The following is a 918,655-nucleotide window of genomic DNA, read 5'->3' as shown; positions in this document are numbered from 1 at the left end:
CTCCAGGCGCTCCCCCTTCGGCTCGGCACGGCCCGCCTCCCAGGCCTGGATGCTCGGCACGCGGACCCCCAGTGCCTGGGCAACAGCAGCCTCGGTCAGCCCCGCAGCCTCGCGCAACCGAACCCGTTCGGCGGGCGCGGGCAGCACGGTGCCGTCATCGACGGCAGCGAGCAGCGAGTCGACGGCGGCGAGCAGTTCAGCGGGCTGATCCGTCATCTGTATGTCCCCTTCTCCTACCTGACGCCCTGACGGATCTCTTCGAGCCGGGTCATCAGCCGCTGATAGCGCTGTGAGGCGGCCTGCGAGGAGTTCAGGCCCTGGTGCCCGGCGATCTCCCGCCACTCCATGCCCCGGCGCCTGGCCTCGATGACCACCTGGGTCTCCAGCCGGTCCAGCGACAGACGCATGTCCTCGAACAGACCGAGCGCCGCAGCAATGTCCCCTGGCGCCACATCCGGTCGCTGTCCGTCGCTTTGCTGATGGTCGGCGGCAGCCGCCAGTAGCCGCCCCAGCCAGGCGGCGTCCTGCTCCAACTGGCGCGCCGGGGCCCCATGAGCGGTGGAGTCCTCCGCGAGTGCGGACAGCCGCCGACGGGCCTTGTCGTGAGCGTCACGTGCCATGCGGTCACACTACCGCAACCATGCAATGAAACAACAGATTGTTGTTTCATTGCCAACGTGTGGCAGGGAGCCCCTCAAAGACGCCCAGCACATCTAGCGAAGGCCAAAGCGGCCCTGCCGCTCCCCCAGGTCAGGATTTCGGGGACGCTGCTGCCGGCGGGTGCAGCCACGCCACCCCGGAAAAGGTGTCGACGATGCGGTGATCGCAGTGGCGCAGCAGATGCGCAAGGTCGTCCGGCAGTTCGGCGTGGTGCACGAGGACCAGATCCGCGCGGGTGGTGCGGTGCAAGTGGACCAGGGCCGCCCACAGGCCGAGCCCGATCCGGTGAGCGCGCAGGACGTTCACCTGGCAGCACGGCGCGCTCTGCAGAGCGGCGCGGACTGCGCGCCGCTGCTCTTGCCTGGATGCGCACAGCCGGCCGCTGCGTGTCTGGGCCCGCAGCCGAGCGCCTGGAGCATGTCGTGCCACAGAAGGCGGCCGGAGGAGGTGACGGTGGGGTGGACCACAACGCGCCCGGCCCCCGGGTCGTGCGACGCCAGGGCGGCCCGGGTGAACCGCACGTCGTCGCCGCGGTCCAGGACCACGGTGCACGGCCCTCGCCCCCTGGTACGCAACGCACCGGATCCGGCGGCCGGGAACAGACGGGACCGCACACCAGAACCTCGATGCATGTCTCACCCAGAGCGTTGATGGAGTCCATGGCGTCCTTCCGACGCGGAGGCCGGTCTGCGAACGATGCCGCCGGATGCTTCCTCTCCTGCGGGGGTCCAGCCGCTGGCCGTGCGCGCCGTGTCCGCCCGCGCGGTGGCCGCCCGAAGCCGCCCGGCCACCGCGCCTGATGTCCGGCGCGGGCGGCAGCCGTGCCTTCCTCTCGCCAGGCCCGCACTGGGCCGGGCGCCCCCCGAGTCATCGCCGGAGCTGTCGTCGCAGGCGTGTGGGGGTGGTGCGGGGCAGCCGTAGGTCATCTCAGTGACCGCCCAGGGGTAGTAGTAGTGGGCGTTGCTGATGGGCCACACGGTCTGGGGCGGTGGCATGCGGCGGTTGCTCCTGCGGCGCCCCTGGCGGGGCGGCTGGGGCGGGCGGAGCTTGCAGGTCTCGGCGAAATCGGTCAGACAGGGCAAGCCGGAGCGGTGGAGGGGGTCGGTGAACAGCGGCCCGTCGGTGCCGGCGGTGAGCTGCCGCAGGTGCGCGGCGGCCGTGAGGAGGGGCCGGGCCCAGGGCGGGACGGGGTGGGTCAGACAGCCCTGGCGAAGTCGGCGGGGGTCGTGAAGTGTGATGGCCTGGGCGTCTGCCGCCAGGTCGGTGATGTGGGCGGTGGCGAGGCGTGAGCGAGCATGGCCCGGGTGACCCAGCGGGACCAGGAGGTGTAGCGGCGGACTTGGTGCTCGTCGAGTCGGGCCAGGCCCTTTCCGGACTGGAAGGTCTCCTCCACCCGCCGCCTTGATCCAGCGACGCGGACCAGGGTGTTCAGGGGCGCCGGGTCGGGTGAGAAGCAGCGGTGGTAGGCGAGTTCACCGGTGGTGCGGTTGCGGCGGATCAGCAGCTGGCGGCTGCCGGGGCTGGAGGTCGCGCTGGTACCAAGTGCCTGACTTGCCGCCGAGATCGGCCGGGGTGGCAGGGCCAACCGGGACGAACCCGGCCTTGGCCAAGACTTTCTGGGACGCGGCGTTGTCGTGGGAGGTGGCCGCCCGCAGTGTGCGCAGGCCGTGCATCGCTGTCGCCATCCGGCACAGCTCCCGGACGGTCGCGGTCGCCACGCCGCGGCCGGCGGCCCGCTCCGCGACCCGGTAGCCGAGTCTGGCAGTGCCGTCCTCCAAGTCGTACAGGTTGAACCTGCCGAGTACCGAGCCGTCCTCGGCGAGGAGCACGTAGAAGGCGCAGATGCCGGCCTCCTGCTCGGCCAGCGAGGCGTTGTACCGGTCGGTGAACTGGTCGAAGAAGTCGTCGCCGCGGTCGGAGATCGAGGCAGCGAAGTAGGTGCGGTTCGCCAGCTCGAAGGCCAGGACCGCCGGGGCGTGGCCGGCATGCAGCCGCTTCAGCTCGGGCATTGCGCGACTTTACCCAGATCGTGCGCTGAGGCCACCTGAGTTTCCGCCAGTGGCAGACAGCCCAAGGACCAGGGCACATAACGATCTACGGCTGGAGTATAAAGATCGATAAGTGCTATCAGAACTGGCGAACAACTGCTGTCTCACCGACACAGCCACTTTGCCGGTGTCGTTGGCGACGGAGGCTTGTTCTTGAGCGGAGACAGCGGTGACCGGCCGGGGGCCTCTCGCGTGTCAGAAAGCCGTCGATGGTGAGGTTGCGAGTTTCCTGACGCTTGTGGAAACCACGTGCCAGGTCGATCTTGACAGCCGAGGTTTTGCGGGTCGTACGGGACGCTGAGGGGGTCGGGGGACGGCGGGCAGCACCATGGTGGTCGACCCTGGCTCATTGGGCCGTTTGGGTCGCCCCGTCGTCGGGAAGTTTCTTGCCCGCAGCGGCCGACGCCCCGTGCCCCGAAGGGCAGTCAGTATGCCCATCAAGTCTCGATCACGGCGTCGCAGTCCGGACAGACCACAGACGCGTATGGCGCGGGATACCAGGTCGTCCCTCCATCCTCGGCGGTCGAGGGGCCCGTTTCCATGGCGAAGGTGTCCTTCCCGCACAGGGTGCGCGGCCCCGCGGCGGCGGGCTCCCCGGGGGCGGTCGGCGCTGCGTGCACCTTGCGGGCATGCCGTTCCTCGCAGCCCCTTATCCCCGGGGAGGGATGTGCCGGCGCCAGCTTGTCGACCTCGTACACGACGACGATGGCTCTCATGTACCCACCATAGGAGCCGAACGGGACGGATACCCTGCAGCCTTTGAGGTCGGGTGGCTGTACGGCTGCCGCCGCCCTCAGGTGTGGCCCGTGCGCGGCGGCGACCCGGGTCCGTCTGCCGGCTCGAGCCTGGCTACCTCGACTCCACCCGAACGGCGTCGGCCAGTTGCAGCGCGCCCAGGAACGCGGCGTAGGGCTTGATGCCCCAGGTGGGCTGCGTCATGTTGCCCAGCCGCGCTGCGGCGTCTTTTCCCGAGGTGAACTTGCCGCTCGGCTAGAGGCGGCCAACATCCCCCGCCTCGTCGAGGTCGAGCAGCACCGTCTGGGTGTTGCCGTGGGCCAGGCGCGGCCAGGGAGACCCTTGTTTTCGACAGGTTCTGGGGGACCAGTGGGGCAAGTTTGGGGACCTCACGACTTTGCGCTGCCCAGTTGTACCGAGCCTGCGGTACGTGTGGATGTGGCGCGTGCGGGCACCCGGTTGGGCATGGTCGGTGACACCGGCGACGGGTTGCGGGCGCGGGGCCAGGGAGCGAGCGGGCATCGCGGCGTGCCGCACACTGCCGACATGCGCATCGAGGCGTGGGGCGCGACCCGGGAGGATTGCTTGGCGGAGGCAGTGCTGGGGATGGTGGAGTGCTTCGCCGACGTGTCCGAGGTTCGGGCGACCACCGTGGAGCGGCTCCGACTGTGCGAGTGCCCCGACGAGTACCTGCTGGCGGCGCTCCTCGAAGAGGTCATCTTCCGGCTGGAGGTGCAGGGCCGTGTGCCCGTGGACGTGGAGACCGACGCCTCCCACGCCTGCCTGGAGGTACGGCTGGCACTCGCCGAATTGGCGGATGTGGAGATCTCCGGGGCCGTGCCGAAGGGCGTCACGTGGCACCAGTTGCGTATCGGGCCGGATCCGTACGGCTGGTCCTGTGCGGCGACGATCGACGTGTGAGGCCGATAGATGTGGACGGGATGGGACGGGGCGGTGATCTCAGCCCTTGACCACACCGAGCGGGACCAGGCGGGCCACCGTGCGGCACAGCCCTGCGGCCTCGCTCGCCGCGACAACCGCGCTCACGTCCTTGTACGCCTCCGGGGTCTCTTCGGACAGCCCGCGCCACGACCGCGGGCGCACCATGATGCCATCCCGTTCCAGGCGTGCTCCCAGTTGCCTGCCAGTGATCGTGCGGGCGGCTTGGTGCCGGCTCATCGTGCGGCCCGCGCCGTGGCAGGTGGAGCTGAAAGCGTCGCCGCCGGGTACCCCGGCCAGCACGTACGACGCCGTGCCCATGGTGCCGGGGATCAGCACCGGCTGCCCGGCCTCCCGCAGGTCCTTCGGCAGATCCGGGTGTCCGGGCGGGAAGGAACGGGTGGCGCCCTTGCGGTGCACGCACAGTCGACGCCGTGTCCCGTCCACGGTGTGGGTCTCGATTTTGGCGAGGTTGTGGGACACGTCGTAGACCAGGGACAGCCGGATGCCGGCGGCGCGTTGGAAGACCCGGCGGGCCGCGTCGGTGAGCAACTGGCGGTTGGCGCGGCCGTAGTTGGCTGCTGCGGCCATCGCGCCCAGGTAGTCCCGCCCCTCGGGCGAGTCCACGGGCGTGCAGGCCAACTGGCGGTCGGGCACCGTGATGCCGTAGCGGGCCATGGCCTGGTCCATCGCTTTGACGTGATCGGTGCAGATCTGATGTCCGAGCCCGCGCGAACCGCAGTGGATCATCACGCACACCTGGCCGACGGCGAATCCGAAGACTGCTGCGGCCTGTTCGTCGTACACCTCGGCGACCTGTTGCACCTCCATGAAGTGGTTGGCGGAGCCCAGGCTGCCGACCTGCCCCAGGCCCCGCTGCCGAGCCCGCACGCCCACGTGGGCGACGTCGGCGTCGGCGACCGCACCGCGGTCCTCACAGCGCACCAGGTCGCGTTCCTCGCCGTATCCCTGTTCGACTGCGTAGCGGGAGCCGCCTTCAAGGATGCGCTCCAGCTCCACGGGGCCGCTCGGCCGCCACACCCCGCCGGGTCCTGCGCCGCGCGGGATGGCCCGGTCCAGGCCGTCCATCACTGCAGTCAGCGCGGGCTCAAGTTCATGCTGGTCGCAGTCCGCCGCCAGCAGCCGCACACCGCAGGAGATGTCGAAGCCGACTCCCCCCGGCGAGACGACCCCGCCGTCGTCGACATCGGTTGCCGCGACGCCGCCGATGGGGAAGCCGTAGCCCCAGTGGATGTCCGGCATGGCGTACGAGGCGGTGACGATGCCGGGCAGGGCGGCCACGTTGACGACCTGCAGCAGGGACTGCTCGGCGTCGGCGAGCAGGTCCGGGGTGGCGAAAATTACGCCGGGTACCCGCATCGAGTCGTGCCGTTCGATGCGGTAGCGATAGGGGCGGTCCTGTACCAGTTCCATCGCGGCCTCCCCGCGTGTCGTCTGGTGCCGTGCTGGTCGGCGTCCTTGTGTGGCGTGTCGACTGCCTTGCCCGGGCGCCCGCGCCGACACGGAAGGGCCCATGCACGACCTTTGTGTGGAGACGGAGTTACAGGTGCGGGTGCGCCGGCGCGTGCGTCTTCTCCTCGATCTCGTGGGCGGCCTTGCGAAGCAACTGGTGGGCAAGATCGTTGAGGGCCCGGGCCGTGGCGAGTTCCTCGCCCACGAGCGTCTGCACGGGGTCGTCCGGGTGGCGCTTGGAATGCCCGCGGGCCGACATTTCGGTGGCGTCGGGGAGCCTCAACTGAGCGACCGCTCCGGTCTCGGAGCCGCTGTCGTCGATGCTCAGATCAAGGTGCCAGGAGAGGTGTGTCTGCATGGCGAACACCTTCTTCCTCAGGTCTCCATTGTCGCGCGCTGGCCGGAACCCTGGACTTCCACCGAGAGCAGGGGTGGGGCTGCGGCACGTTTCGCGGTAGGGCACGAGGTCTTCGTGTCGGAGGAGTGGTGTGAGGCAAGCGCCGACTCTGCTCTGGCCAAGGCCGCATCCTGATCAGGCATGCCGCAGTCGGCACGGCGGGCATGGCTGACAAAACAGACCACGAATCAGCGGCTCGCTGATGCCACCGGGACTGGCACGGCAGGCCGGTTGCCGCCCTGCCGAATGGGACCCCGGATACCGAAGGCGACGCTGTCGTCGCAGGGGTTGTCTGAGCACGGACAGCCGGATAGGACTGTCCGCGTGACTGATCAACGCAGCTTCGCCCGTAACGCCATCGCGTTCTCCCTGGCCGTGATCGCCTGTTGTGCGCTCACTGTCACCATCATGCTGCTGGCCGGGAGTCCCGCCGTGCAGCCGCAACGCGTCCTGGATCAGGACGCGTTGGCGCGGGCCGTACTCAACAACGTCGAATCCGACGACTCCTTCGCGAAACCCCCGACCATCGACGATGTGGCCTGCCCCGCTTCCATCCCCGTCGAGGCGGGCCGGGAGTTCGAGTGCAATGTCGTCGGCGTCGGCGACGGCAACAGCAGCGGCCACGCCTGGGTCAAGGTGAAGATCAAGGACGATCAGGGCACCCTGTCACTGGACTGAGCACAACGGAGCGGACGAACGGGACCGCAGCCGCGGCATCGGGACCGTCCCGGCCCCTGCCTTCTGCGTCACTAGCGGACCACGGCCCTCTGGCTCGGCAGACGGGGGCGCGCATTACTGGCCGTCGTGGTACAGCGCTGGTGACCTCGCGCCCCGTGCTGCGGGCCGTCCCTTCCCGGCAGGCCCGGGAGGACGCCGACGACCGGTCGGCGGCGCCGGCCTTACGGACTGGTCCTGGTCCGCGAAGGGAGCCTCCCCAGCCGCCGCTTCCCGGCGCGCCGGGAGGCAGACGCCCCGCCGGTCGGCATGGGAGCCAGCGCGACGCCACGGTTACCGCCTCGCCAAGAACTACGTCGACGCCGACGGCACGCTCCCCCGCACGCCCAGCGTCCTGGTCCCGTTCACGCCACCCGCCACCCGCCACCCGCCACCCGCCAGGCCAGCGAGCAGGACCACCTCACTCCGCCACCAAGCTCAACACCCTGCCCGCTCAAAGCGGTGGTCCCGCACGCGTGCGACGGAGCACGCGTGCGGGACCACCCAAAGAACGCCGTTCCTGTCAGGAGCGCCCAACCCGACCGTACGACGAACACCCAACCAGCGCCCATCGACGGCTAGCTGAGGCACGCGGCCCTTTCCGTCTACGTGCAGGTGGCGGTGAGGACTTGGCTGCTGAAGCGACACCTCAGGCGGCGAGGGTCCACCTGTCCGTGTGCTCTCCGTTGGTCTGCAGGAGCGAGTCCATCTGGTACGTCACGGCCGCGATCTTCGCATCCTGCGGCACATTGAAAATCACCCAGCCGGTGGCCTTGTCGCCCGGCTGGAGGATCAGGGTGAGGTCCAAGGACTCGCCGGCGGTGGGGCTACCGGGCTTACCGGTGTACACCTTCCCGGTCGAGTCGATGACCTTCCCTCCAAAGTTGCCGGGATCGTCGTACGTGGCGTCGCCGGTGCTGAGAATCGTGAACTTGGCCGCGACCAGGCGCTGCCCGTCGGGGGCTGCGAAGGCCTCCAGCGACGGTTTGGCGTTGTCCTCGTACTTGGTCAGCGTGACGTCGGCCTGGACGTGGCCCGTGGCGCCCATACCGGGCACGCCCTCCAGCGAGAGAGTGTCACCGACCTTCGCGCCACTCGGCGTTGTGCTGCTGGGCGTGACGTCCGGCGTCTGCTGACCGCCGGACGCCGCGCCGCTGGAACTGGCACTCTTCGTTGACCCGGCCTTGCTACCGTCCCCGTCCGACCCCCCGCCGCCCACAAGGGCGGCGGCTAGCACGACCGCTGTGGCCGCGGACGCGATGGATCGGTGCATGGAATTCCCCCGTAGTGCCACTGGGTCTGGTGGGTATGGCGACACACGATTCTGATGGCTATGCGTGGGCGTGAGGCGTCTTTTCCGTCACCAAACGGCACCAGAGGGCTGCGGCAAGCGGCGGCACGGCGCGAGCCCGGGCAGCCCTCAGCGCTTGATGCGGCCTCAGACGGCAAGGACCGGTGTGTTGGGCGCGGAGCTTCTCGGCGCCCTCGTGCAAGTCCTGAGCGAGCTGTGTGCGGCCGGCGACGAGGTCGATACGGCGCGCCTCGGTGGTGGCGATGACCTCGGGCCCGCGGTCGAATGTGAGGCCGGCCTCGATGGCGAGCTTGGACACCCTCGACGGCGAGCGACCCATCTTGCGGGCGGTGTCGTTGCGGGTCAAGCCCTTGGCGTGCAGTCGGCGCACCGCGGTGCGGTCTTTGTCAGTGATGGGGCGCGCCATGGGGTGTCACCCCCTGCACGGGCATGGCAGAACGGCCCGGCAACCACTGGGGAGGCCGCCGGGCCGTTCGTTCTTGGGGATGTCAGAACTTGGGGCAGAGGTACGTGTGCACGGCTTCGACGATCTGCGCAGCCTTGGCCTTGCCGAACCCGCCGGGATGGTTCGGCGAGATGAATCGGAGCTCGGCGCTGTGGACCTGCTTCGCCTTGCCCTTGGGGAAGTTGTGAATCATCGAGCACTGGATTCGTCCGCGGCTTACGGCCTTGTCCGGCTTGCCGTTAACGATCTCCGCGTCGATGCGGGTGAGGGCCTGGATGTACTTGGCCTGTGTGGTGGCGTCCGGCTTGGGCGAAATGCCGGCCGCGGCCTCGGCGTCCGCGATGGCCTTGGACTCATTGGCGGTCGGCGCCTTCGCGGGGGCGGCGTCTGCGCTGCCGCTACTGGCGGTGCTGGTGCACGCGGTGAGGGCCCTGCAAGCCATCGACCCGTGGCGGAACCCGTCCTGGCCCCACATCTGGCAACGCACCTACCAGCAAGCCAAGCTCGCCCACCACACCGGCCAGGACCACTCCCCCCGCCCTCCAGCGATGGGCCGACAGGCAACGCACCCGTTGGAACAGCCTCCACCCCTCTCGGCAAGAGCTCCTCACCACCATCGACATCCAACCGAATGCGTGACCTCCTACGCCGACGGGCGGCGTGGTGGCGATACGGTCCGGCACGATATGTCGATGAGCGACGCGCGCTTCTTCAACGACGAGCCTTTCCTCAACGACGAAGGGCCTGACCTGCTGGGACGTGAACAGTACGCACAGCACGCCGTGGAGCTGCTGGGGCGTGTCCGGGCCCAGACGGAGGCAGGCGTCCTGGCTTTGATCGGCCCCTGGGGTTCCGGTAAGTCGTCCGTCCTGGGCAAAGTGATACGCCTCCTGCAGCGACAGGACGACCGCGAAAACTGGCTGATCGCGGAACTCAACCCATGGCTGTACTCCGACCTGGAGACGCTGACCGCGGCACTCTTCAGCGAGGTCCGAGCCGCCCTCCCCAAAGGAAGGCGCTGGTCAGAAGTCCGTAAAACGCTCGGCGGCTTCGGGCAAGCCATCAGCCCCTTGGGCAAGCTCACCGCGCTGGCGGGCCTCGACTCAGAGGGCCTGATCAAGGCTTTCAGCGACCGCATCAGCGGAGACACCAGCGCCTCGGCGGCCAAGCGGAAGGCCGAAGAGGCCCTGCGGCGGGCAGGCCAGCCCGTCCTCGTCGTCATGGACGACCTGGACCGCCTCACCCCCGACGAACTGCTCCTGGTCTTCAAGCTGGTGCGTCTGGTGGGCCATCTACCGAACGTCTACTACCTGATCAGCTTTGATGAGCAGACGTTGCTGGACGTCCTGCAACGCAGCGACCTCGTGGGAAACAGCGAGGCCAGGGCCCGCGAGTTCCTGGAAAAGATCATCCAGGTACGGCTCGACCTTCCCGCGTTCCGCGAACGCGACGCCGCCGCCATGAGCATCCGCGCACTCAACGCCCTTCTGGACTCCCACGGCCTGTCCATGACGCCAGGCGAGGAACGACGCTTCTCCGAGGCCTACTTCCGGCACCTGCAAGCCAGGCTCCAGACGCCACGGGCCGTCAAACGCTACTTCGGGCAGGCCGACGCCACCCTCGGCTCCCTCGTCGGAAACGTGGACCTGGTCGACTTCCTCATCGTCACCTTCCTGCGCACCAACGAGCCCGGCGTCTACCGGCTCCTGGGACGGCACCGCGCCGAGCTGACCGGCACCAGCATCGACCCAGCACAGCGACACAGCGCACAGCAGCCCGGCGAACGAGCCGACCGCTGGCGCCGCCGCCTGCGCGAAGCCAGCGTGGCCGAAGAGCACATCGAAGGCGTACTCAAGCTGCTGGCCCTGCTGTTCCCAACGGTCCAGAAGGACCTCGGCAACGGTAGCGACACGAAGGCCGCCGCTCAACGCCGCGGGATCGGCAGCACCGACTACTTCGACCGGTACATGGTCTTCGGTATCCCCGACGACGACCTCCCCGAAGCCGCCTTCGACCAAGCCCTGGCCCAGGTGACCGCCGACGCCCCGGGAGAGGAAGCAGCCGAACTGCTACTCCGCCTGCGCAACGACACCCACCGCATCACCCGCCGAATCGAGCAGCGCCGCACCGCAGGCATCCGCCTCCCCGCCGCTGCGCTACTCAAGGCCATAGCAGACAGCTACGGGCAACTGACCGCCGAACCGGAAATGATGGGCCTGGTCAACAGTGGCATGAGCCTGCAGTTCCTGGCCCGGGACCTCCTCACCGACCTCCCACCGGAACAAAGAGCCCCAGCACTGGCCGCCATGGCTGCCACCCCCGACGGAACCGTCCTGGCCACTCGGACATTGCACCGCGCTACCAACCCAGACAGCAACGACTCCGAGGAAGTACAGACCACCGAAGACTGGTCACTTCAAGCCCGCAACGCCGTAACCGAGCGGATCGCCCAGCACCTCACGCCCACCACGGGCAGACCCACCGAGGAACTCACCGAGTCCGACACCGACCTGATCTGGATGTGGCGCCACACCCACCCCGACAGCCTGCGCCCCTGGCTACGCCAACGCCTCGACAACGGATGGGAACCCCTCCCCCTCCTGGGCAAACTCCTCCACCCCACATCACGCCCGCACCGCCTCATCGACGAGAGTGTGCTGGCCGGCCTCGACGCAATGTTCGGTCTCGACGACCTCTACACACGCCTGGCCCCCCTCCTCCAGACCCAGACCAGCAACAACTCCCCCGACGAACACCACGCCAACATCCTCCAAGCACTCCGCGAGCACCGCCCCAGCCAACCCTCACCCCACAACGGCACCACCACCTGACCGCCCCCGAAAAAGGGGCCCGCGCCCCTTCCTCGAGTAGCGGCCCAATCCATTTGTCGCGGGTGGCGACGACGCGATGTGGCCGTCTTTGCCCTTCGCCGAACACTTGGCGCAACGCCAACGCTCGACCGACGCCCCGGCGAGACTGATTGCCCGCCACGATGCCGGCCACCGACCACGTCTTCCGGGTGAGAGCCCGGCATCGGCCTCCCCACACTTCCAGTACGGCGGCACGCCCGAAGCTGACGCACTCCTGGGCGCTGCTGCGTGGCCGCACATCCTCGACATGCTCGGCAGCGGATGCTGACAGACGAAGGGCGGGCGGGTGCTGAATGGCGAGGACCCGCGCCGCCAGTCGAATCACCGGGCGTGGAGCAGCTCGCGGATGTCCTGCCAGTCACGATCGATCGCTTCCACCCGCTTGTCCCGCCAGGTGGAGGGGGGAACGGCTCGGTGGTTGCGGAGTTCTCGCACGAGCAGCACGGCCCGGTTCAGGGTAAAGGCGGCACGGGCGGATGAGGATCCGGCTGCTACCAACTCCTCGATCTGTGCGCGGGCTTCCGCGGTGGTGGCCAGGACGGTCCAGAGCACTGCCAAGTCGTGTCCTGGCAGGTAGCGTCCTGCGTGCTCCCAGTCGATCACCGTGGTCCGTCCGTCGGGCCCGAACACGAAGTTGGTCGGCAGCGGGTCGCCGTGGCCCGGCACCAGGTCGGTGCCGACCTGGTGGAGCAGGTCGGTCAAGGCCTGGTGGTCCTGCCGGGTCGTCAAGCCCTGGCGGTGATCGCGGTCAAGGCGTCCGAGGTAGTCGGGGGTCCGGGTGAGCACGTCGGTGGGAGGCCGCCACTGGGCAAGGTCGGTCATCGCCTCGATCATCGCGGTGACGTGTGCCGGGTCCAGGGCCTGCAACGGGAACCGGTCTCGGCCGGGGACGGGGGGACGGCCCGGGGCGTGCTCGATCAGCAGTACGCGGTGCTGCTCGTCTGCGGCGATGAGGGCGGGGACGCGCACCGGCGGCGGTGTGTCGGTGAAGCATCGGTAGGCCTCGATCTCCGCGCCGAACTTCTCCGCCCAGAGCGGTTCCCGGCTGGTCAGAAGCTTTGCGATGGCCGGTCCGTCCTCGCATGCTCCCGCGATGAGCAGGGACTTCTCGGTGCGGGAGAGGAGTGTGATGGGGCGGAAGTCCGGTCGTAGCCGGATGGCCGCCGCGGCGGTGCTGGTGAGTTCGTCGGGCACCGGGCGGGCTCCTCGGGGTGTCGGGGCGCGGGCGGCCGGCTGTTCGCGGCCGGTTCTGCGCAGCAGCGGGGCGTAGAGCTGTCGATTGCAGAACGAGAACGCCGAGTACGCCGGAGCGGCAGTACCGGCCTGATTGGTCCGGCCCTGTCCTTCGGCAGACTGACGTCTTGTCAGTCCCGCGTGCGCCCCTGCATCGCACAATGCGTGTTCAGGTGATCCGAGCACCATAGTTGCGGAGGCTCGCCAACCTGGCCAATTAAAGGAGCTCGTCGGCCCGCATGGTAGCGCTCGTCACGTTCCAACGCCCCGGTCGCAGCCACTCGTTGATGGCCGCGACGAGGACCGTCGCCTCATAGCGTGGTTGTAATCCCCCGGTCTGCCCGGCCCGGTGCGTCCGAGGCATCGAGCAGTTCCAGGACCAGGTCGATGACCAGCGCCGGCTGGCCCACAAACGGAGAGTGCCCCGTCTCCGACTCGCGAACGGAGTCGCAGCGCGCGGCCATGACCTGTTGGAGAGCCGGCGCGATAGCTCGGTCCCTCGTGCACACGACGTACACGGAAGGGGCATGTTTCCAGCTTTGGCGTTCCGGTACTCCTCGTCCGCAGCCGGCCGCCTGGGCTCGTAGCAGTCCCGCTGCCCAAGCGGCCAGGCGCCCAGGGCGGTCTGCATACAGAGCATCCACGGCCCGGCTTGCGTCAAGGCGCGTAGAACCGTCGGTCTGCGGCTCGATGGCGGCCTTCAACTCGGCAGAGGCGCCGCCCAAGCCCGCCGCACTCTCACCCGTATCCGGCACGAAGGCCGCCAGATACACCAGACGCCCGACTCCGCTCAGACCAGTGATCACCGATCCTCCGTAGGAGTGGCCCCGCGCTCGCGGCCGTGCAAGCCGGCACTCCGTTCGCCGACCCCCTGCACGTCGAGGTACTGCGCGACCTGGTCGTGCTCCACTATGTGCGCTCGCACCGCTATCGCGGCGTGTACACCAACGCGTTCAAGACTGTGAGCGTGAATCTCCGCAGCAAGCTCATCAAGCAGTATCCGGAGCAGCTCCGCCGCGAGGCGCTGCGCCAGACCGGGCTCCATCTGACCGGCTCGCCGGGCGACCCCGCGACTGCGTCTCGGGGACTCCGGGCCAACACGCGCGGCCGTCGTTTTGGCGCGACCGCCGGGACACCGCACTTCGGTCGGGCCGCCGAAGAGCTGAAGACCAGTCAGGTCTGAGAGGCGGCGCAGGCGCTCGGCGCGGTGTGGTGGGAGCCGGGCGCGGCGCGGCGGTTCGTCAGTTCGGACTCAACTCCGCGCGGTGCGACCGTGTGAAGGCCGTCCGGCGAGGCACCCGCAGACGACGCACGCCGAGCCTGCGGCACCTGTGACTGCGCCCGCGACTGAGCCGACGGGGAGGCGAAAGCTGGCCACCTGTCGGCCCCCGGAAACGGCCGCCACCGCCGTTCCTCGGCCTTGCCGTCTGCCAGGTCAGCCGCCGCCACATCCGACGGCTTTCCTTTGGGAGTTCGAGGCCGTCCACGGCCGCCGCCCCTTCCGCTCTGCGGGCTAACCAGGGCGCCGCCCTCTCGCGTCGACACCGATCCCGGCCTGTGCTTTTATCGAAGAAGGCGGTGCATGCCGCACCTCTTGCAAGGTAACCCGCCACAGTGCACGCGGTCGTCCGGGCGGAGGGGAACGGGCCGGGCGGAGCGATGCGTTCACCCAGGCCGGACAAGGACGGCCCTTTCCTTGCTGCACGACCGGGCGGTCCGCACGGACGGCACTCCGGTCGGCGCGAGCCGCGAGGCCAATGATCACTGTCAGTTCCGTAGTGAGGAGCCGTCGTGCCGCACACGGATGTGACCCCATGAACGAGACCGTTGCCGATCTGGCCGCGCAGCTGCGGACCGGGCTGGCCGCAGTCCTGCCCCAGCTGGGTGCACTGGACGTCACGCAGAGGCGAGCCAAGCTGGCTCAGGCGCTCGGACTGCCGGGGGCGCAAGTGACGCCCTCGGCGCTGCTGTCCCGCATCGGCGTGCCGCAGAGCGATCAGGCGGGCGACCTGTGGCCCAAGCTGCTGGCGCTGCTCGCCGACTCGGCGGACGGCGCGGCCGCGGGCTGGAACCTCACCGTTCCGGATGTCCTCGTGGTCACCGCGGACGACGTCCAGGTCCTCGGCGTCACCCTGCCACCGGAGATCTCCTTCACCGTGCGCCTGGGCACCCTCCGGCTGGCCGACGTGCTGGAGGTACGGCAGGACATCACGCTCACCCTCAGCGTGCCGTCCGACCCCGCGGGTGCCGCGCTGCAACTCTCCGTGCGCGGCATGCGGCTCACCCTGCCCACGGACGCGCTGCTCACCCTGCTCGCCCCGGGCGGGTCGGCCCTGGAAGGTGACGTCCAGGCCGGGCTGGACATGAAGGGGGTCCACTTCCAGGGCGGCGGGAAGAACGGCCTCGCGGTGCCGCTGAGGGCCGCACCACCGGGTCTGCGCGCGCCCGCCCTGTATCTGGCGCCCGCCGGTGGCGCGCTGCGGTTCACCGCCTCCTTCGGCGCCTCGCTGCTGGGCCTCGCCGACGCCACGCTCGACGGCATCGGCAGCGAGCTCGCCCCCGGAGCCCCGGCCACCCCGGTACCCCCGAGCGGCATGGGCCTGAGCATGGCGGTGGGCCCCGCGCGGGGCAGCGGCTTCCTGGAGCGGCGCGGTGACGAGTACCGCGGCGCCCTGGGGCTCGCCCTGGGAGTGGTGGACGTACGGGCGTTCGGCATTCTGCGGCCCAGCGAGCCGTCGCTCCTGCTCGCCCTCAGCGCCCACTTCACGCCGGCCGTGGAACTCGGCCTCGCCTTCACCCTGAACGCGGTCGGCGGGATCGTCGGCATCGGGCGCGCCATCGACCGCGCCGGCCTCGCGGCGGCCGTGCAGTCGGGCCACCTGGACGATGTGCTGTTCCCGGACGATCCGGCCCGGGCCGCGCCGCGAATCCTGGACACGCTGGCCTCGGTGTTCCCTGCCCGGCGCGGCAGTCAGGTCGTCGGGCCGACCTTCCGGCTGGGCTGGGGCCGCCCGGTGTCCTTCGTGACCGCCGACCTCGGACTCGTCCTGGAACTGCCCAGTGGTGTCGTCGCCCTGTTCGGCCGGCTCAGGATCGCGCTGCCCGCCCCCGAGGCGCCGATCCTCGACCTGCGGGCCTCCGTGGCGGGAGTCATGGACCCGGGAGCCGGACTCGTGGAGATGGTCGCCGACCTCGCCGGGTCCCGGCTGCTCAGCGCTGGTATCGAGGGCGGGATCGCGCTGCGGATCAAGACCGGCTCCGATGCCGCGTTCATCCTCAGCGCCGGCGGGTTCCACCCGCGCTTCCCCAAGCCCGACGCGTTCCCGGTGCCCCGCCGGCTGTCCATCGCCATCGCCGGCGCCCCCGCCCTCAGCATCGTCTTCACCGGATACTTCGCCGTCACCCCCGGCACCGCCCAGGCGGGAGCCACGCTGACCGCCGTCATCGGCACGTCCGACACCGGAGTGAGCGGACAGCTCGGCTTCGACGCACTGCTGCGCTGGGAGCCCAGCTTCGGCGTCGTGCTCGACCTGTACGGCTCCTTCCACCTCCGCTTCGACGGCCACAGCCTGTGCTCGGTCGACCTGCGGGTCCGTGTCGAGGGGCCAACCCCCTGCTGGCACGTCGCCGGACGGGCCTCCGTCTCCCTGTTCTTCATCGACGTCAGCTTCCCGTTCGACGAGCACTGGGCCTGCACCGGTGCCGTCGGGGCCCCGCCCGCTCCCGACATCGCACCCCTGCTGGAACGCGAACTCGACAACCCCCGCACCTGGGAGCCCGTGCTGCCCGACGGCGCGGCCGGCCTGGCCGCCCTGCGGAGCGACGGCGCGGACACCGGCCGGCTGCTGCACCCGCTCGGCCGGCTCCGCTTCAGCCAGCGCGTGGTGCCCCTCGACATCGCCGTGACCCGGTTCGGCCCCGGCCGTCTGCAGAACCCGACGACCATGGCCGTCGCCGTACGCTTCGGCGACGGCAGCGGGGCGGTCCAGCCGGTCCGTGAGCAGTTCGCGCGCGCGGACTTCTTCGACCTCACCGACGACGAGAAGCTCACCCAACCCGCGTTCGAACAGCTCCGCTCCGGCAGCGAGCTGACCCCTCCGGCGGCCGGGGGCGGCGTGCCCCGCCGCACCGTGGAGGTGCGCTACGAGACCAAGTGGCTCGGCGAGCGCGGCTCCCCGCCCCTGCCGCGCGCCCCCTGGCCGCTGGCCGAGACCCACCTGCTCGCCGCGCTGCGGCACGGGGCGGTGGCGACCAGCGCGGTCCACGCCGACCGGACCCGGTACGTCTCCCCGCCCGCGCCGACGGCCCTGAAGGCACCGTCGTACGCCGTGGCTGACGTCGACACCCTCACCGAGGTCACCGAGCTGGGACGCAAACCCACCTTCACCGAGGCCGCGCTGTCGTTCGACGCCCCCTCCGGTCGCACGCAGCTGCTGCACGTCGTCCCCCCGTACGAGCTGAAGGCCACGCCATGACCGGATACGCGTTCGCCTCGTGGGACCGGACAGGAGCGGCGGCGTCACTGACGGACGTCGACGACCTGCAGCGCACCACGCCCGTCCGCGGCACCCTCGCGGCCTTCGCGTCCGTCAACGGACGCCCCGAACGGCCCGTGCCCGTGCACCTGTACGGCCCCGGGGACGTACGCGCCCTCGATCCCCGGCAGATCGTGCGGGTGTACCCGCTGCCCGGGACCCCCGACGCCGAGACGACCAAGTTCCCCATGGTCGAATTCGACCGCACCGACCTGCCCTGGCTGTTCACGCCCCTCGCCGCCACGTCCGGCGGGGAACTGCGCCCCTGGCTCGCGCTGGTCTGCGTTCCCGCCCGGCCCGCCCGGCTACGGCGGGAGCCCGGCCGGCCGCTCCCCGTCCTGCGCGTGCCCGGCACCGAACTCCCCGACCCCGCCCACCTGCACCTGTGGGCGCACGTCCAGACCGTCGTCGGCCACGAGCAGGACCCGCGCGCCTGCGTCTCCCGGCTGCTCGCCCCGCGCCGTCTGCTGCCGCACACCGACTATGTGGCCTGCCTGGTGCCCACGTTCGAGGCCGGACGGCGGGCCGGGCACAACGAGAGCGGGGGAGACCTGGCCCCCGCGTGGAGTGCCGGCGCGGACAGCGACCTGCCGGTGTACCACTCGTGGACCTTCTCCACCGGGGAGGCCGGGGACTTCGAGACCCTCGCCGACCGCCTCCGGTGCCGCCCCATCGGGGGAGCGGGCCGCAGGCCGATGGACATCAGCCGGCCGAGGCCGCAGGACCCCGGTCCCGGGCCGGTCGTCCAGCAGGTCGAGAGCGCCCTGTGCAGCCCCGACCTCGGCCCTCGCGACCCCTGGCCGGTCGACGCGCACAGCACACAGTGGCAGAGCGCCCTCGCCGCCTCGCTCGAAGGCGTCCACAGCGACGACAGCGACGACGACCCGGAGGTTGCCCCTCCGCTGTACGGCCGGTTCCACGCCCTCCTCGCCAAGGCGGTACCAGGATCGGCGGGCTGGCTGGACACCCTCAACCTCGACCCGCGCTGGCGCGTCGCCGCGGGCCTCGGCACCAGTACCGTCCAGCGCGAGCAGGAGCAGCTCATGGCCTCGGCCTGGACCCAGCTGGCCGACGTGCGGGCCGCCAACCGCTTCCTGGACCTGGCCCGGCTGGCCCGGCTGGTCGGCGCCCGGCTCCACGAGCGGCACGTACGGCCGCTCACCACGGACGAGTTCCTCCACCTCGCGTCACCGCTGCGTACACGCACGCTGCTCGGCGCGGTAACACTGGCGAGCACGGTGCACGCCAGCGCCCTGCCCACCGCGATGGCCACGACCACCTTCCGGCGTGCCGTCCGTCCGCTGGGCCTGCTCAGCAGACGGGTCACCCTCGTCGCCCAGCAGCAGAACGGGGCCGCGGTTCAGCAGCCGTTCGCCACCACGCTGACCAAACTGGCGGCGACCGGCACCGGACTGGCCGTCACACCCCGCAGTCCCGACGGCACCGTCGCCTTCGCCGTCGCACCGGAACGCGTGGTCCTCGCCGACCGGCTGCCCGCCGTCCGGGCCGCCCTCGGCGTGTCCACCATCACCACGCCCGCCTGGCAGGTTCTGGCCGGCGAGGTGATCCGCCGCGCGCAGACCCGCGAGCTCACCACCGCGCAACTCGCCGCCGTGCCGGCCCTGCAGCCCACCCCGCTCGACGCCGTCTTCCGGCTCGGCACCGTACGGGAACTCGGCGTACCCGCCCAATTCCTCGCCGACACCCGGCTCACCCCGCAGGGCAGCCTGATCTTCCCGTCCGGGCGGACCGCCCCCACCGGCCTGCTGACCACCTCGGACAGCACCACCACGACGACCTTCAAGGGCATGTGGTCCGGTCCGTGGAGGCCGTCGACCGAGGGCTCCAGCTGGAAGGGCGAGGCCCGTGGCACCTTCGGCCCCGGCGGCACCGGCCCCGGCAGCTGGCGAGGCGTCTTCTCGGGCGTGTGGGACAACCCGACCCTGGGCAGGCAGGGCGGCTGGCGGCTGGTCTTCACCGGCAACTGGGAGACCCCCGACGACCACGGGACCTGGCAGGGCCTGGCCGCTGGCGGGTGGGACGACCCGTCGGACACCTCCGACGGCACCTTCAACGGCATCTGGCGGTCGCAGACCGCCCACGGCACCTTCCACGGCACCTGCCCCGGCACGTGGGACTGGGACGAGAGCGGCGTCGCGGGAATCTGGCGCGCCGACTGCTCCGGCGGCTGGGAACGGCTCACGGACGGCGCCCCGCCCGACGGAGAGGTGTGGACACCCGAGAAGCTGGGCGAGATCCTCGCCGGCTGGCAACAGGGCGGCGGCATCCCCCTGGGCAGCTTCCTCGGGCAGGGAAGCCTGCCCGGCCTCGCCGACCGGCTGCCCGCGCCCTCCGTCCTCGCCCTCACCCCTGGCGACACCCACGGGATGGTGGTCGGCGCACACGACCAGGTCTTCCGTCCCGCCGACGTGGCGCCCCTCCCACCCCGGGACCCCTTCCCCGCACCCGCGGCCCACGCAGCCGTCACCGACCAGATCCACCCCCACACCACCGTGGACACCGTCGTCGGCTCCCGCATCGAGCACCCGGCCCCCGGTGACAGCACCGCCCCCATCCAGTGGGCGCCCACCTACCCCGACGCCATGTGGCGCCCGCTGGCCGGTCAGTCCACCGAGTGGATGCTGGCCGGGCTGAACAAGGTGCCCCCCGACAGCGCCGCGCTCGCCGTGACCAACCCCGCCTTCGTGGCGTCGTACATGGTCGGCCTCAACCACGAGTTCGCCCGCGAACTGCGGTGGCGCGAATACCCCACCGACCAGCGCGGTACCTACTTCGCCTCCTTCTGGGGCACCGGCGCCGAGATGCCGCCCCTGCACCAGTGGCAGACCGGTTCCCCTCTCGGCACCCATCTGACCGTCCCGGCCGACCGCGTGGTCCTCCTGCTGCGCACCGCCCTGCTCCGTCGCTACCCCGGCGCCCTCGTCTACGCGGCTCCTCTGCTGCCGCCGGCACCGGACGGCGCACGGGAACCCGACGACGCCCACGCCCAGCACCCGATCTTCCGCGGCGGCCTGGACCCCGACACGGCGTTCCTCGGCTTCGACCTGCGGCTCGGCGAGATCCTCGGCCACGACTGGTGCTTCGTCATCGCCGAACAGCCCACCGAACCCCGCTTCGGCCTGGACGATCCCACGGACCAGGTCCTCGCCAGCCCGCCGCCGCCCGGCCTGTGGGGCCGCACCTACGTGCCGCCGGCCGAGACAGTACCGCCCACCGACGCCGACGACTGGAACAACCTGGACTGGAGCCACTTCTTCGACTCGCGCCTGAAGTTCGAGGACGCGAGGCACGCTCCGGGAGACCGGCGCCCCAACGTCGCCCTCGGTGATCTGGTGTGGGGCGACAGCGCCGCCGGTATCGCCCGGCAGTGCTTCCAGCAGCCCGTACGGGTGGTCATGCCCGCCGAACGACTCCTGAGCCCGCAACCGCCGCTGTCCGCGCTGGACTTCGTCCATTGGACATCGGCCGGGCCGGACAGGGCGGTGGGGACACTGCACGGTCACCAGGTGACGCTCTCCGGACCGATGGGAACCGCCTTCGACTTCCATGACGCCTCTCCCGCATTCGCCAGGCCCGAGTTCACCCCGCGACTGGCCGCCACCGGCTTGCTGGAGATCCGTGGCGGCGCGGACCACGCGTTCACCCTCGACTTCGGCACCGTGCTGCACGACCCGGTCTTCCACCTGGGATCCTTGCGGTCGGTCCTGACGGTCACCTCCCCGCCGGGTACGGCTGTCGCCCGGCTCAGTGGCGACGCGCACTTCCGTGTCACCGCGAACACCGTCTCGGGGCCGGACGACACACCCGGGCCCGACGACTCGAACGGGAGCGTCCGTCTCGCCGGAGCCTTCACCACCGTCACGTTCACCCTGGTCCCGACCTTCGTCGGCGGCAGCATCGTCGACGGTGTCCTCTTCCAGGTCGGCGGGGCGCAAGCCGACGGCGGCGGGCCGGGTCCGTAGCGAGTCCAGGTCGCCACTCCGCTTCCAGGAGCCGCACGGATCGTCATGCCGGCGAACGGCTGCTCCACACCGTCCCAGCCTTAGGGAGGCAGACCGGATGACCGACCTCGCACCGCTGCGCGCGGCCGTCGCTCAGGCCGAGCAGCGCCGCGCCGGTCTCGGCCCCGAGGCCACGCCCGACCAGCGACGGGCCGCCTACCAGGCCCTCCAGACGGCCCGTCAGGCCCTCCACCAGGCGCTGCGCGAGTTCGTCGGCACGGCAGACGCCGACGCACTGCTCGCCCGGCTGGATCCCGAAGTGCCCCTCATGCTCACCCCGGTGCACCTGGAGACCCGGCTGCGGCCGGACGGCGGCCGGCCCGACACCCTCCAGGTGCGGATCTTTCCCGACGACATCCACGTCGACAGCCATGAACCGCTCCTCACCGACGGTGAGATCCAGCAGGGCAAGCGGTACTGGCGCATCGTCTTCCGGGCCGGGCGCACCGAGAACCCGGCGGGAGACCGGGCCCGTATCCGGCTCGGCGCCTGGGAGCAACTGTGCGGCACGCTGGGCCCGGCCCGCGCCCGCTGGATCGTCACCGTGCTGACCCCGAAAGCCGACGACCGCCCCGAACTGCCCCTGGCCGACGACGTGGCGGGTCCCGAGCCGTCCTGGCCCGCCGCATCCGACATTCCCACCCGCTCCCGCGGCTGGAACAGGCCGGCCACCGCCTCCACTCTCCCCGACCAGTTCATCGTCCAGGCCTTCCAGCAGACCCCGGACGGCGAGATCCTCGTCGGCGAGCGCCGCGGCGAGGCCGTACCGGACACCGTGCAGGTGAGACCTGACCCCGACGCGCCGGCCGCCCCCGCGGGCGCGACCACCACGCCCCTGACCGACCCCGGCCTGCGCTGGCTCACCGACTTCTCCGCCGCCCACGACAACGGTCTCGCCCTCACCGTGCCCCTCGACCGGCCCGGCTACGATCCGGACCTCCGCCCCCTGCTCTCGCGCGTCGTCACGTTCGGCGTGTCGGCCTCCATGGACCCGCAGATCTCCGCGGACCGGCTGGCCCGACTGCTCACCGGGCGGGCCCGCGACGGCGAGGCCGCCTACGTCCTGCAGGACACGCCCACCAACAACATCCCCGACCCTCACCACCCGCGGAACGACCCTCCCGACGTCGACGCCCTGCTGCACGCGGCCGCCCCGGCACCCTCCGCTCCCGATCCGTGGGCCAACGCCACCTGCCTGGCTTCGGCACTCGGCATCCCGCAGGAAGCCGGCGCCGCCCTGCCCGGCGGCACCGAACCCGAGCAGGCTGACGCGCGCGCCCTGCAACTGGCCCTGTGGAGCGCGACCGGCGACTTCTTCCTCGACCAGCTCCTCGAGAGCGACAGCCACACCGACGAGACCGGCATCGACCTGGAGTGGCTGCGTCTGCACCACGCGGACGCCGTGCGGGCCCGTGGCCCGCTGCCGACCCTGCGCCTGGGCAAGCAGCCGTACGGCCTGCTGCCCGTCACCGTCATGCGCCGCTGGAGCCCCGACCCACAGGGCGAGCACCGCCACCTCGCCGGACTGCACCGGGTGCTGACCACCCTGCGTCCGTTCTGGGAGGTCGGCGTCGACAGCATGCCGCGAGTCGGCGGACCCGACCAGCCCGGCGACACCCTCGCCCTGCCCAAGCCCGAACGGGACGTCCTGCGCGCCCTGGGCCTCGCAGCCGTATCGAAGTCCTGGGACGTGCGGGCCGTGCGCGGTGCCCTCAACGCCTGCTACACCAACCGCGTCCTGGGCCTGGTACAGGACTGCGGCTTCGGCCCCGAGTCCCGTCTGTCCACCGCCCTGAACCGGGCCCTGGGCATCGACTACGAGCCGGTCATCTCCCACCACGAGAACGAGCCGCGCAGCAACCGCCTGTGGATGCCCGCCACGCGACTGACGGAACTGCCCCCGGGCACCGACCCGATCAACGAACTCGCGGGATTCCTCGATGAGGTCGTCGACCGGTTCGAAACCCTGCACATCCTGGTGCGCCCGGCCCGGGCCCGCACCCTGCTGGAGGCGCTGCTGCGGCACACCGCCAACCTGGAGTACGGCCATGCCGCCGCCGGAGCCGCGCATGCGAACCACCTGGTGACGGACGCACGGCTGCGGTTCGCCGAGGTCCTGCTGGCACCCTCGACGGCCGGCACCCTCGCCTCCCAGGCCGGCCTCGCCCTCAGGCCGTTCACCCTCAAGGCCACCCTCGGCCTCACCCTGCCCGGCGTTGCCGAGGCCGCCGCACCCACCGTGCACGACGCCATCAACGACGCACGCGTCCTGCTCGCCCCCGCCGTCGAGGTCGCCGCCCTCCACCACCGGGGTGTCCTCGACGCCCTCAGCGCCGAACGCCCCTGGAGCGTGCGCCTGGCACAGGTCGACGCCGCCCTGCGCTACCTGTCCACCCGGGTCCACGACTTGCACGACGCCGGCCGGGATCCCTTCACCGTCCTGGAACGCCTCCTGGGCGAGTGCCTGGACCTCGCCTCCCACCGGCTCGACGCCTGGATCACCTCGCTGGCGACCGTACGCCTGAAGGCCATGCGATCCGCCACCCGCCGGCCCACCGGGGTGCAACTCGGCGCCTACGGATGGGTGGAGAACCTCTCACCGAGGGAAGGCCGCCGCAGCGAGGGATTCGTCCTGGCGCCCTCGCTCGCCCAGGCCACCACCTCCGCCGTCCTGCACAGCGGCGTCCTCTCCCACCCGTCGGACCCCGGTGCGTTCGCCGTGAACCTGTCCTCCAGCCGGATGCGGGCCGCCATGGCCGTGCTGGACGGCGTGCGCCAGGGGCAGCCGCTGGGCGCGCTGCTCGGCTACCGCCTGGAACGGCGGCTGCACGAGGCCCGGGAGAGCGCCACCGAGCCCTTGGAACTCGACCGGGTCATCGCTCCGCTGCGCACACAGTGGCCGTTGCGGGCCGTGCACCACCAGGCCCCGGGCGCCACGGATTTCGTCGCTCCGCACGATGTCACCGACGGGGCCGCCGTGGGCGCCCTCACCGTGGACGCCGCGCTGAGCCAACTGACGCCCACCGTCCATCCGCCCCTGGACGCCACACGGGAGGTACCCGCGGTCCGCGCCGCACTGGACGCCCTGCACGACGACATCGACGCCGTCGGCGACCTGCTGCTCGCCGAGAGCGTGCACCAGCTCGCGAACGGCAACCCGGACCGGGCCGGCGCCACCCTGGACAGCCTCGCCGCCGGCGGTCAGGCACCGCCCCGCCCCGAGATCCTCGACACCCCTGACCAGGGCACCGCCATCACCCACCGGATCCTGATCGTCGTCCCCAAGGACGTGCCCCTGTCGCACGGCTGGGACGGCCCGGCCCAGCGCGCCCGGCCCCGCGCGCTCGCCGAACCGCTGCTCGACGCGTGGGCCGGCCATCAGCTGGGGCGGACCGACCGGATCCGGCTCCAGGTCGCCTGGCGGCGGCCCGGCCACCCCACGCCGGCGGCGACCCGCCAGCACCCCTGGCCGCTCACCGACCCGTGCGCGCTGGACATCGTGGCCCTCACCGCCGCCGGAAGCCTGCGCGCGGCGCTGAGCCAGGCCCTGACCGCACACCGCCCGTCCGACCTGCCGGGCGATGCCGTGGCCGACCTGCTCGACGGGCGGGACGCCCACTGGCCGCGTTCGACGGTGTCCCTGCAGGAGTTCGAGGCGCTGGCCGGTGCGGTCGCCGCGGTCCTCGCCGCCGGCCGGCCCGGCACGCCCGCCGACCTGGCACCCGCCGCCAACCCGCCCACACAGGCCCCCGACGAGACCGAGCTGCGCGGCCGCGCACAGAGCGCCATGGCGGGTCTGAAGCTCGCCAAGGACGCCGCTGACCTGCAACGTCTGTCCGCCTACGGAATCGTCGTACCCCCATCCGACACCGACGACGCGGCCGCGCGCGCGAGGGCCGCCCAGCAGGAGGCCGACACCCGACTCGGCCTCGCCGCGCAAGCACTGGCCGGTAAGGGCCCGCAGGCCGCGGTGGCCGCCCTGCAGGCGGTCTTCGGGCCCGGGTTCCGCGCCGTCGGCCTGACCACCGCACCGGCCCCCGCCCCGCTCGCGGCGTCCTTCGGGCCCGGCCTGGACCGCGGCGGCACGGACGACACCATCCCGCGCGACTGGCTCGAACGGACGGCGGCCGTACGGCCCGGTGCCTCGGCCCTCGCCGACCTGCTGCTGCACACCGACGCGGTCGGCACCGGCGGAGACTTCGCGCTGCGGATCGGGCAGACCCCGTTCACCGCCCACGACCACTGGGTCGGCGCCGCCCGCACGGCGGGCCTGCCCTCGGCGACCGGCCTGGCCGTGCACGGCCTGGCCGCCCCCGACCTCACCCACCCCGTGGCCGTCCTTGTCGTCGACGAATGGCCGGAACTGATCCCGGCCGGGCGACAGACGGCAGGAGTCGCCTTCCACTACGACGCCCCCGGCGCCCGCGCCCCCCAGGCCGTGCTGCTCGCCGTACCGCCACAGGTGGGCCACCCCTGGACGGCCGAGCTGCTGAGCGAGACCGTTCGCGAGGCACTCGACCTCACCGGACTGCGCCTGGTCGACCTGCAGGCGCTCGGCTGGCTGGGCCGCTACCTGCCCGCCGTCTACCTGCCCCAGGACGCCCTCGGGTCCTTCCCCGGCATCGACCTCAAGGACATGCTGAAGACCCACATCGCCGCAGGCGTCATCGCCAAGCTGAGAGACCTGGAGGCCTGAGCATGGCCGACGACAAGGCGGTCTTCGCACAGTTCCACCGCATCGAGCCGAACGTCCGGCCGAGCGGCACCGGCGGACAGCTCGACGAGGCCCTCCAGGCCCGGATCGCCGACCCGCTCTTCCTGCTGGCCAGGCAGCGGCAACTCGCCGAGTTTCACGGCGAGGACGGCGGCTCACCGGTCGGCTGTTCGCTCACCACGGCGGCGGCCACCGTGGACCGGTTCCGGCCCGGCGACACCGCACCCTCGGTGCCGTATCCGCCGGGCGTGCCCGTCGAGTATCTCGCCGAGGCCGGCCGCGGCCCGGACCCGGCGGACCGGGAGCTGCCGCTGCGCACCGCCGCGCGGGCCGGACTGCGGTTCCTCCACCAGCTCGGCGCGCTGCCCACCGGCGTCCAGAACTCCGTCACGGACCAGGCACTGGCCAAGTTCCCCCTCCTCGACAGCGCCTCCCCGGGGGAGCCCGCAGGCGAGCCGGAGGCCGACCCCGCGGGCCGTACGCTGGGGCAGGTCCTGCTGGTTCGCGCCCCGCACGGCGGAAAGCTCGCGCGCGGACTGGCCGCCGGCTGGCATCCGACCGGCCTCAGCCCGGCCCAGCTGACCGCCTTCAACCAGGCCGCGACCGCATGGAAGTCCTGGTTCGCCGCCGAGCACACCCCGCCGGCCGACTCCAGTTGGGTGCGCGACCGCCTGGAGCACCACTTCGCCGTCGAGGCCTCCCGGGGCAATCAGCGCATCACCCTGACCGCTCCCGAATACCCGGGCGGCGGCGCCGAGGGCTACCAGTTCGAAATCGACGCCGCCGCCACCGCCTTCACCACCCCGGGCTCGTCCACCCGCACCGTCCTGCCCACCCGCGCCACCTACCCCGGCATGCCCGCCGAGCGCTGGTGGGAGTTCGAGGACACCACCGTCAACCTGCCCTCCATCGAGGCCGGCGTGGCCGACCTCGCCCGGCTGCTGCTGGTGGAGTTCGCCAACGTGTACGGCAACGACCACTGGGTCGTCCCGCTGGAGCTGGAGGTCGGGCAGGTCCACGGCGTCACGGACCTCACCGTCGTGGACACCTTCGGCGACCCGCTGGCCCTTCAGGCCGCGGGCGACGAGCACTGGTCCCTGTTCCGGCTCGGCGTCGCCGGATCCCGCCGCCCGGGACCGGCCCTGCTGCCGCTCCTGCCCAGGGCCGCGGGCCGCATCGAAGGACCGCCCGTGGAGGAAGTGCTGTTCGTCCGCGACGAGATGGCCAACCTCGCCTGGGCGATCGAACGCACCGTGCAGAGCGCGACCGGCAAGCCCCGCCCACGCGCCGACGAGACACCCGACCTGACCCCGCCCGGCCCGTCGGACGTTCCCGGCGCCCTGGCCTACCAGCTCGAATCGTCCGTGCCCTACCACTGGATCCCGCTCGTCCCCGTCCCACTCGTACCCGGCTCGGCCGCGATCCGGTTCCGGCGCGGGCGGATGACCCTCCCCACCGCACAGGGCACCGTGCGCACCCAGGCACGCGGACGGCTGCTGGAGCCGGAAGTGCACCGGGTGTACTTCCGCGACGAGGAGATCCCGCGCTCCGGGGTGACGGCCGGCCGGGTCCCGGTGACCGTGCGCGGCCACGACGGCCACCACTACCGCTGGGTCGGACGCCGTTCCCGCGCCGGGCAGGGCGAGGCCGCCTCCCAACTGGCCTTCGACGCAGTGCTCCCCGCCAAGGAGACCACGCCATGAACCACGGCGACGGCGCGGTGAGCGCTCTCACCCTCACCGGGAACGGATCGGAACTCGTCAGCGCCGACGCCGCCGGCCGCGTCCTGCGCTGGCGCCGGGAGACCGGCGAAGCACTCTGCTCCCTGCTGGTCGCCCACAAGCGCAGCGTCTGGTCGATGCTCCTCACACCCGACGACAACGAGATCGTCACCGCCGGCAGCGACGGCAGCCTGCGCCGCTGGAACCGCACCACCTCCGCCGCCGTGGCCGACCCCTTCCCCGCCCACGACGACTGGATCCTCGCCCTGCGTAAGACCACCGACGGCGCCGAACTGCTCACCGCCGCCTACGACGGCACGGTACGGCGCTGGAACCGGACCGACGGCACCTCCCTCGCCCCGCCGCTGAACGCCCACGACGGGGCCATCCGCGCGATGACCCTCACCCCGGACGACGAGGAGATCGTCACCGCCGGCAACGACGGCGCCGTGCGCCGCTGGCACCGCACCGACGCCACCCTCCTGGCCGGCTTCGACGGTCACATCGGCCCCGTACCCGCCGTGGCCGTCACCGCCGACGGCGGCGAGATCGTCAGCGGCGGCCGGGACGGCACGGTGCGGCGCTGGGACCGGGGGAGCGGCGGCCCGCTGAGTGACCCCCTCGTGGCCGGTGCCCCGGTCCGCGTCCTCACCCTGACCACCGACGGCGAGATCGTCGCGGGCTGCGACGACGGCACCGTCCGCCGCTGGCAGCGCACCACCGGCAAGCCCGTGGGGACGCCCATGGCCACCGGTCACCCCAGTGTCTGGGCGATCACCGCCACCCCCGACAGCAGGGAGATCATCACCGGCGGCTGGGACGGGTTCATCCACCGCTGGACCCGCGATCCGGCCGACCCCGCCGTCCTGCGCCGGGCCACCCAGCAGACCCGGGTCGACACCGCGCCGCGCCTGGAGATCCGCGGCACCACACCGTTCTGACGCTTGCCCGACACCGGGAAGCGTGCCCGATGCAGGGAGCAGCCGATGCCCGACATCGAGATCGACACCTCGCGTCTCACCGCGCCGTCGTTCACGGTGCCCGAGGCCGGCACCGGGCCGATCGACGGCTCGGTCACCCCGCCGCCCCCGGTGACGCTACCGGCCCCCGGCACGTACCACCTGAAACAGGGCTCCGCCCCCGCCTCCGACGTGGTCTTCTCGGTGACCGCGGACGGCACGCTCGACTTCGACGCGGCACTCGACGGCGTCGCCGAAGGCCGCGGCACCCGCCGCCTGACCCTGCGCGGGCTGCCCGTGCACCTGGACGCCACCGCCCTGGACCACGCGCTGAAACTGGAGATCGGCGGCCTGCCCCTGCCCGCGGACCGACCCCACGATCTTGTCCTGCTGCCCTGCCAGCAATACCGCCTCAGCGGAGGAAACGGAAACCTGGCCTTCGCGCTTCCTGTCACCGGCTCGATCCAACTCGATCCGGACGCCGCTGGTTTCGCCTCGGCGTCCGGCAATACGCTGACCATTCAGGGCCGCACGATCCGCATCGACGGAACAGCACTGTCCCACGACGTGGAGCCGACCGGCCTTTCCGGGCTGAGCTTCCATCCGCGTGCGTCTGTGAACGAGCTGACGGTGCTACCGGCGGACGGCTACGGCTTCTACGCGGGGTCGAGTTTCGTCGCGGACCTGAAGTTCGCTGTCGGCCGGGACGGACAGGTGAGCGTCGCGCCGGAGTTCGCCGGCTTCGCCACGGCCGCGGGAGACACGCTCATTCTGCGGGGTCGCACGATTCACGTCGACGGAACGGCGCTGAGCGGCGACGTGGAACCGACTGGCGCCGGAATGAGCTTTCTGCCGCGTACGTCCGTGCATCAGCTGACGGTGCTGCCGGCCACGGGATATGGCTTCTACACGGGGTCGGGAGTCGTCGCGGACCTGAAGTTCGCTGTCGGCCGGGACGGACAGGTGAGCGTCGCGCCGGAGTTCGCCAGCTTCGCCACGGCCGTGGGAGACACGCTCGTGCTGACCGGCTGCACCATTCGTGTCGACGGAACCGCGCTGTCCCACGACCTGCTGCCGTTGGGAATCGCCCGGGCGGACGAGTTCCTGCCGCGGGCGTCGGTGAACGAGCTGACGCTCCTGCCGGCGGACGGCTACGGCTTCCAGCCCGGATCCGGACTCGTCGCGGACCTGAAGTTCGGAGTCGACCCTGACGGGCACGTCTACGTCGACTTCGAGTTCGCCGGCTTCGCGTCGGCGGTCGCGGACACGCTCGTCCTGCACGGTTACCCGGTCCTGATCGACGCGACGGCCGCGGACAGCGACCTCGTCGGGCTGAGCAACATCTCGGCGTCCACCCCCGGCCCACCACCGAACCGCCGCGGCCCCCGGGAGATCCTCTACGCCCTGCTGCCCGCCCGCGGCTACCTCCCGCAGACGGTGAACGGCGTCCTGCGGACGGGGTTCGACTTCGAGCGGGACGGCACCGTCACCTTCCCCTACTCGGCGGCCGGCCGCTACAGCGTCGCGTCCCCCACCGCACCCACCCCGTCCGAGCAGGGGCAGGAAGTCACCCTCAACGCCCTGGTGCGCCCGACGGACGCCGATGCGGGCCCGCCCCGCGGCACGGTGATCTTCTCGCTCCAGCAGGGACCGCCCCTCGGTACCGCCGAGGTGGACGACCAGGGGCGGGCGAGCATCACCACGAGCGATCTGCCGCTCGGCGACAGCGTCATCGCCATCGACTACGCGGGAGGCGATGCCTTCGTGCCGGCCAGTACCACCGTCCCTCATCACGTCAACCCAAGGCAGGGCGAGCCCGTCGGGGACGCACCGCTGGCGGAGGTCCTGGACTGGGCGCTGCTGCCCACCCTCGCCCTGATGGCCGACCCGCACGCGGTCGACGGCCATGTGAAGCTGGCCCAGAGCCTGCTGAACGCCGCTGGAGCCGCAGCGCCCACCCTCGTCGTCGACGGCAACTTCGGCGTCCTGACCCAAGCCGCCGTACACACCTTCCGCGCCGGACCGATCCTCACCCCCGGGGACGACATCGACACACCCGTCTGGTTCGCGCTCGCCGTGGCTGCGCCCTTCCCCCTCCTGGAGCCCGGCCCCCGTATCCCGCCCATGACGGGGCCGCCGGTGGCCGTCGTCCAGCGCCTGCTGAACCAGCAGGGCCCCGAGCCGCCCCTCGACGACGACGGGAAGTACGGACCCGAGACGGAGACCGCGGTACAGACCTTCCAGATGGCCCACGGCCTCACCGTCACCGGAACCGTGACCCCCGAGACCTGGGTCGCGCTCGCCGGGCCGCCGCCCACCCCGACCCCCTCCGGCCCGTCCGGCTCCAGGAGCATGCGCCTGACGTTCTCCTACGACAGCGCGGACTGGGCGCAGGGCGGCCCGGTCGTCCGGTTCGTCTCGCGGGAGGACCTGGAGATGACCGCGCCGCTCGCCGCCGATCCCGACGACTCCCCCCACGGCCGCGCCGGGTTCTGGTACGAGCTCCGCGATGCGGCCGGCCGGGTGCTGTACCGGCGTGGCCGACACCGGCCGATCGCCGTCCTCCGGGAGGTCCCGGGCCCCGAGGACGACGGCGGTCTCGTCGCCCTCCCCGTCGACGCTCCCCGGGGCACCTTCGAGCTGATTGCACCCTTGCTGCCCGAAGGCGCCTCGGTCGTCCTGTTCAGCAGCCCGCCCGATCCGGACCGGCTGGACGAACCGGCGTCCGAGATCTTCTCTCTGCCCGTCGACTAGCCGCCTTGAAGGAGGACCAGTGAAGGTCGTCGACTTCGCCCTCGGGGACGCGAGCCGGGTCGCCCACGGCTGGACCATCGCCGTGCTGCCCGAGGGTTACACACAGGTCGAACTCGACGCCGGGCTGTTCGACGCGGACGTGGCGAAGTTCGTCAAACGGCTGCTGGTGACCTCGCCGTTCAACGATGCCGGCCTGCGGCCACTGCTGAACGTGGTCAAGGTCCGCAAGGCGTCGGCGCACACCGGAAACACCATCCACCTCATCACTCCGACCCCTACCACGTCCCCCTTCGGCACCATGTTCGGCGCCATGTTCGGCCGGGACACCTTCCAAGGGCATCAGATCGAACGTATCATCTTCGGCGATGACGCTGCCGTGAAGAAGGCCGTGCACGACGAGCCCGGCCTCGGGCCGGTGAACCACTTCCTCGTCTTGATAAACAACACCCAGACCGACGGCGGATGCATGAGTAACGAGGTCGGCTGGTTCACCAAATTCAGGGCTTCCTGGCCCGACGTGGCCATCCACGAACTCGGGCACCAGGCGTTCAGGCTCGCCGACGAGTATCCCTATCGGAACGACTTCTCGGACCCGGTGTCCACGCACCCCGGTGGCGACCCGACTGTCCCCAACGTCACCACGGTCACCGATGTCGCCACCATGAAGTGGGCCGAGGTCCTCACTCTGCCGCAGTCCCAGGTCCCCACCACGGTGCGGGCCACTCCCTGCGTGCGGAACCACCCGGTCATCGCGGCGAACCCGCCGATTCCCGCGGACGCCGTGGGTGCCTACGAGGGCGCGCAATACCACGACTGCGGCGTCTTCCGACCGTCACTTCAGTGCCGCATGCGGGAGAGCACTCGACCGTTCTGCCGGGTATGCGAGATGACTGCACATATCGACATCGGCCACTACTTGGTCGACGTGCGCGCCGGAAGTGAGTACGGCGCCGGGGCCTGGACGCATGTGCAGAGCCTCGCGGCCGGCGCGAACCCGGAGCGCATGCTGTCGTACAACGCGGCCACAGGCGCCTACGCGATCTCCGCCGCCGCCACCTACCGGTTCCCGATCCGCCGCCCCGACGGCACTCCGCCGATCGACTCCCACGACCCGGCGGTCGGGACCGGATCCCTCGGCGCCGGCTGGACCTGGCTGGCCCCCTTCGACTTCGGTGGAACTCTCCACTACTTCGGCCATCAGTTCGGCTCCGGTATGCAGGGCATCTTCGCGATGGACGCGACGTTCACCTCGGTCAGCCTCACCCACGCCACCCCACCTGGTCACGCCTCGCACACCCACGTCGTGACCCTCAACCTGGGCGGGGCGCCGCACTATGTCGGCTACAACAGTCTCACCGGCGACGCCGGGCTGTTCCGCCTCGACAGTGACACCGCCGATCCGGTGCCCGTTTCCACGATGCAGTGGGGTGCCGGCCACACGGCCGTCGTGGCCATCATGATCGGCAGCGAGCCCTACGTCATGACCTACCGGATGAGCACCGGCGAGTTGATGATCCGTCATCTCACCTCGTCGAGTTTCACCATGACCTTCGCATCGCCATCCGGATTCTGGAAACGCAACATCACTCATGTGGCACTGCTGGATCTGGCCGACCGCCCGTACCTCGTCCGCTACTCCAGCTTTGACGGCAGCGCTGCCGTCCATCACGTGCGTGACGGCGGGACAGGTGTAGACCTGGTGTGCCGCGTTCCGCCCCTCGGCCCCGGGGCTCTGTCGATTCCGGACCTGGGGTCCGCGGCTCTGTCGATTCTCGGTGCGGGTGCACCAGTGATGGGTCGCGTGCAACTCCCCGAGCCGAACAGCGGCCGGAGCCCGTGGCTGTACATCTACAACGCCCTGAAGCAGACGCTGAACCTCACTCCCGTGGAGGCGCGTTGATCAAGGGGCGGACGTGTGGATCTATGGTTCTGGGCTGATGCCGCCGTTCTCGTCCATCTCGAAACGGAGGCTGTCCACCTTGCCCGAGTTCTTGATCGCGTACGGCCCCGTGGCGAACGCGGCAGCCGACCAGCCGATGAAGGACACCTTTGACACACTGCGTGTGGTGCGGATGTATTCGACGACGGTGCCGGGTTCCTCCTGATGATCGCTCTGTGAGCTGGTCAGTACGAACGGGTACCTGGGCAACAAGGGCTGCTCCACCTCCCGGAAGGGATCGACTGGATCAACCTCCGTGCTGAAAACGCTCAGTCTGTCGAGGCGAGGGGTACGCTGCGCCCGACCCCGAATCGAGGAACAGCACGATGACGAAGCGCGGTCTCCCCCATCCCGAGCACCTGCGCCTGGGCCAGGTCCTCTCCGGCGTGCGGAGCCAGTTGGTGCACGAGCAGACCGGGTTGATGAACGCGTACCCGCGGACAGGACCGAGGGCCTTCCCGGCTGAGCAACTGCAGGTGGCGATCGAAGCGTTGGATCAGGCGCGCATGGCGCTGGAGGAGGCCGTGGTCGATGAGCACCCCGAAGTGCCGAGACGCAGGACTACTACCCGTACGAAGAACATCGGGCGGAGCTAGTGGTGCCGGAGAAGCCAGTCAGCCGCCCAGGCCGAGTCCGCTTCGGGCGACAGGAGCCCTGAAGTAGCCGGAGAAGCGGTGAGGTCGCCAAACGGCGGCGACGCCCCGCGCGCTGAGGGCGTCCCGGCGAGAGCTGAGAGGTCGCCGCCGCCAAGGATCGTTCGTCGCGATGCAGCACGAGGCCTAGGTCGGACGCCCGTCCATGTCGGCGGCGCGCTCTCGCTCAGAATCTTGATCACCAGTCGAGCCACGTTGAGACGAACGCGGCGGTGGTGGCGCAGCCCGTCTTACGTCCGGGTGGTAGTTCGGCAAGGACCCGTTGTGAGAGAGCCGGTGGCGGATACTGACGGCCATGGCGATGAGCGTGGGCTTGGGGCCGAAGGAGCTGAAGGCAGCCCTGGAGGGTGTGATGCCCTGGCTGACGCCGACTGGTCACGCGTCGGAGGCGTTGGAGAAGCTGGACCGACCGCTGCTGGCCTGGATGAAGGACCCCGACCTCCACATGTTCGACTCGGCTGCGCACTACGCCGAGTACGCAGACCAACCGGGCGGCCTGTCCCAGCTGGAACGCAAGATCGCGAAGTCGCCATCCCGTCCGGAATGGGAGATGGAACGGGTGCGGTCGCCGGACGAGGAGACCGACGAGGCGTATGACGCCGCCTATGAGAAGGCGTGTGTGACGATCGGCGGCCGTCGGCTGCATCCGCGTGATCTCGACGCCTACACCACCATCGCCTACGAGCTCGCCGACCTCGCAGACCAGGACGCTACAGATCTCCTCCAGGTCCACGAACCGGGTCTCATCCGGCCAGAGTCGAAGGACGCGTCGACCGCCGGGGAAGCGACGGCCGTCCTGCCACACCTGGACAACCTCGTAGAACCCGGCGAGGGAGAACGTCCGGCGGGATTCCTCCCGTACCGCCGCTGCGCCGGCGCCGCGGCGGACGATGCCGCGGCCCGCCGTTCGGGCGAGGGCGCGCAGACGGCGGACTCCACCTCGCCGGTGCCTGTGGCGGCCCTGACGACGGCGCAAGGCTGACGTATGGCCCCTGGGCCCCCACGGTTCGCGGTCGAGGGCTCGGCTGTTCTACGGAGCCGGGCTGATGTCGCCGTTGGTGTTCATGTCGAAGATGCCCTGGGTCTTGCCGTCGACCTTCAGGTGCTTGAGCCAGTGCTTCGAGAGGTTGTGCACGTTCTTGTGCTGCATCTCCCACACCACCGAATGCCCGGCGCAGTCCAGCTTGACCATCAGCTTGTGGTCGCCGGCGATGGCGTTGTAGAGCGCGGGGACCGAGAAGTTGAATTCCGGATCTTCGCTCGACGTGTTCACCTGCCTGTCGTGCTCCCCGTACGCGATGAGGACCGGCACGCTGCCGCCGAGGACGCCGCCCTGCGCCGCGGTGGTCTTGTTCCAGCCCCACCGGACGAAGTTTCTGATGCGATTGCGCCCTTCCCCGTCCGGACCCCACGTGCTGCCCACCGGATCGCTTTTCATGATCGCGTCCCACGCCTTGTCGCGCATCTCTTCTTCGCGCTGTCCCTCGCAGTGCACCTCGTTGCCCCACCCGTTCCAGGTTCCGTCTTTCGTGCTCAGGAACGTCGGGAAGCCGGGCTGCGGCAGCGGGTCGGGGGCGTTCGACGTGCCCTCGGGCGGGAAGATCGGCGCCAGCAGGAACAGGCTCGACACCTTGCCCGGGTTCTTGACCGCGTACGGCCCCATCGTGAACGCGGCCGCGGACCAGCCGATGAAGGCGACCTTCTTCACCCCGCGCTCGCGGATGATCCACTCCACGACGGTGTTCAGTTCGTCCCGGTCGCTGTTCGAGTTGGTCAGCTGGAACGGATAGTTCGGCGGGCCCGGCGTGAAACCTGGAGGCCTCGGCTTCAGAAGGTTCTGCTGGGCGGGGTTGACGTTGCGAGGGTCCTCCATCTTCGGCCGCGGCGACAGCCCCGAGCCCTGGAGGTCCATCATGAAGACGTCGTAACCGGCCTTCGCCAGCGCATCGGCCCAGCTGTACGACTTGAAATCGAGATCAAAGCCCGCGAGCACCGGAACGCTCCGGCCGTGGAGCATCAGGACGGCCGTGCGCTCGTCGGGGTGGCCGGGGGGCGTGCCGTCGCGCTCCCGCACGAAGAGTTCGACGTCCTCGCCCCTGTTCGCGGGGACGGTGGACTTGTGGGGTACCCGGTGGTCTTGCACGGTGACGGGCATGAGGATCCGTTCTATGAGCTCGGCCGGGGCGTCGTTGCCCCGCCCAGACCACGCTCGATGCGCGGGACCGTCCGCGCCACAGCAGGGGACCAGTCGTGTGACGTGCACTTTCTCCGTGCCGACGGCGGCCTGCTCCTGCTCGTCGTCCTCCAACGGCGACAGCGACAGCGCCACCCCGTCGGCGGTCAACTCGCCCGCCAGCCCCGTCAGCCCGGCGTGCCGCTCAGCGACCTCCCGCACGATCCGCCTCGGCGTGTTCTCCGCGTCCATCCGCCGCCCGTTGCGGGAGCTGAGCAGCGGCCTGGAGGCAAGCGCCGATGCGACTACTCTACGAACGCCAGACCGGCAGGCGAAAAGACCAGACCGGTAGAACGCGCCTCATTGTGTTAGCCGCTGTAAGAGGACGTTCCGGCTGAAGACATGACAGTTCAGGGATTGTGCCAAGTTATGGGTGTTTCACCCGTTGCTCGTTTCGCGAGGTTGGAGATCATCGCGAGCCGGATCATGCTCTCGGAGTGGGCGGGTTTGGTCTCATAGTCCCGGGCGAGGCGTCGGTGCATCATGATCCAGCCGAAACTTCGCTCCACGACCCACCTTCGCGGAATCACAGAGAACCCTTTGACCTGCGCGTTTCTCGGGACGACGTTGACGTCGATGCCGACGGTGGCGCCGTGCTCGATGGCCTGGGTCTTGTAGCCGGTGTCGACCCACGCCTTGGTGATCGTGGGGTGGTCGGCGGCGATCTGAGTGAGGAGCTGTTTGCCGGCCTCGTTGTCGGAGACGCTGGCGGCGGTCACCATGACCAGCAGTAATAAGCCGAGGGTGTCGACGACGATGCTGCGTTTACGGCCCACGATCTTCTTGCCGGCGTCGGTGCCCTGGGTGTCAGTGGGCACGCTGGGAGCGGTCTTGATGCTCTGCGCGTCGATGACGCAGGCGGTGGGCTCGGCGGCGCGTCCTTCCTGCTCACGGACCAGTCGGTGCAGGCGGACGCCGAGTTTCTCGATGGTGCCGTCGGCTGTCCAGTCGCTGAAGTAGCTGAACACGGTGGTGTGCGGAGGGAAGTCGTGCGGCAGGTAGCGCCAGGGGACGCCGGTCCGGTTGAGGAAGAGGATCGCGTCCATCACTTCGCGCAGGTCAGTGACCTTGCCGCCGAGGTTGAGCGAGGTCTTCTGCCGCTCGGCCCGCCATGCCGTCAAGGTCGGTTCCATCAGTGCCCAGCGGGCGTCGGACAGGTCACTCGGGTACGGCTGGCGCTGCTGCGAAGAGGTCATGGGGATACTCATGCACGGGGCTCCTGGTCGGGCATATCGCTCGATCAGGCGAGGCAAAAGCCAACTTCAGGCGCGTATTCGAACCGGACATGAGCTATCGGTAGAAAACAGAGTAAAGGGCAAGGCCAGGTGCGTCTCGACCGAAGAGACATACCGCTTGTTCTGCCTGTACAGGCTGATTCCCGGCAAGCGCCAACTGCCGTAAACCGCCGTATAGATGACACGAACGCCCTCTAAGACCGTGTTTGAGATCTGTGGTGTCCAGCGGCCCGGGTGGTCGTTGAGTCTCATGTGAATGCTGCTGGGGGTGGGTATCCGTCCGACCTGACGGATGAACAGTGGGCGCTTGTGGAGCCGTTGCTGCCGCTCGCCAGGGTGGGCCCGAAAGGCGGCCGACGGGAGAAGCATCCACGGCGGCGGATCTTGGACGCGATCTTCTACGTCGTGCGGACCGGGTGCGCTTGGCGGCAGCTACCGAAGGACTTCGCGCCATGGCCCACGGTGTACTGGTACTTCACGTGGTGGCACGACGACGGGACGGTCGAGCGGATCCACGACGCCCTTCGCGGCCAGGTCCGCGAGGCCGAGGGCCGCGGCGCCGAACCGAGCGCGGGACTGATCGACTCGCAGTCCGTGCGTACCGCCGACACCGTCCCTGCGGCCACCAGGGGCTTCGATGCGGGTAAGAAGGTCAAGGGCCGCAAGCGGTTCCTCGTGACCGACACGCTCGGTCTTCTCCTGGCTGTCCACGTGGTCGCCGCGAACGTGCAGGACCGCGACGGCGGAAAGCGCCCGCTGCTGTGGACCCGCCTCGACCATCCGAGCGTGCGGAAGATCTGGGCCGACCAGGGCTTCGCTGGCCGCCTGGTGGACTGGGCCACCCAGATCCTCGGCCGCGAGCTGGAGATTGTCCGCAAGGACCCTGGCCAGCGAGGCTTCCAAGTGCAACCGAAGCGGTGGGCAATCGAACGCACTGTCGTGGATCATCGCCAACCGACGCCTGGCCCGTGACTACGAGACAAGCCCGGCGCATTCGGAGACCTGAAGTTCCCCCGTGATGTCGGACACTCGATACTTACGCCGCGAGGGCGTGTCCTTGTTCGTGTCGTTGCCGGATCTCCAGCGGGGTGAGGTAGCCCCAGACCGGGTGCTTGCGCAGCCTTTCGTGAAGGCCGCCAGTTAGCCACCAAAACTGGAACCTGAGAGGTGGGGCAGGTCAACCTGTCACCCAACCCTGCATCAGACCCGGCACTCCAAAGCACCAGCTCGACTTGCAGGAGTGACATCGGCCGACGCGGTGAGCAAGCGGCGTCATGGGAGATGTACGGTGCGTGTCACGCCCGGATTCCCAGCGCCGGGAGTACCGTTTCGGCGACTCGGTAGGCCTCCTCCAGGAGCGGGTTGCCGGACAGGATGAAGGTGTCGACGCCCAGCTCCTCGTACTCCTTCAGGCGCTCGACTACCTGGGACGTGGAGCCGACGACGGCGGTGCCCGGTCCTGGCCGGAACAGGCTCATGCCAGGCCAGAGGTTCAGATGGACCTCGAGTTCACGGGCGCGCGCCGGGACCTTGCCGCCGTGCTGGCGGAACTGGCGCTGCCAGCCGACGCCGTCCTCGCCCACCCTGTCGCCGAGCTGGCGCGCATAGGTGGCCTCGCTGGTGACGTCGAGCAGCCGGTCGGCGGCGGCCCACGCCTCGCCCTCGGTGTCGCGGACGATCAGGTGCAGCCGCAGCCCGATGCGCAGGGTCCGCCCGTACGCGGCAGCGCGCTCACGCACCCGGTCGAGCTTCTCCTTGAGCAGGTGCGGCGGTTCGCCCCAGGTCAGATAGGCGTCGACGTGCTGGGCGGCCATCTCGATGCCAGGCTCCGAGGAACCTCCGAACCAGAGCGGGACGTGCGGGGCCTGCACCGGTTTCAGGTCGCGGAAGGATGCACCCGCGTCCCGGAGCTCGTAGAAGCGGCCCTTGTGGTCGAAGACCTCACCGGCGGTCAGCCGTTTCACGATCGACCAGTACTCGGCGCTGAGCGCGTAGCGCTCGTCGTGCTCGACCTGGAGGCCGTACTCGCGCAGGGCCTTCGTCGAGCCGTTGACGACGTTGAAGCGCAGCCGGCCGCCGAAGAGGGTGTCGAAGCTGAGCGCCATCTTGGCGAGGAGCGTCGGGGAGATCAGGCCGGGGTGGACGGCGATCAGCGGTTTGAAGCGGGTGCTGGTGGTGGCGGACAGGGCGCTGCCGAGCGGCCACACGTCGTACAGGTCGGTGGCGAGCAGCGCGCCGGTGAAGCCGAGGCGTTCGACGGCGCCGGCGAGCTGCTGGAGGTAGCCCAGGTCGACGGGCCGGCGCCCCGCCGGCTCCCAAGGGTAGGCACCTTCGCGCGGAATGATGTACCAGAGGACTTCGGGGGCCATGTCACGTACTCCTCAGGCCTTGTGGGCGACGGCGCGGGCGACCCTCACCGGGCGCTCGATGAAGCCGGTGCGGAGGAAGATGTCTGCGGCCTCCTGCTGTTCGGCGAGGAACGCGTCGCTCACGTCCTCAATCTGCCAGGGCAGCGCGCGCAGGGCCGTCTCCCAGTCGTCGGCGGCGCCGCCCTGGTACTCGGCCGCGATCTCGGCAGCCTCGCGCGGGTGTGTCTCGGCCCAGTCGTCGGCGCGCCGCAGTGCCCGGGTCAGCGCCTCGACGACCTCGGGCTGCCCCTCGGCGAGTTCCCTGCGGGTGAAGAACACCGAGCGGTCGGTGATGACGTCGCCCGTGGGCACAAGAACGCGGAGGCCTCCGGCGCGGCGCGCGGCGGCGAGCTGCGGGCCCTGCGCGACCCAGGCGGCGATCTCACCGGAGCGCAGCAGCTTCTCGCTGTGCTCGTCGCTGCGTACGGCGGTGATGTCGGTGGCGTACGAGAGTCCGGCGTCGTCGAGCGCCTTGGCGACCAGATGGGTCTGCCAGGAGCCGATCGCCAGGTGGACGGTGCCGCCCTTGAGGTCGGCGACGGTGCGTACGGGGCTGTCCTCGGTGACGAGGAGTGCGCCGTGGTCGGGGCGCGGCGCCGAGATTGCCGTGTACACGATGTCGTGCCCGGTGGCCTGGGCGGTGACGGGCGGGGTCGATCCGGTGCCGCCGAAGTCGATCACTCCCTGGGTGAGGAGCTCGCCAGTGCGCACGCCGTTCGTGTAGGTGTGGAAGTCGACCGTCTCCCCGACGGCGGCGAGTTCTTCGGCCGCGTAATCGAGGCGCGAGAGGTAGTAGAGGGTCGGGTTGCTGTTGTGCACACCAATGGTGATGGTCACTCAGATCACTCCGGTTTCAGCAAGATTGGCAGTCTCGGCGAGCTGCACGCCGAGGTCGTTCAGGAGCCGTCGCCGCAGCGTGGCGAAGGCGGAGTCGCCCGGGTCGCGCGGGCGGTCCACGGTGACGGGCTCGTCGGTGACGAGCCGGCCGTCGCGCAGGACGCAGACGCGGTCCGCGAGGCGCACGGCCTCCTCGACGTCGTGCGTGACGAGAAGCACGGCTGGGCGGTGCACCCGGCACAGCTCGCCCACCAGGTCCTGCATCTTCAGCCGGGTGAGCGCGTCGAGGGCGGCGAACGGCTCGTCGAGCAGGAGGAGTTCGGGCTCCCGGACGAGGGCACGAGCGAGCGCGACGCGCTGCGCCTCGCCGCCCGATAGGGTGGCGGGCCAGGCCCGGGCGTGCCGTTCCAGGCCGACCTCGGCGAGCGCACGCCGGCCGCGCTCCGCCTCGCCGCGCGGCAGCGCGACGGTCACATTGGTCAGCACGCGCTTCGAGGGCACGAGCCGGGGCTCCTGGAAGACGATCGTGCGCGCCCGCGGAACCAGGACCTGTCCCCCGTCGCTGCTGTCCAAGGCCCCGAGGATCCGCAGCAGTGTCGTCTTGCCGCTGCCGCTCGCGCCGAGCAGCGCCACGAACTCGCCCCTGCCGATGGTGAGGTCGAGACCGTCGAGAACAGCTCGCTCACCGAACACCCGCCGCAGACCGCGGACTTGTACGGCGGTGCTCATCGGCCCGCCCCCTGCCCTGCTGACCGCCAGGGCATCAGCACCCGTTCCAGAAGCCGCACGATCCCGTCGGCGATGAGGCCGAACAGCCCGTACACGAGAATGCAGACCGCCAGGATGTCGGTACGGGCATAGCTCTGCGCCTGCGCCATCAGGTAGCCGATTCCGGCCGTCGCGTTGATCTCCTCGGCCGCGATCAATGCGATCACGCTGAGCGTCATGGAGAGCCGGAGACCGGCGAGCAGCGACGGCAGGGCGCCGGGCAGGACGACATCGCGCACGATGCCGATCCGGCTCATCCCGAAGCTGCGCATCGCCTCGATCAGTTTGCGGTCGGTGTTGCGCACTCCGCTGGAGGTGGAGACGTACATCGGGAAGGTGGTGGCGACGGCGATCAGCAGGATCTTCGCGATCTCGTTGATCCCGAACCACACCATGAACAGCGGGACCAGCGACAGGAACGGGATGGTGCGCAAGGTCTGCAGCGAGGAGTCGAGAAGTTCGTCGCCCAGGCGCGTGAAGCCGGTGGTGATGCCGAGGGTCAGGCCCGCGGTGAGCCCGATGAGCAGGCCTATGCCGGAGCGGGTGAGGGAGGTGGCGAGCGCGTCGGGCAGCTGGCCGTTGCCCCACAGCTCACCCACGGCCCGGCCGACGCCGGCGGGCGACTCGAGGATGTCAGGGGTGAGCGCGCCGGTGGCGGAGGCCGTCCACCACAGGGCCAGCAGCACCAGTGGACCCAGGGCTCGTACCGTCAGCGAGTACGTCCGGGAGCGGGGCCGCCGAACAGGCGCGCGCGGGAGGACCAGTCCCTCGTGGGCCGGCTCTTTTTGGGTCAGCTCTTCGTGGGACGGACCTTCATGGGTCACCTCCTCGTGGGTCGCCGTCACGACAGCTTCCCGACGTCTATGAGGTGGGCGGCGATGTCGACCTCGGTGCGGGTCACCTTCTGCTCGGCGTAGAAGTGCGCGACGTCCTTGAAGCGCTTGGTGTCGGCGTCGGTGATGGGTTCGACGGTTCCGCCCTTGCGGGTGAACTCGATCTGGATGCGCTTGGCCTCGCCGGTGAGCGCCTGGGGTCCGGCGTCCGTGGTGACGTTGAGGTACGCGGCCGGGTTCTTCTTCTCCTTCACGCTCCCGTCGTGCAGGTACTGGTAGATCGCCTTGACGACCTCGGGATGCTGGTCCGCGAAGGCGGTGCGGACGGCGGTGAGACTGTAGTTGTCGGAGCCGATGGCCTGCCCGTCGGCGATGAAGTGCGCCTTGCCGGTGCCGAGTTCGGCCACGGAGTACGTCGCCCAGACCGCCCAGGCTTCGACCTTGCCCGCGTTGAAGACGGCGGCGGTCTGGTCGGGGCGCAGGTAGACCCGCTCCACCTTGCTCGCCGGGATCCCTTCCTTGGCGAGGGCCTTGAGCAGCAGATACTCACCGGTGCCGCCCTGGTTGACAGCGACCTTCTTGCCGACCAGGTCCTTCACCGAGTCGATGCCCGAGCCGTCCTTAGCGAGGATGCCCTCGCCCACGGGGTCCGGCGCGGTGGCGCTGAAGAACTTGAATCCGGGGGTCTGCGTGAGGGACGTGATGCCGGAGGTGATGGAGCCGGTGGCGATGTCCAGCTGGTTCGCGTTCAGGGCCTGGGCCGCGGGCGCGAACGGACCAGCACTGCCGGTCCAGGCGACCTTGGCGTGCACCTTCGACAGGGCCTTGGCCAGGGAGCCGTCCTTCTTGCCGAGGGCGAGCACTCCGGCGTTGCCGGGGTCCGGGATACGCACGGTGACCTCGGCCTTCTTGGCTCCGGTGTCGGCCTCCGAGGTCCCGCAGCCGGTGAGGACGGCGAGAGCGGCGACGGAGGCGAGGGCAGCCGAGGTGATTCGGGGGATGCGCATGGCAGGTCCTTACGTGTCCGTTCTGGACGAGGCGGCGGAAGGATGGAGACGGGCGCGGCGCAGCGGCTCGGGGTCGGCCCAGGCGCGTACGTCGACGGGTTCGGGCAGGACGCCGTGCGCGCGCAGGGCGGACTCCTGCTGGGCGAGCAGGGTGAGGCGTTCCTCCGACAGGTCGGGGTGGAGGGTGCGGTGGGTGCCGGGGCGGTAGGCGCCCTGGACGCCCTCGGCGCCGGCTCCGGTCTCGGCGCCGAGGATGCGGGCGACGTCCTCTGGCCGGTCTGCGGCCCAGTCGGCGGCGCGCAGCAGCACCGCGAGGAAGCGGTCGACGAGGTCGGGGTGGTCGTCGAGCAGGCTCTGGTGGACGGTGATCGGGCGCGGTGTGCCGTTGTTCACTCGATGCCTGCGGTCGGGCAGTTCGTCGAGTTCGACAGCTACCTCGGCGCCGGCGCGCCGGGCCGCTTCGACGGCCAGGGCGCCCTTGACGTACACGGCGTCCACGTCGCCGCGCCGCAGCGCCTCGAGTTCTGCGGCCCACTGCCCCGTATGACCGTCCGCCGGTACGTCGACGAGCGCGGCGTCCTCCAGCGTGAGTCCGGCGGAGGCGAGCGCGCCCTCGAAGCCGCGCAGGGCCATGGCACGCCAGAAGTCGACGGCGATCGTGTGCTTGGGCATGGCGAGGCGCTGACCGCGCAGTGCGGGCGCGCCGCGGAGGCCGGAGCCCGGTGCGACGAGGATCGTCTGCCGTTCCTCGATCCAGGTGAGACCGATCAGGCGGGTGGGCTCGCCGCGTGAACGGGCCCACAGCGCAGGCACGTTCCCGCCCTCTCGGAACAGGCCTGGGAGGGCGTGCGTGTAGTGGGTCTGCCTGGTCGTGGCGTCGATGTCGGGTGCCGCGTCCTGCAGGGACCGTACGGCGATGCCGTCGGGCGCGAACTCCGCTGTCAGCCAGCGCCGGTCGGCGGCGATGCCGGTCGCCGTGGGCACGGGACAGCGGGTGAACCACAGCGTGTCGGGCACAGGGGTATGCGTCATGGACTCTTCCAGGAAGGGCGTTGCCTCGGAACAGGCGAGGCAGTGAGGTGTGCGGCAGGCCGGCGCGGCGGCCGGCCTGCCGGTGACGCTGCCGGACCGGATGTGGGTCAGCGACAGGACATGCTGGAGACGCGCCCGAGATCGATGTGGCGGCGCGTGGTGAAGGCAGGCGGAACGGCGGCGTCGGTCATCGCACTGTTCCCTTCCCTGCGGCTTCCCGCCGGGCGGCCCGGCGGGGTGAGCGCAGCCTGACACGAGCCTGAACACCCGGGCAAGCAGCTTCCCATAATGTGGGAACGGGTGTGAACGGGGCATTTCAGAGGGTGGTTTGAGCCTCTCGACTGTGCCGTAATGTGGGAATCTCCGGGCCTGAGCCGAACCGGAACCGGGACCCGAGTCAGAACCGGAACCAGAAGCCGGAGCCATGGGAGGAGCCACGCATGACCCAGGCCCCGCCGTCAGGCGCGCAGGCGGTACGGCGCGCCCTCGACGTCCTGCACTGTTTCCACGACAACGCCCCGGACCTCAGCGCCTCGGAGCTCGCGCGCCGTCTCGAGCTCTCCACCTCGACCGCGCACCGGCTGGCCCGCACCCTGCTCGGCGCCGGGTTCCTGGAACAGGACGCGCGAACCGCCCGCTACCGACTGGGGCCCGCCGTCACCGAACTGGGCCGCCTCTCCTACCACCAGCGCGGACTCCACCTCGTCGCGCCCGAACTGGCAGATCTGGCCCACCGCACCGGCGCAACGGCCGACCTGGCGCTGCGCAGCGGTCCGCATGCCGTGATCGTGGCGGGCGGATCCGTCACGCCGAAGGTGGGCCTGCGCAGGCCGCTGCACTCCACGGCACTCGGCAAGGTGCTGCTCGCCTGGCCCCGTGCGGGCGAGGGCGGTGCGGAATCGCTGCCGCCGCTGCGCGCCTTCACGGACCGCACCATCGTCGACCCCTCGCGCCTTGCCGAGGAGTTGGAACGGGTGCGCGCCGACGGGCACGCCCTCAACGACGGCGAGTCGGCGTACGGAATCCGCACCCTGGCCGTGCCCGTGCTCGATCACGCGGACTCCGCGCGCTTTGCGCTGGCCGTCCGCGCCACACCGGAAGTCATCACGGCGGACCGCATGGACTGGTTCCTCACCCAGGCCCGCACCTGCGCCCGTGCCCTGGAGATCCTCCTGCTTCCGCCGTCCGAGCGCAGATCCGCGGTCATGACATGAGGGCACCGAACCGTTCCGGGTCCGATGGGGACTCCGAAGTGCCCCGGCGCTTCCGGTTCGTCTCCACCCCAGAGCCGGCCGAGACTCCGTCGGGGGCTGTGGTCGTAGACGTCATGCGGGCCTTCACCCTGGCGGCCTGGGCGTTCGCGCGGGGAGCCGAGAAGATCGTCCTGGCCGAGTCCTGGATGCGGCCCTTGAGTTGAAGAGCGACAAGGGCTACGACTACGACCACCTGCGATGCTGGCTCCGGTCCCCGAAGATCACCCAGCGCATCGCCCGGTCATCGAGTCCTTCGAGTCCTTCGAGCGGCGGGGACGCCGCCGATGGACAGCAGATCGTGCCCCATTCGGCGTGCCACGGTCCACGGTGCACAGGCACCTCGACAAGTCCAAGACTTGTCCCCGCCAGCCGAAGAAAGCCGCGCCACGAAGTCCTGACTGCAACTTGCTGACTGACCCTCGACGGGGCGCGCCACGGGGGCAGACGGATTCAACACCCCGTACCGGAGACTTCGTCGTCATCCGCGCAGGCACCGTGATCCTCGCGACCGCCGTCAGATCACGGTCACCGCATGCCGCACCACCGCGTCGAACAGATAGCCCTGTGTGTTGGGCACAGCGATGTCCGGCTGGCTGTGGCCGGCCGTGTCGGTGGCGCGGGCCAGGAAGTGGGTGGCGCCGCGTATCTCGGGCTTCCAGGTGACGGACCAGCGGGTCCAGGTGTCGGCACGGGGATGGTCGTGCAGCCGGGCCGGCCGCCAGTTCGTCCCGCCGTCGGTGCTGACGTCGACCCGCGCGACGGCTCCCGCGCCCGACCAGGACCGGCCGTGCAGCACCTGGTCCTCGCTCACGCGGAACGTGGCACCACTCGCCAGCTCGAAGGCGCTCTTGATCGTCTGCCGGGTCAACGGCGCGCTGCCCTCCTCCGGGTGGGCGGGGCCGAACATCCGGTAGAAGGTGGTGTTCCAGGGTGAGAACAGCGGCTGCGCGGACACCTCGATGTCGCCGACCCACTTGATCGACGCGATCCCCACCCACGAAGGCACCAGCACCCGCACCGGATACCCATGGTCGAACGGCAGCGGCTCGCCGTTCATCTCGTACGCGAGCAGGACGTCGTCCAGCACCTTGGCCAGCGGCAGCGGGCGGCGCACCCGGCCGAGGCTCTCACTGCCGCTGACGTACTCGGCGTCCAAGCCACGCGGCTGGACGTCCACGGCGTAGGAGGACAGCCCGGCCCTGCGCAGTACGTCGGCCAGGCGCACCCCGCGCCAGCGGGCGACGCCGACCGCGCCGAGCGTCCACGAGGTGCCGGTGACGGTGTCTCCCTGCTGGGTGGTGTAGTAGCCGCGGCCGTTTCCGGCGCACTCGACGAACGCGGTCCGGGTGACGGCCGGCAGGGCGCGCAGATCGTCGTATCCGAACGCCACCGGCTTGTCCTCGCCGGGCGCGCCCCGCAGCCCGCTGCCCCACAGCCGCAGCTGCCAGTCGTCCGCCTCCAGGACGGGGGTGGCGGTGTGGTTGCGCACGAAGAACCGTTCGTTGGGGGTGTGGTGGCCGGTTCCGCGCAGGGCCTCCCAGCGGATCTCGGCGTTGGTGCCGCGCTGGATGAACCACTCGGGCGGCAGCGGTTTGACGATCGGGGTGTCGGCGGCGCGGGCCGGGCGCGGCGTGGGGAGTGAGGTCGCGGCGGCCGTGGCGGCGAGCAGGGTGAGCAGACGGCGGCGGCTGACCCCGTCCGCCCTGGCATCCCCGGCGAGCCACTGGCGGAGCCTGCGACGGTCGTAGGCGGTTTCGTCGAGACGGGTTGCGGGACGGGGTGGAGGCACAGCGGATGCGGGCATGACGGTCCTCGTCATCAGTGTGGAAGCCGGACGTGGGGAGAGGAGACAGCGCGAGCCGGCGCGCGACATCCAGGCCGGACTGCCGAATCCAACAGGACCGGTGGGTCCGACTGTTGGAGGTGGGAGCGCGGAAGGGAGTGATCAGCCGGGGAACCGACACAGTGCGGCAGCCACGCGGACGAGGTCCACGGTGCGGCGGCGCGTCAGAGGCTCCAGTGGTGGCATGGCGCGATGCAAGCACGCGACGTGTGAAGGTGTCAACGGACAGGCTGCGCGGGGTGGTTCGGGCCGCTCGGCGTACGTTGAGGTGCCGGGCGAACCGGCCCGGCAATTCATGAGGGCGCTACTCCGCGGTGTCGATCACCAGGCGCTCGCGCCCCCACGGCTCGTACGCGCGGGCGAGGACCTGCCGTTTTCTGAGGCGGGTACGGCCGTGGTGTGACGTGGGACGGGAGACTTCGTTGGTCTTCTGAGGCTCGTTCTCGGGGGCTGTGGCTCTGTGGCGGGTTGTTGCATGAACCGTCACTTCAGAGGAGTTGCACGTGCGGGCGTTTCCCGTTGATCTGCCGTCAGGAGCGCGGTATTGGACCGTGGTCGATGACGAGTTCTGTGTCGTGTCTGTGGCCGATCAGTGGCTTCGGTTCTTGCGATTCGGGCGGAGTCGGACGGAGCTGACGACACGGTCGTGCGCCAGCGGAGCGGCCTTCTATCTCCGCTGGTGCCGGACGACGGGCCGGCGGTGGGAAGAGGCCGCCGCCGACATGGGGTTGTTCATGGTGTGGCTGCGCTACTCGCCCAGTCGGCTGGGCGCCGAGAATCCGACGTTGGTGTGGGGTCCGGGGACGAAGCCGGGGCGGGGAGAGCGGCGGGTGAACGGAGTGCTGGCCGCAGTGCGCGGCTTGCTGTCGTACGCGGTGTCTGTTGGCGCGGCACCGCGGTCGGCGCTGGGTCAGTTGTACGAGCTGGCGGACAGCCGGGATCTGCCGGAAGGAAGCGAAGGGGGAGGAGACAGGCCTGTACTACCCGGTTGCGGGCCCGGCACCGGTTGCAGGAGCCGCAGACGGAGGTGGACCAGGCGTCGGACGAGGAGCTGGTGGCGATGTTCCTTGCATGTCGCAGTGCCCGGGATCACCGAACTGTTGATGGACACCGGCCGACACCCCGAAGAGATCCGCGACCTGCCCGTTGACTGCCTGGGGCAGGACCCCGACGGCTCCCTGGTCCTGGTCTACGACAACCACAAGTCCTACCGAAAGGGGCGGCGGCTGCCGATCGGTAAAGCCACCGCGGGCGTCATCACCACCCAGCAGCAGCGGGTGCGCGAGATGTTCCCGAACACTCCCGTCGGCGAGTTGAAACTGCTGCCCAGCATGCGGGCCAACCCACACGGCACCAAGGCGATCCACTCGATCGGCGAAGGCCACCGCACCTGGGTCGACTCGCTGCCCGACTTCCTGGTCCCTACCACCGTGGAGGAGAACGGGCAGGCGGTCACCCGGATGCTGCCCTTCGACAAGAGCCGGATCTTCCCCTACGCCTACCGTCACAGCTACGCCCGGCGGCACGCGGATGCCGGTGTGGCCCCGGACGTCCTCAAGGAGCTGATGGACCACTCCGACCTCAAGACCACCCAGAACTACTACCGGGTCAGCCAGGAGCGGCGGCGAGACGCCGTGGACCGGGTGATTGCCCTGCAGTCCGACCGCAACGGCACCCGCGTCTGGCGCAAGACCCAGTCGCTGCTGGACTCCGAGCACGTACGGCGGGCGATCGGGGAAGTCAGTGTCCCCTACGGCGTCTGCCAGGAGCCCTCGAACGTCGCGGCTGGCGGGCAGAGTTGACCCATCCGGTTCCGGTGCGTGGGCTGCGACCACTTCCGTACCGACGTCTCCTACCTGCCGGACCTGCAGGCGTACCTGGCCGATCTGCTGCGCGGTCGGGAGCGGCTGATGTCGGCGTTCGCAGCCGACGACTGGGCGCGCAGCGAAGCCACGCCCTCTGAGGAGGAGATCCGCAGAGTGCGTCGGCTGATCGAGCGGGTCAAGGCCGATCTCGGTGACCTCACCGACGAGGAACAGGCCCAAATCGGCGAGACCGTCGCCGTCGTACGCCGCAGCGTGATGCTCGGCATGCCCCGCATCGGCCAGCCCCTGCCCGACGTCCACACCACGAGGACCGCATGACCACCGCCATGACCGCCGGCCGTCGCGCCGACGGCGAACGCCGCCGCCAGCGCGTGACGACCGCTATCCAGCAGGCCATCCGCACGGGTACGGCGATCAGCGTGAGCGGCATCGCCCGGCAGGCCGGCGTCGACCGCACCTTCCTCTACCGCCACCGCGACCTACTCGCCCTCATCCATGCCGCAGAACTACAGCCCTCCGCATCGGATGCCGCGGCCGGGCCGCCGGTCAGCCTGGCCTCCCTCCAGGCCGACCTCGCAAACGCGCACGCCCGCAACACCCGGCTCGTCACCCAGACTCGGAGCCTGGAACAGCGGCTCTCCGAGCTGATGGGCGAGCAGGCGTGGCGGGAATCAGGGCTGGGCGCCTCAGCGGACCAGGAAGAACTGCAGCGCCAAGTCACCCGCCTGGAGCAGGCAAACACCGACCTGTCGGCGCAACTGGAGGAGAAAGACGCGGGGCTGGAGGCTGCCCGCGCGGCTAACCGCGAACTGACCCGGGCTCTGAACCAGAAAGGAGCCGCGGACCAATAGGTGAGGCTGCTGGGGCGGCAGGCGGGGGATGCGTGCGGCTGTGGCGCGGTCCGCAGCGCGCGGCAGGCCCAGCTGTGACCGGCTCCCGGGCGGGACGGCCGCCGGGGTGTCCCGGATGCCCAGCCGCAGGTGTTCGACGTGGTGAAGGGCCTGATCGAGTCGGCGACGTGGTTGTCGTAGAGGGCGTAGACGATTGAGCGTCCGCGGCGTTCCCCAGTGACCAGTCCGAGGTTGCGCAGCAGGCGCCGTCGCCTCGCTGATTCCCACCGTGATGGCCGAGGCAGGTACGTCTGGCCCCCGCAGGCGTCGTTGACGCGACCTGGGCGGCCAACGATGAGGCCACCGCGATGCCAGGTGCCTATCGCGCTCCGGCCGAGCAGACCGGCAGCGGATGGCCATCGACTAATTCTTCTAGTGCTGAAGGTGACATTTGAAGCGATCTCCCCCGTAAACGAGGGAGATTCCGCCCTACCTTGCGGTAGGTGGCTTGACGCGGCGAGCGCGCCTGACGACTGCCCTTCCGGCAGCCGGGACGAGCACGAGGCCCGTCCGGTACAGATGCAAGATGTTCCGGGCCGCGTTCCAGTCGGCGTTGCCTGACCATCCGCAGCCGGTGTTCTTGCACACGAACGTGGCCTGGTCTTCTCTGCTGCCCGGCGTGGTGAAGCCGCATGCCGAGCAACGCTGGGAGGTGCCGGGGGCTGGAACCTTGTGCAGGGTGCCCCCATACCGGGCGGTCTTGTACGTCAGCATCGTGACCGTGCGGCCCCACGCCTCTTGGGCGATGGAGCGGTTCAGGCCCGACTTCTGCTTGACGTTCTTCCCCGGCTCCTCGACGGTTCCCCGAGCGGACTTGACCATGTTCGTGATGGTGAGTGCTTCGACCACGACCGTGCCGTACTGCTGGGCGAGGGTGGTGGTGGTCTTGTGCTGCCAGTCCTGGTGGCGTCGCGTGGCTTTTGCGCGCAACCCTCGGATCTGGTCATAGGTGTGGTGAAGGCGGCGGCTGGTGCGCTCGCCAGGCTTACGGTGCGCCTTGCGCTGCGCGGCTCGGCGTTCCAGGCGCAGCAGTTTGGCCTTCTCGTCTGCGTTCAGCCACTTGTCGCGGTCGGCCCTGCCGTCCGGGAGGCGAGGAGCGCGGCCGTGGTCGAAGTGGTTGCTGTCGGAGAGGGCGAGAGGCAGGTTCACCCCGGCGTCGATGCCGACCTCGGGCCCCTGGTGGGGTGCGGGCGTGGTCTCCATCGTCGTCACGCGGAAGGCGATGTGCCAGCCAAGGTGATCCTTGACCAGCCGCGCTCCGGTGATTCGGTTGTCTGTGTCGGCATGCTTGCCGACGGGCAGATCTTTGGTCCAGCGGAACCGAACACGACCCAACTTGGGGATATTGCCCATGCCCCAACGGCCGTGCACACGCTTGATCTGGAGGTCGCGGCCCTGCGGGATGTCCACCGACATCACCGACCGGAACCGGCCCTTGAAGTTCGGGGCGTCTGCCCGGCCGTCCCAACAGTTCACCCACGCCCGGAAGTACGTCTTGAGCACGGCTTGCGCGGCCTGCGCGGGGAGCACGGCAAGAAAGCCGATGTCCTTGCGGGCCTGGCGTATCGCGGCGTCCGCGTTCGCCAGGGTCCGCTTGTCCTTCGGCATCATCTGCCACCAGGCGTGAAGGCAGTTCCACATGGTGCGGGCGGCGTGTGCCTGCTCATCAGCCTTGAGGATCAGGGCAGGGGGCAGCGCCAGACGGGCGCGATGCCCGAACTGCCGCTTCTCCAACCCGAGTTCGCTCATGAAAATCACCCTACTACAGTTGGCTTATGTCACCGCGCTGGAAGCCAAACCCCGATGTCAGGACCGGCCGCCACGTTGTCTACAACCTGCATGTCCATTTGGTGTTCGTTACCAAGTACCGGCGCAAGGCGTTCACGGACGCCATGCTGACGCGCACCGAGGAGATCATGCGGGAGGTCTGTGCCGACTTCGAGGCCGAACTGAAGCAGTTCAACGGCGAGCAGGACCACGTGCACCTCCTGGTCCACTACCCGCCCAAGGTCCAGCTCTCCAAGCTCGTCAACAGCCTCAAGGGTGTGTCCTCCCGCAGGCTCCGCCAGGAGTACGACAGCCACGTCCGCCGACACCTGTGGGGCGGACACTTCTGGTCCGGCTCCTACTTTGCCGGATCATGCGGCGGAGCACCGCTGACCGTCGTCAAGCAGTACATCGAGAACCAGCAGCGCCCCGTATAAGTGGCTGACGAAAATAGCTCTGACCCGTACTTCGGTGCGGGTCAGAGCTATTTTGAGATGGCCTTCACCCCCGCCCTGAAGGGCGGAGCACTGCCAAGATCAGAGGTAGAACATCAGTCCCCCCACGCATCACGACGGCGCTGGTCGCCGCGCGTCACGTCACGCGCATGCCCTCGCGGTCTTCGAGGGCGCTGATGGCGGTGGCGGTGAGGCTGTGGGTGATGTGGCCTCGCATCAACTGGGCGGCTTCGGCGGCGCGGCCGTCCACGATGAGGGAGACAAGCTGGTGGTGTTCCTGTAGGTCCCGGGTGCGGGGTTCGTCGCCGGGCGGGAGTTCGAGGCCGAGGCGACGGTAGCGGTCGGACTTGTCCCACAGGTCGTCCAGGAGACGGATGAGGACGTCGTTGTGCGAGGCCCGGTACAGCGCCTGGTGGAAGGTGCGGTGGGCCGTGAGTGCCTCTTCCCCCCATTGGCGGGTGACGGGGAGAAGTTTGTCGACGGCGGCCTGCATCGTGGCGATGTCGTCGTCGGTGCGTCGCTGGGCGGCGAGTTCGGCGGCGGTCGGGTCCAGGGACAGGCGGACCTCGAACAGCTGGCGGGCCTCGTTCGAGTTCATGACGGAGACCCGGACGTCGCGGTGGGTGTCGACGGTGACGAGTCCCTCGCTGCTGAGGCGGCGGATGGCCTCGCGCAGGGGCGTGATGCTCATGTTGAGGGACTCGGCGAGGTCGTACTGGGCGAGCCGTGACCCGGCAGGAAGAGTGCCGAAGAGGATCCGATCGCGGAGTTCTGCGTAGGCGAGGTCGCTCTTGCTGAAGAACAGGTTCTGTCCTGCCATAGCCCCCTGACCGTTCCTTTCCGGAGGTTCCCCACCCCTTGACATCCCGCATTGGACCCGCTCACTCTAACAGGCGTCACATCTTATAAGATATGAGAGAGGCTCTGAGTGAAGATCACCAACGTCTACGAGGGCGTCGTTCCGATCAGCTCCTCGATCCGCAACGCCTGGATCGACTTCAGCTCCATGGACTGTTCGATCGTGGCGATCGAGAGCGACGTCATCCGGGACGGCAAGCCCGTGGTGGGCTACGGCTTCAACTCCAACGGCCGCTACAGCGCCGGAGAGATCCTGCGCCGCCGGGTCCTGCCCCGCCTCCTCGAGGCCGAGCCCGGCAGCCTGCTCGACGAGCGGGGCGGCCTGGACCACGCCACGGCGTGGGACGTGATGATGAACAACGAGAAGCCCGGCGGGCACGGCGAGCGCTCGGTCGCGGTCGGTGTGGTGGACATGGCCCTGTTCGACCTGGCCTCCAAGATCGAGGGCAAGCCGCTGTACCGGTACCTGTCCGAGCGCTACGGCGACGGGCAGCCCGACGACTCCGTCTTCGTCTACGCCGCCGGCGGCTACTACGCCCCGGGCAAGACCCTCACCGACCTTCAGGACGAGATGCGCGGCTTCCTCGACCTGGGCTACGACGTCGTCAAGATGAAGATCGGCGGCGCCGACCTGGCGGAGGACCTGCGCCGCATCGAGGCCGTCATCGACGTCCTGGACGGCGACGGCTCCCGGCTGGCCGTCGACGTCAACGGCCGCTTCGACCTCAACACGGCCCTGGAGTACGGGCGGGCCATCGAGCCCTACGGGCTGTTCTGGTACGAGGAGATCGGCGACCCGCTCGACTACCACCTCAACGCCACCGTCGCCGAGCACTACACCGGCTCCATCGCCACGGGCGAGAACCTCTTCTCCCTCCAGGACGCCCGCAACCTGATCCGCTACGGCGGCCTGCGCCCCGACCGCGACACCATCCAGGTCGACCCCGCGCTCTCCTACGGTCTGGTGGAGTACCTGCGCATCCAGGACATGCTCCGTCAGCACGGCTGGTCATCGAGGCGCTGTATCCCGCACGGCGGGCACCAGTTCTCCCTGCACATCGCAGCCGCCCTCAAGCTCGGCGGCAACGAGTCCTACCCGGGCGAGTTCCAGCCCACGGGCGGCTTCGCCGACGACGCCGTCGTCGAGAAGAGCCGCGTCGGCCTGACCGACACCCCCGGCATCGGCTTCGAGAGCAAGGCCGCCTTCTACAAGGTGCTGCGCGCCCTGCACAGCTGACCGCCACCCCGCCATCGCGGACGCGTCCGCCACCGGGCGGGCGCCGTCGGCCGGCGCCGCCGGACACGGGCGCCACACACGAGATCGGGGGCGCGAGCCGCGCCGCGTCCCCCGCACCCCCCACGGGACAGGGCTACACACAATCGTCGTGCAAGGGAGCACCAACGATGACAAGCACCGCCGCCGCCGGCCGCCCGCAGCGGTCACGGCTGAGCCGTCTCATACGTGAGCTGTGGTTCCAGGTCGTACTGGCCGCCGTCCTCGGCATTGCCGTAGGCATCCTCGCGCCCGGGCTGGGTGAGGACCTGAAGCCGCTCAACGACTGGTTTATCGCGCTGGTCAAGATGATCGTGATCCCGGTCGTCTTCTGCGTGGTCACCACCGGCATCGCCTCCATGGACAACCTGCGCAAGGCGGGCCGGATCGGTGTGAAGGCGATCGGCTACTTCCTGGTGCTGTCCCTGGTGTCCATGCTGATCGGGCTGGTCGTCGCCAACATCTTCCAGCCCGGCTCCGGCCTGCACGTCGACCCCTCGTCACTGAACGCCGACGACGTGCCCAAGACCGCCATCGAGCACGCCACCTTCACCGGCTTCGTCTCCTCCCTCATCCCCGCCTCCCTGCTGGGCGCGATCACCGGGGATGCGATCCTGGCCGCGCTGATGGTCTCGATCGTCTTCGGTGTGGCCCTGAACATGGCCGGAGAAGAAGGGGCACCGCTGACCCGCGGGATCAAGGCGCTGTCGGACGTCGTGTTCCGCATCGTGGGCTGGGTGATGCGGCTCGCGCCCTTGGGCACCTTCGGCGCGCTGGCCACCGTGGTCGCCACCTACGGCGCAGAGAGCCTCAAACAGCTCGGCTACCTCATCATCCTGTTCACCGCGACCTGCATCGTCTACGTCCTGGTCGTCCTCGGCGCCATCATGCGGGCATGCCGCCTGAGCCTGTTCGGCCTCATGCGCTTCCTCAAGGCCGAACTGCTCGTCGCCCTCAGCACCTGTTCCAGCGAGGCCGTACTGCCGCAACTGGTACGCAAGCTGGAGACCCTCGGCGTCGGCCGCCCGGTGGTCGGGATCGTCATCCCGTCCGGGTTCTCCTTCAACCTGGACGGATCGGCCGTCTACCTCACGATGGCCTCCCTCTTCCTGGCCCAGGCCATGGGCATCGACCTGTCCTGGCAGCAGCAACTCGTCATGGTCGGCGTCATGATGCTCACCAGCAAGGGCACCGCCGGGATTGCGGGCGGCGCGTTCATCGTCCTCGCCAGCACCGTCACCGCGGTCGGCCACATCCCGCTGGCCGCACTCTCCCTGATCGTCGGCGTCGACCGCATCCTCAACGAGGGCCGCGTGTTCATCAACGTCCTCGGCAACGCCGTCGCCACCATCGTGATCGGCAAGTGGGAGAACGACTTCGACACCGAACAGGCCCGCAAGGTCCTGCACTCCCGCACCACCACGCCGCCGCAGGCCGACTTGGACACCACCAAGGTCGGCGCCGACAAGTAGCCGTGCCCGTCGAGTGCAGTCCCCCCTCAACGGCATATACATCACCCGCCGGCGGCATCCTCCAGGCCGCCGTGCACCAGGACAGATGAGGACCCTTCCGTGAGCACGCCCAGCGTCTCCTACTCGGTGACCATCCGGATCGAAGTCCCGCGGCAGGCAACGCGGTATCCCAGCTGACAGCCACCATGGAGGGGCTGGGCGGCTCGGTCACCACCCTCGACGTCTTCTCATCCGACGCCGACCGCCTCGGCATCGACGTCACCATCGCCGCCCACGACACCGGATCCGCTGCGCGGGGCCGCTTCACGAGTCAGAGACCGCCGATCCATGGATAAACCTTCCTCTCCCGCCCCTGCGCGGGCGCCCCTACGGTCGAGGCACCGGGCGCTCACCGGCCCGCCGTACCGAAGGAGCAAGACCCCCATGAAGATGACCGGCAACACGATCCTGATCACCGGCGGAACCTCGGGCATCGGCCTCGGTCTGGCCCTGCGTCTGCACGAGGCCGGCAACAAGGTGATCGTCGCCGGCCGGCGCAAGGAACTCCTCGACGACATCACGGCCGAGCACCCGGGCATCGATGCGCTCGTCCTCGATGTGGCGGACCCCGACTCGATCGCCCGGGCCCGTGAGACAGTGGCGGCGAGCCACCCGGGGCTGAACGTCCTGGTCAACAACGCCGGCATCATGCTGCTGGAGAACCTCCTCGACCCGGCCGAACTCCCGATCGCCGAGGATCACGTCACGGTCAACCTGCTCGGCACGATCCGGATGACGTACGCCTTCCTGCCGCTGCTGGTGGGCAAGGACGACGCGGTCGTCATGAACGTCACCTCCGCGCTGGCATTCGTCCCGTACCAGAGCACCCCGACCTACAGCGCGACCAAGGCCGCGCTGCACTCCTTCTCCGAGAGCCTGCGCATCCAGCTCGCCGGCGCTGACGCCGGTGTCCAGGTGATAGAGGTGGTCCCGCCGGGCGTGCGCACGACCCTGCTGGGCCAGCAGGACAGCGACCAATCCATGCCGTTGGACGACTTCCTCACCGAGACCCTCGACCTGCTGCGCGAGCAGCCCGACGCGAAAGAGCTTGTCGTCGAGCGCGCTAGGTTCATCCGCGACGCAGAGGCCAACGGCTCCTACGACAACGTCCTCGCCATGATCAGCGGCAGCTGACGACCTATAGGCACCGACGCGGAACAAGAGCACGCGGGCGGGCACTGTGGAGTCGCATCATGGGCGAACGCGAGGACCGCCTCGGGGTGGTCCTCACCGAGGACGCGGAACGGTAAGGAAGCGTCTGCGGCTGCACCTCGGTCGTCGGACCGGAGCGAGAGACACGCGAGCGCCCGTCACACGACGAACACCGTCGTGTCGGGTGGGCCGGGGTGACGAGGCCCGGGGCAGGTCCCAAGCGTCGGGCGTCGTCGACGAACCGTCGTCGCAGGCCGTCTTCCCTGCCGACGGCCTGCGGCGCACCGGCGACAGTCGGCGAATTGCCCAGCGGTTCATGCAGGTCAAGTGAACACCGGATCGTCGCGCCGGGAGCGCTCTCGGCGTCGGCCGTACGGGCGGCTTCGCGGAGGTGGGAGAGGAGGACTCAGCCATGGATCGGCGGTCTCTGGATAGCCGGGCGGGACGCGGCGAGGATGGGGGCATGGACAAAAAGGAACTGGCGGAATTCCTGCGCCACCGGCGTGAGGCGCTGCGGCCCCGCGACGTCAGGCTGGTCGAGGGGCCACGCCGGCGTACGCAAGGGCTGCGCCGCGAGGAGGTCGCGCAGCTCGCCGGCATGTCCACCGACTACTACGCCCGGCTGGAACAGCAGCGTGCTCCGCAGCCCTCCGTCCAGATCACCGAAGCTCTCGCCAGGGCGCTGCGGCTGACCCTGGACGAACGCGACCATCTCTTCGTGCTCATCGGCCACAACGCCCCGGCCCGCTTCCACCGCTCCGAGCACGTCAGCCCGACGCTGATGCGGGTCCTGGACCGCCTGGACGACTCGCGGCCCTGGTGCAGACCGATCTGGTCGACACCCTCGCGATGAACCCCTTGGCCGTCGCGCTGCTCGGCGACCAGACCCGCCACACCGGCCTGGCCCGCAGCGCCTACTACCGCTGGTTCATGGATCCGGCCGAACGTCGGATGGTTCCGGAGGAGAGCCGCGAGCGCCACGGCCGCGCCCAGGCAGCACGCCTGCGGGCCGCGCTCACAGCCGGCAGCGACACCCCACGAGCCGCCCGGATCCTCGCCGAACTCCAGGAGCACAGCCCTGAGTTCGTCCGCATGTGGGAACTTCAGGAGGTAGCCCGACGCTACGACGACTGCAAGACCATCCTCCATCCCGAACTCGGCCGCATCGACGTCGACGCCCAGGTCCTGTTCACCGAGAACCGCGCCCAGACTCTGGTGGTCCTGACCACTCGCCCCGGCACGGAGAGCCACAGCAAGCTGGAACTGCTCTCCGTCATCGGGCACCAGCAGGTCACCCCCTGATGTCCTGGCCCGGGGGGCGGGCCAGGCTCGGCGCGGGAGGGGCCGGACAAGGGCAGCCTGGAATGGTGCAGCCCGCACGGCTTGTGCCCTGCGCTCTGCGGCCAGACATGTCGGCCCCCTGCTCTGTCCGGGCACCGTGGTCGGGCCGCCCGTTTGACCGGATGCCCCCTCCGTTTTACTCTCGAATGCGTACGGAGGCAGCATCCGTTTTGATGCGGCCGCACGATCATGGCAGGCAGGAGGGTGCATGAGCGCCGGTGAACTGCGGGGACGCAAGCCCCGCGCGGACGTCCAGCGCAACCGCGTGGCCCTGCTGGAGACCGCGCAGCGTCACTTCCTGCAGCACGGGGTCGGCACCTCCCTCGAGGCGGTGGCCAAGGAGGCGGGAGTCGGGCCCGCCACCCTGTACCGGCACTTCCCCACTCGTGAAGCACTGCTGGCGGCTGTGCTGCAGACGCGCTCCGAAGAACTGGTGGCCCGCCAGGCGGACATCGATCAGCTCGGCGACCCGGCCGAGGCGCTGGAACAGTGGCTGCGGGCGATGGAGGAGTACTTCAGCGCCTTCAGCGGGCTGCCGGACCCGCTCATGGCCGCGGCCCGGGCGCAGGAGCCGGACAACCCGCTCACGATTCCCTGCGACATCCTCATCGCCGCCACCGATCAGTACGTGCGAGCCGCGCAGCTCGCGGGGCGCGTGCGCGCGTCGGTGCGGGGGCACGACCTGTTCCTCGCGGCCTGTTCCGTTGCCTGGATCAAGGGCACCGGTACCGAGGAGGAGTCGCTCGACCGGCTCCGCACGCTCATCGCCAGCGGCTACCGCGAGCGGGACACCCAGGCGTAAACCGCCAGTTACCCAGCCCCGCCCCCGCAACGCCAGGCGGCACCACCACACGGCCATCACATCGCGCTGCCCTCAGGGGCGGCACAACCATTCAAGGGACAAATCATGAAAATTACTGTCATAGGCGCCGGTGCCATCGGCGGGAACCTCGCTGCCAAGCTCAGCGCGGCGGGCCACGACGTCCAGGTGGCCGACGCCCGCGGCCCCGAGGCCGTCCGGGCCGAGGTGCTGGAGTCCGGGGCCCGCGCGGCGGACCTTGCCGACGCCGTCCAGGGCCGGGACGTCATCGTCCTGGCCATCCCCTTCGGGGTGGCGGGGAAGCTGGCCGGCCTGTTCGCCTCGGTCCCCGCCGAGACGGTGATCATCGACACCTCGAACTACTATCCGCACCTCAGCGGGCACATCGAGGCCGTGGACAACGGCCAGGTCGAGAGCGTGTGGAACGCCGAGCAGCTGGGGCGCCCCGTGGTCAAGGCGTGGAACGCCGCCCTGGCCGAGACCCAGCGCACCCGGGGCCTGCCGGCCGGAAAGCCCGGCCGCATTGCCATCCCCGTCGCCGCCGACTCCGAGCAGGCGCGGAAGGTGGCCATGAGCCTGGTGGACGACACCGGCTTCGACCCCTACGACGCCGGCATACTGGCCGACTCCTGGCGCCAGCAGCCCAACGGCCCCGCCTACTGCACCGAACTGACCCTCGACGAGCTGCCGACAGCCCTGGCCGCAGCCGACCGCGCCAAGGACGCGGCCATCCGCGACAGCCTCCCGGAACGCTTCGCCGCCCTCCCGGCCAACCCCACCGTCGACGACGTCGTCGAGATGAACCGCGCCGCCCACCGCTGAGACACCCGACGCGGCTCTCGTGCACCGCATGCCGCGCATCGCATGCCGCTTCGGCGAGCTCGCTCGGCAGCGGCAGCGGCAACGCCTCGCGGCAGGTCAGGGCTGGCGTGCGGACCTTCACCCGCACGTCCGCCCCTCCTCCGATGTCGATGCATGCGCATTAACTTCGGGTGTATGGCAGTGAACGCGGCCGACAGCCGGCTCGAGGAACAGTGCGGGACATCCTGTCCGTGCACGCGCGCACGATGTGCGAGATCGACCATGTGCTGCACCCGCACGGACTGGGCGCGAGCGACTTCGAGGTGCTCGACATGTCGGCCGCCGCGTCGCCCGAGGAGGGCGACCAGTGCCGGGTGCTGGACCTCGTCGGACGGGTGCATCTCAGCCAGAGCGCGCCGTCCCGGGTGATCGGCAGGCTGGAGAAGGAGGGCCTGGTGGAGCGCTCCGTCGGCGCGGAGGACCGCCGGGGCGTGTCGGTCCGCCTGACCCGTAAGGGGCGTGACCTGGTCACGGAGGTACGGCCGCTGCAAACGGGACGTGCTGGCCCGGATGCTGGGCTAACCGTGGGCTGACCGACCGCCTGCCCGGCCGGCCTCAGCGCAGCAGTTCGCGTACTGCGGTGAACGCGGCCTCGACCGTCGCCGGGTCCGCGCCGGGGCGGGCGAGTGCGCTCATCGCTATGGGGGTGACCGCGGGCAGGCCCGTGTACGGGGTCAGGCCGTCCGGGGCCGGGCCCACGGCGGCGAGCAGGGCCACGCCCTGGCCCGTGCGGGCGATGTCGAGCACGCCCGCGAGATACCCGGCGTCGCCGACGACCGTGGCGGGCACGCCGTGCGCGGCCAGGGTCGCGATGGCCCGGCGGCGGATCGCGCAGGGGTCCTCGATGGCCACCAGCGGGACCGGGGCCGGTGCGGGCGGCTGTTCCCAGCCGGGGACCGTGTGCCAGGTGAGCGGGAGGCCCCCGACGGGTGTGCCCTCGGTGGCGGCGGCCTCCGTGACGTACACCGCGACATCGACGCTGCCGCGTTCCACGGCCTCGACGAGCCGGGCGGAGCGGTCGATGCGGAAGCGGACCCGACAGCCGGGCCGCACGGCCTGGACGGCGGCGGTGAGCCGGGGCAGGAACTGGTCCGCGGCGTGCTCGGTGGAGCCGACGGTGACCGTGTCGCCGTCCGCGTCGAACAGGCTGCGTACGGCCTCGTCGTGCACGGCGAGGATCCGACGGGCCTGCTCCAGAAGCAGCCGCCCCTCCGGCGTGAACCGGGTGCCGCGTCCCTCTCGCTCGACGACGGGCCGTCCGAGCGCCTTCTCCAGTTTGCGGACGTGTTGGCTGACCGCGGACTGGCTCAGGGCCAGCGTCTGCGCGGCGCGGTGGAAGCCGCCGCAGTCCGCGATCGCGGTCAGGCTGCGCAGGGCCACGATGTCGAGGACGGGTCGGGACATGCCGCGACAGTAACCGTTCGGATCGACCGATCGCGATTCCTGATCGATTTTGATGCGGAATCGTCGTTGGACGCGAACCGTCACGGCCGGTCATGATGGGCGCATGTTGCACGCGACCGCTTCCGCTGCCCTTCTGACGCAGCGCCGAGTCATCGACTTCGGCGTGGCGTGCAGCGCGCTCTGTCGCTGACCCTCCGCCGGACTCCGGCCCCTTTCCGCGCTCCGGCTCCCCGCTCCGAGCCGATCGCGTCTCCTTCTCACTGACACGTGGCAGTCGCTCTCCGCTGCCCTTGCGTCAGTCCGCACGTCCCTTCATGCACCCGTATATCCGCTTTCCTTAACGTATCCGTATTCCACATGGATGTCCCTGCCCCGAAACGGGAGTTGCCCCCTCATGTCCTCATCCTTCTCGTGGGACGAACCCGAAGGCCTCGCCGCCCGCGGCACGCTGATCGTGCTGGCCGGGCGGGGCGAACACGGTGGTGTGTACGAGCGGTTCGGCCGCCGGCTCGCCTTCGACGCCTACCGCGTCCGTGCCCTCGGTGACGCGACCACCGATCCGACCGTGCCGGACCAGGCGGCCAAGCTCCTCGCCGACGAGTCGCTGCCCGGCCCAAAGGTGCTGGTCGGCTCGGACACCGGCGCCCTGTACGCCGCCCGTCTCGCCGCCGAGCAGCCCGCGGCCGTCGCCGCCCTGGTCCTGGCCGGTCTGCCCACCGCTCCCTGGGCCTCCGGGAGTTGGGAGGCCGAGGTCGAGGCCCGCACCGCCTGCCCCACCCACCAGAGCCGACTGACGAACGACCCGGATTTCCGGCGCGGCACCCTCGGCGACACCTCCGGCCTGCCCGACCTCCGCCTCGACCGGGTGCGCGTTCCCGTCCTGGCCCTGCACGGCAAGGACGACGCGATCAGCCCGGTCGCTCAGGCGCTGAGCGCGTACGCGGGCCACCCCGCCGTACGGACGGTGACCTTCAACAGCGGTCGGCACGACATCCTCAACGACGCCCTGCACCGCACAGCCGCCGCGACCGTCGTGCTGTTCCTGGAGCGGCTGCGCCTGTCCTCCGAACTGCCCGCGATCGCGGAGGGCCTCGCATGACCGTGACGACGACCGTCTCCGAACTGCGCGACCTCCTCGCGTCCGGCGCACCGCCGGTCGTGCTCGACGCGCGGTGGGCGCTCGGCGATCCGCACGGCCGCGACCACTACGCCGAGGGCCACATCCCGGGCGCGGTCTACGTCGACCTGGACACGGAACTCGCCGCACCCCCGAGTCCGGAGGGCGGCCGGCATCCGCTGCCCGGCCTCGCGGAGTTGCAGGACATGGCACGCCGGTGGGGTATCCGGCGGGGACAACAGGTGGTCGTTCACGACGACTTGGGCAACACCGCCGCCGCCCGCGCCTGGTGGCTGCTGCGCCACGCGGGCCTGACCCGGGTGACGCTCCTCGACGGGGCGCTGGACGCCTGGCGGTCGGCCGGGCTGCCGCTGGAGTCCGGGATCCCGGCCACTCCCCCGCCCGGCGACGTCGTACTGGGCTCGGGCGGACTGCCGGTGACCGACGCCGACGGCGCCGCCGAACTCGCCGGGTCCGGGCTGCTGTTGGACGCGCGGGCCGCCGAGCGCTACCGGGGTGAGGTGGAGCCGGTCGATCCACGGGCGGGACACATCCCGGGCGCGGTGAGCGCCCCCACCGGGGAGAACCTCGCGCCGGACGGGACGTTCCTGCCGGCCGAGGAGCTGCGCAAGCGGTTCGAGGAGAAGGGAGCCGCCCAGGCCGCGCGCATCGGCGTGTACTGCGGCTCCGGCGTCACCGCCGCCCACCAGATCGCCGCGCTGGAGATCGCCGGCTTCGAGGCCGCGCTCTTCCCCGGCTCCTGGTCCGCCTGGTCCGCCGATCCCACCCGCCCGGCCGTGAAGGGAATCCACCCATGACGACGAAACCCCTGGACCCGGCGGTGCTGCCGCAGCAGGCGGCACCCCAGTCTTCTACAGACAAAGCCCCGCCGCCCGCCCGCGTCACCATCCGCGGCACCGCGAGGACCGCACGCCGCCTCACCCTCCCCCGTTCCGTACGCCGTACCGCGGGACCCGTGGGCCTGGTCCTGCTGTGGTTCCTCACCTCGGCCACCGGTGTCCTCCCGGAATCCGTGCTGGCCTCCCCCGTGGACGTCGTCCGCCAGGCCGTGGAGCTCACGAAGAGCGGCGAGCTGCCCGACGCCATCGCCGCGTCGGGCGGCCGGGCCGCCGTCGGCTTCCTGATCGGAGCCTCCGTCGCGCTGAGCCTGTCCCTGCTGGCGGGGCTGTTCCGGCTCGGTGAGGACGTCATCGACTCCTCGATGGGCATGTTCCGGGCGATCCCCTGGGTGGGTCTGATCCCGCTGTTCATCGTCTGGTTCGGCATCGAGGAGACCCCGAAGATCGCGCTGGTCGCCCTCGGTGTCACCTATCCGCTGTACTTCAACATCTACGGCGGCATCCGCTCCACCGACTCCCAACTCGTCGAGGCCTCCCGGATGATGGGCCTCGGAAGGCTCGGACTGATCAGGTACGTGATCCTGCCGAGCGCGCTGCCCGGAGCCCTCGTGGGTCTGCGCTACGCGCTGTCCACCGCCTGGCTGGCGCTGGTCTTCGCCGAGCAGATCAACGCGGACGCGGGCCTCGGCTATCTGATGAGTAACGCCCAGCAGTACTTCCGTACGGACGTCATCGTGCTGTGCCTCGTCGTGTACGCGCTGCTCGGGCTGGCCTGCGACTTCGCCGTACGGATCCTTTCGCGCCGGCTGCTGACCTGGCGCGCCAACTTCGAGGGCGAGGCGTAAGAGATGCCCAACAGTCCCAATAGCCCCAACAGCGTGGAGATCAGGGGTCTTTCGCGGGCCTTCGATGGCAACACCGTCCTGTACGAGCTCGATCTCGACATCCGGGAGGGCGAGTTCGTCGCCCTGCTGGGGCACAGCGGCTGCGGCAAGTCGACGCTGCTGCGGATCCTCGCCGGGCTGGACGAGGAGATCGGCGGCGAGGTCACCGTGCCCGCCCGACGCAGTGCCGCGTTCCAGTCGCCGCGGCTGCTGCCCTGGCTGAAGGTGTGGCGCAACGTCGTCCTCGGACTGCCCGGCCGACCCGACCGGACGCTCGCGGCGAAGGCGCTGGACGAGGTCGGCATTGCGGAACGGGCCACCGTCTGGCCCAAGACGCTCTCCGGCGGCCAGGCCCAGCGGGTCTCGCTGGCCCGTGCCCTGGTGCGCGAACCCGAACTGCTGCTGCTGGACGAGCCGTTCGGCGCGCTGGACGCGCTCACCCGGGGCCGGGTGCAGCAGCTGGTGGCCGAGCTGTGGCAGCGCCATGGCTGCGCCATCCTCCTGGTCACCCATGACGTGGAGGAGGCACTGCTGCTCGCCGACCGGGTGCTGGTGATGGACGAGGGCCGCGTCGCCCACGAACTCACCGTCGACCTACCCCGCCCCCGCGACCTGACCGCCCCCGAGTTCGTCACCCTGCGCGCCCGCCTCCTGAACTGGCTCGGCGTGACCCGTACGTTGGAAGGAACCCCGTCGTGATCCGCAGAATCGCAGCCGCCGCACTGAGCTTCTCCGCCCTGCTGGCGCTGACCGCCTGCGGCGCGGACTCCTCGGCGGACGCCTCGTCGAAGGACGGCACCCTCGTCATCGGCGACCAGGCCAAGACCCTCCAGACCATCGTCGCCGCCTCCGATGCCCTCAAGGGCGCCAAGTACAAGGTGAAGTGGGCCGAGTTCGAGGGCGCCGCCCCGCTCTACCAGGCCGTGCAGGCGGGCGCCGCCGACACGACGTACTCCGCGGATCTCCCCGCCCTCCAGGCGCTCAGCGGTGGGGTGAAGTTCAAGAACGTGGCCGCGCTGAAGAACGACGGCCGGCATGTCGGCATCGTCGTCGGCAAGGACTCCGGCATCGACAGCGTCAAGGACCTCAAGGGCCAGAAGGTCGTGGTGTCCTCGGCGAAGGGCAGCATCGCCGAGTATCTGCTGGCCAATGTGCTCAAGCAGAACGGGCTCAGCTACTCGGACGTGAAGGTGCAGTACCTGCTGCCGACCGACGCGCAGGCCGCCTTCGCCTCCGGGAAGATCAAGGCCTGGGCGACCTTCGGCGTCTACCAGGCCGTCGGCCTGGAGCAGGGCGGCAAGCTGCTCGTGGACGGTGCCGACGGCCGGGTCAGCGGTTACGGCTTCGTCGGCGCCTCCGACCAGGCCCTCGCCGACCCGTCGAAGAAGGCCGCGCTCACCGACTTCCTCAAGCGGCTCGGTACGGCCCTGGAATGGACCAGCACCCATCGGGACGCCTACGCCCAGGCCATCGAGAAGCGCAACGGCGCCGACGCCTCCGTGGCGAAAACGCTTGCCTCCGCCGCGTACAGCAAGGTCCTGCCCGTCACCTCGGACGTGAACGCGACCGTGCAGGGAGTGGCCGACCTCATGAACGGGATCGGTGTGCTGGAGCCGAACGTCGACGTGGCCGGGTCGGCCGACACGTCCCTTCTCAAGTAGCCGTCATCAGTAGGGAGTTGCTCATGCCTGTCGAGTTCATCAGTGCCGTCCACACCGACGCCGGGGCCTCGGGTCCGGCCGCCGCGAGCCGTACCGGGCTCGACGTCGGCCATCTGCGCAAGTACGCCCGCGCGCTGGACGACGGCGGTTTCGACCACACCCTGGTCGCCTACCACTCGGCGTCCCCGGACGCCTTCCAGATCGCACAGTTCGTCGCCACCCACACCGAGCGGATCCGCCCGATCCTGGCGCACCGGCCGGGCGTGATCTTCCCGACGCACGCGGCCCGGGCGCTCGCCACGCTGGACCAGATCAGCGGCGGCCGCCTCACGGTGCACATCATCTCCGGCGGCAGCGACGAGGAGCAGCGCCGGGAAGGCGACTACCTCGACAAGGCCGAACGGTACGAGCGTTCGGACGAATACATCCAGATCCTGCGGAAGGTGTGGCAGGCCGACGGGGCCGTCTCGCACGAAGGCAGGCACTTCAGGTTCGAGGGCTACCACTCGGACGTGAAGCCGGTGAACGGGCTGGTCCCGATCTCGGTGGGCGGGTCCTCCCCGGACGCCTACCGGGTCGGCGGGCAGCAGGGCGACGTCTTCGGGCTGTGGGGGGAGCCGCTGAAGGAGACGGCGGAGCAGATCGCCGCGGTGAACGCGGTCGCGGACGCCGCCGGGCGCCCCCGTCCCCGTATCTGGGTGTCGTTCCGCCCGATCATCGCACCCACCGACGAGCTGGCCTGGGAGAAGGCGCACCGCACGCTGGGGGTGCTCAAGGACCAGGCCCGCAACACCGAGCTGCTGCGCCACTACCGCACCGACGGCCGCCCGGCCAACGTCGGTTCGCAGCGGCTGCTCGACATCGCCGAGCGCGGCGAGGTCCACGACCGCTGCCTGTGGACCGCCCCGGCGGTCGCCACCAACGCGGCCGGCGCCTCCACCGCGCTGGTCGGCTCGGCGGAGACGGTCGCCAAGGCGCTGCTCGACTACGTCGACATCGGCTGCGATCTGCTGTCGATCCGTGGCTACGACCCGCTCAACGACGCCATCGACTACGCCCGTCACGTCCTGCCGCTGGTGCGTCAGGAACTCGCCCACCGCGCCACCACCCAAGCTGCCTGATGGAGAGCCCGTGTTGTTCCGCCGCACCCTGCGCACGTCCGCCGCCGCCCTCGTCCTGCTGCTGCCCTTCGCGGCGGCCTGCGGGAGCGAGGCCCAGGCCGAGTCCCCGTCCTCCGTCACCCTCCGGGTCGGCGCCACCGGCTGGAAGGTCGAGGAGGCCGTGCTGAAGTACGCCGGTCTCGACGACACCCCGTACCGGGTGAAGTGGAGCCAGTTCCAGGGCGGTGACCAGCAGCTCCAGGCCGTCCGGGCCGGGGCGCTGGACCTCGCCTCCTCCAGCGAGATCCCGCCGGTCTTCGCCGCCGCCGACGGCGAGCCCAACTTCAAGGTGGTCGCCGTGCAGCGCGGGGCAACCCGCAACCAGGAGGTCGTCATCCCCAAGGGCTCGAAGGTGACCGGCATCGCCGGCCTGAAGGGCAGGAAGGTCGGCTACGTCCAGAACACCACCGCCCACTACTTCCTGTACGAGCTGCTGAAGCAGGCGGGCCTGAAGTGGTCCGACATCGACGCCAAGCCGCTGCTGCCCAACGACGGCCTGGCCGCTCTCAACGGCGGCAGCATCGACGCCCTCGCCTCCTACGGCACCTCGATCATCACCGCCCACCAGCAGGGCGCCACCACGGTCGGCTCGGGCCGGGACATCCTGTCCGGCAACTTCCTCTGGTCGGCGCGGGACAGCGTCCTGGAGAGCCCGGCGCGGAAGGCGGCCGCGGCCGATCTGATCGCACGGATCACCAAGGCGTACGCGTACGTCCGCGACGGGCACGAGGACGGCTTTGCCAAGATCACCGCGGACGCCACCCACCAACCCCTGGCCCAGGCACGGAAGGACCTCGCCGACGCCCAGACACAGCGCCCGACGCAGGCCCGGACGGTCGACGACGACGCCGTCGCCTCGCAGCAGAAGGTCGCCGACGCCTTCACCCAACTCGGGGCACTCAAAGGCCACTTGGACGTGAAGTCGTTCTGGTCCACCGCACTGAACGCCGACCTGAGGAAGGCCCTGTGACCGAGCGCATCGCCGAACTGGCCGCCGAGTACGACCGGTCGGCCGCCTTCCCCGCCGAGTCCCTCCGGATCGCCCACCAGGCGGGCCTGCTCACCGCGACGATCGGCGAGCGGTACAGCGGCCGGGGCGAGGGCATCGAGGAGACCGCCCGCATCCTCCACTCCCTGGGCCGGCTCGACCCGTCCGTCGCCCTGATCACTGCGATGACGCTGGCCACGCACGCCCGGCAGGCCGACCGGCCGCACTGGCCCGACGAGTTGTACGGGCGGGTGGTCAAGGAGTCGTTCACGCGTCCCGTGCTGATCAACCACGCGCGGGTGGAGCCCGAGCTGGGTTCTCCGGCGCGTGGCGGGCTGCCCGCCACGCGCGCGCGGCGGACGGCGGACGGCTGGGCCGTCAGCGGCACCAAGCGGTTCGTGACGGGCGCCGAGGGGCTGGACTGGTTCCTGGTGTGGGCGAGCACCGACGAACCGGAGCCGCGCGTGGGCACGTTCCTGGTGCCCGGCGACCTGCCCGGCATCGAGATCACCGGCCGCTGGGACCAGTTGGGGCTGCGCGCCAGCGGCAGTCATGACGTGACCTTCCGCGAGGTGGAGGTCCCGTACGAGCACGTGATCGGGATCGGCCCGCACGGACCGGCCGCCGAACAGGACAACCGGGCGGGTGCCGCCCTGCATCTCCCGCTCGCCGCCCTCTATCTGGGTGTCGCCCGCGCCGCCCAGGAGTTCTTCCACCACTTCGCCCGCACGCGCGTGCCCGCCAACCTGGGTCACCCGGTGGCCCGTACCGAGCGCTTCCGGCGCACGGCCGGCGAGATCGAGGTACTGCTCGCCGCCGCCGAGCAGCTGGTGTTCGACGGTGCCGCGAAACTCGACGCCGGCGACACCTCGTACTCCCCCGAACAGGCTCTGGGGGCACGGGTGCTGGCCGACCGGCACGGGGTGCGGGCCGTGGAGTCGGCCGTACGGCTGCTCGGCAACCCGGCGCTGGCCCGCGGCAACCCCTTGGAGCGGCACTTCCGGGACATCCAGTGCGCACCCGTGCACGCGCCCCAGGAGGACATCTCCCTGCTCGCCATCGGAACGAAGGCACTGAACCCGTGACCGCAGCACCCGAAACGACCACCTCCGCCCGGCTCCTCGGCCTGCTCGCCCGGGATCTGCCGCCCGACCGCCTGACCACCGACCCCGCGGTGCTCGCCGCGCACGCCACCGACCGTTCCGGCACCAGGCCCGCCGGGGAACCGCTGGCGCTGGTGCGCGCCCGGCGGACCGAGGACGTGACCGTTACCCTGCGGCACGCCCACGCGCTGCGGGTGCCGGTGGTGCCGCGCGGGGCGGGCACCGGGCTGTCGGGCGGGGCGACCGCGCACGACGGCTGCCTGGTCCTGGACCTGTCCGGGATGGACCGCATTCTCGAACTCTCCGCCGACGACCAGCTCGCCGTCGTCGAACCCGGCGTGATCACCGCCGACCTGGACCGGGCGGCGGGCGCACACGGGCTGCGGTACGCGCCGGACCCCGCGAGCGCGGCCCTGTCCACCATCGGCGGGAACATCGCGACCAACGCGGGCGGCCTGCGGTGCGCCAAGTACGGGGTGACCCGGGACAGTGTGATGGGACTGGAGGCGGTGCTCGCCGACGGGACGGTGGTGCGCACGGGCCGCCGTACGGTCAAGGGCGTCACCGGCTACGACCTGACCGCGCTGCTCACCGGCTCGGAGGGCACCCTCGCGGTGATCACCTCGGCGACGCTGCGGCTGCGGCCGATTCCGGTGGCGACAGCCACGCTCGCCGCGTACTTCGCCTCCTTCGAGGCGGCCGCCGAGGCCTCGTACGCGATCAGCCGAGCCGGAGTCGAGCCCGCGCTGGCCGAACTCGTGGACGGTCCCGTGCTGCACGCCATCGATCCGGCGCTGCGGGAGCGGGGCGCGGCGCTGCTGGTGGTGCAGTGCGACGGCGCGGGCGCGGCGGCCGAGACGACGGCGGTCGCCCGGCTGCTCGCGCCTCTGGCCACCACGGTTGAGACGACTCAGGATCCCGCCGAGGCCGAGGCGCTGCTGGCCGCCCGCCGGCTGGCTCTGCCCGCGCTGGAGCGGCTGGGCCGCCCGCTCATCGAGGACATCGCCGTCCCGCGCTCCCGGCTGGCTCAGGCGGTACGCGAGATACGGGCCATTTCCGCCCGCCACGACGTGCCCGTGTACACCCTTGCGCACGCGGCGGACGGCAACCTGCACCCGATCATCGTGGCGGACCCGTCCCTGGACCGGCTGCCGGACACCGCATGGGAGGCGGCCGGCGAGATCTTCGCGCTGGCGCTGCGGCTCGGGGGCACCCTGACCGGGGAGCACGGGGTGGGTGTGCTCAAGCGGCAGTGGGTCGCGGAGGAGCTCGGACCTGCCGCCCACGCGCTGCAGCGCAGGCTCAAGGAGGTGTTCGACCCGAGGGGGATCCTCAACCCCGGCAAGAGCCTGTGACAAGCGCGGGGCGCGGATCAGGCCTCGGCGCGCGTGTAACCCGGTGCGGAAGCGGCAGCCCCGCACCCTTCCCCGGGCCCGGCCGCTCCCCTTGCCGGTGCGCGGTGCCGGATCGCTTGGCGTCCAAGTCGACCCAGGGCGGCGTGCGCAGCCACCTGAGCAGCGGGATTCATGGTTCGCCTGCATAGATCCCTCCCAGGACCTTATGGGTGATGTTCAACGGTGCGTCGATCTTGACGAAGAACGCCTTGATGGCCTCGACACCGTGAATGTGTGCGGTGCCGAAGTGCATGTCGGTGTCCTCGGTCAGTGGCGCGAAGCCCTCATCGAAGTTCAGGGTGTCGATGGCTTCCATGAACTTCAGGACCCAGTCGGGTACGGCAGTCGCGTGTGCGCTGTCTGTCATGGTGGTGGTCTCCTGATCAGGCCGCGATGGGCAGGGCGGCGAGGAACGCGTCGATTTCGGCGTTGACGGCCTCGGGGTTCTCACGCGCGGCGAGGTGGGCGGTGTGCTGGAGCACGCGGAAGGTGCTGCCCTCGATGGCATCGGCCATCTTCCGCACCACGTGCACGCCACGAGAACCGGGGTCTCGGGTTCGTGCGACGCCACGTAAGCCTCACCGTCCGACAGCCACGAATGACGCCCCGTCAGATCTGTGGTTGTCCCCACCGCAGTCAGCCAAAGCCGGCGACGGTGCTGGTCATGCTGGCGGACGCATCGTTCTGGGACACTCTCGTGGTCGACGTGGTGGCGAAAGGCCGGGCGGTGCGGCATGTCCTGACCGCTGTCGCTGCTCGGTCCGGGTGCACGACTCCTACCAGCGCAGACTGAGGGATCTCCCGCCCTGAGGGCAGAGCGTCATGATCCACCTGACGGTCTGGCGTCTCGTCTCCGGTACGGCCGACTGCCCGCGCCGCACGTTGGCCAAGCCCTACGCGCAGTTCACCAACCGGCTCAACCACGTCCTGGAGCATCTCGGGCTCGCGCTCGCCGGACGGGCCGGCGCCCGGCTGACTGACCAACTGGTCTTCCACACAGGGCGGATGACCCTGCTGCGCAGAGTCATGGGGCCTACACGGCGCCATGGCCTCGGGAGCGTCCGACCCGCAGATCGCCTACGCTCAGTCGAAGACGGCTACTTTCCCTGAGCGCCAGTTGAGCACCGGCTGAACGCGAGTTGTGGCACTCGCCCCCGGAGCGAAAGACCCCGGGGGCGCGTCGCGCCGTACGTGAGTCAGGCCTTGCGGGTTACGGGGCGGTGCCCCACACGAGCTGGCCGCCGGAGTAGACGCCGATCTTCGGTGCGTCCGTGTACGAGCTCGCGGTCCCGTGGCTGTAGTCGTCGGCCTCGTTGAAGTTCGACCAGTCGGCCCGGTGCAACCGCAACTGGATGTCACCCGTCGAGGCACCCGCGGCGAGCGTGCCGCCGGTGACATTGACCTTCAGGTAGCGACTGGCCCCGGTCGTCGTGCCGTTCGTCGACACCGAGTGGGTGAGGTTCGAGCAGCCGATCTGCGCCCAGTCACACCACGTCGTGTACGAGGAAGCCGAGTCGTCGAACCAGTAGCGGATCTCGACATCCTTCAAACTCTGCGCACTGCTCCCAGTATTGACCAACTGCAGGTTCATCCCGATGGCGTTGTCCGTCAGACTCGTATCGCTCGTCTTGTACTGCACCTTCAGGTTGCCGGTACCAGTCCCACCGCCCGAAGTCGTCGTGCCGGCGACCTGGGCGGACTGGGCCGAGGCGTTCCCGGCGGCGTCCCGCGCCCGCACCTTGTACTGGTAGGTGGTGGAGGCGGTCAGACCGCTGTCGGTGTACGTCGTGCCGCCGGTGGAGCCGACGATGGTCCCGTTGCGGTACACGTCGTACGACGCGACGCCCACGTTGTCCGTCGAGGCGGTCCAGGACAGCGACACCGACGACGAGGTGGCGCCCGTCGTCTTCAGCCCCGCCGGGACGCTCGGCGCCTCGGTGTCGGTGCCCGGGTCGCCGCCGCCGTTCAGCGGCGGGTAGGCGTTGGTCAGCAGCATCTGGAACTGTGCGGAGAACCAGCGGCCGGCCAGCGGGGCGTTGGCCATGGCGCCCGTCGGGTTGTTGCCGTTGCGTGCGTTGCCCCCGTACGTCGGGTCGCACATCCGGTCGAAGCCCTTGCCCTCGTCGTTGTCGATGGGCTCGCTGTTGCCGTCCGACTCGCCCGGGGGCTTGGCCCACACGTACGCGTCGATGCCCGGCTCGGGCGCGGTCTGCGGGCGTTCGCCGACTCCGGCGCCCTGCTGGTTGCACCAGTTGCCGGTGTGGATGCGACGGTCGATGCGGCCGCCGTCGACGTAGGCGTCGACGGAGGTCTGCGGGCCGGGTCCGATGGGCCGTGCGGTACCGCCCCAGCCGTTGCGGGCGGTGTCGATGAGCATGCCGAGGCCGGAGTTGAAGCCGCCGCGGCTGACCAGGCGCTCACGCAGCGCCTGGGCGAAGCCCAGCTCGTCGACGTAGTAGTTCCAGTCGACCCACTTGGACTGGCGCACGGTGGTGCCGTTCACCGAGTCGGTGACCTTGAAGTTCGGCTCGTGCAGCGCACCGTAGTTGGCGGTGTTGACGATGAAGCCGGCGACGTCGTCGACCGTCGCGCCCTCGGTGGTGGCGGCGATCTTGAACTCGTCGACGGCCGGGTCGAAGTTCGTGTCCCAGCCGAGCCAGCCGTGGTGGCCCGCGTCGATGTAGTTGTAGACGTTGGGGATGTCGCCGAGCTTGTTCAGCGCGTAGCCCACGCCGTGCTCGTACGACCCCAGCTCCTTCACGTGCCGGCAGGCGTCCGTGGCGCCGGCCGCGCTGCCCGCGTTGGTGACCATGTTGGGCAGCGAGTCCGGCTCGATCAGCGCGGAGATCCGCATGGCGGCGTACTTCGGGTCGGCGAGGATCGCCGCGATCGGGTCGATGTACTCCGACTTGTAGCGGCTGAGTTCCTCCGCCTTCAGCTCGCCGTTGGAAGCGAGCGCCGAGCAGTCGCGGCCCGGCAGGTCGTAGATGACGACCTGGAAGAGCGTGGCGCCCTGGGTCAGCGCGGTGTCGAGGTGGGCGCGCAGGCCGCGGCCGTTGGAGGTGCCGGTGATCGCGGCGATCCGGTCCATCCACACGAAGCTGGGCTCGTCGGCGATGACGGAGCCGCCGGGCTCGGCCTTCGCCTTGGCGGACCAGTCGGGGTTGACGTACGGCTTGGCGCCCACGTAGGGGTTGTCGACGCGGGCCGCCGCGGCCGCCGAGGCGGGCGCGGCCGGCAGTGCGACGCTGAGCGCGGCGCCCATGGCGAGCGCCGGCAGCAGCGCCGCGAGCCTCCTGAAGCGGCTCCTGCGTCTGAGGTGCGTGGTGGTGTTCATCGCGGCTCTGGTGCTCCTCTCGAATAGGGGTGTGCGGAGGTACGGCCCGGTGGCGGGAGGCAGCGGGAAGGATTCCCGCCACCGGGTGTCTGGGGGGTGGATCAGGGCGCGGTGCCCCACAGGAGTTGGCCGCCGGAGTAGACGCCGATCTTCGGTGCGTCCGTGTACGAGCTCGCGGTCCCGTGGCTGTAGTCGTCGGCCTCGTTGAAGTTCGACCAGTCGGCCCGGTGCAACCGCAACTGGATGTCACCTGTCGAAGCGCCCGCGGCCAGCGAGCCACCGGTGACATTGACCTTCAGGTAGCGATTGGCCCCGGTCGTCGTGCCGTTCGTCGACACCGAATGGGTCAGATTCGAGCAACCGATCTGCGCCCAGTCACACCACGTCGTGTACGAGGAAGCAGAGTCGTCGAACCAGTAGCGGATCTCGACATCCTTCAGACTCTGCGCACTGGACCCGGTGTTCACCAACTGCAGGTTCATCCAGATGGCGTTGTCCGTCAGACTCGTATCGCTCGTCTTGTACTGCACCTTCAGGTTGCCGGTGCCCGTCCCCCCGCCCGGCGCGGTGGTGACGCTCACCGGACCGGCGGGCGACGAGGCGTTCCCGGCCGCGTCCAGGGCGCGCACGGTGTAGCTGTACGCGGTGGACGGCGTCAGCCCCGTGTCGGTGTACGTCGTGCCGCCGGTGGAGCCGACGCGCGTGCTGCCGCGGTAGATGTCGTACGCCGTGACGCCGACGTCGTCCGTGGCGGGATCCCAGGCCAGCGAGGCGGACGACGAACTCGATCCGGTGGACCGCAGGTTGCGGGGCGCGGTCGGCGGCGTGGTGTCCCCGCCGCCTCCCTGGTCCTTACTGGCGTCGAACGAGAAGGAGTTCACCCCCAGCCCCTGGCCGCCCTGCCAGATCTCGAAGCCGGCCTCGGCGTCGATCAAGTAGTGCGCGGGGTTGATCTGGCCGCGTGCGGTGGCATCGTCGACGAGGCGCTTCACGTCGAGGTCGGTCACCGCGGTGGCGCCGCCCTGCAGCACGTACGAGACGACCTTCCACCCGGAGGCGCCGGGTCCGGTCCACACGTCCCAGGTCCGGCCGTCCAGGGTGACCGTGGCCGTGCGGGAGCCGATGGGCTGGACGCCGCCGCGGTGGTTGATCCAGATCATCAACTCGGTGCCGTCCGGCTGGTCGTCGGTGGTGGGCGTGGAGTTGAACCAAAGGTCGTATGCGGCGTCCCAGACGCCGGAGGCGACCTGCGCGGTGTCGAACGTCGACCGGGCGCTGCCCAGCTCGCTCACCCGGATCGGCAGGCCGCTGTTCGTGGTGCACGCGCCCCAGTGGCAGCCCTTGTAGCTGGACGGGTAGGTGGCGGGCGGTCCCGCCGTGGTCAGGGAGAAGATCGCCTCGGTCACCTTCCAGGCGCCGGTCGCGGTGTCCACGCTGACGCACTGGCGGGCCGAGGAGTTCCACTCGTTCTGCTGGTACGTGTACGCGCCGCCCTGCATCTCGGTGGTGCCCCACTGGGTGCAGTCGGTGACCGACGCGGCCGCCGCCGGGCCCGCGCCGGTGAACAGCGCGAGCCCGGCGAGCAGGATGCCCGCGGCGGTGGCGGCGACGGCGCCGCGCAGGTGTCGTCCTGTCACGGCGCCGTCCCCCAGACGAGCTCGCCGCCGACATACGCGGTGATCTTGGAGGCGTCCGCGAAGGACGTATTCGTACCGCGGCTGTAGTCGTCGGCCTCGTTGAAGTTCGACCAGTCGCTCTTGTGCACGCGCAGCTGTATCTCGCCGGAGTCGCCGCCCGCGGCGACGCTGCCCGCGCCGGCGCTGAAGCCGACCTCCAGGTAGTGGTCCGCGCCGGTCTTCGGGCTGCTCAAGGCGACCACCCGGTGGGTGATGTTGGCGGCCCCGAGCATCGCCCAGTCGCACCAGGTGCTGTACGTGGACGGGCCGCCGTCTCCGGTGAAGTAGTAGCGCACGGTCACCGTGGACAGGCTGAGCGCGCCGCCGCCGGTGTTGCCGACCTTCAGGGACATACGGATGGCGTTGTCGGTGGCGTTGGAGTCGGTGCTCTTGTACTGGACCTTGGCCCCGCCCGTGCCGCCGCCCGCCTTGGTGGTGCCGGTGACCTCGGCGGACAGTGCGGAGGCGTTGCCCGCCGCGTCGCGGGCGGCGACCCGGTAGTGGTAGGCGGTGGCGGCGGAGAGCCCGGTGTCGGTGTAGGTCGTCGCGGTCGGGGTGCCGACCGGGGTGCCGTCGCGGTAGACGTCGTATGCCGCCACGCCCGTGTCGTCGGTGGACGCCGTCCAGCTCAGCGACACGCTGGTAGCGGTCGTCGCCGTCACCGTCAGGCCGGTCGGGACGGTCGGCGCGGTGGTGTCGCTGCCGCCGCCGGGTCCGCCCTCGTCACCGAGGAGCTCGGCGTACGAGGCGAAGGAGAGCGCCAGCGCGGCCTGCGCCCAGAAGCGGTGGTAGGTGAAGACCGGCGGGGCGCCGCCGTCGAGGTACGTCTGCACCTTCGACCAGCCCGGCTCCTGCTTGAGCCACGGCCGCATCCCGATGAAGGTCGTTCCGGTACCCAGCTTCACGCCCTGCGGGGAGGTGCCGGACCAGCCCGCCGGGAAGTACACCGGGTCGTCGAAGCGGTCGTAGTCGCGGCGGGTCTCGGGGACGGCGATGCCCTTGGTGTCCGCGTGCCCGGCCATGGCGTCGAGCAGGGACTTGGCGAGTCCGGCGGCGTCGGCGTCCCCGGACTTCGCGGAGTAGTAGATCAGCGTCATGGCCAGCGCCGCGCCCACGCCGACGTCGTCGCTGTAGTCGACGACCGACACGTGCAGGCCGGTGTTGGCGCCCGGGCTCGCGGAGTTCCAGGTGTCGGGTGCGCCGGTCCAGCCCAGGGTGGAGGGGAAGCGGTAACTGCCGTCGGAACCGACGGTGGTCTGCTCGGAGGCCCAGGCCACCCACTTGTCGAGGACGGCCTTGGCGGTCGCGTTGTTGGTGACGTAGTAGTACTGGGCGACGCGCTCCATGCACCACACCTGGAAGCCGAACCAGTTGTTGCTCGGCGGGTCGTGGTAGACGGGCTGCCAGTCGTACGCCATGCCGTAGAAGGTCGGTGTGCCGGCCGGCGGGGTGCCGTACTGGCCGTCCCAGCTGTTGGAGCAGCCTCCGGCGAGCGCGCCCTCGGCGGACTGCAGCCAGCGCAGGAACTCCAGCTGCCGGGTGAGCGACTTCTGCCAATCGCCCTTCGCTGTCGGCGACTTGGGGGTGAGGGCGGGGATGGTGGACAGCGCCCAGGCGGCGAGGGGGTTCTGATAGCCCTGGTGCGCGATGCCGTCGCCGATGCGCCAGGCCCAGCCGCCCCCGGTGCCGGCGGAACCGCCCCAGGCGTAGTACCAGGACAGCAGGTAGTGCTGCGCGTCGCGGCCGGAGGCGGGCTGGCAGCCGGTGGGGCTGGTGCAGTTGCCGATTTTCTTGAAGTACTTGTCGAACATCGCGTAGCGCAGGTAGTCGCCCATCTTCGCGGCCTTGGCCACGGAGGCGGAGACCTGGCTCGCCTTGCCCTGCGCCGTCGCCCACGTCAGCGCCCAGTACGCGGCCTGCACGGCGCGCGCGTCGGCGTCGGGGGCGTTGGTGTACTTCCACTGCTTCGCGTACGAGGCGTCCTTGACGAAGAGGTCGAGGTAGCCGTTGGGGCCGCCGTACTTGAAGAGGTCGGTGCTGGGCTGCGGAATGGTCTCCCAGACGGACTCCTGCGCGCCGCGCTGGTAGCTGTTGACGAAGGACGCCATCTTGCCGGGGCCGAGCTCGTCGCCGGTGCCGGGCTTGTTGCCGAAGCCGTAGACGTTGTCGAGGTCCATCAGCCAGTGCATGCCGTAGACGTCCATCGTCCCGTACGCGGAGGCGAGTTCGGTGGCGATGGGGTCGGCGCCGACGGAGACGGACGAGTCCATCTGGGACGGGTAGCTGGTGACCTGCGGGTGCTCGGGCGCGTAAGTGGCGGGCTTGGAGGAGGTGTACGAGTCGTTCGTGGGCTGGTCGTTGTGCGGCGGGATGATCGAGGCCTCGGCGACCTCCCACGACTTGTTGAACGGGGCCCAGTCACCGGTGACCCGGCCGTACGCCGCCTCCAGCCAGATCCAGAAGCTGAACGCCTCCGAGGTCGTCTGGTGGCCGTGGTCGGGGGCCTCGACGATCAGGGTCTCGGCGCAGTGGTAGGGGATGCCGTCCGGGCTGAAGTAGCCGCTGGCCGGGTTCTTGATCTTGTTGTACTGGGTGAGGAAGGCTTCCGTGTAGGGGCCGTTGGCGGCGGCGGCCGCCTGTGCGGCGGAGCCGACCGGGGCCTCGGCGGCCCGGGCGAGCGCCTGCCCGGCACCGAGGGCGACGAGGGCGCCGCCGGCCACGCCGACGAAGGACCGCCGGGAGAGTAATGCTGATCTTTCGGGCAGTTCGGGGTGTGCGGACACAGGTCCTCCAAGAGGGGGTGCGGGTGGGAGGGGTGGAGGTGCACGGTCCGGGCGGGCGGGGCCTGCCGCCCGGACCGTCCTTCAGGGGGCCGTGCCGTAAGCCGTCTGACCGTCGAGCTGGACGGTGATCTTCGGTGCGTCCGCGAAGGACGTGTTCGTGCCGCGGCTGTAGTCGTCGGCCTCGCTGAAGTTCGACCAGTCGCTCTTGTTGAACCGCAGTTGCGCCTCGCCGCTCGAGGCCCCGGGGGCGAGGCTGCCCGCCGTGGCGGCGAAGCCCACCTCCAGGTAGTGGTCGGCGCCGGCCGCCGGGCCGCTCATCGCGACTACCCGGTGCGTGAGCGCCCCGCAGCCGAGCACCGCCCAGTCGCACCACGTGCTGTACGTCGAGGCGCCGGACTCGCCGCTGAAGTAGTAGCGGACGGTCACCTTGGAGAGATCGACGGCCGAGTCGCCGGTGTTGACCAACTGCAGCCCGGGCTTGATGGAGTTGTCACCGGCGGACTGGTCGTTGTTCTTGTACTGCACTTTCAGGGCGCCACCGCCCGTCCTCGCCGGCTGCGTCGTGGCATTCACAGGAGCGGACTGCGCCGAGACGTTCCCGGCGGCGTCGCGGGCCCGCACCGTGTAGGCGTACGCGGTGGAAGCGGCGAGCCCGCTGTCGGTGAAGGACGTGCCGGAGGCCGTCCCCACCTTCGTGCCGTCGCGGAAGACGTCGTACCCGGTGACGCCGGTGTCGTCGGTGGCGGCGTTCCACGCCAGGGAGACGGAGGCCGAGGTCGTGCCGGTCACCCGCAGCCCTGAGGGCACGCTCGGGGCCTGGGTGTCGACCGCGCCGGTCTCGCCGAGGGCCTTGCGGATCGCGTCCATGACGACGGGCTTGGGCTGCAGGTTCCCGTCCCACGGGAGGGCCGAGCCCTCGCCGTTGAAGACGCCGGGGATCCAGGAGTACTTGTCGGTGTAGTCCCAGACGGTGATCCCGACGCACCGGTTGACGGCCAGGCAGGCCTCGGTGACCCGGCGGTAGTAGTCGGCCTGGGTGGCCTCCTTCGCCGTGTCCTTCGGCAGCTGCATCCGCACGTCGAGTTCGGTGACGGCCACGTCGAGGCCGAGGTCGGCGAAGCGCTGCATGTTCTGCTGCATCTGGTTCGGGAAGCCGTACTGGATCGCCAGATGCGCCTGCAGCCCGACGCCGTCGAGCGGCACGCCGGCGGCCTTCAGATCGCGGGCCAGTGCGTAGAGGGCGTCGCTCTTCGCGCCGAGCCCCTCGACGTTGTAGTCGTTGATATACAGCTTGGCGTCGGGGTCGGCGGCCCGGGCGGCGCGCAGGGCGTAGGCGATGAAGTCCTTGCCCATGGCGTTGTAGAACGGCGAGGTGCGGAAGCTGCCGTCCTCGTTGAAGGGCTCGTTGACGACGTCCCAGGCGAACACCTTGCCGCGGTAGTGACCGGCCACGTTGGCGATGTGGTTCTCCATGGCGGGGCGCACCTGCGCGACGGGCAACTGCCCCACCCAGTCGGGCAGTTGGTTGTGCCACACCAGCGTGTGGCCGCGGACGCTCTGGCCGTGCGCCTGGGCGAAGTTCACGACCTGGTCGCCGCCCGCGAAGCTGAACTGCCCCTGGGTGCGCTCGGTGCTGTCCCACTTCATGGAGTTGCCGGGGGTGATCGGCCCGAACTGGGAACCCAGGATCTGGGTGTACGGGGCGTCGGACAGCTCCCCGTTGTCGGTCGCCGAGCCGAAGTACTTGCCCTTGGCGTCAGCGAGTTGATGCAGCGTCAGCGGCTCGGCCGCGGACGCCGGCGACGGCGTGACCCCCATCGCCGCCATCGCGAGGGCGAGGGTGGCGATCAGGGCGGCGATGCTCCGAGACGCCCGTCTTCGGGCGGGGGGTATGGGCGCCAGCGTCATGCTGGTTCCTCTCTCCGAATGCGGGAGGGGGACGCTCGGGCGTCACCGAAGCCCTGTGACCGGGGTCCCGCCGGTCACGGCGCGCCGTTCCCTCCCCCGCGGCTCTAGTGGGGAGATGGTGCAAGCCTTGAAGTCGTGGGAGCGCTCCCAAATTGCTGTAGCGCGGTGCACCTGTCAAGAGGTGAGCCGAAACTTGCGTGTTATCTGGCGGCATTGTCGACGGCCCGGGCGTTGCGGACGTCAGCCCTCCGCCAACACGTGAAGCCCCGGACTATGCCTTGCCGTCATGTACTGAAACCGGCATGAGGCGAACTCGCGGACTACGACTCGCCGCTGTCGACGTGTTCCTTCAGCCAGCGCTCGGTCGTGCTGATGTGCAGCAGGGCGGCGGCTTGGCTGAGGGATGCGTCGCGCGTGGCCAACGCGGCGTAGATGGCCTCGTGTTCGGCGAGGGTGCGCTCCGAGGCCTGCGCGTCGACGAGGCCCCGCCAGACGCGTGCGCGCAGGGTGCGACCCGAGACGCCCTCCAGGAGCGTGAGCAGTGCGTCGTTCCCGGCAGCCGAGATCACGGCGCGGTGGAAGGCCGCGTCGTGGGAATTGAGCTCCTCCGCGTCCTCGCGCGCCTCGCGCATGGCATCCAAGTGGCCCCGCACATCGGCCAGTTAGGCGTCGGAGATCCGGGTGGCGGCGAGTGCGGTGGCCGCCGGTTCCAGGAGACGGCGGACCTCCATCAGGTCGAGGAGCGCCGCCGGATCGCTCTGCAGGAGTCCCACCGCTCCCCCCAGACCCTCGAACAGCAGGGTCGGCTGCAGACTGGTGACGTACGTCCCGTCGCCGCGCCGCACTTCGAGGACCCGGGCGACAGCCAGCGTCTTGACCGCCTCGCGCGCGAGGTTGCGGGACAGGCCCAGCTGGGCGGCGAGTTCGGGCTCGGGCGGCAGTTTCGTCCCCGGTGGCAGCGCACCGGTGCGGATCAGCTCGCGGATCTGCTGATGGCCTTGTCGGTCAGCGACACCCTGCGCTCCTCCAGCCCCCGGAGGCCGTCGGGGACACTTGGGCGTGCCCGGGGTGACGCTGATGATACTGGGGTGGCTGCGGCGAGAGGAGATCGCTGCGGCCCGGCCCGGAGCAGGATTGCGCGCCGCGGGCCAGGCCGACCGTGGATTGATCAGGTGCAGGCCTTCCCGTTGAGAGTGAAGGCCGTGGGCGCGGGATTGGTCCCGCTGGACGTCCCCTGGACTCCGAAGCTCACTGTCGCGCCGGGTGCGATCGTCCGGTTCCAGTCGGTGCCGCGGGCGACGACTGCCGTGCCGTTCTGGGTGACGGTCGCGTTCCAGGCGCTCGTGACGCGCTGCCCGGCCCCGTAGGCCCAGCCCAGCTGCCACCCGTCCACGGCGGTCGTGCCCGTGTTCTTGGCGGTGACCGTCGCGGTGAAGCCCGTGTTCCACACGCTGTCGGTCTTGTACGTCACCGTGCAGGCACCGGTGGGCTGTTCGCCGGTGGAGGTCCGCTCGGCGGCGTAGGCGGCGAGCCAGGCAAGCGGGGCGTTCCAGTTGACCGCCACCTCGTTGGTGGAGTACGAGCCGATGTCGTCGATGTAGCAGGCGGCGGGCGCGCAGCCGGCCAACTTCTCCTCCGCCACCGGGTCCTGGAGGCCGCTGTTGGGCCCGCCCGCCAGCGATCCCGCCGGAGGATGGGGCAACGAGGCGTCCAACTGGTGGGCCCAGAAGCGGTGATGCTGGTTCTGCGAGGACGTCTCGCCATAGCCGGACACGTAGGACTGGCCGAGGGCGTTGCGGCCGAGGAGGTAGTCCATCGTCTCCAGCGCGCCGGTGCGGTAGCGCTCGTTTCCGGTCAACTCTCCGGCGACGGCCAGGACGATCGCGTCGCCCGCGACCTCGCCGTTGGAGCCCCAGAAGTAGCCGTCCGCCGGTACGGGCACCGCGTAGCCCTGGGCGGCCATGCGGGACAGGTAGCCGTCGGCGGCCGCCGTCACCGAGGCCCGGACCCGGTCCCGGTCGGCTGCGGGCAGGCCGTTGGGGACGGTGGCCAGGGTGAGCCGGCCGAGTGCGGCCGTGTCCGCCCAGCCGAATCCGTAGGCGGAGAAGGCAGTTGAGGAGGTGTGCCAGGTGGAGTCGGTGACCGCGTCCCGGTAGCCGCTCTCGCCGGTCGTGGCGTACAGCTCGGCCGCCGCCCAGTAGAACTCGTCGGTGACCGTGGTGTCGCCGTAGGCGCCGCCGCCGGTGCTGTCCGAATCCGGCGCGTACAGTGCCGGGTTGGCGCGGGCCGCCGTCCAGGCTCGCCGCGCGGCCGACAGACAGCGGTCGGCGAACGCGGCGTCGTAGGAGCGGTAGACCCGGGCGCACTGCGCCGCGGCCGCCGCGAGGTTGAGGGTCGCCGCCGTCGAGGGACGGTGCAGCTCGCGGGGCTGGGGGTCCTGGTCGGGGCGCAGCGGCATGCCGGTCCAGGCCGCGTCGTGGATCTTGTGGAACGCCATGCCCGCGTACGGCTTGCCCTCGGGCACCTGCATCCGCATCAGGAAGTCGAGCTCCCAGCGCGCCTCGTCCAGCACGTCGGGTACGCCGTTGCCGCGCTCGGGGACCTTCAGGGAGGAGTCGCCGAGCGCCGCGTCCTTGCCCGCGCGCTTGGCCCGCTCGAAGGAGTTGACCATCAGCCAGGTCGAAATGCCGCCGTTCACCACGTACTTGCCGTGGTCGCCCGCGTCGTACCAGCCGCCCCTGACGTCCTGGGTGTAGTCGCACACGCCGGCCTGGCACGGGACGGAGGTGTCGCCCTTGTTGGGCGCGACGCCGAGGTGTCCGGCGGGGCGCGCGTAGGCGGAGCCCACCAGGGAGGCGTCGATGGGTATGCCGCTGCGCTGGTGGTAGAAGAACGCCATGGCGTCGGAGCGCAGGCCGTCGTACAGGTTCGCGCGGAGGTCGAAGGGCACGCTGCTGCTGCCGTCCACCGTCAGGACGTATCCCGATCCTGACCCCTGGAACGAGGAGAAGTCGGCCACTTGGACGGACTGCCCGGAGGGGGCGTCCGCCCCGCGCGGGACGGTCGCACCGGAGGCGACCGCCGTCCCTGACGCGTCGCGCAACTGCCAGGTGAGCGGCTGCGTCGCCGTGGTGACCACGGTGGCGCGCTTGGGGCCGTCCGGCAGATAGCCGACCTGGTTGACGCGCACGGCCGTGGTCGCCGCCGCATCGGAGACGGCGGCGGCCGCGGTGGGCGTGGCGAGGAGGCCGCCGACGAGGAGGGAACTCGTCAGCAGGGTGGCTGCGAGGCGTCTGGGGCGGGGTAACGAAGCAACGGTGGGCATGAGCGGCTCCTATGTCGATGCTGGTCAGCAGAGGGAGTTGGGCTGGGTGAAGCGGGCCCGTTGGGCAGGGGGAACTGGAACGCCGGGTGGTCAGAGGTCGGCGCCGATGTCGGGCGTGCTCAGGCGAGGGCGGTCGTGGCCGGGCTCGGCGCTCGGTTTGGGAGCGCTCCCAATCGCCGGTATCCCGAACGTTGATCGATGGATCGAAGAACCGAGGGGGACAGTAACGACGCGCACAACAGTCGTCAACTGATGTGCACGCCACGGGAGTTGCCGGTGTCGACGCGGCAGTAATCCGCGTTCGAAAGAGTTTCAGACAATCCTTCCCACCGAACGCGTCGCCATGCTGTCTCAAAGTGACCGCTCCCCCGCATCGCTCTCGACACGTACACCAAGTAGGCCTGCATGCAGGGCATTTGATGCACTGCAGAGAGAGGTCGTGGATCAAAAGTTTCGCCCTTCACGCCGAAACAGTTGACAGCCCACGAGCCCGGCACCAACCTGTCGACGTCGACAAGCCCCGTCCCTGTCCCCACCTCAGGCCGCAGGAGCACCCGCATGAGAACTCGACCAGGAACCACGCGACCCCACCGGTCGTCACCCTCCCTCATAGCGAAACTGGCCGTCGTCGCGACACTGGGCGCATGCACCCTCGCCGTCGACACCGGCGCCTCGGCACAGGCCGCCGCCTGCACCGGCTACGTCGGGCTGACCTTCGACGACGGCCCGTCCGGCAGCACCCCGGCGCTGCTCGACACGCTCCGGCAGAACGGGCTGCGCGCCACGATGTTCAACGAGGGGCAGTACGCCGCCGCGAATCCGTCCCTGGTACGCGCACAGGTCGCCGCCGGCATGTGGGTCGGCAACCACAGCTACACCCACCCCCACCTCACCCAACTCGGCCAGGCACAGATCGACTCCGAGCTCTCCCGGACCCAGCAGGCCATCGCCAACGCGGGCGGTGGCACGCCCCGGCTGTTCCGCCCTCCGTACGGCGAGACCAACGCGACGGTGAGGAACGTCGAGGCCAAGTACGGCCTGACCGAGATCATTTGGGATGTCGACTCGCAGGACTGGAACGGCGCCAGTACCGATGCCATCGTGCAAGCGGCGGCACGGCTCACGAGTGGCCAGATCATCCTCATGCACGACTGGGCCGCCAACACGCGCGCCGCGATCCCGCGCATCGCGCAGGGCCTGGCGGCCAAGGGGCTGTGCGCCGGCATGATCTCCCCGCAGACCGGACGTGCGGTGGCGCCGACCGGTTGACACCACGGCTCTCCCACTCGGTGCGTTGAGCACCGGGCGGGAGGGCCGTGGCGTGGCGCCTGGCTCCGCAGCTCCTGTCAGCTCTTGTCAGCTCTTGTCAGCTACGCAGACTCCACTGCTGGTTCGCTCCGCCCGAGCAGCTCCACAGTTGGATCTTCGTTCCGTTGGCGGTGTTCGCGCCGACGGCATCAAGGCACAGCCCCGACTGCACTCCTGTGATCGTGCCGTTGGCGTTGATGTTCCACTGCTGGTTGGTCTGCCCGTTGCAGTCCCAGATCACCGCCGCGGTACCGTTGGCGGCCCCCCTCCCGGAGGCGTCCAGGCACTTGTTGCCGTAGACCATGAGTTGCTTGCTGTCGGTGTAGGCCCACCGCTGGTTGGTGCCACCGTTGCAGTCCCACAATTGTGCCTGGGTGCCGTTGGTCGTGGTGGAGTTGTCGATGTCGACGCAGCGGCCGGACTGCCGGCCCACGATCTGTCGGCCGGTGGGCGGGGGCTGGGTCGACGAGTCGAACTGGGTGAAGAACTTCCACACCTCTCCCGACGTCCAGGTGCGCCAGCCGCCGCCCCCGTCGAGGGGCCGGGGTCGTGCCCGCCGTCGAACGCGGCCCATACGACGGGGTGCCCGGACGTGCACCCCGAGTAGGCGGTGACGATGTGTGTCCGGCTGCCGGACGACGGCTCGGGTGGGTTATGCGCGGTGCAGCCGTTGTTCCGTACGAACGTGTCGCGCAGCGCCCGTCCCGAAGAGATGGGCAGGACGTTGTCACTGATGCCGTGGAGCCCCATGTACGCGATGGGTTGAGTGCCGCCGCTGCAGCCGCTGAGGTTCGCGCCGGAGTAGACCGCGACCGCGCGGAAGACCGTCGCACGGGAGCAGGCCAGGGCGTACGTCATCGCCCCGCCGTAGCTGAAGCCCCCGGCGTACAGCTGCGCCGTGTCGACGCACAGGCCCGTCTCGATCTGCCGGACCAGGTCGTCGACGAAGGTCACGTCCTGACCGCCGGAATTGGCCCAGCCGTTGTTGATGCCCTGGGGCGCCACGAAGATCGTGCCGTTGTTCGCGCTGTCCGCCAGCCGCCTCAGGCCGTAGTAGGACCAGTTGTACCCGTCGGTTCCGCCCGAGTCGACGTCGTTGGCGGTGCCGCCCACCCAGTGGAATCCGAAGACCAGCCGGTAGGGGCGGTTGTTGTCGTAGTTCGCCCGGACCCAGAGGATGTAGCTGCGGTTCTGGCCGCTGCTCGAGATCATATGCGTACCCGCTGGTCAGCGTCGGGGCCGCATCCGGGAGTCGCCGCGGCGGCACCGGCACTTGTGGACGGCGACGGCGTGCTTGCGTCGGCGTGCCGCCCCTCCCCCGAGGCCGCCTGCGAGCCGACCCACCAACTGGCACCTGAAGTTCGACTACGTCTTCCTGCGCGGCATCGCCCCGCTCACACAGCGGGTGCATCCAAGCCCATACTCGGACCATCACCTGACGCAAGCCGATCTAAGTGGGCGTTAAGCCCCATCTTCGTCGGTTAGTGATCGCTCGATCGTGGTACTGGCCGCCATGCGGGCCATCCTTTGGTCATGTCCATGTTGAGATGCGGGGCATGGAGAGGGAGCCGTACCTCAGCGACTTATCGGATGCCCAGTGGGCGTTGATCGAGCCGATGATCACTGCCTGGAAGCAGCACCGGGTGGCGCGGTCGGCGACCGGGGACCCTGGAGCCTGTGACCTGCGGGAGGTCGTAAACGCGATCTTCTATCAGAACCGGACGGGCTGTCAGTGGCGCTATCTTCCCCATGACTTCCCGGCCTGGTCGGCGGTGTTCTACTACTTCGGCTGTGGCGCGAGGACGGGCTTGACCAGCGGATCCAGGAACTCCTGCGCTGCCAGGTGCGGGAGACAGCCCGGCGATTAGAGGACCCGTCCCTCGTGGTCATCGACACCCAGTCGGTCCGCGCGGCAGCCGGTGTCCCGAAGACCACGACGGGACTGGACGCCAACAAGAAGGTGTCGGGGCGCAAGCGGGGGCTGGCCGTGGATGTGATGGGGCTGATTATCGGCGTCGTCGTGCTGGCCGCGTCCGCCCACGACAACGCCGCCGGCACCGCTCTGCTCGACCAGGCCGCCGAACGATGCGGACACCGCCTGGAGAAGGACCTGGTGGACCAGGGCTTCAAGGACGAAGTCGTCATCCACGGCGCGATGCTCGACATCACCGTCGACATCGTCCGCCGCAACCCCGCCGACCAGGGCAAAGGCTTCGTCCCGCAGCCGAAGCGGTGGGTGGTGGAGCAGACGAACGGCACTCTGCTCCTGCACCGGCGCCTCGCCCGTGAGTACGACCACCGACCAGACACCTCCGCCTCGCGCGTCTACTGGGCCTCCATCGCGAACATGACACGCCGCCTCACCACCCCGAGTCCGGCCTGGCGCGACACCCTCGGACTGGCCGCATGAACGTCAACGAACTCCTGGCAGACCTCCAGGCCCAGCACGACGAGGCCACTGCCCGGGCCGGTGAACTACACGACCAGATAGAGCACTTGACCTCCGCCCTGGCCAAAACTGAAGGACGGCTTGCCGATCTGGCCACTACCCGAAAGGTCATCGCAGAAGTCGCACTGGCAGGAACCGAATCCGAACCGCCTGAGTTGACCACCGCCTACCAGGTCATCGTGAACGCCTTCAACACCCACCCCGACCAGGCGTTCCGGGTCCGTGAGCTGCACGAGCTCCTCGGCATGCCCACCGACGACCCGGCCATGAACGTCACCCGCAGCCGCCTCGGACGCCTCACCCGTCAAGGCTTCCTCACTCAACCCGGACGCGGTCTCTACCAGAAGCGGGCTTAGCGCCGCTTTGCGTGGGCTGAAATCGGCACGGCCGACGGCCGCCACTCTCGCCTGATCAATCCGAACACCCACGAGTCGGATACTTCGCCGTTCACGACGCAGTCTTCCCGCAACGTCCCTTCACGCATGAATCCGATCTTCTCCAGGACCCGGGCAGATGCCACGTTGCGCGTGTCGGTCTCGGCCTGGATTCGATTCAGGTCCAGTGTGTCGAATGCCCACTGCAGCAGGGCGTGTGCCGCCTCCGTCGCGTAGCCATGGCCCCACATCGCCTCGGTGAGGCAGTAGCCCAACGACGCGCTGCGGTAGTCCGGGTTCCATTCGGCCAGAACGCACCAGCCGATGAAGGCCCCGTCAGAAGCACGGTCGATGGCCACCCGCGCCCCGGTGCCTTCGTCCGCCATCGTCCGGCACATCGCGATGAAACGCTCGGCGCGGGCCCGGTCGGTCCACGGCGGGGAGTCCCAGTAGCGCATCACGTAGGTGCTGCTGTGCAGCGCGAACAGGGGGTCCGCGTCGGCGTCGGTGAAGGGTCGCAGTCGCAGGCGAGCGGTGTGCAGTATGGGGGTGGCCAAAGTCATGCGCACCATCTTGTGTCCTCATGGGGCGGGCAGAACACCGAATATCCGATCACGGTCCGGCCCTCACGACCAAGGCACCGCCTACCAGCAGATCGTGCATGCCTTCAACGAGCACCCCCGACCAGACATTCAGGGTCTGCGAACGGCACGACTACTCGGCCTGCCCACCGACGGCCCAGACATGAACGTCACCCGCAGCCGCCTCGGACGCCAAGGCTTCCTCACCCAACCGCACAAGGCCACTACTAGAAACGAACTTAACGACCTCTAAGAACCAACCCCGTTACCAGGGCCTCCCTATAGAGCAAAGACAACACTCAGGAGCCACCCCCCGGCTGACCGGCTCCCGCTGTTACAGCTGTAGAGGGCGGCGTTCGCCATCGGGTCTTGCCACTGCTACCGTCCGCTCGTCCCGGACGGCGACCGCATCGACTGGATCCTCGCCACGGCCGGCGTGACCGTGCACTCCGCCACCATCAACACGTACGAGCCGCGCGGCCAGTACCCCAGCGATCACCTGCCGGTGCAAGCGAGCCTGACACTCGGGTGAAACGCGTGGCGGCCGGCGTTGACCGCGGTGAGCAGGCCGATCCCGAGGGTCGCCACCACCATGGCGGCGACCCGGGACCATCAGCGATGTCTTCGTGGAGGGGCGGGAGCCGCACCGTAGGTCTTCATCAGGTACGGGTCCAGCGCTGGTTGCTGCCGTTCGAGCAGGTGTAGAGCTGGATCAGGGTGCCGTTGGCAGTACCGGCCGAGACGGCGTCGAGGCAGAGGCCGGACTGGACGCCGACGATGGATCCGTCGGAGTTGAGGCGCCATTTCTGGTTGTCGGCGCCCCAGCAGCTGTAGATCTGGACTTTGGTGCCGTTGCCGGTGCCGCCGGCGTCCAGGCACTTGTTGCCGTAGACCCTGAGCTCACCGGCGGCGGAGTACGTCCACTGCTGGTTGGTGCCGTTGTTGCAGTCCCACAGTTGGAGCTGGGTGCCGTCGGTGGTGCTGCTGCTGGGCACATCCAGGCAGCGGCCCGACCCGACGCCCTTGATCTGTCCGGAATCCGAAGGGGGCGTGGTGGAGCCGCCGTTGAGTGCGTTGAGGACGGCGGTGTACGCGGGCTTCTTGCTGCCGTCGCCGTTGAACAGCAGCGGCGTGTCCTGCGAGCGCCAGGAGTCGGTGTCGCGTACACCCCAGACGGTGATGCCGAGGCAGCGCGAGACGGCCAGGCAGTCGTTGGTCACGTTGGCGTAGGTCGTGGACGAGGCGCCCTGGATGTCGAGTTCGGTGATGGCCACGTCGACGCCAAGGGCGGCGAAGTTCTGCAGGGTGGTGCGGAAGTTGCTGTTGTAGGGGCTGCCGCTGTTGAAGTGCGACTGGAAGCCGACGCAGTCGATCGGCACGCCACGCTGCTTGAAGTCCTTGACCATGGCGTACATGGCCTGGGTCTTGGCCCAGGTCCAGTTCTCGACGTTGTAGTCGTTGTAGCAGAGCTTGGCGGCCGGGTCGGCGGCGCGCGCGGTGCGGAAGGCGACCTCGATCCAGTCGTTGCCGGTGCGCTGCAGGTTGGAGTCGCGCCGGGCGCCCGAACTGCCGTCGGCGAAGGCCTCGTTCACGACGTCCCACTGGGCGATCTTGCCCTTGTAGTGGCCCATCACGCCGTTGATGTGGTCGATCATCGCCTGGCGCAGGGTGCTGCCGCTGAGGCTCTGCATCCAGCCGGGCTGCTGGGAGTGCCAGGCCAGGGTGTGACCGCGGACCTGCTTGCCGTTCTGCACCGCCCAGTTGTAGACGCGGTCACCGGCGGTGAAGTTGAACTGGCCCCGCTGCGGTTCGGTGGCGTCGATCTTCATCTCGTTCTCGGGCGTCACCATGTTGAACTCACGGCCCGCTATCGACGTGTACGCCGAGTCGCCCAGCCTGCCCGAGGCGATGGCGGTGCCGAAGTAGCGGCCGCTCTGCGCCGCCGCCGCACCGAGCGCGCTCTCGGCGGCGTGTGCTCTCGGCGGGGCGACCAGGGCGCCGACCGCAACCAAGACGCCGACGACCAGCGCCAACAGGAGCCCGCGGGTCTTCCGGCGGATATCGGGTTTGGAAAGGGCGTACGAGCCCATGACTGTGCCTCCAAGGTAGAAATCACGGAAGGACTGAAGTGCAGGGGTCGACCGGCACGAAAGGACTCCATCGCGGCTCAGCCGGGGAACCACCACGCGGCGTCGCGTACCTCTCCAACTGCGCGAAGAGCCAGGATGCGTGGGTGCGAACCTCACCGGAACGAAACGGGGTGGCGCAGGTGCTGTGGTGCGCGGATCTGCTGCGCGGCTGTGCGTGGACGTGGATCTGCCGTGCAGAACAGAGCGTCCAGGGTCAACATGGTTCGAAATCCCGGACTATGGCCGGTGTCTCAGACAGGGATGATTGAGGTATTGACGATGGCTCGTCAATACTCCCCGCAGAAGAAGTTTCCGTTCCTCGCCCGAAACTTTCCGAAATCCCAGCGAGTCAGCGGCGAACTCCTGACGCCACGACCGGTGGACGCCGTAAGGCCGGTTCGCGGTGTTGTGCACGGTATTTCCAGTCGGCACGACAGCCTGTCGAGCCCAACGGGGAGGCGCCGTTTGTAGACAGATCGGCGACAGGCCTTGACCGGACGGCCTCTCATTCCTAGCTTGTGGCGTCAATGAATCCGGGAACTTTCCGAAAGTTTTCGGGATCGCCCCTGTCCCCCTACCCCCGGCGTGGCCGCTCCGCGGTTCATCGGGGCCATCTCGCCCTCGCCCCTCAAGGAGTCCCTCTGATGTGGTTCCGCCATCCATCCCCGGTCCGCCTGAGACGTTTACTCGCCGTCCTGGCGCCCTTCCTGCTCGTGGCCACCTTCCTCGGTGCCCATCCCGCCAGCGCGGCGACCGTAGACACCAACGCCTCGTATGTGCTGGTCAACCGCAACAGCGGCAAGGCTCTGGATGTCTACAACTTGGCGACCGACGACGGCGCCCGCATCACCCAGTGGACCAGGAACGATCAGAACCAGCAGCAGTGGCAGTTCGTCGATTCCGGGGACGGCTACTACCGCATCAAGTCCCGCCACTCGGGCAAGGTGCTGGACGTCCACAACTGGTCCACCGCGAACAGCGGCGCGATCGTCCAGTGGACCGACCTGAACGCCACGAATCAGCAGTGGCGGCTGGCCGACAGCTCGGACGGCTACGTGAGGCTCATCTCGCGCCACAGCAACAAGGCCCTCGAGGTACAAGGCGCCTCCACCGCCGACAGCGCGAACATCGTCCAATACGACGACTGGGGCGGCACCAACCAGCAGTGGAAGCTCGTCAAGGTCGGCGGGGACACTCCCGGCGCCTGCGATCTTCCGTCGACGTACCGCTGGACCTCCACGGGCGCACTGGCGCAGCCCAAGCCAGGTTGGGCCTCGCTCAAGGACTTCACCGTCGTCCCGTACAACGGCAAGCAGCTCGTCTACGCGACGACGCACGACACGGGGACGAGTTGGGGTTCGATGAACTTCGGCCTGTTCACCAACTGGTCGGACATGGCCTCGGCCAGCCAGAACACGATGTCTTCCGCCACCGTCGCGCCCACGCTCTTCTACTTCGCGCCGAAGAACATCTGGGTGCTCACCTACCAGTGGGGCGGGACCGCCTTCTCCTACCGGACGTCGAGCGACCCCACCAACCCGAACGGCTGGTCATCACCGCAGGTGCTCTTCTCCGGAAGCATCACCGGCTCCGGAACAGGACCCATCGACCAGACGCTCATCGGTGACGGGACGAACATGTACCTGTTCTTCGCCGGTGACAACGGCAAGATCTACCGGGCCAGCATGCCGATCGGGAACTTCCCGAGCAGCTTCGGCGCGAACTCGACAGTGGTCATGAGCGATACGACGAACAACCTGTTCGAAGCCCCGCAGGTCTACAAGCTCCAGGGCCAGAACCGCTACCTCATGATGGTCGAGGCGATCGGCTCCCAGGGCCGCTACTTCCGCTCGTTCACCGCCACCAGCCTCAACGGCTCGTGGACACCCCAGGCCGCGACCGAGAGCAACCCCTTCGCCGGCAAGGCCAACAGCGGCGCCACCTGGACCAACGACATCAGCCACGGCGAACTGCTCCGCACCAGCGCCGATCAGACCATGACCGTCGATCCCTGCAATCTGCAATTGCTCTACCAGGGACGCAGCCCCAACTCCGGCGGCGACTACGGCCTCCTGCCCTACCGTCCGGGTCTGCTGACACTGCAGCGCTGACGGCGTGACACGGGTCCGGCCCCGGTTGGGAGCCGGCGGGGCGGGCTCGGCGAAAGGCCGAGCCCGCCCCGGTCGCGCGACAACGCCGGGCACATGTGCACTGCTACTGCGCCCGCGACGCGGCGGAGTGCCTGCTACGCGTCCGGGTCGCGCGCGATCCAGCCCGGTGAATCGAGCCGGATCGCACCGTCCCCCACCAGGGCGTGCCCGCCTCGACGGTCCGGCTGACCGTGCACAGCCGGTCGTGCGAGGTCTTCACCGCCCGCGGCAGGATGGCGCGGGCCCGATCGCCCGAAGGACCGTCCGGGAACGTGACGGAGAAGGTGACCCCGAGGTCCGACATCCGATTGCCGCTCCGCCGTCGTACGCGGTCCTCAAGCCCGGCGCCTCCGACGACGAGATCGTGGCTCTGGAAGAAACCTTCGGCGTGAGCGTTCCGGAGGAGTTGAAGGCGCTGTGGCGGCTGTCCGCCGGTGAGAGCGGCGTAGACGGTTCGGATCTCATGCTGGGCGGCTGGGCCCTGATGCCGCTCGACGCCGTGATCGAGGTCTACCAGATGCAGATGCGGTTCCAGGAGGAGAACCGCGCGGACGACACCGAGGACACGCTGGTGCTGTGGAAACCATCTTGGATACCGTTCTGCTCCTTCACCCCGACGACACCGTCCACGGCCTCTACCTGAACGGTGAGACCGGGGAAGTGTGCCAGTGGACGGATCTGCGCCTGGTTCGACGAATGGGAACAGCCCTCCCCCACCGGTCCCTGGTGGCCGCAGTGGATCACGCTGGGCGAGCTGGCCGAACGCCGCCCTCTGCAGGCCGGACCGTCCCGGCCGTCCTGGTACTACGGCACCCCCGGCATCGCCCACGCACGCGAAGCCGGGCGGGCGACCAGGTCGACCCGCCCGGCTTCGCTTCCCCTGCCGCGGCGCGCCTACCTCACGACACCTCGCGTGCGTAGGGCGCAACCGCGATCCGGTCGATCAGCGGGGCGTAGCGGGAGCGGAGCAGGGTGTCAGGGAAGGTATCCGAGGCATAGGTGGTGCCGTCGAAGTCGGGGAGTTCCTCGGAGCGGAAGGTGAGGGTGTTCTCGCCCTTCTTGAGGTGGACGGGGACGGTCAGTTCCCAGAAGTTGTTCTGGTGGAAGGTGTGGGGGAAGCCGACGCGCCGGGCCGCGCCGCCGTTGACGGAGAGGTCGGCGTGGCGGGCGAGAGGGTCCGGGTTGTAGTGGGTGGCCTCGGACTGTTCGGGGTTGGAGTAGCGGATGCGCAGCGCGTACAGGCCCGCGCGGTCGACGGGGACGGTGAAGGTCGCGGTGTTGCCATTGCCGGGGTCGCCGCCGATGCCGGTGATCGCCGTGCCGTCGGTGGCGAGCGAGAGCGGCGTCAGTGTGGCCGAGCCGGCGAGCGCCGCGTCCTGAGCCTCGTACGTACGGGGCGTGAGCGTGCCCTGGGTGGGTGTGACGGTGAGGCGATCGAGGAGGGTCGGGGCCGAAGTCCCCGTCAGCGTCACCTTGTTGAGGCCGCCGGAGAGGGACACAGCCACGCTCTGGTGCCTCTTGGACAGGCTCAGGACGTCGTGCCCGTTGACGGCGAGTCGGGCGCCGGTGCCGACGAGTGTGTCGACCTTGAGGGTTGCCTCGCGGTCGGCCGGTGAGGAGACCCAGAACGTGGCCGTCTGGTTCTTGGCGATGCGGGCCGCTCCCGATCCGGTGTCGTAGACGGGGCGAGCCCCGCCGCCCAGCCAGGCCAGTTCGCCCTCGTGGACCTGAGTGGTGGCCGACGGCGTGGGCAGCGCGAGGGTGAGGCGGTCGACGATCGCGTCGCCCTTGGTGGCGCGCTTGCCGTCGAGGCTCTTCGCGGCGAGCGTCAGGGTGTGCTTGCCCTTGGTGAGCTTCACCTTGGTGTCGGCGTGGTCCCAGACCACCCATTTGTAGCCGAGCGGCAGGTTCAGTTCCTGCTCGCTCGCCGCTTCGCCGTCCACGCTCAGGAACACGTTCGTGGGGCCCTGTTCCTTCACCTTGTCGTAGGTGTTGAGGGAGTTGGCGAAGACGCTCAGGTCGTAACGGCCGTCCTCGGGGACGTCCACCGTGAAGTCGAGGGTGACGTCGGAGCCGGTGCGCAGGCCGCCGACGTCGTAGCCGCCGGAGGTGTAGAACTTCGAGACGTCGGAGGTCGATCCCTCGGGGCCGTTCTTCGTGTACCCGGACCCGGTGTGGGCGGCGTCCTCCGCTTCGAACGACGCCTGCCAACTCACCGGCGGGGACTGAGGGTTGGTGACCCTTCCGGTGGACGGGCCGAGGATGATCTCGTACGCCGACGACTCCTTCAGCCTCGGCAGCGCACCGTCGCCGAAGTCCACGGTCGCCTTGCCGTCGTCGGAGACCTTCAGGTCCGTTTCCGTGAGCAGCTTCGGGCCTGTGTTGTCGCCGATCTGTCCGCTCCAGTCGATCTCACGGACCCAGGCGTGCACCTGCTCTCCGAAGAGCTTCTTCGGGATGTTGTCAAACGTGATGTGGCCCTGGCCCGTGGAGCCGCCGAAGAGGAGACGGGCCTGTCGCTTGTCGCGGTCGAGGGTGGCGACGCCCTGCATCGTGTAGTTCTGGCCGGGGAAGGGTGGCGTCACCTGCACCGTGTGCCCGGTCATGGAGGCGTACGCATTCAGCAGCCACCACTGGCCGTTGCCGCGGTTGGACTGCACGGCGGAGTCGGAGAGGTTGCCGTCGATGTTCCAGTACGCGATGTCGGCGTCGACCTTGGACTCCTCGATCGCGGAGACCCACTGGATCATCTGGCCGGGCACCGAGGTGTGGTAGTTGAAAGCGTATTCGTTGATGTTGACGGGGAGTTGGGTGCCTTCCCTGTCCGTCCCCTTGAACAGGTCCTTCTCCCACGTGCGGTATGTGGCGACGCTCTGTCGCACCGCTTCCGGGTGGCTGAGCTCGTGCCAGGTGATCACGTCGGGGAGCGTGCCGGCGGCCAGGGCGTGGGTGAGGAAGCCCTTCACCTGGGAGTACAGGACGCTGGTGTTGGGGCCCGCGATCCGGGCGTCCGGCATCCTGCCCTTGATGAGCTTGTACGCGTCGTCCCAGGCGGCGAAGTACGCGTCCGGGTCGCTGAGCCAGCTGACCTTGTCGTAGCTCCACTCGCCGGTGCCGAACATGTTGCCCTCGGGCTCGTTGAACGGCACGAAGACGATGTTGTCCTGGTACTGCTTCGGCAGTTGGAGGACCTGGTCGACCTGCTTGGCGATCTTCTCCTTGTAGAGCTTCAGCTTCTCCTCGGGGGTGTCGCCCGGCCACTGGTACGGGAAGCCGCGGTGGATGTCGGTCATGTAGATGTACACGTCGCCGTCGGTCGAGTCGGCCAGCGGCTTGACCACGTCGAGGGCGTCGGCGCCCGGGTGTTGCGGGCCGTCCTGCGCCTTGGTGGAGACGGTGCGCAGGCCCATGCCCTCGATGAGGTTGTTCGAGGGGACGTCGGGTCCGTAGACGCCGTAGAGGGTGCCGGAGGCACCGCCGTGGAACGCGCCCGTGTTGGAGCCGAGGTCGACGGTGAGTGCGCCCTCGCGGACCACGGTGACCGTTGCCTTCACCGCGCGTCCGGCCGCGGTGCCGGCGACCGTGAAGGTGCCTGGTCGCGCGTACTTGTCGGAGGGCACGGCGTCCCAGGTGACGGGTGCGTCGCGGTCGTAGCCGTCGGAGTAGGTCGAGCGGACGGCCGCCGGCAGCGACGGGGCCGTACCCGTCGTCGTACGCACGTCGAAGGTCGTCTTCGACAACTCCGTGAGGGTCGGCAGCTGTCCGCCGACGGTGTCCGCCACCTGCTCGGGACTGAGCGCCGCATGCCACACGGTGAAGTCGTCGATCGCGCCCTTGAAGAGGGGGTCCGCGTAGAAGGACTTGCCGAGGTAACCGGCCGTCGTGGCCGAACTCCCCAGCAGATCCTTTGCGTTGACGGTGGACTTGGCGGAGGAGACCGGCACGCCGTCGAGGTACGTGGTGACCCGCTGGGCCGCGGTGTCGAGGGTGACGGTGATCGTCCGCCACGCGTCGGCGGGGAGCGGGGCGTACCCGGACACCTGCGCCTCCGCGCCGCCTCCGCCGGTGGTCACCGAGGTGCGGAGCAGCCCGTCGCCGTTGTACGGGGTCGTGAACAGGTACTTCGACGTGTCGGTGCCCAGGTCGAAGACGCGCTGCCAGGGAGCCTTGTCGCCGCTCCACTTCACGCGCGCCGAGACCGTCAAGTCAGCGCTGTCGGCGAGGACTTCGCGGGGCAGACGGACGTATGCGCCGTCGGACGTGGACGCGCCGCCGGGCAGGGCGAGGGCCTTGCCGCCGTCGGCGCCGGTGACGGACTGGGCGGTGGAGCCGTTGACCAGGGTCGCCGTGCGGCCGTTGCCGGACGCGTCGGTGATCTTTCCGGAGGCGAGGTCGTCCTGGTCGAAGGTGTAGTGGACGGCCGGCCCGGGCGGGTCGGCGGCCTGCGCGGGGGCGGCCGGGGCGGCCAGCAGGCCCGCGCCGAGGGCCAAGGTGACGGCGGCCGGGGCCCGGCGCCGGGATGGTCTGTCAGCGGATGACATGGATGAGTCCTCGTCTTCGACCGGTGCGGGTGACGTGGGGGAACTGCCCTGGTGCGGGGACTTGTCGCGGCGCACAAGCCAGTACACGGGCCTGTACGGGCGCCGGAAGGATCAATTCATCGAACCGGTTCGGCAAGCTAGCACCGGGCGAAGACGCATTCAATCCCTCGCGCAGAACGAACTTTCCGCCATTTCAGGCGAGTTGGTAAGTCATGCAGGAGGTCTTGACAGGCGTACGGTCCCTTCCTACGTTCACTCCACGCGAACCGGTTCGACGAGTGGCCGGTGTCCGCTCGTCCCGTGAGGAGTTGCCGTGAACATCGGTGAGATAGCCCGGCTGGCCGGTGTCTCGCGCAGCACCGTGTCGTACGCGCTGAGCGGCAAGCGCCCGGTGTCGGAGGAGACGCGCCGCAAGATCCAGCGTGTCGTCGACGAGCTCGGCTACCGGCCGAGCGCCAGTGCGCGGGCTCTCGCCAACGGGCGTACCAGCACGATCGGTCTCGTCTTCCCGCCCGCCGGGAACCACTACACCGGCATGCAGCTGGACTTCATCGGCAGCGTGGTGGAGGCCGCCGCGGCCTGCGACTACGACGTGCTGCTGTCCCCGAGCGGCGCGGACAGCGACCGTTCCTTCCAGCGGCTGCTCGGGGAGCGGCGGGTCGACGGCGCGATCCTGATGGAGATCCGGCTCGAGGACGACCGGGTGGACCACCTGGCCTCGGTGGGTTTCCCGGCGGTCGCCATCGGCCGGACCGCGCACAACGACGACGGCTGGTGGGTGGGCCTGGATCACACGGCGCTCGCGGAGGCGTGCGTGCACCACCTCGCGGACCTCGGCCACCGCCGCATCGCCTTCGTCAACAGGCCCGAGCAGCTGCTGCGTTCGGGATACGAGTCGGCGTACCACGGCCTGGAGGGCTTCACCAAGGCCGCCGCGGAGCGCGGGCTCACGGTCCGCGCGTACTGCTGCGGGGACGACGCCGCGTCGGGGCAGAGCTGCGTCGAGCGCATCCTGCACGACGACCCGGCGACCACGGCCCTGGTCACACTGAACGAGGCGGCGCTGGGCGGCCTGTACCGCGGGCTCGCCCGGGCGGGCCGCCACGTGCCCCGCGACTTCTCCGTCACCGGCGTCGTCGCCAGCCGCTGGGCGGAGACCGTGACACCGCAGCTCACCGCCGCCGACGTACCGGCCCCCGAGATGGGCCGGCTCGCCGTCGATCTGTTGATGGAGCGGCTCGACCAGCCCGACGCACCGGCCCGGCACCATCTGCTCACGCCGCCGATCTCGCTGCGGGCCAGCACCGGGCCCGCCACCTCCGACTGACCTACCCGTCCCCTCCGCCCGGCCCCGTTTCGCCGTGCTCACGGCACCCGCATGCCCAAAACCAAAGGACCCCTGCCATGAACAGCTCCTCCGGACAACGCCGCCTGGTCGTCGCGGCCCTGACCGCCCTGGCCGTTACGGCCGGCGCGACCGCCTGTTCCTCCGGTTCGGGCAGCGCCGGTTCCAAGGACGCCGACAGCGGCACGTACACCGTCTGGGATCCCTATCCGCAGTTCGCCAAGAGCTCGGCCTGGGTGAAGCTCCTCGACCAGTGCGGCGCCAAGGCCGGTGTGAAGGTCAAGCGGACCGGGTTCGACACCAGCGACCTGGCCAACAAGACGCTGCTGGCCGCGCAGCAGGGCAACGCGCCGGACGTCCTCGTCGTCGACAACCCGGTGGTCTCCACCCTCGCCGACGGGGGCGTCCTCACCTCGACCGCCGACACCAAGCTGGACACCTCGATGGTCGACGCCAACCTGCTTGCCGCCGGGCAGTCGGGCGGCAAGACGTACGGCACACCGATCGGCGCCAACACCCTTGCCCTCTACTACAACAAGAAGGTCCTTCAGCAGGCCGGAGTGGACATCGCCTCGGTCAAGGACTGGCCGTCACTGACGGCCGCCCTCGCGAAGGTAAAGAAGGCGGGCAAGAAGGGCATCACATTCTCGGCGATCGGCACGGAGGAGGGCAGCTTCCAGTTCCTGCCGTGGTTCTGGGGCGCGGGCGCGAAGCTGACCCAACTCGACTCCTCCCAGGCCGAGTCGGCGCTCTCCTTGTGGAAGGACTGGCTGAAGGACGGCTACGCCCCGAACTCCGTACTGAACAACACGCAGACCACCAGCTGGCAGGAGTTCGCGAGCGGCGACTACGCCTTCAGCGAGAACGGCACCTGGCAGCTCGCGAACGCCAAGAAGGCCGGTCTCGACTACGGCGTGCTGCCCATCCCCGGCGCCACGGGCGGCGCCGCCGCGGCCCCGACCGGCGGCGAGTTCGTGACGATCCCCGTCCAGCAGGACACCGGCCGCTACGCCACCTCGAAGAAGCTGGCGGCCTGCCTGACCAGCACCACCAACATCTACGCCACCGACACCACCCTGTCCTACGTGGCGCCGACGAGCGAGGTCCAGGACAAACAGGTCGCTGACAACCCCGAGTTGAAGCCGTGGGTCGCCGCGGTCAAGGCGGCCAAGGGCCGCACCAGTGACGACCTGGGCACCAAGTACCCCAAGATCTCCGAGCAGTTGTGGAAGGCCGTGCAGTCCGCTCTCAGCGGGTCCAAGTCGCCGAAGGACGCGCTGAGTTCGGCGCAGGGCGCGGTCAAGTGACATGACGCCGATGAAGCAGACCACACATCCGCCGGACCTCCCCCGGCCCACGCCCGTTCCCGCCGAGCCGGCCCCCACTCCCCCGCCCCGAGCCGAGAAGCGACGACGGCCCGCCTCCACCCAGTGGGCCGCCTGGGCGTTCCTCGCCCCGGTGACCGTCTACCTCGTCCTCTTCTACGCGTATCCGCTCTACCGCAACCTCGACCTGAGCCTGCGCAACTACACCGTCCGCTCCTTCGTCCAGGGCGACGCACCGTTCACGGGCCTGAAGAACTACCGCACCGTCCTCGACGACCCGGCCTTCGCCCCGGCCCTGCTCCACACCGCCGTCTTCACCTTCGTGTGCCTGGCCTTCCAGTACGCGATCGGGCTGGCCCTCGCGGTCTTCTTCAACCAGCACTTCCGGCTCGCCGCGACCCTGCGGGCCCTGTTCCTCGTACCGTGGCTGCTGCCGCTGATCGTGTCGGCGTCGACGTGGTCGTGGATGCTCAACAGCGACTCGGGGATCGTGAACGCCGCCCTGCACGCCGTCGGTGTCGACCCGGTCAACTGGCTCACGTCGCCGTCCTGGTCGCTGACTTCGGTGATCATCGCGAACATCTGGATCGGTGTCCCGTTCAACCTGGTCGTGCTCTACAGCGGCCTGCAGTCCATCCCTTCCGGCCTGTACGAGGCCGCCGCGCTCGACGGGGCGAACGCCTGGCAGCGGTTCTGGCGCATCACCTTCCCGCTTCTTCGCCCGGTGTCCGCGATCACGCTACTGCTGGGCCTGATCTACACGCTCAAGGTCCTCGACATCATCTGGATCATGACCAAGGGCGGCCCGGCGGACGCGTCCACCACCTTCGCCACCTGGTCCTACCAACTCGGCTTCGGCAACATGCTGCCCGCCTTCGGGCCGGGAGCCGCCGTCGGCAACCTGCTCGTGGTCGCGGCCCTGGTCTTCGGCCTGGTCTACATCCGGGTCCAGCGGCGACAGGAGGCGTTGTCGTGAGCCGAACTCATGTGCGTACAAAGGCCACTTGGTTCAAGACCACGATCGGCGTCGTCCTGACCGCCGTCATGCTCTTCCCCGTCTACTGGATGCTGAACGTGTCCCTCACCCGGGACACGGACATGCGCAAGAGCCCGCCCGACCTGCTCCCGCTGCACGGCACCCTGACCGGCTACCGCACCGTCCTGGACGAGCAACTGCCGTACCTGGGAACGAGTTTGGTCATCGGCCTGGGGACCGTCGCCCTGACCGTGGCGCTGGCCGCGCCCGCCGGGTACGCGCTGGCCAAGCTGCGCCCGCGCGGCGGCCGCGTCCTGAGCTTCGTGCTGCTGGCCGCCCAGATGATCCCCGGCATCATCATGGCGATGGGCTTCTACGCCATCTACCTCCAGCTCGGGCTGCTCAGGACCGTGCCGGGGCTGATCGTCGCCGACTCCACCCTGGCCATCCCGTTCGCGGTGCTCATCTTCACCGCGTTCATGTCCGGCATCCCCGGCGAACTCCTCCAGGCCGCGCGGACCGACGGCGCGGGGCCGCTGCGCACGTTCTGGTCGATCGTCATGCCGATGAGCCGCAACGCCGTGGTCACCGTGTCGCTCTTCGCGTTCCTGTGGTCCTGGTCCGACTTCGTGTTCGCCAGCACCCTTGCGAACGGCGGCGCCCACGAGCCGATCACACTCGGCATCTACCACTACATCGGCAACAACAACCAGCAGTGGAACGGCATCATGGCCACCGCCGTCCTGGCCTCGCTGCCCGCGGCCGTCATCCTCGTCCTCGCCCAGCGCTACGTCGCCGCCGGTGTCACCGCCGGCGCGGTCAAGGACTGATCTCCCCTTCGCCATGGCCCCTCGTCGCCGTGGTCACCCCTGCCCGAGAAACGAGTGACACCACATGACCGCCGCCCGTCCCGGCCCGGCCTTCTCCGTCCACGACATCCCGTTCAGCACGTACGGGTCCTGGTTCGACCTCTCCCCCGTGGTGGCGGAGAAGACCCACGCCGACGACCTCCACCTCGTCTCGCACCAGAACGGCATGCACGCCGTCCTGCGCCTGATGCCTCTCGACCCCGCGACGGGCGACCGGGCGGAGACCCGCGTGGAGGCGACCCCGGGCCTGCTGAGCTGGCTCGGCGCCGCAGGACGCGTCGACCTCGCCTACCAGTCGCCGGACACCGTGCGGCTGCGCGGCGAGGGGCTGGGCCTGCAACTCGACGCGGCAGCAGAGACGTTGACCCCGTTCAGTGGCACCTACTTCTTCCACGACGCCGCCGTCGACGCGCACGTCTTCACGTCGTACGAGACCGGGCGCCGCTACCGCGTCACCGTGCTGTCCGGCACGGCCTCCGCCTTCGGCAGCCAGAGCCTGGGCGCCGCCGAGCGCGGACTGACCATCGACCCCGAGGGGGACGCGCCCTGGGAGATCGCGGTCGAGGAGATCGACACGGCCCGCCCTCGGTACGTGGCGTCGGCCGCCTTCGCCAAGATCGTCGAGGCGGCGCAGAACGCCTTCACCGACTTCGCCGACACGGTGGCTCCCTGGCGCTCGGCCGCCACGCCCGCGGCCGAACTCGCCGCCTACGTCCTGTGGTCCGCGACCGTACGCCCCGCCTCTCTGGTCACCCGGCCCGCCGTGCTGATGTCCAAGCACTGGATGGACAAGGTCTGGAGCTGGGACCACTGCTTCAACGCCCTTGCCCTGGCGCCCGGTTGCCCCGAACTGGCCTGGGACCAGTACCACCTGCCCTTCGACCACCAGGACGAGACGGGGGCGCTGCCCGACTCGGTCACGCACTCCGAAGTCCTGCGCAACTTCGTCAAGCCGCCCATTCACGGGTGGACGCTCGGGCACCTTCGACGCCGCCTGACCATGCCGCTCGGGCAGGACGAACTGGCCGCTACGTACGATCGGTTGGAGCGCTGGACGAACTTCTGGCTCACTGCCCGCCGCGCACCCGGCGCCGCACTCCCCCACTACCAGCACGGCAACGACAGCGGCTGGGACAACGCCACCGCCTTCGACCCGGAACGCGTCGTCGTCACCGCCGACCTGGCCGCTTTCCTCGCCCTGCAGATGCGTGAACTGGCCTCCCTCGCCCAGGACTTGGGCCGTCCGGACGGCGCCGAGCGCTGGGCGAGCGCCGCCGAGGAGATCCAGACGGCGATGCTCGACCAGCTGTGGCGCGAAGACCGCTTCGTCACCCAGGGCGTCGACAGCGGCGAGACCTGGTCCAGCGCCGGCCTCCTCGACCTGATGCCCATCGTGGTCGGCGAACACCTCCCGGCCCGGATCAGCAACGTACTGGCCGCCCGCATCGAGGCCCATCTCACCCCGCACGGCCTGGCCACCGAACGCCCCTCCTCGCCGCACTACCTGTCCGACGGCTACTGGCGCGGGCCCATCTGGGCCCCCGCCACGGTCCTCGTCGAGGACGGGCTGCGCCGCGCCGGGCACCTCCGGCTCGCGGACGACATCAGCGCCCGCTTCCGCACCCTGTGCGAGACCCACGGCTTCGCGGAGAACTTTGACGCCCTCACCGGGACCGGGCTGCGCGACCGCGCGTACACCTGGACCGCCGCCGCCTATCTCCTGCTCGCCGCAGCACACGTACACAGGGAATCCCACTGATCAGTCGGGCCGGGACGGAGCCCGCAGTGCGACCTTGTATCCGCCCTCCGGTGTGGGCGCGGCGGTGAAGGTGCCGTGGAGCAGCTCGGCGCGCTCGCGCAGGCCGATCAGGCCCTGGCGGGAGCTGGGCGGGGCTACGGCCGGGCGGGTGGGCGCCGTGTTGGTGACGGTGACGGTGAAGTGGTGGGCGTCGTGCCACAGGTGTACCTGGGCGCGGGCTCCGGGGGCGTGCTTGCGTACGTTGGTGAGGGCTTCCTGGATCGTGCGGTAGACGATGCGTTGGGCGGTCGTGCCGATGTCGGTCGGGAGCTCTTCGGTCAGGGTCTCCTTCGATGCCGCTGTTGGCGATCAGCTGCTGGAGATCGGCGAGGGTGGGCTGGGGGGTGAGCTCGGTTTCCTTGCCGCCGGAGGCGCGCAGCAGCGTGACCATGTGGCGGAGTTCGTCGAGGGTGTTCACGCTCAGGGAGCGGATCGTGCGGGCCGCGTCGCGGGCATCGGGTTCCTTGGCGGCGACCTGGAGTGCTCCGGCCTGCACGGCGATGAGGCTGACCTGGTGGGAGACGACGTCGTGCATCTCCCAGGCCAATTGGGCGCGTTCGTCGCCAAGTACGGCCTGAAGGCGCCCGCCACGTGGGACGACTTCATAGCCGCCGGCGAGAAGCTGAAGAAGCACGGCGTCTACGTCACCAACTACGCCGACGAGGACCCGAGCACGCTCGAGGTGCTCGCCATGCAGGCGGGCGCCCCACTGGTACGCCATCGACGGCGACTCCTGGAAGGTCGATTGGAGATGCGGCGAAGACGCCGGCCGGGACGAACCAGAGCGGCGGCGTCACGCTGGTGACGAAGGAGTGCGCGCACCAGGAGCAGGCGGCCGAGGTGGCCCTGTGGATGTCCACGGACACCGGCGCGGTCGAGACGATGGCGAGCCCGGAAACGGGCAACGGAGTGATGCCCGCCCTCGCCGACAGCAACGCGTACGTAGGCAAGTCGATCTCCGAGAAGCTGCTCGGCAAGAACTACGAGCCCGCCAAGAAGGTCGTGACGGACAGCCTCGGCACCGTGACCACGGACTGGGTCTTCGGTCCGAACTGGACAGCGATGTACACCGAGCTGGCAGCGGCCTCGAAGAGTTCGCGGGGCACCGCCTGGAGCGCGGAGTAGAGGATCACCATCGCGCGGCGCGTCCTGGAGACCGGCCAACGAGATCAGGACAAGCACCGGGCGCTTCGGGACCACCCTCGCTCCACCGTGGCGTGGACGGCACCGCTGCCGTGCGTCAGGCGCGGCGAGCCCAAAACGATGTCGCCAAGGTCAACCGTGAGCGGTGCCGCACGGCGGCGCCCCTCAAGAAGCAGGTGCCGCCGTGCTCTTGCGGACGACGAGGCTCGTCGCCAGTTCGAGACGCGTGGTCACCGGTTCCTGGTCACGCAACCGCATGATCATCTGCACCGCTTCCTCGGCCATCTCCCGCAATGGCTGGTGCACCGTCGTCAGGGCCGGGCTCGACCAGCGAGCCACCGGCACGTCGTCGTAGCCGACCACCGACAGGTCCTGCGGCACCCGGAGACCGCGGACTCGGGCCGCCTCCAGGACGCCGAGTGCCTGCAGGTCGCTGCCCGCGAAGATCGCGGTGGGCGGCTCGGGCAGATCGAGGAGTTCGAGGGCGCGCTCGAAGCCGCCCTCGACATGGAAGTCGCCGTAGCGGACGAGGGCGGGGTCGGCTTCGATGCCCGCCATGCCGAGCGCGGAGCGGTAGCCGTCGAGGCGGGCGTGGGAGCAGAGCATGTCGTCTGGCCCCGTGATGATCCCGATGCGGCGATGGCCGAGTTCCACCAGGTGCCGGGTGGCGACCCGCCCCCCGGTCCAGTTCGCCGAGCCGACCGAGGGTACGTCCGGGTCGGGGTCGCCGGCCGGGTCGACGATGACGAACGGGATGGAGCGCGACTGCAGCCGCTGCTTGACCTCGGCGGGCAGCGCAGAGAAGACGAGCACCACGCCGCGCGGCCTGCGCTGCATGACGCCTTCGATCCAGTCGGGGGCGGGTGCGTGGCGGGTGCCGCTCTCGGTCAGCACGACGCTTGCCCGGTGCGCCTTGGCGACGTTCTCCACGCCACGGATCAGCTCCATCGCCCAGATGCTGTCCAGCTCGTGGAAGACCAACTCGATGAGGGGCGCCTCGCGGGCGGCCCGCGTCGTGCGCCGGTAGGAGTGCGTCTCCAGAAGGCGCTCCACCTTGACCCGGGTCGGGGCGGCCACATCCTGCCGCCCGTTGAGCACCTTCGAAACTGTCGAAATGGAGACGCCTGCCTTTTGGGCCACCTCGGCGAGGGTGATGCGGCCCAAGTCCTCGTCATCACGCATGCCTTGGAGCATAAGGCACGGTCAGACCCCTCGGCGTCGTAACGCTTTGATAACTCGACGAATCGGGCTTGACCGCCCACCGGGCGCGACCTAGCTAGACTCGTGAACTTTCGACAATAATACCGAAACAGTTTCGAGAGCGATGACTCTACGCGCACGGTTGCCGAGATCGGTCGCAGCGGGCGGTGCTGCCCTGGCCCTGTGCTGTCCCTGTCCGGGTGCGGTTTGGCGGCTCGTCCGCGGCAGGCTGCAACGACGGGAAGATCCACGTCCTGGTCTACGGGGACGCGGCGAACAAGGTCGAGAAGCAGCTGATCGCCACCTTCAACAAGCAGTCGAAGTTGAAGGCGGTCCTGGACACCATCCCCGGCGCGGACTACCAGGCGAAGCTGCAGACGATGACCAAAACAGCAAGCAGGCGCCCGACGCGTTCTTCAACTGGGGCGGTGGCAGCATCAAGCCGTTCGTCGACGCGGACCTGCTGATACCGCTGGACCACTTCATCGCCGACGATCCCGCCCTGAATATCTCGCGCCTCGCCTCGGCCAGGCCACCGAGGTCTCGAACCTGGACCCGGCCCCGGCATTCGGCCCCGGCATTCGGCTTCGGCTTCGGCTTCGGCTTCGGCTTCGGCTTCGGCTTCGGCCACGGTCTGACCTACACCACGTTCGACTGGAGCGACCTGCGGAACGGAAACGAACTCAGCGCCACCGACGGCGAGTTCGAGCTCGAGTGCACCGTCCGCAACACCGGCACACTGCCCGGGGCCGAGGTCGTACAGCTGTATCTGCACGACCCGGTCGCGTCCGTGGTGCAGCCGGTGCAGCGGCTCATCGGCTACGTACGCCTGCCGGAACTGGCGCCGGACGAAGCCGTACGGGTCCGGGTGCGCGTGCCCGCCGACCTCGCTTCGTTCACCGGGCGCGAGGGGCTGCGCCTCGTCGAACCCGGCGAACTGGAGTTGCGGCTCAGCGCGTCGAGCACCGAGCCGCGCCTGACGGCACGGTTCGCTCTCACCGGGCCCGTCCGGGAGGTCGATCACCGGCGCCGCCTGCACGCGCACTTCGCGTTCACTGTCGAACCATAGATCCGACAGATCGAAACTTTTCAGCCGCCCCGGTTCACCTGGAAGCCCCAACTCCCTTACAGCTAACAACTGATGGCGCGAGAACCTGGGTCAGGCAGATACTTCCAAAGGTCGCGGCGCTTTTCCACTCACCCAAGACAGCAAAATCTTTCGCGTCAAGTTCCGAAACTATTGACTCGACCGAACCTCAACGCCAGCATGTGCCGCACCGATCCCGGCAACAGATGGCCCTGTGCTCTCTTGTGCTCGGCCATCACCTTCACGAGGAGGATGCGTGCACGAGGACGACACCCGCACCCGGATCAGCCGCAGAGGCGTCATCGGCGGCGTCGGCGCACTGACGCTCGGCGCCGCGTCCGGCCTGCTGCTCCCCGCTTCGGCACATGCGGACACGACCATCACGACGAACCAGACCGGAACCAACAACGGGTTCTACTACTCGTTCTGGACCGACGGCGGCGGCTCCGTCTCCATGACCCTGGCCTCAGGCGGCAACTACCGCACGTCCTGGACGAATTGCGGCAACTTCGTCTGTGGAAAGGGCTGGAGCAACGGCAGCCGCAGGACCGTCCAGTACTCGGGGAGCTTCAGCCCGTCCGGCAACGGCTACCTGGCCCTCTACGGCTGGACGTCGAACCCGCTCGTCGAGTACTACATCGTCGACAACTGGGGCACCTACCGGCCCACCGGCACCTACAAGGGAGCGGTGACCAGCGACGGCGGCACCTACGACATCTACCAGACGACGCGGTACAACGCGCCGTCCGTCGAGGGCACCAAGACCTTCAACCAGTACTGGAGCGTGCGGCAGTCGAAGCGCACCGGCGGTGCCATCACCACCGGAAACCACTTTGACGCGTGGGCACGCGCCGGCATGCCTCTGGGCAGCTTCAGTTACTACATGATGCTGGCGACCGAGGGGTACCAGAGCAGCGGCAGTTCCAACATCACCGTGAACAGCTGATCCGGCCGCCTCGCGTCGGTTGCGCACCGCTCCGGTGCGCAACCGACGCGAGCAGTCGGCCCTGAGAGGCCTAGAACTGCGTGAAGAACTTCCAGACCTCCTGCGGCACCCAGGTCCTGGGTCCGCTGTCGCCCGGGTTCGATCTCTGAGACGTACGTGCGACGGCGCAAGTCGTCGGCGTGCGGCTGCAACGGAGAAGGTGATGGCCAGGGTGAGTCCGGACAATGACAGTCAACTCGACGGCATCGCACGGGGGTTCGTCACCCTGTCCGGCGGCAAACGCGAACGGTGCGACATCATGCTCAGGTACTCCACCGACGAGCCGCTCGTCGTCGGCCTGATCGTGTCCCGGCCCGGCCACAGCAGCGCCTGCTGGGTCGTCTCGCGGGACCTGCTGTCCGCCGGCCTCACCGGTACAGCGGGCATAGGAGACATCACCGCGGAGCCCGTGGCCGAGCACAGCAAGCCGCTCGCGGTCCTGCTACGAGTCCGCAGTGAGGAGGGCGAGGCCCGCATCCACATCGACCACCAGGCGCTGCTGCTCTACCTGGAGCGCAGCCACGCCATGATGCCGTTCGGCAGCGAGGCACAGCCAGACAGGCCGACGCGGAACTCGACCAACTGCTCAACGGGGACCAGGACCCGCCCGCCGTGCGGTAAACGGACAGGAACGCCACGGATGCCCCGTGCTGCGACGCCGTTGTATGCCCGTTGCCGTGCGAGGAAGACGTTCCTCCCTCACGAGACCGGCCCGCACTGGAAACATCAACGGGAAACCGCAGGTAGGAACAGTCCACCCGCCACGACCAGCTCCCGCAGTCGGGGTGAGAACGGGGAGCAGCCTTTCCGGCCCGGAACTGGTCGAGGCGTGCGTCGGCCTGATCAGTGCTGCGAAGTTTTTGCGGCACCTGCAAGGACACTCTGCCCCGGCTGATCCGCAGCCGCCCAAGGCCGCAGAGCGGGGTCTGTCAGCCTGCATGCCGACCGATAGCCATGCGTTCGAGAGACGTGTTCCGAGGGAGTGTTGGGTCAGGACGATGCCGATCGAGCGGACGGGCTCGGGCGGGAAGGGCAGCGGCTTGCGGCGTACGAGGTCGAGGCGGCGCGTTCGTTGGCGAGCAGGTCGAACATCACCTCGGCGCCGAAGCGCGAAGCGCCGACGCCGAGCCCGGTGTCAGCAGGTGTGGCCGTGGCCGAGTTGGGTGAGGGCCTGGTCGAGCATGTCGGCGAAGAAGTCGGCAGCGGTGGTGTCGATGCACAGCGGCGGCTTGATCTTGAGGATGTTGAGGTGGTCTCCGGTGGGCTGGACGATGACGCCGAGGTCGAGCATGCGGTCGCAGAGCTCGGCGGTCTCTTCGGTGGCCGGTTCCAGGGTGGTGCGGTCCCTGACGAGTTCGAGGCCGAGGTAGAGGCCCGAGCCGTGGACGGCGCCGATGATGCCGTAGCGGTCGGCCAGTGCCTCCATCCGGCGCTTCAGATGGCCGCCGACGCGGACCGCGTTGCCCTGGAGGTCCTCGTCGCGCAGGGTGTCCAGGACGGTGAGGCCGACGATGCTGGAGACCGGACTGCCGCCGGTGGAGGAGAAGAAGTAGCCCTGCTCGCGGTAGCGATCGGCGACCGTCTTGGAGGTGATGACGGCACCGAGGGGGTGCCCGTTGCCCATTGCCTTGGCCACACACACGATGTCGGGGATGACCTCCTGCTGTTCGAAGCCCCAGAACCAGTTCCCCAGGCGGCCGTAACCGACTTGGACCTCGTCGGCGACGGCGAGGCCGCCGTGACGGCGCACCGCGGCGTACACCTGCGCGAGGTAGCCGTCGGGAAGGGCGACTCCTCCGGCGTTGCCGTAGAAGGTCTCGCCGATGAACGCTCCTGCCGGGCGGCCCGCGGCGGCCAGCTCGTCGATGACCGCGGCGGCTTCGGGCCCGTAGCGCAAGGCGTCGGCGCCGCGGTGCCGACCGCGGTAGGAGTTGGGCGAGTCCACGGTGTGGACCCAGCTGGGGCGGGTGGCCAGGGCGTTCGGGTTGTCCTGGAGCGAGGTGGAGACCGCGTCGGAGGCGTACGTCCAGCCGTGGTATGCCTCGCGGAGTGCGACGACATCGTGCTGTCCGGAGGCGCCGATGGCCAGCCGGAGGCCCAGATCCACCGCCTCGGAACCGGAGTTGACCAGGAACACCGTGTCCAGAGGTTCGGGAAGGAGGCCGGCGAAGCGTTCGGTGAACTTCACCACCGAGGCGTAGTGGAACCGAGAGTTGGTGTTGAGCCGTCGCAGCTGCCGGGAGACCGCCCGCTCGACGCGGGGATGGGCGTGGCCCAAGGGGGTGACGTTGTTGACGATGTCGAGGTACGCGCGGCCGTCGGTGGACAAGAGATGATGGCGCCAACCACGCTCGATACGGGGAGGGTTGGCGTAGTAGTGCTCCTGCACGGTCGCGAACACGGCGTCGCGCCGGTCGAGCAGGTCCGTCCCCTCAGCGAGGCCGGTGGCCGCGAGGCCGAGGAGCGGTGCGGGGTCGGTGGTGAGCGGCAGCCAGCCTGAGGCGTACTCGGGACGTACCAGCGGAGGGACCGCGGGACCGGCAGCGGCACGCAGCGCGATGTGGATCGAGGCTCCAGAGGGGAGGTGCGCGATGTCCTCACCCGCCTGGACCGATGCGCCGACAGAGAGGAGAGGTCGAACCGTAGGCGGGAAGGACAGGGTCAGCACCCGTGAGCCGTGGGCGATCTCGACCTGGCCCCGGTCCGCCACGAGGACCTCCCCCGCAGCGGGAGCCTGTGCCACGGTGGCCTGACCGAGCCACAGGTCGATACCGGTGGGCACTGTGGCTGCGGAAATGGCTGACAGTGCCGGGGCCTGGGTGAGTCGCGCCTGGGCATACCGTGTGGCAACTGCGGCCGCGCCGTCCGCGAGCGCGGTGGTCACCAGCCGGGCTTCGGTGCCGGAGTCGATCCAGGCTCCGTCGTCCATGGCATCGGCGTCGGTGGACAGGTCGACGAGGACGATGTCGGCGGCGGCGAGGTCCCGGAGAAGCGGCTGCGGCGGTGAATCGGCCAGAGCGGGTACCCCGGCCAGGCCGGTCGCGTCCTTGACGAGGTGGATCATCACCGGAAGGGGCAGGCAGGTGGCCTGCTCGAATATGCGCCACTCGCGGTCGAGCGCCGCCTTGGCATAAGCGTTGTCCCCGTCGACGGCGGCCTGGTGGCGCCCGCTGGCGACCAGGCCGGCGGCGCGCAGGACCACGAGTGGCCACAACGCCTCCGCCTCCTCCGGGGAGAGCGGCCGGACGGTGTGGAAGGCGCGGATGGCCGGCAGTACGTGGTGGGGTTCGACCCCGTCGTGGTGGAGCATCGAGGAGAGCGACACGGCGAGTTCGCCGACCGCCCAGCTGGTGGTCACGTCACCGAAGTCGATGACGCCGTCCGGCATGGGGGGCCGACTGTCGGGCGTACGGATCAGATTGTCGTCGGTGAGGTCCAGGTGCACGGCCTGGGACGGCAGTACGTCGGCAACCTGCTGGACGCGTGCCCACGCTTGGGCGGTCGCGGCGCGGACGGCGGCGCGCCGCTCGGGCTCGCCGATGTGCCCGGCGAGCTTGGCGACGACGCGGTCGGCGTACCGCAGGTCCCATTGGAGTACACGATCGAGGCCCGGGTGCCGGAAGTCCCGCAGCGCGGTGCTGACTTTTCCGACGATCGTGCCCATGGCCGCCACGGTGCTGGCGGAGAGGTGCCGGGGTCCCGAGAACGTCCCGCCGGGCAGATGCCGCAGCAGTCTTGCGACGGCCGGCCCGCTCTCGGTGTCCACCGCCGTACGACGCGGGGAGCCGTCAGGACGCCGCAGGACGGTGGCGACGCGCAGTTCCGGGTGCGCCGAGGAGACCAGGTCGGCGGCAGCGTCCTGGGCTTCGATCTCCACAGCGCCGAAGGCGGGGTTGGCGATCTTCAGAACGGCCAGGTCCGCCCCGTTCCCGTCGCGCAGCAGGAAGTTGGCGTCCTGCTGGCTTCCCAGCGCTTGTGCGTGTGCGTCGAACCCAAGGTGCTGAGCAGCGATGCGCTCGGCGTCGGCCGGCGTCACCCGCGGTGCGGGAAGGGCGTCCTCGGTGAAGAAGTCGATGGTGCGGTGCTCGTCGTGCGACATGCGGAATTCCTCGGCTCGTACGGGCGGGCTGGGCTGGGACGCTCCGGTGCCCTCAGTCGACGTGCCACAGGAAACGGTGGGTATGGATCGCGAAGTAGGGGAAGTTCTCCACGGATGCGACACCCTCGACGGGCCGCACGACATCGTTGATGAAGTCCAGAAGATCCCGAGTCTGAGCGCACACGACCTCCGCGAACAGATCGAAGCCGCCGGACGTCAGGACCGTGTACACGACCTCCTCATGCCGGGACAGTTCATCGGCCACTGCCCGGGGATCGCCGTCGACACGCAGCCCCAGAAGCGCCATCGCCTGCTGGCCCATCGTCATCGGATCGGTCACCCCGACGACCTGGACGGCCTTGGCGTCGATCATTCGCTGCAGCCGGAGCCTCGCAGCCGAGGGCGACAATCCCACCTTCGGTCCCAGATCTGCATAGGGAATCCGGCCGTCGACCTGTAGCTCCCGCAGGATGGCCCGATCGATGTCGTCCATGAAGTACCTCTCACTCTTGCCTAAACAGCAGGCACTGCGCTTGTTTCAAGCACAATGTCCGATCGTAACGCTCGAATCAAGTCCGTAGGCGATCGAATTGCGCGTGTCGAGGACGCTGGACGCGCGAGAGCGCTCCAGGCCCGGGGAAGTCCCCGGCCGTGGCTGCATCCCGAGCCGGCAGCGGCGGGGCGTCGCGGGGTGACCCATTTCCTGGGCGCCCATGGAGATCACCAGGGCTTCCCGTGGGGCCCTGCCGTCTCAGCCGGTTTCACGCGCGACCGGAAACCCGAGGCCGCCAAGGCGAACTCCGGCGTCGGCGTCGCAAGCTGGCGGCTTCAAGCTGTCGGTGGGCGGCAGCTGAGGAATCGGCGCGAGACGAGCGGGGGCCGTGGCCAGGAGCAGCGAGGCGTCCTCCGGGGCGGCGGTAAGCGGACCGGCCGACAGCCGACCTCATGCCCTCCTGCCTGTCAAATATTCATCCGCACCCGGGGCGGGTCCGTACCTCAGGCATGAGTGAGCTTGTTCCGCTGTGACGGACACCATCGGTGTGGTGGTCAGGCCGCCAAAGCTGCCAGGTGAGGAAACCGAAGAGGCGCTCCAGCGGCTGCAACCGGACTCTGAAACGGCCCTGGGGGCACGGCGCCCGCTGGCGCCGCGCCCCCACCTGACCTAGTTCAGCCGTTTCAGCAGTTGCTGTTCGTCTGCGTCAACAGCCCCAGGCGATACGGCAGTTGGGAGTAGTCACCCGATGCCGACGGGTCGAGCCCCTGGTACAGGAAGCGCAGCCGGCACGGGTCGATCTCCATCGTCTGGTCGATGCCGTCGCGGACCATCTCGCCGTGGCTGATGTCCTTGGTCCAGGCGCCGCCGGGGAACGACACGTCGGTCGAGCGGGCGAAGGGGTTCGCCTCGGTGTCGGCCTGCGGTGTCCACTGTCCGTCCAGGCCGTGCGACGTCCACGAGCGGAAGTAGCGCCGCCCGTCGCTGCCGATGGCCTCGACCAGGAGCAGGTACTGGTCGGCCGTGCCCTTGATCTTGTAGACGTTGCTCGCCTCGAAGAGGTCGAACCGGTCGTCCTGGAGGACGATCTTCGTGTTGCCGAAGCCGTTCGGGAACTCCTTGACGGTGGTCTCGGACCGGTAGAGGTGACCGTTGTCGTCCGACGAGAAGAGGTAGCACTTCTCCTCGTCGCACACGGTCCAGAAGTCGACCCAATAGCCGTTGCCGATGTTGTCCTTGATGATCTGCGGCATGGAGTCCTGGAAGTTCTTCGGCGCGCTCCAGGACGTGGGGTCGTCGATGTCGGTCGTCGTCGAGTAGGAGGGCAGCCCCGTCTGGTAGACGAGGTACCACTTCTTCTGCGGCGCGAAGTAGAACGCCTGCGGTGCCGCCCGGTACCCCTTGCCGATCGCCGTGGTGTCGAGTGGGGTCTGGCGAGCCGCGCCCGCCTGCGACCAGTCGGTGAAGGTCGTCTGCACCAGGCTCCAGCCGCCGGAGGTGTCGGCTGTGGTGGCGAAGACGTGCCACTTCCCCTTGTAACGGACGACCGACGGGTCCTTGACCGAGACCACGGGGTGCGTGGCGTCGGGCTGCGGCGCGATCAGCGGGCCGCTGGACGACCAGGCGAAGGACTGCGTCAGGTCGTCGCCCTGAGCCGTGGCGGTGGGCGCCGCGCCGAGCGCGACGAGCAGCGCGCCCACGGCGGCGAGCACGGAGACGAGCGCTCCTCGCCCGCGCACGCCCGTCACTTCTTCCCCTTCGCGGCCACGAGCGCGTTCACGATCGCGTCGTACGCGGGCTTGTGCTGCAGGTTCTCGTCCCAGGGCAGCGCGGCGCCCTCGCCCTCGAAGACCGACGGGATCCATGAGTGCCGGTCGGAGTAGCCCCACACGGTGATGCCCACGCACCGCCGCACGGCAAGGCAGGCGCTGGTGGCCCGCCCGTAGAAGTCGGCCTGCTGGGCCAGCTTGGCCGCGTCCGCCGGGAGAACCATGCGGATGTCGAGCTCGGTGAGGGCGACGTCGAGGCCCAGGTCGGCGAAGCGCTGGATGTTCTGCTGCATCTGGTTCGGGAAGCCGTACTGCAGCGCGAGGTGCGCCTGCATCCCGAAGCCGTCGACCGGCACGCCGTCCGCCTTGAGCTGCTTGATCAGGGTGTAGTACGCGTCCGACTTCGCCCCGATCCCCTCGACGTTGTAGTCGTTCAGGTACAGCTTGACCTTGGGATCGGCGTCGTGGGCCCAGCGCAGGGCGTCGGCGATGTAGCCGGGGCCGAGCGTCTTGTAGAAGATGTTCTCCCGGTACGTGCCGTCCTCGTTCATGATCTCGTTGGCGACGTCCCAGGCGAAGACCTTGCCCTTGTAGTGCTGGACGACGTTCGTGATGTGGTTCTTGAGGATGGAGTTCAGTTCGTCGGCGGTCCAGGTGCCGTTCGTGAGCCAGCTCGGCAGCTGGTTGTGCCACAGGAGGGTGTGGCCTCGGACCTTGAGCCCCTTCGCGACGGCGTAGTCGACGATCTCGTCGCCGGCCGTGAAGTCGAAGACGCCGCGCTGGGGTTCGGTGGCGTACCACTTCATGCCGTTGCCGGGGGTGGTGGTGCCGAACTCGGTGCCGAGCAGATCGGCGTACTCGGTGTCGGCGAGTTCGGGGTTGTCGACGGCGGAGCCGAAGTAGCGGCCGGTCTGCTGGGCGAGGGAGTCGAGCGTGGCGGCCTTGTGCCGGTCGGCGTCGGCGTGGGCGGCCGGGGCGGCGAGGCCACCGAGGACCAGGGCCGCGCCGACGGCGAAAGCGGCGGTTCTCGTACGGGCGCGGCGTGCGGGTGTGCGCATGGTGATCTCCTCAACTGGGTTGCAGGGATGAACGGTTGTCTTTGCGCGGCACGTCGTACATGTGGTGCCGGCGCGTCACTTGACGCGCATCTCGCACCGCATCCGCCGCTCGTGCCCGACCTCCCGCTCCGCCCCCGTCAGGGTGAGCGGCACGGTGTGATGGACGCGTTCGCTGGACGCGGCGACGCGCAGTTCGAGGGCGCCCGGTTCGACGACGCGGCGGCCCTCGGCGCCGGTGTACGCGGCGAGGTCCGCCGGGAACGTGGCGTGGACCTCGGCCGACGCACCTGCGTCGAGCGTGACGCGGGCGTAGCCGACGAGCCGGACCTCGGGGCGGGCGACGGTGCCGACGGGGTCGTGGAGGTAGAGCTGGACGACCTCGGTGCCGGACCGCTCGCCGGTGTTGCGGACGGTGAGGCGGATGGACGTCTCGCCGTCGGTGGGCAGTTCGGGAGCCTCGCACTCGGGGGTGCCCCAGGTGAACTCCGTGTAGGACAGGCCGTGCCCGAACGGGAACAGGGGGGTGGGGTCCACGGTGCTGGGGAAGCCGTGGCGGCCGAGCGGCGGAGCGAGGTACGGGGCGGGCTGGCCGCCGGGGCTGCGGGGCACGGCGACGGGGAGCCGCCCGGACGGCTCGACCCGTCCGGACAGGACGCCCGCGACGGCGCCGCCGCCCTCCTGTCCGGGGAAGAACGCCTGGACGACCGCCGCGGCCCGGTCGGCCCAGCGGCCGAGCGCGTAGGGCCTGCCACTGAGTACGACGATGACGACCGGCGCACCGCAGGCCATCGCCTCGTCGAGCAACTCGGCCTGCCCATACGGCAGCTCCAGGTCCTCGGCGTCACATCCCTCGCCCGACGAGCCGCGCCCGAACAGGCCCGAGCGGTCCCCGACCACGGCCAGGCAGACATCGGCACCGGCCGGATCGTCGACGAACACGGCGCCCGGCAGCTCGGTGCGCAGCGCCTCGGCGAGCGTCGGCACCTCGACACCGGTCGGCAGGTCGGGATGGTGGACTCCGACGTGCCGGGGGAACGTGTAGCAGCCGAGCATGGCGGCCTGTTCGTGGGCGAGCGGACCGACGAGCGCGATGCGCAGCCCGTCGCTCAGCGGCAGCACCCGGGAGTCGTTGGCGAGCAGGACGACCGACTCCTGGGCGACCTTCTGTGCAAGCTCCCGCATGTGCGGGGGGTCGAGATCGACGGGCGCGTCGCCCGTGACGGGCTCCCAGTCGGGGTCGAGCAGCCCGAGTTCACACTTCTGCGTGAGGACGCGCAGCGCGGCCCGGTCGAGCAGTTCCTCGGGGAGCGGGTCCGCGGGGCTGAAGCAGCGGGCCGCGGGCAGCTCCACGTCGACGCCGGCGGCGAGGGCGAGCCGCGCCGCACTGCCCTCCCCGTGGGCGACCCGGTGCGCCTCCTCGAGGAGCGAGACGCCGTAGTAGTCCGAAACCACGGTTCCGGTGAACTCCCATTGTTCGCGCAGGAGTTGGGTGAGCAGTCCGGCATGGGCATGGGCGGGCAGGCCGTCGATGTCGTTGTAGGCGGGCATCACGGAGCGGGCGCCACCGTCGCGCAGCGCCATCTCGAACGGCGGCAGGATCACGTCGGCGAGCTCGCGCGGGCCGATCGAGGCGGGCGCGTGGTTGCGGGCGGCGCGCGAGGCGGAGTACCCGGCGAAGTGCTTGAGGGTGGCGACGATCCCGGCGGCCTCCAGGCCGCGCACGTACGCGGTGCCGATGGTGCCGACCAGGTACGGGTCCTCGCCGATGGCCTCCTCGGTGCGGCCCCAGCGTGGGTCCCGTACGACGTCCAGGACCGGGGCGAGCCCCTGGTGGATGCCGACCGCGCGCATCGACGTACCGATGGCCTGCGCCATCTCCGTCACCAGCGCGGGGTCGAAGGTGGCGCCCCAGGCCAGCGGGGTCGGGAAGACGGTGGCCTGCCAGGCGGTGAAGCCGGTCAGGCACTCCTCGTGGGCGAGCGCGGGCAGAGCGAACCGGTTGCCGGCGCGGACAGTGCGTTGCAGTTCGGCGAGGCGGGCCGTGCCGTCGGCGGGTTCGACGGGAACGGTGCCGAAGGGGCGGGTGAGCTGGCCGAGCCCGTACGGAAGGAGCGCGTCGAGGGCCGCACTGCGGGCCGCGTAGGTGTGCTGGCCGGGGGCGACATCGGTGCCGTCGGTGTCCGCGCCGACCCATACGCTGGAGAGCTGGGCGGTCTTCTCCTCGGTGGTCATGCGGGCGAGCAGGTCCGCCGCCCGGACGTGGGCGGGCAGGGTGGTGTCCTGCCAGGGCTTGGCCATGGAACTCCTCAAGTGCGTTGCGTGCAGGTGGTGTCGGCGATGCCGGGCGGGGCGGTGTCAGCCTTTGGTCGCGCCCATAGTGATGCCGCCGATCAGCTGCCGTTCGGCGACCGCGTAGAAGCCGAGCGCAGGGATCATGGACAGCACGAGATAGGCGAAGACGCGGGCCACGTCGGTCGAGTACTGGCCCTGGAACTGCTGGACACCGACCGGGATCGTCCACCAGGTGGGTTCACTGAAGACGAGCAGCGGCAACAGGAAGTTGTTCCAACTCCCCACCACGGCAAGGACGGAGACGGTTCCGAGGGCGGGCCGCGCCATGGGCAGCAGGATGCGCCAGAAGAAGCCGAACGGGGAGCACCCGTCGAGCGTGGCCGCCTCCTCCAGCTCGCCGGGGATCTCCCGGAAGAAGCCGCGCAGGACGACGATGGTCATGGGCAGCCCGAACGCGGCCTGCGGCAGGATCACGCCCCACGGATTGTCGAGCAGCCCGAAGGTGCGCAGCAGCACGAACAGCGGCAGGATCGCCACGGCGAACGGGAACATCAGGCCGATGGTGAAGAGAGTGAACAGCAACTCCCTTCCCTTGAAGGCGAATCGGGCGAGGGCGAACGCGGCGAGGGCGGCCGCGCCCACGGTGAGGACCGTGGTGCCGACGGCGATGAGGGTGGAGGAGCCGATGGCCCGCCAGAAGACGCTGTCGCCGAGGATGCCGGTGTAGTTGGACACCACCCAGGGGGACGGCAGTCCGAAGCTGTTCCTTGAGAGCTGGTCGGTGGATTTGAAGCCGGAGATCAGCGCGTACAGCAGCGGCGTCACCATGACGACGCCGACCACCCACGCGGTCACGTACAGGGGGAAGGAGCGCAGTCGGCGCCGACGGGCCGCGCCGCGTGCGGTCAGGGTTCGGGCCGGCGCGCTCAACGGGTCGCTCGCATGTTGGTGAGGGCTCCTTCGGTGTCACGGCGCAGTACGAACCGCTGGTAGACGAGGGCGAAGAAGAGGCTGATGAGGAACATCGCGATGCTGATCGCGCTGGCGTAGCCGACCTGGTAGCGCTTGAACCCGAACTGGAACATGGTGACGGCCATCGTCTCGGAGTGGTGGTCGGGGCCGCCCTGGGTCACCACCCACACCAGGTCGAAGAGCTGGATGGCGCCGATCACGGACAGGAAGACGGTCATCCGGATCGTGGGCCCGAGCAGCGGCAGCGTGATGTGGCGGAACCGTTGCCATGCGCCTGCGCCGTCGAGGCGGGCGGCCTCGTGGAGTTCGGCGGGGATGCCCTGGAGCCCGGCCAGGTAGAGCATCATGTGGAAGCCGAAGTACTTCCAGGTCATGACCAGGAAGAGCGTCGGCAGGACGCTGCTCTGTCCGGCGAACCAGAGGCCGCCGGTACCGTCGAGGCCGATCGCTCCGAGCGCCTTGTCCGCGAGCCCCTGGTCCGGCTGGAAGATCATGGAGAACAGGACGCCGGTGATGACCTCGGACAGGACGTACGGAGCGAAGAAGAGCATCCGGTAGAAGGCCCGCCCGCGCAGCTTCTGGTTCAGGAGCACGGCCATGGCGAGAGCGAAAGGCAGTTGCAGGACGAGCGACAGGCCGACGAGCACGGCGCCGCGCGACAGGTCGCCGAGGAAGACCGGGTCGTCGAGGAGGCGGGTGAAGTTGTCGAGGCCCACGAAGTCCGAGGGCGACCCGATCCCTCCCCAGTTGAAGAAGCTGACGTAGAGCGCGTACAGGATCGGTGTGAGGACGAGCAGGCAGAACAGGACGAGGGCCGGCACGGTGAAGCCGAAGGGTGTCAGCCAGTCCCGTAGCCGCCTCATCGGCGGGCGCCGGTCGGTACTGACGCCGCTCGGCTCCTTGGCGACGTCCTGGCGGACGTCGCGCGTCTGGATGGAAGTCATCGAAGAGGTCCTGGGCTACTGGCTCTTGGCGACCTGGGTGATGGAACGCGTCACTTGTTCCGGGGACTTCGAGCCTGCGATCAGCGCGGCCACCGAGTCGTTGATCTCCTGGCCGACGGCCGGCGGGTAGGCCTGGTCGAGATAGAGCTGGAAGCCGGTGGAGGCGTTCAGCATGTCGGAGACCGCCTTGAGATGGGGGTCGGTGAGGGCGTCCATGGAGCCCTTGTTGATCGGGATCAGGACTCCCGCCTTGACGAGCTTGCTGTCCGACTCGGCGCTCATGAAGAACTTCAGGAAGTCGATGCTCTCCTTGGGCGCGCCCTTGCGCAGGGCGTAGCCGCCACCGCCGCCGAAGACGTCGGTGCCCTTGCCCTTGCCGCCCTCGACCGACGGGAACGGGAAGAAGTCGAGGCCGTCGCCGAGCCCCTTGCCCTCGGCCGCCTGAACGGTGGGCGCCCACTGCCCCATCAGCTCCATCGCCGCTTTTCCGTTGCCCATCTGGGCGGCCTCGCCCGTGGGGCCCGAGAAGGCGGCGCCGAGGAAGCCCTTCTGGAACGGCTGGAGAGCGACGAGTTCCTTGACGTGCTCGCCCGCCTTGACGAAGTCGTCGCCGGTGAAGTCCTTGGCCTCGCCGGCCTTCTGCATCCCGTCGACGCCCGCGATGCGCATCGCGAGGTAGGCCCAGTAGTACATGCCGGGCCACTTCTCCTTGCCGGCGAGGGCGATCGGGGTGATGCCGGCCGACTTCAGCTTCTTGACCGTGTCGAGGAAGGCGGACCAGGTCGTGGGCGGGGCGGCGATACCGGCCTTCTTGAACAGCGCCTTGTTGTACCAGAAGCCCACGCCGCCGATGTCGATCGGCACCGCGTACAGCTTCCCGTCGAACTGGTAGGCCTCCTTGGAGACGGGCACCAGGTCGTCGATCCACGGCTTGACGGAATCCGTGAGGTCCTCGACGAGGCCGGCGTCCACCTGTTGCTTGAGCACACCCCCGCCCCAGGTGTGGAACAGGTCCGGCAGCTTGCTGGAGCTGGTCAGGGCGGTCAGCTTCGACTTGAACGCCTCGTTCTCCAGCGTCACCAGCTTGATCCGCACGTCGGGGTGGGCCTTCTCGTACGCCTTGGCCTGCTCCGCCCACAGTCGCTTGGACGGCTGGGTCGTCTGGATGTTCCACCACTCGACGACGGTGCGGCCCTGGCTGTCGGTGGACCCGGAGTCGGAGTCCCCGCAGGACGAGAGCACCACGGTCCCCAGACCGGCGACAGTGACGGTGCCGAGGAAACGTCGGCGGGAGAAATCTGAGGCTGACATGGCACGCCTTCCGGAAGAGATCCGAAAACTATCGGGAGATGGCCACGGAAGTTACGGACGTGCGACGGGGGTGTCAACGGCCTTGACAAAAAAAGCCGTTGACACCCCCGGAGCGGTGTCTTCCGTTATGCCTCGCGCGGCGCTCCCGTACTGGCCCTGACCACGAGCTCCGTCGCCAGCTCGATGCGTGGCGACGGGGGCGCGACGTCGCGCGCGAGATCCAGGACGGCGCGGGCCGCCAACTTGCCCATATCCGAAAGGGGTTGGCGCACCGTGGTAAGCGGCGGCGCGCTCCAGCGCACCTCCGGCAGGTCGTCGAAGCCGACGACGCTCATGTCCTCGGGCACCCGCAGACCGCTCCGGCGCAGCGCCTCGATCGCGCCCAACGCCATCTGGTCACTGGCGGCGAAGACGGCGGTGGGCGGGTCCGCGAGATCCAGCAGCCGGTTGCAGCCAGTGAATCCGGACTCGTGGTAGAAGTCCCCGGGCACGATCAGCTCGTCCTCGACCGGCACCCCCGCCACGTCCAGGGCCGCCCGGTAGCCGTCGAGCCTGGCCCGGGAGCACAGCAGCCGGGGTGGGCCCTCGATGAAACCGATCCGCCGGTGACCGAGGCCCAGTAGATGCTCGGTCGCGGCCATCCCGCCGGCCCAGTTGGTGGCACCCACCGTCGGCGCCTCGGTGGCGGGCGAGCCGGCCGGGTCGATCACCACCAACGGCACGCCCAGGCGGCGCAGTTCGTCGTGGAGGCCGGGTTCGAGGACGGACGTCACAAGGATCACGCCGTCGGAGGCGCGGGCCCGCAGATTGGTCATCCACTGCCGCGCGGCCCCCGCCCGGTCATGGTTCGCAGAGACCACCGTGCCCACACCTGCCTCGTGCGCCACCTCCTCGACACCGCGGATGATCTCCACGGCCCAGGGGCTGTCGAGGTCGTTGAAGACCAGGTCGAGCAGGGCCGCCCGCTCCGCCGTCGCGGCCGGCCGGCGCTGGTAGCCGTGCCGGTGCAGCAGATCCTCGACCCGGGCCCGGGTGGCGGGCGAGACGTCGGAGCGCCCGTTGACGACCCGCGAGACGGTGGGCACGGACACCCCTGCCTCCCGCGCGATCTCGGTGATCGTCACCTTGGCCGGCCCGTCCGGGCTCCGCGTGGCGGCCTTGCGCTGAGCGCCTTCCCCGGCCACGTTCCCCACCTCCGTCAACCTGTACATCCGGAAGATCTCCGTGTGCTTTCCGGAAAACCGTAGGACATGCCCCCGGCCTGCCGCCCGTCAAGCCCCACCCTCCACGATCCCGCGCAGCCAGGCGAGTTGGCGCCGCACATGGGCAGCTTCGCCCCCTTCATGCCCGTTGTACGGATATGCGTGGATCTCCCGCACAGGGTCGCTCCCGGTCAGCTCGCCGTACCGGTGGTACGCCGCGTACGCACCGCTCGGCGGGCACACCGTGTCGCGCAGGCCGACTCCGAAGTGGGCCGGGGCGTGGGCGCGGCGCGCGAACGAGGCGCCCTCCAGATAGGACAGCGTCCGGTACGCGGCCGTCTCCGCGCCCCGGTGCACGGCGAGGTACGCGGCGATCTCCCCGTAGGGCCCGTCGTCCGTCAGATCGATGGCCCGCCGGATGCCGCACAGCAGCGGCGCCGTGACCAGGGCCGCCACGAGATCCGGGACGAGTCCGGCGACGGCAAGGGCCACTCCCCCGCCCTGGCTGTTGCCGACGGCAGCGATGCGCGAGGGGTCGACGCCGGGCAGGGCGCGCAGCACGGTGACCGCGCGGACGGCGTCGGTGATCAGGCGCCGGTAGTGGTGGTCGTGCGGGTCGAGCAGCCCGCGCACGGCCGGTCCCGGGCCGCCGGGGGCGTGCGCGTGCGGGTCGGGGGTGGCGCCGCCGTTGCCGTACTGGTCGCCCTGGCCGCGGTTGTCCATGAGCAGATGCGCGTATCCGGCGTTCGCCCAGGTGAGGCGCTCGTGCGGGAGGCCGCGGCCGCGCCCGTACCCGGCGAACTCCACGACGCCGGGCAGGAGTCGGGGGACCCCGGCGGGCCGCGTGTACCAGGCGCGGACGCGGTCACCGGAGAAGCCGCGGAAGGTCACGTCCCAGCTCTCGACAAGGCTGAGGCCGTTGTCGACGGGCCGGGCCAGGACGATCGGTTCAAGTGGCTCATCGGACTTGAGCGTGGCCTGCCAGAAGGCGTCGAAGTCGGCAGGTTCTTCGAGGTCCGGCCGATAGCGCTCCAGCTGGTCAAGGGGCAGGTCGAAGGCGGGCACAGACACCTCACAGCGGGTCGTGGGGCCAACTCCCGTTACGGCAACACCCATTGACAGGGCTCGGGAGCGGATCTAGGTTGCGGCGACGTTACCGGAAGATTCCCGAAAGTTCTCGGTCGCGCCTTCCCCTTCCCGTGAGCCGCTCCGTGCGCCCGCCGACGTATCCGCGCATGCCCGACCTCGCGCAGCCGTGTGACGAAAGGCCCTGCATGACAACCTCCGCCATGACGGGCAGCCCGCCCCGTACCGATCCGACCCAGGACCCGCCGCCGCCCCGCAAAGCACCGTCGGGCAAGCGCCCCTGGCGCCAAGCGCTGCGCCGGGACTGGCAGTTGTACTCCCTGGCCGTCCTGCCGATCCTGTTCTTCCTGGTGTTCCGATATCTGCCGATGATCGGCAACGTGATCGCCTTCCGCCGCTTCGAGCCGGGCGGATCGATCCTCGGCGAGGACTGGGTGGGCCTGCGCTACGTGGACATGTTCCTCAGGGACCCCGCCTTCTGGCAGGTCTTCCGGAACACGCTCTGGATGGGCCTGCTGACGCTCGTGTTCTGCTTCCCGGTGCCGATCGTCCTGGCGCTGCTGCTCAACGAGGTCCGGCGCACCGCACTGCAACGCTTCGTGCAGTCGGTGTCGTATCTCCCGCACTTCCTGTCGGTCGTGATCACCGCGGGCATCACGATGCAGATGCTGGCCACGGACGGCCCGGTCAACCACGCCCTCTCGACGTTCGGCCACGACCCGATCCGGTTCATCCAGGAACCCGAGTGGTTCCGGACGATCTACGTCGGCTCCGAGGTCTGGCAGACGGCCGGCTGGGGCACGATCCTCTATCTCGCCGCGCTCAGCACCATCGACGACGACCTGTACGAGGCGGCCCGTATCGACGGCGCGAACCGCTGGCAGCAGACCTGGCACGTCACCCTGCCCGGCATCCGCCCGACCATGATGACGCTGCTCATCCTGAACATCGGCACGTTCATGGCGGTCGGCTTCGAGAAGATCATGCTGCTCTACAACCCGCTGACGTACCCGACGGCCGACGTCATCTCGACGTACCTCTACCGCACGGGCATCGAGTCGAACTCCTTCAGCTACGCCGCCGCGATCGGCCTGTTCGAGGCGGTCATCGGCCTCGTACTGATCACGTCCGCGAACCAGATGTCACGCAAGACCGTGGGGACGAGCCTGTGGTGAACACACGCATCTCGGTGAACCGGCCGACCCGCGGCCACCGCGTCTTCCAGGGCGTCAACGGCGCCGTCCTGACCCTGGTCGTGGTGGTGACGCTCTACCCGTTCGTCAACATCATCGCCCGCTCGTTCAGCGGGGAGCGGCAGATCAGGGCGGGCGAGGTGACGCTGTGGCCCCAGGGCTTCAACCTCACCACGTACAAGATTGTCTTCGGCGACGGCACGTTCTGGCGCTCGTACGGGAACACCGTCCTGTACACGGTGGTCGCCACCGTCGTCGCGATGACCCTCACCACGATCTACGCCTACGTCCTGTCGAAGAAGGATCTGCGCGGGCGCGGGATGCTCATCGGGATCGCCGTGTTCACGATGTTCTTCTCCGGCGGCCTGATCCCCAACTACGTCCTGATCACCAGCCTGGGCCTGAAGAACTCGCTCTGGGCGATCGCCCTGCCGAACGCGATCAGTGTCTTCAACCTCCTCGTGATGAAGGCGTTCTTCGAGAACATGCCGAGCGAGCTGGAGGAGGCCGCGCAGATCGACGGCCTGAGCACATACGGGATTCTGTGGAAGGTCGTGCTGCCGCTGTCGAAGGCTGTCATCGCGACGATGGCGCTCTTCTACACCGTGTCGTTCTGGAACTCCTGGTTCTCGGCGTTCCTGTACATGGACCGCACCGAACTGATGCCGGCCACGGTCTATCTGCGCAACCTGATCGCGGGCGCCACGACGGGCGGCAACGCCGGCGCCGGGACGGACCAGCTCTCGCAGGCCGCCGCGAACATCCAGTCGGTGACCATCGTGCTCACGGCGCTGCCGATCCTCGCCGTCTACCCGTTCGTGCAGCGGTACTTCGTCTCGGGCGTGATGCTCGGCGCGGTCAATGGCTGAGACCCCGGCGCACCCCCTCCTCCACCTCACCTGACGTACGTATCAAGGGAGTTCACGTGACAAACCACGGTCAGCTGTCGAGAAGGTCCCTGCTCGCCGCGGCGGGCTTCGCGGGCCTGGCCGCACTCACCGGCTGCGGCAGCGGCGACGACGGCGGCGACTCCAAGGACCTGTCGAAGAAGCAGGACGGCGCGATGAAGGACTACCGCGCCGGCGAGCGGTTCAAGGCCACCAAGGCGCTGTCGTTCTCCGTGCTGCACAACAACAACCCGGTGTACCCGACGAAGAAGGACTGGCTGTTCTGGAAGGAGGTCAGCAAGCGCACCGGCGTCACTCTCAAGCCGGTCGACGTGCCGCTGAGCGACTACGAGAAGAAGCGCAGCCTGCTGATCGGCTCGGGCGACGCGCCGTTCCTGATCCCGAAGACGTACCACCCTGCCGAGGTCGCGTTCGTGTCGTCGGGCGCGATCCTGCCGGTGAGCGAGTACGTGCGCCTGATGCCCAACTTCCGCGACAAGGTCAAGAAGTGGAAGCTGGAGCCGGAGCTGGATTCCTTCCGCCAGTCCGACGGCAAGTACTACCTGCTGCCCGGTCTGCACGAGAAGGTGAAGTCCGGCTACTCGCTGGCCTTCCGCACAGACGTCCTCGACAAGATCGGTGTGGAGCTCCCGGCGACGTGGGACGAGGTGTACGACGTCCTCAAGGCGGTCAAGGCCGAGTACCCGGACCGCTATCCGCTCTCCGACCGCTGGAGCACCAACACCGTCTATCCGGCGGGAGCGCTGGTCGGCTATCTGGGGCAGTCGTACGGGGTGAAGGCCGGCTGGACGTACGACAACGTCACCTTCGACACGAAGGCGAAGAGGTTCGTGTACACCGGCGCCACGGACGGCTTCCGCCAAGTGGTCGAGTATCTGCGGAAGTTGGTCGACGAGAAGCTCATCGACCCGGAGAGCTTCACGCAGACCGACGACGACGCGGTGAAGAAGCTCCTCAGCGAGAAGTCCTTCGCGATCAGCGCGAACCCGCAGGAGCTGGTCCAGAACTACCGCTTCAACCTGGAGAAGCAGGTCAAGGGCGCGAAGATCGAGATGGTCCCGGTGCCGCTCGGCCCGGCCGGCGAAGTCGTCCTGGGCGGCGCCCGCCTGGAGAACGGCGTGATGGTCTCCAGCGAGGCCCTCAAGAGCGACAACTTCGTCGCGATGATGCAGTTCCTGGACTGGCTCTGGTACTCGGACGAGGGCCAGGCCTTCTGCAAGTGGGGCGTCGAGGGCGTCACGTACACCAAGTCCGGGAGCACGTACGAGCTCAAGCCCGGCATCTCGCTCATGGGCTCCGACCCGAAGGCGCCGAAGGATCTGCAGAAGGACTACGGCTTCTTCAACGGCGTGTTCACGTACGGCGGCAGCTGGGATCTGGTGTCGTCTTCTTTCAGCCCGGACGAGAAGAAGTTCCAGGACGCGATGGCCACGCGTAAGCAACTGCCGATCGACCCGCCGCACCCGCTGCAGTCGGCGGAGCAGGAGCAGGCGACGCTGTGGGAGACGCCGCTCAAGGACCATATGAACCAGAACATGCTGAAGTTCGTACTCGGCAAGCGCCCGCTGTCCGAATGGGACTCCTACGTGGCGGAGGCGAAGGCGAAGAACAGCGACCGCCTCGCGGATCTGCACACCAAGGCCTACGAGCGGTACCAGAAGGAGAACGGGTGATCCACGTCCCTTCGGAGCCGGTCGGCCGGCTCGGCACCGCCTGGCGTGAGTGCGTCGGCACGGGCCGCATGGAACTCGCCCTGCGCCGCGACTACCAGGACTCCCTCACCCTGCTCCAGCGCGAGATCGACTTCCGGTACATCCGCGGGCACGGCCTGCTGAGCGACGGCATGGGCGTGTACCGGCCGTACGAGTGGCAGAGCGCGCGGCGGGTGCACCACGCGTTCACGTACGTCGACCAGGTCGTGGACGCGTACCTGGAACTCGGTATCCGTCCCTTCGTCGAACTCGGCTTCATGCCACGGGAGTTGGCGTCGGGCGAGCAGACGGTGTTCTGGTGGGGCGGTAACGTCACGCCGCCGTCCTCGCACCGGGAGTGGGCGGATCTGGTGCGCGCGACCGTGACCCACCTGGTGGACCGCTACGGCCTGGACGAGGTGCGCACCTGGCCGATCGAGGTGTGGAACGAGCCGGATCTCCCGGACTTCTGGGAGGGAGCGGACCAGGCGGCCTATCACCGTCTGTACGAGGTGTCGGCCCTGGCGGTGAAGGACGTCGACGCGTCGCTGCAGGTGGGCGGGCCCGCGCTGTCGCCGGGCGCCGACGAGGGATGGCTGGCACGGTTCGCCGAGTTCGTCGGGGGGCGTGGGCTGCCGGTCGACTTCGTGTCGCGGCACGCGTACACGTCGGGTCCGGCGCAGCAGGTGCCGTTCGGCAGGCATCAGACGCTGGCGCCCGCGGGGCGGCTCCTGGAGCAGTTCGCGGCGCCGAGGCAGGAGCTGAAGGGGACGCCCCTGTCCGAACTCCCGGTCCATATCACGGAGTTCAACTCGTCGTACCGCCCGGACAACCTCATCCACGACACGGCCTTTCATGCCGCGTACCTGGCGCCGGTGCTGGCCGGCGGCGGAGACCTCGTGGACTCCTTCTCGTACTGGACGTTCAGCGACATGTTCGAGGAGGTGGGGGTGCCGACGGCGCTGTTCCACGGCGGCTTCGGACTCCTGACGCACCGCCAGGTGAAGAAGCCCACGTACCACCTCTACGCCTTCATGGCCCGCATGGGCGACGAGGTGCTCGCGCGCGGCGAAGACCATCTGGTGACGCGGCACACGGACGGCCGGGTCACGGCGTTGGCGTGGGCGGCGCCCGGCGCGGACGGTCACACGGTGCACCTGTCCGTGCCGGTCGGCGGGGACGAGGTGTTCCTGCGCCGCTCCAGCGTGGACGAGGAGCGCGGCAACGCGTACACGGCGTGGCGACGGATGGGCAGCCCGCGCTCGCCGCGCGCGCACCAGCTGGACGTCCTGCACGAGGCGGCGGAGCCGGTTCGCTCCCATCTCCGGCTGCCTGTACGGGATTTCGCGGCGGTCGTCGAGATCGCCTTGGAGAAGAACGAGGTGACGCTGGTGGAGCTGGAGCCGGTGGCGGAGGAGGCTCCGCCGTGGTGGGACGAGGGGCGGCTGCTCGGGGGCGGCAATACGCGATGAGCACCGCCGCGACCCACTTCGGCGCAAGCCCGCTCTCTCGGGCCTGCGCGCTGGTCCACACACTCCTGACGGTCGAGGTGCTGCTCCTTGCCACGGTGGCGCCCGGCGGTGTGGGCCTGCTGTTCCTCAGCGGCGAACCGGGCAGCCTGCCGCTGGCTGCGCTGTGCCTGGTTCCGCTGGGGCCCGCCCTGACCGCCGCTCTGTACGCGCTTCACCACCGCAGCAGCGACCTGACAGAGCTGCGTCCGGCCCGCGCGTATCTGCACGCGCTGCGCATCAACTCCGCCGCCACACTGCGCATGTGGCTGCCGCTCCTGGCATGGCTGACGGTCATCGCATACAGCCTCACGCACTTCGCCGCGACCGGACTGCCCAGCTGGTGGGCGGCCCTGCTCGGGCTGATCGGAGTGGGCGTGGCGCTCTGGGGCGCCAACTCCCTTGTCCTGCTGGCTCTGTTCAGCTTCCGTACGGCGGACACAGCACGTCTCGCCGCGTACTTCATGCTGCGCCGGGGCGGAGCGACGGCCGGGGCGCTCAGCGCGCTGGTCGTCGCGGGCGCGGCCACGCTGTGGTTCACCGAGGCCCTGCCCCTGCTCCTCACCCCGCTGCTGCTGCTCTCGCTGCTGCGCACCAGCCGCCCGATGATCACCGAGACCCAGGAGGAGTTCACCGCATGAGCGGCGCCCCCGGCACCCCGAAGATCCCCTACGGCGGGGACTATAACCCCGAGCAGTGGCCCGAGGAGGTGTGGAGCGCGGACCACCGGCTGTTCACGCAGGCCGGGATCGACACACTCACGGTCGGCGTCTTCGCGTGGTCCCTGCTCCAACCCGCGCCGGACACCTACGACTTCACGTTCCTGGACCGGATTCTCGACCGGGCCGCGGCCGAGGCCCGCCGGGTCGTGCTCGGCACCGGGACGGCCGCGCTGCCGCCGTGGCTCGCGAAGGCCCACCCGGAAGTCAACCGCACCGACTTCGAAGGCCGCCGGCACGGCTACGGGCAACGCCACAACTTCTGCCCGAGCTCACCCGCGTACCGCCGCCTGTCCACGGCGCTCGCGGGCCGCCTCGCGCAGCGCTACGCCGACCACCCGGCGCTGCTCGCCTGGCATGTCAACAACGAGTACGGCGGCGCCTGTTACTGCGAGCTGTGCGCCGAGGCGTTCCGCGAGTGGCTGCGCGCACGGCACGGGACGCTGGACGCGCTCAACGACGCCTGGTGGACGACGTTCTGGTCGCACCGCTACACGGACTGGGCGGAGATCGAACCGCCGAGCGCGCTGACGGAGCACTGGCGCGGCCCCGACCACACGGCGTTCCAGGGCATCACGCTCGACTACCAGCGGTTCATGACGGACGCGCTGCTCGGCTGCTTCGTGGCGGAGAAGGAGGCGATCCGCGCCCACAGCAGGGACACGCCGGTGACGACCAACTTCATGGGTCTGTACCGCCCGTTGGACTACCACCGCTGGGCGCCGCACCTCGACTTCGCGTCCTGGGACAGCTATCCGCCGCTCGACGCGCCACCGTCCTGGCCGGCGCTCGCCCACGACCTGATGCGCGGCCTGAAGGACGGCGCCCCGTTCTGGCTGATGGAGCAGACGCCGTCGACGACGGCGTGCCGTGACGTCAACCCGCTGCGCAGGCCCGGGGAGTCGCGGCTCGCGAGCTGGCAGGCCGTGGCGCACGGCGCGGACGCGGTCCTCTACTTCCAGATGCGTGCGTCGCGCGGCGCGTGCGAGAAGTACCACGGTGCGGTGATCGGCCACGCTGGACGCCACGACACGCGCGTCTTCCATGAAGTAGCCCTGCTCGGCAGCGAGTTGGAGCGGCTGGGCAATGTGACGCTCGGAGCCCGCACCCCGGCCCGCACCGCGCTGCTCTTCGACTGGGACAGCTGGTGGGCGCTGGAGATCTCGGACGGCCCCTCGCGGCTGATGAAGTACATCGACGTGGTGCACGGCTACTACCGGGCGGCACGGGTGGCAGGCGCGGACGTGGACGTCGTCCCGGTGACCGCGGATCTGTCGGCGTACGACGTGGTCCTGGCCCCCGTCCTGCACCTGGTGAAGGGCGATGTGGCGGAGCGACTGGAGGCGGTGGCCGCGCGCGGCGGCACGGTCCTGACGACGTTCCTGTCCGGGCGCGGCGACGAGCACGACCGGGCGTTCCTGACGGACGTGCCGGGCCCGCTCGGCCGGCTGACCGGCGTGCGCGTGGACGAGTGGGACTCACGTCCGCCGGAGGTGACGAACCCGGTCGACCTGGACGGCCAGGAGGTGGCGTCCCGCCTGGTCTTCGAGATCGTCGTCCCCCAGGGTGCCGAGCTGGTCGGCGCGTACACCTCCGACTTCTACGCGGGCACGCCCGCGATCACCCGCAACCGTTTCGGCGACCGCGGCGGCGAGGGCTGGTACGTGGCGACGCATCTGGACGACGCCGGGACGGACCGGGTGGTGCGCCGGGTCCTGGACCGGCACGGTCTGGTCGGCCCGTACGCCGAACACACGGACGTGGAGACGTCGACCCGTGTCACGCCCGACGGAACGCACCTCTTGTTCCTCCTCAATCATGCGGCCACAGATGCCCAGTTGACGGCGCACACGGCCGCGACGGACCTCCTCTCGGGCCAGCACCACGAGAAGGGAGAGCCGCTCACTCTTGACCCGCTGGGCGTCGCCGTGCTGCGGATCGGGTGAGCCGGAGCCGGGGCGGGCAGCGCGCCCGGCTGCACGTAGGCATGTACCCGCCGTCGGCCCTCCAAGCCGCACTTCGCGCTCAGTGAATGTGCCGCCCCTTCTGGTCCGGCACCCCGGACTTGCGCAGGAAGTAGCTGTTCACCTGGTCCCGCCACTCGCGGGCGCAGCGCACCTGCTCCTCGTACCGCTCGGTCACCCGCGCATGCCGGGCGGGTGAAACCAGGTCCGCGAGGGAGGTCCACACCTGTCTCGCGGCCTCGGCCTCCTCAACGCCCTCGAAGTGTGTGTCGTAGATGTGCTGGATGACGGTCTTCCCGCTGCGCGGCACATGCTCGTACGGCACGTGGTGGAAGAAGAGGAGGAGTTCGTCGGGGCAGGTGTCGGGGGTCTCGTAGGTCTCGGACCACGGCTTCGCGTACTGGGCCGCGTACCCGGTTCCGGTGGCCCGGCTGCGGTCCACGCCGACGCCGTCGCGGTCGGCGAAGTGGTACGTGCCCCAGGGGCTGTACTCGTAGCCGTCGACGCTCGGACCGTAGTGGTGCCCGGGCTGCACCATGAATCCGACGCCGAGGGGTGCGGTGTACTTCTCGTACGTCGCCCAGGACCCGGCCAGCACGTCCCGCAGGCCGGCTCGGAGCCGTTCGGGGTCCGTGGTGCGGTCGGGGGTGAAGGTCAACTCCGTCCATTCGCCGAGAATTGGGGCTGGGGCGGCGTCCGGCTGCCAGGCGAGGCGGCCGAAGGCGTACAGGTTGAACTGGGCGAGAGGGTGTCCCGTCCAGTACGGGTCGTCGCCGACGTTCGACACCGCCACGAGGTCGTCCGCGAGCGCGCCCACCTCGGGGCCCTGGTCGCCCGCCGGCCGAAATCGCAGTACCTCGGACCACATCGGCGCGAGCGCGCACACATGCCGCTGCTGGCCGGTGTACTCCTGGGTGACCTGGAGTTCGACGGCGACGCGGGTGCGGGGCATGGCGCCGATGACCGGTGAGACGGGTTCGCGGACCTGGAAGTCCATCGGTCCGTGCTTGACCTGGAGGACCGCGTTGTCCCTGAACTGCCCGTCGAGCGGGGCGAAGTGGTCGTACGCGGCGCGTGCCCGGTCGGTGCTCCGGTCGCGCCAGTCCTGGCGGTGGTCGTAGACGAAGGCCCGCCAGTGGACGGTGCCACCGTGCGGGGCGAGTGCGTCGGCGAGCAGGTTGGCGCCGTCGGCGTGGCTGCGGCCGTAGGCGAAGGGGCCCGGCTGCCCTTCGGAGTCGGCTTTGACGACGAAGCCGCCGAAGTCGGGGATGGTCTCGTACACCTGGTCCACGGCCGCGCGCCACCACGCACGTACGCCCTCGTCCAGCGGGTCGGCGGTGTCAAGCCCGCCCAGGACGAGGGGCGCGGCGAAGCTGACGGAGAGGTGGGTGCGGATGCCGTACGCCCTCAACTCGCATGTAATGGCTGCCACTTCACCGATGCGGTCGGTGAGGAGGTGCGCCTCGGCCTCGTGGACGTTGACGTTGTTGACGCTGAGGGCGTTGATCCCGCAGGCCGCCAGCAGCCTCGCGTACGCCCGCACCCGCGCCAGGTCGCCGCGCGCCCGCCCGTCCTCCCAGAAGATCGATCCGCCCGCGTAGCCACGCTCGACCTGTCCCATGACGGGGTGGACCGCGACGTTGTCCCAGTGGTTGAGCATGCGCAGGGCGAGGGCGGGGCGGTGGGTCCGCGAGGGCGCGTCCGTGAACGCGGCCTCTCCCAGGCGTACGACCTCGAAGTAGCCGTAGAGCAGACCTGCCGGGTCGGCGGCCGTGACCGTGGTGCGGCCGCCCGCCCGCTCCAGGGTGAAGCCGTCCGGGCCTTCGTCGCCGGCCTTGTCCAGGCTCAGCAGCAGATCGCACACGCCGTCGTCGTTAACCTGCGCACCGCCGAACTGCGCGCAGGCGTACGTGACTTCGTCCCGGACCGTGTCGACGAGGGCGCCGTCACCCCGGACCCGGACCCGCCGCGAACCGAGCGCGCGCAGCGCCTCGTCGGGCAGCCATGCGGGGTCGACCCCGTTGCCGGCGACAAGCATGGACGGCCTTCCTGAGCGAACCTCCGACGTGCCGGACGCGACATGTCGGATGCGATTGTTCCGGCCCACGCCTCGGATTTGTCAATAGCCTTACCGAATAACTGATGCGCATGTCGCCTCCTGGGCGCCGCCTCCGTAGGCTTCGATGAGCTCCTTGCAGTCCGCGGGGCGCGCAGTCTGCAGGGTGCTTTCGGCGGCGTTCCAGTCCAGAGCCTGGCCGCCGTCCTGAGGCCGCGGCAGCAGCTCAGTGAGCCGGGTCAGCTCGGGAGTCATCTGTTGGGTCCTTTCGTCACCGCTTGCGGTTCCAGATGGTGAAGATGTTGGTTCCACCGCCGACGCTGCCGTGCGGACACATCTGGAAGCCGTTGTTGACGTGGCAGCGTCTGGCCACCCGCTGTCCGGCCCCGTCATTCCTGCGGTGGTGCATGAAGACCGGCCGGATGCCCCGCCTCACGCTGCCGCCCGCGGTCATCACTCAGGACTCGGAACCGCTGCACCAGCACCGCCGGCTCGCGATGCTCCGTCGGGTCCTCAGTGACAACTCCTTGGGCCCGCGGGCCCGGGTCGCCGCCGCGCTCGTTCTCCTCTATGCGCAACCCGTCACCCGCATCGTCCGCCTCACCATCGACGATGTCACCGACAACGAGGGCACCGTCACCGTCCAGTTGGGCGACCCGCCGTCCCCACTGCCGAAGCCGGTCGCCGACGTGATGCGGGCCTACATGCAGTCCCGCCAATACCTGCCCTGCGCCAGCAGCAGGAGCTCACGGTGGCTCTTCCCCGGCCGTCAGCCCGGGCAGCCGATGACCCCGGTCAGCCTCCAAGTTTACTTGCGGAAGATCGGCGTCCCGCCGCAGCGTGGCAGGACCTCCGCGATCCGCCAACTTGTCCTCCAAGCGCCGGTCCCCGTCATCGCGAAGGCGCTCGGTCACCACGACAAGACAGCCACACGGCTGGTCACCGAAGCAGGCGGAACCTGAAGCCGATACGCCCCCGGCGACCACGCTCGGTGACGCCGAGGCCGACCTCGCCCAGAAATACGCGACACCTCAGCAGGTGAGCCCACCAGTGCCGGGCCCGGGATGGACGTCCCCCCGGGCCGTGGCCCCCTCCCTGTTCTCATCAGGAGCTGCCATGAGCATGTCCCGCCGTACCCTCCTGCTCGCCGGAGGAACCGCCGCCACCCTGCTGCCTCTCGGAGGCATCCTCCCCGCAGCACAGGCCGCCGCCCTGAGCACCACCGGAGCGCCCCCGCCGCCACTCCGATTCCCGACCCGATCCCCGTCACCTGGACCCGCACCTCCGACGGCGGCCAGACGGCGACCGCCGGCCGTCGCGGGCCCGCCCTCGCCCTGTCCGAGAAGCAACTCGCGGCCAAGGGCACGTACGCGGCCTGCGTCACGCCCCAATCCTCTTCCGCCGTAGGCGCGTTGGTACCCGGGCCGCCCCCGACGGCTCGACCGGATACGCGGTCGCCCTCGACCCCGGCCGCTCCCGCATACGGCTCTACGACCTGGCCGGCGGCGACACACTCGCCACCGCTCCACTTCCGGGCGCGCAGGCCGGAAAGCCCTACGACCTCGAAGTGGCGGTCGACGGACCCGAGGTGACGGTGCAAGTCGACGGCAAGCGGCTTCTCCACACCGAGGACCACCGCCACGACACCGGATCGGTGGGCCTGCTCGCCCAGGGCGGCAAGGTCACCTTCGGCCCGCCCTCCCTCTCCTCGGTCACCACCAACCTCACTGGCTGGACGACGAGGCCACTGGGCTGGCGCGCGGCCCCAACCCGGGGAGCCACCGCCCGCGCCCTCACCACGACCAAGACGTACGACACCGCGTTCCAGGCCGACCTGCTCCTGCACGACGCTTCCGGACGGTGCCCAGGCCGCGGCGGACAGCACCCGCTCCAGCACCTGCCTCGGGACGGGCCGGTCGGTGAACCCGCGCACCGCCCGTCGGCTCGTGACCGCCTCATAGACATCCAAGATCATCTACCTCCCTCATCTGCTCCATGTGTCTACTCATTGACAATCCCGGACCGTGAAATGCGACAAGGCACCTGAAACCTCATCAGCGACAGCCGTACCGGGATGCATCCCGCAAGGTGACCACGCGGTGAGCAACGCGCCCGGAAAGACCCCTCGGCCCACCGGCACCGGCGCAACGAAAAGACTGCCGGGCTGGGACGGGACACGGGGGAGGCGGTGATGTCAGGAGAGCCAGTCGGCGTAGCCGGTGGCGGCGAGGTGGGCGTCCTTGTCCGTGAGGACGTCACCCTTGACGACGGCGAACATGCCGGCAGTGGGGTCGGTGACGACGGTGCGTTGGTCGCCCTTGTGGGACAGGGTGATCCGGCCCAGCTCGTCCAGGGTGAAGATCTCGGGGCCGGCGATGTTGCGGATGCCGTTCAGCGGGGCGCCCGCGGCGACCTCCGCCACCGCGGCTGCCACGTCCTTGGAGGCGATCGGCTGGATCGGCGTGGCGGGCAGCCGGACGGTGTCGGCGTCGGCGGTCCAGGACAGGACGGCGCCCATGAACTCCATGAACTGCGTCGCCCGGACGATCGAGTAGGGGATCGCCCCGGCCGCGAGGAGGTTCTCCTGGAGCGCCTTGGCCCGGTAGTAGTCCAGCTCCGGCACCTGGTCCGTGCCGACGATCGAGAGGATGACGAAGTGGCCGACGCCGCCTTTGCGGGCCGCGGCCAGAAGGTTGTCCATCGAGGTCTGAAAGAAGGCCGGGGAGGCTTCGTCGAAGGTGGGGGAGTTCGTCAGGTTGACGACGACGTCGGCTCCTGCCACTGCCTCGTCCAGTCCCTGGCCGGTGATGACGTCGATGCCGGTGGACTTCGAGTGCGGTACCGCCTCGTGCCCGGCGGCGGTCAGGTTCTTGACGACCTGCGACCCGATGAGTCCGGTACCACCGATGACTGCGATCTTCATGGCATGCCTTTCATGGAGGTTATGTGCGGAATATGGCATATGAACAGCTACGTGGATGGGGCAAGAGACGGCGCTTCGATCAGTCGCGGAGGGGCGCCGTCACAAGCCGTCGGCGAACGTGACGGTCTCATCGAGCGGCGCCCGGCCTATACGGGCGTCACGTGCGGTGACGTCCTCGAACCCGATCGACATGCCACAGAAGAGGACGAGCTCTTCCGGTGGTGACAGGACCTCCGCGACGGTCCTGTGGAACTTCGCCCATGCCATCTGCGGACAGCTGTGCAGCCCTTCGGCGCGCAGCAGAAGCATGACGGTCTGCAGATACATGCCGACGTCGGACCATTGGGCCGGGCCCATGGTGCGGTCGATGTAGCAGAACAGGCCGGCGGGCGCGCCGAAACAGTCCCAGTTCGCGGCAGCGGCCCTCTGACGCGCCTCCAGGTCCTCGCGCGGAATGCCGAGTGCGCCGTAGCGCTGCTCACCGAAGGCGGACCGCCGCTCGCGGTAGGGCGACTTCAGCGCGGGCGGGTACATCTCGTACTCCGGCTCGTCCCAGGGGTCGCCTGAGGCCAGGCGCTCTCCGGCGCGCTTCTTGATCTCGGCCAGTGGCATACCGGTCACCACGTACACACGCCATGGCTGGATGTTCGATCCGGACGGCGCCCAGGCCGCCGCGGACAGAACGCGCTCCAGCGTCTCCCTCGGGACAGGGCGGTCGGTGAACTCGCGCACCGCCCGTCGGCTCGCGACCGCCTCGTAGATGTCCATGATCGCCCGCCTCCCTCTTACTCAACGGATCTACCTTCGTTACGCTAAAGACAGTATCACTCAATACCGTATTGTGTGAAACTATCTCCATACCGACCCTCAGCCCTTGGTTCCCCGCCTCGGGCGCTGCACCTTGGAGAAAGTCCATGGCCACGCTGCTGCACATCGACTCGTCCGTTTTCCCTGGCGAGGCGTCCTCGTCCCGTTCGGTCACGGCTGCCTTCCGCAAGGCCTGGGAGGAGCAGCACCCGCAGGGCACGGTGGTCTACCGCGACCTCGCCGCCGACCCGGTCCCGCACATCACCGCCGACGCCTGGTCCGCCGGTTACGCCGCCCCGTCCGAGCGCACCCCGGAGCAGTCCGCCGCGTTCGCCGCGCGCGTGCAGCTCATCGAGGAGCTGGAGCAGGCGGACGCCGTCCTGATCGGTGCCCCCATGTACAACTTCTCGATCCCCTCGACCCTCAAGGCGTGGCTGGACAGCGTGCTCCTGCTCGGCCGCACCGCCGGCGAGACCCCCTCCGCCCAGGGCACCCCCGTCATCGTCGTCGCCAGCCGCGGCGGCTCCTACGCGCCGGGCACCCCGCGCGAGGGCTACGACTTCGTACAGAACTACCTGGAGGCCGTCCTCAAGGGAACCCTCGGCCTGGACCTCGACTTCATCGTCCCGGAACTCACCATGGCCCCCCGCAACCCGGCCATGTCCGAACTGATACCCCTCTACGAGGCGTCCCGCCGGAGCGCCTTCGAGGAGGCGACCACCAAGGCCAAGGAACTCGCGGAACGTCTCGCCGCGTAACCCTCCCGGCCCGAAGACGCCGTGTGACGCCTCACTCCGGGACGTCACACGGCGCCGGGACCTCACACGGCGCCCTCGTCACTGGCACCCCCCCCCGACGGTGCCAGTGACGCCCTGCACCCGGGAGGCAGGCAGCCCGGCACTGCGGGCGGCCGGAGGTTCGGCCCGTCAGCGGGGCTCACATCGAGACGACGGTGATGCCGGGCGACGGGTGAAGAGCACACCGGCCAGGTACGCGGCGGTCAGCCACGCTCACAATCCCCGTCGGCAACGGAGCCCTGACCGGTCGCCGGGCCGACGCGCAGCGACCAGCCCTCAAGGCCGGATTCGCGGTGGAGCCGCCCGAAACCCAGAGCGCCGACGCGGCCGGCAACGGGTGCGCCGGCGCGCCTACGCCCCGTCGTCCGCGGGATGGGCAAGCCGGGTCAGCAGATCCGTCAGCTGTTCGGGCTCACCGCGCCCCAGTTCGGCAACCAGACGCTCAGCCAGCGGCTCCGCGGCCACGTGGGCGGCATCGAAGAGCTCCAGCCCCTGAGGCGTGAGCTCCACCGCCCGGACCCGCCGGTCCCCCGCAACGGCCTTGCGTACAGCAAGACCTTTGCGCTCCAGGTCGTCCACAATGCGCATGATCCCGGCCTTGTCCGACCCCGTCGCCGCCGCCAGATCCCGCTGCACCGTGGGCCCGTGATTGACCAGCTCGATCAGCACCGCGAAATGCCGCAACTCGATGCCGAGCGGCCGAAGCGCCTCCCCCATCACCGCGGCCGCACGCCAGTGCGCCCGGCGCAGCAGCAGGCCGAGAGCGAAGGGCGAGGGATCCCCAGGACGGTCAGTCGCACGCGAGGCGGTGGTGTGGTCAGGAACGTCGGCGGCCATGAAACCCAGACTACTTCATTCAATACAGTATTGTTTGAAACTAAATGCGCCCACGGGACGGCTACGGGATACCGCCTGCGTCAGCACGAGAAGAACGGCATCTCGTGAGACCAGGCATCCGCCGTCCTGCGTTCCCCGCCGCGCCCCCTCCGACCTCGCTGCCCCATCCACGACCTGGAAACATGCAGCTATTTCCAGCCGTCCAGCGAAACTTCGGGGCGGCCGGCAAGGTGGAGCGCACCGGCGGAAGGCCCAGGCCGAGAGCAAGAAGAAGGCCCAGCGAAAGAAGCCCGAGAAGTAGGACCGAGCCCCCTCCGCTCACGCATCGCTCACGCAAGCACTTCCACGGCAGGGACTGTCCAATCAACGGCTCTGTCTCACTTTCGGTGGTGACGGAGGGTGTCACTATCCGAGGAGAATGCGGTGGCGGAGGAGGGTGAAGTCTGCTCTGCCGTACATCTGCCGTGCGCGTTCGGGGTGACGTCGTCGACCAGGCGGCCGGCACCGGACGTCGAGGCTCCGCCAACCTCACCCCGTCTCCGCCGTTGATGTCTCGCGATGCCTCCCACACGCCTTGCCGCCAACCAGCAACAGCACAACCGCGGGGCAGGCCAGCCACCAGTGCCAATGCCGAACCGCTGTCAGCAACCAGACTCCGGCCGCCAACACGATGGCGATGTCCGGCACGATCGCGTCCCAGCGGCGCCGCAGCACCGACGTGACCAGGAAGAGCACCGCACAGACCTCGAACACAATGGGAAGCCAGAGATAGAGGGTCACCCAGCGATCGTCGAGGATGACGTAGAGGGGCGGCAAGACATCAACTGAGTCCGTGCCCCTCTCGTGCTCTCAGCCCTCTACAGGAAGAGCCAAACCGTCCCGGCAGCGAGCATCGCAGACCAGAGCTCGGCGGACGCCGCTCACGCGCTGACCGAACGGCCGCTGACGCTGCTGAACGACGGCCGACCGACGCCTTGCCCACCAGCCGCCGCACCTTGGCCGGGGCCGGCGGCTCGACGAAGTCGTTGCGGCAGCGGGCCACCACCGCCTCCGCCAGCCGCTCCTGGTCCTCCTCCGTGCCCGCCCGGAACCCGAACGCTTTACGGATCTCCTTGCGGTGGCGCTTGATCCGGTCGCCCTGCCGTCGTACGCCGCCCACTGCTCCGCCGGCACCTTCACCTGCATGGGCCACGTAACCCACCGCGGCAGCCGGGACTTCCCTGCCGGCCTCCGGGAATCGGGCCTCCACCTCGAAGAACTTCAGCAGCATCGCGAAGCCCAGCCGGTTCGCCCCGGACTTGTTCCGCAATCGCTTCATGTCGTCTTCGAGCAGTGTCCGGACCTCGATGAGGTCCTCCGGCTCCCAGTCCTGCCGCACCCGTGCGCTCCTCGCTCCAAATCAGATGATCACCACATCGTGGCCACCTGCCGGTGAAAGCGAAGCCAAGGCTTGCCTGGGTGTATTGCCCTGAGGCGTTGTTTGCGCGGCTGATGGGGGATCACGTGATGTTGCCCCACACGGAGTCCGGCGAACTCACGGACACTGAGCACGAGCTGCTGTGCCGGGAGAACACGGCCCGGTGAGGGGCTCGTACGCATCTGCCGTACGGGGGAACACACACCGGGCGCCAGCCTCGAGCGCACGGCCCCGGGCCAGCCGGTCGTGACAATCGCGATCATGACATCGATGACGGAGACCATCCGCCAGGCCCTGCAGACTGCTCTGGCCAGCCGACAGACGGTGAGCATCCGCGGCTCCCTGCTCGAGATGCTGGAAAGGGCTCCCTCCAAGGCAGAGATCTCGGCAGCCACCACGGCGGCCCGAAGGATCGCCGAGGACGGGGACGCGGTTCTCATCTCCCTGCTTCCCGACCAGGCCGGCGCCGACGCCTACGTGCCTGCAGGCCGTGGGGCCAGGGCGCGCGCGTCGAACTACCTGACCATGGACGAGAAGATCATCAAGGACTTGCCCTGCCGCGTCAGGTTCGCCACGGAGAAGTGGGACGCGGTCATCGACGAAGGCATGCAGCTCACCCAACAGAAGATCGAAAGCGACCCGCGCCTGTCGGCGTTCCTGCCCGGCTGGAAGGCCGAACCGCGTGCCGAGACGCGGGCCCGCCTCATCGCGGAGGCAGCAGGAGCCAAGTGAACTGCACGGCCCCTCCGCGAGGGCGCCTTGGAGTGCGACCGGGCACGTCAGTGACAGGTCCGGGGCCACCCTGCGCGAGCGGTGCTGCTCTGGGCGAAGTGGCGCCGGGGATGCGGGCGTCAGGTGGCGGTGGGCCAGGTCCGTAGCAACGCGGCGATCTTCCCGGCGGTGCAGGCAGGGTCGAGAAGCAGGTCCTTGAGGCCGACGGCATCCTCGCGCGCGGGCTTGACGGGAATCCCGGCGGCTTCGAGGTACATGACGCCGGTGGCTGCGGCGACGGCCAGGTTGGAGCGCTCCAGCCAGCGGCACCGGCCCAGGCTGTGCACCAGGGCGGCGGCTTTGGCGTAGGGGCCGTCGTAGACGGGCTGCTCGAACAGCTCGGCCCGGTGACGGGCGACCGCCGATACAGGAACGCCATAGTCGTCGGGGGCCGGATCGTTCACTCCGGCGGCCTCGGCGACCTGCAGGATCCACGGAACGTCGATGTGCAGATCCATCAGGCCGCGCGCGCTCCGCGAACTGTCTCCTGGGCCTCTTCGGCGTCGTCAAAGACCGCTTGATGCTCGTTCAGGAAGCGGGCGGCCGCATCCACCGCACGGGCGCGCAGGCCGCTGACATCGTCCTGAACCAGCCTGGCGAGGTAGTCCCCAATACTCAGTCCCAGGTCGGAGGCACGCCTCTTCGCAAGTTCCGCAACGTCCTCATCCACGCGCGCGCCCAGCTGTGTCTTCGCCATACCCGCATGGTAACAGCTGTTACCACGATGTGAGGCCTCAGCCGCTGAGGCGGTCGGCAAACGCTCTGCCCCGGCCTTGCACCCGGCACTGGCAACCGGGGCCCTCCGCCGCCCGGCACCACCGGATCCGGCCGATGAGCGTCGGCTCCCGGCGCAGACAGCCGGGACGCGGACGGCCTGTTCGACGGTGAGGCGCGCCATCTGCAGGACTGGGCGAACCGGTACGCGCACTCGGGGAAGGCCATGCGCGAGGGCGGTCCTGTCGACATGGAACGCTTCCTGCGCGGCCTGGCCCGCCTGGAGGCCGGGCTGACCGACTGCGAGACCGCGTGGTCTTTCTGCCGCCATCAAGCAGTCCCCCTCACACAGCTTCACACCGTGCAGATGTGAGTGGTGCGGGACGACGCCGATGCCAAACACTCCGGCTCCGAAGGCGAGTTGCCGTCCGGTGGACTGGTCGATGGCCTCCGGCATGGACAAGCACAGAGACGCGCACGCTGTTCAGGCCCCGGTCCGGCGCAGCCACTCCTCTTCCTCGCCTGGTTCGGGCAGCACGTGCCCACCCTCGACAGCGGACCGTGCAGGGCCGTCCTGCAGTACCACCATGGTCTGGCTCTCGTCGACGCCGGAGATCCGGGCGATCGCTGAGGACAGCTCCAGGGCCAGTCGGGTCGCCTCCTTCTGCGGGTGGCCTCGCCGCACCCATCCAGTGAGGATCAGCGGCTTCGCCGACTGCCCGCCTGCGAAGACGCTGTCCGTAGGCAGCTCGGAGAACACCACGTTGACGTAGGCCGGTGGCACGTGGCTGATGTCCACGTGAATCCGGGTGATCTCGGCTGCCAGCAGGGCCTTCACCTCGCTGGTCAGCGACCCCTGGGTGGTAGTGCACGTGTAGATGGGCATGATGTCTCCTCAACTGCCTTGTGTTCACGGCTGGCTGGCGGCCGGGCCCTGAGCAGACAGTGATCGTTGACGCGCTTCGAGCCGGGTTTTCGCGTCGTAACGGGCAGGAGATTCGTTTCGATCGGGTCAGCGAGCCGTTGTCGGTCCTGTTCGGACCGGAAGGATTCCTCTGATCTGCACCGTTGCTTGGGCTTCTGGCCCCCTGGGTGTTGAGCTGGTCGTGTAGTTCGCTGGGGGCTCCGTCAAAAGCCTTTGCGCACACCCCCGTCGATCGACAGCATCACGCCCGTCAGGTACGACGCGGCCGGCGAGAGCAGGAAGGCGGCGCTGCGGCCGAACTCGTCCGGCGCGCCGTAACGGCGCAGGGGGACGTCGGCGGTGGCGCGCTCGCGGGCGGCGTCAGCGTCGCCGGTCCGTGCGTTGAGTTCGTGTACGCGGTCGGTTTCGATGTGGGCGGGCACGAGGCCGACGACGCGGATGCCCCTCGGGCCCAGCTCGTTCGCGAGGTTCTTGGCATATCCGGCCAGGCCCGGCCGCAGGGCGTTGGAGATCGCGAGGTCGGGGATCGGCTCGTACACGGAGCTGGAGAGGACGAAGCCGATGGCGCCTCCCTCGCCCAGCTCCGCCGCCACCGCGCGGGACAGCCGCACCGCGCCGAGGAAGACCGACTCGAAGGCGGTGCGCCACTGATCGTCATCGATGGTGTCCGACGTGCCTGCCGAGGGCCCGCCGACGCTGATGAGCACCCCGTCGAGCCGCTTGAAGGCATCATGTGCCGAGGCGATCAGCCGGTCTGGAGTGTCGGTCTCGGCGTTGTCGGCCACGACGCCGACCGCCTGCCCGGGGCCGCCGAGCTCCGCCTGTGCAGCGGCGACTGACTTCTCACTGCGGCCGCTGACGACCACCCGCGCACCGTCCGCCACCAACTCGCGCGCCGCGGCCATGCCCAGCCCCCGGGTGCCACCGGTGACTATGTACACCCGGTCCTTCAGTCCGAAGTCCATGATTGCTGTCCTCTCTCCGCTCTTCTCTCTTCGACCGTGCGAGCCTCGCGGCCTACAACATCGCCTTCTGGGGCTGCGTGGCGACCACGATGACGGTGGTGGTGCCGGCGGTCAGGGCCGACTTGAACTCCCGCTCCAGGTCCTCGGCGGTCTCCACGTCGACGGCGCGGCATCCGAAGCCGCGGGCGACGGAGGCGATGTCGAGCCCCGGCAGGTCCAGCCCCGGTACGCCCGGGGTCTCCTCCAGCACCGCGAAGGACTTGAGGATGGAGTACTCCTGGTTGCGCATGACCACATACACGATCGGGAGGTTGTGCTGGGCCGCCGTGTAGACGGCCTGCACGGAGTACTGGAAGGAACCGTCGCCGATCAGGCCGACCACCGGCCGTTCGACGCCCCTGTCCCGATCGCCCAGCGCGACCCCCACCGCGGCCGGGGTGCCCCATCCGATGCCCCCACTTGCCGTGGCGAAGAACGATCCGGACCTGACCGTCGGGAGCCACTCGATCTGCTGGGCCATAGTGGAGGTCGATTCGTTGACGATGACCGCGTCGGGCGGCCGGACTTTACTCAGGGTGGCGTAGACCTCCGGCGGGGTCATAGGGCTGTTCGGCTCCTGCGGCAGCTCCCGGCGCCGCGGCATCGGCTCCGGAGCAGTCCGCGCCGATCCGTCCCCGACCATGTCCAGGAGCAGCTCGATCGCCGTCCCGGGATCGCCCAGGAGGCTGTCACCCGTACGCGCCGCGGCGGCGACGTCCGGATTACCGGTGATGTGCAGAAGCCCGGTGCCTTCGGGGAGGTAGTCGCCGGGTACGTAGGGGTAGTACCGGAACACCTCCGCGCCGATCACAACCACCAGGTCGTGCCCGGTCAGCCGGTCGCTGACGGTCTTCACCGACATCCCCAGCGGGCCGCCGAAGAGGGGATGGTCCTCGGGGAAGGACGCACGGTCCAGCAGCGGGGCGCCGTAGACGGCCGCGCGCAGCTTCTCCGCGAGGGCGACGGCCGCGTCCCACCCGCCGCTGCGGTCGACCTCCGGCCCAAAGACCAACGCGGGACGCCGGCTTGCGGAGATGCGCTCGGCGAAGCCGCGGAGCCGCTCCCTGTCCGGGGCGAAGCGGTCGCTCACCGTCCGCACCCGCGTGAAGCCGGCCAGGGGCCGCTTCCAGTCGTCCATGGGAATCGACAGGTAGACCGGTCCCGTCGGCGGCTGCAGCGCCTGCGCATAGGCCCGCATGAACGCCTCGGGGACGTCCTCGGCGCGGGCCGGTTCGTAGGACCACTTCACCCATGGTTTGGGCAGCGTGGTTGCCTCGCGGTTGCCGAGGTACGGGTCCCCGATGACCAGTTCCCGGTGCTGCTGGCCGGAGGTGATGATCAGGGGCGTGCTCCCGTGGTAGGCCGCCACCAGGTTGCCCATCGCGTTTCCCATCCCGGCCGAGGAGTGCAGGTTGACCAGCGCGGGGCGGCCGGTGACCTGGGCGAAGGTGTCGGCCATCGCGATGACGGACGCCTCCTGCAGCGCCAGGACGTAGGTGAAGTCCTCGGGGAATTCCTGCAGGAACGGCTGCTCGGTGGAGCCGGGGTTCCCGAAGACCGTAGTGAGGTTCAGGGTCCGCAGCAGGTCATAGGTCACGCTGCGGACTGTGGACTTCTCAGACATGGTTACTACCGACTTTCTAGCTGGGGAGGCCGGACGCCGTCTTCGGCGTCGTGATGCCTTCTTCGACGTTGTGGGGAGACCAGACCAGGTGCGGACAATCTGATCCTGTCGGGCAGGGGTCTGCTCGTCGCGACGCGTGGTCCATTCGGTGATGGGCCTGACTGGACGCGTCTGCCATGCGGATCTGACCCCGGCTGGCTGGCGACTGTCAGGCGAGGTGGCGGAGGGCGTCCGGGGTGAGGTAGGCGAGGGGCGGGTAGCCGTCGACGGCCATGAGCAGGTCTGCTTCGGCGAGCAGAGCCCGCACGACGTGAACGACGCCGGCCTCGCCGCCGTGGGCGAGGCCGTACGCGTAAGGGCGACCGACGCCGACAGCGGTGGCACCCAGGGCGATGGCCTTGATGATGTCGGCTCCCGTACGGACACCGGAGTCGAACAGGACGGGCGTGCCGTCGGCGGCCTGGACCCCGCCGGGCACGGCGTCGAGGGCACGCAGGCCGCCGTTGGCCTGGCGTCCGCCGTGGTTGGAGCAGTAGATGCCGTCCACGCCGCCGTCCTTGGCGCGGCGGACCTCGACGGGGTGGCAGATGCCCTTCAAGATCAGCGGCAGATCGGTGATCGAACGCAGCGCCCGCTGACGACCGGGCAAGCCCTCCGGGCCCGGTCCTCCCGTGGGAGGGCCGGGCCCGGCGTCGTGAGCAGCCATCAGGGCGTGTCGCCGGAGTAGTGGAAGCGGCACATCACACCCGGTCCGGGTGCGCGCAGTTCTCCCCGGCGCGGGTCGTACAGCGCGCGGCCGCCGGGCCACCGCCCGAGCTCCGTGGACAGGGCGACCCCGCCGTCGATCTCCTCCGGCCGCCAATCGGTGACGTCTAGGAGCAGCCCGTCCAACGGCCCTCCGATGAGCGTGGCGTAGGTCCGGTGCGGGAGCGGGCCCGGGTTGGGATCGTCACCGACGATGACCTGGCCGACCTGCCCATGAGAGCAAGGGCCTTACTGATCTCGTCCTCAGTGAGCTCTACCGACGCACTGGCCACCGACGACATCCCCAAGGACGTCGCTACGGACCGGTACACGGAGGCGATCTCCGACCTGATCACCGCCAAGCAGAAGGGCAAGCCTGCGCCGCACGCGGCCGAGGAAGAGGCGCCGGCCGGGGCGGTCGTCGGCCTGATGGCCGCCCTCCAGGAGTCCGTACAGAAGGCGAAGCCATCCCGCGGCGAAAGCCGCGAGCACGCCACCGTGCACGAGCTGCCGAAGAAGACCGCGGCGAAGAAGACCACCGGCAAGAAGGCACCCACGAAGAGAACGCCCAAGCGCAGCGCCTAATCGGACCCGATCCTCCCCCCATCGGCTGACGGCCCAGGCTCCGCCTCGCGGTGCGGTCCCTCGTTACCCGCCGCGCGGGGCGTGACACCATGCCAAGCATGGCCGACCGACAGCGCTACCGGCTCACCCTCACGACTAGGGGCGCCGTCGCCATGCAGGGATCGTGGCCCGACTTCGCCGCTACGGACCGGAAGTTCCGGTCATGGATCGGCAGCTACGGCACCATAGCCGAGGCGAAAATCGTCCTCGCAGAACGAGGCCACGACGGCACCTACGAGGCCCTGAAGCAATGGCCCACCGATCAGGCATAGCCGCCCGTCATGGCAGTGCCCCGCCCATAGCCTGATAGTCAACCGCGCTGCCGGGCGCCCCGGGAACCGGCCTTGCCGCCGCCGTGGTGTGGTGGGCTTCCTGACCTTGTTCGCTAGTGCACAACGCCGTCTGGCGCTCTCCCGGTGCGGAGCCTGTTCTCCAGTTCCCACCACTCCCGGCACCATAGCGACGGCCTATGACATGCCGTGCCGTGCCGTCACACAGTGCTCGAGTCCGCCAGGCGCGTCACACACGAAGGCCCAGGAACTGCCGAGCCCCTCGCAATGTGGTGCGCAGTTGCCTCTGGGTTTCCTGGCTGTTGAGGCGTACGTCGAGGGCTCCTGGAATGGCGCTGCCTGCCCCGAACATCGCCCGCCCCTCCATGGTGGCGGTGTCGATGCCCTGCTCGATGACGTGCAGCCCGATGCCGCGCTCGCGCAGCTCGGCGCCGAGGGTCACCAGGTGCAACACGGAGCGGGAGAGCCGGTCGAGCCGGGTCACCTTCAAGGTGTCGCCCTCGCGCAGCAGCTGCCTGACGAGGTCGAGCTTCGGGCGTGACGCCTTCGCGCCGCTGGCGACGTCGACGTGGATGTTGTCGCGGTCGACGCCGTGGCGGAGGAGTGCGTCGATCTGTCACCCACCCCTGCAGCAGACCTCAGCCCTTGCGCTGGTACCGAGGCCTGGCAGGCAACTCAGCCTCCGCGGTACTTGCGCTGAAGCGGATCCTACTCAAGCAACGCACGTATCTACCCAGGACCGTCCCGGCAACCCAGGGCCCCGGGGAGAATCCTGTTCGCTCCGGTTTGATCATGGGATGCCGTGGAGTGTGAGAGTGGCTTCGGACTGGGTATGAGCGCGTCGTGCGCTGGCGATGTTGGCCCAGCCGGCCCGGTGCAGGGCGGCTCGGGCGAGGTCGCGCAGGGCACTCATGACGGCTGGTGTGTGGTGGCGTCGGATCTGGCCGGCGTCCTCGCCGAAGGTGACGTCCTTGACCCAGTGGTTCTTGTTCTCGATGATCGAGTGCCCGCGGCTCCAGGCGGCGAGTTCGGCCGGTGACGCCTGGTGGGCTTCGAGGTCGGTGACGGCGTAGACGGTCTCCGTCGACCATGTGCGGGTGCCGATACGACGTCGTCTGCGGCGGATACGGACCACTTGGCGGGCATGCGGGAAGAGCAGTCCGTCGACGGTGACGACCTGCAGTTCGCGGACCTCCTCCCGGCCGTGTGCCCGGTGGCGGGAGCGGTCCATCACCGGAGCCTGCTTCCAGGGCAGTCGGCTCAACTGGAGGGAAAGTTTCGGCTGGTTGGACTTGACGGCAGTGACGATCCGGCCCGGATCGTGGCCGGTCCCGCGCGGCCTCAACCGCCGCAGAGCGGTCGAGCAGGCACTGTTCAGTCCGGTTGCATCGGCGAGATCAGTCAGCAACCGTGCCCCGGCATGCCCGACCACCCCCGTCCCGTCAGCGGACACCATGAGCCTGGGACGGGAACCGAAATCCTGCACGCAGTGCCTTCCGCCGGCGACGATCAAACCCCTAGACAAGGTTCATCGTCCCAGCTCAGGAAGGCACTTTCGCGTGTCGGCCAGCATCCGCGCCAGCCCCGACCGAAACGACGTGGCTAGCGAGGGGCGTTCTGTACGGCGAGGATGCGCACCCCGGAGAGGTCCTGACCCTCCGTCAGAACTCGCCAGCGGTGCGGGGTTCCGCCTGGGTAGAGCAGGCTGTCACCGGCGTGGAGGCGGTGCAGTTCGCGGCCGCCGGGGCCCAGTAGGTCGACCTCGATCGCGCCGTGCACCACGTAGAGGAACTCATCGCCCGGGTGGTCGTAGTACTCCTCGAACCCGGTGGGTCCTCCCGTGTATTCGACCGGGTGGACGGCGAATTGGGGTGCCCCGAGCATCCGGGCCGAGCCGCCGCTGTTGGCGACGGGGGCGCCGGTCCCTTCTCGTACGACATGGATGTCGGCGGGGGCGGTTGCCGAGTGCGCCAGCAGGGCCTGTTGGGTGGTGCCGAGCGCCTGGGCTATCCGGTGCAGCGAGGGCATGCTCGGGCGGGTCAGCCCGCGCTCCAGCTGGCTAAGGAAGGGATGCGAAAGGCCTGCGCTGCTCGCGAGCTGGACCAGGGTGAGGCCGCGCTTCTTGCGTAGCCGACGGATCGCGTTGCCGAGCTGCTGGTCCGGATCGGCGGGGGTTTCGGTGGGGCGGTCTGCCATGACGGAAATCCTAAGCGGTCACTTCGGAGTGGGATTTACTCCCGCGAAACACATGTCTCCTACGCTCAATGTTGATGTGACGAACATTCTATGCGAGGAGCCCGAATGACCGCGACCACCGCCGACCGACCCGCCACGGCCGGATTCCTCGATGCCATGGCCGCCCTCGCGGGCGGCGTCTGCGTGGTGACCGCCGCCGCAGCCGATGGCACACCTGCCGGATTCACCAGCACCGCCGTGATGAGCCTCAGCCGCACGCCGCAGCTGATAGCGATCGGCGTCCAGCGCGGCAGTCGCACTCTGCCGCTGCTCCAGGACGGCGGCAGGCTCGCCCTCAACATCCTTGCCGCGGACGGCGAATCCGTCTCGCGGCTCTTCGCCGATCCGGCCGCCGACCGGTTCGCCGGGCTGGAGTGGACAACGGGAGAGGGGGGTGTACCGCTGCTGCTCGCGCAGAGCACGTACGCCGTTCTGTGCCGCGTACGGGAAGAGGTGGCGGCCGGGGACCACCTGCTGCTGATAGCCGCCATCGAGGAGATCATCCCCGGGCAGGGCGGGGTCAGCGCTCTCGTTCACCACGCCCGCCGCTACCACGGCGTCGGCGCATGAGCGGGCGGGACTGGTTCTCCGTGCGGGAGACCGGACCCGGGACCTTCCTCATCGCCGAGCCCGGGCACGTCAACAGCTATCTCGTCGTCGGCGACGACCTCGCCCTGCTGTACGACACCGGCATGGGCATCGGGGACATCGGGCGCGAGGTGCGCGTACTGACCTCGCTGCCGCTGCTCGTCATCAACTCCCACCACCACTACGACCACCGGGGCGGCAACGCCTCGCTTGTGGGCGAGGCCAAGGACTTCGCCGTCCACGAGGCGGGCGCAGACCTGCACGGCGAGCCCGCACCGCGCGAGTGGCTCGAGACGTACGAGCACATCGCCCAGGACATGCGGCAGCGCTACATCGAACTGAGCGCACTCTCCGCCGAGGGCTTCTTCCTCACAGACTCGCGGATCGAGGTGCGGCCCGTCCCCGAACTGACCCAGTGGCGTATCGACGCGGTGCGACCGACCCGGCTGCTCAGGGAAGGGGAGCAGCTCGACCTGGGCGGGCGGAGGCTGCACGTCCTGCACACCCCCGGGCACTCGCCCGACGGCATCTGCCTCTGGGAGCCGGAGAGCGGCCAGCTCCTCGCCGGCGACACCCTGATCAGCGGCACCTTCTTCGCTCATGTGCCGGGCGCCGATGTACCCGCATTCGCTGAATCGACGCGGCGACTTGCCGAACTCCCGGTCAGAGCCGCCCTGTTGGGGCACAACCTCCGCCACCGTGAGGGCCATTACTTCGTGGGCCGGGTCGCTGAAGCTTTCGACCAGGTGGTACGCGGACGGACCCGCCCGGTCCGCAGCCAGGACATGTTCGGCGCGCCCGCGATGTGGCACGCCTTCGATGGCTTCGCGGTACTCACCGCACCGGAGAATGGGGACGTGCGATGACGGCGACGGCACTGCTGCTGCGCGGGGCGCGGCTGCCCGAAGGGCAGGTCCGGGACGTACTGATCGAGGACGGGCGAGTTTCGGCCGTTGCACAGGCCGGTCAACTCCCCTCCGCCGGTGAGGAGATGGACCTCTCCGGCTTCATGCTGTTGCCCGCCCCCGCCGAACCCCACGCCCACCTCGACAAGGCCCTCACCTGGGACCTGGCCGGTGCACCGCCCTGCGACCTGCCGGGGGCGGTCGCCGCCTGGCGCGGCTATGCCGAGCAGGTGACGGAGGAGGACGTGCTGGTCAGAGCCCGCCGTGCCCTGGACGAGCTGGTCGCCAATGGTGCGACCGCCGTCCGCACCCACGTCGATGTCCTGCCTGGCCCCGATCCGCTCCGGGGGCTGCGGGCGCTATTGCGACTGCGCGCGGAGCTGAGCGAGCGGGTTGCACTGCAGATCGCCGTACTGCACATCGAGGCGCCCGACGAAGTCCTTGACGAGGCTCTGGAGTTGGGGGCCGACCTGCTCGGTGGGTGCCCGCATCTCTCCGACGACCCGCAGGCCGCTGTCGCCCGCGCCCTGGCCATCGCCGAGCGGCACGGCGTAGGCGTCGATCTGCACGCGGACGAGCATCTCCGTCCGGACCCGAAGGATCTGCTGCTGCTCGCCCAGGCGGTACGGGAGCGGGGCTTCGCCCACGGTGCGACCGCCAGCCACTGCGTGGGACTGGGCGGCCTGGACCCGGCCGAGGCCGCCCGGATCGCCAAGGAGACGGCGGCATCCCGGATCGGGGTCGTCGCACTGCCGCTCACCAATCTCTACCTCCAGGGCCGCGATATCCCTGCCCGTACCCCGCGCGGTCTGACCGCCGTACGCGCCCTCCTGGACGCGGGCGTGCCCCTGGCCGGGGGCGGCGACAACATCCGCGACCCCTTCAATCCAGTGGGCAGGGCCGACCCCCTGGAGACCGCCGGACTCCTCGTCACGGCAGGTCACTTGACACTGGCCGAGGCTGTCCACGCGGTGACCACGGGCGCCCGCACGGTCCTCGGGCTACCCGCCGCAGGGCCGTACGAGGGTGCGATCGCCGACCTCCTCGCCGTACGGACCGACTCGCTCTCCGGGGCTGTCGGGGCCTCGTACCCGGACCGGATCGTCTTCAAGGGCGGGCGAGCGGTGAGCCGTACCACGGTGATCCGCGAAGCGCTCTGACTAGTCCCGGGCGTAAACGCCCGGGACATCCCCCCGAAACAAAGAATGTTGATGCTATGAACATTGGCAATGCATCACAGGCCCACAGGAAGGAGCCGACGTGGCGACAGCAGTGCAGACGGCACTGAGCTTCGTAGCCGTCGACAAGCGTTTTGACGGCGGGACCACCGCGCTCTCGGGAGTGGAACTCCACGTTGGTGCAGGGGAGTTCGTCGCAGTCGTCGGCCCCTCCGGATGCGGGAAGTCCACCCTGCTGCGGCTCGCCTCCGGTCTCGATGCCCCCAGCGCGGGCGATATCAGCACCCCCGGCGGGGACATCGGTTACGTCTTCCAGGACGCCACCCTGCTGCCCTGGCGCAGCGTCCTCGCCAATGTGACGCTGCCAGCCGAACTGGCCGGCCGTCCCAAGGCCGAACGGCACGAGCGCGCCAGGGACGCCATTCGTCTCGTTGGCCTCGACGGCTTCGAGAAGCAGCTGCCGGGACAGCTCTCGGGCGGGATGCGGATGCGAGTGTCGCTGGCCCGCGCGCTGATGATGCGCCCCGCGCTCTTCCTCTTCGACGAACCTTTCGGTGCGCTGGACGAGATGACCCGGCTTCGTATGCAGGAGGAGCTTCAGCGGATCTTCGCCGAGACGGGGTTCGCGGGTCTCTTCATCACGCACTCGGTGACCGAGGCGGTCTTCCTGGCCAACCGGGTCGTGGTGATGTCGGCCCGACCTGGACGCATCACCGCCGCATTCGAGGTCCCGTTCGCCCACCCCAGGCCCGCATCGCTCCGTTACGAACCGGAGTTCGCCGCGATCGCGGGCGCGGTCTCCGGAGCCCTGCGAGGAGACGCCCAGTGACCACGAACACCCCGGCCGCCGACGCGCCGACTGCCCATGCGACCACGGCCGCCTCGGCCACCGTCGGCCCGAGCGGCGAACCGTCTGCCGCTTCCGAACCGGCCGTCACCGGTTCGAGCGCTGCCGCTCCGGCCCACGAGGGGAAGACCCCCGGGCACCAGTCCGATGCTGCCGCCGGCGCCACGGTCGAGACGTTCCCGGCCGCCGAGGCGTCCGTTCGCACACGCCGCAGCACCGTCGCGCTGCTCGCCCCCATCGGCTCGCTCGCCGTCGCCATCGGCCTCTGGTACGCGGTGAGTTACCTGCTCCTCGCCCCTGCCCGCCGCTTCCTCGTGCCGCCCCCGCACCAGGTCCTCCAGGTCGCCGTCCTCGACTGGACCCACCTGCAGCCCATGCTCCAGGCCCTTGCCCTCACCGCGCAGGTCGCTCTCGCCGGGCTCGCCATCGCCGCCGTCCTCGGCGTCACCGGGGCCGTCGTGATGAGCCGCGCCCGCTGGCTGGAGCGCTCCCTCTATCCATACGCCGTCATCCTGCAGACCGTCCCGATCCTGGCCATCGTCCCCCTCATCGGCCTCTGGTTCGGCTTCGGCTTCACCAGCCGGGTCGTCGTCTGCGTCCTCATCGCCCTCTTCCCGATGATCGCGAACACCCTCTTCGGACTGCAGTCCGTGGACCGCGCCCACCACGACCTCTTCACCCTCCAGAAGGCGAGCCGCTGGGACCGCCTGCGCAAGCTCGAACTGCCCGCGGCGCTCCCCGCCATCTTCACCGGGCTGCGTACCTCCTCCGGGCTCTCCGTCATCGGCGCGATCGTCGGCGACATGTTCTTCAAGCAGGGCGCGCCCGGTATCGGCACCGTCCTGGACGTCTACCGCTCACGGCTCCAGTCCGAGGACCTCTTCGCCGCGATCATCCTCGCCTCCCTCTTCGGGGTCGCCGTCTTCGCGCTCTTCACGTTCCTGTCCCGCCTCGCCGTCGGTTCCTGGCACGCGTCCGGCCGCAGCTGAGCCGGCCCCACCTCCTCTCCGCTTCCTCGTCAGAGCCCCTCCCGGGAGACAGCCATGCCAATTTCCGCCAGAAGAAGCCTTGTTGCGGGACTGAGCGCCTCGTTCCTCCTCGCCGCCACCGGCTGCGGCGCCGGCGCCACCACAGCCGGGTCCTCTGCCGACCTCGAGCCCGCCCCCGCCGCCCAGCGCCTCGACAAAGTCTGCCCCGCCACCGTCGTCGTCCAGGCCGACTGGGAGCCCGAGGCCGAACATGGTCCGATCTACAACCTCGTCGGCCCCGGCTACACCGTCGACACCGACAAGAAGCGGGTCACCGGCCCCCTCGTCATCGGCGGCAAGGACACCGGCGTCAAGATCCAGGTACGGGCGGGAGGTTCAGCCGTCGGGTACCAGACCCCCGCCTCGGAGATGTACATCGACCAGTCCATCACCCTCGGCATGGTCACCACCGACAGCGCCATCCAGGCGGCCGGCAAGCAGCCCGTCACCGCGGTCGCCGCGCTGATGAAGAAGAGTCCGCAGGTCCTGATGTGGGACCCCAAGACCCACCCGGGCTGGAAGACCGTCGCCGACATCGGCAAGAGCGGCGCCAAGGTCGTGTACCGCGACGGCGAGGTCTTCGCCCCGATGCTGGTGGCGAAGGGGCTCATCAAGAAGAGCCAGTTGGACGGGAGTTACGACAGCGCACCGTCCCGTTTCGTCGCCGACCCCTCCATCGCGCAGCAGGGCTTCGCGACCGCGGAACCGTACATCTATGAGCACGAGGTCGCCGCCTGGAAGAAGCCGGTCAAGTTCCAGCTGCTGTCCGATGTCGGCTACACCGTCTACCCGGAGGCACTCTCCGTCCGCACCGGTGCGCTGAAGAAGCTCAGCCCCTGCCTGAAGAAGCTGGTCCCCGTCATCCAGCAGTCGGCCGCCGACTTCGCCGCCGCACCGGACACCGCGGTCACGCTCATCGACGACATCGTCAAGCAGTACGGCACGAGCTGGGTCTACTCCAAGGGCACCGGCCAGTACGCCGCCAAGGAGATGGTCAAGCTCGGCATCCTCGGCAACGAGGCCGACGGATCGATCGCGAGTTTCGACAAGAAGCGGGTGACCGACTCCCTGAAGACCTTCGGGCCGATCCTCACCGAGAGCGGTGTCAAGATCCCGGCCGGGCTGAGCGCCGACGACCTGGCAACCAACGCATTCATCGACACCAAGATCGGAATGAAGTGATGGCCTTCGACTCCAGGGGTACTACCCTCTCCGCCGCCGAACTGCGCCGGATGACCGAACTGGTCGCGGATGATGCGATTTTGGGCGCCGGCCCAGGTGCCACGCACTGCACCCCCGGCATCGACGCATTCTGTACGGAGGCCGCCGCACTCCTGGGTGAGGATGCCGTCGTACGCGAGGACTCCGCCCTCGACAAGGCGTCCCGCGACTGGGCGCACATGTCGCCGATCCTCGCCGCCAAGCTCCCCGCCGGTCGCGCCGAGGTGGTGCTGCGCCCGTCGTCGTACGAGCAGATCCAGCCACTCGTCGCCCTCGCCCACCGCCTGCGCATCCCGCTCACCCCGCGCGGCAAAGGCACCGGCAACTACGGCCAGGCGATCCCGCTGCACGGCGGCGCCGTCCTCGACCTCACCGGATGCGGACGCATCCTGGGCGCGGGCGACGGGTGGATCAGGGCCGAGGCGGGCGCGAAGATGTCCGACCTGGAGGCGCATGCGCGCACGCTGGGCCAGGAGCTGTGGATGTTCCCCTCCACCTTCGGGACATCGCTCGGCGGCTTCCTCTCCGGTGGGAACGGCGGCACGGGATCGCTCGCCAACGGCACCAACGGGGACGGTTTTGTGCGGGAGTTGACCGTCGTCCCGTGCACAGCGGAGGCCGAGCCCTTCACCGTACGCGGCGAGGAAGCACTCCCGTACATCCACGCCTACGGCACCACCGGCATCACCACGACCGCGACCGTCGCACTTCAGCCGGCCCGCGTCTGGACCGGCCTTTTCGCCTCCTTCGACACGTGGACCTCCGCCACCGCCGCGCTCGGCGACCTCGTACGCCTGGAGCCCGCCCCGCGCCTGGTCTCCCTCGACGAGCCCGGCCTCGTCGAGACCTTCGAGGCCGACCCGGCCCTCGACCCGGCCGCGCTGAGCGTCCGCGCGATCATCGAGGAGCGGGCCGAGGACGACGCCCGCGCGATCATCGAGAAGCACGGCGGCCGGGTGACCGAGGTACGTCCCGCACCGCGCGGCCCCGCCCTCATCTCCTCGCTCTCCTTCAACCACCCCACGTACCACCTGATGAAGGCCCAGGACGGCTACTTCCACCTGGAGATCGGCGGCGACGTACTGCTCGGCGACCCGGAGGCCGTCAAGGCCGTCTTCCCCGGGACGGTGCTGCACCTGGAGGGGATGCGCTCGGGGACCGTCGGCATGCTCATGGCGCACTACCAGGACGAAGCCACCGTGTACGAGGGGATCGCCGCCCTGGAGGCACTGGGCGTCGGCGTCCACGACGTCCACAACTGGTACGTCGACCGGCGCCTCGACCTCGTCCGTGCCACCGCCCGCACCGCCGACCCGCTGGGGCTGCTCAACCCCGGCCACCTCCTGGGAGCGCGCTGACCATGGCCTTCACCCGCTTCACCGACCTCAGCGGACCGTCGGTCACCGACCTGTCCGCCGACACCGTGGCCGTCCTTCCCGTCGGCGCGATCGAACAGCACGGGCCCCATCTTCCCGTCGCCACCGACTACTTCATGGCGGAGGCTATAGCGGAGGGCGCCGCCCTGGCCGCATCCGACAGCTGCGACATCACGCTGCTGCCGGGCCTCGCGTACGCCAAGTCCGACGAACACGCCTGGTCGCCCGGGACGCTATGGCTAAGCGCCTCGACACTCTTCGCGGTACTGGACGACCTCGGACGAGCCCTCGCCAAGGGGCCCGTCCGGCGGCTCGCGTTCCTCAACGCGCACGGCGGCAACAGTGCGCTCCTGGGAGTCGCTCTGCGCGAACTCCGCACCAAATACGGTCTGTTCACCTTCCTGCTGCACGCCGCGCTCCCCGCGGACCAGGGCGGCGCGTCCCCGTCCGGCGAGCTGGGTCTGGGGGTACACGGCGGGCTGAACGAGACCGCGGCGATGCTCCACCTCCACCCGGAGACGGTGGACATGTCGCTGGCCACGCGCAGTGTCCCCGAACACCTCACCGCCTACGAGCACATCGGCTTCGGCAAGTCCGTCTCGTTCGGCTGGACGAGCGACGACTTCGGTACGGGCAACGGCATCATCGGCGACCCCACCGGAGCCACCCCCGAACTCGGCCGCAAGCTCGTCGACACCGCCATCGCCAACAACGCGGCCGCGCTACGCGAATGCGCCCGCTTCCTGCCGTACGCCTGACCGCCATCTCTCCACCACTGTCCGTCGGACCGTCACCCGTCCGACCGCCACCTGCCTGACCGCCTGACGTCGAGGACACCCGCCATGGCCATCCCCCCGCTCCACAAGCCGCTCAGCGAGATCACCGCCCACCACATCACCGCAGGCGACACGGTCAAGCTCGCCGTCCTCACCGGACCGGCCGACGGCTCACCGACCACCGTCGTCTTCGAGGTGTGGGAACCGGGCGGCGCCCAGCCGCTCAACTGGCACCCCGAGTCCGTGGAGACCTTCGTGGTGATCGCGGGCGAGGGCCGCGCGGTCAGCGACGAGCACGAACGCGACCTCGCACCCGGCGACGTACTGGTCCTGCCCGTCGGCTCCAAGCACCGGATCACCAACACCTCGGCCACCGACCGGCTCTACACCCTCACGATCATGTCCCCCGACGAGGGCTTCGCCGACCTGATCCAGCGCGGCCCCCGCGCGGTGCTCGACGACGCGGACCTGGCCGTCCTCGGAGCCGCCCGATGAGCACTGTGTCTTCCCGGGGGGCAACCCCTGGACCCCCGGCCGGGCAAGCGGGCCGGCCCGCCACGCCCCACCGCCCTGACGGGGCGAACCGCAGCGAACTGCTCGACGCCTTCTGGTCGTACGAACAGGCCCTCGGCGCCAATGACCTGGCGGGCCTCGACCACTGGTTCCTGGACGCCCCGGACACGGTGCGGGCCGAGGGTTCGATGGTGCTGAGCGGGCACGCGGCCATCTCGGACTTCCGGCGCGGCCGCGGCGGGGGAGCCCCGGCCCGTACGGTCGAGCGCGTCCACGAGGTGCGGATCGCCGAGGACGTCGCCGTACTGACCGCCGAAACGCTGCGGGCCGGTGGGTCGCGCGGGATACAGACTCAGGTGTGGCGGCTGACGGGAGAGGGCTGGCGGATCGCGGCCGCGCACGTCAGCGCCGTGCCGGATCCGGTGGCGGACGAGGCTCCGGACCCCGCGGTGTGGCGGGTCGTGGGTGAGCCGCTGGTCGCCGGGGCGGAGGAGGGGCCGCTCGCCGGTGTACGTACTGCCGTCAAGGACCTCTTCGCCGTTGCCGGACAGCGGATCGGTGGGGGCAACCCGCAGTGGCTGTCCGATGCGCCGATGGAGTCCCAACACGCCGACGCGGTAAGGGAATTGCTCAGCTCCGGCGCCCAGCTCGCCGGGATCGCCCAAACCGACGAACTCGCCTACGGTCTCGCCGGGACCAACGTCCACTACGGCACCCCCGTCAACCCCGCCGCCCCCGGCCGGATCACCGGCGGCTCCAGCAGCGGCCCGGCGGCGGCGGTCGCCCGTGGTTGGGCAGATCTGGGGCTGGCCACGGACACCGCGGGCTCGATCCGGGTCCCCGCCTCCTACTGCGGCCTCTACGGCTGGCGCCCCACCCACGGAGCCGTCCCCACCGGCGGCCTGCTCCCGCTGGCCCCGTCCTTCGACACGGCGGGACTGCTTGCCCGGTACCCGGACCTGCTGCGTACAGCGGCGAAGGTGCTGCTGCCCCGGGACGACGAAGCCCCGATAACCAGGCTTTTGGTCGACGACGCCCTCGCCGCGCTCGCCGAACCCGAGGTCCAGGCATCCTTCGAGGCGGCATGCCGGGCGCTCTCCCTCCGCATCGGCCTGGAGCTCGTACGGACCGACACCGGCATGGCCCGCCACTTGGAGGAGTGGCTGCCCGCCTTCCGTACCGTCCAGGCGGCCGAGGCGTGGGCCGCGCATGGGGAGTGGATCGAGAAGCACCCAGGCGCGCTGGGGTCCGACATCGAGGCCCGGTTCGCAGGGGGGAGCCAGGTCGCGGAGGGTGAAGTGCGTGACGCCACTTCCGGGCTCGTGTCCGCCCGTTCGATCATCGTCGAAGCCCTCCCGCCCGGCACTGCGCTCCTTCTCCCCGCCACGAGCAGCCCGGCCCCCCGCGCCGATGCGACACCGGCCGAGGTCGAGACCGTACGAGCCGCAACCCTCCGCCTCACCTGCCTTGCCTCGCTCGCCGGGCTGCCCGCCGTCACCATGCCCCGGCTGCGGGTCCGCGACCTCCCGGTCGGCCTCTGCGCGATCGGCGCACCGGGCACGGACCACGCCCTCCTGGAGCTGACCCATGCATGAAATCGGCCCCAACTCCCGCAACTCCTGGAGCGCGGACGCCACACACGTCGACCTCCGCCGCCCGCAACGCCCGGCCCGCCCCCTGACCGTGGAGGCTCAGCCCCAAATCCTGACGCTCGACCTGGCCTCAACGGCCATCGTCGTCATCGACATGCAGAACGACTTCTGCTCGCCCGACGGCTGGCTGGCCTCGATCGGCGTGGACGTGTCCCTGGCCCGCGCCCCCATCCCCGTACTCCAGCGGCTCCTCCCCGCCCTCCGGGAGGCCGACGTCCCCGTCGTCTGGCTCAACTGGGGCAACCGCCCCGACCGCGCCAACCTCCCGCCCGGCGTCCTCCACGTCTACGACCAGGAAGGAACCGGAAGCGGCCTCGGATCCCAACTGCCCACCGGGGCAAGAGTCCTGGAACGCGACAGCCCGTCCGCCGACATCACCGCACCCCTCTTCGCGGCACCCGGCGACCTGCACATCGCCAAGTACCGCATGAGCGGCTTCCAGGACACCGAACTCGACAGCGTCCTGCGCAATCTCCGCACCGACACGCTCCTGTTCGCCGGAGTCAACGCCGACCAGTGCGTCCTCGCCACCCTCATGGACGCAGCGAGCCTCGGCTACGACGTGCTGATGCTCGAGGACGCGGTGGCCACCACCTCACCCGCGTACTGCATGGACGCCACCGTCTACAACGTCCGCCAGTGCTTCGGCTTCACCCTCACCGCCGCAGACCTCCAGGAAGCCCTGTGACCCTCCTCCAACCCCACCGGGGCCCCGTCGACGGCGACCACTACCTGCCCGCAGACCCAGCCGCAGTCCACTAGGGTCTGCTCCCCAACGCCCACTCCAAGCCGGCCCTTTCGCTCCCCTCCGGCGCGATCGTCAGCCTCGACACCATCAGCCACGAGGGCATCCTCGCCGACCAGGGCCGAGACCCGGCCGCCTTCTTCGCCGCGGCCGGCATCCACGGCATCCTCCACGACACGGCCGAACTCGCCGCTTCCACCCGCCTTCACGACCCCGCCGCCCACGGCCCGCACGTGGTCACAGGACCCGTCCACATCCAAGGGGCCGAGCCCGGCGACGTACTCGAAGTGGAAGTCCTCCGCCTGCGCCGCCGCGCCCCCTACGGCGTGATCAGCAACCGCCACGGCAAGGGCGCACTCCCCGGCGAATACCCCCAGGGCCCCGGCCCCGACCCGGTCAGCCTGGTCGCCACCGTCGACGACGACGGCCGCGGCCGCCTCCCGGTGGGCGACGGTCGCGACATCCGCTTCCCGCTCCGTCCCTTCCTCGGCATCATGGGCACCGCCCCCGCTACCGAAGCCCCGGTCCACTCGGTGCCTCCCGGCCTGCACGGAGGCAATCTCGACGTACGCCACCTCGGCGTCGGCGCCCGCCTCTTCCTCCCCGTTGCCGTCGAGGGCGCCCTCTTCTACGCCGGCGACCCGCACTTCTCCCAGGGCGACGGCGAAGTGGCCCTCACCGCCTTCGAAGCCCCTCTGCGCGCGACCCTCCACCTCACCGTCCACCGCGACCCCGCCCTGCGCCGACTCGCATCCCGCCTGCGCGCCCCCTTCGCCGAGACCGACACCGAGCACATCGTCATGGGCCTGGACACCGACCTCGACGAGGCGATGCGCCATGCCGTACGCGACGCCCTCACCCTCCTCGACGAGCGCTTCTCCGTCCCCGGCCCGGTTGCCCTCGCCTACCTCAGCGCGGCCGCCGACTTCCAGGTCTCCCAGGTGGTCGACTCTTAGCCGAGGGCCGAGGCCCTGGGTGTCTCGTCAGCCACACCGACAGACATCCCTGCCGCCGCCGGTTGGCGAGACAAGCACGCACGGCCCAGGAGAACGGCACTGGCTCTGAACGACTTCTCTGGCCCCAGCGGAACGAGTCCCGTGGCCCCAGGACCGGTCTTGCGGTGGGAGCATCGAGGTGCCCCCGACGAGCGGCGCACCTTTGGCATGCAGCTTCATCAGGAAGCTCCTCACCAGGCGCAGGATGACATCGGCAGGGGGCCATCCCGCTAACCCGAACCCCTCAGCCTGCGCTCTCGCCGTGCTTCGTGAAGATGCTGCGGACTGTGTTGCGGGAGTGGCCCGAGAGTCGAGCGATTTCGACCTCGCTCAACCCCGATCTCTTCGCCGCGATAACCAGGCCATCCCGAGTGGCACACATACGCCGGTACTTCTCAAGTTTCTCCCTCGCAGCGTCTGCGCTGTCTGTCGACGGTGCATACGAGACGCCTGTCCTCTCGATCTTGTATGTGCGGTGCGATCGGGAGTCGATGCTGCTCTCCATACGCTGCACAGTAGGCGGTGACGGCGCTAACACGGCTGTGCACCATTGCACACCTCCTGTTCAAAATTGCACAGCCCGACTACTCCCTACGTGTGTCTGTTTCGCCGCGCCTCCGCTCCCCTGCCGGAGAAATACCTGCTGGTCTGCGACATCTTGAGTGTCAACTCACCACAGAAATGGGCTAGTTGTGCAGAACTGCACAAGCCTCACGTTCCGGCACCATGTTCCGGACCTTGAGGTTCACCCTTTCGTCTGTACGAACGGAATCGCGTGTCTTCTCCTCGCCTCGTAGCAGCCATCGACATCGGCACCCACGGCATCGGCGCAGCCTGGTGCGTCATCTCGGAATCCAACGCCGAACCTTCCAGCCGGAAGATCCATTTCTGTGACCAGTGGGAGTCACAGCCCGCACCCACCGCGAAGAACCTGTCGGCGCTCCTGCTCGACGCCAACGGAAAGCTGATCGCCTGGGGGTACGACGCCCGACGGCTCTGGCTCACCCAGGGCGCCGCGCTCCGCGGCCAAGGGGCGCGCTACCACCATGGTTTCAAGATGGACCTCGGGGTGCGCCCGGCCCCACAGACCACCGACGACAGCAGCCTCGACTCGGCCCCTCTGTCAGCAGAACCCGCTGACAAGGAGCGGGAAGTGCTGAAACGGAGCACCCCCACCGACCGGTTGACCCCTGACTTGCTGACGATGCTGCTGCGCGAGGTCGTCGCCGTAACACTCCGGCAGATCGCTGCCAGCGGATACGACGAGGACGACATCCGCTGGTGTCTCACTTCGCCCGCCTGCTGGAGCGACTACCAGAAGTCCGTGCTGCGCGGCATCGCGAGGGACGCCGGACTGCCCAGTGAGGACGGGAGGGTGCTGCTGTCCCTCGAACCGGAGGCGGCGGCCCACTACGCGCGCGTGTCCGGGGTGCGGGTCGTAGGAGACCACGATGGACCCAGCAGCGATCTCCTGGCTCCTGGCGCCCGGTTCATGGTGGTGGACTGCGGGGGCGGCACCGTGGACATCACGGCCTACGAGAACGACACCGACGGAAAGATGATCGAGATCGGCCGATCCATCGGCGACCGCTTCGGGTCGGACTTCCTCAACCGCGCCTTCGAGAAGGAGCATCTCAGGGACTGCCTCGGCGATCAGGACATCCTGGACGAGATCCAGGAGAATTGTCCGGACGCCCTGCTCAACCTCGTTGACCAGTGGGAGCGCGGCAAACTGCACGTCGCCCTCGACCAGGACGAGAACCTCAACCTGCTGATCCCCACGGCCATCGACCGCCGACTGGGCGCCACTGTCCGCAAGCGCCTCGCCCGGCGCCAGAACAAGATCAACGATGCCATCGTCCTCACCCCCGCCCAGATCCACGCGTTGTTCGACACAGTCATCCCCGGCACGCTCGACCTCATCGAGGCCCAGCTCAAGGAGATGGATGCCTCCCGCGGAGAGAAGAGCAACCCCGACGTCATCCTCCTGGTCGGCGGCTTCAGCAACTCCCCCTACCTCCAGCAGGCGGTCAAGGAGCGTTTCGGTGACCGCGCCCAGGTGATGGTGCCCCCCAACCCCGACATCGCTGTCCTGTTCGGTGCCGCGCACTTCTGCTATGACCCCCAGACCCGTGCGCGGCGCAGCCGCTTCACCTACGGCACCGAGGTAAACGACGACTTCGAGGAAGGGGTCGACCCCGAGGCCAAGCGCTACGTGACGTCCCGGGGCAAGGTCACCTGCGCTGAGCGCTTCTCCGTCTTCACCCGTGCCGGCGCGTCCGTGCCCACCGACGCCGAGGTGATGCGCGAGTACCTGCCGCTCGAAGAGGCCCATACCGAGGTCGACTTCACGATCTACGCCACGAGCCAGCCCGACCCCCGCTACGTCACCGATCCGGGGTGCGACGCACTGGCCACGATCACCGTGGACCTGAAGCCCGTCATGCGCTTCAGCCTCGAGGAGCGCGCGCTGCGCCTCTTCATGCGTTTCGGCGAGACCGAGATCAAGGCACGTGCCGAACTCGTCCAGGGCGGTGGCGCAATTGCAACCAGCGTCCGCTTCCACTCCAACTACTGACAGGGACAGCGATGATTTTCCTGAGCCCTCGTCGTGAAGTACCCGAGGACAGCCCTGCAGCAGGTATCGAGTGGGGAGACGAAGAGGATCCCTTGCAGGAGCTGCTTGACCAGGCGTTGGTGCGGATCGATCAGCTGGAGAAGTCCGCCAAGGCCGGCGAACACGAACACGGTCAGCTGCGGCGCCGACTGGACCGCCTGGAACGTCAGCTCGGCGCGTTGATGGCCGCGCGAACGGCAGAGCGCGATGATCTGCCTGGAGCGGAGCACGGCGAGCACCAGGCCCTCGCCCGCCGGTACCGCACCCTGGTCGAGCAGCGTCTGCTGAACTTCGCCCGCCGCTATTCCGAGCGCTGCGACCGCGTCATGGACCACCCTGAACGTGAGCGCAGCTACCGCCTGATGGGGCTGCTCAGCCAGCAACTGTTCACCGACGACCTCAAGTCCAGCCGAGAGATCGTGCGTCGCCTCCACCTCCCGGAAGGCGATGGCCACATCGAGAACGCCCTCACCACACTCCGCGGTCACTGCTCCGAGCTAGCAACGGAGATCCAGCGTGCTGGCCTCCACCACAGCTGGGGCATGGAATGCACGCCGGGCGTTGCGCTCGATCCGGCACGCCAGGAGCAATGGCCCTCCTGTGACGAGGGAGCGCCGGTGCTGTTCGTCATGGCGCCGGCATACATCGTCAACGGGCGCTCGTATTGTCTTCAGTACGTGTATACCTCCCTCTGACACCCGCGACCCGCCTCGCAGCACGTGTTGTCGGTCATCTGCAAGGCCGCGCTGTCCAGTACTCCCGGCGCACCGGCGGCGTCTCGCCCTACGAAGTCGGAGAGCCCAAGAATCTGTTCGCCATCCGTGACCATGGCCGCCTGCTGCGGTCCCGCTTCCACACGATCATCGCCCAGCCCGGCCTTCAGGCCCGCAAGGCCACAGACGAGCAGCTCCGGCTGCTCGCTGGCGCGGAGAAGTTCGTCCGGGATACCAGCACCGGCGACTACACCGTCTACTGCAGCCGGTAGATCCACGGGCGGGATGCGCAGCCGAGCAGCTGCAGGCGCTGCCCAGCTGCCGTCATGATGCCAACCGGGACGGCGACACGTAGGCGCTGGTCCACCACGCGCAGACCGGGGCGCCCCGGAAGGCGGGTGCAAGGGCTCGCACATCGTCTTTGTGAGACGTCTGCTGGTTTGCCAGGGTCTGCTGCCGCCATGCTCTTCAAGTGCACCGTCTGCGGCGACCACCTCGCCTACACCGACGCCTCCTGACCTGTCTTACTCGGCCAAAGCAGTGACGTCGCACGGGCTATATGTCACCGCCAGAACGACGGGCATGCCAGAGGTACCTGAGGGCTTCGAGCTCGGTGCGAGGGAAATGCTCACCCCCACTTGCCTCGGTAGCCGCATCAGGCCGGTCAGGCAGGTGGCGATCGTGGGATGTGCGCTGCACGGTCACCTTTGCGGATCTACTGCTGCCCGCCGCACCGGACCCGCACCTTGGAATCGACCGCGTCACCCATCGTCGACCAGCGCCCCGTGCCCGGGCTGAGTCACAGCCCGTGCCGGTCGAGAATGGTCATCAGCTTACGCCTGCGCTTCAGTTCCGCCCGCAGTGCACAGACGTACGCGGTGAACTCACCCACGGTGTCCAGCGCCCGGTGGCAGTCACGGGCGCCCCGCAGCAGCAGGGCCATACGCTCATAGACACGGTCCCCGGTCGGCTCCTTCAACTGTTCGACCATCCGCAGGTACACCGCAAGCGCGTCGGCCGGCCGCGTCGTGCGCGAGAGGTCGGCGAGCTGCTGCCACTGCCGGTCGTCGGCGCCACCGGACGCCTCCCGCCAGGCGGCGTCCAGATCTCCGTCATCCAGCAGCGCGTCCATCAGCACAGACCCGCCGAACCGGCCGCCGCGCCCCTGGCGGGCGTCCTCCCGCAGGACCCCAAGCGCAGCCTCACGCTCACTCTCCCAGCCGCCCACGGCCCCAGCAGCGGTGCGCAGCTGCTGGTAGGCAGTCAGGGAGCGCTCCGCCCGCAACCGGTCCCGTCGGACCGAGACCGCCTCGGCCGTCCGGTCCGCCCGTGTGTATCGGGCGCACACGTAATCGACCAGCCGGCCGTCGACATGCGCCTTGGAGGAGGTGTCTCGCAGCCCGCGCTCCGCCCAGGCAAGCGCCTCGCTTTCGCGGCCCGCCGCGTCGAGTTCTTCGGCGATGCGCAGATGCGTGGCACCGGAGGGGAGCAAGTCCTTTGCATACAGGGCGATGAGCGCATCCACGTCGCCCTCCGCCTTGATCAGGCGCTCCATCAGGTACTGCTCCGCCCAGCCGCGCGGGCTGCGCTGGAGCGCCTCGGCCGCCAGCTGCCGCATGCGGGCCAGTCCGGCCGGCCCCAGCACATCGGCATAGTCGAGCGGATCCAGGTCCATCACGTCGTTCCCGTCCCCGAGCACGTGAGCGACCAGCCACTCGGCCAGCCGCTCCGGGTCGGCGGCCGCTCCCCGGCACGCCTGCATGTGGGCGTCAACCACCGCATGGGCGGCCTGCCCGACCACGCCGTCGGAGTCGTCGATCTCCCCATACACCTCGCCGAGCATACGGATCGTCTCCTCAGCCAATGCGACCGCCTGCGCCGCCTGCCCCCCGACGGTCAGGGCGCGCAGCGCGTCCGCCGCCTCCTCGACCTGCCGTGCATACCCACGGGCGTCCGAATACTCCACGTACCCGAACCGCTCGAACGGCCGCGGGTCGACCAGCGCCGGAACCCGCTCCCGGAGCGTATCCACATCAGAGTGCGCGGCCGCAGCCCGCAGCTCCAGCCGTCGGCGCAACTCTCGGTCCCCGGCGACCTGTTCCCGCACCAACGCCACAAGCTCGTCGCGAGACAGTTCCGTGAGCCACGCCTCCAGGCCCAAGGCCCGTGCCCGGGCGGCGGCCCGCTGACGTGGAATCGCCGCCTGCCGCAGCACGGTCAATCCCACCGCTACGCAGTGCTTGCAGAAGTTGCCCTCCTGCCCGTACGGGCAGTCACACCACCCCAAGACCCCGGTCCCGGTGCCCTCACCGAAGGTGAGCTCCACCTCATAGACGTCGGTACCGTGCACCCTGGCGATGACCGCACCGTCACCCACCTCCAGGCAGCTGACCGCATCCAGATACCCCACACCCCGCTCGAAGGACCGAGCCCCGGCCAACGTCCGCAACTCGTCCTCGCCGAATCCCACCACGTTCCGTGCCACACAGGTATTCAACCGCTCTCGCAAGATCACGTCGAGGTCGGTCCCGGATACGTTCTGGGCGGCCCGGCGGGCCTCGACGGAGACGACGTCCGCGGTGTTTTCCCCGGCCCGCAGAGCGGCGGCCATGCCCAGCTGAATGGCGGCAGCGTCCATCCGGCGATGCAGCAGCAATACCTCAATCAGGACCCGGGTGACTGCGGCATCTCCGTGGGCCGCCCGCCCCGCGGCCCAGAACGCCTCGTGGACCCCGGTGAACGCCCCGCACTTGCGGGCCGCGTCCAGGGCGGTGGAGCCGTCCAGGGCGCCAGGCTTGGCCACCCGCTGTCCATCACCAAGGGGGAACTTCACCGCGAAACTCACGCTCGCCGCGTGATCAATAACCGCGTGCCCACCTTCACGGGGGAACACCCGCAGCGCCGTCTGCTGGCGCCTGCCAACAACCACCAACCTGCCGGGTCCACCCGCATCGGCCCCAGCCCCCAAAGGGCCGCCCTGCACAAAGGTTCAACCCTGAATGCAGGGTGGAACCATCACTCGATGAGAACATGAGCCATCACCCATGCGTACTATCGCTACGCCGCCACACCACCGTTCACCGCGGGAGTACATGAACAGGCGGGCACACCTACCTCGGTAGCACTCACGGTGGTGCGCCATTGCTGCCGCATTGAAAAGAGGACCACACCATGACTGACAACCCCGTCACCATCACCAGCGTGACATCTCAGTACGCCACTCAGGTCGCACAGGACCTCGAGCTCAATACCAAAGAGCAGGAACGTATCGGCGCGGAGCTCTCCGCCCTGCAGGCGCAGTTGCGCATCCTGCAGGACGACCAGAACGTGCTGCACAGCATCCAAAAGACGCTCGGCAGCCGACCGGCAACTGCGCCGAGCACCCCGGAGCCTTCGACGTCCCTCCCGCAGCAGGCATCCGGCAAGAACACCACTACCCGGCGTGCCCCGTCCAAGACTGCAGCCAAGGCCCCCAGCGCAAAAAAGACCACTGCGCAGGCCAAGAAGGAGAAAGCCCAGAGCGCGGAGCCGAAGGCGGCTACGGCATCGGCGCAGCCCACGCTGATCGCGCTCATCCGCACCCACCTCGACCAGCAGAAAGAACCCCGTTCCGCGGCGGAGGTCACCTCGGCGCTGGCCCAGGCCCACCCCCAGCGCACAATCAAGTCGACCGTCGTGCGCACCACGCTCGAGAATCTTGTCGCCAAGAGCCAGGCTCACCGGTCGAAGCAGGGCGGCTCGGTCCTCTACACGTCAGCTGCCGTGCAGGCCGCGACTGAGAAGGCCCCGGCTCCCGTGCTGCCCCAAACCGAGCAGGACAGCAGCAAGCGCGAGAAGGCCGGCGCGGTCAGTTCGTAGCGGTCGAGGACATCCGAAGAAAGCTCTCGGCGAGCCGCCAAAAAAGTATCCGGCCATGCGGCCGCAGCCTCGGCCTGTGTCGGTGCGCCAGCCCGGTGTGGGGGCGTTCAGCCAGGCGGCCACCGCGTCGCGCGTAGGTAGGGGTAGCGGTCGGCGTCGCGGTGCCAGGGGGCGCTGGCGCGCGTAACCTGCCGCACGCCATACCAGCAACCGTGGCACGGACAACTCCCGATCTGTTGCAGGCCCGCGACCGCCCCCTCGTTGGCTGGACAGGTGGGTCTGCTGCACGATCGGGTGACATCTTGACCTGCCCCACGTCCTGGGTTCCAGCTCTGGTGGCTAACTGACAGCCCTTCAGGAAAGGCTGTCAGTCATGCCTCGTCCCTATCCGCCGGAGTTCCGGGCGCGTGCCGTCGCGCTGGTCCGCGCCGGCAAGCAGGCCAAGCAGACCGCGGTCGAGCTCGGCATGCATCCCGTCACGTTGTCGAAGTGGTTGCGGCAAGACGACATAGACAACGGGCGGCCCGGGAACGCCGTCGAGCGAGTCTGCTGAGTTGCGGGCTGCTCGTCGGCGGATCCGTGAGCTTGAAACCGAACTGGACTCGCTGCAGCGGGCATGCGCCCATCCCGAAAGAGCGGCGGACCGTGCAACGCATCGCGAGTTGGCCGAGGCCGCGCTCGCAGCTCTGAACGTTCCCGAAGCGGACGCTCGACGGCTGATCCGGGACGCCGAGCAGGGCGCTCCCGGCTGGGAGGACCGCATGGAGCACATCGAGAACATCGCTGATGCACGCGAGGAGCTGATCACGGCGGCGCGAGCACTACTGATCGCGGACGGCGCGCTCTAAAATCACATCCACTGGGCGACCCGTGGAGACAGTTGGAGGACCCCCAGTCCGATCTGGCGCCGCCGTGGGCTTCGACGGCGCCCGGGCCCGGGCGCCGTCGAAGCCGATCAGGCAGGGATCACATCGTGGCGCCCGCCATCGCGCGGCACATCTCCGCGCTGCGGCGACACGCCTCGGCACAGCGCATCATCTGCTGATCGTCCGGCATGGACATACACGCCTCGGCGCACATGTCGCACGCCTTGGCGCACATCGCGCACATCTCGGGCGACATCGGCGAGCGGCGCATCATCATGTCCGCGCACATGCGGGTCATCTCGGAGCAGTCAATGAGCGCGCGCATGATCTGCATCTGGGGCTGGCCGCCCATCTGCATGCAGGAGCTCATGGTCTCCTCGCAGGCGCTGTGGCACGACATGCACGCTGCGACGCAGTCCTGCATCTCCTTGCTCATCGCGGTCATGGATCCGGCCTGGGTCATGGCTCCTCCTGGGGGTGAGGGGGCCCGGGGCGGACCCCTTACCCCTGTCTTACGCCTGACCGTGCCCTCCCGCCATGGAGCGGATGGAAGGATTCCCCAACCTTTGCACCTAAAGCATATGATCCCCGGCATTTTCACCAGGGGGCACGTCACGGGTCCATCGGAGTTGTCGTCCCACGGCTTCCGGCCACGCCCCCGAAGTGGGCGCCGTCGACGATCTCCTCGTCCGCAGCCTCGGGGGCGCCAGCGCGAGCACGAGACGTTGCCAGGTTCGAGGAGTTCCACCCGCCCGAAGAGGCGGACGAGGTCTACGCGGCTGCACGGACGCATCGCCGACGCCTGGCCGGACCGGGACGACGTGTACGTGTACTTCAACAACGACCTGGGCGGTGCGGCCGTCGTCGACGCCACGAGGTTCGCCCGGGCCGCGGCCACGCTGGGCCGCACGGTGAGCCGGACGCCGTCGTCCCTTACGGGCTTACGCCGGCCGGGCGCCGTTTGGGACGGCCGACCCGTCGACGCCGAGGGTGAGGATGCCCCACCCACCAACGGGGCGCGGCTGCGTCGGCGGCCCGCGACGCGTGGAGCCTCCTCGGTGCATGAGGGGGCTCCACGCGTGCTGCGGCGGGCTGCTGCTCGCAGCAGCAGCTAGGACAGGAGATCGGCGAGGGTGCCCAAGGGCAGCGGTGCTTCAGGTCGGCTCAGAGTGACAGCCGGGCGAAGTCGCTACCGCGCGAGGGAACCGCTGACGTGCCGGCCGTCATCAGAGCTTGCGGGTGTCGCGGGGCTCGGCGTACGGCTCGTCGCCCGGTGGGAGGCCGCCTTCGATGGCACGTCCGCGTTCGAGTTCGGCGTTGAACTCCAGCCCGAGCAGGATCGCGATGTTCGTGAGCCACAGCCAGATCAGCGCGACGATGGGGGTGGCGAACGTGCCGTAGGTCTTGTTGTAGCTGCTGAGGTTGGCGACGTAGAGAGCGAACAGCGCGCAGGCGATGAGCCAGATGACTACCGCCAGGGCTGCGCCGGGCATCACTCGCCGGACTCGGCGTTTGACGTTGGGTGCGGCCCAGTACAGCAGCATGACGATCAGCACGACCAGGATGAGCATGACGGGCCATTTGGCGATGTTCCACACGGTCACCGCCGTGTCGCCGAGCCCCAGGACCGGCCCCATCTTCTTGGCCAGGGTGCCGGTGAAGACGACGCCGACCGCGGTAAGGGCCAGGAGGATCACCACCGCCGCGGTGATGGCGAGGCGGACCGGCAGGGTCTTCCATACCGGCCGGCCCTCACCGATGTCATAGACGATGTTGGAGGCGCGCATGAAGGCGGCGACGTAACCGGAGGCCGACCACAGCGCCAGGACGACACCGATGATCAGCGCGATCAGGGCTTTGCCCTGGCCGCCCTTGAGCTGCTCCAGCATGGTGGTGAGGATGTTGCGCACGGACCCGGGCGCAATGCTGGAGAGGTTCTTGATCAGCGAGTCGATGGTAGAAGGACTCAGCAGGCCCAGAATGGACACAAGAGCCAGCAGGGCAGGGAAGATCGCCAAGACTCCGTAGTAGGTCAGGGCAGCTGCCCAGTCCGTGAGATTGTCCTCTTTGAACTCGCGCATCGTGCGCTTCACGGCGCCTCTGGACGAACTACCTTCCGCGGCACCTTTCCGGGATGCACGGCCGGCATCGCCGCCGTGGCCCTCCTCGCCGCCGTGCGCAGGGCTATCTGCGCCACCACCGTTACCGCCCTTGTGTGCCTGGGGGCCATCCGAGGAGGGCGTTGCCACATTCACTCCTTCGTCGAGCGCCGACACCCACGACAGTCGGCGCGCTCTGCCTCGCCTGCACTCCAGCGGCAGTGCCGGCCGTCGAGGCGGTCGACGGACCGCACCCCCATCACACCCGCGGAGCTGGGTATCTGCGACTGGACGGCACCCACATGGGCCAGCCGACCAGCGCCGGGGCCGCCTCCAAGGCTTGCCTAGGGCCAGTGGTAGCGGCCATGTTGGTGCCTGCGGCGCTCACCGCGGCCTCGGCAAGGGCTGGACCATTGCATTCCTCCCCCGCCGCCTCCTACCTCAGGCCATCGACGGCGGCGCAACCCACAGCATCTGATACTTCGGGACCTCGCGTGTCCTCCGGCGCCTGGTCGGTGACGCGCAGCGAGATGCACTCCTCTACCAGGGTGTGGTGTGGCGGGAGGTGGAAAACCCGTGTCCGGAGACGCGATTCGCGCGGTGTGCGGTTACCCGGAGCCGGACCTCCGTCGGCAGCCGCTCCGTGCCCACCGCGTCCCGGGCATGTGGCAGTGCTTCCTGCGCGAGGCGTGCGATGGCCTGGAAGGGGTCGGCGTGCGGAGCCAGCCGCAGGGACAGTCATGTCCGGGGGTGGTGCGGTGTCCGGTGAGGCGCGTGGAGGCGTGGTCCACGCGCCTCACCGGACACCGCACCACCCGTCCCCTGCGAACTACGGGACGATTGTCAGCCTCACCCAGACCACGCACAGCGCCGGGCCTCCCTGTCAGGGACACGATCCGAGAAGGCCCGGGGCCATCAAACTTGCCCCGCGGCTCACTTCCCCCAGCGCGAACGGGCAGTTCACTCCATCGGGTTGGCTCTCAATCCCACTGTCGATCACGAACGTTCTGGCTCCGAAAAGTGAGCCAGAACCGAAACTCGTGGAGAAAGCCAGATGGCGGCGCGCGACGCGCGCGGCCGCCTGTAGTGGAGTCTGGGAGGGTGCGGACCAACTACACCTCGCCCGTGGCGAACAGCTCAAGGTGCCCGCACTTGGGGCAGCGGAACGCCTCTATCTGCCGCCGTCGTCGGCCCATCCGCTTGGCGCCCCCGAGAATTCCCCGCTCCAACGCGCCCTCGATCCAGCGTGCGTACCCGCGTGAGTGCTCGCCGGCGTCCTCGACGAAACCCTCCACCAGACCGACGGTGCTGCACTGGGTGCATGTGTGACTGTTCATCCCCTGAGTGTAGGAGGCGGTGTGACCAGGCCAGACCCGCCGTCAGCCCCTGCCGGGCTGACGGTAGGTGGCACCGGTCTTGGAGGCGTGAGTCCGGATTCGGGTCTTGCGGGCGTTAGCCGTTCTTCGTCATGTGCTTCTCCAGAGGGCTACCCACGCTTCTCCTGGGTCAGCAGAACGAGTCAGCGACTGGGGAATCTGCACGGGCCCGTGCCGGCAGAAGCTGGGGGATCCTGGCCGAACTGGGTCGCAAGCGCCGTGGGCGTTGCGACGGCGGTGGGCAGCGTTCGTGTCATGCCTGCCTGCACCATACGTCGCCGACTCCCCTGCGTCGTTGGCTCACCCGCTCGTGGGCGCGGCTCACGCGGTCGGCTTCCGCCTTGAAGTAACTTGGCCTCGGATACTGCGCGCAGGGTGGCCAGCGTTGCACCGGCCCCGCTCCCGCCGATGGCGGGAGCGGGGCCGGTGCAACGCTGGGCTCAGGTCGTAGGCCGCTTCCGCTTCTCGGTCGCGACGAGGATGTCGACCAACTTGAAGAACTCCTCGTCCGATTGCATCTTCCTGATCAGGAGGTTCGCGCTCAGAACTCCTCTGTCGTAGGGGAACGGCTTGCCGTCGACGTTGCGGCTTTCCGTGCCATGTTCCCTCTGCCCGTGAGCCCTTGGCTCCGGGACTTCGGGAAGCCGGCTTCGTCGCGGATGGCGCCGTCTGGGCAGTGTCCTCGCTGGGGGCCCCAGCCTCAGCGGCCTCGGTCTTTACCGCGGCCGCCGAGCGGTGGGGCCTGACCATCGCCGCGGCGGGCACCACGCGACCGGAACTGTCCTAGCCGAACAGCCACGTACGTCAGCGCCACCACCGTGACTCGGTCTGGGTCAGCCGCGTGGCGTGGTCATTCCACCGTCGTCCTACGCCGGTACCTCGGCGTGCAGGATGTTCGCGAACTTCTCCAGGCCGACGGATTTGGACGCCTTGACCAGGACCACGTCTCCGCTCTTGAGCAGGCGGTTCAGGAGCGGTAGCAGTACGTCGGGGTCATCGGCCGATTCGATGCGCAGCGGCGAGGCGGGGCGGGCAGCGTCGGCGAGCGCGGTCATCTCGTCGGTGGTGCCCACGGTGACCAGGACGTCAATGCCGAGCTCGCCCACGAGCCGGCCGACGTCCGCGTGAGCCGCTTTGGCGGTGTCTCCGAGTTCCTTCATCTCTCCCAGTACCGCGACCGTGCGCCGGTCCCCGGCGACGGAGGTGAGGGTTTCGAGGCCGGCGCGCATGGACTCGGAGTTGGCGTTGAACGCGTCGTTGATGATCGTCACCCCGTCCGCACGCTCCAGGATCTGGAGCCGCCCGGCCGACACCGGTTCGGCGGCAGACAGCGCTTGGGCGATTCCGTCGGTGTCCATGCCCAGAGCGTGGACGGCCGCGGCGACGGCGAGCGCGTTGTGGACCTGGTGGGCACCGAGGAGCCGCAAGGCAACGGGAGCGGTGCCGTGCGGGGTGTGCAGGGTGAAGGAGGCGCGGCCCGCAGTCACCTGGATGCCGGTGGCGCGGATATCGGCGCTCTCACCGGTTCCGTACGTCACGACCGCGGCCGTGGTCCGGGTGGCCATCGCGGCCACGAGTTCGTCGTCGGCGTTGAGGACCGCGACCCCGCCCTGGTCCGCCGGCGGAAGGGATTCGACGAGCTCACCCTTGGCCGTCGCGATCGCCTCCCGGCTGCCGAATTCTCCGACGTGGGCGGAGCCGACGTTGAGGACGACGCCGATCTGCGGCGGGGTCAGCGATGCCAGGTAGGCGATGTCGCCCAGGTGGCGGGCGCCCATCTCCAACACCAGGTGGCGGGTGGACTCCGCGGCGCGCATCACGGTCAGCGGCAGACCGATCTCGGTGTTGAACGATCCCGGTGTGGCGACGGTGTCCCCGTGATGGGCGAGGACCTGCGCCAGAAGATCTTTGGTGCTGGTCTTCCCGGCCGAGCCGGTCAGCGCGATGACCTGCGCCCCGGTGCGGGTCAGGACATGCTGCGCGAGGCGGCCCAGCGCCGCGGTGACGTCGGGGACGACGACGGCGGGTACGCCGACCGGGCGGGTGGCCAGCACGCAGGTGGCGCCGGTGGTCACCGCCTGGTCGACGAAGTCGTGTCCGTCGACGCGGGCGCCTGCCACCGCGACGAACATGCCGCCGGGGCCGACCTCGCGGGAATCGCTGGCGCTGCGGCCCGTGACCCGCATCTGTGGGTCGGGAGCGTCGTGGAGGGTGCCGCCGGTGGCGTCGGCGATCTCTTTGAGCGTCAGCGTGATCACTGGGCGGGCCTTCCTTGGGTGAGCGGGGCGAAGGTGATGGCGCGTCCGGTGTAGGAGGCGGTAAGGCGGCTGAGCGGCACCCGGGCCGGATCCCGGACGGCGGCGGCCACCGGGTCCTGGGCCGCCAGGCCGGCCGGACTACCCGCAAGAGCATGGGTTTCGACTACGTGCACTCCGCCGTCGACGACCACACCCGCCTTGCCTACAGCGAGATCCACGCCGACGAAAAGGACGCCACCTGCGCCGACTTCCTACGCCGGGCAGCGGCCTTCTTCACCACCCTCGGCATCACCAGGATCGAACGCGTGCTACCGACAATGCCTGGTCCTACCGCAAGAGCTTCGCCTGGCGTCAGGCCCTGGACGAACTCGGCGCCACGGGCAAGCTCACCCGCCCCTACCGACCACAGACCAACGGCAAGGTCGAACGCTTCAACCGCACCCTGCTCGATGAATGGGCCTACCTACGCCCCTACACCAGCAACAGCGAACGAAGCGCAGCCCTGACAGACTTCCTCCACACCTACAACCACCACCGATGCCACACCGCACTCGCAGGCAAGCCCCCCATCAGCCGCGCAAACAACGCTTCAGGGCAATACACCTAGGTTAGCCCTAGGTTGGCTTCGCAACCCCGAGCTACCAAGAGGCCCTGCCTTTATGCCCGCGGCCAGCGGCGATCACCCGATCGAGGCTCCCGTTCGACGCACACCCCTCAAGATCGGAACGACAACGGCTTCTAACTAAGCCTTGATTGATGCGGCCGACCTGGCGGCCTGCTCGATCTTCGCGCGGTAGGCGGCACGGGCTTCCTCGTCGATCTGCTGCTCGTGTTCGGCGCGTACCCCGGTCCGGCCGTCGAGGCCCTCGCGCAGGATGTCGGCGTGCCCGGTATGCCGGATGGTCTCGCTGAGGACATGGGTCATGACGGCGAACAGGTTCGTGTTGGGATAGGGCTCCGGCCACCACGGCACGTGGCCGGAGGCGTCGAGGGGAAGCTCGTCGATCGTCGCGTCCGAGTGTTCCCACGTGCGCCGGTAGAACCCGATGATCTCATCGCGGGTCTCGTCCTCGGTCGCCCACCGATCGCTGCCGTCGGAGTCCTGCCACCGGGGCAGCGGTTCCGGGGAAGGGCGGCCGAAGACCTCGCCGAAGTACCTGGCCTCGACAGTGGCCACGTGTTTGACCAGGCCGAGGAGATTGGTCCCGGTCACGGTCAAAGGCCGGCGGGCGTCGTATTCGGACAAGCCGTCGAGTTTCCAGAGCAGCGCCTCGCGGTCCCGCCGCAGTCTCCCGTGCAGGTTGTCCTTCGCGAATTTATCGATCATGCGGCATGAACCTTCCATGTTCGTGGTCCCAAGATCCCGTGCGTGGTCCGCAACGGCTGGCAGATCCGAGGCTTAGGACTCCTCACACAATGAGCTACCGGGATTGACTGTCTGTCAGAGAGACGTGGGGGTGGGGGTGGGGTGCGTGACGGCTCGCGGCCGACCCGACCTGCGACGGTTACTGCGCAAGAAAACTACACGCATGCTGTTCGGTGCCGTTCTCTGATCCCGTTGAGCAGTTCGGGACGGGGACCGGGGAGGTGGGCGGGTGCCAGGTGAGAATCCAGCCGGCGGTAAGCGCCACCGCGCCGCCTGCCACGGCGATTGCGCCGCCTGTTCCGATGCCTGCGGCCACCGAGCCGAAGCAGGCCGGCCCAACGCCCTGCAGCGTCATGCTGCCGGAGCCGAGCAGACCGAAGGCCTGGCCTTGGCCATCCTGCGGCAGGGCGTCCAGGAACGGCCGTTGCAGGCCGAGACCGTAGGCGAATCCGAAGCCGCAGAGCAGCAGCAGACAGGACGAGACGCCCACTCCGGGCTCGGCAGCGAAGCCGACCAGCGGCAGTCCCATCAGCGCAATCAACGGGACTACCAGTCGCTCCCGGGTGGGTGGCCGTAGGAGTCGACCCACCAGCAGGTCACCGACAAGCATGCCGACCGGCAGACAGCCCATCAGCACCGCGTACCAGCCGGGCGCGAAGTGGCGTCCTCCCGCGTAGGCGACGATCAGGCCTTCCGCGCCCGCTACGAACGCGGACGGTAGCCACTGGGCCAGCATCAGTCGTCGCACCGTGTGTCCGCGCAGCAGCAGGCCGGCACCGTGCAGGCTTGCCCGGACGGCCCCGCCATCGCCCCGAGCGCTGCCGGGTGTGCCGCCGAACTCTCCCAGCTGCAGCCGAGGTAGCCGGATGCGGATAGCGAGCGCGCAGCCGAGGTAGAGGGCGGCGCTCACCGCGAGCGCCCGGTGCGGGCCGAGTACCGCGACGGCCGCACCTCCCAGCGCCAGACCGAACAATTGCGCGCCGGAGCCAGCGATGTTGTTCAGTGAACGGCCCAGTACATAGGCGTCGCCCTCCAGCCACTGCGCGACCAGCCGACTCGACGCGCCGCTGAACACCGGTGTGGCGAGGGCGACCAGCGCCACGACACCGAGGCTAGCCGCGATCGGCATCCGCACCAGGGCGAGCAGCAGGGCGGCGGCGCACTCCAAGGCGTAGCCGCCGGCGATGAGCGCGCGGGGCGGCAGTTGGTCAGCCAGTGAGCCCAGCAGCAGCGAGCCGAACAACTGCGGGAGAAAGCCGATGCCGAAGGCCAGTGCGCTCAACAGCGCGGAGCCGGTGGCCGCAAAGACCAGCACCGAGAACGTGGTGATCCGCAGCGAGCCCGCAGTGATCGCGACGGTGCGGGTCGAGAAGAGCAGCCGGAATCGCGGCTCGGCCAGCACCTCCCGGTAGGTGGCACGGTGGTTGCCCTGCGCGGGTCCGGCGGTTGGGGTCATGACGCCCACCCTCGCTGTGCGCCCACGCCACTCACCAATGATTCGTCGCTGGACGAATCGGAACAGACGTCCCGCGGTAGCATGGCAGGGTGCTCCGCTTCGAAGTCTCCGTCGAGGACCTGCTGCGCAGCCGCTTCGCACTGTCGCCCGCGATGGACCTCTGCTTACTGCTACGCTCGCTCGCCGGCCAAGACCGGCCGCTGCCGCGAGCCTGGGCCACCCGGCTCCTGCCGGCCTTTGAACGGCTTCGCCGCGAGACCGAACTGAACGCCGCCCTCGCCCTGCACACCCCGCAATCCGGACCGAACTTCGTCGCCCCGCCCCCGCGCGGCCTCAACCAGACCTGGGCAGACGACCTGGCCATGATCCGGGCCACACCGCTGGAAGCGGCCCGCCACGAATTCGCCACCACTGCGACCGGCCCGTCCGCCCGTGATCCCCGCGTACGCGCAGTGCTGGACTCGACGGACGCCGTCTCCAGGATCGCCGAGGCGATGGACCAGGCGTGGCACGAGCTGCTCGCCACGGACTGGCCGCAACTGCGCACGATTTGTGAGCGCGATGTCGTGCACCGGGTGGGTGTGATCGGCGAACACGGATGGGCCACGACCATCGAGAGCCTGCACCCGGGCATCGCCTGGCGCGCCGGCGGTATCGAGCTCGGCTTCTTCCGAGGCGGAACAGTCCGCCTCGCCGGCGACGGGCTACTGCTGATCCCTTCGGTCTTCGTCGGGAATATCGCCGCCCACCTGGAAGACCCCTGGCCCAGGACCTTGGTCTATCCTGCCCGCGGCACCGCCGCCCTTTGGGGCGAACAGGAGACCGTCCCCCAACCGGACGCGCTGACCGCTCTGGTCGGCCGGGCCCGAGCCCGGCTGCTGGTGGCGCTGGACGCCCCGGCCAGTACCAGCCACCTCGCCCGAAGCCTCGCCATGGCACCCGGCGCGGTAGGAGACCACCTCGCCATCCTGCGAGGCGCGGGGCTGCTCGTCCGCGCCCGGTCCGGACGGTCGGTGCTCTACCGGCGCACCCCGCTCGGCGAGGCACTGGTCGGCGGTTCGGGCTGAGGGCTCAGATCAGCACCGTTTTTTTGAGGCGTCGCCAGCAGATGATTGCGCAGCCGAGGGTGAGGAAGGCCTGGTGGATGTCGGCGCGGATTTCCCAGCGGATACGCAGTCGGCGGAACCAGCGCAGAAGTGCGAAGGCCGCTTCGACGACCCAGCGGTTCTTGCCCAGGCCGCTTCCGTGCTCGGTGCCGCGCCGGGCGATGAGCGGGCGGATGCCCAGCTCACGGACCTGGCGGCGGTAGACGTTGTGGTCGTAACCGCGGTCGGCGTAGAGGACGTCGGGGCGCTGACGGGGTCGTCCGCGCTTGCCGCGGATGGTGATCGAACTGCAGCGGGGAGAGCCCGGGCGAGCACTGCCGAACCAAGCGCCCACTCCCCCGCCCTCAGTGCCCTCGCCTACAGCCTCTACACCTCGCTGGGGCTCGAGCGGGTCCGAGTGCGCCACCTCGCCATGCGAGCCGACCGGCTCGGGCCAGATGAGACTGCGCACCATCAACTGCTGCTCGACGACGGCGTCGACGACAAAGCCCGCCGCATCGAAGCCGTCGCAGACGCCGCTCGCACTCGGTTCGGACCATGCGTCATCACAGCCGCCACCCTCGCGCGCCCCAAGCGAGGCGGGCACCCAGGGAGCAGTCATGAACCGGCGTGAGAGCAGGCCACTACTACCCGGTCCTCGGGCATCCGAGGAGTCACCTCGCGTCCTGCGGCTCACGTTCGAGTTCCACGTGCCCGTCAGCCTGCGCACGAACATTCACGGCGACCGCATGCGCGCAGCCGCTACGGCGTTCACCATCGCCGTGCGAACCCTGGCCGACCAGGCGTTTCGGTGGGCCGACAAGATGAACGTCCGTCACGAGTGGTCGTACGCCTGGTACGACTCGGACCTTGACCCGGAGAAGCGGGAGCCGATCGAGCTTCCCAAGACGGACAAGAACACGGCCAAGCCGAAGTAGCCGGCGCGGGCCTGCTGTACGTACCACGGACATCTGGCCTCCGGCCACCGATGGAGAGCAAACGTCAGGGCCAGCCCGGTCGCCGGGATACGAGTTTGGCGAGGACGACGACGTCCGTGCCGGGCAAGCAGGAGTGCAGCGCCATCGGGTGCCCGGTCTCCATCCGGACCGGGTGATCTCGATTGCTTCGTCGACGCGGCCCGAGTCCTCAAGCAACTCAGCCTCAACTATGACGGCCCCCAGGTTTGCCCCTTGCCGCTGAAGCGGATCACCGCGAGGGTGAGGATGTGATCTTCCCCTTTATCCATGACGGGTGCAGCGGGATCCGTGACGGTGGCCGTCGAGCTCGTTGATGAGCCCGAAATGGTTGGTATGCCGCCGGGTGCGCGCGGGTTCCCGTGCTGCAGCGCCAGTATCGAGCACCCTGCCCAGGGCTATCGTGCAATGTTCGGCTGGGTCCAACTGGTCCAGTCAACGGACAGCCCCTCGAACGGAACGGCCTTCGAGGTGGACCCGTTCTTCCTGTTCGAGGACGCGCCTTCCCCCTATGCCTTCTTCGGTGTCAGGCCCACGCTGTTCGACGCACCGTCACGAGATGAGCGTAAGCCGCTCGCGTGGCTCGCCCACAGCTTCCTGGCCTGGACTCCATTAGAGGAGACCGAACGGCACGTCGCGCCGTTGACCGGCTTCTCCTGGGGGTTCGACATCGACGACACCGGCCGGATCACCCCTCGGCCTGTGCGTGCATTGGCACCCGGTGAATGGGACACGCACCGCCCCTACCTGAGTGCCTGTCATCCCGACTGTCCTTCGATCAGTGGTAGCCAGGGGGCAGCAGGGTCACCCGGGTGTGGTCAGGAGACTGCGGTGGCCTGCTGGGGAATCAGCCCATGCCCTACGCCCCACGATGATGGCGCCTTTGAATCTCCCCAGGGGTCACGTCGAACGGCTCGAGGACGGCACGGAGGTCGGAGTGTGGCTGAACCAGCACCAAGAGCAGGCGCGCCAAACTCACCGTCGGCAAGGTCCAGCAGCTCGCGGACCTCGAGCTGACCTGGGCGGCTGGTGAAAGGGACGCGTAGTGACCGGTGACAGCGCTGAAGAGCAGTGGGTACAGGCGGCCGTATGGCGGCACGGCCTGAGGTAGATAACCCTCCCGTTCCTGCCATGCCTGCCTGTCCTTCCGTCGTGCCCCGGCACGCCGTGATGACCGTCTCGCCCATGCCACCCCGGCACGCCTGTCGGGCCGGTAGGGCCAGCCGGGCCGGAGGGACCGGAGGGGCCGGGCGGGCCGGGCAGACCCTGCCGGATGCTGTTCCCCTGGAGGGCGATCCGCCGTGCTTGGAGTTCGTCGAGCTGCTGCTGGTGGGCGACGAGCACAACTGCCTGCGCGACGAGCACTACGGTCAGCGCTGCGCCGAGTGCACGGCGGCGTTGCGGGCTACGCCACGACTCTTTCATACTTCCCACATCATTCCTCACGTTATGTGACGACAAGGGGCAAAGGGCAAGGGCGCGGCAGAGGCGGACCTCCACGTCGGGCGCCCTTCCCGGGGCGAGCGGACACCCCACTTGCGCCGATCACTGCGGGAAGGGGCCAAAGCACGTCACGGGCCCAGCGCAGGCGGGTGTGCGGAGCCATGTTCACCTGCTTCGGGCGCCCCTTTCGGTGCGCGGAGAAGCCCAAGGGGTGTCGCGGGCTTCGGTGTCTGCTTTCAGGCCACAACCGCTATGCATGCGACGGACCGGGAACGGCCCCTGACGGCCGGTTGACGATCCCGCGCCGTGCCGTCGGCGTGTCCCACGCTCTCGGCGGCGCTGCACCCCGTCCGGGCACTGTCCACCACTGCGAGGGCACTATCCGGCCCCGCGCAAGGGCGCAATACCCTCCCGTGCACGCCAAAGGAGCCGGCCGGTGCGGCCGCGTGTCTAACTTGAAGCCGGCGCCGGCGGAACGACAGCATCCTTCCCGTCCTTCCCGCTCGTGCCGTCCTTCCCGTTCGTGCCGTCCTTGCCGTCCTTCCCGTCCGTGCCGGCCTTGCCTGCCGGGCCGATAGGGCCACCGGGACCAGAGGGACCGGCGGGGCCGGACGGCCCTGAAGGGCCGGGCTCAACGTTCGCCTGGACGTCGACGGGCTGCATCCGCAGGTCGTCGATCTGCACTTGCTGGGCGACGATCAGAGCTGACTGTGCGGCGAGCGCGACGGTCAGCACCGTGCCGAGCACGAGGGGGCGCCGCGGACTACGCAGCACTTCAATCACTCTTCTCACATCGTTCCTCACGCTATGTGACGGCGAAAGTGTAAAGGACAAGGCCGAGGACATGGCGGGAGTGGACCTGCGCGTCGAGTGTTTTCCCAAGGCCGCCCGAACGCCACACTTCTGCCGTTCACGGCACGAAGACGCTGAAGCACCACACCGGCGAAGCACGAGGGAGACCTGGCGTCGTTCAAGGCCAGGAGCGCGAGGCGGCGCCGGATCGACCTCCGACCGCGCCGCGAAGGGTGGCAGCGCAGGCCCGCGCACCTTGGGCCACAGACCACCGCCGAGGTGGCAACCGATCATCCTCGCAGTGAGCCGCTCCCGGGACTCGGGCCGCTATCGGGGTCTGCTCGGTGACCGGCGCGGCGTCCCGGCCGTGCGTTCGCCGAAGAGTCGATCGACGCCGAAGGCGCCGGTTGGCCATCGGCCGTCGTGTCGAAGTGGCCGCGGATCTCGAACAGGTCCTGGTGACCTGCGACGGCGTCGAAGTCGCCCCGGCGTGCCCGTAGTTGGGCTCGTCATCAGACGATCACCGATCCGGACCATGCGGCCGCTGCCGCGGCCGGCCGCAGGACTGCCGCGGTGAAGCACGCGCCCACGGATCTCACCGAGGTCGAAGAGCGGTCGCTCGACTCCTATGCCCGCATCTTCGGTGTCATCGACGGCGGACTGACCACCGGTGAAGAGGCAGCGTGATGAGCTCGCACAACACTAAACAGACAGGCAGCAATCGCGACGTCACCTCCGAACTCGTCTATCTCACCAAGGCGTTGAAGGCTCCGGCTCTGCGAGATGCAGCCGCCCGGCTTGCCGATCGGGCCCGCTCGGAAGAGTGGAGCGCCACGAGGAGTATCTGGCCGCCTGCCTGCAGCGGGAAGTTGCCGGCCGCGACTCCCACGGCGCCGAGGGACGCGTCCGCGCGGCTCGATCCCCTTCCCGCTTCGAACCCGAGGCCGCGAACCTGTTCTTCCAGTTCATCTCGGGCAGATACGAACGCGCGTCCGTGATCGTCACGAGCAACAAGCTTCGGCGACGGGATGCAAGTCCGGCTCGTGTTCGCCGTGTACTTGCTTGCCGGCCTCTTGCTGCTGCGAGGCCTGACGCGTGCACGGCGTCGGCGCTGGGCACGGATCAGGGCTTGGCGTCATCCAGCCCTTCGGCAGCTCTGCCACGATGGCCCACTCAAGACAGTGGCGATTGGCCCAGCCGTCCGGGTCACTTCACACCTAGGCTCGGGATGCGACGAATCGGACACCGTTCGCGGGTTGCCGAGCCGCCACCGAAAGTCCCCGTCCCACGAGGAACTCTTCATGCAAGCCATCACTGTCAGCGACCGTGACGCAGGCGTCCACGGTCTGACCATTACCGACCTGCCCTATCCCCACGCCGCCGAGAACGACGTGATCGTGCGGGTCCACGCCGCCGGGTTCACCCCGGGCGAGCTGGCCTGGCCCGGAACCTGGACCGACCGGGCCGGGCATGACCGTACCCCGAGCGTGCCCGGCCACGAGCTGTCCGGCGTGGTCGCCGAGCTGGGCTACGGCACCACCGGACTCACTGTCGGGCAGCGGGTCTTTGGTCTGACGGACTGGACCCGCAACGGTTCACTGGCCGAATACGCCGCCGTCGAGGCCCGCAACCTCGCCCCGCTCCCGGCGGATGTCGACCACACCACGGCCGCCGCCCTGCCGATTTCCGGGCTCACCGCCTGGCAGGCCCTCTTCGATCACGCCCGCCTCACCACCGGGCAGACCGTGCTCATCCACGGCGTCGCAGGCGGCGTCGGTTCCATCGCCGTGCAGCTCGCCCGTGAGGTCGGCGCCCAGGTCATCGGCACCGGCCGGGCCGATGACCGTGAGACCGCCCTCGGGCTGGGGGTGGATGCCTTCGTTGACCTCCAAGCCGAGCATCTCGAGGACATCGGCGACGTCGACGTGGTCTTCGACGTGATCGGCGGCGAGATCCTTGATCGCTCCGCCGCGCTGGTCCGTCCCGGTGGCACGCTGGTCACCATCGCCCAGCCGGTGACCGTCCAACCCGCAAACGGGCGGGCGATCTTCTTCGTCGTCGAACCCGACCGCGTGCGCCTCGCCGACCTCGCCAGGCGGCTGCGGGACGGGCGGCTCAAGCCGATCGTCGGCGCGGTTCGGGCGCTCGCCGAGGCGGCCGCCGCATTCGCCCCCGACAAGCGCACCCCCGGCAAGACGATCATCCGCGTCACCGAAGACTGACTGAGATAGCCACCGTTGCTCCGTCTCCGGCACCGGCGCTCCGCTGGAGGTCGACGACCCGGTCCAGTAGCGCGGCCTCGCGCATACGCCAGGCCCTGATCCGTGCCAGCGCCGACGCCGTGCATCACCGTCCCGGCCTCGACCTGGAACGCGTCAGCTTCACCCTGCTGCAGACCGCCCGTGATCAAGTGGTCCTCGGCGCGGGCATCCTTCCCGCCACCGGTCCCGTCGATCTCGTCGGCGTCATCGGCACAGCTGTGCCGGACGCGCTCCATCCCGCCCGGCGCCGCCTGCGCGTCAAGGCACGCAGCCGCAAGCGGCCGGCAAGCAAATACACGGCGAACACGGGCCAACACCCCACAACAAGCCAGAACTACACCCTCACCACGAACATCACATTCTTCGAGACCGGACTTGCATCCCGGCGCCGAACGTAAACGCAACGGTGTTGACTCCAGCTGCAGAACGTGATCTTCATGACGCGGGCACTACGAGGGGCGAAGAACAGAGCCTGTATCTCGTTGCAGGGGAGCGGGAGCAGCTCGTCCGGTCCCTGAGTGGCGGGCGCGGCGTCCTCCATTTGGCCCGCAGTGATTGCCGTAGCGCGGAGTTGGGGGTGGGCTGTCAGTGCGCCCGGTGACATTCGCGGGCGCCAAGAAGGCGGGGCGCCCTGCCCAAGAGCAGGGCCGGCCCCCGCCGACCCACACGAGACTTGGAGATCCCCATGCCCTACCGCAAGGGACAGCACGTGGAATACCGCGACCAGCAGGACGAGCTTCAGCGCGGCGAGATCCGAAGCACCGAGGGCAGCGGGGCGCAGGCCCGCTACGCCGTCCAGAACGAGGCGACCCTGCGCGAAGACAAGGTCAGCGAGAACCAGATCGAGCGGGAGCTGTAATACGCCCCTGCCGACACAGCCGCCGTTGCACCGAACCACAGTGCAACGGCGGACTGCTGGATACCCTGCGACAGTGGATGCAACGGCGGTAGCCAGTACGCCGGGTCAGGCATAACGGGTCCACGGTCCGGACATGGCCGGCATTCCACTACGTCGGTGGCGTCGTCGCGACGATGGCGCCATCCGGCCTGTCCGCGGTCGGCTGCGCCGGACGCCGGGCATGAGCGACGCCCCAGGCCTCACACCGGGCCGCCTCAAGGGCTGCCGGCAGATCGAGTCGGTCCTCGGTCCACAACCTCCCGGTCGTCCACAACCTCCCGGTCAAGGGTTCCCTACGTTGTCTGCGGGACCGGGCGAGCCCTTCGTATGGTTGGCCCACCCAGGGGCGTCGGGTGTGGCTTTCAAGGTTCTGCCGCTTGTGGCTTCCAGCGATTGGCCGCCCGACGCCCCGCGACGACTCGGCTGCCAATTAGGAATTGCGAATGATCGCTCTGTAGGGAATCGACAGCGAGGTCGTCCGTCGGGAGGCACCAGCACACCCCACCGCACGGAGGCACCACATGGCCGCGATCTGGGCCGGCATCGACGCAGGCAAGACCCATCACCACTGCGTCGCGATCGACGAGGGCGGCCGTCGGCTGCTGTCCCGACGCGTCGCCAACGATGAGCCCGAACTTCTTGAACTCCTCGCTGACGTCCTGGCCCTGGGCGAAGAGGTGTTCTGGGGCATCGATCTGGCCGACGGCGGCGCCGCCCTGGCCATCACGATCCTCCTCAACCACGACCAGCAGGTCCACTACATCTCCGGCCGGGTCATCCACCGCGCCTCCGAGAGCTACCGCGGCGAAGGCAAGACCGACGCCAAGGACGCCGCCGTCATCGCCGACCAGGTCCGCATTCGCCGTGACCTGCACCCCTTACGCCCCGGCGACGAGACCGTGACCGATCTCAAGATCCTCACCGGCCGTCGCATGGACCTGGTCGCCGACCGCACCCGCACCGTCAACCGGCTCCGGGCCCAACTGACCGGCATCTTCCCCAGCCTGGAGCGGGCCCTGGACCTCACCAACACCGGCCCGCTCACCCTGCTGACTGGCTACCAGACCCCGGCCGCACTGCGCCGCCTCGGCACCAAGCGCCTGGAGACCTGGCTCCGCAACCGCAGCGTCCGCAACTCCGACCGGCTCGCCAAGACCGCGGTCGAGGCCGCCGAACGTCAGCACACCAGCCTACCCGGGGAAAAGCTGACCGCGCAGATGGTGCACACCCTGGCAAAGGAGGTGATGGCCCTCCTCCGAAACTCACCACGTGAGACAACCTCTCAGGTCGACGGCCCACAACACGTCATCGGATATCGCCAACACGTCGCCGATCAGTGTCAGTAGTTCGGTCTCGTCATTGCGGATCCGGCGGGACAGCAGCCGCTTGCCCTCCGCGTTGATCGCCACGGCGTGGTGATGTGTCTTGCCGATGTCCACACCGGCCCAGATGTCGGGCACGTTCCCCTCCGCCAGCTCGTCGCACATGGAGCCCGCAGACGACCTCGCCGGCGTTGTCCTACAGCAGCGATCAAGTCGCGTATCCCAATTGGCGGTCGGGTCGTCGTGGGGCCTCGGGCGGCCAAGTCCCGTAAGCCATCCAGCGGCTCAGCCTTTACAGCCATACCCGAAGCCCCCGGGCCCTCCGATCCTACGAACGACCAGAGCAGGCCCACGTCAAGAAGGTAGGACAGCCTTTATAGCAACCCCACTCAAGGGTCCGGCAGCTCGATGCCGGACCCTTTTGTGGTGTGGCCGGGGGTAGGGGACATGGCACCGCCCCGGCACAGGATGCGCCCGGCGGTCAACTACTGCCCTGATGGAGGGTCCGCAAGGTCACCGGGAGGTCGGCACCGAAGGGGGTCCGTGCAGACCTGCCCTGGAGATCAGCGGCGAGCTGGCGGATCGCGGGGAGTCGGGCGAACAACGCCTCCCCGGGGCAGTCGGTGGCAAAGCCGTCGCGGTGGCCGGAGATCGCGTTGAATGTGGCCGAAGTTCCCTTGGTGTAACGGCTCTTGTCATTCGTGGATGTCAGCCGCACCTTGCTGGTGGGGTCGACGCCGCGCAAGCCGAGTTTCCAGGCGGCGAGGGCCGCGATCCCGCGTTCCATGGCCGCCGGCACCGGCGTCCCCAGTCCGAAGGTGCCGATCGCCGCGATCCCCGTGGTGCTCTGATTGAACCCGATGGTGTGGGAGCCGATGACGGGGCGGTCGGTACCGCCGGCGCGGCCTTCGTAGATGTTGCCGCATTTGTCGACGAGGAAGTTGTAGCCGAGGTCTCCCCACTTCTGGTCACGGGTCTGGCCCGTGTACAGATTGCGCAAGGTACGCGGGACGTCCGCGCACGTGTAGTCGTTGGGGGTGTCGGTGTGGTGGATGAAGATCGCCGCAACCCCTTGCGCGTAGTGGGCATGGGGGTCGCGCTTGGTCTCGTCGGCCCGCCACTGCGAACGCGACACGATGACGGGTCGATGCGCTGTGTGAGGGAACAGCACGGGCGCCGCTCCGAGGGACGGGAAGGTCTGAGCGAAAGCGACAGCCGGCTCCGTAGCCGCTTCGGCCCGCCACGCCGACGGAAGGGATTCCGACTTTGTCCCACTGATGACGGCGGCCTTCGTCGTTCCGCCCGGTGCCACCACGAGAGGAACTGCCATAGGGACCGCGACCCACAGTGCTACTCGATGCAGACGCACAGGAATACCTTCTTTGTCTCCCCGACATGACGGATGGAGCACGTACGCCCAACAGCTTCGCGGGCGGAGATGCCCTGCGCGCGCCGGTTACGGCAGTCAGGCGAGCGTTTCGACGCCCAGCACCGCATCTGACGCCACGCGCTGATCCACCAGGGATTACGGGACACCCCTTAGCCCTCACACCGATCGTCCATGTTGCCCGACGGCCGGAGTCACCCGATCGACCATGCGGCGCCGCCTCTTGGCCGTTGTCGGAGTCAGCTCCGCCAGGGCTGAGCATCCGGGGCTCGCGATCCGCTCGTGTTTTCGCGGCGCCGACAGCGTGCACGCCAAGCCGCGGCAACGCGGCGAACCTCGAATTCGCAGGTCACAGCATGAACGGTCGACACTGCGGTTCAGAGAAGCCGTTCGCTTAACCGACTCCGTGAAGCTCCGAGCAGCGGAGCGGCGATTCTCCGTCGTGAGTGGCCCGTTTGTTTCGCAGCAAGGACAGCGTCCTGGGGTAGTACGCCGTCAGGTCCGCCACACGGTTACCACCGCGGCCACCATCGTGGTGAGTGCCGCGAGCGACACCATCACAGTCCGCATGCGCTCGGCGAGGCGGACTGTCCGGCATGGCCGGCATGGCTGGCATGGCTGGCATGGCTGGCATGGCTGGCATGGCTGGCATGGCTGGCATGGCTGGCAAGAAGGATCGCTCCTTCCCGGTGGCCGGATCTTCCCGCCCCGTTGGGGTCGCTCAGCACCTGGCAGAAAGAGCTGTCGGCACCATGGGCAGTCGCTCTCGGAACTGCCCAGCGAGCGTCTGTCGTCGTCGCCTCTCATGTCACTCCATCGCGGCTTCAACCGAGTCATAGATCTGCAAGGACCGGTGCAAGCTCGTGATGCGGAAGATCTGGAGAACACCCGGATGCGTGATCACCAGTCTCAGGTCACCGGCGTGCGCACGGAACCGCTTGCTGATGGCGACGAAGAGCCCAAGGCCCGTCGAGTCCATGAACGAAACCCCCACCAGGTCCACGATGAGGTGACGCCGCCCCCCTTCGATACAGGCGACCACGTACTCCCTGATCCGGGGCACGGTGTAAGCGTCGACCTCGCCGTGGACCTCGACGACGGTCCAGCCCTTCTCGTCACGGTGGCTGATGACAAATTCGGGGTGCATGGTTCGCCTAACGGCGATGCCCTGGAGAGAGGTTTCGGGCTGTGCCTGCCGCACGCCCGTTCCGCATATGCACGAACGATTCGCCGTGACCTCACCCACGAGCACGCGCGTGTCCAAGGCTCCGCCTCCGCGAAGGCGCGGCATGCAAACCCGGTGGTGCGCTGCCGGGCACGGTGCTCGGCACGGTGCGGAGCTCGACGCAGATCAAGGCGCCCCGGCCGTGGCGAACTGTGCGCTTACGGCCGGCCCGGTCGTGGGCGCCGCCTCACGGCAGACCGTCAGGAACTGGGCTTGCTGCGGGTGGCCCCGCCACGCCCGCGCAGGGTGACGCCCGCCTCGGTGAGGATGAGGTGGACGAAGCCGTACGAACGTCCGGTGCTGTCGGCGATGCTCCGGATCGAGGCGCCGCTTTCGTATGCGGCCTTCAGCTCGGCGGCGAGCTTGTCGCGTGCCGCACCGGTGATCCGCTTGCCCTTGTCCATGACCTCTCCTTCACTGTCCGAACGGCGATCATCGCGCACCCTGCGACCGCCCGTCAGGCAATCAGCCTGCTTCGACCGCGGCCCGTTCACATCGGATGTGAACCCCGTGCCGGCGAGATGCAGTTGCGGTCCAGGGGGTAGCGCTGCGATTGGTCTTGCTGCCTGGGGGCGTCAGGACGCGTGGGGCACTGCGCGGGTGAGGGGTTCGAGGTCGCCGTAGCGGGCGGCGTGGAGGGCTGCGGCCAGTTCGCGGGCCCGGGGATCGTTGTCCACGTCGTGCAGGACGAAGTAGACGGGGCCGGCGGAGGAGTCGGGGCGGATCTCCTGGGAGCGGATGAGGCGGATGACGGCCTCGCGCACGGCGTCGTACACCGCAGTGTCGATGGTGTGCTGGGGCGCGGTGAGCGCGTCGGTCTTGACCGTCCACCGGGACGTTGGGGCTCGACTGCGATGAACACGACGCGCTGATCTTTGGCCGCCTGGCGCGCGGCGTGGAAGGCGTCCAGGCCGGTCGCGTCCGGGATCCGGTCGGCGGGGCAGGGGGTCGGCAGCGGCTGCATGAGAGGCATCTCCCCAGGAGGGAGACGGAGGAGCTTTGTGTTGACGCGGCGCGTGTCCTTGCGGGCAGCGGACAGCGGGGACGTTGAGACGGTGCGCGACAGCGGCCTCCGGTTCCCCTTCCCGGACCGCATGACCGACAGCCCTGGCCTCTGCCCTTCGGGGGCATGGTCAGGGCTTCGCGCTGCGGGCGGTGTTCCCTGCGGAGGCCGAGGTGGTGCACTGGTGGGGCTGCCGGAGCGGCGGAGCCCCACCACGGTGGCACCGGCCCGGCAGCCCTGGAGCGCGGCGCCGATGCGCCTGCGGGCTCCTTGGGGATGCGGTGCGTCGTGTACGCACTGGCCTAACACCGCTCCGCACCTGGCAGCGGCCCGCGCCGACGGCGGGGCCCCGCTGCCAGGTGCGGCGGGCGAAACGCCGTCGACGGGGGCAGCGCCCCGCCGATCCAACTTCGCTGACAATCCGTCCAAGTTCGATGTCACCGGACAGATGAGTTCGGATGTCGGCCGAGGACCTGTGAGCCTCTGAATGTCGGCGGGATTCGATGTCACTCGGGTGCGTAAGGAGAGCATCTTCACCGGGTCGTCGGAGGATCTGTCTCAGGTTCAGCGGAAAGCGATCATTGGGCGCGATCGGTTCCCGGTGTGACGGATGCCCGGCAAGGTGGGGGTATGACAGTGGGATTCAGTGGCGCTGTGGCCGAGTACTACGCAAAGTTCCGACGTGGATACCCTTCCCAGGTTTTCGATGCGTTGCAGGAAGCCTTCGAGCTGTCGGAAGCCGATGTCGTGCTCGATGTGGGGTGTGGCACTGGCCAGCTTGCTCTTCCCTTCGCTTCCCGGGTTCGTTCCGTGGTGGGCGTGGACCCTGAGCCGGACATGCTGCGGCTGGCCCGGGACGCAGCCGATAGCCAGGGGATTCGGAACGCGACCTGGATGCTCGGTGCCGACACCGATGTTCCAGCGCTGAGGTCGTTGATGGGAGAGCGGTCGCTGGCGCTGACGGTCGTCGGACAGGCGCTTCATTGGATGCAGCACGATGAACTCTTCCGCGCCGTGTCGCCGCTGCTCCGTAGGGGTGGAGGCATCGCGGTGATTTCGAACGGAACGCCGCTGTGGCTGCAGGACAGCGCATGGTCTCGTGCCCTGCGCGGGTGTCTGGAAGGGTGGTTGGGCACCACGCTGGAAGCGTCCTGCGGCACCAGCAGCCGCGACCGGCTGAGGTATGCGCAGGCGCTGGAGTCCGCGGGTTTCGTCGATGTGCGGGAAATGGTGGTCGAATACAGGGGTGAGCTGAGCTTCGATCAGCTGTTTGGCGGAGTCTGCTCGGCAATCCCCGCGGATCAGTTGCCCGGACCGGATGACCACGCCGACTTCGCCGAACGTATCCGGCAAGCGCTCCCCGCGGACGAGCGGTTCACCGAGCATGTGAGGGTATCCACGCTCGTGGGACAGGTCGGGAACGTGGACGCTTAGCCCGCGGCTCGGGCAGCCAGTCGAAGACCCGCTTGGCGGTGTGCCGCTGCTTCGGCGGAGCATCGTGATCCCTGCGGAGCGTCTCGTCGATCAACGGCTTGTACGGATCCAGCCTGGTCGGACGCGGGGCAGCTCCGTGCGCGGCTCGGGCCAGACCAGGTCGAGTGCCTTTCGGACCGTCTGCCAGGTCACCCGTACTTGCGCTGCACAGCGCGCATCGACAGACTGCGGCTCCATCCCCGGCCAGGCCAGCCACGAAGGCCAGGAGGGCGCCCTGGAGGCCACTCCCGACCTCACCGCACCCCCGGAGCTGCTGCCCCTGGCCGAGGTCGCCCGGCGAAGAGTTCGATGCCTCCAGCGCCGACACCATGCGCCGGCACAAGGCCCGCCGCGACGACTTCCCCAAGGGCACCGAAGTGAACGGCCGAGAGGTCTACACCGTGGACCAGATCGGCGCGTACCACTCGCCCCAGAGGAAGAAGGCGTAGCCTAAGAGAGTAGCGGCAGTCGCGTGTACGGTGCTCTGACCAGGGAACACCGCACGAACGGCCCCCTCTCCGGAGGGGGCTTTTCCATGCCTGAGGCCACTCTAGAGGGGTCTTCCAGGGCGTACAGAACGGCTGCCGGTCAGAGGTCGAGGACAGCGCGTAGGGCCTGGTTGACGCGGGCCATGGTGGCGGGGTCGACGGTGCCGCGGTGGGTCGCCTCGGCGAAGCGGACGGCACGTAGTTGCTGGAGGTTCACGGCGACTGCGGTGCAGGGGATCGGGGTGTCGATGACGACGGACATCGCGGTTTGTCATCGAAGACCGAGCGTGTGATCAGCGGTGGGCCGTTACGGTCAGGCGTCCTAGCGCGGCATGGCCGGGCGGGCCCCACGTGGGCTTGCCGCCGGGGCGGCCGTGGACGCCGGCATCTCCGACGAGGATGCAGGTAAGGGCTTTCAGCACCGCCCAGCCACGGGCGCGGCGCAGGGTCGCCGCGTCTGGGGCCGGCTCGTATGCGGCATAGAAACGGTCGGCGGCGCCGTCCGGCAGCAGGATCCACGCGGCAGCGAGGTCGCAGGCAGGATCGCCCGCGCAGAGATCGCCGAAGTCGATCACACCGCAGAAGGTGCCGTCCGCGGTGAGGACATTGGCCGGATGCAGGTCCCCGTGGAGCCACAGCGGCGGGCCCGCCCAGCCGGGCGCAGCTGCGGCGTCCTCCCAAACGGCGCGGACGGCATCCGGGTCGGGGACCAGCCCCATCTCGGTGACCGAGGCGAGCTGCCCGGCGAACCCCTCAGCACCATCGGCCAGCAGCCCTCCGTGGTAACGGCCGACGGGAGCCCCGCTGGGAGCTGGCCAGTGCAGAGCGGTGAGGAAGGCGGCCAGGGCATCGGCCGCCTCTGCGGCGCGCGTGGCGGGAGATCGGTCCGCAGGCGCTCCCGGCACCCAGGTGGTGACGATCCAGGGCCGCGGAAAACGCTCGGAGGGCTCGCCGAGGCGCTGCGGTATGGGGACCGGCAGCGGGAGGTGCGGGGCAAGTGCGGGCAGCCACGTGTGCTCCTTGCGCAGCAGCTCGTCCGCGGACAGCGTCGCCCAGGGCAGCCGCACGGCGAGGTCGTCGCCGAGCCGCCACAGCTGGTTGTCCCAGCCGCGCGCGCCAAGCCTCAACGGGCGGTCGGCCAGATCAGGGTGCTGGTCGCGCAGCAGATCCCGGACCAGGTCTGCGGTGATCTCGATCTCGGTATGGGGCATCCAGAGCCACGCTAGTCGAACGGTGATCCGGCGTTTGTGACGCCCAGCCCCCTGTGCCGCTCAACTTTCGATGGCACGAACCCACCGTTCACTGATCTTCGCCCGGCAAAAGCCAAGGTTCGGTGGCACAGGACAGTCAGCAACGTGCCGGGCCTCGGTCTGCGGCCGGGCAGAAGATCGAACGCACGCTCTATTCAAAAGTATGAGCACCATCGCCTCGCACGCCCTGACCGACCGGCAGCGCCGCATCGTCGTGTGCGCGCGTGAGTGGATCGCTGAGCATGGCGAGGCGCCATCCGTGCGCGAGCTGGGAGCGGCCATGGAGCTGACCAGCACGTCCAGCGTCGCGTATCACCTGCGGCGGCTCCGGGAACGGGGCCTGGTGGTGGAGACCCGGGGCCGCCACGGCGACCGGTGCCCGCGCTGCGGGCAGTGATCGGCCATTCCGGAATTTTGGAATGGCGAGTGATGCGGGCCGGCGTCGCCTCTACCTGTGAGGAGGGGAGTTGGAAGGAGACGACCCAGTGCTGGGCGGTGATGAAGGCGCGTATCCAGGCGTCGAGGTGGACGTTCCGGTTGTCCCGGACGAGGAGGAGCGGTGTTCCGAGGTGCCGGTGGGCGGCGGTCCATACGGTCACGGACACGGATCCGGCGACCCGCCGCGCCGGGTAACTGCGCGATGCCCGGCGCATTGTGGCGACGTTGCTGGAGCCGGACGTCGCGGGTGCCGGCGGCACGACGGACGGGATCGCCTGAGTACGCGTACTCACCTCCCCTGAGGTGCTCGCCCCTGCTGACGCCGGCCGGCCCTCGACACACTGACCTTCCGCACTCCCCTACGAAGAGGTCCTGATGAGCCGTCCCCTGAGCCTGCGTCCCGCCACCGCGGACGACCTTCCCTGGATCCACGAACTGCGGCACCGGGTCTACGCGGAGGAGCTGGGCCAGCACGCGCCCAATGCCGAGGGGCGGCTGGTCGACGGGCTCGACGGCGACAACGTCTATCTGGTCGCGGCTCGTGGCCCGGTCCGTGTCGGGTTCGTCAGCGTGACGCCGCCCTGGGTGGGCCGGTACGGGCTCGACAAGTACCTGACCCGCGCGGAACTGCCGCTCCTCGACGAGGCCGACGTCTTCGAGGTGCGCCTGCTCACCGTCGAGCCCGACGCGCGGGCCGGTGCGGCGGGTGCCCTTCTGATGTACGCGGCGCTGCGCTGGACCGCGTCCCGGGGCGGGCGGCGGTTGGTGGCGATGGGCCGCGCCGACCTGGTCGGCATGTACCGGGCGGCGGGCCTGCGACCCGTCGGCCGTACCGTCCGCAGCGGCGCGGTCGAATTCGAGGTGCTCACCGGGGAGGTGGCGGAGCTGACGCGGGGCACGACGGGCCGGCACGCCGCGACCCTGACCCGGCTGGCGGCCGGCGTGGACTGGCGCCTGGACTCGTCGTTCGCGCCCCGCCCGGACGGCTGCGAGCACGGCGGGGCCTCGTTCACCGCGATCGGCACGGACTTCCGCAGCCTGGATCGGCGTCTCGAGGTGGTCGCGGCCGACGTGCTCGACGCCTGGTTCGCGCCGGCCCCCGGTGCGCGCGCGGCGCTCGCGGAGGACGCCGGGTGGGTCGCCCGTACCTCCCCACCGACCAGCGCGGAGGGCCTGCTCGCGGAGATCGCCGCCGCCCGCGGCCTGCCCGCGGAGACGCTCGCCGTCGGCGCCGGCTCCTCCGACCTGATCTTCCGGGCCTTCGGCCGGTGGCTGACACCGGCGAGCCGGGTCTTGCTGATGGACCCGGGGTACGGCGAGTACGCCCATGTCACCGAGCGGGTGATCGGCTGCCGCGTGGACCGGTTCCGGCTGCGGCGCGAGGAGGGCTGGCGGATCGATCCGGAGCGGCTGTCGGCGGTCGTCGCGGCCGGGGAGTACGACCTCGTGGTCGTGGTCAACCCGAACAACCCCACCGGCCGCCACGCGCCGGCCGCCGAGCTGCGCGCGGTGATCGCCGCCGCGCCGGCCCCGACCCGCTGGTGGATCGACGAGGCGTACCTCGGATACGTCGATCCCGCCGAGTCGCTCGCCCCGTTCGCCGCGACCGACCCGCGGGCAGTGGTCTGCACCTCGATGTCGAAGACGTACGCCCTGTCCGGCGTCCGGGCCGCCTACCTGGTTGCCGAGCCGGAGACAGCGGCGGAGGTACGCCGGTGGACGCCGCCGTGGGCAGTCGGGCTGCCGGCCCAGCTCGCCGCCGTGGCGGCCCTGCGCGACCCGGCCTACTACGCCGACCGGCTGCGGCACACCCACGGGCTGCGCCAACAGCTCGCCTCGGATCTGGCCGGGGTGGACACGTCCGTCCTGGTCGAGGAGTCGGTGGCGAACTTCCTTTCGCTGACCCTGCCGCCGGGCGGACCGAGCGCCGCCGCACTGGTCGCCGAGTGCCGGCGCCACGACGTGTATCTACGCGACCTGTCGCCGCTCTCCGCCGCCTACGAGGGCCGCACCGTGCGCGTCGCGGTCCGCGAGACCGCGGAGAACGCGCGCATCGTCGCCGCGTACCGGGCCGCCCTCACCGCCCTGCGCACCGCCTCCGCCGCCCCGGCCGGGTCTGCCCCCGCCGCCGGAGTCGCCAGGTGACCGGTGTGGACTCGCTGGCACCGTGGCTGGGCGGTGCGCTGCTGGTGAGCGGCGTGGCGGTGGGGGTGTCCCGGCGGCGCGAATTCATAGTCCGGTGGTGTGCATGGGCGGTCGGCGTGCCCGTGGTGACCGCCGCGTTCTGGTGGGGGCAGCCTGGTGTCGCCCTGCTCGCCGGGGTCGTCGCGGTGATCGCGGTGCTGGAGTTCGGTGCGCTGACCCGGCTGCCCCGCGCCGACCGGGCAGTGCTCGCCACGGCCGTGCCGGGCCTGATCGTCGCAGCCGCCTGGGTGCCGGATCAGGCCTGGCGGGTGGGCGCCGTAGGTGCGCTCGCGCTGGCCGCCGTACCGCTGGTGACCGGCGACGCCGAACAGGGCCTGCGCCGGCTCGGCACCAGCCTGCTCGGGCTGGTCTGGCTCGGCACGCTGGCCGCACTGGCGCCGCTCGGGACCGTGGCGCTGGCGCTGTTCGCGGCGGTGTCGGTGGCCGACGTGGTGGCGTTCTTCTCCGGGCAACGGCTGGGCGGGCCCCGGCTGTCGCCGCTGTCCCCGGCGAAGCGGTGGAGTGGGACGCTGTGCGGCGCGGCGGCGGGGCTGGGCGTGCTCGCGCTGCTCTCGGAGTGGAGCTGGCCAGCAGCAGTCGCGGTGGCTGTGGGCGGGCCGACGGGCGACCTGGTGGAGTCCCTGGTCAAACGGGGCGCCGGTGCCAAGGACTCGGGGCAGTGGCTGGCCGGGTCCGGGGGGTTGCTGGACCGAATCGATTCGCTAGTGGGGGCGTTGGTGATGGTGGTCGTGCTGGGGTGAGGCTGCGGGGGGCGGGCGTGCCGGGATGCTCGGACCGCCTGCGCCGGAGCGGCTCCGTTGCGTACGGTGCCCCCTGGACGAGGTGAGAACCCACACTGGAACCCGGCCTGGCCGGCGGACTGGCAGCGGCACTTCGCAGCGGTGCGCGAGATGCTCGTGGAAGAGAGCGTCCTCGCATACGTGGAACCCGGTGTCACCGTCCACGGCATGGACATCGGCCGTTGGCTCCAGAAACAACGTCAGCACACCGTCTGGACTGGGCTGATGGACGGACAGCGCCAGCGCCTGGAGCAGCCCGGCATCACGCCGCTGGCCCCGGCTCCGGAGGCGGAGGTGCCCGCGGCGCCGTCCACGGCGCCCGTGAGCGCCTTCGAGACGGGCGTAGCAGCCCTGGCGCGCAGTACCAAAGCCCGCACCGGCTCCCTGGTGGTCCCCAGAGCCCATGTGGAGCGGCTGGAAGACGGCACCGAAGTACGACTCGGAGTATTCCTCTCCAACACCAAGACCCGCCGCGCCAAACTCACCGCGGACAAGTTGGCCGCACTCGCCAAGCTCGGGCTGGAGTGGACCGCGGCAACAGCGTGAGGCGAGGCGGTGCCTCCGTGCTCGGACTGCCCTCTTCACACCGGGGATCGGTGCCCTTTCCCTGGCTGGCTGCACGTTGAGCGATTCCGTTGACATGCTCCCCCTCCTGAGGAGGGGGATTCCTACGGCTTGCGCCGTGGGGTTTTCTGCTTCGTCGCCGACTGCCCGCCCGGAGAACTCCGTTGAGGTCTTACACCAGCTCCGCAGACTGTCACCGCCAGCCCGGCGGCCAGAAGGTTGCGTGCTGCGTTCACGTCCCGGTCGTGGGTCGTGCCGCAGTCACACGTCCAGGTGCGGACGTTGAGCGGCATCTTGCCCTGCAAGGTGCCGCAGTGGGAGCACAGCTTGGACGAGGGGAAAAAGCGGTCGACCGCGATCACTTCCCGCCCGTACCAGGCGGCCTTGTACTCCAGCAGGCCCCGGAAGTCCGACCACGCCGCATCCGAGATGGCGCGGGCCAGTTTCCGATTCTTGACCATGTTGCGCACGGTCAGGTCCTCGATCACGAGCGTTTGGGTTTCACGAACGAGACGAGTGGTCAGTTTGTGCAGGTGGTCGCGGCGACGGTCGGCGATCCTCGCGCAGATCTTGGCGACCTTGCGCCGGGCCTTGGCCCGGTTCGCACTGCCCCGCTCCTTCTTCGACATGCGGCGCTGAGCCTGGGCGAGGGCGGCACGGTCCTTGCGTTCGTGCCGGGGATTGGCGATCTTCTCCCCGGTGGACAGGGTCACCAGGTGGTCCAGACCGACGTCGATTCCCACGGCCGAATCGGTAGCGGCAAGTGGCTCGACGGCCGGGTCCTCGCACAGCAGGGAGACGAACCAGCGCCCCGCGGCGTCCTGCGACACGGTCACCGTGGACGGGGACACGCCCTCGGGCAGCGGGCGCGACCACACGATATCCAGCGGCTGGGCCATCTTCGCCAGAGCCAGCTCCCCAGCACGGAACCGGAAACCGCTGCTGGTGTACTCGGCAGATTTCCGCGACTTCTTCTTCAACTTGAAGCGAGGGTACTTGGCCCGCTTGGCGAAGAAGTTACTGAACGCCGTCTGCAAGTGCCGCAGACACTGCTGGAGCGGCACGGCGGAAACCTCGTTGAGGAACGCCAGTTCCCCGGTCTTCTTCCATGCGGTCAGCATGGCCGACGTGGCGTTGTAGTTGACCCGCTCCTGCCGCGCCCACGCCCCGGTGCGGGCGGCAAGCGCAAGGTTGTAGACCTTGCGCACGCACCCGAACGTGCGCGACAGCTCGGCCGCCTGCGCATCGGTCGGATAGAAGCGGTACTTGAACGCCCGCTTCACACACGTCGTGGACACGCCCACAAACTAGTGTGACCGCCGCACAAGACAAAACCTGCGGGTCAGAGCACGGGCTTTCGCCCTGGGGCGAAAGCCCGCACCTTGCCCTGCTCCGCAGGAGTCCGCTTCCTCCCTGCCTGAAGGCAGGGGTATCCACGGAGGAACCCGATGAATGATCAAGAAGCTGCGCTGGCCCAGGCTGGTCGCCTGGTAGGAGAACTGTTCCCACACGCGCTCGGGGCCGTTCTCGGCGGGTCAGCTGCCCAGGGCCGTTCCACTCCGACCAGCGACCTCGACATCGGTGTCCTCCTCCCTGACTCCGCAGGAAGCGGCCGGGAAGTGATCCGCCACGAAGGACGCCTTGTGGAACTGTTCCTCAACTCCGTAGGGGATTTGCCCAAGTTCTTCGAGTGGGACCGTGCTCGCCGCCGGGGGACGGTGGTCTTCGTCTATGCCCAAGGGGTAACGCTGACTGACCCCGATGGCCAAGTGGCCCGCACATGTCAGCTGGCACAAGAGATTGTTGCCCTGGGGCCACCGCCCTTGACGGCAGAGCAGTGGCGCCACGGCCGCTATGTGCTGACCTGCTACTTCGACGACCTCGTTGACACCCCGCCCTCAAGCCGCCACGAGCAGCTTGTCATCGCTGACCACGTGCTTCGGGAAGCTGCCGAACTACTCACTGCCCACCATGGTGCGTGGACAGGAATCGGCAAGTGGCTGCCCCGCCGGCTCGTGGCGGCGAACCCAGATCTGGGAACGGCCCTGCTGGACGGATACCAGGCTGTGGCAGAACGGGCTGACCCAACCCGATTGGCAGCCACGGTTAAGGAGCTCCTGGATCTGATCGGCGGGCCATTGCGAGAGGGGTACTCGCACCGGTGGCAGACATACGAAGCATGCGGAACCTGACGCCGTTCAGTACTTCTTCGCCCAGTCTGAGCGCGCCCCCTGCGGGTGAGCCTTCGGGTCATGAGCGTGCTGAGTGCCCAGGTCAAATGGGCTTCTGAGAGTTGCGGCAGACGCTCGTAGTCGCGGATCTGTGCCAGAGGTGCCACGTCGGCGTGCCTGCCGGGGCCGTGGGCGGCTGAGCGGAGACAGCAGTGACCGGCCGGCGGCCTCTCGCGTGCCAGAAAGCCACGGAGGCCGGCCACCGGCCGGTGTCTGTGCTCGGAACTGCCGGGACTACAGCGTCGGGTCGATGTCCGGCTTGCCCGTACCGCCTACATGCTCGCTCTGCTCCTTGAGCTGGCGGGCCTTGTCCTTCAGACGCTGACGCTCCTGCGGGTCAGTGGCGCGTTCCGCGGCCTGTTCCAGGTCCTGAGCCTTAGCACGCATCTGCTGGGCACGACCGGTCTCGCCTGCAGCGCTCATGATCACTCCTTAGGTGATGAGGAAGAGCGGGCCACACCAGAGAAACAGGCCTCGTCACCCCCTGCATGTCGAGCGGTCACCCACTGCTATCTACGCAGCTGGAAGAGCCCTCGCGGAACGACGGCACAGCCCGGGGAGTGCCGACCAGCCACCTGATGGGGGTGGACGCGGCCATGGCGTCCGTCATCAACGAGTCAGGCCGGCCCCGGGGATGTCATGGCTGACTCCCCAAGGCGTGTGGTGTGTGCCTGGCTCGAAGTCAGTTCTCTTCGGCCGCCGTGGCGGCGATCCAGTCGGCGGCTTCAGCGTCGGTCATGAGTAGCACCTGAGTCTGGTGGGCGGTGCTGTGCTGGACGACGTGGACGCGGCCGGGTGCGCGCTGGCCTTCGAGGCCGGGCCGGCTGTCGGGGCGAGCCACTGCCAGATGTCGGCGGTGACCCGTGAGACGGGTGTTCTCCAGAGCGGGCGGGATCGTGTCGGCAGAACCGGGCAGTGCCGGTTCGTGGATGCCGGGGCCGGGATGGTCGGTCCAGGTCGGAGGGGAACTCAGAGTGGGACAAGCTCGGGGTGGCGCAGCAGTGGCTGCTGGAGAGCGTGTTCGGGATCGAAGAGGCCGGGGAGGACGAGCGGCCGGTACGCCGCACCCAGGATGACAAGTGGATGCTGGGCACCAACTCGCTGTGCTGCCTGGGTACGTTCAGGTGCCCTTCACGGGCGTGGAAGCGGCGTGCGGCGCTCAGGTTGCCGTGGAAGAGGCTGGGCGAGGCGCGATCGGTGCAGTGTCCGAGGGCGTGCCAGTGGCGCTGGGCATGTTCCTCGCCAACCAGCGCAAGCGGTTCTGCAAGGAGACCGTGCCGATCGTGGACGGCCCCGTGGTCCCCACCGCGAGCACACGGTCGCCGAGCAGTCGAAGAACTATCGGTACTCCACCAACCACCAGGTCGTCATCGACACCGACACCCGACTCGTCGTCGCCGTTGGCCGGCCCCTGCCCGGCAACCGGAACGACTGCAAGGCATGGGAACTGTCCGGAGCCAAGGCCGCTGTCGGGAAGGCCGTTGTCATCGCCGACGATGGATACCGGGGCACAGGCCCGGTCATCCCGCACCGCCGCGAGCGCGGCCAGGACGAACTTCCCACTTGGAAGGAGGAGCACAACGCCTCCCACCGCAAAGTCCGAGCCCGTGTCGAGCACGTCTTCGCCCGCATGAAGACCTGGAAGATCCGCCGCGACCGCCGCCTCAAAGGCGACGTTGTCCACCACGCAGCAGGCGAGACGTGCTTGGTCAGCCTGGCTTTGTCATCCCGCCCAAGGGAGTACGGCGCGGCGACACCTTGCGATGGCTGATCCGCCAGCCGTCAGCGGTGCGCGCCACGATGTCGTCGTAGGAGACGGAACCGCAAGAGCCGTCCGCCCTGATGCCCAGACCTTTGGATCGGACCTGCACCCGGCCGTCTGCCGACGCCATTACGACGACGTTGGTGACGTGATGCGCGACGGGGTTGGCGGCTCCCAGCGCCCAGGCCGCTTCTCGGATGGCCGCCACCCCGGACAACGGCGCCTGGCCGAAGTCGGTGAGGTCGTAGACCACATCGGAGGTGAACAACTCCTCCAACCGGTCAAGGCTTCCGTCGTCAACGAGGTGACCGTGCAACGAGACCAGTTCGGTGATGGCCAAGCGATCTTCAAGAGCGAGCGCCACACGCGTCCTCTCCGGTCCGGCGTCGAAAGGCCAGGCCGAGCATCGATCCGTCGACAGCACGGCACCACACCGCTCAACGCGTTCGGGAGCGTCCGGTAAGAACAGGGCCGTGCACGTCGGGATCGTCTCTTACCGACGGTCAGCCTGCCACCGACTTGTCCACCTGCGCCCTGTCACCGTCAGCCGAAGCATGGTTTCGGGACAGCCCTTATAGCTTGATCTTTAACCTGTGCGGCGTGGTCGTGGGGTGGTTGACTTCGTCGTTCTCTTTTTCGCTGCCGCTGTTTTGCGGGGTGTATGCACGTCGTGGCGGGGTGTGGGTCGTGTGTTCTTTTGGCCCGGCGGCCGTCCGGGGCCAGGGCGCGAAGGTTTCGGTGCTTGGGCTGGACAGGCCGATTGCGGGCGGATGTGCCGGAAGTCGCGGCGGACTCGGGCGGGGGTGAGTCTGTCCGGCGGGGTGGGTTTCTCCCAGGGACGGCGCCGGTCGGCTGCGAGTGGGCGGGCGAGCCGCAGTTGGGTGTAGGCAGCGAGGATCAGCCAGGTCCATCGGTCGGCTGCCTCGGGGGTGCGGAGCTTTGGGGAGGTCCAGCCGAGGGTCTGTTTGAACAGGCGGAAGGTGTGCTCGATGTCGAAGCGCCGGAGATATGCCTGCCAGAGGCGGTCGGCGTCGTCCGGGGTGGCATCGGTGTCTGACCACCACAGCCAGACCGGCTTGGGTGTTGCTCCGCTGGGCAGATGGCCGATGTCCAGGCGGATCACCGTTCCTTCCACGATCGGGAGGGTGCCGTCTGCGGCTGCCCAGGAAGAACGGTGGGTCAGCTTGGGGTGCAGCCGGTTCCAGGACCGGGCCCTGGCAGTGCCGTAGAGGCGGGTGTCGGTGATGGTTTCGGTGTCCGGGAGGCTCCAGGTGTTGGGCTGTCCGAAGACGAACTCGCCGCCGTGCCGGGGCGGTCGGCCCTGAGTGTGTGGCAGCCGTAGTGGGACCGCTCTGCGCAGGACGCGGTCGGATCGCATCCTGGCCAGCACCTGGACCGGCAGGTCACCCAGGAGGAAGCCGAGGCGGGGCGCGTCGTATCCGGCGTCCGCGACGATGAGGATGTCGGGGTCGCCCGCCTGCCACTGCCCTGCTGCGATGAGTCGCTGCAGCAGATCGCGCAGTTGCCGGGCGGTGACGGTTGCGGTGTCGTCGCCAGGCTTCAGACGCAGCGCGTCCAGCGGCGCCGTCCATGAGCTACGGCCCGGCTCGAGCGCGCAGACGATCGAGTAGGGCCAGCCGGGGACCGGGATGTGCTGGTCCTTGCCCCGGCCATAGGTGTGACACAAAATCCGCTCGGGTGAGGTGTGGGCGTCGGGCCGCAGCCAGCAGGTGACATCGATCGCCAGGACCAGCCGGCCGTCGGCAGACCGCGGCAGTGGCACCTCTGCCAGTGCCCGCCGCAGCTGGCCGTCATCGATGCGTCCACGGGCCATGGCTGCGTAGAGCCCTCCATGGCCGCGGCGGTGTTCACCCACCAACGACAGTTCGGCCAGCGACCTCACCGGCCCGTCGCCGCACAGAACAGCATCAGCCAGCTCGAACAACACGTCCGAACGGGAGGTCAGGCAGGCATAGAACTCGCCCCGGAAGCATGACAGTTGTGCGAGCGACTCTCGCCGGGCGTCGTGATGCAGCAGACTCATCCTCACGGCCTTCGTGCTGAATGTGTGTGTTCCTTGGTCGGAGCGCATGTTCAGACGAAGGCCGCCTTCATGTCCGGCAGATACCAAACCGAGTGATCAAGTTCGACGGACCATTCGACGCCGCACGTTAAAGATCAAGTTATAGGGCCTGTTGCGAAAGTGCTGGTTACAGCCACTCGTTGATCGCAGCGATCAGCACGGCCTCGTAGCCGGCGGCGAACTTGCGGGTCCGTGGGCTGTCCGAGCAGGAAGGTGTCGGCTCCGTCCGTGCCGAGCGTCGGCCACGCCTGCCCTCCGGTTCCCGCGATCCGTCAGGCCGACAAGGGCCTTGTGAGGCACTCGAACACTCGGCATGCTGACCCGATGTTGGCTTCTATCGTTCCGTTCGTCGGTGCGGCTTTTCTGATTGCGATGGTCCCCGGGCCGAGTACGGCTGTGATCCTGCGCCGAGCGGTGATGAATGGCCGTAGAACCGGTATGGCCACGGTCCTGGGCAATGAGTGCGGGGTGCTGCTGTGGGGTCTCGCGGCGGCGTTCGGGCTCTCCGCCCTGCTGCTGGCCTCGCAGATCGCCTATGAAGCGATGCGGATCTTCGGCGCCACGGTACTGGTGTGGATGGGGGCCCGCGCGCTATGGCAGGCGCGGCGGGTCGGCGGGCCGGGTGAGGAACCGGTGGAGACGGCAGCGGTGGGGCATCGGCGGGCGTACTGGCAGGGATTGGTCACCAACTTCGCCAATCCCAAAGCGGGCGTGTTCGCCGTGTCTTTCCTGCCGCAGTTCGTGCCGCAGGGAGCCTCGGTGCTGCCGACGCTGGTCGCCTTCTCGGTGATCTGGGCGGTGGTGGACCTGATGTGGTACCTGCCACTGGTCTGGCTGGCCGGGCGGGTGCGCAGTGCGTTCCAGCGGCAGTCGGTTCGACGCCGGATGGAGCAGATCTCCGGTGCCGTCCTCGTCGGCCTGGGGCTGCGACTGGCGGTCGAGCCGTAGTCAGTCAAAGCCACCCGTCCGCGTCCGCTCGCTCCAAGGAAGAGACAACCGCTGTGCACGCTGTCATCGTCCGGTGGGACCTGTCCGCTTCCGGTCGGACCATCGAGTCCAGGCGCACCTACCTGCGTGAGGAGTCCGTTTCCGCGTTCTCCGAAGTGCCCGGGCTCCGCTTGAAGATGTGGGTCTCCGATGCCGACGCAAACAGGTGGGGCGCCGTCCTGCTGTGGGAATCCAGGGAGGCAGCGCAGCAGCCGCTGCCCAGCCGGGCGCTTGAGCTGATCGGTTACCCAGCGACAGTGGCTCATTCATTTGACGTGGAGGCCACCACCGAGGGTCGTTTCGAGACGCAGCAGCTCGCACTGCGCGGCCTGGCCTTCGACGGGACCGCCGATGTAGTGCAGTAGAGATGGTTGGGACACGAGCGCGGAAGCGGCTCTGCGCGGCGGCCGTTGGAAGCACGGCGTCGAGTCGGCCGTCGACGTCACTTGGGTCGGCCGCTACTACGAGCGGCTCGCCGACTATGCCGTGTCGGTAGCCCAGCGCGTCCTTGCGAGGCAGGGACGCGCTGGGGTCTGTGAACATCGATCTTGGTGGCAGATGATCACGCCCGTGGAGCGTGGTGATCTGACAAACCGCCAGTGGGCCGAGCTCGAGCCGTTGCTGCCACAAGGCAAGAAGCCTGGGCGGCCTCCGGCTTGGCCCCGGCGGCAGCTGATAGACGGCATACGGTCACGGACGCGGACGGGCACCCCGTGGCGGGATGTGCCCGAACGGTACGGCCCGTGGGACCGGGTGTACGACTTGTTCCGGCGCTGGCAGCGGAATGGCACCTGGGCCCGGATCGTCGCCCAACTCCAAGCGCAGGCCGACACCAGGGGCCTGATCACCTGGAACGTGAACGTCGACTCCACGGTCTGTCGGGCCCACCAACACACCTCCCCGATGTCGTGGCCGACTGCCTCGACCACGAGGCGTCGTCGGCGCCGGACGAGGCCGGTGAGATCTGGCGCGCCGTGTTCGTCCCGAACCGGATCCCCTCCGACGCCCCGTGCTTCCGTCTGACGGACAACCAGACGTTCGTCTACTGGAACGGCCGGGCGGCACGCCTGATCCAGACCCTCGCCGGAGCGGAGAGCGTCGAACTCCGCCTCGTATGGTCGACCGACCCCACCGCTGAGCCCCACCCCCGCCCGATGGGGTTCTGACCGGGGGCCGAGCCGAGGCCCGACACACCGCCACGCTCGCCCTGTTCGTCCGGTCGGGGGCAGTCAGGGCGAGCGTCGCGATCAGTCCGTACGCCGTTACGCAGGACGTCTTTTGAAGGCTGTTCGCAGTCGGATTCGCGATCAACCGGCGAACGGTGCGGTCGTGCCCCCTACTCTGAAGGAGTAGTTGGGCAGGGACTCGGGGAAGGGCTGTTGTGGCGCAGGTGGTGCTGGTGCACGGAGTGGCTCAGCAGTTCGAGGGGCCGGAGCTGTTGTCGTTGCGTCTGGGCGCCGCGCTCCGTGACGGGGTGAAGCTGGCCACGGGGAAGGCACTGCAGCCGGAGGCCGTGGCGTGCGCGTTCTACGGGAACTGCTTCGTCGAGCCAGGGACGCGGTCGGACGGCCTCCCGGCGTGGAACGAGCGCGATGTGGAGGACGGCCTGGAGGCCGAACTCCTCGACGCGTGGTGCCGCCGGGCGGAGGAGATCGACGACGCGGTGCCGCCTGCCGACGAGGAGGGGACGCGAGGGCCGGCCGGGTACGCCGCGTCCCGGCTGCTGCTCTCCCGGTGGGTGCGTGAGCGGCTGAACGCTCTGACGGAGGCCCGGTTCTTCCGGCCGGTGTCGGAGCGGATACTGATCGGTGAGCTGAAGCAGGTGCGCCGGTATCTGGACGAGCCGCCGGTGTGGCAGGCCGCCCGCGCGGCGGTCGCGGCCGAGATCGGTGCGGACACACGGGTGGTGGTGGCACATTCGCTGGGTTCGGTCGTAGCGTACGAGGCGCTGTGCGAGAACCCCGACTGGCCGGTGACCGATCTGGTGACGGTGGGCTCTCCGCTGGGTCTGCCGGTGATCCACCGGAGGCTGAGCCCGCTGCCGGTGGAGGGCCGTGGGGCGTGGCCCGGCGGGGTGGCGCGGTGGACGAACGTCGCCGATCCGGGTGACATCGTCGCGCTGGTGGGCGAGCTGGCCCCGCGGTTCGCGTCCGGACCCGGCGACGGCGTGGCCGACCGGACGATCACCAACGGGGTGCGGATGCACGACTTCGAGCGCTATCTGACCGCCCCCAAGACCGGGACCGCCGTCGCCGCCGGCCTCCGGGCGCCGCACGCATGACACCCCCCGCAGCCGCAGAAGACGCCGAACTCGCCGTGGCGGGGCGCCGGTTCCTGATCGCGGCCGGTGTCGGCACGTTCCGGGAGTCGGGCATCGACGGCCTGCCCGGCGTCCCGGCGGACGTGCGCCGCGTACGGGAACTGCTCGAGCCGATGGGATACACACCCGTCCTCACCGATCTGGCCGCCGATCCGACCCGGGACGCGCTCGCCGAGGGCATCGAGGACTGGACCCTGGAAACGGCCCTGGGTTCGGACGACGTGGTGGTGGTGTACTTCGCCGGACACGGCGTCCACGAGGAGGACCGCCACTACCTGCTGTGCAGCGACACCAGGCCCGGCCGCTGGACCCGGGCACTGGCCGCGGAGGACCTGGCCCGGCCGCTGGTGAAGAGCCCGGTCGGGCATCTGCTGGTCATGCTCGACACCTGCTATGCCGGGGCCGGCACAGCGGACATCAGCCGGCTCGCCGCCGACCTGGCGGACCTCCACCGCGGGCGGGCCAACCGCTGGCACCTGGCGGCCGCCCGCGCCAGGGACCGGGCGCGGGAGAACGTGTTCGTCGACGCCCTCGCCGACGTCTTCGCCCACCCCCGCCACGGCGCCACCCAGCAGTACGTGAGCGTGCGCGAGGTCACCGAACGCGTCAACAACCACTTCAGGGCCCACCGCCCCAGCCAGCAGGCCCGGTTGACCACCACCGAGACCGACGGCCAGGACCCCTTCTTCCCCAGCCCCCTCTACCTGCCCGGACTGCCCGCCGACGGCATCGACCTGGTCGGCCTCGCCCTGCTGCGCCGCCGCCACGCCGGGCACTTCGATCCCCGTAGCCGCGGGCTCGAACACGCCGGGGAACGCGGCGACTACTTCACCGGCCGCGCCCGCGCCCTGGCCGACCTCACCGCGTTCCTCACCGCCCCGGACGCGGACCACGACCGCAAGGCCCGCGTCGTCACCGGCGACCCCGGCTCGGGCAAGTCGGCACTACTGGGACGCCTCCTGACCCTGACCGACCCCGACACTCCGAGGACGCGGGCGGTCCCGGGTGCCTCCGGCGGCGAACAGCTGCCACTGCCGGCATATCCCTCCGTGATCGCCCTGCACGCCCGCCGGGCCTCCCTGGCCGACCTGGTGACCGACCTCGCCGCAGCCCTGCACCTGCCCTCCCCCGCCGACCGCGACACCGTGCTGACCGCACTGTCCGCCCGCACCACACCCGTCGCCGTCGTGGTGGACTCCCTCGACGAGGCCGGAACCGCGGGCGACACCCGAGAGAGCCGACGCATCGCCGGCGAACTCCTCCAGCCCCTCTCCACCCTCCCCTCGGTACGGCTCGTCGTCGGCACCCGTCGCCCCCAGATCCCCGCCCTCGGCCACGCCGTACACGTCCTCGACCTCGACGCGCCGGAACACATCACCCGCGCCGACATCACCGCGTACGCCCGCGGCGTCCTCGAAGACGCCCAGGACCCCGACAGCCGCTCCCCCTACCGCCACGACCCCGCCCTCGCCGCCACGATCGCCGACGGCATCGCCGAACGAGCCCGCTTCTCCTACCTCGTCGCCCGCATGACGGCACGCGCCCTCGTCCACGGCCAGATCACCGTCGACACCGGCCGCCCCGACTGGCACCAGCACCTCCCCAGCGACGCGAAGGAAGCCTTCGCCACCTACCTCGACCGCTTCGGCCCCGACCGCCCCAAGGCCGAACGCCTCCTGCGCCCCCTCGCCTACGCCCAGGGCGCCGGCCTGCCCTGGTCCACCCTCTGGGCCCCCCTCGCCGAGGCCCTGTCCGGCCTGCCCTGCTCCCAGGCCGACCTCGACTGGCTCCACCGGCACGCAGGCGCCTACATCATCGAGACCCCCACCCCCGAGGGATCCGCCTACCGCCTCTTCCACGAGACCCTGGCCGAACACCTGCGCCGCACCGGCCACGAACACGACGACCACGCCACCATCGCCCACACCCTCACCGCCCTGGTCCACAAAGACCCTGCCACCGGCGTGAACGACTGGCACCTGGCCCACCCGTACATCCGCCACCACGCGGCTACGCATGCGGCGGCGGGTGGCGTCCTGGTCGGGTTGCTGTTCGACCCCGAGTACCTCGTCCACGCCGCCCCTGCCCCGTTGCTGCGCGCCCTGGACACAGTGACTGCCCCGGCGCACCGCATCGTCGCCGACATCTACCGCGCCTCGGCCGCCGCTCACGCCCCGCTCCCCGCGGACGCCCGCCGCGACATCCTGGCGATCGATGCGGCCCGCTACGAGTACCCTCAGCTCGCCGCCAAGCTCGCTCGGACCCGCCCATGGGCACCACGCTGGGCTACGGGCAGCCTTGTTCACCCTGCGCACCGGGCCACTCTCACCGGCCACACAGGCAGGGTCGGCGCTGTAGCAGTGGTGGAGATCGACACCCGCCCCCACGCCGTCACCGCCGGCGAGGACGGGACGGTGCGCGTGTGGGATGTGGCCTCCGGCACCGAACGTGCCGTCCTCGCCGGTCACACCGGCAGCGTGATCGCGGTGGCGGAGTCCGAGATCGACAACCGTCCGCATTTCCTCACCACCCACGGCGACGGGACGGTGCGGGTGTGGGATCTGGTCTCCGGTTCCGAACACGCCGCGTTCACCGGCCACACCGAGTGGGTCGATGCGCTGGCGGTGTCGAAGGTCGGGGGCCGTTCCCACGTCCTCACGGCCAGCAGGGACGGGACGGTGCGGGTGCGTGACCTGGCCTCCGACACCGAACGTGCTTTCCTCTCCGGTCACACCGGCAGGGTGACAGCAGTGGCGATGGTCGAGCTCGACGACCGTCCTCACGCTCTCGTCGGTCAGGATGACGGGACGGTGCGGGTGTGGGATCTGGTCTCCGGCTTTGAACGCATTGCCCTCACCGGCCACATCCACGGCGTGAACGCGGTAGTGGTGACGGAGATCGACAACCGTCCGCACGCTCTCACCGCCGGTGGCGACGGGACGGTACGCGTGTGGGATCTGGTCTCTGGCTCCGAACGCGCCGTCCTCATCGGCCACTTCGCCGGCGTGAACGCGGTGGCGGTGGTGGAGATCGACAACCGCCCCCACGCTGTCACCGCAAGCGAGGACAGGACGGTCCGGGTATGGGATCTGGCCTCCGGCTCTGAACGTACTGTCCTCACCGGCCACACAGACCGTGTGACGGCGGTGGCGGTGACCGTGCTCGACAACCGCCCCCACGCCGTCACCTCCAGCGATGACGAGACGGTGCGGGTGTGGGATCTGGCCTCAGGCACCGAACATGACGCACTCAGCAACCACACCCGTTGGGTGAGCGCGCTGGCGACGGCGGAGATCTACGACACCCCCTACGTCCTCAGCGGCGACGGCGGGACGGTGCGGGTGCGCGAACTGGCCACCGGCACGGAACGGGCCGCCCTCACCGACCACGGCGGCTGGGTGAGCGCATTGGTGGTGACGGAGACCGACAACCGTCCCAACGTGCTCATCGGCGGCGACGAGATGGTGCAGGTGTGGGACCTGGCCACCGGCACGGAACGGGCCGCCCTCACCGACCGCGGCGACTTGGCGACCGCGCTGGTGGTGACGGAGATCGACAACCGTCCCCACGCCGTCACCGCCGTCCATGACGGGACGGTGCGGGTGTGGGATCTGGCTTCAGGCACCGAACGCGCCACCCTCAGCAGTCAATCGGGTTGGGTGGGTTCGGTCGCGGTGGCGGAGATCGGCCACCGTCCCTACGCCCTCTTCGCCGACGGCGAGACGGTGCGGGTGTGGGATGTGTCTTCCCACACCGAACGCCCTGCCCTTACCGGCCACCTCGGTCGCGTGAACGCGGTGGCGGTGACACAGCTCCACGGCCTTCCCCTCGCCGTCACCACGGGCAAGGACCGGACGGTGCGGTTGTGGGATCTGGTCTCCGGCACGGAACGTGCCGTCCTCACCGGCCACACCGACGAGGTGAAGGCGGTGGCGGTGACGGAGATCGACCAACGCCCTCATGCCATCACCACCAGCGAGGACGGTTCGGTGCGGGTATGGGACCTGCTCACGACCCGCGTGGTGGCGGCGCTCGCGCTCCCCCTGCCGGCGCAAACCGTCTCGGCGCACGGCGATGTCATCGTCCTGGCCATGGCCCACGAAGTCGTCACGCTCCAGCGCACCCGCACTCCATAACGGTGTCTCAACAGGCCCGGTCGAAACAGGCGCTGGCCGGAGCCGCCCAACCAGCCGCCATGTGTTCGACGTGCCACCTGTATGCCGCCGCCACTCGATGCCCTGCACAGCCCGCGGACGGTCGCAACGCGGCCGTGATCTTCACGTACGACACGGGCAGGACGTTCTGGCAAGGTCTTCACTCCTTGGACGACTTTGTTCCAACAGGAGTTCGTGGCGGGGCTTGGATGCGGGCGGGCCGACTACGTCTACGTCTGGGTCGACCGCATCCGCCTGCGCGAGACGAAGTCGTGCGTACTGGTCCTGATGGGCGTGCGCGCCGACGGCACCAAGGAGCTGATCGCCATGAGCGACGGCTACCGCGAATCCGCCGATTCATGGGCGGATCTCCTGCGCGACTCCGCTCGCCGCAGCCTGCGCGCTCTCGTCCTTGCGGTCGGCGACGGCACACTGCTTCTGGAAGGCCCTGGCCGAGGTGTTCCCCGAAACCCGCCATCAAAGGTGCTGGGTTCATAAAATCGCCAACGTTACGAACGCCCTGCCGAAATCCGCCCAGCCCGGCGCGAAGAAGGCCCTGCAGGAGATAACAACGCCGAGGACCGCGACCATGCACAAAGGGCTGTGGCCGCGTTCGCCAAGGCCTACGGCGGGAAGTTCCCCAAGGCCGTCAAGCAGACCACCGACGACGTGGACGAGCTGCCGGCCTTCTACGACTTCCCCGCCGAGCACTGGATCCACTTGCGCACCACGAACCCGATTGAGTCGACTTTCGCCACTGCCCGGCTGCGGACCAAGGTCAACCCGGGCGCTGGCAGCGCGGCCGCCACCCTGGCCATGGTCTTCAAGCTCGTCGAGTCCGCCCGGCAGCGGTGGCGGGCCGCGAACGCACCCCACCTCGTCACCGTGGTCCGTGCCGGAGCCCGCTTCGAGCGCGGCCACCTCGTCGAACGCTCCGAGAGCCACGCGGCCTCAACGACCGCAATTGATCCACGGGCCATGACTCCTGCCCCCCCAGAGGCCCGGCAGCAAGCCGGCACGTCGGGCCGATGAGTTTGCCGGTTGCCTGAAGTCTTCCTTGTGCCACTCCCGCCCCGTCGGCGGATCAGGAAACGCCGGATCTCGGTCATGGAGGAGAGATGGAGGCCAGGATGAACAATCCGATTCGGCTGTACATGTCGATGTCGCTCGACGGCTATATCGCCGGCCCGGACGATCGGCCAGGGCAGGAGCTCGGACGCGACGGTGGGCGGCTCTTCAACTGGCTCGACGACCGGGAGCCCGACGGTCCGAGCGGCCAGGTCTACCGCGAAGCGCTGGCGACCGGCGCGGTGATCTCCGGCCGTCGGACCTTCGAACTCGCCGGGCGCTGGCAGGGCGACCACCACGACGGCGTACCGATCTTCGTCCTCACCCACCAGGTGGATGACGGGGACGTGCCACCCGGCCACGCGCGTTTCGTCACCGATGTCGAGGACTGCGCCCGCCAGGCTCGCGCAGCCGCAGGGGACCGGCCGGTCATGGTCCATGGGGCGGGGACGGCCCAAGCACTTCTCCGAGCCGGGCAGGTGGACGAGATGGAGATCCACCTGGTTCCGGTCCTCCTCGGGGAGGGCCGGCGGCTGTTCGACCACCTGGGTAGCGATCACATCGAACTCGACCTCGTCCGGCGGCTCGAAGATCGAGACGTTACGCACCTCCGCTACCGGGTGCATCGACCCGAGGCGGCCGCGTGAAGACGCTCTTCGTCTCCTACCGCGTCACCGACCTGGACCGCTCGCTCGGTTTCTACACCACCTTGGGCTACGCCGAACTGGGCAGGGTCGAGGGCGGCGACGGGGCTCGCCTCGTGATCCTCAAGTTCCCCGACGAAGCGGCGGCCTCGCTCGAACTGGTCCACCGCCCCGGCGAGAAACCGGTCGACGTAGGCAGCGGTTTCGACCACCTCGCGATCCAGGTGGAAACGCTCGCCACGACCCTGGAGACGCTGACCGAAGCCGGCCTGAGGCCCGAACCCCTCCAGTACCCGGGCGGCCCTCACGGCCCGAAGACATCGTGGCTCACGGACCCGGACGGTTACCGGATCGAGTTGGTGGAGTGGCCGTCCGGACATCCCGACGGCATCACCGCAGCAGACTTCGCCTGAGGCAGCTCGAGCAGCTGCGAGGCATGACACTCCACGAGCCGGGCCAAACGCGCATCCACAATGGGCGGGGCCTAGTCGCGTCAGTCAGGCCAGCCGGGTTTCTGCAACGCTCTTCTGTCACCGGCGAGTCACGAACACCATCGACGCACCCACGCCAACCGCCCATTCCGGCCTTCCGGATGCAGGGCCCTGCGCCCTTACACCTGACTCCCGCGGATCATCGGCGAACCCTCACACCCCTTCGCCGAGGGTCCGCTCTTCCCTGGGAGCGGGGCCCGCCGACGCCGGATCAGGCGCGCAGGGTGACGCCGAAACGGGTTCTCATCCGCCGCAGTTCCCACAGCGAGACGGCGGTCACCGACAGTGGCCCGCCCAGCGTGGAGCCGATCTGGACGATGGGCGGGCCTCCCGGCATGCCTTCGGTCATGTTCAAGACCGCGAACACCCACACCAGCGTCAGGGTGAGGACGGGCGGCAGCATCGGGTGGACCTGGCCGCTGTTGAAGGTACTGCGGGCCGAGTACAGCGACGCCATGAAGAAGAAGGGAAAACCCCACACGATCACGATCAGCGAGGCGACGGCCAGTACGTACTCCCACCAGCTTTTCCCGTCGTCGGCGTTGACGGTCAGGCCCGTCGGGACGAGGATTCCGCCCATCACGACCAACGTCAGCACGTACCAGCCGACCGCCTTGAGCGGAGCGCGCAGCCGGGAGCGCAGATGTGGCCGCAGGTGCGGGGGCGCGTAGTAGATGAATCCGATGATGACCAGGGGCGCGGCGATGATCAGCACGAACGGGGCGAGGATGAGTTGGGCGGCACCCCCGTACGCCGCGTCCTCCCAGCGGTTCGGATCCACGTTGTAGGCGAGGATCAGGGCGATGGTGGCGGCGGCACCGAGCACCGTGCGGGCCAGCTGGACGCGGTCCACGGTGCGGTCCACGATCCGGCCGTCGCGCTCCTGCGCGAAGAGCCTGGTGGCCACGCGGTGCGCGGAGCGCAGGATCGCGCCGATGAGCCCGAAGGGAGCGCCGAACGACAGGCAGCCGCGGCGGCGCCGGGCGGCGGGCCTCGTGGGCTGGGGACCGTAGGGGTACGGGTACGGGTTCGGGTGCGGAGGCTGGTTCGGGATCGGGTACGGGCCCGGATTCGGTGGTGGCGGACCGTACGGGCCGCCCTGCGGTGGTCCGTAGGGAGCGCCCCAGCCGCCCTGGCCTCCCGGTCCGTTGCCGCCAGGCTGACCCGGGCCGTTTCCCGGCCCCCATCCCCCCGTAGCCATGCCTCTCCCCGTTCGCTCTCGGCCAGTTGCTGTGTGTGTCCTGTGGTGCCACGGCGCAGTGTAGTAGCACATCGAGTGACAGAGGCCGCGCTCGTTGCCGGTCGCGCCGCCTTGCCCGTCGCGCCACATACGTGCATACCCGTCAGCGCTCCGGCGAAGCGCCGAGGCCGGTCAGGGCGCCGACCGGATCGAGGTCGGGGGTGCCGCGGAGCGACCAGTCGTCGTGGCCCGGTTCCGACTCGTACGCATACCACAACCCGCCCCGGCCCAGGCGGAGTTGGACATGGCCGCGGGGGTGGGTGAGGTGGTTGCGCCAAGGGCGGAAGGTCGACAGGTCGGCGGCGAGGAGGAGCGGGCGGGCGCGGTCGAAGCGTCCGGCCGGGGGGCCCAGGGCTCCTCGAGAACGGCGAGCCCTTCGATGCCGCCCTGCCGCCAGGCCGCGACTGCGCGGGCCAGTTCGGCGGGGGTGCGTTCGGCGGCGGAGGCGAGCGAGGCGTAGAGCGAGCGGGAGCCGACGGTGAGGCCGGAACCGGGGCGGGCGGCGGCGAGTTGTCCGCGTCCTGCCACAGCGTCAGCTCCGCCACCGGATCGCGGCCGGTGCTGAGCAGTGCGTGGGCGCGGGCGGCTGCGTCGGTCGCCAGCTGGTCCAGCGCGAACAGGTCGGGGGCCGCCGGGCGCCGCCGGGTGAACCGGGGCCGCTCGGGGTAGGTGAGCCCCCGTCTTTGACAGCAGGCGGGAACTCACCTCATTCCAGCGCGGATTCGCACGCGTTGCCCTCCGTCTCACGTGGAGGTCATTCACCAGGGGTGCCAACTGCGCGTCCTGCCCTCAGTTCCCTTATCAGCGCTCGGACTCCCGCCGTACGGGCCAGCTCCGGCGTCGTGGCGTAGCCGATACGCCGGGTCGGGCGGCCGGGGCCGAGGTCGGCGATCTCGACTGTCGGCGGTGCGTCGCGCAGCGAGAGCTCGGGCATGACGGCCATCCCCCGTCCCTGAGAGACCAGCGCCAGCACCGTTCCGTCGTCCTCGGCGGTGATCGTGGCGCGCGGCAGCCAGTCCTGGCTGGACCACCAGTCGGCGGTGTAGGAGGAGCAGTTCTCCTCCCAGTCAATGAACGGCAGGCCGCGCGGGTCCGGGTGACCGGCCGGATGGACGAAGGCGTACGACTCCGCCACGAGGTCTCCCGTGATCAGTCCATGCGGCAGCGGTGTCGACCCGCCGAGTGTCGCGATCGCCAGGTCCGCGCGCCCGTCGGCCACCTCGCCACTGGTCCCGCGTCCCACATCCCGAACTACCCGGACTTCTGGGCTGAGACCGGGATGGCGCCGGGCCAGCCGTTCCAAGGCTTGCGGCAGTAGGTGCAGCGCCGCGCTGCGGAAGACGGCGACACGCAGCGGGCCGGTGAGAGTGTCCTCGGCGCCGCCGCCGCGGACCTCGGCGGCCATCACCTCGTACAGCCGCAGGATCCGGCGGGCATGGCCGACGGCGCGCTCGCCGGCCGGGGTGGGCGTGGCGCCCCTACGGCCCCGTTCGAAGAGGACCACGCCGAGCTTGCGTTCCATCCCCCGAACGGCGTGAGAGACAGCGGACTGCGTCATCCCCAGCGCCGTCGCGGCGGCGGTGAAACCGCCCTCGTCGCCCACGGCCAGGAGTACGCGCAGCTCGGGAGGGGTGAGTTCAGCCATGAGCGCCTTTCATGTTCAGCAAGGGAACCATCGACGAAGCGGTCTGCCCGGGCCTGGGATTCCTCCGTAGCGTCGTGGTCATGACGATCACAGCACAGGTCGTGCACCAGATTGCACGCCCCTCCGGTTTCCCGTCCGCGTCCGACTTCACCTTCACGCAGGAGGTACTGACAGCACCGGCGCCCGGTCAGATACTCCTGGAGAACGTCCTGTTCTCCGTCGACCCGTACATGCGCGAGCTGATGGACGTGGCAGGCCTTCCCGATGGCTCGGCCTTGTGGAACCTGAACTCACCCCTCGAAGGCCGCACCATCGGCCGCGTCCTCTCCTCCGCCGACCCGTCCCTCGCCCCAGGGGACCTCGTCCTGCACCGCAAGGGCTGGCGGACCCACGCGCTGCTGCCGGCCTCGGAGGTTCGGATACTCCCGCGTTACGACGGGGTGCCTCTCACCGCGCACCTCTCCGTCCTCGGCGGCACCGGCCTGACGGCATACGTGGCGCTGACCCGCATCCTGCGACTCCAGCCGGGCGAGGACCTCTTCGTCTCCGCCGCGGCCGGTGGCGTGGGCACGGCGACGGGCCAGTTCGCACGGCTCCTGGGAGCGGGGCGGATCGTCGGCAGCGCGGGATCGGCGACGAAGGTCAAGCGGCTGGTGGAGGAACTCGGCTTCGACGCGGCCTTCGACTACCACGACGGCCCGGTCTCCGACCTGCTCGCCGGCGCGGCCCCCGACGGCGTCGACGCAGCGGTGGAGAACGTCGGCGGTGACCACCTGGAGGCTGCCATCGGCTCGCTGCGCGACTTCGGCCGCATCGCCTGGGTCGGCGCGGTCGCCCAGTACAACTCCCTCACCTCTCCCCCGCCCGCCCCGCGCAACCTCTTCGACGTGGTCGGCAAGTCCCTCCGGCTGGAAGGTGTCCTCGTCCGCGACCACCGCGACGCGCAGCCACTTCTGGAGGATTTCGCGGTCCCACACATCCGCTCCGGCGCGCTGGTGCCCCAGGAGACGGTGGTGGAGGGATTCGAGAACATCGTGACAGCGTTCCTGGGAACACTGCGGGGGGAGAACACGGGGAAAATGCTTGTCCGCGCAGGCGAGTAGGGGCGGGGCGACGACAGAGGGCTGAGTTCGTAGAGAGTGACCAGCACCATGAGGATCACTGAAGCCCTCGCCGATGCGGGGCTCACATGCTGGGCGGACAGTGATGACGGGCGCGCGGGCGGCGGCATAGGCGTCGCCGAAGGCCGCCGTGCAGGTATTGACAATTACTCAACCGAACCGGCCTACGCATAGGGCCGGATGGCCACCGTGACATCCATGTCGAAGGCGTTCGCCCCCGCCGCGGACGGCAGGCCCAGGGCCCGGTCGAGCGCGTGGCTCAGGGGGCCGCAGCCACTAGTGCCCGGGGCGGCGAACTCCGTGTCCTGGGCACCGAAGGCGACGACCAGGGGGTCCTTGGATATCACCCGGGTGGGATCGGTGTCCTTGAGCACCAGGTGGACCGCGTTCTCATCGCTGCCCACCGAGCAGCCCGACGACGGCAGGGCCAGCAGCCCGTGCGCCGAGCCTATGGCGAACTTGATGTCGAACTCGCCGCGCCGGGTGTCGTCGGACAGGAAGTCCGAGTAGCCGCCGTACTGCGGAGTCAGGGCCAACGGGGTGCCTCCCACCTGGATTGGCGCAGCGGTCATCTCCCCGAAGACCTGGCGGAATTCACCGTCCACACGGCCTTCCGCAAAGGTGATCTTCATAGGTTCGGTGAGCGGCTCGTCGAAGGCGCCCATGCGCAGATACCCCGTGGCGTGCATGACCTCGCAGCGCCAGGTCCCGGGGTCTGCACCCGCGGGCAGCTCGTCGACGGTCGGGCAGGCGGAGAAGTCGAACTCGGGCAGGTCCGCGGCCCGTTCAGCTCCATGCGCGGGTGCGGCGCCCAGGGCGAGTCCGGCAAGTAGTGCCCCCGCAGCAGCACTTGTGAAGCGGCGGACTGTGCGATTCAAGGTCACTCGGTTCGGCGTCATACGCCCCAGCATTGCAGAACTTCCTCTGCAGAGGAAGTTCTGCAGAGAAATCGCTGCGCTCTGGATAGACTGCCGCCATGACGAAAGAGCAGAGAGCGGAAGGCGCAGGGCGGCGCACGGTCGACAGCCCAGAGGTGCTCAAGGCCCTCTCGCATCCCCTGCGCCTGCGCATCCTGCGCCACCTCGGCGCGGCGGGCCCGGCCACCTCGACCACGCTGGCCGCCGCCCTCGGCGAGAACACCGGGACGCTCAGCTACCACCTGCGCATGCTGGAGCGCAGCGGCCTCATCGAGGACATCCCCGAGCGCTCCACCGGGCGTGAGCGCTGGTGGCGCGGGGTGCGCGGCCTCGACATCCGCCGACCGCCGCAGGGTGAGCTGACGGAGGCCGAGCGCGCCATGTCGGCCGAGCTGGACCGGATGAGGATGGAGGAGGACGTCGAGCTCGCCCGGCAGTTCACCGCCGGACAGGCGGAGTCCGAAGGCTGGATGCGGGGTTCACGCAGCCTCATCCACCTCACGAAGAGTGAGCTGGACGCGTTCCATGACGACTATCTGGCCTTGCTCGCGCGCTATGCCCGCGGCCCCGAGGATGCCCCCGACGACGCACGACCCGTACTCCTCCGCTGGTTCGGTCTGCCCGCTGACTGACCGGCAGCCGACCGACGAACTGTCCCATCGATCTGACCGGACACATCGACCGGCCCCCTGGCCGTGGTGCTCAACGCGCTCGACCCGGCGCACCCGCCTTCGTCCCCTGCGGGAGTGTCCGACTTGTTGAATCGACCGCAGGCGCTCGCTCTGCAGCCGTAGCGTCCAGGCGACCGCGTCACCGACAACCAGTAGCACCCACCACACGACACAGCAGAAGCGTCAGCACCACGGCTTACATGAACATACAAGACACTCCCGGCCGCGCCCGCCGCCTCGGCGGGCGCGGCAACGGGAGCGGTGGAATCGGTGGGAAAAGGGTGCCGGACAGGTCAGGGAGCGGTGCCCCAGGCGAGGGTGCCGTCCACGTAGACCCCGAGCATCGCCGCGTCGGCATAAGCCGTGTTGGTGCCGCGGCTGTAGTCGTCGGCCTCGTTGAAGTTCGACCAGTCGGTCTTGTTCAGGCGCAGCTGGATCTCACCGGTGGAGGCTCCTGCCGCGAGGCTGCCGCTGCCGAAGCCGACCTCCAGGTAGTGGCTGGCGCCGGCGGCCGAACTGCCGGAGGCCGTCACGCCGTGGGTCACATTGCCGCAACCCAGCACTGCGTAGTCGCAAGCGGTGCCGAAGGTGCTCGCGCCGGCTTCGGGGGTGAACCAGTAGCGCACCTTCACGGTGGACAGGTTCACCGTGGTGGTCCCGGTGTTGACCAGTTGCACGCCCATCCGGATCTGGTTGTCGGTGGCCGACGAGTCATTGTTCTTGTACTGGACCTTGAGAGTGCCGGTGCCGGTTCCGCCACCCGCGGACGTGGTTGCCGAGATCGCCGCGGACGCCGCCGAGACGTTCCCCGCCGCGTCCCGGGCCTTGACCGTGTAGCTGTACGCGGTCGAGGCGGTGAGCCCCGTGTCCGTGAAGGTGGTCGTCGCCGAGGAGCCCACCTGCACACCTGCGCGGTACACGTCGTAGGCGGTCACGCCGGTGTTGTCGGTCGAGGCCGACCAGGACAGCGAGACACTGCCACTCGTCTTCCCGGTGACTGTCAGGCCGGTCGGCACGGAGGGTGCCTGGGTGTCGCCGCCGCTGCTGCCACCGAGAGGCGGGTACGCGTTGCGCACCAGCTCCTGGAACTGGGCGGAGAACCGGCCGGCGACCAGCAGCTGGCCGCTGACGGCCGGCGACTAACGGCGGCTGAACTGCCTTACCGGGCCCGCGAATGCGTCCCGCTCGTCCGGTGTCAGCGGCACGGCCTCCAGGGCGGGCGGTCCGCCCTGACCCGGCAGCGAGGCGCGGGCCGCTCGGTGCCCCAGCCCACATGGCGGACCAGCCGGACGAGACCGACCACCCACCCACCCCACGGTGGCGACCGCGAGGAACGCCACACCCATCTGCTCAAAGATCGACACGTGCTCAGGTAGGGCGCCAGTCAACACCACGGTCCGGGACTTTGGTCCCGGACCGTGGTGTATCTCGCATGAGCGGACAGTTCCGAACTGTCAGGTGGTTACCGGTATCTGCTGTCAGGCGGCCACCGGTATCTTCGGCTCCTCTCCCTTTTGCGCCGTCGCGTCGCCCGCCCCGTCCGCCCCGCCCTCGGGCGCGGACTTCCGCATACCCTTCAGGATCACGACCAAGGCCGTCGACACACAGACACCGGCGGCGATCGCGATGAGGTAGAGGAACGGGTTGCCGATCAGCGGGACCACGAAGATGCCGCCGTGCGGGGCGCGCAGGGTGCAGCCGAAGGCCATCGACAGGGCGCCGGTGACCGCGCCACCCGCCATCGAGGCGGGGATGACGCGCAGCGGGTCCGCCGCGGCGAACGGGATCGCACCCTCCGTGATGAACGAGGCGCCGAGCACCCAGGCCGCCTTGCCGTTCTCGCGCTCGGTCCTGGTGAAGAGCCGGCCGCGCACGGTCGTCGCGAGGGCCATGGCCAGCGGCGGGACCATGCCGGCGGCCATCACCGCGGCCATGACCTTGAGCGAGCCCTCGGTGGGGTTCGCGAGGCCGCCGACCGCGAAGGCGTACGCGACCTTGTTCAGCGGGCCACCCAGGTCGAAGCACATCATCAGGCCGAGGATGACGCCGAGGATGATCGCGTTGGCGCCGGACAGGGAGTTCAGCCAGTCCGTCAGGGCGCGCTGGAGGGAGGCGATGGGCTTGCCGATGACGAGGAACATCAGGAAGCCGACCACCGCGGAGGAGATCAGCGGGATGACGACCACCGGCATGATCCCGCGCAGCACGGGAGGCACGTTCACCTTCTGGATCGCCATCACGACGCCGCCCGCGATGAGACCGGCGGCGAGGCCGCCGAGGAAGCCGGCGTTGATGGTGAGCGCGATCGAACCGCCGACGAACCCGGGCACGAGCCCCGGCCGGTCGGCCATCCCGTACGCGATGAAGCCCGCGAGGACCGGGACGAGGAACGCGAAGGCGACGGAGCCGACCTGGAAGAGCAGCGCGGCCCAGCTGTCGGTCTGGGTCCACACGAAGTGCTCGGCAACGGACGGCGCCTTGTTGATGGTGTAGCCGCCGATCGCGAAGCCGAGGGCGATGAGGAGACCGCCTGCCGCGACGAAGGGGACCATGTAACTGACGCCGCTCATCAGCCACTTGCGCAGCTTGGTGCCGTAGCCGTCGCCGGCGTCACCGGCCCGGTCCACGGGGGTCGCGGACGGGGCGCCCGAGGTCGTCTCGCCGCGCGCGGCCTTCTCGCGTACCTCGCCGATGAGTGCGGCGGGCCGGTTGATGCCGGCCTTCACGCCGACGTCGACGGTGGGCTTCCCGGCGAAGCGGTCCTTCTCCCGTACGGGCACGTCATGCGCGAAGATCACGCCATCCGCGGCGGCGATCACGTCGGGGGCGAGACGGGTGAACCCGGCCGAGCCCTGCGTCTCGACCACCACCTCCACGCCCCCCGCGTCCCGGCCCGCCTTCTCCAGGGACTCGGCCGCCATGTAGGTGTGGGCGATGCCCGTGGGGCAGGAGGTGACTGCCACGATCTTGAACTTCGCGGCGGGGGCCGCGGGAGCGGTCTCGGGCTCGGGAGTGGACTCCGGCTCGGTAGTGAGCTCGGGAGTGGACTCCGGCTCGGTAGTGGGCTCGGGAGTGGACTCCGGCTCGGGAGCGGGCTCGGGTTCGTCCCCGCGGATCAGCGCCGCCGTGGCCCCCGCGTCGGTCGCCGTGCGCAGCGCCGCCTTGAAGTCCTCGTCCATCAACTGCCGTGCCAGCGACGACAGGATGGTGAGGTGGGCGTCGTCCGCCCCAGCGGGCGCGGCGATGAGGAAGATCAGGTCGGCCGGGCCGTCCGGCGCCCCGAAGTCGATCCCGTCGGCGCTGCGGCCGAAGGCGAGGGTCGGCTCGGTGACGTGCTCGCTACGGCAGTGCGGGATGCCGATGCCGCCGTCGAGGCCGGTCGGCATCTGCGCCTCGCGGGCCGCGACGTCGGACAGGAAGCCGTCCAGGTCGGTCACCCGGCCCCGGGCGACCATCCGTTCGGCGAGGGCGCGGGCCGCCGCCTCTTTGGTGTCGGCGGACAGGTCGAGATCGACCAGGTCCGCGGTGATCATCTCGCTCATCGCGGGCTCCTTCGTACGCGTATCGCCTTGGCGGCGGGGGTGGGAACGGGGGTTTCGCCGCGGGAACGGCGGCTCCGGAAGGGAGCGTGGGGAGTGATCAGGCCGGAAGCGACCGGATGGGGCGTATTCAGGGGCGGGGCGCAGGCCGTCATGGCGCGGGCTCCTTCAGTGCGCGGTCCAGCGGGACGTCCGACGTGAGGGTCACCGCGTCCGGGTCCAGGTCGGCCGGGGTCGGCATCGCGCTGCCCGGGAGCTGGACCGCCGCGGCGCCGTGGGCGACGGCCGAGGCCAGCGCCCGCGGGCCGGTGCCGCCCGCGATGAGGAAGCCGGCCAGGGAGGAGTCGCCCGCGCCGACGTTGCTGCGGACGGTGTCGACCGGGGCGGTGGCGAACCAGGCGCCCGAGCCGTCCACGAGCAGCTGCCCGTCCGAGCCGAGGGAGGCGAGTACGGCGCGCGCTCCGAGGTCCCGCAGCTCCTCGGCCGCCTTGAGGGCGTCGCCGACGGTGGCGAGCGGACGGCCGACCGCCTCGGCGAGCTCCTCCGCGTTCGGCTTGACGACGTCGGGCCGTTCGCGCAGGGCCGCGAGGAGGGCCGGGCCCGAGGTGTCGAGGGCGATACGGGCGCCGGCCGCGTGGGCGCGGGCGACCAGCTCGGCGTACCAGGGCGGGGTGAGGCCGCGCGGGAGGCTGCCGCAGCAGGCGATCCAGTCGGCGCCCGCGGAGCGCTCGCCGACGACGGTGAGCAGTGACTCGGCTTCTTGCGGGGTGAGTTCGGGGCCCGGCGCGTTGATCTTCGTCAGGGTTCCGTCCGGCTCGGCGAGCGCGATGTTGGACCGGGTCTGTCCGGCTACGGGTACGGGGGCGACGCTGATCCCCTGGGCGTCGAGGAGTTCGGCGACCAGGGCACCAGGCGCGCCGCCCAGCGGGAGCACGGCGAGTGTGGGGGCGCCGGCGGCGGCGACGGCCCGCGAGACGTTGACGCCCTTGCCGCCCGGGTCCATGCGCTCGCCGGTGGCGCGCAGGACCTCGCCCCGGTCGAGTGCGGGGACCTCGTAGGTGCGGTCCAGGGACGGGTTGGGGGTGACGGTGAGGATCATGCCGCGTGTGTCTTCCGTGATGGCTTGCGTGGGGGCTTGCGTGGGGGTGCCGGAGCCGATGCCGGTGTCGGGGCCGATGTCGGTGTCGGTGTCGGTGTCGGGGCCGAGCCCCCGGTGTCTGGAGCCGGTTTCGGAGTCGGCGGGCTCATGCGCGGACCACCTCCGTGCCGCCCTTCTCGATGGCGGCGGCGTCCGCGTCACTGAGGCCGCTGTCGGTGATCAGCACGTCCACGTCGCCCAGGTCGCCGAAGCGGGCGAAGTGCTCCTGCCCGTACTTGGCGGAGTCGGCGAGCAGCACGACCCGGCGGGCGGCGGAGACGGCCGCGCGCTTCACGGCGGCCTCGGCGAGGTCGGGGGTGGTCAGGCCGTGTTCGGCGGAGAACCCGTTGGCCGCGAGGAAGAGGACATCGGCGCGGATCTCCCCGTACGCCCGCAGGGCCCAGGCGTCGACGGCGGCGCGGGTGCGGTGGCGGACGCGGCCTCCGACGAGGTGCAGCTGGATGCCGGGGTGGTCGGCGAGGCGGGCCGCGACGGGCAGGCCGTGGGTGACGACGGTGAGCGTCGACTCCAGGGGCAGAGCCGCGGCGAGGCGGGCGACGGTGGTGCCCGCGTCGAGGATCACGGTGCCGTCCTCGGGAAGTTCGGCGAGCGCGAGGCGGGCGATGCGGTCCTTCTCGTCGGCCGCGGTGCCCTCGCGCTCGGCGACGTCGGGCTCGAAGTCGAGCCGCCCGGCCGGTATGGCACCGCCGTGCACACGCCGTACGAGACCGGCCCGGTCCAGGGTCTTCAGGTCACGGCGGATGGTCTCCGCGGTGACCTGGAACTCCTCGGCGAGTGACAGCACGTCCACGCGTCCGCCGTCACGCGCAAGGCGGAGGATCTCCTGCTGCCGCTCCGGTGCGTACATGTCCGTCTGCCTCCGACGTCTCGCCCGGCTGTGCCCGAGTCTGTGGTTTCGATCTGAGGCTACGGCTAGATTTCCAGAAAGTAAACAGGTTCGGGCATGTCGCAGACACAATCGGACTTTGATCACGGGTGCGACAGGTGGGTCTCCGCGAAGAGGTACGACTAGCTACTGAGCTTTTCGATGGGTTGTCGTGGGTGGTGACGGGGGTTGATCCCCGCGGTATGCCGTAGATATGCGATACGCGCAAGGTGGTGGGCTCGGTCCCAGGGACCAGGCTGCGCGAGAGCGGATCCGGATGCTCGCGGCCCAGGGGTTCGACAGGGGTGAGAAGAACAGGGTGATCGCGAAAGAGCTCCGGGTCGGCGTCCGTTCGGTGGAACGCTGGAAGCGGGCCTGGCGCGAACAGGGCACTGTGGCCCTGTGTTCCTCCGGTCCGGCCAAGCGGCCGAAGGTCTCTGCGGAACAATTCTCCCTTCTGGAAGCCGAGTTGCTGAAGGGGACGGTGGCCCACGGATGGCCGGACGAGAGATGGACCCTGGCCAGGGTGGCGATGCTGATCGAGCAGGAACTCGGCCTGTGGCTGTCGGTGCGAGCGGTGTGGGAACTGCTGCGGCGGCACGGCTGGTCCTGCCAGCAGCCGGCCCGGCGGGCGGCCGAGCAGGACCGGGCGGCGGTGGCCGGATGGGTGAAGGAGACCTGGCCCGCGGCAAAGCCACCGCGGCGGCGCTCGGGGCATGGATCGTCTTCGAGGACGAGGCCGCTGTCTCGATGACGCCGCACCGGGCCCGCACCTGGGCTCCTCGCGCATCCACGCCGACCGTGCGGGTCCGTGGTGCCTCCCGCGGCCGGCTCTCTCTGGCGGCACTGGCCTGCTACAAGCCCGGCCACACCAGCAGACTGATCTACCGGCCCCGCATCCAGAGCCGCCTCAAGGGTGCCCGCCGGGCCTTCACCTGGAAGGACTACCGCGACCTGCTGGTACGGGCACACATCCAGCTCGGCGGCCCGATCGTCTTGATCTGGGACAATCTCAACGTCCACCGATCTGCCCCGATCCGTCAGTACGCCGCCGCCCACGACTGGCTCACCATCATTCAACTGCCCAGCTATTCACCCCAGTTGAATCCGGTCGAGGGAATCTGGTCGCTGCTGCGGCGCAGTGCCACCGCCAACGTGTTCTTCGGGGACCGCGACCAACTGGAGCAGGCCATCAGGCGTGGCCTACGCAGAATCCAGCACCACCCCCACCTCATCGACGGATGCCTCCAAGGCACCACACTCAGCCTCACACCAACCTGACCAACCCACCCGACAACCCATCGAAAAGCTCAGTAGTGCGCCGTAATGGACCCGACGGAATCGGTCCGCACCGCGGCACGCCAGGCGGTGGGGCTGCTTCCGAACCGTGTGTGGAACCAGCGGGAGAAGGTGCCGAGGGCCGAGAATCCGAGGAGTTCGGCGACCTCGGTGAGGGGGCGGTCCAGCCTTGTGACATAGCGCTGTGCGAGGTCGGCTCGTACCGCCTCGAGGAGCGGGGAATATGTGTCGCCGGTTCGGGCGAGATGACGTTGAACGGTGCGGACATCGACGTCGAGGGTGCGTGCGACCTGCTGGATCGTGCAGCGTCCGGTGGGCAGGAGCACTTCGATGATCCCGCGGACATGCTGCGGTAGCGGGCTTTCCCGGTGCGCGGGGAGGCTCTGGAGGAACTGGCGTGCATAGGTCCGAAGCAGGGGGTCGGCCAGGGTGTTGCTCGCGTTGAGATCGGCGGCGTACAGGACGATGCCCGCGTAGTCCTGGTCGTAGGCGATGGTGGTGCCAAGGACGCGGTGATGGGTTGTCGGGTCCGCGGGGGCGCTGTGGGTGAGGCTGACCGAGACCGGACTCCAGTCCGAGGCGATCAGGCTTCGATCATGTTGACGTGCCGGGACTTCAGCGACTTGCTGTAGCCGGCGTCTCCGGCGTCGACGTGCGCGGCCGATTTCGCGGTGGGTATGGCCTCCTGCTGGAGGGACTGCTCGCTCACGCCTCGAGTCCGCCTTCCGTGGGGGTGTCCGTGCGCTCGCGGAGCGCACGATGTCGGTGAGGGTGGTCTCCACGCGGTCGAGGTGATGGGACATCGCCTCGACCGCGTCGTGTTCGCTGCCGTCGATCAGCGCCTCGACGATCGCCCGGTGCTCGCGGTTGGACTGCTCGCGCCTACCGCCGAGTTCGTTCAGGAAGGCCGACTGGCGGGCAAGTGCGTCCCGGATCTCCTCGATGACCCGGCGGAAGACCGGGTTCTGGGACGCCTCGGCGACCGCGATGTGGAAGATCGTGTCCATGGCGACCCACGTGGTGGTGTCGGTCTCCCGCTCCATCCGGTCCAGGAGGTGGGCGAGGTGGTTGAGGTTCTCCGGGGTACGGCGTGTCGCCGCGTACCCGGCGACGGGGATCTCGATGTGGCGGCGCACTTCGAGCAGGTCGCTGGCCGCGTAGTCGCCGAACGTGGGGTCCTCGACGGTGTTGGCGACGACGAAGGTGCCCTTACCGGTCTTGGAGACAGTCAGGCCCATGGTCTGCAGGGCTCGGAGGGCCTCCCGCAGCACAGGCCGGCTGATCTCCAGGGTGCGGCACAGCTCCGCCTCGGAAGGGAGCTTGTCGCCGATGGCGTATTCGCCGCGCTCGATGGCGCCGCGGAGGTGGGTCAGCACCGCTTCCATGGCGCTGACGCGCCGCAGTGTCGGTCCACCTGTCTGGCTGTCTGACAGGTTCGGGGAGTGATCCTGCGGGTAGCGAGAGGGCGCTGTCAAGAAGTGCGAAAGGAAAACATCGGGCCTGAAAACCGGCTCACATCCCGCGCGAGCAGCTGTTGAGCAGGCCCTCGGCGAGCAGACCCAATAGCAGGGCGTCCTTCAGCTCGTACAGGTCGGCGCGGGTCAGGGCGGGAATCCCGGGGATGAAGGAGAGCCGCGTGGCGGCCAGCGGTTCAGGTCGTGTGTCGGCGACCGGGCGCGGCAGCCCGCCGCCCCGGGCCGCCAGGCGTCGCTCCCCGCGTCCCTGCTCGCGGAGGCGGCCGGGCACGCTGGACGCCCGCCACCGCAGCCCTGCCCCGGCGTGAGCTGACGTATCCAGGCTCGTGTTTTCGTGGGTGCGGCCTTCGGGGTCAGGCGAACACGCGGGGTGGGTGCCGAGTGGGCCGTCCCCTGGGCACCTCCTTGGGGACGGCGGTGGCACCGTAGGAATCACGGGAGCAGCAGGAACCAGTCCATCCTCTGGCTTTGTTCGCGAGAACCGGTTCTGGCTCAATTTCCGTGGAGGGCTAACTGACCGTAATGCCATGTGCTCGCGAGGCTGGCCGGTATGACCAGCGTGCGGCCAACACGCAGCCGGCGACTCCTCCGCCCAGGACGACGACGTCGTAACCGGATGTTCGCGTGGCGGCGCTCATCCGTGCCGTCCCGCTTCTTCGGCGCGGTGCTCGGCGGGCGCCGCATCACATGGCAACTCCGCGAGGCGGGAGTGGAGTTCGTCGCGTGTGATGCTGTCGGTACGCATCGACGGCACGGTGCAGGCATGGGCTCCGGCCACCGCGCCGTACAGGCCGCAGCGCTCAGCAGGCTCGCCGTTCAGCCAGCCGTAGAGGAAGGCGGACGCGAATGCGTCGCCTGCGCCGTTGGAGTCCACGACCGGTGCCGGGGGTGTGACGGCGGGGATGTGTGACAGCTCGCCATCGACCAGGAGATACGCCCCGTCCGCCCCGTCCGTGGCGATGACCGCCCGGGCACGGCCTCGCTCGACGATCCGGCGCATGGTCCGCTCGGGGTCGGCCAGGGCGGTGGTGGACAGGAAGACGAGGTCGGCCTCGTAGGCGAATACCTCGTGATAGGGGTTCATACCGTCCCAGTTGTGCAGGTCGGTGGAGATGGTCACGCCGGCTTCGCGCAGCGTGGGCAGTGTGAACGCGCACGGGTGGGTGATGACGACGTGCGCGTGACGACTCGCGGCGGCCAGTTCCCGGACCGTCGCTTCGGGGAGCCGGTCTGTCTCCTGCGAGCGGGTGTCGTCGTACAGGGACAGCCTTCGCCCGTCGGGGCCGACGAGGTTGACCGCTCGTTTAGTGCCCTCGGGCTGGAGGCTCGTGGTGAACGCGATGCCCTGGTCCCGGTGGAAAGCGCGGACGAGTTCGCCCTCGTGGTCGTCGCCGATCAGGTCGAGGTGGTGCGTACGCAGTCCCAGGCTGCTCACCCCCAGGGCGACGAAGTCGCCGCTCTGTCCCGCGCGTGTCCGGATACCTGGCTGGATCATGTAGCTGTCGGCGAACGATAGGGGCAGTTCGGGGACGTGCACGATCGTGTCCACGCCGGCGCCCCCCAGGACGAGGACGTCGATCTCGATGCTCATGGTGTTCCTCTCGGGCTGAAAGGGGTTGCCAGGCCGGTCACGGAACGGGGGCGCGCAGTGGTCCGCCCCGCAGTTCGCGGTGCGGATGGTGGTGCCTGATCCAGGGCGGCTTCTGCCTGATCGCTGAGAGCTGCCCAGCGCCCGGGCCGTTGTTGCCTGTCGCCAGGCGAGTCAAACAGTCGCTTCCCACTCCGGCAATCACTTGCAGAAACTTTCAGCAATTCTTTCTGGCTGGTGGGTGTCACGCGCTCCCTGGCGCACGTCGACAACAGCACGGCGGATTCGGGATGGTCGGGCCTGGCAGCATCCGGACCTTGGCGTGCCCAAGGCGAACCGGGGTGACCCCGTGTCCGGCCCGGCCGGCCGAGGAGTCCGTCCAGGGCGGGCGGCCGTCCTGTTCTGCTCGGCCGTCCATGGGCAGCGTCCGGCCTGGCCTGCTCCGCCTGCCGAACCATGCCGAGCAGGCCGGGCGGGACCGAAGCGCGGCCTTGCGGTCCGGGTGCGAGCGTCGGCTATGACGCCGCCCGGAAGGCGGCAGCCAAAGAACGCGCGCCGTCTTGGACGCCTTGGATCCGGATGCCGCGCATGCACGGCATGAACGGCAGGAGGTCGCTGGAGAGGCAGGCGTTCTCCGGCCGGGAGGCATAGCGGGTCCCGTCCTTGGGCACGGGGATCACCAGTTGGGGTGGGGCACTGAGTGCGTCCGCGATGGTGCGGGCCCATTCGGCCCGTGTCACCCGGTCCGGTCCCAGGTCCTCAAGGACGCCACGGGGACGGCGTACTGCCTGCACCCGGTACAGGCCGACGGCGGTGAAGTCGGCCTCCTCCTACAAGGCCGGTTCGGGGACCTTCACGGTTCCCGCCCGCAGCGTCGCCGTCTTCAAACGGTGACTGGGCATCGACACGACCGCCTGGGCGGCATCCAGCACGAGTACCAACATACGGCGTGACCAGCCCGTACGTGGTTCTTGGCACCTATGACGTCGACGCCGGAAACGAGTCGATCAAGCGGGTTGCCGAGGAAATGGGACGAGGAAGACCGGCGCCGCGAGGAAGGTGCCTCGGCAGCGCAGACGGGTGGCTCCCCCGAGGCCCGGAGATGGTTTCGCCCCGGGCCTCCATGCCGACCGGGACGCCGGCGACCGTGCTGGAGCTGGCCGTCGGGACTCAGGCTCCTGCCTGGGGCTGATCCGGGCTGAGGTAGTACACCCGGGTTTGCTCGGCGTGCGGAAGGAGCAGGCCCTGCAGCTCGTGCGCGGCGGTCTTGAGGAGGTGGCCGTCGCGGTCGGCCCGGAGGGTTTCGAGGACGAAGGCGACGTGGGTGGAGTCCTCGGTGACGCGGGTGCGGTGAGCGTCGCGGTGGTTCCAGTGGCGGGTCAGGACGCCGGTGGTGTCGGTGTAGATGATCTCGCCGGGCTTGGGGTTCTCGATGGTGTCGGGTTCGCCGAGCGGGGTGAACTCCTCGCTGCCGTCTGCATGGCGAATGTCGACGTCGCCGGTGACATGGTCCAGGTCGAAGGCGCCGGCGGGCAGGCCGTGGCGGACGGAGACGGCGTTGTAGGAGTCGACGGCCGGATTGATGCGCGGCAGGGTGCCCTTCTTGACGAAGCGGCGGCCGAGCGCGTCGACGCTGGGGCGGATGCGGCGGGGATTGGTGCCGAAGGAGCGGTAGGCGGCGTGCCACGCCTCGATGCGCGGGTCAGTCTCGTCGGTGGGCTGCCAGGAGCCGTCGGCGAGCTGCTGCTCCAGGTTCTCCAGAGCGGCGGCCGTGTGGGGCCAGGGTTCGTGGCCGTGCACGCCGGTGGCGGTGACCAGGGCGATGAGGGTGTCGGGGAAGGCGTCTGCGACGGCGGGGCTGATGCCGAAGGCGGTCATGGGCGGGGTTCCGTTTCCTATGGCGTGGGGTGGTGGTCAGGGCTTCCAGGGGCCGATGCGGTCCAGGCGTCGGAGCTGCTGGCGCGCGGTGGGCGCATCCAGGCCCTGGCCACGTCCGGTAAGGCGGTCGGCGACGGCGGTGCGGTGCTCGACGGGCTTGTGGTCGTCGTACTTGAACTTGGCCCGCACGTCGGTGACTTCCATGCGCAGGCCGCGGATGCCGGGCAGCATCCGGCCGTAAGGCGGCTGGTCGACGGCGACGGGGCCGTGGTCGCCGTCGGGCTGGAAGTGGGCGAGCTGGCGGCGCAGCAGCTCGGCCTTGGCCTCGAGGTCGTCGACGATGTGGGCGTGGCAGGTGAACTGGACGGCGGCGTAGTAGCTGGTGGGCACGCCGTCGGTGGGCGGGGTGTCGGGCTTGGCGCGCCAGGGGCCGGGAATGAAGGCGTAGTCGCCGATGACAGTGAAGGTGACGTTCGGATCGTGCTCGATCGCCTTCCAGACCGGGTTGGGCCGGGCAAGGTGGATAAGGAGCTGGTTGCCGTCGGAAGTGAAGTGGGTGGGGACGACGGTGGGCGGCTGGCCGGGCAGGCCGTTGACGCTGAGCTGTCCGAATTCGTGGCCATCGGCGATCCAGGTCTGCCATTCGGCGTCGTCCAGGCCGGCGTCCCAGGGCTGGATGAACATGTGTCTCTCCTTGACTGTGGGATCGCTCAGGTGAGGGCGAGGAGGCTGACGGCGACGGCGGCGGTGCCCAGGCCGACGAGCTGACCGCGGTGGATGCGTTCGGCGAGCACCTTGCGGGCGAGCAGGACGGTGCCGGCCGGGTAGAGGGCGGTGATCACGGCGACGACGGTGAGGTCTCCGCTGCGGGCGGCGAGGAGGAACAGCAGGTTCGCCAGCGAGTCCAGCACGCCCGCGCCGGCCGACATGGCGTAGGCGGGCTTCTCGGGGCCGAGCCTGCGGTGCATGATCCCGGCCGCGGCCAGGGTGACCGCGGAGGAGACCGCCCTGCCGATGACCAGCGGGGCCACCCCGCTGTCCGACGGCGCCTGGTGCAGGAAGATCAGCTGGAGGGCGATCGCGGCGCCCGCACCCAAGGCCAGCAGCAGCGCCGTTCGGGAAGGTCGCGCGGAGCCCGCGCCACGCCCGGCGCTGACCAGCACCACCGCCACCAGCGCGAGCGGCAGGCCCAGAAGTCCGGCCATACCCAGGCGCTCGCCCTGCATCAGGCCCACGCCGACGGGCAGTGCGGCGGACACCAGCGCGGTGACCGGGGACAGCACGTTCATGGGGCCGATGGCCAGGGTCTTGTAGAGCAGGGCGAACGCGGCGGCCGAGGCGACACCGGAGGCGGCACCCCAGCCGAGCGCGGCCGGGCTGAACGACGCGCCGAGGACCGGCCACAGCAGCAGCTCGACCGCGAGGCTGGCCGGGGCGGCGACCATCACGGTGCGCAGAACGTGCGCCTTTCGGGCACCGAGGCCGCCGAGGAAGTCGGCGCATCCGTAGGCGAGTGAGCTGCCCAGAGCCAGCAGCAGAGCGATCACGGGTACATCCCTTACTATTCAGTGGAACGACTAAACCGTACGATGAAACGACCGATCCGGTCAACCAAACGACCGTGCGGTGCATTCCAGTGGACCACTGTGAGGATGGTGAGGGGATGGCCGAGACAGAGGCAGCCCTGCGGACACTCGCCCACAACGTCAGGGCGGCCCGCACCCGTGCGGGCCTGTCCCTGGACGAACTCGGCCGGCGCGCCAAGGTCAGCAAGGGGGCCCTGGTCGGACTGGAGAAGGCACAGGGCAACCCGAACTTCGCCACCCTGGTCCGGCTGGCCGACACACTCGGCGTCTCGGTATCCGCCCTGATGGAAGGACCGGCCGAAGGACGCGTCCGCGTCGTGGACGCCGACGCCGTGATGCCGCTGTGGGCCGGAGAACGGGGCAGCGAGGCCCGGCTCATGCTGACGACCTCAGGACCGGCCCCGGTCGAGGTCTGGCGCTGGCGACTGGAACCCGGCGAGGAATACCCCAGCCACCCCCACCAGGCCGGGGTCGTCGAAACCGTCAGCGTCACCTCAGGGCAGATGATTCTGACCGTCGACGGCACCGAGCACCCCGTGGAAGCCGGACAGACCGCCACCTTCGACGGCGACGCCACCCACACCTACCGCGGTGCGGGCACCAAAACCTGCCACCTGATCATGACGGTCCACCTGCCGCCCGGCCCTGCGACAACCGCCTGACCTCGTAAGAGCCACGTGGAGTGCCCGTTCGCACCGACTGCGGGCGGGCCCAACTGCCGTAGCCCGAGGCAGCGTTGAAGCGGCAGACACGCGTCGTCGCCCGATACAGGCGGCACTGCGCGCTCCCCGAGGCATCGTCCCGTGCGTACGCGACGCCCTGGGACGCGCGGCCTCTTTGCCCTGCGCGGGCACCCACATCTCCGTCTCCGTGTTGCAGGGAACCGTCACCCCCATCCCGATCCTCCCGTACATACGCCTGCGCCACTCCGAAGTCACCTGGCACAGGTGAACACCGCGCCCGACATCCCGGCGCCACTACCCTCCCGACCGCACCAGCCTGGTCACGTCGAAGGTGTCGTAGAGGACGGTGCGGTCGTACGTGCTCTGGTCGGTGAGGACCCGCGAGACGTTGGCACCGTCCCTGTTCACGCTGCCCAGCGGCCGACGCATCGCGTGGGCCCGCCAAAACGACGACACCGAGTGGGTGCTCGTCATGCGGATCAACCTGACCGTTCCCTTCCAACTAACCCGGGCCGCGCTTCCGCACATGCTCGAGGCCGAGCAGCAGGCGGCCCCCATCGTCTTCCTCGCCTCGGACGAGGCCGCGTCAACGGCGCGGTGCTCCCCGTGGACGACGGGTGGGCTGCGATGTGACGCCGAGACGCGTCCTCCACGTGAACCGAAATCGCGTCGGGATCTTGACGCTCCCGGCAGGAATCCGATGATGGCCACGTGAAGTCACAGAACGGCGAGTCGGTACTGGCCCGGGCCGTGCGGATCTTCGAGGCGTTCACGCCCGAGGAGCCGGCCCTGACCGTCTCGGAGATCTCCCGGCGTACGGGCCTGCACATGGCGACCGCATCGCGGCTGGTCGCCGAATTGGTCTCGCACGGTTTTCTCGCACGCGACGCGGACCGGCGGGTACGCATCGGCATGCGCATGTGGGAGCTGGTGACGCGCGCCTCGCCCGCACTGTCTCTGCGCGACACCGCCATGCCCTTCATGGAGGGCGTCCACGACGTGGTGGGCCACCACGTGCAGTTGGGCGTCCTCGACGGCGACGATGTGCTGTTCGTGGAGCGGCTGAGCGCGCCTGGCGCGGTCATCAACTACACCCGCATCGCGGGCCGTCTGCCGTTGCACGCCTCGTCCAGCGGTCTGGTCCTGCTCGCCCACGGATCTGCAGACTTGCGCGATCGGGTCCTCGCCGAACCCCTCCACCGCTATACCGAGGCCACGCCCGCCACCGCGCCGCAACTGCGCGCCGTGCTCGCGGACGTCCGGCAGCAGGGATACGCGTGCTGTCCCGGATACGTACACCCGGACGCCCTGGGCATCGCGGCTCCGGTGCGGAACAGCCGGGGGAAGGTGCTGGCCACACTGTCGGTGATCGTCCCGAACGAGACCGGAGCCACATCCGTCGTCCCCGTGGTCCGCACCGCCGCACGCGGTATCTCCCGTGCCCTGGGGGCACCGACATCGGGGTGAGCGCCGCTTGAGCGAGCGGAGAATTCTTCTCTCACTCATTGAGAATGGCGTCGCGCCCTCCACCGCGGCCCACGCATCCTTCCTGAAACCCAACGACGGAAGGCGACAACGTGGTCGGAACCAGCGTGGTTGTGAATGCCGTTCCCGGCCCCGACAAGAGTCGGCCGGGAACAAGGAACGCGGTGTCGTTGACCGTCGCCGCGAAGGAGCGGGTGGCCGAGGGCGTCGTGTCCCTCACCCTCACGCATCCGGACGGCGGACGGCTGCCGGACTGGACGCCGGGCTCCCATATCGATCTAGTACTGCCGGAGGGGACGACCCGGCAGTACTCGTTGTGCGGTGACCGGTGGGACGCGTACACGTACCGGGTCGCCGTCCTTAGGGAACCTGACGGGCGCGGGGGATCCGCGTACGTGCACGACCGGCTGCGGCCGGGTGACCGGGTCGGCGTCGGCGGGCCGCGCAATCACTTCCCCCTGGTGCCGTCGGAGAGGTACCTCTTCGTCGCGGGCGGCATCGGGATCACTCCCCTGCTGCCGATGGTGCGCCAGGCCGAACTCCTCGGCCTGGATTGGCAGTTGTTGTACGGCGGGCGAACCCGCGCCTCGATGGCCTTCCGTGATGAGCTCGCGGCGGCTTACGGCTCGCGGGTGCACATTGTTCCGCAGGACGAGCTCGGACTTCTGGACCTCGAAGCCTGGCTCGGCACTGAGCTCCCGGGCACAAAGGGGTACTGCTGCGGTCCTGCCCCGCTGCTTGCCGCGGTGGAAAGTGCCTGCGCGTCATGGGCTCCGTACGCCCTGCACACCGAACGCTTCACCGCCGCCGATCAAGCAGCGCCGGTGCGGGACGCGGCCTTCGAGGTCGAACTGCGGCGTAGCGGGCGCACCGTCACCGTTCCCCGCGACGTCTCCGTGCTGCAGGCGATCCGGGAGGCCTGCGTGGACGTCCTGTCGTCCTGCGAGCAGGGCACTTGCGGAACCTGTCTGACACCGGTCGCCGCAGGGCAGCCGGACCACCGGGACTCGATCCTCACGGATCACCAACGGGCCGCGAACGACTGCATGTTCGTGTGCGTGTCGCGGTCGTGCGGGGATCGTCTCGTCCTCGATCTGTGAGGGCCGCGAGGCCCGTCCGAGCCGCACCCCCCTTCCCACTCATCCTCTTGGAGCCGCGATGACCGAGGCACCCGCACGTGCCGTGGCGACGCCCGTCAGCGACGCCGACCCGTTCGCCCACGAGCACCTGCTGAACCCCGATCCCCTGCATCAGGCGCTGCGCGAGGCCGGCCCCGTCGTGCGTCTCTCCCGCTATGACGTCCACGCGCTCGCCCGCTACGAGCAGGTGCACGCCGCGCTGGTGGACTGGCAGCACTTCGAGTCGGGGTCGGGCGTGGGCCTGGCGAACTTCCGCCACGAGGAACCCTGGCGCGTACCGAGCCTGCTCCTCGAAGCCGACCCTCCCCTGCACGACGCGCCACGCCGGGTCCTGCGCGAGATCCTCGCCCCGCCCGCACTGCGCCGCCTGCGCGACACCTGGGCCGCGACGGCGGATGAACTGGTGGACCAAGTCCTCGAGGGCGGGCCGGAGTTCGACGCCTTCACGGCACTGGCGGAGGCGTTCCCGCTGCGGGCCTTCCCAGATGCCGTGGGCCTGGGGCCCGACGGCCGGGAGAACCTCCTGCCGTACGGCAACATGGCCTTCAACGCGTTCGGCCCGCGCAACGACCTCGTTGCCGCCGACGCGCACCGCGCTGCCGCGCTGGGAGCATGGGTCAATGCCCAGTGCGCACGCGAGGCCCTGACGGCGGACGGATTCGGCGCCGAGATCTGGGCAGCCGCCGACCGTGGTGAACTCACCTACGTGCAGGCTCCGTTGGTCGTGCGGTCACTGCTCAGCGCGGGAGTGGACACGACCGTGCACGGCCTGGCCGCCTGCCTCTACGCGTTCGCCACACACCCACAGGAATGGCAACGGCTTCGCGAGCGTCCGGAGTTGGCGCGGGTCGCCTTCGACGAGGCAGTGCGGTGGCAGTCTCCGGTGCAGACGTTCTTCCGTACCGCCACCACCGATGTCACGATCGCCGGCACCACCATCCCGGAGGGCACGAAGATCCTCATGTTCCTCGGCGCCGCCAACCGCGACCCGGACCGCTGGAGCGAGCCCGACCGCTTCGACCTCACACGTGACCCGTCCGGTCAGGTCGGCTTCGGCATGGGCATCCACCAGTGCATCGGACAGCACGTAGCCCGCCTGGAGGCGGAGGCGTTGCTGACCGCCCTGGCCCGCCGAGTCGAGTCGTTCGAGCTGACGGGCGCACCGCGCCGGCACGCCAACAACACTTTGCGCGCGTGGGAGTCCCTGCCGGTACGCGTCCGTCCGGCCGCCTGACCATCCCTGTCTGTACCCACAGAACTACTCACCTGCACCACTCGAGAGGACTGCGCAATGCCTCAGCACGTACGTGGAGTTGTCGCACGGGCGAAGGGCGAGCCCGTCGCCATCGAGACCATCCTGATCCCCGATCCGGGCCCGGGCGAGGCGGTGGTACGGATCCAGTCCTGCGGGGTGTGCCACACCGACCTGCACTACCGCGAGGGCGGGATCAACGACGAGTTCCCATTCCTCCTGGGACACGAGGCGGCGGGCGTGGTGGAGTCGGTGGGCGCCGACGTCACCGACGTGGCTCCGGGTGACTTTGTCATCCTCAACTGGCGTGCGGTGTGCGGGCGTTGCCGGGCCTGCCGGCGTGGGCGCCCCCAGTACTGCTTCGACACGCACAACGCGCGACAGAAGATGACGCTGGCCGACGGCACCGAGCTCACCCCCGCCCTGGGTATCGGTGCGTTCGCGGAGAAGACCCTCGTCGCCGCCGGACAGTGCACCAAGGTCGACCCGGCCGCGTCACCCGCGGCCGCGGGCCTGTTGGGTTGCGGCGTCATGGCGGGGCTCGGCGCCGCGATCAACACCGGAGGGGTCACCCGAGGCGACTCTGTGGCCGTCATCGGCTGCGGCGGGGTCGGTGACGCGGCCGTGGCAGGCGCCCGCCTCGCGGGCGCTGCGAAGATCATCGCCGTGGATCTCGACGACCGTAAGCTTGCGACGGCCACCACCCTGGGCGCCACGCACACGGTCAACTCGCGGGAGACCGACGCGATCGAGGCGATCCGCGAACTGACCGGCGGCTTCGGCGCGGACGTGGTCATCGACGCCGTCGGCCGACCGGAGACGTATCAACAGGCCTTGTACGCCCGCGACTTGGCCGGAACGGTCGTGCTCGTCGGAGTACCGACCCCCGAGATGACACTGGAGCTGTCCCTCCTTGACGTCTTCGGCCGCGGCGGGTCACTGAAGTCGAGCTGGTACGGCGACTGCCTGCCGTCGCGCGACTTCCCTCTGCTCATCGACCTCTACCTTCAAGGCCGCCTGGATCTCGACGCGTTCGTATCGGAGACCATCGCCCTGGAGGACGTCGAGGACGCCTTCGCCCGGATGCACAAGGGCGACGTGCTGCGCTCGGTGGTGACCCTGTGACGGGCGGCGGCCCGCGCGTCGAGCACCTCGTCACGTCCGGCACCTTCAGTCTGGACGGCGGCACATGGGAGGTGGACAACAATGTCTGGATCGTGGGCGATGACGAAGAAGTGATCGTCATAGACGCGGCACACGATGCCGGAGCCATCGCCGAGGCCATCGGGGACCGGCGGCTCAAGGCCATCGTCTGCACGCACGGACACGACGACCACATCGACGCCGCCCCCGCCCTGGCGGACGCGACCGGTGCCCCGGTCCTGATCCATCTCGAGGACCGACTGCTTTGGAAGCAGACCCACCCCGACCGCTCCCCTGACGCTCCTTCTGGTACGTCAGTCGCGGACGGTCAGGTGCGGCAGGTCCGCGACAGCGGCAGCGATACGGCGGCGGTGGGCGTCGTCGACCGGCAGCAGCGGCTCGCGCGGTGGGCCGACCGGCAGGCCGATCTCCTCCATTGCGGCGCGCACGCCCTGGATGAAAGGGCCGCCAGTCATCAGGGTGTCCATCAGCGGGTAGATGCGCGCCCAGCGCTCGCGCGCGAGGGCCAAGTCGCTGTCGGTGAGCGCCTGGTGGACGCCGACGAGGTCGGCGGCCATCACGTTGGCCGTGCCCGCCATGACACCGGCGGCGCCTTCGGCGACCGAGGCGAGCAGCAGGCTGTCCCAGCCGAGGAACGTGTCGATGACGTCGCCGTGGCGGTGGATGAGCTGCCCGGCCTGCGCCATGTCGGCGCTGGTGTCCTTGATGTAGCGGATGTTCTCCTGCTCGCGGGCGAGCTTGCCGACGGTGTCGGGGTCGAGGTTGACGCTGGTGGCGTCCGGGATGTTGTAGAGCATCACCGGGATGGCCACGGAGTCGGCGACGGTACGCAGGTAGCGCAGCGTCTCGTAGTACGGGGCGACGACCATCACCACATCGGCGCCCTGCGCCTGACGGAAATATCGTCCGTGCAGGTCACAACCCCGTTCCCCGGCCACGCTCCCTGGACACGGCGTGATCACCAATTGTGCTGATCCGCTTCGCCTATCTCGCCGTCACCCACGCCTTCGCCGCGCTGCGCTTACTGCCGATGAACGCCCGCGACAAAGACATCGAGATCCTCGCGCTCCGCCACCAGATAACCGTCCTGCAGCGACAACTCAGCCCCGCCAAGACCGCGTTCCGATCCGAGGACCGAGCCTTCCTCGCCGCGCTGCTGACACCACCGCCCCGCGCGGTCCCGCGCCGGCCGCGGCTCCTCGTCCACCCGGACACCGTGCTCCGCTGGCACCGCGACCTCGTCAAGCGACACCACGCCAAGACCTCCCGCCCCAAACGGCCCGGACGGCCACGCACCGTCCGCTCGATCCGCCTGCTGATCCTGCGTCTGGTCCGCGAGAACCCACACTGGGCATACCGCAGAGTTCACGGCGAACTCCCCACCCTCGGCATCAAGATCGCCGCCCCCACCGTCTGAGAAATCCTCAAACAACAAGGCATCGACCCCGCCCCCGACCGGACCGCCACCACCTGGGCAGCGTTCCTGCGCTCTCAGGCCGACGCCCTGCTGGCCTGCGACTTCATCGAAAGCGTCACCCTGACCGGCCAACGCCACTACATCCTGGCCGTCATCGAACACGCCACCCGTCGCGTCCGCGTCCTCGGCACCACCACGCACCCGAACGCGGCCTGGGTCGCCCAAGCCGCGAAGAAGCTGGTCATGGACCTCGAGGATGCCGGCGCCCAGGCGCGGTACCTGATCCGAGACCGCGACGCGAAGTTCCCCGCCTTGTTCGACCGGATCCTCGCCGACTCCGGCATCGAGGTCGCCTTCAGCGGCATCCGCACCCCGCGCATGAACGCGATCCTGGAGCGGTGGGTGCAGACCTGCCGCCACGAACTCTTGGATCGCACCCTCATCTGGAACGAGCGTCACCTCCGCCACGTCCTGCGCGAATTCGAAACCCATCACAACACCCACCGTCCCCACCAGGCCATGGGACAGGCAGCTCCACTCCGCCCAGTGCCCCAACCCATCACCGACCCCAACGAAATCACCCGTCTCGACATACGCCGACACGACCGGCTCGGCGGCACCCTCCACGAGTACCGACATGCTGCTTGACCAGCACGGACGAGATTTTCGGCAGGCGCACGGCTCGTCCGTGCTGGTGTCCACATAGACGGCCTCAAGCACTCCGATCTTGTGCCCTCCGACGTCCATCACGTCCTGTGTACGCCACTCACGGATATCCGCCATCTCGATCATCCTGAGCCCCTTCGGCCGGGTCCTGCCTGGCGCCCCCTCTGGCCGAGGGCCAGTCACGCGCTCGACGACTCTCATCGTGCGTATGGCCTGTTCATGCGATGGCCATGGACCACGCGTGCGGCCGCGGGTGCGACTTCAAGTACCGCCACGACAGCGGCGATCCCGAGGAGCTCCTCGACTCCGCCGATATTGTGCGGTGATCCTGACATCCGACGCCCCGCATGCATCTGATGTTCCGCCAGCGGTGGCTGCGCCGTCGCACCGCTCCAGAAACATCATTGCGGCAAGGTGGCTGAGCACCATGCAGACACCTCGGTGGCAACCGCCGCCGAGGTGCCGTCGGGGTCGGCCGCCCAGGCGTGGAGCTCGTCTCGGCGGCGAAGGCACCGCAGGCGACGCGTCCGGCCTGTCGCCGCTACGGACGTGGACGACGACCGGTTCTGGCGGCGGTCACAAGGCGGGCGTGAGTCCCTCCCAACAGACCGTCCAACCCTGGTCCGGGAATCCCGGGGCCAGGCCCCGCGGGCCGGGACGCCCCCGCTCGCCCGCGGGGCCGCCAGGAGAGTCGCGCCAGCCGGCGCACATCATCGCGACGGCGTAGAGCAGGCCTCCGGCGGCCGGGAAGTACGGGGACGGCACCCCGCTCTTCCCGCTGGCGGGCAGGCCGGTGCCGGTGAACCCGAACCGCTCATGGAGCAGGTACTCCACGGCCGAGTCCGGGTCGCCGAGGCGGGCGGCGTTCAGCGCCAGGAGCGGGAAGTCCCAGCTGTACAGGTCGGTGACCGGCCAGGTCTCGCGGACCTTTTGGGTCGTCGCCCGCATGGTCTCCACGTCGACTCCGTCACCGGGCAGCATCCCGAACGGCGCGACGGGATCGGGGTGGTTGGTGTTGTACTCGGTCCACATGTCGGGCACGCCCTCGTACAGCACATACACGCCGTCCTCGACGGGCAGCGGCGCCAGGCCGTCGAGGACCTCGTCCCAGTACGGCTCACGCGCCATGCCGAGGCGCTCGCGCCACTCCTGGGCGATGCGCAGACCGAAGCGCCAGTAGGACAGTTCGAAGGCCGGGTTCAGGGTCTGGGCGGGTGGGTTGCGTTCGTTGCAGCACATGATCGGCGGGCCGATGACATAGCGGCCGCTCTCCTCGCGGTGGGCGAACGAGGCGATGAACTCCGCACTCTCGTGGACGACTTCGCGCCACTTGAGCAGGGTGCTGCGTCCCGGGTGGGCCTGATGGTCGAGTTCCGCGAGGAAGAGAGGGTGGGGCTGCTGCCAGATCAGCAGACAGGTCGGGGTGCCGGGCGACTCGCGGCCGATCGCGTCGCCGTATGTCGTCGTCATCTTCGGCCAGCGGGCGCCGCGGAAGCCCTGGGACGTGGCGAGGCGTCGCGCCGTAGGCAGGAACCGCTCGTAGATGTCGGTGCCGCGGTCCAGGAGCGGCCAACGGTTCCAGAGCGCGTACTGGAAGGCGTGCCACCAGTACATCTCCATGTGGAACTTGCCGTACCAGCCGTTGTTGACGAGTCCTGACTCCTGGGCGGGGTCGTTGCCGGCGTCGTTCACGGCCAGGTGGTACTGGCTCAGGACGATGCGGCGCTCCAGCTCGCGCCAGCGCGGGTCCTCGCTCGCCGAGAGGTCGACCGCCCCGCCGGTCCGCCAGAACCGCGGCCACCAGGTCCCGCTCTGGCGCACCACCTCGCCGGCCCTCGGCACGGCGCCTCGCACCTCGGGCGCGAAGAGGGCGGCTACGTCCAACTGGTCACCTTCGCCTACGACTTCGTAGCGGTGCCGACCCGGATCACTGCGGCTGACGCGGGCGCCCGGAGACAGCGCCAGGCCGACCTCGTAGCGGGTGGCGTCCATGGTGTGGGTGACGACCGGTGTGCGGCCTCGGCGGTGCAGCACGGTGGTGTGCAGCTCGGGGCGGTCCCAGAGGCCGACGTACGGCGCCTCGAACTTGTTGCGTCCGGCCGCGGTGGCGTACGGGAAGTCCAGGAAGACCGAGAGGCGCCCGAGCCGGACGAGTGCGGACTCGATGCGTACGCCCATGGCGTCCTGGCCGGGGTGACAGGCGGTCTCGACGGTGACCCGGTGTCCTTCGAGGCGGAACGCGCTGCGCAGGACGCCCGTCCACGGGTCGAGTTCCTGCACGGTGTCCGTGAGGTCGGACTCGGCCGCCTCGGTCCCATCCGCCTTGAGCAGCCGCATGCCGATGCGGCCGAGGTTCGCCCGGTGGGGGTTCTCGCGCAGCCAGTTGTGGAGTTCGGGCTCGTTGTCGTCGTCCGTCCAGTAGGAGATGTCGCGGCCGTACGTGCCCCAGACGGTGCCCCGGTAGTCCGCGATCTCCTTGCCCGCCGGCAGGGCGTCTGCGTGCCAGCCCCAGTCGGAGAGGGTGTTGAACGGTACGAAGGTCTGCAGTCCGGTCACGTCGGCGCCGAAGGCGAACCGGCCGTTGCCGACCTGGACGGGCAGATCGAGGTCGCTGCTGTGCCGGACGACGCGGTGCCGGGACACCAGCGCGTGCCGGTCGATGCGGGTGCCGGTGCCGTCCGTACCGGGTTCGGCGGCCACCGCCGACTCCGCTTGCAGGACGCGGGACATCAGCGTCGCGGAGGTCAGGGCGACGACTCCCCCGACGAAGGCTCTGCGGGAGACTTGCGGCTGGTCGGTCATGAACCGTTCCTTCCTCGCTGGGTGGACACGGCCACCTGGTAGACGCTCGTGTTGATGTCGATGCCGTTGTCCGCCCAGAAGTTCACGGACACGTAGTGCCGGTCGCGGTACCAGCTCTGGTCGTCGTCCAGGGCGACGGGGTCGCTGAGAAAGGTGCCGTCGGCCCGGACGTGTACCGGGACGGGTGTGTCGTCGCGGTCGACGAGGATGCGCAGTGTGCCGGTGCGCGGGAAGTCGGGTGCCGTGGAGAGGTCCATCGCGCCGGCGATCCGGAACGTGCGCCCGGGAACCGGTGTGACGGTGTCGGGGCGGCCGGCATCGGCCGCGGTCAGGCCGGTCGCGTCACCGGTGTCCGGGACCGCCCGCGTCGCGTCGAGGAGGCGCAGCGGTGTGGTGTCGTAGCGGGTGGTGGCGCCGGTCTGCGGGTTGATGTAGGTGACGTTGTCGACGACGAGGTCCTTGATGTTCTTGTTGTCCGCGAAGCCCGCCGCGAGGGTGCTGGTCGAGTGGTAGACGGAGTCGCGGTAGCGGACGTTCTCCACCGGGGAGCGGGACGCGGCGCTGCGGAAGGAGAAGCTGGTCGTGGCGGGCGGCATGTCGGGGCCTGTGTCGACACGGTCCACATAGATGTTGCGGACCTGGGGGTCGAAGGCGTCCGCGTTCGGGAACGGCACGGTCTCGTTGTAGTTGCTGTCGAGTTCGACCAGGGACCGGACGGCGTACTGCAGCAGGCTGTCGCGCAGATAGATGCTCTCCACAGCGCCGCCGCGGGTGGAATTCGTCTTGATCTTCAGGGCCATGGCCATGCCGTGGCCGTCGAAGACGTTGTCGTGGATGAAGACGTCGCGGATTCCGCCCGACATCTCGCTTCCCATGGAGATGGCGGCGGAGTTCCCGGCCTCGTTGCGATAGTCGGAGTCGCGGATGATGATGCGTTCGCTCGGCGCCCGGTGCTCGCGCCCGTTGACGTTGCGGCCGGCCTTGACGGCGGCACCGTCGTCGCTGACGGTGACGTGGTTGTGCTCCATGACCACGTCGCGGCTCGACTCGGGGTCGATGCCGTCGTCGTTGTTCCAGCCCTTGACCTCGAAGTCCTTCGTCTTGTCGCTGTAGATGTCGAGGCCGCGGATCAGGACGTCGGCCGAGCTGAGGGGATGGACGATCCAGAACGGCGTGTTGCGAATCTTCACGTCCTCGATCAGTACGTTCGTCGATTCGTTGGGCTGGATGAAGGAGGGGCGGAACGTCGACTTCATGGCCTTGGCCCCGGCGGGCGGTGCGACGTGGCGGACCTGGCCGTCCTCGACGACGGGAATCGTCTTCGGCAGGTGGCCGTCGTCGCTGAAGAGGCGCTGTTCGACCGGGGTGTCCTCGAAGTTCATGCGGTTGAGAACACCGTTCTGCCCGTAGGAGCCGTCCGGGTCCTTGTCCTCCACCGAGAGCTCGCCCCAGTAACCCTTCTTCCAGGGGCGCCAGTTCCACATGTCCTCCTGGCCGTCGAGCGTCCCTCCGCCGCTCACCGCGATGTCGTGCTGGTGCAGGGCGTAGATGAGCGGCGAGTAGCTGTAGAGGTCGGTTCCTTCGTAGCTGGTGCGCACGACCGGGTAGAACTCGTTGGTCCTGTCCCGCATGAACTTCACGACGGCGCCGGTCTCGACGCGCAGGTTGACGCCGCTGAGCAGGTTGATGGCGCCTGAGTAGTAGGCCCCGTTCTCGTTCAGGGAGCCTCGCGGCGGGACGACGACGGTGCCGCCGCCCGCGTCGTGGCAGTCCTTGATCGCAGCGTTGACGGCGTCGCCGTAGAACCACACCCGCTGGGAGTCGTACACCAGGGGCGAGGTCTTGGCCGCGGGGTCACCGGCCTCGTTCCCGACGGCGTACCGCTCCGTGACCTGGCGGACCTGGGACCGGTAGGCGGGGTCGGTGATGTCGCAGCGGCGGTCGGGGAAGACCGGGACGTGGGCGTTGACGGTGGAGTCGATCCGCTCGTAGAGCGGCTGGTTCCAGTAGGCGCCGTCGCGCCCCGCGGCGCCCGGGTCGTGCACGGCCAGCGCGTAACTCCCCTCGGAGCGGCCGTCCTCGGCGCGGACCGTGAGCCGGTCACCCGCCACGACCGGACCGTCGCGCCGGACGGCACCGGACGCGTCGACGATCGCGCGGCTCTGGCGGGAGCGGTCGGATGCGGTCAGGCGGCCGAGTGTCTGGCGTACGGTCGCGCCGGGGCGCACGGTGACGGTGGACGTGCCGACGTTGTGGATCACGCGCGTGGAGTCGGGCTTCGCCACCACGACCGTGCCTGTGGACGCGACGGCGTGGGCGTGACGCCCTGAACTCACGGTCGCGGCAGCGGAGTTGCCGGCCGGCGCCAGGCCCGTAAGGGCCACGGCGGTGCACAGGCCGAGGACGGCCCGGGCCAGTGCTCGCGCGCCGCGCCGATGCTCTCTGTGCTGCCTTCTGTGCTGCTTCATGGCGAGGCCTCCGCGTTCAGTCGGTGGACCGGGCGTGGAACGACACGTGTCCGGACCCGACGCGGTAGACGGCCCGGCCGTCCTCGATGCCGACGTAGCGAACGACCTGGCCCGTGACGCGGTAGGCGCCGCCGGGAACCACCGGCAGGGCGACGGTCGCCGTCACGTTGACCGGGACGGTGACGTCGGTGTCCACGCCGTAGCGGTTCCTGCGCCAGTCCACGCCGACGGTGCCGCGCTCGGTCCACTGCGTGCCGGAGGCGTGGTCGAGGCCCTTGTCCGCCGGGGCGATACGGACCGTGGCGGCGCCCGGCGAGGTGACGGTCAGGCCGAGGACGCTCTCGATGACACCGTTGATCCCTGCTCCGCCCCACCCGTGGGAGAGGCTTTCGCTGCTGCTCTGGGACACCTGGGCACCGGTGCAGTCGGAGGTCTCGCAGCCGGGGGTCCACTGCTCCCACAGGAAGGTGCCGCCCTCGGCAAGCACCTGGGCCGGGCCGTCGTGGCGCGGGTCGGTGAGGAGATCCACCACGGTGTCCGGGCGGTCGGTGACGCGCAGGGCTTCGAGCAGCGTGCGCAGGGTCATCGGCCCCTGCTGCATGCCGAGTGCGGAGATGCGCTCGCCGAGTTCCGGGTATTCGGCGGCAGTTGCGGCCCCGTAGGCGACAGGGAAGGTCTGCGCGTGCTGGCCGGCGTGGTCGATGCGGCTGCCGGTGGCGGTCAGGCCGTCGGACCAGGCGCCGCTCCCGGGGTCGCGCAGCTGGGCGCGCATCGCGGCGGTCAGACGCTCCGCCCGGCCGTCGTACAGGGTGTGGGCGTCCGCGTCACCGAGGGCGTCGGCGGCCTCGGCCGTCGAGCGCAGCGCGCCCACACCGAGGGCGTTGACGACGGTGCGGTTGACGTTGCCGTCCGTGACGTAGCCGTAGCGCATGGGGGCGGGCCAGTCGATGATTCCGTACTTGTACGCGCCACTGCCGCCGGGCAGGTCGGCCACCAGACCGCGGCTGTCGACGGCGGACGATATGTAGTCGGAAATGTTCTTCATCACGGGCAGGGCCTGCGCCAGCAACTCCCGGTCGCCGGTGGTCCGGTAGTAGCGCAGCACCCACTCGGGGAACATCTCGGTGTAGTCGGGGATGTCCCGTTTGCCGTCGCCGTTGGGGTAGACGGCGTTCATGGCGCCGTTCTTCCAGTACCGCGCCTGGGAGTTCATGAAGGAGACGATCGCCTGCCGGGTCAGGCTCCGCTCCCCGGAGGCCGCCATGGTCGCGTACGACTCGTCGATGGCGTCGCCGAGGAACTGGCCCTTCTCCCGGGTCGGGGTGTCGAGGAAGACGTTCTGCGCCGACTGCAGCGCCGAGTGCTGCATGAGCGCGAAGACGTCATCGAGGGTGTCGTCGCTGCTGGAGAAGGTGGCCGGGTGGGCGGCGTCGGTGTACTGCACGACGGCCGTGATGTCGTCGGTGGTCAGCTTCTCGCCGGGGTCGCTGATCTGCAGATAGCGCCAGCCCCAGTACGTGAACGGCTGCGCGACCTGGGCGCCGTCCCGCTGGGTGTGGAAGAAGCGCATGTTGCTGCCCTGGGTGTCGAGGGCCGACGTGCCGGCGCGGGAGTTCTCCACCCAGCTCCCGGCGGCGTGGTCCTTGCCAAGCGCCCGGTCGAGGGTGGCGGTCTTCCCGTCCACCGCCGTCACAGTGCGGGTTTCCGGGTCGCCCGCGCCGTATCCGGTCGCGGGGGCGTCGACGGTGACACGGTCGCCGACGTGCAGGTTGCCCGTACTGGCGAGGGTCACCGTGGTGTCCCCGGCGCGTACGGCCGCTGTCAGCGTGGAGTTGCTGCGCCGGTAGCTGGTGGTGAAAGTCAACTGCCACCCTGCCACGCCGTGTTGGAAGCGCACCGAGGGAACGGCGGAGTTGACCTTGCCGAAGTCGGCGAAGACGGTGCCGTCCGGGAGGCGGAGCAGGGACTTCGGGTGGACCACCGTGCGGGTCAGGTGGGCGTTCGTCGCGGACAGGTGGGTGAAGGCACAGGGTGATGAACCGGACGCGTACGAGGAGCAGTCGGCCGGGTTCGGTCGCGGGTGCGGGCCGACCACCGTGGCGCCGGACCAACTGCCGTCGTCGTAACCGGCCTTGTCCCAGCCCGTCAACTCCGCCCGGGCGTCGTAGTACTCGACCCGGTCGCCCGCGTCCTTGTTCCGGAACGCCACGGTGTCGACGGTCTGCGGGTCGTAGCGGCGCACCTTCCAGGAGCCGTCGGACACCATCACGTCCCGGGTGCCGTCCTCGTGGTCGACCACGACCTTCACGAGCAGACCGTCGGGACCCTCCGGGCCGGCAGGACCATTGGCGCGCCCCTGGCACTTGCAGTTCCAGTAGTGCGTGACGACGCCGACCGGCAGCTCCTCTCCCGCCTCGACACCCTTGAGTTCCGCGACGTCGTAGAAGCCCTCGCCCGCGTACTCGTACGACGAGCCGCGCTGCACCGTGCGCCCGTTCGCCTGGACCTGCCAGTCCCCCACGGCGGCGGTGTAGACGCGGGCACCGGTCACCGGACTGCCCCCGGACACCCGCATCACCTTGCGGGCGGCGATCCACTGGTTGTCCGCGTCGTTGCCGGTGGCGGGCCTGCGGATCCACTGCGCGCCCGACCAGTCCGCGTCACCGAGGCCGGTGACGAACGTCGTGGGGCGCGCGTACGGCGACACCGCGCCCTCGCGGTCCCAGGTCCGCACCGTCCAGCGGTACTCCGTGCCCGGCGCGAGGCCGGGACCGGCGTAGGAAACCCAGGACTGCCGCGCGCCGGGCACCTTGCCGCTGTCCCAGACCGTGCGCCCCGCGCTGTCGCGCACGACCAGCTCGTACGCCGACTGCACCTCGTCGCTGTCGACGTCGCGCGGCAGCCAGCCGAACGGGGGTGCCCCGTCGACGGCCGACGGGTCGACCCGGTCACCGACCGTGAGACCGGCCGGCGCCTGGGGGCTGTGATCGGGCCCTGCGCGGTCCGCAACCGCGGGCGGGGCAAGGGCAAGCGTCAGCCCGAAGGCCGTCGCGACAACACCGGACCGAAGACTGGACCGGAACGGGAACGGGAACGGCCACTGAAGGCTCATGCACATGCTCCCAGGAAGGGATTTGAATGATTCAACCGGACACGACTGCTGCCACTTCCGCGAAAGACAGGAAGCGCAGTTGGAGCGATGTGAAGTGCAACAAGAGCGTCAACTCGGGAGTCACAGGCCTGGCTTGCCGAATTGAAACGTATCAATACCCTCTACCTCGGACCCTATGAAGGGGCCGAGGACAGTGTCAATGGGTGTGCACAGGAGTGGCAGAAGTACCGCCCGCACCGACTGCCTGGACTCCGGCAACGACACGAAGCTCAAATCTCTCTATTCCAGGGCGTAACACACGTGAGAGCCTTGGGAGTAGTTGCGGACGATGCGGGGTTGGCGCTGGCGGCGGTGGAGGAACCGGCTGGTTTCGGCAGCGAGTTCGGCCCGTTCTCAGACTCGGCTGTGCATCGGAAGGCTGCGCTCGAGGTATCAGCGCTGACCAGCCCGTCGGGGTCCAACTCGGGGCGTAGGACGGCAGGAGGTGCAGCTCGATCCGTGCGGCATGCCAGGCCGGCCAACCAGCACAGACGCCACCGATGCCGAAGGCAACTGCCGCCCGACGCGACACAGCAGGCGTCACCCGCCGTCAGCATCCAGAAACGCCGACTGCTGCGCACCCGCGTACTGTAGGCGGGGCCGAGCTGACGCCGCGCTCGGTAGCGTCAGCTGCCCAGCCTCTCGACCCGGGCGCAAGGGCCGAGTTCATCGTCTGCATGATGCACGAGCGTGCCGGGCTCAACCTCGCGGGAGGCGAGGGCGTACTCGAGCGTGGTGAGGACCAGGTCGGCGTCCGCGCGGGCGGAGGTCTCTCAGGACACCACCCGGCGGTGCCGGGATCAGTCCCCGGCCGGGGTGTAGACGGAGGCGAAGGACCAGTCACCGGAGCCGACCTCGTACACCGCCGTGCCGCCCTCGGTGCGCAGCATGCGGGCGCCCCGGTCGGCCCGGACGGCCCCTGAGGTGACCGGCACGTGGACCTCCGCCGTGGCCCCCGCCGGCACGGTCACCCGCAGGCGGTAGGCCGAGCCGTCGCGGTGCCAGGAGGTGGAGACCTTGCCGTACGGCGTGGTGTAGGAGCCGGATGCGGAGGCCAGGTCCCCCACGACGGCCGGCGCGACGAGCAGCTTCTGGTAGCCGGCCGCGCCGGGCGCCTGCTGGATCCCGGCGAGGCGGCTGGTGAACCACGAGTCGATCGCGCCGAGCATGAAGTGGTCCTGCGACTGGCCGGGGCCGCCGTCCCAGGACTCGCCGAGCGCCGTGTTGCCGTGCACCACCTGGTAGCCGTAGCTGGGGCTGGTGGTCTGCGTGGCGATCTTGTACACGATGTCGTCGTGGCCCGCCCCGGACAGCACCCGGAACGCCGCCGGCAGTGAGATCTCACCGAGGTTCAGGTGGTAGCCCGCGTCCCGGATGCTGCCGACGAGGTGGTCGAGGAGCCGCTGCCGCTGGTCGTCGGGGACCGCGCCCATGTCGAGGGCGAGGACCTCGGCGCCCTGGCCGCCACCGCCGAAGGTCCCCGTCGCCGTGTCGTAGTACTTCCGGGTGAGCGCCTTGGCGCTCGCGTCGGCCTCGCTGCGGTAGGACGCCGCGTCGGCGTCGTTACCGAGCACGCCGGCGATCCGGCTGAGTGCGTCCACCACCCGCCAGTAGCCGTAGGTGCCCGCGACCGCACGCGGGAAGGACTTGTCGGGGGTGAACCAGTCGCCGAGCCCGTAGTCGAGGACGCCGTCGGAGACCTGGGTCTTCAGGAACGCCACGTACCTCTTCATGGCCGGGTAGTAGGTGCGCAGCGTGTCGGCGTCGCCGTACGTGGTGTAGAGCTGCCAGGGCACGAGGACGAAGGCGCCGCCCCAGTTGGAGTCGTTGCGGTAAGCGCCCGGCAGGCTGGTGTACTCCGGCACGGTGCTCGGGACCAGGCCCTCGGTGGTCTGTGCGTCGGCCATGTCCCGCACGATCTTGCGCAGGTAGGCCTCCATGTCGTAGTTGGCGGCCAGGGCCGGGAAGACGAGCTGGTCCTGCTCCAGCCAGCCGAGCTTCTCCCGGCTCGGGCAGTCGGTGAGCACGCTCATCATGTTGTTCTTGATGGCGCTGCGGATGATCGAGTGGATGCCGTTGACCAGGTCGTCGGAGCTCTTGAAGTCACCCGCGGAAGCGTTGTCGGTGTGCAGTGCCTTTCCGCGCACGGAGATGGTGGCTCCGGCCGGGAGGCCCTTGATCTCCAGGTAGCGGAAGCCGTGGTAGGAGAACTGCGGGTGCCAGGTCTCGCTCTTTGCGCCGCGTGCGGTGTAGTTGTCCCACAGGGGGGCGCCCACGTTGCTGATGGACTGAAAGGCGTGGCCGTCCTTGAGGCTTTCCGCGGGGTAGACGCGTACGGTCGTCCCGGCCGGTGCGGCCAGTGTGATCTCAGGCCAGCCGGCGATGTTGCGGCCGAGGTCGAAGATGCGGCTGCCCGGGGCGGCGCCGGAGACCTCGGTGCCCTCAAGGTTCTCCTCGACGCGGATCGGCTCGGTCTCGCGGGCACTGAGCTGTGCCGGGTGGCCGGGCGTGCCGGGCCCGTCCACGGTGACCGCGGGCGACCAGGCCGAGCGGTCCTGATGCGGCTGGTTCCAGTCCGATATCTCGTGGCGGGCGTCGTAGTCCTCGCCGCCGTACCAGTTCGAGGACGTGGTCGGCCCCAGTACCGTACGCCAGTCCGCGCCACTGGCGATGTGCTTGACGGTGCCGTCGGCGAGGGTCACCTCCAGCTGGGCGATCAGCTTGGGGTCGCTGAGGTTCCCGTAGAGCTTGCGGTACCGGTCGGCGGTGCTGACCACGTTGGACATGCCGTTGCCGAGGGCGACGCCGATGGTGTTGTCGCCGTGCCGCAGCAGGTCGGTGACGTCGTACGTGGCGTACTGCACACGGTCCGCGAACGTGGTGTTCGCGGGCTCCAGCACGGCGTCGCCGACCGGCCGGCCGTTGACGTCGGCCGTGTAGATGCCCAGGCCGGCCACGTGGAGGCGGGCGCTGCGCACCTTCTTGCCAAGCGCGAAGTCCTTGGTGAACAGCGGGAGGCCGGAGGGCAGGTACGGCTTCGGAGGCTGCTGGCCCGTGACCTTCGCGGCCGGGGCGAACGGTCCGGTGGCCGCGTCCCCGGTGGAGAGGGTGTAGTCGACGGGGAAGTTCGGCACGCGGCCGTCGTCGGTGAGGACGTCGGAGCGCGGATAGAGCACGACCTGGTCGAAGGTCCGGGCGGACTTGAGGTCGAGGGTGAGGGTGATCGGCGAGGACGACACGTCGGCGCCGGAGTGGGCCTGGCTGGAGTACCCGGCCGCGGTCTGCAGGGCGCTGTTGGTCATCCCGTCGACGGCGAGACCGGGTTCCCAGGTCTTGCGCAGGGTGTTGGACTCCGAGGCGATGACGGCCGCGCCCTGGGCGAGGTCCGTGTCCGGCACGGCGGAGTCGCGCACCTCGATCTCCCCCAGCTGCAGCCGCCAGGACCGGTTCGGGAAGTCGTCGGCCAGCGGCAGGCCGAGCTTGGTGACGTCGAGCCGGACGTAGCGGGCGGTGGTCTTCGGCAGCCGGACGACGACCGGCTCCACCTTTCGGGTGCTCAGCTTCCAGTCGGGGTTGGTGATCCACTGCGCGGACCAGTCCTGCGGGTTCGTCAGTCCGGTCTCGAAGACGGCGGTGTCGCTCCAGCGGGACGGGGTGGTGTTCGACCACACCGTCACGCGCCAGTAGACACGGGCGCGCGATCCGAGCTTCTTGCCGGCGTAGGTCGTGCGCGGCGCGTCGGAGTCGACCCGGCCCGAGTCCCACAGGTCGGGACGGCCGCTGGTGAGCAGAGCGCGGCTGGTGGCCGCCTGGACGCGGTACGCCTGCTGGATGACGTCCGTGCCGCCGCCGCTGAGCTGCCAGCTCAGGTCAGGAGTGGTGTCGTCGATGCCGAGTGCCTGGCTCAGGTGCTGGGTGCGCAGCGTGACGGCGGTGACGCCGGCGGGTGCCGCCTGGGCGGTCACAGCCGGGGGCAGGATCGTGACCAGTGCGGTCAGGACGGAGGCGGTGACGAGGGCCGGGCGGCGCCGGACACGTCGGGGGAAGGCTGCGGACACGGGGTCTCCTGGATCGGGTGCGATGGACGGGGTGGGGTGTGGAGGCGCGGGATCAGGCGTCCGCGCGGAACAGCGCGGCGACGTCCGTGGCGGACAGCGCCCGGTTGTGGACACGGAAGCCGTCGATGGCGCCCTGCAGATACGGGTGCTTGGAGTTCTGCGAGCGGCCGAGGTAGTTGTGCGTGGTAGTGCCCAGCAGCAGCGGACTGCTCACCATCGCGTCGTTGCGCCCGGACTCCACGCCATCGACGTACAGCACGCCGGTGCCGCCGCCGACGGTCAGGGCGACATGCGTCCAACGGCCCTGCGGCAGGGCGTCGGAGGCGTCGATGAAGTCCTCGGCCTCCATACCCGCGATCTTCAGGGCAGCGCGGGCCTTCCCGGTGCCGGTGCGCACGGCGAGGAAGAGGTAGGTGTCCTTGTGGTAGCCGAGGTCGAACACCCGGGCGGAGTTGCTGAGCGAGTCGACACGCACCCAGGCGCTGACGGTCAGCTCCTCCAGACCGGTGAGCAGACCGGGCGGCAGGACCACGTGGCCGCCGGCGGCGCTGTCCAGGGCGACGGCGGCGCCGGTGCGGCCCGCCGTCCAGTCGGCGCCCGCGGCCAACTCTCCGTCTGGGAAGGAACGCAGGGAGTCCGCGGTGGTGCTTCCGTGGCCCTCGTCGAAGGCGTAGTGGGCGATCTCGCGCTCGCGGCCGGCCTCGGGCGAGACGGCCCAGTACACGTTGTAGTGCTGGTGCTGGATCCGGTGGAAGGGCAGCAGCGACACCGCGGCGCCATCAACGGTGGCGGTGAAGGCCGTCGAAGACCGCGGCAGCCGAACCACTGAGACGGGATCGACGTGAGGGATGGTCGGGGACACGGTGCTGCCGTACGCGCCTGCCAGGACCACCGGGCCGTGGGACAGGGAGCGCACCTGCGGGTTGTCCGGCGCCGGACGCCAGACCGGCTCCATCGGCAGCGTCACCTCGACCACGTCTCCGGAGCGCCAGTTCCTGGTCAGCGCAAGGTACGTACCCGGTTCGGAGTGGGCGCCGGCCGGGCGCCCGTTGACCCGGACCCGGGCGTGAGAGCGATGGTCGGCCAGCCAGCCGGGGATTCGTACCTTCAGGGTGAACCGGCCGCCTCCGGAGGTGACCGTGAGCCTGGTGGTGTCCGCGTCGGGGTAGCGGGTCTCCTGGCGCAGCGTCACCCCTCGCTCGGCCCATGTCACCTGGGACGGGATGAACAGGTTGACCCACAGTGCGTCCGCGGAGCGGAAGTAGATGCTGTCGGCGAACTTGGTGTGGGTCTCCATGCCCGTGCCGTGATCGCAGGAGAAGTTGTCGTAGTCGCTGCTGTAACTGCCGGGCGCGGTCCCGAGCCCGCCCTTGACCTGGCGCTGCGAGCCCGCCCACAGACCCGTGTAGTACGTCACGAAGCCGTGCTCGGAGTCGGGGTCCTGCTCGCCGAGCATCTGGTTGTACAGGGTCCACTCGTAGTGGTCCATGTACGCGGCATTGCCCGGGTCGTGAAGGAAGAGCTGCCGGCCCAGCTTGAGCATGTTGTAGGAGTTGCAGTTCTCGCAGCTCACCTCGGAGAGCCGGCTGACGATCTCGCCGGGTGGACCGAAGAACTCCTGATTGGAGTTGCCGCCGATGGCGTACGAGTGGTGATGTACGACCGTGTCCCAGAAGTAGGCGGCGATGTCGCGGTAGCGCTGCTCACCGGTGGCCTCGTACTCGCGCGCGGCGCCGACGATCTTGGCGATCTCGGTGTTGGCGTGGCGGCCGTCCAGTTCGTCGCGGCCCGCGGCCAGCGGCCCGTACAGGTCCTCGTGGTCGAACCGACGGGCGGTGCGCAGATGCGCCGGGTCGCCGGTGACCAGGTACAGGTTCGACAGGACCTCGTTCATGCCGCCGAACTCCACCCGGAGGACCAGCGTCTGCATCTGGTCCACCGTCAGACGCGAGGTGCGGATCTCCACCCAGGCGGCCATCGAACGCACCACGTCCAGGGCCTGGTCGTTGCCGCTCAGCAGATACTGATCGAGCAGACCGGCCATGATCTTGTGGATCGTGTAGTACGGAGCCCAGGGTCGGCCGCCGGCCTCCAGCTGGTCGAAGACCTGCTCGGGGAAGGCGGAGAGGTAGCCAGGCGTGTAGCGGGCGGCGGCCTGGCAGGCCGCGAGGGCGTCGACGATGACCCGCCCCTTGGCGGCGTAGGCGTCGTCCCCGGTGTTGGCGTGGGCCTGGGCCAGCCCGGAGAGCAGATGGCCGGTGCTGTGACCGCGCAGTTGGACCGCCGGGTCCTCCCACCCGCCGCAGGGTTCGGCGGACGACGGCAGGCCGGCGTTGAGACGGAAGGTGTGCAGCAGCCGGTCCGGATCGACGAACAGCAGATACGCGCAGGTGCGCCGCATGTTCTCGCGGAAGGGGCTGTTCAGGAGCGCGATGGATGACAGGGGGAGCGGGGTGAGCCGCGGCGGGACCGTGCCGGCGGGGACCGGGCGGCCCCGGTCGGCGGGGCGGGCCGTGGCCCAGGCGGGGGCGCCGAGGCTCAGCGCGATGGCGGCGGCTCCGGCGGCGGCGATGAAGTGGCGGCGGTTGGGGCGTGCCTGATGGTGCGATGCGTTCATGACGGCAGGGCTCCTGGTGGATGCGGGGAATCCGCCGAGCGAGGGGCGCGGGGTGTGGCTCGGCGGCGGCAGGCGCGAACGGCCGCGCGGTGGCCGGCCGCGGTGGCCCGATCGCCGCGATCCGGTCGGCGACGTGCAGCGGACAGCCGCGGCGCGCTCTGTGCGACGGGGAGTGGAGCGCGGGCTGCCCGGAAGGCCGCGCACGCCTCACGCGGGCCGGCGAGAGGCGTGCGCGGCGTGATCGTCTCAGCTGTCGTGCTGGTGGCTGTCGATCACGTGGTGTCCGGAGAGCGCTTCCAGGTAGACGTACTCGCCGTCGGTGTGCGCGTCGTAGGCCTTGGCCGTCCTGCCGTTCCAGGCCAACTTGCCGTCGACGAAGACCGAGATGTGCTTTCCGAAGGTGGGCACCGCGACTCGCCCCTCACTGTCCTTGGGGGCGGTGAGCTCCGCGTGGTACTTCCCCTCCTTCCGGTTGACGCGCCACGAGGCGTCGACCGGGCCCAGCGTGGTGGTGATCCGCCCCTGGGCGAAGGTGAGGTCGGCGGTGTGCGGGACAAAGTCGAAGGCGCGGCCGCCCGCGCTGGTCGGCTGGAGTCCCAGCACGGAGAACGTGAGCGCGGTGGTCGGCCCGGTCGCCCAGGCGTGGGCGAGGCTGACGTAGGTGCTGCAGATGCAGCCGTCCGGACGCGACGACTCCCAGAACGTGCTCCTGGTGCCGAGCGGGTCGCCGAGCATGGCGCCCCACTGCCGCCGGATCAGATCGACTCCCGCCTGGTCGGCGGCCGTTCCGCCCGCGGCAAAGTGGGCGTTGACCTCCATGGACCCGGCGAAGACGCCCAGGTTCCCCTTGTTCTCCGGGGAGGTCGACCCGCGGTCGTTCCAGTTGGTCGTGAGGTACGAGCTGATGCGGCGTGCCTTGCTCCGGTCGGCCAGGCCGTACCACACCGCGAGCGCGTTGCCGTCCTGGGCGTAGACGTTCGAGTCGGGGTAGAACCGGTACGCCCCCTTCTTCTCGTCCCACAGACGGCTGTCGATCGCGGTGCGCAGCGCCGCCGCCCGGTGCGCGAAGGACTGGGCGAGCGTGGTGTCGCCCTCGACCTTCGCCAGCTGCGAGCCGGTCGTGAGCACGCGCCACATCAGGACGTTGGCGATCAGGTTCTCGCCCTTCGGCAGGCTCCGCACCGAGTCGGCGGTCTCGGTGATCGACAGCAACCCCTGGTCGTCCGTCTTCGCGCCGATGTAGTCGACGCCCCGCTTGTACTGGTCCCAGATGCCGTCGACCCACTTCCGGTCGCCGGTGTACTGGTAGTAGTCCCAGGACGCCGCCAGGGTCCACATGTGGTACGTGTCGGACCCGTACTTGTTCATCATGGGCCCGGAGTACGGCAGTTCGCCCGTGATCTTCTGGTGCTGGTAGAGCGTCGTGAGGGCGTTGCGGGCCGACTCGGTGTCGTCGAAGGCCGCGTAGGCGGAGGGGATCTCGACCCCGAGGTCACCCGGCCAGACCGTGCGGTCCCGCTTCGCGCCGTCCACCAGGATGGTGTCGCCCACGCCCACGTCGCCGGTGTTGTCCCATGTCTGGGCGGGAGCCTCCCAGACCCGTCCGGTCTTCGGGGCGATGGTGTTGAGCTGGATCGTGTAGGCCCCGGCGTACCAGATCCTGTTGAGCAGGTCGTCGCTGGAGTAGAAGTAGTTCGCGTAGGCGCGCGGGACCTGCATCTTCGGTGCGGCCGTGAAGTGCGCGGTGATGCCGTCGAGATCGGCACTGCCGGCGGAGTCCATGAAGACGGTCAGGTACCGGAACCCACCGCGCAGGTTCTTCGCCGGCATGGTGTAAGTGGTCGCCCCGTCGACGTCGGCGTAGAGCGCTCCGTCCCGGCTTCGCGGACCACCGGTGGAGGCGTCGCTTGTGGTGCCCACGTACTGCGAGGACTCGTTGAACGCGAGACCCACGCGTTGCGGGCCGTCTGAAGCCGCGAAGTGGAGCGTGACCAGACCGCTGACGTCCTTGCCGAAGTCGAAGGTGACGGCGGATCCGGTGCCGCTCAGTCGGGTGGACTTGCCCGAGAGCACTCCGGAGGCGTCCGTCACCGAACCCACGGTGCTGTGGATCGCCACGGGCTTCAGTGTCCGGGACTGCGGTGAGTAGTTGTAGGCATCCCAGGGATGCCCGGCGGCTGAAGGCAGGGCCCCGGAGAAAGCGGCGCCGGGGGCGGTGGCCCCATCCGCCGCCTGTGGTGCGAGCAGGGCCATCGCCACAAGCGCTGCCGAGGTCGCGGTGGTGAGGGCGGTCCGGTGTCTTCTCTTCCAAGTGGTCATACATGCCTCGCAAAGCTGGATGAACGCGGAGAACGAGTGGGTGGAACGGGCGCGGCGGCCCGAGGCGGGCCGCTCCGACGCCATGAGCGGTCGGCAGGCACCAGGCAGCGCCCACCTCCGCATACCTGACTGCGGGTGCCGCCCAGGTGTGGCGTTACCCCTTGGTGTCTCACCGCGGGATGCGGACCGGCGTGCGGTTCCGGCCTATCGGTTCGGCTCCGGTGCGACCGCCACGTCGTCGAACTGGGAGGACTGGTAGGAGTCGAGCCCCAGACCGGCCTGGCCGTGGTCGTACGTGGTGTCGGTGACCTCGGCGACCGGGGTGCCGTCGATAGTCGCGGTGATCCGCTCCCCGGAGAAGTCGAGTGCGAGCCGGTGCCAGGTGTCCGCGCCGGCGGTCGGCAGGCCGCCCTGGGCCAGGGTCCGCTTGGTCTTGTCCGGCATGACGGCCTCCAGAGCCCAGGAGCCGGTGTCCGACAGCTTCAGGTGGTAGCCCTCCCACACGTTGGAGTGGTCGGGCCCGACCGAGTTGAGCTGGTTCACCACCCGGCCGAGCAGCGATGCCGTGCCGGACCGGTGGATCATCACCTTGGCGGACACGGTGTAGTCGGTCCACTGGCTGTCCCCGACGAGGGTGAGCGGGCTGGGGACCTTCGACCACCTGATGGGCTGGGTCGTGATGGCCTGCTGCAGACAACCACCGGTGCCCCCGCTGCCGGGGGCGGCCTGCGGTGCGGCGGAGCAGGGCGCCACCTGGAACGCGCCCTCCATGTCGGAGAGGTATCGGGGTGTGGCACCGTCGCGGTATCCGTCGAAGGTGTCGCGGTAGGGCAGCGGCATCGTCTTCGACGCAGGCGCCGTCTTCGCGGCCCGGCCCTTCCCGCCGGGCATCGTGGTGAGCGTCGTGACAGTGCCGGGCTGCAGGGTGACGGTGTTACTGCCCCGGGCGTCCGGGGACACGTCGGCGCCGCGGACGAACCAGTCCGCCGGGTCGGTGGATCGCAGTGTGGTCGACCATCGGTGCAGCGCGCCGCGGGGAAGGTGCCCGGCCGGTGTGACCGCGACGGTCTGCGGGGCCGTCGCAGCGGTCGTCTCGAACACCGTCGTGTAGGCCGGCGGCTTGCCCGGCGACTGCAGCGTCACGTAGGTGCCGCCGCCGTCGAGGTAGCCGCTGGCCGAGTCGACGTAGCGCCAGCCGGGACGCGTGAACTGCGCGGTCTGGGCCATGGTCCACAGCGTCGGGCCGAGTTCGTAGTGGCCGCTCCATGGTTCGTTGGCGCGCAGCAGGCCGCTGCCCTGCATCTGGACGGTGGGGTACCAGGCGTACGCGGCGGGCCAGTTGATGAACCCCGTGATGCGGGAATCGACGTACTCGTGGTTCATCTCCGCGGCGAGCCGGGGCGCTCCGGTGAGGTAGTTGTTCCAGCCCGATTCGCTGGCGAACAGCGGCTTGTCCAGACCGAGGGCGTCCGATGAGCTCGAGCAGTGGATCTCCGAGCAGGGGTAGTGGATGCCGACGACATCCACGGCCTTGGCGAAGGCCGGGTCGTTCTTCATGTCGGTGGCCACCTTCCAGCCCGCGTTGTCGGCGGCGACCACCTTGACGTCGGGGTAGCCGTTCTTCACGAGCGCGGCCTTCAGCTTCCCGTACCAGGCTGCGTCCCAGCCCTTCTCGTTCCAGCCGCCGAGATAGTTGACGTCCAGGTGGTGCTCCTTCGCGCAGCCCAGCCACTGCATCAGGTAGTTGATGTTGTCCGTCGACCAGAATCCACCGTCGAACCACCCGGGCGCGCCCCACTCGAGTCCGTAGAACTGGATCTGCGGGTTGCGTTTCTTCGCCTGGTCCATCAGCCACCACTCGTACCCGCGCCCGCAGTTGACGTCGGTCGGCGTGCGCATGTGGCTGGGTTCGGCTCCGTTGCTGGAGTTGGTGTCGGAGCCGATCTCCACCTTCAGAATCTGCAGCGAGGCACCGTATCCGGGTTTGAAGAGGTAGTCGAGGATCTGGTCGCGCTGCCGCTTCGGGTAGTCGACGAGCAGCCGGGATGTGCCGCCGCCCCCGCTGATAGCCCCGATTCCGTCGAAGACCCGTCCTGTGCCGCGGCTGTCGACGCTGATCGACTGGACCGTGCCGGTGCCGGCCCTGGCCGTGGGTGTGACGAGCGCCGCCACGCAGGCGATGAGCAGGGCGCCCACCGCCCATAGGGAACGGCAGGCCGGCCGCCACCATCGGCCGGAAGACGGTGTTCTGGTGCTGGACATGGGACCTCTCTTCTCGTTCCGAGGGGTACGGGTGTCACAGCTCGACATGGGTCCGTCCCGCACGCACCTGTGTCCGGCTCGGCCGGCCGCGCTCCGGGGACACCTCGATGTCAGCCCGGCCGTCCGCGTTGACGTCGAAGGAGGCCCCGGACGCGCGGAGCAGGAAGTTGCGTACCGCGATGCGCGCACCGGTGGCCCGGAACACGACGCTGCCGTCCCGGACGAGTGTGGTCCGGTTCGGCCCGGCGGAGACGGCATACGTGTGCCCACGTAGTCGCACGTTCGCGATGCTGTTGGTGCCGGGCAGCGAGAGGGTGCCGAACATGATGCCCGACGGGTCGCCTTCCCAGGGGTTGTCGGAGATCAGTTCGTGCAGGCTCTGCACGGCCATGGCGTTGGACCAGGAGTAGGTCCGCCAGGCGGAGTCGACGGCGGAGTCCATGATCGACTGTTCGGGAACGGGGTCGAAGGACTCGGGGAACCAGTTGTCCTTGTCCCAGGCATCGAGGTACATCGCGGTACTCCGGGCGGCGAATTCGCCGGCGACGTCGTCGAAGCCGTACCGCTTGACAGCGTCGTACACGGTGGCATTCATGGGGGGCCACACCGCGCCCTTCCACTGCTCGGGGGCGGTGTCCTCGCCGTATCGGTCGAAGAACTTGAAGTGTTCGGAGCGTGGGTGCACCGGGCCGCCGCTGCAGTAGGCCGGGTCGTTGCGCGCGACGCTGGGGACGGCGTACTCGCCCCAGAACTCCTCCGGGTCGAGCAGGTGCTCCTGCACCAGGATCTTCGCCCGGTCCTGCGTCGCGATGCCGGCGAACAGCGGGTAGAAGACGGTCGGCGTGACCACCTCGTTCCAGGTTCCGTCCAGGTAGCGGCTCAGGTAGAGGCGCCGCTGCGGGTGCCACAGCCTGTCGTTGAGCAGCCGCCGGATCGTCTCGTGTTGCGCGGCGAACCGTGCCGCATCCGCTGTTCTGCCCAGCACTTCGGCCATCTTCGCCAGCGTCTCGGCGAGCAGTGCGTAGTACGAGTTGAGCGCCACGTCGGTGAGGTTGGTGTTGTCGCGGCGGTCCCCGCTGCCGCCCATTTTGGGGATGCGCTGGTAGTCGGCGTAGACGGGGCTGTCGTCCAGCCCGAGGTGGTTGCCCCGGCCGCCGACCCGGTCTCCGAAGTAGGGAGTTTCCAGCAGCCCGTCGCCGTCCGCGTCCCACTCCGGCAGAAGGTCGTAGTAAGCGACGAGCGTGGGGTACGCCTTCTTCAGGACCGCCACCTCGCCGAACTTGGTGTACAGCCGCCAGGCGGCGTACGCGTGCATCGGGCCGGAGTTCTGCTGGTCGTAGCGCGGCCCCTTCAGCGGGACCTGGTTGGGCGGTGCGTCCGCGTCGAAGATGTCCGTCTCGTGCTGGGTGGCCAGTGGCCGGCTCACGAGTGCGGCGTCGATGGCGTCGAAGGCCGAGTCCCACCCCGTGAAGAGGCCGCCCCCGCCGCCCCATCCCCACATCACGAAGGCGCGTTGATGGTTCTTGTCGTAGTTGGTGTTGAGGGACAGCGCGTCGCGCACGGCGTCCGCCGCCCGGCCCGCCGGACCCGAGCCGGTGAGGTTGTCCCTGCGAACCGATGCCTCGGCGGTGGCGAGTACCCGCTCCACCTCATGTGGCTCCGGCGGGTCGAGCCGCGGCGGCCGTCCACCGACGGTGGCGGCGAAGGTGAGGGCCTGCCCCTTGCTCAGCCGGTACCGCAGGGCGGCTGCCGCGGTGCCGGGGGCACCGGTGGTGGCGCCGGTCATGTCGGCGATCATGTCGGCGATCGACGCGTAGCAGCCGCTGCTGTCGGCGGGTTCGGCGGGCGCCAGCCGGAAGTGGCCGGTGCAGGACGTCTGCAGCAGTCCCGGCGCGCTGCCGGTCACGTTCTGGCCGTCCAGCGCGAAGGCCGCGTCCTCGCCCCAGGGCGTCGCGACCTCAAGGAAAACCGTCGTGTCGTCGTCGAGTGCGGTGACGGATCCGACCACGGAACTGCCGTCGTCGGCACGGGCGTAGCGGACCCGGATGGTGTGCTTCTGGCTCTGCGTGTCGTCGTACTGCTTCTGCAGTGACGGCAGTTTCGCGGTGGCGTCGGAGACTTCGGCGGCGGACCACTGCTCCGGGTGTGCGATCACCTCGCGCAGGGCTTCAAGATGCGCCGGTGTGACCTTGCGTTCGTCGGTGCTGACCTGGACCTCTTTGTAGGCGCCGTCGGGTGCCATCGGCCCCATCCGCCAGAGGTTGTTCGTCATCTTCTCGCGGATGACCTTGCCCGTCTCGGTGAGCAGGCCTATGCGGAGCGCGAATCTGGACTCGCCCTCCCCGACGAAGAGCGCGCCTGTCCAGTCCTGGTCCTTGATGCCAGGCATCGCGAACGGTCGTTGCACCGTTGGATACGGCAGGGCCGTCCCGTGGCCTTGAGCGGGGCGCCCCCCGGACGCCGAGCCCGGCGGGGCGGCCTGAGCAATGCCGGAGCCGGCGGCCAGGGCGGCCGTCGATGCGCCGAGTCCGGTGGCGCCCACCGTCCTGAGAAATTGACGTCTGGGAACATGACCGTGCGTCATCTGGCCTCTCGTTTCCGCACACAGGTACAGGTCACCGTCCGGGCATGGAGGTGACCGCCCACGCGACGCGACGCGCGTGACGGCGACCTGACGGACGGAGATGAAATGTTTCACTCGCGGCGTCATTCTCAGCACCCTCCATCGAAACCGTCAACGGGGAGTGCTGTCGTGATTACCGAGACATGAGCTCACTACCTGCAAGTAACCGCTCAATTTCGCTGGCTGAGTGCAGACCCCTTGCTTCCCAAGCCGTAGCGCCCTAACGTCCCGATGCGTTAAAACGATTCAAATCTTCCTCAGAAAGCGTCGACGGTCCATCCGTAGCGGCTTCGCTCATGCGTGCGCCCGGTTGGTTCGTCGGCGTGGCACGTGCAGCAAGGAGAGACACCACGATGAGTGACGCCGACGCCCAGGACGACCACGGCTTTACCCGCCGACGACTGCTGCGGACCGCGGCCGTCGCGGGAGCGGGCACCGCGCTGGCCTGGAGCACCCCAGCCGGCACCGCGCTGGCCGCCTCCCCCGGGTCCGCGGCCTCCCCAGCGTCCGCGGCGTCCCAGGTCGACCGCCCAGGCTGGCTCGCGCACCCCGGACGGCCGGTGCAGCCGAGGTTCCGCTGGTGGTGGCCGGACGGTCTGGTGGACCCGCGCGAGATCAGACGCGAGGTGGACCAGATCGCCGACGCCGGGTTCGGCGGCGTGGAGATCGCCGCGGTCACCCACAGTCTGGACGACAAGACGGTGCTCAACGTGGCCGAGAACGGCTGGGCCACTCCGGTGTGGACGGCCCGCGTCGAGGCCGCCCTGGACCAGGCCGCCAAACGCGGGATCACCATCGACCTCACAGCGGGTCCGAGCTGGCCGACGGCAGTCCCCTCCATCACTGCGGACAGCGAGGCCGCCGTCAAGGAACTCGCCCATGGTTCGGTGCAGGTGGCGGGCGGAGCGACCTACACGGGACCGGTCCCGGCGCCCCTTGTCGCCGCCGCGTCGGGCGTCACACGCCAGCAGCTGGTCCTCGTACAGGCGGCGCGGGTCGACACCGCCAACTCCACGCGCAAGGAGACCGGACTCAGCTTCTCCTCCGTGCGCGATCTGACCGGCCAGGTCGCCGACGGATCCATCAGCTGGACCGCGCCGCCGGACGGCGAATGGGTCCTCATCGCCTACTGGCTGCGCGGCTCCGGCCAGACCCCGGAGTCCGGTCCCCACACCTCCCCCACCGCGTACGTCGTGGACCACTTCAGCGAGGCCGGCGCCCAGGCAGTGATCGACTTCTGGGAAGCGCACATCTTGACCGCCCCGGTACGGAGGCTGCTCAAGAAGGCCGGAGGCGCCCTCTTCGAGGACTCGCTCGAGATCGAGACCGCCGCACTCCAGTGGACCCCCGGCCTGCCCGCCGCCTTCGAGAAGTACTGCGGCTACGCGTTGGAGCCGTATCTGCCCGCGGTGATCCTCAGCAAGAGCAACCAGGTCTTCGCCTTCGACGCCGCACTCACCCGCCAGGTCCGGCACGACTTCTGGGAGACCGTCTCCAGGCTCTTCGACGACCACCATGTCGCGGTGCTGAAGAAGTGGGCGCACTCCCTCGGCCTGAAGCTGCGGATGCAGCCGTACGGACTGCAGACCGACGCGATCGCCACCGCTTCGATCCTGGACATACCCGAAGGCGAATCACTCGGATTCAAGAACCTCGACGACTACCGTTGTCTGGCGGGCGGACGCGACATGGCCGACCGGACCATCCTGTCCTGCGAGTCGGGCGCCTACACGGGAGGCGCCTACAACACGACATGGCAGAAGTTCCTGACCACGATGGGCGGGGCCTACGCGGCCGGGGTCAACCAGACCGTGGTGCACGGTTTCTCGTACGCCACGGCGCCCGGCGTCAAGTGGCCGGGCTACGCGGCGTTCACCCCCTACCACGGCAAGGTCGGTTACGGGGAATCCTGGGGACCTCGGCAGCCGACCTGGCAGCATGTCCCGGACATCTCCGGCTACCTCAGCCGCATCCACCAGGTTCTGCAGTCCGGCACCGCCCGAGCCGACGTCGCGGTGTTTCGCCAGACCGGGTACACCGCGACCGGGATCGGCGCCTCGTGGTTCACCGCGAGCGGCGTTCCGCTCGGCTGGACCCACCAGTTCATCAGCGCCCCACTGCTGGAACTGCCGGGCGCGAAGGTTTCGGGCGGCCGGCTCGCTCCCCAAGGCCCCGCCTACAAGGCGCTGTTCATCGAGGGTGACTTCTTCTCCGGTTCCGCCTGCACACTCCGGGTGCGGGACGCTGAACGGCTGCTGGACTTCACCAAAGCCGGCCTTCCCATCGTCATGCTGGGCGCCTGGGACACCGCGACGGTGCCCGGCCTGCCCGCCGACGGCGAGAACGAGCGACTGCGGACGGTCATCGGCGAGCTGCTCACCCAGCCCCGGGTGCACAGGGTGTCGGCCAAGGCCGACGTCCCGGCGGCCTTGGCCGACCTGGGTGTACAGCCGGACGTCCGGTACGCGACTGCTTCCACTCTGCTCAATGCCCATCGGGTCGCCGACGGCATCGACTACTACTACCTGTGCAACGGCAAGCACGCCGAGAACGTGAAGCCACCGGTCGCCCCCATCGACCACGAGGTGACTCTGCGCCGGACCGGACACGACGGCGTCCCCTATCTGCTCGACCTGTGGACCGGGGAGGCTCGGCGCATCGGCCGGTACGCGGAGGACGGCGACTCCATCCGGCTGCGCGTGGCCCTCCACCCAGCCGAGACGCTACTCGTGGCCATCGGCCGGCCGGGCCTGTTCGGCGACCGCGGCGGCAAACAGCCGCACGCCGTGAGCAGCCAGGCCGAATCCGTGCAGTTCGTGCACGGTGAGCTGACGGTCCGCCACTCAGCCGCCGGCACCTTCGACACCGTACTGTCCCAGGACACTTCCACAACGACCGTCAGCACCACGATCGGTGAGGTGCCGGATCCCAGGGTGCTGTCGGCCTGGCAGTTGCACGTGGAGGACTGGCGACCGGGAGGTGCTCCGACCACGACCACCGTGACGGGGCACGACCTGAAGCTCGACACTCTTGCGCCCTGGTCGCAGCTGGAGGGCCTGGAGGACGTCTCTGGGGTGGGCCGCTATCGCACCACCGTCACCCTGGAACGGCCGTGGACCGGCGGATACGGCGCCTACCTGGAACTGGGCACGCCGAGCGGCACCTGCCGCGTGACCGTCAACGGCAGACAGCTCGACCCCGTCGACCAGATCAACCCAGTGGTGGACGTCGGCCCGTGGCTGAAGCGAGGTGACAACACGATCGAGGTGGAGGTGGCATCCACCCTCGCCAACCGGCTGCGGGTGAGCGACCCCGATGTCTACGGCGGGCTCGCTCGCCAGCAGTACGGCCTGACCGGCCCGGTCCGCTTGGTGCCGTACGGACAGGCCCGCGTCGGCTGACAGCCTCGGGGCACGCCCGGGCCTCTCGTGATCAGCAGGGGTGACGACAAGCCGACTCCCCGTAGGGCGCCAAAACTACGTCACCGCGGCTGACCTTGAGCGATGCGCCAAGCCACGGGCTGGGCATGATCAGACTCGTGCCCGTACGGATGATCTACCTACTCGCCACCCGAGTCTTCGCATGGCTGGCCCTGCTCTGCCGATCTACCGCGACCAAGAACGCCGAGATGCTCGTCCTGCGGCACGAGGTCACGGTGCTGCGCCGACAGGTCGCCACTCCAAAGCCCAGCTGGCCAGACCGGGCGCTGCTGGCCACGCTCGCCCGGCTCCTGCCCCGGCCGCTCCGCGGCCACCGGATCGTCTCCCCACGCACGCTCCTCGCCTGGCACCAGCGTCTGATCAGACGAAAGTGGACCCAGCCGTCTTCCCCAGGCCGTCCGCCCATATCCGATCAGCTCCGTGAGCTGACCATCCGGCTCGGCACCGAGAACCCCCGATGGGGCGCCCGCCGCGTGCACGGGGAGCTACGGCGCCTCGGACACAAGGTCAGCGCAGCCACCGTCCGCCGCACCCTGCGCGCTGCCGGGCTCGGCGCCGCGCCACGACGGCGCACGGCGCACGGCGCACGGCGCACGGCGCACGGCGCACGGCGCACGGCGCACGGCGCACGGCGCACCGGGAATGGGCCGCCTTCCTCAAGACACAGGCCAGCGGTCTGCTCGCCACCGACTTCTTCCACCTCGACATCATCGGCCCGCAGCGGCTCTACGCCCTGTTCGTCATGGAGGTCCGCACCCGCACCGTCCACATTCTCGGCGTGACCGCCCATCCGACCGCGGACTGGGCCACTCAACAGTTCCGTCATCTGCTGTGGCAGCTCGGAGACCGTGCCGCGCAGTTCACCCATCTCATCCGGGGTCGCGACGCGAAGTTCGCCGCCACCTTCGACGCCGTCTTCGCCAGCGAAGGCACTTACTGAGTTTTTCGTTGGGTTGTCGTGGGTGGTGACGGGGGTTGATCCCCGCGGTATGCCGTAGATATGCGATACGCGCAAGGTGGTGGGCTCGGTCCCAGGGACCAGGTTGCGCGAGAGCGGATCCGGATGCTCGCAGCTCAGGGGTTCGACAGGGGTGAGAAGAACAGGGTGATCGCGAAAGAGCTCCGGGTCAGCGTCCGTTCGGTGGAACGCTGGAAGCGGGCCTGGCGCGAACAGGGCACTGTGGCCCTGTGTTCCTCCGGTCCGGCCAAGCGGCTGAAGGTCTCTGCGGAACAATTCTCCCTTCTGGAAGCCGAGTTACTGAAGGGGACCGTGGCCCACGGATGGCCGGACGAGAGATGGACCCTGGCCAGGGTGGCGGTCCTGATCGAGCAGGAACTCGGCGTGTGGTTGTCGGTGCGTGGGGTGTGGGAACTGCTGCGGCGGCACGGCTGCTCCTGCCAGCAGCCGGCCCGGCGGGCGGCCGAGCAGGACCGGGCGGCGGTGGCCGGATGGGTGAAGGAGACCTGGCCCGCGGCAAAGCCACCGCGGCGGCGCTCGGGGCATGGATCGTCTTCGAGGACGAGGCCGCTGTCTCGATGACGCCGCACCGGGCCCGCACCTGGGCTCCTCGCGCACTGAGAGGGCGTTTCGTCCCATTGTTTCATCCCGATTTGCTGGGTTGAGTGTGGTTCATGCTCCGCGCCATGTGGGAGTGGATTCGGCGGTGAGTCTGCGGGTCATGAGGTTGATCATCGCGAGGCGGATTATGGCTTCGGAGCGGTGTGGGTGGGCTTCGTAGTCGCGGGCAAGGCGTCGGTGGTTCATGAGCCAGCCCAAGGTTCTCTCGACGGTCCAACGGCGGGGCAGGACGGCAAATCCCTTGGTGGCGTGGTCGCGGCGGACGATGTGCATGTCGATGCCCAGGGTGGCGGCGTGTTCGACGAGGTGCTGGCGGTAGCCGCCGTCGACCCAGGTCTTGCGGACGGCGGGATGCTCGGTGGCGATCCGTTCGATGAGCGTCTGGCCGGCGATGGAGTCCTGCACGCTGGCCGCGGTGACGAGGACTCCGAGGAGGAGCCCGACGGTGTCGATGACGATGCTGCGCTTGCGCCCGACGATCTTCTTGCCGGCGTCGATGCCCTGCTCAAAGGCAGGCACGTTAGTGGAGGTCTTGATGCTCTGGGAGTCGATGACACACGCGGTCGGCTCCTCCTCCCGGCCTTCCTGCCTGCGGACTTGCCGGCGGAGGAGACTGTTGAGCTGGTCGAAGACACCCTCTTCCTGCCAGCGCGCGAAGTAGGCATAGACCGTGTTCCAGTGCGGATAGTCGTGCGGCAGGTAGCGCCAGGGAATCCCGGTCCGGTTCACGTAGAGGACCGCGTCCAGCAGGCTCCGCAGGTCGTGGTCCGGCGGCCGGCCGATGTCCAGGCCGCGGCCGCCGCGCTCGGACCGCCACGCTGTCAAGACCGGCTCGACCAACTCCCACCGGGCATCGGACAAGTCACTGGGATAGCGGCGACGTTCAGGCATGAATCCGAGCTACCCACTGACCACCCGGCAGGCCCGGGCGCAGACACCGACGCCCGAAGCACACGGCACATAGCCCGGCGCCTTGGGATGAAACAGGAGCAGCCATGCCAACACGGCGCCGAAGTCGCGACTCCTACACCACCGTTCAGACCAGCCTCAGTAGCCACAGACAAGTCGACTCCCAAACTCGCTAATAACGGCCTAAATGTGGGTTAAACGCCCTCATAGATCGAATACACAGAAGAGGTTGCCGTCCGGATCGGCGAGAACAACGAAGTCAGGATCCGGCGGGTAAAGATTCCATTCGACGGCCCGTGCACCATGTGAGACAAGCGCCGCTGGACCTCTGCCTCCTGTTCCTCCGTGGTAGCGGTGAAGAGGTCCAGGTGAAGACGAGGACGTGGCTCCGCCTGCGAGGTGCTGTACATCAGACCGAGGGCCCTGCCGGTGCTATCGGCGTGATTGAGCGCCTGCCACGTCTCGCTCTTCCTCGGTGGCGACCACGTCCAACGCCTCCGCCCAGAACGCGACTGCGCGGAAATCAGGCAACTACCTGGGTCTCGGACTCGCATCCGCCTCTGCTGCGAGAAACGGCTCCTCAACCTCACAATGTAGGACACGGTCTTACTACCGTTCGACGGCCCATCAGAGGGTCAGTCTGACTCCTGTCGAAGGATGCGGCGAGCCGCCTCAGCCTCGGCTGCCGGCGGGGACAGCTCGTCGAGGACATCAAGCTCGTCGTCCCCCTCCAACTCCCGTTCCCAGGCTGCGGCGAGCTGCTCCTGCTCCTCCCCGGGCCTGGCCACGACTGTCTCTCTGTCCTCAGGCGCCAGTGCCGCCAGGAAGCGTGAGACTGAGTCGTTCGGCATGCTAAACACCCTTCGCTGGGCATGGTGCTGGTCCGGGGCTCAGCATGATCAATCAGTCCGGCGATCGCGGCCCGACACAGCCGCAGCACACCCGGATGGCGCCATCTCGTTGTAGACGCTCCGCCAGTTGCCGTATTTCTCGGGCAGATGAATTCACTGCGTTCCGGGGTCTGGAACCTGAAGGCGATCGCATCGATCACCTCACGGTGATCCCGCCAGCGACCACCCCGCTTCGGCGTCCGGACCGGACCGGGAGCAACGGCTCAATCCGCGTCCATTGCACGTCAGTCAACGGCACACCCGGACCAACGACCAGCTGATCCAAACGAAACTGCCTAGCCCCGGCCGCCTTCTCGCGACGGCGGTCGCCCCGTGCTCTCCCGCACCATCAGCCGCGTCGGCACCAGCGTGGTGCCCCGTTCCGCGTCGCCCTGCCTGACCTGACGCAGTGCGCTCTCCACGCAGCGGCGGCCGACCTCGGCGAAGTCTTGGTGGACTGTGGTGAGCGGCGGCTGGAACGAGCCAGCGTCGGGGATGTCGTCGAAGCCGATGACCGAGACGTCCTCGGGGACCTTGCGGCCTCGATCTGCCAGAGCCCGCAGCAGGCCGAGCGCCATCTGGTCGTTCGCCGCGAACACCGCGGTGCAGTCGCCCTGTTCAGCCAGGCGCAGGCCCGCGCGGTAGCCCGAATCGGCCGACCAGTCGCCGCGCACCAGCGGGGGGACCGCGCGGCCCGCGGCCTCAAGTGCCTTGCGCCACGCTTCCGTTCGGCGCTGCGCCGCGAATGACTCGGAGGGGCCCGCCAGATGCCAGACCGTGCGGTGGCCGAGGCCGAGGAGGTGGCGTACCGCGTCGCCGGTGCCGCCCGCCTGATCCGTGTCCACCACCGCGTAACGGTCACCGGCGTCCGAGTCCGCGACCACGACCTTCACGTGCGGCGGCAGCGTGAGACTCGCCGAGTCGAGCAGATGGACCTCCATGATGACGATGACCGCGTCCACCGCCAGTTCGCCGAGGCGCGAGAACGCGCCGCGCACCTCGTCCTGGGTGGGCACCGCGACCGGGAGGAGCGTGACCGCGTAGCCCTCCTGCGCGGCCGAGGTCGCGATGGCCTCCAGCGTGCGCATGTTGCCCGTCGTGGAGAGCGTGAACGTGATCACGCCGATGGTGCGGAAGTCGCCCCGCTTCAGCGCCCGCGCCGCGCTGTTGGGGCGGTAGCCGAGCTCCTTCATCGCGTCGAGGACCCGCTCGCGCGTCTCCTCGTTGACGCCGGGAAAGCCGTTCGAGACGCGGGAGACGGTCTGGGACGAGACACCCGCAACCCGGGCGACGTCGGCCATCGACGCGTTCTGTGTGCGGCGCCGGGCGTCGGTCCTGCCGCGCTCCGGGGCGCTGTGCGTTGCTCCCACCGTTGGCCTCACCAGTCGAGTTGATCGTTCACGGGCGACTCTTGACCGTCCTCTGCGGGGCAGTGTAGACATGCCGCCACCGAATGTTTACGCAAACATAACACCAGTCGGTCGCTTGCGCGCCGGAATGTTTACGCAAACATCCGAGCACCATCCGCGAGGCACGTACGAGCGAGGGACGCGAGATGACGACGCTTCAACCGCCGGCCGCCGCAAGGCCACGACCGGCCGGGCCACCGGTACGCAGGGCGCGCCGCTCGTGGACGGGGTGGGGGTTCATCGGCCCCTTCGTGCTCGTCTTCGCCCTGGTCTTCCTGGCGCCGCTTGCGTACTCGGTCTATCTGAGCCTGTTCCGCACACAGCTCATCGGCGGCACCACCTTCGTGGGCCTGGACAACTACCAACAGGCCCTGCAGGACGGCCAGTTCTGGGACGGGGTCGTCCGCGTCGGACTGTTTCTGCTGATCCAGGTGCCGATCATGCTCGGCATCGCCTTGCTCGTCGCCCTCGCGATCGACAGCGGCCGCCTCTACGGCAAGGACTTCTTCCGGATCACCGTCTTCCTGCCCTACGCGGTACCCGCCGTCGTCGCGACCCTCATGTGGGGCTTCATGTACGGCACCCGCTACGGCTTGGTCGGCGACGTCAACGACGCGTTCGGCGTGAAGCTGCCCGACCCGCTGTCCGCCGACCTGGTCCTCGCGTCCATCGGCAACATCGTGACCTGGGAGTTCGTCGGCTACAACATGCTGATCTTCTTCGCCGCGCTGCGCGTCGTACCGCACTCGCTGTACGAGGCGGCCGAGATCGACGGCGCCGGACAGTGGCGCGTCATCACGGCCATCAAGCTCCCCGCGATCCGCGGCGCCCTCGTCATCGCCACGATCTTCTCGATCATCGGCAGCTTCCAGCTCTTCAACGAGCCCGCCATCCTCCAGAAGCTCGCGCCGAACGCGATCACCACCGACTACACCCCGAACTTCTACACGTACTCGCTGTCCTTCGCGGGCCAGCAGCAGAACTACTCCGCGACGGTCGCCATCGTCATGGGCATGATCACGATGATCGTCGCCTATGTGGTCCAGCTGCGCGGCATGCGCAAGGGAGCGTGAGCGCGATGACCACCACCACCGGCTCCGTGCGGCCGACGGCACCGCTCGAGTCCGCCGCCCCGCGCCTGCGCACCGTGCGGCGCCGCACACCCAGGCGCCCCCGGCGCAGCGTCCTGCTGACCGTGCTCACCGGCGCCGTCCTCGTCTACAGTCTGCTGCCGCTCGTGTGGCTCCTGATCAGTGCCACCAAGTCCCAGCAGGGCCTGGCCCGTTCGTTCGGCCTGTGGTTCGACGGGAACTTCGACCTCTGGCACAACATCGGCGAGACCTTCACGTACCAGGACGGTGTCTTCGGCCGCTGGCTCCTCAACACCCTCCTGTACGTGGTGGTGGGCGCGGGCGGCGCCACCTTCCTCGCGGTCCTCGGCGGATACGCGCTCGCCAAGTTCGCCTTCCCCGGCAAGCGCGCCGTGTTCGCCGTCGTCATCGGGGCGGTCGCGGTGCCGGGCACGGCCCTTGCCGTCCCCACGTTCCTGATGTTCAGCAAGATGGGGCTCACCGACACCCCGTGGGCCGTCATCATCCCGTCGCTGATCTCGCCGTTCGGCCTGTATCTGATGTGGGTGTTCGCCACCGAGGCGATCCCCACCGAGCTGATGGAGGCCGCCCGCATCGACGGCGCGAGCGAGCTGCGCACCTTCTTCCAGGTCGCCCTGCCGCTGCTCGCGCCCGGCACCGTCACCGTCCTGCTCTTCACCACGGTCGCGACCTGGAACAACTACTTCCTGCCGTTGATCATGCTGAAGGACCCCGACTGGTATCCGCTCACGCTCGGCCTGGACTCCTGGAACAAGCAGGCGCAGACGGCCGGCGGCGAGGCCATACCCCACCTGGTGCTCACCGGCTCACTGCTCACCATCGTGCCGCTGATCGCCGCCTTCCTGCTGCTCCAGAAGTACTGGCAGTCCGGTCTCTCCGCCGGAAGTGTCAAGGAGTAGGCGCAGCACCGCAGTTCACGCCCCGTACACCCTCTGTAGGACCACGAAGAAGTGGAAGCATGCCCATGCCCAAGAACTCCCGCCGCCTGCTGCGCGGCATAGGTCTCCTCTGCGCCCTCGCCCTCGGGGCCACCGCCTGCGGCGGCTCCGACAACGACACCTCGAGTGACAAGCAGGTCAGTTCGGCCGACATCCAGTCGGCCCTCAAGAAGGGCGGCACCGTCACGGTGTGGGCGTGGGAGCCCACCCTGAAGCAGGTCGCCGCCGACTTCGAGAAGAAGTACCCGAAGGTCGACATCAAGCTGGTCAACGCGGGCACCAACAACGACCAGTACAAGGCTCTGTCGAACGCGATCTCGGCGAAGAAGGGCGTCCCGGACGTCGCGCAGATCGAGTACTACGCGCTCGGCCAGTACGCCCTGACGAAGCAGATCACCGACCTCAAGGCGTACGGCGCCGAGAACCTGGCGGACTCGTACTCGCCCGGGCCGTGGAACTCGGTGAAGTCCGGCGCCGGCGTCTACGGCCTGCCCATGGACTCCGGCCCGATGGCGCTCTTCTACAACAAGAAGGTCTTCGACAAGTACAAGATCGCCGTCCCGACGACCTGGGACGAGTACGTCGAGGCCGCCCGCAAGCTGCACAAGGCCGACCCGAAGGCGTACATCACCAGCGACGTCGGCGACGCGGGCCTGACCACCAGCCTGCTGTGGCAGGCCGGTTCGCACCCGTACAAGGTCGACGGCACCAAGGTCGGCATCGACTTCACCGACGCGGGCGCGAAGAAGTACACCGACACCTGGCAGAAGCTGATCGACGAGAAGCTCATCGCGCCCGTCACCGGCTGGACCGATGACTGGTACAAGGGCCTCGGCGACGGAACCATCGCCACGCTGCCCACCGGCGCCTGGATGCCCGCCAACTTCGCCTCCGGCGTGAAGGGCGCCTCCGGTGATTGGCGCGTCGCCCCCATGCCGCAGTGGGAGAAGGGCGCGAACACCAGCTCCGAGAACGGCGGCAGCTCGCTCGCGCTGCCCGAGCTCGGCAAGAACAAGGAACTCGCCTACGCGTTCGTCGAGTACACCAACTCCGGTGCGGGCGTGCAGACCCGTATCAAGAACGGCGCGTTCCCCGCGACGACGAAGGACCTGAACTCCTCGTCGTTCCAGAACACCGAGTTCCCGTACTTCGGCGGCCAGAAGGCCAACAAGGTCTTCGCCGAGTCCGCGAAGAGTGTGCCCACCGACTGGAAGTACCTGCCGTACCAGGTGTACTCCAACTCGATCTTCAACGACACCGTCGGCAAGGCGTACGTCTCTTCGACCAAGCTCACCGCCGGGCTGAAGTCCTGGCAGGACGCGTCCGTCAAGTACGGCACCGAGCAGGGCTTCACCGTCGAGAAGTAGCCCGCCGCCTCCCGCGACCGTACCTGTGGAAGACCGCTCCCCGAAAGGACGCGCATGACCGCCCCCCTCACCTCCCGTTTCCCGTACGCGAAGGGCTCGGACGGCACCCGGCGCCTCGGCTACGGAGCCGACTACAACCCCGAGCAGTGGTCACGGGAGGTGTGGGCGGACGACATCCGGCTGATGCGTGAGGCCGGGGTGAACGTCGTCTCCCTCGCCATCTTCTCCTGGGCGCGGCTCCAACCCACCGCCGACACCTGGGACTTCGGCTGGCTCGACGAGATCATGGACCTGCTGCACGCGGGCGGCATCGGCGTCGACCTGGCCACCGCCACCGCGTCGCCGCCGCCGTGGCTCACCACCGCGCACCCGGAGATCCTGCCGGTGACCGCGAGCGGCGAGACACTGTGGCCGGGCGCCCGGCAGCACTGGCGGCCCACCTCGCCCGTCTTCCGCGAGCACGCCCTGAACCTCGTCCGCCGCCTCGCGTCCCGCTACGCCGACCACCCGGCCCTGGTCGCTTGGCACGTCAACAACGAGCTGGGCTGCCACAACGTCTACGACTACTCCGACGACGCCGCCCGCACCTTCCGGACCTGGCTGCGCCGCCGCTACACCACGCTCGACGCCCTCAACAACGCCTGGGGGACGGCCTTCTGGTCCCAGCGCTACAGCGACTGGGAGCAGCTACTGCCGCCGCGGCTCGCCGCCTCGCACCCGAACCCGACCCAGCAGCTCGACTTCAAGCGCTTCTCGTCGGACTCGCTCAAGGACCACCTGCTCGCCGAGCGAGAGATCCTGCGCGAGCTCACCCCGGACACGCCGGTCACCACCAACTTCATGGTGATGCCGGGCACCAAGGGCATGGACTACGCGGACTGGGCGGACGAGGTGGACTTCGTAGCCAACGACCACTACGTCACCCCCGGACCGCAGGACCGCGACGAACTCTCCTTCTCCGCCAACCTCAGCAGCGGCATCGCGGGACACCGCCCCTGGTTCCTGATGGAGCACTCCACCAGCGCCGTGAACTGGCAGCCCGTCAACCCACCCAAGACGCCTGGAGAGCTGGCCCGCGACTCGCTGCTGCACGTCGCACACGGCGCCGACGCCGTCTGCTTCTTCCAGTGGCGCCAGTCGGCAGCCGGAGCCGAGAAATACCACTCGGCGATGGTCCCGCACGCCGGAGCCGACAGTGAACTCTTCCGCTCCGTCGTCGAGCTGGGCCGCACCCTCGACGCGCTCGCCCCCATCGCGGGCAGCGAGCGCGAACCCGCCCGTGTGGCGATCCTCTTCGACTGGGACTCCTGGTGGGCCGGCGAGCAGGACTCCCACCCCACCTCCCGCCTCGACTACCACCGCGAGGCCCTCGACTGGTACTCGGCGCTGCTTCGTCTCGGCCACCGCGCCGACGTGGTGCCCGCCCACCGCACCGACCTGTCCGCGTACGACGTCGTCATCGCGCCCGTCCTGCACGTGGTGCCACAACCGCTCGCCAAGGAACTCACCCGGTACGTCGAGGGCGGCGGCCACCTCGTCACCACGTACTTCTCCGCGATCGTCGACGAGAACGACCACGTCTGGCTCGGCGGCTACCCGGGCGCGCTGCGCGACGTCCTCGGCATCCGCATCGAGGAGTTCGGGCCACTGCTCGACGGCGACACCGTCGAGCTGGACAACGGCACCACCGGCAGCCTGTGGACCGACCGGATCTCCGTCACCGGCACGGACGTCGAGGTCCTGGCGGGCTACCGCACCGGCACGTACGCGTCGCGCCCTGCCGTCACCCGGCGCGGCACGGGCCGTGGCTCGGCCACGTACGTGTCCACCCGGCTCGGCGTCGACGGGCTGACCGTGCTGCTGCCCGAGCTGCTCGCGCCTGCCAAGGTGGCCAGCGAACTCCCGGAAGACGCACGGGGGTTGGTGGAGCACGTCGTGCGGCGCGACACGGAGTACCGCTATCTGTTCCTGGTCAACCGGAGCGACGAGCAGGTGGCGCTGCCGGGTCTGACCGGTGACGTGCTCGTCGCGCCGCGGACCGAGGGCGACGGCCTCGTCCTGGCGCCCCGCCAGGTCGCCGTCCTGCGGCAGTCCGCCTCCTGAATCCACCCGCTCTCGCACCACCGACACCCCGCCCACACAACGACATTGGGAGCACACGTTGGCGCGCTTGACCCGCAGACGGTTCATCGGCATCGCCGCGGCCACGGCCGCGGCCGCAGGAACCCAGCTCTCAGCCGCACCGCTCGTCGCCGCGGCCGCCGGCGCGACGGTCACGGTCACCCCCGACCCCTCGTACCGGCACGAGCGGTTCGAGGGGTGGGGCACCAGCCTGGTCTGGTTCGCGAACGCGACCGGGCACTACCCGGACGAGATCCGCGAGCGGATAGCCGACCTCGTCTTCGGCCGTGACGGCCTCGCCCTGAACATCGCCCGCTACAACATAGGCGGCGGCAACGCCCCCGACGTACCGGACTACTTGAGGGCGGGCGGCGCCGTCGAGGGCTGGTGGAAGGCGCCCGAGGGCACCACCCGCACCGACACCGACTGGTGGGACCCCGACAACGGGGAGCACTGGAACGGGGACGCCGACGCCACCCAGCGCTGGTGGGTGGACCGGATCAAGAAGGACATCACCCACTGGGAGACGTTCTCCAACTCGCCGCCGTACTTCATGACGGTCAGCGGCTATGTCTCCGGCGGCTTCGACGCGTCGAGAGACCAGTTGAAGGAGGCGTCCGTCGACGACTTCGCCACCTATCTGGCCGGGGCGACGCGGCGCCTGGAGAAGGCGCACGGCATCAAGGTGAAGACCGTCGACCCGTGCAACGAGCCCAACACCAGTTACTGGGGTACGAAGTTGGGCGCCGACGGGAATCCGACCAGTGGCCGTCAGGAGGGGTGTCACATCGGCCCCGCCCTCCAGCAGAAGATCGTGCCCGCGCTCGACGCCGCGCTCAAGAAAGCGCGGACGACGGCGGTCGTCTCAGCGATGGACGAGACCAACCCGACGACCTTCGCCACGAACTGGACCAGCTACCCGGCCGACGTGAAGAGCCACGTCGCCCAGATGAACGTCCACACGTACGGCACCGGCGGCCGGACCTCCGTCCGCGACCTCGCCAAGGCCGACGGCAAGCCGCTGTGGATGAGCGAGGTCGAGGGCGACTGGGGCGACGGCCAGTCCTTCACCGACATGCGGCCCGGACTCGGGCTCGCCCAGCACATCGTCGACGACCTGCGCGAACTGGAGCCCAGCGCCTGGGTGTTCTGGCAGCCCGTCGAGGACTGGGACAACATGAAGCCCGGCGGGGAATCCGCCAAGGGAGGCAACTGGGGCGAGATCCAGGTCTCCTTCAGCGCCGGCCCCGACGACACCCTGGAGACCTGCCCGGTCCACACGAACACGAAGTTCGACACCGCCCGGAACTTCACCCACTACATCCGTCCCGGCGACCACCTCATCAAGACCGACGACACGAGCAGCACCGCAGCCGTCACCCGTGGCGGCAACGGCGCCACCGTCGTCCACGTCAACAGCACCACGTCCTCCCGCACGGTGACGCTCGACCTGTCGAAGTTCGCGACCGTACGCCAGGGCGCGACCGTCACCCCGGTCGTGACCAGCACGGACGGCAAGCTGGCCGAGCAGACGCCGATCGCGGTGACGGGCCGTACGGCCACCTTCACGGTGCCCGCGCAGTCGGTGACCACGTTCGTGATCAAGGGCGTGTCCGGGGTCACGAAGGACGCCGCGACGCTTCGCAAGGGACGCGCGTACGAGCTGACCGGCGTGCAGAGCGGCAAAGACCTCACCGTCGCCGACGGCGCCAGCACACTCGTCATCGAGTCGGGGACGGGCACGGCCGGTCAACGGTGGCGGCTCGCGCAGATCAACGGCGAAGGACCGGCGAACCGCAGGCGGCACGTCTTCACCAGCGCCGCCGACGGCAGGCGGCTCGCCATCCGCGACGGTGCGCCGATCGTCGAACCCGACACGGACGAGCGGGACGCGGCCGCGCAATGGATCATGTCGACGACGGGCGACGGCACGTACACGCTCGTCAACGCCGGTACGGGCCGCCTCCTCGAGGTCGGCGGACAGGCCACGCACGAGGGCGCGCCCGTCGGGACCTGGCAGCCCAACTCCGGTTCCAATCAACGGTGGAAGGTCACCGACGTGACGTCCTGAGGACCGCGGCGGCGCGCCCCACGGCCTAGTGCCGTGGAGCGCGTCCCTCGCGGGGTTGCTCCGCTGTTGCCACCTGCTCCCGAGCGGCAAGCCGACGCCGTCCGGGACGGTTGCGCGTTCCCGACCGGGCAGCGCTGGCCGACGTGATGTATGTGCTGCGAACCCAGGCAGGGTGTCGGCGGGCAGGCCGGGCCTCCATGCCGTGCACCGGTGACGGTCCCGGTACACGGCCGGAGAACATGGTGCCGGCAGGACGATCGCAGAGACCGTCTGAGCGGGTCGTCCCGGTGGCTTTTCCAGGAGGCCCCCGGTGCGCATGTGCGCACCGGGGGCCTCCGCCGTACCCGGGGCGCTGCCCTAGAGGCCGAGGCAGCGGCGGTGGGCCGGGGTCTCGGCCACGACCGACGCGGCGAGCAGGGCCGCGAGCGCGGCGAGGACACCGGCCACGGGGGCGTGACCGGCGAGGGGCAGCAGGCACAGCGCCGCGCCCGCGGTCACCAGCCGGATGAGTACGACGCGGTCGCAAGGGCCGGTGAACGCGGCACGGACCATGGCCGTCGCCATGAGGAACAGGGCTACGCCGCCCAGGACGCAGCCTGCCAGGGGCGCGGCGATATGGCTCCCCGACCCGGCGACGGCCGCGCCCACCGCGCCGCCCGTGACCGCGAGTCCCAGCTGGACCGGGAGATGGCCGAAGACGTAGACGTGCATGAGCCGGCCGCCGCGCGCGAGCGCCTCGTGGGCGCCGGGCCTGGTGCCGCTCGCAATCAACTACCCGGTCGTGAACGACCGGGTTTGCTGCTCGAGTCATCACTGGCTGTGATGGGTTCGGCTGCGTCCAGTTCTCACACGATGAGGGTGAGTTCGGGGGCCGTTGACCGGCCCCCGCAGACCCACACGTACCACCCACGGTGGGCGATGTTGTGGGACGCGTTGTGGTCTGCGTGATCAACGAATCCGCAGACCCGGCACGAGAAACAGGCCTGGGAGGGCCGGTTGCCGCGTGCGGTGTGATGACACTTCGAGCATCCTGGCTGGTGTAGGCCGGATCGACGTAGACCACCGGCACCCCGGCCCGCTTCGCCTTGTAGGCGATGAACGATCCGAGCTGGGCGAACGGCCAGGAGTGGATCTTGACGCGTTGGGGCTTTCTCAGCCGTGCCCGCTCGCGAATGCCCTTCAGGTCTTCCAGGGCGATCCCGCGACCGGTGCGTTCAGCCTCCGCCACGATCCGCTTCGAAATCTTGTGGTTGATGTCCTTGGCGCGCCGGGCTTCCTTGCCCGCGTACTTCTTCGCCCGCCGCTTGGCGGACTTGGTGTTCTTCTTCTGCAGCTTGGAACGCAGCTTGCGATCCTGTTCCCGCTTGCGGTAGACGCGGCGACCGCAGTGTCGGGCCCCGTCAGAGGTGACCGCGATGTTCACGATCCCCAGGTCCACCCCGAGGAAGCCGACCGGATCACGAGGGGGCGAGCACCCCGCCGACCGCGCCCGCCCTGCGCACGCTGGCGCGGGAGGCGGCCCGCGACCCTCATCTGGCCGACCTGATGCGGGAGTTCACAGGGGCGCGCCGCGCCGCGCTGCGGGAGGTCCTCGAACGGGGCCGTGAACGCGGTGAGCTCCCGGAGGGCCGTGACCTCGACCTCATGGTCGATCAGGTCTACGGCGTGTTCTGGTACCGCTTCCTACTGGGCCACGCCCCGCTCGACGAACGAACGGCCACGGACCTCGCGGATTCCCTCGTCCGGTGACTGCCGCTGCTGCCGTCCGCGCACTCCTGCACACGGCGGCGTTCGCCTGCCTGGCCTGGCTCTGGCCGCGTACGCCGCGCACCGGCTGCACGAGAGCAAGAACGCCGACGCATCCTCGCGAACCCTTGCTCCGGCGTTCCACACCGGTCACCCGCAGACCGCCCAGCACCCGCAGGGAGTCCAGCTGCACCCTTGACCTTGACCTCAAGGTCAAGGTCAAGGTCAAGGTCAAGGTCAAGGCTTAGCCTCCCAAGCCCGGAGGACGGCGACCACCTTGCCGAAATCCCCGCGTCGTCGCCGCCTGGGACGAGCCCCTGGCAAAGGCATTCCAGAAGCGATGGTGATCGTTTCCCAGTGTGTAGCGCTGCCGCTCGATATCAGGTTGGTGTTCGAGCCGCTGCTCACGGCAGAGTGGTGCGGTGACTGACTTGTGGGCGCATGCCCTGACCTGGGCAGAAGTGGATCCGTTGCAGCACCCGTTCGAGCTGGATGGAGATGCGGCGAAGGAGTTGGCTGGTCTTGTCGCGCCCTCGACGGCGGCCTCGGACGGCGAGGACGGTCAAGGCCAGGACGGCCGTGGAACCGCGCATCCCGCCGGTTAGGATCCTGGCATGGCCCTGACCCTGAGTGACGTGGACCGGTTCGAGGCGGCCAGGCCCCGTCTCGAGGCCATCGCCTACCGCATGCTCGGCTCGGCGAGCGAGGCGGAGGACACCGTACAGGAGACCTATCTGCGCTGGCAGGCCGCCGATGCCGAGCGCATCGAGGTGCCCGAGGCCTGGCTGACCAAGGTGCTCACCAACCTCTGCCTCAACCAGCTCACTTCGGCCCGTGCGCGCCGCGAGACATACGTCGGCCAGTGGCTGCCCGAACCGCTGCTCGAAGGGGACCCGATGCTGGGCCCGGCGGAGACGGCCGAGCAGCGCGAGTCGGTGTCGTACGCCGTGCTGGTCCTTCTGGAGCGGCTCTCGCCCAACGAGCGTGCGGTGTACGTGCTGCGCGAGGCGTTCGCCTACTCCCACCGGGAGATTGCCGCGATCCTCGACCTCAGCGAGGCGGCCAGCCAGCAGATCTTCCATCGCGCGAAGAAGCATGTGGCGCAGGGCAGGGCGCAGGCGGCTTCGGGCGGGGGTGCTGCTGATGGGGCGGCTTTGGGCAGGGCTGCCGGCGGGGCGCTGATCGAGATCGACGAGGCGGCCGCGCGCCGTATCGTCGAGGAGTTCCTCGCTGCGGCGACCAGTGGTGAGACCGGGCCGCTGATCAGGCTGCTCACCTCGGACGCCATCGCGGTCGGCGACGGTGGCGGGAAGGTGCCGGCCCGGGCCAGCGCCTTCGAGGGCGCACTCGCGGTGGCGAAGTTCCTGCGGGGGATGTTCAAGCCGGCCCAGGCCAAGCGGGATCTGGTCGGCGGTTCGCCCGACCTCTACGCCACCACCGCCAACGGCAGCCCCGCGATCGTCGCGGTGATCGACGGGCGGGTCTTCGGCATCATGTGCCTGGAGCGGACGCGGGAGGGCATCGTCGCGGTCCGCAGCCAGGTCAACCCGGACAAGCTGGAGCGCGCGACGGAGCGCTGGGCCGCGGGCGATTTCGGTACTCCGGTCCTGGCCGAAGCCCTCTGAGCCGCTATGTGACTCAGGTCACACTCCTCTCCTGTCAGGAATCCGCGGGCTGCCCGGTTCAAGGGGCGTGACCGGGCCAGAAGGCGCCGGAACCGCGCAGACAGGAGCAGGAAAATGCAGCACCGCATCATCGTCCTCGGCGCCGGCTACTCCGGAGCGATCGCGGCCGGCCGGCTCGCCAAGCGGCTGCGCCGCGAGGACGTCGCCATCACCCTCGTCAACGCCGAACCCGACTTCGTCGAGCGGGTCCGGATGCACCAGCTGGCCGTGGGCCAGGAGCTGAAGTCGCGCCCGCTGCGCGAGATGTTCGCGGGCACGGGGGTCGAGCTGAAGCTCGCGAAGGTCACGTCGATCGACGTGGACCGCAAGACGGTCGCCGTGGAGAGCGCCGACGGCTCGGAACAACTGTCGTACGACACCCTCGTCTACGCCCTCGGCAGCGGATGGAACGCAGGCGGCGTCCCGGGCGTCGCCGAGCACGGCCACCAGATCGCGGGCCGCCCCGGCGCGCTCCGGCTGCGCGAGCGCCTGGCCCAGCTCGCCGAGGGCGAGACGGTGGTCGTCGTGGGTGGCGGCCTGACCGGACTGGAGTTCGCCACGGAGGTGGCCGAGGCCCGCCCAGACCTCGACGTCGCGCTCGCCTCGCGCGGCGAACTGGGCGACTGGCTCTCCCCGAAGGGCCGCACGCACCTGCGCAAGGTCACCGACGGGCTCGGCATCACGGTGTACGAGAACGCGCCGGTGACCACGGTCGAGGCGGACCGGGTCACGACCGCGGACGGCCGGACCATTCCGGCCGCCGTCACCGTCTGGACCACGGGCTTCGCGGTCCACCTGCCGGCGAAGTCCACCAGCCTCGAGCTCGCGGACACCGGCCGAATCGTGGTCGACGCGACGATGCGCTCGCTCTCGCACCCGGACGTGTACGCGATCGGCGACGCCGGTCACGCCCTGGGCGCCGGCGACAAGCCACTGCGTATGTCCTGCGCCTCGGGCGCCCCCATGGCATGGCGGGCCGCGGACTCCATCGCGGCTCGACTCAGTGGCGGCAAGGCGGCGAGCGCCCCGCTGCGCTACTTCAACCAGTGCATCTCGCTCGGCCGCAAGGAGGGGCTGATCCAGTTCGTCACCGCCGACGACCGCTCCGTGGACCGTACCCTGGCCGGCCGCTTCGCGGTCCGCTACAAGGAGTTGGTCTGCAAGGGCGCGGTCTGGGGTGTTGCCAACCCGACGCTGGGCATTCCGGTACGACGGCGGCGGGTGGTGGCCGACCACGTTGCGTCGGAGGGGACGGTACGGGTGGCAGCCTGAAGCACGTACCACCTTGCGCACGATACGGAAGACCCCGGACTGCTCCGAGGTCTTCCGCCTGCACCCGACCGCACCACCGGCGGCCTGCAGGTGGGCCCCAGAACGCCGGCACACCACCGTGCACGCCGCCCACCTCACGGGCACCGCGACCCCGGCGCCGGCATCCTCGCCGACCTCGTCTACCAGGCGACATGGCGGGCCTTCCCCAGCGAGGCCGTCGACATCCTCGCACTCGCCCACTCCCGCACCCACTCCCCCGCCGCCCGCACCCGGGCCATGTTCACCGTCAACCGCGCCGACACTGATGTGCCCGGGGCCACGGTCAGCCGAGCTGCTTCGGCCCGGGGTGGGTGCCGTCGGCGTCGAGGGCACGGGCCGTGACCCAGCCGCCGTCGGGGGAAGCGAGGAAAGCGACGGCCGCCGCGATGCCGGCCTTGGGTGGCGGAGCCGGCACCGGCAGGGGCGGCACTTGGGAGCGTGACGGGCATCACTCTGTACTCCGCGACGTCCGCAGGTCATCATATGACCCGATCGCTGCTTGTAACGGGAGCAGCACAACGACACGTACGAGTCGACGAGTCAACGATGACGAGGGCGGACATGAACGACCAGCAGCGGCCGGCGCGGCCGCGTGTGGGCGTGGTGGGGCTCGGGGCCATGGGCCTGGGCATGGCCCGCAGCCTGCGCACCGCCGGATACGACGTGGGAGTCCACGACCTGCGGCCGGAAGTGGCCGCCGACTTCGCCCGCGGCGGCGGGACGGCGTTCGCCTCCCCCGCCGAGCTGGCGGCCGGGGTGGACGTCCTGATCGGCGTCGTGGTCAACGCGGCGCAGGTCGAGTCGGTCCTCTTCGGCGACGGCGGGGCAGCCGAGCAGCTGCGCCCCGGTTCCGTCTACGTGATGTGCTCGACGGTCGACCCGGACTGGTCCGCCGGGCTGGAGGGCCGTCTGGGCGAGCTGGGCGTGCTCTACCTGGACGCGCCCATCTCCGGCGGCGCTGTGCGCGCGGCCGCCGGTGAGCTGACGATGATGACGTCGGGCTGCGCCGCGGCGTACGCCGTCGCCGACCCGGTACTCGAGGCCATGAGCGCCACCGTGTACCGTCTCGGCGACCACGCCGGTCTTGGCTCGAAGGTCAAGATCGTGAATCAGCTGCTCGCGGGCGTCCACATCGCCGCTGCGGCCGAGGCGATGGCTCTGGGGATCAAGGCCGGCGTTCCGGCCGAGGCCCTCTACGAGGTCATCACGCACAGCGCCGGCAACTCATGGATGTTCGAGAACCGTATGGCCCATGTGCTGGCGGGCGACTACACGCCGCTGTCCGCCGTCGACATCTTCGTCAAGGACCTGGGGCTCGTACTGGATTCGGCCCGGCCGCAGAAGTTCCCGCTGCCGCTGTCCGCCACCGCCCACCAGATGTTCCTGCAGGCGTCGGCCTGCGGGCTCGGCGGTGAGGACGACAGCGCGGTCATCAAGATCTTCCCCGGCATCGACCTGCCACAGCCCGTGAACCAGCCCCAGCCGACCCACCAGCCCAAGAAGGAGGACTGACGTGAGCGTCCGCCTCGGGTGCATCGCCGACGACTTCACCGGCGCCACCGACCTGGCCAACAACCTGGTGCGCGCGGGCATGCGCGTGGTCCAGCTGATCGACGTACCGGCCGAGGGCACGGACCCCACGACTGATCCCGCGGCCGACGCGGACGCGGTGGTCATCGCCCTCAAGTCGCGTACGGTCCCTGCGGCCGAGGCCGTCGAGGCGTCCCTGCGCGCCCTTGAGTGGCTGCGCGCCGCGGGCGCCGAGCAGATCTACTTCAAGTACTGCTCCACCTTCGACTCGACGCCGGCCGGCAACATCGGCCCGGTCACCGAGGCCCTGATGGACGCGCTCGGCACCGACTTCACCGTCGCGACGCCCGCGTTCCCCGACAACGGGCGCACCGTCTTCAAGGGGCACCTGTTCGTCGGCGACGTCCTGCTCGGCGAGTCCGGCATGCGCCACCACCCGCTCACACCGATGACCGACTCCAACCTGGTGTCCGTGCTCGACGCGCAGACGACGCGGCCCGTCGGCCTCATCGACCACACGGTGGTGGCACAAGACGCAGGTGCCGTCCGGGCCCGGATCGCGCAGCTGCGGGCCGAGGGGGTCGGCGCCGCGATCGTCGACGCCGTGTCCAATGACGATCTCGTACGGCTCGGTGCGGCGGTCAAGGAGCTGGCGCTGGTGACCGCCGGTTCGGGGCTGGCGATCGGGCTGCCCGCGAACTGGGGTTTCGAACCGTCCGCGGCCGCCGCCCAGTTGCCGCCTGCCTGCGGCCGGCAGGCCGTCGTCGCCGGTTCGGTGTCCGCCGCCACGAACGGCCAGGTACGGGAGTTCCTCAGCACCGGCCGCCCCGCGTTCAGCGTCGACCCCCTGCGGATCGCCGCCGGCGAGGACATCGCCGCCCAGGCGCTCGCCTTCGCCGACAAGCACCTCGCCGACGGGCCCGTGCTCGTCTACTCGACCGAGTCGCCGGACGCGGTCCGCTCGGTGCAGGGGCAGCTCGGCGCCGCCGAGGCCGGTGAGCTGGTCGAGCAAACGCTCGCCCGCGTCGCCAAGGGACTCATCCAGCGCGGCGTACGGCAGCTCGTGGTCGCGGGCGGCGAGACCTCCGGCGCCGTCGTGCAGGCGCTCGGCCTCACGGGCCTGCGCATCGGTGGCCAGATCGACCCGGGCGTGCCGTGGTGCGCGGCGCCGCTGCCCGGCGGCGACACCCTCCACATCACGCTCAAGTCGGGCAACTTCGGCGGCCCGGACTTCTTCACCGCAGCCTTCACCCTCCTGAACGAGGAGTCCAAGTGACTCAGGGCCTCAAGACACAGGACCTCAAGGCGGCTGCCGCCCGCGCCGAGATCGTCCGCGTCGGCACCAGCCTGTTCGGCCGCGGCTACGTCCACGCCAGCGCCGGCAACATCAGCGCGAAGCTCGACGACGGCCACGGCCACCTGATCACGCCGACCGATGCGGCCCTCGGCTTCCTCGACGCCGACCGGCTCGCGCAGGTCGACGCTGCCGGCGAGCAGATCGCGGGCGACCGCGCCAGCAAGACGCTCACGCTGCACCGGCGCATCTACGCGGCCGACCCCACCGCCAGGTTCGTCATCCACACCCACTCCACGCACCTGGTCGCGCTGACGCTGGCCGGCGTGTGGCAGCAGGACGACGTGCTCCCGCCCCTCACCCCGTACTACGTGATGAAGGTGGGCCACGTCCCGCTGGTCCCGTACCACCGTCCCGGCGACCCGCGCGTCGCCGACCTGGTCACGGACCGCATCAACTCCCGTGCGGTGAACGGCACTCCGATCCGGGCTGTGCTCCTCGACCGGCTCGGCCCCGTCGTCTGGGGCCCGGACGCCGCGTCCGCACTGGCCGTACTGGAGGAGCTGGAGGAGACCGCACGCCTCTGGCTGACGACCGACCGCAGGCCGGAGCCGCTCCCCGACGACGCCATCGCCGAACTGAGGACCGTCTTCGGCGCCTCCTGGTAAAACCCCGCTCCCGTCCCCATCCGCTCGAAAACCCCTGAGACGCACAAGGAAGTGCCCCTCATGCCTACGACCGTCCCCACGGCCGAAAGCCCCGAACTGACCCGCGAGAACGCCGTGTTCCGCAAGGTCATCCGGCGCATCGTCCCCTTCCTGATCCTGTGTTACGTCGTCTCCTACCTGGACCGGGTCAACGTCGGCTTCGCCAAGCTGCAGATGTCCCAGGACCTCGGCTTCAGCGAGGCGGCGTACGGCCTCGGCGCCGGCCTGTTCTTCATCGGCTACTTCCTGTTCGAAGTCCCCTCGAACCTGATGCTGCAAAAGGTCGGTGCCCGCACCTGGATCGCCCGGATCATGATCAGCTGGGGCGTGGTCTCGGCACTGTTCGTCTTCGTCAACAACGAAGCGACGTTCTACGTGCTCCGGTTCCTGCTCGGCGCCGCCGAGGCCGGGTTCTACCCGGGCGTCATCCTCTACTGCACGTACTGGTTCCCCTCCGCGCGGCGGGCCCGGGTGATCGCGCTGTTCATGTCGGCCATCCCCGTGGCGGGCATCTTCGGCAACCCGCTCTCGGGCTGGATCATGGACGTCTTCGAGGGCACCGGCGGCTGGAACGGCTGGCAGTGGCTGTTCCTCATCGAGGCGCTGCCCGCCATCGCGGTGGGGGTGATGACGCTGTTCTACCTGGACAACAGCGTGCGCGACGCGAAGTGGCTGAGCGACGACGACAAGAGCGTGATCGAGCGCGCACTCGCGCAGGACACCCAGCACCACAGCAAGCACGGCAAGACGTGGGACGCGTTCCGCGACCCCAAGGTGTGGCTGATGTGCCTCATCTACTTCTTCTTCGTGATGGGCCAGTACGCGCTCACCTTCTGGATGCCGACCTTCGTCGAGTCCACCGGCGTCACGGGCGGCTTCGCGATCGGCGCGCTGAGCGCCGTGCCGTACCTGGCCGCGCTCGTCGCGATGAACCTCTTCGGCCGCTCCGCCGACAAGCGGCGCGAACGCCGCTGGCACCTGGTCTTCCCGAGCCTGATGGGCGCCGTCGGCTTCTCGCTGGCCGCGAGCTGGACCGGGTCGACCGCCCTGTCCCTTCTCGCGCTCTCGATCGCCGCCGCGGGCGTGCTGACCTGCGCTCCGCTGTTCTGGTCGCTGCCGACCGCCTTCCTCAGCGGCACCGCGGCCGCCGCCGGACTCGCCGTCATCAACTCGGTGGGCAACCTGGCCGGCTTCGTCAGCCCGTACATGATCGGCTCGATCAAGGACGCCACCGACTCGACGGCGATCCCGATGTACGTCCTGGCGCTGGGCCTGGTCATCGGCGCCGCGGCCGTCCTCGCCACCAAGAAGAGCGTCGTCAACCGCTGACCGAGCCTGCCTCACACCTTACGGAGTCACCATGCCGAGGTTCGCCGCGAACCTGTCCACCCTGTATCCCGAACACGACTTCCCCGACCGCTTCGCCGCGGCCGCAGCCGACGGCTTCGAGGCCGTCGAGTACCTCTTCCCGTACGCATACGAGGCGACCGAACTGCGGCGCCGTCTCGACGCGCACGGCCTGCAGCAGGTCCTGTTCAACGCACCGCCCGGCAACTGGGACGCCGGTGAGCGCGGGATCGCGGCGCTGCCCGGACGCGAGGCGCAGGTGCGCGACGGCGTCGACCGAGCCCTGGAGTACGCCGCCGCGCTCGGCTGCCCGCGCGTGCACATGATGGCGGGCCTGGTACCGCCGGGCGCCGACCCGGCGCCGTACCGCGCGACATACCTGTCGAACCTCGCGTACGCCGCCGACCAGGCAGCGACCGTCGGCGTCGACATCCTGATCGAGCCGATCAACGGCCGCGACATGCCGGGCTACTTCCTGCACCGCCAGGCCGACGCCCACACGGTCGTGAAGGAGGTGGGCGCCCCCAACCTGAAGGTCCAACTCGACCTGTACCACTGCCAGATCGTCGAGGGCGACCTCACCGCCACACTCCGCCGCGACCTGCCCACCGGCCGCGTCGGCCACCTCCAGATCGCAGGCGTGCCCGACCGCCACGAGCCCGATGCCGGGGAACTGAACCTGCGTCATCTCATGTCCGTCGTCGACGAGCTGGGCTTCGACGGCTGGATCGGCTGCGAGTACTTCCCCAAGGCCGGCACGAGCGAAGGTCTCGGCTGGCTGAACAAGTTCCAAGGAGACAAAGCATGAGGATCGTCATCACGGGTGGCTTCGGCTTCCTGGGCCGTCAGGTCGCCGAGGCCCTGCTGGAGCAGCGCACCTTCGACGGCGCCCCCATCACCCGCCTCGTGCTCGCCGACCTCTTCGTACCGCAGGGATCGCCGCTGGCCGCCGACCCGCTCGTGGACGTGGTCCAGGGCGACCTGACCGAGCGCCTCGGCGACCTGTTCGCGCAGCCCGTGGACGTGGTCATCCACCTCGCGGCCGCGGTCTCCGCCGAGTGCGAGGCGGACTTCGACCTCGGCATGGGCGCCAACCTGGACACGACCCGCGCCCTCCTTGAGGCCGCGCGCGCCCAGTCGGCCGCCGGCGGTGTGACCGTACGGGTGGTCTTCGCCAGTAGCGTCGCCGTCTACGGCTCGGACGCCGCGCTGCCGCTTCCGGAGGTCGTCAGCGAGTCGACGCTGCCCACGCCACAGTCCAGCTACGGCGTCCAGAAGCGGATCTGCGAGCAGCTGATCGCCGAGTACACCCGCCGCGGCTTCCTCGACGGCCGCGTCACCCGCCTGATGACAGTCTCGGTGCGCCCCGGCAAGCCGAACGCGGCAGCCTCCGGATTCCTGTCCGGCATCGTCCGCGAGCCACTCGCCGGCCTCGAGGCGACCTGCCCGGTCAGCCCGGACCTGCACGTCGCCCTCGCCTCCCCGCGCCGCACCGTCGAGGGCATCCTGCGCGTGGCCCAGGCCGAGCGCGGCGAGGGCCCCGGGCAGCTGTCCGGCAGCCTCCCGGTCAACCTCCCGGCCCTCACGGTCACAGTCGCCGACATCCTCGACACGCTGCGTCAGGTCGCCGGGGACAGCGTCGCCGACCTGGTGAACATCGCCCCGGACCCGGCCGTCGAGGCCATCGTCGGCTCCTGGCCGGCCGTCTTCGACAACACCCGCGCCGCCCGGCTCGGCCTTGAGCCCGACGCGGACTTCGCAGCCGTGCTGCACCAGTACACCGCCGACCACGCGCAGGCGGTCACCGCCTGGGCGGCCAAGCCCACACCGATAGACTGACAACCATGTTTACCAAGGTGGACGGGCCCGTCCGGCTCGCGGACCGCGTCGCCGCGATGCTCGCGGACGAGATCGAGTCCGGACGGCTGACCACGGGCGACAAGCTGCCGACCGAGGTGGAACTGGTCAAGCAGCTCGGCGTCAGCCGCACCGTGATCCGCGAGGCCGTGTCCCGGCTGAGCAACGCCGGCCTGGTCGAGGCGCGCCAGGGGCGGGGCGTCTTCGTCCTGCCCCCGCGCACCCGACCACTCGACCTCGAAGCCGACACCACCCACACCACCGACACCAAGGCCAAGGTGCTGCAGATCGTCGAGGTCCGCCGCGCCATGGAGGGCGAGGCGGCCGAACTCGCCGCCACCCGCGCCACCCCCGACGACCACGCCCGGATGCGCCAAGCCCTGGCCGCGATCGACACGGCCGTCGCGGCAGGCGGCGACGGCGCCGACCAGGACCTGGCCTTCCACCGCTCCATCGCGGAGTCGACCGGCAACGCGGTCATGGTCTCCACCCTCCGCTACCTCGGCGAGGTCTCCCGCAGCGGCATCCGCGTCACCCGCGCCAACGAAGCCCGCCGAAACGACTTCTACGACGCCGTCCGCGAGGAACACCACGCCATCCTGACCGCCATCGAGCAGGGCAACGCCAAAGCAGCCCGCACAGCCGCCCGCCGCCACCTCGAACACGCCGCCACCCGGCTCCAAAAAGCAGACCCCGAATTCTGGAACACGGCACACAACCTCGACGTAAAACTCGACACAGCCGAATAATCCGAAACCCGGCCCACCAACCCCAGCCACAACTCCCTCCCCCGGCCCGGTCGGTGCCATATCCGCGTCACGCTCATCGAGACCCGACCCATAGGAAATGAGCAGCCACCACCACCGGCACGGAACACGTGAGCGCGGACTCGCCATCCTCGAACCGCTCACCACCGCACGGGAACCGAGCCCCGCCCGAACCACCCACTCACCAATCCCCAACCGCCACAACTCGCGCAGTTCCCACAAACAGGCTCTGGCTTCGGCCTGCCGGTGACGTGATGCGTATCACTGCCCGGGGGCTTCGGGTCCGGCATACGCGATCATGACCGAATGAACGCCCGCTTCCTTGGCATCACCGATCTGGTCGAAACCCCGTCCGTGGCAGTCGTAGTCGACGTCATGCGTGCCTTCACAGTGGCTGCCTGGGCCTTCGCCCAGGGAGCGGAAAAGATCGTTCTTGCCGAGTCGCTGGACGAAGCCCTCGCCCTCAAAGCCCGCCACCCGGACTGGGTGGCGCTCAAAGACGGTCCGCCCGCGCCCGGGTTCGACACCCTCAACTCACCGGGCCTGATGCGCTCTCTCGACCTTGCCGGACGGACCGTTGTGCAGAAAACCACGGCAGGGACGGTCGGCGTCTTCGCGGTCAAGGAGGCGTCACTGGTGCTGTGTGCCAGCTTCGTGGTGGCGGAGGCAACTGCCCGGCTCCTGCAGACAAACAACAGTGACAACGTCACGTTCGTGATCACCGGCGAGAACGGCCAGGCCGATGAAGACCTCGCGTGCGCCCAATACATCGCCCGGAAAACCGCCCAGGCCGGCACGAATGCAGGCGAGTTCCTCCGCCGCGCCCGCGAGTCACGCGCCGCCACCGAGCTGGCAGAGGGTGTACGTCAAGGAGTCCACCCCGATGACATCGCACTCTGCCTTGAACTCGACCGGTTCCCCTTCGCCATCGTGGCCACGCTGGAGAACGCACTCATAGTCCTCCGCACAGCAGACACGCCTTCACCGACCCACAAGACAACAACCTGACCGCACGCAAGAACCAACACCCACCAAGCAAAAACCAACACCCAGCCGAACACCAGCGGCACGGCGTCCTGGTGGTCGATGAGGCCGGCCACCGTCACGTCGGAAGCGTGATCAATGCAGGCGGTGCTCGTTGCTGGGGAAGGGGGCGATGACGTTCCCGTTCAACCGGCGGATCTCCGGAACGCTGGGATGGATGCCGTCGTGTTCCCCGCTCCCGCTGCCCTCTTTCCGGCTGCTTGGGCACGGACGGCGGTCAGGTAGGTCAGGCCACCATGGCGAGGGTCATGTGCCGGTGCCAGGCTCGGTTGAGCGCATCACCTGGCAATGGTGTCGGCCTCACTCGCCCTTGGCGATCTGGAAGCACACCTCCACCGCGCCCCTGTGGTCTTGGCGAGGTCCTACAGGCGTGAGGTAACAGGGCCACAGCTGGCGTAGCACTCTTAGTTTCAAATGAGACCGTATCGGACGAATAGATGGCTGTAATGTGGCCTCATGGCCGCTGACGTTCCTCACAGGACCGCCCCCTTGCGTGTGACCGACCGCCCTGGGGATGCCTCGCCTTTCGCTCTCGGCCTGTTGCTGCGCCGGGCGCACTGGCGAGCGGCCGCGGTGATGGAGGAGGCGCTTCGGCCGCTCGGTATCGAGTTGCGGCATTTTGCCGTGCTGATCGTGCTCGTCGACCGCGGGGCCACGGTGCAGCGGGACTTGGTGGCGGCGACGGGGTCGGACAAGGCGGGAATCATGCGGGTCGTGGACGACCTGGAGCGTCGGGGGCTGGCCGTACGCAAGACCGTTCCGGGGGACCGGCGGGTGCGGGCGGTGGAGATCACGCATCAGGGGCTCGAGCTTTTCGATGCAGCCCATGTTGCGGCGGAGCCGCTGGCCGAGCGTCTGGTTGCCGAATTGCGATCCGGCGAGCCCGAGCAGCTGACGGATCTGCTGACCCGGTTTGCCTATCCCGCAGATGGAGACGCGTAAGCGCACCCGCGCACCAGTTGCCTGCCGTGTGGGCACGCTTCGCCTCATGCGGCTTTCGCGGCGAACCCAGCCCTGAACTGCGGCCATCGCTGGTGCGTGCCGACCCTGGCTACGGGGGGCGGTCTGGGCTTCGTCGCCGACGGGGACCGAGCTGTCCGCGCGGCATACCTGGCCGACGGCGTGCTCTTCACCCTCGCCCGCCGTCGTCTCGATGTGCGGCCCGCCGGCAGGCCGAACGCCCCGGCCGCCCTCAGCCGCCCGGCCATCAGGGACAGAGCGCCAATGTGGAAAGGGCGCTATCGACATGGACGCCGTGTGACGTCCTGGGTCGAGGCGTCACGCGGCGTCCATGGCCCGGGCGTTACGCCGCGAGGCGCTCCGCGAGTTCCTTGGCCTTGGTGGTCGCCTCCTCGAAGGCGCTCCGGCGGGACGCCTCGTAGAGGGGTATCAGTTCGGACATGGCCGGGTTGCGGGGGGCCATGGTGAGTTCCGGGACGATGAAGTCGAGGTCCAGGCCGAGGGTTCCCTTGAGGACGGCCTCCAGGTAGTTCTGTACGAAGTCGTAGCCCTCGCGCGGGGTGCCCGGCGCGTAGGAGCCGCCGCGGCTGGCGACGACGATGACGGGGGTGCCCTGGGCGGAGGGGGTCTCGCCGGCGGTGCGGCCGAGCAGGAGCACGCTGTCCAGCCACGCCTTGAGGGTCGAGGGGATCGAGAAGTTGTACATGGGGGCACCGATCAGGACGGCGTCCGCCTGCTCCAGCTCCTCGATGAGCTGCACGCGCGCGGCGAACGCGGTGGACTGCTCCGGGGTGCGCTCGGACGGGGCGGCGTAACCGGCGGACCAGGCGTCGGCGGTGATGTGCGGGACCGGGTCGGCGGCGAGGTCGCGGTAGACCACCGCGCCCTGCGGGTGCTGCTCCTCCCAGGCCTTGCGGAAGGCGGCCGTGACCGAACGGGACGAGGACGCCTCGCCGGGGAGCACGGACGAGTCGATGTGCAGCAGTGTGGCCATGGGTTTTCTCCAATGTGCGGTGCGCGGGGCAGGGAGCCGCGTGCGGCGGGTTCATGCCAGGGAGTCGTTTCACTCAAGATGGTATCGACTGATACTATCGTGTGTGAAACGAAGATGGCCACGTCGAGCAGAACCGGAGTCAGGCGATCATGGACGTCTACGAGGCGGTCACGAGCCGACGAGCAGTGCGCGGATTCACCGACCAACCTGTTCCGAGGGAGGTACTGGAGCGCGTACTGTCCGCCGCAGCCTGGGCGCCGTCCGGATCGAACATCCAGCCGTGGCGCGCCTACGTGCTGACCGGTGCACCTCTGGCCGAGCTCAAGAAGCGTGCCGGCGAGCGCTTGGCCGCAGGTGACACCTGGGACGAGCCGGAGTATGAGATGTACCCGCCCTCAATGAAGTCCCCCTACCGCGAACGCCGGTCCGCCTTCGGTGAGCAGCGCTACGGCGCACTCGGCATTCCGCGCGAGGACATAGCGGCGCGTCAAAGGGCCTCTTCCGCAAACTGGGATTGTTTCGGCGCGCCAGCCGCCCTGTTCTGCTACATAGACCGCACCCAGGGACGGCCCCAATGGTCCGATGTCGGCATGTATCTGCAGACCGTCATGCTGCTGCTCCGTGCCGAAGGGCTGCACAGTTGTCCGCAGATGGCATGGGCGAAGTTTCACAAGACCGTCGCGGAGGTCCTGTCACCACCGGAAGAGCTCGTCCTCTTCTGTGGCATGTCGATCGGGTTCGAGGACGTCACCGCACGTGACGCCCGTATAGGCCGGGCGCCGCTCGATGAGACCGTCACGTTCGCCGACGGCTTGTGACGGCGCCCCTCCGCGACTGATCGAAGCGCCGTCTCTTGCCCCATCCACGTAGCTGTTCATATGCCATATTCCGCACATAACCTCCATGAAAGGCATGCCATGAAGATCGCAGTCATCGGTGGTACCGGACTCATCGGGTCGCAGGTCGTCAAGAACCTGACCGCCGCCGGGCACGAGGCGGTACCGCACTCGAAGTCCACCGGCATCGACGTCATCACCGGCCAGGGACTGGACGAGGCAGTGGCAGGAGCCGACGTCGTCGTCAACCTGACGAACTCCCCCACCTTCGACGAAGCCTCCCCGGCCTTCTTCCAGACCTCGATGGACAACCTTCTGGCCGCGGCCCGCAAAGGCGGCGTCGGCCACTTCGTCATCCTCTCGATCGTCGGCACGGACCAGGTGCCGGAGCTGGACTACTACCGGGCCAAGGAACTCCAGGAGACCATCCTCGCGGCCGGGCCGATCCCCTACTCGATCGTCCGGGCCACGCAGTTCATGGAGTTCATGGACGCCGTTCTGTCCTGGACCACCGACGGCGACACCGTCCGGCTCCCCGCCACCCCCATCCAGCCGATCGCCTCCAAAGAGGTGGCCAATGCGGTGGCTGAGGTCGCCGCGGGCGCCCCGCTGAACGGCATCCGCAACATCGCCGGCCCCGACATCTTCACCCTGGACGAGCTGGGCCGGATCACCCTGTCCCACAAGGGCGACAACCGCACCGTCGTCACCGACCCCACCGCGGGCATGTTCGCCGTCGTCAAGGGCGACGTCCTCACCGACAAGGACGCCCACCTCACTCCCACCCGCTACACCGACTGGCTCTCCTGACCCGCTCACGCCCTCTCCAGCGCGCAGACCACAGAGACCCAAGCCCTGGCCGTCGTGGGAAATGACAAGAACTCGGCACGGCGGCCAAGGGTGGTCCATGCCGCTTGATGCAGCGACCGCATCTGCTGTGTCGGATGGAGCAAGTCGAGTCGTGGGCCGGGGGGACGGCCGGGTTCCATGCCCGGTTCACCCACCGTTTTTGGCAGTTCGGAACCCGGCCCCCGCTCTCCATGATCGTGCGTCAACTTCAGCTTCCTGGTCTCCCGTTCGGGGCGCCATGCCACACCGTCGAGGTACCCACGGACCGCCCCGACGCCCCCGAACCGCACCGGCCTGACCACCCTCCGGCTCACCCGCGTCACCCACGAGCTCATCTCCCTCCACCTCCGGGCCGGGCACGCCGACGTGGCCCTCAATCTGGGCCGCCGGCTCGCCAAGGCCGACCTCCCGGGCCGCATACTCGAGTTGCGCGCGCACCTGCTGTCGGACCACATCCCCGCGGCGATCTCCCTGATCCGCGAAACGGCCCTGGCCGCGCCCGCGAGTTCCCCGCAGGACCTCGTCCGCAGGCAGGAGCAGGCCGCCGCGATGATTGTCGAGATGTGCGACGCCGGCCACCAGGCCCTGTGCCGCGACGTCACGGCTCAACTCGCCAGAACCGCAGACCCGGGCGTGACGCTGGACAGCGGCCTCTGGGCCCGTCCCTGGCTCACCGCGGCCTGCCGGGCCACCGGCCTCACCGAGGAATTCACTCGCCTTCGGGATACGCTGCAGCACGCCGCCCTGGTCACGGGCGCCGGCTACGGGACCCAAACCGTGCCGCTGAAAGCAGTCGTCCGCCTACGCCTCTGGGATCGCTACCACGCCGAAGCCCGCCGACTGAGCGAAGTGCTGGCCGAGGTCGTCCTCACCGACATGGTCAAAGCAATGCTCGACGCAGGCCTCCTGACCGAGGCCCTCCCTCTCATCGACGACCTCCAGGACGACGAGGCCTTCTGCCTAGCCCTCGCCGCGGCCGTCACCTCCCCGCCGCCACTCGACCTGGTCAAGCGCTCCCTGGCCCACGGCTTCGCCGAGGACGTCATCGCCCCACTGGCCGCCCTGGAACCGGCGTGCCTGCAAGAGATCGCAGCTCAACTCGGGGTGATCCGGCCGCCCGCCGAACAGATGGCACAGTTCATGACCAAGCAGCTGGGACTCCGATGAGGGGCTCCATCCCACGATCACCAAGGGCCGTCGAAGCAGCAGTCGAGGGACCGGATTCGCGGACGGGAGCCACCCCTTCGAGCATCCTGAGCGCCTCAGGCATGAAGTGCCCCGATCCAAGAACGGGCCACCGCGTCACCCTTGCCGTGGTACGTGCTGGTGGTCTGCTCTTCGGGGGCCTTGACGGAGGGGCCGTCATCGCAGATGCCGTTCAACCCGGCCTGCGGCAACGGGCTGACATCCATGATGTCTCGATCGTCAGGCTCCCTGATGCCCCATTTTAGAGACCCGAACCGCGGGAGCTCCGACGGCTTCAGGGCCTGCACGGCGTTGTGTGACATGAACGGGTTGTCGTGACCTGAGGCCACCTCGGCGTCTTGCGGCGGAGCCGAGCGGCCTGAAAGACCTGGACGGGTGGCACACCACGTGCCGCTGGAAGGACCATCGTGGTCATGCCGAGGCCCACCGGCCCCTCACCGAGCTCCTGGAAAGCGCTGGCGAGGCCGAGCGGTACATCGACTCCGGCCAGGCCGCACCGATCGCTGATCTGATGCGCCGCGCTGCCGCCAACAAGCGCCTGACGAAGAAGCACGGCGAGACTGCGGCCCGCCTCGGTCTCGCACCGTGTGGCGTCGGTGCGGCTGGTCTCGGCGATGACGCTAGCGGTGGCCGCGTCCATGCGGGGTGCCAAGGTCACTCACGCACGGGTCTCCTCGTCGGTGGTGGTCCAGGTCCAGGACTCGGCGTCGGCAGCGGAGTTGGCAGCCCCGCAGGGGAAGACTCGCAGGTGATCACGTTCATGAACCGCCTCACCAACCGTGTCACCGAGGTCACTACCGAACCACCCATGAATACGCCGCCCAGCGCGACCAGGGCACCGAAGCCCGGGTCGTCATGGACCTCGGCAGCGACCAGTTCCTCGTGGTCGCCGACACCACCACCCAAAAGCCCCCGGCGCAGGAGACCGCCCGATTATCCGCCGCTGCGGCACCACCCCCGGCACCGCCCTGTCCCCCGACAACCAGGCACCCACGACGGGGACGGGCACACCGGAAGGGATTCACCCCCATCCCGAAACGCTGGGCGGTCGAGCGGACCTACGGCTGGCTCATGCTGCACCGCCGCCTGGCCCGCGACCACAAGACCCACCCACACCACTCCGAAGCCATGATCCGCCTCGCGATGATCAATGTCATGACCCGCAGACTCACCGCCGAATCCACTCCCACATGGCGCGGAGCATGAACCACACTCAAACCAGCAAATCGGGACACGGCATGACTCGATCCGCTCAGAGGCTCGAGCCTCCATCAGACCCGGAGCGCTTCAAGCGCGCCCTGTTTCCCGGCAAGCCTTTCCTCGTCGGGGAAAGATCACCAGCGGTCGCCCACTTCGAGGCAACCCCGTCCCCGCCTTACGGTGTCATGTTGGATTCGCTGCTGGCTTCGCCCCCGTACTCGGCCTGGGGGATGGCCAGTTCGGCCCAGATGACCTTGCCTTCCGCGGTGTGCCGGGTGCCCCAACGCTGTGCGAACTGGGCTACGAGGAATAGCCCTCGGCCTCCTTCGTCGCTCAGCCTGGCCCGTCGCAGGTGTGGAGAGGTGCTGCTGGTGTCAGAGGCGGTGCAGATGAGTCTGTTGCGGGTGCGAATGAGGCGGAGCGCGATGGGGCCGTGGGCGTGCCGGATGGCGTTGGTGACCAGTTCGCTGACAATCAGCTCTGCGGAGAACGACAGTTCCTCAAGTCGCCACTGTGTCAGGCGATCGCTGGCCATTTTGCGGGCCAGTCCCACTGAGCTCAGTTCGAAGGGAAGGTTCCAGGTGGCGACGCTCTCGGCAGTGAGCGGGCGGGGTCGGGCGACGAGGAAGGCGACGTCGTCCGCAGGATGGTCGGGCAGCAAGACCCGCTCGATGGTGCCGCAGATTTCCTCCAGGGGACGGTCCGGATGGGCGAGCGCGAAGGTGAGGCGTTCGAGGCCGGTGTCCACGTCGCCGTCCGAGGCCGTGATCAGTCCATCGGTGTAGAGGGCGAAGAGGGCACCTTCCGGTATTTCTATCTCGGCCGACTCGAACGGCAGCCCACCGATCCCCAGCGGAGGACCCGCCGGGATGTCGGGGAACTCCATTGCCTTCTCAAGATGGGCGAGGGCGGGAGGCGGATGGCCGGCACGGGCGAAGGTGGCGCGGCGCGTGACGGGATCGTAAATCCCGTACAGGCAGGTGGCGCCGACGACGCCCTCAACGCCGGTGGGGTGCGCCGCTTCGGCTTCGTCGGCCAGGCGGCTGACGAGGTCGTCGAGGTGGACGAGTAGCTCTTCGGGCGACAAGTCGAGGTCGGCCAGGGTGTGGACGGCGGTGCGAAGCCGCCCCATGGTCGCTGCGGCACGGATGCCGTGGCCGACGACGTCTCCGACGACCAGTCCCACCCGGGCACAGGCCAGGGGCAGCACGTCGAACCAGTCACCGCCCACCCCCGCCTCGATGTCGGCGGGAAGATAGCGGTAGGCAGCCTCTACGGCTGTATCAGCGGGCAGCTCGTGCGGCAGTAGGCTTCGCTGCAGGGTGAGTGCAGAGCGGTGCTCGCGGTTGTAGCGGCGTGCGTTGTCGATGCAGACTGCGGCGCGGGCGGTGAGTTCCTCGACGAGGAGCAGGTCTTCGCCGGTGAAGGGATCTGGAGTGCGCCAGCGCATGAGGGTGGCCACCCCCAGGGTGATTCCCCGGGCGCGGAGTGGAACCACCAGGTGGGAATGAATACCCACCCTGCGCATGCGTGACTCGCGCACTGGGTCCTGGAGCAGCCACGGGCTGGACAGGTCCAGGACGGCGTTCAGGATGGGACGGCCGGTCGCGAGGGACTGCCACTGCGGGGAGCCTGCCGGGTAGCCGACCGTCTGGCCAGGCGCGACTACAGCCTCGGGCAGTCCTTCCCTGACTGAGCGGTGGACGACCCGGCGCATGTCGCCGGTCCGGTCGGAGGACGGCGCGGCGAGTTCCCCGCTGCCCAGCACGTCGCCGAGAAGGTCTACGGCGGTGAAGTCGGCGACTTGGGGCACAAGGACCTCCGCGAGCTCCTCGACCGTGCGGCTGAGGCCGAGAGTGCTGCCGATCAGCACGCTGGCCTCGTTCAGCAGGGCCAGGCGGCGTTGCGCCTGGTGTAGGTCGGTGACGTCCACCGACTCCTCGCACACCCCCAGAGGCCGACCCTCCGCGTCCTGTAGCCGGTAGTAGGACAGCGACCACACATGCTCTCGGCCGGGATCGGCAGGGGGGCGGCCCCGGTAATGCAGGCCCCTCACGCTCTGTCCGGTATCGAGCACACTACTCATGAGTTGCGTGACCGAGGACGGGTGTTGCGCTGAGAGCATCTGGCTTCCCGGATACAGCTCATCCTTACTGCGCCCCAGGTACTGGGCGAACGGCCCGGGGAGTTCTTGCCGGGCGGCGGTGTTCGCCCACGCCACGCGCAGGTCGGTGCCGTAGATCGTTAGCGCCACGGTCGCTTGAGTGGCAATGCCGTGCACCATGGCCTGCTGCATCTGCCGATCCTTGAACTCCTCGGCATCCTCAAGGGACAGCAACACGGTCGGTCCCTCCACCGTGTCGGGGAGCCGACAGAAAGCTGCCGCCACTCGCAGTCGGCGACCCGAACGATGACGCAAAGTGACGTGGTGAAAATGCTCGGAATTGGACAGTTGCGTGAGCCACTCTCCAGTCCGGTCCCCATCCGTCCGTGCCGAGAGCGTGTCGATCGATTGTCCGAGCACCTCCTGCGCGCGGTAGCCGAGCAGTGCTTCGGCCTCCCGGCTCCATCCGGTCACTCGTCCTTGTTCGTCCAGCATGACGGTGGCGGCCTGCGTGGCCCTCAGCGGGTCGCTGAAATTCCTTTCTTCGGGTCCACGTGATGGTGTGGTCATCTCACGTCCGTCCTCGCTGAGCCTGGTGGCTGCTGGTCGGCTCCGGTCCGGGGGCTGGAGTGACAACCGAACCCAGGCCGCAGCCTCAACGGCAAGGCGACTCCTTCGTGGTCCCCGACAAGGGCCCCGCACGGCGGCGCAACGGGACCCTCGCCGCGCCGTGCCCCTCGCCGTCCTTGAGAGGAAGGGGCTATTCCCTTCCTTTTCCATTCTCCCCCGCACTGTGCGCACAACAAGAGGGGCCATACCTCCCAGCGGCAGGGCCGTAGACCCCACCGAATGGGGCCAGGTCGGCCCAACGCCTCTGGCTGGTTGAGGTTTGAACAGCCGTGAGGTGGTGGAAATACAAGGGATCTCCGGCCCGGCACACTTGCGCACAGCACTCACACCGCCGGCCAGCTACCTTCCCGCGCCGGCTGTGACTCCATCGAAGGAAGCCCCTACCTCCACGTTGACCAGCACAGATTACTCACAGTGCCCTTACTGATGGTTTCAGAATGAGGTTCGGAGTCGTCTCAAGCAGATGATGCTGCAGGCGAACTGAAGCAGGCCCAGGTGGAGGTCGGCACGTATCTCGTAGCGAATCCGAAGCCGCTTGAACTGGTGGAGCCAGGCAAAGGTGCGCTCGACGACCCAGCGGGTCTTGCCCAGGCCGGAACCGTGCGGGACTCCGCGGCGGGCGATCTTGGGTGTGATCCCACGGGCGCGGACGAGACGCCGGTACTTGTCGTAGTCGTAGCCGCGGTCGGCGAAGAGCCGCCGGGGCCGGTGGCGGGGTCGGCCACGTAGGCCACGGATGCGGGGTACGGCGTCCAGCAGCGGCATGAGCTGGGTGACATCGTGACGGTTTCCACTGGTCAAAGAGACGGCGAGCGGGGTGCCCTGCCGGTCGACGATCAGGTGGTGCTTGCTTCCGGGCCGGGCCCGGTCGACCGGCGAAGGTCCGGTGTGAGCCCCCCTTTGAGGGCACGCACGTGCGATCCGTCGATCGCCGCGTCGTCCATCTCGAGCAACCCGGCAGCCCGTAACTCGGCCAGCAGCACCTCGTGCAGCCGGGGCCAGACACCCGCCTCGGTCCAGTCCCGCAGACGCCGCCAGGCCGTCACCCCGCTGCAGCCGACCTGCTCCGCGGGAACGTCCCGCCAGCTCACGCCCTTGCACAGCACGTAAACGATGCCCCGCAACGCAGACCGGTCATCCACCGGCAACCGCCCGGGATACCGGTGCCGCCGAGCCGGACGAGCCGGCAACAGCGGCACGACGCGATCCCACAGATCATCAGGCACAAGGTCAGCAGACACCTACCAAATCCTGCCGACACACCACCCAACCGCCAAGCCCCACAATGAACTTCATTCTGAAACCATCAGTTAGGACTGCGCCTCATCCCTTCAGGTCACGCAGCTCGGCAGTGTGTGCACCTGTGGCGAATCATGTCTCCGTGCATACATGAGTTGCGGACAATCCGTCATCCCCGACGCGCGTTCCGGCCTCGTCGATGTGATCGGCACAACCCTGCGCGGTACTCCGGGTCAGCGATGCCACACCTATGGAAGCTGTAAAGAATCAACTTGTTGGTGTGTCGGTGTGCTCGTCTGCGGCGGCGAGGAGATCCGAGGCGATGCGGTACCGGGTGGTGGCCGGAGCCGGGAGGAGTCCGGCTTCCGCAAGCAGGGGCCGGATCTCTCGGCCGACGTTCCCGATCGAGGACCTGCTCACGTCGCCCAGCGCATCGGCATGGACGTCCAGGGTGCACAGTTTCCGCAGGTAGAGGATGGCGACCACGAACCGCGCTCTGTCACCGAGGTTTGGGAGGCGCCCAGATCCACGGTCGGGCGATGTGCACGAGTTTCGACAGCATCCGAGCCCGAGCCGAAGCCGGCTGATCCTCATTGAGGCAGCAGGGCCTGGCGACCTGACGGTCACCGGCCCCGGCACATTCCTTCCCATCACAGGTGCGGCTCCGCGCCAACTCCCGCGAGCACAGCGTCAGCCAGCTCCTGCGGCGTCAACTGGCCATCCAATATCGCGGTTTCCTTGGGCAAGGCATCGACTGCGGCCACACACGACGCGATCTTGGACTTGCACCAGGCACGGACCCTCTCGTCCTTCGCAGGATCATCAGGGGTGACGCTCCGCCCGTCAATCCGCCGGACCAGTACGTCCTGAGGAACCTTCAGGAAGAAATGGTGAACCGGAATGCCCGCGTCCTTCAGGGCGCCGAAGATCTCATCCAGATAAGCCGGGTTCGCCAGTGTCATCGGCACCAGCACAGGCCGCTGGTACTCCTCTACCAGGCCCGCAGCCATGTTGACGACCTGGCGCCGCCACTGCCGCAAGTCCTGAAAATCACCGGTCGGCACCTCCACGACCTCGCGTAGCACGAATCCAACCATCTCCGGATCGAACACCAGCGCCTCTGGCCATCGAAGATGCAACGCCTCCACCAAGGTGGTCTTCCCACTGCCGAATGCCCCGTTCACCCAGACGATCACAGGCTCTCCTTCGCGATCAACAGTTCTCAGACGCCAGGACCAGACCTGAGACGCCGAGCATGCGCGGAGCCGCCCCACGGCCACTCCACCCACGCGCTCGCCAATCCCCACGCGCCTCACACGCTCGAGGTTCCAACGAATCTGAAGCCAGGAGCGTGCCTGGAGAGGATCCGATCCTCATCACCCACACCCTGGACAGCGCTCGCGGGGCCAACAACACGTCGAGTGCCCCCGCCCGGGTGTGAGTGGCTGAGGTACAGAATGTGCCGCCGAGATTGATTTGGGTGCCGGGCCACGGAGACCGCGCACGCGCCGTGGACCTCATGAAGAACAACGACAAACGACGCGGCCGGATCGAGGCCATGCGGAGCCTGCTGGATCGGTGCGCCTACCCGACCAAGGGCTATGCGGTCGTCGGGAAGCCGCACCCGCTCATCGTGGGTGCGACGGACACGCTGCTGGAGGCGGGCGAGGAACCCACCGACCTCTCCCCCACGCCGCTCGCAGGGCTGCACGGCGGGCCCGGCCTCCATCCTGATCAGGACTGAGCGGCGGCGGCTCAGCGATGAGGGATGCCGCCCAGCGCCGAGGGTGACTCCCTGGGGGCGACCCGGGGCCGGTGGGGCGCGAAAGGAACGGAAGCCCATGTTCTATGACATCGGTCACAGCGTCCCGTCAATCAACCGGCACACATAGTAGATGTGGCATGGCGGACATTTGGGCATTTGTCCGATTGTGCCTAATTTGGATCCTGCCGCGCGTCCCGGGATTCCGCCCGGCCGGCTCGCGCGCCCGTTGCCCCGTGGGGTAACACTTCTGACGCCGCGACAGCTTCCCCTCTGCCTCCATGCGCGGGACCGAAGACCCGCACACCGCCCTGGCGAGGTCCCGGGACCTACGAGGCGACGTAGTGGCGGGACCCATTGTGCTCCCTGTCGAGCCGTTCTAAGAATGACGACCCACACAGGACGTCGCCGCAGTTCGGAACCGGTGTTGACGCAGAGTCGACCACGCACCGGGCGCTCGGCGTCACCGAGCGAGTAGGAGTCCCCCGTATGAAGTTGTCTCGAACGTCCGCGAGGCTCCTCGCCCTCGCTCTCGGCCTGGGTCTGGCCTCCAGCGCGCTGGGCGCGGCGGTGCCGGCGAGCGCCCAGGCGGCCGCCACCCCGTCCGCTGCCGCCGGTACCTCCGTGGCGCGGTACGCCGGGTCGGTCGAGGAGGCTGCGAACAACAAGGCGTTCTTCGAGGCCGTGCTCAAATCGGTCGCCGAGAAGCGCGCCGCCCAGCCGAACGCGCAGGCGGTGACCGTCTACTACAACGCCTCCCGGGCACCGAGCTTCCGTTCTCAGATATCGAGCGCGGCCTCGATCTGGAACAGCTCCGAGTCCAACGTCAAGCTCCAGGCGGCGTCGAGTGGTGCCGACTTCTCGTACTACGAGGGCAACGCCCCAGACGGGTCCTACGCCTCCACCAACGGCCACGGAAGCGGCTACATCTTCCTCGACTACACCCAGAGCCGGCAGAACGACTCGGTCCGCGTCGCCACCCACGAGACCGGGCACGTGCTGGGCCTGCCGGACAACTACAGCGGGCCGTGCAGTGAACTGATGTCGGGCGGCGGCCCCGGCCCGTCCTGCACCAACCGCTACCCGAACGCCACCGAGCGCTCGCGTGTCGACCAGCTGTGGGCCACCGGACTCGCGCAGGCCCCGGACTCGCGCAGGCCCTGGGCACGGTGAACCAGGCCCGCTGACGACCTGAGCGCTGCACCGCCGGTACGGACCGTGGCGCCGGGCCGCGGTCCGTACGTGTGCTCGCCGGGTCGTGCGCTGCACTCATCCGTGCCGCCCACGACCTGCTGCCCGACCCGGGCCGCTCCATCAACTCGATCGCCAAACTGCTCGGCGTCCCCCCGGTCACCTTGTACAACCACATCGCGGACCTGCGCGAGCTGCGCGCAGGCGCCGTGCCCCGTCAACTCGAAGCGCCGACGAAGTAGACCCACTCCAGCAAGATCAATCTCAGCGGCACTTTCTCTACCTCAACTACTCACACCCGTCGCGACCGTGGTCGACGAAGTCTGGGACGTAATCAAAGAGTTCGGCGCCTACGGATTCTGCGGCGCCCACTCCGTCGCCTTCGCCGCGCCAGCCGTCCAGTCCGCATGGCTCAAGGCCCACCACCCCGCCGCCCTAAATGCCGGGCTTCAACACGATCCGGGGATGTGGCCGATGCGGGTCATCGTCGCCGACGCCCGCCGACACGGCGTACCCACCCTGCCCATCGACATCTCACGCTCACGCCCCGAATACCGCCTCGAGCCCACCGAAGCCGGATGGGGCGTGCGGCTGTCAACGAAGCCGGACGCGCACCACCAGGGCGGGCCAACGGCGTTGAGAGCGGCGTGCCTGTGCAGCTGGGAATGTGAATCGCCAACGTACGACGGCGCGGCGAGTAGACGCACATCCATGTGACCCAATCGCGGGTCTGGGCGCAGCGCGGCATGTGATCGCCCAGAGGGTCCTGCGCCTGCAACGGCGTCGGCAGCAGTTTCACCCGCACCACCAGCTTCACCCGGCCGGCCCAGAGTCCAAAATTGACCCATGTCACCGAGATGGGAGCCAAACCCCAATCTGAGGAGGGGTAGAAGGGTTGTCTGCACCTCCACACCCACTTGGTCTTCACTCCGAAATACCAACGTGGCCCGTTCACCGACGAGATCCTCCACCGCCGCGAGGAGGTCATGCGGTACGTGTGTATGGACTTCGGGGCAGAACTGACCGAGTTCAACGGCGAAAGCGACCACGTCCACCTCCTGGTCCACTACCCGCCCAAGGTGCCCTCTCCCGCCTCGTCGGATCCCTCAGGGCGTCTCCGCCCAGCGACTGCGCCAGGAGTTCCCCGACCACATCCGCCGCTACCTCTGGGGCGACCACTTCTGGTCCCCCTCTTACTTCCCCGCCTGCGCCGGAGGCGCCCCACTCAGGGTCACAACGGAGTACATCGAGAACCAGAAACGTCCCGACTGAGCACTCACCGGCTCCGCCGGAACGTCACACGGCCGCTTCGCGGCCATCATGGCCTGCAGCAGGTCGCTGCGGCACGCCACGCCACAGTCCTGGGATGCGATTCCTCCCGGGCGAGAACGCCCGGGGTTCCTCGCAAGAATCCGCTGAAGGCCCATGGGCTGACGGTGGGAACGGCGTCCCGCTCTGCCGATCGGGGTAGCCGTACGAGCAGCCGCCGACCGCCGATGCCTTACCGGACAAGGAGCACGCCTTATGCGCCTCTACGCCCAGACCCCGGCACGTCGGAGCCGCCAGGTCCTCGCAGACCTGATCGCGGCGGCCCTGATCTACGCCGCGGTGAAGCTGGCCTTGGCCGTGCACGACGCGATCAGCCGACTGGCCGATCCGGGCCGCAAGGCGGAGAGCGCCGGCAACAGCCTCTCCGACGGACTCGTCGCCGCGGGCGACGCCGCCTCGAAGGTACCGTTCGTCGGAGGCCAGTTGAAGAAGCCGCTCAGGTCCGCCGCCGAGGCAGGCACCGGGCTGGCCGACGCAGGCCGTTCGCTCCAGGACACGGTGGGCCACGTGGCGACGGTGACCACAGTCGCCCTGATCGTCATCCCGGTGGTGTTCGTGCTGTTGCTGTGGCTGCCCCCGCGCCTGCGCTGGATCCGCCGCAGCGCTGTCACCCGACGCCTCGCCGCTGGTCCGGGCAGCGCCGACATCCTCGCGCTGCGCGTCCTGGTCGGCTCGCAACGCGAACTCGAAGCCCTGCCCACGCCACCCGGCGGCTTCGCGGAGGCGTGGCGGCGCCGCGACGAACAGGTCATCGCCGACCTGGCGACGATCGGCCTGCGGCAAGCGGGGCTACGCGCCCAGCCGCCGAGTGACTGATGGCCGCTTCCACCCGTGTCCGGCGCCCGTCTCATCAGGAGTCACCCGGCCGACGGCGTATCCCTCGGATATGTCGGACGCGGAATAGGACGCCATCTGGCCGTTGCTTCCGGTGCTGGCGTGGTTCCGGGGATCGGGCGGCCCGAGGGCTTCTGTCACCGGCAGCTGCTGGACGCGGTGCGGTCGCGGGCGGGATTTCCTGGCGAGCGATGCAAGTGGACTCCCCTACCACCATGGCGCCTACGGGGAGGATCGAGCTGCCGGGGCGTCGACGATCCCGCATGTTCGCCGGCTTGTGGCCGGCAGCTCCCCTTCGGGGATCAGGCGCCGGCTGCTTCCGCCATCCCAGCGGATGATTTCCGTTCGCAGGGATGGCCGGCGTTTCGGGGGGATGGTGAACGGCGCTACGAACCAGGGGTTTGACAGCCGTGGAGAAGCGCAACCGCAGTTCTGCGGCGTCTCGCAGAAGAGGCGTCGCACGGGCATTGACTCGGTCCCACCTCCGCACCCAGACTCCGATCAGTGCGTGTTAACGATACCACTGGCTTGAACATGCCTGAGGGAGCCGCCCCATGACAAGCCGTCACCCACCCATGGGCAGCCAGGCCGGAGCATGCCGCCTACGGGGCGGCCCTCCTCCGACCCCGGGGATCATTGGAACCGTGGCCGGCGCTGAGTGGCAGCCTCCGAGCAGGGGCGCCGCCACAATCGAGGCGGACTACCTGAACGGCGAGAACGCGCTCCTGGGCGGCTGCACGGGGATGCGACACCAGTGATCTCATGCAGCTGGTAGCCGACGCGTTCGCGCGCGAACACTGCGAGGCGGGCTCCTTGCCCGTCGACCGACTCGTGGCACTGGTGGATGCCGAGTCCTGACCCTGTGGCGGCCCGGGCGCCCCGCTGTCCCTCGCCTCGGGCCGCTCCACCTTTCGGGGGGTTAGGATCAACCGCCGCATCTCTGGGGAGAGATAAGGCAGTTGACGCCTGGGGGGGGCGACGTGGTAGAGGACAGCAGACCTGCGAGAACACGGGGAGCTGTATGGGGGAGGGCGTTGCTCGTCGCGGCGGCCGGGCTGGTCGTCGGACTCGCGGTGGCCTTCCACTGGTTCGGCTGGACCTCGATACCGGGGAACGCGTGCGGCGGCCGTTTCAGCCCCTGCCCCGAAGGCACCACCCCCACCATCCTGCTGGCGTTCCTGTGCACCTTCGCGGGTGTGGGGCTGGTCAACTGGCGGGTCGCCGAACTGACCAGAGCCCGCCCCGGCAAGGCCCTGCCCGCCGTGCTCGTGGTGACGGGCATGGTCCTCGCCCTCTGGCCGGGATGGCTGGCGTACGCGTGGATGCGCGGCCCCGTCCTCGACCGGGCCTGGGACGCGCCGGTCGACCGGCCCAGCACCGTCAAGGGCGTGGGCAACTGGGCCCTGGACAGCGCCGTCGTCCGCGCCCGCACCGACGGTCTGACCAGCTACGACCTCGCCGACGGGGATGAGCACTGGAGCCTTGACGCGCCCGTGCGCGGATCGGCGTGCGCGATGAGCGACACCGTGGTCGACGGCATCGGTGTGATCGCCTTCGGCCGCGAGGATGAACCGTGCGACACAGTGTGGGGCGTGGACACCACGAGCGGCCGCAAGCTCTGGGAGCGGAAGATCAAGGGCGGCACCGGGTTCGGTCCGCCCACCGACGGAAGGGTGGCCGCCGACAACGGCGTCGCCGTCGCCCTGGAGGACACCGCCGTACGGGGCTTCGCCCTGCGCGCCGGCGTCCCGCGCTGGAAACGGGACCTCGGCGAGGGCTGCTCGCCGGTCGTCGCCTCGGCCGCGGCGGGCCGTACCCGAGTGGTCGTCCAGTGCATGAGCGGCTCCGCGTTCCGCTCGCTGGAACTGGTCTCGCTCGACACCGCGACCGGCACGCACATGCGCCGTACCGCGCTGCCGGCGGAGAGCCGCTGGGAGACGGTCATGGTCCTCTCCGCCCGGCCGTTCGCGCTTTGGCTCAAGGAGAAGGACGACCGCGGGACCGACGCTGTGCTCGCCTTCGACGACCGGGACCGCCTGCGCGGGTCGGTGAAGGTCTCGGGGCGCGAGGAAGACCTGCGCATGACCGTGGACACCGCACAGGGCTTCGACGCCCGGCCCGCGCTCCGCGCCGCGGTCGTCGGAGACGTTCTGGTGACCGCGGTGACCAAGCCGGGCGAGGCCGTCCCCGGCGCCGTGTCCGGCTACGGGCTCGGCAGCGGACGGCGACTGTGGCACGCCGGGACGGGCGGGCCGGTCACGGCCCTCACCCGGCTGCCCGGGAACCGGCTCGCCGTCCTCGCGGGCGGGCGGATCGGCTCCCTCGACCCGCGCACCGGACACCTCGCCGAGGGACCGTTGATCCGCGAGGGCACCGACGACGTCGCCGAGGCCGCCCAGCTTGTGCCCGGCCGCGACGGCGACTGGCTCCTCGTCAACCCCGACGGGACCGGCGTCACGCCGCCCCTCCTCAGGGTCAGCCGCTGACCTTTTCCGTACCTTGCTGACTGGGTGGCCGCCCACGGGAAATCGGGCGCCGAGCGAGGTGATCAGCGCCGAGCGGCATAGAGCAGGCGGCGGACCGGTGAGGCGACCCCGGCTGGATCTGGGGGAACGGTGATTCCTCTCGGGGCGGGGGCCCGGCGTGGACGTGACGGGTCCGGCAGGAAAGAGCGATGCGACAACGATCTGGGCCCCGCGCCTGGGTGTTCGGTGACGTCGACCAACGTTCCATCCCGCCCGTTCGCATAGGCGGGCCACGTTGCACGGCTCCCCCAGGCCCCCGACTTGACGGCAAAGCAAGGTGAGATGTCTACCGCCTCGCCACCACCCGCGCCCGAGCCGAACAAGCCCAGGCCGGCTGACCGGGCACCACACGGGAAGAGCCTCCCGACAACCAGCGGAACCAGCGGGCCGTCCAGAAGCCGCCATGGCGCTGAACCTGCGACGCGGGTCAAGCTACGAGTAGGCGGAGGCCGAGATCTGCCGCGTCGAGGTCGGCGAGGTCGCTGTTGCGCTTGGCCCACCGGCCGGACTCGAGGTCGTCGCCAAGGCTTCGCACCGCCCGCTGCTCGGCCTCCGGCCCGACCCTCGTCCACACCGACATCGCACGGCGCACGTGATCCTCCAGATACGCCCCCGGCCGGCGCCAGTACGCCTCGAACAAGCCGTCAGCGCAGTCCCACGGGACGGGCACCGGCTCGGCGCGGGCACCGATCGCGTCGGCCATCCCGGCAAGCGAGGGAAACTCCGCGAGGACGGCAGCGAACTCTGGCAGGTAATCGCGGGTGAGCCAGAACCGGTCCTGCCATCCGGGCTCGTCGGTGTCGAACGTGAGCACCACCACGCGTCGTGCCACGCGCCGCATCTCGCGCAGCCCCGCTACCGGGTCCCCCCAGTGGTGAACGGTGGAGACAGCCATCGCGACGTCGAAGGACTGGTCCTCAAATGGCAGACTCTCCGCGGCGGCGGCCACGCACGGCGCCGAACCAGCAGGCCGCTGCGCCCGCATGACCGCCGATGGCTCCACCGCGGTCACGTTCCGATCAGCAGGCTCGTAGGAGCCGGTGCCGGCCCCGACGTTCAGCACCGTCCGCGCGTCGCCGAGCGCGTCCCAGATCTGCGCGGCGATCCGCGGTTCGGTACGCCGCGTCGCGGTGTAAGCGCCACCGATCGCGTCGTACAGCCGTGCACCGAGCATCTCCAGTTGCTCCTCCGGTGTCACCATCAGTCCCTTCGCCCGTGCCTCAAGTTCTCTGTCGATGGCCGCCACCATGGCGTCGGCGCGATCACGCCGCTCCAGCAGCAGGCCGCGCAGTCGGCGCAGGTGCGCGACCGCGTCGGTGGACGAGTCGCCGACCAACTCCGCGATCTCCCGCAGCCCGAAGCCCAACCGCCGATAGGCCAACACCTCCCGCAACCGCTCCACGTCGCCCGCCGAATAGGCCCGGTACCCGGCCGCGGTCCGCGCCGACGGCCGAACGAGCCTGATCTCGTCATAGTGATGCAGCGTGCGGACGCTCACGCCGGCCAGCTCGGCCACACGTCCCACAGTCCAGTGATCCTCCACGGCACTGACTATGCAGCCTGACGCCACGTGAGGGTCAAGAGCCTCACTCACGACAGCAAGAGCCGAACGCGAAGCAGCGGTCCGAAGCGATTCCTGCAAGCCAAAGCCATGGTCTGGTTCAGCTTGATCCAGCACGGAAACCCCGGGCGCTCACGCCCGGGAAGAAGCGCTTTTCTGGATTGCTCTGACACGCAGGTGCCCACGAGCCGAGCGAGCGACTGCAGGCGTCCATCGACGAGCCTGCCGGCCTTCGGCGCCAAGGGCCAACGCTCGGCAACTGCAACAGAGTTGCCGTCGGGCGGACCGTAGAGAGCTGTTTTGGTACGGCTCATGTGCATCCGTATACCAAAGCGACAGATCGAACGGGGAGCGGTTGGTTAGGGTGACACGGAGCGGCTGATCGGTGCTCGCGTGGGCAGTTGTGGTCGCTGGAGGGTGGTTCGCACACGAGGGAGGGCTCGCGTTGGACCTGGCCGGAGCTGAAGTGGAAGTCGGCCCAGTCCAGTTCGTGCTTGATGCGGTGGACGTATGACCCGCCGTCAGGTGCCCGCGGTGCTGCCCCCGTCGCTGCGCGTGCGGCTCTGGCTGATCGGGGGCCTCGCCGCGCTGGTGGTCGTCGTGCTCGGGGTCCTGTACGCCGGGGACGGCCGGCCCGGCAGGGTGGACGGGCGAATCTGGTCGGCGGTGGAGGGTGTGGGGCCGCTGTGGCGGCACGTCGCTCTGGCCATGGACTTCTTGGGCGATCCCGCGGGATCGGCGATGCTGATCGTGGCGGTCGTGACGGGCTGCCTGCTGCTTCTTCGCAGTCCTCGCGCAGCGGTGCTCGTCGTAGCCGGCGTCGCCCTCACCGTAGGAACGACGACGCTGCTCAAGCACGTGGTGGGACGCACCATTCACGGCGACGACAACCTGTCCTACCCGAGCGGGCACACCGCCTTCGCCACCGCGCTCGCCCTCGTGGTGGCGCTGCTCGCGACCGGCCGGCTCGGCCTCGGCATGACGGCCGGCATCTCACTCGTACTCGGCGCGGCGCTGGTCGCCGGCGCCGCCATGGGCTGGGCGCAGGTCGTCCTGGGCGCGCACTACCCGACGGACGCCCTCGGCGGCTGGTGCACCGCGCTGGTGGTGATACCGGCGACCGCCTGGCTGGTCGACCGGACGGCCGACCGGCTGGAGGACCGGACGGCCGACGCCGGTCGGCGGGAGCGTCCCTGACGTCACGTGACGTGAAGGCGCAGCGCGTCTCGTCATGCCAAGCGCCGGAAGGCCGGCTTCACCGGCCGCCCGCCCATCCAGGAAGTGGGGTCAGCGGCGTCCAGAGCCTTCCGGTACACCGCACACGCCTGGGCCACCACCTCGACGGTGCGGTCGATGTCGGCGTTGTCGAGGGCGCTGCTCACCACGAACGACGGGGCAAGGACTCCGCCCGCGAGGAGCCGGCGCAGGAACAGGGTGCGGTACTCCTGCGACGGCTGCAGGTTCTCGTCGAGGGTGGCGAAGACCAGGTTGCTGGCCCGGCCCCGGACGACGACGTGGTCGCCTACGCCCATGCCGGCCGCGGCCTCGCGGACACCGGCGGCCAACCGCTCGCCGAGCGCGTGCAGGCGCGCGGTGATGCCTTCCTCGGCGTACGTGGTGAGCACGGCCATCGCGGCGGCCAGCGAGTGCGTCTCCGCACCGTGCGTGGTGGACAGCAGGAACACCCGGTCGCCGGAGTGGCGCAGGCCGCCCCGCTCCATCAGGTCGCGGCGCCCGGCCAGCGCGGAGACGGCGAACCCGTTGCCCAGCGCCTTGCCGAACGTGGAGAGGTCGGGGGTGACGCCGTACAGGCCCTGGGCGCCCGCCTCGGACCAGCGCAGGCCGGTGATCATCTCGTCGAAGACCAGTACGCAGCCGTGCCGGTCGGCCAGTTCACGCAGGCCTTCGAGATACCCGGGCGGCGGCTCGCTGTGGCCGGCGGGTTCGAGGATCAGGCACGCGACCTCGTCCTCGTACCGGGTGAGCAGCTCCTCCGTGGCGGCCAGGTCCCCGTAGGGGAACGCCACGGTGAGCTCGGTGGTCTGTGCCGGGATGCCGGCGGACATCGGTGTGGTGGCGATGAACCAGTCGTCGACGGAGAAGAACGGATGGTCGCCGCAGATGGCCACCCGTGGGCGCCCGGTGACGGCGCGGGCCAGGCGCACCGCGGCGGTGGTGACATCGGAGCCGTTCTTCGCGAACTTGACCATCTCGGCGGTCGGCACCGTGGCCAGGAAGCGTTCCGCGGCCTCGACCTCCACGATGGACGGCCGTACGAAATTGTTGCCGCGGTCGATCTCCCGCCGCACCGCCTCGAGCACGCGCGGGTGGGCATGGCCGAGGCTGACCGACCGCAGTCCGGCGCCGTACTCGATGTAGCGGTTGTCGTCGATGTCCCACACGTGGGCGCCTCGGCCGTGGCTGATGACCGGGGCAAGGTGCTCGGGGTACTGGTCGTCGCCCTTGGCGTAGGTGTGCGCGCCCCCGGGGATCAGGGCGTGCAGCCGCTCGTTCGCCTGCTGCGACCGGGGCAGGCGGAACTCTTCGGTGTCCACGCTGACTTCAGCTCTCTTTCTGTTTCAGGGCCTCGGCAAGGCTCGGCGCCTCCCGGTCCCGCTGGGACATCGATACGGGCGACAGCGGCCAGGGGACGGCGAGTTCCGGGTCGTCGAAGGCGATCGTCACGTCCTCGGTCGGATCGTGCGGGCGGTCGATCCGGTACGAGGTGTCGGCGGTCTCGGTCAGCGCCTGAAAGCCATGCGCGCAGCCCGCCGGGATGTAGAGCGTCACCTGCGTGTCGCCGGACAGTTCGAAGAAGGCCCGGTTGCGGTAGGTCGGTGAGTCGGGCCGCAGGTCGACGACGACGTCGAAGATCTTCCCGTACGAACAGCGCACGAGCTTGGCCTCGCCGGCACCGGAACGCAGGTGCAGGCCGCGCAGCACGCCCCGGACCGAGCGGGACACGCTGTCCTGGACGAAGGCTTCCGGGTCGAGGCCCACCGAGCGGATCACGTCGGCGTCGAAGGTGCGGCAGAAGAAGCCGCGTTCGTCGGCGTAGGGCGTCGGCTCGAACAGGAACGCGCCGTCGATCTCCGGGACTTCGATGGCTTTCACGGTGCCTCCCGCATGGCATAGGCGTGGGTGTGGTCGGCCGCCGGGAAGAGGGCCGAGGTCAAGGCGGTGAACTGGTCCTCGAGTTGCCGAGCGGCGAGCAGGTTCCGCTCGGTGAGCGTCCGCCGGACTTCCGCCGATCGCCGCTCCAGCGCCCGGAATTGCCCGAGCAGCCGGTCGGCGTCGACCTCGCGAGCGGGGTGTGAGTACGCGGCGAGGCCCATCCGGTCCATGAGCGCGTCGCTCTTGGCCGCGTAGCTGAGCGCGAGCGTCGGCACGCCGACCTTCAGCGCACAGATCAGGTTGTGGTAGCGGGTCGCCACCACGGTGTCGGCGGCCGCCGTCTCCTTCATCAGGTCCGCGAGCGAGGTCGCCTCGGCGGCGGTGACCAGCGGCGAGTCGACCGCGTCGAGGATCGCTGCGACCACCGGTGCGTCGCACTCGTCGCCGGTGAGCAGTCGGACCGGCCTGCCGTCCTCGACGAGCGCGCGGACAAACCGGATGGTCCCGTCGAGGTAGCGCCGGTGGATCTCCTCGGCGCGGGCGCGGTCGCCGTCGTTGCCGTGGAAGGCCATGACGCCGACGCAGACCGGGCCGCTCGGCGGATCCGAGGGCACGCTCGCCGGCGGCGCCGGCAGGGAGAAGGCGAGGTCCGGGTAGACCTCGTCGCGCGCGGTGTTCACGCCCATCGCCCGCATGGCGTCGCGGGACAGGTCGTCGCGGTAGGAGCGGTAGGTGGCGAGCCGCGCCGACCAGCGCACCAGGGCACGGGTCGACCGGTTGGCGATCGTGTCCGCGCCGACACTGACCAGCGCGATCCGGGTGCCGAGCAGCCGGCCGGACGCGCACAGCAGGAACAGCGCGTACGGGAAGCCCCACGGCCGCAGCGGCAGCGTGGCCTCCAGGACGCCCATGCCCGGCACGATCACCACGTCGTGCCGGCGCACCCAGGTAGCGGTGCGCAAGACGTCGACGAGTTTGCCCAGACCTTTCCCCGCGATCGCGCCCACCCGCGAAGCGGTCCGGTACTCCCCGCGGTACCAATGCAGCCGCGTCGCAGGGATGTTGTACCGGCTCGCGACGATCTCGGGTCCGCCGCACAGCGCGTCCACGACCGCCCCCGGGTGCTCGGCGCGCAGGTAGCCGAGCACGGCTTCGAGCGACCCGTCGTTGCCGAGGTTGCCGGAGCCGAGCAGGCCGAACACCCCAACGCGCACGGGCGTCATGCCTGCCTCTCTTCACGACTTTCACGCCCGGCGACGAGGGCGTCGACGGAGACGGTGAGCCCGGCGGGGTCGACCGGTGCGCGGTCCTCGACCCGCTCGCCGGCGCCGGGCCGGGCGCGGCTGGTCATCCAAGCGGCGAGGTGGCGGTAGCAGGCGCGCCGGTCGGCCGGGGACAGCGGCGCCCGCCGGATCGCCGAGGCGAAGCCCCAGACGTACTCGGCGAGCAGCCGGGGCGTCGGGTGCAGCAGGCCTGCGCGGCGCGGGTCCAGGTTGACGCAGCGGGAGCGCTTGGAGGGGTTGGCCCGCTCGGCGCGGGTGGGGTGGTCGCGCCGGAAGTACAGCAGCTCCGGCACCTGGTGGAAGGGCCCGTGCAGAACGATCTCGGCGACGAACGTGCGGTCCGCGTGGTGGTAGCTGTCCATCGGCTTCACCCGGCGCAGCACGTCGGCCCGCAGCACCCCGTAGAAGTCGTCGCCACCGGGCTCGAACAGCAGACTACGGAAGCGCTCCGGCGGGTACGGCGAGTCGGTGGCGAGTCTGTACTCGTACGGGACCTTCACCTGGCCGTCGCCGTCGATGACCGCCTGGCCGCTGTGCGCGAGGATCACGTCCGGCCGCTCGTCCAGCGCCTCCACGCAGCTCCGCAGCAGGTCCCGGGCGTACAGGTCGTCGTGCGAGGCCCACTTGAACAGTTCGCCGCGGCACTCGGCGAACACATGGTTGTGGTTCGGCGTTGCGCCGATGTTCCGGGGCAGCCGGAGGTACCGGATGCGCGAGTCCCGCGCGGCGTACTTGCGGCAGATCTCCTGGGTCCCGTCGGTCGAGGCGTTGTCGGAGATGACCAGCTCGAAGTCCTCATAGGTCTGGCCGAGCAGGGCGTCGAGCGATTCGGCGAGGTACTCCTCGCCGTTGTACACGGGCAGGCCGATGCTGAGCCGGGGGTGGGGGGTCATGGCGTCCTCGCTTTGCGGATGGGGTTCTGGTGGTGCTCGCGCAGGGCTGACCTCAGTTGCAGCCACCACACGACCGAGCTGCTCAACGTCGCGACGGCGACGCCCCAGGCCGAGCCGACCGTGCCGGCGACGGCCGCCCCGCCGAGCCCGCCGCTGACGTAGCAGGCGGAGGCGAACAACTGGCTGCGCAGGCTGCGCCGGGCCGCGGCGAGCGCGCGCAGCCCGGCCGCCGCCCCGGTGCCCAGGCCGGCGCCCGCGACACCGAGCACGGCCGGCACGATGAGCTGGGAGGCGGAGTGCCAGACGTCGCCGAGTACGAACTCGCCGAACCGGTCCGGCATCAGCAGCAGTGCCGTGCCCCAGAGCAGCGCGGCGACGGCCTGCCCGCCGCCGAGCAGGAGGCAGAACGGGCCGAGGCGGTGCGGGGCCTGCCGGAGCACCCGTGCCGCCTCGGCGACGGTGACCAGGGACAACCCCATCAGCACGGCGAGGAACGGGCCGAGCAGGAGCTCCGCGCCCCGGACCGCACCCACCGCGCCGACCCCGACGATCGCACCGAGCCCGTATGCCCGCAGCTGGCTCGCTCCGCTGAGGCAGGTGTTCTCGACCAGGTACCGGTAGCCGAGATCGCGGTGCGTGCGCAGCCACTGGCGCGCTCCGGCCAACTGGGGCCGGATGCCTGACTGGAGACAGCCGTACAGCGCGGCCACCGCGGCGGACGCGCCCCAGGCGAGCACGAACGCGGCCACGCTGCCCACGCGGGCGGCCACCACCATCGCCGGGACGAGCGCGACGCCCCACACGAGGTCGTTGACGAACGCCTTGCGCCCGTTCCCGGCGGCGAAGAACGCGTACCGCCAGGCGTCCTGCAGCAGCAGCCCCGGCAGCATGACGCCGAGGCAGGCGAACGCGATCCCCACGCTGCCGCCGAGCGCGAGGCCGACCGCCAGGCACACCGTGCCGATGGCGGCACCGACGCAGAGCGCGGTACCCGACGACCGGGCCACCGCCCCACGCCAGGACGCGTCCGGCACGCCGCTGAAGCGCACCACCAGCGGGTCGGTGCCCACGCCGCGCGAGACGCTGAGCACCACGCCGTACGTCACCCAGGCCAGGCTGAACACGCCGAACGCGGTCACCCCCAGCGAGCGGGCCACGTAGATCCCCACCGCGAAGTTGGACAGGCTGGAGGCCGCCTGGTCGGCCAGTCCCCAGGACAGCCGGCCGACGACGCCCCGCCTGGCGGTCGCCGCCGTCGGCCTCGTCTTCTCCCCCTCGATGGTCATCGTCGTCAAGCCTTGATCAGCCCGGCGCCGCGCAGGGCGTCGGCCGCGTCGGCGACGGTGTCGAACGGCAGGCAGGACCGCTCGGCGACGTCCAGCAGACTGTGCTCGCCGTCGGAGAGGCTGAGCACCCAGAGCATCGCCATCTGGGCCTGCTTCGCGTCGCTGCGCCCACCGAGCGAGTCGTACAACCCACGGCGCCCCAACTGGGGTTCGCCGTACGGGCTGAGGTTGATGTACTGCCGGTTGCGGTCGAGGACAGCGAACGCCTCACGGCAGACGGCGAGGGTGTCCGCCATCGCCTCCGGGGAGACGAAGTCCGGGTTGTCCGCCGAGGTGTGGTACTCGGGATACCCGGCGTACGGGGTCCGGCTGAGCGAGCCCACGCCGAGGTCGAACCCGGGCGAGCAGTACTGCCGCTCGTCGTAACCGTACGGAGTGAACTCGGCGACGTGGTGCGGGCGTTCGGAGGCGGCCAGCACATGCCGCATCACCCGGTCGATCTCCGCGTCGCCGCGCCTGCTCTGTTTGTACGTCAGTCGGCCCGCGTCACCGGCGCAGGCCAGCACGAGCCCGTGCTTGACCTGCTCGATCCGCTCCGCGTTACGGGCCAGCCAGGTGATCGCCCCGATGGTGCCGGGCGCGTAGATGAACCGGTAGGTGTGGTACGGCGTCTCCTGCGCAAGGGCGCGGGCCAGGAACGTCGCCACCGCGATGCCGGCCAGGTTGTCGTTGGCCAGCGACGGGTGGCAGGTGTGGCAGGAGACGATCACCTCGTCGGGGACCTGGCCGGGGACCACGTGCTCGGCGTAGGTGAGGTGGCCGTCCGCGAGCGTGGAGTCGATGCGCACCTCGTACTCGCCGTCCGGCAGCGCGTCCAAGGTCTCCTGGGCCAGGCAGAACCCCCATTCCGGCTTGTAGTAACTCGTGTGGTACGGCACCCAGTTCGGGTGGTCCGGCAGGGTGTGCAGGTGCGCGCGCAGCTCGGCCAGCGGCATCGTCTTCGACACCGGCACGCTGTAGCCGAGCACGTGCAGGCTGGAGGCGGCGAAGTCGACGACCCGGTTGCCGGCGGGGTCGGCGACGTACGCGTCCCGGATGTTCCACTCCTGCGGCACCGTCCAGTCGAGGACCTGCGTCCCCGTCGGTACCTCGTGCACCTGCAGCGGGACGTACTCGTTGACGATGTCCAGGGTGGCGCGCACACCGTCGCCCGTGATGCTCCGGCACAGTGGGTACAACCGCTCCACCAGCTCGTGCATCTGCGCGCCGGCCGAGGTCATCGGCTCCACCGCAGGGTGTCGTCGACGGCGCCGGCCTCGGACGCCGCGCGCAGCACGGCGAGGCGGGTGAAGCGTCGCTCGAAGTCCTCCCGGGTCAGGTCGAACTTCCGGTAGGCGTCGGCGAGTTCGAGCGCGCCCTGCTTCACCGTCCATTCGCAGTCGAAGCCGGGGATCGCGGCGCGGAACCGGGAGAAGTCCACCCGGTAGGAGCGCGGATCGGCACCGGTCTCCCCCGTGATCACCACCTTCGAGCCGGACACCGCCTCGGCGACCTGCTCGGCGATCTCGGCGACCGTGACGTTGTTGACCTCGCTGCCGATGTTGAACGCCCGGTCGTGCACCGCTTCGCGCGGCGCGGTCAGCGCGGCCGTGAAGGCCTTCGCGATGTCGGCGGCGTGCACGAGCGGGCGCCACGGGGTGCCGTCGGACATCACCAGGACTTCGCCGGACAGGAGTGCGTGGCCCACCAGGTTGTTCAGGACGATGTCGGCGCGCAGCCGGGGCGAGAAGCCGAAGGCAGTGGCGTTGCGCATGTACACCGGGCTGAAGTCGTCGTCGGCAAGCGCGTGCAGGTCGTCCTCCACCCGCACCTTGGACTCCGCGTACGGCGTCACCGGGCGCAGCGGGGCGTCCTCGGCCACCAGGCCGTCACCGCCCGCGGCGCCGTAGACCGAGCAGGTGGACGCGTACAGGAAGCGCCGCGCTCCGGCCTCGCGGGCCAGCCGGGCAAGGCGTACGGAGGCGTGGTGGTTGATGTCGTAGGTGAGCTCGGGCGCCAGGGACCCCAGCGGGTCGTTGGAGAGCGCGGCCAGGTGGATCACGGCGTCCACCCCGGCCACGTGTTCGGCCGTGACGTCGCGCAGGTCCACCTGGTGCCCCGCAGGGTCCGCGGGCTGCGGGCCGAGCACGCAGTCGGTGAACAGGCCGGCGTCGAGGCCGACGACCTCGTGTCCGGCGGCCGTGAGGACCGGAGCCATGACGGTGCCGAGGTAGCCCTGATGTCCGGTGAGCAGTACGCGCAACTTTCAGTCCCCCAGATCGAGCGTGAATTTGGTGACGGCGAACGCCTCGGCGTAACGCGCATGGCATTCGATGCCGCGGATCCGGGCGAGGCCGAGGAAGGCCTCCCGGTCGTACCAGGGCCGGTGGCGCTGCGAGGGATAGTGCTCCTGCAGCAGCCGAACCTTCTGTTCGGCGGTCTCCGGCGACAGCGGCTGGTACGCCGCCGGACGGCCTAGATCGCCGTCCCACTTGACGATCTCGTAGCCGAGCACGAGGTGGTCGCGGAACGCGGTGGTCATCAGCTGCGCCAGGCTGCGGTGGTCCTGGTGCGCATCATCGGTACGCGGCGCGAGGACCAGGTCCGGCTCGGTCTGCGCGCGCAGCTCCTCGACCGCGGCCTTGGCCTCCTCCCAGTGCGCGGGCATCCGGCCGTCCGGCAACTTGAGCACGGTCAGGCGAAGTTCGGCGCCCGGGCAGAAGGCGGCGAGCGCGGCCCGCTCCTCGTCCTCCCGCTCGCTGCCGCCGCCGGAGAGCACCAGCGCGTCGACACGGATCCCGGGCTGCGCTCGGCACATCGCGAGCAGGGTGCCGCCCGCGCCGATGGCGATGTCGTCGCAGTGCGCGCCCACCGCGACGATCTGGTCCAGGCGGCGCCCGGCCCCGAGCCGGATCATGCGCCCACCCCCGCGCCGTCGCGCTCCCACACGGCCCACGGGCGGTCGCCGCGGGCGTAGGCGGCGTCGAGCGCGGCCCGCTCCTTCACGGTGTCGGTCGGCTTCCAGAAGCCGCGGTGCTGATGCGCCACCAGCCGTCCCTGCTTGGCCAGTTGGGCACATCCGTCGGCGACCAGGTCGCCGTTCTCGGGTATGTGGTCGAAGACCTCCTGGCGGAGCACGAAGTAGCCGCCGTTCTCCCACAGCGGCATGTCGCTCACCGCGGTGATGCCCCCCACCAGGCCGTCCTCGCCCAGGTCCACGCAGTGGAACGACGACTGCGGCGGCACCACCATCATCGAAGCACCGGCGTCTCGCCGGGCGAACTTCTCGATCATCTCCGGCAGCGGGGCGTCGGTGAGCACGTCGGCGTAGTTGGCGAGGAACATCTCGTCGCCGTCCAGGTGGTGGCGCACCCGGCGCAGCCGCTCACCGATCGGCGACTCGATGCCGGTCTGCGCGAACGTGATCGTCCAGTCGGCTATGTCGGTGGACAGCAGCTCGGTCCTGCCGCCCCGCAGCACGAAGTCGTTGGACGTCGTCTCCTCGTAGTTGAGGAAGAAGTTCTTGATGTGGTGCGCCCCGTACCCGAGGCACAGGATGAACTCCGTGTGCCCGAAGTGCGCGTAGTAGCGCATGACGTGCCAGATCAGCGGCCTGGGGCCGACCATCGCCATCGGCTTGGGCACATCGTCGGCGGCACCGCTGCGCATACGCATCCCGTATCCGCCGCAGAAGAGGACGACCTTCATGATGTGGCCTCGACAATGCTCAGTTCCGGGATGGGGAAGACAAGGCGGCCGCCCCACTCGTGAATGAAGGACAGTTGCTCGACCAGCTCGTCCCGCAGATTCCATGGGAGGACGAGGACGTAGTCGGGCCTGTCGGTGCTGATCTGCTCGGGCGGCAGGATCGGGATGCGGGTGCCCGGGGTGAACCTGCCGTGCTTGTAGGGGTTGCGGTCGACCGTGTACGCGAGCAGGTCGGTCCGGATGCCGCAGTGGTTGAGCAGGGTGTTGCCCTTGCCCGGGGCGCCGTAGCCGACGACCGTCTCGCCGCGTTCGGCCGCCTCGATGAGGAACTTGAGGAGGTCCCGGCGCACCTTGGCCACCCGGGCGGAGAACTCGGTGTACCCGGACAGCTCCTGCAGCCCGGCGGCCTTCTCCCGGTCCAGTACGTCGGTCACTCGGTCGGTCGGCTCGCCGGCGACCTCGACCGGCCGGGCCCACAGCCGGATGGAGCCGCCGTGCGTGGGCAGCAACTCGACGTCCACGAGCGTGAGTCCACCGCTGGCAAGGGCTCGGATCGCGGACGCGACCGTGTAGTACTGGAAGTGCTCGTGGTAGATCGTGTCGTACTGGTTCTCCTCGATCAGGGTCAGCAGGTGCTGCACCTCGATGGAGACCCAGCCGTCGTCGGCGACCAGGGCGCGCAGGCCCTGGGTGAACCCGACCACGTCGGGGATGTGCGCGTACACGTTGTTGGCGACGACCAGGTCCGCCGGGCCGTGCTCGGCGCGGACGGCCGAACCGGTGTCCGGGGACAGGAACTCCGTGAGTGTGGGCACACCCACGTCGCGCGCCGCGGCGCCGACGTTCACCGACGGCTCGATGCCCAGGCAGCGGATCCCCCGGTCCGCCACGTGCTTCAGCAGGTACCCGTCGTTGCTCGCGACCTCGACGACGAAAGCGTCGGGGCCGAGGTCCAGGCGCTGTACGGCGTCGGCGACAAACGTGCGCGCGTGCTCCACCCAGGAGGTCGAGAAGGAGGAGAAGTACGCGTACTCGCTGAACGTCTCCTCCGGCGTGATCAGCGGCGGTATCTGTGCGAGCCAGCAGTCGGTGCAGACCCGCAGGTGCAGCGGGTACGCGGGCTCCGCTCGGTCGAGTTGGTCCGCGGCGAGGAAGCTCTCGCACGGCGGGGTCGCCCCCAGGTCGACGACGCTGGCCAGCGTCGCCGAGCCGCAGAGTCGGCATCGTGTCATCTTCTGTCCCCATCCCCCCTGCTCGCGCGGGTGTCCCCGCCGCGAGCCAGTGCTGACCGCCCCGCGATCGCGGTGCGGTACCCCTCCACCAGGCGCTCCAGGCCGACGGCCGGGCTGAAGCCCTGCTCGTAACGGCGCCGGGCCGCCTGGCCCATCTCCCGGTTCCGGGCCGTGTCGGCCGCGATCCGGCGTATGCGGTCCGCGAGCGAGGCAGCCTCGCCCGGCCGGTGCAGCAGCCCGGTCACCCCGTCCTCGACGAGTTCGACGAAGGCGCCGTGTCCGGCGGCGACGGTCGGGACCCCCGCCGCCATCGCCTCCACGACCACCAGGCCGAACGCCTCCAGCCACGTCGAGGGAGCCACCACGGCGACCGACCGCGCGACGGCCTCCCGGCACTGGGCCGTGTCGTACAGGCCGACGTACCGGACGTCCTTGCGGCCCGCCGCCCAGGCGGTGACCTCTCGCTCCAGCGGTCCCGTGCCGGCGATCACCAGCGGTACGCCCACCCCGCCGTCCGCGGCGATCTCGTCCCACGCCGCCATGAGCAGCCGTACGCCCTTGGCCTCCGCGAGCCGGCCGAGATAGAGCAGATGCTCGCCGTCGCCCGTGCGGCGGACGCCCGGCTCCGGCACGAAGTTGTGCTTCACCGCCAGCCGTTCAGCCGGCATGCCGGCCCGTACCAGGGTGTCGCGCTGCGCCGCGGAGATGCAGAAGAACTGCTCCACGCCGGACCACCAGCGCCGCCGGTTGACCGACAGGCTCACCGCGAGCGGCACCGTCGCAAGGCGGGAGTCGCGGTAGCAGCCGTGCCGGACCGCGGGAAGCGGTCCCTTCCCGACGCACTCGGTGCACGGCCGGCCGTCCCGCTGCAGCGTGCCGGGCGGGCAGACCTGCGTGTAGTTGTGCAGCGTGGCCACGGCGGGGATGCCCGCGTCGGCGCAGGCGGCGAGGACCGCGGGCGACAGGAGCGGGAAGACGTTGTGGACGTGGACCACGTCGGGCCGCTCTGCGCGAAGACGGGCGGCAAGTTCCTTACGCACCGCCGGGTTCCACGGAACCAGCAGCGGCACCGCGACCTTGCCGGGCAGGGACCGGGCAGCGATGGTGTCGCTGCGCCGCTCGAACGCCTCGGCCCGGTGACCGGCCGCGCGGAGCAGCTCCACCTCCTGGTCGACGACCTTGTTCTCCCCGCTCGGCTGCGCCGAGGCGTAGCGGTTGTGCACTACGAGGACGTGCATGCTCAGGTCATCTCCGATCTCCGGGCCCATCGCGGGATGTGCCGTCGAGGGGCTGGAAGCGTCGGCAGGAGCGCGGTCTCGGCAGGTGCCGCCAACAGCGAGGCGGCCACGGCCAGATGGAGCAGATACGGCGAGGCGTCGCCCAGGCCCGCCTCGGTGTACGACGCGATCGCGCAGTAGCTGATCAGGAAGATCGCGCAGGCCCGCTGCAGCGACGGCGGCCGCAGCAACGCGACACCGCCGAGGACCAGGATGATCGCCGCCACGACGGCGGCGCCGACCAGCCCCTGTTCCTGGTAGACGGCCAGCCAGCTGTTGTCGATGGGCAGCCCGTCGAACGACTTGTCGCCCAGGCCCATGCCGAACAGCTGCTCCAGGGTCGTCCGGGGCGCCGCGAGGAGGGCGTCCCAGACCTTGGCCCGGCCGGTGAGGTTGGCGAAGTTCTCCTGGCTCTGCCCGCGCAGGAACCACGCCTGGAGCGCGGAGCTGAACCCGACCGCGGCCACCGTGGCGCACACCACGGTCCAGGTGAAGAACCGGCGGGCGGCGGCGCTGGTCAGGAGGAGCGAGCCGATCGCCAGCGCAAGCCCGATGAACAGGCCCAGCGTGGCCGTCCGGGTATGGGTCAACACCAGCAGGACGAACGACGGCACGATGATCACCGCCGCGGCGGTCCTGTCGGTCCGGCGCCCCAGGACGAGCAGCACGGTGAGCCCGATGATCACCGCGGCGTACTGTCCGATCTGCGGCGGCGTGAGCGGCCACAGCGCGCCGACAAGGCGGCCGCCGTAGAGGTCCGGCAGGGCCGCGCCCGGTGAGATGACCAGGCCGGCGGCCACCGACCCGAGCACCGCGAAGTACATCCGGATGTGGTGCCGGACGAACGTCAGGCCGCCGTCCCACCAGCGGGTGAGCAGCCACAGCGTGCCGACGAAGAGCGCAAGACGGGCGCAGCGGAACAGCGCACCGAACCCGGACTCGAGATCCACGCTGGAGATCACGCTCGGCACCAGGAGCAGGGTGAGCAGCAGCACAAAGGCGCTGGATCGGATGCGCAGCCGGAGATTGACCGCGAGCGCCAGCGCGAACGCGGCGACCAGCGCGCCCATGGTGGCCATCTGGATGAGGGAACGGGGCAGCGGGACGATGGTCTTCGCCCCGGCGGAGCCGAGCGTGTTGAGGACCAGCAGCCCCCAGATGATCCCGACGATCCTCGGTGTGCCCGCAGCACGTTGTTCGGCCACCTCAACCACCGTCCCGTGAGCGGAACGTGCTGCCCGTGTCCTGCCGGTAGGGCGCGCCCTGCCACTCCCCGAAGTCGAGCACCTGACTCTGATCCTTGGCGACGAAATTCCACGGTCCGACGTAGACGTTGTCGTACCAGCGGTTTTGCTGCTTGGCGGTGATCGCCTCGGCCACCCGTTCGCCCTTGTACGGCGACCAGTCCGGATAGGTGCCGTAATTGGCGAGGAGCGCCATGCGGTCACACTTCGCCGTGCACTTGACGACGGACTTGTCCAGCACGAAGCGGTTGTCGTGGATGTCCACCCGCTGGGTCTTCCACCGGCAGTCGGCATAGAGCGGTGCGGTGACGATCGCCGGCTTCGCGCAGCGCTTCGTGTTCTTCACGAGCAACGTGCAGTCACCGGACGAGGTGTTGGCCGGGCTGTTGCAGAACCGGTCGGCGTTCTCCCACAGGGTGATCCCGGACCAGTTGTTCTCCAGGACGTTCCCGTGGATCTCGATCTTGTCGGTGCGGGCCGGGATCCGTGGCTCGCCACCGGACTCGGACAGGTAAACGGTCGCGTACGGGAAGTTGTCGCCCTTCTTGGCCTCCCTGCGGCCCTCGACCCAGTTGTTCCGCCGGATCGTGTTCTTCCGGATGACCGCGTTGTAACTGGTCTCGTAGATCAGCGCGGCACCGTCGTTGTCCTCGAGCACGTTGTTCTCGATGCGGAAGTCGTTGTTGTTGGTGTCCGCCCACAACCCGGTCCCGCGGTTGTCGTGCACCCAGTTGCCGCGGATGTCGGCGCCGTTGACGGCCCAGAACTTGATGCCGCCGGTGCAGCCGCAGCCCTCGCGCCGCCGCTCCCAGTCGCCGGTGTTGTTGCCCACGATCTCGTTGCCCTCGACCACCAGACCGCTGATACGGCCGTTGGCCTTGTACGCGTTCATGCCGTACTGGCCGTTCTCGCGCAGGCAGCTGGAGCGGACCTTCTGGTGGGCGCCTGCCATCAGCCCGGCGCCGGAGTTGAGCTGGATCGTCGCATGCTCGATCACCCATCCGTCGGCCGAGTCGTGGTTGACCACGCCCTCGTCCGGCGGTGCCACGAAACGCTGCACGGTCAGATAGCGGATGGCCACCTTGCGGGCGCTGCCGCCGAACGCGTACTGGTTCTTCTTCCCGCCGTCGAACACCGCGCCCGGCGCGCCGAGGTAGCGGTCCCCCTCCTTGGGGATGACCTGGGCGTAGCGGTCCGCTTCGAGCCTGTGCTTGCCGGGCCGAAGCCAGAACGTGGTGTGCGGCGGGCTGCTCTTGGTCTTCGCCGCCAGGTCACCGACCACCGCGGGGTCGACGGTCACCGCGCCCGCCGGCGCCTTCGCCGGCCCGGCCACGGGCTTGGCGCACACCCGGGCCACGGGTGTGGACGGCGCAGCCGTCGTCGGCACGGCGGCCGGCTTCGCCTCGGTGCCTCCCGTGCTCTCACAGCCGGTCGTCGCCAGCAGGGCCAGCACCAGCGGTGCCACCCCCAGCGCCCAGTGCCGCCTCTTGATCCCCACGCGCCCCCCTAGCCGAACCTGAGCGCGGAGGTGAACTCCTCCGCGCCGTCGGCGAAGCCGGTGCCGACCAGCGTGGTGGTGGGTTCCTTGCGCCCGAATCCGGCGGAGTACCAGCCCAGCGGCGGTTCGGTCTCGCCGCGGTGCGCGCGCCAGGACAGCTGCCCGGGCAGGTCGAGCACGGCGGAGCGGTCCTCGCCGTCCCGGGTCCAGGTGAGCACGGCGCGGTTGCCCGTCAGGTCCGCGGCGATCGCCGGGCCGAGGTGGAACACCAGGCGCGCCTCGGCCCTGCGCGGGCCGCGCACCTCGTCGACGACCTTCAACTCCCGGCTCATGGCGGTCAGTTCGACCCGTCGGCGGTGGACCGAGCCCTGGTAGCCGTCGTGCTCGGCATACCAGCGGGCCACGCCCTGCTGGGAGGTGTCCGCGGTCAGGATGCGGCTGCCGGCATGCCGGGTCCACAGGAACGGGCCGCCGGAGACGGACTGGTCGGTGCCGTCCAGTTGCAGAGTGTTGTGGCCGAGGGTCGACCGGAAGTACTGCCGCCACTCGGGCTGCCCGTGGTAGCAGTACGTACCCGGGTCGGCGAGCACCTCGACCCCGTCGTGGCGGACCTCGACGGACAGCGCGTCCGCGTGGGCGTGTGCGGCGATGGACAGGAAGCCGTGCGGGCCGCCGTCGCAGCGGCACCAGATCTCCTCCGGCCCGCTCTGTGCCGGACTGCGCAGGATGGTCATGCCCGCGTCGGCGAAGTGGGCCGGTCGACTGGCCGGGCGGTTCATGGCCGGTGCGGTCTCGTTCTTCGCGTACGGCCGGATGAGCGCGGCGAGGAGCGGGGTGCGTACGTCGCTTGCGGTCACTGCCGGCCACCAGTCGAGACGGCCGAACACGGCGTCCCCGGTGGCAAGGAGCGAGGCCCAGCGGTCGGTGCCCGCGCCGTCGACGATGAGACCGTGCCCGTCGTCGGCGTCTCCCTGGCGTGGCGGACGTAACCGGCTGTCCACGACGGCCGCGAGCGCGTCGGCCATCCGCAGCAGCACCAGCCGGGTCGACGCGGGGACCGGCACGTCGGCGGCATCGGCCTCGGCCACCGCGGCCAGGCCGAGCTCCAGGACGAGTCCGTGATATTCGGTGGCCAGCTCACGGTTGAGGCCGGAGCCGAAGGTGTTGCTCCGCAGGTGCTGATCCAGCGACCTGAGCGCGCCCGCCCGCCAACGCGCCGAGGCGGGGAACCAGCCGAACGCGCAGGCCCCGGCCAACTGCCCGGCGGCCTCGGCGATGACGTGGTTGTTCGCCGAAGAACCCCGGCTGGGGAACGCGGCCAGCCAGCGCTGGTGGTGCCAGATCTGGTTCACCGCCACCGGGTTGCTCTCGAACAGCTCGCCCACGCCCGGCCAGCCGTCGAGCAGCCGGCGGATCCACACCCAGGAAAGGAGACGGATGCCCAGTTCGATGCCACTGATCCAATGCACGCCGCGCAGCGGCGGGTTGGCCCTCCACCACGACCGCAGATGCTCGGCCACGCGCTCGGCGTACCGCTCGTTCCCGGTGACCGCGTAGGCGGCGGCGAGCACGGTGAGGTACTGGTGCCGGGACAGCTCCCAGATCTGCTTGATGTCCCCGACCGCGTCCTCGTTCCGGTACGGCACGTCGAAGGCGTAGCCCCACGGAGCCCGGCGCCCGGTCTTCGGGTCGCTCCACCAGTCCGGGTCGGCCAGGTCGTCGCGGACCACCCCGAAGTACTCGACGTGCCCGTACATCAGCCGGTCCGCCTCGGCGACGAGACGCTTCGCGGCGTCCGGAGGGATCCCGGCGATCGTCCCGGCCGGCAGGACGGCGGTGAACCGGGCGCCGGTCACGCTCGGGCAGTCGGGCCGTGCCGACCGCCAACGCCGCCTGCGCACCGCGTCGCCCACCCGACCGCCGACCTCCCGCGGCCCCATCCGGGAAAGGCGTCGCAGGTACCAGCCCGCGCTCATGGTCATCGCGGCCTCGCCAACGTCACCGGCGCACCGCCGGCCAGGCCTGCCTGCACGGCGAGGGTGGCCGCCGTGGTGGCGACAAGGGACGACAGCGGAACCGGCATCGGCCCGCCGGTCCGCACGGCCTTGATGAACGCGGCGAGCTCGGCGTTCTGGCCCTTGTCCCGGGCTTTGGGCAGCCGCGAACTGACCCACCGCTTACGGCGGCCATCGTAAACAGCGGCACGGACGAAGTCGTCGAGCCGCAGCACCTTGCCGTCCGCGACGAGATCCAGCGTCTCCTTGGGGAAGCTGGGCGCGCCGGTGGTGACGTAGCTGATGGTGGCGGTGGATCCGTCCGGGTATTGCAGTACTACCTGCAGGTCCTCGTTGCCGGACGGGGCGGTCGCGTACACGGAGACCGGGTCGGACTCGAGCAGCCAGCTCGCCGTGTCGATGAAGTGTCCGCCCTCGCCCGCGAAGCGCGAGCCCTCGGTGCCCTGCTGGAGGTACCAGCTGCCGTGCTGCAGCCGGCCCGCGTTGACCAGGTAGCGCAGGCTCGCCGGCCCTGTCCGGGCGCCGAACCGCTTCCTGGCGTCCTGCAGCAGCGGCGCGAAGCGGCGGTTGAAGCCGACCTGCAGCCGGTCGTTGCCGGACTCCTCCACCGCCGCGAGCACGCCGGCCAGCTCGTCCTCGGTCAGGGCCAGGGGCTTCTCCACGAACACCGTCTTGCCCGCGAGGAGCGCTCGGCGGGTCAGTTCGGCGTGCGAGCTGTGCCGGGTGACCACGAACACCGCGTCGATGGACTTGTCACCGAGCACGGCGTCGAGGTCGGTGGTCGCCTCGGCGAAGCCGAACTTCCGCTGTGCGTTGGTCGCGGACAGCGCCGTCGTGGTGACAACGGTCGACAGCGTGATGCCGTCGCGCTGAGCCAGGTGCGGGAGCAGCATCGACGTCGCGTAGTTCCCCGCGCCGACGAACGCGAGGCGCACCGGCGAACGGCCGGCCCGAGCCGGAACCCGCTTCACGTTCACCGTGGGCACGGCCACCGCCGGGGCCTGAGCCTCACCCTTGTGTTCGGGGTACCGGAACAGCACGGCCACGGCCTTGAGTTCGCCGTCCTTCAGGCCCTGGTACGTCTCGACGGCGTCGTCGAGGTCGGCGACGTGGGAGACCAGGGGTTCCACGTCGACGCTGCCGCGGGCGAGGAGATCGAGGAAGCACGCGAGGTTGCGGCGCTCGGTCCAGCGCACATAGCCGATCGGGTAGTCCCGTCCCTCGAGTTCGTACTCCGGGTCGTAGCGTCCGGGACCGTAGGAGCGAGAGAACCGGACGTCGAGCTCCTTCTCGTAGTACGCGTTCCACGGCAGGTCGAGGCGGCACTTGCCGATGTCGACGACCCGGCCGCGGTCCCGGCACAGCCGGGCGGCCAGCTCGACGGGCTGGTTGCTGCCGCCACCGGCGGCCAGGTACACCTGGTCCACGCCGTGCCCGTCGGTGAGTTCGGCGACGGCGGCTTCCACGGCCGCGGACTCGGGATCGCCGCAGGCCGCGGCGCCCAGGCGCTCGGCGAGTTCGCATCGCGCCGGGTCGGGGTCGACCCCGACGACGCGGGCCCCCGAGGCGGCGAGCAGCTGCACCACCAGCTGCCCGATCAGGCCGAGGCCGATGACCAGGGCCACTTCGCCGAGTTGGGGCTCGCCGCGGCGGACGCCCTGCATCGCGATCGACCCGACGGTGCCGAAGGCCGCGTGCCGCGACGCGAGGCCGTCGGGTACCGGGGCGTAGAGGTTCTTCGGCACCCAGTTCAGCTCGGCGTGCAGTGCGTGCTCGTTGCCGGCGCAGGCCACGAGGTCGCCGACCTTCACGTCGTCGATCCCGGGGCCGACCTGCTCGACCACGCCGCACAGCGAGTAGCCCAGCGGGGTGTAGGAGTCCAGCTTGCCCATCACCTTTTGGTAGGTGGGGCCGACGCCGTTGGTGGCCACGCTCTGCATGACCTTGGCCACCTGGTCGGGCCGGGAGCGGGCCTTGCCCAGCATCGACATGCCGGCCTCGGACACCTTCATGAGTTCGGTCCCGGTGGATATCAGCGAGTAGGCGGTGCGGACCAGCACACCGCCCGGCTTGCATCCCGGCACCGGCACGTCGAGCACCGCGAGCTCGCCGCTCTTGTAGTTCTGAACTACCTGTTTCACCCGAAGTCCCCTTGTTTCTAAGCCGTCTTCTACGCTGCCGAGCGAGTGCTCCGGCCGGACCCGGAGGTCGCGTCGCGGTACCAGTACTCGAGGGTCAGCACATGCCACAGATGCTTGGAGAAGTCCCGCTGCCCAGCCGCGTCCTCGGCGACCATGCGCGCCAGCGCGTCGCGGCGCAGCAGCCCGGAGTTGACGAGCACGCCGTCGTTGACCACCTCGCGCACCAGCGGTGCCAGATCCCGGCTCATCCAGGCCCGCAGCGGGGCGCTGAACAGGCCCTTGGGCCGGTACACGATCTCCCGGGGCAGGACCGAGGTGGCCGCCTCCTTGAGGACGGCCTTGCCCTGCCGGCCGACGATCTTGCGATCGCCGGGCACGGCGAACGCCGCCCTGACCACCTCGACGTCCACGTACGGCACCCGCACCTCGGTCGAGGCTGCCATGCTGGAGCGGTCCGTGTAAGCGAGGTTGAGGCCCGGCAGGAACATCCGGGAGTCGCCCAGGCACATGCGGTTGACGAAGTCGTCGAGCTCGTTGTCCTGGTAGATGTCCGCGTGCTCGGTCAGTACGTCGTCGACCGTCCCGGCCAGGTCCGGATCGACCAGGGCGAGCAGCTCGTCCTGGTCGTACATGGTGTAGCTGCGCCGGAACGCGGTCTCCTCCGGCAGCTCGGCGAAGGAGAGGAACCGCTTCGCGAAGCGCACCGACCGGTACCCCCGGCGGGCCGTGGCGACCGGCAGCCGGTCCACCGCCCTGGACACCCCGCGCCGCAGAGGCCGCGGGATGCGCTGGTAGCGCAGCGCGAGCAGGTTGGCCAGGTGCTTGCGGTACCCGGCGAACAGCTCGTCGGCGCCCATCCCCGAGAGCATCACCTTGACCCCGGCCTCGCGGGCGGCCGAGCAGATCAGGAACGTGTTGATCGCTGCGGGGTCGCCGATCGGCTCGTCCAGGTGGTACGTCATCTGCGGCAGCAGGTCGAGCACGTTCGGCGCGATCTCGATCTCGTGCAGGTCGACGCCGAACCGCGCGGCCACCTGCCGGGCGTAGCGCAGGTCGTCGGGCATGGCCTCGAACTTGGCGTCCTCGGCGCGGAACCCGATCGTGTAGGCGGAGATCCCGGGCCGGTGGCGGGCCGCCAGCGCGGTCAGGTAGCTGGAGTCCAGACCGCCGGAGAGGAAGGTCGCCACGGGTACGTCGGAGAGCAGATGGCGCCGGGTCGACTCCTCGACGATGGCGGCCAGGTCCGGTTGTTCGCCGCTACGGGCACGCTCCTGGCCCTCGGCGGCGACGTCTTTCAGGTTCCAGTAACGCCCGCGCTCCACCCGTCCGTCGGGCCGGCACCGCAGCCAGCTCCCCGGCGGCAGCTTCTCCGCCTCACGGAACGCGCACCGCGAATCCGGCACCCAGTAGTAGAGGAGCGAGGCCACCAGTGCGGCGTGATCCACCTCCAGCGATCCGCCGGTGGCGGCGGCGATCGCCTTGAGCTCGGAGGCGAACACCAGGCCCTGGCCGCGCCGGAGCAGGAACAGCGGCTTGATGCCCAACTGGTCGCGGGCGAGCACCAGTTCACCCGTGCGCTCGTCGAAGACCCCGAACGCGAACATGCCGCGCAGCCGGGGCAGGCAGTCGGTGCCCCAGCGCCGCCAGGCCTCGAGGACCACCTCGGTGTCGGAGGTACCGCGAAAGCGCACCCCGGTGGCCGCCAACTCGGCACGTAGCTCGGGCGCGTTGTACAGCTCGCCGTTGTACGTGAGGGCGAGGCCGCCCGAGACCATCGGCTGGGCGCCGGTCTCGGACAGGTCAATGATGGACAGCCGGCGGTGCCCTAGGTGCACTTCGCCGTCACCGGCGGGCCGGCTGTACCGACCAGCCCCGTCCGGACCGCGGTGGGCGAGGGTCTCGGTGAGCCGGTCAGTCACGGCCTTTCCGTCCGGCCACCGGTAAGTGCCTGCGATGCCACACATGTACTACCGCGCCTCCTGATCGCTGTCCGGGACTCGAACCGCCCACGACGGCCGCGCTGTCGGCCGTCGGCCCGTCACTTTCTCCCGGGCCAGCCGCTCGTTGTGGCCGCGCAGCGCGGTGTCCAGGCCGTCCCACAGGGTGCCGTCGGTCCGGTCCCGCGGATCGGGGTCGATCAGCACCACACCGATCACCGGAATGAGTAGATCCGCGAGCTGCCGCGCCACCGTGTGCAGCCAGGCGGCGCTCGCGTGCCCGGCACGCACGACGAGCACCGTCTGGGTACCGAGGTCCGGGAGGCCGGTCCACGCCGTACCGGGCGCGACCGAGCCGACACCGAGCCGGCGCACCTCGTGCGGCACGGCCGCGGCACCCTCGACGCCGACCACGTCCGGGCCTCCTGGCTGCTGGCCGCGGTGGGCGCGCCGCAGGCCCGGCAGACCATCGACGATAACCACCGGTCCGTCCGCCGCCATGGCCCTGGCGAGGTCGAGGGCAATCATGCTCGTGCTGCGCGCACAGCCCAGTTCCAGCAGCGACAACGGTTCCGCGGAGCCACGCACCGTGCGGGCCAGGGTCACGGTGAGCCGTTCACGTGCCGTCCGGGTCCGTCGGCGCTGCCACAGCCTGACCCGCCGTCGGCGCACGCGGCGCAGTTCCGCGATGACCGAGGCGCCCAGGTTCGCCGCGATCTCCCGGCGCAGCACGGGACGGTCCGCCACCACGGTGCCGACCGCGGCCGCCGCGAGCCCGAGCACGAGCCCGAGGACGAGTCCGATCGCGGCGTTGGTAGCAGCGGACCTGGGCAGGGAGTGCCGCACCGCGCGCGGGGCGTCCACGATCTGCGTACCGGCGATGATCTGGGGCGTACCCATGCGCGCCTCCTCGGCGCGCTGGTCGAAGTCGGCGATCCGCGAGTTGAGCTCCGCCCGGCGGGCGAAGAGCGACTCGATACTCGCCGACGCCTTCGGGTCGCTGTCCGGCGACCTGTCCCCGATCTCCTTGTTGACGCCGGCGAGTTCGTGCCGCATGCGGTCACCCTGGTCGCGCAGGGCCTTGGCCTCCGCCTGCGCGGATTCCTTCATCCGCCGCACATGGTCCGCGATGAACGCGTCTGCCAATGCCTTGGCCCGGGCCACCGCCTGCGCGTCGCTGTCACCTATCACATCGATCTGCAGCACGTTGTTGGTCAGCCCGGTCACCCGGTAGTCCTTCATGAAGTCCTCAGGCCGTTCCGGGGACTTGAGGGACTGCAGGGCCTTGTCGGCGATCCGTGTGGTCTGCAGCAGCTCCACATCGGTGCGGATCAGCGTCCCGGTGTCGTTCGGCTGGTCCGCCTGATGCGCAACCAGCACCTTGGTCACCGCGGCCGGCGCCGGCGGTCGCAGGACTGCCACCGCCGCGCCGATCAGCAGCCCCACCAGCGCCAGGGAGCACCACAGGCGACGGCGCCTGCGCACCGCCACCACCAGTGCCTGCAGGTCCAGCAGGTGAACGGGTGCCGACGACTCCGAAGTCGTGTTCGTCGTCATGCGGAACCTCCCCTCGCGTGGCCGCCCACCGCGAGCGCCATGGGGGCGTCGTTCGGGGGCTGCTCGGCAGGCCGCGTCGGACGGGCCCGGACCGCGCCGGCGACGACGATGCCGACGACCTGATGTCTGCCGTCCGCACACGCCTCGGCGATACCCGCGAGTTCCCCCGCGGTCCAGCTGCCCGCGCTGAGCACGACGAGCGCACCGGACTCGCTGCCGCGGTCCGGCACCATCGGCCGGTCCACCGAGACTTCCACCACGCGCAGGACCGGATCGCTCTTGGCCTCGGTCACGAGGTGCCCGGCGGCCCGGCGGGCGATCTCGTCGCCGTCCGGTACGACCACCAACAGTTCGCGGGGGGCGGGCAGTTGGTCGCGGAGGCGTGTGCACACCCGCCGGTAGCGGATGCGCATGTCGGCCTCGTCGCCGGACCGCTGCGGGGTCGGCAGGTCCCATGGGGTGTCGACACCGAGCAGCCGGCGGATCCGGTCGCGCGGGGCACGGTCTTCCGGCCGGTGCGCGGGCCGTGCACCCGCCACGTCGACGGTGCCGATGAGCGTCGAGCCCAGCGCCGCGGCGATCTCCGGTTCGGAGCGCAGTCGGCGATTGCGCCGTACGGCGGCGAGGTGGCCGATGACCGCGAACAGGAAGAACAGCAGCGCCCCGGCGGCGATGAGCTGCGTCCTCGTCGGTGGCGCCTCGCCGGTCGGCCGGGCAGCCGACCCCATGACGACCATGCCGCCCTTGTTGTTCGCCGGGTCGGCCTGGTCCAGCTTCGTCATGGCCTCCTCCAGTGAGGTGCGCAGCTTCTCGAGCTCGGTGCGGGCCTGCACGCTCTCCACGCTCTGCCCGGGATCGGCCGCATCGGCCAGCTCGGTGATGCGGCGGTTGGTCTCCACGACCTGCTTCCGCAGCGTCTCGGGCACCGTGGCCGCGTCGGTGTTGCCGCCGGCGATCCGCGCGGCGAACCTGACGAGCTGCTGGGCCAACCGGTCCGAGAGCTGCTGTGCGTGCTTCGGGGTGTCGGCCGTTCCGGAGATCTTGATGATGTTCCCGTCGGCGGCTTTGGCGGTCACTCGATCCCGCAGGTCGGCGCCGCTGACACCGCTCCAGCCGAGCTGGGAGGCCACGGGGTCGACCACCGACGAACTGGTCGCGATGTCGACCTGGGTCAGCAGCTCGCGCTCTTCCCACTGCCCCGGCAGCAGTACCGATGTCGACGCCGTGTAGCGCGGCGGGAACAGCACCACCGAGGTGCCGTAACCGACGAGCGCGCCCACGACGGTGAGGACGGCCAGCAGCCGCCAGCGCCGACGGAGGATCTGCCCGATCATGGCCAGGCGAATCGTGTCATCGCTCAAGGAAGCCGCCTCCCCCGTGCCCGGACCGCGTCGCCCGCCGAGACCGGAGTGTGGTCACGGCAGGCGGCGGCGTAGGCGGCGAGCAGCGACGCTTGCGAGTTCCGCCAGGAGAGCTGCCCGCTGATCCGTTCCTGGCCGATCTTGCCCATACGGGCCCGCTGCTCCGGATCGTCGAGGAGCACCGTGATGAGTTCGGCGAACTCGGCCTCGTCGTTGGCGGGCGCGTAGACGGCAGCGTCACCGGCGGAGACTCTCGCCTCCCGGAGGTCGAACGAGACGATCGGGCGACCCATCACCATGTACTCCAGGACCTTGTTCATGGTCGACACGTCGTTGAGAGGGTTGCGCGGGTCGGGGGAAAGGCACACGTCCGCGGTGGACAGGTAGCGCACCAGATCGGCGTCCGGGATGCGTCCGGTGAACTGCACGTGCTCCGAGAGCCCGAGCTGCCGGGAAAGGTCCACCATCGCGTCGAACGCGTCGCCTGCGCCGATGAACACCGCATGCCAGTCGCTCCGTCCGAGTTCGTCACGCAGCTTCGCGAGAGCGCGCAACGCGTAGTCGACGCCGTCCTGCGGGCCCATGACGCCGAGGTAGCACAGCAGATGGGGCTTGCCGCGCTTCAACCCCGCCTCGGCCGGCACCGGATGGAACCGGTCGATGTCGGGTGCGCTGCGCACCACGAACACGTCCTCCGGCCGCCGGCCGCCACGGCGCACCGCCACGTCCCGGTAGCTCTCGTTCGTGGCGAGCACGATGTCCGCGGCCCGGTAGGTCCGCCGCTCCATCGCGCACACGGCGCGGTAGAGCAGGTCCTTGCCGCGGTCGAACCGGGAGAGGTACAGCTCGGGCACCAGGTCGTGCTGGTCGAACACGAACCGTGCGCCCTGCCGCTTCAGCATCAGCGCCGGCAGGAACAACAGGTCCGGCGGGTTGCAGGCGTGCACCACGTCGACCGGGCCGACCTTGCGGGCCAGCCGGACGGTGTGCCACAACGCAGAGCCGTACTCCCGCAGATAGCCGGCCGGTCCACCCGTGGCCGCGCGCAACGGGTAGCGGTGGATCCGCACCCCGTCGATCACCGCCTCCGGCTCCGTGTCCCGCTTCTCCCCCCGGGGACAGATGACGTGCACTTCCCAGCCCGCGTCGCGCAGCGTCGTGCACTCCTGCCACACCCGCCGGTCGAACGGCACCGACAGGTTCTCCACCAGCATCAGCGCGCGCCGGTCCGCCCGGTCGCCGCTGGCTGTGTCTTCAAACGATGTGTCACCAAGCAAGGCCCATGTACCCCGGTTCGGCCCGGCGCGCCTCGGCGTCGGGAAGGCGGATGAGGTCGACGATCACGGGTCCTTCGCCATGGGGCAGCGCCGCCACCACGGCCGGGTCCTTGGTCCCGACCAGGCATACCTCGGCATGCTCCAGCACCTCGTCGACGGAGTCGGCGAGCAGCTGCGCGAGGTGCGGCAGCCGGGTCTCGATGTACTCGCGGTTCGCGCCGAGCAGCCGGGACAGGCTCACGTTGGCGTCGTAGATCTTCAGGTCGTACCCCTTGCCGAAGAGCCTCTCCGCCAGCTCGACGAGCGGGCTCTCGCGGAGGTCGTCGGTGCCGGGTTTGAAGGAGAGACCGAACAGGCCCACCCGGCGCTTGCCGGTGCGCTCGACCAGGTCCACGGCGCGCTGCAGGTGTTGGGAGTTGGAGGTCAGCACGTGGGCGAGGATGGGCACCGAGACGTCGGCCCGCTGCGCCGCGTACACCAGGCTGCGCAGGTCCTTGGGCAGGCAGGAGCCGCCGAAGGCGAAGCCGGGCCGCAGGTAGGCGGGGCTGATGTTCAGCTTGCGGTCGGCCAGGAACACGTCCATCACCTGGTGCGAGTCCACCCCGAGTGCCTGGCACACCGCGCCCAGCTCGTTCGCGAAGCCGACCTTGAGGCCGTGGAACGCGTTGTCCGCGTACTTGATCGCCTCGGCCGCCGGGATCGGCACCCGGAACACCTCGCCGGGCAGGCCCTCGTACAGGGACGCCACCACGTCGCCGCTCGCCGCATCGAGCTCGCCGATGACGGTCTTGGGCGGGTCGAAGAAATCCCGCACGCTCGTGCCCTCGCGCAGGAACTCCGGGTTGACCGCGACCCCGAAGTCCACGCCGGCCGTGCCGCCGACGGACTTCTCCAGGATCGGCACCAGCAGGTTCAGGCAGGTACCCGGAAGCATGGTGCTGCGGAACACGACGGTCTGCCGCCCACCCCGCTCGGCCACCGCGGCACCGATCTGCTCGGTGACCCGCTCCAGATACGTGGTGCACAGGCTGCCGTTGGGCTCCGACGGCGTGCCCACACAGACCAGTGACACCTCGCTGCCCATGATCGCCTCACGGACGTCGGTGGTGGCGCGCAACGTGCCGGCCCCCACGACCTCGGCGGTGAGCTCGCCGATCCGCTCCTCGACGACCGGCGCCTTGCCGGCGTTGACCATGTCGACCTTCACCTGGTTCACGTCCACGCCGATAACCTCGTGGCCCAGGCTGGCCAGGCACGCGGCCGATACGCAGCCCACGTAGCCGAGCCCTAAAACACTGATTCTCATTACCCGTCCCTCCCCCCAGGCCCTTGCGGCCTGCCTTACGTTCGCCTGCCGGACGGCGCCCCCCGCGCCTCAGTAAGCCCCCTGCCCCTGGAGCACCGCACGCAGCGTCTTCCACAAGATCACTGTGTCCAGGGCGAGCGACCAGTCCTCCACGTACCGCAGGTCGAGCCGCACGGCCTCCTGCCACGGAAGGTCGCTGCGCCCGCTGATCTGCCACAGTCCGGTGAGCCCGGGCTTGACAAGGAGACGCCGCCGAATGTCCGGCCCGTACGCAGCGGACTCCTCCGGTAACGGAGGCCGCGGTCCGACGAGCGACATCGATCCGGTCAATACGTTGAGCAGCTGCGGGAGTTCGTCGATCGAGTACCTGCGCAGCACCGCTCCGACCCGGGTCACCCGCGGATCCCGGTGGAGCTTGAACAGCAGGCCTGCGCCCTCGTTGCGGTCGGCCAGCTGGGCCCGTGCGCCGTGGGCCCCGGAGACCATGGTGCGGAACTTGAAGATGGTGAACTCGCGGCCGTCCTTGCCGACTCTGCGCTGGCGGTACAGGGCCCCGCCGCGACTGTCCACGACCACGAGCAGCCCGACGAGCACCATCAGCGGCGCGAACAGGATCAGCAGGAGCGCCGCGCCCATCCGGTCGACGACTCCCTTGATCGCCCGTCGGCCCCCGGTGAAGGTCGGCATGCTGACCCGCAGCAGTGGGATCCCGAGCACCGCGTCGACGTGCAGCCGCGGGCCGGCCACCTCCATCAGCACGGGGGCCACGACCATCTCGGCGTCGCTGCCTTCGAGGTTCCAGGCCAGCCGCTGCAGCCGGTCCGGTGACCAGTGCGGGTCCGGTGTGACGGCGACGACGCGGTAGCCGTCGCGGTGGACATGGCTTGCGACGTCCGTGAGTTGGCCGACGACCGGCACTCCGTCCAGTTGGTCACCGTCGAGCCCGAGCCCGTCCGTCGTGCACACCGCCTCCACCCGCCAGCCGAGATGCGGGAACTTGCGGGTTCGGGTGATCAGGTCGCGGACGGTGGCCGGGCTCCCGGCGGCGAGCACCGGTCGCAGGCACTGTCCTTCCTTGCGCTGCTTGTGCAGCCAGAGGCGGAGCAGATACCGCTCGGTCATGGTCACGAACGCAATGGCGGGTATGGCGACGAAGATCCAGAGCTTGATGTTGCGCGAGGTGAGAGCGATCCCGCCGAGCGCCAGGACGACGGTCGCCGTGAACAGTGAACGCCCGAGTCTGCGGAACTCCTCGGCGCCCTGGCCGAGTACGGCCGGAGCCCACGCCCGGATCACCGCAAGCGCTCCCAGCACCAGCAGCTCGGTGCCGAATGCGAGGATTCCCCACTTCTCGTGCCAGTTGGCCGCGTCCCGGGCCCCGAAGAAGATTCCGATCGACGCCACCACCAAGGCGGTGGCCACGGTGTCGCTGGTGATCACGGTACGGCGATAGCGCTGCTCCCAGTCGCTCGCCGGCTGTCTGAAAGCCCCGTTCGCCAGATGCCCGTGCGCCGACGGAAAAGGGCCGACTAATCCCCCCTGTCGCACAGAACCCCCCCGGTCCAGTGGTTCGACGTGCTCGCCCAACACTTGTCCCTCCCCCCAGAAGGCCCCCGCCTCCTCACAGTCCTTCACCTCGGGAGGCCCCGCCCCCCGCGCCGCGCTGTTCGTCCCCCGGGAGGCCCCCGCCTCCCGCGCATCGCATTCCTGCTGATTCAGCGCTACTTGAACAACCCGCCCTGGCGACAGCAGACCCACACGTCCTGCCAGAAACCCGCCGAAACCTCGGATGCTGCCCGCGTCCAAAGCCCCCTCGTGGGCTCCAAGAGTTGATCACCCCCACGTCCGACGCCGGAGCCGCAGTCGCTGCCGTCCGTAGCGCCAGACCAATAGATCATCATTTGTCGCCTGGTGTCCCACCATGTGAAGCACGGTCAATCTAGACCATCAATGCCCACCTGCAGAGAGGGATGTGTGGAATTAGTGGACAAGATTTGAAGGAGGGTCCACGAACCGGTCGCCACCTGCGGGTGCCTTGATGAGGACGACATTCCGCGTGACCTGTGATGACGGAAGCTCCCCGGGCTGCCGACACCGGCAACGCGGGTCCGTCCTGACGCTGCCGACTGGCCACGCCCGGGGCCTGCCCGGTGGATTGTGTTGGTGAGCATGGCGCGGTGGATGCTGGTGGGGGCGGGCGATCGACGGCACGGCCCGCGGAAGCGGATCTTCACCGCTTTGCTCGCGCAAGAATGCCTCGAGGGAAATCCCCGCTGGTACTGGCGAGAAACAGCCCGTCAAGGCGAACCAGGCAGGCCGAGTAGCCGAAGCGGCGGCCGGCTCATCGATCGGCCTGGAGCCGCCCTTTGACGGACCGTCACTGACCGGCGGAACTGACACAGGTACTCACGCCGGCCCTTTGGGGAACTTGGCCTCCAGCGGGTCCAGGACGTGCCGCATCCAGGCCCGGACGGCCGGCCACGCTCGTCCGGCTCGAGTCGGCTCCGACGGACGTTTCGAGGTGCAGGGAGAGCCGGCTCGCCCTGCAGGTTGGAGACGGGGCCGCTTCGGGCCGGAGTTGAACTCAGAACCAACTGGAGCCAATTGGGGCCAGAGATCCGGGGTCGGCTTGCGGCGCGGGGCGATGTCAGCGGCGGGACATGTAGAGGTTGAGTGCCTTGTGCAGAACCTTGTTGAGCGGGAAGTCCCACTCCCCCAGGTATTCAACGGCCTGTCCGCCGGTGCCGACCTTGAACCGGAGCAGACCGAGGAGGTGGTTGTCCTCCTCCAGCGTGTCGGTGATGCCACGGAAGTCGTAGATGCCGGCGCCGAGTTCGTAGGCATCGGACATCATTCGCCACTGGATGGCGTTGTTGGGCTGGACCTCACGCTTACGACTGGTCGAGGCACCATAGGAGTACCAGACGTGCTCGCCGACGGTCAGCATAGTGGCGGCCGCGAGTACCTCTCCCTCGTGGTGGGCGAGGTAGAGGCGCATGCGGTTGTTGTCCTCGGCCTGCAACGCGGTCCACATGCGCTGGAAGTAGGCACTTCACGGTGGACCATCGCCGACGGCAGACGAGACGGTGCTCCGCATTCAACGGCTCATCGACCTCTCAGACCACCTATCACGCACGAAAGCCTGACCGGCTCTCGCAGCCGTCGTAAGTGAGCGACCCGGAAATAGCGCACCCCCGGTTATGGAACAGACGTTTGACAGACAGCTGGAAGGGGCGGCACCGGAGAATTCCGGCGCCGCCCCTTCCGTTGTAATGACTTACGACTTTGGTGATGGTCGGTGTCACCGCCTATGGGGCACCAAGTTGTTACGGCCCCGGGTGAGCACATGGCCGCCGCTTACGGGGAAGGTGAATGCCACGGCGTCGCGATCCCGCCACCGGATGGGCTCACACGTCAGGGCGCCGTGAACAAGGTCGGGAAGCGTGGGGCGAGCCAGGGCTTACGGCCCCAGGTGAGCACACGGCCGCGGGCGATGGCACCCCAGGGATCGCAGCGGCCGAGCGCGATCAGCAGGAACGTGACCGGCTCGATGAGGATCGTGCAGTCCGGGCGGCTCACCGGCCCGCGCTCGACAGTCACCGCACCGTCGGTGACGATCACCCCGAACCGCGAGCCGCCGAGCAGACGGATGTCGAAGCGGGCACTCAGCCCGGCGGCTGCGGCGGAGACGACCCGCGGCATGGCCGTGAACATGAAGGGCATCGACAGCTCGACCCGGGCTAGGTCGACCATGTGCGGACGGCCGACCGCGCGGGCGAGATCGTAGCCGTGGCCGAGCATGTGCGTGAGCAGATACGAGCCGAGGGTGGCCACATTCATCGAGCCCAGAGGGGTGATCACGGTCTCGTCCAACGGGCGCTGGTCCGCCGCCCCGAGGAAGGCATCGGCCTGCGCCACGATCATCTCGGCGAGCGGATCCGCCCCACGCTCGTCGAACCCGGCGAGGGAACGCTCATTGGCCGCCGCAAGACTCTGCGGCGTACCGTCCCCGTACGGGCGCTCATGGCCGGCCGCGATATCAGCCATCAGTTCATTGGCCTGCGCCAGGTGGGCTGCCGCCTCGCCGAGGGTCCAGATGGATCCGGGGACCGGAATGCCCGTGTCCGTCCGTCCGCGCAGCAGCGCCGCTATCTCCTCGGCGGTGTCGTGCACCGCCTCGGCAAGTCCCTCGGGGAGCGCGTCTCGGAGCTCCCGGGCAGGCGTTGGTTCCACGACTGTCTCCCTCTGTCCGCTGCCAAGAGCTGCCGGTCTCCACGGTCGAAGGTCCGGCGGATCCGTGCAGAATGCCAGGCCGCGCCGGTGAGGGCAGCCATCGGGGCAGCAATCCGGGGAGTTCGGGGCGGTTCAGCCGGTCGGAGTTGTGACGTCCTTGAGGTAGGACGACTCGGCCGGGATGAGCGCCGCCGCCTCGTGGAGCCGGCCGGCCCGCACATGGGCGTGGATCTCCCGGGCTGGATGAATGAGTCCACGGTCGGCCTGTGGTCATAGGACGAGGGCGTCCAATCGTCCGTGGCGGCCAGAGTCAGCGACACGGTGCACGGTGGTCAGTGACTCGTTCGTGACTCCTCCCCGTCTTGAAGGACGGGCCTTCTCGCTATGCCCGGTTGGCATCGCGACGGACCAGCCCGGCCTTGCCCGCGGCCCCGTTCGGCAGGAATCCGCCCGGCAGCACGGGGTCAGGTTTCGGCGCGGGAGCCTTGCTCATATTGCGGATCTTGAGGTCTTCATGCGCGATGAAGTCGTGTTCACGGACCAGGCCGAGCGCGGTCTTGTGCGCGTGGTCGAGCCGCTGACGGCGCACCCAGCCGTTCAGCGCCGCGACCTTCTCCATCGCCCGCTGGTGGTTGAGGGCGCGGTTCTTGGTCTTGCGGCGCGGGAAGCGGCTCGGGGCGGGGCTGCTCGGCGGTCAGCACGACGAACCACTTGCGGCCCTCCTCTTGACCGACACGGTCTTCACTTTGCCGACCACCGCGCGGTGCTGGTTGACCTTGACGTGCCCAACGCCCTGGAAGCGGACGCGGGTCACGGGATCGTGCGGGGTGGAGTCCCACCGGCAGCCGTCCCAGTCCCAGTCCCAGTCCCAGTCCCTGGGAGTGAAGCCTTCAACGGCGAGATGCTGACACGCTGCGAGGAGATCATGCGCGACGTGTGCGAGAGCTTCGGCGCAGAGCTGCGGGAATTCAACGGCGAAGGCGACCACGTCCACCTTCTCGTGCACTACCCGCCAAAGGTCGCCCTGTCCGAGCTCGTCAACAGCCTCAAAGGCGTCAGCTCCCGGTACCTACGCGCCCAGTCGCCCGGGGCTGGGCCCACTGGAGCGTGTTTGAGAAGGGTCTTGTTGGCGGCATTCAAGGGAACGTGGGCCTTGGCGGACGGCAGGTCGCCTACCGCCCGGCAGCGTGCCAGGATCGCCTTACTCGGGGCGTCTCTGACCACGCCGGCCTGCCGGTTCGTCTTCGCCGATGCCGATGCCGATTTTGCCGGACGTCTGGTCGACCGGGCCGCTCAGACTGGGTACGACCGTCAGCATCGTCCGTAAACCCGCAGACCAGAAGTGCTTCGCAGTGCTGCCCTGCAGATGGGTCGTGGAACGGACGGCTGACGCGGCTGACCGCGCATCGCCGCCTCGCCCGCGACTACGAACGTGATCCCGCCACCCGCGAAGCCATGATCCGCTGGGCCGCCATCGGCCTCATGACTCGGTGCCGCCCAGGGTGAGGATTTCCATGAGATGTCCGTCGGGGTCGTGGAAGTAGGTGCCCCTGCGGCCTATGGGGCGCTTGCTGTGATAGATCTGCCCAATTTCTTGGCAAGCGGGATCGCCGTAGTGGGTGATTCCACCGTGCTGGATGCGGGCGAGGGCGGCGTCGAACTCCTGCTCGCTGACCATGAACGCGTAGTGGTGTGGCTCAAAGTCGTCCAGCTGGTCGTAGTCCAGGCTGACCTGGTTGGCCAGCGTGACCGGCGTGAAGTGGGCCACCGGCGGATCGACACTCAGGCCGAGGATTTCGGCCAGGAACTGCGCCGAGGCTTGCGGGTCACGGGCGGGGACGATGGTGTGATTCAGTTCCACGGTCATAGTGACTCCTCTTCAGGGACGGGGCTACGCGTGGTGGGGTACTCGGCGGCCTTGGCGACCCGGCATGGTGCATGGATGCATGACTACTCGGGGGAAGGCAGGGCTTCTCCGGCTGCCCTCCCCCGGCTGCAGCTGCCGTGTCATGCGTCGATCTGCTCGAAGATGTGCGGGTACGACACGATGTCGTCGGGGAACTCGGCAGCCATGCGCTGGAACTCCGGGCTGCCGAACGCCGTGGCGAGAGCCTCGGTCGACTCCCAGACCGCGACGTTCATCAGAAGTTGACTGTCCGCCGTTCCCTTGTGCATCTGCAGGGAGACGAATCCCGGCTGAGCCTTCATGAACTCCCCCTGCCTCCGAAAGAGGGTCAGGAACGCTTCAGTCCTCTCCTTCGGGACGACGAAGGTGTTGGCCAGGACGATGGGCCCGGTCTTCTCGTTGAACTGCGCGAACATCGGCGTAATCGGGTCCAGGCTCTGCAGCTTGGCCATCTTCGGTACTTCCTCTCGCTATCGGTTGTCCCACGGCACCGAGGCCGGACACCGCCGTACTGGATCCGGCGACGCTCACGACGCTCGCTTGTCCCTACGGGTACTGCTTTCTGGGGACCGTTCCATCGTCCCGGCGTAAGCGGGCGGTGAAGTCAGCCGGAGTTCCCGTTCCGATGGGCGACTTCGGTCGGACCGCGCGAAGCCGTGTCAGACCTGGGTATGACACCGGACCCTGAGGGGGCGCGGGCTCGCGGCCGACACGGGCGGAGGTGAAATACCGTCAATCCGCAGGAGCGCGTTCCTGCTGCGCATGGCGTCCCAAGTGAAGGGGCTGCGCGGCAAGGAGTTCGACGCGGAGGTGCGCACCATGAAGTACGACGTCTTCGTGTCCGCCTCACAGCAGGCGTACGAGCAGGACGGTCTGCTCGGCACCCCGACCTTCGCGGTCAACGGCGATGTCGTGCCGGACCGGATGCGCCCTGCCACGTTCGACGCGAAGCTGCTCCCGGCGGCGGTCAGGATGGTCGCGGCCGGCGTCGCGCCCACACGGCGCAGTCGCAGATCGCCGGGCCCCGTACCCCAGACGGGCACCAGTCCCGGAAGCTGCAATGCTCATTGCCGCCCGAAGTCAAGTTGCTGCAGGAAGTCACTCCGCCCTACTTTCCCGAAGGTGGTTCGGGAATGACCGTCCTCGTCGAGTGGCCTCCCGGTCACCCCGGGCTCCCTCCGTATCGCCACTCGGGCCCGTCGTTCGGCTACGTGATGGAGGGCGCGCTCCGGTTCGAGCTCGAGGGTGAGCCGGAGCGTGCGGTCGAGGCCGGTGGGACGTTCTGGGAGCCAGGCGGTGACGTGATCCATTACCAGGACGGCAACGCCCTGTCGGACGCACCGACCAAGTTCGTGGTGAACATGGTGTGCGCGCCGCCGTGTTCTTGCGTTGGCGTATGTGTGGTTTCCGCGTTCTCCGGTGACGGGCCCGTTGACGGCCGATCAGAGGTCGAGGACGACTTCGGTGGTCGGTTGGCTGCAACAGACGAGGATGGTGCTGGGCTCGGGGAGTTCGAGGGGTGGGGTGGTGTAGGTGATGTCGCCTGCAACGAGGTGGGTGATGCAGGTGTGGCAGACGCCGGTGCGACAGGACCAGCGGGTGGGGACGTCGCAGGCTTCGGCGAAATCGAGGAGGGATGCGTGAGCGGGTGACCAGGGAGCGGTGATGCCGCTGCGGGCGAAGGTGACGAGGGGGCCGGTGCCCGTGGGACCGGGTGGTTGGTGCGGCCGGATCGCGGCGGTGGGTGTGACGCCGGGGTTGATGGCGGGGAGAGCGCTGAACTGTTCCGTATGGATCTGCTCGGGGCGCAGACCGTGATCGCGCAGGAAGCCTCCGATGTCGTCCATGAAGGCGGGTGGTCCGCAGAGGTAGGCGTCTGCGTCCGTGGGGATGCCCGTGGCCCTGAGTGATTGGCCGGTCGGGCGGCCCCGGCTGATGTGGGGCTCGTCGGGATGTGGGTTTTCGGCGGTGTAGTAGATGTGCTCGTGGGCGTTGGGGAGTTGGGCCAGGAGCGCCTTGGTCTCTTGCGTGAAGGCGTGGTGGGTGCGGTCGTGGGCGGTGTGGATCCACCAGATGGGGCGCGGGTCTCGCGTGGCGGCGAGTTGGTGGAGCATGGCGAGCACGGGAGTGACACCGATCCCTGCGGAGAGGAGGACGATCGGGCGGGTGCCTTCTTCGAGTACGAACGTTCCGCGGGGGCTGGCGATGTCCACGAGGTCACCGGGGTGGAGCGTGGCATGGATGTAGCTGCTGACTTTCCCGTGGGACTCGTGCTTGACGCTGATGCGGTAGGTGCCGACTGTGGGCGCGCAGGACAGGGAGTAGCTGCGCACTGCAGGGGCGGCTTCGCCGACGGTGAGGCGGATGGAGAGGTACTGGCCTGGGCGTGCCTCGGGTAGGGGCGTGCCGTCGGTGGTGGTGAGGTAGATCGACGAGATGGTGGGGGTCTCGGGGACGATGCGGGCGACGCGCATGGTCTTGAAGCCGGGCCATCCCGGTTCTTCTCTGGGCTGCTGGGTGCTGGCGCGTTCGCCTGGCCATCCCGGTTCCTGTTGGGGCTGCTGGGCGGCGGCGAGTTCACGGAAGGACTGCTGCCAGCCGGGGCTGAGGGCGGGGATGTTCAGTGCTTTGCGCAGCTTGGCGGGGTCGCGGTCGGGGAGGTAGAGCAGTGCGTCGGTGTCGGCGACGCTGAGCTCTTCGGGTCCCTTACGGGTCAAGGTGATTTCATCGCCGGCCTGGACGCGTCCTTCGTTGATCACGCGCAGGTAGAAGCCGGGGCGGTGGTGGGCGACCAGGAGGGAGGCCATGGTGAGTTCGCCCAGACGCATGCCGACGCGATAGCAGGTGACGCGGGGCTGGGTGACTTCGAATTCGGCTTCGCCGATACGGTACCGGTCGCCGATGCATACTTCGTCGTCGGGCAGACCGTCGACGGTGAAGTTCTCCCCGAAGATCCCGAAGGTCAGGTCGTCGCGGCCGAGGTGCTTCTGCCAGTACTGGTAGGACTGCAGCTGGTAGACGAGGACGGCTCGAATTTCGCCGCCGTGCCCAGCCAGGTCTCCTTGACCGTCGCCATCGACGTTCAGCCGCCGGACCATGCGGGGGCCTTGGACGGGGGCCTTCCAGGCTCCGGTGTGGACCGTCCTGCCCTGCCAGGAGACATCCTTGGGCATACCTGTGTTGACGGACAGCAGCGTCGCCATTGCGGACCTCCTGCGGGGGTGACCGGCCTGGGCAGCCCCTCATGGCGCTGTGATCTGTGTGCCAGGGTCGATCTTAGTTCTCGTGATCACGCTGCTCGTCCTGGAGATCCGCCCGCCGCACGACACCCGCAGCCTGTTGCACGGCCTTGCCGCGCTCTGGCCGTCCTACCTGGCCTATGTCCTTGCCTTCCTGCTCATCGAGCAGGTGAGGGCCAACCATCACATCATGTTCGACCACATCCGCAGCGCCGACCGAGTGGTGCTCTTCCTCAACACCGTGCTGCTGATGGACGTCGCGTTCCTGCCGTTCGCCGCCTCCGTGCTGGCCGAGACGTTCCGCGACGGACACGGGCAGCTCACCGCTGTCGTCCTGTTCGGCGCCGCCTTCGAACTCCTGGCCATCTTGTTCAATGTCGTCTGGTGGCACGTCCGTCGTGACCGCCGACTGCTCACCGCCACCATCGATTCAGCCGGGGTGGCAGCCATCAGCCGGCGCTTCCTGCTCGCCCTTGTCTGGCTCGCCATCGGGACGCTGCTCGGCGCCCTGCTTCCCGTACTCGGCCTGGTTGTGATCGCCGCCTTCATCCTCTACTACTGGCTTCCCATCGCGGGCGAGATCCCCGCGGCGAAGCGCCGGCGTCACCGTGGACATCCGACGTGAGCGCCGATGGCCTCCTCCCCGGCGTTGCCTTCCGGGAGGATCGCGGATCGGGTTTGTTCACCGGCACCGAACGCCTGCCGGAGGCGCTACTCGGCTGTGGCGTCGCGGGTGCGCTGGTAGTGGCGCCGTGCCTTCATACGGTTACCGCAGACGGCCATCGAGCACCAGCGGGCCTTGTTGGTCTTGCTGCGGTCGATGAGGAACCGCCGGCATTCCGGGTTGGCACACGGCCGTAGCCGTCCGGGCATGGTCCGCTGCACCGTGCTCCACGCCATGACCGTTTCCACCGCCATTCGGCGCTCCGCGGGGGCGTCCAGCTCCCACGACACTCCTTCAGGCGAGAGGTGCGGGCGGGAGGTGACGTCTTTCAGGAGCGGGGCCAGCGACGTTGCGGGCCGGCTGCCGCGCACCACGTTCTGCAGGGCATCGCGCGCCCGCAGGAGGCTACGCAGCTCGTCCGCGGTTCCGCTGCCGCCGCGGGCCTGCTGCCAGGACCTGGCCTCTTCCGGATCTGCCAGCTGGTCCTGGACGACGCCATTGACCACCGGCGTGCTGTTGAGGAGCTCCAGCAGCGCGTCTTGCCGCTCTCGGTCGGTCACCATCGCACCTCCTAACCGAATTGATTCACTTGACAGGTTATACGAGCACGCTCGCCTTAACCAGAAAATCTCATTTCACTGGTTAGATTCAGCCCGAGGCGCCGCACCAGCCGGACAGTCACCAGCCGCGGCAGAAAGGACAGCCCCCGTCCGGCCCGGGCGGCACCCAAGGAGCAGTTCCGCGTCCCACGCCTGGCCATACACGACGCCGCCGGACCCGTGCGCCGCGCGAGCTCACCGCACAGGCCGCCGGACCGCCGCTCGCGCGAGTGCCAGGCCGGCCCAGGCACCTCAAGCCGGTCGGCCACGACAGCCCACAGAGCTGAGCCGACGCGGGCGGACATCGACTCCCTGAGCGGGCTTGAAGTGGGCGGCGCGCTGGCTGATGACCGTTCACGGGCGGAGGCTTGAGAACAGGCCGACGTTCCGCCGCCCCGGCGCGGCGACACCCCGAACGCAACCCCAACCTAACCCCCAAAAGCCTCTTGACAGGTTAGATCCCGGGTGCTCGACTGTATATGTAACTAGTGAAGCTAAGTAGAGAGGTTAGGGACATGGTTTCTGCAGTCCACCACCGCACCGCCACCGTCAACGGCCTTGAGGTCTTCTACCGGGAGGCCGGCAACCCCCAGGCACCCGTAGTCGTGCTCCTGCACGGCTTCCCGACCAGCTCGCACATGTTCCGTCACCTGATCCCGGCACTCGCCGACCGCTACCACGTGATCGCCCCCGACCACATCGGGTTCGGCCAGTCCGCGATGCCCGCCCTGCAGGACTTCCCGTACACCTTCGACGCCCTCACCGAGGTCACCTCCGGCCTGCTCCGACAGTTGGACATCGACCGGTTCGCGATGTACGTGCAGGACTACGGCGCTCCCATCGGCTGGCGGCTCGCCCTCCAGTCCCCGGACCGCATCACCGCGATCATCACCCAGAACGGCAACGCCTACGAAGAGGGCTTCGTCAAGCCCTTCTGGGACGGCGTCTTCGCCTACGCCCAGGCCCCGGGACCGGACACCGAAGCCCCCATGCGCGGCGCCCTGACCCCCGAGATCACCCGCTGGCAATACGTGAACGGTGTCGCCGACCCCAGCCTGATCAGCCCCGACAACTGGGTTCACGACCAGGCGCTGCTGGACCGCCCCGGCAACGATGAGATCCAGCTCAAGTTCTTCCGCGACTACCCCACCAACGTGGACCTCTACCCGCAGGTCCATGAGTACTTCCGTGACTCCCAGGTCCCGCTGCTGGCGGTCTGGGGCGCGAACGACGAGATCTTCGGCCCCGCAGGCGCGGAGGCGTTCGCCCAGGACCTGCCCGACGCGGAGATCCACCTGCTCGAGTCCGGGCACTTCGCCCTGGAGAGCCACCTCGGGACCATCACCGAGCACATCCGCGACTTCCTGGCCCGCGTCCTCGCCTGATGCGAAGGGTGTCGGGGCGGCTGTGACCGCGGCGGATCGCACAGCCCTCTCCCGCCGCCGCCGGCGAGGGACCGACCATGCGACACCTCACCCAACACACCTTCAGCGCCGCCCGCGACTTCGCGATGCAGGCCCTCGACAGCTGGGGCGGGTGCCAACGCGGCGGCGACATCCGGGCCCGTGTCTCGGAACTGGCCGGCAATGCCGTCCAGCACGGAAGCCCAAACGGCTGCGCCTACCTGGTCCGCCTCATCCGGCACTCACCCTGCCTCCACGTCGAAGTCCACGACAGTGCGCGCTACTTCCGCGTCCGCATCCCGCCTGCCTCACTGAGCGGGGAAGCCGGGCCAGGTATGCGCATCGTCCAGGAGCTCTGCAACCACTGGGGAGTGTGGGCCCTCACCGGCAAGGGCAGGGCCGCCTGACCTGCTTCCGTCGGCCCAGGCCCACGTCTACCGCTGCTCCTCCACGCCCTGACCGTCAACAACAACCGCCCCGTCAGGGTGCGTCCACCCGCGCACCGCCCACCCCCCGCACCCGGAAGGATTCCGCCATGGGACTGTCCTGGCAGCAAGGCCCTCTCTCCGCCGGCGCGATCGGACACTTCCTCACCCCCGAACCGCTCCCCGAACGCATCCTGTTCGCCGAGCGGCTGCGCCGCCGCATGCGCGTGAAGTTCAACAACACCTGGATCGCGGACAGCGAGAACGTGATCCTGCTCCACGAGCCGGGCCGGTACCCCGTCGCCTACTTCCCTCGCGAGGACATCGACGAGCAGTCCCTGATCCCGAGTAGCAAGGTCACCCACCACAAGGACCTCGGCGACACCGCCTGGTACGCCGTGCACGCCGGGGAGAGCACCACCGAACGCGCCGCGTGGGAGTTCACCGCGCTGCCCAGGTACGCCGCCGACCTCCAGGGCCGCATCGCCTTCGCCTGGCGGGCGATGGACGCCTTCTACGAGGAGGAGGAACGCATCCTGGGACACGCCGCGGACCCGTACCACCGCATCGACATCCGCAACACCTCCCGCACCCTGGAAGTCCGCCTCGGCGACACCCTCGTCGCACGCTCCGAGCACCCCGTCGTGCTCTTCGAGTCCGGATTCGCCCCGCGCTGGTACGTCCCGCGCGCCGACATCGACCAGATCCGGCTGCACCCCGTCGACGGCCAGACCTTCTGCCCCTACAAGGGCCTGTGCAACTACTACGACATCGGCGACGCGCGTCGCGCCGCCTGGTCGTACACCAACGCCTACCAGGAGGTCGACCGGATCAGCGACCTGGTGTCATTCGAAGCGGACAAGGTCGAGGTCTATCTCGATGGCACGCGCCTGCACCTCGAGCCTGGGCAGAACGTCGTCCCCCACGGCGTCGACCGCGGCCTGGACGTCGACGAGATCAAAGCCCACTGACCCCGACGAGCACCCGTCCTCATTTCATCCCGGAATTCGAAAACCTGGAATGGCACACGGAAAGACGTCAGGCCGGGCTGGCAAGCCGTTCCCGTGCGCCGACGCCTCCCCGTACGCGTCGTAGGGGTCCTCGACGTGGTGGTGCCAGATGCGTTGGTTCCGCATCCGGGTGACGACAGGCCGGGCGAGCGCGAATATCGCGGCCGTCGTCAGCAGCCCGGTCAGTCCGGACAGGCCGACGACGCGTACCGTCGCACCCGCCAGAGTCCCCCGGTGCCGCCGCAGGACGGCGAACACCGTGGCGGTGCCGCCGCGTTGTGTATCCGCGCTGGTCGGCGGCGGCGTGCGGTCCAACCCGTCGCTTGCCTCTCAATGACTGGGCGCGAGCGTGCAACTCCCAGGCGGGCCGCCCTGCGACTGAGTGGCTACTTCGTCCTGTGCCCCGTCACCTTGGCGATCCACGTGATGAAGTCGGCGGCGTCGATGTTCGAGCCGTGGCCCTCGTCCCAGTAGTAGAGGTGGTTGACGTTGTCGCCCAGGTTGTCCAGCGCTGCGGCGAGGTTGGCGGAGATGTTGAGCGAGGTATCGCTGTCCTTGGTGCCGAGGCGGATCCACCAGTGCCTGGCGCGGCCCGGGTTCTTGTTCGCGAGGTGGTACATCGGGTTCATCAGGTCGAGCTTCTCGGGGATGTCGCTGTCAAGCCGCTTGCTGGTGACGCCTGTTGTGTCGTTCTTGAGGCTGTACGCCGTGAAGTGGCGGGACTGGGTGGCGCCCGTGCCGAACTCGTTGTTCTCCCCCGCCGACAGGTCGAAGGCATCGAAGGCCGGGGCGGACTTCTTGCGTGCGCCGACGTGGGTGAGGAAGTCGCCCCAGGTGAAGGTGGCCTTGCCCGCGGACCAGGTGATGAACGTGTTGGCGGCCAGATACGTCGTACGGTCGGCGTCGGAGAGGTCCGCCAGGTAGGCGGTGGCGGACGGCTGGAGGTACTGCTTGAGCAGGTACTCGTCGTAGTTGCGCGCCGTGAGCCTGCCGAAGCCGTTCAGGCCGCGCAGCTTGAGTGAGGCCTGGTACTCCGCGTACTGGGCCTGGAGCGTCTTGGACACTGTCCGGTCGACCTGCGAGCCCGAGTTCGTGGCGTTGGTGCCCCAGTTCCACTCGTACGCGCCGTCGGCATGCTCCAGGTCGGTGATCGGACACCAGGCGCCGGCGGCGAAGACGGCGTCGCTGGCCTCGGCGGCGCCGATCTCCTTGAGGTACGAGGAGTAGATCCTGCTGTCGCCGGACGCGCCGAGCAGCGAGGAGAGGGCGCCGCCGGCGCTGGTGCCGGTGGAGACGATCCGGTCGGTGTCGCCCGGGATGACGCCCTTGTTGGCGCGCACGTACCGGACCGCGGCCTTCAGGTCGACGACGGCGGCGGGCGCCGTGCCGTAGTAGGTGCCCTGGGAGTCAGTGAGGGTGCGGCCTCGGGCGCCGGGTTCCACGACGACGTAACCCGCGGCGAGGCCCAGCTTCCCGAGGTTGACCATGCCGCCCCGGGCGTTCACCATCGCGTTGCCGCCGGACGTCGCGTCGGACGAACCTGCGCTGCTCGACGCGGAGGCGCTCGGTGCACCGCTCGGAGTGCCTGCGCCCGGGCCACCGGTCACGCCGCCACCACCCACCCCCTCGGCGTCCGCCACCGACGAAGGCATGTAGCCGCCCACCGAGTTGGCGAAGACGATCGGGGCGCGGGTGGCGTCGACGGTCGTGCCGTCGATCTCGACCGGGACGCTTACGTTGAGGCACTGGTACTTCTCGTCCACCGGCTTGGTGACGTACGTGACGGCTTTGTAGAAGTGGTACTTGACGAGCTTGTCACCGGTGTCGGTGGTGATGGTGGCCGTCAGTTCCGTGTAGTCGTCCTTGTCGAAGGTCAGGGAGCCCGCGGAGCCGGACGTAGCCGATGAGGTCTCCGCCTCGTCCGCCTGCGCGCCGAGAGCGATCCCTCCGGTCGCCGCGGCACCTGCGGCCACACCGATCCCTATGACGACGGACCTGCGGTTCACTGCCTTGTGCTTCACCGGTGTCTCCTTCACGGTTTCCACGGGGCGCCCTGCGCGATCTTGGGCCTGTTGCGAACGTAATTCCGGCGGTTTTAGATTGTCAACAATTACGTTGACTATGGGCTGGATGCTAAGCAAACCCACAGCCGGAGAAGGGCGGTCGGCGATGGCGACGGGCCGGACCTCTGCGAGGTCCGGCCCGTTTCTCATACGGTTCTCAGGTCAGCTCGCCACGGACACCGGCGCGCCCGCGCCGCTCGTGTCGGCAACGGCCGGCTGCAGGCTGGGCAGGCCGGTCAGGCTGACGAAGACCAGCGCGAAGACGCCTGCGAGTGCGAACGCGGTGAAGCCCGCCGTGTGCGAGCCGTGGTCGATCAGCCGGCCGCCGAGCCACGGTCCGAAAACGGCGCCGAAGCGGCCCATGCCGGAGACCCAGCCGACGGCGGTGCCACGGTTCTCGTCGGTCGAACGGTGCGCCACCGTGGCGTAGACCATCGCCTGGCCACTGAAGAGGAACAGACCGGTCAGGAAGACCACGATGTACGTGAGCGCGAGCGGCATATGGACGCTGAGCACCCCAATGCCGACGGCGGTGCAGGCGAACCAGATGGCGGAGATGCGCGAGCCTCCGAACCTGTCGGTGAGCCGCCCGCCGACCAGCATGCCGACGATGCCACCGGCGTTGATGGCGATGACGAAACCGATCGCGGACCCGAGGTCGTAGCCGGCGGCACGCATCATCGACGGCAGCCACTGCGAGAAGCCGTACACCAGGAGGAGCCCGCCGAAGGAGGCCAGCCAGAAGAACAGGGTCTGGATCCACAGCTTGCCGCGGAACAGGGCGGCGAGCGCCCCCCAGCCCTCGCCCGCCGGACGCTTGATGCCCGGGGCGGCGAGCTCGACGCCATAGCGGTCGGCGAGCGCCGCGGCCTCTGCCGTACGCCCCTTGGCCTGCAGGAAGGCCAGCGATTCGGGCAGGTACCTGGCGGCCAGCGGGACGCCGATGAAGAGCGGGATCACACAGATCCAGAAACAGAGACGCCAGTCGCTGTCGGTCCACAGCGCCACGAAGCCGGCCAGGATGCCGCCGGCCTGGTGGGCGGTCATCAGAGAGCCGACGATCAAGGCGCGGCGGCCGCGCGGGGCGTACTCCGCGACCAGGGTGATCGCGCTGGGCAGCAGCCCGCCGAGGCCGAGGCCGACCACGAAGCGGCCGATGCTGAATACGCCGAGGCTGCTCGCTGTGGCGCAGAGGGCGGAGGCCAGGGAGAAGACCGCGGTGGAGGTGATGATGGTCTGCTTGCGGCCGACCCGGTCGCTGAGGGTGCCCGAGCACAGGGCGCCTATCAGCATGCCGAACGTGGCGTACGAGCCGACGTCGCCGGCCTTGCCGGGGCTGATGCCCAGCGCCTTGGTCTCGAGCATGTGCGGCAGCACGGAACCGTAGACGAACATGTCCAGGCCGTCGAAGAAGACGAGCAGCCAGCACAGGCCGACGACCAGCAGGGCCAGCCGGTTGCCGCGCACGGCGCTGTCGGCCGCGGTTGGGGTGGAGGGCGACATCGGGGGTTCCTCTCGTTCGGGACAGCGGTGTCCCTGGAGGCGGCTTCGGGGAGGGGGCGAGCCGAGCGGCTCGATGGCGACGGACCCGGCGTGCGGATGACGTTAGAGACCCGGCCAATTGACGTCAACGGTTTTGTTAACAATATTTCGAGCAATCGGGGAACGAGCAGGGGTGGGCTGCACACGGCTGTGTGCAGCCCACCCCTGAGCGCGTCCTGCGGGTCGGTCAGTCCTCCGGCGGGGTGCCGTGGGTATGGAAGGACTCGATGGTCTTCAGGCCCCAGGCCTGCCCCTTCTTCCGCTCCTCCTCGGTCCAGGTGATGAGCGGCCAGTTGGGGGCCAGGACGAGGCGGGTGAGCGGGTTGCACAGCTCGATGCGGTTGCCGCCGGGCTCGTAGACGTAGAGGAAGAACGTCTGCTGGATGGCGTGCTTGTGCGGGCCGGTCTCGATGAACACGCCGGTGTCGATGGCGAGATCGGCGGCTCGCAGGATGTCCTCGCGGGTGTCGGTGGCGAAGGCGATGTGGTGGAGGCGGCCGGTCGAGCCGGTCCAGTCGGAGGTGTAGACGACGTCGTACGACTTGTTGGTGAAGGTCAGCCACTTGGCGCCGATGGTGCCGTTGTCGAGCTGGATCTGCTCGGTGGGGCGGGCGCCCAGGACGTGCTGGTGGAAGTCGGCGTTGGCGGCGACGTCGGCTGCCAGGTAGTTGACGTGGTCGAGGCGGCGCACCCCGACTCCCTTGTTGGGCTTGGCCTGTGGCTGGTTCTTCAGCGCAGGCTTCAGCTCGTCGGGCGCCTCGTAGTGCTTGCTCTCCCAGTAGAGGGCCATCTCGTGGCCGTCGGGGTCCTCGGCGACGTAGATCTTGCCGATGCCCGGCTCGTCCTCGGCCCACCGGCCCGAGCAGCCCGCCGCCTCCAGCTCCTTGACCCGCCGCCGCAGGGCCTCCTCGCTGGAGGTGCGCAGGGCGGTGCGACGGATGCCGGGCTTGTCGTTCGCGGTGAGGACGAGGCTGTGATGTTCGTAGTCGTCGAAGGTCCGCAGATAGACGGAGTCGCCCGAGCGGCCGTTCACGGTCAGGCCCAGGTAGTCGGTGAAGAACGCGACGCTGGCGTCCAGGTCCGGAGTGAGCAGTTCGACGTGGCCGAGGTGGGCGATGTCGCCGAGAGGCGGATTCGTCATCCGTTGCCTCCTTGGGAGTCGGGGCGGGGGGAGGGATCTGCGGATCGCGGGAAGACCGTGCCGTCGAAGATCTTTCGTGCGGTACGCACCACAGCGGTGCGGCGCGCCACGGCTGAGCCGGCGCAGAGCTCGACACCGGCCTCGATGTCGAGGAACCCGGTGGGGTGCTCGATGCGCAACCGGTCGCCGTGGGAAGGGAGCCGGGCGATTGGCTCGGCGACGGAACCGGGAATGCGCAGCCCGGCGGCGACGCTCGCCGCGCCCAGAACCCCGATGGAGGTGTGGGCGCGTTCGGGGATGAAGGTGCGGGTCATCACCGTGCCGCCGCCCACGGGCGGGGCGAGGAGGGTGAGCTTGGGGACGGTTGTGTCCGCAGCATCGCCGAGCCCCATCAAGGGGCCTGCTTCCAGGCGGATTTCACGCAGCCGCGCACTGAGGGCCTGGTCGGCCTCGAGCTCCTCGGGGCTCTCGTAACCGGTGACCCCGAGGGAGCGGGCGGCAATCAGCACGGTCGGCATCCCGTTGTCCACGCAGGTCACCAGCGTACCGGCGACGATGTCCAGGGCCCGGCCAGTGGGCAGCAACGAGTGTGCACCCCGAGGGAATTCGATGACGACAGGCGCCGCGCTGCCCGGCACTCCGGAAATTGCCGCGTCACCGGTGTAGTCGACGCGGCCGCCCGGGGTGGGGAAGGTCGCGGTGGCGAGGTCGCCGCTGTTGAGCATACGGATCCGGACGGAGGTCTCGCCGTCCGAGCCCGCCACGAGCCCGCGCTCGACGGCGAACGGCCCGACGCCGGCGAGAACGTTCCCGCAGTTCTGACGGTCACTCACCTCGGCCTTGTCGACGGCGACCTGAAGGAAGAGATAGTCGACGTCGGCGTCCGGGGATTTCGAGACGGACACCACACCCACCTTGCTGGTGAGGGGGTGCGCGCCGCCGAGCCCGTCGATCTGGCGCGGGTCGGGACTGCCCATGATCCGCCGGAGCAGCGCGTCGCGCTCCCCCGGCTCTGCAGGCAGGTCGCGGGCCAGGAAGTAGGCACCCTTGGAGGTGCCGCCGCGCATCAGCATGCAGTGCACCTCCTCGGGCCTGCTCACGATGCATCCCCGGTGCAGTACTCCTCGTATGACTGGTACGTGACTCCGAGCCGCTCGAGCGTCTCCCGCAGCCCGTACCGGTCGAGTCCCAACTGCCCTTCCTGGAAGGCGGCCCGGGACCTGGCCTCCTTGGCCTCGCGGGCCATTGACGCCTCGGCGGTCTGCCGTGCCTTCGCACGCGGCACGACCACGACACCGTCGTCGTCGGCGACGATCACGTCACCGGCGCGGATCACCTGGCCGCCGATCACGACTGGTACGTTCACGGATCCGCCGGTGGCTTTGACGGTGCCCTGCGGGCTGAGCGCGGCCGCCCAGGCCGCGAACCCCATCTCGCGCAGCTCGACGGTGTCGCGGATGCCCGCGTCGGTGACGACGCCGCGCACCCCGCGCCGCTGCAGCGCGGTCGCGAACAGCTCGCCGAACATGCCGTCGGTGGACGGCGACGTGGTCGTCACGACCAGGATGTCGCCTTCACCGCACTGCTCGACCGCCGCGTGGATCATGAGGTTGTCGCCGGGCCAGGACAGGACGGTCACCGCGGTGCCCGCGATCCGGGTGTCCTGCTGGACGGGGCTCAGGTGCGAGCCGAGGAACCCGGTGCGCCCCATCGCCTCGGAGATGGTGGCCGTGCCGTACCCGGCAAGCGCCTCGACATCCTTCGGATCCGCCTTCGGGGGATTGGTGATGATCACGCCGCCCATCAGCCGAGCTCCTTCGCGATCTGCGGGTAGGGGCGCATGTATGCCTCGGCCATGGTCCGGTGAGCCAGACCCAGGTTCGGTCCTGCGTTCCGCTTGAGCTGGACTCCTCGTCGTACGGCGAGGTCCGTGTAGTAGTCCCACAGGTGCTGCTGGGCGCCCAGACACTCCATCGCCTGCCGCTTGGTGTCCCACACCTCTGTGATGTCGAGGAGGACCTCCGGCTTGAAGCCGCTCATCTCGGGCTGGTGCGGCTCGAAGAAGAAGACCGGCGGGGCACCGATGATCTCGCCGGGGCCCGGGTAGCCGATGGCTTGGGCGAGGACGCGGGCGTCGAGGGCCATGCGGTGGGCGGCCGGGTGATCGCCGTTGTACGGGTCCTCGGCCGGGTGAGTGAGGACGACGTCCGGCTGGGTCGCACGGTAGACCTCGACAAGGCGGTCGGTCAGCTCCGGGGTGGCCAGGAGCGGGTAGTCACCCGCGTCGAAGAAGCGCACCTCGGCGCCGAGCACAGCGGCGGCCCGCTCTGCCTCGTCCCGGCGTATCGCCTTGATCTCCGCAAGCTTCCTACCCTCGCGCCAGGCCTTTGCGGACTCGCCGCGCTCACCGAAGGTCAGGCACGCGATGGTGACCTTCTCATCCCGGGAGGCGGCCAGCGCGATGGCTCCGCCGGCCCGCCAGACGAAGTCTCCGGCGTGCGCGGTGACGACCAGGGTGGATCGTGGGGTGGTGGGCGCCTTGCCGTGTGTCATGGGCTGAATCTCCTTGTTGGACAGGAAGGTCGGCCCACCCCCGTGGCGTCGGTCGTGCGGCGCGCGCTATTCGCGCAACGCGTCGATCACACCCGTCAGATGGGCACGAACGGCCGCCTCTGCGGCCTTCGGGTCCCTGGCCGCGATCGCCTCGATCATGGCCAGGTGTTCACCCAGGGACTGCTGGGGGCGTCCCGGTCTCAGCGCGAGCTGGAACCGGTGGCGCACCAGCTGCCCGTTGAGACGGTCCAGGAGTTCCAAAGCCACCGGCTGACCGGAGAACTCCCGGATCAGGAAGTGGAGTTGCTGGTTGAGTTCGGAGTACGTCACCGGCTCGCCGTCGGCGACCGCCTTCGTCATCGCGGCGCCCACGTCGGCCAGCTGGGCCAGCTGCTCGTCGCTGGCCGCGACGGCCGCCTTGGCCGCGCAGAGCCCTTCCAAGGCCATACGGCACTCAGTGATGGCCACCGCTTCTTCGACCGTCACCACCCGCACCCGCGAGCCGCGGTTACGGATCCGCTCGACCAGTCCTTCCGCCGCCAGATCGATCAGAGCCGCTCTGACGCTGGCCCGCGTCACACCGAACTCCTCGGCGAGCTCGTTCTCCACCAGCCGCTGGGCCGGTGCCATGTCGCCTTGCAGAATCGCCTGCCTGAGCTGCGTCAACGCCTGCTGCTTGGCCTGCTCTCCGGTGCCCGAACGGGGTTGGTCCGGCATCGCTTGCCCTCCCTGGGTGAGTGCTTCTCAAAGCTAAATCTAGGGCAACAGAATTGTCAACAATTTCGTTGAAGGTGCTGCGGGGTGTGGCGATGGGGGGTGCGTTCGTCCGCCGAGGCAGGATCCATGCGCCCTCGCAGGTATGCCGCGGCCCCAACCGTCAGCAGCCGGACAGGGATCCACATGGGGAGATTTCGCATGCCCCCCTTCAGATTCCGCATCCGGGTCAGAGACGATCTCGAGTTCTGATGGCGTTAGGGCGCCCGCGTCAGGCTCTCAGGGCACATGGCCCAAGCTGCGGCTGAGCGCTCGCGCCGGCCGGTCTGTGCATCGAGGCCGCCGAATCAGTACCGGCCGATCCAGCGCCGTGACATCGTCCGAGGGCGGCTGTCATCGCTACTTGGGGGGAATCTTGGAACGACCGGACGACCGTATTGCGTCATCCCTGCGCTTTTCCACGGAGCTCATCGCCTGGGTGGCCACCCCATGGGCGCTGTGGGGAGAGTCCTGGCTGCTCGCTGTCCTGGCTGTGATGATTCTGATCGGCCTGCCCACCGTCTTCTCAACCCCCGGCGACAAGGCGCAGGTACTCATCCCGGTGCCGGGCTCGGTCACGATCCTGCTGGTACTTCTTCAGTTCGGCGCGGCCGTAATTTCCGCATGGCTGGCATGGCCCGTCTGGGCAGCAGTCCTCGTTTCGCTGCTGGCCACTGCGAGCCTCTTCGCGGAACGTCTGCGCTGGCGCTGGCTGGTTTCGACGGATCACAAGAAATGAGGACCTGCTCGGCGCACGCCTGGCCAACTCAAACGAGCCATGCGAAACACGAGGCCGCACCCGGCACAGCGACACCCGCGATTACTGCGACGAGCCGAGCGTCGACGAGCTCATCGGCGACGTCTCTCCGGCAACCGGCCGTCCGCCGCTCAGACCGAGTTCTCCTCGGGGACCGGCAGCGGCTGCCGCCAAGGCGTGGATGTGTCGATATCCGGCGCCTTTCCGCAGATCGCCTGTGCCGTGTTCGTGGCTTCCGCGCGGGTGGGAACAGAGACGCCGAGGAGACTGAAGGGGGAAGAGGTCCGCAGTTCGACACACACGACAGGCCTGCCGGACCGTATGGCCACGAAATCCATCCCGGCTTGGTGGCTGCGCGTGCCGATGCACCAGGTCCCTGGAATCCAAACGCCTCTCTGTGGGACACCGCGCAGGGCCCGCCACCAGTCGGGTTCGATGGTCACCCGCCTCACCGCGGTCAGCGGCGCGCGCACATTGCCGTGGCGAGCGGCTGCCTTTTCCCGCCATGACAGATGCACAACCAAGTCATCGCCATCAACGAAAATCCGCGCCATCGTTTGAATCCGCCTTCCCATCCGGGGCCCCGGCGGCCGCTGGATACCGCGCGGGCATTGCCTCTCGTAGCCCGAGAGGCTGAGGCCGGACACAGCCGGGCCGGCCCAGCCGAGGAGATCACCCACCGCGATCACGGCAGACCGCCAACGACAGAGACTGGGGCAAACAGTTGATCTCGGGGACGGCCTTCCTCACCGGAATCGAGGATCACCGCGTACGCCGCCGGGCGACTCCCTGCCTCGCCACCTTTCACGTGCACCCCGAGTACCCGGCCTTCATACCGCCAACCACTAACAGGCAGTGCCAATGATTCACCCTGCAGAACTGCAGAACCCGGGGCAAGGACGCCGCCCGCTGCCGTGCGCCGACCTGGCCCATCCTGCGCTGCAAGCTTCGACGGGTACCTCGGCTACGCCGTTACAGGCCGAACCCTTCCACCGCACGTGAGGGCCCGCCGGAGGTGTGGGCCACCGCCTGCCCGGCTGAGTCCAGCACCTTGTTCATCACGCTCCGCCGTCCTTTCATGCTGATGCTTTGTGGTGAGGGCGGCGGCGTCAGCCGATTTCGCGTGCCGGTACGGGTGTGGTGCTTTCCGGTTGACGGGCCCGCTGATGCGCCGCTCCGGCCACTCCGGCCACAACAGTTACGAGGAGCGTCAGCAGCAGCGACCGTCGGCTCCCGGAGTCGACTGCCATGCCGGCGACTATCACGAGGACAATCTCGAGGGCCGGCCCGTGATCGGCGATGTCCGCGAGGGGCACCCGTCCAAGGGCCGCCAGGCCTGCCGGTACTGGCGCTCGGACGCCGACGGCATCGCCACCTGTGGGCACGACCGGCCGGCCCGTGCCGCAGTGGAGCCGCACCAGCGCGACTCCCGTGGAGACCCACGGTCGACGCGGCTCCAGACGATGACGATGCCGACGGCCCCCGCGCGCTCGATCGCGGCCGCCAACACCGGCAGGGAAAGGAGGGTGCCCCGTCGCCGGCCTGCGGCGGGGCACCCTCCTACTGCCTCCGATCCGACCGGTCAGGACTGTGCCGTCAGCGTGAAGCTCTGCGCAGGTGAGCCGTCGCAGGTGCGTTGGGTGAGCTGTGTGCTGTTCGTCGCGGCGCTCGCCGCCGTCAGGCACTTGGTGCTGTGTCGGGCGGTGAAGTGGTAGCGCCCAGCACCTTCCTTGACGGGCAGCCATTGCTGGTTCTGCCCTCCGGCGTAACTCCATAGTTGCAGCGGCGCCTTGTCGGCGTCCGAGGCGCCGGTGACGTCGACGACCTGTTGCGGGTTGACGCGGATGCCGACCTGCCGGTATCCGCCCTCGGTCGAGCGGAGCCGGAACTGCTGCGCCTGCGTGCCGTTGCATGCGTACTGCTGGATCGCTGTCCCGTTCGTCGTGGCAGCCGAACGGGCGTCCACGCAGGTGCCGTTGCCGGCGTTCTCCAGCGTGTACCAGGCGGTCTCGGAGATCGGATCGCCCGGCGGGGTCGTGGTGTCTGCGCCGCCAAGCCACTTCAGCCCGTCCAGCAGGAACTCGTTCTGGGTCTCACTCGCAAACGTCGACGACAGGCGGGTGTTGGTGTCGTAGTTCATCGCGTTGTGGCCGAAGTTCGCGTACAGCATCTTGTACTTGGTGTTGGTCCACAGGATCGGGTAGTAGCCGCTGTACCAGGACTGGTTGGGATCCGTGCCCAGCGGGAAGCTGCTGGGGTCGACGGAGGCAAGGATCTTGATGTCCGGGTTCTGCCGAAGGTCGTTGGACCAGCTGTACCACTCGCTGACCGACGAGGTGAACGTGGCCGGCAGGTTCTTGGTGGACGGGTGGGTGCGGTCCTCGACCTTCAGGACCGCGGTCGTCGGGCCCCAGGTGTTGGACTTGAAGTTGCCGCTGCCGAGGAACTGGTTGTGGTACCACGGCCAGCTCGCCGCGTCGGTGGTGAAGGCCGAGACATGGAAACCCATCCAGGCGCCGCCACCGCGCATGTACTGCTCGAATCCAGCCCGTTGGCCGGCCGTCTGCGGCAGGTCGTCGAGGAACAGCACGACTTGGTACGCGCTGACGCCGCCGTTGCTGAGCAGGTCCCAGTTGTTGCTGGCGGTATAGGTGAATCCGTTCGCCGCGGCCCGCTTGGGGAACCAGTCGTTCGCCTCCTTCTCGAAATCTATGTGCGCCGCGTCCCAGGTGCCGCTGTACAGCGCGAGCACCTTGAATGGCGCGGCCGCCGCGCTCGCCCGGGCGGCAGGCGGTGCCGCCAGGGTGAGCAGCGTCGCCAGCAGGAGGAGGACTCGCAGGGACACGCGCGCCGAGCCGGATCTGAAAGTGTGCATCGTTGGATCGGTCCTTTCCGGGCTGGTCACGCGCTCACGGGTAGCTGACGAGGCTGGCGACGTTGGTGGAGGAGTTGGAGGGGCCGCCCCGGTCGTTGACGACGTGCCGGATCGTGCCGGTGCCGCCCAGTGAGACCGTCACCATGTCCTTGAAGCGCACATTCGTGTTGTTGGGCGCCTCGATGGCGTGCTCGGCGGTGACGCCGGGGTTGACGTTGAAGTAGCAGTAGCTGCCGAAGCCGTACACCTGGTGGCTGGTCACCGAGTTCGCCACCTTGTAGGCGGCGTAGCCCTGCGTGGAGCCGTTCATCCAGGCTGCCTGGTTGGGCGGGTCGTACGGCATCTCGTTCTGGTAGAAGTACGTGCGTCCGCCGTTGCCGTTCCAGATGGTCTGGTGCTTCTGGTAGTGCTCGACGAACAGGCCGTACATGGTCGCGTCATCGCCGTTGACGACGAGCCCGGTGTCGGCGGTGTTGCTGGTCCAGCCCACCCCGCTGCCGTGGTCGGCTCGCCACAGCCACAGGTGGTCGCCGATGACGTCGTCACTGTTGATCGTCAGGCTGGTGGTGGCCTTGCCGACCCCCGCTCCGCCGATGCGGAAGAACACGTCGTGCAGGGCGCTGGGGTCGGCACTGTGGTCGGCCGAGGATCCGCTCGGGCCCATCTCCATGAGTTGCGCGGAGTTGGTGGTCCCGGCGTCGATGAGCAGGCCGGCGAGTTGGACTCCGCTCACGTCCGCGATCGTCATCGCCGTGATGCCGTTGTCGGGGATGAGCGTGGCCAGGCCGAGGCCCAGGACGACGGTGTCGGGCCGGGTCACCTTCAACGTCTGGTCGAGGTGGTAGACCCCGGGCGTGACGAGGAGGTTCTTGCCTGCGGCGAGCGCGTCGTTCATCTGCGCGGCCGTCGCGCCCGGCTTGACGATGAAGAAGTCGTCCAGGGACAGGGCCGCACCCGCCGGCGTTCCTGAACTCCATGTCGTGCCACTGGTGTTGGTTCGCACCGAGGGCACGAACACCTTCCAGGCGCCCGCCGGGTCGACGTACAGGAACGGCTTCTCGCGAGTGACCGGCGCCTGGGTGACGGTGGTGTATGGGGGGCTGGGGAAGCTGTTCGCGGGCGCGTTCTTGGCACCGACGAACACCATGTTCCAGTTGGAGCCGGTCCAGCTGCCCCAATCGGTGTTCCGCGACAGCCACTGCTGCTGGGAGCCCGAGTTGACCTGCCCGTCGATCTTCGTATCGGCCATGTAGCCGCCGCTGGACCAGCCGCCGTCGTCCAGGGCGAGGTTGCCGCGCAGGTGCATGCGCCGGTACGGGGCGGCCTGCGACACCGCCCATCGGTCCGTGCCGCCCGTCGGGGTCACCGACAGGTTCTCGGCCGACCGCCAGAAGTTCTGGGTGGCGTTGCCCTGGAACCAGTCGGCCTCGGCGTGCACCGCACCGCGGATGGTGACGTCGTCCGGGGACAGGCCGAGGCCCGCGACCTGCGTGTAGAACCCGACGTTGGCGTTGGCGTCGTACGTGCCCGGCTTGAAGAGGAAGGCCTTGCGGGCAGTGCCGAACTGGTTGGTCTCCTGCTGCGCGAAGGCCGCGTTCAGGCTGCTCTGGATCGTGGCGCCGGGCGTCGACGGATCGAAGACGGTGACGTTGGGGCCGAGATCCGGGGTCCCGGGCGGCGGTGTGACGTCGACGGGATTGACGTAGAAGGACTGGGCCGCGGTGCCGTTGCACGTGTACTGCGTCAGCTGCACGCTGTCCGCGGTGGAGGCGCCCGGCACGTCGAGGCACTTACCGCTGTTGCGGTTCACGAAGTGGTAGCCACCGCTCGACTCGGCGACGGCCTGCCACTGCTGGTTGGCGCCGCCGCTGTACGTCCACAGCTGCACCGGCGCGCCGTCCGCCGTCGAGACGTCGGTGACGTCCCATGCCTTGCCGGCGTCGGCCCGGTTGTCGACCCGGGAGTACCCGCCGGAGGTGGCCTCGATCCGCCACTGCTGAACCTGGGTGCTGTTGCAGGTGTACTGCTGGACGGCGGTCCCGTCCGCCGTCCCGGCGGCCCGTGCGTCGACGCACTTGCCGCTGCCCGCGTTGACGACGGTGGCCCAGCCGGTGGGCGGGGCGGCCGCCGTGGCGGTGACCGGCTCCCGGGCGGTCGCGCTGCCCTGCGCGGCGACTGCCACGCCGGACATGCTGCTCGCCATGAGGGCGAGCACGGTGAGCACCTTCGGTACCCGGTGACGGCCGGGGTCTCTTCTCGATCTGGTTGGGGCGGCTGTGGATCTGAACATGGTGGCCCTCCTGCGCTGATGGGGGGGTGGGGAAGGTCAGCCGGTGTACTTCGCGAAGACGCGCGTGTAGTCCCAGTTCTGCTGGCTCACTCCCGAGCAGCTGTCGGCGACGCCGCCCGTGCAGGGGCGGTCCCGGTTGACCGACCAGAACGTCAGCCGCGCCAGGTGGTGCTGTTGCGCGTACGCGAGGATGGTCTGGAAGTCGGCGACGGTGACCGTCTCGTTCTGGTCGGTGATCCCATTCATCGAGGAGATGCCCATGTCCCGGTACGCCTGGTCGTCGCTGTAGCCGTAGGCGTTCTTGAGGGCCGTCTTGAGTCCCTCGGCGGCGCGCTGGGTGAGCGTGCCCATGTTCTGCCCCGCGCCGCCGAAGTCGAACGGCATGATCGTCCAACTGTCCACGGTCAGGCCTGAGTTGGCGGCCCGGTTGATGAGGCTGGTGTCGGGGCCGGTCTGGCCGGTGCCGATGGTGACGTACACCTTGATGCCGGGGTTGTCGGCCTTGATGGTCTTGAGTGCGTCCACGGTGCGCTGCTGGACCGTCGGATTGCTGTAGGCGTCGGCCTCGATGTCGATGTCGATAGCCTTGAGCCCGTAGGCATTGATGACCTTCTGGTATGCGCCCGCCAGCTCCCCTGCGCTGGAGCAGGAGCTCTCCAGCTTGTTCCCGCTGTAGCCACCGAACGACGGGATGATGTCACCGCCGTTCGCCCGCACGGCGCTGACCGTCTGCTGGTCGACGCCACCGGACAGTGGGCGGCTGCCGTCCCACTGCGGGTTGCAGTAGCCGTTGCTGAGCACGAAGGCGAGGGTGAACCATTTGACGCCGGTGGCGTTCATGACCGTGGCCGGGTTCGGCGGGCTGCCCCAGCCGTTGTAGAGGTACGGGGCGACGGCCATCGGCGCGGTGGGAGTGGTGCCGCCGCCGGTGGGCGCAGTCCACTTCTGGTTGGCGGCGCCGGTGCAGCTCCAGATCTGGATCGGGGTGCCGTTCGTCGAGTTGTTGCCCGTGACGTCGGCGCACTTGTCGGCCTGCTGGTTGACGATGTCGCGGGCCGCGGAGACCGACCACTTCTGGTTCGCGCCGCCCGTGCAGTCCCACAGCTGGAGCTTGGCCCCGTTGACGGTCGAATTCCCGGTGACGTCAAGGCACTTGCCAAGGGCTCGTATCGTCCCGTCGGCGCCGACCGTCCACTGCTGGGCGGCGGTGCCGTTGCAGTCGTAGAGCTGAACGGCCGCGCCGTTCGCCGAGCTCGCCCCGGCCACGTCGAGGCACTTGCCGGCGAGACCCGTGATCGTGCCGGTAGCGGCAGAAGCGGGCGCCGCAGCGAAGGCGCCGGCGGAGACTGCGAGCAGCGTGGTGGTGAGCGCGCCCCGGATCACGGTGGAGCGCGCGAGGGATGGTCTGGTCATCAGGGAGCACAGCCCTTCATGGGAGGCCGACGGTGGGGGCCCCTGTTCACGTTGATGAACAGAGGGTGCATTCATGAAGCTGTGGCGATCGGGAACCTAAAGGTCTGCACCAACGGCGTCAAGAGGTGAACCAAGAAGGGCCTGAACCGAGCTGTGCCCACAAGGAGTTGAACGCGCGAAGGCCCCGGGAAACGCCCCGGTGGCCTCAACCGCCCCTGACTCAAGGCGCGTTACTTACTCCGCGCACGCTTCCGCGGCAGATGTCCGGTTCCAGAGCCCGCACGTCGGGGGCTATGAGGACTTGCTGCGCAACCGGTTGCCGTCCTACGGATCGCGCGCGTCGACTGGACGACGCCAGGCCGGTCCCGGCAAGCATGCCTTGCCGCACCCATCTCTCAAGCTGTGCCATCCCGACTCAGCACCGTGCGGGCTGCGGCCGCCCCCGTCCTCAGAGCCATCTTGGCAACAACGGACCGGCGGCGGGGTCCCCCTCCCCCGCCGGCTCCACGAAGGACGGCAGTTCGCGCATCCGGCGTAGCGGCGACAGAGAGATGGGCAGGACGGGGAGCGACTGGCCGAAAGGTCTCCCACCCTGCCCACCAGGGCCGCCCTCGCTCGCCGCGGGGCCGCAGCGGCGACCCCGCGGCGAGCGGCGATGCCTCGTCGGGATCAGAAACGGGCGCTCACCACGATTCGCACGTCGCACCTCGTACGTCGACGTACAGGTCGGCAAGACTGCCGGCCCGGACGTGGCGGCGTGCCGCGGACTCACGGGTGAGTCGGAGAACAGAGTTACCGAGACTCGGACGAGAGCGGCAGGACGCCACTCGCCGGCGTCCCTGAAGCGGCCTGAGTACGCCTTTCCTCTGCAACAAGGCCGAGCACGCGCTCCCGCTCATGGCGGCCCCAGGTCTCCTTGGTTGCGAGGATGCCGCCGAGGCCGATCACGGCCGCGGCGAGGTAGAGCAGCGCGGCGCCCGGCCAGCCGAAGGCACCCACCAGAGCGGCGGCGAGCAGTGGGGCGAAGCCGCCGATGGCCGCGGCGACTTGGTAGCCGAGCGAGGCTCCCGAGGTACGGGTCGCGGTGCGGAACTGCTCGGTGAGCAGAGAGCCCTGGGTTCCGGTGAGTGATGCGTGGATGAGGCCGATACCGATGATGAACACCGTGACCACAAGGGCGGGTTGGGCAGCGTTGGTGAGCAAATACATCGGGAAGGCGAAGAGGATCGCCGCCGAACAAGCCGTTATGTAGATGGGGCGGCGTCCTATGCGGTCGGTGAGCGCGCCGGCGAGGAAGGTGACCGCAATGGCAAGGATGCTGGCGGCGGTGATCGCGCCGAGGGCGACGGGCCTGAGGTCGGGGTGGCGTTCGGTGATGTAGCTGAGCAAGTAGGTTGCGGTGGAGTAGTAGGCGAAGGATTCGACGACGCGCAAGGCGATGACGCGCAGAATGCCACGCCAGTCGTCGGCCAGAGTGGCGCGGAACGGGTTCTTCTCGGTGTTGCCGCCGGCCTGGGCTTCCTGGAATTCGGGGGATTCGGAGAGGCGGGAGCGGACGATCAGCGCGGCGATCACCATGACGGCGCTGAGCAGGAAGGGGGTCCGCCACTGCCAGTTGCCGTCGAGGGTGTCGCTCCACGCGAACACACCGCTGGCCAGGGCTATGCCCAGAGGATTGCCGGACTGGGGGATCGCGGCGAACATGCCGCGGCGGTGCCACGGCGCGTGCTCGTAGGTCATGGTGATCGCCCCGCCCCACTCGGCGCCGAACGCGAGGCCCTGGATCATGCGGATGGCCACGAGCAGGATCGGTGCGAGCACACCGACCTGTCCGTAGGTCGGCAGCACGCCGATGAGGAAGGTGGCGGCACCCATCACGATCATCGCCGCTACGAGGACGGGTTTGCGGCCGAACTTGTCGGCGAAATAGCCGCCGATGGCGCCCCCGAGCGGGCGCATGACGAAGCCGACCGCGAGGGTGGCGAAGGAGAGCAAGGTGCCGACGAACCGATCGCTCTCGGGAAAGAAGACCGCTCCGAAGTAGAGCGCGGAGGCGGTGCCGTAGGCGATGAAGTCGTAGTTCTCGACGCTCGTGCCGAAGGCCGCGGCGATCGCGGTCTTGACGCGGTCCTTGGAGCCGAGCACGCTCCGCCGCCCGGCAGGGACGTTGGTGGACATGGGAGTTCTCCTTGAAGGGTCGCCGGATCGACTCCGGCGTCTACGCAGTGAGAAGGATGGGAGGGCCGCACGAGGGAGGCCGGGTCCTTTGACCAGGTGTTTGGGGCATGACAAGGAGACGCCCGGCGTGGTCGTCCGTGGGCAGGGCGTTCGGTGTCAGCGAAAGAGAGGGCTCACCCGCTCAAGGGGTGCGTGGGCTGCTTGTCAGGGGGCCGGGGTCAGGGCGTCGAGCGCGTTCAGTTTGGCGACCCGGCGGCGGGTTTCTTCGTCGTTGTCGAAGACGGCTCCGAGGAACTCTCGGACGATGTCGGGCACGAGCGCGTGCGGGACCAGCCAGGCCCCCATGGCGATGGCGTTGGCGTCGTCGTGCTCGACGGCCTGGTGCGCGGAATAGGGCTCGTGGGCAAGGCCGCAGCGGACGCCGGGCAGTTTGTTGGCGGCCATGACGGCGCCCTGGCCGGTGCCGCAGACGAGCACGGCTCGATCGGCGGAGCCAGAGAGCACAACCTCGCAGGTGGTGCGGGTGATGTCCGGGAAGTCGACAGGGTCGCAGCTGTGGGTGCCGCAGTCGATCACCTCATGTCCGAGAGCCTCAATGGCCTTGTGGACGGTGTCCTTGAGCGTATATCCGGCGTGGTCTGCGCCGAGGGCAACCTTCACGGGCTGTTCCTTTCAGGAAGGGTGCGCTGCGGTTTCGCCATGAAGAGGACGGACGTTGCAGTGCTCGGTCGGATGTGAGAGCGGCGGTAAGCGCAGCGTGCAGCCGTTGGTCGCCCGCTGCGCGATTGCGTAAGCGCAGTCGACGGCCTTGACCGGAGCGCGTGTTCGGCGCCGGGCACCATCACGGCGCGCAGCCGCACGGCCTGAAGGGGTGCCCTCCCGCTGGGCAGCCCCACCAGTGAAGATGCCGGGTTCGTGAGCGAGGAGATCGAGCAGGGCGGCATCACCGCCGAGCGCACCGGCGAGGAGCGTCCTGGCCGGGCGCGCTGCGACAGCTTCGCCGAGGCCAGGCGGGCGGCTGAGGGAGTCGGCGTTTTCGGTGACGGTGGCGCCGACGGTGATCTGGGTGCTCATCGGCTGTCCGCCAAGGCCCGGTCGGCGAAGGTGGTGGGGATGCGTTGCCCGGGTGCCGCTCGGCCGGCGATGAGGTCGACAAGCCCTCGCACACCGAGCCGGCCGATCGACGACGCACCGTTGCGGACCGCGCTGATGGGCGGCGAGGCGAATTCGAACCAGTCGAGGTCGTCGAAGGAGACGATCTCGATGCGGGCGGCCTGCTCCGCGCCGAGCCGGTCGCGCAGCGCGCGCACGGCTCCCAGGGTGGTCGGACCGTTCGCGCCGAACACGGCCGTGAATGTGACGCCGCGGTCGAGGAGGCGGCACATGGCCTCGGCCGCCCCGCCCGCCAGGAAGTCACCGGCCTCGAGCAGCCTGTCGTCGCTACTGATGCCGTGTGCCTGGCGCCCGGCGAGGTAGGCGGCGCGGCGCTCGGCTCCCGTGGAGATCGTGTCCGGGCCGCCGATGAAGGCGACGTCGCGATGGCCCCGACGCTGCAGCCAGGCCAACACCTGTTCCACGCCCTGCACGTTGTCCGTGCCGTACAGCGGGGCGTCGACGCCCTCGATGCTTCGGTTGAGGAACACCAGCGGCAGTCCGGACGCGAGCGTGGCCGCGAGCTGCGGCGAGACGGTGCTCTGCGGCGAGAACAACAGTCCGTCGATGCGTTGGGCGGCGAAGGTCTGAAGGTAGGCGTCGGCCTGTTCGGCGTCCTCGTTCGCGTTGGCCAGCAGCACGGTGTACCCGTGGCGGCGCGCCTCCTGCTCGGCGGCGTGAGCCAGTTCGGAGAAGAACGGGTTGCGGATGTCCGAGACGAGCAGCCCCAGTACGTCGGTGCGGGCGCGCCGCAGAGAACGGGCGGGGCCGTTGGTGATGTACCCCAGCTCGGCCGCGGCCGCGAGCACGCGTGACCGGGAGTCGGCCGAGGTCTGGCTGCTGCCGCTGAGCACTCGGGACGCGGTCCCGAGCCCGACCCCGGCCCGTGCGGCGACGTCCTTGATCGTGGCCATCCGCCCCACCTCCTTGTGGAAACGTTTCCATGAACAGTATGGAATCAAGGTCGCACATCGATCGCGAAATGAGCAAGGCCCCGGAGCGGAAACGCAGCACGCACGAGTACAGCCGGGGCCGGAATGTGCCGCGCTGTGGGTGCAGTCGGCAGCCCCGCAGCTCGTCACCTGGCATGGATCGCTCGTCGGCCTGCTGGCCCGCCGGCTGCGCCTGGCCCTCGACAACCTCCTCGGCAATGCAGCACTCCACGGAGCCCTGACAGCACCATCGACGTCCAACTCACCACGGACATGGACAGTTCGGATCACCGTCGCCGACGACGGCCCCGGCATCCCACCGGACCAGCGCCAAGCGATGAGGGAGCTTCACTCGCGGCGCCCGAACACGCCCCCGGGTACGGTCTCGCCCTCGTCGACCAGCAGGCAGGCCTCCACGCACCAGGGCGCCCTCCACCTCGGCCAAAGCCCCGCCGGAGGAATCCCAAGCTGCTCCTCCCCGCGGCTCACTAATCCCCTGCACGAAGGGCGGGGAGAGTACAGGTTGGGCCGCTTCGAGATGGCGCTCTCGCCGAAGGCGAGGCCTCGCGGGTCTCTCCCAGGATGTCGTGGGCAGATGCACACAGCCACAGTCTGTCCCACGAGTGGGCCGGCGATGCCGGCCTGGCCTGCGGGGTGGCCGGCCTGGGTCCAGGCATTGCGCTGGGCGAGGCCGCACGGGGCCCAGTGCTCGGGGCTACCGCCGAGGATGCCGGGGTGCCTCGACGGACAGCGCGGTTCTCTGTCAGTCCCACCCTGCAGGGCGGGACTGGCCGCAAGCGCGCGGCCTGGCCCGAGCTGCGACTTACTCTCGCACGACGGCCCATCGGACGGGTCAGTCTGACTCCTGTCGCAGGACGCGGCGAGCCGCCTCAGCCTCGGCTGCCGGCGGGGACAGCTCGTCGAGGACATCAAGCTCGTCGTCCCCCTCCAACTCCCGTTCCCAGGCTGCGGCGAGCTGCTCCTGCTCCTCCCCGGGCCTGGCCACGACTGTCTCTCTGTCCTCAGGCGCCAGTGCCGCCAGGAAGCGTGAGACTGAGTCGTTCGGCATGTTGAACACCCCTTCGCTGGGCATGGTGCTGGTCCGGGGCTCAGCATGATCAATCAGTCCGGCGATCGCGGCCCGACACAGCCGCGGCACACTCGGATGGCGCCAACTCCGGTGCCAAGCCTCGCCCGACTCGTACCGCCCGGAGTACGCCCTGCAGGCTCTATCCCTTGCTCACATCCTCGTGCGGGCGATCGACGAGGACTCCCCAAACCTCATGAGCGCGGCGAGCCTCGATCAGACCCCGAGACCCGTTCATCGGCCATCGAGCGAAGCGCCGGTCGGCGCGCCGAATCCGGCCACGGAACCTCCGCAAAACCCGTTGGCGGACCACGGCGACCACTGCTACTTTTCCGGAGGCCGTGCGAGAGAACGAGGAGGTGGTACCCGTGAACGCAGTATCGACATGGGTGCTCCCCTCCGGGGTCACGGTCGGGCGATAGTTCGTCCGGGAGCGCCGTTCAAGAGCACTCCCGAAAGGCACGACCATGCACTTCACTTCTGAAAAGCGCCTCGACGACGGCGTCCTCGAGCGCGAATTCACCCTCGACGAGATCCCCGGCATCCTGTGGACGCCCGGACCCACATCCGCACCGGCACCGCTGATCCTGCTCGGCCACCCTCCCCTCGGACTGCGCAAGATGTACCCCCGGCTGGCGGCCCGGGCCCAGCACTCCGCGGCGGAGGGCTTCGCCACGGCCACCATCGAGCTCCCCGGAAGCGGCGACCGGCCCCGTTGGGCCGCCGTCGAGCAGGCCCGCGCCGACCTGCGCCGGGCGATGGAGACCGGCGAGCCGGTCGGCGACGAGATCGTCGACGCCCTCATCCTCCCGCTGGTCGACAAGGCGGTCCCGGAATGGCAGGCCGCCCTGGACGCGCTCCTTACGCTACCGGGGATCGGCGGCCCGGTCGGGTACTCGGGGGGAGTCATCTCCATCGGCATCCGGCTGGCGGTGGTCGAGCCGCGCATCTCGGCCGCCGCTCTGTTCGCCGGGAGTTTCGTCCCTCGCGCCATGTTCGAGGAGGCCCGCCAGGTCACCATTCCGCTGCACGTCCTGCTGCAGTGGGACGACGAAGGGAACGACCGGCAGGCGGCCCTCGACCTATTCGACGCCTTCGGCTCCAAGGAGAAGACGCTGCACGCCAACATGGGCGGGCACACCGGCGTCCCGCAGTTCGCGGGGGACGCCGCGGCCCAGTTCTTCAGCCGGCATCTGAGCTAGCCGCCGACCACCCCCGCCGTCAGGCCAGCAGCAGACGGTAGGCGGTGCCGGCCAGGCTGCCGCTCATCGAGGACCGGTCCCGGCCCTCCTCGATGACGGCGCCCGGCAGATGACAACCGCCCCGATCGCGGCGGTACCAGCCATCGGCGGTACTGGCCGGTCGGGGCGGCGCTCGGCCACCAGCGCCTGCATCAGCTGGGCCCACGCCGCCGACTCGAAACGTTACCGGTCGCGTCGGCGGCAGGCGCGTGATCGAGGGGCGGCCTCCGGGAGGCCGCCCCTGGCAAGCCATCAGCCCGAGGTCGATCCAGCAGCCGCGACATCGCCCAAGGGCCGACACCAAAGCCCTGCCCCTGGCGCGCTACCCCGCGCTACCGCGGGTCACGCGCACACCTGCGCCGACCGTGGTCACTTGGGTGCTGCCGTAGCCGGCGCACTCTCCGTATTCCTTGACCCACTTGGTGGAACCGGACAGGGATCCGGAGGACGGTCCGCCGAACGTGACGTCGTACCGCGGCTGTTGGTCGCAGCTGGGGACGTTGTAGTACTCGATGAAGCCCGCCTGGGAGGCCTTCAGGTTGCCGGAGCCAGCGGGCAACTTGTAGGTGCCGACGGGGATCCGCTGTCCATTGTTGGTGTCGACGACGGTGCCCGACCAGGTGTCCGTACCGACCCGGGCGATCTCGACACGGAAGGTGTGGCCGTACACGGCGTCGAAGTCCACTCCGCAGCTGACGCCTGCGCCGCCGTCAGCCCCGTCCGAACAGTTGGCGTGGGTGCTTGTCGTGCCGCTGATGAAGGAGGAGAACACCCCACGCAGGCGCTGGTGCCCGTTCGCATCCGGCCGCGGCTGCAGTCCTGCGTACCCGATGTCACTCTGTCCGGTGAACCCGTACTGCATCGCGAAGTAGGTCCCGGATACATGGGCGGTGCCGGTGTTCACGGTGATCGGGAAGTTGAGGGATGTCAGTCCCTCACTGGGAGCCCCGCCTACCGTCCACGACAGTAGTTCGTTCCCGCCGAAGGTCTGCGCCTGGGCGCCAGGTGCCGCGATGAACGGGACGAGTGCGGCGAGGGCTGTAACCGCAGTGCGTGTCAACGCTCGTTTCATCTGATGCTCCTCAAGGGGGTGTTGAAGGTGAGCAGGGCCGTGAACGTCTGGGCACCGCCTTCTCGCACGAATGCTGCAGGCGGTAACAACTGCGCCGCGGTGTCCGCGATGCGACTGAGGTGGCTCTGTCGCCCCAACTCCTGGGCCGACGCCCACCCCCTTTCCCACTTCTACGCGCATTCCGGGAACCGGTGCCCCGGTACCGAGTTCTCTCCAATCGACGTGGAGCGAGGGGAAGGCCACCATCGACCGGAGATCTGCATGCACCTGACAAATTTGATCCCCGCGTCCCCGCACAACGTGCTGTTACTTGCCCCCGAAGGGGCGTTGCAGCAACAGCTGCCGCACCAGGAGGCACATTCTTCGTTCGTCAAAACTCTGCAGCCCAATTGCCTGCGGAAGACTATGGCGCCCCGCCCGAGGAGTGTCAATACATGCTCGTAAACGTGCGACTCCAAGCAGAATCAATCATCGAAGCGCCAGGCAGTCCACCGCCTGGCACTTGGGCCCCGCAGGTCGATCAGCCGGGAGTTGAGGTTGATCGACACAGGCGGCTCAGAGAGCTCGATGGGCCCTTCAGGTCATCCGCAGAGAAGTGGACCGGCCGGAGGTCGCCCTTGGCGTAGCGTTCGGCCTGGTTGTTGAAGTGCGGCGAGTCGGGGTGTCCGCTCGCGCCGCCGGCAGTCACTGCCCAGGCGCGCACTCGCGGCCCGAATTCCAAATGCCGACGACTCACCTACGAATCCACCCTGAAGGGGGCAACATCTGAACCTCGAACTGCAGGTCCGGGATGCGCCGCAGGCCCTCCGCCCAGTAGGCGCGCAGCGCGTCCTTGCCGCGCATGACCCCGTCATTGCCGAGCAGTTGAGCGGCCACCGGCGACCGGAACGTCACGTCGTCAGCGAAGTGCGACAGCAATGCATCCAAGTCGTGCGCGTTCCACGCCGTCACCCAGGAATCGACGAACGCCCGCGCTGGTCCATGATTCATGGGCGCATTATGCCCTTTCGATCAGAACCGGTCCCGGCGAAGGCCGCCCAACGATCACCTGACCCCAGTCCCCCGCAGCACAAGCAACGCCACGTCCACCGCCGCCACGACCACGGCTGCACCGAACGCCGTCCGCTCCCGGCGGCGCCCCATCACCGTCCCCGTCGCCGCGACCAGGACGGCCACCGCGAGGGCCATCGCTCCCCATCTGTCGGGTGGGCCGGCGGGGCCCAGTGCCAGAACCGCCGTCGCGGTCACCAGCGGGACCGGGAGCAGCAGGCGCGCACCGTCAGGGCCGAATCTGTGCGGCCATCCCCGTACGCCCAGCGCCAGATCCGAGCGGATGTCCGGCAGCACATCGCCCAGATGGGCTCCGACTCCCAGGAGCGCACCGGCGGTGACGACCCACCAGGGCGGCCACGGTTGCCCCGGCAGTCCCAGCGCCACGAACGACGGGAGCGTGGCGAAACCCACCGCGTACGGCACCCAGGACCATGCTGTCGCCTTGAGTCGTAGGTCGTACGCCCACGCCGCCGCCACGCCCACGAGGTGAACCGTGCCCGCCCACACACCACAGGCCAGCGACAGCGGTACGCACAGCGCAAGCGCGACGTATGCGGCCACCCACACATGCCTCACCCCGATGGCGCCGTCGACGACGGGTTTGCCATGTCGGCCTGCGGCGATGTCCCGGCGTGCGTCGAAGGCGTCGTTGCACCATCCGATGGACAGCTGACCTGCCAGAACGGCGACCGTGGTGAGGACGAGACGCGCGGTGCCCTGGCCGGAGGTCACGACCATCACGGCCGTCAAAGCGGTGACCACCACCACGGGTGCGGGGTGGCACGAACCGGCGAGGCCGACCGCCCGGCCCGCCCAACCCGTGGTCGCGCCGTCGGCCGCCGCGTGCTCGGGAGTGCCCACCCGGCCGATCGTAGACGCCCCGGCCCCGCCCGGCCCGAGCACGCGCCCGGGGCCGAACGGCCGGACGGGCGATCCCTGGTGGCGAGCCCTCGGCATGGGGAACACGTGGAGAGCAAGCCAGACCAGTCGGTCGTCGGACGGGAACCCTATGACGCGGATCGCCGCCGTTCACGGCGCCCTCGCACCGCACCGTCGCGCCCAATCCGAGATCACCGACATGGTGGCCCGCACGTGCCTGCCCGAGGGCACCGACCGCAGGGTCCTGGACCGGCTGCACCGCAGCGCCAGGGTCGACTCGCGCCACATGACGCTGCCCCTCGACCAGTACGAGGAACTGGACGGGTTCGGCGCCGCCAACGACGTCTTCATCGCTTCCGCCACCGACCTGGGCGGCCGGGCTGTCCGGGACGCACTGCGCATGGCCGGGCTGTCGGCCGCGGACGTGGACCTGCTGATCTTCACTTCTGTCAGCGGCATCTCCACCCCGTCGATCGATGCCCGGCTCGCTGTGCGCCTCGGACTGCGGCGGGACGTCAAGAGACTGCCCATGTTCGGACTGGGCTGTGCCGGCGGCGCCGCCGGTCTGGCACGCATGCACGACTACCTCGTCGGCCGGCCCGACCACGTGGCGGTGCTCCTGTCGGTCGAACTGTGCTCGCTCACGTTCCAGCGCAATGACGCCACCATGGCCAACCTGGTCGCCACCGGGCTGTTCGGCGACGGGGCCGCTGCAGTCGTCGGGTTCGGGGCACACCGCCCGGCCGAGACCGCCGGCCCGACGATCGTGGACACCCGCAGCCACCTCTATCCGGACACCGGGCGCCTCCTGGGCTGGGACGTAAGGGACTCCGGCTTCCGGGTCGTCCTGGATCCCCGTGTCCCCGACGTCATACGCCGTCACCTCGCCGATGACGTCGAGGGGTTCCTCGCAGACCACGGGCTGAAGAGGAAGGACGTAACTGCGTGGGTGTGCCACCCCGGCGGCCCCAAGGTGCTGGAGGCTGTCGCCGAGGCACTCGACCTGCCCGGTGACGCACTCGATGTGACCTGGCGTCACTTGGCCGAGGTGGGCAACCTGTCCTCGTCGTCGGTACTCCACGTGCTGCGCGACACCCTGGCCGACCACCGTCCGCCGCCGGGCACGCCGGGTGTACTGCTTGCGATGGGGCCCGGCTTCGCTTGCGAACTCGTCTTGCTGCGCTGGTAGTTCGGATCTCAAAGGACAGAGGACACATGATCTGGTACGAACTGCTGGTGGCCGCCGTCGCGGGCGAGCGCGTCGCCGAACTCGTCGTCGCCCGCCGCAACGAACGGTGGAGCGCAGCCCGCGGGGCAACCGTCTCCGGGCAGGGCCACTACCCGGCGATGGTCGCCCTCCACACCGGGCTGCTGGGTGGCTGCCTCTGCGAGGTATGGCCGGCCGACCGACCTTTCCTGCCCGCACTGGCCTGGCCGATGCTGGCCCTGTTCGCTGCTGCCCAGGCCCTGCGGTGGTGGTGTGTCAGCACGCTCGGGCCGCGCTGGAACACCCGGGTGATCGTCGTACCCGGACTACCTCTGGTGACAGGAGGCCCGTACCGCTGGCTGCGGCACCCCAACTATGCGGCCGTCGTCGCCGAGGGCGTCGCCCTTCCGCTGATCCACACCGCCTGGGTCACAGCGACCTTGTTCACCCTGCTCAACGCCGCTCTGCTCGCCGTCCGCATTCGCTGCGAGAACCGGGCCCTGGCCGCCTCGACCACGCCCGCTGCGGCGTGATCGACGTACTGGTGGCGGGCGGCGGGCCGGCCGGTCTGGCCGCCGCCATCCACGCCGCGCTCGCCGGCCTGGAGACAGTCGTCGTCGAACCCCGCACCGCGCCCGTGGACAAGGCCTGCGGAGAGGGCGTCATGCCGAGCGGTGTCGCCGCACTGCGAGGACTGGGCATCCAGGTCACCGGCCACGAACTGCGCGGCATCCGCTACGTGGACGGCACGGCACGCGCCGAAGCGTGCTTCCGCGACCGTAGCGGGCTGGGAATCCGCCGTACGACGCTGCACGCGGCGCTTCACCGGCGCGTTCTTGATCTCGGCGTGCGGATGGTGACGGGCAAGGTCGGCGCAGTGCACCAGAGCGCCGACTCTGTCACCGCGGCGGGCACGAGAGCCCGCTGGCTGATCGCCGCTGACGGCCTGCACTCCCCCGTGCGGCGGACGGTGGGACTGGAGCTGCCCGGCGTCAAAGACGGCCGCTACGGACTTCGCCGGCACTTCCGCGTCGAGCCATGGACCGACTTCGTGGAGGTCCACTGGTCCGGTGAGGGCGAGGCCTATGTGACACCGGTCGGCGAGGACCTGGTGGGCGTCGCGATCCTCAGCCGCTGCCGCCGCAGCTACGACCAGCACCTCGCCGGCTTCCCCGCCCTCACGGCGTCGCTCCGCGGTGCGGCCGCGACCGACGTACGTGGCGCGGGACCGCTGCGGCAGCGTGCACGACGCAGAGTCGCCGGCCGTGTCCTGCTCGTCGGAGACGCTGCGGGTTACCTGGACGCCCTCACCGGCGAGGGCATCGCTCTCGGCCTTGCGACGGCACGGGCAGCCGTCCGCTGCCTGGCCGCCGGACGACCGCAGGAGTACGAGCGCGCCTGGACGCGGCTGACCCGTCGCCACCGGCTGCTCACCGGCGCCCTCCTGGCCGCGGGCCGCCGTCCTGGCACCGCCCGCCTCATCGTCCCGGCGGCATCCCGGATGTCACCGGTATTCTCCGCGGCGGTTCACGCGTTGGAGTAGGTGAGCATCCGATCAATGTTCAAGGGGCTCTGCCCGTTTCACCCGCTTCGATTCGCCAGGTTGGTGTGGACTCTCCGGTGAGTTCGCACCGCCACCTATCTCGCCACCTGGCCGGCGGAGGCGGGGAACTCCATGTGGTGGTGCGGGATCGCCACAGCGCTTGGCAGAGGCCCTCTCCGGAAATTTGGGATCGGGCGAGCGCGCCATTCATCCGGGCATGGTTGAGGACCTCGCCGTCGCGACCCGTGATCTGTACCAGCAGGCCGCACAGCGCCTACCCGGGATCAGCCGACCGCATGTGCAGACCACCAGGGCCATTCGGAGGCTCTGCTGTGGCGGCTGCCGCCGGCCGGGCCCCACGCCAGGCAAAGTGGACAAGTCGCCGCGCACCAGGCGGCGACAGGGCTCTGGGAGGACCGCATGACCGCTTCGTCACCCGCCACCGACGTACCTCCGGCCCGGTACGACGACCTGCGGGCGCTGGTGATCAACTGCACCCTCAAACGCTCGCCGGAGACGAGCAACACCCAGGGCCTGATCGACCGCAGCACCGCAATCATGGAAGCCCAGGGAGTCCACGTCGACGTCGTCCGGGCCGTCGACCACGACATCGCCACGGGCGTATGGCCCGACATGACGGAGCACGGCTGGGAGACCGACGCCTGGCCGGACCTCTACCGTCAGGTCATGGCCGCCGACATCCTCGTGCTGGCCGGCCCGATCTGGCTGGGCGACAACAGCTCCGTGACGAAGCGGGTGATCGAACGCCTCTACGCCTGTTCCAGTCTTCTCAACGACGCAGGACAGTACGCCTATTACGGCCGTGTCGGCGGCTGCCTGATCACCGGCAATGAGGACGGCGTCAAACACTGCGCGATGAATGTCCTCTACAGCCTGCAACACCTGGGTTACACCATCCCTCCCCAGGCCGACGCCGGATGGATCGGTGAGGCCGGCCCCGGCCCCTCCTACCTCGACCCGGGCTCCGGCGGCCCCGAGAACGACTTCACCAACCGCAACACCACGTTCATGACCTGGAACCTGCTGCACCTGGCCCGGGCATTGAAAGATCTCGGTGGCATCCCCGCCTACGGCAACCAGCGCACCGCCTGGGACGCCGGCTGCCGCCACGACTACGAAAACCCGGAACACCGGTAGCGGCACCCGCAGGGAAACGGACCATCTCGACCCGGCGTCGGTCAGATGCCGTGCACGCCGCGAACGCCCGCACCCCCCGTTATCTTCTTCGCGGTCCTGCAAGAGGGCCGCTGGCCTCCGGGCCCGGCATGACTGTTCCCCCCTGTCGAACCGATGACCTGGGGGGTGGTGTCACCGGGCCCGAGAGGCGCCGTTGGAGACGCTGATGAGAGGTCCGACTACCGCCTGGCCTGGCGCAGTGCCCGGCCGCTTGCGGGCGGCAGGTCTGCATAACGTGGATGCGCGCATACGACGCCAACGCCCTGGCCAGCACCGCACGAACCCCGTTCGGGAGGATGAGTTGGACGAAATCGACGGCGTAGGCGTCTTCCTCGGCCTGGACGTCGGCAAGAGCGCCCATCACGGGCACGGCCTCACCCCGGCCGGCAAGAAGGTCTTCGACAGGCAACTGCCCAACAGCGAGCCGAAGCTGCGGGCCGTCTTCGACAAGCTGGCCGCGAAGTTCGGCACTGTGCTGGTGATCGTGGACCAGCCCGCCTCCATCGGAGCCCTGCCCCTGACCGTTGCCCGGAACGCCGGCTGCAAGGTCGCCTACCTGCCCGGACTCTCTATGCGGCGGATCGCCGATCTCTACCCAGGCGAGGCGAAGACCGACGCGAAGGACGCCGCGGTGATCGCGGACGCCGCCCGCACCATGCCGCACACCCTGCGCTCGCTGGAACTGACCGACGAGATCACCGCCGAACTGACCGTCCTGGTCGGCTTCGACCAGGACCTCGCGGCCGAAGCCACCCGCACCTCCAACCGGATACGCGGCCTGCTCACCCAGTTCCACCCCAGCCTGGAGCGTGTCCTTGGCCCGCGCCTGGACCACAGTGCCGTGACCTGGCTGCTGGAACGCTACGGATCCCCGGCCAGCTTGCGAAAGGCCGGTCGCCGCAGGCTCGTTCAGGTGATCCGGCCCAAGGCTCCGCGCATGGCTGCCCGGCTGATCGACGAGGTCTTCGACGCTCTCGACGAGCAGACCGTCGTGGTCCCGGGCACCAGCACCCTCGACGTCGTGATCCCGTCCCTGGCCCGTTCGCTCGCCGCCGTCCACGAACAGCGACGAGCCCTGGAAACGCAGATCGGGCAGCTGCTGGAGGCTCACCCTCTTTCCGCAGTCCTGACCTCGATTCCGGGGGTCGCGGTCAGGACCGCCGCCACCTTGCTGGTCACCGTCGGCGACGCAACCAGCTTCCCCACCGCCGCCCACCTGGCCTCCTACGCCGGCCTTGCCCCGACGACCAAGTCGTCCGGGACCTCGATCCACGGCGAACACGCGCCCAGAGGCGGCAACCGGCAGCTCAAACGCGCGATGTTCCTGTCCGCGTTCGCCGCCCTGCACGACCCCGCCTCCCGCACCTACTACGACCGATGCCGGGCCCGTGGGAAGACCCACACCCAGGCACTTCTCCGCCTAGCCCGCCAGCGGATCAACGTGCTGTTCGCGATGCTCCGCGACGGCACCTTCTACGAACCAAGAACCCCACGCCTCGCTTGACGAAAGACATAGAGGCCCCCCGGCACCAGCCGCCCGCGTCCCGTCAGCCCACCGCACAACCGGACCCGAGGAGGCGGCCCGTCCCACGGCTCACCACAACGCGGCGCTTCCTGCCTGCCTGCCTGGAAATAGGAACGCGCCGCTTCCATAAGCGCGTTCGGGCTCGCGTCCGGCAGGCCTTCGCCCGGATGAAGGGCTGAAATATCCCGCGTGACTGGCGAATCGCCGTCATGTTCCATGCGCCCGAGTAACCTCCTCTATTACTGCGCTTCTTCGCGGCGGGCCTTCGGCTCGTCAGTCGGCAGAGGATTTCAGCAGGCTCCTCCGGATCCGAGCCGAGGCCTTCACTGAGATACCAGTGACGATCGGCAACTGACTTCCCATCACATTCAGACCTCTTCTGAGCTCGCGCACATCCTGAGCCTGCAAGATCTCCGGGTGCAGCATCGTCGCCCTCACCTACGCGGCCCTCGGGTATCCCGCGAGCCCAGCAGGTCGGCAGGAAGTGCACTCCGATGATGGAGCCCGTCGGCCTCACCTCAGTCGACCCTCAGCCGAACCGCACAAGGCCACGTTCAGGCACCATCCCGATCGAGACCCGCTCATGAACCGTGCGGCGGGGACGTCCGTCGGGCCGCGCGACCGTGTAGGCATTGATGCCAATATGCCCCTTTAGGTAGTAAAAGTGACGTGGTGGTATGTCCACTTTTGCACTAAAAACTACCCTTTAGCATTATTGGCGGCGTGCGCGGAGTTACGCCTATATTGCAAGGCATTCATGCAAAATATCGCACTCTGATACGCGATCGGGCGGCATTCCAACCCGTATCCCATTCAGTGAACCGCGTCACACGAACGGACGCGGGCCCCGAGATCCGCTGAGCCCCACTTCCCTTCTGCGCAAAGAAGATTGGGCTTTTCGATCAACGAGAGCGGCGGGTTCCGGTCGCCAGACACAGGGCTCTCACATTTCGCGATCACAATTCTGGTCTTGTTCCGTCCGCGCTTTCTCGCCTAATGTCACCGTCAATCCGGATGGAACGCCGAATCCTGCCGCTGTCCGGAATCCCTCCCACCCACTCGATTACGCACGGCAGGAGCGGGGGACCCAGGTAAGCCGCCGATCTGGTTTCCGGAACGGCTCGGGGTGAAGTCGCATTCCTAGTGCGACCGGACATCTCCCGTCCGAACCCGACAGCTCACCTCGTAGGCGACGGAGAGGAATGCGCCATGCCCGCAAAGGGAAAGCACCGCCGCACCAAGTCCATCTCGTTCACCCGGGGACTCGCCGCCGCAGGCACAGGCGCGGCTGTGCTCGCTCTCCCGGTGCTCGGCGCGACCAGCGCCGTCGCGGCGACGGCCGCCCCGGCCGCAAAGAGCGCCGCGGCCCCCGCGACGTACGTCGTCGCCGCGGGCGACACCCTCAGCAAGATCGCCCGAGAGCACTCTCTGAGCGGCGGCTGGAAGCAGCTGTACCAGGACAACCGAGCCACCCTCGGTGACAACCCGGGGCTGATCCACCCCGGTGTCAAGCTCACGCTCGGCAAGAAGAGCACGGCCGAGCCCGCGCAGAAGCCGGCCGCCTCCAGGGCGTCCGCCGAGCGGGCCGACCGCTCCGAGGTCCGGACCACGCTCGCCGCCAAGCCTGCCGCTGCCCCGGCGAAGAAGTCCTACACCAACGACCTCGACGGCTGGATCAAGGAGTCGCTCGACATCATGGCCCAGCACAACATTCCCGGCTCCTACGACGGCATCCACCGCAACATCATGCGCGAGTCCTCCGGCAACCCGCTGGCCATCAACAACTGGGACTCCAACGCTGTCAAAGGAACCCCGTCCAAGGGACTCCTGCAGGTCATCGACCCCACGTTCAAGGCTTACCACGTGCCCGGCACCTCGATGAACAGCTACGACCCGGTCGCCAACATCACCGCCGCCTGCAACTACGCGGCCCACCGGTACGGCTCGATCGACAACGTGAACAGCGCGTACTGACAGTCGGTTTGGGCTCCGCCCCGGCTCAGCGCGGAGAGGACGCCGCAGTCCACTCGGCCTGAACGGAGCCCCAGCGACTGCCGGTTGAAGCGCATCGATGATGTGTGGCCCTGAAGTCCCGTAAGCACGAAGGGACTTCAGGGCCCTTTTGCATCCCGCCCAACCCCTTGCGCGCCATCACCCCCGTGCATATCCTCCCCGCGAATCGAAGCGCTTCGACAACGTGGAGAAACAGCATGGCAGACCCACACCCGGTCATCCCCGGGTTCCACCCGGACCCCAGCGTCTGCCGCGTCGGCGACGACTACTACCTCGCGTGCTCGAGCTTCGAGTACGTCCCCGGGGTGCCGCTCTTCCACAGTCGCGACCTGGTGCACTGGCGGCAGATCGGCAACGTCCTCGACCGGCCCGGCCAGCTGCGGCTGCCCTGGGACACGCCCTCCTCGGCCGGGATCTACGCGCCGACGCTGCGCCACCGCGACGGCCGCTTCTGGCTCATCACCACCAATGTGAGCGAGGGTGGCGGCAACCTGCTCGTCTGCGCCACCGACCCGGCGGGCCCCTGGTCGGACCCGGTCCCGCTGCCCGGCGTCCCCGGCATCGACCCGGATCTCGCCTGGGACGAGGACGGCGCGTGCTGGGTCACGGTCGCCGGGATCTCCCAGGTCCGTATCGACCCGTACACCGGCGAGACGTTCGGCGAGCCGCGCCCGCTGTGGTCCGGCACGCCGGGCGCCAAGGCCCCGGAGGCGCCGCACCTGTACCACGTGGGCGACCACTGGTACCTGCTGATCGCCGAGGGCGGCACCGAGCGCGGGCATGCCGTCTCCGTGGCCCGCGGCCCCGCGCCCACCGGCCCCTTCGAGCCGTGTCCGGCCAATCCGGTCCTGACCCACCGCAGCACCGACGAACCCGTCCAGAACACCGGCCACGCCGATCTGGTGCAAGCGCCCGACGGCACGTGGTGGATGGTGTTCCTCGGGGTGCGGCCGCGCGGCGGCACGCCCGGCTGGCACGTGCTCGGCCGCGAGACCTTCCTCGCGCCGGTCACCTGGGAGGACGGCTGGCCGGTCGTCGGCCCGCCGGCGACGGCCGGGCCCGCGCCCGCCTGCGCCGAACGCTTCACGGACGACTTCGACGACGCCGATCTGCAGCCCTCCTGGATCTCGCTCCGCCACCGCTCCCCGCGGCACTGCACCACGAAGGAACGGCCGGGCCGGCTGACGCTCCACGCCCTCGGGGGCGGCCCCGACGCCGCCGACGTCACCTTCGTCGGCCACCGGCAGCAGCACCTCTCCTGCCGCGTCCGCGCCCACCTCGACCCGGCGGACGGCACCGGCGGCCTTGCGGTCCGGCTCGACGAGCGGCACCACTATGAGATCGAGGCCGACGCCACCGAAGTACGGGTGATCGCCCGCGTCGGACCACTGCGCACCGTGGTGGCCTCCACGTCCCGGGCGACGGCCGGCGGGCCGCTCGTGCTCGGCGTCGACGTGACCCCCACGGACACCCCCCGCGACGCGCGCACGGGCCCCGACACGCTCGCGTTCGGCGTCGAGGATCCGCACGGCACGTTCACCGCACTCGCGGCCCTCGACGGCCGCTATCTGTCGACCGAGGTGGCCGGCGGGTTCACCGGCCGCGTCATCGGCCTGTACGCCGCGGCTGGCACCGCCCACTTCGACTGGTTTCGCTACGAGCCGCTCGGCATCTGAACTCGACCGCTGACGTGACCACCGAACGGGCTACAACTCCCGCACCACGTAGGGGCGTTCTGTTCCCGCCACCTCCACCGTGACCGCCCCGTCGACGGCGTCCCGGCGCACCCGGTACGCGGCGGCGGGGCTCCCGTCGTGGTTCGGCACCGTCACGGTCACGTCTCGCGCGCCCGGCGCGACGAGCAAGGTGACGCCGTCGGTCCAGTCGCCGTCGGGGCGCCGGTCGTCCGCGCCGAGCGGGACGGCCGCGCCGGGACGGACGAACAGCGGCAGGCTGTCGAAGCCGTGGGTCTCGCGCAGCCAGCGCCCGCCCTCGACCCGCTCCCCCGTCAGCAGCCGCGTCCACGTGCCCTCGGGCAGATAGAACTCGACATCGCCGTCCGCCGAGAACACCGGCGCGACGAGCAGGTCGGGGCCGAGCATGTACTGGCGGTCCAGGACCCGGCACGTAGGGTCGTCCGGGAAGTCGAGGAGCATCGGGCGCATCACGGGGACGCCGGTGCGGTGCGCCTCGACCGCCGCCCCGTACAGGTACGGCATGAGGCGGTGCTTGAGGCGCGTGAACTTCCGTGCCACGTCCACCGCTTCCTCGCCGAATGCCCACGGCACGCGGTACGAGACATTGCCGTGCAGGCGGCTGTGCGAGGAGAGCAGGCCGAAGGCGAGCCAGCGCTTGAAGACGGCCGGGTCGGGGGTGCCCTCGAAGCCGCCGATGTCGTGCGACCAGAAGCCGAAGCCCGACAGGGACAGGGAGAGGCCGCCGCGCAGCGACTCCGCCATCGCCGTGAACGAGGCGAAGCAGTCACCGCCCCAGTGCACCGGGAACTGCTGGCCGCCGGCCGTCGCCGAGCGGGCGAAGACGACCGCCTCTCCGCTGCCGCGCTCCTTCTCCAGCAGCTCGAAGACGGTGCGGTTGTAGAGGTGCGCGTAGTAGTTGTGCATGCGCTCGGGGTCGGAGCCGTCGTGCCAGACGACGTCGGTCGGGACGCGCTCGCCGAAGTCCGTCTTGAAGCTGTCGACGCCCATGTCGAGCAGGCCGCGCAGCTTGCCCGCGTACCAGTCGCGCGCGCCCGGGTTGGTGAAGTCGACGAGCGCCATGCCGGGCTGCCACAGGTCCCACTGCCAGACGTCGCCGTTCGGCTTGCGGACCAGATGGCCCGACGCCAGTCCCTCGTCGAAGAGTGGGGACTTCTGAGCGATGTACGGGTTGATCCACATGCTGATGCGCAGGCCGCGCGCCTTGAGGCGGCGCAGCATGGCGACCGGGTCGGGGAAGACGTCCGGGTCCCAGGTGAAGTCGGACCACTGGTACTCGCGCATCCAGAAGCAGTCGAAGTGGAAGACGGTGAGGGGGATGTCGCGCTCGGCCATGCCGTCGACGAATGACGTGACCGTCTCCTCGTCGTACTCGGTGCAGAAGGAGGTGGTGAGCCACAGGCCGAACGACCAGGCCGGCGGAAGGGCGGGGCGGCCGGTGAGGGCGGTGTAGCGGCGCAGCACGTCTTTCGGGGTCGGGCCCGCGACGACGTAGAACTCGATCGACTGGTCCTCGACGCTGAACTGGAGCTGGCCGACGGACTCCGTGCCGATCTCGTAGCCGACCTTCCCGGGGTGGTTGACGAGGACGCCGTAGCCGCGGGAGGAGAGGTGGAACGGGATGTTCTTGTAGGCCTGTTCGCTGCTGGTGCCGCCGTCGGCCTGCCAGATGTCCACCGTCTGGCCGTTCTTGACGAACGGGGTGAAGCGTTCGCCGAGGCCGTAGATGTGCTCTCCGACGCCGAGCGCGAGTTGGGCGACCATGTGGTGGGCGCCGTCGGGGGTGGTGGCGAAGGCGGTGCCCTTGTGTTCAACAGCCGTCAGTCGGCGTCCTGTTGAGGAGTCGAGGAATTCCAGGCCCCACTCCCCTGCCGTGTCCAGGCGGACGGTGAGCGGGCCCGTCTTCAGCTCGGTGACCGTGCCCTCGCGGGTCACCTGTGCGCCGGCGCCGCCTTCGGAGGGCAGCAGCTCAAAGTCGGGGCCCCTGTGCCGTTTGCCCGCGTGGTGGGTGAAGCGGACGCCGATGACGCCCTCGGCGGGGGCGAAGCAGTCGATGGTGATCAGAGGCTGGTTGAGGGTGTCGCCGCGGTCGCGGACGTGCCGGACGGCGGCGTACGCGGTGAACCGGTCGTCGGCGGCCAGGATCTGGCGGACCTCGGTGGCGTACGCGGCGTGGACCCCGTCGCGCATCAGCCAGAAACCGTCGGTGAACTTCATACGGTGGTCCCCCGTGGGATGAAGGTGAGCCGGGCCAGACGGACCTCGCCGCCGAGCCGCACGCGCAGGTCACGTACTCCGTGGGCGGTGAAATCGGCGTCCAGTGTGACGTAGCTGTACGGGCCACCGGTTGCCGGGACGGTGACCGTGCCGCCGTCCCCGATCGCGACGGTGCCCGCGCCCGCGACCGTCAGGCGCACTGCGCTGACTCCGTCGGCGCCCAGGTCGCAGGCGCTGTAGAGGAGTTCGGCGTCGGGCCCGGTCGCGGTGACGGCGTCGCCGGACGTCTTCGTGCGGTCGACGATCGCCGTGCCGCGCTGCTCGTCGTACGCCGCCGCGTCCAGGCCGTCGACGAGCACAGGCCGGGGCGCGGGCTCGTCGCCGTCGAGGGTCAGGCGCGTGGTGAGGCGGATGTCCTCGCTGGAGGCGCCGACGAGGAGTTCGAACGTGCCCGAGGTGACGCTCCAGCGGCCGCGGGCGACGTCCCAGTGGCCGAGGTCGGCGACGGGCACGGAGAACGTGACGCGCTCCGACGCCCCAGGCGCGAGGGCGATGCGACGGTGCGCGAGGAGCTGCCGGCGCGGGCGCGGCACGGGCATGCCGAGCGGGCGGACGTACAGCTGCGGGACCTCGTCGGCCGGGGTGGTGCCGGTGTTGGTGACGGTGAAGGTGCACTCAAGTGTGTCCGCGCCGCGGTGCACGAAGAGTCCGTCGTAGTCGAACGAGGCGTAGGACAGGCCGTGCCCGAAGGGGTACAGCGGTGTGCCCTCGAAGTAGAGGTAGGTCTGGCGGGAGCCGATGACGTCGTAGTCGAGCAGGTCCGGCAGGTCGCTGTCGACGGCGTACCAGGTCTGCGGGAGGCGTCCGGCGGGGCTGACGTCGCCCGCGAGGACCCGGGCGAGGGCACGGCCCGCGGCCTGTCCGCCGTGGGCGGTCCACAGCAGGGCGGGGAGTTCGGTGTCCGCGTCGGGCACGGCGTAGGGGTAAGCGCTGATCAAGGCCAGGGCGGTGTTCGGGTTGGCGGCGCGGGCCGCTCGCCACAGCCGGTCCTGGTGGTCGGGGAGGGCGAGCGTCGTGCGGTCCTCGGTCTCGCGGCCGTTGATGTGCGGGTCGTTCCCCGCGACGACGATCACCACGTCGGCGTCGGCGGCTGCCCGCGCCACGGCGTCCGCACCGCGCTCCACGTACTCCACCTCAAAAGCCGTGCCCTGCTCGGCAACCTTCACGCCGTCGGCGGCGACAGCGACGTACCGGCCCGTGCCCGTGTGCCGCAGGAGGTGAGCGTTCCCGTGCTGTTCCAGGGTGTACGTCTCCTGGACGACCCAGCCGCCGGGCTGCTCGGCGGACGCCCGCACGAAGCCGTCCTCGGCGACGGACAGGTAGCGGCCGTCGGGTGCGCGCAGGGTGAGGACGTCGTTCCCCCAGTCGACGAGGGCGAGTTCGGTGCCCGGTTCGGTGGCGGTGGTGAGCGGCGGGAGGTCGGTGCGGCCGGCGAGGAGGGCGGGGTCGAGGGCGCCCTCGGCACCGCGCACGCTCGCGTCGGCGTCGCTCTCGGGCACGTACAGCCATCCGGCGTCGCACCGCAGCCGCACCCGGTCCACGCCCTCCGCGAACGTGACGTGCTCGGTGCCGAACCGCTCGCGGAGGCCGTCGAGCGGGGTGGAGCGGTGGATGAGGGTGCCGCTGTACCAGTCCGTCTTGCACTCGTCGGCGAGCAGGCCGACCAGGGCGATGCGGGCGGTGTCGGGCAGCGGCAGCAGGCCGTCGTTCTTGAGCAGCACGACGGCCTGCTCGGCGGCCTCTTGCGCGAGGGCGCGGTGTTCCTCCGTGTCGAAGGCTCCGGCGCCTTCGAAGGGGTCGCGGTCCTCGAACTCGCCGAGGCGTAGCCGCACATCGAGCTGCCGGCGCACCGCGGTGTCGATGTCCGACTCGGAGATCAGGCCCTGGTCGAGGGCGCGGCGGATCCGCCCGGTGATCGTCGAGGAGTCGGTGCCGTGGTCGGTGAAACTGTCGACGCCCGCGACGAGGGCGGCGGCGGTGGCCTCCTCGTGGGTGTCGAAGTAGTGCTCGGAGTCGACGAGGTTGCTGGGCGCGCCCGCGTCCGAGCACACGAGGAGTTCCTGGCCGGTCCAGGTCCGCAACTGCTCGCGCAGATAGGGCGATACGTGGTTGGGCCGGCCGTTGACCAGGTTGTAGGCGGGCATGACGCCGGCGACGGCGCCCGCCTCGACGGGGGCGCGGAAGGCCTTGAGGTCGTACTCGTGCAGGACGCGGGGGCGGACGGAGGAGTTCGACGTGTCCCTGAGCGTCTCGTTGTTGTGGGCGAGCCAGTGCTTGAGGACGGGGGCGGTGCGCCAGTACGTGGGGTGGGTGCCGCGCAGGCCGCGCGTGTAGGCGGTGGCGATGGCAGCGGTGAGGTGCGGGTCCTCGGAGTAGCCCTCCTCGTTGCGGCCCCACAGCGGGTGGCGGAGCAGATTGACCGTGGGCGCCCAGACATTGAGGCCGATCCGGTCGTCGCGCTCGCGCATCGCGCGCACCTCGGCGGAGACGGCGTCGCCGATCCGCCGCACCAGGTCGTCGTTCCAGGTCGCGCCGAGCCCGACGGACTGCGGGAACACGGTGGCCGGGCCCATCCACGCAACGCCGTGCAGTGCCTCCTGCCCGGTGCGGAACGCGGCGAGGCCGATCCGCTCCACACCCGGCGTGAACTGGTGCAGCAGCGCGATGCGTTCGTCGAGCGTGAGCCGGGACAGCAGGTCGTCGACGCGCTTGTCCGTGGGCGGTGCCGCGTCCGGGTGGAGCGGGAGTCTTTCGGTCACGTGCGGGTCCCTTGGCGAAAGAGGTCAGTGAATCTTCGAAGCGCTTCGATGCTCCGTAGTCAGGTTGGCAGGTGTCAAGTGGCCGACAGGGAAAGCACGTTCAGGAATTCTGTGCACCGCTCTTGTGACCGTGGAAGCACTCCCTTAGCCTCGCTGCAACATCGAAGCGCTTCGACAAATGCGCGACGCGTTCCCCGAAGGGTTACCGCAATGACGCCGAACTCGCCCTCCGCCTCCGCTCCCAGCCGGAGAAGTTTCCTCGCCTCCACCGCCGTGGCCGCCGCAGCGGTGGCCGGCGGGATGCCGCTGCTCGCCGCGTGCGGCGGGTCCGCCGAGTCCGGCGAGGGGACGACTTCGGGCAAGTCCGCGAAGAAGCTGCTGCCGACCTTCGCCGCGCGCAGCATCGTCACCCCTGACATCGCGTCGAAGAACGGCTCCTGCGTGGGCTTCACGGGCAAGGTCGACCTGGACGAACTCGCCACCTCGGTGCCGAAGAAGCTCGGCACGGGTGCCCAGGTGAAGATCATGGCCCCGTTCTGGGGGCCGCCGCCGAAGTCCGACTGCGAGTACTACAGCGCGCTCAACAAGGCCTCCGGCGTCCAGGTCAGCTGGCAGAACCAGGACGGCAACACCTACGGCGAGAAGATCGGCGCCGTGCTCGCCTCCAGCTCGTTGCCCGACGTGATGATCGTGCCCGGCTGGGAGCTGTCCGGGAAGATCCCCTCCGCGCTGGTCGCGAAGATGGCGGACCTCGGCCCCTACTTGGCCGGGGACAAGGCGAAGAAGTACCCGAACCTGGCGGCGGTACCGCAGGACGCCTGGCGGCGCGGCATCTTCGGCGGGAAGCTGCGCGGCATCCCGTACCCGTACTCGTACCTCCCCAACATCGCGCCCTTCTACCGCAAGGACCTCTTCGACAAGAAGGGCTGGGAGCCGCCCAAGTCCGCTCAGGAGTTTCTGGACCTCGCCAAGGAGATGACCAGCAAGAAGGCGGGGGTCTACGGCTGCGACGACATGAAGTGGTCCTCCTTCAACATCTTCGGCTCGCTCGGCGGCAGCGAGAAGGCGCTCGGCTGGAAACTGGACGGGGACAAGCTGGTCAAGCGCCTGGAAACCGACGAGTACCTCGAGTCCCTGGAGTGGACCCGCAAGCTGTACGCGGCCGGTGTCGTGCACCCCGAGGCCAAGTCGCAGACCGGCGACGGCGCGCTCCGCTTCACCAGCGGCAAGGTCATGGTGTACAACGCCGACATCACCGCCTGGTACGGCAAGAGCGCGGAGATGCAGGGCAGCAAGGCGTTCCCCGACTTCGAGATGGCCGCCATGGACATCTTCGGCGCCGACGGTGGCGACCCGACGCTGTACGCGGGCACGCCGGCCAACGTCTGGGCGTTCCTCCGCAAGAACGCGTCCAAGGAGATCGTGGAGAACGCGCTGGCGGCCGCCAACTACGCGGCCGCACCCGTGGGCACGAAGGAGCACATGCTCGCCTACTACGGCGAGGAGGGCACCCACTTCACGATCACCGACGGCGTCCCGAAGAAGACCGAGAAGGGCAACGCCCAGGCGCTCAACACCTGGCAGATGCTGTCGGGCCCGGCGCCGTTCTTCGCCTACCCTGACCTGCCCGACATCACCAGGGCGATGGTCGAGTGGCAGCAGCGCATGGGCGCGTTCGTCACCAAGACGCCGTTCTACGGCATGACAATCGTCGAACCGTCGCGCTACGCCAACCTGGAGGACAAGTTCGAGCAGCTGGAGGACGACTACGTCCGCGGCAACAAGAAGCTGAGCGACGTCCAGCAGGCCATCAGCAGCTGGAAGTCGGGCGGTGGCGACAAGCTGCGCGACTGGTACAAGAAGCTCCTCGACGAGAACGGCAGCGCGTCCTGATGGCTCTGCAAGCCCAGCGACCGCCCCGGACGGTCGAGAAGGCCGTCCGGGGGCGGGAGCGCAGCAGGAACGGGAAGGCCCGACCCGATGCCCGTAAGGGCGGCATCACCTGGCGGATCCGGTTGCGCCGCGACCGCACGCTGATCCTGATGACGCTGCCCGCGATCGGGCTGCTCCTGCTCTTCAACTACCTTCCGTTGCTCGGCAATGTGGTCGCGTTCCAGGACTACAACCCGTACATCTCGACCAACGGCATCACAGCGATCCTGCACTCACCGATGGTGGGACTCGAACAGTTCCAGCGGATGGTCGAGGACGCCGACTTCTGGAACGCCCTGCAGAACACGCTGGTCCTTTTCCTCATCCAGCTCCTGCTGTTCTTTCCCGTGCCGATCGCGCTCGCGCTGCTCATCAACAGTGTGGTCAGGCCCCGGGTGCGGGCCCTGTCGCAGGCGATCCTGTATCTGCCGCACTTCTTCTCGTGGGTGCTCGTCGTCACGGTCTTCCAGCAGATGTTCGGCGGGGCCGGACTGATCGCACAGATCCTCCAGGACCACGGGGTCGACGGCTTCGACCTGATGACGGACGCCGGGATCTTCAAGTATCTGCTGACGGCGCAGATGATCTGGAAGGACGCCGGCTGGGGCGTCATCGTCTTCCTCGCAGCGCTCGCCTCCGTCAGCCCCGAACTGTACGAGGCAGCGGCGATGGACGGCGCGAGCCGGTGGCGCCGCATGTGGCATGTCACGCTGCCCGCGCTGCGCCCGGTGATCGCGCTGCTGCTCGTCCTGCGGGTCGGTGACGCGCTGACCGTGGGCTTCGAGCAGATCCTGCTGCAGCGCAAGGCGGTGGGCGCAGGAGCCTCCGAAGTGCTCGACACGTATGTGTGGAGCACCGGCATCCAGAACGGTGACTTCAGCTACGCGGCTGCGGTCGGCCTGGTCAAGGGTGTGGTCGGGATCTGTCTGGTCCTCGCGGCCAACAAGTTCGCCCATCTCCTCGGCGAGCAAGGGGTGTACAAGAAGTGAGTGTCACGGTCGAACGTCCGCGCTCGCTCTGGCGGGCCTCCGAGCGCCCGGTGTGGGAGGAGTCGCCGACCAAGGCGGGGCTCGGCGCCAAGGGGCTGATCATCGCCCTGTGCTGTCTGGTGGTGCTCGGCCCGCTGTGGGTCGTGATCGTCACAAGTCTGTCGCCCCGGCACGTCATCGACTCCACGGGCGGCCTGGTGCTGTGGCCCGAAGGCATCACTTTCGTCAACTACAAGGAGTTGCTCAGTGGCGGCCAGGTCAGCCGGGCCATGCTGGTCTCTCTGGGGGTGACGGGATTCGGCACACTGTTCTCGATGGTGGTGTCGGTGCTCGCCGCCTACGGGCTGTCCCGACCCGGGTCGTTCGCGCATCGGGCGCTGCTGATGGCGTTGATGACCACGATGTTCTTCAGCGCCGGACTGATCCCGACGTATCTCCTCGTGCAGACGCTGGGGCTCACCGACAGCTACCTCTCGCTGATCCTTCCGAGCGCGGTGAGTGTCTTCAACATCCTCGTGCTGCGTGGGTTCTTCATGAACATTTCGCAGGAGCTGACGGACAGCGCCCGGATCGACGGGGCCGGGGACTTCAGGATCCTGTGGATGATCATCATGCCGCTGTCCCGCGCGGTCATCGCCGTCATCTCGCTGTTCTATGCGGTGGCGTACTGGAGCGCCTGGTTCAACGCGATGATCTACATCGACGATCCGGCGAAACTGCCGCTTCAGAACGTGCTGCTGCAGCTCGTGCAGAAGAACACGGCGCTGCCGACGGGGCTGAGCCAGCGGGTCAATGCGGGTGAACTGTCCGCCCTGGGACTGCAGATGGCGATGATGGTGCTCGCCCTCATCCCGGTCGCCATCGCCTCCCCCTTCGTCCAGCGCCACTTCAAGAAGGGCATGCTCACGGGGGCGGTGAAGGGGTGACCATCGCACACGACGGCCGCCTGCTGTACGGCGGCGACTACAACCCCGAGCAGTGGCCCGAGGAGGTGTGGGCCGACGACGTCCGGCTGATGAAGGAGGCCGGTGTCACCTCGGTGACGCTCGGCGTCTTCTCCTGGGCGAAGCTCGAACCGAGTCCGGGGGCCCGGGAGTTCGGCTGGCTGGACCGCCTGATGGACCTGATGCACACCCACGGAATCGGCGTCGTCCTCGCGACGCCGACCGCGTCACCGCCGCCGTGGCTGGGCCGCCTGCACCCCGAGACGCTGCCGCGCGACGAGAACGGGCAGACCGTGTGGTGGGGCTCACGCCAGCAGTTCGCGCACTCCTCCAGCGCGTACCGCCGGCATGCCGCCGCGATCACCGAGGACCTCGCGATCCGCTACGGCCGCCACCCCGCCCTGCGGATGTGGCACATCAACAACGAGTACTGCACGTTCGACTACGGCGACGAGGCGGCGCGCGCCTTCCGCGACTGGCTGCGCACGAAGTACGGCACGCTGGATGCGCTCAACGAGGCCTGGGGTACGGCCTTTTGGAGCCAGCACGTGGAGACGTGGGCTGATGTGATCCCGCCGCGCCGCGCCCAGTACCTGCACAATCCGGCGCAGGTCCTCGACTTCCGCCGCTTCACCTCGGATGCGCTGCTGGAGTGCTGCACGGCCGAGCGAGACATCGTCCGACGGCACTCCCCCGCCCGCGTCCCGGTCACCACCAACTTCATGCCGTTCTGGATCGGCCAGGACGCGTGGGCGTGGGCGGAGCGGGAGGACGTGGTGTCGGTCGACGTGTACCCGGATCCGCGGGACCCGCTGGGCGGTCAGTACAACGCGATGATCGCCGATATGACGCGCAGCCAGGCACGCGGCCCCTGGATGGTGATGGAGCAGGCGGCGGGGCCGGTCAACTGGCGCGGCGTGAACCACCCCAAGCCGCGCGGCCTCAACCGGCTCTGGTCGCTGCAGACGGTGGCGCGCGGCGCCGACGCCGTCTGCTACTTCCAGTGGCGACAGTCCCGGCAAGGCGCCGAGAAGTTCCACTCGGGGATGGTCGGCCACGCGGGCGAGGAAGGCCGTGCGTTCGCCGAGGTGAAGCAGATCGGTGCGGAACTGGCGGAGCTGGGATTGCAGGTGCCGGGCACACGAATTGACGCCGACGTCGCCGTGCTGCACGACTGGCACTCCTGGTGGGCCGGCTGCCAGGACGGCAGGCCGTCGGCACACCTCGCGTACGAGGACGTGGTGCGGGCCTGGCACCGTGCCCTGTGGGAGGCCCACCTCACCACCGACTTCGCGCACCCCGAACACAACTTGTCCGCCTACAAGTTGGTGGTCGTGCCGCACCTATATCTGCTCACGGACGCGGCGATCGAGAATCTCCTGGCGTACGTGCGCGGCGGTGGCACGCTCGTGTCCGGGTTCTTCACCGGGGTCGCCGACGCGGACGACCGGGTGCGGCCCGGCGGCATGGACGCGCGGCTGCGCGCGCTGTTCGGGATCCGTACGGTGCACGAGTGGTGGCCGCTGGATCCCGAAGAGACCGTGGACTGCAGGGCGTTCACCGGCACCGTGTGGTCGGAGGAGCTGACGGCCGAACCCGGCACCGAGGTCAGTGCCGTGTACCGCGGTGGCGAGCTCGACGGGCTGCCGGCCGTGCTGCGCCGCGGGCGCGCCCGGTACCTCTCCACGCTTCCCGAACCCGCTGCCCTGCGCTCGCTGCTCGCGGACGCGGCCGCAGAGGCGGACGTACGGCCTCCGCTGCCCGGCCTCCCCGCAGGTGTGGAGGCCGTACGCCGCGGCGAGCTGCTGTTCCTGCTGCACCATGGACGCGACGAGGTGACCGTCGCATTGCCGGACGACACGACGTACCGGGATCTGCTGACGGGGGCCGGGCACTCCGGTTCGGTGACTCTCGGGCGGTTCGGTGTCGCGGTGCTCGCTCCCGGGACGACGACGCGGGGGCACAGTGCTGCCTGACCATCCGCACGGCACCTGGGAACCGGCGCCGGCCACGCGCTGGGAGGACGCCTTCCTCAGCGGCAACGGCACCCACGGCGCCCTTGTGTTCGGTGACCCGCACGACGACCGGGTGATCGTCACCCATCACGCACTGGTCCGCCCGGACGGCGAACCGCGCCCACGGCCTCCCGCGCTCGCCGCCCGACTCCCCCACATCCAGGACCGGTTGCTGGCCGGCGACGTCACGGCGGCCGAGCAGTTCACGGACGGCCGGGCGCTGCGCTGGGTGCAGGCGTTCCATCCGGCGTTCCAGGTGCGGTTCGTGCGGGACAGCGTGGTGTGGCGCGGCTACCGGCGCGCGCTCGCCTTCGCGACGGGGGTGGCCGAGGCGCAGTGCAGCGGGTGGCGCGGGCGCGTGTTCGTGTCGCGGGCCGACGATGTCGTCGTGCAGTACGTCACCGGGCCCGGGCTCGACGGCGATGTGTCCCTGGACCCCCGTCTCACCGGTGTGCCGGGCGGGCTCGGGGTCGGCCGCAGCGTCGTCCTGACCCCCCAGGGCGCCCAGTTGACACTGCGCTGCCGCTACCCGGACAGCGATCTGGCGTACACCGGGGTGACGGTCGCGCTGGTGCACGGCGGGCGGCGCTCGGTGGGCGCCGCGGGGATACGAATCGAGGGCGCGGATGGGCTGCTGCTGCTCACGCGGGTGCGGCGGCATCTCGGGGAGCTGGACGCGGGCGCCGAGGCTGCGGCGCTCGCCTCACTGACGGGCCCGGACCTGGAGGAGACCTACGAGACCCTGCTCGCCCGGCACGAGGCCCCGCACCGCGCCGCTTATGAACGGGTCACGTTCACCCTCGACGCGTCACGCTCCGAACGCGGTCTGCCCGGCTCGGAGTTGCTCGAACGGATCGACAGCCCGGCCCTACTGGAGCGATTGTTCGCGGCGGGCCGCTACCACCTGCTGAGCGCGTCCGGCGCACTGCCGCCGCGGCTCACCGGGCTGTGGACCGGCGAGTGGGGCACGGCCTGGTCGGGGGCGTTCACCACAGACGCCAACCTCAATCTCCAGACGGCGTCCGCGGCAGCCTGCGACCTGCCCGAGGTGACCCAGGCTCAAGGCACCCTGATTCAGGGGCAGTTGGCTGACTGGCGGGACAACGCGCGGGAGATCTTCGGGGCACGGGGCATCGTCGCGCCCGCACACACCGACGGCGAGTCGGGGCACACGTACCACTTCCACCGGGAGTGGCCGATGCACCTGTGGACGGCAGGCGCCGACTGGCTGCTCACCCCGCTCGTCGAGCAGGCCGAGACGACCGGTGTGCGGCCCGCGTGGCTGGCCACCGCCCTCACCGAACTCGCCCTGTTCTACGAGGACTTCCTCACCCGCACGGGACCGGACGGCCGCCTTGTGGTCGTGCCGTCGTACTCGCCGGAGAACCGGCCCGCGAACGCGAGCTGGGGCACGCTCAACGCCACGATGGACATCGCGGCGGCCCGGCACGCCCTGCGCACCGCCGCCGCCTGGCACCCGGGACCGGACGGCGACCGCTGGAAAGCGCTCGCGGACCGGCTGCCCGACTACCGGGTCAACTCCGACGGCGCGCTTGCCGAATGGGCCTGGCCCGGCCTGGACGACGCCTACGACCACCGGCACCTCAGCCACCTCTACCCGGTGTGGCCGCACCACGACATCACCCCTTACGACACCCCGGAGCTGGCGAAGGCGGCGCACCGCGCGCTCGAACTGCGCGGCGCCGAGAACCACTCGGCACACGGCCATCTGCACCATGCCCTGATCGCGGCCCGACTGCGCGATCCTCACCGGGTGGCCGCGGCGCTGCGCCAGGTCCTGACCGGCGACTACTTCCACCACTCCCTGATGAGCTCGCACTACCCGGACCGCGACGTCTACAACGCCGACGCCGCGCACACCCTGCCGGCACTGCTCACCGAGGCGCTCGTGCAGTCCACGCCGGACCGGCTCGTACTGCTGCCCGCGCTGCCTCCGGCCTGGCGGCGCGGCGCCGTGCGCGGCCTGCGCACCCGGTTCGGCGCCCGCGTCGACCTGACGTGGGCGAGCGGCAGCTGCACGGCCGTCCTGCGCCCGGAGCGAGACGCGCACGTCAACCTCAAAACCCCGGCCGGCGGTGACGGGCGACTGCGCCTGACCGCGGGCGAGGACTGCGAACTCACTTTGAGTACGCGGTAGTTCCCCCCACCGGGGCCCCACCGGGCTCCTTCGACCATGGAAGGGACACCATGGCACCCACCGCAAGACACTCCCTGCGCCGCCGCACGCTCCTAGGCTCCGTCCTCGCGGGCGGCGCACTGCTCGCCCTCGCCACCTCCCCCGCACAGGCGGCGATCTGGTCCTCCTCCGACCAGTGGGGCAACTACACCACCTCGGACGGCTACACCCTCTACAACAACATCTGGGGTTCGGGCGCGGGCGCACAGACGATCTGGGCCAACTCCTCGTCGAACTGGGGTGTTTGGGCCGACCACCCGAACACGGGCGGCATCAAGTCCTACCCGAACGCGAAGAAGGTCGTGAACAAATCGATCAGTTCGCTGTCCTCCCTCACCAGCAGCTACAACGTGACGGTGCCGTCGTCCGGCGCGTACAACACGTCGTACGACATCTGGGACAGCGACTACGACTACGAGGTCATGCTCTGGGTCAACTACAACGGAGCCGTCGGCCCGCTCGGCACCTCCCAGGGCAACGTCACCCTGGGCGGGCACACCTGGACCGTCTACAAGGGCAACAACGGGGCCAACGAGGTCTACTCGTTCCTTCGTACCTCGGACTCGACGTCCGGCACGGTGAACATCCTGCCGATCCTCAAGTGGATCAAGGACACCAAGGGCTGGTGGGGCGACGAGACCATCGGTGACGTGCAGTTCGGCTACGAGATCACTTCGTCGTCCGGCGGTCTGGACTTCACCACCAACAGCTTCAAGGTTTCCAGCAGCTGATCCCGCACGCAGAGGGACGCGTGGCTCAGGCTCCGGCGGGCGCCTGGGTCGCGCTCTCGCGCACCGTCAACTCCGGTGCCAGCAGCACGACTTCCTCGTCCGAGCCGCGCCCCTCGATCTTGGCGATGACCTGCTCCACGGCGCGCCGCCCCATCTCCTGCGCGGGCACCGCGACCGAGGTGAGCGGGACCGACGCGTGCGCGGCGACCTGCTCGGGGCAGACAGCGACGACGGAGACGTCCTCGGGGACGGCGCGGCCCGACTGGCGAAGCAGGGCGAGCAGCGGGTCGGTGGCCGCCTCGTTCTGCACGACGAACGCGGTCGTGCCGGGGCGCTCGTCGAAGACCCGCGACAACGTTGCTGAGACCGAGGCGTAGCTGCCTTCGCAGGGGCGGTGGAGCAGCCGCAGGCCCAGCTCGGCGCTGCGCTCCCGCAGGCCCGTCAGGGTCCGCTCGGCGAATCCGGTGTGCCGCTCGTACACGGCGGCGGCCTCGCCGATGACGGCGATCTCACGGTGCCCGAGGTCGGCGAGGTGCTCGGCGCACACTGCTCCGGCGGCGGCGAAGTCGAGGTCCACACAGTTCAGTCCGGCGGTGTCGGACGGCAGGCCGATGAGGACGGCGGGCCGGTTCGCGGCACGCAGCAGCGGCAGCCGCTCGTCGTCCAGCTCGACGTCCATCACGATCATGGCGTCGGCGAGCGCGCTGCCTTCTATGCGGCGCACCGCCTCGGCGCCCTCCTCGCCGGTGAGCAACAGGATGTCGTAGCCGTGGGTGCGGGCGGCGGTGGCGACGGCCATCGCGATCTCCATCATCACCGGCACGTACATGTCGGTGCGCAGCGGCACCATCAGGGCGATGATGTTCGACTTGCTGCTGGCCAGCGCCCGGGCTCCCGCGTTCGGGTGGTACCCCAGCTTGCGGACGCTGTTCTCGACGCGCTCGCGGGTGGCCGCGGAGATGGACCGCTTGCCGCTGAGGACGTAGCTCACGGTGCTGGCGGAGACTCCGGCGTGCCGGGCGACCTCTGCGAGCGTGACCATGTCGTTCTCCTGAGCCGTGACGAGGGGACGCCGAAGCGAAGCGCTTCGACGGGCGCGGGTTGCCCGTGACCGTTCGACCTGTCGACCCTATGGGGATCAACGGTCGCCTGTCCATAAGTCTGTCGAAGCGCTTCGACGCGGTGGAACTGCCGGAAGCCCCCCGCACAGGATAATGACCAGGCGGCGTGGTCGTGCAGGCGCGAGTCAGGCCAGTTCGCCCAGCACCTCCCAGGTGCGCAACCGGGCGTCGTCACCGTCGAGTTCGGAGCCCGAGACGACGACGTCCGTGGCGCCCGCGTCGCGGTAACGGCGCACCGTCTCGGTGAGGTCCTTCTCATCGCCGACGACGGCCAGGTCGGCGGCGTGGCTGTGGCCGGACAGCTCGATGACACGGGCGTAGGACGGGATTTGGTTGTAGAAGGCGAATGCCTCGTAGACCTTGGCGCGCAGGGCGTCGGGGCGCTGGGTGACGACGCCGGGGACGAAGGCGACGACACGCGGGGCGGGGCGGCCCGCTTCCTCGGCGGCGCGGGTGAGTTCGGGGACGATGTGCTCCTCCAGGGCCCGGGGGCCCGCGAGGTAGGGCAGGATCCCGTCGGCGAGGCGGCCGGCGACGCGCAGCGCCTGCGGGCCCATGGCGGCGACGAGGACCGGCACGGTCGGCTCGGCGCCGGGCACGGTGGCGGGCTTCGGGGTCCGCGCGGTGATCAGTTCGCCCTCGTAGTCGGCGTGGCCGGTCTCCAGCAACTGCCGCAGCGCGGTGAGGAATTCACGCAGCCGCGCGACGGGGCGCTCGAAGGGCAGGCCGAAGGCGCCCTCGGTGAACAGTTTCGTGCCGAGCGCGAGCCCCAGGTTGTAGCGCCCGCCGGTGGCGGCCTGCGCGGTCTGGGCCTGGCTGGCGACCAGCAACGGGTGGCGGCCGAAGACGGGCAGCGCGGAGGAACCCACCTGGATGTCGGGGACCTCGCGGCCGATGAGCGCGGCGAGCGTCGGCGAGTCGTAGCCGAAGGTCTGCCCCAACCAGAGGGACGTCAGGCCACAGGCGCGGGCCTCGCGCGCCTGGCGCACCGCGTCGTCGATGAGGAGGTCGTTGCCGGTCGTGTCGAGTGTCACTCCCACAGTCATGCCGGGACAACGGGATCACGTGCGGGGTCAATTCCCCCTGAATTGTGAACAGTTCATGTCGTGGGAGGAGGCGGGGATCGGCCGGTCAGCCCGAGTGGCGGACCAGCGCGAACGGGAGGGGCGCCACGAGGGTGCCGAGGGCGAGGGCTTGGGATCCGGGCGGCAGGCGGGGGCCGGGCGCGTCCGTCGTGGGAACGGTCTCCGGGGCGGGTCGGGTCGAGGCGGGCGGCGCGGGCGCGCCACTCGGCCGACGGCTCGTGCCCCGGTCCTTCACAAGGAGATCCTCCTACTGCTAAACCGTGGCGTGCCGCTGTTCGCTGCGGCCGACACTGGGGCGGCTGCGGGTGAGGGGGCTGAGGTGCGCGCTCCGTGCCTCCCCGGCCTCGACCGTGACGACCGCCCGGCGGCAGCCTCGCCGACCAGCGCCGCCGCGTCCTCGAGGGATGCTTCGGCCGCGGCGAGGTCGCCGAGCCGTACCCGGCCGCTGCCGGTGGTGGTCAGCAAAAGGCCAGCGGCTCCGCCTCCCGCGCCACCTCCTCGGGTCCGCCCGTCGCAGCGAGACTCGCGCCGTCACCGACCCGGCACGCCGCGATCCGTGCCCGCGCGCTCGTCATGCACTCCATACGCAGCCTGCCTCCTCGGCACGCACAGGCCCGTGGCGATGGGCCGATTCCCCGTGGCGATAGGCCGATTCAGGGAAAGCGCGTCACCCGCGGACGACGGTGACAGGGCAGTGAGCCTGTTGCACCAGTGCCTGGCTGACCGATCCCAGGAGCAACCCGGTGAAGCCACCCCGCCCCCTGGCCCCGACGACCACGAGCTGGGCGGTCCTGCTCGCTTCGATCAACGCCTCGTGGGTCACGCCGAGCACCAGTTCGTGCTTGACCGGGACCTGCGGGTACTTCTCCTGACGACCCGCGAGTGCCTGGGCCAACAGACGTTCCTCGTTCTCGGCGGCTGTGCCCGCCTGGGGCACGTCCGCCAACTGCGGCGGAGCCAGCGGCAGGGGCACATTGTCCGGCGTCCATGCGTGCAGGGCGACGATTTCAGCACCCCTCAGCGCGGCCTCGGCAAACGCGAAATCGACCGCTTCCTCGCCGGCCTGCGACCCGTCGACGCCCAGCACGATCGGCCCGGCGGCGTCCGGTTCCCCGCGTACCACCATCACCGGACAGTGGCCGTGGGCAGTCAGGTAAACCGCCGTCGATCCCAGCAGCATCCCGACGAAGCCTCCCCTGCCCCGGGAACCGACGACCACCAGATCCGCATCACGCGACTGAGCCTCCAGCACCGTCAGCGCCTCGCCGGCCGCCACGTCATGGGTGATCTCCACCTGAGGTGCCACGCTGGCAGCACGATGCAGCGCGTCGGTCAGCGCGCTCTCGACCTCGTCCGGCAACACTCCCTCGGGTGGGCCGAAGGGCGCAGCGGCCATCCGCACGGGCCCGGGCGTGATCACTGGCCAGAGGGCATACACGACTCGAAGCTCGGCACGCCGCCATCGCGCTTCTCGAGCCGCCACCTCCACCGCTGCGAGGCTGGACGGCGAACCATCCACCCCCACGACGACCAGGTTGCCCACGGCGCCTCCCATGATTGACTCGGCCCCCTGCTCCCAGCCTGACCCCGCCGACGCGTCCCTGCCACAGGACTGGGCGGCAGCGCATGGCGCCCACTGCCCAAACTGCTGAATGCGCGACGGCGTCCGCGTCGCCCCGAGCAGCAGCCACGAGACCGCGGCCAGCGTCGCCACGCGTGCGACAGGGCGGAGGCCGTGTGGATGACAAGGGCATGAGGCCGAGCACCGGCGGTAGGAGCCCGAGGTCCGCGCATGGCGGATTGCAGTCGCGACGCCGCAGGACTGAGGTGAAGATGGCACAGGAGCGCGGCCGGCCTCGCACAGGCGGTGTCCCTCAGTCGCCGCGCCGGACAGGAAGGCCACGGCATGGCAGCAATGCCCAACAAGGTGCCGCGAGGACCGGAGAGCCCCGACAGCAGCGAAACGATCACCGGAGCGACCCTGTTCGCCGTGGTCACTCTGTTGGTGAGCGGGCCGCTGAGCATTCTGCTGGGCGCATCCGGCATCGCAGGCGACACCGTGTTCGCGTCGTCTCGGTACGCCTACCGGTTTGATCTGACCGCGTGGGGCTGGCTTCATCTTGTGATCGGCGTGGCCCTCGTCGTCGCCGGCCTAGGGGTTGCGGCCGGCAAGACCTGGGGGCGCGGGGCAGGCATCGCCGTGGCGGCGATCAGCCTGATCACCCAATTCATGTTCATTCCGTACTACCCCGCTTGGTCCATCACCGTCATGGCCCTCGATCTCCTCATCGTGTGGTCGCTGACCAGGTTCTCTCCCACGACCAGCGCCGGTCGGTGAACCGGGGCGGAGGCATGCCGGGCGGGAGCCGGGGCGAGTGGCGGTGCGTCGGCGTTGTCCGGGCCATGCGGCATGTGGCCGATGGGGCACGATGGCGGTAAGAGGTCCTGGCCAAAGCTAATGGCTCCGCTCCGCTCCGCACGGCATGCGGCATGCGGCATGCGGCATGCGGGACATCCGAGACGTGCCCCGAGGCCTGCAGGCCATGGTCGTGACTCTGGCGCCGCACACGTGCTGTCAGTGCAAGCGGCCTGATGAGCCGGGTCAGGCGCACGGCACCGGCCGGGCGTACCGGCCGGGCGTTGCAGGCGAGCCGGCTCGCCCTGCAGGTTGGAGACGGGGCCGCTTCGGGCCGGAGTTGAACTCAGAACCAACTGGAGCCAATTGAGGTCGGAGATCCGGGGTCGGCTTGCGGCGCGGGGCGATGTCAGCGGCGGGACATGTAGAGGTTGAGTGCCTTGTGCAGAACCTTGCTGAGCGGGAAGTCCCACTCCCCCAGGTATTCAACGGCCTGTCCGCCGGTGCCGACCTTGAACCGGAGCAGACCGAGGAGGTGGTTGTCCTCCTCCAGCGTGTCGGTGATGCCACGGAAGTCGTAGATGCCGGCGCCGAGTTCGTAGGCATCGGACATCATTCGCCACTGGATGGCGTTGTTGGGCTGGACCTCACGCTTACGACTGGTCGAGGCACCATAGGAGTACCAGACGTGCTCGCCGACGGTCAGCATCGTGGCGGCCGCGAGTACCTCTCCCTCGTGGTGGGCGAGGTAGAGGCGCATGCGGTTGTTGTCCTCGGCCTGCAACGCGGTCCACATGCGCTGGAAGTAGGCCAGTGGGCGCGGGATGAACTGGTCCCGTTCGGCAGTCTCGACGTAGATTGCGTGGAACGCGGGCAGGTCGTCGTAGCCGCCCTGGACCACTTTGACGCCGGCCTTCTCGGCCTTCTTGATGTTGCGTCGCCACTGCTGGTTGAGATCGCGCTCGATTTCTTCCAGCGATCGTCCCTTGAAAGGAACTTGGAATACGTAGCGCGGCTGGCCTGCGGCGAAGCCGTCCTCACCGCCAGACTCACTCTGCTGCCAACCCATCCGGCGCAGCCGGTCGGCCAGGTCCAAGGCCTGCGGCTCCTGCATGGTGGCCTGCGCATCCCGCAACTTTGTGGCCTGCGGGTCAGCGATCGCAGCCTTGACAGCCTCGGCGCTCCAGCGGCGTTGCACCACAGGCGGCCCCATCTTCACGGAGAAGACGCCCTGTGCTTTCAAGTGCGCGAGCATCGGCTGAAGCCACTGGTCCAGATCCGCCGCTGTCCAGTCGATGACAGGGCCTTCAGGCAGGTAGGCGAGGTACTTCTTCAACTTCGGCAACGGCCGAAGCAGCACCAGCCCGGCACCAACGAGGCTGCCTCCTTCATCGAACCAGCCCAGGCTCTCCCCCCGCCAGTCCGGCTTCACATCCGCCCAGGCCGGAACCTGCATGTGGCTCACTGACGGCTGGGCTGCGACGAAGGCCAGATGTTCGTCGCGGGTGATCGCCTTCAGGCGATAGCTCATGCGCAGCGCTCCTCTGTTCGACGCGCCACCCTACTGAGGCACGTTGCACGAACCCAGGCCTCACAGAATGTCACCATTCACGGGATATGGCACAGCCTCTCACCATGCGTCATGGGTTCTTCCGCCAGCTGGGTGCATGCCAAGGCTCACCAGCCGGCCGGGAGTTGTGGTGTCGACCTGACGGGCCTTGGACTGCGCGCCGGCGAGACTGACACGGAGCCCTTCGATCCACTCTCCTTCGGCGGACGCTCGAGCGGAACAGTAAGGCGGGCGTGGCCAGGTTCGCGTGGCGCGGGCGGGAGCGCCTCGGCCTGCACCGCATCAGGGGAACGGAGACTGTGCTGCATTCGATGCAGTGGAACCCCATCCGGATCGGCGAGGGCTACCACCTCGAACCCGACGGCCGGGTAGCCGTCAACCCGTACGCGACCATCTCCGAGGACCCGATCGAGCGCGCGCTCGCGCTGATGGACGTCATGGCCAGCGACGACATACCCGAGGACGCTGCGACGGACCGGTACATCGATGCGATCTCCGACCTGATCGTAGCCAAGTAGAGGGGCAAGGAAGCGCCGCATGTGCTCGGGGTGACCTACCGCGCTGTCAAGCAGTTCGCCGTCTGGAATCCGACGACCATGGCCAGCAGGGTGTCGACGACGAGCGCGTCCGGTCTACCGGTGGTGATCTCGCCGGCGACCCGGGCCTGGCGGACATACATGCGCATCTGCTCCCTCCACTGTCCGACCGCCGTCCGGTACCTTGCCGCCATCCGCACGTCGTACTGAGTGCGATCGGCGAAGGCGATGACCACAGAGGCCTCCTGACGTCGCGTGTCGTCCAACGGCATGACTTCCAGGCAGAGTTGGCGCAGCGCGGACAGTGCGCCCCGGTCGCCGATGGACGCGGCGGCTCCCGGGCGCTGCCTCCATCGTCTCGCTGGGGCCGTCGGCGGGGTGTGGCATGCGAGTACGGCGTTCCTGGTATCGACCACGCAATCGAACGGATGCCGTCGCGCGCTCCGGCGCACGGCTGCAAGCTCGGCTCGCCGATGCCTGTAGGGGCAGATATCGACAGCCTCCCTCTGAACACGAACCGGCCATGGCCTCGCCCCCCACTTCGCGGCGCTCCCCCGACCGTATGCCCTACCAGGCCGACCCAAGTGCGAAGTCACAACGAGGGGCCGCAGCCGGGAGGACGCCTGCGCGTGAGCCTGCAGTCAGCAGAGCCGCTCGTCAGCTCGCCGGGGCCGCCGTTCTCGCCGGGCAAGGGGCGGGTTGCGGTTCCGTTTCGGCTCAACCCTCCTCGTAAAAACCTGCAGTTACGGTATACCAAACTCTTGACGCGCACCTGAAGCGCCCACAGTATTTGGGATGCCATAGCGCGGAACACCGACGTCAAGGAGGCTGACCGGCTGGCGGTGAAGGACACGTCACCCCGGTCGGCCCATGGAACGTTCTCCCCTTCGCACGCTCGCGTGCCCACAACCGTCCTCAGGTCTCTTTTGCCAGCACGGAGGCGTCATGACCACAGCACATCGCCCCGAAGCACCAGCAAGGCCCGAAGGAAACACCCGCCCCTCGTCCCACTCCGAGGAGTACGAGCACACACCCGTCCCCGCGTCGGCCCGCCGCAGTCTGCCGTCCGTCGCCGCCACCTGGTTCGGCTTCCCGATGAACCTGGGCAGCGCGGTCTTCGGCGGAGTCATCGTCTACAACCTCGGCCTGACCCAGGGGCTGCTCGCCATCCTGGTCGGCAATCTGGTGCTGTTCGCCTACGTCGGTGCGCTGAGCCACCACGCGGGCAGCACCGGGAAGAACTTCGCCCTGCTGACCGCCGACACCTTCGGCAGCCGGGGCCGCAACCTGCCCGCAGGGCTGCTCGCCACCGTCGTCATCGGCTGGTTCTCCTTCCAGGTCGGACTCACGGGCACCACCCTCAGTGGAGCCCTCGGCTGGCCCGCCCTGGCGGGCGCGGCCGTCGGCGGCGTCCTGTACACGCTCCTGACGATGGCCGGGATCCGGGCGCTCTCCCTCATCGGGATGATCGCCATGCCCCTGTTCCTCGTGCTCACGGTGGTGGCCCTGGCCTACGGCCTGGACGCCCACACCTCACTGGCGGACACCTTCGGATACGAAGGTGCGGGCACCGCCCTCGGCTTCGGTGGCGCCGTCGCCATCGTCATCGCCGGATTCGCCGACTCGGGCACCATGACGGCGGACTTCACGCGCTGGTCCAAGGACGGCCGGTCCGCCGTCCTCGCCACGCTCACCGCCTTCCCGTTCGCCAACTTCCTCGCCAATGCTGCCGGCGGCCTCGTCGTGGCGGTGGGCGGCACCGCCAACCCCGCCACCGACGGCGGCGGATTCCTCAACCTGCTCACCGGTCACAGCACTCTGCTCACGGCCATCGCCGTGCTTTTCGTCTTCGTCAACCTCGGTTCCGTCGCCTCCCACTGCCTCTACAACGGTGCCGTCGGCTGGTCGGCCCTCACCCCGGTCCGGATGCGATCCCTCACTCTCGTCCTCGGAACCGTCGGTGTGACGCTCGCCCTCAGCGGCGTATGGGGCTACTTCCTCAACTGGCTCAACCTGCTCGGCGTCTTCGTGCCACCGATCGGAGCGGTACTGATCACCGATCGGCTGCTGCGAGACCGGATGGGCAACCGGCCCGCGGGCACGTACCGGGCCACCGCCCTCGCCTCCTGGGCAGCCGGAGCGGCCACAGCGGCGATCACTCACTACACGCTGCCCGAACTCGTGGACCCGGTGGTCGGCATGATCACGGCGGCCGGCGTGTACGCGGTCGCCGAAACCGTCATGCGCCGCAGGCCCACCGTCCAACACGCGGACCCCGCCACATCGGTGTAGCGAGCGCACACCGGACTCGGTGCACCGTGCGGGCGGGCGGGTCGGCCCCTCGCATGGCGAGCCGCCCCCTGACCGCATCACACCTGAACCACCCACCCCCACGCAGAAGGAGACCCCTGTGAACGCCGCGGAACGCGACGAAATCTGCAACCTGACCGCCACGGAGACAGCAGCCGGAGTGCGTTCCGGCGAGCTGTCTCCCATTGAGGTCACCGACGCGGTCCTGGACCGCATCGAGGCGGTCGATCCGCAGTTGCACGCGTTCTGCACGCTCGTCCCTGATCGCGCGCGGGCCCAAGCCCGGCGCGTGGCCGACGACTTGGCTGCCGGGAGGGATCCCGGCCCGCTCGCCGGGGTCCCGCTCGGTGTCAAGGATCTGATCTCCACCAAGGGCATTCGCACGACCTCCGGCTCCCCCGCGTACCGCGACTTCGTACCCGACGAGGACGACATCGTCGTCGAGCGCGCCGTGGCCGCGGGCGCGGTCGTGCTGGGCAAGACCAACGCCTCCGAGTTCGGCTTCGGACCGGTGGGCCAGAACCCTCTGTTTCCCACCACTCGCAACCCCTGGAACACGGACCTCACGCCCGGCGGTTCAAGTGCCGGTTCCGCAGCGGCCGTCGCCGCTGGGCTCGGCCCGGTCGCCCTCGGCAGCGACGGAGGCGGATCCATCCGTATCCCCGCCGCACTGTGCGGGTTGTTCGGCTTCAAGGCGTCCATGGGGCGCGTGCCCGTCTACCCCGGCTGCCGAGACGACCGCTACCCGGGCGTCTCCGGCTGGGAGTCGATCGAACACATCGGCCCGCTGACCCGCTCAGTCGCGGACGCGGCACTGGTCCTGTCCGTACTGGCCGGGCCCGACCCCCGAGACCGGCACTCCATCCCCTGCGGCGACGTCGACTGGACCGGCCGCCGCCCGGTTCCCGTACTGCGCGTCGCCTACAGCCCCGACCTGGGCCGGATCGCGGTCGACCCCGAGGTGCGCAGCATCACGGACGCCGCCGTGTCGGTTCTGGAGCGCGACCTGGGCGCCAAGGTCGAGCAGCCGGACTTCCAACTCCCCCACTACGAAGCGACCTTCGGCGCCGTCATCGCGGCCGATACCGACCTCACCGGCCTGCGCGCCCTCGCCGAGCGGTACGGCGACACGATGTCGCCGCGGCTGCTCGACTTCCTCCGTACCCCGTGGACCGCCGAGCATCTGACCGACGCGAACATCATGCGCAAGCGCGTCGCCAACCGGCTCGCCCGGCTGATGGCCGACTACGACCTGATCGCCACCCCGACCGTGTCCACCGCCGCCTTCCCGGTGGGATTCCACGGGCCCGAAGTCATCGACGGCCGGATGGTCGACGCCGACCACTGGACCTCTTTCACGCCCCTCGCCAACCTCGCAGGCCTCCCCGCGGCAAGCATCCCGGCCGGCCAGACTGCCGACGGACGCCCGGTCGGCCTCCATCTCATCGGCCGGCATCTCGCCGACGCCCAGCTCCTCGACGCCTGCGCAGCCTACGAGGAGGCGACCCCCTGGTCCCACATCCGACCGCCGCTCCGGGCGGGACGGTAAACGCAGTGCCCGAGGGGGCCGATCGCCAGCGACCGACCCCTCGGCAACGTGGTGTGATGTCACGCCTTCGGCATCAGGAAAGGTCCGATGCGGATGACCGCGCCAAGGTGCGCGGACAGGCTGCGTTCGGCCGTGGCGGGTCGCCCGGCGAAGCAGGTCGCGGCGGCTGCGAGGGACATGACCCTCGGAGTAGGGCGGCCGACTAACCGTTGACGTCGCGCATCGCACCCTGATCTGCTGCCTTGATCAACGTAGAGGTCAACGCAGCGAAAGCAGATGCCGAGCAAGGGAGCTGAGGCGATGACACCCTCGTATGCACCGGGCCCGCCGACCGCCTGGGTTGTGCAGAACACGCGGAGCGGCGGTCCCGGCCGGGTCGGGGCCTGGCTGCGCGAGGCGGGACTTGGCTTCGAAGTGCTGCGTCCCTACGAGGGTGAGGCTCTGCCCGAGGCGCTCGACGGCAGGCCGCTCCTGGTGCTCGGCGGCGCCTTCCTGCCGGACGACGACGAGCGCGCGCCCTGGCTCCCGGCCACGCGCCGGCTCGTCGGACAGGCGCTGGACGACGGCTCGCCCCTGCTCGGCATCTGCCTCGGTGGCCAGTTGCTCGCACAGGTCGCGGGCGGCAGCGTACGAGCGAATCATGGGCAGCCCGAGTTCGGCAGCACACAGATACGCCTGCGGCCCGAAGCCGCCGACGATCCGCTGCTGTACGGGCTCGGCGAGACGGCCCCAGCGATCGAGCGGCACGTCGACGCAATCACCGAACTCCCGCCGGGCGCCGCCTGGTTGGCGTCCAGCGCGGCCTGTCCCCACCAGGCGTTCCGGGTCGGGGCGCGGGCCTGGGGTGTGCAGTTTCACCCTGAGGCGGAGGCCGACCGGATCGCCGGGTGGGACCGGGAGCGGCTGGCCCGGCAGGGCTTTGACAGGGACCGGTTGCACGCCGAGGCCGTGGCCGACGAGGGCGCCGCGGTCTCGGCGTGGTCGGTGTTCACACGGAGGTTCGCTCAGGTGTGCGCGAGGCTGCCGTGACCGGCTTCGGGGCGGGCGCGGACGCGGCGGCCCCTCGCCGCCGTCCCACCGACACGATGAGGCTGGTGAGCACACCCGCGAGCAGCCCCCAGAACGCGGATCCGATACCGAGCAGCGTCACACCGGACGCCGTGGCGAGGAAGGTGACGACGGCCGCCTCCCTGGATCCGGGATCTGACAGGGCACTGGCCAGGGACGCCTCGATCGTGGCGAGCATGCCGACCCCGGCGACGGCCAGGACGAGCGCGTGCGGCATCGCGGTGAGCAGCGATGCGACGGTCGCGCCGAGCAGGCCGACGCACAGGTAGAAGACACCCGCCCACACGGCCGCGAGGTAGCGCCGCTGCCGGTCGGGGTGGGCCCCGTCGCCGGTGCAGATCGCGGCGGTCATCGCCGCCAGGTTGATGCCGAACGCCCCGAACGGCGCGAGCACCGCCTGCACGGCACCCGTCCACGTCAGGACCGGCGAGACGGGCACCTCGTAGCCGGACCCGCGCAGCACGGCGACCCCCGGCAGGTTCTGCGAGGCCATGGTGACGACGAACAGCGGCACGCCGACGCTGACCAGCACCTTCCAGTCGAACTCGGGAGCCGTGAACACCGGCTGCGCGAGCGACAGTCGGACCCGTTCCAGATGCCATCCCCCGGTGAGGACGGAGGCGACGACGCCGCCGCCGAGCGCGATGAGGACCGCGTAGCGCGGCAGCAGCCGACGCCCGAGGAGGTACAGCACGAACACCGGGAAGGCGATCGCGAAACTGCCGCCCATCTGGGAGAAGAGCCCCGTCCCGAACTCGAGCAGCACACCACCGAGCAGCGCCGATGCCAGCGGCACCGGGATCCGGTCCATGATCCGCGCGAACCACCCCGTCAGACCGCTCACCATGATCAGCACGGCGCTGAACACGAATGCGCCCACGGCCTTTTCCATGGACACCCCACTCAGGCTCGTGGCGAGAAGCGCGGCTCCCGGTGTCGACCAGGAGGTGACGATCGGGACCTTGTGCCGCAGCGACAGGCCCACGCAGGTCACGGCGATCCCGACGCCGAGCGCCAGCATCCACGAGGACACCTCGCGCGCGTCCGCCCCGGCGGCCCTGGCCGCGGTGAACACGATGGCAGCGGCACTGGTCACGCCGACGGTGACCGCGATGAGCCCCGCCGCCACGGCCGAGGGCGGTGCGGTGGCGCGTATACGGGCGAGCGGGGACATGCGGGCATCACTTCCGAAAAGGGGTGCGGGAGAGCGGGTTTCGGGTGTTCTGTAAACGGAACGTTCTGTTTGTGGAACACTAAGGACGCAGGTGGCGGCACGTCAAAGCGCCGACGGGCGCAGAAACGGACGGAACCGGGCAGATGGGTCTGAACGACGAGGTGGGCCGCAGGCTGAAGCGGCTGCGGCAGGACGCCGGCCTGTCCCTGTCGGAGCTCGCGCGCCGCTCAGGCGTCGGCAAGGGCACGCTCTCCGAACTCGAGACGGGTCGGCGCAACCCCACCCTGGAAACGCTCTACGCCCTGACCACCGCGCTCGGCCGCCCGGTCAGCGCCGTCCTCGGCGACCCTCCGCCCGGCGTCGCGGCGGGCGCGGGCGGAGTCTCCGGCAGCGCCGTCACCGCGGTTCTCCTGGAGCGCTACGAGGACGAGGGCGCGGCCACCGACGTCTTCCGCGTCACCATCGCCGACGGCGCGACCCAAGAGTCGGCCGCACATGTCCCGCACACCACGGAGAGCCTGATGGTGCTCTCCGGAACGGCGGTCGTCGGGCTGCTGGACGCGCCACAGACGGCCGGACCTGGCGGTCACGCCCACTGGCCGGCCGACGTCCCTCACTTCTACAGCGCACCGGACGGCGAGGTCCAGGGCGTCCTCTTCGTCCGGTACCCGAAGAGCGCGTCTTCGAAGGATCCTTCCTTGGAAGGGGCTTAGAGGCGCACTCGCACTCACTACGGCTCCGACGCCCGGACCGTAAGCGGCGCGGAGGGGCAGCAGCCGCACGGACGGGCCGACATGCACGGCAGACCCGCGGGACACTTCTCCCCTCCCAGGCCCCCAGCTTCAGCCGACTCGACTACGCCAGCCCATGGACCAAGCGCCCAGTCAGGACCGCCTAGCGCGGCGGCGGGCGATGATCAGACCGAGGACCAGACCCACCACGAGGGTGACGGTGAGGACGGTCCACAGCGGGAGCGCGACCCTCGGGATCCACATGCGGACCGTGACCGAACCCGTGTTGGCCGCGATGAACCAGACCACCAGGCCCGCGAGTACCACGAATCCGATGGTACGCAACCGCATGTCCCGCCCCTTGACCGTCACAGTCGACGGCCCATGTGCCTTCTTTGCGGTGTTCGGAGACATGCCATCCATTATCGGAGGGTTACGCCGACAGGGCGACTCGCACCTTCAACCGGAGTCTCCTCATCGCCCGTCGAGGCCAAGGCCCACCTCGGAAGAAATGCGTCGTCGGCAACCGGATGGCAGCCTTTTCCTGCCGCGCCCCGCACCAGGCTTGATTGCGTTCAGCGGGCTGGACGACCGCGTGGACGACGCGCGGTGAGCAGAGCGATGCCGTCGGCGGTCAGGCCCCCGGCAAAGTCCTCACCTCACGGACCCGAGCACCCCGGAGCCGTACGGGCCACAGGGAGGTTCGTCAATCGCGTTCGGCGGGAGTGAGCAGCTGACCGGTACTCCCTTCCTCGTCTCCGCCCCGCTCATCGCGCCGCACCTGCACGCGCGGTGGGCAACCGCTCGCCTCGACGCTGGGTCTACCCCTGCTTCTCCTGCGGATGCGCGGCGCGCCACGCTGCCATCGACGCGTCCCACTCGTCGCCGGACAGCGCCGTCAGCGACGCCGGGAAGAGGCCGTCCTCCTCCTTGGCGATGTGACGGTGCAGCTCGTCGGCCGCCACCCTTGAACGGCGTACATCGGTAGGGTCCGCGAGATCCAGGGCGGGCAGCAGCGCGCCCAGCTCACGGTGCTCGGCGACCAGCGCATCGATGTAGTCCGTGTATTCCGGATCATCCCGCATCACCGCGAACAGACCGCCCTCCTCGCCCTGCCAGTGCGTGGCCAGCTCCCGTGACATCACGTCGACCAGCTCCCGCGCGGCCGCCGTATCACCACGTTCCAGCGCCCGCACCGCGTCCCCGGCCGCGTCGGTAACCCGTTCATGCTCGGCGATGAACTCCTTGATCAGCGGAATCTCACGGCAACCGCAGTAATGGCACATAGACCCATCACAGACGCCCGCGTCCGACTTCCCGCGCCGTCGGGGCGGGCGCCGCTCCCGTGCTCACCCATGTGCCCCAGCCAACGACGACAGCAGTAGCTGTCTCCCCGTTCACGAGCTCCGGCGCCAGGGCGATCAGGGCCCGCAGCCTCTAGCCCAGGGATGTTCTCCGTGCTCGACGACCATCAGCTCGACGCTCTCGCCACCAGACCGCATTGACGTGGATTACCGATCACCCGCAGCACCGCCACGACCCAGTTGGGTAGACAGCTTGGCCGACCGCGTGCTCGCGCTCCGACCGGGGTGACCGCTCGCGGGCCGGAGCCTGGCAAGCTCCGGCCACAAGCCGCCCCTCACAACATCCGGCACGCCATCCGATCGCGCGTCGGACCGGGCGTCTGAGCCAGCATCCCGCAGTACGCGCTAGCGCATCGGCGCGCGTTCCCTCTCGGTGGCGGGCGGGGCGCCGACACATTTGCCACGGCGAAGCCCGGGACCGTCTTCGCGCTCTAGAGATCCGTGCCGGTGTTGCCCTCGTCGTTCGTAGAGTCTCGCCGCTTGGTCTCGCCCTTGGTGGAAGGGCCCTTCTCCTGCCCCTCCAACAGCTCCAGGAGCGCAGCATCTGCCTTTTTCTGGTCTTCCTTTGTCAGGTCGAGAGGGGCGTTGATGTAGACGGCATACCGGTCGGGATAAATGATGTTGGTGGTCCTCAAGGTAAACGTCAGAAGCGAGCGCCAACCCTTGCGGTGGCCAACCCTCACTTGGATTCGGACCTTGTAGTCACGGGCCTCCGCAACCAACCCAGAAAACGGTGCCTCGAACTCGATGAAGAGTTGTTGCGCCTCTCTGCCGGCCACAACGAAGCCGGCCGGCAGCTTCTGTTCCTCGTCCGGCCCGGGTTGGAGGCGAGATGGTGACGATGTCCATAGGAGCGGCAGATGGGAGGCGGGCTCATCCGGGAAGCTCAGCATGAGATCCTGCACGACTATCGGCTTGGCACCGGTGTTGTGAAAGACGAGCGGAAGCCGCAGGCGAGTCATTGAGCCGTGGCAAATCGCTGCAAAGGAATGAGGCTCCCACGTCTCCAGGCGCCCTTGCCTGGCGTTGATCCACCAGAATGAGGCTACGGTGAAGACCAATGCACTGGCTGACACAACGCTGGCAGCAGAAAGCGATGAGAACGCATTCTGATCAACAGCGGCCATCAGCGGAAGCACAAATTCAGTGTGCCAGTGTCAGGGTGGGTACGCTAAACGTCGCCCATGGGGCAACGGCAGCTAGTGCCGTCTCGGGCAATGTTCGCCCTGTCTTGCGTTGGTCCGTGCGCCTTGCGGTTGGGTGGGCAGGCTGGGAGGCTCGGGCTCATGTCGATCTTGGTCAGGGCTGCCGAGCGCGAGGACATGCCGGCGCTTGTCCGCCTGCGTCTCGCGAATGCTGAAAGGCACGCCGCGTTTGCCGGACTCTTCGGCATGGAGGCCATCGCGTACGCCTGGGATCTCAACTAGCCCCGCAGGCGTGGGCATGCCTCGCGCTCTTCCTCCTGATCCCGCTGCTCACGGCCCGTACACACAGAGAGAGCGCGTCTTGACGGTCGGCGCTGCCGTACCCTGCGCGCTCCTCGCCTACGCCCTCATCGAGCTGCCCCTTCAGGCACTCTTCGCGACTTCGGATCCCGCGCGACCAAGTGGCGTCAGTGCCGTCAGACCCAGGCGACGGCGTCCTCGACGGGCACGCGGGGCAGCCGCGGGAACCACGGGTCGGCACCGGGGTGACCGATGTTGACCACCAGGTGTGAACACCAGCTGGTACCGGCGAAGAACTCCTCGTCCACGCCGGCCTTGTTGAAGCCCGCCATGGGACCTGCCGCGAGCCCCGCTGCGCGCACCGCGAGCAGGAAGACCCCGGTCTGCAGTGCCGAGTTGTAGGCCGCGATGCCCTCGCGCGCGTCGATCTGGTCGGCGAACGCCGCTCGCAGCATGTCGCCGCGGGCCGGGAAGACTGTCGGCATCTGCTCGTGGAAGTCGGCGTCGTACGCCAGGATCGCCACGGCCGGCGCACCGAGCGTCTTGGCCCTGTTTCCCTCGTCGAGATGCCGGACGAGTCGCTCCTTGCCCTCGCGGGTGCGCACGAAGAGCACACGCAGAGGCTGGCCGTTGGCGGCGCTCGGCGACCAGCGGGCGAGTTCCCAGATCATGGCGAGTTCGTCGTCGGCAACGGCCACCTCGGCGAAGGTGTTCGCGGTGCGGGCCTCGGTGAACAGCACCTTTCGTCCGGCGTCGTCGAGGACATCGAGGGTCTGCGGTTCGCGGTCGGTCATGCTCATCTTTTCTCTCTTACTTCGGTTGTGTGTGGTGCCGGGGCGGGTTGACCGCCCCGGCACCACCCCGTGGGGACGGGGTTTGCGGAGCCGGGCGGGGCACAAGGACCCGGTGCTGTCACGTGGGCCTGTGGTCCCCTGACCGACGTCATGTGTGGTGTGTTGAACGCTTGTTCCGCTCCGCGCCCAAGCGGGCGAAGTAGGCGATCAGTTCGGGGTTGTCGACCGCCGAGGGGTTCAGGACCTGCTCGGCGGGGGCACCCTGGAGCAGGCGCTTGACGGGAACCTCGAGCTTCTTGCCGGTCTTCGTGTGCGGGAGCGCCGGTACAGCGAGGATCTCGTCGGGGACGTGGCGGGGTGAGACGCCGGCGCGGATCGCGTCGCGGATCCGGTCGCGCAGGGGGTCGTCCAGGCTGACCCCGTCGGCGAGGACCACGAAGAGCGGCATCCAGTAGCCGCCGTCGGGTTCCTCCGCACCGATGACGAGGGCCTCGAAAATCTCGGGGAGGCGTTCGACGGCGTCGTGGATGTCGGCACTGCCCAGGCGCACGCCGTTGCGGTTGAGGGTGGCGTCGGAGCGGCCGTGGACGATCACCGAGCCGTGCGAGGTAAGCGTGATCCAGTCGCCGTGCCGCCACACATCGGGGTAGGCGCCGAAGTAGGCGTCGCGGTAGCGGCTGCCGTCGGGATCGTTCCAGAAGTACAGCGGCATGGACGGCATGGGCCGGGTGACGACCAGTTCGCCGACCTGATCGAGGACAGGGGCGCCCGTCGTGTCGTAGGCGGCCAGCGCCACGCCCAGGCCGGGGGCAGACAGCTCCCCCGCCCAGACGGGGGTCGTGGAGGTGCTGCCGGCGAAGCCGGAGACGATGTCCGTGCCGCCGCTGGTGGAGGCCAGCTGGACGCCTGCGCCCACGTGGTCGCGGACCCAGGGGTAGGCGGAGGCGGGCAGAGCGGAGCCGGTGCAGCCGACGACACGGACGGCCGACAGGTCGTGCACGGAGGGTTCGATGCCCAGCTTGGCCATGGCCAGCAGATACTGCGGGCTGGTGCCGAAGACGGTGACCCTGTGACGGGCCGCCAGCTCCCACAGGACGTCCGGACGCGCCTGCGGTGCCGGGCTGCCGTCGTAGGTGCAGGTGGTGGCACCGGTCAGCAGGGTGGAGACGACCAGGTTCCACATCATCCAGTGGGTGGTGGTGTACCACAGCAGGCGGTCCCCTGCGCCCAGATCGGTGTGCAGGCCGAGCATCTTGAGGTGTTCGAGCAGGACCCCGCCGTGCCCGTGGACGATGCCCTTGGGCAGTCCGGTGGTGCCGGAAGAGAACACCACCCACAGAGGGTGGTCGAACGGTACCTGGACGAAAGAGAGGTCCTCGGTGCGGGTGGCCGCGTCCTCCCAGGGCACCGTCAGCCCCGGGTGCCCGCCCTCGGGCCAGGTAAGGCCCACGTGCTCCACGAGCACCGTGGCCTTCAGCGTCGGCAGGGCGGCGGCGAGTTCGAGCGAGGCGGCGCGACGGTCATGCGTGGTGCCGTTGAAGAGGTAGCCGTCCGCGGTGATGAGCACCGTGGGTTCGAGCTGGGCGAAGCGGTCGGCGACGGCCTTGGGTGCGTAGTCCTGGCCGCACACCGACCACACCGCGCCCAGGCTGGCGGTGGCGAGGAAGGCGATGACGGCGTGGGGAGTATTGGGCAGGTAGCCCACCACCCGGTCGCCCTGTCCGACGCCCAGGTCGCGCAGGCTGGCAGCGACCGAAGCGACCCGGGAGCGCAGCTCCTGGCCCGTGATCTCGTAGCCGGCTCCGGTCTCGTCCAGGGCGATGATGGCGGGAGCGTCCGGCTGTAGGTTGCGCAGCGCGTGGTGGGCGTAGTTGAGGGTGGCGCCGGGGAACCAGCGGGCGCCGGGCATGGTCTCCTCGTCCAGCACCCGCTCGTACGGAGTCGTCGCGTCGATGTCGAAGTACTCCCACACCGCAGCCCAGAACCCTTCGAGGTCGGTCACGGACCACTGGTACAGGGCGGGGTAGTCCGTGGGCTCCTGGATCCCTTCGGCACCCCGGTGCCGGGCCGCCCATCGGGCGAAGTCCGCGATGCGGCTGTGGGCGGCCGACTTCGGGTCGGGGGTGAAGAAGGGTTCCGTATACGGCTCAGGGTGCGGGGTGGTCATGGTGTGGTGCTCCTCGTCAGGCGGGCCGGGCGTCGGCGGTTCGGCGGGCCGTGTGCAGCAGGGGGGCCCAGGCGACGGTGTCTGTGAAGTCGCCGGTGCCGGCCGGGATGGTGTCCATCACGACGCGGTCGGGGCGCAGCAGGACGGCGTCGGCACGGCCGCGTGCCAGCCAGCCGGACAGGGTGCTGTCGTCGCCCAGGTCGTCGACGCGGATCGTCGAGGCGCCGAGTGCCGTGGCCACGGCCGTCATCTGCGCCGTGGGCGGCACAGCGGTCAGGACGGTGAAGGAGTCCCCGAGGACGTCATCGAGGCGCACTCGCCTGCCGTCATGCCGCACCCAGGGCTGCGGGCAGAAGGTGCCGGCCAGCACGCGGCCGGTCAGCTTGGGGCGGCGCCGTACGAGTGGACCGGCGGTCAGGGCGGGACTGAGGTCACGGCTCACCGCCGCGGTCACACCGGGGATGCGACAGGCCGTGCCCACGGCGGCCCGGCGGAACGCCGCACCCCGGTCCTGTCCGCCGGTCATGGCCCAGCCGACGGCGACCGCGATCCGGATCACATGGCGGGCGTGCGGCTTGCGTTCGCGTTCGTAGGTGTCCAACAGCCCCTCGGGTGCGCCCTGTTGGAGGACGCGGGCGAGTTTCCAGGTGAGGTTGTGGGCGTCGCGCAGGCCCGCGCACAGACCCTGGCCGACGAAGGGCGGGGTGAGGTGGGCGGCATCGCCCAGCAGGAAGACGCGCCCCCGGCGCCACCGATCGGCGAGGCGGGCCCGGAAGGTGTACTGGGCCTGCCGGATCACCTGGAAGTCGTCGCCCAACGAGGCATCGGGCGGCAGGTCCACCCAGGGGGCGACCAGCTCGCGCAGGCGCTCCCATCCGTCCGGGCCGTCCAGGTTCTGGTCGTCGGCCAGCCTGAACTCCCAGCGGTAGCGGTCCTCGCCGACGCGCATGAAGGTGGCCGGCCGGTTGGGGCAGCAGATCTGCTCGACGCCTTCCCAGGTGCGTACCGGGCGGCTGGTGCGCACGTCGATGACCCGCCAGCTCTCTTCGAAGTGCAGGTCCTCCCAGAGGGTGCCGATGGCGTCACGGGTGACGCTGCCCGCACCGTCGCAGCCGAGGACGGCATCGGCCCACAGGTGCTCCTCCTCGTCGCTGTCGTCGCGCCGGAAGGTGACCCGGACCGGACCCGTGGGATCGTTCGGTCCGTCGATGTCCTGGGTGACGGACACGACCTCCACCCCGCCCCACAGCTCGCACTCGGGGCGGCGCGCCAGGGCGTCGCGCAGCAGGCGTTCCAGATCGGGCTGGTCGAACATGCTGGTCTGCGGGAATCCGTGGTGCCCGTGCAGGGACCGCGGGAACTCGCTGATCACGCGGCGCCGGGCGTCCAGCAGCCGTAGTCCGGGCGCCGAGCGGGTGAGGGAGGCGAACTCCTCGTGTACACCTACGCTCTGCAGGATCCGGCGGATCTCGTCATCCACGACGACGGCGCGCGGCAAGGGGTAGACGTCCCGGTGGCGGTCCAGTACGACGCTGCGCACTCCGTGCCGGGCGAGCAGCAGGGCGGCCGTGACCCCGACGGGTCCGGCACCGATGATCACCACCGGCCTACGGACTGTGGCCTTCACGGTGCGTCCGTAACGGGGGTCCGCTGCTCGCCGAGGTCGATCCGTCCGTCGGGGGTGGCGATCGTGGCGGTGATGAGGTCACCGCTGTGCAGGTACTTGGGGTTCTTGCCCTGGCTCTTGAAGAATGCCTTCCACTTCAGTGCGGGCGGCAGCAGCGCAGCGATCTTCTCGGCCGCCTTGGGCGGGGCCTTCAGGGCCGTGCCGCCGGGAGTGCCGGTCAGCAGCAGGTCGCCTGGGGCGAGGGTCTGGAACCGGGCGAGCAAGGTGAGCGCCTCTGCGGGCCGCACGATCATGTCGGCCAGCGTGCGGTCCTGGCGTGACACGTCGTTGACCGACAGCCGCAGCCGAAGATTCAGCAGATGGGTGAAGTCCTCGGGCTCCAGCAGGGCCAGGTACGGACCCGTCGGCGTGAAGGTCGGATATGACTTGCTCTCGTAGAACTGGGTCTTGGTCAGCTGGACGTCGCGGGCGCTGACGTCGTTGGTCAGGACAAGGCCGGCGACGTAGCGCGGCAGGTCCTGCTCCTCGACGACGGTGCCCACGGGCAGGGTCGCGCCCATGACGAGGCCGAGTTCCACCTCGTAGTCGAGGAACTTCACGTGCGCGGGGCGGATGATCGTGCCATGGGGGCCGCTGACCGAGCCGGATGCCTTGCGGAAGAAGGTGGGCGGGATGTCGCCGGTGAAGCCCGAATCCTTGGCGTGGCTGCGGTAGTTGACCATCTGGGCGACCACCCGGCAGGGGGTGGTGACCGGGGGGAGCGCCACCAGGCCGGCGACGGGCGTGCCGCTCCCGGCGGAGGCGGCGGCTTCGCGGACGGCGTCCCGGTCGGCGAGCAGTTCGGCGGTGGTGGCCGCCTTGGTCTCGACGCGGACGGCGCGTTCGTCCCGGACGACCCACCAGCCGTCGGTGGTGCGCAGAACGTTGGTACTCATGAGCTCATCGCTTTCATCAGGCCCAGCAGGCGTGCGGGATCGAGTTCGTTGTCGCCACGCAGGGCCGTCATGACCTCACGCAGCTTGGCGGGGGAAGGGTTGGCGCCCAGGAAGTCGCGGGTGACCGGCGGGCCCCACTGGGCCAGGCCGCTCGCCGACATCGGCGCCCAGCCGGGGTCTAGGTCGCAGGAGAAGAGGTCGCCGTCGGCGAAGTGCTCCAGCATGAAGTGGTCGGGGTCGCGCCAGTAGTCGAACAGCTGGCTGCCCTGGATGTGCCGGCCGATGCCCCAGCTGCGCTTGTAGCCGCGCTCGGCGAGGTACTCCCCACCGGCGGCGATCGTGTCGAGGTCGGTGACCTGGTAGGCGGAGTGGACGTAGCCGCTTCCGGGCCCCAGGTGCAGGGCCAGCGTGTGGTGATCGACGGCCACGCTCCCCTGGTCGCACCGGACGAACGCCATCGTCGGCCCGCGCCCGCGCTGCCCGTCCAGGAACAGGAAGTCGGACACGATCATCCCGAGGGTGTCCAGGTACCAGTCCAGGGTGCGGGCGAACACCTGTGTCTCCAGCACCACATGGCCCAGCCGCTGGATACGGGACGGCTCACGGGGCGGACGTTGGGTGGCGTTCGTACGACGGTGATCGGTGCCGAAGTTGAGGATCAGCGGCTGCCGCTCGGGCAGGGCGGGCAGCTGCTCGGCGCAGTGCACGACCCGGACCGGCAGGCCCGAGGGATCGAGCAGAGCGACCGACTGCCCGCCGCCCGGTACGTCGATGTCCCGGACGGTACTGCCGGTGGCGCGGGCCAGCCGGTCCAGGTCGGCCCGCTCGGCCGCGCGGAACGCCGGCCCGATGAACCGCGACGCACGCCCCTTGCGGATCACCATGCACGGTGAGCCGGCGAAGGTGCCGCGCAGCCACAGCTCGCCCTCGGTGCGGGCGGCAATCGCGAAGCCGAAGTCACGGGCGAAGACCTCGGCCCGGTCCAGGTCGGGCTTCTCGAACTCCAGCCAGCCCAGGTCGGCCACCTTGATCACGGGATTCCGGGACCGTCCCGGATGCTCGCCGCGCAAGGAGCCCTGCTCACTGTGGAGGTCTTGGTGGGGCGTCTGGGGAGCGGCCCTGTTAACGGAGGTGTGGGACATGGTGTCCTCCAAGCAACACTGCTGCAATGAGGAAATCATCAACTTTGGCGTTACCCATCGTCAATAGGGTGGACCCAAATAATTGATAATCTCATCAGTAATGGCAGACTGATCGTGACGGTTGTTACACTCGCCGTATGCCGACGTCAGCCCCGCCCAAGAACCGCTTCGAACGGCGCCGTGCCGAGACCCGTCAGGCGCTCGTCCGTGCGGCCCGGCAGATCCTCGCGGAGACCGGGGACACCAGCGCCAGCATCCAGGCCATCGCCGAGCGCGCGGACGTCGGTTTCGGCTCCTTCTACAACCACTTCGAGTCCAAGACGGAGCTGTTCGACGCCGCGGTGACAGACGCCCTGGAGGAGTTCGGGCAGGTCATAGACGAGCGCGTACAAGAAATCGACGACCCGGCCGAGCTCGTCGCGGCGGGCTTCCGGCTCACCGCCCGGATGGCCGACTCCCACCCCGAACTCATGCGGATCCTGCGTGACCGCGGTCTGGCCCAGATCCACACCGACCGGGGCCTCGCCCCTCGAGCCCTGCGCGACCTGGAGATCGGCATCGCCTCGGGCCGCTTCACCTGCACCAACCCGACCACTGCCCTGTCCGCCCTCGGCGGGACCCTGCTGTCCCTCGTGGCACTGCGGCTGGCCCGCCCCGACCTCGACGGCGACGAGGCCGCCTCGGACCTGGCCGAGATGGCCCTGCGCATGCTCGGCGTCCCGCCGGACGACGCCCATCAGGTGACCCGGCGGCCGCTGCCCGGCCTCAGTTGACCAGGAGCACCGGCTGCGCCAGGGCCCGTGGACACCGAAAGCCCTGGGCGCCAACCCGTCCGCCGGTGGCCGCGCAGACCGTCATCCTCGACCCCGCCCAGTCCGTGAGGCCGGGCTCCTCCCGGACACCGCGCAACCAGATGCGGCTAGCTGAGGCTTCGCGGTCAACCAGGGCGGCGTAACGTCGTCAGCGTGGACTTCACCGCGGACAGTCTCCTGTCCCGTGCCGCGCATGAACTCAGCCCGCGAGCGGACGAGGGATTCCACGACGTAGAGCAATGCCTGCGGCGCGAGGTCCCCGAGCTGTGGGACGAGCCGGACATCGCACAGATGACGCGGGAGAACATCACCGAGCACGTCATCACCATGCTTTTCGGTATCGAGCACGACATCGAGCCAAGGCGGATCGATCCGCCGGCCCGCGACGCAGAAGCGCGTGCGTCGGCTGGCTCAGCGCGGGAAGCCGGTCACAGCGATGCTGCGCGCCTTCCGGCTCGCGCAGGGCCATATCCTCGACCGGCTGCTCGAAGAGCTGCCCCGGCTCACCAGCGATGCAGAGCCGATCACCGCGGCAACACGCAAGCTGATCGCACTGTCGAGCGAGTACATGGACCACACGTCGGAGACGGGCGTCCTGGCCTTTCAGGAGGAACGGGATCGCCAGGTGCAGTGGCGGCTGTCGGTAATAAACGAAGCGAGCACACGCGTCGGAACGACGCTGGACATCGCGCGCACCGCCCAGGAGTTGGCGGACCTGGCCACCGAGCACCTCGCCGACGCCGTCACGATTGACCTCCTCGACACGCCTTCCGAAGAGGAGCCTCCTTCGGAGGCCACATCCGTGGTCCGCCGGGTCGTCTCGGTGATGGACGATTTCCCCGAGACGACCTACCTGGCAGCGATCTACGGGGAATCGTCAGTTGCGCCGCAGCAGCTCCACAGGTATCCGGACAGATCCCCACCGGCTCGCGCCCTGGTCACCGGCCAGGCCTCACAGCACCACCTCGGCCCGTCCGCATCGATGCTGCTGGTACCGCTGTGCGCTCGAGACGCCACGCTGGGTGTCGCTCAGTTCTTCCGTCACCACAAGCCCGATGCGTACGGGGACGAGGACCTGCTCCTCGCCCAGGAGATCGCAGCCAGGGCAGCGGTGGCCATCGACAACGCCCGCCGATACACGCACGCGCGCGCCACCGCCCTCACCCTCCAGCGCAGTTTGCTCCCGCGCGGTACCCCTGTTCAGTCCGCGATGGAGGTCGCCTGCCGCTACCTGCCTGCTGCCGCCGATCTCGGTGTGGGCGGCGACTGGTACGACGTCATCCAGCTGTCCGGTGCCCGGGTCGCACTCGTGGTGAGCGACGTGGTCGGCCACGGCATCCACGCCGCCGCCAACATGGGCCGGCTGCGGACCGCCGTGCGCACCCTCGCCGACATCGACCTGCCGCCCGACGAACTCCTCACGCACCTGGACGACGTCGTCATCCGCCTGTCCGCCGAAGTCTCTGCCCAACCGGACACCGAATCCGCGGGGGACATCGGGGCCACCTGCCTGTACGCCGTCTACGATCCCGTCGCCAGCCGCTGCACCCTCGCCCGTGCGGGACACGTCCTGCCCGTCGTGATGATCCGGGACGGAACCGCCGACATCCTCGAGCTGTCCCCGGGCCCGCCACTCGGCCTGGGCGGCCTGCCGTTCGAGGCGGCGGAGATCGACCTGCCCGAGGGCAGCCTCCTCGCCCTCTACACCGACGGCCTGATCGAGGCCCGCGACCACGACATCGAGACGGGTCTCACCCTGCTCCGCCAGGCCCTCGCCCGGCCCGCTCTCTCCCTGGAGGCCGCCTGCGACACCGTCCTCGAAGCGCTGCTGCCCGCAGACCGACCGCACGACGACGTGGCACTCCTCCTGGCCCGCACCCACACCCTGGGGGACAGTCAGGTCGCCACCTGGTACGTGGATACCGACCCGGCCGAGGTCGCCCGGGTCAGAGCGAGCGTCTCCAAGCAGCTGACTACCTGGGGACTGGAGGAACTCGACTTCACCACCGAACTGGTCGTCAGCGAACTGGTCACCAACGCCATCCGTTACGGCCAGCCTCCCATCCAGCTGCGTCTCATCCACGATCGCACCCTCATGTGCGAGGTCGCGGATGCCGGCAGCACGACTCCGCACCTGCGCCGGGCCCGTGTCTTCGACGAGGGCGGGCGAGGTCTGTTCCTCGTCGCCCAACTCGCCGAGCACTGGGGAACGCGCCATGCCCGAAGTGGCAAGACGGTCTGGGCAGAGTGCGCCCTGGCCGCGCCGGAGCTCTTCTCCGGCGCGGCAGCGCTGGACGTGGAGGGTATTCCTGGGGTCGTATGAGCACCATCTCGCCCGGCCCGCCGAGACGATCACGAGGTTTCTCGACGCCTGCTCCAGGGTGTCCCCGCCGAGCAGGTCCTGAACCCCGCGGCGGTCGACAACCCCGACCTCGTCGCTTACTTCGCCGGCCTGGGAGCCGACCGGCGACGGCAGCGCGGCGGCACTCCGTCCGCGGACGACGCGGCGAGGAGCAACATGTGACGTCCTCGAGATGCCAGCTGCACCGCAGACCGCGATCAGGGCTGTGACGGCGCCCGCACTACTGTGGCGCCCGTCGCTCCCACGGCAGCTGCCGAAAAGACGTGCCGACTTCGACCGCAGCCGACTGGTCGTCAACTGTTCAGGGCGCCGAGGAATTCCAGGAGCGCCGCATTCACCTCGCCGGGGCGTTCCTCGGCGATCCAGTGGCCGCAGCCGGGCAGGATGTGCGCCGGTCCGACGGTCGGGTGGAGCGTGGGCAGGGCGGGGAGGAGTTGGTCTATCCCCGGGAATCCGTAGACCAGGTCCCGATCGCCGGTGATGTAGCGGCCGGCCATCTGGTACTGGGCGCCCTCCCATGGGGCGGTCAGCTGCCAGTTGCGGTCGAAGTTGCGGTACCAGTTGAGGGCGCTGGTGAACCCGGCTTCGGTGAACTCCGTGGCGAGTGTGTCGATGTCGGCCTCGGTGAGCCAGGCGGGAAGTTCCTCGGGGTCCTCGAAGAGGTCCAGGAATCCGTTGCCCGGTGGGACGAGCGGCTCGATCGGCGGGTCGCTGTGCGGGTTGTCGCCGGAAAGGCCGTACATCACGCGGCGGAAGGTGGCGTGCGGGTCCTTCGCGAGCTCGGTGTCCGCGACGCCGGGGCTCTGGAAGTAGTTCCAGTAGAACTGGCCGCCGAACCGCTCGCGCATCGCCTGCAACGGAGGAACCGGACCGCGCTTTGCTGATAAAAACCTCATGTATGAGGTTTTTATCCTAGAAGGAGCTCGTTCATGCCTGCAGTACTGATACACGGCGTCCCCGACACCCACCATGTGTGGGACGGCGCGCGCCAGCACCTGAGCCGAAGTGACGTCGAGGCCTGGGACCTGCCCGGCTTCGGCGCACCGCGGCCGCAAGGCTTCGGCTCCACCAAAGAGGAGTACGTCGATTGGCTCATCGATCGGCTGGAGCAAGTCGGCGAGCCGGTGGACCTGGTCGGCCATGACTGGGGCTGCATTCTCACCGCGCGCGTCGCTTCGATACGGCCGGACCTGGTTCGTACGTGGGCCGGAAGCAGCGCTCCGGTCAGTGCTCAGTACGGCTGGCATCCGCTGGCCAAGATCTGGCAGGACCCGGTCGAGGGCGACCGGTTCATGAACGAGCTTGACCCAGCGTCCTTCGCCAAGGACCTGAGCAAACTCGATGTCCCGGCTGACGTGGCCGAGGAAATGGTCCGTCGCGTGGACGGGTCGATGAGAGATAGCATCCTCAAGCTGTACCGCTCCGCCGTGACGGTGGGCGCGGAGTGGGAACCGGAACTGGCGAACGTGTCCGCGCCGTCCCTGGTCCTCTGGGGGACGCTCGACCCGGCCTGTCCGATCGCGTTCGCCGATGAACTCGGCGAAGCTGTGCGAGCGTCCCGGGTCGTCAAGCTCGATTGCAGCCACTGGACGTTGATCCAGAAGCCCGCCGAGGTGGCCGCAGCCCTTGAGGCGCACTGGAATGCCTGAGGAGCTGTTGTCTGTCCGGCGTGATGAGCGCGTTTTCTCCGATGAGGCATGGGCTCGGCGACTCCGTGGGAGTGGTGGCCTGTCGTGTCGCCGATCCCGGAGGGAGGTCGCGGATGTCGTTGGCCGTCGGACTGCCGGAACAGGCGGGTCGATGCGGTACCGGCTCGAGGGCCGGCATTGCCGGACAAACAACAAGGGGCCCCGCCATCCTGCGCCTCAGTGGTCCCTTGTGGCCTGTCGTGTCGCCGTTGGAAGCGACCGTATCCAGGCCCCCACACGCGGACATCCACTGCCGGGCGAGGTCCGGGTGAAACGGACGGCCAGGAGGAGCTGGTGGCTATACCGCTCCCCCACTGACTCCCCCATGGCCGGAGTACGCAGCCCGTCCGCATCCACCAGCACCGGTACGTCGGCGTCCAGCACCTCCGCCACCACCTGCGCGTTGTCGCCGATGCCCGGTACCTCGACCGCGCTGGGCTGACAGCCGACCGGCCTGACGGCGTCCCTCGAACTACCTCCGCACGGCACACCTGGTTGAGGATCCGCCCCCCCCACCGGCAGAACGCCATGCTCCGCGGCCGCGCCACCTGCCGTCCACCCGTGAGGCCTGTCGTGGGTCGGCGCCGTCAGGATCGCACCAGCGATCGCCGCACCTTGATGCTCCGTGAGCCGGTGCGGAACAGGCAGGAGAGGTCCGGCAGTTCCTCGTCGAGCTCCCCGAGATCCGCTCCCGCCGACTCGCCTTCAACCGCGGAGCCACGTTCAAGGACGCCTTTGCCGTGGCCACGCCACTGCTGGCATCCGACGGCAGTCCGATAGCGGCGATCAGCGCAGCCGTCGACCCCGCAGAAGCGGATCGTCTCGACGACGTCGGCGAGGAGCTCAAGAAGGCAGTCGCCGTTCTCGCCCCCCGGTACGGGCTCAACCACGCCTGATCCCCCGCGCCGACGAGCGCCCAGCTGTCACCCTCCGGTGATGTCCAGCCGTCGCGGCAGCCGTCGGCGCCCGCCTCAAGGGACCATCACCAGCAGGAGGGCGGTGTCGTCGGCAAGCTCTCCTGCTGGCCGGGCGCGGGCGAGAAGTGTGTCGGCGATGTCGTCCAGCGGGCCGGTGGCTTTGGGGAGCACTGTCGCGTAGGGGTCGTCCTGCACGGCGACCTCGCCTCGTGCATGACCCTGCACTCCGGGCAGTGTTCCGGCATGGGCATCGCGGGCGTTGAACTGCTGTCCCGGCTGCTCGCCGAACACGACCACCTGCCCGCCGCCCTCGGCGAGTGAGAGCAACGGCTGCGCCCGTTCGTCACCCGCCACCAGAGTGAGGCCATGCCCAGGCGGCACCTCTTCATGCCCGCCCACCGCTTCGGGTACGCCGCCCGCTGCACCCTCATCCGCGCGGCCAACACCCCTGTCGTCCGCGCTCGCCAAGTCCCTTGTGAACTGACCGTCCACACAAGACCGTGGGCGCCGGTGCTCCCTCAAGCACCGGCGCCCACTCACCCCTGCCCGAGGTGGTCTTGATGAACTTTTGGTTCAGCTACGGGTTCTGTTCAGGTGTCAGGGGACGAGGATGAGGCGGATCGGGTCGCCGATCTTGTTCTCCAGCCGGTTGACCGCGTCGGCGGCCTCGGCGAGCGGGAGGTGGTCGGTGATGGAGGGGGCCAGGTCGAGACGACCGACCTCGGCCAGCCGGACCAGCTCGGTGACGGACTCGGGGGTGCCGCCGTAGTGGCCGCGCACCTGCTTGCCCAGGTAGTTGAAGGTCAGGCCCTCGGTGATGGTGAGGGGCCTGGGGCTGATGCCGACCAGGATGAGGGAGCCGCCCAGGCCGAGTGCGGCGGCGGCCTGCTCGCGCACGGCGGGCACGCCGGCGCAGTCGAAGGCGAAGTCGAGGCCTCGTCCGGCGGTGGCCGCGCGGACCTGGTCGGCGAAGTCGTCAGCAGCCGGGTCGAGGGCGAAGTCCGCGCCGAAGGCCAGGGCGCGTTCGCGGGCGCTGGGCAGCGGGTCGACGGCGATGATCGGCGCGGCGCCGGCCAGGCGGGCCACGCGCACGTTGTGCGCGCCGACTCCGCCCACACCCCAGACGCCGACGGACTGGGCGGGGCGTACGCCCGCGGTGGTGACGACGGCGGCGTAGGGGGTGGAGACCGCGTCGGGGATGATCGCGGCCTGGTCGAAGGGGAGGCTGTCGGGGATGGGGATGAGGGTGTCCTCGCGGGCGACGGTGTACTGGGCCCAGCCGCCGTCGTAGTCGATGCCGGCGGTGCGCATCTGGGTGCAGGGGCGACTGCGCACGCAGCCGGCGCACTGGCCGCAGGTCTTGCCGGCCTCCAGGGTGACGCGGGTGCCGACGGTCAGGCCGCGCTTGAGGTCGGGGCCGAGGGTGTGGATCACACCGGCGACCTCGTGGCCGACGGTGACCGTGTCGGAGGTGGCGAACAGCGGGACGAGGGAGCCGTCGAGCAGGTGGACGTCCGACAGGCAGACGCCTGCGGCCTTCACCTCGATCAGGATTTCACCCGGGCCCGGAACGGGGACGGGTACCTCCTCCACGGCGAACTTCTTGCTGTCCATGTGGAAGCGTCCGGCGAGCATGGTGTCCATGGTGATCTGCTTTCTGTGAGCGGCACGCCCGGCGGTTCGGGCCGATGGGTGCCGTGTGGTGCCGGCGGGGGTGAGTGGTGGCCGGGAGAGTGCGGGTGTCAAGAGCGCCGCACTCTCCCGGCGTCTGGGTGTCAGGCGAAGACGTCCTGCTGGTAGCGCTCGTCCGCTTCGAGCTGGGCGAGCCACTGCTGGGCGGCCTCGTCGTCGCTGCCGGTGTGCTTCCGGTAGATGGCGGCGAGCGCCTCGCGCACGGCGGGTGCCATGCGGCGGCCGTCACCGCAGACGTAGACGTACGCGCCGTCCTGGATGGCCTGCCACACGGTGTCGGCGGCGTTGGCGATGGCGTTTTGGACGAACCGGGCCGGGTGGCCGGTCACCGCGGAGTAGGCGGTGTGCACCTGGGCGATCCCGGACTGCTCCCAGTCCTGCATCTCCTGCCGGTAGAAGTAGTCGTGCTCCGGGTGGCGGCAGCCGACGAAGACCTGGGACAGGCCCACCTCGATGCCGTTCTCCTGCTGCGAGGCGCGCTCCTCCAGGAATCCGCGCAGCGGTGCGATGCCGGTGCCCGGGCCGATGAGGACCAGCGGCGTGGCCGGGTCGGCCGGCGGGGCGAAGGTCGGAGAGGGCACGCGCACGTAGCCGTAGAAGACGTCTCCGGGCTCGAGGCCTGCGATGTAGGAGGAGCAGGTGCCGCGGTACTGGCCGTCGCCGGACAGGGCCGGGCCTTCCAGCAGGCCGACGGTCAGGCGCACGTGGCGCGGGTTGGCCAGCGGGGCGGAGGAGATGGAGTAGAACCGCGGGCGGATCGGGCCCATCATGTCCAGGAAGACCGCCAGCGGCAGCTCGACCGCCGGGAAGCGCTCCAGCAGGCCCAGCACGGAGACCCGCTTGCCCAGGATCTCAGTCTGGTAGCGCTCCTCGGATTCGGTGGTGTCGGCCGTGTAGGCCTGCAGCTGCGGCCGGGTCCACGGGCACTCGGTGTGCTCGGCCAGCGCCTGTATCTGGGAGCGGGTGGCTACGTCCTGCAGCTCCAGGAACTCGGTGAGCAGCAGTCCTGCGGTCACGGGGGTGCCCACCGGGAGGTGGGTGCGGCCGCCGGCCGGCAGTTCCAGGCGCAGGACCTGGTCGCGGTCGACGCCGAGGCGGGCGAGGGCACGGTTGACCAGGGCCGGCTCGTTCTTGGCGAAGACGGCCAGGTGGTTGCCGGTGTCGTAGGTCACGCCGTCGGGGAGCTCGATGGTGATGGACTTCGCGGCCGGGCGCGGCGGCTCGATGCTGAAGTCCCACAGCCCGGTCGCGTCGCTGACGAGTTCCTCGTTGGCGACGACGGTCAGTGAGTAGGCCTGCTCGGAGACGATCGCGGGGCGCACGTCGGCCTCGGTCAGCAGCTGCACCTGGTAGCGCGGGCCGCTGGCCTGGGAGGTGTCGGCCGCGTACTCCTCGGCCAGGGTGGTCCAGAGGGTGTCCATCCAGCGGGTGGCCATGCCGTCGAAGTCACCGGCGGCATCCGCGATGCCGCGCTCGATGACGGGGGTGGCGCCGGCGGCCAGCAGGCCTGCCTCGATCCGCTTGGGGAAGCCCTGGTAGGTGGCCACCCACTGGGTGTTGCCGGCGCCCAGCAGCGCGAACCGCACGTTGGACAGCGAGCCCTCCGGGAGTCCGGCGGCGAGCAGGTCGTCGAAACGCTGCGCGTTGTCCGGGGCCTTGCCGTTGTAGCTGGACGCGACGACGACGAGCAGGCCCTCGGTGGGCAGGTTGTCACCCAACTCGTCCAGGCCGACCACGGTGGTGCCGAAGCCGGAGCGCTCGCTGCGGTCGGCTATGGTGCGCGCCAGGTCCTCGCACGAGCCCAGGCTGGAGCCGTAGGCGACGGTCAGGTTCACCCCGACACCGCTGACCGCGGCCTGCTCCCGGATGTCGTCGGTCTGCAGGTCGACTGCGCCGAAGACGGTCCGCTCGTGGTCCCGACGGGCCCGCACTTTCAGTTCGAAGCCGCCGGGCTTGCGCGTCAGCGCCTCCTTGACGTCCATCTTGTAGTCGTCGGTGTCGACGAACTTGAACTTCTGCAGCACCAGCGCGAGGGCCAGACGGGCCTCGGTGAGCGCGAACTGCCGGCCGATGCAGGCACGCACGCCGTTGCCGAACGGCTTGTAGGCGTGCGGGTGGTGGTTGACCCGGTTCTCCGGCAGCCACCGCTCGATGTCGAACTCCTCCGGCTGGTCCCACGCCTTGGGGTGGGTGTGCAGCGGGCCCTCGAGGAGGTTGACCTGCGTTCCCTTCTTCAGCTCGTAGCAGCCGCCGATGACGGTGTCCTCGATCGGCGACTTGCCGATCATCGGGATGGGAGCCCACAGGCGCAGGGTCTCCTCCAGGATGCGCGGGATCACGTCCATCTGCATGACCGTGTCGTAGTCCGGGACGGTGTCGCCCGGCAGCAGCCGGTCCACCTCGGCGTAGGCCTGGGCCAGCACCTGCGGATTGCGCATCAGCGAGTACGTGGCGAACGACAGCAGACCACTGGTGGTCTCGTGACCGGCGATCAGGAACGTCACCACCTGGTCACGGACGTTGTCGTCGTCCAGCCCCTTGCCGGTCTCCGGGTCGGTGGCCTCCAGCATCAGACCCAGCAGGTCATCCTCAGCGGTGCCCTTCCCCTCACGGCGCTCCTTGATCACACTCTCGACCAGGTCCCGCATCAGCTGGATGTTCGCGCGGTACTTCTTGTCATCGGCCTTGCGCATCTTGGTCATCATCGGCAGCTCCTGCGAGCGCCGCAGCGACTCAACCAGCGCCTCCAGCAGCGCTTTGAGGAAGGGGTGCAGATCCTCCTTGGCGAAGGAGTCGAACCGGTAACCGAACCCCGACAGGGCGATGGTGTCCAGGGTCAGCCGGGTGTAGTCGTCGGTGATGTTGACCGGCTGGCCCTCCTTACGCTCCCACTTGCCCACCAGGTTCTGGGCGATCTCCAGCATCTGCCCGTAGTAGCCCTTCATGGCCCGCTGGCTGAAGGCCGGGAGGAGGACTCGGTGCGCCATGCCCCATTCCTCCTCGTGCTGGTGGGCTGTGAACAGACCGGCTCCCGTGTAGTCCCGGACATGGGCCAGCGGCGTCTTGTCGATCTGCTTGAAGAACCGCGTCTCGTCGCAGACCTCGGCCACCAGGTCCGGGTCCCAGACGAAGACCTGCTCGATGCCGGCGATCTCCAGGCCGTAGAGCCCCTCGGGGAACTGCTTGGACAGCTCGCCGAAGTACTCCACTGGGTTGGTGCTGGGGATCTGCGGCGTGTGGCCGAGGAAGGGGACCCCACGCGGAGACCGGATGGGTCGCAGGTCGTTCTTGGGCTGTGTGGTCATGGCTTGCTCCTCTGTGCAGAGAGGGGACGGGCAAGGGGCGCCGGCGATACCGGGGTGCACCACGGAAACATACGCCGTATGGAATTGGTACCATACGGCGTATGGAAAGTCGACCGCAACCCGGTGCCGTGTGGGCGAAGTCATTTCCATACGCTGTATGAAACTGATACCGTCCGCGTATGGAAAAGGCGAAGCGTCCCCCGCGGGGAACAAGAAAGAGGGACGTGCCTCTGACCGAGGCCGGGATCTATGCCGCCGCCCTGCGGCTCATCGACGCGGACGGGGTCGAGGCGCTCACCATGCGCAAACTCGCGACCGCGCTCGATGCGAACCCGATGTCGCTGTACCACCACGTGCCGAACAAGGACGCCGTGCTGCGCGGCGTGGCGAGAATGGTCGGCACCCAGTTCCGCACCGTGACGCTGGAGGATGCTCCCTGGCAGGAGCGCATCCGCCTGCTCGCCACGGATTTCCGGACGCTGGCGCACCGCCACCCCAAGCTCATGGCCTACTCGTTCAGCCACCAGGCGGACTTCATCCAGCCCGAAGACCCGTTCTGGGTTTCGCTCGCCGCGATCCTGGACGCCGCCGGGGTGCCGCACTCCGAGTTCCCGCAAATCGCCGCTCTCGTGTGCGCCGTCATCACCGGCGTCCTCACCGCCGAGCTCAACGGCGCGCTCCACCAGTGGTCGAGCCTCAAACCGCCCACTGTCGGCGAAGACGGGCTCGCCCCTCCAGGCAGTGACGAGAACGGCGTCTTCCGTCTGGCGCTGGACACGCTCATCACGGGTCTGGAGAGCCGACTCGCCGCCGATGGATGACGCACGGCCAGGACGCCGGCCATTTATTGGGCAGTCCTGAAGCATTGCGGCCTGAGGCCGGCCCGTGCTCGGGCGGGCTCAGGCTGCGGCCCATGAGGAGCCACCCATCATCCAGAAAGGCCCTGTCCACGCGGCCGCAGCAGATGCGCGGTGTGCTGCGGCTGGGCCAGGCGACCGATCTGTGACCCACCTGACCGACCTGATGGTGCACTCCGTCGACGGATCCACCTGCGCGCCCTGTGGGCGCAGCCTGCCCTACGCCACCTCGCGCTCACCCTTGCCCCTGGTTCGCTCACCTGGGTGGTGCGCATGGCCCCCGGTCTCGTACGGTCCCCGGAACCGCAGCGTCCAGGGCCCGGGACGCTACCGTACGGCTCGGTCGCACTCCGGACTACGACCGTGCACATGACTCGACCGGCCGAGCTGCGGACGCGGCAACAGCCGAAGCCTGGCGCTCGGTGCCGGTAATCGTTCACCCCCCGGTCGGCTGGGCCTCCATGTCACCGGGCGTCGGCTGTGCCGTACTGACGGGCACTCAGCCGGGTCTTCAGCAACTGCAACCGTCCCCCCGACCTCGCCGATCTCGTCCCTGCCCGTTGCCGTCCGGCGAGCGCCTTGGCGGAGTTGCGCGGCGTTCTGGCACGACCGAGCAGGTCGTCGCGGACTTCGAGCGGCTCGGTACCTGTCACCGCAAGGGTGAGTCGGCGGTGGGCGTCAGCACGGACTCGGCGACGCCAACGATCTGGCTGATGTCGAAGCCGTCCATGTCCGCGCGGAATTCGGGGCTGGACAGGTACGCCTGCAACCGCTGCTGAACGTCGTCGGCGTCCTGGTAGGAAACGAGGGCGTACAGCTGGGGCGCCTCACTGCCGGTGGTCGCCGGCACCGTCCAGACGCCGTGTGTGGTGATCCTGTGCTTGGCCATACCGGGAATGTGCTTGGACCAGATGTTCTCGTAGGCGACGAGCGCCTCAGGGCTGCGCAGTGTGTAGACGCGAAGCTGGTACTGGGACATGAACACTCTTTCCTTTTCTTCTGCCGCCGGGGCAAAGATCCCCAGCGGCACGGCGGTCGGGAGGCTCGTCTCAGCCTTTTGCAAAGAGGTTCGCCAGTTCGAGGTCCCAGTCGATGTGTCCGGACTCGGTACCCCGTGGCATCACCGCCTCCGTGTTCTCCAAGAAGGCCTTGACGTCCTGCACGGGAACCTCGAGCAAATCGGTGCCCGCGGGTGACCCGAGAACGATGTACATCGCTTGGTCACCACGGCCGACGGCCGACCAGACCCGGACGTCCCCACAGCCGGCGGAACCCTTCAGGCCATCGGCCAGAACATCACGCCCCAGGACCCATTCGACCGGCTCGTCGGTGTCGCCGAAAAGGGCGGCACGGACGACGTAGGGATCAGTGGTCTCGTACCGCAGGCTCAAACCCATGGACAGCGTGTAGGTGCGCGAGATGACAAGCTGCACGGCCACCCCCTGCACGACGGGCTTCAAAGGCTCCATCGACTTTCGCTCCTGCCTGGGCAGCGGTCAGCGACCGCTGATCTCATCCCGGCCATCGTGGTCCCAGCCACGAATCTCGTCCCAGGAGTAGCCCTGCGCGAAGAGCAGGTAGCCGACACCGTGGTCCCAGCGGTAATCGCCGGCGTCGACACTGACGGCCGGGCGCTGGACATCCGCGGACGCAGAAGTCGCGGCCGAAGCGGTGCCCCCGGCACCGAGAACGGCGACACCCGCGACCGCCACGGAGAAAGCGGTGACAGCAATGCGCCTCGTGAGCTTGTTCATGGTCTTCCCTTCCCGACTGGTGCGATCTGCACCATCGGCTGCATGCAGGCGAAGTGCGGCGCCTGGCGTGGTCAATGCTTTTCCATACGACGTATGGAAGTGCTCTACAAGGATTACCATACAACGTATGGAACCGTCCAGGCGGCGGAAATGGCCCGCACGGCTGAAGCAGCGGCATGAACGGCTCGATGTCCTCGCCCGGACCGCGTCGGCCGCCTGGCGAAGTCCACCTGGCCTTCGGGAGGATGCAGACCTGAACCGACCATCTCGGGCTCTGCACCGCGGAGATCAGCCACACCGGTGATCTACTTGCCAGCTATTCCCGAACGTTCATCCACCATTCCCTCGTCGGCGCGACCTCGGACTCGACCACGTCCTGGGCTGAGCCCTCGCCCCGGGGGGGGACGAGCTGCCCGGGATTTCCGTCTCCGCAGCCGTGGCATGCGGGTGCCCGGGTCTGGCCCCATGCTGGAAGGAGGGGTGAGACAACCGAGGGAGTGGTGGGGATGCAGACCGTGGTGGACCTCACGCGCTGCCAGGGCTACGCACAGTGCGTCTTTCTCGCGCCGGACGTATTCGAGCTGCACGGCGAGGAGGGGCTGCTGTACGCCACGGCCGTCCCCGACGACCAGGTCGAGCGCGTGCGCCAGGCCGCGGCGGCGTGCCCGGTGCAGGCGATCCTCCTCGGGGAAGAGGTGAGCAGCGGTGCCCGATGACCTCAAGGACGGCCGCATCGTCATCGTCGGAGCCTCGCTGGCCGGGCTCAGGGCCGCGGAAGCGCTGCGCGAGGAGGGTTTCACCGGCTCACTGACCGTGGTCGGGGACGAGCCCCACCCGCCCTATGACCGGCCACCCCTGTCCAAGCAAGTGCTGCTCGGGCAGGCGACGGCAGACACCACCGGGCTGCCGATGCGCCGGGACCCGGACGCCGAGTGGAGGCTGGGCGTACGCGCCACCGGCGTGGACCCACTCGCGAAACAGGTGCTGCTGGAGGACGGCGAGTCGCTGCCGTACGACCGGCTGCTGATCACCACCGGGACCCGCGCGCGGCCCTGGCCCAACCAGGACGAGGGCGCCCTGGACGGAGTATTCACCCTGCGCACCCGCGAGGACGGCGCAGGGCTGGCCGAGCGGCTGGCCGCCGGGCCGGAGCGCGTGCTGGTGATCGGCGGCGGCTTCACCGGCTCGGAGATCGCCTCCGCCTGCCGGGAACGGGGGCTGGAGGTCACGGTCGCCGAACGCGGCCCCGCGCCCCTGGTGGGCGCGCTCGGCGGCACCCTCGGGAAACTCGCGGCCGCCATGCAACGCAACCACGGCGTCGACCTGCGCACCGGGGTGACGGTCACCGCCCTGCACGGGAACGGCAGCTTCACCGGCGCCGACCTGTCCGACGGCAGCCGCGTCGACGCCGACGTGTGCGTCGTGGCGCTGGGCGCGATCCGCAACGTCGAGTGGCTGGCGGACTCCGGGCTCGCGGCGGGCCCGCGCGGGATCGCCTGCGACGCCGGCTGCCGCGCCTTCAACATGTACGGGATCGTCACCGACGACGTCTTCGCGGCCGGCGATGTGTCCCGGTTCCCGCACCCGCTGTTCGGCTACCAGATGCTCTCCCTGGAGCACTGGGGCAACGCGGTCGAGCAAGCCGAGGTGGCGGCCCACAACATGGTCAATCCGGGGCCCTTGCGGCGCCCGCACCTGGCCATCCCGACGTTCTGGTCGACCCAGTTCGGACTCAACATCAAATCGGTGGGCGTGCCCACCTACTCCGACCACGTGGTCATCGCCCAGGGCTCTCTGGAGGCGCGCCGCCTGGCAATGGTCTACGGCTACCAAGGGCGGGTCACCGCCGCCGTCACCGTCGACATGGCCAAGTCGCTCGACTACTACCGGCACCTGATCGAGACGGCCGCGCCGTTCCCGCCCCCACCCGGCGCGGCGGACCGCGCGATCGCGGCCGACGTACCGATCCCCTCCGACGTGCCGGATCCTTCCGCACTCTCCCACGGCCCCACCGTGGCGCTCACCGGATACCTGCCCGACCGCCGGCTGACTGTGGTGCACCCCGGCTGACCCACGTCCCGCCCCACCACGAGGAGCCACCATGGCCTCCGACACCCTGCTGGCCCGGATCACCGACTACGCCAACCGCCCCGACCCCTACCCGCTGTACGCCGAACTCCGCGAGGCGGGGCCCGCTGTGCGACAGGCGGACGGCAGCTACCTGATCGGCACCTACCACGAGATCGTCGCGCTGCTGCACGACCCCCGGATGAGTGCCGATCCGCGCTCGCGCACCGCTCCCGCTCCGTACGAGGTGACACGACAACCGTCGTTCCTGCGGCTCGACGACCCCGAGCACCACCGGCTGCGCAACTCGGCCATGCGGCCGTTCGGCCCGCCGCACAGTCCAGGCCGGGTCGACTCCATGCGGGGCGAGATCGTCCAGCTGACCAAGGAACTGGCGGAAGTGTTCCAGGAGGGCAGGCAGATCGACGTCGTCGACGACTTCGCCTACCCACTGCCCGTGACCGTGATCTGCCGCCTGCTCGGCATCCCGGACAAGGACGAGCAGCTCTTCCAGGACTGGACCGACACCCTCGTCGCGTCCGCCGACATCGGGCCCGAAGGTGACACCGCCGAACGGGACCAGGCAGCCGGCCAGGCGCAGCAGGAGATGGGCCAGTACCTGGTCCAACTCGCCGAACAGCGCCGCGGTCGGCCCACCGGCGACATGCTCTCCGACCTCGTCAACGAACCGGACCCGGCCGTACGGCTCAGCGAGGAGGACCTGGCGGCGAACACCATCCTGCTGTTCATCGCCGGACACGAGACCACGGTCAATCTGATCGCCAACGGCGTCCTCACCCTGTTGCGCCGGCCCGACCAACTGGACCGTCTGCGCGAAGACCCCGGCCTGCTGCCGCGAGCGGTGGAGGAACTGCTGCGCTACGAGCCCCCGGTCCACATGCGCGAGCGGGTTCCCCTCGTGGACATCGACGTCGCCGGCACCACGATCCCCAGCGGCACGTCCGTCATCCTGGCGCTGGCCTCGGGCAGCCGCGACCCCATGCGGTTCAGCGAACCCGACCGGTTCGACCCCACCCGCCCGGACAACCAGCACGTCGGCTTCGGCAGCGGTATCCACCTGTGCTTCGGCGCGCCACTCGCCCGTATCGAAGCCGAGGCCGCGCTCGGCGCGCTGATCCCCCACCTCGGCACGGCACACCTTGTCCAGGACCCGCCCCCCTACCGGCAGAACGCCATGCTGCGCGGCCCCCGCCACCTGCCCATCCAACTCTGAGACTGAGGGGCGGCGACAGCAGGCGAGAGAGGCCAGCCACCCCGGTCCATTACGCAGGCCGCGGGAGCCGGTGCGCAGTCGGCGCCAATCGGCCGGTGCGCGACGGGATCCTCTTCACGCTGCGGCGGGAAGGGGCCGCTGGGCGAGGTCACGGGCCTCATCCGGCGAAAGGCCGAGCATATGCAGGATCATCTCTGCCATGGTGCCCGCGGCCTGGTCGCTGTCGACCTCGGGCTGGTTGCACCACAGCTCCAGGAGCGCCAGCAGGCTGCCGTTCAGCACGGTCAGGGCGATCACCGGGTCGACCACGGTGAACCGGCCTGCGGCCATGCCCTCCTCCACGTCGCGCTTCACCCGCCGAGCCAGTCCGTCGCCGGCGCATATCCGCCCGAGCTCGCTGTGGCACAGGATCTAGATGATCTCCGGGTATGACTCGGCCCTGCACGCGCTGAGCCGCACGCCAACGCCCTCAGCCAGGCGCTCGGCGGGATCGTCCACGCCGTGCAGGCGTTCGTCGACGGCTTGGGCCTACTCCTCCAGTGCATCGTCCACGGCCGCGTCGAATAGGCCCGACTTGCCCGTGAAGTGGTTGTAGACGGAGCGGAGGCCCCCGTCCGCACGCTCCGCGACGGCCTGGACGCTGGCCTTGCTGCCGCCAGACTCGGCCAGGATCTGCCGCGCGGCGCGGACGAGGGCCTGGCGGGTCTGGGCACGACGGCGTTCGAATCGGTTCCTGCGTGGCGGGCATCGGCACGCCCATCAATAAGAGCAACAATTCTGATGAATCCATCATTTTTTACTTGACGATGAAGCGATCGTATCTGACAATTCAATCAGAAGTGGACAAAGACGACAAATGTTACATGCCGACGCTGCCTCACACCTCCGCACCGATGGAAAGAGCCGGATGACGAACACCGACCACACGCCACTCGCCGAGCCGGTGAGACCCCGAGAGATACCCGATGCGGCAATAGCCATGCTCGATGCGGAGGGGACGGTGGTCGGGTGGACGCATGCCGCCCGGCAGCTGGTCGGGTACACGGCCCGGGAGGTGGTAGGCCGGTTCGCCGCACACGTGCTGCCGCCTCCCGAGGAGGCCCTGAGGGCTGCGTCGCACGCCGAGCAGTGTCGTGCCCAGGGTGGCTGGTCCGGCACCGTGGCGGTCCGCCACCGCGTCGGTCACACGCTCAAAATGACTCTGCGGCTCTCGTTGCTTTGGGGACAGGACGCCAGCACCCGGTGGCTGGTATCCGTGACCGACATCGGCACCCTGTCCTCGGGGGCGACCAACGGACCGGTGCGGGATTCGCTCCTTGCCCGCGCACCAATCGGCATCCTCGTTCATGACCTGCAACTGCGCTGCACCTTGGTGGACGACGTCATGGAGCACCACGTTGGCGTTCCTCGAGACCGATGGTTCGGACGCCACCTGAAAGATCTGTTTCCCGGCTTCGAGGCCGAAGCGCTCGAGGCAGTGATGCAGCAGGTCCTGGAGAGCGGCACCACCAAGGTCCACGAGTACCGGGCGTGGCCGCCGGCGAGCCGGGGCCGGGCGCACGTGTTCTCGGCCTCGTTCTTCTGCCTCCAGGACGCCGACGGCGAGACGATGGGGGTGTGCTCCATGAGCGTGGACGTCACCGGCAATCGGCGGGCGCGTGAGCGCCTTGCCATCCTCAGCGAAGCCAGCATGCGCATCGGCAGCACGCTCGACGTCATGCAGTCCGGGCAGGAACTGGCCAACCTCGCCGTGCCCCTGCTGGCCGACCACGCCTTCGTCGACCTGGTGGAGTCGGTTCCGTTCGGGGTGGAGCCCTCGGGGCGGATCGGCACGACGAGCGGCCGCCGCCCCCCTCTGCTGCGTCGTGCCGGTCTGGCCACCATCGACCCAGATGTCGCGGAGTTGCCGTGGGTGCGCGAAGAGGTGATCCACGTCCACCCGGCCTCGTCATTCGCCACCGCCCTGCGCACGGGCAGGTCCTACCTGGAACCGGTGCTGGACACCCATGCCGGCCCATGGGTCGACCACGACCCGGCGCGGGCCCAGAAGGTCCGTGACAACGGGGTTCACTCTTTGATGGTCGTACCCATCCGTGCGCGGCGCTACGTGCTGGGACTGGCGCTGTTCTTCCGCTCCGAGGAGCAGACGCCGTTCCAGGAGGATGATCTGCTCCTCGCCGAGGAGCTCGTCACCCGCGCCGCGCTCTGCCTGGACAACGCGCTCCGGTACGCTCACGAACGCACCACGGCCCTCACGCTCCAACGCGACCTGCTCCCCCACCATGTGCGAGGCGGCGGCGCCGTCGAGGTGGCCTCGCGCTACGTGCCGGCCGACATGGACCACGGCGTGGGGGGTGACTGGTTCGACGTCATCAAACTGTCCGGCGCCCGGGTGGCCCTCGTCGTCGGCGATGTGGTCGGACACGGCATCAACGCTGCGGCGACCATGGGCAGGCTGCGCACCGCCGTCCGCACGCTCGCGGACATGGAATTGCCTCCCCACGAACTGCTGACGCACCTCGATGACACGGTCCGGCGCCTGAACGAGGAAGACGCCGACGCTCCAGACCAGGACCCCGCGGTGGTGGGCGCCACCTGTGTGTATGCCGTCTACGACCCGGTCACCCGGCGGTGCACGATGGCGCGGGCCGGACATCCCCCGCCCGCGATCATCGACCCGCAGGGTCATGTCATTTTCCCCGACATGCCCGCCGGGGCCCCGCTCGGCCTCGGCCTCGGCCTGGTCCCCTTCGAGTCCGTGGAACTGGAACTGCCCGAGGGAACTCTGCTCGCGCTCTACACCGACGGTCTGGTCGAGTCCCGCGACGACGACATCGACGTGGGCATGGATCGTCTGGGCGTCGCCCTGGCCAGGACCGGTCCGTCCCTGGAAGACCTGTGCTCTCAGGTGATCGAGGCCTTGCCGTCCCAGGCCCCGGCCGACGATGTCACCTTGCTCCTTGCGCGGACTCACGGACTCGAACCGGCCCAGGTCGCTTCCTGGGAACTGCCGAATGAGCCGGCCGCCGTCCGCATCGCCCGGCAGGCAGCTGTTCATCAGCTCAGCGAATGGGGGCTTGAGTATCTGGTAAGCACCGTGGAACTGATCGTCAGTGAACTGGTCACCAACGCCATCCGCTACGGCGGCGGGCCGATCTTCCTACAGCTCATCCAGCACCAAGTCCTGACTTGCGAAGTCTCCGACAGCAACACCAGCCACCCACGCCCCCGTCATCCCCACAGCATCGACGAGAACGGCCGCGGTCTTTTCCTCGTCGCGCACCTGTCCCGCAGGTGGGGCTCCCGCTCCGCCACGGACGGCAAGGTCGTCTGGGCCGAACAAGACCTGCGCCCCAAAGCCGTTGCGGTGTGACGCGCTGCCGACCAGGCGGCCGACGGCCCCCACAGCGGGCCGATCTCTCGAGCCCCAGGCTCTCGGAAAGAAAGCCAGAGATGAATACAGACAGTGTCAAGAACGCATACTCGGCAGGCGCCTCCCAAGGATCGACGGGCGTCTCCGGTTCGGGTCCCAGCGGCAGGTTGTACGCCTGCGACGGTCCGGCAGCCGCCGTCCTCGACAATCGAGGCGCGGTGCTGCGGTGGACCAAGACAGCAGAGGACCTGACGGGGTTCCGCGCCGAGGAGGTCTGTGGCCGCCCCGCGCAGGAACTGGTGGCCAACCTCCCGGACGACCTGCGCGATACCACGGAGATGCCGGCGTCCGGCCGGGTACGGCTGTGGCACCAGTGCGGCGACACCGTCGATGTCACCTTCCGGACCACAAAAGTGGGCTCGGCGGAGGTCCTCGTCCTGGCGGCTCCTACACACCACGTCGCCGACCACGAGCAGGGCGCAGCGCTCCTGCGTGCACTGTCCGCACAGAACCGGATCACGATCGCTGTGCACGACACGGATCTCACCATTGTGCAAACGAACGCCACGCCGGGCCCTCTCGACGGCCGTCCAGTACAGCCCGGCGTTCGGCTGAGTGACGTGCTGTGCGCCAAGGACGCCGAGAACCTCGAGGCAGTACTGCGCCAGGTACTCAAGACAGGTGCCCCAGTGATCCGCAAGAACCAGCAAGTGAGCTGGCGGCACGATCCGGCGCGGCAGCACGCGCTGTCGCTGTCCGCCTTCCGTCTGGAGGACGCGCGAGGACGCCCAACGGGGGTCGCAGCCCTGTACATGGACAACGCCGACCAGATGCGTGCCCGCCGTCATTTGGATCTCGCCCGCGAGGTGGCCGAGCGAGTAGGAGGATCCCTGGATGTCGTGCGCACTGCGCAGGATCTTGCGGACGTTCTCGCACCTGCGTTCGCGGATCTCGCCGCAGTCGACCTTGCGCACCCCGTTTTCAACGGGGAAGAACCCTCGAAGCAGCTGGGCGGTGGAGACATGGGCAACGCGGCCCTTGCGCCGACCACCGCAGTGTGGCCGGCCGACATCAAGCGCGGCGACCCCGTCCCGCCCCTTCCCGACCACCCCCTCCTGCGCAGCTTCCGACACGGCGACACAGTCGTCTTCGGCCGCGACGACTACATCGCCATGGTCAGCGACCCGCAGCTGGTCGAGTATCTCGTCCCGAAGGACGCCCATTCGGTGATGGTGGCACCGTTGCATGCCCGCGGGCTCACGCTCGGCGCCATATCGGCCTGGCGATGCGGCCGATCCGACCCCTTCACCGAGGACGAGGCGGATCTCATGAGGCAGATCGCCTCACGGGGTGCGCTCGCCATCGACAACGCCCGCCGTTACACGCGCGAGCACAGGGCGGCCGTAGTGCTGCAGCAGCGCCTCCTTCCCCCGGCCACGACCGACAGTCCTGCAGCCGAGACCGCCAGCGCCTACCTGCCCGCAGGCGGCGGAGCCGAAATCAGCGGCGACTGGTACGACGCCATCGCTCTGCCCTCTCTCCGGCTGGCACTTGTCGCCGGAGACGTCGTCGGCCACGGCATGCCCGCAAGCGCCACCATGGGCCGCCTGCGCGCCGCCATCCAGACGCTCGCGGACCTGGAACTCGAACCGGACGAGCTGCTCACCCGGCTCGCGGACCTGGTCCAGCGCCTCGCGGCCGAAGCCCCAGTCGGCGACCACGACATCATCGGCGGCACATGCCTGTACGCGGTCTACGACCCGGTCACCCAACGATGTGCCATAGCCAGTGCCGGGCACCCGCCACCCGTCCTGGTCCGGCCCGACGGGACCGCCGAAGCAGTCGGGATCTCCCCGGGGCCACCACTCGCCCTCAGCGGCATGCCGTACGAGACCACCGTGATCGACATCGCGCCGGGCAGCGTCCTCGCCCTCTACACCGACGGCCTGGTCGAACGGGACGATCGCGACACCGGCCAAGGCCTGCGGCGTCTGACGGAAGCCCTCGCTGCGTCCTGCCGTCCGGATCGTTCCCTGGACGAAACCGGCCGGGCTCTCCTCGCCGACCTGACAGCCCAAGCGCCGCGCGACGACGCGACTCTGCTCCTGGCCCGCACCCGCGCCATCCCAGCGGCGGACACCGCTCACTGGGAGATCCCGGCCGATCCGGCCGCCGTCTCCAAGGCTCGAGAGTGGATAACCCGCCAACTCGCCATGTGGGGCCTGGACGACCTCATCTTCACCACCGAAGTCATCGTCAGCGAACTGGTGACCAACGCCATCCGCTATGGTCGTCCGCCGATGGACCTCCGTCTGATTCGCCACAACGTCCTGGTGTGCGAGGTCACCGACTCCAGCGCCACCCAACCCCGCCTGCGGCGTGCCCGCATAACCGACGAGGGAGGACGCGGCCTGTTCCTCGTCGCTCAACTCGGCGGACGATGGGGCTGCCGCCATGGCCAGAACGGCAAGACGATCTGGTCCGAGCAAGCCATCCAGGATTCCCCTGAAGCTACGGCTCACCGAGGTGGGTCGCGGCAGAGTCACCCACAGCTCTGATGTGTCTCGACCCGGTGTGCCATGACAGCAGCTACCCGAGGCCGGAGTCTGCGAGCAGCGGCAGACTCCCACCTCGTGGCCGCGCCGCGGCTCGGCTCGAGGAGGCGCAGCGGCCGGGATCAGGTGCCATCACCGAAGCCGGGCTTGGCATTGATCACGGAAGAGACGTCCATGACCACGTCACTCGCACGTTTTTCCGGCACCCCGGCAGCGATCAGGGTGGCGATGACGAGAGGGACGACGTCATCATCCAGTACCCCGTCATTAACGCTCTCCAGCAAGGCGACCGTCAGCGCTTCCAGTCCGGCGCTGAGCGCCACGGGCGGCAGGTGGGAATGGAAAACTCCCTCCCGCTGTCCCCTTTCCAAAATGTCCGTCGCCGCGTCTCGGATCGGAGCCAGGATCCCCGTTACGCGTTCGGCTCCCAAGTGCCTGCGAGCCAGCGCCAAGAGCATCCGGTACCTGTCTCCCACGGGCCACATCGCAAGGAACAGCCCCGCCAGGGCCCGCTCAGCCGGCTCATCCAGCCCCACCGCGTCCCCCGCCGCCTCCCGCAGCGCTGCGGACGCCTCGTCAGCGAGCGCGACCAGCAGGGCTTCCCGCCCGGGAAAATGCCCAAAGAGCGTGCGCCGCACGACACCGGCGGCTCGCGCGAGCTCCTCCATCGTGATGTTCGGGTTCCGGCCGAGCTCCTGGCGGGCCGTGTCCAGGATGCGCGCCCGGTTGGACCGTGCATTGCGGCGCTGAGGCGCGCGGGCCACGGGCTTGCTCACGACAACCTCGGTAGATCTATATCGCAGGATGGTGGTGCAGAGGCCAATCGGTACCTCCTATTTTGGCAGAAGCGGGAATCGCCTGCTCTATCGGCCCGTCGCTGTGCGCCATTCTCGCCAGCAGCCGCCGCACGTGAAGTTCGCACGGACATGCTGGCCATCCGTGCCGGACCCGGCTATGACCGCCCGCCCCTGGTGGGCCAGATGAGCGGAACAGCGGCCGGTTGCGTCCCGGGAAGTGGTGTTCGGCGGCCTTGATGTCGCGGCTCTTGGACTTGTCGGCGGGCAGGATCTCGACGCATGTGTCGGCGCGGTCGGCGGCGATGAACCGGATGCGTCCCGCGGGGATGTCCAGGACGGCGGTGACGGGGGAGGGGGTGTCGTCGTGCGCTCTTCACTCGGCGTCCGGTGAACCCTCAGTCGAGCGAATCCGTTCGATCCGCGTTCGAGATCGTGGCAGCATGTACGGCATGACGACGAACCGAAAGGACCATGCCACGTAGACGGCCAGGGCACCTCCGGGCCGGCATCTCGCGCCACCGGACACCAGACACAAAACCCGTCATCGATGGCTTGTCCTCTCGTGCACAGTCCGAGATCTCCCGTCTCGAACGCACCCGCAATTATCTGCAATCAGGAGACGCCAGCGCGGCCGTGCGCTTGTGGAAGGACTACGTCCACCGTCCCGAGCGCCAGTTATGGCACGACTACGAGTGGGGCAACCTCCACTGGTACTGCTGTGGCAACCCGCTCGAAGCCCGCGCGCTCCTCGATACCGTGACGCAGGCTATTTCGCCTCGAAGCGCCCGAGAACTCCGACAGATAGTCAGCCGGTCCGAGGCCGTTTGGAACCGCCCATAACCGCCGTAAGACACGGACGGAGATTAAAGGGCAAGCTCATGCCCTGTGGCGCATGAGGTCTTCCCGGGCTGGTTGCTCCCCATGGCTCCGAAGTCAGCGCACACGTCCCACATGACCTCCTCGCAGCGGATGAGGATCTCGTCGGTGAACGGTCCACGCCGGTACTTTGGGGTGAAGACCATATGGGCGTGGAGGGTGTAGACAACCGTTCTACCCCTTCTGTTCTTAGATCGGGGTTTGGCTCCCATCGCGGTGACATAGATCTACGCTGAGCGGGTGAAGCTGGTGGTACGGGTGAAGCTGCTGCCGACGCCTGGGCAGGCGGCGGCACTTGAGGCGACCCTGCATACTTGCAACGAGGCCGCCACGTGGGCCGCGTCCGTCGCGTTCGAGAAAGAGGCGCGACGTCCGCTGGAGCTCCGCAAGCACACCTATGCCGAGATCCGGGTCAGGTGGGGACTGGGCGCGCAGGCCGCCCAGCACGCGATCAAGAAGACCTGCGATGCCTACACCACGCTGAAGGCGAACCTGCGTAACGGCCGGTACGGGCGGCCCGGTTCCAGGCGGCACACTCGCGCCTCGGGCAAGCCGGTGGTCTTCCGGCCCCAGGCGGCGCAGCCTTACGACGACCGGATGCTGTCCTGACAGCACCAGGCACGTACGGTATCGATCTGGAGCACGGCTGGCCGGCTCAAGGGCGTGGCCTTCACCGGGCACGCCGAACAGCTGGCTGTGCTGGCCGGACACCGCCAGGGCGAGTCCGACCTGCTGTTCCGGGACGGCAAGTGGTTCCTCATCGCGACCTGCGAGACCCCCGAGAAGACCCTGAACACCCACCCGGCCGGGTTCCTGGGCGTCGACCTGGGGATCGTGAACATCGCCGCTACCTCCGACGGCGAGCGCCACAGCGGCAGGCGGATCAACCGCAAGCGCGAGAGCGACCGGAAGCTGCGGTCCAAGCTGCAGAAGAAGCAGACCAAGTCCGCCAAGCGGCGGGCGAAGAGGCATGCGGGCAAGGAAGCCCGGCGGAACAAGGACATCAACCACAAGATCAGCAAACGAATCGTGGCGGAGGCTGAACGCACCGGTCGCGGGATCGCCCTGGAAGACCTGAAGGGCTTTCACGAGCGGGCACGGCTGAGGAAGCCCCAACGCGCCACGCTTCACTCCTGGCCCTTCGCCCAGCTCGGCGCCTTCATCGTCTACAAGGCGAGGAAGCCTGGAGTCCCAGTGGTGTATGTCGATCCGGCGTACACCAGCCAGGAATGCTCCCAGTGCCATCACATCGAACGCGGAAACCGGCCCGCCCAGGCCCGGTTCGCGTGCAGGTCCTGCGGCTTCGTTGAGCACGCGGACCACAACTCGTCCCACAACATCGCCCACCGCGGGTGGATGGCGTGGGTCTGCGGGACCCAGTCAACGGCCCCTGAACTCACCCTCATCGCGTGAGTCGTGGACGCAGCCGTACCCATCACAACCAGTGATGACTCGAGCAGCAAGCCCGGTCGTTCACGACCGGGTAGTTGACTGGGGATGGCGGTGGGCGGCGGGCAGTCGGCTGATCTCGACGAGCCGGTCGAAGTCGACGGCGACGCCGCGCAGCAGCAGGTCGGTCAGCCGGCGGGCGGCCGCCCTGTCGAGGGGGGCGGTGCCGAGCAGGGCGCGCTGGTAGACGACGGATGCGAACAGGTCCACCACGAGGCCAGGGTCGGTGTCGGGACGCAGGTCGCCTCGATCGACGGCGCGTCGGACCGCGACCTCTGCGGCGGAGCGACTGGGTTCCACCAGGGCGGTCAGCAGATGGCGGTGGAGCTCCGGGTCGGCGGCGCACTCCGCGACCAGGGGGGCGAGGACGCCCTGCGGCAGCCTGGTGTCCAGGGCCTCGGCGAGGAGCTCGACGCTCTGCTGGAGATCGCAGCGGGTGCAGTGGGTGTCGGGGGTGGGCGGGGTGACGAGCACCGAGGCGAGGGCGTCGATGACCAGCCGCTGCCGCACCGGCCAGCGGCGCCGGATGGCCGCCTTGGTGGTGCCGGCCCGGACGGCGGCCTTCTCCAAGGCGAAGCCCGTGTAGCCGTCCTCGCGGAGGAGCTCGATGGTGGCGGCCAGCACCGCCGCCCCGATCGCCGGGTCGCGTGGCCGGCCACCGGTGGGGCTCATCGCCGGTCGTCCTGCGGGTACCAGCGCAGCTCGACAGTGTTGTCGTCCGGGTCCCGCACGTACACGGACTGCGCAGAACCGCGGGCGCCCCAGCGCGGCACGGGCCCCTCCAACACAGTGAACACCCCAGAGTCGACGACCTCCTGCCAGTCGAGCGGCTCCACGACCAGGCAGAGATGGTCTACGTTGGCCGCCTTCCCCGCCGCCCCCTCGGTTCGTTGGACGAGATCGATGACGGTTCCGGCGCTCACCCGCACCGACGGGAACGGCGCCTTCCTGGCCCGCCACTCCTCGACCCGCTCGCCGGCGAGCCCGAGCGGGCCGCAGTAGAAGGCGAGCGACCGCTCGACGTCGGCGACGTTGAGCACCAGATGATCGAAGCCGGTGACACGCATGTGAGGTCCCCTCGGTGGACGTCGCAATTAAGATCCGAACCGGTTCGTATCGTATTCCCGCTCGTCGACCGCTCACAACCCCTCATGCCGGAACGGGCCCCGGACCCGGGCCCCATCTGCCCGCGTGGATCGGCCGGAGCGACGTGACGTCCGATGCGGCACATCGCAGAACGCCGCACCGTCCTCGTCGTGGGCGCTCGACCGACTCGGTGGAACGCGGCAGCACGGTGAGGTGCCGTGCCAGGCGTCGGGAGTTCGTTGCAGATCTTCAGTGCGCTCCTGGCCGGAGGAGGCTGTTACACCCTGACGGTTGCTTGCCGACGGCGCGCTCGACGAACATCCAGTCCGGGTAGAGGACTTCGGCGCTGTCGGCGACGTCCAGCCTCACCCTGGTCGTCGCCGAACAAGCTCATGCCTGCCGCTCAAAGCGGTTACAGCCTTCGGCGTGGCCGTGTGGGGGCGGAGGGCGGCACCGTCGCCGAGCTGCCGGAGTTGCCGGCCATGCGGAGAGGGGTCAGTGCGGTCGGGGGCGGAAGCGGCGCAGCCAGTCCTGGGTGTGGGTGATGTGCGCCCCCGCAGCGAGCGCGGCGGCCATGGGGTCGCGTGCCGTGATCGCCGCCGCGATAGCCCGGTGGCCCTTGTCGCTGTCCCGGCGGACCTCCTCGATCGAGTAGATGTCGTAGTGGCTGCCGCGCGAGCGGAACACCTCGACCAGTGCGGCCAGCGACTCGTTCCCGCCCGCGTCGCAGATCCGCTGGTGGAAGCGGGCGTCCAGGTCGCTCAGTGCGGTGTGGTCGGTCTCGCGCTCCATGGCTGCGAGCAACTCGGACAGCTCGGCGTCGAGTTCGGCTGTGGCACGCGCTGCGGCCTGCCCGGCCGCGTGGGACTCCAGGACGCGGCGGATCTCGACGAGTTCGAGGAGGCCGTCCAGCGGGACCAGGTCCACGGTGGCGGCGAAACCTCGCATCATCTCGGCCGGGCGCAATTGGGAGACATAGGTGCCGGAGCCGTGCCGGGCCTGGAGCACGCCGAGCGCCTCGAGCTCGCGGACGGCCTCGCGCAGGGAGCCGCGGGAGGCTCCGAGCTGATCGCAGAGCGCGGGTTCCGCGGGCAGCTTCTGACCGGGCGTCAGCTCGCCGGAGGCGATCAGCGCCCGGAGCTGGGCCACTACGTCCTGTTTGGCAGCCATCCGCTCCCCCGTTTCTCTGCGTGTCGAGCCTATCGCCCCCAAGTCATCGTATGACTCTGCGCCACATCCGTTCCGTCACGCGTATCTATGCTGCTACTTTCCCATTGCTCAGAGAAATCATCGGACAACTTTGAGGGAGTCTCGCCATGCCTCAGGCCGACCTCCGTCCCCTCGCGCCAGATCCGGTGCTCCGGCCGGACGGCCTCCCGGCGCTGGACGACTGGTCACTCGACCCAGCGGTACGACATCTCAACCATGGATCCTTCGGTGCGGTGCCGTCGGCGACCGGGGCGTGGCAGCAGGCGCTGCGCGAGGAGGCCGAGCGCGACCCGGTCGCGTGGTTCCGCCATCTGCCTGCACGTGTGGCGCAGGCCCGGTGTGCCATCGCCGACTGGCTGCACGCACCGCAGGAGGCGACGGCGCTGGTCCCCAACGCGAGTGCGGGCGTCACGGCCGTGCTGTCCTCGCTGCCGCTGCGCGCGGGTGAACGGATCGTGGTCACCGACCACGCCTACGGCGCCGTCGACATGGCGGTGCGGCGACATGCGGCACGGGCCGGCGCCCAGGTCGACACCGTGCACATCCCGCTGGCCGCGGACGCCGAGCAGAGCGCGGCGCTGATGCGCGCGGCGGTGGACGCACACGACCGTACGGCCCTGGTCGTGGTGGACCACATCACCTCCGCCACCGCCCGGCTGATGCCGGTTCAGCAGATCGCCGCGGACTGCCGCGAGCGCGGCATCGCACTGCTGATCGACGGCGCGCACGCACCCGGCATGCTCGCCGAGCCGCTGTGCGGCCTTCAGGGCACGTACTGGGTCGGGAACTTGCACAAATGGCCCTGTGCCCCGCGCGGCACCGCAGCTCTGGTCGCTCAACCGGCCGATTCCGCCGATCGGCAGCGGCTGTTCCCGCCGATCGACTCCTGGGGCGCCCCGGACGACTACCCACAGCGCTTCGACCAGCAAGGGACACTGGACCTGGCCGCCTGGCTGGCCACCCCCCATGCACTGGACCTCATCGAGGACCGCTACGGCTGGGACGCAGCCCGGACCCATATGTCCACTCTGGCCGACTACGCCCAGCAGTACGTCGCCGAGCGCTGGGGTGCCAGCCTCGACGGGCTTCCCCCTGAACCAGCTCCCACGATGCGACTGGTCCCACTCCCCCACGGCATCGCCGCCGACCAGGACGCCGCACACGCGCTGCAGCACGCCATTGCCGACCGCCACGCCTGCGCCACGTCCGTCACCACCTGGCGCGGCCGCGGGTTCCTTCGCCTGTCGGCCCACCTGTACAACACCCCCGCCGACTACCAGGACTTCGCCGACCGCTGCGACGTGCTCCACCCCTGACGCCCCCGACCGCGCACCACTTCACCCCCACAGGGACGCCATGACGCGCAGAAAGACGATCGAAGCCACCATCGCCGAAGCCGGCGCCGGCACCACCCGGCTCACCCGCGCACTCGGACCGCTCCAGATGACACTGATGGGTATCGGCGTCACCGTGGGAGCCGGAATCTTCGTCCTCACCGGCACCGCCGCCGCCCGCTATGCAGGGCCGGGCATCGTGCTGTCCTACCTGCTCGGCGCCGTGGCCACCTTTCTGGTCGCGCTGTGCTACACCGAGTTCGCCAGTACGGTCCCGGTCGCAGGCAGCGCTTACACCTATGCCTACGTCTCGCTCGGCGAACTCGTGGCCTGGATCATCGGCTGGGACCTGATCCTGGACATGACCATGGGTGCCGGAGCGGTGGCCACCGGCTGGTCCCAGTACTTCACCGACTTCCTGGGCACCTTCGGGGTGCACCTGCCATCGGCCATCGCCGGGCCGAACGCGACCGTGAACGTTCCCGCGGTGCTCGTCATACTCGTCCTCACCGCGATCCTGGCCTCGGGCATCCGCACCACCGCGCGGATCAACATGGCCATGACGCTGGTGAAACTGGCTGCCGTGGCCCTGTTCCTGGTCATCGGAGTGCAGCACCTGCATGCCGCGAACTGGTCGCCGTTCATCCCGGCCGCCAAGTCCGCCGCCGAGAGCGGAGGATTCTGGCAGGAGCCGGTCCTGAGCAGGCTGGGCCTCGGGTTGAACGCCAGCTTCGGCGCGGCGGGCGTGCTCACGGGCGGGGCCATCATCTTCGGCGCCTACTCCGGCTTCGACATCATGGCGTCCAGCGCGGAAGAGGCTCGCGACCCGCGCCGCACCATGCCCCGCGCGCTGAGCGCCACGGTCGCGGTGTGCGCGCTGCTCTACGTGGCCGTCGCGCTGGTCGTCACGGGGATGCAGAACTACACCAAGCTCGACAACGCCGCACCCATCACCGGCGCGCTGCAGGCGGTGGGCGCCCATTGGGCGACCCGGATCATCGGGCTGGGCGCGATCTGCGGACTCACCACCGTCGTCATGATCATGATGCTGGGGCAGTCCCGGGTCTTCCTGGCCATGAGCCGCGACCGACTGCTTCCGGAATGGTTCGCGCATGTGCACCCGGTCACCCGCAGCCCTCGCCGGATCGTCTGGCCCCTGGGTATCGCAGTGGCGTTCATGACCGCGCTGCTGCCCATCAACGACCTTGCCGAACTGGGCAATATCGGGATGCTCTTCTCCTTCATCATCGTCAGCCTCGGCGTCCTACGGCTCCGGCGCACCCAACCCTCCTTGCCCCGAGGCTTCCGCACCCCCTGGGTACCGTTCGTCCCCGTTCTGGGCACCGTGCTCTGCGTGGTGCTGATCCTCAGCCTTCCCACCATCACCTGGGCCCGGTTCCTGGCCTGGATGGCCGCCGGGCTGGCCATTTATTTCCTTTGGGGCCGCCACAACAGCCGCTTCGCCACCGCCGAGAATCCGTCGACGTCAGACATGGACGCGGAACTCAGTCCCGACCGGTCGGGCCGCGTGTGAGCCCTGGAACGCGGCGCCGGCCAAAAGGCCCCAGGTCTGTGCCGGCCGGCCGGTGGAACGGTGGCGCCGGTCCTGGCGTGACGCAGAGGTGAGGGGCAGTGCGCAGCAGTTCGGGCGCCGCGAAGCGGCCGAAGGCCGACGGCACTGCCCCTCGCCGCCCTGGAGCCGCTCCATGCTGGACGGCGCGACGGCCCCGGGCCGGGGCGAGGAGTTGAGCGGCTCAAGGGACTGAGCCGCGCCAACTCCGTGTGCCAGGACCTGCCCTGATGCCCCTCAGGCGCACCTGCCCTGCCGGTGGTGAGCCGGCCTGCCTACCAGTCGCCAAGCCTGCCCAGCTGAGCGGCACGGCACGACCACGGCGGGCACGCCGGGCGACCTGGGGACCACAGACCCCGCGCGGCTCCCTCGTGGGCCACTGGCTGGAGTGGGCGCGCCTGCTCGTCATGGTGCGCGCCCAGACACCGGGCGTCCAGGCGGCGTGGACGACGGAGGCGGCGCAGCAACCTTTCGCTCGCGCCGTGGCCGAGGGCTGGGACGCCGAGCGCGGCGGCTTCGTCTACAGCGTCGACTTCGCCGGGAAGCCGGTGAACCGGCAGCGCATGCACTGGACGATCGCCGAGGCCGTCGGCGCGGCCGTCTTCCTGTACCGGGCGACCGGCGACGCGACATACGAAAGCTGGTACCGCTCGTTCTGGGACTACGCGGCGCGCGACGTCCTGGACAGGGCGGGCGGCAGTTGGTGGCACGAACTCGACACCCATGGCCACCCCACCACCACGACCTGGGACGGCAAGCCCGACCTATACCACGCGTTCCAGGCCACGCTCTACGCACGCGCCCCGCAGCACCTCGGCCTCGGCGAGGCGGCCCGCCAGGGGGTGATCGCATGCTGACGCCCGTCCTGGAGATCGGTGGCACGCACGTCACCGCCGCGCTCGTCGACCTCGACGGGGGCCTGGTCCACGGGCAGGTCAGGGCGCCGCTGCCCGCGCAGGGCAGCGTCGACGAAATCCTCGGCGCGGTTGCCGGGACGACCGCCCGCCTGGCCGCCCCAGCCGCAGCGCCGTGGGGCGTGGCCGTGCCGGGGCCCTTCGACTACGAGGCGGGGATCGGCCTGTTCGAGGGCGTCGGCAAGTTCGAGTCGCTCTACGGGATCGATCTCCGCACCGAACTGCAACACCGCCTGACCCCCGAGCCGGGCGCGCTGCGGTTCCTCAACGACGCGGACGCCTTCGGGATCGGTGAATACGCTGCCGGGGCCGCGGCCGGGCACGAGCGCGCCTTGTGCGTCACTCTCGGCATCGGCTCCGCCTTCGTCGACCACGGCGAGCCCGTCAACGAAGGACCTCTCGTCCCGCAGGACGGCAGCGCCCACCTGCTCACGTACGGGGACCGCCCGTTGGAGGACACCGTCTCGCGCCGGGGTATCCGCGCCGCTTACGCCCGTGCCGCGCTCGACGACCCGGACGTCGTGCCCGATGTGCGCACCATCGCGGAGCTGGCTCGCGGCGGAGACCGGTACGCGCGCGTGGTCCTCGACCACGCCTTCCGCGCTCTCGGCGAGACGCTCGCCCCGTGGATCAAAGGCTTCGAGGCCACGGTGCTCATGGTGGGCGGCTCGATCGCCGCGTCCTGGGACCTGACCGAGGTGCCGCTGCGTATCGGTCTCGCCGAGGGGCCCGGTACGTCGTCGGCCCGGCGGCTGACGGTGCGTACGGCGCTGCGCCCCGAGGACGCGCCGCTCCTGGGTGCCGCATGGTGGGCGCGACGGCCGACCATGACATCGACGATCCGTGACGTCCGTCCACCGGACCTAGGATGAGGGCGCGGGCCGCCGCCCGCCTCGATCGGCGGGCGTGTCCGCGCCCAGGAGACGTGAAGAGAGTGCGAAGCGCAGTGCCCCAGTCCGGCAGTCCGGCCCGCCCCGGCGCCACGCCCCCCACGATGCGGGACGTCGCCGCGCGGGCCCAGGTGAGCGCCATGACGGTCTCGCGCGTCCTCAAGGACGACGAGCGCGTCAGCACCGCCACCCGGGCCAAGGTGCTCACGGCGGTGGAAGAGCTCGGCTACCGGCGCAACGAGGTGGCCCGCAACCTTCGTCTCGGCAAGGCCAGCGGCATGATCGGACTCGTCGTCACCAACCTGGCGAACCCCTTCTACTCGCGGCTCGCCCTCGGCGCCGAACAGGTCGCGGAGGAACACGGCCTGCGTCTCGTCCTCGGCAACACCGCCGAACAGGTCCAGCGTGAGCGGGAGTTGGTCGAGGACCTGGTGTCCCGACGGGTGGACGGCATGATCGTCGTCCCGGCCGGCGCCTCACAACGCCACCTGGCCCCGGACGTGCTCGGCCCCACCCCGATCGTCCTCGCGGGCCGCCCGCCCGCCGGCATCGAGGCCGACACTGTCCTCGTCGACGACTTCGGCGGCGCTCACGCGGCCACCGCCCGGCTGATCGCCGACGGCCACCGCTCCATCGGCTTCGTCGGCAATCCGCCCGCCCTGTTCACCGGTGCGGAGCGCTTCCGGGGCTACTGGGCGGCCCACGAGGAGGCCGGACTGGCCCCCCGCGAGGAATGGATCAGCAGGGGCTCCTACGACATCCCCGGGGCCGAGGCCGCGGCGCACCGAATCCTCGACCGCACGGACGCGCCGACAGCGCTGTTCTGCACGAACAACCGCATCACCCTCGGCGCCTACCGTGCCGTGCGGGGCCTGCGCAGCGGCACCGCCCTTGCCGCGTTCGACGATTTTGAGATGGCGGACCTGCTGGACGTGCCGGTCAGCGTCGTCGCCTATGACGCCGACGAAGTAGGGCGCCGCGCCGCCCGTCTGCTGCTCGAGCGCATCGACGAGAACCCGGCCGCGCCACAGCAGCCGCCACGCAGGACGGTCGTCCCCACTCACATCGTGCACCACACGGGCGCCTGATCTCGCAGAGGACCGCCCGGCACATGCACAACTCGAAGCCACTTGCAGGGGGACGCATGTCGCGTCGGCAGTGAGTGGTGGTTGGCACCCGCCGCGCTCGGGGCCACACGCTGCGCTCGGGGCACACGCTGCGAGCGCAAACCCTACCCAGGCAGTTCCGTGCGCTCCCACCACTCGTACACGGGCAACAGACCCTGCGAGGTCTCCTCCTGACGTGTCGTGGCTTTGAAGTGCTCGTACCCCCCGCGCAGGGGAACTTTGATGTCCAACCCGGGCGTGGAGACGGAGACGATCCGCTCAGGAAGATCGTCAGGACCGCCCTCGAGAACTGCTTTCATCGCGTCGACCATGACCAGATCTTCCCCGCAGGCCCGACCGGCTCCTTCATGACGCGCCGACACGTCTGCCACTCCCCCCTTTCCGTGCCGGCGACCCCCACCACCACGAGGGGCTCATCAGGCCTGCGTGCGCTCGCGGCGTCGGGTCGTAGGACGACGGACATGACCCAGCGACTCCCGCCGTCCACAGGTGGCACCTGGCACACCGTCGACATGCAGTTCCTCGACGACGAGCGCCTGTGCCACGGCGCCCTGTGAACCACAGGTGGCGCGCACCGATCTACGGCCGACACTGCGCTGCACATCGCCCGCGGTGAGTCCATCACCGGGGAACCTGCGAGCCACACGCAGTCCCGGCCCCCGGGACGAGTCCCAGGGGCCGGGACTGTGCAGCACTGTCACTGGCCGCTGAGGTACCTGCCGTACGCGAGCGCGCTCGACGGGGAGGGCAGGCCCAGCTTGGCGGGCGTGAACGCGGAGGAGCCGTTGGCGCTCGCCCGGGGCAGCAGCCACACGCCGCCCGAGGCGGCGTTCTCGCCCGGAGCGCCGACCGCCACGTCCGCCCTGCCGTCGTGGTCGTAGTCGCCGGTGGCGACGGCGGCACCGAACGCGTCGGCGGCTTCCGCGACGCCCGGCACGCGCGGGGTGTCCTGCTGGAACCCGACGGAGTGGCCTTCGCCCCAAGCGTCGACGAGGCCGGTCGGGCCGCCGAACAGGAGGGTCGCGGCGCCCGCACCCGAGCGGGTGCCGATCGCCTCGCCGGGGGCGCCGGCGATCAGGTCGTCGCGGCCGTCGTTGTCGATGTCGGCGACGGCAAGGGCGGCGCCGAAGTGGTCACCGGTCTCCGCGACGCCCGCCACGCCGACCGTGTCCTGGTTGAGGGTCTGCTGGCGGAACCCGAAGCTGCCGGGCGTGGCGTTGCCGTAGTGGACGTGGATGCCGCCGCCCTTGGCCAGCTCCTCGGGGCCGCACGGGTCGTCGATGTTCTCGTCGGCGATCTCACGGCACTCGCCGAGGGCCAGGTCGTCGTGGCCGTCGCCGTCGAAGTCGCCCGCGGCGAGGGCGGAGACGCCGGCGTTGTCGGTGTTCCAGGTGTTGGCCATGGCCTGCTCGGTCGCGTCCCAGGCCCACAGGCGTACGTGGGACTGGGTGAACGGGGTCTTCGTCCAGTACCCGACCGCGAGGTCCGCCGTGCCGTCCCCGGTGAAGTCGCCGGTGGCGAGGATGGGGGCGTGGCCGCCCATGGGGGCGGTGACGACGGTGGTGACCATGCTGTCCTCGCCCTGGGCGACACGAGCGACGACCTTGTCCGTGCCGCCGATCACGATCTCCTTGTTGCCGTCGCCGGTCAGGTCGGCCGAGGCGACCGCGAGGCCGAACGCCGCCGACGCCGAGGGGCCGTTGAGGACGACGGAGCCCGGGCCCGGACCGCCCCTGGCCCCGCCCACCGCGGTGACCGAGCCCGCGTCCGTGCCGCGGCCGGTGACGTCCTCGCCGGGGGCGCCGACGAGGAGTTCCGCGATGCCGTCGCCGCTGGTGTCCACGAGGGCCACGGAGCCGCCGAAGCGGTCGCCCGTCTCCGGGGTCCCGGGGACCTCGGGGGTGGCCTGGCTGATGCGGATGCTGCCGTGAGCGCCGATTCCCTTCGGGCCGCCCCAGACGATGTTGACGTAGCCCGCTCTCGCCTTACCGCCGACCGAGCCGTCGGGTACGCCGACGGCGAGGTCTGCGTACCCGTCGCCGTTGAAGTCGCCGTCGGTCTGCGCGGGAACAGAGGCCGAGGCCGGGAGGACCGGCCCGACAGCCGCCGCAGCAACGATGATGGCTGCTGTGGCATACGTCCGTATCCGTGTGCGCATGTGGGCTCCAGGGTCCGAGGTGTCCGAGAGGCGGGGAGTTCACCTGTGGGACACCCGGAGGGCGCCCAGGGTTGTGCTGGTACGGACTCGAATGTCGACCCGCGCTGACAGGCACCTTCGCTCCACAACACGGCTGGGTGGGGAGGCAGCCTGAACAAGTCCGGCCAGACAATGAAAGGCCGTTGGGGAGAGTTTCAGCGAACCTCATCAGATGATGAGGATGCCCGAAACCCCCCAGCGTCTGCTCGATTCCCCGCTTGGTTGTTCGGTGAACGGTGAACGGTGAAGCCGGGTCCGCGCCCCCGACTCCCATGGCTCAAGCCAGCGCGTCCATCAGGGCGGTGACATAGGCATCCAGCCGCTCCTCCACGGCCCGCGTCGTCAGCTCTGTCCTCCCTGCCTCCCGCCATGGCTGCGACACCAACCGCACTTCTTCTGAGAACGCCAGCCCGTCCCGCACCCGCCAGTACAGCCGCTCGCTCGCGGCCGTGGCCAGCACCCCGCCGGCCTCCTCATACGCCTCAGCGAACCGCAGACCCCACGCTGGACCGTGCAGCAGCGCGAGATTGGTGGAGCAGTGCGCCACATCCAGATCCGCCGGTCCCCAGGAGGTAGCCGCCCAGTCGACGACGCCGGTGATCCGGGCACCTGCCGGCTTTGAGGGCGGCACGTCGAACAGCACGTTCCCGGGGTGGAAGTCCCGGTGCAGGAATCGCCCTTGATAGGGCGGCGCGGGCTTGCGGATCACGTCGATCGCCGCGGCCCATGCCGCCGCGTCAGCGCCCTTCGGAGTCACGACGGTGTCGGCGGTCGTCAACGCCACATACTCGCGGGGCCGCTCGGCTGGTCTCAACGCGTGGATCGCCACGAGTTGACGGGCCAGCAGAGGGACGCGCGTCTCCAATCCCTCATCGTCGAGGACCGTCCGGCCCGCCAGATGTGTCATCAGGAGCGATGGATACTCGCACTGTTCGGCGGTCGGATCAACCGCGACCAGTCCAGGAGCCGGCACCCCGGTCCCTGGGAGCAGGGTCAGGGCGCCGGCCTCCCTGTTCAGCCAGTCCTCGGCGTGCTCCACGTTGACGAAAGTCCTCAGCACCAGGTCACGGGTGCCCCCGTCTCGCGTGCCGATGGTCAGCCTCCGCATTTCGGCGGTGATGCCGCCGTGCAGCGCCTCAGTTCTGACGATCCGTTCGCCAACCGCCAGGTGCCGGCTCACCCAAGCCAGTGTCAACGGTCGCACAGCCGCCGCCTCATCGTCGTTGGTCACCGTGCCACCTCATCATCCGGACTGCCACACGCGCGAAGGTAGCCGAGGGAGATTCAGGGCTCGGCATCTGAGACCGACCACAGGTCAAAGCCCACGCGGTTGGGGATTTCAAGGACGGGTGGGACAGTGATCACCTCGCGATGATGTCGCAGGCCCTTCGTAGGCGCACGGGTACTTCTGTCCTGCTTGGAGTCGCGGATCGACATCCTGCCACGCCGCTCACGCGCTTCAGGTGGCATGTCCGCCGTTGTGCATTGCGCCCTGATGTGGGCATCGGAGGCACTCCGGTGTCGGCGGAGCAGGAGGGACGGCGGCCGACTGGTAGGCCTTGACCCTGAGCAGTATCAGTACAAGGAGCGCAACACGTTGACATCCTCGCCCAACTAAAGGAGGGCGATTCCCGCCTGTCGCGCCGTTGTAGGGCGCGGCTTCGGGTGGGTTCCTGCTTCATCGCGCTGCGCCGGGACGAGTCCCGGTCTTACTTGCGCTCCACGGGCTGACACGGCCAGTCCGGCCGCCTTCGCGACGTTGACCGCCGCGTTGATGTCTCGGTCCAGGACGGCCCCGCAGGCTCCACAGGTCCACTCTCGGACGTGGAGGGGCTTGGGGCCGTCCTTGACGCCGCAGGCCGAGCAGACCTGAGAGGTCGGCTCGAACCGGCCGATGCGCACGAAGGTGCGCCCGTACCGGCTGGCCTTGTACTCCAGCATGGTCACGAACTGTGACCATCCGGCGTCGTGCACGGACTTGGCCAGGCGTGTACGGGCGAGTCCCTTGACCGCCAGGTCTTCCACCGCGATGGCTTGGACGCCCCTATGACTGTCAAGCAGTCATGCCGGGGCGGGCGTGAGCCCGGCGCGTGGGAGGAGGGAGAAGATCTCGCGGGCGACGTATCGCTTGAGGCATCTGATCACTTCGCGCCGGGTCTTTCCCTCGCTGGTCCGCCGCTTGAGGTAGTCCTGGGTGCGTGGATCCCAGCGCAGGCGGCTCTGCACGATGCGGTAGAGCGCTGCGTTGGCCTGTCGATCGCCGCCGCGATTGAGGCGTCTACGCTGCTGTTTGCCGGAGGAGCGCTCGACCGGGCTGGCTCCGCACAGTGCGGCGAAGGACGCCTCGTCGGCCAGGCGTTCTGGGTTGTCACCGGCGGTGATCAGGAGCGTGATGGCGCTGTCCGGGCCGACGCCGACGCGCTCCAGCAGTTGTGGAGCGTGGGACTGGACGAGGCCTGCCAGACGTCGCTTCAGCTCGTCGATCTGCGCGGTCAGCTGCTGGATGCGCTCGGCCAGCAGCTGGAGCGTGACCAGTGTGGCGTCCAGGACCTCGTCCCTGCCAAGGTTGTCGGGACCCGAGGTCAGGTTCGCGCAGGTACGGATCAGCGCCGGGTTGGTCAGAGGGGTCAGTTGCTCCCGCAGGGCCGGATCGGCGGACACCAGGACGGCCTTGAGCTGGTTGATGGCCTGGGTGCGGGCCTTGATGGCGGAGTCCTTGGCGATCTTGTACATGCGCGCGATCTGCACCGGCCCATTGCCGGTCTTGGCCTGGGCAGTGGCTCTGCCGGAAATGACGGCCCGCGCGGCCGCCTGGGCGTCGACGGTGTCGGTCTTGCCCTGCTGCCGCTGGGCCCTCTTGTCGGGCCGGTTGACGTCGAAGACCTGGACGTCTCGGGCCAGGAGGTGGCGTGTCAGGGCTGCTCCGTAGGAGCCCGTGCCCTCGACTCCGGCACGCGTGAGTGTCCCGAAAGACCGGGCCCAGTCCAGCAGTTCGCGATAGCCGACCAAGGTAGCCGGGAACGCCTCGGTGGCCAGGACCGCGCCGAGAGGAGTAACCACGGCGGCGACGTGTGTGTCCCTGTGGGTATCGACCCCCAGAACGACCTCGCCGCCCCCTTTGGTCATGGCGGCCGGCGACAGGCCGGATCGGCGCGGAGACGCTCAGCGCCGAGGCCTTCGGCGCCGCGTTCGCCAACATCGCTCCCGACGAGGCGTCATGGCTGTTCGACCACTACGCGATTCCCTCGCCCGGCGGCCTGCTGTCCGACCTGGCGGGCGCGGACGGCCCCCCGCATCCCCGCCGGGGCCGTGATATCGAAGCCTGAAAGACGGGACCACCGAGATCCGCCGCGCGCGTGCCCGACCTCTACGTGGCCCGCGCCCGTGAAGCCCCGCCCGGCAGGACAGGGCGTTCGTACTGGACAACTTGTTTGTGCAGGCCGCATGCGCCACGCGCTCCGGCGAAAGGTGGCTGCGCGGAGCGCACGCCTCCTTCGTACGGACCGCGGTCGCCCCAGCGCCGCGAGTTCGCTCGTCAGCTGCCGCGCCCAGCGCGATGCCGGTGACGAACGAGGGAGGGTACCGCCCTCTCGAGTCTCTCGTCGTGGACAGCTTCGCGGCGCTTCAGCACGTTCGGTCTACGGTGGATCTCCTGCCGACCGACGGCGCCGGCTCTCCCACCGAAGGTGACATCCCGTGACGCGAGTCGCATACCAGGGTGAATACGCATCCAACTCGGCGACCGGTGCACAGAACCTGTTCCCCGGATGCACGGAGCATCCCTGCACGAGCTTCGAGCAGGCTCTGGACGCGGTGACGCTCGGCGCCGCCGACGTGGCGGTGATCCCCGTCGACAACTCGGCCGCCGGACGCGTCGCCGACGTGCACCATCTGCTGCCGGAATCGGGCCTCTTCGTCATCGCCGAGTACTTCCTCGCCATCCACTTCGACCTCGTGGGCGTCCCCGGAGCCTCGCTCGACCAGGTCGAGTACGTCCGCAGCCATGTGCACGCGCTCGGCCAGTGCCGGAAGGTGCTGCGCACGGGTGGCTGGCGCACACTCATCACCGACGACACGGCGGGCGCGGCCCGTGAGGTGGCGGAGCTGGGCGATGTCCGGCACGCGGCGCTCGCCCCGCCGGCCGCCGCACGACACTACGGTCTGGAAGTACTGCAGGCGGGAGTCGAGGACGACCCGGACAACACCACGCGCTTCGTCGTCCTCTCCCGCGACGCGGTCTTCGCCCCGGTCACGGACGAGCCGACGATGACGAGCCTGTTCTTCGCCGTACGGAACATCCCCAGCGCCCTCTACAAGGCCCTTGGCGGCTTCGCCAGCAACGCGGTGAACCTGACCAAGATCGAGAGCTACCAGATGGGCGCCGGTCTCAACCCCAGCTGCTTCTACGTCGAAGTCGAGGGACACCCCGACGAGCCCGGTGTCGCACTCGCCCTGCAGGAGCTGCGCTTCTTCTCCTCCGAGGTCCGCGTCCTCGGCGTCTACCCGGCGCACCGGCACCGGCTGCGCGAGCGAACCGCCTGAGGCACCGCGACACGGCGGCAGGCTCCACGTGAGCCATGCCGGGCAGTCGCCCGTCAGACCGTGGCGCCGCTCTGGCGCGCCAGGTAGGCAGCAGCCTTGACCCGGCTGCCGCAGGTCCTCATGGCGCACCACTCGCGCCGGTGGCCGCGCGAACGGTCGAGGTAGATCTGAGTGCACACGGGGCGGGCGCACTCCCGCAGCAGCGTGCCTTCGTCGCCGCCGAGAATCTCGACCGTCTCCCGCGCGAGGGCCGCGAGGCCCTGGGAGACGGACCCCCCGTGTGCACCACTCCCTCCGGCCCGAGCTGCGCCTTCACCGGCAGGCCCACGGCGTGCCGGTTCAGCTCGGCGACATCGGCGGCGGGCAGGGGCTCGGCCGCGAGGCGCACCGCCACCAGCGAGTAGATCACCTCAGGCAGGTCGATCGCGGCCTCCAGGTCGACCTCGTCTGCCTCCGGAGGCGCATCGAGCCCGGGGTGTGCGCAGGGGCGGTCAGGCACCTTGCTGCAGCGGTCCGATGAGGGTGCCGGTGGCGACCTTCAGCCTGCCCTGAGCGAAAGACGTGCCGGGGATCTGCCCGTCCGGGGCCCGGAGCGTGAAGGATGCCTCGTCCGCGGAGACCTGGCGGGCGTGGTTGGGGACCTGGATGTCGAAGTGCACCGGGTGGCCGGGGCCGAAGGTCACCACGGCGCGCTGGTCACCGTACTGGCCGACAGTGATCCGGGTCTGTGAGCCGTGGTCGGAGAACCGCACGCCTTTCGGCGAACTGGCCAGTTGGCAGGGGTCGTAGCCGCGCGGCGCGCTCAGGGTGACGCGGTAGTGGTGGTGCCCCGCGCTGGAGGGCGCCTCGGTGATCTTCGCGGTGTGGTTGGCCGGACGGCATGCCGAGGGGGCGGTGCCGCTTTCGGTCGAAGGGGAAGCCTGCGCAACTGCGGGGGCCGCGGCGGCAAGCAGCACGGCGGCGAGGGTGACGGCGGTCTTGCGGTTGGTACGCATGAACAATCCTTGCCTAGCTCGATGGCCCCGCGGGTGCTCTCCAACGGAACCATGGTCGCTATGTCCAATGCCCCCTCGCACCTTCCGGGAATGTCCCAAGATCGTCACGACCATGACGGCAACCGCCGCACGACGGCGTCGGGCCGGCGGCCGCCCGGAACGCCCGGCCACGAGGTCGTCGCCCGCCGCCGGCGCCCGCCGCGCTGCAGTGCCCGGCAATGGAAGGCCGACGACCTGACCGGTCGCGGTACGTGCCACGCCGACGACATCGCCGGCGCATGCCGGCGGGCGGGAGAGACTGGCGGAGCTCGTCGCCACCCGGCTCGGGGCGCTCCGTGCCGACCCCGACCACGTCATGCACGGAGGGTCGTACCCCAACCCTCCGGTCAAGGTGGGCAGGGCGTCAGCCGTCCAGACGTCCTCCAGTCCCTGATCGCCACTGGCCGACGGCGATGTCAGCGGCGGCTGCCAGGATGATCGTCATGACTCACACCACGGGCGTGGTCCACCAGGACGCGGCGGATCTCGCACAAGGCCTTCTCACCCACGACGATGCCGAGCTGGACCGGCCGTTCACGATCCTGATGCACAAGGAAGGAAACGGCCTGGTCGAACGCCGTGAGGCCCTGCGGCCGATCTACGAGACCATCGTGGCGCGCGTCGGCCGGCCCACGTTGCTGGGCGGCACCGCACATGGGCCCAGCGTGCGGTGGAGCAACCGCGAGCGGACACTGCTGCTGTCCGGGGACCACGGCGTAGCGACGCTGTCCGCGCACCAGGCGGAATCGTTCGCCCGGGACGAGTTCTGGAGCTTCGACTCGGGCCGCCAGCCCTACGCGTGGCAGCTGGACCGCCATGGCCCCGGCCACGACCACGGCTGGACCTTCAACGGACACGCGGCAGCAGACGACTGGACGTCGGCCGAGGAGCGACTGGCAGGGATGCTCGCCTCCTGGGCGGAGCACATGCCCGTACAGGCCCCCGGCGACTGGGCGGGCTTCAAGGTCTGGGCGTCCCGGGACCGGGGGCGCACCATGATCGTGTCCTTCGATCCGTCGGACACGAACTGCGAGTTCCACGTCGCCATCGAGGACCGAGATCACGAGCAAACGCCCGAGCGTGCAACGGAGATGCGCGCGAGGGGCTGGCAAAGCGTGGACGAACACCGATGGTGGCGCACCACGCTGCCCGAGACGGACCCGACGGCAGCCGCCGCACTCGCGCGAGTGGTCGTCACCGATCTGCGGGCCCGCGGCACCACGTGCCCGGACGAAGTGACCGCCTGGGACATCAGCGCCGGTGACGACGGCGAACTGTGGGTGCCCGGCATCGGGGTCGACGTGCATCCGCGCCGTGGAGAGCACTACTAGGCGCTTGCAGTCTCTGTGCAGCCGATAACTGCAACCCTCAGTCCCCTCAGTCCCCTCAGTCCCGTCAGTCCCGCCCTCCGGGCTAGAGTCCATCTGAACTGCGGCTTTCCTGCGGGACCGGAAACGGGACTATAGATCTTGAGGATGTTCACTCCTGGTGGCCGAGGCCGCCCTCCGCCCCCTGCAAGGCGTCGCGCAGGATTGGCAGCAACTGGACACCGGTGCCCTGACCCCGACCAACCAGGCTCGGCGCGAGCGAGGAAACACCCGCGGGATCCGAGGAGCCGTCATCCGCCGGCTACTCATGCGTCCGTGGTGGCCACAACCCGCATTACCCATCGACTGTTCCATGTCTCGTACGCCGTGGAGGACACATGGCGGCTGTTGAAATCGGCAACCTCGCCGCTGCCGACCTCAGCGAGGTAACCCCCGCGGTCAAGCACCGCTGCAAGCAGCTCCAGAACCGGGCGGGCATGATCGACGACTGCCTGGCCGGCGCCGGTCTGTTCATCGCCGCGCAGCCGTCAGAAGCTGCCGAAGAAGCGGTGCCACCAGGTGGGTCGCTGAACGTGTCCGGGCAACTGGCTCGGCCCGGCGTAGTCGAACTCCAGTAGCTCCTCGGGAACGATCGCGTACCCGAGGTCGGCCAATGCCCCATTGACCTTGTCCAGATCCGCAGCGTCTAACTCGCCCTCGGCTTGCGCGTCCCCGGTGCCGAGGAAGGCACCAGGGTTGTCGGCGCAGACCAGCGCCAGGGAGCCGAACTTGCTCACGCAGACGACAATCCGGGTTCCGCACACGGTCACATCTGCCGGCACGGTGACCCGCCCGTACTCACTGGAGTCCTGCGTGTCCCGCTCACTGACACATGACGTGGCGAAGTCGCCCTCAAGCCGTGCCACGAGACCGTTGAACAGCGTGCCAGTCTCACCACGGTCGTAGTCCCGGGGCCACTCCAGCCACTCTGGATCATCGAGCTCGCCCAGCAGGGCCACCAGATCCGCTTCGTGTTTCGTCACGCACAGATCTTGGCGGATCAGCGGCAGACCCAGATGGAGGACGAAAATCCCAGCCGTCCGAAGCCGATGCCTGTGATCTACTGCCGGGCATGCCGTTGCTGCTGCTGGACCTCGACAACACCCTGGTCGACCGCGATGCGGCCTTCCGCAGCGCCGTCGCCAACTTCCTTGCCCAGCACGGCCTGCCCGACTCCGACCTCACATGGGTGACGACCATTGACGCCGGCGGTTATACCGCCCGGCACGAAGCCGCCGCAGCTCTGACCGGCCGATACGGCGATGCGGTACCAGCCACCGCTATCCACGCCCTTCTCGACAACGGCGTCACGGACCACGTCGTCCTGGCGCGCTCCTCCCGAAAGGCCCTGACCAAGGCACGGGCCGGCGGCTGGACCTGTGTGATCGTCACCAACGGCCGCACCACCCAGCAGGAAGCGAAGATCCGTAACACAGGGCTCGACCAGCTCGTCCAGGGCTGGGCGATCTCCGAGGCCGTCGGCCACAAGAAGCCGGAACCGGAAATCTTCCAGGTGGCAGCAGCAACCGTGAGCATTCCCCTGCCTGGCGCGTGGATCATCGGCGATTCACCGCATGCCGACATCGCCGGTGCCGACGCGCTCGGCCTTCGAAGCGTCTGGGTGACAGACGGCCGACCCTGGACCCAGGACTCCTACCAGCCCACCCACGTTACGAACGACGCCGCCTCCGCGATCAGCCACGCCCTGAGGACACCGGGACAGCGCCGCGCCGGCGGGGGCGCGGGACCGGGGACTGATTGAGCGGGCGGAACTCGACGCGAGTGCCATGGCCTTGCCGGTTGAAGCGCTGCACGAGATGGCCGACGATGTTCTGGTGGCGCGGGGCGAGCTCTTGCCAATTTCTCGATTTGTTCCTCAAGTTGGGCCAGCAGCGCGGTGACCGTCTCGGGTACAGGAGCAGCCGCGGTGCCGCAAATGTCGAAGGCCGAGTGGTACGGCGGCGATTCGGCGTGGCCACCGCGCCGGGATGTCGATGCCGTTCACCAATCCCCCTCTCTGCTCGTCCATCGCGGGCCGCCCGACCTTCAGCGGCACGGTCCTCGAGACCGGCGCCGACTCCTGCCGTCTCGCCGGCGCAGCCGGGCTCGGGCCGGGGAGTCCGCCGTGGCCCGCCCTGCTGACATCTGCCGTCCCACGCCGGGCGGTGGCATCACCTACTCGCCCGCGCGGGCCACAAGCAGCGGCTGGAAGAAGCCCGTCTCCTGCGGCATCCGCCACCCGACGTCGACGAACCCGGCCTCAGCCACGAGGCCGGTCAGCCGGTCCCGGCCCAGTGCCCAGTATGTGGTCCGGCGGACCTTGACGCGCCATTCCCCGTCTGCCTCAAAGAGTTGGAAGTGCTCCAGGTCGTAGTGCTCGCCGTCGTCGTGCCAGTGCCAGAGCTGGAAGGTGACGGTTCGTTCTCCGTCGTCAGCACAGTCGCCGATCCGGTGGACTTGTGGAGGCGTCGAAGCCAGGCGGTCGCGCACCAGGTCGTCATAGGGGCGTGTGCTGACCAGCAGCCGGCCGCAGGGGCGCAGCACACGGCGCATCTCGGCCAGGGCGGCGTGCGCATCCTGCTCTGTCAGCAGGTGAGGCAGAGAGTTGTCAGCGCATACGACGGCGTCGAAGGAGCCATCGGGAAATGGGAGGCGTCGCATATCGGCGGCGGCAGTGCAAAGGCTCAGGCTCCGGCGAGCGGCCTCACGGGCAGCGCGGGCGGCGGCCCGGGGGCTGAGGTCGGTCCCGGTGACGCGGTGCCCGCGCAGCGCCAGGCCGATGGCCTGCGTTCCAATCCCGCAGGAACAGTCGAGCACCGCCGCACCATCCTGGCCGATCTGGGCGTCCAGAGCGTCTCCCTGCCGACGGATGCTCGCATCCCAGTCCGGGTAGATCAGGTGGTAGTCGTCAGCCAGCTCGTCATAGAAGTGCCCCACCGATGTCTCGGACATGGCCCGAGATTAACGCGCCCTCCCCCACAGGCGCCCCGGTCGCCCAGTGACCGACGCAAACCCGCTCACCGCAGTGCCGTGCTTCCCCCGTGAACGTCTACGAGCGCGCTGATCACCAGTTGGCGTGGAAACACATCGGCAGACGCTGCTGCCGAACATGAACCCAGCCACGGGGCTGGGCATCGCGGTCTTCGACGAGGGGAATGCAGACCGACGCGATCGGCCGGGTGCCTGGAAGCGGTGCGGCATGCGCGGCCTGCGGAACGCTCGTCGGCGAGCTCCGCGAACGCGGGCAGACGACTTCAGCGGCCGCTGCGCCTGGCCCCCTCTCGCCGCTCCCACCAGCACGAATGCGGCCGCGGGTTCCGTACGGCGACGTCCATGGGGGTGCCCGAGCGGCATGTACTGATCGGGCAGGGTTTCGGCGTAGTCGGGTCGCGTCTGATTTGTGCTCAAGCGCGGCCGACTTCGACAAGATCAAGGCGTACCCGCAACCGCCATGCCATGGGAGGGGGCGGCGGCGTCCCACCCCGGTGCGAAACCGCCGCCCACTCTCCATCCCGCCTCTTGCTTAGCCTATCGAAATTCGATAGATTCCCATCGTAACTCGATGGAAGGATGGGTCATGGGAAAGCTGGCAGTGCGTGCGTTGCGCGTCGTGCTCGCGGTGGTGCTCGTCGGCACCGTGTTCGTACAGGCATCGATGGTGTGGGTGTTGGTCAGCGGGAGTGACCCGGAGGACGGGTCGCTCCCGCTGACCCCGCTGCGCGTGATCACGATCCTGGGCATGGTGTCGGCCCAGGTCGCCCTGGTCTGCGTATGGCGACTGGTGACGATGGTGCGACGCGGAACCGTGTTCTCCCACGCCGCCTTCCGGTACGTGGACGCCGTGATCGGCGCGATCGTGGCGGCTGCCCTCCTGTGGTTCGCGGTCACGGCCGTCAATGCGCCGGGCCAGCGGGACGACCCGGGCGTCACTGTCATCATGGGCGGAATTGGCCTGGCCATCCTGGGGGTCGCGCTCATCGTGCTCGTGCTGCGGATGCTGCTCGCCCAGGCTGTCGCGCGCGAAGTCGAAGCGGCGCACATGCAGGCCGAGTTGGACGAGGTGATCTGATGCCGATCACCGTCGACATCGACGTGATGCTGGCCAGGCGGAAGATGTCCGTGGGCGAGCTCGCGGACCGCGTAGGGATCACGCCCGCCAACCTGGCGGTACTCAAGAACGGCCGCGCCAAGGCGGTGCGCTTCGCGACGCTCGCCGCGCTCTGCGAGGTGCTCAAGTGCCAGCCGGGCGACCTGCTGCGCTGGGAGGCCGAGGACGCCGCGGGCGGATGACGTGCACCGGGGTGGGCGTGAAAACGCCTGGCACCACCGGCCCATGGCACGGCACGTGGGCTGCATGGACGTGGATCGCCGACCACCCGCAGCACCGCCCAGACCCCGTTGGATAAATACCGGTTGACCTGCACCGCACCGTCCTGGTCGGCGATCGCGACCTGCGAACGCCCCCACCACAACCCCCGTCCTTCCAGCGCGGAAGGGCGGGGTTCGTCGTTGGGTGGACGGCCAGGGCTACGCCGTAGTCAGCCGCGTGGCGATCTGTCAGTTCGACGCGGTTCTGGGAACGTGACAGGCACGGGCTTCGAAGATCATGGAGTTCTCGACGCCCCGTGATCCGAGTGGAAGACCGTGCCGGCCGACGCATCAGCGCCGCCCCCGCCTGCCTTCGACCATCTCCGCGAGCATCCCGGGGCCGTGCCCGTGGAGATCCCGGGCCTGCTGGAGCGACTGGCCGAGGCGCCCGACCCTCGCGATCCGCGCAGAGCATTAGCCGCAGGACCCCTGAGAACCGGTCAGCGCACCCACGCCCGCGCCTGCGTCCCGTGCCGTCCGGATCGTCCGGATCGTCCGGTGGCGATGTCACTCAGTCAGACGCCCATCTCACCGTTTCGTCGAGGTTGGCGCTCTCAGCCGGGACTTCACCGTTGCGCGTCCATACTTCCCCACGTCCACCACCCTGTACGGGCGTCAACATCACGCATCGTTCGTGCGAACCAGAACCGTGCCGGTCGCACGGCGCGTCCTCGCCTGCATCAGGTACATCAACAACCTTTATTCTCACCTGAGTTACACCCATTGCCAGGCACAAGAGCTGGGAGCCGGATCGCGATGAGCAGCACCAACAGGGACGAGCGGGACGACTCTGCCGATGGGGGCATCAAACCGCTCGCGGCCTTCGACCCGGTGCGTATCGGGCCGTATCTCCTGCTCGGTCGGCTCGGTGCGGGTGGCATGGGGCGGGTCTTCCTCGCCCGTTCCGAGAGCGGGCGCACCGTCGCCGTGAAAGTGGTGCACGAAGAGCATGCGTCCGACGAGCGGTTTCGCGCACGGTTCCGGCGGGAGATCGACGCGGCCCAGCGCGTCGGGGAGCGCTACACCGCTCCCGTCCTCGACTCCGGTCCCGACGACGATCCGCCATGGGTCGCCACCGGGTACGTTCCCGGGCTCTCCCTCGAACAGGTCGTGCGTCGGCACGGACCGCTGCCCACCGCCTCCGTGCGCGCAGTCGCGGACGGGCTGCTGCGCGCCCTGAAGGACATCCACGACGCGGGCATCGTGCACCGCGATCTGAAGCCGTCCAACGTGATGCTGACCGTGGACGGGACAAAGGTCATCGACTTCGGCATCGCACGGGCCCTGGAGACGTCCGCAGAGTCGCCGCTGACCAGTACAGGGATGGCCGTGGGCTCGCCCGGCTTCATGTCGCCGGAGCAGATCCAGGCGCAGCGCGTGGGGCCGAAGAGCGATGTGTTCACCCTGGGGAGCGTGCTTATGTACGCGGCCACGGGGCGGCTGCCCTTCGGGCACGAGGCCAGCAATCAGCACGCAGTCATGTTCCAGATCGTGCAGGACGAGCCCGACCTGGACGGGGTCGACGACCCCGCACTGCGGGCGCTCATCTCGCGGTGCCTGACCAAAGACGCCGGGCAACGGCCGGACGTGGAAACGCTGTTGGCGGATCCGGAACTGGTCAAGACGGTCGCGGCCAAGGACACCCTGCTGCCCGCCGACGTCGTCGCGCACCTCGCGCAGCAGTCCGCGCGGCTGCTCGACGCCGAGGCGGCGCCCCACCGGGCGGAGCCCGTGGACCGGTCGACCGTCGGGCTGCGGCCGCAGCCCGGACCGCCGGAACCCGTCCCCGCGGCGGGTGGTTCCACGATGCCGAAACCCGAACGGCGGCCTGCCCGTCGGCGCCGCACGCTGATCGTCCTGCCCATCGTCGCCGTCATCACCGTCGGCGGCGGTGCGGTTACGCTGCTCCATCCCTTTGGGGGCGGCGGGGACGGAACACATGCCAAGTCGCCCCAGAGCAGCACCAGCGCCACTCCTGACGGGAGCAAGGCGCCGAGCGAGACTGGCAGTTCACCTTCCGGGAAGGGGAACGGGAAGGATGGGAACGACAGCAAGGAGCAGCAGGGCGACAAGGGCGAGCAGAGCGCGGCGAAACCCAAGGAGAGCACCGGGAGTTCGACGGCGTCCAGCGGCGCCGGCGGCTCCGACACAAACGGCGGCTCCGACAGCGGCGCCACCAGTAGCGGGTCCGGCTCCTCGGCCTCGGGCGGCGGAGGTTCGTCCGGCGTCGGCGGCTCGTCCACCGGCTCCCCGCCGCCCGCTTTGAAGAGCTACAGCGCCAAGTACACGAATTCCTGCGTCGGCGCATGCTCCATGCCGATCCTCGTGAGCTGGTCGGCGATCTCCCGAGCGACCCGCTACGACATCCACTACACAAACAAGGGCAGCCAGTACACCGAGAAGAACGTCGACACCATCCATTCGACCGGTAACACCAGCTACACGATCACTGGTCCGTACTCCGGTGACGAGATCTGCCTTTCGGTACGCGCGGCCAACAAGTACGGGGCCTCTGCCTGGGCGGAGACCTGGTGCACCACGGTGCCCTACTAGACACACAGTCTTGACTACTGCGGTCTGCTGCCGGGCGGGGCGGGCGAAACCGATCAGGAGACCGTAGAAGATCTCACTCCGGCTCCAGTGGTCTTCGGTGGTCCGGCGCCCTGGTCACCCCGCCCCGGCGGGACTGGGCGTCGGCCGCCCGCGCGACGCCGAAAAGACACGGAGATCGGCTGCAACCCGCAAAACCCCGTGGTCAACTGCCCGGCGCCCTCAACGTCGTGAACTCCCCCTGAGGCCGCGCCGAACAGCAGCGCCGTAGCCGTTCCCGGCAAGATCCGGAAGACACGTCCTCACACAATCAGAAGAGGCGCTCCTGCCTACGTGTCAGACGATGCAGTAGGAGCGTCCCATTCCGATCTTCAGTGGTCCTGCAGGAGGTAGCGGTGACTACTGGTCGGAGGCTCCATGCTGCTTGAGGGGCTGGTAGCGGTTGGCGAGGGCGTGGAACGCCTCCTTGGGTTCCCAGGACGTGTCCGGGTAGGTACGCGCGTCCGCGGGGTAGTCGCTGTGCTCGTCGAGGATCTTGACGATGCCGTAGGAAGCGAGGTCGGGGTCCGGTCCGGACAGACGGTGGGGGGTGCCGTAGCCGGCGAAGCTGAACCAGAAGACGGAGTGGACGCCTTCCTCTTCGAAGATGGTCATGAGGTCGTCGAGATAGCGGACCTGCTCGCTCTCGTCGCGCACCAGGTCCGGCTTGAGGGTGACACCGTCCGGCTCCATGGCCACGTACCAGCCCGCGCCGCCGTAGTCGCCCGCCCCTCGGAAGGTGCAGCAGCCGACCTCCATGATGGCGACCGGCTTGCCGTGGGCGAACTCCTTGCGCAGATCGTCGCGGTAGGTGGCGGCGTTACGCAGGCCACGGAAGGCATCCAGACCGACGATGTCGAAGGGGCTCCAGTCCACGCCGTCCAAGGGGCACGAGGCGTAGCTGACCGGGCCGGCGAAGAGGGGGCGGACGGTGCGGACGACGTCACCGAGGAAGGCGTTGACCTTGTCGGGGATGGGCCGGAGTGCGACTTCGCGGTCGGGGCCGGCCAGAACCGGGATGCGGTCGTTGAAGGTGTCGCCGGGCAGGTACCCGCGGGCGAACAGGCTCAGTTCGCAGCCGGTGACGAGAACGACGTCAGCACCGTCGTGACGCAGTCGTTCGGCTCGCTCTGCACAGTCGGCGAAGTACGGAAGCATTTGTTCGTCGGTCATCTCGCAGGGGAACGGCGAGAACCAGACCTCCAGCCCGACTGCAGCCGCATGCCGCGCGGTGGTCTCGATCCGGTCCGGGTCGCCACCCGTGATGCGGATCGCGGTGCAGTGCAGGTCCTCGGCGATCACCTGCATGTCCCGCGCGACGGCATCGGCGTCGAAGAGCGGGCGGGAGGTATCGCCGTTGGGAAAGGTGCCGGTGTCGTAGTGGATGCCCTTGCCTCGCATGCCTTGCACCTCCGATAAGAATCCACGTCTCGCTTACGGTGCGATCGTCAAGTCTCCAGCGGCGTCAGAGTCAAGCCCGGATGGTGATCAGCTGTGTGAACCCGATCGCTGCCTGCATGCCGACGGCTCCGCCCTTCTCAGGGATGGGCGGGTCAAAAACGGCACTTGGCGAAAGGAGGGGGCGCGGGCGGTCCCGGAGCCGGTCTGTCTACGAGCCGTGCAGCCAGACCCGCAGCGGACCCACGGGCTCGAAGCCATGGCGAATGGCGACCGCCAGGTCGTCGCCCTGCTCGTAGCCGACTACGGGGAGGGTGGGGAACAGCCGATGCACCGCGCCCAGCACGACCGGCCAGGCCCTGTCAGGGCCGCCGTCCAGCGCGAAGACATTGGAGATTCCGACCACGTGGTCGCTGCGGCTGGCCACCGCCCCGGCGACCACTCGGCCGCTGGCAGAATGCCCGGCGAGCACGAAGACAGCTGGGGCGTGGGGTACGTCGTATCGCCGCCACCTAAGGGGTTTGACACTTGGGACGATTTCGATCGCTCGCGGCCGCCTGAGGATCAGGGGTCATGGTTCGCCTGCAGTGATCCCTCGGGTGTGGGCCCGCGTCTGTTCTTTCAGCGAGTTCCCGAGGGCAAGGTCGTCAAGAATCGGGTGCATCTTGACGTGCGGGTCGGCACCGGGCTCGTAGGGGAAGAGCGCCTGGCCACGCTTGAGGCCGAATGCGCACGGCTGGTCGCGCTCGGCGCAGTATGCGTGCAAGTACTGCGTGCCGATGAGGACAACGAGTCGTGCATCTCGATGCAGGACATCGAGGGCAACGAGTTCTGTCTCGACTGAGCATCCTCCGAGACGGCAAGGTGGGGAGCTGTCCCCCTTTGACTTCCCCTCAACGGCCATCCGGTGGGCGAGAGTTGTCCCGTGAGGGCGAGGTTGTGAAGCCGGGCGATGCCGGGCATCGCGGTGTGACCGTGGCAGAGCCTGCTCGCCCGCCTGGCTGAGCTCGTGCAGGGACTGAGGGCTTGGGCCGCTCGTGTGGCGGGTTCACCAGAATTCCACGTGCGCGCGGGCGACCGCCGCCGCCCGTCGTCCCTGATCGTCACGACAGGCGGCGTGCTGGAGAAGATCCGAGTGCCGCGGACGGGTTCGGACAGGCCACGCAAGAAGCCCGCGAGCCTGGCGGCGAGGAGCTCACCCACACCATGCTGCGCAGTCCCGCACCCGCCCGCGACGCTCAAGGCTTCGCCTCCCGCATCAAGGCAGTCTGACCGCGGGCCGAGTGGCCACTACCTCGGTGCCTGGAAGCCCCCGATCTGCTGCTCGAGCAGTTCGGCCAGCCGCAGCGGGGTGCGGTCCTCGAACATCGGACCGATGAGCTGCACTCCCATCGGCAGGCCCTCGGGGGACCGACCCGCGGGTATGGCGGTGGCGGGCAGGCCGGGCATGGTGGCCAGGCCGGCCCAGACGAGCTGGTCGAGGTACGGGTACTCGACGCCGTCGATGTCGATGCGCCGTTCCAACAAATTGGGCTTGTGGTCGTGCGGGAACGCGGGCGTCGGCGTGATCGGGCACACCACGACGTCGAACTCGGCGAAGAGCTGCCGCCAGCCGTGGCGGTGGAGCTCGCGCCGGCTGTTCGCCTCCATCCAGTCGCGGTGGCTGAACACCATGGCGCGCAGCCGCACAGCGTCCAGGCTCTGGTCGTCTGCGCTCAGTCCGGCGGCGCGGGTCTGCAACTGCTCGTGCGATTCGATGGGAAAACGTGCAATGGAGCTCGAGATCAGCAATTGCGTGTAGAGCGTCGCGGCCTCGGTCAGGTCGGGCAGCAGCGGACTGTGCCGTTCGACGCGGGCGCCGCCGTCGACAAGCGCGTCGGCCACCCGGTTCACGCCCGCCCGCACGGCGGACCCGGTCGGAATGAGCGGATGCTCATCGAGGACCAAGACCCGGAAGTCGCGCAGCCTCTCGTGGCGCGCGGGCGGCAGCGTCAAGTCGTGCGCCACGCCGAACGTCAGCGGGTCCGGTCCGGCCATTACGTCGAGCAGGAGCGTGAGGTCGCGGGCAGTGCGCGCCATCGGACCGACGACGGCGAGGTCATGGTCGGACGGCAATGCCGGCGCGTCCGGCGGGACCATACCGCGGGTCGCCGCCAGCCCGAGCGTCGGCTTGTGCGCGTAGACACCACAGAAATGAGCGGGGGTGCGCAACGAGCCGGCGATGTCGGAACCGATGGACAGCACGCCGAAACCGGACGCCAGAGCGGCAGCCGAGCCACCTGAGGACCCGCCTGACGTGCGACCGTGATCCCACGGGTTGTTGGTGGTGCCGTAGATCTCGTTGAAGCTCTGCACATCTTGCAGCCCCAACGGCACATTGGTCTTACCGAGCACCACCGCGCCGGCAGCCTTGAGCCGCGACACCTGGACCGCATCGTCGGCCGGCACGAAGTCCCGGTACGGCGGCATACCCCAAGTCGTGGGCAGCCCAGCGATGTTGAAGGACTCCTTGACCGTCGCCGGAAGACCGAGCAACGGTCCGTCCTCACCGCGAGCGCGCGCCTGGTCGGCACTGCGTGCGGCCGCCCGCGCACGGTCGAAGTCCGGCACGCAGACCGCGTTGATCGCCTTGTCATCCCGCTCAATACGAGCGATCGCCTCGTCAGTCAGCTCCGCCGAAGTCACTTCACCAGCACGCAAAGCGGCCAGGAGATCCTCGGCCGTCCGAAAGTTCCACTCCATGAAATCGACCGTATCGACCGCTCGATAAGGCCACAAAATGCCGCTAAGCGCAACGGGTTGAATACGTCAACCTACCCTCACGATGGTCCTCCGGCCACAAATAGATCACACGCCAGCCGCAGCTGGCGACGGCCGCGCTCAGTGGCTCCCCCGCCCCCCGTCATGGCCGCCTTGCCCCCTTACCTGCCCCAAACGGGAGGAGGTCAGGTAGTACCGATTGCTGTCATCCGGGTCAACGCCCCAGCTGAGAAGCCGTCAAACAGACTGGTGCTACCCGTGTCCACGGCCAGATCAGCACCCCATCATCCATCTCCGTACTTGGCGACCGTGCTGGTCGCAACCATCACCGAGTGGCTACACGAGCAGCGCAGCCGAACCACTTCCTAGACAACGCAGAACTCGTTGCCCTCCGGGTCCTGCAGCACGACGGCGTAGTGCCCCATGTCCGGCTCATCTGTGGTCCCAAGCACGCTGGCGCCGGCTTCGATCAGCGTTTCCACTGCGGTGGTGACCCGCTGCGTGCGGACCGCCAACGGGACGTCGCGGCCGCCGCCGACCTTCAGGTCTAGATGTACTCGATTCTTGGTGGCCTTGAGTTCCGGAACCTGCTGGAACCACAACCGCGGCCCTCGCCCCGCGGGATCGACGATCGACTCCGGGGTATCGCCCGCACCGACAGGCAACTCCTCCTCGGGCACCCCTGTGGCTGCCCAATACTCCCGCCAGGTGGCATGGCCGCCAGGTGGAGGTTCGGCTACGTATCCCAGAGCCTCGCTCCAGAACTCCACCAGCCTCTGTGGGTCGGCGCAGTCGATCGTCAGTTGTAGCGTCATCTCCATACCCGGAGCCTGGCAGACACGTCTGACACTCACGCAGGACCGACCCACCGGCTAGAACCATGCACTCTCGCAACACGGCTCAGGGCGTGCGGGTCAGCCGCCTTGGCCGGCGTTTCCGACTGGGCCGACCTTTTGCCGGCGCCGTCTGCGGCGGGCAGCGTGGCGTCGCCCGCCCAGTCGAGGGTGACCGACTTCGTCTCGTCCGGCCGGGTCACCAGCAGACCTGTGCCGCGTACGCCCGAGCCCTCCGACGTGTTGATCAGAGCCAACTGCTGTTCCGACGGCCGTGTCGGTGTCAGTGCGCCGTTTCGCGTGGCCAGCTGTTCAACGTCGTAGCCCCGGATCGGGGTATGTGCGGGCTACGGGGCGGATGCATGGTTCCGTCATCAGCATCAGTCGACGGGCTTCAAGTCACCCAGCGCGTCACCGAGGTCGAGCTCGGTACGGCCACGGGTCTGGAAGCCCTGTTTAAAAAGCTCAGCTGTACGTTGCTGTGTTGTCTCACTCCGAACGAGCTGCTGGAACAGGGCAGCATCTGCGCGCACATCGGCGGGAGTTGCCAGGCTGATGGCGTTGATGGCCGATTTGGCGGCAACCAGCGCATCACGCGGGAAGTTCCCCATTCGCGCAGCAAGGTCGGCTACGAACTCGTCCAGCTCGGCGTCGGGCACCGCACGGTTGATCCATCCGTAGCGTTCGGCGAGTTCGGCATCGAAGTCGGCCGACGTCAGCACGGCTTCGAGGGCTCGACCCCGGCCCAGCAGACGGGTCAGGTGCTGGATCGCTCCCGCGCCGGGCGGGGTGCCGATGCCGACTTCGGGCTGGCACAGGACAGCGTTCTCCCGGGAGGCGAAGCGCATGTCGCAGGCGAGGAGAAACTCGCTGCCCGCCCCCCGCGCCCGGCCCCGCAGCTTGGCAATGGTGACGGCCGGGATCTCGCTGAGCCTGCGGAACAGCATCCCCAGCGAGGCGTCCCCCGGGCCTCCGGCTTTCGCGGCTTCAGCGGTGTACTCGGGGACTTTGGTCAGGTCTACGTGCGGGAAGAAGAAGTCGGGATCCGCACTGTCGAAGACCACTACCCGTGCAGTCACCGGTCGGGAAAGCTCCTCGATCAGTGCGACCAGATCGCGCACGACCTCGGGACCGATGAGGTTGATCGGCGGGGCGTTGAAGGTGGCGGACAGGACATTGCCGTCCAACCTGGTGCTGATGGTTTCGTACGAGGCGGTCATGTCCTCTTCCCTTCGGCGCTCATCACGGCCTGGTGGCAATCGGCGGCTGACACAGCGCTCTCCTCAAGTCGCAGCACGACCAATGCCGCAACCTCCTTCGAACCGCCGCGCAGGGTCAGGCGGCGGCCTCGACCCGACCCAACCGGCGCAGACATCCCTTCCACTCTCTCCCCGATCACCCACTCGCACAGCCCAGGAGCGTGGTTTCCGCACGGTGAACGCGCCCCTGACCCCTGCTACGGCTCCGCGCTCTTGACGTCTGGTTGAACCAACCGCACGCAGGTTGTCAAGACCGAGCCGGGCGAGCAAGTGGCTGACCAGCTTCTTCATGATCTCCGGCGAAAGGACGGTCCCCCCGTTATGTTTTCTGCGGTCCTGCAAGAGGGCCGCTGGCCTCCGGGCCCGGCATGGCTGTTCCCCCCTGTCTGCAGGGCTTCTCCCACGTCGAGGTTCTCTTCGTCTTCGACCAGTTCCCGGAGCCGGACGAGTACCGCCCCTCGCCCCCGCGCGGCCGGTCCGACCTGCCCGCCGTCGGCGTCTTCGCCGCGCGCGGTCCGCGTCGCCCCAACCGCATCGGTGTCACCTGCTGCCGCATCACGGCCGTGCGCGGACGGGAGCTGGAAGTGGTCGGGCTTGACGCGGTATCCGGTACTCCGGTGATCGATCTGAAGCCCGCGATGTCCGCGTTCCAGCCGCGAGCCCTGCAAGAGCCCACTGGCTGGGCTCGTTACGTAGCCTGCAGCGCCACGGGGCCTGGTGGAAGGGTCCGGGTCGGTCAGGAACCTTGGGAATCGAGATGCGCAGGTCCCACAGGTAGTCGAGGGCTGCTTCGATCGCGGTCTGCATACTGCCGCGCGCTTGGGCGTCGGCGGGACAGCGGTGGCGGCGCACGTCGCGAACCTGTCCGACACCTGGCGCGCGCCGAACAAACTGCCCATTCACACCGGGATCCTGCGCGCACGGCCCGACATCGCCGCGAGTCCCTGGCCCGTCTCACGCTCGCCGTCGCAGCCACGGGAACGCTGCTCGTCCGGCTCACGGACGCGGCGGAGACAACTGCGGAGACGCTCGGCCGGCCGCGGGTCAGGGCTCTTCCGGGCCCTCCTCGTCGATTTCGAACCAGACCGTCTTCCCCTCCGGTTCGGGGCGGATGTTCCACCGGTGGGCCAACAGGTCGAGGAGGACGAGGCCGCGACCGGAGGAGGAGAGTTCGCCGGGGGCGCGCCGGTGCGGGACCTCGTCGCTGCGGTCGGTGACCTCCACGCGCAGCCGTCGCCGGCCCTGGGCAGCGCCGCTGATTTCGGCCCGAAGGACGGCGGCATGGTCGGTGTGGATCAGTACGTTCCCGAGGAGTTCGGAGACGAGCAGGAGGACCGTGTCGACCTGCTCGGGCCGCGCCCAGTCGTGGAGCAGGCCCTGGAATTCGATCCGTGCGTCGGCGAGTCCCTGGGCCTGATCCTGTTCGAGGGTGAAGCGCAGGTGCCGCCCGGTCCGACTCGCATGCACATCCGACGGGTCTCGGCGCAGGAGCAGCATCGCGATGTCGTCCTCCGTGAAGGAGGCGCCGGGCTCGTCGCCCGCCTGTGAGGGGGACGGGACCACGACAGCGTTCAGAAGCCGGTCCGCCAGGCCGTCGAGGTCTTCAGGACCGCCCGGAGTCAGCGCATTGCGCACGCGGAGCCAGCCGGAGTACATGTCGTGGCCGCCGGACTCGATGAGACCGTCGGTGCAGAGCATGAGGATCTCGTTCTCGCGCAGGGAGACGACGCTGACCGGGTAGTCGTCCTCCCCGAGGTCGAGCCCGAGGGGCAGGCCACCCCGCACGTGCTTGAGCAGACAGGTGCCGTCCGGCAGACGCAGGACGGGATGCGGGTGCCCGGCCCGGGCGATGCGCAGGACGCCCGTGGCGGGGTCGGCCTCCAGGTAGATACAGGTGGCGAAGCGGCCTTCGCCCAGTGACGTGAGGAAGCGGGACGCGCGTACCAGGACGGCGTCCGGGCCGTGGCCCTCGGCGGCGTAGGCGTGGATGGCCGTGCGCAGTTGCGACATCAGCCCGGCGGCCTGCACATCGTGGCCCTGGACATCGCCGATCACCACACCGAGGCGCCCGCTGGGCAGGAGAATGCTGTCGAACCAGTCACCGCCGACCATGAGCCCCCCGCCGGTGGGCACGTACCGGGCGGCGACCGTGAGACCGTCGACACCGGGGTCGATCCGGCTCATGCTGCTGCGCAGCCCCTGGGAGAGCGCGCGGTCCGCCTGGCCGTCGTACGACTGCTCGATGCTCTGGCTGAGCAAACGGGCCATGGTCACCAGCAAGGGGCCCAGACCGTCGGTCATCCGTACCGGAGCGTCGAAGGACGCCATCCATACGCCGGTGAGCTGGCTGTACGTCGTCAGGGGCAGGAAGGCCCAGGCCTCACACCCCCTCTGTCCGTCGAGCTGCCAGGCGGACGGGAAGCGATCGCGATACTCCTGCGGGGAGGCCAGGAAGACGGGGCGCCCGGTCCGGGCCACCTGCGCGGCCGGATGAATCGTGCCGAGAGGCAGTCGCAGCGCGTCGCCCTCGCCGTCGCGGAAGCCGACCCGGCCCACGCACTTCAGGAATTCGCGGTCCGACCGGAACACCGCCTGACCGCACAGCGGCAGGCTGGCGTCGGCCAGCTGGGAGATCAGGGTGAGCGCCTCCCCGAGCGACGTGGCCTGCGCCAGGGCGTGCCCCGTCACGAGCAGGTCGGCTCCGCGGTGGCGCATCCGCTCGGACACCTCGCCGGATCCGGCGACGGTCGGGCCCGCCAAACGGTTGAGAGTCGCGACCTGGCGCAGCTCGACTTCGTACTCCTCGGAATTGCCGTGCTCGCGCCCGCCACCCACCTGCGGCACTCCCGTCTACTCGGCGCACTCTGCCTTTCCCGCTCCTCCCATGTTCCGTCGATCAGCCCTGCCTCGCCTGCTCACTCACGTCCCGGCGCCTTGCGCCCCCCGATCCGCATCGAACACATTGACGGATGCGAAGCGGCGGGACGAAGGTCGACAGGCATAGCTTCGACCTCGCTATTGAGGTTCAGTCATGGCTGAGGTGAGTCGGCCTTCGAATGCGATCTGAGCCGCGCGGAAGGTGAGACGTTGGGGACCTCGCCCTCTGCTGCTGCCTACTCGGAACGGCGGGCCGGCAGCTGTCCTCTGCGCCCTCTGGACGACCGCAGGGGGTTCGACACGCCCAGTTCACCGAGACCCGGTCCGAGGCGGCGGTGGAGCGGCTCAGGGCTGACGACGCGCGAGGATGATCCCTCCCAGCTTGCTCTCGGCGGAGGTGAGCGTCTTGTGCGTCTCGACGGCGAAGCCGGCTTCGTTGAGCCACTCGATCATCTGGTGATGCTGCCGACGATGGACATGGACCTTCATCGGGTGCCCGCCATAACCCTCGGTCTTCATCTTCGACTCGTCGCCGACATGGAAGCTGAGCAGGAGCGGCCCACCGGGCCGAAGCACTCGACGGAAGTGCGTGAGAACCGAGCTGATGTCCTCGTCAGGAATGTGGATCAGTGAGTACCAGGCGACCAGGCCAGTCACCGAGGCGTCGGCCAAGGTGAGGTCCGTCATCGAGCCGAGATCGAACCGCACACCGGGGTGATCACGACGGGCCACATCGATCATTCCCGGTGACAGATCGATGCCGAACGCATCCAGGCCCAGCTTCCGCAGGTGGCCCGTGATCCTGCCCGTCCCGCACCCCACGTCCACGACCGGCCCGCCGCCTTGGGCACACACCAGGTCGGCGAACAGAGCCAAGACCGTGCGTTCTTCAGGTGTTTCGTCCAAGAGGTGACGTGTCAGCTCCGCGTAACTCGCAGCCACGGTGTCATAAGACGTCCGCGTATCCGCCAGCCAGTCATCTGTGTTCGGTCCCGGTTCCACCGACCGCAGGCTACGCCTTCCGCGCGTCGGCGATCCGGTCCAGTTCGCGCATCGCTTCGGCGTGGGCGCTCATGCGCCTGCTCAGACTTCCGCTCGTGAACAGTGCCACGCCGGCGGCCGACACCGGCATGGACAACCCGAGTACGGCCAGAGCCTCGGGCCAGTCGCGCTCGTTCTGACACCAATCACCGTTCTGCAGGCCTTCGTTGGACGTGCCTCGCTCCGTCAACAACCGTGATTCGCACTCGCGGGGGTAACGGTCCCCCTGCTCCTCATCGACCTTGTACGGAATGAGGAGCAACACGGCACACCATGTCCACAGAAGCGCCGCCAAGGCCAACAGGCCGACACCCCAGCCGCGTATCCGACTGGCCCGGTCGCGGAAGTCAAGGTCGTACTCACGTGATCGCATGGCGGACGAATCTAGCAGCAGCTTCTCGCTGCTCCGGACGCTTGCTGCGGTTGTGACCTGCGCTGCTTTCCCCACCGACGGCCACTTGACGGGGAGTCATCTGGTCGTCGGCGAGGACACTGCGTTGGTGCTTTGGGGGTACCTGCTCGATGGTCGCCTCGGCAGCCGGGGCTACGGTCGGAGCACGATCTTGCCGTGGGTGTGCCCTCGTTCCAGCTCGCGGAACGCGTCTCGCACCCGCTCCAGCGGGTAGGTGCGGGCGATCGGCACCTCCAACTCCCCGCACGCTGCAAGCCGGGCCAGCTCGCCGAGCACGACCGCGCATGCGGCCGAGCCTTCTCCGTAGGTCCGCGCACCGACCTTGGCCGCAGCCTGCCAATCACGGATCGTGTTGATCCGCCCGGGCCGCACGCCCAACTCCACTGCCAGCTCCACGTAGCCGTCGCCGAACGTGTCAATGAACGCGTCGATGTTCCCGCCGGCGGCCTGCCGGATCCGCTCGGCCGCGCCTTCCCCGTACTCGACCGGGACGACACCATGGTCCTTCAGCCACGCATGGTTCCGCTCGCTCGCCAGGCCGATCACCGTGGCGCCGCGCCGCCGCGCGAGTTGCACGGCAAGCGACCCGACGCCGCCCGCCGCACCGGACACCACGACCGTGTCGGCCGGGCCGGGGTCCACCGCGAACACGGTGGCGTATGCGGTCGTGCCGGCCACGTACAACGACCCGGCCACGTCCCAGGACAGCCCCTCCGGACGGGAAACCACGTTCACGTCGTCGACCACGACGAACTCCGCGTGGCTGGCTCTGTTGTGGGTGAAGCCCAGGACCTCGTCGCCCACCGCGAAGCCGCGGGCCTGCGCGCCGAGCTCCACCACGACGCCGGCCAGGTCGCTGCCCTGCCCGGAGGGGAACGTCGCCGGCCAGCGTTCGTGCCGCGCGCCCTTGCGGATCATCACCTCGCCGGGCTGGATACCGGCCGCACGGACCTCGACCAGCACCTGTCCGGGGCCGGGCTGCGGGCGCTCCACCTCCTCCACCCGCAGCACATCGATCTCGCCGTACTCGTGGAACCGCACTGCCTTCATGACGTGATCACCGCATTTCGTCGTTCGGATAGTCCCTCGACGGTCACGCGCCGGTTGCCACGCGCCGGCCGTGCCGTCGCCTTCAACGACTCAGGAGCGGAGCTGTCTTCCCAGGAGTGCGGAACGTGCCCGAATTCTCCATGTCCGCCGACACCAGACAGAACCTGGCGGTGAGGCGTTCGAAAACCAGTGGAACAGCGCCGCTGTGCACCATTACCGTGCTGCCGGACCAAGTCGCCCAGGCAAGGACGTCCCGTTGTACACCGTGTGAGACCTCCCGAGTGCTGATTCGTCGCGCGTCGTGCTTATTGCGCCGCGCTGCCTTTTGCTGCGGACTTCTCACTGAAACCGGTGTACTTCTGTGCTCAATACCTGGGTTGTCATGCCCACCCGCCTGCCGCTCGTTCTCCGTCGTTGCCACACGTGCGCGTCCGAGCGCTTCCGGGCAGACGGAAAATTCCGCGTCAACGCAAACCACAAGCTCCTCGACGCCTGGCTCCTCGTGCTCTGCACCGGTTGCGGGGAAACGACGAAGCTCTCGGTCCTGGAGCGGATGAATGTGCGCTCCGTACGGCCTGAGCTGTTGGACCGGCTGCACGACAACGACCCTGGCCTGGCAGCTGAGTTGCTCCAGGATCCGGCCGTACGGCGCCGTAATCGCATTGCCCTCGACTGGGACAACGCCTGGCGCCTCGACACCGGCGGATCGGATCACCTGGACCGCGAGGTGATCGACGTCTCGGTCCGCTTTGCAGCGCGGGTCCCTGTCCGGCCGGTGCGACTGATCGCTGAAGGTTGCGGTATTTCGCGAGCCGAGGTCGAGAGACTGATCGCGGAGGGGAAGCTCGTTTCGGCCGTCCGGCTGAGCAGCAAGCTCTCCGGCGACTTCACCTTCACGCTCAAACGCTGAGCCCTCCTCAGGACCAGGGCCTGTCCGGCAAGATGCGCCGGGCAGGCCCTGGTTGAGCTGGTCCTCCGCCACGTCACCTGACGGCGGAGGGACCCCTCAGAGATGAGTCCATGCGCACAGCGCACCGGGTGCGCACCGCCAGTCAGCCGAAGAGCCGGCGCCGGGGCGTGGGGCTCGGACACTCTGTCCATGAAGACATCGCGGCCAGGCCGCGGCACGGTGTGCCCCTGCTAGGACCTCTCAGTAGGGGCATGCGATGGTGGTCCGCCTCGGTGGGTGGGCTCTGCGTTAGTCGTCGATCGCCTGGTAGAGCGTGGTCCAGAAGTCGAGCATGAGATGCACCGGATCCGGGACGGACGCCCCGACCTGGGTGAGCAGGATTCCGGTGAGCTGGTTGTCCGGGTCGGCGTAGGTCGAGGTGCCGCTTCCGCCGTCCCAGCCGAACTGGCCGATGGGCGCGTAGTCACCGCGGTAGGTACGCACCGCCATCCCGAAGCCCCAGCCGCCGTGCTGGCCCTGACCGTGGGACACATGGACGTTGTCGACGGCCAACTTGTGCCGGGCGGCCTGCTGTTCGGGCGAGAGGCGGTTGGTGGTCATCAGCTCGACGGCGGCCCGGGACAGGATCCGTTCTCCCTCGTGCATCCCGTGATTGAGCAGCATCCGGAAGTAGGCGTGGTAGTCGTCGGCGGTGGAGTTCAGTCCACCGCCGCCGCCCTGGAACGCCGGCGGCGTGCTGTGGCGTCCCGTCTCGGCCTCGTCCCACACCTGGAACTCGCCGGTCCCCGGGTCGGGGGCGTACAACGGCGGCAGCCGGTGGAGTTGGTCGGCCGGCACATGGAAGCCGGTGTCCTTCATGCCCAGCGGCTCGAAGATCCGCTCGCGCAGGAACGACTCGAACGACTGGCCCGTGACCCTGGAGACGAGCACGCCGACCAGGTCGCTGCTGATCTGGTACTGCCAGCGCTCTCCGGGCTGGTGCATCAGCGGAAGCGTGCCGAGACGGCGCATCCACTCGTCCTGTTCGGGCATCGGCGTCGGCAGATTGGGGGTGATCCCCTGCTCGAAGACCGCGTTCATGATCGGAGTGCCGATCACCGTCATATCCATGCCGAGCCCGAACGTGGAGGTCAGCACGTCCCGTACGGTGATCGGCCGCCGCGCCGGCACTGTCTCGTCCAGCGGGCCGTCCAGCCGTTTCAGTACCTGGCGGTCGGCCAGTTCCGGCAGCCAGCGCTCCACCGGGTCGTCGAGGCGGAGCCTGCACTCGTCGAGCAGGACCATCGCCGCCGCGATCGAGACGGGCTTGGACGTCGAAGCCATACGGAAGATCGTGTCGCGGCGCATCGGTGCGCCGCCGTCGTGGCGCATCGTCCCGATCGTTTCGACATGCGTCTCGTCGCCCTTGCTGAAGAGGGCGACCACCCCGGGAATCTTCCCTGAGTCGACATGCCGTGACAGCACGTCGCGCACCCTGTGCAGCCCTGCCTTGGAGAAGCCGCTGTTGGACATGGTGGTGTGCTCCTTTGACTGAGAATGAGAGAGCGGATGACCAGCAGCCGAGCCGGTCGGCGATCACATCCAGCACCTGCCGCAGATCGCGTGCCATGCGGACCCGAAGCCCGATCTCGGCGATCCCGGCGGCGAATCCCGGGTGGCCGGGAAGGATCCGGTGGACACGATGGGTCACCCGGGTGCCTGCGGGACAGGCGGTGACGGCGTGCACCCCGGCGTACCAGTTCTGCACGGCCACCCTGGACCGGTCCCGGTCCACCTGGATCTCCAGCGGCTCCACCGGCCCGGCGTACTCGGCGTGGTAGGCGCCGGCACCGGACCCGGCCACGACGGTCATCGCCCCCTGCCGAGCCGCCGAAGCGCGGGCCAGCAGCAGGAGGTTGTCATCGCCCACCCGCCCCTCGGCCACGGCGAGCAGGAGCTCGGCGACCGCGGCGACGGGCGCGCCGAGCGTCCCGTCGCCCTCCCACCGGACGGGCTGGTGACCGGTCGCCCGGCTGTGCGCCACCGCCTGCTGTGACAGTTCCAGCGCGCCCTGGACGTCGCCGAGCCCGAGCGGGGCACCGGCCAGCTGGTCCAGCCACATGCGTTCGAGTTGCAGGTCGCCGCGCGCTCGCGCGATCCCGATCACCGACAGGACGACCTCCCGTGCCTGCTCATAGCGTCCGTGCCGGACCAGCACCAGGCCCACGCGCGCCTTCGCCAGCATCCGGTAGACGTCGAAGTCCGCATCCTCCGGAACGATCACGGACGACTGGCGCGACAGCCCGATGGCGCCGTCGTAGTCACCTTCCTTCATGCGCAGCTCCGCCAGTTGCTGCAGCACTTCGAACTCGATATGCAGATCGCAGCCTTCCGCCAGCAACGCCCGCACCGCCTCGAACTCCGGCAGGGCTTCCGCCGGCCGGCCGCCGCGCTGCCGGGCCACGCCGCGGTGGAACCGCAACCAGATCAGTGACCGGCGGTCACTCAGGCGTTCCGCTTCGGACAGAGCGGTATCGATCATGTGCTCCCACCGGTCGAGACCACCGCGCCGCATGAAGTAGACGTCCGCGACCTGCGCGAGCCCGATCACGGAGGTGTCCAGTCGCAGCTCGGTGGCCTGGGCGAACACTGCCTCGATGTTGGGCCATTCGCGATCCAGCCAGGCGAGCGCGTCTGTCGCGCTGTCCGTCTCGGGGACGAGTTCGGGCGGGTGGGTGATCGTGAGCGGCAGCGGTGCGGTCTCGTGCAGGAGCGCCCGGTCCGCCGCGAGCACGCCGCTCAGGTAGTAATCGGCCAGCCTGGCGATCGCCCCCGCGTCGTCGGGCTCGGCGTCGTCCGCACGAGCCGCCTGCCGCAGCAGGTCGTGGAGCCAGTAGCGGTTCGCGGTCGGCTCCTGGATCAGATGGGCGTCGACCAACTCCTCCAGCAATCCAAGGGCGTTGCTCCACGGGATGCCGGCCAGCGCGGCGGCGCCGTACACGCAGATGTCGGTCCCCGAAGCCCGGCCCAGCAGCCGGAACATGCGGCGCTGGGCCGGGTCGAGCTGCCGCAGCGACATCTCGAACACCTCCGACACTGCCAACTCGCCCTCGCGCAGCCTTTCCACGAGGGTGTCGAGCGTCCACGCGGGCCGGTGCCGCAGCCGCGCTGCGGCCACCCGGACGGCCAGCGGCAGGTTCCCGCAACGGCGCAGCACCTCCCCGGCATCACCAGGACGAGTCCCGCCCGCGGATTCGACGAACAGCGCCGCCGCCTCCTCGGTCGGCAGGACGTCCAGCGTGATCGGCAGGACGCCGTCCAGCTGCACCATCCGCCGACGGCTGGTGATCACGACGAAGCTCCGGCCGGCGCCGGGGAGCAGATCACGCACGTGATCGGCGTCAGCGGCGTTGTCCAGCAGCACGATCGCGTGCCGCGTCGCCAGCTCCGACCGCCACAGCGCGGCCCGCTCGGCGACCCCGTCAGGAATCCTGCCGGGCGGCAACCCGAGCGCGACCAACAGCACACGCAGCGCCTCCGCCGGCCCGACCGGCTCCCGGCCCGGAGTGAACCCGTGCAGGTCCACATAGAGCTGACCACCGGGGAAGTCGGCCGTCAGCCGATGCCCGGCGTGTACGGCCAACGCTGACTTGCCCACCCCGCCCATGCCATCGATAGCCACCACCGACGTGTTTCGCGCGGCGCCGAGGAGAGCGTCCAACTCCGCCTGGCGCCCGGTGAAAGCGGTGATGTCGTGCGGCAGGTCATTGCGCACCGGCGCCGGGGCAGCCGTGCTGGTCCGGGGTCCGTCCTTGGCCCGCTCCCACACCTCGCGCAGTGTCCTGGGGTCTTGACCGGCTGCTTTGCAGAGCGCCACGACCGTCGGCCAGGGCGGAACAGCCTGTCCGGAGAAGTAGCGAGACAGCGAGGAACTGCTGACGTGGACGTCGCGGGCGAGCTCGCGCAGGCTCCGTCCGGTTATGTCACGCAGCTGCAGCAGCCGCCCCGCCAACTCCTCACTCACACTTGCCAGCCTTCCCCCAGGAATCACGCGCTGATACTAGATGCAGCGGGCTGAGGCGGTGTCTTGATTGCCGTGGCAGGTTGTCCCGGGATGGGGATGCTTGCCGACGAAGCCCTCTCCATGGTCGATCCGCGCCTGCGAGGGAATGCGTACCGGCCGCAACCTCCTGCCCAAATACCCATCAAAGGAAGGCTGTTGCCCCCGATTGCACCATGCGAGGTTGATCGCTTCTCTCACGGGGCGGCCGAAGGGGCGGAAGTTGAAGCGGAGATCGCTGTTGCGGGCAGTGGTGACCACCGGAGTGGCGGCGGCAGTCGGCGCGGCCAACGTGCGGTCAGCGGCCGCCGCTACGGACTACCTGATCGTGGTCGTCGAACAGGCCGCCAACCAGATCCAGCGCTTCAGCAACGGCACGACCGACTGGAACAGCTCCCCCGAGTGGTACTGGAGCGCGCCGAGCACAGACACCTGGAAGTATCTGGCCGACGCCAAGCGCCGCCTCACGGCCAACTGGGACGACGTCCTGGTCTGCTGCGCGAACGGCACAGCGAGTACGGGTGGACGCGCCGCCATGGTCCGGGAGAGCGACAAGGCAGTCGTCTGGACGGCGGTCGTACCGGGCAATCCTCACTCGGTGGAGCGGATCGACGGACACGGTGCGATCGTCACCGCCTCCGCCAAGCAGAGGGCCACCGGCGACAGTTACGAGGATGGTGGCGGCATCAACCTCTTCGTACCCAGCACACACGGCGGTCTGCCGCCGACCTCGTTCGCGGACAGCATCAGCACTGGCTTCCCCGGTGCCCACGGCGTCCTGTGGGACGACTCCAACGAATGCCTGTTGGCAATCGGCGACAACGAGCTGCGCGCCTACCGCCTGGTGACGAACAGCAGCGGCATCATCACCGGTCTCTCGAACGTAGCGACGCTGGCCTTCAGCGGCACCGGGCATGACCTGCAGCCCGACTACGCCTCCACCGACATCCTGTACACCGTGGGTGGAGATGCCGGTAACCCCGACCACGGGATATGGAAGACCCGTCTCGTATACAACACCGTCACCGATACGTGGAGCTTCGCCTCTCCGGCCAGGCTGCACGACTGGTACTTCACGAAGTCCTTCAGCAGGCTCCCCGACGGGACGGAATTCTGGGTTGACGCCCCCAACGCGGCGACCTGGTGGAACGACACGGTCAGCTTCTCCGGCCGGGCCGATTCGGTCCGAACCGGCGCCAAGTTCTACAAGGCCCGCTTCTGGTCCCACGTCCTCTCATGATTCTGTCTGCATCGGAGGACCAGCGGATCCGAGACTGCCATGCCGGAGATGCGGAAAGACGCGATCTGAAGCCCGCATCACCCAAGGACCGTTCCGGCACCGGACGATGGATGTACGAAACTGCCGACCGCGACGGACAGAGCGGGCTCGCTAACCTCCCGTCTTGGAACGGTGGTTCAGCCAGAACCCACCCAGGCGCCGAACCTCTGAAGAAGAGAACCATCGAACACCAGTCGGTCTGTGCACGGGCCGACCTGCGACACTGCAGGCACAACAGTTCGGGGGTTCTGTCCGCGGGTGAACTCCGCGCAGCCTGGTCCCGGTCCTCGACCGCCTGGAGTACACGTACGGCATCGGGACCACGACCGACGCGATCACCGACTGGCACACGGCGCGCGTGACGCGTTCCCACGACACGTGGCGGGAGACGCTGCCCGGCACCGCCCCGTCGGGCACGTTCGTGCACCTGCGCGTCACCCTGGCCGACGGTCACGGGGCGAAGGTGAGCCAGAGCATGGTCCGAGCGTACGAAGTCTTCTGAGGCACTACCCGTTCCGGTCGGCCCGGTTCCGCCTCGCGGGGCCGGGCCGTCACCGTCTGCGGCCGAGCTGCTCATCGGCACACGATGCCGACATCGAGGGTCCCCCAGGGGGTGGAACCGCGCGGGGCCGCAGCCCGGTTCGGCCTTCCCGCCGGCGGGGCGCCCGGCGGCCCCGGCCGACCGGCATTCCCGTCGGCCCGCCCAGGACCTGGGCCACTGTGCGTCACGTCGTCAACATGCCACCGCGCGAGCCGTGTTGGCGCCTGGCCCACTCAGCCACTCAGCCACTCAGCCACTCACGCGAGGTGACCGCACCACAAAGTTGAGCCAGAACCTGTTCTCGTGAACAGAACCCGCTGCCGAGGTAACTCGCCGAGCACAGAGCGAACTTGAGGTAGAAATGCCAGGAAGCCGAGAGCGGTCAAGGCTCTGCGTATCGGTTCACAGGCTGCGGACCAGGCCGCCGTCGCAGCGCAGCGCGGTCCCGGTGATGTACGAAGCAGGGGCGCCGCACAGGAAGGCGGCGGACGCTCCGAACTCTGCGGGGGTGCCGTACCGGCCCGCGGGGATCGTGGCCTTGGAGGCGGCCTCGACCTCGGCGACGAGGCGCTGCTCGCGTTCGGCCCGTGCGGCGTCCAGCGCCGCCACCCGGTCGGTGGCGATCCGCCCGGGCAGCAGCAGGTTGACGGTGACTCCGTCCGCCGCCACCTCGGTGGCGAGGGTCTTCAGGTACGCGGCCAGGGCGGCCCGTCCGGCGTTGGAGAGGGCGAGCCCGGGCAGTGGCGCGGCGATCCCGCTGGAGCCGATCGCCAGGATGCGGCCCCAGCCTCGGCGCCGCATCGCGGGCAAGGTCAGTGCCACCAGCCGCTGTTGGGCCGGCAGCAGCAAGTCCACGGCCGAGGCGAGGTCGCCGGTGTCCAAGTCTGCGGCAGTGCCTGGCCGGGGGCCGGGTCCGTTGAGGATCAGGATGTCCGGGTCGCCATAGGCTTCGCGGGCCGCCTCGACCAGCGCCTGCGGCCCGCCCGGGGAGGACAGGTCGGCCTGCACTGCGACCGCTTCGGGCAACTCGGCGGCGATCTCCTTGGCGAGCTCGCCGCGTCGCCCGGCCACTACGACCGAGGCGCCCTCGGCGGCCAGCGCTTCGGCGACCGCCCGGCCCAGGCCGCCGGTGGAGGCGGCGACCTGCGACACGGCCGCGGATACCGAGATCCGTTGATCGGCTCGGAGCATTCATCTATGGCCGTTTCGGATTTTCGCGACTCAGCCCGGACGGCCCGCTCTTTACTCTCAGAGCATGATGAGCAGACGCGTATTCGGCTTGAGCTTCCTGTTCACCGAACGACTCTGCACGTACACCTCCAACTTGGGATTGTTCCCCGCCTTCACGGAGACTGTCCCCTGGATACCCGTACCGAACAGAAGACTGCGCGCCGCGTCGCCCGTATAGGCGCGGTCGGTGTCCTTCTCGACCACGATGACTTCCTTGTTCTGCTGAACCTGCGCCCGGGCGCCCAGCTGGTAGTAACACGCACCACGTTCGTACGTCACTCCCGGATGCGAATCGACGAAGGGGCGAATCTCGATTTCCTTGTCGACCTTCAGGAGCCGGTACTTGTCGGCCGGAACGGGTTCGAGGTTCGCCCGCACCTCGTCGACCGATATGTCCTGACCGACGGCGAACAGGTTCTTGGTGCCACGCACCCCCTGCTCGCGGCCCCGGAGGAAGCTGGTCGCGGCAGCGCGCACCGTGCCGATCGCCTCCTCGACGCCCTTCTGGGAGTCCGCATCCCAGATGGCGATGTTTCCGGCCGGGAACCCGTAGTTCTGCGCGGTGCGCTTGGCCAGGGAGTTCGGAACGAGGATCGCGGAAGTCCAGTGCCCCGGAAGCCCGCCCATCGTCGCCGTGATCCTGTCGAGCCAGGGGCCAAGGATGGCCGGGTCGCCGTCGTGCCGCCTGTCGCCGCCGGAGGCGTTCTCCTCGCCGTCCGTCACCACGATCTGGAGAAAGCTGTGCTCACCGTATTCCTCCCAGATGTGGCCCAGGTCGTCCAGAGACTTCAAGGAAGCCTCGATGAGGGCCGTAGCCCCATTGTTGACCTGATACAGACCCCGCATGGACGGCAGATGCTTCACATCCATGTCCCAGACGAGATTCTCCACCCGGTGGTCGAAGGAGTAAAGACTGATCCGGGTCTCATGTCCGAGGCTGTCCGATTCGGCCTTCAGGCCGGCCACGAACTCGTCCACAACGCGGATGAGTTGATTCTGGTGCGGACGCATGGAACCCGAACAATCCACGACCAGCGCGACGTGATTCACCTTGTGCTTGATCTTGTTTGCGGACATGTTTCTGCTCCCCCTCCGAGGCTCCCCAAGTGATGTTTTCACTCTATGTGGAGGCACTGACAACGGCGTTTGACGCCCGATCACCTGCTTGCATCAGGTGCGCTGCCCGGCCGCGGCGCCGAACCGATACCCGCCGACGACCGTGAAGGGGACCGGGTTCGTCGTTCATGCTCTGGTTCAGCTCCAACGTCCAGTCCTCCAGCCTCACCAGCGGCATGCTCGCCACCGCCTCCTTCGGCCTCGGCTGGGCGCAGGCCCTGGTCGCGATCGTGCTCGTCAGCGCTGTCGGCGCGGCGGCGATCGGGATCACATCCACGTGCGGCCCGCCCAAGGGCGTCGGTCTACTCGTCCAGACCCGCCTACCGCTCGGTCGGCGAGGCGCCGCGGTCCCCGCCGTCCTTGTCTTCCTCAAGGCGTGCGCCTGGTTCGCGGTCAACTCGATCCTCGGAGCCTTCGCCGTCCAGACCCTGGTCGGTACGGGATTCGGCCCGGCCTTCGCCCTCGTCACCGTCGCCCAGGTGGCGATCGCACTCGTCGGGTACGGCTTCATCCACCTGGTGCAGAAGGTGATGGCCCTCGTCCTGCCTCTGCTCTTCATCGGTGTCTCCCTCTACGGGTACACCGAGAGCAACCTCGGATCCGGCTTCGACCCCGGCAAGGCCGGCCCGCTCGGATTCGTCGGCGCGTTCGCCCTGGTCGTCGCCATCCAGGCCGCACGGGCGCTGAGCTTCTCCTCGTACGCCGCCGACTACACCCGCTACATGCCCGTCGACACCCCACCCCGCAAGCTGTTCCTCTTCGCTTTCACGGGGTGGCGACGTTCTACGTGTGGCACGACGAACAGGCCGGGCAGCTCGGGTGCTCAACTGGATCTGTGCCCCCGAATGAGTTGCCGTTCGGCGGCTCCTACGTGCATTCCGGTGATCTCGGACTGGTCATCGAGGGATTCCTCGCCGACCGTCAGCCGGGCGTCATCACCTGGTCGAATCTGGATGAGGGGCGGAACGCGGCACAGAACGCGGCCGGGCAAGAGGTCGTCCCCTTCCCCGTCTGGGTCACCAGCGTCGGAACCGCCTCACACTGACCGCTGCCGCCCGTCCGCACAGACGAGGCGACGGTGGCCAGATGAGGGCGGCGGCAACGGCCGCGAACGCAGGAAGCCCTCGGCCTTGCGCTCGTAGCGGCGATGCGGGCGGCGGTGCGGGCGGCGAGGCCGCGCTCGCCGTAGACGAGCGGCCGCAATGTCGTGCCGTGGGCCTTGGGCCGTGGCCGTGGGCCGTCGGCTGTCGGCTGTCTGCTGCGGCGGCGAGCCCCTTCCAGCCGTCGTCGGCGAGAAGGCTGCCCAGGTCTCGGTTGTCGGTCTCGACGGCATGGTCGCCGGCGATGCGTGCGGCAGCGGTGGTTCCGGCCGTGCGCATGGTGGCGAGCTTCATCGGGAGACGGAGACGGAGACGGAGACGGGCCTTTCGATGACCGGTCGGCTGCCGGAAGGCACGAGGTGAGGGGGCTTCTCGCCGTCTCTCAATGGCCCTTGAAGGCCTCCTCCAGCCACCAGGACCCGTGCTCTGCGGTGACCTTGGCATCGATGAGCAGGGGCGTGGAGCGGGGCCCGGCGACCCAGTCCCGGACGGGTTCGAGGTCAGCGAGGGTTCGGACGGTGACCGCTTCGAAGCCGTAGCCCCGGGCGATGGCGGCGATGTCGGTGGGCGGGAACACGACCGTGTCCAGGGGGAATTCGCCGGGTCCGAAGTGGTGGACCTCGGCCCCATAGGCGTCGTCGTTGTAGACGACGACCACCATCGGCAGGCCCAGGCGGCGGACGGTGTCCAGTTCGACAGCACTCATCAGCGCGCCGCCGTCGCCGAGGGCGGCGACGGGCAGCCGGTCGGGCCGGGCCAGCGCCGCTCCGATCGCCGTCGAAAGGCCCAATCCGATGGATTGGAAGGCCTGGGTGAAGCACAGGCTGTTGTGGTCGGGCACGGACAGGAACATGGAGGGGTAGCCCATGAAGTTCCCGGAGTCCACGCCGATCACGCGCTCGGCGGGCAGCAGGTCGTCCAGCGCGATGCTCAGGGTGCGTGGGTCGATGCGCTCATGGCTGCTCTCGTCCTCGTAGGACACGTCCCGCCACCGCACGCGTGTGGCGATGGCCTCTCTGATGGTGGGAGTGCGGTAGCCGGGTCGTCGCACTCCGCTCGCGTCGAGGGCGCGCCGTGCGGTGCGTTCGACATCGCCGGTGATGCCGAGGTGGACGGTGCGGTGCCTGCCGAGGGCTGCGGGGTCGTCGTCGACCTGGACGACGGTGGCCTCCGGGCCAATCAGCCGGCCGTGCCGCATCGTCCACATGTTCAGCGCGCAGCCCCAGCCCACGATCACATCCGCACCCCGCACCAGTTCCGCGGTCAGGGGCGAGGAGAAGCCGCCGGACACGTCGAGCGACCATGGGTTGTCGTGGAACAGCCCGCGGGCGACGGCAGAGGTGGCCAGGAGCGCGCCGTGCCGCTCGGCCAGCGCGGTCAGGGCGTCGCGGCCCTGGGGCGTGCGCGCTCCCCGGCCGGCGACGAAGACGGGGCGCTCCGCGCGTTCGAGGGCCTGCACCAGTTCGGCGACGACGTCCGACTCGGGCTCGACCGGGGTCCGTTCGGGAGGTGGGGAGACCGGTGTGCCTTCGGTGGCGTCCAGGGCCTGGATCTCCAGCGGGAGATTGAGCAGTACGGTACGGCGCTCGTGCAGGGCCCGGCGCACGGCGGCGCATGCCTGCTCGACCGCGTCCTCGGCCGAGGTCACCCGCGCGCTGACCGCGCCCACCGAGTGCGCCAGCGCGTCTTGGTCGACGTAGAAGTTCGAGGTGGTCTCAGTGGTCTCCGCCGCGAGGACGAGCAGCGGGGTGCGGCTCTTGGCTGCCTCGGCGATGCCGGTGAGCGCATTGGTCAGCCCGCACCCCTGGTGCACCGACAGCGCCGCCACCTTGCCGCTCATGCGGGCATAGGCATCGGCCATGGTGGCCGCCCCGCCTTCATGGCGGGCCGCAACGAAGCGGGATCCGGCCGCGACCAAGGCGTTGGTCAGATGGAAGTTGCCCGAGCCGACCACGCCGAAGACGTGGTCGACGCCGGCCGCTGCCAGGGCCCGGCCGACCGCTTCTGCGACCTTCATACGTGCTCCACCAGCGCGAGTACGCGGGCGGGGGCGCCGGATCCGGTGACGATGGGCAGCGGTCCGGTCAGGACGACGGCGCCGGTCGGCGGCAGCGCGGCGAGGTTCTGCAGCTGGGTCAGGCCGTACTTGCCACTGCCCATCAGGAAGGAATGGCACGGGAAGGCCGGATCGAAGCCCGGTGCCTGGCCGGCGTCGGTGCCCACCGTCTCGACCCCGAGGCCGATCACGGGCGACTCCTCGGCGACCCAGCGGGCGCACTCCGCCGAGAGCCCTGGAGTGTGCGGGCCGTTCTCATCGGCGTTGAGGAACTCCTGCTGAGCGTGCGAGCGGTCGTCCCATCCTGTGCGCAGCAGCAGCCAGCCTCCGTCGGGCAGTGGCCCGTACTTCGCTTCCCATGCCTTGACGTGGTCGATCTCGACCAGGAAGTCGTGGTTCGCGGCCGCCTCGGCGGAGAAGTCCAACACGGCTGCCGGGGCGATCAGTTGCTGTGCGGGCACGGATGCCACGTCGGCGAGTGCCTGCCCGGTGATCCAGTGATTGGGTGCGTCGAAGTGCGTACCGGTGTGCTCGCCGCTGCGGAAGTTGTTCCAGTACCAGGCAGGTCCCCGGTCGTCGTAGCGGCTGATCTCCTCCAGTTCGAACACCGCGGTCTGGCCGAACTGGGCGGGCAGTTGGAGCACCGGCGTGGACGACGACAACGGCGCCGTGAGGTCGACGACTTCGATCGAGCCGCTGCGCAACGCGGACGTCAGCGCGGCGAGGACGGAGGGGTGGGACATCATGGCCTCCTGCAGATGGGGGCTGATCCGCGACGATCATAGTGCTGGCGCAGGCGTTGCAGAGGGCGGCACCAGAGGTACGACAGGCCTCAAGTGCAGCTGTCTGTTATCTGTCCAACGCAGGAAGGTGCCCGAGGCCGGTTTCGTTCATGATGCGCTCGACCGTGGCATCGAGCAGGCTGTCGGCACCGATCACCGACTCCAAGCCGCCGGGGAGCAAGTCCCGCTGCCGGTACCAGTCGCGCAGGTGCTGCTCAGTGACCTGCGCCAGATACTCGTGATCGGCCTTCGACGCGTGCCGCACCAGCGTCTCCTCGATCGAGATGTCGAGGTAGTAGCAGCGGGAGACACCACGATGGGCACCGACCAGGCCGGCGACCATGTCGCCGTAGCGGTCGGCATACAGGATTCCCTCGACCACCACGTGGTAACCGGCATCGAGCGCATAGCGGGCGACCGTGTCGATCAGTCCGATGTTGGCGCCGCCGGGCACGTCCCGCTCGCGCAGCACGATCCGACGAAGGTTGTCCTGCCCCACCAGGGCCAGGCCCCGCCCTAAGCGGTCCCGGATCCCGGCCGCCACCGATGACTTGCCGGACGCCGAGTTCCCGCGCACCACTACCAGCCGGGTCTCTTCAGTTCCCACACTCACGCGCAAAACCGTAGCCGCCACCGACAGACGCGGCCACGCGGAATGGGTCATTACTCTGGCCGCACGAGAGGTGGATCTCGCCCACGTGGTGGACGAGAGAGAAGGGGACACCAGCGTCGTCCGGTGGCAGGCGGGCGCGAGAGGTCCTGGCTGGGCGAGGAGATGCGCGCGGCGTGGGAGGACCCCTGCTGGAGAGCCGCTCCGGGGTGAGCGAGGAGAGGTGCGATATGCGCAGAGCGCCAGACATCAGGCACAGGGGCAAGGGCATAGGCAAAGGCAGGGGCAGGGGCAGGGGCAAGGGCAGGGTGACCGTCGCCGTGCTGGCCACACTGATCACCGGCGCGGGATGCGCCACGGGCGCCGGCGGCACGGCGGACTCCAGCGGCAAGGACGCCCCGACGAAGACCTCTGCCGGCTCCCTCACCTGGGAGTTCGAGCACATCGCGGACTTCAGCGGAAGGCTCACTGATATCGCGGCCCTGGCCACGGACGACGTCTGGGCGGTCGCGACCGAGAACAACGGTGAGTCCAATGCCCAACTCCTGCACTACGACGGTACGCAGTGGAAGCGCGAACCCCTGCCCGAAGCCCTCGGCACCAGCCTCTACCCGCCCTCCCTCGAAGAGGTCGGTGAGAAGACGTTGTGGCTGCGGCCGCAGACCGCTGAAGATGCCTCCGCCGTGAATCGCTGGGCACAGTGGAACGGCGCTCGCTGGGCGTCGGTGCCGAACCCTCCGCCAGGCACTGCCGGTGACTTCGAGGCCACGGGCCCGGACGACATCTGGACCCTCGACGCCGCCAAGCAGACCGCACAGCACTGGAACGGCACTCGCTGGACCACGACCCGCCTGCCCTACGGAACCTCCGACCTGGCGATCGTTGGACCGGCCGACGCGTGGGCGGTCGGCAGCCGCTCAACGGGGCCAGGCACCGAACTGGGCACCGGGGAGGGCTACAGCCAGCCCGCCTCGATGCACTGGGACGGTACGTCCTGGAAACCGGTGGACACGCCGCAGGCCCACTTCAAGGACCCCGTCCCGCCGGAACCCGGCGCCGGCCTCAACCAGGTCTTCGCCCTCGACAGCGGTGAGATCCGCGCGTACGGCATCAACACCTTCAACCACGGCGAGGTCGACAACGAACCCGCGGACCAGTTCCTCCGGCTGCGCTGGGACGGCTCCAAGTGGGTCGAGCAGCGGCCCGCGCCGGGCGGTTGCGCTCTGCGCACGCCGGTCGGTCAGGACGACAAGGGCCTGTTCCTGGACGGTAATTGGTACCTCACCGACGACGGCACCTGCGTGAAGATCAAGCGCCACCGCCTCCCCCTGTCCACCGGCGCACGCAAAGGATCGAACCAGTCCCTGTGGCTCGAGGAGATCCACCGCGTGCCCGGCACCGACGAATGGATCGGTGCCGGGCACGTCCAGGTCAACCAGTCCGGCGACCCTTTCGGCGCCCCCGTCGTCGTACGCCTCAAGCGGGGCGGCTGACCTCCTCGACCACCTGAAGCCGGTCGAGGGTCCGGCGCGGCTCAACCTCGGGCCTTCACCGGGCGCTGTCCGGTGGGTGATCGCCCGTTAAGACAGGATCTCGACGTACCCGTCGGTTCCGTGCACGCGGATCCGCTGCCCGTCCCGGATCAGCCGGGTGGCCTGCTCCACGCCCACGACGGCCGGCAAGCCGTACTCCCGGGCGATCACTGCGCCGTGGGTCATCAGGCCGCCCACCTCCGTCACCAGGCCCGCGATCCCGACGAACAGCGGCGACCAGCTGGGGTCCGTGAAGGCCGTGACCAGGATGTCGCCCGCTTCGAGATCGGCCTCCGCCATGTCGAGGATGACGCGGGCCCGCCCCTCGATGGTCCCCGCGGAAACCGGTACGCCGATCAGGGCGCCGGCCGGCGCGTCGTCACGCCGGTACGCCCCGGTGAGGGCCTCGCCATCCGAGGTGAGCACCCGGGGCGGTGTGAGCGCGTGGTACGACCGGAACGCCTCCTTGCGCTGCTGGATGAGCTGGTCGTCCACCTGGTGCGAGCGCACGACATCGTGGAGTTCCTGGAAGGTGAGGTAGAAGACGTCCTCCTTCTCAGGAAGCACGTCGGCCTGCACCAGACGCTCGGCCTCCGCCAGCAGGGCCTGCTTGTAGACGAAGTAGCGGCTGATGATGCCGTACTTGGGGTACTCCCGGTACCCGATGAAGGTTCTGACCCGGTCGATCATCCCCTTGACCTCGTCGGCTTTCCGGTCCCCGTCCGGCAGGGCCCGCAAGCGTGACAGGACGTCCTGTTCCTTCTTCTGGGCCTTCTGCCGCCCTTGCTCGAAGCGCCGCTCGGCGGCGCCCGGCTCGAAGTTCCTGACGTTGTCGAGGATCACAGGCACCAGCGTGCTGGGGCGCTCGCGCCAACGTGGCCTCGTGATGTCGATCTCGCCGACGCAGCGCATGCCGTACCGGTCGAGGTAGGCCTCGATCGCGTCGCGCGCTTCGGTCCCGCCCGCGAGCTTCGCCAGCTCGTCCAGGAAGTCATCGCCGCCGACGCCCTGCAGGAACGCCACCACCTCGGACTGCGGGCGGATCACGTCCGCAACGTCGAGCAGTGCCAGTCCCATCTCCGACGTGATGTTGTCGGGGGCGGACAGCGTCAGCGTGTCAGCCACGTTCTTCTCGCCGAGCCACTCCTGCAGCGTGTCGTTGAGCCACCACGTGGCCTCCATCCCCGCCATGATCGCCTGCATGCTCAGCGGATCACTGAGCACCCGCTTGTGCTCCTCGAAGGCCTCCAGCAGGAAGTCGAACAGTGCCGGTCCGGTCTTCGTCCGGATGTCGCGCTCCAGAGCGGCGATGGACACCCGGCTGCGCTCGATGAGCTCGCTGACGACGGCCGGATCGGTGTCGATCGGGGCGGAAGCCCCGCCGGCCGGCGGCCCGCCGGGGCCCGCGTCCGGGAGCGACGGGACGAAACCATCGCGGTCGAGGACGGTCTCCAGAGCGTGCCTGATCAGCGGATCGCCCTTACCCATGGCCTCCAGGAGGCCGGCGCGGCTCGCGGGCGAGGCCAGGCGCCGGGTGACGTCGACGAACAGCCTCCCGCCGGCCTCGCGCATCGGCACCATGGCCGTCAGCTGCCACATGGAGAACCCCAGGGGCTTCATGGGGTCGGTCATCATCTGCCCATGACCGACGGAGACGTAGACGTGGTTCTCCTGGTCGTCGGTCTCGGGGATGGGGAACAGCGTCGTGATCGGCCGGCTCTGCACGATCTGGAAGCCGTCGTCGACCAGGCACCATTCGATGTCCTGCGGGCGGCCGAAGTGCGCTTCGATCCGCCGCGCGAGCTGCACGAGCCGCACGGCCTGCGCATCCGTCAGCGCCGGCTGCTCCTGCCGCTGCGAGCCGATCGCCACTTCCTGCGTCCCGCCGCTCGGCAGGGCGTGAACGGCACGCTGTTTGGCGGCGATCGCCTTGTCGACGACTTCGCCGTCCCGCACCTTGAAGACGTCCGGGTTCACCAGGCCGGAGACCAGGGCCTCGCCGAGGCCGAAGCCGGCGTCCACGGTGGCGACCTTCCGGTTGCCCGTGACGGGGTCGGCCGTGAACAGGATGCCGGACGCATGCGGGAAGACCATCTGCTGCACGACCACGGCCATGTGGACCGTACGGTGGTCGATGCCGTTCCGCTGGCGGTAGGTCACGGCCCGCTCGGTGAACAGCGAGGCCCAGCACCGGCTGACGTGCTGGAGGATCGCCGTCGGCCCCACGACGTTCAGGTACGTGTCCTGCTGGCCGGCGAAGGAGGCCGTCGGCAGGTCCTCGGCCGTCGCGCTGGATCGGACGGCGTAGGCGGCCTGCTCGCCGAGCTGGGCGAGCGCGCGGGTGATCGCCGCCGCGAGATCGCCCGGGATGGCGATCCCTTCGACGGTCCGGCGAATCTGCGCGCTGAGCGTGCGGATCGCCTCCCGGTCGTCCGGGTTCAGGCGCGACAACTGGTCGAGCTGATCGTCGATCGACGGTGCTTCCGCCATGATCCGCCGGAAAGCGTCCGTCGTCACGCAGAAGCCACCCGGCACGCGGATGCCTTCGATCCGCGACAGTCCGCCCAGGTGCGCGCCCTTGCCGCCGACGACCGCGACCTGCGTCCCGTCAACGTCTTGAAGGTCCAACACGTACTGCTCAATCACTGCGTTACCTCCGAGGCAGCCGTGCTGCGTTGCACTGCGGTGGCCGGTCGAAACACCGGCACCTCCCACTCTGTCGAACCTCTTGTCGAGCACGTCCTCATCCCTGGTTGCGACGTCGTGCCCCATCTCCGCAGGTTGTGGCGTCGGCCGACGATTCTGCGCCATGACCCGGGTCTTGCGGCAAGCCCCCCAACGCGCTATAAGTTGAGAGTGGCAAGGAGAGAACTCTCCTTGCCTTTGCCATTGCCTGCGCCTTTGCCGCCCAATGGAAATGAGAAGCCTCTCGCGTTGCGGTACGGTCACCAGCTTGCTGAACCGGCGCGGGCTGAGCCCGGTGAACGGGGCTGCCCAGGCAGGCTCCGACGCCGTGATCACACCAGCCACGCCAAGATCATCGCACCTGTGCCCACGGCTCAGCCGCACCCTCCAGCTGCCGCTCCCGTAGTACGGCCAACTCCCCTTCGGTTCTTCTTTTCTGTGGACAAAGTGTGGACGCTCCGCGACCCCATCCCTACGCTGAGCGTCGCTCGGCCACAGAAGTCTGCGTTACCCACAGCGGAACCACGCAGGAGGAAGAGTGACGCCACGCCCCGTGCACATGTCCCGCCCCAGACGTCGCGGCGCCCGAAGAGCCACCGGGCTGCTGCTCACCGCTCTCCTCGGTGCCGGCCTGGTCGCCCCGACGCCGGCCGCGGCCGATGACGAGCCGCGGCCGTTCGCGGATCTGCCCCCGCAGGAACCGGGGGTGACCCTGCGCGTCTTCGACATCCAGTCACCGCTGAGCAAGCTGTGCGATCTCAAGCCCGCGCAGACTCCGAACGTCGACAAGCTGATCCCCACCGCTGACTGGACCTCTACGGAGGGCTTCGGATTCAACGACAACTTCGTCTCGCAGATCATCGGCAATCTGAACGTGCCGGAAGCCGGCTCGTACGGCTTCCGGCTGATCAGTGACGACGGTTCGCGGCTCTTCCTCGGCGAACAGCAGGTCATCGATCACGACGGGCTGCACGGAGCCGAGCCCAAGGACGGCGAGATCACGCTGAACGCCGGCTATCAGTCGCTGCGCATCGACCACTTCGACGCGGGCGGCGGCCAGCAGGTCACCCTGCAGTGGAAGCCGCCGGGAGCAAGTGAGTTCACCACCGTGCCGAACTCCGTGCTGAGCACGGACGCCGGTGTCGTACGAGTGACGGCGCCGGGCCGCAAGGAGTGCGAGGGGACGTACGACACCCCCGGTGACGGGCTGCCGCTGACCGAGGTCAACCCGGGTTACAAGCTGACCGATCTGCGGCCCAAGGGCTTCGAGCCGCAGGTCTCCGCGATGGACTGGCTGCCCGACGACCGCCTTGCGATCACCACCTGGGGCGGCAGCACCGAGACGAAAGGCGAGGTGTACCTCCTCGACCACGTCACCGGCGACACCGGGCCGGACAAGGTCACGTACAAGAAGATCGCCGACGGGCTCAAGGAGCCGATGGGGATCAAGTACGTGGACGGGAAGCTGTATGTCTCCGAGAAGCATCAGCTGACCGAGCTCAACGACACCGACGGCGACGACGTCGTCGACGAGAAGCGGAAGATCGCCGAGTGGCCGTACGGCGGGAACTTCCACGAGTTCGCCTTCGGGCTGCTCTACGACAAGGGCGACTTCTATCTGAATCTTTCGGTCGCGATCAACTACGGCGGAGCGAGCACCGACCCGCAACCCGCGCCGAACCGCGGTACGGCCATCAAGGTCAACAAGGCGACGGGCAAGGTCAGTTACCTCGCCGGCGGTCTGCGCACCCCGAACGGGATCGGGCGCGGCCCGGGCGACGACCTGTTCGTTGCGGACAACCAGGGCGGCTGGCTGCCCGCGTCCAAGCTGGTGCACATCAAGCAGGGCCGGTTCTTCAACCACTACATGAACCCGGACGGTCCCTTCGACGACCAGGCCGTCACCAAGCCGGCGCTCTGGCTGCCGCAGAACGAGATCGCCAACTCACCCAGTACACCGATGCAGTTGAAAAAGGGGCCGTTCGCCGGGCAGATGGTCTTCGGTGACGTCACCTACGGCGGGCTCCAGCGGGCCGACCTGGAGAAGGTCGCCGGCCAGTACCAGGGAGCGGTGTTCCGGCACACGCAGGGCCTCGAGTCCGGCATCACCCGGATCAGCACCGGGCCCGACGGCGCGATCTACACCGGCGGGCTGGGCGCCGACGGCAACTGGGGCCAGGAGGGCAAGCTCCGCTTCGGACTGCAGAAGCTGACGCCGACCGGGAAGACCGCCTTCGACATCAAGACGATGCGCGCCACCCGCGACGGCTTCGAACTCACCTACACCAAGCCCCTGTCCGGGGAGACAGCGACCAAGCTGACCAAGGGCGCGTACTCCGTCGAGCAGTGGCGCTATGTGCCGACACCCGCGTACGGCGGACCGAAGGTCGACGAGGAGTCGCTGCCGGTCGCGTCGGCGAAGCTCTCCGACGACCGCCGCAAGGTCCGGCTCACCATCCCGGGCCTGAAGCCGGACCGCGTGGTGCACGTGCGCTCGCCCCGCCCGTTCTCGTCGTCCGAGGGCGAACAGCTGTGGTCAACCGAGGCTTGGTACACGCTCAACGCCAAGCCTGGCCCCAAGGAGCCGGTCACCACCTACGACGCCGAGTCCGCGAAGCTCTCCGGCAGTGCCGGCATCGACACCGAGCACGCCGGCTACACCGGCGGGGGCTTCGTCGACGGCTTCGGTGAGCAGGGGGCGAAGGCGAGCTTCGACGTCGTGGTCGACAAGAAGGGCATGTACGACGTCGGCCTGCGCTACGCGAACGGCCCGCACCCCGCACCGGGCACCAAGACGATCGGCGTCAGTGTCAACGGCGGTGAACCGAAGCAGACGAGCCTGCCGTCCACGGGCGAGTGGAACCGCTGGTCCACCAAGACCGAGCGGCTCGAACTGCGCAAGGGCCGCAACACGATCACGTACGCCGTCGGGGCCGGTGACACCGGTCATGTGAATCTTGACGCGCTCGACGTGCGCCGGCCCGGCGCCCGGATCGACCTGTTCTCCGGCGGGAGCATCTCCACCGCCTGGCAGCACTCCGACGGCCGCAGCGCGGAATGGCCGCACACCGCCGAGAAGTCCATGGAGGTCTGCTGCGGCGACCTGCGCACGAAGCAGCACTTCCAGGACTTCAAGCTGCACGTCGAATTCCGGGTGCCCAAGCTGCCGGACGACGTGACCGGACAGAACCGGGGCAACAGCGGGGTCTATCTCCAGGAGCGGTACGAGGTGCAGATCCTCGACTCGTTCGGCGTGGAGAAGCTCGCGAACAACGAGGCGGGGGCGATCTACCAGAAGAAGGCCGCCGACCTCAACGCGTCTACTGCGCCGGAGACTTGGCAGACGTACGACATCACGTTCCGCGCGGCCCGCTTCGACGCGGACGGCAAGAAGACGTCCGACGCCAGGGTCACTGTGGTGTGGAACGGCAAGAAGGTCCACGACAACGTGGCGGTCGACGGCCCGACGGGCGCGGGCGACCCGGAGTCCGCGGCGGCGGGGGCCATCCGGCTCCAGGACCACGGGAACAAGGTGCGATTCCGGGATGTGTGGGTGGAGCCGCTGTCCTGACGAGGTTGCTTCCGCATGGCACCCTGCCGACGGTTCGGTCACCGGGCCGTCGGCAGGGTGCCGCCCACCGGCGCGCTCAACGGGCTCAGCCGATCAGGACGTTCACACCGTGGCCGCCCGCGCCCTCACCGCGTCCGTCGGATCCCAGCCTGCGCGCGGCACCGAGGCGAGCAGGAGCCGCGTGTACGGGTCCTGCGGGGCGGCCAGGACATCGGCAGTCGGGCCCTGTTCGACCACGGTGCCTCGGCGCATGACCACGACCTCGTCCGTGATGTGCTGGACGACCGCCAGGTCGTGGCTGACGAAGACGAGGGCGACCCCGGTGTCGCGGCGGATCTCTTGGAGCAGGTGCAGGATCTGTGCCTGGATCGACACGTCGAGCGCGGCCACCGCCTCGTCGAGGACCAGCACCTTGGGGTCGACAGCCAGTGCCCGTGCGATGGCGAGTCGCTGGCGCTGGCCGCCGGACAGGCCGTGCGGCCGGGCCCCCGACTCACGTGCGCCGAGGCCTACTTGCTCGAGGAGTCCGTCGGCGAGGGACTCGTCCCGGCCGTGCAGGCGCAGGGCCGTGGTCAGGCACTGGCGGGACGTGAGCCGGGGGTCCAGGGACACATACGGGTCCTGGAAGACCATCTGGATCTCGCGGGCCCGCGCGAGGCGCGCCCGGCTCCCGCGAGGGGTGCGTGGTGTGCGGGTCCGCCCCGCCACGGAGACGGTGCCGGCGTCGGGCCGTACGAGGCCCACGAGCATGCGGGCGACGGTCGTCTTGCCGGATCCGGATTCGCCGACGATGCCGAGTGAGCCGCCCGCCGGGACGGTGAAGGTGACGCTGTCGGCCGCGGTGAGACGCACTCCGCCGGGCAGGGCGTACGTCTTGTGCAGTCCTTCCACCGCCAACAGCGGGGCGTCCTGCGGTACTTCAGTGGTCATCGGAGGCTCCCCTTCAGAGGGTCCGGGCCGGTGAGTTCGGGCAGGCGGCGGCAGGTGGCGCTGCCCCCGCCGGACAGGGGCGACGGCTCGGGCGACCAGGTCGAGCACGCCGGTTCCGCGTCGGCGCAGCGGTCCGCGAACTCGCAGCCGCCGAACGTGTCCGCGAGGGACGGTGGGCGCCCGGGGATCGGGCGCAGGTCGCGCCGCCCCTCCCCCAGCGTCGGCGAGCAGGCGAGCAGTCCCCTCGTATAGGGGTGGCGTGGCCGGTCGAAGAGCTGGGTGGCGGGCTGGTGCTCGACAACACGGCCCGCGTACATGACGTAGACGCGGTCGCAGTACGCGGCTGCGAGGTGGAGGTCGTGCGTGATGAACAGGAGGCCCAGGCTTCGGTCGGCGCGCAGGGTGCGCAGGAGCGAGAGGATCTCCGCCTGGGTGGTGACGTCCAGGGCGCTGGTCGCCTCGTCGGCGAGCAGCAGCCTGGGGTCGGCGGCGAGGGCGCCGGCGATGACGACGCGCTGGAGCATGCCTCCGGACAGTTCGTGCGGGCGCTGGCGGGCCCGGCGTTCGGGGTCGGAGAGGCCGACGGTGTCGAGGAGTTCGACGGCGCGGGTGCGGGCCGTCTTCTTGTCGAGGCCGGTGCCCGTCAGCCGTTCGACGAGGAAGTCGCCGACGCGGCGGACCGGGTTGAGGGCGGAGCGCGGGTCCTGGTGGACCATGGCGACCGTACGGGACCGGTGCCGGCGCAGGTCGTCGCCGGTCAGGGCGAGGACGTCCGTGCCGTCGACGCGTACGGATCCGGATATGGCTGTTCCGTCGGGCAGCGTGCGCAGCGCCGCCTTGGCGGTGGTGGACTTGCCCGAGCCGGACTCGCCCACCAGGCCGACCACTTCGCCGCTCGCCACCTGGAGGGAGACGCCGGTGAGGACGGGCCGGGCGGTGCCGGGCAGTTGGAGGGTGAGGTTGTCGATGTCGAGGAGCATGGCTACTTCCTGCTGCCGAGTCGGTCGGCGGCCCAGACCCCGACGACGTTGAAGGACACCACGACGAGGGCGATGGCGAAGCCCGGGACCAGTGCGGGCAGGAGCGCGCCCTGGACGACGGCGGCCTGCCCTTCCTGGACCATCAGTCCCCAGTCGGAGCTGGGCGGCTGGGCGCCGAAGCCCAGGTAGGAGAGCGTGGCCAGGGACATCAGGGCCTCGCCGAAGAGGACCACGAGATAGCCGACGACGGACCGGCCGAGGTTGGGGACGAGGAAGCGGGCGCAGATCCGTGCGCCGCCCATGCCCAGGACCCGGTAGGCGTCGATGTACGGCTTGCGGCGCTCGGCGAGCGCCACTGAGCGGGTGTACTTGGCGACGGTCGGGGTGTATGCGAGTCCGAGCGCCAGCACGGACGTCGTCATGCCGGAGCCGAAGACAGCGATGATCAGGACGGTGAACAGGAGCCCGGGGAACGCGTACATGACGTCGGTGAGGCGGGAGACGAGGGTGTCCACCCAGCCGCCGCGCCAGGCGGCGAGCGTGCCGAGGGTGACGCCGAGAATTGCGGCGATGGCCAGCAGCAGGATCGGGGCGATGAGGCTGGTGCGGGCTCCGTACAGGGCTCGGGAGAGCAGGTCCTGCCCGGAGGAATCGGTCCCGAGGAGGTGGTCGCCGCTCGTGCCGACGAGGGACGCCGAGAGGTCGATCGTGTCGGGGGCATACGGGGCGAGCAGGGGTGCGAGGACTGCGGCGAGTACGACGAGAGTCATCACGCCGCCCGCGACGACGACGCCGAAGGGGCGCCGTTCCTTTACGGGTTTCAGGCTCAGGCCGATGGGTGCGAGGGTCTGGGCGCTCATGCGGCGGCCTCCTTCACCCGCGGGTCGAGCAGCGGGTGGACCAGGTCGACGAGGGTGGTGACCACGATGTAGCCGGTGACCATGAGGAGGAGTACGGCCTGTGCGACCGGGAAGTCGTGAGTGTTGATCGCGCCGACGAGCAGTGATCCGACGCCGCTGATCCCGAACGCGGTCTCGACCACGACCGTGCCGGCGAGCATGCCCGCCATGACGAGGCCGCACATGGTGACGATCGGGCCGAGCGCGTTGCGCAGGATGTGCCGGAGCACGATCTCGCGTTCGGGGATGCCGGAGGCGCGGGCGGCCTCCACGTGGTCGGCGGCACCCGCGTCGACCATCGACTGCCGGGTGACGCGGCTGATCAGGGCGAGCGCGCCCAGCGCGAGCGAGAGGGCGGGCAGGGTCAGATGGTGCAGGCCGCCGGCGAAGCCCTCGCCGCTGCCGGACACCGGGAACCAGCCCAGCTGCACGCCGAACAGGGCGACCAGGGCGATGGCCGAGACGAACGAGGGCACCGACGCGGCGAGTGTCGTGCCGCCGACGACCGCCGAGTCGATCCAGGTGCCGCGGCGCACGGCGGCGAGGATTCCCGCGCCGACGCCGAGGACGACGAAGAGCACGGTCGCGTAGGCGACGAGGGCGAGTGTCGTCGGGAAGCGGGCGGCGACCAGGTCGGCGACCTGGTCGCCGTACTTGAAGGAGCGGCCGAGGTCGAAGTGGAGACAGTCGCCGAGCCAGCGCCCGTACTGCACGACGAGCGGCTCGTCGAGGTGGTACTGCGCGCGCACCAGGTCGAGCTTTTCGGGGGTGAGTTTGTCGCGGCCGCCGGCCAGGAAGACGGCGGGGTCGCCGGGTGCCGCGTACACGGCGGCGAAGATGACGAAGGAGGCGGCGACGAGGGTGGCGAGCAGTCCGGCGAGGCGCCGGGAGATCCGGGCAGGCATCGGTGGTCAGCCCTTCTTCGCGCCGAGTTCGGCGGCCCACGGGTAGTAGAGGTACGCCAAGGAGGCGGGCGGTCCGGTGAGCTTCGCGTTGAGGACGAGGACGGAGGGGACCTGGGCGACGGAGATCCACACGGCGGCGTCGGTGAACTTCTTCTGGATGTCGACCGTGAGCTCGGCCCGCTCGGCGTCGTCGAGGGTGGCGAGTGCCTTCTTCACCTCGGTGTCGTACGCCGCGTCCTTGAAGCCGACCCAGTTGTTGGAGGAGTCGGACAGGGCGTTGTCGTAGAAGCCCATCGGGTCGGCCTTGGAGATGTACCAGTCGCCGGCCAGGACGTCGATGTCGGCGCGGGCCTGCGGGTCGCTGTAGAACTGCTCGAACTGCGAGGTCGCGACCGTCTTGATCTGCCCCTTGAGGCCGATCCGCTGGAGGGCGGCGCGCACGGCGTTGGCGATGACGGTGCGGCCCTGGCTGGCGTCCGTACCGATCACGATCGGGGTCGCGGCGTCGGCCCCGGACTCCTTCACCAGCTGCTTGGCGGTGGCGAGATCGTCGGCCGAGGGGCTGGCGGGGGCGTAGTCGACGGCCTTCTGGGCGGCTTCGAAGACGGGCTTCTCGTAGCCCCAGGCGCCTGAGCCGACCGGGGTGCCCCACGGCTGGACCATGCCGCCGTAGCCTGACGCGGCGATGCCCTTGCGGTCGAGCGCGAGGGACAGCGCCCGGCGGACCTTGGCGTCCTTCAGTCCGCCGCGCTCGGTCGGGATGAGGACGAGCGACGCGGTGGAGGGGCCGTAGTGCTGCTCGATGCCCTTCTTGCCCTGGAGGGCAGCGGCGGTGTTGGGCGATTCGGCGTACGCGCCGTCGGCCGCGCCGGTCGTCAGGGCGTTGACGAGGGCGCTGTCGGCGGCCCACCGGAAGGTGACCTGCTTCGTCAGCGGCTTCCTGCCCCAGTAGGAGTCGTAGCGGCGGATGGTGAGGGAGTCACCGGACTTCCAACTGCTCAGCTCGTACGGCCCGGTGCACGCGTCGGGCTGTCCGGGTGTGCCGAAGTCCTTGCCGGCCTTCTCGACCTGCTCCTTGTTCCACACGATGCCCGCGTCGCCCGCGAGTGCCTTGAAGAACATGGCGTCCGGCGCCTTGAAGGTGATGGTGATCTGCCGGGCGCCGGTCTTCTTCATCGCGGCGATGTTGCCGAACTCGTCGCCCTGCTCCATGTCGGGGTCGGCGTGCCGCTTCAGGCTCCACAGCACGTCGTCGGCGGTCATCGGGGTGCCGTCGTGGAAGGTGACGCCGGAGCGCAGGGTGAGGACGAGGGTCTTGTCGTCGGGGGTCTCGGCCTTCTGGGCGAGGAGGGGCTTCGTCGACATGTCGGGCTGCAGTTGGTAGAGGCGTTCGCAGACGTTGGTGAGGACGACGCGGCCCGCGCTGGAGCCCTGGGTGTCCAGGTCGAGCGAGTCCGGCTCGTCCTCCAGGAGCCAGTCGGCGTTGGCCAGTTCACCCTTGGCGGCGGTCGTCGTGGGGGTGAGGGTGAGCTTGGCGGCATCGGCGGTCGCGGAGCCGCCCGCGGTGTTACGGGTGGCTCCGCTACAGCCCGCGGCCGCGGCCGCGGCGATCGTCGCGACGACGAGGCCTGCGGCCACGGCCGTCCTTCTTCTGGAACTGGTGTGGGTCATCGCTGATTTCCTGTCAGTTCTGGCCGTACGGGCCGTCGTAGAGGTTCCAGGGGAGGTGCTGGTACTCGCGGTCGCAGGGGGTTCCGGCGGTCACGTGGTAGTCGCCGGTGGTCAGGTCGGCCAGGGAGGAGACGAGCGTCGTCCAGTGCTTGAGGGCCGGCTGGCGGGGGTCCGGGTGGGTGCACAGGGACTCGGGGTGGCCGAGGTGGTCCGACATGGCATGGCGGATGATCTTGCGGGACTCGTCGGGGCCGGTGGAGCCGCGCAGCGCCCTGAGTCCCTGTTCGGCGCGCGGCACCCGCACCAGGGAGTCGGACGACATGGGGCGGTAGCCGGCGGCGGCCAACTGGGCGGGGACGCCTGCCTGGTAGTGGTTGCCGTGCACCAGCAGGCCGTCGGTCGGGTACATCCAGCCGTGTCCGGCCGGGGTGGTCTCCAGGTCGATGGCGAAGCCCTCGCGGCAGGTCAGCAGGGCGTTGCTGGCGATGTGGGCGCGGGTGCGGCAGAGCACGTCGAGGGCGTCGGTGATGTTGCTCTGGTCGAGGACGCTGCGGCGCACGACGGTCTGGGGTAGCCCGATCGCGTCGTCGAAGCGGCCGCCGAGGCCGTTGGCGTTGAAGGCGATCCCGGCGGAGTTGGCGCCCTGACGGCCGATCTGACCGGCCTCGACCTGCATGATCAGGGTCGGCCTGGGGGGCTGGACGATCCGGATCATGACGACGGTGTCCGCGACGCCGGCGCGCCAGTCCCAGTTCTGCCCGGCGTAGACGTGCCCGTCACCGCTGGCCTCGCCGTAGGCGGCGAAGGAGGTGCAGCCCTCGGCGGGCTCCTCCTCGGGTGTCCTGCCGTCGGCCTCCATCTGCGCGAAGGACTTGTCGTAGATGACCTCGCCCCGTGCGTTCAGGGCGAGGACGTCGAGCAGGTCGACTCCCGCGCCGTCCGCGATGCCCCGCATCTCGTCGACGAGGTGGGGTGCGTAGTCGCGTACGGGTTCCAGCCAGCGGGCTGCGCGGGCGGTGACGCGGTCCCAGGTCAGTCCGGCGGACTGGCCGAACGCCTCCTCGTAGTAGCCGAGGGCGGCGTGCAGTTGGGGCCGCACGGCCTCGCCGTACTGCCGGCCCCGGTCGAGCGGGCTGCCCGAGATCTCGATGACCGGAAGGACCCGGGTGGGGGCGGTTTCCGTGGGACGGGGTGTCATTCTTCTCCTCGCGACGGAGCACTCCCGAACGACGGCGGAGGACTCGAGGATCCTGTAACGTCAATTTCAGAAAGAGCTCCACTTGGAACGTTCTGCCCAGGACAGTAACGCCGGTCACATGGAAGTCAATGGTTGTAATGGAAATTTCAGAGGATGGGACCGGCGCGACGCGGCTGCGGGCGGCGATTCGCGACCAATGGGAGGAACTGTCTACTTCCGAGCGGGCCGTGGCGCAGTACCTGACCAGCGCGCCCGTCGAGCAACTGCTCTTCGCCAGCGCCCAGGAGCTGGGCACGGCGAGCTCCACCAGTAACGCCACCGTCGTCCGGGCACTCCAGCGCCTCGGCTACGCGGGTCTGCCCGCCCTCAAGCGCGAACTGGCCAACGACTTCACCTCCGCCGTCGCCCCCGAGGTGCGCCTCAAGCAGCGCATCGCGCACGTGGGCCGGGACCTCGCCTCCATCTGGACCGACGTCTTCGACGAGGCCCGCGAGCGCATCGACCACACCCGGCGCCTCACCGAACCGGACGCCCTCAAGCGCGCGGTGACCGCACTCGCCGAAGCGCACGAAGTGTTCTGCTACGGAATCGCCGCCTCGGAACCGGGCGCCCGCCACCTGGCCCTCGCACTCGGCCGCATCGGCCGCCGGGCCCGATTCGTCTCCGAGACCGGCTTCGCCCTCGCCGACCAGCTCCTCGCCCTCGGACAGGGCGACGCGGTGGTCATCTTCCAGCCCGGCCGCCGGCTCGTCGAACTCACCGTGATGATGGAGCGAGCCCGCGCGGTCGGCGCCAAGGTCGTGCTGGTGACGGACGAACTGGGCGAGGCCTACGAGGACCAGGTCGAGGCGGTCCTGACGGCACCGCACACCCCGACCGGCATCACGGCGGAGTCACTGACCGGCCTCCTCGTCGCCGACGCGCTCCTCCTCGCACTCGCCACGCTCGACGAGTCCCGCGCGGTGGACTCCTCCCACCAGCTCACGGCACTACGGGAACAACTGCTGCGACCGAAACGGCGGGGTTGACGGGGCCCCGGCTCCGGTGTGCTCTCCGGTACGCGGTGCCCGGTGGCGGGGCCATGACCCGCAGGGCAGGCTTGGACGAGGACGTCCGCCGCGGACCACTTCGTCCGGCCCGGCGGATCTCTGAAACAGCCGGGCAGGAGAGGCATGGACGCGGCCGCCTTCGAAGACGCCAGCCGGACGCTGCTCAAGGAGCACCCCGGTGACGAGCGGGGCCGCATGCTGCAGTCGCCCGGCCTCAAGACCTCCGGCGCGTTCTACGCCTTCGCCACCGGCAACGACCTCGTGGTCAAGCTGCCCGCCGCACGGGTCGTCGAGCTGATCGAGGCCGGCACCGGTCGGCCGTGCGCGCCCCGCGCGGGGCGGCCGATGCGGCAGTGGGTCCGCCTCACCCCGGCCGATGCCGAGCTGCGCCTGGCCTATCCGGCGGAAGCACGGGAGTTCGTGACCGGCCTCGCCGCGTGGTGACGACCGCCGGCCGACATGGAAGGAATGCCGCTGATGACCCAGACGCCCAGCCCGGCCCTCCAGACCGCGCTCGCCTACCACCGGGCCTGGACCGGAGGCGACTTCGAGCAGGCCATGACTTACATCGCCGAGGACATCGTCTGCCAGGCACCGGCCGGGCGCCTGGAGGGCGCCGAAGCGTTCCGGAGCTTTATGGGTCCCTTCGTGCAGATCCTCACGGGCTCGACTCTGATCGCCTCCTTCGGTGACGAGACGACCGCGCTGCTGATGTACGACACCAGCACCAAGCCGGTCGCCAGCGCACCGGCCGCCGAGTGCCTGACTGTCCGGGACGGCACGATCACCCACCTGCGGATCATCTTCGACCGGACGCCGTTCGACGCCGCGAGGAAGGCTTCAACGGCAACATGACCGTGGCCGGGGAGATGCAACGGCCACCCGCGTGTTGATCACGGGGAACTAGGTGACGTCGTGCGCCGGCCGCCGCGACGACGTGCGCCTCGCCACCAAGGCGGGCCGTCCGATGGGCGACGAGCGCGAACACTAGGGCAGCTCGCGCGGCTGGCTGGTCACAGAACTGGACAACAGCCTGCGCGGCCTCGGTGTCGACCGCGTCGACCTCCACCAGATCCACCACTGGGACCCGACCACCGGCGACGAGGAGACCCTGTCGGCCCTGACCGACCCCCAACGCGCCGGAAGGATCGGCTACTTCGTCTCCTCGACCTTCCCGGTGTACCGCGTCGCGCAGGCCCAGTGGGCCGCCAAGGAGAACCGTCTCAGCCGCTGCGTCACCGAACAGCCCGGCCACTCGATCCTGCGACGCGGGGCCGCGACCCATGCGCCGCCCGTGGCAGAGGAGTACGGTCTCGGCGCTGACCGTCCGTCGCGGGGGAGCTCCACGAGGCTGACGCACCTGGTGCCTACGACGGCCACGATTGACGGCACCCGTCGCTTCGACCTGATCACTACCGTCGCGGCGCTCTCCCGCCCGAGCCGCAGCACGCCGGACCGGATGCCACAGCAGGTCACCGTGTCTCTCACCACCAGCTCCCGGCCGAAACGCCAAATCATGGACGGATTCATTTTTGGACTCATCTAAGTTTTGGCGTTACAGTGAAAGCGGCCGCGGAGGTCCGTTCCGGAAGGCCATCCCGAAGGAGACACCATGAGCAAGGTCTGGTTCATCACCGGCACGTCCCGCGGCCTCGGCCGCTCGTTCGCCGAGTCCGCGCTGGAGCGCGGGGACAAGGTCGCCGCGACCGCCAGGAACGTGGCCGCACTGGACTACCTCGTCACCAAGTACGGCGACGACGCGGTTCTGCCCCTGCCCCTTGACGTCACCGACAAGGCGGCCGTCGCCACCGCGGTAACCGCCGCGCACGAGAAGTTCGGCCGCCTCGACGTGGTCGTCAACAACGCCGGCTACGGCTTGTTCGGCATGGTCGAGGAGCTCACCGAACAGCAGTTGCGCGACCAGATGGAGACGAACCTCTTCGGCGCGTTCTGGGTCACCCAGGCCGTACTGCCGATCCTGCGCGCCCAGGGCAGTGGCCACATCGTGCAGATCTCGTCCGTCGGCGGCGTCGCCGCGTTCCCCTCGCTCGGCGGATACCACGCCTCCAAGTGGGCGCTCGAGGGCTTCAGCGAAGCCCTCGCCCAGGAGGTCGCCGGCGCCGGGATCAAGGTCACCGTGGTCGAGCCGGGCGGCTTCAGCACCGACTGGGCCGGCTCCTCCGGCGTACACGCAGACCCGAACCCCGCCTACGACCAGGTCCGCGAGGCCATCGGGGCCCGCTTCGGTGACGCCCGGTACGCCGAACCTTCCGACGCCGGGGCCGCATTGCTGCGCATCGTCGACGCGGAGAACCCGCCGCTGCGGGTGCTGTTCGGCACCGAGCCCATCGAGATCCTCGAGCCCCTTTACGCCCAGCGCCTGCAGACCTGGGCCGACTGGCACGAGGTGTCCCGGATCGCGCAGGGCTGACTTGACGCGCCGCCCCACCCGGTCACGTACGACGCCCAACCAGCCCCGTTCAGTTATCCAGACCCGCACCACACGCACAACCGAGGCCCCGTCCACGCAACCCACGGCCCTCGGTCCCCTCACGTGCAGGAGACCCGTCATGACCGCACCGCAGACGCCCCGTGCATTCGGGGTCACCACTACCGCCGCTGAGGTCCTCGACGGCGTCGACCTGCACGGCCGCCGGGCCGTCGTGACCGGAGCCAGTTCCGGAATCGGCGTGGAGACGGTCCGGGCGCTCGCCGCGGCGGGTGCCGACGTCACCCTGGCCGTGCGCAACACCGACGCGGGCGCCCGCGTGATCGAGCGCTTGGAGGCCGAACTGCCGTCCGGCCCGGGGAAACTGACCGTGGGACGGCTTGACCTCGCCGACCGCTCGACCGTCACGGAGTTCGTATCGGCCTGGGACGGCCCGCTGCACATCCTCGTCAACAACGCCGGGGTGATGGCCCCGCAGGAGATCGCCCGCACACCGGACGGCCGCGAGCTGCAGTTCGGCGTCAACCACCTGGGGCACTTCGCCCTCGCCGTCGGTCTCCACCCGGCGCTGGCGGCGGCCGGCGGCGCCCGGGTCGTCTCGGTGAGTTCCATCGGCCACCTCTTCTCACCGATGGTCTTCGACGACCTGGACTACCGCTTCCGCCCCTACGACCCGTGGACCTCCTACGGGCAGTCGAAGACCGCCAACGCACTGTTCGCCGTCGGTGCCGCCGAGCGCTGGGCCGACGACGGCATCACCGCCAACGCACTGATGCCGGGCAACATCGCCGACACGTCCCTGGCCCGGCACATGGACATGCAGCAGGTGGCCGACTTCATCGCGTCGGGCGAACTCGCCCTTCCGCCGGGCAAGACGGTGGAGCAGGGCGCCGCGACCTCGGTCCTGGTGGCCGCCTCTCCGGCGGTGGAGGGCATCACCGGCCGCTACTTCGAGGACTGCGCGGAGGCCGAGCCGGTGTACGAGCGGGCCGGCGCCGTCGCGGGCGTCGCGCCGTACGCCCTCGACCGGGACAACGCGGCTCGCCTGTGGGCTGTGTCCGAGGCGTTCGTCCGCTAGCGGCCACGCTGCCCGCCATGACCCCGCAACGTGAGCAACGGGCCCGGCTGCGCCGTCAGTTGTGGCAGCCGCCGCGCCCCATGGCGAGCAGCCTCCGGCGCCGAGCAGGGGGCCAGCCGGTTGGTGCTCTTCTACGACCTGGTCATCGTCGTGCTCGTCGGCCAGGCGTCGCACCACTTCGCCGGACATCTCACCCGGCACGGCCTGGGCGAGTTCGCCACGGTGTTGATGGGCGCCGCGACCTTCAGCCTTGTCGAACAAGCCCACGACGACCGGACCCCGGCGCATCGTCGCCGCCTTCGCCTGCGCGGGAGTCGGCAAGCGCGACCACACTGACACCGGCAAAAAAGAAGGGGCACACCCGCTGTCGCGCTCGCCTGCGCCCCTCAGTGCGGTCTCGGCGGCTCAGTACACAGGATGCAGCTCGAAAGATTAGATGCATCCAAACATATATTCATCCACGAGCGACCGTAGAATGGAACCTGGGAGAGAAAGAGGATCCATGAGCCTGCGGGAGCGCAAGAAACTGGCGACCTGGCGCGCCATCCGAACCGCCGCACTGCGACTGTTCGAAGAGCAGGGCTACGAGGCCACGACCGTCGAGCAGATCGTGGCCGCGGCGAATGTCTCGCGTGCCACGTTCTTCAACTACTTCGCCGGCAAGGAGGCCGTGGTCTTCGACCAGGACCCCGAGGAGCGGGGCGCCTGGCAGGCCCTCATGGACGGCCGGCCCGCGGACGAGCCGCTGTGGGATTCGCTGACCGTGATCCTTACCGGGTTCGTCGAGAGCCTGCGGGACCGCATGCCACTGCAGCGCCGCCTCAAAGCTCAGTCACCCGCCCTCGCCCAGTCAGGCCAGAACTTCGGCGAGGCGTTCTTCACCGAACTGAGGAAGTGGGTGACATCCCGCACCGCCCCCGGCGCCGACCTCAGCGCGACCCTGCAGGTGAACCTCGCACTGGCCGCCGTCATCACTGCCTATGACACCTGGCCCGATGACGAGCCCTTCGACGGGTTTCTACGACGCCTCGAGCGCTGCCTCAGCGCGGGGCGCCCCGCCGTAGCCATCGGCTGAGATTCCCGCCGGGGCCGCGACGGCGCTCAGTACGGCGACTGCAGCTGGGGTTCCACCGAAGGGGGTCCACCCCAGCCTGCACGGTGAGGTCGGCCAAGTCCCGGCCTCAGAAGGCCTCGTGGGCAGCGAGTTCTTCGGGAGTGCCCACGAAGGCGGGGCCGCAGCCCGCCGGCAGACGCTCGAGCACCATGGCCATGGCGTCCTGTGCGGTAGCCGCCGGGCCCACCGTCTTGTTGCGCAGGGGCCCGGAAACCCGATAGGTACGCTCGGTGGCGGGCTGAATGTAGGGAATGTCCCAGGTCCACCTCTTTTCGGTGCAGCGACTGAAGTGAAGTTCCCCATCCCGGTCCAGCGAAAGAGCTGCCGCAGGCGAGGTTCCGCGTAAGCCGCTTCCAAGAGGTCGCCCCGCACCCGTCCGTCGTCACGCACCTTCTGCCAACCCGCTTCAACGACGGCGTCGCCCGCTGCATCCCTGGTCATGGCGCAAGGCCCTTAGCAAGGCCCTTAGCAAGGCCCGCTGGGAGGCATCGCACAACCTGTAGTCGACGCACCTCGGGTCTCGCCTCGGCCTGCAGCCGAGCCGGCACCACTCGCTGGCTCGGCTGCTTCGTGTTCAGCACCCTTGGGCCGGTTGGCTCAGGCAGCACGGCGCGCCTCGGCTGTGCCGGTGGCCGCCGGTGGAGGATCGATGGCGCGGCGGCCTCGGGACGGGTCGCCCGGCACTGCCGCCCCACCGACGAAGAGGCCCGGCCATGAAACTGTTCGACGACCCGCCGTTCCAGTCCCTCGCCGACCGGGCACTGGAACTCATCAAAGACCGTACCCTCGGCATCTCACCCATGACCGCGACGTGAGCGCCACTCCGCGCGAAGGCGTGCCGGGCAGCAGTCGCTACGGCGAGGCCGTCTTTCGTCCCGGACAGGCGGGCGAGGGCGAGCGCATCGACTTCGGCGCCCTCGCCTACGACGACATCACCATGGCGCGACTGCGGGCACTCGGGATCGGCCCGGGGTGGCGCTGCCTCGACGTGGGTGCAGGCACGGGCACGGTATCCCGCCGGCTGCTGGACGAGGCCGGGGTGGCAAGTGTGCTTGCCGTGGACCGCGACGTGCGTTTTCTCAGCGCACGGCCCGTGCCCGGGCTCGACGTGCTGGAGGCCGACATCACCGCCCCGGGCTTCGCCCCCGGCCGGTTCCGGCTCGTCCACGCGCGCTTCGTGCTGATGCACCTGCCCGAGCACGACCGCTTGATCACGGAATTGGCCGAACTCGTCGCGCCCGGCGGTGTGCTGGTGCTCAGCGACGCCGTCGATCTGACGAGTGACCGGACGCCCGACACGCCTTACACCACGCTGATGCGGGCCATGTGGCAGGGACTGCGGGCCACCATCGGGACCGATACCTCCTGGGTTCCGTCCTACCCGCAGCTGCTGCGCGGGGCGGGGTTCGGGTCCGTCGCCGCCGAGATCCATGTGCCTCCGCTGCTGCCGGGCAGCCCCATCAGCCGCTTCTGGGCGGACACTTGGGAACGCAGCCGGGCGGCGATGCTCGCCACCGGTCTGGTCGATGACGTGGCCGTCGACGCGGCGGTCCGGTACCTGGACTCCGACGAATGCGCCGCTCTGTCCGCCGGCATGCTCACCGCCTGGGGATGGAAACCCGAGGAGGGCCCGCGATGACCCGCCGCCACTGACGACCCTGAGCAGTGCCTGTCCACCGCCCCCGGCGCAGTGCCCGAACCGGCAGCATCCTCACCCCGTGCTCCTGCGCCAGAGAAGTCGGCGATCGTCGCGGCGGCAGCCAGGCTGCGATTCCTCAACGACTCGGACGCATCCGGAATTGGAGAGGCCGTCGCCGGGACGGCCGTCGGCCACCCCCGCGCGCCGTCTGCGTCACGCACGGCAGTGGCGTCGGCACCGCCTTCCTCGACCAGGAACAACCCGTCGACAGTGGCCCGCTGGTACCGCCGGACGGCAGCGCGCATCTGCTGCCGTCCGGCGGCCGGCCACTGGAGGACACCGTGTCGCGACGAGGCATTCGCGCCGCGTACGCCCGCGCCGCGCCGGACGATCCGGATGTCGTCCCCGATGTACGGGCCATCGCCGAACCGGCACGTGGTGGTGGCCGGCACGTGGTGCTGACCGGCGCGTGCCGGTCCGTCCTGGACCACGCCTTCCGCGCGCTGGGGGCGACCCTGGCGCCCTGGCTCGCACGGTTCGAGGCCACGGTGCTGGACGTCTGCGGCTCCATCGCGGCGTCCTGGGATCTGATCGAGGGACCACTGCGGGCGGGCGTGGACCCGACTTGTGTGCCGGGCTCGCTGCAAGGACCGTGTTCCGCACCGCCGAGCGCCCGCACGTCGTGCCGCTGCTGGGTGTCGCGGGTGGGCGGCCCGCTCGCTGCCCATCGCAGCGGGCGGCCTCTGACGGCTGCATACGATGAAGGCCGTGGCGCGCAGCACATGCAACCGCGGCCGTCGCCCCCGAATCGCAGAGAAAGAGAGAGCGAGCGCTGCCCCCGTCCGGCCATCCTGGGTCGAGCGGACCCGCCAGCCCCACGTTGCGGGATGTCGCCGTTCGCGCGGGAGTCAGCGCCATGACCGTGTCGCGGGTCCTGAAGGACGAGCCCGTCAGCGCCGCGATGCGGGAACGGGTGCTCGCCGCCGTACGAGATCTGGGGTACCCGCCGCAACGACGTGGCCCGCAACCTGCGCCTCGGCCGCCCCAGCCGGATGATCGGCCTGATCGTCACCAACCTCGCCAACCCCTTCTACTCCCTGCTCGCGTTCGGTGCCGAGCAAGTGGCGGAGAAGCGTGGGCTCCGGGTGGTGCTGGGCAACACGGCGGAACAGGTGCGGCGCGAAAGCGAGTTGGTGAGGAGCTGGTCTCCCGCCGGGTGGACGGCATGATCATGGTTCCGGCCGGTGCCGGCCACCGGCATCTCAGCAGCGAATCGCTCGGCGGGATCCGGACGTTCCGCCGGGGCCGGCGCCGCACGGTGGTCCCGACATCGGTGGTCCGCTACGGCGCCTGATTCCAGCACGACGGGCCTGCGTACTGAAATCGCGAGTTCCGCAGATCACGCCCTCGCACACGATGGCGCGAGGTCCAACTCGACGGCGGGCTCCTAGAGTTGACCGCTGACAGAACTGCCGTACAAGAGGGCGCCCCGCCCGGCAGCGAGCCGGACGGGGCGCTTGAACGGGACTCAGGGTGACAGGAGTTGGCCCGCTGCCAGGGCTGACGCCACCGTGCCGCCGACCACCACTGCCGAGGCCGCGAACACCGGAACCCTCAGGGTCCAGGTGCGCAGGGCCCGTGAGCGGAGGAGACGGTCGAGCAGGGCGTCGCGACTGCGCAGCACAAGCACTCCGACGCCGCTGAGCGTCAGCGCCATACCGACGCCGAACGCGGCCACCATCGCAAAGGCGACGGCCACCTTGCCGGTGAGAAGCCCGGCCAACAGGACGAGGAACGCGGAGGGCGAGGGAAGTAGACCGCCAGCCGCGCCGAGCAGGACGAGCCCCCGCCACGTGAGCAGGGACGGTGCGTCGGGGATGTGGTGACTGTGCCCGTGCTCATGCCCACCGTCGTGCCCGTGCCCGTGCCCGTGCCCGTGATCACGGCCACTGCCGTGCGCGTGCCCGTGCTCATGGCCACGGCCGTGCCCGCGTTCGTGATGCGCCTGTGCATGCGCATCGACCTGCCTGCGGTGGCGTCGATGCGTGTGCAGCAGACGCACACCAACCCCCACCACCACCAGCGCCGCGACCAGTTGCAGCCATCCCGTGAGCGCCGCCACGTCCGGTGTGCGTTTCGCCATCAGCCACCAGCCGACCGCCAGGACCGCCACCGAGAACGTGTGCATCACAGCGACGACCCCGCCGAGCCACATCGCGTCGCGTGGCCGGCCCCGGCCACCCACGAGATACCCGGCGGCCAGCGACTTGCCGTGCCCGGGGGCACAAGCATGGAACGCGCCCACGGCCGCAGCCACGAGCAGCGCCGTCGGAAGCGCCGCGCCGTGGTCCAGTAGCGACGCCAGATCGGTCGTCCACGTCCCGCCCGCAGCCGACGAACCGGTGCCCGAACCAGATTCGCCCGATACGAGGAAGAGCTCCCGTGTTGGCTCCTTCGCCGTGTGCAGACCGCCGCCGCCCTGGTCTGTCACGGAGAGCGTGCGGTAGGCGGGGTTGACGTCCGTCAGCGCGGTGACCGTCAGGCTGATGCGGTCCACCGGATGGCGGCAGACGAAGCGGAGCGTCATGCCGTCCGCCTTCGCGACGCGGCAGGGGGCTCCGTCCTGACGTACGACGATGTGCGAGCGCAGATAGCGAGCCACGTCGCCGCCGGAATGCTTCTTCACGACGGCGATGTCGTCCTTCTGCGCGGACCAGGCCGCGTCCACGACATGTCCGCTCGCCTCGATCCTGACCACGGGCGGGGTGCCGAAGGGGTGCGCCTGCGCCGTCCCCGCGCTGCCGAATAGCAGCACGGGGACGGCGGCCAGCAGGAGCAGCACCCCGGTGCGGAGTGATTGCACGGTGATGCTTCCTCTCAGTCCCGGCGCGCGGCCAGCGCGTGGACCGTGCCGTCGTCCGTGAGGGCGAAGACCCAGTCACCGCTGACGGAGAGCGCCGAAGCCACTCCCCCGCCGAGGTTGTACGCGGCCTGCTGCTTGCCGGTGGAACGGTCGAGAACCAGCAGTCGGCCGTCCCATGTCCCCACGTACACCAAGGACTTCGTCACCAAGGGGTGCATCGTGGGTGATCCTGTGCCGGCCGAGCAGCCCATGGCGACCCGCCAGGGGTCGTCCAACGGGCTCTTGCCCGGCAGATACCCGGCCTTGGTCTCCCACACCGGCTTCGACGGATCGGACGCACTCGTGTCGTAGGCGCGGACCACACCGTCGCGGCCCGCGACATAGGCGATGTCGCCCCGCACGGCCGGGCTGGTGAGAGGGGCCCGGCCGGGCTCGCAGACGCTGCCGCCGCCGACCTTGGACTCCCAGGTCACCGCGCCCGTCTCCGGATCGTGCCCGCGGACGCCGTACGCCGTGAACGTCACCAGCTTCGCCGGGCCCGATGCGGGCTGCGTCAGCACCGGCGAGGAGTGGCTGTCGATGTCTCCTGCAGTGTCCTTCGCCCACAGCTGGGTGCACTTCGCGAGGTCCATCGCGATGACGGTGTTGCTCGACATGGAGTGCAGATAGGCAGTGTTGGAGCCGGGCTCGCGGATGGCGGTGCTGTGCGCCTGGCCCCAGGAGAACGCGGCCCCGAAGCCGCCAGGCAACAGCACGCCGGTCTTGGCGTCCCGGCAGCGGACCATGTTCGCGTCCTGGTAGACGGCAACCGTACGGTCCTGGCCGGTGAGCGCGAAGACGCTCACGGGTCCGCCCGCGCGTCCGTAGCGGCGCACGGTGTCGCCGTGGGTCTCCTCACGGTCGATCGACTCCCATGCGACATGCCCGTCCTTGGCGTCCAGGGCATAGACCCGTCCGACGCCGGTCGTCAGATAGACCTGTCCGCCGTGGAGGGTCGGCGCCGATTCGGCGTCGCCGTCCAGGTAGGTACGCCAGAGTTCCCGGCCGGATGCGATGTCGTACGCGAGCATCATGCTGTACGGCGAGTCGAAGGCGCGGGAGGAGACGATCAGTCTGCCGTCCGCGATCACCGAGCCGTTCAGGTTGAACTGCTCGCCGGTGTGCCGGGTCCACTTGAGGTCGAGCCGGTCGCCCGGGTTGTCGCCGCTCGCGGAACGTCCTGCCTCGTCGCCGCCCTGCCGCAGCCAGTCCTGCCCGGTTTGCGGCTTGGTCAGCTCGGAGTCGGGGACGACGTCGAAGGTGCTCTTCTGCACCGGGAACGCCTTTCCCTTTGTGTCGTACGCCGTCGCCTCGGCGGTGTAGGTGCCGGGCCGCAGCCCGCGCAGCGGCGTGCCGCTCGCCCGCGTCCACGCCCCGCGTGCGGCGGGGCAGGGCTCGGCCTTGCCGCCGGGCGGGGTGTAGCAGTTCTGGATGCCGGGCTCGGCGGCACCCGTGCCGAACCGCGCGTTCGCCCGCTTCACGACATGGCCCCGGCCGTCCCGCACGGTCAGCGTGGCCTTCGCGGGGGTACGGCCGTCGTCCTCCGCGTACACCTCGACGGGCACCCCGGCCCGCGTGCCGTGGACGCTGCCCTGCCCGGGGCTGACCAGGGCGGAGTCGTCATCGATGTCGAACTGCCGGTGGATGCCCGTCACATGACCGGTGTCCTCGTTGCGGCTCGTACGCGGATCGTCGGTGATCCCGCTGAAGTCGAGCACCTTGTAGTCGGGGTGGGCTCCGTCGATGCCGTACGTGCCCTGATTGTTGATCTCGACCGCCCGCTTGAAGGCGCCGCGCCGGAACTCCGCCTGCTGGTTGTGCCCGGCCGCGACCATCCGTACGTCGTACTTGGCCAGCTCGTCGATGGTCGGCTGCATGCCCGCGCCGGGGCCCCACTGGGTGAACAGCGAGCGGTGCGCGAAGACCAACACCTGCTTGCCGACCGCGTGCTGGGCCAGGTCCCTGCGCAGCCACTCCAGCTGCGGTCCGAGCCCGCTCGCGTCGTAGTTGTCCTCCAGCACCACGACGTGGCGGCCGTTGCGGTCGAAGCTGTACCACTCGGGGGCGAGGTTGCGGCGGTAGTACTCCAGGCTGCCCGCATAGCCCTTGGACGTGGCCGTGCCGCCGACATCGTGGTTGCCCATCACGGGGTAGAAGGGGTGCCCGAGCCGCCCTTCCTCAAGTCCCTTGCTGAACAGGTCGTACGCGCCCTGACGGCGCGGCTCTTCCGCGTAGTCCGTGACGGTCAGGTCCCCGGTCGCGATCTGCATCGTCGCACCGTCGACCTCCGACATCGCCCGCACCTGGCCGGTCCACTGGGGCAGCGCCGTGCGCGCCTCGGCGTCGGTGCGGTTGCCGACCTCCGGGTCGGAGTTCATCACCCACTTCTCGGTGGGCCGAGACGCGTTGCGGTCCGGTACGAGAGCGAAGTCGACGCCACTGCCACCGGTTTCGGGGACCTTGTGGAAGAACTGAGGGATGTAGTCCTTGCGCAGAGCCGGGGTGTATCCGTCGGGCGAGACGATGCTGACGAGATCCGTCTCGCGTCGCGCCGGATCGATCTCCAGGGTGTACGAGCCGTCGGCGCGGGTCGTTGCCCACGCGGCACCGTCGGTGACATCGACGCCGGGCATGGCCCGCTCGCCCTTGTCCCGCTTGCCGTTGGCGTTGCCGTCCCTGAAAACGGCGCCCTTCACGGTGACGGTGGGCGGTGCCGCGTCGTCGGCGAACGCGGCCTGGGGCGCGAGGCAGGACAGGGCCACGGCTCCGGCGGTCGCGACGTGGAAACGGCGGCCTGTACGCAGGCCACGGAGCAGGGACGGCAATGACCGGGCGGCGAGAACGAGCGCGACACCGCCCGCCGCCACGAGTGCGACGGTGAGCCAGGGGAACTCCGGCGGCGCGTGTGCGCCCTTGGCATCCACGAGGGGTGTGGCCGCGGAGGCGTCGACCGCGGTGCCGTCGAACTCGACGACGACCTGGCTCAGTCCGCCCTTCTTCAGCAGCGTGCTCAGGTCGAGCGCGTCGAGGTGGCAGCTCCACGCCATTTCGATCACGACACCGCCGGGTACCCCGCCGTCGTCACCGGGCACACCCGAACCGGTGGCCGGGCAGCCGGCCGGCAGCACCTTGGATGCCCAGGCACCGGCATCGGCGGCGGACACCACATCACGGTGCACGATGAGACGGCCGCTGGTTACGTTAACACCGGTGGAAACGACGAGTTCGGCATGCTCGCGCGAGACATGCGCCATGGCAGGCTGGGCGCCGGCGCCCAGCACGAGGAACAGCAGTACGAGACAGAGCCCGCCTGCTGCGCGTATGTGTTTCATAACAGCGGAGACTAGTCAGAATTCGTCATACCCGAGCCAAGATCGAGCGACCTTAACCGGGTCGTCCGCAAGAGTTCAGCTACAAGGAAGCACGCTGCCGCGATCCGCGGTCCAGGCTTGCGACGCGGGGATCGCGCCTAGCCAATTGGTAGCGTTAACGTTCCGGCCCTCAAGCTTCCAGCAATCTGATCTCTGATCACAGTGCTGCGCCGCGAGGGTGCGGTTCCGGTGTGCAAAGGCCGCCTCGAGTCTGCCGCGGTGGCGGTCATGACGGTCGGGACGTACACCTGACGAACCGTCAGTGGGGCACGCCCTGGACCACCGGGCCGTCCAGCGCCGGGAGGGCCCCGGTGCACTTCGCGACGGTGACGCGGTCGAACAGCACGCGGTGGCCACACCGTGCGGCCAGCCATAGGGCCACCAACTCGCCGGCCACCGTGGCCAGCATCAGCGCACCGGTCACCAGGCCCGACCGCGCCTCGGCAGCCCGGTGTTCAGGATCGACGGATGGGTCCATGGGGTGAAACCTAGGGGGAGTTGAGGATGCTGACTGCCAAGTCCCCCCTTTCACGCCACGCGTGCTCACGGAGTCGATCGCGCACCGCGACCATGACGTGAGACAGCGTCCGGTTGCCTTCTATGTGTTCTCTCAGTCGGCGTGGAGGATCCGAAAGCGGTCGGGTTGCGCCGTATCTCGATCAACGACTTGGACTGGCGCCCCAATGGCTGGGGCTGGGCGGGCCCCGGCGGCTGCCGGACAGTGTCGGTGCCGACAGGACCTACAGCAACGGCGTGATCCGCGCCTATCTGCGACGAGGCGGCATCCGACACGCGATCCCGGAGAAGCGCGACAGCAAGTCTGCCCGCCTGCGCAAGGGATCGCGCGGTGGCCGGCCTCCCGGCTTCGACACGGCGCGGTACAAAGCTCGGAACAGCGTAGAGCGGGCGGTTAACAAGTTGAAGCAGTTCAGAGCCGTCGCCACGCGTCATGAGCGCGGCTACGTCTACCTGGGGACCGTTACTGCTGCCGCGCTTCTGATCTGGCTGCGTTGCTGAGCCATGCCACGCTCTATCCGACCTCCGCGGTGACCACCATGGGCGTGTCGGCGTCGGCCTGCGCGAGAAGGTCGCCGCCTGCAGCCCACAGCGCGGAGCGGCCGCAGCCGGTCCACGCACCGGCAGGGCCGACATGGTTGGCCACAACGACGTGCAGATTGAAGTCCTTGGCGATGCCCGGATACACCGCCGCCAGCTCTTTCACTCCGCCGCCCGTGCCATACAGCGAGCTGGCCAGATGCACCTCGCACCCATCGGCGGCACCACGGGAGACCAGCTCGGGGAAGTGGTTGTCGAAGCACGTGGCAAGGGCGAAACGCAGCCCTCCGAGTTCAAATCGGCCGTCGTGCTGTCCTGCTACGAATACGTCCTGCTCGTGCTCGAACAGGTGCTGCTTGCGATACGTGGTGATCAGTTCGCCGTCGGGCCCGAAGACCAGCGTCTCGATAGCAGGCCGCCCCTCGGCGGTGGCCGCGACGCAGTTGACGACGCTAGCGACACCAGACGCCCGGACCGCATCCAGGCGCGGGTCGTCCGCCTGCACCCAAAGATCACGACGGTCAAGCACAGCCTCAAGCTCGTACCCGGTCAGCGCCAGCTCAGGGAACACCACCAGCTCAGCACCCAGCACACGCGCCTCGTCGGTGAGGGCGACCATCTGCCGCGCATTAGCCGAAATGTCAGCAGGAACACAGGTGAACTGGGCTGTCGCGATCTTCATAGAACTGAGCATGTCAGCCCACCGTATCGGCGCTCGCCGGAGGTAGTGCCGAAAGCCTAATGATCGAAGAGTCAGGTCCTAGTTGAGCCGGGAATGGCCTGCTTCGGCACCACGCCCCGTGGTCGTCACCCGCCCCCCACCGCAGATCGAACCCGTTCCCATCTCCTCGCACGATCCGGCAGCCATGTGTGACCTGCTTGGTCAGGTTTCCTGCATCCAGACGCTCCGCTGACTCAAGCAGGTGCTTGGGCAGCGACGATGTTCAGGTCCCGTCCCTGCGGGATGTCCACAGACATCACCGACCGGAAGCGGCCCTTGAAGTTCGGGGCATCCGCCCGGCCGTCCCAGCAGTTCTTCCACGCCTGGAAGTACGTCTTCAACACGGCCTGCGCGGCCTGGGCCGGGAGCACTGCGAGGAAGTCGATGTCCTTACGAGCCTGGCGGATCGCGGCATCCGCGTTCGCGAGCGACCGCATTTCCTTCGGCATCATCTGCCACCACGCGTGGAGGAGATTCCACATCGTGCGGGCAGCGTGCGCCTGCTCGTCGGCCTTGAGCTCACACGCAGGAGACAGGGCCAGCCGGGCCCGATGCCCGAACTTCCGCTTATCCAGGCTATGTTCGCTCACGACGACTCCTCTACAAAAAATTGACGTATGTCATCGCGCTGTAACCGAACCCCAATTGCAGTCCGGCCTCGAAGGCGCCCTGCAGGAAGAACAGGACGTAGAAGTGGCGCCGTAGACCGTCTCGCTCCACGAGAGGTCGTCCAGCATGGTCAGCTTCGCGAATCCGACGTTGACCCGGTCCATCCACGCGATGACATACACGACGGTGATGAACGGGACGGTTCGCAGGACGATGCGCCGGAAGACGCGGTCACGGTGCTGCGGGTCCAAGTGTGCGGTGAAGGGGGCGGGTTGTTGACCGGTCATGCCCTGCTACCACCCTTTCTCCAGGGGGAATGAGCGGAACGGGAAGTGAGGAGTGCGCGCGTCGGCAGGCGTGGAGGCGGCGCTCCACGGTCAGGGACGGGTGACCGGCCCACGTAGGGCGCGCGGGACGGCGTCAGCCGTCGCAGGTCCGCGGGCTGCGCGGATCGTTGGTGAGGTCCCATGCGCGCAGGCCGGGGGAAACCGGGGCTCGCGGAGGGGGTCGGCGCCGGCAGGTCGAAGGCCCCGGCGGAGTGGTGTGTACCGGTGGGGGACGCTTCGACGCGGGCGTCACACGGCCCGGCCCGGGACACCGGGGATCCTGGCGTCGCTGCGTCCGGGCGGAGCCACTGCCCGACTTTGGGGCCTGCGGCCCGGTGCGTCAAGGGCCCTGCGGAGAACAAGCCCGCGTGATGGAACCCCGGGCTCGGGTGCGCCATGGCGTGACTCGGCCGGCGGTCCATCTGCGCGCCGCATCGGGTGCGGTCGTGGTCCGATGCGGCGCGCAGTTCAGCGTGAGAGCCTGACACGGCGCCGGGCTCCCGAGGGAGACGTGTTCCTGAACTAACGTGTTGCCATGGTGCGTGCCGGTGGTCCCAAGGCCTGTGGTTCGGACAGGTCTGCGGCTTCGGGCCGGTCCCTGGCCCCGCTGCTCGCGGTCTGTGCGGGCTACTTCATGGTCATCCTGGACGTGACCATCATCAACGTCGCCGTTCCGGTGATGGGGCGGGAACTGTCGGCCTCGCTGACCGGGATCCAGTGGATCACCAACAGCTACACCCTGATTTTCGCCGGCCTGCTGCTCACCGGCGGCGCGCTGGGAGACCGGCTGGGCAACCGCCGGATCTTCTGCACCGGTGTGGTGGTGTTCACCGCCGCCTCGGCCGGCTGCGGACTGGCCCGGAGCACCGGGACTCTGATCGCCGCCCGGCTGGTGGAAGGACTCGGGGCGGCACTGATCGTGCCCGCCTCCCTCGCTCTCCTCCAACAGGCGTACCCCTCACCCGCCGAGCGCTCCCGGGCCTTCGGTCTGTGGGGTTCCATGGCAGGCATCGCCGCCTCTGCCGGCCCCCTCCTGGGCGGCCTCCTGGTCACGACCGTGGGCTGGCGCTGGGTGTTCTTCATCAACCTGCCCGTCGGATGCGTCTGCCTGCTGCTCACGCTGCGCCGCGTGCCCGCTTCGGCCCGGCGCACGGACCGCCCCGTGGACTGGCCGGCCCAGTGCGCGATCATCGCGATGGTGGCCCTGCTGACCGCCGTACTGAACGAGGCCGGACGACGTGGCTGGACGGACCCGCTGATTCTGGCCGGGGCCGGCCTGTGCCTGCTGGCAGCCGCCGCGTTCGTCCTGCGCGAGCACCTGGCCCGCACTCCCGTGCTGCCCCTGCGGCTGCTGCGCTCCCGCCCGATGAGCGGCGGAGCGGCCATCGGCCTGCTGTTCAACTTCGCCTTCTACGGCATGATCTTCACCGCCAGCCTGTACTTCCAGCATCAGCGCGGCCTGACCGCGCTGCGCACCGGGTTCGCCCTCTTCCCGGCGGTGGCCATGACGATGTTCGCCTCCGTCCTGTCCGGGCGGCTGGCACGCCGCACCGGGCACCGCCCGCTTGTGGTCACCGGCTTGCTCGTTGGAGCGGCGGGGCTGGCCGGCTGGGCCGCGGCCGGACCGAACCCGGACTACGCATTGCTCGTGGCGCCGATGATGGCGGCGGGCTTCGGCACGTCCTTCGCCCTCACCGGGGCCACCACCACCGTGATGGCAGCTGCCCCGGACGAGTACTCCGGCACCGCCTCCGCCCTGTTCAACACCACGCGTCAGGTCGGCAGTGCCGCAGGCGTCGCGCTGGGAGGCTCCCTGCTGGCCGCCGCAGGCAACTTCACCACCGGGCTGCGGACCAGCATGGCCGTCGGTGCTGCCGCGTACCTGACGGCCGCTGTCCTTGCGCTCTTCTGCGTCCCGCGGCGGGCGCACCGCCCCGTCGCCGACTGAACGGCGATGTGCAACGCCGTGGAACGATGGTTCAACAAGCGCCCGCTTGTGGCACTTTCGTGACCGGAATTATGGCCTCCGTCATACACGCGTCGCCCAGGCCCTGCTGAGGTGATCGCATGCGAAGACCCGCTTCTTCCCTTCTGCCTGTTCTGGCCGCGACCGCCCTGCTCCTCACGGCCTGCGGGACGGAGCACACCGGCCCCGGGAACACCGGCGCCGACGCGGCCGAACCGCCGCCCCACACGCAGGTCGACGACCCGGGCAAGGACGGCGTACGCATCACATCGCTGACGCTCCCGTCGGCCTCCCCCTCGCCCACGCGCAGCACGTCCGTCTCCGCCGACAGCCTCCCCGCGGACTCGGGGGTCCTCGCGACCTACGAGGTCACCAACAACGGCACCAAGAGCCTGACTTACTCAGTCGTGTTCACCTTCATGAGCAGTGACGGCGGAGCCGTGACCAACCAGACCACGACGGTGCGCGACGTCGGCCCCGGGAAGACCGTGCGGGGCACGGTCCGGGCCGGAGAACTGCCGCCCGCCGCCCCGCGGGTGACGCAGGCCAAGGTCCTCGAAGTGACCACGGTCCCCGCAGGCCAGGCACCCGCCGAGCCGGGCACGTGCCCCGCCTCCGGCATCCGGGTCAGCGCCGACAAGGGCGACGCGGCCATGGGACTGCGCGTGGTGGGCCTGCATCTCGACAACTGCGGCAAGCGCGACTACACCGTCGGCGGCTACCCGCAGCTGGAACTTCTGGACGACGACCTCGACCCCGTGGACGGCATCGAAATCCTCGACGGCAGCGGCGACATCACCACCGGTGCCGGGTCCGACGAGCCGCCACGGCTCATCACGCTCAAGCCCGGCGAGTCTGCGACCGCCGGCCTCGTATGGCGCAACACCACCGAGGCCGGTACGGCAGTGAACGTTCCCCACGTGCGGGTCCGGGCGAAGGCCGGTGCCGACCCCGTGACCGTAACCCCGCACCTCGACCTCGGAACCACCGGAAAGCTCGGAGTCAAACCGTGGGCGAAGGCGGAGCGCTAGGGCGAGTCCGCGACGCCCCGGTGCCCCGTCAGGTCGGGCCGGGTGTGCTGCGCGCAACGGGGTGTGCGGCCCCGGCGATGACCGGGTCCGCACACCCCGCTGTCAGACACACAGGCGGTCAACGGCCTCCACGACCGCCGCCGTTGTCGAATCCACGTCCGTGGTCACCGAAGCCACCACGGCCGTTGTCGAATCCGCGTCCGTGGTCACCACGGTCGTATCCGCGGTCGAATCCGCGGTTGTATCCGCGGCCGTGGTCGTATCCGCGGTCATGGTGCCTGTAGTTGCCACCGCGGTACCAGCAGTCGTCGTCGTTGTACCAGCTCCAGCGGTGGTTGTTGTTGTAGCAGCTGTAGCCGGAGCCGTCGTGGCTCGAGTGATTGCCCGAGTTCGCCGACGCCGTCCCGGCCGCGCCGATCGCGGCGCCACCGGCCATCAGAACGCCAGTAGCCGTCACCGCGAAGATGCGCTTCACGCGAAGTGCTCGCATGAGCTTTCTCCCTTCCATCGTCTCGCGCACCCGAGCGCGAGTATGGATGGCCGCGCACGCAAGAAGGACAGGGCGCACGGTCGATCTGACACCGCTTTGGAAATTGAGATACGCGCCGTGGCCATCCACCGGCCGTGCCGGCCGTGTCCGGCTCCACCCGCGAGCCTCGCAGCAGCAGTCGCGCTGCCCACCGCGAGAAGACTTCACCAATGTGGCGCGAACCGGGTTGCGGCTCTACTCGTAAACGCTACTCCGTATCCGCCGCACGTCATCTTGAGCGAGCGCCGGGTCTCGGTACCGAAGCCGGGCGACCGGCTCGACCAGCGCCTCACAGCCCACAAATCCACTGGTGGCACGGCCTTCTGCACATCCCCGGATGCTCCGGCCGCCATGAGTGGCACAGCCTCACATCAGCGGACCGTTGGGGACTTCCGCGTCCAGGTCGAGGGTGTCTGGCTGACCGCCGGAGTCGGCGACATCGCTGGTGGGGGTGCAGCGAATCGCCTGTCGCGGCGCGTGGTCAGGGGCAGGGGCCACCGGGTCCGCAGTCGCCGCCGACGCCTTTGCTGCCGCTGCCGCTATCGCTGTTGCCATCGCTGTCGCTGTTGCCATCGCTGTCGCTGTTGCCATCGCTGTCGCTGTTGCCATCGCTGTCGCTGTCGCGCTGGTGACCGCGGCGGGCGTCACGGTCGAAGATGCCCAGGATCTCGCAGGGGCCGCCTTCGGCGCCGATGGCGTGCGGGAGCATGGTGGGGAACTCCGCGGCCTGGTTGGTCTCGATCCGGAAGCGGCGGTGGCCCAGCATGAGGGTCGCGGTGCCGGACAGGACGACGAGCCATTCCCGTCCAGGGTGTGCGCGCATGCGTGACGGGTTGTCCGGGGGCGGTTCGGTCATCCGCTGACGCATGACGCTTATTCCCGGGTCGCCTTTGACGGGCCAACGCATCAGGCTGTGGGCCGCGTCGATCCTCGGGCTGATGACGACGTCGTCGGACGCGGTCTCCACGAGCTGGTCCAAAGACGTGTCGAGCACGCGGGCGAGAGTGACCAGCTGGTCCAGAGCGAGGCGGCGCTGGCCGTTCTCGATGCGGGAGAGCGTGGACTGGCTGACGTTGGCGCGGGTGGCCAGCTCCTCCAGGGACCAGCCCTGTGCCACGCGCAGGGCGCGGATCCGTTTGCGTACGAGGCTGTCCAGCTCGCCATCATTTTGCGTCATAGGCAACATCGTATGCCTGTGATGCAAGCAGGGGTTACGTTCGCTCATGCGGCGACCCGGAAAAGGTGGGGTCACGCCCGAGCCGAAAGGGCGCGAGGACATGACTGTGACGGCTTCTGCATACGCGACCGACGCGCTGCCCCGGACGACTATCGACGCCGTGGTGATCGGCGGCGGTGCCGCGGGGCTGAACGGTGCGCTGATACTCGCCCGCTCCCGCCGCTCGGTCGTCGTGACCGACAGCGGCACACCCCGCAACGCACCCGCCGAGGCCATGCACGGCTTCATCGTGCTGGACGGCACCCCGCCCGCCGAGCTGCTCGAGCAGGGCCGGGAACAGGCGCTTGCGCCACTACGGCGGGCGGGTCGTCTTCGGTGAGGTGGCCTCCGCCGAGCCTGCCGCCCCCGGTGGCGGGGCGATCCGCGTTTCACGCTCACCCTGGCCGACGGCCGCACCCTGACGGCGCGTCGCGTTCTGGTGTCCACCGGGTTGCGGAACGTGCTGCCCGACGTGCCCGGCCTCGCCGAGCACTGGGGGCGCGGCGTGGTGCACTGCCCGTACTGCCACGGCTGAGAGGTGCGCGACGAGCCCGTCGGCATCCTCGCCACCGGCCCCGCCTCCGTGCACCATGCGCTGCTGTTCCGCCAACTGACCGACGGCCTGTCCTACTTCACCCGCGGCACCGAGCTGGACGAGGACACCCACGCACGCTTCGCCGCCCGCGCCATCGCCCTGTTCGTCTACGTCCTCGCCCGCGGCCCGAGGACCCCGGCTGCCGCTGCCGCGACCGTGGACGAGTCGGAAGCCGCCGCCGGGGTCGTCTCCGCCTGACGTTCGCTCCCAACAACGCACATTCATCCGGTCGATGACGGAGTGTTAGGCGCTGCCACTCCACTGTGCCTGACGTCCGCCCCGACTAGTTCAGTACTCGACCCGCAGACAACTCAACCAGGTCATCTCCTGACAACGACCCCGTCCCGACCTATTTCTGGGCCCACCGGTGCTGCCGTGCCGACGATCGCGCCGCAACTGCCGCTCAGTGGCCCGTCGCGCAGCCGCAGACCCGCCGAGTGCCACACCGGTACGGGTCTCGCCCCGCGGTCTGTGTGAGCATGGCGTGCGCATATCCCTGTCGAGCGCCGGAAGGGCTTTGATGGACACACGTGAGCTGGACCATTTGCGCCGGTGCGTCGAGCTGGCTGCCGAGGCGCTGGAGGCCGGGGACGAGCCTTTCGGCTCGGTGCTCGTGGACGGTGCCGGAACCGTCCGCGCCGAGGACCGCAACCGGGTGGCGGACGGCGACGCCACCCGCCACCCCGAGTTCGAACTCGCCCGCTGGGCGGCCGGGAAGCTCTCGCCTCAGGAGCGCGCCGCCGCCACCGTCTACACCTCGGGTGAGCACTGTCCGATGTGCTCGGCCGCGCACGCCTGGGTCGGGCTGGGCCGCATCGTGTACGTGGCGTCTTCGGCCCAGTTGTCCGGGTGGCTCGCCGAATGGGGCCGCCCCCAGGCACCCGTGCGCAGCCTGACCATCCAGGAGGTCGCTCCCTCGGTCGAGGTGGAGGGCCCCGTCGACGAACTCGTGCCCGCCATCAAGGAGTTGCACCGACGCCTGGCACAACAGTCATCCAACTCCTGACCGGCCACACCCGCTCTCTCACCCGCCTGGTCGGTGCCAGGTGGCGGGCAGTGACTCGCCCCCGTACGCGGCCGTTCGGTTCCCTGCCCGCCTCCTTGCAGCGGTTTCCCCGCCTGGTCCGGACCGCGTTGGACCATCAGGTCGGTCAAGTGGCGGGCGGCAGCGACAGCCACTCCTGCCAGGTGATGTCCCGCCCCAGATAGCGGGGCTTCCGGAAGGGCCACTCGGCGGCGATCCACTCGGGCACGAGCGCGTCGAGCGCGCGCTCCGCCTCGCTGCCTACGAGATCGTCCACCACCCACCAGGAGATCTCGCCGTCGGAGCCGGTGCGCTCGGGCGGATCGATGTAGACGCAGCCGAGGACCGCCATCTCTTCCTCGTCCAGCAGCGCGTAGTTGAAGGACTGGTGCGCGGCAATCTCCTTCTCGTGGCGCAACAGATCGACGCGGTCCTCTTCATAGGTCATCGTCTCGTTCGGCCATGCCCAGGCCGGACCGAAGATCTCCCACAACCGCTTCTGGGAGCCCATCACAGCCGGGTAGTCGAGCGCGGTGTCCGCCTCGCGGATCGGCCGCAGGTGCAGCGCAGTATGGGGCACGGGCACATGGACGGGGTGGACGAAGTCATCCGGAAGCCAGCTCATGGGAGCGAGGCTACAACCGGCCGACGCGCAGGTGGTCCACACGGCGCAGTTGCTCGCGCGCGCCAGGCGTGTTCACCATCCGGCACGCAACCCGCCAACCCGCCAGCCCGCCGGAGTCCTCAACCCGACCGCAGTGTGCTGATCCGCTTCTCGAACCAGTGGTGGGCGTACGGCTCGTCGTTGAAGGCGGCGACCTCCTGGAAGCCGCAGGAGTGGTACAGGCCGATCGCGGCGGTGAGCGCCTTGTTGGTGTCCAGGCGCAGTACGTCGCAGCCGTGCCGGGCGGCCCTCGCCTCCAACTCGGCCAGGAACCGGCGGCCGAGACCCAGGCCACGGGTGCGGGGATCGACCCACATGCGTTTGATCTCGGCCGGGGCGCCGGCCGGCAGCTTCAGACCTGCGCAGCCGACGGGCTCGCCGTGCAGCCGGGCGACCAGGAACAGGCCGTGCGGCGGCCGGAGTTCGCCCGCGTCGGGCAGCAGGCTCCGCGCGGGGTCGAATCCGGTCTCGAAGCGTTCCCGCACTTCGGCGAAGTAGGACCGCAGGCAGTGCTGGGCGTCCGGGCGGTCCGGGTCGACCACGTCCAGCGTGACCGTCGCGGCCGTCAGCAGCCGGTCGACCTCAGCCATGGCCGCCACCAGCCGGGCGCGCTGGTCGGTGTTGAGCGGCTCCAGGAGAGAGCCGGCCAATTCGTCGCTACGCCGGTCGAGCACCGCGAACTCCGCGCGACCCGCATCGGTGAGACGTACGGTGCGCACCCGCCTGTCCTGGGGCTGCGGCTCCACCGTCACCAGGCCGTCCCTCTCCAAGGAGCGCAGCAGTCGGCTGACGTAGCCGGAGTTGAGTCCGAGGCGCTCGCGCAGCCACCGTACGTCCCGGCCTTGTACGCCGATCTCCCAGAGCAGCCGCGCCTCGGCTACGGGCCGGTCGAGGCCCAGGTAGTGGTCGTGCAGCACGCCCACACGTTCAGTGACCGTGCGGTTGAACCGCCGCACTGCGTCGACCTGCGTCACATCCATACCTCTGACTTTAGTCAGAGAATCGCGGTCGGGCCAGCCCCTGCGAGCAGGTGGGAGACACCGCAGGGCCGCTCGTCGCGGAACGGATGCCCTGCACGCCGGACGATGAGTTCCCGCAGTCCCCGAAGTCCTAGCCGGCAGACGCTGAGCCGATGAAGGAGAAGCCGTGACGGACGATGTCTGGGCAATCGTGCACGCCGAGCGTGCGGCGCTGATCGACGACCTCGCGCGCCTTGAGGACGATCAGTGGCTGAAGCCGTCGCTCTGTGACGGATGGACCGTGCACGACGTGCTCGCCCATCTGGTCGACACAGCCCGCACGACACGCCTCGGCTTCGTGAAGGACCTGGCCCTCGCACGGTTCGACTTCAATCGCCAGAACACCCGTGGCGTGGAACGCGAACGCGCGAGCACACCGCAGGAGACCCTGGAGCGGTTCCGTCAGGTGGCATCGCGCACATCGACCCCTCCGGCGCCCCTCGACAGCCGGCTCGTCGAAGAAATCATCCACGGCGAGGACATCCGCCGGCCCCTCGGCCTCACCCGCGCCTACCCCGCACAGGCCGTTGTCAGATCACTCCGGCTCCAGACACGCACCCCGGCGTCCTTCGGCGGCACCAAGGAGCTGCTGCCGCGCATTCAACTCACGGCGACGGACGCCGACTTGACGATCGGAACCGGGCCAGAGGTCAACGGGCCTGCGCTTTCTCTGCTTCTGGCTGTGATGGGGCGCCGGGTGGCACTCTACGATCTCGACGGCCCCGGCGTCGCCACGCTGGCGGAAGGTGCCTGACCCCTCTCGTCGGGACTGCCCGGCCCGCGGCACGGGGCGGCCTCCTCCGGCCCCAGACATGGGCCCGGTCGGCCTTCGCCTGCGACAGCCACCACTTCGCGTACGGCCGCGACCTGCCCATCTCCGACGAGTTCGAGGCCCGCCTCAAGCAGACCGTTAGCGAGCAGAACTTCGAGGACGTCGTGGAGCCGTTCGCCCTCGGCGACGCGAGCTTCCGCCGGGGGTGGACCTTCCACCACGCGCCACCGTCCCGCACCACCGTCCCGCGCCGCGTCATGACGGTGATCTACATGACTCCTCCACCCCGTAAACGGGGTGGCTTCTCGCTATGCCTAGTTGGCGTCGCGACGGACCAGCCCGGCCCGTAGAACGTTGGTTGCTCCGACGACGTCAGCGTGTGCCCGGTGGCCGCACGAGAGGCAGTGGAACTTATCCTGGGTGGGCCGGTTCTCCTTGGCGGTGTGCCCGCATCCGGGGCACGTGCGGGAGGTGTTGCGAGGGTTCACAGCCATCACTTCCCGCCCGGCGCTTTCAGCCTTGGCGTTCAGGATCGCCAGGAACACCCCCCAATCGGCATCGCTGATCGACTTGTTGAGCCCGGCCTTGCTCGCGGCCCCGTTCGCCAGAAAGCCGCCCGGCTGCCCGGGGTCGGGCTTCGGCGGGGGGCCTTGCTCATGTTGCGGATCTTGAGGTCTTCGTGCGCGATGAAGTCGTGTTCACGGACCAGACCGAGCGCAATCTTGTGCGCGTGGTCGAGCCGCTGCCGGCGCACCTTGCCGTTCAGCGCCGCGACCTTCTCCACCGCCCGGCTGGTGGTTGCGGGTGCGGTTCTTGGCCTTGCGGCGCGAAAAGCGGCTCAAGGCCTGCTGCGCAGAGCGATGGACGCCGACATCCGCGTCGCCGAGCCCACGAACGGCCACCAGGCCGCCGACCGCGCCTGGATGCCCGGCACCGCGATCGGCCAGGTCCCGGACACTCCGCTCAACCCCGTGCTGTACGACGCGCGCCGCTGACGGCACCGCACCCGCAGGCACCCAGGCCAGCGGCCGTCGCCAGCGGCCGTCTGCCGTCGCCACCGCCACCGCCACCGCCACCGCCACCAGCACCAGCACCAGCACCAGCACCAGCACCAGCACCTGGTATGTTGCCCCGGCACCCGGCCCGACCGTAGGCTGAATGCGCTTTCAGCAACGACGGCGGGCAGCCGGGCACACCACAGGGTGCCGGGCGAAGAGGCGAGGCGAGACAGCGAGATGACCACTCCCACGGTGTACGACGTAGCCGAACAGGCAGGCGTCTCCATCGCGACCGTGTCGCGCGTCTACCGCAACCCCGACGCGGTCCGGGCGGCGACCCGCGACAAGGTCCTGGCGGCGGCGCGCGAACTCGGCTATGTGCCGAGCGGCAGCGCCCGCGGGCTCGCCAGCCGCGCGACCGGAGTGCTCGGACTCTGCTTCCCCGACTTCCACGACACCGAGGCGGAGCACGCGCCGGGCGCCGAGGACGCCGAGCTGGTGCTCTACTCGGACCAGGTCATCCGCGGCATGGAGCGCGCGGCGCGGCGCCAGGGCTACGCGCTGCTGATCTCGGCCGCACACGCCGACCAGGCAGGCCGGCAACTCGCCGAGGTGGCGGGGCGCGTGGACGGTCTGGCCGTGCTCGCGCAGTCGCTGACCGAAGAGGATCTCGACGTCGTGGGGCGCCGACAGCCCGTCGTCCTGCTGGCCGGGGAGCGGCACGCCGGCTACGACCATGCCGAAGTGGCCAACTTCGACGGCCAGTTGGAGCTGACACGGCATCTGATCGTCGACCACGGGCTGCGCCGTCTCGCCTTCGCCGGCGGCCCGGCCGACTCACCTGACGGCGAGGCGCGCTTCCGTGGCTTCCAGGCCGCCCACCTGGAGGCCGGACTGCCGTTGCCGAAAGCGCCCGACACCAGAGGTGACCTCACCCAGGCCGCGGGCCGCAAGGCCGCGCTGGAGCTCCTCGACCGGGACGAGACCATGCCCGACGGCCTGGTGTTCGCCAATGACCAGATGGCGGTGGGCGCGCTGCACGCCCTGGAGGCGCGCGGTGTTGCCGTCCCGGACGACATCGCCGTGACCGGCTTCGACGGGATCCCGCTGAGTCGTCTGGTGCGGCCGACGCTGACGACCGTACGGCAGCCGACCGGGCGCCTGGGCGAGGTGGCCGTGGAGCTGCTGATCGCCCGGCTCCACCAGCGCGACCGGGCGGCCGAGGTACGCGTGCTGCCGGTGACGGTGACGCGCCGGGCGAGCTGCGGATGCGCAGAGGAACGCACGGTTTGAGCGGGGCGTAACCGCCCTTTGCCGACTACGCGTTCGCGGATTTCCGCACGTTTACGGAAGCGTTACCTCCAGACCCCTTGAGTCGGTCCGCCTCGTACTACAAGGTCATGTATGCGCTTACGTACAGCGCATACATGAATGTGTTGGAGGGCCCCATGACACGCACCAAGTCCGTCAGCGTCGCCGCGACCGTGGTGGTGACGGCGCTCGCCCTGACCTCCTGCGGAAGCGGCGGTGGCGAGCAGGTGGCAGCGGACAAGAAGCAAACGCTCACGGTGTGGGCCATGGGCGAGGAGGGCACCCGCCTCAAGGCGGTCACCGACGAGTTCACCAAGCAGCACCCGAACATCACCGTCAAGGTGACCCCGGTGGGCTGGGACGTCGTGCACCAGAAACTGGTGTCGGCCATCGCCGCCAAGAAGACCCCGGACATGGCGCAGATGGGCTCCACGATGATGGGCGAGTTCATCGCCCTGGACGCCCTGGAGCCGGTGGACACCAAGACGTTCAAGAAGTCCGACTTCTTCCCCGCCACCTGGGACAGCAACGTCAAGGAGGGGACCGCGTACGGCGTTCCCTGGTACGCCGACACCCGCGCGCTCTACTACCGCACCGACCTCGCCAAGAAGGCCGGCGTCGACAAGGCCCCCACTACGTGGAAGGAGCAGCAGGCCCTCGCCGCCGCCTACCAGAAGGCGGGCGCCGAGTGGGGCACGGACCTGCAGCCCAGCAGCACCGGCGCCTGGCAGAGCTGGGTGCAGTACCTGTACTCGGCCGGCGGCGAACTGATCGGCGAGGACGGCAAGCCGGCCCTCGACTCCCCCGCTGCGATACGGGCGTTCACCGAGTGGGCCGGCTACTTCAAGAAGGGCCTGGCCAAGAAGACCTTCACGCCCGGGTACGACGTCACCAAGGACTTCGCCTCCGGCAAGCGGCCCATGTTCCAGTCCGGCCCGTGGATGGTGCGCAACATCGCCGACCAGCAGCCGCAGATCAAGGACAAGTACAAGGTCGTACCCGTCCCCGCGGACAAGACCTCGACCTCCTGGGTCGGCGGCGCCTCCCTCGTCACGTTCAAGAACAGCGCGCACAAGGCGGCGGCCGAGGAGCTGACCCAGTACCTCACCACGCCGAAGATGCAGGCCAAGTGGTACGAGGCGGACAAGGCGCTGCCGGCCAACAAGGCCGCCTGGGACGAGCCCGCCCTCAAGAGCGGCGGCGACTCGCTCGCCACCTTCAAGACCTCGCTCGACACGGCGAAGGCGATCCCGCCGCTGGAGAAGTGGAACGAGTTCGCCGCCGCCGTCGAGGGCGCCCTGGCGAAGATCTCGCAGGGCGCGGACCCGGCGGCGACCGCGAAGGCGCTGCAGAAGACGGCCGAGGGGCTGGTGGACTGACCCCATGAGCACCACCACCGCACAGGCCGGTACGCCTGGTGCCGGGCAGGACGCAGTGGTGCCGAAGGCCCAGGATGACGGCGCCGGGCCCGACCGGCGCCGTCGGGACCGGCTGTCCCGCCACCATCTCGCCGGCTGGCTGTTCTCCACGCCGTTCCTGGTCCTGTTCCTCACCTTCATGGCGTTCCCGATCGCGGCCACGCTGTTGATGAGCTTCACCGACTTCGGTCTGCGCAACGTCACTGATCCGCTGTCGGCGCAGTTCGTGGGCCTGGACAACTACACGAAGCTGTTCCAGGACGACAAGTTCGTCAAGGCGCTCTTCAACACCGGGTACTTCGTGGTGCTCGGCGTGCCGCTGACCATCGGCAGCGGCCTGGCGGCCGCCGTGCTGCTCAACTCGGGCATCGACCGGCTGCGCACCTTCTTCCGGGTCGGCTTCTACGCGCCGGTCGTCACCGCCATCGTGGCCGTCGCCGTCATCTGGCGCTTCGTCCTCGATCCCAGCGAGGGCCTGATCGCGGGCCTCGGCCACCAACTCGGCATCCAGACACCGGACTTCCTCGGCTCCGAGACGCTCGCGATGCCCTCACTGATCATGATGGCCGTCTGGCGCAACATGGGCTCGGCGATGGTCCTCTTCCTCGCCGGCCTGCAGGCCATTCCGACGGAGGTGCGGGAGGCGGCACGGATCGACGGCGCGGGGATCTTCCAGGAGTTCCGCAGGATCACGGTGCCGCTGCTGCGGCCCACCATGCTCTACGTCGCCGTCATGACCACGATCGGCTTCCTCAACGTCTTCGAGGAGCCCTTCGTGATGACCGACGGCGGCCCGTCGGACAGCACCCTGACGATCTCTCTGCACATGTACCGCGAGGGCTTCGACTTCTTCCACATGGGCTATGCCAGCGCCATGGCGTACGTCCTGTTCGTGATCGTCCTCGCGATCACCACGCTCCAGCTCCGCCTCCTGAAGGACAAGACGTCATGAGCACGACTGAGACCCGGGCCCCGCTCGCGGCCCCGGCGAGCAGGGCGCGGCGGGCCCCGGCGGCCCGGGCCCGTCGGACACTCGTCTACGTCCTGCTCACCGTCGGACTGATCGTGACGGTCGCGCCGTTCCTGTGGATGGCACTGTCGTCGTTCAAGACGCAACGGGAGCTGGGCGCGAGCCCGCCGGTGTGGTTGCCGTCCGAGTGGACCCTGGACAACTTCCGGGAACTGCTCGACCGGATGGACGTGGGGCAGGCGCTCTTCAACTCCCTGCTCGTGGCCGTGTTCGTGACCGTCTGCAACCTGTTGTTCTGCTCGATGCTCGGGTACGCCCTGGCGAAGCTGAACTTCGCCGGGAAGCGGCCGATCTTCGGCATCGTGCTCGGCGCGCTGATGGTGCCCGGCAACCTCATGCTGCTGCCCATGTTCGTGATGATGAGCGCGATGGGGCTGATCGACAGCTACGCCGCGCTGATCCTGCCGTTCGCGGCCGGGGCCTTCGGTGTCTTCCTCATGCGGCAGTTCATCCAGGCCATCCCGGACGAGCTGCTCGAGGCGGCGCGAATGGACGGTGCCCGCGAGTGGTACATCTTCTGTCGGATCGTGCTGCCGCTGGTCAAGCCGGCCCTGGCGACACTGTCGATCTTCGTGTTCCTCGGTTCCTGGAACAACTTCCTGTGGCCGCTGGTCGCCACCAACGACCCGGGCAAGTACACGCTCCCGGTCGCGCTCGCCACGTTCGCCACGGACCCGACCCAGGCGGACGGTTCCAACGGCGTCCTGATGGCAGGGGCGTTCCTCGTGGTGCTGCCGGTGCTGCTTGTCTTCGTCCTGCTCCAGCGCTTCTTCACCCAGGGCATCGCCACCGCAGGGCTGAAGTAGCCCTTCCCGCAGACCAGTTCCCGCCCCATGCCACGGGGGCGGGGGCCGGTGAATCCGTACGCCAAGAATGTATGCGCATCCATTCGAGAGGCGGACCACCATGTCACCGAGGATCGCCACGCAGCGCGCCCCCCACCGGACCTCGCACCCGGCGCAGGACATCACCCTGCCACCGCCGGCCGGACTGCGCGCCGAGGACGGCACCGGTCATGTGCTCCTGACCTGGGAGCCGGTGCCGGGCGCCCGTGAATACGTGGTGCACCGCTCGCCGTTCGCGGACGGCCCCTACAAGCCCCTGCCCGGTCAGCCACTCCCCCACCCTCCGTACGCCGACACCCGGGCGGAAGCCGGTCGGGGCTACTGGTACAAGGTCGCGGCCCTGACCGACGGCGGCACCGGCGTGCTGACCCCGACGCCCGTTCCCGGGTGCGTCAAGGCCCGGGGTATCGCCCTCGCAACCGTGACCGTCACGGTCGACGCCACCGGCGCCGTACCCCCGCACGTCGACGGCGACGGCGCCCAGGCCCTGGTCCGCGCCGTGGCCAGACACACGGACGATGGCTCGCACGTGCACGTCGTGGTGTGGAACACGGCCGCCGACCGCACCGGTACGCCGTCGGGTTCGGCAGCGCTGGACCGCACGGCCGTTGTGCGGGTGACCGGCCTCGCCGCGGACGCCTCGTACGCAGCCTCACTGCACTGCTCGGAGACCGTTCCCACCGACGCCGAGACGGCCTGCGGCGCACTCGGCGTCACCCTGCTCACGGCCCGCGGCGCATTCAGCAACCCCCTGCCCCACGACCCACTCCCGACGCTGACGACGACACCGGACGGCACCGCGTCCCTGTCACTCGACGTCCCGCTGCCGGGCCTGCGCTCGCTCCACCTGTCCCGTATCTGACCACGCCACCCCACAGGAGAGAACGGATGAAACGCCGCACCTTCCTCGCCACCGCAGCAGGCGCGTCCACCGCCCTCGCTCTCGGCGCCACCGGCACGGCCGCCGGCGCCGGCACGGACGCCTTGCTGCGCCGCTGGTTCCGCGACACGTACCGCTCCATCGAGGCCCTGACCACGGACTTCGGGCTGGCCGCGGACACGATGGACGTCACCGCGAGCAGGCTCACGCCGTCCGTCAACACCTCGCCGACCAACATCGGTTGCGGGCTGTGGGCGACGGTCGCGGCCGGCGGGCTCGGGGTCATCGACGCCACGACGATGCACCGCCGCCTCGCCCGCACCGTCACCGCCGTCGAACGGCTGGAGCGCGCCCACGGCTTCTGGTTCAACTGGTACGACGCCTACACCGGCGAGACCCTCACGACGTGGCCGGGCAGCGGCGACCCGGTCGACCCGTTCCTGTCGTCCGTCGACAACGCCTGGCTGGTCACGGGCCTGAGGATCGCCGCCGACGCCGACGCGGAGCTGCGCCCCCGCGTGGCGCGGCTGCTCGCGGACGCCGACTGGTCGTTCTACTACACGCCGTACGACGCCTCGGATCCGGCGGCGGGCCCCGGCCAGCTGCACGGCGGTTACTCCACGGCCACCGAGTCCTTCACCCCGCACTGGTACGGCGCACTCAACACCGAGCCACGCATGGCCAGTTACCTCGGCATCGCCGACGGCTCGCTGCCCGGCGAGCACTACTGGCACACCTTCCGCACCCTGGAGCCGGGCGCCGAGCAGGACCAGCAGCCCGAGGGTGAGTGGGTCACGGTCGACGGTGTGCGGCTGTGGCGCGGGCACTACACGTACCGAGGCCGCAAGATCGTCCCCTCCTGGGGCGGGTCGATGTTCGAGGCGCTGATGGTGCCGCTGTTCGTGCCGGAGACGGCGTGGTCGCCGGGCGCGTGGGGCCTCAACCACCAGCGCTACGTGCGCAGTCAGATCGAGCACGGGATGGTCGAGGAGGCGTACGGCTACTGGGGCTTCTCCCCTGCCGACGTCCCCGCGGGCGGCTACGCCACGTACGGCGTGGACGCCCTCGGCATGGCGGTCGACGGCTACACCTCCGACGGCGTGGTCACTCCGCACGCGTCCTTCCTGGCGATGCCGTTCGCACGCGACGAGGCGGTCACCAACCTGCAGCGCATCGCCCGGGACTTCGGGGCGTACGAGGACGGCCTGGGCTTCCGCGACTCGGTCGACGTGAACACGGGCCGGGTCAGCGACTACATGCTCGCGCTGGACCAGGGCATGATCGCGGCGGCGCTCGCCCAAGTACTCAAGCCGGGGCTGCTGCAGGGCCCGTTCCGCAGCGGAGGGTTCGCGCGGCGCGTGCGGCCGCTGCTGGCGAAGGAGAACTTCGGAATTTGACTTCCTCCCCCTCGTGAACGAGGGGGATTCCTACGGCTCGCACCGTGGGGTTTCCTGCTTCGTTACCGACTGCCCGCCCGGAGTTCTCCGTTGAGGTCTTACACCAGCTCCACAGGCTGTCACCGCCAGTCCGGCGGCCAGCAGGTTGTTCGCTGCGTTCATGTCCCGGTCGTGGGTCGTTCCGCAGGTGTCGCAGGTCCAGGTTCGAACATGCAGCGGCATCTTCTTTGCGAGGGCGCCGCAGTGGGAGCACAGCTTGGAGGAGGGGAAGAAGCGGTCGACAGCGATCACTTCCCGCCCGTACCAGGCGGCCTTGTACTCCAGCATGCTCCGCAAGTCCGACCACGCGGCATCGCTGATGGCGCGGGCAAGGCTGCAGTTCTTGACCATGTTGCGTACGGTCAGGTCCTCGATCACGAGCGTTTGGTTTTCGCGCACGAGCCGAGTGGTCAGTTTGTGCAGGTGGTCGCGGCGCCGGTCGGCGATACGGGCGTGGATCCTTGCGACCTTTCGCCGGGCCCTGGCCCGGTTAGCGCCGTCGCCCTTGGCCTTGCGGGAAAGGTTTTGCTGGGCTTTGGCGAGGCGGGCGCGGTCCTTGCGTTCGTGCCGGGGGTTGGCGATCTTCTCGCCGGTGGACAGGGTCAGGAGATGTTCGAGGCCCACGTCGATGCCGACCGCCTGACCGTTTGCCGGGAGCGGCGACACGGACGGGTCCTCGCACAGCAGGGAGACGAACCAGCGTCCCGCCGGGTCCTGGGAGACGGTCACCGTGGACGGCTTCGCTCCTGGCGGGAGCGGGCGCGACCACACGATGTCGAGCGGTTCGCTCATCTTCGCCAGCGTCAGGCGGCCGTCACGGAAGCGGAACCCGCTGGTGGTGTACTCGGCGGACTTGCGGGACTTCTTCCGCGACTTGAAGCGCGGATACCTTGCCCGCTTGGCGAAGAAGTGGGTGAACGCCGTCTACAAGTGCCGCAACGTCTGCTGCAACGGCACCGACGACACATCGTTGAGGAACGCCAGGTCCTCGGTCCTCTTCCACGCGGTCAACATCGCCGAGGTGGCGTTGTAGTTGACCCGCTCCTGGCGCGCCCACGCCTCGGTGCGGGCGACCAGCGCGAGGTTATAGACCTTGCGCACGCAGCCGAACGTGCGCGACAGCTCGGCCGCCTGCGCATCGGTCGGATAGAAGCGGTACTTGAACGCCCGCTTCACACACATCGCCGTCACGCTCACAAACTAATGAGACTGCGACTCAACACCAAATCTGCCGGTCACAGCACCGTGATCCGCCCTGACGGCATATCACAGCCCCTTACCCAGCTCCCCACGAGCCCGTTTCCTCTCCACCCTGAAGCGCGGAGTATCCACGGAGGAACCCGATGACGGATCCGAGACACGGACAGGGCCGTCGCCCAGTCCGGCGCCCCAACATCATCCTGATGATGACCGACGACCACGCCGTGCCGGCCATCGGCGCGTACGGCAGTGTCATCAACCGGACTCCGGCGGTGGACCGGCTCGCGGCTGAAGGCATGCGGTTCGACAACGCCTTTTGTACGAACTCGATCTGCTCGCCCGCCCGTGCGACGCTGCTCACCGGCGCGTACAGCCATGTGCACGGCATGACGACGCTGGAGCAGCCGGGGCAGAAGTTCGACGCACGTCAGCCGTCGTTTCCCGAGATGTTGCAGGCGGCGGGCTATCAGACGGCGATCGTCGGCAAGTGGCATCTGGGGCACGGTGGCGTCAGCGACCCGTGCGGCTTCGATCACTGGGAGATCCTGCCGGAGCACGGCCAGTACCACGACCCCACGTTCCTGACCGCCGACGGTGAGCACCAGTACAGCGGCTACGTCACCGATATCATCACCGACCTGGCCCTGAACTGGCTGGACCGGCGTGATCCGGAGCGGCCGTTCGCGCTGCTGATCCAGCACAAGGCGCCGCACCGCGCCTTCGAGCCGGCCGAGCGCCATCGTCACCTGTACGAGCACGAGGAGATTCCGGCCCCGGCCACGCTCCACGACGATTACGCGAACCGGTCGGGCGCGGCGGCCGAGGCGCGGATGCGGATGTCGGATCTGCTGCCGCAGGACCTCAAGATGCCGGTGCCCGAGGGGCTTTCGGAGCGGGAGGAGCGGGAGTGGCGCTATCAGCGCTACATCAAGGAGTACCTGCGGGTGATCGCGGGGCTCGACGAGAACGTGGGCCGTGTCCTGCACTATCTCGATGTCAGCGGGCTGACCGACGGCACCGCGGTCGCGTACACCTCCGACCACGGTTTCTATCTGGGTGAACACGGCTGGTTCGACAAGCGGTTCATGTATGAGCCGTCGCTGCGCATCCCGTTGGTCGTGCGCTGGCCGGGGGTGGTGGAGCCGGGGTCGTCGTGCGACGAGCTGGTGGCGAACGTCGACTACGCGCCGACGATCCTCGACCTGGCCGACGTGCCCGCACACGAGCGGATGCAGGGCAGGAGTCTGCTGCCGCTGCTGCGGGGAGAGCGGCCGGACGACTGGCGTGACGCGGTCTACTACCGCTACTTCGAGCATCTGGACGTGTGCCATGGCGTGCAGGCCAATTACGGGATCCGTACCCGGACGCACAAGTTGATCCATTACCCGGGCCACGGTTCGGGGCAGGTCGGGGCGTTGCCGCAGACCCGTGCGCCGCAGTGGGAGCTGTTCGATCTGGAGCGGGATCCGGACGAGTTGCACAACCGGTACGACGACCCCGAGTGCGCGCAGGTCGTCGAGGACCTCACGGCGCGGCTCACCGCGCTGCAACTGCACTACCTGGACACACCGGAGCACGTGAGCACCGAGGAGCCGCTATGACGCAGCAGTCCGTGCCGGTCACCACCAGCGCCTCCGCTCCGCGGCGCAGAACCGTCCTGGCAGGAAGCCCCCGGAGGGGGCAGACGACCCAGGCCGGAATCCCTGAACCTTAGGCCAGGGAGCACGTCAAAGCTCGAAGATGCCGTAACCGAAGCCGTCGGCGCTGATCCTGCCCCCGCTCACCGTGACCCCGGAGGCCACCACCGGGGTGGCGGTGTCCTTCGGTGCGGCTGCGTCCGCGTGTTCGCCGCGCGGGTTGACGACGACGAGGTAGCGGCCTCCGCGGACGTAGGCCAGCGGGTAGCCGTCGTGCAGGACCTCGGTGCTGCCCGCGGGGCCGAGGTCCGGGGTGGCGCGGCGCAGCGCGATGAGGCGGCGGACCAGGTTCAGCAGGGAGTCGGGGTCGGCCTGCTGGGCGGCGACTGTGGGCCGGTCCGCGTCGGGGTCGACGGGCAGGTAGAGGCGGTCGGCCGGGGCGGTGGAGAAGCCCGCGTTGGGCGTGTCGTCCCATTGCATGGGGGTGCGTGAGCCGGCCCGGTTGTAGCGGGGGCCGAGGCGGCTGCCCTCGTGGTCGGGCAGGCCGGGGACGTAGCGCATGCCGATCTCGTCGCCGTAGTAGATCGCGGGCAGCGTGGGCCAGGTGAGCTGGAACGCGAAGGCGGCGGGCAGCTGCTCGGCGGTGCGCGGCCCGCAGGCCAGGCGGGAGAAGTCGTGGTTGGCGGTGGGCAGGGCGATGAAGCCGGCGTCGCCGATGGCGTCGCGGGCCGCGCGCCAGCCGTCAAGGAAGGTCCGCGCGGAGCCTTCGCCCGACGCGTCGAAGTACGGGGCCTGCGGCGTCCAGGGCTCGCTGACCGTGCCGGCGAAGTTGTTCCACAGGGAGCGCAGGTACAGGCCGTCGTTCTCGGAGCCGAACTGCAGGAAGAAGTCGGCGTGGAAGCCGGCCGGGACGGAGATCGCCGGGTCGCCCCACTCGGACAGGAGTGCCGCGTGCGGGTGGCTGTTGTCGAGCCGGCCGCGCAGCTCCCGCCACAGTTTGGCGGTTTCGACGTGGCCCGGGTCGTCCTTGACCAGCGATGCGGCCATGTCGACGCGGAAGCCGGACAGGCCGAGGGAGAGCCAGTGGTCCATGATGTCGCGCAGCGCGCGGCGGTTGGCGCGGGGTCCTTCGGCGTCGACGGGCAGGCGCCAGGGCTCGTCCGCGTTTCTGCGGGCGTGGCCGAAGTTGAGGGCGGGCTGCGACTCGAAGAAGTTGGGCTGGTAGAAGCCGGGGCGGGTGCCGGGCGAGGCGACGAAGCCGGGGGGCGCCGTCTCGGTGTCGGCCCAGATGTAGCGCTGGTCGGCGGGGTCGTTGGCCGATGCCTTGAACCAGGCGTGTTCGTCGGAGGTGTGGCCTGCGACGAGGTCGAGCAGGACGCGGATGCCGCGGCTCCGGGCGGCGTCGACGAGGTTGACCAGGTCGTCGTTGGTGCCGTAGCGCGGGGCGACGGTGAGGTAGTCGCTGACGTCGTAGCCCGCGTCCCGGAACGGCGAGGCGAAGCACGGGTTGAACCAGACGGTGTTCACGCCGAGCCAGGCCAGGTGGTCCAGCTTGGCCTCGGCACCGGCGAAGTCGCCGATGCCGTCGCCGTCGGAGTCGGCGAAGGACTGCGGGTAGATCTGGTAGAGGACGGCGTCGGCGAGCCACTCGGTGGCGGGGCGGCGAGAGGTCATGGGGTGGGGTCCTCCGAGGACGGTCGGGGTGCGGTGTGCAGAACAGCCTCGATCGGCAGGTGGTCGCTGGGGAAGCGGCCGCCGGGCGCGAAGGTGTTGGCGTGTGCCGAGCGGATCCGGACGCCGCGTGAGACGAGAATCCAGTCGATGCGCTCGCCGTCGGGGACCGGGGGGCGGTAGTCGTGGAAGGTGCCCAGGTCCGGGCCGCGTTCCTCGGCCGCTTCCCAGGCGTCCACGAGACCCGCGTCGGCGAGCAGGCGGGTGTACGGCGGACTGCCGGGACCCGCCGGGGTGTTGAAGTCGCCGGTGACGATGGTCGGGACGTCCGGCGCGAGAGCGCTCAGCCGCTCGGCGAGCAGGGCCGCGGAGCGTTCTCGGGCGTGGGCGCTCGCATGGTCGAAGTGGGTGTTGGCGGCGTACAGCTCGTCGCCCGTGGCCAGGTCGCGGAAGTGGGCCCAGGTGACCATGCGGGGGCAGCCGCCGCCCCAGGTGTTGGAGGCCGGGATGTCCGGTGTGCCGGAGAGCCAGAAGTGACCGTGTGTCAGGGGGGTCAGGCGCCGACGGTCGTAGAAGATGGCCATGAACTCGCCGTCGTCACCGCCCTCCCGGCCCTCGCCGATCCAGCCGTAGTGGCCACCGTACGCGCCCAAGGCGGCCTCGACATCGTGTACTTGGTGCCGCAGGCCTTCCTGGGTGCCGATGAGGTGGGGACGTGCACGACGCAGCAGGTCGGCGACCGTCTGCCTGCGCTCGGTCCAGGTGTGGGGCGGGTTGTCCCAGTGGACCTGCAGGTTGAAGCTCATGACGTGCAGTCCGTCCCCGGCCGTCGGAATCCCGAGGTCGGCCATCAGAAACCTCCACCCACTTGTATGCGCTTCCTGAATGCGCTTACATGACTGGCGCACACGTTAACTTCGCATGGGCGATGCGGCAATAGAGCGGTGAGGGGCTCGCATGCTTCGACGGTATGAGGACCAGGTCAAGGTGCTTCTCGACCAGATGACGACCGCCGAGAAGCTGGGGCAGCTGCAGCAGCTGACCTGGACCGGTGACACGGGGCCGGGCGGCGGCCAGACCGCGCACATCGAGGCGGCGGCGCGCGCCGGTCTGCTCGGCTCGGTGCTCAACATCCATGGCGCGGCGCACACCAACGCGCTGCAGCGGATGACCATCGAGGAGTCCCGGCTCGGCATCCCGCTGCTGTTCGGCCTGGACGTCATCCACGGCTTCTGGACCACGTTCCCGATCCCGCTGGCCCAGGCGGCGTCCTTCGACCCGGAGGTGGCCCGCCGGGACGCCGAGGTGTCTGCGGCGGAGACCCGCTCGAACGGTGTGCGCTGGACGTTCTCGCCGATGATGGACGTCACCCACGAGCCGCGCTGGGGCCGCATCGCGGAGGGCTGCGGCGAGGATCCGTACGTCAACGCCGTCTTCGCGGTGGCCAAGGTCCGCGGCTACCAAGGCGCCGACGACGGCAGCGAGTTGGCGGACGGGGAGCGCATCGCGGCATGCGCCAAGCACTTCGTCGCCTACGGCGGGGCGGAGGGCGGCCGCGACTACAACACGGTCGATGTCTCCGAGCAGCGGCTGCGCAACCACTACCTGCCGCCCTTCAAGGCCGCCGTGGACGCGGGCGTGGCCACGGTGATGGCAGCGTTCAGCACCGTCGCGGGCGTACCGGCACACGGCAATCCGCACACGATGAACACGATCCTCAAGGAGGAGTGGGCCTTCGACGGGTTCGTCGTCAGCGACTACACAGGTGTCGAGGAACTCATCGCGCACGGCTTCGCCGAGGACGGTGCCGACGCGGCTCGACTCGCCTTCAACGCCGGGCTCGACATGGAGATGGTCTCCACCAACGTGACCGAGCACGGCGAGCAGCTCGTGGCCGACGGCCTTTTCGGCGAGTCCCGCCTCGACGACGCGGTCACGCGCATCCTGCGCCTCAAGTTCGCCCTCGGCCTGTTCGACCAGCCGTACACCGATGAGGCCGCCGAGATCGCCGGTCCGACGCCGGCCGCACGGGAGGCGGCGCGAGCCGCGGGCGCCCGGTCGATGGTGCTGATCAAGAACGACGACGGCGTCCTCCCCCTGGAGCGCACCACACCCTCGATCGCGGTGGTCGGCCCGCTCGCGAACTCCACTGACCTGCACGGCACGTGGGCCGGTCCCGGCGGCTTCCAGCTGCCGTCCGTGAGCATCCTGGACGCGGTGCGCACGGCTGCTCCCGGCGCCCGCGTCACCCACGCCGATGACGACATCGCGGCCGCGGTCGCCGCGGCGCGGGAGGCCGAGGTCACCGTCGTCGTGGTCGGCGAACCCCCCGCGCTCAGCGGCGAGGCGGCCGTGCGCAGCGACATCGCACTGCCCTGCGGGCAGGAGGAGCTGATCGCCGCCGTCGCCGCGACCGGCAAGCCGTACGCCGTGGTCCTCCTGAACGGCAGGCCCCTGACGATCGGCGGCTGGCTGGACACCGCGCCCGCGGTCCTCGAGGCATGGCACCCGGGCATCGAGGCGGGGCACGCCGTGGCGGACGTGCTGTTCGGCACGGTCAACCCCGGCGGCAAGCTGCCGGTGTCCTTCCCGCGGGCGGTGGGCCAGATCCCGGTCTACTACAACCACGAGAACACCGGCCGTCCCGCCCATGTCCCCGGCGCCGACCCGAAGTTCGTCTCGAAGTACCTGGACCTGGACGAGACCCCGCAGCTCCCGTTCGGGCACGGCCTGAGCTACACGACGTTCACCACCGGCGCCCCCGAACTGCGGCGCACCGATATCACCCGCGATGAGCTGGCGGCGGGCGAGACGCTCGAGGTCACGGTGACGGTCACCAACACCGGCGACCGCGTCGGCGACGAGGTGGTCCAGCTGTACATCCACGACGTCGCGGCGAGCATCGCCCAGCCGGTGCGCCGGCTGCGCGGCTTCGAGCGGGTGACGCTGGAGCCGGGCGAGGGCACCACGGTCCACTTCCGGCTCGGCGCCGAGGACTTCGGCTTCTGGACGAACGACCCGGCAGGGACGTACGTCGTGGAGCGCGGCCGCGTCGACGTCTACGCGGGGACTAGCTCGACGGCGCGGGCCCGCGGCACGGTGCGCATTCTCTGACGGACAGTACGGTCTTCCGGCCGGCGCCGTGGCCGACTTCTCGTCGGTCACGGACCTGGACATGTGGTGGAGCTCTTCTCGCCCGGTCAGGGGGCTTCGAGGCCGGACACCGCGGCGGCCATGCGGTCCACCGCTTCGCGCAGGATCGCCGACGAGGTGGCGTAGTTGATCCGTACGAACCCGGTGCCCCCGCTGCCGAACGCGTGCCCTGAGCTCAACGCGACCCGCGCCTGGTCGAGGAACAGCCGGGCGGGGCCGGCGATGTCACTGACCACCGGAGCGGCAGCCGTCGGGGTCCTCGTATGGAGGCCGAGGGTGCGGCAGTCGAGCCAGGCGAGATACGTCGCCTCCGGCCACATCAGGGCGAGCCCGGGAAGACGCTCGGCCACGAGGTCGGCGAGTAGCGCCCGGTTGGTGTCGAGACCACGCAGCAGCGCGTCCAGCCAGGGCCGTCCCTCCTCGAAGGCGGCGGTGTGGGCGAGGATGCCGACGTGGCTGGGTCCGTGGCTCACCTCCTCCGGAAGCCGGTGCAGGTCGTCGACGGCGTTCGGTCCGGCTACCAGCAGTGCCGCCTTCAGGCCGGCGAGATTCCAGGCCTTCGACGCGGAGTGCAGGGCGAACGCGTCCTCGGCGCCGGGGATGGTCAGGTAGGGGACGAACTCCGCACCGGGCAGGACCACGGGTGCGTGGATCTCGTCCGAGACGACTCGCACTCCGAAGGACCTGGCCAGAGCGGCAACCGCGACGAGTTCGGCCCTTGTGTGCACCGTTCCGGTGGGGTTGTGGGGATTGGCCAGCAGCAGGACGGTTCGTGCCGAGACGTGTTGGGCCGAGGCGAACGCTGCCCTGAGCGTCTCCATGTCGAGTCGGCCGTCGGGTCCGAGCGGCGCTTCGATCACTTTCCTGTCGGCGTGGGTGACGAAGGCGTAGAACGGCGGGTAGACGGGCGGGCACACCACCACGGCATCGCCCGGAGACGTGATCAGCCGCAGTGCCTCGACGATGCCCATCATCACGTCGGGGACGATCGCGGTCTGCTCGGCCTCGAAGCCCCGCCATCCCCAGCGGTCCGCGGCGAACGACTGGAGGGCACGGGCGTAGGCACGGCCGCTGGGATAGCCGGTGTCGCCGGCTGCGATGGCCTCGTGCAGTCTGGCCGCGACCGGCTCGGCGAGCGGCACGTCCATCTCGGCCACCCAGAGGGGCAGTACGTCGGCCGGAAAGGTGGTCCACTTCATGCTGGTCCGGGCCCGCAGCTGGTCGATCGTCAACTGTTCGAGCGGGTTCATGATCGACGGATCCGTGTCGGATGGCATGGTCGTGATGCTAGCCACGACCCGAGGTCGGGTCGATGACGGCGCGGTAGCCACGGATGGCCCCACTGGGCTTCCCCATGGGCAGTGGTGCACAAGCGGGAGGCCTTGTCAGCCCTTCATCTGATCGATAGGGCTGTCGGCGTGGCAGATCAACGGAGCTTCGCTCGTACCGTCCTGGCGATCTCTTCGGCCGTCATCGCCTGCTGCGCGGTGGCGGTGACGATCAAGGTGATGGCCACCGACGTCATATCCGGCTCCGTCGAGGTCATCAGCGATCAGGGCGAACTCTTGGTGGAATCTCTGCGCTGACAGGTCCGGCGCATGCTCCAACTGGGCTGCGGGACAGTCGAGTTGACTCAGGGATGCCGAGGCCACTCGGGGTGATGGCGGTGCGGCGGCGTTCCGCCTGGTCGCAGGCGGCGAGAGCGCTCAGGCTTCGCTCTGGTCACCACCTCGACACCGGCGCGCCGTGCGGCCGCACCGAGGTGCTCGGCAACCCGAGCCACCACGGACATCTCGACACCCTCCCGGCCGCCGACCGGTCCTGCGATCGACGGTAGCCTCACCCCGATGATGGAAGCCCGACGCCGGGCCCGTTCAGGTTCTGGCGGACGTGTCCTCCGGGCGTGCCAGGAACGTCACTTGAGCAGAGGTGGCACCGCGGGCACCTCGATGGCGTTCTCGATGTCCTCCGCCGTCAGCTTGAAGCTGTCCGGGTAGGCGTCACGCCGGGTGCGGCGGGCGGGTTCGATGGTGCGCCAGGTGTAGAGGCAGCGGCCGCACTGGACCACGTCCCACACGCCCGGGACGGGGGACGTGGCAAGCAGGGAGATCTCCTCAAAGGCGCAGCGAGGGCAGTCAACGGGCAGGTGGTTCACAGAAGTTGTCCTTTCGGCGAGGATCGGTGGGCGTCAGCCGCGGGCCGCGATGAGGCGCTGCAGGCGGGCGGCCCACTCGGCGGTCTCGGGCAGGTCCTTGGCCGGGGTGGAGAAGTTGCCGCGGACGTCCGGGGCGACCGGCGTCGTCGCATCGATGATCATCTTGCTGCTGATGCCGGCGGGCTGCGCGGCGGGCGCGAGTTCCAGGACCGACAGGTTGGGGATGACGACGACGTCGTCCTTCGGGTTGACCTTGGCGGACATGGCCCACATGACCTGCGGCAGGTTGAACGGGTCGACGTCCTCGTCGACGAGGATCACCTGGGCCACGTAGCCGAGCCCGTGCGGCGTCGTCATGGCGCGCATGCCGACGGCCTTGGCGAAGCCGCCGTACCGCTTGGCCGTGGAGATGATCACCATCAGGCCGTGTGTGTACATGGCGTTGACGGCCTGCACCTCGGGGAACTCGGCGCGCAGCTGCTTGAGCAGCGGCACGCACGTGTTGGGCCCGACGAGGTAGTCGCACTCGGTCCACGGCATGCCGAGGTAGAGCGACTCGAAGACCGGGTTCGTGCGGTACGAGACGCGGTCCACGCGGATGACGGGCATGCGGCGGCCGCCCGAGTAGTGACCGGTGAACTCGCCGAAGGGGCCCTCGATCTGGCGCTTGCGGGACTCGATGACGCCCTCGATGACGACCTCGCTCCCCCAGGGCACGTCGAAGCCGGTGAGCGGCGCCGTGGCGATCGGCGCGGGCGCGCCGCGCAGGGCGCCCGCCATCTCGTACTCGCTCTGGTCGTACGCCATCGGCATCCCGGCCACGATCGCCATCACCGGGTCATTGCCGAGGGTGATGGCGATGGGCAGGTCCTCACCCTTCTCCTCGGCCTTGCGCAGATGCTGGGCCACGTCGTGCATGGGCACGGGCTGGAAGGCGAGCCGGTCGGTGCCGATGACCTGGATGCGGTACGTACCGACGTTCTGCTTGCCGAAGTCGTCCGGGTCCTCCGGGTCTCGGGAGACGACGGCGGCCTTGTCGAGATAGAAGCCACCGTCTCCGTCGTTGAGGCGGAAGAGGGGAAGCACCGAGAACAGGTCGACGTCCTCGCCCTCCTGGGTGTTCTCGCGCCAGGGGGCGTCATCGCGGCGCTCGGGCGCGACGGGGAAGGCGTCCCAGCGCCGCGCGAACTCCTCCACCTGCTCCTTGACCGGCGTGTTCTTCGGCAATCCGAGCGCAAGCGCATGGTTGGCCCAGGAGCCGTGCACGTTCATCGCGATCCGGGCGTCGGTGAAGCCCTTGACGTTGTCGAAGTGGAGGGCGGGGGCGTTCTCGCCGATGCGGCCCGTCGCGTTGGCGGCGGCCGCGAGATCCGGCTCGGGCAGCACCTCGTCGGTGATGCGCAGCAGCTGCCCCTCCTTCTCCAAGGTGTCGAGGAAGCTGCGCAAGTCGTCGTAGGCCATGGTGAATTCCTTTACGGGGTAGGGGACTTCAGGCTGCGTCGCCGAAGGATCAGGAAGCGGCACGGGCGGCGCGCATCCCGGCCCAGCGCCGGGCGGCGGGCGCGGGCAGGTCGAACTGGTCGAGGATGCGGGCCACCACGTGGTCGACGATGTCGTCGACGGTTTGCGGGTTGTTGTAGAAGGCGGGCATGGGCGGCACCAGTTGCACGCCCATGCGGGCGAGTTCGAGCATGTTCTGGAGGTGGATCTCGCTCAGCGGCGTCTCGCGCGGGACGAGGACGAGCCTGCGTCGCTCCTTGAGAACCACGTCGGCGGCCCGGGCGACGAGCCCTTCGGCGTATCCGGTCCTGATCCCGGCGAGGGTCTTCATGGAGCACGGCACAATCACCATGCCGTCGGTGTGGAACGAACCGGAGGAGATGGTGGCGCCCTGGTCCTCGGGATGGTGCGTGACGTCCGCGAGGGCGGACACCTCGGCCACGGACAGGCCCGTCTCCAGCTCGATGGTGGTGCGCGCCCAGCGGGACAGGACGAGATGCGTCTCCACGCCCGGCAGCTCGTGCAGATTCTCCAGCAGACGGACACCGAACGGGGCACCCGTCGCCCCGGTCATTCCCACGACCAACCGCATAGGACCACCTCAATCACGTCGCTGACCTGTGCTTTCACGCTACGGAGCGATCTGGACGCGGCAGCGGTACCCTCGGGACCATCGATGGGGAAAAACGGACACCCTGCAGGGCGCCCCGATGTCAGGGACCTGGAGTACACCCCGGCCGTGGGCGCACCGGCCGGAGTCGAGGTGATGGAACTCGCCGACCTGCTCGAACGCTCGCGGCGCCACGGCAATGACCCGTACGCGCCCCTGCGCCCCGCCTTCCACCAGCTGATCGGCGCCCGCGAACGGCCACTGCGCATGTGGGTCGACTTCGTCGAGCACGAGCTGAAGCCCGGGTCGTGGCTGTGGATCCGGCCGGGGCAGGTGCAGCGGTTCGGCCCCGACCTGGTGGCGGCGGACGGGGTGATCGTGCTGTTCCGGCCCGGCTTCCTGCCGCCGGCGACCGTTTCGCTGGCACACATGGATCCGCCGTACGAACAGCGCCCGTCGGTCCTCGAGGGCTCGGACGCGGAAGGCGTTCGCCGGGCACTCGACCATCTCGTCTACGAGTACGGGGCGATGGCCTCACTCCCCCTCCGGGCACACACCGAGGTGCTGCGCGCGCTGCTGTCCGTCCTCGTGGTGCGGCTCGCGCAGGCGCGCGGCCCGGCGCCGCGGCCGACCACTGCGTCGGAGACGTTCCGTCGCTTTCACGCGGCCGTCGAGCGGGACCACGCGGTGACCCGGCGCGTCGAGGACTACGCGGCGGCGCTCGGCTACAGCCCGCGCACGCTGACCCGGGCCACGCTCGCCGCGACGGGACGTACGGCCAAGCAGTACGTCGACGACCGGGTCCTTCTGGAGGCCAAGCGCATGTTGCAGCACAGCGGCCTGACAGCGAAGGAGGTCACCGTCCGGCTCGGGTTCACGGACGCGAGCGACTTCACGAAGTTCTTCCGACTGCGGACGGGCATGACGCCGGGAGCGTTCCGCGGAACGTAACCCGGCGGACGCATACGCGAGGTCGCTCGCCGGGACGGGTCCCGTTCCAGAGGCAGCGCGCGAGCCCGGAGAACGACACAGATCACACCCGCCGACGCCTTGACCTCCGACGTTCAAACCGGTTTGGTCGGCGTCGTTCAGCGACGCAAACCGGTTTAAGGACTGGTTGCGGACCATCGTTCCGTGTCGGCTGGACCGTTCGTCGCCCTCCGGCTCGTCCGAGGCCGCACCCAGGGCGGCAGACGCTGTGCGAGCAGGCCGACCGGCTCTGGCAGGACGTGCGGGGTTTCGCCACCGGCACGCACGGCAGCCTGTCCTTCGGCTACAGCGCGAGCGCCGGTTACGAGACCGCGCCCACCCTGCTGGAACAGCTCGCCGAGCACCACCCCGGAATCACGGTCACCACCAGGCTGCTGTCCACTACCGAGGTCCTCTCCGGGGTCGCCGACGGCACGCTCGACGCCGGCCTGGTCCGCTGCCCACCTCCCACGCCTCAACTCGTGAGCACGCTCGTACGACTTGAACCGCAAGGCGTGCTCATGCACGGCGATCACCTCCTCGCCGACCACGACGAGGTGCCCGCGGACGCACTGGCCGACCAAACCGTGCTCATCCACCCACGCGAAGCAAACCCCGGCCACTACGACGCCATCACCGCCATCTTCGAGCGCGCGGGCATCACCCCCAAGCTCCGCCTGCGCCGGCTCTTCGACGCAGCCCACACCCCGGTGACACAGCACCAGGCCGTCTCCGTCGTCGGCGCCTCCGCCCTCCCCGGCCTCCCCGCCGGCCTGATCTGGCGCCCTCTCACCCCCACCGCGGCGATCGAGATCCACCTCCTCACGCGAGGCGACACCCACCGCCCCACCCTCACCCACTTCCTGCGCACAGTCGCCGAAACCACCCGCAATCGCGGCTGGCTCCGGATCGGGTCGCAGGAGTGGGCATCTGAGGCTGAGGCCGATGCGTCGGTCATCCTTTGACCAGTAACGGTTGGTGAGCGGTGGGCGGGACGACAGGACTGTGACCCAGTTCACCAGGAAATGGTGACAGGGTGTTGTCGCGGACGGGTGCGATGGCCGTCGGCATGACGATCACAGATGAGGACTACCTCGCCGAGACCCTGGCGTTCAACAAGCAATTCGAGGCCGCTGCCACGAGCCGCCCGGCCCACGGGCAAACGCCGGACGCGGACATGCTGGCAACCCTGCGGCGCAACCGGCTCGGCGGCGACGCGCCTGCGGTGAGGCTGCCGCAGGGGCAGGCCCGTGTCGTTCCGGGCGGGTAGGACGAGAGGCTGTGGCAGCTGGCCGAGGCTGGCGCGGCTGGACGTCGTGAACGTGGAATACCGCCTTGCCCCCGAACCAGGGATGAGGACGGGGCAGCGCCGCGACCCCAGGTCTCGCCCAAGAAAAGGCCCGACCACACCACCGCCCCCGCGATTGGGGTCGGGGCATGCCGGTCCACCAATACGTCACCGCCTGCGCGAAGACGTGGTCAGGCCGGCTGCCACAGCTCGACCCGATTGCCCTCAGGATCGGTGACCCAGCCGAATCGGCCGACACCGTCCATGTCCTGCGTTTCCTCGGCCACGGCCGCGCCCTTGGCGCGCAATTGCGCGAGCATCGCATCCAGGTCGCGGACCCGGAAGTTGAGCATGGTCTGCTGGGCACGGGACCCGAAGTAGTCGGTCCCGGACTCGAACGCCGCGAACACCGTGGGCCCGGCTCCCTGACGCCACAGGCCGTTCTCATCGGCGTCCAGGCCCAGGCAGTCGCGATACCACGCGCTCAGGGCCGCCGGGTCGTCGGCCCGCATGAAATACCCACCGATACCAAGCACACGTTCCATGCCGCCATCTTGCCAGGACGTCCAGTCTCGTGGTCGCCAGGATGGCCGTCCCCGGCACGCGCATCGAACTCATGGCACACATTGCCCTTCGCGAGCCGGTCGCCGGGGCCGTGTCTAGGGGTGACGCCAAGGGTCGGCGGCTCACTGCTCGTCACGAAGATCGCTCTATTTCTTCCAAAATCGACCGTTACTTTAGTTGCAGCACCAAGGGAAGATCGCCACCGGAATCGAGCCCATCAGGGGCGCATCATGGATATGCGGCGCGACACCGCCCTACCCCCCGAAAAGATGGTGTCGCGTCGCATTTCGCTGTTCACTTCGGAGCGAGGCCAGCCCCGCCCCCAGCGGCCAGCCCCGTCCCCTGCGGTCGGCCCATGACGATCGTCACTCGGTCCGGTGACATCCGGGACATGGGAATGCGGAGCAAAGACATACGGATTCGGCCCTATTTCCGGGCCATCCTGGATTGAGTAAGCAGGGGGATTGCATTCGCCGGGAAATAGACAAACGGAGATCCCATGCACGCATCCAGCGGCACCGCCATTCTGTCCCGACACCCTCGCGCAGCCGCCGAGGCCCGAACCGCGCTCCATGAGATAGCCCCGACCGGTTCCTCCGGGGCGGACACGGCAGCCCTCCTGCTGACCGAGGTAGTCTCGAACGCCGTCCGCCATGGCAAGGGAGCGGCGATCGAGGTAGCTGTCGGCTTCGACCCCTCCGCCGACGTGATCACTGGTGCTGTCTTCGACAGGGAGCCCGGGATGAGCGCGGGCGACCGAGCCGGCGTCGCAGACGAAGACCAGGACATGGAGTCCGGACGCGGGCTCGACCTGCTGGACGCCGCCTCACAGTCGTGGGGCGTTGCGACAGCGGGAGACCGCGGTAAGTGGGTGTGGTTCCAGGTCCCCGCGGCGTGACGCCCCAGGACTGCCCTCGACAACCTCCTGGCGAGGCGGGGCGACGGTCACATCGGAGCCGTCACCTGGTGTCGGGCGGGGCGATGGGCAGGTGGAGTTCCACCCGGAATCCCGCGCCCTCCGGGCCGGCGGTCAGTTCGCCTCCGAGCAAGGACGCACGTTCGTCCAGTCCGAGCAGGCCGTTGCCGCCGCTGGGGAGTTCATCGGCGGGCGGCCCGGAAGCCGGACCGTTGATCACCGTGAGGTCCACCGTGTCAGGACCGCACCTCAATTCGATCCCAACCTCCGCTCCCGGGGCGTACTTGGCGGCATTGGTGAGCGACTCCTGAAGAGTCCGGTAGAGGGCCTGCTGCACCAGCGTGGGCAGCGACCCCGGCTCCCCCTCCATGCTGAGGTCAGCGTGCAGTCCGGCCCGTCGGGCGCTGCGCACCAGGTCGTCGAGGTCACTGGCGTCCACCTGTGGGGCGCGCGGTACGGGCCGACCTGCACGGTCGGGGGTGAGCACTCCGAGAATCGCGCGCAGCTCCTCCAGGGCACGACGCCCCTCGTGCCGGATCTGTTCCGCGTCGTCCGCGACCTTGCGGTTCGCCGACCCGGCGCCCACGCGCAGCGCGGCGGCCAGCAGCACGATGTGCCCGACCCGGTGGGCCACCACGTCGTGCATGTCCCGGGCAATACGGCTCCGTTCGTTGACCCGCGCCTGCTCGACCAACAGCACGTGCTCGCGCTCCCTCGTGGCAAGCTCGGCCTGGGCGGCCGCGGCCAGGTCGCGGCGGAGGGCGACGGCGTAGCCGACGACCAGCGGTCCGACGACCAGCGCCAGCGAGTACGCGGCTCCCCGGAAGTCCCACGCTCCACCGAGCCACAGGGCTCCGGCGTCCGACAGGCAACCCAGGCCGGCGAACCAGGCGAGCAGCCTCCATCGGTTCGGGTACGTGGACCCCACCGTGTACAACGCGACGGCAAGGGCCGTGGGGGTAAAGAGGAGGAGGTGGCAGAGTACGACGAGCCACCCGATCACGACGGTCCGCTTGCGTCTCCACCACAGCAGGAGTCCGACGGCGCCGGAGAGCACCGCGACCGTCACGGTGGGAGTCCCCGTGAGAAGGCCGTTCGAGGGCTTGACCCAGCTGTTTCCGAACCCTACGAGTGCGGCAGCTGCCGCCACCGCCGCGTCCGTCCGCCGCAAGGACGACGGCGTGGCATCCTGCCACGCGGTCCTAGGCACGGGGCCTTTCTCCCTGCACGCCGCCCGCCCGGACGTGCTCTTCAGCATGATCTAGCGAGGAACCCCGGGCATTTACGCCCGGGAGGAAACGTTTCTCTGCGCTGCTCTGACCTGCACGTGTGTATGGATCTGCACTGTTGTCAGTGCCCTCCGTTAGGTTGGCCCGGTGAAGATCGTGGCGCAGGTGAAGCTGATCCCGGAGGCCAAGCAGGCCGCCGCGCTGTCGGCGACCCTGACAGCGTGCAACGACGCCGCGAGCTGGGTGTCGGTGGTGGCGTTCGAGCGCGGTGTGCCGCGTGAGTACGAGCTGCGCAAGCACACCTACGCCGAACTCAAAGCCCGTGGCCTCGGCGCGCAGGCAGCGCAGCACGTGATCAAAAAGGTGCGCGACTCCTACACCACTCTCAAGGCGAATGTGCGGGCGGGGAACCTCGGCAAGGAAGGCTCCAAGCGCCGCCGCAAAGCCGAGTCCAAGCCCATCGCGTTCCGGCCAGACGCAGCGCAGCCCTTTGATGACCGGTGTCTTTCCTGGCAGTTGGACGCACAGACGGTGTCCATCTGGACCACCAGCGGACGCCTGCGGGGTATCCAGTTCGCCTGCTCCACCGACGCGCTCGAGACGCTCCAGGACCACCGGCGGGGCGAGTCGGACCTGATCGAACGAGACGGCGTCTTCTATCTGATCGCCACCTGCGACGTGCCCGAAGCCGAACCCTACGAGCCGGACGGGTTTGTCGGCGTGGACCTGGGCATCGTCAACATCGCCACCACCTCCACCGGCTACCAGGCCGCCGGACGCGGCCTCAACCGCTACCGCAAGCGGCAACTTGCCTTGCGGGCCAAGCTCCAGAGGAAGCGCACCAAGTCCGCCAAACGCAGGCTCAAGGAACGCTCCCGCCGCGAGCAGCGGCATGTGAAGAACACCAACCACGTCATCGCTAAGACGATCGTGACCGAGGCTGAACGCACCTCGGCCGGGATCTCCCTGGAAGAACTCAAGGGAATCCGGCAGAGGGTACGGCTCCGCAAGCCCCAACGGGTCACACTCCACTCCTGGGCCTTTGCCCAGCTCGGGGAATTCATCGTCTACAAGGCCCACCGGGCGGGCGTCCCGCTGGTGTTCGTCGATCCGGCGTACACGTCGCAGATGTGCTGCGAGTGCGAGCACGTCGACCGGCGTAACCGAGTGAACCAGGGTCTGTTCATCTGTCGGGGCTGCGGCGTCGTTGCGCACGCGGACCGGAATGCTTCCCACAACATCGCCTCCCGTGGTGTAGCTGTGTGGATTGCGGGGCGTGAGTCACGCGCCCCTGCCGCCTCATAAGGGGTGTCTGGACGGAGGAGCCCACCCGGCAGCCAGTTGGGAGCTACCTCCAAGCCCGGTCCTTTAGGGCCGGGTCAAGTTGACCGCTCCATTCCCGCCCGGTACGCCAGGCGGGCCGCCTGGACCCGGTTGTCCGCCCCGATCTTCGCCAGGAGGCGGCTCACCTGGTTCTTCACGGTTCCTTCGCTGGCGTGGAGTTCCTTGCCGATGTTCGCGTTGGACATGCCTCGTCCGATGAGGCCGAGGATCTCCCGCTCCCGCGTGGTCAACGAGTCGAGGGCCTGCTGTTCCTGAGTCGTCAGCCGGATTGCGTGCTGGGCGAGCTGCTCCATGACGCGCCCCGTGACCGAGGGGTCGAGGGTGGACTTACCGGCGGCCACGAGACGCACCGACCGCAGCAACTCCTCGGGGGGCGTGTCTTTGAGCAGAAACCCGCTGGCTCCCGCGCTCACCGCCTCATCCACGTACTCGTCCTCCGCGAACATGGTGAGGATGAGAACCCGGGGCGGATCGCGGAGCGCCTGCAGCTCGCGGGTGGCGGCGATGCCGTCCATGCCCGGCATCCGAATGTCGAGAAGCGCCACATCAGGGCGAAGGCGGCGCGCCGCGTCGACGGCGCTGCGTCCGTCCCATGCCTGGTCCACCACGTGGATGTCGTCTGCAGAGGAAAGGATGTCGCTCAGCCCCCGGCGGACAATCTCACTGTCGTCGGCGACCAGGACATGGATCACCATGGGTGACCACCTCTCGTGCTCAGCGCTCTGCCAGCCACCGGCCAAGTCAACAATGCGGACAGGCTAGCTCATTACGGTATTTATTTATCGAAGGGCCCCATCTCAATTCGGGGATCGGAAACTCACGGTCGCTCAGGGCCGCCTGTCTGTCATGACCCAGTCACATACCCGCCGTCGCCGGATCCGCGCCCTCCCATGCCGCTCGCAGCAACCCTCGTACGCCGTCGGCCGTGACCGGACGCGGATTGTCCGCCGGGGCCGCCTCCAGGATCGCCGGCACCGCGTCGTCGATGTCCGGCTCGGCGAGGCCGTAGTCCCGCAAGGCCGTCGGCGCGTCCACGGCCCGGCGCAGCCGCTGCAGCCCCTCGAGCGCCGATCCCGTGCCGAAGGCCTTCGCGATCCTGCGCTCGGCGTGCGGTGCAACAGGGGCGTTGAAGGCGAGCACGTACGGCAGGACGACGGCGTGCGTCTGGGCGTGCGGCAGGTCGTAGCGGCCGCCGAGTACATGGCAGATCTTGTGGTGCAGGCCCGACCCCGCCGACGAGAACGCGACCGCCGACAGGTACGCCCCGTACAGCATCTGCTCGCGGCCCTCGATGGCGGAGGGGGCGGCGACGACTGCGGGCAGTCCGGCAGCGAGCGCGCGGACGCCTTCCCCGGCCAGTGCCTGGTCGACCGGGTCGGTGCGCGGGGCCCACATCGAATCGACGCAGTGGGCAAGGGCGTTGAAGCCGGATGCGACGCTCATCGGCACGGGAAGCGTGAGGGTGAGCGTCGCGTCGTAGACGATCGCTCGCGGCAGCACGCGGGCGTCCACGCCCGTCGTCTTGCGGCCGCCCTCGGTCAGTCCCCAGACGCTGGTCGCCTCCGACCCCGCGTACGTGGTCGGCACGGCCACGATCGGCAGCCCCGTCGTGAGCGCGACGGCCTTGGCCAGGCCGGTCGTCGAGCCGCCGCCGACGCAGACCAGCACGTCCGCATCGTGCCGGACCGCTGCCGCCCGGGCGCGTTCCGCCGTGGCGAGTGGGACGTGCATCGCCACGTCGTCGTGGTGCACGGCCACCGGGACGTCGGCGGTGACCGACTTGGCCCGTTCGGCTTCGCGGGCCGTCGCGATGACCATCACGCGGGTGCCGCCGAGCCGTTCGACCTCGGTGCGCACGGCCGCGCGTGCGTCGCCGGAGGCGAAGTCGACGCGCTGCGGCAGCGTCTCGTGCTCGAATCGCATGGGTCGTTCTCCTTCTTGCTCCGATTCCTGCTCGGACGGTCGCGTCACGCGCGCCGCAGCACGATGTCGAAGCGGACGCGGTTCCAGCTCAGGTCGGTGAGAGTACGGCCGTCGGGGGCCGGTGTGCCGGGTGCCTGCCGGTCGAACCTCTTGACGAGGGAGTCCTTGACGCCGAACACAGCGTCCTGCGTGAGCAGTTGGTCGCCTTCGACGAAGATGTGAGTGATCACGGCGCGCAGTCCGGGGGCGGTCGCCTTGAAGTGCAGATGGGAGGCGCGCAGCGGGGAGCGTCCGGTCTTCTCCAGGAGTTCACCGACCGGCCCGTCGTACGGGATCGGGTACGGGGTGGGGGTGAGACCCCAGAACGCGTAACGCCCCTGGTCATCGGTGAAGAGATGTCCGCGGCCCGCCGTGCGGTCCGGCCCGTACTGCACGTCGTAGAGGCCGTCCTCGTCGGCTTCCCATACGTCGAGTCGGGCTCGCGCGACCGGTTTTCCGTCGGTGTCGGTGACGGTGCCCTCGACCCAGCAGGGTTCTCCTGGGGCTCCGCCCGCCAGGTCGCCACCGATGGGGATCTCCGGGGCGCTGTCCACGAAGAACGGGCCGACCACCGTCGCCTCGGTCGCACTCCCGGCGGCCTCATGGTTGACATTGATGGTCTGCATGGAGGCCCCGAGCACGTCGGACAGGAGCATGAACTCCTGACGCCGGTCGGTGGTGATGTGCCCGGCCGCGGTGAGGAAGTCGACGGCCTGTTGCCATTCCGCCTCCGTCAGTCGCACGTCACGGATGAACCCGTGCAGGTGCCGGACCAGTGACTGCATCAGCTCCTTGAGGCGCGGGTCCGGGGTGTCACGGAACGACGCCAGGACCGTATCGATCAACTCGTCCTCCACCTGGCGCTGTTGCTCCGGCACGACGGTGCGGCCTCCGGAACCGCCTTCGGAATGTCCTTCGTGTCGGGCTGCGGAATGACCTTCGGGATGTCCTGCGGGATCTGGTGCGTTCTGCGGCGCGGACATGGAGCGGCTCCTCCTGCTCGTTCGGCGTTGTCGCCGTTCACACGGTGGCAGACCGCACCACTTCGTAGCCGTAGATCCACCCATTGCCCGCCGGCGGATCGGCCTCGGCCGCCGCCGCGTCGCGGGCTTGCTGACGCCGGCCCGCGGTCAGTTCCGCGGCTTCGGCGGGTCCAAGAGCGACACCAGCAATGCGGTGAACTCCATTGCCGCCCACGGCAACCGTCGGCCCAGCATGGTCTGCACTTGCGCCTCACGCTGGCGGAAGACCGGGTGGTCGACGCGTACATGGGTGACCCCCTCCGTCACCGAGTCCTGGTGCAGGTCGCCGAGGTCGCCGACCAGTGCGACGCCACCTCCGGAGCGGACGAATTCATACTGCGGAGCAAGTCCGTCACACACCAGTGCCGGACGGGCCGTCAGGCCCTCCAACTGCACACCGATGTCGAACAGTTCGCGCTGGCTGGTCCCGACCGAACCGATGCCGAGTGGGTACTCGCACAGTTCCGCCAGGCTGATCCGATCCCGCCCGGCGAGTTCGTGATCCAGAGGCACGACGGCGGCCACGGGTATCACTACGGCGCATTCCACTCGTACGTCGTGTTGCGGACCCATCGTGTAAGTGGCCGCGACGTCGGCGATGCCCTCGACCACGCGGCGGGTTGCCTCCTGGCGGGGTACGACGTCGAGCCGGAAGGTCACGTCCGGGTGGTCCCGTCGGAAGGCCGCCATCGCGCGCGGCAGGAGACGACGCCCGAATCCCTCCGAACAGACCACGTTGATGTGGTGGACATCGGCCCCACGTCCGGTCCTCAACTCGTTGACGAGCGCGGTGGATTCGGCTTCGCTGCGGCGGGCGTGGGCCAGGAGCCGGGATCCCGCGTCGGTCATCGTCATCCCTCGGGGATGCCGGACGAAGAGAGCCACTCCCGTCCCGGACTCGAGCTTGGCGATCTGCCTGCTGATCGCGGAGGGAGCGACCTGCAGCTGCTGGGCGGCCTCGGTCACCGATCCTGTCCGGGCGACCTCGAGAAAGTACGCGAGGCTCACCGGCATGAGCTGCATCGTGCCTCCGGGATAGCTGGGTGGCGCCCTCTGACGTGGACGCCGGTTTGCCAAGAATAGAACGCAGGGTGCCACAAACGGCAATAGTCGCCGCCCGGAAACCGCCCTACGCTCCTGAGCCAGCACATCACCCACAACTGCTGCCACCATCAGGAGAAGCTTCAGTGATCCCCAAAAGCCTGGTCGAGAGGGCCGAGGAGTACGTCGACTCGGGCGCCTACTTCACCGATCTGAGCGCGATGGTCGCCTACCCCACCGAGAGCAGCCGACCTGAAGGCCATGTTGCCATTAAGGCATACCTGAATGAGGTTCTCGTACCGGCCCTGACCGAACTCGGTTGCTCCGTCACCGAGTACGTCAATCCGGACTCCTCCGGCGGCCCGTTCCTCGTCGGCACACGCGTCGAGTCCCCCGAACTCCCGACACTGCTGTGCTACGGCCACGCGGACGTGGTGGACGGCCAGGCCGGCCGGTGGAGCGGAGGCCGGGATCCGTGGACCCTGACCGCGGAGGGCGACCGGTGGTACGGCCGCGGGTCAGCCGACAACAAGGGGCAGCACCTTGCCAACATCGCGGCACTGCGGCTGCTGCTCGCCGAGCAGGGGTCGTTCGGCTTCAACTTGACCTTCCTGTTCGAGACCGGCGAGGAGGTCGGCTCGCCCGGACTCGCGGAATTCGCCGCCGCACACCGCGCAGAGCTGCGGGCCGATGTCCTGATCGCCTCGGACGGTCCACGTCTGGATGCCACGACGCCGACGCTGTTCCTCGGGTCGCGCGGAGGCGTCGGCATCATGCTCGACGTCGACCTGCGCCCCGATGCGTACCACTCGGGCAACTGGGGTGGTGTCATCCGCAACCCCGCCACCACCCTGGCCGGCGCGATCGCGAGCCTGGTCGACGGACACGGCCGCATCCAGGTACCCGCGCTGCTGCCGTCCGAACTCCCGGCCCCCGTTCGCGAGGCACTCACCGATGTCGTGGTCGCGGGCAGCCCCGGTGATCCCGCTCCGGACGAGGGCTGGGGTGACACGACGCTGACCGCTGCCGAGCGGCTCTACGGCTGGAACACCCTTGAGGTCCTGTCACTGGGTTCGGCCGACATCGACCGTCCCGTCAACGCGATCCCCGGCCGCGCACGCGCCGTCCTGCAACTGCGGTACGTCGCGGGCACCGATGTGAGCCGGGCCCGAGAGATCGTCACCGAGCATCTCTCCGACCACGGATACCCGATGGTCGACGTGACCGTCCTCGGCAGCTTCGCCGCCAGCCGTACAGCACTGGACGACCCGTGGCTGCTCTGGGCCAAGGGAGCACTCGAGCAGGTCACCGACAAACCCGTCGCCGTCCTCCCGAACATCGGCGGCTCCCTGCCCAACCACGTCTTCACGGACATCCTCGGCCTGCCGACCCTGTGGCTGCCGCACTCCTACCCGGGGTGCCTCCAGCACGCGCCCGACGAGCACATGCTCTCCGCGATCGCCCGCAAAGGCGTCGTCCTGGCGGCCGCCTTGTTCCATGCCCTCGGCCATCCCTCGGCCGACCATCCGCTCCCCGCACGCGCCAGGCTCAACCACCCTGTCCCCGCCCACCACTCGGCGTGACGCCCACCAGCCCCAGCGCCCACCGGAAGGACCCCCGATGACGGCAGTCTCGCGTCACCACACCCTGCCAGGTAGCTCGACCGCTGCACCCCCGAGACGGGTATCCACCAAGCGAGCCGTCGCGGCGGCGACCATAGGCAACGCGCTCGAATGGTTCGACCTCGCGGTCTACGCCCTGATGGCGGTCTACATCGGCCGGACGTTCTTCCCCGCCGACAATCCCGGCGTCCAACTGGTCGAGGCGTACGCGGTGTTCGGGGTGACGTATCTGATCCGGCCCCTCAGCGGCCTGCTGATCGGCTCGTACGCCGACCGGCACGGGCGCAAGAAGGCCCTGATGCTGACGATCTGGCTGATGGTCATCGGCACCTTCGTGATCGCTTTCATGCCGGGCTACTCGACGCTCGGGTTCGTCGCGCCCGTGGGAGTCGTGATCGCGCGACTGATCCAGGGCTTCGGAGCCGGCGGCGAGTTCGGCGCCGCCACCTCGTTCCTGGTCGAGCAGAGCGACAAGCGCAAGAGCTTCCTCGGCAGTTTCCAGTTCGCCAGTCAGGGGCTCGCGACGCTGATGGCCTCCGGGTTCGCCACGGGTCTGACCGCGACGCTGTCCGAGGAGCAGATGACCTCCTGGGGATGGCGGGTGCCGTTCGTGTTCGGCCTCCTGGTCGGCCCGGCCGGCTACCTCATCCGCCGCTACGCCGAAGAGCCGCCGGCTACGACTCGGGCGAGCGCGTCGGAGAACCGCGACGAGAAGTCCTCACCGGTCCGGTCGGTGTTCCGGGACCACTGGGGAGGGCTGCTGATCGCGAGCGGAGCCATGGTGGTCTCGACCGCGCTCAACTTCCTCCTGCAGTACATGCCCACCTTCGCCATCAAGGACCTCGGGGTGGACGACTCACTGTCGTTCGCCGCGCTGCTCATCACCGGTGTCATCCTGACCCTCGGCACCCCGGTAGTGGGCCTGCTCGCGGACCGGTTCGGCCGGTTGAAGATCATGATCCCGGCCGCGGCGTTGATCGGGGTGTGCGCCATCCCGCTGTTCCTCTGGCTGACCACATCACCGTCCTTCCTGACTCTCGCACTGTGCATGACGGTCCTGGGCGTGCTCAAGGCCACGTACTTCGGCGCACTGCCGTCGGTGATGTCCGACGCGTTCCCGGCAGAGGCCCGCGCGACCGGGCTGGCGTTCAGTTACAACACGACGGTCGCCATCTTCGGCGGGTTCGCCCCCACGATCGCCGCGGCACTGGTCACAGCCACCGGATCGCAGATCTCGCCGAGCTATTACCTGCTGGCTGTCGCAGCCCTGAGCATCGCCGCGCTGGTGGGCGGGTACCGGATCCGCGGCATCCGCTGAGTGCCCGCTTTCGACAGCCACTCCCAGGTCATGAGCCCTCCGTCCCTGGCGATCAGTCCGCCCGCCGCACCCGTGCGGCCGTCTCGAGGGCATGGCCGAGCTCGAAGAGATGGTCCAACCGGTCCGAGTGGCGTGGCTGCCGGTGCCGCGCATGCCGACGACGTCCCAGTTGTCGACGGTCTCCACCTGCTCGGGGCGCAGGACCGCGGTGCGGGGCCGGCCGGCCTTGTCCTCGCCCGTGCTGATCCCCACGCCCAGCGCGTCGGCGCCCTTGCAGCCGCCGGCGAACTCCCAGTGGCCCGTGACCCGGAAGCCGCCCGCGACGGGCTCGGCGCGCACTCGTCACGCTACGAGGCGCAAATGGGCCCGGACTATAGGGAGTTGACTGCACTGTGTAGGGGATTTCCCCAGTTCCGTACGACGTGTCGCAGGTGGGTGCGATCAGGCCTCGTCGCGCCGAAGCGCCGCCAGCTCCCCGCGCGAGCGGATGCCGAGCTTCGTGTAGATGTGCGTCAGGTGGTACTGCACTGTCTTGACGGAGATGAACAGTTCCGCCGCTGCCTCGCGGTTGGTCACGCCGCGGGCGACGAGTTCGGCGACGTGCTGTTCCTGCGGTGTGAGGCGGCTGAAGTCGGCGGTGGTGCGGTCGTTGAGCTGGCCGGTGACGCCGCCCGCCTTGAGTTCGCGGTCGCAGCGCTCGACGTAGGCGGTGGCGCCGAGGGCCGCGAACCCGTCCCTGGCCCGCCGCAGCACGGTGTCGGCGTCGCGGCGCTTGCCGACCCGGCGCAGGGTCTGGCCGTAGGCGAAGTTGACGCGGGCCCGGTCGTACGGCATCGGCAGCGGTTCCAGCGCCGCCAGAGCCCGCTCGAAGTGCTCACGGGCCTCGTCGATGTCGCCCCGGGCCGCCGCGATCCGGCCGCGCGGGTAGCCGAGCCGGCCCCGGGTGGAGCGGTGGCCGCGCTCGGCGGCGCGGGCTTCGAGCGGGGCGAGGAAGGCGTCGGCCTCGTCGGTGCGGTGGCACATCACCAGGGCGTTGGCGTAGATGTCCTGCCACGGCCACATGCCGGGCTCGTCGACGGCGTCGCGTGACGCGAGGCGGGTGACCGGGGTGAGCGCCTCCACCACCTGCTCGTAGTCGGCGCGGATCTCGGCGAGGTGGGCGCGGGCGAGGCAGGCGGGGATGAGCATCATCGCGTAGTGGCGGCGGTCGGCCGCGGCATCCCTGACGTGCTGTTCGGCGCGGGCCCGGTCGCCGCGCAGGGCGTGGATCTGGGCGCCCGTCCAGTGAATGAGCGGACGCAGCAGTTCCATGCGGGCCGCGGCGGCGCGGCCCGCTGCCCGGTCGACCGTCTCCAGGGCCTCGTCCCAGTCGCCGAGGGTGAAGCGGGTACGGGCGAGCCAGGCCTGTGCCCACAGCGAGATGCGGGTGGAGCCCTTGCGGTACTCGGTGGGCACGGCGCTCTCCAGGTCGTGCCAGGCGCCGTACAGGTCGTCCTGGGACAGGGCCAGCCAGCCGCGGCACATCCGGACGCGCTGGCGCTGCGCGCTGTCGGCGACCTCACCGACCAGCTGGTCGACGCCCTCCAGGGCCTCGGCCACCCGTCCCTGACCGAGATAGCCGAGGCCGAGGATCGCGCGGGTCTCGACGACGGCGGGCGAGCTCTTCGGGGCGAGTTCGAGGGCCGTCCCGGCCCAGCGCACGAGGTCGTCGGCGCGCCAGTCGGCGAGGGCGTGCAGGACCTGGCGCTGGCAGATCAGTGCGGCGGTCTCCGGGTCGCGCCCCGGGTCGACCCTGTGCCAGGCACTGTCCAGGAGGCGCTGGGTCTCGGCCGGGCGTCCGCCCAGCAGGGTCAGATAGCCGAGCACGGCGTCCCGCAGAGCGCCGGACGGGAAGCTTTCCAGGACGGCCGAGAAGCTCTGTGCGCGCGGCAGGTCGCCCGCTCCGACCAGGGCGTCGACGGCCCGCAGCAGTCGGGCCTGCCGGTCGGCGGGGGACGGGCTGAGGTCGGCGGCCAGGAGCAGAGCCCGCGCGCAGGACGACCAGGCTCCGACGGCGGCTCGCCCGGCGGCGTGTGCCTCCAGGGCTGCGGCCAGTTCCTCGTTGGCGAGCGGTGGCTCGGCGGCGGCCCGATGGCGCAGCCGCTGCCCCTCATCCTCGACCAACTCGGCCGCACGGGCGTGGAGTTGGGCGCGGTCGCCTGGGCCGAGCGAGTGGTACACGGCCGCCGCGGTGAGGCGGTCGCGGAAGGCGACGCGGCCCGCGCCCGGGCCCACCGGCGGGCTGAGCAGGCCCGCGCGGCACGCCTCGTCGAGTGCGTCCAGCGGCTCGGTGAGCGCAGCCAGGTGGGCAGCGTCCGCGAAGCGCGCGGGGCTGCCGAGGACGGCGCACGCCTCGGCGAGCCGCCGTGCCTCGTCGGCGCAGGCGCTCAGCCGGCGGTGTACGTCCGCCGCCCGGTCACGCGGGACGGGCAGCACGGCGGGTGGATCGGACCAGGTCTCGCGCGGAGCCTCGCGCAACAGGGCGGTGATGTCACCGGCGACGCCGGCCGTGTGGAGGCACAGCTCCTGCGCGGCGGTGGGTGACAGGTCGACGCCGTGGAACGCGGCCAGGCGTCGCACGTCTTGCGGCTGCAGCGGTTCGAGGTGGACGACGTCGCCCGGGAACTCCGCGAGGAACCGCGCCGTGTCCGCCTCGGCCACCGCGTCGTCGTCGACCAGGTGCACGGCGAGCACGGGCACGTCCGTCATCAGCCGCAGCGCGGACGCGAGGCCCCGCAGGGAGGCGGCGTCGGCCCACTGGGCGTCCTCCACGACGATGAGCGCACACCGTCCACCGGTCCGCCCCCGGGCCAGGGCCGACGCGAGCAGCTCGGCGAAGAGCAGAGGATCGGCCACCCCAGTCGACTCGGGCTGCGGCACGCCCTGAGGAACAGTGCCCGATCCGCCGCACGGGCGCTCCGACGAACCTTCCGCACCCCGCCGAAGCGGCCCCGCCACCCCCTGGGCCCCGCCCTCCGCCCGGGCGAAGTCCAGCGGGTCGGCCACCCCCGGCGACTCGGGCTGCGCCACGCCTTCAGGGACAGTGTCCGGTCCACCGGCGTTCGCGCCCCCGCGCGGCCTCGGACCCGACACCGCCCGTTCCACGCTCCGCAGCAGCTGACCCGCCACCCCGCCGGCCCGGTCCGCCTCCCAGCGCAGACCGCGCACGCGCACCGTCAGGGTCTCCGGGTGCGCGGCGGCGAAGCGCTCGACCAGCGTCCGCTTGCCGCTGCCCCGGGGGCCACGCACGAGGAGGGCCACCGGGCCTGCCTCGGCGACGGCGGCGTACGCGGACTCCAGCTCGGCCCGTTCGCGCTCCCGGCCCACCGCGTCGGCGGGGCCGTCCGGGCTTTCGGGGTGTGTCCGGTCGCGGCTGTGCATGTGGCGGACGCTACGCGACGCTCCGGCGCCGCCACCAGCGGGCGCGTGCGTCACCCCAGGTCGCCGCCCGCCACCGGGAGGACGGTTCCGGTGATGTACGACGCCTCGTCGGAGGCGAGGAACGTGATCGCCGCCGCCTGCTCGGCCAGCGTGCCGTAGCGCTTCATCAGTGATGATTCGACGGTCTGGTCGACGATCTGCTGGTACCAGTCCCGTTCCTGCTCGTCTCCCGCCGCAGGGCCGCGGGCGACGCGGCGCGGCGGCGCCTCGGTGCCGCCCGGCGCGGTGGCGACGACGCGCACTCCGTACGGTGCCGCCTCCAGGGCCAGCGCGGCGGTGAGGGCGTTGACGCCGCCCTTGGCCGCCGCGTAAGGCACGCGGTTGATGCCCCGGGTGGCGACCGAGGAGACGTTCACGATGGTGCCGGCGCGCTGGGCGAACAGGTGCGGGAGGACGGCACGGCAGGTCCACAGGGTCGGGAAGAGGGAGCGGCGGATCTCGGTCTCGATCTCCTGCGGGGTGTAGTGCTCGTAGGGCTTGGCCCAGATGGTGCCGCCGACGTTGTTGACGAGGACGTCGATCCGGCCGAGCCGGTCGAGCGCCTGGGCGACGGCCGTCTCGGCGCCCGCGTACTCCTCCAGGTCGGCGACGACGGACTCGGCCCTGCCGCCGGCCGTGGTGATCTCGCCCGCCACCTCGTGGACGAGTTCCGCGCGGTCGACGAGGACGACGTGGGCGGACTCGGCGGCGAGGCGGCGGGCCACGGCCTCGCCGATGCCCTGGGCCGCGCCGGTCACCACGGCGGTCCGCCCGGCGAACCGGCCCGCGTACACCTGGCCGCTCATCGGCCCGCCCCCACGAGGTCGGCCGCCGCGACGGCGGGCGTGAACTTCTCGTAGTGGAAGTGCGCGGGCTCGACGCCGAGCGCGTCAATGTGGACGCGCACGGCTTCGACCATCGCGGGCGGCCCGCACAGATACACGTCGCAGTCGCCGCCGTGCAGCTCGTCGGCGCCGAACAGGGCTGTCACGTAACCCTTGTTGGCGGCGGTGCTCGCCCCGTCGGCGACGCAGTGGTCGAAGGTGAATCCGGGCAGGACGGCGGCGTAGTCGGCGAGGGTTTCGAGGTGGACGAGGTCCTGGTCGGTGGTGACTCCGTACAGCAGGTGTACGGGGTGTGCGGGCGGGGAGCCCGCCGCGGCCATCGACTCCAGCATGGACAGGAGCGGGGCGAGGCCGGTTCCGCCCGCCAACAGCAGTGCGGGGCGGGCCAGTTCGCGCAGGAAGAAGCCGCCCATGGGGCCCGTGAAGGTCACCCGGTCGCCGGCCTGGGCCCGTTCGGTCAGATACGTCGACATGGCTCCGCCCTCGACGACGCGCACCAGGAAGGAGACCTGCTCCTGGCCGGGGCCCGTGCTGAAGGAGTACGCGCGGCTCTCGCCGTCCGTGCCGGGCACGCCGGCATTGACGTACTGGCCGGGCAGGAAGCCGAGGGCGGCCCTGTCGTCGACGGCGAGGGTGATGCCGACGGTCGTCGGCGAGTGCCGGTCGACGGCCGTGACGGTCGCCGTGTGCGTGGCCGGTCCCGTCTTGCAAGCGGCCGACGTCGTCGGGATGCGCAGCACGAGGTCACTGTGCGGGGTCATCTGGCACGGCAGGCAGTAGCCGCGCGCCGCCTCGTCGTCGGTGAGCGCCTCGTCGATGTAGTCGCCGCCGTCGTAACTGCCGGACTCGCAGTACGACTTGCAGGTGCCGCAGGCGCCGTCGCGGCAGTCGAGCGGGATGTTGATGCGGGCCTTGTAGGAGGCGTCGGCGACGGTCTCGGCCGGTTCACAGGTGATGAACCGGGTGGTGCCGTCCTCGAAGCCCAAGGCGACCTGGTAGCCCATGTACGTTCTCGATTCGGGGAGTTGACTGACGGGTGCGGAGCCGGTGCCGGCCCGGTGCCACTCAGAGGTGGTAGATGTCGACCACGTGGTGGATGAAGTCGTTCTTGAGGACGACCTTCTTGCGGCGGATGACCGGCTCGGGGCCCGACAGGTCGAGCGTGTAGTACGAGGTGCCGAAGTACGTGTCGGTGTGCTGGTAGCGGTAGTAGAGCGTGAACCAGTTGAAACGCACGTCGAGCAGTTCGCCGTCCGCGCCGCCGCGCCCTGTGATCTCCACGTTGGTGATGTTGTGGCCGGTGCGCGGCTCGGGCAGGCTCGTGGCGCTGGAGCGGTCCGTGCGGATGCGGAAGACCCGGTCCTCAAGACCGGCCCGGTTCGCGTAGTAGATCAGGGAGATCTCGGTCTGCGGGTCGCGGGTGAGTTCGTCGTCGTCGGCCCAGGCCGGCATCCAGAACTCGGCGTCGGGGTAGTAGCACTCCAGCCACCGCTCGAACTCGCGGTCGTCCAGATACCGGGCCTCCCGGTACAGGAACTGCCGTACGGATTCGAGGAGTTGGAACGTGTCGGCCTGCGTCGCGGCGCTCCCGCCCGGCACGGTGGTCGTCGTCATCGTGCGTCGCCCCCTCGCTCATTGCGCGTCGTCCCGGCCAGCTCGTCCTCGGCTGCGAGTGCCGCGTTCATGGTGTCCAGCCAGTAGCCGTGCTGGACGGGGTAGAGGCCCTCGTCCTCGGTGCGGACGCCGCTTGCGATCGGGTCGATGCCGAGCCTGCGGGCCTCGTCGTCGGGTCCGTCGATCCAGTGGGCGGCGCCGCGGCTGAGGTCATTCCACGGAGCGGCTGTGGCCTGGTACGTCTTCTGGCAGGAGCGGAACTCCTCCAGGTCGTCGGGGGTGGCCATCCCGGTCGCGTTGAAGAAGTCCTCGTACTGCCGGATGCGGTTCGCGCGGGCCCCGGCGCTCTCGCCCTTGGGCGCGATGCAGTAGATGGTGACCTCGGTGCGGTCCACGGACAGCGGCCTCAAGTGCCGGATCTGCGAGCTGAACTGGTCCATCAGGTAGACGTTCGGGTACAGGCACAGATTGCGTGACACGCCGATCATCCAGTCGGCGCGGGCCTGGCCGTACTTCTCGACGAGTTCGTCGCGCCGCTCGTTCAGGGGGCGGTTGGCGGGGTCGAGCCACTCGGTCCACAGCAGCAGGTGTCCGTGGTCGAAGGAGTAGAAGCCGCCGCGCTGCTTGGACCAGCCGCCCGCGTCCATGTTCTTGGTGTCGTTCTTCGACTCGCCGGAGGTGCGCCGCGCGGTGGTGGCCGCGTAGTTCCAGTGGGTGGCGGACACGTGGTAGCCGTCGGCGCCGTTCTCGGCCTGGAGCTTCCAGTTCCCGTCGTAGGTGTACGTCGAGGAGCCGCGCAGCACCTCCAGGCCTTCCGGGGACTGGTCGACGATCATGTCGATGACCTTGGCGGCGTCGCCGAGGTGGTCCACGAGCGGCTTGACGTCCGGGTTGAGGCTGCCGAAGAGGAATCCGCGGTAGTTCTCGAAGCGGGCCACCTTCGTCAGGTCGTGCGAGCCGTCCTTGTTGAACTGCTCGGGGTATCCGGCGTCCCGCGGGTCCTTCACCTTGAGGAGCTTGCCGGCGTTGTTGAACGTCCAGCCGTGGAAGGGGCAGGTGAAGGTGGTCCGGTTGTCGGTCTTGCGGCGGCACAGCATCGCGCCGCGATGGCTGCACGCATTGATCAGCGCGGTGAGTTCGCCGTCCTTGGTGCGGGAGACGACGACCGGCTGGCGGCCCATGTACGTCGTGAAGTAGTCGCCGATCTCCGGGATCTGGCTCTCGTGCGCGAGGTAGATCCAGTTCCCCTCGAAGACGTACTTCATCTCCAGTTCGAAGAGCTGCTCGTCGGTGAAGGCGCTGCGACGCAGGCGGTACACCCCGTTTCCGGGATCCTCCACCAGTGCCTCGCTCAACACACTGCGGGCCGCTGCCCAGGTTTCGGTCATGGCTCCTCCTGATGCCCGGCGAGGTGCCGCCCGCCGGCACGGCTCATCGGGTGCTCAGCACCATGGCAGGGCCCGGGGCGGGCCACCCCGGACATTTGCCCAGTCCCCACCCAGGGTGCTTTTCATATGCAGCAGATATGGATCACGCTGAATTCGGTATTTGTGCCATCTGAATGACGGCTCCTACGCTGTGCTGCATCGACGAGGGTGCGGACGCCCAAGACCCCCGGTCGTCAGCGCTGTCAGCGGTCTCCGTGTTGTCTGTGTTTCCACGTTGTCTGTGTTTCCGCGTTGCCCGTGTTTCCGCGTTGTCTGCGTGTCCCTTCGTTTGTGGAGGCCCTCATGGAACTGCGCCATCTCCGGTACTTCGCCGCCGTCGCGGAGACCCGGCACTTCGGCCGGGCCGCCGAGCGGCTGCGCATGGCACAGCCGCCGCTCTCCCAGGCCATCCGGCAGCTGGAGGCGGAACTGGGGGTCGCACTGTTCCACCGCACCACCCGCCAGGTCGGCCTGACCGGTGCGGGCGAGGTGTTCCACACCGATGTCGTGCGCATCCTGCGCTCCGTTGACGAGGCGGCCGCCCGGGCCCAGCGGTTCGCGCAGGGCGCCGAGGGCATCCTGCGTATCGGCCTGACCGGCTCGGCCGGCTACCGGCATCTGCCGGAGCTCGCCCGGACCGTCAAGCGCGAACTGCCCGGGGTGGCCCTGGAGGTCCACACCGAGATGTTCACCCCGGCCCAGGAGGCGGCGCTCTCCGAGTCGCGCCTGGACATCGGGGTGCTGCGGCCGCCGGTCCGCGGCGAGGGCATCACCTGCCGCGACATCGCGCAGGAGCCGCTCGTCCTGGTGCTGCCGGAGGACCACTGGCTCGCCGAGTCACCCGAGGTGCCTCTGGAGCGGCTGCGCGGCGAGGACTTCATCATGTACGCCGCCACGTCCCGCTCCATCGTCAGCGACGCGGTGATCAGCAGCTGTCTGACCGCGGGCTTCCATCCGCACACCGCTCACGAGGTGACGGAGACGTCCACGGCTCTCGCCCTGGTCGCGGCGGGTCTGGGGGTGGCGCTGCTGCCCGACTCGGTGCGGTCCGTCAGCCGGGACGGGGTCGTGTTCCGGCCGGTCCCGGACGCCCAGCGGGTCCGCCTCGCCCTTGCCTGGCGCACGGGCGACACGTCACCGCTGCTCGCGGCCGTCCTCGCGGCCCTCACCGCGGCCGACGCCTTCCCCACCGGCGACGCTTCCCCAGACGTCACCGCCCCCAGCCGGGCCGGTGCACAGAATCACAGAGGAACCACGTGAAGATCACCGCAGTGGAGGCGATCCCCTTCGCCATCCCCTACCGAAAGCCGCTGAAGTTCGCGAGCGGCGAGGTGCACACCGCCGAGCACGTCCTGGTACGGGTGCACACCGACGCGGGCCTCACCGGCACGGCCGAGGCGCCGCCCCGGCCCTTCACCTACGGCGAGACCCAGCAGTCCATCGTCGCCGTGATCCGGCAGATCTTCGAGCCGCAGCTGCTCGGCATGGCGCCCACCCGGCGCGAGGCCGTGCACGCCAAGCTGAACCGGACCGTCGGCAACCCGACGGCGAAGGCCGCCGTCGACATGGCCCTGTGGGACATCGTCGGCCAGGCCGCCGGCCTGCCCGTCACCGAACTCCTCGGCGGATACGGCGAGTTCATGACCGTGTCGCACATGCTCGGCTTCGCGCCGCCGGCGGAGATGGTCGAAGAGGCGCAGGACGTCCGCAACACCTACGGCATCACGACGTTCAAGGTGAAGGTCGGCCGCCGCCCCTACCAGCTCGACGTCGAGGTGTGCAGGGCGCTGCGCGAGGCATTCGGCGACAGCGTCGAGCTGTACGTCGACGGCAACCGCGGCTGGACCGCCTCCGAGTCGGCCCGCGCCCTGCGCGCCATGGACGACCTCGACCTCACCCTGGCCGAGGAACTGTGCCCGGCCGACGACGTGCTCGGCAGGCGCTGGCTCGTCGAACGCTGCCCGATCCCGTTCGTCGCCGACGAGAGCGCCACCCGCCCCAGCGAGGTCACGCGTGAACTCCTCGGCGGCTCGGCCACCGCCATCAGCATCAAGACGGCCCGCACCGGCTTCAGCCACTCCCAGCGCGTGCTGTTCGAGAGCGAGGGCCTCGGCGTCGAGGTGGTGATGGGCAATCAGATCGACGGCCAGATCGGCTCGTTGTGCTCGGTCGCCTTCGGCGCGGCCTTCGAGGCCACCTCGCGCCGCGCGGGCGAGCTCTCCAACTACCTCGACATGAGCGACGACCTGCTCGCCGAGCCCCTCCAGATCCGCGACGGCACGCTGCGGGTGCGCGAGGGCGCGGGTCTGGGCATCGAACTCGACCCCGAGAAGCTGACGCGCTACCGCCAGGACAGCTGAACTCCCTTGCCGCACCTTCGAGTTGTTACACCCCTACCGATTGGAGCCGCATCATGACCACGTTCACCGAAGCCGAGCAGGAGCAGGCCACCGCCGCCGCATCGGGCAGCGCCGCCACCGCCGCGTTCGCCCAGAAGGCCCGCTCCGGCGCGGCCAGCAGCCAGCAGCGCGTCGACACCCTCGCGTCCGAACTCATCGCGTCCGTCCACGACATCATCCGCCGCCACAAGGTCACCTACGCCGAGTACGACGCCCTCAAGGCATGGCTGATCCAGGTCGGGCAGGACGGCGAGTGGCCGCTCTTCCTCGACGTGTGGATCGAGCACGTCGTCGAGGAGGTGGCCAACGAGAGCCGCGAGGGTTCCAAGGGCACCATCGAGGGCCCCTACTACGTGCCGGACTCCCCGGAGCTGCCCGCCGAGGCCACCCTCCCGATGCGCCCCGACGAGAAGGGCACTCCCCTCCTCTTCCAGGGCCAGATCACCTCGGTCGACGGAACTCCCCTGCCCGGCGCGACGATCGAGATGTGGCACGCCGACGACGACGGCTTCTACTCCCAGTACGCCCCCGGCCTGCCCGAGTGGAACCTGCGCGGCACCGTCGTCGCCGACGACCAGGGCAACTTCAAGATCCACACGATCGAGCCGGCCCCCTACCAGATCCCCACCGACGGCGCCTGCGGCAACCTCATCTCCGCCGCCGGCTGGCACGCCTGGCGCCCGGCCCATCTGCACCTGAAGGTCGCCGCCGAGGGCCACCACCTCATCACCACGCAGCTCTACTTCAAGGGCGGCAACCACGTGGAGGACGACATCGCACAGGCCGTCAAGCCGGAACTCGTCCTCGACCCCACCCCGGCCAAGACCGGCGAGGGCCACGAAGTGACGTACGACTTCGTGCTCGACCGCGCCTGACGCGCCCCCGCCCCCGGGGGCCCGGCCTCCGGGGCACGCGCCCGCCCCACCCCGTAACTCAAGGAGCCCGCCGTGCTGTTCGCCGTCAAGATGGACGTCCGCATACCCGACGATCTCGACCCCGACGTCCGCGCGGACACGATCGCCCGCGAGAAGGCGTACTCGCAGGAACTCCAGCGCAAGGGCGTCTGGCCGCACATCTGGCGCTGCGTGGGCCAGTATTCCAACCTCAGCGTCTTCGACGTCCGGGACAACGACGAGCTGCACGACATCCTGTGGGGCCTGCCGCTCTTCCCGTACATGGAGATCGAGGTCACGCCGCTGGCGCTGCATCCGTCGGACATCGCCACGACGGGCGAGGCCGCCTGATGGACAAGGTGGTCGCGTCGGCCGGGCAGGCCGTCGCCGATGTCGGGGACTGTGCGTCCCTGGCGGTCGGCGGGTTCGGACTGAGCGGGGTGCCGAACGTACTGATCAAGGCATTGTACGAGCAGGGCACCACCGGCCTGTCCGTGGTGTCCAACAACTGCGGTGCGATGGACTCCGGCCTCGCCGTCCTGCTCGCGGCGGGCCGGATCGCCCGGGTCACCGGCTCCTACATCGGCGCCAACAAGGAGTTCGCCCGCCAGTACCTGGCCGGCGAGATCGAGGTCGAGATGATCCCGCAGGGCACGCTCGCGGAGCGGCTGCGCGCGGGCGGCGCCGGAATCCCGGCGTTCTACACCCCGGCCGGGGTGGGCACCCAGGTCGCGGACGGCGGTCTGCCCTGGCGCTACGACGGCACCGGCGGCGTCGCCCTCGCCTCCCCGCCCAAGGAGGTGCGCGTCTTCGACGGTGTCGAGTACGTCCTGGAGCGCGGCATCCGCACCGACTTCGCGCTGGTCCGCGCCGCGAAGGGCGACCGGCACGGGAATCTGGTGTTCAACAAGTCGTCCCGCAACTTCAACCCGCTAGCGGCGACGGCCGGGAGGGTCACGATCGCCGAGGTGGAGGAGCTGGTGGAGCCCGGCGTCCTCGACCCGGACCAGGTGCACCTGCCGGGCATCTTCGTGCAGCGCGTGGTCGAGCTGAGCCCGGCGCAGGCCGTCGACAAGGGCATCGAGCGGCGCACAATCTCCGCGCCTCCGGCACGAGCGACGGTGAGCAACTAACCATGGCCTGGACACGCGAACAGATGGCCGCCCGCGCCGCCCGTGAACTGCGCGACGGGCAGTACGTCAACCTCGGCATCGGCCTGCCGACCCTCATCCCGAACCACCTGCCGCCCGGCGTCGAGGTGATCCTCGAGTCCGAGAACGGGATCCTGGGCACCGGCCCCTACCCGACCGACGACGCCGTCGACCCCGACCTGATCAACGCGGGCAAGGAGACCGTCACGGTCCTGCCGGGCGCCTCCTACTTCGACTCCGCACTCTCCTTCGGGATGATCCGCGGCGGCCACATCGATGTCGCCGTCCTCGGCGCCATGCAGGTCTCCGCGACCGGGGACCTGGCCAACTGGGCCGTCCCCGGCAAGATGATCACTGGGATCGGCGGCGCCATGGACCTCGTCCACGGCGCCCGCACGGTGCTGGTCACCATGACCCACACGGCCAAGGACGGCTCGCCGAAACTGGTCGACACCTGCACCCTCCCCCTCACCGGCAAGGGCTGCGTCGACCGGATCATCACCGACCTGGCTGTCCTCGACATCACTGAAGACGGCGTGCACCTGGTGGAGTTGGCGCCGGACGTGACGGTGGACGAGGTCGTCGCCAAGACCGGCGCCAAGGTCCACATCCCGGAGGTGGTCCGGTGAGCCGCCTCAAGGACGTCCGCATCGTCGACACAGTCCGCACCCCGATCGGCTGATACCCCTCCCCTCCCCCGAAGGCCCCTCTCCGCACAGCCCCCTCCGAAAGCCCTCCTCGAACAGCACCCAGGGATTCCGCGTGGCCCAGCCTCACCTCCTGCACCATGTACTCGACGGTCCACCCAGCGCTCCCCCGCTCGTCCTCGGCCCGTCGCTCGGCACGTCGCTGGACGTGTGGAGTCCACAACTGGCCACTCTCGCGCGGTCGCACCGCGTGCTGCGCTGGGACCTACCGGGGCACGGGGGTTCGCGTGCGGACCTCCTTCCGCACGACGGCACGGCGAGCATCGCCGCATTGGCGGCACAGGTGTTGCGGCTCGCGGACGCGCAGGGCTGGGAGTCGTTCGCGTACGCCGGTATCTCGCTGGGCGGCGCTGTCGGGGCCCATCTCGCGGTCCACCAGCCGGAGCGTGTCACCTCGCTGGGGCTGGTCTGCTCCTCCGCCCACTTCGGGCCGCGGGAACCTTGGCAGGAGCGTGCCGCCCTCGTGCGGCGCGAGGGGGTCGGGCCGGTGGTGGAGACCAGCCCGGGCCGCTGGTTCGGCGATCCGAGGACCGCCGAAACCCCTCTCGGGCGCGCTCTGTTGCGGGACCTCGCCGAAACCGATCCGCTCGGCTACGCCGCCTGCTGCGACGCACTCGCCGCCTACGACCTGCGACCCGACCTGACCCGCATCACCGCTCCCACTCTCGTCGTCGGCGGCTCCCTCGACATCGCCACCCCTCTCGATCACGCCCGGGAACTCGCGGACGGGATCGCCGATGCCACCCTGGAGGCATGCGCCATCGGGCATCTCGCGGTCGAGCAGCCCGAGGCTGTCGGCGCGGCGCTGAGCACTCATCTCCGCGCCCCGAACGGGCCGCAGTATTGAATGCGCGCAATAGGTGCAATTCACGCAGAGAAAAGCGGCGAAACGCGCTTTCTGATTGGTGGTAATAATTCGATTCCGAATCCGATACCGATACCTTCCGAATTACTGCCGAGATCGGCTCAATGAGTGCCTTTCCCGAACCGGACCGGCGCGCTGCGTCCACGGCTCTGACCAGCCCTGTATCTCTTCAACGTCACGCGAGGCGACGAAGGGCTGCAGACGATGGTTGGGCGACGGAGATTCCTCATGGCCGGTGCCATGGGCGGTGCGGCCATGCTTCCACGGGGTGCGGGAGAGCAGGCGTACGCAGCGGACGGTCACGGTCATGGGTCAGCGTCCGCGAACACGCCGATTCCGCACACCCCCAAGCTGAAGAAGTATGTCGACCCGCTGCCCATCCCGAGGACAGCCATCTCGGATCCCTCCGTCTATCCGGGCGCCGACTACTACGAGATCACGATGCGGCCGGGCACGTGGCGCTTCCACCGCGACCTCGGGCCGGCCAAGGTGTGGGGCTACTGGGCCGCGAACCCGCACGACCCTCGCAAGCCGATCGGCATGGGCTACCTGGGGCCGACCCTCAACGTGACCAGGGACCACCCGACGGTCGTCAAGTACCGCAACGAACTGCCGACCACCCACTTGTTCCAGTTCGTGATCGACAAAATTCGCAAAGGGGACCTCCAGCTCACCCCGACCCCTCCGCCCCCCTACAAGCCCATGCAGCCGTTTCCCGCGAACGTCAACGTGTGGAACGTCGTGCACCAGCACGGCGGTTTCACCGCGCCACAGTCCGACGGCATGCCGCTGCAGTCGTTCAGCCCGGACGGCATCCACGCCGAGTCCTACAGCAGCCTGGACCCGAGCCGGGTCGAACCCAACGAGCAGATCTGCGCCTACACCAACCACGACCGTTCGTGCATGCTCTGGTATCACGACCACGGCATGGGGATGACCAGCGTCAACGTCTACGCGGGCCTTGCCGGTCTCTACCGCGTCGGTGACCCCGCCGACGATCGGCTCGGACTGCCGCGAGGCGAATTCGAGGTCCCCCTCATCCTGCAGGACCGGACCTTCCACCCGGACGGCTCGCTCGCCTACACCATGACCTTGCGGGAAGGCGAGGACACCCCCGTCGTCAACGGGAAGGCGTATCCCTTCCTCGCCGTCGAGCAGCGACGCTACCGGCTGCGCGTTCTCAACGCTTCGAACGAGCGCTTCTGGCGGCTGAGGTTCGACGTTCCCGAGGACGTACTGCCTCAGCCCGTCCTGCCGTTCTGGCTGATCGGCACCGACGGCGGCCTCCGCACCCCGTTGCAGATGCTGAACTTCCTGATCTCACCGGCCGAACGGTACGACCTGATCGTCGACTTCACCCATATGCCCATGGGCACGAAGGTCAAGCTGACGAACTACAACGCGCCCGTGCACTTCCCCGGCGGCGGCGGACCGGAAATCTCGGAAGTCATGGAATTCCATGTCACCAAACGGCCGTCCGGAGGCGGAGACAGGTCAACGCCGCCCAAGAAGCTCGAGCTGCCGAGGGCCGCCCCCATCAAGGTGACGGCGCGCACCCGCCGGCGGGAATGGGTTCTGTACCAGCACAAGCTCTTCACCACCATGACGTTCAACGCGGTGCCGTTCATGGAGCCGTCCGAGGACTTCATCAAGGCGGGCTCGACCGAGATCTGGGAGTACATCAATCCCAACCACGACGGCCACCCGATGCATGTCCACCTCGTCAACTTCCAGGTGCTGAACAGGCAGCCGATCGACGCGGCCGGCTACCAGGAACAATACGAGAAGTGGATTGACGGTGGCCGTAAACCGGAGGACAGGCCGGTGTTGGCGAACTATCTCACCGGTCCCCCGATTCCGCCGGACCCGGACGAAGCACTGTCCCGCAAGGACACGGTCAAGTCCTATCCGGAGACGGTGACCAGAATCGTCATCAATGAATTCGACCCGCCGACGGAAAGGATCGCGGGGCTGCCGGGAAGCGGCACCGAGCTGCCGGCGACGTACGTCCAGCACTGCCACATCCTCGAACACGAAGACGACGACCTGATGCGACCGTGGACGATTGTCAGCGACGACCACCACAGCGGTGGTGCCCACGCCGGCGGCTACGGCCACCACCGCTGACGGGATCGACCGACCGACGGCTCGCCGCCCCTGCCTCCGGGGCCGGGCCGGGATGCCATAGGAATTCCCTATAGCCCCTTCTAATATTTCGTCTTTGCCTCTCGCTCTTTTCCGGACCTACCGTGAAACAGCTCGATGAGGTGCTCACCGTGATTTCTCCGAGAATTCGCGCTCTGCGCATCGATCCTTCTTCCGTCGAGCGGACGAACACGCGATCGAGAGGACCGGTGGCATGACCACGATCGAAAACGGGTCGGGAACGCGAGAACTCGCGGGAAAGCGAGCCCTGGTCACGGGCGGTTCCAGCGGCATCGGAGCGGCCGTCGTGCGCCAACTCCTGGACGCGGGCGCCGAGGTGGTCACGACCGCCAGGACGGCGACGAGCACGGTGCCGGAGGGGGCCACCTTCGTGAAGGCCGACGTACGGACACGGGCTGGAGCGCAGGCGCTCGCCGCAGCCGCGCTGGAGGTGCTCGGCGGGGTGGACGTCCTGGTCCACAACGCGGGTGGGGCGCGGCCGCACGAGGGCAGCGCGGCCATCCCGGAGGAGGAGTGGCAGGACGCGCTGGACCTGAACTACCTGGCGTCGGTGCGGCTCGACTCGCTGCTGGTACCGGGGATGCGGGAACAGCGTTCGGGGATGATCGTGCACGTCTCCTCGGCCGCGGTCCTCACTCCGGTAGCACCGTTCCTGCACTACACGGCGGCGAAGGCGGCACTGGAGAACTACAGCCGGGGACTGGCGTTGGAACAGGCCCCGTTCGGAATCCGGGTCAACACCGTGACTCCCGGCAGAGTCGCCACCCCCGGCGGCGAACGAACGCGGGAGCAGTGGGCGCGCCTGGACCTGGCACCGGGCCAGAACGACACCCCCACCGTGCCGCTGGGGCGCGATGGTCAGCCCGAGGACATCGCCCACGCGGTGCTGTTCCTCCTGTCCGGCCGGGCGAGCTGGCTGACCGGGAGCAATATCGTCGTGGACGGCGGCGAATTCCCCAGGGGTTGACGCCGACGGAATTCCGGAACGCCGGCTCCGACAAAAGGAGTTCAACGGCGCCCGCTTCCTTCTCGCCCGTCAGGACACCGGTGAGAAGGAAGCGGCTTCGGACCAGGTCTCCTTGCGCAGGAGTTCGAGCAGGGCCGTCTCCGCCGGCCCGGCGCCCGGCCGGACCACGGCGATGACGGGCTGGGACACGACCGGGAACACCGGGCGAACGAGGTGCTCGTGACCATGGGGCACCGCGGAGGCCGGGACGAGCGTCACCCCCAGCCCCTGGGCGGCCCAGCGCACGGCCGTCGCCGTCTGGGAGACGCGGGCGGCCGTGGTCGGGGTCAGATCGTTGTTCCGCAGCACGTTCAGGAGCACGCCGTCGAGCGCGCTGTCGCGGTCGAACCTCACCCACGGCTCCCCCTCCAGTTCGCTCAGCCCGACCCGGTTCGCGGCAAGCTGCCGGTGCCCGGCGCCAAGCACCACGACGAACTCCTCGTCGCCGAGGTGGTGGGCGTCGGCGGGGCTCCGCTCGCACGCCGCCATCAGGGCGAGGTCAAGGACGCCCCGGCGGCACAGCCGCTCCAGCTCGGCGGAGCTCGGCTCCTCGAAGACGGTGACCTCCAGCCGCGGGAAGCGGCGCCGCAGCGCACCAAGGGCGGCCGGCAGCTGCCGCGTGCCGAAGCCCAGCTGCACCGCGACGACCAGCTCGCCCACCAGCTCATCGGCACCGGCCCGCGCCGTCGCCCTCGCCCGCCGCGACGCGCTCACCGCGACCTCCGCCTCCCGCAGGAACGCGTGGCCGACCACGGTGGGCACCAGTCCGGTCGGCGTGCGGGCGAACAGCTCCACGCCCAGTTCCCGCTCCAGGCCGCGAATCTGCTGGGACACCGACGGTTGGGCGACGTGCAGCAGCTCCGCCGCCGCCGTCACCGAGCCCGCCTCGGCAATAGCCAGGGCGTACTCGTACTGACGAAGACTCATCGGGTCCTGTCCCCTCCCCGCGGTGGAACACGGCCCACCCGTTGTCATCGTTGTAACAGTGGGCAACTCCGTTCCGCTGACGGAGATTCCCCGGGGAGAGCAGGGGTCGGCCCGTACGCAGACGGGGCGCCGAAGGTGTCCGTTCTCCGCTCAGCTACTCTCGGCGCCACTGGTGATCACTCTGCGGTCCGACGATCCGGACAAAGTGCCACCGCACCGTACTCAGGAGACGCCCGCACATGAATACGCCACCATCGCCGCCTGCCGCGGAGCGGACTGACGGATCATCCGTCCGGATCGGCGCCCTCGCGCCGCTGACTCGGCCCGGCTGGGTAGAGGCAGGCCAACACCTGGTCGCTGGACTCGAGTTGGCCGTTCGCGAGGTCAATGACGCCGGCGGGATCGGCGGACGGCCACTCGAGCTGGTGGTCCGGGACACCGCAGCTGATCCACAGAGGGCCGCGGCGGCCGTCGATGAATTGGCTCGCATGGGCGTGGCCGCCCTGGCGGGCGAATATCACAGCGTCGTCGCCCGCGCCGCTGCTGCCAGGGCCGACGCCCTCGGCCTGCCGTTCCTCTGCTCGTCAGCTGTTCTCGACGCGCTCACCGACCAGCCGACGGAATGGGTCGCGCGCCTCGCCCCGGCGCAGTCCCACGGCTGGCAGATCTACGCGGACTTCCTCCTCGGCGCGGGCCACAGTCGCATCGCCGTAGCAGCGCAGCCGAGTGTCTACTGGGCATCCGGGACCCGCATTCTGCGGGACTACCTCGCTGCACGCGGTGGCACCGTCATCGAACTCGACATGGGCGAGCTCGACCCCGCGGCCGTGTGCGACCAACTCGTCGAGCAGCGCGCGACAGCCCTCCTCCTTCTGGTCGGCCACCCGGAGCCGGCAGTGCCGATCGTCAAGTCCGTCCGCCACGACCAGCGCCTCGCCGAGATCTTGATCGGTGCTCCGGCCGGCCAACCGGAGTTCGCCGAATGGGCGAAGTTGCTGGGCGCCGACGGCGCCGCGATCCCGTTCCTGCGCTACCTGCCCGAGCGCCTCAGCCCACTTGGTGCACGAGTCGAGACGGATCTGCGTGAGCGGCTGGGCGAAGCGCCCTCCTTCGTCGCCTTCGAGGGCTACGACACCGTCACCGTCCTCGCCGACGTGCTGCGCTCTCACGGCACGGACCGGGCGCGCATCGCCGAATCCTGGCCGCGGGTTGCAGTCGAAGGCACCCGCGGGCAGATCCGGTTCTCCCGCACGCCAGGCATCAGCGTCCGGCAATGGGCTTGGACGCCGGTGCAAGTCGTTGACCGGGATCCGGCGGCACCCGATCGCTTTCGGATCCTCCACACCGGCTGAGAGAGCACGGGAGGTTCCGCCGCGTGACGCGGTCACCCGCCACGTCACGCGGCGACGGTTCAGGCACGGCAGCGCAGCATCTCCAGCGGCGGGTTCGCGAGGAGGTCCGCCCAGAAGTCCTCGCCGAACTCACGGATGCCGGCCTCGGACACCTGCAGCGGAACCCACTCCACCGCACTGAACCCGGCCGCCCGCAGACAGTCCTCGTAGACCTCGCGGCGGGGGGCCGTGCTGACGATGGTGATCGGCTGAGGGGCGAGGAGAGCCGTGACGCGCACGCGCGGACCCGTCTCGGTTTCCTCACCGGTCGGCTCGCAGCGGAACCCGTACTTGTCCAGGGATACGCAGTCGAACCCGTAGTCGGGCTTCTGGGCGAGCACGAAGAATTCTCCGCCCGGCACCAGACTCCGGTGGATGTTGCGGCACATCCGCTCCATCTCCTGGATGTCCTCGGCATAGTTGAGGCACTGCACTCCCAGCGCGATATCGAACCGCCGGTCGAGGGGCGGCAGTTCGGCCACGTCACCGACCTCGTAGCGCACACCCAGCGGCTCACGCCGCTCGCTCTCCCGCCCGGCGGCGATCATCTCGACGGAGATGTCGACGCCGAAGACATCCGCGGCGCCGCGCCGCTTGAACTCCCTGCTTTGAAGTGCTCTCCCTCGCAAACGAGGGAGATTCCTGCCTACCTTGCGGTGGCGGGCTTGACGCCGCGAGAACGCCTGACGACTGCCCTCCCGGCAGCCGGGATGAGCGCATGGCCCATCCGGTACAGGTGCAAGACGTTCCGGGCTGCGTTCCAGTCGGCGTTGCCGGACCAGCCGCAGTCGGGGTTCTTGCACACGAACGTGGCCTGGTCCTCCCGGCTGCCCGGTGTGGTGAACCCACACTCTGAGCAACGCAGGGAGGTACCGGGGGCGAGAACCTTGTGCAAGGTGCCGCCGTAGCGGCCGGTCTTGTACGTCAGCATCGTCAGGGTGCGGCCCCATGCCTCCTGGCTGATGGAGCGGTTCAGGCCGGACTTCTGCGCAACGTTGACTCCGGGGTTCTCACAAGTGCCCTTGGCGGACTTGACCATGTTCGTGATGGTCAGCGCTTCGACCACGACGGTGCCGTACTGCCTGGCGATCGTGGTGGTGGTCTTGTGCTGCCAGTCAACAGCGCGACGCGTGGCTGTTGCGCGCAGCTGCTTGATCTGGTCGTAGGTGTGCTGCAAGCGACGAGAAGCCTTCGCCCCGCGCCGCCGGTGCTGCTTACGCCGGGCGGCGCGTCGTTCCAGGCCAAGCAGCTTGGCCTTCTCCTGCGGGTTCAGCCACTTGTCCCGGTCGGCCTTCCCGCCGGGGAGGCGGGGCGGGCGACCATGGTTTCGGTGGTTGCCGTCGGACAGGGCCAGGGGCAGGTTCACCCCGGCGTCGATGCCGACTTCCGGCCCCTGGTGGGGCCCGGGTGCGGCCTTGCGGGTCTGGACGCGGAAGGCGATGTGCCAGCCGAGCGCGTCCTTGACCAGCCGCGCCCCCGTGATCCGGCCCTCGCTGTCAGCCCGCTTGCCGACCGGGAGGTCCTTGGTCCAACGGAATCGGACCCGACCGACCCTGGGGATGTTGACCATGCCCCAACGGCGGTGCACGCGGCGGATGTTCAGGTCCCGGCCCTGCGGAATGTCCACCGACATCACCGTGCGGAAACGGGCCTTGAAGTTCGGTGCGTCCGCACGATGGTCCCAGCAGTTCTTCCACGCCTGGAAGTACGTCTTCAGCACCGCCTGCGCGGCCTGAGCGGGGAGCACTCCGAGCCAGTCGATCTCCTTGCGGGCCTGGCGGATCGCAGCATCAGCGGCGGCCAGGGAACGCTTGTCCTTGGGGAGCATCGTCCACCAGTCGTGCAGGCAGTTCCACATGGTGCGGGCCGCGTGCGCCTGGCCGTCCATGAGCCGGATCTGTGCAGGTGTCAGCGCTAGCCGGGCACGGTGCCCGAACTGCCGCTTCTCGCCCACGAGTTCACTGCACACGTGAGCACTCTACCCTTTGGCCCATGTCACCACGGTGGAACCCTAACCCCGACATACCCACCGGCCGTCACGTCATCTATAACCTGCACGTCCATTTGGTGCTTGTCACCAAGTACCGGCGCAGGGCATTCACAGACCCCATGCTGACGCGGTGCGAGGAGATCATGCGGGAGGTCTGCGAGGACTTCGAGGCCGAGCTGAAGCAGTTCAACGGCGAGGAAGACCACGTGCACCTGCTGGTTCACTACCCGCCGAAGGTACAGCTCTCCAAGCTGGTTAACTCCCTCAAGGGCGTCTCCTCCAGGTACCTGCGCAAGGAATACGACGCGCACGTCCGCCGGTACCTATGGGGCGGCCACTACTGGTCCGGGTCGTACTTCGCCGGAAGCTGCGGTGGGGCACCGCTGACCGTCGTACGCCAGTACATCGAGAACCAGCAGCGCCCCATATGACCGGGCCGGGGCCAACAGCGCAGATCCATGCTCACAGCTAAGGACAGAACAGCACCGAGATCCGCTTCACTTCCCCCGTGAACGGGGGAACACTGCGCAAGATCAGAGGTAGAAACCGGTACCGCACGCCAGGTCGAGAACCGACTTGCCGCTCACGTCGCCGACCGCGTTCAGGAAACTCGGCACTTCCCCGTAACGCATCAGCGGCAGGGACTCGAACCCCTCGAATGCCTCGCCGATCTCGTCGTACTGCTGCACAGTCATGTGCTTCCCCCTTCTGCGCTTCGTCTTGTACGTGGCAACGCCGGCCCTCGGAATTCAGAGGCTCGTCGGGTCGCCGTCGTGGCAGAGAGTCTCCTCCGCCCTGTACGGGCCGCCGTACCGGCAGATGACACGAAGAAGTTGGCCGGGTGACCCTCCAATCACCCAACGCCGTTTGGCGAATTCGACGCATTGAGGTTTTCTCAGCGACCTTCTGATGGGCTCTCTCAGCCGACGATGCGAGCCGTGGCGAGGTCAGCGAGGATCTGATCCACGGTTTGGTGGGGTGTCTGGTTCGACGTGTCCAGCCAGAGCCCGCGGGGCGGGGTGTCCCGGCGTAGTGCGTCGTCCAGGATGTCGACCGTCCAGGGGCCGCCGTAGCCGTTCTTGTGGCGGCCGGCCTCACGCGCTGCGACTGCTTCGGGGCGGGGGGCAAGGATGACCAGATAGAGGGGCCTCGCCGTCACGGCGTCAAGATAGGTGTCCAGGTGCTCGCCGAGAACGACGTCTTGGACGACGACGGTCCATCCCGCCTGCGCGTACAGTTCTGCGACCGCAGCGGATGCCTGGTAGCGCAGCTGCAGTTGAGCCCTTCCCTCGGCGGTCGGCTGGGGCGTGAACTCCTCGCGACCGGACACGATCATCCGCCGGAAGCTGTCGCCGCGCAGGTGCACGGAGCGTGGGAGCCGCTCGGCCAGCAGCTGGGCGATGGTGGACTTCCCTGACGCCATGACTCCGGTGACGAGCACGACTGCGGAACTGAGCTCCTGCACCGTTGGCCCCCGTCGTGGTGCACCTGAGTCGGAACTGCCATGAAGCCCCTGGTTGGACAGGTCTCACCACAAGATCATGTCCGTAACCAAAAGGCTTCACGTTGGTCACCTATGTTGCCACGCTCGATGTCCCCCGCCAGGTCGTGGACTACCTCGCCCGCCTACTGGCCGCGCACCGCAGCCTGATCGGCACTCCGCGCGGCTCGCGGGCGCTCGGGCCGTTCCGGCAGGCCGTGCTGGTGTTGCGCTGGTTCCGGGAACGTGGCTGCGTGCACTGCCTGGCGCGAGACGCCGGGATCTCGCAGGCCACCGGCTACCGCTACCTGCACGAAGGCATCGACGTCCTTGCCGACCAGACCCCCGACCTGCACGACGTCCTGACGCGCTGCCAGGAGGAAGGAATGACGCACGTGATCCTGGACGGCACCCTGATCGAGTCGGACCGCGTCTCCGGGGAGCGCGAGAACGGCAACGACCTGTGGTTCAGCCAGAAGCACAAGGCGTTCGGCGGCAACGTGCAATTCCTGTCCGCCCCGGACGGCACTCCGCTGTGGGTCTCCGAGGTTGAGCCCGGATCGACGCCTGACATCACCGCGGCCCGGATCCACGTCCTGCCCGCGCTCTACAAGGCGGCTGCCCAGGGCCTGCCGACCCTGGCAGACAAGGGCTACATCGGGGCGAGTATCAGCATACGCGTCCCGGTCCGCCGCCCGAAGGGCCGCTCCGAGCAAGCCCTCCACATCGCCATCCGGATGACGAACGCCCTGATCAGGTACGTCCGAGCCCTGGGGGAACGTGCCGCCGCCGAGCTCAAGGAACGCTGGTGCGCGCTCAAGCGCATCACACTCAGCCCCTGCCGCATCAGCGACATCACCCGCGCCGCACTCGTCCTCAACCAGCGCTGGAAGTGATCTTCATAGAGAAAACCTCATTGACCACCGAGCGCTGCCTCCCGGGGTGCCACGCCAGGCATGTAGGGTCCCGGTCACGAGGCGGGAGGGGAGTCGGGATGCGGCGGTGGCGTGCGGCGACTTCGGCGCTGGTGATGGCACTTGCGGTGGCCGGTTGCGGAAGCGGAAGCGGAAGCGGAGCAGGCGAGCCCGCCGCGGCTCCCAGCGGGCATCCCGTTGCCTGGACCTACAGTCATCTGACCAAGGATCTCTCCTCCTCCGTCGTCAATGTCGCCGCCGTATCCGCGCACGATGCCTGGGCAGTCGCCCTGACGCCGGTCGCGGGGAACATCGACAAACAGCAAGTGACCCTGTTGCGCCATGACGGCTCCTCCTGGCGTCCGCAGACGCTGCCGCCCGGGATGGAGCCGGCCCCCATCGCCGAGTACCGCCTCGAGGCATCCTCACCACGCGACGTGTGGCTGTTTCGCAGCGGCCCCAATACCGGCACGTACGCCGCACACTTCGACGGGACGCGGTGGCGGCAGACACCTGCCCCAGGCGGCGTCAGCGATGTCGCCGTCCTCGGCCCGGCAGACGTCTGGGTTGTGGGCGAAAGCACCACCGCCCGGCACTGGGACGGCTCCCGCTGGACTTCGGTGCCACTGCCTGCCCGCGTGGTGCAACTCGCGGGAGTGGCCGGGGACGACGTGTGGGCGTCCGGGCTGACGACGGGAGAGGAGGACGGCCTCGCCTATGGCGCACCCGTGGTGCTCCACTGGGACGGAGAGACCTGGAAACGGGAACAGCTCCCCGCCGTCGAACCCCCTTCCGCCCATAAATCGAACTCGATGGGTGCAAGTCCCATGGCCCTCTACGCGCCGGACGCGGACGACGTCTGGGCAATCAGCCGCCTCGTCGGGGACGACGACAACGGGGATGCCGTCTACACCGCACCCTTCGCGTTCCACTGGAACGGCACCAGCTGGAGCAAGACGTCGCCCGATGCCTGCCGCCGCTGCGGGATCCCTGCCGGCGACGGCGTCATCACGGCCGACGGAATGGAAGGGGACAACGCCGGCAGCAGCATGCTGCTCAGCTCGATTCACCACCGCGCCACGCACGGCAGGCCCCGTAAGGTCGGCTCCCCGCCGGCCACCGCGGGCCGAAGCGGCAAAGTCACCGCCGCCGACCGCAAGCAGAAGCTACGACTGCTGGAGATCACAGCCATCCCCGGCACCGACCGGGTCTGGGGCGTCGGCTCCGTAAAAGTGGAGGCACACGGCGACGCGAACTTCAGCCGCGGCGCCATCGTCCAGTACGACCCGCGCCCCAGGGACTGAACGGGTTGAACGGGTGGGCGGGGTGAACGAGGTGAGCGGGTTCCGTATCCTTTGTTCCATGCCCATCTCCCCTGTTTCTGGCGGGAGTTGTCAGGGAGTCTGCGTGCCGAGCCCTTCCAGCATCTGTCGCTGGTGGCGGTGGCCGATCGTCTCGTAGCCGACCACGGTGACGAATGGGGCCAGCATCACGATGAGGAGGCACGCCTCGGTGGCGACGCCGGCCGCGGACAGGAGCACCGCCGCGAGCAGTACCGCCAGCGTGAGCGAGATCAGCAGCACGTGGAAGGAGTCGGCCGCGGACAGCAACAGCGTGTGCAGGAGATACACCATCAGCAGGTACAGGCCGACCGGGATGGCCAGGGACAGCACGACGGCGACGTCACTGATCTCCGAGTGGTGCTCCAGGTGCAGGCCGGCCACGTGCAGGCCGGCTCCGGCGCCGGCCACTCCGATGAAGAGCGGGATGTGCCCGTAGCCGAAGAGGTAACCGCGGCTGCGGCGGTGCACCAGGATGTCACCGAAGGGGGTGGAGAAGTACACCCACCACATGCCGAAGGTCAGTCCGACGCCGGCGACGACCACGGCGATCGCGTTGCCGCTCCATTGGGTCCCGGCCTCACCGCCGAGAAGGGCGCCCGAGGACGCGACGGTCCCGACGACACCCTCTCCCAGAACGATGATGGCGAACAGGCCGTACCGCTCGGCGACATGGTGAGGGTGCCAGGGGGTGTCGCCCGCGCCGCCCTGGGTGAGGACAGGCAGTTCGAGTTCGAGCGCGCCGAGCACGATGAAGGCGACGAACGCCGCGGTGAGTGGCAGATGCACGAACGCGACCGCGACCCAACCGGCCTGGACGATAACCGTCCAGCGGATGTTCGCCATTCCGACGTCCCGGAATTCGGGGGACTCCCGCGCGGCGCGCCACCACTGCAGCACCATCGCGATGCGCATCACCACATACCCGAGCACCATCACTCTCAGTTCGAGGTGGCCGCCCTCGTCGACCGAGTGGAACATTGCGGGCAGGCCGAGCGAGAACACTACGACGCCGGTCATCTGCACCATCGTCAGAGCCCGGTAGAGCCAGTCATCCGTACCGAACGCCGACGCGAACCAGCTGAAGCTGATCCACGCGACACTGATCGCGAACATCGCCAGCACGAACGCGGTGACCGCCTGTCCGGGATGCCCCTCGGCGACCATGTCGGCGAACTGGGAGGCGGCGGTTCCCACCGCGACCACGAACGTCAGGTCGAACAGCAGCTCCAGCGGTGAAGAGACCCGACCGGGTTCTTCGGGATCTCGGCCGGTCATCGGCACCCGACTGTGCGCCAGGTTGCCGCCGGCACCGTGGGTGTGGTGGGAGTCGCTCATGCTGAGCATGATGCCGCATGGGTGCGCGTCGAGCTGGGTGATGCGGGACCGACGCGTGAGGTACGTCGATCACGGCGAGCACGTCACCTCAGCCGGACAGAGCCTTGCCGAAGGCTCCCGAACTCTGCTGCACACCACTGCAGTTACTGAGCGCGTCGTCCGCCGAAGTGTCCGCAGAGGAGCACTTCTGGTCTCGGAACGTGGACCACATGGAGACCCACGCAAGGCCGTTCTTCTCCGCGAAGGCGCGCAGTTGGGCGGCGTCGGAAAGGGTGAACGTCTCGTTGTCGACGTCATTCGTGCCGAGCATTGGCGTCATGGCGAGTCCGCGCCAGGCATTTCTGTCCGACAGCCCGAAAATGTCCGCGAGTTGGGCGTGGGCCGCCTTGGCCGACGTGATGGCGTAATCGCCCATGTCGCCGGTGTAGGACGTGCCGTAGTTCATCGTCATGATGTTGACGCTGGACACCTTCACGCCTTGGTTGTTGGCCGACTCCAGGAGCTCCACGCTGTCCGCGTCCAGGCCCGAGGGCATCACGGGAAGAGTGAAGGACACCGTGAGGTCGGTGCGCTTCTTCTGCAACAGGGCGATCGCCTTCGAGCGCAGGGTCACCGAGTCGGAGTCCTTGAGCGCATCGCCCTCGATGTCGAAGTCGGCCTGGGTGGCGCCGGCGGCGTCGAGCGTGGCTGCGTAGGCGTCGGCCAGCGCGGACGCACTGCCGCACGTCTCGGCCAGTTCCTTGCCGGACGCCCCGCCGAAGGAGACGCGCACGGTCGCGCCGGACGCCTTGAGTGCCGAGATCCGCTTCTTCACCGTCGCGTCGCCGATGGCGTGCGTGCCGTTCCACGTGGGCGTGCAGGAGCTGCCGTCCGCGATGGTGAAGGCAAGGTTGTACGTGGAGGGGGACCCGGCCGCGTCCAGGTCCGAAGCGTCCGTGGCGCTGACGTAGGGGGCGAACGGGCTCGACGACGCGGGTGCCGTCGCAGCCGGCGATGGTGCTCCGTGCGGTGACGCGGCCGCCGAATCCGAGCCCGCTCCCGATCCCGGGCTCCCCGATGAGCACCCCGCGCAGGTCGCTGCCGCCACCAGCGACACGATCGCGGCGGCGGGCCTCCCCAGAAGATTCCTCATCGCGCATGCACCCATTTCTTGTCGGTCCTGTCCCGGAACTGAAACACGGAAGCCTGTGATCCAGGTGTCATCAGGCAAATCACAGCGAACTGAGGGCCTTCTCAGGGTGCGCACAGGAATGACTGTGAGTTGCCACATGAAGATCCCTTAGCGTCCCGAGAATGCATTTCGATTCCTCCGTCGAAAACCGTGCCAGTGGGCGCGGAAGCCACCGCAAGCGTGGAAAAGGGGCCGATGAAGGCCCTGTCTTCGTCGACAGCTCCGGGCGGCGGGCCAAGCTGCTGCGCAGGTTCGGCCTTGCCGTGGTCGTCGCCTGTCTGGGCTACGCGGTCGTCCTCGGCCTGTCGTTCATGGGGTGGGGTGTGTCCGTGAGCACGACCGACCTGCTGCCCTTCGGTGGTGGAGGTGGCGGCGCCGGCACCGGTCGTGGTCCGGCCGACGCCGGGTACGGCGCCCCTGGCGGCGCCGGTCAGCAGCAGGGAACGCCTCCGGCCACCCGCCCCTCCCTCTCGCCCAGCCCTTCACTGCCCGCCCCCTCTGCGTCAGCCACCGCCGACGCCACTGACGCGCAGTAAGGGAAAACATGACTCGCAACACCTCCGCGCGGCGCCGTCGCCGCGCCGCTCCCTCCCGCTTCGAACGCGCCGGGCGCCGAGCCGCCGCCCTGCAGCGGCCACGCGTCGTCCTCGCGCTCGTTCTCGTCCTGGGACTCGTCAGCGTGATGCTGCTCGACGGATATCTGCGGGCCGAGGTCCTGGGCGACCACCGCGTCCGCACCGACGCGGCCTACGACAAGGTGCCGCAGCGCATCCTCGACGGCGGCCCGATTCTGACCTCGGCCAACGGTTCCATGCGGACGCAGTCCGTTCCGAAGAAGACCGTCGTGCTCACCTTCGACGACGGTCCCGACGCCACGTACACCGAGAAGGTCCTCAAGATCCTCGCGGACAACGATGTGGAAGGCACGTTCTTCCTCGTGGGTTCCATGATCGCCCGGCACCCCGGCATCGTGAAGGACATGGTCGCCCAGGGGAACGAGGTCGGCCTGCACACCTTCACCCACGTCGACCTCTCCTACCAGAGTGACGCCCGGGTCAAGCGTGAACTCACACAGACCCAGCTGGCCCTGGCGGGAGCGGCCGGCATCACCACGAAGCTGGTGCGTGCGCCCTACTCGTCCGAGGCCTCCGCGATCGACAACTACAGCTGGCCGGTCTACAAAAAGCTCGGCGCCATGGGCTACACCAGCGTCTTCGTCGACACCGACAGCGACGACTGGAAGAAGCCGGGCGTCTCGAAGATCGTCCAGTGGGCGACGCCCAAGAAGAACAAGGGCGCGTCGGTGCTCTTCCACGACGCCGGCGGCAACCGCGACCAGACGCTCAAGGCGCTGCCGAAGTACATCAAGAAGATGAAGGCGAAGGGCTACACCTTCACGACGGTCAGCGGCGCCATGGCCAAGTCCGCGGCGCGGGGAGGTTCCGTGCAGAACGGCTCCGCGCAGGGCAGCGGCGCACAGGCCGGCGGGACACAGGGCGCAGGCGCTCAGGCCGGTGGGGCGCAGAGGTCCGGTCAGGCGCCGGGTGGCGCGGCCCCGCAGGGGACCCCTCCTTCCGCCGGCGCGAACACTCCCGGCGGCACCCGGAACGTCAACCAGGCGGCCCACTCCGAAGCCACCGGCACCACCCTCTACGAAGGCAAGGCGCTCATCGCGGCGGTCGCGATCGCCGAGTGGACCGTGCCGACGCTGGCCGTCTTCCTCGCGGTCGTCGGAGTCGCGGTCATGGCGCGATTCGCGATGATGCTGGTCCTCGCGCGGCGCCACTACAGGCAGCGGAACAAGCGCCGGTTCAGCTGGGGGCCGCCCGTGACCAGGCCGGTGAGCGTGATCGTGCCCGCGTACAACGAGAAGGAGTGCATCGCCAACACCCTCAACTCCCTAGCGCAGAGCACGCATCCCATCGAGATCATCGTCGTGGACGACGGCTCCACGGACGGCACGAAGGAGATCGCCGAATCCCTCGGCCTGCCCAACGTACGGGTGATCCGTCAGGAGAACGCGGGCAAACCCGCAGCGCTCAACAACGGTGTACGCAACGCCAGTTACGACATCGTCGTGATGATGGACGGCGACACGGTCTTCGAGCCGGACACCGTCCGGCAGCTCGTCCAGCCCTTCGCCGCCTCGGACATCGGCGCGGTCGCGGGCAACGCCAAGGTCGGCAACCGCAACACGGTCATCGGTGCCTGGCAGCACATCGAGTACGTGATGGGCTTCAACCTGGACCGCCGCATGTACGACCTGCTGCGTTGCATGCCCACCATCCCCGGAGCGATCGGAGCGTTCCGGCGCCAGGCCGTCCTCGAGGTCGGCGGCATGAGCGAGGACACCCTCGCCGAGGACACCGACATCACCGTCGCGATGCACCGCGCCGGATGGCGCGTGGTGTACCAGGAGCATGCGCGGGCCTGGACGGAGGCGCCGGCCTCGCTCAAGCAGCTGTGGAGCCAGCGCTACCGCTGGTCGTACGGCACCATGCAGGCACTGTGGAAGCACCGCAAGTCCCTGGTGGACAAGGGGCCTTCGGGCCGCTTCGGGCGGGTGGGCATGCCGCTCGTGGTGCTCTTCCAGATCGTCACGCCGGTCTTCGCACCGCTGATCGACCTCTTCACCGTCTACTCGATGATCTTCGTGGACTTCAAGGCGTCCCTGCTCGCGTGGCTGGCCGTGCTCGGCATCCAACTCGTGTGCGCCGCCTACGCGTTCCGCCTCGACGGGGAGAAGTACCGCTACCTGTGGATGCTCCCGCTCCAGCAGATCGCGTACCGCCAGATGATGTACCTGGTCCTCATCCACTCCTCCATCACCGCCCTCACGGGCGGCCGGCTGCGCTGGCAGAAACTCAAGCGCACCGGCGAGGTCGGGACGCCGGCGGGGGTGGGTCGGTGACCTCGGAGGCACAGGGAAATCGTCACAGAGCCGCTCGGCGAACGCGCGGAACACCTGGAACGCCAGGTATGCAAGATATGCAAGGCCTGGATCAGGACACCACACCTCTCCGGGTGATCGGGCCGGACCTAGAGCCCGTGCCCGAGGCGCCGGCAGCCCGGGCAGGCGGCCGCGACCGGTACTTCGACACGCTTCGCGCCCTCGCACTCGTTCGCGTCGTCGCCTACCACACGTTCGGCTGGGTGTGGGCCGGCCTCGTCTTCCCCTCCATGGGCGTCATGTTCGCGCTCGCCGGGTCGCTCATGGCCAAGTCCCTTGAACGGCCCGCCGTTTCGGTGATCAGAAGCCGGATACGACGGCTGCTGCCGCCCTTCTGGCTCTGGGGACTGTTCGTCGTCCTCGCGATGCTGCTGCACGGCTGGATGCCGGGGTGGCAGGTCGTGTACTGGGTGGTCCCCCTCGGCGACCCGCCGGGCAACAGCTGGGGCATGCAGGCCTGGGAGATCCTCTGGTACCTGCGCGCCTACCTGTGGTTCGTCCTCCTGTCGCCACTGCTCCTGAAGGTGTTCCGGCTGGCGCCACTGACGGTGCTTCTCGCCTCTCTCGCGCCGATCGTGGTGCTCCAGTTCGTGTGGCAGCCACCGGACAACCGGTTCGGCAGCTGTCTCCTCGACTTCGCCACGTTCCTGTTCTGCTGGCTCGTCGGCATCGCGCACCGTGAGGGCGTCCTGGCCCGGCTGCGTCCGGGACCCGTCGTCGTACTGTCTCTCGCGGCCCTGGCCTACGGTGCCTGGTTCGCCCTCACCCACCAGGCGGAGTACGGGAGTTACGACCTGGACGACATTCCGCTGGCGCAGGCTTTCTGGTCGGCCGGGTTCGTGACGCTGCTGATGTACTCGAAGGCGTACTTCAAGGTCGACTTCGCGTGGCTGGCCCGCTTCAAACGGCTGAACCGGATCGTGTCGGTCTTCAACGCGCGGGCGATGACGATCTACCTCTGGCACGAGATCGCACTGATCCTCGCGGTGCCGCTGATCGACCAGTTCTGGAACGTGCCCGCGTTCGCGCAGTACCTGCCGCTGGAGAGCCAGTGGTTCATGTTCGGTGTGGGCTGGGTGCTGATCGCCGTGGCGATCCCGCTGGTGGGCTGGGTGGAGGACGTCGCGGCGAAGCGACGGCCTCGGCTGCTGCCGTGAGGGTCAGGCCTGCCTCCCTGAAAAGAGGCAGGCCTGAGCGGCTGTCGCCGACGGCAGCGCCGTGGCATGGCGTTTGTCCAGCGACCGCCGGGCCCATCCCATGCCGTGGTGACGGTGCGGCCCCGTCCGGAGCGTGCCTGCCCCCTCAGCGTCCGAGGTTGACATCAGCGCCCTGAACGATGCACACGTCTCTGGTCCGTCACCGAGGCGGTCGTCCGCTCGGCGTCAGATCGCGGTGGTGCGCCGGTGACGAGGCCCTGGGCAGACCCGGTCACGGAGTTGCCCGTGGCGTGGACGGGGGAGGCATCGCGCTTCGAGCGTCCCAGACAGGTGGCGGTGACGGAGGCGCACGCGACGGCGGCGATGCCTAGCCACTGAGGCCGGCTGAGGTGCTGACCGAGGACGATCAGGCCGAACAGGGCGCCTCCGGCCGGCTCCAGACTGGTGAGCACGCCGAAGACACGGGGCGGGATCCGGCGCAGCGCTTCCAGGTTGAGCGAGTAAGGCAGCACGCTGGAGGCCACTGCCACGACTGCCGCCACCCAAAGGACCTGGGGGTCCAGCAGCGCAGTGCCGGCCTGGGCGATGCCGTAGGGAGCGCTCAGCAGGGCCGCCCAGGCGATGGCCATGGCCAGGCCCTGGCCGCCGCTGAGACGAGTGGCCATGCGGGCGGAGACCATGATGTATCCGGCCCAGCAGCACGCCGCCGCGGCAGCCAGTGCGACGCCGGCCAGCGGGAGGGAGGCGCCTGCTCCGCCGCCCAGCAGGACTACGCCGCCCACGGCCACGCACGCCGGGCAGGTCGATCACGCGTCGGGAGCCTGCCAGGGCGATGGCAAAAGGGCCGAGGAACTCGATGGTGGCGACGATCCCGAGAGGGAGATGGTTGACGGCCTCGAAGAAGGCGATGTGATGTCCGGCGAGCAAGGTCCCGGCGGCAAGCACCGTGCCCCAGGCTCCCTGCACGCCACTCAAGGCCTGGCGCCGCGGACGCCACAGCAGGCAGAGCAGCACACCGGCGATCAGCAGTCGCAGGAAGACGACACCGGCGACGCCTGCCTGGGGGTAGGCGCGGGGGGCAAGGGCCGCGCCGAACTGGATTCCGCATACGCCGGCCAGTACGAGGCCCGGTGCTGGCGCACGGCCCGCGACGGCGGAGAACCCTCTGGCCACGCTGTGGTGCTGCATTCCTCTGTCCGTGGTTCGTGGTTCGTGGTTCCGGTCCCCGGGCGCCAGGGACGCCATGCCGCCCGGGGGCTGTTGCGGTAAGGGTGGCCGGCTGGATGAACCGCAGGCCGGCGCTGCGCCGTTGGTGTCGGTCAGTCGCCGATGCGCAGCAGGAGTTTGCCCGTTGACGTACGTGAGTCGACGAGCCGGTGAGCGTCGGCGGCGTCCGCGAGCGGGAACTCCGCGGTGACGGGGAGCGTCACCGTGCCGTCGGCGACGGTGCGCAGGGCGCGCTCGGTCAGTGTGCGCACCACCTGGGGGGCGGCCTGCGCGAGCGCCAGAATGGAGAAGCCTGCGACGGTGCGGCCCATCGCGTACAGATCGGGCTGCCCGACCTGCCACGGCTGCTGCCCGCCGGCGTTGCCGAAGGACACCAGGCGCCCGAAGACCGCCAGAGCGTCGAGACCGCGGCGCAGCGTGTCGCCGCCCACCGGGTCGAGGATCAGGTCGACGCCCCTGCCGCTGGTGGCACTTCGGACGTCCTCGTCGAAGGTCTCGGTCGGAAAGACCTGGTCGTAGCCGTGCTTGAGGGCGTATTCGGCCTTGGCGCCGGTGGACGCCACTCCGTACACGGCGCCGGCGCCGGCCGCGCGGGCCAGTTGCCCGGCCACCGTGCCGATGCCTCCCGCCGCACTGTGCACCAGGACGCTCTCTCCCGCCCGAAGACGCCCCACCTCGTGGATCAGGCCGTACGCGGTCGGCAGCACTGTGGGCAGCGTGGCCGCGGTACGCAGGTCCAGCCCGCCGGGCAGCGGGAAGACGGCCGCGGCCTCGGCGAGCACGACCTCGGCGTAGCCACCCCCGTCGACGAGTGCGGCGACCTCCTGCCCGACGGTCAGCCCTTCGACGCCCTCGCCGACCGCCCGGACACGTCCGGACACTTCCAGGCCAGGGCGGTAGGGCAGCGAGGCCACCCGATACCCCTCCGCGCGCGCCTTGATGTCCGCGAAGTTCACTCCCGCCCACGCGGTATCAATGCTCACCTGGCCCGGCCCCGGCTCGGGCGCATCGGCCTGTACGAGCCGCAGCACCTCGGGGCCGCCGTTCTCCTGGAACTCGACCGCACGCATAAGTGAACCTGCCCTCCGCGAGTGTTCAACGAGAAGCGAACACTCGGACTGTAAGATGAACATCGAACACTTGGCAAACGGATACACGGATACACGAGGCGCCGGGGAGGAATCGGGATGGCGGCAAAGTCAGAGCGTGCGGGTGCGGGGTACCGTCCGGCACCCGTTCACACGCACCCCGACGACGTTCCGCTCCTGACCGCCCTGTCCGCGTTGGCGGACCCCGTACGCATCCAGCTGATTCGCGATCTTGCCGGTCAACCTGACTGGACGCTCAGCTGCAGCAACTTCGACGTGCCGGTCGGCCGGGCCGCCAAGAGCCATCACTTCTCCGTCCTGCGCGACGCCGGCCTGGTCGAACAGCGCGATCAGGGCCCCAAGCGGCTCAACCGGCTACGCCGGGAGGAGTTCGACGACCGCTTCCCCGGCCTCCTCGACCTCGCTCTTCGCGCCGACTCCGTCACCTGAGCCGAGAGAGCAGCGGACGCAATCGCTCGCCGTTGCCACGCGTGGAGTCCCGGCCGCCGAAGCCGCGTCACCGCGGCATCGGCGGCCGGGATCGGCATCGGCATCGGCATCGGCCAAGCGGGCCACGCGGTCGTGGCCGAGCGCGAAAGGCGGCTCTACGAAACCGTGGCCCGGCGACATCACCGCCTGCATCGACATCACCGGACGCATCGACAACAGCGCCTAGACGTCCCGGTATCGGTCCCGGATCTCGGGGAGTTGCTGGAAGCCGGCTGACTTGTAGGTGGCGACGGCGGCCGCATTGAGGCTCGGGGTACAGACGATCGCGCTCGACGAGCCCAGCTCCTGGAGTGCGGCCGCCGCGGCGATGGTGATCGCCTTGCCGTAGCCGTGACGGCGATGTTCCCGGTGCACGCCCATCGGCTCGAGCAACCCGGGCTTGCCCGGACCGGCCGACCACACCGTCACCGCCGCCACCGCGTTGCCCCGGTCGTCGTACGCCACCAGACACCGGGCGTCGGCGTACGGCAAGCCGGCCGCCATCGCATGCCAGCGCTCGTCCGTGAACGGCGACCCGTCGAACGAAGCCCGCTGTACGGCCGTTCGCACGTGCGCCTGCTCCGGCCCGATCACCTCGATCCCTACTCCTGGGTCCCCCACCGGCTCGGTGAGGTCGCGGCGCAGCGGCGTCCACGGCTCGGCGGTTTTCCAGCCGTCCTCGAGCAGCAGGTCTTGGACCCGTGCGCCCGCCGGCGCGTCGACGTACGCCTTCCCCTCCATCAGTACGCCGCGCTCCGGCCCGGTCACGTCCTCGACCAGCTGATGCGCCAGTTCCTCGTCCCGCTGAGCGTCCGGCGCGATCGTCAACCGCAACAGCTCGGGCTCGTCCAGCAGCCCGACGGCGAGAATCCGCCCGTCCCGGCGCCACGTCCGGACCGCCGCGGCCGTCGCCTCCGCACCCGACCGCCAGAACCAGCCCAGGTCCCCCGGATGCAGTTGCATCGGCACCCCGTCGTACTGCCACTGCCGCAGCACGCCCACAGCCTCGCTCAGCCCGTCAACTCCCGGCTCGCTCAACACAATCGCCATGTTCCCGATCACACACCACCGCACCGACAGGCCGCACCCGGTTTCCGGCCGGCTCCGATCGCTCTGCAGCCTGAGCGCGCTCGCCCCTTGGCGACACAACCAGTCACAACGCGTCCCAACAAGTCACAACAAGTCCAACCGGCTCGGCCACAAGCCACATCGGCCCGGCGCACTCTCTGGTTGCCCCGTGGCAGTCGGCGGTTTGACTGAAAGGTGGCGCACGGGAGCCGTTCCCCGTCCCCAGCCCCTCTCCCCCGGCGCGCTCCTGAGTCCGCCATGGTCACGCACACGAGCCAGGTCTTCGACCCGACCCGGATCGGCCGGCAGCGACAGCGGCGTTTCACCTGTTGGGCATCGCCGCTCAAGCGCACCGCCGTGCAGCCCAATTGCCGTAGTGTCGATCTGGATCAACGCTGATGAGGCGCCCGTCGACTCATCCCAGCGCCACGCATCGCCGCCAAGTGGGCCGCATGGCACTGCGTACCACTTCGGCCTTCCCTCTTGACCAGACACAACGTAACCGTGCCGTCCGATTCCTCCCTACCAAGTCCGCTCCCGCGCCAGAGGAAGATGATGACCACCATTTCGCCCTCAGCCCTTCCCTCCCATCTGGACGACGTCCTCGACGCGGTCCGACGTCGCAGCGCAGGCGAAGTAGTGTTTCAACAGGCCGTCGAGGAAGTCCTGCACACGCTCGGCCCGGTTCTCGACCGGCATCCCGAGTACGCCGACGCGCACATTCTTGAGCGCCTCTGCGAGCCCGAACGGCAGATCATGTTCCGGGTTCCCTGGGCCGACGACCGCGGCCGGATTCAGGTCAACCGCGGTTACCGCGTGGAATTCTCCAGCGCCCTCGGCCCTTACAAGGGAGGCCTGCGCTTCCACCCGACCGTCGATCTGTCGGTCATCAAGTTCCTCGGCTTCGAGCAGATCTTCAAGAACGCGCTCACCGGCCAGGGAATCGGGGCGGGCAAGGGCGGCGCGGACTTCGACCCCGCCGGCCGCAGCAACGCCGAAGTCATGCGCTTCTGCCAGTCGTTCATCACCGAGCTCTACCGGCACCTCGGCGAACACACGGACGTGCCGGCCGGTGACATCGGCGTGGGGGGCCGCGAGATCGGCTACATGTTCGGCCAGTACAAGCGGATCGTGAACCGCCACGAGGCGGGGGTGCTGACCGGGAAGGGCGTCGGATGGGGCGGCTCGCAGGGCCGGACCGAGGCGACCGGGTACGGCACCGTGTTCTTCGCCCGGGACATGCTCGCCACCCGCGGCCAGGACCTGACAGGCCGCACCGTCGTGGTGTCCGGTTCAGGCAATGTGGCGATCTACGCGATCGAGCAGGCCCACCGCCTCGGCGCGAAGGTCGTCGCCTGCTCGGACTCCGCCGGCCATGTCGTGGATCCGGACGGCATCGACGTCGCCCTCCTGCGTGAGATCAAGGAGGTGCGACGGGAACGGCTGAGCGCCTACGCCGCCGAGCGGCCGTCCGCCGAACACCACGCATTCGGATCGGTCTACGACGTGGGCTGCGACGTGGTGCTTCCCTGCGCCACCCAGAACGAGTTGGGCGAGGACCACGCCGCCGCGCTGATCCGTAACGGAGTGCTGGCGGTCGCGGAGGGCGCCAACATGCCCTGCACCCCTGGTGCGGTGGCCCGCTTCCGCGAGGCCGGGGTGCTGTTCGGCCCCGGCAAGGCCGCGAACGCGGGCGGCGTCGCGACCTCGGCCCTGGAGATGAGCCAGAACGCTGCGCGGGCGGCGTGGAGCCGGGACGAGGTGACGGACCGGCTGGAGAGCATCATGAGCGACATCCACGCCCACAGTCGGGCAACCGCCGACGCGTACACCGGTGACCCGGACGACTACGTCGCGGGAGCGGCCATCGCGGGATTCATCCGCGTCGCCGACGCGATGCTCGCCCAGGGCATCGTCTGATCCGTACGACCACCGGGCACGTCGCCGTCTCCATGTGAGACGGCGACGTGCAGGGAACGGCGACCGGCTACCAGCTACCGCACGAGGCGTGCCGCCGTCGCGCTTTGCGGCCAACTACTGAGCAAGTGCTCCCCTGGTGCGCCGAATTGACGATGAATCACTTCGTCCCGAAGGCGCCGGCGAGGCCCTGGCAGCGAACGGCCGTGACCGGCACTCCGGCCTCGCGGAGCTTGTTCGCGGAGCTTGTTCGCGTACGCCTCGCCCTCGTCGCGCAGCACGTCCGCTTCGCCGATGATGACGAGGGCCGGCGGCAGGCCGCGGAGCTGGTCGACGGTGGCGCGCAGCGGTGATGCGGTGATCTCGGCCCGCTGGGCGGCGTCGGCGGTGTACTGGTCCCAGAACCACTGCATGGCGTCGCACCGCAGGAAGTTGCCCTCCGCGAACTGGTGGCAGGAGGCGGTGTCGAAGTTCGCGTCGATGACCGGGTAGAACAGCACCTGCCCGAGCAGTTGGACGCGCCTCCGCGCTCCTTGGCCATCAGCGTCAGCGCGGCGGACATGTTGCCACCCACGCTGTCACCGGTCACCGCGATGCGGGTGGCGTCCAGGCCCTTGCCCGCGCCATCGGTGGCCACCCAGTGGGCGACCGCGGGCTTGGCGACCTCGCCGGACTGGACCTCATCGACCGTCTTACGGCCTTCCTCGGGGCCGAGGTCGAAGAGGAACGGCGGCTTCCCGGTCGCAGCCGCGAACTCCTCCGCTGAAGGGAGCCCGGCGGGCCCCGCCTGACAATAAGGCTGTGCCGCGATGACCGGGGACCAAGGCAACGGCCCGCTGGCATCCCGGGAGTTCTCCCTTGCTACGCGCGGTCAGGAGGGCCCGGCGTGGTGGTCCAACAAGCGGTTGAGCAACTCCACGAACTGGTCGCGTTCGGCCGGATTCAGCGGCGCGAGCAGTTCGTCGTGGAGTGCGTCCAGGACCTTGTCGAGGCGGCGCAGGTGACGGCGGCCTTTGGCGGAGATCGTGATGATGTTGCGGCGCTGATCGCCGGGATCCGGCGCCCGCTCGACGAGGTCACGCTCGGCCAGTTCGTTGAGCACGCCGACCATGTCGCTGCGGTAGATGCCGGTGCGCCCGCTCAGCGCCGCCTGGCTGCCCGGCCCGAAATCCTGCAGTGACGCGAGCACGGCGTAATGCCATTTGCGGGCGTCGGCCCGGGCCAGACCGTCGTTGATCAGCCGGTCCGACCGCACGGTCAGTTGCGACAACAACCGGCTCGCCCGCCGGCGCAGCCGGTCGGGCGTCCTGGGCGCGCCGACGTCGGGCAGGTCTGCGGCATCGGCTCTGATCATGGCGCCAATTCTACCCGTTGTGTTAGTTCGACTAACGATGTACGTTCACTCGCACCGACACCGTTAGTGTCACTAACGTTAGTTGGGCGAACTCCAGGAAGGAAGATCCGCTATTCCCACCAAAACACTGCAGATTCCCACCCCTGACGGCCAGGCCGACGCCTTCGCCGCCTTCCCCGACGACGGCGAGCGGCACCCGGGGGTGCTGCTGTACTCGGACGCCTTCGGCCTGCGGCCCGAGATGGAGGACAAGGCCCGCGAACTGGCCGACCACGGCTACTACGCGCTCGTCCCAAACCTCTACTACCGGCACGGCGTGGCACCGGTGGTAGAAGTTCCCGAGTACATCGGTGAAGAGGTCCGGCCCGAGGTCATCGGCCGGCTGATGCCCCTGCTCCAGGCACACACCACCGAACATGCCCAGCGCGACGCCGACGCCTACCTCAGGTTCCTCACCGCCCAGTCCGAGGTCAGCGCCGGACCGGTTGCCGTGGTCGGCTACTGCATCGGCACCCTCTTTGCGCTGCGTACCGCAGCGGCACACCCCGACCAGGTGGCCGCCGTCGCCGGATTCCACCCCGGCTTCGTGGTGACCGACACGCCGGACAGCCCGCACCGCCTCGTCCCCAAGCTGAGCGCCGAGGTCCATCTCGGCCTCGCCGACGACTTGCCGCCGGAGGCCGTCGGCGAGCTCAACGAGGCTCTGAATGCCGCAGGTTTGGGGCACACCGCCGAGATCTACCCCGGCACCGTCCACGGCTTCACCATGTCCGACACCGACGCTTTCAGCGCCTCCGGACTGAAGCGCCACTGGGACTGCCTGCTGTCTCTCCTCGACCGCACGCTGGGCAAGAGCTGAGGGCCACCCCGTAAGGCCTCTCGGGACGGCTCCTTGCGGTGGAGCCGTCCCAAGTGCAGTTCCAGCTCACTGCCCATGCCCCCTCCACCAGCCTCGGACGCCGAAGCTTCGCAGGACCTTTGTCAGGCACGACCTGGGCGGACCACCTCGGTCACGGGCTTTTCGCCGGGTCGCCCACGAAGTTGATGTTCGCTGCGACGTCGGCTGCGGTCAGCGGCGAGCCGTCGGCACAGATGATGCCGCGCCGCAGGCTGAAGGTGGCTTTCGTCGTCGTGGCCCGCCACTTGTCCGCCAGCCCCGTCACCGGCTTTCTGGCAGAGTCGACGTTGAGCAGCGAGTCGTAGAGGTAGCGGTCGGTCTGGATGGCGACCGAGAGGACCGTCATCTGCGGGTCGCGGCTGCCGGGGTCGGACGCGATCGCCTGCGTGAAGGTCCTGCCGTCCGCCAGTTTCTGGTGTGCAGTCCGCCCCTGCGTGGACTGCGAGACTCCCCCGCACGCGCACCGTCAGCGCCAGCGCGCCGAGCAGCACGACCGGTCGCCTCACGACGTCACTCCATGGCGGAGATGATCCACAGCGAGCCGGGCGGCCCTGCCGATCGAGGCATCGACAGCAGGCCGGCGGTCCTCCAGGGAGTCCGCGCGGGTGAACACCGCGACGGCGTACTGCCTGCCGTCCGGGTAGGTCAGCACACCTGCTTCATTGCGGACCGCGGGAAGCGTGCCCGTCTTGGCCGCCACCTGGACCCCGGTGTCGAGGCCGCACGAGATCCGGTGCGGCCAGATCTGCCGTCCCATGATCGCGCGGACCTTCTCGCACGCCCCGGGATCGGCCGCGCGGTCGGTCCAGATCGCGTCTAGCAGCAGGGTGATCTCCCGCGGAGTGGACGACGTCGTCCTGGCCGGGTCGAGCACCTCCAGCTTCCACAGCTGTTCCGGGGTGGCCGCGGCGAGCGCGGCCTCCACGTCGCCGTCTTCGCCGACACCGAGGTCGGACAGCAACGACGCGAACAGGTCCTCGCAGCAGCCGCGGACACGCGTTCGGGACAGGCCGAGGTCGGTGAGCACCAGGTCCACGGCGGCCTGTCCGACCCGGTGGAACACGACGTCGGTGGCGGCGTTGTCGCTCATGGTCAACATGAACAGCACCAGGTCGCGCCAGCTCATCTCCACGTCGTCGGCGCACCCGGCCGTGCCGATCCCTCCGATGCGGTAGCGCGCGGTGACCCGTGTCCGTTCGGCCTCGTCCAGCCGCCCGGCGGCCACCTCGCGGGCGTAGGCGACCGCGACCGGGATCTTGAACACCGACGCCAGGACCACCGGGGCGTCCGCGCCGACGGCGACCTCGGGGCCGTCGGTCACGCCGACTTCACGGGCGTGCAGGAACCCTTGTGCACCTGCCTCGGCGAAGACCGCGGTGATCTCGTCAGCGACGGCATTCACCGGCTCACCCGCCGATCGGCCCGGCCGGTGTGCAGGAACTGCGCCCGCCCGTTCCCGTCGTCTCCGACGAACGCGTGCACCGTGTGCATGCCGTGCTGCGGCTTCGCCGGGATCAGCTTGTCGCCCTCGTACGCAACCAGTTCGATCCTTTCCGGCGGACCGCCGTCGAGCTCGGCGAACACCCCCTTCGGGGTCCGCTCGACCCACAGCCGGCCGTCGGCGTCCTCGCTGACCACGGTGTCGCTGACGGACGACGAGTACACCCCCACGAACCTCGCTGTCTCGACGCTCGGGGCTTCGGTGTGCGGCACCGGGGGCGCCGGCATCTCTATGCCGGCGAGCTCTCGCAGCACGCGTCCGACGAGTTCGACGTACAGAGGGAGCGGGTTGCCGCCGTTGGTCAGCAGTGCCACCGCGATGTCGTGTTCGGGAGCCACACGCAGGAAGGCTGACTGGCCGAGCGTGCCTCCGTCGTGGCCGACCACCGCGCCGCCGGGCCAGTCGAAGAGCGACCAGCCCAGTCCCCAGGCCTCGCCCATCAGACCGAGATCCGGCAGTTCCACCTCGCGGTGCCGCATGGCGAGCGCGCTCTCCGGCGAGAGTACCGCCGTCCCGTCGGGCCCTCTGCCCCCGTCGAGATGCATCCGCGCGAACGTCAGCAGGTCCCGCGGCCGCATCGCCAGCATCGATCCGGCGGGCGCGTTCGACCGGGGCAGTGCCCAGACGTGCGCGGGCTGCGGCTCGGCGCCCTGCTCCGGCGTGAGGTGCCCCGACGCGGCACGGAACCTGACGGCCTCGTACGGGCTGGGGGCGACGTGGGTCAGCCCCATCGGCGTGCACAGGTGGTCGCGCAGGCAGTCGTCGTACGACTTGTCGCGCAGCACCTCGACGATGCGACCGAGTACACAGAAGGCCGCGTTGTTGTACGAGAACATCTCGCCCGGTGCGAACAGCTGGGGCACTTCGGCGAGAAGGGTGACGAGCTTGTGCACCGCGTCGTCGCCGCGTCCGGTGTCGAGGAAGATGTCGCCCTCGAACCCCGAGCTGTGGCACATCAGTTGGCGGACGGTGATCTTCGCGGAGGCCGTCTCGTCCCCGACGGCGAATTCGGGCAGGTACGCCCGGACCGGCGCGTCGATGTCGAGCGCGCCCTCGTCGACGAGCTGCATCGCCAGCGTGGTCGTCCAGACCTTGGTGATCGAACCGATCTGGAAGACGGAATCCGTAGTGGCCTCGACGCCGGTGTTCTTGTTCAGCACCCCGGCCGCACGGTCGATCATCTCGCCGTGTGCGTATACGGCGATCGACGCGGCCGGCACCTTGTACTCGGCCAGCAACTCGGGAAGACGACTTTCCAACCAGCCACAGAGTTCATTGAGTTCGGACATGTGCACCTCTTGTCTCGGCGAGGGAGAACGGGTGATTCCGGGAGGGTATGACCTGCGCCCTCATGACCGATTCGTGAGAAACGACGAGAATTGGCGAAACCTTCATCGCGGCCGACGAAACACCCGGCCGCCGGTATGGGTTACGGCCTGAGCCAGTCCACCGCCCGGGCGGCGGCGAACCCGATGAAGGCGTCACGCTCGGGAACTCTCGAACGGGCGTCGACGGCCCTGGTGAAGACGCCGACCGCGTACCGGCCACCGTCCGGGTACTCCACCACGCCGATCTCGTTGCGCAGCGAGGGCAGCGTGCCGGTCTTGCCGCCGATCCTGACCTCGTCGTCCGCGAAGCCGGAGCGCAGCCGGTGCGGCCACACCTGCAGTTCCAGCCAGCGCCGGACGTCGGCGCACGCCGCCGCGGGCGCTGCTTCGTCACGCCAGATCAGGCCCAGCAGGCGGGTGCTTTCTGCGGCGGTGGTCCGGCAGGTCTCTTCAGGTGTCAACGCCCGCAGCTTGGTGAGTTGTTCGGCCGGCAACGCGGCCAGGATCCGTTCGTCGTCCTGGTAGTCGATCCCGAGGTCCTCCCCGATCGTGCGCAACAGCTCCCCGCAGTCGTGGGGGACGGCCGTGTGCGGGAGGTCGAGCCGCCGCAGCGTCTCGGCGACCGTGGCCTTGCCCACCTTCTTGAGGATCAGGTCCGTGGCGACGTTGTCGCTGATGCCGATCATCAGGACCGCCAGGTCGTACCAGGACATCGTGACGTCGTGTCGGAACGTCGCGAGGCCGTACGGACCGGCGGTCGGATGTCCCGGTGGCACCGTGATCCGCTCGGCGAGGTCGAGTTCACCGTCGGCCGCCTGCCGCGCCAGTTCCACCGCTACGGGAACCTTGAACACGGACGCGGTGACCACCGGCTCCTCGGCGTCGATGCCCACCTGTCGTGGGCTGTCCAGATCGGCCGCGTGCAGCCATACCTGGACGCCGACTTCCGCCGCCCGGCCGGTGATCGTCTCGACCAGTTCCGATTCGGTGACCATGGGGTGATCCCTTCAGTCTGTCGGGTGTGGAATCCCTGTCCGGACTGGATCTGCCTGCTGGGTGCGCCGGCCGACTACTTGGTGCCGGTCGACGGGAAGTTGAACTGTTCGGCTCGCTGCGGGACCCAGAACGCGATCACCGCGGTGAGCAGCGTGGTGCAGATCAGGAAGCCGAACGCGGCGGTGTAGGAGAACGCGTCCGCCAGCCAGCCCATCGCCAGCGGCGCGATCACTCCGGCGACCTGGCCGCCGAAGTTCGTCATCCCGGAGCCGAGGCCGGCCACCGCCGTGGGAAGCACCCGCAGCGGAAGGCCGAAGACGCACATCGTCGCCATCCCGAACACTCCGACGGCCAACGTCTCGTAGAGAGTGAATGTCGCCGCGCTGCCCGCCGACACCATCAGGACGAGCAGGACCGCGGTCACCGTCGCGATGGACATCAGGTACCACCTGGCCTTGTCATGGAAGTACCGGTCGAACAGCCAGCCGCCGAAGATGGTCGTCGCGAAGCCCACCAGACTCGGGATCGCCGACAGCACGCCGGTCTCGTTCAGCGACAGGTGTCTGGCCTCGAGCAGATAGCTGGGCACCCAGGTGACCAGGCCGTAGCTGAGCATGTTCATCGCGCAGAACAGCACCGCGAACTTCCACACCGCCGGGGACTTGAGTACTTGTGCGCGCGAGACTTCGGGCGTCGTCACCGTCGTTTGCGGGAGCCGGCTGAGCCGGTCCGGCAATGCCTTGGGCAGGAGCGCCCACAAACCGATGCCGATGGCCGCGCCGCAACCCGCCAACCAGAGGAAGGTGTGCCTCCAGCCGATGCCCGTCAGCAGCGGGGCTACGAGCAGGGGTGCAAGGCCGGCGATCCCGCTGGCGGAAAGCATCACGCTCGTGGCGGTCCCCCGTCTCTCCGGTGTCGTCCGTTCCGCGATGGCTTTGAACGACGCCGCCGGGAAGGCGCCCTGACAGGCACCGAAGAGGCCACGGAACAGCAGGAGAAGACCGAAGGTACCGGCCATCCCGGTCAGAGCGGTGAACAGCGACCACAGCACGAGCGTGATCAGCATCGGTTTACGGGAGCCGTACCGATCGGCCAGGAAGCCCGCCGGTATCTGGCAGATCATGTAGACCAGCGCGAAGACGGTGACGAGCGAGCCCTGTGCCGTCTTGCCTAGATGGAACTCCTCTCCGATCGACGGCAGAGCCATGCTGATGGAGAAGCGGTCGATGTAGTCGATCGACCAGGCGCACAGCATGACCACCATCGTGATCGTTGCTGTCCGGTTGACCCGCTTCGGTGTCCAGGTGTCCTCGGTGACCACCGCCGTCATGGCTACCTCCGTAACGCTGCGTCGGGGTTGATGGCCCATCCTGGACATCAGGTGACGCAGCGGGTTCGTGGAGTTCCACAAACCTTCAGATGGTGTTCGGGCGGTGCGGACGAACGTTGTCTCGTTGCGGCGTCCGGCTTCTACTCGTGGTGGTGGGCCGGGTGGAGCCGGAGTTGCAGCATCGCCGCGAACCGCTCGCCGGGGTCGTCGAGGTTGATCTCACCAACCTCTGCGACCCGTCGCAGCCGGTACCGGAAGGTGTTGGGGTGCACGTACGCCGCGGCGGACGCGGCGGCCACGTCGCCGAAGGCGTCCAGCCAGCACGAGAGCGTGTGGACGAGCTGCGACTGGTGCCGGGCGTCGTAGTCGAGCAGGCGGGCGACGGGGCCGGTCGCCACGTCCCCGCGCGCGGCGGCCAGATCGGCGAGGTCCAGCATGAGTGCGTCCACGTGGACCTCCTCCGCCGTGGCTACGCGCCGGGCGCCCCCGTTGGCGAGCAGCACCCGCAGCGCCCGGTCCGCGCCGTCACGCGAGCGGCTGAGTACGGAGCCGTCAAGAGCGGGCGGGCCGATGCCGATCGCCGCGTCCACGCGCTGCCCGGTGCGCTCGAGGAATGTCGACGCGACGCGGATCGACCGCTCCTGGCAGTCCGCCTGGCTCCCCGGCATCGGCACGATGCCGTAGGCCACGTCGCCCACCAGCGCCACGGCCGAGCGCGCCTGGACCGCACTCAGGTGCATGGCCAGCGCGTCCGCGACCCGCTGGCGGTCCGCGACCCGGCGCAGACCTCCCTCCGTCGACGGATCGGCGTCCGAACCGCCGAACAGACCCAGGGCCAGCACGATCGCGGGCTGTCCCACGAGCCCGAGCCGCGCAATCGCCTCCGGTGCCCCGGTGCCGCCTTCGAGCGCGGTGCTCACCAGGTCGGCCCGCAACCGGCGTTCGACATCGGCGCCCGCACGCAGGCGCAACATGTGGAGCGCGACGAGCTTGCCGGCGTCGATCAGCGCCTGCGTACGCTCCTTGGACAAGGGCCCGGGCACCGCCGCCCAGATCGAGCCGAGGATCTCGTCGCCGGCCCGCACCGCGAGCGCCACCCGGGGAACGGTCATCGACTCGTCGTGGAGCGGATCGACATACACGGGCGCATGGCCGCGATGAAGTCGCTCGAAGACGCCGTTGCGCGCCAGGCCGAGGGTGAACCGTTCCGGTACCTGGCGGCCCAGGATCGTCTCCACGCGGGACTGGTCGGCCTCGTCCTGGCGGCCGGAGAAGGCGAGCACCCGTGAGCTGCGGTCTTCGATGGTGACCGGCGCGTCCAGGAGCGCGGCCACCGCGTTGGCCAGCGCGAACAGGTCGCCCGACGGCATGCCGCCCAGCGTCTGCGGTGAGATGTCGCCGATGTCTCCCTCGACGAGCAGGGTGCGGAGCATGGCGGCGACCTGCGCCCAGGAGGCTCCGCGGGTGAGTCCGAGCAGGGCGACGCCGGACTCGTCGGCGGCCCGCCGGATTTCCCCGGTCGCGGTGAACGGTGACCGGACCACGAGCGCCGCCGCGCCCTTGCGGCCGAGGTCGTACAGGAGACGGACCACGTCGTCCGGTTCGTGGACGCCCACACCCAGGACGACGGCCCGCGCGGGGAACTGCGCCTCGTCGAGCGGGTCGTGGATGACTACGCCGCTCAGTTGCCGGCGCGTGCTCCCGCCGCCGGAGATCGACTCCAGCAACACGTCCCCGAGGTCGTCGAGAACGCGCGCCAGGCTTGTGTGTGGCTTGCCAGACGTCGGTGTCAGCACCGCCCAAAGGTAACTCCGGCCGCACCAGAACCTGTTGGTCCGATCCGACTGGATTTCACGGCGAATTCGTCGCGTGCTACGAACCGAGCCACACCGTCGAGGTGGTGACCTCCGCCAGCAGGTCGGGAATCGGCGTGACACCGAGGCCCGGCCCCTGGGGCACACGCAGGTGTCCGTCCTTCAGGACGAACGGTTCGGTGATGTCGGTCCGGTAGAACCGGTCCGACGCCGACGTGTCTCCGGGCAGGGTGAACCCGGGCAGCGAGGCGAGCGCGACATTGGCCGCACGCCCGAGCCCGGTCTCGATCATGCCACCGCACCACACGGGGATCCCATGGGCGGCGCAGACGTCGTGCACCCGCCGTGCCTCGAGGTATCCGCCGACCCGGCCGGGCTTGATGTTCACGATGTGACAGGCGCCGAGCGTGATCGCGTCGGCAGCCGCACGGGCGGACACGATCGACTCGTCGAGGCAGACCGGCGTGCGGATGCGACGCGCCAGCTCGGCGTGGCCCAGGAGGTCCTCCTCGTCCAGGGGCTGCTCGATGAGGAGGAGCTCGAAGGGGTCCAGACGGGCGAGCTGGGACAGGTCGGACAGCGTGTACGCCGTGTTGGCGTCGACCTGCAGCAGCACATCGTCACCGAAGCGCTCCCTCACCGCTCGCACCGGCTCGACGTCCCAACCGGGTTCGATCTTCAGCTTGATCCGCACATAGCCTGCGTCGAGATAGCCGCCCACGACATCCAGGAGTTGGGGGACGGAGTCCATGATGCCGACCGAGACCCCGCACGGAACGGAGTCCCGGGTGGACCCGAGCGCGGCGGCGAAGGACAGGTCGTGTGCTCGGAGTTCGGCGTCGAGCACGGCCATTTCGAGCGCGGCCTTCGCCATCCGGTGACCCTTGAACCTGGCCAAGCGGGGCGCGACTTGGCTCGCGGTGACCTCGCCCGCCTCCATCAAGGCCGGGACCAGGAAGTTCCGCAGCACGTGTTCGGCGCCGTCGACGTATTCCGAGGAGTAGAGCGGCCCTCCCATGGTGACGCACTCGCCCCAGCCCTCATTGTTCGGCGTCACGACGCGTACGAGCAGCAGTTCCCGTACGTTCTGCGTGCCGAACGACGTCCGGAACGGTGCCACCAACGGCATCTGGACACGCAGAAGTTCCACACCACTGGGCTTCATGACAACTTCTCCCTTGAGACCACGTACCAGCCGGCACGATCGAATCCGATGACCCTGGCTTCCTCCGCCATCAGGCCTCCCAACACCTCCCGCAGCGCGACGCGCCACGCCTGGCCCTGACCCGTGTCCGTGCGCCGGAGTGTCTCGATGTCCGGCGGCACGCCGACCAGCACGACCGGCTCGTCGGCCACTGCGGTCAGCGGGCCCCCGTCAAGTGCTACGGACAGGGCAGCTGCCGCACCGCGCTCTCGCAGCGCGGCGGCGTCGACCCGGGCGGGCTCACCGAGCGAAGCGGCGGAGGCCGCCGGGCCCGACAGGTCCCAACGGACCATCAGCCGATCGGTGTCACCCGAGCCGTTGATGCCGTCGCGCATCGGCCCGTAGAAGTCGGGCAGGTAGCGCGCGGGATCGGCGCCGAGTTTGGCCAGGTTGAAATGCGCGTTCCGCCGCACCAGGGGATCGAACGTCCAAGTGATCAGCGAGACGTGCTGGCGCAACGCCCAGGCGCGCTGGTGCAGTTTGAGGGCGAACCCGATCCCCCGGCCGAGGCCTCGCGGCGCAACCCCGGCGATGTGACTGTGCAGGCTCGCCTTGGCCGGGCTGCCGAAGAAGCCGAGGCAGGCTCCCAGAAGCTCGTCCCCTTCATACGCTCCCGCGACGTAGTTCCCTGCCGCAGCCATCGCCCGCAGCAGCTCGGTCGTCACCGGTTGGGCACCGGCGCCCGGCCGCCAGATCGACGCGAAGAGCCGGCAGACCTCGGTCAGGTCGGACACCTCGGTCAGGTCCCGGATTTCCACACGCGAGGAGGCGGCCGCAGCGGTCGCGGCGGCCAGCGCGGCCGCGCTCACGGCCGGGGAAACCAGACCTGACTCATGTGTCGCAAGATCGGTCACGGGACTGTCCTTTCCGGGCTTACCGGGCGGGCCACCGTGGTGCCGCACCAGGGTTGTCCGCCGCGTTCGTCGTGGCGCACGGAGCTCATTTCGCCAACACGGCGTCGATCAGGGCGGTCAGCAGGGCGGTGCGCCGCGGCAGTTCGGCGACGACGACGTGTTCGTCGTCCGCGTGCGCACCGCCGCCCACAGCGCCGAGGCCGTCCAGGGTGGGGACCCCGAGGCCTGCGGTGAAGTTCCCGTCCGAGGCACCGCCGACAGCGGCGGCGGTGAGATTTCCGAGGCCGAGTTCGCCAGCGAGCGTTGCGGCGAGGTCGAACAGCCCCGAGGACGCGTCCTCCTGCAGCGGCGGGCGGTTGATGCCACCCGAGATCCGGATCCGCGAGCCGTCGAGTACGGGCCGGAGATCCCGCACGGCCTGATCTACCCGCCGCTGCTCCGCCTCGTCCCACACACGCACGTCGACCGCCACGCCGGCATGGGCGGGAACGGTGTTGGTGGTGGTGCCGGCGGACAGTGCCGTCGGCACGACGGTCGTACCCCGCTCGGCATCGGCAAGTGCGGCGACGGCGAGGATCTGGTGCGCCACCTCCACCCCGGCGTTCACCCCCTTCTCCGGTTCGAGCCCGGCGTGCGCGGCCCGGCCGTCCGCGTCGATCCGGTACAGGGAGACGCCCTTTCGGCGGCACTTGAGCGCTCCGCCGTCGGCCGATGCCTCCAGCACGAAGACCGCGTCGCAACCGCGAGCCTCTTCCTCGATCAGGCGCCGCGACGACGGGGAGCCGATCTCCTCGTCACCGGTGACGAGGACCGAAAGACCCGACCGGTTCCCGGCGGCCGCGGCGGCATGCAGCGCCATCACGACGCCCGCCTTCATGTCGAAGCAGCCCGGCCCGCGCAGCACTCCGTCCAGGACGGAATACGGGTGCGTCTCCAGCGATCCGGTGGGCCACACCGTGTCGTGGTGTCCGAGCAGCAGCACACGCGGCGCCTCGCCGAACCGCCACCTCAGATGCGTACATCCGTCGATCACCACGCGATCCGGTTCCGCGTCCAGCAGCCTGCGCCCCAGCACCGCCACGACGTCTGCGCTGCGGGCGACGGCTTCGTGGTCGGACGACGGCGACTCGCACCGCACCAGGGGCTCGATGTCGGCGAGAAGCGCCTCCACCGTCACTTCGGCGCGCGTCGCCGTCATCGCGGCTCACCTCGCAGCGGCTGTCCGGCAAGCGCCTCGACCTGAAGCTCCCCCGCACTGACCACCGGGACACCACCGACGAACAAGTGCCGCACGCCCACGGACGGCCGCGTGGAGTCGAAGTAGGTCGCGCAATCGGTGATCGCCACGGGGTCCAGTACGACGATGTCGGCGTCCGCACCGACGCCGAGGTGTCCCTTCGCCCGAGCTCCCGGCGCCACGTCGTCGAGGACTCGCGCCGGCAGGTGGGCACAGCGCCGGAACGCCTCCGGCCAGTCCCAGGCGCCGCTCTCCCGCACCATCACGCGCAGCGTCTTGGTGAACGTCCCCGCGGTGCGCGGGTGCGTCGTTCCCCCGGGCGGCAGCGGCCACTCGGTGCTGTCGTTGCTGCCGTCGGGCCAGTAGACCGGCATCGCGTCGCTGGCGACGATCGCGTCCGGGAAGGCCAACGCCTGGTGCAGCATCGAGAGATCGCGCGGGTTGCCCTCGTCGAGGAACTCCAGAATGCAGGGCGCCCCGGGGTCACTGTTGCGCAACTGCCGCAGGCGCCCCGCGTCGGCGATGCGTTCCCCCGATTCGAGCATCACCACGCTCGACGGGGACAGGCCCTTCATCCGAAGCCGTTCGGCGTCGAGGAAGGCCGCACCGATCGCGGTGCTGCCCGCCCCGTACGGGTAGGCCTCGACCGTCACCCGGGACCCCGACCGCCGTGAACCGTCCAACGCGCGGAGTACCCGGTCGATGTGGTGGCCCGACGTGCTGTTGACGTGGCAGTGGTGCATCGCGGCGCCGGTCTCGGCCGCGGCGATGGCGATCTCCTCGGAGCCGTCTGCCGGAGTGCCGGGATCCACCTCGACCAGCTCACGGACGTGGGTGTACGTCGGCACACCGGCCTTCGCGGCAAGCCGGGCGACGGCGAGGAACTCGGCCGGCTCACTGTGGGGCGCGTACCCGAGGAGGACTCCGATGCCGAGCGCTCCGGCGGCCAGGTCACCCTCGATCAGGGCCAGCCACTCGGCGAGTTCGCGATCGGTGGAGGAGCGCTGCCATGCGTGGTTTCCCAGCACCGCGAGGCCGCTCCCGATCTGTGCGTCGGGCTGGATACCGGCGAGCACCTGGGCCCTGGCGCCACCCCACGAGGCGGAGAAGCCGTAGTGCAGCGGGCGTCCGTCGGCGGCGGCCTCGGCGTACGCACGCCCGATGGGCATGAGGCCCGATTCCAGGTCGAGGGCGGTCGTCACACCGTCCATGGCCTGCAGCCGCTGCCCCGCGATGGAGTGCACGTGGCTGTGCAGGTCGACGAACCCCGGACCGACGACCAACCCCGTGACATCGACGACCTCGCATCCCGGTGGCGCGTCGAGCCCTGCGGCGACAGCCCTGACCACGCCGTCGGACACGAGGACGTCGGCGATGCCGTCGAACCTTGTTCCCGGATCAATGACACGGCCGCCACGCAAAAGTGTCTGCATGCCTTCGTCTCCTCGTCGAGGACGCACTGGAGCACCTGCTGGTCTCCGGTGCGACCCTAGGAGGGGGATCAGGCACCGCTGTTGGTCCATGCCGACGAATCCGTGGCGGCCTGTTCATACACCCCGACGAACGCGGCACGAAATGCTGCTTCTTCTCCAGGCAGCGAGGCCTAGGAGGACAGTGCCTGCACCAAGGCGACGGCCGCGCCGGCGGGGATGTGAGGTGTTCAGCCGGGAGTTGAATACCCGTGTGCTCGCTATTCGGCCCGCAGCACACGGGCGGCGAAAACCCGGACCTGCTCCAACACGCCCATGCCGTCGTGACCGAGCCCGGGTACGACATCGAAGGCGACATCGATCCCGTGGGCGCGGTAGTTGTCACGCAGTGCCGAGATGCGTTCGACGCGGGTGCGGCCGACGTCGTCCGCACCGTCCATCCAGTTGGAGTCGCCCGGGTTGTTGATCTCCCAGGTCTCGGTGTCCTCGGCGCCGATCACCATGTGCACCGGAACCCCGCGGACCAGGTCCAGGTCGACGGGCTCGCCGAACCGTTCGGCGAACCCCTTGGTGCCCAGCCACCACTCCCGCTCCGGATCGATCAGCGTGACCCTGCCCGGGGCGCCGATGGAGACTCCGGCGAGCCGGTCCGGATGCAGCAGCAGGAACCGGTGAGCGAACTGGCCGCCGCCGGAGAAGCCGTGCAGCACGAACCGCGAGGTGTCGATGTGAACCCGCTCCGCGGCCTCGTCGACGATCGCGAGCAGCGCCAGGTCGAAGCGGATGCCCTGGTGCGCGATGAACTTGAAGTTGTGGAGGTCGTCGGGATCGTCGCCGAGCCCGGCGGGGAAGAGCGGGGCGAGCACGACGATGCCATGCTCCTCGGCGAACTCGGCCATCGCGTCCCGGTACTGGGGCCCGGTGCGGCCGGTGCCGTGCTGCATCACGAGCAGGGGGAGCGGCTCGGTGGCCGTCTCGTGCGCGGACGGGACGTAGAGACAGTACGAGAGCCGCTGGTCGTAGCGGGAGGCGAACTGCGTGGTGGCGCCGGTGACGTAGAAGGCGGTGGTGGTCTTGGTACGGGCGGCGGCCGTGATGGCAGGGGTGCTTGTCATGGGGCGTGGACCTCGATCTTCGTGGTGCGGTCCCGCTCACCCTCGCCACGGGGAGCGGGCGGCTCAAGAAGATTGCCTCCCGTACGTCAATCTTCCTGGTACGAGGACGGGTTCAGCGCTGCAGGGCCGCGAGCAGGTCATGGCCCAGGGTGCGGACCGCCTCCTGGTCCAGCTGGTAGTGGACCTGGGCGCCGCGGCGGTGCGTGACCACGATCCCCGCCTCCCGCAGGCGACGCAGGTGCCGGGACATCTGCGGGGGTGTCATCTCGTACTGCTCGGCGAGTTCGGTCGTGGTCATCGGCTCACGCAGCAAGGTGTGGCACAGGTCGATCCGGAGTGGTTCCTGAAGGGCTTTGATGCGGTGCCGCACCAGGTCGAGGGAGGGCGGGCCCGCGCTGCCGGGGCCGCGCACGGGATACTGCACCACCACGGGAAAGCCGGGATAGTGCTTGATCGCCAGATGCGGGTTGACGTGCAGGGACGGCGTCAGTAGGCAGTCCGTGCCGGCCAGCGGCACCCGTGCCTGGTACAGCTTCTCGAACTCGATCCGCGGCGGATCTGCCAGCAGCCGCGCGCTCGGGAACGAGGCGAGCACCGCCACACCGTCGTGCCGGTGCTCCGCGAACCGGCCCCTGACCTCCGCCCGCAGCGGCCCGGCCAGCCGCTCCCACTCCGCGCCGAACCACTCCTCGCCCGCCGCGGCGAGGAACCCGGTGACCGTGTCACGCAGCCCCTCGGGGTCGGACAGCAGCCGAGCGCCCAGCGTGAACCGCTCCGCGGCATGCTGCCGCAGCCGCGATAGGAACCGGTCCGGTTCCTTCAGCGGTGCCCCGGGCCGCGGCGAGTTCTTCCCGAGCAGCGCCTGCGCCGTCATCCCGGTGAACTGCTCCAGATCCAGGGTGACAATGTCAGCGATCTCCTCCTCGAGGGAGCGCTCGGCGCCCGCCGACAACGGCAGCAGATAGCGGGCCCGGAAAGCGCTCCACAGCGGCGACAGCGCGGCGGCCCGGGCGAGAAGGGCGGGGTCGGCGTCCTGCCGTACCGCGTCCACCCAACGGCGACTGGCCGGATGGTGACCAGGTGTCTGCAGGGCGTGCAGACAGGCGCAGAGTTCGGCGAGCGGGGAGAGCCGCGGAGCCACGGCACGGTCCGGATCAGGACCGGGTTCGATCACAACGGGCATCCGCCGACCCTCAAGGATTGATCGCTTACTGTCAATCCTCTTGCTCCCGCGACGCCGGGGCACGCAGGATCCCCCGGCACCCTCCCCGTATCCGCACCTCCGCGCTGGAGCTCCCTCATGTCCCCGTTCCTTCCCCCCAGGCCGGTCCCCCGCCCGCCCGGCCCGCGCCGACCGGCGCTGTTCGCCCTGTTGGCCATCGTGCTCACCGCCGCTCTCGGCGGCTGCGCGTTCGGCCCGGTCGACTCCGGCGCCACCGTCGAGGACTACCCCGCCCGGGGGTTGGCGATCCTCGCCCCCGGGAGTGTCGGCGGCGGCTTCGACTCCCGTGCCCGTGGCATCGGTTCGGCCCTGAACAAGTGTGGGATCACCGGTCAGGACGTCACCGTGTCCAACGCCCCCGGCGCCGCCGGAACCATCGGCCTGGCCCGGATGGCGGGCCGTGCCGACGACCCGTACCAGCTGATGACCATGGACACTGTCACCCTCCTCGGCGGTGAGATCCAGAACCACTCGCCGGTTTCCCTCACCCAGCTCACCCCGATCGCCGGCCTCACCGTCTCCACCACCGCGATCGTCGTACCCGCCCGCTCGTCGTACCGCGACTTCGCCTCCCTGATGCGGGCGATGGCGAAGAACCCGCGTGGCACGAAGTGGGTCGGCGGGTCGCTCGGCGGCCCGGACCACATCACCGTCGCCTCGCTCGCCGAATCCGCGCATGTGATCCCCGACAAGGTCACGTACGTGCCCACCGGCGGCGGGGGCGAGGTCCTCAACATGCTGCTCAGCGGTGTCGCCACAGCAGGGCTCTCCACGCTCTCCGAGATCCGCCCCCAGGTCGAGGCCGGAAAGCTGCGCATCCTCGCGGTCAGCGGCGGGGAGTCACCGAAAGACCTCGGATCGCCGCCCACACTGGAACACCTCGGCTACGGCAAGGACGCCGTGAACGCCATCGGCGGCGTGATGGCCCCGCCCGGGCTCAACCGCACCGAACAGCGCGCGGTCGTCGCACTCATCGACAAGATGCGCCACACCGACTGCTGGAAGCGCACCCTGCGCGAGAACGACTGGGGCGCGGTCTGGCTCCCCGGCAAGAAGTTCAGCGATCTGATCCACCGTCAGCGTGGCCAGGTCGGCGGTGTCCTGAAAGAGGTCGGACTCGGATGACCACACCCGCACCCGTCCCCGACAACAAGCGTCCGCTCGCGCCCCGGATCACGGCCGCCGCCCTCCTCGCCGCCGGATTCGCCGTGCTGGCCTTCGCCTTCGCCATCCCCGACGCCGCCCTCTCCGAAGGCACCGACGTCGGCCCGCGCGCCTTCCCCCTCCTGGTCGGCGCCGGGCTCACCGTCGTCGCCGCCCTCAACGCCGTGCAGTGCTTCCGCGGCACCGACCCCACCCAGGACGGCGCGGCCCGCGAGGAAGCCAGGGTCACCGAGTGGCGTCCGGTCGGCCTGCTGGTCGCCGCTCTCGCCGCGTACTGCCTGACCCTCGAGTTCTTCGGCTACTGGCAGACCAGCACGGTCCTGTTCGCTGTCGTCGCCCGTGTCCTCGGCAGCCGCCGCACCGTGCGCGACCTGCTCATCGGACTCGCCCTCGCCATGACCGCGTATCTGCTCTTCGACCGGCTCCTCGGCATCCATCTCCCGCCCGGCTACCTGCGATTGGCGTTCTGACCCATGGACGTGCTCTCCCACCTCGGCGACGGATTCGCCAACGCCTTCAGTCCGGTGCACCTGCTGCTCGCCTTCGCCGGCTGCCTGCTCGGGTCCCTGGTCGGTGTACTGCCCGGACTCGGCCCCGCCACCACCGTCGCCCTGCTCCTGCCCGTCACCTACGTCGTCGACCCCGTCGGCGCGCTCGTGCTCTTCGCCGGCATCTATTACGGAGGCATGTACGGCGGCTCGACCACCGCGATCCTCCTCAACGTGCCTGGCGAGACGGCCTCCGTTCCCACCACCCTCGAGGGCTTCCCGATGGCCCGTGCGGGCCGGGCCGGCGCGGCCCTCGCCACCGCCGCCATCGGCTCCTTCGTCGCCGGCACGATCTCCACCGTCGGCATCACCTTCGCCGGGCCCGCCTTCTCCGCCATCGCCGAACACATTCAGCCCGCCGAGTACTTCGCGGTCATGGTGCTCGCCTTCGTCACCGTCACCGCGGTCGTGGCCGAGGCCCCGCTGCGCGGATTGTGCAGCCTCTTCCTGGGGCTCGCCATCGGCCTTGTGGGCATCGACAGCCTCACCGGTCAGGCTCGCTACGCCTTCGGCATCCCCGAACTCTTCGACGGAATCGCCCTGGTGGCCGTCGCCGTCGGCCTCTTCGCCATCGCCGAAGCCCTGTACACCGCGGCGCGGCTGCGCCGGGCGCCCGACCCCGATCCGCTGCCGCTGCGCGGCCGCGTCGGCATGACCCGCGACGACTGGCGACGCTCCTGGAAGCCCTGGCTGCGCGGCACCGCCCTCGGCCTGCCCATCGGTGCGCTCCCGGCCGGCGGCGCGGAGATTCCCACGTTCCTCAGCTACAACCTGGAACGCCGACTCTCCAAGCACAAAAAGCAGTTCGGCAGCGGTGCTATCGAAGGCGTCGCCGGCCCGGAAGCCGCCAACAACGCCGCCTTCTCCGGTGTCCTCGTCCCGCTGCTCACCCTCGGCATCCCCACCTCGGCGACCGCTTCCATGCTGCTCATCGCCTTCCAGATGTACAACGTCCAGCCCGGACCGCAACTCTTCGAGACCCAGCCGACGCTGGTATGGACACTGATCGCCAGCCTCTACATCGGCAACGTGGTGCTCCTCGCCCTGAACCTGCCGATGATCCCGCTCTGGGTGAAGATCCTGAAGATCGAACGCCCCCTGCTCACCGCCGGAATCCTGCTCTTCGCTGCGCTCGGCGTCTACGCCCTCTCCCAGAACCAGTTCGACCTGGGCATCGCCCTCGCCTTCGGCATCCTTGGCTTCCTGATGCGCCGCACCGGATACCCCGTGGCCCCTCTGGTCCTCGGTGCTGTCCTCGGACCCCTGACCGAGACCCAGTTCCGCCGCGCCCTCACCCTCGCCGAGGGCGACTGGACCGTCTTCGTCACCCGCCCCCTCTCGACAGCCATCCTTGCGCTGGCTGCCCTCGCCCTGATCGGCCCGCTGTTGATGCGACTCATCCGCAAACCGGCACCGGATGACGGCGAGGCCGATGTGACAGTGCCCGAAGGCAGCCACCATGCCGGCAATGCTGCGCCACGATGAGCCCTGCCGCCCCCGACTTGGGGCGGCAGGGCCGTGACTGGCGGAAACAGGTCCGCGCCGAGTCGCGCACGCCTTCACCGGACAGCTGAAGTCGCCGGCCGGCAGCCGCCCAGCACAAGATGCTGCCTGGACGAAGGAGCCTCGTCTGGGGCGGACAGCCGCCGACCGTCACTCTGCGCCGACTCCCCCGCGGACAGCGCGCACGTCGCGTCTTCACCGTCGTACGCCGCGGACGCGCCGAGCACCCCGCCATCCTGGCCTGCCGGAACGTTGACGCGTCGGCGCAGCGCCGAGGTCGGCATCATGACCGTGCGGGCGCGACGACCAAGGGTCACCCTGGTGAGGCCCGTTCGCATGCCGGTTCGGATGGCGGCCTCACTGGAACTGATTCGCACCAGTCACAGAACTCATCCGCCCAGCAGTCAGTGCGCGAAGACGGTGCTCGCGAGGATCACGTGGACCGCGGTGCCGCCGAGGATGCTCAGCAGGGCGTTGCGTCGCCATAGGTGCAGGCCGATGGTGACCGCCAGGGCTGCGAGTGGGGCGATGGCGCGTGCCTGGGTCACGGGAAGGTCGCGCAGGCAGTAGGCGAGCAGGATGACCATGACGCCGGCCGGCATGCGGGTGCTGAGGTACTGGACGGTGGCGCTGGCCCGCATGGGGGCCAGGGCTGCGAAGGGCAGGGCGCGCAGGGCCCAGGTGATGGCGGTGGAGACGGCGACCGCGGCGAGCAGGTAGGGGGTGTCAGGCATGGCTGGTCCTCGTGCGGGCGGTGAGATGCCGGGCCAGGAGGCCGACCGTGAAAAGGGCGAACGCGGCCGGCAGCATTTGGGCGGGGAAGAGAAGGCGGGCGGCAAGTGCGCTGAGCAGAGCCAGGACGGGAGTCGGCAGGTCATCGTGCCGGTCGCGGATCGCGTCGAGGGCCAGGACGGTGAACAGGGCGGTCAGAGCGAAGTCCAGGCCGGTGACGCTGTCAGGGATGAGTGAGCCGAGTAGTCCGCCTGCGGTGGCGCCGCCGACCCAGTACAGATGCATGAACAGTTGGAGCCACAGGATGCGTCGGCCTGACCAGGATCGGGCGTGTTCGCCGGTCGTCAGGGCGTATGCCTCGTCAGTCAGGGCGAAGGTGCTGTAGGTCTTCGCGAGGCGCCCGTTCACACGGTGCAACGGGAAGGACAGCGTGTAGAAGATGTGGCGGATGTTGACGAGGAAGGCCGTCAGGGCGATGGTCCCCAGCGGTGCGACCGCGGCGACCAGGCCGACGAGCACGAATTCGAACGATCCGGCGTAGATGAGGGCCGTGAACGCGCTCGCCCACCACCACGCCAAGCCGGACTGGGTGACGACAACCCCGAAGGCGACGCCGAGCGGCACCAGCCCCAGGCCCACGGAGGCGGAATCCTTGAACGCGGCCGGCGCCGCGGCTTTCCGAGACGGAACCGGCAGCGATGGAGGGGGCGGGGGCGCAACAGAGGCCGGGGTTCCGGTGGCAGGCCGAAAAGCGTCGTCGACAGCGGACGGAGGTATTCCCATGCGGAAATATTAGGACAGAAATGGCCTAATATGGTTGCCGATAATGGCTCAGAGATCCGAAAAGGGCAATCAAATGCATGTGGATCGTATCGACCGTGAAATTTTGTTTCATCTGAGTCAGGACGGCCGACTCACCAACGTCGAACTCGCCAAACGCGTCGGCCTGACCCCACCCCCATGCCTGCGCCGGGTCAAGCGACTGGAGGAGGCCGGCGTCATCAGCGGATACCGGGCCGTCATCGACCCCGTAGCACTCGGCCGCGGGCTGGAAGTCCTCGTCGACGTGGAGGTCAGCGCCACCGACCGCAAGACGTTCGAGGAGTTCGAGGAGACCGTCTCGTCCTACGAGGAAGTCATCGAGTTCCGGCGCATGTTCGGCCGCCCCGACTACTTCCTCCGCGTCGCCGTCGCCGACCACGCCGCCTACGAAGCCTTCCTCACCGGCAAGCTCAGCGGCCTGCCTTGCGTTCTCCGGCTCGAATCCCACCTCACCATGAAAAACGTCAAGACCAACCCCTGACGCCCTCCTACAGACTGCGCTGCCAGGTCTGGCCGACCAGGTCCTGGCCGAAGCTGTGATGGGACTCTTCGGCGACGAGTTCGAAGCCGTGCTTCTGGTAGATGCGCCGGGCCGACCCGAGCACGTCGTTGGTCCACAGGGTGATCGCCTCGTAGCCGGCTTCCCGCGCGAACTTCAGGCACTCCTCGACCAGGCGGGCTCCCAGCCCCAGGCCGCGCGCGTTCGGGTCGACGAGCAGCAGGCGCAGCTTCGCCGTCCGGTCGTCGTGACGGACGCAGAAGACGCAGCCGGCCCGCACCCCGTCGACCTCGGCGATCCAGGCCGCCTGCGGACCGGGTTCCTTCCCCTCCGCGTAGTCGGCGACGATCCGGCTGACCAGCGCCTCGAAGCCGATGTCCCAGCCGAACTCCCGGTCGTAGAACCCTCCGTGTGCCATCACCACCCAGCCCAGGTCGCCGGATCGGCCCAGCGGCCGGATAGCCACTTCCCGCTCTGCCATGTCGACCCCGACTCCCGCGTCTTCGCTCACTGAAACGACTGTTTCAGTAGACTAACGCGGTGAGCCGATCCGAACCAACCCCCTCCCCGCGCCGGCAGGAACTGCTGGAAGCGGCGTACGCCTATGCCCTGCGCAGCGGCCTGGGCGAGCTGTCCCTGCGTCCGCTGGCCGAAGAGATCCACTCCAGCCCGCGCGTACTGCTCTACCTGTTCGGCAGCAAGGACGGCCTGATCCGCGCCCTGCTCGCCCGGGCCAGAGCCGACGAACTGGCACACATGCAGCAGGTCGCCGAGTCGCGGGACGGGGCCGTGGGGCTCCAGCCAATCGCCCGGGAGCTGTGGCGATGGCTTTCCGACGAGACCCACCGCGGTCTGCTGACGCTGTGGGTCGAGAGCTACGCCCGTTCCCTCATCGAACCCGACGGGCCGTGGACGGGGTTCGCCCGCGACACGGTCAGCGACTGGCTGGCCCTGCTCGCCTCCGGCCAACCCGCCGCGCTACGTGACACCAAGGCCGCTCGCACCCAGCGCACCCTCGTACTCGCAGTCCTGCGGGGCGCGATGCTGGACCTGCTCGCCACGGGCGAGACCGCGCGCACCACCGCGGCGGTCCACCATCAGTTGGCCGCACTGGGGTGACGAGGGCCCGTCTCGGTCACGCGGTGCCGCAGTGGTCTTGCCATCAGGGCTACGCGCTCTGGTCACCTCACCGGCCGTGCAGCCAGGTCGAGTTCGAGCCGGCCGTTCATGTCGAGTTCGAACCGAACTGCTCGTCAGGTCGCCGAGCCGCGTGCGGCCGCCTGCTCGCCGAACCGGCTGTTGGCGCCGCCGCCTCGATCGGGTAGTTGCTGACGCTAGCTCTGCGGGACGTCCTTGACGTACACGATCCCGTCGTAACCGGCCAGGTGGGCCGGTTCGAGTGGGGCGTAGCCGTAGTAGGGGGACACGCGGGGAGCCGGCTGTGCACCACCGAGGGCGGCTGCCAGGCGGTGGGCGTCGACGACGTAGCGGTCCTCCGGAAGCGCGTACAGGAGACCTTCGACGGTGTCCGGGGACGGGGTGTCCACCCCCTGGTGCCGGATCGTGCCGAGGCCCGTGGCCAGGAAGGCGTACTCCTCGCCCAGACGAGAGCTCACGAGCGCACCGGCGCTCCACCACTCCACCAGCCGGCCGCCCATCCGCATCGAGCTCTTGTCCCGCTGAAGGTGACCGTTGTGGGCGTGGATCAGTGCCGGGTCCCGTTCGGCGAGGACGAGGAGGTTGGCGGCCATCATCGAATCCCGCAGGCCGACGAGCCGCGTCATGCGGCTCGGTGAGGTGTCGGCCATCCAGAAGTGGTAGCGCAGCAGGCCGGTTGCGGTGCGCCCGTACAGGCGCGCCCGGTCCCATTCGTCCCGCGATGTCGCCGTGATGATGTGCGGCGTCTGCTCGTCGAGCAGCGCCACCAGATCGTCGGCGAGCAGCCGCAGCTCCCTCGCCTCGGCGGACTGCCCCACGGACTCGGCCGGGTCCGTCATCGCCGCGGGAGTGGTCCACCGGTCGTCGGCGCCGAGCAGGCGGTCGAGTGTTTCCGTCGTGCAGGGAAGCAGGTCTGCGTCCACCCCGGCCGAAAGGCAGCCGTGCAGTGCGGTGAGGGCCTGCCGGGGGCTCGCGGCGCCGGTGATCTCCAGCGGGCCGTCGAAACCGGCGAAGCGGAGCCGCTCGGGCGCGGGTCGGCCGTCGTTGTGGGCGCGCATCCAGCGTACGAGCTCGCGGTTGGCCGCAGACGCGCCCCAGCCGTGGCTGAATCCGTGCTCCATGACTTCGTCGAGGGTGCCCGTGCCCGTGGTGACGTAGTCGTCCACGACCAGGCCCATCATGCAGTCGCTCTCGATCGCGATCGTCCGGTAGCCCTCCTGCTCCACGAGTTGCCGGAAGAGCTCGTTGCGCAGTTCGAGCAGAGCGTCCTCACCGTGGGTGGGCTCCCCCAGAGCGAGCAGCCGCGGCCGGGCCGGGAACAGCCCCATGACGGCAGTCGCCTCAACGGGGTGGGCGGTGTCCTTGATGTCAGTAGCCATGCCTTAAACGCTATCGTTGAACTTTCGATTGAAACTTTTCCGCGAAATCGGCAGAGACCTGGCGGGCTCATGGAATCAAACCTTCAAAGCCGTGTGCGGCTCAGGCCGGTCGATCTGGCGCGCGAGCACGGTCTGTCGACACAGGCGATCAGGAACTACGAGGAGGCCGGCATCCTTCCGGCCGCCCGTCGCACACCCCACGGCTACCGCACCTATACGTCGCTGCACGCGGGAGCCCTGCGCGCGTTCCTCGCCCTGCTGCCCGGCCACGGCCACCGGACGGCGACGTCGATCATGCGGGCGGTAAATCAGGGCACGGCCGAGGAGGCGTTCCGCCTCATCGACGAGAGTCACGCCCAGCTCCTCGACGACCGCCGGACCCTCCAGGCCGTGGAAAGCGCACTTGGCGACCTGGAGCCCACCACGGCGCCCGAGCCCGGTGCGGGATCCGAGCCCGGCGGCACGTTCATCGGGCCGCTGGCCGGGAAGCTGGGAATCCGGCCCGCGACGCTGCGCAAATGGGAGGGCGCCGGGCTGGTGCGCCCACGCCGCGACCCGCAGACCGGATACCGCGTCTACGACGACGCCGATGTACGGGACGCCCGGCTCGCCGATCAACTCAGGCGGGGCGGCTACCTGCTGGAGCAGATCGCCCCGCTGATCACTCAGGTGCGGGCGGCCGGCGGCCTTGCGCCGCTGGAGGCCGCACTGAGCGACTGGCACGGCCGGCTGTCCGCCCGCGGGCGGGCCATGCTGACCGGAGCCGCAGAGCTGGAGGCGTACCTCCGCGAGCGCGGCTGAGGCTTCGGTCGGCATCCGAAGAGAAACGGCTTCGGTCGGCATCCGAAGAGAAGCAAGGACCAGTGGCGGTCCTTCGCGGCCGGCGCCTGCAGCATCTCCCTCGGCGGGATGACACGCGTCGCCACCCGGGTGGAGAAGCAGAGCTGGGTCGAGCGCACCAAGTGCGCCCAGGGCGGCTTCCCGCCCTCTGTCATCCGCCGGAATTCCTGCGGCCGCGCCGGCGCCAGTGCCACACTGCGCCGACCGCGACGGAGGCAATGAACAGGACGATGCCCACGACCGGCCAGTTGCTGCCGGCGATCCGCACGCCCGTCAAGAGAGCGGCCACGACCAGGACGACCGGCAGCAGCAGGGAAAGGAGGGTGCGGGCGGCGCCGGCGATCAGGGAAGGGTCGAGGTGCGACCGCCGCCGCGAGACCGGCGCGGAATCGGTGAAGTAGAAAGCTGTGGCCCGGTCTGTCAATCGGGTGGTGGCCTGGTGGTACGACATCGCCATGTAGGGCAGCCAGATCAGGGGGGCGACGATCCCCACCACGAACACCGACCCCAACAGAACCCATCGACCTGCCTGCACCAGCCTGTGTGACCAGCCGGTGTGCTCGGACGCGGTGAGCAGTCCCAGCACGCGAGCCATGCGCAGGATCAGGTACCACAGCACAGCGGGACGCCGCAGCGCGGATCGCTTGCCGGTGGCCGCCTGTTTCCGATGGCAGGCCGCGAGGGCGTCCCGGGCCTGGCCGACGCTCTCGTGCACGCCCTGGAGGACGAGGAGTTCGGCGGCGCGGTCGTCGGCCGTGGGATCGCCGCCTTTCAGAACGGCCAGCTCCAGGACCGTACGGGCCTGGCGGAGCAGCGCAGCACAGAACGCGACCGGTACGAAAATCAGGAACGGGCCGCCGACGAAGGCGCCCTCGGACACCGTGGCACGCCACCCTCTGGCGATCACCAGTGCGCGGAGCCCCGTCGCATCCATATCCGGGTGGTCCTTCTTGATACGGGCGACCGAGCGGGCGGCGGTCGGGCCGAACCGCCGCACCGCGAAGGCGGCCAGGGTCTCGGGAAGGCACTGCGGATCGTGGAGTGTCGACCTGAACAGCCACCGTGCGGGCGACAGCCCCGGAGCGGTGTCAGGGGGTGTTGATCGCGAGTCCGGCACGGGGTGGCTTCGGTTTCATCGCGTCCTGCGGCCAGGTGACGACCGCCGCGTCTCGAACCTTGATCAGTTCTTGCTTCTGCAACTGGAGCAGCGTGGCCTCGACTGCTTCGGCACTGCGGGACGCGTCGAACTTCGAAACGGTCAGCGTGGCCACGCTCGTCCTCCAGCGATCAGCCGGTCCTGGGGCGGTGCACATCAGTAAACGCCGAAGGCCCAAAAGGTGCATCTTGGATAAGCCAGCGACCATGAAGAAGATCTCGAAGCGTGCCCGCGTCCTGACCGGTGGTGCGGCCCTGGCCGCGGTCGGGGTCGGCGTCTTCGGAACTGTCTCGGCGAACGCCGCGACCCCGGCCGCCGCTCCCGCCGCCGCGGTCGCCAAGGCCGACGTGAAGAACAAGAACACGACGCAGTCGACGCACCTCACGATCGACGCGGCCACGAAGGCGGCGCAGGCGGCCCTGGACGCCGCCGAGAAGGAGAACCAGCACGTCTCCGTCGCCGTCGTCGACCGCAACGGCAATTCCGTCGTCACCCTGCGCGGCGACGGCGCCGGCCCGCAGGCGTACGAGTCGGCGGAGAAGAAGGCCTACACGGCGGTGTCCTGGAACGCCCCCACCTCGGAGCTGGCCAAGCGCCTGACGAACACGCCGAACCTCAAGGACATCCCCGGCACCCTCTTCCTCGCGGGCGGCGCCCCCGTGACCGCCAAGGCCGCCCCCATCGCCGGCATCGGCGTCGCCGGCGCTCCCTCCGGCGACCTCGACGAGAAGTTCGCCCAGGCCGGCGTCGCCGCCCTCGGGAAGTAATCCCCGTAGTCCTGGGGGCAGGCGTCCGCCAGTCCTGGGGTCAGGCGTCCGCGCTGCCGCGCGTGGCAGGCGAAGCCCGCGCCGACCCACCCGGTGTCGGCTGACGGTATCGGTGGCGGGTACCGACGCGTGATCGCTTGCGCGGCGCGACCGTGGTGCTCGGGCAGTGGCGCCCCTACCGCGTCGACGATCTCGAAGGTGGTGCTCAGGCAGTGTGCGCCTCCACCGCGTCGATGATCTCGGGCCAGAGTTCGCGCGGGCGGTCGTGGCCCATGTCGGGGATCAGCAAGAGCTTCGCTCCGGGTACGAGTTCCGCGGTGCGTTCGCCTCCGCTCGGGGCGATCAGCGTGTCGTCCGAGCCGTGGATCACCAGAGTTGGCACCCCTAGGGTCCGGAGCGCCTCCGCACGCGAACCGTCGAGGATCATCGCTCCGAGTTGGCGCCCGACTCCCGCCGGGTAGTAGGCCCGGTCGTAACTGCCGGCAGCCAGCTCGCGAAGGGGTGCGGCGTCGCCGTATCGCCTGGACGCCCACACCAGTTCGCGATCCGCCGCTGCGATGTATCCCTCGCGGTCCGCCGGCTTCGGGCTCAGGAGCACCGCTTGGGCCTCGGGGTCGGACCGGCCGTATTCGGGTTCGCCGGTCGAGGACATCATCGACGTCAGGGTCAGGACCCGGGCGGGCTGGGTGATGGCCATCTTCTGGGCGATCATTCCGCCCATCGAGGTCCCGACCACGTGAGCGCCTTCGATGCCGAGCGCGGTGAGCAGGTCGAGGCCGTCGGCTGCCATGTCCGTCAAGGTGTACGGGATCATGGCGAGGGCAGAGGCAATGTCTCCCGAGCTCACAGCCGCGACGAACCGGCCCATGTCGACGGGGTGGTCGTCGAACTTGGTGGACAGCCCGCAGTCGCGGTTGTCGTAGCGGATCACGTAGCGGCCACGGTCGGCCAGTACACGGCAGAAGTCCTCGTGCCAGGCGATCATCTGGGCGCCGAACCCCATCACCAGCAGGACGGGCGGGTCAGCAGGATCACCGAACGTCTCGTACGCGAGGGACATTCCGGGCGAGACTTCGACAAGTGGCATGCCCGGATCTTCCCAGCATCGGCTGTCGCCGCGCATGCGGAATATCGGCCGCCGGATGTTGGTGGTGTCCATGCCCTCCACACCTCACACCGACCCATCGCGCCCAGCACCCCTGGCCCGTGGCCGAGGGTGCGCAATGCTCCCCCGGCCACGGGCCCAGGCCGTGCGGTCGGTGATGTGTGTCCTCAGACCTTCGTGCTCCTCGCCTGGTGTGTCGTCAGGATGCGGTGGATCAGGCGGGCGCCCGCTCGGGCGGTGCGGTGGTCGGTGTCGAGGTCCGGGTTGAGTTCCGCGACGTCGACCACGAGCGGCTTTCCGCTTGCCGCCACCTTGGCGCAGACGTGCTCGATGATCTCCATCTGCACGCCGTGGGCGGCCGGGGCGCTGACGCCGGGGGCCACCGCGGCCGGGAGCACATCGAGGTCGATGCTGAGGTGCAGCACGTCATGGCTGTCGATGAACTCGTGCGTGAAGGCGTCGACCGCCGGGAGGTTGAGCACACCGCACTCGGTGTCCGGCAGGTAGCGTACGCCGAGCCGGTCGGCGGTGCGGAACAAATGCACGGTGTTGCTCGGCTGGCTGACGCCGAGCACCCGGTAGTTGAGCCGGTGCCCGCGCCGTTCCTCGCTCTGTGCCATCTGCAGGAACGGCGTTCCCGAGCTCGCGCGCACGTCGTCACGGAGGTCGAAGTGCGCGTCGAGGTTGAGCACTCCGAGCCGCCCGCCGGCCTGGACGGCCCGCGTGGAGACGAGGCCCAGGTACGTGCCGTACGCCACCTCGTGGCCGCCGCCGAGGACCACGACGGGAACACCCCGGTCGACGAGTGGGCCGACGACCTGCCCGAGGCGGTGGTGGCCCAACTCCAGTTCTCCGTCGGTGACTTCGATGTCTCCGGCGTCGAGCGCGGTCAGCGGAGCGGGCAGGGCCATCGAGGCGAGGGCGGCGCGCAGTTCGCGCGGGCCGTTCGCCGCGCCCTGGCGGCCCTTGTTGCGGCGTACGCCCTCGTCGCTGCGGAAGCCGACGAACGCGGCGTCCCACGGCCCCGGGGCGCCGGTGTCGGTGCTGATCGCGTGGTGCCAGCGCAGGTGCTCGTTCCCGGGGCCGTCGTCCCGGCCGTGCCAGCGTTCGGGGGCCGCGTCCACGGTGAGTTCGATCGTGGCGACAGCACTCACCGGGAGTCGTCCCCCTCGGTCATCGGGATGCGCACGCCGCGGTCCTGTGCCACGGAGGCGGCGTGCTCGTAGCCGGCGTCAACGTGGCGGATGACGCCCATGCCGGGGTCGTTGGTGAGCACGCGCGACAGCTTCTGCGCGGCGAGTTCGGTGCCGTCGGCGATGCAGACCTGACCCGCGTGGATGGAGCGGCCCATGCCGACGCCGCCGCCGTGGTGGATGGACACCCAGGAGGCGCCGGAGGAGGTGTTCACCAGGGCGTTGAGCAGCGGCCAGTCGGCGATGGCGTCGGAGCCGTCGAGCATCGACTCGGTCTCGCGGTACGGCGAGGCGACGGAGCCGGAGTCGAGGTGGTCGCGGCCGATGGCGAGCGGGGCGGACAGCTCGCCGCTCGCGACCATCTCGTTGAACTTGACGCCGGCGCGGTGGCGTTCGCCGTAGCCGAGCCAGCAGATACGGGCGGGCAGGCCCTCGAACTCGACGCGCTCGGCGGCCATCTTGAGCCAGCGGTGAAGGTGCTCGTTCTCAGGGAAGAGCTCCATGATCGCGCGGTCGGTGGCCTCGATGTCCTTGGGGTCGCCGGACAGGGCGGCCCACCGGAAGGGGCCGAGGCCCTCTTCGAACAGCGGCCGGATGTGGGCGGGGACGAAGCCGGGGAAGTCGAAGGCGCGCTGGTAGCCGGCCTTGCGGGCCTCGTCGCGGATCGAGTTTCCGTAGTCGAAGACCTCGGCTCCGGCGTCGAGGAAGCCGACCATGGCCTCGACGTGGCGGGCCATCGACTCGCGGGAGCGGAGGGTGAAGTCGGCGGGGTCCTTGCGGGCCTGCTCGTGCCACTCCTCGACGCTCACGCCGACAGGGAGGTAGGCCAGCGGGTCGTGCGCGGAGGTCTGGTCGGTCACGATGTCGATCGGCGCGCCCATCTCGAGGAGCTGGGGGAACACCTCGGCGGCGTTGCCGGTGAGGCCGATGGACAGCGGGCGGCGGGCTTCCTTGGCCTCGATGGCGAGGCTCAGCGCGTGATCGAGGTCGTCGGCGGCGACGTCGAGGTAGCGGTGGGCGATGCGGCGCTCGATGCGGGTGGGGTCGACGTCGACGCAGATCGCGACGCCGTCGTTCATGGTCACCGCGAGGGGCTGGGCGCCGCCCATGCCGCCGACGCCGGCGGTCAGGGTGATGGTGCCCGCGAGGGTGCCGTTGAACTTCTTGCGGGCGACGGCGCCGAAGGTCTCGTAGGTGCCCTGCAGGATGCCCTGGCTGCCGATGTAGATCCACGAGCCGGCGGTCATCTGCCCGTACATGGTCAGGCCGCGGGCCTCGAGGGAGCGGAACTCCTCCCAGTTGGCCCAGTCGCCGACCAGGTTGGAGTTGGCGAGCAGGACGCGGGGCGCCCACTCGCTGGTGCGCATGACGCCGACGGGCTTGCCGGACTGCACCAGCATCGTCTCGTCGTCCTTGAGTGTCTTCAGGGTGCGCACGATCGCGTCGAAGGACGCCCAGTCTCGTGCGGCCTTGCCGGTTCCGCCGTAGACGACCAGGTCTTCGGGGTGCTCGGCGACCTCGGGGTCGAGGTTGTTCATGAGCATGCGCAGGGCGCCCTCCTGCTGCCAGCCGAGGCAGTTGAGTTCACTGCCACGGGGGGCGCGGATGTGGCGGGACTCGGGGGAAACGCCGGTCATGTTCTCTCCTGGTCGATGGCGGTGCAGTTGCGTGTTCCATGACAGGCGAGGCGCCGGACGCGTTCCAGCGACGGCCGCCGAGATTCTCGGATCCGAGAACGTCGCTGGCTGCCGGTGGTGTGCAGGCCCAGGGGCGCGGGTTCCGTGCGGGCCGCCTCGCCTAGGATTGCCGTGGTGTTCGCGATGTGGCGCGACGGATCCATGGGGTACGAGGACGGTGGACGGCTTGGTCGTGGACGCTGCGGAGATCGCCCGGCTCTATGCGCGGCAGACGCCCGGTTCCGCCCCGGCCTATCAGCGGATCAAGGACCTCGTGGCCGGGGAGATCGTGGGTGGGCGCTGGCGCGAGGGCGAGGCGCTTCCCTCGGAGAGTCAGTTCGTGGAGTCGCTGGGCCTGTCCCGTATGACGATCAACCGCGCCCTGCGCGAGCTGAGCGCCGCCGGGCTGCTCCGGCGCGTCATGGGCGTGGGCACGTTCGTGGCGCGGCGCAAGAGCAGTTCCGCGCTGGCCGGGGTGCACAACATCGCCGACGAGGTCCGGGACCGCGGCCATGGCTACTCGGCCAGGGTGCTGTCCCTGCGCGAGGAGCTCCCCGACCCCGAGATCAGCGCACAGCTCGGCCTCGACGGGCGGCGCAGCGCGTTCCGCTCACGTGTCGTGCACCTGGAGGACGGTGCGGCGGTCCAGTTGGAGGACCGCTACGTCCACCCGGACTTCGCCCCCGGCTATCTCGACCAGGACTTCACCGCGGGTACGCCGTTCACGTTCCTGTCCGAGGTCGCCCCGCTGGGCAAGGGCGAGCACATCGTCGAGGCGGTCCTGCCGTCCGCCGAGGAGTGCGAGATCCTCGGCATCGGCCCGTCCGAGCCGTGTCTGCTCATCCAGCGCCGCACCTGGTCCGGGGATGCTGTCGTGAGCGTCGCGCGGCTGATCCATCCCGGGTCCCGGTACCGCCTGGTGGGGACGTTCGACGCCCACTGAGTCGGGCTGCCGTCAGCGTGCCCGCGTCGGGGCCGGTTTCGCGGTCGGGCGCCGGCCGGACATCGCGGCCGTCAGCCGAGCCGCCCCTTGCTCCAGGACCTCGCGGACGTGGTCGGCGTCGTGCCGGCTGTAGTGCCGTTGCCAGGTGCTGCTGAGTGCGGCGACGGGCCGTTCGTTGTGGTCGAAGGCCGCGACGCCCAGCGACCGGAAGCCCTCGGAGACCAGCTCGACCTCCTCCGACCAGCCGCGTGCGCGGTCACGGGCCAGCAGGTCGAGGAGTTCCGACAGCGAGCGGGGTCCTTTGCCGGTACGCGTGATGAGATCCGCCTGCCGGGGGAAGAGCGCCCGCACCTGTGCCGGGGACACGTGGGCGAGAAGGGCGCGCCCGTTGGCCGTCAGGTGGGCGGGCAGCCGGACACCGACGTCGGTGACGAGGGAGATGTCCGCGTCGCCTGACCGGTTCGACGGGGGCCGTTCCTTGAGCAGGTAGACGGTCTCGGCGCCGTGGACGATGCCCAGGTGCACGGTCTGGCCCAGACGTGCCGAGGCGGTGCGCAGGATGGGACGCGCGAGGCGCTCCAGCGGTTCGTGGCGCAGATAGGCCGAGCCGATCTCGAAGGACGCGACCCCAAGACCGTACGCCTGCTCCTTGGGGAGGTAGGTGACGAAGCCGCGGTCCACCAGGACCGAGAGGACGTGGTACGCGGACGATCTGGGGATGTCGAGTTCGCGGGCCAGGGCCGCGGCCTGGACGGGGCCCGAGCGTCCGGCGAGGTGCAGCAGGATGTCCAGCGCGCGGCCGACGGCAGGCGAGGCGCTGGACGCCGTTGTCCGTTCACCCATTGGTCCACCTCTTGACTCATCTGTATATACAGGAATATACAAGGGCCTTCGTCATGCGGGAGTGCTGACGAACGCCGTCGACCGGCAAGTGATTCAGCCCCGCCACCTCACCCGGAACCCGGCGTTCCCAAGGAGGACCTGCTTTGTCCACCGACACCACGTCCCTGCAACGCGGACTCAAGTCCCGGCACATACGCTTCATCGCCCTGGGTTCCGCAATCGGGACCGGTCTCTTCTACGGCTCCTCGGAGTCCATCAAGGCGGCGGGGCCCGCCGTCCTGCTGGCCTATCTGATCGGTGGCGCCGCGGTCTTCCTCGTCCTGCGCTCGCTGGGCGAGATGGCGGTGAGCCGCCCGTGCGCCGGATCCTTCGGCGAATACGCCACAAAGTACCTCGGACCGCTGCCGGGTTTCCTCACCGGCTGGACGTACGCCCTCGAAATGGTCTTCGTCTGTCTGGCCGACATCACGGCGCTCGGCGTCTACATGAGCTTCTGGTTCCCGGACGTGCCACGGTGGATCTGGCTCCTCACGGCCGTCGGCATCATCGGCGCGATGAACCTGTTCAGCGTCAAGGTCTTCGGTGAACTGGAGTTCTGGCTCTCCTTCGCCAAGGTCGTCGCCATCATCGCGATGATCCTCGCCGGCCTTGCGATCATCGTCTTCGGGTTCGGCAGCAACGGCGACGCGGGCATCTCGAACCTGTGGAGCAACGGCGGGTTCATGCCCAACGGCATCCAGGGCCTGGTCCTGTCCTTCGCCGTGGTGATGTTCGCCTTCGGCGGCACGGAGATCATCGGCGTCACCGCCGGCGAGGCGCAGAACCCGGAGAAGACCATTCCGAGCGCCGTGAACTCCATCCCGATCCGCATCGTGCTCTTCTACGTGCTGACGCTCGCGGTCCTCATGTCGCTCAACCCGTGGGAGCACATCGGCGCGAAGGGCAGCCCGTTCGTCGAGATCTTCGCCGGCATCGGCGTCGCCTCCGCGGCCACCGTGCTGAACGTCGTGGTCATCATCGCGGCCCTGTCCGCGATCAACAGCAACATCTTCGCCGCCGGACGCATCATGTACGGCATGGCCGAGCGCAACCAGGCGCCGTCCGTCATGCGCCGCCTCTCCCGCAACGGCGTGCCGTGGATGACCGTCGTCATCATGATCGGCGCACTCCTCTTCGGTGTGCTCCTGAACTACCTCATGCCCGAGCGGGTGTTCCTCGTCATCGCCTCGATCGCGACCTTCGCCACGGTGTGGGTCTGGCTGATGATCCTCCTGTCCCAGGTCAGCGCGCGCCGCAAGATGTCCGCGCAGGAGGTCGCCGCACTGAAGTACCCGGCGCCGTTCTGGCCCTACGGCCAGATCATCACCATCGCCTTCATGGTCTGCGTGGTGGTACTCCTCGCGTTCTCGGACAGCACCCGGATCGCGCTGGTCGTCGGCGGGGTGTGGCTGGCCCTGATGACGTGCGTGTACTACCTCTGGCTGCGCCCCCGTGCCCGGCGGGCGGCAGCGGCCGACACCGTGCCGCAGGTCTCGTACGAGAACGAGAACGAGTCCGACGAAGGCCAGGACGCCTCGGACAAGGATGACGCCAGGGCCGGGATGGAGCCCGTGCACCAGCGATAACGGCGACAGAAAGGGCCGGCGGAACCGCGAGAGCGACGGTTCCGCCGGCCCTTTTCGCGTGGGGCCGGGACCGCCACCGCGCCCGTGATCAGCGCGAGATTCCGGTGCACGCGGCAACTGTCTGGGATCCCAGACAGTAACCCTCCGCAGCCACTGACGAAGACGTTCCGTTTTCGGGCTTCATGGAGTCATGAACGAAACCTTCGTAGGGGTCGGCCCCCTCTCCGTCGCCGATGTCGTGTCCGTCGCCCGGCACGGGGCCCGCGTGACCCTCACCCACGAAGCCCTGGGCGAGATAGCCCAGAGCCGCAAGGTGGTCGAGAACCTCGCCAACGACGTCGTGCCCCACTACGGCGTCTCCACGGGCTTCGGCGCCCTGGCCACCCGTCACATCCCGCTGGAGCTGCGCGCGCAGCTCCAGCGCAGCCTCGTGCGCTCGCACGCCGCCGGCTCCGGCGCCGAGGTCGAGCGCGAGGTCGTCCGCGGCCTCATGCTCCTGCGTCTGTCGACGCTCGCCACCGGCCGCACCGGTGTGCGCCCCGACACCGCCCAGGCCTACGCCGACCTGCTCAACGCCGGCATCACCCCGGTCGTCCACGAGTACGGCTCGCTCGGCTGCTCCGGCGACCTCGCCCCGCTCGCCCACTGCGCCCTCGCCGTCATGGGCGAAGGCCAGGTGCGCGACGCGAAGGGCGACCTGATGCCCGCCGCGGACGCGCTCGCCGCCGCCGGCCTCTCCCCCGTCACGCTGCACGAGAAGGAGGGCCTGGCCCTCATCAACGGCACCGACGGCATGCTCGGCCAACTCGTGATGGCCGCGCACGACTTGCAGATGCTGCTGCGCACCGCCGACATCGCCGCCGCCATGAGCGTCGAGGGCCAGCTCGGCACGGACGCCGTGTTCGCCGCCGACCTCCAGGCCCTGCGCCCGCACCCGGGCCAGGGTTCGAGTGCCGCCAACCTCACCGCCCTTCTGAAGGGTTCGGAGATCGTCGCGAGCCACCGCGGTCCGGAGTGCACCTGGGTCCAGGACGCGTACTCGCTGCGCTGCACCCCGCAGGTCCACGGCGCCGCCCGTGACACGCTGGCGCACGCCGAGACGGTCGCCGCGCGTGAGCTGGCCAGCGCCATCGACAACCCCGTCGTCACGCCGGACGGGCGCGTCGAGTCCAACGGCAACTTCCACGGCGCGCCCGTGGCCTGTGTCCTGGACTTCCTGGCCATCTCCGTCGCCGACGTGGCCTCCGTCAGTGAGCGGCGTACCGACCGCTTCCTCGACGTCGCGCGCAACCACGGTCTGAACGCCTTCCTCGCCGACGACCCGGGCGTGGACTCCGGCCACATGATCGCCCAGTACACCCAGGCGGGCATCGTCTCCGAGCTCAAGCGCCTCGCCGCGCCCGCCTCGGTCGACTCCATCCCCTCCAGCGCCATGCAGGAGGACCACGTCTCCATGGGGTGGGCCGCGGCCCGCAAGCTGCGCCGCGCCATCGACGGCCTGACCCGCGTGGTCGCCGTCGAGATCCTCACCGCGGCCCGCGCGCTCGACCTCCGTGGCCCCCTGGCCCCCGCGCCCGCCACGGCGGCCGTCCTGGCCGGACTGCGTCGCGATGTCGAGGGCCCCGGCACCGACCGGTACCTCGCTCCCGAGATCGAGGCCGCCGTGCAGTTCGTGGCCACCGGCGGCGCCCTCGCGGCCGCCGAGTCGGTGACCGGCCCGCTGGGCTGAACCGATCGGACGATCGGACCTGGTTCCTGTGACCGTTCGGGCCTGGTCCAAGTAAGCCGAACTCCCGCCGCCGGCCTGTCCGGCGGCGGGAGTTCGGCTTCTGCGTGGGGCGTACTGCTTCTAGGTGGGGTGTCCCGCCGTCTGCGTACGGGCCTGTGCGTCGGCCACCCCGCCGATGCGCCGGCTCAGTTGGTTCGCCGTACGGGTCACCTGCGCGGCGATCCGCCGCTGTTGCTCGGCCCCGACCTCGTCGCCGCGAAAAGTGACCGCGACACCGGCGACGGGGTGCGCGCTGTGGTCGAGGACCGCGGCCGCCACGGACGAGAAGCCCGGCGTCACCTCGCCGTCCTCCGTGGCGTACCCCCGCCGCCGCGCCTCCACGAGGAGTTGGCGGAGTGCGGTCAGCGAGCCGGGACCGGACTCGTTGCGCAGGACGAAGGCCGACGCGTCGGGGAACAGGGCCCGCACCTGCGCCTGCGGCAGACGGGCCAGGACCGCCCGGCCGCTGGCGGTGAGGTGGGCCGGCAGCCGGACACCGACCTCGGTCACCAGGGGCGCACGTCCGGGCGCCCGCTCCTCGATCACGTAGATGACCTCGCGGCCGTGCAGTACGGCGAGGTGGGCGTTGTGGCCCGTGCTGTCGACGAGCTTGGCCAGCGGCACCCGCGCCAGGCGCTGGAAGGGCGCCTGCCTGCTGTATCCGGAGGCGAGTTCGAAGGCGCTGACGCCCAGTCCGTAGCGTCGCTCCTCCAGCAGGTGCACGACGAAGCCCTCGCGCGCCAGGGTGTCGAGCAGGTGGTACGTCGTCGAACGGGGAAGCCCGACGTCACGGCTGATCGCCGCGGCGGGTACGGGCCCTGCCTGGCCCGCGAGATAGCGGAGGATGGCCAACACCTGGGCGGCGGCGGGAACGGGAGACATACCGGGAGGTTACGTCCGCCCGTCGGCCCCGCCCCGGACCACCCGTACGAAGTCTGGGATACGAGACGCAATGCGGGCGGCGGCCCTGGCACCGCCCCCGGCGCCTGGTGCTTGATGGAAGCCCCCGGTGCGGACGCGCGATGGAACGCCGTCCGCACCGGGGCACTCACTCATCCGCTGCCCGGCCGTGTGCCCACGGATCACGCCGCGCCGCCAGGACCTGGCCGCAGCATCCACGGAGAGATTCACATGCCAGTCCCCCAGCCCCTCGCCGAAGCCGGACGCGCCGGTGCTGATCTGCCCGGCGTCTCCACGCTCATCACGAACATCGGCGCCCTGGTCACCAACGACGCCACGCGCGGGACGGGTCCGCTCGGCCTGATCACCGACGCCGCGCTGGTCATCGACGGCACCGACGTCGCCTGGGTGGGCGCCCGGGCCGAGGCGCCCGCGACCGACCGCAGCTTCGACGCCCGGGGCCGGGCAGCCATCCCCGGATTCGTCGACTCGCACTCCCACCTGGTCTTCGCCGGCGACCGGACCGCGGAGTTCAACGCGAGGATGTCGGGCCGCGCCTACAGCGCCGGCGGCATCCGTACGACCGTCGAGGCCACCCGGGCCGCGCCGGACAGCGCGCTCCACGCCACCGCCGGGCGCCATGTGTCCGAAGCCCTGCGGCAGGGCACGACCACCGTCGAGATCAAGTCGGGCTACGGCCTCACGGTGGAACACGAGGCCCGGTCGCTGGCCGTCGCCGCCGCCCACACCGACGAGGCGACGTTCCTCGGCGCGCATGTCGTGCCCGCCGAGTTCGCCGAGGACCCGGCCGGCTATGTCGACCTGGTGACGGGCCCGATGCTCGACGCGTGTGCACCGCACGCCCGTTGGGCGGATGTCTTCTGCGAGCAGGGAGCCTTCGACGCGGACCAGGCACGCGCGATCCTCAAGGCAGCGTCCGCCCGCGGACTCCTGCCGAGGATGCACGCCAACCAGCTGAGCCACGGGCCGGGCGTCCAGCTCGCCGTCGAACTCGGCGCCGCCTCCGCCGACCACTGCACCCACCTCACCGACTCCGACGTCGACGCGCTCGCGCACGACGACACCGTGGCGACGCTGCTGCCGGGCGCGGAGTTCTCGACGCGGGCGACCTACCCCGACGCACGTCGTCTGCTCGACGCCGGCGCGACCGTGGCGCTGTCCCCCGACTGCAACCCCGGCTCCTCCTTCACGAGTTCGATGGCCTTCTGCATCGCCCTTGCCGTACGGGAGATGGGCATGACGCCGGACGAGGCGCTCTGGTCGGCAACGGCGGGCGGCGCACGGGCGCTGCGCCGCGACGACGTCGGCACGCTGTCGCCCGGGGCACGCGCCGACCTCGTACTCCTGGACGCGCCCTCACACGTGCACCTCGCCTACCGCCCCGGTCTTCCCCTCGTCTCCGCCGTCTGGCGCGCCGGCCGGTGCGTCGTCCGAACCGCCTGAGGAATCCCGCGCGCCACCCCCCCGTTCGATCACCGCCCTCCCGAGACACGACGTCACAAACGAGGAAGCCACACGATGGGTGACACACCCGCCAATCCGCCTGCCGGCGTGTACAGCAGCGTCCGTCAGCTGCGCGCCGACGCCTGGAGCTCACTGACCGAACTCGCACGCCAGTGGGCGTCCGACACCTCGAGCGCAGCCCGCCGGCAGGCGACGCAGGAGCGGCTGGACGAACTGTTCCGGCAGTTGCTGCCGATCGAGAACTGCTGGGCCTTCCCCGGCAGGTCCGCCTTCACCGAACTGCGCCGCCTGCGCACGGCCGAGGACCGGTACGGCCTGGCCCGGCGCACGGACGAACTGCATCGCGCCCTGGGCACGGAGTCCTACCGCAGCGCGACGCCCCGCAAGGCCGAGCCGATCGCTCCGGCCGGGGAGGAGCCGCTTCCGGGCGGGACGACGCCCAAGCCGTACTTCGAGGTCCTCGTCGTCGGCGAACTGACCGCGGCGGAGGAGGAGGCGCTGCGCATCTCGCTGCGTGGCCGGCGCCGCGCCGAGGACGAGTTCGTGTACGAGATCGTCGTCGCGCCCAGCTTCGAGGACGCGGTGATGGCGGTCCTGGTCAACCCCGGTCTGCAAGCCGTGGTCATCCACCGGAGGTTCGCCGACCGTTCCCCGTACGACCTGAGTGTCGTCGCGGGCCTCGTCGAGCAGCCGCAGGCCGACCCGTTGACGCAGGACGGGCCCTACGAGCAGCGGGCGCAGGCGCTCGGTGCGCGGCTGCTCGAACTGCGGCCCGAGATGGACCTCTATCTCATGACCGACGGCTCGGTGGAGCGGATCGCCGGTGTGCTCAGCAGCGGATTCGCCCGGGTCTTCCACGCGCGCGAAGGGCTGCTCGAACTCCACCTGTCGATTCTGCACGGCGTCGGCGAACGCTTCCGCGCGCCGTTCTTCACCGCGCTCAGAGCACACAGCAGACGTCCGACCGGTGTCTTCCACGCGCTGCCCATCTCCCGCGGAACGTCGCTGCTGACCTCGCACTGGATCCCCGAGATGGTCGAGTTCTACGGGCTGAACATCTTCCTCGCCGAGACCTCCGCCACCTCGGGCGGCCTCGACTCCTTGCTGGAGCCGACGGGCCCGCTGCGGGAGGCCCAGGACCTCGCCGCCAAGACGTTCGGAGCGCGCCAGTCGTACTTCGTCACCAACGGCACGTCCACCGCCAACAAGGTGGTCGTACAGGCGCTGGTGCGGCCGGGCGACATCGTCCTGGTCGACCGCAACTGCCACAAGTCCCACCACTACGGGCTGATGCTCGCGGGCGCCCAGGTGGTCTACCTCGACGCCTATCCCCTGGACCGCTACGGGATGTACGGCGCCGTGCCGGTGAAGGAGATCAAGCGCAAGCTGCTGGAGCTGCGGCGAGCCGGACTCCTCGACCGCGTCAAGATGCTGATGCTGACCAACTGCACCTTCGACGGCATCGTCTACAACCCGACGCGGGTGATGGAGGAGTGCCTGGCGCTCAAGCCCGATCTTGCGTTCCTGTGGGACGAGGCGTGGTTCGCCTTCGCCCGCTTCCACCCGGTCTACCGCCGGCGCACCGCCATGGCCGCCGCTCGCACCCTCACGGAGAACCTTCGCGGACAGGGCCTGGCCGACCAGTACGCCCGGCAGCAGCAGGAGTTGGGCGACGACCCCGACGACGAGACACTCCTCGACCGCAGACTCGTCCCCGACCCCGCCCAGGCCCGGATCCGGGTGTACGCCACGCAGTCGACGCACAAGACGCTCACCTCGCTGCGCCAGGGTTCCATGATCCACGTCTTCGACCAGGACTTCAGTCACCGCACGGCGGAGACGTTCCGCGAGGCGTACATGACGCACACCTCCACCTCCCCCAACTACCAGATCCTCGCCTCCCTCGACCTGGGCCGAAGACAGGCCGCGCTGGAGGGCTTCGAGCTGGTCCAGAGGCAGCTCGAACAGGCAGGGGTACTGCGTGACGCGATCGACCAACACCCCGTGCTCAGCCGGTACTTGCGCTTCCTGACGACACCCGACCTGATCCCGGGCGAGTTCCGGGCCTCCGGCGTGGAACAGCCGTTGCGGACGGGCCTGGCGCGGATGTCGACCGCGTGGGAGGACGACGAGTTCGTGCTCGACCCGACCCGGGCGACCCTGCACATCGGTCTCACGGGCATCGACGGGGACACGTTCAAGCACGAGCACCTGATGGACCGCTACGGGGTGCAGGTCAACAAGAGCACCCGCAACACGCTGCTGTTCATGACCAACATCGGCACCACCCGCAGTGCCGTCGCCTACCTCATCGAGGTGCTCCTCAAGATCGTCGAGGAACTGGAGGACCGCAAGGACGAGTTGGGCCCGCCGGCCCTGCGTCGACAAGACGCCGACGCCGCCCGGGACACGGTCGTCGCCCTGCCCGACTTCAGCTCCTTCCATCCCGCCTTCCGACCGGGAGGCCGTACACCCGAAGGGGACATCCGCCGGGCCTTCTACCTGGCGTACGACGAGACGCAGTGCGAGTACCTGTCGGCGGACGAGGTCACCGAGGCCATGACCGGCGGCCGGGACGTCGTCTCGGCCACCTTTGTGACGCCGTACCCGCCCGGATTCCCCGTGCTGGTCCCCGGTCAGGTCGTCAACGACGCCGTACTGGACTACATGCGGGCCCTCGACACCCGGGAGATCCACGGATACCGGCCGGAGACCGGGTACCGGGTCTTCACCGAGCAGGCATTGAAGGAGCAGCAAACGCTCCTGGAGTCCGGCAACGGCCCCTGGGCGGCGGCCTGATCGGTCCGGTCCGGTGTCGGAGCGCCCTCCTTGCCGGGCTTTGACGAGACCGACGCGCGCGGGAGCAAGGTCGATGCCTCGACACAAGATTACCGACCGCTTAGTATCCGCAGGCAGCGCACGCAACCCCCGCGTATCCCACGACAGACAGTCGCCGGCCGTCAGCCCTGGCAATCAGCGCGGACGGCCACGACGGAGAGGCCGCCCATGAACGGCGCGCAGTCGCTGATCCGTACTCTCGTCCGTACCGGTGTCGAAGTGTGCTTCGCCAACCCCGGCACATCGGAGATGCACTTCGTCGCCGCGCTCGACTCCGTACCCGAAATGCGCGGCGTGCTCGGCCTGTTCGAGGGTGCCGTCACCGGGGCCGCCGACGGATACGCACGTATCGCCGACAAACCGGCCGCCACGCTGCTGCACCTGGGCCCCGGCCTCGGCAACGGGCTGGCCAATCTCCACAACGCGCGGCGGGCCCACACCCCCATCGTGAACGTGGTGGGCGACCACGCCACCCACCACAAGAAATATGACGCTCCCCTGGAGTCCGACATCGATCCGGTGGCCGGTTCGGTGAGCGGCTGGGTGCGGCGCAGTGACCGGGTCGCCGAGGTCGGGGCGGACGCTGCGGCCGCGGTGGCGGCCTCGACGGAGGCGCCGGGACAGGTCGCGACGCTGATCCTGCCCGCCGACGCGTCCTGGGACGAGGGCGGCCAGGTCGCCGAACCAGTGCCCTCACGCACTCCCGCGGCCCCCGATCCGCAGACGTTGTCATCCATCGCCGACATCCTGCGCAGCGGCGAACCCGCCGCGCTGCTGATCGGCGGCCCGGCCTGCCGTGAGCCCGGCCTCCTCGCGACCAGCCGGATCGCGAACGCCACCGGCGTGCGCGCACTGGTGGAGACCTTCCCCGCGCGACTGGAGCGCGGCGCGGGTCTGCCCGCCGTCGAGCGCCTCCGCTACCTCGCCGAGCAGGCCGTCCGCCAACTGGACGGCGTCAAGCACCTGATCGTGGCGGGCACCCGCTCCCCCGTGTCGTTCTTCGCCTACCCCGGCAAGCCGAGCGACCTGGTACCGGAGGGCGCCCAGGTGCACACCCTCGCCGATCCGTCCCAGGACGTGGTCGCCGCTCTGGAAGCGCTGGCCGAGCAGGTGGCAGCGGACACGCTCCCGACCCTGGCCGAGCCCGCCCTCCCGTCGCTCCCGAGCGGCCCCCTCACCGCGAACAACTGGGCCGAAGTCGTCGGCGCCCTGCTCCCCGCCGGCGCGATCATCTCGGACGAGGCCAACACCTCCGGCGCGGCCCTGCCGGCGGCGACGGCCGGCGCGCCCCGGCACGACGTCCTCACGCTGACCGGCGGCGCGATCGGGCAGGGCATCCCGGTGGCCACCGGCGCGGCGATCGCGGCGCCGGACCGGCCGGTCATCAATCTGGAGGCCGACGGCAGCGCGATGTACACGATCTCGGCCCTGTGGACCCAGGCACGCGAGAACCTCGACGTCACCACCGTCATCCTGAACAACAGCGCCTACGCCGTACTGCGCCTCGAAATGCTGCGGGTCGGCGCCGACCTCTCGGGTCCTGCCGCGAAGACACTGCTCGACCTCTCCTCGCCCGACCTGAACTTCGCCAAGATCGCGGAAGGGATGGGTGTCCCGTCGTCACGGGCGACCACCTGCGAGGAACTCGCCGAGCAGCTCCGCCGCGCGTTGGCGGAACCGGGCCCTCATCTGATCGACGCCGTGGTCCCGCCTCACCTGTAGGGCGCGGCTGTCACTGCCCGGGGAGGCACCAGCACTTCCGCCACGACTACTCGGGCAGCGGCCGGTCCTGCACCACGTTCTTCATGACGAGGGTGGAGGTCAGGCGCTGCACGCCGGGCAGTTGGGCCAGTTGCTGGTCGTAGAGCTGCTGGTAAGCGGCGAGATCCGCGGTGGCGACGCGCAGCAGGTAGTCAGGGTCGCCGAAGAGGCGCTGGGCCTGGATGACGTGAGGGATGGCGGTCACGGCCTCCTCGAAGGCGGTGACGGTGTCGCGGTGCTCCCAGCGCAGGGTGGCGAAGACCAGGGCTTCGAATTCCAGGCCGACGGCCGCAGGGTCGACGACTGCGCGATAGCCGCGGATGGCGCCCGCGCGTTCGAGGTCCCGCAACCGGCGATGGCAGGGCGAGACGCTCAGCTGTACGCGCGCGGCCAGCTCGGTGATGGTCAGGCGGCCGTCCAGCTGCAGCTCGGTAAGAATTTTCCGGTCCATGGCGTCCATGGGGAAGATTCTCCCTCAGATGGCGCGATCATGAAGTAAACACAGGAACACTTTCGGACAGATCCAACCTAACCTTCCCTCTCAGGCATGGAACGTGAGAGGGAACGATTGATGGACACGACGACAGTGGCGGCATTTCTGGCGGTGGATCTTCTGCTGGTGTTCACTCCGGGCGCGGACTGGGCCTACGCGATCTCGGCCGGGCTGCGGGACCGGTCGGTCGTCCCCGCGGTCACCGGGCTGATAGCCGGATACGTGGGCTACACGCTGATCGCCGTCGTGGGCCTGGTGGCGATCGTGGCGAGTTCGGCGACCGTCCTCACCGCGCTCACCGTCACCGGCGCGGCCTACCTGATGTGGCTGGGCTGGGGCGTACTGCGCCGGCCGGCGGCCCTCGGCGCGTCCACCGAGCCGATGGCCACCTCGCGCGGGCAGATCATGCTCAAGGGCGCCGGGATCAGCGGACTCAACCCCAAGGCGCTACTGCTGTACTTCTCGCTGTTCCCGCAGTTCATCCACCCCGCGGACGGCTGGCCGGTCGCCGCACAGACGGGGTTGCTCAGCGCGCTCCACATAACGGCGTGCGCCGTCGTCTACCTCTCGGTAGGCGTTCTCGCCCGCACCGTCCTCAAGACCCGGCCTTCGGCAGCCCGGGCCGTCACCCGCGCTTCCGGAGCCATGATGATCGCCATCGGCGGCTTCCTTCTGGCCGAACGCCTGGCCGTCTGACGAAGGCGGCCTCACAGCGCTCCCCCACAGAACCCGATATCCGACGAAGGAGAACACGTGGAACGCCACGAGCACCAGGAGCATGCGAGCACCGAGGTGCAGGAGCGCGTGCGGGCCAGCTTCGACCGACAGGGACTGATGGCCCACCTCGGTGCGCGGCTCACACGCATCGCACCGGGCGTCGTGCACATCGCGCTCCCGGCCCGGCCCGAAGTCACCCAGCAGCACGGCTACTTCCACGCCGGCGCCACCAGTTCCATCGCCGACAGCGCCGGTGGCTACGCGGCCTTCACCCTGTTCCCCGAGAACACCGAGGTACTCACGGTCGAATACAAGATCAACCTGCTCGCGCCCGCCCTCGGGAACCACCTTGAGGCCGTAGGAACCGTCCTCAAGGCCGGGCGGACCCTGACCGTGTGTCAGCTGGAGGTCTTCGCCGCCCAGGACGACGGCACGCGCAAGCTCGTGGCCAACGGGCAGCAGACGCTGATCCGGGTGAACAGGACCGAGCAGTGAGCGGGGGCGACCCGGCCACGCCTCCCATCGAGCGTTCCCTCGACCTCAACTTTAGGGTGAGAGTCCGGCGTCCCTTCCCCTGCCGGCCACTGAGGTCAGCGCGCATGGTTGTGCATGACGTGCTTGGTGCGCGAGTAGTCGTCCAGCGCATAGACCGACAGGTCCCGGCCGTAGCCGGATCCCTTGAAGCCGCCCCAAGGGACTTCGGCGGCCAGTACGAGATGTGAGTTGCCCCAGACGGTTCCGAAGTCGAGTCGCGCGGCGACGTCGTGGCTGCGGCGGGCGTTCTCGGTCCACACCGATGCCGCCAGGCCGAAGGGGACGTCGTTGGCCCGCCGCACGGCCTCCTCCTCGTCGGTGAAGGTCTCGACCGTGACGACCGGGCCGAAGATCTCCTCGCGGGCGGCTTCGGCCCCTTCGGGTACGTCGACCAGCACGGTCGGGGCAACGAAGTAGCCGGGCCCGTCGATGCCGCCGCCTCCGGTCGCCACACGGACACCGTCGGCCTTCGCGCGTTCCACGTACCCCGTCACACGCTCGAAGTGTGCCTTCGAGACCATGGGGCCGACCTCGATGTCCTCGCCGGCGGTCGGCTCACCGATGACCAGCGAGCGGACCTCGCCGACGAGCAGCTCGACGAATTGCTCGGCGACGGATACGTGGACGAGTACGCGGCAGGCGGCCCCGCATTCCTGGCCCGAGTTCCAGAAGCCGGCGACGCGCAGCGCCGAGGCTGCGGCCGCGAGATCGGCGTCCGGGAAGATCACGACCGGGGCCTTGCCGCCGAGTTCGAGGTGTACGCGCTTCAAGGTCTCGGCGGCGGACCGGGCGACGGCGCGACCGCTGGGGACCGAGCCGGTCAGGGCGATCATGTCCACGTCCGGGTGCTCGGCGAGGCGGGCGCCGGCGGCCGCGCCGTATCCGGTGACGACGTTCACCACGCCGGGCGGCAGAAGATCGGCGACGAGTTCGGCGAACTTCAGGGTGGTCAGCGGGGTCTGCTCGGACGGCTTGATGACCAGGGTGTTGCCCGCTGCGAGAATCGGAGCGATCTTCCAGGCCGCCATGAGCAGGGGGTAGTTCCAGGGCGTGATCACGCCGATCACCCCGAGCGGCTCCCGCAGGATGACCGAGAGGTGGTTCTCGGCGTAGTCACCGGCAGCCATGGAGGTGGTCGCGCGCAGGGCACCGGCCATGAAGCGGAAGGTGTCGATGGTCATGTCGACGTCGTCGCGCGACACGGCGAACGGCTTGCCTGTGTTCGCCGACTCCAGCCTGCTCAGCAGCTCGGTGTCGGCGGCGAGTCGGTCGGCGATGGCGTGCAACAGCTCTGAGCGGTCCTTGGGAACCAGCCGGGCCCAGTGGCTCTTTGCGGCCACCGCGGCGGCGACCGCCCGGTCGATGTCCTCGGAGGTCCCCGCCGGAGTATGGGCGATGACGTCCTCGGTGCTCGGGTCGATCACGTCGATGACGCGCTCGGCCGATCCCCCGAGGAACTTCCCGTCGACGAAGTGACCGGCCGGAGGCAGGTCCGCCTCGGTGATCAGCGGTGGCGTCGCGTCCGCTGCGCGTCGAACCGTAGCCGTCGTGAGGTCGGCGCCAGTGGTCATGATCGGTGACTCCTTTGTGTGTGGTCGTGCGGGACAGCAGGGATGAGGAAGGGATCGGGCGGGATACGACGCCGGCGTGGCAGCCTAGGATCGTCCCGGGCTGCCACGCCTCCCGTCACCGTGCCGTCGACAGTTCGGACAGCGCCTCGACCAGGGACGAGATCCGTGCGGTCGTGGCGCCGTCGAGGCCGAGCACGGGCTCTCGGGGCTCTCCGACGGGGAATCCGGTGGCACCCAGGGCAGCCTTGACCGCCGGGATGAAGGGGGCGGACATCATCGCGTCCATCAGCGGCCAGATGCGGGCCCACTCGGCTCGCGCACGGTCGAGTTCGCCGGCGCGCAACGCGCGGTGGATCGAGACGAGTTCGGCCGGCATGACGTTCGCCGTCCCGGCCATGACACCGGCGGCGCCCTCCGAGATCGCGGTGAGGAGCAGGCTGTCCCATCCGACGAAGGTGGAGATGACGTCACCGTGGCGGTGGATCAGCTGTCCGGCCTGGGCCATGTCGGCACTGGTGTCCTTGATGTACTGGATGTTCTCCACCTCGCGGGCGAGCTGCGCCACGGTGTCCGGCGAGAGGTTTACGCCGGTGGCTCCCGGCAGGTTGTAGAGCATGACGGGGATGTCCACGGCGTCCGCGACGGTGCGCAGGTAGCGCAGGGTCTCGTCGAGCGTGAGCGGCTCGTAGTACGGGGCGACGACCATCAGTACGGAGGCGCCCGCGTCCTGTGCGTGGCGGGAGAGTTCGACCGCCTCGCGGGTGCTCAGCGCTCCGGTCTGCGCGACGACCGGGATCCGTCCGGCGGTCTGGTCGATGACGGTCTCGACGACGTGGCGGCGCTCGGCCGCGCTCATCGCGGCGAACTCGCCGGTGGAGCCGCAGGCGACGACGCCGTCGACTCCGCCGTCGATGCTGCGGTCGACCAGGCGGCGCAGGGTCTTCTCGTCGATCTGGCCGTCCTGTGCGAACGGGGAGGCGAGTGCGGTCAGGACGCCGCTCAGCTGGGAGGACATGGTGATGCTCCTGGAGGAAGTGAAGTGGTCTTAGGGGTACGGGAGTTCAGAGCGTCGCGTGCATCGGGTGCGGGGCGCTTCCGCGGTCGGTGGCCAGCAGGCTCTGCGCCTCTTGCGCGGCCGACAGGCCGGTCTGGATCGCGGTCTCGGTGTAGAGGGTGCCGAGGTAGTCGCCCGCGAGGAGGACACGCCCGGTGCGGCGGGTCAGGGCGGGCTGCAGCTTCCCGCGGCCTGGGAAGCAGTAGGGCGCGCCGGTGGGCCAGCGCTGGACCTCGGCCTCGACGACCTTGTCGGAGAAGCCCGGCAGGACCTGGTCGAGGTCGTCGAGGTAGATCCGGCGGATGTCGTCGTCGTCGAGTTCGAGGAGGCGGCGGGCCAGGCTGCCCGGCGAGAACGTCATGAGGCTGCTGCCGGGGCGGCGTTCTCCTTCGCCTTCCAGACCGCGCGCGATGTTCGACAGGTTCAGCGCGACATTGAAGGAGCGCTTCGGTGTCGCGATGGCGTAGGCGCCGTCCCAGACCTGCCGTCCGGTCTCGTTCGTGAGGAACGCCGCGCTCACGTACGGGCCGTAGACGACCTTCGAGAGCGCCTCGCGGACGTCGCGGTCGAGGTCTACGGCGACCCGGTGGCTGACGGTCGCCGGTGTGGCGAGCACGACGCAGCGTGCCTCGACCTCCTGCTCGACCCCGTCCTGACGGTAGCGGACGACGACCGAGTCCTTCTTGTGGACGATCTCGTCGACGGTCGCGCGCAGCCGCACCCGGTCCGACAGAGACGCGGCGATCGACTCGGTGAGCGTAGAGGGGCCGCCGATGATGCTCTGCGAGAGGCCGGCGCCGATGTTCCACACCAGGCTGAAGTAGCCGACACCGGCACCGGCGGAAAGCTGGTCGATGTCGGCGGCCGAGCGGGTCACCGTCGGCTTGAACAGCTCTACGGCGTCCTGCGGGAGGTCCCCGATGAAGTCGGCGAAGCTGCGGTCGTTCATGAAGTCGTAGACGCGCTGCTGGCGGGTGGCCTCGTCCTCGCCGGGCCGAAGGCGCACGATCCGGGCGTACTTGGCGACGGCGAGGGCGACCTTGGCGCCGGCCTTCACCATGCCGACGCGGGCGTCCCACGACATCGGGATGCGGAACGGGTAGCTCTCCACCCGGCCCTTGAGCAGCAGCTTGCCGTTCATCGAGAGACCGGCCAGCGATCCCGTCACCGGGGTCGAGTCGATGCCGGTGTCGCGCAGCAGCCACGCGGTGGAGGAGTCGCCGCCGGCGTAGACGTGTCCACCCCAGTTGAGCCAGTACGGTCCGCGGCGCTCGGAGCGGATGCGTCCGCCGACGCGGTCCTCGGACTCCAGAAGGAGGGTGTCCCAGTGCCTCAGTCGCCGGCCCGCGGCCAGTCCGGCGATGCCGCCTCCGACGATCACGACGTCTTTCATCGGTAATCTCCTGGATCTCTCTGCGAGTTGAACGGTGTGGTGTGTCGTGCGGCTGTACGGGCGGCCTCGCGTGGTCAGACCTTGGCGGGGCTGGGGGCAGGCTCGGTGCGGGGCGTCAGCGCCGCGGACTCGTGCAGGCTCAGGCCACGTGTCTCGGGTGCCCAGAAGAGGGAGACGAGCGCGCCGACGAAGCTGATGGCGGAGGCCGCGAGCATGGTGCCGCCGATGCCCCAGCCGGTCAGGGCCAGCGGGACCAGGTAGGTGCCGACGGCAGCGCCTACGCGGCTGGCCGAGGAGGCCAGGCCCACGGCGGAGCCGCGGACCTCGGTCGGGAACAGCTCGTTGGGGTAGATCCACTGCAGGATCTGGGTGCCGCCGATCATCACCGCGTACAGCGCGAAGAGGACCATGATCACGGCGGACGGGGCGTCCGGGAAGATCCCGAGTACCAGCAGGGCGAGGCCCGACCAGACGAAACTGTGGATGACCAGGGAGCGCCGGCCCATGCGGTTCACGCAGAGCAGGGCGACCGTACAGCCGATCAGGAACATGACGGTGATGAGGGCCGAGCCGATGTGGGCCAGCGACCCTTGGAGGTTGAGGGCGCCGAGGATGGTGGGTCCGAAGGCGTAGATCGCGAAGAGCGGGACGACGGAACACGTCCAGAAGACCGAGATGTAGAGCATCCGTCCGCCGTAGCCGGACCGCAGGATCGCCTTCACGTCGACGTTCTCGCGCTCCTCGTCCTCCGCCAGGTCGGCGATGGTGGCCTCGGGGCCGAAGACCTGCTTGAGGACGGCCTCTGCCTCTTCGGTACGGCCCTTGCTCGCCAGCCAGCGCGGCGACTCGGGTGTGCCGAGCCGCAGCAGCACGATCACCGTGGCGGGCAGCGCCGCGCTGACCAGCATCCACCGCCACCCGTCGTCCCCCAGGGCGAGCAGGAGCTCTCCGACGGTGTAGGCGACCGCCGCGCCGACGAACCACGCGACGACCAGGCCCCCGAGGAGCGGCCCGCGGTAGCGGCTCGGTGTGAACTCGGCGAGCAGCGAGGTCGCGATGGGGTAGTCGGCGCCGACCGCCATGCCGATCAGGAGCCGCAGGACGAACAGCCAGACCGGGTCATCGGCCCAGAACTGTGCGACGGAGCAGCCGATGATCGCGATCAGGTCGACGGTGTACAGCATCTGGCGGCCGAACCTGTCCGTCAGCCAGCCGCCGAGGAACGCACCGAGGAAGACCCCGATCAGGGCGGACGCACCGATCAACCCCTGTGCGGAGCCGGACAGTTCGAGCTGCGGGGCGATCTGCACCATGGCGACGCCGATGACGCTGAGGACGTACCCGTCGAGGAACGGGCCGCCGGAGGAGTACAGCGCGAGTTTCTTGTGGAAGTTCGACAGGGGTGCGTCATCCAGTCGGTTTCCTGTTTCTGTGGGTGCGGTCATCACGGCCTCCGGGAGCGGTTCCCGGACTCGCCCGTGTCAGGGCGGTCCGGTCCAGGTGGGGGTTGATGTCTTGGTGGGCGCCGTGCGCCCTGTCGGGGTTGATGTCCAGGTGGGCGCCGTGCGCCCCTTCGGGGTTGATCTCTTGGTGCGCGCCTGCGCCCTTTCGGGGTTCAGGTCTCGGCGAGAGCTGCCCGGCGTGCGTCAACGGGTCCGGCTCGAAAGGTCGTTGGCGCTCGCTGTCCACGCGTACTGCCACCTGGGCGGTGTCGTGCCGAACGAGGCGAACTCGCGGTTTCTTGGGGACGCCGGCAGCGTGGCCGCCGGATGGCAACGAAGTATGGGAAGCGCCGAGGCCGGCCAACAATGCCCCCGACATCCGACCCCGCTCAGGGGTTCAACCGAGTCGGAATTATGGCTACGGTTGCCGCCATGGTCGGCCGCCCCCGGAACTCCGTGATCCTCACCGATGAAGAGCGGGCCACGCTGTTGCGATGGACCCGCAGCCGCACCTGCTCGCAGGCCCGGGCGCAGCGTGCGCGCATCGTGCTGGCCTGCTCGGACGAGCCCACCAACACCGCTGTGGCCCGGCGCCTGGGCGTCTCACGGGACATGGTCACCACATGGCGTACGCGTTTCCTCGCCGGACGCCTCGCCGGTCTCGATGAGCAACCCCGTCCCGGACGCCCGCCGTGGGCCGACGACGACACCGTGGCCCACGTCCTGCTGCGGACCCTCACCCCGCCCCCGCCCGGTACCCGGCAGGTCTGGTCGACGCGTTCCATGGCGGCCGAGGCCGGTCTGAGCCAGAGCATGGTGAGCCGGATCTGGCGGACCTGCCGCATCCAGCCGGGGCAGCGCGGTGCGCCTGGGCCGCGCCGGACCTGGTCCCTGCCGGAGCGCACCGATGAGGTGGTCGGTCTGTTCCTGGCCCCACCTGTGTGCGTGCTGGCGGTGACGGCCCGGGGGCGTGGCGGCGGACCCGTACGCACCACCGCCGTGGCCACCGCGCCCGCCGCGGGCCGGCTGTTCGGCGATGACCCGGAGGCTGCCCACGTACTGGCCGTGGCCTGCGCCTTTGCCGCTCTGCGGGGCGAACCGCGCAAGGCAGACGCCCCCGAGACAGACCACTTCGACCTGCGCACGTTCGTGGAACAGGTGGCATCGGCCGCGGGTCCGGGCACCACGGTGGACCTGCTGGCACACGGCATACCGACGACCGCAGGCACCGACGGCCATCCGGACACGGTCGGCCCCGTGCGTCTGCGCCGGCACCACGCACCCGACCCGGCGGCCTGGTCCGACGAGGCCCGCCGCCTCCTCACCGCCGGCACCGAGGCCCCCCGTGAGGTCACAGCAGCCGGTCTGCCCCTCCTGCGTGACGCGCTCCTGTCGTGGTCCACCACATGGACCTCCTCGGCAGCCCCGTTCAGCCGGACTGTCGGGCCGCGCCCCCGGTACGAGATCCCCGTCATCTGCGGCCGCGAACATGACTCGGATGCCCTTGAGCCGCGCGCACCCGGCGCCTCCCCCGCCCCCTCGCCGACCGCGATCACGGCGACCGCGATCACGTCGTGCGGCACACCCCCCGGCGCACCGATCACCACCGACCCCGTCCTGGCCATGCTGCGTGAGGCGCTCCTCGCGGGGAGCCACCGGCCCGGCGACCGCGTCCGGGAGGCCCCTCTCGCGTCAGAGCTCGGCGTCTCACGCCGGGTCGTCCGAGCGGGGCTGCACGCGCTGGCGGAGGAGGGCCTGCTCGACCTGCAACCGGGTGGCGGCACCGTGCTCCCCGCCGTGACGGCGAAGGACGTCCTCGACCTCTACGCCCTGCGTGCCAGCCTCGGTGCGCTGCTCATCCGCCGTGTCGCCATGCTCGGCAGCGAGCACCTCGTCCCGGTCTCGGCAGCGCTGGCGGAGGTCCGTGCCGCGGCCCGGGACAACGACCACGTCCGCATCCGCGAGGTCGACCTGTGGTTCCAGGACACCCTCGCGCGCACCGCGGACCTCCCCCAGGCCGCCCGCACCTTCGAACGCCTCACCGCGCGCCTGCGCATGCTCGTCAATGTCCTGAACATGGACTACAGCCAGGCCTGCGACGCCATCGCCAGGGAGGACACCGTCGTCTTCGACGCGCTGCGCGACGCCGACGGAAACGAGGCCGCACGCCTGTGGCGGGTCAAGATCGAGCGCTGCGTCCGCTTCATGGTCGCGCAGCTGCCCGACGACGACGTCGCCCCGCATCTGTGGACCACCCTCGCGGGCAGGCCCCGGCTGCGCCCCGAGGCCTCGCGGGGCGCCGCGCACTGACCCACGGGGCGAAGAGCCCCCGGCGCGTCAGGACTGCGTCGACTCGCCTCCCTGACAAGCGAGTTGGACCTGCGGCCAGGGCCACGAGGCACGGTCAGATGGCATCGCGCACGGCCCGTTCGAAGCCCTCGACATGCGCGCGGGCGATCTGGGCCGCCGCATCCGGCTCACCGGCGACGATCGCGTCGATCAGCGGTCCGTGCTCCTCGACGTGGCCGGCCATGTCGGCGAGCCGGTCGATGAACAGGCACCAGATCCGCGTGGCCAGGTTGTCGTGGCGGATGAGGGTGTCTTCCAGGTACGGGTTGTGCGTGGCGGCGTACACGGCACGGTGGACCTTGAGGTCCAGGTGCATCAGCTCGGCCGCATCGCCGTGCCGGGGATCCACGCCGGCCAGTTCACGCCGTACGGCCGTCAGGGCCGCACGGTCCTCGGCCGTGGCCCGCCGCGCCGCACGGGCGGCGGCCAAGGGCTCGAGCTCCAGGCGGACTTCGGAGATATGGGCCAGGTCGGTGATGTTCACTTCGGTGGCGAAGGTGCCGCGCCTGGGGTAGGTCGTGACGAGGCGCTCGTACTGGAGCCGCTTGAGGGCCTCGCGCACCGGGGTACGGCCGACTCCGAGGGTCTGGGCGAGCTGGTCCTCGTTGATGGGCGCGCCCGGGCGGATGTCGAGCATGACGAGCTGGTCGCGGATGGCGCGGTAGGCGCGCTCGGCGAGGGACAGCTCCTCGCCACCGACCGTCGGCTCGGTCGCCACGTGCTGCATGAGGCCCCCTTGACCTGTCCATCGAGGTCCCATACCTTACCGCACAGACTGATATATCAGTTGCTCATTAGTCGGCTCTCAGAATGGTGTGCAGATGGCAACGGACGCCCAGTCGATCACCACGCCTACGACCCCTGCTTCGCTCCACTCCCTTGCGCTCAGCGAGCTCGACCCGGACATCGCCGCCGCCGTCGACGCCGAGCTGCACCGCCAGCAGTCGACGCTGGAGATGATCGCGTCGGAGAACTTCGCCCCGGCCGCCGTCATGGAGGCCCAGGGCTCGGTCCTCACCAACAAGTACGCCGAGGGCTACCCCGGTCGCCGCTACTACGGCGGCTGTGAACACGTGGACGTCATCGAGCAGCTGGCCATCGACCGGGTCAAGGACCTCTTCGGCGCCGAGGCCGCGAACGTACAGCCGCACTCGGGCGCCCAGGCCAACGCCGCCGCGATGTTCGCTCTCCTCAGCCCGGGCGACACGATCCTCGGCCTCGACCTGGCGCACGGCGGTCACCTGACCCACGGCATGCGCATCAACTTCTCCGGCAAGCTCTACAACGTCGTGCCGTACCACGTGGGCGAGTCCGACCTGCGGATCGACATGGACGAGGTCGAGCGGCTCGCGCGCGAGCACCGGCCCAAGCTGATCGTCGCCGGCTGGTCGGCCTACCCCCGCCGCCTCGACTTCGCCGCGTTCCGGCGGATCGCCGACGAGGTGGGCGCCTATCTGATGGTGGACATGGCGCACTTCGCCGGGCTCGTCGCGGCCGGACTGCACCCAAGTCCCGTTCCGTACGCGGACGTTGTCACGACCACCACCCACAAGACTCTCGGCGGTCCGCGCGGCGGAGTGATCCTCAGCCGGGCCGGCCTCGCCAAGAAGATCAATTCCGCGGTATTCCCCGGGCAGCAGGGCGGGCCCCTCGAGCACGTCATCGCGGCGAAGGCGGTGGCCTTCAAGGTGGCGGCGAGTGAGGAGTTCAAGGAGCGCCAGCAGCGCACCCTGGACGGCGCCCGCATCCTGGCCGGGCGACTGCTCAGCGACGATGTGGCCGAGGCCGGGATCACCGTGCTCACCGGCGGCACCGAGGTCCACCTGGTCCTCGTCGACCTGCGGAACTCCGCACTCGACGGGCAGCAGGCCGAGGACCGCCTGCACCGCGTCGGCATCACCGTCAACCGCAACGCAGTGCCGTTCGACCCACGCCCGCCGATGGTCTCGTCCGGCCTGCGGATCGGCACGCCGGCGCTGGCCACGCGCGGCTTCGGCGCCGGGGAGTTCCGTGAGGTCGCCGACATCATCGCCGGGACACTCACGCCCGAACACCTCGGCGAGGAGCAGGCGAGTCTGCTGCGCGACCGGGTCGAGAAGCTCGCCGACGCGTTCCCCCTGTATCCCCATCTGCCCCGCCTGCCCCAGTCGCCCCACCTGCCTCGCCCGAACGGAGACGCGGCATGACCGCCCAGCCGCAACCGACGCTGCCGGAACACCCGGACTTCCTCTGGCGCAATCCCGAGCCGCGCTCCTCGTACGACGTCGTCATCGTCGGCGCGGGCGGCCACGGCCTGGCCACCGCGTACTACCTCGCGAAGGAACACGGCATCACCAATGTCGCGGTCCTGGAGAAGGGCTGGCTGGCCGGCGGCAACATGGCCCGCAACACCACCATCATCCGCTCCAACTACCTGTGGGACGAGAGCGCGGCGATCTACGAGCACGCGCTCAAGCTGTGGGAAGGACTCCCGGAGGAGCTGGACTACGACTTCCTGTTCAGCCAGCGCGGCGTCCTCAACCTCGCGCACACCCTCCAGGACGTCCGCGAGGGCAAGCGCCGCGCCAACGCCAACCGGCTCAACGGCGTCGACGCCGAATGGCTCGACCCGGACCAGGTCGCCGAGGTCTGCCCCATCCTCAACGTCTCCCCGGACACCCGGTACCCGGTGCTCGGCGGCACCTTCCAGCCCCGCGCGGGCATCGCCAAGCACGACCACGTCGCCTGGGCGCTCGCCCGCCGCGCCGACGAGATGGGCGTCGACCTGATCCAGGGCTGCGAGGTCACCGGCTTCGTCAAGGACGGCGAGAGGGTCGTGGGTGTCGATACCAACCTCGGCCGCATCAACGCCGGCCGGGTCGGCCTCGCGGCCGCCGGGCACAGCAGCGTGCTCGCCGAGCGGGCCGGAGTCCGCCTCCCCGTCCAGTCCCACCCGCTCCAGGCACTGGTCTCCGAGCTCCACGAGCCGGTCCACCCCACCGTCGTCATGTCGAACCACGTCCATGTCTACGTCTCCCAGGCCCACAAGGGCGAACTGGTGATGGGCGCGGGCGTCGACTCGTACAACGGATACGGGCAGCGCGGCTCCTTCCACGTGATCGAGGAGCAGATGGCCGCCGCCGTCGAACTGTTCCCGATCTTCGCGCGGGCGCATGTGCTGAGGACCTGGGGCGGCATCGTCGACGTCACCCCGGACGCCTCGCCGATCATCAGCGCCACTCCCGTGGAGAACCTCTTCGTCAACTGCGGCTGGGGCACCGGCGGTTTCAAAGCCACGCCGGCCGCGGGCCGGACCTTCGCGCACACCATCGCGACGGGTGAGGCGCACCCGCTGAACGCCCCCTTCGCCCTCGACCGCTTCACGACGGGCGCACTGATCGACGAACACGGCGCCGCGGCCGTGGCCCACTGAGAGGACGCTGCTGCGATGCTGCTGATCAACTGCCCATGGTGCGGTCCCCACAACGAGAGCGAATACCACTACGGGGGCCAGGCCCACGTCCCGTACCCCGAGAACCCCGCCGACCTCGACGACCGGCAGTGGGCCGAGTACCTCTTCTACCGGGACAACCCCAAGGGCCCCTTCGCCGAGCGGTGGATGCACAGCCACGGCTGCCGCCGCTGGTTCAACGCCCTGCGCGACACCGTCAGTTACGAAGTGCTCGCCACCTACCGGCTCGACGAGCCGCGCCCCGAACCCCGCGTCACCGACCCGGCCGGAGAGCAGCGATGACCGACCAGCAGTTCCGGCTCGGCGACGAAGGCCGCGTCGACCGCACCACTTTCCTCCACTTCACCCTCGACGGCAGGGAGTTGACCGGCCACCCCGGCGACACCCTTGCCTCCGCCATGCTGGCGAACGGCATCGTGGAGGCCGCCCCGTCGCTCTACCGCGGCCGCCCGCGCGGCATCGTCTCGGCGGGCGTCGAGGAAGCCAACGCCCTGGTACAGCTCGGCGGTTCATGCTCGGAGGGCATGCTCCCCGCGACGACGGTGGAGCTGCACGACGGCCTGTCCGCGACCACGCTTTCCGGCATGGGACGGCTCGACCCGACCCCCGACCCCGCCGTCTACGACAAGAAGTACGTCCATACCGACGTCCTGGTCGTCGGCGCGGGCCCGGCCGGGCTCGCGGCCGCCGCCGCGGCAGCCGAGTCCGGCGCGCGCGTGATCCTGGTGGACGACCAGCCTGAACTCGGTGGCGCACTGCTGTCCGGACGCACTCGGTCGGGGTGGGTGGCCGAGGTCCGCGCGACGCTCGACGCGGCCCCCGAGGTCACCGTCCTGACGCGCACCACGGCGTTCGGGTCGTACGACGACAACTACGTCCTCGCACTGGAGCGTCGCACCGACCACCTCGGAGCCGACGCACCCGACCCTTCCTCGGGTGTCTCGCGCCAACGGCTGTGGCACATCCGTGCCCGCCAGGTAGTCCTGGCGACCGGCGCGCACGAGCGCCCGCTGACCTTCGCCGGCAACGACCGCCCCGGCGTGATGCTCGCCGCGTCCGTACGCACGTACATCAACCGGTACGGCGTGGCCCCTGGCAGGCGAGCCGTGGTCGCCACCACCAACGACAGCGCGTACGACACGGTCGCCGATCTGCGCGCAGCCGGGATCGACATCGCCGCCGTCGTGGACGCGCGGCCCGAACTGTCGCGGCGGGCCGCCGAGATCGCGACGGCGGCCGGGGTACGGGTGCTGACGGGCAGCGCAGTGGTCGACACTACGGGCGAGTCCCGGCTCACCGGCGTGACCGTCCAGACCCTCGACGCGGACGGCCAACTCACCGGCGAGGCCGAGGAGTTCGACTGCGACCTGCTCGCCGTCTCGGGCGGCTGGAGTCCGGTCGTCCACCTGCACAGCCAGCGCCAGGGCAAGCTGCGCTGGGACGACAACCTGGTCGCGTTCGTGCCCGACGGCACGGTACGGGACCAGCAGATCGTCGGCGCGGCGCGTGGGACGTACGGCCTCGACGGGGCTCTGGCCGAAGGCGCGCGGGCCGGTGCGCTGGCGGCGACCGAGGCGGGGTTCCCCGTTCCGGTGCCCGCGGCGCCGTCCGAGGACACACGGCCCGACGTCCGCGCCCTGTGGCTGGTGCCCTCCCCCGCCGGCGAACCCGGCACCTGGGACACCCACTTCGTCGACCTCCAGCGCGACGTCACCGTCGCCGACGTCTGGCGGTCCACCGGCGCCGGCATGCGCGGCGTCGAGCACGTCAAGCGCTACACCTCCCTCGGCACGGCGAACGACCAGGGCAAGACGTCCGGCGTCAACGCGATCGGCGTGATCGCCGAGGCCCTCGGCGCGGGCGCGTCACCCGGCGAGATCGGCACCACCGCCTACCGGGCGCCCTACACGCCGGTGGCCTTCGCCGCCCTCGCCGGGCGTGAGCGCGGGGACCTCTTCGACCCGGAGCGCACCACGTCCATCCACGGCTGGCACGTCGCCCACGGCGCCGAGTTCGAGGACGTCGGGCAGTGGAAGCGGCCCTGGTACTACCCCCGGCCGGGCGAGGACATGGAGGCGGCCGTCGCCCGCGAGTGCCGCGCGGCCCGTGAAGGCGTGGCGTTCATGGACGCCACCACCCTCGGCAAGATCGAGATCTGGGGCGCGGACGCGGGCGAGTTCCTCAACCGCGTCTACACCAACGCCTTCAAGAAGCTGAAGCCCGGCATGGCCCGCTACGGCGTGATGTGCAAGCCGGACGGCATGATCTTCGACGACGGCGTGACGCTGCGCCTCGACGAGAACCGCTACTTCATGACCACCACGACGGGTGGCGCCGCCGGGGTTCTGGACTGGCTGGAGGAGTGGCTGCAGACCGAGTGGCCCGAACTCGACGTCCACTGCACCTCGGTGACCGAACAGTGGGCGACGGTCGCCGTCGTCGGCCCGAAGTCACGTGACGTCATCGCGAAGCTCGCCCCCGAACTCGACGTCTCCGCCGAGGCGTTCCCTTTCATGGCCTTCCGCGAGACGACGCTGGCCTCGGGCATCCCCGCCCGCGTCTGCCGGATCTCCTTCTCCGGTGAGCTCGCCTTCGAGATCAATGTCTCGTCCTGGTACGGCCGGGCCGTCTGGGAGCAGGTGTACGAGGCAGGAAAGTCGTACGACATCACGCCGTACGGCACCGAGACGATGCACGTCCTGCGCGCCGAGAAGGGGTTCATCATCGTCGGCCAGGACACCGACGGCACCGTCACCCCGCAGGACGCGAACATGGACTGGGTGGTCTCCAAGCGCAAGGACTTCATCGGGAACCGGTCCTACTCCCGCGTCGACACGACGCGCGCCGACCGCAAGCAGCTGGTCGGCCTGCTGCCCACCGACCGTACGACACGACTGCCCGAGGGATCCCAACTCATCGCGCAGGACACACTATTGACCCCCGAGGCCGGGCCGGTGCCCATGCTCGGCCACGTCACCTCCAGCTACCACAGCGCCGCACTCGGCCGCCCCTTCGCCCTCGCCCTCGTCGCCGGCGGGCGGGCCAGGATCGGCTCGACCCTGCTCGCCCCGGTGGGCGACGACCTGGTGCCCGTCGAGGTCACCGACTCCGTCCTCTACGACCCGGAAGGGACCAAGCGCGATGGCTGAGCCCACGAACGACGCGCGCACCGGCCTGTTGGCATGGCGCGTGAGCCCTCTGGCGCATCTCGCGGAGCGGATGCGGGACGCGGCCGTCACCGGGGCCCGCGGTGTCACGCTGACTGAGTGGCCCTTCGTCAGCATGGTGAACGTGCGCGTCGACCCCGCCTCCGCGGCGGCGACCCGCATCGAGAAGACCTTGGGGGCACCACTCCCCCGCGAGCACGGCCGGACCACCACCTCCGGCGGCCACACGGCGTTCTGGCTCGGCCCCGACGAGTGGCTCGTGCTGCCCCAGGCCGAAGTGGGGTCTGTGGTCGACGAGTTGAGGGAGGCGCTCGCCGCGGATCCGGGTTCGGTCGTCGATGTCTCGGCGAACCGCACCACCCTCGAACTGAGCGGCCCGGCCGCCCGGCAGGTGCTGGAGAAGGGCTGCCCGCTGGACCTGCATCCTCGGGTCTTCGCTCCGGGCCGGGCCGTGTCGACCACGGTGGGACCCATCGCGGTCCTGCTCTGGCAGGTCGACGACGGGCCGACGTACCGGCTGCTGCCGCGGTCGTCGTTCGCCGATTACCTGGCGCGCTGGCTCATCGACGCGATGAGCGAATACCGCGGCCCCGAGCTGCCTTGACCGCGCCGGGCACATCGGCCCGCACTCGGTCCGCATCGGCCCCTCCGCCCGCACGGTGGGGCGGATGCGGGCGGCCCGGCGCTTCGTCAGTCGCCGGGCCGGTCACCCCACGTACACGGACAGCCTCGCCAAGGTCATCACGACCACGCGCGACACCGGCCGGGACATGAAGGCCACATGCCAGGAGGCCGCCCGCGGCTGCCTCGCCGTCAACGTCACCGAATGCTGACACCATGACTGATTCCCCGGCTTCCGCCGCGTCCCCCGTCCCCGCTTCCCCCGCCCCCTCTGCGACCGGCCCCTTGCCGACCGGCCCCGCCACGGCGCCGGTCGAGCACGTGCTCACCCTCGACTGCCCCGAAGCGCCCGGCATCGTCCACGCCGTCTCGCGGTTCCTCGTCGACCACGGCAGCGACATCATCGACAACCAGCAGTTCGGCGACCGCCGGGACGGCCACTTCTTCATGCGGGTGCACTTCGCCGCAACCGGCGGCGAGAACACCACGCAGGCCATGCGCGACGACTTCGCCGCCGTGGCCGCCCCCTTCGCCATGCGGTGGCACCTCGAACCGGTCGGCACCCGCCGACGCGTGCTGATCATGGTGTCCCGCTACGACCACTGCCTCAACGACCTGCTCTTCCGCACCCGCAGCGGCGACCTGCCCATCGACGTGGTCGCGGTCGTCTCCAACCACCGCGACCACGAGGCACTCGTCAACTGGCACGACATCCCCTTCTTCCACCTGCCGGTCACCGCCGCGACCAAGCCCCAGGCCGAGGCCCAACTCCTCGGCCTCATCGACTCGTTCGACGTCGACCTGGTCGTCCTCGCCCGCTACATGCAGGTGCTCTCCGACGACCTGTGCACCCGACTGCCCGGCCGGCTGATCAACATCCACCACTCGTTCCTGCCGAGCTTCAAGGGCGCCAAGCCCTACCACCAGGCCCACGACCGCGGCGTCAAACTCGTCGGCGCGACGGCCCACTACGTCACCGCCGACCTCGACGAAGGCCCGATCATCGCCCAGGAGGTCATCAGCGCCGACCACAGCCACACCCCCGAGGACCTGGCCGCGATCGGCCGCGACGCGGAATCGGCAGCCCTGGCCCGGGCCGTCCGCTGGCACTGCGAAGGCCGGGTGTTCGTCCAGGGCAGGCGCACGGTGGTACTCCGCTGAGGGCGAGGGACAAAGGGCCAGAGGGACAACGGGCCAAAGGGACAGGGGGCAGAGGGGCAGCCACCTGCCGTGGGGCTCACGACCTTCTGGCTGTCCGCTGCCTCCACGTCGGTTCCCACACCTCGACGTCCGGGGTTCGTGCTCGTGTCGCGTCCAGGTGGGCGCGGAACGCGTCGAGCACCGGATGGCGATTGTCGCCGCGCCAGATCAGTGACATCGGGTAGACCGGCGTCGGGTTCCGCACCGGAATGCGCCGCAGGTCGTAGCTGTCGGGCCAGAGATAGCGCGACCCTTCGCCCACCAGGGTCGCCAGGTCGGCCGAGTCGGCGATCTCGTCGAGCAGCGCCTCGTTCCCGAAGACGGGCCCGACGACGTCGATCGTGAGCCCGAATGCGGCGGCGAACTCGTCGTAATAGTCGGCCCACTCGGTGCCGGGTGCCATGCCGGGCATCCAGATGCGGTGTCCGGCGAGTTGTGCGGGCGTGACGCTGTCGGCGTCGGCCAGCGCGTGGGAGGGGCCGACGAGCAACTCGTGCGGGTCGTCGATCACTCGGGCGGTCTTGATCGAGGCCGGCAGGTGATGCTCGGGGACGGTGATCGCGTGGAACGTCGCGTCGATCGTTCCGGCTTCGACGGCGGCGATCGCTGTGTCGACGTCGGCGTTCAGGGTGACGACGTCGAGCTCGATCTCGGGACGCGTGCGGTAGAAGTCCTGGAGGAGCACTGCCGGAGCGATCCGCCGGTTGAGGACGTCGACGCGCAGGGGGCGCCGGCCGGGGCGCACGGAGGCGTCCGCCCGGTCTTCCGCCCGGAGGAGTTCGCGGGCGTGGGGCAGGAACGCCTGCCCGTCGATGGTGAGCTCGGCGCCGCGCGGGGTACGCGTGAACAGGCGCACCCCCAGATCCTTCTCCAGCACGGCGATGCGCTTGGAGACGGCTTGCTGGGTGATCGACAGGGCGGCGGCGGCTTCCTGGAACTGGCCTGCGTCCGCAGCCGCGACAAAGGTGCGCACAGCGTTGAGATCCACCCGCCCACTCTATTCACCCAGTATCCGGGTGGCCGTAGGGGCCGGAGAGCGGTTCGCTGCCGTGCCCACGGCCACGGCGTTGGCGGCAACGATCACGGCGATGGCCGTCCAGGATTCCGGGCCGAGGTGCTGGCCGAGTATCAGGAGGCCCACCAGTGCGGCGCACACCGGGTTGATGCTCATGAAGATCCCGAAGAAGTGGGCGGGGACGCGTCGCAGCGCGAGCAGGTCGGTGAGGAAGGGCACCGCGGAGGACAGCACACCGGCTGCCAGCGCGCACAGGAGTGCGGTTGCGGTGGGCCGGTGCAGACACAGCACGGTGATGCCGACCGGCACATAGAGAGCGCCGGAGACGAGTGCGGCGGCCGCCGATCCTTCGATTCCGGGCAGGCGCTGCCCCACAGTGCGGTTGAGCAGGATGTAGCAGCCCCAGCACACGGCGGCGAGCAGGGCCAGTGCGATGCCCAGGTAGTCGGTGCTGGGCCGGGGCCGAGTGAGGACCAGTACGGCCGCGCAGGCGATAAGCGCGCAGACCAGGTCGACGCGGCGGCGGGAGCCGGCCAGCGCGACGGTGAGCGGCCCGAGGAACTCCAGAGTGACTGCCAGGCCGAGCCCGATCCGGTCGATCGCCATGTACAGCGTCAGGTTCATGGTCGCGAACACCACAGCCAGTCCCACTACCGGCCGCCACTGTGCGGCGGTGAATTTACGCAGGTTCGGCCGACCGGCGCTCAACAGCACGCCGGCGGCCACCCATTGGCGCACGGCGACCACACCTACCGGGCCCAGAACCGGGAAGGCGAGTGCGGCAACGGAGGCTCCGAGCTGGTTGGACAGGCCGCTGCCCAGCATCAGGGCCACCCCGGACCAGCGAGGTGAGGCGACCTGCGGAGCGGTGGACACGGTCGGCTCCGCGCGAGCATCGGTTTTCATGCCGCGACCATCCGCCTGATGGGCTCATACGCAAAATGCATCCGACGCCGGACCTATACGCTGGACGTATGGATGGTTCTACGGGTCTGGAGCTGCGGCACCTGCGTTGCCTGGTCGCGATCGTCGACACCGGCAGTTTCACCGACGCCGCGATCGAACTGGGCGTGTCCCAGGCGTCCGTGTCCCGCACCCTGCTGGCCTTGGAGCGGATCCTCGGAGTACGGCTGCTGCACCGCTCGAGCCGTACTGTCTCCCCCACCACCGCCGGCGTGGAGGTCCTGGCCCGCGCCCGGCATATGCTCGCCGATGCCGACGAGCTGGTCCGTCAGGCCACCACCGGTCACACGCGTCTGCGGATCGGCCATGCCTGGTCCGCGATGGGGCGGCACACCGCCGAGTTCCAGCGTCGCTGGCGCGACCGCTACCCCGACGTCGCACTCCACCTGATTCGCCACAACACCCCCACCGGCGGGCTCGCCGAGGGCCTGTGCGACATGGCCGTCATCCGGACCGCCATCGACACCCGGCGCTACGCTCACGCCCTGGTCGGGCACGAGCGCCGCTACGTCGCGCTCGCCTCCGACGACCCGTGGGCCAGGCGCCGCGGCATCCGCCTGTCGGAGATCCGCGAGCGTACCCTCGTGGTGGACCGCCGCACCGGCACCACCACCCTGGACCTGTGGCCCGAAGGGGCCGGCCCCGACGTGGAGTACATCCAGGACGTCGACGACTGGCTCGCCGCCATCGCCACCGGCCGCTGCGTCGGCATCACTCCGCAGTCGACCGCCACCCAGTACCGTCGCGACGGCATCGCCTATCGCCTTCTGCGCGACACCGAACCCGTCCCCGTCCACCTCATCTGGCCCCAGCAGAGCCCGCATCCCGCCACCCATGCCGCCGTAGCCCTGCTGGCCGACCTCTATCGAGAGGACGCACGCAGCCCAAGGGCGTGAAGGGATCAGCGGTGCGACCTGCCCGGCAGCCACAGCACATACGGCGCTCCCACGAGCGCGGTCAGCGCGCCGACCGACATTTCGAGCGGTACGAGAATGAGGCGGGCAGCGAGGTCGGCCGACGTCAGCGTCACGGCGTCCGTCAACGCCGAGCAGACGAGCGGGAGTTGGGGCGTGCGGGTCAGGGGGCGGGCGAGCTGTGGCGCGGTCAGGGCGACGAAGTCGATGGGGCCCGCGGCGCCGGTCGCGCTCGCCGCGAGGATCACGCCGGTCATGGTCAGGCCGAGCTGGGGCCCGGCGCACCCGGAAACCGAGCGCGGCGGCCATGTCGGGGCCGAGCCCGAGGGGGGCGCAGGGCGCGGCTCGCCCACACGAGGGCGGGCAGGCCGAGCAGGAGGACGAGCCCGAGCGGTCCGGCCCGGTCCCAGCCGCGCCGTTGAGGCTGCCGGTCAGCCACAGTTCGACGATCTCGGACTGCCGGGCGCTCCGCTCGGCTCCAGTCGCGCGTCAGCCGGTCACTGCTCCCCTCGGGCCTTGAGCCAGTTGGCGGCCCTGGTCGCCGAGGCCTGGGACAGCCAGGCGTCCTGGACGACTTCGGTCAGTTCCCTCAGTGTGAGTTCGCCGATCCGGGCGGCCCGGACGAGTACCGAGAGATGACCGTCGAAATGGGGCGTGGTGAAGAACGGTGACGCTTGGTCCTGCACCAGGGCCTGCTTGTCGGATTCGGACGGCACCCAGAAGACGATCACGTCCGGGTAGCGCTCGCCGGTCTCGGGATCGAAGGCGTCGGGGCGAGGAGTACGGAAGAAGACGAACGACTTGTGTCCAACCTGGTAGACCGGGTTACCGGCGGATCCCTGGACGACCGTGACATGAGGCATCCCCAGTGCCAGCTCGTGCACGTCCTCGATCCGCGCCCGGCGCGATCTGGGCGACATGGCGGCAGGATACAAGGGGCACTCGGTGCGTTTCGGTCCACTCGGATTGGAGTTTCGTCGGCCGGTACGCCACACCGTCTCGCCGGACGCAAGGGCCGGGCGTCATTCACTGTCGCCACGGACCACGGCGGCGTAGCGGTCCCCCAGCGTGGTGCGAAGGTTCCTCAGCTGCTGAGCGGCGACGGACGCAACGTGCGACGAGGCGGGCTGTATCGCGGAGGTGATCCACCAGCTCGCGTCAGGCCGGCCATCCTCCATCTGCGTACGGAGCACGGTGTCGATCTCCGTCACATGACGCGCGAAGGCCGTTGCCCACTCCTGCTCATCGGGACGCAGGAACGGTGAGCGCCTGAGAAGGAGCAGATTGACCTGCGTCAGTCGTTCCGTCGCGTCCTGGGCGTCGTACTCGACGACCAGGATGGAGGCCCGCTGAGCCTCCTCCAGGTCGGAGAGTGCTTCCCACACCGCTCTGAGCGCTTCCACCCTCTGCACACGGAACTCCGCGCGCTGTTCACGCGCTTGGACGCGCCGCCACTGCCACAGTCCCGTCAGGGTGGCCAAGGCAGTTCCTATGAAGGTGAGAACTCCTACAGCGACCGCATCGGAAACCATACGGCGAAGCTACCGGGGTCCCGCCTCAGGGAACCGCTCTTCGGACAAGGTTGCAGTCAATCCGAACCGACGGGGCGACGGTGGCCGCGAAGCTGTTGCCCGACGCGGCCACCCGGTGAAGGCCCCCCGCCCGTGCGTACGCTCAGCGCGGGCGAAGGCCTGCGAAGGTCACGCGGGCAGTCGCTCCAGCAGCGCCGCGAAATCGGTGTCCGGCGGCAGCGTCCCGAAGGCGAGTCCGCGGTCCCCCGCGAGCCGCGAAGCGCAGAACGCGTCCGCGACGGCGGCCGGTGCGTGCCGGACCAGGAGCGCACCCTGCAGCACGAGCGCCGCGCGTTCGATGACCCGGCGGGCCCGCAGCGGCGCGTCCTCGGTGAGGACGAGTTCGCCCTGCAACTCCTGCCAGGCCGCGTCGAGCCGCTGATCGCGGCCCGCCGCCGCCTCGATCTCCGTACGGAACGCCTCCAGGGACTCGGGCTCACGGGCCAACGCACGCAGCATGTCCAGGGCGTTGACGTTGCCGGAGCCCTCCCAGATGCCGTTGAGCGGGGCATCGCGGTACAGGCGCGGCATTCCTGATGCCTCGTCATATCCGTTGCCGCCGAGGCATTCCAGGGCCTCTGCCACCGCTACGGGCTGCCGCTTGCACACCCAGTACTTGCCGACCGCCGTGGCCAGGCGCAGGAAGGCGCGCTCGCCTTCGTCGCCGCGCTGGGCGCGGTCGGCGGCGCCGGCCAGGCGCAGGGCCAGGGTCGTGGCCGCTTCGGACTCGATGCTCAGATCCGCGAGCACGTTGCGCATCAGCGGCTGATCGATGAGCTTGGCGCCGAACACCGAGCGGTGGCGGGCGTGGTGGGCGGCCTGGGCGAGGGCGGCGCGGGTGCCGGCCGCGGAGCCGAGGACGCAGTCGAGCCGCGTCATCGTCACCATGTCGATGATGGTGCGGACACCCTTGCCCTCGGCGCCGACGAGCCAGGCCACGGTGTCGTCGAACTCGGGCTCGCTCGACGCGTTGGAGCGGTTGCCGAGCTTGTCCTTGAGTCGCTGGATACGGAACGTGTTGCGGCTGCCGTCGGGCAGGACGCGCGGGACCAGGAAGCAGGACAGGCCTCCGGGTGCCTGGGCGAGCACGAGGAAAAGGTCGTTCATCGGGGCGCTGGTGAACCACTTGTGTCCGCGCAGACGCCAGGTGCCGTCGGCCTGTTCGGTGGCGGAGGTGGTGTTGGCGCGCACGTCGGTGCCGCCCTGCTTCTCCGTCATCCCCATGCCGGCGAGCAGGCCCCGCTTGCCGCCCGGGGTGTGCAGACCGGGTTCGTAGACACGGCTGGTGAGGAGGGGTTCGTAGATCTTGGCCAGGTCGGGGGCGTGGCGCAGGGCGGGGACGACGGCGTACGTCATGGAGACGGGGCAGCCGTGCCCGGCCTCGGTGGTGCTCCACACCATGAAGGCGGCGGCCCGCGCCACATGCGCGCCGGGCCGTTCGTCCGCCCACGCGCTGCCGGCCAAGCCCTCGCCGACCGCCACGTCCATCAGGGCGTGGTAGGAGGGGTGGAAGTCGACCTCGTCGATGCGGTTGCCGTAGCGGTCGTGGGTGCGCAGCACCGGCTCGAAGCGGTTGGCCTCGTCGGCCCAGCGCTGCACCTCCTCGCTGCCCGCGCGGCGGCCGATCCGGTGGAGGTCGTCGAGAGACCATGCGGCGCCCTCGCGGCGCACACCCTCGAGGAGGACCGGGTCGTCGGCGATGTCGTGGCCGGTCAACGGCGGTGCCTGGTTGGTCACTTCGTGCGTCACGGCGGTGGGATTGCTGGACATGGGGCCTCCTCCGGGGGAGCGGGTGGGAATCAGGCGGTCGGGGCGCCCGCGCAGCGCAGCGCCGCGGCGGTGAGGTCGGCGAGGAGTTCTTCGGTGGCGTTCTCGTCGGGGGTGCCGAGCGGGTCGACGAGCACTTCGCCGATGGCTCCGGTCAGTGCGGCGGCGGTGATCTCGGCGTTCTGCGGAGGCAGCCGGCCCGTGGCCGTACCCTCGCACACCACCTCGGCCCACAGTGCGCGGTAGCGGCGGCGGAAGTCGAGTCGCTCGGCGCCGACCGCGGGTTCGGCGGGGGCGGCGAGCAGGGCGTAGGCGAGGCCGCGGTTCTCCAGGGCACGGCGGGCGAAGACCTCGACGCCGCGGCGGAGCCGTTCGACGGGGTCTCCCGGGCCGTGCAGCACCTCGCCCAGGACGTCGACCTCGCGTCCCGCGGCGCGCCGGAACACCTCCACGGCGAGCGCCGCCTTGGACGGGAAGTGCTGGTACACGGAGCCTGCCGCGATGCCCGCCGAGTCGGCGACGGCGGTCACGGATGCCTGTGACCAGCCCACTTCCGCCACGACTGAGGTGGCGCAGGAGATGAGGCGCTCTCTCGCGGCTTCGAGCCGACTGATTTCGGCTGGGGTCTTGCGGTAGGCCATGAAAGAAGTGAACCATGATTCAGAGTTTCCCGCCACGGTCGGTTCCGCCGGCCCGGCTCGTCAGGAGAACGTGATGCACCTCAGTGCCCTGCTGGACAGAGTGGTTCGCTCGGCCGGCGACAAGGAAGCGGTCGTCTACCGCGAGCAGCGGTGGAGCTACCGGGAGTTCGACGAAGCCGCCCGGCGCTCCGCGACGGTACTGAGCGAGGCCGGGCTGCGGCCGGGCGACCGTGTCGCGGTGATGACGTACAACACCCCTGCCTTCCTGTTCGCGGCGTTCGGCGCCTGGTACGCGGGCGCCACCCTGGTGCCCGTGAACCACAAACTGCAGACGGCCGAGGTGGCGCGCCAGCTGCGGCACTGCGGGGCCCGGCTGGCGCTCGTCGACGCGGAGATCGGCGAACGTGCGACCGCGGCCGACGTGGAGGTGCCGTGGCTGGTCAGCCACCCCGACGCGGACGCGGACACACGCCCGGCGGACAGCTTCGAGTCCCTTGTCGCGCGCGCCGAGCCGTGGCACGCAGAGCCGGGCCCGGACAGCGACATCGCGCAGATCCTCTACACGTCGGGCACCTCCGGGACCCCCAAGGGCTGTGTGCACACGCACCGCGGCATCGCCCTGACGGCCGGGCACACCGCGGACACGATCCCCCTCGTCCACGACGACCGGTTCCTGATCTGCATGCCGATCTGGCACGCCTCCCCCCTCAACAACTGGACCCTGGGCACGCTGCTGCGCGGGGCCACGGTCGTGCTGCAGCGCGAGTACGACCCGCGCGGCATGCTGGAGACGATCCAGCGCGAGCGGGTCACCGCGATGTTCGGGGCGCCGATCGCGCTCATCGCCCCGGTGCAGGCCGTCGCCGACTTCGCCGACTTCGACCTGACGTCCGTACGCGCCTGGATCTACGGCGCCGGGCCTCTGGACGCGGACACCGCGCGCCGACTGATGAAGGCATACGGCTCGCAGGACTTCCACCAGGTGTACGGGATGAGCGAGATGGGCCCCGCGGGGACCTCGCTCTCCCCCGCCGAGCAGGTGACGAAGGCCGGATCGATCGGGCGCGGCGGCATGCCCGGTGTCGATCTGCGGGTCGTACGCCCCGACGGCACAGACGCCGGTCCGGGCGAGACCGGGGAGATCTGGCTGCGCTCGGAGACCCGCATGGTCGGCTACCTCGACGACGAGGCCGCCACCGCCGAGGTGTTCGCGGGCGACTGGTACCGCAGCGGTGACCTCGGCCGGGTCGACGAGGACGGCTTCGTCACGATCGTGGACCGGATGAAGGACGTGATCATCACCGGCGGAGAGAACGTCGCCTCACAGGAGGTGGAAGGCGCGCTGCGCGGCCATCCGGACGTGCTCGACGTCGCCGTCGTGGGCCGCCCGCACCCGCAGTGGGGCGAGACCGTGGTGGCCGTCGTGGTGCCGCGCGACGGGGCGGACCTGGACGTGGCGGGCATGCGCACGTGGCTCGAGTCGCGGATCGCCCGCTACAAGATCCCGCGCGAACTGGTGCTGCGCCGTGAGCTCCCGCGTACGCCGTCGGGGAAGATCACCAAGCATGTGCTGCGGGCCCAGCTGACCGAATCCGTCGAGTCGGCGCGGGCGGTGAGCGGCTGAGCGTCCACGCGCCGCGGGCCCGTACCCCGTGCGCGTCACGGGGTACGGCCCGCGTAGGTCGCCGCGTGGCGGAGGAACCGGTGGAGCGGGAACGCCGGGGTCCGGGGCGGCCTCGCAGCCCAACCCGCCCCGGACCGCTACGTGTCCCCCTCCAGCCGGTTCAGCCGAGACGCGTTCAGCCTCGCGGCCTGGCGTGTGAGGTGGTCGCGCTCAGCGAGGTTGGGTGCCTTCTTGGCCGCCTCCGCGTACAGCCGTGCCGCCGTCGCCAGGTCGTCGGCGCGCTCGTGGAGATGCGCCGCCACCGCGGTGTGGCGCGGCAGCGAGTCGTTCAGCTCCGCGAGCGCAGCCAGGCCGGCGCGTGGTCCGTCGGCCTCGCCGACGGCCACTGCGCGGTTGAGCCGGACGACCGGGCTGTCCGTCAGGCGCGCGAGTTCGTCGTACCACTCGACGATCTGCACCCAGTCAGTCTCCTCGGCTGCCGACGCGTCGGCGTGGAGCGCCGCGATGGCGGCCTGGGCCTGGAACTCGCCCAGACGGTCGCGAGCGAGGGCCGCCTGGAGGATCACGACCCCCTCGGCGATCGACTCGGTGTCCCAGCGGGCGCGGTCCTGATCGGCGAGCGGCACCAGGCTGCCGTCGGGCGCCGTGCGGGCGGCACGCCGGGCGTGGTGGAGCAGCATGAGGGCGAGGAGCCCCCTCACCTCGGGGTGGTCGATCGCGGCCGCGAGCTGCCGGGTGAGGCGGATGGCCTCGGCTGCGAGGTCCACATCGCCGGAGTAGCCCTCGTTGAAGACCAGGTAGAGGACGCGCAGCACGGTGGCGACGTCGCCGTGCCGGTCGAACCGCACGCCGGAAACGGTGCGCTTGGCCCGGCTGATGCGCTGCGCCATCGTCGCCTCGGGCACCAGGTAGGCCTGGGCGATCTGGCGGGTGGTGAGCCCGCCGACGGCGCGCAGGGTGAGCGCGACGGCGGAGGACGGCGTCAGCGACGGGTGGGCGCACAGGAAGTAGAGCTGGAGCGTGTCGTCCGTCGCGGGCGCGGGGCCGGGCGCCGGTTCCTCGTCGACGAGGTCCTCACGCCGGCGGCGGGCGGCGTCCGACCGGGTCGCGTCGAGGAACTTGCGCCAGGCCACGGTGACCAGCCAGCCCTTCGGGTCCCGCGGCTGCTCGACGGGCCAGACGCGGACCGCCTCGACCAGTGCGTCCTGTACGGCGTCCTCGGCCGCCGCGAAGTCGGCTCCGCGGCGGACGAGGATCGCGAGCACGCTCGGCGTGAGGCTCCGGAGCAGGGCCTCGTTCACCTGAGAGGTCACGTGGGAGGTCACTCCGTGATGGTGGGCGGCTCGGTCAGGAACGGGCGCAGCTCGAGCCACTCGTGGATCGGCCTCCCGCCCGCCCCGGGGGCGGCCGACAGTTCCCCGGCCAGCTCGACGGCGCGCTCGTAGTTGTCGACGTCGATCACCATCCAGCCGGCGATGACGTCCTTGGTCTCTGCGAACGGTCCGTCGGTGACCGGCGGGCGCCCCTCCCCGTCGTACCGCACCCACGCGCCTTCGGGTGCGAGCGCCTGACCGTCGACGAACTCGCCGGTCTTCTCGAGCCGGTCCGCGAAGTCCCGCATGTACTGCATGTGCGCCGAGATCTCCCCGGGCGTCCACTGCTCCATGGGGACGTCGTTGACCGCGGCCGGAGCTCCCCGGTAGTGCTTCAGCAGCAGGTACTTGGCCATCGTGTTCTCCTCGTGGTGGTGCGCCCCATTGTGGTCGCGTTCACCCCAGGGACGGAGCGGGCCACGGATTCTCGACATCGCGGTCGAGATTCTTTTTTGGCTCTCGTGGGTGGGCCGGTGAACGGCGTCTCCCGGGCCCAGGCCAATTCGACGCCGCGCCGACCACCGGGGTCAGTTGTGCCGCAGGCCGGCGAGGGTGGTGTCCAGGTCGGTGCGGTCCGTGCGGTTGTAGGGGAGCTTCCCGAGCAGGGTGGCCATGGCGCAGCTGTTGGAGAGCGCGGAGTAGACGAGGCCGGCGGCGATGCCTGCGGAGAGCAGCTGGAAGGCGGGGTGGATCACCAGGCCCAGGAGCAGGCCGAGGAGGACGACGGAACCTGCGGTCAGGCGGACTTGGCGGTCCATGGCCCACTTGGTCGCCGCGGTGGCGGCGGGACGGTGCAGGTCACCGCCCGCCGAGGCCCAGGCGGCGGTTCCGCCTTCGAGGCTGGCGGCGGGTATGCCGTTGCGGGACAGGGTGACGCTCGCGTTCTGCGAGCGGGCGCCGGAAGCGCAGACCACGAGCAGGTCGCTGCGGTCGGCCGCCTCGCGGAGGGTGGGCAGTGCGTGTTCGAGGTCGTCGAGGGGGATGTTGTGGGCGCCGGGCAGGTGTCCTCCGGCGTATTCGCCGGGGGTGCGTACGTCAATGACGATCAGAGTGTGCAGACGTTCCCGGACGGCGCCGGTGGTGAGGGTGGTCGTATTCATGCGTTTGTGTCCTTCGGTTCCGGCGGGGCTAGGTCAGATGAGGCTGTCGAGGAGCATGAAGGCGGCAACGGCCAGCAGGACGTAGGCGAAGACGTGCTGCAAGCGATTGCCGGAGATCTTCGCCGCGAGGCGCTTGCCGTCCCAGGCGCCGAGGATCGCGGCTGCCGTGAAGGGGGCGATGACGGCCCAGTCGAGGCCGTCGGCGGTGCCGGTGCGGGTGGCCAGTGCGGCGAGCGAATTGATGACGATGACCAGGAGGCTCGTGCCGACGGCGGTCTTCATTCGCAGGCCGAGGACGCCGACCAGGGCGGGTACGGCGAGGAACCCTCCGCCGACGCCGAGCACCCCCGTGACGGCGCCGAGCCCGGCTCCGGATCCTGCCGCTCTGGGCGGCCGCACGGGGCCGTCTTGTGCGGGACTGCCTTGTACCGAGCCATCTTGTACAGGAATGCCTTGTACAGGGCCGTCCTGTGCTGGGCGGCCGGGACGGAGCATCCGCCAGGCGGCGAGTGCGGCTGTCACCGAGAAGGCGATGGTCAGTGCGGTGGCGGGGATGTGGCCTGCCGCGAGGCCGCCGAGCATGGCGGGGCCGATGCCCGCGGCGGCGAACAGTAGTCCGGGCCGCCAGCGGACGTTGCCGTCCCGAGCGTGAGCGGCCAGTGAGCTGATGGATGTCAGGGTGACGATGATCAGGCTCGCGGTGGTGGCGGCGGCTGGGGTGAAGCCGAGCAAGTAGATCAGTGCGGGCACGGCCAGGACGCTGCCGCCCCCGCCGAGTCCGCCCAATGCCAGGCCGACCACGGCGCCTGCCACCAGGGCAAGGATGAGCACGCTCATATGTGATCGGGATCGAGGCCGAGGCCGAGGCCGGGACAGAAAAGGGACATGGCGGGACCAGGACTCCTACTGGTGTCGTTCAAAGGGCTCAGGCGGCAGCGCGGACGGTCAGGCCGGCCTCTGCCGCCCGGTCGAAGCCGTCGTCGACGGCGACCACGTCGCGCCCGGCCGCGTCCAGCAGCGAGGCCGCGATCCCGGCTCGCATACCGCCGGCGCAGTGCACCCACACCTGCCCGGCGGGCACCTCGTCGATCCGCTGGTGCAGTGCGTGTACGGGAATGTGGACCGAGCCCTCGACGTACCCGTCGGCGCGCTCGGAGTCGCGGCGCACATCCAGGACCACCGGCGGCACCTCTGTCCGGGACAGCTCGGCGGCCAGGTCGGCGAAAGCCGCACGGCGGAACGACGCCGGAACCTGGCCGGGGCGCAGCCAGTCGGACGGGCTGCCGGTGGCGGCGGCCGCGGGGTGGTCGATCCCGACCCGGACCAGTTCGCGCTGGGCGTCGGCGAGCTGCTGGGGTGTTTCGGCGAGGAGGGTGACGGGTTTGCCCCACGGGATCATCCACGCGAGGTAGGTGGCGATCTTGCCGTCGGCCTCGAAGTTGAACGAGCCCGCGACATGGCCCTGGGCGAACATGACGCGGTTGCGCAGGTCCACGACCCATTCGCCGGCTGCGAGCCGCACGCCGATCTCCGCGGCATCCGCGCGCCGGGGGGCGGTCAAATCGACGGGGTCCGGGCCGGCGGAGTTGGCCGGGCCCATGTGCGCGTAATAGGCGGGGACGTCCTCCAGGCCGGCGAGCAGACCGGCGACGAAGGAGTCGACGTCCTGGACCAGGGCCGCGTTCACGGCCTTCTCCCGGCCGATGGTGCTCGCCTCACCCTCGGCCTGCCCGGAGGAACAGAAGCTGCCGAAGCCATGGGTGGGCAGGATCGAGGTGTCATCGGGCAGCTCGGCGGCGAGGCGGTGCGCGGAGGCGTGCTGGGCGCGGGCCAGGTTCTCCGTGAGGCGCGGTTCGACCAGGTCGGGGCGGCCCACGGTGCCCATGAGCAGGGATCCGCCGGTGAACGCGGCGGCCGGCGTCCCGGCTTCCTCCAGGACGTACGCGGTGTGGTGCGGGGTGTGGCCGGGGGTCGCCAGGGCCCGCACGGACAGTTCCTGGTCGATCTCGATCACGTCGCCGTCGTGGACCGGGATACGGGCGAAGGCGACCTGCGCGGCGGCCGGCACCAGGTAGGCGGCGCCGGTGACCCGGGCCAGCTCCAGGCCGCCCGTCACGTAGTCGTTGTGGATGTGCGTCTCCACCACGTGCGTGATGCGCACGCCGCGGCGCGCGGCCGCCGCGATCACCTGGTCGATGTCACGCGGCGGATCGACCGCCACCGCGGCCCGGGCGCCCCCGGCCAGGTAGTGCCGGTTGCCCAGACCCTCGATCTCGATGGTGTCGACGAAGAACATGTGCCGTTCACTTCCTCAGATGAATACCCCCCCGGGTATTGGCTTCACCGTAACAGATTACCCCCGGGGGTATACTTGGAGGAGATTTCGCCCCGTTCATCCGGACTCGGGGGGTGTGGACACCGCGCCCCGGCCGCGAACGAGGCAGCGGGCAGACTGGACCGCGCGCTCGTCCAACTCACCAAGGAGCCCAACGGATGACCCCGACCGTGCCGAACCCGGCCCCCAAGGCCACTGCGGCCACCGCCGACGACGAAGCCTCCGCGCGCGCAGTGCTCAACCGCCTGCGCCGCGCTCAGGGGCAGCTAGCAGGAGTCATCACGATGGTCGAAGAAGGCCGCGACTGCCGGGACGTCGTCACCCAGCTCGCCGCCGTCAGCCGCGCGTTGGACCGCGCCGGCTTCAAAATCATCGCGGGCCGGATGCGCGAATGCCTGACCGCCTCCGAAGACGGCGGCACCCCCGCCATGAACGAGGCGGAGCTGGAAAAGCTCTTCCTCACGCTGGCCTGATCACAACCCGGGGGGGGTGGGACATGGCGCCCCACCTCCATAGGCCCCACGCAGACGACGACGCCACCCTCTGAGCGCACCATGCCGCCCGTACCCGCGGCGCGTCGGCGCACGCCGTACCGGGGCGGGACAGCCTGCGGAACTACTGTCGACCGCATGGACGGTGATCGCGGAGCATGGCCTAAGTGTTCTCTTGCCGGCGCGGTGTTTGCCGTGTGTATGGCCGGGACCACCCTGCCGACCCCGCTCTACGGGCTCTACCAGGACAAGTTCGGGTTCTCCGAGCTGACGGTGACCGTCGTCTATGCGGTGTACGCCTTCGGGGTCATCGGTGTGCTGTTGCTGGCCGGCAACGCATCGGACGCTGTCGGGCGGCGGCCGGTGCTGTTGTGGGGCCTGGGGTTCGCGGCGGCCAGCGCCGTCTGCTTCCTCAGTGCCACCGGGCTGGGGTGGCTGTATGCGGGGCGGCTGCTCTCCGGGTTCGCCGCCGGGCTGTTCACCGGGGCCGCCACCGTGTACGTGATCGAGTTGGCCCCGCACGGCGGTGGCTCCCGGGCCACGTTCGTGGCGACCGCCGCCAACATGGGCGGGCTGGGCTGCGGTCCGCTGCTCGCCGGACTGCTCGCCCAGTACGCCGCCTGGCCGCTGTACCTGCCCTTCGCCGTGCACCTCGCGCTGGTGGCCGCATCGGCCGCCGTGCTGCTGTGGCTGCCGGAGACCGTGGCCGAGCGGCGGGCACTGAGTACCGTACGGCCGCAGCGGCCCAGCCTGCCCCCGCAGGTGCGGCCGGTGTTCGGGCCCGCCGCGATCGCCTCGTTCGTGGGGTTCGCGTTGTTCGGGGTGTTCACCTCGGTCAGTCCGGCGTTCCTCGCCGAGTCCCTGGACGTGGACAACCACGCCGTGAGCGGTCTGGTCGTCGCGCTCGCCTTCTTCGCCTCGACCGCGGGGCAACTGGCGGTCACCCGGGTCGGGATGGAGCGGTCCCTGCCGCTGGGCTGCGCCGCACTCCTCGCCGGTCTGGCGCTGCTCGCGGGCGCGCTGCGATGGGACCTGCTCCTCCTGGTGGTGCTGAGCGCGCTCGTCGGCGGTACGGGGCAGGGGCTGGCATTTCGTGCGGCGCTCGGCGCGGTGGCCGAGGCATCTCCCCCGGACCATCGCGCGTCGGTGATCTCCACGCTGTTCGTGGTGGCGTACGCGGGCATCTCCGTGCCGGTCATCGGTGTCGGAGTACTGACCGGCCCGATCGGCCTGGAAGGTGCCGGGCTCGTGTTCATCGCGGTCATGGCGGTCCTGGTGTCGACCGCGGGTGTCTACCTGGTCCGGCGACTGCGTCGTACGACACCTGAGCACGCACGCCCTGCCCCGTAGCGTCTGCGACCGGCGTGATCGGGCGGCAGCCGGCGCAACGAAGCCCCGCCCACATCGTTGATCAACCCACGAAGATCACCATCGCGCGGCGGCAGCCGCGCCTCTTGGCCGCAGCCGTCGCCGCCCTCGCACTGGGACTTACGGGCGCCGGAAGCTCGCCGGCCGCGAGCTCCGCCGCGGCTGATTGCCCAACTGCGGAACTCTTCGCCACCAACAACACCGCGGTCATCACGGACCCGGACGACCCCAGGCTTCACACCCGTCTCACACGTTTCGACCACGAAGTGCGCGGGATCATCCGCGCCAACGGGGCCGCACCCGTCGCCTCGAAGCTCCTGGAGGGAGTCTTCTGGTCCGGCGATCTCGAGCAGGCCACGTACGAGCGTTCACGCGAGTTCGACATCAGCAGGGTCGGCCGTGACGGGCTCCACCACATCGCCGGTGTCATCGCCAAGACGTACCGTCAGGAGTCCGTGCTCACCTTCCGCTGCCTGCCGCGCACATCGCCGGAGACCGACGCACTCGAAATCGAGGCACCCGGCGTCAGCGCGAACCGGCTGCACGACGAGCTGGTCGCGGACCCGGTGGCCCGCGACGAACTCGGCGGCGGCTCGGTCACCGTCGACGGCCGGCTCATCCTCATCGCCCCGCTCGCCGACCTGCCACTGGCCCGGGAGTTCACCGCCAAGCTCGGTGTCGACTGGCAGACGGCCCAAGTGCACTACGGCGACAGGGAATTCGTGAGCTAAATCAGGGGCATGCCGACGCCCTCACCGCCTATGCGCCACCGGCGTACCCGTGCGGCCCCGCGGGGTGTTCGGCCGGACCGGGCGTCGGCCGAACACCACCGTGACCATTGAGCGCAGAGGCCGCCTGGTACTGCGCCTCAGCGGCTACCAAGCGGGCCTCCGCCACGACGTCACCGAGTTCACGTACCAGGCTGTCGTAGACCGGCAAGTGGTCGTTTCCGGTTGAGCTGGGATTCACAGGGCTGGTCCTTCTCGGTATCTGGGGCGGCCGTCCGGTAATGCGGGCTCAATCGCGGTCACACGCGGTTGAGTCGCGCGGCGATCCCATGCCCGACCAACAGGTAAATCACTGCCGGCAGACCGTAATTGAGGAGAACGCGAAGGCCTTCTGTGTCCATGGTGAAAACATCCTGTGACCACCAGGCCAGCCAGTCGGCCGTTCCGTGCACGAATCCGACGAAGACGTTGTCCTGGTTGGCTTCGAGCAGGTAGAGCAGAATCCACAGACCCAGGAACACCGCGGCTATGTCAGCGATGGTGTGGATGACCAGCCCCGCCCGTCGGGCGCCCCCCTCGCGCCGCTCAGGGCGCCGTGGCGGCTGTGGGGGCTGCTGGTACTGGTCGTAGGGGTGGGGCGGTCCGGCCATCGGGTCGGTATTGCTCACGGGAATCCAATCTGACGCGTCACCTTGCAGGCTGAGGCAGGGGCGGACATCGCTTCTGACTCTCTCAGGCAATCGCCTGCCGCACCACGCGCACAAGGCGTCGCGCGGGGCCCGTACAACTCTGCGTCACGTAACCGCCGTCGCGTTACAGGGCCATCGGAATATCCCAAATATGGCCAGGTAATCGGCAACTTGCCTAAATGTGTGAGCGGGGGATCCATTTCAACGTCGAACGCCTCACACCGGTGTGCCCATTTCGTGTGTTCCTCGTGACGCCTTCAGGTGAATGCCTCACTTACTGTTCACGTTGCGGTGGACGGTGAGATTCGGTGATCTTCTCCAGGGCCAACTCATAAGCAGTACCAACCGTTTCGGCGTCCATGAAGCCACGCGATTCCGCCGAGTCGGGGTTCTCATGTCGACGTCCGCAGCCCTCTGTCCGGAGCGCGCCCCCGGGCCGCCGGACGCCGTCACCCGACGCTGCGGCGTGTGACGTAGTGCACCTGGATGTCTGGAGTGCAGAGGTGGCATGATCCGGGAGCGTGACGCCCCGCAACCCGACAGTTCGCCCATTCCGGGCGACGGAAGGACATGCGCATGTTCCGTAAGGTGCTCGTCGCCAACCGCGGAGAAATCGCGATCCGGGCGTTCCGCGCCGGCTTTGAGCTGGGGGCTCGAACCGTCGCGGTGTTCCCCCACGAGGACCGCAACTCACTGCACCGGATGAAGGCGGACGAAGCCTACGAGATCGGCGAGGCCGGGCACCCCGTGCGGGCCTATCTCTCCGTCGAGGAGATCATCCGCGCGGCGCGCAAGGCGGGCGCCGACGCCATTTATCCCGGGTACGGCTTCCTGTCCGAGAACCCCGAACTGGCGCTCGCGTGTGAGCGTTCCGGCATCACGTTCGTCGGGCCGAGCGCGGAGACGCTCGAACTGACGGGGAACAAGGCACGTGCCGTGGCCGCGGCCCGTGCGGCCGGCGTCCCGGTCCTTGGTTCCTCGCAGCCCTCCACCGACGTCGACGAGCTGGTCCGGGCGGCCGACGAGCTCGGTTTCCCGCTCTTCGTGAAAGCCGTGGCCGGGGGCGGCGGACGCGGCATGCGGCGCGTCGAGGACGCGGCGACGCTGCGCGAGTCGATCGAGGCGGCGGCCCGTGAGGCCGAGTCGGCGTTCGGCGACCCGACCGTCTTCCTGGAGAAGGCCGTCGTCGAGCCCCGGCACATCGAGGTGCAGATCCTCGCCGACGGCGAGGGCCGGGTCATCCATCTCTTCGAGCGCGACTGCTCCTTGCAGCGCCGCCACCAGAAGGTGATCGAGCTGGCCCCCGCGCCGAATCTCGATCCCGAGGTGCGTGAGCGGATCTGCGCCGACGCCGTGAAGTTCGCCCGGCAGATCGGCTACCGCAACGCGGGCACCGTGGAATTCCTCCTCGACCCCGCCGGACAGCATGTGTTCATCGAGATGAATCCGCGGATCCAGGTCGAGCACACGGTGACCGAGGAGGTCACCGATGTGGACCTCGTCCAGGCCCAGCTGCGGATCGCCGCCGGCGAGACGCTGGACGACCTCGGCCTGTCCCAGGACACCGTCCGCCTGCACGGTGCCGCGCTGCAGTGCAGGATCACCACGGAGGACCCGGCCAACGGTTTCCGCCCCGACACCGGCAAGATCAGCGCCTACCGTTCCCCGGGCGGCTCCGGCATCCGGCTGGACGGCGGCACCACCCATGCCGGTACGGAGATCAGCGCCCACTTCGACTCGATGCTGGTCAAACTCACGTGCCGGGGACGGGACTTCGAGACCGCGGTCGGCCGGGCCCGGCGGGCCGTCGCCGAGTTCCGCATCCGTGGTGTGTCGACGAACATCCCCTTCCTCCAGGCCGTTCTCGACGATCCCGACTTCGCCGCCGGACGCGTCACCACCTCGTTCATCGAGAAGCGGCCCCATCTGCTGACCGCCCGTCACTCGGCGGACCGCGGCTCGAAGTTGCTCACCTACCTCGCCGACGTCACGGTGAACAAGCCGCACGGCGAGCGGCCCCCGCTGATCGATGCGGCGACCAAGCTGCCGCGGCTGCCCGAAGGCGCACCGCCCGCCGGCTCCAAGCAGAAGCTGACCGAGCTCGGCCCCGAGGGCTTCGCCCGGTGGCTGCGCGCCTCGCCCACCATCGGCGTCACCGACACCACGTTCCGGGACGCGCATCAGTCGCTGCTCGCCACCCGGGTCCGCACCAAGGACCTGCTCGCCGCGGCACCGGCCGTGGCGCAGACGGTGCCGCAGCTGCTTTCGCTGGAGTGCTGGGGCGGCGCGACCTACGACGTCGCGCTGCGCTTCCTCGCCGAGGACCCGTGGGACCGGCTCGCCGAACTGCGGGCGGCCGTGCCCAACATCTGCCTGCAGATGCTGCTGCGCGGCCGTAACACCGTCGGCTACACGCCGTACCCCACCGAGGTGACCAACGCCTTCGTGGAAGAGGCGGCAGCGACCGGCATCGACATCTTCCGGATCTTCGACGCCCTGAACGACGTGGGTCAGATGCGGCCCGCCATCGACGCGGTACGGGAGACCGGCTCGGCGGTCGCGGAGGTCGCCCTGTGCTACACCTCTGACCTGTCCGACCCGTCGGAGAAGCTCTACACGCTCGACTACTACCTGCGTCTCGCGGAGCAGATCGTGGACGCGGGCGCCCATGTGCTCGCGGTCAAGGACATGGCGGGGCTGCTGCGCGCTCCCGCGGCGGCGAAGCTCGTCTCCGCGCTGCGCAGGGAGTTCGATCTGCCCGTACACATCCATACGCATGACACCGCGGGTGGCCAACTGGCCACCTATCTCGCGGCGATCCAGGCGGGCGCGGACGCGGTGGACGGAGCGGTGGCGTCGATGGCGGGCACCACCTCGCAGCCGTCGCTTTCCGCGATCGTCGCCGCCACCAACCACTCGGAGCGGCCGACCGGCCTCGATCTTCAGGCCGTGTGCGATCTGGAGCCGTACTGGGAGAGCGTGCGCAAGATCTACGCGCCGTTCGAAGCGGGCCTGTCCTCACCGACCGGCCGCGTCTACCACCACGAGATCCCGGGCGGCCAGCTCTCCAATCTCCGGACGCAGGCCATCGCGCTCGGGCTCGGTGACCGCTTCGAGGACATCGAGGCGATGTACGCCGCCGCCGACCGGATCCTCGGCCACCTCGTGAAGGTCACCCCTTCGTCCAAGGTGGTCGGCGACCTCGCGCTGCACCTCGTGGGGGCCGGGGTGTCGCCTGAGGACTTCGAGGCCGAGCCGAACTCGTTCGACCTCCCGTCCTCGGTCATCGGATTCCTGCACGGCGAGCTGGGTCTGCCGCCCGGCGGGTGGCCGGAGCCGTTCCGCACCAAGGCGCTGCAGGGACGCGCAGGCCCCGAGCCGATGCGCGAGCTGTCCGCCGAGGAGCGCGCCGGGCTTGCCAAGGACCGGCGGGCGACGCTGAACCAGCTGCTGTTCCCCGGTCCGACCAAGGACTTCGAGAACCACCGGCAGGCCTACGGCGACACGAGCGTGCTGGCGAGCAAGGACTTCTTCTACGGCATCAGCCCCGGGCGCGAGTACTCCGTGGACCTGGAACCCGGCGTCCGGCTGCTCATCGAGCTGGAGGCCATCGGCGAGGCGGACGAGCGCGGTGTGCGCACCGTGATGGCCACGCTGAACGGTCAACTGCGGCCGATCCAGGTACGGGACCACTCCGTGGCGACCGACATCCCGGTGACCGAGAAGGCTGACAAGGCCAACTCGAACCATGTCGCGGCGCCGTTCGCGGGCGTCGTCACGCTGGCGGTGGCCGAGGGCGACACGGTGGAGGCCGGTGCGACGGTGGCCACGATCGAGGCGATGAAGATGGAGGCCTCCATCACGGCCCCGAAGGCCGGCACGGTGTCCCGGCTCGCCATCAACACGATCCAGCAGGTGGAGGGCGGCGACCTGCTGGTCGAACTCGCCTGACGCCCGACGCCCCGGGCCAGTCGCACTGCGGCCGGCCCGGGGCTTACGCGTCACTGGGTCGGGCGGTTTCGGCATGGTCTTTGCCCATCAACCGCGTATGTAGGACAGCACCTGACCTCAATGCCTCATAACGTGGTTCTTGTCCAACGGAGCAGAAACACGTGGAGGCGGAAACCATGGCTGTCAACGAGCTGGACACCCATGACCTGGCAGGGGCACCGGCCGTCAGCGGCGAGCGTGCCGAGTGGCTGGAGGTGCTGGGCAAGCACCGGAACTTCCTGCGCTTCACCACCCGTGACCTCACCGACGAGCAGGCCCGGAAGCGGACCACCGCGAGCGCGCTCTGCCTGGGCGGTCTCATCAAGCACGTCACCGAGGTCGAGCGGAGCTGGGTCGACTTCATCCTCAACGGCCCGTCCCCCACGGCCGACTTCGCGGCCATGACCGAGGCCGACTGGGCCCGTCGAGAGGACGGGTTCCGGCTGCTGCCCGATGAGACGCTGGCCGGTGTGCTGGCCGCTTACGCCGAGGTGGCCCGCCGGACCGACGAGGTGGTCGCCGCTCTGCCCGACCTGGATGCCGCGTGGCCGCTGCCGAAGGCCCCGTGGTTCGAGCCGGGCGCCCAGTGGTCGACCCGCCGGGTGCTGATGCACATCGTCGCCGAGACCGCCCAGCACGCCGGCCATGCCGACATCATCCGGGAATCCCTCGACGGGGCCAAGACGATGGGCTGACCGCGAAAGGCCCTAGGCCTTCGCGTCGGCCTCGAAGTAGCGGCGGGGTACGTCGACGAGCATCGTGTCGATCTGCTCCTCGGTGACCCCGCGCCGCTCGAGGTAGGGCAGCACCTCGTCCGCGATGTGCAGGTAGTGCCACTGCGGCAGCAGCGGCATGACGGCCGGGTCGATCCAGTCGATGTAGCAGGAGGCGTCCTGCGAGAGCACCATCCGGTCGGCGTACCCCCGTCGGCACATCTCCACCACCGTCTCGGCCCGGGCCTCGAAGGTGGTCTCGAGGTTGATCCCGAACCGGTCCATCCCGAGTACGAACCCGGCTTCGGCCAGTTCGCCGAGATGGTCCACGTCGGTGGTGTCACCGCTGTGCCCGAGCACGACACGGCCCGGGTCCACACCCTCCTCGTCGCACAGCACACGCTTGACCTCCGCCCCCGTGTGCGCCCCCGGGTGGGTGTGCACCGTGATCGGAGTGCCGGTGCGCAGATGCGCCTTGGCCACCGCACGCATCACCCGCTCCACACCCGGCGTGAGGCCCTGCTGGTCGATGGCGCACTTGAGCAGGCCGGCCTTGACGCCGGTGCCGGCGATGCCGTTCTCGATGTCGCCGACGAACATGTCCACCATCGGGTCCGGCACCTCCGTTCCCGCGGCCTCGTTCAACGCCGGACCGCGGTGATGGAAGAAGAACGGCACCTTCTCGTACGTATAACAGCCCGTCGCCACAACGATGTTGAGGTCGGGAAGCTGCTCGGCGACGCGCTGGATCCGTGGGATGTATCGGCCGAGCCCGATCACCGTCGGGTCGACGATGGTGCGGACACCCTGGGCGCTGAGCGCGCCGAGCTTGTCCACCGCGTCGACGATCCGGGCGTCCTCGTCGCCCCACTCCCCCGGGTAGTTCTGCTGCACGTCCGGGGTCAGCACGAAGATGTGCTCGTGCATGTAGGTGCGCTCCAGCGCGGCCGAATCCACCGGCCCCCGGACGGTCTCCACCATGGCCATCAGCGCAGCTCCTTCTTGAGGATCTTCCCGGTGGGTCCCTTGGGCAGCTCCTGGAGCACCCTGATCTCACGGGGATACTTGTAGGCGGCCATCCGTTCCTTGCAGAACGCCGTCAACTCCTCGGGTGTGGCCTGCCGTCCGGGCGTCAGGCTGACGACCGCGACGACTTCTTCGCCGAACGTCTCGTCGGGCCTGCCGATGACGGCGACCTCAGCGACGGCGGGGTGCTCGTACAGGACCTCCTCGACCTCACGGGGATAGACGTTGTAGCCGCCGCGGATGACGAGGTCCTTCTTCCGGTCGACGATGAAGAGGTAGCCGTCCTCGTCGGCGTAGCCGAGGTCGCCGGTGTGGAACCAGCCGCCCCTCATCGCCTCGGCCGTCGCCTGCGGGTTCTTGTAGTAGCCCTTCAGGACGTTGTGCCCGCGGATCACGATCTCGCCGACGTGGTCCGGGCCAGGGGGCAGCGGTTTGTCGTCGGTGTCGACGACGCGTATCTGCACGCCCCACACCGGCTTGCCGACGGAGAGCACCTTGCGTTGGTCGGCGCTGATGTTGAACGTGGCGGTACTCGCCGTCTCCGACAGCCCGTATCCCTCAAGGATCACGATGCCGGGGAACCGCTTCTCGAAGGCCCGGATGACCTCCCCCGGAATGGCGGCACCGCCCGACACTCCGACACGCAGCGACGTCAAGTCCCGTTCCTCGGCTGCTGCGTTGAGGAGGGCGACGTACATCGTGGGCACGCCCGGGAAGATGGTGGCGCCATGCCCTTCTATGGCGTCGATGACCGCTCCCGGCTCGAAGCGGGGCACCAGCACCATGGTGGTGCCGAAGCGCACGGCAGCGTTGAGGACACTGGACAGCCCGAAGACATGGAACAGCGGCAGTACGGCTATGACGACGTCGTCGTCGAGGAAGCCGATCAGGTCCCCGGCGACGGAGCAGTTCATGTAGAGCTGGAAGTGCGTCAGTTCGGCGCCCTTCGGCTTGCCGGTGGTGCCGCTCGTGTAGAGCAGTACCGCGGTGTCATCGGCGTTGGTCGGCACGATGTCGGGGGCCTCGACCGGGGCGTGCAGCTCGTCGAACGGCCTGCTTCCTTCCGGCCGCTGCCCGCCACCGAGGTCGACGACGTACGTCGAGATACCGGGCACCGCGCTCGCACCCCGGTGTGCCTCCTCGGCGAACGACTCGCAGGTGATGAGCACTTGAGCGTCGGAGTTCTCCAGGTGGTACGTGACCTCCGGCGCCCGCAGAAGCGGGTTCAGCGGCACCATGACCAGGCCGGCCCGCAGGGCGCCGAAGTAGGCGAACAGGAACTGCGGGATGTTGGGCAGCTGGACCGCTACCTTCGCGCCCCGTTCGAGTCCGAGCGCGAGGAGGTTGCCGGCCACCAGGCCGGAGAGTTCCTCGATCTGGGCGTAGGTCAAGGCAGTGTCGTCGATGATGACGCATGGCTTGTCCGGGGCGGCCGACGCCGTCTCGTACAGCATCGTGGCCAGGTTGAAGCTCACATCAGCTCCTGAGTGCCGTAACAGTGGCCCTAGACATACCGTCCGGTCGGTAGGGGGTCAAGGGATTGCGCACGGACACCGAAGAGCGACCCCGGAACCGGCCGTGTGCTCCTGCTCCGGCTGCCGTCGGTCGCGGCAGTCAACGCCTGCCGGGCGGCCGTCAGTTCGCAGGCTTCGCCCCTGCGGTCGAGCGCGAAACGTAGCGGCAGTGGAGGACAAGCCAGGTGAACGTGTCGAGGTCGGTCAGGTCGAGGTTGAACAACCTGTTCGGCCACCTCACGGCGCTGGACAACATCACGCTCGGCCCGCGCAAGGTGCTCGGGCTCGGACGCGAGGAAGCCGAGGCCGAGGCGCGCGATCTCCTGGCTCAGGTGGGTCTCGGCGAGCACGCCGCCACCTATCCCCGCCAGCTGTCCGGCGGTCAGCAGCAGCGTGTGGCGATCGCCCGCGCGCTCGCGATGCACCCCCGGCTGATGCTGTTCGACGAACCCACCTCAGCACTCGATCCGCAACTGGTCGGCGAAGTCCTGCGGGTGATCCGCGCACTCGCGCACACCGGCATCACGATGGTCATCGTCACCCACGAAGTGCATTTCGCGCTGGAGGTCGCCGACCGCATCGTGCTGATGGCAGACGGCACCGTCGTCTATGACGCTCCCCCGAGCCAGTTCAGGTCGACCACCGATGAACACGTCACCGCGTTCATGTCCCACGTAACGGACGTACCGGCGGCAGTACCCACCGCCGAAGCCCTCACGGAGTAACACGATGCCCAAGCGAATCAGCGTCAGCGACTACCGCAAGGCCGCACGCAAGCGCCTGCCCCACATCGTCTACGACTTCCTCGAAGGCGGCGCGCTCGACGAACAGACTCTCGCGAGCAACACCGCCGACCTGGCCGGGTTGCCCCTGCAACAGCGCATCATGCGCGACGTCTCCGGCATCGATCTGAGCACCAGTGTCCTCGGCCACCGGCTGCGAACTCCCGTACTCATCGCGCCGATGGGGCTGCTCTCCCTGTTCCACCCGCAGGCCGACGTCCACCTGGCCCGGGCCGCTCAGGCCGCCGGCACCGTCTTTGTGCACAGCGCATGGTCCGGCACTCCGCTCAAGGACGTGGTCGCGGCCGCGCCGGGCTCGGTGTGGTGCCAGGCCGCCCTGTGGGCCGACCCACGCCTCGTCGACCGGCACCTTGAACGTGCCGCTGACGCCGGAGTCGACGTCCTGGTGATCGCCGGCGACGTATCGGTGTCCAGCAAGCGCGAACGCGACCTGCACAACGGCTTCACGATGCGCGCCCGTCCGTCGGCCCGAGGAGTGCTCAACGCCGTCCGGAAACCCCGCTGGGTCAGCAACTTCCTCTTCGGGCCGAAGATCACCTTCGGCGATCAGTCCATCGAAGGCCGCCCGATGACCATCCAGGAGATGGGCGAGTTCATGGAGGCCGACAACGACCGCGTCACCTGGGACGACGTTCGCGGCATCCGCGAACGCTGGCCCGGCAAGCTCGTCGTCAAGGGCATCATGAGCCCGGCCGATGCACAACTCGCCATCGACGCAGGCGTCGACGGCATCTACATCTCCAATCATGGGGGCCGTCAGTTCGACGCCCAGCCGTCCACGTTCTCGGCTCTTCCGGCGATCGCGGAGACGGTCGGCGATCAGGCCGACATACTCGTCGACAGCGGGATCCCGCGCGGCAGCGACATCGTCAAGATGCGCGCCCTCGGCGCCACAGCCTGCCTCATCGGCCGGCCCGCCGTGTACGGCGCAGTCCAGTCCGGCCAACGTGGCGCCGCCGCAATCCTCGACATCCTCACGGACGAACTCGCCACCGCACTCGCGTTCACGGGCGCGACGAGCCTCGCCGACGTCGGCCCCGGCACACTCGCCCTCAACAGCACACGCACCTCAGCAGCGCAGGCCGGCTCACCGCGGCTCACGGGATCACTGCGATGAACGCTCGGCCGACACCGCACCCGATCCCGCGTCGGTCACCCCGCAATCAACCCCCTGGTCGACGGGTCCATGCCCACACCAGGCCGCCCCGATGAAGGACCACCATGACTAGCAGCGCCATTACGCGCATCCCGACGCCCTCGGATGAGACCGACACCGCACTCTCGGCCGACGCCGTGTCCTACGCGGGAGTCATCTTCACCACGCAAATCCCCGACCGCACCGACGGCTCCCTGGAACTCGGCGACATCAGACGCCAGACCGAGCAGGTGTTCCACAACCTGTCAGAAACACTCGAGGCCACAGACAGCTCACTGTCCCGGCTGCTCCATCTGACCATCTATCTCACGGACATGGCGGATCGCGAGGTGTTCAACGAGGTCTACGCGGCGTGTATCCCTCAGCCGGTGCCGGTCCGGTGCTGTGTGGCCGTCGCAGCCCTCGCCGCAGAAGGGAGGCGCATCGAGATCACCGCACACGCCGCCGTCGCACCGTCGGCCGATGGCTCTTCGGATCTCCGGTGATCACGTGATCGGGTCGGCGGCCACGTGATCACCGAGCGGCCCCGTGGCGGGGACGCCTCGCCGTGTTCGCAGCCGTCCGGCCGCGGTGCGAGCGGCATGTCAGGGCCGCCCGCTCCAGGCCGGGCGATGCCGAGTGGCTCGCAGACTGCCGGTCAGTAGCGCTCGGCCGTTCCGAGGTACTGCTCGGCGAAGGCGGCCGCAGCGACCGGCGAGGTGAACAGCCGTCGTAGCCGGGCGAGCGTGGTACCTGTCCGGAACGGCTCCCCCGTGGCCGCCCCGTGGTAGACCTCGGACAGCCACTGCGAGAACTCCTGGTAATCCCACACGCGACGCAGGCAGGCCTCCGAATAGCTCTCCAGGCCGCAGCTGTTGCCGTCGGCTCCCTGCGTGAGGTGGGCGACCAGTGCGTCGCCGAGCAGGAAGGCGTCGTGGAGAGCGAGGTTCATGCCCTTCGCCGCGATCGGCGCCACGAGGTGGGCCGCGTCGCCCGCCAGGAACAGGCGCCCGGAAGCCATCGGCTCGACGACATAGTCGTGCATGTCGAGCATCCGCTTCTCGATCAACCGCCCCTCGACCAACTCGGGGGCACCCTCCGCAGCGAGCCGTCGGCGCAGCTCGGCCCATACGCGCTCGTGCGACCAGTTCTCCGGGTCGTCGCCGGGCGGGCACTGGAGGTAGTACCGGGTCACCTCGGGACTGCGGGGCATCTGTCCGGCGAATCCGTCCTGATGGATTCCGAAGAGCACACAGTCGGAGGAAGGCGGCGCCTCGGCCAGCAGGGACAGCCAACCTATTCCGTAGTCGTGGCGCGCGACCGGGAATCGATCGGCGGGCAGTGCGCGCCGCGTCACCCCACGCGCACCGTCACACCCTGCGACGAAGTCACAATGAATCACCTGGCGTTGACCGGACTGGGGGCAGGTGTACGAAACCGATGGCTGATCGGTGTCCACGTCGTGCACCTGCACGTCCCGGACGCCGAACCTGATGTCACCGCCCCGCACGTCGGCGTACTCACGCACCAGATCCGTGACGAGCAACGGTTGGGGGTAGATGTAATGGTTTCGCCCCGTCAATTCACTGTAGAAAAAGCGGTGTTGAACACCCTCGAACCGGAACTCACACACGGTGTGCCGCTGCGCCTTTTGCAGCAGGTTCTCGGCGAGACCCCGTTCCTCCAGGGCGCGAACCGCCCACTCTTCGATGACCCCGGCGCGCGGCCGCTGCTCGATGAACTCCCGTGTCTCGGTCTCGAGGACCACGCAGTCGACCCCGGCGCGTCTGAGGATGTTCGCGACGGTCAGCCCGGCGGGACCGGCGCCCACCACGACTACCGAAACACGTTGTGGAGCAGGGGTATTGGGATGCAGAAGAGGGTTCACGGCGACATTATGTCGGCGCGGGTGGACAGTTGGATCCCCGGCCCTGCTGTGCCGCCGTCCGAACCCATGGAAGACCGGTCACACCGGAGGTCTCACCCAAGGAGCCAGGCGTTCGCCGGCCGCCAGGTCCTCGCGCCAGTACCGGAAGACAGTTCCCTGGACGATGTCGAGCCGCCCGGCCGCAAGCAGACCGGAGACGAGAGCGGGGCCGCCCGCGTCGGCTTCGAAGGCGACCAGCACGGGAGGTGTCTCACCGACCTGCCGGACGACGAGGCGGACCTCATCAGGTGTCGGCTGACGAAAAACTGGATCGTGGAAGGCCGCAGGGCACTTGACGAAGATCGGGTCGCTGAACACCAACTCCAAGCCGTGGGCATACGAGACGTCGTGCCCGGCGCCCAGACACAGCCGCCCCGGGTCCCAGGCAACAATGTCCCAGTCCCACCACGCCCCCTGCGGCAACTCGATCACCGCCGGATCCTCCACCCGTGCCGCGCCGTCAATCGGGAATCACCAAGCCGAACTCGCGCAGTCGCGGAAGGCAGACCTCCAAACAAACCTCCACAGACACGGCGTCGGTGCGTACCAGGAGATCATCCCGAAACGGCGCCCCGCTCGCGACGAAGGTCCAGGGTTTCGCTCCATCGCGCATGCGCTCGGCGTCGGCTTTCAACAGCACCGTGACTCCCTGCTCAGCCAACGCCTCCATAAGGAGCACTACGTCCATCGCCTTCCCGCTCCCTGCCTCGGATCGAACGGGCAGAAGGCTACATCGGCCTTTCACCGGCCCGACTTGACCGCTTGGCACGGTGAGGAGTGAGACCGCCAAGGAGTCTGCGGCGTCGCCGTGCCGAATGTGCGGCAGTCATTCCTACCGCCATCTCGACTCCCCCGTCCCGGGATACGTGCCGGTTGGTGAAAGGGACTCTCTCCGGCCCGGTCAGCCGTACATCGCCACGCGGTAGAGAGCCGCAAGCGCGTCGTCGATGGGATGTGGCTGCGGCCTGCCCGCGGAGTAGGCAGAAGGCGCTGGTCGACCGACGAGATCCTGGATGCGGCGGCGGAGCTGCTGCGCACGAGCGACGCCGAGTCGTTCAGCGTGCGCAAGCTCGCAGCGACCCTCGGGACTGACTCCTCCAGCCTCTACCGGCACTTCCGCAGCAAGACGGAACTGCTGCGGGCGGTCGCCGACCGGATCCTCGAGGCCGCCATGGACGGCTACCGCCCCGAGGGCGACTGGAAGCAGCGCATCACCGCCCTGGCCCTGCGCGTGAGAGAGGCCTTCAGCCAGCACCCCCAGCTCGCCGCGGTCTGGGGACGCTACGCGTCGAGCGGCACCGGGTCCCGGCTGGTCATGGAAGAGGCGCTGCAGGCCCTGCGCGCCTCGGGACTGCCCGACGAAGAGATCCCGGCGCGCTATCACCGGATCGCGGTCCTCATCGCCGCGTTGATCGCCTCCGAGGCCGGGGTCAGCACCATCACGCCCAAGGAGTACGAACAGGGCATGGAGCTGTTCCGCGTCGCGGTACTGGGCGCCGACCCCGAACGCTTCCCCGCCCTGGCCCACTTCGCCCGCGAGGTCCGCCCTCTCGGGGCAGACCGCCGCGCCGCGTTCGAAGAGATCCTCGCCGCCCAACTCGCCCACATCGAGGCCGCAATCCGCCCGAGCCAGCCGACCGGCTCGTGAGTGTCGGCAAACGACAGCACCCTCAAGTGATCAACTCACCCCCCTGATCCCGAACACGCTGGTGGGCAGTGTCGAGAACTCGCCTCGGCGATCAACGTCGGTGAGTGGTCCGACCGAGGGATTCCGGCACATGCTCATCGGCTACGAGCGGGCCGAACTTCTGATCTCGGCGTGACGGTCGGTCAGGCCCATCAGAAGGGGAACGGTGTCGTAACCGCCCAGCGACGTGCTCTGCCATGGCGAAGACCCGTGATGCGAGTCGCGGCGGCATCCAGCGGCGTGGCCGCCCGGGTGCGGCCACTGTTCTCCGGGACTCCAATACCCCGCCGGTGCACCCACAGTGCACCGGTAGCCCTCACGCGCCGCGTCCGCGCAGGTCAAAGAGGATTCTCAGCTGTATACCGACTTCTGACGCACACCCTAATCGGGATGGACCAGCGACTCGGAGAGCTTGCACCGCGGATTCAGCCGCGCGGCGACTACCGTCGCCCTATGGAGCGAGAGCGAACCGGCGCGATCCGCGCAGTCCTCATCGACATCGACGGCGTCCTCACGGTGTCCTGGGAGCCTCTCCCCGGTGCCGTCGAGGCCATGGAGCGGCTGCGCGCCGCGGGGCTCCCGCTCGCGCTGGTCACCAACACGACCTCGCGTACACGCGCGTCGATCTGCGCACGGCTTACGGGGGCCGGGTTTCCCGTCTCGGTCGACGACATCCTCACCGCCCCTGCCGTCACCGCCGCCTACCTTCGCGAGAACCACCCGGGCGCGCGCTGCCTGCTGCTCAACGCCGGTGACATCCAGGACGATCTGACGGGCGTCACGCTTGTCGAGCCGGAGGCACACGCAGACGTGGACGTCGTAGTGGTCGGTGGCGCAGGGGACGAGTTCGGCTACGCAGCCCTCAACCGCGTCTTCCATCACCTCCAGCGCGGAGCGCACCTCGTAGCCATGCACCGGAACCTCTATTGGCGCACGGCCGACGGGCTCGACCTCGACACGGGTGCCTTCCTCCTCGGGCTCGAGCGGGCCGCCCGGGTCGAGGCGAGCATCACCGGCAAACCCTCCGAGGCCTTCTTCGCCACCGCGCTCGCCCACCTGGGCGCCGATGCGTCCGCGACGCTCATGGTGGGCGACGACATCGAGTCCGACGTGCTCGCCGCCCAGCGCAGCGGCATCACCGGCGCCCTCGTCAAGACAGGCAAGTACCTTCCGGAGACCCACCGTTCGGCCGAGGGCACACCGGACCATGTGCTCGACTCCTTCGCCGCGCTCCCCGACCTCCTCGAACGGCTGGCCTCGGACTCCCGCTGAGCACCTTGGCCCTACTTGTTGCTCTTCCAGAGGGTCAGCGTGGTGACGTAGTCAGGCATGTCGCTGGACAAACCCTGCTTGGTGTCGGGTACGACGTCGGTGATACGGAGCATCGCCAGGTTGTCGTCGCTGGTGACGGTGCACAACACCATGCCCTTGGTCAGGGTCTTCCCCGCGTCCAGGTCGTCGGCTGGGATCGCGGCCGGGAGCGCGTCGGTGTCCACGCCGCTGCTGCATGCCTCGGGCGTCGTGCCGGTGCTCCTGCCCATGGGGGTGAGGAAGCGCAGGTCGGAGTCGCCCCAGTCCTGGTAGGTGAGTTCCATGCCGTCGTCCTGGCCGATCTCGCCGTCAGGGAACAGTTTCGGCGCGTCCAGATCCACATGTGTGCCGGTGTTGTAGGCCGGAGCCCGGAGGGTGAGGGGCTTGTCCTTGAAGACGAGCGTGTACGCGCCCTGCGGCGAGGGAGAGGACGAGGTTGACGGTGACGAGGTGGCGGTTGGGGTACCGGTGTGCTTTCCGTCCGCGCCGGTGCCGTTTGCGCCATCCGTACCGCCGTCGGGCCTCGCGATCGCCCACGTGACGATCACGGCAAGGGCCACGGCGACGACGCCGGCAGCGGCCAGCAGCGGGGTGCGGGTGCGCTTGGCGGGCGTGGGTGAGGGCGAGGCCGTGTTCGTCGACCACGGCGCATGCGCCGGGCCGGGCGGGGGCGTCGACGGGGGCGGCGGGACGGACACGGTGGGCTGGCCGGCCAGGTGCGCGGCGGCATCCGGCTGGGTGGGCGTGGCCGTAGGTGTCGGCGTGGGCGCCGGGGGCCGCGCGGCAGCCGCCTCCCGGCGTGCGATGCGCTCCATGAGCGGCGCCGGCAGCCAGCCGTCGAACGTGCGCAGTGGCCGACCGGCCTCCCGCTCGCACAGGTCGGCGAGTTCGTCCGTCGTGATGCGGGCCGCCGGTTCGGCGGTGAGACAGCGCTCCAGCAACGTCCGCAGCGGCGCCGGGTAGCTGCCCAAGTCCGGGGGCGTGCGCTCGGTGTTGGCGATGCGCACCCCGAGGGCGGTCGCGCCTCCCTCGCCGTACGGATGCCGTCCGGTCGCCGCGACCGCCGCGATGAGGCCGAGCGAGAACAGATCGGTGGCCGCGGTGACCGGTTCACCCAGCGCGTGTTCGGGCGACATGTACTGCGGCGTGCCGATGACCCCGCCGCTGCGGGTGAGCTGGGTGGCGTCGGCCGCCTGCGCGATGCCGAAGTCGATGACGTAGGGACCGGTCGAACCGAGCAGGATGTTGCCGGGCTTCAGGTCGCGGTGCACGACGTCCGCCGCGTGGATGGAGCCGAGGGCCCGGGCCGTGCAACCCACCAGCTGGAAGACGGCGGGCAGAGGCAGCGGCCCGTACGCGGCGAGGGCGTCGGCGAGCGAGAGGCCGGGCACGAATGCCGAGGCGATCCAGGGAAGCGCGCCCGCGGTGTCGTGGTCGACGACCGGTACGAGGTGGTAGCCCTGCACCCGGCGGGCGGCCCGCACCTCCTGCTCGAATCGGCGCCGGAAGTCGGGGTCCTGGCCGTACTCGCGTCGGATCACCTTGAAAGCCACGGGTTGCCCGCCCCTCACCTTGAAAGCCACGGGTTGCCCGCCCCGCGTGTGCGAGAGGTACACGGTGCCCATGCCGCCCTCACCGAGCCGCGCGAGGAGCCGGTAGCCGGCTGTCTCGCGCGGATCGATGGGGTCGAGCGGGGACAGTATGTCGTCGATGCCGTTGGTCACGGCAGCCCACCTTATGGCATGTGATAGTGCGTCAAAGAGCCTTGTGGCGCCGCCGTATGGCGAATTGGATCACGACATGCGGGCGCCGACCGTGCGCGCGACCTGGGACAGGACCTTGTCCGTCCAGAGCCGTTCCCTCTTCGCCGCGGCCGCGAGGTTCTCGGAGGGCTTCGCATCCGAGCCGGGCTGCAGGACGAGGCCCTCGGCGTGGCTCGAGCCCCGCAGCTCGAACTCGTACGGCCCCTGCATGCACGTCACTTCGGCCCCGAGCACGCCGTCGACGGAGTAGCAGTCCTGGGCGCCCCAGGTGCCGGCCAGGTCCTTGAATCCCTTCTCCGAGCCGTCCTTCCCTTTGTCCTCGCGGTACTTGGTCCCGACGAGGGCGGGATCGGCGAGGGCGGTCACGGTGACGGTGAAGTTGCTGTTCGTGACGTCGTCGCCGCCGTTCCCGGGGAGGTTGAACTCGAACTCGCAGCCACCGCGCGGCACATCACCCGTGGTGCCGGGGGCGGCATCGGCGAGGGGGTTGAAGTTGAGGATGGTCACCTTGACCGGCTTGTGCTCGACACTCTTCGACTGGGGCAGGAACGCGCGGAGCTCCGCGTCGGTCACCAGCTTGCAGGCGTCGGGCCACTTCGAGAGCGCGACCGCGGCGCCCGGCTCCGGCTGAAGACCGAGCTTGTCTCCGGCGGGCTCGGCGGCCCCGAACTTGACCCGGGGTGGCGGCTTCTCCTCACCACACCCTGCCAGCAACCCCACGCCCACGCCTGCCAGCACGGTCAGGCACAGCAACCTGCTTCGGAACATCACGATCTCTCCCCGTTTTCGTGTCCTGCGCATCATCGCGACGACGCGCCGTCCGGTCCGACTGATCCTCCCCATACGTCGAGTCATCTCGGTTGCGTTTGGTTCCAACGGGGAACGTGTGCTTCTGACACTGCCTGTCTACGGCGCCTGTCCGGCCTCTCCCTCTGGGGCGCGAGCGGCCTGAGGTGGCGGGTGTCGCCTCGTGTGGCATGTGATGCCTCACTGGGCGCAGGTGTCCCGTCCTAAGTCGTACGTGTGTTGGGGCGCCGCGGACCGCAGGCTCGCAGTATGAGGGGTTCTGGCAGGGGGGTCGCGAGGATCGGCGGCGGGCAGTTCCGGTGTCCGCAGTGCGGGCTGCCACAGGATCGGGTGGCCACGCTCGAGCACGACTGGGTTCTCCTGGAGCCCGGGATGCGGGTGCCGGCACATCTGGTGCCGGCGGAGCATCGGTGGATCGAGCTGTCCGACGGCCGGGTGGCGATGTACGGCGTGTGTCCCGTGGACGGGACACAGAGGTGCCGGATCGAGCATCGGCTGGCCTGCGCCGGGCAGAGACTGCCCGATCTGTGGCCGTGGCTGACGACACTGCGGAATGAGAACGAGCGGATGGCGCGACGCCGGGAACCGGCGCCGCCTCCCGGAGACGACCAACTGCCCGATGTGGGGTGACCTTCCTGGCGGTCGGGGGCGACCCAGCCCGGCGTGAGCGATGAGGCGGTCCACGGGGTGGTGGCCCCGCGGGTCGCCCCACCCCGTCGGCGAAGGCGCGTCAGTGGTGCCGGCCGTGACGCCCGAGCGTCTCCACGGGCGTCGCGTCGGGGCGGGTCCACTGCGGCACGGGACGGCTGGTCGGGCCCCAGGTGGCGTTCCCGTCCGCGTCCGAGCGCCAGTACCAGCAGATCGGCGCGCCATGCCCACCCACCGGCGAACCGGCCTCGGCGGCCTCGGGCCAGCCCTCGGGGTTGTCCTCCCACCCCTCGCGGCGGCCGTAGGGCGTCATGTCGAGCAGGCCGAGGGACCCGTTGACCGGCTCGTTGCCACGGCTCGTCGTGGAGTAGGTGAGAGACACGCGGTCGCCGTCGCGCAGGAAGCAGGTGACGTAACCCATCTCTCCGCCGGCAGGCCCCTCCACGTCACGCACCGAGTACCAGGGCTGGGTGTAGCCCATGAACTCGACGAAGGAGGCCACCTCGTCCCACGGGCCCGTCGTCAGGATGGCGAACGAGACGCCGCGGGCGTTGAGGTAGACGGCGTCCTTCATGGACCAGGCCGTGGTGGTGCAGCCCTCGCACTGCCCCTGGGGCGGTGCGCCGTCGTACCACATGTGCTTGTAGACCACGAGCTCGTCGCGGCCCTGGAACAGGTCCAGGAACGGGACCGGGCCGTCGGGTCCGACGACCTCGACCTTGCCGTCGAACTCCACCATCGGCAGCCGGCGGCGGGCCGCGGCGATGGCGTCGCCCTCGCGGGTGTGCGCCTTCTCGCGGACCAGCAGCTCGTCACGGGCGGCCTGCCAGGTAGCCAGGTCGACGATGGGCGGGCGGCCGGGCAGCTCGGCGGCCGGGTCGCTCGGCGTGGTCGTCATGGTGTCCTCCGTGGTGTCTCTTGCCGGGCAGCGCCATAGGGCGTTCTACGACGGTCAGGCGTTCTACGACGGTCACCAGAACAGACTCGCGACACAGCCGGAACTCATCGCGGCAGGGGCGCCCTCGGCCGAGCCTGCGCGGACCCCGTCGGGCCGGCAAGTTCACACACGCACCCCAGGACGCACCGCGCCGGGGTCCGTCAAAGTGCCGCCGACACCACATCCCCTGAGGTATTGACCCGCGGAACCCGCTTCGCCTACTGTCCGAAACAGATTCCGGAATCGATTCCGGAACTCGTTGCGGCGCAGAGATGGTGAACGATGGCGAACAGCGCGAAGCCCGGCAAGCGACCGACGATCGCCGACATCGCGAAGGCCGCCGGCGTGAGCAAACCGACGGTCTCGAGGGTGCTCAACGGGCACCGCGATGTCGCCGAGGCCACTCGCCGGCGCGTGCAGGACGTGGCCGCGGCGATGGGTTACACACCCAGCGCCGACGCCCGCGCCCTGCGCACCGGCCGCCGCGGCGCCATCGGTCTGCTCATGCCGCCGGACTACTGGTGGGGCTTCGGCGAAGTGCAGTACGGCATTGCCCGCGAGGCGGCCCGTAATGGGCTGCGGCTGCTCATCCAGCCGCCGCTGCCCGAGACCCCGGAGGCCGAGGAGGAGTTCGCCAAGCGGACTCTGCCGGGGCTCCCGGTGGACGGGCTCATCCTGCTGATGCCGTACGGCATGCTCCGTCACATCGGGGACCTGGCCCGCTCCGGCACCCCGGTCGCGGTGATCGACGACCGCGGATACCGGCCGGGCATCCCGTTCGTGGAGACGACGAACCGCGAAGGCATGCGCGCCATGGGCGAACACCTCACCGCCCACGGCCGTACCCGGATCGCCTTCGTCACCGGCAGCGCGGACGCCGCCTTCGCCCAGTCCCGCTTCGAGGGCTACCTGGACGCACTCCGCGCGGCCGGCCTCGAGTACCGGCCCGAACTGGTCTGCCTCTCGCAGGACTGGGAACCCTCCCTCGCCGAGATCGACGCCGTACTCGAGCAAGGGCCCGACGCGGTCATGTGCGGCTGGGACGAGATCGCCTTCCAGGTGCTCGGCTCCTTGCACAAGCAGGGACGTGCCGTCCCCGACGAGGTGGCCGTCACCGGCTTCGACGACAGCCCCATCGCCTCGGCGTCGCTGCCCGCTCTGACCACCGTTCACCAGCCACTGCGCCGGATGGGCCGCGCCGCGGTGCGGATGCTCGTCGACTCCATCGAGCACGGCACCGCCCCCGCCAACGCCTCCGTCCCCACGACCCTCTCCATCCGTGAGTCGTGCGGGAGCCACCTCTCGGGCTGACCACCCCACCGGCCCTGTCCCACCTTCCGTGCCGCCCCACGCCTTCCGTACCGCCCCACACCTTCCGCATCGCCCCGTCCCCCGCGCGTACCGGCTCCGCCCCGAGCCGCTCCCCCCGCGCACCCTCCCCATGTCAACCGCTCAACGAGGAGCTTTGCCATGCCCTCCTTGGATACGCCGGCAACGGTCCCCGCCGCAGCCCCGGCGCCGGGTGCCGACGCACCCAGATCCTTCATCGCCATGCACTGGCTCGCCCTGTTCGGTGCCTGGCTCGGCGTGATGCCGCCCGCGATGGTGTCCCTCGCCGTGAAGATCCAGTCCCTCGACGGCGTGGACAAGGTGTCCACCCTGTCCTGGGCGACCGGACTCGGCGCCCTGTTCGCGCTCACCACCAACCCCCTGTTCGGCCTGCTGTCCGACCGGACGACGTCCCGGTTCGGTGCCCGTCGCCCCTGGATGGTGATCGGGATCCTCATAGGCATCGCCGGACTCGTCGTCATCGCGACGGCCTCAACCGGCTGGCAGATCACGCTCGGCTGGTGCGTCGTCCAGACCGGCTACAACGCGGTGATCGCACCCACGTACGGCGCGCTCGCCGACCAGATCCCCGAACGTCAAATGGGCACGGTCACGGGGTTGTTGGCGCTGTCGTACCCGCTGGCCGTCCTCGCGGGCACGTGGCTGGTCAACCTGTTCAACCACTCGGCGCTCTGGATGCTCATCGCGCCCGCCCTGACCGGTGCCGCGCTGACCGTGCCGTTCCTACTCTTCGGGCGCGACCGGCGCATCACACGTGGCGAGACGAGCCCACTGACCGCGCGGGAGTTCGCCGGGTTCCTGGTCTTCAACCCGGTCAAGCACCCCGACTTCGGGTGGGCCTGGCTGTCGCGATTCCTCATGTGGTCGGCGACCGCCACCATCACCACGTACATGGCGTACTACCTCTCCGACACCCTGCGGCAGAGCGACGACGGCGTCACCCACTGGGTGTTCATCACGACCCTCGTCTCCACCCTCCTCAGCCTGGTGGTGACCGTGCCGGCGGGCCGCCTCTCCGACCGGATCGGGCGCCGCAAGCCGATCGTCGTCGTGTCGGCCGTCCTCGTCGCCGCGGGCCTGCTCCTCCTGCTGCCCACGCACGGCATCGCCATGTTCCTGATCGCGACGACCGTGTTCTACCTGGGCGTGGCCCTCTACTACGCCGTCGACATCGCCCTGCCCACCGACGTCCTGCCCTCCCGCGAGACGGCGGCCAAGGACCTTGGCGTGATGAACATCGCCGCCACCCTGCCGTCCTCTCTCATCCCGGCGATCGCGCCCGTGCTGGTGGGTCTGGGCCACGGCGGCTACAGCCCGCTGTTCGTCCTCGGAGCGGTACTCGCCCTGCTCGCCGTCCCGGCAGCCGCGCCGATCAAGCGCCGCTGACGCCCTGCCCGTACGAACCTTCACCAAGACTCCCTGGGCGGGCGGAACCTGACCTTCGCCCGCCCAGGGCCCCACTAGGAGCACCACGATGAGCACCGCCACGAGCACCCAGCGCAGCCCCCGCTACCTCGACCCCGCCCTCTCCCCCGAGGAACGCGCCGAGGACCTCCTGGCGAGGATGACGCTGGAGGAGAAGGCCGGACTGCTCTTCCAGCCGGCGACCGCCATGAACGACGACGGCACCCCGCTCGACGCGCCGCATCCCGAGTACGCCGTGCACACGGCCACGGAGGTCGTCCGGGACCGGCACATCACCCACCTCCACCTCCTCAACGGCGAAGACCCGTACCGCATCGCCCAGTGGCACAACCACATCCAGGACATGGCCGCCGACACCCGCCTCGGCATACCCGTCACCGTCTCCACCGACCCCCGCCACGGCACCTTCTCCTCGCCCCTGACCGGCGAGACCATGGAGCACCTCTCGCGCTGGCCGGAGCACACCGGGTTCGGCGCGCTGCCCGAGGACGAGGCCGAACGCCGGGTCGAGGAGTACGCCGACGTCGTACGCCGCGAGTACCTCGCCATGGGATTCCGCGTCGCGCTCGGCCCGATGGCCGACCTCTTCACAGAACCGCGCTGGTCGCGCGGTTACGGCACGTTCGGTGAGGACCCGGAGACCGTCGCCCGCCTGACCGCAGCCTTCCTGCGTGGGCTGCGCGGCGGCGACGCCCTCGGCCCGGACAGCGTGGCCGCCGTCGTCAAGCACTTCCCCGGCGGCGGCCCGCAGCTCAAGGGCGACGACGCCCACGACACCCGCTACCCCGAGCAGGTCTACCCCGGCGGCCGCCGGGGCCTCCATCTCAAGCCGTTCCAGGCCGCGATCGGGGCCGGCGCGACCCAGATGATGACCTACTACGGCAAGCCCGTCGGAACCGACTGGCCCGAGGTCGGCTTCGCCTTCAACAAGCCGGTCGTCGAAGGGATTCTGCGCGGCGAGCTCGGCTTCGACGGCATCGTCGTCTCCGACTGGTACGTCATCGACCAGACCGTCTTCCAGGGACACACCTTCGGCCCCAACGCCTACGGTCTGGAGGACCGCACACCGATCCAGCGGCTGGCCGCCGCGCTCGATGCGGGCCTGGACCAGTTCGGCGGCGACGACTGCACCGAGCACATCGTCGAACTCGTCCGCAGCGGCCAGGTGTCCGAGGAACGCATCGACGTCTCCGCACGCCGTCTGCTGCGCGAGAAGTTCCGTCTCGGCCTCTTCGAGAACCGCCACGTGGACCCCGGCCACGCCTCTCAGCTCTGCGGCAGCCGGCCCTTGCGCACCGCGGGCCGCGCCGCCCAGAGCGACTCCACCGTCCTCGTCAAGAACGACAACTCCCTGCTCCCCGTGGCCCCCGGCAGCAAGATCTACGTGGAAGGCATCGATCCCGCGGTCTTCACCGGCCACGCCGAGATCGTCACCGACCCGGCCGCCGCCGACCTCGCACTGCTGCGGCTGCACGCCCCCTACTCGCAGGACCCGGACGGCCTCATCTCGTACTTCCACGGCGGCGACCTCGCCTTCACCGCGGAGCAGAACGCACACGTGCGGGCGATCGCCGCCCAGGCACCCACCGCAGTGGCCGTGTACCTGGAGCGCCCCGCCGTCATGCCCGAGATCGCCGGGGCCGCGCACGCGGTCCTGGGGGACTTCGGCGCCGACGACGCGGTCCTCGCCCACCTGATCCTCGGCACCCGCGCCCCACTCGGCCACCTCCCCTTCGACCTGCCGTCGTCGATGAACGCAGTCGAAACCCACCCGGAGGACGTCCCGTTCAGCACTGTCGCTCCGCTGTACCGGTACGGCCACGGGCTGAGGTACGAGGGCTGATCCGCCCGCTTCGGCGCTGGTGGCAAGGGCGCGAAGTCGCCGTACAGGGCACCGGGAACAGGGCGTTCCACCATCCGGTGGCCGGCACCCTCGTCCTGGACACACGTCCGCCCCGCGCTTCCGGCGCTCAGGACGGTCGCTGTGCGGCCGTCAGTTGCGCGCGGGAGCCCGGGGCGGGTGTGTGTGGTGGTTCAGCAGTTGGGCAGCGGGTTCGTCTCGCTGGAGATCGCGGTGTCCTTCATCCAGCCGTACTCTCCGTTGTCGGCGACCGTGAACTCCCAGCGGGTCGGGTGCGGTCCGCCCACCCAGTTCTGGCCGTCCATCTTGCAGAAGAACCAGCTGGGGTTGGAGTTCATGTAGCCGACGATCCTGCTCGGATCGGGGTACTGCGTGCTCGCTCCCATCGTGCCGTAGACGGGCGCCCCCGATACGTTGTTGCACCACCAGCGTCCACCGCTCTGCCAGCATCCGCCGGCCGCGCTCGCGGACGGCGCAACAGCTCCTGCCACGGTGACGGCGAGTGCGGCGGCGGTCAGCACCGCACCCATCCTGCTCCTCTTACGCATATGAATCCCCCGTAACTCCCTTTGTGCGGTGGGACGTTCACCACCCACCGCAGGTACTCCCCCATGGCAGCACAGTCGGACGCTCGCGCGCAGACGCTTGCCACGAACATCACAAAACGCCCACAACCCTTGCGCCCCCGCGTCCTACACGAACCGCACCTCCGGATACTTCGACGAGGGACCGTCCAGGAAGTGACCGCCTGTGCGCCCACGAAGCCAGCGGTCGAAGAACGCCGTCACATACGCCCGCTGCGTGGCAATCGCCCGCGCGGCCGGCACCGTCCCCACCAGGCCGGTCACCGTCTCCTGCGGCAGCCCCAACTGCCGGGCGATCTGCGGGATCAGCGACGTCGCATCGGTGTACGTCGCATGCTGCGCGCCGCGTAGCACCAGGTCCCGGTGCCAGCCGTCGCTGTGCTCCCACAGTGCGCGCCAGGACGGCACGTTCGTGCGGTCGTTGCCGTCCATGCCCATGAGGAGGAATGGCCCGTCCACCCCGTCGCGGGCCACCGAGGACAGCTGCCCCTCGTCATGGTCGTCCGATACGTAGGCGAGCACCCCGTCCAGATTCGCTGCCGCAGTGATCCGCTCGTCGTCATGCATCGTCTGCAGCGCCGCGAAGCCGCCCGCCGACTGCCCGAACATGCCGATCGGCGCGCGCTCCAGGCGGCCCGTGGCGAACGCCCGCTCCACCTCGTCCAGTACGAACCGCGTATCGGCAACCCGTACTGCGCTCGTCTTCTGCATCAGGGCGACGACCGCTTCGGGCCCCTCTTTCTGCGCCCGTTCGAACTCCTGCGGAAGCAGAGTTGCTTCCACCCGCTCACCGGGGAACTCCACGGCCGAGGCGTCGTAGGTGTGGTCGATCGCCACTACTACGTACCCGTGCGACGCCAGCTCGTCCGTCAGCGTCGTGCCCAGGGTGCGCGGGTCTCCCACTCCCGGCGAGTACAGCACCACCGGCCGCGGGCCGCGCCGGTCCAGCGGCGCGCGGAGGTGGGCGAAGGTCTGCGTCGTGCTCCAGTCGATGCGGCCCTTCGGCAGGTCGCCGAAGTTGTTCACGCGGTCGAAGCCGGCCGCCTCCCCCTTCGTCATCTGCGGCACGCGCGGGTGCGAGGCGATGGAGCGGGCCGGGTACCGCACATCCACCATCAGCTCGCGCCTGCGACCGGCCACCCATGGATCCGCACGCCGTCGGTCCACCAGGCGCAGCGACACCGTCCCCACGCCGTACGGCCCGGTCGGCTCGGGCAGCTTCATACGTGCCGTACGCGGGGTGGGCCCCGTGGTGTCCGCTGCCCTTGCCCTCGCGCCGGGTACGCCCGATGCCGCCCAGGCGAGGGCGAGCCCGGACGCGGCCAGCACTCGCCGCCGACTCGTCATGTTGGTGTTGGTGTCGGTGTTGGTGTCCATGCCGCAAGCTTCGCCGGATGGCCGCCTACGTCACCATCCGACAGGCCAGACCATCCAGTTGGGGGAAATCCCCCACGCCCCGCAAACGCTCAGCGCCCCGCACCGTCCTCGACGAGTCGCCTCAGTGAGGGGAGCAGCGCGTCGAGGTCCTGTCCGGTCCGGAAGGCCACGACGGTGGTGCCGCCGTCGCCGGAATCACCGGTGCCGGAGGGCGCGGGGAAGAGCGCGAGCACCTCGCTCATCGCCTCGTCCATTTCGGCCACCGGGTCGGAGGTCTCGCCCCGGAGCCAGCGGCGCAGTACGTGGTTGTGGGCCGCGACCACGGCCGCCGCCATCAGTTCGGCCCGCAGCGACGCCGACTCCGTGGGGTCACCCATCCACTCCGCGATGAACTCCCGGAACAGTCGCTGGTACCTGGCCACGCTGGCGATCTCCCGGTCCCGCAGGACCGCGACCTTGCTGGTCAGCCTGTAGCGCCGCCGCGCGAGGTCACCCTCGTCGATGTAGTGCAGCAGCACCAGGCGGACCGCGTCGGACACGGCGATCAGGCCGGTGCTGTGGCTGGAGGTGGCCAGTCTGTCCTTGATCAGCGCGAGCAGCCGGTCATGGTCGGGGAAGATCACGTCTTCCTTCGACCGGTAGTGCCGGAAGAACGTCGTACGTCCCACTCCGGCCCGCTCGGCGATCTCGTCGACGGTGGTCTGCTCGTATCCGCGCTCGTCGAAGAGCGCGAAGGCGGCGTCCGCGAGGCGGATCCGCGCGGCTGGCTTACTCATGACCACCCATCCTCACTCATGACCGCCCATCCTTCCCTGTATCGGTGCTCGGAAGCCACTTGCCTGAGCCGATGGTACTGAGTACCGTCAATAGGACATCGAGTACCGAAGGAGGCCCGGCGTGGGTTCCGTGGCACAGAGCGAGTCCGGCCTGCCCATCCAGCCGCTCTACGACGGCTGGTCGCTGACGGATTTCGACGCGGACGCCAAGCTGGGCGCCCCGGGAAAGTTTCCGTACACGCGTGGCGTGTATCCGTCGATGTACACCGGCCGGCCGTGGACGATGCGGCAGTACGCCGGTTTCGGCACGGCGAAGGAGTCCAACGAGCGCTACCACGAGCTGGTCGGCGCAGGCACGGGCGGTCTGAGCGTCGCCTTCGACCTGCCGACGCAGATGGGCTACGACTCGGACGAGTCGATCGCCCGCGGCGAGGTGGGCAAGGTCGGCGTGGCCATCGACTCGATCGAGGACATGCGCACGCTGTTCCAGGGCCTGCCGCTGGACAAGGTGTCCACGTCGATGACGATCAACGCCCCCGCCGCGACGCTGCTCCTGCTCTACCAACTCGTCGCGGCCGAGCAGGGCATCTCCGGTGACCAGCTGACCGGCACCATCCAGAACGACGTACTCAAGGAGTACATCGCCCGCGGCACGTACATCTTCCCGCCGAAGCAGTCCCTCCGGCTGATCAGCGACATCTTCGCGTACTGCCACAAGGAGCTGCCCCGCTGGAACACGATCTCCATCTCGGGCTACCACATGGCCGAGGCGGGTGCCACGCCCGCGCAGGAGATCGCCTTCACCCTCGCCAACGCGAAGGAGTATGTGCGCGCCGCGATCGCCGCCGGCCTCGACGTCGACGACTTCGCACCGCGTCTGTCGTTCTTCTTCGTCGCCCGGACCACGCTCCTTGAGGAAATCGCCAAGTTCCGCGCCGCCCGCCGCATCTGGGCCCGCATCATGCGCGACGAGTTCAAGGCCAAGAACCCCAAGTCGCAGATGCTGCGCTTCCACACCCAGACCGCCGGGGTGCAGCTGACCGCGCAGCAGCCCGAGGTCAACCTCGTACGGGTCGCCCTCCAGGGCCTCGGCGCGGTCCTCGGCGGGACGCAGTCCCTGCACACCAACTCCTACGACGAGGCCATCGCCCTGCCCACGCAGAAGGCGGCGCGGCTCGCCCTGCGCACCCAGCAGGTCATCGCCTACGAGACCGACGTGACCAAGACCGTCGACCCGTTCGCCGGGTCCTACGTCATGGAGTCGATGACGGACGACGTCGAGGCGGCGGCCCTCGAGCTGATCCAGGCCGTCGAGGACCGCGGCGGCGCGGTGGCGGCGATCGAGCAGGGCTTCCAGAAGTCCGAGATCGAGAAGTCCGCGTACCGGATCGCGCTGGAGATCGACCACCAGGAACGCACCGTGGTCGGCGTCAACAAGTACGCCCTCGACGAGGAAGAACCGTACGAGCCGCTGCGGGTCGACCCCCAGATCGAGATCGACCAGTGCGAACGCCTCGCGGCCCTGCGCAAGGATCGTGACAACGACGCCGTCGAGCGAGCCCTCGAAGCGCTGCGCGACGCGGCGCGCGGCACCGACAACGTCCTGCCCCCGATGCGCGAGGCCCTGCGCCTGCGCGCCACGGTCGGCGAGGTCTCCCACGCTCTGCGCGACGTGTGGGGCGTTCATGTCCCCCACGACACGTTCTGATCCTTCTTCCTGTCCCCCTCCGATCCGTCCGATCATTCCGATGACCAGTCAGCCCCGGTGGAGCAATCAGTGAACGAAATCGACATCCACACGACCGCGGGAAAGCTCGCGGACCTGCAGCGCCGGATCGACGAGGCCACGCACGCCGGCTCCGCACGCGCGGTGGAGAAGCAGCACGCGAAGGGCAAACTGACGGCGCGTGAGCGCATCGAACTGCTCCTGGACGACGGCTCGTTCGTAGAACTCGACGAATTCGCCCGCCACCGCTCCACCGCGTTCGGCCTGGACGAGAACAAGCCCTACGGCGACGGAGTGGTCACCGGCTACGGCACCGTCGAAGGACGCCCGGTAGCCGTCTTCTCCCAGGACTTCACCGTCTTCGGCGGAGCCCTCGGCGAGGTCTACGGCCAGAAAATCATCAAGGTGATGGACTTCGCCCTCAAAACGGGCTGCCCCGTCATCGGCATCAACGACTCCGGCGGCGCCCGCATCCAGGAAGGCGTCATGGCGCTCGGCATGTACGGCGAGATCTTCCGCCGCAACACCCACGCCTCCGGCGTCATCCCCCAGATCAGCCTCGTGGTCGGCCCCTGCGCGGGCGGTGCGGTCTACTCCCCCGCCATCACCGACTTCACGATCATGGTCGACCAGACCTCCCACATGTTCATCACCGGCCCCGACGTCATCAAGACCGTCACCGGCGAGGACGTCGGCTTCGAAGCACTCGGCGGCGCCCGCACCCACAACACCAGCTCCGGCGTCGCGCACCACATGGCCGGCGACGAAAAAGACGCCATCGAATACGTCAAAACCCTCCTGTCCTACCTCCCCTCGAACAACCTGTCCGAGCCCCCGGCCTTCCCCGAGGAAGCGGACCTGGCCCGCACCCCGCAGGACGACGAACTCGACACCCTCGTCCCGGACAGCGCGAACCAGCCCTACGACATGCACACCGTGATCGAGCACGTCCTGGACGACGCGGAATTCTTCGAGACGCAGTCGCTGTTCGCGCCGAACATCCTCACCGGCTTCGGCCGCGTCGAGGGCCGCCCGGTCGGCATCGTCGCCAACCAGCCCATGCAGTTCGCCGGCTGCCTCGACATCGACGCCTCCGAGAAAGCCGCCCGCTTCGTGCGGACCTGCGACGCGTTCAACGTCCCCGTCCTCACCTTCGTCGACGTCCCCGGCTTCCTGCCGGGCGTGGACCAGGAACACACCGGCATCATCCGCCGCGGCGCCAAACTCATCTACGCCTACGCCGAAGCGACCGTCCCCCTGATCACGGTCATCACCCGCAAGGCGTTCGGCGGCGCCTACGACGTGATGGGCTCCAAGCACCTGGGCGCCGACCTCAACCTGGCCTGGCCCACCTCACAGATCGCGGTCATGGGCGCCCAGGGAGCGGTCAACATCCTGCACCGCCGCACCATCGCCGCCGCCCCCGCAACCGAGCAGGAAGCCACCCGCACCCGCCTCATCCAGGAGTACGAGGACACCCTCCTCAACCCCTACACCGCAGCCGAACGCGGCTACATCGACGCCGTGATCATGCCCTCCGACACCCGCGCCCACATCGTCCGAGGCCTGCGCCAGCTCCGCACCAAACGCGAAAACCTCCCGCCCAAGAAGCACGGCAACATCCCGCTGTAGAAACCGTTGCAGAGCCCACCGGAGCCGTCATGATGATCAAGGTCGTACGGGGCAACCCCACCCCCGAGGAGCTGGCCGCCGCACTGGCGGTGGTCCAGGCCCGCGCCGCGGCGGTGGCCACCACCCCGCCCCGCGCGGCAGGCACCCGCGACGCATGGGCCGACCCCTCACGCATCAACTCCCTGCCTCAGCACGGGCCCGCGGCCTGGGCGCGCACCTATTGGCCGCGCTGAACAACCACCCGATCGGAGAGTTCATGAACACCGTGCAACAGGGGGCGCATCGCGCCGGCCACGCACCGGCCCCGCGCGCTCGCGTGGTGATCGCCAAGCCCGGCCTGGACGGCCACGACCGTGGCGCCAAGGTCATCGCCCGGGCGCTGCGCGACGCGGGCTACGAGGTGATCTACACCGGCCTGCACCAGACCCCGGAGCAGATCGTCGCGACCGTCATCGCGGAGGACGCGCCGCTCCTCGGGCTCTCCGTACTGTCGGGTGCCCACCTGACGATCGTCGAGAGGGTGCTCCAGTTGCTGGCCGAAGAGGATGCCGGCGACGTCCGTATCCTGGTCGGCGGGATCATCCCCGACGCCGACATCGCAGCCCTCGAAGCACTGGGCGTCCACGCCGTGTTCACCCCCGGCGCGGGCATCGGCGGCATCGTCGAGACCGTCGACCGCCTGCTGACCACAACTGACACGACCGCCATCACTGAGACCACGGACCCCGCGCTGGAGCCGGCATGCTGAAGAAAGTCCTCATCGCCAACCGTGGCGAAATCGCTGTCCGCGTGGCGCGGGCGTGCCGGGATGCCGGTATCGCGAGCGTTGCCGTATATGCGGAACCGGACCGGGACGCTTCGCATGTCCGGGCGGCGGACGAGGCGTTCGCGTTGGGCGGTGACACCCCGGCCACCAGCTATCTCGACATGGCGAAGGTGCTGCAGGCCGCCAAGGACTCGGGCGCGGACGCCATCCACCCCGGCTACGGATTCCTGTCGGAGAACGCCGAGTTCGCCCAGGCCGTCCTGGACGCCGGCCTGATCTGGATCGGCCCGCCCCCGCAGGCCATCCGCGACCTGGGCGACAAGGTCGCCGCCCGCCACATCGCCCAGCGCGCCGGCGCCCCGCTGGTCGCCGGCACCCCAGACCCCGTATCCGGGTCCGACGAGGTCGTCGCGTTCGCCCGCGAACACGGCCTGCCCATCGCCATCAAGGCCGCCTTCGGCGGCGGCGGCCGCGGCCTCAAGGTCGCCCGCACCCTCGAAGAGGTCCCCGAACTCTACGACTCCGCCGTACGCGAAGCCGTCGCAGCGTTCGGCCGCGGCGAATGCTTCGTCGAGCGCTACCTCGACAAGCCCCGCCACGTGGAGACCCAGTGCCTGGCCGACACCCACGGCAACGTGGTCGTCGTCTCCACCCGCGACTGCTCCCTGCAGCGCCGCCACCAAAAACTCGTCGAAGAGGCCCCCGCCCCCTTCCTGAGCGACGCGCAGAACGAGCAGCTCTACACCGCCTCCAAAGCCATCCTCAAGGAAGCCGGCTACGTCGGCGCCGGCACCGTCGAATTCCTCGTCGGCGCGGACGGCACCATCTCCTTCCTCGAGGTCAACACCCGCCTCCAGGTCGAACACCCCGTCACCGAAGAGGTCGCCGGCATCGACCTCGTGCGCGAGATGTTCCGCATCGCCGACGGCGAAGCACTCGGCTACGACGACCCCGCCCTGCGCGGCCACTCCTTCGAGTTCCGCATCAACGGCGAAGACCCCGGCCGCGGCTTCCTCCCCGCCCCCGGCACCGTCACCCGCTTCGCACCCCCCACCGGCCCCGGCGTGCGCCTCGACGCCGGCGTCGAGACCGGCAGCGTCATCGGCCCCGCCTGGGACTCCCTGCTCGCCAAACTGATCGTCACCGGCGCCACCCGCGAACAGGCCCTGCAGCGCGCCGCCCGCGCCCTGGCCGAGTTCGAGGTCGAGGGCATGGCCACCGCCATCCCCTTCCACCGCGCCGTCGTCACCGACCCGGCCTTCACCAGCGACCCGTTCACCATCCACACCCGCTGGATCGAGACCGAGTTCGTCAACGAGATCAAGCCCTTCGCCGCCACCCCCGACACCGACACCGACGAGGAAGCCGGCCGCGAGACCGTCGTCGTCGAGGTCGGCGGCAAACGCCTCGAGGTGTCCCTGCCGGTCTCCCTGGGCATGTCGCTGGCCCGCACCGGCCTCGCCGCCGGCGCCAAGCCCAAGCGACGCGCCGCGAAGAAGTCCGGGCCGGCCGCCTCCGGCGACACCCTCGCCTCCCCGATGCAGGGCACCATCGTCAAGATCGCCGTCGAGGAAGGCCAGGAAGTCAAGGAAGGCGACCTCGTCGTCGTCCTCGAAGCCATGAAGATGGAACAGCCCCTCAACGCCCACCGCACCGGCATCATCAAGGGCCTCAACGCCGAAATCGGCTCCTCCATCACCTCCGGCGCCACCATCTGCGAGATCAAGGACTGATACGGCCCGGTGGGCCGAGCTCCGGCCCGCGTCCTGAGCTCACGGTGAGCGTCGCCGCCCACCGGCCCACGAGCCCAAAGCCGACGACCGACAGCCGACAGCCGACAGCCCAGGAGGACCTCCTCCCGGGCTGTCGCGCGCTCGCTCCTATGCCCTCACGCCGGGGTCTCGTAGATCGGGGCGATTGTGGCCCGCGCCACCGCATGGGTGAAGAGCTCGATGCCCAGCCACGCCGGGGAAGCCGCCGCCGGCACATCCAGCTCGGGCGTGTCCAGCGCATGGACGGCGTAGATGTAACGGTGAGGACCGTGCCCGGGCGGCGGTGCGGCGCCGAGGAAGCTGTTCCCGCCCGCGTCGTTGGCCAGCATCTTCGCTCCGGCAGGAAGGTACTTCCCGCCTGGCGCCCCGGCACCGGCCTCCAGTTGGTGTACCGACGCGGGGATGTCGTACACCGCCCAGTGCCAGAAGCCACTCCCCGTAGGCGCGTCCGGGTCGAAGCAGGTCACCGCGAAGCTCTGCGTGTCGGCCGGGAACCCCTCCCAGGACAGCTGTGGGGAGCGGTCCTCGCCCGGGCCGCCGAAGAGACTGCTGCACTGCGCGACATCGAGAGGCTTTCCGTCCTCGATGTCCGTGCTGTGCAAGCCGAACGCGGGCACAGAGGGCAGGACGCTGTAGGGATCGAAGGAGTGGGCCATGTGCTTCTTCTCCTCTGGTCAGGCGGTCAGGTGCTCGCGGAGTGGTCGGTGACCGACCCGCCCTGATCGGCCACACCTCGACAGTCGCACGACACCGGCACACGGCGCACGCCGCAAATGGGCGACTTCTGCCCCGAGCAACGTCCGTCCAAGTCGATATACCTCCTGAAACTGCGCTGCCCGAGCACACGAAAATCCTGCGCACGCGATATTGATTCACGCTACATGTAGATGCATAATCCGCTTATGGATAAGCGGGGCATGGAAGTCGGTGCCCAGGCCGAAGGCCTGATGATCGCCGTGGAGCAGATGGTCCGCTACGTGCGGCAGAGCGCCGTCGCGGGTGGCCTGAGCACGGCGGCCTCGTCCGCGATCGGCCGGCTGGGCCGCGAGGGCCCGTGCCGACTGAGCGAGCTGGCCAGGGCCGAAGGCGTCTCGCAGCCGAACATGACCCAGCTCGTCACCCGCATGGAACGCGCGGGCCTGGTACGCCGTGTGGCTGACCACAACGACGGCCGGGCCGTCCTCGTGGAGGCCACCGACAGCGGCCTCGAGGTCTTCCGGCAGCGGCGCGCCGAGCGGGCCCGGGCTCTCGACCTGCTCATCGGGGAGCTGACCGAGCCGGAGCAGCAGGCCGTACGGACCGCGCTGCCCGCCCTGGCCCGCGCCATCCGGGACCGCCGGGCCCACGACTGACCCACCCCGCCACCCACCATCACCCCGCAAATCTGTCCGCTCTCCCCCACCACCGCTTGTCGACCCTTTGGAGAGAACCGCACATGAGTGCATCGCATGGAAAGGCCGCCAGTCCCTTCAAGCAGCCCAAGGCCGTCTGGGCCGTGGCGTTCGCCTGCGTGATCTCGTTCATGGGCATCGGCCTGGTCGACCCGATCCTCCCCGCCCTGGCCGAGAACCTGCACGCCTCACCCAGCCAGGTCTCCCTGCTCTTCAGCAGCTACCTGATCGTGACCGCGGTCGCCATGCTCTTCGTCGGCTGGATATCCAGCCACATCGGCGCCAAGCGCACCCTGGTCGTGGGCCTGGTCGTCATCGTCGTATTCGCCGCCCTGGCCGGCATGGCCGGCTCCGTCAGCGGCATCGTCGGCATGCGGGCCGGCTGGGGCCTGGGCAACGCGATGTTCATCGCCACCTCCCTCGCCGTCATCGTCGCCTCCGCGAGCGGCGGCTTCGGCGGCGCGATCATCCTGTACGAGACCGCGCTCGGCCTCGGCATCGCCGTCGGGCCGCTGCTGGGCGGGGAGTTGGGCGGCATCAGCTGGCGCGGCCCGTTCTTCGGTGTAGCCGTCCTGATGGCCATCGCACTGGTCGCGACCCTCGCCTTCGTGCCCTCACTGCCCAAGCCGAAGCGCCCCACCTCGCCGATCGCACCGCTGAAGGCGCTGCGCCACCGCGGTCTGCTGACCATGGGCATCATGGCCCTGCTGTACAACTGGGGCTTCTTCACGATGCTCGGCTACGCCCCGTACCCGATGGAGCTGAACGCGCACGAGCTCGGCCTGGTCTTCACCGGCTGGGGCCTGCTGGTGGCCGCCTTCAGCGTCTTCTTCGCCCCGCGCCTGCAGGCCCGCTTCGGCACCGCCCCCGTCCTGTACGCGAACCTGCTCGGCCTCGGCATCGTGATGGCGCTCATCGCCGCCGGCGTCAGCAACCCCACGGTCGTCATCGTGGCCGTCATCGTCAGCGGCGCCTTCATCGGCATCAACAACACCCTGACGACCCAGGCCGTCATGCTCGTCTCCCCCGTCGAGCGCCCCGTGGCCTCATCCGCCTACGGGTTCCTGCGCTTCATCGGCGGCGGTCTGGCCCCCTTCGTCGCGGGCAAGCTCGCAGACGCCACGGACCTGAGCGTTCCCTTCTACCTGGGCGCCGCCACCTTCCTCCTGGCCATCCCCGTGCTGGCCAGTGGCCACGGTCTGCTGCGCAAGGCCGAGGCGATCCTGGGCGAGGGTGAGCCCGTCACCCCGTCCCTCACCCCCGTCGGCAGCCCGGCCGCTGCGACGGACGCGCCGCCCGTCATCGTCGCGGTGGGCGCCCACGACAGGGCCGCCTCCATCGTCGACGCCGCGGCCCGGCTCGCTCGCGACACCGGCAGCCCGCTCGAGGTCGTCCACGTCCAGCAGACCGCGGTGGTCGAGGAACAGGCCGTCGACACCGAGACGGACGAGCAGGCCCGTGCGGCCGTGACCGCCCACCTCGACCGCCTCAGCGCCGACGGCGTCGCTGCCACCGGGCAGATCCTGACGAGCGTGGGCGACCACGCCGCCGCGGGCCGCGCCCTCGCCCACCACGCGGCGGAGGTGCACGCCCGTACAGTGGCCATCGGGCGCTCGCCGCGCGGCCCCGTCACCCAGTTCGCCGACGGCAGCCTCACCACCGCCCTCACCCACTCCGCCACCTGCACGGTCGTCCTCGTCGACCCCGACAGCACACCCCGGCACCTGACCAAGGACAGCCTGGCGGAGATGCGGAACAACGCGGTCTGAGCCATTGCCGTCCGGGCTGCGGTGCACGTCTGTGCCCGGTTCACGGTGGCCGGGCCTCGCCGCGGGCCTCGGCGGTGCGCAGCGCGCCCGCCTGGTCGGGCCCGGCCTCCAGAACCTCGGGGCCCTGAGCTCGGCCGAGGCCCTCAGCCACCCGCGGCAACGCCCCTGGACGTCCGAATCCCGCTGAGACTCCGATCACTTTAGTGGCGCCCACTAGACGACATACCGACTAGTCAGGATGATGAGTCCGTCCAGTTCAGACGTCCTGTAGGAGCAATGATGAGCGCCGGCCACCCCCCAGGTCTCGATCTTGACCAGCTGCGCGGCCACCTCGACCGGGAGCGCCCGGGGCTCGTGGCCGGTCCGCTGTCCGGGCGGGTCGTCGAGGGCGGCCGGTCGAACCTGACGTACATCGTCGGCGACGGCTCGTCGACCTGGGTGGTCCGGCGTCCGCCGCTGGGTCATGTGCTCGCCACCGCGCACGACATGAAGCGCGAGTACCGGGTGATCAGCGCCCTGAACCCGACCTCCGTGCCGGTGCCCGAGGCACTGCTCATGTGCGAGGACGACAGCGTGCTCGGCGCGCCGTTCTACGTGATGGAGTACGTGGCGGGCACGCCGTACCGCACGGCCGACCAGCTCGCGCAGCTGGGCCCGGAGCGCACCCGCGCCGCCGTGCTGAGCCTCGTGGACACCCTCGTCGACCTGCACGCCGTGGACCCCGCCGAGGTGGGCCTCGCGGACTTCGGGCGGCCCGAGGGGTTCCTCGACCGGCAGCTGCGGCGCTGGGGCAAGCAGCTCGACGCGTCCAGGAACCGCGAGCTGGCCGGCGTCGACGAGCTGCACGCGGCGCTGGGCCGCTCGCTGCCCACCTCGCCCGCCCCCACGGTCGTGCACGGCGACTACCGCCTCGACAACGTCCTGATCAACGAGGACGCCGACGGCGTCGACCGGATCAAGGCCGTCCTCGACTGGGAGATGTCCACGCTCGGCGACCCGCTCACCGACCTGGGCCTGCTGGTGATGTACAGCGCGAAGCTGGACATGCCCGACTCCCCCGTCTCCACGACCGCCGCGGCCGCCGGGCACCCCGACCCGGCCGAGATCATCGAGCGGTACGCCGCACGCTCGGGGCGCGACGTGTCCGCCGTCTCCTGGTACACGGCCTTCGCGTGGTTCAAGCTCGCCGTGATCCTCGAAGGCATCCACTACCGCTACACGCTCGGCCAGACCGTCGGCGCCGGCTTCGACCGTATCGGTGAGCTCGTGCCCGTCTTCATCGACCACGGCCTGACGACCCTTCAGAAAGGCTGACCCGCAATGGACTTCGCATTCGACGCGCGCACCGAGGAACTGCGGGCGAAACTCCTCGCCTTCATGGACGAGCACGTGTACCCGGCCGAGGCCGTCGCCCACGAGCAGCGCGCGCAGCTCGCCTCCCCCTGGGACACCCCGGCCGTCGTCGAGGAGCTGAAGGCCGCAGCCAGGCGGCAGGGCCTGTGGAACCTCTTCCTGCCCGACGCGGAGTACGGCGCCGGGCTGACCAACCTCCAGTACGCGCCGCTGGCCGAGATCACCGGCCGCAGCCCGCAGTTGGCGCCCACGGCCCTCAACTGCGCGGCCCCCGACACCGGCAACATGGAGGTGCTCTCCCAGTTCGGCGACGAGCGGCAGAAGAAGCAGTGGTTGGAGCCCCTGCTCGCCGGTGAGATCCGCTCCGCGTTCGCGATGACCGAGCCGGAGGTGGCCTCCTCCGACGCCACGAACATCACCACGCTCATCGAGCGCGACGGCGACGAGTACGTCATCACCGGCCGCAAGTGGTACATCTCCGGGGCGATGAACCCGGACTGCAAGATCTTCATCGTGATGGGCAAGACGGATCCCGAGGGCTCCGACATCCGCCGCCAGCAGTCCATGGTGCTCGTCCCCCGCGACACCCCCGGCCTCGAAATCCGGCGCGCCATGCAGGTGTACGGGTACGAGGACCACTACCACGGCGGTCACGCCGAGGTCGTCTTCGACCGGGTCCGCGTCCCCGTGAGCAACCTGATCGGCGAGGAGGGCGGCGGCTTCGCCATCGCCCAGGCGCGGCTCGGCCCGGGCCGTATCCACCACTGCATGCGGCTGATCGGCATGGCCGAGCGGGCCATCGAGCTGATGTGCAAGCGGGCCGTGGCGCGTACCGCGTTCGGCAAGCCGCTGGCCCAGCAGGGCGTCGTACAGGAGTGGATCGCGGACGCGCGGGTCGCGGTGGAGCAGCTGCGCCTGCTCGTCCTCAAGACGGCCTGGCTGATGGACACCGTCGGCAACAAGGGCGCCCACACGGAGATCCAGTCCATCAAGATCGCCACCCCGCGCACGGTCGTCGACATCATCGACCAGGCCGTGCAGCTGCACGGAGCGGGCGGTGTCAGCCAGGACTTCCCGCTGGCCGAGCTGTGGGCGGGCGCGCGCACCCTGCGCCTCGCAGACGGCCCCGACGAGGTCCACCAGCGCTCGCTGGCCCGGCGCGAGCTGAAGAAGTACCTCTGACACGTGGAGATCTGGCCCACCGGAGCCGGAATCGCGATGTGGCCCCTGCCCGGTCGGGCGGGGGCCACATCTGTTGAAGTGCCCTTGCCGTCGCCAATTTCGGACCTGGTGTATCAAGCGACGAGTGATATCGGCAGACTTCATGCATTGCACTCCACCATCACGAGGGATTCACATGATCACGCTCACCAAGGAAGACGGACCGGCAGATCTCGACGGTGTGACCCACCTGTCGATCGGGGTGTCCTGGGACCCCACCGCCGGCAGCAGCGGCGGGCTGATGGGCAAGCTCCGCCGGAACGTCGGCACGGACCTCGACCTCATCGCCATCGCGCTGCAGGGCGCTGACCCGGTACGGCTCGCAGGCCTCGACTCCCTGGACCCGCTGGGCAACGGCTCCTTGGTGCACAGCGGCGACAACCAGACGGGGCGCGGTGACGGGGACGACGAGACCGTGACCGTCGAGTTCGGCCGCATCCCGACGAACATCACGTCGATCGTGTTCGTGGCCGCCGCGTACAAGAAGTCCAGCTCCTTCCAGAAGGCGCGGAACATCAGCTTCAAGGTGTACGACGCGACCGGTGGCACCTCCCAGCAGGTCGCCGACATCTGGCCGAGCCTGCTCACCAACGACAACGGCTGCCGTGTCGCCAAGGCGATCCGGGTCGACGGCAGTTGGAAGCTCGAGGTGCTGAACGAGACCGGGAAGATCAAGCAGGGTGACGAGCGGGCGCTGATGCGTTTCGCCGTGAGCAACCGGTAGACGGGGATCAATAAGCCGGTAGACAGGGATCAATAAGGTAGACGGGGATCAATAAGCAGTGAGCCGGGCTCGTCGTGTCCGTGCCCGGCTCCGCTTCTCTGTCCCGGGTGAGGGACCGCTCAGTGATGTGGCGCCCGGCGCGCCGACGTCGAAGGGTCGCTGCCTGCCGTCAGGTGCGTGGTGAACCACTGCCTCGCGAGGTCGGCGACCCGGTCGAGCGCTCCGGGTTGCTCAAAGAGATGCGTGGCTCCCGGCACGATCTCCAGCCTGTTCTCGCAACGGAGTTGAGCCTGGGCGACACGGTTGAGGTCGAGCACCATCGTGTCGGCCCCGCCGACGATGAGCAGGGTCGGCGCTCGTACGTCGTCGAGGCGCGGCCCGGCGAGGTCGGGCCGTCCGCCGCGGGACACCACGGCGCCGATGTCCGGGTCGTCGGCGGCCGCCCGGAGCGCCGCCGCGGCCCCGGTGCTGGCACCGAAGTATCCGATCGGTGCCGACTCACGGTCGCGCAGCCAGCGGGTGGCTCCCGCCAGCCTGCCGGCGAGCGTGCCGATGTCGAAGACGTTGTCCCGGTCGGCCTCCTCGGCGGGCGTGAGCAGGTCGAACAGCAGCGTGCCGAGGCCCGCTTCCTGCAACACCTCCGCCACCGCCCGATTGCGCGGACTGTGCCTGCTGCTGCCGGAGCCGTGGGCGAACATCACCAGGCCCGCGGCCCCTTCCGGCCGCGCGAGGTCTCCGGCCAGCCGGACTCCGGCGGCCTCCACCTCTACGCCAGTCGTGACCGGTGCAGGCCGGACGCGTGCGGGGTCGGGCACGGCCCGGGCCAGACACGCGGCCACTTCCTCGTCCGTGGTCTGTGAGAAGTCGCTGTACCACTCACCGACGGAACCGAACAGGGGCTGTACGGAGAGGCACACCACGTCGTCGGCCACCGCGCTCAGTCGGCGCACCGCGTCGGGCGGCGCGACCGGCACGGCAAGGACCACGCGGGCGGCCCCCTGCGCCCGTACGACCTGACATGCAGCTGCCGCCGTGGCGCCGGTGGCGATCCCGTCGTCCACCACGATCACCGTACGGGCCTCACCGATCACCGTGGGAGCCTCACCCCTCACCACCGTTCGGTCCTCGCCGGCCGACGCGGGCCGCCCGGCGCGGTACCGCCGTGCCCGCCGCTCCAGCTCCTGTCGCTCCGCGCGCTCGACGGCCGCGATGTGGTCCGGTTCGATGCCGCAGTGGCGCACGACGTCGTCGTTGAGGACCCGCACGCCGCCCTCGCCGATCGCACCGAAGGCCAGCTCCGGCTGGTACGGGACGCCGAGTTTGCGAACCACGATCACATCGAGCGGGGCGCCCAGCGCACGCGCCACCTCGAAGGCCACCGGAACACCGCCACGCGGCAGCCCGAGGACGACCGGCTCCTCATCTCGCAGATGCTGCACCGCTGCGGCAAGCCGCCGCCCGGCATCAGTACGATCCCTGAACCGCACAGCGCTCGCCCCTCTCGGAGCCCCTCACAGATGACGGCAGGCATGTGTCTGCCCTTACCTCCGGGCTAACCCCGTTCGCGGCACCGCGCAACTCGGGACGCGTGCACGACCCGAGCCGCTCTCCGGCGCGACAATGGTGGTGCGGATGATGCGCTCCTTCGCGGAGAGGCGGCACCGGCTATGCCGTACATATCGGTCACTGCACTGAGCCACCCCGGACTCAGGCGCGAGCACAACGAGGACAGCCTGGTCGTCGGCCCGTGGACACTGTGCGCAACGGTGACGGAGAATCCGCAGACGATGGCGTTCCCGCTCGGCCGTCCACTCGTGGTCGCTGTCGCCGACGGCATCGGCGGGCAGCCGGCCGGCGAGGTGGCCAGCAGCCTCGTCGTCCGCCGGCTCGCCCTTTTCGGGCCTGCGCTGGACGGCGAGGAAGCGGTGCGTGACGCGCTGGGGATGTGCAATCACGCCGTGTACGCGGCGGCCGACCGCGCCCCGGAGCTGTCCACGATGGGGACTACCGTCGCGGGTGTCGTGATCCTCGAACAGGAACTGCTCGTGTTCAACGTCGGCGACAGCAGGGTGATCGAAGTGGGCCCGTCCGGTGACGGCAGCGCCGGCAACGGCGGCCCCGCCGGTGCCCGGGCCGCCACGGACGACACGCTCCACCAGCTGAGCGTGGACGACAGCCCGGCCCTCGCGCGGGGCCGGCGCACCACGTCGATCATCACGCAGGCGCTCGGTGGCGCACCGGCGTTCAGCGCGATCACGCCGCACGTCAGCAGGTCACCGCTCACCCCAGGTACACGCATGCTGGTGTGCAGCGACGGCCTGACCGACCCCGTGCTCGACAACGAGATCGACGACATCCTTCGGGCGCACGACGGGGGCCGGGCTGTCTTCGAGCTGTGGAAGGCCGCAATGGCCGCAGGCGGTCCCGACAACGTCACGATCGCGCTGGTCAGCGTCACCGGCTGACCCGACAACGACCGATCGGCCGGCCCGCTCCCAGCCAGTAAGACCCTTCCCCGCCCTCAGGCCGGGACATAGCGCAACAGCACGATCCCGCTCCGGAACGACTTCGAGTCCACGAGGCGCAGTCGCGGGACCTCGTAACCATCGGGGAAGAGTCGCCTGCCACGGCCCTGGACGACCGGGTACACGAAGAGGCGGTACTCGTCGACGAGGCCCGCCTCGATCAGCGTGTGGGCCAAGGTGATGCTGCCGGTGAGCACGATGTCCTTGCCGCCCTCCAGCGCCTTCAGCGCGGTGACCTCCTTGACCGCGTCACCGGACAGCACGGTCGAGTTCTCCCACTGCGGGTCCTCGATCGAGCTGGACACCACGTACTTCTGCACCTGGTCGAGATAGTCGGAGATGCCTGTGGTGTCGTCGGTCAGCCCTGGCCAGTAGCCGCGGAAGTCCTCGAAGGTGCGCCGGCCCACGAGCAGCGCGTCTGACCGGCTGTCCTGGCGACGGCCCTCTTCCAGCACATCGGCCATGTCCGCGGTGCCCTGGGCCTGCGGTTCGAACCAATCGGTGAGCATCTCGACACAGCCGTCGACGGTGATGTTCTGGGTGATCGCCAGAGTACGCATACCGCGCCTCCTTCTGAACGGATGGCTGGTCCACCATTCATGACCGATCCCGCCCCGGAAAATCATCGGCACCTGACGGGACTGCCGGGGACCAAGCGGCCGACGCCCTTACGAGGTGGGGGTGTTGGAGGGCGCAGACGGTGGGCCCGGTGGTTGGGACGGCGAAGGCGGAAACAGCGGTGGGGGTGGCGGGGGCGCCGAGAGAGGACGGCTGCGCTGCCGGGGCGGGGCCTGCGAGGGAGCCGGCGGCGGCGCAGATGGTGGCGGGGGCGGAGGCGGCTCGATCGCCGGCAGCAGCGGCCCGCCCTCGCGCAGCCGGGCGATGGTCAGCTCGGCGCGGCGGCGCGCCTGGGGGCCGTCGTCGCGTCCATAGACGAGCCGGACGCCCGCGCGGCCGAGGTTCTCGATGGAGAGCCGCTGGTAGCCGAGCGCGTGGGCGATCTCTTCGATCCGGCCCAGCTTCGCGGCTGTGGAAAGGCCGGGGATCAGCTCGACGCGGCCACGGCCGTCGAAGCGCGCACGTACTTCGTCGTCCTTCACCTGACTCCACTCCCGGGAAAGGGCGGCAGCCACTGACTGCTCCACACCACGAACCCATCAGTCCCCGACCGTAGAGCACCCGGGGTGCCGACACCGTCACAAGTCGGCACCCGATGCATGGCGTGACCGGTCCAACACCGGTGTCGTCCTCAGGAGTTGAGGGCCTTGAGCAGTGCGGCGAGGCCGTCCGCGTAGATGCCGTGGAAGAGCTCCTCGACGTGGGCCTCGCTGACGCCGACGGGCGTGAACGAGCCCGTCCATTCCACCCGCGACGTTCCGGGCGTGCCGGGTATGTCGCGCACCGTCAAGGTCGAGAGGTAGTCGGTGACCGGGAAGGGCGCCTGCTCGATGGCGTAGGAGTAGGTGCGCTTGTCGTCGTCGAAGGCCTTGAGGCGTTCGACGATGACGCCGCCGTCCTGATTGGTCAGGCGGCGTACGCGGCCGCCCTCGCTCAGCTCGCTCTCGGGGATGTACGGGAGCCAGTCGGGCAGGGAGTCGAAGCCGCCGATGATCTGCCAGACGTCGTCGGCGGATCGGGGGAGGTCGATGGTGGCGGTGGCGGTGGTGGTGGCCATGTGCTGTTCCTTTCGTGTGCCGTGAAGTCGGTGGTCAGGCAGTGGGCGTGGGGGCGTCGGCGGCGATGAGCTGCTCGTCGCGGAGCGCGGTCCAGAAGGCGGCCGGGACGTTCTCCTTGAGGGCTGCTACGTCTTCGGCGATGCGGCTGGGCCGGGTGGCGCCGGGGACGACGGCGGCCGTGGCCGGGTGCGCCAGGGCGAACTGCAGGGCGGCGGCCTTGATGCTGACACCGTGCCCGGCGGCGAGCGCCTTGATCCGCTCGACCTTGGCGATGATGTCCGCGGGGGCCTTCTGGTACTCGAAGTGCTGCCCACCGGCGAGGATGCCGGAGCTGTAGGGGCCGCCGACGACCATGTCGATGTTCTGCTCGGTGGCGGCGGGCAGCAGCCGCTGCAGGGACCGCTTGTGGTCGAGCAGGGTGTAGCGGCCGGCCAGGAGGAACGCGTCGGGCTTGGGCTCGTCCAGGTCGAGGGTGAGCTCGATCGGCTCCACGCGGTTGACGCCGAGGCCCCAGGCCTTGATGACGCCCTCGTCGCGGAGCTTCTGCAGGACACGGAAGGCGCCGGTGCGTGCCGTCTCGTAGACGTTGAGCCAGTCGTCGCCGTGGAAGTCCTGGGCGACGTCGTGCACCCAGACGATGTCGAGCCGGTCCATCTTCAGGCGCTTGAGGCTGTCCTCGATGGAGCGCAGGGTGGCGTCCGCGGTGTAGAGGTCGACCATCTTGTTCGCGCGGCCGTGCTCGAAGAGACCGCCCTTCTCGCCCAGGTCGCGGTCGGCGGGGTCCTCCAGCTCGTCCAGGATGACGCGGCCGACCTTGGTGCTGAGCACGTACTCGTCACGGGGCCGGTCGGCCAGCACTTCGCCGAGGCGCAGCTCGGACAGGCCCGCACCGTAGAAGGGCGCGGTGTCGAAGTAGCGGATGCCCTGGTCCCAGGCGGCCTCGACGGTGGCGGCGGCCTCCTCGTCGGGGATGCTGCGGAACATGTTGCCGAGCGGGGCGGTGCCGAAGCCGAGGGGTCCCGGCAGGAGGGACTTGATACCCATGAGTGGAATCTTTCTGTATGTCATGTGATGCGAAGCTCAGGATGGTTTCTCGCGCTCCGCGGCTCTTGCTCTGTCGAGGTTAAGATCGAGGGGTCAGACTGTCCAAGACTTGCTTGGACACACTTGAGTCCCCAGAGGTCTTACATGCTTGACCTGCGACAACTTCGCTATTTCGTGGCCGTGGCCGAGGAGGAACACGTCGGCCGGGCCGCCGATCGCCTGCACATTTCCCAGTCGCCGCTGAGCCGGCAGATCGCCCAGCTGGAGAAGAACCTGGGCCTGACCCTGTTCGAGCGCAGCCAGCAGCGCCTGCGCCTCACCTCGGACGGCCGCGTCTTCCTCACCGAGGCCACGGCCCTGCTGCGGCACGCGGACCGGCTCGAGAACCTCGGCCGCCGCTTGGGGCGCGGCGAGGAAGGCGGGCTGTGCGTGGGATACGTCGGCGATGCCATGCACACCGGGATCCTGCCGCAGGCCCTGCGCGCCCTGCACGACGAGCGGCCCGGCATCCACGTCGCCCTCTACGACCTGACCGCTGCCCAGCAGTTCGAGGGCCTGCGCCAGCGCAGCCTGGACATCGCCCTCGTACCGGAGGCACCCCCCGAGGCGGACCCCGACCTGCGCAGCGCCCTCCTCCTGGAAGACCCCCTGCTCCTTGTCATGCCGAGCAGCCATCCGCTTGCCGGGAGGGCGGAGATCCTGCCCGAAGACCTCGACGGTCAGCCGTGGATCGCCATCGAGAACAGCCAACAGCCGGCCTGGCGCGACGACTTCGTCGCCGCCTGCGCGGCGGCCGGGTTCACCCCCGACATCCGGCTCGAAGCCCCCGAACCCCTGACCGCTCTCGGCCTGGCCGCATCGGGCCTCGGCATGGCGCTGGTCCAGGAGAGCATGCTGCGGGGCGACACCCCGGGGGTCACGGTCCGTGAACTCCCCTGGTTCCAAAGGTCCGTACGCCTCTGGGCCGCCTGGCACCAGATCGATCTGCGCCCGGTTGTCACGTCCTTCCGCGCGACCGTACTGAACACCGAGAACACCGAGAACGTCACGGACGTCACGGACGCCGCGGACGAGCCTGTCAGGTGATGCCGGCGGCGGCCTGCTCCCCCGCGTTCCGGGGCGCCTTCTCGCGGCGCGGGAGCAGCAGCGGGGTGACCAGGAGTACGACTCCGGCGATCGCGATCGCGGTGCGGGGGCCGGTGACGGCGGCGATCACACCCCACACGGCGGTCAGGGCCGCGATGGACAGACTGCTACTGACCGACCACGCGGACAGCGTGCGGGCGACCCGGGCGGGGTCGGTGTGTTCGAGCCGGTAGGTGGCGAGCACCGGGTTGAACAGGCCGCAGCAGGTCACCAGGCCGAGCTGGACGGCGATGACGAGCACGATCCCGGGAACTCCGGGCTGGACGAACGCCAGTCCGATGGGCCAGCACGCTCGCAGGGCTCCAACGGTGAGCATCACCTTGCGTTGCCCGAACCGTGCCACGAGCGGGTGCGCCATGCGTGAGCCGATGAGTCCACCGATGCACGGGGCCGCGAACGCGAGACCGTACTGCCAGGGTGCGAAGCCGAGCCGGCTCAGCATGAGCACGGCGATCAGCGGCTCGGAGGCCATGATGAGGCCGTTGACGACGATCGAGTTGAGGAACAGCGGGCGCAGTGTGCGGTGGCTGAGGATGTAGCGCCAGCCTTCGAGCAGATCACCGGCGCGCAGCCGTGGTGCGGCGGCCCGCGCGGGGCGGGCTTCCGTCCCTCCGATGGCGCGGATGCCGAGCGCCGAGAGCAGGTAGCTGACCGCGTCGGCGATCACCGTCGTCACCGGGCCGAACATCCCGATCGCGGCCCCGCCGAGCGGTGGCCCGACCACGATCGAGGTCCACATCGTTGACTCGAACCGGCCGTTCGCGACGAGCAGGTCCTCCGGCGGCACGAGCGACTTCAGATACGCGCCGCCGGCCGCCTTGAAGGCGATGTCGGCCGCGGCGACGACGACGGAGACGACGAGGAGCTGGGCGAAGCTGAGCCCGCCGAACGCGAACGCGGCGGGGACGCTCATCAGCGCCGCGAACCGGATCAGGTCCATCGCGATCATGACGGGCCGCTTACGCCGGAACTCCATCCACGGCCCGAGCGGCACCGCGACCACGGCCCCCACGGCCCGCCCCGCGGCGGCCAGCGCCGCCACCTGCGTCGGCCCGGAGTGCAGCACGAGGATGGCGATCAACGGAAACGCGCCGAACCCGAACCCCGTGCCGTACGAGCTGACCGCGAACGCCGCCCACAACCACCCGAACCGCCGCCCCAGCGCCCGCCTGCCCTTCACGCCCACCGCACCTCTCGCCGCCCCCGACAACCACACGCTGACCACCGACATCAAAGCGAGGAGCAGACGACGAGATCAAACAACCGACCCGCCATGAGAACACAACCAGACGTTGTGCGGACACTCGGGCCGCGTGGATCTCCCAGCTACGAGTAGGGAATCGCGCGGGCCTGAGGCTCGGAAGGAGCTCGGCGGGGAGCGATGATGTGGCCATGGCGTTAGAGACAGCGTTCACGGAGATGTTCGGCGTGCGGCACCCGATCGCGCTGGCGCCGATGGGTGGGTCGGCCGGCGGCGCGCTGGCCGCAGCTGTCTCACGCGGCGGCGGGTTCGGGTTGCTGGGCGGCGCGTTCGGGGACCCGGAGTGGCTGGCGCGCGAGGTGCCGATCGTCGCGGGCACCGACAGTCCGTGGGGCGTCGGATTCCTGACCTGGGGAATCGACGTCGCCGTGGTGGAGCGGGCTCTCGAGTACGGGCCGAGGGCCGTGATGCTGTCGTTCGGCGACCCGAGCCCTTACGCGGAGCGTGTCCGCCGAGCAGGGGCGCTGTTGATCCTTCAGGTCACGGATCTGGAGGAGGCTGAGCAGGCCGTGGACCTGGGCGCCGACGTGATCGTGGCCCAGGGAACCGAGAGCGGTGGGCACGGAGCCCGGCACGGGCGCTCCACCTTGCCGTTCGTGCCGGCGGTCGTGGATCTCGTGGACCCCGTGCCCGTACTGGCAGCCGGCGGGATCGCCGACGGCCGCGGCGTGGCGGCCGTACTCGTGCTGGGCGCTGCCGGCGCGCTCATCGGCACCCGCTTCCAGGCCACCACAGAGGCCCTGGTCGACCCCTCGATCACCAAGGCGATCCTCGAAGGACGCGGCGAGGACACCGAGCGCAGCACTGTGCTGGACATTGCCCGCGGCTCCCGATGGCCGGCGAAGTACCCCGCCCGCACCCTCGGCCACCCGTATCTCGACCAATGGCGCGGCCGCGAGGGGGAACTCGCGGCCGACCCCCAGGCCCGTCAGAACTACCAGGACGACGTGGCACGCGGCACGGTGCCCCCGCTGCCGGTCTGGGCCGGCGAAGCCGTGGACCTCATCACCGACCTCCCCTCGGCAGCCGACCTCGTCCCCGCCCTGGCCGCCCAGACGCAGGAAGCACTGACCCGCGCGGGCCGCCGCTGACAGACCAACTGCCCACGCACTTACGGCTCGTGGGCCGCGCACCCACGACCCGAAGGGCTCGAGATCAGCAGCACAGTTTCCCCCTACCTCTTCCGCCCGACCCCACCGAACATGGCCACTTCATCAGGCTCCGCGGTGGCGGCACCCTCCGGACGCCAGCGTGAGCAGGAGACGACGCCGGGGTCCAGCAGTTCCAGGCCGTCGAAGAATCGGGCGACCTGTTCCGGTGTGCGCTGGTTCAGCTTCGGTGTGCCGTGCTCGTTCCAGAACGCCACGGCCGCATCCACGTCCGGCATGGCCGGGCTGGTAATGGTGTGGGACAGGACGAGATGACTACCCGAAGGCAGGGCGTCGAGCAGGCGCCGGACGATGCCGTACGGGTCCTCGTCATTGCCTACGAAGATGACGACGCCGAGCAGCATCAGTGCCACGGGCCGCGTGAAGTCCAGGGTCTTGGCGGCGGACTCCAGGATCTGCTCGACGTTGCGCAGGTCTGCGTCGAGATAGTCGGTTCTGCCCTCCGGCGCGCTGGTGAGCAGAGCCTGGGCATGACGCAGGACAAGAGGGTCGTTGTCGACGTAGACGATCTTCGAGTCCGGGGCTGTCCGCTGGGCGACCTCATGAGTGTTGTCGACCGTGGGCAGGCCGGTGCCGATGTCCAGGAACTGGCGTATCCCCACCTCGCCGGCCAGATGGCGCACCGCGCGCCCGAGGAACGCCCGGTCGGCCAGTGCGTAGTCCACGATGCCCGGGTGGAGCTGCCTGATCTGGTCGCCCGCCGCCTCGTCGACGGGGTAGTTGTCCTTGCCGCCCAGCCAGTAGTTCCAGATCCGTGCGGTGTGCGGCCTGCTGGTATCGATTCTGCTGTCCTGGCCGCCGGGGCGTGCGTCGCGTGTCACAGGTCCCTCTCCTAGCATCCGCCGATCACGATCTCGCCCCTCACCCTAGATGCTCTCGGCGACGGCAGAGGCGGCCACCCAGGTATCAACTCCGGGGCAAGGTACGGCGATTGGCGGATGGCGAGATGAAGGAGACCGGGCGGGCGCTGCCCTTGAGGCGGGCCGGTCTCAGCCGGCCGCCCGCTTGATGAGATCACCGATCCGCGCCTCGTCGTCGGCGTTCAACTCGGTCAGGGCGTACGCGGACGGCCACATGGTGCCGTCGTCGAGCTTCGCCAGATCGCTGAAGCCGAGCGTGGCATACCTGCTCTTGAACTTCTGTGCGCTCTGGAAGAAGCAGACGACCTTGCCGTCCCTGGCGTACGCGGGCATGCCGTACCAGAGCTTCGGGGCCAGGTCCGGGGCGCTGGTCCTGACGATGTCGTGGATGCGCTCGGCGAGGGCGCGGTCCGCTTCTGGCATTTCGGCGATCTTGGCGCGCACCTCGCTGTCGCCGTCCGCCTTGGCCGTGCGCGATCCGCGTCGAGAGGATGCCTTGAGTTCCTTGGCGCGCTCCTTCATCGCGCCTCGCTCCTCGTCGGTGAATCCGTCGTACTTCTTGTCGGCCGTGACAGTGCCGGTGGTGCCGGTGGTGCCCGTGGCGCTCTTCGTGGCGCTCTTCGTGGTCCTCTGCGTGTTCGTCATGGCAGGTTCCTCTCGGGCAATGCGTGGTCAGGGCGAGCGGGACGGGGGTGGCTTCGGGTCAGGCCGCGGAGGCGACCGTGGTGGCCTGCCAGGCGAAGTCGTCCGGGTCGGTGAAGGTCCCGGCGTCGCCGCCGAGCACGAGCCGGTGCGATCCGCTGCCGTCGACGGGGACGCCGACATCCTTGGCCAGCGCGCGGCGCCCGTAGAGAGCCAGCTTGACCGGGCTCGAGGGTGTTTCGAACTCGACGTACTTGCGGCCGAAGCTCTTCGCCACGGTGAGACCGCGGTCGACGTAGAACTGCCTGCTCGCAGCCACGTCCGCCACTCCCAGCAGGAGCACGATGCTGTCGATCTGCCGGGTCGCCGGGCCCTTGTCCTTCCGCGCGGACGTGGCGACCTTCCAGATCGTCCCGTCCGGTGCCTGGACGACGCCGCCGTATCCCCACAGGGACTTCGTGACGGGCTTGAGCGGTGTGGCGCCGGCGTCGAGGGCGGCGTCGATGAGCGCCTTGACGTCGGCCGGCTGGGACACGGTGAGCGACAGCGAGAAACCGCGGAAGCCGGTCGTCGGCGCCTCCGAGGCGCTCAGTCCGACCTGAGTGTCCAGGCCGAAGGCGGCGGTGTAGAAGCGCTGGGCGGCCGTGGGGTCGGCCACCTCGAGGGTGATGGACTCGATGGAGGTCATGGACATCACGCTAGTTGTGGCTCGGTGAGGAATGCTTCTCCATTCCTGACCGGTATCGGCGGCGTCCTTGTCGCCGCCACCACCACGCACCGGTATGCGCTGGGCGTCATGCCGGCCAGCTCGGTGAAGCGGGCACGGAAGACGCCTTGCGACGCGTAACCGACCAGGAAGCCGACCTCGGTGACCGTGAGGTCGCCACCGCGCAGCAACGCCTTCGCCCGCTCGACACGACGCGTCATCAAAAAAGCGTACGGCGACTGGCCGTACGCGAGCCGGAACTGCCGGCTGAGATGCCCGGCCGGCCAGTTCACGCCGCGGGCGAGCGCCTCCACGTTCAGCGGCTGCGCGTACACCCGGTCGATCCGGTCACGGACACGGCGCAGTCGCACCAGGTCCTTCAGCCGCTGATCCTGGGCGAGCGCGCGCCCCCAGGCTGGGTGGCACATACGACACCTTCCTTCATGGGTATCCGTGCGCGCCAGGGGATCCCGGGGCCACCTGGCGCGCCAGGGTTCAGCGAAGCTCCTGGATGCGGACCATGTTGCCCGCGGGGTCACGGAAGGCGCAGTCGCGGACGCCGTACGGCTGCTCGGTCGGCTCCTGGACGACGTCCACGTCGGCTGCCTGCACCTTTTCGAATGTGCCGTCCAGGTCCCGGGTGGCCAGCAGGATCCAGCCGTAGGTGCCCTTGGCCATCATCTCGGCGATGGTGCGGCGTTCGTCCTCGCTGATGCTGGGGTCCGCGGCCGGCGGCGCGAGGAGGATGGACGTGCCGGGCTGGCCGACGGGGCCGACCGTGATCCAGCGCATCTTGCCCTGGCCGACGTCACTGCGGACCTCGAAACCGAGGACGTCGCGGTAGAAGGCCAGGGAAGCGTCCGGATCGTCGTGCGGGAGCGAGGTGGTGTGAATGGTGATGTCCATGGCACCACGTTAGTAGCGGCCCGGCGGACTGCGCTTCTCCAATCCTGACCGGCCGGGCCGGATCTCACCCCAGTGGGGTGAAGGGGGCATGCCCACGACTCGGTGCGGCTACTGCTCCAGGCCCTTCACGTTGTCCCCGAACGTCCACCCCTTCGACCCGTCCCAGTTGATCGACCAGGTCATCAGCCCCTTGAGGCCGTCGCCGTACGTGTTCCATGCCTGCGAGACCAGACTCGGCGACATGTAGCCTCCGCCCGCGCCGGGCTGGGCGGGCAGGCCGGGGACCTGCTTGTCGTAGGGGACCTTGATGGTGGTGCCCTGGACGACGAGGCCCTTGTTCAGGCAGTCGGTCTGGGCGGTGAAGCCCTGGAGGGTGCCGGCCTCGTACGAGTCGCCGGAGCAGCCGTACATGCTGCCGTTGTAGTACTGCATGTTGAGCCACCACAGGCGGCCGTTGTCGGCGTACTTCTTGATGACCGGGAGGTACGCGCCCCAGATCGAGCCGTACGTGACGCTGCCGCCGGTGACGTACGCCGTCTCGGGGGCCATCGTCAGGCCGAACCCGGCGGGCATCTGGGCAAGGATGCCGTCGATGATGCGGATCAAGTTGGCCTGGGATGTGGAGAGTTGGCTGATGCTGCCGCTGCCGGTGAGGCCCGTCTCGATGTCGATGTCGATGCCGTCGAAGTTGTACTTCTTCAGGAGCGGGACGATCGTCTCGACGAAGTGGTCGGCCACGGCGGTCGAGTTGAGGTCGATGCCCGCTGCCGCGCCGCCGATGGACATCAGGATGGTCTGACCCGAGGCCTTGGCCTGACACATCTCGGCGGGGGTCGCGACCTTCACGTTCGTGTCCATGCCGTCCTCCCACAGCGCGGTGCCGTCGGAACGGATCACCGGGAAGGCCGCGTTGATGACGTTGTAGCCGTGCTGTGCCATCTCGGGGTTGGTGATGGGGGTCCAGCCGAAGGGCGGGTGCACGCCGTTGGACGCACCGTCCCAGTTCTCCCAGTAGCCCTGGAGGACCTTGCCGACCGGTCGCGGTTTGGTCGCGCAGGTGTCGACGGCGGGGGCGGCGGGCGCCGCGACGAGGACGGTGGAGAGGGACGCGGCCGCCGCGAGCGCGGCGCCGAGGAAACGGGAGGTACGACTGCGACGGGACATGGGGGGCCTCCGCAGGATCGCCGGGCAAGTGGGGGTTGGCGTGAGCACGACGCACGGTAGAGAGGTCCAGACCTTTCGTCAATGGGTATGGACCAATGGAGAGTTGGGGTCGAGTCGCGATCGGGACTAGTACGTCGCGCGTCGCCGCTGCGGCCGGGCCGCGCTCCCGTCGGCGGTGTCGGGGCGGTCCTCGGGCGCCGAGCGCTCGGCCTGCGCACGCAGTGCGGCGAGCCCCGCGACGACCTCACTGCGGTTGGCGGCCGAGGTCATCCAGTCGGGCAGCCTCGGGATCATCGCCAGAGACGACGACGGACTTCCCCGCTCCCTCAGACGCGCACCGATGTACGCCGCGAGCGCGTCCACGTGCTCGATGTCGTACGCCCACAGCAGCCGGCCCGCGCAGCGCGTCTGCAACCACAACGGCCGGCCGAAGAACGGCTCGGCCGGACCGCCGAGCGTCGCGCCGATGCGTGCGTTGCCGAGCCGCTCCGGCTCCCACTCGGCCGTGACCCCGCAGCGCGCGCAGGCCAGCCGCCTGGACAGGAACAAAAGGTCTACGGAGTGACGGGGTTCGGGCCTTCCGGGCCGCGGCACGACCAGGGCGCGCCCGGAGCAGCGGGGGCACACCACGAGGATGCGGGCCGCGAAGCGGGCCAGCATGGCGCCCCTGTCGGCGTGCCGGTGCCCGGTGTCCATTGGGCCTCCCCTGCGTACTTCGACACTCGAATCCACCTACCTCGACGCGCCGAATCCTACGCAACGGCCGACCACGCCGTGCGGTCCGCGCCAGGTCACCGACCACCCTCCGTCCCGGTCAGCGCATCGAGATCGAGCACAGCGCCCAACGCCCCCTTCAGCGCACCGACGCACATCCCGTGCAGTTCGGCGCGGGTGAACGACTCATTGGTCAGCCAGTCCACGCAGAGCACGCGGACGAAGACCAGCCAGCTCGTGAGCGCGGCCGACACGAGGTGCGTCGGCCCGTCGCCGAGCACCGTCGCCTCCAGCAACCGCCTTCGCAGCTCGGCCAGTTCGCCCGTGATGATCGCCTGGATGACCGGGTCACCGGCGAGCACCCGGTTCGCAGCGAGCACGGTGTGCCGGTTGGCGGCGAAGTAGTCGAAGTGCGCATCGAGCCCTGCCGAGAGCTGCTCCATGACGGGTGCCGACTGGTCGAGCCTGGTCGCGGCCAGCAGTTGGTCCGCGGCCTGTTGGTAGACCGCGGCGAACAGGGCGTGCTTGCTCGGGAAGTAGCGGTAGAGCAACGCGCGTGAGACGCCCGCCCGTTCGGCGACGTCCTCCATGAACACCTCGTCGTACGGCTTCGCCGCGAACAGTCGCGCTCCGACGTCGAGCAGTTCACTACGGCGCTCGGCGGGATCGAGTCTTCGGTGCGCGGTCATGCACCCACTTTACTTGACACATGTCTACTAGCAGTCCTAGCGTCGCATTAGTAGACAGGGGTCTACTAATGAGCGGAGGCGGTTCCCTCATGGCCAGACTTCTCAAGTGGCTCGCAATGGCGATGGGCATCGCCTGCGCGGCGATCGGCCTCTACCACGTCGCCCTCGGCATCGCCTCCGTGCCCGGCGAGGGCTCGACGGGAGCGACCGTCGACAGCCGGGAGCGGTTCTACAACGCGATCTTCTTCGGATACGGGCTCGCGTGGATCTGGGCCGCACGCCAGTCGCCGATCCCCTCAACGGCGGTACGGTGGCTCGCCGGCATCTTCCTGCTCGGAGGCATCGGGCGCGTGCTGTCCGTCGCCGTCCACGGCTGGCCGCACTGGTTCCAAGTGCCGCTCAGCGCCCTCGAACTCGCCCTTCCCCCGCTCCTCTTCTGGCTGTCGACCGCGGACGAGCGGAGGACGAGGGAGACGGCCGCGGGCGGGGACCGTGTCGGGGCGCTCTGACCACGGACCGTCCGCCCGTCCGACCCACCTCCCTCATTCCATTAGGTGCTGTAGGTCACCGGGAGTGTGAGCAGGCCGCGGGCGCGCATGGATGGCCGCCACTGCGAGTCTTCCTGAGCCGGCTCGATCACCTTGAACCTGTCGAGGAGGGCCGCCAAAGCGATCTCGGTCTCGGCGCGGGCCAACGGCGCGCCGAGGCAGTAGTGAATGCCGTGCCCGAGGGCCAAGTGTCCGCCGGCATCGCGTTCGAGGTCGAGGCGGTCCGGATCGGCGAAGCGGGCGGGATCGCGGTTGGCGGCGGACAGCGACACCAGGACCGTCTCGCCGGCGGGGACAGTGACACCACCGATGGCCATGTCCTCGGTCGGGAAGCGCCGGATGGCGAGCAGGGCAGGACCTTCGTAGCGGGCGAACTCCTCTACGGCGGCCGGAAGTTTGGACGTGTCCCTGCGCAGCGCGGCCAGTTGTTCCGGATGGCGCAACAGGGCGAGGACAGCGTTGCCGATGAGTTGCACCGTGTTCTCGTACCCGGCGAAGAGAATCAGGAAGGCGAGTGATGTCAGTTCGTCCTCGCTGAGGTGGTCGCCGTCGGTGTCGCGCACCCTGATCAGGTCGGAGAGCAGGTCTGCGCCGGGTTGCTCGCGCTTATGGGCGAGGAGTTCGGCGAAGAAGCCGAGCATCGCGACGACCGCTTCCTTCGCGGCGTGGGGGCGGCCGGGATCCGGGGCGACGAGTGCGTCGGTCCAGGCGCGGAAGTCCGGGCGGCGGTCGTCCGGGATGCCGAGCAACTCGCAGATGATGACGATCGGCAGAGGTCCGGCGTAGGCGGCGATGAGATCCGTACTGCCGTGTGAGCCAAGGGAGTCGAGGAGTCGGTCCGCAGTTTCCCGTATGGGCGACCGGAGTTGCTCGACGCGGTGAGCGGTGAACGCGCGGCCGACGAGCCGGCGGATGCGGGTGTGGTCGGGTGGATCCATGTTGAGCAGGTTGGCATCGAGGGCCGGCGGTAACGAGAAACCCCGATAGGCCCCCTCCAGGGCGTATTTCTTGTTCAAGGAGAGCCGGGGGTCGGCGAGGGCGGCGCGTACGTCGGCGTACCGCGTCACTATCCAGGCAGGGTCGCCGTTCGGCCCGGCGATGCGACGCACCGGCGAGGTGTCACGCAGGCGGCTGTAGACGTCGTATGGGCTGTCGATGAGCTCGTCCAGCTCGTCCTGGAGATCCATGAAGCCCACCCTAGGCCGTCCCTGCCACGCCGATCCGTGCGGCACGGAAGGCTCCCATGTCACGTACCGGCGATGAGCTCCGTTTGCGCAGCCGCCGTGGAGACGGGGTCATGGCGGATGTACCACTCGGTCAGCCCGCCGTGGGCATCACGGGTGACCACGATCTCCGGGCGGAACTCCCGTAGGTGCGCGACCAGTTGCCCCACTGCTTTGTCGAGCGGCGCGTCGCGGAACCGCACCGCGCCGGGAGCTGAGTTCGGATCCTAGGCCGCCGCCGCGTGTTGCGCAGTCACGTCGTTCCGGCGTGACTGCGCTACGTCCCCTTACCGGGCCGCGGAACCGCATTGACCGATCAAGGCCAGTTCCAGCCGTAGCATGTCAACAACCATGGGATCGGCCTTGCTGCTTCACGCAGCCTGTGTCTCAATGGGCGACGCTTTCAGCACGTCACTCCCGCAACTGCACGCGCACCTGCACCGGGATCCGCACCTGCACTTTCCCGCACTCGCACACGCGGAACGCCGAACTCAGAACTCCGAGAGAGGCGAGTACTGGGCGAGTGCCGGCTACTTGAGCGAGCTCTGCTTGGGGACCACGACTCCGTAGAGGTCCTGAACCGTGGCGAGCGCGGCCTCGTGAACCTGCTTCGCGGGGATGCCGTTCGGGTTGCCCTCGAGCGGCAGCGGCCGGGTCGCGGAGGCGTCGCCGACCACGGTCGGGTTGTTGCCGTTGAGGAACGCGCCCTGGGTCGTGAACAGGGTGCACATGTTGGTCATGAATCCGGCGATGATGACGTTCTTGCGCCCGGCCTTCTTGACCTCTTCGGCGAGATTGGTGTGGTGGAAGCCGTTGGGGGCGGTCTTCTCGACGACGGGCTCGCCCTTCGCCGGCTTGAGGGCCGGAATGATCTGGCCCGCCTTCGACTTCAGGTCGTAACCCTTGTCGACGATGTGGATGACGGGCGTGCCCGCCGCACGGGCGCGCTTCAGCAGGGCTTCGGCGTTGTTCACCGCGGAGTGCCACCCGTCGAGTTCCATCACACCCTGGGTGTAGGTGTTCTGGAAGTCGATCAGGATGAGCGTCGAGTCGGCCAGCTTCGCGGGCGTCTCGTCGAAGCCGTTGAGCTCGCGCAGCGTGGTTCTGGACATGGGTGTACCGCCTTCGGTCTTCGCGTGAGGTCGGCAGCCCGAGCGATGCGGTGGGCTGCGACTAGAACGCTATGACCCAGCAGGCGTGTCGACAATGACGTCTAACATGCAGATACCGACATGCCGCCGCTCGCGCATCACTGATCACCAACTGCCAATCACCAATCGCCAATCGCCAACCGTCGATCGCCAACCAAGGGGACTCATGCAGGACATCGCCAGACGGCTCATCGTCATCGTCCTCTTCGAAGGCGTCGACCTGCTCGACGTCACCGGGCCACCGGAAGTGTTCTCCCTGGCCCGGCGCGAGACCGAGGACGCAGCGGGCTATCACGTCGCCCTCGCCGCCGAGAGCATGGACCCGGTGACCACCTCCGCCGGAGTCCGCATCCTCCCGGACATCACCTTCCGCGAAGCCGTCGAGGGAAGCATCGACACCCTCATCGTGCCCGGCTCGGTGGAGGTCGACAGCGAGCGCCGCGTACGCGCGCTCGTCGACCCCGAGCTGGTCAGCTGGGTGAAGGCCCTCGCCGACCGGACGCACCGGGTCACGTCCGTATGCGTCGGAGCGCACCTCCTCGCCGCGGCCGGCCTCCTCGACGGCAAGCGGGCGACGACGCATTGGTCGACCGCGCCCCAACTGGCCGCGGACCACCCGGCGGTGAAGGTCGACGCCGATCCGATCTTCATCCGCGAAGGCAACGTCTGGACCGGAGCCGGCATCAGCGCCTGCCTCGACCTGTCGCTCGCCCTGATCGCCGATGACCTCGGCGAGGCCATTGCGCTGCGCGTCGCCCGGCAGCTCGTGATGTACCTGAAACGGCCGAGCGGGCAGAGCCAGTTCAGCGTTCCCCTGGAACAGCTCTCCACGACGCGGCGCATCGAGGATCTCCGCCACCACATCATGCGCAACATCAGCCGACCGCTGACCGTCGTAGACCTGGCCGAGTACGCGCATGTCAGCGACCGGCACCTCACCCGGCTCTTCAAGACCGAACTGGGCATGACCCCGCACGCCTACATCGAATCCGTCCGGGTCGAGAAGGCACGCCACGACCTCGAATCCTCCGACGCCACGCTCGAACGCATCGCGTCCACCTGCGGGTTCGGCACGACGGACACCCTGGTGCGGGCGTTTCGACGACGGCTGAACACGACACCTACGGAGTACCGCCGCAGATTCCGGGTGCCCCAGACCCGTTGACGACCGAGACCCGCCTGCCTTCCCTTCGCACATAGACACTCACACATAGAAACTCACACATAGACACTGTCTACGCATCAGTGGTAGACAGTGTCTATGGCTGATGAGAACTCTCTTCGCGAGCGGCTGATCGACGTCGGTGTGGACCTCGTCCTCACCGAAGGCTCCGCGTCTGTGGGACTGCGGGAGATCGCCCGGCGAGCGGGGGTGTCGCACGGGGCGCCCCGCCGGTACTTCGCCACGCACCACGCCCTGCTCTCGGCCATCGCGCGGCGCGGCTTCGAGGACCTCGCGGCCCGTTTCGAGACCGCCGTCGACCCCGAGGCGCCACCACGCGCCCAACTGGAGCGGCTTGCCAAGGCCTACGTCGGGTACGCGCTGGAGTGCCGCGGCATGTTCGAGCTGATGTTCCGCCACGACCTGCTCGACGGCGCGCAACAGGACGCCGGCCGGCCTCAGTTGCGCACCTCCACGCTTCCGCTGTTCGAGCGGATGGCCGCGCTGGTCGGCCGGTGCGGGGAGGATCCGGACGCCGTGCATCGGCCCGGCCCGCCCGGCGGTTCGGCCGTATCTCCCGCGGTGACCGCCGCCGCCCTGTGGTCCGGGCTGCACGGCATCGCCCAGCTGTGGACCTGGGGAAGCCTGCAACTGGCTCTCGCCACTCCCCCGCCGGGCGATCAGGAACGCGACCAGCTCGTCACTGCAGTCCTGGACGCTCACCTCGGTCCGGTGACGGTGTGAGCACTGCCGCACGGCGGCCCTTCGCCCTCCTGGCCTCCGTGTCCGGGGCGATGATCGTGGCACTGGACGGGACCATCCTGCTCGTGGCGCAGCCCAGCCTCCGGCATGATCTCGACGCGAGTGTGGCCCAGGTCCAGTGGACGAGCACCAGCTACCTGATCGCCGTCGCCACGCTTCTCGTCGTCGCCGGCCGCCTCGGCGACCGGTACGGACACGCGCGGCTCCTCTTCATGGGCGTCCTCGGCTTCGGGGCCGCCTCGGCCGGCATCGCGCTGGCGCCCACCGTCGGCTGGGTCATCGCACTGCGCGCCGCTCAGGGCGTCTTCGGCGCGCTCCTCCAGCCCGCGACGCTCGCCCTGCTGCGGCTCACGTACCCGCCGGACCGGCTCGGCACGCCCATCACCGTCCGCACCAGCGCGATCGCGGTGGCCGCCGGGGTCGGTCCGGTCCTCGGCGGGATTCTGGTGCAGCATCTCGGATGGCGTGCGGTGTTCTGGGTCAACGTGTCAGCCGCGCTGGTGATCGCCGCGCTCACCCTCGCCGTCCGTACTCCGATGCCTGAACGCACCGGTTCACCACGGCTGGACCTCACCGGCACGGCCCTGCTCACGGCGGCGCTCGCAGTACTCGTCCACGCTCTGACCGGCGTGCCGGAGCGCGGGTGGACCGCTGAGTCAACCCTGCTCGAACTCGCCGTCGGCCTGGCCTTGTCGGCGGTACTCGTCCTGCACGAGCGCCGCGCCGCACACCCGATCGTGCCGCGTGCCGTGGCCCGGTCCGTCCCTGTGACCGCGGCCATGGCACTCCTCCTGGTCATCAGCGCGGGTCTGTTCGGCGCCCTGTTCAGGGCCACGTTCTACCTTCAGGACGCCCTTCGCCTCGCCCCGCTCGCCACGGGTCTGCGCGTCCTTCCGCTGACCGCGCTGATGGTCCTTGGCGCGCCCGTGGCCGGCGCCGCACTGCGCCGGTACGGCCCACGGCACACCGCCACCGCGGGCACGGCTCTCGTCGTGGTGGGCATCGCGCAGCTGTCGTCGCTCGGTCCGACCAGCCCGTGGCCGTCCATGACAGCCGCCTTCGCCGCGCTCGGTGCCGGGTTCGCCACGGTGATGGTCACCGCCACCGGGACAGTCGTCGGTGATGCGCCGCCGGGGTATGCCGGAGTCGTCGGAGGGCTCAAGCAGACGGCGATGAACATCGGCCCGTCGCTCGGCATCGCCGTCGCAGCCGGCGCGACGGGCGCAGCGGGAGCGACCGGTTCGACCGACGCTTCCGCTTCCGCGATGAGCATCAGCCTGCTTCCCCTGGCCTTCCTCGCTCTCCTCGGCCTGATTCCCGCCTTCCTGCTGCCTCGGCACGCGGACGGCGACCTCGACGCCGCTCCCCCGCCACGACAACTGGCGGCACAGGAAAGCCCTGTTGCGGATGTCGGCGAACGCCCGTAGCACCACGAAGCGCCGCACGCGACTCCACCCCAGGGCCACGTGCGGCGCGTATTCGGGAGAGGGTCAGAGCTTGAGGCGGTGCACACCTCCCTGGACCGTGCCCACGTACAGCCAGCCGCCGCTGGCCGCGAGGCTGGTCGCGTTGAGGTTCTGCAGGCCTGTGGAAATGTTCTGCCAGGTCCGGCCGCCGTCCTTGGAGCGCAGGACGCCACGCCCGCCTCGCGGCAGGGCCGTCTCCCAGTAGCTGGTGGTCGCCGCGTACAGCGTGCCGCCCACCTGCAGCACGTCCTTGACCCGGAGCGGCAGCTTGCCGGTGTCGCCAGTGCGGAAGGTCTTTCCGCCGTCCGTCGACACCTTGATCGCGTCGCCGCCGGTCAGCATCCGCGAGCCGGTGAACTCGATGGTGTCCACGCGGCCGTCGGCGACCTTGGTGATGTCGTCGCCGCCGTTGTCCGAGCGGTAGAGGCCGTCGGGGGCGCCGAGCCACAGCCGGTCCGGGTTCTTCGGGTCACCCGCGACCGCGGTGAAGTACGTCTGGTCGTTGAGCAGGTTCTTCCAGTTGGCTCCCCCGTCCTCGGTGGAGAACAGGCCCACGCCCAGCAGGTTGCCGTACGAGACATACACGCGGTCGGGGTCGGCGGGGTGCACGGCCATCGCGAACACCGTGCCGTTGCTCTCGCCCTTCTTCTTCCAGGTGACGCCCGAGTCGCCGCTGCGCTCCAGACGGAAGCCGCCCCAGGCGTTGTACTGCACCCGCCAGACGATCCGTGAGTCCTTGGGAGAAGTCTGCAGCAGCCGGGTCTCGACGCCTATCCTGCCCTCGCCCCCGGTGGTGCCCCACTCAGCCCCGGCGACCGGGAGCCGGGAGCGGTGGGTGCCCTGCCAGCCGGCCGCGAGCAGCTGGTCGCCGCTCACCGCCAGGGAGTTGACGGTGCCGCCCTGGACGCCCAGACGCCGGTAGTCCTTGCCGTCCGCCGTGCCCCGGTACACGCCCGCCGCGTCCGCCGAGACGGTCAGGGAGCCGTCGGCCCAGCGGTCGAAGTCGGAGACGGTCGAGGCGCGGTTGACGCCGGGGATGGTGCTCCACTCGTGGCCGTGGTTGCGGCCGACCCGGGTGTCACCGCCGTAGCTGACGTACAGGTCGCCGCCGGTGAGGGTCATCCCGGAGGCGCCGTATCCGTGATTGTCCAGCGGCGCCCAGGTCTTGCCGCCGTCGAAGGAACCGACGATGCCGGAGCCGATCTCGTAGATCGCCACGACCTGGCTGTCCGCGACCACATTGACGGAGACGCCGCCGTCCACCGAGTCGTGGACCTTGACGGCTGCGCCGAGCGTGCCGGTGGAGAGGCCGTCGCGCTTCCAGAGGGAGGTGCCCGCCGAGAGGTAGAGGCTGTCACCGCCGATCGCCAGGTCGTAGACGTGGTCGGCGGGAAGGCCTATGGGCTCGGACGCCCAGGTGTCGCCACCGTCCCTGCTGATCAGCAGATCGGTGGCGGTGCGGGCGACGAGGGTCTTCGTCGCCTCGTCGGCGAGGAAGTCGTAGACGGGGGTGTCGGGGGTGTTCAGGGTCATCCAGCTGCGGCCGGCGTCCTCCGTGCGCAGGATCGAGCCGGTGCGGGGGATACCTGAGGCGCTGTTCGCGGCGTACCACCAGCGCTTGGCGTTCGTCGGGTCGATGACGGTGAAGGCCTGGCCCGACACATTGCCGAGCGGCAACCTGGTGTGCTGCTTCCAGGTCGCGCCCTTGTCCTCGGTCGACCAGGGGCCGGCCTTGTTGTACTGGGTGAGGACGGCGGCCCCGGGGTCGCTCTGCGCGGTGCTGATGTCGCCGCTCTCCGAGTTGGGTCCGACCGGCTGCCAGCGGGAGTCACGGCTGTCCTCTGGGGTGACCTCGAAGCCGTCGCGGTTGCTCGTCAGGGTCTTGCCGTCGGTGGTCCGACCCGTCACCGAGACGAGATGGGCGCCGACGCCGCGGCCGGTGATCTCCGCCTGGTAGACGTTCCCCGAGCGGAGTCTGGTGGTGACCGTGTAGGGCCTGCCGTGCGGCGGAGTCACGGTGAGGACCGGCGGCTTCGCCAGCGGGGCCGGCGCGAAGACGACCGCGGTGGACCTGCCGTCGCTCGGGTCGGGACCCGCCTGCACGAACAGCTGCCGTACGACCAGGAGATACGGGACGCGCAGGGCTGCGCCGCGGTCCGGGGTGACGGTGACCGTGCCGCTGATTTCGGCCTCGCCCGCGGGGCGGTCGGCGCTGAGGGTGACGGTCACGGTGGCGCTGCCACCCGCCGGGATACGCAGGTTGCTCGGGCTGACCCGGGCCTCGCCGCTCGCCTTCAGGCGGACGGTGCGGGTCCGGGTTCCGGAGTTGTTGACGGTGAGCTTCTTGCTGCCGCCCACGGTGTGCTTGGCGAGGTCCGCGAGCCCGTACGAGAGCGTGGCCGGAGTGGTGGTGATGGCGGCGTCCGCCCGGTCCGCGGCCGCGGCGACGTCGAGCCGGCCGGAACCGGTGGTCGTTGCCCCGTAGTCCTTCAACTGCTCGGTACTGCCCACCAGTTCGGAGGTTGCCTTCGCCGGGGTCTCACCGGGGTGGAGCTGGCGCAGCAGCGCCGCGGCGCCCGCGACGTGCGGTCCCGCCATCGACGTACCGGAGAGGCGGTAATAGCCGGGCGCGTACAGAGACTTGGGGACCGTCGAGCGGATGTCGTATCCCGGTGCGACCAGGTCCGGCTTGAGGTCCCAGTTCAGGTCGGGGCCGCGCGAGGAGAAGGAGGCGATCTTGTCGGTGACGTCCGTGCCGCTGATCGTCACCTCGACCTTGCCGTCCGCCAGGCGGCGGCCGAGCTCGGCGTACTGGGTCGAGTCGACGCCCAGCATGACCATGGAGTCCATGCGCATCGAGTCGCCGGACTCCATGACGGAGGTGGCCGGGGCGAGCGGCACGGTGCCGTCCGCCTTCGCCGGCGGCTGACCCGCGGTGTCCGGCCGGCCCGCGTCCTCCGGCTGTCCGGCGAGCACCGGACCGCCGCCCGAGCTCTTCCCTCCGATGATGGCGAGCGCCCCATGGCGCTCCGCCTCGCGGGCCATCTCGATCTCCCAGGCGGACAGATGCTCCTGGGTGTCCGCGACGAGCATGTCGATGCGGACGGCCTTGCCCTTGACGTCTCCGGCCCGCTCCCAGTCCTCCGCGGTGCCCTGGCCGAGGTCGACGACCTCCGTCGTGACGGGGGCCGCGGGCGGGTTCGCAGAGATCACGCCGCGGTACGTCTGGATCTTCTTGCCGCCCTTGTAGGTGGCGCCGGGTATGCGCAGCCCGCTGACCGAGGCCCCGACCGCGATGACGCCGTCGGCGGCGGCCGGGGTGCCGACGGTGCCGCTTCCCGGGCCCTCGTTGCCGGCCGAGGCGACCACGACAACTCCGGCCTCGGTGGCGGCTGTTGCGGCCAGGCCGAGCGGATCGCGGCCATCTCCGTAGCCGCCGAGGCTCATGTTGATGACATCGGCGCGGTGCGGATTGGCCGGGTCGATCGCGGCCTCGATACCGGCGACGATGTCGGAGGTGTAACCCTCGCCCGCATCGTCCATGACCTTGTACGCAAGGAGGTTGGCGCCCGGGGCCACACCGGTGACGCCGCCCTTCTCGGCGGCCTTGCCCGCGATGATGCCGGCGACATGGGTGCCGTGGCCGTTGTCGTCCATCGGGTCGGCGTCGCCGTTGACGAAGTCGTAGCCGCCGACGACCTTGTGGCCCTTGCCGAGGGCGCCGCCCAGGTCCGGGTGGCTGTAGTCGACGCCGCTGTCGAGGATGGCGACGGTGACGCCCTTGCCGTCGGCGCCGTTGCCCGCCGGGTCCTTGCGCTGCCAGACCTTGGGGGCGTTGATCAGCGGCACGCTGTCATCGGTGAGGATGTGCACCATGGTGTCGGGGACGACGGAGGCCACCCCTGGCAGTTGCCTCAGCTCGGGAACCTCGGAGGCCTTCACGGTCACGGCGACCGCGTTGAGCAGCAGGTTCAGGCGGCGCGGGGAGCCGGTACGCAGCCCGGCGTCCTTCGCGTCACCGAGGAACGTCTTCTGCCGGGCTGCGAGGGAGGCGCGGTCGGCGCCGATCTCCCTGGCGTCGGCGGACCGCAGCCGGCCCTTTCCCGTCGCGGCGGCGGCCCCGGACAGCGTGACGATGACACGCTGCTCGGGGTCCTGGTGTGGGTCCGCGGTGGCGGACTGGGGCACCGCGGACAGCAGGCCGCCGATGACGGCGGCCGTGAGCCCGGCGGTGAACGTTCTTCGAGGGGTCATGCCAGACGAATAAATCGGAAGCGAGTGGTCCAGACAATGATTTGGCCTGGCCCATTGCTGCCGCTGGCACACACGGGCCAAGATCCGCCCATGCCTCAGCTGACCGCCGCAGGAATCGAAGCCTTCGACGAGAGCGTCTACCGCGCAATCCTCGTCCGGCACACCGCCGCGCCCGCCGACCTCGCGGGCGACCTGTCCTGTTCCACCGAGCGGGTCGCCCGCGCCCTCGACCGACTGCGCGAGAACGGCCTGGTCGGCCGGCTCGCCGGAACCCGCCGCCGGTACGCGGCCATTGAGCCGGGCGCGGCCCTGGAGTCGCTGGTCCGCTCCCGAACCGCGGATCTCGACGGCGTGCGGGCGGCGGCCGGCGAGCTGTCACGCCTGTTCGCCGCGGCCCGGCAGGGCGGCTCCGAACAGGTCGAAGTCATCACCGGCGGCGAGGCGTTGGGCCGCTGGTTCGTACAGCTTCAGCAGGAAGCGCGCGACGAGGTCATCACCCTGGACCGCCCGCCGTACGCGCTGACCACCTCCAACCCGGTCGAGGCGACGGCCCTCACCCGGGGCGTCCGCTACCGCGCCGTCTACGCCCCCGAGGCGCTGGAGTGGCCCGGAGTCCTGCGCGACATCCGGGAGTTGGTGGCGCACGGCGAGCAGGCCCGCGTACTGCCGGGCCTGCGCATCAAGCTGGCCATCTCGGACCGCCGCCTCGCCCTGATGCCGCTCACCCTCGACTTCACCACCGAGGTGCGCGCCGCCGTCATCCGCCCGTCAGCCCTGCTCGACGGCCTCATCGACTACTGGGAAATGTGCTGGCGCACCGCGACCCCGCTGGGTGCCCCGGCCGAGGACGACCCCCTCGGCGAGGAGGACCGCCAGATGCTGACCCTCCTCGTCGGCGGCCTCAAGGACGAGGCGATAGCCCGCCAGTTGGGCTGGTCGGTACGGACGATGCGGCGCCGGATCAGCCGCCTGCACGAGGAGCTGGGCGCCGCGAACCGCTTCCAGGCGGGGGTGATCGCGGCGCGCCGGGGGTGGATCTGAATTCCCTTGAGCGGTCAGCCGGTTGAGTGACTAGTGTCCGGCGGCTTCGAGGTCGTCGGAGCGTCCGGCCCGCAGGCGGGGCCACTGGGCGGTGGGGCGTCCGTCGGTGCGCATGTAGTTACCGCTGATCTGCGGCCAGCCGGCGGGCGAGTCCTCCCACGGCTCCTGCCGCCCGTACGCCGTCCGGTCCAGCAGGCTGTACGTCTGATCCATGGCCTCGACACCGCGGCCGGTGGTCCAGTACGTCTCGAACACCCGGTCTCCCTGGCGCAGATAACACGCCAGCATGAACGGGCCACGCCCCGCCATCAGTGTGTCGATCGACTCCTCGGCCGAGTACCAGGGCACGTCCCAGCCCATGAAGTCGCGGTAGCGGACGCTCTCCTCGTAGGGGCCCTGGCACAGCGTCGCGTAGGTGACGTCACGGGAGTGCAGGTAGGACAGCTCACGGACCTGACTGTTGAAGAACGTGCAGCCCTCGCACTGCTCGGCGGCGGGGTGGTCGGCGTGCCACATCTGGAAGTACGCGATGAGCTGCGTGCGGCCCTCGAAGGCGTCCAGCAGCGTGACCTGACCGGACGGGCCGGTCAGCGGGGTGCCGGCGTCCACTTCCACCATGGGCAGCCGGCGGCGGGCCGCCGCGAGCGCGTCGCCTTCGCGGGTGTAAGCCTTCTCCCGGATCCGCAGCGCGTCCAGTTCTGCCTGGTAGGCGGCTCGGTCGACGGCCTTGGGTGCCGGTGCGCTCGTTTCGGTGTTCATGAGAACTCATCCCTTCATGTCCTGTCCGGAGGGCCTTCTCTGCCTCGCTCCAGAGCGACTGTCACCCCACCGACGAAGACGGACCCCCCGCATCGACACCGGCAGCGAAAAAGTTCGCTGGATGTGCACGACGTTAGTCACAGCTCGCCGTTTCCGCAGGTCAGCTCCCTGATCCGGCTGGTCAGATAGCGACGCTCGGCCTCCGTCGGCGCCAATTTCACCGCTTCCTCGTACGCCTGCCTGGCCTCGGCCCTACGGCCGGAGCGGCGGAGCAGGTCGGCCCGGGTCGCGGGCAGCAGGTGGTAGCCGTCGAGGCGCCCGGATGCCGCCAGCCCGTCGACCAGCGCCAGACCGGCCGGAATGCCGTCCGCCATCGCGACCGCCACCGCCCGGTTCAGCTCGACGACCGGGGACGGGGCCAACCGGGCCAGCTCCGCGTACAGCACCGCGATCTGCGGCCAGTCCGTGCTCGGCGCGTCGGGCGCGGTGGCATGGCATGCGGCGATCGCGGCCTGGACCTGGTACGGCCCGGTACGCCTTCCGGCCAGCGCCTGGTCGAGGATCTCCACGCCCTCGGCGATCAGCCCCTGATCCCACCTGCGCCGGTCCTGCTTCTCCAGCGTGACGAGCACGCCGTCGGATGTACGGGTCATGCGGCGCGCCTCGTGCAGCAGCATCAGGGCGAGCAGTCCGCGCGGCTCGGGTTCGCCGGGCATCAGCCGGATCAGGACCCGGGCCAGCCGGATCGCTTCGGCGGTCAACGCCCGGCGGGCGTCCTCGCCCTCGTCGTCGTACCCCTCGTTGAAGATCAGGTAGAGCACCGCGAGGACGGCGGCGAGTCGCTGCGGGAGCAGGTCGGCGGGTGGCACGCGGTACGGGATGCCGGCCTCGGCGATCTTGCGCTTGGCGCGGACCAGGCGCTGCGCCATCGTCGGCTCGGCCGTCAGGAAGGCCCGGGCGATCTCGGCGGTGCTCAGCCCGGCCAGAGTACGCAGGGTGAGCGCGACCCGGGCAGGGAAGGCCAGCGCCGGATGGCAGCAGGTGAAGATCAGCCGCAATCGCTCGTCCGGGATGTCCTCCACCGGCGGTCCATCCGGATCGGGGGTGATCACGGCGAGCCGGCGCAGCTTGGCCGCGCCGACGGCGTCGCGCCGCAGCCGGTCGGTCGCGCGGTTGCGGGCGGTGGTGGTGAGCCATGCGCCCGGGCGGCGCGGCACGCCGTCGCGCGTCCAGGTCGTCAGCGCGGCGGCGAACGCGTCCTGCGCGCAGTCCTCCGCCAGGTCCCAGTCGCCCGTCATCCCGATCAGGGTCGCGACCACCTGGCCCCACTCGTCCCGGAACGCCGCGTCGACGGCCGTCCGGACCCGGTCGTCCGGCGCGGTCATTCCCAGACCGGGCGGATCTCGACGCCGCCCCAGCGCGCGTAGGGATGGCCTTCGGCGATCGCGATCGCCTCGTCCAGGTCCGCGCACTCGACGATCACGAAGCCGCCGACGAAGTCCTTGGTCTCCGCGAACGGGCCGTCCGACACCAGCGTTTCGCCGTCCCGGACCCGGACCGTGGTCGCGTCCACCACCGGACGCAGCCGCGTACCGACGAGCATGCCGCCCCGCCGGTCGAGATCCGCGAGCCAGGCCTGGTGTACGGGGTCCGCCTCGAGTTCCTCGTTGCTGGGCGAAACCTTCTCGTCGTCGCAGATGAGCAGCACGTACTTCACCCTGTTCATTCTGCCTCCGGTGCCGCCGGCGTGAGAGCCACGAATCGCATCGCAGACGGGCAACCGCCCCACTCTCCCTGCCGTGACCGGCCCACCGAGGGGTTGTCGTCGCCTTTCCCGCCGTTGAGACTGTTGCCCTCAACGCCTCCGGTTTCGGCCAGGGTGCCTTGGTCGGCGCCCAGGAAGAGCATCGTGCTTCGGCGCGGTCGTTCGTCGGCGGCTTCGGGGCCGGGCCCAGGCTTCCTCGTGAGCGTGAGAGTGTCTGGGTGTGTCAGAGATGTTGAGCCGGTTGGAGTCGGCCTTGGGTGAGGCTTTCTCTCCTTCGTGGTCGCAACGTGTTCGGGCCGGGCGTGACCTTGCATCGTTCGCCCATGTTCCCGAGGCTGCGGAAGCGTTGGTGGGGCTACTGCTGGACGTCGAGGACACGGCGGTTACCCGGCAGAGGCCCTGGCCCGCGTGGGAACGATGGCCTCCGTAAGGCTCCTCGCTCTCGCGATCGCCGGGGCCGACGACAGCCAGGCCGACTGGATGGAGACCGGAGTGCATGACGCGCTCATGGGGCCGGACCGTGCGCCGGACGTCGCAACGGTCTGCGGACAGCTCGGCCGGGACCCAGTGGCAGCTGTCCGTCAAGGCGCCGCGGAGATCTTGGCATGGACAGACGACAGACCAGGTCCGCCATGACCGGCTACCCCGTGACTGTCGCCGCGTCCACGGTCTCGGGCGCGGTCGACTCGTCGGGGGTCGGCGACGTGCGGTACGCGCGGAGGGAGGCGTTAGTCGCTGCCACTGCGGCGATCGCCAGCGTGGCGGAGAGGCCACCGGTGACCAGGGCGAAGGGGGCGGAGGTGGCCGATGCCATCAAGCCGCCCCGGAAGTTGCCGAGTTCGGGCCCCGCGACGCCAATGACGTGCTCCACGGAGGAGACCCTCCCCCGGTACGCGTCCGGGGTCTCCAGCTGGACCAGCGCACTGCGGGTGACGACGGAAACGGTGTCGGCGGCGCCCGCCACAGCCAGGCATCCGAGCGCCGGCCACAGCGGCCCGGCCAGGCCGAAGCCCGCCAGCGCGAGGCCCCAGACGGCGGCCGCGCACAGCTGGACCAGGCCGCCGCGGCGCCAGCGCGTCACCGTGCCGGAGAGAAGGCCGGCCGCGATCCCGCCGACCGCGACGGCCGAGAGGAACAGACCAAGAGTCTGCGGGTTGCCGTCGAAGCGGATCTCATTGACCAGCGGGAAGAGCGCGATCGGCATGGCGAGCAGCGTCGCGGACAGGTCGGTGGCCATCGAGCCCCACAGCGTCGGGCGGCGCAGGACGATCCGCCAACCTCCGCGCTCCGGGCGGCGCCTGAAGACGTTCGCGTCGGCGCCGTCGGGCTTCATGGCCGGGAGACGGATCACCGCGAGCACCGAGACCAGCGTCGCCACGGCCTGGGCGGCGTATGCGGCAGGGAGGTCCCAGCGGGCGATGATCAACCCGGCCAGCGCGGGCCCGGCCAGCATCGCCACCTGGAACGAGACGTTGGTCAGCGCGAGGCCTGCCGCGACCTGGTCCGCCGGAAGCAGCCGCACCGGGAAGGTTCGCCGGGCAGGGGCACCCAGCGCGCCGCAAACGGTCCCGGCGGCAACCAGGGCGAGCAGCAGGAACACGTTCCGGTTGCCCGCCACGGCTTGAGCGGACAGCCCTGCGGCGACCAGCAGTTGGCCTGTCGTAGTGGCCCGCACCAGCGCCCGGCGGTCGACACTGTCGGCCGATGTGCCGCCGAGCAGCCCGAACAGCACCATCGGCAGGCCGGTGGCGAGCCCGATGGCGCCGGTGCCCACCGTGCTGCCGGTCAGGTCCCAGACCTGGGCGAGCACCGCCACCGTCGCTATCTGGCCGCCGAGTTGGGAGGCCGAGGTGCCGATCCACAGGTCGCGGAACGGCTGGCTGCGACGCAGCGGGCGGGTGTCGAGGAATCGGACACGCCTAGTCACTGTGGTGGCTCCGTGAGGTGATGGAGGATCCGCTCCCGCATCGACCGGTGCTCCAGTGCCCGCCGCACCTCCTCGACGACAGCCGTCATCGCATGCGGGATCTCGCCGTCCAGGTCGGCGACCGTCGCGTGCGTGGCCCGCCACTCGGCCTCCAGGAACGGCACCAGTGAGCGTCCGCGCTCGGTCAGGTTGATCCGCCGGGTGCGGGCGTCGGGCCCTGGTTCGGAGGTGACCAGATCCTCCTTGCGCATGGCGGCGATGGTCTGGCTGATCGCGGAGTGCGAGCGGTTCAGGGACTCCGCGAGTTCGCGGATGGTCAGCGGTCCGGTGTGGGCGAGCCGGATCAGCGGGTACGCGAACCGCGGCCGCACCCCCTTGATGCCACGTTCGATGTAGACCTGCTCGATCTCGGCGTCCATGGCGGCCAGCAGCTGGTGGAGTGACTGCCAGGGATCGGGCAGCGCCGTGGGATCAGTAGATGTCACAGCGCTAATATAACAGCGCTGCGATAAATGGGCCTGCGCCGCCGCTTCCGGCTGAACCGGCCGATGCCCTATGACATGGACGACCTCAAACGCCACCCCGCGCAACCTGCAGACCTGCCCCTCCATGACGGGAGCCCCCGGTGAACCGCCTGAACCGAGCCGAGCCCCGCGTCGACGCCTTCGTCTTCGACCTCTTCGGCGTGATCATCTCCTTCGACAACGACCTCGTGACCACGCGCATCGCCAGGCACTGCACCGATCCCGACGACGCCTTTCAGCGCCTGGACGGGCTCATGGCCCGCCGCGAGATCATCACTGGCGAGGTGACCCTCCCCCAAGTTCATCACCGACTCGCAGATACCCACGGGCTGACGTTGGATTAACCGCACTTCGAAGCCGCCTGGCTGGAGCCGTACTCCCAGGCGATGCCCGGCATGGCCGACCTCGTCAAATCTCTGTCCGAGAATCACCGTCTCGTGCTGCTGTCCAACGTCGACCGCTACTACTGGCAGGTCGTGCAGGCCATGCACCCGGAACTCGGGTTCTTCTCGGAGTTGCTGGTGTCCTGCGACCTCGGCGTCGCCAAGCCGGACGCCGAGGCCTTCCGTCGCGCGAGCCAGGCGGCGGACGCAGACCCGGAAAACTGCTTGTTCGTCGACGACACGATGGTGAACGTGGAGGCGGCCAGGGCGCTGGGCTTTCAGACCCACTGGTTTTGCGATGTTCCCGGCCTCCGCCAAGCCCTGCAAGGCGCCTGAACGACGAAGACGCGGGCGGGGCGCAAGCCGGCGGCAGGACACGGCGCACCTCGACTTGATAGGCAAGCGAGGAGTTGCCTATCATGTGGCCATGGCCGACGATCTTTTCAAAGCCTTGGCCGACCCCACGCGCCGCACCATCCTCGACGAGCTCTCGGAGCAGTCCGGACAGACACTGTTCGAGATCTGTGGGCGACTGAGCATGAAGCATCAGCTCGGCATCTCACGCCAGGGCGTCTCCCAGCACCTCGCCGTGCTGGAGGCTGCCGGGCTCGTCGAGACGAGGCGGGAGGGCCGCTACAAGTTCCACGACCTCAACACGGCGCCGTTGCGCCACATCGCCGAGCGATGGCCCGTGCCCGACACATCCGGACCCGAGGAGAGCACCTCATGAAGATCCACCTGACCAGCGTCTTCGTCGACGACCAGGCCAAGGCCGAGCGCTTCTACACCGAGATCCTCGGCTTCGTGAAGAAGCACGACGTCCCGGTGGGCGAGAAGGACCGCTGGCTGACCGTCGTCTCGCCCGACGAGCCGGGCGGCACCGAACTCCTCCTGGAGCCGGCTGGCCACCCGGCCGTCAAGCCCTACCGCGACACGCTCGTCGCGGACGGCATCCCTCTCGCCCAGTTCGCCGTCGACGACGTCAAGGCGGAGTACGAGCGCCTGCGCGCCCTCGGTGTGGTCTTCACCCAGGAACCCGTGGAGATGGGCCCCGTGACCACCGCCGTCTTCGACGACACGTGCGGCAACCTGATCCAGATCGCGACGAAGCCTGAGTAGGCGACCGACCGCACGGGAGACCGCCGACTGCACGGGAGGCCGCCGGCCGGGACTACACCTCGTCGGGCTTCGGGGCCGGTGCGTGGAACTCGGCAAGCAGGCCAAGGACCTGGCCGAGTCGCTCCCGCACCGTCGGATCGGTGATCACTCCGTCCGTGCCGATCATCCGGCGCTCCACCGGGATCCTCGCGCAGGCCGACTCCACAATCTCGGCGCCCGTGTAGCCGAGTACGGTGCTCAGGGTCGCCGCCGCCCCCTCACCCCGGCCCGGGGCAGCCGCGTTCACGAAGGCCACGGGCTTGTCGCAGATCTCGGTGCCGCCGACCGTCCAGTCCAGCAGGTTCTTGAACGAACCCGGCAAGGTGCCCGCGTACTCCGGCGTACAGATCAGGATCGCCGTCGCCTCCGCGATCGCCGCGCGCAACCCGGCCACGGGGACCGGCAACGGATCGGCGTCATCGTCGGGGTTGAAATGCGGAAGCGCCGCCAGCCCGTCGTACATGACCGTGCGCACCCGAGGGGAGGCCAGGGCCTGCGCGGTGCGCAGCACGGCCTCGTTGGAGGAATCGGTGCGCAGGCTTCCGGACAGCAGCAGGATCGAAGGCAGCGTAGGCATCTGCTCAACCTATCGGGCAGTTCGCCGGTTCCGGCTGCGGCTCCCCTGCGGCGCACAATCGTGCCCCAATTCCCCTGCTTCCGGCTTTAGTTGTCCGTGACGGCAAGCGGCGCCGTTACTCCGGAAGCGGCGAACTCTCGCCATCCCCGCGCCGCCGCCACCCGGCACACAACACCCCTCACCCGCCCTCCTGAAGGTCGCGGGATCCGCCATCCAGGCGTAGGCGTCCAACGCGGCTTGCCCCCTTTGCGGCCCTCCCGCTACGTTCGAACATCAGGCGTTTCACCCCTTACATGGAGACCTCGCCCATGTCGCAGCTGGAGATCGATGCCGTCGTCTTCGACGTACTCGGCACCCTCGTCGACGAACCCGCCGGTATCCGCAACGGCATTCGCGCACTCGACCCGTCGCTCGACAACCCCCGCGTCGAACAGCTTTTGTCGCTGTGGCAGCAGCACATCGAGCGCGAGCAGCGTCGCATCCTCGACGGCGGGCGGCCCTACCTCACCAGTGACGCACTCGACCAGGAAGCCGCCCGGCTCGTCGCCGACGCCGCCGGAGTCGGCGACCCGGCCGCCGTAGCGGCGCTTGCCCAGTCAGGCCGACGGCTCCCGCCATGGCCCGACACTGTGACGGGCCTCGCCCGACTCGCGGAACGGCACCCGCTGATCGGACTCTCCAACGCGAGCCGGAAGGCGCTGCTGGAAGTCAACGCCCACGCCGGCCTGCGCTGGCACCAGGCGCTGTCCGCCGAGGACGCCCGGACCTACAAGCCGGACCCGGCGGTCTACCAGTTGGCAGTCACGGTCTCCGGACGACCGCCGGAGCGGCTGCTGATGGTCGCCACCCACGCCTGGGATCTGCGTGGGGCCCAGACCTTCGGCCTGCGCACCGCCTACGTCACCCGCCCCGTCGGCGACCCGCCCACCGTCGCGGACCGATTCGACCTGTACGCCGACGACCTGGACGACCTGGCCGACCAACTCGACAAGGGCGGCCCTGCCCGCCTCGGCCGGCCCAAACCATAGGGTTTGACCAACCAGCGCTGCCCGACCGTCACATGACGCTCGTGCGAGGGCTCACGACCGAGTCCGGGTCCCCCGACGTCCATACCGTGTCGCAGGAAGTGCAGGCGAATCTGTTGGACAGGCCGTCGGTGTGGCAGCCGCAGCTGGGGCACTGTTCCGTCGTGAAGTAGGCGTTCACGACATACGAGCGTAGTCGCGAACGCCTTCGATGCTGCCGGCAGTTCGTGCGCTTCATGGGGTCCGACGACTCCGTTGCCGGGCGGAAGAGATGTTCTCGGCGTAACACCTGACAGGCCCGGTCAGTCCAGGGAGAACGGGTCCTTCGTCGGCGGTGTCGTGTGTTGATCGAACAGCCCGTCCGGCACCTCCCTCCGCGGACCACCGGGACCGAGGCCGCCCCGTCGGCGCTGACCACGCGCCCGCTAGACGAGCTTGACGCGCTAGACGAGGTCAAGAACTGCTCGCAGTGCGTTCGGGCGTCGATCGACGGGCAGGTGGTCGACCAGATGAACGGGACACCCGAGCGCCGCAGCCCCGGCGTCCGCGACGCGATCGTCGCCGACCATCAGGACCTCGCCGGGCGGCAGTCCGAGCTTGTCGCAGGCCGCTTGGAAGAGCCCCGGATCCGGCTTCTGCACCCCGTGTTCGAAGGAGAGGACGTACGCGTCGACGAGGCCGTCGACACCGTAGTCGCGGAAGACGGGCCGCAGGTCCCAGCCGATGTTGCTCACCACAGCGACCGGAACACCCCGCCCACGCAGAGCACGAAGAGTCGCCTGAGTGTCAGGATAGGGGCGCCATGCGGCCGCAGTGCGGTGCCGGTCATACAGCGCCTCGGCCAGTTCCGCCGACGGGAGGGACGCCTCGCGGGCGAGAGCGGTATACGCGGCACGGTGTTGCTCGGCGCTGAGGTCCCGTTCACGCCACAGCCCCTTGAGATGCGACGGCAGCGCGCGCGGCGGAGCCCCTCCGGGCAGAGCCCCCGCCTCGGTCAACCGACCGGCACACGCGGCGAGTTCGTCCGCACTCATATCGAGTCCGGCCTCGGCAACAACCGCTCCCAGCCACTCCGAAACCGACTCGATACGGAAGAGGGTCCCGGAAAAGTCGAACATCACACCTTTGACCATGCCAGCGATCCTCGCCTCCCCCATCACCGGTACGCAAGCCCGGCAGTGGGTCAGGAAACGGACGACGCCGCTGACGTCCATGTCACGAGTTGGCGCCTACGTCACGACTTCCGGTACGTCACCAGCGGTGTGGCGTCACCGAGGTTCCTGACCTCCATCGGCCCGTCGGCAGTCGCCACCACGTACTCGGAATTGAACTCCTCGGGCGGGCAGTACGTGGTTTTCTCGCCCTCCAGGACCTTGGCTCCCCTGGGCTGTACGCGGTCCTCCCAGATGTTGATCAAGTCCATGCGGACCTTGCACGTGGGGCCCTTGAGCATCTCGACCGTGGCCGACGCGGGCACGTTGAGCTTGCTCTGCCGGAAGGTCACCTGGTGGCTGCCGTCCTCGGCGCGCCAGGTGCCGAGGAACCGTTCACCGAGCTTCTTGTACGTGGTCGCGACCTCGCCGAAGCCCTTGCCTGCGCGCCAGTCGAGCGTCGTCGTGCTGGCCGATGACTTGGTCGAGAACGTCGCCGACTTCCCGTTCCGGGCGATGTCGACCCGGTCCCAGCCGTCCCAGTCCTTGGCGATGTGGGTGTCCCACTTCCCCAGTCCACCGGTGCCGACGGCGGCGACGCTCTCCGTCGGCGGCTCGCCGTCCCGGCAGTACTGTCCGAAGTTGGCGCGCACGGTGATGGTGGCGCGTTTTGCCTTCAGGTCGATGCCCCGGCAGGGGTCGGTCTTGGTGGCGTAGACCGTCTTCGACTTGGACCAGGGCTTGCCGCCGGCGCTCCGGTGGCGTTCGAGCAGGCCCGTACCGGCCTGGTAGCGCAGGGAGACCCGGCGCCCGTCGGACAGTTCGATGACCGCCTCGTCATCGGTGTCCTTGACGACCCGCGCCGCGCCGGCCGGCGCGGCCGAGGCGTCGCCCTGACAGCCGGTGATGCCGGCTGTGGCCAACAGCACGGCCCCGGCGACACCGAAGACACACTCGCGTTGCATCTACGTCCCTCAAGCATCGAAGTGAACTCTCGGATAATTGACGCACGCCGGGCCGGAATCGTTGCACGGCTCGCCTATCTTCCGCGATCAAGGCGGGGTGACGGCCGGCATCACCGCCTGCCGCCGAACTGCCAGTTGTGGACCTCGATCTCGGCGTAGAGACCCACGGTCAGAACCGCGCATGCCGTGTCCGGGTCCGGCGCCCGGACGAGCGCCGCCGTGCCCAGCCAGGTGGCGCCGTCGTCGGACAGCAGAGGCCCGTACGCGATCAAGTCGTCCTGGTCGGTGGGCACATCGAGGTCGGCGGCCTGCCCCGTACCAAGGCCGAGCACCAGGAACCGGTTGCCTTCGGTCGGGCCACCGGGGTAGTCCCACATGGTGCGCCCGAGCCTGTTGCGCCACCGGCGCAGCATCACATCCCGGTACACGCCGGCCTGATAGCCGGGTTCGTCGAACGCGAACGCGCGTGCCGCGGCGGTGTCCGGCAGGTCGACGATGTGCACACTCCCCGTCGGCTCCTCACCGTCGCCGCTGAGCGTCGGGCCGCGCGCGATCAGCTCTTTTCCGTACTGGTCCATGTAGGACCAGTGCTCTTCCAGCAACTCATGGCGTAGCGCCAGGGAGTCGAGACGATCGCGGTGGTAGCAGAAGAACTCCATGCGCACACTCTCTACCACCATGCCCTGCGTCATCTCGCAGTCGTCCTCATTCGGCCTGCGAGCAGGGCCTCCTGAACGGCAGGCCACTTGAACGGACGGGTCAGCCTGATCGGGCCGGTCAGCCTGATCGGGCAGGCCGGCCGGCCCGGCGGTCGTCCGGAGAGCACCGCCGGGCCAGGCACACCTCATCGTCCGTCCGGACCGAGTTATCCCAGCTGGCCGGGCTGGTAGTCGCCGGCCGGCGTCTGGATGATGACGTTCCCGCGGTTGAACGCGTTGATGATGGCGATCTGCGACACCAGGGCGACGAGCTGGTCCTCGTCGTAGTACTTGGCGGCGTTCGCCCAGACCTCGTCCGAGACACCACCGGCCGCATCGGCGAGGCGGGTGCCCTGCTCCGTCAGCTCCAGCGCCGCACGCTCGGCCTCGGTGTAGACCGTGGCCTCCCTCCACGCCGCGACCATGTTGAGGCGCGTCGAGGTCTCACCGGCAGCAGCGGCGTCCTTGGTGTGCATGTCGAGGCAGGCGCCGCACCCGTTGATCTGGCTGGCGCGGATCTTCACCAGCTCCAGCGTCGCGTGCGGCACCGACGACTCGGCGAGCACCTGGTTCGCCGCGATGATGTGCTTCCAGACCTTCATGGCCGTCGGGTTGCCGAACATGTTCAAACGGGCGTTCATCGTGAACTCCTCCGTCGTTGCCGATGCCTACACCCCTATGACGAAACGGCTCCGCGCGCTGTGACATGGCCGCATGTGACCTGCGTCTCCACGTCCTGCGCTGCGGGAGCGGCCACCGACGACGAGGTTCACGGGATGGACGAGTTCACGGGATGAGCGTCGCGATGCCGGCGCAGAGCAGGTCCAGGCTGCGGGTGAACTTCTCGTCCGGAGGGTGGGCGGCCGCGGCGGCGAACGTCCGGGGGAAGCGCTGGTTGAAGGCGGCGATGTCCTCGCCGGTGACCGGCGTCGCGGGTGGCTCGCTCTGCTCCTGGAGCACATAGCCGGTGACGTGGCTGAGCACGGTGTCGGCAGCGGTGCCGCAGTGCTCCGGAGGGACGCCGGCTTCGGCGAGGGTGTCGAGCAGCCGCTCCATCAGCGAGAGCGCGCCGGGGCTGAGGGTCTTGGGGCTGCCGGCGAGCATGATCGCCCCGCCGGGGTGCTGCTGGATGCTCTGCCGTACGGCGACGGCTTGCGCGGTGACCCGCCCCTGCCAGCCTTCCTGCCTGGGCAGTTGGGCCAGGGCCGCGGTGCCGGCGTCGTACGCCTGCCGGGCCACGCGGTCGGCCATCAGCTGGAGCAGCGCGGCCTTGTTCGGCACGTGGTAGTAGAGGCTGCCGGCGTGCACATGGAGCCGGTCCGCCACCTGCCGTATGGAGAAGCCGTGGTAGCCGGTCTCGGCGAATACCGTCATCCCCGCGTCGACGATCCGGTCTGCAGTCAGCTTCACGACCGCAGTCTAGCGAGCACGAACAGCTTTTCAAACACTGTTTGAAAATGGCCGCGGTCGCGCTACTGTCACGATCAGCGAATCGACGGGGGAACGAAGGGGGGTGGTGACGATGGGCAGCGTGCTGTTCAGCGTGACCACGGCGGCACTGATGGTGCTGATGTTCAAGGGTGGTCTGGCTCTGGTCGGTGAGACCACGCTGGGTGGGCGGCGGATTCCCTGGGCGGCCGTGGGCCTGACCGGGATCGCGCTCGCCGGGGTCGTCCTCCAGCTCTGCTGGTCGGGGGCGATGGGGGCGCTCGACGCGGACCCGGCGAAGTCCGGCTGGTGGCGCGTGGTCACCTCGGTCTTCATGCAGAACGGGGGCTTCGGCGGGGCGGCGTGGAACATCGCGACCCTCGCCGCCGTCGCGGGCTTCGCCGAGTGGTTCTGGGGTGCGCCGCTGACGCTCTGTCTGTTCGCGGCGGGCATTCTGCTGCCCGAGCGGATCGACGCGCTGTGGGGCCAGACCTCCCACAGCACCGACCCTCGCAACTTCGCCGGCAGCTCGGGCGCGACGTACTTCCTGGGCGCGACGCTGGCCGCGGCGCTGCTGCTGCGCGGTGGCGCCGACGAGGTGCCCGACAAGGGTTCCCAAGGCGTGGGGCCCGACGCCGAGACCTCAGCCGACGAGGGCTCGCCCCGCAAGACTGCCCGTAAGACCGCCAGTAAGAACCGCCTGCTCGCGCTCGCCGTGCCCGTGCTCGGGCTGGCGATGTGGTTCACCCAGGAGAACGGCCACGGGCTGGTCGCCTGCTACGGGTTCGCCCTCGGGGCACTCGCCTGGGTCGCGTTCCGTACGGTCCTGCGCCCGGACCGCGACCTGCGACAGCCGCCGCGCACGACGATGGCCTCGCTGGCCGGGCTCGTCGGCCGGCGGGCCCGGAGCGCCGCGTAGCGGGACGTCCCGCCCCAGCCGCGCCTCACCCCGCCTCCTGCTGCATCCGCGCCCGCACGCGCACTGTTCACCGTGTTCACGAGGGAGAAAGCATGTCGGAAAACCTCCGCCGGGAAGTGTCGAAGCTCGGCGACCAGGAGGTGGCCGAGATCATGGAACAGACCGAGCGCGATGTGACCCGTACGGTCAACCGGGCGCTGGGCGTGGACGACGGCGCCGCCCCGTCGTTCGACAGCGCCCGCTGGCAGGCCCGGCTCGGCGAACTCCTCGCCGCTCACCACATCCCCGGCGCCACCCTGGCCATGCTCGCCGACGGCGAGATCCACGAACTGGCCGCAGGCATCCTGCACACCGGCACCGGCGTCGAGGCGACTTTGGACTCCGTGTTCCAGATCGGATCCGTCAGCAAGGGCTAAACAGCCGCCATGGTGGTCCTGCTCGCCGACGCCGGGAAGCTGGACCTCGACGCGCCGGTCACCGACGTCCTGCCGGACTTCGCGGTCGCCGACGCCGACGCGACCACGACGATCACGCCGCGCCACCTGCTCAACACACCAGCGGCATCGAGGGCGACTACGTCAACGACACCGGTCGCGGGGACGACTGCCTGGCCCGGTACATCGAGGGCGTGGGCAGCGTCGGTCTGACGAACCCGCCCGGCGCCACCATGTCCTACTCGAGCACCGCCTACAACGTCCTCGGCCGGATCATCGAAGTCGTGACCGGCCAGACCTGGGACGAGGCGCTCAAGGAGCTGCTCTGCGACCCGCTCGGGCTCGAGCACACCATGACCCTGCCCGAGGAGGTGCTGCGCTTCCGCGCCGCGATGGGGCACATGGGCGAGCCCGGCGAGAGCCCTGTTCCCACGCCTCTGTGGAACATGCTGCCGCGCTCCGCCGGTCCGTACGGCGGGATCTGTGCGACCGCCGCCGACGTGGCGCGGTTCGCCCAGATCTTCGTGGACGGCGGCACCGCGCCGGACGGCACCCGGGTCTTCCCGGCCTCCGTGGTCGAATCGACGCTGACCCGCGAGGTCGAGATGCCCGACCAGTGGTTCCTCGGGGCTCACTGGGGCCTGGGCTGGGGCCTGTTCGAGTGGGACGGTGTACGCGGCTTCGGCCACGACGGGAGCACGTTCGGTCAGCTCGCCTATCTGCGCGCCCTGCCGGAGAAGGGTCTCGCCATCGCTCTGCTGACCAACGGCGGCGGCGCCGCGCCCAAGGTCTTCGAGGCGCTCTGCCGGGAACTGTGCGCCGAACTCGCCCGGGTGGCCATGCCCGGGTTCGCGCCGGCCTCCGAGCCCCTGGCCGTGGACACGGCGCCGTTCAAGGGCGGCTACAAGCGCGAGGGCTTTCTCATGACCATCGCCGACGGCGACGACGGCCCGGGCACGCTGCGGCTGACGTACGAGGGCGCGGACGGTCTGAAGGGCACGTTCGACCCGCTGCTCTGGCACCTGACCCCGGTCTCGCACACACCGGCGAAGACGGTGTACGCCGGGCGCCGCAACGAGAAGGACGCGTGGATACCGGTGGTGTTCTACGCACTCGCCGACGGCAGCCGGTACGTCCACTTCGGCGTACGGGCGACGGCCAAGGCGGCGTAGACGCGTCAGTCGGTGCGGCCGGTGGCCGACCGTCGACCGCACCGACTGCGCGCATGGGCCCCCAGGACCTCGCCGCCGCAGACACGGCGTCATATCCGCGCTCCGTCCCCAGCGGTAAGTACGCTGCACGCATGATCAACGGCGCTCACGTCATCATCTACAGCCAGGACGCGGAGGCGGACCGCGCCTTCTTCAGGGATGTCCTGGGGTATCCGCACGTCGATGCCGGCGACGGCTGGCTCATCTTCAAGCTGCCTCCGGCCGAAGTGGCAGTCCATCCCTCCGACGCACCGTCACACGAGCTGTACCTGATGTGCGATGACGTCAATGCGACGGTCGATGAGCTCTCGGCGAAAGGGGTCAAGTGCGCCCCGGTCACGAACGCCGGCTGGGGCCTCAAGACCGGGATCCGGCTGCCGGGCGGCGGCGAGCTGGGCCTCTACCAACCGCGCCACGAAACAGCCCACAACCTCTGACGACCTCTCCAGGGCCGGGTGGCCAGGGCCGGGTGGGCTGCCCGTCAGGCCCGTGGAATGGCGCGTCCCGTGGGTCGGTACTCCATCACCAGCACCCTGCCGTCCAGGTCATGATGGCTCACCAGCTCCAGGTCGGCCGACCCCACACCGGCGAACAACGGCTCGCGGCCCGACTCCCCCACGAGCAGCGGAAAGGTCGTCAGCCTCAGCCGGTCCACGAGGCCCGCTTCGAGGAGTTGCCGGACCACGGACAGACTGCCCATGGTCCGCAGGGGCACATGGCCCTCGCTCTTGAGCCGGGTGACCTCGGCGATCAGGTCGTCATGGCACACACGTGTGTCCTGCCAGGAGACCGTCTTCAGCGTCGACGAGAAGACGACCTTGTCCACACCGGGCACCGGGTCCGTGCCGGCGCCCCCCGTCTCGCCGGAGAGACCCGCGAGGGCCTCGTAGGTGCGCCGCCCCATGAGCACCAGCTGCGGCCCGGCCATCTCCTCGCGGATCCACTCCTCGAGCATGGGCCCGTCGTAGCCGAAGTAGGCGGGCGATGTCGCGCTGCCGGCATACCCGTCAACCGAGACGAACACATCGACGGTGAGTGTCTGCATGGCCATACCTCCGAACGGCTCGCACCTTCCGTGCCACGTCCGCTCCCATCGGCCATGGCCTCCAGTAGAGACGTCGGAGCGGCATCGCGTGATTCGACCTGTTCAGCCAACCATGTCGCTCGCTCCTCCGGGTCGCTACGAGCCGCTGTCCGTGGGGCGGCGTGCGATCCAGAGCTGGCGCGTGGAGCGCACCACCAGGTCGTCGCGATGGCGTACGTCCACCAGACCCCCGTTCACCAGGGTGTCCAACGCTTCCAGGTCGGCCGGATCGATGCGGCCGACCAGTGCGCCGCGGATGCGGCTGAGCGTCCCGTGCGCGTAGAGCCCGGCGCTGCCGCCCGACTGCGGGCGCAGTTCGAGACTCTCCGTGCGTTCGTCCTCAAGGGTGAATCCGGCCGATGCGAGCAGTGCGCCCCAGTCGGCTCCCATATGGGGTACCTCTTCGTCGTGCAGCGTCGTCAGCGCCTCGCGGCAGCGGCCTTCCAGTCCGGGGCGCTCCGGTACAGCGTCGTCGGCGAGGAAACGTGGCATCCCGTCCAGTTCGGCGATGGCCAGCAGTCCGCCCGGGCGCAGCGCCTTGAAGATGATGTCGAGGGTCGCCGTGGGGTCGTCCATGTGGTGCATGGAGGCGGAGGCCCATACGAGGTCCGCGTCAGTGACGCCCGGAAGGCTCGTACCGGCGTCCGCTTCCAGCGGGTGGACGCGCGAGTCCAGGTTCTTGGCGGCGGCGGTTCGGGTCAGCTGTTCCAGCATGTGAGCGGAGCTGTCCACGGCCGTCACCTGGGCGGAGGGGAACTGCTTCAGCAGGGCGAACGTTCCGGTGCCGCTACCGGCACCGAGGTCCACGACCCGCTTGACGTCGTCCCCGGCCACTTCGGCGATGGAACGCATCGAGGCAGCGAGGTAGGGCGCGAACAGTTCGGCATCGAGGTCGAGCAGTTCCGCGAGGCCGTCCTGCTCATGCTCATGCGCATGTGTGCCGTGGCTTTCCTGCGCATGTGTGCCGTGGCTTTCCTGCGCATGTGTGCCGTGACCATGGGAGTCGTGGGCGCCGTGGCCGACCTCATGGGACCCATGCCCGTGCGGCTGGGAGTGTGCGGGGGAACCGTGCGGTGCGGGCGTGGGGTGCGTCATGGCATCGACCGTACGCGCCATTTCGTTCAGCGCATAAGTCCTTGCCTATGACGCAAGAAGATCCCTCACTCGACGGCCTCATGCGCAAGGGATCACGGCCTCGCGCGCCTCACGCGGCCGGTCACCCGACGACCAGCCCTCCCCCAGCCACCGGACACACCACACCCCACCCCCTGGCTCCGGCCTGGTACCGGCCCCCTGATTCAGACCTGGTACCGGTCCGTCGCGAACAGCGCCATGTTCTCGGCCACCCACTGCGACGTCCGCCTCAGTCCGTCCTCCAGGGACATCTCGGGCTGCCACCCCGCCCACTCGCGCGCCCTCGCGTTGTCGGAGAGCAGGCGCTGCACCTCACTGCCGGACGGCCGCAGGCGTGCCGGGTCCACGACCACCTTCGCGTCACGACCCGACGCGGCGATCAGCGCGGTCGCCAGGTCCCCGATGGAGATCTCCCGCCCGGTGCCGAGGTTGACCGCCTCGCCCAGCGCCCGGTCGCAGTCCGCGAGCGCCAGGAAGCCGGCCGCGGTGTCGGTGACATAGGTGAAGTCGCGGGTCGGGGTGAGCGAGCCGAGCCTGATCTCCGTTGCGCCCGCGTGCAGTTGGGACAGGATCGTCGGTATCACGGCGCGCGCGGACTGCCGCGGACCGTAGGTGTTGAACGGCCGCACCACCGTCACGGGCAGTTCGAAGGCGTGCCGGTGCGACAGCGCCAACATGTCCGCGCCGATCTTGGAGGCGGAGTACGGGGACTGCGGCTGCAGCGGGTGCGTCTCGCTGATGGGGGCGGTCAGCGCGGTCCCGTACACCTCGCTGGTGGAGGTGTGCAGCAGGCGGCGGACGGAGTGGCGGCGGCATGCCTCGGCGATGTTCTCGGTGCCGACGACATTCGTCTGGACGTAGGCGCCGGGCGAGTCGTAGCTGTACGGGATGCCGATGAGCGCGGCCAGGTGGAACACGGTGTCGCAGCCGGACACGGCATCCATCACGCGGCCCGCGTCGCGCACGTCGCCCGCGATCATCTCGACGGGGCTGTGCGGGTCGCTCAGGTAGCGCGCCAGATGGCCCTTCTCCGCGTACGGCTTGTAGTGCACCATCGCGCGGACCTTCGCCCCTCGTTCCACGAGCATGTCGACGAGTGTCGAGCCGATGAATCCCTCGGCGCCGGTGACGAGGACGGTGCGGTTGTTCCAGTGGTTGTGGTCGGTCATGAGGTGAACTCCATTTCGTGGACAGGCGAGTTGGGGGTCTTGGCGAGGCTGATCACCTTCGCGGCGAGCAGGTCCGCCGCGTGGGCGTGGTTTCCGGGGTCCGCGGCGCGGCCCATCGCGGCGAGCCGGGACGGGTCGGCGAGCAGCGGCTCGACGAGGGCCGCGAGCCGCTCGGCGGTCGTTTCGCCGTCGGGTACGAGGTGGGCGGCGCCCGCGTCGGACAGGACGCGGGCGTTGTGCGTCTGGTGGTCGCCGGGGGCGTGCGGGTACGGCACGAGGACGGCGGGCACTCCGGTGGTGGCGAGTTCGGCGACGGTCGCCGAGCCGGCCCGGCAGACGACCAGGTCGGCGACGGCGTACGCCAGGTCCATGCGGTCGAGGTAGGGCACGGCCTGCGCGACCGGCGAGTCCCCGAGCCGCCGCCGGGTCTCGTCGAGCGCGGCGGGCCCTGTCTTGATCAGCAGATGGACGTCGGAGCGGTGCCGCCAGCGCGCGGCGAGCCCGACGGCCGCCTCGGTGAGCCGCGCCGCGCCGAGGCTGCCGCCGTTGAACAGCACGACCCGCGCGCCGTCCGGTATCCCGAAGGCGTGCCGTGCCTCGGCGCGCAGGGCGGTCCGGTCGAGGGTGGCGAGCTGTGCGGCGATGGGCATGCCGACGGTGTCGGCGTCCTTGCCGCCGGACAGGTGGGCGCGGCTGCGGTCGAAGGCGACGGTGATGTGCGGGGTGAGCCGCGCGGCGAACAGGTTGGCGCGGCCCGGCACCGCGTTGGACTCGTGGATCACGCTCGGCACCCCGGCCATGCGCGCCCCGACGATCACGGGGGCGCTCGGATAGCCGCCCATGCCGACGGCCACCTGGGCACCTTGGGCGCGCAGAATGCCGCGGCACTGGGCCCCGGACCGGATCAGGGCCGCGGGCAGCAGGTAGCGCTTGGCGCCGAGGGCCGGGTCGAAGGGGATCATGTCGACGGTGTGCAGGCAGAATCCGGCGCCCGGGATCAGCCTGGTCTCCAGGCCACGCTCGGTGCCGACGAAGGAGATCACCGCGTCCGGGTCGGCCCGGCGCAACGCTTCGGCGAGCGCGAGCCCGGGGTAGATGTGGCCGCCGGTGCCGCCCGCACCGATCACGACGGAGAGTGGTGGTGTGCGCATGGCGGCCACACTCGTGGAGCGGTTTAAGAGGGTTCTAAGAATCCCGTTTGGCACTCTTTACGGCATGACCAAGATCCTCGTAGTCGACGACGAGCCGGAAGTGCGGGCGGCCGTCGAGGACGGACTGGCCGTCGAGGGATACGAGGTCCGCGGCGCGCGCGACGGCCTCGAAGCGCTCTCGGCGGTCTCGTCCTGGCAGCCCGACGCGCTCGTCCTCGATGTGATGATGCCGGTCCTGGACGGGCTAGGGGTGTGCCGTCAGCTGCGGGCGATGGGCGACCGTACGCCCGTGCTCGTCCTCACGGCGCTCGACTCGGTGAGCGAGCGCGTCGACGGCCTGGACGCGGGCGCGGACGACTACCTGGTGAAGCCGTTCGCGCTCGACGAACTGGTGGCGCGGGTACGGGCGCTGCTGCGGCGGGCCGCACCGACCCCTACGGAGGGCGGGCTCGAGTACGCGGACCTGGTCCTCGACCCTGATACCCGTACGGGTCGGCGAGCCGGCCGCCCGCTGGAATTCAGCCGCACCGAAGCGGCACTCCTCGAACTGCTGATGCGCCACCCCGGACAGGTCCTGCCGCGCGAACTCATCCTGGAACTCGTATGGGGCCGCGACTTCGGCCCCGACTCCAACTCCCTTGCCGTATACGTCGGTTACCTTCGCCGGAAACTGGAGGCCGGCGGCGAACCACGCCTCGTCCACACAGTCCACGGCATCGGCTACCGGCTGGACGTGGCATGAGCGGCGTCCGCAGGCTCGGGCGCCGCTGGCGGCGGCAACGGCCGCTGCGCACCCGCCTCGCCGTGGCGGCCTCGGCGGCGGTGGCGCTGGTCGCCGTCGGCATGTGCACGGCGGCGTTCTTCGTGATCCGGTACGAGATGTTCCACCAGCTCGACCTGAACCTGACGCAGTCGGCGACGCGGGTGATCCAGGAGAACCGGGACGGCGGACCGCAGGTCGTGGCGGGCGAGTGCCGCTACCTGTCAGCGCCGGCCTGCGCGCAGATCGTGCCGGCCCTGCCGGCCGAGGACCCGGCCCACCCCTATCTCCTGCCCGTCTCGGCGCCGGTCCGCGAGGTGGCCACGGGCGATCGCGCGCCCTACTTCAGCAACATCACGCTCTCCGGCAAGCCCATGCGGATGCTGACGACCCGCCTCGGCGACGACAAGGCCCTTCAGGTCGCGCTCCGTTCGGACAGCGTCGAGAAGGGGGTGCGCCAGGCCGCCGGGCTGCTGGCCGTGATCGGTGCAGCGGGCGTTCTGCTGGCGGCCGGGCTCGGCTACTGGGTGTCCAGGACCGGACTCGCGCCGGTGGCCAGGCTGACCGCGACCGCCGAACGCATCGCGTCGACCCGCGACCCGCGCCACCGCATCGAACTGCCACCGGGCCCACCGGACCGTGAGGACGAGGTGACCCGCCTCGCCGCGAGCTTCAACACGATGCTGGGCGAACTGGAGCAGTCCGTGACGGCACAGCGCCGCCTGGTCGCGGACGCCTCGCACGAGCTGCGCACACCACTCACCGCGCTGCGCACGAACGCGGAACTCCTCGCCCGCGCCGACCGGTTGACCGACGCGCAGCGCGACCGGGCGGCGGGCGCGCTGGCACGGCAGCTGCGCGAAGTGACGGGCCTGGTGAACGACTTGATCGAACTGGCCAGGGACGAGGAGCCCACGCCACTCCTCGAAGAGGTACGGATCGCCGCGCTTGCCGAACACGCGGTGGCGGCGGCCCGCGCGCACTGGCCCAGCACCCCGTTCACCCTGCACATCGCCCCGGATGCTGCCGAGACCGTACGGCCGGGGGTTCCCGCCCGACTGACCAGGCTGCTGACGAACTTGCTGGACAACGCGGCGAAGTTCAGCCCGGAAGGGCTCCCGGTGGAGGTGGAACTCACCGCGTCCCGGCGCGCGGCATCGGGGTCGGGGTCGGGGTCGGGGTCGGGGTCGGGGTCGGGCGAGCGTCTCGAACTGACGGTCCGTGACCATGGCCCCGGGATCACCACGGAGGACCTGCCGTATGTCTTCGACCGCTTCTACCGCGCGGAAACCGCCCGCGCCCTGCCCGGTTCGGGCCTCGGTCTGGCCATGGCCCGCCAGATCGCCCGGGCCCACGGAGCGGAACTGACGGCGGAGCAGGCGCAGGGGGGCGGGGCGGTGTTCAGGCTGACATTTGGGTGAAGACGGGTATCCGCTCCGGCCGGTGCGGCGCGTGATGACGGTGGGTAGAGGGAAGACTGGCTGCCGGACACCGAACGCACGCAGACTGGAACATGGGGTAACTTCATGGCCGCGACGGCATCGGCATCGGCAGGGAGGCTGCGGGCAGGGCTTTCGCATCATCGGCGGGTAGCGGGCATCGCGCTCGTCGCGATGGTCGCCTTGGCGGTGGGTGGCTGCGGCAGCACAAACAACGCCGGCGAGAAGTCCTCACCCAGCCGTCAGACCTCGAAACCCGCACCGGCGCCGCCCTCCTCCGCGCAGCCGTCCGCCTCGGCGGCGGACGGACGTGATGTCCGTGCCTGCGCGGACGGCAATTGCGAGATCGCGGTGTCCCGGCCGGTGACGTTCCGCTTCAAGGGCCCGGCCGGTCCGGCGACCCTGTCCGTCACCGAGGTCGGCCCGAACAAGGTCAAGTACACGGTCAAGTCGGGCAACGGCCAGTCCAAGGGCGGGGCGACCGGCCCGGGACAGGGGTGCATCACGGTCCTCCGCAGCAACGGCGGAGGTAACTCCTGCGGTGGTCCGGGTGACGCCACCCGACCGAGCCCCCAGCCCGATGCGGTGGTGATCCAGGCGGTCACCGGCGCGGACGGCACGGCAATCCTCCACATCGTGTCCGACTGACGGCACGAAGCCTTGAGGCCGTTCCGCACCGAGTCGACCCGGGGAGCACCCCTGTCGGCGGCTAGCCGCTTACAAGGCGTCAGTCGCCGTCACCAGAAGGCACTGAATATCTTGGGCATATTTCCCCCTGTGACGTCAGTTGTCAGGCCGGCTCCCCGCCACCCCCGTGGGCGGAGAGCCGGACACAGCTCCGGCGGCGCCCCCGCCCCCGGTCAGACCGCCGATCCCCCTGCCGTACGACACCGCACGGCGCGCTTCGCGAGCCTGCCCGTCCCCTGCCGGACGCCCTTCTGCCACCAGACTCCCCCACGGGACATGCAGCGACCTTGATATTTTCTTGCAATCGCAAGGAGAGCAGCACCGCCTCCCAACGGCCGCCGCGAGGCCGAGTCGACGGACCGGCACCTCACTCTCTTGCTCATCGACGTCAACCGTCCCCTGCCCCTGGACACGCTCGTCGAGCGGGCCTGGGGCGCCACGCCCCCACGTCAGGCCTCCGCCGCGCTGTACAGCTACATCTCCCGGCTACGCGCCCTGCGGGTGACGCCGTACGAACAGGAGGCATGGGACATCGTCCGTACCCCGGCCGGTTATCTGCTGCGGACGGACGAGACACGCGTGGACCTTGTCCGGTTCAGGTCCGAGGTCGACCAGGCGCGAACCGGGACGCCTGAAGAGGCGAAGGGGCGGTACGAACAGGCGCTGGCACTGTGGCGGGGCCGCCCGTTCGCCGGGCTCAAGTCCGACTGGCTGGACGGATACCGCCTCACCCTGGACGCCGAGCACCTGGGCGTCCGTCTCGAGTACAACGAGCTCCTTCTCGACGAGGGCCGCCATGGTCCAAGCTCGGAGACATCCATGCCGAGCGCGGTGACGATGCCCGTGCCCGCGAAGCCTGGACCACCGCCCTGGCCCTCTACCGCAGGCAAGGCCGGTCCACCGCGGCACACCGCATGACGACGAACCTGACCACCGACGGTCCCGCCCGACTGACGGCACCACGGGCCAACACCTCACGAAGGAAGAGAAATTGACCACGCAGACCGAGCACGTCGACCACGAACTCATCGAGGCCGCGGCCCATGTCGCGCGCACGCGTTGCCGGGGCGACAACCACACCGTGGCGGCCGCGGCGCGCGCCCGGGACGGCCGGATCGTCACCGCGGTGAACGCCTACCACTTCACGGGAGGCCCCTGTGCCGAGCTGGTCGTCATCGGCGCGGCGGCCGGCCAGGGCGCCTACGAGCTTGACACGATCGTCGCCGTGGGCGACCGCGACCGCGGAGTCGTTCCCCCGTGCGGCTGGTGCCGCCAGGTCCTCCTCGACTACTTCCCGGACCTCAAGGTCATCGTCGGCGCGGGCGACCGCCTCCGGACCGTCCCCGTCGCCGACCTGCTCCCCGAAACCTACGTGTGGGCCGACCACCAGCTCGACACGGAAAACTAGTAGAACTGGGACAGGCAGAACTCGTGCCCCTCGGGGTCGGTCATCACAACGACCACGCCCTCGTCGTAGTCGTGCCGCTCGCCGGTGAACCGGCCGCCAAGACCTATGACTTGGGCGACGCCCTGATCGATGTCGTCGACCGAGACATCCAGGTGCAGGCGCACCTTTCCGGCCCTCGGCTCGGCCACGGGCTGGAAGACCAGGCGCGGCTGCGGGTCGTCGCGATGGCCGAGATAGACCCAGCCGGGCTCGGACGGTCCCCGTGGCCGGTCCAGCAGCACGCTCCAGAACGCTGACACTCGTTCGACGTCAATGCAGTCGACGGTCACTCCCACCCACCGGTTCGCCATGGGTCGAGTATTCCCCGGGCTGCGACGCGCGTTCAATGTCATCACCGCCCTAAGAACGAGTCGCCTCGAGGGCCCGTCGGCCGGACTCGCCCTGCCGTCCACCTTGGACAGCGACGAGCGACTGGCCGGCCACCACCGTCTGCTGTCGGTACGGGCCCATCTCCTGGAGAAGACCGGCGACACGGCCGGGGCGTACGAGCACTATCGCCGCGCCGCGAAGTCCACCGCCGGTGTCGGGAGCAGCGCTGTCTGGAGTCCCGGGCCGCCCGGATCCGACCGTAGACACAGCGGGCTGCCGGACGCCGTCACAGGGGCAACCCCCCTTACAGAACCGGGGGGTTGCCCCAATGTGGCGCGTGGGGCGGGAGCGGCAGAGTGCAGGCATGACCTTCACCCGGTTACACGGAAGATTCGTTGCGTCCGGCGCACTCGCCCTGGTGTGTGCGGCGACCGTATTGGCAGTGACAGGGCACGCCGACACTCAGCACTCCACCTCACCCACCGTCGCCGGCGCCTCCCAACAGGGGTCGGCACGCGGCTCGTTGGTCTCCGCGACCCTCGTCGCGGACCTGGGCGCCGAACAGGTCGAGGCCCGACTGGAGAAGGCGGGTATCGACGCGGCGCAGGTCCGCTACGGCGTACGCGCCCACCGGATCGTGTACCGCACGATCGACACGGAGGGGCAGCCCACGACGGCCAGCGCACTGGTCGCGATACCCAAGAACCACAAGCAGGACCTCCGGGTCGTGTCCTGGCTGCACGGCACCGAGGTGTACCGGGGCGAAGTCGCCTCCGTCAACGACCGGTCCCCGGACCGCGCCACCGCGTTGCTGTTCGCCTCGAGCGGCCTCGCCGTGTCTGCCCCGGACTACCTCGGCCTGGGCGAAGGCCCGGGCATCCACCCTTACGGTGACCCCAAGGCAACCGTCACCGCACCACTGGACGCGCTCCGGGCGACCCGTACGTTCGTTCAGGAAGCCGGCCGTGACATCGACCGGAAGGTACTCGTCAGCGGATTCTCCCAGGGCGGACCCGCCACCATGCTGCTCGGGCGGGCCCTGCACCAAGGCGCCGACGCCTACTTCCGCCTGGGTGCGCTCGCCCCCATCGCCGGCCCGTTCGACCTGAGCGGATTCGAGGCCGCCGCAGCGGACGACAAGCTCGATCGGTCGCCCCTATACCTCGCCTACCTCACCACTGCGTGGAACCGGATGTACGGCCTGTACGACTCCCCCGGCCAGGCGTTCCGAGCCCCGTACGACACGAAGGTGGAGGAGCTCTTCGACGGCAACCACACGGGCGGCGAGATCGCCGACGCGCTGCCGCCCACATCCAAGGAGCTGTTCACCGACGAGTTCCTGAACAAGGTGCGCAACCCCACGGGAGATCTACGACGCCGACTGCACGCGATGGACACCACCTGCGATTGGCGTCCGGACGTCCCCGTGCACCTCTTCCACGCCACAGGAGACAAGGACGTACCCTTCACCAACTCCCAGCACTGTGAAGGGCAGTTGGCCACCAACGGAGCCGACTTCGAGCTGACCGACGTCGGAGACGTCGATCACAGCACGACCGTCCTCAAGGCGCTGCCTCACGTCGTGCACGAGTTCAACACCGCACGCTGACGTCGTGTCACTCCGGTGTCCCCTGAGCCATTCAGGGCAGGTGGACACCGGAGGCGAGAGGTGCGATCACTGGACGACCCACTCCCAGGAGGCGCCCTTCTTGTACTCGTCGGGGGTTTCCGCGTCCGTGCTCCAGGCCAGTCGGGCGGGCTGCTTCGACGGGTCGCCGATGAAGACGGAGCACAGCGTGTGTGTCTCACCGACGTCCCAGCCCATGTGGACGTCTCCCACGGGACAGCCACCTTCGACCGTGCCCGCGTGGACGACCGGACGCTCCGCAGCGGGTTCACCGTCCTTGTCGAGGATCGCGGCGTTGGCGTTGAGGGCGGCCGGCGGCACCCACAGCCGGTAAACGAGGTGCGCTCCGGGGAGCGTCCCTCGTAGTGTCCCCTGCGCACGTTCGACATTCGGCTTTCCCAGGAGGTCCCCGTGCCCCGGAACACCACGTCTGACGACGGTGACACGCGCACCGCCCAGGCGATCCTGTGTGAGGCCAACCGCGCGCATGGCGAGCAGTTCCAGCTGCTCCATCGATTCGACGACGGCGTCCAGTCAGGAGCCTGGCTCCTCGCGGATGACACCGGCCGGCAAGCCGTACTGAAGTGGAGCCCGGACCTCTCCTGGGCCCCTCAGATCGAACGGGCTGCCGCGGGCGTCGCCAAGATCCGCGCGGCCGGATATCCGACCCCCGCCTGGCTCGCCGTCGGCACCAGCACCGACGGCTTCGGATACCAGATCCAGGAACTCGCACCTGGTCACACCACACCACAAGTGACCACGAGCGAGGCCCGGTTACTGATCGGCGTCCTGGAGATGCACGCCGGTCTCGACCCCGACCCGCAGCGCTGCTGGTCGGGGTTCGTGACCACGCGCATGACCGGTGAGGACCTATGGCGGCAGACGGCCGGGACCGGCCCGACCGGACGGGACCTCGTCCACGCCTGCGAGCGGCTTCTCGCCGCTCACGGACCCGTCACCTTGCCCACCGAGGACCTGGTCCACGGCGACTTCCGCCTCGGCAACATCCTGTTCGACGCGGACCGCGTGAGTGGTGTCATCGACATCGAGGCACTGGGCAGCGGCACCAGAGTCTTCGACTACGCGACGCTTCTGAGCGCCCACGACTTCACTCCCGAGGCTCTCGAGATGCTGTGCGACGCCGGCGAGCAAGTGGCCGGACCCGGTGTTCTGGCCTACTGCTTCGCCCAGGTCGCCCTCGACCTCACCGTCTTCGTCCACCAGCGGAACCTTCAACTGGGCATTCAGAACGTGGGCAAGCTCCTCGAGCGCACGCTGATCCTCCTCAATCGCGCGGAAGGACAGGGCTGAAGCCCCCCACCGCAGCAGACACCCCTCCCCTGGGGGAAAACCCCCAGCTCAAGACGGAGGCCAACCGCGTTCCGGGCGGACGCAGGCGCGCCTAGCGTCGGGGCATGAAGGTATCCACCTGGGAACAGCCATGATCGAGGTCCGCGGTCTCACCAAACGTTACGGCCCCACCGTCGCCGTGGACGGTCTCGGCTTCGAGGTCCGTCCGGGCGCGGTGACCGGGTTCCTCGGGCCGAACGGGTCCGGGAAGTCCACCACCATGCGCATGATCACGGGCCTGGACCGCCCCGACGCGGGCAGCGCCCGTATCCACGGCACGCCGTACTGCGAGCTGCGCTGGCCGCTGCGCGAGGTCGGCGCGCTGCTCGAAGCCCGTACGTACCACCCGGGCCGCAGCGCGGCGAACCACCTGGCCGCGCTGGCCGCCGCCAACGGCATCGCCCGCGCCCGGGTCCGCTCCGTCCTGGACACCGTCGGCCTCACCGACGTGGGGCACATGCGCGCGGGCGGTTTCTCGCTGGGCATGTCGCAGCGGCTCGGCATCGCCGCCGCCCTGCTCGGCGATCCGGGGGTGCTGCTCTTCGACGAGCCCGTCAACGGGCTCGACCCGGAGGGCGTGCGCTGGATCCGCAACCTGATGAAGTCCCTCGCCGCCGAGGGCCGCACCGTGCTGCTGTCCAGCCACCTCATCAGTGAAATGGCGCTCACAGCCGACCACTTGATCGTGATCGGCCAGGGCCGGCTGCTCGCCGACACCACCGTCGCCGAGCTGACCGCCGACGGCCGGTCTCTGGAGGAGGCGTTCTTCGCCCTCACCGGGGACAGCGCCGAGTACCGGGGCACCGCCCCGGCACAGCCCAGGAGGCAGTCGTGACCGCCCTGCGGACGACACCGGCACTGCCCGCGGGGCGCTACGGGTTCGCCCACGCCGCGCGGATGGAGTGGATCAAACTGCGCAGCCTGCGCTCCACTCTGTGGGCGCTGGTGGCCACCGTCGCCGGGATGCTCGCCATCGGCATCGTGACCATGGCCAACACCCACGCCCCCAGCCCGGACAAGGCCGGCACCTTCGACCCGGTGAACAACGTGCTGGCCGGGATCGCCCTCGGCCAGCTGATCGTCGGCGTACTCGGCGTGCTCGTGGTCACCGGCGAGTACTCCTCCGGCGCGATCCGCTCCACCCTCGCCGCGATCCCCGACCGGCCCCTGCTCCTCGCCGCCAAGGCGGGCGTCTTCGGCGCGGTGACGTTGATCCTCGGCGAAGTGGTCGCGTTCGCCACCTTCTTCGCCGGGCGGCTCGCGCTCTCCGACGGCGTTCCGGTGCCCGGCCTCGGCGACCCGGGTGTGCTGCGCGCGGTGGTTCTCTCGGGCGCCTATCTCGCCATGGTCGGGCTGCTCGGTATCGCGCTGGGCGCCGTCGTCCGGCACACGGCCGCGGCCGTCGGGGCACTGGTCGGGCTGCTGTACGTGCTGCCCGCGGCGCTGTCGGGGCTCACCGGGGTCACGGTGGCGAAGTACTTCCCGACCATGATCGCCGGGAACTCGCTCGCCGTGTCCAAGCCGGTGGCCGACGTGCTCTCGCCATGGGTGGGCTTCGGGGTGCTGTGCGTATACGTACTTGCAGCGCTCGGCGCGGGCGGCTGGCTGCTGACGCGCCGGGACGCGTAACCGCCCCGCGGCAGATACCTACGCCGGTACCTACATCAGGTGCGCACAGCAAAGACGTACGGCAGTGACGTAGAGCAGACACGGACAGCAGAGGCATACGGCAAAGACGTACACGGATAGGTACTTACGTACAGGAGACTTGAGTCATGTACGAGTCAGCCGGGGAGCGGCCACCGGAAGGCGCGCGGGCCGAGCCCTCACGTCGGGTCTCCCCGGGCGCCGTCCTGCGCGCGCCGTTCACGGCTCGTGCCTGGGCCGAGGCCGCGTACTGCCTGATCGGCTTCCCCCTGGCCGTCGTCGGCACCGTCCTCGTCCTTGTCCTGCTCGCCCTCGGCACCGGTCTCACCGCCTCCCTCGTCGGCGCCGTCCTCGGGCTTGCGCTCGTCGTCGCGGCGGTCGGCCTCGCGCGCGGCTGCGCCGCCGTGCATCGCCGGCTCGCCCAAGGGTTGCTCGGCGAGCGGGTGGAGGCGCCGCAGCGGCTGCGACCGACGGGTAAGGCGTTCGCGCGGCTGGACGCTCGGCTGCGCGATGCGGCGGGGTGGCGTTCGGTGGCGTACGTGCTGGTGAAGCTGCCCGTCGCCGCCTTCGGCCTGTACGCCGTCGGCTGGTGGCTGACCGCCCTGCTCAATCTTTCCGCACCACTGCGCTGGGCGGCCTTCCACCAGCGCCCGGCTGCCGGCGAGGCGGGGATGCCGACGATCACGCCGATCCCCTTCGGCGGTGGCGCCCCGCACAGCACGAGTTTCGCCGGGACCTTCGTGGCGGCGACGATCGGCGCGGTGACGCTGCTGGCGGCGCCCTGGTTCACGCGTGGCGTCGTCGCCGTGGACCGCTGGCTCATCCGGGCGCTGCTCGGCCCGGGCCAACTCGCCGAACGTGTAAGGAGTTTGGAGGAGAGCCGCGCCCTCGCCGTCGACGACTCGGCAGCCCTGCTGCGCCGCCTGGAGCGCGATCTGCACGACGGGGCACAGGTCCGGCTGGTCGCGTTGGCGATGAGCCTCGACATGGCGAAGGAGCGGCTGGGCGGGGACGGAGAACCGGTCGCGGACCCGGCTCGGGTACGGCAACTCGTGGACACCGCGCACCGCAACGCCACCGAGGCCCTCGCCGAGCTGCGTGACCTGGCGCGCGGTATCCACCCCCCGGCCCTCGACGACGGCCTGCCCGACGCGCTGTCGACACTGGCCGCGCGGAGCACCGTGCCGGTGGAGCTCTCGGTGGACGTAACGCGCCGGCCGACGCCGGCGATCGAGACGATCGCGTACTTCTGTGCGGCGGAGCTGCTCACCAACGTCATCAAGCACAGCGGCGCGCGCCGGGCGGTGTTGCGGGTGGCGCAGGAGGACGGGTTGCTGCGGCTGCGGGTTGCGGACGACGGCCGCGGCGGGGCAACGCTCAGCGCCGGAAGCGGGTTGACGGGCCTTCAGCAGCGGGTGCGGACGGTGGACGGGCGCCTTGACGTGTCGAGCCCGAGCGGCGGGCCGACCGCGGTGACGGTGGAACTGCCGCTCCACGCATGAGTGACACCGTGACGGAATCCATGGATGACGCTGTGAGTGACATCGTGGACGGGTCGCGCGCAGCACGTCGGCGCCTGCCGTCCCCCGGTCGGACCCGTGAGAGCATGCCCCCCATGCGCATCGTGATCGCCGAAGATGCCGCCGTGTTGCGGGAGTTGCTTGCCCAGATGCTCACCGAGCGTGGCCACGAGGTGTGCGCGGCCGTGCCCGACGGCGACGCGCTCCTCGCCGCCGTCGCCGAGCACCGGCCCGACGTCACCGTCGTCGACATCCGGATGCCGCCGACACACACCGACGAGGGCCTGCGAGCCGCGATCGACATACGGCGCGAGCGCCCGGGCACGGGTGTGCTGCTGTTCTCCCAGTACATCGAGACGAAGTACGCGACCAGGCTGCTCGCCGCGGGCTCAGCCGGGGTCGGCTACCTGCTCAAGGACCGGGTCGCGAACGTCGCCGAGTTCACCGACGCTCTGTCCCGCGTCGCCGCCGGTGGCACCGCTCTCGACCCGGAAGTGGTCACGCAGTTGGCCGGTGCGAGCCGTCGTGGAGACGACCTGGAGTCACTGACGGCACGCGAGCGCGAGGTGCTGGCGCTGATGGCCGAGGGCAGGACGAACGCCGCGATCGCGCAGGCGCTGGTGGTGTCGGCGGGCACGGTCGAGAAACACGTCGCGGCCATCTTCGGCAAGCTGGGCCTGCCCGCATCGGAGGACGCGAACCGGCGCGTGCTGGCCGTACTGCGCTACCTGGAGTCGTAAGCGACGCCGGCGCGTTGGGGTTCAGGGCGGACCTTTGGGCCGTGATTGACACCGGTCCGTTGGGGGTTCAGGCCGGACTGATGGGCCGTGATTGACACCGGTCTGCCGGAGTTCGGCCCCGGGGAACAACAGAACAGCGGTTGGCGCCAAGGGCTGATCTTGCCGTTCAGCACAGCGTCCAACGGCTCTGCCGAGGTTCGGCAAAGCTCGGTTGGGCTGGTTGCCGCAGGGCTACGGTCCGGCCGTGCCGGTGGAATTTCTCACTGATGAGCAGGCCGAGGCGTACGGGAAGTTCGCCGAGGAGCCGACGAGGCCCGAGCTGGAGAGGTTCTTCTACCTCGATGACGTCGACCGGGCGTTGGTCGGCAAGCGGCGCGGGGGTTGGAACCGGCTCGGGTTCGCGCTCCAGATGTGCACAGTGCGCTACGTGGGGTTGTTCCTGGAGGACCCGCTCGCGGTGCCGTGGCCGGTCATCGAGCACCTACGCCAGGAGCTGGGCATCGAGGACGTCTCGTGCATCAAGCAGTACACCGAGCGGCTGAACACGACGTACGAGCACGCGTGGGAGATCCGGGACGCCTACGGCTACCACCAGTACGAAGACCCTGAGTGGGGCCGGCTGTTCCGTACGTTCCTGCACGGCCGGGCGTGGACGAACGCCGAGGGACCGGTGGCGCTGTTCAACCAGTCGGTGCACTGGCTGCGCCGGAACCGGGTGCTGCTGCCCGGGGTGAGCGTGCCGGCCGGGCAGGTCGCGGAAGTGCGCGAGATCGCCGAGCAGCGGCTGTACGCGACGGTGGCGGACGCGGCATCTGCGGCTGCGCCATGTGGACGCGAGTGACCGGAAGCGTTGCCGCAGGCAGGCAGCGGCGGGGGCCCGAGGGCCCCGGCTGCGTGCCCGCCGGGCCGGTGTGTCAGACCACGGCGAGCCGGTCCACCAGCAGCTCCACCCTCTGCGCGGCGTCCTCCGGCGGCAGCCGTCCCGCCCGGGTCAGGGTCGCAAGCCCGTGCAGGGCTGCCCAGAACGTCTCGGTGAACAGCCCCGGGGCGACGCCGTCCCCGGCGACCTCGCCCAGGCTCTCCATCAGCGCGGCGAAGGCGTCCTTGAGAGGTTCCGGGGTGTCCTCCTGGGCGTACGCGAGACCGCCGTCGAGCTGGAAGATGGCGTCGTAGACCGCCGGGTTGCGTGCGGCGAATTCGAGGTAGGCGCGCGCGAGCGCGGCGACCCGGGCGCGCGGGCCGTCCGCGGCGGCGGTCGCGGCCCGCACCGCCACGGCCATCTCCGCGGCGCCCTCCAGGGCGACGGCGCCGATGATCTCGCGCTTGCCGCGGAAGTGGCTGTAGAGGACGGGCTGGCTGTACTCGATGCGCTCGGCGAGCCGGCGGGTGGTGACCGCGTCCCAGCCCTGCTGCTCGGCGAGTTCGCGGGCGGTCGCCACGATGAGGCGCTCGCGCTCCGCCCGTTCGCGCTGCTTGCGTTCCTGTACCGACATGATTCGATCCTAGCATCGCTAGACAATCGAGCGGCAGCAGTACTAGCGTTGCCTCATCAGCTAGCAACGCTAGATCCCAGGAGGGGTCATCATGCTCAACGCACTCGAGGTGTTCACCACCGTGGTCGTCGGCCTGATGGTGGGGGTGGAGTTCTCCGTCGCCTTCGTCATGAACCGGATCTTCAACGCACTCCCCGAGGACAGTGGCCAACTCGGCCGCGCCCACGGGGGCCGGATGCTCGGCGCCGTGATGCCGGTCTGGTACATCGGCTCGCTCGTCCTCGTCGCGGTCTGGGCCATCGCCGGATGGCGCCACCACGGCACCGGCCTCGTCGTCACCGCCGGCGCGCTGCTGATGCTCAGCGTGATCATGTCGATTCTGCTGCTCGTCCCGATCAACAACCGGAACAAGACGTGGACCCCTGACAACCGGCCCGCCGACTGGAAGGAGCAGATGAACCGCTGGGACCGCTGGCACTACGTCCGCGTCGCCGTCATCATCGCCGCCTTCGCCCTGCTGGCCGCCGCCCTCACCTGAGCGCGCGGGCCGACGCCGCGCCAGTGGCGCACAACTCCCACTCCCCGGGCGGCAGCGGGCCACCGAAATCCCGACATCCGGGAATGCAGCTGCCGCTCAGATCCCACAACGGCGATCCCGACAAACTACGCCCCTCGATCAGCCGCGTCCGCGCGGCCTGATCAGGCCCCACACGACTCAGCAAGCTCCACGAAGCTCACCAAGCTGACGAAGACTCGCAAGGAGAAGAACAATGCCGCTGAAGAAGATCAACACCGTCCTGGCCGCCGCCTTCATCCTCTTCATCCTCTGGTTCGGGTCGGAGTTCATCCTGAGTCCGGAGACGACGGCACCGGGCTTCGGCCTGCCGAGCTGGCCGTCCGGCGACGGCGGCGGCTTCCTGATCATCAAGGGAATCCGCGACGTCGTCATGGCCCTGGTCCTGGGCATCCTGCTGGTGACGGGCCACCGCCGGGCGCTGGGCTGGGCGCTGCTGGTGGAGGCCCTCGCCGCGTACGGCGACATGACCACCGTGCTGGCCCACCACGGCTCCGTGGCCACCGCGCTCGGCGTCCACTGCCTGACCGCGACACTGATGGTGGTCAACGGCCTGCTGATATTGCGCGAGACCCGCAAGGCCGCGGCCGCTCCGGCAACGCCCGCCCCGCAGCCCGCCTAACGCCACCTCAGCGCGTGTCGGCATTCGCCTGTCAGCGCCTGCCGGGAAAGGCGAGGCGCACGATCTTCTTCCAGTGGGCGGCAGCCGGCTGCACGGGCGACGCGGACGAGGTCGAGCGCCACCCTGCCCGCGCTGCCGGGCCGAACCCGGCTCGCCGTGCCGCTCGCGCTCCGGCGCGGTCGCCGGCACCCATCACACCGGCCGCTTCACGAAGGTGCCCCGGCTCGCCAAGCTCCTGCGCGTGCCCACCCCCGCCGACCGCAGGCCCGGCCAGCCGTGGCACCCCGGCACCCCCGTCCCGCTCGCCCTCGCGCCGGACAACCCGAGCGCCGACATCCGCATCGGGTACGCAAGGTGCTCGACGCTCACCCAGGAACTCCCGTCCCAGCTCGACGCGCTCGCCAAGCACGGCATCCCGCGCGACAAGGTGTTCTCCGAGAAGATCAGCACCCGTGTACGGGTCCGCCCGCAGTTCGGGGCCGCGCTCGCGCTTGCCCGGCAGATCAAGGGCCACGCCCCGCACTGCCGCGTCATCTTCACCGTGTGCGAGATGACGCGCCTCGGTCGCGACGCCGCCGAACTCACCGCGCTCGCCGACGACCTCACCGCCCACGGCCTCATCCTGGAGATGCTCGCCGGGCCCCTGCCCGGGATGTACGACCCCAGCGGACCGGGCCGCCTGCTGTTCGCCTTCTTCGCGGCGATGGCGGAGACCGAGCGGGAGAACATCCGGGAATCGACCCTCGAAGGACTCGACGCGGCGGCCCGCAAGGGCAAGCACGGCGGCCGGCCGCCCGTCATCACCGAGGACATGCTGCACACCGTGCTTCGGCGCCGAGCGATCGGCGAGTCGGTCGAACAGATCCAGCCCGCCCTGATCATCCTCACCGGCAAGCGCAAGGGCCAGACCCCCAGCGTCGCGAGCATCTACCGCGCACTCGCCGAGCACGAGAAGAAGGAGGCGTACCCCGAGGCCGTCGAGGCGGCCCACGCTCGGGGCCGGAGTTCAGGGCAGACCTGTGGACCGTAACTGACCTCGACCGGCCGGGAGTTCAGCGGTCCTTCGGGTCGAGCAGCCACAGCCCCAGGACCACCAGGAACGACAGGCACAGGAAGCCCGCGCCCCACCAGGCCGTGCCGGTCTCGCCCATCATCCACTCGTTGACGATCACGCTGAGGCCCCAGAGCTGGCCGATGACCACGGTCATCGCCAGGACGAGGCGGGCGGTGAGTTTCGAGGAGCGTTCCGGCTCCTGGTCGGTGCCTGCGCCGGGGCCCGGACCCGTGTGCTGAATCCGGGGGTCGCCGTAGCCGCTGGTCGGGCGGATCTGCGGGTAGCGCTCCTGGACGGGGCGGTTGAGGCGCGGCTGGGCGCTGCCGGGGGTGTAGTCGGGCATCGGGGGGAGGCCTTCGGGCTGTTCGGTGCTCATGTCCGCTGGTTCCTCCCCCCGTTGGCCCCGTTCGCGACGGGGCAGCCCAGCTGGGCCCTCGCCTCAGGCCGCGAGCCGGCGAACTCGCGGCACACCGCGTCCTGGGGGCTCTCGCCGGAGCGGGCCGTGGCGACCGCCCAGACGCTGCCGTCGGCCTGTTCTACGAGCAGCACCTTGGGCAGGCCGCGCGGTGGCGGGCCCGCGGTGACCTCGCCGGTACGGGCGTCGAAGACGCCTTCGTGGCAGGGGCAGTACAACTCGCCCTCGCTGCCGCGGTCCTTGCGCCACAGCACGCCGCAGGCCAGGTGCGTACAGACGGCGGAGTAGCCGACGAGGCTGCCGTCCGTGAGGCGGACGGCGACCGCGCGGTCGTCCTCGCCGGGGTAGCGGAAGGCGATGGACTCGCCGGGGGCGAGCCGGTCCGTGATCCGCTTGGCGTCCGGTGCGCTGTCGGTGTCGCCGTGCCGGTGCAGCACTCCCCCGGCGACGGCGATGCCTCCGACGGCCAGGCCGCCGGAGACGGTGGCGACGATGCGGAGGTAGTCGCGGCGCGTGGTGAGGGAGTCGGCGGAGATGCGGTCCTGGAGCGCCGCCTGGGCCGAGTTGTCGTCGGTGCCGTGCTCGGGAACCGATGGCTGCTCGGTGACGCTCATCGGGTCACGTCCTTCCCGTTGACCTGGACGATCGGCAGGCCTCCGGGCACCGGCCACTGGACCTTGTCGGCGGGGACGACCATCGCCACGCCGGTGTTGACGACGACGTCGCCGAACGTGAAGGAGTCCGCGACCTGGACGCCCGGCCGCTCGGCCTGGAGATCCTCGAGCGTGCCGTAGAAGAGCGCGCCGGTGGGGCAGACCGTGGCGCACATGGGGGCGAGACCGTAGGCGGTGCGGTCGTAGCAGAGGTTGCACTTCATCTGCAGTTTGGCCTGGAGGTCGATCTTCGGTACGCCGAAGGGGCAGGCGTTGACGCAGTTGGCGCAGCCGATGCAGCGGGTGGTGTCGGCCTGCTGCACCACACCGTCGGCGGTCACCAGGATCGCGTCGGCGGGACACACCTCGGCGCACGGGGCGACCGGGTCCTCGCAGTGCATGCACACCGTGGGAAGGGACGCCACGGAGTGGCCTTCGTCGGGGTAGTCGAGGTGAATCATGGACTTGCCCCGGTGCGAGTCGCACTCCCGGCAGGCGGACACGCACGCCTGGCAGCCGATGCACCGGCCCGGGTCGATGAAGATCGTTCTGCCCATCATGGCGTGACCTCAGCTCCTCTCGGCGGTGCCACGGCCCTGCGGGGCCGTGGGCGGCAGGGGGTCGGTGCGGGACACCTGGGCTTCCGGGTACGCGACCTGGCCGGGCGCGGTCGGGGGCGCGGGCACCTCGTCGATCTGCTCGGCGTGCTCGATGCGGCAGGCGCAGACCTTGTACTCGGGGATCTTGGATCGGGGGTCGAGGGCGTCGATGGTGAGCGCGTTGGCGGCCGTGGGGAACGGCCAGTGGTAGGGCACGAAGACGGTGTCGGGGCGGATCGCCTCGGTGACCAGGGCGGGGAAGACCTCGCTGCCCCGGCGCGTCACGACGCGTACCGGTTCACCGTTCTTGAAGCCGTGCGAGGGGTGTACTTCCGCCCATGGGCGCGGGGTCTGTTCGACGAGGGCGCCGAGCCGGCGCGTCTGGTTGCCGGACAGGAAGTGGGCGACGGTGCGGCCGGTGGTGAGCGACATGGGGTGGTCGTCGTCGTACGGGTCCATCGGCGGGTGCCACTCCACGGTCTGGAGGTGGATCTTGCCGTCGGGGTGGTACGACTTGCCGTCCTCGAACAAGCGGGGGGTGCCAGGGTGGTCGGTGGTGGGGCACGGCCAGGCGATGCCGCCGGTCTCCTCGAGGCGGTCGTAGGTGATTCCGTAGTAGTCGATGACCGTGCCGGCCGACGCGATGCGCAGCTCCTCGAAGACTTCGCGGGAGCCCGGATAGTCGAACTTGTCTCCCACGCCGAGGCGTCGGGCCAGCTCGCACATCACCCAGGTGTCAGTACGTACGCCCTCCGGCGGCTCCTGCGCCTTGTTGTGCTTGACCACCCTGGCCTCGGCGTTGGCCATCACGCCTTCGTCCTCGGCCCAGGTGGTGACGGGGAAGACGACGTGGGCGTTGTCCGCCGTCTCGGAGAGGAAGAAGTCGAACTGGGCGTGGAACTCGAGGGTGTCGTAACCGTCCTTGACCGTCTTGTAGTTGGGGAGGGAGATGAACGGGTTGTTGCAGATGCCGATCAGGCCGCGGATCTCCTGGCGCTGCATCTGCCAGACCATTTCCATCATCGACGTGCCGGCGGCGGGGAGTTCGGACTCCTCGATGCCCCAGATCTCGCAGATCTGCCGTCGGTGGTCCGGATTCAGGATGGAGCGCCCGCCGGGCAGCAGATCGGACTTCTGGCCGTGCTCGCGGCCGCCCTGGCCGTTGCCCTGCCCGGTGAGGGTGCCGTAGCCGGCGCCCGGCTTGCCGATGTTTCCGGTGGCCACGCAGAGGTTGATGACGGAGAGGCAGTTCTCGACGCCTTGCGTGTGGTGCTCGATGCCCCGGGCGTGCCAGGCCATGGCGTTGTTGGCGCCCGCGAAGGCCCTGGCGACCCGGACGACCTGTGCGGCGGGGATCCCGCAGATCTCGGCGGCCCGTTCCGGGGTGTACGTCGCGACGGTGGCCTTGACCTCGTCCCAGCCGGTGGTGTGCGCAGCCACGTACTCCTCGTCGACGAGGTTCTCGCGGATGACGACGTTCAGTACGGCGTTGAAGAACGCGGAGTCGGTGCCCGGCTTGAGAGCTACGTGGATGTCGGCCGTGCGGGCGATGGCCGTCTCGCGCGGGTCGATGACGATGAGGACGGCACCCCGGTCGCGGGCTCCCCACACGTACTGGGTCATCACCGGGAAGCACTCCCCCACGTTCGACCCGGCGATCAGCAGGCAGTCGGAGAGGAGGATGTCGGAGAAGGGGTTGCCGGCCCGGTCGATGCCGAAGGCCAGCTTGTTGGCGCCGGCGGCGGAGACCATGCACAGGCGGCCGTTGTAGTCGACGTGCTTCGTCTTGAGGGCGACGCGCGCGAACTTGCCGACCAGGTACGTCTTCTCGGAGAACAGGCTCGCCCCGCCGAGCAGCCCGAACGCGTCCTTGCCGTGGGCGGACTGGATGCGGCGGATCTCGGAGACCGTGAAGTCGAGAGCCTCCTCCCAGCTCGCCTCGCGGAAGGGTTCGTCGCGGGAGCGGCGCATGAGGGGGGCGGTCAGCCGGTCCGGGTGGTTGACCTGCTGGTACGCGTTGATGCCCTTGGGGCAGAGCCGCATCCGGTTGATGTCGTGGTTGCGGGGCTCGACGCCGAACACCTTGCCGCCCTTGTCGACGCGCAGATACATCCCGCACTGCACACCGCAGAAGCAGCAGTGCGTGGGGACAAGGGGCTCGCCGTTCTGGTCGGCGTGCCACTGGTCAGCCGGAATACCGCCCGCGTCACGGAAGTTGCGGGTGCCGGGCGGTGCGATCGAGGGGTCAAGCGGGATGTACTGCTTCGTCACTTGAAGCCCTTCTTCACGTCGCTGAGGTATGCGGCACCGCGCAGCACCCGCTTGCAGCGCGGGCAGTACTCGGTCCAGGTGTCGAAGTCGAGCTTGAGGTCGCGCATGGTGCCCTGGAGGTTCTCGACGTACGGGGCGGTGTCGATCAGCTGACCGCAGCGCTTGCAGTGGAAGACCTGTTCGTTCTTGCGGGCCGTGTACTTGAACAGCTGCATGCCGACGGCGGCCGGCCGCTGCACGATGTGGAAGAACTTCCCGAACGGGATGTAGATGAGGGTGAAGACCACCGACACCATGTGCAGGATCGCCAGGAACTCGTAGCCACCGCCGTGCAGGAAGATCGACGAGAAGGTGAGGAGCAGGCCCGTCACCGAGATGACGATCAGGGCGATCAGCGGGACCAGGTCGTAGGCGAAACGCTGGCCGGTCATGGCGCCGCGGTCCTTCATGCGCCGCCACAGGAAGTACGAGGCACCGGGGATCACCAGGACGGCGGCGATGTCCAGGCCGTGGAACATCAGCCAGCCGAGGATGTTCAGCGAGTCGAAGCCGATGACCTTGATGCCCCAGATCCGCATCGCGTAGCCGGGGCCCGCGCCGGACGGGGAGGTGAACGTGAACCACCCCCAGGTCAGCGGGAAGGTGATCAGGGCGGCCAGGATGCAGCCCCAGAAGATCAGCTGGTGGGCGGCCCAGCGGGCGTGCGAGCGGGCGCCGAGGAACTTCTGGAAGCCGAGGTAGGTGGCGATCATCCCCGGCAGCGCGGTGGGCGCCTTGCGGAAGTTGTCGGCCGAGAACAGGCTGCGCCAGCCCTGCTTGAACAGACGGCGCGCGCCCGGGGCGGAGATCCACATGGTGTAGCGGTAGGCGACACCGAAGGCCAGGAACACGGTCGCGACGGCGTACGGCAGGAGCGCCGAGTCGAAGTCCTCGAGCATCCGGCTGCCGAACACGATGGCCAGGATGAGCAGTACGGACACGATGGTGCCGACGAGCGTGGCCCGCCCCGCGACCGAACGCGCTCGGGGCCCGCCGACCACGCCGGTGGGCGGTGGCGCGTCCAGGGTGGGGGCCGCATCCGAGGCGGCGGCGGGGGGTGGTGGCTCAGTCACCCGGCCCACGATAGGGAGGTTTATACGTATTTTGCCCGCTATGGGAGGCGCACGGGTGGCGTGTCGGCGGGACGCGCGCCCCTACGGCCGTTCCGCCCCGATGTTGCGCATGCGGCCATACGCGTAGACGCAGCCGGCGAGAGCGAGGTCGACCGTGACCGGGCGAACCCGGCCGCTTTGATGCCCGCGTCGGTGGGGTCGAGCTCGTACCAGGTCTTCAGATACGTGGGCAGGTAGACGCCGAACGCGACGATGCCGTCGAACCCGATCACGTAGAGGAACGACAGCTCCCACGTCACCCTCAGGCGTCCCGCCTGCCCGAGCCTCGTGGCGAGCGGGCTGGTGGGGACCGGCCGGTCGGGGCAGTCGGTGATCAGGACGAGAGCGAGCAGCGCAAACACGGCGAACGCGACGGCTCCCACGATGAACGGGAGGTTCTCACCGTGCTCGGCGATGCGCGGCGTGAAGTAGCCGGACAGGGCCACACCACCCATACCCATGCCGAAGAGACCGAGCGCGAACCCCCGGTGGGCGGGCGGGAACCACGAGTTCACGAGCGGGATGCCGATGGCGAACGTGGTGCCGCCGATGCCGAGCGGGAAACCGACTCCGAGCATCGCGATGAAGGAGTCTTTGGCGTGGACGACCAGGAGCACCGGGATGATCGTCAGGGCGGAGACCGATCGAGTCGCGGGCCCCGCTGTCGCGTCAGCATATGTTGACGCCAACCGAACCGTCAGCATATGCTGACGCCCATGGAGAGCACACTCGAAATCGCCGAGGGCGCCGCCAGCAGCGACCCGGACACCGGGCTCCGCGCGGTCGCCGCCCTACGAGAACTCACCGAACGACTGGAGATCCTCCAGGTGGAGAACGCCCGCAAGCTGGGATGGTCCTGGCAGGACATCGCGGAGCGGCTCGGCGTCACCAAACAGACCGTGCACCGCAAGTACGGCCGCCTGCTAGGGAGTCGATGATGTTCGAACGCTTCAGCCCGGACGCCCGCACCGTGGTGGTCCACACCCAGGAACACGCCCGCCGGCTCGGCCACAACCACATCGGCCCGGAGCATCTCCTGCTCGCCCTCGTCTCCACGGACCAGCCCGCGAGCGCCGTACTGCGTGAGCACGGCGTGACGCCGGAGGGCGTGGAGGAGGAGATCGTGCGTCTGGTCGGACTCGGGGCCGGGTCCCGCCTGTTCGGCACCCTCAACCGGGACGCGCTGGCGTCCGTGGGGATCGACATCGACGCGGTGCGCGCCAGGATCGAGGAGTCCTTCGGACCGGAAGCCCTCGCGCGCGCCGACAGCGCCGTCCACCGTGGGCGCCGCCCTTCGAGGCGCGGCCCGCGTCGCGCAGTGCCCACCGCCCTCGCCCGCCACTGGCGCCGACGGCGCGCCGCCCGACGCCCCGTCCTCACGGCACCGGCGGCCGCCCCCACGGGCCTGTACCAAGCCGCCGGCGCTCGCTCCGGCGGGCACATCCGGTTCTCTCCTCGCGCCAAGGAGAGCCTTGCGAACACCGTCCGCGAGGCACAGGCCCGGCACGACAGTTACATCGGCGTCGAACACCTCAGCCTCAGCCTCATCACCATGACCAGCGGCCTCGTGCCTTCAGTGCTGTCGGCGCTCGGCGCCTCGGCCCCGGCGTTGCGCAACGCGATCACTGACCGGTACCGGCAGGCGAGCTGATCCCCTCCTTCCCCCGGTCATGTGGCTAGGGCGCCGTCGCCGTGGTCCGGTCGGGGGCGGGCGGGGCCGCCGGGTCGACGGTGAGGACGAGGAACGTCGCGACGAGCGCGCTGGCCCCCGCGAGCCCCGCCGCAAGACGGCGGCGGGCCGTGAGGGTGGGCAGGGGCGTGGGGCCTGCGGGCTTGCGGTGGCGTCCCATGGTGGGTCTCTCTGTTTCGGTCCGGGCCGGGTCAGAACGTGAAGCACTCTGCGTGGATGTGGTCCTCGGGCACCCCGGCCCGTACCAGCGCCGTCGTGGCCGCGGCCGTCATGCCGGGCGGCCCGCACACGTACACGTCGTGCTCGGCGAGTTCGGGTACGAGATTGCGCAGGGCCTGCGGTGCGAGCGGGTCGAACGAGGCGTCCGATGGGCCGAGCAGATAGTGCAGGGCCGCCTGTCTGCTGCGGGCGATGGCCTCCAACTCCTCACTCAGGACGAGCTGTTCGGCCGTGCTCGCGCGGTAGAGGAGGGTGAGGTCGCCCGGCGCTCCCGGCAGCGTCTCGAACAGGGCCCGCAAAGGGGTGATGCCGACGCCGCCCGCGAGGAGCAGCACCTTGCGGCGGGTGCGGCGGTGCGCGGTGAGCGCGCCGAAGGGACCGGTGGCCAGGACGCGCGTGCCCGGCGCGATTCTGCGGAGGCGGCGCGTGTGCCGGCCAAGTGCCTTGACGGTGATACGCAGTTCGTCGCCGCGCACCGGCGCCGAGAGGGAGAACGGGAGCGACGTGTGCCAGAGCCCGCCCCTGAGGAAACGCCAGCGGAAGAACTGGCCGGGCTCGGCACGCAGTCCGTCGAGCCCGATGCCCTGCATGACGACGGAGAAGACGCCGGGCCCTTCGCCGTGGACGGCGACCACGCGCAGGCTGTGCCGTAGCGCCTGATGGATGGGCACGACCAGCCGGTACCAGACGAGCAGTACGGCGACGGTCCCGTGCAGGAGGGCCCACAGCCACCGCGTGACGACGCCGCTTGCCACGTCCGGACCCGCGAGTTGATGCACGAAGCCCAGCGCCGCGCCCAGGTAGGTGAGCAGATGCAGGGCCCGCCACGTCTCGTGGGTGACACGCCGGCGCACCGCACGAGCGCTGCTCACCCCGACGGCGACGAGCAGGCCCGTACCGGCGGACGCGGCCGCGATGGCCGGGTAGCCGAGGAGGTCAACGACGGTGGAGACGAGGTCCGTGCCGGCGTGGGTGGCGTATCCGCACACCGCGAGGACCAGATGGGCCGCGCACAGCTCCAGGACGTGGCGGCCCCCGGTGGCGTGACGGCGGGCGAGGCGGTCGGCGCCGACTCCGTGCTCGACCGCGGGGATGCGCGCCATGAGGAAGAGCATGACGAGGATGCCGTAGCCGGCGAGCAGTCCGGTGAGGTGCGCGCCGGTCGCGAAGAGCACGTCGAGGCGCGCCGACGGTTCGGCCTGCACGGCCCACAGGGCGCTGACGCCGATGCCGCCCGCGCCGATGCCGGCGCGCAGCCCACGGGGCGAGACGCGAAGGGGCGCGGCGGGGCGGCCGATGCGGGGCCGGCGGGTGGGCCGCGGGGGTATGGGCGGGAGTTCCGCGCCCGGGCCCTCGACGTGGCGCAGGTACGCGTTCAGTGCGGGGTACCTGGAGAGTTCGGATGCGCTGGCGGCCTCGGTCGTCACGCAGCCACAGTAGGGGTGGGGAGTGGCGAAAAGAGCCAGGTCAGAGCCCTAACGCTGATCCTTAAGGCGGGCTTGAGGATCGCCTCACGAGTGGTTAAGCCACGGCCACCTCCGACCCGGACGCAGGGCCGCACGACCGCGCCGCAAACGCTGCTCCACGTTTCCGGCTTCTTCGCCGGGAGGTCACCGTCGCGGACAACAGTGACTCCCGTACCGCACAAAGGACTTGAACTTCTTGTACACAATGTCGGACTGGCCGGGGAACCGACGCCCCTGTGGAGCGAGATACGAACCACTGGCCCCCTGGTACAAAGAACACGTATTCGGCTCCTCCCGACCGTGCCTCACTCATCGGACACGGCTCACGAGACAGATGTGCCGGCCAGACCGGCCCGCGCCGAAGCCCCCGCACCGAGCCTCGACCAGGCATGACGGGCGCACTGATCACCAGGCGGCTCAGAGCAGCCCCCACCCGTGCAGAAAGGCCGACGGTTTGAACCCGCAGACATTTCAGGACGAGGCACCTCCCCACATACCCGCGCCGGGTCAGCGCATTGTGATCATCGAGGACGACGAGGCGCTGGGGCGCTCCGCCGCCGCCCACATCGGCCGCTGGTACGGCACGGTGCACCGCCTGCCGCGGCCCGACGACGACACGCTGCGCGAGCACCTCGAGCAGTCCGTCGACGCCGTCGCTGTCGTCTCACGTGACGACATCGTCGCCCTGCGCTATGCCTTGCTGGCCGAACATCTCAAGCCGGGCATCCGCTTGGTCGTGACCCTTTTCGACCGCACGGTCGCCGACGAGGTCTCCCGTACGGTCCCCAATTGCACCGTCCTGAGCATGACCGATGCCATCGTGCCGAGCCTCCTGGCCGAGTGCCTCGCTCCGAACTACGCCATGCTCCAGCCCGACGGCGGCGGCGTCATCGCGGTCCGGCGGGAGGACGGGACCACTTCCGTCGAGCACCTGCACGGACGTGCTCTCGCGGCCCACGCACCCGTTCACCCCCGGGCGTCCTTCCGTGCGTGGCTGCGCTCCCTCGGGACCTCGGCCAAGGCGCTCATCGCGAGTCTGGCCGCTCTGTCGGTGGCCTTCTCGGTGGACATCGCGCTCGGCGTCCTCGTCCTGCACGAGCACTGGACCGACTCCGTGTGGAACGCCGCCCGCGCCCTCACCACGATCGGCTCCTCGCCGGCGGCCGAGCACGGACCCGGCTGGTACAAGGTCCTGTCCGCCGTCTCCATGCTCGCCGTCCTGGTACTGGCGGCCATCTTCACCGCGAGCGTCGTCGACCGGTTCACCGGGCACCGCATGACGAGCATCCTGGGTGCCCGCTCCATCCCGCGCCGCGGCCACGTCATCGTCGTCGGCCTCGGACAGGTGGGCCTGCGGCTGTCCGCGCGGCTGAAGGACCTCGGCATCAAGGTCGTCGCCGTGGAACGCAACCCCCAGGCGGCGTGCCTCCCCCTGGCCCGCTCCCTGAACATCCCCGTCGTCCTCGGCCGGGGCGGCGACCGCTTCCTGCTCGAACGCCTCTCCGTCCTGCGGGCCCGCGGTCTTGCCGCGGTCGGCTCTGACAGTCTGGCGAACATGGCGGTCGCGGTCGCGGCCCGGGCTGTCGCCCCCGACCAGCGGATCATCCTGCGCGCCGGGAGCGACGAGGTCACGACGGACTCGCAGTCCCTGTTCCGGATCGGCGCGGTCTGCGACTTCCCGCGCATCGTCGGCGCGTTCGTCGCCGCGTCGGTACTGGGCGCCGAACCGTCCAGCGTCTTCGTCGCCGAGGACCGCACCTGCGCCCTGTTCCCGGACGGCCAGGTGGTCGACCTCGCCACGTGGGACACACGCCCCACCGATCCCCGGCAGGGCGCGAACGAGAGCGAGACCGGCCGCACCGCGTCGGACGTCGAGGCATCAGCGGCCACGAACTGAGGGCCCTCCATGGGCCACACTCTGCGACACCTCGGACACCGAGGTGTCGCAGAGATCATTTGTCGGACACAACCTGAAGAGCTGCATGTACGTGGCCGCCCGTCGCTCCGGCTGCGATGCTTCCCGCATGGGGTCGAAACGGCGCAGCCAGGCCGAGCGGGACGCGATCACCGTCGAGATCGGCTATGCGCTGGTCAGCGCGTGCTTCCTCGGCGGTGTCGCGTTCGGGACCATCGCCGGCCCCGCCGCGGTCTGGCACCTCCCTCCCGCCATTGAACAGTTGTTGCTGGCTACGGGGACTGTCGTGGGCGGCGTTCTTGCGGTGCTGCGTGTCGTACACGTCCTGTGGCGGTTCGGATCGCCAAACCGCTGACGGGATGTCAGGTCAACGGCGGAGACCGCATCATGACGGTGATCTGGTGGCGCGGGGACAGGATCTCGGCGTCCTTGGCGCGTCGGCGTCCTTGGCGCGGTTGAACCGCTCCGGGTCCGATGGAGGCTCCGGACTGTCCCGAGTCGGGTGGAGTCATCGGCACCCTGACCATGGTTGGCGGTCCGGGAGGACCGCGTGTGGATGGTGGCGGGTGTGGATGGCTCGGAAGGAGTGGTCGTACGGTCCTCCGGGATACTCCGGCTATGTGCCGAGGACGTACCGAACACGATGAGCCGTACGAGCCAAAAGCGCGTCCGGTCGGCGCGGCGCGCGCCGACCTCGCCGTCGTGACCGCTGCACTCACCGGGGCAGCAGTCACAACGAGACGCGGCCGGCCGAATCGGTCGAGGCACGCGGTCACCTTCGGAGGCGAAATTGTCGGTGAGCCGAGTCGGCCTCGTCGTTCACGGCGGGCGCGCTGAGGCCGTAGAAGCAGGTCGGGTCGTCCGTGCATGGTGCGATGAGAACGCCGTGCGGTCCACGGACATCGATGTGTGGCACAACGGTGGGCCTCGTGACGACCGTACCGAGCTCGACGCCGCCGACCATCCCGATCTCATCGTCACGCTGGGCGGGGACGGCACCTTCCTACGCGGCGCACGGCTCGCCGTGGAGGACGATGCGCTGGTTCTGGGAGTCGACCTGGGGCGCGTGGGATTCTTGACGGATGTATCGGCCGAGGACGTGCGTTCGGCGCTCGACGCGGTACACGAGGGACGGTTCGAGGTCGACAGTCGCATGCTGCTCGCGATGCGGGCCTCCCGCCGCCTGGAAGTTCCCAAGGACGTGGAGGACTGGGTGCAGTACGGCCATGGGCGACTGATGCGGCCGCCCCCGGTACACCCGGACCTCAAGGGCGACGACGAGTGGGGTACCCCCTTGAACGTCACCGCGCTCAACGACATCGTCGTGGAAAAGCTCACCAGAGACCGCCAAGTGTCGGTCGGCGTCTACATCTGCGGCCGACTGCTGGCGTCCTACTCCGCCGACGCGCTACTGGTGGCCACCCCTACAGGCTCGACCGCCTACAGCTTCGCCGCCGGAGGGCCCGTCGTCTCACCCCGCGCCGACGCCCTCGTCTTCACACCGGTGGCCCCGCACATGGCGTTCAACCGGTCCATCGTCGCCGCCCTCGACGAACCAGTCGCCCTGCGCATCCTCGAACGGTCCGGGCAGGCTGCCGTCAGCATCGACGGCCAGCTCCGAGGCGTGCTGGATCCAGGCGACTGGATCGCGGTGTACGCCGCCCCACGCCGCCTGCGGGCCGTACGCCTCGCATCGATGGATTTCTACGGCCGCTTGCGCGAGCGGATGAACCTCACCGACGCCCCGGCCGCCGTCGCCGACGGATGCCCGCCCCGGCTGTGGTCTATCTCCACGCCTCCACCCGCGGACATCGCCCATCTCGAGATGCTGCCGGTTCCGGATCCTCCCATCGGTCAGTGACGGCATCGGGAGCCCCGCCGAGGCCGTCTGACGCCCCTCACGCAGGAGGTAGCCCGTTGGCCCTCGCCCCATGCGGCCTCCGGTGCTCGCTCAGGCCGCCACGGGCGGGCAGGTCCGAACCGACCGGACCGGACCGGCCGCATCGAATTGCCACACATCCGGGGCCATGGAGGCGATCCGGCGACGTCGGCAGTTCGGAAAACGATGCGGCCGTAGGTCAGCGCGGGGGCGCCAGGACGTCGGCGAGGTCCCGTCCGCGTGTCTGCGGCAGGCCGATCGCGCTGAGCAGGCTGACCAGGCACAGGAGGGCCAGGAAGAGGCCAAACGAGAAGGCGCCGTGAGCGGCGGTCATCGTGGCGCCGATCAGCGGAGGCACGGCCCCTCCGATGACCAGTCCGATGTTGTAGGCGAAGGCGGAAGCCGTGTATCCCCGAAGAGGTGTCGCAGCGTTGACGCACGGTTCGTGCGGACGTGCGCGAGTGCGCTCGCGCGCGCCCTTTCAGGGTCGCGCGACGCGATGGACCCGTACAACTCCTGCTGCTCAGTGAGCAGTTGATGCCACTCCTGGTTACGTCGGATCCGCCAGCGCAGTCGTCCGTCCACCGGTTCCATCACGGAGATCAGCAGGCCGTTGAGAGACCCACCTGTCAATAACGACCGTCAGTTTTAGATCTAAGGGGTGTCCCGTAATCCCTGTGACCTGCCGCGCGGGCGCCGGGTACGGTCTGCGGGTGACATCGACGGAACCGCACGAGTGTCCGCTGCATGGAGCGGGGGTGGACCCCGACCGCCTGGCGGGACGTCGTGTGAAGCAGGTCGTGGCTGCCTGGCACCGCCACGATTGCGACGATGCGGCCGGCCCGCTGGAGATCTGGCTCGTCGACGACGTCGGTGACTACATCCACATCACCGCTGGCTCCGACTGGTGCCTGATCGTGGATGAGACGGCACCCCACGAGGGATACGACCTTGGTGAGAGCGGCCGGGTCGAGGTGGTGGCGAGTGAGCGCGGGACGCCGTTTGCCCGCTACGCGGGTGAGGTCGTGCTCGCAGTGGACCAGAGGTTCGACGTCCGTACCGGACGGGTCGGCCTGGAGATCTGCTTCTCCACCGGCAGCGTGCAATGTGGGAGTTGGCGTGGGGATCTGCATCTGGTCGGCTGATTGCCGGTGGGATGATCTTGGATGTGGCTGGTGTGATCACGGCGTCGGAGCCGTCCTGGATAGCCCCGTTCACCGGGCTGAGCCCCCGCGCCTTCGGCAAGTTGGTGAGCCAACTGCGTCGCGAGGGCGCTGACGTCGGCGGCCGGGGCCGACCGTGGAAGCTGTCGCTGGAGGACCGGGTGCTGCTGGTCGCCGCGTACTGGCGGACGAACCTGACCATGCGGCAACTAGCCCCGCTGTTCGGGGTGTCGAAGTCGGCCGCCGACCGGGCAATCGACGACCTCGGGCCGAAGCTCGCCTTGCAGCCCCGCCAGCGGTTCGCCAAGGGCGCGGTTCTGATCGTGGACGGCACCCTGGTGCCCACCCGCGATCACAAGGTCGCCGAGCAGTCGAAGAACTACCGCTACTCCACCAACCACCAGGTGGTCATCGACGCCGACACCCGGCTGGTCGTGGTGGTCGGCCGACCGCTGCCGGGCAACCGCGACGACTGCCGGGCCTGGGCGGAGTCCGGCGCCAGGGCCGCCGTCGGCAACACCACGACAATCGCCGACGGCGGCTACCCGGGCACCGGGCTAGTGATGCCGCACCGCCGCCTCTGCCCACCTGGAAACAGGCCCACAACAAGTCCCACAAGCAAGTCCGGGCCCGCGTCGAGCATTGCTTCGCCCGCATGAAGACCTACAAGATCCTGCGCGACTGTCGCCTACGCGGCGACGGCGTCCACCACGCCGTGCTCGGCATCGCCCGCCTGCACAACCTCGCCCTCGCCGGATAGGGAGCCCTCCCGCTCGGGGTCGAGCACGTCCCGACCAGCCCGAAGATCATTTACGGGACAGCTCTTAGATAGCCACCGTCGGCGATCGTCGTGGTCGTGCCCACGGCGGCCTTCGCTCCGGACTCCTCCCACGCCTTGCAGTCGTTACGGTTACCGGGAAGGGGCCGGCCGATCACCACGACGAGTCGGGTATCGGCGTCGATGACGACCTGGTGGTTCGTGGAGTACCGGTAGTTCTTGGACTGCTCAGCGATGGTGTGGTCGCGGGTGGGAACCAGGGTGCCGTCTACGATGAGGACGGTGTCTTTGCTGAACCGTCTGCGGGGCCGCAGGGCAAGCGCGGGACCGAGGTGGTCGATGATCCGGCCGGCCGCGGACTTTGAAATGCCGAAGAGCGGGGAGAGCTGGCGCATCGTCAAATTCGTGCGCCAGTAGGCCAACACGAGCAGTACCCGGTCCTCCAGCGCAAGGGACCACGGCCGGCCCTTGCGGACCGGATCCGCACCTTCGCGGCGCAGCGCAGTCACCAGCTTCTTGAATAAACGCGGGCTCAGCCCACTGAACGGGGCTATCCAGGACGACTCCGACGCCGTGATCACACCAGCCACCACAAGATCGTTCCAGGGTGCCCGGCGCAACATCGCGAGTGCTCCATCCTCTACGTGTCGCCCGGCGCAGGCCACGCCGAATCCTGTAGCAACGCCCAAATTCAGTCTCTACAGTCAGCGCATGGCCACAGAGGACGAGCACCCCAGTCACCCCGACATCGCCGCGATGCTCACCGACCAGACGAGCGCGTGCAAGGCAGCACGCGACGCCATCGCCAGCGGCGGTGAGGTACAGGTCTCGGACAGGGCGGCGCCCCACTGGATGGTTCACGGCATCGCTTCAACGAGGCTGAGGCGGTCGTTGAGGCGTGGTCTGCCGAAGACCATCGGCCTCGACGAGACCGTTGAGATCCTCGCGCGGCACCGCGGCGAACAATTGCGTACCGGGACCATCCTCGCAGCAGACCGGCTCTGGTTCTTCAATCTGTACTTCGACGCCACCGGGACCGAGCTCTTGGCGTGCAGCGGTGTCAAACGCTCTCGGCGGCCCAGCGCGAAGGACTCGTTCGAGCCCTGAGCTGATCCGCATCCGCCCTCTGTCCGACCGCAGCCGCCACTACCTGCAGAATCTCAGCTTCGAGCAGCAGGTCGTGGAGGCGGGCAATGCGAAAATCTCAACTGCGGCCAGGCGTTGCGGGACAAGCCTTAGGTACTGGCACTCCTTGACGGCAGCCAGCGCCCCTGCACGCGTCACATCCCCAAGTCCCATGCACAGGAGGGTAGTAGGACCAGATAACACCAGCACCCGCTCGTCGGCACAGACTCCGAGCGGGTGCGACGGTCGGCCCAGTCAGCTCAGCTGGGCCTTGTGCTAGGCGGCGGTGAAACGCATCGGCCGCTCGTTCGTGATTGCCTTGTTGGCACTCACGCGTTCATCAGGTCCTCGGCTCGGCGCGGTGACGGCCCTTCGGCAGGGCCGTCTTGGCCGTCAGCCCTCGGGACTGGCACGCGTTGTATCGGAGCATGGACAGAGCCCTACCGGGTGGGGCACAGCAGCACAATGTTCATGAACACGGAGGTCGGAGTTCCGACGAGCCACAGAAGACCGCCACCTGGAAGGACGAGCAGTGGCCCGTCATAGAAAAACGGCCGCGGACCTGGGCGCCCGGCTCTGCTTCGAGGACGAAGCCGGCCAGGGGCTGAGGCCGCCCAAAGGCCGCACCTGGGGACGACGAGGCCACACACCCGTCGTTCGGGTCACCGCCGCGGGCACCAGACGCGTCTCCATGGCGGCACTGATCTGCACCAAGTCCGGCCACCGGTCCCGGCTGATCTATCGCATCCACCTCGACCGCGGCCCCGCCAGGGGTCGGTGCAAGGGCTTCACCGAGACCGACTACGCACACCTACTGGATGCTGCACACCAGCAACTCGGCGGCCCGATGAGTAGGGCGAGCTGAGCGCGAGGTCAGGTCGGGTTCTCTTCGGCCGTGAACGCCTCGGTGTCGTAGCGCGCCATCGCCTCGCGGCGCTCCTTCAAGTACTGGGCTTCGACGTCCTCGGGCGTGACCCCGATCTTCGCCATGATGGGGTTTAGGACCCTCTCGCTGAAGCGTTCGTCCGTCTGAGTGAACAGTTGGCAGTCCGTTTTCAGGTCTGCGCACAGCTTGGCCCGGCTCGCCTCGGTGATCGTCTCTTGGATGCGCTCGCGCCAAAAGTTGTGAACCAGGTCGTTACGCCGCTTCAGGCTCCTGGTGAGGTCGTTGCCGACCTCCGGGTAGGCGCTGGTGTGCGCCTCGACGCGCTTGATGAGTTTCCCCATCATGTCCTTGAAGCCTTGAGCCCAGGGGTCGCGCATGAGCTGCTCTCCCAGCTCCCTCGCCGTAACGAGCTTGGTAAGCGCGAGTGCGTTGACGAGAGAGTGTTCGAGGACGTTGGCCTTGTAGATGGCCAGCCCGAAGAGGGCATACAGGGTCTTGTGATCCGTGCCGTTGTCGTACTCGTCGTCCGACTCCGGCTCCTCGCGCCAGGTCGGCTCATGCCTGACCACATACAGTCCATCCATGTCGTCCAGTGTGCTGGTAGGGCGAGCCAACTCGTACTGAATCTGATGACCTGGCTGCCAATGCCCGTGAGCCTGCCGACCCTCGAGGGCGGAGGTGCCTGACCGCAACCCGGGCACGCCCCTGACGGCGACTGGCGCTAACACACATCGACAACTCGACTCGTTATGTCGGTCAAGAAGACCCGCGATGCCTACGCGACGCTCAGGACCAACATCCGCGCAGGGAATCTCGGCAAGCCTGGATCGAACACCCAGGGCAAGAAGAAGCTCTCGGTGGATAGGCAGCCCATAGCGATCGGTTCGAGCGGCGGGAGGTAGCTTGCTCAAAAGCTGGAGCTGTTGATCCGAGGAGGCCCGCCCGTGGCGCAGAGTTTTGCAGGTCCACCGTTCGACCTGGATGACCTGATACCCGAGCTCGCGGCTCTCGGCCGGCGGACGACGCTGCTGTTGCCGAAGAGCGGGTCTCCCAGTGTCCAGGAGAGTTCTCTTGGCGGCCCCATGCTCTGGCCGGTTGACGAGCCTTGGCCCTCCTGCGGACAACCGGGACATTGGGCATGGCCCAACGAGAAGAGCCCGGCCAGGACGATCCCCATGGTGCCGGTGATGCAGCTCTTCGCACGAGACATACCCGAGCTTCAGTTCCCGGAAGGCATGGACGTACTCCAGCTGGTCTGGTGCCCGTTGATCCACCCTCAAGACCAGGCCGGCGCCGCACTGCCGAAGCTCTACTGGCGCAGCGAGACGAACGTGCTCGCCACCGGCGCGCTCCGGGACATCCCCGCCCCGCAGGAGGGTGAGTACGAAGAAGAGTTCATGCCCAGTCCGTGCACAGTGTCCCCCACCTCGGTGAGGGAGTACCCGAACTGGGACCTGCCGCAGAAGCTTCAACAGACCTTGCAACCCCGTATCGACGAGCTCGAAGAGCGCTTCGGTATGGAATACACGCGGTTGGCGTGTGCGCTGCAGAACAAGGTCGGGGGGTATCCAGCCTGGAACCAGTCGCCCGACTGGCCAGCCTGCCAGCGCGGCCACCACATGGAGCACCTCCTCAGCGTCACCCCAGAGGAAGATCTCGACATGGTCATGGGTGACCTCGGAGGTATCTATGTCTTCCTCTGCCGCCAGTGTCCCGAACTCCCCTACGCGCACCGCTACGACTGCTAGAGCGCAGCCACGGAGCCAGCCAGAGGCGTGCCAGATATTGCGGGGAACAACGGGGAACCACGGAAAAGATGCCAGCGGCCGACCGCCCGGGGGACCGCTCCACCTCGGGTCAGCAAGGCAACGAGGGCTCAAGCACACGAGCTTCCCAAACTCAGGCGCCAGACGCGTCTGCACAGCGGGAGCCGTAGGGTTCCGTCCATGGTGACTGCGACTGTCCGCGAGTGGGACGACGAGGAAGGGTGGGGTGTTCTTGACTCACGCGAGACCCCCGGCGGCTGCTTCGGCCACTACGCCGACATCCAGGCGACCGGCTTCCGCACGCTGTCGGCCGGCCAGCAGGTCGAACTCACATGGGAAGCCCCTGGCTTCAAGCAGGACGGGTACGACTACCGCGCGGTGAGCATCGTGCCTCGGACTGTCTGACATCCACAGCTGACATCAACGACGGCGTACGTCCACGGTCCCCAGCAGTCCGCAACGCCACCGCACTCTTCACCGCGACGTGCAGTAGCTCCCGGTTGATCGAACTCCTAAAGCGGGTGTCGCGCACCCGTCCCTGCGTGCGATGTCCAGCACCCGGCGGGCATTGAACTCCTGCACGACACCGTTGTGCGGGCCCAGATCCCTGCGGTCGACATCGAGCGGATCGTAGATCTCGGCCAGCCGCGGGTGCTTATGCGGCCGACAGCAGGCAAAGGACGCGGAAGGGGTGCCCTCCCCAACAGCGGAAGGGCACCCCCAAGGACGGTCAGCGGTGGTCGTAGCGGTCGTGACCCCAACGGCCGTCACGGTGGTGACCCCAACGGTCGCCGTGGTGGTGCCCCCAACGGCCGTCACGGTGGTGACCCCAGCGGCCGTCGTGGTCGCCGCGCCGGTAGTCGTCTCCGTGGTCGTTTCCACGGTCGTGCGTGGCAGGAGATGCCACCGCAGGCGTGGCGGCGGCGCTGGCGCCAGTGGCGCCGCCCACCAGGATGGCGCCCGCGACGCCTAGCGCGGCGGCAAAACGGGAAAGCTGCATTCCATGCTCCTTTCACGGCAGGTACCTAATGCGCCTGCCTGGGTCGGACATACGCATCTTCACGCCCACAATGCACCGTTATGTCCGACTCGCCATCAAGGGCGCCTTATATAGCGAAAAATCGTTGCCTCGGGAACCGATGCCTGGCGTGTCGGCGTCACGCGCGCGCACGAGTGGCCGACCTGTCCACCACGGTGAACTCGCACCTCACGGACCCGCCGAGTTCGCGCTCTCCTACGACCCTCCGCTCCGCGAGTACCTCCACCTGCAGCAGCGCCCGCCCTGACTCGCCCCGCAGCACCAGTCCGGCACATGCCGGTAGGCATCAGTGCCCGTGGGAGTAACCGTGGATAGACCAACGTCGAGTACGCAGAAGCGGCCCTGTGCCCAGCAGCGACGCCATAGGCCCAAAGGCCCTCCGGAGCCGTGTGCACGGTCCTGGAGCGGCGGAGAGCCCTGGTCGATTCCAGAGCCCTCCGTCGTGCATGCGCCGGGCTAGGGGAATGACGATTTCGGCAACGAGGTCCCCTCTTTGCCCCGTTCGAGATCCACGGAGTCAGGTTGTGACAGACGCTGGCCCCGGCATGTCGCAACTCTAAGGGTTGTCCTCAGAGCCCCCGCGAGATCCTTCGCCATGGCATGCAGGTCGCCCGGCGGCAGCTTTTCCTCAGCGAGTAACTCGGATGCCTGTTCCAGAAGTTCACCAGCCATCCCAAGCTGGATTGCTTCGGTGTTGTCGGTCAGGCGGGACAAGTAGCCGTTGAGATCGTCGGTGCTCAAGTAGCAGGACCTGCCCTCAGGATCCGACCACGGGAGGAGCCGCAATTCGTTTGGCGACGTCATCGTTCCCTCTTCATCTCTGGGAGCGCAGGACGGGTGATGAAGTACGCGTCCCCGCGGTGACTTGGCAGGACCAGGAGCGCCGCCTCGACCACGCTCCCGGTGTCGTCGATAGCCACGCGAGTGATGTCGAGGACGGCGAGGGTGGAGCTGATCCGAAGGATCCGCCTCCTCAGGCGTCGGGAGGCGCGCTGTAAGACGCCCCCGGATCTCTGCCAGTGGTGGACAGGAGCCCGGCTGTCGCGCCTCCGCGAAGCAGCCAACTGCGAACACAGACGGCCCCTCAGCTGCGGCTCCGTGCACCACCCCGCCGAAAACCGCCGCTACTGCGCGTGTGGACCGGCAGGCGTGTCGAGATGGCGAACTCGGGCGCGCCCGCCGGAAATGGGGGCGGGGTCAATCGGTACCGGTCTGGGAATTCCTACGCCCCCTCGCCTCAGCTTCGGCCTTCGCCAGGGCTTTGCACCAGTGGCAGTCGCCTGGGTTGTGCCCGTCGCGCTCGGGGGCGTCGAGCCAGTAGCTTCCGTTGAGTTCAGCACGGACGCCGCTGACGTATTCGTCGTGTTCACGTCGGTCGCTCATGATCAACTCAACGCAGCACCCCGCGCTGAGCAGCGGGCACGCATGGGACCCCGACACCCCTGCAACACACTCAGGACATCCATACGCGTTTGTCCCGTTTTGCTCACGGTCCGATGTCTAAGGCTTGTCCCGTAACTGATCTTCGATGAGGCGAGGTCGACCGTCGTTCGGCTCGATCGCCTATCCGGCGAGGGCGAGGTTGTGCAGGCGGGCGATGCCGCTCATGGCGTGGTGTACGCCGTCGCCCTTGAGTCGGCAATCGCGCAGGATCTTCCAGGTCTTCATGCAGGCAAAGGCGTGCTCGACGCGGGCGCGGACCTGTTTGTGGGACTTGTTGTGCGCCTGCTTCCAGTCGGGGAGTTCTTCGTCCTTGCGGCGCCGGTGGGGTATTACGAGGCCGGTGCCTGGATAGCCGCCGTCGGCGATTGTCATCGTGCCGCCGACTGCGGCCTTGGCGCCAGACTCCTCCCATGCCTTGCAGTCGGCTCGGTTGCCGCGAAGGGGTCGGCCGACCACGACGACCAGCCGAGTGTCCGCATCGATGACGACCTGGTGATTGGTGGAGTACCGATAGTTCTTGGACTGTTCGGCCACGGTGTGATCGCGGGTTGGAACGAGAGTTCCATCCACGATGAGTACCGTGTCCTTGCGGAACCGCTTGCGTGGCCGGAGTGCGAGCAGAGGGCGAGGTGGCCGACGATACGGTCGGCTGAAGACTTCGAGACCCCAAACAGCGGGGCGAGCTGGCGCAGAGTCAAGTTGGTACGCCAGTACGTGGCAACCAGCAGCACCCGGTCCTCCAGCGGCAGGCCCCACGGCCGACCCCGACGTACAGCGTCTGCACCTTGACGCCGCACGGCGGTCACCAACTTGCCGAACTGGCGCGGGCTCAGCCCGCTGAAGGGCACTATCCAGGACGGCGCCAACGCCGTGATCACACCAGCCACGCTGTGATCATTTCACTGCTTCCGTGCTGGACCTCGGGTCTTCACCCGGGCTCCCTGCCGCCCGCGAGCCGACGACGCCACCAAAGGTCAGAGCGCCACTGCCGGCGGTCGGCAAACGGGTCGGGAAGGGTGCGCTTGAAGTACACAGTGTCCAGAGAGACCACTTGGCGCTCCAGCTCGGCACGAGCCCGGACAGGCAGCTGCTCCAGGACCAGCTCGAGCACGTCGCGGGCATGCCTCACATCGTCAAAAGAACAGCCGCGGCACGAGCACTCCGCGTCCTGCGGATAGAGAGGCCGACGTCCAGGCGGTTCCAGAAACGCTTGGTAACGCCGCAGCGCACGGTCCGTGGCACCGGGATAGACGTAATAGTCGGCCGACAGCCTCTCTACTCGATGTATCGCGAGGCTGGTGCGGGCAGAGAGCCCGTGGATCCGATCCGGCGGCGGGCCCTCCCAGGCGCGAGGACCATGCTGTTCGACGCGCAGGGCGCCAGGCCGTCTACGCGGCATCGGCCTTTCGGTAGGCAGTCATGGACGTCATCATGCCAGCACCCGAGCCCCCGCGGTCAGGAGTAACGGGACAAGCCTTAGGCCCTCCAGCGACGGATACTTCTGGTAAAGATCACGAGAGCGGCCCGTTTCGCGCTCGCAGGCGCACGGCCCGAACGTCGCGCCCCAGAACGCGGGAACGCCCCGGCGTTGACGGATACGGGGTATGCGAGCACCGGGGCGAGCCTCGCGAGTACAACGATGCCCACGCCTGACACAGCACCCCGCAGCGCCCGCCTGCCCCGCCGGAACAATCCGGCGGGGCATCGTCGTCTCACGGCCCCTCACACAAGCCAACCGTGCGGACTCTCCCGGACGATTGGGCCCTGACGTGGCATTAAGCCCCTGCACTGGACCGGCTGGCGTTGGAGGCGACGGCCACCGCGCAGGTGGCAGCCCGACGAGTCTCGGCAACCCCGGCGTCGACGAGCACGGCCAGTCCCTCGGTGCGGTACAAGCACGGCCCTCGGCTAGCAGGGTGCATCAGTGGTTGACGTCGTCGCGGCGGGACATACGCACCCGTGCACCCCAGTTCCCCCAGCACGTTGTGGCACACCTTCCATAGGAGATCCGTGGTCGCACCGTTCATCATTTCTGAGCGTCGTGCGATCAGCGGTCGCTGCCCGGAGGAGGCGCCCCTCGCGGCTGCACTTCTCCTACGCCCCGACAGACGGCTTCGCCGGCGACCTCCTCCTGGTCGCCATGCGGTCGAGGTGGGCCACCACCCCGGTGTGGAACTTGTGGATTGCTTCGTCGACGCTGCGGATGAATCCGGATTCTGTGTTCCCCCGTTGGGTGCCCATGCCCTTGTACAGGGACAGCCGGAATCCGGTGATCTTCGCCCCGCCCTTCGGGAGGAGATCACCCGGCTCGGGGCGCAGCCGTTCCATCGTTCCCCGGGGTCCTCCCGCATCGCCATCGACCAAGGTCTCGATGTGCAGGTCCGCGGGCGCTTCAGCCAGTTCGCGGACGATGCGTTTGGCCCAGGAGAGTGGGTAGCCCTGCTCCGGGGGCGAGATGTCGATGGACGTGCGGATCTTGCCGGTGCGCAGGTCGGCGGTGACGGCGAGTACTCCTGGTGTCTGCTCGATGCGCAGCTCGGCCTGGAGTTTGCCGTTGTGGCACAACTCGTCGGCCATGCGGGTGCGGCGGGCTACCGCGTCCGTGCCGCGGCGGGCACGCTGCACGGGAAGGACCTTCCGTCCCAGTTCACCCCCCAGGCCCAGCGAGACCTGACGTACCAGACGCTCCCAGCTCTCGACGGCCTCGAGCGCCCGTGGGTCGCCCGGGCCGAGCGTCTCGTCCTGGATCCCGTTGCGGACAGGCACCCATGCCGGCCCCATGTTGTGGAAGCCGTGACAGCCCGAGTTCTCGTGGAGCAGGTAGTGCAGCAACTCCTCCAGGAGCCAGGCGTGTGTGGGGTTCCCGACGCCCTCGTGCCGGATCAGCATCTGCGCCTGATGGGCTACCTCGGCCCAGGACAGATGCCACAGGCTCACCTTGTTCTTCCGCCGCCGGTCGATCTTCACCTCGACCAGCGGGCTGCCTTCCAGCGCCACGTCGTTGGAGAGGGTGATGACCGCCTCGTATCCCCTCCTGGCGGCGATGTCCGAGTAGTCCTGCACCTGCTCGGCCCTGAGCGGATTGCCGTTGGTCTTGGTCTCGACGAGTGCCGTCCACAGCTTGCCCGCTCGCTCCACACGGATGACGCCGTCAGGGCGCCGGGGCGATTCTCCATGGGGCAGCGACACCTCGGTGAAGGTCTCCATACGCCCGGCGGGGGCGCCGAACCCGGCCGTAAGCCGCCGGCCGAGCTCGGGCACCTGCGCCATCACAGCCAGCAGGACCGAGGTGGCGCGAGCCTCCCGGTCGCGGTCACTCTTCAACGCGGACACGGGGAAGAGGCGCGCGCCTCTCCAGGACTCGTTCTCCGCGAGGGACTTCTGCGGCGTCCTGGAAACAGTGACCTTCTTCTTCGACGTGCGCGGACGCACCGGCTTCCTGGCGGGCGCCGCTGCCTCGGCTTCCTGTCGCGGGCCGGGGACAGTCACTGTGACGATGGAGTCCGGCACCGAATCCGGCGCGGGCTTCGGCTGGAGGACGTCAGAGGCCGGGAGCTCCTGGAAGCCTTCCTCCGCCTGCGTGGCGTTCGCCGACTCGGCGTCGTCGTCGATGTCTACGCCATGGTCCCCTGCCAGGGCTGCGAAGCCCGCCTCGTAGCCCTGCCCTACAGCCCGGAATTTCCATTCCTCCCCGCGCCGGTACAGCTCCCCGAAGATCAACGCACTCACGTCACCTGCATCATCGATCGCGAACCGCAGCAGCGGCTCACCGGACCCGTCGCTCAACCTCAGCTGCAGATCCCCGAGTTCGTCGAACCGGGCCGACTCGTACCGGCTCGCCGCGATGAGGATGGTGGCGACATCGCCGGGAACTGCCGTCAAGTCAAAACTGATCCGGTCCTCGCTGCCCTCACCCACGGGCGTTTTACCCAGCAGCTGCACGCTCCCGTCCGGCGCACAGGCGTTGTTGTAGAAGTAGAAGTCGGTGTCGCTACGGACCTTGGCGTTCTCGTCCAGCAGGAGCACGGAGACGTCAGCGTCCCCCTCACCCGTGGGACTCACCCATCCCAGACTGACGACCACCGAATCGACGTCGTCGCCGCTCAAGCCCCTCAGCCCGACGTTGGCCCCCTTGACCATCTCGTACATGCGGCCTCCCAACCGATCATCCAGGTACGAGGAACCCCCCTCACTCACCCCGTCGACACATGTGCGCATATGGTGAGCCTGGCGTGAAGAAACCGAGCATATCGGGTGGCAGGGGAGGCTGCGCCCTCGCTTCGCCAGGATTGGTCGCGAGCGTGCCGGAAGCCGGTCCTGCCTGCGCCGCGTGAAAATCTCGGTTCTGCCAGATTCACGAATCCTGCCCACCTGGGCACTCGACGCCGGACAGCCGCAGGCGGGCCGGGTCACGTCCGTGGTAGTGGTGTATTGACGGCCACTCGGTGATCTCGTTTTGAGGCTATGCGGTGAGTTCGGTGGGCAGGTCGGTCTCGCTGGTTTCTGACTCGATCGGGTGGAGGCGGGCCTTGGCCAGCAGGTCGAGTCCCATGTAGCGGCGGGCTTCGGTCCACTCGTCGTTCTGCTCGGCCAGCACCGGGCCCACCAACCGGATCAGGGCCGTGCGGTCGGGAAAGATCCCGACCACGTCGGTGCGACGGCGGATCTCCTTGTTCAGCCTCTCCTGCGGATTGTTCGACCAGATCTGCCGCCAGATCTCACGTGGGAACGCGGCGAACGCCAGCAGGTCGTGCTGGGCAGCGTCCAAGTGGGCGGCAGCCTTGGGGAACTTGGCCTCCAGTGCATCCAGGACGTGCTGCATCTGGGCCTGGACCGCCTCCGTGTCGGGCTGTTCGAAGACAGTCCTCAGCAGCGTCGCCACCCAGGGCTGGGCCGATTTCGGAACCTGGCTCAGCAAATTTCGGGCGTAGTGGGTGCGACACCTTTGCCACGATGCGCCAGGCAGAACTGCGCCGATCGCGTCGACGAGGCCGGCGTGTGCGTCGGAGACGACGAGCTGGACGCCGGACAGACCTCGAGCCATCAGGGACCGCAGGAAGGCGAGCCAGCCGGACCCGTCCTCGCAGGTGGCGACGTCGATGCCGAGGATCTCGCGGTGCCCGTCGGCATTCACGCCGACCGCGATCAGTGCGTGGACGTTGATGATGCGGCCGCCCTCGCGGACCTTCTGAGCCAGTGCGTCGACCCAGACAAACGCATAGGGCCCGGCGTCGAGCGGCCGGTTGCGGAACGCGGCGACCTGCTCGTCCAGGTGCTTGGCCATCGCGCTAACCTGGGACTTCGACAGCTGGGTGACGCCGAGGGACTCGGCGAGCTTCTCGACTCTGCGGATGGAGACGCCGAGCAGGTAGGCGGTGGCGACCACCGAGATGAGGGCCTGTTCGGCCCGCCGGCGTCGTTCCAGGAGCCAGTGCGGGAAGTAACTGCCCTGCCGCAGCTTGGGAATGGCCAGTTCGACGGTGCCGGTGCGGGTGTCCCACTCGCGCGGGCGGTAGCCGTTGCGGTGGTTGACGCGTTCGTCGCTGACCTGCCCGTATTCGGCGTTGCAGAGGGCGCCCGCCTCCGCGGACATGAGCGCGTCGGCGAACGTCTTGACCATCGCGCGCAGTAGATCGGGACTCGCCGCGGCGAGGTTGTCTTCCGCGAGGGCGTGCAGGGGCAGACTGTCTGGTGCGGTCATCGTGCTGATCTCCTTCGAGGCTTCGACACTTCGAAGATCAGCCGGTGGCCGTTCATCTATGCGGGCACCATCCCGATGCCGGAGCAAACCCCCGGATCAGGTCGAACCCGTACACCATCTCCATGGACGCAACCGCGGGCCGGAATGGGAGCCACACTCATGGGGTTTCGCGGGGCTGCTCAAGGACGTTGAATCGGCCGAAAGTTGATCGGTTTTACCGCCCAACGCGCAAGTCGCTTCCATTCGGACGGATGGATGAGCGGCTCTCGCTGGCCGAAACTCCATCACCCTCAGCGATCGCATCCTTACGTCATGTCAGTAGCGCGTGCTGTCATACGACCTGCGCGAGGACATGCCAACGGATCTGGACAGAGGGGGATTTCGATCATGACGGCACAGGTGAAGGCACACATACGCGCCGAACCCAGATTCGGTGGTGACGCCAAGCGTTCGCCGCGAAACGCCACTACTGCCGCCCCGGCCCCGTGGGGGGCGACCAGGTGAGCCGCCGCTGCCCCACACGGCGCACCGTCCGCCGCCGTCCGACCCGTCGCTCCAAAAAGCAGGACGAGCAGATCGCTCTGCTGGTCGGCGCTGTCGTTGCGGTCGGCCTGGCGGCTGCCGCCGTGCAGTGGCTACTCGCTCACTGGTGGCTCCTCGCCCTTATGGCCGTGATTGCCTCGGTCGCCGGCGGCTTCTGGCTCCAGCAGGCCCGACAGCGAGCCAAGTGGCAACGCGTACGCGCCCAGGCCCTGCGGATGCGCATCGCCGAGTTTGACGCTCTGGACCACCGCGCATTTGAGTTCGTCATACGGGACTTGATGCGCCGCGACGGCTGCGCGGCCGAGCAGATCGGCGGCGCCGGTGACGACGCCTGCGACGTACGGGCTACTGACCCAGTCGGTCGCATCTGGGCAATTCAGTGCAAGCACCGCCGCGACGGGGACCGTGGCTCGGCCGTCGGCGTCGGGGTGCTGCAGCAGGTCAACGGCACTGCCCGGCAGGTTCACGGCGCGGACATCGCGGTCGTCCTCACCAATGGCCGTTTCTCCTCGAAGGCCATCCCATGGGGCCGGGAGCACCGTATCCACCTGGTGGACCGTCGCGTACTGGGCGAATGGGCCGCCGGATCACGACCTCTGTGGGATCTGCTTGATCGCATCCCACCGCCGCGCCGCCCGACGGCACTGTCCTGACCAGAGGAGGGAGTTGGCTCAGTGATCCTGACGCTCAACGTGGCGGTCCTGCTTGCCGTGATCATCTACTTCCGCATACGCCGCCGCGTGCAGGCCCGAAGCCGATCCGACCAATGGCTGACCGTGTCCATCGTGCTGGTATTCGGCGTGCTGATCGCGCCGACCGAGTTCGGCCAGGGAATCCTCCATGTCCTGGGTGATGTCGTGAAGAACATCTCTGAGCCCGCCAGCCCATGAGATCCCGGACCGCACCACCACGGGAGCGGTGACGACCTATTGGCGGGGCGCGACGAGGGCGGCCCGCCTACCGGGCATATCTGCCCAGACTTCCACCAGTTCGCCGGGGCAGACGGGAATACCCCCGGAAAGACTGGTGCGCCGCCGAACGGCATGGCCAACGTACGACGCCCTGGAGGAAGAACCGCTCCGGGCCAGACCCCTCATGAGGGGGAGGAGTCACACCGACTCGCAGAACCCGATGTACTGGGTTAGCCCCGCGCCTCTGGCCGGTTACGACGGCTCTCTCGCCCAACGAATCGACGACACATTGCTGTATTCACACCCGTCCCGTAAGCCATCCAGCGGCTCAGCCTTTACAGCCACACCCGAAGCCCGGGCCCTCCGATCCTACGAACGACCAGAGCAGCCCCACGTCAAGAAGGCAGGACAACCTTTGGGCCACCTTGGCGCGTGCCACTGACGTCGACATCAGCTCCCGTGACGGCAGGTTCATACGGTGCTGGTGAACGGGGCCGGGCCGGGGAGCCGCGCGTCGGGACCGGGGCTGCGCGCTGAGGTGTCTGTGACGCTGATGGATGTACACCGTGTGCCGGAACGACCCGGGCGCTTTACGTTCGGTAGTGCTCCGCCGCAACCGCGGCCGGGACCGCGAGCGAAAGTGTTGCTGATGACCCGTTACCCGAAGACCCGTCAGTACAGATTGCCCGTCAGGATGCTGGCGGTGGCCCTTACCGGTGTCCCGGTACTCCTGCTCGGCGCCGGATCCGCCGAGGCGTCCGCGCCGTGGGCCGGCGCAGGCCTCGGCTGGGACACCATCGCCGAGTGTGAGTCCTCCGGGAATTGGCGCGCCAACACGGGGAACGGCCACTACGGAGGTCTGCAGTTCACTCAATCGAGCTGGGGGGCGGCCGGGGGCCTGAGGTACGCGTCCCGGGCCGATCTGGCGACAAGAAGTGAGCAGATTGCCACGGCGAGACGGCTCGCTGCCAAGCAGGGTATGGGTGCCTGGACGTGCGCAAAGCGGTGACGAGTCACTCCCGGGGCGGCGTCGTACGACGTACTGGCGACCTGAAACCAACCGCGGCCTTCTGCTGGTCGCCCGGCGGTCAGCGCGCCGTCGCCGAGGCTGGCAGGTGATCGCCGATGCGCACCCTGTTCTGACGGATCGAAGAATTGGCGAGCTGGAGGGCGAGGCCATGTCGCCGCTCGTCGCGTACTGCCGCACTGGTGAACGACGCCGAAGGGGTCTGGTCGGTGTGACCGGGACCGGGTCGGTGAGCAAGGACGCCGGATTCTTCCGGCACTGGCCCGCATGGACCCGGAACAGTCGCCGCCCGTCATCTACGACCGCCCCATTGGGCTGAGCCTGTTGTTTGGGCAAGGGTGGTCTGCAGGCACCACCGCGCGACGCCGACCTGCTCGGAGACGAGGAGCGCGGACCCGGCGGCCAGGGCCCGGCGGACCGACGCCTCGCCGTCGGCCAGGACCAGTGCCCGGCAGGATCTCCCCGGTCGCGATCCCGGGCAACCATTGCTGCTTCTGCTCCTCGGTGCCGTGCGAGAGGATCACCTTGCCGACCAGTCTCGGCCTCCTCGCGAGCCCTGCGGAGGCGGGGACTCGGACGTCACTCAGGAAGAGCTCGGCGGTGCCCTGGCCGCGCAGCCCCCACGGGGCCGACGCGCGACGAGGACTGCCTCTTCGTCACCATCTTCCACGGCCCCTGCTGGTGCTGCGGCACGACTTCTGGTCGTCATTCAGCGCGAGGTCCATGACGTCCCTTCGATCCTGTTGCCGTCCTGGCGTCGATGCGGCGGTGCCGGGAGATCGACGCGCGCTGGTACGGGACATCGCCCCAAAAGGGCGTGATCGAGGGCGCGGTGGAGTTCCGGCGCCAGCTCGATGACTTCGCCGGCGTGGTGGCCGCCCCCACCTACCGCACCCAGCTGGACGACGGGCTGCTCGACATCCGTGCCGTGGAGGCCAGTACCCCGCTGGCCCGCACACGGCTGCTCTTCGCCGTCCTGACCGGGACCTGCATAGTTCCCGGGTGCTGACGACCGCGCAGGTGTGCCGGCTAGACCTGGAAGTCCTGCGGGGCGAACAGCACTTCGCGTACGACGGCGAGGTCACGGACGCCACCTACCAGCGCCTCGTCCTCGACAAGATCCCCAAGGCGCTCACCCTGTACCGCCCTGCCGACCTGACCAGTGGCTGCGCTGACACCAGGCATCAGACGAAGGAAGGCAGCCGAACGGCAGGAGGTTCCCGTCGCCCGGCCGCCGTCGCCTGCCGCGTGTACTGAGCCACGTCATAGCGCGACAAGGGCGCCCACAGCGCAGCCTGAGGATCAGGGCGCGCAACGCGCGGTGGAGCCTGGCGCCGAGGCTCGAGGCACCTGTGCGCAACGGCGGCCGTCCGCCCCAGCACTGAGGTTCGGTACGATCCGCACTTCTGCGTACCGGGGAGGGACCATGGCCGAGAGCGGCGGTGCCGAAGGCACCAACAACAGCGCGGGAACCTATGACGATGTCGTGGACGAACAGACCGCGGTCCAGCTGGTGTACCGGCCCCAGTCTGCCGACGCACTGGTCGGCCTGCGGGTCCGCGAGCGGATCAAGCGGACCGGACTACTCCTGCGAGGTGTGTTCCTCGCCCTGTGGGTGGGGCAGTGGCTGCTCTCCACCGTGGGCCGCGGGAGTATCGACGTGGTCTCGACAGTCCTGTTCTTGTTCGTCGTACTGGTGGTGTGGGGGTATCCGCGGCTACAAGCCGCACAAGTGCAGCGGATCGTCGGGTGGCAGGGCGAGTACCGCGCCACCGTGTCTCCGGCCGGGATCACCTGCCGTACAGACCACAGCACTCTGATCCAGAAGTGGTCCGTCTTCCAGGGCTACCGGGAGACGGCAGGTCACTTCGTCCTGCTCAGCCGGGACCCCAACATCTCGTGGCTCGGCGTCCTTCCCAAACGGGGCGTGCATGAAGGTGAGGGCCTCGACCGGCTGCGAGCCATCCTGGACGAGCACACCCCTCGCGTGTGACGGACGTCAACTACCCGGCTGAAGGGCCAGGCTTGGAGGTAGAGCCCAACTGGCTGCTGGGTGGCCTCCTCCGTCCAGCACCCTAGACGGGTGCAGGGGCGTGTGACTCCGCCCCGCTTCGCCACAACTTCCACGCACGAGCACCGATGTTGCGGGAGGCATTGAGGTCTGCGTGATCAACGCGCCTGTGGGGCGAACATTTCTGGTCCCCCTCGTACTTCGCGGACTCCGCCGGCGGAGCACCGCTTTCTGTGATCAAGGAGTACATCGAGCAGCAGATACGCCCGCTGTACCGCGGGCGTCAGAGCAGTCCAGAGAAGCCATTCCTCCCGAGCCCTAAAGGTCCGGGATTCCTGGCTAGGATTCCTGGCTGAGGGATGTCGCGTAACTGCTTGTCGGCTGATGGAGCCGACTGCCATGGCGGTGCTCCGTAGCACTCGCCTGCGTGCCGGCAGTGTTGTCAGTGCTCCGGGATACGGTGCGGTCGATGGGCCGGACGGAGATCGTAAGGGACTCGCGGCCATGGGGGGGGTGGGTCGGACAGGCCCCGGCAGCCAGCTCGGGACTGGAGATGTTTTGCTGTGCATCCACCCCCCACCTTCACCATCCAAGGGCTGATCCGCGCCGCTGTTCGCGAGTGAGGCGAACTTGGCGTGCCAGCGAGGATCCCCTGGAGACCGCGCGCCGCGAAACGGCCGAGGAGACCGGGCTCGACCTCGGCCAGGGCGCACCGCGCCTGCTGCTGACGCACTACCTCCACCCCGGGCCGCGTTGGCCCCTCGGCAAGATCGGCTTCATCTTCGACGGCGGCTGGCTCACCTCTGAACAGCTGCACCGGTTCCGCCTCGATCCGGCAGAACACGACATGTGGGCCACCCACGACCTCGACCAGTGGCGACGCCTGATGGGCGAGGTGCCCTTCGCCCGCCTGAACGCCATCGAGCAAGCGCGTCGCGGCCAGGGCCCGAACTACCTCGTGACCGGCCCATAATCCCTGCCTCCCAACCACCAACCCTGCGATTGGTCAAGGAAGTTCCCGTGTCAGTTGAGGACATCAATGCCAATGCCTGGACGGTCTACGGCCAGCGTCAGCTAAACCGTGCGTTCATGCCGCCGGTGCCTGAGCAGCTGAACTGGACCCCGTGGGAAGAAGTCGGCCCTGGGGCCGAGATCCTCGGTGAGATCGCCGGGAAACGGGTGCTGGACATCGGCTCCGGGGCCGGCCATCACGCCGTGCACCTGGCACGTGCCCACGGTGCGCGCATGACAGCGATCGAACAGTCCCCCACCCAGCACCAGCGTGCCGTCGGCACTCACGCCGACGTCCAAGGAGTCGAGTTCGTCCAGGGCGAGGTCGTCGACTACCTTCACACCGCCGAGCCTTTCGACGCGGCGTACGCCATCGGCACCCTGGCCTTCACCGACCCGCACCGCATCCTGCCCGCCCTGCGCGCGGGGCTGCGCCCCGGTGCCCCGCTGATCCTCTCCCTCTTGCACACCGATCTGCACGATCGCGGCCCGTCCACGACGGTCGCACCCCGGGAGCAGATGATCCTGCTGCGCGACGACCCGCCGCTGGCCACCCAGATGTGGGTACTGGCACCCCAGCTGTGGGAAGACCTGCTCACCGAGCACGGCTTCCGAGTCGAGGCGATCGACCTGCTGCACCATCCCGACGACAGAGCGGCCGTCGTGCAGCAACTCATCCGCGCCCGCCGCCTTCCCGAACGGCCCGCACACGTCTCCAGCCGCCCACGCAGCAGCCGACCTCCCGCACCGCACGCGGCCGTCGGTGTCGGCGCCATCCTCCTCAGCGACCAGGGCCTCCTTCTGGGCCGCCACCGTCGCGCCACACTCGAACTCCCCGGCGGCACCGTCGAGCCCGGCGAATCCTTCGAAGAGACGGTGGTCCGCGAACTCCGCGAGGAAACCGGGCTGAGCGCCCGCCTGGACGACATCACGCTCCTGGGCACCCTCGTCGACCACGTCGGTGACGTCCTGCGAGTCACCATCGGCGCTCTGGTCCATTCCTGGCAGGGCCAACCGGGCACGCAGCCAGACGAGAGCGTCGGCGACTGGGCCTGGTATCCCCTCGACCAGCTGCCCGACGGCCTCTTCGTGTGCAGCGCCCAGATCCTCACCTCTTGGCGCCCCGGCCTCCCCATCGACCACCCCCCGGCCCACTTCACACCCTTCGCATCCGGCACAGCGCCCTCAACCGCCGCGTTCGGCGCCGGCACATGACCTCCACCGCGGACTCGAGCCTGGGGCGGCACCGAGACTTCCGCCTCTACTGGACGGGCCAAGCCCGTGGGTCACGATCGCCTGGTGCGTCGCCCTGACCGCGCTCGGCTACCGCCGGTCGACGGCTCAGTTCAACCGCGCCCCGAAGTAGCCGGCATGGCCGCACCGGCGGCTTCCCACAATCAGCGACCCGGAACCGCACCAGGGCGGCGCGCTCCGACCCCTCGTCGGACGGTGCCGCCCTTTCGGCGTTCCCGGACCGTGTCCCCTCAAAGGCGATCCCCGAAGGTGCGGAATCCCTCCGCTCCATCGGGCCGCATAGCGGCCGCTCAGCTCGGGTCAGCAGCAGGCACAGCCGGAGGCACAACCGCACTGGCCCGCCTCGGACTTGACGCCGAGCGAGCCGGTCTCCAACAAAGCGACGGTGAGGCGCCCCGGCTTGGGCTGGCGGCCCACAGGCAGCCGCTCTGGCGGGGAGCACCGGGGCGAATGGTTTCCACAGCGAACACCGGGTTGAGAGGCTCTACGAGTTCCTTGGTGGCCACGACCACGAGACGCGTTGGGGCGTCACCATCCAGCAGGGCACTCACGTACTCGATGGCCTCCGCAGGCGACAGTACCGGCAGCGTCTGGCGCAGGGTTCGCACAGCGTGCATGCGTCCGTGCGTAGCGGCGACTCCGCGTATCGCGTCGTGCAGATCGTCCACTGCGGTGCGTACCGGTAGCCCCCGTATCCGGGCTCGGCAGTCGGCCTCCCACGCTCCGGTTTTCGCGGAGAGGACGCCGATCTGGTGCAGGCCTCCGTCGACACGGTCGACCAGGTACGGCCCGTTACCGATCAGCATGAACTTCCAGGGCTTCGGCGTAGTCGGATGGTGTCCGGTTCATGACGGTCTGTCGGGTGGGAAGCCCTGGGAGTAAGACAGTGACGGTGTGTGGTCTCAGCCCCGGACCCCGAGCTGGAGAAGAGGTACCACCCGTCACGAACGGGGACTGCATCTGCTGGATCCGCTGGCATCCGCTGGCCCCGACTTTACGTCGTGATCGAAGGACCTGATCCGCTCCGCCACCACGACCGCCGCCCGCCTGTTGCGCGAGGAAGGCCGGATCGGCACACTCGCCGTCGGCGCACACGCTGACCTGCTCGTCCTCGAAGGCAACCCGCTCGAGGACATCTCCGTCCTGACGAAGCCTCGGGAACATCTCCGGCATGTCATCAAGCCAGGCACGCCCATGTGACGTACGCGAGCACCCACGGCACGCTTCGGTCGATGCCGCGGGAGCGCTCATGGCGCGTCGCCACCGCTTGAGGGATGGGCCCGGCCCGTCCGTGGAGAGCAAGGAAGGCGTAGAAAACAAGAAGGGCAAGGAGGCCTTTCCACTCCTTGCCACTCTCAACTTATAGCGCACTGGGGGGCTTGCGGCAAGGCCCCCACCATGCCGCACAATCGCTGGCCGAGGCCCGTACCTGCGGAAATGGGAGATCAACGAAGTGCATGTGTTGTTGTCGGTTGATGGGTCGTGCGGTGGCGTCGAGCCGGTGGTGGGACTCGCGTCGCCGGTGTGGACGCTCGGTGCCGAGGTTCGCGTGTGCGCACCGTCGGACTTCGCAGGCATGACCTCGGATCGGAGCTGATGACATTGACCTCCACGACCACCAGTGCGTTCGACCTTCCCGAGCGTCTCTCCTCCAAGGCTGATGCGACCCTGATCGCCGGCGACGAGGCGCACTTCGCGGCCATCGCGAGCAGCCTCGAACAGACGATCACCGAACTCTCCGACCGTCTCGACGCCCTGCGCAGGGCCCCCGGCGGCATCGGCCGCGAGGCGATGGACCGGGACTCGGAGATCCACCGGCTGACCGGCCGCCTGCGCGCCCTGCGCCGCTTCGGGCTGGATCTGTGCCTGGGCCGTGTCGTCGGCGCGGACGACACCGAGCCCCTGTACATCGGGCGGCTCGGCCTCACCGACAGCGAGGGGCGCCGGCTGCTTGTCGACTGGCGCTCCCCCGCCGCCGAGCCGTTCTTCGGGGCGACCCACGCCAACCCGATGGGCCTGGCGAGCCGCCGCCGGTACCGCTGGACCGGCGGCCGGATCAGCGACTACTGGGACGAGGTGTTCACCGCCGACGGCCTGGAGCAACGCGCCGCGCTCGACGATCAGTCCGCGTTCATCGCCAGCCTGGGCAGCAATCGGTCGGCCCGTATGCGCGACGTCCTCGGCACCATCCAGGCGGACCAGGACGCCATCATCCGCGCCGGTTCGCGCGGCGCCCTCGTCGTCGACGGCGGCCCCGGCACGGGCAAGACCGTCGTCGCCCTGCACCGCTCCGCGTACCTCCTCTACTCCGACCCGCGCCTCAGTCACCGCCGGGGCGGTGTGCTGTTCGTCGGTCCGCACCGGCCGTACCTGGACTACGTAGCCGATGTCCTGCCCAGCCTCGGAGAGGACGGCGTACAGACCTGCATCCTGCAGGACCTCGTCACCGAGGGCGCCGCAGCGACCGTGGAGACCGACCCGGACGTGGCCCGTCTGAAGGCCTCCGCGGACATGGTGCAAGCGATCGAGAAGGCCGTCAGGTTCTACGAGGAGCCGCCCACCAAGGGCATGACCGCCACGACGGCCTGGTCCGACATCTGGGTGAGCGCCGACGACTGGGCCGAGGCCTTCAAGGCGCCGGGTCCGGGCGCTCCGCACAACGAGGCGCGCGAGCAGGTCTGGGAGGAACTGGCCTCGATCCTCATGGACAAGCAGGGCATGGACGAGGACGAGGACGGCGTCTCGCCCGATCTGTTCCTGCGCTCGCTGCGGCAGGACCGGGATCTGGTCGCGGCCCTCAACAGCGCGTGGCCGCTGCTCGAGGCCGCCGACCTGGTCTCCGACCTGTGGACGGTCCCCGCCTACCTGCGCATGTGTGCCCCCTGGCTCGACCGCGACGACGTGGCGAAGTTGCAGCGCAAGGACGCCCCCCAGGCCTGGACGGTGTCCGACCTGCCGCTCCTGGACGCGGCTCGCCAGCGGCTCGGTGACCCGGAGGCTGCGCGGCGCAAGCGGCAGCACGACGCCGCGGTCGCCGCCGAGCGGGAGCGCATGGCCCTCGTGATCGACGACATCATCTCGGCCGCCGACTTCAACTCGGCCGGCGACGACAGCGAGGGCGCGGTGCGGATGCTGCGCGGGAAGGACCTCCAGGACAGCCTGATCGACGAGAGCGCGCTGCCCACCGCCGACCCGGACCGCCTCGCGGGACCGTTCGCGCACATCGTCGTGGACGAGGCGCAGGAACTGACCGACGCGGAGTGGCAGATGCTGCTCCTTCGCTGCCCGTCCCGGAGCTTCACCGTCGTCGGTGACCGCGCCCAGGCGAGGCACGGGTTCACGGAGTCGTGGGAGGAACGCCTGGAGCGGGCCGGGCTCGACCGGATCAAACCGGCCTCTCTGAGCATCAACTACCGCACTCCGGAAGAGGTCATGACGGAAGCCGAGCCGGTCATCCGGACCGAGCTCCCCGACGCCAACGTGCCGACGTCCATCCGCAGCAGCGGCATCCCCGTCGTCCACGGACCGGTCACGGACCTGGACTCGATCCTCGACACATGGCTCGCCGCACACGACGACGGGATCGCCTGCGTCATCGGCGACCCCGCGTTCCGGGCGACGTCACGCGTCCGGTCCCTGACCCCGGAGCTGTCGAAGGGCCTCGAGTTCGACCTGGTCGTCCTCGTCGACCCGCAGGAGTACGGCGACGGTATCGAAGGAGCCGTCGACCGCTATGTGGCGATGACCCGGGCGACGCAGCAGCTCGTCATCCTGACGAGTTCCTGAGCTGGGAGAGGCCGGTGTGATCGCCGGCGAAGGGTGCGTGCCCGAGCCCTGCCGCGTACGTGGCGGGCTCGGGCACACCGTCGTACCGGTCAGCGTGCCTCAGGTGCGGTCGTCGACGAGACGGACCGGCTCCTCCTGACCCACCAGGGCACGCGGCATCGGCAGTCCCCCGTCGGACTCCGGAGTCAGCAGGTGCGCGGCGACGGCCGCCCGGCCTTCGTGGAAGCCGAGGTCCATCGGAGCCTGTCGGGGTCATTGCCCCGGACGCCCGCGTGACCTCCGGTTGCGCGAGCACCCACCGCGCCGGGGAATGGCCAAGAGAGGAACACCACCCACGTAAGGAACACCCCATGCAGAACGTCCGCCTCAACAACGACGTCGAGATGCCGATCCTCGGATTCGGCGTCTACCAGATCCCGCCCGAACAGACCGAGCAGGCCGTCAGCGACGCCCTCGCCGCCGGCTACCGGTCCCTCGACACCGCGGCCGCCTACGGCAACGAGGAGGCCGTAGGCCGTGCGATCAAGGCCAGCGGCATCCCGTGCGAGGAACTTTTCGTCACCACCAAGCTGTGGATCTCCAGCGCCGGCGAGGAGAACGCCAGGCGCGCCTTCCACACCTCGCTCCGAAAGCTGGGCCTCGACCACCTCGACCTGTACCTGATCCACCAGCCCTTCGGCGACGTCTACGGCTCCTGGCGTGCCATGGAGGCCTTGCACCGCGAGGGCGTCGTCCGGGCCATCGGCGTCTCGAACTTCTACCCCGACCGGCTCGTGGACCTCATCGACCACAACGAGATCACTCCGGCGGTCAACCAGATCGAGACCCACCCGTTCAACCGGCGCACTGCCGACCAGGAAGTCATGCGCGAGCGCGGGGTCCAGATCGAGTCCTGGGGGCCCTTCGCCGAAGGCCGCAACAACCTCTTCTCCGACCCGGTGCTCAGCGGGATCGGCGCCGCGCACGGCAAGTCCGTGGCGCAGGTCGTGCTGCGCTGGCTCATTCAGCGGCGCGTGGTCGTGATTCCCAAGTCGGTCCGCGCCGACCGCATGGCGGAGAACCTCGACGTCTTCGACTTCGAGCTCACCGACGACCAGATGGCATCCATCGACGCCATGGACACGGGCAAGTCCCTGTTCTTCGACCACCGTGACCCAGAGGTCGTCAGCCGCTTCGGCAAGCTCCAGCCGAACACCTGACCCGCGCGCTCCGGCTTGGACCCCGCTGCGCGCCCCGACTCAGGGCATCGGCAGGACGATCTTGCCGTGGGCCTGGCGCGTGCGCAGGCGCTCGGCCGCCGTGTTGGCCTGGTCGAAGGGCGGGGTGCTGTCCATGACCGGGCGGATACGTCCGTCTGCCACCGCGGGCAGCACCTGGGGCGTCAACTCGGCCATGGCTGCGCCGAGTTCGGCCGCGCGTGTGATGCCGAACGACACCCGGCGCAGGCGCAGGTGCCGGTAGGACAGGGCGTCCAGGTCGATGTGGACCGTGCCTGGCCCAGCCGGCCGATGTTGACGATGTGGCCGTCGACGCGGGTGGCGGGCAGGCAGTCGGCGAAGGTCTGTCCGCCGACATGGTCGAGGACGAGACTCTCCCCCTTGGCAGCACAATGCTTCAGTGCTCACACTCACCGACATCGCCGGGGACCCGCTGGTCCTGACCAGCCGCCTGCGCCTGCGCGACGGTTCGAAGGCCGTACTGCGCCCTCTCGTCCACGCCGACGCGGAGCGCCTGGCCGGCTTCCTCGAGGGACTCACCCCGGAGTCGAGACGGCTGAGCACCTTCGACGGATACGACCTCGCGGCGGCCCGCGAACTGTGTGACGCGATCGCGCGCTACGACAAACTGCGGCTGGTGCTGGAGGACGAGTCCTCGGCGCACATCGTCGGCCTGTTCGAGCTCAGCCTCGCGCTCACTGCGGGCGACATCGCGCGCTACCGGGCCGCCGGGATCCACCTCACCGAGCAGACCGACTGCCGGTTCGGCCCCACGCTGGCCGACGCCTACCAGGGCAGCGGGGTGGGCTCGCTCGTCCTGCCGCTCGTCATGGAGGCCGTACGACGGCTCGGCAGGACGCGGGTCATCCTGTGGGGCGGCGTACTCGCCGACAACGCGCGGGCGCTGCGCTTCTACGAGAAGAACGGGTTCCAGCTCGTCGGTCCCTTCACCGGACCGGACGGCACACCGTCGCTGGACATGATCCTTTCACTTGCCTGCGCCTGGCATCACAGCCCATCTGACCTGCGCAAACACTGAGGCCGGTCACGGGCCCGGCGCCGGAGGCGGACTCGTCCTCAGGTCCCGGCCTCCACCCCCCTCCTGCACCCATCGCTCTACAAAAGGGGTCTGGCGGTCATACCGGGGGATGACCGGCCGCAGCGTCCGACTACCGCAGGCGTGGGCCGGAGTCCGTCCCGGAGTCTGACATCCGGGCTCCGGAATGCGGCGACGATAGAGGGAGAAATCCTGCTGACTTCCCTGACGTGCCACGGGCACCGCCGGGCGGTCGCGCCTGCCTCCGCCTCCACCCGACGGGAGTCTCTTTCGCCGTGGCTACCTTCCTTTACAAACTAGGGCGCCTCTCCTTCAGGCGGCGCCGCTATGTGGCACTGCTGTGGGTGCTGCTCCTGGGCGGCATCGGATACGCGTCCTCGGCCGCGCCGGCGCCGCCCGCCGACTCGTTCTCCATGCCGGGCACGGACTCCCAGAAGGCCTTCGACCTGCTCGACGAGCGCTTCCCCGCCGCCAGCGCGGAGGGCGCAACGGCCCGCGTCGTCATCCGCGCGCCGGAGGGCGAGAAGATAACCGACCCCGCCGCGAAGGCGGAGGTCAACCAGCTCGTCGCGGCGCTCGGCAAGGGGCCGCAGGTCGCCGGCGTGGCCGACCCGTACAAGGCGAACGCCGTCAGCAAGGACGGCACCACCGCGTACGCGTCCGTCACCTACAAGGTGATCTCGACGGAGCTCACGGACAAGACGCATGACGCGCTGACGGACGCCACCGACAAGACCCGCGCCGAGGGCTTCACGGTCGAGACGGGCGGTGACGCCGTCCAGGCCGAGCAGGAGATGGGCGGATCGGCCGAACTCATCGGCATCGCTGTCTCCGCGGTCGTCCTCGTCATCACCTTCGGCTCGCTGATCGCCGCCGGACTTCCGCTGCTGACCGCCATCATCGGCGTCGGCATCGGTGTCTCCGGCATTGCCGCCCTGGGCAGCGTCCTCAACCTCTCGGGCACGACCTCGACGCTGGCGATGATGATCGGGCTCGCGGTCGGAATCGACTACGCCCTCTTCATCGTCTCCCGCTACCGCGCCGAGATCGCCGAGGGCCGAGAACCGGAGGAAGCAGCGGGCCGGGCCACCGGAACCGCGGGCTCCGCCGTGGTCTTCGCCGGGCTGACCGTGATCGTGGCTCTCGCGGGTCTGTCGGTCGTCAACATCCCCATGCTCACCAAGATGGGCCTCGCGGCCGCGGCCACCGTGGCCATCGCCGTACTCATCGCGCTCACCATGATCCCCGCGCTGCTCGGCTTCGCGGGCAAGCGCGCCCTGCGCCGCAAGGACCGCAAGAACCTCAAAAGCCGCGCGGACAGCAAGGACAGGGGCCTCACGAAGCCGGGCGCCACGCACAGCGCCACGGACGCCAAGAACACCAAGCCCAACCTCGGCACCCGCTGGGCGCGCCTCGTGCTGCGCCGTCCCGTCACCGTGCTGCTGATCGGTGTACTCGGCCTGGGCGCGGTCGCCATCCCGGCGACAAGTCTGGAACTCGGGCTGCCCGACGAGGGGACATCGGCGCCGGACACCACGCAGCGCAAGGCGTACGACCTGCTGTCCGAGTCGTTCGGGGCGGGTTTCAACGGCCCGCTGATGGTCACCGTCGACACGGGCGGAACGAAGGACGCCGCTGCCGCCGCCAAGACGGTGGGCACGTCCCTCGCCAAGGTGGACGGCGTCGCGGCGGTCACGCCCGCCTCGGTGAACCCGGCCGGTGACACCGCGATCATCACGGTCGTCCCGACCACAGGCCCGAGCGACCACAAGACCGAGGAACTCGTCAAGACGATCCGCTCCCAGGCGAGCGGCCTGGAGGCGGACACCAAGTCCGATGTCCTGGTCACCGGGCAGACGGCGATGACCATCGACTTCTCGCAGACCCTCGACGACGCCCTCCTGCCCTACCTGGGTCTCGTCGTCGGGCTCGCCTTCCTGCTGCTGATGCTGGTGTTCCGCTCGGTTCTCGTCCCGCTGAAGGCGGCCCTGGGCTTCCTGCTGTCGGTCGCCGCGGCGCTCGGCGCCGTCGTCGCCGTGTTCCAGTGGGGCTGGCTCGCGGACATCGTCGGCGTCGACCAGCCGGGCCCCATCATGTCGATGATGCCGATCTTCATGATCGGCGTGGTGTTCGGCCTGGCGATGGACTACGAGGTGTTCCTCGTGACGCGGATGCGTGAAGCGTACGTCCATGGGGCCCGCCCGGCCGAGGCGGTCGTCACCGGCTTCAAGCACGGCGGACGGGTCGTCGGCGCTGCCGCGGTGATCATGATCAGTGTCTTCTCCGGCTTCATCATGGAGAACGACGACATGATCAAGATGATGGGCTTCGGGCTCGCCATCGCGGTGTTCTTCGATGCCTTCGTCGTCCGCATGGCCATCGTCCCGGCGGTCCTCGCCCTGCTCGGCAAGTCGGCCTGGTGGCTGCCGCGATGGCTCAACAAGCTCCTGCCCAACATGGACGTCGAGGGCGAGAAGCTGCACAAGACGCTCGCGCCGTCGTCGTCACCGGCAGCCGAGGACGAGGACGAGGACAGGAACAACGACGAGGAGGAGGAGCGGGAACTGGAGCCCGTACGCGGCTGATCCCACGCGGTCCGGGCCCGCCCGGGACCCCTCCCCGCCACAAGCCCGCTGCCCCGGTGATCACGGTCACCGGGGCGGCGGGCTTGTCTCAGCTGCGGATCATCGACATCAACTGCCCATGGGTCTCGGCGTCGGCGGCCACCACAAGTCCCCGCCCCTCAGCCCCGGTCGGGGCGCCGTCGATCCCGGTGACGACGCAGCCGGCGGCCCGGCACAGTGCGATGCCGGCGGCGAAGTGCACACTGCCGGTGAGGTCAGCGCCGTCGGTGACGTACGCGGCGCGCTTGCCGGCCGCGACCCAGGCCAGCGCCAGCGTCGTCGACACGACCCGCGGCCGGAACCGCTCGACGAACGCGGGGTGGGCCAGCAGGTCAACGGCCCGGAAGCCGGGCCGGTTGATGAACGGCGGGTCCAGGTTGACGTCCACGAGCGAGGTGGCGGACGTCGGGGCCAGCGGCTCGTCCACCCCGTCGCGCCGCACCCACGCGCTCGTCCCGTCCGTGAAGAACACCTCGCCACTGAACGGGTCGGCCACCGCCGCCGCACCGTCGCGCAGCGCCACGTTGACGGCAACGAGCATGCTGCCGACGGCGTAGTTCAGAGTCCCGCACAACGGGTCCACCAGCCATTGGCGCGCGGCATCGGCCGTGCCCTGCTGCCCACCTTCCTCACCGACCACCGCGTCGTCGGGGCGGGCGGCGCGGATGACGTCGACAATGGCCTTCTCGGCCTCCACGTCGGCGGCGGTGGCGAAGTCCCCCGCGCCCTTGTCGATGCGGGTGAGGCGTCGCCCGTACAGGCTGCGCACCACGTCGGCACCGGCACTCGCCGCGGCTGTCGCGACCACGGAATCCTCAGAACTCGCAGATGAGTTGATCACGCGGTGCAGAGTATCGGGCGGCGCCGGAGACGGCGGCGGAAAGCCCACCGCCGGCTCCGGCACGGGTGCGCATCGCGTGGTGGACGGGTCGTTACGACGCCGCTCGCCGGGTCCCGGCTTCCACAGCGCTCGGCTCCGTCAGGCCCAAGTGGTCGCGCAGGGTGCTGCCCTCGTACTCCGTGCGGTACACCCCGCGTTCCTGGAGCAGCGGGACGACCGTGTCGGCGAAGACGTCGAGGCCGCCGGGGGTGATGTGCGGGACGAGGATGAAGCCGTCGGCCGCGTCCGCCTGGACGAAGTCGTTGATGGTCTCGGCGACCGTGGCCGGGGAGCCGACGAAGGACTGGCGGTTGCCGGTCTCGATGACGAGATCGCGGATCGACCACTTGTTGGCGGCCGCGCGCTCCCGCCACTCGCGGGCCGTGGCCAGTGGGTCGCGGTACATGCGGACCTGGGCGCGGCCGCGTGCGATGGTGTGCTCGCCGAGGTCGGGGTCGATGTCGGGGAGCGGGCCGTCCGGGTCGTAGCCGGACAGGTCACGGTTCCAGACGAACTCCAGGTGCTTGATGGCGGTGGCACCGCTGACCTGCTGGCGGCGCACCTCGCGGGCCAGTTCCGCCGCCTCGGCGTCGCTCTCGCCGAGTACGAACGTCGCGGCGGGCAGGATCAGGAGCTGGTCGTGCGTACGGCCGTGGCGGGCAAGGCGGCCCTTGACGTCCGTGTAGAACGCCTGCCCTTCCTTGAGGGTGCTGTACCGGCTGAAGATCGCGTCGGCGCTCGACGCGGCGAACTCGCGCCCCTCGTCGGAGTCACCGGCCTGGAAGATCACCGGGCGGCCCTGCGGGCTGCGGGGGACGTTGAACTGCCCGCTGATGTCGAAGTGCTGTCCCTGGTGGACGAAGGCTCCGGCCTGGGCGTCGCGCAGGAAGGTGCCGCTCGCCCGATCGGCGACGATCTCGTCCCCGTGCCAGGAGTCGAACAGCTCGCTCGCGGTGGTCAGGAACTCCTTGGCGCGCGAGTACCGCTCGTCCTGCGGCAGGAACCCGCCGCGCCGGAAGTTCTCGCCGGTGAACGCGTCCCAGGAGGTGACGACGTTCCACGCGGCACGCCCGTCCGAGAGGTGGTCGAGGCTGGCGAACTGACGGGCGACCTCGTAGGGCTCGTTGAAGGTGGAGTTGATGGTGCCGGTCAGCCCGAGGCGCTCGGTGACCGCGGCGAGCGCGGTGAGGATCGTGAAGGTGTCGGGCCGCCCCACGACGTCCAAGTCATAGATTTCGCCGCCCTGTTCGCGCAGGCGCAGGCCCTCGGCCAGGAACAGGAAGTCGAACTTGGCCCGCTCGGCGGTCTGCGCGAAGTGCGCGAAGGAACTGAACTCGACGTGGCTGCCGGCCTTCGGGTCGCTCCATACGGTGGTGTTGTTGACGCCCGGGAAGTGGGCCGCGAGGTGGATCTGCTTGCGAGGCATGGTGTCGGTGGTCCCTCCGGCTCAGACGGTGGCGGTGGCGGCGTAGCGGTTGGCGGGGCGCGCGAGCCCGAGGAGTCCGCGCAGGGTGTCGGCCTCGTACGCGCTCCGGAACGCTCCGCGCCGCTGCAGCTCGGGGACGAGTCCCTGGGTGATCGCGGGCAGATCGTGGCCGACGACGCCGGGACGCAGCCGGAATCCGGTGAGACCCGCCTGCTTCAACTCCTGGAGCAGATCCGCCAGTTGAGCGGGGGTACCCGTGAAGATCCGGGCGTCGCTGGTGTACGTGTAGCCCGCCAGGCCGTCGAGCCGTTCGCGCCGTGCCGCCGCCGCGGCCGGGTCGTCGTCCAGGAAGACCACCAGGTCGCCGAAGACATGGACGGGCTCGTCCGCCCGTCCGACCGCGGCCTGTGCCGTACGGATCTCGTCGACGAAGGCACGCGCCTGGTCCGCGTCGTGCGGGGTCACGAATCCGATGTCGGTGGAACGCGCGACGAGTTGGAACGGCACGCTCCGGTGGGCCAGAGCGCTGACGACCGGCTGGCCCTGGGGCGGCCTGGGGGTGATCGAGGGGCCCTTGACGCTGAAGTGCCTGCCCTCGAAGTCGATGTAGTGCAGCTTGTCGCGGTCGATGAAGCGGCCGGTGGCGACGTCCCGGATCTCCGCGTCGTCCTCCCAGCTGTCCCACAGCCGCCGCACCACTTCGATGTGGTCGGCGGCCTCGTCGAAGAGGTCGCCCGTCAGCTCCTTCACCTCCGGGCCGTCCAGGTCCTCGATGCGGAGGGCAGGGAACGTACGGCGTCCGAAGTGCACGGCCTCGTTCCGGCGTGCCGAGACCTGTACGCGCAGTCCCGCGCGCCCGGAGCTCACATAGTCGAGCGTGGCGATCGCCTTGGATATGTGGAACGGCTCCGTGTGTGTGGCCACCACGGTCGGCACCAGGCCTATGTGCCGGGTCAGCGGGGCGACGCGGGCGGCGATGAGGACGGCGTCGAGGCGCCCGCGGACCTGGTCGGTGCGGGCGTCGGGCTCCGTGAAGTGCGAGGACTGGGGCCCCAGTCCGTCCTCGATGGTCACGAAGTCGAGCAGCCCGCGCTCGGCCTCCTGGACGAGGTCGGCCCAGTAGCGGGCGGTGAACAGCTCCCGGGGCCGGGACACTTGCTCACGCCAGGCGGCCGGGTGCCAGCCGGCGCCGTCGAGGGCAACGGCGAGGTGCAGCAAGGGGGTTGAAGAGGGCAGCAAAGAAGACGAGGACACGAAAGGGTGCCTTCCTGATCGACCGTACGAGATGAGCGACCCTCAGGCGGAGGGTGCGACGGCGAAGAATCCGATCAGGAACAACAGAGCGCGCCGGCGACGCGCTGGAGGTCGATATGGGCGCGGGTGTACAGGTGCACCGGGCGGTACGGGGCAAGGACCAGGGCGCACAGGCGGGACACCTGGGTCATGACCGCCCTCCCTCTCATCGCCAGTACACACTGCATTGTCAGCAAGAACGGTCCGCCCCCGCCGTCTGTTCCCGCTTCTGGCCCGAATCTCGTACGGAACCCGTCGTGTTGGTACCGGGGAGGGCTAAGACTCCCCGAGCCGGGTCAGTCCTCGGCGCGATGAAGCCGGATCTCACGGTTCACGAAGAGGTGCACGTAGCCGCACTTCCAGCAGATCAGGCCGGTTGCCGTCTCGTCCGCCCACGCCAGTTTCATGAACTCCATGCCGGTGCTGTTGAGCTTGACGCCTCGCTCACGGAAGAGTTCGCTGCGGCAGACCTGGCAGGTGATCCACATCTCTCCCAGCGACGCGCGTACCGGCTTGGCCATCTTCGTACTCCCCCGAGTCCGTCAGCCCACCCCGAACGGGCCAGCGTGATCACCTTACCGTCAGGTAGCACCTGACATCCCCGGCGGGGTTCATCGGCCCGACTGCGAGATTCCGTCAGTGAGTTGACCTGCGACATGCGACCTGCGACATCAGGTGCCCTGTGCCAGGGAACCGACCCAGTCCTCGACGGTGACGGCTTCCGCCCATTGCGGGAACAGTTTTGGAATCAGAAGAGCGTGAGAAGCAGGGTCCAGTGCTGTGAAGAGTTCACCGCGTACCGGATCCGGTATCCGAGCCACGCTGTGCCGCGAGGTGGCGCCAGGGCCGTGAACCGGCGTCTGCCGGTGTGCCGTCCAGGATGCGCGCCGTGCTCGTGGCCGGTTCGAGGATGACCGTGGCCAGGCTTGCCCACCGCTGTCCCTCGGGAAGGTTCATGTCGGGCAGACAGGTGAGAGCCGCCTCGCCCTCACCCGATACGAGGAGACCAACGAGGTCGTCGGGCGACTGCGGCAGAGCGGTGGGCGTCAGGCGCTTGCGGATGAGGTCGTAGCGCTCGCCGGAATCCGGCTGGTAGAGCCACGTCTTCTCCCCGGCCGCAGGAGCCGGCGTGAGGAAGTGGTTGGTGCGCACGAGCGTGCCCCGGTCGGATTCCACCGCGAACACACCCTCGGGACTCAGATCGAGGAGTACGGCCTCGGAGGTGTCGAAGAGGGCGAACGATCCCGACGAGGCGATCGGAGCGCCGCGCACGATCTCCACGGCCTCCGCCACGCTCCCGGCTTCCTCCAGGACGACGGCGGCCAGGACGTGCATGGGGACGCCGCCGACGCCGTCTCGGCGGTGGCCGAGGATGTTGAAGTGCAGTGCGAGGCCTGCGCTGTTGATGCCGATCTTGCCGAGGATGCCGTGCTCGGTGAGGCCGACCACGTCGTGGGTGCCGCCGCGGGATTCCAGGGTGTGCCAGTAGGGGTTCAGCTCGACGTGCCAGTCCCAGGTCTGGATTCCGAAGGTGTCGACGGTGCCGGCTGCGCCACGCGTGCGACGGACGATCGTCGAGCATTCGCCGGGTGGGACGGTGGCGCTGCGGGCGAGTATCTCGGTGCGCGCGTTGAGCGCCGCGATGCGCCAGACGTCGACTCCGGCGCCGTGGGCGATGCCCTCGATCTCCGCCCGCGCACGGGGGCGGAACGCGTCGATGGTGTCGAGCGCACGCTCGGCGTCGTCGCGGACCTGCTGCGGGCTGATGCCGCCGAGCCGGAAGAAACGGTCGTACCCGGCGATCCCTCCGGGGAGGGTGTCGCGCAGTCGCTCACCGCGGGCGGCTCCGCGCGCGAACGGGTCGGACGACGCGACCTCGACGTGGAGGCGTTCGGCGGGACGGGCGATCATGACTGCGTTCTCCTCGGAGGGTGTGGGGATGTCGGGGCGTGGGGCCGTAGCTGTCGCGCGTCGGTCACGCGCCCGGTTCACGGGTCACCGCGCGGCGCCGGGTGCGCCCCAACCCCCCGTACACGACGGCGGAGACCACGAGTCCCGCGACGAGGGACAGGTTCGCGCCGCCGAGCGAGGACGAGACGGGGCCGGTCCAGAAGCTCGTGCTCACGCACAGGACTCCGGCGAGAGCACCGGCGAGGAACCCCGCCACTCCCGCCCGGTGCACGCCCGCGTCGTACCAGAACGGGCTGCCGCGCCGCTCGTCGAGGAGCTGCGGACCGTCGTAACGGTTGCGGCAGATCCAGATGTCGGCGACGTACACACCAACGGCGGGTCCAGTGACCACCACGACGAGTTCGAGCATGGTGTTCACGCTGGTCAGGAAGTCGAAGACGAGGAGGGCGTACAGCGTCATCGCCGTGGCCAGGATGCCGATGATCAGGACGGCCCAGATCCGGCCGAGACGCACGCCGATGGACTGGAGGGTGAGACCCGCGCTGTACGCGGTCAGGCCGTTGTTGGCGACGGTGTTGAGGACGACCGCGATGACGAACACCGGGATGAACCAGCTCGGGAGGATCCCCTCGAGCGCCGCCTCCGGGTCGCTCATGTCGAGCGTGGTGGCGGCCAGGGCACCGACGCCGGTGAAGAGCACGCTCGGCAGGAAGGCCCCGAGCGCCGTCCACCCCGCCACCGCCATCGGCTTGCTGTCGCGCGGCAGGTATCGCGCCAGGTCAGGACTGTTGCTGTACGAGAGCGGAGTGGACGCGATGATTGCGAAGCCGCCGACGAGCGTCACCCAGAGCTGGGCGCCGTGCAGTGACTCGGCGGGCCGGTAGGACCAGTCGGTGTGTCCCAGTACGTAGCCGCTCACGACGACGAACACGACGGTGAGGGCGACACTCAGCACCGAGTACAGCCGCACGATCGTGGCGTGGCCGTACACGCTGACCACGAGGGTGGCCGCGGCGATGCCGCAGATGATGACGCCGTCGAGCACGGGGCTGTCGGGAGCGCCGAGCCGCCGGGCGAGCCCGAACGCGGCGACCGAGGCCGCGGACCAGTTCAGCGCCAGATAGGCGGCGGAGATCAGCCAGCCCGTGAGCGCGATGACGGCCTTGTTCCCGAGGACTCCGTACATGGCACGGGAGACGACCGAGCCCGTCGTGCCCGCGGCCGGCCCGCTGACGGCCAGGACTCCGGTGAGCGCCCACAGCAGGTTGCCGGCGACGATCACCGCCAGCGCCTGTCCGAGGGTGAGGCCCATCAGGACCAGCGCCGCACCCACGACGAGGCTCAGGTAGCTCACGTTGGGCGCCGCCCACACCGCGAACAGCTCCCGGGGTCGGCCGTGCCGCTCCTCCTCCGGGATGTAGTCGATCCCGTGCGCTTCCAGCTGTCCGGCCTGTTCCACGGCCGTGGCCGCGTCTCTGCCGGCGGTGGCTGTCAGGTCTCTGGTCGCCATCGCGTCCTCCCATGAAGCGTCACGGCATGACCGACCGGCTCTATTGGCCGCATGCCCAATAGAGGAGATCTAATAGCGGAGGGTCGCGAGACGTCAAGGGTTCACCGGAAATACGTTCGCGGTACAACGGCAGCCGCACCGTCGATACGCCATGTTCAGGAGGCAGCCGGACCCCCGACGGGCGCCTCGGCCCTGACACCCGCCAGGACGACGGTCACCTCACGGACCGAGACGACGGAGGCGCCCCCAAGAGCTGCCGCAGTGACCCGACGTGCCCGAACCACCAGAGCCGCCAAGCAGCGAAACGAGCCGACGTCTGCCGCCCGGCATGCGACGGCTCGTCCCTGACCTGGCGGCCCCGTGCATGGGGTGGGGTTACGCGGCCGGCTTGCCCGGCTGGTCGTGGGTCGAGCAGTGGATTCCGCCGCCGCCACCCGCGATGGTGTCGATGGTCGAAGGACGCCCGCCGGCAGTACCAGATCCTCTCCACGTCCACCGACGCCGATGGCACCCCGATCGCGGTCACCAAGCTCCAGGGCCCCGACTACTCCCGCATCCGATCGAGTGACGTCAACTTCGTTACGGCATACGCCAATTACTACGTGTGCAACGGTGCGGTGATCTCGGCCCAGTTCGGTGACACCCGCGCGGACGCCGGGGCCAAGGCGGTCCTCCAGCGGCTGTTCCCCGGCCGCACCGTCGAGCAGCTCAACATCGACAGCCTCGGCGCGGGCGGCGGCGGCATCCATTGCGTCACGCAGCAGCAGCCACGCACGTAGCGACCGCGCACCGGTGCCGGGCTACGGCTCGGCGCCGGTCCGTCGAGACACCCCGCCCCACGTGCACACGGTTTAGGATCATCGACGCCGAGGCGGCAACCATGCCATCGGCCGACTCGACGCGGTGAAGGCAGAGCACCGCGTCAAGTGCCGCGGAAGGGGCGGGGAGCAGATCGTGAGCAAGGGTGGGGCGTCCATATCGGACGAGGAATGGGAGCGATTCCAGAGGGAGGCCGAGGCCGGAACTCAGGGCGCGCCCGAGGAACCGTCGGCCCGGGCCCGGATGGTGACGCGACGGCTGCGGGAGGAGACCGGCCGGCCCGAGGGGTGGCGGACCCACCAACCGGCCCGGCAGAGGCGCGGCAAGGGCTGGTATGTGGTCGGTCTGATCCTCGCCGCGGGCATGCTGTTCGTGGCGCTGGATCCCGGGCGCGTGACCGACTGGTTCGGCGGTGGAGGCGGCGGCGACAACCCGCTCGCCGCGGAGTCGGAACGTCCCGACCAGCCGCCCGCGACGGAGTCGGCGGCCCAACAGCCCACCCTTCAGCAGCCGTTCAGGGGATCACCGGCGGCGCAATGGGGTGACGGAACGGCGGGGATCACCGTCCCCGAGGCCCGGGCGACCGGCTGGATGAGCAAGGCGCAGGTCTCGCAGGCGCTCGACAGGTCCCGGGACTTTCTTGCCGCGTCCAGTCTGGATTCCGGTGTGCTGCTCGGACAGCCGCCCGAGAAGGCGATCGCATTGATCAATCCGAAGCAGAAAGACGTCCAGGACTACCTGGCGACTGCGTTCCGCGCACCGAGCCAGGACGCCGATCCTCTGCTGCTGTTCAGCCGTTTCGCGACGGAGAAGGTGCGTCTCGTCGGGGACGTGGTCAAGACGCGCGGGCGGATCACGTACCGCGAGGGCAAGCGCGGTGCGGTCAAGGTGACCACCGACGTCACGTACGTCTACCCGGTCGCGCACGCCGCGGAGGGAAGGGACGAGGTCGCGCGCACGATCGTGCGCCGCGAGGTGGTGATGAGCTGGGACGACCCGGCCAAGGTGATCACCGAGCCGGGGACGTTCTCCCTCGTCTCCTACAAGTCGGACACCGCCAACGGCGGCTGTGACAACGACACCGGTTTCTACGTCCCGGAGTTCCGCTCCGAGCGCGCGGTGACCGGCCCGGGAGCCGGCCCCGAGGTCGACCCGTACGACCGGAGTACGTCGATGGACGCGCGCATGCAGGCCGCCGACGATACGGAGTGCGGGACGGCGACACGGTCGTGAGCGGTGCGGGGGCGCGAGTGAGTCGGCGCGTGGACTATTCGCTCCGCGTCCCGTACCAGCGCCACGCGGTGAGCCGTGGGCGATCGGGCAGTGCGGTGCGTCCGGTTGCCCACAGCAGGTTGTCCCAGGCGTCGCCGCAGATGGTGACGTGAGGGAAGAGCTTCCGCAGGACGCGTTCGCACACCTCCCTCGGCGGCGACCACTGCCGGTTCAGTCCCTGAGTGATGTCGTGGGTGTGCACGAGAGTCTCGACCACGGCCATCGCCGCAAAGCCTTCCGGGTCCGAGGGCCCGAAGACGTGGTAGGAAACGGTGGTCGACGGGGCCGTGCGCAGGACGGACGCCATCAGGCCACCGCACGCCTCCAGGACGACGAGGAGGCCGTCGGGGCCCGCGGCCCGGTCGACGGAGATGACGTTCGCCGGCCCGCCACTTCGGTCACTGCTCGTCCGGAACGGCAGCAGCGTGTCCGTCGGCGGCTTCGCGAGCCCGAACCGCGCCGCGTAGGTGAACAGGTCGTCGGCCAGGTGCTCCAGCGTCTCCCAGCAGGTCCACTCGAGCGTTCCCGCCTTGGCCTCCCATGCCTGTGGATCGGCACCTTCCAGGACGTCGACGGCCAGAGTGACGACCCGGCGCACGTCCTCGCCGTCGACGGTGGTGTCTGCGCTGTCCATGCACAAGATCGTAACAACGGGTGGAGGGGGAACCTGATCCGTCTGACGGTTCGTCCTGAGAGGGGATGCCGAGCAGATGGGAAGCCGTGGTGAAGTGGGATCGGTCGGCCTGGGAACGGGGGCGCGTGGTCGCCGGGCTCGCCGTCGTGACGGCCGGGCTGGTGGCCTTCCACCGCGCCGTGCCCAACTCCGTGGGGCACCTGGGCAGTTTGCTGGAGCAGTTCCTGCCGTGGCTCGGCCTGGTGGTCGTGGTGCTGCTGGTCCTGGCGCTGATGCGCCGTTCAGCGATCGCGCTGGTGACCCTGCTCCTGCCCGTGGCGGCATGGACGTACCTCTGCGGCGGGCTGCTGTTGCCGGGGGCGACACCCGGCGCACACGACCTGGTCGTGGTGCAGCACAACGTCAGTGACGAGAACGCCGACCCGGCGGGTACCGCGCGCTCCCTGGCCGACGCCGAGCCCGATCTCATCGCGCTGGAGGAACTGGTCCCGGCGGCGCTGCCGGTCTACGAGAAGACGCTGGCCCCGCAGTACCCGTACCACGCGGTCCGGGGCACGGTCGGACTCTGGTCGAAGCATCCGCTGACCGGCTCCCGGACCGTGGACATCAAACCCCGTGGGATTACGGAGAGTTGGGAACGCGGGCTGCGAGCCGTGGCCCATACTCCGCACGGCGAGATCGCGGTGTACGTCGCGCACCTGCCCTCGGTCCGCGTCGGGGCGAGCGGTCTCGGTTCCACGTGGCGCGACGAGAGCGCGGGCATGTTGGGCCGGGTTGTCGCTGCCGAGAAGTTGAAGCCGGTGATCCTTTTGGGCGATCTCAACAGCACGGTCGACGACCGAGGGTTGGCCCCGCTGACCTCACGTATGAACACGGCGCAACGCGGCTTCGCGTTCAGCTTCCCCGCCGCGTTCCCGGTGGCCCGGATCGATCAGGTCATGGCCCGCTCGGCGACCGTCACCCATATCCGCACCCTGCCGGAATCCGGCAGCGACCACCTGCCTGTCGCCGCCCGGATCGCGCTGGGCTAGACAGTGGAATCGTGCGGCTGTCACCGCGGGTCGGTGGCAGCCGCACAGGTCCTCAGGACAGTTGGTCGGCCAGCGGTCCGAGTACGGGGATCCACTCCCGGACCGAGACGTCGCTGACGAGCCCGTTCAGGCGGAACGGATCCTTCTCCGTGGCAGCCAGTGCCGACTGCTTGTCGGCGGCGCGGAACAGGAGCAGCGCGCCGGGCGCGTCCTCCTCGGCGAAGGGGCCCGAGACGAGATTGATCCCCTGCTCGATGAGCACGCCGAGGAACTCCCGGTGGGCGGGTCGGACGGCGTCGCGGCCCGCGGAGTCATCGGTGTAGGTGTAGGTCACGGCGTAGATAGGCATCGTGGTGTTCTCTCCTGTGAGTCCGAGTCAGAGTCTGAGGTAGGCCCGAGGTATGTCTGAGTCTGCGGCAGGTCGGGGCGATCGCTGTGCGATTATGCTGCCCGGCTTGTCGAAAAGATCAGTACCCCGTCCGTGGAGCCTGCCTTCAGGGCACACCACGCCGGTGGGACGGCTTGGGGGATTGCGGTGCGGGGACGGCAGGGCGGATCTCATTCCGGACGGGCGGCGGCAGTAGCCGGGGCGGTGGTGCTCTGCTTGGGCCTGACCACCGGGTGCTGGTTCGGCGACAGCTCCGACCCCAAGAGGGCTGCGGCCCAACAGGAGCGGTTCTGCGCCCAGTTCGGCCAGTGGCAGCAGGACGTCGACACGCCTGACGCCGACTCCGTCGCAGGTCAGATGGTGATCGACGCGGCGAAGGTACTGGACCGGGAGCACCTGGACACGGGCGGCAGTCACATCCTGCGTGACACCGAGGCGGCCGTTGTGTACCGCATGCACGACAGCGGAGCCAGGGTGGCCGCGTACTGCGACCGGGCTGGTTTCGAAACGCTGGTCGGCTGACTCAGGGCACTGATGCGCTGATGCACTGACCACCCCGGTGGCGCGGCTCCTCCGTCCGGGTCACGCGAGGCCCTCCCGGAAGCCCTGCCGCCACGACGGATAGCGCGGCTCCCAGCCGAGCTCCCGCTTGGCCTTGGCATTGGAGAAGCCGCGCCCCTCGGTCATCATCCGCACCGCGACTTCCCCGGCCAACAGGCGGGCCGGCCACTTGGGAACCCGCAGGGGAGGCTTCGCGCCCGCGCACCGGGCCAGGTACGGCAGCCACTCGCGGGCCGGGGCGGGTTCGTCGTCGACGATGTTGAACACGCCCGTCGCCTTCTGCTCGACGGCCAGTACGGTGGCGCTCGCCGCGTCGTCGAGATGCACCCACGAGCTGTAGCCGGTGCCGCTCCCGACGAGCGGGAACTGACGCTTGCGCACGAGCTCGACCTGGTCGTCGGTCGCGCCGGGGCCGTACAGCCCGCCGTATCGCAGGGCCGCGCCGCCGGCCTGGACGACCACGTCCTCGACATGGCGGATCGCCTCCATCCCCGGTCCGGCCGCCGTCCCCGTCATCAGATCGAGAGGGTCTTCCTCGGTCTTCACCCAGCCGCCCTCGTGGGCGCCGTTCCAGCCGGCGTAGCTCTGCGCGACGAAGTGGGCCACGTCGGTCGCCTCGGCGGCGGCCAGCAGGTGGTCCGTCCCCTCGGTTCGCAGCCGGTTGGTGGTCGCGAACCAGCGGTCCATGTGCTTGATGTCGGGCTTGCCGGCGATCGCGGTCATCTGGTGCACGACGACGTCCGGCCGGGCCTTCGCCACCGCCTCGCCGACCGACACCGCGTCCAGCCCGTCCATCACGACAGCCTCCGCGCCCAGGTCCCCGAGCAGGCCCAGCTTGGCCGCGCTCGTCGTCGTAGCCGTCACCTGGTGCCCCCGGGCCACGAGCTGCGGCACCAGCCGCCGCCCCACGACCCCGGTCCCACCTGCCACGAATACCCGCACAGCCATCACCCTCTTGATTCCGATTCGGCCCCTCACACCTGAGACGAGACGGCGCGGCCATCTGTGACATGTGGAGCCATCGAACCGGCCTTACGTTCGCCGCGCTCCGTCTGCGCCTAGCAGCATTGTTGTCCGCGGTGGCTCAGCCGACGCGCAGAGGGAGTGCGGTCAGGCCTCTGAGCAGGGTGCTGGTGCGCCACGTGAGAGTGGCCGGGTCCGTGGCGAACGCGAGGGTGGGGCGGTCGCGGAGGAGCAGGCGGAGGGCGATGGTGGCTTCGGCGCGGGCCAGGGGCGCGCCCAGGCAGTGATGGAGGCCGTGACCGAAGCCAAGGTGGCTGTTGGGCGCGCGGCGGATGTCGAACCGGTCCGGGTCGGGGAAGTGCAGTGGGTCCCGGGACGCGGCGGCGAGGGAGATGAGTACGGCGTCGCCCGCAGGGATGTGCGTTCCGGCGATGTCGAGCGGTTCGGCGGCGAAGCGGAACGCGCTTGCGTGTACGGGTGAGTTGTAGCGCAGCGACTCCTCGATGGCCGCGCCCGTCAGCTCAGGCTCGGCCCTGAGGAGGTCGAGTTGGTCGGGGTGGGTGAGCAGGGCGTGGAGTGTGCCGGAGATGAGGTTGACGGTGGTTTCGTGGCCCGCGACGAGGAGGAGGAAGGCCATGCCGAGCAGTTCGTCGGTGGTGAGGCGAGCGTCATCGGCCGAGGTGTCGGCGGCAGCGAGGATGCTGAGCAGCGAGGAGTCCGGTGCGCGACGTTTGTGTTCGATCAACTCGGCGAGATAGGTGGTCAGTTCGGTGGCAGCCGAGGTCGCGCGCTCCGGGTTCTCCGGCATGATCAGCGCGTTGGACCAAGCGTGGAAAGCCGCTCGGTCGGACGCGGGGATGCCCAGGAGGTCGCAGATCACGGTGACCGGCAGGGGCAGCGCGTAGGCACTGACCAGGTCGACTGTCCCGTGGTGCGGGAGTTCGGCGAGCAGGTCGGTGGCGAGGGCTTCGATCCGCGGACGGAGGGCGGTGATGCGCCCGGGGGTGAAGTGGCCTGCGACCAGGCGGCGGAGGCGGCCGTGCTGGGGTGGGTCGGTCTGGAGCATGTTGCGTCCGATGGCGTGTCCGCCGTCGTCACGCCAGGAGGAGGAGTGCCGGATGTCATTGCGCAGGCGCGGATCGGTCAACGCGGCGCGTGCCGCGTCACGTGTGACGACCAGCCACGCCTCCCCACTCTCCGGGACGGCGACGCGGTGCACGGGGCCCTTGTCCCGTAGGGCCGCGTATACGGGGTAGGGGTCCGCGGCCATGTCGTGGCCTTCCGGGGCCAGGTCGTTGAGGGTGGGTGGCTGAGGGCGCTTTCCCATCTCCGTCACACCTTCCAGAGACGGGACACAGCGTCTGCGAGCGCCGTGGCCTGGGCATGGCCGGCGCGTGCGGCGCCGGGCCTGGGAGTATCCGCGGCCATGTTCCGTCCCATGGCGCGGCGGGCGTCACGGTCCGGGGACACCAGCAGGATGTCGGCCCCCGCGGCCGCGAGTTCGGCCGCCTGCTGCTGGGCGCTCGGGTGCGGGCCCGGCGCGGAGGTCAACGGAGCAATGGCCAGAACGCGGTGGTAGCCACGGGCGAGATGAATGTTGGCGGTGGCGCGGCTGCCGCCGTCGATCCAGCGACGCCCGGCCGCCGACACCGGAGGCCAGACAATGGGGACGGCACAACTGGCCGCGACCGCCTCCGCGAGAGTGACCTGTCCGGCGGCATCGAACGCTTCCAGGGATCCGGTGTGCGCGTCGATCGCCGTGATGCGCAGATCGGTGTTCGCGGGCCAGGCGGCGGCGTCCCGCAGCAGAGTGGCGATGGTGCGACGGACGTCGGCCTCGGGTGCTGTGCGAGCGGCAAGGGCGGCTCGTCCCAGCCGTTGTACGGACCGCTGCGAGTCACGGGAGCCGAGTGCCGCCCGGAGAAAACGAAGGGTCTGGGCGGTGGTGACCGGCAGGTCGATGCGATCGGCTCGGGCCAGCTGCCGCTCGTACAACTCGCGTGCGGATTCGCCGCAGGCCATGCGTGCACCGTAGATCGCGCCCGCCGACGTGCCGATGACCACGTCTGCACTCAGGAGATCGATCCCCGCGTCGGCGAGACCGGCCAGCACTCCCGTCATCCAGGCCCCGCCCACGGGCCCGCCACCGCCCAACACCAGTGCCATGCCGTCCTTGTCGTCCCTGGTGTTCCTGGTCTCCCTGTCGCTCATTTCGCAACCCCCTCAAATCGTAAACGGGGAGCACTCCCCACTTCTCGTGCCGACGTTAGCATCAGTACTGGGGAGCACTCCCCGGTACCGTGAAGGGCGATGAAGATGACAGACAGCACGGACCGCCCGGACGGAACCGCGGACACCGGCAGCGGCAGCGGGACTGGCAGCGGCAAGGACGGTTCGGGCGCCGGCGCACCCGTCCGTCGCCGAGACGCGCGGCGCAACAGGGACCTGCTGCTCGAAGCCGCCCACGAGGTATTCACCGAACTGGGCCTCAACGCGCCGCTGGACGTGATCGCCCGCCGCGCCGGCGTGGGAAACGCCACCCTGTACCGGCACTTCCCCCACCGCGCCGCACTCGTCGACGCGGTCTTCCGCGACCAGCTGACCGGCACGATGGACGCCGGCGACCGCGCCCGGGACGTCGACGATGCCTGGACCGGACTGACCGGCTACCTCCAGGCCGTCTTCACCGTCCTGGCCACCGACCGCGGGACGAACGACCTCATGACCACCCATCTCGAGGGCGTCGAGTCACTGGAGGCCGTACACGCCCACAACCACCGCACCATGGAGCTTCTCCTCGAACGCGGTCGCCACCAGGGCACCATCCGCCCCGACCTCACCACCGAGGACGTGCTCTTCGCCCTGGCCGCACTCGGCCGCGCCGTCCCCGCGCTCACCACGGCGACCACCCCCGACGCCTGGCGCCGCCCCCTCGCGCTCCTCTGCGACAGCCTCCGCGCCGCACCGACGTCGCCCCCGCTCCCCTCCCCCGCGCTCACGCCCGAGCAACTCAACGAAACGTTGCACCACTTCAACCGCTGACGACCGAAGGCGTCCGCCACGACCGTCCGCGAAGGCGCTCCGCGTCCGCCGCCAGAAGTCCCCCAGAAGCCCCGAATGTGGCCGCGTGTCCGACGACTGTGAAAGTCATCGACTCCGCGATGGGCACGCCGTGCCCACGCCCGGCTGCGACGCGACGACGGTTCGAGCACCAGTTCCGTCCGATCGCGTGAACTGGTGTGCGTACCACGATTGTTGGGACGTAGGTTATGCGGTGGAAACAGTTCACGCCTCGCTTGGAAGACGGACGGTAACCATGACGGACCACGCGACGACGCCCGGAGCCACGGCTCACCAGAAGATCGACACGTCGGTTCCGCACTCGGCCCGGATCTGGAACTACTGGCTGGGCGGCAAGGACAACTACCCCGTCGACGAGGAGGCGGGTGACGCGTACAGCGCACTGTTCCCCGGCATCTCCACCATCGCCCGCAGCAGCCGCGCCTTCCTCCGCCGCAACATCTCGTACCTGGTCACCCAGGCGGGCATCCGACAGTTCCTCGACATCGGCACCGGCCTGCCGACCGGGGACAACACCCACGAGGTCGCTCAGCGGATCGCCCCCGAGACCAAGATCGTGTACGTCGACCACGACCCGATGGTCCTCGCGCACGCCCGCGCGCTGCTCACTTCGACCCCCGAGGGTGCGACCGCCTACGTCGACGCGAACCTGGCCGACCCCGACCGCATCCTCGCGGCGGCCGCCGAGACGCTGGACCTCACCCGCCCCACGGCCCTGATCCTCAGCAACATCCTGGGCCACATGGGCGACTACGAGCAGGCGCGGACCATCGTCAAGCGGCTGATGGACGGACTGCCGTCGGGCAGCTACCTCTCCATCAACGACGGGTCGCGCGGCATCGACGCCGGTTTCGAGCAGGCCCAGGACGGCTACAACAGCTCGGGCGCCGTCCCCTATTTCCTGCGCCCGGTCGACGAGATCACGGCGTTCTTCGACGGCCTCGAACTCCTGGAACCCGGCGTGGTCTCGGTGCCGTTCTGGCGCCCGGAATCCGACTCCCCGGCCCCGCAGCTCATCGCCGAGCACGGCGGCCTGGCCCGCAAGCCGTGATGAGTAACTCCCGTTCCATGAAAGAGAGTTACTGACCAAGCGCTTCCGGAAGCCGAGGCCGGCAGCCGTCGCCGGATCGGGCTATGCGTCCGGATCGTCGTTCCGCCACCACGGGCCGACGCCGAGTCTGCGCCGGCCGGAGTCCGTCAGCTCCGCCTCGTCGGCGGAGGACGGCTCGGGGTCGAAAGGCTGCGGGGCAGCACCTGCTCGCTCCGCGGCCGTGCGGCCTCGTACGGCGCGCGCGGGCTCAGTGGCCTCGTCGAGGCTCGGTCCGGTGCCCAAGGGGCGGCGGGAATGGCTCACACGGCAAAGTCTCGCAGGTCACCGCGGCAGGTTGCACCACGCGCCTCGCCTCATCACAACGCCCTCATCGCAACGCCCTCACGACAGCGCTGTCACGACAGTGCAGACGGTCCCTTCGATGGCGGGAGACCCTGACTGCGTACGCGCGCGACAGACCGCCCTTGCACCCAACGTCGCCACCAGGTGAGGCGAGGACCACTCCATGTGACATGGAGTCATCCGGCCCCCGCCGAATGGCGTAAGCGCGATGGCAGGGGGGCGGGAAACGACCCTAAGTTTCCGCCATGGCACGATTCGTAGGCTTTTACCCCTGTATTACCAAGTCAGTTGTCGCCTCCTTCGCCGGTGCGGCGATCGCGATCGGCCCGGTCGGCGGCGTCGCGGCCGCGGTGCCCCGCTCCGACGGTGTGAGCAATCAGATCCAGACCGCGCCGGGGACGCCGGACGCACCGGATGTGTCCGCCCTGTCCTGGACGGTCACCGACGTCGGCACCGGCAATCTGCTGGCCGCCAAGGCACCGCACCTTCGCCTGGCGCCGGCCAGCACCCTCAAGACGCTGTTCGCGCTGGCTCTGTTGCCGCAGTTGCCCGCCGCCACAGAACACACGGCCGTCACCGCCGACATCGACGACGTAGCTCCTGGCAGCAGTCTCGTCGGCGTGCACGAAGGCACCAGCTACACCGTCGGCGACCTGTGGCGCGGTGTCTTCCTCAGCTCCGGCAACGACGCGGTGCACACGCTCGCCAGACTGAACGGCGGAATGGATCTCACGCTCGCGCGGATGCAGGCCACCGCGAACCGGCTCGGCGCGCACGACACCTCGGTGCGCTCCGCCGACGGGTTCGACACTCCAGGGCAGTACTCATCCGCGTACGACCTGTCGCTGTTCGCGAAGGCAGGGTTGCAGAACCCGGACTTCCGTCGCTACTGCGGAACGAAGTCGGCCCAGTTCCCGGCCGCGGGCGGCCCCGACTCCTTCGGCATCCAGAACACCAACCGCCTCCTGGTCGGGTCCCACGGCGTGGAGCCCTATCCGGGGCTGATCGGCGTGAAGAACGGATACACGTCCGAGGCCGGCAACACGCTCGTCGCCGCGGCGACCCGGCACAACCGAACGATCCTGATCACCATCATGAATCCGCAGGACAACTCGGCCAACGCCGTCTACGAAGAGAGCCGCGAACTCCTGGACTGGGGCTTCGACGCCGCTCCACAGGCCGTGACGGCAGGGCAGCTGCGAGAGTCGGCCTCGCCCGCCGCGCCACGTCACCCCGAGGCTGCCCACCACGGTGCCGGCGCCGCGCAGGCTTCCACGTCCGGGGACGCGTCGTCCGGCCTCACCCGCCATCTGGAAGCGGCCGTCGCCCTGCTCAGCCTCGCCTGTGTGCCCTTCGTCCTCAAGGCTGTCCGGCGCAGGCGCAGGCGCTCCGCCAGGTGACGGTCCGCGCGCACCGGGGCCCGGCGCCTGACAGGCGGCCCTCCGCGATTCCGCGCAGAATAAGGAGGTGGGGCCACGCCCGGCGCAGCCGTGAACCGGCGCGCCCACGGTTACCGAGGGCGTGCGGGCCAGGAGGTTTCATGGATCGCCCCTTCGAACCGAGCGGCGTGCCAGATACGCAGAGTGATCCCGAGGCCGCCGCCCACGTCGCCCTGGCGGTCAACGGCATGGGCACCTTCTCGTGGGACGTGGACGCGGGACTGATCAGCTATGACGACGGGGGCCTGGCCGTCATGGGGTTCCGGCCCGGCGAGTTCGACGGCCGCCTGGCCACCCTGGGTGAGCGAATAGTGCCCAGCGAGGTGCCGGCCATCGAGGACCTGGTGGACAGGGCGCTGCGGGAGCGCTCCGGGTTCAGCCTCTACTTCCGGGTGCGGCACCCCGACGGGCGACTGCAGTGGACACACACGCAAGGGCACATCGTCCGGGACGAGCACAGCCGTCCGGTGCGGGTCATCGGGATCATCCGGGACGCGAGCCAGGAGCTGCGGGCGGTGGACCAGACCGAGCTGCTGCGGCAGGCCCGGGAGGAGCGTCACCGTCCGTCCGATGTCGTCGTCCACGTCAGCGACGCGCTCGTGCCGACCGTCACCGTGGAGGATGTCGCGGAGGCTCTCACCGACTCGCGGCTGATGGAGCGGATCGGCGTCTCCAGCGTCATCCTCGGCCTGATCGACAACGGCCGGATGGAGCTGGTGGGCTCCAACGGCGTCCACGAGGGCCTCATCCAGGACTTTCACCTGTCACGTCTGAGTGAGCCGCTGCCGCTGACGGAGGCGGCTCGCACCCGCGAGGCCGTGTTCGTGACGAACAGGCTGGACTTCATCGCCCGCTTTCCGGCGCTGACGCCGTACATGTCGAAGTTCCCGGACGCCGCGGCAGCGGTGTATCTGCCGCTGATCGCGCAGGACACCCCGATCGGTGCCGTCGGGCTCACGTACGAGGGGCGGGCCAGCTTCCCGCCGGAGGAGCGGACCGTGCTGACGGCGCTCGGCAAGGTCATCGCGCAGTCGCTCCAGCGGGCGCTGCTCTACGACCAGGAGCACGAGCTCGCCGCGGGGCTGCAGACGGCGATGCTTCCCGGGATCCTGCCGCACGTGCCCGGCGTGCACCTCGCGACCCGTTACCGGCCCACGCGGGCCCGGGGCGGCATCGGTGGCGACTGGTACGACGCGCTGACGCTGCCCGACGGCCGGATCGCCGTCGTCGTCGGCGACGTGCAGGGCCACGATGTGACGGCCGCCGCCGTGATGGGGCAGCTGCGCATCGCTCTGCGCGCGTACGCCGCCGAGGGGCATCCGCCGTCCACGGCCATGGCGCGCGCGTCCGCCTTCCTCGCCGAACTCGACACCGACCGGTTCGCCACCTGTCTCATGGCCCTCGTCGATCCGCTCACGGGAATGACCTCGGTGGTGCGCGCGGGCCATCCGGAACCCGTGCTGCGCAGCCCGGACGGAAGCTGTGCCTGGCTCGACACCCCCGGTGGCCTCCCCCTCGGGCTCAACACGCCGGGTGGCCAGCCCGCGTACCCGGTCTTCGAGACCGTCGTCGAACCCGGCTCGACTCTGGTGCTGTGCACGGACGGGCTCATCGAGTCGCGCGCCGAGGACATCGACCAGGGGCGTGAGCGGCTCCTCGACGCGATGGGCACCGGGCCGGGGCCGCCCGAGGCCCTCGCCGACCATCTGCTGGACACGATGGCCACCTACACCGGCGAGGAGGACGACGTGGCTCTCCTGGTGCTGCAACGGTCCCGGGGGAAGGCGACTCCGGCACCGCGTATGGAGGCGGTCATCTCCCCCGGCGATCCCGACGCCCTGCGCAACGCGCGGATCGCGTTGCGCGAGGCGCTGCACAGCTGGTCGCTGGAGGCCCTCGGTGACACGGCGGAACTCCTCGCCTGCGAACTCGCCACCAACGCCCTGGTGCACACCGACGGCAGCGCCACACTGACGGCCAGACCGGTACGGCACAGCGGCCGGGGCCTGCGTCTTGCCGTCAGCGACACGTCGCCGGCGTCGCCCCGGCGCCGGGCCGCCCCGGAAAGGGCCACCTCCGGCCGCGGCATGATGCTCATCGAGGAGCTCGCCACCGCCTGGGGCATCGAACCCCGCGGCAACGGCAAGACGGTGTGGTGCGAGCTGTCCCTCTATCTGGTCTAGCCACGGACCTTACGAGCTTTCTCCCATGCTCAACTCCGGTGTGGGGCGGCTGAATCCGCGGGTGAGCCACAGGAGGTGGGCGCCTCCCGCGGCGAGCCAGCACAGTCCGATGGTGAGGGCGACCGCGCTGAGCTGGGTCATCAGGTAGACGGTGACGCAGGCGCCGAGTGCGGGAGCGACGACGTAGCCCAGTACCTTCACGCCGCCCTCGCCGCGGTTGCGGACGAAGTAGACGACGACACAGGCGTTGACCGCGGTGAAGGCGAGGAACGCCCCGAAGTTGATGAACGACGTCGCGGTCGCGAGGGAGATGTTGAGGCCGAGCACACACATGGCGCCGGTGAGCAGGAGGCAGAGCACCGGGGTCTTGGTCCTCGGGTGCAGCGCCCCGAAGAACCGCTTGGGCAGCACGCCGTCACGGCCCATGGTGTAGAGCAGGCGGCTGGAGCTGAGCTGTACGGCGAGGCCCGAGGCGAACCCGCCGATGATGCCGGCCATGTTGGTCCAGTCGGCGAACGTCTGGCCGCCGACCTCGATGGACATCGCGTACGAGACGACCTCCGGGTCCTCGAACACGCCGCCCGGGTGGACGAGTTGCATGACGTAGGCCACGGCGGCGAAGAGGAGTCCGCCGATCGCGATGACGAGGACGACGGCCCGGGGGATGGTGCGCCGCGCGTCGCGGGTCTCTTCGGAGAGCGTGGTCACCGCGTCGAACCCCAGGTAGGAGTAGGCGGCGATGGCGGCGGCCGCCGAGATGCCGCCGAGGCTGCTCCCGCTGTTCCACAGCGGCTGTGTGTAGGACTTCGGGGTGTGGTGTCCGAGGTGGACCAGGCAGTACGCGACGAAGAGCAGCACGATGAACACGGCCAGGCCGGTCAGGAGTTTGTTGACGCGGTCGGTCAGGGTGAGCCCGATGATGTTGACGAGCGTGGTCAGGCCGGCGTTGAGGAGCATCCACACCCAGACCGGGATGCCGGGGAACTGCGCGTTCAGATAGATCGACTGGACGAGCCAGGCGACCATCGGCAGGAACAGGTAGTCGAGCAGCACGGCCCAGCCGACGAGAAAGCCGACCGGTGAGCCGAACAGGTTCCTGGTGTAGACGTACGCCGAGCCGGACGTCGGGTAGTGGCGGGCCATCTTCGCGTAGCTCAGCGCGGTGAGGAACATGGCGCCCGTGGCGACGAGGAGCGCGGTCGGCGCGGCGCCCGAGCTGGCCGCGGAGATCACGCCGAAGATCACCATGACCATGCTGGGCGCCATGTAGGCGAGGCCGAAGGTGACCACCGACGTCAGCGACAGCTTCGGGGTGAGGCTCACGGAGGTGTCACTCATCGCCGGACTCCTCGGCGGGGCGCTCGAAGACCGTGTGTCCGGTGGGGCGCAGGTCGTCCGGGGTGTCGCGGGAGACGGCGGGCCGCCAGGTGGCGGGGTCGATGCGGCCGTTGTAGAGCGGCAGTTCCAGCGGGGTGTCCCCGGCGGTGAAGTGGTCCCACGGCCAGGAGTCCCCACAGGTCCCGTACTTCCGCGCGGCCGCGACGCGGTCGAAGTCGACGACGCTGGTCAGCGTGACGTCCTCCATGCCGGCCGCGGCGACCTGGACGTGTCCCTCGGGGTCCACGAGGATGCTGCGGCCGTGGGCCGTGGGGCCCGCGCCGTTCACGCTGGCCACCCAGACCTGGTTGACGATCGCGTTGGCCTGGTTGATCGGGATTTCCTGGGCGCGTCCCGCGGTCGACGTCTGGACCACGTTGATCACCAGCTCGGCGCCCATCCACGCGAGGTGGCGGGTGAGCTCGGGGTACCAGCTGTCGTAGCAGATCGAGAGGCCGACGCGGCCGTGTCCGGGTATGTCGAAGACGACGAAGTCCCGGCCGACGCACACCGGTTCGTAGGGGCGCCAGGTGAAGATCTTCCGGTAGCTCGCGACGAGTTCGCCGTCCGGGTTGTAGACCACGGCGGTGTTGTAGACGCTGCCGTCCGCGTCGCGTTCGAGGACCGTCCCGGGGACGAGCCAGATCCCCAGCTCGCGGGCCAGGGCTCCGAGCGCCTTCCCGCGCGGGCCGTCCAGCGGCTCCGCGTGGGCGTCGTACAGCTCCTCGGCGGACATCGAGTCCGCGCCCAGCGAGTAGAGATGCGCCTCGGGATAGACGACGAGGTCGGCCGCGTTGGGCGACTTCATGCGCAGCCGCAGGCGCTCGGCGAACCGCTCGAAGGATTCCGCTGGTGCCTGGACGAGGGCAAGACGTAGGTGGCGGCTCATGGGGTTCCTGACTCTGGTGGACGGACCGGCACGAGCACTCGACGGCCTGCCGGTCGGCGTGACGGGGACACCGAACCCGATGCGCAACGTCGTTGTCAACGGTGTTGTCAGTTCTGCTGACGAACCTTGGTAAAGTTCCGCCATGGCGAAGAACACCGCGACCGCGGCCCCGACCGAGCGGTCCGGGGGCGACGCCGCCCGGCAGCCCACGCGGCGGGAGCGCAGGACCCTGCGGCAGGAGGCGGCGGTGAACGCCGCGTTCACACTCGCCGAGCGGGAGGGTGTCGCCGGCCTGACGATGCGCAGGCTCGGCCAGGAGCTCGATGTCGACGCGGCCGTGCTCTACCGGCTGTTCCGCGACAAGGACGAGCTGCTCCTCGCCGTGTGCGAGCGCACCATCGAGACCATCCTCGGCGAGATCGGCGAGGTGCCCGGCGACGAGCCCTGGCAGGACACGCTGCGCAGGATCGCCGAGGCCACCTGGCAGGTGCAGACCCGCTTCCCGGCGATCACCGTGCTGACCTTTGCGCGCACCACGGGAGGGCCGTGCGAGGCCCGGCTGGTCGAGCTTCAGCTCGCCACGTTCACGCGCTCGGGGCTCGCCCCCGCCGAGGCCGTCCTGTACTACAGGACCTTCGTCGACACCGCCCTCGGACTCTGCGCCCACTCCGCGGCGCTCAGCTCACTGGACCCCGAGGTGCGGGAGAAGGACGCCACCGCGTGGACGCGGGTCTACGCGCATCTGCCTGCCGATGAGTACCCGGCCACCCGGGCCCACATCGACCAGCTCAGCTCCGTCAGCCAGAAGGCCCTCTACGACACTGCGGTGGAAGCGGTCATCGCCGCGATCGAGCGGGCCGCCGACGGCAGTTGACGCAACGCCCGAGGTCCGCGCGTCGAGCACTGCTAGCGCAGCGTGATGTACGGCTCGAAGGCATCCAGCAGCAACTCGCGCATGCGTGCCGCGTCCATGTCGCCCGTCCCCGCGAGGACCTGGATGGCCATGCCGTCGACCATGCTGGTGAAGCGGCTGGCCATGGCCTCCGCGTCCGCGCCCTGCGCCATCCCCTCCCGCTGACAGGTCAGCAGCAGGTCGAGGACGATCACGCGCCAGCGGACGTGGACGCCCTTCTGGCCTTCCCTGAGGGTCGGGTCGAGGATGGCCTCGTTCCACGACTGCACCCACACCGACCACTCGTCGGCGTCCTCGTCGGTCGTCGTCAGCTGCACCTCGATCAGCCGGCGCAGCTTCTCGACGGTGGTGTCGGCCGTCCTGAACTCCTCTTCGAGGCGCGCGTGGAAGCGGTCCGCGTAGAAGACGAGGGCGGCCCTCAGCGCGTCGTCCTTCGTCGGGAAGTGGTAGTGGACGGTGCCGGTGCTGGTCCCGCACGCGCGGGCGATGTCGGCGACCCGTACCTTGTGGAACCCGCGGCGGGCGATGAGGCGGGCGGTGGCTTCCAGGATCTGGGCGCGCCGGAGGTCGGCGTCCACGGCGTCGGCGCGGCGGCGGGCCGGCTGTCCGCCACCCGCTCCCCCGCGCGCGACGGGTGGCCTTCCCGCGCCGGTCCGCAGATACCGCTGCGACACCTTGCCGACCTGCGCGATCGCTGCGACCTCGTGGTCCTGGAGACGGCGGTTGCCGCGCAGGGCCTTGGACAGCGCGGTGGGATCCATGCCCACACGGTCGGCGAACTCCCGCTGGCTGATGGGCGCCGAAAGCACCACGAGCCGCGCCCGGTCCGCCAGGGTCGCGGTGTCGTCCGCGATGTCCTCCGCCCCGCCTTGGATCGACGTCATTGCGCTGAGTCCGTTCAGCCTTCCGCTTGCGATGAGAGTGCCGACACGACCTCGTCGGCCGCTCGCAGGCCCGACGAAATGGCACCGTCGATGTAGCCGTTCCACACACTAGCCGTCTCGGTTCCGGCCCAGTGCACGGTCCCGGTGGGTTCCCGCCAGCCCCGCCGGCCGTATCCCGTCCAGCCGCCGGGAGTTACGTACGCCTCGTAGCCGCCCCGCGCGAAGGTGTCCCGCGACCAGATCTTCTCCGTGTAGTCGAGCGGACGTGCCGCCTGCTCCCCGACCACGGTGGTGAAGCTCGCCAGTACGGCCTCGCGGCGGCGGGTGTCGTCGAGGTCGCTCCAGTCGGTGACGCGGTCGCCGTACACGAAGCCGACGAGCACGCCCCGGGAGGCGTCGTCCGGCGAATTGTCGAACACGACGCCGACCGGCCCGTCGCCGTAGAGCGTGGCGACGCCCGAGAGTCCGGCGGCCCGCCAGAACGGGGCGTCGTACACCGCGTGGACCTTGGCGACGCGTCCCATCGGGCTGTGGGACAGCCAGCCGTCCCTGCTGACGGGGAGCCCCGGAGTGAAGCGGATGGAGCGGACCGCCTGGGGCGGCAGCGCGACGATCGCCCTGCGGGCCTCGAACACGGTGGACGCGGTCCGGACCCGCACGCCGTCCTCGTCGTACTCGATCGACTGCACCTGCTCGCCGAGTCGGACGCGCCCGCCGAGCAGGTCGGCGACGGCGCGGGCCGGACCCGCCGCACCGGTGACGAAGCGGCTGTCCTGGGCGCAGTCCCGCGTCTCCATGAGCTGCTCGTACCCGCCGGCCGCGGCGATGTAGAACAGCACGTGGAACAGGGAGATCTCGTACGGCTCCGCGCACCACAGGCCCTGCACGGCGAGTGCCAGGCGGCGCAGGGCGTCCGGGTCGGCGGTCTGTGCACGGAAGAACGACTCGGCCGTCTGGGCGTCCCACTCCGCGAACCGGGGTGTGCGCCAGGGCTGTTGGGTGTCCACGGTCCGGGCGAGCTCGTCGAGGACTTCGCTGACGCGGGTGTACTCCGCGATGCCGGGGCCGTCGGCCGGTGCCGCGCCGAGGTAGGGGACGGTGCCGCCGTCGTGCCACACCTCGACGTGCTTGCCCGTCTCCCAGGTAGGGAAGGTGGCGCAGCCGAAGCGGTCCGCGAGGGCGAGCAGATGTGTCTGGGTCGGGCCGACCCACTGGCCGCCGTGATCGAGCGTCACGCCGTCGGCCCGGATCTCGGTGAGCACGCGGCCGCCCACCCGGTCGGCGGCCTCGACGAGCGTGAAGTCGACGCCCACGTCGTGGAGTCGAAGAGCTGCGGCCAGTCCCCCGTAGCCGCCACCCACGACGACCACCTCGGATTCGACCAGGTCCATTTCGGTCTGTTCCCACATGGCCGCAGAGCATGTCGCAAGACTGATCAGCCAGTCAATCGTTGCGATGAATCTATCCGGAAACCTTGACACGCCCTCCCCCGCCAGCATCATTGACCCACGCATCAATCTTGCGATTCGCCGCCCACCCCGGACAGGGGGTTCGCCCATGGCAACGTCACCTGACACCACTTCGGAAGCCGCACCCGACAGCTCGCAGGAAAAGGGCCTGCGCACCGGTGCCCTCGGCATGACCACGAGCCTGATCCTCTCGGTGGCATCCGCCGCCCCCGCCTACAGCCTCGCCGCGACTCTCGCGTTCATCGTCGCCTTCGTCGGATTCCAGGCGCCGTCGATCGTCGTGCTCGCGTTCGTCCCGATCCTGTTCGTCTCCTTCGGCTACGCCGCCCTCAACCGCCAGGAGCCGGACTGCGGAACCATCTTCACCTGGGCCACCCGCGTCCTCGGCCCGCGCGTCGGCTTCATGGGCGGCTGGGCCATCATCACCTCGTTCACCCTGGTGATGGCCAGTCTGGCCCAGGTCGCCGGCCAGTACGCGTTCATCCTCTTCGGTGCGAAAGGCATCGGGTCCGACCCGTCCAGCCCCTGGGTCCTCCTGGTGGGACTCGGCTGGATCGCCCTCATGACGGCCGTCTGCTACCGCGGCATCGAGGTGGCCGCCGCCGTTCAACGCGCCCTGCTCTTCCTCGAGTTCGCCATGCTCGCGGTCTTCTCGGTGGTCGCCCTCGTACGCGTCTACACCGGGCACGCCGGTGCCGGCGCACGGCATCCGCACTGGTCATGGCTCAACCCGTTCGAGATCTCCTCACCCAGCGCATTCGTCAGCGGCCTCGTCCTGATGCTGTTCATCTACTGGGGCTGGGAGACCGCGCTCACCGTCAACGAAGAGACCACCGACCGGCACCGGACCCCCGGCGTCGCCGCCGTCTCCTCCACGGTCATGCTGCTCGTGCTCTACCTCGTCGCGACCGTGGCGACCCTGGCCTTCGCCGGCATCGGCACGACCGGCACCGGGCTCGGCAACCCCGACAACTTCGGTGACGTCTTCTCCGCCATCGGCAAGGCCGTCTTCGGTGACAGCGGCCTCGGCTCCTTCCTGTGGCATCTGCTCGTCCTGATGGTGCTGTCCTCCGCCGCCGCGTCCACCGAGACGACCGTGCTCTCCCTGGGGCGCACGCTCCTGGCCATGGGCGGCCGCGGAGCCGCGCCGCGCATCTTCGCGAAGGTCCACCCGCGCTACTCGATCCCGCAGTTCAGCACCATCGCCACCGGAGTCGCGGGAGCGGTCTGCTACGTCGTCATGAACTTCCTGAGCCACGGCCAGGTCATCGGCGACGCCGTCTCCTCCTGCGGGCTCATGATCGCGTTCTACTACGGTCTCACGGGCCTCACCTCGGCCTGGGCCCACCGCACCGAGTGGCGACACAGCGCCGCCGACTTCTGGCTGCGCCTCACCCTGCCCGCGATCGGCGGCCTGACCCTCGTCGCGGCCGGGCTGTGGAGCCTGAAGAACGACTGGGACCCGGTGAACAGCTACACGTCCTGGACCCTCCCCTTCGCACCCCACTGGCGGATCGGCGGAGTCTTCGTCATCGGAGTCGGGACGCTCCTCCTCGGCTACCTGCTGATGCTGGCGTACGGCCGCATCGCACCGCGCTTCTTCACCGGCACGCCCCAGGAGACCGCGGCCGTCGCCGAGCACCGGCCCCCGCACGAGCGCATCCCCCGGTGAATGTCACAGCCCCTCAGTAACCCTCCCACCACGGAGTTCGCCATGCCCTACCCCGTACGCGACGCGCTCGGCCTCTCCGCCGAGCAGCACGACTTCATCCGGCTCGCCCGCGACTTCGCCGCCGCCGAGATCCGTCCCCGCGCCCGCGCCGTCGACGACGCCCAGACCGAGTCGCCGCTGGACCTGTGGGACAAGGCCGCCAGGACAGGCCTGGCCGCTTTCATGATCCCCGCGGAGTTCGGCGGCGGCGGAGTGACCGACATGGTCACGCAGGTGCTCGTCCAGCAGGAGCTGTGCCACGGCGACATCGGCATCGGGAACCTGTTGACCTCCAGCGGCTTCTTCGCCGATCCCGTCCTCGAACTCGGCACGCAGGCGCAGAAGGAGCGGTGGCTGCGGCCGCTCACCACCGACACACCCCCGTTGACCGCGCTCGCCGTCACCGAGCCCGACCATGGCTCGGACGCCGCCGGCATCCGCACCCGCGCGGTGCGCGACGGAGATCACTACGTGCTCAGCGGCCAGAAGGCGTGGATCTCCAACGCCCCTTACGCACAGCGGTTCGTCGTGTTCGCCACGGTCGACCCGTCGCTCCGCGCGCGCGGCGTGACCGCGTTCGTCATCGACCGGGACACGCCCGGACTGACCGTGGGCAAGCCGATGCGCAAGATGGGGCAGCGCGCCATCGTCAACGCCGAGGTGTTCCTCGACAACGTGCGCGTCCCCGCCGCAGACCGGCTCGGCGCCGAGGGCCAGGGCTTCTCGGGACTGATGCGCACCTTCGACGCCTCCCGGATCCTGATCGGCGCGTCCTGCGCGGGCCTGTGCCGGGCCGCTCTCGACCTGGCCGTGGAGTACGCCCAGGAGCGCGTGCAGTTCGGCGTGCCCATCATCGAGCACCAGGCGGTCGCGTTCCGGCTCGCCGACATGGCGACCCGCGCCGACACCGCCCATCTGGTGACGATGCGCGCGGCACGCCTCTTCGACCAGGGCGAGAAGGTCACCGCCGAGTCGGCGATGGCGAAGCTGACCGGCTCGGAGAACGCCATGTTCAATACGTGGGCCGCCGTGCAGACGCTGGGCGGCTGGGGCTACTCGCAGGAGTTCCTCGCCGAGAAGTGGATGCGTGACGCGAAGCTGGAGGAGATCGAGGAAGGCACCTCCGACATCCAGCGGCTGGTCATCTCCAGGGCGCTCGCGAAGTCATGACGACTCTCGACGTCTTCCGCGCGCCGGAGTCGGTCGCCGTCGTCGGCGCCACCGACAACCCGGCCAAGTGGGGCCACTGGCTCGCCCGCGGCGCCGTCGCGGGCGCGCACCGGCGCCGCGTGCACCTGGTCAACACGCGTGGCGGCCGGGTCCTGGGCCGCCCCACCCTCCCGGGCCTGGACGCGCTGCCCGAGGTTCCCGATCTGGTCGCCTTCGCCGTCCCTGCCCCAGCCTTGGCCGGCGGTGTCTCCCGGGCCGTCGCGCTCGGCGTGCCCGGTCTGCTCGCGATCACCGCGGGCGTCGAGGACGAGGCCGCGATCGGTGACGTGATCGCGGCGAGCGGCACTCGGCTGCTCGGTCCGAACTGCCTCGGTCTCTACGACGCGTCGAGCGAACTGGAGCTGGCCTGGGGCCGGTTCACGCCCGGCAGCCTCGCGATCGTGTCGCAGAGCGGACAGCTGGGCCTGGAGATCGCGGGGATGGCCGCGAGCGCCGGCATCGGTGTGTCCAGGTTCGTGTCCGTCGGCAGCCAGCTCGACGTGTGCGCCGCCGAACTGCTCGCCGACCTGGCCCACCACGAAGCCACCGGCATCGTCGCCGTCTATCTGGAGAGTTTCGGCGACGGCGAGCGGCTGCTGGACGCCCTGGACCGCCTGCGTGAGGCGGGCAAGCCGGTGCTCCTGCTGACCGTCGGCGCCAGCAGGGCCGCACAGCAGGCGGCCCGCTCGCACACCGGATCCATGACTTCAGGCATCGACGTCGTGGACGCCGCCTGCCGCACGGTCGGCGCCGTTCGCGTCGACACACCGGCCCAACTCGTCGACACGGCACAGCTGTTGAGCCGATGCGCGCCGGTGCGGGGGCGTCGGGTCGCGATCGTGGCCGACAGTGGCGGACAGGGGGCCGTCGCCGCTGACACCGCGTCACGGCTCGGCCTGACCGTCGCCGAGTTCCCCCCGGCCCTCCAGGAGCGCCTCACGGACCGGCTGCCGCCGCACGCCGCGGTCGCGAACCCTGTCGACCTCGCCGGCGCGGGTGAGGACGACATCTCCACGTACGCGTCGACACCGGCGGTCCTCGCCGACAGCTCGGTCACCGACGCCGTCGTGCTCAGTGGCTACTTCGGCAGCTACGGTCGCGACATCCCCGAACACCAGGCGGCCGAGTCGCAGGTCGCGCGGGCCATCGGCTCCCTGGCCGCCGAGCGGGCGATTCCGATCGTGATCCACTCGATGGCCGAACACACCGAAACGGTAAGGGAGTTGCACTCGGCAGGGGTGCCGACCTTCGCCGACGTCGAGGCGGCGCTGCGGGCGGTGGCGACGGCGCACCGCTTCACTCAGGCACCTCGTCCGCGCGTAGTCCGTGCGCCCGCGCATGTGCGTCAAGTGCCTCCAGGCAGTGGGTATCTGGCCGCCCGACGACTGCTGGCCGATGCGGGAGTCCCGTTCCCGCCCGCGGTCGGTATTGCGCCGGGTGCGCCGGATCCTGGCGGCGCGATGAGGTCCCTCTCGGCACCGGTCGTACTCAAAGCCGACTGGCTGGAGCACAAGACGGAGCACGGCGGCGTCGCGACCGGGCTGGGCGATACCGCCGCGCTCGGCGCCGCGTACGACGACATGGTGGCGCGGCTCGGGTCCCACGGGTACGTGGTCGAGGAGATGGACCGGCGCACCGACGTGGTCGAAGTGATCGTCGCCGCGCGGCGCGACCCGTCGTTCGGTCCGGTCGTCGTGGTCGGCGCCGGCGGAGTCCAGGCCGAGCTCACCCAGGACCTCGCGCTTGAACTCGCCCCCTGCTCCCACGACACCGCGCGCGAGATGATCCGCCGGCTCCGGTCCTGGCCACTGCTGAGCGGCTGGCGCGGCAGACGGCCGGTCGACGTCGACGCGCTGGCGGCGGTCGTCGTCGCCGTCTCCGAACTGATCGCCGATCGCGGCGACATCGGCGAGATCGAGCTCAACCCGGTCCGCGTCTCACCGGAAGGAGCTCTCGCGGTCGACGCCCTCGTCATAGCGGCAGCGACGCCCGACACCCCTTCCACTCCCTGACCGCGTCCGGCCGGCGACCACCGGCCGGAACCCGGTGTTCACAAAGTCGACCACGTAGAGGTCTAGCCGCATACCATTGAATGTCGGCACTCTTGCGCCCGTTGTGTCAGGACGTACGCGTGAGACAAGGGTGAACCGATGACACCGATCAGCCGCAGAGGTTTTGTCGCGCTGGGCGCCGGGATCGCGGCCGGCGCCGCGCTGCCCGCCACCAGAGCGGGCGCAGCCACCACGGGCACCGTCAAGGACGTCAAGCACGTGGTGATCCTCATGCAGGAGAACCGCAGTTTCGACCACTACTTCGGCCGCCTCAAGGGCGTCCGCGGGTTCGGCGACCGCAGCGGCATCACGCTCTCCGGCGGGCAGCCCGTCTTCAACCAGCCGAACGGCCTGGGCCGCCAGTACCCGTGGAAACTCAGCTCCACCCCGGCCGCGGGCGGCGTGGACGGCGAGACACTCGCCCAGTGCAACGGCGACCTGCCGCACAGCTGGTCCTCCCAGCACTCCGCGTGGAACAAGGGCCGGCTCGACCACTGGGTCGCCGGTGTCGGCAACGTGCGCAGCCTCGGCTACCTGGACCGCGGCGACATACCGTTCCACTACGCGCTGGCCGACAACTACACCGTCTGCGACGCCTACTTCAGCTCCACCCTCAGCGCCACCGGGCCCAACCGCACCTACCTGTGGAGCGGCAAGGTCGACGGCTCCAGCTACGACGGCGGCGACGAGTCGGGGCTGACCTGGGAGACGTACGCCGAGGCGCTCCAGCGGGCCGGTGTCAGCTGGAAGGTCTACCAGAATGCCAATGACAACTACGGCGACAACGGTCTCGCCTACTTCTCGAAGATCGCCGGAGCCAAGCCCGGCGACCCGCTGCACGACCGCGGCATGGCCTCCGTCCCCGCGGTGACCGGCTCCACGCCCGACGACATCGCCGCCGCGATCAAGGCGGACGCGCTGGCCGGCAATCTCCCCCAGGTCTCCTGGGTCGTCGCCAACCAGGCGTTCTCCGAGCACCCCTACGCCCCGCCCGGCGACGGAGCCCACTTCGTGGACCTCGTCTACCGCGCCCTGGCCGCATCCCCCGAGGTGTTCGACTCGACCGTCCTCTTCCTCAACTACGACGAGAACGACGGCTTCTTCGACCACGTACCCCCGCCGTCACCTCCCGCCGGTACGGCCGGCGAGTTCCTCAACGGAACCCCGTTCGGCCTCGGCTTCCGTGTCCCGATGGTCGTCATGTCCCCTTGGACCAGGGGTGGTTGGGTCTCCTCGGAGGTCTTCGACCACACGTCCGTCCTGCGGTTCATGGAGACCTGGACGACCGCCCTCGGCACCCCGGCGACCTGCCCCAACATCAGCGCGTGGCGCCGCAAGGTCACCGGCGACCTCACCGGCGTGTTCGACTTCACCCGGCCCGTGTACGGAATGCCGTCCGGCCTGCCCGCCACCAAGGTCATCGGGTACGACACCTGCGGCCCGCTGCCCAACCCCGCGCCGCAGACGAACGCCCTGCCCAGCCAGGAGCCCGGCACCCGTCCCGCGCGCGCCCTCCCGTACCAGCCGAACGGCAACCTCGACCACTTCGAGTTCGGCGCCGCCGGCAAGATCCTCGCGTGGTTCTCCATGGCGAACCAGGGCTCCCCGGCACGCAGCGCCGCCCACCTCTCCATGCACCCGAACGCCTACCGCGACACGACGCCGTGGCAGTACACGGTCGACGCGGGCGGCACGGCCACGGACTTCTTCAACATCGGCGCGGGCTCCGGGGCGGGCGCGTACGACATCACGATGGCAGGGCCGAACCGCTTCCTGCGCCGCTTCACGGGCGACGCCACGAAGGCGGGCAAGGCGATCGAGGTCGCCGCCCGGTACGCCGTGGAGTCCGGCACCGGCAAACTGGCCATCTGGTTCAGGATGACCAACTCGGGCTCCGCGTCAGCCCAGTTCACCATCACGTCGAACAACTACCGTTCGGACGGCCCGTGGAACTACACGGTCCCCGCCGGCGGCTCGACGGAAGACTTCTTCAACGCCGTGGCGAACCAGAACGGCTGGTACGACTTCACGATCACGTCCAGCACGGACACGACGTGGTCCCGCCGCTACACGGGCCACATCGAGACCGGCGCGGCGTCCGTCAGCGGCTGATCCCCCGGCCGCGCCCGCGGCGAGCGATCCGGTCGGTCGGTCAGCGGTCGGTCAGCGGTCGGTCGGCCAGCGATCGGTCAGCGATCGGTCGGCCGGGAGCACCCAGCCCGGCCGACCCGGCACCGGCCCCTTCGCCGGCCGACCGGTCGCCGACTGAAACTGATCGCTTTTGACCGTTTCTCACGAGGGGGCGTGACCGCACGCAGCCGCACGGCAGGATGGGCGCGTGGTAGGCAACCTCCCCGTCATGGCGACCAGTTTCGTCGGCCGCGACAGCGAACTGGCCGCTGTCGGGCGGGCGTTGAAAGAACACCGGCTGGTCACACTCACCGGCAGCGGCGGTGTCGGAAAGAGCCGCCTCGCGCTGCGCGCCGCCGAGGAGGTACGGGGCGCGTACGCGGACGGGGTCTGGTGGGCGGACCTCTCCCATCTCTACGACGACCGGCTGTTCACCGCCACGGTCTCCGACGCCGTCGGTCTCCTGGACCACAATCCGCGCGCCCCCATCGAGGCGCTGAGCGAATGGCTGGCCTGCCGGCGGGTCCTCCTCGTCCTCGACTGCTGCGAGCGCGTCCTCGATGCCTGCTGGAAGCTGGTCACCGAGCTCCTCGCCGCCCCGAACCTGACCGTCCTCGCCACGAGCAGGCAGCCCCTCGCCGTCCGGGGCGAGCACTGCATCGAGGTGGCCCCTCTGTCGACGGGCGACGACGAGGGCGGTTCCGACGAGGCGGTGCGCCTGTTCCGCGAGCGGTGCGCCACGGACGTGCCCGACGTTCCGCTCGACTCCCCCGAGGCCGCCGAGACCATCGCCCGTATCTGCCGCCGCCTCGAAGGCATCCCTCTCGCCGTCGAGCTGGCCTGCGCCCGGCTGCGCGAGAACAGCCTCGACGAGATCGCCGAGCGGCTGACCTCACGCCTGGACACACTCGTCGACGACACGATCTGACCCAAGCGCCACCGGGCCCTGCGCACCGCGATCGGCTGGAGCCACGAGCTGTGCGCGCCGCTCGAACGCCTCGTGTGGGCGAGGCTTTCCGTCTTCCACGGTCCCGTCGACGAGGCGGACGCCCGGTCCGTCTGCGCCGGCGGCCCCCTCGACGCCGACGAGATCCCCACGATCCTGGAACGGCTCGCCGACCAGTCGGTCCTGCAACGGGACGGCAACGTCCGCTTCCGGATGCTCGACACCGTGCGCGAGTACGGCGCCCTGTGGCTCGATGAGCTCGGCGAGCAGCACGCCCTGGCCGAGCGCCACGCCGCGCATTTCGCCGGCATCGTCGAGCAGGCCGAGGCCGGCTGGCTCAGCGACCGCCAGGTCGCCTGGTACAACCGCATCTCCGACAGTCACGCCGACGTACGCGCCGCGCTCGACCACCTCTTCACCCAGGACGCGGACACGGCCGTCGAAATGGCGGGACGCACCGGCCTGTTCTGGCCCTGCTGCGGACACCTGCACGAGTCCCGTGACTATCTGGAACGCGCCCTGAGGCTCGACACGCCCCAGGGCCCGTCCCGCACCCGCGCCCTGTGGGCCCTCGGCATCACCCTCACCCTCCAGGGCGACCACCAGACCGCCCTGCGGGTCGGCGAGGAGTGTGCCCTCGCCGCGCAGCAGGACGACGCTCCCGAATCCGTACTCTTCGCCGCCCACACCCTCGGCCTCACGCACCTCATGACCGGGCACCCGCAGGACGCGTACGACGTCAGTGAGCACGCCCTGAACACGTGCGCCGGCACACCGCCGACCGGCGCCCCCCAGCTCTGCTGCCTGGTGATCAGGGCCTTCGCCCTCTCCGCACTCGGCCGCCTCGACGAAGCGCACGAGAAGGCCACCAGCCTGCGCCGGCTCAGCCACGAGTACGGCGAGCACTGGGCGCGGTCCTACGCGGACCACCAACTCGCCTTCATCAACCTCCTCCAGGACCGCCCGCACGAGGCCGAGATCCCCGCCCGCGCCATGCTCACCAGCAAGCACAACCTCAACGACAACCTGGGGATCGCCCTCGGCCTCGACCTGCTCACCGGTGCCAACGCGGCCCAGGGCAACGGCGTCGAAGCCGCCCGCACCTCCGGCACCGGTCACGCCTACTGGCGCATGCTCGGCCACCCGAACCGCGGCACCCCGGAGCTCTCGGAGATCCGCGACCAGTGGGAGCAGCAGGCCCGGAGGGCGGCTGGTGACAACGCGTACGGCACGGCGTACCACCGCGCCTTGACGGACGACGCCGAGCACGGCCTCGCACACGCGCTCCAGGGGCACGCCGGCCCCTGACCCCGCCTTAGGAGACAGTTCTGGGCTCCCCCGGACCGTAGGACCATTTGTGTACCCCGGCCCGCCGACACGTCCGCAGGCTCGAACGGTGGCACGGTCCGCCATACGCTCACGCAGTGTTCAACATGCCCGCTCTGGTCAAACGCCTGGTGATCGGCCGCGCCATGCGCAGCGAGGAGCTGGGCGAGACACTTCTGCCCAAGCGCCTCGCCCTGCCGATCTTCGCCTCCGACCCGCTCTCGTCGGTGGCGTACGCGACCCAGGAGATCCTGCTCGTCCTCACCCTGGGCGGACTCGCCTATCTGCACTTCACGCCATGGATCGCCGCGGCCGTGGTGGCGCTGATGGCGGTGGTCGTTCTCTCGTACCGGCAGGTCGTGTACGCGTATCCGAGCGGCGGTGGCTCCTACGAGGTCGCGTCCACCAACCTGGGGTCCTCGGCCGGTCTTGTCGTCGCCGCCTCGCTGCTGGTGGACTACGTGATGACGGTGGCGGTGTCCGTCGCCTCCGGCGTGGACAACATCATCTCGGCGCTCCCGGCACTGAACGACTACCGCGTCCTGCTGGCCGTCGGCTTCGTCGCCCTCCTCACCGCGATCAATCTGCGGGGCGTACGCGAGTCGGGCAACACCTTCGCCGCACCTACCTACCTCTTCATCGGCGGCGTACTGATCATGGTGATCACCGGCCTGATCCGGTACGCCCTGGGGGACGCGCCGGTCTCCGAGACCGCCGCATACGGCATCACGCCCCAGAAGTCCGACACACATCTCGCGGGCCTGGCCCTGGTGATGCTCGTGCTGCGCGCCTTCTCCTCGGGGTGTACGGCGCTGACCGGCGTGGAGGCGATCTCCAACGGCGTTCCGGCGTTCCGTAAGCCCAAGTCCAAGAACGCCGCAGCCACTTTGGTGGCCATGGGCGTCATCGCCGTCGTCATGTTCGTCGGTGTGACGACGCTCGCGCTGATCAGCAAGGTGCACATCACTGACGACGCGTGCCGGCTGACCGGGCTCGACGGGGACTGCGCGAGCTATACGCAGCGCACGGTCATCGCGCAGGTGGCGGCCGCCGTGTTCGGCGGCGAGCACAGCGTCGGGTTCTTCTTCATCCAGGCCGCCACGGCTCTCGTCCTGATCCTGGCCGCGAACACCGCTTTCAACGGCTTCCCGATGCTGGCCTCGATCCTCGCCAAGGACCGTTTCCTGCCGCACCAGTTGCACAACCGGGGCGACCGGCTGGCGTTCTCCAACGGCATCCTCGCGCTGGCCGTCGTCGCCGCAGCGCTGCTCTGGGGATTCAAGGCCAATGTCACCAGCCTCATCCACCTCTACATCCTGGGTGTGTTCACCTCGTTCACCCTGTCCCAGCTGGGCATGGTCCGGCACTGGAACCAGGAGCTGGCCACCGAGCACGACCCCGTGGTGCGCCGCCGCCACCATTCGACCCGGGCCATCAACGCCCTCGGCGCGTGCGTCACCGGCCTCGTCCTGCTGATCGTGCTCGTCACCAAGTTCACCGAGGGCGCCTGGCTGGCCGTTCTCGCCGCTACGGTGCTGTGGCTGATGATGCGCGGCATCCGCCGCCACTACGACACGACGTCCGCCGAGCTGGCCGTCGAGGACCCGCACGCCGAACTCGTCTCCCCCTCAAGGGTCTTGGCGATCGTCCTGGTCTCCAGGCTTCACAAGCCCACGATGCGCGCCCTGGCCTACGCGCGAGCCTCCCACCCCGACCGGCTGGAGGCGCTGACCGTGTCGGTCGACCGCGACGAGGTCGCCGCCCTGCGCGAGAGCTGGGACGAATACGGCATCGACGTGCCGCTGAAGGTCATCGACTCCCCGTACCGCGAGGTGACGCGCCCCGTCGTCGAGTACGTGCGCGCCATCCGCCGGGACAGCCCCCGCGACATCGTCGCCGTCTTCATCCCGGAGTACGTGGTCGGTCACTGGTGGGAGAACCTGCTCCACAACCAGTCGGCGCTCTGGCTCAAAAGCCGTCTTCTGTTCACGCCCGGGGTGATGGTGACGAGCGTGCCCTGGCAGCTCACCTCGTCCGCGCACGCCAACCACCCGGCCCGTCGGGCGCCCGGTTCCGTGCGCCGGGGCGAACCTCAGCGCCCGCCGGCCGGTGCGGGCCGGTCGCGCGGCACCGGGCACGACTGACGAACCGGGTACGACATCGATCCGGTGTCGCACGGCGTCCCAGAGACGGCATCCCGCCAAATCTGACGTAAATGAGCGTTGGGCCGGCACGCGTGAGCAGCTAGGCAGGGGACATGTACCTTCTGCCGATGAAATTTGGACCACTCAACGCAAAAATCGAAGTCCTGACAGTGGCCCTCATCCTCTTCGCCGTTGTCTTCCTCTGGCTCAAGCGCTTCCTGCCCCGCATCAACCAGGTGCTGGCCGAGCGCGCCGACCGCACCGAAGGAGCCCTGGAGCGCGCCGAGGCGATCCGGGCTGAGGCCTCCGCCGAACACGCCGGCGCCCAGGCCCTGCTCGCCGAGGCCCGTCGCGACGCTGCCAGGGTCACGCAGGCGGCGCGCGAGGAAGGTGCGGCGCTGATAGCCGCCGCCCGCGAGGACGGGCTGCGCGAACGCGAGGCGCTCCTCGCCGACGGGCAGGCCCTGATCGAGGCCGAACGGGCCGCGGCGGAGGCCGAACTGCGCCTCACCGTCCCCGAACTGGCCGCCGAACTGGCGAGCCGCATCATCGGGGAGCGCGTCCCGGCGGCAGCGCCCACGAACCCCTGAAACGCGCTCGCCGCATCGGCACCGCACGGAGCCACAACGCACCAGGGCCCGGATCCATTGGATCCGGGCCCTGGTCGGCAGTAGCGGGGACAGGATTTGAACCTGCGACCTCTGGGTTATGAGCCCAGCGAGCTACCGAGCTGCTCCACCCCGCGTCGGTAGACACCACCGTACGCCATCGGAGCAGCTACTCCTGACCACCTCCTGCCAGGACGGCAGGCACCGCTGTCGCCAGGGGCTACGCGCCGCTCGCCTTGAGCATGTCCTCACGCTCTACGATCTTCACGCGCTCGCGGCCCTCCGGCTCGCCCAGCGCCTTCTCCGCGGCGTCCAGCCGGTACCAGCCGTCCCACGTCGTGTAGCGCACGTTCCGCTCGTCGAGGAACGCGTCCACGGCCTCCGGGTCGGGCGAGGAGGGCGTGCTCAGACGGCCGTTCTCGCGGTCGTCCAGGAGGCTGGCGACCGTCTCGTTGGCGTCACCCTTGGTGTGGCCGATCAGACCCACGGGACCGCGCCGGATCCAGCCGGTGACGTAGGTCGACTGCAGGTGCTCGCCGGACTCCTCGATCACCCGGCCGCCCTTGTCCGGAACGGTGCCCGACGCCAAGTCCCAAGGCAGCTTGGGGAGTTCGTCGGACAGGTAACCCACGGCGCGGTAGACGCCCTTGACGTCCCAGTCCTTGAACTCGCCGGTTCCCTTGACGTTGCCGGTGCCGTCGAGGGCGGTCCGCTCGGTGCGCAGGCCGGTCACTTCGCCGTTCTCGCCGAGGATCTCGGTCGGGGACTCGAAGAAGTGCAGGAACAGCTTGTGCGGCCGGGTGCCGACGTCGCGGATGGCCCAGTTCTCGAGCGTCTTGGCGACCATGTCGGCCTGCTTGTTGCCGCGCCGGGTCGCGATCGAGCCGTCGTCGTAGTCGATGTCCTCGGGGTCGACGATGACCTCGATGTTCGGGGAGTGGTCGAGCTCCCGCAGCTCCATCGGGCTGAACTTCGCCTGAGCCGGACCGCGGCGCCCGAAGACGTGGACCTCCAGGGCCTTGTTCGCCTTGAGGCCGTCGTAGACGTTCGGCGGGATCTCGGTCGGCAGCAGCTCGTCCGCGGTCTTGGCCAGGATGCGGGCCACGTCGAGCGCGACATTGCCGACACCCAGGACCGCGACCTTCTCCGCTTCGAGCGGCCAGGTCCGCGGCACATCGGGGTGACCGTCGTACCAGGAGACGAAGTCGGCAGCGCCGTACGAGCCGTCGAGGTCGATGCCCGGTATATCGAGCGCGCGGTCGGCCGTCGCGCCCGTGGAGAAGATCACGGCGTCGTAGAACGAGCGCAGGTCGTCCAGGCTGATGTCGCCCGGGTAGTCGACGTTGCCGAAGAGACGGATCTGCGGCTTGTCGAGGACCTGGTGCAGGGCCGTGATGATGCCCTTGATCCGCGGATGGTCCGGCGCGACGCCGTACCGGATCAGGCCGAACGGCGCCGGCATCCGCTCGAAGAGGTCGATGGACACACCGGGGTCTTCGGCCACCGCGGATTTCAGCAGCGCGTCAGCGGCGTAGATACCGGCAGGGCCGGCTCCCACAACGGCTACCCGCAGAGGGCGAGGCATGATCAGGTTCCCTTCGTGGCATGGACACTCAACGGGAATCCTAAACTAAGGCAAACCTTAGTTAGTAGTCGGGCTGAGTCTATGACCCCATAAGGTCGCCTTATGGGGTCCTGCGGGTGGGCCTTATGAGTCACCTCGAGCGTGACCCGCTCGCCTCGGCCCTGCGCGCCCGGGAGGCGGGACTGCCCGAGGAGCGTATGTGGGACGCGGACCCCCTCGAGGTGACACTGTCGACCCTCGCCACCTGGAAGGTGGTGGACTCAGCGGTCAAGCGTCTGACGGCGACCGCCGCGAAGACCGCCGGCTCCTACGGTGCGACTTACGAGCAGCTGGGTGCCGCTCGGGGTATCACCCGGCAGGGCGCCCGCAAGAAGTGGCCCGACGCCGTCCGCAAGGCGGCAACCGGTGATGCGGAGGCCGGCGTCGTCGAACTCTGCGGCGGTACCGCTGAGTTGACGCGGGACCCGTCATCGGGTGGCTGGCGGTGGACCGGCCGAGGCGCTGACGGGACACGCGGCGAACCCGGCAGCGACTCCTCGTACGCCACGAAGGAGGAGGCCGCGGCTCACGCGGGTGCGTTCCTCAAGGAGCACGCCGGGGAACGAGCTGAGGCGTGCCCCCCCGAGGCCAGGGCGTGCCCCGCCCGAGGCCAGGGCCCCTCCGTCAGGTGAGCCCGCGCCACCACCGCCCCCGGCCGCCTGGCCCCGGATTCTGTTCCCGCAAAGCGCGGTCGGCTGATAGCGTCGCGTGCACGTATTCGACCGAGGAGGTGAGTCCCGTCAACGCTGTATCAGGCTGGGTGCTCTCCTCCCGCACGGTGGTGCGGTTCACCTGACATAGGTGGCTCCGGGAGTGCCCGCAGGCATCCCGAAAGGCCATGACCCTATGCGACAGCTCCCCCTCGACGACGTCACCACCTTCTCCGCGCACGACGGCACCAAGCTCGCGTACCACGCCTTCGGCGACGGAACTCCCTTGATCTGCCTGCCCGGTGGGCCTACGGACTCCGAGTATCTCGGCGATCTCGGAGGCCTGGGCGCACACCGGCAGTTGATCAGGCTCGACCTTCGGGGCACGGGCCTGTCGGCCGTCCCGGAGGATCCGACGTCGTACCGGTGCGACCGGCTCGTCGACGACATCGAGGCCCTGCGCGAGCATCTCGGCCTGGAGCGGATGGACCTGCTCGCGCACTGCGGCGGCGCGAATCTGGCCGTCCTGTACGCGGGTCGCCATCCGGAACGCGTCGGCAGGCTCGCGCTGATCACGCCGAGCGTCCGGGCGGTCGGCCTCACGATCACGGGCGACCTGCGGACCGAGACCGCGCAGCTGCGCGGGGGCGAACCGTGGTTCCCGTCGGCGTTCCAGGCCTTGGAGGCGGTCGCCGCCGGCAACGCGACCGACGAGCACTGGAAAGCCATCGCCCCCTTCTCGTACGGCCGTTGGGACGAAACGGCACAGGCACATCAGGCCGCCGGGGAAGAGCGGATGAACATGGAGGTGGTGGCCGCCTACGGCGCCACGGGTGCCTTCGACCCCGATGCCACGCGCACCGCGCTGGCGCGGTTCACGGCTCCGGTGTTCCTGCTGGCCGGCGAGGTCGACCTCGGGGCGCCTCCGCGCACCATGGCCGAGTTCGCCCAGCTGTTCCCGGACGCCGAGTTCGTCGTCCAGCCGAGTGCCGGACACTACCCGTGGCTCGACGACGCGGCCTGGTTCGTGAGGGCCACGGCGGGCTTCCTGGCGTAGGTGGAAATGGACGTGCGGGCCGTCCTCGGCGCTGTCATGCTGCGCCGGTGAATCGTGAACTGATGTCCCGGCTCGCCCATGTCGACCATCCCATCAAGGCCCCGCTCGACGACACTTCCGTCCAGCAGCTCCTGGAACGCGGGGCGCCACGGGGCGACGAGCGCGTACTCGATCTGGGGTGCGGCAGCGGGGAATGGCTTCTGCGGGCCCTCGGCGTGCACCCTCACCTGCGTGCCGAGGGCGTCGACATCTCCGCGGACGCCCTCGGTCAGGCACGCGAGGCGGCACGCGCCCGTGGCGTCGGAGAACGCCTCGTGCTGCACCGCCAGGAGGCCGCGGAATTGCATTCCCCTCACCCGTTCGACCTGGTGCTCAGCGTCGGGGCCTCGCACGCCTTCGGCGGCCTGCTGCCCACCCTCGCCGCGGCGCGCAAGCACCTGGCTCCGGGCGGACGCGTCGTGATCGGAGACGGCTTCTGGGAGCGTGAGCCGTCGCAGGAAGCCGTCGAAATGCTGGGCGACTTCGCCGACTTGGCGACCACGCTGGAGCGTGTCGCCGCCGACGGCTGGACTCCGGTCCACGGGCATGTCAGCTCGCGGCGCGAGCTGGACGACTACGAGTGGGCCTGCTGGGGGTCCCTGGCGTCATGGGCACTCGACCACCGCGCCGATCCGGACAGCGAGGAGGCACTCGCGACCGCCACGGTGCGCCGCGACGAATGGCTGCGTGTCTACCGGGACACGTGGGGCTTCGTCAGCCTGGTCCTGCGGCCCACCGACGAGTGATGCGCGGGAGCACTCCGCGGAGTGTCCGAACTCCGGGCGTCAGAGCTCTGGCCGTCAGCGGTCGGAGTAGCTGAAGTCGCCCACGGTCCAGGCGCTCACGTCCTGGATCGCGACGCGGTACATGCCGCCCGTCTCGGGGATGCCGACGGCGCCCTGAAGGATCCGGGCCACATGGAAGTGCAGATGGGTGGGTGCGAGGCCGTCATCGGTCTCGCCCCGCTTCTGTTCATCGGGCTTCTCGTCGGCGGTGAAGATCTCCGAGAAGGAGCCGAGGTGGTCCGAGTCCGTCAGGACCTCCGAGACGCGCTGCCTCCACACGGCCTCGGGGGCGAGGCGTCCGGTGATCACAGCACCGCTGGTCACCACAGTCAGGGACATCTGATTGCTCTGCTCGGACTCCACCATGCCGGCGAGGTCGACGAGCAGTTCGTCAGGGTTCGACATGAGAGCGGATTCTAACGGCAGACGCCTCCCGGGAAGGCCCCGACGCCCCAACTTCCCCAGGGGCATGGCTTCAGCGGTTCCGGCGCACCTGCTCCGCCTCACGCGCTCCGGCTCACCGGCGCACACCTCACGGCCGAGGCCACGGCCGGCCGCCCAGGCGCTCGATGTCCATGTTGAAGCGCCTCAGGTAGGTGGTGAAGGCCGCGATGTCCTCGTCCGCCCAGTCGGTCATGACGCGGTCCAGGCTGCCCACGATGTGATCGCGTTCCTCGTCGAGGACGCGCGCACCCTTGTCCGTGATGCGGAACTTGCGGGCCATGCCGCCCTCGGGATCAGGGATGCGCTCCACCAGTCCGGCGCGCATCGCGGCGGCGGTCTGCCGATTCAGGGTGGAGGCGTCGAGCCCGAACGCGTCGCTGAGCTCGCCGATGGACATGGGCCCCTGCACGCGAATGCGGCTCAGCAGGATGTAGGCGCTGCGCTCAAGGGTGCCGTTCTCGGGGCGCCCGCCTTTGTGGTGCACGAGTCCGTGCCGGCTGAGCAGCATCTGCTCGTACTCGAGCTCGTACGTGGGCCTGGCCATGCGTCTGCCGCCTCCTGCTGTCGTTCCGCGGCGTCGCACCGCGCGTTCGTGCACACCCCCGCGCCAATCGTCGCACAGTCAAATGCAGCCACCACACAATGTGCCTCATGCATTCGATGTGTACGATGCACATCATCCGGCAGACGCCCGCACACCGCAGTCACCCGAATCCCGCAATCCCGCAGACACGCAAGGAGCCCCTTGATGGACGCCCCCCAGCCGACGGCACGCGCCGGCGGCGTGGTCGCCACTCTGGCTTTCGCCGGCACCACAGCCGCGATCATGCAGACCCTGGTCACCCCGCTCATCGCGGAGCTGCCCAAGATCCTTCACACCACGTCGTCGAACGCCGCCTGGGTCATCACCGTGACCCTGCTGGTGGGGGCCGTGTGCGTGCCGGTCACCGGACGTCTCGGCGACCTGATCGGCAAGCGCCGCATGCTGCTCGTGTGCTCGGTCCCGCTCATGGCGGGCTCCGTGGTGTGCGCGCTGTCGTCATCCGTCGTGCCGATGATCGTCGGACGCGGCCTGCAAGGCATGGGGATGGGCATGGTGCCGCTGGGCATCGCCCTCCTGCGCGATGTGGTGGCGAAGGAGAAGCTCAGCTCCTCGATCGCCCTGGTCAGCGCGTCCATGGGCATCGGCGGCGGCCTCGGCCTGCCCATCGCCGCCGCAGTGGCCCAGTACGCCAACTGGCGTGTGCTGTTCTGGGGTTCGGCCGTCCTTGCCGTACTGATCGCCGCCCTGATCTGGTTCCTCATTCCCGACGTCCCGGCAAGCGCCAAGGGCCAGCGCTTCGACGCACCCGGCGCGCTCGGTCTCGGTGTCGGCCTGGTCTGCCTCCTCCTCGCGGTCTCCAAGGGCGCCGAATGGGGCTGGGGCTCGGCGACGACGCTCACACTCTTCGCCGCGGCCGTCCTCGTACTGCTGGGCTGGGGCTGGTGGGAGACACGCACCCGGGACCCGCTGGTCGACCTGCGCACCACCGCCCGGCCCCGCGTGCTGTTCACGAACGTCGCCTCGATCTTCGTCGGCTTCGGTATGTACGCGAGCATGCTCGTGATCCCGCAGCTGCTGCAGTTCCCCGAGGCCACCGGCTACGGCCTGGGCCAGTCGATGCTCGCGGCGGGCCTGTGGATGGCGCCCGGCGGCATCATGATGATGATCGTCTCCCCGCTCGGCGGGAAGCTCACCGATGCCCGAGGCCCGAAGTTCACGCTCATCTGCGGAGTCCTGGTGATCGCCGCCGGATATGGCCTGTCGCTCGTACTGATGGGCTCCGGCCTGGGTCTCATGGTGGTCTGCATGGTCATCAACAGCGGCGTCGGACTCGCCTACGGTTCCATGCCCGCGCTCATCATGAGCTCGGTGCCGCTCTCGGAGACCGCCGCCGCCAACGGCTTCAACACGCTGATGCGCTCCCTCGGCACCTCGGTCGGCGCCGCGGTGATCGGCGTGGTCCTCTCCCAGATGACGACCACCATGGGCGGCTACAGCTTCAGCTCCGAAGCCGGTTTCCGTACGGCTCTGATGGTCGGCGGAGGCGTCGCGCTCGTCGCCGCGCTGATCGCTGCGGTCATCCCGGCCGTACGCGCCACCCCCGTCGATGCGGGCACCGCACCGGCTGCCGCACCGGCCGAGGCCAAGGCGTAGGCCGGGCCGCAGAAACTGGACTTGCGGGTCCAATTTCATCGGAGCACAGTCGGTCTCACGGTCCGGATGAACGGACCGCCGGGCCAGGTCGGGCGGTGTTCCCGACCGGCTCGGTGAGCGGGAGAACCGAGACTGAGGAGAGCCGGCCATGAGTGGACGACTGCAGGACAAGACCGCACTCGTCACGGGGTCAACCAGCAACATCGGAAAGGCGATCGCCGAGGCGTTCGCCGCCGAGGGGGCCCACGTCGTCGTATCGGGGCGCAACCGGGCACGCGGCGAGCACGTCGTCGAGGGCATCCGTGCGGCCGGAGGGCGGGCCGACTTCGTCGAGGCCGACCTCGACGGCAGCGCGGACGCCTCCCGCCGCCTCGCGGAGCAGGCCCGCCAGGTGCTGGGCGGGCGCCTCGACGTGCTGGTGAACAACGCGGGCATCTACCCGCCCGGGACCACCACCACGACGGACGAGAAGACCTTCGACCAGGTCTACGCGGTGAATGTGAAGGCGCCCTTCTTCCTGACCGCAGATGTCGCCCCGGAGATGGCCCGGAACGGTGGCGGAGTCATCGTCAATCTCGGCTCCTGGATCGCCCGCCTGGGCGTCCCGGTGGGGTCGCTCTACAGCTCCACCAAGGGAGCCATGGAGACGCTCACGCGCGCGTGGGCGGCGGAGTTCGGCCCGCAGGGGGTGCGGGTGAACGCGATCTCGCCCGGCGTGATCGTCCCCCGCGCGGCCGAGGGCGGCGAGCCGCACCCGGGCGAAATCATGATGAAGGGCACGCCGTTCGGCACGATCGGCACGCCCGATGCCATCGCGCACGCCGCGGTCTGGCTGGCCTCGGACGAGTCGGCGTTCGTCCACGGCACGGTCGTGGACGTCGACGGCGGCCGCGTCGGCGCCGCCGTGATCGCCGCGTAGCACCGGCCGGCGCCTGTTCCTGGCGGAACCGTCGCGTCCGCGGATCGCCAATGGCCTAGCGTGGCCCCACAGTTCGAGTGGGCGCCACGCTCGCTCGTTGCCCACCCCTGGCGATTGAGACGTGATCACGGCATGCCCCTCCGCCCCCACACCCCCCACCCCGTGCCCTCCCAGGGTGAACGCGCCGTGCCCTCCCAGGGTGAACGCGCCCTGCAGGCCCACATGGGGACGAGCGAGCGCGCCGATGACTTCTACGACCGTCAGGTCCAGCCCCGTCTGACGCCGGCGATGAGTGAGTTCATCGCCCGGCAGACCATGGTGTTCCTGTCCACGGCGGACACACATGGCCACTGCGACGCCAGTTTCCGCGCCGGGCCGCCCGGGTTCGTCGCCGTCCTCGACGACCTCCACCTGGCCTACCCGGAGTACCGGGGCAACGGAGTCATGGCCAGCGCGGGCAACATCACCGAGAACCCCCACATGGGCCTGCTCTTCATCGACTTCACCCATGACCACATAGGGCTGCATGTGAACGGATCTGCCCGACTGGTCGGCGACCGTGAGCTACGGGCCATCTGCCCCACGCTGCCCAGGGATTCGGCCCCGGGGCGGCAGGCCGAGATGTGGATATGCATCACCGTCCAGGAGGCATACGTCCACTGCTCCAAGCACATTCCCCACCTGGAACCCGCGCACCAGCCGAACCGAAGGGCCCCTGGACGCCCCAAGGACGGCGACTACTTCACCGAGCAGATGTCCCACGCCTACCTGGGACAGAGATAGGTCAGGTCCCGGCCGGTCCACGCCGCTTCCCGCGACGACAGGCATAACCCGAGCGGACGAGGGCAGACGCTGTGGACGGGGCCGACACGAAAGGCAGGGACATGACGGCAACTTCGGTGCACGCTCATGAAGATGCGCGAGCGCAGGCCACGACGACGCACGACGCCGACGCGACCGTCGGCCCGGGCGAGCTTCCGTGGGTCGAAGACGCCGGCAAGGTCGCGCCCAAGGACGCACGGGATCTCTCCAAGGTGTTCTTCGAGCAGCTCCAGGTACTCGAAGAGGGCACCGAGGACTACCAGTACGTCCGTAACACGCTGATCGAGATGAACCTGTCCCTCGTCCAGTTCGCGGCGTCCCGCTTCCGCCACCGTGGCAGTGGCGAGATGGAGGACATCGTGCAGGTCGGGACCATCGGCCTGATCAAGGCGATCGACCGGTTCGACCTGTCGCGCGAGGTCCAGTTCACCTCCTTCGCCGTCCCGTACATCGTCGGCGAGATCAAGCGCTTCTTCCGCGACACCAGCTGGGCCGTCCATGTGCCGCGCCGCCTCCAGGAGTTGCGCGTCGACCTGGCCAAGGGCAAGGACGAGCTGTCCACCGTCCTGGACCACGAGCCGACTCCCAAGGAGCTCGCCGAGCACCTGGAGCTCAGCGAGGACGAGGTCATCGAGGGCATGGTCGCCTCGAACGGCTACACCGCGGGGTCCATCGACATGCCGAGCGATCCCAGCGAGCACCCGACCGACGCTTCGAGGACGTTCGCCGACGTGCTCGGCGAGCCGGATCCGGCCATGGAGACGGTGGAGGACCTCCACACGCTGGCGCCGCTCCTGGAACAGCTCGAAGGCCGTGAGCGCCGCATCCTCGAGATGCGGTTCGGCCAGGAGATGACCCAGTCGGAGATCGGCGCCGAGATCGGCGTGTCCCAGATGCACGTCTCCCGGCTCCTGACCCGCACCCTCACTAAGCTCAGAACAGGCATGTTCGCCTGACACAGAGGGGCTCCACCATGATCCAGGCCGCAGATGTCCGTGAGTGGCGCTCCTGCGACGTCGTCGACCCGGACGGCCACAAGATCGGCACGCTCGAGGCGGTCTACGTGAACACCCGGACCGACGAACCGGCCATGGCCACCGTCCAGATCGGCCTCCCCACGCGGCACAGGCTCGTCTTCGTACCGCTGGACGGCGCGGTCGTCGGGCCGGCCTACGTCAAGGTCGACTACGCGAAGGCGCTGGTGAAGAAGTGCCCATCGATCGGCACGGACGACGTGCTGCCCGCCGAGGACGAGGAACCCCTGTTCCGGCACTACGGACTGCCGTACGAGCCCGGGGCGAAAGGGGAGCGGCAGCTCGCCCGTCGCTGACGCGCGCCGCCTCGCACCCATCCGTTCGGCCCGCGGCTACGGATTCGTCATGATGGCCTCGCAGCGCCGGGCCGCGTGGCCGGGGCACGACGAAGGGGAGACAGCGTGCTCGTATGGGACGACGATCCGCGATCGGCACTCGTGGCACCCGTGGCCGTCGAACCGCCGCGGGCCGCGGTGCTCCTCGTGCACGGTGGCCGCTCGGAGGGGACGGAAGCGGTGCCGCGGTTGAGTCTCGCGGGTGCGCGCATGCGTCCGTTCGCCCGGGCCGTCGAGCGTGCCTGCGAGGGCCAGGGGCTGCTGGTGGGGAGCGTCCGCTATCGCTGCCGGGGCTGGAACGGTGACCGCGAGGATCCGCTCCGGGACGCGCTGCGGGCACTGGACGAACTGGCCGTACGCGCCGGGGACGTGCCGACCGTCCTCGTCGGTCATTCCATGGGCGGACGTGCGGCACTGCGGGCCGGCGGGCATCGGCTCGTCCAAGGCGTGGTGGGACTCGCTCCGTGGTGTCCGGAGGGTGAGCCGGTGACGCAGTTGCGCGGCCGGCGCGTGGTGCTGCTCCACGGCGACCGGGACCGCACGACGGATCCCGCGGCCTCCGTCGACTACGCCGACCGGGCCTCTGCCGCGGGTGCCGAGGCCTGCACGCTGCTGATGCCGGGCGGCGACCACGCGATGCTGCGGCAGGCCGGTTCCTGGCACCGCCGGACCGGCCGGATCGTGAGCGGCCTGCTGGGGTTCACGCCGCTCCCCACCGACGTCGCCGACCGTCTCGCCCTCAACGGCCGTACGCCCTAAGCGTTCTCACACACATGACGTGACAGGTGCACCTCGGAGCGTTCCGCCGAACGGGCGACAGTGAATCCTTTCGGCTTCTGTCGCCGGCGTGACGGGAGGGCCCATGGGCGAAGCTGCCATGGACCTTCCCCAAGCACCGAATGATGAGGCTGTCCATGCGCCGTCGCTCCACCATTGCCGCTTCCCTCGCCGCGTTCGCTCTCGCGCTGGCCCTTCCGGCCTCCGCCCACGCCGCCACCGGGGACTTCTCGTACAAGTTCGTCGGGCTCAACGGCCAGCCGCAGTCGGTCACCCTCCACGAGCTGCCGAGCCGTCAGTGCGTCACCCTCCCCGAGGTCGCGGACCCGAACTCCTCCGAGCCCGCGTTCGCCCCGCACAACGACACGGACGAGTGGGCCATGGTCTTCACCGGGCCCGACTGCGAAGGGGACTCCTGGACACTGCGTCCGCACGGCAGGCCGGCCACCGACAACCTCAAGCTGCGCTCGGTGTTCCTCACCCCGGCACAGGACTGACCGGTCGTACGGGGGAGAGGGGGCGCCCTGCCCCCTCTCCCCCGCTGGTCTACGCCGACTGCCGGAGCACCAGTTCGGGCTCGAAGATCAGGGACGTGGGCTCGGTCCGCGTGCCCTCGATGTGTCCCTGGAGGAGGCGTGCCATCGCTCCGGCCATCTCCTCCACCGGCCGGCGAACGGTGGTCAGTTGCGGCTTGCAGGTGACGGCCACGCTCGAGGCTCGAGGCTGCCAAGAGACGGTCAACACCTGTTCGTTCAAGGGGTGTTGGACCAACGAGGGCAGCTGGGCGGCTCGACGGGAGCCCCAACAGCCCCACGCCCGCCACTAATTTCGATGATTCTGGATTTAAGTCTTGACGCATCGTTCACACAGATGAAGCATTCGACCGCAAGAGAGCGCTCCCACCCCCCTCATTCGTTCATTTACTGAACCAGGAGAGTCGCCCTATGCTCACGCCCCCCACGAACCCCTCGACCACGTCCAGTTCGCCCACAGCCGGTTCCGTCACCCCCTCGCGCCGGACCGTTCTCGGCATCATGGCGGCGACCGCGGCCACCGCTCCCGGCCTCCTCGCACTCGGGTCCCCCGCCTCCGCGGCGCCCGCCGCCGACCCGCTGCCCGGCGGCGGTGACCTGGGCCCGAACGTGATCGTGTTCGACCCCTCCGCCCCTGGCATCCAGGCCAAGCTGGACGAGATCTTCAAGCAGCAGGAGTCCGCACAGTTCGGCTCCGGCCGCTACGCGTTCCTGTTCAAGCCCGGCACGTACAACGGCCTCAACGCCCAGCTCGGCTTCTACACCTCGATCGCCGGTCTCGGCCTGTCCCCCGACGACACCTCGATCAACGGCGATGTCACGGTCGACGCCGGCTGGTTCAACGGCAACGCCACCCAGAACTTCTGGCGCTCCGCCGAGAACCTCGCCCTCACCCCCGTCAACGGCACCAACCGCTGGGCCGTCGCCCAGGCCGCGCCGTTCCGCCGTATGCACGTGAGAGGCGGCCTCAACCTCGCCCCCGACGGCTACGGCTGGGCCAGCGGCGGCTACATCGCCGACAGTCGTATCGACGGCACCGTCGGGCCGTACTCGCAGCAGCAGTGGTACACCCGCGACAGTTCCGTCGGCGGCTGGACCAACGCCGTCTGGAACATGGTGTTCTCCGGCGTCGAGGGCGCCCCCGCCCAGAGCTTCCCGGACCCGCCGTACACCACGCTCAACACGACGCCCGTGTCCCGCGAGAAGCCCTTCCTGTACCTCGACGGCGCCGACTACAAGGTCTTCCTGCCCGAGAGGCGCACCGACGCGCGCGGCACCACCTGGGGCAGCGGCACACCCCGGGGCACCTCGCTCGCGCTCAACCAGTTCTACGTGGCGAAGCCCGGTGTCACCGCCGCCACCCTCAACGCGGCGCTCGACCAGGGCCTCAACCTCCTTCTCACGCCCGGGATTTACCACCTCGACGCGGCAATAGAGGTGAAGCGCGCCAACGCCGTGGTCCTCGGCCTCGGTTACGCCACCCTCATCCCGGACAACGGCGTCACGGCGGTGAAGGCCGCCGACGTCGACGGTGTGCGCCTGGCCGGGTTCCTGATCGACGCGGGCGCGGTCAACTCGCAGACTCTGCTGGAAGTCGGGCCTTCCGGAGCGTCCGCCGACCACTCGGCCAACCCCATCACCGTCCAGGACGTCTTCGTGCGGATCGGCGGCGCGGGCCCCGGCAAGGCCACCACCAGCATCGTCGTCAACAGCCGGCACACGATCATCGACCACACGTGGGTCTGGCGCGCCGACCACGGCGACGGCGTCGGCTGGGAGACCAACCGCGCCGACTACGGCGTGCGCGTCAACGGCGACGACGTGCTGGCCACCGGCCTGTTCGTCGAGCACTTCAACAAGTACGACGTGTACTGGGCCGGCCAGCGCGGCCGCACGATCTTCTTCCAGAACGAGAAGGCGTACGACGCCCCGAACCAGGCCGCAGTCCAGGACGGCAACGTCAAGGGCTTCGCCGCGTACAAGGTCGCCGACTCCGTGACCACGCACGAGGGTTGGGGACTGGGCAGCTACTGCAACTACACGTCGGACAACACCATCCGCCAGGACCACGGCTTCGCGGCGCCCAACACGTCGGGCGTGAAGTTCCACGACCTCCTCGTAGTGTCCCTGGGTGGCCAGGGCCAGTACGAGCACGTCATCAACGACATCGGCGCCGCCACGTCCGGCACGTCCACGGTGCCCTCGACCGTGGTCTCGTATCCCTGACCGTTCCTAGAAAGTGAGCGGGAGTGAGTCGGAGATCCACTCTCGTTCGCTACGCCCGTCCCGAACGGTGTTGGGCGGGCTGGGTCGCCGCTTTCGCTTCCCTGGTGGCGTCACCACTCCTGGTGGTGGTCCGGTCCGGGGTGGGCGGTCTCCCTCACGTCCGGGGTTTCCGAGTGCGGCCTGGGCGATCCGATGCCCCACGCGATCTCTCCGGTCGCGTGGGGGCGGTGTCGTCCGTCGCCGCGCCCCGGATCCCTGGGCGCGGCTTCCGATCACGGCTCGCGGCCTCATGCCGGGTGGTCTGATGGGTGGGGATGCTGGTCGGCTTCTGCCAGTGCTCGGCGCCCCACCGACTGCTGTACGCGGCATCGACCGCGATCACGCTGATGCCCTGCTCGGCAGCCATCGAAATGAGCCGGGCAGCCAGCCGTGCGGTGGGAAAGCGGGAGATCAGACGGCGGAAACGCTTGTTACGGCCGTACTTCTCCCGGGTTTTGGAGTCCGCGAAATCGAGGTCCTCGATCGCCATAGCGCTCGCGCCACACTGTTGCGCATAGTGGAGCAGGCGGCTGGTGGCGTGCCGGATCTGCGCATCCCGATGCGCGGCATTGCCGGACAGGTCATAGAAGAAACACGGTCCGCCCACGCCTGGCCCCGGTGCGCGAACACCGCCCGGGCGGCCAGCACGTAGCGGCCGTGCGGGGCGTTCGCCAAGTGGGCGAGCGGGGCAGGGAGTTTGAGGCTCAACTGCCCGTCGAGATCGAGACGGATGGTCTCGTTGCCGAGGCGCTTGCCGGACTCGCCGTCAGCGGACAGGAACATCCGGGCCGCCTCCCAACGAGCCCGCCACCCCTGCTCGCTGAGCGTGTGGTCGCCGGGGCATAGTGGCGACAGCTTGAAGCCGGCGAGGGTGTTGATCGCTTCCTTCCAGTTGTAGGTGCTTCCCGCGACCGCCTCCGGCGAGCGGCGGATCGAAACCGCCCCCAACTACGCCACCGGCCAGGCGCAGACCGTGCTTGCCTCAGCCCTGGCCGCGCACCCGGCCGCCTGCGCCTCAGATCGCTTCGGCCTCGGGGCGGACGACCTGCTCGGCAAAGGTGCCGAGTCGCGTGGCCAACTGCTCGAGCGCGGCGGCCGCGTAGTGGTCGGGGCTCCAGCACGCGTGGATGGGGAGCTGGACGGGAGCGCCATCGGTGTCGAGAACGAGCACGGGACGAGTACCGAACCGCGGCAACTCGGTCCCGATCGCGACGCCACGCCGCCCTGCCGCCAGGGCGTGGCGCATCTGCTCCCACGGGACCTCAGTGTGGCGTTGATACCGGAGTCGGGCCGCGATGACAGCTGCGTCGAGAACGGTGCGCGTCGGGTCCGTTCGGCCCGGAAGGAGGAGAGGCTGCTCCATCAGCTCGTCCAGCGTGACGCTGGTGTCGCGGGCCCAGGGGTGGCCCGGGTTGACGTAAGCGTGGAGCGGCACGCGGGTGAGGCGTTGCCAGGCAAGGCCGCCCGCGGGGGGCATGTTCGCGGCGATGCCGAAGTCGTGTCCGGCGGCGACCGCCTCGTGCACCTCGTCGCCGAGGACCGAGACGACGGCGATGAACGGGTCGTCGTCGTCGAGGGTGGCGACGAACGGAGCGAGGACGTAGTCCAGCGTGGTGGGGGCGGCCACGCAGGAGATCCGGGTCAGCTGTCCGTCGGCCAGCTGTCCCGCGACCGTCGTCAGCCGGTCGGCCCGGGTGAGCAGGTCGTGCGCCACGTCGAGCGTGTGGCGGCCCGCGTCCGTGAGGGACAGCCGATGGCCGTTGCGGCGGAAGAGCGTGACGCCGAGGTCGCGCTCCAGGCGCTGGATCTGGCGGGACACCGCGGGCTGAGCGATGTGCAGCTGGTTGGCGGCGGCCGTGACGGTACCGAGTTGCGCGACAGTCAGAAAGCACCGCAGGTGTCGTAGCTCCATGCCTCATCATGCCGAAACGGCATCATGATGGGTAGTAGTTAGGTCTTGGACAGGAGTAGGTGACCGGGATCACCATCTCCTCCATGACCTCCATGACCTCCTCAGACATCTCGTCCGGCAACTGGCTCACCCCACCTCACCACCGACTCGGTCTGCACCGGGTCGAGGACGTGGTCCCCTGCACGACCATCGCTCGCGGTGAGGCGCCGGCACGCATGCTGGTGCCCGCGAGTGAGCCCTTGGACTGGGACCTTCTGACCGTGCCGGGCCCCCAAGGGGGGCCGATCAGCGCAGAGGAGTTCCTCGCTCGCACGCACACCGACGGCATCCTCGTGCTGCGCGGCGACACGATCCTCGCAGAGCGCTACTTCGGTGAGTTCACCTCCGCGTCTCACCACATCGTGATGTCCATCTCGAAGTCGTTCGCCGGCATGCTGGCCGGGGTGCTGGCCGCCGCCGGCCTCCTCGACCTCGAGGCGACCGTCCCGACGTACGTCCCGGAGCTGGCGGCGGGTTCCTACGCCGGTGCCACCGTGGGGCAGCTGCTCGACATGACCGCGGCGCCGCACTACGACATGTCGTACCTGGAGCCCACCGCCGAGGTTCACGCGGGCGACCGCGCTGCCGGATGGCGGCCGCGCCGGCCCGAGGACGTGGTCGGCACCCGGCCGTTCCTGGCCCAGTTGCGCGGCGCCGGCCGGCACGGCGCCGACTTCCAGTACTGCTCGGGGACCACCGACGTCCTCGCGTGGGTGCTCGAACGCGCCGGCGGCGCGGGCTACGGCGAGCTGATGCGGCGACATCTCTGGTCGTGGATCGGCGCCGAGGACGACGCCTTCGTCACGGTCGACGACCACGGAACGCCCTATGCGTGTGCCGGGATGGGGATGCGACTGCGCGATCTCGCGCGATTCGGGCGCCTGGTTCTCGACGACGGGTGGCGCGAGGGCACACCCGTGGTGCCGGCTGACTGGATCGCGCGGACCCGCCGCGGGGGGCACTTCGCGACCACGGCCGAGTCCGACTCGGCGGCGGGTGGCACCTACAAGAACCAGTGGTGGATCCCGGGCGACGACCATGGGTCCTTCTACGGTGTCGGCATCTTCGGCCAGTACCTCTGGCTCGACCCGCAGAGCGACGTCGTCATCGCGAAGTTCTCCGCCACCGACCAGCCGGTCGCCGACACACCCGCTCACCTGGACGCGCTGGGCGCCATCGCCCGTGCGGCCGCCCTGACCCGGCAGGAGGCATGAGATGGACCGCAACCGATCACACGGCGAGTCGATCGAGCAGCACTCGATCGACTACGTCCCGCCCGAGGAGCGCCACGGCAAGCCGTGGCACCTGTTCACGGTCTGGTTCTCCAGCAACGTGCAGATCACCGCGTTCGTCACCGGCGTCCTGGCGGTCACCCTCGGCCTCGACCTTCCCTGGGCCGTCGCCACCATCCTGATCGGCAACCTCCTCGGTGCCGTGTTCATGGCCTACCACTCGATCCAGGGTCCCCGTCTGGGCGTGCCGCAGATGATCCAGAGCCGTGCGCAGTTCGGATTCCTCGGCACGCTGCTGCCGGTCGTGATCGTCCTGTGCATGTACATGGGATTCGGTATCGAGGGTGGCGTCATCACCGGGCAGGCCTTCGCGAACTGGGCCCACATCTCGTTCACCTGGTCGGTGATCATCCAGGGCGCGGTCCCGGCGGTCATCGCGATCGTCGGGTACAAGGTCATCCATCTGTCGACCCGGGTGGTCAGCGTGGTCTCGGGGCTGCTGTTCCTCGCCCTCACGATCGCGTTGGCCGGTCACTTGCCGGAGCACCTGCCGAGCGGCCCGGCTCCGTCGTTCGGCACCGTCCTGCTCGTCATATCGATCTTCGTCTCGTGGCAGCTCACCTGGGCGCCGTACGTCTCGGACTACTCTCGCTACCTCCCCGAGGACACCCCGTCGCGGACCACGTTCCTGTGGACCTACGCCGGCTCGGCACTCGGCTCCTCGTGGGTGATGATCCTCGGCGCGTTCGCCGCCACGATCAGTGCCGAAGGGGTGGGCGACGATGCCATCGGCATGCTCAGCCAGCAGATCCCGGCGCTGAGCTCGGCCATCCTGCTCGCCATCGTCATCGGCATCGTCCCTGCCGGCGTGTACGGCTACTACGGTATGTACCTCACCGCGGTCAGCGCCTTCTCGGCCAAGGGCCACGGCTCGGCGACGCCGCTGGTGCGCGCCGTCTTCATCGTGGTGAGCGCCGCGCTCACGATCGCAGCCACTCTGATGGCAAGCGGCCACATCCTGAGCACTGTCGAGAACATCACGTTGTTCCTGCTGTACCTGCTGGTGCCGTGGACCGCCATCAACCTCACCGACTACTACGTCGTACGGCGCGGCCACTACGACGTCGGCGAGCTCTTCCGGCCTCGGGGCGAGTACGGCTTGGTGAACTGGCCGGCCGTCGTTGTCTACCTGGTCGCCATTGCGGCGCAGATCCCCTTCATCAGCAGCAGCCTCTACACCGGGCCGCTGGTCGACTACCTGGGCGGCGCCGACATCTCCTGGATCGTCGGCCTGCTGGTGGCGACGGTGCTGTACCTGGCCCATACGCGGCGTACCCGAAAGGTCGCGCAACCCGTCGGCGCGCGAGCATCGGCACCCGGCTCGGACGCGCAGCTTTCGGTCGACTGAGCGTCCAAGGTCTGCGCAAGCCGCGACGAGGATGCTCCCCGGCGAGGTCAGGCGAAAGGGATCCCGATGGGCGTCGATGCGAGCGGCTCCCGCGGCGTTGTCAGGCTTGCACGGTGGGCCGAACGACGATCTCGCTGACGTCGACGCCGTTGGGCTGCTCGATCGCGTAGCCGATGGCGGAGGCGATGGCGGAGGCGATGGCGGAGGGCGGCATGGCGATCATGATCTGCCTTTACGGCCGTGCCGTCTTTCAGGCGCGCAGTCAGCAGCAGTCATTCACCCGGCGGTGGGGTAAGTCGGATCGTCCGCCGCCCTAGCCGCCTATCCGCACACCCCACGTCCCGCTGTCACCGACACGTTCCCGGTGCTGCACCCAGCCGAACTCGCCTGGATCACGCACAGCACCAACGCAGCGGACTGGCTACGCGAAGCGGCTGCCACGCTCGCGCCATGATTTCGATCATCGTGAGGAGGGCGAGCGCGTCTGCCGCCTGCTCGGGCAGCTCCGCCGGCTCGGCCCGCGAGCGGTGGTCGGCCAGCCACTGGCCGGCGTTGTCCACCTTCGCCTGATCCGCCGCTCGGCGCTCGGCCTCAGCTCGCTCGGCCTCCTGCCGGCGTTCCTCGGCGGTGAGTCGCTCTGCACGCTGACGCGCCTGGGCGGCGGCCGCATGGCATTGCTCGCACGGCACGTTCGCGGCCCGCGCCTCCAGCGGGAACTCCCCCATGCTCCACGGCCGCATGGTGGCCAGTTCGGATCGAGTACGTACGGTCAGCGGATCACTGCACTGCGGGCACAGCAGCGTCAGTAGACGGGCGTGGCTGAGTGCCTTGACGGTGCGGGTGACCATCGATGCGGAGCCGATATCAGCAACCTTGTGACTCCACGCCCCTGGCTCCGTGAGCGCCCAGTAGGCCAGACACAGCCTCTCGTCTTCGGCGCTCGCCCCGTCCTCGAAATGAACCTCGAGCAACGGCTGCTCCGAGCTGGGCACAAGGTGGCGAGGGCGCCCTGCTTCCTGACGTGAGCGGGCAGCTTGCTGCTGCCGCTTGCGGGTGTTCTGCTGATGGCGTTCACGACGCCGTTGACGCTTTCCCACGGCTCCCCTTCGGCATCGCGAATCTTCAGGCCAGCGGTGACCAGGTGTGGAGATGCACGTCAACGACCTTCCGGAGGGCCGGAGTTGACGCCCGAATCGGCACGGGAGGGCTGACCCCAGGTCGCGCATGCCATGCACCCCTCCGCCACATCGAGTGATCGCCGGCGCGGACACGGGCGTCCTGACCAATGGCGTACTCGCACAGGGCCTCGCCGTACAGGTCGTTCGCGTCTTCTGGGTCCTCGTCCAGGTGCTCGAGCACCTGAGGCCAGACACTCCAGTCCATCCAGGCCCGCAGCCGGTCTGCATCCGTGCGCTCGACCTGCGCCTCCGGCACGAGGGGCCCCATGCCGAACAGCCGCTGCAGCGAGGCGAAATCACGGGCCGCGGTGCTGTCCTGCCAGGTCACCGCCTGGGCGCAGTCCACCCGCAGCCCAGTTCGCCACCCCACCCGTGAAGGGCGACGGGCCGTGGTCCGTCGCCCTTCACCTGCGTCAGCCGACCTCCACCCGGATCGAGTGGTAGCCGCTCGCCCCGTCCGGTACGGGGTCGGCGCGCTTCGCCGTCTGCGTCCGGCCGGTGCCATCGGTCGCGCGGACCGTGAGGCGGTGTCCTCCGGAGGTCGCCTGCCACGGGTAGGACCACTGGCGCCAGGTGTCGCGGGTGTCCTCCGCCGCGAGGGTCGCCCGCTCCCACGGCCCGTCGTCGACGCGGACCTCGACCTTTTCGATCCCGCGCTGCTGCGCCCAGGCCACGCCCGCGACCATGACCGTGCCGGCCTTGCGGCTCACGAAGGGCTTGGGGGTGTCGATGCGGGACTCCGTCTTGATTGGCGCCTGCTGGGCCCAGTCCCGCTTCACCCAGTACGCGTCGTAGTCGGCGAAGGTGGTGAGCTCGATGTCCTCGATCCACTTGCAGGCCGACACATAGCCGTACAGACCGGGGACGAGCATGCGCACGGGGAAGCCGTGGCTGAACGGCAGGGGCCGACCGTTCATCCCCAGCGCCAGCATCGAGTCGCGCCCGTCCATGATGTCCTCGACGGGGCTGCCGATCGTCATGCCGTCGACGGAGCGCGCGACCAGCTGGTCCGCGGGGCCGCCCTTCGACGGGGGTCTGACGCCGCTCTCGGCGAGCACGTCCGCGAGGCGTACGCCGATCCAGCGGGCGTTGCCGATCAGGGTGCCGCCGACCTCGTTCGACACGCAGGTGAGGGTGATGGCGCGTTCGATGAGCGGCCTTCGCAGCAGGTCGTCGAAGGTCAGGGTGACGGGGCGGGTGACGCCCTTGCCGTGGATCCGCAGCCGCCATTTCGTCGCGTCCACCATCGGCACCACCAGAGCGGTGTCGACCCGGTAGAAGTCCTTGTTCGACGTGGTGAACGCGCCGACGCCGGGGATCGCCAACTGGGCGCCCGCCGGAGTGGGTTTTCCCGGAGACGCCGGAGCGGGCAGTTTGACGCCGTTGCGTGAGGACACGGCGTTCACGTCCTGCGTGCCGCGCGACGACCGGGCCAGCAGCCCGGCGCCGGTGGAGATGACGGCGGCGGCCGTCGCGAGCGTGATGAACCCGCGCCGGTCCCATCCGGGTTCGGCACTTCCCTCGGGTGGCTCCTCGGTCGGCGTGGAGCGCGCGCGTCCGCTGAGCGCGTACAGGAGCCAGGCACCCACCAGCGCGCCGACCACGGACGGCACGGCGTCGGCGACGCCCGTCGAGTCGGGGCGCGTGGTGGCCGCCAGTGCGCCGATCACACCGAACAGCAGGACGCCGGCCGATCCGACGCGGCGGTGGCGGACGGCGACGAGGCCCAGGACCACCGCGAGAATGGCCAGCACGGCGACGATGCCGAGCTGCAGAACGAGCTTGTCGTTCGTTCCGAAGTTCCGGATCGCCCAGTCCTTGAGCGCGGTCGGCGTGCGGTCGATGGCCGCGCCTCCCACGGCCACCACGGGGCTCGCCTGGGGACGGACGACGGCCGCCGCCAGCTCGGCGGCGGCCAGGGCCGCGTAACCGGCCAGCAGTCCGCTCAGCGCGCCGAGGCAGTCGCGCCGCCGCGCACCGCGCCGCCCCCGGAAATTCCGGTTCTCGCCCGCTCCAGAAATGGGGAAACCTTCCTCGCGGCATGCCGCCGCACCCTCGAGCTTCGTCAGCCCGACCATGCTGTAGGCGATACCGCACGCATTCAAGCGGACATGCGCGAGCGTACGGGCACAAAAGCCGCGAGAGCGGGTCAGGCCGCGTTGCCCCTGAGCCCCCTCCCCTGCCGGTGCCTGCGGACGATGTCCGCGTAGCGGTGGCCGCTGCCCTTGATGGTGCGCCGCTGCGTCTTGTAGTCGACGTGGACGAGGCCGAAGCGCTTGTCGTAGCCGTAGGCCCACTCGAAGTTGTCGAGGAGGGACCAGGCGTAGTACCCGGCGAGCGGTGCTCCCTTGCGGGCGGCGGAGGCGCAGGCCGCGAGGTGGTCTTCCAGGTACTCGATGCGTCCGGGGTCGTCGACGGAGCCGTCGGGCCGTACGACGTCGGGGAAGGAGGAGCCGTTCTCGGTGACGTAGAGCTTGCGGGCGCCGTACTCGTGGGTGAGGCGCAGGAGCAGGGTCTCGATGCCGCTCGCGTCGATCTCCCAGTCCATGCCGGTGCGCGGGACGCCGAGGCGGCGTACCTCGCGGGCGTGCGGGGCGGGGCCCGTGGGGTCGTCGGCGACGACGGCCGGCATGTAGTAGTTCAGGCCGAGCCAGTCGAGCGGGGCGGCGATCGTCTCCAAGTCCCCTGCCTGCTCGGGGAGTTCGACCCCGTAGACGTCGCGCATGTCGGCGGGGAAGCCGCGGCCGTGGACGGGGTCGAGCCACCAGCGGTTGGTGTGGCCGTCCATGCGGTGGGCCGCGGCGAGGTCCTCGGGCCGGTCGGTGGCCGCCTGGACGGTGGAGAGGTTGTTGACGATGCCGATACGCGCGTCGGGCGCCGCGGCGCGGATCGCCCGGGTGGCGAGGCCGTGGCCGAGCAGCAGGTGGTACGAGGCGCGGACTGCGGCGGTCAGGTCGGTGAAACCGGGGGCCATGCGGCCTTCGAGGTGGCCGATCCAGGCCGAGCACAGAGGTTCGTTGAGGGTGGCCCACTGGGTGACGCGGTCGCCGAGGCGTTCGGCGACGACGGTGGCGTAGTCGGCGAAGTGCTTCGCCGTGTCCCGCTCGGGCCAGCCGCCGCGGTCCTGGAGGGTCTGCGGGAGGTCCCAGTGGTAGAGGGTGACGGACGGCTCGATGCCGGCTTCGAGGAGGCCGTCGATCAACTGGTCGTAGAAGTCGAGTCCCTTGACGTTGACCGGGCCGTCGCCGCCGGGCAAGATCCGCGGCCAGGCGAGCGAGAGCCGGTAGGCGTTGGTGCCGAGCTGCTTCATCAGCGCGATGTCCTCGCGCCAGCGGTGGTAGTGGTCGCAGGCAACGTCCCCGTGGTCGTCGTTGTCGACCTTGCCGGGGGTGTGCGAGAACGTGTCCCAGATCGAGGGAGCACGGCCGTCCTCGGCGACGGCTCCCTCGATCTGGTAGGCGGAGGTGGCCGTGCCCCAGGCGAAGTCCTTCGGGAGAGCGGCGAAGTCGATGGGCTTGGACACTGACGTCCTTTCGGGCGAGGGGTCGGCGGCACGGTCCGGTGTACTGCTCACTTCACGGCCCCGGCGGTCAGACCGGCGACGAGGTAGCGCTGGAGCAGCAGGAATCCGGCGACCACGGGGATGCTCACGACGAGTGAGGCGGCCATGATCTGGTTCCAGTACACGTCGTTCTGGGTGGAGTAGTTCTGGAGGCCGACGGCGAGGGTGCGGGTGGCGTCGGTCGTCAGGACGGACGCGAAGAGCACTTCTCCCCAGGCGGTCATGAAGGCGTACACGGCGACCGCGACGATGCCGGGGATCGCCGCCGGGACGACGACGCGGAACAGCGCCTTGAGCGGTCCGCAGCCGTCCACCATCGCGGCCTCGTCGAGGTCTCTGGGGACCGATTCGAAGTACCCGATGAGCATCCAGATCGAGAAGGGCAGGGAGAACGTGAGGTACGTGAGGATCAGTCCGCCGCGTGAGCCGAACAGGGCGATCCCGGTGGACTGGCCGATGTTGACGTAGATGAGGAACAACGGCAGCAGGAAGAGGATGCCGGGGAACATCTGGGTCGACAGGACCGTCACCGTGAAGACGCGCTTGCCGCGGAACTGGTAGCGGCTGACCGCGTAGGCGGCGAAGACGGCGATCACGACGGAGCAGACCGTCGCGGCGCCGGCCACGATCAGCGAGTTCCAGAAGTACTTCGCCAGCGGGACGGTCTTCCAGATGTCGAAGTAGGGCTGGACGGTGAGCCCGCTGGGCATCCAGCGGAACTTGCCCGACACGTCCTCCAGCGGTTTGAGCGAGCTGGAGATCATGACGTAGACGGGCAGCAGGACGAAGCCCGTGAGCAGGGTCAGGAAGATCCGGCGGGACCAGATGAAGGAGCGCGGGGACGCCATCGGCGAGCGCGGAGCGCCGCGGGGGACGGTGGGGCTAGCCACGGGGGACCTTCCTCCCTCGTGAGGTGAGCACCAGGTAGATCCCCGTCACCAGGAGCAGGAACAGCAGCAGGAGTACGGACATGGCCGCGCCGGTGCCGAAGTTCCAGGTGGCGAAGGACGACTGGTAGATGTGCACGGAGATGAGATCGGCCGCCTCGGGGGCCGCCCGCCCGAACAGCACGAACGGTGTGTTGAAGTCGTTGAACGTCCACAGGAACAGGACGAGTACGAGCACCTGGTTGACCGGGCGCAGTGAGGGAATGGTGATGCGCCGGATCTGCTGCCAGATGCCCGCGCCGTCCATGGCGGCGGCCTCGTAGAGCTCCTTCGGGATGTTCTGGAGCCCGGCCATCACGATCAGGAAGGCGAACGGCCAGCCCTTCCACACCGAGACGGTCAGCAGCGCGAAGAAGCTGTTGTCTCCGATGAGCCAGAAGGGATGCCCGTCGGCAAGTCCGAGCTGGTCGTGGAGTACGTGGTTGACCAGGCCGTTGTCCCTTTGGAACATGAACGCCCAGGTGATCACGGCCGCGTAGACGGGCAGGGCGTACGGCACCAGGAACAGGGTCCGCAGGAAGCCGCGGCCGGTGAACGTCTCCTGCATGAAGACGGCCGCCGCCGTGCCGAGGAGCCAGCACAGGCCGACCGACATGAGCGTGAAGACGCAGGTGATCCAGAACGAGTGGAGCAGCGCCTTTCCGACGGGTTCGTTGAAGTCGACGGCCACGTCGAAGTTGCCGAGGCCGGTCCAGGGAGCCGCGCCCCAGTTCCGCAGATAGAACTGGGTCAGCTCCTTGAACGCCATGAAGAACCCGATGGCGATCGGCAGCAGGTGGACGAGGATCTCGAGCAGCAGCGCGGGGAGCAACAGCAGGTACGGAAGTCCCAGGCGGCGGATGCGCCCGGGGCGGCGCGGCTTGCGCGTCGCCCCGGGGGTGTCCTCACGCACCGCCGGATCCCCCTTCGGGGAGTTCACGATGGTGGTCATGGGCACATCGCTCACTGACTGGCCATCTGCTGCTGAGCCTTGGTCAGCTCGGCCTTGACGTCAGCCGTGGAGAGCTTCTTGCCGTTCGCCGCCTGGGCGAAGAGGTTCTTGACGGCGGTGCCGACCGAGGTCTCGAACTGGGACTCGTCCGACACCTGGGGCAGCGCGGTGGCGCTGGTCGCGAGGGTCTCGCGCAGCACCTTGAGCTCTGGCCGGTCGAAGGCCGGGTCGCTCTGGGCGGCCTTGACCGGCGGGATGGAGCCGTAGGTCTTGCAGAGCAGCTTCTGCTCGGCGTCGCTCGTCATGAACTTCACGAACTTCAGGGAGCCGTCGATGTTCTTGGTGTTCTTGAAGACGGCGAGGTTGATGCCCGCCACCATCGAGTTCGTGGCCTTGCCCGCGCCGGGCGCACCCGACTGGACCGGCACCGGAGCGACGCCCCACTCGTCGTCCTGCATGCCCTGCGACTTGAACGTGGTGGCCGCGGCCTGCCACAGCACCATGGCGGTCTTGCCCTTGGAGAAGTCGCTGAGGGACTGGTTCTTCGCGTATTCGGCGTTGCCGGGCGCGATGATCTTGTTCGTGGCCATCATGTCGACGTACTGCTTGACGGCCGCGACCGCGGCGTCGTTGGTGAAGTCGGCCTTGCCGTCCGCGGTGAAGAAGTCGCCACCGTGCTGCTTGGCGAGGACGAACACCTGGTGGATGTTGTTGGAGAGGTTGGAGCCCTCGGCGCCGAGTCCCCACTTGCCGCCCTTGGATATCTTCGCGCCGTCCGCGGTGAGTTCGTCCCAGGTCTTCGGCGGCTCGGTGATGCCGGCTTCCTTGAACATCGCCTTGTTGTAGTAGAGCGCGTAGGCCATCGAGTAGAGCGGTACAGCGGCCGGGTCCTTGCCCTGCGCGCCGGTCGAGCCGAGCGCCGACTCCACGAAGCGGTCCTTGCCGCCGACCTTGTCGAAGTTCTTCTGGTCCCACGGGAGGAGGGCGCCGGTCGCCTGGAGCGAGGACGACCAGGTGTTGCCGATGTTGAGGACGTCGGGGCCCTCACCCGAGGTGGTCGCCGTGAGGATGCGGGTGAGCAGGTCCGACCAGGGGACGACCTCCAGCTTGACCTTGATGCCGGTCTGCTTCTCGAACTTGTCGAGTTCGGGCTGGAGGATCTTCTTGTCGGCCTCGACGTTCGGCCCCTGGTTGGACGCCCAGTACGTCAGGGTCTTGGGCGACTCGTTCGATCCCTCACTGGATGAACCCCCGCCGCAGGCGGTCGCCGCGGCCAGCAGGGAGACGACGACCGCGCTACTGGCGAGTGCTCGAATTCTTTGCATGGCTCCAGGTGTCCCTTCCTCAGGAGCGTCCAAGCCGGGGCGCGGGTCTGCAGGCCGAAGCGCTCGGCGTTCAGTTCCTGAAGTCACCCACGACTTAATTTAGGCTGTGAGTTAAACCGCGCGGAAAGGTCGCGTCAAGGGTTTCTGCAGGGGTACCTTGCGTCTGTCGCAGGTCAGGAAGGAGCCCAGATGGATCGGCGGAGCAGACGCACGGTGAGTGACCTGCGCAGAGCCAACCGAGCAGTGATACTGCAACAGTTGTATTTCGACGGCCCGACGAGCCGCCAGGCACTCGGCCCTCTCACGGGCCTGAGTTCAGGATCCGTCAGCAACGTCGTGGCCGAACTCGCCGCCGACGGGCTTGTGGAGGAGGCCGGCAGCCTGGACTCCGACGGCGGCCGGCCGCGCATCCTGCTCCGCGTCAGCCCGCGCAGCGGCAACCTGATCGGCATCGATGTCGGCGAGACCCGCGTCCGCGTGGAGGTGTTCGACGTGACCCTCACCGAACTCGCCCGCGCCGACATCCCGTTGACGGGCGACGGGTACGACGTCGCCGTCATCGTGGAACACATCCGCAGCGGCATCGAGCGGGTACTCGCCGAGGCCGGCGTGCCGGCGGACGACCTTCTCGGGATCGGGATAGGCGTTCCCGGCGTCGTCGAGCGGGTCCCCGAGTCCGGGGCCGTGGTCCACTGCCAGACGATCGGCTGGGACGCGGTCCCCCTGGAGGCGCTGCTGCGAGCGTCCTCCCAACTCCCCTCCACAGTCCCGTACTTCATCGACAACGGCGCCAAGACGCTCGGGCAGGCGGAGATGTGGTTCGGTGCCGGACGCGGAGCGCGCAGCGCCGCGATCGTCCTCTTCGGCACCGGGGTCGGCGCCAGCCTCTTCGCGGAGGGCAAAGGGAGGGCGCTGGAGTGGGGCCACCTGACGGTCCAGGCCGGCGGGCGGACGTGCCGCTGCGGCGCGCCGGGCTGCCTGGAGGCGTACGCGGGGGCCGAGTCCGTACTGGAGCGGTGGCGCGAGGCCGGTGGACAGCCGCCCCGACACGTCGACGAGGAGACCCAGTTGACGGCGCTGCTCGCCGCCGCGTGCCCGACGGACGGGGCCGATCCCGACCCGGTGGCCTACGAGGTGATGGCCAAGACGGCCGAATACCTGGGCGCCGGGCTGTCCGACCTGATCAACCTCTTCCAGCCGGAGCGCATCCTGATCGGCGGCTGGGCCGGGCTCCAGTTCGGCTCCCGTTTCCTCGACGACGTCCGGAAGCACACCACGAAGTACGCCCTGTCCTACCCGGCCGGAAAGGCCACCATCGAACTGGGCAAGCTGGGCCCCGACGCGGTCACCGTCGGGGCGGCGACCCTTCCCCTGGAGGACTTCTTCGCCCGCGGGGGCCGCCGTGACACCCCGGCCCAGGAACCGACACCGCCCGCCTGGCGCACGGCACTTGAGGGCCGCGTGCTCGGGTGACCCGTGCCCGGTATCGTCACGTGGTGGCCGCCCGGTGCGCGAGGTCTTCCAGCAGCGCCACCGCCTCTTCCGCCTGCTCGTGCGGGACGAAGAGGTGGTCATGGTGGAACCCTGCCACGACGTTGCAGCTCAGGCCCGCGGTGGCGAGCTCCTGGGCGACGGCTGCGGTCAGGCCCACGGCGTCCAGCGCCGAGTGGACGCGCAGGGTGATCCACCCCGCCACGTAGTCGTGGGCGAGACCTGCCGCGTCGGCCTCCTCCAGCGGGACCACCAGCGTCAGGGCCTCCCGCTCGGCGACGGTCACCACGGGGGTGACGCCGGGCGGCATCGCACCGTCGACGGTGGTGAACACGTAGCACCCGGGGTTCAGCTCCGGCCGCATGCCGCTCAACAGTGCCCGCAGATCCCTCTCGCCACTCATGATCACCAGAGTAGGCGGCACGCACGATCGCGCACGCCACACGGCCACGGAGGGCGGCGGCGACCCGGCCGACCCGCCCACCGACCCGCCGTCCGACCCCGGCAACCTCGCCAAGGGCCGCCCGGTCGCGGAATCCGGGCACGCCGACGTCTACAAGGCGTCGAACGCCGTGGACGGCGACGCGGGCTCGTACTGGGAGAGCACGAACAGCGCCTTCCCGCAGACGATCACCGTCGATCTGGGCTCCGCCAAGGCGGTCAAGCGCCTCGTCCTGAAGCTGCCACCCTCGGCGGCGTGGGCGACCCGCACACAGATGCTGAGCGTGTCGGGCAGCACCGACAACTCCGCGTTCACCACACTCAAGGCGTCCGCCGGCAACACCTTCGACCCGAACAGCAACAACACGGCGGACGTCACTCTGACCGGAACACCGACCCGCTACCTACGGCTCACTTTCACCGCCAACACCGGGTGGCCCGCCGCGCAGCTCTCCGAACTGGAGGCGTATACGGGTCAATGACGCAGGACGCCAAGGGCCGGCCCCACCGAGGCGAGGTCAGGCTGCCGGTGGGGTCGGTAGGGGCCGGTTGGGCGCCATGGCCCAGCGCACCAACGAAGTGACGCCGCGGCCGAGCGGACGGACGGCCACGGTGTCGACCAACGGCAGCCGCGGCAGGCGCAGTTCCGCCGCCGCCCAACTGGGCAGCAGGGAAATGGCGTTCGCGGCGAGAACCCCGTACGGGAGCCGGGCGACCAGCGGCACCGGCGGGTTGAGGAGAAGGAAGCGAGCCGCGCCGCGCGCCTCCGGTGTCGCACGCAACTCACGCCGGTACGCCGTGAACCGCTCGGCGAGCTCCTCCCGGTTCGCGGGCGGGTCCAGGACACCGAGCGCGGCGGCCACGCGCGCCGCGTCGGCGACGTATCCGTCGTACTCGTCGTCGGTCAGCGCGTGGGCGCCGTACCGCTGATGAGCGCGCAGGAAGCTGTCGACCTCCGCAATGTGGACCCAGCCGAGCAGATGCGGGTCCCCCGCGTGATAGGCCTCGCCGTCAGCGGTCACCCCGCGCACCCGCGCGTGGACAGCCCGCACCCGGTCGCAGGCCTCTTGGGCACCTTCGGCGGGGCCGTACGTCGTCATCGCCAGGAAGGTGCTCGTGCGCTGGAGCCTGCCCCAGGGGTCGCCGCGGAAGCCGGAGTGGGCGGACACCGCGGCCATGGCGAGGGGGTGGAGCGACTGGAGCAACAGGGCCGAGATCCCGCCGATGAACATGGACGCGTCCCCGTGCACCGTGCGGATGGGGCGGTCCGGGCCGAACCAGCGCGGTCCGGGGGTCTCGTGGATACGGACGCGGTTCTTCGGCCCCTCGGGGCCCGCGACACGGGCGAAGAGGTTCTTTCCCAGCCGCTCCTGCACTCCGCGGCCGTCCGGTCCGGTCAGTCTCATGGTGACGTGACGTCCCTTCGGATGCGCGTATCCAGCCTACTTTGTCCGGTCGTGGCAGGTCGCGTGTGTCCGTCCCGGCCACCCGGGGAGGCTTCGCGGCGGTGGTGCGGCAAGGATGAGGTCATGATGCAGCATTCCGGCGGCCAGGAGGAACGGCCTTGAGCGCAACGATCCGCACCGTGTCCTATCCCACCGGCAGGGAGCACAAGCCTCTCGACATCCACAACTCCCCCCAGGCCGATGGCCCTTGTGTCCTTCTGTGGCACGGCATCGGGACCGACGAGCGCGATGTGATGGTCCCGCTGGCCCAGGACATCGCCGAACTGGGCCTCACCGTCCTCGTCCCCGACTGGCGTTCGGACACCCCCGACGAGGGCCGCGCGCATCTCACCGATTCGCTGCGGTTCGCCCGCGACTTCGCCGGCGACTCCCGGCAGCTGGTCGTCGCCGGCTGGTCGGCGGGGGCGGGCGCCGCTCTGGGAGTGGCCCTGGACCCGGAACTGCTCGATGGCCGGCCACCCGCCGCGGTCGTCGGCATCGCGGGCGGCTACCGGCGCCCGGCGCGCACCACGGGAGCCGTGCCCCTTCAGGCGCTCGGCCGCGCGACGGCACGTGTGCCCGTACGCCTCGTGCACGGCACGGATGACGCCTCCGTCCCCGTCGAGTCCTCGCGGGAACTGCACGAAGCGCTGCGCGCGCAGGGCTGGGACAGCGCACTCAGCGAACAGGCCACCGATCACGCCGGGGTGCTCGGCTGCGTGTACGATCCGGCGGCGGACCGCTGCGTTGCCGGTGCCTCCGTTCACGCCTTCGGCCTGGCGACGGCCCAGGTGGTGGCGGCCGTCGCCCGGTCGGTATAGCCGGGGGATCCGGCGGCGGAGGCCGTCAGGCACCACTCCCCTATAAGGACACCGTCACCGGTTATAAGGACACCGTCACTGGTCGCGGCGCAGCAGGTCCTCGTACGTCTCGCGGCGAACCACCGCGCGGGCCTCGCCGTCGTGGCAGAAGACGACCGGGGGGCGGCGGGCGCCGTTGTAGTTGTTGGAGATCGAGTAGCAGTACGCGCCGGTGACCGGTACCGCGATCAGGTCGCCGACGGCCGGCGCCCGCAGCGGTACGTCACGGATGAGGGTGTCGCCCGACTCGCAGTGGCGGCCGACCAGGTCGCAGGGCTCGCCGCCGCCGACGCGGGAGGTGACGGTCGCCTCGAAGCGCTGGCCGTACAGCATCGGTTCGAGGTTGTCGCCCATGCCCCCGTCGACGGCGACGAGGGCGCGGGGACGGCCCCGCTTGACGGTGACCGCGCGGTAGAGGGTGAGCGCCGACTCGGCGACCAGGGACCGCCCGGGCTCGATGATCAGCCGGGCGTTCGCGGGGAGGTGGGCGCGGGCGGCGTCGGTCAGCGTCCGTACGTACTCGTCGACCGTCGGCGCCTGGTCCGCGTACGTGTAGCGGACGCCCAGGCCGCCGCCCAGGTCGTACACGGCGTGCTCGCCCAGCTCGCCGAGGGAGGCGATGGCCTCGACGGCGCGGGCGAACGGGGCGGTGTCGAGGAGCTGCGAGCCGACGTGGACGTGCACGCCGTCGAGGCGGAGCCGGTCACTGGCGCGCAGCCGGGCCGCGGCGCGCACGGCGTCGGGCACGGAGAGGCCGAACTTGGAACCGGCGTGGCCGGTGGCCATCGCCTCGTGGGTGTCGGCCTCGACGTCCGGGATGACACGGATCAGGACGCGCTGCTCGTCCGTGACGATCTTCTCCAGGCGGTCGATGTCGTCGAAGTTGTCGATGACGATCGTGCCGGCTCCGGCGCCGACCGCCATGGCGAGTTCCTCGTCGGTCTTGGCGTTGCCGTGGACGACGAGCCGGGCCGGGTCGGCGCCCGCGGCGAGTGCGGCCACGAGTTCCCCGCCGCCGGCGACATCCACGCCGAGCCCCTCCTCGACCATCACCCGGACGACGGCGGTGCACGGGAAGGACTTCGAAGCGAAGACGACTTGTCCGTTCGGCCAATGGCGGCTCAAGGCGTCTACGTACTCGCGCGCCCGGGCTCTGAGAGCACCCTCGTCGACGATGACAGCCGGGGTGCCGAAACGCTCGGCGAGGTCGTCGAGGCGGCATCCACCGACGACGATCTCGCCGTCCGGGGCGAGATATGTCCCCTTCGGGAAGAGTCCGACGATATCTGAGGTGGCGGTCGTGGCGCTCATGGGCGATGGCTCCTGTCCCTGGTCGATGGGCCTATCCTGACGGCTTCCCCCGTCGCCTTCACCGGCGTCCCGCCCCAGGAATCGAGGCCGCCATTGTCTGATCGGACAATCCCCGACGGACGGGCGGCGGGTTCCTTGCGCTTCCTGGTCGGCCCCACCGGCCCCCTCCGCGTACTCGCGGCACCCAGTGGCCTCGACGTCCCCGTGCGCGGCACGGTCATCCACGACCCGGGCGACCCGCTGCCCGCGGCCCCGTCGGCACTGCTGCTGCTCGTCGGCGCGGACGTGGCCGATCCGCGTACAGGCACCGTGCTGCGCCGCGCGGCGGCGGAGGGATACGCGGGGGTGGTCGTCAAGTGCCGTGGCCAGGAGGCGGATCGGCTGACCGCCGAGGCCGAGCGGTGCTCCCTGGCGGTGCTTGCCGCCGGCGACGCTGTGCCGTGGCGGTACGTGGATGCGGAGATCGGCTGCGCGCTCGCGGCGTACGGAGTGGGTGACCTGTCCCCGTCGGCCCCCGCCGGAAGCGAGGAGCTGTTCTCGCTGGCCGACGCGGTGGCCGCCGTCGTGGGCGGTTCGGTGGCGGTGGAGGACCTCGACCAGCATGTCGTCGCCTACTCGAACGTCCCCGGTCAGCGCATCGACAGTCTGCGCGAGCGCGGCATCCTGGAGCGGCGGGTTCCTGACGACCCGGGACAGCGGCAGCAGTACCGCGATGTGCTGGCGGCCGACGGCGTGGTCCGGTTCCCCCGGGCGCGCGACGAACTGGCGCGTGCGGCGGTCGCGGTGCGGGCGGGGACGCTGCCGCTGGGGACGCTGTGGGCGATCGAGCCGGAGGGCGGCCTGCCGGAGCAGGCCGAGTCGGCGCTGCGGGACGCGGCGCGGCTGGCGGCCCCGCATCTGCTGCGCGCGCTGAACGCGACCGAGGCCGAGCAGCGCATGCGCCGGGACACGCTGCGCGCGCTCCTGGAGGGGTACGGGCTGCCGGCCGACGAGGCAGCGGCGCGGCTCGGGCTCGGCCAGGGGGAGAAGGTGTGCCTGGCCGCGTTCGCCCCGGACGAGGGCAGCGCCCTCATCGCCCACCTGGAGTCGTCCCTGGTCCGGTACTGCGCGGCGCATCTCCCGTCGGCGACGGTGACGGCGTCGGCACGTGCGGTGTACGTGCTGCTGACCTCGCTCTCGCCCGCCGCCGCGCGGAGGTTCGCGGACGGTGCGCTGGGAACCGTACGGGCTGCCCTCGGTACGCCGGTGCGGGCCGTGGTGACGCGGGCGTACCCGGATCTCCTGCGGGCCGGTGCGCTGCGGCGCGAGGCGGACGACATCCTCCGGGCCACCGACGGCGGCGGGGCCGGCGCGCCCACGGCCACCGCGGAGGACGTACGCCATGTCGTCCTGCTGAACCGGCTTGCCGACGAGCTGCGTCGGGAGCCGTGGCTGCGGCTGCCCGGGGTCGCCGCGCTGCTGGCGCACGACGCGGAGCAGGGCACCGACTACGCCGCGACGGTCACGGCCTGGCTGGACGCGACCGGCGACGTCGCGAGCGCCGCAGCCGGTCTGCGGGTGCATCCCAACACCCTGCGCTACCGGCTGCGGCGCGTGCGCGAACTGTTCGGCCTTGACCTCGACGACCGCGAGGTTCGGCTTGCCGCTTGGCTCGAACTCAGGCTTGCGCAGCGGTAGTTGAGACGTCGGCCTCCGCGCGCTCGTGTGCGACTGCCCGCTCACGCAGGGCGGAGTGGCGACGGCCGAACACCAGGTAGAGCATCGCCGCGAGCACCAGCCACCCGCCGAAGAGCGCCCACGTGATGCCCGGCAGCAGCCACGCGAGGTAGAGGCAGGACGCCGCGGACACGATCGGCACGACTGGATACAGGGGCACCTTGTACGGCCGCGGCGCGTCGGGGGCGATGCGGCGCAGGACGACCACGGCCGCCGCCACGGCCACGAACGCGACGAGGGTTCCCATGCTGGTCAGGTCGGCCAGGTACTGGAGCGGCACGAACGCGGCCAGCGCTCCGACGCCGGCGCCCACGATCCATGTGTTGCCGACCGGCGTGTGCCGCTTGCGGTCGACACGGCGGAAGATCTCGGGGACGAGCCCGTCGCGGGCCATCGAGAAGAGGATGCGGGTCTGCCCGTACAGGGTCACCAGCACCACGCTGAAGATCGACACCACGGCACCGGCCGACAGCAGCACGACGGGCCAGCCCGCGCCCGTGACGTCGCGCAGGATCTCGGCGAGGACCGCCTCGCCGGCGTCGGCCTGCGCACCGAACCGGCCGGTGGGCTGCGCGCCGACCGCCGCGAGGGACACCAGGATGTACAGCACCGTGACCGCGCCGAGCGTCAGGAGCAGCGCGAGCGGGATGGTGCGCCGCGGATTGCGGACCTCCTCGCTCGCCGTGGCGACGGTGTCGAAGCCGACGTAGGAGAAGAAGACGGCGGAGGCGGCAACCCCGATGCCGGACGCTCCGTGCGGCGCGAAGTCGGCGAAGTGACCGGCCCGGAACGCGGTGAACGCCACGGCGACGAACAGTACGAGGACGCTCAGCTTGACGCACACCATCACGGCGTTGAGGCGTGCGGACTCGCGTGTGCCGCGCGCCAGCAGCAGGGAACAGAGCAACACCACGACGAGCGCGGGGATGTTCACCACTCCCCCGGCCCCGGGCGGCTGGCTGATCGCGTCGGGCAGCGTGAACCCGAAGAGCGCATCGGTGAGTTCGTTGAGGTACTGCCCCCAGCTCACGGCCACGGTGGACACCGCGACGCCGTACTCGAGGATCAGACACCAGGCGACCAGATACGCCGCCCCCTCACCGAGGGAGGCGTAGGTGTACGAGTACGTACTGCCCGCTACCGGGATCGCGCCGGCCAGTTCGACGTAACAGAGCGCCGCGAGTCCCGCGACCACCGCCGCGACGACGAAGGAGAGCACCACGCCCGGTCCCGCCTTGGGGACCGCGGTGCCGAGCACGAAGAAGATGCCGGTGCCCACGACGGAGCTGATCCCCAGCAGGGTCAGCTGCGTCAGCCCCATACTGCGCCGCAGACCGCCCGGCCCCGAGGCCTCGCCCTCCGCCTCGCCGATCATGCTCTCCAGCGGCTTACGGCGGCACAGTTGACGGGCCGTCACGCGCATGCGTCCTCCTGGATGTCCCACGCCCCGCGGTGGATCGCGAGGGGCTGCGGGGGATGTTGCGGCACCCGGACCACACACTCAACGTCGGATCCGTACAAGAGCGGCAGGACGCTTTGGCCAATGCGACAGGTGCGCGAACCATGCCTCGCATCGCCGGAGGTGCAGGTGGCGGCGTAGGTGAATGCGCAGGTGAAAGCGCAGGTGAAAGCACCTTCTCCGATAGGCGGTTGATGTCCGCCTTTGTGCTGTGATTACGGCGTTCGGGTGCTGTGGGGGACAGGACGCAACCAACCGGTGGCCCGGCAGCCTCCTGACCGACACAGACCGACACTGTCCGACCGTCGTGAGGAAGTGCCATGAACTCTCCTGCCACCGTCCTGCCGACCCCCGACCTGGACGCGGGCGCCGACTTCCTGCTCCCGCTGCCCGACCCGGCTCAGCGCCTGGACCTGGCTCCGCCGGCCCACACGTGCCTGACCTCCCGTGACCGGCACCGCCTCAGCCTGAACGCCACGCTCACCACCGCCGGGATCCCGCCCCACCCCGACGACATGGAGGCCATCGACGCGCTCAGCGCCCTCGACGGCACCGTCGCGCTCGCCGTCCAGAGGTGGCTCATGTCCCGCCCCGCCGCCCTGCTCGGGTGACGTGAGGCACCGGCCCTGCCCCCGCCGCGAACGCCTCACGGCGGCTGGTCCATCCGCACGCCGAGCCGGATGCCGGCGCCTGGTCGCGAGCGTATGGGAGTTCAACGCCGCGGCACGGCCGTTCTGCGAGGCCATCGGGCTGCGGCCGATGCAAGTCCGGGGCTACGCGGGCGGCCGGCCCCTCTCGGAGAAGACGCGCCGCCGGCAACTGAGCTTTGTCACCGGCTCGTCCGGGCCCGCGGGCCCGGGCACCAACGCGGCCGGGCTCGCGATCTGCGACCTGCTCTGGCGCTGAACGCTCACGTACCTCTGCACGCTCACGTGCCTCTGCATGCTCAAGTGCCTCTGCGGGGCACGTCGCAACGCCCCCGCGCCGGGTGAGCGGGGGCGTTGCGACGTCGACGTGTCAACGCCCCGGGCTCGACTCGGCCACGCGGGCGGCGATGGCGTTCACCTCGTTCTGGGGCAGCCCCGCCTCGCACACGATGGTCACCACGCGACCGTCGTCCAGCGTGGCCCGCCGCACCCCGACGCCCAACGGCACGGACGGTTCCCGCCGCGTCTCCACTTCAAGTTCCTGCTCGGGCATGCGTGCTCCAACCCTCGACGAGAGGCCACGGTAAGCACAGCCGGGAACGCGGATCACGCCAGCCACACAGGCGCATCACACAAACGAGCCCTCACGTTCCACGCAGACGGAGCACCCCGCCCGCCGGCCGTCAGGACGCCCGGCGCACACCCGCGAAGACGGTGGTGGCCGAGAGCACGAACGCGTCGGGGCGCCGCAGGATGCCCTCCGGCGCCGTGTCGTCGAGCAGGACGTCGAGCGTCTTGCGGTCGTCGGCGTCCAGGGACTCGCTCATCACGTCGCGCAGCCGGGTCAGTTGGTTGTGCAGAAACGTGCGGGCCGTCTCACCCAGGGGCGCCGGCACGTCGAGCAGGTACGTGAAGCTGCCTACGTCCGTGAGTCCCGCCTTGCCGAGCATCGCGGGCCAGTCCTCGACCGTGCTGGTGCTGCCCGGCAGCTCGGAGCGCATCTGCTCGAACCAGTACTCCAGCAGGGCGTCGAGCCGCGCCTGGAAACCGGGCTTGCCGATACCGATGTCGCGAGGGAGGTAGCGCATCGGCAGTCCGCCCTCCGCCACCGCGAGCATGCCGCCGGGCCGCAGCGCGCCGGCGAGCGCGTCGAGTACCCCCTGCTGATCACCGATGTGGTGCACGGCCTTGCTGCTCCAGATCAGATCGGCCTCGCCGAGACCGCCGCCCGCGTGCCCTTCGCCGCCTTCCAGGTCGCCGGGCAGCTCCGCGTGCCGGATCGCCATCCTGTCGCCGAGTCCGAGCCGCTCGGCTCGGACCAGAGCACGGTCGAGGAGTGCGGGCGCGCCGTCCACCGCGACGACTTCGGCGTCCGGGAAGGCCTCGGCGAGCGCACAGGTCATCACGCCCGGGCCACTGCCGATGTCGAGGACGCGGCGGACCTCCTTGCCCGGGCCGAGCAGTTCAGCGAGCCGGGCCGCCGTCTGCCGCAGGACAGGGAGGTGCAGATCGCCGTTGTTCTCCAGTGTGTCGGCCATGGCCTCCCAGTCGATCTCGGTGCTGTCGGAACCGTGGTCATGCCCGTGCCCGTGACCATGCCCGTTCTCGTGTCCGTGGCTCTTCGCGGGATTGCTGTGTGTGCTCATGGCCAGGAGCGTGCACCCGTCGCGCGTGAACGGCAATCTGTGTTGCCATTTCCGGGACAGCCGGGTGAGATGCCCGCATGGAGAATGCGGATGACGTGGATGACACGGACGGCACGGACGACGTGGACAAGCCAGTGCCGTATCAAGCGGTCCTCGACGAGGTGGCCCCGCGGCTGAGGCGGCTGCGCGACCGGCGCGGTCTCACCCTGGCGGCGCTCTCGGAGGTCACCGGCATCTCCAAGAGCACTCTTTCCCGCCTTGAGTCCGGACAGCGCCGCCCGAGCCTCGAGCTGCTGCTGCCGCTGGCCGGTGCTTACGGTGTGCCCCTGGACGAGCTGGTCGGCGCTCCCGAGGTGGGGGATCCCCGGGTCCGGCTGACGCCACGCCCGATGCCGAGCGGCGGCACGTTCGTCCCCCTGACCCGGTCGCCCGGCCCTCTTCAGGCGTACAAGATGGTCATCGCCGACCGGGGCTGCGAGCCGGATCTCCGTACGCACGAGGGCTACGAGTGGCTGTACGTGCTGGACGGCCGGCTGCGGCTCGTGCTCGCCGAGCACGATCTGGTCCTCGGCCCTGGCGAGGCCGCCGAGTTCGACACCCGGGTCCCGCACTGGTTCAGCAGCGCGGACGGCCGGCCCGTCGAACTCCTCAGCCTCTTCGGGCGGCAGGGGGAACGGATGCACGTCCGCGCCAAGCCCCACCGGTGAGCCGCCTCCCCCAGGAGAGGCCGGCGCCCGGCACGGCTAAGGTTCCGATGTGTCGTCGTACAGCATTGGCCAGGCCGCGCGCCTGCTCGGGGTGAGTGGGGAGACCGTGCGTCGGTGGGCCGACAGCGGCCGGCTGACGATGGGGCGGGACGGGACGGGGAACCGTGTGATCGACGGTGTCGGTCTCGCGCGGTTCGCCAAGAGCCGGGCCGCGGAAGCCGATCGGGGCGTGGCAGAGGCGCCGCGCACGTCGGTGCGCAACTCGTTCACCGGGATCGTGACGGCGCCGTGCGTCTCCTCCCCCGCGAGGAGCACGGCCGCGCCGGCCGTGCTCAGCGCGGAGACGAACCGGTCCGCCTTGGCCGGCCCGCTCCGCCGGGTCCACCACACCAGGCCGCTGAGCACGACCTCGGCCGGCCGCACGAAGCGGGCCGGGTCCTCGAGGTCGGTGACGGTCACGCCGCTGATCTCCTGCCGCAGGTGCGGTTCGTCGGCCCAGAGCAGGCGCAGGCCGAGTGACTCGTCCCTCAGGAGATGTTCGATGTGCATGTGCTCTGACTCCCTGTGTACCCGGGGACGCAGGAAAGCGGCACCCCGTTTCTCACATTCGCCAGGCGAGTGCGAGTGATCGCATCGTAAATGCCAGAGCGCGCGAGCGATATGGGTCTTGGTTGAACATCGAAGGACCTGCCCCTCAGGGGTGGAGATTCCGTGCCGCGAACCAGCCGTCCGGAGAGCGGTACGTGCAGCCCGTCCGCTCCCGTCGGCGCGACCCGGAAGCGGCATGTCCGCGTCCACTCGTAAAGAACGACCCTCAAACGACCCCGGGCATGTAGTGAAAACCGGCCGGTAGATCGTCACCGTAGAGGCAGGTCCTCCTCTGAGGTGCAGCGACGCACTCAGGAGCGGGACCGTCCGACTGTTCCGGCAGCGGTCACACCGTGTGGCCGTCGAACGTGCTGGTCCGACCACGGGAGCGAAGTGAGGCGATACGTGATCCAGGTGCGCGCCGTCGACGCGAATGTCCGCGCCGAGCGCACAGGCACACCCCCGCCCGCTCCCGCCCGGTCCCTCCTGTCGTGGAGGACCTCCGGATGAAGTGTCGGCGGCGGACGGCCGCGATCCGCCACCCATCAGCGAACGCGCAATTCACCTCCTGACCGGAGGGCCCCCGCAGGGCTTCGCCGCCCGGCGCGGCGGGCCGGACCGCGATCGACCGCGCGCGAACACCACGTCTTCCTGTTCCTCGTTTTCGTATGTCCACCAGATGGCCGGCCCGGCCACGTGCCCATCGGGGCGGGACCGGGATCCAAGCGGCCTGCGTGTAAGGAAGGGTTACAGATGGACGGCTACTTCATGACGGAGCGTCACGAGATACTGCGGGCCGAGGTCCGCGCCTTCGCCGAGGCGAAGGTGGCTCCCCGGACAGCGGACATGGAGGCATCACGGGCCGTCGAGCACGAACTGTCCCGGCTCATCGCCAAGGAGGGCTGGCTCGGTGTCACCATCGACCAGGGCTACGGCGGTATGGGCATGGGCCATCTGGCGAAGACGATCATCATCGAGGAACTCTCGCGCGTCAGCGGCGCGATGGGCGCCATGGTGCAGGCCTCGCAGCTGGGCGTCGCCAAGATCATCCACTTCGGCGACGAACGGCAGAAGCTGAAATGGCTGCCCGCGGTCGCGGCCGGCGACTGCCTTCCCACGATCGCGGTGACCGAGCCCCAGTCCGGCGGACATGTACTCGGCATGGAGTCGACGGCGCGGCGCGAGGGCGACGAGTACGTCCTCAACGGGCGCAAGGTCTTCGTCGGCAACAGCCACGTCGGCGACCTGCACGGTGTGGTGGTGCGCACCGGCGAGGGATCCACCGGCCTGTCCGCGTTCCTCGTGGAGTCCGACCGCCCCGGATTCTCGCTGGCCCCGCACCGGCCCGCGATGGGCCTGCACGGATTCAGCTTCGGCGAGATCCGTTACGACGAGTGCCGTGTCCCCGCCGAGAACCTCCTGGGCCACGAGGGCCAGGGCCTCGACGTGGCGTACTCCTCCAGCGTGCTCTACGGCCGGCCGAACCTGACCGCCGTGTCGCTCGGCATCCATCAGGCGCTCCTGGAGGAGACGACCCGCTACACGTCGGAGCAGCTGCGCTACGGCAAGCCGCTCAGCGCGCTGCCCACGATCCGTCAGAAGCTGGGCCAGATGCAGTCACGCCTGATGACCGCCCGCCTGGCTGCTTACCACGCCGTGCATCTGCTGGACTCGGGGATCGCCTGCGACGCGGAGCTGATGAACGCCAAGTACCTCAATGTGGAGTCCGCCATCGACTCGGCGCGGGCCGCCATGGAGATCCACGCCGCGTGCGGCCTGTTCCCCGACCGGCCCGTCGAGCGCTTCGCCCGGGACGCCTCGCACATCTACGCCCCGGCCGGCACGTCCGACATCCAGCTGTACCGGCTGGCCGAGGTCGCGCTCGGCACGTCCCTCAGCGACTGGTCGAGCCGGCTCGCCGCTCCGCGCGTCCCCGAAGCGGCGGCCGTGTAGGACTCAGGGGCGGGGCTGCCCGGCACGCTCGTAGATGCGCGCCATGGCCTGGTCGCGGAACCTCTTGATCAGGTCGAGGGAGCCGCGTGCCGTCGCCAGGGCGCGGGGTTCGGTGCCCACCGCGCAGACGGTGCCGAGCGCGATGCCGGTCTCCTCGTCGATGAGCGGCGCCCCGAGGTACACGCGGATGCCCAGTTCGTCGACCACCGGGTTGCCGGCGAACCGGGGCGCCGCGTACACGTCGGGCAGGACGAGCGGGATGCGGCGGCTGATGACCTCGGGGCAGTAGCCGTGGTCGCGGGTCATCACGCGGCCGACCTCGGGCCCGCTCATCGCGTCGTGCGGGCCGAGGGTGTTGGGCAGGCCCTGCGGCGTGTGCAGTCCGGCGAAGAACTGCTGGTCGGTGATGAGGTTGACCATCGCGTACGGGGTTCCCGCCGCATCGGCGAGTTCCGAGGCGAGGGCGTCGAGGTCGGCGTCCGCGGCGCCCAGGCCGAGCTGGGCGAGGCGTCCGACGCGCGCGTCGAGTTCGGTGTCGGGGGCTGCGATGTGCAGCCCCGTCTCTGCGTCAAAGGGCACGGTGAGGGTTCCCGTCGAAGGAGGAGGAGGTGGAGGGCAACGAAGGCTAAGGAGTGGGGGCGGGCGGCTCGAGTGCGGGCTCGGACGCCGGCGTGGAGCGCAGCGACAGCGTGAGCGCGTACTCGACGAGCCTGATCAGGACCTGCTGGGTGGAGAACGGGGCGCGCGCGTCGAACATGATGACGGGGACGTCGGGGTTCAGCTCGATCGCGGACTGCACCTCCTCCGCCGTGTAGCGGTGGGCGGTGTCGAACTCGTTGACGGCCACGACAAAGGGCACGCCGCGGTCCTCGAAGAACTCGACGGCGCTGAAGCAGTCATCCAGGCGGCGGGTGTCGGCGAGGACGACCGCGCCGATGGAGCCGAGGGCGAGGTCGTCCCACATGAACCAGAAGCGGTCCTGACCGGGAGTACCGAACAGCAGGAGCTGCAACTGCTGGCGCCACAGGGTGATGCGGCCGAAGTCCATGCTCACGGTCGTGGTGGTCTTGTTCTCCACGCCGACCAGGCTGTCGGTGGCCGCGCTGGCCGTGGTGAGGATCTCCTCCGTGGTCAGCGGTTCGATCTCGCTGACCGTGGCGACCATGGTCGTCTTGCCCACGCCGAACCCGCCGGCGATGAGTATCTTCAGCGCGGTCAGTGGGATGTCGTCAGAGGCTTCGAAGGCCTTCAAGTGCCGCCTCCAGGAGGAGTGGGTCGCTTCCGTCCGCCTCTCGCGGGGGAAGCGCGGGAACGAGTACGTGGGAGTCGAGCAGATCGGACAGAAGGATCTTGGTGACCTGTACGGGGACCCCCAGCCGGCCGGCGATCTCGGCGACCGACCGCGGTTCCCGGCCGCACAGTTCGAGCACCTGGGCGCTCTCGGGGCCGAGCCTGTCCACGGTCGAGGGGGCGAGGCCGGGGGCAGCCCGTACCCGGGACACGAGTCCCAGGGCACGGGCCGGGCGAGTGCGGCCACCGGTCAGCGCGTAGAGCCGCAGCTGAGCGGTGTCCTCGGCCAGCCAGGGCTCGTCGGTGAAGTCCGGCACCGTTAGTCGACCAGAGCGCCGGAGGGCCCCGGTGCGGTGCGCGCGGGCGTGCCGAGGTGACCCCTGACGCTCTTCACGAGCATCGCGATCTCGTAGCCGACCACTCCGACGTCCGCGCTCTTGTCGGTCAGCACACCGAGTACGCCGTTGACGCCGGCCCGGGAGACGAACAGATAGCCGCCCTCGCCCTGCACGATGACCTGCTCGACCCCGCCGAAGGCGCGCTGGATGGTGCCGAGACCGCCGCCGAGCGAGCACATGCCGGTGGTGATCGCGCTCAGCCGGTCCGCGTCGTCGTAGCCGAGACCGTGGCTGTGCCGCATCACGCCGTCGCTGGAGGCCAGGACCGCGCCCGTCACGGCGGGCACCCTGGCGGCGAGGTCGGCGAGCAGCCAGTCCAGGTCCTGGTCGAATGATGGCTGGGTCATCGGTACTCCTGGGAGTCATAGCGCTGAGTGGGTGCCACCGGGGATCCGGGGGTGGCCCCGTCGTCCTGCTCGGCCCGCTGCAGTCCCGCGGTGAAGCGGGCGAGCAGGCCTGCGTCGATCGACTCGCCGTCGCCATGGTCGGCGGCCGGCCCCTGCTCGCGCAGTTGGGGGGAGATGTGTGAGCGGCGTTCCTTGTGCCGCTGGGCCAGGACCGGGCGCCCTGTGGGGTCCTCGGTCGGCGCGGCGACGGGGGCGGCGGGCGCGACGGGCACCTGCCGCTGGGGAAGGGGCGGCTGCGTGGTCACGGCCGTGGCCTCCCGGGGTGCGTGCGGCCGTGCGGGGTCCACGGCTGCGGGCAACGGCTGCGCCCGGCGGCTCGCGACCGGGGCGGGCGCGCGGGCCGGCTCCGGCTCGGCGGGGGCCGCCGGAGCCGCGGGCTTCTGCGCCGCCGCCTTCTGCCCGGCGCGGGACTCGCTGAGCACCGAGTGCGACAGGACCAGGACCGCCTGGACGCCTCCGTAGAGGTTCTCCTGGAGCTGTACGGCGAGCCCGCGCCGCCTGGCTATCTTCGCGACCACGAACAGGCCGGTGCGGCCGTCCTGCAACTGCTGGTCGACGTCGAAGAGTTCGGGCTGGGCGAGGAGGCGGTTCATCTCGTCCCGCACCTCGGCGGGCATGCCGAGGCCACGGTCCTCGATCTCCACGACCATGCCGGACGCGGCCATCTGGGCGCGGATCATCACCTGCGTGTGGGGCGGCGAGAACTTGGTGGCGTTCTCGGCGAGTTCGGCGATGAGGTGGATGATCTCGACGGCGGAGTGGCCGAGGACCTCGTAGCCGGACGGCGGCGGCAGCACGCGGACGCGGGGGTAGTGCTCGATCTCCGCGACGGCCTGGCGCAGCACCGTGGCGAGCGGGACCGGGGAGCTGAAGTGGCGGGGCACGGCGCCGCCGAGGACCGCGAGGCTCTCCACCGCGCGGTGCACGCGGGTGACGAGGTGGTCGATGGTGTAGAGCCGGTCGAGGTGCTCGGGGTCCTCGACGACCCGCTCGGCGTCGTCGAGTTGCTTCAGCGCGCGCGTCACGAGGAGCTGCAGCCGCCGGGCGATGTTGACGAAGGCGTCCACCTGCTGGCGCGTGCCCGCGTGGATCACGGCGGTCTGCGCCGTGTGCTGGAAGTGCCGCAGGTGCTGCTCCAGCGCGCCGAACGCGTGTGTCGCGGCCGTCTCGGGGACGGGCGCGGGGGCGTCGGGGCGGTCGCCGCTGCGCAGTTGCTCCGCGGTCCGGGCGACGCTCTGGTGCCCTTCGGCCGCGAGCGACGTCAGATGCTTGATCCACTCGCCGACCGCCGCGTCGTTCTCGGCACGCTGCCGGGTGAGCGCGTCAGCGGTGCTGTGCGCGGCCCGCCGTGCGACGGCGAGGACCGCCGCACAGCACACCCCGGCCGAGACCCCCGCGCCCCACACCAGCGGTCCGGAGGCCCCCGCCGCGGAGACGGCGAACGCTCCGCCCGCGAGGACGGCCACCGTTCCGGCGGGGGCCATGCCGAGCATCGTCGTGCGTTGGCGCAGGCCACGCTCGGTCCTCAGGTCGGCCGGAGCGGCCTTGCCGGCTCTCCGGCCGCTGCGGTGGGCGCCGGATGCGGTGGCGTCCGACGAGTAGTGAGACATAGGCGTCCTCAAGACGAGCGGGGGGCAGCGCCGGCGCGCCGACGTCCTTGTACGTGTCGGCCGCGCCCGCGGTCGTCCGAACCTCCTTGCGGCGGAGGCTCGTTGTGACTCGCGTGCATCTTGTCCAGGGTGGCTGTCGCGTGGCAAAACGGCCTCCGCGACGAACATCAACTCTGTCGGTCCGGCCCGGGCGGAGCTACGGGAAACCAGGGTCGTTCCGGGGTCGTTTCCCTCTTCCAGGTGTGAGATCGGCTCCCGCCCCCCCTGCCTACCGCCGGGTAGCGGGGTGCGGCGCCACTCCCCCGGGGGCGGGTCAGACCCCCAACGACCCGCAAACGACCCTGCCCGCCCCGGCGGCCAGACCGGGCCCGGTCACGGGCCCGGTCACGGGCCCGGTCCCCGACCTCACCGTCACCTTCAGTCGTCGAACTCGCCCGCGAAGCGCAGTACTCGTTCGAGTTCGTCGACGGAGATGAGGCGGCTGCGCGGGCGCAGCATCCCCGCGATGCCGTACGCGCCCAGCTCGCGGCAGCGCCGCACCAGCCAGCCCCAGTCGAGGTCGAGATGGTGGGCGAGCGACCGCAGCCTCTCCTGCGAGCTGTCGCCCTTGGTGACGCTCTGGCTGCGGGCGTGGTCGACGACCTGGGCGTAGGCGCTGACATCGGCCAGGCTGTCGGTGGTGTCGACGTGCCAGATGCCTTCGGAGCCGAGCCAGTTGGCGGAGATGACACGGCGTCCGGGCACGAGTACGAAGCCGTCGATGCGCTTGTACTCGGGCTCGGCGCACACCGAGATCGTCTGCCCGTCGCGTTCCATCATGGCCACGGCCAGCCACAGCAGGATCCGCTCGTAGCGCTGGCTCGCCCCGGCGTCCGTCGCCGGGATGCAGAACACCCGCTCGGGAGCGGCTCCACCGTCGGCGAGGCGCTCCTGGAGCGCGTGACGGAACTGCGTCCACGACGCGAAGAACAGCCATACCGCGGCTTCCTCCCCCGTCCGCACCGGGCTCCAGAAGACCGGCGGCGAGCTGCCCTCGTCGAGGCGCCGGATGATGTGCTCGGCACAGAAGTACATGCCGAGCCAGGCACTGCCGACATTGGTGAGATCCGGCACGGCGGACCGCGCGACCGCCGAACGCCGCTGCGCCCACAGGGGTTCCAGGGTCTGCTGTTCGGCGTGCAGCACATGGTCGTTGGCCAGCAGGCTGTCGTCCAGGTTCAGCATCGCCCACAGCAGCCCGTACGTGAGGTCGTCGATCTTGTACGGAGTCGAGATCGGCAGCGTCTCGGCGGTGACCGCTAATTGACGGCGGGCGTGGGCGGCGTCGATGGCGTACAGGCCGTCGTCGCCGAGTGTGCCGAGGAGCAGCGCGCGGCGGGTGGCCCGCGTGAAGGCCCGTACGTGCGCGTGGTGGTGGGCTCCGATGACCACGCGGCCGTCCTGCTCGGCGGCCTCGTAGAGCTGGACGGCGACGGAGGTTCCGTCGAAGAGCCGCTGGCCGTCCAGGTGCCACACGCCCTCCATGCCCGAGGCCCGGCCCATGGGGTCGAGGTAGGACGTGTCGAACATGGCGTTCAGGAGCCGCGCCGCGTCCCGCGCTGCGCTGGGTGCGATCTGCGGCAGTACGACGCCGCGCTCCACCGCGGGCCGCAGCAGCGTCTCGACATCGACGCCGAGCATGAACTCGAGGACGGCGCCGGCGTCACTGCGGGGTATCTGGTCGCCGGAGAGCCAGCGCTTCCAGGTGGCCTGGGAGGCGGTCACCGTCGCCAGGTCGGGGCGGTTCAGTTTCGCGGCTGCGAGCTGGGCGGACCGGGTGAACTCTTCTTCGAACGTAGCGAAGTGGCCGCAGCCCCGCTCCGTCAGCAAGGCCCGCAACAGCGTCCGGGGGCGCATCGATTAACTGTCTCCACGTCTAAGAGAGTCGCGAGCCCCCCGTGGCTCGCCGATTGTCCGGCCAGATTCGGTCAGCCCGTGGTCATGGGTCCGGATGCGGACGCGGACGCGTCCGAGCCGACAAGGCCCGGGCCGCGGAGATCAACTTCTTCATGCCGAGCATTATGCATACGGACCGTCAAACCATGGGCATTGGTTGTGGAATTGCTGTGCCAACGCCCGCTGACGCAATGGCTGAAATGTCGCCGGCCCGGTCAGCCGTGCCTGATCCAGTTCCACTTCAGCACGACCGTGATCACGGGTCCGAACAGCATGGCGAGCATCCACAGGCCGACGCCGGCAGGCGAGTAGATGTAGTACTGCCACGTGGCCGGAAGTGCCGAAGGTGCGACGAACAGCACCGTCAGAACAACCCAGGTCACCGCCACCACAATGATCATTCGTGCAGCTGTCACATCACCCTCCCCCTCGGCGAGCGCCCAGCTTAATCACAGGCCGCAGGCCCTCTCGCCGCCGCCTACAGCAGCCGCTCCACATGCTGAAGCAGCGCTTCCAGTGCCGCGCTCGGCCGACGGCCGGTGGCCGTGGCGACATGGAGGTCGAAGCGCAGGGGTGCGTCCAGCAGGTTCAGTACGCGCACTCCCGCCTCGTCGGGCGGCGCCGCGAACTCGGGCAGGAAAGCGATGCCCAGGCGATGCCGGACGAAGGCGGACGCCGCACTGATGTCTGTCACTTCGAGAGCGACGCGGCGCTCGATGCCTGTGGTGGCGAAGGCCCGGTCGACGAGATCCCGGTTGCCGTAGCCGACGGGGAAGTCGATGAACTGCTCGTCGGCGAGATCGGCCAGGGAGACGGCGTCCCGCGCCGCGAGACGGTGGCCGGCCGGAACGACCAGGACCATCGGCGCCGAGGCCACCTGCCGCAGCGTCAGCCCTGCCGGAGGCCTCCCGGGGGCGCCGGGCAGGGAGAGGATCGCGAGGTCGAGACGCCCGGCGAGCAGGCTCCGGGCGAGTCCCGCCGACCCGCTCGGCGACACCCGCAGGCGCAGCGCCACGTCCGGATGCTCGGTGTGGAAGGACTCGAGCAGGCTGGGCAGGTCCAGCAGCCGGACCGCCGTGAGGTATCCGATGTGCAGGGTGCCGCGCACGACTCCCCGGCTGGCCCGTACGGCGTCGAGCGCTCCCCGGGCGGCGTCGAGAGTGGCCAGCGCCTCGGGGAGCAGCGCCGCGCCCGCGCCCGTCAGCTCGACCCGCTGCGGGGAACGGTCGAACAGTGCGGCCCCCACCTCGCGCTCCAGGTCACGGATGGTGGCCGAGACACCGGACTGGACGACATGCAGGCGCCGGGCCGCTCCGGTGAAGCTCAGTTCCTCGGCGACCGCGACGAAGTATTCGAGGTGGCGCAGTTCCATGGACCCATCATCACTGCTTCTGATGATGACCAGCAAGGAAGATCGTTGGACGTAATGCTCCCAGGAACGCACCCTGGTCGTCGGCGCACCAGCACAAGGCGCCGATGACCGTCAGTAGAAGAGGGGGAAGCTCATGTCCGCTCCCAGTGCCCCGCCCACCACGCCGCCTGCGGCCTCGTCTCCTTCGTCGGCCGCCCTTCGACGGCCACGGCACGGCGCCCCCGTGGGGCGCCGACGACGGCCGGCCGTGGGCCATGGTGTCGGCTTCTGGCTCGCGGCTGTGGCCTTCACCGTTCTCATGGCGTTCGGCACGGAACCCACGCCGCTGTGGCCGATGTACCAGGCCCGTGACGGGTTCGGCACGACGACCGTCACGGTGGCGTTCGCGATGATGATCGTCGGCGCCACCGCCGGGTTCCTCACCCTCGGCCACCTCTCGGACCGGCTGGGGCGGCGCCGCATCGTCGTCCCGGCGCTGGCCGTCTCGATCGTCGCCGCGCTGGTCTACCTGATATGGCCCGAGCTGCCCGGTCTGCTCGTCGGCCGCTTCCTCAACGGCGTCGGCGTGGGCCTCATGGCCTCCACGGCCACCATGTATCTGCACGACCTGTACCAGCAGGAGCACCCGGACCGCCCCGGCTCCGCCGTGCCCGGTGTGGTGGCCGCGGCAGCCAACCTCGGCGGTCTCGCGCTCGGCCCGCTGACGGCCGGGCTCATCGCGCAGTGGGCGCCGCATCCGCTGACGACCACTCAGGCAGCTTTCGCCGTCGCGCTGTCGGTCAGCCTGGTCCTGGTGCTGGCCACGCCGGAGACGGTGGACCGCAGGGCCCGGGCCGGAGCCGGCGACGACCGGCCCCCGCGCTTCGCGCTCCGTCACGGTACGGGAGCCGCCTTCGCCGCGGCCTCGGCCCTCGGCACCTTCGCGTTCGCCCTGCTCGGCGTCATCAGCGCCCTGGGCGCCATCGTGATCCGCACGAAGCTGGGCATCGACTCGCACATCATCGGCGGCCTCGCCCCGACGCTGATGTTCGCCGCCTCGGCCCTCGGCCAGCTCGCCCTCGGGGCTCTCCCGTCGCGCCGGCTCGCGGCGACGGGCGCGGTGGTGTTCCCGCTCGGTCTCGGCCTGGTCGCGCTGTCCCTCTACTTCCCCACGCTGCCGCTCTTCCTGATCGCCGTGTCGGTGGCCGGAGCGGGCGCCGGGCTGCTGTTCAAGAGCGGCATCGGGTGGGCCGGCGCCCTCGCGGTGCCCGCGTCACGGGCGGGCGTTCTCGCCGTCTTCTTCACGATCGCCTATCTGGGTATGGGACTGCCCGCGATCCTGCTCAGCGTGATCATCCGGCACACGAGCGTCGAGGCGACGATGGCGGGATTCGCCGTCGCCCTGTCCGTCGGCGCGGTCGCGGCGGTACGCGTCGCGATGCGCCTGACGGAACAGAGGCTCGGCACCGCACTCCAGGGGTGACGCCACTCCCCCGTCGGCAGGGATGAGCCTCAGGGACGGTCGCCCGCCGGGAGGGCCAGCGGCCCGTCCGTGCCGAAGGCCAGGGCGTTGAAGCGGTCGCCCATGCGCCGGTGGGTGGCGGCGTCGGGGTGGAGCTGGTCGGGCAGCGGCAGCTCGGCGAAGTCCGCCTCGCCGTAGAGGTCGCGGCCGTCGAGGTAGTACAGGTGCGGATCCTCCGCCGCCCGCTGCTTCACGACGCGCGCCAGCTCGTCCCGGATGACGTTGAGCGTCAGCTTCCCCGCCGCCCGCTCCGCCGGGTCACCGGCGGCCATGAACTGGAGCCTGCCCGCACTGAGGTTGCTGAAGTCCGGGGCGCTGGGGCCCGGAGTGTCCTCGTGGATGGCGCAGTAGATCGGCGACACGACCATCAGCGGTGCGGTCGGGTGTCCCTCACGGATCGTGTCGAGGAAGCCGTGCACCGCCGGAGTGAACGCGCGCAGGCGCATCAGGTCGGCATTGACGATGTTGATGCCGATCTTGACGCTGATCAAGTCCGCGGGGGTGTCCCGCAGGGCACGCGCGGTGAACGGGTCGAGCAGGGCGCTGCCGCCCAGACCGAGATTCATCAGCTCCACGCCACCGAGGGCGGCGGCCAGCGCCGGCCAGGTCGTGCTGGGGCTCGCGGCATCCGAGCCGTGACTGATCGAACTGCCGTGATGCAGCCACACCTTGCGCCCGCTGTCAGGCGCGGACTCGACCGGGGCGTCGGCACGCAGGGCGACCAGCTCGGTGATCTCGTTGTACGGCAACCAGATCTCGACGTCCTTGATGCGGTCGGGCAGCTCGGTGAACCGCACGGTGCCGACGGGGCCGGGCCGGGTCTCCCTGGTGCCGGTGGTCATGTCCACCATCTGTACGTTGCCGCCGGTGACACCGGCCTGCGCGGCCAGGCGGCCGTCGACCAGCAGGTCGTACACGCCGTCGGGACGGGGCGGAGCGCCCTTGTAGGCCATCTTGGTGCGGAGCGCGTCCAGCTCGATGACGGTGGCCCGGGTGCGGAACACCAGCCGTACGCCGGAGGGCTGGGCCTCCGCCATGGCCAGTTGTGCGTCGGAGCACTGTGCGCGGGCCCGCGCGGGCAGCCGGTGCGGGAGCACGCCGTGCTCGGTCCGCTCCAACTCGTACGCGCCGCGCACGAGGTCCGTGGTGACGGGAGTGGTGGTCCAGTTGCCGTTCATGTGCATTGCCTCAACCTGTTGATCAATATGCCTGAGTGGCTGTTCGGGCGCACCGATATGGGTCGGCGCGGGGCCACGCTCAGGGTGTGGGCCAGTTCTGCAGCGTGGCGTCGAGGGAGTCGAGGATCCGCGACCAGCTCTCCTGCGAGTCGGGTGCGCTGTGGCTGAACCCTCCCTGCATCTCCAGGCTGACGTAGCCGTGGAAGACGCTGCCCAGGAGTCGGACCGCGTGGGTCTGGTCCGGCTCCGTGAGGTCGTAGCCCCGCAGGATTGCCCGCATCATCTGTGCGTGCCGCACGCCGGCGCTGGCGGCCGCCGTCTCCGAGTCGAGCCGCAGCTGGGCTGCCGCGTAGCGCCCGGGGTGTTCCCTGGCGTAGTCGCGGTAGACGTTCGCGAAGGCGGCGAGGGCGTCTTTGCCCGCGCGCCCGGCGAGCGCCGCCGCCCCCCGGTCGGCCAGTTCCTCCAGGGCGAGCAGCGCGATCCCGGTCTTGAGTTCCTGAGAGTTCTTCAGGTGCGAGTACAGGCTCGCGACCTTGACGTCGAACTGTCTCGCGAGCGCCGAGACGGTCACCTTGTCGAACCCGACCTCGTCGGCCAGCTCGGCGCCCGCCCGGATCAGGCGTTCCCTGGTCAGCCCTACTCGCACCATTACCTACACCCCAATCAACGAAAGCGATTATGCAGTTGCCTAATACTTTTAGGCAAATCCGTACGCACCTTAGGGAACGCAGGCGGGGAAGAGGGCAGCCCGCAGCGCGGATCGCCGCAGCGGCGCGCCGCCCGGCCGATCGGGGGCGGGAGTGGTGGCATGGGCCACGTCATTACCGGTCGCGCCCTTGGGTAGGCGGCCGGATGATCGTCTGGGTGGGCCCGCTCATCCAGGCAGGACCGAAGAACAGCGACACCTGGGAGGTAGCAATGTCCTCGAAGCGACGCCGCAAGAAGAAGGCCCGCCGCAAGCACGCCGCGAACCACGGCAAGCGCCCCCAGTCCTGAGGGCCCTCGCCGGATGTGTCAGGGGCGGCGCCGGACGGCGCCGCCCCTGACCCGTTTCGCTCACACCTCTCCGGCATTCGTGTCACCCGCGCGAGCGCTGACCGGGATCGCCTTGACGGCGACCTAGGATCCGCTGCGTGGCACACACCTTCGATGAACTCGTCGAGAGACAGCAGGCCGCGAACGCGGCACACCGCGAGGTCCTGAGACTGCGGGACGGCTACGGACCACCGGGGCTCGAGCCGCGGAGCGAGTCCGAGACCCAGACGTACGAGACGGCCTGGCGTGCGTGGCGCGACCTGGCCCGCGATGTCCAGGAGGCCGTCACCGAGTACGCCAAGGCCGAGGGCCTCGCCAGGACCGACGTCGAAGCGGACGTGAAGGCGAAGGCGGGTGACGGCTCAGACGCATAGTGCTCTCAGGTGGCGAAGACCTGCGAGTCGTCGGCGAACGCCTTGAACTCCAGGGCATTGCCCGCCGGGTCGAGCAGGAACATCGTCCACTGCTCGCCGGGCTCGCCCGCGAAGCGTACGTAGGGCTCGATGACGAACTTCGTGTCCGCGGCGCGGAGCCGCTCGGCGAGCTCCTGGAACGCGGGGATCGCGAGGATCAGGCCGAAGTGCGGTACGGGCACGTCGTGTCCGTCGACAGGGTTGTGGACGTGCTGGGCGCGGGTGGGCGCGAGGTGGGTGACGAACTGGTGGCCGTGGAGATTCCAGTCCACCCATGTGTCGGCGCTGCGGCCCTGCTCGAGGCCGAGCACCTCGCCGTAGAAGTGCCGGGCGGCGGCCAGGTCGTCCACGGGCATGGCCAGGTGGAACCGCGGGATCGGCGAGTCGAGTTCGGTCATGGTGGGCCGGTCTCCTTTCGGAAGACTGTTCGGGAGACTGTGCGGTGACGGAGCGCCGGTCACGCTTGCCACGTCGGACGACGTGGGCCTACCCGTGGGCAGCATCGAGGTCACGCCGTCGAGGCCGCGATCCGTACGGGCGCCGGATCTTGGCGCGTTTTCGCCGCCCACCGCACCACCGGCCCCAGCGCGTACGACGCCGCCAGGACCAGGCCGCCGAGCAGCAGCCATCCGGTCGTGCCCATCCCCAGCAGCAGCGCGGTGAGCAGCAGCGGGCCCAGTGTGCGGGCGACAGTGACGCCCGTACCGAAGAAGCCCTGGTACTCGCCGATGCGTCCGGCCGGGGCGAGGTCGAAGCCGAGCTGCCAGGATCCGGCCGACTGGAGCATCTCGGCGGCGACCAGGAGCACCGACCCACCGACCAGGGCGGCGACCGCCGCCCAGACCGAGCCGGCGGCCGAGGCGGCGAAGACACCGCAGGCCAGCAGCATGAGCACGCCCGACCGCCGGATGGCGCGGGCCGCGGTGGGGAGGCCGGAGACCGAGCGGGCCGTGCGGACCTGGAAGAGCATCACGGCGCCGGTGTTGAGGATGAAGAGCGCGGAGACGAGCCATGTGGGGGCGTCGGTACGCTCGTTGATCCACAGCGGGAGCCCGAGGCTGAGCAGCGGCATCCGCAGGAGAAGGACGGTGTTGAGGAGCGTCACGGCTGCGTAGGGCCGGTCCCTCAGCACTTCGAGCTTCGCTCCCCGGACTGCCGGTGCCGGTGCGACGGCCGGGAGCCGCAGCAGGACGAGCGCGCAGAGGACGAAGCTCAGGGCGTCGATCGCGAAGACCGCGAGATACGCCGACCTCGTCCCGGCGGACAGTGCGAGGCCGCCGAGCGCCGCGCCCACCGCCAGACCCGCGTTGAGTGTCGACTGCAGGTGGGCGAGCGCGCCTGTGCGGTCCTCCTTGGCCACGAGACCGGCGAGCAGCGCCTGACGTGCGGCCGCGAGTCCCGACTGCGCGCTCGCGTAGAGGCAGGCGGCCACGAGGAAGGGGAGGAAATCGCGTACAGCCAGGAAGGAGGCGACCGCGGCGCCGGTCGCGAGGGCGAGCAGGACCGCCGTTCCGCGCGGGCCCCGGCGGTCCGCGATCCTGCCGAGCGGCACCCCGACGACTGAGCCGACCGCCCAGGCGACGGTGAGGCCGAGGCCGATCCTGGCGGGCGCGAGGCCGACGACGTGAGTGAAGTAGAGCGCCGAGGTGACGTAGTAGGCGCCGTCGCCGAGCGAGTTGCTCAACTGGGCCAGGGCGAGCGTGCGTTGAGGGCCGGCGGGCGGCAGCAGGTTCGGCATGTCATGGACGGTACGCCCATAGCGGCCCATCCCTGTGGGGCAATTCACGGCCTTGCGCTTGGGCCATTTGACGGGCGCACTGCCTGGCCGGAAACCGTCGCAGACTCGAACACATGCCCGAACTGCCGCCCGACCTGCCAGGGCTCCGCACACTGGAGACATGGCTCGCGCATCTCCCGTGCGGGCGCAGGCCGTTGAGCCCAGCGGACGGCGAAGGGGGCCGCGAGGCCGGTGACGGTGAACAGGGCGCCGACGACGTACCAGCCGGGCCGGCCCCACGTGATGCAGAGCGCGATCAGCAAGCTGGGGCCGAGCGCGTCCGCCAGGCCCGCGCCCAGACCGAACACACCGAGGTACTGGCCGGTGGCCCGTTCGGGGGCGAGGGCGAAGGACACCTCGAACCCCGCGGCGGAGTGCCACAGTTCGCCGACCGTGTGAACCACCACCGCGGCCACGAGGAGCGTCACAGCGGCCCATGCCGGGACGCCCGCGGACAACGAGATCAGCGAACAGGAGACGAGGAAGACCACGCCTGCCCGCCGGTACGCGCCGCCACCCGCCGCCGGGGAGTCGATGGTGCGGCTGGCCCGCACCTGAAGGGCTATGACGATGACAGTGTTGACGAGCATCGTGCCCGAGATGAGCCAGTGCGGTGCGCTCGTGGCGACGACCAGCCACAGCGGAATGGCCACGGTGAGCACCTTGAACTGGATCGCCATAATGCCGTCCAGTGCCGTGAGGAGGAGATAGGGCCGATCCCGCAGCGCGATCCAGCGGGGGCCGGCGGCCGTGGGTTCCGGAGCGACCGGCGGCAGGAAGAGCAGGATGGCCGCGGAGGCGCCGAAGGCGATCGCGTTGCCGATGACCAGGAGCTGGTACGCGGTGTGGGTGCCCACCTGGAGGGCCCAGCCAGCCAGCAGCGCGCCGAGGGAGATGCCGATGTTGGTGACGGCCCGGAGGTAGGCGCGGTACTCCTGCGGCCGGTCCCCGCCGAAGTGCCTGATGAGCGGGCTGCGCGCGGCCCGTCCCGCCGCTTGCGCCCCGGTCGCGGCACAGACAGCCAGGACGAACGGCCAGAAGCTGCCCACCAGGGCGAAGCCCCCCGTCGCCAGCGCCTGCACGACGATGGTCGCCGCGTAGACGCCGCGCGCTCCGCGCCTGTCGGCGAGGTGGCCCGCGGCTATACCCGTGGCGAGCGAGGCGAAGCCGGCGACACCGAGTCCGAGTCCCACCTGCGTCGCGGGGAGACGGACGTCCTGGGTGAAGTACAGGACTCCGGCGGTCAGGTAGAGGCCGCTGCCGACGGTGTTGACGAAGTTCGATGCGGCGATGACGCGTCGGGGTCCCGCTTCGGGCATCAGCTGGGGGATGACGGGCATGTCGTGGCTCCGCGTCCTGGGCAGGCGGTAAGGACCGGAACAGCTTCTTGCACATTACTTGCAATAGCAAGAGGGGTGCGCAATGCCGCCGACGAAGACCCACTGGGGGAGCCCGCACGCACAACCTCCACGGGAGCCCGCGCACACAGAGCGAGCCCCGCCCGGCCGGGGGGGGTGGGCCGAGCGGGGCTCTGTCTCTATCTTCCAGCAAAAACGCCTGGCCACCGGATGCACGCGCCCAGCATTCGGATGACCCTGTACTTATGGACGTCGCGCCGATAGTCGTGCACCGTCCCTCGCCCACGAGTGGGCGCAGGGTGACGGCGCGCGGACAGATACTCGGCCTCGCGCACTCCGACATGGAAGTCGTCGAGTTCCTGCACCGGGCCGGGCTGCCGGACGCGGAGATGCTGCTCGACGACCCGGCGTGGGTGAAGTGGCGCGGCGGCAGGGCCCACCACTACGAGGAGGCGTAGCCGACCCGCCGAGGGGCTCCCGACCGGCTCAGCCCTCCCGGCTTCCGGCCCGGTTCAGCAAGTCGAAGAAGACGTCACCGCGGACGATCTCGAACGGGTCCCCCAGCAGCTCGCCGAGCTCCGCGACATCGCCCGGGGTCCAGCTCCAGGCGTTCACGGCACCCGCGATGAACAGCGGTGAGCCGCCGTCCCAGTCCTTGATGTGCTTCAGCAGCCCGTCCCGGTACTCGGCCGCCTTTCCCTGCGGGAAGAAGTTGCCGATCACCGGCAGCCCCGCGGACCTGATCTGCAGATCCCCCGTCTCCCAGGACTGGATGATGCCGCGCAACTGCGTGTGGTCCCGGTAGGAGCGGACGA

General features: G+C 69.5%; 793 protein-coding genes, 1 tRNA gene, 76 pseudogenes and 1 riboswitch (2 of these 871 running past the window's edge). Of the genes and pseudogenes, 418 read left to right on the top strand and 452 right to left on the bottom strand.

From position 1 onward, the window contains the following. The 6 genes and pseudogenes from tap to OHA58_RS39970 all read right to left on the bottom strand — a co-directional run. Positions 1-216, bottom strand: the start of a protein-coding gene (tap, locus tag OHA58_RS39995; RefSeq protein ID WP_405475236.1) for a telomere-associated protein Tap. 2,016 nt of this gene lie to the left of the window's left edge; only the first 216 of its 2,232 coding nucleotides appear in the window; its start codon is at positions 214-216; its stop codon lies off the left edge, out of view. Between the two features lie 17 nt (positions 217-233). Beyond that, positions 234-620 carry a hypothetical protein gene (locus OHA58_RS39990; RefSeq protein ID WP_405475239.1) on the bottom strand — a complete coding sequence of 129 codons (387 nt, stop codon included), beginning with the start codon at positions 618-620 and terminating at the stop codon, positions 234-236. Between the two features lie 130 nt (positions 621-750). After that, positions 751-966 carry a hypothetical protein gene (locus OHA58_RS39985; protein WP_405475240.1) on the bottom strand — a complete coding sequence of 72 codons (216 nt, stop codon included), beginning with the start codon at positions 964-966 and terminating at the stop codon, positions 751-753. A 976-nt stretch (positions 967-1,942) separates the two neighbouring features. Next, positions 1,943-2,179, bottom strand: a pseudogene (locus OHA58_RS39980) (IS701 family transposase); the annotation flags it as partial. Next, positions 2,133-2,669 (bottom strand): GNAT family N-acetyltransferase, encoded by a 537-nt coding sequence (locus OHA58_RS39975; protein ID WP_405475243.1) that lies wholly within the window; start codon positions 2,667-2,669, stop codon positions 2,133-2,135. The gene OHA58_RS39975 and the pseudogene OHA58_RS39980, both read right to left, overlap by 47 nt. Before the next feature lie 476 nt (positions 2,670-3,145). Then, positions 3,146-3,424, bottom strand: coding sequence for a hypothetical protein (locus OHA58_RS39970; protein ID WP_405475246.1), 279 nt, complete (start codon positions 3,422-3,424; stop codon positions 3,146-3,148). 484 nt (positions 3,425-3,908) lie between these two features. On the opposite strand from OHA58_RS39970, the gene OHA58_RS39965 reads away from it, so the two are divergent. After that, positions 3,909-4,364, top strand: coding sequence for an archease (locus tag OHA58_RS39965; protein ID WP_405475249.1), 456 nt, complete (start codon positions 3,909-3,911; stop codon positions 4,362-4,364). A 39-nt stretch (positions 4,365-4,403) separates the two neighbouring features. Here OHA58_RS39965 and OHA58_RS39960 read toward each other — a convergent pair whose 3' ends face one another. Then, complete coding sequence (locus OHA58_RS39960; protein ID WP_405475252.1) at positions 4,404-5,816, bottom strand: RtcB family protein; 1,413 nt, start codon at positions 5,814-5,816, stop codon at positions 4,404-4,406. A 127-nt stretch (positions 5,817-5,943) separates the two neighbouring features. Then, entirely contained in the window at positions 5,944-6,213 is a 270-nt protein-coding gene (locus tag OHA58_RS39955; RefSeq protein ID WP_405475255.1) for a DUF1876 domain-containing protein, read from the bottom strand. 363 nt (positions 6,214-6,576) lie between these two features. Between OHA58_RS39955 and OHA58_RS39950 the strand changes: the two genes are divergently transcribed. Then, complete coding sequence (locus OHA58_RS39950) at positions 6,577-6,930, top strand: DUF4333 domain-containing protein (RefSeq protein ID WP_405475257.1); 354 nt, start codon at positions 6,577-6,579, stop codon at positions 6,928-6,930. Between the two features lie 685 nt (positions 6,931-7,615). Here OHA58_RS39950 and OHA58_RS39945 read toward each other — a convergent pair. The 3 genes from OHA58_RS39945 to OHA58_RS39935 form a co-directional block, all read right to left on the bottom strand. After that, positions 7,616-8,239, bottom strand: a complete 624-nt coding sequence (locus OHA58_RS39945) for a hypothetical protein (protein ID WP_405475259.1) — start codon at positions 8,237-8,239, stop codon at positions 7,616-7,618. Positions 8,240-8,297: 58 nt separating this feature from the next. Continuing rightward, entirely contained in the window at positions 8,298-8,684 is a 387-nt protein-coding gene (locus tag OHA58_RS39940; RefSeq protein WP_405475262.1) for a hypothetical protein, read from the bottom strand. A gap of 82 nt (positions 8,685-8,766) precedes the next feature. Next, positions 8,767-9,165 carry a hypothetical protein gene (locus tag OHA58_RS39935; protein ID WP_405475265.1) on the bottom strand — a complete coding sequence of 133 codons (399 nt, stop codon included), beginning with the start codon at positions 9,163-9,165 and terminating at the stop codon, positions 8,767-8,769. Positions 9,166-9,415: 250 nt separating this feature from the next. On the opposite strand from OHA58_RS39935, the gene OHA58_RS39930 reads away from it, so the two are divergent. Then, on the top strand, positions 9,416-11,554 hold the full coding sequence (locus tag OHA58_RS39930; protein ID WP_405475267.1) for a P-loop NTPase fold protein: 2,139 nt from the start codon (positions 9,416-9,418) through the stop codon (positions 11,552-11,554). A gap of 360 nt (positions 11,555-11,914) precedes the next feature. Here OHA58_RS39930 and OHA58_RS39925 read toward each other — a convergent pair whose 3' ends face one another. After that, positions 11,915-12,787 carry a phosphotransferase family protein gene (locus OHA58_RS39925; protein WP_405475270.1) on the bottom strand — a complete coding sequence of 291 codons (873 nt, stop codon included), beginning with the start codon at positions 12,785-12,787 and terminating at the stop codon, positions 11,915-11,917. A 350-nt stretch (positions 12,788-13,137) separates the two neighbouring features. Beyond that, positions 13,138-13,665, bottom strand: a pseudogene (locus OHA58_RS39920) (alpha/beta hydrolase); the annotation flags it as partial. 2 nt (positions 13,666-13,667) lie between these two features. On the opposite strand from OHA58_RS39920, the gene OHA58_RS39915 reads away from it, so the two are divergent. The 8 genes from OHA58_RS39915 (at position 13,668) to OHA58_RS39880 (ending at position 33,431) form a co-directional block, all read left to right on the top strand. After that, positions 13,668-14,009 (top strand): hypothetical protein, encoded by a 342-nt coding sequence (locus tag OHA58_RS39915; RefSeq protein ID WP_405475273.1) that lies wholly within the window; start codon positions 13,668-13,670, stop codon positions 14,007-14,009. A gap of 631 nt (positions 14,010-14,640) precedes the next feature. Beyond that, complete coding sequence (locus OHA58_RS39910; protein ID WP_405475275.1) at positions 14,641-17,301, top strand: DUF6603 domain-containing protein; 2,661 nt, start codon at positions 14,641-14,643, stop codon at positions 17,299-17,301. Then, the gene (locus OHA58_RS39905) at positions 17,298-21,344 is read left to right on the top strand and encodes a hypothetical protein (protein WP_405475276.1); all 4,047 of its coding nucleotides are present in this window, start codon (positions 17,298-17,300) and stop codon (positions 21,342-21,344) included. Before OHA58_RS39910 ends, OHA58_RS39905 begins: the two co-directional genes overlap by 4 nt. Before the next feature lie 97 nt (positions 21,345-21,441). Next, positions 21,442-26,079, top strand: a complete 4,638-nt coding sequence (locus OHA58_RS39900) for a hypothetical protein (protein WP_405475278.1) — start codon at positions 21,442-21,444, stop codon at positions 26,077-26,079. Positions 26,080-26,081: 2 nt separating this feature from the next. Further along, positions 26,082-27,800, top strand: a complete 1,719-nt coding sequence (locus OHA58_RS39895; protein WP_405475279.1) for a hypothetical protein — start codon at positions 26,082-26,084, stop codon at positions 27,798-27,800. Further along, a complete protein-coding gene (locus OHA58_RS39890; RefSeq protein ID WP_405475282.1) occupies positions 27,797-28,759 on the top strand; it encodes a WD40 repeat domain-containing protein in 963 nt (320 codons plus the stop codon). Before OHA58_RS39895 ends, OHA58_RS39890 begins: the two co-directional genes overlap by 4 nt. A 45-nt stretch (positions 28,760-28,804) precedes the next feature. Continuing rightward, positions 28,805-31,531, top strand: coding sequence for a peptidoglycan-binding protein (locus OHA58_RS39885; RefSeq protein WP_405475285.1), 2,727 nt, complete (start codon positions 28,805-28,807; stop codon positions 31,529-31,531). A 19-nt stretch (positions 31,532-31,550) separates the two neighbouring features. Further along, a complete protein-coding gene (locus OHA58_RS39880; protein ID WP_405475286.1) occupies positions 31,551-33,431 on the top strand; it encodes a M64 family metallopeptidase in 1,881 nt (626 codons plus the stop codon). Positions 33,432-33,452: 21 nt separating this feature from the next. Here OHA58_RS39880 and OHA58_RS39875 read toward each other — a convergent pair whose 3' ends face one another. Continuing rightward, the gene (locus tag OHA58_RS39875) at positions 33,453-33,683 is read right to left on the bottom strand and encodes a hypothetical protein (RefSeq protein WP_405475289.1); all 231 of its coding nucleotides are present in this window, start codon (positions 33,681-33,683) and stop codon (positions 33,453-33,455) included. Between the two features lie 113 nt (positions 33,684-33,796). Between OHA58_RS39875 and OHA58_RS39870 the strand changes: the two genes are divergently transcribed. Together OHA58_RS39870 and OHA58_RS39865 are read left to right on the top strand one after the other, a co-directional pair. Then, positions 33,797-34,066 (top strand): hypothetical protein, encoded by a 270-nt coding sequence (locus OHA58_RS39870; protein WP_405475291.1) that lies wholly within the window; start codon positions 33,797-33,799, stop codon positions 34,064-34,066. 352 nt (positions 34,067-34,418) lie between these two features. Then, the gene (locus OHA58_RS39865) at positions 34,419-35,105 is read left to right on the top strand and encodes a hypothetical protein (RefSeq protein ID WP_405475294.1); all 687 of its coding nucleotides are present in this window, start codon (positions 34,419-34,421) and stop codon (positions 35,103-35,105) included. A gap of 48 nt (positions 35,106-35,153) precedes the next feature. On the opposite strand, the gene OHA58_RS39860 is transcribed toward OHA58_RS39865, so the two are convergent. Beyond that, positions 35,154-36,548: an alpha/beta fold hydrolase gene (locus tag OHA58_RS39860; protein ID WP_405475296.1), complete on the bottom strand. Its 1,395-nt coding sequence runs from the start codon at positions 36,546-36,548 to the stop codon at positions 35,154-35,156. Positions 36,549-36,706: 158 nt separating this feature from the next. Beyond that, positions 36,707-37,552: an IS5 family transposase gene (locus OHA58_RS39855; protein WP_405484663.1), complete on the bottom strand. Its 846-nt coding sequence runs from the start codon at positions 37,550-37,552 to the stop codon at positions 36,707-36,709. Positions 37,553-37,804: 252 nt separating this feature from the next. Here OHA58_RS39855 and OHA58_RS39850 point away from each other — a divergent pair. Continuing rightward, positions 37,805-38,597, top strand: a pseudogene (locus OHA58_RS39850) (IS5 family transposase). A gap of 289 nt (positions 38,598-38,886) precedes the next feature. Here OHA58_RS39850 and OHA58_RS39845 read toward each other — a convergent pair. From OHA58_RS39845 to OHA58_RS39820, 6 genes are read right to left on the bottom strand one after another with little or no spacing between them, the layout of a single operon-like run. Then, entirely contained in the window at positions 38,887-39,960 is a 1,074-nt protein-coding gene (locus OHA58_RS39845; protein ID WP_405475298.1) for an LLM class flavin-dependent oxidoreductase, read from the bottom strand. Between the two features lie 12 nt (positions 39,961-39,972). After that, a complete protein-coding gene (locus OHA58_RS39840) occupies positions 39,973-40,836 on the bottom strand; it encodes an ABC transporter substrate-binding protein (RefSeq protein WP_405475300.1) in 864 nt (287 codons plus the stop codon). Continuing rightward, positions 40,837-41,565, bottom strand: coding sequence for an ABC transporter ATP-binding protein (locus OHA58_RS39835; protein WP_405475302.1), 729 nt, complete (start codon positions 41,563-41,565; stop codon positions 40,837-40,839). Continuing rightward, positions 41,562-42,398 carry an ABC transporter permease gene (locus OHA58_RS39830; RefSeq protein WP_405484665.1) on the bottom strand — a complete coding sequence of 279 codons (837 nt, stop codon included), beginning with the start codon at positions 42,396-42,398 and terminating at the stop codon, positions 41,562-41,564. Before OHA58_RS39830 ends, OHA58_RS39835 begins: the two co-directional genes overlap by 4 nt. 47 nt (positions 42,399-42,445) lie before the next feature. Continuing rightward, positions 42,446-43,444 carry an NrtA/SsuA/CpmA family ABC transporter substrate-binding protein gene (locus tag OHA58_RS39825; RefSeq protein ID WP_405475304.1) on the bottom strand — a complete coding sequence of 333 codons (999 nt, stop codon included), beginning with the start codon at positions 43,442-43,444 and terminating at the stop codon, positions 42,446-42,448. A gap of 9 nt (positions 43,445-43,453) precedes the next feature. Further along, positions 43,454-44,476 carry an ABC transporter substrate-binding protein gene (locus tag OHA58_RS39820; RefSeq protein WP_405475306.1) on the bottom strand — a complete coding sequence of 341 codons (1,023 nt, stop codon included), beginning with the start codon at positions 44,474-44,476 and terminating at the stop codon, positions 43,454-43,456. A 440-nt stretch (positions 44,477-44,916) separates the two neighbouring features. Between OHA58_RS39820 and OHA58_RS39815 the strand changes: the two genes are divergently transcribed. Both OHA58_RS39815 and OHA58_RS39810 read left to right on the top strand, forming a co-directional pair. After that, complete coding sequence (locus OHA58_RS39815) at positions 44,917-45,690, top strand: IclR family transcriptional regulator (protein ID WP_405475308.1); 774 nt, start codon at positions 44,917-44,919, stop codon at positions 45,688-45,690. Beyond that, positions 45,687-45,872, top strand: a pseudogene (locus OHA58_RS39810) (2-phosphosulfolactate phosphatase); the annotation flags it as partial. The gene OHA58_RS39815 and the pseudogene OHA58_RS39810, both read left to right, overlap by 4 nt. A 371-nt stretch (positions 45,873-46,243) precedes the next feature. On the opposite strand, the gene OHA58_RS39805 reads toward OHA58_RS39810, so the two are convergent. Next, positions 46,244-47,533, bottom strand: coding sequence for a sulfite oxidase (locus OHA58_RS39805; RefSeq protein ID WP_405475311.1), 1,290 nt, complete (start codon positions 47,531-47,533; stop codon positions 46,244-46,246). Between the two features lie 1,118 nt (positions 47,534-48,651). On the opposite strand from OHA58_RS39805, the gene OHA58_RS39800 reads away from it, so the two are divergent. From OHA58_RS39800 to OHA58_RS39790, 3 genes are read left to right on the top strand one after another with little or no spacing between them, the layout of a single operon-like run. Continuing rightward, a complete protein-coding gene (locus tag OHA58_RS39800; protein WP_405475313.1) occupies positions 48,652-49,374 on the top strand; it encodes a tyrosine-type recombinase/integrase in 723 nt (240 codons plus the stop codon). 18 nt (positions 49,375-49,392) lie between these two features. Then, positions 49,393-49,716, top strand: a complete 324-nt coding sequence (locus OHA58_RS39795; protein WP_405475315.1) for a transposase — start codon at positions 49,393-49,395, stop codon at positions 49,714-49,716. Further along, on the top strand, positions 49,713-50,249 hold the full coding sequence (locus OHA58_RS39790) for a DUF6262 family protein (protein WP_405475317.1): 537 nt from the start codon (positions 49,713-49,715) through the stop codon (positions 50,247-50,249). The genes OHA58_RS39795 and OHA58_RS39790 overlap by 4 nt, the downstream gene beginning before the upstream one ends. Positions 50,250-50,345: 96 nt before the next feature. Here the strand turns inward: OHA58_RS39790 and OHA58_RS39785 are convergent. Both OHA58_RS39785 and OHA58_RS39780 read right to left on the bottom strand, forming a co-directional pair. After that, positions 50,346-50,494 (bottom strand): annotated as a pseudogene (locus OHA58_RS39785) (transcriptional regulator); the annotation flags it as partial. Positions 50,495-50,717: 223 nt separating this feature from the next. Next, on the bottom strand, positions 50,718-52,037 hold the full coding sequence (locus OHA58_RS39780) for an RNA-guided endonuclease InsQ/TnpB family protein (protein ID WP_405475318.1): 1,320 nt from the start codon (positions 52,035-52,037) through the stop codon (positions 50,718-50,720). Positions 52,038-52,063: 26 nt separating this feature from the next. On the opposite strand from OHA58_RS39780, the gene tnpA (OHA58_RS39775) reads away from it, so the two are divergent. Beyond that, entirely contained in the window at positions 52,064-52,492 is a 429-nt protein-coding gene (tnpA, locus tag OHA58_RS39775; protein ID WP_405475319.1) for an IS200/IS605 family transposase, read from the top strand. Between the two features lie 154 nt (positions 52,493-52,646). Here the strand turns inward: tnpA (OHA58_RS39775) and OHA58_RS39770 are convergent, their stop codons facing one another. Continuing rightward, complete coding sequence (locus tag OHA58_RS39770) at positions 52,647-53,330, bottom strand: GntR family transcriptional regulator (protein ID WP_405475322.1); 684 nt, start codon at positions 53,328-53,330, stop codon at positions 52,647-52,649. Between the two features lie 108 nt (positions 53,331-53,438). On the opposite strand from OHA58_RS39770, the gene OHA58_RS39765 reads away from it, so the two are divergent. The 8 genes and pseudogenes from OHA58_RS39765 (at position 53,439) to OHA58_RS39730 (ending at position 60,859) form a co-directional block, all read left to right on the top strand. Next, positions 53,439-54,605: a mandelate racemase/muconate lactonizing enzyme family protein gene (locus tag OHA58_RS39765; RefSeq protein ID WP_405475323.1), complete on the top strand. Its 1,167-nt coding sequence runs from the start codon at positions 53,439-53,441 to the stop codon at positions 54,603-54,605. 167 nt (positions 54,606-54,772) lie between these two features. Further along, the gene (locus tag OHA58_RS39760; RefSeq protein WP_405475326.1) at positions 54,773-56,113 is read left to right on the top strand and encodes a cation:dicarboxylate symporter family transporter; all 1,341 of its coding nucleotides are present in this window, start codon (positions 54,773-54,775) and stop codon (positions 56,111-56,113) included. A gap of 185 nt (positions 56,114-56,298) precedes the next feature. Then, complete coding sequence (locus OHA58_RS39755; RefSeq protein WP_405475327.1) at positions 56,299-56,448, top strand: hypothetical protein; 150 nt, start codon at positions 56,299-56,301, stop codon at positions 56,446-56,448. An 88-nt stretch (positions 56,449-56,536) separates the two neighbouring features. After that, positions 56,537-57,286, top strand: a complete 750-nt coding sequence (locus OHA58_RS39750) for an SDR family oxidoreductase (protein WP_405475330.1) — start codon at positions 56,537-56,539, stop codon at positions 57,284-57,286. Positions 57,287-57,767: 481 nt separating this feature from the next. Further along, positions 57,768-58,606 (top strand): annotated as a pseudogene (locus OHA58_RS39745) (helix-turn-helix transcriptional regulator). A 247-nt stretch (positions 58,607-58,853) separates the two neighbouring features. Further along, positions 58,854-59,447 carry a TetR/AcrR family transcriptional regulator gene (locus tag OHA58_RS39740; protein WP_405475332.1) on the top strand — a complete coding sequence of 198 codons (594 nt, stop codon included), beginning with the start codon at positions 58,854-58,856 and terminating at the stop codon, positions 59,445-59,447. 105 nt (positions 59,448-59,552) lie between these two features. After that, positions 59,553-60,287, top strand: a complete 735-nt coding sequence (locus OHA58_RS39735; protein WP_405475335.1) for an NADPH-dependent F420 reductase — start codon at positions 59,553-59,555, stop codon at positions 60,285-60,287. Positions 60,288-60,499: 212 nt separating this feature from the next. Next, positions 60,500-60,859, top strand: a complete 360-nt coding sequence (locus OHA58_RS39730; RefSeq protein WP_405475338.1) for a MarR family winged helix-turn-helix transcriptional regulator — start codon at positions 60,500-60,502, stop codon at positions 60,857-60,859. Between the two features lie 22 nt (positions 60,860-60,881). On the opposite strand, the gene OHA58_RS39725 is transcribed toward OHA58_RS39730, so the two are convergent. Continuing rightward, the gene (locus OHA58_RS39725) at positions 60,882-61,730 is read right to left on the bottom strand and encodes a LysR family transcriptional regulator (RefSeq protein WP_405475340.1); all 849 of its coding nucleotides are present in this window, start codon (positions 61,728-61,730) and stop codon (positions 60,882-60,884) included. 394 nt (positions 61,731-62,124) lie between these two features. Between OHA58_RS39725 and OHA58_RS39720 the strand changes: the two genes are divergently transcribed. Genes OHA58_RS39720 through OHA58_RS39680 form a run of 9 tightly spaced genes read left to right on the top strand, consistent with a single transcriptional unit; the run spans position 62,125 to position 70,858 of the window. Continuing rightward, entirely contained in the window at positions 62,125-62,829 is a 705-nt protein-coding gene (locus tag OHA58_RS39720; protein WP_405475342.1) for an alpha/beta hydrolase, read from the top strand. After that, positions 62,826-63,665, top strand: coding sequence for a sulfurtransferase (locus OHA58_RS39715; RefSeq protein ID WP_405475345.1), 840 nt, complete (start codon positions 62,826-62,828; stop codon positions 63,663-63,665). The genes OHA58_RS39720 and OHA58_RS39715 overlap by 4 nt, the downstream gene beginning before the upstream one ends. Next, positions 63,662-64,552, top strand: a complete 891-nt coding sequence (locus OHA58_RS39710) for an ABC transporter permease (RefSeq protein ID WP_405475347.1) — start codon at positions 63,662-63,664, stop codon at positions 64,550-64,552. Before OHA58_RS39715 ends, OHA58_RS39710 begins: the two co-directional genes overlap by 4 nt. A 3-nt stretch (positions 64,553-64,555) precedes the next feature. Then, the gene (locus OHA58_RS39705) at positions 64,556-65,290 is read left to right on the top strand and encodes an ABC transporter ATP-binding protein (RefSeq protein WP_405475349.1); all 735 of its coding nucleotides are present in this window, start codon (positions 64,556-64,558) and stop codon (positions 65,288-65,290) included. Beyond that, on the top strand, positions 65,287-66,252 hold the full coding sequence (locus OHA58_RS39700; protein WP_405475352.1) for an ABC transporter substrate-binding protein: 966 nt from the start codon (positions 65,287-65,289) through the stop codon (positions 66,250-66,252). The genes OHA58_RS39705 and OHA58_RS39700 overlap by 4 nt, the downstream gene beginning before the upstream one ends. Positions 66,253-66,275: 23 nt before the next feature. After that, entirely contained in the window at positions 66,276-67,373 is a 1,098-nt protein-coding gene (locus tag OHA58_RS39695; protein WP_405475355.1) for an LLM class flavin-dependent oxidoreductase, read from the top strand. A 10-nt stretch (positions 67,374-67,383) separates the two neighbouring features. After that, a complete protein-coding gene (locus OHA58_RS39690; RefSeq protein WP_405475358.1) occupies positions 67,384-68,382 on the top strand; it encodes an ABC transporter substrate-binding protein in 999 nt (332 codons plus the stop codon). Next, the gene (locus tag OHA58_RS39685; RefSeq protein WP_405475361.1) at positions 68,379-69,485 is read left to right on the top strand and encodes an acyl-CoA dehydrogenase family protein; all 1,107 of its coding nucleotides are present in this window, start codon (positions 68,379-68,381) and stop codon (positions 69,483-69,485) included. The genes OHA58_RS39690 and OHA58_RS39685 overlap by 4 nt, the downstream gene beginning before the upstream one ends. Continuing rightward, the gene (locus OHA58_RS39680; protein WP_405475364.1) at positions 69,482-70,858 is read left to right on the top strand and encodes an FAD-binding oxidoreductase; all 1,377 of its coding nucleotides are present in this window, start codon (positions 69,482-69,484) and stop codon (positions 70,856-70,858) included. Before OHA58_RS39685 ends, OHA58_RS39680 begins: the two co-directional genes overlap by 4 nt. A 169-nt stretch (positions 70,859-71,027) precedes the next feature. Here OHA58_RS39680 and OHA58_RS39675 read toward each other — a convergent pair whose 3' ends face one another. Both OHA58_RS39675 and OHA58_RS39670 read right to left on the bottom strand, forming a co-directional pair. Next, complete coding sequence (locus OHA58_RS39675) at positions 71,028-71,264, bottom strand: hypothetical protein (protein WP_405475367.1); 237 nt, start codon at positions 71,262-71,264, stop codon at positions 71,028-71,030. A gap of 16 nt (positions 71,265-71,280) precedes the next feature. After that, a complete protein-coding gene (locus OHA58_RS39670; RefSeq protein ID WP_405475369.1) occupies positions 71,281-71,412 on the bottom strand; it encodes an alpha/beta fold hydrolase in 132 nt (43 codons plus the stop codon). 307 nt (positions 71,413-71,719) lie between these two features. On the opposite strand from OHA58_RS39670, the gene OHA58_RS39665 reads away from it, so the two are divergent. Beyond that, a complete protein-coding gene (locus OHA58_RS39665; protein WP_405475372.1) occupies positions 71,720-72,007 on the top strand; it encodes a hypothetical protein in 288 nt (95 codons plus the stop codon). Positions 72,008-72,107: 100 nt separating this feature from the next. Here OHA58_RS39665 and OHA58_RS39660 read toward each other — a convergent pair whose 3' ends face one another. The 6 genes and pseudogenes from OHA58_RS39660 to OHA58_RS39635 all read right to left on the bottom strand — a co-directional run bounded on the left by OHA58_RS39660 (position 72,108) and on the right by OHA58_RS39635 (position 83,926). Beyond that, positions 72,108-74,234: a glycoside hydrolase family 6 protein gene (locus OHA58_RS39660; protein WP_405475375.1), complete on the bottom strand. Its 2,127-nt coding sequence runs from the start codon at positions 74,232-74,234 to the stop codon at positions 72,108-72,110. 101 nt (positions 74,235-74,335) lie between these two features. Then, positions 74,336-75,871, bottom strand: a complete 1,536-nt coding sequence (locus OHA58_RS39655; RefSeq protein WP_405475377.1) for a GH12 family glycosyl hydrolase domain-containing protein — start codon at positions 75,869-75,871, stop codon at positions 74,336-74,338. Then, the gene (locus OHA58_RS39650; RefSeq protein WP_405485401.1) at positions 75,868-78,675 is read right to left on the bottom strand and encodes a glycoside hydrolase family 48 protein; all 2,808 of its coding nucleotides are present in this window, start codon (positions 78,673-78,675) and stop codon (positions 75,868-75,870) included. The genes OHA58_RS39655 and OHA58_RS39650 overlap by 4 nt, the downstream gene beginning before the upstream one ends. 99 nt (positions 78,676-78,774) lie before the next feature. After that, a complete protein-coding gene (locus OHA58_RS39645) occupies positions 78,775-80,601 on the bottom strand; it encodes an endo-1,4-beta-xylanase (RefSeq protein ID WP_405475381.1) in 1,827 nt (608 codons plus the stop codon). Positions 80,602-80,921: 320 nt separating this feature from the next. Beyond that, positions 80,922-81,616 (bottom strand): annotated as a pseudogene (locus tag OHA58_RS39640) (FadR/GntR family transcriptional regulator). A 153-nt stretch (positions 81,617-81,769) separates the two neighbouring features. Further along, a complete protein-coding gene (locus OHA58_RS39635; protein ID WP_405475384.1) occupies positions 81,770-83,926 on the bottom strand; it encodes a glycoside hydrolase family 9 protein in 2,157 nt (718 codons plus the stop codon). A 558-nt stretch (positions 83,927-84,484) separates the two neighbouring features. On the opposite strand from OHA58_RS39635, the gene OHA58_RS39630 reads away from it, so the two are divergent. Further along, positions 84,485-85,195, top strand: a complete 711-nt coding sequence (locus OHA58_RS39630) for a polysaccharide deacetylase family protein (RefSeq protein WP_405475387.1) — start codon at positions 84,485-84,487, stop codon at positions 85,193-85,195. A gap of 97 nt (positions 85,196-85,292) precedes the next feature. Here the strand turns inward: OHA58_RS39630 and OHA58_RS39625 are convergent. Next, positions 85,293-86,526, bottom strand: a pseudogene (locus OHA58_RS39625) (ricin-type beta-trefoil lectin domain protein); the annotation flags it as partial. 264 nt (positions 86,527-86,790) lie between these two features. Between OHA58_RS39625 and OHA58_RS39620 the strand changes: the two are divergent. Together OHA58_RS39620 and OHA58_RS39615 are read left to right on the top strand one after the other, a co-directional pair. Next, positions 86,791-87,644 (top strand): annotated as a pseudogene (locus OHA58_RS39620) (IS5 family transposase). Beyond that, positions 87,641-88,039 (top strand): hypothetical protein, encoded by a 399-nt coding sequence (locus tag OHA58_RS39615; RefSeq protein ID WP_405475389.1) that lies wholly within the window; start codon positions 87,641-87,643, stop codon positions 88,037-88,039. The pseudogene OHA58_RS39620 and the gene OHA58_RS39615 overlap by 4 nt, the downstream one beginning before the upstream one ends. On the opposite strand, the gene OHA58_RS39610 is transcribed toward OHA58_RS39615, so the two are convergent. Beyond that, positions 88,036-88,620, bottom strand: a complete 585-nt coding sequence (locus OHA58_RS39610) for a GNAT family N-acetyltransferase (RefSeq protein WP_405475392.1) — start codon at positions 88,618-88,620, stop codon at positions 88,036-88,038. The genes OHA58_RS39615 and OHA58_RS39610 overlap by 4 nt on opposite strands. A 391-nt stretch (positions 88,621-89,011) precedes the next feature. Here OHA58_RS39610 and OHA58_RS39605 point away from each other — a divergent pair. Then, positions 89,012-89,170 (top strand): annotated as a pseudogene (locus tag OHA58_RS39605) (endonuclease); the annotation flags it as partial. A 127-nt stretch (positions 89,171-89,297) separates the two neighbouring features. Here OHA58_RS39605 and OHA58_RS39600 read toward each other — a convergent pair. Beyond that, the gene (locus tag OHA58_RS39600; protein ID WP_405475395.1) at positions 89,298-90,728 is read right to left on the bottom strand and encodes an endo-1,4-beta-xylanase; all 1,431 of its coding nucleotides are present in this window, start codon (positions 90,726-90,728) and stop codon (positions 89,298-89,300) included. Between the two features lie 683 nt (positions 90,729-91,411). Here OHA58_RS39600 and OHA58_RS39595 point away from each other — a divergent pair. Next, positions 91,412-92,878: a non-reducing end alpha-L-arabinofuranosidase family hydrolase gene (locus OHA58_RS39595; RefSeq protein WP_405475397.1), complete on the top strand. Its 1,467-nt coding sequence runs from the start codon at positions 91,412-91,414 to the stop codon at positions 92,876-92,878. A 184-nt stretch (positions 92,879-93,062) separates the two neighbouring features. On the opposite strand, the pseudogene OHA58_RS39590 reads toward OHA58_RS39595, so the two are convergent. Next, positions 93,063-93,233: pseudogene (locus OHA58_RS39590) on the bottom strand (OsmC family peroxiredoxin); the annotation flags it as partial. A 48-nt stretch (positions 93,234-93,281) separates the two neighbouring features. On the opposite strand from OHA58_RS39590, the gene OHA58_RS39585 reads away from it, so the two are divergent. Continuing rightward, entirely contained in the window at positions 93,282-93,560 is a 279-nt protein-coding gene (locus OHA58_RS39585) for an SMI1/KNR4 family protein (protein WP_405475400.1), read from the top strand. 256 nt (positions 93,561-93,816) lie between these two features. Here the strand turns inward: OHA58_RS39585 and OHA58_RS39580 are convergent, their stop codons facing one another. Then, positions 93,817-97,458, bottom strand: coding sequence for a LamG-like jellyroll fold domain-containing protein (locus OHA58_RS39580; protein ID WP_405475402.1), 3,642 nt, complete (start codon positions 97,456-97,458; stop codon positions 93,817-93,819). Positions 97,459-97,771: 313 nt separating this feature from the next. On the opposite strand from OHA58_RS39580, the gene OHA58_RS39575 reads away from it, so the two are divergent. The 5 genes from OHA58_RS39575 (at position 97,772) to OHA58_RS39555 (ending at position 103,732) form a co-directional block, all read left to right on the top strand. Continuing rightward, positions 97,772-98,785, top strand: a complete 1,014-nt coding sequence (locus OHA58_RS39575; protein WP_405475404.1) for a LacI family DNA-binding transcriptional regulator — start codon at positions 97,772-97,774, stop codon at positions 98,783-98,785. 77 nt (positions 98,786-98,862) lie between these two features. After that, a complete protein-coding gene (locus OHA58_RS39570) occupies positions 98,863-100,110 on the top strand; it encodes an extracellular solute-binding protein (RefSeq protein WP_405475407.1) in 1,248 nt (415 codons plus the stop codon). Positions 100,111-100,120: 10 nt separating this feature from the next. After that, a complete protein-coding gene (locus tag OHA58_RS39565; protein WP_405475410.1) occupies positions 100,121-101,104 on the top strand; it encodes a carbohydrate ABC transporter permease in 984 nt (327 codons plus the stop codon). 68 nt (positions 101,105-101,172) lie between these two features. After that, the gene (locus tag OHA58_RS39560) at positions 101,173-101,934 is read left to right on the top strand and encodes a carbohydrate ABC transporter permease (protein WP_405484667.1); all 762 of its coding nucleotides are present in this window, start codon (positions 101,173-101,175) and stop codon (positions 101,932-101,934) included. 64 nt (positions 101,935-101,998) lie between these two features. Then, positions 101,999-103,732 (top strand): amylo-alpha-1,6-glucosidase, encoded by a 1,734-nt coding sequence (locus OHA58_RS39555; RefSeq protein ID WP_405475412.1) that lies wholly within the window; start codon positions 101,999-102,001, stop codon positions 103,730-103,732. Here the strand turns inward: OHA58_RS39555 and OHA58_RS39550 are convergent. After that, positions 103,733-104,348: pseudogene (locus tag OHA58_RS39550) on the bottom strand (sensor histidine kinase); the annotation flags it as partial. Between OHA58_RS39550 and OHA58_RS39545 the strand changes: the two are divergent. Then, positions 104,337-104,848, top strand: a pseudogene (locus tag OHA58_RS39545) (ABC transporter substrate-binding protein); the annotation flags it as partial. The pseudogenes OHA58_RS39550 and OHA58_RS39545 sit on opposite strands and share 12 nt — an antisense overlap. A gap of 231 nt (positions 104,849-105,079) precedes the next feature. Here OHA58_RS39545 and OHA58_RS39540 read toward each other — a convergent pair. Beyond that, complete coding sequence (locus OHA58_RS39540) at positions 105,080-106,108, bottom strand: LacI family DNA-binding transcriptional regulator (protein ID WP_405475414.1); 1,029 nt, start codon at positions 106,106-106,108, stop codon at positions 105,080-105,082. A 130-nt stretch (positions 106,109-106,238) separates the two neighbouring features. Between OHA58_RS39540 and OHA58_RS39535 the strand changes: the two are divergent. The 4 genes and pseudogenes from OHA58_RS39535 to OHA58_RS39520 all read left to right on the top strand — a co-directional run. Further along, a pseudogene (locus OHA58_RS39535) lies at positions 106,239-106,640 on the top strand (extracellular solute-binding protein); the annotation flags it as partial. Beyond that, a pseudogene (locus OHA58_RS39530) lies at positions 106,622-107,183 on the top strand (fibronectin type III-like domain-contianing protein); the annotation flags it as partial. The pseudogenes OHA58_RS39535 and OHA58_RS39530, both read left to right, overlap by 19 nt. 274 nt (positions 107,184-107,457) lie before the next feature. Beyond that, positions 107,458-108,147, top strand: coding sequence for a glycoside hydrolase family 11 protein (locus OHA58_RS39525; protein ID WP_405475417.1), 690 nt, complete (start codon positions 107,458-107,460; stop codon positions 108,145-108,147). A gap of 202 nt (positions 108,148-108,349) precedes the next feature. After that, positions 108,350-109,081 carry an SsgA family sporulation/cell division regulator gene (locus tag OHA58_RS39520; RefSeq protein WP_405485399.1) on the top strand — a complete coding sequence of 244 codons (732 nt, stop codon included), beginning with the start codon at positions 108,350-108,352 and terminating at the stop codon, positions 109,079-109,081. A 60-nt stretch (positions 109,082-109,141) separates the two neighbouring features. Here the strand turns inward: OHA58_RS39520 and OHA58_RS39515 are convergent. The 11 genes and pseudogenes from OHA58_RS39515 to OHA58_RS39465 form a co-directional block, all read right to left on the bottom strand. Further along, positions 109,142-109,320: pseudogene (locus tag OHA58_RS39515) on the bottom strand (FAD-dependent oxidoreductase); the annotation flags it as partial. A 1-nt stretch (position 109,321) separates the two neighbouring features. Further along, positions 109,322-112,285 carry an aminotransferase gene (locus OHA58_RS39510; RefSeq protein WP_405475419.1) on the bottom strand — a complete coding sequence of 988 codons (2,964 nt, stop codon included), beginning with the start codon at positions 112,283-112,285 and terminating at the stop codon, positions 109,322-109,324. Between the two features lie 52 nt (positions 112,286-112,337). Then, positions 112,338-112,778 carry an Lrp/AsnC family transcriptional regulator gene (locus OHA58_RS39505; protein WP_405475422.1) on the bottom strand — a complete coding sequence of 147 codons (441 nt, stop codon included), beginning with the start codon at positions 112,776-112,778 and terminating at the stop codon, positions 112,338-112,340. Positions 112,779-113,461: 683 nt separating this feature from the next. After that, positions 113,462-114,517, bottom strand: a complete 1,056-nt coding sequence (locus tag OHA58_RS39500; RefSeq protein WP_405475425.1) for a non-reducing end alpha-L-arabinofuranosidase family hydrolase — start codon at positions 114,515-114,517, stop codon at positions 113,462-113,464. Between the two features lie 5 nt (positions 114,518-114,522). After that, positions 114,523-115,605 (bottom strand): endo-1,4-beta-xylanase, encoded by a 1,083-nt coding sequence (locus tag OHA58_RS39495; RefSeq protein ID WP_405475427.1) that lies wholly within the window; start codon positions 115,603-115,605, stop codon positions 114,523-114,525. A 75-nt stretch (positions 115,606-115,680) separates the two neighbouring features. Beyond that, a complete protein-coding gene (locus OHA58_RS39490; protein WP_405475430.1) occupies positions 115,681-117,903 on the bottom strand; it encodes a glycoside hydrolase family 3 N-terminal domain-containing protein in 2,223 nt (740 codons plus the stop codon). 57 nt (positions 117,904-117,960) lie between these two features. Next, entirely contained in the window at positions 117,961-118,725 is a 765-nt protein-coding gene (locus OHA58_RS39485; protein WP_405484671.1) for a carbohydrate ABC transporter permease, read from the bottom strand. Positions 118,726-118,823: 98 nt separating this feature from the next. After that, a complete protein-coding gene (locus OHA58_RS39480) occupies positions 118,824-119,813 on the bottom strand; it encodes a carbohydrate ABC transporter permease (RefSeq protein WP_405475433.1) in 990 nt (329 codons plus the stop codon). Positions 119,814-119,828: 15 nt separating this feature from the next. Further along, complete coding sequence (locus tag OHA58_RS39475; protein ID WP_405475435.1) at positions 119,829-121,124, bottom strand: extracellular solute-binding protein; 1,296 nt, start codon at positions 121,122-121,124, stop codon at positions 119,829-119,831. Positions 121,125-121,249: 125 nt separating this feature from the next. Further along, positions 121,250-122,335, bottom strand: a complete 1,086-nt coding sequence (locus tag OHA58_RS39470; protein WP_405475438.1) for a LacI family DNA-binding transcriptional regulator — start codon at positions 122,333-122,335, stop codon at positions 121,250-121,252. A gap of 60 nt (positions 122,336-122,395) precedes the next feature. Beyond that, positions 122,396-123,391 carry an acetylxylan esterase gene (locus OHA58_RS39465; protein WP_405484673.1) on the bottom strand — a complete coding sequence of 332 codons (996 nt, stop codon included), beginning with the start codon at positions 123,389-123,391 and terminating at the stop codon, positions 122,396-122,398. Positions 123,392-123,615: 224 nt separating this feature from the next. On the opposite strand from OHA58_RS39465, the gene OHA58_RS39460 reads away from it, so the two are divergent. The 6 genes from OHA58_RS39460 to OHA58_RS39435 are packed head-to-tail and all read left to right on the top strand — an operon-like array spanning position 123,616 to position 131,377. Continuing rightward, the gene (locus OHA58_RS39460; protein WP_405484675.1) at positions 123,616-124,587 is read left to right on the top strand and encodes an ABC transporter permease; all 972 of its coding nucleotides are present in this window, start codon (positions 123,616-123,618) and stop codon (positions 124,585-124,587) included. Positions 124,588-124,601: 14 nt separating this feature from the next. Continuing rightward, positions 124,602-125,474: a carbohydrate ABC transporter permease gene (locus OHA58_RS39455; RefSeq protein WP_405484677.1), complete on the top strand. Its 873-nt coding sequence runs from the start codon at positions 124,602-124,604 to the stop codon at positions 125,472-125,474. 56 nt (positions 125,475-125,530) lie between these two features. Beyond that, the gene (locus tag OHA58_RS39450; RefSeq protein ID WP_405475441.1) at positions 125,531-127,186 is read left to right on the top strand and encodes an extracellular solute-binding protein; all 1,656 of its coding nucleotides are present in this window, start codon (positions 125,531-125,533) and stop codon (positions 127,184-127,186) included. Next, the gene (locus tag OHA58_RS39445) at positions 127,183-128,676 is read left to right on the top strand and encodes a GH39 family glycosyl hydrolase (protein WP_405475443.1); all 1,494 of its coding nucleotides are present in this window, start codon (positions 127,183-127,185) and stop codon (positions 128,674-128,676) included. Before OHA58_RS39450 ends, OHA58_RS39445 begins: the two co-directional genes overlap by 4 nt. Further along, on the top strand, positions 128,673-129,353 hold the full coding sequence (locus OHA58_RS39440) for a hypothetical protein (protein ID WP_405475445.1): 681 nt from the start codon (positions 128,673-128,675) through the stop codon (positions 129,351-129,353). The genes OHA58_RS39445 and OHA58_RS39440 overlap by 4 nt, the downstream gene beginning before the upstream one ends. After that, positions 129,350-131,377 (top strand): beta-galactosidase, encoded by a 2,028-nt coding sequence (locus OHA58_RS39435; protein ID WP_405475448.1) that lies wholly within the window; start codon positions 129,350-129,352, stop codon positions 131,375-131,377. Before OHA58_RS39440 ends, OHA58_RS39435 begins: the two co-directional genes overlap by 4 nt. A 79-nt stretch (positions 131,378-131,456) precedes the next feature. Here the strand turns inward: OHA58_RS39435 and OHA58_RS39430 are convergent, their stop codons facing one another. After that, on the bottom strand, positions 131,457-133,433 hold the full coding sequence (locus OHA58_RS39430) for an alpha-glucuronidase (RefSeq protein WP_405475451.1): 1,977 nt from the start codon (positions 133,431-133,433) through the stop codon (positions 131,457-131,459). 425 nt (positions 133,434-133,858) lie between these two features. Here OHA58_RS39430 and OHA58_RS39425 point away from each other — a divergent pair, with 425 nt between their 5' ends. Next, the gene (locus OHA58_RS39425; RefSeq protein ID WP_405475453.1) at positions 133,859-134,413 is read left to right on the top strand and encodes a hypothetical protein; all 555 of its coding nucleotides are present in this window, start codon (positions 133,859-133,861) and stop codon (positions 134,411-134,413) included. Between the two features lie 878 nt (positions 134,414-135,291). Here the strand turns inward: OHA58_RS39425 and OHA58_RS39420 are convergent. The 3 genes and pseudogenes from OHA58_RS39420 to OHA58_RS39410 form a co-directional block, all read right to left on the bottom strand. Continuing rightward, positions 135,292-135,420, bottom strand: a pseudogene (locus tag OHA58_RS39420) (nitroreductase family protein); the annotation flags it as partial. A 225-nt stretch (positions 135,421-135,645) separates the two neighbouring features. Then, a complete protein-coding gene (locus OHA58_RS39415) occupies positions 135,646-136,374 on the bottom strand; it encodes an SDR family oxidoreductase (RefSeq protein ID WP_405475456.1) in 729 nt (242 codons plus the stop codon). 99 nt (positions 136,375-136,473) lie between these two features. Next, the gene (locus OHA58_RS39410) at positions 136,474-137,142 is read right to left on the bottom strand and encodes a nitroreductase (protein ID WP_405475458.1); all 669 of its coding nucleotides are present in this window, start codon (positions 137,140-137,142) and stop codon (positions 136,474-136,476) included. Positions 137,143-137,288: 146 nt separating this feature from the next. Between OHA58_RS39410 and OHA58_RS39405 the strand changes: the two genes are divergently transcribed. Further along, entirely contained in the window at positions 137,289-137,939 is a 651-nt protein-coding gene (locus OHA58_RS39405; protein WP_405475461.1) for an FMN-dependent NADH-azoreductase, read from the top strand. A gap of 390 nt (positions 137,940-138,329) precedes the next feature. Here the strand turns inward: OHA58_RS39405 and OHA58_RS39400 are convergent, their stop codons facing one another. From OHA58_RS39400 to OHA58_RS39390, 3 genes are all read right to left on the bottom strand, one after another. Then, on the bottom strand, positions 138,330-138,815 hold the full coding sequence (locus tag OHA58_RS39400) for a MarR family winged helix-turn-helix transcriptional regulator (RefSeq protein ID WP_405475464.1): 486 nt from the start codon (positions 138,813-138,815) through the stop codon (positions 138,330-138,332). A 528-nt stretch (positions 138,816-139,343) separates the two neighbouring features. After that, positions 139,344-139,595: a hypothetical protein gene (locus tag OHA58_RS39395; protein ID WP_405475467.1), complete on the bottom strand. Its 252-nt coding sequence runs from the start codon at positions 139,593-139,595 to the stop codon at positions 139,344-139,346. Between the two features lie 40 nt (positions 139,596-139,635). Continuing rightward, positions 139,636-140,193 (bottom strand): DUF4158 domain-containing protein, encoded by a 558-nt coding sequence (locus OHA58_RS39390; RefSeq protein ID WP_405475468.1) that lies wholly within the window; start codon positions 140,191-140,193, stop codon positions 139,636-139,638. Between the two features lie 300 nt (positions 140,194-140,493). Between OHA58_RS39390 and OHA58_RS39385 the strand changes: the two genes are divergently transcribed. Further along, complete coding sequence (locus tag OHA58_RS39385; RefSeq protein WP_405475470.1) at positions 140,494-140,964, top strand: hypothetical protein; 471 nt, start codon at positions 140,494-140,496, stop codon at positions 140,962-140,964. 119 nt (positions 140,965-141,083) lie between these two features. Here the strand turns inward: OHA58_RS39385 and OHA58_RS39380 are convergent, their stop codons facing one another. From OHA58_RS39380 to OHA58_RS39350, 7 genes and pseudogenes are all read right to left on the bottom strand, one after another. Further along, positions 141,084-141,461 (bottom strand): fic family toxin-antitoxin system, toxin component, encoded by a 378-nt coding sequence (locus OHA58_RS39380; RefSeq protein ID WP_399981565.1) that lies wholly within the window; start codon positions 141,459-141,461, stop codon positions 141,084-141,086. Then, the gene (locus tag OHA58_RS39375) at positions 141,461-141,700 is read right to left on the bottom strand and encodes a hypothetical protein (protein ID WP_405475474.1); all 240 of its coding nucleotides are present in this window, start codon (positions 141,698-141,700) and stop codon (positions 141,461-141,463) included. The genes OHA58_RS39380 and OHA58_RS39375 overlap by 1 nt, the downstream gene beginning before the upstream one ends. 501 nt (positions 141,701-142,201) lie before the next feature. Continuing rightward, positions 142,202-142,603: a tautomerase family protein gene (locus OHA58_RS39370; RefSeq protein ID WP_405475477.1), complete on the bottom strand. Its 402-nt coding sequence runs from the start codon at positions 142,601-142,603 to the stop codon at positions 142,202-142,204. Positions 142,604-142,845: 242 nt separating this feature from the next. Beyond that, positions 142,846-143,607, bottom strand: a complete 762-nt coding sequence (locus tag OHA58_RS39365) for an SDR family oxidoreductase (RefSeq protein WP_405475480.1) — start codon at positions 143,605-143,607, stop codon at positions 142,846-142,848. Positions 143,608-143,659: 52 nt separating this feature from the next. Continuing rightward, positions 143,660-145,243 carry a benzoylformate decarboxylase gene (gene mdlC, locus OHA58_RS39360; RefSeq protein WP_405475482.1) on the bottom strand — a complete coding sequence of 528 codons (1,584 nt, stop codon included), beginning with the start codon at positions 145,241-145,243 and terminating at the stop codon, positions 143,660-143,662. Between the two features lie 235 nt (positions 145,244-145,478). Next, a pseudogene (locus OHA58_RS39355) lies at positions 145,479-145,898 on the bottom strand (alpha-hydroxy-acid oxidizing protein); the annotation flags it as partial. Between the two features lie 77 nt (positions 145,899-145,975). Next, entirely contained in the window at positions 145,976-146,230 is a 255-nt protein-coding gene (locus OHA58_RS39350) for a hypothetical protein (protein ID WP_405484679.1), read from the bottom strand. A 51-nt stretch (positions 146,231-146,281) separates the two neighbouring features. Here OHA58_RS39350 and OHA58_RS39345 point away from each other — a divergent pair, with 51 nt between their 5' ends. Together OHA58_RS39345 and OHA58_RS39340 are read left to right on the top strand one after the other, a co-directional pair. Further along, the gene (locus OHA58_RS39345; RefSeq protein WP_405475485.1) at positions 146,282-146,599 is read left to right on the top strand and encodes a hypothetical protein; all 318 of its coding nucleotides are present in this window, start codon (positions 146,282-146,284) and stop codon (positions 146,597-146,599) included. Positions 146,600-146,697: 98 nt separating this feature from the next. Next, a complete protein-coding gene (locus OHA58_RS39340; RefSeq protein ID WP_405475487.1) occupies positions 146,698-146,910 on the top strand; it encodes a hypothetical protein in 213 nt (70 codons plus the stop codon). Between the two features lie 247 nt (positions 146,911-147,157). Here OHA58_RS39340 and OHA58_RS39335 read toward each other — a convergent pair whose 3' ends face one another. From OHA58_RS39335 to OHA58_RS39325, 3 genes are all read right to left on the bottom strand, one after another. Next, positions 147,158-147,541 carry a recombinase family protein gene (locus tag OHA58_RS39335; protein ID WP_405484681.1) on the bottom strand — a complete coding sequence of 128 codons (384 nt, stop codon included), beginning with the start codon at positions 147,539-147,541 and terminating at the stop codon, positions 147,158-147,160. Between the two features lie 177 nt (positions 147,542-147,718). After that, a complete protein-coding gene (locus OHA58_RS39330) occupies positions 147,719-148,384 on the bottom strand; it encodes an ISAs1 family transposase (protein WP_405475490.1) in 666 nt (221 codons plus the stop codon). 146 nt (positions 148,385-148,530) lie between these two features. Continuing rightward, on the bottom strand, positions 148,531-149,124 hold the full coding sequence (locus OHA58_RS39325; protein ID WP_405475493.1) for a helix-turn-helix domain-containing protein: 594 nt from the start codon (positions 149,122-149,124) through the stop codon (positions 148,531-148,533). Between the two features lie 105 nt (positions 149,125-149,229). On the opposite strand from OHA58_RS39325, the gene OHA58_RS39320 reads away from it, so the two are divergent. From OHA58_RS39320 to OHA58_RS39250, 15 genes are all read left to right on the top strand, one after another. Next, complete coding sequence (locus OHA58_RS39320; RefSeq protein ID WP_405475496.1) at positions 149,230-149,733, top strand: flavin reductase family protein; 504 nt, start codon at positions 149,230-149,232, stop codon at positions 149,731-149,733. Beyond that, positions 149,730-150,617 (top strand): MBL fold metallo-hydrolase, encoded by an 888-nt coding sequence (locus tag OHA58_RS39315; RefSeq protein ID WP_405475498.1) that lies wholly within the window; start codon positions 149,730-149,732, stop codon positions 150,615-150,617. Before OHA58_RS39320 ends, OHA58_RS39315 begins: the two co-directional genes overlap by 4 nt. Continuing rightward, a complete protein-coding gene (locus tag OHA58_RS39310) occupies positions 150,614-151,816 on the top strand; it encodes an amidohydrolase family protein (protein WP_405475501.1) in 1,203 nt (400 codons plus the stop codon). Before OHA58_RS39315 ends, OHA58_RS39310 begins: the two co-directional genes overlap by 4 nt. Before the next feature lie 100 nt (positions 151,817-151,916). Continuing rightward, on the top strand, positions 151,917-152,663 hold the full coding sequence (locus OHA58_RS39305; protein WP_405475504.1) for an ABC transporter ATP-binding protein: 747 nt from the start codon (positions 151,917-151,919) through the stop codon (positions 152,661-152,663). Continuing rightward, positions 152,660-153,670, top strand: coding sequence for an ABC transporter permease (locus tag OHA58_RS39300; protein ID WP_405475507.1), 1,011 nt, complete (start codon positions 152,660-152,662; stop codon positions 153,668-153,670). The genes OHA58_RS39305 and OHA58_RS39300 overlap by 4 nt, the downstream gene beginning before the upstream one ends. A gap of 54 nt (positions 153,671-153,724) precedes the next feature. Continuing rightward, complete coding sequence (locus tag OHA58_RS39295) at positions 153,725-154,891, top strand: hypothetical protein (RefSeq protein WP_405475510.1); 1,167 nt, start codon at positions 153,725-153,727, stop codon at positions 154,889-154,891. Next, positions 154,891-156,288 carry an FAD-binding oxidoreductase gene (locus tag OHA58_RS39290; RefSeq protein WP_405475513.1) on the top strand — a complete coding sequence of 466 codons (1,398 nt, stop codon included), beginning with the start codon at positions 154,891-154,893 and terminating at the stop codon, positions 156,286-156,288. Before OHA58_RS39295 ends, OHA58_RS39290 begins: the two co-directional genes overlap by 1 nt. 2 nt (positions 156,289-156,290) lie before the next feature. Next, positions 156,291-157,064, top strand: coding sequence for a creatininase family protein (locus OHA58_RS39285; protein WP_405475515.1), 774 nt, complete (start codon positions 156,291-156,293; stop codon positions 157,062-157,064). 84 nt (positions 157,065-157,148) lie between these two features. Beyond that, the gene (locus tag OHA58_RS39280) at positions 157,149-157,577 is read left to right on the top strand and encodes a cupin domain-containing protein (protein WP_405475518.1); all 429 of its coding nucleotides are present in this window, start codon (positions 157,149-157,151) and stop codon (positions 157,575-157,577) included. Beyond that, positions 157,574-159,190, top strand: coding sequence for an amidase (locus OHA58_RS39275; protein ID WP_405475521.1), 1,617 nt, complete (start codon positions 157,574-157,576; stop codon positions 159,188-159,190). Before OHA58_RS39280 ends, OHA58_RS39275 begins: the two co-directional genes overlap by 4 nt. Further along, positions 159,183-159,935: a cysteine hydrolase family protein gene (locus OHA58_RS39270; protein WP_405475523.1), complete on the top strand. Its 753-nt coding sequence runs from the start codon at positions 159,183-159,185 to the stop codon at positions 159,933-159,935. Before OHA58_RS39275 ends, OHA58_RS39270 begins: the two co-directional genes overlap by 8 nt. A gap of 77 nt (positions 159,936-160,012) precedes the next feature. Beyond that, positions 160,013-160,948 (top strand): acetamidase/formamidase family protein, encoded by a 936-nt coding sequence (locus tag OHA58_RS39265; RefSeq protein WP_405485397.1) that lies wholly within the window; start codon positions 160,013-160,015, stop codon positions 160,946-160,948. Between the two features lie 814 nt (positions 160,949-161,762). Continuing rightward, a complete protein-coding gene (locus OHA58_RS39260; protein ID WP_405475526.1) occupies positions 161,763-163,565 on the top strand; it encodes an Hsp70 family protein in 1,803 nt (600 codons plus the stop codon). Positions 163,566-163,576: 11 nt separating this feature from the next. Further along, positions 163,577-164,299, top strand: coding sequence for a hypothetical protein (locus OHA58_RS39255; protein WP_405475529.1), 723 nt, complete (start codon positions 163,577-163,579; stop codon positions 164,297-164,299). After that, positions 164,269-164,589, top strand: a complete 321-nt coding sequence (locus OHA58_RS39250) for a hypothetical protein (protein WP_405475532.1) — start codon at positions 164,269-164,271, stop codon at positions 164,587-164,589. The genes OHA58_RS39255 and OHA58_RS39250 overlap by 31 nt, the downstream gene beginning before the upstream one ends. Positions 164,590-165,116: 527 nt before the next feature. Here OHA58_RS39250 and OHA58_RS39245 read toward each other — a convergent pair. Continuing rightward, positions 165,117-166,790 (bottom strand): SWIM zinc finger domain-containing protein, encoded by a 1,674-nt coding sequence (locus OHA58_RS39245; protein WP_405484685.1) that lies wholly within the window; start codon positions 166,788-166,790, stop codon positions 165,117-165,119. 698 nt (positions 166,791-167,488) lie between these two features. Between OHA58_RS39245 and OHA58_RS39240 the strand changes: the two genes are divergently transcribed. The 3 genes and pseudogenes from OHA58_RS39240 (at position 167,489) to OHA58_RS39230 (ending at position 169,023) form a co-directional block, all read left to right on the top strand. Beyond that, on the top strand, positions 167,489-168,175 hold the full coding sequence (locus OHA58_RS39240; RefSeq protein ID WP_405475534.1) for a hypothetical protein: 687 nt from the start codon (positions 167,489-167,491) through the stop codon (positions 168,173-168,175). Positions 168,176-168,548: 373 nt separating this feature from the next. Then, a pseudogene (locus OHA58_RS39235) lies at positions 168,549-168,792 on the top strand (transposase); the annotation flags it as partial. A 45-nt stretch (positions 168,793-168,837) separates the two neighbouring features. Then, entirely contained in the window at positions 168,838-169,023 is a 186-nt protein-coding gene (locus OHA58_RS39230; protein ID WP_405485413.1) for a hypothetical protein, read from the top strand. Positions 169,024-169,141: 118 nt separating this feature from the next. Here the strand turns inward: OHA58_RS39230 and OHA58_RS39225 are convergent, their stop codons facing one another. The 4 genes from OHA58_RS39225 to murF form a co-directional block, all read right to left on the bottom strand. Then, the gene (locus OHA58_RS39225) at positions 169,142-169,504 is read right to left on the bottom strand and encodes a four-helix bundle copper-binding protein (protein WP_366124709.1); all 363 of its coding nucleotides are present in this window, start codon (positions 169,502-169,504) and stop codon (positions 169,142-169,144) included. 763 nt (positions 169,505-170,267) lie between these two features. Next, the gene (locus OHA58_RS39220; RefSeq protein ID WP_405475537.1) at positions 170,268-171,317 is read right to left on the bottom strand and encodes a YihY/virulence factor BrkB family protein; all 1,050 of its coding nucleotides are present in this window, start codon (positions 171,315-171,317) and stop codon (positions 170,268-170,270) included. A gap of 935 nt (positions 171,318-172,252) precedes the next feature. After that, on the bottom strand, positions 172,253-172,477 hold the full coding sequence (locus OHA58_RS39215; RefSeq protein WP_383004929.1) for a hypothetical protein: 225 nt from the start codon (positions 172,475-172,477) through the stop codon (positions 172,253-172,255). Between the two features lie 905 nt (positions 172,478-173,382). Beyond that, positions 173,383-174,774: a UDP-N-acetylmuramoyl-tripeptide--D-alanyl-D-alanine ligase gene (murF, locus tag OHA58_RS39210; protein WP_405475540.1), complete on the bottom strand. Its 1,392-nt coding sequence runs from the start codon at positions 174,772-174,774 to the stop codon at positions 173,383-173,385. An 83-nt stretch (positions 174,775-174,857) separates the two neighbouring features. Between murF and OHA58_RS39205 the strand changes: the two are divergent. Then, positions 174,858-175,381: pseudogene (locus OHA58_RS39205) on the top strand (integrase core domain-containing protein); the annotation flags it as partial. A 135-nt stretch (positions 175,382-175,516) separates the two neighbouring features. Here the strand turns inward: OHA58_RS39205 and OHA58_RS39200 are convergent. Continuing rightward, on the bottom strand, positions 175,517-176,101 hold the full coding sequence (locus OHA58_RS39200) for a DinB family protein (protein WP_405475542.1): 585 nt from the start codon (positions 176,099-176,101) through the stop codon (positions 175,517-175,519). 178 nt (positions 176,102-176,279) lie between these two features. Continuing rightward, on the bottom strand, positions 176,280-177,596 hold the full coding sequence (locus OHA58_RS39195) for an MFS transporter (protein WP_405475545.1): 1,317 nt from the start codon (positions 177,594-177,596) through the stop codon (positions 176,280-176,282). A gap of 89 nt (positions 177,597-177,685) precedes the next feature. Between OHA58_RS39195 and OHA58_RS39190 the strand changes: the two genes are divergently transcribed. Next, complete coding sequence (locus OHA58_RS39190; RefSeq protein ID WP_405475548.1) at positions 177,686-178,663, top strand: ArsR/SmtB family transcription factor; 978 nt, start codon at positions 177,686-177,688, stop codon at positions 178,661-178,663. A 4-nt stretch (positions 178,664-178,667) separates the two neighbouring features. On the opposite strand, the pseudogene OHA58_RS39185 reads toward OHA58_RS39190, so the two are convergent. Further along, a pseudogene (locus OHA58_RS39185) lies at positions 178,668-178,979 on the bottom strand (transposase); the annotation flags it as partial. Positions 178,980-179,301: 322 nt separating this feature from the next. On the opposite strand from OHA58_RS39185, the gene OHA58_RS39180 reads away from it, so the two are divergent. Then, positions 179,302-179,619 carry a hypothetical protein gene (locus tag OHA58_RS39180; protein ID WP_405475551.1) on the top strand — a complete coding sequence of 106 codons (318 nt, stop codon included), beginning with the start codon at positions 179,302-179,304 and terminating at the stop codon, positions 179,617-179,619. Between the two features lie 1,929 nt (positions 179,620-181,548). Here the strand turns inward: OHA58_RS39180 and OHA58_RS39175 are convergent. Then, entirely contained in the window at positions 181,549-181,872 is a 324-nt protein-coding gene (locus tag OHA58_RS39175) for a hypothetical protein (RefSeq protein WP_405475553.1), read from the bottom strand. A gap of 1,319 nt (positions 181,873-183,191) precedes the next feature. On the opposite strand from OHA58_RS39175, the gene OHA58_RS39170 reads away from it, so the two are divergent. The 4 genes and pseudogenes from OHA58_RS39170 to OHA58_RS39155 form a co-directional block, all read left to right on the top strand. Then, a complete protein-coding gene (locus tag OHA58_RS39170) occupies positions 183,192-184,112 on the top strand; it encodes an NADP-dependent oxidoreductase (RefSeq protein WP_405475555.1) in 921 nt (306 codons plus the stop codon). A 119-nt stretch (positions 184,113-184,231) separates the two neighbouring features. Then, positions 184,232-184,549 carry a hypothetical protein gene (locus tag OHA58_RS39165; RefSeq protein ID WP_405475557.1) on the top strand — a complete coding sequence of 106 codons (318 nt, stop codon included), beginning with the start codon at positions 184,232-184,234 and terminating at the stop codon, positions 184,547-184,549. A 287-nt stretch (positions 184,550-184,836) separates the two neighbouring features. Further along, on the top strand, positions 184,837-185,010 hold the full coding sequence (locus OHA58_RS39160) for a hypothetical protein (protein ID WP_399294526.1): 174 nt from the start codon (positions 184,837-184,839) through the stop codon (positions 185,008-185,010). A gap of 560 nt (positions 185,011-185,570) precedes the next feature. Beyond that, positions 185,571-186,302 (top strand): annotated as a pseudogene (locus OHA58_RS39155) (IS110 family transposase); the annotation flags it as partial. Positions 186,303-186,332: 30 nt separating this feature from the next. On the opposite strand, the pseudogene OHA58_RS39150 reads toward OHA58_RS39155, so the two are convergent. The 5 genes and pseudogenes from OHA58_RS39150 to OHA58_RS39130 all read right to left on the bottom strand — a co-directional run. Further along, positions 186,333-186,536 (bottom strand): annotated as a pseudogene (locus tag OHA58_RS39150) (transposase); the annotation flags it as partial. Between the two features lie 316 nt (positions 186,537-186,852). Beyond that, positions 186,853-187,506 carry a peptidoglycan recognition protein gene (locus OHA58_RS39145; protein WP_405475559.1) on the bottom strand — a complete coding sequence of 218 codons (654 nt, stop codon included), beginning with the start codon at positions 187,504-187,506 and terminating at the stop codon, positions 186,853-186,855. A 1,060-nt stretch (positions 187,507-188,566) separates the two neighbouring features. After that, on the bottom strand, positions 188,567-188,905 hold the full coding sequence (locus tag OHA58_RS39140; RefSeq protein WP_405484688.1) for an STAS domain-containing protein: 339 nt from the start codon (positions 188,903-188,905) through the stop codon (positions 188,567-188,569). A gap of 278 nt (positions 188,906-189,183) precedes the next feature. Continuing rightward, the gene (locus OHA58_RS39135; protein ID WP_405475562.1) at positions 189,184-189,387 is read right to left on the bottom strand and encodes a helix-turn-helix domain-containing protein; all 204 of its coding nucleotides are present in this window, start codon (positions 189,385-189,387) and stop codon (positions 189,184-189,186) included. A gap of 171 nt (positions 189,388-189,558) precedes the next feature. After that, positions 189,559-189,759, bottom strand: a complete 201-nt coding sequence (locus OHA58_RS39130; protein ID WP_405475564.1) for a hypothetical protein — start codon at positions 189,757-189,759, stop codon at positions 189,559-189,561. Positions 189,760-190,616: 857 nt separating this feature from the next. Between OHA58_RS39130 and OHA58_RS39125 the strand changes: the two genes are divergently transcribed. Continuing rightward, positions 190,617-191,420, top strand: coding sequence for a class I SAM-dependent methyltransferase (locus OHA58_RS39125; protein ID WP_405475565.1), 804 nt, complete (start codon positions 190,617-190,619; stop codon positions 191,418-191,420). Positions 191,421-192,047: 627 nt separating this feature from the next. Here OHA58_RS39125 and OHA58_RS39120 read toward each other — a convergent pair. Then, a complete protein-coding gene (locus OHA58_RS39120; RefSeq protein WP_405475568.1) occupies positions 192,048-192,209 on the bottom strand; it encodes a hypothetical protein in 162 nt (53 codons plus the stop codon). Positions 192,210-192,240: 31 nt separating this feature from the next. Continuing rightward, entirely contained in the window at positions 192,241-193,158 is a 918-nt protein-coding gene (locus OHA58_RS39115) for an aminoglycoside phosphotransferase family protein (RefSeq protein ID WP_405475570.1), read from the bottom strand. 202 nt (positions 193,159-193,360) lie between these two features. Between OHA58_RS39115 and OHA58_RS39110 the strand changes: the two genes are divergently transcribed. From OHA58_RS39110 to OHA58_RS39095, 4 genes are all read left to right on the top strand, one after another. After that, positions 193,361-193,594: a hypothetical protein gene (locus tag OHA58_RS39110; RefSeq protein ID WP_405475572.1), complete on the top strand. Its 234-nt coding sequence runs from the start codon at positions 193,361-193,363 to the stop codon at positions 193,592-193,594. Positions 193,595-194,010: 416 nt separating this feature from the next. Beyond that, complete coding sequence (locus OHA58_RS39105) at positions 194,011-195,780, top strand: aminotransferase class I/II-fold pyridoxal phosphate-dependent enzyme (protein ID WP_405475573.1); 1,770 nt, start codon at positions 194,011-194,013, stop codon at positions 195,778-195,780. After that, positions 195,777-196,580, top strand: coding sequence for a phosphatidate cytidylyltransferase (locus OHA58_RS39100; protein ID WP_405475575.1), 804 nt, complete (start codon positions 195,777-195,779; stop codon positions 196,578-196,580). The genes OHA58_RS39105 and OHA58_RS39100 overlap by 4 nt, the downstream gene beginning before the upstream one ends. A gap of 66 nt (positions 196,581-196,646) precedes the next feature. Beyond that, positions 196,647-197,165 carry a helicase associated domain-containing protein gene (locus OHA58_RS39095; protein ID WP_405475578.1) on the top strand — a complete coding sequence of 173 codons (519 nt, stop codon included), beginning with the start codon at positions 196,647-196,649 and terminating at the stop codon, positions 197,163-197,165. A 122-nt stretch (positions 197,166-197,287) separates the two neighbouring features. Here OHA58_RS39095 and OHA58_RS39090 read toward each other — a convergent pair whose 3' ends face one another. Then, entirely contained in the window at positions 197,288-198,481 is a 1,194-nt protein-coding gene (locus OHA58_RS39090; protein WP_405475580.1) for an RNA-guided endonuclease InsQ/TnpB family protein, read from the bottom strand. A gap of 150 nt (positions 198,482-198,631) precedes the next feature. On the opposite strand from OHA58_RS39090, the gene OHA58_RS39085 reads away from it, so the two are divergent. After that, positions 198,632-199,375: a nucleotidyltransferase domain-containing protein gene (locus tag OHA58_RS39085; RefSeq protein WP_405475583.1), complete on the top strand. Its 744-nt coding sequence runs from the start codon at positions 198,632-198,634 to the stop codon at positions 199,373-199,375. 273 nt (positions 199,376-199,648) lie between these two features. On the opposite strand, the gene OHA58_RS39080 is transcribed toward OHA58_RS39085, so the two are convergent. Beyond that, positions 199,649-199,837, bottom strand: coding sequence for a DUF6381 family protein (locus OHA58_RS39080; protein WP_405475586.1), 189 nt, complete (start codon positions 199,835-199,837; stop codon positions 199,649-199,651). 259 nt (positions 199,838-200,096) lie between these two features. Beyond that, the gene (locus tag OHA58_RS39075) at positions 200,097-200,255 is read right to left on the bottom strand and encodes a hypothetical protein (RefSeq protein WP_405475589.1); all 159 of its coding nucleotides are present in this window, start codon (positions 200,253-200,255) and stop codon (positions 200,097-200,099) included. A 385-nt stretch (positions 200,256-200,640) separates the two neighbouring features. Here OHA58_RS39075 and OHA58_RS39070 point away from each other — a divergent pair. Beyond that, positions 200,641-201,185, top strand: a pseudogene (locus tag OHA58_RS39070) (transposase); the annotation flags it as partial. Here OHA58_RS39070 and OHA58_RS39065 read toward each other — a convergent pair. Then, positions 201,124-201,540, bottom strand: a complete 417-nt coding sequence (locus OHA58_RS39065; RefSeq protein ID WP_405475592.1) for a nuclear transport factor 2 family protein — start codon at positions 201,538-201,540, stop codon at positions 201,124-201,126. The pseudogene OHA58_RS39070 and the gene OHA58_RS39065 sit on opposite strands and share 62 nt — an antisense overlap. A 222-nt stretch (positions 201,541-201,762) precedes the next feature. Next, positions 201,763-203,220 carry an NF041680 family putative transposase gene (locus OHA58_RS39060; RefSeq protein WP_405475595.1) on the bottom strand — a complete coding sequence of 486 codons (1,458 nt, stop codon included), beginning with the start codon at positions 203,218-203,220 and terminating at the stop codon, positions 201,763-201,765. A gap of 363 nt (positions 203,221-203,583) precedes the next feature. On the opposite strand from OHA58_RS39060, the gene OHA58_RS39055 reads away from it, so the two are divergent. The 11 genes and pseudogenes from OHA58_RS39055 (at position 203,584) to OHA58_RS39005 (ending at position 212,845) form a co-directional block, all read left to right on the top strand. Further along, the gene (locus OHA58_RS39055; RefSeq protein ID WP_405475598.1) at positions 203,584-204,207 is read left to right on the top strand and encodes a LysE family translocator; all 624 of its coding nucleotides are present in this window, start codon (positions 203,584-203,586) and stop codon (positions 204,205-204,207) included. Positions 204,208-204,260: 53 nt separating this feature from the next. Beyond that, positions 204,261-204,611 carry a hypothetical protein gene (locus OHA58_RS39050; RefSeq protein ID WP_405475601.1) on the top strand — a complete coding sequence of 117 codons (351 nt, stop codon included), beginning with the start codon at positions 204,261-204,263 and terminating at the stop codon, positions 204,609-204,611. Between the two features lie 31 nt (positions 204,612-204,642). Continuing rightward, a pseudogene (locus OHA58_RS39045) lies at positions 204,643-204,756 on the top strand (phosphate transport system regulatory protein PhoU); the annotation flags it as partial. Positions 204,757-204,804: 48 nt separating this feature from the next. Continuing rightward, on the top strand, positions 204,805-205,269 hold the full coding sequence (locus OHA58_RS39040) for a transposase (RefSeq protein WP_405475604.1): 465 nt from the start codon (positions 204,805-204,807) through the stop codon (positions 205,267-205,269). Beyond that, a complete protein-coding gene (locus OHA58_RS39035) occupies positions 205,155-205,412 on the top strand; it encodes a hypothetical protein (RefSeq protein ID WP_405485415.1) in 258 nt (85 codons plus the stop codon). Before OHA58_RS39040 ends, OHA58_RS39035 begins: the two co-directional genes overlap by 115 nt. Before the next feature lie 215 nt (positions 205,413-205,627). Beyond that, positions 205,628-206,527, top strand: coding sequence for an antibiotic ABC transporter ATP-binding protein (locus OHA58_RS39030; RefSeq protein ID WP_405475607.1), 900 nt, complete (start codon positions 205,628-205,630; stop codon positions 206,525-206,527). Further along, a complete protein-coding gene (locus tag OHA58_RS39025) occupies positions 206,524-210,702 on the top strand; it encodes a caspase family protein (protein WP_405475610.1) in 4,179 nt (1,392 codons plus the stop codon). The genes OHA58_RS39030 and OHA58_RS39025 overlap by 4 nt, the downstream gene beginning before the upstream one ends. Before the next feature lie 213 nt (positions 210,703-210,915). Then, a complete protein-coding gene (locus tag OHA58_RS39020) occupies positions 210,916-211,218 on the top strand; it encodes a transposase (protein ID WP_405484642.1) in 303 nt (100 codons plus the stop codon). Beyond that, a pseudogene (locus OHA58_RS39015) lies at positions 211,178-211,752 on the top strand (transposase). Before OHA58_RS39020 ends, OHA58_RS39015 begins: the two are co-directional and overlap by 41 nt. Before the next feature lie 98 nt (positions 211,753-211,850). Further along, positions 211,851-212,435 (top strand): dihydrofolate reductase family protein, encoded by a 585-nt coding sequence (locus OHA58_RS39010; protein ID WP_405484690.1) that lies wholly within the window; start codon positions 211,851-211,853, stop codon positions 212,433-212,435. Then, on the top strand, positions 212,432-212,845 hold the full coding sequence (locus OHA58_RS39005; RefSeq protein ID WP_405475613.1) for a VOC family protein: 414 nt from the start codon (positions 212,432-212,434) through the stop codon (positions 212,843-212,845). Before OHA58_RS39010 ends, OHA58_RS39005 begins: the two co-directional genes overlap by 4 nt. A 289-nt stretch (positions 212,846-213,134) precedes the next feature. On the opposite strand, the gene OHA58_RS39000 is transcribed toward OHA58_RS39005, so the two are convergent. The 3 genes and pseudogenes from OHA58_RS39000 to OHA58_RS38990 all read right to left on the bottom strand — a co-directional run bounded on the left by OHA58_RS39000 (position 213,135) and on the right by OHA58_RS38990 (position 215,808). Further along, positions 213,135-214,124: a hypothetical protein gene (locus OHA58_RS39000; RefSeq protein WP_405475616.1), complete on the bottom strand. Its 990-nt coding sequence runs from the start codon at positions 214,122-214,124 to the stop codon at positions 213,135-213,137. A 142-nt stretch (positions 214,125-214,266) separates the two neighbouring features. After that, a pseudogene (locus tag OHA58_RS38995) lies at positions 214,267-214,829 on the bottom strand (hypothetical protein); the annotation flags it as partial. 88 nt (positions 214,830-214,917) lie between these two features. Continuing rightward, on the bottom strand, positions 214,918-215,808 hold the full coding sequence (locus OHA58_RS38990; protein WP_405475619.1) for a LysR family transcriptional regulator: 891 nt from the start codon (positions 215,806-215,808) through the stop codon (positions 214,918-214,920). 80 nt (positions 215,809-215,888) lie between these two features. Between OHA58_RS38990 and OHA58_RS38985 the strand changes: the two genes are divergently transcribed. Then, complete coding sequence (locus OHA58_RS38985; RefSeq protein WP_405475622.1) at positions 215,889-216,911, top strand: NADP-dependent oxidoreductase; 1,023 nt, start codon at positions 215,889-215,891, stop codon at positions 216,909-216,911. Positions 216,912-217,093: 182 nt separating this feature from the next. Here OHA58_RS38985 and OHA58_RS38980 read toward each other — a convergent pair whose 3' ends face one another. Beyond that, positions 217,094-217,813: a hypothetical protein gene (locus OHA58_RS38980; protein WP_405484692.1), complete on the bottom strand. Its 720-nt coding sequence runs from the start codon at positions 217,811-217,813 to the stop codon at positions 217,094-217,096. Positions 217,814-217,905: 92 nt separating this feature from the next. Between OHA58_RS38980 and OHA58_RS38975 the strand changes: the two genes are divergently transcribed. Then, positions 217,906-218,478 (top strand): ArsR/SmtB family transcription factor, encoded by a 573-nt coding sequence (locus OHA58_RS38975; protein ID WP_405475625.1) that lies wholly within the window; start codon positions 217,906-217,908, stop codon positions 218,476-218,478. Positions 218,479-218,810: 332 nt separating this feature from the next. On the opposite strand, the pseudogene OHA58_RS38970 reads toward OHA58_RS38975, so the two are convergent. The 4 genes and pseudogenes from OHA58_RS38970 to OHA58_RS38955 all read right to left on the bottom strand — a co-directional run. Further along, positions 218,811-219,629, bottom strand: a pseudogene (locus OHA58_RS38970) (cellulose binding domain-containing protein); the annotation flags it as partial. Between the two features lie 366 nt (positions 219,630-219,995). Beyond that, positions 219,996-222,059, bottom strand: coding sequence for a fructose-specific PTS transporter subunit EIIC (locus OHA58_RS38965; RefSeq protein ID WP_405475628.1), 2,064 nt, complete (start codon positions 222,057-222,059; stop codon positions 219,996-219,998). A gap of 148 nt (positions 222,060-222,207) precedes the next feature. Further along, positions 222,208-223,155: a 1-phosphofructokinase gene (gene pfkB / locus OHA58_RS38960; RefSeq protein WP_405475631.1), complete on the bottom strand. Its 948-nt coding sequence runs from the start codon at positions 223,153-223,155 to the stop codon at positions 222,208-222,210. 145 nt (positions 223,156-223,300) lie between these two features. Continuing rightward, complete coding sequence (locus OHA58_RS38955; RefSeq protein WP_399974080.1) at positions 223,301-224,062, bottom strand: DeoR/GlpR family DNA-binding transcription regulator; 762 nt, start codon at positions 224,060-224,062, stop codon at positions 223,301-223,303. Positions 224,063-224,294: 232 nt separating this feature from the next. Here OHA58_RS38955 and OHA58_RS38950 point away from each other — a divergent pair, with 232 nt between their 5' ends. Further along, positions 224,295-224,834, top strand: a complete 540-nt coding sequence (locus OHA58_RS38950) for a winged helix-turn-helix domain-containing protein (protein ID WP_405475635.1) — start codon at positions 224,295-224,297, stop codon at positions 224,832-224,834. Then, positions 224,831-225,361: a transposase gene (locus OHA58_RS38945; RefSeq protein WP_405484694.1), complete on the top strand. Its 531-nt coding sequence runs from the start codon at positions 224,831-224,833 to the stop codon at positions 225,359-225,361. Before OHA58_RS38950 ends, OHA58_RS38945 begins: the two co-directional genes overlap by 4 nt. Before the next feature lie 29 nt (positions 225,362-225,390). Here the strand turns inward: OHA58_RS38945 and OHA58_RS38940 are convergent. The 8 genes and pseudogenes from OHA58_RS38940 to OHA58_RS38905 all read right to left on the bottom strand — a co-directional run. Then, a pseudogene (locus tag OHA58_RS38940) lies at positions 225,391-225,912 on the bottom strand (helix-turn-helix domain-containing protein); the annotation flags it as partial. A 172-nt stretch (positions 225,913-226,084) separates the two neighbouring features. Next, positions 226,085-226,764 (bottom strand): annotated as a pseudogene (locus OHA58_RS38935) (FadR/GntR family transcriptional regulator). A 169-nt stretch (positions 226,765-226,933) separates the two neighbouring features. After that, positions 226,934-227,026 (bottom strand): annotated as a pseudogene (locus OHA58_RS38930) (undecaprenyl-diphosphatase); the annotation flags it as partial. 462 nt (positions 227,027-227,488) lie between these two features. Beyond that, positions 227,489-228,445, bottom strand: coding sequence for an adenosine kinase (locus tag OHA58_RS38925; RefSeq protein ID WP_405475638.1), 957 nt, complete (start codon positions 228,443-228,445; stop codon positions 227,489-227,491). Positions 228,446-228,957: 512 nt separating this feature from the next. Further along, positions 228,958-229,182, bottom strand: coding sequence for a hypothetical protein (locus OHA58_RS38920; protein WP_405475641.1), 225 nt, complete (start codon positions 229,180-229,182; stop codon positions 228,958-228,960). 430 nt (positions 229,183-229,612) lie between these two features. Further along, on the bottom strand, positions 229,613-230,320 hold the full coding sequence (locus OHA58_RS38915) for a B3/4 domain-containing protein (RefSeq protein WP_405475644.1): 708 nt from the start codon (positions 230,318-230,320) through the stop codon (positions 229,613-229,615). Between the two features lie 36 nt (positions 230,321-230,356). Further along, positions 230,357-231,004 (bottom strand): FMN-binding negative transcriptional regulator, encoded by a 648-nt coding sequence (locus OHA58_RS38910; protein ID WP_405475647.1) that lies wholly within the window; start codon positions 231,002-231,004, stop codon positions 230,357-230,359. A gap of 26 nt (positions 231,005-231,030) precedes the next feature. After that, positions 231,031-231,867, bottom strand: a complete 837-nt coding sequence (locus OHA58_RS38905; RefSeq protein ID WP_405475650.1) for an EamA family transporter — start codon at positions 231,865-231,867, stop codon at positions 231,031-231,033. Between the two features lie 116 nt (positions 231,868-231,983). On the opposite strand from OHA58_RS38905, the gene OHA58_RS38900 reads away from it, so the two are divergent. After that, positions 231,984-232,568 (top strand): helix-turn-helix domain-containing protein, encoded by a 585-nt coding sequence (locus tag OHA58_RS38900; protein WP_405475653.1) that lies wholly within the window; start codon positions 231,984-231,986, stop codon positions 232,566-232,568. Positions 232,569-232,883: 315 nt separating this feature from the next. Here OHA58_RS38900 and OHA58_RS38895 read toward each other — a convergent pair whose 3' ends face one another. Then, positions 232,884-233,063: a hypothetical protein gene (locus OHA58_RS38895; protein ID WP_405475655.1), complete on the bottom strand. Its 180-nt coding sequence runs from the start codon at positions 233,061-233,063 to the stop codon at positions 232,884-232,886. A 237-nt stretch (positions 233,064-233,300) separates the two neighbouring features. Here OHA58_RS38895 and OHA58_RS38890 point away from each other — a divergent pair, with 237 nt between their 5' ends. From OHA58_RS38890 to OHA58_RS38870, 5 genes and pseudogenes are all read left to right on the top strand, one after another. Next, the gene (locus OHA58_RS38890) at positions 233,301-234,056 is read left to right on the top strand and encodes an IclR family transcriptional regulator (RefSeq protein ID WP_405475658.1); all 756 of its coding nucleotides are present in this window, start codon (positions 233,301-233,303) and stop codon (positions 234,054-234,056) included. Between the two features lie 182 nt (positions 234,057-234,238). Continuing rightward, entirely contained in the window at positions 234,239-235,174 is a 936-nt protein-coding gene (locus OHA58_RS38885) for a PDR/VanB family oxidoreductase (protein ID WP_405475660.1), read from the top strand. Positions 235,175-235,232: 58 nt separating this feature from the next. Beyond that, positions 235,233-236,447, top strand: coding sequence for a cytochrome P450 (locus tag OHA58_RS38880; protein ID WP_405475663.1), 1,215 nt, complete (start codon positions 235,233-235,235; stop codon positions 236,445-236,447). A 57-nt stretch (positions 236,448-236,504) separates the two neighbouring features. Then, the gene (locus tag OHA58_RS38875) at positions 236,505-237,590 is read left to right on the top strand and encodes an S-(hydroxymethyl)mycothiol dehydrogenase (RefSeq protein WP_405475666.1); all 1,086 of its coding nucleotides are present in this window, start codon (positions 236,505-236,507) and stop codon (positions 237,588-237,590) included. Continuing rightward, positions 237,587-237,940: pseudogene (locus tag OHA58_RS38870) on the top strand (MBL fold metallo-hydrolase); the annotation flags it as partial. The gene OHA58_RS38875 and the pseudogene OHA58_RS38870, both read left to right, overlap by 4 nt. On the opposite strand, the gene OHA58_RS38865 reads toward OHA58_RS38870, so the two are convergent. After that, complete coding sequence (locus OHA58_RS38865) at positions 237,923-238,498, bottom strand: dihydrodipicolinate synthase family protein (RefSeq protein ID WP_405475669.1); 576 nt, start codon at positions 238,496-238,498, stop codon at positions 237,923-237,925. The pseudogene OHA58_RS38870 and the gene OHA58_RS38865 overlap by 18 nt on opposite strands. Before the next feature lie 98 nt (positions 238,499-238,596). Here OHA58_RS38865 and OHA58_RS38860 point away from each other — a divergent pair. Continuing rightward, positions 238,597-239,694: pseudogene (locus tag OHA58_RS38860) on the top strand (integrase core domain-containing protein). A 30-nt stretch (positions 239,695-239,724) separates the two neighbouring features. On the opposite strand, the pseudogene OHA58_RS38855 reads toward OHA58_RS38860, so the two are convergent. The 9 genes and pseudogenes from OHA58_RS38855 to OHA58_RS38815 all read right to left on the bottom strand — a co-directional run. Continuing rightward, positions 239,725-239,838, bottom strand: a pseudogene (locus OHA58_RS38855) (PRC-barrel domain containing protein); the annotation flags it as partial. Between the two features lie 450 nt (positions 239,839-240,288). Then, positions 240,289-242,514, bottom strand: coding sequence for a hypothetical protein (locus OHA58_RS38850; RefSeq protein WP_405475672.1), 2,226 nt, complete (start codon positions 242,512-242,514; stop codon positions 240,289-240,291). Continuing rightward, positions 242,511-244,982, bottom strand: coding sequence for a glycoside hydrolase family 28 protein (locus OHA58_RS38845; protein WP_405475675.1), 2,472 nt, complete (start codon positions 244,980-244,982; stop codon positions 242,511-242,513). Before OHA58_RS38845 ends, OHA58_RS38850 begins: the two co-directional genes overlap by 4 nt. A 16-nt stretch (positions 244,983-244,998) precedes the next feature. Next, positions 244,999-248,094 (bottom strand): alpha-L-rhamnosidase N-terminal domain-containing protein, encoded by a 3,096-nt coding sequence (locus OHA58_RS38840; RefSeq protein WP_405475678.1) that lies wholly within the window; start codon positions 248,092-248,094, stop codon positions 244,999-245,001. Between the two features lie 839 nt (positions 248,095-248,933). Continuing rightward, on the bottom strand, positions 248,934-252,191 hold the full coding sequence (locus OHA58_RS38835) for a family 78 glycoside hydrolase catalytic domain (protein WP_405475681.1): 3,258 nt from the start codon (positions 252,189-252,191) through the stop codon (positions 248,934-248,936). A 52-nt stretch (positions 252,192-252,243) separates the two neighbouring features. Beyond that, positions 252,244-254,808, bottom strand: a complete 2,565-nt coding sequence (locus OHA58_RS38830; RefSeq protein WP_405475684.1) for a beta-L-arabinofuranosidase domain-containing protein — start codon at positions 254,806-254,808, stop codon at positions 252,244-252,246. A gap of 246 nt (positions 254,809-255,054) precedes the next feature. Continuing rightward, entirely contained in the window at positions 255,055-256,926 is a 1,872-nt protein-coding gene (locus tag OHA58_RS38825; protein ID WP_405475687.1) for an alpha-L-rhamnosidase C-terminal domain-containing protein, read from the bottom strand. A 405-nt stretch (positions 256,927-257,331) separates the two neighbouring features. Then, a complete protein-coding gene (locus OHA58_RS38820) occupies positions 257,332-259,323 on the bottom strand; it encodes a galactosylceramidase (RefSeq protein ID WP_405475690.1) in 1,992 nt (663 codons plus the stop codon). Between the two features lie 100 nt (positions 259,324-259,423). Beyond that, a complete protein-coding gene (locus tag OHA58_RS38815) occupies positions 259,424-261,778 on the bottom strand; it encodes an MGH1-like glycoside hydrolase domain-containing protein (protein ID WP_405475693.1) in 2,355 nt (784 codons plus the stop codon). A gap of 587 nt (positions 261,779-262,365) precedes the next feature. Between OHA58_RS38815 and OHA58_RS38810 the strand changes: the two genes are divergently transcribed. The 4 genes from OHA58_RS38810 to OHA58_RS38795 all read left to right on the top strand — a co-directional run bounded on the left by OHA58_RS38810 (position 262,366) and on the right by OHA58_RS38795 (position 266,992). Continuing rightward, positions 262,366-265,413 carry a glycosyl hydrolase gene (locus OHA58_RS38810; RefSeq protein ID WP_405475696.1) on the top strand — a complete coding sequence of 1,016 codons (3,048 nt, stop codon included), beginning with the start codon at positions 262,366-262,368 and terminating at the stop codon, positions 265,411-265,413. A gap of 125 nt (positions 265,414-265,538) precedes the next feature. After that, on the top strand, positions 265,539-266,234 hold the full coding sequence (locus OHA58_RS38805) for an IS3 family transposase (RefSeq protein ID WP_405484639.1): 696 nt from the start codon (positions 265,539-265,541) through the stop codon (positions 266,232-266,234). Further along, positions 266,231-266,392, top strand: coding sequence for a hypothetical protein (locus OHA58_RS38800; RefSeq protein ID WP_405475699.1), 162 nt, complete (start codon positions 266,231-266,233; stop codon positions 266,390-266,392). The genes OHA58_RS38805 and OHA58_RS38800 overlap by 4 nt, the downstream gene beginning before the upstream one ends. Positions 266,393-266,452: 60 nt before the next feature. Continuing rightward, positions 266,453-266,992, top strand: coding sequence for a winged helix-turn-helix domain-containing protein (locus OHA58_RS38795; protein ID WP_405475702.1), 540 nt, complete (start codon positions 266,453-266,455; stop codon positions 266,990-266,992). A gap of 90 nt (positions 266,993-267,082) precedes the next feature. On the opposite strand, the gene OHA58_RS38790 is transcribed toward OHA58_RS38795, so the two are convergent. The 4 genes and pseudogenes from OHA58_RS38790 to OHA58_RS38775 form a co-directional block, all read right to left on the bottom strand. Continuing rightward, entirely contained in the window at positions 267,083-267,922 is an 840-nt protein-coding gene (locus OHA58_RS38790) for an IS5 family transposase (RefSeq protein WP_405475704.1), read from the bottom strand. A 222-nt stretch (positions 267,923-268,144) separates the two neighbouring features. Then, positions 268,145-268,471, bottom strand: a pseudogene (locus OHA58_RS38785) (VOC family protein). A gap of 104 nt (positions 268,472-268,575) precedes the next feature. Continuing rightward, the gene (locus OHA58_RS38780) at positions 268,576-268,791 is read right to left on the bottom strand and encodes a hypothetical protein (RefSeq protein ID WP_405475707.1); all 216 of its coding nucleotides are present in this window, start codon (positions 268,789-268,791) and stop codon (positions 268,576-268,578) included. 335 nt (positions 268,792-269,126) lie between these two features. Beyond that, positions 269,127-270,131, bottom strand: coding sequence for a LacI family DNA-binding transcriptional regulator (locus tag OHA58_RS38775; RefSeq protein ID WP_405484700.1), 1,005 nt, complete (start codon positions 270,129-270,131; stop codon positions 269,127-269,129). 254 nt (positions 270,132-270,385) lie between these two features. Between OHA58_RS38775 and OHA58_RS38770 the strand changes: the two genes are divergently transcribed. From OHA58_RS38770 to OHA58_RS38750, 5 genes are all read left to right on the top strand, one after another. Further along, the gene (locus OHA58_RS38770) at positions 270,386-271,312 is read left to right on the top strand and encodes a carbohydrate ABC transporter permease (RefSeq protein ID WP_405475710.1); all 927 of its coding nucleotides are present in this window, start codon (positions 270,386-270,388) and stop codon (positions 271,310-271,312) included. Positions 271,313-271,317: 5 nt separating this feature from the next. Next, on the top strand, positions 271,318-272,250 hold the full coding sequence (locus OHA58_RS38765) for a carbohydrate ABC transporter permease (RefSeq protein WP_405475712.1): 933 nt from the start codon (positions 271,318-271,320) through the stop codon (positions 272,248-272,250). A gap of 65 nt (positions 272,251-272,315) precedes the next feature. Further along, positions 272,316-273,656, top strand: a complete 1,341-nt coding sequence (locus OHA58_RS38760) for an ABC transporter substrate-binding protein (protein ID WP_405484702.1) — start codon at positions 272,316-272,318, stop codon at positions 273,654-273,656. Positions 273,657-273,710: 54 nt separating this feature from the next. Beyond that, positions 273,711-275,759, top strand: coding sequence for a beta-galactosidase (locus OHA58_RS38755; protein WP_405475715.1), 2,049 nt, complete (start codon positions 273,711-273,713; stop codon positions 275,757-275,759). Between the two features lie 58 nt (positions 275,760-275,817). Then, positions 275,818-277,848 (top strand): RICIN domain-containing protein, encoded by a 2,031-nt coding sequence (locus OHA58_RS38750; protein ID WP_405475718.1) that lies wholly within the window; start codon positions 275,818-275,820, stop codon positions 277,846-277,848. A 357-nt stretch (positions 277,849-278,205) separates the two neighbouring features. Here the strand turns inward: OHA58_RS38750 and OHA58_RS38745 are convergent, their stop codons facing one another. Both OHA58_RS38745 and OHA58_RS38740 read right to left on the bottom strand, forming a co-directional pair. After that, a complete protein-coding gene (locus tag OHA58_RS38745; RefSeq protein ID WP_405475721.1) occupies positions 278,206-278,619 on the bottom strand; it encodes a low temperature requirement protein A in 414 nt (137 codons plus the stop codon). Positions 278,620-278,693: 74 nt separating this feature from the next. Next, a pseudogene (locus OHA58_RS38740) lies at positions 278,694-279,316 on the bottom strand (RNA-guided endonuclease InsQ/TnpB family protein); the annotation flags it as partial. A 26-nt stretch (positions 279,317-279,342) separates the two neighbouring features. Here OHA58_RS38740 and OHA58_RS38735 point away from each other — a divergent pair. Together OHA58_RS38735 and OHA58_RS38730 are read left to right on the top strand one after the other, a co-directional pair. After that, positions 279,343-279,597, top strand: coding sequence for a TetR-like C-terminal domain-containing protein (locus tag OHA58_RS38735; RefSeq protein WP_405485395.1), 255 nt, complete (start codon positions 279,343-279,345; stop codon positions 279,595-279,597). Beyond that, a complete protein-coding gene (locus OHA58_RS38730) occupies positions 279,594-279,842 on the top strand; it encodes a hypothetical protein (protein WP_405475724.1) in 249 nt (82 codons plus the stop codon). The genes OHA58_RS38735 and OHA58_RS38730 overlap by 4 nt, the downstream gene beginning before the upstream one ends. Before the next feature lie 156 nt (positions 279,843-279,998). On the opposite strand, the gene OHA58_RS38725 is transcribed toward OHA58_RS38730, so the two are convergent. After that, the gene (locus OHA58_RS38725) at positions 279,999-280,187 is read right to left on the bottom strand and encodes a hypothetical protein (protein ID WP_405475726.1); all 189 of its coding nucleotides are present in this window, start codon (positions 280,185-280,187) and stop codon (positions 279,999-280,001) included. A gap of 21 nt (positions 280,188-280,208) precedes the next feature. Here OHA58_RS38725 and OHA58_RS38720 point away from each other — a divergent pair, with 21 nt between their 5' ends. After that, positions 280,209-281,219, top strand: coding sequence for a sigma-70 family RNA polymerase sigma factor (locus OHA58_RS38720; RefSeq protein WP_405475728.1), 1,011 nt, complete (start codon positions 280,209-280,211; stop codon positions 281,217-281,219). 114 nt (positions 281,220-281,333) lie between these two features. Continuing rightward, positions 281,334-282,530 carry an NAD(P)/FAD-dependent oxidoreductase gene (locus OHA58_RS38715; protein ID WP_405475730.1) on the top strand — a complete coding sequence of 399 codons (1,197 nt, stop codon included), beginning with the start codon at positions 281,334-281,336 and terminating at the stop codon, positions 282,528-282,530. A 322-nt stretch (positions 282,531-282,852) separates the two neighbouring features. On the opposite strand, the gene OHA58_RS38710 is transcribed toward OHA58_RS38715, so the two are convergent. Next, a complete protein-coding gene (locus OHA58_RS38710; protein ID WP_405475733.1) occupies positions 282,853-282,984 on the bottom strand; it encodes a hypothetical protein in 132 nt (43 codons plus the stop codon). A 146-nt stretch (positions 282,985-283,130) separates the two neighbouring features. Here OHA58_RS38710 and ltnD point away from each other — a divergent pair, with 146 nt between their 5' ends. The 9 genes from ltnD (at position 283,131) to OHA58_RS38665 (ending at position 292,057) form a co-directional block, all read left to right on the top strand. After that, positions 283,131-284,081 carry an L-threonate dehydrogenase gene (ltnD, locus tag OHA58_RS38705; RefSeq protein WP_405484706.1) on the top strand — a complete coding sequence of 317 codons (951 nt, stop codon included), beginning with the start codon at positions 283,131-283,133 and terminating at the stop codon, positions 284,079-284,081. A gap of 1 nt (position 284,082) precedes the next feature. Then, positions 284,083-285,375, top strand: a complete 1,293-nt coding sequence (gene otnK / locus OHA58_RS38700) for a 3-oxo-tetronate kinase (protein ID WP_405475736.1) — start codon at positions 284,083-284,085, stop codon at positions 285,373-285,375. Continuing rightward, on the top strand, positions 285,372-286,061 hold the full coding sequence (locus OHA58_RS38695) for an aldolase (RefSeq protein WP_405475739.1): 690 nt from the start codon (positions 285,372-285,374) through the stop codon (positions 286,059-286,061). Before otnK ends, OHA58_RS38695 begins: the two co-directional genes overlap by 4 nt. A 60-nt stretch (positions 286,062-286,121) precedes the next feature. Then, complete coding sequence (locus OHA58_RS38690; RefSeq protein ID WP_405475741.1) at positions 286,122-287,429, top strand: MFS transporter; 1,308 nt, start codon at positions 286,122-286,124, stop codon at positions 287,427-287,429. Positions 287,430-287,460: 31 nt separating this feature from the next. After that, positions 287,461-288,255, top strand: a complete 795-nt coding sequence (gene otnI, locus OHA58_RS38685; protein WP_405475743.1) for a 2-oxo-tetronate isomerase — start codon at positions 287,461-287,463, stop codon at positions 288,253-288,255. After that, positions 288,252-289,286 (top strand): D-erythronate dehydrogenase, encoded by a 1,035-nt coding sequence (denD, locus tag OHA58_RS38680; RefSeq protein WP_405475746.1) that lies wholly within the window; start codon positions 288,252-288,254, stop codon positions 289,284-289,286. Before otnI ends, denD begins: the two co-directional genes overlap by 4 nt. Positions 289,287-289,291: 5 nt before the next feature. Next, entirely contained in the window at positions 289,292-290,053 is a 762-nt protein-coding gene (locus OHA58_RS38675) for a FadR/GntR family transcriptional regulator (RefSeq protein WP_405475748.1), read from the top strand. 324 nt (positions 290,054-290,377) lie between these two features. Further along, positions 290,378-291,079, top strand: coding sequence for a 2-phosphosulfolactate phosphatase (locus OHA58_RS38670; protein ID WP_405475751.1), 702 nt, complete (start codon positions 290,378-290,380; stop codon positions 291,077-291,079). Positions 291,080-291,571: 492 nt separating this feature from the next. Further along, positions 291,572-292,057 carry a MarR family winged helix-turn-helix transcriptional regulator gene (locus tag OHA58_RS38665; protein ID WP_405475753.1) on the top strand — a complete coding sequence of 162 codons (486 nt, stop codon included), beginning with the start codon at positions 291,572-291,574 and terminating at the stop codon, positions 292,055-292,057. 361 nt (positions 292,058-292,418) lie between these two features. Here the strand turns inward: OHA58_RS38665 and OHA58_RS38660 are convergent, their stop codons facing one another. Next, positions 292,419-293,069: an FMN-dependent NADH-azoreductase gene (locus OHA58_RS38660; protein ID WP_405475755.1), complete on the bottom strand. Its 651-nt coding sequence runs from the start codon at positions 293,067-293,069 to the stop codon at positions 292,419-292,421. A 149-nt stretch (positions 293,070-293,218) separates the two neighbouring features. Here OHA58_RS38660 and OHA58_RS38655 point away from each other — a divergent pair, with 149 nt between their 5' ends. From OHA58_RS38655 to OHA58_RS38645, 3 genes are all read left to right on the top strand, one after another. Next, complete coding sequence (locus tag OHA58_RS38655; RefSeq protein ID WP_405475758.1) at positions 293,219-293,887, top strand: nitroreductase; 669 nt, start codon at positions 293,219-293,221, stop codon at positions 293,885-293,887. A 99-nt stretch (positions 293,888-293,986) separates the two neighbouring features. Continuing rightward, positions 293,987-294,715, top strand: a complete 729-nt coding sequence (locus OHA58_RS38650; RefSeq protein ID WP_405475761.1) for an SDR family oxidoreductase — start codon at positions 293,987-293,989, stop codon at positions 294,713-294,715. A gap of 405 nt (positions 294,716-295,120) precedes the next feature. Next, positions 295,121-295,921 carry a hypothetical protein gene (locus tag OHA58_RS38645; RefSeq protein ID WP_405475764.1) on the top strand — a complete coding sequence of 267 codons (801 nt, stop codon included), beginning with the start codon at positions 295,121-295,123 and terminating at the stop codon, positions 295,919-295,921. A gap of 95 nt (positions 295,922-296,016) precedes the next feature. On the opposite strand, the gene OHA58_RS38640 is transcribed toward OHA58_RS38645, so the two are convergent. After that, a complete protein-coding gene (locus OHA58_RS38640) occupies positions 296,017-296,262 on the bottom strand; it encodes a hypothetical protein (RefSeq protein WP_405475767.1) in 246 nt (81 codons plus the stop codon). A gap of 709 nt (positions 296,263-296,971) precedes the next feature. On the opposite strand from OHA58_RS38640, the pseudogene OHA58_RS38635 reads away from it, so the two are divergent. Continuing rightward, a pseudogene (locus OHA58_RS38635) lies at positions 296,972-297,166 on the top strand (IS5/IS1182 family transposase); the annotation flags it as partial. 169 nt (positions 297,167-297,335) lie between these two features. Here OHA58_RS38635 and OHA58_RS38630 read toward each other — a convergent pair. From OHA58_RS38630 to OHA58_RS38615, 4 genes are all read right to left on the bottom strand, one after another. After that, the gene (locus tag OHA58_RS38630; RefSeq protein WP_405475770.1) at positions 297,336-299,834 is read right to left on the bottom strand and encodes a SpoIIE family protein phosphatase; all 2,499 of its coding nucleotides are present in this window, start codon (positions 299,832-299,834) and stop codon (positions 297,336-297,338) included. 492 nt (positions 299,835-300,326) lie between these two features. Continuing rightward, positions 300,327-301,135 (bottom strand): IS5 family transposase gene (locus tag OHA58_RS38625; RefSeq protein WP_405475107.1). Its coding sequence is split into 2 segments (ribosomal slippage): positions 300,327-300,796 and positions 300,796-301,135, totalling 810 coding nucleotides; the frame shifts between segments, so codons are not numbered across the junction. Positions 301,136-301,400: 265 nt separating this feature from the next. Continuing rightward, on the bottom strand, positions 301,401-301,619 hold the full coding sequence (locus tag OHA58_RS38620) for a hypothetical protein (RefSeq protein WP_405484637.1): 219 nt from the start codon (positions 301,617-301,619) through the stop codon (positions 301,401-301,403). Between the two features lie 164 nt (positions 301,620-301,783). Beyond that, positions 301,784-302,329 (bottom strand): AAA family ATPase, encoded by a 546-nt coding sequence (locus OHA58_RS38615; protein ID WP_405484635.1) that lies wholly within the window; start codon positions 302,327-302,329, stop codon positions 301,784-301,786. A 288-nt stretch (positions 302,330-302,617) separates the two neighbouring features. Here OHA58_RS38615 and OHA58_RS38610 point away from each other — a divergent pair. The 7 genes and pseudogenes from OHA58_RS38610 to OHA58_RS38580 all read left to right on the top strand — a co-directional run. Then, a pseudogene (locus OHA58_RS38610) lies at positions 302,618-302,877 on the top strand (polyphosphate kinase 2); the annotation flags it as partial. A 507-nt stretch (positions 302,878-303,384) separates the two neighbouring features. After that, entirely contained in the window at positions 303,385-304,068 is a 684-nt protein-coding gene (gene snpA, locus OHA58_RS38605) for a snapalysin (RefSeq protein ID WP_405484633.1), read from the top strand. 71 nt (positions 304,069-304,139) lie between these two features. Continuing rightward, positions 304,140-304,328 carry a hypothetical protein gene (locus OHA58_RS38600; RefSeq protein ID WP_405484631.1) on the top strand — a complete coding sequence of 63 codons (189 nt, stop codon included), beginning with the start codon at positions 304,140-304,142 and terminating at the stop codon, positions 304,326-304,328. Between the two features lie 67 nt (positions 304,329-304,395). Continuing rightward, positions 304,396-304,683, top strand: a pseudogene (locus tag OHA58_RS38595) (DNA polymerase III subunit alpha); the annotation flags it as partial. 249 nt (positions 304,684-304,932) lie between these two features. Then, positions 304,933-305,358 (top strand): annotated as a pseudogene (gene tnpA, locus OHA58_RS38590) (IS200/IS605 family transposase). A gap of 252 nt (positions 305,359-305,610) precedes the next feature. Next, positions 305,611-306,231: a hypothetical protein gene (locus tag OHA58_RS38585; protein WP_405484629.1), complete on the top strand. Its 621-nt coding sequence runs from the start codon at positions 305,611-305,613 to the stop codon at positions 306,229-306,231. Between the two features lie 1,052 nt (positions 306,232-307,283). Then, complete coding sequence (locus OHA58_RS38580) at positions 307,284-308,735, top strand: PQQ-binding-like beta-propeller repeat protein (RefSeq protein ID WP_405484627.1); 1,452 nt, start codon at positions 307,284-307,286, stop codon at positions 308,733-308,735. A 466-nt stretch (positions 308,736-309,201) separates the two neighbouring features. Here OHA58_RS38580 and OHA58_RS38575 read toward each other — a convergent pair whose 3' ends face one another. Beyond that, the gene (locus OHA58_RS38575; RefSeq protein ID WP_405485393.1) at positions 309,202-310,299 is read right to left on the bottom strand and encodes a methyltransferase domain-containing protein; all 1,098 of its coding nucleotides are present in this window, start codon (positions 310,297-310,299) and stop codon (positions 309,202-309,204) included. Positions 310,300-310,364: 65 nt separating this feature from the next. Then, entirely contained in the window at positions 310,365-310,649 is a 285-nt protein-coding gene (locus tag OHA58_RS38570; protein ID WP_405484625.1) for a hypothetical protein, read from the bottom strand. Positions 310,650-310,845: 196 nt separating this feature from the next. On the opposite strand from OHA58_RS38570, the gene OHA58_RS38565 reads away from it, so the two are divergent. Beyond that, entirely contained in the window at positions 310,846-311,532 is a 687-nt protein-coding gene (locus OHA58_RS38565) for a phosphatase PAP2 family protein (protein ID WP_405484623.1), read from the top strand. Between the two features lie 32 nt (positions 311,533-311,564). Here OHA58_RS38565 and OHA58_RS38560 read toward each other — a convergent pair whose 3' ends face one another. The 24 genes and pseudogenes from OHA58_RS38560 to OHA58_RS38445 form a co-directional block, all read right to left on the bottom strand. Then, entirely contained in the window at positions 311,565-312,890 is a 1,326-nt protein-coding gene (locus tag OHA58_RS38560) for a glutamate-1-semialdehyde 2,1-aminomutase (RefSeq protein WP_405484621.1), read from the bottom strand. 7 nt (positions 312,891-312,897) lie between these two features. After that, on the bottom strand, positions 312,898-313,449 hold the full coding sequence (rfbC, locus tag OHA58_RS38555) for a dTDP-4-dehydrorhamnose 3,5-epimerase (protein WP_405484619.1): 552 nt from the start codon (positions 313,447-313,449) through the stop codon (positions 312,898-312,900). Beyond that, positions 313,446-314,672 (bottom strand): polysaccharide pyruvyl transferase family protein, encoded by a 1,227-nt coding sequence (locus tag OHA58_RS38550; RefSeq protein ID WP_405484617.1) that lies wholly within the window; start codon positions 314,670-314,672, stop codon positions 313,446-313,448. Before OHA58_RS38550 ends, rfbC begins: the two co-directional genes overlap by 4 nt. Further along, entirely contained in the window at positions 314,669-315,625 is a 957-nt protein-coding gene (locus tag OHA58_RS38545) for a glycosyltransferase family 2 protein (RefSeq protein ID WP_405484615.1), read from the bottom strand. The genes OHA58_RS38550 and OHA58_RS38545 overlap by 4 nt, the downstream gene beginning before the upstream one ends. Continuing rightward, positions 315,622-316,911 (bottom strand): hypothetical protein, encoded by a 1,290-nt coding sequence (locus OHA58_RS38540; protein ID WP_405484613.1) that lies wholly within the window; start codon positions 316,909-316,911, stop codon positions 315,622-315,624. Before OHA58_RS38540 ends, OHA58_RS38545 begins: the two co-directional genes overlap by 4 nt. A gap of 5 nt (positions 316,912-316,916) precedes the next feature. Next, entirely contained in the window at positions 316,917-318,191 is a 1,275-nt protein-coding gene (locus OHA58_RS38535; protein ID WP_405484611.1) for a DUF4910 domain-containing protein, read from the bottom strand. After that, complete coding sequence (locus OHA58_RS38530) at positions 318,188-319,213, bottom strand: NAD-dependent epimerase/dehydratase family protein (RefSeq protein ID WP_405484609.1); 1,026 nt, start codon at positions 319,211-319,213, stop codon at positions 318,188-318,190. The genes OHA58_RS38535 and OHA58_RS38530 overlap by 4 nt, the downstream gene beginning before the upstream one ends. Positions 319,214-319,216: 3 nt before the next feature. After that, on the bottom strand, positions 319,217-319,867 hold the full coding sequence (locus OHA58_RS38525; RefSeq protein ID WP_405484607.1) for a PIG-L deacetylase family protein: 651 nt from the start codon (positions 319,865-319,867) through the stop codon (positions 319,217-319,219). After that, positions 319,864-320,658 (bottom strand): glucose-1-phosphate cytidylyltransferase, encoded by a 795-nt coding sequence (locus OHA58_RS38520; RefSeq protein WP_405484605.1) that lies wholly within the window; start codon positions 320,656-320,658, stop codon positions 319,864-319,866. Before OHA58_RS38520 ends, OHA58_RS38525 begins: the two co-directional genes overlap by 4 nt. After that, on the bottom strand, positions 320,655-321,890 hold the full coding sequence (locus tag OHA58_RS38515) for a class I SAM-dependent methyltransferase (RefSeq protein WP_405484603.1): 1,236 nt from the start codon (positions 321,888-321,890) through the stop codon (positions 320,655-320,657). Before OHA58_RS38515 ends, OHA58_RS38520 begins: the two co-directional genes overlap by 4 nt. Further along, on the bottom strand, positions 321,887-323,128 hold the full coding sequence (locus OHA58_RS38510; protein ID WP_405484601.1) for a glycosyltransferase: 1,242 nt from the start codon (positions 323,126-323,128) through the stop codon (positions 321,887-321,889). Before OHA58_RS38510 ends, OHA58_RS38515 begins: the two co-directional genes overlap by 4 nt. Positions 323,129-323,130: 2 nt before the next feature. Further along, positions 323,131-324,381, bottom strand: coding sequence for an O-antigen ligase domain-containing protein (locus OHA58_RS38505; RefSeq protein ID WP_405484599.1), 1,251 nt, complete (start codon positions 324,379-324,381; stop codon positions 323,131-323,133). Next, complete coding sequence (locus tag OHA58_RS38500; RefSeq protein WP_405484597.1) at positions 324,374-325,909, bottom strand: right-handed parallel beta-helix repeat-containing protein; 1,536 nt, start codon at positions 325,907-325,909, stop codon at positions 324,374-324,376. The genes OHA58_RS38505 and OHA58_RS38500 overlap by 8 nt, the downstream gene beginning before the upstream one ends. An 8-nt stretch (positions 325,910-325,917) precedes the next feature. Beyond that, positions 325,918-327,891 (bottom strand): alginate lyase family protein, encoded by a 1,974-nt coding sequence (locus OHA58_RS38495; protein ID WP_405484595.1) that lies wholly within the window; start codon positions 327,889-327,891, stop codon positions 325,918-325,920. After that, the gene (locus tag OHA58_RS38490; RefSeq protein ID WP_405484593.1) at positions 327,888-330,065 is read right to left on the bottom strand and encodes a bi-domain-containing oxidoreductase; all 2,178 of its coding nucleotides are present in this window, start codon (positions 330,063-330,065) and stop codon (positions 327,888-327,890) included. Before OHA58_RS38490 ends, OHA58_RS38495 begins: the two co-directional genes overlap by 4 nt. Before the next feature lie 29 nt (positions 330,066-330,094). Beyond that, positions 330,095-332,029 carry an asparagine synthase (glutamine-hydrolyzing) gene (gene asnB, locus OHA58_RS38485; RefSeq protein ID WP_405484591.1) on the bottom strand — a complete coding sequence of 645 codons (1,935 nt, stop codon included), beginning with the start codon at positions 332,027-332,029 and terminating at the stop codon, positions 330,095-330,097. Positions 332,030-332,032: 3 nt separating this feature from the next. Continuing rightward, complete coding sequence (locus OHA58_RS38480; RefSeq protein ID WP_405484589.1) at positions 332,033-333,559, bottom strand: Wzz/FepE/Etk N-terminal domain-containing protein; 1,527 nt, start codon at positions 333,557-333,559, stop codon at positions 332,033-332,035. Next, entirely contained in the window at positions 333,556-334,920 is a 1,365-nt protein-coding gene (locus OHA58_RS38475) for a Wzz/FepE/Etk N-terminal domain-containing protein (RefSeq protein ID WP_405484587.1), read from the bottom strand. The genes OHA58_RS38480 and OHA58_RS38475 overlap by 4 nt, the downstream gene beginning before the upstream one ends. Continuing rightward, positions 334,917-336,197, bottom strand: coding sequence for a glycosyltransferase family 4 protein (locus OHA58_RS38470; RefSeq protein WP_405484585.1), 1,281 nt, complete (start codon positions 336,195-336,197; stop codon positions 334,917-334,919). Before OHA58_RS38470 ends, OHA58_RS38475 begins: the two co-directional genes overlap by 4 nt. Next, entirely contained in the window at positions 336,187-337,503 is a 1,317-nt protein-coding gene (locus tag OHA58_RS38465) for a nucleotide sugar dehydrogenase (RefSeq protein WP_405484583.1), read from the bottom strand. The genes OHA58_RS38470 and OHA58_RS38465 overlap by 11 nt, the downstream gene beginning before the upstream one ends. A 69-nt stretch (positions 337,504-337,572) precedes the next feature. Beyond that, the gene (locus tag OHA58_RS38460; protein WP_405484581.1) at positions 337,573-339,051 is read right to left on the bottom strand and encodes a sugar transferase; all 1,479 of its coding nucleotides are present in this window, start codon (positions 339,049-339,051) and stop codon (positions 337,573-337,575) included. A gap of 1,099 nt (positions 339,052-340,150) precedes the next feature. After that, positions 340,151-340,549 (bottom strand): annotated as a pseudogene (locus OHA58_RS38455) (lipid II:glycine glycyltransferase FemX); the annotation flags it as partial. A gap of 368 nt (positions 340,550-340,917) precedes the next feature. After that, on the bottom strand, positions 340,918-341,736 hold the full coding sequence (locus tag OHA58_RS38450; RefSeq protein WP_405484579.1) for a maleylpyruvate isomerase family mycothiol-dependent enzyme: 819 nt from the start codon (positions 341,734-341,736) through the stop codon (positions 340,918-340,920). Positions 341,737-342,145: 409 nt separating this feature from the next. Continuing rightward, positions 342,146-342,592, bottom strand: a pseudogene (locus tag OHA58_RS38445) (RNA-guided endonuclease TnpB family protein); the annotation flags it as partial. Between the two features lie 75 nt (positions 342,593-342,667). Here OHA58_RS38445 and tnpA (OHA58_RS38440) point away from each other — a divergent pair. After that, a pseudogene (gene tnpA / locus OHA58_RS38440) lies at positions 342,668-342,817 on the top strand (IS200/IS605 family transposase); the annotation flags it as partial. Positions 342,818-343,216: 399 nt separating this feature from the next. On the opposite strand, the gene OHA58_RS38435 reads toward tnpA (OHA58_RS38440), so the two are convergent. Both OHA58_RS38435 and OHA58_RS38430 read right to left on the bottom strand, forming a co-directional pair. Then, positions 343,217-343,603 carry a VOC family protein gene (locus tag OHA58_RS38435; protein ID WP_405484577.1) on the bottom strand — a complete coding sequence of 129 codons (387 nt, stop codon included), beginning with the start codon at positions 343,601-343,603 and terminating at the stop codon, positions 343,217-343,219. A gap of 140 nt (positions 343,604-343,743) precedes the next feature. Further along, the gene (locus tag OHA58_RS38430; protein ID WP_405484575.1) at positions 343,744-344,094 is read right to left on the bottom strand and encodes an antibiotic biosynthesis monooxygenase family protein; all 351 of its coding nucleotides are present in this window, start codon (positions 344,092-344,094) and stop codon (positions 343,744-343,746) included. 310 nt (positions 344,095-344,404) lie between these two features. On the opposite strand from OHA58_RS38430, the gene OHA58_RS38425 reads away from it, so the two are divergent. Together OHA58_RS38425 and OHA58_RS38420 are read left to right on the top strand one after the other, a co-directional pair. Continuing rightward, positions 344,405-344,779: a DsbA family protein gene (locus OHA58_RS38425; protein ID WP_405484573.1), complete on the top strand. Its 375-nt coding sequence runs from the start codon at positions 344,405-344,407 to the stop codon at positions 344,777-344,779. Continuing rightward, positions 344,698-345,018: pseudogene (locus tag OHA58_RS38420) on the top strand (cupin domain-containing protein); the annotation flags it as partial. The gene OHA58_RS38425 and the pseudogene OHA58_RS38420, both read left to right, overlap by 82 nt. A 66-nt stretch (positions 345,019-345,084) precedes the next feature. Here OHA58_RS38420 and OHA58_RS38415 read toward each other — a convergent pair. Further along, complete coding sequence (locus OHA58_RS38415) at positions 345,085-346,845, bottom strand: MOSC domain-containing protein (RefSeq protein ID WP_405484571.1); 1,761 nt, start codon at positions 346,843-346,845, stop codon at positions 345,085-345,087. A gap of 82 nt (positions 346,846-346,927) precedes the next feature. On the opposite strand from OHA58_RS38415, the gene OHA58_RS38410 reads away from it, so the two are divergent. Next, the gene (locus OHA58_RS38410) at positions 346,928-347,506 is read left to right on the top strand and encodes a TMEM175 family protein (protein WP_405484569.1); all 579 of its coding nucleotides are present in this window, start codon (positions 346,928-346,930) and stop codon (positions 347,504-347,506) included. Between the two features lie 86 nt (positions 347,507-347,592). Here the strand turns inward: OHA58_RS38410 and OHA58_RS38405 are convergent, their stop codons facing one another. Continuing rightward, complete coding sequence (locus OHA58_RS38405; RefSeq protein WP_405484567.1) at positions 347,593-348,108, bottom strand: CGNR zinc finger domain-containing protein; 516 nt, start codon at positions 348,106-348,108, stop codon at positions 347,593-347,595. A gap of 551 nt (positions 348,109-348,659) precedes the next feature. Between OHA58_RS38405 and OHA58_RS38400 the strand changes: the two genes are divergently transcribed. The 3 genes from OHA58_RS38400 to OHA58_RS38390 all read left to right on the top strand — a co-directional run bounded on the left by OHA58_RS38400 (position 348,660) and on the right by OHA58_RS38390 (position 350,943). After that, the gene (locus OHA58_RS38400; RefSeq protein ID WP_405484565.1) at positions 348,660-349,529 is read left to right on the top strand and encodes an alpha/beta fold hydrolase; all 870 of its coding nucleotides are present in this window, start codon (positions 348,660-348,662) and stop codon (positions 349,527-349,529) included. 77 nt (positions 349,530-349,606) lie between these two features. After that, a complete protein-coding gene (locus OHA58_RS38395; RefSeq protein WP_405484563.1) occupies positions 349,607-349,954 on the top strand; it encodes an ATP-binding protein in 348 nt (115 codons plus the stop codon). Between the two features lie 128 nt (positions 349,955-350,082). Then, positions 350,083-350,943: a DUF427 domain-containing protein gene (locus OHA58_RS38390; protein WP_405484561.1), complete on the top strand. Its 861-nt coding sequence runs from the start codon at positions 350,083-350,085 to the stop codon at positions 350,941-350,943. 425 nt (positions 350,944-351,368) lie between these two features. On the opposite strand, the gene OHA58_RS38385 is transcribed toward OHA58_RS38390, so the two are convergent. From OHA58_RS38385 to OHA58_RS38355, 7 genes are all read right to left on the bottom strand, one after another. Further along, positions 351,369-353,003 carry a subtype B tannase gene (locus OHA58_RS38385; RefSeq protein ID WP_405484559.1) on the bottom strand — a complete coding sequence of 545 codons (1,635 nt, stop codon included), beginning with the start codon at positions 353,001-353,003 and terminating at the stop codon, positions 351,369-351,371. A gap of 204 nt (positions 353,004-353,207) precedes the next feature. Beyond that, positions 353,208-354,548, bottom strand: coding sequence for an MFS transporter (locus tag OHA58_RS38380; protein WP_405484557.1), 1,341 nt, complete (start codon positions 354,546-354,548; stop codon positions 353,208-353,210). A 226-nt stretch (positions 354,549-354,774) separates the two neighbouring features. Continuing rightward, the gene (locus tag OHA58_RS38375; protein WP_405484555.1) at positions 354,775-355,728 is read right to left on the bottom strand and encodes a catechol 2,3-dioxygenase; all 954 of its coding nucleotides are present in this window, start codon (positions 355,726-355,728) and stop codon (positions 354,775-354,777) included. After that, positions 355,725-356,828: a 4-oxalomesaconate tautomerase gene (locus OHA58_RS38370; RefSeq protein ID WP_405484553.1), complete on the bottom strand. Its 1,104-nt coding sequence runs from the start codon at positions 356,826-356,828 to the stop codon at positions 355,725-355,727. The genes OHA58_RS38375 and OHA58_RS38370 overlap by 4 nt, the downstream gene beginning before the upstream one ends. Continuing rightward, complete coding sequence (locus tag OHA58_RS38365) at positions 356,825-357,532, bottom strand: 4-carboxy-4-hydroxy-2-oxoadipate aldolase/oxaloacetate decarboxylase (RefSeq protein WP_405484551.1); 708 nt, start codon at positions 357,530-357,532, stop codon at positions 356,825-356,827. Before OHA58_RS38365 ends, OHA58_RS38370 begins: the two co-directional genes overlap by 4 nt. Next, positions 357,532-358,281, bottom strand: a complete 750-nt coding sequence (locus OHA58_RS38360) for a PIG-L deacetylase family protein (protein ID WP_405484549.1) — start codon at positions 358,279-358,281, stop codon at positions 357,532-357,534. The genes OHA58_RS38365 and OHA58_RS38360 overlap by 1 nt, the downstream gene beginning before the upstream one ends. 66 nt (positions 358,282-358,347) lie before the next feature. Then, the gene (locus tag OHA58_RS38355) at positions 358,348-358,998 is read right to left on the bottom strand and encodes a GntR family transcriptional regulator (protein ID WP_326715165.1); all 651 of its coding nucleotides are present in this window, start codon (positions 358,996-358,998) and stop codon (positions 358,348-358,350) included. Positions 358,999-359,410: 412 nt separating this feature from the next. Here OHA58_RS38355 and OHA58_RS38350 point away from each other — a divergent pair, with 412 nt between their 5' ends. Further along, the gene (locus tag OHA58_RS38350) at positions 359,411-359,773 is read left to right on the top strand and encodes a hypothetical protein (protein WP_405484546.1); all 363 of its coding nucleotides are present in this window, start codon (positions 359,411-359,413) and stop codon (positions 359,771-359,773) included. A 149-nt stretch (positions 359,774-359,922) separates the two neighbouring features. Here the strand turns inward: OHA58_RS38350 and OHA58_RS38345 are convergent, their stop codons facing one another. After that, on the bottom strand, positions 359,923-360,345 hold the full coding sequence (locus tag OHA58_RS38345; protein ID WP_405484544.1) for a hypothetical protein: 423 nt from the start codon (positions 360,343-360,345) through the stop codon (positions 359,923-359,925). A gap of 699 nt (positions 360,346-361,044) precedes the next feature. On the opposite strand from OHA58_RS38345, the pseudogene OHA58_RS38340 reads away from it, so the two are divergent. Then, positions 361,045-361,258: pseudogene (locus tag OHA58_RS38340) on the top strand (DUF899 domain-containing protein); the annotation flags it as partial. Positions 361,259-361,373: 115 nt separating this feature from the next. On the opposite strand, the gene OHA58_RS38335 reads toward OHA58_RS38340, so the two are convergent. The 7 genes from OHA58_RS38335 to OHA58_RS38305 all read right to left on the bottom strand — a co-directional run bounded on the left by OHA58_RS38335 (position 361,374) and on the right by OHA58_RS38305 (position 370,613). After that, positions 361,374-362,666: a ThuA domain-containing protein gene (locus OHA58_RS38335; protein ID WP_405484542.1), complete on the bottom strand. Its 1,293-nt coding sequence runs from the start codon at positions 362,664-362,666 to the stop codon at positions 361,374-361,376. Between the two features lie 34 nt (positions 362,667-362,700). Next, positions 362,701-364,857 (bottom strand): RICIN domain-containing protein, encoded by a 2,157-nt coding sequence (locus OHA58_RS38330; protein ID WP_405485391.1) that lies wholly within the window; start codon positions 364,855-364,857, stop codon positions 362,701-362,703. A gap of 135 nt (positions 364,858-364,992) precedes the next feature. Further along, a complete protein-coding gene (locus tag OHA58_RS38325; RefSeq protein ID WP_405484540.1) occupies positions 364,993-366,369 on the bottom strand; it encodes a ricin-type beta-trefoil lectin domain protein in 1,377 nt (458 codons plus the stop codon). Between the two features lie 792 nt (positions 366,370-367,161). Continuing rightward, the gene (locus OHA58_RS38320; protein ID WP_405484538.1) at positions 367,162-368,547 is read right to left on the bottom strand and encodes an MFS transporter; all 1,386 of its coding nucleotides are present in this window, start codon (positions 368,545-368,547) and stop codon (positions 367,162-367,164) included. Positions 368,548-368,751: 204 nt separating this feature from the next. Further along, on the bottom strand, positions 368,752-369,207 hold the full coding sequence (locus OHA58_RS38315; protein WP_405484536.1) for an RpiB/LacA/LacB family sugar-phosphate isomerase: 456 nt from the start codon (positions 369,205-369,207) through the stop codon (positions 368,752-368,754). A gap of 12 nt (positions 369,208-369,219) precedes the next feature. Then, the gene (locus OHA58_RS38310) at positions 369,220-369,621 is read right to left on the bottom strand and encodes a hypothetical protein (protein ID WP_405484534.1); all 402 of its coding nucleotides are present in this window, start codon (positions 369,619-369,621) and stop codon (positions 369,220-369,222) included. Continuing rightward, entirely contained in the window at positions 369,618-370,613 is a 996-nt protein-coding gene (locus OHA58_RS38305; RefSeq protein WP_405484532.1) for a LacI family DNA-binding transcriptional regulator, read from the bottom strand. Before OHA58_RS38305 ends, OHA58_RS38310 begins: the two co-directional genes overlap by 4 nt. On the opposite strand from OHA58_RS38305, the gene OHA58_RS38300 reads away from it, so the two are divergent. Further along, positions 370,606-371,493: an ATP-binding protein gene (locus OHA58_RS38300; RefSeq protein ID WP_405485389.1), complete on the top strand. Its 888-nt coding sequence runs from the start codon at positions 370,606-370,608 to the stop codon at positions 371,491-371,493. The two genes, OHA58_RS38305 and OHA58_RS38300, sit on opposite strands and share 8 nt — an antisense overlap. On the opposite strand, the gene OHA58_RS38295 is transcribed toward OHA58_RS38300, so the two are convergent. Further along, entirely contained in the window at positions 371,485-371,700 is a 216-nt protein-coding gene (locus tag OHA58_RS38295) for a hypothetical protein (protein ID WP_405484530.1), read from the bottom strand. The genes OHA58_RS38300 and OHA58_RS38295 overlap by 9 nt on opposite strands. A 485-nt stretch (positions 371,701-372,185) precedes the next feature. Between OHA58_RS38295 and OHA58_RS38290 the strand changes: the two genes are divergently transcribed. After that, the gene (locus OHA58_RS38290; protein WP_405484528.1) at positions 372,186-372,920 is read left to right on the top strand and encodes a dienelactone hydrolase family protein; all 735 of its coding nucleotides are present in this window, start codon (positions 372,186-372,188) and stop codon (positions 372,918-372,920) included. Positions 372,921-373,281: 361 nt separating this feature from the next. On the opposite strand, the gene OHA58_RS38285 is transcribed toward OHA58_RS38290, so the two are convergent. The 4 genes from OHA58_RS38285 to OHA58_RS38270 form a co-directional block, all read right to left on the bottom strand. Next, positions 373,282-374,031 (bottom strand): hypothetical protein, encoded by a 750-nt coding sequence (locus OHA58_RS38285; RefSeq protein ID WP_405484526.1) that lies wholly within the window; start codon positions 374,029-374,031, stop codon positions 373,282-373,284. A gap of 520 nt (positions 374,032-374,551) precedes the next feature. Further along, complete coding sequence (locus tag OHA58_RS38280; RefSeq protein ID WP_405484524.1) at positions 374,552-374,767, bottom strand: penicillin acylase family protein; 216 nt, start codon at positions 374,765-374,767, stop codon at positions 374,552-374,554. Continuing rightward, entirely contained in the window at positions 374,764-375,021 is a 258-nt protein-coding gene (locus tag OHA58_RS38275; protein ID WP_405484522.1) for a nuclear transport factor 2 family protein, read from the bottom strand. The genes OHA58_RS38280 and OHA58_RS38275 overlap by 4 nt, the downstream gene beginning before the upstream one ends. A gap of 54 nt (positions 375,022-375,075) precedes the next feature. Further along, positions 375,076-375,945 carry a UbiA family prenyltransferase gene (locus tag OHA58_RS38270; protein ID WP_405484520.1) on the bottom strand — a complete coding sequence of 290 codons (870 nt, stop codon included), beginning with the start codon at positions 375,943-375,945 and terminating at the stop codon, positions 375,076-375,078. 148 nt (positions 375,946-376,093) lie between these two features. On the opposite strand from OHA58_RS38270, the gene OHA58_RS38265 reads away from it, so the two are divergent. The 7 genes from OHA58_RS38265 to OHA58_RS38235 all read left to right on the top strand — a co-directional run bounded on the left by OHA58_RS38265 (position 376,094) and on the right by OHA58_RS38235 (position 385,124). Further along, the gene (locus tag OHA58_RS38265; RefSeq protein WP_405484518.1) at positions 376,094-377,152 is read left to right on the top strand and encodes a type III polyketide synthase; all 1,059 of its coding nucleotides are present in this window, start codon (positions 376,094-376,096) and stop codon (positions 377,150-377,152) included. A gap of 26 nt (positions 377,153-377,178) precedes the next feature. Beyond that, the gene (locus tag OHA58_RS38260; RefSeq protein ID WP_405484516.1) at positions 377,179-377,703 is read left to right on the top strand and encodes an isoprenylcysteine carboxyl methyltransferase family protein; all 525 of its coding nucleotides are present in this window, start codon (positions 377,179-377,181) and stop codon (positions 377,701-377,703) included. Next, positions 377,700-378,713 carry an NAD(P)/FAD-dependent oxidoreductase gene (locus OHA58_RS38255; RefSeq protein WP_405484514.1) on the top strand — a complete coding sequence of 338 codons (1,014 nt, stop codon included), beginning with the start codon at positions 377,700-377,702 and terminating at the stop codon, positions 378,711-378,713. The genes OHA58_RS38260 and OHA58_RS38255 overlap by 4 nt, the downstream gene beginning before the upstream one ends. A 420-nt stretch (positions 378,714-379,133) precedes the next feature. After that, positions 379,134-379,871, top strand: a complete 738-nt coding sequence (locus OHA58_RS38250; protein ID WP_405484512.1) for a flavodoxin family protein — start codon at positions 379,134-379,136, stop codon at positions 379,869-379,871. Positions 379,872-380,211: 340 nt separating this feature from the next. Then, complete coding sequence (locus tag OHA58_RS38245; protein WP_405484510.1) at positions 380,212-381,414, top strand: IS110 family transposase; 1,203 nt, start codon at positions 380,212-380,214, stop codon at positions 381,412-381,414. A gap of 1,031 nt (positions 381,415-382,445) precedes the next feature. After that, positions 382,446-382,640, top strand: a riboswitch (cyclic di-AMP (ydaO/yuaA leader). Between the two features lie 4 nt (positions 382,641-382,644). Further along, positions 382,645-383,409, top strand: a complete 765-nt coding sequence (locus OHA58_RS38240) for a transglycosylase SLT domain-containing protein (RefSeq protein WP_405484508.1) — start codon at positions 382,645-382,647, stop codon at positions 383,407-383,409. A gap of 236 nt (positions 383,410-383,645) precedes the next feature. Further along, positions 383,646-385,124: a glycoside hydrolase family 43 protein gene (locus tag OHA58_RS38235; protein ID WP_405484506.1), complete on the top strand. Its 1,479-nt coding sequence runs from the start codon at positions 383,646-383,648 to the stop codon at positions 385,122-385,124. 30 nt (positions 385,125-385,154) lie between these two features. Here OHA58_RS38235 and yicI read toward each other — a convergent pair whose 3' ends face one another. After that, the gene (gene yicI / locus OHA58_RS38230) at positions 385,155-387,380 is read right to left on the bottom strand and encodes an alpha-xylosidase (RefSeq protein WP_405484504.1); all 2,226 of its coding nucleotides are present in this window, start codon (positions 387,378-387,380) and stop codon (positions 385,155-385,157) included. Continuing rightward, on the bottom strand, positions 387,377-390,199 hold the full coding sequence (locus OHA58_RS38225) for a glycoside hydrolase family 3 C-terminal domain-containing protein (protein ID WP_405484502.1): 2,823 nt from the start codon (positions 390,197-390,199) through the stop codon (positions 387,377-387,379). The genes yicI and OHA58_RS38225 overlap by 4 nt, the downstream gene beginning before the upstream one ends. A 210-nt stretch (positions 390,200-390,409) precedes the next feature. On the opposite strand from OHA58_RS38225, the gene OHA58_RS38220 reads away from it, so the two are divergent. The 6 genes from OHA58_RS38220 to OHA58_RS38195 are packed head-to-tail and all read left to right on the top strand — an operon-like array spanning position 390,410 to position 399,007. Next, positions 390,410-392,092 (top strand): extracellular solute-binding protein, encoded by a 1,683-nt coding sequence (locus OHA58_RS38220; protein ID WP_405484500.1) that lies wholly within the window; start codon positions 390,410-390,412, stop codon positions 392,090-392,092. Next, a complete protein-coding gene (locus OHA58_RS38215; RefSeq protein ID WP_405484498.1) occupies positions 392,092-393,120 on the top strand; it encodes an ABC transporter permease in 1,029 nt (342 codons plus the stop codon). The genes OHA58_RS38220 and OHA58_RS38215 overlap by 1 nt, the downstream gene beginning before the upstream one ends. Continuing rightward, a complete protein-coding gene (locus OHA58_RS38210) occupies positions 393,117-394,046 on the top strand; it encodes a carbohydrate ABC transporter permease (RefSeq protein WP_405484496.1) in 930 nt (309 codons plus the stop codon). The genes OHA58_RS38215 and OHA58_RS38210 overlap by 4 nt, the downstream gene beginning before the upstream one ends. Beyond that, complete coding sequence (locus OHA58_RS38205) at positions 394,043-396,040, top strand: beta-galactosidase (RefSeq protein WP_405484494.1); 1,998 nt, start codon at positions 394,043-394,045, stop codon at positions 396,038-396,040. The genes OHA58_RS38210 and OHA58_RS38205 overlap by 4 nt, the downstream gene beginning before the upstream one ends. Further along, positions 396,030-398,237, top strand: coding sequence for a glycosyl hydrolase family 95 catalytic domain-containing protein (locus tag OHA58_RS38200; RefSeq protein WP_405484492.1), 2,208 nt, complete (start codon positions 396,030-396,032; stop codon positions 398,235-398,237). Before OHA58_RS38205 ends, OHA58_RS38200 begins: the two co-directional genes overlap by 11 nt. Positions 398,238-398,287: 50 nt before the next feature. Then, entirely contained in the window at positions 398,288-399,007 is a 720-nt protein-coding gene (locus OHA58_RS38195) for a GH12 family glycosyl hydrolase domain-containing protein (protein WP_405484490.1), read from the top strand. Positions 399,008-399,032: 25 nt separating this feature from the next. On the opposite strand, the gene OHA58_RS38190 is transcribed toward OHA58_RS38195, so the two are convergent. From OHA58_RS38190 to OHA58_RS38180, 3 genes are all read right to left on the bottom strand, one after another. Next, a complete protein-coding gene (locus OHA58_RS38190; protein WP_405484488.1) occupies positions 399,033-400,049 on the bottom strand; it encodes a LacI family DNA-binding transcriptional regulator in 1,017 nt (338 codons plus the stop codon). Between the two features lie 204 nt (positions 400,050-400,253). Further along, the gene (locus OHA58_RS38185; protein WP_405484486.1) at positions 400,254-401,174 is read right to left on the bottom strand and encodes a TIGR03564 family F420-dependent LLM class oxidoreductase; all 921 of its coding nucleotides are present in this window, start codon (positions 401,172-401,174) and stop codon (positions 400,254-400,256) included. Positions 401,175-401,880: 706 nt separating this feature from the next. Further along, the gene (locus OHA58_RS38180) at positions 401,881-402,756 is read right to left on the bottom strand and encodes a universal stress protein (protein WP_405484484.1); all 876 of its coding nucleotides are present in this window, start codon (positions 402,754-402,756) and stop codon (positions 401,881-401,883) included. A gap of 363 nt (positions 402,757-403,119) precedes the next feature. Between OHA58_RS38180 and OHA58_RS38175 the strand changes: the two genes are divergently transcribed. Then, complete coding sequence (locus OHA58_RS38175; protein WP_405484482.1) at positions 403,120-403,551, top strand: hypothetical protein; 432 nt, start codon at positions 403,120-403,122, stop codon at positions 403,549-403,551. Positions 403,552-403,978: 427 nt separating this feature from the next. Here the strand turns inward: OHA58_RS38175 and OHA58_RS38170 are convergent, their stop codons facing one another. Further along, positions 403,979-405,100: a lipid II:glycine glycyltransferase FemX gene (locus tag OHA58_RS38170; RefSeq protein ID WP_405484480.1), complete on the bottom strand. Its 1,122-nt coding sequence runs from the start codon at positions 405,098-405,100 to the stop codon at positions 403,979-403,981. A 272-nt stretch (positions 405,101-405,372) separates the two neighbouring features. Here OHA58_RS38170 and OHA58_RS38165 point away from each other — a divergent pair, with 272 nt between their 5' ends. After that, positions 405,373-405,657, top strand: a complete 285-nt coding sequence (locus OHA58_RS38165; RefSeq protein ID WP_405484478.1) for a hypothetical protein — start codon at positions 405,373-405,375, stop codon at positions 405,655-405,657. Between the two features lie 35 nt (positions 405,658-405,692). On the opposite strand, the gene OHA58_RS38160 is transcribed toward OHA58_RS38165, so the two are convergent. Continuing rightward, positions 405,693-406,091, bottom strand: a complete 399-nt coding sequence (locus OHA58_RS38160; RefSeq protein ID WP_405484476.1) for a TetR family transcriptional regulator C-terminal domain-containing protein — start codon at positions 406,089-406,091, stop codon at positions 405,693-405,695. A gap of 529 nt (positions 406,092-406,620) precedes the next feature. On the opposite strand from OHA58_RS38160, the gene OHA58_RS38155 reads away from it, so the two are divergent. From OHA58_RS38155 to OHA58_RS38145, 3 genes are all read left to right on the top strand, one after another. After that, on the top strand, positions 406,621-407,967 hold the full coding sequence (locus OHA58_RS38155) for a purine-cytosine permease family protein (protein WP_405484474.1): 1,347 nt from the start codon (positions 406,621-406,623) through the stop codon (positions 407,965-407,967). Between the two features lie 118 nt (positions 407,968-408,085). Next, positions 408,086-409,534 carry an amidase gene (locus OHA58_RS38150; protein ID WP_405484472.1) on the top strand — a complete coding sequence of 483 codons (1,449 nt, stop codon included), beginning with the start codon at positions 408,086-408,088 and terminating at the stop codon, positions 409,532-409,534. Positions 409,535-409,834: 300 nt separating this feature from the next. Continuing rightward, the gene (locus tag OHA58_RS38145) at positions 409,835-410,563 is read left to right on the top strand and encodes a type 1 glutamine amidotransferase (protein ID WP_405484470.1); all 729 of its coding nucleotides are present in this window, start codon (positions 409,835-409,837) and stop codon (positions 410,561-410,563) included. On the opposite strand, the gene OHA58_RS38140 is transcribed toward OHA58_RS38145, so the two are convergent. Then, positions 410,523-411,776, bottom strand: a complete 1,254-nt coding sequence (locus OHA58_RS38140; protein WP_405484468.1) for a benzoate/H(+) symporter BenE family transporter — start codon at positions 411,774-411,776, stop codon at positions 410,523-410,525. The two genes, OHA58_RS38145 and OHA58_RS38140, sit on opposite strands and share 41 nt — an antisense overlap. Positions 411,777-411,919: 143 nt before the next feature. On the opposite strand from OHA58_RS38140, the gene OHA58_RS38135 reads away from it, so the two are divergent. Then, positions 411,920-412,489, top strand: a complete 570-nt coding sequence (locus tag OHA58_RS38135; protein ID WP_405484466.1) for a helix-turn-helix domain-containing protein — start codon at positions 411,920-411,922, stop codon at positions 412,487-412,489. Positions 412,490-412,660: 171 nt separating this feature from the next. Here OHA58_RS38135 and OHA58_RS38130 read toward each other — a convergent pair whose 3' ends face one another. The 3 genes from OHA58_RS38130 to OHA58_RS38120 all read right to left on the bottom strand — a co-directional run bounded on the left by OHA58_RS38130 (position 412,661) and on the right by OHA58_RS38120 (position 415,010). Next, positions 412,661-412,858 (bottom strand): lipopolysaccharide assembly protein LapA domain-containing protein, encoded by a 198-nt coding sequence (locus OHA58_RS38130; protein WP_405484464.1) that lies wholly within the window; start codon positions 412,856-412,858, stop codon positions 412,661-412,663. A 470-nt stretch (positions 412,859-413,328) separates the two neighbouring features. Further along, entirely contained in the window at positions 413,329-413,793 is a 465-nt protein-coding gene (locus OHA58_RS38125; protein ID WP_405484462.1) for a hemerythrin domain-containing protein, read from the bottom strand. Between the two features lie 509 nt (positions 413,794-414,302). Continuing rightward, positions 414,303-415,010, bottom strand: a complete 708-nt coding sequence (locus OHA58_RS38120) for a hypothetical protein (RefSeq protein WP_405484460.1) — start codon at positions 415,008-415,010, stop codon at positions 414,303-414,305. Between the two features lie 147 nt (positions 415,011-415,157). Between OHA58_RS38120 and OHA58_RS38115 the strand changes: the two genes are divergently transcribed. Then, positions 415,158-415,298, top strand: a complete 141-nt coding sequence (locus tag OHA58_RS38115; protein WP_405484458.1) for a hypothetical protein — start codon at positions 415,158-415,160, stop codon at positions 415,296-415,298. Positions 415,299-415,492: 194 nt separating this feature from the next. Here the strand turns inward: OHA58_RS38115 and OHA58_RS38110 are convergent, their stop codons facing one another. From OHA58_RS38110 to OHA58_RS38090, 5 genes are all read right to left on the bottom strand, one after another. Beyond that, positions 415,493-416,116: a malonic semialdehyde reductase gene (locus OHA58_RS38110; RefSeq protein ID WP_405484456.1), complete on the bottom strand. Its 624-nt coding sequence runs from the start codon at positions 416,114-416,116 to the stop codon at positions 415,493-415,495. Between the two features lie 142 nt (positions 416,117-416,258). Further along, positions 416,259-418,277 (bottom strand): acetoacetate--CoA ligase, encoded by a 2,019-nt coding sequence (locus OHA58_RS38105; RefSeq protein ID WP_405484454.1) that lies wholly within the window; start codon positions 418,275-418,277, stop codon positions 416,259-416,261. Between the two features lie 16 nt (positions 418,278-418,293). After that, positions 418,294-419,904, bottom strand: a complete 1,611-nt coding sequence (locus tag OHA58_RS38100) for a bifunctional 3-(3-hydroxy-phenyl)propionate/3-hydroxycinnamic acid hydroxylase (protein WP_405484452.1) — start codon at positions 419,902-419,904, stop codon at positions 418,294-418,296. Then, a complete protein-coding gene (locus tag OHA58_RS38095; RefSeq protein ID WP_405484450.1) occupies positions 419,901-420,839 on the bottom strand; it encodes a fumarylacetoacetate hydrolase family protein in 939 nt (312 codons plus the stop codon). The genes OHA58_RS38100 and OHA58_RS38095 overlap by 4 nt, the downstream gene beginning before the upstream one ends. After that, entirely contained in the window at positions 420,836-421,981 is a 1,146-nt protein-coding gene (locus OHA58_RS38090) for a VOC family protein (protein ID WP_405484448.1), read from the bottom strand. Before OHA58_RS38090 ends, OHA58_RS38095 begins: the two co-directional genes overlap by 4 nt. 137 nt (positions 421,982-422,118) lie before the next feature. Here OHA58_RS38090 and OHA58_RS38085 point away from each other — a divergent pair, with 137 nt between their 5' ends. Continuing rightward, complete coding sequence (locus OHA58_RS38085; RefSeq protein ID WP_405484446.1) at positions 422,119-422,754, top strand: TetR/AcrR family transcriptional regulator; 636 nt, start codon at positions 422,119-422,121, stop codon at positions 422,752-422,754. Positions 422,755-423,190: 436 nt separating this feature from the next. Beyond that, positions 423,191-425,116, top strand: a complete 1,926-nt coding sequence (locus OHA58_RS38080) for a SpoIIE family protein phosphatase (protein ID WP_405484444.1) — start codon at positions 423,191-423,193, stop codon at positions 425,114-425,116. Positions 425,117-425,448: 332 nt separating this feature from the next. Here the strand turns inward: OHA58_RS38080 and OHA58_RS38075 are convergent, their stop codons facing one another. Continuing rightward, positions 425,449-426,003, bottom strand: coding sequence for an alpha/beta fold hydrolase (locus tag OHA58_RS38075; protein ID WP_405484442.1), 555 nt, complete (start codon positions 426,001-426,003; stop codon positions 425,449-425,451). Between the two features lie 81 nt (positions 426,004-426,084). Here OHA58_RS38075 and OHA58_RS38070 point away from each other — a divergent pair, with 81 nt between their 5' ends. Continuing rightward, complete coding sequence (locus OHA58_RS38070; RefSeq protein ID WP_405484440.1) at positions 426,085-426,804, top strand: alpha/beta fold hydrolase; 720 nt, start codon at positions 426,085-426,087, stop codon at positions 426,802-426,804. A gap of 779 nt (positions 426,805-427,583) precedes the next feature. Further along, complete coding sequence (locus OHA58_RS38065) at positions 427,584-427,739, top strand: hypothetical protein (protein ID WP_405484438.1); 156 nt, start codon at positions 427,584-427,586, stop codon at positions 427,737-427,739. A 75-nt stretch (positions 427,740-427,814) separates the two neighbouring features. Here OHA58_RS38065 and OHA58_RS38060 read toward each other — a convergent pair whose 3' ends face one another. The 3 genes from OHA58_RS38060 to OHA58_RS38050 form a co-directional block, all read right to left on the bottom strand. Then, positions 427,815-428,114, bottom strand: a complete 300-nt coding sequence (locus OHA58_RS38060; protein ID WP_405484436.1) for a hypothetical protein — start codon at positions 428,112-428,114, stop codon at positions 427,815-427,817. Positions 428,115-428,357: 243 nt separating this feature from the next. Beyond that, positions 428,358-429,404, bottom strand: coding sequence for a zinc-binding dehydrogenase (locus OHA58_RS38055; protein WP_405484434.1), 1,047 nt, complete (start codon positions 429,402-429,404; stop codon positions 428,358-428,360). Between the two features lie 131 nt (positions 429,405-429,535). Further along, positions 429,536-432,757 (bottom strand): cytochrome P450, encoded by a 3,222-nt coding sequence (locus OHA58_RS38050; protein WP_405484432.1) that lies wholly within the window; start codon positions 432,755-432,757, stop codon positions 429,536-429,538. Positions 432,758-432,981: 224 nt separating this feature from the next. Between OHA58_RS38050 and OHA58_RS38045 the strand changes: the two genes are divergently transcribed. After that, entirely contained in the window at positions 432,982-433,578 is a 597-nt protein-coding gene (locus tag OHA58_RS38045) for a TetR/AcrR family transcriptional regulator (RefSeq protein ID WP_405484430.1), read from the top strand. A 685-nt stretch (positions 433,579-434,263) separates the two neighbouring features. On the opposite strand, the gene OHA58_RS38040 is transcribed toward OHA58_RS38045, so the two are convergent. The 3 genes from OHA58_RS38040 to OHA58_RS38030 all read right to left on the bottom strand — a co-directional run bounded on the left by OHA58_RS38040 (position 434,264) and on the right by OHA58_RS38030 (position 435,368). After that, positions 434,264-434,593 (bottom strand): NIPSNAP family protein, encoded by a 330-nt coding sequence (locus OHA58_RS38040; protein ID WP_405484428.1) that lies wholly within the window; start codon positions 434,591-434,593, stop codon positions 434,264-434,266. Between the two features lie 70 nt (positions 434,594-434,663). Then, positions 434,664-435,083, bottom strand: coding sequence for an SsgA family sporulation/cell division regulator (locus OHA58_RS38035; RefSeq protein WP_405484426.1), 420 nt, complete (start codon positions 435,081-435,083; stop codon positions 434,664-434,666). Positions 435,084-435,110: 27 nt separating this feature from the next. Further along, a complete protein-coding gene (locus OHA58_RS38030; protein ID WP_405484424.1) occupies positions 435,111-435,368 on the bottom strand; it encodes a hypothetical protein in 258 nt (85 codons plus the stop codon). A gap of 506 nt (positions 435,369-435,874) precedes the next feature. Between OHA58_RS38030 and OHA58_RS38025 the strand changes: the two genes are divergently transcribed. From OHA58_RS38025 to OHA58_RS38015, 3 genes are read left to right on the top strand one after another with little or no spacing between them, the layout of a single operon-like run. Further along, a complete protein-coding gene (locus OHA58_RS38025) occupies positions 435,875-436,084 on the top strand; it encodes a ferredoxin (protein ID WP_100595393.1) in 210 nt (69 codons plus the stop codon). Further along, positions 436,074-437,438, top strand: coding sequence for an NAD(P)/FAD-dependent oxidoreductase (locus tag OHA58_RS38020; protein ID WP_405484421.1), 1,365 nt, complete (start codon positions 436,074-436,076; stop codon positions 437,436-437,438). The genes OHA58_RS38025 and OHA58_RS38020 overlap by 11 nt, the downstream gene beginning before the upstream one ends. Before the next feature lie 31 nt (positions 437,439-437,469). Continuing rightward, positions 437,470-438,669: a cytochrome P450 gene (locus tag OHA58_RS38015; RefSeq protein WP_405484419.1), complete on the top strand. Its 1,200-nt coding sequence runs from the start codon at positions 437,470-437,472 to the stop codon at positions 438,667-438,669. 114 nt (positions 438,670-438,783) lie between these two features. Here OHA58_RS38015 and OHA58_RS38010 read toward each other — a convergent pair whose 3' ends face one another. Together OHA58_RS38010 and OHA58_RS38005 are read right to left on the bottom strand one after the other, a co-directional pair. Continuing rightward, the gene (locus OHA58_RS38010) at positions 438,784-439,023 is read right to left on the bottom strand and encodes a hypothetical protein (RefSeq protein ID WP_405484417.1); all 240 of its coding nucleotides are present in this window, start codon (positions 439,021-439,023) and stop codon (positions 438,784-438,786) included. Positions 439,024-439,197: 174 nt separating this feature from the next. Further along, the gene (locus OHA58_RS38005; RefSeq protein WP_405485387.1) at positions 439,198-439,338 is read right to left on the bottom strand and encodes a TetR/AcrR family transcriptional regulator; all 141 of its coding nucleotides are present in this window, start codon (positions 439,336-439,338) and stop codon (positions 439,198-439,200) included. Between the two features lie 238 nt (positions 439,339-439,576). Between OHA58_RS38005 and OHA58_RS38000 the strand changes: the two genes are divergently transcribed. Both OHA58_RS38000 and OHA58_RS37995 read left to right on the top strand, forming a co-directional pair. Next, the gene (locus tag OHA58_RS38000; RefSeq protein ID WP_405484415.1) at positions 439,577-442,042 is read left to right on the top strand and encodes a SpoIIE family protein phosphatase; all 2,466 of its coding nucleotides are present in this window, start codon (positions 439,577-439,579) and stop codon (positions 442,040-442,042) included. An 80-nt stretch (positions 442,043-442,122) separates the two neighbouring features. After that, a complete protein-coding gene (locus OHA58_RS37995; RefSeq protein WP_405484413.1) occupies positions 442,123-444,600 on the top strand; it encodes a SpoIIE family protein phosphatase in 2,478 nt (825 codons plus the stop codon). Between the two features lie 119 nt (positions 444,601-444,719). Here the strand turns inward: OHA58_RS37995 and OHA58_RS37990 are convergent, their stop codons facing one another. Beyond that, positions 444,720-445,373 (bottom strand): TetR/AcrR family transcriptional regulator, encoded by a 654-nt coding sequence (locus OHA58_RS37990; protein WP_405484411.1) that lies wholly within the window; start codon positions 445,371-445,373, stop codon positions 444,720-444,722. Between the two features lie 944 nt (positions 445,374-446,317). Next, positions 446,318-446,482, bottom strand: a pseudogene (locus OHA58_RS37985) (transposase); the annotation flags it as partial. Positions 446,483-446,510: 28 nt separating this feature from the next. Between OHA58_RS37985 and OHA58_RS37980 the strand changes: the two are divergent. Next, positions 446,511-447,683: pseudogene (locus OHA58_RS37980) on the top strand (RNA-guided endonuclease InsQ/TnpB family protein). Between the two features lie 60 nt (positions 447,684-447,743). Here the strand turns inward: OHA58_RS37980 and OHA58_RS37975 are convergent. The 3 genes from OHA58_RS37975 to OHA58_RS37965 form a co-directional block, all read right to left on the bottom strand. Continuing rightward, positions 447,744-448,391 carry a TetR-like C-terminal domain-containing protein gene (locus OHA58_RS37975; RefSeq protein ID WP_405484409.1) on the bottom strand — a complete coding sequence of 216 codons (648 nt, stop codon included), beginning with the start codon at positions 448,389-448,391 and terminating at the stop codon, positions 447,744-447,746. After that, a complete protein-coding gene (locus tag OHA58_RS37970; RefSeq protein ID WP_405484407.1) occupies positions 448,388-448,786 on the bottom strand; it encodes a VOC family protein in 399 nt (132 codons plus the stop codon). The genes OHA58_RS37975 and OHA58_RS37970 overlap by 4 nt, the downstream gene beginning before the upstream one ends. Before the next feature lie 514 nt (positions 448,787-449,300). After that, entirely contained in the window at positions 449,301-449,975 is a 675-nt protein-coding gene (locus OHA58_RS37965) for a FadR/GntR family transcriptional regulator (RefSeq protein ID WP_405484405.1), read from the bottom strand. A gap of 146 nt (positions 449,976-450,121) precedes the next feature. Between OHA58_RS37965 and OHA58_RS37960 the strand changes: the two genes are divergently transcribed. The 5 genes from OHA58_RS37960 to OHA58_RS37940 all read left to right on the top strand — a co-directional run bounded on the left by OHA58_RS37960 (position 450,122) and on the right by OHA58_RS37940 (position 455,810). Then, positions 450,122-451,330: an aminotransferase class V-fold PLP-dependent enzyme gene (locus OHA58_RS37960; protein WP_405484403.1), complete on the top strand. Its 1,209-nt coding sequence runs from the start codon at positions 450,122-450,124 to the stop codon at positions 451,328-451,330. A 40-nt stretch (positions 451,331-451,370) separates the two neighbouring features. After that, on the top strand, positions 451,371-452,882 hold the full coding sequence (locus tag OHA58_RS37955) for an amino acid permease (protein ID WP_405484401.1): 1,512 nt from the start codon (positions 451,371-451,373) through the stop codon (positions 452,880-452,882). Positions 452,883-453,148: 266 nt separating this feature from the next. Beyond that, positions 453,149-453,775, top strand: a complete 627-nt coding sequence (locus OHA58_RS37950; protein WP_405484399.1) for an AGE family epimerase/isomerase — start codon at positions 453,149-453,151, stop codon at positions 453,773-453,775. Continuing rightward, a complete protein-coding gene (locus OHA58_RS37945) occupies positions 453,769-454,704 on the top strand; it encodes an ROK family protein (RefSeq protein WP_405484397.1) in 936 nt (311 codons plus the stop codon). The genes OHA58_RS37950 and OHA58_RS37945 overlap by 7 nt, the downstream gene beginning before the upstream one ends. Before the next feature lie 122 nt (positions 454,705-454,826). Next, positions 454,827-455,810 carry a LacI family DNA-binding transcriptional regulator gene (locus OHA58_RS37940; protein WP_405485385.1) on the top strand — a complete coding sequence of 328 codons (984 nt, stop codon included), beginning with the start codon at positions 454,827-454,829 and terminating at the stop codon, positions 455,808-455,810. Positions 455,811-455,953: 143 nt separating this feature from the next. Here OHA58_RS37940 and OHA58_RS37935 read toward each other — a convergent pair whose 3' ends face one another. From OHA58_RS37935 to OHA58_RS37915, 5 genes and pseudogenes are all read right to left on the bottom strand, one after another. Beyond that, complete coding sequence (locus tag OHA58_RS37935) at positions 455,954-456,160, bottom strand: DUF5988 family protein (protein ID WP_405484395.1); 207 nt, start codon at positions 456,158-456,160, stop codon at positions 455,954-455,956. Positions 456,161-456,546: 386 nt separating this feature from the next. After that, positions 456,547-458,007, bottom strand: coding sequence for an FG-GAP-like repeat-containing protein (locus tag OHA58_RS37930; protein WP_405484393.1), 1,461 nt, complete (start codon positions 458,005-458,007; stop codon positions 456,547-456,549). A gap of 316 nt (positions 458,008-458,323) precedes the next feature. After that, positions 458,324-459,277, bottom strand: coding sequence for a phosphotransferase family protein (locus OHA58_RS37925; RefSeq protein ID WP_405484391.1), 954 nt, complete (start codon positions 459,275-459,277; stop codon positions 458,324-458,326). Positions 459,278-459,660: 383 nt separating this feature from the next. Then, positions 459,661-460,083, bottom strand: a pseudogene (locus OHA58_RS37920) (RNA-guided endonuclease TnpB family protein); the annotation flags it as partial. Between the two features lie 24 nt (positions 460,084-460,107). Next, a complete protein-coding gene (locus tag OHA58_RS37915; protein WP_405484389.1) occupies positions 460,108-461,106 on the bottom strand; it encodes an IS110 family transposase in 999 nt (332 codons plus the stop codon). Between the two features lie 636 nt (positions 461,107-461,742). Here OHA58_RS37915 and OHA58_RS37910 point away from each other — a divergent pair. Next, positions 461,743-462,588, top strand: a complete 846-nt coding sequence (locus OHA58_RS37910) for a prephenate dehydratase (RefSeq protein WP_405484387.1) — start codon at positions 461,743-461,745, stop codon at positions 462,586-462,588. Positions 462,589-462,641: 53 nt separating this feature from the next. On the opposite strand, the gene OHA58_RS37905 is transcribed toward OHA58_RS37910, so the two are convergent. From OHA58_RS37905 to OHA58_RS37895, 3 genes and pseudogenes are all read right to left on the bottom strand, one after another. Further along, positions 462,642-462,767 (bottom strand): CGNR zinc finger domain-containing protein, encoded by a 126-nt coding sequence (locus OHA58_RS37905; protein ID WP_405484385.1) that lies wholly within the window; start codon positions 462,765-462,767, stop codon positions 462,642-462,644. Between the two features lie 140 nt (positions 462,768-462,907). Continuing rightward, positions 462,908-463,087: pseudogene (locus OHA58_RS37900) on the bottom strand (ABATE domain-containing protein); the annotation flags it as partial. After that, positions 463,080-463,583: a hypothetical protein gene (locus OHA58_RS37895; RefSeq protein WP_405484383.1), complete on the bottom strand. Its 504-nt coding sequence runs from the start codon at positions 463,581-463,583 to the stop codon at positions 463,080-463,082. The gene OHA58_RS37895 and the pseudogene OHA58_RS37900, both read right to left, overlap by 8 nt. A gap of 482 nt (positions 463,584-464,065) precedes the next feature. Between OHA58_RS37895 and OHA58_RS37890 the strand changes: the two genes are divergently transcribed. Beyond that, positions 464,066-464,953 carry a hypothetical protein gene (locus OHA58_RS37890; protein WP_405484381.1) on the top strand — a complete coding sequence of 296 codons (888 nt, stop codon included), beginning with the start codon at positions 464,066-464,068 and terminating at the stop codon, positions 464,951-464,953. A gap of 524 nt (positions 464,954-465,477) precedes the next feature. Here OHA58_RS37890 and OHA58_RS37885 read toward each other — a convergent pair. Beyond that, complete coding sequence (locus OHA58_RS37885; RefSeq protein WP_405484379.1) at positions 465,478-465,972, bottom strand: hypothetical protein; 495 nt, start codon at positions 465,970-465,972, stop codon at positions 465,478-465,480. 89 nt (positions 465,973-466,061) lie between these two features. Here OHA58_RS37885 and OHA58_RS37880 point away from each other — a divergent pair, with 89 nt between their 5' ends. Further along, positions 466,062-466,751 (top strand): HAD family hydrolase, encoded by a 690-nt coding sequence (locus tag OHA58_RS37880; protein WP_405484377.1) that lies wholly within the window; start codon positions 466,062-466,064, stop codon positions 466,749-466,751. Positions 466,752-467,164: 413 nt separating this feature from the next. Here OHA58_RS37880 and OHA58_RS37875 read toward each other — a convergent pair whose 3' ends face one another. After that, positions 467,165-467,941, bottom strand: coding sequence for a class I SAM-dependent methyltransferase (locus OHA58_RS37875; RefSeq protein ID WP_405484375.1), 777 nt, complete (start codon positions 467,939-467,941; stop codon positions 467,165-467,167). A gap of 625 nt (positions 467,942-468,566) precedes the next feature. Here OHA58_RS37875 and OHA58_RS37870 point away from each other — a divergent pair. The 3 genes from OHA58_RS37870 to OHA58_RS37860 all read left to right on the top strand — a co-directional run bounded on the left by OHA58_RS37870 (position 468,567) and on the right by OHA58_RS37860 (position 471,910). After that, entirely contained in the window at positions 468,567-469,058 is a 492-nt protein-coding gene (locus OHA58_RS37870) for a DUF2975 domain-containing protein (RefSeq protein WP_405484373.1), read from the top strand. Next, the gene (locus OHA58_RS37865; RefSeq protein ID WP_030609318.1) at positions 469,058-469,279 is read left to right on the top strand and encodes a helix-turn-helix transcriptional regulator; all 222 of its coding nucleotides are present in this window, start codon (positions 469,058-469,060) and stop codon (positions 469,277-469,279) included. The genes OHA58_RS37870 and OHA58_RS37865 overlap by 1 nt, the downstream gene beginning before the upstream one ends. 834 nt (positions 469,280-470,113) lie before the next feature. Beyond that, on the top strand, positions 470,114-471,910 hold the full coding sequence (locus tag OHA58_RS37860; protein ID WP_405484371.1) for a protein kinase domain-containing protein: 1,797 nt from the start codon (positions 470,114-470,116) through the stop codon (positions 471,908-471,910). A gap of 396 nt (positions 471,911-472,306) precedes the next feature. Here OHA58_RS37860 and OHA58_RS37855 read toward each other — a convergent pair whose 3' ends face one another. Next, the gene (locus OHA58_RS37855) at positions 472,307-473,347 is read right to left on the bottom strand and encodes a hypothetical protein (RefSeq protein WP_405484369.1); all 1,041 of its coding nucleotides are present in this window, start codon (positions 473,345-473,347) and stop codon (positions 472,307-472,309) included. A gap of 208 nt (positions 473,348-473,555) precedes the next feature. Next, positions 473,556-473,828: pseudogene (locus OHA58_RS37850) on the bottom strand (hypothetical protein); the annotation flags it as partial. Here OHA58_RS37850 and OHA58_RS37845 point away from each other — a divergent pair. After that, on the top strand, positions 473,802-474,188 hold the full coding sequence (locus OHA58_RS37845) for a VOC family protein (protein ID WP_405484367.1): 387 nt from the start codon (positions 473,802-473,804) through the stop codon (positions 474,186-474,188). The pseudogene OHA58_RS37850 and the gene OHA58_RS37845 overlap by 27 nt on opposite strands. Before the next feature lie 446 nt (positions 474,189-474,634). Here OHA58_RS37845 and OHA58_RS37840 read toward each other — a convergent pair whose 3' ends face one another. The 3 genes from OHA58_RS37840 to OHA58_RS37830 form a co-directional block, all read right to left on the bottom strand. Continuing rightward, a complete protein-coding gene (locus OHA58_RS37840) occupies positions 474,635-476,086 on the bottom strand; it encodes an amidase (RefSeq protein ID WP_405484365.1) in 1,452 nt (483 codons plus the stop codon). Between the two features lie 383 nt (positions 476,087-476,469). After that, positions 476,470-476,925 (bottom strand): VOC family protein, encoded by a 456-nt coding sequence (locus OHA58_RS37835; protein ID WP_405484363.1) that lies wholly within the window; start codon positions 476,923-476,925, stop codon positions 476,470-476,472. Positions 476,926-477,317: 392 nt separating this feature from the next. After that, positions 477,318-478,157 carry an enoyl-CoA hydratase/isomerase family protein gene (locus OHA58_RS37830; RefSeq protein WP_405484361.1) on the bottom strand — a complete coding sequence of 280 codons (840 nt, stop codon included), beginning with the start codon at positions 478,155-478,157 and terminating at the stop codon, positions 477,318-477,320. Between the two features lie 407 nt (positions 478,158-478,564). Between OHA58_RS37830 and OHA58_RS37825 the strand changes: the two are divergent. Then, a pseudogene (locus OHA58_RS37825) lies at positions 478,565-478,828 on the top strand (TrmO family methyltransferase); the annotation flags it as partial. Positions 478,829-479,240: 412 nt separating this feature from the next. On the opposite strand, the gene OHA58_RS37820 reads toward OHA58_RS37825, so the two are convergent. The 4 genes from OHA58_RS37820 to OHA58_RS37805 all read right to left on the bottom strand — a co-directional run bounded on the left by OHA58_RS37820 (position 479,241) and on the right by OHA58_RS37805 (position 483,576). After that, positions 479,241-481,040, bottom strand: coding sequence for a SpoIIE family protein phosphatase (locus OHA58_RS37820; protein ID WP_405484359.1), 1,800 nt, complete (start codon positions 481,038-481,040; stop codon positions 479,241-479,243). Between the two features lie 378 nt (positions 481,041-481,418). Continuing rightward, positions 481,419-482,075 carry a class I SAM-dependent DNA methyltransferase gene (locus tag OHA58_RS37815; RefSeq protein WP_405484357.1) on the bottom strand — a complete coding sequence of 219 codons (657 nt, stop codon included), beginning with the start codon at positions 482,073-482,075 and terminating at the stop codon, positions 481,419-481,421. 10 nt (positions 482,076-482,085) lie between these two features. Next, entirely contained in the window at positions 482,086-482,487 is a 402-nt protein-coding gene (locus OHA58_RS37810) for a hypothetical protein (RefSeq protein WP_405484355.1), read from the bottom strand. Between the two features lie 171 nt (positions 482,488-482,658). After that, on the bottom strand, positions 482,659-483,576 hold the full coding sequence (locus OHA58_RS37805) for an NADP-dependent oxidoreductase (protein WP_405484353.1): 918 nt from the start codon (positions 483,574-483,576) through the stop codon (positions 482,659-482,661). Positions 483,577-483,958: 382 nt separating this feature from the next. Between OHA58_RS37805 and OHA58_RS37800 the strand changes: the two genes are divergently transcribed. Further along, positions 483,959-484,486, top strand: coding sequence for a DUF1062 domain-containing protein (locus tag OHA58_RS37800; RefSeq protein WP_405484351.1), 528 nt, complete (start codon positions 483,959-483,961; stop codon positions 484,484-484,486). A gap of 288 nt (positions 484,487-484,774) precedes the next feature. Here OHA58_RS37800 and OHA58_RS37795 read toward each other — a convergent pair whose 3' ends face one another. Continuing rightward, positions 484,775-485,998: a serine hydrolase domain-containing protein gene (locus tag OHA58_RS37795; RefSeq protein ID WP_405484349.1), complete on the bottom strand. Its 1,224-nt coding sequence runs from the start codon at positions 485,996-485,998 to the stop codon at positions 484,775-484,777. Positions 485,999-486,158: 160 nt separating this feature from the next. On the opposite strand from OHA58_RS37795, the gene OHA58_RS37790 reads away from it, so the two are divergent. The 3 genes from OHA58_RS37790 (at position 486,159) to OHA58_RS37780 (ending at position 488,114) form a co-directional block, all read left to right on the top strand. Then, entirely contained in the window at positions 486,159-486,521 is a 363-nt protein-coding gene (locus tag OHA58_RS37790; RefSeq protein WP_405484347.1) for a hypothetical protein, read from the top strand. Between the two features lie 147 nt (positions 486,522-486,668). After that, complete coding sequence (locus tag OHA58_RS37785) at positions 486,669-486,959, top strand: hypothetical protein (protein ID WP_405484345.1); 291 nt, start codon at positions 486,669-486,671, stop codon at positions 486,957-486,959. A gap of 270 nt (positions 486,960-487,229) precedes the next feature. Then, positions 487,230-488,114 carry a hypothetical protein gene (locus OHA58_RS37780; protein WP_405484343.1) on the top strand — a complete coding sequence of 295 codons (885 nt, stop codon included), beginning with the start codon at positions 487,230-487,232 and terminating at the stop codon, positions 488,112-488,114. A gap of 192 nt (positions 488,115-488,306) precedes the next feature. Here the strand turns inward: OHA58_RS37780 and OHA58_RS37775 are convergent. Continuing rightward, positions 488,307-488,489 (bottom strand): annotated as a pseudogene (locus OHA58_RS37775) (helix-turn-helix domain-containing protein); the annotation flags it as partial. 259 nt (positions 488,490-488,748) lie between these two features. On the opposite strand from OHA58_RS37775, the gene OHA58_RS37770 reads away from it, so the two are divergent. After that, positions 488,749-489,765 (top strand): DUF6528 family protein, encoded by a 1,017-nt coding sequence (locus OHA58_RS37770; RefSeq protein WP_405484341.1) that lies wholly within the window; start codon positions 488,749-488,751, stop codon positions 489,763-489,765. A 397-nt stretch (positions 489,766-490,162) separates the two neighbouring features. Beyond that, positions 490,163-490,306 carry a hypothetical protein gene (locus OHA58_RS37765; RefSeq protein ID WP_405484339.1) on the top strand — a complete coding sequence of 48 codons (144 nt, stop codon included), beginning with the start codon at positions 490,163-490,165 and terminating at the stop codon, positions 490,304-490,306. A 441-nt stretch (positions 490,307-490,747) separates the two neighbouring features. Here OHA58_RS37765 and OHA58_RS37760 read toward each other — a convergent pair whose 3' ends face one another. Both OHA58_RS37760 and OHA58_RS37755 read right to left on the bottom strand, forming a co-directional pair. After that, positions 490,748-491,536, bottom strand: coding sequence for an SDR family oxidoreductase (locus OHA58_RS37760; protein WP_405484337.1), 789 nt, complete (start codon positions 491,534-491,536; stop codon positions 490,748-490,750). A gap of 57 nt (positions 491,537-491,593) precedes the next feature. Then, on the bottom strand, positions 491,594-492,652 hold the full coding sequence (locus OHA58_RS37755) for a VWA domain-containing protein (protein ID WP_405484335.1): 1,059 nt from the start codon (positions 492,650-492,652) through the stop codon (positions 491,594-491,596). Positions 492,653-492,819: 167 nt separating this feature from the next. Between OHA58_RS37755 and OHA58_RS37750 the strand changes: the two genes are divergently transcribed. Further along, positions 492,820-493,833 carry a purine-cytosine permease family protein gene (locus OHA58_RS37750; RefSeq protein ID WP_405484333.1) on the top strand — a complete coding sequence of 338 codons (1,014 nt, stop codon included), beginning with the start codon at positions 492,820-492,822 and terminating at the stop codon, positions 493,831-493,833. A 340-nt stretch (positions 493,834-494,173) separates the two neighbouring features. Here OHA58_RS37750 and OHA58_RS37745 read toward each other — a convergent pair whose 3' ends face one another. The 3 genes from OHA58_RS37745 to OHA58_RS37735 all read right to left on the bottom strand — a co-directional run bounded on the left by OHA58_RS37745 (position 494,174) and on the right by OHA58_RS37735 (position 497,293). Beyond that, on the bottom strand, positions 494,174-495,808 hold the full coding sequence (locus tag OHA58_RS37745) for a thiamine pyrophosphate-binding protein (RefSeq protein WP_405484331.1): 1,635 nt from the start codon (positions 495,806-495,808) through the stop codon (positions 494,174-494,176). Further along, on the bottom strand, positions 495,805-496,590 hold the full coding sequence (locus OHA58_RS37740) for a cyclase family protein (protein ID WP_405484329.1): 786 nt from the start codon (positions 496,588-496,590) through the stop codon (positions 495,805-495,807). Before OHA58_RS37740 ends, OHA58_RS37745 begins: the two co-directional genes overlap by 4 nt. 106 nt (positions 496,591-496,696) lie before the next feature. Further along, the gene (locus tag OHA58_RS37735) at positions 496,697-497,293 is read right to left on the bottom strand and encodes an AAA family ATPase (protein ID WP_405484327.1); all 597 of its coding nucleotides are present in this window, start codon (positions 497,291-497,293) and stop codon (positions 496,697-496,699) included. Positions 497,294-497,547: 254 nt separating this feature from the next. On the opposite strand from OHA58_RS37735, the gene OHA58_RS37730 reads away from it, so the two are divergent. Next, positions 497,548-498,732, top strand: a complete 1,185-nt coding sequence (locus OHA58_RS37730; RefSeq protein WP_405484325.1) for a hypothetical protein — start codon at positions 497,548-497,550, stop codon at positions 498,730-498,732. Between the two features lie 87 nt (positions 498,733-498,819). Here OHA58_RS37730 and rph read toward each other — a convergent pair whose 3' ends face one another. Next, on the bottom strand, positions 498,820-501,417 hold the full coding sequence (gene rph, locus OHA58_RS37725; protein WP_405485383.1) for a rifamycin-inactivating phosphotransferase: 2,598 nt from the start codon (positions 501,415-501,417) through the stop codon (positions 498,820-498,822). 294 nt (positions 501,418-501,711) lie between these two features. Continuing rightward, positions 501,712-501,801 (bottom strand): annotated as a pseudogene (locus OHA58_RS37720) (IS5/IS1182 family transposase); the annotation flags it as partial. Between the two features lie 214 nt (positions 501,802-502,015). Here OHA58_RS37720 and OHA58_RS37715 point away from each other — a divergent pair. Continuing rightward, positions 502,016-505,027, top strand: coding sequence for a family 16 glycoside hydrolase (locus OHA58_RS37715; protein WP_405484323.1), 3,012 nt, complete (start codon positions 502,016-502,018; stop codon positions 505,025-505,027). Between the two features lie 102 nt (positions 505,028-505,129). Here the strand turns inward: OHA58_RS37715 and OHA58_RS37710 are convergent, their stop codons facing one another. From OHA58_RS37710 to OHA58_RS37685, 6 genes are read right to left on the bottom strand one after another with little or no spacing between them, the layout of a single operon-like run. Then, entirely contained in the window at positions 505,130-505,957 is an 828-nt protein-coding gene (locus OHA58_RS37710) for an ABC transporter ATP-binding protein (protein WP_405484321.1), read from the bottom strand. Next, entirely contained in the window at positions 505,954-506,937 is a 984-nt protein-coding gene (locus tag OHA58_RS37705; protein ID WP_405484319.1) for an ABC transporter ATP-binding protein, read from the bottom strand. Before OHA58_RS37705 ends, OHA58_RS37710 begins: the two co-directional genes overlap by 4 nt. A 2-nt stretch (positions 506,938-506,939) precedes the next feature. After that, positions 506,940-507,797 carry an ABC transporter permease gene (locus OHA58_RS37700; protein ID WP_405484317.1) on the bottom strand — a complete coding sequence of 286 codons (858 nt, stop codon included), beginning with the start codon at positions 507,795-507,797 and terminating at the stop codon, positions 506,940-506,942. Continuing rightward, positions 507,794-508,741 carry an ABC transporter permease gene (locus OHA58_RS37695; RefSeq protein WP_382639231.1) on the bottom strand — a complete coding sequence of 316 codons (948 nt, stop codon included), beginning with the start codon at positions 508,739-508,741 and terminating at the stop codon, positions 507,794-507,796. Before OHA58_RS37695 ends, OHA58_RS37700 begins: the two co-directional genes overlap by 4 nt. A gap of 6 nt (positions 508,742-508,747) precedes the next feature. Continuing rightward, entirely contained in the window at positions 508,748-510,412 is a 1,665-nt protein-coding gene (locus OHA58_RS37690) for an ABC transporter substrate-binding protein (RefSeq protein ID WP_405484315.1), read from the bottom strand. Between the two features lie 13 nt (positions 510,413-510,425). Next, entirely contained in the window at positions 510,426-511,610 is a 1,185-nt protein-coding gene (locus OHA58_RS37685) for a C45 family autoproteolytic acyltransferase/hydolase (protein WP_405484313.1), read from the bottom strand. Positions 511,611-511,747: 137 nt separating this feature from the next. On the opposite strand from OHA58_RS37685, the gene OHA58_RS37680 reads away from it, so the two are divergent. The 8 genes and pseudogenes from OHA58_RS37680 to OHA58_RS37645 all read left to right on the top strand — a co-directional run bounded on the left by OHA58_RS37680 (position 511,748) and on the right by OHA58_RS37645 (position 517,261). After that, positions 511,748-512,638, top strand: a complete 891-nt coding sequence (locus tag OHA58_RS37680) for a MurR/RpiR family transcriptional regulator (RefSeq protein WP_405484311.1) — start codon at positions 511,748-511,750, stop codon at positions 512,636-512,638. A gap of 144 nt (positions 512,639-512,782) precedes the next feature. After that, the gene (locus tag OHA58_RS37675; protein WP_405484309.1) at positions 512,783-513,103 is read left to right on the top strand and encodes a hypothetical protein; all 321 of its coding nucleotides are present in this window, start codon (positions 512,783-512,785) and stop codon (positions 513,101-513,103) included. A gap of 33 nt (positions 513,104-513,136) precedes the next feature. Continuing rightward, positions 513,137-513,514 (top strand): nuclear transport factor 2 family protein, encoded by a 378-nt coding sequence (locus tag OHA58_RS37670; protein ID WP_405484307.1) that lies wholly within the window; start codon positions 513,137-513,139, stop codon positions 513,512-513,514. Positions 513,515-513,578: 64 nt separating this feature from the next. Beyond that, a pseudogene (locus tag OHA58_RS37665) lies at positions 513,579-513,977 on the top strand (aldo/keto reductase); the annotation flags it as partial. A 294-nt stretch (positions 513,978-514,271) separates the two neighbouring features. After that, entirely contained in the window at positions 514,272-515,090 is an 819-nt protein-coding gene (locus OHA58_RS37660; RefSeq protein WP_405484305.1) for an SDR family NAD(P)-dependent oxidoreductase, read from the top strand. Between the two features lie 139 nt (positions 515,091-515,229). Further along, positions 515,230-516,186, top strand: coding sequence for an SDR family NAD(P)-dependent oxidoreductase (locus OHA58_RS37655; protein WP_405484303.1), 957 nt, complete (start codon positions 515,230-515,232; stop codon positions 516,184-516,186). Between the two features lie 123 nt (positions 516,187-516,309). After that, the gene (locus OHA58_RS37650) at positions 516,310-516,522 is read left to right on the top strand and encodes a hypothetical protein (RefSeq protein WP_405484301.1); all 213 of its coding nucleotides are present in this window, start codon (positions 516,310-516,312) and stop codon (positions 516,520-516,522) included. A 166-nt stretch (positions 516,523-516,688) separates the two neighbouring features. Beyond that, the gene (locus OHA58_RS37645) at positions 516,689-517,261 is read left to right on the top strand and encodes a TetR/AcrR family transcriptional regulator (protein ID WP_405484299.1); all 573 of its coding nucleotides are present in this window, start codon (positions 516,689-516,691) and stop codon (positions 517,259-517,261) included. Between the two features lie 199 nt (positions 517,262-517,460). Here the strand turns inward: OHA58_RS37645 and OHA58_RS37640 are convergent. After that, positions 517,461-517,741: pseudogene (locus OHA58_RS37640) on the bottom strand (DUF6193 family natural product biosynthesis protein); the annotation flags it as partial. A 370-nt stretch (positions 517,742-518,111) separates the two neighbouring features. Here OHA58_RS37640 and OHA58_RS37635 point away from each other — a divergent pair. The 4 genes and pseudogenes from OHA58_RS37635 (at position 518,112) to OHA58_RS37620 (ending at position 520,293) form a co-directional block, all read left to right on the top strand. Further along, a complete protein-coding gene (locus tag OHA58_RS37635) occupies positions 518,112-518,939 on the top strand; it encodes a class I SAM-dependent methyltransferase (RefSeq protein WP_405484297.1) in 828 nt (275 codons plus the stop codon). Positions 518,940-519,819: 880 nt separating this feature from the next. Continuing rightward, positions 519,820-519,939, top strand: a pseudogene (locus tag OHA58_RS37630) (LacI family DNA-binding transcriptional regulator); the annotation flags it as partial. Between the two features lie 16 nt (positions 519,940-519,955). Then, positions 519,956-520,168 carry a hypothetical protein gene (locus OHA58_RS37625; protein ID WP_405485448.1) on the top strand — a complete coding sequence of 71 codons (213 nt, stop codon included), beginning with the start codon at positions 519,956-519,958 and terminating at the stop codon, positions 520,166-520,168. Beyond that, a complete protein-coding gene (locus OHA58_RS37620) occupies positions 520,165-520,293 on the top strand; it encodes a hypothetical protein (protein ID WP_405485446.1) in 129 nt (42 codons plus the stop codon). Before OHA58_RS37625 ends, OHA58_RS37620 begins: the two co-directional genes overlap by 4 nt. 174 nt (positions 520,294-520,467) lie before the next feature. On the opposite strand, the gene OHA58_RS37615 is transcribed toward OHA58_RS37620, so the two are convergent. From OHA58_RS37615 to OHA58_RS37605, 3 genes are all read right to left on the bottom strand, one after another. Further along, a complete protein-coding gene (locus OHA58_RS37615) occupies positions 520,468-521,802 on the bottom strand; it encodes a hypothetical protein (protein ID WP_405484295.1) in 1,335 nt (444 codons plus the stop codon). A 14-nt stretch (positions 521,803-521,816) separates the two neighbouring features. After that, the gene (locus OHA58_RS37610) at positions 521,817-525,173 is read right to left on the bottom strand and encodes a PQQ-binding-like beta-propeller repeat protein (protein WP_405484293.1); all 3,357 of its coding nucleotides are present in this window, start codon (positions 525,171-525,173) and stop codon (positions 521,817-521,819) included. Between the two features lie 298 nt (positions 525,174-525,471). Then, positions 525,472-525,690, bottom strand: a complete 219-nt coding sequence (locus OHA58_RS37605) for a hypothetical protein (protein WP_405484291.1) — start codon at positions 525,688-525,690, stop codon at positions 525,472-525,474. A 275-nt stretch (positions 525,691-525,965) separates the two neighbouring features. Between OHA58_RS37605 and OHA58_RS37600 the strand changes: the two genes are divergently transcribed. Further along, entirely contained in the window at positions 525,966-526,229 is a 264-nt protein-coding gene (locus OHA58_RS37600) for a hypothetical protein (RefSeq protein ID WP_405484289.1), read from the top strand. A gap of 13 nt (positions 526,230-526,242) precedes the next feature. On the opposite strand, the gene OHA58_RS37595 is transcribed toward OHA58_RS37600, so the two are convergent. The 3 genes and pseudogenes from OHA58_RS37595 to OHA58_RS37585 form a co-directional block, all read right to left on the bottom strand. Further along, positions 526,243-526,950 (bottom strand): carbon-nitrogen hydrolase family protein, encoded by a 708-nt coding sequence (locus OHA58_RS37595; RefSeq protein ID WP_405484287.1) that lies wholly within the window; start codon positions 526,948-526,950, stop codon positions 526,243-526,245. Between the two features lie 257 nt (positions 526,951-527,207). Beyond that, positions 527,208-527,471 (bottom strand): annotated as a pseudogene (locus tag OHA58_RS37590) (RNA-guided endonuclease TnpB family protein); the annotation flags it as partial. Between the two features lie 138 nt (positions 527,472-527,609). Then, positions 527,610-527,885, bottom strand: coding sequence for a hypothetical protein (locus OHA58_RS37585; RefSeq protein WP_405484285.1), 276 nt, complete (start codon positions 527,883-527,885; stop codon positions 527,610-527,612). Between the two features lie 574 nt (positions 527,886-528,459). Between OHA58_RS37585 and OHA58_RS37580 the strand changes: the two genes are divergently transcribed. Together OHA58_RS37580 and OHA58_RS37575 are read left to right on the top strand one after the other, a co-directional pair. Next, complete coding sequence (locus OHA58_RS37580) at positions 528,460-529,872, top strand: MFS transporter (RefSeq protein ID WP_405484283.1); 1,413 nt, start codon at positions 528,460-528,462, stop codon at positions 529,870-529,872. A 119-nt stretch (positions 529,873-529,991) separates the two neighbouring features. Then, positions 529,992-530,921, top strand: coding sequence for a DUF4232 domain-containing protein (locus OHA58_RS37575; RefSeq protein ID WP_405484281.1), 930 nt, complete (start codon positions 529,992-529,994; stop codon positions 530,919-530,921). A gap of 118 nt (positions 530,922-531,039) precedes the next feature. Here the strand turns inward: OHA58_RS37575 and OHA58_RS37570 are convergent, their stop codons facing one another. Next, positions 531,040-531,411, bottom strand: coding sequence for a hypothetical protein (locus tag OHA58_RS37570; RefSeq protein ID WP_405484279.1), 372 nt, complete (start codon positions 531,409-531,411; stop codon positions 531,040-531,042). 520 nt (positions 531,412-531,931) lie between these two features. Then, positions 531,932-532,627, bottom strand: coding sequence for a helix-turn-helix domain-containing protein (locus tag OHA58_RS37565; protein ID WP_405484277.1), 696 nt, complete (start codon positions 532,625-532,627; stop codon positions 531,932-531,934). A 100-nt stretch (positions 532,628-532,727) separates the two neighbouring features. Here OHA58_RS37565 and OHA58_RS37560 point away from each other — a divergent pair. Both OHA58_RS37560 and OHA58_RS37555 read left to right on the top strand, forming a co-directional pair. Further along, positions 532,728-533,357: pseudogene (locus tag OHA58_RS37560) on the top strand (NAD(P)/FAD-dependent oxidoreductase); the annotation flags it as partial. A gap of 424 nt (positions 533,358-533,781) precedes the next feature. Further along, positions 533,782-534,267, top strand: a complete 486-nt coding sequence (locus OHA58_RS37555; RefSeq protein WP_405484275.1) for a nucleoside deaminase — start codon at positions 533,782-533,784, stop codon at positions 534,265-534,267. Positions 534,268-534,412: 145 nt separating this feature from the next. Here OHA58_RS37555 and OHA58_RS37550 read toward each other — a convergent pair whose 3' ends face one another. Further along, positions 534,413-534,910, bottom strand: a complete 498-nt coding sequence (locus tag OHA58_RS37550; protein ID WP_405484273.1) for a GNAT family N-acetyltransferase — start codon at positions 534,908-534,910, stop codon at positions 534,413-534,415. A gap of 119 nt (positions 534,911-535,029) precedes the next feature. Continuing rightward, positions 535,030-535,929 carry a GNAT family N-acetyltransferase gene (locus OHA58_RS37545; RefSeq protein WP_405484271.1) on the bottom strand — a complete coding sequence of 300 codons (900 nt, stop codon included), beginning with the start codon at positions 535,927-535,929 and terminating at the stop codon, positions 535,030-535,032. Positions 535,930-536,095: 166 nt separating this feature from the next. On the opposite strand from OHA58_RS37545, the gene OHA58_RS37540 reads away from it, so the two are divergent. Further along, complete coding sequence (locus OHA58_RS37540; protein WP_405484269.1) at positions 536,096-536,722, top strand: maleylpyruvate isomerase family mycothiol-dependent enzyme; 627 nt, start codon at positions 536,096-536,098, stop codon at positions 536,720-536,722. A gap of 332 nt (positions 536,723-537,054) precedes the next feature. Here OHA58_RS37540 and OHA58_RS37535 read toward each other — a convergent pair. Next, a pseudogene (locus tag OHA58_RS37535) lies at positions 537,055-537,597 on the bottom strand (RNA-guided endonuclease InsQ/TnpB family protein); the annotation flags it as partial. A 3-nt stretch (positions 537,598-537,600) separates the two neighbouring features. On the opposite strand from OHA58_RS37535, the gene OHA58_RS37530 reads away from it, so the two are divergent. From OHA58_RS37530 to OHA58_RS37500, 7 genes are all read left to right on the top strand, one after another. Further along, the gene (locus tag OHA58_RS37530) at positions 537,601-537,735 is read left to right on the top strand and encodes a hypothetical protein (protein ID WP_405485444.1); all 135 of its coding nucleotides are present in this window, start codon (positions 537,601-537,603) and stop codon (positions 537,733-537,735) included. Positions 537,736-537,975: 240 nt separating this feature from the next. Further along, positions 537,976-539,031, top strand: a complete 1,056-nt coding sequence (locus tag OHA58_RS37525; protein ID WP_405484267.1) for a LacI family DNA-binding transcriptional regulator — start codon at positions 537,976-537,978, stop codon at positions 539,029-539,031. Between the two features lie 155 nt (positions 539,032-539,186). Continuing rightward, on the top strand, positions 539,187-540,428 hold the full coding sequence (locus OHA58_RS37520) for an extracellular solute-binding protein (RefSeq protein ID WP_405484265.1): 1,242 nt from the start codon (positions 539,187-539,189) through the stop codon (positions 540,426-540,428). 4 nt (positions 540,429-540,432) lie between these two features. Continuing rightward, positions 540,433-541,419 (top strand): carbohydrate ABC transporter permease, encoded by a 987-nt coding sequence (locus tag OHA58_RS37515; protein ID WP_405484263.1) that lies wholly within the window; start codon positions 540,433-540,435, stop codon positions 541,417-541,419. After that, positions 541,416-542,303, top strand: coding sequence for a carbohydrate ABC transporter permease (locus tag OHA58_RS37510; RefSeq protein ID WP_405484261.1), 888 nt, complete (start codon positions 541,416-541,418; stop codon positions 542,301-542,303). Before OHA58_RS37515 ends, OHA58_RS37510 begins: the two co-directional genes overlap by 4 nt. Positions 542,304-542,403: 100 nt before the next feature. Next, positions 542,404-543,204, top strand: coding sequence for a hypothetical protein (locus tag OHA58_RS37505; protein ID WP_405484259.1), 801 nt, complete (start codon positions 542,404-542,406; stop codon positions 543,202-543,204). Positions 543,205-543,230: 26 nt separating this feature from the next. Then, positions 543,231-544,619, top strand: coding sequence for a glucoamylase family protein (locus OHA58_RS37500; RefSeq protein WP_405484257.1), 1,389 nt, complete (start codon positions 543,231-543,233; stop codon positions 544,617-544,619). Between the two features lie 30 nt (positions 544,620-544,649). On the opposite strand, the pseudogene OHA58_RS37495 reads toward OHA58_RS37500, so the two are convergent. After that, a pseudogene (locus tag OHA58_RS37495) lies at positions 544,650-545,840 on the bottom strand (RNA-guided endonuclease InsQ/TnpB family protein). Positions 545,841-546,001: 161 nt separating this feature from the next. On the opposite strand from OHA58_RS37495, the gene OHA58_RS37490 reads away from it, so the two are divergent. Next, the gene (locus OHA58_RS37490; RefSeq protein ID WP_405484255.1) at positions 546,002-547,459 is read left to right on the top strand and encodes a sulfatase; all 1,458 of its coding nucleotides are present in this window, start codon (positions 546,002-546,004) and stop codon (positions 547,457-547,459) included. 126 nt (positions 547,460-547,585) lie between these two features. Here the strand turns inward: OHA58_RS37490 and OHA58_RS37485 are convergent, their stop codons facing one another. Further along, on the bottom strand, positions 547,586-549,169 hold the full coding sequence (locus OHA58_RS37485; protein WP_405484253.1) for an alpha-amylase family glycosyl hydrolase: 1,584 nt from the start codon (positions 549,167-549,169) through the stop codon (positions 547,586-547,588). Continuing rightward, the gene (locus tag OHA58_RS37480; RefSeq protein ID WP_405484251.1) at positions 549,166-550,017 is read right to left on the bottom strand and encodes an endonuclease/exonuclease/phosphatase family protein; all 852 of its coding nucleotides are present in this window, start codon (positions 550,015-550,017) and stop codon (positions 549,166-549,168) included. The genes OHA58_RS37485 and OHA58_RS37480 overlap by 4 nt, the downstream gene beginning before the upstream one ends. A gap of 106 nt (positions 550,018-550,123) precedes the next feature. Here OHA58_RS37480 and OHA58_RS37475 point away from each other — a divergent pair, with 106 nt between their 5' ends. Next, on the top strand, positions 550,124-552,280 hold the full coding sequence (locus OHA58_RS37475; protein WP_405484249.1) for a glycoside hydrolase family 3 N-terminal domain-containing protein: 2,157 nt from the start codon (positions 550,124-550,126) through the stop codon (positions 552,278-552,280). Positions 552,281-552,366: 86 nt separating this feature from the next. On the opposite strand, the gene OHA58_RS37470 is transcribed toward OHA58_RS37475, so the two are convergent. Continuing rightward, positions 552,367-553,596 carry a MalY/PatB family protein gene (locus OHA58_RS37470; protein ID WP_405484247.1) on the bottom strand — a complete coding sequence of 410 codons (1,230 nt, stop codon included), beginning with the start codon at positions 553,594-553,596 and terminating at the stop codon, positions 552,367-552,369. A gap of 84 nt (positions 553,597-553,680) precedes the next feature. Between OHA58_RS37470 and OHA58_RS37465 the strand changes: the two genes are divergently transcribed. Continuing rightward, positions 553,681-553,905, top strand: coding sequence for a hypothetical protein (locus OHA58_RS37465; protein WP_405484245.1), 225 nt, complete (start codon positions 553,681-553,683; stop codon positions 553,903-553,905). 329 nt (positions 553,906-554,234) lie between these two features. Here the strand turns inward: OHA58_RS37465 and vdcD are convergent, their stop codons facing one another. From vdcD to vdcB, 3 genes are read right to left on the bottom strand one after another with little or no spacing between them, the layout of a single operon-like run. Further along, a complete protein-coding gene (gene vdcD, locus OHA58_RS37460; RefSeq protein WP_405484243.1) occupies positions 554,235-554,474 on the bottom strand; it encodes a non-oxidative vanillic acid decarboxylases subunit D in 240 nt (79 codons plus the stop codon). 33 nt (positions 554,475-554,507) lie between these two features. Further along, on the bottom strand, positions 554,508-555,935 hold the full coding sequence (gene vdcC / locus OHA58_RS37455) for a non-oxidative vanillic acid decarboxylases subunit C (RefSeq protein ID WP_405484241.1): 1,428 nt from the start codon (positions 555,933-555,935) through the stop codon (positions 554,508-554,510). 49 nt (positions 555,936-555,984) lie between these two features. Further along, entirely contained in the window at positions 555,985-556,566 is a 582-nt protein-coding gene (gene vdcB / locus OHA58_RS37450; RefSeq protein ID WP_405484239.1) for a non-oxidative vanillic acid decarboxylases subunit B, read from the bottom strand. Positions 556,567-556,650: 84 nt separating this feature from the next. Between vdcB and OHA58_RS37445 the strand changes: the two genes are divergently transcribed. The 3 genes from OHA58_RS37445 (at position 556,651) to OHA58_RS37435 (ending at position 558,823) form a co-directional block, all read left to right on the top strand. Next, positions 556,651-557,535 (top strand): helix-turn-helix transcriptional regulator, encoded by an 885-nt coding sequence (locus OHA58_RS37445; protein ID WP_405484237.1) that lies wholly within the window; start codon positions 556,651-556,653, stop codon positions 557,533-557,535. A 278-nt stretch (positions 557,536-557,813) separates the two neighbouring features. Continuing rightward, entirely contained in the window at positions 557,814-558,518 is a 705-nt protein-coding gene (locus OHA58_RS37440; RefSeq protein ID WP_405484235.1) for a LysR family substrate-binding domain-containing protein, read from the top strand. 104 nt (positions 558,519-558,622) lie between these two features. Further along, entirely contained in the window at positions 558,623-558,823 is a 201-nt protein-coding gene (locus OHA58_RS37435; protein ID WP_405484233.1) for a hypothetical protein, read from the top strand. Between the two features lie 209 nt (positions 558,824-559,032). Here OHA58_RS37435 and OHA58_RS37430 read toward each other — a convergent pair whose 3' ends face one another. Continuing rightward, positions 559,033-559,386 (bottom strand): VOC family protein, encoded by a 354-nt coding sequence (locus OHA58_RS37430; RefSeq protein WP_405484231.1) that lies wholly within the window; start codon positions 559,384-559,386, stop codon positions 559,033-559,035. A 518-nt stretch (positions 559,387-559,904) separates the two neighbouring features. Here OHA58_RS37430 and OHA58_RS37425 point away from each other — a divergent pair. Next, positions 559,905-560,303 carry an ATP-binding protein gene (locus tag OHA58_RS37425; RefSeq protein ID WP_405484229.1) on the top strand — a complete coding sequence of 133 codons (399 nt, stop codon included), beginning with the start codon at positions 559,905-559,907 and terminating at the stop codon, positions 560,301-560,303. 61 nt (positions 560,304-560,364) lie between these two features. Here the strand turns inward: OHA58_RS37425 and OHA58_RS37420 are convergent, their stop codons facing one another. Next, positions 560,365-561,531, bottom strand: coding sequence for a sensor histidine kinase (locus OHA58_RS37420; RefSeq protein WP_405484227.1), 1,167 nt, complete (start codon positions 561,529-561,531; stop codon positions 560,365-560,367). A 166-nt stretch (positions 561,532-561,697) separates the two neighbouring features. Between OHA58_RS37420 and OHA58_RS37415 the strand changes: the two genes are divergently transcribed. Beyond that, positions 561,698-562,855, top strand: a complete 1,158-nt coding sequence (locus OHA58_RS37415) for an RNA-guided endonuclease InsQ/TnpB family protein (protein ID WP_405484225.1) — start codon at positions 561,698-561,700, stop codon at positions 562,853-562,855. A gap of 74 nt (positions 562,856-562,929) precedes the next feature. Here OHA58_RS37415 and OHA58_RS37410 read toward each other — a convergent pair whose 3' ends face one another. From OHA58_RS37410 to OHA58_RS37395, 4 genes are all read right to left on the bottom strand, one after another. Further along, positions 562,930-563,589: a response regulator gene (locus OHA58_RS37410; protein WP_405484223.1), complete on the bottom strand. Its 660-nt coding sequence runs from the start codon at positions 563,587-563,589 to the stop codon at positions 562,930-562,932. 160 nt (positions 563,590-563,749) lie between these two features. After that, the gene (locus OHA58_RS37405) at positions 563,750-564,817 is read right to left on the bottom strand and encodes a maleylacetate reductase (RefSeq protein WP_405484221.1); all 1,068 of its coding nucleotides are present in this window, start codon (positions 564,815-564,817) and stop codon (positions 563,750-563,752) included. A gap of 44 nt (positions 564,818-564,861) precedes the next feature. Next, complete coding sequence (locus OHA58_RS37400) at positions 564,862-565,734, bottom strand: dioxygenase (protein WP_405484219.1); 873 nt, start codon at positions 565,732-565,734, stop codon at positions 564,862-564,864. A 252-nt stretch (positions 565,735-565,986) separates the two neighbouring features. Continuing rightward, positions 565,987-566,892 carry a LysR family transcriptional regulator gene (locus OHA58_RS37395; protein ID WP_405484217.1) on the bottom strand — a complete coding sequence of 302 codons (906 nt, stop codon included), beginning with the start codon at positions 566,890-566,892 and terminating at the stop codon, positions 565,987-565,989. A gap of 173 nt (positions 566,893-567,065) precedes the next feature. Between OHA58_RS37395 and OHA58_RS37390 the strand changes: the two genes are divergently transcribed. Further along, positions 567,066-568,502: a M20 family metallopeptidase gene (locus tag OHA58_RS37390; protein ID WP_405484215.1), complete on the top strand. Its 1,437-nt coding sequence runs from the start codon at positions 567,066-567,068 to the stop codon at positions 568,500-568,502. 37 nt (positions 568,503-568,539) lie between these two features. Beyond that, complete coding sequence (locus tag OHA58_RS37385) at positions 568,540-569,859, top strand: MFS transporter (RefSeq protein ID WP_405484213.1); 1,320 nt, start codon at positions 568,540-568,542, stop codon at positions 569,857-569,859. A gap of 441 nt (positions 569,860-570,300) precedes the next feature. Here OHA58_RS37385 and OHA58_RS37380 read toward each other — a convergent pair whose 3' ends face one another. The 5 genes from OHA58_RS37380 to benA all read right to left on the bottom strand — a co-directional run bounded on the left by OHA58_RS37380 (position 570,301) and on the right by benA (position 577,165). Further along, positions 570,301-573,279 (bottom strand): AAA family ATPase, encoded by a 2,979-nt coding sequence (locus OHA58_RS37380; protein ID WP_405484211.1) that lies wholly within the window; start codon positions 573,277-573,279, stop codon positions 570,301-570,303. Between the two features lie 50 nt (positions 573,280-573,329). After that, positions 573,330-574,124, bottom strand: a complete 795-nt coding sequence (locus tag OHA58_RS37375; protein ID WP_405484209.1) for a 1,6-dihydroxycyclohexa-2,4-diene-1-carboxylate dehydrogenase — start codon at positions 574,122-574,124, stop codon at positions 573,330-573,332. Further along, positions 574,121-575,167 (bottom strand): benzoate 1,2-dioxygenase electron transfer component BenC, encoded by a 1,047-nt coding sequence (gene benC, locus OHA58_RS37370; protein ID WP_405484207.1) that lies wholly within the window; start codon positions 575,165-575,167, stop codon positions 574,121-574,123. Before benC ends, OHA58_RS37375 begins: the two co-directional genes overlap by 4 nt. A gap of 61 nt (positions 575,168-575,228) precedes the next feature. Continuing rightward, positions 575,229-575,777, bottom strand: coding sequence for a benzoate 1,2-dioxygenase small subunit (gene benB, locus OHA58_RS37365; protein WP_405484205.1), 549 nt, complete (start codon positions 575,775-575,777; stop codon positions 575,229-575,231). Then, positions 575,774-577,165: a benzoate 1,2-dioxygenase large subunit gene (benA, locus tag OHA58_RS37360; protein ID WP_405484203.1), complete on the bottom strand. Its 1,392-nt coding sequence runs from the start codon at positions 577,163-577,165 to the stop codon at positions 575,774-575,776. Before benA ends, benB begins: the two co-directional genes overlap by 4 nt. Before the next feature lie 342 nt (positions 577,166-577,507). Here benA and OHA58_RS37355 point away from each other — a divergent pair, with 342 nt between their 5' ends. From OHA58_RS37355 to OHA58_RS37315, 9 genes are all read left to right on the top strand, one after another. Next, complete coding sequence (locus OHA58_RS37355; RefSeq protein WP_405484201.1) at positions 577,508-578,464, top strand: LysR family transcriptional regulator; 957 nt, start codon at positions 577,508-577,510, stop codon at positions 578,462-578,464. Beyond that, complete coding sequence (locus tag OHA58_RS37350; protein ID WP_405484199.1) at positions 578,461-579,564, top strand: mandelate racemase/muconate lactonizing enzyme family protein; 1,104 nt, start codon at positions 578,461-578,463, stop codon at positions 579,562-579,564. Before OHA58_RS37355 ends, OHA58_RS37350 begins: the two co-directional genes overlap by 4 nt. Before the next feature lie 53 nt (positions 579,565-579,617). Beyond that, positions 579,618-580,478: a catechol 1,2-dioxygenase gene (catA, locus tag OHA58_RS37345; protein ID WP_405484197.1), complete on the top strand. Its 861-nt coding sequence runs from the start codon at positions 579,618-579,620 to the stop codon at positions 580,476-580,478. Between the two features lie 72 nt (positions 580,479-580,550). Beyond that, positions 580,551-580,847: a muconolactone Delta-isomerase gene (gene catC / locus OHA58_RS37340; protein WP_405484195.1), complete on the top strand. Its 297-nt coding sequence runs from the start codon at positions 580,551-580,553 to the stop codon at positions 580,845-580,847. After that, positions 580,847-581,629, top strand: coding sequence for a CoA transferase subunit A (locus OHA58_RS37335; protein WP_405484193.1), 783 nt, complete (start codon positions 580,847-580,849; stop codon positions 581,627-581,629). Before catC ends, OHA58_RS37335 begins: the two co-directional genes overlap by 1 nt. 2 nt (positions 581,630-581,631) lie before the next feature. Then, the gene (locus OHA58_RS37330; RefSeq protein ID WP_405484191.1) at positions 581,632-582,276 is read left to right on the top strand and encodes a CoA transferase subunit B; all 645 of its coding nucleotides are present in this window, start codon (positions 581,632-581,634) and stop codon (positions 582,274-582,276) included. Positions 582,277-582,409: 133 nt separating this feature from the next. Then, positions 582,410-583,201: an alpha/beta fold hydrolase gene (locus tag OHA58_RS37325; protein ID WP_405484189.1), complete on the top strand. Its 792-nt coding sequence runs from the start codon at positions 582,410-582,412 to the stop codon at positions 583,199-583,201. Between the two features lie 246 nt (positions 583,202-583,447). Continuing rightward, positions 583,448-585,346, top strand: a complete 1,899-nt coding sequence (locus OHA58_RS37320) for a multicopper oxidase family protein (RefSeq protein ID WP_405484187.1) — start codon at positions 583,448-583,450, stop codon at positions 585,344-585,346. Positions 585,347-585,578: 232 nt separating this feature from the next. Beyond that, on the top strand, positions 585,579-586,352 hold the full coding sequence (locus OHA58_RS37315) for an SDR family oxidoreductase (protein WP_405484185.1): 774 nt from the start codon (positions 585,579-585,581) through the stop codon (positions 586,350-586,352). A gap of 69 nt (positions 586,353-586,421) precedes the next feature. Here OHA58_RS37315 and OHA58_RS37310 read toward each other — a convergent pair whose 3' ends face one another. Further along, positions 586,422-587,318 (bottom strand): LysR family transcriptional regulator, encoded by an 897-nt coding sequence (locus OHA58_RS37310; RefSeq protein WP_405484183.1) that lies wholly within the window; start codon positions 587,316-587,318, stop codon positions 586,422-586,424. A gap of 239 nt (positions 587,319-587,557) precedes the next feature. On the opposite strand from OHA58_RS37310, the gene OHA58_RS37305 reads away from it, so the two are divergent. Further along, the gene (locus tag OHA58_RS37305; protein WP_405484181.1) at positions 587,558-588,670 is read left to right on the top strand and encodes an ABC transporter substrate-binding protein; all 1,113 of its coding nucleotides are present in this window, start codon (positions 587,558-587,560) and stop codon (positions 588,668-588,670) included. 59 nt (positions 588,671-588,729) lie between these two features. Here the strand turns inward: OHA58_RS37305 and OHA58_RS37300 are convergent, their stop codons facing one another. Both OHA58_RS37300 and OHA58_RS37295 read right to left on the bottom strand, forming a co-directional pair. Next, positions 588,730-589,338, bottom strand: a complete 609-nt coding sequence (locus tag OHA58_RS37300) for a class I SAM-dependent methyltransferase (RefSeq protein ID WP_405484179.1) — start codon at positions 589,336-589,338, stop codon at positions 588,730-588,732. A gap of 17 nt (positions 589,339-589,355) precedes the next feature. Further along, positions 589,356-590,597, bottom strand: a complete 1,242-nt coding sequence (locus OHA58_RS37295) for an RNA-guided endonuclease InsQ/TnpB family protein (protein WP_405485381.1) — start codon at positions 590,595-590,597, stop codon at positions 589,356-589,358. 104 nt (positions 590,598-590,701) lie between these two features. On the opposite strand from OHA58_RS37295, the gene tnpA (OHA58_RS37290) reads away from it, so the two are divergent. Then, positions 590,702-591,130, top strand: coding sequence for an IS200/IS605 family transposase (gene tnpA / locus OHA58_RS37290; RefSeq protein WP_405484177.1), 429 nt, complete (start codon positions 590,702-590,704; stop codon positions 591,128-591,130). A 108-nt stretch (positions 591,131-591,238) separates the two neighbouring features. Here tnpA (OHA58_RS37290) and OHA58_RS37285 read toward each other — a convergent pair. Both OHA58_RS37285 and OHA58_RS37280 read right to left on the bottom strand, forming a co-directional pair. Next, positions 591,239-591,394, bottom strand: a pseudogene (locus OHA58_RS37285) (class I SAM-dependent methyltransferase); the annotation flags it as partial. Between the two features lie 224 nt (positions 591,395-591,618). Continuing rightward, positions 591,619-592,164 carry an AAA family ATPase gene (locus OHA58_RS37280; protein WP_405484175.1) on the bottom strand — a complete coding sequence of 182 codons (546 nt, stop codon included), beginning with the start codon at positions 592,162-592,164 and terminating at the stop codon, positions 591,619-591,621. A gap of 101 nt (positions 592,165-592,265) precedes the next feature. Here OHA58_RS37280 and OHA58_RS37275 point away from each other — a divergent pair, with 101 nt between their 5' ends. Both OHA58_RS37275 and OHA58_RS37270 read left to right on the top strand, forming a co-directional pair. After that, the gene (locus tag OHA58_RS37275; protein ID WP_405484173.1) at positions 592,266-593,075 is read left to right on the top strand and encodes a transposase family protein; all 810 of its coding nucleotides are present in this window, start codon (positions 592,266-592,268) and stop codon (positions 593,073-593,075) included. Positions 593,076-593,173: 98 nt separating this feature from the next. Next, a complete protein-coding gene (locus tag OHA58_RS37270) occupies positions 593,174-594,397 on the top strand; it encodes a hypothetical protein (protein ID WP_405484171.1) in 1,224 nt (407 codons plus the stop codon). Positions 594,398-594,487: 90 nt separating this feature from the next. Here OHA58_RS37270 and OHA58_RS37265 read toward each other — a convergent pair whose 3' ends face one another. Both OHA58_RS37265 and OHA58_RS37260 read right to left on the bottom strand, forming a co-directional pair. Beyond that, positions 594,488-595,771: a low temperature requirement protein A gene (locus tag OHA58_RS37265; RefSeq protein ID WP_405484169.1), complete on the bottom strand. Its 1,284-nt coding sequence runs from the start codon at positions 595,769-595,771 to the stop codon at positions 594,488-594,490. Positions 595,772-595,859: 88 nt separating this feature from the next. Continuing rightward, entirely contained in the window at positions 595,860-596,903 is a 1,044-nt protein-coding gene (locus OHA58_RS37260; RefSeq protein WP_405484167.1) for a chitinase, read from the bottom strand. A 161-nt stretch (positions 596,904-597,064) separates the two neighbouring features. Here OHA58_RS37260 and OHA58_RS37255 point away from each other — a divergent pair, with 161 nt between their 5' ends. Genes OHA58_RS37255 through OHA58_RS37245 form a run of 3 tightly spaced genes read left to right on the top strand, consistent with a single transcriptional unit; the run spans position 597,065 to position 601,049 of the window. After that, positions 597,065-597,478, top strand: a complete 414-nt coding sequence (locus tag OHA58_RS37255; RefSeq protein ID WP_405484165.1) for a hypothetical protein — start codon at positions 597,065-597,067, stop codon at positions 597,476-597,478. A gap of 8 nt (positions 597,479-597,486) precedes the next feature. Further along, positions 597,487-599,853 carry a bifunctional polysaccharide deacetylase/glycosyltransferase family 2 protein gene (locus OHA58_RS37250; RefSeq protein ID WP_405484163.1) on the top strand — a complete coding sequence of 789 codons (2,367 nt, stop codon included), beginning with the start codon at positions 597,487-597,489 and terminating at the stop codon, positions 599,851-599,853. After that, positions 599,796-601,049: an acyltransferase gene (locus tag OHA58_RS37245; protein ID WP_405485379.1), complete on the top strand. Its 1,254-nt coding sequence runs from the start codon at positions 599,796-599,798 to the stop codon at positions 601,047-601,049. Before OHA58_RS37250 ends, OHA58_RS37245 begins: the two co-directional genes overlap by 58 nt. A 164-nt stretch (positions 601,050-601,213) precedes the next feature. On the opposite strand, the gene OHA58_RS37240 is transcribed toward OHA58_RS37245, so the two are convergent. Next, a complete protein-coding gene (locus OHA58_RS37240) occupies positions 601,214-601,729 on the bottom strand; it encodes an EamA family transporter (RefSeq protein ID WP_405485377.1) in 516 nt (171 codons plus the stop codon). Between OHA58_RS37240 and OHA58_RS37235 the strand changes: the two genes are divergently transcribed. Beyond that, entirely contained in the window at positions 601,713-602,318 is a 606-nt protein-coding gene (locus tag OHA58_RS37235; protein ID WP_405485442.1) for a hypothetical protein, read from the top strand. The two genes, OHA58_RS37240 and OHA58_RS37235, sit on opposite strands and share 17 nt — an antisense overlap. Before the next feature lie 50 nt (positions 602,319-602,368). Here the strand turns inward: OHA58_RS37235 and OHA58_RS37230 are convergent, their stop codons facing one another. Further along, entirely contained in the window at positions 602,369-603,346 is a 978-nt protein-coding gene (locus OHA58_RS37230) for a zinc-binding alcohol dehydrogenase family protein (protein ID WP_405484161.1), read from the bottom strand. 117 nt (positions 603,347-603,463) lie between these two features. Between OHA58_RS37230 and OHA58_RS37225 the strand changes: the two genes are divergently transcribed. After that, positions 603,464-603,814 (top strand): helix-turn-helix transcriptional regulator, encoded by a 351-nt coding sequence (locus OHA58_RS37225; protein WP_227292622.1) that lies wholly within the window; start codon positions 603,464-603,466, stop codon positions 603,812-603,814. 222 nt (positions 603,815-604,036) lie between these two features. Here the strand turns inward: OHA58_RS37225 and OHA58_RS37220 are convergent, their stop codons facing one another. Continuing rightward, the gene (locus OHA58_RS37220) at positions 604,037-604,903 is read right to left on the bottom strand and encodes a GNAT family N-acetyltransferase (protein WP_405484159.1); all 867 of its coding nucleotides are present in this window, start codon (positions 604,901-604,903) and stop codon (positions 604,037-604,039) included. Between the two features lie 573 nt (positions 604,904-605,476). Between OHA58_RS37220 and gdhA the strand changes: the two genes are divergently transcribed. Further along, positions 605,477-606,841 carry an NADP-specific glutamate dehydrogenase gene (gene gdhA / locus OHA58_RS37215; RefSeq protein WP_405484157.1) on the top strand — a complete coding sequence of 455 codons (1,365 nt, stop codon included), beginning with the start codon at positions 605,477-605,479 and terminating at the stop codon, positions 606,839-606,841. 169 nt (positions 606,842-607,010) lie between these two features. On the opposite strand, the pseudogene OHA58_RS37210 reads toward gdhA, so the two are convergent. Further along, a pseudogene (locus OHA58_RS37210) lies at positions 607,011-607,649 on the bottom strand (alpha/beta hydrolase); the annotation flags it as partial. 60 nt (positions 607,650-607,709) lie between these two features. Beyond that, a complete protein-coding gene (locus OHA58_RS37205) occupies positions 607,710-608,192 on the bottom strand; it encodes a MarR family winged helix-turn-helix transcriptional regulator (protein ID WP_405484155.1) in 483 nt (160 codons plus the stop codon). A 112-nt stretch (positions 608,193-608,304) separates the two neighbouring features. Between OHA58_RS37205 and OHA58_RS37200 the strand changes: the two genes are divergently transcribed. Next, a complete protein-coding gene (locus OHA58_RS37200; RefSeq protein WP_405485375.1) occupies positions 608,305-609,051 on the top strand; it encodes a dienelactone hydrolase family protein in 747 nt (248 codons plus the stop codon). 151 nt (positions 609,052-609,202) lie between these two features. On the opposite strand, the gene OHA58_RS37195 is transcribed toward OHA58_RS37200, so the two are convergent. From OHA58_RS37195 to OHA58_RS37140, 12 genes are all read right to left on the bottom strand, one after another. Beyond that, entirely contained in the window at positions 609,203-609,436 is a 234-nt protein-coding gene (locus OHA58_RS37195) for a hypothetical protein (RefSeq protein WP_405484153.1), read from the bottom strand. A 156-nt stretch (positions 609,437-609,592) separates the two neighbouring features. Then, positions 609,593-610,492 carry a serine hydrolase gene (locus OHA58_RS37190; RefSeq protein ID WP_405484151.1) on the bottom strand — a complete coding sequence of 300 codons (900 nt, stop codon included), beginning with the start codon at positions 610,490-610,492 and terminating at the stop codon, positions 609,593-609,595. Continuing rightward, positions 610,489-611,880, bottom strand: a complete 1,392-nt coding sequence (locus OHA58_RS37185; RefSeq protein WP_405484149.1) for a serine hydrolase domain-containing protein — start codon at positions 611,878-611,880, stop codon at positions 610,489-610,491. The genes OHA58_RS37190 and OHA58_RS37185 overlap by 4 nt, the downstream gene beginning before the upstream one ends. A gap of 140 nt (positions 611,881-612,020) precedes the next feature. Continuing rightward, entirely contained in the window at positions 612,021-612,914 is an 894-nt protein-coding gene (locus OHA58_RS37180; protein WP_405484147.1) for a serine hydrolase, read from the bottom strand. 74 nt (positions 612,915-612,988) lie between these two features. Further along, the gene (locus OHA58_RS37175; RefSeq protein WP_405484145.1) at positions 612,989-614,245 is read right to left on the bottom strand and encodes an MFS transporter; all 1,257 of its coding nucleotides are present in this window, start codon (positions 614,243-614,245) and stop codon (positions 612,989-612,991) included. Positions 614,246-614,385: 140 nt separating this feature from the next. Continuing rightward, a complete protein-coding gene (locus OHA58_RS37170; protein WP_405484143.1) occupies positions 614,386-616,041 on the bottom strand; it encodes a PucR family transcriptional regulator in 1,656 nt (551 codons plus the stop codon). A gap of 76 nt (positions 616,042-616,117) precedes the next feature. Next, positions 616,118-617,224 (bottom strand): o-succinylbenzoate synthase, encoded by a 1,107-nt coding sequence (menC, locus tag OHA58_RS37165; RefSeq protein WP_405484141.1) that lies wholly within the window; start codon positions 617,222-617,224, stop codon positions 616,118-616,120. Then, on the bottom strand, positions 617,221-618,072 hold the full coding sequence (locus OHA58_RS37160) for a GNAT family N-acetyltransferase (protein ID WP_405484139.1): 852 nt from the start codon (positions 618,070-618,072) through the stop codon (positions 617,221-617,223). The genes menC and OHA58_RS37160 overlap by 4 nt, the downstream gene beginning before the upstream one ends. A gap of 130 nt (positions 618,073-618,202) precedes the next feature. Then, positions 618,203-619,315, bottom strand: a complete 1,113-nt coding sequence (locus tag OHA58_RS37155) for a M20 family metallopeptidase (RefSeq protein WP_405484137.1) — start codon at positions 619,313-619,315, stop codon at positions 618,203-618,205. Next, positions 619,312-620,787 carry an amidohydrolase family protein gene (locus tag OHA58_RS37150; protein WP_405484135.1) on the bottom strand — a complete coding sequence of 492 codons (1,476 nt, stop codon included), beginning with the start codon at positions 620,785-620,787 and terminating at the stop codon, positions 619,312-619,314. The genes OHA58_RS37155 and OHA58_RS37150 overlap by 4 nt, the downstream gene beginning before the upstream one ends. Positions 620,788-621,044: 257 nt before the next feature. Next, on the bottom strand, positions 621,045-621,899 hold the full coding sequence (locus OHA58_RS37145; RefSeq protein ID WP_405484133.1) for an alpha/beta hydrolase: 855 nt from the start codon (positions 621,897-621,899) through the stop codon (positions 621,045-621,047). A gap of 112 nt (positions 621,900-622,011) precedes the next feature. Further along, positions 622,012-623,082, bottom strand: coding sequence for a DUF5937 family protein (locus OHA58_RS37140; protein ID WP_405484131.1), 1,071 nt, complete (start codon positions 623,080-623,082; stop codon positions 622,012-622,014). Positions 623,083-623,199: 117 nt separating this feature from the next. Between OHA58_RS37140 and OHA58_RS37135 the strand changes: the two genes are divergently transcribed. From OHA58_RS37135 to OHA58_RS37125, 3 genes are read left to right on the top strand one after another with little or no spacing between them, the layout of a single operon-like run. Further along, positions 623,200-624,246: a Bug family tripartite tricarboxylate transporter substrate binding protein gene (locus OHA58_RS37135; protein WP_405484129.1), complete on the top strand. Its 1,047-nt coding sequence runs from the start codon at positions 623,200-623,202 to the stop codon at positions 624,244-624,246. Then, positions 624,243-624,755, top strand: a complete 513-nt coding sequence (locus OHA58_RS37130) for a tripartite tricarboxylate transporter TctB family protein (RefSeq protein WP_405484127.1) — start codon at positions 624,243-624,245, stop codon at positions 624,753-624,755. The genes OHA58_RS37135 and OHA58_RS37130 overlap by 4 nt, the downstream gene beginning before the upstream one ends. 3 nt (positions 624,756-624,758) lie before the next feature. Beyond that, a complete protein-coding gene (locus OHA58_RS37125; RefSeq protein WP_405484125.1) occupies positions 624,759-626,318 on the top strand; it encodes a tripartite tricarboxylate transporter permease in 1,560 nt (519 codons plus the stop codon). Between the two features lie 422 nt (positions 626,319-626,740). Here OHA58_RS37125 and OHA58_RS37120 read toward each other — a convergent pair whose 3' ends face one another. Both OHA58_RS37120 and OHA58_RS37115 read right to left on the bottom strand, forming a co-directional pair. Then, positions 626,741-627,070, bottom strand: coding sequence for a branched-chain amino acid transporter permease (locus OHA58_RS37120; protein WP_405484123.1), 330 nt, complete (start codon positions 627,068-627,070; stop codon positions 626,741-626,743). Next, positions 627,063-627,707 (bottom strand): AzlC family ABC transporter permease, encoded by a 645-nt coding sequence (locus OHA58_RS37115; RefSeq protein ID WP_405484121.1) that lies wholly within the window; start codon positions 627,705-627,707, stop codon positions 627,063-627,065. Before OHA58_RS37115 ends, OHA58_RS37120 begins: the two co-directional genes overlap by 8 nt. Positions 627,708-627,924: 217 nt before the next feature. Here OHA58_RS37115 and OHA58_RS37110 point away from each other — a divergent pair, with 217 nt between their 5' ends. Further along, complete coding sequence (locus OHA58_RS37110; RefSeq protein WP_405484119.1) at positions 627,925-628,371, top strand: Lrp/AsnC family transcriptional regulator; 447 nt, start codon at positions 627,925-627,927, stop codon at positions 628,369-628,371. A gap of 7 nt (positions 628,372-628,378) precedes the next feature. Here the strand turns inward: OHA58_RS37110 and OHA58_RS37105 are convergent, their stop codons facing one another. Continuing rightward, positions 628,379-628,870: a GNAT family N-acetyltransferase gene (locus OHA58_RS37105; protein ID WP_405484117.1), complete on the bottom strand. Its 492-nt coding sequence runs from the start codon at positions 628,868-628,870 to the stop codon at positions 628,379-628,381. Positions 628,871-628,929: 59 nt separating this feature from the next. On the opposite strand from OHA58_RS37105, the gene OHA58_RS37100 reads away from it, so the two are divergent. Continuing rightward, positions 628,930-629,508: a TetR/AcrR family transcriptional regulator gene (locus OHA58_RS37100; protein ID WP_405484115.1), complete on the top strand. Its 579-nt coding sequence runs from the start codon at positions 628,930-628,932 to the stop codon at positions 629,506-629,508. Between the two features lie 215 nt (positions 629,509-629,723). Here OHA58_RS37100 and OHA58_RS37095 read toward each other — a convergent pair whose 3' ends face one another. Continuing rightward, positions 629,724-630,926 (bottom strand): erythromycin esterase family protein, encoded by a 1,203-nt coding sequence (locus tag OHA58_RS37095; RefSeq protein ID WP_405484113.1) that lies wholly within the window; start codon positions 630,924-630,926, stop codon positions 629,724-629,726. 69 nt (positions 630,927-630,995) lie between these two features. Between OHA58_RS37095 and OHA58_RS37090 the strand changes: the two genes are divergently transcribed. After that, the gene (locus OHA58_RS37090) at positions 630,996-631,727 is read left to right on the top strand and encodes a TioE family transcriptional regulator (protein ID WP_405484111.1); all 732 of its coding nucleotides are present in this window, start codon (positions 630,996-630,998) and stop codon (positions 631,725-631,727) included. 190 nt (positions 631,728-631,917) lie between these two features. Here the strand turns inward: OHA58_RS37090 and OHA58_RS37085 are convergent, their stop codons facing one another. Together OHA58_RS37085 and OHA58_RS37080 are read right to left on the bottom strand one after the other, a co-directional pair. After that, positions 631,918-632,700: a hypothetical protein gene (locus OHA58_RS37085; RefSeq protein ID WP_405484109.1), complete on the bottom strand. Its 783-nt coding sequence runs from the start codon at positions 632,698-632,700 to the stop codon at positions 631,918-631,920. Positions 632,701-632,854: 154 nt separating this feature from the next. Continuing rightward, entirely contained in the window at positions 632,855-633,037 is a 183-nt protein-coding gene (locus OHA58_RS37080; protein WP_405484107.1) for a hypothetical protein, read from the bottom strand. A 91-nt stretch (positions 633,038-633,128) separates the two neighbouring features. Between OHA58_RS37080 and OHA58_RS37075 the strand changes: the two genes are divergently transcribed. Next, positions 633,129-633,689 carry a heme-binding protein gene (locus OHA58_RS37075; protein WP_405484105.1) on the top strand — a complete coding sequence of 187 codons (561 nt, stop codon included), beginning with the start codon at positions 633,129-633,131 and terminating at the stop codon, positions 633,687-633,689. Positions 633,690-633,894: 205 nt separating this feature from the next. Here OHA58_RS37075 and OHA58_RS37070 read toward each other — a convergent pair whose 3' ends face one another. The 3 genes from OHA58_RS37070 to hutU form a co-directional block, all read right to left on the bottom strand. Then, positions 633,895-634,776, bottom strand: coding sequence for an alpha/beta fold hydrolase (locus OHA58_RS37070; RefSeq protein ID WP_405484103.1), 882 nt, complete (start codon positions 634,774-634,776; stop codon positions 633,895-633,897). Between the two features lie 185 nt (positions 634,777-634,961). Next, positions 634,962-635,948: a formimidoylglutamase gene (gene hutG / locus OHA58_RS37065; RefSeq protein WP_405484101.1), complete on the bottom strand. Its 987-nt coding sequence runs from the start codon at positions 635,946-635,948 to the stop codon at positions 634,962-634,964. Beyond that, positions 635,945-637,624, bottom strand: coding sequence for a urocanate hydratase (gene hutU / locus OHA58_RS37060; protein WP_405484099.1), 1,680 nt, complete (start codon positions 637,622-637,624; stop codon positions 635,945-635,947). Before hutU ends, hutG begins: the two co-directional genes overlap by 4 nt. A gap of 232 nt (positions 637,625-637,856) precedes the next feature. On the opposite strand from hutU, the gene hutC reads away from it, so the two are divergent. After that, positions 637,857-638,606, top strand: coding sequence for a histidine utilization repressor (gene hutC / locus OHA58_RS37055; protein WP_405485373.1), 750 nt, complete (start codon positions 637,857-637,859; stop codon positions 638,604-638,606). A gap of 12 nt (positions 638,607-638,618) precedes the next feature. Here the strand turns inward: hutC and OHA58_RS37050 are convergent, their stop codons facing one another. Further along, positions 638,619-639,449 (bottom strand): IclR family transcriptional regulator, encoded by an 831-nt coding sequence (locus OHA58_RS37050; RefSeq protein ID WP_405484097.1) that lies wholly within the window; start codon positions 639,447-639,449, stop codon positions 638,619-638,621. Between the two features lie 143 nt (positions 639,450-639,592). Here OHA58_RS37050 and OHA58_RS37045 point away from each other — a divergent pair, with 143 nt between their 5' ends. Beyond that, complete coding sequence (locus OHA58_RS37045) at positions 639,593-641,074, top strand: amino acid permease (protein WP_405484095.1); 1,482 nt, start codon at positions 639,593-639,595, stop codon at positions 641,072-641,074. Positions 641,075-641,264: 190 nt separating this feature from the next. Beyond that, entirely contained in the window at positions 641,265-642,803 is a 1,539-nt protein-coding gene (hutH, locus tag OHA58_RS37040) for a histidine ammonia-lyase (protein ID WP_405484093.1), read from the top strand. Positions 642,804-642,923: 120 nt separating this feature from the next. Here the strand turns inward: hutH and OHA58_RS37035 are convergent, their stop codons facing one another. Further along, positions 642,924-643,724 (bottom strand): IclR family transcriptional regulator, encoded by an 801-nt coding sequence (locus OHA58_RS37035; RefSeq protein WP_405484091.1) that lies wholly within the window; start codon positions 643,722-643,724, stop codon positions 642,924-642,926. A 249-nt stretch (positions 643,725-643,973) separates the two neighbouring features. Here OHA58_RS37035 and hutI point away from each other — a divergent pair, with 249 nt between their 5' ends. The 3 genes from hutI to OHA58_RS37020 all read left to right on the top strand — a co-directional run bounded on the left by hutI (position 643,974) and on the right by OHA58_RS37020 (position 649,787). Continuing rightward, positions 643,974-645,206: an imidazolonepropionase gene (hutI, locus tag OHA58_RS37030; protein WP_405484089.1), complete on the top strand. Its 1,233-nt coding sequence runs from the start codon at positions 643,974-643,976 to the stop codon at positions 645,204-645,206. Positions 645,207-645,281: 75 nt separating this feature from the next. Further along, on the top strand, positions 645,282-648,026 hold the full coding sequence (locus tag OHA58_RS37025) for an aminotransferase class I/II-fold pyridoxal phosphate-dependent enzyme (RefSeq protein ID WP_405484087.1): 2,745 nt from the start codon (positions 645,282-645,284) through the stop codon (positions 648,024-648,026). A gap of 207 nt (positions 648,027-648,233) precedes the next feature. Beyond that, a complete protein-coding gene (locus OHA58_RS37020) occupies positions 648,234-649,787 on the top strand; it encodes an acetolactate synthase large subunit (RefSeq protein WP_405484085.1) in 1,554 nt (517 codons plus the stop codon). Between the two features lie 46 nt (positions 649,788-649,833). Here OHA58_RS37020 and OHA58_RS37015 read toward each other — a convergent pair whose 3' ends face one another. Continuing rightward, on the bottom strand, positions 649,834-650,286 hold the full coding sequence (locus tag OHA58_RS37015) for an Lrp/AsnC family transcriptional regulator (protein WP_405484083.1): 453 nt from the start codon (positions 650,284-650,286) through the stop codon (positions 649,834-649,836). 111 nt (positions 650,287-650,397) lie between these two features. On the opposite strand from OHA58_RS37015, the gene OHA58_RS37010 reads away from it, so the two are divergent. Further along, positions 650,398-651,015 (top strand): LysE family translocator, encoded by a 618-nt coding sequence (locus OHA58_RS37010; protein ID WP_405484081.1) that lies wholly within the window; start codon positions 650,398-650,400, stop codon positions 651,013-651,015. Positions 651,016-651,153: 138 nt separating this feature from the next. Beyond that, positions 651,154-651,531 carry a PaaI family thioesterase gene (locus OHA58_RS37005; RefSeq protein ID WP_405485371.1) on the top strand — a complete coding sequence of 126 codons (378 nt, stop codon included), beginning with the start codon at positions 651,154-651,156 and terminating at the stop codon, positions 651,529-651,531. 95 nt (positions 651,532-651,626) lie between these two features. On the opposite strand, the gene OHA58_RS37000 is transcribed toward OHA58_RS37005, so the two are convergent. The 4 genes from OHA58_RS37000 to OHA58_RS36985 form a co-directional block, all read right to left on the bottom strand. Continuing rightward, complete coding sequence (locus tag OHA58_RS37000) at positions 651,627-653,141, bottom strand: aldehyde dehydrogenase family protein (RefSeq protein ID WP_405484079.1); 1,515 nt, start codon at positions 653,139-653,141, stop codon at positions 651,627-651,629. Positions 653,142-653,256: 115 nt separating this feature from the next. Then, positions 653,257-654,156, bottom strand: coding sequence for a 4-hydroxy-tetrahydrodipicolinate synthase (gene dapA / locus OHA58_RS36995; RefSeq protein ID WP_405484077.1), 900 nt, complete (start codon positions 654,154-654,156; stop codon positions 653,257-653,259). A gap of 46 nt (positions 654,157-654,202) precedes the next feature. After that, positions 654,203-655,588, bottom strand: a complete 1,386-nt coding sequence (locus OHA58_RS36990) for an NAD(P)/FAD-dependent oxidoreductase (protein ID WP_405484075.1) — start codon at positions 655,586-655,588, stop codon at positions 654,203-654,205. Between the two features lie 74 nt (positions 655,589-655,662). Then, the gene (locus OHA58_RS36985) at positions 655,663-657,033 is read right to left on the bottom strand and encodes an MFS transporter (protein ID WP_405484073.1); all 1,371 of its coding nucleotides are present in this window, start codon (positions 657,031-657,033) and stop codon (positions 655,663-655,665) included. 429 nt (positions 657,034-657,462) lie between these two features. Between OHA58_RS36985 and OHA58_RS36980 the strand changes: the two genes are divergently transcribed. Further along, positions 657,463-659,340, top strand: a complete 1,878-nt coding sequence (locus OHA58_RS36980; RefSeq protein WP_405484072.1) for a helix-turn-helix domain-containing protein — start codon at positions 657,463-657,465, stop codon at positions 659,338-659,340. Between the two features lie 94 nt (positions 659,341-659,434). Here the strand turns inward: OHA58_RS36980 and OHA58_RS36975 are convergent, their stop codons facing one another. Continuing rightward, complete coding sequence (locus tag OHA58_RS36975; RefSeq protein WP_405484071.1) at positions 659,435-660,106, bottom strand: GntR family transcriptional regulator; 672 nt, start codon at positions 660,104-660,106, stop codon at positions 659,435-659,437. A gap of 94 nt (positions 660,107-660,200) precedes the next feature. Between OHA58_RS36975 and glyA the strand changes: the two genes are divergently transcribed. The 7 genes from glyA (at position 660,201) to purU (ending at position 667,779) form a co-directional block, all read left to right on the top strand. Further along, positions 660,201-661,565, top strand: a complete 1,365-nt coding sequence (glyA, locus tag OHA58_RS36970) for a serine hydroxymethyltransferase (protein ID WP_405484069.1) — start codon at positions 660,201-660,203, stop codon at positions 661,563-661,565. Further along, entirely contained in the window at positions 661,562-662,791 is a 1,230-nt protein-coding gene (locus OHA58_RS36965; RefSeq protein ID WP_405484067.1) for a sarcosine oxidase subunit beta family protein, read from the top strand. The genes glyA and OHA58_RS36965 overlap by 4 nt, the downstream gene beginning before the upstream one ends. A 15-nt stretch (positions 662,792-662,806) precedes the next feature. Continuing rightward, a complete protein-coding gene (locus OHA58_RS36960) occupies positions 662,807-663,112 on the top strand; it encodes a sarcosine oxidase subunit delta (RefSeq protein ID WP_405484065.1) in 306 nt (101 codons plus the stop codon). Further along, positions 663,109-665,979: a sarcosine oxidase subunit alpha family protein gene (locus OHA58_RS36955; protein ID WP_405484063.1), complete on the top strand. Its 2,871-nt coding sequence runs from the start codon at positions 663,109-663,111 to the stop codon at positions 665,977-665,979. The genes OHA58_RS36960 and OHA58_RS36955 overlap by 4 nt, the downstream gene beginning before the upstream one ends. Beyond that, on the top strand, positions 665,972-666,601 hold the full coding sequence (locus OHA58_RS36950) for a sarcosine oxidase subunit gamma (RefSeq protein WP_405484061.1): 630 nt from the start codon (positions 665,972-665,974) through the stop codon (positions 666,599-666,601). The genes OHA58_RS36955 and OHA58_RS36950 overlap by 8 nt, the downstream gene beginning before the upstream one ends. Before the next feature lie 64 nt (positions 666,602-666,665). Next, complete coding sequence (locus tag OHA58_RS36945; RefSeq protein WP_405484059.1) at positions 666,666-666,830, top strand: hypothetical protein; 165 nt, start codon at positions 666,666-666,668, stop codon at positions 666,828-666,830. Positions 666,831-666,834: 4 nt separating this feature from the next. Beyond that, entirely contained in the window at positions 666,835-667,779 is a 945-nt protein-coding gene (purU, locus tag OHA58_RS36940; RefSeq protein ID WP_405484057.1) for a formyltetrahydrofolate deformylase, read from the top strand. A gap of 76 nt (positions 667,780-667,855) precedes the next feature. Here purU and OHA58_RS36935 read toward each other — a convergent pair whose 3' ends face one another. Then, the gene (locus tag OHA58_RS36935) at positions 667,856-668,806 is read right to left on the bottom strand and encodes a LysR family transcriptional regulator (RefSeq protein WP_405484055.1); all 951 of its coding nucleotides are present in this window, start codon (positions 668,804-668,806) and stop codon (positions 667,856-667,858) included. Positions 668,807-668,815: 9 nt separating this feature from the next. Next, positions 668,816-669,739 (bottom strand): EamA family transporter, encoded by a 924-nt coding sequence (locus OHA58_RS36930; RefSeq protein ID WP_405484053.1) that lies wholly within the window; start codon positions 669,737-669,739, stop codon positions 668,816-668,818. A gap of 68 nt (positions 669,740-669,807) precedes the next feature. On the opposite strand from OHA58_RS36930, the gene OHA58_RS36925 reads away from it, so the two are divergent. Continuing rightward, a complete protein-coding gene (locus OHA58_RS36925) occupies positions 669,808-670,692 on the top strand; it encodes a LysR family transcriptional regulator (RefSeq protein WP_405484051.1) in 885 nt (294 codons plus the stop codon). A 5-nt stretch (positions 670,693-670,697) separates the two neighbouring features. Here OHA58_RS36925 and OHA58_RS36920 read toward each other — a convergent pair whose 3' ends face one another. From OHA58_RS36920 to OHA58_RS36900, 5 genes are all read right to left on the bottom strand, one after another. Then, positions 670,698-670,967, bottom strand: coding sequence for an iron chelate uptake ABC transporter family permease subunit (locus OHA58_RS36920; protein WP_405484049.1), 270 nt, complete (start codon positions 670,965-670,967; stop codon positions 670,698-670,700). Between the two features lie 240 nt (positions 670,968-671,207). Continuing rightward, positions 671,208-671,630 (bottom strand): MmcQ/YjbR family DNA-binding protein, encoded by a 423-nt coding sequence (locus OHA58_RS36915; protein ID WP_405484047.1) that lies wholly within the window; start codon positions 671,628-671,630, stop codon positions 671,208-671,210. A gap of 102 nt (positions 671,631-671,732) precedes the next feature. Further along, positions 671,733-672,191 (bottom strand): hypothetical protein, encoded by a 459-nt coding sequence (locus OHA58_RS36910; protein ID WP_405484045.1) that lies wholly within the window; start codon positions 672,189-672,191, stop codon positions 671,733-671,735. 219 nt (positions 672,192-672,410) lie between these two features. Then, on the bottom strand, positions 672,411-674,051 hold the full coding sequence (locus OHA58_RS36905; protein ID WP_405484043.1) for an acyl-CoA dehydrogenase family protein: 1,641 nt from the start codon (positions 674,049-674,051) through the stop codon (positions 672,411-672,413). Positions 674,052-674,080: 29 nt separating this feature from the next. Further along, the gene (locus OHA58_RS36900; protein WP_405484041.1) at positions 674,081-674,689 is read right to left on the bottom strand and encodes a TetR/AcrR family transcriptional regulator; all 609 of its coding nucleotides are present in this window, start codon (positions 674,687-674,689) and stop codon (positions 674,081-674,083) included. 73 nt (positions 674,690-674,762) lie between these two features. Here OHA58_RS36900 and OHA58_RS36895 point away from each other — a divergent pair, with 73 nt between their 5' ends. Further along, positions 674,763-676,313 (top strand): class I adenylate-forming enzyme family protein, encoded by a 1,551-nt coding sequence (locus OHA58_RS36895; RefSeq protein ID WP_405484039.1) that lies wholly within the window; start codon positions 674,763-674,765, stop codon positions 676,311-676,313. Positions 676,314-676,450: 137 nt separating this feature from the next. Here the strand turns inward: OHA58_RS36895 and OHA58_RS36890 are convergent, their stop codons facing one another. From OHA58_RS36890 to OHA58_RS36870, 5 genes are all read right to left on the bottom strand, one after another. Further along, positions 676,451-677,614, bottom strand: a complete 1,164-nt coding sequence (locus OHA58_RS36890; protein WP_405485369.1) for an RNA polymerase sigma factor — start codon at positions 677,612-677,614, stop codon at positions 676,451-676,453. 20 nt (positions 677,615-677,634) lie between these two features. Next, positions 677,635-678,042: a YciI family protein gene (locus OHA58_RS36885; protein WP_376000620.1), complete on the bottom strand. Its 408-nt coding sequence runs from the start codon at positions 678,040-678,042 to the stop codon at positions 677,635-677,637. 171 nt (positions 678,043-678,213) lie between these two features. Then, entirely contained in the window at positions 678,214-678,786 is a 573-nt protein-coding gene (locus OHA58_RS36880; protein WP_405484037.1) for a rhodanese-like domain-containing protein, read from the bottom strand. Between the two features lie 33 nt (positions 678,787-678,819). Further along, the gene (locus OHA58_RS36875; protein WP_405484036.1) at positions 678,820-679,623 is read right to left on the bottom strand and encodes a sulfite exporter TauE/SafE family protein; all 804 of its coding nucleotides are present in this window, start codon (positions 679,621-679,623) and stop codon (positions 678,820-678,822) included. A gap of 88 nt (positions 679,624-679,711) precedes the next feature. Further along, on the bottom strand, positions 679,712-681,082 hold the full coding sequence (locus OHA58_RS36870; protein ID WP_405484035.1) for a rhodanese-like domain-containing protein: 1,371 nt from the start codon (positions 681,080-681,082) through the stop codon (positions 679,712-679,714). 197 nt (positions 681,083-681,279) lie between these two features. Here OHA58_RS36870 and OHA58_RS36865 point away from each other — a divergent pair, with 197 nt between their 5' ends. The 3 genes from OHA58_RS36865 to OHA58_RS36855 all read left to right on the top strand — a co-directional run bounded on the left by OHA58_RS36865 (position 681,280) and on the right by OHA58_RS36855 (position 683,711). Next, positions 681,280-681,594 carry a metal-sensitive transcriptional regulator gene (locus OHA58_RS36865; protein ID WP_405484034.1) on the top strand — a complete coding sequence of 105 codons (315 nt, stop codon included), beginning with the start codon at positions 681,280-681,282 and terminating at the stop codon, positions 681,592-681,594. Positions 681,595-681,750: 156 nt separating this feature from the next. Beyond that, complete coding sequence (locus OHA58_RS36860; RefSeq protein WP_405484033.1) at positions 681,751-682,962, top strand: MFS transporter; 1,212 nt, start codon at positions 681,751-681,753, stop codon at positions 682,960-682,962. 104 nt (positions 682,963-683,066) lie between these two features. Beyond that, the gene (locus OHA58_RS36855) at positions 683,067-683,711 is read left to right on the top strand and encodes a hypothetical protein (RefSeq protein WP_405484032.1); all 645 of its coding nucleotides are present in this window, start codon (positions 683,067-683,069) and stop codon (positions 683,709-683,711) included. Between the two features lie 296 nt (positions 683,712-684,007). Here OHA58_RS36855 and OHA58_RS36850 read toward each other — a convergent pair whose 3' ends face one another. Next, on the bottom strand, positions 684,008-684,376 hold the full coding sequence (locus OHA58_RS36850) for a hypothetical protein (protein ID WP_389531292.1): 369 nt from the start codon (positions 684,374-684,376) through the stop codon (positions 684,008-684,010). A gap of 597 nt (positions 684,377-684,973) precedes the next feature. Between OHA58_RS36850 and OHA58_RS36845 the strand changes: the two genes are divergently transcribed. Continuing rightward, positions 684,974-688,348: a pyruvate carboxylase gene (locus OHA58_RS36845; protein ID WP_405484031.1), complete on the top strand. Its 3,375-nt coding sequence runs from the start codon at positions 684,974-684,976 to the stop codon at positions 688,346-688,348. 176 nt (positions 688,349-688,524) lie between these two features. Beyond that, positions 688,525-689,082, top strand: coding sequence for a DinB family protein (locus OHA58_RS36840; RefSeq protein WP_405484030.1), 558 nt, complete (start codon positions 688,525-688,527; stop codon positions 689,080-689,082). Positions 689,083-689,094: 12 nt separating this feature from the next. Here OHA58_RS36840 and OHA58_RS36835 read toward each other — a convergent pair whose 3' ends face one another. Next, the gene (locus OHA58_RS36835; protein ID WP_405484029.1) at positions 689,095-690,087 is read right to left on the bottom strand and encodes a phosphotriesterase; all 993 of its coding nucleotides are present in this window, start codon (positions 690,085-690,087) and stop codon (positions 689,095-689,097) included. Continuing rightward, positions 690,087-691,601: a long-chain-fatty-acid--CoA ligase gene (locus OHA58_RS36830; protein WP_405484028.1), complete on the bottom strand. Its 1,515-nt coding sequence runs from the start codon at positions 691,599-691,601 to the stop codon at positions 690,087-690,089. The genes OHA58_RS36835 and OHA58_RS36830 overlap by 1 nt, the downstream gene beginning before the upstream one ends. A gap of 224 nt (positions 691,602-691,825) precedes the next feature. On the opposite strand from OHA58_RS36830, the gene OHA58_RS36825 reads away from it, so the two are divergent. From OHA58_RS36825 to OHA58_RS36815, 3 genes are all read left to right on the top strand, one after another. After that, positions 691,826-692,365 (top strand): amino acid ABC transporter ATP-binding protein, encoded by a 540-nt coding sequence (locus tag OHA58_RS36825; RefSeq protein ID WP_405484027.1) that lies wholly within the window; start codon positions 691,826-691,828, stop codon positions 692,363-692,365. Between the two features lie 4 nt (positions 692,366-692,369). Then, the gene (locus OHA58_RS36820) at positions 692,370-693,560 is read left to right on the top strand and encodes an alpha-hydroxy acid oxidase (RefSeq protein ID WP_405484026.1); all 1,191 of its coding nucleotides are present in this window, start codon (positions 692,370-692,372) and stop codon (positions 693,558-693,560) included. 104 nt (positions 693,561-693,664) lie between these two features. Then, positions 693,665-694,084 (top strand): RidA family protein, encoded by a 420-nt coding sequence (locus OHA58_RS36815; protein ID WP_405484025.1) that lies wholly within the window; start codon positions 693,665-693,667, stop codon positions 694,082-694,084. 152 nt (positions 694,085-694,236) lie between these two features. On the opposite strand, the gene OHA58_RS36810 is transcribed toward OHA58_RS36815, so the two are convergent. The 3 genes from OHA58_RS36810 to OHA58_RS36800 form a co-directional block, all read right to left on the bottom strand. Beyond that, the gene (locus OHA58_RS36810) at positions 694,237-695,466 is read right to left on the bottom strand and encodes a 4-hydroxybenzoate 3-monooxygenase (protein ID WP_405484024.1); all 1,230 of its coding nucleotides are present in this window, start codon (positions 695,464-695,466) and stop codon (positions 694,237-694,239) included. Between the two features lie 78 nt (positions 695,467-695,544). Beyond that, entirely contained in the window at positions 695,545-695,937 is a 393-nt protein-coding gene (locus OHA58_RS36805) for a hypothetical protein (protein WP_405484023.1), read from the bottom strand. A 28-nt stretch (positions 695,938-695,965) separates the two neighbouring features. Continuing rightward, complete coding sequence (locus OHA58_RS36800) at positions 695,966-696,193, bottom strand: hypothetical protein (RefSeq protein WP_405484022.1); 228 nt, start codon at positions 696,191-696,193, stop codon at positions 695,966-695,968. A gap of 264 nt (positions 696,194-696,457) precedes the next feature. On the opposite strand from OHA58_RS36800, the gene OHA58_RS36795 reads away from it, so the two are divergent. Together OHA58_RS36795 and OHA58_RS36790 are read left to right on the top strand one after the other, a co-directional pair. Then, positions 696,458-697,153 (top strand): TetR/AcrR family transcriptional regulator, encoded by a 696-nt coding sequence (locus OHA58_RS36795; protein ID WP_405484021.1) that lies wholly within the window; start codon positions 696,458-696,460, stop codon positions 697,151-697,153. A 252-nt stretch (positions 697,154-697,405) separates the two neighbouring features. Then, complete coding sequence (locus OHA58_RS36790; protein ID WP_405485367.1) at positions 697,406-698,464, top strand: HAD-IIA family hydrolase; 1,059 nt, start codon at positions 697,406-697,408, stop codon at positions 698,462-698,464. Positions 698,465-698,475: 11 nt separating this feature from the next. On the opposite strand, the gene OHA58_RS36785 is transcribed toward OHA58_RS36790, so the two are convergent. Continuing rightward, the gene (locus tag OHA58_RS36785) at positions 698,476-700,227 is read right to left on the bottom strand and encodes a serine/threonine-protein kinase (RefSeq protein ID WP_405484020.1); all 1,752 of its coding nucleotides are present in this window, start codon (positions 700,225-700,227) and stop codon (positions 698,476-698,478) included. Between the two features lie 69 nt (positions 700,228-700,296). Further along, positions 700,297-701,034 carry a hypothetical protein gene (locus tag OHA58_RS36780; protein WP_405484019.1) on the bottom strand — a complete coding sequence of 246 codons (738 nt, stop codon included), beginning with the start codon at positions 701,032-701,034 and terminating at the stop codon, positions 700,297-700,299. 288 nt (positions 701,035-701,322) lie between these two features. Between OHA58_RS36780 and OHA58_RS36775 the strand changes: the two genes are divergently transcribed. Next, positions 701,323-701,703, top strand: a complete 381-nt coding sequence (locus tag OHA58_RS36775) for a DUF6083 domain-containing protein (protein ID WP_405484018.1) — start codon at positions 701,323-701,325, stop codon at positions 701,701-701,703. Between the two features lie 100 nt (positions 701,704-701,803). On the opposite strand, the gene OHA58_RS36770 is transcribed toward OHA58_RS36775, so the two are convergent. Continuing rightward, positions 701,804-702,619 (bottom strand): DUF899 family protein, encoded by an 816-nt coding sequence (locus tag OHA58_RS36770; RefSeq protein ID WP_405484017.1) that lies wholly within the window; start codon positions 702,617-702,619, stop codon positions 701,804-701,806. Positions 702,620-702,940: 321 nt separating this feature from the next. Here OHA58_RS36770 and OHA58_RS36765 point away from each other — a divergent pair, with 321 nt between their 5' ends. From OHA58_RS36765 to OHA58_RS36755, 3 genes are all read left to right on the top strand, one after another. Further along, positions 702,941-703,969 (top strand): LacI family DNA-binding transcriptional regulator, encoded by a 1,029-nt coding sequence (locus tag OHA58_RS36765; RefSeq protein ID WP_405484016.1) that lies wholly within the window; start codon positions 702,941-702,943, stop codon positions 703,967-703,969. 159 nt (positions 703,970-704,128) lie between these two features. After that, the gene (locus OHA58_RS36760; protein WP_405484015.1) at positions 704,129-705,394 is read left to right on the top strand and encodes an MFS transporter; all 1,266 of its coding nucleotides are present in this window, start codon (positions 704,129-704,131) and stop codon (positions 705,392-705,394) included. 88 nt (positions 705,395-705,482) lie between these two features. Beyond that, positions 705,483-707,276, top strand: a complete 1,794-nt coding sequence (locus tag OHA58_RS36755; protein ID WP_405484014.1) for a glycoside hydrolase family 3 protein — start codon at positions 705,483-705,485, stop codon at positions 707,274-707,276. A gap of 191 nt (positions 707,277-707,467) precedes the next feature. Here OHA58_RS36755 and OHA58_RS36750 read toward each other — a convergent pair whose 3' ends face one another. From OHA58_RS36750 to OHA58_RS36740, 3 genes are all read right to left on the bottom strand, one after another. After that, positions 707,468-707,824: a hypothetical protein gene (locus OHA58_RS36750; protein ID WP_405484013.1), complete on the bottom strand. Its 357-nt coding sequence runs from the start codon at positions 707,822-707,824 to the stop codon at positions 707,468-707,470. 162 nt (positions 707,825-707,986) lie between these two features. Next, entirely contained in the window at positions 707,987-709,255 is a 1,269-nt protein-coding gene (locus tag OHA58_RS36745) for an alpha/beta hydrolase family protein (RefSeq protein WP_405484012.1), read from the bottom strand. An 89-nt stretch (positions 709,256-709,344) separates the two neighbouring features. Then, on the bottom strand, positions 709,345-710,031 hold the full coding sequence (locus tag OHA58_RS36740; RefSeq protein ID WP_405484011.1) for a TetR/AcrR family transcriptional regulator: 687 nt from the start codon (positions 710,029-710,031) through the stop codon (positions 709,345-709,347). Between the two features lie 121 nt (positions 710,032-710,152). On the opposite strand from OHA58_RS36740, the gene OHA58_RS36735 reads away from it, so the two are divergent. The 5 genes from OHA58_RS36735 to OHA58_RS36715 all read left to right on the top strand — a co-directional run bounded on the left by OHA58_RS36735 (position 710,153) and on the right by OHA58_RS36715 (position 715,888). Next, positions 710,153-711,739, top strand: coding sequence for a methylmalonyl-CoA mutase (locus OHA58_RS36735; RefSeq protein WP_405484010.1), 1,587 nt, complete (start codon positions 710,153-710,155; stop codon positions 711,737-711,739). Positions 711,740-711,808: 69 nt separating this feature from the next. Then, complete coding sequence (locus OHA58_RS36730) at positions 711,809-713,389, top strand: acyl-CoA carboxylase subunit beta (RefSeq protein ID WP_405484009.1); 1,581 nt, start codon at positions 711,809-711,811, stop codon at positions 713,387-713,389. Between the two features lie 29 nt (positions 713,390-713,418). Continuing rightward, a complete protein-coding gene (locus OHA58_RS36725; RefSeq protein ID WP_405484008.1) occupies positions 713,419-713,622 on the top strand; it encodes an acyl-CoA carboxylase epsilon subunit in 204 nt (67 codons plus the stop codon). A 23-nt stretch (positions 713,623-713,645) separates the two neighbouring features. Then, on the top strand, positions 713,646-714,137 hold the full coding sequence (locus OHA58_RS36720) for a cobalamin B12-binding domain-containing protein (protein WP_405484007.1): 492 nt from the start codon (positions 713,646-713,648) through the stop codon (positions 714,135-714,137). Then, positions 714,134-715,888, top strand: a complete 1,755-nt coding sequence (locus OHA58_RS36715) for an acetyl/propionyl/methylcrotonyl-CoA carboxylase subunit alpha (RefSeq protein WP_405485365.1) — start codon at positions 714,134-714,136, stop codon at positions 715,886-715,888. Before OHA58_RS36720 ends, OHA58_RS36715 begins: the two co-directional genes overlap by 4 nt. Before the next feature lie 155 nt (positions 715,889-716,043). Here the strand turns inward: OHA58_RS36715 and OHA58_RS36710 are convergent, their stop codons facing one another. After that, positions 716,044-716,583, bottom strand: coding sequence for a YbhB/YbcL family Raf kinase inhibitor-like protein (locus OHA58_RS36710; protein ID WP_405484006.1), 540 nt, complete (start codon positions 716,581-716,583; stop codon positions 716,044-716,046). A 231-nt stretch (positions 716,584-716,814) separates the two neighbouring features. Between OHA58_RS36710 and OHA58_RS36705 the strand changes: the two genes are divergently transcribed. From OHA58_RS36705 to OHA58_RS36685, 5 genes are all read left to right on the top strand, one after another. Next, positions 716,815-717,279 (top strand): MarR family winged helix-turn-helix transcriptional regulator, encoded by a 465-nt coding sequence (locus OHA58_RS36705; RefSeq protein WP_405484005.1) that lies wholly within the window; start codon positions 716,815-716,817, stop codon positions 717,277-717,279. Positions 717,280-717,362: 83 nt separating this feature from the next. Next, complete coding sequence (locus OHA58_RS36700) at positions 717,363-719,087, top strand: MFS transporter (protein WP_405484004.1); 1,725 nt, start codon at positions 717,363-717,365, stop codon at positions 719,085-719,087. 279 nt (positions 719,088-719,366) lie between these two features. Further along, positions 719,367-720,401 (top strand): phosphotransferase family protein, encoded by a 1,035-nt coding sequence (locus OHA58_RS36695; RefSeq protein ID WP_405484003.1) that lies wholly within the window; start codon positions 719,367-719,369, stop codon positions 720,399-720,401. Between the two features lie 6 nt (positions 720,402-720,407). Continuing rightward, a complete protein-coding gene (locus OHA58_RS36690) occupies positions 720,408-721,622 on the top strand; it encodes an acyl-CoA dehydrogenase family protein (RefSeq protein WP_405484002.1) in 1,215 nt (404 codons plus the stop codon). A 175-nt stretch (positions 721,623-721,797) separates the two neighbouring features. Beyond that, complete coding sequence (locus OHA58_RS36685; protein ID WP_116501250.1) at positions 721,798-722,385, top strand: TerD family protein; 588 nt, start codon at positions 721,798-721,800, stop codon at positions 722,383-722,385. A gap of 119 nt (positions 722,386-722,504) precedes the next feature. On the opposite strand, the gene OHA58_RS36680 is transcribed toward OHA58_RS36685, so the two are convergent. Next, on the bottom strand, positions 722,505-723,872 hold the full coding sequence (locus tag OHA58_RS36680; RefSeq protein WP_405484001.1) for a phosphoribosyltransferase family protein: 1,368 nt from the start codon (positions 723,870-723,872) through the stop codon (positions 722,505-722,507). Positions 723,873-724,052: 180 nt separating this feature from the next. On the opposite strand from OHA58_RS36680, the gene OHA58_RS36675 reads away from it, so the two are divergent. Then, positions 724,053-724,850 (top strand): PP2C family protein-serine/threonine phosphatase, encoded by a 798-nt coding sequence (locus OHA58_RS36675; RefSeq protein WP_405484000.1) that lies wholly within the window; start codon positions 724,053-724,055, stop codon positions 724,848-724,850. A gap of 56 nt (positions 724,851-724,906) precedes the next feature. Here the strand turns inward: OHA58_RS36675 and OHA58_RS36670 are convergent, their stop codons facing one another. The 4 genes from OHA58_RS36670 to OHA58_RS36655 all read right to left on the bottom strand — a co-directional run bounded on the left by OHA58_RS36670 (position 724,907) and on the right by OHA58_RS36655 (position 727,630). Further along, a complete protein-coding gene (locus OHA58_RS36670) occupies positions 724,907-725,470 on the bottom strand; it encodes a dihydrofolate reductase family protein (RefSeq protein WP_405483999.1) in 564 nt (187 codons plus the stop codon). 108 nt (positions 725,471-725,578) lie between these two features. Beyond that, positions 725,579-726,010, bottom strand: coding sequence for a hypothetical protein (locus OHA58_RS36665; RefSeq protein WP_405483998.1), 432 nt, complete (start codon positions 726,008-726,010; stop codon positions 725,579-725,581). Positions 726,011-726,159: 149 nt separating this feature from the next. Continuing rightward, positions 726,160-726,585 carry an SRPBCC family protein gene (locus OHA58_RS36660; RefSeq protein WP_405483997.1) on the bottom strand — a complete coding sequence of 142 codons (426 nt, stop codon included), beginning with the start codon at positions 726,583-726,585 and terminating at the stop codon, positions 726,160-726,162. 34 nt (positions 726,586-726,619) lie between these two features. Then, a complete protein-coding gene (locus tag OHA58_RS36655; protein WP_405483996.1) occupies positions 726,620-727,630 on the bottom strand; it encodes an aldo/keto reductase in 1,011 nt (336 codons plus the stop codon). Between the two features lie 144 nt (positions 727,631-727,774). Between OHA58_RS36655 and OHA58_RS36650 the strand changes: the two genes are divergently transcribed. Beyond that, on the top strand, positions 727,775-728,716 hold the full coding sequence (locus OHA58_RS36650; RefSeq protein ID WP_405483995.1) for a LysR substrate-binding domain-containing protein: 942 nt from the start codon (positions 727,775-727,777) through the stop codon (positions 728,714-728,716). Here OHA58_RS36650 and OHA58_RS36645 read toward each other — a convergent pair. Next, a complete protein-coding gene (locus tag OHA58_RS36645) occupies positions 728,709-729,956 on the bottom strand; it encodes an MFS transporter (RefSeq protein ID WP_405483994.1) in 1,248 nt (415 codons plus the stop codon). The two genes, OHA58_RS36650 and OHA58_RS36645, sit on opposite strands and share 8 nt — an antisense overlap. Before the next feature lie 212 nt (positions 729,957-730,168). Here OHA58_RS36645 and OHA58_RS36640 point away from each other — a divergent pair, with 212 nt between their 5' ends. Next, positions 730,169-731,128, top strand: a complete 960-nt coding sequence (locus tag OHA58_RS36640; protein WP_405483993.1) for an NAD(P)H-dependent flavin oxidoreductase — start codon at positions 730,169-730,171, stop codon at positions 731,126-731,128. 83 nt (positions 731,129-731,211) lie between these two features. Here the strand turns inward: OHA58_RS36640 and OHA58_RS36635 are convergent, their stop codons facing one another. The 8 genes from OHA58_RS36635 to OHA58_RS36600 form a co-directional block, all read right to left on the bottom strand. Continuing rightward, complete coding sequence (locus OHA58_RS36635) at positions 731,212-732,045, bottom strand: SAM-dependent methyltransferase (RefSeq protein ID WP_405483992.1); 834 nt, start codon at positions 732,043-732,045, stop codon at positions 731,212-731,214. A 150-nt stretch (positions 732,046-732,195) separates the two neighbouring features. Beyond that, positions 732,196-732,711, bottom strand: coding sequence for an iron chaperone (locus OHA58_RS36630; RefSeq protein WP_405483991.1), 516 nt, complete (start codon positions 732,709-732,711; stop codon positions 732,196-732,198). 58 nt (positions 732,712-732,769) lie between these two features. Next, complete coding sequence (locus tag OHA58_RS36625) at positions 732,770-733,396, bottom strand: glyoxalase (RefSeq protein WP_405483990.1); 627 nt, start codon at positions 733,394-733,396, stop codon at positions 732,770-732,772. A gap of 5 nt (positions 733,397-733,401) precedes the next feature. Continuing rightward, positions 733,402-733,842: a helix-turn-helix transcriptional regulator gene (locus OHA58_RS36620; RefSeq protein WP_405483989.1), complete on the bottom strand. Its 441-nt coding sequence runs from the start codon at positions 733,840-733,842 to the stop codon at positions 733,402-733,404. 67 nt (positions 733,843-733,909) lie between these two features. After that, positions 733,910-734,320 (bottom strand): VOC family protein, encoded by a 411-nt coding sequence (locus OHA58_RS36615; protein ID WP_266571662.1) that lies wholly within the window; start codon positions 734,318-734,320, stop codon positions 733,910-733,912. Positions 734,321-734,428: 108 nt separating this feature from the next. After that, complete coding sequence (locus tag OHA58_RS36610; protein WP_405483988.1) at positions 734,429-735,484, bottom strand: chitinase; 1,056 nt, start codon at positions 735,482-735,484, stop codon at positions 734,429-734,431. A 126-nt stretch (positions 735,485-735,610) separates the two neighbouring features. Beyond that, a complete protein-coding gene (locus tag OHA58_RS36605) occupies positions 735,611-736,180 on the bottom strand; it encodes a hypothetical protein (RefSeq protein ID WP_405483987.1) in 570 nt (189 codons plus the stop codon). Positions 736,181-736,275: 95 nt separating this feature from the next. Further along, positions 736,276-736,887 (bottom strand): TetR/AcrR family transcriptional regulator, encoded by a 612-nt coding sequence (locus tag OHA58_RS36600; protein ID WP_405483986.1) that lies wholly within the window; start codon positions 736,885-736,887, stop codon positions 736,276-736,278. A gap of 89 nt (positions 736,888-736,976) precedes the next feature. On the opposite strand from OHA58_RS36600, the gene OHA58_RS36595 reads away from it, so the two are divergent. Further along, the gene (locus tag OHA58_RS36595) at positions 736,977-737,396 is read left to right on the top strand and encodes a DUF4345 domain-containing protein (protein ID WP_405483985.1); all 420 of its coding nucleotides are present in this window, start codon (positions 736,977-736,979) and stop codon (positions 737,394-737,396) included. A gap of 41 nt (positions 737,397-737,437) precedes the next feature. Here the strand turns inward: OHA58_RS36595 and OHA58_RS36590 are convergent, their stop codons facing one another. From OHA58_RS36590 to OHA58_RS36580, 3 genes are all read right to left on the bottom strand, one after another. Next, the gene (locus OHA58_RS36590; RefSeq protein ID WP_405483984.1) at positions 737,438-738,622 is read right to left on the bottom strand and encodes a cytochrome P450; all 1,185 of its coding nucleotides are present in this window, start codon (positions 738,620-738,622) and stop codon (positions 737,438-737,440) included. Between the two features lie 59 nt (positions 738,623-738,681). Next, entirely contained in the window at positions 738,682-738,861 is a 180-nt protein-coding gene (locus OHA58_RS36585) for a hypothetical protein (protein WP_405483983.1), read from the bottom strand. Positions 738,862-739,188: 327 nt separating this feature from the next. Beyond that, a complete protein-coding gene (locus OHA58_RS36580; protein ID WP_405483982.1) occupies positions 739,189-739,770 on the bottom strand; it encodes a cysteine hydrolase family protein in 582 nt (193 codons plus the stop codon). 205 nt (positions 739,771-739,975) lie between these two features. Here OHA58_RS36580 and OHA58_RS36575 point away from each other — a divergent pair, with 205 nt between their 5' ends. From OHA58_RS36575 to OHA58_RS36565, 3 genes are all read left to right on the top strand, one after another. Beyond that, a complete protein-coding gene (locus OHA58_RS36575; RefSeq protein WP_405483981.1) occupies positions 739,976-740,974 on the top strand; it encodes a GlxA family transcriptional regulator in 999 nt (332 codons plus the stop codon). A 96-nt stretch (positions 740,975-741,070) separates the two neighbouring features. After that, the gene (locus OHA58_RS36570; RefSeq protein ID WP_405483980.1) at positions 741,071-741,715 is read left to right on the top strand and encodes a TetR/AcrR family transcriptional regulator; all 645 of its coding nucleotides are present in this window, start codon (positions 741,071-741,073) and stop codon (positions 741,713-741,715) included. Beyond that, positions 741,712-743,160, top strand: a complete 1,449-nt coding sequence (locus OHA58_RS36565; RefSeq protein ID WP_405483979.1) for an MFS transporter — start codon at positions 741,712-741,714, stop codon at positions 743,158-743,160. The genes OHA58_RS36570 and OHA58_RS36565 overlap by 4 nt, the downstream gene beginning before the upstream one ends. A 63-nt stretch (positions 743,161-743,223) precedes the next feature. Here OHA58_RS36565 and OHA58_RS36560 read toward each other — a convergent pair whose 3' ends face one another. Continuing rightward, entirely contained in the window at positions 743,224-747,453 is a 4,230-nt protein-coding gene (locus tag OHA58_RS36560) for a S8 family serine peptidase (RefSeq protein WP_405483978.1), read from the bottom strand. 90 nt (positions 747,454-747,543) lie between these two features. Between OHA58_RS36560 and OHA58_RS36555 the strand changes: the two genes are divergently transcribed. Continuing rightward, on the top strand, positions 747,544-748,494 hold the full coding sequence (locus OHA58_RS36555; RefSeq protein ID WP_405483977.1) for a helix-turn-helix domain-containing protein: 951 nt from the start codon (positions 747,544-747,546) through the stop codon (positions 748,492-748,494). A 30-nt stretch (positions 748,495-748,524) separates the two neighbouring features. Here the strand turns inward: OHA58_RS36555 and OHA58_RS36550 are convergent, their stop codons facing one another. The 5 genes from OHA58_RS36550 to OHA58_RS36530 form a co-directional block, all read right to left on the bottom strand. Further along, positions 748,525-749,253: a DUF899 family protein gene (locus OHA58_RS36550; protein WP_405483976.1), complete on the bottom strand. Its 729-nt coding sequence runs from the start codon at positions 749,251-749,253 to the stop codon at positions 748,525-748,527. Positions 749,254-749,390: 137 nt separating this feature from the next. Next, positions 749,391-750,638 (bottom strand): RNA polymerase sigma factor, encoded by a 1,248-nt coding sequence (locus tag OHA58_RS36545; protein WP_405483975.1) that lies wholly within the window; start codon positions 750,636-750,638, stop codon positions 749,391-749,393. Next, the gene (locus OHA58_RS36540; protein WP_405483974.1) at positions 750,635-750,979 is read right to left on the bottom strand and encodes a YciI family protein; all 345 of its coding nucleotides are present in this window, start codon (positions 750,977-750,979) and stop codon (positions 750,635-750,637) included. The genes OHA58_RS36545 and OHA58_RS36540 overlap by 4 nt, the downstream gene beginning before the upstream one ends. Positions 750,980-751,658: 679 nt before the next feature. Continuing rightward, entirely contained in the window at positions 751,659-752,945 is a 1,287-nt protein-coding gene (locus OHA58_RS36535) for an MFS transporter (RefSeq protein WP_405483973.1), read from the bottom strand. Beyond that, positions 752,942-753,430 carry a MarR family winged helix-turn-helix transcriptional regulator gene (locus OHA58_RS36530; protein ID WP_405483972.1) on the bottom strand — a complete coding sequence of 163 codons (489 nt, stop codon included), beginning with the start codon at positions 753,428-753,430 and terminating at the stop codon, positions 752,942-752,944. Before OHA58_RS36530 ends, OHA58_RS36535 begins: the two co-directional genes overlap by 4 nt. A 140-nt stretch (positions 753,431-753,570) precedes the next feature. Here OHA58_RS36530 and OHA58_RS36525 point away from each other — a divergent pair, with 140 nt between their 5' ends. The 4 genes from OHA58_RS36525 (at position 753,571) to OHA58_RS36510 (ending at position 754,971) form a co-directional block, all read left to right on the top strand. Next, the gene (locus OHA58_RS36525) at positions 753,571-753,813 is read left to right on the top strand and encodes a hypothetical protein (protein ID WP_405483971.1); all 243 of its coding nucleotides are present in this window, start codon (positions 753,571-753,573) and stop codon (positions 753,811-753,813) included. A 42-nt stretch (positions 753,814-753,855) separates the two neighbouring features. Beyond that, a complete protein-coding gene (locus OHA58_RS36520; protein WP_405483970.1) occupies positions 753,856-754,188 on the top strand; it encodes an HAD-IA family hydrolase in 333 nt (110 codons plus the stop codon). A 91-nt stretch (positions 754,189-754,279) separates the two neighbouring features. Next, on the top strand, positions 754,280-754,582 hold the full coding sequence (locus OHA58_RS36515) for a helix-turn-helix transcriptional regulator (RefSeq protein ID WP_116502091.1): 303 nt from the start codon (positions 754,280-754,282) through the stop codon (positions 754,580-754,582). After that, positions 754,579-754,971, top strand: coding sequence for a VOC family protein (locus OHA58_RS36510; RefSeq protein WP_116501221.1), 393 nt, complete (start codon positions 754,579-754,581; stop codon positions 754,969-754,971). Before OHA58_RS36515 ends, OHA58_RS36510 begins: the two co-directional genes overlap by 4 nt. Positions 754,972-755,023: 52 nt before the next feature. Here the strand turns inward: OHA58_RS36510 and OHA58_RS36505 are convergent, their stop codons facing one another. Next, positions 755,024-755,587: an NADPH-dependent FMN reductase gene (locus OHA58_RS36505; RefSeq protein WP_405483969.1), complete on the bottom strand. Its 564-nt coding sequence runs from the start codon at positions 755,585-755,587 to the stop codon at positions 755,024-755,026. 308 nt (positions 755,588-755,895) lie between these two features. Here OHA58_RS36505 and OHA58_RS36500 point away from each other — a divergent pair, with 308 nt between their 5' ends. Further along, positions 755,896-756,615 carry a haloacid dehalogenase type II gene (locus tag OHA58_RS36500; protein WP_405483968.1) on the top strand — a complete coding sequence of 240 codons (720 nt, stop codon included), beginning with the start codon at positions 755,896-755,898 and terminating at the stop codon, positions 756,613-756,615. Positions 756,616-757,055: 440 nt separating this feature from the next. On the opposite strand, the gene OHA58_RS36495 is transcribed toward OHA58_RS36500, so the two are convergent. The 5 genes from OHA58_RS36495 to OHA58_RS36475 form a co-directional block, all read right to left on the bottom strand. Continuing rightward, a complete protein-coding gene (locus OHA58_RS36495) occupies positions 757,056-757,745 on the bottom strand; it encodes an HAD family hydrolase (RefSeq protein WP_405483967.1) in 690 nt (229 codons plus the stop codon). A 101-nt stretch (positions 757,746-757,846) separates the two neighbouring features. Continuing rightward, positions 757,847-758,728 (bottom strand): hypothetical protein, encoded by an 882-nt coding sequence (locus OHA58_RS36490; protein ID WP_405483966.1) that lies wholly within the window; start codon positions 758,726-758,728, stop codon positions 757,847-757,849. Between the two features lie 110 nt (positions 758,729-758,838). Beyond that, on the bottom strand, positions 758,839-759,387 hold the full coding sequence (locus OHA58_RS36485; RefSeq protein WP_405485363.1) for a YciI family protein: 549 nt from the start codon (positions 759,385-759,387) through the stop codon (positions 758,839-758,841). 206 nt (positions 759,388-759,593) lie between these two features. After that, complete coding sequence (locus OHA58_RS36480; protein ID WP_405483965.1) at positions 759,594-760,067, bottom strand: carboxymuconolactone decarboxylase family protein; 474 nt, start codon at positions 760,065-760,067, stop codon at positions 759,594-759,596. Between the two features lie 145 nt (positions 760,068-760,212). Next, positions 760,213-760,836 carry a TetR/AcrR family transcriptional regulator gene (locus OHA58_RS36475; RefSeq protein WP_405483964.1) on the bottom strand — a complete coding sequence of 208 codons (624 nt, stop codon included), beginning with the start codon at positions 760,834-760,836 and terminating at the stop codon, positions 760,213-760,215. Between the two features lie 112 nt (positions 760,837-760,948). On the opposite strand from OHA58_RS36475, the gene OHA58_RS36470 reads away from it, so the two are divergent. The 3 genes and pseudogenes from OHA58_RS36470 (at position 760,949) to OHA58_RS36460 (ending at position 763,855) form a co-directional block, all read left to right on the top strand. Then, on the top strand, positions 760,949-761,773 hold the full coding sequence (locus tag OHA58_RS36470; protein WP_405483963.1) for a hypothetical protein: 825 nt from the start codon (positions 760,949-760,951) through the stop codon (positions 761,771-761,773). A 92-nt stretch (positions 761,774-761,865) separates the two neighbouring features. Beyond that, positions 761,866-763,379 (top strand): annotated as a pseudogene (locus OHA58_RS36465) (serine hydrolase domain-containing protein). 131 nt (positions 763,380-763,510) lie between these two features. Continuing rightward, positions 763,511-763,855 carry a VOC family protein gene (locus tag OHA58_RS36460; protein ID WP_405483962.1) on the top strand — a complete coding sequence of 115 codons (345 nt, stop codon included), beginning with the start codon at positions 763,511-763,513 and terminating at the stop codon, positions 763,853-763,855. 44 nt (positions 763,856-763,899) lie between these two features. Here the strand turns inward: OHA58_RS36460 and OHA58_RS36455 are convergent, their stop codons facing one another. The 4 genes from OHA58_RS36455 to OHA58_RS36440 form a co-directional block, all read right to left on the bottom strand. Next, complete coding sequence (locus tag OHA58_RS36455; RefSeq protein ID WP_405483961.1) at positions 763,900-764,463, bottom strand: dihydrofolate reductase family protein; 564 nt, start codon at positions 764,461-764,463, stop codon at positions 763,900-763,902. A 135-nt stretch (positions 764,464-764,598) separates the two neighbouring features. Beyond that, positions 764,599-765,597, bottom strand: coding sequence for a class I SAM-dependent methyltransferase (locus tag OHA58_RS36450; protein WP_405483960.1), 999 nt, complete (start codon positions 765,595-765,597; stop codon positions 764,599-764,601). Between the two features lie 203 nt (positions 765,598-765,800). Continuing rightward, on the bottom strand, positions 765,801-766,805 hold the full coding sequence (locus OHA58_RS36445; RefSeq protein WP_405483959.1) for a GDP-mannose 4,6-dehydratase: 1,005 nt from the start codon (positions 766,803-766,805) through the stop codon (positions 765,801-765,803). Beyond that, positions 766,802-767,956 carry a UDP-N-acetylglucosamine--N-acetylmuramyl-(pentapeptide) pyrophosphoryl-undecaprenol N-acetylglucosamine transferase gene (locus tag OHA58_RS36440; protein ID WP_405483958.1) on the bottom strand — a complete coding sequence of 385 codons (1,155 nt, stop codon included), beginning with the start codon at positions 767,954-767,956 and terminating at the stop codon, positions 766,802-766,804. Before OHA58_RS36440 ends, OHA58_RS36445 begins: the two co-directional genes overlap by 4 nt. Positions 767,957-768,020: 64 nt before the next feature. Between OHA58_RS36440 and OHA58_RS36435 the strand changes: the two genes are divergently transcribed. The 5 genes from OHA58_RS36435 (at position 768,021) to OHA58_RS36415 (ending at position 772,250) form a co-directional block, all read left to right on the top strand. Beyond that, the gene (locus OHA58_RS36435; RefSeq protein WP_405483957.1) at positions 768,021-768,698 is read left to right on the top strand and encodes a response regulator transcription factor; all 678 of its coding nucleotides are present in this window, start codon (positions 768,021-768,023) and stop codon (positions 768,696-768,698) included. After that, entirely contained in the window at positions 768,695-770,137 is a 1,443-nt protein-coding gene (locus OHA58_RS36430) for an ATP-binding protein (RefSeq protein ID WP_405483956.1), read from the top strand. The genes OHA58_RS36435 and OHA58_RS36430 overlap by 4 nt, the downstream gene beginning before the upstream one ends. 105 nt (positions 770,138-770,242) lie before the next feature. Continuing rightward, positions 770,243-770,803: a hypothetical protein gene (locus tag OHA58_RS36425; protein WP_405483955.1), complete on the top strand. Its 561-nt coding sequence runs from the start codon at positions 770,243-770,245 to the stop codon at positions 770,801-770,803. 414 nt (positions 770,804-771,217) lie between these two features. Further along, positions 771,218-771,760 carry a BTAD domain-containing putative transcriptional regulator gene (locus OHA58_RS36420; RefSeq protein WP_405483954.1) on the top strand — a complete coding sequence of 181 codons (543 nt, stop codon included), beginning with the start codon at positions 771,218-771,220 and terminating at the stop codon, positions 771,758-771,760. A gap of 73 nt (positions 771,761-771,833) precedes the next feature. Next, a complete protein-coding gene (locus tag OHA58_RS36415) occupies positions 771,834-772,250 on the top strand; it encodes a cytidine deaminase (protein ID WP_405483953.1) in 417 nt (138 codons plus the stop codon). Here OHA58_RS36415 and OHA58_RS36410 read toward each other — a convergent pair. Next, the gene (locus tag OHA58_RS36410) at positions 772,247-772,600 is read right to left on the bottom strand and encodes a VOC family protein (protein WP_405483952.1); all 354 of its coding nucleotides are present in this window, start codon (positions 772,598-772,600) and stop codon (positions 772,247-772,249) included. The two genes, OHA58_RS36415 and OHA58_RS36410, sit on opposite strands and share 4 nt — an antisense overlap. 461 nt (positions 772,601-773,061) lie before the next feature. On the opposite strand from OHA58_RS36410, the gene OHA58_RS36405 reads away from it, so the two are divergent. Continuing rightward, a complete protein-coding gene (locus tag OHA58_RS36405; protein WP_405483951.1) occupies positions 773,062-774,228 on the top strand; it encodes a lipase family protein in 1,167 nt (388 codons plus the stop codon). A 66-nt stretch (positions 774,229-774,294) separates the two neighbouring features. On the opposite strand, the gene OHA58_RS36400 is transcribed toward OHA58_RS36405, so the two are convergent. Then, positions 774,295-774,567, bottom strand: coding sequence for a hypothetical protein (locus OHA58_RS36400; protein ID WP_405483950.1), 273 nt, complete (start codon positions 774,565-774,567; stop codon positions 774,295-774,297). Between the two features lie 90 nt (positions 774,568-774,657). Here OHA58_RS36400 and OHA58_RS36395 point away from each other — a divergent pair, with 90 nt between their 5' ends. The 6 genes and pseudogenes from OHA58_RS36395 to OHA58_RS36370 all read left to right on the top strand — a co-directional run. Further along, a complete protein-coding gene (locus OHA58_RS36395; protein ID WP_405483949.1) occupies positions 774,658-775,557 on the top strand; it encodes a phosphotransferase family protein in 900 nt (299 codons plus the stop codon). A 130-nt stretch (positions 775,558-775,687) separates the two neighbouring features. Further along, positions 775,688-776,431: an ABC transporter ATP-binding protein gene (locus OHA58_RS36390; protein ID WP_405483948.1), complete on the top strand. Its 744-nt coding sequence runs from the start codon at positions 775,688-775,690 to the stop codon at positions 776,429-776,431. Continuing rightward, positions 776,428-777,225, top strand: a complete 798-nt coding sequence (locus OHA58_RS36385) for an ABC transporter permease (protein ID WP_405483947.1) — start codon at positions 776,428-776,430, stop codon at positions 777,223-777,225. Before OHA58_RS36390 ends, OHA58_RS36385 begins: the two co-directional genes overlap by 4 nt. 146 nt (positions 777,226-777,371) lie before the next feature. Then, on the top strand, positions 777,372-778,745 hold the full coding sequence (locus OHA58_RS36380; protein ID WP_405483946.1) for a sensor histidine kinase: 1,374 nt from the start codon (positions 777,372-777,374) through the stop codon (positions 778,743-778,745). A gap of 113 nt (positions 778,746-778,858) precedes the next feature. After that, the gene (locus OHA58_RS36375; protein WP_405483945.1) at positions 778,859-779,503 is read left to right on the top strand and encodes a response regulator transcription factor; all 645 of its coding nucleotides are present in this window, start codon (positions 778,859-778,861) and stop codon (positions 779,501-779,503) included. Positions 779,504-779,747: 244 nt separating this feature from the next. Beyond that, a pseudogene (locus tag OHA58_RS36370) lies at positions 779,748-780,329 on the top strand (DUF4158 domain-containing protein); the annotation flags it as partial. A gap of 88 nt (positions 780,330-780,417) precedes the next feature. Here the strand turns inward: OHA58_RS36370 and OHA58_RS36365 are convergent. Next, a complete protein-coding gene (locus OHA58_RS36365) occupies positions 780,418-780,996 on the bottom strand; it encodes a TetR/AcrR family transcriptional regulator (protein ID WP_405483944.1) in 579 nt (192 codons plus the stop codon). A 91-nt stretch (positions 780,997-781,087) separates the two neighbouring features. Between OHA58_RS36365 and OHA58_RS36360 the strand changes: the two genes are divergently transcribed. From OHA58_RS36360 to OHA58_RS36350, 3 genes are all read left to right on the top strand, one after another. Continuing rightward, positions 781,088-781,534, top strand: coding sequence for an anthrone oxygenase family protein (locus OHA58_RS36360; RefSeq protein ID WP_405483943.1), 447 nt, complete (start codon positions 781,088-781,090; stop codon positions 781,532-781,534). A 232-nt stretch (positions 781,535-781,766) separates the two neighbouring features. Then, positions 781,767-782,192: a DUF4267 domain-containing protein gene (locus tag OHA58_RS36355; protein ID WP_405483942.1), complete on the top strand. Its 426-nt coding sequence runs from the start codon at positions 781,767-781,769 to the stop codon at positions 782,190-782,192. Between the two features lie 241 nt (positions 782,193-782,433). Further along, the gene (locus OHA58_RS36350; RefSeq protein WP_405483941.1) at positions 782,434-783,222 is read left to right on the top strand and encodes a recombinase family protein; all 789 of its coding nucleotides are present in this window, start codon (positions 782,434-782,436) and stop codon (positions 783,220-783,222) included. A 22-nt stretch (positions 783,223-783,244) separates the two neighbouring features. Here OHA58_RS36350 and OHA58_RS36345 read toward each other — a convergent pair whose 3' ends face one another. The 6 genes and pseudogenes from OHA58_RS36345 to OHA58_RS36320 form a co-directional block, all read right to left on the bottom strand. Continuing rightward, on the bottom strand, positions 783,245-783,622 hold the full coding sequence (locus tag OHA58_RS36345; RefSeq protein WP_405483940.1) for a hypothetical protein: 378 nt from the start codon (positions 783,620-783,622) through the stop codon (positions 783,245-783,247). After that, entirely contained in the window at positions 783,619-784,275 is a 657-nt protein-coding gene (locus OHA58_RS36340) for a ubiquinol-cytochrome c reductase iron-sulfur subunit (protein ID WP_405483939.1), read from the bottom strand. Before OHA58_RS36340 ends, OHA58_RS36345 begins: the two co-directional genes overlap by 4 nt. Then, positions 784,272-784,874 (bottom strand): 4Fe-4S dicluster domain-containing protein, encoded by a 603-nt coding sequence (locus OHA58_RS36335; RefSeq protein ID WP_100594407.1) that lies wholly within the window; start codon positions 784,872-784,874, stop codon positions 784,272-784,274. The genes OHA58_RS36340 and OHA58_RS36335 overlap by 4 nt, the downstream gene beginning before the upstream one ends. A gap of 9 nt (positions 784,875-784,883) precedes the next feature. Further along, positions 784,884-787,184: a molybdopterin oxidoreductase family protein gene (locus tag OHA58_RS36330; RefSeq protein ID WP_405483938.1), complete on the bottom strand. Its 2,301-nt coding sequence runs from the start codon at positions 787,182-787,184 to the stop codon at positions 784,884-784,886. Then, complete coding sequence (locus tag OHA58_RS36325; protein ID WP_405483937.1) at positions 787,181-788,296, bottom strand: MFS transporter; 1,116 nt, start codon at positions 788,294-788,296, stop codon at positions 787,181-787,183. Before OHA58_RS36325 ends, OHA58_RS36330 begins: the two co-directional genes overlap by 4 nt. Positions 788,297-788,457: 161 nt before the next feature. Then, positions 788,458-788,976: pseudogene (locus tag OHA58_RS36320) on the bottom strand (MFS transporter); the annotation flags it as partial. A 75-nt stretch (positions 788,977-789,051) separates the two neighbouring features. On the opposite strand from OHA58_RS36320, the gene OHA58_RS36315 reads away from it, so the two are divergent. Together OHA58_RS36315 and OHA58_RS36310 are read left to right on the top strand one after the other, a co-directional pair. Next, complete coding sequence (locus tag OHA58_RS36315) at positions 789,052-789,273, top strand: helix-turn-helix domain-containing protein (protein WP_405483936.1); 222 nt, start codon at positions 789,052-789,054, stop codon at positions 789,271-789,273. Beyond that, complete coding sequence (locus OHA58_RS36310; RefSeq protein ID WP_405483935.1) at positions 789,273-789,986, top strand: Clp protease N-terminal domain-containing protein; 714 nt, start codon at positions 789,273-789,275, stop codon at positions 789,984-789,986. The genes OHA58_RS36315 and OHA58_RS36310 overlap by 1 nt, the downstream gene beginning before the upstream one ends. 25 nt (positions 789,987-790,011) lie before the next feature. Here the strand turns inward: OHA58_RS36310 and OHA58_RS36305 are convergent, their stop codons facing one another. Both OHA58_RS36305 and OHA58_RS36300 read right to left on the bottom strand, forming a co-directional pair. Then, positions 790,012-790,185 (bottom strand): hypothetical protein, encoded by a 174-nt coding sequence (locus OHA58_RS36305; RefSeq protein WP_266666324.1) that lies wholly within the window; start codon positions 790,183-790,185, stop codon positions 790,012-790,014. A gap of 31 nt (positions 790,186-790,216) precedes the next feature. Then, complete coding sequence (locus tag OHA58_RS36300; RefSeq protein ID WP_405483934.1) at positions 790,217-791,671, bottom strand: ferric reductase-like transmembrane domain-containing protein; 1,455 nt, start codon at positions 791,669-791,671, stop codon at positions 790,217-790,219. A gap of 556 nt (positions 791,672-792,227) precedes the next feature. On the opposite strand from OHA58_RS36300, the gene OHA58_RS36295 reads away from it, so the two are divergent. The 3 genes from OHA58_RS36295 to OHA58_RS36285 all read left to right on the top strand — a co-directional run bounded on the left by OHA58_RS36295 (position 792,228) and on the right by OHA58_RS36285 (position 795,486). Beyond that, positions 792,228-793,607: an NAD-binding protein gene (locus tag OHA58_RS36295; protein ID WP_405483933.1), complete on the top strand. Its 1,380-nt coding sequence runs from the start codon at positions 792,228-792,230 to the stop codon at positions 793,605-793,607. A gap of 85 nt (positions 793,608-793,692) precedes the next feature. Beyond that, positions 793,693-793,980, top strand: coding sequence for a DUF6332 family protein (locus OHA58_RS36290; RefSeq protein WP_405483932.1), 288 nt, complete (start codon positions 793,693-793,695; stop codon positions 793,978-793,980). A 435-nt stretch (positions 793,981-794,415) separates the two neighbouring features. Beyond that, the gene (locus OHA58_RS36285; protein ID WP_405483931.1) at positions 794,416-795,486 is read left to right on the top strand and encodes an NAD(+)/NADH kinase; all 1,071 of its coding nucleotides are present in this window, start codon (positions 794,416-794,418) and stop codon (positions 795,484-795,486) included. Positions 795,487-795,703: 217 nt separating this feature from the next. Here the strand turns inward: OHA58_RS36285 and OHA58_RS36280 are convergent, their stop codons facing one another. Beyond that, positions 795,704-795,862 carry a hypothetical protein gene (locus tag OHA58_RS36280; RefSeq protein ID WP_405483930.1) on the bottom strand — a complete coding sequence of 53 codons (159 nt, stop codon included), beginning with the start codon at positions 795,860-795,862 and terminating at the stop codon, positions 795,704-795,706. After that, positions 795,850-796,119: pseudogene (locus tag OHA58_RS36275) on the bottom strand (hypothetical protein); the annotation flags it as partial. The pseudogene OHA58_RS36275 and the gene OHA58_RS36280, both read right to left, overlap by 13 nt. Before the next feature lie 143 nt (positions 796,120-796,262). Here OHA58_RS36275 and OHA58_RS36270 point away from each other — a divergent pair. Further along, complete coding sequence (locus OHA58_RS36270) at positions 796,263-796,649, top strand: hypothetical protein (protein WP_405483929.1); 387 nt, start codon at positions 796,263-796,265, stop codon at positions 796,647-796,649. A 23-nt stretch (positions 796,650-796,672) separates the two neighbouring features. Beyond that, a pseudogene (locus OHA58_RS36265) lies at positions 796,673-797,427 on the top strand (transposase). Between the two features lie 68 nt (positions 797,428-797,495). Here OHA58_RS36265 and OHA58_RS36260 read toward each other — a convergent pair. Then, positions 797,496-798,035 (bottom strand): annotated as a pseudogene (locus OHA58_RS36260) (transposase family protein); the annotation flags it as partial. A 121-nt stretch (positions 798,036-798,156) separates the two neighbouring features. On the opposite strand from OHA58_RS36260, the gene OHA58_RS36255 reads away from it, so the two are divergent. Then, positions 798,157-798,552: a hypothetical protein gene (locus tag OHA58_RS36255; RefSeq protein ID WP_405483928.1), complete on the top strand. Its 396-nt coding sequence runs from the start codon at positions 798,157-798,159 to the stop codon at positions 798,550-798,552. Positions 798,553-799,443: 891 nt separating this feature from the next. On the opposite strand, the gene OHA58_RS36250 is transcribed toward OHA58_RS36255, so the two are convergent. Continuing rightward, the gene (locus OHA58_RS36250) at positions 799,444-800,040 is read right to left on the bottom strand and encodes a hypothetical protein (RefSeq protein ID WP_405483927.1); all 597 of its coding nucleotides are present in this window, start codon (positions 800,038-800,040) and stop codon (positions 799,444-799,446) included. A gap of 360 nt (positions 800,041-800,400) precedes the next feature. On the opposite strand from OHA58_RS36250, the gene OHA58_RS36245 reads away from it, so the two are divergent. Next, positions 800,401-801,204 (top strand): DUF1963 domain-containing protein, encoded by an 804-nt coding sequence (locus OHA58_RS36245; RefSeq protein ID WP_405483926.1) that lies wholly within the window; start codon positions 800,401-800,403, stop codon positions 801,202-801,204. A 198-nt stretch (positions 801,205-801,402) separates the two neighbouring features. Next, entirely contained in the window at positions 801,403-801,627 is a 225-nt protein-coding gene (locus OHA58_RS36240; RefSeq protein ID WP_405483925.1) for a cold shock domain-containing protein, read from the top strand. 117 nt (positions 801,628-801,744) lie between these two features. Here OHA58_RS36240 and OHA58_RS36235 read toward each other — a convergent pair. The 7 genes and pseudogenes from OHA58_RS36235 to OHA58_RS36205 form a co-directional block, all read right to left on the bottom strand. Continuing rightward, positions 801,745-801,867 (bottom strand): annotated as a pseudogene (locus OHA58_RS36235) (SAM-dependent methyltransferase); the annotation flags it as partial. A gap of 85 nt (positions 801,868-801,952) precedes the next feature. Beyond that, positions 801,953-802,222 (bottom strand): hypothetical protein, encoded by a 270-nt coding sequence (locus OHA58_RS36230; RefSeq protein WP_405483924.1) that lies wholly within the window; start codon positions 802,220-802,222, stop codon positions 801,953-801,955. Between the two features lie 495 nt (positions 802,223-802,717). After that, a complete protein-coding gene (locus tag OHA58_RS36225; RefSeq protein WP_405483923.1) occupies positions 802,718-803,002 on the bottom strand; it encodes a hypothetical protein in 285 nt (94 codons plus the stop codon). 456 nt (positions 803,003-803,458) lie between these two features. Then, complete coding sequence (locus OHA58_RS36220) at positions 803,459-803,644, bottom strand: hypothetical protein (protein ID WP_405483922.1); 186 nt, start codon at positions 803,642-803,644, stop codon at positions 803,459-803,461. Between the two features lie 180 nt (positions 803,645-803,824). Then, a pseudogene (locus OHA58_RS36215) lies at positions 803,825-804,591 on the bottom strand (transposase). Between the two features lie 1,207 nt (positions 804,592-805,798). Beyond that, a complete protein-coding gene (locus OHA58_RS36210; protein ID WP_405483921.1) occupies positions 805,799-807,853 on the bottom strand; it encodes a TerD family protein in 2,055 nt (684 codons plus the stop codon). A gap of 313 nt (positions 807,854-808,166) precedes the next feature. After that, positions 808,167-809,405, bottom strand: coding sequence for an IS256 family transposase (locus OHA58_RS36205; protein WP_405483920.1), 1,239 nt, complete (start codon positions 809,403-809,405; stop codon positions 808,167-808,169). 500 nt (positions 809,406-809,905) lie between these two features. Between OHA58_RS36205 and OHA58_RS36200 the strand changes: the two genes are divergently transcribed. From OHA58_RS36200 to OHA58_RS36190, 3 genes are all read left to right on the top strand, one after another. Next, positions 809,906-810,601 (top strand): restriction endonuclease, encoded by a 696-nt coding sequence (locus OHA58_RS36200; RefSeq protein WP_405483919.1) that lies wholly within the window; start codon positions 809,906-809,908, stop codon positions 810,599-810,601. Positions 810,602-810,622: 21 nt separating this feature from the next. Further along, positions 810,623-810,838 (top strand): hypothetical protein, encoded by a 216-nt coding sequence (locus OHA58_RS36195; protein WP_405483918.1) that lies wholly within the window; start codon positions 810,623-810,625, stop codon positions 810,836-810,838. 715 nt (positions 810,839-811,553) lie between these two features. Beyond that, entirely contained in the window at positions 811,554-811,868 is a 315-nt protein-coding gene (locus tag OHA58_RS36190; RefSeq protein ID WP_405485361.1) for a transglycosylase family protein, read from the top strand. 314 nt (positions 811,869-812,182) lie between these two features. Here OHA58_RS36190 and OHA58_RS36185 read toward each other — a convergent pair whose 3' ends face one another. Then, positions 812,183-812,473, bottom strand: coding sequence for an acyl-CoA dehydrogenase family protein (locus tag OHA58_RS36185; RefSeq protein ID WP_405485359.1), 291 nt, complete (start codon positions 812,471-812,473; stop codon positions 812,183-812,185). Positions 812,474-812,646: 173 nt separating this feature from the next. Between OHA58_RS36185 and OHA58_RS36180 the strand changes: the two genes are divergently transcribed. The 8 genes and pseudogenes from OHA58_RS36180 (at position 812,647) to helR (ending at position 819,948) form a co-directional block, all read left to right on the top strand. Beyond that, complete coding sequence (locus tag OHA58_RS36180; RefSeq protein ID WP_405483917.1) at positions 812,647-812,895, top strand: hypothetical protein; 249 nt, start codon at positions 812,647-812,649, stop codon at positions 812,893-812,895. Then, the gene (locus OHA58_RS36175) at positions 812,889-813,143 is read left to right on the top strand and encodes a hypothetical protein (RefSeq protein ID WP_405483916.1); all 255 of its coding nucleotides are present in this window, start codon (positions 812,889-812,891) and stop codon (positions 813,141-813,143) included. The genes OHA58_RS36180 and OHA58_RS36175 overlap by 7 nt, the downstream gene beginning before the upstream one ends. Before the next feature lie 169 nt (positions 813,144-813,312). Continuing rightward, positions 813,313-813,879 (top strand): YcxB family protein, encoded by a 567-nt coding sequence (locus tag OHA58_RS36170; protein ID WP_405483915.1) that lies wholly within the window; start codon positions 813,313-813,315, stop codon positions 813,877-813,879. A gap of 185 nt (positions 813,880-814,064) precedes the next feature. Further along, positions 814,065-814,166, top strand: a pseudogene (locus OHA58_RS36165) (transposase); the annotation flags it as partial. 350 nt (positions 814,167-814,516) lie between these two features. Continuing rightward, positions 814,517-814,870, top strand: coding sequence for an NUDIX domain-containing protein (locus tag OHA58_RS36160; RefSeq protein WP_405483914.1), 354 nt, complete (start codon positions 814,517-814,519; stop codon positions 814,868-814,870). A 47-nt stretch (positions 814,871-814,917) separates the two neighbouring features. Further along, entirely contained in the window at positions 814,918-816,123 is a 1,206-nt protein-coding gene (locus OHA58_RS36155; RefSeq protein ID WP_405483913.1) for a bifunctional class I SAM-dependent methyltransferase/NUDIX hydrolase, read from the top strand. Between the two features lie 1,053 nt (positions 816,124-817,176). Beyond that, entirely contained in the window at positions 817,177-817,362 is a 186-nt protein-coding gene (locus OHA58_RS36150; protein WP_405485357.1) for an amidohydrolase family protein, read from the top strand. A gap of 402 nt (positions 817,363-817,764) precedes the next feature. Then, positions 817,765-819,948: an RNA polymerase recycling motor ATPase HelR gene (gene helR, locus OHA58_RS36145; RefSeq protein WP_405485355.1), complete on the top strand. Its 2,184-nt coding sequence runs from the start codon at positions 817,765-817,767 to the stop codon at positions 819,946-819,948. A gap of 99 nt (positions 819,949-820,047) precedes the next feature. Here the strand turns inward: helR and OHA58_RS36140 are convergent, their stop codons facing one another. Further along, the gene (locus OHA58_RS36140) at positions 820,048-820,185 is read right to left on the bottom strand and encodes a hypothetical protein (protein ID WP_405483912.1); all 138 of its coding nucleotides are present in this window, start codon (positions 820,183-820,185) and stop codon (positions 820,048-820,050) included. Positions 820,186-820,298: 113 nt separating this feature from the next. Between OHA58_RS36140 and OHA58_RS36135 the strand changes: the two genes are divergently transcribed. After that, complete coding sequence (locus OHA58_RS36135; RefSeq protein WP_405483911.1) at positions 820,299-821,147, top strand: aldo/keto reductase; 849 nt, start codon at positions 820,299-820,301, stop codon at positions 821,145-821,147. Positions 821,148-821,186: 39 nt separating this feature from the next. Here OHA58_RS36135 and OHA58_RS36130 read toward each other — a convergent pair whose 3' ends face one another. Next, entirely contained in the window at positions 821,187-821,384 is a 198-nt protein-coding gene (locus OHA58_RS36130; RefSeq protein WP_405483910.1) for a zinc-binding dehydrogenase, read from the bottom strand. 181 nt (positions 821,385-821,565) lie between these two features. Between OHA58_RS36130 and OHA58_RS36125 the strand changes: the two genes are divergently transcribed. Beyond that, a complete protein-coding gene (locus OHA58_RS36125; protein ID WP_405483909.1) occupies positions 821,566-822,204 on the top strand; it encodes a GNAT family N-acetyltransferase in 639 nt (212 codons plus the stop codon). A 293-nt stretch (positions 822,205-822,497) separates the two neighbouring features. After that, positions 822,498-824,807, top strand: coding sequence for an MMPL family transporter (locus tag OHA58_RS36120; protein WP_405483908.1), 2,310 nt, complete (start codon positions 822,498-822,500; stop codon positions 824,805-824,807). Between the two features lie 88 nt (positions 824,808-824,895). On the opposite strand, the gene OHA58_RS36115 is transcribed toward OHA58_RS36120, so the two are convergent. From OHA58_RS36115 to OHA58_RS36085, 7 genes are all read right to left on the bottom strand, one after another. After that, complete coding sequence (locus tag OHA58_RS36115) at positions 824,896-825,687, bottom strand: inositol monophosphatase family protein (RefSeq protein ID WP_405483907.1); 792 nt, start codon at positions 825,685-825,687, stop codon at positions 824,896-824,898. Between the two features lie 91 nt (positions 825,688-825,778). Then, entirely contained in the window at positions 825,779-827,152 is a 1,374-nt protein-coding gene (locus OHA58_RS36110) for an NtaA/DmoA family FMN-dependent monooxygenase (RefSeq protein WP_405483906.1), read from the bottom strand. A gap of 21 nt (positions 827,153-827,173) precedes the next feature. Further along, positions 827,174-828,406 (bottom strand): LLM class flavin-dependent oxidoreductase, encoded by a 1,233-nt coding sequence (locus OHA58_RS36105; protein WP_405483905.1) that lies wholly within the window; start codon positions 828,404-828,406, stop codon positions 827,174-827,176. Positions 828,407-828,480: 74 nt separating this feature from the next. Continuing rightward, entirely contained in the window at positions 828,481-828,597 is a 117-nt protein-coding gene (locus OHA58_RS36100) for a putative leader peptide (protein ID WP_323136385.1), read from the bottom strand. Between the two features lie 144 nt (positions 828,598-828,741). Continuing rightward, positions 828,742-828,966 (bottom strand): hypothetical protein, encoded by a 225-nt coding sequence (locus OHA58_RS36095; RefSeq protein WP_356083066.1) that lies wholly within the window; start codon positions 828,964-828,966, stop codon positions 828,742-828,744. A gap of 268 nt (positions 828,967-829,234) precedes the next feature. After that, a complete protein-coding gene (locus OHA58_RS36090) occupies positions 829,235-830,356 on the bottom strand; it encodes a C45 family autoproteolytic acyltransferase/hydolase (protein WP_405483904.1) in 1,122 nt (373 codons plus the stop codon). 64 nt (positions 830,357-830,420) lie between these two features. Beyond that, positions 830,421-831,866, bottom strand: a complete 1,446-nt coding sequence (locus tag OHA58_RS36085) for a purine-cytosine permease family protein (RefSeq protein WP_405483903.1) — start codon at positions 831,864-831,866, stop codon at positions 830,421-830,423. Positions 831,867-831,976: 110 nt separating this feature from the next. Here OHA58_RS36085 and OHA58_RS36080 point away from each other — a divergent pair, with 110 nt between their 5' ends. Both OHA58_RS36080 and OHA58_RS36075 read left to right on the top strand, forming a co-directional pair. Beyond that, positions 831,977-832,645 carry an agmatine deiminase family protein gene (locus OHA58_RS36080; protein ID WP_405485353.1) on the top strand — a complete coding sequence of 223 codons (669 nt, stop codon included), beginning with the start codon at positions 831,977-831,979 and terminating at the stop codon, positions 832,643-832,645. Positions 832,646-832,820: 175 nt separating this feature from the next. Beyond that, the gene (locus tag OHA58_RS36075; RefSeq protein WP_405483902.1) at positions 832,821-833,918 is read left to right on the top strand and encodes a hypothetical protein; all 1,098 of its coding nucleotides are present in this window, start codon (positions 832,821-832,823) and stop codon (positions 833,916-833,918) included. A 34-nt stretch (positions 833,919-833,952) separates the two neighbouring features. Here the strand turns inward: OHA58_RS36075 and OHA58_RS36070 are convergent, their stop codons facing one another. Further along, positions 833,953-834,591, bottom strand: a complete 639-nt coding sequence (locus OHA58_RS36070; RefSeq protein WP_405483901.1) for a maleylpyruvate isomerase N-terminal domain-containing protein — start codon at positions 834,589-834,591, stop codon at positions 833,953-833,955. Positions 834,592-834,680: 89 nt separating this feature from the next. Here OHA58_RS36070 and OHA58_RS36065 point away from each other — a divergent pair, with 89 nt between their 5' ends. Next, positions 834,681-835,622 carry an endonuclease/exonuclease/phosphatase family protein gene (locus OHA58_RS36065; protein WP_405483900.1) on the top strand — a complete coding sequence of 314 codons (942 nt, stop codon included), beginning with the start codon at positions 834,681-834,683 and terminating at the stop codon, positions 835,620-835,622. A gap of 52 nt (positions 835,623-835,674) precedes the next feature. Here the strand turns inward: OHA58_RS36065 and OHA58_RS36060 are convergent, their stop codons facing one another. Beyond that, positions 835,675-835,971, bottom strand: a complete 297-nt coding sequence (locus tag OHA58_RS36060) for a YciI family protein (RefSeq protein WP_405483899.1) — start codon at positions 835,969-835,971, stop codon at positions 835,675-835,677. A 255-nt stretch (positions 835,972-836,226) separates the two neighbouring features. Between OHA58_RS36060 and OHA58_RS36055 the strand changes: the two genes are divergently transcribed. Beyond that, positions 836,227-836,532, top strand: coding sequence for a hypothetical protein (locus OHA58_RS36055; protein ID WP_405483898.1), 306 nt, complete (start codon positions 836,227-836,229; stop codon positions 836,530-836,532). A 60-nt stretch (positions 836,533-836,592) separates the two neighbouring features. Here OHA58_RS36055 and OHA58_RS36050 read toward each other — a convergent pair whose 3' ends face one another. The 3 genes from OHA58_RS36050 to OHA58_RS36040 form a co-directional block, all read right to left on the bottom strand. Further along, positions 836,593-837,519, bottom strand: coding sequence for an NAD-dependent epimerase/dehydratase family protein (locus OHA58_RS36050; RefSeq protein ID WP_405483897.1), 927 nt, complete (start codon positions 837,517-837,519; stop codon positions 836,593-836,595). Positions 837,520-837,655: 136 nt separating this feature from the next. Continuing rightward, positions 837,656-838,861 carry a cytochrome P450 gene (locus tag OHA58_RS36045; RefSeq protein WP_405483896.1) on the bottom strand — a complete coding sequence of 402 codons (1,206 nt, stop codon included), beginning with the start codon at positions 838,859-838,861 and terminating at the stop codon, positions 837,656-837,658. 5 nt (positions 838,862-838,866) lie between these two features. Further along, on the bottom strand, positions 838,867-839,745 hold the full coding sequence (locus OHA58_RS36040) for a patatin-like phospholipase family protein (RefSeq protein WP_405483895.1): 879 nt from the start codon (positions 839,743-839,745) through the stop codon (positions 838,867-838,869). Between the two features lie 99 nt (positions 839,746-839,844). Between OHA58_RS36040 and OHA58_RS36035 the strand changes: the two genes are divergently transcribed. Both OHA58_RS36035 and OHA58_RS36030 read left to right on the top strand, forming a co-directional pair. Then, on the top strand, positions 839,845-840,576 hold the full coding sequence (locus OHA58_RS36035; protein ID WP_405483894.1) for a TetR/AcrR family transcriptional regulator: 732 nt from the start codon (positions 839,845-839,847) through the stop codon (positions 840,574-840,576). Between the two features lie 274 nt (positions 840,577-840,850). Next, positions 840,851-841,666: an SAM-dependent methyltransferase gene (locus OHA58_RS36030; protein WP_405483893.1), complete on the top strand. Its 816-nt coding sequence runs from the start codon at positions 840,851-840,853 to the stop codon at positions 841,664-841,666. Between the two features lie 81 nt (positions 841,667-841,747). Here the strand turns inward: OHA58_RS36030 and OHA58_RS36025 are convergent, their stop codons facing one another. Continuing rightward, positions 841,748-841,969, bottom strand: coding sequence for a hypothetical protein (locus tag OHA58_RS36025; RefSeq protein ID WP_405483892.1), 222 nt, complete (start codon positions 841,967-841,969; stop codon positions 841,748-841,750). 284 nt (positions 841,970-842,253) lie between these two features. On the opposite strand from OHA58_RS36025, the gene OHA58_RS36020 reads away from it, so the two are divergent. Together OHA58_RS36020 and OHA58_RS36015 are read left to right on the top strand one after the other, a co-directional pair. After that, positions 842,254-843,408 (top strand): D-alanyl-D-alanine carboxypeptidase family protein, encoded by a 1,155-nt coding sequence (locus OHA58_RS36020; RefSeq protein WP_405483891.1) that lies wholly within the window; start codon positions 842,254-842,256, stop codon positions 843,406-843,408. A gap of 140 nt (positions 843,409-843,548) precedes the next feature. Next, entirely contained in the window at positions 843,549-845,630 is a 2,082-nt protein-coding gene (locus tag OHA58_RS36015; protein WP_405483890.1) for a SpoIIE family protein phosphatase, read from the top strand. Positions 845,631-845,639: 9 nt separating this feature from the next. Here the strand turns inward: OHA58_RS36015 and OHA58_RS36010 are convergent, their stop codons facing one another. Then, a complete protein-coding gene (locus OHA58_RS36010) occupies positions 845,640-846,968 on the bottom strand; it encodes an APC family permease (RefSeq protein WP_405483889.1) in 1,329 nt (442 codons plus the stop codon). Next, positions 846,961-847,896, bottom strand: coding sequence for a carbon-nitrogen hydrolase family protein (locus tag OHA58_RS36005; protein WP_405483888.1), 936 nt, complete (start codon positions 847,894-847,896; stop codon positions 846,961-846,963). The genes OHA58_RS36010 and OHA58_RS36005 overlap by 8 nt, the downstream gene beginning before the upstream one ends. A 142-nt stretch (positions 847,897-848,038) precedes the next feature. On the opposite strand from OHA58_RS36005, the gene OHA58_RS36000 reads away from it, so the two are divergent. Continuing rightward, positions 848,039-848,770 (top strand): TetR/AcrR family transcriptional regulator, encoded by a 732-nt coding sequence (locus OHA58_RS36000; protein ID WP_405483887.1) that lies wholly within the window; start codon positions 848,039-848,041, stop codon positions 848,768-848,770. A gap of 32 nt (positions 848,771-848,802) precedes the next feature. Here the strand turns inward: OHA58_RS36000 and OHA58_RS35995 are convergent, their stop codons facing one another. Then, positions 848,803-849,693 carry a TetR family transcriptional regulator C-terminal domain-containing protein gene (locus OHA58_RS35995; RefSeq protein ID WP_405483886.1) on the bottom strand — a complete coding sequence of 297 codons (891 nt, stop codon included), beginning with the start codon at positions 849,691-849,693 and terminating at the stop codon, positions 848,803-848,805. Between the two features lie 14 nt (positions 849,694-849,707). Then, on the bottom strand, positions 849,708-851,102 hold the full coding sequence (locus OHA58_RS35990) for a flavin monoamine oxidase family protein (protein WP_405483885.1): 1,395 nt from the start codon (positions 851,100-851,102) through the stop codon (positions 849,708-849,710). A 148-nt stretch (positions 851,103-851,250) separates the two neighbouring features. Here OHA58_RS35990 and OHA58_RS35985 point away from each other — a divergent pair, with 148 nt between their 5' ends. From OHA58_RS35985 to OHA58_RS35955, 7 genes and pseudogenes are all read left to right on the top strand, one after another. Beyond that, positions 851,251-852,834 (top strand): APC family permease, encoded by a 1,584-nt coding sequence (locus OHA58_RS35985; protein ID WP_405483884.1) that lies wholly within the window; start codon positions 851,251-851,253, stop codon positions 852,832-852,834. 42 nt (positions 852,835-852,876) lie between these two features. Next, entirely contained in the window at positions 852,877-854,043 is a 1,167-nt protein-coding gene (locus OHA58_RS35980) for an acyl-CoA dehydrogenase family protein (RefSeq protein ID WP_389531617.1), read from the top strand. Then, on the top strand, positions 854,040-856,094 hold the full coding sequence (locus OHA58_RS35975; RefSeq protein WP_405483883.1) for an acetate--CoA ligase family protein: 2,055 nt from the start codon (positions 854,040-854,042) through the stop codon (positions 856,092-856,094). The genes OHA58_RS35980 and OHA58_RS35975 overlap by 4 nt, the downstream gene beginning before the upstream one ends. Positions 856,095-856,232: 138 nt before the next feature. Further along, positions 856,233-858,245, top strand: coding sequence for a phosphocholine-specific phospholipase C (locus tag OHA58_RS35970; RefSeq protein ID WP_405483882.1), 2,013 nt, complete (start codon positions 856,233-856,235; stop codon positions 858,243-858,245). A gap of 247 nt (positions 858,246-858,492) precedes the next feature. Further along, positions 858,493-860,517: pseudogene (locus OHA58_RS35965) on the top strand (ATP-binding protein). 125 nt (positions 860,518-860,642) lie between these two features. After that, complete coding sequence (locus OHA58_RS35960; protein WP_405485351.1) at positions 860,643-862,679, top strand: amino acid permease; 2,037 nt, start codon at positions 860,643-860,645, stop codon at positions 862,677-862,679. Between the two features lie 128 nt (positions 862,680-862,807). Further along, positions 862,808-863,269, top strand: coding sequence for a hypothetical protein (locus OHA58_RS35955; protein ID WP_405483881.1), 462 nt, complete (start codon positions 862,808-862,810; stop codon positions 863,267-863,269). An 81-nt stretch (positions 863,270-863,350) separates the two neighbouring features. Here OHA58_RS35955 and OHA58_RS35950 read toward each other — a convergent pair. Both OHA58_RS35950 and OHA58_RS35945 read right to left on the bottom strand, forming a co-directional pair. Next, positions 863,351-863,424: transfer RNA gene (locus OHA58_RS35950), tRNA-Met, on the bottom strand. A gap of 83 nt (positions 863,425-863,507) precedes the next feature. Next, a complete protein-coding gene (locus OHA58_RS35945) occupies positions 863,508-864,872 on the bottom strand; it encodes an FAD-dependent oxidoreductase (RefSeq protein ID WP_405483880.1) in 1,365 nt (454 codons plus the stop codon). Between the two features lie 125 nt (positions 864,873-864,997). On the opposite strand from OHA58_RS35945, the gene OHA58_RS35940 reads away from it, so the two are divergent. The 3 genes from OHA58_RS35940 to OHA58_RS35930 all read left to right on the top strand — a co-directional run bounded on the left by OHA58_RS35940 (position 864,998) and on the right by OHA58_RS35930 (position 867,403). Next, on the top strand, positions 864,998-865,543 hold the full coding sequence (locus tag OHA58_RS35940; RefSeq protein ID WP_405483879.1) for a hypothetical protein: 546 nt from the start codon (positions 864,998-865,000) through the stop codon (positions 865,541-865,543). Between the two features lie 214 nt (positions 865,544-865,757). Next, positions 865,758-866,618, top strand: coding sequence for an alpha/beta fold hydrolase (locus tag OHA58_RS35935; protein ID WP_405483878.1), 861 nt, complete (start codon positions 865,758-865,760; stop codon positions 866,616-866,618). A 47-nt stretch (positions 866,619-866,665) separates the two neighbouring features. Next, positions 866,666-867,403, top strand: a complete 738-nt coding sequence (locus OHA58_RS35930) for an SAM-dependent methyltransferase (RefSeq protein ID WP_405483877.1) — start codon at positions 866,666-866,668, stop codon at positions 867,401-867,403. 54 nt (positions 867,404-867,457) lie between these two features. Here OHA58_RS35930 and OHA58_RS35925 read toward each other — a convergent pair whose 3' ends face one another. Both OHA58_RS35925 and OHA58_RS35920 read right to left on the bottom strand, forming a co-directional pair. Beyond that, positions 867,458-867,847 (bottom strand): hypothetical protein, encoded by a 390-nt coding sequence (locus OHA58_RS35925; RefSeq protein ID WP_405483876.1) that lies wholly within the window; start codon positions 867,845-867,847, stop codon positions 867,458-867,460. Between the two features lie 127 nt (positions 867,848-867,974). Continuing rightward, positions 867,975-868,430 (bottom strand): MarR family winged helix-turn-helix transcriptional regulator, encoded by a 456-nt coding sequence (locus tag OHA58_RS35920; RefSeq protein ID WP_227292924.1) that lies wholly within the window; start codon positions 868,428-868,430, stop codon positions 867,975-867,977. A gap of 204 nt (positions 868,431-868,634) precedes the next feature. Between OHA58_RS35920 and OHA58_RS35915 the strand changes: the two genes are divergently transcribed. The 7 genes from OHA58_RS35915 to OHA58_RS35885 all read left to right on the top strand — a co-directional run bounded on the left by OHA58_RS35915 (position 868,635) and on the right by OHA58_RS35885 (position 874,467). Continuing rightward, on the top strand, positions 868,635-870,083 hold the full coding sequence (locus OHA58_RS35915; protein WP_405483875.1) for an MFS transporter: 1,449 nt from the start codon (positions 868,635-868,637) through the stop codon (positions 870,081-870,083). Positions 870,084-870,231: 148 nt separating this feature from the next. Beyond that, positions 870,232-871,002, top strand: coding sequence for an SDR family NAD(P)-dependent oxidoreductase (locus tag OHA58_RS35910; RefSeq protein ID WP_405483874.1), 771 nt, complete (start codon positions 870,232-870,234; stop codon positions 871,000-871,002). Between the two features lie 132 nt (positions 871,003-871,134). Then, a complete protein-coding gene (locus OHA58_RS35905) occupies positions 871,135-871,785 on the top strand; it encodes a pyridoxamine 5'-phosphate oxidase family protein (protein ID WP_405483873.1) in 651 nt (216 codons plus the stop codon). A gap of 101 nt (positions 871,786-871,886) precedes the next feature. Further along, positions 871,887-872,780, top strand: coding sequence for an RNA polymerase sigma factor SigF (locus OHA58_RS35900; RefSeq protein WP_405483872.1), 894 nt, complete (start codon positions 871,887-871,889; stop codon positions 872,778-872,780). Between the two features lie 17 nt (positions 872,781-872,797). Beyond that, positions 872,798-873,154, top strand: coding sequence for a PRC-barrel domain-containing protein (locus OHA58_RS35895; RefSeq protein ID WP_405483871.1), 357 nt, complete (start codon positions 872,798-872,800; stop codon positions 873,152-873,154). 105 nt (positions 873,155-873,259) lie between these two features. After that, positions 873,260-873,952 (top strand): alpha/beta hydrolase, encoded by a 693-nt coding sequence (locus OHA58_RS35890; protein ID WP_405483870.1) that lies wholly within the window; start codon positions 873,260-873,262, stop codon positions 873,950-873,952. A 155-nt stretch (positions 873,953-874,107) separates the two neighbouring features. Next, positions 874,108-874,467 carry a hypothetical protein gene (locus OHA58_RS35885; RefSeq protein ID WP_405483869.1) on the top strand — a complete coding sequence of 120 codons (360 nt, stop codon included), beginning with the start codon at positions 874,108-874,110 and terminating at the stop codon, positions 874,465-874,467. A gap of 49 nt (positions 874,468-874,516) precedes the next feature. Here the strand turns inward: OHA58_RS35885 and OHA58_RS35880 are convergent, their stop codons facing one another. Next, positions 874,517-874,678 carry a substrate-binding domain-containing protein gene (locus tag OHA58_RS35880; RefSeq protein ID WP_405483868.1) on the bottom strand — a complete coding sequence of 54 codons (162 nt, stop codon included), beginning with the start codon at positions 874,676-874,678 and terminating at the stop codon, positions 874,517-874,519. 236 nt (positions 874,679-874,914) lie between these two features. Between OHA58_RS35880 and OHA58_RS35875 the strand changes: the two genes are divergently transcribed. Further along, on the top strand, positions 874,915-876,729 hold the full coding sequence (locus OHA58_RS35875; protein WP_405483867.1) for a coagulation factor 5/8 type domain-containing protein: 1,815 nt from the start codon (positions 874,915-874,917) through the stop codon (positions 876,727-876,729). Positions 876,730-876,735: 6 nt separating this feature from the next. Here OHA58_RS35875 and OHA58_RS35870 read toward each other — a convergent pair. Further along, positions 876,736-877,593, bottom strand: a pseudogene (locus tag OHA58_RS35870) (IS200/IS605 family accessory protein TnpB-related protein); the annotation flags it as partial. Between the two features lie 190 nt (positions 877,594-877,783). Then, on the bottom strand, positions 877,784-878,680 hold the full coding sequence (locus OHA58_RS35865) for a LysR family transcriptional regulator (RefSeq protein ID WP_405483866.1): 897 nt from the start codon (positions 878,678-878,680) through the stop codon (positions 877,784-877,786). An 83-nt stretch (positions 878,681-878,763) separates the two neighbouring features. Here OHA58_RS35865 and OHA58_RS35860 point away from each other — a divergent pair, with 83 nt between their 5' ends. Further along, entirely contained in the window at positions 878,764-879,933 is a 1,170-nt protein-coding gene (locus tag OHA58_RS35860; RefSeq protein ID WP_405483865.1) for a serine hydrolase domain-containing protein, read from the top strand. 1 nt (position 879,934) lies between these two features. Then, positions 879,935-881,359, top strand: a complete 1,425-nt coding sequence (locus tag OHA58_RS35855) for a purine-cytosine permease family protein (RefSeq protein ID WP_405483864.1) — start codon at positions 879,935-879,937, stop codon at positions 881,357-881,359. A 392-nt stretch (positions 881,360-881,751) separates the two neighbouring features. Here the strand turns inward: OHA58_RS35855 and OHA58_RS35850 are convergent, their stop codons facing one another. From OHA58_RS35850 to OHA58_RS35820, 7 genes are all read right to left on the bottom strand, one after another. After that, on the bottom strand, positions 881,752-882,330 hold the full coding sequence (locus OHA58_RS35850) for a hypothetical protein (RefSeq protein ID WP_405483863.1): 579 nt from the start codon (positions 882,328-882,330) through the stop codon (positions 881,752-881,754). Positions 882,331-882,481: 151 nt separating this feature from the next. After that, the gene (locus OHA58_RS35845) at positions 882,482-882,865 is read right to left on the bottom strand and encodes a hypothetical protein (RefSeq protein WP_405483862.1); all 384 of its coding nucleotides are present in this window, start codon (positions 882,863-882,865) and stop codon (positions 882,482-882,484) included. 85 nt (positions 882,866-882,950) lie between these two features. Next, entirely contained in the window at positions 882,951-884,615 is a 1,665-nt protein-coding gene (locus OHA58_RS35840) for a molybdopterin-dependent oxidoreductase (RefSeq protein WP_405483861.1), read from the bottom strand. A 71-nt stretch (positions 884,616-884,686) separates the two neighbouring features. Beyond that, entirely contained in the window at positions 884,687-886,060 is a 1,374-nt protein-coding gene (locus tag OHA58_RS35835; RefSeq protein ID WP_405483860.1) for a GH1 family beta-glucosidase, read from the bottom strand. Between the two features lie 47 nt (positions 886,061-886,107). Further along, positions 886,108-886,947 (bottom strand): carbohydrate ABC transporter permease, encoded by an 840-nt coding sequence (locus OHA58_RS35830; protein WP_405485349.1) that lies wholly within the window; start codon positions 886,945-886,947, stop codon positions 886,108-886,110. A gap of 34 nt (positions 886,948-886,981) precedes the next feature. Beyond that, a complete protein-coding gene (locus tag OHA58_RS35825) occupies positions 886,982-887,977 on the bottom strand; it encodes a carbohydrate ABC transporter permease (RefSeq protein WP_405483859.1) in 996 nt (331 codons plus the stop codon). An 11-nt stretch (positions 887,978-887,988) separates the two neighbouring features. Then, positions 887,989-889,302, bottom strand: coding sequence for an ABC transporter substrate-binding protein (locus tag OHA58_RS35820; protein WP_405483858.1), 1,314 nt, complete (start codon positions 889,300-889,302; stop codon positions 887,989-887,991). Positions 889,303-889,491: 189 nt separating this feature from the next. Between OHA58_RS35820 and OHA58_RS35815 the strand changes: the two genes are divergently transcribed. Next, entirely contained in the window at positions 889,492-890,775 is a 1,284-nt protein-coding gene (locus OHA58_RS35815) for an ROK family protein (RefSeq protein ID WP_405483857.1), read from the top strand. Positions 890,776-890,791: 16 nt separating this feature from the next. On the opposite strand, the gene OHA58_RS35810 is transcribed toward OHA58_RS35815, so the two are convergent. Continuing rightward, a complete protein-coding gene (locus tag OHA58_RS35810; protein WP_405483856.1) occupies positions 890,792-891,196 on the bottom strand; it encodes an ACT domain-containing protein in 405 nt (134 codons plus the stop codon). A 61-nt stretch (positions 891,197-891,257) separates the two neighbouring features. Between OHA58_RS35810 and OHA58_RS35805 the strand changes: the two are divergent. Beyond that, a pseudogene (locus tag OHA58_RS35805) lies at positions 891,258-891,716 on the top strand (discoidin domain-containing protein); the annotation flags it as partial. Positions 891,717-891,752: 36 nt separating this feature from the next. Here the strand turns inward: OHA58_RS35805 and OHA58_RS35800 are convergent. Then, positions 891,753-892,640 (bottom strand): oxygenase MpaB family protein, encoded by an 888-nt coding sequence (locus OHA58_RS35800; RefSeq protein ID WP_405483855.1) that lies wholly within the window; start codon positions 892,638-892,640, stop codon positions 891,753-891,755. Positions 892,641-892,798: 158 nt separating this feature from the next. Between OHA58_RS35800 and OHA58_RS35795 the strand changes: the two genes are divergently transcribed. Continuing rightward, positions 892,799-893,500 carry an alpha/beta hydrolase gene (locus OHA58_RS35795; RefSeq protein WP_405483854.1) on the top strand — a complete coding sequence of 234 codons (702 nt, stop codon included), beginning with the start codon at positions 892,799-892,801 and terminating at the stop codon, positions 893,498-893,500. A 75-nt stretch (positions 893,501-893,575) separates the two neighbouring features. On the opposite strand, the gene lysA is transcribed toward OHA58_RS35795, so the two are convergent. Beyond that, positions 893,576-894,850 carry a diaminopimelate decarboxylase gene (gene lysA, locus OHA58_RS35790; RefSeq protein ID WP_405483853.1) on the bottom strand — a complete coding sequence of 425 codons (1,275 nt, stop codon included), beginning with the start codon at positions 894,848-894,850 and terminating at the stop codon, positions 893,576-893,578. Between the two features lie 93 nt (positions 894,851-894,943). On the opposite strand from lysA, the gene OHA58_RS35785 reads away from it, so the two are divergent. Continuing rightward, positions 894,944-896,527: a PucR family transcriptional regulator gene (locus OHA58_RS35785; RefSeq protein WP_405483852.1), complete on the top strand. Its 1,584-nt coding sequence runs from the start codon at positions 894,944-894,946 to the stop codon at positions 896,525-896,527. On the opposite strand, the gene OHA58_RS35780 is transcribed toward OHA58_RS35785, so the two are convergent. Beyond that, on the bottom strand, positions 896,508-897,989 hold the full coding sequence (locus tag OHA58_RS35780; protein ID WP_405483851.1) for an APC family permease: 1,482 nt from the start codon (positions 897,987-897,989) through the stop codon (positions 896,508-896,510). The two genes, OHA58_RS35785 and OHA58_RS35780, sit on opposite strands and share 20 nt — an antisense overlap. A gap of 356 nt (positions 897,990-898,345) precedes the next feature. Between OHA58_RS35780 and OHA58_RS35775 the strand changes: the two genes are divergently transcribed. Both OHA58_RS35775 and OHA58_RS35770 read left to right on the top strand, forming a co-directional pair. Further along, positions 898,346-898,636 carry a hypothetical protein gene (locus OHA58_RS35775; protein ID WP_405483850.1) on the top strand — a complete coding sequence of 97 codons (291 nt, stop codon included), beginning with the start codon at positions 898,346-898,348 and terminating at the stop codon, positions 898,634-898,636. A 148-nt stretch (positions 898,637-898,784) separates the two neighbouring features. Next, a complete protein-coding gene (locus OHA58_RS35770) occupies positions 898,785-898,931 on the top strand; it encodes a hypothetical protein (protein WP_405483849.1) in 147 nt (48 codons plus the stop codon). Positions 898,932-899,042: 111 nt separating this feature from the next. Here OHA58_RS35770 and OHA58_RS35765 read toward each other — a convergent pair whose 3' ends face one another. Further along, positions 899,043-899,225, bottom strand: coding sequence for a hypothetical protein (locus tag OHA58_RS35765; protein WP_405483848.1), 183 nt, complete (start codon positions 899,223-899,225; stop codon positions 899,043-899,045). 130 nt (positions 899,226-899,355) lie between these two features. Then, positions 899,356-900,318 (bottom strand): class I SAM-dependent methyltransferase, encoded by a 963-nt coding sequence (locus OHA58_RS35760; RefSeq protein ID WP_405483847.1) that lies wholly within the window; start codon positions 900,316-900,318, stop codon positions 899,356-899,358. Positions 900,319-900,395: 77 nt separating this feature from the next. Here OHA58_RS35760 and OHA58_RS35755 point away from each other — a divergent pair, with 77 nt between their 5' ends. After that, positions 900,396-901,025, top strand: a complete 630-nt coding sequence (locus OHA58_RS35755) for a helix-turn-helix domain-containing protein (protein ID WP_405483846.1) — start codon at positions 900,396-900,398, stop codon at positions 901,023-901,025. 49 nt (positions 901,026-901,074) lie between these two features. Then, a pseudogene (locus OHA58_RS35750) lies at positions 901,075-901,311 on the top strand (helix-turn-helix domain-containing protein); the annotation flags it as partial. Here OHA58_RS35750 and OHA58_RS35745 read toward each other — a convergent pair. Further along, positions 901,305-901,574: pseudogene (locus OHA58_RS35745) on the bottom strand (PucR family transcriptional regulator ligand-binding domain-containing protein); the annotation flags it as partial. The pseudogenes OHA58_RS35750 and OHA58_RS35745 sit on opposite strands and share 7 nt — an antisense overlap. Positions 901,575-902,366: 792 nt before the next feature. On the opposite strand from OHA58_RS35745, the gene OHA58_RS35740 reads away from it, so the two are divergent. Further along, positions 902,367-903,566, top strand: a complete 1,200-nt coding sequence (locus OHA58_RS35740) for an acyl-CoA dehydrogenase family protein (RefSeq protein WP_405483845.1) — start codon at positions 902,367-902,369, stop codon at positions 903,564-903,566. 3 nt (positions 903,567-903,569) lie between these two features. On the opposite strand, the gene OHA58_RS35735 is transcribed toward OHA58_RS35740, so the two are convergent. The 8 genes from OHA58_RS35735 to OHA58_RS35700 all read right to left on the bottom strand — a co-directional run bounded on the left by OHA58_RS35735 (position 903,570) and on the right by OHA58_RS35700 (position 910,578). Continuing rightward, positions 903,570-904,145: a GAF domain-containing protein gene (locus OHA58_RS35735; RefSeq protein ID WP_405483844.1), complete on the bottom strand. Its 576-nt coding sequence runs from the start codon at positions 904,143-904,145 to the stop codon at positions 903,570-903,572. Positions 904,146-904,191: 46 nt separating this feature from the next. Further along, positions 904,192-904,818 (bottom strand): GTP-binding protein, encoded by a 627-nt coding sequence (locus tag OHA58_RS35730; RefSeq protein WP_405483843.1) that lies wholly within the window; start codon positions 904,816-904,818, stop codon positions 904,192-904,194. Then, positions 904,796-905,173, bottom strand: coding sequence for a DUF742 domain-containing protein (locus OHA58_RS35725; RefSeq protein WP_116500782.1), 378 nt, complete (start codon positions 905,171-905,173; stop codon positions 904,796-904,798). Before OHA58_RS35725 ends, OHA58_RS35730 begins: the two co-directional genes overlap by 23 nt. A 2-nt stretch (positions 905,174-905,175) precedes the next feature. Continuing rightward, entirely contained in the window at positions 905,176-905,601 is a 426-nt protein-coding gene (locus tag OHA58_RS35720) for a roadblock/LC7 domain-containing protein (protein WP_266568696.1), read from the bottom strand. Further along, complete coding sequence (locus OHA58_RS35715) at positions 905,598-907,271, bottom strand: sensor histidine kinase (protein ID WP_405483842.1); 1,674 nt, start codon at positions 907,269-907,271, stop codon at positions 905,598-905,600. The genes OHA58_RS35720 and OHA58_RS35715 overlap by 4 nt, the downstream gene beginning before the upstream one ends. A gap of 417 nt (positions 907,272-907,688) precedes the next feature. Then, positions 907,689-909,167, bottom strand: coding sequence for a hypothetical protein (locus tag OHA58_RS35710; protein ID WP_405483841.1), 1,479 nt, complete (start codon positions 909,165-909,167; stop codon positions 907,689-907,691). A gap of 254 nt (positions 909,168-909,421) precedes the next feature. Beyond that, positions 909,422-909,622, bottom strand: coding sequence for a hypothetical protein (locus OHA58_RS35705; RefSeq protein WP_405483840.1), 201 nt, complete (start codon positions 909,620-909,622; stop codon positions 909,422-909,424). Between the two features lie 62 nt (positions 909,623-909,684). Then, the gene (locus OHA58_RS35700) at positions 909,685-910,578 is read right to left on the bottom strand and encodes a LysR family transcriptional regulator (RefSeq protein WP_405483839.1); all 894 of its coding nucleotides are present in this window, start codon (positions 910,576-910,578) and stop codon (positions 909,685-909,687) included. Between the two features lie 133 nt (positions 910,579-910,711). Between OHA58_RS35700 and OHA58_RS35695 the strand changes: the two genes are divergently transcribed. Further along, positions 910,712-912,040 (top strand): MFS transporter, encoded by a 1,329-nt coding sequence (locus OHA58_RS35695; protein WP_405483838.1) that lies wholly within the window; start codon positions 910,712-910,714, stop codon positions 912,038-912,040. A 29-nt stretch (positions 912,041-912,069) separates the two neighbouring features. Here the strand turns inward: OHA58_RS35695 and OHA58_RS35690 are convergent, their stop codons facing one another. Together OHA58_RS35690 and OHA58_RS35685 are read right to left on the bottom strand one after the other, a co-directional pair. Beyond that, entirely contained in the window at positions 912,070-913,263 is a 1,194-nt protein-coding gene (locus OHA58_RS35690; RefSeq protein ID WP_405483837.1) for a GDSL-type esterase/lipase family protein, read from the bottom strand. Between the two features lie 73 nt (positions 913,264-913,336). Continuing rightward, on the bottom strand, positions 913,337-913,906 hold the full coding sequence (locus tag OHA58_RS35685; RefSeq protein WP_405483836.1) for a TetR/AcrR family transcriptional regulator: 570 nt from the start codon (positions 913,904-913,906) through the stop codon (positions 913,337-913,339). A 203-nt stretch (positions 913,907-914,109) separates the two neighbouring features. On the opposite strand from OHA58_RS35685, the gene OHA58_RS35680 reads away from it, so the two are divergent. Together OHA58_RS35680 and OHA58_RS35675 are read left to right on the top strand one after the other, a co-directional pair. Next, positions 914,110-914,253 carry a 50S ribosomal protein bL37 gene (locus OHA58_RS35680; protein WP_159032477.1) on the top strand — a complete coding sequence of 48 codons (144 nt, stop codon included), beginning with the start codon at positions 914,110-914,112 and terminating at the stop codon, positions 914,251-914,253. A gap of 137 nt (positions 914,254-914,390) precedes the next feature. Then, on the top strand, positions 914,391-914,666 hold the full coding sequence (locus tag OHA58_RS35675) for a hypothetical protein (protein WP_405483835.1): 276 nt from the start codon (positions 914,391-914,393) through the stop codon (positions 914,664-914,666). 5 nt (positions 914,667-914,671) lie between these two features. Here OHA58_RS35675 and OHA58_RS35670 read toward each other — a convergent pair whose 3' ends face one another. The 3 genes from OHA58_RS35670 to OHA58_RS35660 all read right to left on the bottom strand — a co-directional run bounded on the left by OHA58_RS35670 (position 914,672) and on the right by OHA58_RS35660 (position 917,822). After that, entirely contained in the window at positions 914,672-915,103 is a 432-nt protein-coding gene (locus tag OHA58_RS35670; protein WP_266666525.1) for a VOC family protein, read from the bottom strand. 110 nt (positions 915,104-915,213) lie between these two features. Beyond that, the gene (locus OHA58_RS35665; RefSeq protein WP_405483834.1) at positions 915,214-916,443 is read right to left on the bottom strand and encodes an MFS transporter; all 1,230 of its coding nucleotides are present in this window, start codon (positions 916,441-916,443) and stop codon (positions 915,214-915,216) included. Positions 916,444-916,487: 44 nt separating this feature from the next. After that, positions 916,488-917,822: an MFS transporter gene (locus OHA58_RS35660; RefSeq protein ID WP_405483833.1), complete on the bottom strand. Its 1,335-nt coding sequence runs from the start codon at positions 917,820-917,822 to the stop codon at positions 916,488-916,490. A gap of 263 nt (positions 917,823-918,085) precedes the next feature. Here OHA58_RS35660 and OHA58_RS35655 point away from each other — a divergent pair, with 263 nt between their 5' ends. Continuing rightward, positions 918,086-918,298 carry a hypothetical protein gene (locus OHA58_RS35655; RefSeq protein WP_405483832.1) on the top strand — a complete coding sequence of 71 codons (213 nt, stop codon included), beginning with the start codon at positions 918,086-918,088 and terminating at the stop codon, positions 918,296-918,298. Positions 918,299-918,326: 28 nt separating this feature from the next. Here the strand turns inward: OHA58_RS35655 and OHA58_RS35650 are convergent, their stop codons facing one another. Further along, on the bottom strand, positions 918,327-918,655 hold the 3' portion of the coding sequence (locus OHA58_RS35650; RefSeq protein WP_405483831.1) for a GxGYxYP domain-containing protein. It continues 1,690 nt past the right edge of the window; 329 of the gene's 2,019 nt are visible here — the last part of the coding sequence; its start codon lies beyond the right edge, outside the window; it ends in the stop codon at positions 918,327-918,329.

Origin of the sequence: Streptomyces sp. NBC_00009 (assembly GCF_045040855.1) — a bacterium.
Lineage (GTDB): Bacteria > Actinomycetota > Actinomycetes > Streptomycetales > Streptomycetaceae > Streptomyces > Streptomyces aureus.
Note: the sequence above shows the minus strand (reverse complement) of the source record. Positions and strands in the feature narration are given on the sequence as shown.

Bases quoted from the DNA above. Each gene is read 5' to 3' on its own strand.
- OHA58_RS39990 (WP_405475239.1), bottom strand. From the start codon at position 620: ATGGCACGTGACGCTCACGACAAGGCCCGTCGGCGGCTGTCCGCACTC.
- OHA58_RS39975 (WP_405475243.1), bottom strand. From the start codon at position 2,669: ATGCCCGAGCTGAAGCGGCTGCATGCCGGCCACGCCCCGGCGGTCCTG.
- OHA58_RS39970 (WP_405475246.1), bottom strand. From the start codon at position 3,424: ATGAGAGCCATCGTCGTCGTGTACGAGGTCGACAAGCTGGCGCCGGCA.
- OHA58_RS39965 (WP_405475249.1), top strand. From the start codon at position 3,909: ATGGTCGGTGACACCGGCGACGGGTTGCGGGCGCGGGGCCAGGGAGCG.
- OHA58_RS39960 (WP_405475252.1), bottom strand. From the start codon at position 5,816: ATGGAACTGGTACAGGACCGCCCCTATCGCTACCGCATCGAACGGCAC.
- OHA58_RS39955 (WP_405475255.1), bottom strand. From the start codon at position 6,213: ATGCAGACACACCTCTCCTGGCACCTTGATCTGAGCATCGACGACAGC.
- OHA58_RS39945 (WP_405475259.1), bottom strand. From the start codon at position 8,239: ATGCACCGATCCATCGCGTCCGCGGCCACAGCGGTCGTGCTAGCCGCC.
- OHA58_RS39940 (WP_405475262.1), bottom strand. From the start codon at position 8,684: ATGGCGCGCCCCATCACTGACAAAGACCGCACCGCGGTGCGCCGACTG.
- OHA58_RS39935 (WP_405475265.1), bottom strand. From the start codon at position 9,165: ATGGCTTGCAGGGCCCTCACCGCGTGCACCAGCACCGCCAGTAGCGGC.
- OHA58_RS39930 (WP_405475267.1), top strand. From the start codon at position 9,416: ATGAGCGACGCGCGCTTCTTCAACGACGAGCCTTTCCTCAACGACGAA.
- OHA58_RS39910 (WP_405475275.1), top strand. From the start codon at position 14,641: ATGAACGAGACCGTTGCCGATCTGGCCGCGCAGCTGCGGACCGGGCTG.
- OHA58_RS39905 (WP_405475276.1), top strand. From the start codon at position 17,298: ATGACCGGATACGCGTTCGCCTCGTGGGACCGGACAGGAGCGGCGGCG.
- OHA58_RS39900 (WP_405475278.1), top strand. From the start codon at position 21,442: ATGACCGACCTCGCACCGCTGCGCGCGGCCGTCGCTCAGGCCGAGCAG.
- OHA58_RS39895 (WP_405475279.1), top strand. From the start codon at position 26,082: ATGGCCGACGACAAGGCGGTCTTCGCACAGTTCCACCGCATCGAGCCG.
- OHA58_RS39890 (WP_405475282.1), top strand. From the start codon at position 27,797: ATGAACCACGGCGACGGCGCGGTGAGCGCTCTCACCCTCACCGGGAAC.
- OHA58_RS39885 (WP_405475285.1), top strand. From the start codon at position 28,805: ATGCCCGACATCGAGATCGACACCTCGCGTCTCACCGCGCCGTCGTTC.
- OHA58_RS39870 (WP_405475291.1), top strand. From the start codon at position 33,797: ATGACGAAGCGCGGTCTCCCCCATCCCGAGCACCTGCGCCTGGGCCAG.
- OHA58_RS39865 (WP_405475294.1), top strand. From the start codon at position 34,419: ATGGCGATGAGCGTGGGCTTGGGGCCGAAGGAGCTGAAGGCAGCCCTG.
- OHA58_RS39860 (WP_405475296.1), bottom strand. From the start codon at position 36,548: ATGGACGCGGAGAACACGCCGAGGCGGATCGTGCGGGAGGTCGCTGAG.
- OHA58_RS39855 (WP_405484663.1), bottom strand. From the start codon at position 37,552: ATGACCTCTTCGCAGCAGCGCCAGCCGTACCCGAGTGACCTGTCCGAC.
- OHA58_RS39845 (WP_405475298.1), bottom strand. From the start codon at position 39,960: ATGGCCCCCGAAGTCCTCTGGTACATCATTCCGCGCGAAGGTGCCTAC.
- OHA58_RS39835 (WP_405475302.1), bottom strand. From the start codon at position 41,565: ATGAGCACCGCCGTACAAGTCCGCGGTCTGCGGCGGGTGTTCGGTGAG.
- OHA58_RS39825 (WP_405475304.1), bottom strand. From the start codon at position 43,444: ATGCGCATCCCCCGAATCACCTCGGCTGCCCTCGCCTCCGTCGCCGCT.
- OHA58_RS39820 (WP_405475306.1), bottom strand. From the start codon at position 44,476: ATGACGCATACCCCTGTGCCCGACACGCTGTGGTTCACCCGCTGTCCC.
- OHA58_RS39815 (WP_405475308.1), top strand. From the start codon at position 44,917: ATGACCCAGGCCCCGCCGTCAGGCGCGCAGGCGGTACGGCGCGCCCTC.
- OHA58_RS39805 (WP_405475311.1), bottom strand. From the start codon at position 47,533: ATGCCCGCATCCGCTGTGCCTCCACCCCGTCCCGCAACCCGTCTCGAC.
- OHA58_RS39790 (WP_405475317.1), top strand. From the start codon at position 49,713: ATGACCACCGCCATGACCGCCGGCCGTCGCGCCGACGGCGAACGCCGC.
- OHA58_RS39780 (WP_405475318.1), bottom strand. From the start codon at position 52,037: ATGAGCGAACTCGGGTTGGAGAAGCGGCAGTTCGGGCATCGCGCCCGT.
- tnpA (WP_405475319.1), top strand. From the start codon at position 52,064: ATGTCACCGCGCTGGAAGCCAAACCCCGATGTCAGGACCGGCCGCCAC.
- OHA58_RS39770 (WP_405475322.1), bottom strand. From the start codon at position 53,330: ATGGCAGGACAGAACCTGTTCTTCAGCAAGAGCGACCTCGCCTACGCA.
- OHA58_RS39760 (WP_405475326.1), top strand. From the start codon at position 54,773: ATGACAAGCACCGCCGCCGCCGGCCGCCCGCAGCGGTCACGGCTGAGC.
- OHA58_RS39755 (WP_405475327.1), top strand. From the start codon at position 56,299: ATGGAGGGGCTGGGCGGCTCGGTCACCACCCTCGACGTCTTCTCATCC.
- OHA58_RS39750 (WP_405475330.1), top strand. From the start codon at position 56,537: ATGAAGATGACCGGCAACACGATCCTGATCACCGGCGGAACCTCGGGC.
- OHA58_RS39740 (WP_405475332.1), top strand. From the start codon at position 58,854: ATGAGCGCCGGTGAACTGCGGGGACGCAAGCCCCGCGCGGACGTCCAG.
- OHA58_RS39735 (WP_405475335.1), top strand. From the start codon at position 59,553: ATGAAAATTACTGTCATAGGCGCCGGTGCCATCGGCGGGAACCTCGCT.
- OHA58_RS39725 (WP_405475340.1), bottom strand. From the start codon at position 61,730: ATGTCCCGACCCGTCCTCGACATCGTGGCCCTGCGCAGCCTGACCGCG.
- OHA58_RS39720 (WP_405475342.1), top strand. From the start codon at position 62,125: ATGTCCTCATCCTTCTCGTGGGACGAACCCGAAGGCCTCGCCGCCCGC.
- OHA58_RS39715 (WP_405475345.1), top strand. From the start codon at position 62,826: ATGACCGTGACGACGACCGTCTCCGAACTGCGCGACCTCCTCGCGTCC.
- OHA58_RS39710 (WP_405475347.1), top strand. From the start codon at position 63,662: ATGACGACGAAACCCCTGGACCCGGCGGTGCTGCCGCAGCAGGCGGCA.
- OHA58_RS39705 (WP_405475349.1), top strand. From the start codon at position 64,556: ATGCCCAACAGTCCCAATAGCCCCAACAGCGTGGAGATCAGGGGTCTT.
- OHA58_RS39695 (WP_405475355.1), top strand. From the start codon at position 66,276: ATGCCTGTCGAGTTCATCAGTGCCGTCCACACCGACGCCGGGGCCTCG.
- OHA58_RS39675 (WP_405475367.1), bottom strand. From the start codon at position 71,264: ATGACAGACAGCGCACACGCGACTGCCGTACCCGACTGGGTCCTGAAG.
- OHA58_RS39670 (WP_405475369.1), bottom strand. From the start codon at position 71,412: ATGGCCGATGCCATCGAGGGCAGCACCTTCCGCGTGCTCCAGCACACC.
- OHA58_RS39665 (WP_405475372.1), top strand. From the start codon at position 71,720: ATGATCCACCTGACGGTCTGGCGTCTCGTCTCCGGTACGGCCGACTGC.
- OHA58_RS39660 (WP_405475375.1), bottom strand. From the start codon at position 74,234: ATGAACACCACCACGCACCTCAGACGCAGGAGCCGCTTCAGGAGGCTC.
- OHA58_RS39645 (WP_405475381.1), bottom strand. From the start codon at position 80,601: ATGACGCTGGCGCCCATACCCCCCGCCCGAAGACGGGCGTCTCGGAGC.
- OHA58_RS39635 (WP_405475384.1), bottom strand. From the start codon at position 83,926: ATGCCCACCGTTGCTTCGTTACCCCGCCCCAGACGCCTCGCAGCCACC.
- OHA58_RS39630 (WP_405475387.1), top strand. From the start codon at position 84,485: ATGAGAACTCGACCAGGAACCACGCGACCCCACCGGTCGTCACCCTCC.
- OHA58_RS39615 (WP_405475389.1), top strand. From the start codon at position 87,641: ATGAACGTCAACGAACTCCTGGCAGACCTCCAGGCCCAGCACGACGAG.
- OHA58_RS39610 (WP_405475392.1), bottom strand. From the start codon at position 88,620: ATGACTTTGGCCACCCCCATACTGCACACCGCTCGCCTGCGACTGCGA.
- OHA58_RS39600 (WP_405475395.1), bottom strand. From the start codon at position 90,728: ATGGGCTCGTACGCCCTTTCCAAACCCGATATCCGCCGGAAGACCCGC.
- OHA58_RS39595 (WP_405475397.1), top strand. From the start codon at position 91,412: ATGTGGTTCCGCCATCCATCCCCGGTCCGCCTGAGACGTTTACTCGCC.
- OHA58_RS39580 (WP_405475402.1), bottom strand. From the start codon at position 97,458: ATGTCATCCGCTGACAGACCATCCCGGCGCCGGGCCCCGGCCGCCGTC.
- OHA58_RS39570 (WP_405475407.1), top strand. From the start codon at position 98,863: ATGAACAGCTCCTCCGGACAACGCCGCCTGGTCGTCGCGGCCCTGACC.
- OHA58_RS39565 (WP_405475410.1), top strand. From the start codon at position 100,121: ATGAAGCAGACCACACATCCGCCGGACCTCCCCCGGCCCACGCCCGTT.
- OHA58_RS39560 (WP_405484667.1), top strand. From the start codon at position 101,173: ATGCTCTTCCCCGTCTACTGGATGCTGAACGTGTCCCTCACCCGGGAC.
- OHA58_RS39555 (WP_405475412.1), top strand. From the start codon at position 101,999: ATGACCGCCGCCCGTCCCGGCCCGGCCTTCTCCGTCCACGACATCCCG.
- OHA58_RS39540 (WP_405475414.1), bottom strand. From the start codon at position 106,108: ATGCTCCAAGGCATGCGTGATGACGAGGACTTGGGCCGCATCACCCTC.
- OHA58_RS39520 (WP_405485399.1), top strand. From the start codon at position 108,350: ATGGCCAGGGTGAGTCCGGACAATGACAGTCAACTCGACGGCATCGCA.
- OHA58_RS39510 (WP_405475419.1), bottom strand. From the start codon at position 112,285: ATGTCGCACGACGAGCACCGCACCATCGACTTCTTCACCGAGGACGCC.
- OHA58_RS39505 (WP_405475422.1), bottom strand. From the start codon at position 112,778: ATGGACGACATCGATCGGGCCATCCTGCGGGAGCTACAGGTCGACGGC.
- OHA58_RS39495 (WP_405475427.1), bottom strand. From the start codon at position 115,605: ATGCGCACACCCGCACGCCGCGCCCGTACGAGAACCGCCGCTTTCGCC.
- OHA58_RS39490 (WP_405475430.1), bottom strand. From the start codon at position 117,903: ATGGCCAAGCCCTGGCAGGACACCACCCTGCCCGCCCACGTCCGGGCG.
- OHA58_RS39485 (WP_405484671.1), bottom strand. From the start codon at position 118,725: ATGGTGACGCCGCTGCTGTACGCGCTGATCTCCGGCTTCAAATCCACC.
- OHA58_RS39480 (WP_405475433.1), bottom strand. From the start codon at position 119,813: ATGACTTCCATCCAGACGCGCGACGTCCGCCAGGACGTCGCCAAGGAG.
- OHA58_RS39475 (WP_405475435.1), bottom strand. From the start codon at position 121,124: ATGTCAGCCTCAGATTTCTCCCGCCGACGTTTCCTCGGCACCGTCACT.
- OHA58_RS39470 (WP_405475438.1), bottom strand. From the start codon at position 122,335: ATGTACAGGTTGACGGAGGTGGGGAACGTGGCCGGGGAAGGCGCTCAG.
- OHA58_RS39460 (WP_405484675.1), top strand. From the start codon at position 123,616: ATGACGGGCAGCCCGCCCCGTACCGATCCGACCCAGGACCCGCCGCCG.
- OHA58_RS39440 (WP_405475445.1), top strand. From the start codon at position 128,673: ATGAGCACCGCCGCGACCCACTTCGGCGCAAGCCCGCTCTCTCGGGCC.
- OHA58_RS39435 (WP_405475448.1), top strand. From the start codon at position 129,350: ATGAGCGGCGCCCCCGGCACCCCGAAGATCCCCTACGGCGGGGACTAT.
- OHA58_RS39430 (WP_405475451.1), bottom strand. From the start codon at position 133,433: ATGCTTGTCGCCGGCAACGGGGTCGACCCCGCATGGCTGCCCGACGAG.
- OHA58_RS39425 (WP_405475453.1), top strand. From the start codon at position 133,859: ATGAAGACCGGCCGGATGCCCCGCCTCACGCTGCCGCCCGCGGTCATC.
- OHA58_RS39415 (WP_405475456.1), bottom strand. From the start codon at position 136,374: ATGAAGATCGCAGTCATCGGTGGTACCGGACTCATCGGGTCGCAGGTC.
- OHA58_RS39410 (WP_405475458.1), bottom strand. From the start codon at position 137,142: ATGGACATCTACGAGGCGGTCGCGAGCCGACGGGCGGTGCGCGAGTTC.
- OHA58_RS39405 (WP_405475461.1), top strand. From the start codon at position 137,289: ATGGCCACGCTGCTGCACATCGACTCGTCCGTTTTCCCTGGCGAGGCG.
- OHA58_RS39400 (WP_405475464.1), bottom strand. From the start codon at position 138,815: ATGGCCGCCGACGTTCCTGACCACACCACCGCCTCGCGTGCGACTGAC.
- OHA58_RS39385 (WP_405475470.1), top strand. From the start codon at position 140,494: ATGACATCGATGACGGAGACCATCCGCCAGGCCCTGCAGACTGCTCTG.
- OHA58_RS39380 (WP_399981565.1), bottom strand. From the start codon at position 141,461: ATGGATCTGCACATCGACGTTCCGTGGATCCTGCAGGTCGCCGAGGCC.
- OHA58_RS39375 (WP_405475474.1), bottom strand. From the start codon at position 141,700: ATGGCGAAGACACAGCTGGGCGCGCGCGTGGATGAGGACGTTGCGGAA.
- OHA58_RS39370 (WP_405475477.1), bottom strand. From the start codon at position 142,603: ATGCCCATCTACACGTGCACTACCACCCAGGGGTCGCTGACCAGCGAG.
- OHA58_RS39365 (WP_405475480.1), bottom strand. From the start codon at position 143,607: ATGGACTTCGGACTGAAGGACCGGGTGTACATAGTCACCGGTGGCACC.
- OHA58_RS39340 (WP_405475487.1), top strand. From the start codon at position 146,698: ATGGCCGACCGACAGCGCTACCGGCTCACCCTCACGACTAGGGGCGCC.
- OHA58_RS39330 (WP_405475490.1), bottom strand. From the start codon at position 148,384: ATGGTGTCCGCTGACGGGACGGGGGTGGTCGGGCATGCCGGGGCACGG.
- OHA58_RS39325 (WP_405475493.1), bottom strand. From the start codon at position 149,124: ATGGCAGACCGCCCCACCGAAACCCCCGCCGATCCGGACCAGCAGCTC.
- OHA58_RS39320 (WP_405475496.1), top strand. From the start codon at position 149,230: ATGACCGCGACCACCGCCGACCGACCCGCCACGGCCGGATTCCTCGAT.
- OHA58_RS39315 (WP_405475498.1), top strand. From the start codon at position 149,730: ATGAGCGGGCGGGACTGGTTCTCCGTGCGGGAGACCGGACCCGGGACC.
- OHA58_RS39310 (WP_405475501.1), top strand. From the start codon at position 150,614: ATGACGGCGACGGCACTGCTGCTGCGCGGGGCGCGGCTGCCCGAAGGG.
- OHA58_RS39295 (WP_405475510.1), top strand. From the start codon at position 153,725: ATGCCAATTTCCGCCAGAAGAAGCCTTGTTGCGGGACTGAGCGCCTCG.
- OHA58_RS39290 (WP_405475513.1), top strand. From the start codon at position 154,891: ATGGCCTTCGACTCCAGGGGTACTACCCTCTCCGCCGCCGAACTGCGC.
- OHA58_RS39285 (WP_405475515.1), top strand. From the start codon at position 156,291: ATGGCCTTCACCCGCTTCACCGACCTCAGCGGACCGTCGGTCACCGAC.
- OHA58_RS39280 (WP_405475518.1), top strand. From the start codon at position 157,149: ATGGCCATCCCCCCGCTCCACAAGCCGCTCAGCGAGATCACCGCCCAC.
- OHA58_RS39275 (WP_405475521.1), top strand. From the start codon at position 157,574: ATGAGCACTGTGTCTTCCCGGGGGGCAACCCCTGGACCCCCGGCCGGG.
- OHA58_RS39270 (WP_405475523.1), top strand. From the start codon at position 159,183: ATGCATGAAATCGGCCCCAACTCCCGCAACTCCTGGAGCGCGGACGCC.
- OHA58_RS39255 (WP_405475529.1), top strand. From the start codon at position 163,577: ATGATTTTCCTGAGCCCTCGTCGTGAAGTACCCGAGGACAGCCCTGCA.
- OHA58_RS39240 (WP_405475534.1), top strand. From the start codon at position 167,489: ATGACTGACAACCCCGTCACCATCACCAGCGTGACATCTCAGTACGCC.
- OHA58_RS39225 (WP_366124709.1), bottom strand. From the start codon at position 169,504: ATGACCCAGGCCGGATCCATGACCGCGATGAGCAAGGAGATGCAGGAC.
- OHA58_RS39215 (WP_383004929.1), bottom strand. From the start codon at position 172,477: ATGAACAGTCACACATGCACCCAGTGCAGCACCGTCGGTCTGGTGGAG.
- OHA58_RS39200 (WP_405475542.1), bottom strand. From the start codon at position 176,101: ATGATCGATAAATTCGCGAAGGACAACCTGCACGGGAGACTGCGGCGG.
- OHA58_RS39195 (WP_405475545.1), bottom strand. From the start codon at position 177,596: ATGACCCCAACCGCCGGACCCGCGCAGGGCAACCACCGTGCCACCTAC.
- OHA58_RS39180 (WP_405475551.1), top strand. From the start codon at position 179,302: ATGAACCGGCGTGAGAGCAGGCCACTACTACCCGGTCCTCGGGCATCC.
- OHA58_RS39170 (WP_405475555.1), top strand. From the start codon at position 183,192: ATGCAAGCCATCACTGTCAGCGACCGTGACGCAGGCGTCCACGGTCTG.
- OHA58_RS39160 (WP_399294526.1), top strand. From the start codon at position 184,837: ATGCCCTACCGCAAGGGACAGCACGTGGAATACCGCGACCAGCAGGAC.
- OHA58_RS39140 (WP_405484688.1), bottom strand. From the start codon at position 188,905: ATGCACCCCGAATTTGTCATCAGCCACCGTGACGAGAAGGGCTGGACC.
- OHA58_RS39135 (WP_405475562.1), bottom strand. From the start codon at position 189,387: ATGGACAAGGGCAAGCGGATCACCGGTGCGGCACGCGACAAGCTCGCC.
- OHA58_RS39125 (WP_405475565.1), top strand. From the start codon at position 190,617: ATGACAGTGGGATTCAGTGGCGCTGTGGCCGAGTACTACGCAAAGTTC.
- OHA58_RS39120 (WP_405475568.1), bottom strand. From the start codon at position 192,209: ATGTCCGTCGTCATCGACACCCCGATCCCCTGCACCGCAGTCGCCGTG.
- OHA58_RS39115 (WP_405475570.1), bottom strand. From the start codon at position 193,158: ATGCCCCATACCGAGATCGAGATCACCGCAGACCTGGTCCGGGATCTG.
- OHA58_RS39110 (WP_405475572.1), top strand. From the start codon at position 193,361: ATGAGCACCATCGCCTCGCACGCCCTGACCGACCGGCAGCGCCGCATC.
- OHA58_RS39105 (WP_405475573.1), top strand. From the start codon at position 194,011: ATGAGCCGTCCCCTGAGCCTGCGTCCCGCCACCGCGGACGACCTTCCC.
- OHA58_RS39085 (WP_405475583.1), top strand. From the start codon at position 198,632: ATGAATGATCAAGAAGCTGCGCTGGCCCAGGCTGGTCGCCTGGTAGGA.
- OHA58_RS39080 (WP_405475586.1), bottom strand. From the start codon at position 199,837: ATGAGCGCTGCAGGCGAGACCGGTCGTGCCCAGCAGATGCGTGCTAAG.
- OHA58_RS39060 (WP_405475595.1), bottom strand. From the start codon at position 203,220: ATGAGTCTGCTGCATCACGACGCCCGGCGAGAGTCGCTCGCACAACTG.
- OHA58_RS39055 (WP_405475598.1), top strand. From the start codon at position 203,584: ATGTTGGCTTCTATCGTTCCGTTCGTCGGTGCGGCTTTTCTGATTGCG.
- OHA58_RS39040 (WP_405475604.1), top strand. From the start codon at position 204,805: ATGATCACGCCCGTGGAGCGTGGTGATCTGACAAACCGCCAGTGGGCC.
- OHA58_RS39025 (WP_405475610.1), top strand. From the start codon at position 206,524: ATGACACCCCCCGCAGCCGCAGAAGACGCCGAACTCGCCGTGGCGGGG.
- OHA58_RS39010 (WP_405484690.1), top strand. From the start codon at position 211,851: ATGAACAATCCGATTCGGCTGTACATGTCGATGTCGCTCGACGGCTAT.
- OHA58_RS39000 (WP_405475616.1), bottom strand. From the start codon at position 214,124: ATGGCTACGGGGGGATGGGGGCCGGGAAACGGCCCGGGTCAGCCTGGC.
- OHA58_RS38990 (WP_405475619.1), bottom strand. From the start codon at position 215,808: ATGGCTGAACTCACCCCTCCCGAGCTGCGCGTACTCCTGGCCGTGGGC.
- OHA58_RS38985 (WP_405475622.1), top strand. From the start codon at position 215,889: ATGACGATCACAGCACAGGTCGTGCACCAGATTGCACGCCCCTCCGGT.
- OHA58_RS38975 (WP_405475625.1), top strand. From the start codon at position 217,906: ATGACGAAAGAGCAGAGAGCGGAAGGCGCAGGGCGGCGCACGGTCGAC.
- OHA58_RS38965 (WP_405475628.1), bottom strand. From the start codon at position 222,059: ATGAGCGAGATGATCACCGCGGACCTGGTCGATCTCGACCTGTCCGCC.
- pfkB (WP_405475631.1), bottom strand. From the start codon at position 223,155: ATGATCCTCACCGTCACCCCCAACCCGTCCCTGGACCGCACCTACGAG.
- OHA58_RS38955 (WP_399974080.1), bottom strand. From the start codon at position 224,062: ATGTACGCACCGGAGCGGCAGCAGGAGATCCTCCGCCTTGCGCGTGAC.
- OHA58_RS38950 (WP_405475635.1), top strand. From the start codon at position 224,295: ATGCGATACGCGCAAGGTGGTGGGCTCGGTCCCAGGGACCAGGCTGCG.
- OHA58_RS38945 (WP_405484694.1), top strand. From the start codon at position 224,831: ATGACGCCGCACCGGGCCCGCACCTGGGCTCCTCGCGCATCCACGCCG.
- OHA58_RS38925 (WP_405475638.1), bottom strand. From the start codon at position 228,445: ATGAGCATCGAGATCGACGTCCTCGTCCTGGGGGGCGCCGGCGTGGAC.
- OHA58_RS38915 (WP_405475644.1), bottom strand. From the start codon at position 230,320: ATGACCGCCTTCGGCATCAGCCCCGCCGTCGCAGACGCCTTCCCCGAC.
- OHA58_RS38910 (WP_405475647.1), bottom strand. From the start codon at position 231,004: ATGTTCATCCAGCCCTGGGACGCCGGCCTGGACGACGCCGAATGGCAG.
- OHA58_RS38900 (WP_405475653.1), top strand. From the start codon at position 231,984: ATGGCCGAGACAGAGGCAGCCCTGCGGACACTCGCCCACAACGTCAGG.
- OHA58_RS38895 (WP_405475655.1), bottom strand. From the start codon at position 233,063: ATGACGAGCACCCACTCGGTGTCGTCGTTTTGGCGGGCCCACGCGATG.
- OHA58_RS38880 (WP_405475663.1), top strand. From the start codon at position 235,233: ATGACCGAGGCACCCGCACGTGCCGTGGCGACGCCCGTCAGCGACGCC.
- OHA58_RS38875 (WP_405475666.1), top strand. From the start codon at position 236,505: ATGCCTCAGCACGTACGTGGAGTTGTCGCACGGGCGAAGGGCGAGCCC.
- OHA58_RS38865 (WP_405475669.1), bottom strand. From the start codon at position 238,498: ATGGTCGTCGCCCCGTACTACGAGACGCTGCGCTACCTGCGTACCGTC.
- OHA58_RS38850 (WP_405475672.1), bottom strand. From the start codon at position 242,514: ATGACCGACCAGCCGCAAGTCTCCCGCAGAGCCTTCGTCGGGGGAGTC.
- OHA58_RS38845 (WP_405475675.1), bottom strand. From the start codon at position 244,982: ATGAAGCAGCACAGAAGGCAGCACAGAGAGCATCGGCGCGGCGCGCGA.
- OHA58_RS38840 (WP_405475678.1), bottom strand. From the start codon at position 248,094: ATGAGCCTTCAGTGGCCGTTCCCGTTCCCGTTCCGGTCCAGTCTTCGG.
- OHA58_RS38830 (WP_405475684.1), bottom strand. From the start codon at position 254,808: ATGAACGCATCGCACCATCAGGCACGCCCCAACCGCCGCCACTTCATC.
- OHA58_RS38815 (WP_405475693.1), bottom strand. From the start codon at position 261,778: ATGCCTGGCATCAAGGACCAGGACTGGACAGGCGCGCTCTTCGTCGGG.
- OHA58_RS38810 (WP_405475696.1), top strand. From the start codon at position 262,366: ATGAGTGACGCCGACGCCCAGGACGACCACGGCTTTACCCGCCGACGA.
- OHA58_RS38805 (WP_405484639.1), top strand. From the start codon at position 265,539: ATGATCAGACTCGTGCCCGTACGGATGATCTACCTACTCGCCACCCGA.
- OHA58_RS38795 (WP_405475702.1), top strand. From the start codon at position 266,453: ATGCGATACGCGCAAGGTGGTGGGCTCGGTCCCAGGGACCAGGTTGCG.
- OHA58_RS38790 (WP_405475704.1), bottom strand. From the start codon at position 267,922: ATGCCTGAACGTCGCCGCTATCCCAGTGACTTGTCCGATGCCCGGTGG.
- OHA58_RS38780 (WP_405475707.1), bottom strand. From the start codon at position 268,791: ATGCCGAACGACTCAGTCTCACGCTTCCTGGCGGCACTGGCGCCTGAG.
- OHA58_RS38775 (WP_405484700.1), bottom strand. From the start codon at position 270,131: ATGGCCGACGTCGCCCGGGTTGCGGGTGTCTCGTCCCAGACCGTCTCC.
- OHA58_RS38770 (WP_405475710.1), top strand. From the start codon at position 270,386: ATGACGACGCTTCAACCGCCGGCCGCCGCAAGGCCACGACCGGCCGGG.
- OHA58_RS38765 (WP_405475712.1), top strand. From the start codon at position 271,318: ATGACCACCACCACCGGCTCCGTGCGGCCGACGGCACCGCTCGAGTCC.
- OHA58_RS38760 (WP_405484702.1), top strand. From the start codon at position 272,316: ATGCCCAAGAACTCCCGCCGCCTGCTGCGCGGCATAGGTCTCCTCTGC.
- OHA58_RS38755 (WP_405475715.1), top strand. From the start codon at position 273,711: ATGACCGCCCCCCTCACCTCCCGTTTCCCGTACGCGAAGGGCTCGGAC.
- OHA58_RS38725 (WP_405475726.1), bottom strand. From the start codon at position 280,187: ATGCGCGGTTCCACGGCCGTCCTGGCCTTGACCGTCCTCGCCGTCCGA.
- OHA58_RS38720 (WP_405475728.1), top strand. From the start codon at position 280,209: ATGGCCCTGACCCTGAGTGACGTGGACCGGTTCGAGGCGGCCAGGCCC.
- OHA58_RS38715 (WP_405475730.1), top strand. From the start codon at position 281,334: ATGCAGCACCGCATCATCGTCCTCGGCGCCGGCTACTCCGGAGCGATC.
- ltnD (WP_405484706.1), top strand. From the start codon at position 283,131: ATGAACGACCAGCAGCGGCCGGCGCGGCCGCGTGTGGGCGTGGTGGGG.
- OHA58_RS38690 (WP_405475741.1), top strand. From the start codon at position 286,122: ATGCCTACGACCGTCCCCACGGCCGAAAGCCCCGAACTGACCCGCGAG.
- otnI (WP_405475743.1), top strand. From the start codon at position 287,461: ATGCCGAGGTTCGCCGCGAACCTGTCCACCCTGTATCCCGAACACGAC.
- denD (WP_405475746.1), top strand. From the start codon at position 288,252: ATGAGGATCGTCATCACGGGTGGCTTCGGCTTCCTGGGCCGTCAGGTC.
- OHA58_RS38675 (WP_405475748.1), top strand. From the start codon at position 289,292: ATGTTTACCAAGGTGGACGGGCCCGTCCGGCTCGCGGACCGCGTCGCC.
- OHA58_RS38670 (WP_405475751.1), top strand. From the start codon at position 290,378: ATGAACGCCCGCTTCCTTGGCATCACCGATCTGGTCGAAACCCCGTCC.
- OHA58_RS38665 (WP_405475753.1), top strand. From the start codon at position 291,572: ATGGCCGCTGACGTTCCTCACAGGACCGCCCCCTTGCGTGTGACCGAC.
- OHA58_RS38660 (WP_405475755.1), bottom strand. From the start codon at position 293,069: ATGGCCACACTGCTGCACATCGACTCGTCCGTGCTCCCCGGCGAGGCG.
- OHA58_RS38655 (WP_405475758.1), top strand. From the start codon at position 293,219: ATGGACGTCTACGAGGCGGTCACGAGCCGACGAGCAGTGCGCGGATTC.
- OHA58_RS38650 (WP_405475761.1), top strand. From the start codon at position 293,987: ATGAAGATCGCAGTCATCGGTGGTACCGGACTCATCGGGTCGCAGGTC.
- OHA58_RS38640 (WP_405475767.1), bottom strand. From the start codon at position 296,262: ATGTCACACAACGCCGTGCAGGCCCTGAAGCCGTCGGAGCTCCCGCGG.
- OHA58_RS38630 (WP_405475770.1), bottom strand. From the start codon at position 299,834: ATGACCACACCATCACGTGGACCCGAAGAAAGGAATTTCAGCGACCCG.
- snpA (WP_405484633.1), top strand. From the start codon at position 303,385: ATGAAGTTGTCTCGAACGTCCGCGAGGCTCCTCGCCCTCGCTCTCGGC.
- OHA58_RS38585 (WP_405484629.1), top strand. From the start codon at position 305,611: ATGCGCCTCTACGCCCAGACCCCGGCACGTCGGAGCCGCCAGGTCCTC.
- OHA58_RS38570 (WP_405484625.1), bottom strand. From the start codon at position 310,649: ATGAGCCGTACCAAAACAGCTCTCTACGGTCCGCCCGACGGCAACTCT.
- OHA58_RS38565 (WP_405484623.1), top strand. From the start codon at position 310,846: ATGACCCGCCGTCAGGTGCCCGCGGTGCTGCCCCCGTCGCTGCGCGTG.
- OHA58_RS38550 (WP_405484617.1), bottom strand. From the start codon at position 314,672: ATGACGCCCGTGCGCGTTGGGGTGTTCGGCCTGCTCGGCTCCGGCAAC.
- OHA58_RS38545 (WP_405484615.1), bottom strand. From the start codon at position 315,625: ATGACCCCCCACCCCCGGCTCAGCATCGGCCTGCCCGTGTACAACGGC.
- OHA58_RS38540 (WP_405484613.1), bottom strand. From the start codon at position 316,911: ATGACCATCGAGGGGGAGAAGACGAGGCCGACGGCGGCGACCGCCAGG.
- OHA58_RS38535 (WP_405484611.1), bottom strand. From the start codon at position 318,191: ATGACCTCGGCCGGCGCGCAGATGCACGAGCTGGTGGAGCGGTTGTAC.
- OHA58_RS38525 (WP_405484607.1), bottom strand. From the start codon at position 319,867: ATGATCCGGCTCGGGGCCGGGCGCCGCCTGGACCAGATCGTCGCGGTG.
- OHA58_RS38520 (WP_405484605.1), bottom strand. From the start codon at position 320,658: ATGAAGGTCGTCCTCTTCTGCGGCGGATACGGGATGCGTATGCGCAGC.
- OHA58_RS38515 (WP_405484603.1), bottom strand. From the start codon at position 321,890: ATGACACGATGCCGACTCTGCGGCTCGGCGACGCTGGCCAGCGTCGTC.
- OHA58_RS38510 (WP_405484601.1), bottom strand. From the start codon at position 323,128: ATGCACGTCCTCGTAGTGCACAACCGCTACGCCTCGGCGCAGCCGAGC.
- OHA58_RS38495 (WP_405484595.1), bottom strand. From the start codon at position 327,891: ATGACCATGAGCGCGGGCTGGTACCTGCGACGCCTTTCCCGGATGGGG.
- asnB (WP_405484591.1), bottom strand. From the start codon at position 332,029: ATGTGTGGCATCGCAGGCACTTACCGGTGGCCGGACGGAAAGGCCGTG.
- OHA58_RS38480 (WP_405484589.1), bottom strand. From the start codon at position 333,559: ATGACGACGAACACGACTTCGGAGTCGTCGGCACCCGTTCACCTGCTG.
- OHA58_RS38465 (WP_405484583.1), bottom strand. From the start codon at position 337,503: ATGAGAATCAGTGTTTTAGGGCTCGGCTACGTGGGCTGCGTATCGGCC.
- OHA58_RS38435 (WP_405484577.1), bottom strand. From the start codon at position 343,603: ATGACCGTGGAACTGAATCACACCATCGTCCCCGCCCGTGACCCGCAA.
- OHA58_RS38430 (WP_405484575.1), bottom strand. From the start codon at position 344,094: ATGGCCAAGCTGCAGAGCCTGGACCCGATTACGCCGATGTTCGCGCAG.
- OHA58_RS38425 (WP_405484573.1), top strand. From the start codon at position 344,405: ATGGCGTCCCAAGTGAAGGGGCTGCGCGGCAAGGAGTTCGACGCGGAG.
- OHA58_RS38415 (WP_405484571.1), bottom strand. From the start codon at position 346,845: ATGGCGACGCTGCTGTCCGTCAACACAGGTATGCCCAAGGATGTCTCC.
- OHA58_RS38405 (WP_405484567.1), bottom strand. From the start codon at position 348,108: ATGGTGACCGACCGAGAGCGGCAAGACGCGCTGCTGGAGCTCCTCAAC.
- OHA58_RS38400 (WP_405484565.1), top strand. From the start codon at position 348,660: ATGGTTTCTGCAGTCCACCACCGCACCGCCACCGTCAACGGCCTTGAG.
- OHA58_RS38395 (WP_405484563.1), top strand. From the start codon at position 349,607: ATGCGACACCTCACCCAACACACCTTCAGCGCCGCCCGCGACTTCGCG.
- OHA58_RS38390 (WP_405484561.1), top strand. From the start codon at position 350,083: ATGGGACTGTCCTGGCAGCAAGGCCCTCTCTCCGCCGGCGCGATCGGA.
- OHA58_RS38380 (WP_405484557.1), bottom strand. From the start codon at position 354,548: ATGTCGCCCTCCACCCCAACCGCGGCCGACAGCGCCGTGCGCGGCAAC.
- OHA58_RS38375 (WP_405484555.1), bottom strand. From the start codon at position 355,728: ATGACGAATCCGCCTCTCGGCGACATCGCCCACCTCGGCCACGTCGAA.
- OHA58_RS38365 (WP_405484551.1), bottom strand. From the start codon at position 357,532: ATGGGCGGCGTGATCATCACCAATCCCCCGAAGGCGGATCCGAAGGAT.
- OHA58_RS38360 (WP_405484549.1), bottom strand. From the start codon at position 358,281: ATGACACACGGCAAGGCGCCCACCACCCCACGATCCACCCTGGTCGTC.
- OHA58_RS38355 (WP_326715165.1), bottom strand. From the start codon at position 358,998: ATGCCGGACCAACCCCGTTCGGGCACCGGAGAGCAGGCCAAGCAGCAG.
- OHA58_RS38345 (WP_405484544.1), bottom strand. From the start codon at position 360,345: ATGGCGCGGATTTTCGTTGATGGCGATGACTTGGTTGTGCATCTGTCA.
- OHA58_RS38335 (WP_405484542.1), bottom strand. From the start codon at position 362,666: ATGCACACTTTCAGATCCGGCTCGGCGCGCGTGTCCCTGCGAGTCCTC.
- OHA58_RS38330 (WP_405485391.1), bottom strand. From the start codon at position 364,857: ATGTCCGGCGTGGCAGTCGCCGCGCAGGGCAGCGCGACCGCCCGGGAG.
- OHA58_RS38325 (WP_405484540.1), bottom strand. From the start codon at position 366,369: ATGACCAGACCATCCCTCGCGCGCTCCACCGTGATCCGGGGCGCGCTC.
- OHA58_RS38320 (WP_405484538.1), bottom strand. From the start codon at position 368,547: ATGTCCACCAACGTCCCTGCCGGGCGGCGGAGCGTGCTCGGCTCCAAG.
- OHA58_RS38310 (WP_405484534.1), bottom strand. From the start codon at position 369,621: ATGAGCACCCAGATCACCGTCGGCGCCACCGTCACCGAAAACGCCGAC.
- OHA58_RS38305 (WP_405484532.1), bottom strand. From the start codon at position 370,613: ATGGCCACGATCAAGGACGTCGCCGCACGGGCCGGGGTCGGGCTCGGG.
- OHA58_RS38295 (WP_405484530.1), bottom strand. From the start codon at position 371,700: ATGCCGAACGACTCAGTCTCACGCTTCCTGGCGGCACTGGCGCCTGAG.
- OHA58_RS38290 (WP_405484528.1), top strand. From the start codon at position 372,186: ATGCACTTCACTTCTGAAAAGCGCCTCGACGACGGCGTCCTCGAGCGC.
- OHA58_RS38285 (WP_405484526.1), bottom strand. From the start codon at position 374,031: ATGAAACGAGCGTTGACACGCACTGCGGTTACAGCCCTCGCCGCACTC.
- OHA58_RS38275 (WP_405484522.1), bottom strand. From the start codon at position 375,021: ATGAATCATGGACCAGCGCGGGCGTTCGTCGATTCCTGGGTGACGGCG.
- OHA58_RS38265 (WP_405484518.1), top strand. From the start codon at position 376,094: ATGACGCGGATCGCCGCCGTTCACGGCGCCCTCGCACCGCACCGTCGC.
- OHA58_RS38260 (WP_405484516.1), top strand. From the start codon at position 377,179: ATGATCTGGTACGAACTGCTGGTGGCCGCCGTCGCGGGCGAGCGCGTC.
- OHA58_RS38250 (WP_405484512.1), top strand. From the start codon at position 379,134: ATGACCGCTTCGTCACCCGCCACCGACGTACCTCCGGCCCGGTACGAC.
- OHA58_RS38240 (WP_405484508.1), top strand. From the start codon at position 382,645: ATGCCCGCAAAGGGAAAGCACCGCCGCACCAAGTCCATCTCGTTCACC.
- OHA58_RS38235 (WP_405484506.1), top strand. From the start codon at position 383,646: ATGGCAGACCCACACCCGGTCATCCCCGGGTTCCACCCGGACCCCAGC.
- yicI (WP_405484504.1), bottom strand. From the start codon at position 387,380: ATGAAGTTCACCGACGGTTTCTGGCTGATGCGCGACGGGGTCCACGCC.
- OHA58_RS38220 (WP_405484500.1), top strand. From the start codon at position 390,410: ATGACGCCGAACTCGCCCTCCGCCTCCGCTCCCAGCCGGAGAAGTTTC.
- OHA58_RS38215 (WP_405484498.1), top strand. From the start codon at position 392,092: ATGGCTCTGCAAGCCCAGCGACCGCCCCGGACGGTCGAGAAGGCCGTC.
- OHA58_RS38195 (WP_405484490.1), top strand. From the start codon at position 398,288: ATGGCACCCACCGCAAGACACTCCCTGCGCCGCCGCACGCTCCTAGGC.
- OHA58_RS38190 (WP_405484488.1), bottom strand. From the start codon at position 400,049: ATGGTCACGCTCGCAGAGGTCGCCCGGCACGCCGGAGTCTCCGCCAGC.
- OHA58_RS38185 (WP_405484486.1), bottom strand. From the start codon at position 401,174: ATGACTGTGGGAGTGACACTCGACACGACCGGCAACGACCTCCTCATC.
- OHA58_RS38175 (WP_405484482.1), top strand. From the start codon at position 403,120: ATGGCAGCAATGCCCAACAAGGTGCCGCGAGGACCGGAGAGCCCCGAC.
- OHA58_RS38170 (WP_405484480.1), bottom strand. From the start codon at position 405,100: ATGAGCTATCGCCTGAAGGCGATCACCCGCGACGAACATCTGGCCTTC.
- OHA58_RS38155 (WP_405484474.1), top strand. From the start codon at position 406,621: ATGACCACAGCACATCGCCCCGAAGCACCAGCAAGGCCCGAAGGAAAC.
- OHA58_RS38145 (WP_405484470.1), top strand. From the start codon at position 409,835: ATGACACCCTCGTATGCACCGGGCCCGCCGACCGCCTGGGTTGTGCAG.
- OHA58_RS38140 (WP_405484468.1), bottom strand. From the start codon at position 411,776: ATGTCCCCGCTCGCCCGTATACGCGCCACCGCACCGCCCTCGGCCGTG.
- OHA58_RS38135 (WP_405484466.1), top strand. From the start codon at position 411,920: ATGGGTCTGAACGACGAGGTGGGCCGCAGGCTGAAGCGGCTGCGGCAG.
- OHA58_RS38130 (WP_405484464.1), bottom strand. From the start codon at position 412,858: ATGCGGTTGCGTACCATCGGATTCGTGGTACTCGCGGGCCTGGTGGTC.
- OHA58_RS38125 (WP_405484462.1), bottom strand. From the start codon at position 413,793: ATGTGCCATTACTGCGGTTGCCGTGAGATTCCGCTGATCAAGGAGTTC.
- OHA58_RS38115 (WP_405484458.1), top strand. From the start codon at position 415,158: ATGTCGATCTTGGTCAGGGCTGCCGAGCGCGAGGACATGCCGGCGCTT.
- OHA58_RS38110 (WP_405484456.1), bottom strand. From the start codon at position 416,116: ATGAGCATGACCGACCGCGAACCGCAGACCCTCGATGTCCTCGACGAC.
- OHA58_RS38105 (WP_405484454.1), bottom strand. From the start codon at position 418,277: ATGACCACCCCGCACCCTGAGCCGTATACGGAACCCTTCTTCACCCCC.
- OHA58_RS38095 (WP_405484450.1), bottom strand. From the start codon at position 420,839: ATGAGTACCAACGTTCTGCGCACCACCGACGGCTGGTGGGTCGTCCGG.
- OHA58_RS38090 (WP_405484448.1), bottom strand. From the start codon at position 421,981: ATGTCCCACACCTCCGTTAACAGGGCCGCTCCCCAGACGCCCCACCAA.
- OHA58_RS38085 (WP_405484446.1), top strand. From the start codon at position 422,119: ATGCCGACGTCAGCCCCGCCCAAGAACCGCTTCGAACGGCGCCGTGCC.
- OHA58_RS38075 (WP_405484442.1), bottom strand. From the start codon at position 426,003: ATGCGCGAGCGGTTCGGCGGCCAGTTCTACTGGAACTACTTCCAGAGC.
- OHA58_RS38070 (WP_405484440.1), top strand. From the start codon at position 426,085: ATGCCTGCAGTACTGATACACGGCGTCCCCGACACCCACCATGTGTGG.
- OHA58_RS38055 (WP_405484434.1), bottom strand. From the start codon at position 429,404: ATGGACACCATGCTCGCCGGACGCTTCCACATGGACAGCAAGAAGTTC.
- OHA58_RS38050 (WP_405484432.1), bottom strand. From the start codon at position 432,757: ATGACCACACAGCCCAAGAACGACCTGCGACCCATCCGGTCTCCGCGT.
- OHA58_RS38040 (WP_405484428.1), bottom strand. From the start codon at position 434,593: ATGTCCCAGTACCAGCTTCGCGTCTACACACTGCGCAGCCCTGAGGCG.
- OHA58_RS38035 (WP_405484426.1), bottom strand. From the start codon at position 435,083: ATGGAGCCTTTGAAGCCCGTCGTGCAGGGGGTGGCCGTGCAGCTTGTC.
- OHA58_RS38030 (WP_405484424.1), bottom strand. From the start codon at position 435,368: ATGAACAAGCTCACGAGGCGCATTGCTGTCACCGCTTTCTCCGTGGCG.
- OHA58_RS38025 (WP_100595393.1), top strand. From the start codon at position 435,875: ATGCAGACCGTGGTGGACCTCACGCGCTGCCAGGGCTACGCACAGTGC.
- OHA58_RS38015 (WP_405484419.1), top strand. From the start codon at position 437,470: ATGGCCTCCGACACCCTGCTGGCCCGGATCACCGACTACGCCAACCGC.
- OHA58_RS38000 (WP_405484415.1), top strand. From the start codon at position 439,577: ATGACGAACACCGACCACACGCCACTCGCCGAGCCGGTGAGACCCCGA.
- OHA58_RS37995 (WP_405484413.1), top strand. From the start codon at position 442,123: ATGAATACAGACAGTGTCAAGAACGCATACTCGGCAGGCGCCTCCCAA.
- OHA58_RS37975 (WP_405484409.1), bottom strand. From the start codon at position 448,391: ATGAGCCCCACCGGTGGCCGGCCACGCGACCCGGCGATCGGGGCGGCG.
- OHA58_RS37970 (WP_405484407.1), bottom strand. From the start codon at position 448,786: ATGCGTGTCACCGGCTTCGATCATCTGGTGCTCAACGTCGCCGACGTC.
- OHA58_RS37965 (WP_405484405.1), bottom strand. From the start codon at position 449,975: ATGGCTGCCAAACAGGACGTAGTGGCCCAGCTCCGGGCGCTGATCGCC.
- OHA58_RS37960 (WP_405484403.1), top strand. From the start codon at position 450,122: ATGCCTCAGGCCGACCTCCGTCCCCTCGCGCCAGATCCGGTGCTCCGG.
- OHA58_RS37955 (WP_405484401.1), top strand. From the start codon at position 451,371: ATGACGCGCAGAAAGACGATCGAAGCCACCATCGCCGAAGCCGGCGCC.
- OHA58_RS37950 (WP_405484399.1), top strand. From the start codon at position 453,149: ATGCCCCTCAGGCGCACCTGCCCTGCCGGTGGTGAGCCGGCCTGCCTA.
- OHA58_RS37945 (WP_405484397.1), top strand. From the start codon at position 453,769: ATGCTGACGCCCGTCCTGGAGATCGGTGGCACGCACGTCACCGCCGCG.
- OHA58_RS37940 (WP_405485385.1), top strand. From the start codon at position 454,827: ATGCGGGACGTCGCCGCGCGGGCCCAGGTGAGCGCCATGACGGTCTCG.
- OHA58_RS37935 (WP_405484395.1), bottom strand. From the start codon at position 456,160: ATGGTCGACGCGATGAAAGCAGTTCTCGAGGGCGGTCCTGACGATCTT.
- OHA58_RS37930 (WP_405484393.1), bottom strand. From the start codon at position 458,007: ATGCGCACACGGATACGGACGTATGCCACAGCAGCCATCATCGTTGCT.
- OHA58_RS37895 (WP_405484383.1), bottom strand. From the start codon at position 463,583: ATGCGTACCAACCGCAAGACCGCCGTCACCCTCGCCGCCGTGCTGCTT.
- OHA58_RS37890 (WP_405484381.1), top strand. From the start codon at position 464,066: ATGACTCACACCACGGGCGTGGTCCACCAGGACGCGGCGGATCTCGCA.
- OHA58_RS37880 (WP_405484377.1), top strand. From the start codon at position 466,062: ATGCCGTTGCTGCTGCTGGACCTCGACAACACCCTGGTCGACCGCGAT.
- OHA58_RS37875 (WP_405484375.1), bottom strand. From the start codon at position 467,941: ATGTCCGAGACATCGGTGGGGCACTTCTATGACGAGCTGGCTGACGAC.
- OHA58_RS37870 (WP_405484373.1), top strand. From the start codon at position 468,567: ATGGGAAAGCTGGCAGTGCGTGCGTTGCGCGTCGTGCTCGCGGTGGTG.
- OHA58_RS37865 (WP_030609318.1), top strand. From the start codon at position 469,058: ATGCCGATCACCGTCGACATCGACGTGATGCTGGCCAGGCGGAAGATG.
- OHA58_RS37860 (WP_405484371.1), top strand. From the start codon at position 470,114: ATGAGCAGCACCAACAGGGACGAGCGGGACGACTCTGCCGATGGGGGC.
- OHA58_RS37855 (WP_405484369.1), bottom strand. From the start codon at position 473,347: ATGCGAGGCAAGGGCATCCACTACGACACCGGCACCTTTCCCAACGGC.
- OHA58_RS37845 (WP_405484367.1), top strand. From the start codon at position 473,802: ATGCCCGGCGAGCACGAAGACAGCTGGGGCGTGGGGTACGTCGTATCG.
- OHA58_RS37840 (WP_405484365.1), bottom strand. From the start codon at position 476,086: ATGGAGTGGAACTTTCGGACGGCCGAGGATCTCCTGGCCGCTTTGCGT.
- OHA58_RS37835 (WP_405484363.1), bottom strand. From the start codon at position 476,925: ATGGAGATGACGCTACAACTGACGATCGACTGCGCCGACCCACAGAGG.
- OHA58_RS37830 (WP_405484361.1), bottom strand. From the start codon at position 478,157: ATGACCGCCTCGTACGAAACCATCAGCACCAGGTTGGACGGCAATGTC.
- OHA58_RS37810 (WP_405484355.1), bottom strand. From the start codon at position 482,487: ATGCGATCACGTGAGTACGACCTTGACTTCCGCGACCGGGCCAGTCGG.
- OHA58_RS37805 (WP_405484353.1), bottom strand. From the start codon at position 483,576: ATGAAGGCAGTGCGGTTCCACGAGTACGGCGAGATCGATGTGCTGCGG.
- OHA58_RS37800 (WP_405484351.1), top strand. From the start codon at position 483,959: ATGCCCACCCGCCTGCCGCTCGTTCTCCGTCGTTGCCACACGTGCGCG.
- OHA58_RS37795 (WP_405484349.1), bottom strand. From the start codon at position 485,998: ATGTCCAACAGCGGCTTCTCCAAGGCAGGGCTGCACAGGGTGCGCGAC.
- OHA58_RS37760 (WP_405484337.1), bottom strand. From the start codon at position 491,536: ATGCTCCGAGCCGATCAACGGATCTCGGTATCCGCGGCCGTGTCGCAG.
- OHA58_RS37755 (WP_405484335.1), bottom strand. From the start codon at position 492,652: ATGTCCGCAAACAAGATCAAGCACAAGGTGAATCACGTCGCGCTGGTC.
- OHA58_RS37750 (WP_405484333.1), top strand. From the start codon at position 492,820: ATGCTCTGGTTCAGCTCCAACGTCCAGTCCTCCAGCCTCACCAGCGGC.
- OHA58_RS37745 (WP_405484331.1), bottom strand. From the start codon at position 495,808: ATGAAGGTCGCAGAAGCGGTCGGCCGGGCCCTGGCAGCGGCCGGCGTC.
- OHA58_RS37740 (WP_405484329.1), bottom strand. From the start codon at position 496,590: ATGTCCCACCCCTCCGTCCTCGCCGCGCTGACGTCCGCGTTGCGCAGC.
- OHA58_RS37735 (WP_405484327.1), bottom strand. From the start codon at position 497,293: ATGACCCATTCCGCGTGGCCGCGTCTGTCGGTGGCGGCTACGGTTTTG.
- OHA58_RS37715 (WP_405484323.1), top strand. From the start codon at position 502,016: ATGTCCCGCCCCAGACGTCGCGGCGCCCGAAGAGCCACCGGGCTGCTG.
- OHA58_RS37710 (WP_405484321.1), bottom strand. From the start codon at position 505,957: ATGACCACTGAAGTACCGCAGGACGCCCCGCTGTTGGCGGTGGAAGGA.
- OHA58_RS37705 (WP_405484319.1), bottom strand. From the start codon at position 506,937: ATGCTCCTCGACATCGACAACCTCACCCTCCAACTGCCCGGCACCGCC.
- OHA58_RS37700 (WP_405484317.1), bottom strand. From the start codon at position 507,797: ATGAGCGCCCAGACCCTCGCACCCATCGGCCTGAGCCTGAAACCCGTA.
- OHA58_RS37695 (WP_382639231.1), bottom strand. From the start codon at position 508,741: ATGCCTGCCCGGATCTCCCGGCGCCTCGCCGGACTGCTCGCCACCCTC.
- OHA58_RS37690 (WP_405484315.1), bottom strand. From the start codon at position 510,412: ATGACCCACACCAGTTCCAGAAGAAGGACGGCCGTGGCCGCAGGCCTC.
- OHA58_RS37685 (WP_405484313.1), bottom strand. From the start codon at position 511,610: ATGACACCCCGTCCCACGGAAACCGCCCCCACCCGGGTCCTTCCGGTC.
- OHA58_RS37680 (WP_405484311.1), top strand. From the start codon at position 511,748: ATGGAAATTTCAGAGGATGGGACCGGCGCGACGCGGCTGCGGGCGGCG.
- OHA58_RS37675 (WP_405484309.1), top strand. From the start codon at position 512,783: ATGGACGCGGCCGCCTTCGAAGACGCCAGCCGGACGCTGCTCAAGGAG.
- OHA58_RS37670 (WP_405484307.1), top strand. From the start codon at position 513,137: ATGACCCAGACGCCCAGCCCGGCCCTCCAGACCGCGCTCGCCTACCAC.
- OHA58_RS37660 (WP_405484305.1), top strand. From the start codon at position 514,272: ATGAGCAAGGTCTGGTTCATCACCGGCACGTCCCGCGGCCTCGGCCGC.
- OHA58_RS37655 (WP_405484303.1), top strand. From the start codon at position 515,230: ATGACCGCACCGCAGACGCCCCGTGCATTCGGGGTCACCACTACCGCC.
- OHA58_RS37645 (WP_405484299.1), top strand. From the start codon at position 516,689: ATGAGCCTGCGGGAGCGCAAGAAACTGGCGACCTGGCGCGCCATCCGA.
- OHA58_RS37620 (WP_405485446.1), top strand. From the start codon at position 520,165: ATGATCATGGTTCCGGCCGGTGCCGGCCACCGGCATCTCAGCAGCGAA.
- OHA58_RS37610 (WP_405484293.1), bottom strand. From the start codon at position 525,173: ATGAAACACATACGCGCAGCAGGCGGGCTCTGTCTCGTACTGCTGTTC.
- OHA58_RS37605 (WP_405484291.1), bottom strand. From the start codon at position 525,690: ATGGACCCATCCGTCGATCCTGAACACCGGGCTGCCGAGGCGCGGTCG.
- OHA58_RS37595 (WP_405484287.1), bottom strand. From the start codon at position 526,950: ATGAAGATCGCGACAGCCCAGTTCACCTGTGTTCCTGCTGACATTTCG.
- OHA58_RS37585 (WP_405484285.1), bottom strand. From the start codon at position 527,885: ATGACCGGTCAACAACCCGCCCCCTTCACCGCACACTTGGACCCGCAG.
- OHA58_RS37580 (WP_405484283.1), top strand. From the start codon at position 528,460: ATGGTGCGTGCCGGTGGTCCCAAGGCCTGTGGTTCGGACAGGTCTGCG.
- OHA58_RS37575 (WP_405484281.1), top strand. From the start codon at position 529,992: ATGCGAAGACCCGCTTCTTCCCTTCTGCCTGTTCTGGCCGCGACCGCC.
- OHA58_RS37570 (WP_405484279.1), bottom strand. From the start codon at position 531,411: ATGCGAGCACTTCGCGTGAAGCGCATCTTCGCGGTGACGGCTACTGGC.
- OHA58_RS37565 (WP_405484277.1), bottom strand. From the start codon at position 532,627: ATGACGCAAAATGATGGCGAGCTGGACAGCCTCGTACGCAAACGGATC.
- OHA58_RS37555 (WP_405484275.1), top strand. From the start codon at position 533,782: ATGGACACACGTGAGCTGGACCATTTGCGCCGGTGCGTCGAGCTGGCT.
- OHA58_RS37550 (WP_405484273.1), bottom strand. From the start codon at position 534,910: ATGAGCTGGCTTCCGGATGACTTCGTCCACCCCGTCCATGTGCCCGTG.
- OHA58_RS37545 (WP_405484271.1), bottom strand. From the start codon at position 535,929: ATGGATGTGACGCAGGTCGACGCAGTGCGGCGGTTCAACCGCACGGTC.
- OHA58_RS37530 (WP_405485444.1), top strand. From the start codon at position 537,601: ATGGACGCCGACATCCGCGTCGCCGAGCCCACGAACGGCCACCAGGCC.
- OHA58_RS37525 (WP_405484267.1), top strand. From the start codon at position 537,976: ATGACCACTCCCACGGTGTACGACGTAGCCGAACAGGCAGGCGTCTCC.
- OHA58_RS37520 (WP_405484265.1), top strand. From the start codon at position 539,187: ATGACACGCACCAAGTCCGTCAGCGTCGCCGCGACCGTGGTGGTGACG.
- OHA58_RS37515 (WP_405484263.1), top strand. From the start codon at position 540,433: ATGAGCACCACCACCGCACAGGCCGGTACGCCTGGTGCCGGGCAGGAC.
- OHA58_RS37510 (WP_405484261.1), top strand. From the start codon at position 541,416: ATGAGCACGACTGAGACCCGGGCCCCGCTCGCGGCCCCGGCGAGCAGG.
- OHA58_RS37505 (WP_405484259.1), top strand. From the start codon at position 542,404: ATGTCACCGAGGATCGCCACGCAGCGCGCCCCCCACCGGACCTCGCAC.
- OHA58_RS37500 (WP_405484257.1), top strand. From the start codon at position 543,231: ATGAAACGCCGCACCTTCCTCGCCACCGCAGCAGGCGCGTCCACCGCC.
- OHA58_RS37490 (WP_405484255.1), top strand. From the start codon at position 546,002: ATGACGGATCCGAGACACGGACAGGGCCGTCGCCCAGTCCGGCGCCCC.
- OHA58_RS37485 (WP_405484253.1), bottom strand. From the start codon at position 549,169: ATGACCTCTCGCCGCCCCGCCACCGAGTGGCTCGCCGACGCCGTCCTC.
- OHA58_RS37480 (WP_405484251.1), bottom strand. From the start codon at position 550,017: ATGGCCGACCTCGGGATTCCGACGGCCGGGGACGGACTGCACGTCATG.
- OHA58_RS37475 (WP_405484249.1), top strand. From the start codon at position 550,124: ATGCTTCGACGGTATGAGGACCAGGTCAAGGTGCTTCTCGACCAGATG.
- OHA58_RS37470 (WP_405484247.1), bottom strand. From the start codon at position 553,596: ATGCCATCCGACACGGATCCGTCGATCATGAACCCGCTCGAACAGTTG.
- vdcC (WP_405484241.1), bottom strand. From the start codon at position 555,935: ATGGCCTACGACGACTTGCGCAGCTTCCTCGACACCTTGGAGAAGGAG.
- vdcB (WP_405484239.1), bottom strand. From the start codon at position 556,566: ATGCGGTTGGTCGTGGGAATGACCGGGGCGACGGGTGCCCCGTTCGGT.
- OHA58_RS37445 (WP_405484237.1), top strand. From the start codon at position 556,651: ATGGGGAAAAACGGACACCCTGCAGGGCGCCCCGATGTCAGGGACCTG.
- OHA58_RS37435 (WP_405484233.1), top strand. From the start codon at position 558,623: ATGACGATCACAGATGAGGACTACCTCGCCGAGACCCTGGCGTTCAAC.
- OHA58_RS37430 (WP_405484231.1), bottom strand. From the start codon at position 559,386: ATGGAACGTGTGCTTGGTATCGGTGGGTATTTCATGCGGGCCGACGAC.
- OHA58_RS37425 (WP_405484229.1), top strand. From the start codon at position 559,905: ATGCACGCATCCAGCGGCACCGCCATTCTGTCCCGACACCCTCGCGCA.
- OHA58_RS37410 (WP_405484223.1), bottom strand. From the start codon at position 563,589: ATGGTGATCCATGTCCTGGTCGCCGACGACAGTGAGATTGTCCGCCGG.
- OHA58_RS37405 (WP_405484221.1), bottom strand. From the start codon at position 564,817: ATGCGATTCGAGCACGAGACGCTGCCGCAGCGCGTCGACTTCGCCTCC.
- OHA58_RS37395 (WP_405484217.1), bottom strand. From the start codon at position 566,892: ATGCCGGTGAGCCTCGCGTACTTTCTCGAGGTCGCCCGGACAGGATCG.
- OHA58_RS37385 (WP_405484213.1), top strand. From the start codon at position 568,540: ATGACGGCAGTCTCGCGTCACCACACCCTGCCAGGTAGCTCGACCGCT.
- OHA58_RS37380 (WP_405484211.1), bottom strand. From the start codon at position 573,279: ATGCACAGCCGCGACCGGACACACCCCGAAAGCCCGGACGGCCCCGCC.
- OHA58_RS37375 (WP_405484209.1), bottom strand. From the start codon at position 574,124: ATGAGCGGCCAGGTGTACGCGGGCCGGTTCGCCGGGCGGACCGCCGTG.
- benC (WP_405484207.1), bottom strand. From the start codon at position 575,167: ATGGGCTACCAGGTCGCCTTGGGCTTCGAGGACGGCACCACCCGGTTC.
- benB (WP_405484205.1), bottom strand. From the start codon at position 575,777: ATGACGACGACCACCGTGCCGGGCGGGAGCGCCGCGACGCAGGCCGAC.
- benA (WP_405484203.1), bottom strand. From the start codon at position 577,165: ATGACCGAAACCTGGGCAGCGGCCCGCAGTGTGTTGAGCGAGGCACTG.
- OHA58_RS37355 (WP_405484201.1), top strand. From the start codon at position 577,508: ATGGAACTGCGCCATCTCCGGTACTTCGCCGCCGTCGCGGAGACCCGG.
- catA (WP_405484197.1), top strand. From the start codon at position 579,618: ATGACCACGTTCACCGAAGCCGAGCAGGAGCAGGCCACCGCCGCCGCA.
- OHA58_RS37335 (WP_405484193.1), top strand. From the start codon at position 580,847: ATGGACAAGGTGGTCGCGTCGGCCGGGCAGGCCGTCGCCGATGTCGGG.
- OHA58_RS37330 (WP_405484191.1), top strand. From the start codon at position 581,632: ATGGCCTGGACACGCGAACAGATGGCCGCCCGCGCCGCCCGTGAACTG.
- OHA58_RS37320 (WP_405484187.1), top strand. From the start codon at position 583,448: ATGGCCGGTGCCATGGGCGGTGCGGCCATGCTTCCACGGGGTGCGGGA.
- OHA58_RS37315 (WP_405484185.1), top strand. From the start codon at position 585,579: ATGACCACGATCGAAAACGGGTCGGGAACGCGAGAACTCGCGGGAAAG.
- OHA58_RS37310 (WP_405484183.1), bottom strand. From the start codon at position 587,318: ATGAGTCTTCGTCAGTACGAGTACGCCCTGGCTATTGCCGAGGCGGGC.
- OHA58_RS37305 (WP_405484181.1), top strand. From the start codon at position 587,558: ATGAATACGCCACCATCGCCGCCTGCCGCGGAGCGGACTGACGGATCA.
- OHA58_RS37295 (WP_405485381.1), bottom strand. From the start codon at position 590,597: ATGGACGGCCAGGCGCACGCGGCCCGCACCATGTGGAACTGCCTGCAC.
- tnpA (WP_405484177.1), top strand. From the start codon at position 590,702: ATGTCACCACGGTGGAACCCTAACCCCGACATACCCACCGGCCGTCAC.
- OHA58_RS37270 (WP_405484171.1), top strand. From the start codon at position 593,174: ATGCGGCGGTGGCGTGCGGCGACTTCGGCGCTGGTGATGGCACTTGCG.
- OHA58_RS37265 (WP_405484169.1), bottom strand. From the start codon at position 595,771: ATGAGCGACTCCCACCACACCCACGGTGCCGGCGGCAACCTGGCGCAC.
- OHA58_RS37260 (WP_405484167.1), bottom strand. From the start codon at position 596,903: ATGAGGAATCTTCTGGGGAGGCCCGCCGCCGCGATCGTGTCGCTGGTG.
- OHA58_RS37255 (WP_405484165.1), top strand. From the start codon at position 597,065: ATGCATTTCGATTCCTCCGTCGAAAACCGTGCCAGTGGGCGCGGAAGC.
- OHA58_RS37250 (WP_405484163.1), top strand. From the start codon at position 597,487: ATGACTCGCAACACCTCCGCGCGGCGCCGTCGCCGCGCCGCTCCCTCC.
- OHA58_RS37235 (WP_405485442.1), top strand. From the start codon at position 601,713: ATGCGGGCGGAGACCATGATGTATCCGGCCCAGCAGCACGCCGCCGCG.
- OHA58_RS37240 (WP_405485377.1), bottom strand. From the start codon at position 601,729: ATGGTCTCCGCCCGCATGGCCACTCGTCTCAGCGGCGGCCAGGGCCTG.
- OHA58_RS37230 (WP_405484161.1), bottom strand. From the start codon at position 603,346: ATGCGTGCGGTCGAGTTCCAGGAGAACGGCGGCCCCGAGGTGCTGCGG.
- OHA58_RS37225 (WP_227292622.1), top strand. From the start codon at position 603,464: ATGGCGGCAAAGTCAGAGCGTGCGGGTGCGGGGTACCGTCCGGCACCC.
- OHA58_RS37220 (WP_405484159.1), bottom strand. From the start codon at position 604,903: ATGGCGATTGTGTTGAGCGAGCCGGGAGTTGACGGGCTGAGCGAGGCT.
- gdhA (WP_405484157.1), top strand. From the start codon at position 605,477: ATGACCACCATTTCGCCCTCAGCCCTTCCCTCCCATCTGGACGACGTC.
- OHA58_RS37205 (WP_405484155.1), bottom strand. From the start codon at position 608,192: ATGATCAGAGCCGATGCCGCAGACCTGCCCGACGTCGGCGCGCCCAGG.
- OHA58_RS37195 (WP_405484153.1), bottom strand. From the start codon at position 609,436: ATGACGGTCCTCTCGGTCGCCATCCAGACCGACCGCTACCTCTACGAC.
- OHA58_RS37185 (WP_405484149.1), bottom strand. From the start codon at position 611,880: ATGTCCGAACTCAATGAACTCTGTGGCTGGTTGGAAAGTCGTCTTCCC.
- OHA58_RS37180 (WP_405484147.1), bottom strand. From the start codon at position 612,914: ATGGTCACCGAATCGGAACTGGTCGAGACGATCACCGGCCGGGCGGCG.
- OHA58_RS37175 (WP_405484145.1), bottom strand. From the start codon at position 614,245: ATGACGGCGGTGGTCACCGAGGACACCTGGACACCGAAGCGGGTCAAC.
- menC (WP_405484141.1), bottom strand. From the start codon at position 617,224: ATGAAGCCCAGTGGTGTGGAACTTCTGCGTGTCCAGATGCCGTTGGTG.
- OHA58_RS37155 (WP_405484137.1), bottom strand. From the start codon at position 619,315: ATGACGGCGACGCGCGCCGAAGTGACGGTGGAGGCGCTTCTCGCCGAC.
- OHA58_RS37150 (WP_405484135.1), bottom strand. From the start codon at position 620,787: ATGCAGACACTTTTGCGTGGCGGCCGTGTCATTGATCCGGGAACAAGG.
- OHA58_RS37145 (WP_405484133.1), bottom strand. From the start codon at position 621,899: ATGACAAGCACCCCTGCCATCACGGCCGCCGCCCGTACCAAGACCACC.
- OHA58_RS37140 (WP_405484131.1), bottom strand. From the start codon at position 623,082: ATGCCCGTTGTGATCGAACCCGGTCCTGATCCGGACCGTGCCGTGGCT.
- OHA58_RS37135 (WP_405484129.1), top strand. From the start codon at position 623,200: ATGTCCCCGTTCCTTCCCCCCAGGCCGGTCCCCCGCCCGCCCGGCCCG.
- OHA58_RS37130 (WP_405484127.1), top strand. From the start codon at position 624,243: ATGACCACACCCGCACCCGTCCCCGACAACAAGCGTCCGCTCGCGCCC.
- OHA58_RS37125 (WP_405484125.1), top strand. From the start codon at position 624,759: ATGGACGTGCTCTCCCACCTCGGCGACGGATTCGCCAACGCCTTCAGT.
- OHA58_RS37120 (WP_405484123.1), bottom strand. From the start codon at position 627,070: ATGCCTGACACCCCCTACCTGCTCGCCGCGGTCGCCGTCTCCACCGCC.
- OHA58_RS37110 (WP_405484119.1), top strand. From the start codon at position 627,925: ATGCATGTGGATCGTATCGACCGTGAAATTTTGTTTCATCTGAGTCAG.
- OHA58_RS37105 (WP_405484117.1), bottom strand. From the start codon at position 628,870: ATGGCAGAGCGGGAAGTGGCTATCCGGCCGCTGGGCCGATCCGGCGAC.
- OHA58_RS37095 (WP_405484113.1), bottom strand. From the start codon at position 630,926: ATGGCTACTGACATCAAGGACACCGCCCACCCCGTTGAGGCGACTGCC.
- OHA58_RS37090 (WP_405484111.1), top strand. From the start codon at position 630,996: ATGGAATCAAACCTTCAAAGCCGTGTGCGGCTCAGGCCGGTCGATCTG.
- OHA58_RS37085 (WP_405484109.1), bottom strand. From the start codon at position 632,700: ATGGATGCGACGGGGCTCCGCGCACTGGTGATCGCCAGAGGGTGGCGT.
- OHA58_RS37075 (WP_405484105.1), top strand. From the start codon at position 633,129: ATGAAGAAGATCTCGAAGCGTGCCCGCGTCCTGACCGGTGGTGCGGCC.
- OHA58_RS37070 (WP_405484103.1), bottom strand. From the start codon at position 634,776: ATGCCACTTGTCGAAGTCTCGCCCGGAATGTCCCTCGCGTACGAGACG.
- hutU (WP_405484099.1), bottom strand. From the start codon at position 637,624: ATGACCGGCGTTTCCCCCGAGTCCCGCCACATCCGCGCCCCCCGTGGC.
- OHA58_RS37050 (WP_405484097.1), bottom strand. From the start codon at position 639,449: ATGGGTGAACGGACAACGGCGTCCAGCGCCTCGCCTGCCGTCGGCCGC.
- hutH (WP_405484093.1), top strand. From the start codon at position 641,265: ATGAACGAAACCTTCGTAGGGGTCGGCCCCCTCTCCGTCGCCGATGTC.
- OHA58_RS37035 (WP_405484091.1), bottom strand. From the start codon at position 643,724: ATGTCTCCCGTTCCCGCCGCCGCCCAGGTGTTGGCCATCCTCCGCTAT.
- hutI (WP_405484089.1), top strand. From the start codon at position 643,974: ATGCCAGTCCCCCAGCCCCTCGCCGAAGCCGGACGCGCCGGTGCTGAT.
- OHA58_RS37025 (WP_405484087.1), top strand. From the start codon at position 645,282: ATGGGTGACACACCCGCCAATCCGCCTGCCGGCGTGTACAGCAGCGTC.
- OHA58_RS37020 (WP_405484085.1), top strand. From the start codon at position 648,234: ATGAACGGCGCGCAGTCGCTGATCCGTACTCTCGTCCGTACCGGTGTC.
- OHA58_RS37015 (WP_405484083.1), bottom strand. From the start codon at position 650,286: ATGGACGCCATGGACCGGAAAATTCTTACCGAGCTGCAGCTGGACGGC.
- OHA58_RS37010 (WP_405484081.1), top strand. From the start codon at position 650,398: ATGGACACGACGACAGTGGCGGCATTTCTGGCGGTGGATCTTCTGCTG.
- OHA58_RS37005 (WP_405485371.1), top strand. From the start codon at position 651,154: ATGGCCCACCTCGGTGCGCGGCTCACACGCATCGCACCGGGCGTCGTG.
- OHA58_RS37000 (WP_405484079.1), bottom strand. From the start codon at position 653,141: ATGACCACTGGCGCCGACCTCACGACGGCTACGGTTCGACGCGCAGCG.
- dapA (WP_405484077.1), bottom strand. From the start codon at position 654,156: ATGTCCTCCCAGCTGAGCGGCGTCCTGACCGCACTCGCCTCCCCGTTC.
- OHA58_RS36990 (WP_405484075.1), bottom strand. From the start codon at position 655,588: ATGAAAGACGTCGTGATCGTCGGAGGCGGCATCGCCGGACTGGCCGCG.
- OHA58_RS36985 (WP_405484073.1), bottom strand. From the start codon at position 657,033: ATGACCGCACCCACAGAAACAGGAAACCGACTGGATGACGCACCCCTG.
- OHA58_RS36980 (WP_405484072.1), top strand. From the start codon at position 657,463: ATGGTCGGCCGCCCCCGGAACTCCGTGATCCTCACCGATGAAGAGCGG.
- OHA58_RS36975 (WP_405484071.1), bottom strand. From the start codon at position 660,106: ATGCAGCACGTGGCGACCGAGCCGACGGTCGGTGGCGAGGAGCTGTCC.
- glyA (WP_405484069.1), top strand. From the start codon at position 660,201: ATGGCAACGGACGCCCAGTCGATCACCACGCCTACGACCCCTGCTTCG.
- OHA58_RS36965 (WP_405484067.1), top strand. From the start codon at position 661,562: ATGACCGCCCAGCCGCAACCGACGCTGCCGGAACACCCGGACTTCCTC.
- OHA58_RS36960 (WP_405484065.1), top strand. From the start codon at position 662,807: ATGCTGCTGATCAACTGCCCATGGTGCGGTCCCCACAACGAGAGCGAA.
- OHA58_RS36955 (WP_405484063.1), top strand. From the start codon at position 663,109: ATGACCGACCAGCAGTTCCGGCTCGGCGACGAAGGCCGCGTCGACCGC.
- OHA58_RS36950 (WP_405484061.1), top strand. From the start codon at position 665,972: ATGGCTGAGCCCACGAACGACGCGCGCACCGGCCTGTTGGCATGGCGC.
- OHA58_RS36945 (WP_405484059.1), top strand. From the start codon at position 666,666: ATGCGGGCGGCCCGGCGCTTCGTCAGTCGCCGGGCCGGTCACCCCACG.
- purU (WP_405484057.1), top strand. From the start codon at position 666,835: ATGACTGATTCCCCGGCTTCCGCCGCGTCCCCCGTCCCCGCTTCCCCC.
- OHA58_RS36930 (WP_405484053.1), bottom strand. From the start codon at position 669,739: ATGAAAACCGATGCTCGCGCGGAGCCGACCGTGTCCACCGCTCCGCAG.
- OHA58_RS36925 (WP_405484051.1), top strand. From the start codon at position 669,808: ATGGATGGTTCTACGGGTCTGGAGCTGCGGCACCTGCGTTGCCTGGTC.
- OHA58_RS36920 (WP_405484049.1), bottom strand. From the start codon at position 670,967: ATGACCGGCGTGATCCTCGCGGCGAGCGCGACCGGCGCCGCGGGCCCC.
- OHA58_RS36915 (WP_405484047.1), bottom strand. From the start codon at position 671,630: ATGTCGCCCAGATCGCGCCGGGCGCGGATCGAGGACGTGCACGAGCTG.
- OHA58_RS36905 (WP_405484043.1), bottom strand. From the start codon at position 674,051: ATGTCCAGCAATCCCACCGCCGTGACGCACGAAGTGACCAACCAGGCA.
- OHA58_RS36900 (WP_405484041.1), bottom strand. From the start codon at position 674,689: ATGGCCTACCGCAAGACCCCAGCCGAAATCAGTCGGCTCGAAGCCGCG.
- OHA58_RS36895 (WP_405484039.1), top strand. From the start codon at position 674,763: ATGCACCTCAGTGCCCTGCTGGACAGAGTGGTTCGCTCGGCCGGCGAC.
- OHA58_RS36885 (WP_376000620.1), bottom strand. From the start codon at position 678,042: ATGGCCAAGTACCTGCTGCTGAAGCACTACCGGGGAGCTCCGGCCGCG.
- OHA58_RS36880 (WP_405484037.1), bottom strand. From the start codon at position 678,786: ATGAATACGACCACCCTCACCACCGGCGCCGTCCGGGAACGTCTGCAC.
- OHA58_RS36875 (WP_405484036.1), bottom strand. From the start codon at position 679,623: ATGAGCGTGCTCATCCTTGCCCTGGTGGCAGGCGCCGTGGTCGGCCTG.
- OHA58_RS36870 (WP_405484035.1), bottom strand. From the start codon at position 681,082: ATGTTCTTCGTCGACACCATCGAGATCGAGGGTCTGGGCAACCGGCAC.
- OHA58_RS36865 (WP_405484034.1), top strand. From the start codon at position 681,280: ATGACCCCGACCGTGCCGAACCCGGCCCCCAAGGCCACTGCGGCCACC.
- OHA58_RS36860 (WP_405484033.1), top strand. From the start codon at position 681,751: ATGGACGGTGATCGCGGAGCATGGCCTAAGTGTTCTCTTGCCGGCGCG.
- OHA58_RS36845 (WP_405484031.1), top strand. From the start codon at position 684,974: ATGTTCCGTAAGGTGCTCGTCGCCAACCGCGGAGAAATCGCGATCCGG.
- OHA58_RS36840 (WP_405484030.1), top strand. From the start codon at position 688,525: ATGGCTGTCAACGAGCTGGACACCCATGACCTGGCAGGGGCACCGGCC.
- OHA58_RS36835 (WP_405484029.1), bottom strand. From the start codon at position 690,087: ATGGCCATGGTGGAGACCGTCCGGGGGCCGGTGGATTCGGCCGCGCTG.
- OHA58_RS36820 (WP_405484026.1), top strand. From the start codon at position 692,370: ATGCCCAAGCGAATCAGCGTCAGCGACTACCGCAAGGCCGCACGCAAG.
- OHA58_RS36815 (WP_405484025.1), top strand. From the start codon at position 693,665: ATGACTAGCAGCGCCATTACGCGCATCCCGACGCCCTCGGATGAGACC.
- OHA58_RS36800 (WP_405484022.1), bottom strand. From the start codon at position 696,193: ATGGACGTAGTGCTCCTTATGGAGGCGTTGGCTGAGCAGGGAGTCACG.
- OHA58_RS36795 (WP_405484021.1), top strand. From the start codon at position 696,458: ATGTGGCTGCGGCCTGCCCGCGGAGTAGGCAGAAGGCGCTGGTCGACC.
- OHA58_RS36790 (WP_405485367.1), top strand. From the start codon at position 697,406: ATGCGAGTCGCGGCGGCATCCAGCGGCGTGGCCGCCCGGGTGCGGCCA.
- OHA58_RS36780 (WP_405484019.1), bottom strand. From the start codon at position 701,034: ATGTTCCGAAGCAGGTTGCTGTGCCTGACCGTGCTGGCAGGCGTGGGC.
- OHA58_RS36775 (WP_405484018.1), top strand. From the start codon at position 701,323: ATGAGGGGTTCTGGCAGGGGGGTCGCGAGGATCGGCGGCGGGCAGTTC.
- OHA58_RS36770 (WP_405484017.1), bottom strand. From the start codon at position 702,619: ATGACGACCACGCCGAGCGACCCGGCCGCCGAGCTGCCCGGCCGCCCG.
- OHA58_RS36765 (WP_405484016.1), top strand. From the start codon at position 702,941: ATGGCGAACAGCGCGAAGCCCGGCAAGCGACCGACGATCGCCGACATC.
- OHA58_RS36760 (WP_405484015.1), top strand. From the start codon at position 704,129: ATGCCCTCCTTGGATACGCCGGCAACGGTCCCCGCCGCAGCCCCGGCG.
- OHA58_RS36755 (WP_405484014.1), top strand. From the start codon at position 705,483: ATGAGCACCGCCACGAGCACCCAGCGCAGCCCCCGCTACCTCGACCCC.
- OHA58_RS36750 (WP_405484013.1), bottom strand. From the start codon at position 707,824: ATGGGTGCGGTGCTGACCGCCGCCGCACTCGCCGTCACCGTGGCAGGA.
- OHA58_RS36745 (WP_405484012.1), bottom strand. From the start codon at position 709,255: ATGGACACCAACACCGACACCAACACCAACATGACGAGTCGGCGGCGA.
- OHA58_RS36740 (WP_405484011.1), bottom strand. From the start codon at position 710,031: ATGAGTAAGCCAGCCGCGCGGATCCGCCTCGCGGACGCCGCCTTCGCG.
- OHA58_RS36725 (WP_405484008.1), top strand. From the start codon at position 713,419: ATGATGATCAAGGTCGTACGGGGCAACCCCACCCCCGAGGAGCTGGCC.
- OHA58_RS36720 (WP_405484007.1), top strand. From the start codon at position 713,646: ATGAACACCGTGCAACAGGGGGCGCATCGCGCCGGCCACGCACCGGCC.
- OHA58_RS36710 (WP_405484006.1), bottom strand. From the start codon at position 716,583: ATGGCCCACTCCTTCGATCCCTACAGCGTCCTGCCCTCTGTGCCCGCG.
- OHA58_RS36705 (WP_405484005.1), top strand. From the start codon at position 716,815: ATGCATAATCCGCTTATGGATAAGCGGGGCATGGAAGTCGGTGCCCAG.
- OHA58_RS36700 (WP_405484004.1), top strand. From the start codon at position 717,363: ATGAGTGCATCGCATGGAAAGGCCGCCAGTCCCTTCAAGCAGCCCAAG.
- OHA58_RS36695 (WP_405484003.1), top strand. From the start codon at position 719,367: ATGAGCGCCGGCCACCCCCCAGGTCTCGATCTTGACCAGCTGCGCGGC.
- OHA58_RS36690 (WP_405484002.1), top strand. From the start codon at position 720,408: ATGGACTTCGCATTCGACGCGCGCACCGAGGAACTGCGGGCGAAACTC.
- OHA58_RS36685 (WP_116501250.1), top strand. From the start codon at position 721,798: ATGATCACGCTCACCAAGGAAGACGGACCGGCAGATCTCGACGGTGTG.
- OHA58_RS36675 (WP_405484000.1), top strand. From the start codon at position 724,053: ATGCCGTACATATCGGTCACTGCACTGAGCCACCCCGGACTCAGGCGC.
- OHA58_RS36670 (WP_405483999.1), bottom strand. From the start codon at position 725,470: ATGCGTACTCTGGCGATCACCCAGAACATCACCGTCGACGGCTGTGTC.
- OHA58_RS36660 (WP_405483997.1), bottom strand. From the start codon at position 726,585: ATGGCCACCACCACCGCCACCGCCACCATCGACCTCCCCCGATCCGCC.
- OHA58_RS36655 (WP_405483996.1), bottom strand. From the start codon at position 727,630: ATGGGTATCAAGTCCCTCCTGCCGGGACCCCTCGGCTTCGGCACCGCC.
- OHA58_RS36650 (WP_405483995.1), top strand. From the start codon at position 727,775: ATGCTTGACCTGCGACAACTTCGCTATTTCGTGGCCGTGGCCGAGGAG.
- OHA58_RS36640 (WP_405483993.1), top strand. From the start codon at position 730,169: ATGGCGTTAGAGACAGCGTTCACGGAGATGTTCGGCGTGCGGCACCCG.
- OHA58_RS36635 (WP_405483992.1), bottom strand. From the start codon at position 732,045: ATGCTAGGAGAGGGACCTGTGACACGCGACGCACGCCCCGGCGGCCAG.
- OHA58_RS36630 (WP_405483991.1), bottom strand. From the start codon at position 732,711: ATGACGAACACGCAGAGGACCACGAAGAGCGCCACGAAGAGCGCCACG.
- OHA58_RS36625 (WP_405483990.1), bottom strand. From the start codon at position 733,396: ATGACCTCCATCGAGTCCATCACCCTCGAGGTGGCCGACCCCACGGCC.
- OHA58_RS36620 (WP_405483989.1), bottom strand. From the start codon at position 733,842: ATGTGCCACCCAGCCTGGGGGCGCGCGCTCGCCCAGGATCAGCGGCTG.
- OHA58_RS36615 (WP_266571662.1), bottom strand. From the start codon at position 734,320: ATGGACATCACCATTCACACCACCTCGCTCCCGCACGACGATCCGGAC.
- OHA58_RS36610 (WP_405483988.1), bottom strand. From the start codon at position 735,484: ATGTCCCGTCGCAGTCGTACCTCCCGTTTCCTCGGCGCCGCGCTCGCG.
- OHA58_RS36605 (WP_405483987.1), bottom strand. From the start codon at position 736,180: ATGGACACCGGGCACCGGCACGCCGACAGGGGCGCCATGCTGGCCCGC.
- OHA58_RS36600 (WP_405483986.1), bottom strand. From the start codon at position 736,887: ATGACCGCGCACCGAAGACTCGATCCCGCCGAGCGCCGTAGTGAACTG.
- OHA58_RS36595 (WP_405483985.1), top strand. From the start codon at position 736,977: ATGGCCAGACTTCTCAAGTGGCTCGCAATGGCGATGGGCATCGCCTGC.
- OHA58_RS36590 (WP_405483984.1), bottom strand. From the start codon at position 738,622: ATGGATCTCCAGGACGAGCTGGACGAGCTCATCGACAGCCCATACGAC.
- OHA58_RS36580 (WP_405483982.1), bottom strand. From the start codon at position 739,770: ATGTCCAGAACCACGCTGCGCGAGCTCAACGGCTTCGACGAGACGCCC.
- OHA58_RS36575 (WP_405483981.1), top strand. From the start codon at position 739,976: ATGCAGGACATCGCCAGACGGCTCATCGTCATCGTCCTCTTCGAAGGC.
- OHA58_RS36570 (WP_405483980.1), top strand. From the start codon at position 741,071: ATGGCTGATGAGAACTCTCTTCGCGAGCGGCTGATCGACGTCGGTGTG.
- OHA58_RS36560 (WP_405483978.1), bottom strand. From the start codon at position 747,453: ATGACCCCTCGAAGAACGTTCACCGCCGGGCTCACGGCCGCCGTCATC.
- OHA58_RS36555 (WP_405483977.1), top strand. From the start codon at position 747,544: ATGCCTCAGCTGACCGCCGCAGGAATCGAAGCCTTCGACGAGAGCGTC.
- OHA58_RS36550 (WP_405483976.1), bottom strand. From the start codon at position 749,253: ATGAACACCGAAACGAGCGCACCGGCACCCAAGGCCGTCGACCGAGCC.
- OHA58_RS36545 (WP_405483975.1), bottom strand. From the start codon at position 750,638: ATGACCGCGCCGGACGACCGGGTCCGGACGGCCGTCGACGCGGCGTTC.
- OHA58_RS36540 (WP_405483974.1), bottom strand. From the start codon at position 750,979: ATGAACAGGGTGAAGTACGTGCTGCTCATCTGCGACGACGAGAAGGTT.
- OHA58_RS36520 (WP_405483970.1), top strand. From the start codon at position 753,856: ATGCCCGGCATGGCCGACCTCGTCAAATCTCTGTCCGAGAATCACCGT.
- OHA58_RS36515 (WP_116502091.1), top strand. From the start codon at position 754,280: ATGGCCGACGATCTTTTCAAAGCCTTGGCCGACCCCACGCGCCGCACC.
- OHA58_RS36510 (WP_116501221.1), top strand. From the start codon at position 754,579: ATGAAGATCCACCTGACCAGCGTCTTCGTCGACGACCAGGCCAAGGCC.
- OHA58_RS36505 (WP_405483969.1), bottom strand. From the start codon at position 755,587: ATGCCTACGCTGCCTTCGATCCTGCTGCTGTCCGGAAGCCTGCGCACC.
- OHA58_RS36500 (WP_405483968.1), top strand. From the start codon at position 755,896: ATGTCGCAGCTGGAGATCGATGCCGTCGTCTTCGACGTACTCGGCACC.
- OHA58_RS36495 (WP_405483967.1), bottom strand. From the start codon at position 757,745: ATGGTCAAAGGTGTGATGTTCGACTTTTCCGGGACCCTCTTCCGTATC.
- OHA58_RS36490 (WP_405483966.1), bottom strand. From the start codon at position 758,728: ATGCAACGCGAGTGTGTCTTCGGTGTCGCCGGGGCCGTGCTGTTGGCC.
- OHA58_RS36485 (WP_405485363.1), bottom strand. From the start codon at position 759,387: ATGGAGTTCTTCTGCTACCACCGCGATCGTCTCGACTCCCTGGCGCTA.
- OHA58_RS36480 (WP_405483965.1), bottom strand. From the start codon at position 760,067: ATGAACGCCCGTTTGAACATGTTCGGCAACCCGACGGCCATGAAGGTC.
- OHA58_RS36470 (WP_405483963.1), top strand. From the start codon at position 760,949: ATGGGCAGCGTGCTGTTCAGCGTGACCACGGCGGCACTGATGGTGCTG.
- OHA58_RS36460 (WP_405483962.1), top strand. From the start codon at position 763,511: ATGATCAACGGCGCTCACGTCATCATCTACAGCCAGGACGCGGAGGCG.
- OHA58_RS36455 (WP_405483961.1), bottom strand. From the start codon at position 764,463: ATGCAGACACTCACCGTCGATGTGTTCGTCTCGGTTGACGGGTATGCC.
- OHA58_RS36450 (WP_405483960.1), bottom strand. From the start codon at position 765,597: ATGACGCACCCCACGCCCGCACCGCACGGTTCCCCCGCACACTCCCAG.
- OHA58_RS36445 (WP_405483959.1), bottom strand. From the start codon at position 766,805: ATGACCGACCACAACCACTGGAACAACCGCACCGTCCTCGTCACCGGC.
- OHA58_RS36440 (WP_405483958.1), bottom strand. From the start codon at position 767,956: ATGCGCACACCACCACTCTCCGTCGTGATCGGTGCGGGCGGCACCGGC.
- OHA58_RS36435 (WP_405483957.1), top strand. From the start codon at position 768,021: ATGACCAAGATCCTCGTAGTCGACGACGAGCCGGAAGTGCGGGCGGCC.
- OHA58_RS36430 (WP_405483956.1), top strand. From the start codon at position 768,695: ATGAGCGGCGTCCGCAGGCTCGGGCGCCGCTGGCGGCGGCAACGGCCG.
- OHA58_RS36425 (WP_405483955.1), top strand. From the start codon at position 770,243: ATGGCCGCGACGGCATCGGCATCGGCAGGGAGGCTGCGGGCAGGGCTT.
- OHA58_RS36410 (WP_405483952.1), bottom strand. From the start codon at position 772,600: ATGGCGAACCGGTGGGTGGGAGTGACCGTCGACTGCATTGACGTCGAA.
- OHA58_RS36390 (WP_405483948.1), top strand. From the start codon at position 775,688: ATGATCGAGGTCCGCGGTCTCACCAAACGTTACGGCCCCACCGTCGCC.
- OHA58_RS36380 (WP_405483946.1), top strand. From the start codon at position 777,372: ATGTACGAGTCAGCCGGGGAGCGGCCACCGGAAGGCGCGCGGGCCGAG.
- OHA58_RS36375 (WP_405483945.1), top strand. From the start codon at position 778,859: ATGCGCATCGTGATCGCCGAAGATGCCGCCGTGTTGCGGGAGTTGCTT.
- OHA58_RS36365 (WP_405483944.1), bottom strand. From the start codon at position 780,996: ATGTCGGTACAGGAACGCAAGCAGCGCGAACGGGCGGAGCGCGAGCGC.
- OHA58_RS36360 (WP_405483943.1), top strand. From the start codon at position 781,088: ATGCTCAACGCACTCGAGGTGTTCACCACCGTGGTCGTCGGCCTGATG.
- OHA58_RS36355 (WP_405483942.1), top strand. From the start codon at position 781,767: ATGCCGCTGAAGAAGATCAACACCGTCCTGGCCGCCGCCTTCATCCTC.
- OHA58_RS36345 (WP_405483940.1), bottom strand. From the start codon at position 783,622: ATGAGCACCGAACAGCCCGAAGGCCTCCCCCCGATGCCCGACTACACC.
- OHA58_RS36340 (WP_405483939.1), bottom strand. From the start codon at position 784,275: ATGAGCGTCACCGAGCAGCCATCGGTTCCCGAGCACGGCACCGACGAC.
- OHA58_RS36335 (WP_100594407.1), bottom strand. From the start codon at position 784,874: ATGATGGGCAGAACGATCTTCATCGACCCGGGCCGGTGCATCGGCTGC.
- OHA58_RS36315 (WP_405483936.1), top strand. From the start codon at position 789,052: ATGGAGAGCACACTCGAAATCGCCGAGGGCGCCGCCAGCAGCGACCCG.
- OHA58_RS36310 (WP_405483935.1), top strand. From the start codon at position 789,273: ATGTTCGAACGCTTCAGCCCGGACGCCCGCACCGTGGTGGTCCACACC.
- OHA58_RS36305 (WP_266666324.1), bottom strand. From the start codon at position 790,185: ATGGGACGCCACCGCAAGCCCGCAGGCCCCACGCCCCTGCCCACCCTC.
- OHA58_RS36290 (WP_405483932.1), top strand. From the start codon at position 793,693: ATGTACGTGGCCGCCCGTCGCTCCGGCTGCGATGCTTCCCGCATGGGG.
- OHA58_RS36255 (WP_405483928.1), top strand. From the start codon at position 798,157: ATGGCCACAGAGGACGAGCACCCCAGTCACCCCGACATCGCCGCGATG.
- OHA58_RS36250 (WP_405483927.1), bottom strand. From the start codon at position 800,040: ATGGATGGACTGTATGTGGTCAGGCATGAGCCGACCTGGCGCGAGGAG.
- OHA58_RS36240 (WP_405483925.1), top strand. From the start codon at position 801,403: ATGGTGACTGCGACTGTCCGCGAGTGGGACGACGAGGAAGGGTGGGGT.
- OHA58_RS36230 (WP_405483924.1), bottom strand. From the start codon at position 802,222: ATGCAGCTTTCCCGTTTTGCCGCCGCGCTAGGCGTCGCGGGCGCCATC.
- OHA58_RS36220 (WP_405483922.1), bottom strand. From the start codon at position 803,644: ATGAGCGACCGACGTGAACACGACGAATACGTCAGCGGCGTCCGTGCT.
- OHA58_RS36210 (WP_405483921.1), bottom strand. From the start codon at position 807,853: ATGTACGAGATGGTCAAGGGGGCCAACGTCGGGCTGAGGGGCTTGAGC.
- OHA58_RS36205 (WP_405483920.1), bottom strand. From the start codon at position 809,405: ATGACCGCACCAGACAGTCTGCCCCTGCACGCCCTCGCGGAAGACAAC.
- OHA58_RS36190 (WP_405485361.1), top strand. From the start codon at position 811,554: ATGCTGGCGGTGGCCCTTACCGGTGTCCCGGTACTCCTGCTCGGCGCC.
- OHA58_RS36180 (WP_405483917.1), top strand. From the start codon at position 812,647: ATGCGGCGGTGCCGGGAGATCGACGCGCGCTGGTACGGGACATCGCCC.
- OHA58_RS36170 (WP_405483915.1), top strand. From the start codon at position 813,313: ATGGCCGAGAGCGGCGGTGCCGAAGGCACCAACAACAGCGCGGGAACC.
- OHA58_RS36140 (WP_405483912.1), bottom strand. From the start codon at position 820,185: ATGGACCTCGGCTTCCACGAAGGCCGGGCGGCCGTCGCCGCGCACCTG.
- OHA58_RS36135 (WP_405483911.1), top strand. From the start codon at position 820,299: ATGCAGAACGTCCGCCTCAACAACGACGTCGAGATGCCGATCCTCGGA.
- OHA58_RS36110 (WP_405483906.1), bottom strand. From the start codon at position 827,152: ATGCCTCGCAAGCAGATCCACCTCGCGGCCCACTTCCCGGGCGTCAAC.
- OHA58_RS36100 (WP_323136385.1), bottom strand. From the start codon at position 828,597: ATGACCCAGGTGTCCCGCCTGTGCGCCCTGGTCCTTGCCCCGTACCGC.
- OHA58_RS36095 (WP_356083066.1), bottom strand. From the start codon at position 828,966: ATGGCCAAGCCGGTACGCGCGTCGCTGGGAGAGATGTGGATCACCTGC.
- OHA58_RS36090 (WP_405483904.1), bottom strand. From the start codon at position 830,356: ATGATCGCCCGTCCCGCCGAACGCCTCCACGTCGAGGTCGCGTCGTCC.
- OHA58_RS36085 (WP_405483903.1), bottom strand. From the start codon at position 831,866: ATGGCGACCAGAGACCTGACAGCCACCGCCGGCAGAGACGCGGCCACG.
- OHA58_RS36070 (WP_405483901.1), bottom strand. From the start codon at position 834,591: ATGGACAGCGCAGACACCACCGTCGACGGCGAGGACGTGCGCCGGGTC.
- OHA58_RS36060 (WP_405483899.1), bottom strand. From the start codon at position 835,971: ATGCCTATCTACGCCGTGACCTACACCTACACCGATGACTCCGCGGGC.
- OHA58_RS36050 (WP_405483897.1), bottom strand. From the start codon at position 837,519: ATGGCTGTGCGGGTATTCGTGGCAGGTGGGACCGGGGTCGTGGGGCGG.
- OHA58_RS36045 (WP_405483896.1), bottom strand. From the start codon at position 838,861: ATGGGAAAGCGCCCTCAGCCACCCACCCTCAACGACCTGGCCCCGGAA.
- OHA58_RS36040 (WP_405483895.1), bottom strand. From the start codon at position 839,745: ATGAGCGACAGGGAGACCAGGAACACCAGGGACGACAAGGACGGCATG.
- OHA58_RS36035 (WP_405483894.1), top strand. From the start codon at position 839,845: ATGAAGATGACAGACAGCACGGACCGCCCGGACGGAACCGCGGACACC.
- OHA58_RS36030 (WP_405483893.1), top strand. From the start codon at position 840,851: ATGACGGACCACGCGACGACGCCCGGAGCCACGGCTCACCAGAAGATC.
- OHA58_RS36020 (WP_405483891.1), top strand. From the start codon at position 842,254: ATGGCACGATTCGTAGGCTTTTACCCCTGTATTACCAAGTCAGTTGTC.
- OHA58_RS36015 (WP_405483890.1), top strand. From the start codon at position 843,549: ATGGATCGCCCCTTCGAACCGAGCGGCGTGCCAGATACGCAGAGTGAT.
- OHA58_RS36010 (WP_405483889.1), bottom strand. From the start codon at position 846,968: ATGAGTGACACCTCCGTGAGCCTCACCCCGAAGCTGTCGCTGACGTCG.
- OHA58_RS36005 (WP_405483888.1), bottom strand. From the start codon at position 847,896: ATGAGCCGCCACCTACGTCTTGCCCTCGTCCAGGCACCAGCGGAATCC.
- OHA58_RS36000 (WP_405483887.1), top strand. From the start codon at position 848,039: ATGGCGAAGAACACCGCGACCGCGGCCCCGACCGAGCGGTCCGGGGGC.
- OHA58_RS35995 (WP_405483886.1), bottom strand. From the start codon at position 849,693: ATGACGTCGATCCAAGGCGGGGCGGAGGACATCGCGGACGACACCGCG.
- OHA58_RS35990 (WP_405483885.1), bottom strand. From the start codon at position 851,102: ATGTGGGAACAGACCGAAATGGACCTGGTCGAATCCGAGGTGGTCGTC.
- OHA58_RS35985 (WP_405483884.1), top strand. From the start codon at position 851,251: ATGGCAACGTCACCTGACACCACTTCGGAAGCCGCACCCGACAGCTCG.
- OHA58_RS35980 (WP_389531617.1), top strand. From the start codon at position 852,877: ATGCCCTACCCCGTACGCGACGCGCTCGGCCTCTCCGCCGAGCAGCAC.
- OHA58_RS35975 (WP_405483883.1), top strand. From the start codon at position 854,040: ATGACGACTCTCGACGTCTTCCGCGCGCCGGAGTCGGTCGCCGTCGTC.
- OHA58_RS35970 (WP_405483882.1), top strand. From the start codon at position 856,233: ATGACACCGATCAGCCGCAGAGGTTTTGTCGCGCTGGGCGCCGGGATC.
- OHA58_RS35960 (WP_405485351.1), top strand. From the start codon at position 860,643: ATGCCCGCTCTGGTCAAACGCCTGGTGATCGGCCGCGCCATGCGCAGC.
- OHA58_RS35955 (WP_405483881.1), top strand. From the start codon at position 862,808: ATGAAATTTGGACCACTCAACGCAAAAATCGAAGTCCTGACAGTGGCC.
- OHA58_RS35945 (WP_405483880.1), bottom strand. From the start codon at position 864,872: ATGCCTCGCCCTCTGCGGGTAGCCGTTGTGGGAGCCGGCCCTGCCGGT.
- OHA58_RS35940 (WP_405483879.1), top strand. From the start codon at position 864,998: ATGAGTCACCTCGAGCGTGACCCGCTCGCCTCGGCCCTGCGCGCCCGG.
- OHA58_RS35935 (WP_405483878.1), top strand. From the start codon at position 865,758: ATGCGACAGCTCCCCCTCGACGACGTCACCACCTTCTCCGCGCACGAC.
- OHA58_RS35925 (WP_405483876.1), bottom strand. From the start codon at position 867,847: ATGTCGAACCCTGACGAACTGCTCGTCGACCTCGCCGGCATGGTGGAG.
- OHA58_RS35920 (WP_227292924.1), bottom strand. From the start codon at position 868,430: ATGGCCAGGCCCACGTACGAGCTCGAGTACGAGCAGATGCTGCTCAGC.
- OHA58_RS35915 (WP_405483875.1), top strand. From the start codon at position 868,635: ATGGACGCCCCCCAGCCGACGGCACGCGCCGGCGGCGTGGTCGCCACT.
- OHA58_RS35910 (WP_405483874.1), top strand. From the start codon at position 870,232: ATGAGTGGACGACTGCAGGACAAGACCGCACTCGTCACGGGGTCAACC.
- OHA58_RS35905 (WP_405483873.1), top strand. From the start codon at position 871,135: ATGCCCCTCCGCCCCCACACCCCCCACCCCGTGCCCTCCCAGGGTGAA.
- OHA58_RS35900 (WP_405483872.1), top strand. From the start codon at position 871,887: ATGACGGCAACTTCGGTGCACGCTCATGAAGATGCGCGAGCGCAGGCC.
- OHA58_RS35895 (WP_405483871.1), top strand. From the start codon at position 872,798: ATGATCCAGGCCGCAGATGTCCGTGAGTGGCGCTCCTGCGACGTCGTC.
- OHA58_RS35885 (WP_405483869.1), top strand. From the start codon at position 874,108: ATGCGCCGTCGCTCCACCATTGCCGCTTCCCTCGCCGCGTTCGCTCTC.
- OHA58_RS35875 (WP_405483867.1), top strand. From the start codon at position 874,915: ATGCTCACGCCCCCCACGAACCCCTCGACCACGTCCAGTTCGCCCACA.
- OHA58_RS35865 (WP_405483866.1), bottom strand. From the start codon at position 878,680: ATGGAGCTACGACACCTGCGGTGCTTTCTGACTGTCGCGCAACTCGGT.
- OHA58_RS35860 (WP_405483865.1), top strand. From the start codon at position 878,764: ATGACCTCCATGACCTCCTCAGACATCTCGTCCGGCAACTGGCTCACC.
- OHA58_RS35855 (WP_405483864.1), top strand. From the start codon at position 879,935: ATGGACCGCAACCGATCACACGGCGAGTCGATCGAGCAGCACTCGATC.
- OHA58_RS35840 (WP_405483861.1), bottom strand. From the start codon at position 884,615: ATGGTCGGGCTGACGAAGCTCGAGGGTGCGGCGGCATGCCGCGAGGAA.
- OHA58_RS35830 (WP_405485349.1), bottom strand. From the start codon at position 886,947: ATGGCGTCCCCGCGCTCCTTCATCTGGTCCCGCCGGATCTTCCTGACC.
- OHA58_RS35825 (WP_405483859.1), bottom strand. From the start codon at position 887,977: ATGACCACCATCGTGAACTCCCCGAAGGGGGATCCGGCGGTGCGTGAG.
- OHA58_RS35820 (WP_405483858.1), bottom strand. From the start codon at position 889,302: ATGCAAAGAATTCGAGCACTCGCCAGTAGCGCGGTCGTCGTCTCCCTG.
- OHA58_RS35815 (WP_405483857.1), top strand. From the start codon at position 889,492: ATGGATCGGCGGAGCAGACGCACGGTGAGTGACCTGCGCAGAGCCAAC.
- OHA58_RS35810 (WP_405483856.1), bottom strand. From the start codon at position 891,196: ATGAGTGGCGAGAGGGATCTGCGGGCACTGTTGAGCGGCATGCGGCCG.
- OHA58_RS35800 (WP_405483855.1), bottom strand. From the start codon at position 892,640: ATGAGACTGACCGGACCGGACGGCCGCGGAGTGCAGGAGCGGCTGGGA.
- lysA (WP_405483853.1), bottom strand. From the start codon at position 894,850: ATGAGCGCCACGACCGCCACCTCAGATATCGTCGGACTCTTCCCGAAG.
- OHA58_RS35780 (WP_405483851.1), bottom strand. From the start codon at position 897,989: ATGCGCGTGACGGCCCGTCAACTGTGCCGCCGTAAGCCGCTGGAGAGC.
- OHA58_RS35775 (WP_405483850.1), top strand. From the start codon at position 898,346: ATGAACTCTCCTGCCACCGTCCTGCCGACCCCCGACCTGGACGCGGGC.
- OHA58_RS35770 (WP_405483849.1), top strand. From the start codon at position 898,785: ATGCAAGTCCGGGGCTACGCGGGCGGCCGGCCCCTCTCGGAGAAGACG.
- OHA58_RS35765 (WP_405483848.1), bottom strand. From the start codon at position 899,225: ATGCCCGAGCAGGAACTTGAAGTGGAGACGCGGCGGGAACCGTCCGTG.
- OHA58_RS35760 (WP_405483847.1), bottom strand. From the start codon at position 900,318: ATGAGCACACACAGCAATCCCGCGAAGAGCCACGGACACGAGAACGGG.
- OHA58_RS35755 (WP_405483846.1), top strand. From the start codon at position 900,396: ATGGAGAATGCGGATGACGTGGATGACACGGACGGCACGGACGACGTG.
- OHA58_RS35740 (WP_405483845.1), top strand. From the start codon at position 902,367: ATGGACGGCTACTTCATGACGGAGCGTCACGAGATACTGCGGGCCGAG.
- OHA58_RS35720 (WP_266568696.1), bottom strand. From the start codon at position 905,601: ATGACCCAGCCATCATTCGACCAGGACCTGGACTGGCTGCTCGCCGAC.
- OHA58_RS35715 (WP_405483842.1), bottom strand. From the start codon at position 907,271: ATGTCTCACTACTCGTCGGACGCCACCGCATCCGGCGCCCACCGCAGC.
- OHA58_RS35710 (WP_405483841.1), bottom strand. From the start codon at position 909,167: ATGCGCCCCCGGACGCTGTTGCGGGCCTTGCTGACGGAGCGGGGCTGC.
- OHA58_RS35700 (WP_405483839.1), bottom strand. From the start codon at position 910,578: ATGGAACTGCGCCACCTCGAATACTTCGTCGCGGTCGCCGAGGAACTG.
- OHA58_RS35695 (WP_405483838.1), top strand. From the start codon at position 910,712: ATGTCCGCTCCCAGTGCCCCGCCCACCACGCCGCCTGCGGCCTCGTCT.
- OHA58_RS35690 (WP_405483837.1), bottom strand. From the start codon at position 913,263: ATGCACATGAACGGCAACTGGACCACCACTCCCGTCACCACGGACCTC.
- OHA58_RS35685 (WP_405483836.1), bottom strand. From the start codon at position 913,906: ATGGTGCGAGTAGGGCTGACCAGGGAACGCCTGATCCGGGCGGGCGCC.
- OHA58_RS35680 (WP_159032477.1), top strand. From the start codon at position 914,110: ATGATCGTCTGGGTGGGCCCGCTCATCCAGGCAGGACCGAAGAACAGC.
- OHA58_RS35670 (WP_266666525.1), bottom strand. From the start codon at position 915,103: ATGACCGAACTCGACTCGCCGATCCCGCGGTTCCACCTGGCCATGCCC.
- OHA58_RS35665 (WP_405483834.1), bottom strand. From the start codon at position 916,443: ATGCCGAACCTGCTGCCGCCCGCCGGCCCTCAACGCACGCTCGCCCTG.
- OHA58_RS35660 (WP_405483833.1), bottom strand. From the start codon at position 917,822: ATGCCCGTCATCCCCCAGCTGATGCCCGAAGCGGGACCCCGACGCGTC.
- OHA58_RS35655 (WP_405483832.1), top strand. From the start codon at position 918,086: ATGGACGTCGCGCCGATAGTCGTGCACCGTCCCTCGCCCACGAGTGGG.